This is a genomic window from Candidatus Nitrosopumilus sp., assembly GCF_965223225.1.
Classification (GTDB): Archaea; Thermoproteota; Nitrososphaeria; order Nitrososphaerales; family Nitrosopumilaceae; genus Nitrosopumilus.
Genome location: NZ_CBDCVU010000004.1, coordinates 733052 through 1634982, shown reverse-complemented (window position 1 = coordinate 1634982; position 901931 = coordinate 733052). Strand labels below are relative to the sequence as shown.

Annotated in this window: 1085 protein-coding genes, 17 tRNA genes, 2 rRNA genes and 5 pseudogenes (2 of these 1109 running past the window's edge); 610 read left to right on the top strand and 499 right to left on the bottom strand. The window is 35.2% G+C overall.

Translation table 11 applies throughout. The features are described 5' to 3' along the window. Positions 1 to 44: the end of a hypothetical protein gene (locus ACOQN3_RS10355; RefSeq protein ID WP_420546371.1), read on the top strand. It extends 106 nt beyond the left edge of the window; only the last 44 of its 150 coding nucleotides appear in the window; the start codon falls outside the window, past its left edge; the stop codon is at positions 42 to 44. A gap of 473 nt (positions 45 to 517) precedes the next feature. Here the strand turns inward: ACOQN3_RS10355 and ACOQN3_RS10350 are convergent, their stop codons facing one another. Continuing rightward, positions 518 to 1039 (bottom strand): hypothetical protein, encoded by a 522-nt coding sequence (locus tag ACOQN3_RS10350; protein WP_420546370.1) that lies wholly within the window; start codon positions 1037 to 1039, stop codon positions 518 to 520. Positions 1040 to 1231: 192 nt separating this feature from the next. Between ACOQN3_RS10350 and ACOQN3_RS10345 the strand changes: the two genes are divergently transcribed. Next, complete coding sequence (locus ACOQN3_RS10345; RefSeq protein ID WP_420546369.1) at positions 1232 to 1777, top strand: hypothetical protein; 546 nt, start codon at positions 1232 to 1234, stop codon at positions 1775 to 1777. Positions 1778 to 1943: 166 nt separating this feature from the next. Here the strand turns inward: ACOQN3_RS10345 and ACOQN3_RS10340 are convergent, their stop codons facing one another. The 4 genes from ACOQN3_RS10340 to thpR form a co-directional block, all read right to left on the bottom strand. Beyond that, positions 1944 to 2285: an ArsR family transcriptional regulator gene (locus tag ACOQN3_RS10340; RefSeq protein ID WP_420546368.1), complete on the bottom strand. Its 342-nt coding sequence runs from the start codon at positions 2283 to 2285 to the stop codon at positions 1944 to 1946. 154 nt (positions 2286 to 2439) lie between these two features. Continuing rightward, the gene (locus ACOQN3_RS10335) at positions 2440 to 3201 is read right to left on the bottom strand and encodes a serine/threonine protein kinase (RefSeq protein ID WP_420546367.1); all 762 of its coding nucleotides are present in this window, start codon (positions 3199 to 3201) and stop codon (positions 2440 to 2442) included. Continuing rightward, positions 3167 to 4507: a CCA tRNA nucleotidyltransferase gene (gene cca, locus ACOQN3_RS10330; protein ID WP_420546366.1), complete on the bottom strand. Its 1341-nt coding sequence runs from the start codon at positions 4505 to 4507 to the stop codon at positions 3167 to 3169. Before cca ends, ACOQN3_RS10335 begins: the two co-directional genes overlap by 35 nt. After that, positions 4504 to 5034, bottom strand: a complete 531-nt coding sequence (gene thpR, locus ACOQN3_RS10325; protein WP_420546365.1) for an RNA 2',3'-cyclic phosphodiesterase — start codon at positions 5032 to 5034, stop codon at positions 4504 to 4506. The genes cca and thpR overlap by 4 nt, the downstream gene beginning before the upstream one ends. An 83-nt stretch (positions 5035 to 5117) precedes the next feature. Here thpR and ACOQN3_RS10320 point away from each other — a divergent pair, with 83 nt between their 5' ends. From ACOQN3_RS10320 to ACOQN3_RS10310, 3 genes are all read left to right on the top strand, one after another. Continuing rightward, positions 5118 to 5666 carry an AAA family ATPase gene (locus ACOQN3_RS10320; RefSeq protein ID WP_420546364.1) on the top strand — a complete coding sequence of 183 codons (549 nt, stop codon included), beginning with the start codon at positions 5118 to 5120 and terminating at the stop codon, positions 5664 to 5666. Next, the gene (locus ACOQN3_RS10315) at positions 5663 to 6055 is read left to right on the top strand and encodes an RNA-binding domain-containing protein (RefSeq protein ID WP_420546363.1); all 393 of its coding nucleotides are present in this window, start codon (positions 5663 to 5665) and stop codon (positions 6053 to 6055) included. The genes ACOQN3_RS10320 and ACOQN3_RS10315 overlap by 4 nt, the downstream gene beginning before the upstream one ends. A gap of 121 nt (positions 6056 to 6176) precedes the next feature. After that, positions 6177 to 6503, top strand: a complete 327-nt coding sequence (locus ACOQN3_RS10310; protein WP_420546362.1) for a hypothetical protein — start codon at positions 6177 to 6179, stop codon at positions 6501 to 6503. 58 nt (positions 6504 to 6561) lie between these two features. Here the strand turns inward: ACOQN3_RS10310 and ACOQN3_RS10305 are convergent, their stop codons facing one another. The 5 genes from ACOQN3_RS10305 to ACOQN3_RS10285 are packed head-to-tail and all read right to left on the bottom strand — an operon-like array spanning position 6562 to position 11800. Then, positions 6562 to 7296 (bottom strand): SIR2 family NAD-dependent protein deacylase, encoded by a 735-nt coding sequence (locus ACOQN3_RS10305; RefSeq protein ID WP_420546361.1) that lies wholly within the window; start codon positions 7294 to 7296, stop codon positions 6562 to 6564. Between the two features lie 3 nt (positions 7297 to 7299). Further along, positions 7300 to 8196 (bottom strand): ribonuclease Z, encoded by an 897-nt coding sequence (rnz, locus tag ACOQN3_RS10300; protein WP_420546360.1) that lies wholly within the window; start codon positions 8194 to 8196, stop codon positions 7300 to 7302. Continuing rightward, positions 8193 to 9140 carry a TRM11 family SAM-dependent methyltransferase gene (locus ACOQN3_RS10295; protein WP_420546359.1) on the bottom strand — a complete coding sequence of 316 codons (948 nt, stop codon included), beginning with the start codon at positions 9138 to 9140 and terminating at the stop codon, positions 8193 to 8195. Before ACOQN3_RS10295 ends, rnz begins: the two co-directional genes overlap by 4 nt. Continuing rightward, on the bottom strand, positions 9140 to 10018 hold the full coding sequence (locus ACOQN3_RS10290) for a ribose-phosphate diphosphokinase (protein ID WP_420546358.1): 879 nt from the start codon (positions 10016 to 10018) through the stop codon (positions 9140 to 9142). The genes ACOQN3_RS10295 and ACOQN3_RS10290 overlap by 1 nt, the downstream gene beginning before the upstream one ends. 48 nt (positions 10019 to 10066) lie before the next feature. Further along, positions 10067 to 11800, bottom strand: a complete 1734-nt coding sequence (locus ACOQN3_RS10285; RefSeq protein ID WP_420546357.1) for a mechanosensitive ion channel family protein — start codon at positions 11798 to 11800, stop codon at positions 10067 to 10069. Positions 11801 to 11971: 171 nt separating this feature from the next. Here ACOQN3_RS10285 and ACOQN3_RS10280 point away from each other — a divergent pair, with 171 nt between their 5' ends. The 4 genes from ACOQN3_RS10280 (at position 11972) to ACOQN3_RS10265 (ending at position 16912) form a co-directional block, all read left to right on the top strand. Further along, positions 11972 to 13312, top strand: a complete 1341-nt coding sequence (locus ACOQN3_RS10280; RefSeq protein WP_420546356.1) for a KamA family radical SAM protein — start codon at positions 11972 to 11974, stop codon at positions 13310 to 13312. Between the two features lie 93 nt (positions 13313 to 13405). Next, a complete protein-coding gene (gene glnA, locus ACOQN3_RS10275) occupies positions 13406 to 14851 on the top strand; it encodes a type I glutamate--ammonia ligase (RefSeq protein ID WP_420546355.1) in 1446 nt (481 codons plus the stop codon). A gap of 92 nt (positions 14852 to 14943) precedes the next feature. Then, complete coding sequence (locus tag ACOQN3_RS10270; RefSeq protein WP_420546354.1) at positions 14944 to 15582, top strand: hypothetical protein; 639 nt, start codon at positions 14944 to 14946, stop codon at positions 15580 to 15582. 175 nt (positions 15583 to 15757) lie between these two features. Then, the gene (locus tag ACOQN3_RS10265; RefSeq protein WP_420546353.1) at positions 15758 to 16912 is read left to right on the top strand and encodes a J domain-containing protein; all 1155 of its coding nucleotides are present in this window, start codon (positions 15758 to 15760) and stop codon (positions 16910 to 16912) included. Here ACOQN3_RS10265 and ACOQN3_RS10260 read toward each other — a convergent pair. Continuing rightward, positions 16909 to 18618: a HAMP domain-containing protein gene (locus ACOQN3_RS10260; RefSeq protein ID WP_420546352.1), complete on the bottom strand. Its 1710-nt coding sequence runs from the start codon at positions 18616 to 18618 to the stop codon at positions 16909 to 16911. The two genes, ACOQN3_RS10265 and ACOQN3_RS10260, sit on opposite strands and share 4 nt — an antisense overlap. Positions 18619 to 18803: 185 nt before the next feature. Here ACOQN3_RS10260 and ACOQN3_RS10255 point away from each other — a divergent pair, with 185 nt between their 5' ends. Beyond that, the gene (locus ACOQN3_RS10255; RefSeq protein WP_420546351.1) at positions 18804 to 19796 is read left to right on the top strand and encodes a cupredoxin domain-containing protein; all 993 of its coding nucleotides are present in this window, start codon (positions 18804 to 18806) and stop codon (positions 19794 to 19796) included. A 37-nt stretch (positions 19797 to 19833) separates the two neighbouring features. On the opposite strand, the gene ACOQN3_RS10250 is transcribed toward ACOQN3_RS10255, so the two are convergent. Together ACOQN3_RS10250 and ACOQN3_RS10245 are read right to left on the bottom strand one after the other, a co-directional pair. Next, positions 19834 to 20133, bottom strand: coding sequence for an ATP-binding protein (locus tag ACOQN3_RS10250; protein WP_007402606.1), 300 nt, complete (start codon positions 20131 to 20133; stop codon positions 19834 to 19836). A 127-nt stretch (positions 20134 to 20260) separates the two neighbouring features. Beyond that, positions 20261 to 20866, bottom strand: coding sequence for a hypothetical protein (locus ACOQN3_RS10245; RefSeq protein WP_420546350.1), 606 nt, complete (start codon positions 20864 to 20866; stop codon positions 20261 to 20263). Between the two features lie 29 nt (positions 20867 to 20895). Between ACOQN3_RS10245 and ACOQN3_RS10240 the strand changes: the two genes are divergently transcribed. Then, positions 20896 to 22047, top strand: a complete 1152-nt coding sequence (locus tag ACOQN3_RS10240) for an aminotransferase class V-fold PLP-dependent enzyme (RefSeq protein WP_420546349.1) — start codon at positions 20896 to 20898, stop codon at positions 22045 to 22047. Here the strand turns inward: ACOQN3_RS10240 and ACOQN3_RS10235 are convergent. Then, positions 22042 to 22299: an Lrp/AsnC ligand binding domain-containing protein gene (locus ACOQN3_RS10235; RefSeq protein ID WP_420546348.1), complete on the bottom strand. Its 258-nt coding sequence runs from the start codon at positions 22297 to 22299 to the stop codon at positions 22042 to 22044. The genes ACOQN3_RS10240 and ACOQN3_RS10235 overlap by 6 nt on opposite strands. Before the next feature lie 74 nt (positions 22300 to 22373). Between ACOQN3_RS10235 and ACOQN3_RS10230 the strand changes: the two genes are divergently transcribed. Together ACOQN3_RS10230 and ACOQN3_RS10225 are read left to right on the top strand one after the other, a co-directional pair. Further along, positions 22374 to 23021: a cyclase family protein gene (locus ACOQN3_RS10230; RefSeq protein WP_420546347.1), complete on the top strand. Its 648-nt coding sequence runs from the start codon at positions 22374 to 22376 to the stop codon at positions 23019 to 23021. Positions 23022 to 23063: 42 nt separating this feature from the next. Continuing rightward, positions 23064 to 23558: a dual specificity protein phosphatase 23 gene (locus ACOQN3_RS10225; RefSeq protein ID WP_420546346.1), complete on the top strand. Its 495-nt coding sequence runs from the start codon at positions 23064 to 23066 to the stop codon at positions 23556 to 23558. Position 23559: 1 nt separating this feature from the next. Here the strand turns inward: ACOQN3_RS10225 and ACOQN3_RS10220 are convergent, their stop codons facing one another. From ACOQN3_RS10220 to ACOQN3_RS10210, 3 genes are read right to left on the bottom strand one after another with little or no spacing between them, the layout of a single operon-like run. Then, positions 23560 to 23706 carry a hypothetical protein gene (locus ACOQN3_RS10220; protein WP_420546345.1) on the bottom strand — a complete coding sequence of 49 codons (147 nt, stop codon included), beginning with the start codon at positions 23704 to 23706 and terminating at the stop codon, positions 23560 to 23562. A gap of 9 nt (positions 23707 to 23715) precedes the next feature. Continuing rightward, positions 23716 to 23868, bottom strand: a complete 153-nt coding sequence (locus ACOQN3_RS10215) for a hypothetical protein (protein WP_420546344.1) — start codon at positions 23866 to 23868, stop codon at positions 23716 to 23718. Between the two features lie 31 nt (positions 23869 to 23899). Beyond that, the gene (locus tag ACOQN3_RS10210) at positions 23900 to 24436 is read right to left on the bottom strand and encodes a hypothetical protein (protein ID WP_420546343.1); all 537 of its coding nucleotides are present in this window, start codon (positions 24434 to 24436) and stop codon (positions 23900 to 23902) included. A gap of 51 nt (positions 24437 to 24487) precedes the next feature. On the opposite strand from ACOQN3_RS10210, the gene ACOQN3_RS10205 reads away from it, so the two are divergent. The 5 genes from ACOQN3_RS10205 (at position 24488) to cobJ (ending at position 28205) form a co-directional block, all read left to right on the top strand. Continuing rightward, positions 24488 to 24766, top strand: a complete 279-nt coding sequence (locus tag ACOQN3_RS10205) for an RpoL/Rpb11 RNA polymerase subunit family protein (protein WP_420546342.1) — start codon at positions 24488 to 24490, stop codon at positions 24764 to 24766. 1 nt (position 24767) lies between these two features. Then, on the top strand, positions 24768 to 25085 hold the full coding sequence (locus ACOQN3_RS10200; protein ID WP_420546341.1) for a transcription factor S: 318 nt from the start codon (positions 24768 to 24770) through the stop codon (positions 25083 to 25085). 34 nt (positions 25086 to 25119) lie between these two features. Then, the gene (gene pcn, locus ACOQN3_RS10195; protein WP_420546340.1) at positions 25120 to 25866 is read left to right on the top strand and encodes a proliferating cell nuclear antigen (pcna); all 747 of its coding nucleotides are present in this window, start codon (positions 25120 to 25122) and stop codon (positions 25864 to 25866) included. Between the two features lie 35 nt (positions 25867 to 25901). Continuing rightward, positions 25902 to 27305 carry an aspartate kinase gene (locus tag ACOQN3_RS10190; protein WP_420546339.1) on the top strand — a complete coding sequence of 468 codons (1404 nt, stop codon included), beginning with the start codon at positions 25902 to 25904 and terminating at the stop codon, positions 27303 to 27305. 102 nt (positions 27306 to 27407) lie between these two features. Next, complete coding sequence (cobJ, locus tag ACOQN3_RS10185; RefSeq protein WP_420546338.1) at positions 27408 to 28205, top strand: precorrin-3B C(17)-methyltransferase; 798 nt, start codon at positions 27408 to 27410, stop codon at positions 28203 to 28205. On the opposite strand, the gene ACOQN3_RS10180 is transcribed toward cobJ, so the two are convergent. The 3 genes from ACOQN3_RS10180 to ACOQN3_RS10170 form a co-directional block, all read right to left on the bottom strand. Beyond that, positions 28199 to 29242 carry a tyrosine--tRNA ligase gene (locus tag ACOQN3_RS10180; RefSeq protein ID WP_420546337.1) on the bottom strand — a complete coding sequence of 348 codons (1044 nt, stop codon included), beginning with the start codon at positions 29240 to 29242 and terminating at the stop codon, positions 28199 to 28201. The genes cobJ and ACOQN3_RS10180 overlap by 7 nt on opposite strands. 310 nt (positions 29243 to 29552) lie before the next feature. Continuing rightward, complete coding sequence (locus ACOQN3_RS10175) at positions 29553 to 29741, bottom strand: C2H2-type zinc finger protein (protein ID WP_420546336.1); 189 nt, start codon at positions 29739 to 29741, stop codon at positions 29553 to 29555. A gap of 59 nt (positions 29742 to 29800) precedes the next feature. Further along, the gene (locus ACOQN3_RS10170; RefSeq protein WP_420546335.1) at positions 29801 to 30367 is read right to left on the bottom strand and encodes a hypothetical protein; all 567 of its coding nucleotides are present in this window, start codon (positions 30365 to 30367) and stop codon (positions 29801 to 29803) included. Positions 30368 to 30449: 82 nt separating this feature from the next. Here ACOQN3_RS10170 and ACOQN3_RS10165 point away from each other — a divergent pair, with 82 nt between their 5' ends. Together ACOQN3_RS10165 and ACOQN3_RS10160 are read left to right on the top strand one after the other, a co-directional pair. Beyond that, positions 30450 to 31532: a DegT/DnrJ/EryC1/StrS family aminotransferase gene (locus ACOQN3_RS10165; RefSeq protein ID WP_420546334.1), complete on the top strand. Its 1083-nt coding sequence runs from the start codon at positions 30450 to 30452 to the stop codon at positions 31530 to 31532. Further along, entirely contained in the window at positions 31529 to 31999 is a 471-nt protein-coding gene (locus ACOQN3_RS10160; protein WP_420546333.1) for a tetrahydromethanopterin S-methyltransferase subunit A, read from the top strand. Before ACOQN3_RS10165 ends, ACOQN3_RS10160 begins: the two co-directional genes overlap by 4 nt. Here ACOQN3_RS10160 and ACOQN3_RS10155 read toward each other — a convergent pair whose 3' ends face one another. The 3 genes from ACOQN3_RS10155 to ACOQN3_RS10145 are packed head-to-tail and all read right to left on the bottom strand — an operon-like array spanning position 32000 to position 33750. Continuing rightward, positions 32000 to 32353, bottom strand: coding sequence for a dUTPase (locus ACOQN3_RS10155; protein ID WP_420546332.1), 354 nt, complete (start codon positions 32351 to 32353; stop codon positions 32000 to 32002). Positions 32354 to 32392: 39 nt separating this feature from the next. Next, positions 32393 to 33286: a PfkB family carbohydrate kinase gene (locus ACOQN3_RS10150; protein WP_420546331.1), complete on the bottom strand. Its 894-nt coding sequence runs from the start codon at positions 33284 to 33286 to the stop codon at positions 32393 to 32395. Between the two features lie 11 nt (positions 33287 to 33297). Next, complete coding sequence (locus ACOQN3_RS10145; RefSeq protein ID WP_420546330.1) at positions 33298 to 33750, bottom strand: hypothetical protein; 453 nt, start codon at positions 33748 to 33750, stop codon at positions 33298 to 33300. 131 nt (positions 33751 to 33881) lie between these two features. Here ACOQN3_RS10145 and ACOQN3_RS10140 point away from each other — a divergent pair, with 131 nt between their 5' ends. Both ACOQN3_RS10140 and ACOQN3_RS10135 read left to right on the top strand, forming a co-directional pair. Further along, entirely contained in the window at positions 33882 to 34370 is a 489-nt protein-coding gene (locus tag ACOQN3_RS10140) for a hypothetical protein (protein WP_420546329.1), read from the top strand. A 226-nt stretch (positions 34371 to 34596) separates the two neighbouring features. Then, a complete protein-coding gene (locus ACOQN3_RS10135; RefSeq protein WP_420546328.1) occupies positions 34597 to 34752 on the top strand; it encodes a hypothetical protein in 156 nt (51 codons plus the stop codon). On the opposite strand, the gene ACOQN3_RS10130 is transcribed toward ACOQN3_RS10135, so the two are convergent. Together ACOQN3_RS10130 and ACOQN3_RS10125 are read right to left on the bottom strand one after the other, a co-directional pair. Then, on the bottom strand, positions 34739 to 35635 hold the full coding sequence (locus ACOQN3_RS10130) for a hypothetical protein (RefSeq protein ID WP_420546327.1): 897 nt from the start codon (positions 35633 to 35635) through the stop codon (positions 34739 to 34741). The two genes, ACOQN3_RS10135 and ACOQN3_RS10130, sit on opposite strands and share 14 nt — an antisense overlap. Next, positions 35636 to 36112 (bottom strand): peptidylprolyl isomerase, encoded by a 477-nt coding sequence (locus ACOQN3_RS10125; RefSeq protein WP_420546326.1) that lies wholly within the window; start codon positions 36110 to 36112, stop codon positions 35636 to 35638. Positions 36113 to 36335: 223 nt separating this feature from the next. On the opposite strand from ACOQN3_RS10125, the gene ACOQN3_RS10120 reads away from it, so the two are divergent. Further along, complete coding sequence (locus ACOQN3_RS10120; RefSeq protein ID WP_420546325.1) at positions 36336 to 36575, top strand: hypothetical protein; 240 nt, start codon at positions 36336 to 36338, stop codon at positions 36573 to 36575. 77 nt (positions 36576 to 36652) lie between these two features. Continuing rightward, the gene (locus ACOQN3_RS10115; protein WP_420546324.1) at positions 36653 to 37141 is read left to right on the top strand and encodes a hypothetical protein; all 489 of its coding nucleotides are present in this window, start codon (positions 36653 to 36655) and stop codon (positions 37139 to 37141) included. A gap of 311 nt (positions 37142 to 37452) precedes the next feature. Here the strand turns inward: ACOQN3_RS10115 and ACOQN3_RS10110 are convergent, their stop codons facing one another. From ACOQN3_RS10110 to bluB, 3 genes are all read right to left on the bottom strand, one after another. Continuing rightward, entirely contained in the window at positions 37453 to 37983 is a 531-nt protein-coding gene (locus tag ACOQN3_RS10110; protein ID WP_420546323.1) for an NADPH-dependent FMN reductase, read from the bottom strand. Between the two features lie 52 nt (positions 37984 to 38035). Beyond that, a tRNA-Arg gene (locus ACOQN3_RS10105) sits at positions 38036 to 38128 on the bottom strand. A gap of 24 nt (positions 38129 to 38152) precedes the next feature. Next, the gene (gene bluB / locus ACOQN3_RS10100; protein ID WP_420546638.1) at positions 38153 to 38863 is read right to left on the bottom strand and encodes a 5,6-dimethylbenzimidazole synthase; all 711 of its coding nucleotides are present in this window, start codon (positions 38861 to 38863) and stop codon (positions 38153 to 38155) included. Positions 38864 to 38945: 82 nt separating this feature from the next. Here bluB and ACOQN3_RS10095 point away from each other — a divergent pair. Continuing rightward, positions 38946 to 39019 (top strand) — tRNA-Val (locus ACOQN3_RS10095). A 1-nt stretch (position 39020) separates the two neighbouring features. Here the strand turns inward: ACOQN3_RS10095 and ACOQN3_RS10090 are convergent. Continuing rightward, complete coding sequence (locus ACOQN3_RS10090) at positions 39021 to 39518, bottom strand: hypothetical protein (RefSeq protein WP_420546322.1); 498 nt, start codon at positions 39516 to 39518, stop codon at positions 39021 to 39023. 82 nt (positions 39519 to 39600) lie between these two features. Between ACOQN3_RS10090 and ACOQN3_RS10085 the strand changes: the two genes are divergently transcribed. Then, positions 39601 to 40098, top strand: coding sequence for a CopD family protein (locus tag ACOQN3_RS10085; RefSeq protein ID WP_420546321.1), 498 nt, complete (start codon positions 39601 to 39603; stop codon positions 40096 to 40098). Here ACOQN3_RS10085 and rtcA read toward each other — a convergent pair. Then, complete coding sequence (gene rtcA / locus ACOQN3_RS10080; RefSeq protein WP_420546320.1) at positions 40075 to 41109, bottom strand: RNA 3'-terminal phosphate cyclase; 1035 nt, start codon at positions 41107 to 41109, stop codon at positions 40075 to 40077. The genes ACOQN3_RS10085 and rtcA overlap by 24 nt on opposite strands. Positions 41110 to 41168: 59 nt before the next feature. On the opposite strand from rtcA, the gene ACOQN3_RS10075 reads away from it, so the two are divergent. Genes ACOQN3_RS10075 through ACOQN3_RS10065 form a run of 3 tightly spaced genes read left to right on the top strand, consistent with a single transcriptional unit; the run spans position 41169 to position 43650 of the window. Then, positions 41169 to 41663 carry a nicotinamide-nucleotide adenylyltransferase gene (locus ACOQN3_RS10075; protein WP_420546319.1) on the top strand — a complete coding sequence of 165 codons (495 nt, stop codon included), beginning with the start codon at positions 41169 to 41171 and terminating at the stop codon, positions 41661 to 41663. Between the two features lie 41 nt (positions 41664 to 41704). After that, positions 41705 to 42850 carry a pyridoxal-phosphate-dependent aminotransferase family protein gene (locus tag ACOQN3_RS10070; RefSeq protein ID WP_420546318.1) on the top strand — a complete coding sequence of 382 codons (1146 nt, stop codon included), beginning with the start codon at positions 41705 to 41707 and terminating at the stop codon, positions 42848 to 42850. A gap of 41 nt (positions 42851 to 42891) precedes the next feature. Further along, complete coding sequence (locus ACOQN3_RS10065; RefSeq protein ID WP_420546317.1) at positions 42892 to 43650, top strand: FKBP-type peptidyl-prolyl cis-trans isomerase; 759 nt, start codon at positions 42892 to 42894, stop codon at positions 43648 to 43650. Here the strand turns inward: ACOQN3_RS10065 and ACOQN3_RS10060 are convergent, their stop codons facing one another. Then, positions 43651 to 44715, bottom strand: coding sequence for a sn-glycerol-1-phosphate dehydrogenase (locus ACOQN3_RS10060; protein ID WP_420546316.1), 1065 nt, complete (start codon positions 44713 to 44715; stop codon positions 43651 to 43653). It lies immediately after the preceding gene. A 76-nt stretch (positions 44716 to 44791) separates the two neighbouring features. On the opposite strand from ACOQN3_RS10060, the gene psmB reads away from it, so the two are divergent. Both psmB and ACOQN3_RS10050 read left to right on the top strand, forming a co-directional pair. Further along, on the top strand, positions 44792 to 45424 hold the full coding sequence (gene psmB, locus ACOQN3_RS10055; RefSeq protein WP_420546315.1) for an archaeal proteasome endopeptidase complex subunit beta: 633 nt from the start codon (positions 44792 to 44794) through the stop codon (positions 45422 to 45424). A gap of 7 nt (positions 45425 to 45431) precedes the next feature. Beyond that, the gene (locus ACOQN3_RS10050) at positions 45432 to 47369 is read left to right on the top strand and encodes a beta-CASP ribonuclease aCPSF1 (RefSeq protein WP_420546314.1); all 1938 of its coding nucleotides are present in this window, start codon (positions 45432 to 45434) and stop codon (positions 47367 to 47369) included. On the opposite strand, the gene sepF is transcribed toward ACOQN3_RS10050, so the two are convergent. Beyond that, positions 47361 to 47639: a cell division protein SepF gene (gene sepF, locus ACOQN3_RS10045; protein WP_420546313.1), complete on the bottom strand. Its 279-nt coding sequence runs from the start codon at positions 47637 to 47639 to the stop codon at positions 47361 to 47363. The genes ACOQN3_RS10050 and sepF overlap by 9 nt on opposite strands. A gap of 73 nt (positions 47640 to 47712) precedes the next feature. Then, the gene (locus ACOQN3_RS10040; protein WP_420546637.1) at positions 47713 to 48840 is read right to left on the bottom strand and encodes a tRNA (5-methylaminomethyl-2-thiouridylate)-methyltransferase; all 1128 of its coding nucleotides are present in this window, start codon (positions 48838 to 48840) and stop codon (positions 47713 to 47715) included. 27 nt (positions 48841 to 48867) lie between these two features. On the opposite strand from ACOQN3_RS10040, the gene ACOQN3_RS10035 reads away from it, so the two are divergent. Next, complete coding sequence (locus tag ACOQN3_RS10035; RefSeq protein ID WP_420546312.1) at positions 48868 to 49938, top strand: M24 family metallopeptidase; 1071 nt, start codon at positions 48868 to 48870, stop codon at positions 49936 to 49938. 2 nt (positions 49939 to 49940) lie between these two features. Here ACOQN3_RS10035 and ACOQN3_RS10030 read toward each other — a convergent pair whose 3' ends face one another. The 7 genes from ACOQN3_RS10030 to ACOQN3_RS10000 are packed head-to-tail and all read right to left on the bottom strand — an operon-like array spanning position 49941 to position 55403. Beyond that, complete coding sequence (locus ACOQN3_RS10030; protein ID WP_420546311.1) at positions 49941 to 50459, bottom strand: hypothetical protein; 519 nt, start codon at positions 50457 to 50459, stop codon at positions 49941 to 49943. 21 nt (positions 50460 to 50480) lie between these two features. Continuing rightward, positions 50481 to 51326 (bottom strand): methyltransferase domain-containing protein, encoded by an 846-nt coding sequence (locus ACOQN3_RS10025; RefSeq protein WP_420546310.1) that lies wholly within the window; start codon positions 51324 to 51326, stop codon positions 50481 to 50483. Next, positions 51323 to 51505 (bottom strand): hypothetical protein, encoded by a 183-nt coding sequence (locus tag ACOQN3_RS10020; protein WP_420546309.1) that lies wholly within the window; start codon positions 51503 to 51505, stop codon positions 51323 to 51325. The genes ACOQN3_RS10025 and ACOQN3_RS10020 overlap by 4 nt, the downstream gene beginning before the upstream one ends. After that, positions 51502 to 52764, bottom strand: coding sequence for a bifunctional phosphopantothenoylcysteine decarboxylase/phosphopantothenate--cysteine ligase CoaBC (coaBC, locus tag ACOQN3_RS10015; RefSeq protein ID WP_420546636.1), 1263 nt, complete (start codon positions 52762 to 52764; stop codon positions 51502 to 51504). The genes ACOQN3_RS10020 and coaBC overlap by 4 nt, the downstream gene beginning before the upstream one ends. A gap of 46 nt (positions 52765 to 52810) precedes the next feature. After that, positions 52811 to 53650, bottom strand: coding sequence for a 3-methyl-2-oxobutanoate hydroxymethyltransferase (gene panB / locus ACOQN3_RS10010; protein ID WP_420546308.1), 840 nt, complete (start codon positions 53648 to 53650; stop codon positions 52811 to 52813). Further along, on the bottom strand, positions 53643 to 54440 hold the full coding sequence (locus ACOQN3_RS10005) for a 4-phosphopantoate--beta-alanine ligase (RefSeq protein ID WP_420546307.1): 798 nt from the start codon (positions 54438 to 54440) through the stop codon (positions 53643 to 53645). The genes panB and ACOQN3_RS10005 overlap by 8 nt, the downstream gene beginning before the upstream one ends. Positions 54441 to 54464: 24 nt before the next feature. Further along, positions 54465 to 55403, bottom strand: a complete 939-nt coding sequence (locus ACOQN3_RS10000) for a pantoate kinase (protein ID WP_420546306.1) — start codon at positions 55401 to 55403, stop codon at positions 54465 to 54467. A 65-nt stretch (positions 55404 to 55468) separates the two neighbouring features. Here ACOQN3_RS10000 and ACOQN3_RS09995 point away from each other — a divergent pair, with 65 nt between their 5' ends. Further along, positions 55469 to 56458, top strand: a complete 990-nt coding sequence (locus tag ACOQN3_RS09995; RefSeq protein WP_420546305.1) for a PhoU domain-containing protein — start codon at positions 55469 to 55471, stop codon at positions 56456 to 56458. A 2-nt stretch (positions 56459 to 56460) separates the two neighbouring features. On the opposite strand, the gene ACOQN3_RS09990 is transcribed toward ACOQN3_RS09995, so the two are convergent. Both ACOQN3_RS09990 and ACOQN3_RS09985 read right to left on the bottom strand, forming a co-directional pair. After that, positions 56461 to 56976: an NUDIX hydrolase gene (locus tag ACOQN3_RS09990; RefSeq protein WP_420546304.1), complete on the bottom strand. Its 516-nt coding sequence runs from the start codon at positions 56974 to 56976 to the stop codon at positions 56461 to 56463. Positions 56977 to 57001: 25 nt separating this feature from the next. Beyond that, the gene (locus ACOQN3_RS09985) at positions 57002 to 57904 is read right to left on the bottom strand and encodes a winged helix-turn-helix transcriptional regulator (protein ID WP_420546303.1); all 903 of its coding nucleotides are present in this window, start codon (positions 57902 to 57904) and stop codon (positions 57002 to 57004) included. 146 nt (positions 57905 to 58050) lie between these two features. Here ACOQN3_RS09985 and ACOQN3_RS09980 point away from each other — a divergent pair, with 146 nt between their 5' ends. From ACOQN3_RS09980 to ACOQN3_RS09950, 7 genes are all read left to right on the top strand, one after another. Further along, positions 58051 to 59208 (top strand): ABC transporter permease, encoded by a 1158-nt coding sequence (locus ACOQN3_RS09980; RefSeq protein WP_420546635.1) that lies wholly within the window; start codon positions 58051 to 58053, stop codon positions 59206 to 59208. A 46-nt stretch (positions 59209 to 59254) separates the two neighbouring features. Beyond that, the gene (locus ACOQN3_RS09975) at positions 59255 to 59941 is read left to right on the top strand and encodes an ABC transporter ATP-binding protein (protein ID WP_420546634.1); all 687 of its coding nucleotides are present in this window, start codon (positions 59255 to 59257) and stop codon (positions 59939 to 59941) included. Between the two features lie 2 nt (positions 59942 to 59943). After that, complete coding sequence (locus tag ACOQN3_RS09970) at positions 59944 to 61263, top strand: COG1361 S-layer family protein (RefSeq protein WP_420546302.1); 1320 nt, start codon at positions 59944 to 59946, stop codon at positions 61261 to 61263. Positions 61264 to 61334: 71 nt separating this feature from the next. Beyond that, complete coding sequence (locus tag ACOQN3_RS09965) at positions 61335 to 61697, top strand: hypothetical protein (RefSeq protein WP_420546301.1); 363 nt, start codon at positions 61335 to 61337, stop codon at positions 61695 to 61697. A gap of 90 nt (positions 61698 to 61787) precedes the next feature. After that, positions 61788 to 61976 carry a hypothetical protein gene (locus ACOQN3_RS09960; RefSeq protein ID WP_420546300.1) on the top strand — a complete coding sequence of 63 codons (189 nt, stop codon included), beginning with the start codon at positions 61788 to 61790 and terminating at the stop codon, positions 61974 to 61976. A 115-nt stretch (positions 61977 to 62091) separates the two neighbouring features. After that, complete coding sequence (locus ACOQN3_RS09955; protein WP_420546299.1) at positions 62092 to 62481, top strand: hypothetical protein; 390 nt, start codon at positions 62092 to 62094, stop codon at positions 62479 to 62481. A 5-nt stretch (positions 62482 to 62486) separates the two neighbouring features. Continuing rightward, on the top strand, positions 62487 to 64040 hold the full coding sequence (locus ACOQN3_RS09950; protein ID WP_420546298.1) for an ABC1 kinase family protein: 1554 nt from the start codon (positions 62487 to 62489) through the stop codon (positions 64038 to 64040). Positions 64041 to 64043: 3 nt separating this feature from the next. Here ACOQN3_RS09950 and hsp14 read toward each other — a convergent pair whose 3' ends face one another. The 5 genes from hsp14 to ACOQN3_RS09925 all read right to left on the bottom strand — a co-directional run bounded on the left by hsp14 (position 64044) and on the right by ACOQN3_RS09925 (position 66558). Further along, positions 64044 to 64424, bottom strand: coding sequence for an archaeal heat shock protein Hsp14 (gene hsp14 / locus ACOQN3_RS09945; RefSeq protein WP_420546297.1), 381 nt, complete (start codon positions 64422 to 64424; stop codon positions 64044 to 64046). A gap of 223 nt (positions 64425 to 64647) precedes the next feature. After that, positions 64648 to 65445 (bottom strand): hypothetical protein, encoded by a 798-nt coding sequence (locus ACOQN3_RS09940; RefSeq protein ID WP_420546296.1) that lies wholly within the window; start codon positions 65443 to 65445, stop codon positions 64648 to 64650. Continuing rightward, positions 65445 to 65732 carry a hypothetical protein gene (locus tag ACOQN3_RS09935; protein ID WP_420546295.1) on the bottom strand — a complete coding sequence of 96 codons (288 nt, stop codon included), beginning with the start codon at positions 65730 to 65732 and terminating at the stop codon, positions 65445 to 65447. The genes ACOQN3_RS09940 and ACOQN3_RS09935 overlap by 1 nt, the downstream gene beginning before the upstream one ends. A gap of 146 nt (positions 65733 to 65878) precedes the next feature. Further along, positions 65879 to 66193, bottom strand: coding sequence for a hypothetical protein (locus ACOQN3_RS09930; protein WP_420546294.1), 315 nt, complete (start codon positions 66191 to 66193; stop codon positions 65879 to 65881). Positions 66194 to 66402: 209 nt separating this feature from the next. Further along, on the bottom strand, positions 66403 to 66558 hold the full coding sequence (locus ACOQN3_RS09925; protein WP_420546293.1) for a hypothetical protein: 156 nt from the start codon (positions 66556 to 66558) through the stop codon (positions 66403 to 66405). Positions 66559 to 66785: 227 nt separating this feature from the next. Between ACOQN3_RS09925 and ACOQN3_RS09920 the strand changes: the two genes are divergently transcribed. Next, on the top strand, positions 66786 to 67427 hold the full coding sequence (locus ACOQN3_RS09920; RefSeq protein WP_420546292.1) for a hypothetical protein: 642 nt from the start codon (positions 66786 to 66788) through the stop codon (positions 67425 to 67427). Between the two features lie 103 nt (positions 67428 to 67530). On the opposite strand, the gene ACOQN3_RS09915 is transcribed toward ACOQN3_RS09920, so the two are convergent. Together ACOQN3_RS09915 and ACOQN3_RS09910 are read right to left on the bottom strand one after the other, a co-directional pair. Next, on the bottom strand, positions 67531 to 67974 hold the full coding sequence (locus ACOQN3_RS09915; RefSeq protein ID WP_420546291.1) for a hypothetical protein: 444 nt from the start codon (positions 67972 to 67974) through the stop codon (positions 67531 to 67533). Then, positions 67958 to 68086, bottom strand: a complete 129-nt coding sequence (locus ACOQN3_RS09910; RefSeq protein WP_420546290.1) for a hypothetical protein — start codon at positions 68084 to 68086, stop codon at positions 67958 to 67960. The genes ACOQN3_RS09915 and ACOQN3_RS09910 overlap by 17 nt, the downstream gene beginning before the upstream one ends. Before the next feature lie 107 nt (positions 68087 to 68193). On the opposite strand from ACOQN3_RS09910, the gene ACOQN3_RS09905 reads away from it, so the two are divergent. The 4 genes from ACOQN3_RS09905 (at position 68194) to ACOQN3_RS09890 (ending at position 70956) form a co-directional block, all read left to right on the top strand. Next, a complete protein-coding gene (locus ACOQN3_RS09905) occupies positions 68194 to 68880 on the top strand; it encodes a hypothetical protein (RefSeq protein ID WP_420546289.1) in 687 nt (228 codons plus the stop codon). 6 nt (positions 68881 to 68886) lie between these two features. Further along, positions 68887 to 70263, top strand: a complete 1377-nt coding sequence (locus tag ACOQN3_RS09900) for an NAD(P)H-binding protein (RefSeq protein ID WP_420546288.1) — start codon at positions 68887 to 68889, stop codon at positions 70261 to 70263. Positions 70264 to 70375: 112 nt separating this feature from the next. Next, a complete protein-coding gene (locus tag ACOQN3_RS09895) occupies positions 70376 to 70555 on the top strand; it encodes a hypothetical protein (RefSeq protein WP_420546287.1) in 180 nt (59 codons plus the stop codon). 26 nt (positions 70556 to 70581) lie between these two features. After that, entirely contained in the window at positions 70582 to 70956 is a 375-nt protein-coding gene (locus ACOQN3_RS09890; protein ID WP_420546286.1) for a hypothetical protein, read from the top strand. Positions 70957 to 71161: 205 nt separating this feature from the next. Here ACOQN3_RS09890 and ACOQN3_RS09885 read toward each other — a convergent pair whose 3' ends face one another. From ACOQN3_RS09885 to ACOQN3_RS09875, 3 genes are all read right to left on the bottom strand, one after another. After that, positions 71162 to 71602 carry a hypothetical protein gene (locus tag ACOQN3_RS09885; protein ID WP_420546285.1) on the bottom strand — a complete coding sequence of 147 codons (441 nt, stop codon included), beginning with the start codon at positions 71600 to 71602 and terminating at the stop codon, positions 71162 to 71164. A 240-nt stretch (positions 71603 to 71842) separates the two neighbouring features. Further along, entirely contained in the window at positions 71843 to 72919 is a 1077-nt protein-coding gene (locus ACOQN3_RS09880; RefSeq protein ID WP_420546284.1) for a Vms1/Ankzf1 family peptidyl-tRNA hydrolase, read from the bottom strand. A 51-nt stretch (positions 72920 to 72970) separates the two neighbouring features. Further along, positions 72971 to 73483 (bottom strand): hypothetical protein, encoded by a 513-nt coding sequence (locus ACOQN3_RS09875; RefSeq protein ID WP_420546283.1) that lies wholly within the window; start codon positions 73481 to 73483, stop codon positions 72971 to 72973. 242 nt (positions 73484 to 73725) lie between these two features. Here ACOQN3_RS09875 and tmk point away from each other — a divergent pair, with 242 nt between their 5' ends. The 3 genes from tmk to pyrH are packed head-to-tail and all read left to right on the top strand — an operon-like array spanning position 73726 to position 76281. Continuing rightward, positions 73726 to 74313: a dTMP kinase gene (gene tmk, locus ACOQN3_RS09870; RefSeq protein ID WP_420546282.1), complete on the top strand. Its 588-nt coding sequence runs from the start codon at positions 73726 to 73728 to the stop codon at positions 74311 to 74313. Between the two features lie 13 nt (positions 74314 to 74326). Further along, complete coding sequence (locus ACOQN3_RS09865; protein ID WP_420546281.1) at positions 74327 to 75598, top strand: HD domain-containing protein; 1272 nt, start codon at positions 74327 to 74329, stop codon at positions 75596 to 75598. Then, positions 75595 to 76281, top strand: a complete 687-nt coding sequence (gene pyrH / locus ACOQN3_RS09860) for a UMP kinase (RefSeq protein ID WP_420546280.1) — start codon at positions 75595 to 75597, stop codon at positions 76279 to 76281. The genes ACOQN3_RS09865 and pyrH overlap by 4 nt, the downstream gene beginning before the upstream one ends. 17 nt (positions 76282 to 76298) lie before the next feature. Here pyrH and ACOQN3_RS09855 read toward each other — a convergent pair whose 3' ends face one another. Next, on the bottom strand, positions 76299 to 76655 hold the full coding sequence (locus ACOQN3_RS09855) for a hypothetical protein (RefSeq protein WP_420546279.1): 357 nt from the start codon (positions 76653 to 76655) through the stop codon (positions 76299 to 76301). A gap of 70 nt (positions 76656 to 76725) precedes the next feature. Here ACOQN3_RS09855 and ACOQN3_RS09850 point away from each other — a divergent pair, with 70 nt between their 5' ends. Then, positions 76726 to 77310 carry a hypothetical protein gene (locus tag ACOQN3_RS09850; protein WP_420546278.1) on the top strand — a complete coding sequence of 195 codons (585 nt, stop codon included), beginning with the start codon at positions 76726 to 76728 and terminating at the stop codon, positions 77308 to 77310. A gap of 251 nt (positions 77311 to 77561) precedes the next feature. Here the strand turns inward: ACOQN3_RS09850 and ACOQN3_RS09845 are convergent, their stop codons facing one another. Genes ACOQN3_RS09845 through ACOQN3_RS09830 form a run of 4 tightly spaced genes read right to left on the bottom strand, consistent with a single transcriptional unit; the run spans position 77562 to position 80191 of the window. Further along, positions 77562 to 78209 (bottom strand): Dna2/Cas4 domain-containing protein, encoded by a 648-nt coding sequence (locus ACOQN3_RS09845; protein ID WP_420546277.1) that lies wholly within the window; start codon positions 78207 to 78209, stop codon positions 77562 to 77564. A 32-nt stretch (positions 78210 to 78241) separates the two neighbouring features. Further along, positions 78242 to 78481 (bottom strand): hypothetical protein, encoded by a 240-nt coding sequence (locus tag ACOQN3_RS09840; protein WP_420546276.1) that lies wholly within the window; start codon positions 78479 to 78481, stop codon positions 78242 to 78244. Positions 78482 to 78490: 9 nt separating this feature from the next. Beyond that, a complete protein-coding gene (locus tag ACOQN3_RS09835; protein ID WP_420546275.1) occupies positions 78491 to 79528 on the bottom strand; it encodes a V0D/AC39 family V-type ATPase subunit in 1038 nt (345 codons plus the stop codon). 27 nt (positions 79529 to 79555) lie between these two features. Further along, the gene (locus ACOQN3_RS09830) at positions 79556 to 80191 is read right to left on the bottom strand and encodes a hypothetical protein (protein WP_420546274.1); all 636 of its coding nucleotides are present in this window, start codon (positions 80189 to 80191) and stop codon (positions 79556 to 79558) included. Between the two features lie 186 nt (positions 80192 to 80377). Here ACOQN3_RS09830 and ACOQN3_RS09825 point away from each other — a divergent pair, with 186 nt between their 5' ends. The 3 genes from ACOQN3_RS09825 to ACOQN3_RS09815 all read left to right on the top strand — a co-directional run bounded on the left by ACOQN3_RS09825 (position 80378) and on the right by ACOQN3_RS09815 (position 83640). After that, the gene (locus ACOQN3_RS09825) at positions 80378 to 81907 is read left to right on the top strand and encodes an ammonium transporter (protein ID WP_420546633.1); all 1530 of its coding nucleotides are present in this window, start codon (positions 80378 to 80380) and stop codon (positions 81905 to 81907) included. Between the two features lie 452 nt (positions 81908 to 82359). After that, positions 82360 to 82704, top strand: coding sequence for a P-II family nitrogen regulator (locus tag ACOQN3_RS09820; RefSeq protein ID WP_420546273.1), 345 nt, complete (start codon positions 82360 to 82362; stop codon positions 82702 to 82704). A gap of 159 nt (positions 82705 to 82863) precedes the next feature. Beyond that, positions 82864 to 83640: a sulfurtransferase gene (locus ACOQN3_RS09815; protein WP_420546272.1), complete on the top strand. Its 777-nt coding sequence runs from the start codon at positions 82864 to 82866 to the stop codon at positions 83638 to 83640. Between the two features lie 180 nt (positions 83641 to 83820). On the opposite strand, the gene ACOQN3_RS09810 is transcribed toward ACOQN3_RS09815, so the two are convergent. After that, a complete protein-coding gene (locus ACOQN3_RS09810; RefSeq protein WP_420546271.1) occupies positions 83821 to 85920 on the bottom strand; it encodes a V-type ATP synthase subunit I in 2100 nt (699 codons plus the stop codon). A gap of 92 nt (positions 85921 to 86012) precedes the next feature. Here ACOQN3_RS09810 and ACOQN3_RS09805 point away from each other — a divergent pair, with 92 nt between their 5' ends. From ACOQN3_RS09805 to ACOQN3_RS09780, 6 genes are all read left to right on the top strand, one after another. Next, entirely contained in the window at positions 86013 to 86612 is a 600-nt protein-coding gene (locus ACOQN3_RS09805; RefSeq protein WP_420546270.1) for a V-type ATP synthase subunit E, read from the top strand. A gap of 2 nt (positions 86613 to 86614) precedes the next feature. Continuing rightward, positions 86615 to 88393: a V-type ATP synthase subunit A gene (locus tag ACOQN3_RS09800; protein ID WP_420546269.1), complete on the top strand. Its 1779-nt coding sequence runs from the start codon at positions 86615 to 86617 to the stop codon at positions 88391 to 88393. Then, entirely contained in the window at positions 88390 to 89775 is a 1386-nt protein-coding gene (locus tag ACOQN3_RS09795; protein ID WP_420546268.1) for a V-type ATP synthase subunit B, read from the top strand. The genes ACOQN3_RS09800 and ACOQN3_RS09795 overlap by 4 nt, the downstream gene beginning before the upstream one ends. Before the next feature lie 4 nt (positions 89776 to 89779). After that, positions 89780 to 90412, top strand: coding sequence for a V-type ATP synthase subunit D (locus tag ACOQN3_RS09790; protein WP_420546267.1), 633 nt, complete (start codon positions 89780 to 89782; stop codon positions 90410 to 90412). A gap of 1 nt (position 90413) precedes the next feature. After that, entirely contained in the window at positions 90414 to 90545 is a 132-nt protein-coding gene (locus tag ACOQN3_RS09785) for a hypothetical protein (protein ID WP_420546266.1), read from the top strand. A 67-nt stretch (positions 90546 to 90612) separates the two neighbouring features. Further along, a complete protein-coding gene (locus tag ACOQN3_RS09780) occupies positions 90613 to 90903 on the top strand; it encodes an ATP synthase subunit C (RefSeq protein ID WP_420546632.1) in 291 nt (96 codons plus the stop codon). Between the two features lie 40 nt (positions 90904 to 90943). Here the strand turns inward: ACOQN3_RS09780 and pyrI are convergent, their stop codons facing one another. Next, a complete protein-coding gene (gene pyrI / locus ACOQN3_RS09775; RefSeq protein ID WP_420546265.1) occupies positions 90944 to 91405 on the bottom strand; it encodes an aspartate carbamoyltransferase regulatory subunit in 462 nt (153 codons plus the stop codon). A gap of 41 nt (positions 91406 to 91446) precedes the next feature. Between pyrI and pyrB the strand changes: the two genes are divergently transcribed. The 3 genes from pyrB to ACOQN3_RS09760 are packed head-to-tail and all read left to right on the top strand — an operon-like array spanning position 91447 to position 94522. Beyond that, on the top strand, positions 91447 to 92376 hold the full coding sequence (pyrB, locus tag ACOQN3_RS09770) for an aspartate carbamoyltransferase (protein WP_420546264.1): 930 nt from the start codon (positions 91447 to 91449) through the stop codon (positions 92374 to 92376). A 52-nt stretch (positions 92377 to 92428) separates the two neighbouring features. After that, positions 92429 to 93139 carry an LON peptidase substrate-binding domain-containing protein gene (locus ACOQN3_RS09765; protein WP_420546263.1) on the top strand — a complete coding sequence of 237 codons (711 nt, stop codon included), beginning with the start codon at positions 92429 to 92431 and terminating at the stop codon, positions 93137 to 93139. An 18-nt stretch (positions 93140 to 93157) separates the two neighbouring features. Then, positions 93158 to 94522 carry a PEFG-CTERM sorting domain-containing protein gene (locus ACOQN3_RS09760; protein ID WP_420546262.1) on the top strand — a complete coding sequence of 455 codons (1365 nt, stop codon included), beginning with the start codon at positions 93158 to 93160 and terminating at the stop codon, positions 94520 to 94522. A 98-nt stretch (positions 94523 to 94620) separates the two neighbouring features. Here the strand turns inward: ACOQN3_RS09760 and ACOQN3_RS09755 are convergent, their stop codons facing one another. Further along, entirely contained in the window at positions 94621 to 97398 is a 2778-nt protein-coding gene (locus ACOQN3_RS09755) for a virginiamycin B lyase family protein (RefSeq protein ID WP_420546261.1), read from the bottom strand. Positions 97399 to 97501: 103 nt separating this feature from the next. Between ACOQN3_RS09755 and ACOQN3_RS09750 the strand changes: the two genes are divergently transcribed. Further along, entirely contained in the window at positions 97502 to 98140 is a 639-nt protein-coding gene (locus ACOQN3_RS09750; protein ID WP_420546260.1) for a hypothetical protein, read from the top strand. A gap of 13 nt (positions 98141 to 98153) precedes the next feature. Here ACOQN3_RS09750 and ACOQN3_RS09745 read toward each other — a convergent pair whose 3' ends face one another. Further along, on the bottom strand, positions 98154 to 99011 hold the full coding sequence (locus ACOQN3_RS09745; protein ID WP_420546259.1) for a PEFG-CTERM sorting domain-containing protein: 858 nt from the start codon (positions 99009 to 99011) through the stop codon (positions 98154 to 98156). Between the two features lie 58 nt (positions 99012 to 99069). Further along, the gene (locus tag ACOQN3_RS09740; protein WP_420546258.1) at positions 99070 to 99888 is read right to left on the bottom strand and encodes a CFI-box-CTERM domain-containing protein; all 819 of its coding nucleotides are present in this window, start codon (positions 99886 to 99888) and stop codon (positions 99070 to 99072) included. Between the two features lie 110 nt (positions 99889 to 99998). Between ACOQN3_RS09740 and ACOQN3_RS09735 the strand changes: the two genes are divergently transcribed. The 8 genes from ACOQN3_RS09735 to ACOQN3_RS09700 all read left to right on the top strand — a co-directional run bounded on the left by ACOQN3_RS09735 (position 99999) and on the right by ACOQN3_RS09700 (position 106919). Beyond that, positions 99999 to 101711: a peptidase gene (locus tag ACOQN3_RS09735; protein ID WP_420546257.1), complete on the top strand. Its 1713-nt coding sequence runs from the start codon at positions 99999 to 100001 to the stop codon at positions 101709 to 101711. A gap of 41 nt (positions 101712 to 101752) precedes the next feature. After that, positions 101753 to 101959, top strand: coding sequence for a hypothetical protein (locus ACOQN3_RS09730; protein ID WP_420546256.1), 207 nt, complete (start codon positions 101753 to 101755; stop codon positions 101957 to 101959). Continuing rightward, positions 101916 to 103520 carry a peptidase gene (locus ACOQN3_RS09725; RefSeq protein ID WP_420546255.1) on the top strand — a complete coding sequence of 535 codons (1605 nt, stop codon included), beginning with the start codon at positions 101916 to 101918 and terminating at the stop codon, positions 103518 to 103520. Before ACOQN3_RS09730 ends, ACOQN3_RS09725 begins: the two co-directional genes overlap by 44 nt. A gap of 63 nt (positions 103521 to 103583) precedes the next feature. Further along, the gene (locus ACOQN3_RS09720; protein WP_420546254.1) at positions 103584 to 103976 is read left to right on the top strand and encodes a hypothetical protein; all 393 of its coding nucleotides are present in this window, start codon (positions 103584 to 103586) and stop codon (positions 103974 to 103976) included. Next, positions 103969 to 104469, top strand: a complete 501-nt coding sequence (locus ACOQN3_RS09715) for a winged helix-turn-helix transcriptional regulator (protein WP_420546253.1) — start codon at positions 103969 to 103971, stop codon at positions 104467 to 104469. The genes ACOQN3_RS09720 and ACOQN3_RS09715 overlap by 8 nt, the downstream gene beginning before the upstream one ends. Before the next feature lie 28 nt (positions 104470 to 104497). Next, a complete protein-coding gene (locus ACOQN3_RS09710) occupies positions 104498 to 105694 on the top strand; it encodes a peptidase (protein WP_420546252.1) in 1197 nt (398 codons plus the stop codon). A 248-nt stretch (positions 105695 to 105942) separates the two neighbouring features. Then, entirely contained in the window at positions 105943 to 106710 is a 768-nt protein-coding gene (locus ACOQN3_RS09705) for a rhomboid family intramembrane serine protease (RefSeq protein WP_420546251.1), read from the top strand. Between the two features lie 32 nt (positions 106711 to 106742). Then, a complete protein-coding gene (locus ACOQN3_RS09700) occupies positions 106743 to 106919 on the top strand; it encodes a tautomerase family protein (protein WP_420546250.1) in 177 nt (58 codons plus the stop codon). A gap of 389 nt (positions 106920 to 107308) precedes the next feature. Here ACOQN3_RS09700 and ACOQN3_RS09695 read toward each other — a convergent pair whose 3' ends face one another. After that, entirely contained in the window at positions 107309 to 107551 is a 243-nt protein-coding gene (locus ACOQN3_RS09695; protein WP_420546249.1) for an Lrp/AsnC ligand binding domain-containing protein, read from the bottom strand. A gap of 457 nt (positions 107552 to 108008) precedes the next feature. On the opposite strand from ACOQN3_RS09695, the gene ACOQN3_RS09690 reads away from it, so the two are divergent. From ACOQN3_RS09690 to ACOQN3_RS09575, 24 genes are all read left to right on the top strand, one after another. Then, complete coding sequence (locus ACOQN3_RS09690) at positions 108009 to 108815, top strand: carbon-nitrogen hydrolase family protein (RefSeq protein WP_420546631.1); 807 nt, start codon at positions 108009 to 108011, stop codon at positions 108813 to 108815. Between the two features lie 498 nt (positions 108816 to 109313). Beyond that, the gene (locus tag ACOQN3_RS09685; RefSeq protein WP_420546248.1) at positions 109314 to 110477 is read left to right on the top strand and encodes a thiolase domain-containing protein; all 1164 of its coding nucleotides are present in this window, start codon (positions 109314 to 109316) and stop codon (positions 110475 to 110477) included. A 1-nt stretch (position 110478) separates the two neighbouring features. Continuing rightward, on the top strand, positions 110479 to 110844 hold the full coding sequence (locus ACOQN3_RS09680; RefSeq protein ID WP_420546247.1) for a Zn-ribbon domain-containing OB-fold protein: 366 nt from the start codon (positions 110479 to 110481) through the stop codon (positions 110842 to 110844). A gap of 70 nt (positions 110845 to 110914) precedes the next feature. Further along, positions 110915 to 111076, top strand: a complete 162-nt coding sequence (locus tag ACOQN3_RS09675; RefSeq protein WP_420546246.1) for a hypothetical protein — start codon at positions 110915 to 110917, stop codon at positions 111074 to 111076. Between the two features lie 145 nt (positions 111077 to 111221). Continuing rightward, on the top strand, positions 111222 to 113315 hold the full coding sequence (nrdD, locus tag ACOQN3_RS09670; protein ID WP_420546245.1) for an anaerobic ribonucleoside-triphosphate reductase: 2094 nt from the start codon (positions 111222 to 111224) through the stop codon (positions 113313 to 113315). A gap of 195 nt (positions 113316 to 113510) precedes the next feature. Next, on the top strand, positions 113511 to 116162 hold the full coding sequence (locus ACOQN3_RS09665; protein WP_420546244.1) for an adenosylcobalamin-dependent ribonucleoside-diphosphate reductase: 2652 nt from the start codon (positions 113511 to 113513) through the stop codon (positions 116160 to 116162). 45 nt (positions 116163 to 116207) lie between these two features. Continuing rightward, the gene (locus tag ACOQN3_RS09660; RefSeq protein WP_420546243.1) at positions 116208 to 117329 is read left to right on the top strand and encodes a hypothetical protein; all 1122 of its coding nucleotides are present in this window, start codon (positions 116208 to 116210) and stop codon (positions 117327 to 117329) included. Position 117330: 1 nt separating this feature from the next. Further along, complete coding sequence (locus tag ACOQN3_RS09655) at positions 117331 to 117999, top strand: ribosome biogenesis protein (RefSeq protein WP_420546242.1); 669 nt, start codon at positions 117331 to 117333, stop codon at positions 117997 to 117999. A gap of 22 nt (positions 118000 to 118021) precedes the next feature. After that, positions 118022 to 118095: transfer RNA gene (locus tag ACOQN3_RS09650), tRNA-Gly, on the top strand. A 50-nt stretch (positions 118096 to 118145) separates the two neighbouring features. After that, a complete protein-coding gene (locus tag ACOQN3_RS09645; RefSeq protein ID WP_420546241.1) occupies positions 118146 to 118448 on the top strand; it encodes a ribonuclease P protein component 4 in 303 nt (100 codons plus the stop codon). A 31-nt stretch (positions 118449 to 118479) separates the two neighbouring features. Beyond that, the gene (locus ACOQN3_RS09640; RefSeq protein ID WP_420546240.1) at positions 118480 to 118932 is read left to right on the top strand and encodes a 30S ribosomal protein S19e; all 453 of its coding nucleotides are present in this window, start codon (positions 118480 to 118482) and stop codon (positions 118930 to 118932) included. 7 nt (positions 118933 to 118939) lie between these two features. Further along, on the top strand, positions 118940 to 119224 hold the full coding sequence (locus ACOQN3_RS09635) for a DNA-binding protein (RefSeq protein WP_420546239.1): 285 nt from the start codon (positions 118940 to 118942) through the stop codon (positions 119222 to 119224). Positions 119225 to 119266: 42 nt separating this feature from the next. Continuing rightward, positions 119267 to 120343, top strand: coding sequence for a zinc-binding dehydrogenase (locus ACOQN3_RS09630; RefSeq protein ID WP_420546238.1), 1077 nt, complete (start codon positions 119267 to 119269; stop codon positions 120341 to 120343). Positions 120344 to 120350: 7 nt separating this feature from the next. After that, positions 120351 to 121208 carry an HpcH/HpaI aldolase/citrate lyase family protein gene (locus ACOQN3_RS09625; protein ID WP_420546237.1) on the top strand — a complete coding sequence of 286 codons (858 nt, stop codon included), beginning with the start codon at positions 120351 to 120353 and terminating at the stop codon, positions 121206 to 121208. Positions 121209 to 121497: 289 nt separating this feature from the next. Beyond that, positions 121498 to 122202, top strand: coding sequence for a tetratricopeptide repeat protein (locus tag ACOQN3_RS09620; RefSeq protein ID WP_420546236.1), 705 nt, complete (start codon positions 121498 to 121500; stop codon positions 122200 to 122202). A gap of 51 nt (positions 122203 to 122253) precedes the next feature. After that, a complete protein-coding gene (locus tag ACOQN3_RS09615) occupies positions 122254 to 122838 on the top strand; it encodes a riboflavin synthase (protein WP_420546235.1) in 585 nt (194 codons plus the stop codon). 78 nt (positions 122839 to 122916) lie between these two features. Beyond that, positions 122917 to 123582 carry a 3,4-dihydroxy-2-butanone-4-phosphate synthase gene (gene ribB, locus ACOQN3_RS09610; protein WP_420546234.1) on the top strand — a complete coding sequence of 222 codons (666 nt, stop codon included), beginning with the start codon at positions 122917 to 122919 and terminating at the stop codon, positions 123580 to 123582. Positions 123583 to 123584: 2 nt separating this feature from the next. Further along, entirely contained in the window at positions 123585 to 124001 is a 417-nt protein-coding gene (gene ribH / locus ACOQN3_RS09605; RefSeq protein ID WP_420546233.1) for a 6,7-dimethyl-8-ribityllumazine synthase, read from the top strand. Beyond that, positions 123998 to 124750, top strand: coding sequence for a GTP cyclohydrolase IIa (locus ACOQN3_RS09600; protein WP_420546232.1), 753 nt, complete (start codon positions 123998 to 124000; stop codon positions 124748 to 124750). Before ribH ends, ACOQN3_RS09600 begins: the two co-directional genes overlap by 4 nt. Further along, on the top strand, positions 124744 to 125934 hold the full coding sequence (locus ACOQN3_RS09595) for an amidohydrolase family protein (RefSeq protein ID WP_420546231.1): 1191 nt from the start codon (positions 124744 to 124746) through the stop codon (positions 125932 to 125934). The genes ACOQN3_RS09600 and ACOQN3_RS09595 overlap by 7 nt, the downstream gene beginning before the upstream one ends. After that, entirely contained in the window at positions 125915 to 126577 is a 663-nt protein-coding gene (locus ACOQN3_RS09590) for a 2,5-diamino-6-(ribosylamino)-4(3H)-pyrimidinone 5'-phosphate reductase (RefSeq protein ID WP_420546230.1), read from the top strand. Before ACOQN3_RS09595 ends, ACOQN3_RS09590 begins: the two co-directional genes overlap by 20 nt. A gap of 35 nt (positions 126578 to 126612) precedes the next feature. After that, the gene (locus tag ACOQN3_RS09585) at positions 126613 to 126846 is read left to right on the top strand and encodes a hypothetical protein (protein WP_420546229.1); all 234 of its coding nucleotides are present in this window, start codon (positions 126613 to 126615) and stop codon (positions 126844 to 126846) included. 99 nt (positions 126847 to 126945) lie between these two features. Beyond that, a complete protein-coding gene (locus tag ACOQN3_RS09580) occupies positions 126946 to 127503 on the top strand; it encodes a hemerythrin domain-containing protein (protein ID WP_420546228.1) in 558 nt (185 codons plus the stop codon). 2 nt (positions 127504 to 127505) lie between these two features. Beyond that, positions 127506 to 127820 (top strand): hypothetical protein, encoded by a 315-nt coding sequence (locus ACOQN3_RS09575; protein ID WP_420546227.1) that lies wholly within the window; start codon positions 127506 to 127508, stop codon positions 127818 to 127820. Between the two features lie 105 nt (positions 127821 to 127925). On the opposite strand, the gene ACOQN3_RS09570 is transcribed toward ACOQN3_RS09575, so the two are convergent. From ACOQN3_RS09570 to ACOQN3_RS09540, 7 genes and pseudogenes are all read right to left on the bottom strand, one after another. Continuing rightward, positions 127926 to 129317, bottom strand: a complete 1392-nt coding sequence (locus ACOQN3_RS09570; RefSeq protein ID WP_420546226.1) for an NAD-dependent succinate-semialdehyde dehydrogenase — start codon at positions 129315 to 129317, stop codon at positions 127926 to 127928. 109 nt (positions 129318 to 129426) lie between these two features. Next, on the bottom strand, positions 129427 to 129942 hold the full coding sequence (locus ACOQN3_RS09565) for a transcription factor (RefSeq protein ID WP_316506991.1): 516 nt from the start codon (positions 129940 to 129942) through the stop codon (positions 129427 to 129429). 27 nt (positions 129943 to 129969) lie between these two features. Beyond that, positions 129970 to 130515, bottom strand: coding sequence for a tRNA (cytidine(56)-2'-O)-methyltransferase (locus tag ACOQN3_RS09560; protein ID WP_420546225.1), 546 nt, complete (start codon positions 130513 to 130515; stop codon positions 129970 to 129972). Between the two features lie 10 nt (positions 130516 to 130525). Next, entirely contained in the window at positions 130526 to 131614 is a 1089-nt protein-coding gene (hflX, locus tag ACOQN3_RS09555; protein ID WP_420546224.1) for a GTPase HflX, read from the bottom strand. 128 nt (positions 131615 to 131742) lie between these two features. Further along, positions 131743 to 132015: pseudogene (locus ACOQN3_RS09550) on the bottom strand (methyltransferase domain-containing protein); the annotation flags it as partial. A gap of 30 nt (positions 132016 to 132045) precedes the next feature. Beyond that, positions 132046 to 132168, bottom strand: a complete 123-nt coding sequence (locus tag ACOQN3_RS09545) for a hypothetical protein (protein WP_420546223.1) — start codon at positions 132166 to 132168, stop codon at positions 132046 to 132048. 97 nt (positions 132169 to 132265) lie between these two features. Beyond that, positions 132266 to 133306, bottom strand: coding sequence for a PhoU domain-containing protein (locus ACOQN3_RS09540; RefSeq protein ID WP_420546222.1), 1041 nt, complete (start codon positions 133304 to 133306; stop codon positions 132266 to 132268). Between the two features lie 89 nt (positions 133307 to 133395). Between ACOQN3_RS09540 and ACOQN3_RS09535 the strand changes: the two genes are divergently transcribed. From ACOQN3_RS09535 to ACOQN3_RS09495, 9 genes are all read left to right on the top strand, one after another. Next, positions 133396 to 133863: a PUA domain-containing protein gene (locus tag ACOQN3_RS09535; protein WP_420546221.1), complete on the top strand. Its 468-nt coding sequence runs from the start codon at positions 133396 to 133398 to the stop codon at positions 133861 to 133863. A gap of 3 nt (positions 133864 to 133866) precedes the next feature. Further along, the gene (locus ACOQN3_RS09530; RefSeq protein ID WP_420546220.1) at positions 133867 to 134208 is read left to right on the top strand and encodes a nascent polypeptide-associated complex protein; all 342 of its coding nucleotides are present in this window, start codon (positions 133867 to 133869) and stop codon (positions 134206 to 134208) included. An 82-nt stretch (positions 134209 to 134290) separates the two neighbouring features. Then, on the top strand, positions 134291 to 134617 hold the full coding sequence (locus tag ACOQN3_RS09525) for a hypothetical protein (protein ID WP_420546630.1): 327 nt from the start codon (positions 134291 to 134293) through the stop codon (positions 134615 to 134617). A 60-nt stretch (positions 134618 to 134677) separates the two neighbouring features. Next, positions 134678 to 135298 (top strand): hypothetical protein, encoded by a 621-nt coding sequence (locus ACOQN3_RS09520; RefSeq protein WP_420546629.1) that lies wholly within the window; start codon positions 134678 to 134680, stop codon positions 135296 to 135298. A 297-nt stretch (positions 135299 to 135595) separates the two neighbouring features. Next, the gene (locus tag ACOQN3_RS09515; RefSeq protein WP_420546219.1) at positions 135596 to 136048 is read left to right on the top strand and encodes a hypothetical protein; all 453 of its coding nucleotides are present in this window, start codon (positions 135596 to 135598) and stop codon (positions 136046 to 136048) included. 17 nt (positions 136049 to 136065) lie between these two features. Continuing rightward, a complete protein-coding gene (locus tag ACOQN3_RS09510) occupies positions 136066 to 136407 on the top strand; it encodes a proteasome assembly chaperone 4 (RefSeq protein WP_420546218.1) in 342 nt (113 codons plus the stop codon). Beyond that, positions 136400 to 137731, top strand: coding sequence for a UbiD family decarboxylase (locus ACOQN3_RS09505; protein ID WP_420546217.1), 1332 nt, complete (start codon positions 136400 to 136402; stop codon positions 137729 to 137731). The genes ACOQN3_RS09510 and ACOQN3_RS09505 overlap by 8 nt, the downstream gene beginning before the upstream one ends. 56 nt (positions 137732 to 137787) lie before the next feature. Next, on the top strand, positions 137788 to 138276 hold the full coding sequence (locus tag ACOQN3_RS09500; RefSeq protein ID WP_420546216.1) for an acyl-CoA thioesterase: 489 nt from the start codon (positions 137788 to 137790) through the stop codon (positions 138274 to 138276). Between the two features lie 50 nt (positions 138277 to 138326). Further along, positions 138327 to 138740 carry a hypothetical protein gene (locus ACOQN3_RS09495; RefSeq protein ID WP_420546215.1) on the top strand — a complete coding sequence of 138 codons (414 nt, stop codon included), beginning with the start codon at positions 138327 to 138329 and terminating at the stop codon, positions 138738 to 138740. A 108-nt stretch (positions 138741 to 138848) separates the two neighbouring features. Here ACOQN3_RS09495 and ACOQN3_RS09490 read toward each other — a convergent pair whose 3' ends face one another. Then, positions 138849 to 139520, bottom strand: a complete 672-nt coding sequence (locus tag ACOQN3_RS09490; RefSeq protein ID WP_420546214.1) for a hypothetical protein — start codon at positions 139518 to 139520, stop codon at positions 138849 to 138851. After that, positions 139510 to 139893 carry a hypothetical protein gene (locus tag ACOQN3_RS09485; protein ID WP_420546213.1) on the bottom strand — a complete coding sequence of 128 codons (384 nt, stop codon included), beginning with the start codon at positions 139891 to 139893 and terminating at the stop codon, positions 139510 to 139512. The genes ACOQN3_RS09490 and ACOQN3_RS09485 overlap by 11 nt, the downstream gene beginning before the upstream one ends. Positions 139894 to 140031: 138 nt before the next feature. Here ACOQN3_RS09485 and ACOQN3_RS09480 point away from each other — a divergent pair, with 138 nt between their 5' ends. Next, positions 140032 to 141168, top strand: coding sequence for a hypothetical protein (locus tag ACOQN3_RS09480; protein ID WP_420546212.1), 1137 nt, complete (start codon positions 140032 to 140034; stop codon positions 141166 to 141168). A 91-nt stretch (positions 141169 to 141259) separates the two neighbouring features. On the opposite strand, the gene ACOQN3_RS09475 is transcribed toward ACOQN3_RS09480, so the two are convergent. Next, on the bottom strand, positions 141260 to 141730 hold the full coding sequence (locus tag ACOQN3_RS09475) for a hypothetical protein (RefSeq protein WP_420546211.1): 471 nt from the start codon (positions 141728 to 141730) through the stop codon (positions 141260 to 141262). A gap of 310 nt (positions 141731 to 142040) precedes the next feature. On the opposite strand from ACOQN3_RS09475, the gene ACOQN3_RS09470 reads away from it, so the two are divergent. Next, complete coding sequence (locus tag ACOQN3_RS09470; protein ID WP_420546210.1) at positions 142041 to 142250, top strand: hypothetical protein; 210 nt, start codon at positions 142041 to 142043, stop codon at positions 142248 to 142250. Here the strand turns inward: ACOQN3_RS09470 and cyoE are convergent. From cyoE to asd, 3 genes are all read right to left on the bottom strand, one after another. Beyond that, positions 142245 to 143174 carry a heme o synthase gene (gene cyoE, locus ACOQN3_RS09465; protein WP_420546209.1) on the bottom strand — a complete coding sequence of 310 codons (930 nt, stop codon included), beginning with the start codon at positions 143172 to 143174 and terminating at the stop codon, positions 142245 to 142247. The genes ACOQN3_RS09470 and cyoE overlap by 6 nt on opposite strands. Beyond that, entirely contained in the window at positions 143174 to 143620 is a 447-nt protein-coding gene (locus tag ACOQN3_RS09460) for an Lrp/AsnC family transcriptional regulator (RefSeq protein WP_420546208.1), read from the bottom strand. The genes cyoE and ACOQN3_RS09460 overlap by 1 nt, the downstream gene beginning before the upstream one ends. Positions 143621 to 143713: 93 nt before the next feature. Then, positions 143714 to 144790 carry an aspartate-semialdehyde dehydrogenase gene (gene asd, locus ACOQN3_RS09455; RefSeq protein ID WP_420546207.1) on the bottom strand — a complete coding sequence of 359 codons (1077 nt, stop codon included), beginning with the start codon at positions 144788 to 144790 and terminating at the stop codon, positions 143714 to 143716. Between the two features lie 81 nt (positions 144791 to 144871). Between asd and ACOQN3_RS09450 the strand changes: the two genes are divergently transcribed. From ACOQN3_RS09450 to ACOQN3_RS09430, 5 genes are read left to right on the top strand one after another with little or no spacing between them, the layout of a single operon-like run. Beyond that, positions 144872 to 145954, top strand: coding sequence for a pyridoxal phosphate-dependent aminotransferase (locus ACOQN3_RS09450; protein ID WP_420546206.1), 1083 nt, complete (start codon positions 144872 to 144874; stop codon positions 145952 to 145954). Beyond that, positions 145951 to 146790, top strand: coding sequence for a cobyric acid synthase (locus tag ACOQN3_RS09445; protein ID WP_420546205.1), 840 nt, complete (start codon positions 145951 to 145953; stop codon positions 146788 to 146790). The genes ACOQN3_RS09450 and ACOQN3_RS09445 overlap by 4 nt, the downstream gene beginning before the upstream one ends. Further along, positions 146787 to 147758 (top strand): cobalamin biosynthesis protein, encoded by a 972-nt coding sequence (locus ACOQN3_RS09440; RefSeq protein WP_420546204.1) that lies wholly within the window; start codon positions 146787 to 146789, stop codon positions 147756 to 147758. The genes ACOQN3_RS09445 and ACOQN3_RS09440 overlap by 4 nt, the downstream gene beginning before the upstream one ends. Continuing rightward, on the top strand, positions 147751 to 148476 hold the full coding sequence (cobS, locus tag ACOQN3_RS09435; protein ID WP_420546203.1) for an adenosylcobinamide-GDP ribazoletransferase: 726 nt from the start codon (positions 147751 to 147753) through the stop codon (positions 148474 to 148476). Before ACOQN3_RS09440 ends, cobS begins: the two co-directional genes overlap by 8 nt. Further along, the gene (locus ACOQN3_RS09430) at positions 148473 to 149057 is read left to right on the top strand and encodes an NTP transferase domain-containing protein (RefSeq protein WP_420546202.1); all 585 of its coding nucleotides are present in this window, start codon (positions 148473 to 148475) and stop codon (positions 149055 to 149057) included. Before cobS ends, ACOQN3_RS09430 begins: the two co-directional genes overlap by 4 nt. Here the strand turns inward: ACOQN3_RS09430 and ACOQN3_RS09425 are convergent. Together ACOQN3_RS09425 and ACOQN3_RS09420 are read right to left on the bottom strand one after the other, a co-directional pair. After that, on the bottom strand, positions 149040 to 149237 hold the full coding sequence (locus tag ACOQN3_RS09425; RefSeq protein ID WP_420546201.1) for a 30S ribosomal protein S27e: 198 nt from the start codon (positions 149235 to 149237) through the stop codon (positions 149040 to 149042). The two genes, ACOQN3_RS09430 and ACOQN3_RS09425, sit on opposite strands and share 18 nt — an antisense overlap. Further along, positions 149234 to 149515 (bottom strand): 50S ribosomal protein L44e, encoded by a 282-nt coding sequence (locus tag ACOQN3_RS09420; RefSeq protein ID WP_420546200.1) that lies wholly within the window; start codon positions 149513 to 149515, stop codon positions 149234 to 149236. The genes ACOQN3_RS09425 and ACOQN3_RS09420 overlap by 4 nt, the downstream gene beginning before the upstream one ends. A 117-nt stretch (positions 149516 to 149632) precedes the next feature. Here ACOQN3_RS09420 and ACOQN3_RS09415 point away from each other — a divergent pair, with 117 nt between their 5' ends. The 3 genes from ACOQN3_RS09415 to ACOQN3_RS09405 are packed head-to-tail and all read left to right on the top strand — an operon-like array spanning position 149633 to position 153932. Next, entirely contained in the window at positions 149633 to 151348 is a 1716-nt protein-coding gene (locus tag ACOQN3_RS09415; RefSeq protein ID WP_420546628.1) for an adenine deaminase, read from the top strand. Positions 151349 to 151392: 44 nt separating this feature from the next. Further along, positions 151393 to 153021: a thermosome subunit beta gene (gene thsB, locus ACOQN3_RS09410; RefSeq protein ID WP_420546199.1), complete on the top strand. Its 1629-nt coding sequence runs from the start codon at positions 151393 to 151395 to the stop codon at positions 153019 to 153021. A gap of 38 nt (positions 153022 to 153059) precedes the next feature. Then, on the top strand, positions 153060 to 153932 hold the full coding sequence (locus tag ACOQN3_RS09405; RefSeq protein WP_420546627.1) for an ROK family protein: 873 nt from the start codon (positions 153060 to 153062) through the stop codon (positions 153930 to 153932). Here the strand turns inward: ACOQN3_RS09405 and ACOQN3_RS09400 are convergent, their stop codons facing one another. From ACOQN3_RS09400 to ACOQN3_RS09380, 5 genes are read right to left on the bottom strand one after another with little or no spacing between them, the layout of a single operon-like run. Then, on the bottom strand, positions 153933 to 154193 hold the full coding sequence (locus ACOQN3_RS09400; RefSeq protein ID WP_420546198.1) for a DUF2024 family protein: 261 nt from the start codon (positions 154191 to 154193) through the stop codon (positions 153933 to 153935). It abuts the gene before it with no gap. A 2-nt stretch (positions 154194 to 154195) separates the two neighbouring features. Beyond that, entirely contained in the window at positions 154196 to 154558 is a 363-nt protein-coding gene (locus tag ACOQN3_RS09395; protein ID WP_420546197.1) for a hypothetical protein, read from the bottom strand. An 8-nt stretch (positions 154559 to 154566) separates the two neighbouring features. Further along, a complete protein-coding gene (gene guaA / locus ACOQN3_RS09390; RefSeq protein WP_420546196.1) occupies positions 154567 to 156090 on the bottom strand; it encodes a glutamine-hydrolyzing GMP synthase in 1524 nt (507 codons plus the stop codon). 4 nt (positions 156091 to 156094) lie between these two features. Beyond that, complete coding sequence (locus ACOQN3_RS09385; protein WP_420546195.1) at positions 156095 to 156670, bottom strand: hypothetical protein; 576 nt, start codon at positions 156668 to 156670, stop codon at positions 156095 to 156097. Positions 156671 to 156705: 35 nt separating this feature from the next. Then, the gene (locus tag ACOQN3_RS09380) at positions 156706 to 157470 is read right to left on the bottom strand and encodes a 6-hydroxymethylpterin diphosphokinase MptE-like protein (RefSeq protein ID WP_420546194.1); all 765 of its coding nucleotides are present in this window, start codon (positions 157468 to 157470) and stop codon (positions 156706 to 156708) included. A 7-nt stretch (positions 157471 to 157477) separates the two neighbouring features. Here ACOQN3_RS09380 and folP point away from each other — a divergent pair, with 7 nt between their 5' ends. The 3 genes from folP (at position 157478) to ACOQN3_RS09365 (ending at position 160383) form a co-directional block, all read left to right on the top strand. After that, a complete protein-coding gene (gene folP, locus ACOQN3_RS09375; RefSeq protein ID WP_420546193.1) occupies positions 157478 to 158344 on the top strand; it encodes a dihydropteroate synthase in 867 nt (288 codons plus the stop codon). 30 nt (positions 158345 to 158374) lie between these two features. Further along, positions 158375 to 159805, top strand: coding sequence for an IMP dehydrogenase (gene guaB / locus ACOQN3_RS09370; protein WP_420546192.1), 1431 nt, complete (start codon positions 158375 to 158377; stop codon positions 159803 to 159805). Between the two features lie 89 nt (positions 159806 to 159894). After that, positions 159895 to 160383, top strand: coding sequence for a hypothetical protein (locus ACOQN3_RS09365; RefSeq protein ID WP_420546191.1), 489 nt, complete (start codon positions 159895 to 159897; stop codon positions 160381 to 160383). On the opposite strand, the gene pheA is transcribed toward ACOQN3_RS09365, so the two are convergent. After that, on the bottom strand, positions 160380 to 161195 hold the full coding sequence (pheA, locus tag ACOQN3_RS09360; RefSeq protein ID WP_420546190.1) for a prephenate dehydratase: 816 nt from the start codon (positions 161193 to 161195) through the stop codon (positions 160380 to 160382). The two genes, ACOQN3_RS09365 and pheA, sit on opposite strands and share 4 nt — an antisense overlap. Positions 161196 to 161202: 7 nt before the next feature. After that, complete coding sequence (locus ACOQN3_RS09355) at positions 161203 to 161748, bottom strand: exosome complex RNA-binding protein Csl4 (protein ID WP_420546189.1); 546 nt, start codon at positions 161746 to 161748, stop codon at positions 161203 to 161205. 84 nt (positions 161749 to 161832) lie between these two features. Between ACOQN3_RS09355 and ACOQN3_RS09350 the strand changes: the two genes are divergently transcribed. Beyond that, positions 161833 to 162909, top strand: a complete 1077-nt coding sequence (locus ACOQN3_RS09350; protein ID WP_420546188.1) for a zinc-binding dehydrogenase — start codon at positions 161833 to 161835, stop codon at positions 162907 to 162909. A gap of 30 nt (positions 162910 to 162939) precedes the next feature. Here ACOQN3_RS09350 and dph2 read toward each other — a convergent pair whose 3' ends face one another. Beyond that, positions 162940 to 163935, bottom strand: coding sequence for a diphthamide biosynthesis enzyme Dph2 (gene dph2 / locus ACOQN3_RS09345; RefSeq protein WP_420546187.1), 996 nt, complete (start codon positions 163933 to 163935; stop codon positions 162940 to 162942). Positions 163936 to 164017: 82 nt separating this feature from the next. Between dph2 and ACOQN3_RS09340 the strand changes: the two genes are divergently transcribed. Next, on the top strand, positions 164018 to 165346 hold the full coding sequence (locus ACOQN3_RS09340) for a TiaS agmantine-binding domain-containing protein (protein WP_420546186.1): 1329 nt from the start codon (positions 164018 to 164020) through the stop codon (positions 165344 to 165346). Here the strand turns inward: ACOQN3_RS09340 and ACOQN3_RS09335 are convergent. Further along, a tRNA-Met gene (locus tag ACOQN3_RS09335) sits at positions 165347 to 165436 on the bottom strand. It lies immediately after the preceding gene. An 83-nt stretch (positions 165437 to 165519) separates the two neighbouring features. On the opposite strand from ACOQN3_RS09335, the gene ACOQN3_RS09330 reads away from it, so the two are divergent. Genes ACOQN3_RS09330 through hisI form a run of 11 tightly spaced genes read left to right on the top strand, consistent with a single transcriptional unit; the run spans position 165520 to position 175269 of the window. Further along, positions 165520 to 166611, top strand: a complete 1092-nt coding sequence (locus tag ACOQN3_RS09330) for a PQQ-dependent sugar dehydrogenase (RefSeq protein WP_420546185.1) — start codon at positions 165520 to 165522, stop codon at positions 166609 to 166611. A 1-nt stretch (position 166612) separates the two neighbouring features. Further along, the gene (locus ACOQN3_RS09325; protein WP_420546184.1) at positions 166613 to 167869 is read left to right on the top strand and encodes a hydroxymethylglutaryl-CoA reductase, degradative; all 1257 of its coding nucleotides are present in this window, start codon (positions 166613 to 166615) and stop codon (positions 167867 to 167869) included. A 39-nt stretch (positions 167870 to 167908) separates the two neighbouring features. Then, positions 167909 to 168886: an ATP phosphoribosyltransferase gene (gene hisG, locus ACOQN3_RS09320; protein WP_420546183.1), complete on the top strand. Its 978-nt coding sequence runs from the start codon at positions 167909 to 167911 to the stop codon at positions 168884 to 168886. Further along, a complete protein-coding gene (gene hisD / locus ACOQN3_RS09315) occupies positions 168886 to 170157 on the top strand; it encodes a histidinol dehydrogenase (protein WP_420546626.1) in 1272 nt (423 codons plus the stop codon). Before hisG ends, hisD begins: the two co-directional genes overlap by 1 nt. Beyond that, positions 170154 to 171224 (top strand): histidinol-phosphate transaminase, encoded by a 1071-nt coding sequence (gene hisC, locus ACOQN3_RS09310; protein WP_420546182.1) that lies wholly within the window; start codon positions 170154 to 170156, stop codon positions 171222 to 171224. The genes hisD and hisC overlap by 4 nt, the downstream gene beginning before the upstream one ends. Beyond that, positions 171221 to 172195 (top strand): HAD family hydrolase, encoded by a 975-nt coding sequence (locus ACOQN3_RS09305; protein WP_420546181.1) that lies wholly within the window; start codon positions 171221 to 171223, stop codon positions 172193 to 172195. Before hisC ends, ACOQN3_RS09305 begins: the two co-directional genes overlap by 4 nt. Before the next feature lie 25 nt (positions 172196 to 172220). Further along, positions 172221 to 172808 carry an imidazoleglycerol-phosphate dehydratase gene (locus tag ACOQN3_RS09300; RefSeq protein ID WP_420546180.1) on the top strand — a complete coding sequence of 196 codons (588 nt, stop codon included), beginning with the start codon at positions 172221 to 172223 and terminating at the stop codon, positions 172806 to 172808. After that, on the top strand, positions 172808 to 173416 hold the full coding sequence (gene hisH, locus ACOQN3_RS09295; protein WP_420546179.1) for an imidazole glycerol phosphate synthase subunit HisH: 609 nt from the start codon (positions 172808 to 172810) through the stop codon (positions 173414 to 173416). The genes ACOQN3_RS09300 and hisH overlap by 1 nt, the downstream gene beginning before the upstream one ends. Further along, a complete protein-coding gene (gene hisA / locus ACOQN3_RS09290; RefSeq protein ID WP_420546178.1) occupies positions 173413 to 174120 on the top strand; it encodes a 1-(5-phosphoribosyl)-5-[(5-phosphoribosylamino)methylideneamino]imidazole-4-carboxamide isomerase in 708 nt (235 codons plus the stop codon). Before hisH ends, hisA begins: the two co-directional genes overlap by 4 nt. Beyond that, positions 174117 to 174920 carry an imidazole glycerol phosphate synthase subunit HisF gene (hisF, locus tag ACOQN3_RS09285; protein WP_420546177.1) on the top strand — a complete coding sequence of 268 codons (804 nt, stop codon included), beginning with the start codon at positions 174117 to 174119 and terminating at the stop codon, positions 174918 to 174920. The genes hisA and hisF overlap by 4 nt, the downstream gene beginning before the upstream one ends. Before the next feature lie 22 nt (positions 174921 to 174942). Then, the gene (gene hisI, locus ACOQN3_RS09280; RefSeq protein ID WP_420546176.1) at positions 174943 to 175269 is read left to right on the top strand and encodes a phosphoribosyl-AMP cyclohydrolase; all 327 of its coding nucleotides are present in this window, start codon (positions 174943 to 174945) and stop codon (positions 175267 to 175269) included. A gap of 4 nt (positions 175270 to 175273) precedes the next feature. Here hisI and ACOQN3_RS09275 read toward each other — a convergent pair whose 3' ends face one another. Beyond that, a complete protein-coding gene (locus ACOQN3_RS09275) occupies positions 175274 to 175855 on the bottom strand; it encodes a hypothetical protein (RefSeq protein ID WP_420546175.1) in 582 nt (193 codons plus the stop codon). Positions 175856 to 176071: 216 nt separating this feature from the next. On the opposite strand from ACOQN3_RS09275, the gene ACOQN3_RS09270 reads away from it, so the two are divergent. The 8 genes from ACOQN3_RS09270 (at position 176072) to ACOQN3_RS09235 (ending at position 191931) form a co-directional block, all read left to right on the top strand. Beyond that, the gene (locus ACOQN3_RS09270) at positions 176072 to 177286 is read left to right on the top strand and encodes a threonine synthase (RefSeq protein WP_420546174.1); all 1215 of its coding nucleotides are present in this window, start codon (positions 176072 to 176074) and stop codon (positions 177284 to 177286) included. Next, positions 177286 to 178620: a ThiF family adenylyltransferase gene (locus tag ACOQN3_RS09265; RefSeq protein ID WP_420546173.1), complete on the top strand. Its 1335-nt coding sequence runs from the start codon at positions 177286 to 177288 to the stop codon at positions 178618 to 178620. The genes ACOQN3_RS09270 and ACOQN3_RS09265 overlap by 1 nt, the downstream gene beginning before the upstream one ends. A gap of 204 nt (positions 178621 to 178824) precedes the next feature. Next, positions 178825 to 184236: a hypothetical protein gene (locus ACOQN3_RS09260; protein ID WP_420546172.1), complete on the top strand. Its 5412-nt coding sequence runs from the start codon at positions 178825 to 178827 to the stop codon at positions 184234 to 184236. 107 nt (positions 184237 to 184343) lie between these two features. Further along, the gene (locus ACOQN3_RS09255) at positions 184344 to 185327 is read left to right on the top strand and encodes a methyl-accepting chemotaxis protein (RefSeq protein WP_420546171.1); all 984 of its coding nucleotides are present in this window, start codon (positions 184344 to 184346) and stop codon (positions 185325 to 185327) included. A 31-nt stretch (positions 185328 to 185358) separates the two neighbouring features. Then, positions 185359 to 189195, top strand: coding sequence for a S8 family serine peptidase (locus ACOQN3_RS09250; protein ID WP_420546170.1), 3837 nt, complete (start codon positions 185359 to 185361; stop codon positions 189193 to 189195). A 43-nt stretch (positions 189196 to 189238) separates the two neighbouring features. Beyond that, on the top strand, positions 189239 to 189844 hold the full coding sequence (locus ACOQN3_RS09245; protein WP_420546169.1) for a ubiquinol-cytochrome c reductase iron-sulfur subunit: 606 nt from the start codon (positions 189239 to 189241) through the stop codon (positions 189842 to 189844). Further along, entirely contained in the window at positions 189828 to 191417 is a 1590-nt protein-coding gene (locus ACOQN3_RS09240) for a cytochrome b (RefSeq protein ID WP_420546168.1), read from the top strand. Before ACOQN3_RS09245 ends, ACOQN3_RS09240 begins: the two co-directional genes overlap by 17 nt. 52 nt (positions 191418 to 191469) lie before the next feature. Then, complete coding sequence (locus ACOQN3_RS09235; RefSeq protein ID WP_420546167.1) at positions 191470 to 191931, top strand: cupredoxin domain-containing protein; 462 nt, start codon at positions 191470 to 191472, stop codon at positions 191929 to 191931. Here ACOQN3_RS09235 and ACOQN3_RS09230 read toward each other — a convergent pair. From ACOQN3_RS09230 to ACOQN3_RS09220, 3 genes are all read right to left on the bottom strand, one after another. Continuing rightward, entirely contained in the window at positions 191928 to 192278 is a 351-nt protein-coding gene (locus tag ACOQN3_RS09230) for a hypothetical protein (protein WP_420546166.1), read from the bottom strand. The genes ACOQN3_RS09235 and ACOQN3_RS09230 overlap by 4 nt on opposite strands. Before the next feature lie 884 nt (positions 192279 to 193162). Continuing rightward, the gene (locus ACOQN3_RS09225) at positions 193163 to 194656 is read right to left on the bottom strand and encodes a hypothetical protein (protein ID WP_420546165.1); all 1494 of its coding nucleotides are present in this window, start codon (positions 194654 to 194656) and stop codon (positions 193163 to 193165) included. Between the two features lie 321 nt (positions 194657 to 194977). Continuing rightward, the gene (locus ACOQN3_RS09220) at positions 194978 to 195220 is read right to left on the bottom strand and encodes a hypothetical protein (RefSeq protein ID WP_420546164.1); all 243 of its coding nucleotides are present in this window, start codon (positions 195218 to 195220) and stop codon (positions 194978 to 194980) included. A 101-nt stretch (positions 195221 to 195321) separates the two neighbouring features. Between ACOQN3_RS09220 and ACOQN3_RS09215 the strand changes: the two genes are divergently transcribed. Together ACOQN3_RS09215 and ACOQN3_RS09210 are read left to right on the top strand one after the other, a co-directional pair. Beyond that, positions 195322 to 195711 carry a hypothetical protein gene (locus ACOQN3_RS09215; RefSeq protein ID WP_420546163.1) on the top strand — a complete coding sequence of 130 codons (390 nt, stop codon included), beginning with the start codon at positions 195322 to 195324 and terminating at the stop codon, positions 195709 to 195711. Between the two features lie 160 nt (positions 195712 to 195871). After that, the gene (locus tag ACOQN3_RS09210) at positions 195872 to 198460 is read left to right on the top strand and encodes an HYR domain-containing protein (RefSeq protein ID WP_420546162.1); all 2589 of its coding nucleotides are present in this window, start codon (positions 195872 to 195874) and stop codon (positions 198458 to 198460) included. A gap of 552 nt (positions 198461 to 199012) precedes the next feature. Here ACOQN3_RS09210 and ACOQN3_RS09205 read toward each other — a convergent pair. Together ACOQN3_RS09205 and ACOQN3_RS09200 are read right to left on the bottom strand one after the other, a co-directional pair. Beyond that, a complete protein-coding gene (locus tag ACOQN3_RS09205) occupies positions 199013 to 199135 on the bottom strand; it encodes a hypothetical protein (RefSeq protein WP_420546161.1) in 123 nt (40 codons plus the stop codon). 121 nt (positions 199136 to 199256) lie between these two features. Further along, on the bottom strand, positions 199257 to 199685 hold the full coding sequence (locus ACOQN3_RS09200) for a hypothetical protein (protein WP_420546160.1): 429 nt from the start codon (positions 199683 to 199685) through the stop codon (positions 199257 to 199259). A 275-nt stretch (positions 199686 to 199960) separates the two neighbouring features. On the opposite strand from ACOQN3_RS09200, the gene ACOQN3_RS09195 reads away from it, so the two are divergent. Beyond that, positions 199961 to 200515: a hypothetical protein gene (locus tag ACOQN3_RS09195; RefSeq protein ID WP_420546159.1), complete on the top strand. Its 555-nt coding sequence runs from the start codon at positions 199961 to 199963 to the stop codon at positions 200513 to 200515. A 5-nt stretch (positions 200516 to 200520) separates the two neighbouring features. Here ACOQN3_RS09195 and ACOQN3_RS09190 read toward each other — a convergent pair whose 3' ends face one another. Next, entirely contained in the window at positions 200521 to 200736 is a 216-nt protein-coding gene (locus ACOQN3_RS09190; RefSeq protein ID WP_420546158.1) for a hypothetical protein, read from the bottom strand. 176 nt (positions 200737 to 200912) lie between these two features. On the opposite strand from ACOQN3_RS09190, the gene ACOQN3_RS09185 reads away from it, so the two are divergent. Next, positions 200913 to 201191 (top strand): hypothetical protein, encoded by a 279-nt coding sequence (locus ACOQN3_RS09185; protein WP_420546157.1) that lies wholly within the window; start codon positions 200913 to 200915, stop codon positions 201189 to 201191. Between the two features lie 205 nt (positions 201192 to 201396). Continuing rightward, the gene (locus tag ACOQN3_RS09180; protein WP_420546156.1) at positions 201397 to 202209 is read left to right on the top strand and encodes a ParB/RepB/Spo0J family partition protein; all 813 of its coding nucleotides are present in this window, start codon (positions 201397 to 201399) and stop codon (positions 202207 to 202209) included. 450 nt (positions 202210 to 202659) lie between these two features. Here the strand turns inward: ACOQN3_RS09180 and ACOQN3_RS09175 are convergent, their stop codons facing one another. Next, entirely contained in the window at positions 202660 to 202815 is a 156-nt protein-coding gene (locus tag ACOQN3_RS09175) for a hypothetical protein (protein WP_420546155.1), read from the bottom strand. Positions 202816 to 202901: 86 nt separating this feature from the next. Here ACOQN3_RS09175 and ACOQN3_RS09170 point away from each other — a divergent pair, with 86 nt between their 5' ends. The 3 genes from ACOQN3_RS09170 to ACOQN3_RS09160 are packed head-to-tail and all read left to right on the top strand — an operon-like array spanning position 202902 to position 204376. Next, positions 202902 to 203246, top strand: coding sequence for a hypothetical protein (locus ACOQN3_RS09170; protein ID WP_420546154.1), 345 nt, complete (start codon positions 202902 to 202904; stop codon positions 203244 to 203246). Positions 203247 to 203283: 37 nt separating this feature from the next. After that, on the top strand, positions 203284 to 204099 hold the full coding sequence (locus ACOQN3_RS09165; RefSeq protein ID WP_420546153.1) for a hypothetical protein: 816 nt from the start codon (positions 203284 to 203286) through the stop codon (positions 204097 to 204099). A gap of 31 nt (positions 204100 to 204130) precedes the next feature. Then, a complete protein-coding gene (locus ACOQN3_RS09160; protein ID WP_420546152.1) occupies positions 204131 to 204376 on the top strand; it encodes a type II toxin-antitoxin system HicB family antitoxin in 246 nt (81 codons plus the stop codon). Between the two features lie 42 nt (positions 204377 to 204418). Here the strand turns inward: ACOQN3_RS09160 and ACOQN3_RS09155 are convergent. The 3 genes from ACOQN3_RS09155 to ACOQN3_RS09145 form a co-directional block, all read right to left on the bottom strand. Further along, positions 204419 to 204512, bottom strand: a tRNA-Ile gene (locus ACOQN3_RS09155). Positions 204513 to 204566: 54 nt separating this feature from the next. Beyond that, a complete protein-coding gene (locus ACOQN3_RS09150; protein WP_420546151.1) occupies positions 204567 to 206429 on the bottom strand; it encodes a hypothetical protein in 1863 nt (620 codons plus the stop codon). Positions 206430 to 206484: 55 nt separating this feature from the next. Further along, the gene (locus ACOQN3_RS09145) at positions 206485 to 206994 is read right to left on the bottom strand and encodes a DUF2299 family protein (protein WP_420546150.1); all 510 of its coding nucleotides are present in this window, start codon (positions 206992 to 206994) and stop codon (positions 206485 to 206487) included. Between the two features lie 101 nt (positions 206995 to 207095). On the opposite strand from ACOQN3_RS09145, the gene ACOQN3_RS09140 reads away from it, so the two are divergent. After that, entirely contained in the window at positions 207096 to 207227 is a 132-nt protein-coding gene (locus tag ACOQN3_RS09140) for a hypothetical protein (protein ID WP_420546149.1), read from the top strand. Here the strand turns inward: ACOQN3_RS09140 and ACOQN3_RS09135 are convergent. The 6 genes from ACOQN3_RS09135 to ACOQN3_RS09110 all read right to left on the bottom strand — a co-directional run bounded on the left by ACOQN3_RS09135 (position 207224) and on the right by ACOQN3_RS09110 (position 211675). After that, the gene (locus ACOQN3_RS09135) at positions 207224 to 207667 is read right to left on the bottom strand and encodes a Fic family protein (RefSeq protein ID WP_420546148.1); all 444 of its coding nucleotides are present in this window, start codon (positions 207665 to 207667) and stop codon (positions 207224 to 207226) included. The genes ACOQN3_RS09140 and ACOQN3_RS09135 overlap by 4 nt on opposite strands. Before the next feature lie 129 nt (positions 207668 to 207796). Continuing rightward, positions 207797 to 209074, bottom strand: a complete 1278-nt coding sequence (locus ACOQN3_RS09130) for a VirB4 family type IV secretion system protein (RefSeq protein WP_420546147.1) — start codon at positions 209072 to 209074, stop codon at positions 207797 to 207799. Continuing rightward, entirely contained in the window at positions 209071 to 209409 is a 339-nt protein-coding gene (locus ACOQN3_RS09125) for a hypothetical protein (RefSeq protein ID WP_420546146.1), read from the bottom strand. The genes ACOQN3_RS09130 and ACOQN3_RS09125 overlap by 4 nt, the downstream gene beginning before the upstream one ends. Positions 209410 to 209454: 45 nt before the next feature. Next, positions 209455 to 209529, bottom strand: a tRNA-Arg gene (locus ACOQN3_RS09120). A gap of 33 nt (positions 209530 to 209562) precedes the next feature. Continuing rightward, positions 209563 to 210408: a DNA-3-methyladenine glycosylase 2 gene (locus ACOQN3_RS09115; protein WP_420546145.1), complete on the bottom strand. Its 846-nt coding sequence runs from the start codon at positions 210406 to 210408 to the stop codon at positions 209563 to 209565. Between the two features lies 1 nt (position 210409). Then, positions 210410 to 211675, bottom strand: a complete 1266-nt coding sequence (locus ACOQN3_RS09110; protein ID WP_420546144.1) for an MBL fold metallo-hydrolase — start codon at positions 211673 to 211675, stop codon at positions 210410 to 210412. A gap of 113 nt (positions 211676 to 211788) precedes the next feature. Between ACOQN3_RS09110 and ACOQN3_RS09105 the strand changes: the two genes are divergently transcribed. After that, positions 211789 to 212001 (top strand): hypothetical protein, encoded by a 213-nt coding sequence (locus ACOQN3_RS09105; RefSeq protein WP_420546143.1) that lies wholly within the window; start codon positions 211789 to 211791, stop codon positions 211999 to 212001. 139 nt (positions 212002 to 212140) lie between these two features. Further along, complete coding sequence (locus ACOQN3_RS09100; RefSeq protein ID WP_007403030.1) at positions 212141 to 212443, top strand: ATP-binding protein; 303 nt, start codon at positions 212141 to 212143, stop codon at positions 212441 to 212443. Positions 212444 to 212485: 42 nt separating this feature from the next. Here ACOQN3_RS09100 and tgtA read toward each other — a convergent pair whose 3' ends face one another. Next, a complete protein-coding gene (gene tgtA / locus ACOQN3_RS09095; protein ID WP_420546142.1) occupies positions 212486 to 213997 on the bottom strand; it encodes a tRNA guanosine(15) transglycosylase TgtA in 1512 nt (503 codons plus the stop codon). Between the two features lie 31 nt (positions 213998 to 214028). Beyond that, positions 214029 to 214577, bottom strand: a complete 549-nt coding sequence (locus tag ACOQN3_RS09090) for an adenylate kinase family protein (protein WP_420546141.1) — start codon at positions 214575 to 214577, stop codon at positions 214029 to 214031. A gap of 72 nt (positions 214578 to 214649) precedes the next feature. On the opposite strand from ACOQN3_RS09090, the gene ACOQN3_RS09085 reads away from it, so the two are divergent. Beyond that, positions 214650 to 215837, top strand: coding sequence for a redox-regulated ATPase YchF (locus tag ACOQN3_RS09085; protein ID WP_420546140.1), 1188 nt, complete (start codon positions 214650 to 214652; stop codon positions 215835 to 215837). Between the two features lies 1 nt (position 215838). Further along, positions 215839 to 216822, top strand: coding sequence for a KEOPS complex N(6)-L-threonylcarbamoyladenine synthase Kae1 (gene kae1, locus ACOQN3_RS09080; RefSeq protein ID WP_420546139.1), 984 nt, complete (start codon positions 215839 to 215841; stop codon positions 216820 to 216822). On the opposite strand, the gene ACOQN3_RS09075 is transcribed toward kae1, so the two are convergent. Next, a complete protein-coding gene (locus tag ACOQN3_RS09075) occupies positions 216816 to 217142 on the bottom strand; it encodes a hypothetical protein (RefSeq protein ID WP_420546138.1) in 327 nt (108 codons plus the stop codon). The genes kae1 and ACOQN3_RS09075 overlap by 7 nt on opposite strands. Positions 217143 to 217179: 37 nt before the next feature. Here ACOQN3_RS09075 and ACOQN3_RS09070 point away from each other — a divergent pair, with 37 nt between their 5' ends. Together ACOQN3_RS09070 and rdgB are read left to right on the top strand one after the other, a co-directional pair. After that, complete coding sequence (locus ACOQN3_RS09070; RefSeq protein ID WP_420546137.1) at positions 217180 to 217800, top strand: KEOPS complex kinase/ATPase Bud32; 621 nt, start codon at positions 217180 to 217182, stop codon at positions 217798 to 217800. Further along, the gene (gene rdgB / locus ACOQN3_RS09065) at positions 217784 to 218332 is read left to right on the top strand and encodes an RdgB/HAM1 family non-canonical purine NTP pyrophosphatase (protein WP_420546136.1); all 549 of its coding nucleotides are present in this window, start codon (positions 217784 to 217786) and stop codon (positions 218330 to 218332) included. The genes ACOQN3_RS09070 and rdgB overlap by 17 nt, the downstream gene beginning before the upstream one ends. Here rdgB and twy1 read toward each other — a convergent pair. After that, positions 218310 to 219341 (bottom strand): 4-demethylwyosine synthase TYW1, encoded by a 1032-nt coding sequence (gene twy1, locus ACOQN3_RS09060; protein WP_420546135.1) that lies wholly within the window; start codon positions 219339 to 219341, stop codon positions 218310 to 218312. The genes rdgB and twy1 overlap by 23 nt on opposite strands. 152 nt (positions 219342 to 219493) lie before the next feature. On the opposite strand from twy1, the gene ACOQN3_RS09055 reads away from it, so the two are divergent. From ACOQN3_RS09055 to ACOQN3_RS09005, 11 genes and pseudogenes are all read left to right on the top strand, one after another. Beyond that, positions 219494 to 221914, top strand: coding sequence for a thrombospondin type 3 repeat-containing protein (locus ACOQN3_RS09055; RefSeq protein WP_420546134.1), 2421 nt, complete (start codon positions 219494 to 219496; stop codon positions 221912 to 221914). Between the two features lie 14 nt (positions 221915 to 221928). Further along, entirely contained in the window at positions 221929 to 224100 is a 2172-nt protein-coding gene (locus tag ACOQN3_RS09050) for a thrombospondin type 3 repeat-containing protein (RefSeq protein ID WP_420546625.1), read from the top strand. 622 nt (positions 224101 to 224722) lie between these two features. Beyond that, a pseudogene (locus ACOQN3_RS09045) lies at positions 224723 to 225499 on the top strand (thrombospondin type 3 repeat-containing protein); the annotation flags it as partial. An 88-nt stretch (positions 225500 to 225587) separates the two neighbouring features. After that, complete coding sequence (locus ACOQN3_RS09040) at positions 225588 to 228377, top strand: thrombospondin type 3 repeat-containing protein (RefSeq protein ID WP_420546624.1); 2790 nt, start codon at positions 225588 to 225590, stop codon at positions 228375 to 228377. Positions 228378 to 228431: 54 nt separating this feature from the next. Next, a complete protein-coding gene (dusB, locus tag ACOQN3_RS09035; RefSeq protein ID WP_420546133.1) occupies positions 228432 to 229391 on the top strand; it encodes a tRNA dihydrouridine synthase DusB in 960 nt (319 codons plus the stop codon). 143 nt (positions 229392 to 229534) lie between these two features. Further along, positions 229535 to 229774, top strand: coding sequence for an Lrp/AsnC family transcriptional regulator (locus ACOQN3_RS09030; RefSeq protein WP_420546623.1), 240 nt, complete (start codon positions 229535 to 229537; stop codon positions 229772 to 229774). Between the two features lie 355 nt (positions 229775 to 230129). Continuing rightward, positions 230130 to 230306, top strand: coding sequence for a hypothetical protein (locus tag ACOQN3_RS09025; RefSeq protein WP_420546132.1), 177 nt, complete (start codon positions 230130 to 230132; stop codon positions 230304 to 230306). Between the two features lie 183 nt (positions 230307 to 230489). Next, complete coding sequence (locus ACOQN3_RS09020) at positions 230490 to 230792, top strand: hypothetical protein (RefSeq protein ID WP_420546131.1); 303 nt, start codon at positions 230490 to 230492, stop codon at positions 230790 to 230792. Between the two features lie 56 nt (positions 230793 to 230848). Continuing rightward, positions 230849 to 231097 (top strand): hypothetical protein, encoded by a 249-nt coding sequence (locus tag ACOQN3_RS09015; protein WP_420546130.1) that lies wholly within the window; start codon positions 230849 to 230851, stop codon positions 231095 to 231097. Positions 231098 to 231183: 86 nt separating this feature from the next. Further along, a complete protein-coding gene (locus ACOQN3_RS09010) occupies positions 231184 to 231408 on the top strand; it encodes a hypothetical protein (RefSeq protein ID WP_420546129.1) in 225 nt (74 codons plus the stop codon). Positions 231409 to 231491: 83 nt separating this feature from the next. Continuing rightward, on the top strand, positions 231492 to 232223 hold the full coding sequence (locus tag ACOQN3_RS09005) for a hypothetical protein (RefSeq protein ID WP_420546128.1): 732 nt from the start codon (positions 231492 to 231494) through the stop codon (positions 232221 to 232223). Here the strand turns inward: ACOQN3_RS09005 and ACOQN3_RS09000 are convergent. From ACOQN3_RS09000 to ACOQN3_RS08935, 14 genes are all read right to left on the bottom strand, one after another. After that, entirely contained in the window at positions 232209 to 232808 is a 600-nt protein-coding gene (locus ACOQN3_RS09000) for a hypothetical protein (RefSeq protein WP_420546622.1), read from the bottom strand. The two genes, ACOQN3_RS09005 and ACOQN3_RS09000, sit on opposite strands and share 15 nt — an antisense overlap. Before the next feature lie 68 nt (positions 232809 to 232876). Beyond that, positions 232877 to 233098: a hypothetical protein gene (locus ACOQN3_RS08995; protein WP_420546127.1), complete on the bottom strand. Its 222-nt coding sequence runs from the start codon at positions 233096 to 233098 to the stop codon at positions 232877 to 232879. A gap of 25 nt (positions 233099 to 233123) precedes the next feature. Further along, positions 233124 to 233687 carry a TATA-box-binding protein gene (locus ACOQN3_RS08990; protein ID WP_420546126.1) on the bottom strand — a complete coding sequence of 188 codons (564 nt, stop codon included), beginning with the start codon at positions 233685 to 233687 and terminating at the stop codon, positions 233124 to 233126. Between the two features lie 57 nt (positions 233688 to 233744). Beyond that, complete coding sequence (locus tag ACOQN3_RS08985) at positions 233745 to 234200, bottom strand: ASCH domain-containing protein (RefSeq protein ID WP_420546125.1); 456 nt, start codon at positions 234198 to 234200, stop codon at positions 233745 to 233747. A gap of 4 nt (positions 234201 to 234204) precedes the next feature. Then, the gene (locus ACOQN3_RS08980) at positions 234205 to 235749 is read right to left on the bottom strand and encodes a pyridoxal-phosphate dependent enzyme (protein WP_420546124.1); all 1545 of its coding nucleotides are present in this window, start codon (positions 235747 to 235749) and stop codon (positions 234205 to 234207) included. 60 nt (positions 235750 to 235809) lie between these two features. Beyond that, complete coding sequence (locus tag ACOQN3_RS08975; RefSeq protein WP_420546123.1) at positions 235810 to 237372, bottom strand: VWA domain-containing protein; 1563 nt, start codon at positions 237370 to 237372, stop codon at positions 235810 to 235812. Beyond that, positions 237373 to 238164 (bottom strand): AAA family ATPase, encoded by a 792-nt coding sequence (locus ACOQN3_RS08970; RefSeq protein ID WP_420546122.1) that lies wholly within the window; start codon positions 238162 to 238164, stop codon positions 237373 to 237375. 41 nt (positions 238165 to 238205) lie between these two features. After that, positions 238206 to 239663: an NAD(P)/FAD-dependent oxidoreductase gene (locus ACOQN3_RS08965; RefSeq protein WP_420546121.1), complete on the bottom strand. Its 1458-nt coding sequence runs from the start codon at positions 239661 to 239663 to the stop codon at positions 238206 to 238208. Positions 239664 to 239850: 187 nt separating this feature from the next. Next, positions 239851 to 240279 carry an RNA-binding domain-containing protein gene (locus tag ACOQN3_RS08960; protein ID WP_420546120.1) on the bottom strand — a complete coding sequence of 143 codons (429 nt, stop codon included), beginning with the start codon at positions 240277 to 240279 and terminating at the stop codon, positions 239851 to 239853. Positions 240280 to 240299: 20 nt separating this feature from the next. Next, positions 240300 to 240911, bottom strand: coding sequence for a 30S ribosomal protein S3ae (locus tag ACOQN3_RS08955; protein ID WP_420546119.1), 612 nt, complete (start codon positions 240909 to 240911; stop codon positions 240300 to 240302). A 40-nt stretch (positions 240912 to 240951) separates the two neighbouring features. Next, entirely contained in the window at positions 240952 to 242217 is a 1266-nt protein-coding gene (gene serS, locus ACOQN3_RS08950) for a serine--tRNA ligase (RefSeq protein ID WP_420546118.1), read from the bottom strand. Next, the gene (locus ACOQN3_RS08945; RefSeq protein ID WP_420546117.1) at positions 242217 to 242459 is read right to left on the bottom strand and encodes a KEOPS complex subunit Pcc1; all 243 of its coding nucleotides are present in this window, start codon (positions 242457 to 242459) and stop codon (positions 242217 to 242219) included. The genes serS and ACOQN3_RS08945 overlap by 1 nt, the downstream gene beginning before the upstream one ends. Further along, a complete protein-coding gene (locus tag ACOQN3_RS08940; protein ID WP_420546116.1) occupies positions 242422 to 243843 on the bottom strand; it encodes a DHHA1 domain-containing protein in 1422 nt (473 codons plus the stop codon). The genes ACOQN3_RS08945 and ACOQN3_RS08940 overlap by 38 nt, the downstream gene beginning before the upstream one ends. Continuing rightward, complete coding sequence (locus ACOQN3_RS08935) at positions 243843 to 244292, bottom strand: 30S ribosomal protein S15 (protein ID WP_420546115.1); 450 nt, start codon at positions 244290 to 244292, stop codon at positions 243843 to 243845. Before ACOQN3_RS08935 ends, ACOQN3_RS08940 begins: the two co-directional genes overlap by 1 nt. A gap of 124 nt (positions 244293 to 244416) precedes the next feature. On the opposite strand from ACOQN3_RS08935, the gene ACOQN3_RS08930 reads away from it, so the two are divergent. Then, on the top strand, positions 244417 to 244749 hold the full coding sequence (locus ACOQN3_RS08930; protein WP_420546114.1) for a hypothetical protein: 333 nt from the start codon (positions 244417 to 244419) through the stop codon (positions 244747 to 244749). Between the two features lie 112 nt (positions 244750 to 244861). After that, positions 244862 to 245131: a hypothetical protein gene (locus ACOQN3_RS08925; RefSeq protein ID WP_420546113.1), complete on the top strand. Its 270-nt coding sequence runs from the start codon at positions 244862 to 244864 to the stop codon at positions 245129 to 245131. Positions 245132 to 245236: 105 nt separating this feature from the next. Here the strand turns inward: ACOQN3_RS08925 and ACOQN3_RS08920 are convergent, their stop codons facing one another. The 3 genes from ACOQN3_RS08920 to ACOQN3_RS08910 form a co-directional block, all read right to left on the bottom strand. After that, on the bottom strand, positions 245237 to 245758 hold the full coding sequence (locus ACOQN3_RS08920; protein ID WP_420546112.1) for a hypothetical protein: 522 nt from the start codon (positions 245756 to 245758) through the stop codon (positions 245237 to 245239). Between the two features lie 38 nt (positions 245759 to 245796). Continuing rightward, on the bottom strand, positions 245797 to 246111 hold the full coding sequence (locus ACOQN3_RS08915; protein WP_420546111.1) for a hypothetical protein: 315 nt from the start codon (positions 246109 to 246111) through the stop codon (positions 245797 to 245799). 97 nt (positions 246112 to 246208) lie between these two features. Beyond that, entirely contained in the window at positions 246209 to 246778 is a 570-nt protein-coding gene (locus ACOQN3_RS08910; protein WP_420546110.1) for a methane monooxygenase/ammonia monooxygenase subunit B, read from the bottom strand. Positions 246779 to 247034: 256 nt separating this feature from the next. Here ACOQN3_RS08910 and ACOQN3_RS08905 point away from each other — a divergent pair, with 256 nt between their 5' ends. The 3 genes from ACOQN3_RS08905 to ACOQN3_RS08895 all read left to right on the top strand — a co-directional run bounded on the left by ACOQN3_RS08905 (position 247035) and on the right by ACOQN3_RS08895 (position 248877). After that, positions 247035 to 247598 carry a methane monooxygenase/ammonia monooxygenase subunit C gene (locus tag ACOQN3_RS08905; RefSeq protein ID WP_299291478.1) on the top strand — a complete coding sequence of 188 codons (564 nt, stop codon included), beginning with the start codon at positions 247035 to 247037 and terminating at the stop codon, positions 247596 to 247598. A gap of 126 nt (positions 247599 to 247724) precedes the next feature. Beyond that, complete coding sequence (locus ACOQN3_RS08900) at positions 247725 to 248087, top strand: hypothetical protein (RefSeq protein ID WP_420546109.1); 363 nt, start codon at positions 247725 to 247727, stop codon at positions 248085 to 248087. A 139-nt stretch (positions 248088 to 248226) separates the two neighbouring features. After that, a complete protein-coding gene (locus ACOQN3_RS08895; protein ID WP_048079293.1) occupies positions 248227 to 248877 on the top strand; it encodes an ammonia monooxygenase in 651 nt (216 codons plus the stop codon). An 82-nt stretch (positions 248878 to 248959) separates the two neighbouring features. Here the strand turns inward: ACOQN3_RS08895 and ACOQN3_RS08890 are convergent, their stop codons facing one another. Then, a complete protein-coding gene (locus ACOQN3_RS08890) occupies positions 248960 to 249823 on the bottom strand; it encodes a DNA adenine methylase (protein WP_420546108.1) in 864 nt (287 codons plus the stop codon). A 148-nt stretch (positions 249824 to 249971) separates the two neighbouring features. Next, positions 249972 to 250045: transfer RNA gene (locus tag ACOQN3_RS08885), tRNA-Thr, on the bottom strand. Positions 250046 to 250133: 88 nt separating this feature from the next. Here ACOQN3_RS08885 and ACOQN3_RS08880 point away from each other — a divergent pair. After that, positions 250134 to 250255 (top strand) — tRNA-Leu (locus ACOQN3_RS08880). Positions 250256 to 250262: 7 nt separating this feature from the next. Here the strand turns inward: ACOQN3_RS08880 and ACOQN3_RS08875 are convergent. Continuing rightward, a complete protein-coding gene (locus ACOQN3_RS08875; RefSeq protein ID WP_420546107.1) occupies positions 250263 to 250649 on the bottom strand; it encodes a hypothetical protein in 387 nt (128 codons plus the stop codon). A 109-nt stretch (positions 250650 to 250758) separates the two neighbouring features. Here ACOQN3_RS08875 and ACOQN3_RS08870 point away from each other — a divergent pair, with 109 nt between their 5' ends. Next, positions 250759 to 251652, top strand: a complete 894-nt coding sequence (locus ACOQN3_RS08870) for an ArsR family transcriptional regulator (protein WP_420546106.1) — start codon at positions 250759 to 250761, stop codon at positions 251650 to 251652. Positions 251653 to 251659: 7 nt separating this feature from the next. Here ACOQN3_RS08870 and ACOQN3_RS08865 read toward each other — a convergent pair. Next, positions 251660 to 251746, bottom strand: a tRNA-Ile gene (locus ACOQN3_RS08865). A 33-nt stretch (positions 251747 to 251779) separates the two neighbouring features. Next, positions 251780 to 252334 (bottom strand): thioredoxin family protein, encoded by a 555-nt coding sequence (locus ACOQN3_RS08860; RefSeq protein WP_420546105.1) that lies wholly within the window; start codon positions 252332 to 252334, stop codon positions 251780 to 251782. 80 nt (positions 252335 to 252414) lie between these two features. Between ACOQN3_RS08860 and ACOQN3_RS08855 the strand changes: the two genes are divergently transcribed. From ACOQN3_RS08855 to ACOQN3_RS08835, 5 genes are all read left to right on the top strand, one after another. Next, positions 252415 to 252488 (top strand) — tRNA-Ala (locus tag ACOQN3_RS08855). A gap of 253 nt (positions 252489 to 252741) precedes the next feature. After that, positions 252742 to 253851, top strand: coding sequence for a hypothetical protein (locus ACOQN3_RS08850; RefSeq protein ID WP_420546104.1), 1110 nt, complete (start codon positions 252742 to 252744; stop codon positions 253849 to 253851). A gap of 33 nt (positions 253852 to 253884) precedes the next feature. Further along, positions 253885 to 254361 carry a phosphopantetheine adenylyltransferase gene (locus tag ACOQN3_RS08845; RefSeq protein ID WP_420546103.1) on the top strand — a complete coding sequence of 159 codons (477 nt, stop codon included), beginning with the start codon at positions 253885 to 253887 and terminating at the stop codon, positions 254359 to 254361. 52 nt (positions 254362 to 254413) lie between these two features. Continuing rightward, on the top strand, positions 254414 to 254743 hold the full coding sequence (locus tag ACOQN3_RS08840) for a hypothetical protein (RefSeq protein ID WP_420546102.1): 330 nt from the start codon (positions 254414 to 254416) through the stop codon (positions 254741 to 254743). Between the two features lie 64 nt (positions 254744 to 254807). Next, positions 254808 to 255515, top strand: coding sequence for a CxxC-x17-CxxC domain-containing protein (locus ACOQN3_RS08835; protein WP_420546101.1), 708 nt, complete (start codon positions 254808 to 254810; stop codon positions 255513 to 255515). Positions 255516 to 255661: 146 nt separating this feature from the next. Here the strand turns inward: ACOQN3_RS08835 and ACOQN3_RS08830 are convergent, their stop codons facing one another. Beyond that, positions 255662 to 255943, bottom strand: coding sequence for a hypothetical protein (locus ACOQN3_RS08830; RefSeq protein ID WP_420546100.1), 282 nt, complete (start codon positions 255941 to 255943; stop codon positions 255662 to 255664). Then, entirely contained in the window at positions 255940 to 257052 is a 1113-nt protein-coding gene (locus tag ACOQN3_RS08825) for a tryptophan--tRNA ligase (RefSeq protein ID WP_420546099.1), read from the bottom strand. The genes ACOQN3_RS08830 and ACOQN3_RS08825 overlap by 4 nt, the downstream gene beginning before the upstream one ends. 51 nt (positions 257053 to 257103) lie before the next feature. On the opposite strand from ACOQN3_RS08825, the gene ACOQN3_RS08820 reads away from it, so the two are divergent. Together ACOQN3_RS08820 and pheT are read left to right on the top strand one after the other, a co-directional pair. Further along, positions 257104 to 258492 carry a phenylalanine--tRNA ligase subunit alpha gene (locus ACOQN3_RS08820; RefSeq protein ID WP_420546098.1) on the top strand — a complete coding sequence of 463 codons (1389 nt, stop codon included), beginning with the start codon at positions 257104 to 257106 and terminating at the stop codon, positions 258490 to 258492. After that, a complete protein-coding gene (gene pheT, locus ACOQN3_RS08815) occupies positions 258483 to 260126 on the top strand; it encodes a phenylalanine--tRNA ligase subunit beta (protein ID WP_420546097.1) in 1644 nt (547 codons plus the stop codon). Before ACOQN3_RS08820 ends, pheT begins: the two co-directional genes overlap by 10 nt. Here pheT and ACOQN3_RS08810 read toward each other — a convergent pair. Next, on the bottom strand, positions 260097 to 260351 hold the full coding sequence (locus ACOQN3_RS08810) for a hypothetical protein (RefSeq protein WP_420546096.1): 255 nt from the start codon (positions 260349 to 260351) through the stop codon (positions 260097 to 260099). The genes pheT and ACOQN3_RS08810 overlap by 30 nt on opposite strands. A gap of 324 nt (positions 260352 to 260675) precedes the next feature. On the opposite strand from ACOQN3_RS08810, the gene ACOQN3_RS08805 reads away from it, so the two are divergent. Genes ACOQN3_RS08805 through ACOQN3_RS08795 form a run of 3 tightly spaced genes read left to right on the top strand, consistent with a single transcriptional unit; the run spans position 260676 to position 261965 of the window. Further along, positions 260676 to 261095, top strand: coding sequence for an EVE domain-containing protein (locus ACOQN3_RS08805; protein ID WP_420546095.1), 420 nt, complete (start codon positions 260676 to 260678; stop codon positions 261093 to 261095). Positions 261096 to 261138: 43 nt separating this feature from the next. Further along, the gene (locus ACOQN3_RS08800) at positions 261139 to 261378 is read left to right on the top strand and encodes an Lrp/AsnC ligand binding domain-containing protein (protein ID WP_014963852.1); all 240 of its coding nucleotides are present in this window, start codon (positions 261139 to 261141) and stop codon (positions 261376 to 261378) included. Between the two features lie 20 nt (positions 261379 to 261398). Continuing rightward, positions 261399 to 261965: a hypothetical protein gene (locus tag ACOQN3_RS08795; RefSeq protein ID WP_420546094.1), complete on the top strand. Its 567-nt coding sequence runs from the start codon at positions 261399 to 261401 to the stop codon at positions 261963 to 261965. Between the two features lie 10 nt (positions 261966 to 261975). On the opposite strand, the gene ACOQN3_RS08790 is transcribed toward ACOQN3_RS08795, so the two are convergent. Further along, positions 261976 to 262608 (bottom strand): hypothetical protein, encoded by a 633-nt coding sequence (locus ACOQN3_RS08790; protein WP_420546093.1) that lies wholly within the window; start codon positions 262606 to 262608, stop codon positions 261976 to 261978. 152 nt (positions 262609 to 262760) lie between these two features. On the opposite strand from ACOQN3_RS08790, the gene ACOQN3_RS08785 reads away from it, so the two are divergent. Both ACOQN3_RS08785 and ACOQN3_RS08780 read left to right on the top strand, forming a co-directional pair. After that, positions 262761 to 265028, top strand: coding sequence for an aconitate hydratase (locus tag ACOQN3_RS08785; protein WP_420546092.1), 2268 nt, complete (start codon positions 262761 to 262763; stop codon positions 265026 to 265028). Positions 265029 to 265816: 788 nt separating this feature from the next. After that, a complete protein-coding gene (locus ACOQN3_RS08780; protein ID WP_420546091.1) occupies positions 265817 to 266296 on the top strand; it encodes an Hsp20/alpha crystallin family protein in 480 nt (159 codons plus the stop codon). Positions 266297 to 266412: 116 nt separating this feature from the next. On the opposite strand, the gene ACOQN3_RS08775 is transcribed toward ACOQN3_RS08780, so the two are convergent. Beyond that, a tRNA-Trp gene (locus ACOQN3_RS08775) sits at positions 266413 to 266565 on the bottom strand. A 94-nt stretch (positions 266566 to 266659) separates the two neighbouring features. Between ACOQN3_RS08775 and ACOQN3_RS08770 the strand changes: the two genes are divergently transcribed. The 4 genes from ACOQN3_RS08770 to ACOQN3_RS08755 are packed head-to-tail and all read left to right on the top strand — an operon-like array spanning position 266660 to position 269565. Beyond that, positions 266660 to 267193: a hypothetical protein gene (locus tag ACOQN3_RS08770; RefSeq protein ID WP_420546090.1), complete on the top strand. Its 534-nt coding sequence runs from the start codon at positions 266660 to 266662 to the stop codon at positions 267191 to 267193. A 30-nt stretch (positions 267194 to 267223) separates the two neighbouring features. After that, a complete protein-coding gene (gene pdxS / locus ACOQN3_RS08765; protein WP_420546089.1) occupies positions 267224 to 268192 on the top strand; it encodes a pyridoxal 5'-phosphate synthase lyase subunit PdxS in 969 nt (322 codons plus the stop codon). Beyond that, positions 268189 to 268797 (top strand): pyridoxal 5'-phosphate synthase glutaminase subunit PdxT, encoded by a 609-nt coding sequence (pdxT, locus tag ACOQN3_RS08760; protein WP_420546088.1) that lies wholly within the window; start codon positions 268189 to 268191, stop codon positions 268795 to 268797. Before pdxS ends, pdxT begins: the two co-directional genes overlap by 4 nt. Before the next feature lie 54 nt (positions 268798 to 268851). After that, on the top strand, positions 268852 to 269565 hold the full coding sequence (locus ACOQN3_RS08755; protein ID WP_420546087.1) for a DsbA family protein: 714 nt from the start codon (positions 268852 to 268854) through the stop codon (positions 269563 to 269565). A gap of 231 nt (positions 269566 to 269796) precedes the next feature. On the opposite strand, the gene ACOQN3_RS08750 is transcribed toward ACOQN3_RS08755, so the two are convergent. The 3 genes from ACOQN3_RS08750 to ACOQN3_RS08740 are packed head-to-tail and all read right to left on the bottom strand — an operon-like array spanning position 269797 to position 273290. Beyond that, positions 269797 to 272127 carry a valine--tRNA ligase gene (locus ACOQN3_RS08750; protein WP_420546086.1) on the bottom strand — a complete coding sequence of 777 codons (2331 nt, stop codon included), beginning with the start codon at positions 272125 to 272127 and terminating at the stop codon, positions 269797 to 269799. An 8-nt stretch (positions 272128 to 272135) separates the two neighbouring features. Further along, positions 272136 to 272951, bottom strand: coding sequence for a 6-pyruvoyl trahydropterin synthase family protein (locus ACOQN3_RS08745; RefSeq protein ID WP_420546085.1), 816 nt, complete (start codon positions 272949 to 272951; stop codon positions 272136 to 272138). A gap of 57 nt (positions 272952 to 273008) precedes the next feature. After that, the gene (locus ACOQN3_RS08740) at positions 273009 to 273290 is read right to left on the bottom strand and encodes a 4a-hydroxytetrahydrobiopterin dehydratase (protein ID WP_420546084.1); all 282 of its coding nucleotides are present in this window, start codon (positions 273288 to 273290) and stop codon (positions 273009 to 273011) included. 85 nt (positions 273291 to 273375) lie between these two features. Here ACOQN3_RS08740 and ACOQN3_RS08735 point away from each other — a divergent pair, with 85 nt between their 5' ends. Continuing rightward, positions 273376 to 274143, top strand: coding sequence for an asparagine synthase C-terminal domain-containing protein (locus ACOQN3_RS08735; protein ID WP_420546083.1), 768 nt, complete (start codon positions 273376 to 273378; stop codon positions 274141 to 274143). Here ACOQN3_RS08735 and purB read toward each other — a convergent pair. Then, complete coding sequence (gene purB, locus ACOQN3_RS08730; RefSeq protein ID WP_420546082.1) at positions 274127 to 275488, bottom strand: adenylosuccinate lyase; 1362 nt, start codon at positions 275486 to 275488, stop codon at positions 274127 to 274129. The genes ACOQN3_RS08735 and purB overlap by 17 nt on opposite strands. Positions 275489 to 275771: 283 nt before the next feature. Between purB and ACOQN3_RS08725 the strand changes: the two genes are divergently transcribed. The 3 genes from ACOQN3_RS08725 to ACOQN3_RS08715 are packed head-to-tail and all read left to right on the top strand — an operon-like array spanning position 275772 to position 277947. After that, the gene (locus ACOQN3_RS08725) at positions 275772 to 277220 is read left to right on the top strand and encodes an RtcB family protein (protein ID WP_420546081.1); all 1449 of its coding nucleotides are present in this window, start codon (positions 275772 to 275774) and stop codon (positions 277218 to 277220) included. Then, the gene (locus ACOQN3_RS08720) at positions 277217 to 277639 is read left to right on the top strand and encodes a DNA-binding protein (protein ID WP_420546080.1); all 423 of its coding nucleotides are present in this window, start codon (positions 277217 to 277219) and stop codon (positions 277637 to 277639) included. Before ACOQN3_RS08725 ends, ACOQN3_RS08720 begins: the two co-directional genes overlap by 4 nt. Next, positions 277636 to 277947 carry a hypothetical protein gene (locus tag ACOQN3_RS08715; protein WP_420546079.1) on the top strand — a complete coding sequence of 104 codons (312 nt, stop codon included), beginning with the start codon at positions 277636 to 277638 and terminating at the stop codon, positions 277945 to 277947. The genes ACOQN3_RS08720 and ACOQN3_RS08715 overlap by 4 nt, the downstream gene beginning before the upstream one ends. Here ACOQN3_RS08715 and ACOQN3_RS08710 read toward each other — a convergent pair. After that, positions 277944 to 278450, bottom strand: a complete 507-nt coding sequence (locus tag ACOQN3_RS08710; RefSeq protein ID WP_420546078.1) for a 30S ribosomal protein S11 — start codon at positions 278448 to 278450, stop codon at positions 277944 to 277946. The genes ACOQN3_RS08715 and ACOQN3_RS08710 overlap by 4 nt on opposite strands. Before the next feature lie 118 nt (positions 278451 to 278568). Between ACOQN3_RS08710 and ACOQN3_RS08705 the strand changes: the two genes are divergently transcribed. Further along, positions 278569 to 278889: a hypothetical protein gene (locus tag ACOQN3_RS08705; protein ID WP_420546077.1), complete on the top strand. Its 321-nt coding sequence runs from the start codon at positions 278569 to 278571 to the stop codon at positions 278887 to 278889. Positions 278890 to 278891: 2 nt separating this feature from the next. Here the strand turns inward: ACOQN3_RS08705 and thiL are convergent, their stop codons facing one another. Beyond that, positions 278892 to 279848 carry a thiamine-phosphate kinase gene (gene thiL, locus ACOQN3_RS08700; protein ID WP_420546076.1) on the bottom strand — a complete coding sequence of 319 codons (957 nt, stop codon included), beginning with the start codon at positions 279846 to 279848 and terminating at the stop codon, positions 278892 to 278894. Next, positions 279832 to 281130, bottom strand: a complete 1299-nt coding sequence (locus ACOQN3_RS08695) for a phosphomannomutase (protein WP_420546075.1) — start codon at positions 281128 to 281130, stop codon at positions 279832 to 279834. The genes thiL and ACOQN3_RS08695 overlap by 17 nt, the downstream gene beginning before the upstream one ends. 52 nt (positions 281131 to 281182) lie before the next feature. Between ACOQN3_RS08695 and ACOQN3_RS08690 the strand changes: the two genes are divergently transcribed. The 4 genes from ACOQN3_RS08690 to ACOQN3_RS08675 all read left to right on the top strand — a co-directional run bounded on the left by ACOQN3_RS08690 (position 281183) and on the right by ACOQN3_RS08675 (position 283105). Then, positions 281183 to 281256 (top strand) — tRNA-Thr (locus tag ACOQN3_RS08690). A gap of 182 nt (positions 281257 to 281438) precedes the next feature. Then, the gene (locus ACOQN3_RS08685) at positions 281439 to 281924 is read left to right on the top strand and encodes a hypothetical protein (RefSeq protein ID WP_420546074.1); all 486 of its coding nucleotides are present in this window, start codon (positions 281439 to 281441) and stop codon (positions 281922 to 281924) included. Between the two features lie 557 nt (positions 281925 to 282481). Next, entirely contained in the window at positions 282482 to 282640 is a 159-nt protein-coding gene (locus ACOQN3_RS08680) for a hypothetical protein (protein WP_420546073.1), read from the top strand. A gap of 246 nt (positions 282641 to 282886) precedes the next feature. Beyond that, positions 282887 to 283105 carry a hypothetical protein gene (locus ACOQN3_RS08675; RefSeq protein ID WP_420546072.1) on the top strand — a complete coding sequence of 73 codons (219 nt, stop codon included), beginning with the start codon at positions 282887 to 282889 and terminating at the stop codon, positions 283103 to 283105. A 138-nt stretch (positions 283106 to 283243) separates the two neighbouring features. Here the strand turns inward: ACOQN3_RS08675 and ACOQN3_RS08670 are convergent, their stop codons facing one another. Further along, positions 283244 to 283678, bottom strand: coding sequence for a universal stress protein (locus tag ACOQN3_RS08670; RefSeq protein ID WP_420546071.1), 435 nt, complete (start codon positions 283676 to 283678; stop codon positions 283244 to 283246). Between the two features lie 209 nt (positions 283679 to 283887). Between ACOQN3_RS08670 and ACOQN3_RS08665 the strand changes: the two genes are divergently transcribed. Further along, on the top strand, positions 283888 to 284745 hold the full coding sequence (locus ACOQN3_RS08665; RefSeq protein WP_420546070.1) for a CBS domain-containing protein: 858 nt from the start codon (positions 283888 to 283890) through the stop codon (positions 284743 to 284745). 2 nt (positions 284746 to 284747) lie between these two features. On the opposite strand, the gene ACOQN3_RS08660 is transcribed toward ACOQN3_RS08665, so the two are convergent. Beyond that, positions 284748 to 285170, bottom strand: coding sequence for a universal stress protein (locus ACOQN3_RS08660; RefSeq protein WP_420546069.1), 423 nt, complete (start codon positions 285168 to 285170; stop codon positions 284748 to 284750). 26 nt (positions 285171 to 285196) lie between these two features. Beyond that, a complete protein-coding gene (locus ACOQN3_RS08655) occupies positions 285197 to 285658 on the bottom strand; it encodes a CBS domain-containing protein (RefSeq protein WP_420546068.1) in 462 nt (153 codons plus the stop codon). A gap of 116 nt (positions 285659 to 285774) precedes the next feature. Between ACOQN3_RS08655 and ACOQN3_RS08650 the strand changes: the two genes are divergently transcribed. After that, positions 285775 to 286200 carry a universal stress protein gene (locus ACOQN3_RS08650; RefSeq protein ID WP_420546067.1) on the top strand — a complete coding sequence of 142 codons (426 nt, stop codon included), beginning with the start codon at positions 285775 to 285777 and terminating at the stop codon, positions 286198 to 286200. Positions 286201 to 286205: 5 nt separating this feature from the next. Further along, positions 286206 to 286511 carry a hypothetical protein gene (locus ACOQN3_RS08645; RefSeq protein ID WP_420546066.1) on the top strand — a complete coding sequence of 102 codons (306 nt, stop codon included), beginning with the start codon at positions 286206 to 286208 and terminating at the stop codon, positions 286509 to 286511. Positions 286512 to 286560: 49 nt separating this feature from the next. On the opposite strand, the gene ACOQN3_RS08640 is transcribed toward ACOQN3_RS08645, so the two are convergent. Further along, a complete protein-coding gene (locus ACOQN3_RS08640; protein ID WP_420546065.1) occupies positions 286561 to 286998 on the bottom strand; it encodes a universal stress protein in 438 nt (145 codons plus the stop codon). Between the two features lie 139 nt (positions 286999 to 287137). Between ACOQN3_RS08640 and ACOQN3_RS08635 the strand changes: the two genes are divergently transcribed. Next, positions 287138 to 287470: a hypothetical protein gene (locus ACOQN3_RS08635; protein ID WP_420546064.1), complete on the top strand. Its 333-nt coding sequence runs from the start codon at positions 287138 to 287140 to the stop codon at positions 287468 to 287470. 421 nt (positions 287471 to 287891) lie between these two features. Here ACOQN3_RS08635 and ACOQN3_RS08630 read toward each other — a convergent pair whose 3' ends face one another. After that, the gene (locus tag ACOQN3_RS08630; RefSeq protein WP_420546063.1) at positions 287892 to 288077 is read right to left on the bottom strand and encodes a hypothetical protein; all 186 of its coding nucleotides are present in this window, start codon (positions 288075 to 288077) and stop codon (positions 287892 to 287894) included. 60 nt (positions 288078 to 288137) lie between these two features. On the opposite strand from ACOQN3_RS08630, the gene ACOQN3_RS08625 reads away from it, so the two are divergent. Continuing rightward, positions 288138 to 288350, top strand: a complete 213-nt coding sequence (locus tag ACOQN3_RS08625; protein WP_420546062.1) for a hypothetical protein — start codon at positions 288138 to 288140, stop codon at positions 288348 to 288350. A gap of 3 nt (positions 288351 to 288353) precedes the next feature. Here ACOQN3_RS08625 and ACOQN3_RS08620 read toward each other — a convergent pair whose 3' ends face one another. Continuing rightward, positions 288354 to 288614, bottom strand: a complete 261-nt coding sequence (locus ACOQN3_RS08620; RefSeq protein WP_420546621.1) for a winged helix-turn-helix domain-containing protein — start codon at positions 288612 to 288614, stop codon at positions 288354 to 288356. A gap of 104 nt (positions 288615 to 288718) precedes the next feature. On the opposite strand from ACOQN3_RS08620, the gene ACOQN3_RS08615 reads away from it, so the two are divergent. Further along, positions 288719 to 289309: a hypothetical protein gene (locus ACOQN3_RS08615; protein WP_420546061.1), complete on the top strand. Its 591-nt coding sequence runs from the start codon at positions 288719 to 288721 to the stop codon at positions 289307 to 289309. Here the strand turns inward: ACOQN3_RS08615 and ACOQN3_RS08610 are convergent. Both ACOQN3_RS08610 and ACOQN3_RS08605 read right to left on the bottom strand, forming a co-directional pair. Continuing rightward, positions 289306 to 289473, bottom strand: a complete 168-nt coding sequence (locus ACOQN3_RS08610; protein ID WP_420546060.1) for a hypothetical protein — start codon at positions 289471 to 289473, stop codon at positions 289306 to 289308. The two genes, ACOQN3_RS08615 and ACOQN3_RS08610, sit on opposite strands and share 4 nt — an antisense overlap. Positions 289474 to 289633: 160 nt before the next feature. Then, on the bottom strand, positions 289634 to 291385 hold the full coding sequence (locus ACOQN3_RS08605) for an AIPR family protein (protein ID WP_420546059.1): 1752 nt from the start codon (positions 291383 to 291385) through the stop codon (positions 289634 to 289636). Positions 291386 to 291457: 72 nt separating this feature from the next. Here ACOQN3_RS08605 and ACOQN3_RS08600 point away from each other — a divergent pair, with 72 nt between their 5' ends. Then, positions 291458 to 291880: a cupredoxin domain-containing protein gene (locus tag ACOQN3_RS08600; RefSeq protein ID WP_420546058.1), complete on the top strand. Its 423-nt coding sequence runs from the start codon at positions 291458 to 291460 to the stop codon at positions 291878 to 291880. A 111-nt stretch (positions 291881 to 291991) separates the two neighbouring features. Here ACOQN3_RS08600 and ACOQN3_RS08595 read toward each other — a convergent pair whose 3' ends face one another. After that, positions 291992 to 292213, bottom strand: a complete 222-nt coding sequence (locus tag ACOQN3_RS08595) for a histone family protein (protein ID WP_420546057.1) — start codon at positions 292211 to 292213, stop codon at positions 291992 to 291994. A 94-nt stretch (positions 292214 to 292307) separates the two neighbouring features. Between ACOQN3_RS08595 and ACOQN3_RS08590 the strand changes: the two genes are divergently transcribed. From ACOQN3_RS08590 to cgi121, 4 genes are read left to right on the top strand one after another with little or no spacing between them, the layout of a single operon-like run. Then, entirely contained in the window at positions 292308 to 293063 is a 756-nt protein-coding gene (locus ACOQN3_RS08590; RefSeq protein WP_420546056.1) for a TatD family hydrolase, read from the top strand. A 30-nt stretch (positions 293064 to 293093) separates the two neighbouring features. Next, the gene (locus ACOQN3_RS08585) at positions 293094 to 293432 is read left to right on the top strand and encodes a hypothetical protein (RefSeq protein WP_420546055.1); all 339 of its coding nucleotides are present in this window, start codon (positions 293094 to 293096) and stop codon (positions 293430 to 293432) included. Positions 293433 to 293468: 36 nt separating this feature from the next. Next, positions 293469 to 293732: a MoaD/ThiS family protein gene (locus ACOQN3_RS08580; RefSeq protein ID WP_420546054.1), complete on the top strand. Its 264-nt coding sequence runs from the start codon at positions 293469 to 293471 to the stop codon at positions 293730 to 293732. After that, complete coding sequence (cgi121, locus tag ACOQN3_RS08575) at positions 293733 to 294248, top strand: KEOPS complex subunit Cgi121 (RefSeq protein WP_420546053.1); 516 nt, start codon at positions 293733 to 293735, stop codon at positions 294246 to 294248. It abuts the gene before it with no gap. Here the strand turns inward: cgi121 and ACOQN3_RS08570 are convergent. The 5 genes from ACOQN3_RS08570 to ACOQN3_RS08550 all read right to left on the bottom strand — a co-directional run bounded on the left by ACOQN3_RS08570 (position 294240) and on the right by ACOQN3_RS08550 (position 296820). Then, the gene (locus ACOQN3_RS08570; RefSeq protein ID WP_420546052.1) at positions 294240 to 294761 is read right to left on the bottom strand and encodes a THUMP domain-containing protein; all 522 of its coding nucleotides are present in this window, start codon (positions 294759 to 294761) and stop codon (positions 294240 to 294242) included. The two genes, cgi121 and ACOQN3_RS08570, sit on opposite strands and share 9 nt — an antisense overlap. Then, positions 294758 to 295354: an L-threonylcarbamoyladenylate synthase gene (locus tag ACOQN3_RS08565; protein WP_420546051.1), complete on the bottom strand. Its 597-nt coding sequence runs from the start codon at positions 295352 to 295354 to the stop codon at positions 294758 to 294760. Before ACOQN3_RS08565 ends, ACOQN3_RS08570 begins: the two co-directional genes overlap by 4 nt. Positions 295355 to 295521: 167 nt before the next feature. After that, the gene (locus ACOQN3_RS08560) at positions 295522 to 295809 is read right to left on the bottom strand and encodes a winged helix-turn-helix domain-containing protein (protein WP_420546050.1); all 288 of its coding nucleotides are present in this window, start codon (positions 295807 to 295809) and stop codon (positions 295522 to 295524) included. A 115-nt stretch (positions 295810 to 295924) separates the two neighbouring features. Beyond that, positions 295925 to 296557: a hypothetical protein gene (locus ACOQN3_RS08555; protein ID WP_420546049.1), complete on the bottom strand. Its 633-nt coding sequence runs from the start codon at positions 296555 to 296557 to the stop codon at positions 295925 to 295927. Between the two features lie 53 nt (positions 296558 to 296610). Further along, a complete protein-coding gene (locus ACOQN3_RS08550; protein WP_420546048.1) occupies positions 296611 to 296820 on the bottom strand; it encodes a hypothetical protein in 210 nt (69 codons plus the stop codon). 151 nt (positions 296821 to 296971) lie between these two features. On the opposite strand from ACOQN3_RS08550, the gene ACOQN3_RS08545 reads away from it, so the two are divergent. Then, positions 296972 to 297256, top strand: a complete 285-nt coding sequence (locus tag ACOQN3_RS08545) for a Fe(2+)-trafficking protein (RefSeq protein WP_420546047.1) — start codon at positions 296972 to 296974, stop codon at positions 297254 to 297256. On the opposite strand, the gene ACOQN3_RS08540 is transcribed toward ACOQN3_RS08545, so the two are convergent. Then, positions 297253 to 297714, bottom strand: a complete 462-nt coding sequence (locus ACOQN3_RS08540; protein ID WP_420546046.1) for a hypothetical protein — start codon at positions 297712 to 297714, stop codon at positions 297253 to 297255. The genes ACOQN3_RS08545 and ACOQN3_RS08540 overlap by 4 nt on opposite strands. A gap of 79 nt (positions 297715 to 297793) precedes the next feature. Between ACOQN3_RS08540 and ACOQN3_RS08535 the strand changes: the two genes are divergently transcribed. From ACOQN3_RS08535 to ACOQN3_RS08525, 3 genes are read left to right on the top strand one after another with little or no spacing between them, the layout of a single operon-like run. After that, entirely contained in the window at positions 297794 to 298795 is a 1002-nt protein-coding gene (locus tag ACOQN3_RS08535) for an adenylosuccinate synthetase (RefSeq protein WP_420546045.1), read from the top strand. A 49-nt stretch (positions 298796 to 298844) separates the two neighbouring features. Then, positions 298845 to 299534, top strand: coding sequence for a hypothetical protein (locus tag ACOQN3_RS08530; RefSeq protein WP_420546044.1), 690 nt, complete (start codon positions 298845 to 298847; stop codon positions 299532 to 299534). Then, on the top strand, positions 299515 to 300255 hold the full coding sequence (locus ACOQN3_RS08525) for an orotidine 5'-phosphate decarboxylase (protein WP_420546043.1): 741 nt from the start codon (positions 299515 to 299517) through the stop codon (positions 300253 to 300255). The genes ACOQN3_RS08530 and ACOQN3_RS08525 overlap by 20 nt, the downstream gene beginning before the upstream one ends. Here ACOQN3_RS08525 and ACOQN3_RS08520 read toward each other — a convergent pair. From ACOQN3_RS08520 to ACOQN3_RS08505, 4 genes are all read right to left on the bottom strand, one after another. Further along, positions 300235 to 300654, bottom strand: coding sequence for a bis(5'-nucleosyl)-tetraphosphatase (locus tag ACOQN3_RS08520; protein WP_420546042.1), 420 nt, complete (start codon positions 300652 to 300654; stop codon positions 300235 to 300237). The two genes, ACOQN3_RS08525 and ACOQN3_RS08520, sit on opposite strands and share 21 nt — an antisense overlap. Beyond that, positions 300651 to 301394: a polyprenyl diphosphate synthase gene (gene uppS / locus ACOQN3_RS08515; RefSeq protein WP_420546620.1), complete on the bottom strand. Its 744-nt coding sequence runs from the start codon at positions 301392 to 301394 to the stop codon at positions 300651 to 300653. Before uppS ends, ACOQN3_RS08520 begins: the two co-directional genes overlap by 4 nt. A 128-nt stretch (positions 301395 to 301522) precedes the next feature. Continuing rightward, positions 301523 to 302668, bottom strand: coding sequence for a DUF373 family protein (locus ACOQN3_RS08510; RefSeq protein WP_420546041.1), 1146 nt, complete (start codon positions 302666 to 302668; stop codon positions 301523 to 301525). A 71-nt stretch (positions 302669 to 302739) separates the two neighbouring features. Further along, positions 302740 to 303240 (bottom strand): hypothetical protein, encoded by a 501-nt coding sequence (locus ACOQN3_RS08505; RefSeq protein ID WP_420546040.1) that lies wholly within the window; start codon positions 303238 to 303240, stop codon positions 302740 to 302742. Between the two features lie 251 nt (positions 303241 to 303491). Between ACOQN3_RS08505 and ACOQN3_RS08500 the strand changes: the two genes are divergently transcribed. The 7 genes from ACOQN3_RS08500 (at position 303492) to ACOQN3_RS08470 (ending at position 308963) form a co-directional block, all read left to right on the top strand. Continuing rightward, entirely contained in the window at positions 303492 to 303638 is a 147-nt protein-coding gene (locus ACOQN3_RS08500) for a DUF5679 domain-containing protein (RefSeq protein ID WP_420546039.1), read from the top strand. A 216-nt stretch (positions 303639 to 303854) separates the two neighbouring features. After that, complete coding sequence (locus ACOQN3_RS08495) at positions 303855 to 304277, top strand: translation initiation factor IF-2 (protein ID WP_420546038.1); 423 nt, start codon at positions 303855 to 303857, stop codon at positions 304275 to 304277. Continuing rightward, a complete protein-coding gene (locus ACOQN3_RS08490; RefSeq protein ID WP_420546037.1) occupies positions 304277 to 304573 on the top strand; it encodes a DUF424 domain-containing protein in 297 nt (98 codons plus the stop codon). Before ACOQN3_RS08495 ends, ACOQN3_RS08490 begins: the two co-directional genes overlap by 1 nt. Positions 304574 to 304657: 84 nt before the next feature. Further along, on the top strand, positions 304658 to 305440 hold the full coding sequence (locus tag ACOQN3_RS08485) for a serine protein kinase RIO (RefSeq protein WP_420546036.1): 783 nt from the start codon (positions 304658 to 304660) through the stop codon (positions 305438 to 305440). Then, positions 305437 to 306009 carry a KH domain-containing protein gene (locus tag ACOQN3_RS08480; protein ID WP_420546035.1) on the top strand — a complete coding sequence of 191 codons (573 nt, stop codon included), beginning with the start codon at positions 305437 to 305439 and terminating at the stop codon, positions 306007 to 306009. Before ACOQN3_RS08485 ends, ACOQN3_RS08480 begins: the two co-directional genes overlap by 4 nt. Further along, positions 305996 to 307870: a DNA topoisomerase VI subunit B gene (locus ACOQN3_RS08475; RefSeq protein WP_420546034.1), complete on the top strand. Its 1875-nt coding sequence runs from the start codon at positions 305996 to 305998 to the stop codon at positions 307868 to 307870. The genes ACOQN3_RS08480 and ACOQN3_RS08475 overlap by 14 nt, the downstream gene beginning before the upstream one ends. Beyond that, the gene (locus tag ACOQN3_RS08470; RefSeq protein WP_420546033.1) at positions 307857 to 308963 is read left to right on the top strand and encodes a DNA topoisomerase IV subunit A; all 1107 of its coding nucleotides are present in this window, start codon (positions 307857 to 307859) and stop codon (positions 308961 to 308963) included. Before ACOQN3_RS08475 ends, ACOQN3_RS08470 begins: the two co-directional genes overlap by 14 nt. On the opposite strand, the gene ACOQN3_RS08465 is transcribed toward ACOQN3_RS08470, so the two are convergent. Both ACOQN3_RS08465 and ACOQN3_RS08460 read right to left on the bottom strand, forming a co-directional pair. Beyond that, the gene (locus ACOQN3_RS08465) at positions 308964 to 309422 is read right to left on the bottom strand and encodes an Hsp20/alpha crystallin family protein (RefSeq protein WP_420546032.1); all 459 of its coding nucleotides are present in this window, start codon (positions 309420 to 309422) and stop codon (positions 308964 to 308966) included. Positions 309423 to 309509: 87 nt separating this feature from the next. Continuing rightward, the gene (locus ACOQN3_RS08460; RefSeq protein WP_420546031.1) at positions 309510 to 310121 is read right to left on the bottom strand and encodes a plastocyanin; all 612 of its coding nucleotides are present in this window, start codon (positions 310119 to 310121) and stop codon (positions 309510 to 309512) included. 283 nt (positions 310122 to 310404) lie between these two features. On the opposite strand from ACOQN3_RS08460, the gene ACOQN3_RS08455 reads away from it, so the two are divergent. The 4 genes from ACOQN3_RS08455 to ACOQN3_RS08440 are packed head-to-tail and all read left to right on the top strand — an operon-like array spanning position 310405 to position 311652. Next, entirely contained in the window at positions 310405 to 310545 is a 141-nt protein-coding gene (locus ACOQN3_RS08455; RefSeq protein WP_420546030.1) for a hypothetical protein, read from the top strand. A gap of 41 nt (positions 310546 to 310586) precedes the next feature. Then, a complete protein-coding gene (locus ACOQN3_RS08450; protein WP_420546029.1) occupies positions 310587 to 310940 on the top strand; it encodes a hypothetical protein in 354 nt (117 codons plus the stop codon). 22 nt (positions 310941 to 310962) lie between these two features. Then, a complete protein-coding gene (locus ACOQN3_RS08445) occupies positions 310963 to 311361 on the top strand; it encodes a hypothetical protein (RefSeq protein WP_420546028.1) in 399 nt (132 codons plus the stop codon). 6 nt (positions 311362 to 311367) lie between these two features. Further along, the gene (locus ACOQN3_RS08440) at positions 311368 to 311652 is read left to right on the top strand and encodes a hypothetical protein (protein WP_420546027.1); all 285 of its coding nucleotides are present in this window, start codon (positions 311368 to 311370) and stop codon (positions 311650 to 311652) included. On the opposite strand, the gene ACOQN3_RS08435 is transcribed toward ACOQN3_RS08440, so the two are convergent. From ACOQN3_RS08435 to ACOQN3_RS08420, 4 genes are all read right to left on the bottom strand, one after another. Then, positions 311649 to 312440, bottom strand: a complete 792-nt coding sequence (locus tag ACOQN3_RS08435) for an S-methyl-5'-thioadenosine phosphorylase (RefSeq protein WP_420546026.1) — start codon at positions 312438 to 312440, stop codon at positions 311649 to 311651. The two genes, ACOQN3_RS08440 and ACOQN3_RS08435, sit on opposite strands and share 4 nt — an antisense overlap. Further along, positions 312440 to 312952 (bottom strand): adenine phosphoribosyltransferase, encoded by a 513-nt coding sequence (locus tag ACOQN3_RS08430; RefSeq protein WP_420546025.1) that lies wholly within the window; start codon positions 312950 to 312952, stop codon positions 312440 to 312442. Before ACOQN3_RS08430 ends, ACOQN3_RS08435 begins: the two co-directional genes overlap by 1 nt. Before the next feature lie 38 nt (positions 312953 to 312990). Beyond that, the gene (locus tag ACOQN3_RS08425) at positions 312991 to 315138 is read right to left on the bottom strand and encodes a biofilm-associated protein (RefSeq protein ID WP_420546024.1); all 2148 of its coding nucleotides are present in this window, start codon (positions 315136 to 315138) and stop codon (positions 312991 to 312993) included. Between the two features lie 91 nt (positions 315139 to 315229). Then, on the bottom strand, positions 315230 to 317323 hold the full coding sequence (locus ACOQN3_RS08420) for an AAA family ATPase (RefSeq protein WP_420546023.1): 2094 nt from the start codon (positions 317321 to 317323) through the stop codon (positions 315230 to 315232). 103 nt (positions 317324 to 317426) lie between these two features. On the opposite strand from ACOQN3_RS08420, the gene ACOQN3_RS08415 reads away from it, so the two are divergent. Genes ACOQN3_RS08415 through ACOQN3_RS08405 form a run of 3 tightly spaced genes read left to right on the top strand, consistent with a single transcriptional unit; the run spans position 317427 to position 319402 of the window. Next, the gene (locus ACOQN3_RS08415; protein ID WP_420546022.1) at positions 317427 to 317891 is read left to right on the top strand and encodes a hypothetical protein; all 465 of its coding nucleotides are present in this window, start codon (positions 317427 to 317429) and stop codon (positions 317889 to 317891) included. A gap of 54 nt (positions 317892 to 317945) precedes the next feature. After that, positions 317946 to 318812, top strand: coding sequence for a transcriptional regulator (locus tag ACOQN3_RS08410; protein ID WP_420546021.1), 867 nt, complete (start codon positions 317946 to 317948; stop codon positions 318810 to 318812). Continuing rightward, entirely contained in the window at positions 318809 to 319402 is a 594-nt protein-coding gene (locus ACOQN3_RS08405) for an RlmE family RNA methyltransferase (RefSeq protein ID WP_420546020.1), read from the top strand. The genes ACOQN3_RS08410 and ACOQN3_RS08405 overlap by 4 nt, the downstream gene beginning before the upstream one ends. Here ACOQN3_RS08405 and ACOQN3_RS08400 read toward each other — a convergent pair. Next, a complete protein-coding gene (locus ACOQN3_RS08400; protein WP_420546019.1) occupies positions 319395 to 320540 on the bottom strand; it encodes a tRNA (guanine(10)-N(2))-dimethyltransferase in 1146 nt (381 codons plus the stop codon). The genes ACOQN3_RS08405 and ACOQN3_RS08400 overlap by 8 nt on opposite strands. Before the next feature lie 56 nt (positions 320541 to 320596). Between ACOQN3_RS08400 and rnhB the strand changes: the two genes are divergently transcribed. Continuing rightward, the gene (gene rnhB / locus ACOQN3_RS08395; RefSeq protein WP_420546018.1) at positions 320597 to 321217 is read left to right on the top strand and encodes a ribonuclease HII; all 621 of its coding nucleotides are present in this window, start codon (positions 320597 to 320599) and stop codon (positions 321215 to 321217) included. Here rnhB and ACOQN3_RS08390 read toward each other — a convergent pair. Further along, the gene (locus ACOQN3_RS08390; protein ID WP_420546017.1) at positions 321214 to 321888 is read right to left on the bottom strand and encodes a fibrillarin-like rRNA/tRNA 2'-O-methyltransferase; all 675 of its coding nucleotides are present in this window, start codon (positions 321886 to 321888) and stop codon (positions 321214 to 321216) included. The two genes, rnhB and ACOQN3_RS08390, sit on opposite strands and share 4 nt — an antisense overlap. Continuing rightward, positions 321875 to 323239, bottom strand: coding sequence for an NOP5/NOP56 family protein (locus tag ACOQN3_RS08385; protein WP_420546016.1), 1365 nt, complete (start codon positions 323237 to 323239; stop codon positions 321875 to 321877). Before ACOQN3_RS08385 ends, ACOQN3_RS08390 begins: the two co-directional genes overlap by 14 nt. 83 nt (positions 323240 to 323322) lie before the next feature. On the opposite strand from ACOQN3_RS08385, the gene ACOQN3_RS08380 reads away from it, so the two are divergent. The 4 genes from ACOQN3_RS08380 to ACOQN3_RS08365 are packed head-to-tail and all read left to right on the top strand — an operon-like array spanning position 323323 to position 327029. Further along, positions 323323 to 324234, top strand: a complete 912-nt coding sequence (locus ACOQN3_RS08380; RefSeq protein ID WP_420546015.1) for a dihydroorotate dehydrogenase — start codon at positions 323323 to 323325, stop codon at positions 324232 to 324234. Further along, positions 324218 to 325030, top strand: a complete 813-nt coding sequence (locus ACOQN3_RS08375; RefSeq protein ID WP_420546014.1) for a dihydroorotate dehydrogenase electron transfer subunit — start codon at positions 324218 to 324220, stop codon at positions 325028 to 325030. The genes ACOQN3_RS08380 and ACOQN3_RS08375 overlap by 17 nt, the downstream gene beginning before the upstream one ends. A gap of 51 nt (positions 325031 to 325081) precedes the next feature. Continuing rightward, positions 325082 to 326806, top strand: a complete 1725-nt coding sequence (locus tag ACOQN3_RS08370; RefSeq protein WP_420546013.1) for a B12-binding domain-containing radical SAM protein — start codon at positions 325082 to 325084, stop codon at positions 326804 to 326806. 40 nt (positions 326807 to 326846) lie between these two features. Further along, the gene (locus ACOQN3_RS08365) at positions 326847 to 327029 is read left to right on the top strand and encodes a 30S ribosomal protein S30e (RefSeq protein WP_012215770.1); all 183 of its coding nucleotides are present in this window, start codon (positions 326847 to 326849) and stop codon (positions 327027 to 327029) included. Between the two features lie 150 nt (positions 327030 to 327179). Here ACOQN3_RS08365 and radA read toward each other — a convergent pair whose 3' ends face one another. Both radA and ACOQN3_RS08355 read right to left on the bottom strand, forming a co-directional pair. Continuing rightward, positions 327180 to 328358 carry a DNA repair and recombination protein RadA gene (gene radA, locus ACOQN3_RS08360; protein WP_420546012.1) on the bottom strand — a complete coding sequence of 393 codons (1179 nt, stop codon included), beginning with the start codon at positions 328356 to 328358 and terminating at the stop codon, positions 327180 to 327182. Positions 328359 to 328595: 237 nt separating this feature from the next. Then, positions 328596 to 328787 carry a hypothetical protein gene (locus tag ACOQN3_RS08355; protein ID WP_420546011.1) on the bottom strand — a complete coding sequence of 64 codons (192 nt, stop codon included), beginning with the start codon at positions 328785 to 328787 and terminating at the stop codon, positions 328596 to 328598. Positions 328788 to 329028: 241 nt separating this feature from the next. On the opposite strand from ACOQN3_RS08355, the gene rlmN reads away from it, so the two are divergent. Genes rlmN through ACOQN3_RS08325 form a run of 6 tightly spaced genes read left to right on the top strand, consistent with a single transcriptional unit; the run spans position 329029 to position 332566 of the window. Further along, positions 329029 to 330084, top strand: coding sequence for a 23S rRNA (adenine(2503)-C(2))-methyltransferase RlmN (rlmN, locus tag ACOQN3_RS08350; RefSeq protein ID WP_420546010.1), 1056 nt, complete (start codon positions 329029 to 329031; stop codon positions 330082 to 330084). Positions 330085 to 330138: 54 nt separating this feature from the next. Continuing rightward, positions 330139 to 330438 carry a 50S ribosomal protein L21 gene (locus tag ACOQN3_RS08345; protein ID WP_420546009.1) on the top strand — a complete coding sequence of 100 codons (300 nt, stop codon included), beginning with the start codon at positions 330139 to 330141 and terminating at the stop codon, positions 330436 to 330438. A gap of 1 nt (position 330439) precedes the next feature. After that, complete coding sequence (locus tag ACOQN3_RS08340; protein WP_420546008.1) at positions 330440 to 330766, top strand: RNA polymerase Rpb4; 327 nt, start codon at positions 330440 to 330442, stop codon at positions 330764 to 330766. An 18-nt stretch (positions 330767 to 330784) separates the two neighbouring features. Beyond that, positions 330785 to 331351, top strand: coding sequence for a DUF655 domain-containing protein (locus ACOQN3_RS08335; RefSeq protein WP_420546007.1), 567 nt, complete (start codon positions 330785 to 330787; stop codon positions 331349 to 331351). Then, positions 331348 to 332055 (top strand): ribosomal RNA small subunit methyltransferase A, encoded by a 708-nt coding sequence (locus tag ACOQN3_RS08330; RefSeq protein ID WP_420546006.1) that lies wholly within the window; start codon positions 331348 to 331350, stop codon positions 332053 to 332055. Before ACOQN3_RS08335 ends, ACOQN3_RS08330 begins: the two co-directional genes overlap by 4 nt. Then, positions 332030 to 332566 carry a HemK2/MTQ2 family protein methyltransferase gene (locus ACOQN3_RS08325; RefSeq protein WP_420546619.1) on the top strand — a complete coding sequence of 179 codons (537 nt, stop codon included), beginning with the start codon at positions 332030 to 332032 and terminating at the stop codon, positions 332564 to 332566. The genes ACOQN3_RS08330 and ACOQN3_RS08325 overlap by 26 nt, the downstream gene beginning before the upstream one ends. Position 332567: 1 nt before the next feature. Here ACOQN3_RS08325 and ACOQN3_RS08320 read toward each other — a convergent pair whose 3' ends face one another. The 3 genes from ACOQN3_RS08320 to ACOQN3_RS08310 form a co-directional block, all read right to left on the bottom strand. Next, entirely contained in the window at positions 332568 to 333599 is a 1032-nt protein-coding gene (locus tag ACOQN3_RS08320) for an isocitrate/isopropylmalate dehydrogenase family protein (RefSeq protein ID WP_420546005.1), read from the bottom strand. 368 nt (positions 333600 to 333967) lie between these two features. After that, positions 333968 to 334435: a hypothetical protein gene (locus ACOQN3_RS08315; protein ID WP_420546004.1), complete on the bottom strand. Its 468-nt coding sequence runs from the start codon at positions 334433 to 334435 to the stop codon at positions 333968 to 333970. Positions 334436 to 334610: 175 nt separating this feature from the next. Further along, on the bottom strand, positions 334611 to 335306 hold the full coding sequence (locus tag ACOQN3_RS08310; protein WP_420546003.1) for a DUF3800 domain-containing protein: 696 nt from the start codon (positions 335304 to 335306) through the stop codon (positions 334611 to 334613). 325 nt (positions 335307 to 335631) lie between these two features. Between ACOQN3_RS08310 and ACOQN3_RS08305 the strand changes: the two genes are divergently transcribed. Further along, positions 335632 to 336420: a hypothetical protein gene (locus ACOQN3_RS08305; protein ID WP_420546002.1), complete on the top strand. Its 789-nt coding sequence runs from the start codon at positions 335632 to 335634 to the stop codon at positions 336418 to 336420. Between the two features lie 8 nt (positions 336421 to 336428). Here the strand turns inward: ACOQN3_RS08305 and pckA (ACOQN3_RS08300) are convergent, their stop codons facing one another. Continuing rightward, positions 336429 to 338015, bottom strand: a complete 1587-nt coding sequence (gene pckA, locus ACOQN3_RS08300) for a phosphoenolpyruvate carboxykinase (ATP) (RefSeq protein ID WP_420546001.1) — start codon at positions 338013 to 338015, stop codon at positions 336429 to 336431. A gap of 363 nt (positions 338016 to 338378) precedes the next feature. On the opposite strand from pckA (ACOQN3_RS08300), the gene ACOQN3_RS08295 reads away from it, so the two are divergent. The 3 genes from ACOQN3_RS08295 (at position 338379) to ACOQN3_RS08285 (ending at position 338914) form a co-directional block, all read left to right on the top strand. Continuing rightward, a tRNA-Ser gene (locus tag ACOQN3_RS08295) sits at positions 338379 to 338465 on the top strand. 43 nt (positions 338466 to 338508) lie between these two features. Next, positions 338509 to 338670 carry a hypothetical protein gene (locus ACOQN3_RS08290; protein ID WP_179371275.1) on the top strand — a complete coding sequence of 54 codons (162 nt, stop codon included), beginning with the start codon at positions 338509 to 338511 and terminating at the stop codon, positions 338668 to 338670. 73 nt (positions 338671 to 338743) lie between these two features. Further along, on the top strand, positions 338744 to 338914 hold the full coding sequence (locus ACOQN3_RS08285) for a hypothetical protein (protein ID WP_420546000.1): 171 nt from the start codon (positions 338744 to 338746) through the stop codon (positions 338912 to 338914). On the opposite strand, the gene ACOQN3_RS08280 is transcribed toward ACOQN3_RS08285, so the two are convergent. Further along, positions 338911 to 339729 (bottom strand): SirB1 family protein, encoded by an 819-nt coding sequence (locus ACOQN3_RS08280; protein ID WP_420545999.1) that lies wholly within the window; start codon positions 339727 to 339729, stop codon positions 338911 to 338913. The genes ACOQN3_RS08285 and ACOQN3_RS08280 overlap by 4 nt on opposite strands. Before the next feature lie 3 nt (positions 339730 to 339732). Further along, entirely contained in the window at positions 339733 to 340929 is a 1197-nt protein-coding gene (locus ACOQN3_RS08275; RefSeq protein WP_420545998.1) for a hypothetical protein, read from the bottom strand. A gap of 91 nt (positions 340930 to 341020) precedes the next feature. Here ACOQN3_RS08275 and ACOQN3_RS08270 point away from each other — a divergent pair, with 91 nt between their 5' ends. After that, positions 341021 to 341899, top strand: a complete 879-nt coding sequence (locus tag ACOQN3_RS08270) for a methyltransferase domain-containing protein (protein WP_420545997.1) — start codon at positions 341021 to 341023, stop codon at positions 341897 to 341899. 44 nt (positions 341900 to 341943) lie between these two features. On the opposite strand, the gene ACOQN3_RS08265 is transcribed toward ACOQN3_RS08270, so the two are convergent. Together ACOQN3_RS08265 and ACOQN3_RS08260 are read right to left on the bottom strand one after the other, a co-directional pair. Then, positions 341944 to 342342 carry a hypothetical protein gene (locus tag ACOQN3_RS08265; protein ID WP_420545996.1) on the bottom strand — a complete coding sequence of 133 codons (399 nt, stop codon included), beginning with the start codon at positions 342340 to 342342 and terminating at the stop codon, positions 341944 to 341946. A gap of 34 nt (positions 342343 to 342376) precedes the next feature. Next, positions 342377 to 342781 (bottom strand): ArsR/SmtB family transcription factor, encoded by a 405-nt coding sequence (locus ACOQN3_RS08260; RefSeq protein WP_420545995.1) that lies wholly within the window; start codon positions 342779 to 342781, stop codon positions 342377 to 342379. A gap of 132 nt (positions 342782 to 342913) precedes the next feature. Here ACOQN3_RS08260 and ACOQN3_RS08255 point away from each other — a divergent pair, with 132 nt between their 5' ends. Next, positions 342914 to 343219: a hypothetical protein gene (locus ACOQN3_RS08255; RefSeq protein WP_420545994.1), complete on the top strand. Its 306-nt coding sequence runs from the start codon at positions 342914 to 342916 to the stop codon at positions 343217 to 343219. A 9-nt stretch (positions 343220 to 343228) separates the two neighbouring features. On the opposite strand, the gene ACOQN3_RS08250 is transcribed toward ACOQN3_RS08255, so the two are convergent. Further along, complete coding sequence (locus tag ACOQN3_RS08250; RefSeq protein WP_420545993.1) at positions 343229 to 344092, bottom strand: prohibitin family protein; 864 nt, start codon at positions 344090 to 344092, stop codon at positions 343229 to 343231. A gap of 265 nt (positions 344093 to 344357) precedes the next feature. On the opposite strand from ACOQN3_RS08250, the gene ACOQN3_RS08245 reads away from it, so the two are divergent. Next, positions 344358 to 344612, top strand: a complete 255-nt coding sequence (locus ACOQN3_RS08245) for a hypothetical protein (protein WP_420545992.1) — start codon at positions 344358 to 344360, stop codon at positions 344610 to 344612. A 228-nt stretch (positions 344613 to 344840) separates the two neighbouring features. Beyond that, positions 344841 to 345044 (top strand): annotated as a pseudogene (locus tag ACOQN3_RS08240) (MgtC/SapB family protein); the annotation flags it as partial. Between the two features lie 143 nt (positions 345045 to 345187). Here the strand turns inward: ACOQN3_RS08240 and ACOQN3_RS08235 are convergent. The 4 genes from ACOQN3_RS08235 to ACOQN3_RS08220 form a co-directional block, all read right to left on the bottom strand. Further along, positions 345188 to 345302, bottom strand: a tRNA-Met gene (locus ACOQN3_RS08235). 128 nt (positions 345303 to 345430) lie between these two features. Then, the gene (locus ACOQN3_RS08230) at positions 345431 to 347092 is read right to left on the bottom strand and encodes a DNA topoisomerase I (RefSeq protein WP_420545991.1); all 1662 of its coding nucleotides are present in this window, start codon (positions 347090 to 347092) and stop codon (positions 345431 to 345433) included. Positions 347093 to 347224: 132 nt separating this feature from the next. Beyond that, entirely contained in the window at positions 347225 to 348055 is an 831-nt protein-coding gene (locus tag ACOQN3_RS08225; RefSeq protein WP_420545990.1) for an SDR family oxidoreductase, read from the bottom strand. A 42-nt stretch (positions 348056 to 348097) separates the two neighbouring features. Next, entirely contained in the window at positions 348098 to 350608 is a 2511-nt protein-coding gene (locus ACOQN3_RS08220; RefSeq protein ID WP_420545989.1) for a DEAD/DEAH box helicase, read from the bottom strand. An 89-nt stretch (positions 350609 to 350697) separates the two neighbouring features. Between ACOQN3_RS08220 and ACOQN3_RS08215 the strand changes: the two genes are divergently transcribed. Beyond that, positions 350698 to 351474, top strand: coding sequence for a DNA-methyltransferase (locus ACOQN3_RS08215; protein ID WP_420545988.1), 777 nt, complete (start codon positions 350698 to 350700; stop codon positions 351472 to 351474). On the opposite strand, the gene ACOQN3_RS08210 is transcribed toward ACOQN3_RS08215, so the two are convergent. Further along, a complete protein-coding gene (locus tag ACOQN3_RS08210; RefSeq protein WP_420545987.1) occupies positions 351471 to 351818 on the bottom strand; it encodes a Sec-independent protein translocase subunit TatA/TatB in 348 nt (115 codons plus the stop codon). The genes ACOQN3_RS08215 and ACOQN3_RS08210 overlap by 4 nt on opposite strands. A gap of 128 nt (positions 351819 to 351946) precedes the next feature. Between ACOQN3_RS08210 and ACOQN3_RS08205 the strand changes: the two genes are divergently transcribed. Further along, complete coding sequence (locus ACOQN3_RS08205; protein ID WP_420545986.1) at positions 351947 to 352261, top strand: P-II family nitrogen regulator; 315 nt, start codon at positions 351947 to 351949, stop codon at positions 352259 to 352261. On the opposite strand, the gene ACOQN3_RS08200 is transcribed toward ACOQN3_RS08205, so the two are convergent. From ACOQN3_RS08200 to ACOQN3_RS08190, 3 genes are read right to left on the bottom strand one after another with little or no spacing between them, the layout of a single operon-like run. Further along, positions 352258 to 353412: an MFS transporter gene (locus ACOQN3_RS08200; protein ID WP_420545985.1), complete on the bottom strand. Its 1155-nt coding sequence runs from the start codon at positions 353410 to 353412 to the stop codon at positions 352258 to 352260. The genes ACOQN3_RS08205 and ACOQN3_RS08200 overlap by 4 nt on opposite strands. Continuing rightward, positions 353409 to 354098, bottom strand: coding sequence for a class I SAM-dependent methyltransferase (locus tag ACOQN3_RS08195; RefSeq protein WP_420545984.1), 690 nt, complete (start codon positions 354096 to 354098; stop codon positions 353409 to 353411). Before ACOQN3_RS08195 ends, ACOQN3_RS08200 begins: the two co-directional genes overlap by 4 nt. Before the next feature lie 45 nt (positions 354099 to 354143). Then, a complete protein-coding gene (locus tag ACOQN3_RS08190; protein ID WP_420545983.1) occupies positions 354144 to 354869 on the bottom strand; it encodes an archaeal proteasome endopeptidase complex subunit alpha in 726 nt (241 codons plus the stop codon). A 112-nt stretch (positions 354870 to 354981) separates the two neighbouring features. Between ACOQN3_RS08190 and ACOQN3_RS08185 the strand changes: the two genes are divergently transcribed. Then, complete coding sequence (locus ACOQN3_RS08185) at positions 354982 to 355365, top strand: ArsR/SmtB family transcription factor (RefSeq protein ID WP_420545982.1); 384 nt, start codon at positions 354982 to 354984, stop codon at positions 355363 to 355365. Between the two features lie 69 nt (positions 355366 to 355434). After that, on the top strand, positions 355435 to 356709 hold the full coding sequence (locus ACOQN3_RS08180; protein ID WP_420545981.1) for a Glu/Leu/Phe/Val family dehydrogenase: 1275 nt from the start codon (positions 355435 to 355437) through the stop codon (positions 356707 to 356709). 15 nt (positions 356710 to 356724) lie between these two features. On the opposite strand, the gene ACOQN3_RS08175 is transcribed toward ACOQN3_RS08180, so the two are convergent. Beyond that, positions 356725 to 357117 (bottom strand): toprim domain-containing protein, encoded by a 393-nt coding sequence (locus tag ACOQN3_RS08175; protein ID WP_420545980.1) that lies wholly within the window; start codon positions 357115 to 357117, stop codon positions 356725 to 356727. A 34-nt stretch (positions 357118 to 357151) separates the two neighbouring features. Here ACOQN3_RS08175 and ACOQN3_RS08170 point away from each other — a divergent pair, with 34 nt between their 5' ends. Then, a complete protein-coding gene (locus tag ACOQN3_RS08170) occupies positions 357152 to 357835 on the top strand; it encodes a type 1 glutamine amidotransferase (RefSeq protein WP_420545979.1) in 684 nt (227 codons plus the stop codon). Between the two features lie 55 nt (positions 357836 to 357890). Here the strand turns inward: ACOQN3_RS08170 and ACOQN3_RS08165 are convergent, their stop codons facing one another. Beyond that, positions 357891 to 358055, bottom strand: coding sequence for a hypothetical protein (locus tag ACOQN3_RS08165; RefSeq protein WP_420545978.1), 165 nt, complete (start codon positions 358053 to 358055; stop codon positions 357891 to 357893). A 197-nt stretch (positions 358056 to 358252) separates the two neighbouring features. On the opposite strand from ACOQN3_RS08165, the gene ACOQN3_RS08160 reads away from it, so the two are divergent. Beyond that, entirely contained in the window at positions 358253 to 360370 is a 2118-nt protein-coding gene (locus ACOQN3_RS08160) for a 3-hydroxypropionate--CoA ligase (RefSeq protein WP_420545977.1), read from the top strand. A gap of 41 nt (positions 360371 to 360411) precedes the next feature. After that, a complete protein-coding gene (locus ACOQN3_RS08155) occupies positions 360412 to 361173 on the top strand; it encodes an enoyl-CoA hydratase/isomerase family protein (protein ID WP_420545976.1) in 762 nt (253 codons plus the stop codon). Positions 361174 to 361233: 60 nt separating this feature from the next. Here ACOQN3_RS08155 and ACOQN3_RS08150 read toward each other — a convergent pair whose 3' ends face one another. Next, complete coding sequence (locus ACOQN3_RS08150) at positions 361234 to 361755, bottom strand: cupredoxin domain-containing protein (RefSeq protein ID WP_420545975.1); 522 nt, start codon at positions 361753 to 361755, stop codon at positions 361234 to 361236. A gap of 104 nt (positions 361756 to 361859) precedes the next feature. Here ACOQN3_RS08150 and ACOQN3_RS08145 point away from each other — a divergent pair, with 104 nt between their 5' ends. From ACOQN3_RS08145 to ACOQN3_RS08120, 6 genes are all read left to right on the top strand, one after another. Then, the gene (locus ACOQN3_RS08145) at positions 361860 to 362204 is read left to right on the top strand and encodes an ArsR family transcriptional regulator (protein ID WP_420545974.1); all 345 of its coding nucleotides are present in this window, start codon (positions 361860 to 361862) and stop codon (positions 362202 to 362204) included. A gap of 25 nt (positions 362205 to 362229) precedes the next feature. Next, complete coding sequence (locus ACOQN3_RS08140; protein WP_420545973.1) at positions 362230 to 362832, top strand: hypothetical protein; 603 nt, start codon at positions 362230 to 362232, stop codon at positions 362830 to 362832. 45 nt (positions 362833 to 362877) lie between these two features. Further along, on the top strand, positions 362878 to 363276 hold the full coding sequence (locus tag ACOQN3_RS08135) for a cyclic nucleotide-binding/CBS domain-containing protein (RefSeq protein WP_420545972.1): 399 nt from the start codon (positions 362878 to 362880) through the stop codon (positions 363274 to 363276). Positions 363277 to 363357: 81 nt separating this feature from the next. Continuing rightward, positions 363358 to 363708 (top strand): iron-sulfur cluster insertion protein ErpA, encoded by a 351-nt coding sequence (gene erpA / locus ACOQN3_RS08130; RefSeq protein WP_420545971.1) that lies wholly within the window; start codon positions 363358 to 363360, stop codon positions 363706 to 363708. A gap of 154 nt (positions 363709 to 363862) precedes the next feature. Next, positions 363863 to 365005 carry a DNA primase DnaG gene (dnaG, locus tag ACOQN3_RS08125; protein WP_420545970.1) on the top strand — a complete coding sequence of 381 codons (1143 nt, stop codon included), beginning with the start codon at positions 363863 to 363865 and terminating at the stop codon, positions 365003 to 365005. A 9-nt stretch (positions 365006 to 365014) separates the two neighbouring features. After that, positions 365015 to 365698: a DUF120 domain-containing protein gene (locus tag ACOQN3_RS08120; RefSeq protein ID WP_420545969.1), complete on the top strand. Its 684-nt coding sequence runs from the start codon at positions 365015 to 365017 to the stop codon at positions 365696 to 365698. On the opposite strand, the gene ACOQN3_RS08115 is transcribed toward ACOQN3_RS08120, so the two are convergent. The 13 genes from ACOQN3_RS08115 to ACOQN3_RS08055 all read right to left on the bottom strand — a co-directional run bounded on the left by ACOQN3_RS08115 (position 365695) and on the right by ACOQN3_RS08055 (position 376522). Further along, complete coding sequence (locus ACOQN3_RS08115; RefSeq protein ID WP_420545968.1) at positions 365695 to 366309, bottom strand: adenylyltransferase/cytidyltransferase family protein; 615 nt, start codon at positions 366307 to 366309, stop codon at positions 365695 to 365697. The genes ACOQN3_RS08120 and ACOQN3_RS08115 overlap by 4 nt on opposite strands. A 44-nt stretch (positions 366310 to 366353) precedes the next feature. Then, complete coding sequence (gene dph5, locus ACOQN3_RS08110) at positions 366354 to 367391, bottom strand: diphthine synthase (protein WP_420545967.1); 1038 nt, start codon at positions 367389 to 367391, stop codon at positions 366354 to 366356. Continuing rightward, a complete protein-coding gene (locus ACOQN3_RS08105; protein ID WP_420545966.1) occupies positions 367391 to 368518 on the bottom strand; it encodes a M20/M25/M40 family metallo-hydrolase in 1128 nt (375 codons plus the stop codon). Before ACOQN3_RS08105 ends, dph5 begins: the two co-directional genes overlap by 1 nt. Before the next feature lie 3 nt (positions 368519 to 368521). Next, complete coding sequence (lysX, locus tag ACOQN3_RS08100; protein WP_420545965.1) at positions 368522 to 369370, bottom strand: lysine biosynthesis protein LysX; 849 nt, start codon at positions 369368 to 369370, stop codon at positions 368522 to 368524. Further along, a complete protein-coding gene (gene lysW/argW, locus ACOQN3_RS08095) occupies positions 369367 to 369534 on the bottom strand; it encodes an alpha-aminoadipate/glutamate carrier protein LysW/ArgW (RefSeq protein ID WP_420545964.1) in 168 nt (55 codons plus the stop codon). Before lysW/argW (ACOQN3_RS08095) ends, lysX (ACOQN3_RS08100) begins: the two co-directional genes overlap by 4 nt. Positions 369535 to 369557: 23 nt before the next feature. After that, on the bottom strand, positions 369558 to 370724 hold the full coding sequence (locus ACOQN3_RS08090; protein ID WP_420545963.1) for a LeuA family protein: 1167 nt from the start codon (positions 370722 to 370724) through the stop codon (positions 369558 to 369560). Positions 370725 to 370840: 116 nt separating this feature from the next. Continuing rightward, the gene (gene lysM / locus ACOQN3_RS08085; RefSeq protein ID WP_420545962.1) at positions 370841 to 371260 is read right to left on the bottom strand and encodes an HTH-type transcriptional regulator LysM; all 420 of its coding nucleotides are present in this window, start codon (positions 371258 to 371260) and stop codon (positions 370841 to 370843) included. After that, complete coding sequence (locus tag ACOQN3_RS08080) at positions 371247 to 372428, bottom strand: aspartate aminotransferase family protein (protein ID WP_420545961.1); 1182 nt, start codon at positions 372426 to 372428, stop codon at positions 371247 to 371249. Before ACOQN3_RS08080 ends, lysM begins: the two co-directional genes overlap by 14 nt. Further along, positions 372421 to 373224 (bottom strand): [LysW]-aminoadipate/[LysW]-glutamate kinase, encoded by an 804-nt coding sequence (locus tag ACOQN3_RS08075; protein ID WP_420545960.1) that lies wholly within the window; start codon positions 373222 to 373224, stop codon positions 372421 to 372423. The genes ACOQN3_RS08080 and ACOQN3_RS08075 overlap by 8 nt, the downstream gene beginning before the upstream one ends. Positions 373225 to 373226: 2 nt before the next feature. Next, positions 373227 to 374273, bottom strand: a complete 1047-nt coding sequence (gene argC / locus ACOQN3_RS08070; protein WP_420546618.1) for an N-acetyl-gamma-glutamyl-phosphate reductase — start codon at positions 374271 to 374273, stop codon at positions 373227 to 373229. Between the two features lie 28 nt (positions 374274 to 374301). Beyond that, entirely contained in the window at positions 374302 to 375159 is an 858-nt protein-coding gene (gene lysX / locus ACOQN3_RS08065) for a lysine biosynthesis protein LysX (RefSeq protein WP_420545959.1), read from the bottom strand. Continuing rightward, a complete protein-coding gene (lysW/argW, locus tag ACOQN3_RS08060) occupies positions 375159 to 375326 on the bottom strand; it encodes an alpha-aminoadipate/glutamate carrier protein LysW/ArgW (protein ID WP_420545958.1) in 168 nt (55 codons plus the stop codon). The genes lysX (ACOQN3_RS08065) and lysW/argW (ACOQN3_RS08060) overlap by 1 nt, the downstream gene beginning before the upstream one ends. Further along, positions 375323 to 376522: an argininosuccinate synthase gene (locus ACOQN3_RS08055; protein ID WP_420545957.1), complete on the bottom strand. Its 1200-nt coding sequence runs from the start codon at positions 376520 to 376522 to the stop codon at positions 375323 to 375325. The genes lysW/argW (ACOQN3_RS08060) and ACOQN3_RS08055 overlap by 4 nt, the downstream gene beginning before the upstream one ends. A gap of 123 nt (positions 376523 to 376645) precedes the next feature. Here ACOQN3_RS08055 and ACOQN3_RS08050 point away from each other — a divergent pair, with 123 nt between their 5' ends. From ACOQN3_RS08050 to ACOQN3_RS08040, 3 genes are read left to right on the top strand one after another with little or no spacing between them, the layout of a single operon-like run. After that, a complete protein-coding gene (locus ACOQN3_RS08050; protein ID WP_420545956.1) occupies positions 376646 to 377671 on the top strand; it encodes an ABC transporter substrate-binding protein in 1026 nt (341 codons plus the stop codon). Beyond that, positions 377672 to 378436, top strand: a complete 765-nt coding sequence (locus ACOQN3_RS08045; RefSeq protein WP_420545955.1) for an ABC transporter ATP-binding protein — start codon at positions 377672 to 377674, stop codon at positions 378434 to 378436. It begins immediately after the preceding gene. Positions 378437 to 378439: 3 nt separating this feature from the next. Further along, on the top strand, positions 378440 to 379198 hold the full coding sequence (locus ACOQN3_RS08040) for an ABC transporter permease (protein WP_420545954.1): 759 nt from the start codon (positions 378440 to 378442) through the stop codon (positions 379196 to 379198). 10 nt (positions 379199 to 379208) lie between these two features. On the opposite strand, the gene ACOQN3_RS08035 is transcribed toward ACOQN3_RS08040, so the two are convergent. Beyond that, entirely contained in the window at positions 379209 to 380309 is a 1101-nt protein-coding gene (locus tag ACOQN3_RS08035; RefSeq protein ID WP_420545953.1) for an MFS transporter, read from the bottom strand. 103 nt (positions 380310 to 380412) lie between these two features. Here ACOQN3_RS08035 and ACOQN3_RS08030 point away from each other — a divergent pair, with 103 nt between their 5' ends. After that, positions 380413 to 381378 (top strand): homocysteine S-methyltransferase family protein, encoded by a 966-nt coding sequence (locus tag ACOQN3_RS08030; protein ID WP_420545952.1) that lies wholly within the window; start codon positions 380413 to 380415, stop codon positions 381376 to 381378. A gap of 32 nt (positions 381379 to 381410) precedes the next feature. Continuing rightward, a complete protein-coding gene (locus tag ACOQN3_RS08025; protein ID WP_420545951.1) occupies positions 381411 to 383924 on the top strand; it encodes a dihydropteroate synthase in 2514 nt (837 codons plus the stop codon). Here the strand turns inward: ACOQN3_RS08025 and ACOQN3_RS08020 are convergent. Beyond that, complete coding sequence (locus tag ACOQN3_RS08020) at positions 383906 to 384655, bottom strand: 5,10-methenyltetrahydrofolate synthetase (RefSeq protein ID WP_420545950.1); 750 nt, start codon at positions 384653 to 384655, stop codon at positions 383906 to 383908. The two genes, ACOQN3_RS08025 and ACOQN3_RS08020, sit on opposite strands and share 19 nt — an antisense overlap. 73 nt (positions 384656 to 384728) lie before the next feature. On the opposite strand from ACOQN3_RS08020, the gene ACOQN3_RS08015 reads away from it, so the two are divergent. The 3 genes and pseudogenes from ACOQN3_RS08015 to ACOQN3_RS08005 form a co-directional block, all read left to right on the top strand. Continuing rightward, positions 384729 to 385280, top strand: a complete 552-nt coding sequence (locus ACOQN3_RS08015) for an NUDIX hydrolase (RefSeq protein ID WP_420545949.1) — start codon at positions 384729 to 384731, stop codon at positions 385278 to 385280. Positions 385281 to 385317: 37 nt separating this feature from the next. After that, a complete protein-coding gene (locus ACOQN3_RS08010; protein WP_297592946.1) occupies positions 385318 to 385476 on the top strand; it encodes a 50S ribosomal protein L39e in 159 nt (52 codons plus the stop codon). Beyond that, a pseudogene (locus tag ACOQN3_RS08005) lies at positions 385477 to 385704 on the top strand (50S ribosomal protein L31e); the annotation flags it as partial. 2 nt (positions 385705 to 385706) lie between these two features. Here the strand turns inward: ACOQN3_RS08005 and ACOQN3_RS08000 are convergent. From ACOQN3_RS08000 to ACOQN3_RS07985, 4 genes are all read right to left on the bottom strand, one after another. Next, a complete protein-coding gene (locus ACOQN3_RS08000; RefSeq protein WP_420546617.1) occupies positions 385707 to 386066 on the bottom strand; it encodes a pentapeptide repeat-containing protein in 360 nt (119 codons plus the stop codon). A gap of 19 nt (positions 386067 to 386085) precedes the next feature. Continuing rightward, positions 386086 to 387033 carry a cell division protein FtsZ gene (locus ACOQN3_RS07995; RefSeq protein WP_420545948.1) on the bottom strand — a complete coding sequence of 316 codons (948 nt, stop codon included), beginning with the start codon at positions 387031 to 387033 and terminating at the stop codon, positions 386086 to 386088. A 72-nt stretch (positions 387034 to 387105) separates the two neighbouring features. Next, positions 387106 to 388374: a tRNA (N(6)-L-threonylcarbamoyladenosine(37)-C(2))-methylthiotransferase gene (locus ACOQN3_RS07990; protein ID WP_420545947.1), complete on the bottom strand. Its 1269-nt coding sequence runs from the start codon at positions 388372 to 388374 to the stop codon at positions 387106 to 387108. A 3-nt stretch (positions 388375 to 388377) separates the two neighbouring features. Then, positions 388378 to 389739, bottom strand: coding sequence for an aspartate ammonia-lyase (locus ACOQN3_RS07985; RefSeq protein ID WP_420545946.1), 1362 nt, complete (start codon positions 389737 to 389739; stop codon positions 388378 to 388380). Between the two features lie 131 nt (positions 389740 to 389870). Here ACOQN3_RS07985 and ACOQN3_RS07980 point away from each other — a divergent pair, with 131 nt between their 5' ends. The 3 genes from ACOQN3_RS07980 (at position 389871) to ACOQN3_RS07970 (ending at position 393338) form a co-directional block, all read left to right on the top strand. Continuing rightward, complete coding sequence (locus ACOQN3_RS07980; RefSeq protein WP_420546616.1) at positions 389871 to 391277, top strand: multicopper oxidase domain-containing protein; 1407 nt, start codon at positions 389871 to 389873, stop codon at positions 391275 to 391277. A gap of 68 nt (positions 391278 to 391345) precedes the next feature. After that, positions 391346 to 392278 (top strand): D-2-hydroxyacid dehydrogenase, encoded by a 933-nt coding sequence (locus tag ACOQN3_RS07975; protein ID WP_420545945.1) that lies wholly within the window; start codon positions 391346 to 391348, stop codon positions 392276 to 392278. Positions 392279 to 392390: 112 nt separating this feature from the next. Then, on the top strand, positions 392391 to 393338 hold the full coding sequence (locus ACOQN3_RS07970) for an EB domain-containing protein (protein ID WP_420545944.1): 948 nt from the start codon (positions 392391 to 392393) through the stop codon (positions 393336 to 393338). Here the strand turns inward: ACOQN3_RS07970 and ACOQN3_RS07965 are convergent. Both ACOQN3_RS07965 and ACOQN3_RS07960 read right to left on the bottom strand, forming a co-directional pair. Beyond that, positions 393335 to 393850, bottom strand: coding sequence for a thr operon leader peptide (locus ACOQN3_RS07965; protein ID WP_420545943.1), 516 nt, complete (start codon positions 393848 to 393850; stop codon positions 393335 to 393337). The two genes, ACOQN3_RS07970 and ACOQN3_RS07965, sit on opposite strands and share 4 nt — an antisense overlap. Beyond that, positions 393847 to 394506 (bottom strand): hypothetical protein, encoded by a 660-nt coding sequence (locus ACOQN3_RS07960; protein WP_420545942.1) that lies wholly within the window; start codon positions 394504 to 394506, stop codon positions 393847 to 393849. Before ACOQN3_RS07960 ends, ACOQN3_RS07965 begins: the two co-directional genes overlap by 4 nt. A gap of 291 nt (positions 394507 to 394797) precedes the next feature. On the opposite strand from ACOQN3_RS07960, the gene ACOQN3_RS07955 reads away from it, so the two are divergent. The 5 genes from ACOQN3_RS07955 to ACOQN3_RS07935 all read left to right on the top strand — a co-directional run bounded on the left by ACOQN3_RS07955 (position 394798) and on the right by ACOQN3_RS07935 (position 397917). After that, positions 394798 to 395007: a hypothetical protein gene (locus tag ACOQN3_RS07955; protein WP_420545941.1), complete on the top strand. Its 210-nt coding sequence runs from the start codon at positions 394798 to 394800 to the stop codon at positions 395005 to 395007. 163 nt (positions 395008 to 395170) lie between these two features. Beyond that, a complete protein-coding gene (locus ACOQN3_RS07950; protein ID WP_420545940.1) occupies positions 395171 to 395587 on the top strand; it encodes a universal stress protein in 417 nt (138 codons plus the stop codon). Positions 395588 to 395599: 12 nt separating this feature from the next. Then, positions 395600 to 396457: a CBS domain-containing protein gene (locus ACOQN3_RS07945; protein WP_420545939.1), complete on the top strand. Its 858-nt coding sequence runs from the start codon at positions 395600 to 395602 to the stop codon at positions 396455 to 396457. A gap of 148 nt (positions 396458 to 396605) precedes the next feature. Next, complete coding sequence (locus ACOQN3_RS07940) at positions 396606 to 397061, top strand: 50S ribosomal protein L15e (RefSeq protein ID WP_420546615.1); 456 nt, start codon at positions 396606 to 396608, stop codon at positions 397059 to 397061. A 1-nt stretch (position 397062) separates the two neighbouring features. Continuing rightward, positions 397063 to 397917 carry a CFI-box-CTERM domain-containing protein gene (locus tag ACOQN3_RS07935; RefSeq protein ID WP_420545938.1) on the top strand — a complete coding sequence of 285 codons (855 nt, stop codon included), beginning with the start codon at positions 397063 to 397065 and terminating at the stop codon, positions 397915 to 397917. 120 nt (positions 397918 to 398037) lie between these two features. On the opposite strand, the gene ACOQN3_RS07930 is transcribed toward ACOQN3_RS07935, so the two are convergent. Together ACOQN3_RS07930 and ACOQN3_RS07925 are read right to left on the bottom strand one after the other, a co-directional pair. Continuing rightward, entirely contained in the window at positions 398038 to 398703 is a 666-nt protein-coding gene (locus ACOQN3_RS07930; RefSeq protein WP_420545937.1) for a peroxiredoxin family protein, read from the bottom strand. Between the two features lie 322 nt (positions 398704 to 399025). Next, the gene (locus ACOQN3_RS07925) at positions 399026 to 399289 is read right to left on the bottom strand and encodes a DUF5654 family protein (protein WP_420545936.1); all 264 of its coding nucleotides are present in this window, start codon (positions 399287 to 399289) and stop codon (positions 399026 to 399028) included. Positions 399290 to 399676: 387 nt separating this feature from the next. Between ACOQN3_RS07925 and ACOQN3_RS07920 the strand changes: the two genes are divergently transcribed. The 3 genes from ACOQN3_RS07920 to ACOQN3_RS07910 all read left to right on the top strand — a co-directional run bounded on the left by ACOQN3_RS07920 (position 399677) and on the right by ACOQN3_RS07910 (position 401972). Next, positions 399677 to 399853, top strand: a complete 177-nt coding sequence (locus ACOQN3_RS07920) for a DUF1059 domain-containing protein (RefSeq protein ID WP_420545935.1) — start codon at positions 399677 to 399679, stop codon at positions 399851 to 399853. 123 nt (positions 399854 to 399976) lie between these two features. Beyond that, positions 399977 to 400465, top strand: a complete 489-nt coding sequence (locus tag ACOQN3_RS07915) for a HEAT repeat domain-containing protein (RefSeq protein ID WP_420545934.1) — start codon at positions 399977 to 399979, stop codon at positions 400463 to 400465. Between the two features lies 1 nt (position 400466). Continuing rightward, positions 400467 to 401972, top strand: coding sequence for a cupredoxin domain-containing protein (locus ACOQN3_RS07910; RefSeq protein WP_420545933.1), 1506 nt, complete (start codon positions 400467 to 400469; stop codon positions 401970 to 401972). Positions 401973 to 401985: 13 nt separating this feature from the next. On the opposite strand, the gene ACOQN3_RS07905 is transcribed toward ACOQN3_RS07910, so the two are convergent. The 6 genes from ACOQN3_RS07905 to ACOQN3_RS07880 form a co-directional block, all read right to left on the bottom strand. Next, entirely contained in the window at positions 401986 to 402195 is a 210-nt protein-coding gene (locus tag ACOQN3_RS07905; protein ID WP_420545932.1) for a hypothetical protein, read from the bottom strand. A 224-nt stretch (positions 402196 to 402419) separates the two neighbouring features. Further along, the gene (locus ACOQN3_RS07900) at positions 402420 to 404501 is read right to left on the bottom strand and encodes an AAA family ATPase (protein WP_420545931.1); all 2082 of its coding nucleotides are present in this window, start codon (positions 404499 to 404501) and stop codon (positions 402420 to 402422) included. Continuing rightward, positions 404498 to 405640 (bottom strand): metallophosphoesterase, encoded by a 1143-nt coding sequence (locus ACOQN3_RS07895; protein WP_420545930.1) that lies wholly within the window; start codon positions 405638 to 405640, stop codon positions 404498 to 404500. The genes ACOQN3_RS07900 and ACOQN3_RS07895 overlap by 4 nt, the downstream gene beginning before the upstream one ends. Next, positions 405641 to 407173 carry a helicase HerA domain-containing protein gene (locus tag ACOQN3_RS07890; RefSeq protein WP_420545929.1) on the bottom strand — a complete coding sequence of 511 codons (1533 nt, stop codon included), beginning with the start codon at positions 407171 to 407173 and terminating at the stop codon, positions 405641 to 405643. It abuts the gene before it with no gap. After that, entirely contained in the window at positions 407170 to 408006 is an 837-nt protein-coding gene (locus tag ACOQN3_RS07885) for a DNA double-strand break repair nuclease NurA (RefSeq protein ID WP_420545928.1), read from the bottom strand. The genes ACOQN3_RS07890 and ACOQN3_RS07885 overlap by 4 nt, the downstream gene beginning before the upstream one ends. A 73-nt stretch (positions 408007 to 408079) precedes the next feature. Continuing rightward, positions 408080 to 409042 carry a hypothetical protein gene (locus tag ACOQN3_RS07880; RefSeq protein WP_420545927.1) on the bottom strand — a complete coding sequence of 321 codons (963 nt, stop codon included), beginning with the start codon at positions 409040 to 409042 and terminating at the stop codon, positions 408080 to 408082. A 131-nt stretch (positions 409043 to 409173) separates the two neighbouring features. Between ACOQN3_RS07880 and ACOQN3_RS07875 the strand changes: the two genes are divergently transcribed. From ACOQN3_RS07875 to ACOQN3_RS07865, 3 genes are all read left to right on the top strand, one after another. Further along, positions 409174 to 409992: an aspartate dehydrogenase gene (locus ACOQN3_RS07875; RefSeq protein WP_420545926.1), complete on the top strand. Its 819-nt coding sequence runs from the start codon at positions 409174 to 409176 to the stop codon at positions 409990 to 409992. 93 nt (positions 409993 to 410085) lie between these two features. Then, positions 410086 to 411042 (top strand): quinolinate synthase NadA, encoded by a 957-nt coding sequence (nadA, locus tag ACOQN3_RS07870; protein WP_420545925.1) that lies wholly within the window; start codon positions 410086 to 410088, stop codon positions 411040 to 411042. Between the two features lie 8 nt (positions 411043 to 411050). Then, positions 411051 to 411455: a tetratricopeptide repeat protein gene (locus ACOQN3_RS07865; RefSeq protein ID WP_420545924.1), complete on the top strand. Its 405-nt coding sequence runs from the start codon at positions 411051 to 411053 to the stop codon at positions 411453 to 411455. Here the strand turns inward: ACOQN3_RS07865 and nadC are convergent. From nadC to ACOQN3_RS07850, 3 genes are read right to left on the bottom strand one after another with little or no spacing between them, the layout of a single operon-like run. After that, positions 411452 to 412267 carry a carboxylating nicotinate-nucleotide diphosphorylase gene (nadC, locus tag ACOQN3_RS07860; RefSeq protein WP_420545923.1) on the bottom strand — a complete coding sequence of 272 codons (816 nt, stop codon included), beginning with the start codon at positions 412265 to 412267 and terminating at the stop codon, positions 411452 to 411454. The genes ACOQN3_RS07865 and nadC overlap by 4 nt on opposite strands. Before the next feature lie 56 nt (positions 412268 to 412323). After that, the gene (spt4, locus tag ACOQN3_RS07855; protein ID WP_420545922.1) at positions 412324 to 412512 is read right to left on the bottom strand and encodes a transcription elongation factor subunit Spt4; all 189 of its coding nucleotides are present in this window, start codon (positions 412510 to 412512) and stop codon (positions 412324 to 412326) included. A 1-nt stretch (position 412513) separates the two neighbouring features. Further along, positions 412514 to 413116 carry a DNA-directed RNA polymerase gene (locus ACOQN3_RS07850; RefSeq protein WP_420545921.1) on the bottom strand — a complete coding sequence of 201 codons (603 nt, stop codon included), beginning with the start codon at positions 413114 to 413116 and terminating at the stop codon, positions 412514 to 412516. A gap of 148 nt (positions 413117 to 413264) precedes the next feature. Here ACOQN3_RS07850 and ACOQN3_RS07845 point away from each other — a divergent pair, with 148 nt between their 5' ends. From ACOQN3_RS07845 to ACOQN3_RS07835, 3 genes are all read left to right on the top strand, one after another. Beyond that, the gene (locus tag ACOQN3_RS07845) at positions 413265 to 414428 is read left to right on the top strand and encodes an Mrp/NBP35 family ATP-binding protein (protein ID WP_420545920.1); all 1164 of its coding nucleotides are present in this window, start codon (positions 413265 to 413267) and stop codon (positions 414426 to 414428) included. Positions 414429 to 414437: 9 nt separating this feature from the next. Further along, positions 414438 to 414935, top strand: a complete 498-nt coding sequence (locus ACOQN3_RS07840) for a GTP-dependent dephospho-CoA kinase family protein (protein ID WP_420545919.1) — start codon at positions 414438 to 414440, stop codon at positions 414933 to 414935. A gap of 150 nt (positions 414936 to 415085) precedes the next feature. Next, positions 415086 to 415463, top strand: coding sequence for a hypothetical protein (locus ACOQN3_RS07835; RefSeq protein WP_420545918.1), 378 nt, complete (start codon positions 415086 to 415088; stop codon positions 415461 to 415463). Positions 415464 to 415477: 14 nt separating this feature from the next. On the opposite strand, the gene ACOQN3_RS07830 is transcribed toward ACOQN3_RS07835, so the two are convergent. The 3 genes from ACOQN3_RS07830 to amrS are packed head-to-tail and all read right to left on the bottom strand — an operon-like array spanning position 415478 to position 417106. Then, the gene (locus ACOQN3_RS07830) at positions 415478 to 415669 is read right to left on the bottom strand and encodes a hypothetical protein (RefSeq protein ID WP_420545917.1); all 192 of its coding nucleotides are present in this window, start codon (positions 415667 to 415669) and stop codon (positions 415478 to 415480) included. A 59-nt stretch (positions 415670 to 415728) separates the two neighbouring features. Beyond that, on the bottom strand, positions 415729 to 415986 hold the full coding sequence (locus tag ACOQN3_RS07825; RefSeq protein WP_420545916.1) for a DUF2024 family protein: 258 nt from the start codon (positions 415984 to 415986) through the stop codon (positions 415729 to 415731). Positions 415987 to 416035: 49 nt separating this feature from the next. Beyond that, complete coding sequence (gene amrS, locus ACOQN3_RS07820; protein ID WP_420545915.1) at positions 416036 to 417106, bottom strand: AmmeMemoRadiSam system radical SAM enzyme; 1071 nt, start codon at positions 417104 to 417106, stop codon at positions 416036 to 416038. 34 nt (positions 417107 to 417140) lie between these two features. Here amrS and ACOQN3_RS07815 point away from each other — a divergent pair, with 34 nt between their 5' ends. The 4 genes from ACOQN3_RS07815 (at position 417141) to ACOQN3_RS07800 (ending at position 419324) form a co-directional block, all read left to right on the top strand. Continuing rightward, positions 417141 to 417761 (top strand): TIGR00296 family protein, encoded by a 621-nt coding sequence (locus ACOQN3_RS07815; protein ID WP_420545914.1) that lies wholly within the window; start codon positions 417141 to 417143, stop codon positions 417759 to 417761. A gap of 21 nt (positions 417762 to 417782) precedes the next feature. Further along, on the top strand, positions 417783 to 418613 hold the full coding sequence (locus tag ACOQN3_RS07810) for an MEMO1 family protein (protein WP_420545913.1): 831 nt from the start codon (positions 417783 to 417785) through the stop codon (positions 418611 to 418613). 130 nt (positions 418614 to 418743) lie between these two features. Further along, positions 418744 to 418869 (top strand): hypothetical protein, encoded by a 126-nt coding sequence (locus tag ACOQN3_RS07805; RefSeq protein WP_420545912.1) that lies wholly within the window; start codon positions 418744 to 418746, stop codon positions 418867 to 418869. 65 nt (positions 418870 to 418934) lie between these two features. After that, positions 418935 to 419324, top strand: a complete 390-nt coding sequence (locus ACOQN3_RS07800) for a cyclophilin-like fold protein (protein ID WP_420545911.1) — start codon at positions 418935 to 418937, stop codon at positions 419322 to 419324. Positions 419325 to 419341: 17 nt separating this feature from the next. Here the strand turns inward: ACOQN3_RS07800 and ACOQN3_RS07795 are convergent, their stop codons facing one another. Both ACOQN3_RS07795 and ACOQN3_RS07790 read right to left on the bottom strand, forming a co-directional pair. After that, positions 419342 to 419746, bottom strand: a complete 405-nt coding sequence (locus tag ACOQN3_RS07795; RefSeq protein ID WP_420545910.1) for a Mov34/MPN/PAD-1 family protein — start codon at positions 419744 to 419746, stop codon at positions 419342 to 419344. 2 nt (positions 419747 to 419748) lie between these two features. Further along, positions 419749 to 420840, bottom strand: a complete 1092-nt coding sequence (locus ACOQN3_RS07790; protein ID WP_420545909.1) for a plastocyanin/azurin family copper-binding protein — start codon at positions 420838 to 420840, stop codon at positions 419749 to 419751. 71 nt (positions 420841 to 420911) lie between these two features. Between ACOQN3_RS07790 and ACOQN3_RS07785 the strand changes: the two genes are divergently transcribed. After that, entirely contained in the window at positions 420912 to 421826 is a 915-nt protein-coding gene (locus ACOQN3_RS07785; protein ID WP_420545908.1) for a heme o synthase, read from the top strand. 9 nt (positions 421827 to 421835) lie between these two features. Here ACOQN3_RS07785 and ACOQN3_RS07780 read toward each other — a convergent pair whose 3' ends face one another. The 5 genes from ACOQN3_RS07780 to ACOQN3_RS07760 are packed head-to-tail and all read right to left on the bottom strand — an operon-like array spanning position 421836 to position 425969. After that, a complete protein-coding gene (locus tag ACOQN3_RS07780) occupies positions 421836 to 422132 on the bottom strand; it encodes a hypothetical protein (RefSeq protein WP_420545907.1) in 297 nt (98 codons plus the stop codon). A gap of 2 nt (positions 422133 to 422134) precedes the next feature. After that, positions 422135 to 424303 (bottom strand): CDC48 family AAA ATPase, encoded by a 2169-nt coding sequence (locus ACOQN3_RS07775; RefSeq protein WP_420546614.1) that lies wholly within the window; start codon positions 424301 to 424303, stop codon positions 422135 to 422137. 9 nt (positions 424304 to 424312) lie between these two features. Beyond that, positions 424313 to 424594: an elongation factor 1-beta gene (locus ACOQN3_RS07770; protein WP_420545906.1), complete on the bottom strand. Its 282-nt coding sequence runs from the start codon at positions 424592 to 424594 to the stop codon at positions 424313 to 424315. A gap of 2 nt (positions 424595 to 424596) precedes the next feature. After that, entirely contained in the window at positions 424597 to 424776 is a 180-nt protein-coding gene (locus tag ACOQN3_RS07765) for a zinc finger domain-containing protein (RefSeq protein ID WP_420545905.1), read from the bottom strand. 56 nt (positions 424777 to 424832) lie between these two features. After that, positions 424833 to 425969, bottom strand: a complete 1137-nt coding sequence (locus ACOQN3_RS07760) for an NAD(P)/FAD-dependent oxidoreductase (protein WP_420545904.1) — start codon at positions 425967 to 425969, stop codon at positions 424833 to 424835. Positions 425970 to 426188: 219 nt separating this feature from the next. Between ACOQN3_RS07760 and pth2 the strand changes: the two genes are divergently transcribed. The 3 genes from pth2 to truD are packed head-to-tail and all read left to right on the top strand — an operon-like array spanning position 426189 to position 429405. Beyond that, positions 426189 to 426545, top strand: coding sequence for a peptidyl-tRNA hydrolase Pth2 (gene pth2 / locus ACOQN3_RS07755; protein ID WP_420545903.1), 357 nt, complete (start codon positions 426189 to 426191; stop codon positions 426543 to 426545). 50 nt (positions 426546 to 426595) lie between these two features. After that, on the top strand, positions 426596 to 428200 hold the full coding sequence (locus ACOQN3_RS07750) for a virginiamycin B lyase family protein (protein ID WP_420545902.1): 1605 nt from the start codon (positions 426596 to 426598) through the stop codon (positions 428198 to 428200). Continuing rightward, a complete protein-coding gene (truD, locus tag ACOQN3_RS07745) occupies positions 428197 to 429405 on the top strand; it encodes a tRNA pseudouridine(13) synthase TruD (RefSeq protein WP_420545901.1) in 1209 nt (402 codons plus the stop codon). Before ACOQN3_RS07750 ends, truD begins: the two co-directional genes overlap by 4 nt. A 77-nt stretch (positions 429406 to 429482) precedes the next feature. Here the strand turns inward: truD and ACOQN3_RS07740 are convergent, their stop codons facing one another. The 3 genes from ACOQN3_RS07740 to ACOQN3_RS07730 form a co-directional block, all read right to left on the bottom strand. Beyond that, positions 429483 to 429695: a hypothetical protein gene (locus ACOQN3_RS07740; RefSeq protein ID WP_420545900.1), complete on the bottom strand. Its 213-nt coding sequence runs from the start codon at positions 429693 to 429695 to the stop codon at positions 429483 to 429485. 215 nt (positions 429696 to 429910) lie between these two features. After that, entirely contained in the window at positions 429911 to 430390 is a 480-nt protein-coding gene (locus ACOQN3_RS07735) for a hypothetical protein (RefSeq protein WP_420545899.1), read from the bottom strand. Between the two features lie 101 nt (positions 430391 to 430491). Then, positions 430492 to 430740, bottom strand: coding sequence for a hypothetical protein (locus ACOQN3_RS07730; protein ID WP_420545898.1), 249 nt, complete (start codon positions 430738 to 430740; stop codon positions 430492 to 430494). A 122-nt stretch (positions 430741 to 430862) separates the two neighbouring features. On the opposite strand from ACOQN3_RS07730, the gene ACOQN3_RS07725 reads away from it, so the two are divergent. Then, positions 430863 to 431360 (top strand): hypothetical protein, encoded by a 498-nt coding sequence (locus tag ACOQN3_RS07725; protein ID WP_420545897.1) that lies wholly within the window; start codon positions 430863 to 430865, stop codon positions 431358 to 431360. Here the strand turns inward: ACOQN3_RS07725 and ACOQN3_RS07720 are convergent. Together ACOQN3_RS07720 and ACOQN3_RS07715 are read right to left on the bottom strand one after the other, a co-directional pair. Continuing rightward, positions 431350 to 431583, bottom strand: coding sequence for a hypothetical protein (locus ACOQN3_RS07720; RefSeq protein ID WP_048115766.1), 234 nt, complete (start codon positions 431581 to 431583; stop codon positions 431350 to 431352). The genes ACOQN3_RS07725 and ACOQN3_RS07720 overlap by 11 nt on opposite strands. Positions 431584 to 431802: 219 nt before the next feature. Further along, a complete protein-coding gene (locus ACOQN3_RS07715; RefSeq protein ID WP_420545896.1) occupies positions 431803 to 432837 on the bottom strand; it encodes an alcohol dehydrogenase catalytic domain-containing protein in 1035 nt (344 codons plus the stop codon). A 73-nt stretch (positions 432838 to 432910) separates the two neighbouring features. Here ACOQN3_RS07715 and ACOQN3_RS07710 point away from each other — a divergent pair, with 73 nt between their 5' ends. Then, positions 432911 to 433144: a hypothetical protein gene (locus tag ACOQN3_RS07710; RefSeq protein ID WP_420545895.1), complete on the top strand. Its 234-nt coding sequence runs from the start codon at positions 432911 to 432913 to the stop codon at positions 433142 to 433144. Positions 433145 to 433338: 194 nt separating this feature from the next. On the opposite strand, the gene ACOQN3_RS07705 is transcribed toward ACOQN3_RS07710, so the two are convergent. Further along, positions 433339 to 433737, bottom strand: a complete 399-nt coding sequence (locus tag ACOQN3_RS07705) for a hypothetical protein (protein ID WP_420545894.1) — start codon at positions 433735 to 433737, stop codon at positions 433339 to 433341. A 154-nt stretch (positions 433738 to 433891) separates the two neighbouring features. Then, complete coding sequence (locus ACOQN3_RS07700; RefSeq protein WP_420545893.1) at positions 433892 to 434296, bottom strand: hypothetical protein; 405 nt, start codon at positions 434294 to 434296, stop codon at positions 433892 to 433894. Between the two features lie 98 nt (positions 434297 to 434394). On the opposite strand from ACOQN3_RS07700, the gene ACOQN3_RS07695 reads away from it, so the two are divergent. Next, positions 434395 to 434940 carry a hypothetical protein gene (locus tag ACOQN3_RS07695; RefSeq protein ID WP_420545892.1) on the top strand — a complete coding sequence of 182 codons (546 nt, stop codon included), beginning with the start codon at positions 434395 to 434397 and terminating at the stop codon, positions 434938 to 434940. A gap of 34 nt (positions 434941 to 434974) precedes the next feature. Here ACOQN3_RS07695 and ACOQN3_RS07690 read toward each other — a convergent pair whose 3' ends face one another. Next, positions 434975 to 435865 carry a transcription initiation factor IIB gene (locus ACOQN3_RS07690; protein WP_420545891.1) on the bottom strand — a complete coding sequence of 297 codons (891 nt, stop codon included), beginning with the start codon at positions 435863 to 435865 and terminating at the stop codon, positions 434975 to 434977. Positions 435866 to 436076: 211 nt separating this feature from the next. Between ACOQN3_RS07690 and ACOQN3_RS07685 the strand changes: the two genes are divergently transcribed. Both ACOQN3_RS07685 and ACOQN3_RS07680 read left to right on the top strand, forming a co-directional pair. After that, a complete protein-coding gene (locus tag ACOQN3_RS07685; protein WP_420545890.1) occupies positions 436077 to 436262 on the top strand; it encodes a hypothetical protein in 186 nt (61 codons plus the stop codon). An 11-nt stretch (positions 436263 to 436273) separates the two neighbouring features. Beyond that, on the top strand, positions 436274 to 436639 hold the full coding sequence (locus ACOQN3_RS07680) for a hypothetical protein (protein WP_420545889.1): 366 nt from the start codon (positions 436274 to 436276) through the stop codon (positions 436637 to 436639). A 176-nt stretch (positions 436640 to 436815) separates the two neighbouring features. Here ACOQN3_RS07680 and ACOQN3_RS07675 read toward each other — a convergent pair whose 3' ends face one another. After that, entirely contained in the window at positions 436816 to 437088 is a 273-nt protein-coding gene (locus ACOQN3_RS07675) for a hypothetical protein (RefSeq protein WP_420545888.1), read from the bottom strand. A 112-nt stretch (positions 437089 to 437200) separates the two neighbouring features. Between ACOQN3_RS07675 and ACOQN3_RS07670 the strand changes: the two genes are divergently transcribed. Beyond that, positions 437201 to 437758, top strand: coding sequence for a hypothetical protein (locus ACOQN3_RS07670; RefSeq protein WP_420545887.1), 558 nt, complete (start codon positions 437201 to 437203; stop codon positions 437756 to 437758). Positions 437759 to 437867: 109 nt separating this feature from the next. Continuing rightward, positions 437868 to 439898, top strand: coding sequence for a thioredoxin domain-containing protein (locus tag ACOQN3_RS07665; RefSeq protein WP_420545886.1), 2031 nt, complete (start codon positions 437868 to 437870; stop codon positions 439896 to 439898). On the opposite strand, the gene ACOQN3_RS07660 is transcribed toward ACOQN3_RS07665, so the two are convergent. The 8 genes from ACOQN3_RS07660 to ACOQN3_RS07625 all read right to left on the bottom strand — a co-directional run bounded on the left by ACOQN3_RS07660 (position 439895) and on the right by ACOQN3_RS07625 (position 444792). Beyond that, on the bottom strand, positions 439895 to 440215 hold the full coding sequence (locus ACOQN3_RS07660; RefSeq protein WP_420545885.1) for a hypothetical protein: 321 nt from the start codon (positions 440213 to 440215) through the stop codon (positions 439895 to 439897). The two genes, ACOQN3_RS07665 and ACOQN3_RS07660, sit on opposite strands and share 4 nt — an antisense overlap. 243 nt (positions 440216 to 440458) lie before the next feature. Further along, positions 440459 to 440809 (bottom strand): hypothetical protein, encoded by a 351-nt coding sequence (locus ACOQN3_RS07655; protein WP_420545884.1) that lies wholly within the window; start codon positions 440807 to 440809, stop codon positions 440459 to 440461. Between the two features lie 217 nt (positions 440810 to 441026). Further along, a complete protein-coding gene (locus tag ACOQN3_RS07650; protein WP_420545883.1) occupies positions 441027 to 441728 on the bottom strand; it encodes a hypothetical protein in 702 nt (233 codons plus the stop codon). Then, complete coding sequence (locus ACOQN3_RS07645; protein ID WP_420545882.1) at positions 441725 to 442015, bottom strand: hypothetical protein; 291 nt, start codon at positions 442013 to 442015, stop codon at positions 441725 to 441727. The genes ACOQN3_RS07650 and ACOQN3_RS07645 overlap by 4 nt, the downstream gene beginning before the upstream one ends. Positions 442016 to 442048: 33 nt before the next feature. Beyond that, positions 442049 to 442282, bottom strand: coding sequence for an Lrp/AsnC ligand binding domain-containing protein (locus ACOQN3_RS07640; RefSeq protein ID WP_420545881.1), 234 nt, complete (start codon positions 442280 to 442282; stop codon positions 442049 to 442051). A 50-nt stretch (positions 442283 to 442332) separates the two neighbouring features. After that, on the bottom strand, positions 442333 to 443670 hold the full coding sequence (locus ACOQN3_RS07635) for a DEAD/DEAH box helicase (RefSeq protein ID WP_420545880.1): 1338 nt from the start codon (positions 443668 to 443670) through the stop codon (positions 442333 to 442335). Positions 443671 to 443776: 106 nt separating this feature from the next. Next, on the bottom strand, positions 443777 to 444583 hold the full coding sequence (locus tag ACOQN3_RS07630; protein WP_420545879.1) for a DsbA family protein: 807 nt from the start codon (positions 444581 to 444583) through the stop codon (positions 443777 to 443779). 134 nt (positions 444584 to 444717) lie between these two features. Continuing rightward, positions 444718 to 444792, bottom strand: a tRNA-Thr gene (locus tag ACOQN3_RS07625). 104 nt (positions 444793 to 444896) lie between these two features. On the opposite strand from ACOQN3_RS07625, the gene ACOQN3_RS07620 reads away from it, so the two are divergent. Then, a complete protein-coding gene (locus ACOQN3_RS07620) occupies positions 444897 to 445124 on the top strand; it encodes a hypothetical protein (RefSeq protein WP_420545878.1) in 228 nt (75 codons plus the stop codon). Positions 445125 to 445273: 149 nt separating this feature from the next. Further along, positions 445274 to 445825: a pyruvoyl-dependent arginine decarboxylase gene (locus ACOQN3_RS07615; RefSeq protein ID WP_420545877.1), complete on the top strand. Its 552-nt coding sequence runs from the start codon at positions 445274 to 445276 to the stop codon at positions 445823 to 445825. Positions 445826 to 445829: 4 nt separating this feature from the next. On the opposite strand, the gene ACOQN3_RS07610 is transcribed toward ACOQN3_RS07615, so the two are convergent. Beyond that, complete coding sequence (locus ACOQN3_RS07610) at positions 445830 to 446999, bottom strand: hypothetical protein (protein WP_420545876.1); 1170 nt, start codon at positions 446997 to 446999, stop codon at positions 445830 to 445832. 136 nt (positions 447000 to 447135) lie between these two features. Further along, the gene (locus ACOQN3_RS07605) at positions 447136 to 447312 is read right to left on the bottom strand and encodes a hypothetical protein (protein ID WP_420545875.1); all 177 of its coding nucleotides are present in this window, start codon (positions 447310 to 447312) and stop codon (positions 447136 to 447138) included. Positions 447313 to 447395: 83 nt separating this feature from the next. Here ACOQN3_RS07605 and ACOQN3_RS07600 point away from each other — a divergent pair, with 83 nt between their 5' ends. Continuing rightward, entirely contained in the window at positions 447396 to 447968 is a 573-nt protein-coding gene (locus tag ACOQN3_RS07600) for a hypothetical protein (protein ID WP_420545874.1), read from the top strand. 120 nt (positions 447969 to 448088) lie between these two features. Here ACOQN3_RS07600 and ACOQN3_RS07595 read toward each other — a convergent pair whose 3' ends face one another. After that, entirely contained in the window at positions 448089 to 449861 is a 1773-nt protein-coding gene (locus ACOQN3_RS07595; RefSeq protein ID WP_420545873.1) for a M3 family oligoendopeptidase, read from the bottom strand. A 256-nt stretch (positions 449862 to 450117) separates the two neighbouring features. Between ACOQN3_RS07595 and ACOQN3_RS07590 the strand changes: the two genes are divergently transcribed. Further along, on the top strand, positions 450118 to 450309 hold the full coding sequence (locus tag ACOQN3_RS07590) for a hypothetical protein (protein ID WP_420545872.1): 192 nt from the start codon (positions 450118 to 450120) through the stop codon (positions 450307 to 450309). Positions 450310 to 450381: 72 nt separating this feature from the next. Here the strand turns inward: ACOQN3_RS07590 and ACOQN3_RS07585 are convergent, their stop codons facing one another. From ACOQN3_RS07585 to ACOQN3_RS07560, 6 genes are all read right to left on the bottom strand, one after another. Next, positions 450382 to 450639, bottom strand: coding sequence for a UBP-type zinc finger domain-containing protein (locus tag ACOQN3_RS07585; protein WP_420545871.1), 258 nt, complete (start codon positions 450637 to 450639; stop codon positions 450382 to 450384). A gap of 3 nt (positions 450640 to 450642) precedes the next feature. Beyond that, positions 450643 to 451182: an inorganic diphosphatase gene (locus tag ACOQN3_RS07580; RefSeq protein WP_420545870.1), complete on the bottom strand. Its 540-nt coding sequence runs from the start codon at positions 451180 to 451182 to the stop codon at positions 450643 to 450645. A 101-nt stretch (positions 451183 to 451283) separates the two neighbouring features. Further along, positions 451284 to 451721 carry a hypothetical protein gene (locus tag ACOQN3_RS07575; RefSeq protein ID WP_420545869.1) on the bottom strand — a complete coding sequence of 146 codons (438 nt, stop codon included), beginning with the start codon at positions 451719 to 451721 and terminating at the stop codon, positions 451284 to 451286. 63 nt (positions 451722 to 451784) lie between these two features. Next, the gene (locus ACOQN3_RS07570) at positions 451785 to 451916 is read right to left on the bottom strand and encodes a hypothetical protein (RefSeq protein WP_420545868.1); all 132 of its coding nucleotides are present in this window, start codon (positions 451914 to 451916) and stop codon (positions 451785 to 451787) included. 48 nt (positions 451917 to 451964) lie between these two features. Beyond that, on the bottom strand, positions 451965 to 452177 hold the full coding sequence (locus ACOQN3_RS07565; RefSeq protein WP_420545867.1) for a hypothetical protein: 213 nt from the start codon (positions 452175 to 452177) through the stop codon (positions 451965 to 451967). Between the two features lie 71 nt (positions 452178 to 452248). Beyond that, positions 452249 to 453979 carry a hypothetical protein gene (locus ACOQN3_RS07560; RefSeq protein WP_420545866.1) on the bottom strand — a complete coding sequence of 577 codons (1731 nt, stop codon included), beginning with the start codon at positions 453977 to 453979 and terminating at the stop codon, positions 452249 to 452251. A 203-nt stretch (positions 453980 to 454182) separates the two neighbouring features. Here ACOQN3_RS07560 and ACOQN3_RS07555 point away from each other — a divergent pair, with 203 nt between their 5' ends. After that, the gene (locus ACOQN3_RS07555; protein ID WP_420545865.1) at positions 454183 to 454515 is read left to right on the top strand and encodes an ArsR family transcriptional regulator; all 333 of its coding nucleotides are present in this window, start codon (positions 454183 to 454185) and stop codon (positions 454513 to 454515) included. A gap of 30 nt (positions 454516 to 454545) precedes the next feature. Here ACOQN3_RS07555 and ACOQN3_RS07550 read toward each other — a convergent pair whose 3' ends face one another. Next, on the bottom strand, positions 454546 to 455193 hold the full coding sequence (locus tag ACOQN3_RS07550) for a hypothetical protein (protein ID WP_420545864.1): 648 nt from the start codon (positions 455191 to 455193) through the stop codon (positions 454546 to 454548). 227 nt (positions 455194 to 455420) lie between these two features. Between ACOQN3_RS07550 and ACOQN3_RS07545 the strand changes: the two genes are divergently transcribed. The 3 genes from ACOQN3_RS07545 (at position 455421) to ACOQN3_RS07535 (ending at position 457602) form a co-directional block, all read left to right on the top strand. Continuing rightward, positions 455421 to 456002, top strand: a complete 582-nt coding sequence (locus ACOQN3_RS07545; RefSeq protein ID WP_420545863.1) for a DUF99 family protein — start codon at positions 455421 to 455423, stop codon at positions 456000 to 456002. A 658-nt stretch (positions 456003 to 456660) separates the two neighbouring features. Then, positions 456661 to 457062: a hypothetical protein gene (locus tag ACOQN3_RS07540; protein ID WP_420545862.1), complete on the top strand. Its 402-nt coding sequence runs from the start codon at positions 456661 to 456663 to the stop codon at positions 457060 to 457062. Between the two features lie 195 nt (positions 457063 to 457257). Next, entirely contained in the window at positions 457258 to 457602 is a 345-nt protein-coding gene (locus tag ACOQN3_RS07535; RefSeq protein WP_420545861.1) for a hypothetical protein, read from the top strand. A 165-nt stretch (positions 457603 to 457767) separates the two neighbouring features. Here ACOQN3_RS07535 and ACOQN3_RS07530 read toward each other — a convergent pair whose 3' ends face one another. The 5 genes from ACOQN3_RS07530 to ACOQN3_RS07510 all read right to left on the bottom strand — a co-directional run bounded on the left by ACOQN3_RS07530 (position 457768) and on the right by ACOQN3_RS07510 (position 462155). Further along, on the bottom strand, positions 457768 to 458325 hold the full coding sequence (locus ACOQN3_RS07530; protein WP_420545860.1) for an Hcp family type VI secretion system effector: 558 nt from the start codon (positions 458323 to 458325) through the stop codon (positions 457768 to 457770). A 117-nt stretch (positions 458326 to 458442) separates the two neighbouring features. Beyond that, on the bottom strand, positions 458443 to 458889 hold the full coding sequence (locus ACOQN3_RS07525) for a hypothetical protein (RefSeq protein WP_420545859.1): 447 nt from the start codon (positions 458887 to 458889) through the stop codon (positions 458443 to 458445). Positions 458890 to 459377: 488 nt separating this feature from the next. Further along, entirely contained in the window at positions 459378 to 459578 is a 201-nt protein-coding gene (locus ACOQN3_RS07520; RefSeq protein ID WP_420545858.1) for a hypothetical protein, read from the bottom strand. 78 nt (positions 459579 to 459656) lie between these two features. Continuing rightward, a complete protein-coding gene (locus ACOQN3_RS07515) occupies positions 459657 to 460409 on the bottom strand; it encodes a hypothetical protein (protein ID WP_420545857.1) in 753 nt (250 codons plus the stop codon). Positions 460410 to 460700: 291 nt separating this feature from the next. Then, a complete protein-coding gene (locus tag ACOQN3_RS07510; RefSeq protein WP_420545856.1) occupies positions 460701 to 462155 on the bottom strand; it encodes a peptidase in 1455 nt (484 codons plus the stop codon). A gap of 550 nt (positions 462156 to 462705) precedes the next feature. Between ACOQN3_RS07510 and ACOQN3_RS07505 the strand changes: the two genes are divergently transcribed. After that, positions 462706 to 463554, top strand: a complete 849-nt coding sequence (locus ACOQN3_RS07505) for a CBS domain-containing protein (RefSeq protein WP_420545855.1) — start codon at positions 462706 to 462708, stop codon at positions 463552 to 463554. A gap of 102 nt (positions 463555 to 463656) precedes the next feature. On the opposite strand, the gene ACOQN3_RS07500 is transcribed toward ACOQN3_RS07505, so the two are convergent. After that, complete coding sequence (locus ACOQN3_RS07500; protein WP_420545854.1) at positions 463657 to 464025, bottom strand: DUF6659 family protein; 369 nt, start codon at positions 464023 to 464025, stop codon at positions 463657 to 463659. Between the two features lie 285 nt (positions 464026 to 464310). Between ACOQN3_RS07500 and ACOQN3_RS07495 the strand changes: the two genes are divergently transcribed. Both ACOQN3_RS07495 and ACOQN3_RS07490 read left to right on the top strand, forming a co-directional pair. Further along, entirely contained in the window at positions 464311 to 464445 is a 135-nt protein-coding gene (locus ACOQN3_RS07495; RefSeq protein WP_420545853.1) for a hypothetical protein, read from the top strand. A gap of 155 nt (positions 464446 to 464600) precedes the next feature. Continuing rightward, a complete protein-coding gene (locus ACOQN3_RS07490; RefSeq protein ID WP_420545852.1) occupies positions 464601 to 464840 on the top strand; it encodes a DUF504 domain-containing protein in 240 nt (79 codons plus the stop codon). 201 nt (positions 464841 to 465041) lie between these two features. On the opposite strand, the gene ACOQN3_RS07485 is transcribed toward ACOQN3_RS07490, so the two are convergent. After that, positions 465042 to 465428, bottom strand: coding sequence for a hypothetical protein (locus ACOQN3_RS07485; RefSeq protein ID WP_420545851.1), 387 nt, complete (start codon positions 465426 to 465428; stop codon positions 465042 to 465044). Between the two features lie 174 nt (positions 465429 to 465602). On the opposite strand from ACOQN3_RS07485, the gene ACOQN3_RS07480 reads away from it, so the two are divergent. The 5 genes from ACOQN3_RS07480 (at position 465603) to ACOQN3_RS07460 (ending at position 469886) form a co-directional block, all read left to right on the top strand. Beyond that, complete coding sequence (locus tag ACOQN3_RS07480) at positions 465603 to 466160, top strand: hypothetical protein (protein WP_420545850.1); 558 nt, start codon at positions 465603 to 465605, stop codon at positions 466158 to 466160. A gap of 16 nt (positions 466161 to 466176) precedes the next feature. After that, a complete protein-coding gene (locus tag ACOQN3_RS07475; protein WP_420545849.1) occupies positions 466177 to 467274 on the top strand; it encodes an FAD-dependent oxidoreductase in 1098 nt (365 codons plus the stop codon). Next, a complete protein-coding gene (locus ACOQN3_RS07470) occupies positions 467271 to 468194 on the top strand; it encodes an oxidoreductase (RefSeq protein ID WP_420545848.1) in 924 nt (307 codons plus the stop codon). The genes ACOQN3_RS07475 and ACOQN3_RS07470 overlap by 4 nt, the downstream gene beginning before the upstream one ends. A gap of 5 nt (positions 468195 to 468199) precedes the next feature. After that, positions 468200 to 469210: an alpha/beta fold hydrolase gene (locus ACOQN3_RS07465; protein ID WP_420545847.1), complete on the top strand. Its 1011-nt coding sequence runs from the start codon at positions 468200 to 468202 to the stop codon at positions 469208 to 469210. A 334-nt stretch (positions 469211 to 469544) separates the two neighbouring features. Next, positions 469545 to 469886 carry a Fic family protein gene (locus ACOQN3_RS07460; RefSeq protein ID WP_420545846.1) on the top strand — a complete coding sequence of 114 codons (342 nt, stop codon included), beginning with the start codon at positions 469545 to 469547 and terminating at the stop codon, positions 469884 to 469886. A gap of 378 nt (positions 469887 to 470264) precedes the next feature. On the opposite strand, the gene ACOQN3_RS07455 is transcribed toward ACOQN3_RS07460, so the two are convergent. After that, a tRNA-Val gene (locus ACOQN3_RS07455) sits at positions 470265 to 470358 on the bottom strand. Between the two features lie 93 nt (positions 470359 to 470451). Between ACOQN3_RS07455 and ACOQN3_RS07450 the strand changes: the two genes are divergently transcribed. Then, a complete protein-coding gene (locus ACOQN3_RS07450) occupies positions 470452 to 470700 on the top strand; it encodes a hypothetical protein (RefSeq protein ID WP_420545845.1) in 249 nt (82 codons plus the stop codon). Positions 470701 to 470725: 25 nt separating this feature from the next. On the opposite strand, the gene ACOQN3_RS07445 is transcribed toward ACOQN3_RS07450, so the two are convergent. The 7 genes from ACOQN3_RS07445 to ACOQN3_RS07415 form a co-directional block, all read right to left on the bottom strand. Further along, complete coding sequence (locus tag ACOQN3_RS07445; RefSeq protein ID WP_012215508.1) at positions 470726 to 470893, bottom strand: 50S ribosomal protein L40e; 168 nt, start codon at positions 470891 to 470893, stop codon at positions 470726 to 470728. Between the two features lie 33 nt (positions 470894 to 470926). After that, positions 470927 to 471844, bottom strand: coding sequence for a succinate--CoA ligase subunit alpha (locus ACOQN3_RS07440; RefSeq protein ID WP_420545844.1), 918 nt, complete (start codon positions 471842 to 471844; stop codon positions 470927 to 470929). Beyond that, entirely contained in the window at positions 471841 to 472947 is a 1107-nt protein-coding gene (locus ACOQN3_RS07435; protein WP_420545843.1) for a succinate--CoA ligase subunit beta, read from the bottom strand. The genes ACOQN3_RS07440 and ACOQN3_RS07435 overlap by 4 nt, the downstream gene beginning before the upstream one ends. Positions 472948 to 472987: 40 nt before the next feature. Then, positions 472988 to 473317 carry a hypothetical protein gene (locus ACOQN3_RS07430; RefSeq protein WP_420545842.1) on the bottom strand — a complete coding sequence of 110 codons (330 nt, stop codon included), beginning with the start codon at positions 473315 to 473317 and terminating at the stop codon, positions 472988 to 472990. 119 nt (positions 473318 to 473436) lie between these two features. Then, on the bottom strand, positions 473437 to 474024 hold the full coding sequence (gene dps, locus ACOQN3_RS07425; RefSeq protein WP_420545841.1) for a DNA protection during starvation protein: 588 nt from the start codon (positions 474022 to 474024) through the stop codon (positions 473437 to 473439). A gap of 136 nt (positions 474025 to 474160) precedes the next feature. Beyond that, the gene (locus ACOQN3_RS07420; protein WP_420545840.1) at positions 474161 to 474493 is read right to left on the bottom strand and encodes a hypothetical protein; all 333 of its coding nucleotides are present in this window, start codon (positions 474491 to 474493) and stop codon (positions 474161 to 474163) included. 178 nt (positions 474494 to 474671) lie between these two features. Beyond that, a complete protein-coding gene (locus tag ACOQN3_RS07415; RefSeq protein WP_420545839.1) occupies positions 474672 to 474983 on the bottom strand; it encodes an ArsR/SmtB family transcription factor in 312 nt (103 codons plus the stop codon). A 269-nt stretch (positions 474984 to 475252) separates the two neighbouring features. Here ACOQN3_RS07415 and ACOQN3_RS07410 point away from each other — a divergent pair, with 269 nt between their 5' ends. After that, complete coding sequence (locus ACOQN3_RS07410; RefSeq protein ID WP_299291478.1) at positions 475253 to 475816, top strand: methane monooxygenase/ammonia monooxygenase subunit C; 564 nt, start codon at positions 475253 to 475255, stop codon at positions 475814 to 475816. A 66-nt stretch (positions 475817 to 475882) separates the two neighbouring features. Here the strand turns inward: ACOQN3_RS07410 and ileS are convergent, their stop codons facing one another. After that, the gene (gene ileS / locus ACOQN3_RS07405; protein ID WP_420545838.1) at positions 475883 to 479080 is read right to left on the bottom strand and encodes an isoleucine--tRNA ligase; all 3198 of its coding nucleotides are present in this window, start codon (positions 479078 to 479080) and stop codon (positions 475883 to 475885) included. An 86-nt stretch (positions 479081 to 479166) separates the two neighbouring features. Here ileS and purD point away from each other — a divergent pair, with 86 nt between their 5' ends. After that, entirely contained in the window at positions 479167 to 480429 is a 1263-nt protein-coding gene (purD, locus tag ACOQN3_RS07400; protein WP_420545837.1) for a phosphoribosylamine--glycine ligase, read from the top strand. Here purD and ACOQN3_RS07395 read toward each other — a convergent pair. After that, a complete protein-coding gene (locus ACOQN3_RS07395) occupies positions 480420 to 480983 on the bottom strand; it encodes a 5-formyltetrahydrofolate cyclo-ligase (protein ID WP_420545836.1) in 564 nt (187 codons plus the stop codon). The genes purD and ACOQN3_RS07395 overlap by 10 nt on opposite strands. Beyond that, positions 480973 to 481836, bottom strand: coding sequence for a bifunctional 5,10-methylenetetrahydrofolate dehydrogenase/5,10-methenyltetrahydrofolate cyclohydrolase (locus ACOQN3_RS07390; RefSeq protein WP_420545835.1), 864 nt, complete (start codon positions 481834 to 481836; stop codon positions 480973 to 480975). Before ACOQN3_RS07390 ends, ACOQN3_RS07395 begins: the two co-directional genes overlap by 11 nt. A gap of 31 nt (positions 481837 to 481867) precedes the next feature. On the opposite strand from ACOQN3_RS07390, the gene ACOQN3_RS07385 reads away from it, so the two are divergent. Both ACOQN3_RS07385 and ACOQN3_RS07380 read left to right on the top strand, forming a co-directional pair. Then, the gene (locus ACOQN3_RS07385) at positions 481868 to 482212 is read left to right on the top strand and encodes an antibiotic biosynthesis monooxygenase family protein (RefSeq protein ID WP_420545834.1); all 345 of its coding nucleotides are present in this window, start codon (positions 481868 to 481870) and stop codon (positions 482210 to 482212) included. 1 nt (position 482213) lies between these two features. Beyond that, complete coding sequence (locus ACOQN3_RS07380) at positions 482214 to 482540, top strand: cupin domain-containing protein (protein ID WP_420545833.1); 327 nt, start codon at positions 482214 to 482216, stop codon at positions 482538 to 482540. On the opposite strand, the gene purN is transcribed toward ACOQN3_RS07380, so the two are convergent. Beyond that, the gene (gene purN / locus ACOQN3_RS07375) at positions 482537 to 483157 is read right to left on the bottom strand and encodes a phosphoribosylglycinamide formyltransferase (protein ID WP_420545832.1); all 621 of its coding nucleotides are present in this window, start codon (positions 483155 to 483157) and stop codon (positions 482537 to 482539) included. The two genes, ACOQN3_RS07380 and purN, sit on opposite strands and share 4 nt — an antisense overlap. 262 nt (positions 483158 to 483419) lie before the next feature. On the opposite strand from purN, the gene ACOQN3_RS07370 reads away from it, so the two are divergent. From ACOQN3_RS07370 to ACOQN3_RS07355, 4 genes and pseudogenes are all read left to right on the top strand, one after another. Continuing rightward, positions 483420 to 484382: an exonuclease gene (locus ACOQN3_RS07370; RefSeq protein WP_420545831.1), complete on the top strand. Its 963-nt coding sequence runs from the start codon at positions 483420 to 483422 to the stop codon at positions 484380 to 484382. 437 nt (positions 484383 to 484819) lie between these two features. Beyond that, positions 484820 to 485041, top strand: a pseudogene (locus ACOQN3_RS07365) (hypothetical protein); the annotation flags it as partial. A 42-nt stretch (positions 485042 to 485083) separates the two neighbouring features. Next, complete coding sequence (locus ACOQN3_RS07360; protein WP_420545830.1) at positions 485084 to 485965, top strand: nucleotidyltransferase domain-containing protein; 882 nt, start codon at positions 485084 to 485086, stop codon at positions 485963 to 485965. Between the two features lie 201 nt (positions 485966 to 486166). Further along, positions 486167 to 487135: a DUF1264 domain-containing protein gene (locus ACOQN3_RS07355; RefSeq protein ID WP_420545829.1), complete on the top strand. Its 969-nt coding sequence runs from the start codon at positions 486167 to 486169 to the stop codon at positions 487133 to 487135. A 444-nt stretch (positions 487136 to 487579) separates the two neighbouring features. Here the strand turns inward: ACOQN3_RS07355 and ACOQN3_RS07350 are convergent, their stop codons facing one another. After that, on the bottom strand, positions 487580 to 488083 hold the full coding sequence (locus ACOQN3_RS07350) for an Hsp20/alpha crystallin family protein (RefSeq protein ID WP_420545828.1): 504 nt from the start codon (positions 488081 to 488083) through the stop codon (positions 487580 to 487582). A gap of 140 nt (positions 488084 to 488223) precedes the next feature. Here ACOQN3_RS07350 and ACOQN3_RS07345 point away from each other — a divergent pair, with 140 nt between their 5' ends. Then, positions 488224 to 489144 carry a transcription initiation factor IIB gene (locus tag ACOQN3_RS07345; protein ID WP_420546613.1) on the top strand — a complete coding sequence of 307 codons (921 nt, stop codon included), beginning with the start codon at positions 488224 to 488226 and terminating at the stop codon, positions 489142 to 489144. A 34-nt stretch (positions 489145 to 489178) separates the two neighbouring features. Here the strand turns inward: ACOQN3_RS07345 and ACOQN3_RS07340 are convergent, their stop codons facing one another. After that, positions 489179 to 489862 (bottom strand): VIT1/CCC1 transporter family protein, encoded by a 684-nt coding sequence (locus ACOQN3_RS07340; protein ID WP_420545827.1) that lies wholly within the window; start codon positions 489860 to 489862, stop codon positions 489179 to 489181. A gap of 161 nt (positions 489863 to 490023) precedes the next feature. Further along, entirely contained in the window at positions 490024 to 490449 is a 426-nt protein-coding gene (locus ACOQN3_RS07335; RefSeq protein ID WP_420545826.1) for an AAA family ATPase, read from the bottom strand. A gap of 1931 nt (positions 490450 to 492380) precedes the next feature. On the opposite strand from ACOQN3_RS07335, the gene ACOQN3_RS07330 reads away from it, so the two are divergent. Further along, the gene (locus ACOQN3_RS07330) at positions 492381 to 492656 is read left to right on the top strand and encodes a hypothetical protein (RefSeq protein ID WP_420545825.1); all 276 of its coding nucleotides are present in this window, start codon (positions 492381 to 492383) and stop codon (positions 492654 to 492656) included. A gap of 371 nt (positions 492657 to 493027) precedes the next feature. On the opposite strand, the gene ACOQN3_RS07325 is transcribed toward ACOQN3_RS07330, so the two are convergent. Further along, the gene (locus ACOQN3_RS07325; RefSeq protein WP_420545824.1) at positions 493028 to 494320 is read right to left on the bottom strand and encodes a glycerate kinase type-2 family protein; all 1293 of its coding nucleotides are present in this window, start codon (positions 494318 to 494320) and stop codon (positions 493028 to 493030) included. 52 nt (positions 494321 to 494372) lie between these two features. On the opposite strand from ACOQN3_RS07325, the gene ACOQN3_RS07320 reads away from it, so the two are divergent. From ACOQN3_RS07320 to ACOQN3_RS07310, 3 genes are all read left to right on the top strand, one after another. Beyond that, the gene (locus ACOQN3_RS07320) at positions 494373 to 495317 is read left to right on the top strand and encodes an iron-containing alcohol dehydrogenase (protein ID WP_420545823.1); all 945 of its coding nucleotides are present in this window, start codon (positions 494373 to 494375) and stop codon (positions 495315 to 495317) included. A 100-nt stretch (positions 495318 to 495417) separates the two neighbouring features. After that, positions 495418 to 496518, top strand: a complete 1101-nt coding sequence (locus ACOQN3_RS07315; protein WP_420545822.1) for an LLM class flavin-dependent oxidoreductase — start codon at positions 495418 to 495420, stop codon at positions 496516 to 496518. A 59-nt stretch (positions 496519 to 496577) separates the two neighbouring features. After that, a complete protein-coding gene (locus tag ACOQN3_RS07310) occupies positions 496578 to 496808 on the top strand; it encodes a hypothetical protein (protein ID WP_420545821.1) in 231 nt (76 codons plus the stop codon). 22 nt (positions 496809 to 496830) lie between these two features. Here the strand turns inward: ACOQN3_RS07310 and ACOQN3_RS07305 are convergent, their stop codons facing one another. After that, on the bottom strand, positions 496831 to 497250 hold the full coding sequence (locus ACOQN3_RS07305) for a hypothetical protein (protein ID WP_420545820.1): 420 nt from the start codon (positions 497248 to 497250) through the stop codon (positions 496831 to 496833). A gap of 321 nt (positions 497251 to 497571) precedes the next feature. Between ACOQN3_RS07305 and ACOQN3_RS07300 the strand changes: the two genes are divergently transcribed. Beyond that, positions 497572 to 498204, top strand: coding sequence for a pyridoxamine 5'-phosphate oxidase family protein (locus tag ACOQN3_RS07300; protein ID WP_420545819.1), 633 nt, complete (start codon positions 497572 to 497574; stop codon positions 498202 to 498204). 24 nt (positions 498205 to 498228) lie between these two features. Here the strand turns inward: ACOQN3_RS07300 and ACOQN3_RS07295 are convergent, their stop codons facing one another. Further along, the gene (locus tag ACOQN3_RS07295; protein ID WP_420545818.1) at positions 498229 to 498459 is read right to left on the bottom strand and encodes an Lrp/AsnC family transcriptional regulator; all 231 of its coding nucleotides are present in this window, start codon (positions 498457 to 498459) and stop codon (positions 498229 to 498231) included. A 111-nt stretch (positions 498460 to 498570) separates the two neighbouring features. Between ACOQN3_RS07295 and ACOQN3_RS07290 the strand changes: the two genes are divergently transcribed. Further along, the gene (locus ACOQN3_RS07290; RefSeq protein WP_420545817.1) at positions 498571 to 498942 is read left to right on the top strand and encodes a DUF5654 family protein; all 372 of its coding nucleotides are present in this window, start codon (positions 498571 to 498573) and stop codon (positions 498940 to 498942) included. An 86-nt stretch (positions 498943 to 499028) separates the two neighbouring features. After that, the gene (locus tag ACOQN3_RS07285) at positions 499029 to 499904 is read left to right on the top strand and encodes a PEFG-CTERM sorting domain-containing protein (RefSeq protein ID WP_420545816.1); all 876 of its coding nucleotides are present in this window, start codon (positions 499029 to 499031) and stop codon (positions 499902 to 499904) included. Positions 499905 to 500393: 489 nt separating this feature from the next. On the opposite strand, the gene ACOQN3_RS07280 is transcribed toward ACOQN3_RS07285, so the two are convergent. Further along, on the bottom strand, positions 500394 to 500969 hold the full coding sequence (locus tag ACOQN3_RS07280; RefSeq protein ID WP_420545815.1) for a hypothetical protein: 576 nt from the start codon (positions 500967 to 500969) through the stop codon (positions 500394 to 500396). 53 nt (positions 500970 to 501022) lie between these two features. Here ACOQN3_RS07280 and ACOQN3_RS07275 point away from each other — a divergent pair, with 53 nt between their 5' ends. The 9 genes from ACOQN3_RS07275 to uvrC all read left to right on the top strand — a co-directional run bounded on the left by ACOQN3_RS07275 (position 501023) and on the right by uvrC (position 512349). Then, a complete protein-coding gene (locus ACOQN3_RS07275; protein ID WP_420546612.1) occupies positions 501023 to 501436 on the top strand; it encodes a GNAT family N-acetyltransferase in 414 nt (137 codons plus the stop codon). A 241-nt stretch (positions 501437 to 501677) separates the two neighbouring features. Then, positions 501678 to 502184 carry a dihydrofolate reductase family protein gene (locus tag ACOQN3_RS07270; RefSeq protein WP_420545814.1) on the top strand — a complete coding sequence of 169 codons (507 nt, stop codon included), beginning with the start codon at positions 501678 to 501680 and terminating at the stop codon, positions 502182 to 502184. A gap of 291 nt (positions 502185 to 502475) precedes the next feature. Further along, on the top strand, positions 502476 to 502700 hold the full coding sequence (locus tag ACOQN3_RS07265; protein WP_420545813.1) for a hypothetical protein: 225 nt from the start codon (positions 502476 to 502478) through the stop codon (positions 502698 to 502700). 122 nt (positions 502701 to 502822) lie between these two features. Then, entirely contained in the window at positions 502823 to 502990 is a 168-nt protein-coding gene (locus ACOQN3_RS07260; protein WP_420545812.1) for a hypothetical protein, read from the top strand. A 57-nt stretch (positions 502991 to 503047) separates the two neighbouring features. Beyond that, complete coding sequence (locus ACOQN3_RS07255) at positions 503048 to 504256, top strand: hypothetical protein (RefSeq protein ID WP_420545811.1); 1209 nt, start codon at positions 503048 to 503050, stop codon at positions 504254 to 504256. Then, positions 504253 to 505707, top strand: coding sequence for a hypothetical protein (locus ACOQN3_RS07250; RefSeq protein ID WP_420545810.1), 1455 nt, complete (start codon positions 504253 to 504255; stop codon positions 505705 to 505707). The genes ACOQN3_RS07255 and ACOQN3_RS07250 overlap by 4 nt, the downstream gene beginning before the upstream one ends. A gap of 300 nt (positions 505708 to 506007) precedes the next feature. Further along, the gene (uvrB, locus tag ACOQN3_RS07245) at positions 506008 to 507960 is read left to right on the top strand and encodes an excinuclease ABC subunit UvrB (protein WP_420545809.1); all 1953 of its coding nucleotides are present in this window, start codon (positions 506008 to 506010) and stop codon (positions 507958 to 507960) included. After that, the gene (gene uvrA / locus ACOQN3_RS07240; protein ID WP_420545808.1) at positions 507947 to 510766 is read left to right on the top strand and encodes an excinuclease ABC subunit UvrA; all 2820 of its coding nucleotides are present in this window, start codon (positions 507947 to 507949) and stop codon (positions 510764 to 510766) included. Before uvrB ends, uvrA begins: the two co-directional genes overlap by 14 nt. Further along, a complete protein-coding gene (gene uvrC / locus ACOQN3_RS07235) occupies positions 510763 to 512349 on the top strand; it encodes an excinuclease ABC subunit UvrC (protein WP_420545807.1) in 1587 nt (528 codons plus the stop codon). The genes uvrA and uvrC overlap by 4 nt, the downstream gene beginning before the upstream one ends. Positions 512350 to 512369: 20 nt before the next feature. On the opposite strand, the gene ACOQN3_RS07230 is transcribed toward uvrC, so the two are convergent. Then, the gene (locus ACOQN3_RS07230) at positions 512370 to 513353 is read right to left on the bottom strand and encodes a cupredoxin domain-containing protein (protein ID WP_420545806.1); all 984 of its coding nucleotides are present in this window, start codon (positions 513351 to 513353) and stop codon (positions 512370 to 512372) included. A 192-nt stretch (positions 513354 to 513545) separates the two neighbouring features. Then, complete coding sequence (locus tag ACOQN3_RS07225; RefSeq protein WP_420545805.1) at positions 513546 to 513920, bottom strand: hypothetical protein; 375 nt, start codon at positions 513918 to 513920, stop codon at positions 513546 to 513548. Between the two features lie 462 nt (positions 513921 to 514382). On the opposite strand from ACOQN3_RS07225, the gene ACOQN3_RS07220 reads away from it, so the two are divergent. Next, positions 514383 to 514589, top strand: a complete 207-nt coding sequence (locus ACOQN3_RS07220; protein WP_420545804.1) for a hypothetical protein — start codon at positions 514383 to 514385, stop codon at positions 514587 to 514589. On the opposite strand, the gene ACOQN3_RS07215 is transcribed toward ACOQN3_RS07220, so the two are convergent. Beyond that, positions 514590 to 515753, bottom strand: a complete 1164-nt coding sequence (locus ACOQN3_RS07215) for a citrate synthase (protein WP_420545803.1) — start codon at positions 515751 to 515753, stop codon at positions 514590 to 514592. It lies immediately after the preceding gene. A 116-nt stretch (positions 515754 to 515869) separates the two neighbouring features. On the opposite strand from ACOQN3_RS07215, the gene ACOQN3_RS07210 reads away from it, so the two are divergent. After that, on the top strand, positions 515870 to 516064 hold the full coding sequence (locus tag ACOQN3_RS07210; RefSeq protein WP_420545802.1) for a hypothetical protein: 195 nt from the start codon (positions 515870 to 515872) through the stop codon (positions 516062 to 516064). 21 nt (positions 516065 to 516085) lie between these two features. Continuing rightward, positions 516086 to 517345 carry a DHHA1 domain-containing protein gene (locus tag ACOQN3_RS07205; RefSeq protein ID WP_420545801.1) on the top strand — a complete coding sequence of 420 codons (1260 nt, stop codon included), beginning with the start codon at positions 516086 to 516088 and terminating at the stop codon, positions 517343 to 517345. Here the strand turns inward: ACOQN3_RS07205 and ACOQN3_RS07200 are convergent, their stop codons facing one another. Beyond that, positions 517346 to 517768: a DoxX family protein gene (locus ACOQN3_RS07200; protein WP_420545800.1), complete on the bottom strand. Its 423-nt coding sequence runs from the start codon at positions 517766 to 517768 to the stop codon at positions 517346 to 517348. It abuts the gene before it with no gap. Positions 517769 to 517865: 97 nt separating this feature from the next. Between ACOQN3_RS07200 and ACOQN3_RS07195 the strand changes: the two genes are divergently transcribed. The 4 genes from ACOQN3_RS07195 (at position 517866) to ACOQN3_RS07180 (ending at position 521641) form a co-directional block, all read left to right on the top strand. After that, entirely contained in the window at positions 517866 to 519044 is a 1179-nt protein-coding gene (locus ACOQN3_RS07195; RefSeq protein WP_420545799.1) for a DUF3179 domain-containing protein, read from the top strand. Beyond that, complete coding sequence (locus ACOQN3_RS07190) at positions 519041 to 519526, top strand: hypothetical protein (protein WP_420545798.1); 486 nt, start codon at positions 519041 to 519043, stop codon at positions 519524 to 519526. The genes ACOQN3_RS07195 and ACOQN3_RS07190 overlap by 4 nt, the downstream gene beginning before the upstream one ends. A gap of 256 nt (positions 519527 to 519782) precedes the next feature. After that, the gene (locus ACOQN3_RS07185; protein ID WP_420545797.1) at positions 519783 to 521084 is read left to right on the top strand and encodes a cupredoxin domain-containing protein; all 1302 of its coding nucleotides are present in this window, start codon (positions 519783 to 519785) and stop codon (positions 521082 to 521084) included. A gap of 410 nt (positions 521085 to 521494) precedes the next feature. Beyond that, positions 521495 to 521641, top strand: a complete 147-nt coding sequence (locus tag ACOQN3_RS07180; RefSeq protein ID WP_420545796.1) for a hypothetical protein — start codon at positions 521495 to 521497, stop codon at positions 521639 to 521641. A 214-nt stretch (positions 521642 to 521855) separates the two neighbouring features. Here ACOQN3_RS07180 and ACOQN3_RS07175 read toward each other — a convergent pair whose 3' ends face one another. From ACOQN3_RS07175 to ACOQN3_RS07140, 8 genes are all read right to left on the bottom strand, one after another. Continuing rightward, a complete protein-coding gene (locus tag ACOQN3_RS07175) occupies positions 521856 to 522968 on the bottom strand; it encodes a patatin-like phospholipase family protein (RefSeq protein WP_420545795.1) in 1113 nt (370 codons plus the stop codon). Positions 522969 to 522973: 5 nt separating this feature from the next. Next, positions 522974 to 524368 carry an NAD-dependent succinate-semialdehyde dehydrogenase gene (locus ACOQN3_RS07170; RefSeq protein ID WP_420545794.1) on the bottom strand — a complete coding sequence of 465 codons (1395 nt, stop codon included), beginning with the start codon at positions 524366 to 524368 and terminating at the stop codon, positions 522974 to 522976. Between the two features lie 73 nt (positions 524369 to 524441). Continuing rightward, positions 524442 to 525497 (bottom strand): alcohol dehydrogenase, encoded by a 1056-nt coding sequence (locus ACOQN3_RS07165; RefSeq protein ID WP_420545793.1) that lies wholly within the window; start codon positions 525495 to 525497, stop codon positions 524442 to 524444. Then, complete coding sequence (locus tag ACOQN3_RS07160) at positions 525494 to 525913, bottom strand: hypothetical protein (RefSeq protein WP_420545792.1); 420 nt, start codon at positions 525911 to 525913, stop codon at positions 525494 to 525496. Before ACOQN3_RS07160 ends, ACOQN3_RS07165 begins: the two co-directional genes overlap by 4 nt. A 150-nt stretch (positions 525914 to 526063) precedes the next feature. Then, positions 526064 to 528016 carry an NAD(P)/FAD-dependent oxidoreductase gene (locus ACOQN3_RS07155; protein ID WP_420545791.1) on the bottom strand — a complete coding sequence of 651 codons (1953 nt, stop codon included), beginning with the start codon at positions 528014 to 528016 and terminating at the stop codon, positions 526064 to 526066. 152 nt (positions 528017 to 528168) lie between these two features. After that, positions 528169 to 528558, bottom strand: coding sequence for an ArsR/SmtB family transcription factor (locus ACOQN3_RS07150; RefSeq protein ID WP_420545790.1), 390 nt, complete (start codon positions 528556 to 528558; stop codon positions 528169 to 528171). Positions 528559 to 528657: 99 nt separating this feature from the next. Further along, a complete protein-coding gene (locus ACOQN3_RS07145) occupies positions 528658 to 529410 on the bottom strand; it encodes a ZIP family metal transporter (protein ID WP_420545789.1) in 753 nt (250 codons plus the stop codon). A gap of 106 nt (positions 529411 to 529516) precedes the next feature. After that, on the bottom strand, positions 529517 to 529942 hold the full coding sequence (locus tag ACOQN3_RS07140) for a DUF6659 family protein (protein WP_420545788.1): 426 nt from the start codon (positions 529940 to 529942) through the stop codon (positions 529517 to 529519). Between the two features lie 195 nt (positions 529943 to 530137). On the opposite strand from ACOQN3_RS07140, the gene ACOQN3_RS07135 reads away from it, so the two are divergent. Together ACOQN3_RS07135 and ACOQN3_RS07130 are read left to right on the top strand one after the other, a co-directional pair. Continuing rightward, a complete protein-coding gene (locus tag ACOQN3_RS07135) occupies positions 530138 to 530602 on the top strand; it encodes a DoxX family protein (protein WP_420545787.1) in 465 nt (154 codons plus the stop codon). Between the two features lie 210 nt (positions 530603 to 530812). After that, on the top strand, positions 530813 to 531379 hold the full coding sequence (locus tag ACOQN3_RS07130) for an NADPH-dependent FMN reductase (RefSeq protein WP_420545786.1): 567 nt from the start codon (positions 530813 to 530815) through the stop codon (positions 531377 to 531379). Positions 531380 to 531659: 280 nt separating this feature from the next. Here ACOQN3_RS07130 and ACOQN3_RS07125 read toward each other — a convergent pair whose 3' ends face one another. Continuing rightward, positions 531660 to 531827, bottom strand: coding sequence for a hypothetical protein (locus tag ACOQN3_RS07125; protein ID WP_420545785.1), 168 nt, complete (start codon positions 531825 to 531827; stop codon positions 531660 to 531662). Positions 531828 to 532662: 835 nt separating this feature from the next. Here ACOQN3_RS07125 and ACOQN3_RS07120 point away from each other — a divergent pair. Next, positions 532663 to 532983: a hypothetical protein gene (locus tag ACOQN3_RS07120; protein ID WP_420545784.1), complete on the top strand. Its 321-nt coding sequence runs from the start codon at positions 532663 to 532665 to the stop codon at positions 532981 to 532983. Positions 532984 to 533274: 291 nt separating this feature from the next. On the opposite strand, the gene ACOQN3_RS07115 is transcribed toward ACOQN3_RS07120, so the two are convergent. The 4 genes from ACOQN3_RS07115 to ACOQN3_RS07100 form a co-directional block, all read right to left on the bottom strand. Further along, positions 533275 to 534555 (bottom strand): radical SAM protein, encoded by a 1281-nt coding sequence (locus ACOQN3_RS07115; RefSeq protein ID WP_420545783.1) that lies wholly within the window; start codon positions 534553 to 534555, stop codon positions 533275 to 533277. A 197-nt stretch (positions 534556 to 534752) separates the two neighbouring features. Further along, positions 534753 to 535001, bottom strand: a complete 249-nt coding sequence (locus ACOQN3_RS07110; RefSeq protein WP_420545782.1) for a hypothetical protein — start codon at positions 534999 to 535001, stop codon at positions 534753 to 534755. Between the two features lie 454 nt (positions 535002 to 535455). Then, positions 535456 to 535596 (bottom strand): hypothetical protein, encoded by a 141-nt coding sequence (locus ACOQN3_RS07105; protein WP_420545781.1) that lies wholly within the window; start codon positions 535594 to 535596, stop codon positions 535456 to 535458. A gap of 143 nt (positions 535597 to 535739) precedes the next feature. Next, positions 535740 to 536078, bottom strand: a complete 339-nt coding sequence (locus ACOQN3_RS07100; protein WP_420545780.1) for a hypothetical protein — start codon at positions 536076 to 536078, stop codon at positions 535740 to 535742. Between the two features lie 661 nt (positions 536079 to 536739). Between ACOQN3_RS07100 and ACOQN3_RS07095 the strand changes: the two genes are divergently transcribed. Then, on the top strand, positions 536740 to 537324 hold the full coding sequence (locus ACOQN3_RS07095) for a transcriptional regulator (protein WP_420545779.1): 585 nt from the start codon (positions 536740 to 536742) through the stop codon (positions 537322 to 537324). A gap of 9 nt (positions 537325 to 537333) precedes the next feature. Beyond that, on the top strand, positions 537334 to 538629 hold the full coding sequence (locus tag ACOQN3_RS07090) for a hypothetical protein (RefSeq protein ID WP_420545778.1): 1296 nt from the start codon (positions 537334 to 537336) through the stop codon (positions 538627 to 538629). Between the two features lie 62 nt (positions 538630 to 538691). On the opposite strand, the gene ACOQN3_RS07085 is transcribed toward ACOQN3_RS07090, so the two are convergent. The 5 genes from ACOQN3_RS07085 to ACOQN3_RS07065 all read right to left on the bottom strand — a co-directional run bounded on the left by ACOQN3_RS07085 (position 538692) and on the right by ACOQN3_RS07065 (position 542123). Continuing rightward, the gene (locus ACOQN3_RS07085) at positions 538692 to 539081 is read right to left on the bottom strand and encodes a hypothetical protein (RefSeq protein ID WP_420545777.1); all 390 of its coding nucleotides are present in this window, start codon (positions 539079 to 539081) and stop codon (positions 538692 to 538694) included. Between the two features lie 33 nt (positions 539082 to 539114). Next, positions 539115 to 540056: a hypothetical protein gene (locus tag ACOQN3_RS07080; protein ID WP_420545776.1), complete on the bottom strand. Its 942-nt coding sequence runs from the start codon at positions 540054 to 540056 to the stop codon at positions 539115 to 539117. Positions 540057 to 540065: 9 nt separating this feature from the next. After that, the gene (locus ACOQN3_RS07075; protein WP_420545775.1) at positions 540066 to 540434 is read right to left on the bottom strand and encodes a PPOX class F420-dependent oxidoreductase; all 369 of its coding nucleotides are present in this window, start codon (positions 540432 to 540434) and stop codon (positions 540066 to 540068) included. 45 nt (positions 540435 to 540479) lie between these two features. After that, positions 540480 to 541205, bottom strand: a complete 726-nt coding sequence (locus tag ACOQN3_RS07070) for a hypothetical protein (RefSeq protein WP_420545774.1) — start codon at positions 541203 to 541205, stop codon at positions 540480 to 540482. 117 nt (positions 541206 to 541322) lie between these two features. Further along, a complete protein-coding gene (locus ACOQN3_RS07065; RefSeq protein WP_420545773.1) occupies positions 541323 to 542123 on the bottom strand; it encodes a helix-turn-helix transcriptional regulator in 801 nt (266 codons plus the stop codon). 214 nt (positions 542124 to 542337) lie between these two features. Between ACOQN3_RS07065 and ACOQN3_RS07060 the strand changes: the two genes are divergently transcribed. From ACOQN3_RS07060 to ACOQN3_RS07050, 3 genes are all read left to right on the top strand, one after another. Beyond that, positions 542338 to 543867: a ComEC/Rec2 family competence protein gene (locus ACOQN3_RS07060; RefSeq protein ID WP_420545772.1), complete on the top strand. Its 1530-nt coding sequence runs from the start codon at positions 542338 to 542340 to the stop codon at positions 543865 to 543867. 704 nt (positions 543868 to 544571) lie between these two features. Further along, positions 544572 to 544718 (top strand): hypothetical protein, encoded by a 147-nt coding sequence (locus ACOQN3_RS07055; RefSeq protein ID WP_420545771.1) that lies wholly within the window; start codon positions 544572 to 544574, stop codon positions 544716 to 544718. 97 nt (positions 544719 to 544815) lie between these two features. Continuing rightward, on the top strand, positions 544816 to 544956 hold the full coding sequence (locus ACOQN3_RS07050) for a hypothetical protein (protein ID WP_420545770.1): 141 nt from the start codon (positions 544816 to 544818) through the stop codon (positions 544954 to 544956). Between the two features lie 1184 nt (positions 544957 to 546140). Here the strand turns inward: ACOQN3_RS07050 and ACOQN3_RS07045 are convergent. Both ACOQN3_RS07045 and ACOQN3_RS07040 read right to left on the bottom strand, forming a co-directional pair. Further along, entirely contained in the window at positions 546141 to 546362 is a 222-nt protein-coding gene (locus tag ACOQN3_RS07045; protein WP_420545284.1) for a hypothetical protein, read from the bottom strand. A gap of 224 nt (positions 546363 to 546586) precedes the next feature. Continuing rightward, positions 546587 to 547210: an AsnC family protein gene (locus ACOQN3_RS07040; RefSeq protein WP_420545283.1), complete on the bottom strand. Its 624-nt coding sequence runs from the start codon at positions 547208 to 547210 to the stop codon at positions 546587 to 546589. A gap of 144 nt (positions 547211 to 547354) precedes the next feature. Between ACOQN3_RS07040 and ACOQN3_RS07035 the strand changes: the two genes are divergently transcribed. From ACOQN3_RS07035 to ACOQN3_RS07020, 4 genes are all read left to right on the top strand, one after another. Next, the gene (locus ACOQN3_RS07035; RefSeq protein WP_420545282.1) at positions 547355 to 547603 is read left to right on the top strand and encodes a hypothetical protein; all 249 of its coding nucleotides are present in this window, start codon (positions 547355 to 547357) and stop codon (positions 547601 to 547603) included. 235 nt (positions 547604 to 547838) lie between these two features. Next, positions 547839 to 548510, top strand: a complete 672-nt coding sequence (locus tag ACOQN3_RS07030; protein ID WP_420545281.1) for a Snf7 family protein — start codon at positions 547839 to 547841, stop codon at positions 548508 to 548510. Between the two features lie 214 nt (positions 548511 to 548724). Continuing rightward, complete coding sequence (locus tag ACOQN3_RS07025; protein ID WP_420545769.1) at positions 548725 to 549030, top strand: hypothetical protein; 306 nt, start codon at positions 548725 to 548727, stop codon at positions 549028 to 549030. Continuing rightward, positions 549008 to 549091, top strand: coding sequence for a hypothetical protein (locus tag ACOQN3_RS07020; protein ID WP_420546611.1), 84 nt, complete (start codon positions 549008 to 549010; stop codon positions 549089 to 549091). The genes ACOQN3_RS07025 and ACOQN3_RS07020 overlap by 23 nt, the downstream gene beginning before the upstream one ends. Before the next feature lie 340 nt (positions 549092 to 549431). On the opposite strand, the gene ACOQN3_RS07015 is transcribed toward ACOQN3_RS07020, so the two are convergent. Then, the gene (locus ACOQN3_RS07015) at positions 549432 to 550151 is read right to left on the bottom strand and encodes a hypothetical protein (protein ID WP_420545768.1); all 720 of its coding nucleotides are present in this window, start codon (positions 550149 to 550151) and stop codon (positions 549432 to 549434) included. Between the two features lie 163 nt (positions 550152 to 550314). Then, positions 550315 to 550785 carry an LEA type 2 family protein gene (locus tag ACOQN3_RS07010; RefSeq protein ID WP_420545767.1) on the bottom strand — a complete coding sequence of 157 codons (471 nt, stop codon included), beginning with the start codon at positions 550783 to 550785 and terminating at the stop codon, positions 550315 to 550317. Between the two features lie 317 nt (positions 550786 to 551102). Between ACOQN3_RS07010 and ACOQN3_RS07005 the strand changes: the two genes are divergently transcribed. The 3 genes from ACOQN3_RS07005 (at position 551103) to ACOQN3_RS06995 (ending at position 553363) form a co-directional block, all read left to right on the top strand. Then, on the top strand, positions 551103 to 551615 hold the full coding sequence (locus tag ACOQN3_RS07005) for a ferritin (protein ID WP_420545766.1): 513 nt from the start codon (positions 551103 to 551105) through the stop codon (positions 551613 to 551615). A 226-nt stretch (positions 551616 to 551841) separates the two neighbouring features. Further along, positions 551842 to 552834 carry a TIGR00341 family protein gene (locus ACOQN3_RS07000; RefSeq protein WP_420545765.1) on the top strand — a complete coding sequence of 331 codons (993 nt, stop codon included), beginning with the start codon at positions 551842 to 551844 and terminating at the stop codon, positions 552832 to 552834. 64 nt (positions 552835 to 552898) lie between these two features. After that, entirely contained in the window at positions 552899 to 553363 is a 465-nt protein-coding gene (locus ACOQN3_RS06995) for an AbiJ-NTD4 domain-containing protein (protein ID WP_420545764.1), read from the top strand. Positions 553364 to 553479: 116 nt separating this feature from the next. Here ACOQN3_RS06995 and ACOQN3_RS06990 read toward each other — a convergent pair whose 3' ends face one another. Then, positions 553480 to 554691, bottom strand: coding sequence for a cation:proton antiporter (locus ACOQN3_RS06990; RefSeq protein ID WP_420545763.1), 1212 nt, complete (start codon positions 554689 to 554691; stop codon positions 553480 to 553482). A gap of 109 nt (positions 554692 to 554800) precedes the next feature. Between ACOQN3_RS06990 and ACOQN3_RS06985 the strand changes: the two genes are divergently transcribed. The 3 genes from ACOQN3_RS06985 to ACOQN3_RS06975 all read left to right on the top strand — a co-directional run bounded on the left by ACOQN3_RS06985 (position 554801) and on the right by ACOQN3_RS06975 (position 557393). Continuing rightward, positions 554801 to 555247, top strand: coding sequence for a universal stress protein (locus ACOQN3_RS06985; RefSeq protein ID WP_420545762.1), 447 nt, complete (start codon positions 554801 to 554803; stop codon positions 555245 to 555247). Between the two features lie 141 nt (positions 555248 to 555388). Beyond that, positions 555389 to 555529 (top strand): hypothetical protein, encoded by a 141-nt coding sequence (locus tag ACOQN3_RS06980; protein ID WP_420545761.1) that lies wholly within the window; start codon positions 555389 to 555391, stop codon positions 555527 to 555529. Positions 555530 to 555728: 199 nt separating this feature from the next. After that, positions 555729 to 557393 carry a hypothetical protein gene (locus ACOQN3_RS06975; RefSeq protein WP_420545760.1) on the top strand — a complete coding sequence of 555 codons (1665 nt, stop codon included), beginning with the start codon at positions 555729 to 555731 and terminating at the stop codon, positions 557391 to 557393. Between the two features lie 187 nt (positions 557394 to 557580). Here ACOQN3_RS06975 and ACOQN3_RS06970 read toward each other — a convergent pair whose 3' ends face one another. Next, entirely contained in the window at positions 557581 to 557757 is a 177-nt protein-coding gene (locus ACOQN3_RS06970) for a hypothetical protein (protein WP_420545759.1), read from the bottom strand. Between the two features lie 108 nt (positions 557758 to 557865). Between ACOQN3_RS06970 and ACOQN3_RS06965 the strand changes: the two genes are divergently transcribed. Next, entirely contained in the window at positions 557866 to 558180 is a 315-nt protein-coding gene (locus tag ACOQN3_RS06965) for a hypothetical protein (RefSeq protein WP_420545758.1), read from the top strand. A gap of 176 nt (positions 558181 to 558356) precedes the next feature. Here ACOQN3_RS06965 and ACOQN3_RS06960 read toward each other — a convergent pair whose 3' ends face one another. Then, positions 558357 to 558773, bottom strand: coding sequence for a histone (locus tag ACOQN3_RS06960; RefSeq protein WP_420545757.1), 417 nt, complete (start codon positions 558771 to 558773; stop codon positions 558357 to 558359). A 194-nt stretch (positions 558774 to 558967) separates the two neighbouring features. Here ACOQN3_RS06960 and ACOQN3_RS06955 point away from each other — a divergent pair, with 194 nt between their 5' ends. Then, positions 558968 to 559477, top strand: coding sequence for a hypothetical protein (locus ACOQN3_RS06955; protein WP_420545756.1), 510 nt, complete (start codon positions 558968 to 558970; stop codon positions 559475 to 559477). 33 nt (positions 559478 to 559510) lie between these two features. Here ACOQN3_RS06955 and ACOQN3_RS06950 read toward each other — a convergent pair whose 3' ends face one another. After that, positions 559511 to 561175 carry an acetolactate synthase large subunit gene (locus ACOQN3_RS06950; protein ID WP_420545755.1) on the bottom strand — a complete coding sequence of 555 codons (1665 nt, stop codon included), beginning with the start codon at positions 561173 to 561175 and terminating at the stop codon, positions 559511 to 559513. A gap of 239 nt (positions 561176 to 561414) precedes the next feature. On the opposite strand from ACOQN3_RS06950, the gene ACOQN3_RS06945 reads away from it, so the two are divergent. The 4 genes from ACOQN3_RS06945 (at position 561415) to ACOQN3_RS06930 (ending at position 563378) form a co-directional block, all read left to right on the top strand. After that, entirely contained in the window at positions 561415 to 561852 is a 438-nt protein-coding gene (locus ACOQN3_RS06945) for a hypothetical protein (protein ID WP_420545754.1), read from the top strand. Between the two features lie 311 nt (positions 561853 to 562163). Further along, positions 562164 to 562538: a DUF6659 family protein gene (locus ACOQN3_RS06940; protein WP_420545753.1), complete on the top strand. Its 375-nt coding sequence runs from the start codon at positions 562164 to 562166 to the stop codon at positions 562536 to 562538. 113 nt (positions 562539 to 562651) lie between these two features. Further along, entirely contained in the window at positions 562652 to 563056 is a 405-nt protein-coding gene (locus ACOQN3_RS06935; protein WP_420545752.1) for a PAC2 family protein, read from the top strand. Between the two features lie 121 nt (positions 563057 to 563177). Next, positions 563178 to 563378 carry a hypothetical protein gene (locus ACOQN3_RS06930; RefSeq protein ID WP_420545751.1) on the top strand — a complete coding sequence of 67 codons (201 nt, stop codon included), beginning with the start codon at positions 563178 to 563180 and terminating at the stop codon, positions 563376 to 563378. Between the two features lie 101 nt (positions 563379 to 563479). On the opposite strand, the gene ACOQN3_RS06925 is transcribed toward ACOQN3_RS06930, so the two are convergent. Continuing rightward, on the bottom strand, positions 563480 to 563863 hold the full coding sequence (locus ACOQN3_RS06925; RefSeq protein WP_420545750.1) for a CopG family ribbon-helix-helix protein: 384 nt from the start codon (positions 563861 to 563863) through the stop codon (positions 563480 to 563482). Positions 563864 to 564027: 164 nt separating this feature from the next. Here ACOQN3_RS06925 and ACOQN3_RS06920 point away from each other — a divergent pair, with 164 nt between their 5' ends. From ACOQN3_RS06920 to ACOQN3_RS06885, 8 genes are all read left to right on the top strand, one after another. Further along, on the top strand, positions 564028 to 565320 hold the full coding sequence (locus tag ACOQN3_RS06920) for a metal ABC transporter solute-binding protein, Zn/Mn family (RefSeq protein WP_420545749.1): 1293 nt from the start codon (positions 564028 to 564030) through the stop codon (positions 565318 to 565320). Continuing rightward, positions 565317 to 566120 carry a metal ABC transporter ATP-binding protein gene (locus ACOQN3_RS06915; protein WP_420545748.1) on the top strand — a complete coding sequence of 268 codons (804 nt, stop codon included), beginning with the start codon at positions 565317 to 565319 and terminating at the stop codon, positions 566118 to 566120. Before ACOQN3_RS06920 ends, ACOQN3_RS06915 begins: the two co-directional genes overlap by 4 nt. Before the next feature lie 20 nt (positions 566121 to 566140). After that, positions 566141 to 566995: a metal ABC transporter permease gene (locus tag ACOQN3_RS06910; RefSeq protein ID WP_420545747.1), complete on the top strand. Its 855-nt coding sequence runs from the start codon at positions 566141 to 566143 to the stop codon at positions 566993 to 566995. Between the two features lie 203 nt (positions 566996 to 567198). Then, the gene (locus ACOQN3_RS06905; protein WP_420545746.1) at positions 567199 to 567687 is read left to right on the top strand and encodes a metal-dependent transcriptional regulator; all 489 of its coding nucleotides are present in this window, start codon (positions 567199 to 567201) and stop codon (positions 567685 to 567687) included. A 96-nt stretch (positions 567688 to 567783) separates the two neighbouring features. Continuing rightward, positions 567784 to 568767: a metal ABC transporter solute-binding protein, Zn/Mn family gene (locus tag ACOQN3_RS06900; protein WP_420545745.1), complete on the top strand. Its 984-nt coding sequence runs from the start codon at positions 567784 to 567786 to the stop codon at positions 568765 to 568767. Beyond that, positions 568764 to 569534 (top strand): metal ABC transporter ATP-binding protein, encoded by a 771-nt coding sequence (locus ACOQN3_RS06895; RefSeq protein ID WP_420545744.1) that lies wholly within the window; start codon positions 568764 to 568766, stop codon positions 569532 to 569534. Before ACOQN3_RS06900 ends, ACOQN3_RS06895 begins: the two co-directional genes overlap by 4 nt. A 23-nt stretch (positions 569535 to 569557) precedes the next feature. After that, positions 569558 to 570508, top strand: coding sequence for a metal ABC transporter permease (locus tag ACOQN3_RS06890; protein WP_420545743.1), 951 nt, complete (start codon positions 569558 to 569560; stop codon positions 570506 to 570508). A 6-nt stretch (positions 570509 to 570514) separates the two neighbouring features. Continuing rightward, positions 570515 to 571612 carry a metal ABC transporter permease gene (locus ACOQN3_RS06885; RefSeq protein WP_420545742.1) on the top strand — a complete coding sequence of 366 codons (1098 nt, stop codon included), beginning with the start codon at positions 570515 to 570517 and terminating at the stop codon, positions 571610 to 571612. A gap of 143 nt (positions 571613 to 571755) precedes the next feature. Here ACOQN3_RS06885 and ACOQN3_RS06880 read toward each other — a convergent pair whose 3' ends face one another. The 3 genes from ACOQN3_RS06880 to ACOQN3_RS06870 all read right to left on the bottom strand — a co-directional run bounded on the left by ACOQN3_RS06880 (position 571756) and on the right by ACOQN3_RS06870 (position 574586). Continuing rightward, positions 571756 to 572463 carry a metallophosphoesterase gene (locus ACOQN3_RS06880; protein ID WP_420545741.1) on the bottom strand — a complete coding sequence of 236 codons (708 nt, stop codon included), beginning with the start codon at positions 572461 to 572463 and terminating at the stop codon, positions 571756 to 571758. 239 nt (positions 572464 to 572702) lie between these two features. Next, complete coding sequence (locus ACOQN3_RS06875; RefSeq protein ID WP_420545740.1) at positions 572703 to 574091, bottom strand: cryptochrome/photolyase family protein; 1389 nt, start codon at positions 574089 to 574091, stop codon at positions 572703 to 572705. A 33-nt stretch (positions 574092 to 574124) separates the two neighbouring features. Then, positions 574125 to 574586, bottom strand: coding sequence for a hypothetical protein (locus ACOQN3_RS06870; RefSeq protein WP_420545739.1), 462 nt, complete (start codon positions 574584 to 574586; stop codon positions 574125 to 574127). A gap of 431 nt (positions 574587 to 575017) precedes the next feature. Here ACOQN3_RS06870 and ACOQN3_RS06865 point away from each other — a divergent pair, with 431 nt between their 5' ends. Next, entirely contained in the window at positions 575018 to 575521 is a 504-nt protein-coding gene (locus tag ACOQN3_RS06865; RefSeq protein ID WP_420545738.1) for a hypothetical protein, read from the top strand. Positions 575522 to 575588: 67 nt separating this feature from the next. Here the strand turns inward: ACOQN3_RS06865 and ACOQN3_RS06860 are convergent, their stop codons facing one another. From ACOQN3_RS06860 to ACOQN3_RS06840, 5 genes are all read right to left on the bottom strand, one after another. Then, the gene (locus tag ACOQN3_RS06860) at positions 575589 to 575957 is read right to left on the bottom strand and encodes a PPOX class F420-dependent oxidoreductase (protein WP_420545737.1); all 369 of its coding nucleotides are present in this window, start codon (positions 575955 to 575957) and stop codon (positions 575589 to 575591) included. 34 nt (positions 575958 to 575991) lie between these two features. Further along, positions 575992 to 576834 (bottom strand): PEFG-CTERM sorting domain-containing protein, encoded by an 843-nt coding sequence (locus ACOQN3_RS06855; RefSeq protein WP_420545736.1) that lies wholly within the window; start codon positions 576832 to 576834, stop codon positions 575992 to 575994. Positions 576835 to 577281: 447 nt separating this feature from the next. After that, positions 577282 to 577737, bottom strand: coding sequence for a RidA family protein (locus tag ACOQN3_RS06850; protein ID WP_420546610.1), 456 nt, complete (start codon positions 577735 to 577737; stop codon positions 577282 to 577284). Positions 577738 to 578202: 465 nt separating this feature from the next. After that, positions 578203 to 578346, bottom strand: a complete 144-nt coding sequence (locus tag ACOQN3_RS06845) for a hypothetical protein (protein WP_420545735.1) — start codon at positions 578344 to 578346, stop codon at positions 578203 to 578205. 241 nt (positions 578347 to 578587) lie between these two features. After that, on the bottom strand, positions 578588 to 579751 hold the full coding sequence (locus tag ACOQN3_RS06840; RefSeq protein WP_420545734.1) for a TrmB family transcriptional regulator: 1164 nt from the start codon (positions 579749 to 579751) through the stop codon (positions 578588 to 578590). Between the two features lie 160 nt (positions 579752 to 579911). Here ACOQN3_RS06840 and ACOQN3_RS06835 point away from each other — a divergent pair, with 160 nt between their 5' ends. The 5 genes from ACOQN3_RS06835 to carB all read left to right on the top strand — a co-directional run bounded on the left by ACOQN3_RS06835 (position 579912) and on the right by carB (position 586665). Next, complete coding sequence (locus tag ACOQN3_RS06835) at positions 579912 to 580478, top strand: hypothetical protein (protein ID WP_420545733.1); 567 nt, start codon at positions 579912 to 579914, stop codon at positions 580476 to 580478. Next, complete coding sequence (locus ACOQN3_RS06830; protein ID WP_420545732.1) at positions 580475 to 580966, top strand: hypothetical protein; 492 nt, start codon at positions 580475 to 580477, stop codon at positions 580964 to 580966. The genes ACOQN3_RS06835 and ACOQN3_RS06830 overlap by 4 nt, the downstream gene beginning before the upstream one ends. Before the next feature lie 9 nt (positions 580967 to 580975). Continuing rightward, entirely contained in the window at positions 580976 to 582169 is a 1194-nt protein-coding gene (locus tag ACOQN3_RS06825; RefSeq protein ID WP_420545731.1) for an AAA family ATPase, read from the top strand. An 87-nt stretch (positions 582170 to 582256) separates the two neighbouring features. After that, positions 582257 to 583414: a glutamine-hydrolyzing carbamoyl-phosphate synthase small subunit gene (carA, locus tag ACOQN3_RS06820; protein ID WP_420546609.1), complete on the top strand. Its 1158-nt coding sequence runs from the start codon at positions 582257 to 582259 to the stop codon at positions 583412 to 583414. A gap of 116 nt (positions 583415 to 583530) precedes the next feature. Further along, on the top strand, positions 583531 to 586665 hold the full coding sequence (gene carB, locus ACOQN3_RS06815) for a carbamoyl-phosphate synthase (glutamine-hydrolyzing) large subunit (protein WP_420546608.1): 3135 nt from the start codon (positions 583531 to 583533) through the stop codon (positions 586663 to 586665). Here the strand turns inward: carB and ACOQN3_RS06810 are convergent, their stop codons facing one another. Beyond that, positions 586666 to 587415, bottom strand: coding sequence for a metallophosphoesterase (locus tag ACOQN3_RS06810; protein ID WP_420545730.1), 750 nt, complete (start codon positions 587413 to 587415; stop codon positions 586666 to 586668). A gap of 34 nt (positions 587416 to 587449) precedes the next feature. On the opposite strand from ACOQN3_RS06810, the gene ACOQN3_RS06805 reads away from it, so the two are divergent. Both ACOQN3_RS06805 and ACOQN3_RS06800 read left to right on the top strand, forming a co-directional pair. After that, the gene (locus ACOQN3_RS06805) at positions 587450 to 587755 is read left to right on the top strand and encodes a hypothetical protein (RefSeq protein ID WP_420545729.1); all 306 of its coding nucleotides are present in this window, start codon (positions 587450 to 587452) and stop codon (positions 587753 to 587755) included. 52 nt (positions 587756 to 587807) lie between these two features. After that, positions 587808 to 588059 (top strand): hypothetical protein, encoded by a 252-nt coding sequence (locus tag ACOQN3_RS06800; RefSeq protein ID WP_420545728.1) that lies wholly within the window; start codon positions 587808 to 587810, stop codon positions 588057 to 588059. A 7-nt stretch (positions 588060 to 588066) separates the two neighbouring features. On the opposite strand, the gene ACOQN3_RS06795 is transcribed toward ACOQN3_RS06800, so the two are convergent. Next, a complete protein-coding gene (locus tag ACOQN3_RS06795; RefSeq protein ID WP_420545727.1) occupies positions 588067 to 588366 on the bottom strand; it encodes a hypothetical protein in 300 nt (99 codons plus the stop codon). An 87-nt stretch (positions 588367 to 588453) separates the two neighbouring features. Between ACOQN3_RS06795 and ACOQN3_RS06790 the strand changes: the two genes are divergently transcribed. From ACOQN3_RS06790 to lsrF, 3 genes are read left to right on the top strand one after another with little or no spacing between them, the layout of a single operon-like run. Then, a complete protein-coding gene (locus ACOQN3_RS06790; protein ID WP_420545726.1) occupies positions 588454 to 588747 on the top strand; it encodes a V-type ATP synthase subunit F in 294 nt (97 codons plus the stop codon). A 41-nt stretch (positions 588748 to 588788) separates the two neighbouring features. After that, positions 588789 to 589817 (top strand): zinc-dependent dehydrogenase, encoded by a 1029-nt coding sequence (locus tag ACOQN3_RS06785; protein ID WP_420545725.1) that lies wholly within the window; start codon positions 588789 to 588791, stop codon positions 589815 to 589817. Between the two features lie 24 nt (positions 589818 to 589841). Continuing rightward, complete coding sequence (gene lsrF / locus ACOQN3_RS06780) at positions 589842 to 590810, top strand: 3-hydroxy-5-phosphonooxypentane-2,4-dione thiolase (RefSeq protein WP_420546607.1); 969 nt, start codon at positions 589842 to 589844, stop codon at positions 590808 to 590810. Positions 590811 to 590828: 18 nt separating this feature from the next. Here lsrF and ACOQN3_RS06775 read toward each other — a convergent pair whose 3' ends face one another. Further along, on the bottom strand, positions 590829 to 591230 hold the full coding sequence (locus ACOQN3_RS06775) for a nuclear transport factor 2 family protein (protein ID WP_420545724.1): 402 nt from the start codon (positions 591228 to 591230) through the stop codon (positions 590829 to 590831). A gap of 206 nt (positions 591231 to 591436) precedes the next feature. On the opposite strand from ACOQN3_RS06775, the gene ilvB reads away from it, so the two are divergent. The 5 genes from ilvB to ACOQN3_RS06750 all read left to right on the top strand — a co-directional run bounded on the left by ilvB (position 591437) and on the right by ACOQN3_RS06750 (position 596898). Next, the gene (gene ilvB / locus ACOQN3_RS06770; RefSeq protein WP_420545723.1) at positions 591437 to 593134 is read left to right on the top strand and encodes a biosynthetic-type acetolactate synthase large subunit; all 1698 of its coding nucleotides are present in this window, start codon (positions 591437 to 591439) and stop codon (positions 593132 to 593134) included. Between the two features lie 9 nt (positions 593135 to 593143). Continuing rightward, positions 593144 to 593626, top strand: a complete 483-nt coding sequence (gene ilvN, locus ACOQN3_RS06765; RefSeq protein WP_420545722.1) for an acetolactate synthase small subunit — start codon at positions 593144 to 593146, stop codon at positions 593624 to 593626. Beyond that, on the top strand, positions 593623 to 595128 hold the full coding sequence (locus tag ACOQN3_RS06760; protein WP_420545721.1) for a 2-isopropylmalate synthase: 1506 nt from the start codon (positions 593623 to 593625) through the stop codon (positions 595126 to 595128). Before ilvN ends, ACOQN3_RS06760 begins: the two co-directional genes overlap by 4 nt. 41 nt (positions 595129 to 595169) lie before the next feature. Further along, on the top strand, positions 595170 to 596183 hold the full coding sequence (locus ACOQN3_RS06755) for an isocitrate/isopropylmalate dehydrogenase family protein (protein ID WP_420545720.1): 1014 nt from the start codon (positions 595170 to 595172) through the stop codon (positions 596181 to 596183). Positions 596184 to 596268: 85 nt separating this feature from the next. Further along, the gene (locus ACOQN3_RS06750; protein ID WP_420545719.1) at positions 596269 to 596898 is read left to right on the top strand and encodes an HAD hydrolase-like protein; all 630 of its coding nucleotides are present in this window, start codon (positions 596269 to 596271) and stop codon (positions 596896 to 596898) included. Positions 596899 to 596935: 37 nt separating this feature from the next. Here ACOQN3_RS06750 and ACOQN3_RS06745 read toward each other — a convergent pair whose 3' ends face one another. From ACOQN3_RS06745 to ACOQN3_RS06735, 3 genes are all read right to left on the bottom strand, one after another. Further along, complete coding sequence (locus tag ACOQN3_RS06745) at positions 596936 to 597259, bottom strand: VOC family protein (RefSeq protein WP_420545718.1); 324 nt, start codon at positions 597257 to 597259, stop codon at positions 596936 to 596938. Beyond that, positions 597259 to 597402, bottom strand: coding sequence for a hypothetical protein (locus ACOQN3_RS06740; protein ID WP_420545717.1), 144 nt, complete (start codon positions 597400 to 597402; stop codon positions 597259 to 597261). Before ACOQN3_RS06740 ends, ACOQN3_RS06745 begins: the two co-directional genes overlap by 1 nt. A gap of 74 nt (positions 597403 to 597476) precedes the next feature. Then, positions 597477 to 597755, bottom strand: coding sequence for a hypothetical protein (locus ACOQN3_RS06735; protein ID WP_420545716.1), 279 nt, complete (start codon positions 597753 to 597755; stop codon positions 597477 to 597479). 161 nt (positions 597756 to 597916) lie between these two features. On the opposite strand from ACOQN3_RS06735, the gene ACOQN3_RS06730 reads away from it, so the two are divergent. Next, positions 597917 to 598048, top strand: a complete 132-nt coding sequence (locus ACOQN3_RS06730) for a hypothetical protein (protein ID WP_420545715.1) — start codon at positions 597917 to 597919, stop codon at positions 598046 to 598048. 7 nt (positions 598049 to 598055) lie between these two features. On the opposite strand, the gene ACOQN3_RS06725 is transcribed toward ACOQN3_RS06730, so the two are convergent. Genes ACOQN3_RS06725 through ACOQN3_RS06715 form a run of 3 tightly spaced genes read right to left on the bottom strand, consistent with a single transcriptional unit; the run spans position 598056 to position 600153 of the window. Beyond that, complete coding sequence (locus ACOQN3_RS06725) at positions 598056 to 598304, bottom strand: hypothetical protein (RefSeq protein WP_420545714.1); 249 nt, start codon at positions 598302 to 598304, stop codon at positions 598056 to 598058. A 40-nt stretch (positions 598305 to 598344) separates the two neighbouring features. Beyond that, on the bottom strand, positions 598345 to 599631 hold the full coding sequence (gene aspS / locus ACOQN3_RS06720; protein WP_420545713.1) for an aspartate--tRNA(Asn) ligase: 1287 nt from the start codon (positions 599629 to 599631) through the stop codon (positions 598345 to 598347). Between the two features lie 9 nt (positions 599632 to 599640). Then, complete coding sequence (locus ACOQN3_RS06715; RefSeq protein ID WP_420545712.1) at positions 599641 to 600153, bottom strand: transcription elongation factor NusA; 513 nt, start codon at positions 600151 to 600153, stop codon at positions 599641 to 599643. Positions 600154 to 600391: 238 nt separating this feature from the next. Between ACOQN3_RS06715 and ACOQN3_RS06710 the strand changes: the two genes are divergently transcribed. Next, positions 600392 to 601345, top strand: a complete 954-nt coding sequence (locus tag ACOQN3_RS06710; protein WP_420545711.1) for an ABC transporter ATP-binding protein — start codon at positions 600392 to 600394, stop codon at positions 601343 to 601345. A 4-nt stretch (positions 601346 to 601349) separates the two neighbouring features. Here ACOQN3_RS06710 and ACOQN3_RS06705 read toward each other — a convergent pair whose 3' ends face one another. Beyond that, positions 601350 to 601643: a hypothetical protein gene (locus ACOQN3_RS06705; RefSeq protein WP_420545710.1), complete on the bottom strand. Its 294-nt coding sequence runs from the start codon at positions 601641 to 601643 to the stop codon at positions 601350 to 601352. Positions 601644 to 601781: 138 nt separating this feature from the next. Continuing rightward, positions 601782 to 602156 (bottom strand): hypothetical protein, encoded by a 375-nt coding sequence (locus tag ACOQN3_RS06700; protein ID WP_420545709.1) that lies wholly within the window; start codon positions 602154 to 602156, stop codon positions 601782 to 601784. 89 nt (positions 602157 to 602245) lie between these two features. Between ACOQN3_RS06700 and ACOQN3_RS06695 the strand changes: the two genes are divergently transcribed. Continuing rightward, positions 602246 to 602881 carry a VTT domain-containing protein gene (locus tag ACOQN3_RS06695; protein ID WP_420545708.1) on the top strand — a complete coding sequence of 212 codons (636 nt, stop codon included), beginning with the start codon at positions 602246 to 602248 and terminating at the stop codon, positions 602879 to 602881. Here ACOQN3_RS06695 and ACOQN3_RS06690 read toward each other — a convergent pair. The 3 genes from ACOQN3_RS06690 to ACOQN3_RS06680 are packed head-to-tail and all read right to left on the bottom strand — an operon-like array spanning position 602878 to position 605449. Beyond that, complete coding sequence (locus ACOQN3_RS06690; RefSeq protein ID WP_420545707.1) at positions 602878 to 603450, bottom strand: DNA-3-methyladenine glycosylase; 573 nt, start codon at positions 603448 to 603450, stop codon at positions 602878 to 602880. The two genes, ACOQN3_RS06695 and ACOQN3_RS06690, sit on opposite strands and share 4 nt — an antisense overlap. Beyond that, positions 603434 to 604027 (bottom strand): uracil-DNA glycosylase, encoded by a 594-nt coding sequence (locus ACOQN3_RS06685; RefSeq protein WP_420545706.1) that lies wholly within the window; start codon positions 604025 to 604027, stop codon positions 603434 to 603436. The genes ACOQN3_RS06690 and ACOQN3_RS06685 overlap by 17 nt, the downstream gene beginning before the upstream one ends. Before the next feature lie 3 nt (positions 604028 to 604030). Continuing rightward, positions 604031 to 605449: a TldD/PmbA family protein gene (locus ACOQN3_RS06680; RefSeq protein ID WP_420545705.1), complete on the bottom strand. Its 1419-nt coding sequence runs from the start codon at positions 605447 to 605449 to the stop codon at positions 604031 to 604033. A 359-nt stretch (positions 605450 to 605808) separates the two neighbouring features. On the opposite strand from ACOQN3_RS06680, the gene ACOQN3_RS06675 reads away from it, so the two are divergent. From ACOQN3_RS06675 to ACOQN3_RS06655, 5 genes are all read left to right on the top strand, one after another. Next, on the top strand, positions 605809 to 607638 hold the full coding sequence (locus ACOQN3_RS06675) for a PINc/VapC family ATPase (protein ID WP_420545704.1): 1830 nt from the start codon (positions 605809 to 605811) through the stop codon (positions 607636 to 607638). Positions 607639 to 607831: 193 nt separating this feature from the next. Further along, positions 607832 to 608182: a hypothetical protein gene (locus ACOQN3_RS06670; RefSeq protein WP_420545703.1), complete on the top strand. Its 351-nt coding sequence runs from the start codon at positions 607832 to 607834 to the stop codon at positions 608180 to 608182. 39 nt (positions 608183 to 608221) lie between these two features. Continuing rightward, positions 608222 to 608713 (top strand): DUF192 domain-containing protein, encoded by a 492-nt coding sequence (locus tag ACOQN3_RS06665; RefSeq protein WP_420545702.1) that lies wholly within the window; start codon positions 608222 to 608224, stop codon positions 608711 to 608713. A gap of 40 nt (positions 608714 to 608753) precedes the next feature. Then, the gene (locus ACOQN3_RS06660; RefSeq protein WP_420545701.1) at positions 608754 to 609398 is read left to right on the top strand and encodes a hypothetical protein; all 645 of its coding nucleotides are present in this window, start codon (positions 608754 to 608756) and stop codon (positions 609396 to 609398) included. Positions 609399 to 609438: 40 nt separating this feature from the next. Beyond that, positions 609439 to 610203 (top strand): sulfite exporter TauE/SafE family protein, encoded by a 765-nt coding sequence (locus ACOQN3_RS06655; RefSeq protein ID WP_420545700.1) that lies wholly within the window; start codon positions 609439 to 609441, stop codon positions 610201 to 610203. A 23-nt stretch (positions 610204 to 610226) separates the two neighbouring features. Here ACOQN3_RS06655 and ACOQN3_RS06650 read toward each other — a convergent pair whose 3' ends face one another. The 3 genes from ACOQN3_RS06650 to ACOQN3_RS06640 form a co-directional block, all read right to left on the bottom strand. Next, positions 610227 to 610406, bottom strand: a complete 180-nt coding sequence (locus ACOQN3_RS06650) for a hypothetical protein (RefSeq protein WP_420545699.1) — start codon at positions 610404 to 610406, stop codon at positions 610227 to 610229. Between the two features lie 106 nt (positions 610407 to 610512). Continuing rightward, entirely contained in the window at positions 610513 to 610965 is a 453-nt protein-coding gene (locus ACOQN3_RS06645; RefSeq protein ID WP_420545698.1) for a hypothetical protein, read from the bottom strand. A 32-nt stretch (positions 610966 to 610997) separates the two neighbouring features. Further along, positions 610998 to 612767 carry an SDR family NAD(P)-dependent oxidoreductase gene (locus ACOQN3_RS06640; RefSeq protein WP_420545697.1) on the bottom strand — a complete coding sequence of 590 codons (1770 nt, stop codon included), beginning with the start codon at positions 612765 to 612767 and terminating at the stop codon, positions 610998 to 611000. A gap of 101 nt (positions 612768 to 612868) precedes the next feature. Here ACOQN3_RS06640 and ACOQN3_RS06635 point away from each other — a divergent pair, with 101 nt between their 5' ends. After that, positions 612869 to 613105, top strand: coding sequence for a hypothetical protein (locus ACOQN3_RS06635; RefSeq protein ID WP_420545696.1), 237 nt, complete (start codon positions 612869 to 612871; stop codon positions 613103 to 613105). A 6-nt stretch (positions 613106 to 613111) separates the two neighbouring features. Next, positions 613112 to 613489, top strand: a complete 378-nt coding sequence (locus ACOQN3_RS06630) for a hypothetical protein (protein WP_420545695.1) — start codon at positions 613112 to 613114, stop codon at positions 613487 to 613489. Here ACOQN3_RS06630 and endA read toward each other — a convergent pair. The 5 genes from endA to fbp (ACOQN3_RS06605) all read right to left on the bottom strand — a co-directional run bounded on the left by endA (position 613486) and on the right by fbp (ACOQN3_RS06605) (position 618476). Next, positions 613486 to 614022, bottom strand: a complete 537-nt coding sequence (gene endA / locus ACOQN3_RS06625; protein ID WP_420546606.1) for a tRNA-intron lyase — start codon at positions 614020 to 614022, stop codon at positions 613486 to 613488. The genes ACOQN3_RS06630 and endA overlap by 4 nt on opposite strands. A 96-nt stretch (positions 614023 to 614118) precedes the next feature. Continuing rightward, on the bottom strand, positions 614119 to 614772 hold the full coding sequence (locus ACOQN3_RS06620) for a DUF47 domain-containing protein (protein WP_420545694.1): 654 nt from the start codon (positions 614770 to 614772) through the stop codon (positions 614119 to 614121). A 62-nt stretch (positions 614773 to 614834) separates the two neighbouring features. Then, positions 614835 to 616601: an ATP-dependent DNA ligase gene (locus ACOQN3_RS06615; protein ID WP_420545693.1), complete on the bottom strand. Its 1767-nt coding sequence runs from the start codon at positions 616599 to 616601 to the stop codon at positions 614835 to 614837. A gap of 177 nt (positions 616602 to 616778) precedes the next feature. Then, entirely contained in the window at positions 616779 to 617189 is a 411-nt protein-coding gene (locus tag ACOQN3_RS06610; protein ID WP_420545692.1) for a hypothetical protein, read from the bottom strand. A gap of 132 nt (positions 617190 to 617321) precedes the next feature. Further along, on the bottom strand, positions 617322 to 618476 hold the full coding sequence (gene fbp / locus ACOQN3_RS06605) for a fructose-1,6-bisphosphate aldolase/phosphatase (protein WP_420545680.1): 1155 nt from the start codon (positions 618474 to 618476) through the stop codon (positions 617322 to 617324). 313 nt (positions 618477 to 618789) lie between these two features. On the opposite strand from fbp (ACOQN3_RS06605), the gene glmS (ACOQN3_RS06600) reads away from it, so the two are divergent. From glmS (ACOQN3_RS06600) to ACOQN3_RS06590, 3 genes are all read left to right on the top strand, one after another. Further along, positions 618790 to 620562, top strand: a complete 1773-nt coding sequence (gene glmS / locus ACOQN3_RS06600) for a glutamine--fructose-6-phosphate transaminase (isomerizing) (RefSeq protein ID WP_420545691.1) — start codon at positions 618790 to 618792, stop codon at positions 620560 to 620562. A 158-nt stretch (positions 620563 to 620720) separates the two neighbouring features. Continuing rightward, on the top strand, positions 620721 to 621773 hold the full coding sequence (locus ACOQN3_RS06595; protein ID WP_420545690.1) for a type II glyceraldehyde-3-phosphate dehydrogenase: 1053 nt from the start codon (positions 620721 to 620723) through the stop codon (positions 621771 to 621773). A 126-nt stretch (positions 621774 to 621899) separates the two neighbouring features. Further along, positions 621900 to 623078 carry a response regulator gene (locus tag ACOQN3_RS06590; RefSeq protein WP_420545689.1) on the top strand — a complete coding sequence of 393 codons (1179 nt, stop codon included), beginning with the start codon at positions 621900 to 621902 and terminating at the stop codon, positions 623076 to 623078. A gap of 114 nt (positions 623079 to 623192) precedes the next feature. Here the strand turns inward: ACOQN3_RS06590 and ACOQN3_RS06585 are convergent, their stop codons facing one another. Continuing rightward, a complete protein-coding gene (locus ACOQN3_RS06585) occupies positions 623193 to 623894 on the bottom strand; it encodes a nucleotidyltransferase family protein (RefSeq protein WP_420545688.1) in 702 nt (233 codons plus the stop codon). A 170-nt stretch (positions 623895 to 624064) separates the two neighbouring features. Between ACOQN3_RS06585 and pckA (ACOQN3_RS06580) the strand changes: the two genes are divergently transcribed. The 3 genes from pckA (ACOQN3_RS06580) to ACOQN3_RS06570 all read left to right on the top strand — a co-directional run bounded on the left by pckA (ACOQN3_RS06580) (position 624065) and on the right by ACOQN3_RS06570 (position 628218). Next, on the top strand, positions 624065 to 625687 hold the full coding sequence (gene pckA / locus ACOQN3_RS06580; RefSeq protein WP_420544800.1) for a phosphoenolpyruvate carboxykinase (ATP): 1623 nt from the start codon (positions 624065 to 624067) through the stop codon (positions 625685 to 625687). A gap of 132 nt (positions 625688 to 625819) precedes the next feature. Beyond that, positions 625820 to 627028 (top strand): phosphoglycerate kinase, encoded by a 1209-nt coding sequence (locus tag ACOQN3_RS06575; protein WP_420545687.1) that lies wholly within the window; start codon positions 625820 to 625822, stop codon positions 627026 to 627028. Between the two features lie 167 nt (positions 627029 to 627195). Then, positions 627196 to 628218: a CARDB domain-containing protein gene (locus ACOQN3_RS06570; RefSeq protein ID WP_420545686.1), complete on the top strand. Its 1023-nt coding sequence runs from the start codon at positions 627196 to 627198 to the stop codon at positions 628216 to 628218. 59 nt (positions 628219 to 628277) lie between these two features. Here ACOQN3_RS06570 and ACOQN3_RS06565 read toward each other — a convergent pair whose 3' ends face one another. Next, entirely contained in the window at positions 628278 to 629318 is a 1041-nt protein-coding gene (locus tag ACOQN3_RS06565) for a hypothetical protein (RefSeq protein WP_420545685.1), read from the bottom strand. Positions 629319 to 629320: 2 nt separating this feature from the next. Then, positions 629321 to 630658, bottom strand: coding sequence for a hypothetical protein (locus ACOQN3_RS06560; protein ID WP_420545684.1), 1338 nt, complete (start codon positions 630656 to 630658; stop codon positions 629321 to 629323). A 109-nt stretch (positions 630659 to 630767) separates the two neighbouring features. Here ACOQN3_RS06560 and ACOQN3_RS06555 point away from each other — a divergent pair, with 109 nt between their 5' ends. Beyond that, positions 630768 to 636665 carry a glycosyltransferase gene (locus ACOQN3_RS06555; protein ID WP_420545683.1) on the top strand — a complete coding sequence of 1966 codons (5898 nt, stop codon included), beginning with the start codon at positions 630768 to 630770 and terminating at the stop codon, positions 636663 to 636665. Between the two features lie 16 nt (positions 636666 to 636681). Here ACOQN3_RS06555 and ACOQN3_RS06550 read toward each other — a convergent pair whose 3' ends face one another. The 3 genes from ACOQN3_RS06550 to fbp (ACOQN3_RS06540) form a co-directional block, all read right to left on the bottom strand. Beyond that, entirely contained in the window at positions 636682 to 637659 is a 978-nt protein-coding gene (locus ACOQN3_RS06550; RefSeq protein WP_420545682.1) for a hypothetical protein, read from the bottom strand. A gap of 121 nt (positions 637660 to 637780) precedes the next feature. Next, entirely contained in the window at positions 637781 to 638536 is a 756-nt protein-coding gene (locus ACOQN3_RS06545; RefSeq protein ID WP_420545681.1) for a hypothetical protein, read from the bottom strand. 117 nt (positions 638537 to 638653) lie between these two features. Continuing rightward, positions 638654 to 639808, bottom strand: coding sequence for a fructose-1,6-bisphosphate aldolase/phosphatase (gene fbp, locus ACOQN3_RS06540; protein WP_420545680.1), 1155 nt, complete (start codon positions 639806 to 639808; stop codon positions 638654 to 638656). 205 nt (positions 639809 to 640013) lie between these two features. Here fbp (ACOQN3_RS06540) and tuf point away from each other — a divergent pair, with 205 nt between their 5' ends. From tuf to ACOQN3_RS06525, 3 genes are read left to right on the top strand one after another with little or no spacing between them, the layout of a single operon-like run. After that, complete coding sequence (gene tuf / locus ACOQN3_RS06535; RefSeq protein WP_420545679.1) at positions 640014 to 641312, top strand: translation elongation factor EF-1 subunit alpha; 1299 nt, start codon at positions 640014 to 640016, stop codon at positions 641310 to 641312. A 10-nt stretch (positions 641313 to 641322) separates the two neighbouring features. Continuing rightward, a complete protein-coding gene (rpsJ, locus tag ACOQN3_RS06530) occupies positions 641323 to 641631 on the top strand; it encodes a 30S ribosomal protein S10 (RefSeq protein ID WP_420545678.1) in 309 nt (102 codons plus the stop codon). A 38-nt stretch (positions 641632 to 641669) separates the two neighbouring features. After that, positions 641670 to 641864, top strand: a complete 195-nt coding sequence (locus tag ACOQN3_RS06525) for an RNA polymerase Rbp10 (RefSeq protein ID WP_420545677.1) — start codon at positions 641670 to 641672, stop codon at positions 641862 to 641864. Positions 641865 to 641867: 3 nt separating this feature from the next. On the opposite strand, the gene ACOQN3_RS06520 is transcribed toward ACOQN3_RS06525, so the two are convergent. From ACOQN3_RS06520 to ACOQN3_RS06505, 4 genes are all read right to left on the bottom strand, one after another. Beyond that, the gene (locus ACOQN3_RS06520; RefSeq protein WP_420545676.1) at positions 641868 to 642068 is read right to left on the bottom strand and encodes a C2H2-type zinc finger protein; all 201 of its coding nucleotides are present in this window, start codon (positions 642066 to 642068) and stop codon (positions 641868 to 641870) included. A gap of 2 nt (positions 642069 to 642070) precedes the next feature. Continuing rightward, positions 642071 to 642481, bottom strand: coding sequence for a hypothetical protein (locus ACOQN3_RS06515; RefSeq protein ID WP_420545675.1), 411 nt, complete (start codon positions 642479 to 642481; stop codon positions 642071 to 642073). A 286-nt stretch (positions 642482 to 642767) separates the two neighbouring features. Then, on the bottom strand, positions 642768 to 642992 hold the full coding sequence (locus ACOQN3_RS06510; protein WP_420545674.1) for a hypothetical protein: 225 nt from the start codon (positions 642990 to 642992) through the stop codon (positions 642768 to 642770). 181 nt (positions 642993 to 643173) lie between these two features. After that, the gene (locus ACOQN3_RS06505) at positions 643174 to 643296 is read right to left on the bottom strand and encodes a hypothetical protein (RefSeq protein ID WP_420545673.1); all 123 of its coding nucleotides are present in this window, start codon (positions 643294 to 643296) and stop codon (positions 643174 to 643176) included. 75 nt (positions 643297 to 643371) lie between these two features. Here ACOQN3_RS06505 and ACOQN3_RS06500 point away from each other — a divergent pair, with 75 nt between their 5' ends. Beyond that, entirely contained in the window at positions 643372 to 643878 is a 507-nt protein-coding gene (locus tag ACOQN3_RS06500) for a TIGR00725 family protein (RefSeq protein WP_420545672.1), read from the top strand. Between the two features lie 126 nt (positions 643879 to 644004). Here the strand turns inward: ACOQN3_RS06500 and ACOQN3_RS06495 are convergent, their stop codons facing one another. Further along, a complete protein-coding gene (locus tag ACOQN3_RS06495; RefSeq protein ID WP_420545671.1) occupies positions 644005 to 645144 on the bottom strand; it encodes a 3-hydroxyacyl-CoA dehydrogenase NAD-binding domain-containing protein in 1140 nt (379 codons plus the stop codon). A 189-nt stretch (positions 645145 to 645333) separates the two neighbouring features. Between ACOQN3_RS06495 and ACOQN3_RS06490 the strand changes: the two genes are divergently transcribed. The 4 genes from ACOQN3_RS06490 to ACOQN3_RS06475 all read left to right on the top strand — a co-directional run bounded on the left by ACOQN3_RS06490 (position 645334) and on the right by ACOQN3_RS06475 (position 646971). Continuing rightward, the gene (locus ACOQN3_RS06490) at positions 645334 to 645474 is read left to right on the top strand and encodes a hypothetical protein (RefSeq protein ID WP_420545670.1); all 141 of its coding nucleotides are present in this window, start codon (positions 645334 to 645336) and stop codon (positions 645472 to 645474) included. A gap of 592 nt (positions 645475 to 646066) precedes the next feature. Beyond that, positions 646067 to 646234, top strand: a complete 168-nt coding sequence (locus ACOQN3_RS06485) for a hypothetical protein (protein ID WP_420545669.1) — start codon at positions 646067 to 646069, stop codon at positions 646232 to 646234. 1 nt (position 646235) lies between these two features. Next, entirely contained in the window at positions 646236 to 646514 is a 279-nt protein-coding gene (locus tag ACOQN3_RS06480) for a hypothetical protein (protein WP_420546605.1), read from the top strand. 49 nt (positions 646515 to 646563) lie between these two features. Beyond that, entirely contained in the window at positions 646564 to 646971 is a 408-nt protein-coding gene (locus ACOQN3_RS06475; protein WP_420545668.1) for an HIT family protein, read from the top strand. A gap of 2 nt (positions 646972 to 646973) precedes the next feature. Here ACOQN3_RS06475 and ACOQN3_RS06470 read toward each other — a convergent pair whose 3' ends face one another. The 4 genes from ACOQN3_RS06470 to ACOQN3_RS06455 are packed head-to-tail and all read right to left on the bottom strand — an operon-like array spanning position 646974 to position 648902. Then, positions 646974 to 647657 carry a DnaJ domain-containing protein gene (locus ACOQN3_RS06470; protein ID WP_420545667.1) on the bottom strand — a complete coding sequence of 228 codons (684 nt, stop codon included), beginning with the start codon at positions 647655 to 647657 and terminating at the stop codon, positions 646974 to 646976. 55 nt (positions 647658 to 647712) lie between these two features. Then, positions 647713 to 648066 (bottom strand): cupin domain-containing protein, encoded by a 354-nt coding sequence (locus ACOQN3_RS06465; protein WP_420545666.1) that lies wholly within the window; start codon positions 648064 to 648066, stop codon positions 647713 to 647715. Between the two features lie 13 nt (positions 648067 to 648079). Continuing rightward, complete coding sequence (locus tag ACOQN3_RS06460) at positions 648080 to 648535, bottom strand: cupin domain-containing protein (RefSeq protein ID WP_420545665.1); 456 nt, start codon at positions 648533 to 648535, stop codon at positions 648080 to 648082. 1 nt (position 648536) lies between these two features. Continuing rightward, entirely contained in the window at positions 648537 to 648902 is a 366-nt protein-coding gene (locus tag ACOQN3_RS06455; RefSeq protein ID WP_420545664.1) for an SHOCT domain-containing protein, read from the bottom strand. 65 nt (positions 648903 to 648967) lie between these two features. Between ACOQN3_RS06455 and ACOQN3_RS06450 the strand changes: the two genes are divergently transcribed. Beyond that, positions 648968 to 649693, top strand: a complete 726-nt coding sequence (locus ACOQN3_RS06450) for a hypothetical protein (protein WP_420545663.1) — start codon at positions 648968 to 648970, stop codon at positions 649691 to 649693. A gap of 16 nt (positions 649694 to 649709) precedes the next feature. Here the strand turns inward: ACOQN3_RS06450 and ACOQN3_RS06445 are convergent, their stop codons facing one another. Continuing rightward, positions 649710 to 650531 (bottom strand): tetratricopeptide repeat protein, encoded by an 822-nt coding sequence (locus tag ACOQN3_RS06445; RefSeq protein ID WP_420545662.1) that lies wholly within the window; start codon positions 650529 to 650531, stop codon positions 649710 to 649712. Positions 650532 to 650705: 174 nt separating this feature from the next. Here ACOQN3_RS06445 and ACOQN3_RS06440 point away from each other — a divergent pair, with 174 nt between their 5' ends. Continuing rightward, the gene (locus tag ACOQN3_RS06440; protein WP_420545661.1) at positions 650706 to 651074 is read left to right on the top strand and encodes a hypothetical protein; all 369 of its coding nucleotides are present in this window, start codon (positions 650706 to 650708) and stop codon (positions 651072 to 651074) included. Here the strand turns inward: ACOQN3_RS06440 and ACOQN3_RS06435 are convergent. Beyond that, positions 651064 to 652368, bottom strand: a complete 1305-nt coding sequence (locus ACOQN3_RS06435; RefSeq protein WP_420545660.1) for an aspartate aminotransferase family protein — start codon at positions 652366 to 652368, stop codon at positions 651064 to 651066. The genes ACOQN3_RS06440 and ACOQN3_RS06435 overlap by 11 nt on opposite strands. A gap of 359 nt (positions 652369 to 652727) precedes the next feature. Here ACOQN3_RS06435 and ACOQN3_RS06430 point away from each other — a divergent pair. The 3 genes from ACOQN3_RS06430 to ACOQN3_RS06420 all read left to right on the top strand — a co-directional run bounded on the left by ACOQN3_RS06430 (position 652728) and on the right by ACOQN3_RS06420 (position 657926). Continuing rightward, a 16S ribosomal RNA gene (locus ACOQN3_RS06430) occupies positions 652728 to 654198 on the top strand. Between the two features lie 148 nt (positions 654199 to 654346). Then, positions 654347 to 657336: ribosomal RNA gene (locus tag ACOQN3_RS06425) — 23S ribosomal RNA — on the top strand. Together the 16S and 23S rRNA genes form the textbook arrangement of a ribosomal RNA operon. Positions 657337 to 657584: 248 nt before the next feature. Then, the gene (locus ACOQN3_RS06420; RefSeq protein WP_420545659.1) at positions 657585 to 657926 is read left to right on the top strand and encodes a hypothetical protein; all 342 of its coding nucleotides are present in this window, start codon (positions 657585 to 657587) and stop codon (positions 657924 to 657926) included. A gap of 77 nt (positions 657927 to 658003) precedes the next feature. On the opposite strand, the gene ACOQN3_RS06415 is transcribed toward ACOQN3_RS06420, so the two are convergent. The 3 genes from ACOQN3_RS06415 to ACOQN3_RS06405 all read right to left on the bottom strand — a co-directional run bounded on the left by ACOQN3_RS06415 (position 658004) and on the right by ACOQN3_RS06405 (position 660462). Next, positions 658004 to 658519, bottom strand: a complete 516-nt coding sequence (locus tag ACOQN3_RS06415) for a hypothetical protein (RefSeq protein WP_420545658.1) — start codon at positions 658517 to 658519, stop codon at positions 658004 to 658006. A gap of 423 nt (positions 658520 to 658942) precedes the next feature. Next, positions 658943 to 660019, bottom strand: coding sequence for a hypothetical protein (locus tag ACOQN3_RS06410; RefSeq protein WP_420545657.1), 1077 nt, complete (start codon positions 660017 to 660019; stop codon positions 658943 to 658945). Between the two features lie 80 nt (positions 660020 to 660099). Further along, on the bottom strand, positions 660100 to 660462 hold the full coding sequence (locus ACOQN3_RS06405; protein WP_420545656.1) for a hypothetical protein: 363 nt from the start codon (positions 660460 to 660462) through the stop codon (positions 660100 to 660102). A gap of 202 nt (positions 660463 to 660664) precedes the next feature. On the opposite strand from ACOQN3_RS06405, the gene glmS (ACOQN3_RS06400) reads away from it, so the two are divergent. The 5 genes from glmS (ACOQN3_RS06400) (at position 660665) to msrA (ending at position 664811) form a co-directional block, all read left to right on the top strand. After that, positions 660665 to 662443, top strand: coding sequence for a glutamine--fructose-6-phosphate transaminase (isomerizing) (gene glmS, locus ACOQN3_RS06400; protein ID WP_420545655.1), 1779 nt, complete (start codon positions 660665 to 660667; stop codon positions 662441 to 662443). Between the two features lie 262 nt (positions 662444 to 662705). Then, a complete protein-coding gene (locus tag ACOQN3_RS06395) occupies positions 662706 to 662837 on the top strand; it encodes a hypothetical protein (RefSeq protein WP_420545654.1) in 132 nt (43 codons plus the stop codon). Positions 662838 to 662877: 40 nt separating this feature from the next. Then, the gene (locus tag ACOQN3_RS06390; protein WP_420545653.1) at positions 662878 to 663708 is read left to right on the top strand and encodes a class I SAM-dependent methyltransferase; all 831 of its coding nucleotides are present in this window, start codon (positions 662878 to 662880) and stop codon (positions 663706 to 663708) included. A 125-nt stretch (positions 663709 to 663833) separates the two neighbouring features. Continuing rightward, positions 663834 to 664217: a DUF6659 family protein gene (locus ACOQN3_RS06385; RefSeq protein WP_420545652.1), complete on the top strand. Its 384-nt coding sequence runs from the start codon at positions 663834 to 663836 to the stop codon at positions 664215 to 664217. A gap of 138 nt (positions 664218 to 664355) precedes the next feature. Continuing rightward, complete coding sequence (msrA, locus tag ACOQN3_RS06380) at positions 664356 to 664811, top strand: peptide-methionine (S)-S-oxide reductase MsrA (protein ID WP_420545651.1); 456 nt, start codon at positions 664356 to 664358, stop codon at positions 664809 to 664811. Between the two features lie 101 nt (positions 664812 to 664912). Here the strand turns inward: msrA and ACOQN3_RS06375 are convergent, their stop codons facing one another. Further along, positions 664913 to 665176, bottom strand: coding sequence for a hypothetical protein (locus ACOQN3_RS06375; RefSeq protein ID WP_420545650.1), 264 nt, complete (start codon positions 665174 to 665176; stop codon positions 664913 to 664915). A 93-nt stretch (positions 665177 to 665269) separates the two neighbouring features. Continuing rightward, entirely contained in the window at positions 665270 to 665701 is a 432-nt protein-coding gene (locus tag ACOQN3_RS06370) for a universal stress protein (RefSeq protein WP_420546604.1), read from the bottom strand. Positions 665702 to 665835: 134 nt separating this feature from the next. Between ACOQN3_RS06370 and ACOQN3_RS06365 the strand changes: the two genes are divergently transcribed. The 3 genes from ACOQN3_RS06365 to ACOQN3_RS06355 are packed head-to-tail and all read left to right on the top strand — an operon-like array spanning position 665836 to position 667514. Then, positions 665836 to 666627, top strand: a complete 792-nt coding sequence (locus ACOQN3_RS06365; RefSeq protein WP_420545649.1) for an alpha/beta fold hydrolase — start codon at positions 665836 to 665838, stop codon at positions 666625 to 666627. A gap of 36 nt (positions 666628 to 666663) precedes the next feature. Continuing rightward, positions 666664 to 667089, top strand: coding sequence for an AbrB/MazE/SpoVT family DNA-binding domain-containing protein (locus tag ACOQN3_RS06360; protein WP_420545648.1), 426 nt, complete (start codon positions 666664 to 666666; stop codon positions 667087 to 667089). Then, positions 667086 to 667514: a hypothetical protein gene (locus ACOQN3_RS06355; protein ID WP_420545647.1), complete on the top strand. Its 429-nt coding sequence runs from the start codon at positions 667086 to 667088 to the stop codon at positions 667512 to 667514. The genes ACOQN3_RS06360 and ACOQN3_RS06355 overlap by 4 nt, the downstream gene beginning before the upstream one ends. 21 nt (positions 667515 to 667535) lie before the next feature. Here ACOQN3_RS06355 and phaC read toward each other — a convergent pair whose 3' ends face one another. Both phaC and ACOQN3_RS06345 read right to left on the bottom strand, forming a co-directional pair. Beyond that, entirely contained in the window at positions 667536 to 668600 is a 1065-nt protein-coding gene (gene phaC / locus ACOQN3_RS06350; protein WP_420545646.1) for a class III poly(R)-hydroxyalkanoic acid synthase subunit PhaC, read from the bottom strand. Then, complete coding sequence (locus tag ACOQN3_RS06345; RefSeq protein ID WP_420545645.1) at positions 668590 to 669168, bottom strand: poly(R)-hydroxyalkanoic acid synthase subunit PhaE; 579 nt, start codon at positions 669166 to 669168, stop codon at positions 668590 to 668592. The genes phaC and ACOQN3_RS06345 overlap by 11 nt, the downstream gene beginning before the upstream one ends. A 53-nt stretch (positions 669169 to 669221) precedes the next feature. Here ACOQN3_RS06345 and ACOQN3_RS06340 point away from each other — a divergent pair, with 53 nt between their 5' ends. Both ACOQN3_RS06340 and ACOQN3_RS06335 read left to right on the top strand, forming a co-directional pair. Beyond that, positions 669222 to 669614, top strand: coding sequence for a DUF6659 family protein (locus ACOQN3_RS06340; RefSeq protein ID WP_420545644.1), 393 nt, complete (start codon positions 669222 to 669224; stop codon positions 669612 to 669614). A gap of 39 nt (positions 669615 to 669653) precedes the next feature. After that, positions 669654 to 670070, top strand: a complete 417-nt coding sequence (locus ACOQN3_RS06335; RefSeq protein ID WP_420545643.1) for a phosphoribosyltransferase — start codon at positions 669654 to 669656, stop codon at positions 670068 to 670070. Positions 670071 to 670102: 32 nt separating this feature from the next. On the opposite strand, the gene ACOQN3_RS06330 is transcribed toward ACOQN3_RS06335, so the two are convergent. Next, complete coding sequence (locus tag ACOQN3_RS06330) at positions 670103 to 671014, bottom strand: transcription initiation factor IIB (protein ID WP_420545642.1); 912 nt, start codon at positions 671012 to 671014, stop codon at positions 670103 to 670105. Positions 671015 to 671281: 267 nt separating this feature from the next. On the opposite strand from ACOQN3_RS06330, the gene ACOQN3_RS06325 reads away from it, so the two are divergent. Continuing rightward, positions 671282 to 671629 carry a hypothetical protein gene (locus ACOQN3_RS06325; protein WP_420545641.1) on the top strand — a complete coding sequence of 116 codons (348 nt, stop codon included), beginning with the start codon at positions 671282 to 671284 and terminating at the stop codon, positions 671627 to 671629. Positions 671630 to 671646: 17 nt separating this feature from the next. On the opposite strand, the gene ACOQN3_RS06320 is transcribed toward ACOQN3_RS06325, so the two are convergent. Next, positions 671647 to 672651 carry a biotin--[acetyl-CoA-carboxylase] ligase gene (locus ACOQN3_RS06320; protein WP_420546603.1) on the bottom strand — a complete coding sequence of 335 codons (1005 nt, stop codon included), beginning with the start codon at positions 672649 to 672651 and terminating at the stop codon, positions 671647 to 671649. 38 nt (positions 672652 to 672689) lie between these two features. After that, positions 672690 to 673214 carry a hypothetical protein gene (locus ACOQN3_RS06315; RefSeq protein ID WP_420545640.1) on the bottom strand — a complete coding sequence of 175 codons (525 nt, stop codon included), beginning with the start codon at positions 673212 to 673214 and terminating at the stop codon, positions 672690 to 672692. A gap of 86 nt (positions 673215 to 673300) precedes the next feature. On the opposite strand from ACOQN3_RS06315, the gene ACOQN3_RS06310 reads away from it, so the two are divergent. From ACOQN3_RS06310 to ACOQN3_RS06300, 3 genes are read left to right on the top strand one after another with little or no spacing between them, the layout of a single operon-like run. Further along, the gene (locus ACOQN3_RS06310; RefSeq protein WP_420545639.1) at positions 673301 to 673714 is read left to right on the top strand and encodes a CoA-binding protein; all 414 of its coding nucleotides are present in this window, start codon (positions 673301 to 673303) and stop codon (positions 673712 to 673714) included. Next, a complete protein-coding gene (locus ACOQN3_RS06305; protein WP_420545638.1) occupies positions 673711 to 674079 on the top strand; it encodes a hypothetical protein in 369 nt (122 codons plus the stop codon). The genes ACOQN3_RS06310 and ACOQN3_RS06305 overlap by 4 nt, the downstream gene beginning before the upstream one ends. A gap of 34 nt (positions 674080 to 674113) precedes the next feature. Continuing rightward, positions 674114 to 675328, top strand: coding sequence for a redox-regulated ATPase YchF (locus ACOQN3_RS06300; RefSeq protein ID WP_420545637.1), 1215 nt, complete (start codon positions 674114 to 674116; stop codon positions 675326 to 675328). Between the two features lie 174 nt (positions 675329 to 675502). Here the strand turns inward: ACOQN3_RS06300 and ACOQN3_RS06295 are convergent, their stop codons facing one another. After that, positions 675503 to 676414: a transcription initiation factor IIB gene (locus ACOQN3_RS06295; RefSeq protein ID WP_420545636.1), complete on the bottom strand. Its 912-nt coding sequence runs from the start codon at positions 676412 to 676414 to the stop codon at positions 675503 to 675505. A gap of 471 nt (positions 676415 to 676885) precedes the next feature. Here ACOQN3_RS06295 and ACOQN3_RS06290 point away from each other — a divergent pair, with 471 nt between their 5' ends. Together ACOQN3_RS06290 and ACOQN3_RS06285 are read left to right on the top strand one after the other, a co-directional pair. Then, entirely contained in the window at positions 676886 to 677341 is a 456-nt protein-coding gene (locus ACOQN3_RS06290; RefSeq protein ID WP_420545635.1) for a hypothetical protein, read from the top strand. A 57-nt stretch (positions 677342 to 677398) separates the two neighbouring features. Beyond that, the gene (locus ACOQN3_RS06285; protein ID WP_420545634.1) at positions 677399 to 678733 is read left to right on the top strand and encodes a phytoene desaturase family protein; all 1335 of its coding nucleotides are present in this window, start codon (positions 677399 to 677401) and stop codon (positions 678731 to 678733) included. 6 nt (positions 678734 to 678739) lie between these two features. On the opposite strand, the gene ACOQN3_RS06280 is transcribed toward ACOQN3_RS06285, so the two are convergent. Both ACOQN3_RS06280 and ACOQN3_RS06275 read right to left on the bottom strand, forming a co-directional pair. After that, positions 678740 to 679585: a cobalamin B12-binding domain-containing protein gene (locus tag ACOQN3_RS06280; RefSeq protein ID WP_420545633.1), complete on the bottom strand. Its 846-nt coding sequence runs from the start codon at positions 679583 to 679585 to the stop codon at positions 678740 to 678742. Between the two features lie 127 nt (positions 679586 to 679712). Continuing rightward, entirely contained in the window at positions 679713 to 680666 is a 954-nt protein-coding gene (locus ACOQN3_RS06275) for a cobalamin-binding protein (protein ID WP_420545632.1), read from the bottom strand. A gap of 69 nt (positions 680667 to 680735) precedes the next feature. Here ACOQN3_RS06275 and ACOQN3_RS06270 point away from each other — a divergent pair, with 69 nt between their 5' ends. Then, a complete protein-coding gene (locus tag ACOQN3_RS06270; protein ID WP_420545631.1) occupies positions 680736 to 681896 on the top strand; it encodes a hypothetical protein in 1161 nt (386 codons plus the stop codon). A 43-nt stretch (positions 681897 to 681939) separates the two neighbouring features. Here ACOQN3_RS06270 and ACOQN3_RS06265 read toward each other — a convergent pair whose 3' ends face one another. Beyond that, entirely contained in the window at positions 681940 to 682476 is a 537-nt protein-coding gene (locus tag ACOQN3_RS06265) for a DUF1722 domain-containing protein (RefSeq protein ID WP_420545630.1), read from the bottom strand. A gap of 141 nt (positions 682477 to 682617) precedes the next feature. Between ACOQN3_RS06265 and ACOQN3_RS06260 the strand changes: the two genes are divergently transcribed. After that, positions 682618 to 683559: a peptidase gene (locus tag ACOQN3_RS06260; RefSeq protein ID WP_420545629.1), complete on the top strand. Its 942-nt coding sequence runs from the start codon at positions 682618 to 682620 to the stop codon at positions 683557 to 683559. Positions 683560 to 683621: 62 nt separating this feature from the next. Here the strand turns inward: ACOQN3_RS06260 and ACOQN3_RS06255 are convergent, their stop codons facing one another. From ACOQN3_RS06255 to ACOQN3_RS06245, 3 genes are all read right to left on the bottom strand, one after another. Beyond that, on the bottom strand, positions 683622 to 683918 hold the full coding sequence (locus ACOQN3_RS06255; protein WP_420545628.1) for a hypothetical protein: 297 nt from the start codon (positions 683916 to 683918) through the stop codon (positions 683622 to 683624). Between the two features lie 217 nt (positions 683919 to 684135). Then, positions 684136 to 684522 carry an Hsp20/alpha crystallin family protein gene (locus ACOQN3_RS06250; RefSeq protein ID WP_420545627.1) on the bottom strand — a complete coding sequence of 129 codons (387 nt, stop codon included), beginning with the start codon at positions 684520 to 684522 and terminating at the stop codon, positions 684136 to 684138. A 4-nt stretch (positions 684523 to 684526) separates the two neighbouring features. Beyond that, entirely contained in the window at positions 684527 to 685249 is a 723-nt protein-coding gene (locus ACOQN3_RS06245; RefSeq protein WP_420545626.1) for a proteasome assembly chaperone family protein, read from the bottom strand. A 114-nt stretch (positions 685250 to 685363) separates the two neighbouring features. Here ACOQN3_RS06245 and ACOQN3_RS06240 point away from each other — a divergent pair, with 114 nt between their 5' ends. From ACOQN3_RS06240 to ACOQN3_RS06230, 3 genes are all read left to right on the top strand, one after another. Next, complete coding sequence (locus ACOQN3_RS06240; RefSeq protein WP_420545625.1) at positions 685364 to 686044, top strand: VIT1/CCC1 transporter family protein; 681 nt, start codon at positions 685364 to 685366, stop codon at positions 686042 to 686044. Positions 686045 to 686056: 12 nt separating this feature from the next. Further along, a complete protein-coding gene (locus tag ACOQN3_RS06235) occupies positions 686057 to 687343 on the top strand; it encodes an APC family permease (RefSeq protein ID WP_420545624.1) in 1287 nt (428 codons plus the stop codon). Positions 687344 to 687521: 178 nt separating this feature from the next. Next, a complete protein-coding gene (locus tag ACOQN3_RS06230) occupies positions 687522 to 688058 on the top strand; it encodes a PEFG-CTERM domain-containing protein (RefSeq protein ID WP_420545623.1) in 537 nt (178 codons plus the stop codon). A 71-nt stretch (positions 688059 to 688129) separates the two neighbouring features. Here the strand turns inward: ACOQN3_RS06230 and cysS are convergent, their stop codons facing one another. The 3 genes from cysS to ACOQN3_RS06215 form a co-directional block, all read right to left on the bottom strand. After that, on the bottom strand, positions 688130 to 689527 hold the full coding sequence (gene cysS, locus ACOQN3_RS06225; RefSeq protein ID WP_420545622.1) for a cysteine--tRNA ligase: 1398 nt from the start codon (positions 689525 to 689527) through the stop codon (positions 688130 to 688132). Further along, the gene (locus ACOQN3_RS06220) at positions 689524 to 690330 is read right to left on the bottom strand and encodes an NAD+ synthase (RefSeq protein WP_420545621.1); all 807 of its coding nucleotides are present in this window, start codon (positions 690328 to 690330) and stop codon (positions 689524 to 689526) included. The genes cysS and ACOQN3_RS06220 overlap by 4 nt, the downstream gene beginning before the upstream one ends. Positions 690331 to 690419: 89 nt before the next feature. Beyond that, the gene (locus ACOQN3_RS06215) at positions 690420 to 690740 is read right to left on the bottom strand and encodes a Rieske (2Fe-2S) protein (RefSeq protein WP_420545620.1); all 321 of its coding nucleotides are present in this window, start codon (positions 690738 to 690740) and stop codon (positions 690420 to 690422) included. Positions 690741 to 690816: 76 nt separating this feature from the next. Here ACOQN3_RS06215 and ACOQN3_RS06210 point away from each other — a divergent pair, with 76 nt between their 5' ends. The 8 genes from ACOQN3_RS06210 to ilvC all read left to right on the top strand — a co-directional run bounded on the left by ACOQN3_RS06210 (position 690817) and on the right by ilvC (position 698231). Continuing rightward, positions 690817 to 692058, top strand: a complete 1242-nt coding sequence (locus ACOQN3_RS06210; protein ID WP_420545619.1) for an adenosylhomocysteinase — start codon at positions 690817 to 690819, stop codon at positions 692056 to 692058. Positions 692059 to 692305: 247 nt separating this feature from the next. Continuing rightward, complete coding sequence (locus ACOQN3_RS06205) at positions 692306 to 692584, top strand: hypothetical protein (protein ID WP_420545618.1); 279 nt, start codon at positions 692306 to 692308, stop codon at positions 692582 to 692584. A 37-nt stretch (positions 692585 to 692621) separates the two neighbouring features. Continuing rightward, the gene (gene metG / locus ACOQN3_RS06200; RefSeq protein ID WP_420545617.1) at positions 692622 to 694277 is read left to right on the top strand and encodes a methionine--tRNA ligase; all 1656 of its coding nucleotides are present in this window, start codon (positions 692622 to 692624) and stop codon (positions 694275 to 694277) included. A gap of 3 nt (positions 694278 to 694280) precedes the next feature. After that, entirely contained in the window at positions 694281 to 695033 is a 753-nt protein-coding gene (locus tag ACOQN3_RS06195; protein ID WP_420545616.1) for a DUF726 domain-containing protein, read from the top strand. A 149-nt stretch (positions 695034 to 695182) separates the two neighbouring features. Further along, the gene (locus ACOQN3_RS06190; RefSeq protein ID WP_420545615.1) at positions 695183 to 695461 is read left to right on the top strand and encodes a hypothetical protein; all 279 of its coding nucleotides are present in this window, start codon (positions 695183 to 695185) and stop codon (positions 695459 to 695461) included. Positions 695462 to 695551: 90 nt separating this feature from the next. Further along, the gene (locus ACOQN3_RS06185; protein ID WP_420545614.1) at positions 695552 to 696496 is read left to right on the top strand and encodes an EF-Tu/IF-2/RF-3 family GTPase; all 945 of its coding nucleotides are present in this window, start codon (positions 695552 to 695554) and stop codon (positions 696494 to 696496) included. A 38-nt stretch (positions 696497 to 696534) separates the two neighbouring features. After that, entirely contained in the window at positions 696535 to 697077 is a 543-nt protein-coding gene (locus ACOQN3_RS06180) for a nicotinamide-nucleotide adenylyltransferase (RefSeq protein ID WP_420545613.1), read from the top strand. 122 nt (positions 697078 to 697199) lie between these two features. Continuing rightward, positions 697200 to 698231: a ketol-acid reductoisomerase gene (ilvC, locus tag ACOQN3_RS06175; protein WP_420545612.1), complete on the top strand. Its 1032-nt coding sequence runs from the start codon at positions 697200 to 697202 to the stop codon at positions 698229 to 698231. 147 nt (positions 698232 to 698378) lie between these two features. Here the strand turns inward: ilvC and ACOQN3_RS06170 are convergent, their stop codons facing one another. Together ACOQN3_RS06170 and ACOQN3_RS06165 are read right to left on the bottom strand one after the other, a co-directional pair. Continuing rightward, entirely contained in the window at positions 698379 to 698801 is a 423-nt protein-coding gene (locus tag ACOQN3_RS06170) for a cobalamin B12-binding domain-containing protein (RefSeq protein ID WP_420545611.1), read from the bottom strand. Between the two features lie 78 nt (positions 698802 to 698879). Then, on the bottom strand, positions 698880 to 699467 hold the full coding sequence (locus ACOQN3_RS06165) for a hypothetical protein (RefSeq protein ID WP_420545610.1): 588 nt from the start codon (positions 699465 to 699467) through the stop codon (positions 698880 to 698882). Positions 699468 to 699687: 220 nt separating this feature from the next. On the opposite strand from ACOQN3_RS06165, the gene ACOQN3_RS06160 reads away from it, so the two are divergent. Genes ACOQN3_RS06160 through ACOQN3_RS06145 form a run of 4 tightly spaced genes read left to right on the top strand, consistent with a single transcriptional unit; the run spans position 699688 to position 705178 of the window. Further along, positions 699688 to 702195, top strand: coding sequence for a M1 family metallopeptidase (locus ACOQN3_RS06160; protein ID WP_420545609.1), 2508 nt, complete (start codon positions 699688 to 699690; stop codon positions 702193 to 702195). Beyond that, positions 702188 to 702598 carry a hypothetical protein gene (locus ACOQN3_RS06155; protein ID WP_420545608.1) on the top strand — a complete coding sequence of 137 codons (411 nt, stop codon included), beginning with the start codon at positions 702188 to 702190 and terminating at the stop codon, positions 702596 to 702598. The genes ACOQN3_RS06160 and ACOQN3_RS06155 overlap by 8 nt, the downstream gene beginning before the upstream one ends. A 44-nt stretch (positions 702599 to 702642) precedes the next feature. After that, a complete protein-coding gene (gene meaB / locus ACOQN3_RS06150) occupies positions 702643 to 703560 on the top strand; it encodes a methylmalonyl Co-A mutase-associated GTPase MeaB (protein ID WP_420545607.1) in 918 nt (305 codons plus the stop codon). A gap of 7 nt (positions 703561 to 703567) precedes the next feature. Further along, positions 703568 to 705178: an acyl-CoA mutase large subunit family protein gene (locus tag ACOQN3_RS06145; RefSeq protein ID WP_420545606.1), complete on the top strand. Its 1611-nt coding sequence runs from the start codon at positions 703568 to 703570 to the stop codon at positions 705176 to 705178. Positions 705179 to 705289: 111 nt separating this feature from the next. Here the strand turns inward: ACOQN3_RS06145 and ACOQN3_RS06140 are convergent, their stop codons facing one another. Beyond that, positions 705290 to 705814, bottom strand: coding sequence for a hypothetical protein (locus tag ACOQN3_RS06140; protein WP_420545605.1), 525 nt, complete (start codon positions 705812 to 705814; stop codon positions 705290 to 705292). Between the two features lie 156 nt (positions 705815 to 705970). Between ACOQN3_RS06140 and mce the strand changes: the two genes are divergently transcribed. Next, positions 705971 to 706372 carry a methylmalonyl-CoA epimerase gene (gene mce, locus ACOQN3_RS06135; protein ID WP_420545604.1) on the top strand — a complete coding sequence of 134 codons (402 nt, stop codon included), beginning with the start codon at positions 705971 to 705973 and terminating at the stop codon, positions 706370 to 706372. Positions 706373 to 706380: 8 nt separating this feature from the next. Here mce and ACOQN3_RS06130 read toward each other — a convergent pair whose 3' ends face one another. The 7 genes from ACOQN3_RS06130 to ACOQN3_RS06100 form a co-directional block, all read right to left on the bottom strand. Beyond that, positions 706381 to 706938: a CBS domain-containing protein gene (locus ACOQN3_RS06130; protein ID WP_420545603.1), complete on the bottom strand. Its 558-nt coding sequence runs from the start codon at positions 706936 to 706938 to the stop codon at positions 706381 to 706383. A gap of 473 nt (positions 706939 to 707411) precedes the next feature. Next, entirely contained in the window at positions 707412 to 707549 is a 138-nt protein-coding gene (locus ACOQN3_RS06125) for a hypothetical protein (RefSeq protein WP_420545602.1), read from the bottom strand. A 302-nt stretch (positions 707550 to 707851) separates the two neighbouring features. Further along, entirely contained in the window at positions 707852 to 710527 is a 2676-nt protein-coding gene (gene ppdK, locus ACOQN3_RS06120; RefSeq protein WP_420545601.1) for a pyruvate, phosphate dikinase, read from the bottom strand. Between the two features lie 33 nt (positions 710528 to 710560). Then, positions 710561 to 711217, bottom strand: a complete 657-nt coding sequence (gene tpiA, locus ACOQN3_RS06115) for a triose-phosphate isomerase (RefSeq protein ID WP_420545600.1) — start codon at positions 711215 to 711217, stop codon at positions 710561 to 710563. Positions 711218 to 711267: 50 nt separating this feature from the next. After that, positions 711268 to 711552: a SemiSWEET family sugar transporter gene (locus ACOQN3_RS06110; RefSeq protein WP_420545599.1), complete on the bottom strand. Its 285-nt coding sequence runs from the start codon at positions 711550 to 711552 to the stop codon at positions 711268 to 711270. A 10-nt stretch (positions 711553 to 711562) separates the two neighbouring features. Beyond that, on the bottom strand, positions 711563 to 714121 hold the full coding sequence (locus ACOQN3_RS06105; RefSeq protein WP_420545598.1) for a DNA-directed DNA polymerase I: 2559 nt from the start codon (positions 714119 to 714121) through the stop codon (positions 711563 to 711565). A gap of 4 nt (positions 714122 to 714125) precedes the next feature. Continuing rightward, complete coding sequence (locus ACOQN3_RS06100; protein WP_420545597.1) at positions 714126 to 714653, bottom strand: deoxycytidylate deaminase; 528 nt, start codon at positions 714651 to 714653, stop codon at positions 714126 to 714128. 130 nt (positions 714654 to 714783) lie between these two features. Here ACOQN3_RS06100 and ACOQN3_RS06095 point away from each other — a divergent pair, with 130 nt between their 5' ends. Further along, positions 714784 to 714972, top strand: a complete 189-nt coding sequence (locus ACOQN3_RS06095; RefSeq protein WP_420545596.1) for a hypothetical protein — start codon at positions 714784 to 714786, stop codon at positions 714970 to 714972. Between the two features lie 231 nt (positions 714973 to 715203). Then, entirely contained in the window at positions 715204 to 716712 is a 1509-nt protein-coding gene (locus ACOQN3_RS06090; RefSeq protein ID WP_420545595.1) for a DEAD/DEAH box helicase, read from the top strand. Here the strand turns inward: ACOQN3_RS06090 and ACOQN3_RS06085 are convergent. Then, entirely contained in the window at positions 716709 to 716984 is a 276-nt protein-coding gene (locus ACOQN3_RS06085) for a hypothetical protein (protein ID WP_420545594.1), read from the bottom strand. The two genes, ACOQN3_RS06090 and ACOQN3_RS06085, sit on opposite strands and share 4 nt — an antisense overlap. A gap of 191 nt (positions 716985 to 717175) precedes the next feature. Between ACOQN3_RS06085 and ACOQN3_RS06080 the strand changes: the two genes are divergently transcribed. Beyond that, complete coding sequence (locus ACOQN3_RS06080; protein WP_420545593.1) at positions 717176 to 718867, top strand: acetolactate synthase large subunit; 1692 nt, start codon at positions 717176 to 717178, stop codon at positions 718865 to 718867. Positions 718868 to 718980: 113 nt separating this feature from the next. Here ACOQN3_RS06080 and ACOQN3_RS06075 read toward each other — a convergent pair whose 3' ends face one another. The 3 genes from ACOQN3_RS06075 to ACOQN3_RS06065 all read right to left on the bottom strand — a co-directional run bounded on the left by ACOQN3_RS06075 (position 718981) and on the right by ACOQN3_RS06065 (position 720174). Further along, on the bottom strand, positions 718981 to 719310 hold the full coding sequence (locus ACOQN3_RS06075; protein ID WP_420545592.1) for a YnfA family protein: 330 nt from the start codon (positions 719308 to 719310) through the stop codon (positions 718981 to 718983). Beyond that, a complete protein-coding gene (locus tag ACOQN3_RS06070; protein WP_420545591.1) occupies positions 719298 to 719663 on the bottom strand; it encodes a YnfA family protein in 366 nt (121 codons plus the stop codon). The genes ACOQN3_RS06075 and ACOQN3_RS06070 overlap by 13 nt, the downstream gene beginning before the upstream one ends. A gap of 232 nt (positions 719664 to 719895) precedes the next feature. Beyond that, positions 719896 to 720174 (bottom strand): peptidylprolyl isomerase, encoded by a 279-nt coding sequence (locus ACOQN3_RS06065; RefSeq protein WP_420545590.1) that lies wholly within the window; start codon positions 720172 to 720174, stop codon positions 719896 to 719898. 88 nt (positions 720175 to 720262) lie between these two features. On the opposite strand from ACOQN3_RS06065, the gene ACOQN3_RS06060 reads away from it, so the two are divergent. Beyond that, complete coding sequence (locus tag ACOQN3_RS06060; protein ID WP_420545589.1) at positions 720263 to 720535, top strand: hypothetical protein; 273 nt, start codon at positions 720263 to 720265, stop codon at positions 720533 to 720535. Here the strand turns inward: ACOQN3_RS06060 and ACOQN3_RS06055 are convergent. Further along, on the bottom strand, positions 720532 to 720930 hold the full coding sequence (locus ACOQN3_RS06055) for a pyridoxamine 5'-phosphate oxidase family protein (RefSeq protein ID WP_420545588.1): 399 nt from the start codon (positions 720928 to 720930) through the stop codon (positions 720532 to 720534). The two genes, ACOQN3_RS06060 and ACOQN3_RS06055, sit on opposite strands and share 4 nt — an antisense overlap. Further along, positions 720927 to 721208: a hypothetical protein gene (locus ACOQN3_RS06050; protein WP_420545587.1), complete on the bottom strand. Its 282-nt coding sequence runs from the start codon at positions 721206 to 721208 to the stop codon at positions 720927 to 720929. The genes ACOQN3_RS06055 and ACOQN3_RS06050 overlap by 4 nt, the downstream gene beginning before the upstream one ends. 14 nt (positions 721209 to 721222) lie before the next feature. On the opposite strand from ACOQN3_RS06050, the gene ACOQN3_RS06045 reads away from it, so the two are divergent. Next, complete coding sequence (locus ACOQN3_RS06045; RefSeq protein ID WP_420545586.1) at positions 721223 to 721384, top strand: hypothetical protein; 162 nt, start codon at positions 721223 to 721225, stop codon at positions 721382 to 721384. 59 nt (positions 721385 to 721443) lie between these two features. Continuing rightward, entirely contained in the window at positions 721444 to 721845 is a 402-nt protein-coding gene (locus tag ACOQN3_RS06040) for a DUF2203 domain-containing protein (RefSeq protein WP_420545585.1), read from the top strand. A 63-nt stretch (positions 721846 to 721908) separates the two neighbouring features. On the opposite strand, the gene ACOQN3_RS06035 is transcribed toward ACOQN3_RS06040, so the two are convergent. Then, positions 721909 to 722133 carry a hypothetical protein gene (locus tag ACOQN3_RS06035; protein ID WP_420545584.1) on the bottom strand — a complete coding sequence of 75 codons (225 nt, stop codon included), beginning with the start codon at positions 722131 to 722133 and terminating at the stop codon, positions 721909 to 721911. Positions 722134 to 722216: 83 nt separating this feature from the next. Here ACOQN3_RS06035 and ACOQN3_RS06030 point away from each other — a divergent pair, with 83 nt between their 5' ends. The 4 genes from ACOQN3_RS06030 to ACOQN3_RS06015 all read left to right on the top strand — a co-directional run bounded on the left by ACOQN3_RS06030 (position 722217) and on the right by ACOQN3_RS06015 (position 724901). Next, the gene (locus ACOQN3_RS06030) at positions 722217 to 723101 is read left to right on the top strand and encodes a prenyltransferase (protein ID WP_420545583.1); all 885 of its coding nucleotides are present in this window, start codon (positions 722217 to 722219) and stop codon (positions 723099 to 723101) included. Between the two features lie 47 nt (positions 723102 to 723148). Next, the gene (locus tag ACOQN3_RS06025; RefSeq protein ID WP_420545582.1) at positions 723149 to 724249 is read left to right on the top strand and encodes an aldo/keto reductase; all 1101 of its coding nucleotides are present in this window, start codon (positions 723149 to 723151) and stop codon (positions 724247 to 724249) included. A 78-nt stretch (positions 724250 to 724327) separates the two neighbouring features. After that, positions 724328 to 724693, top strand: coding sequence for a DUF6659 family protein (locus ACOQN3_RS06020; protein ID WP_420545581.1), 366 nt, complete (start codon positions 724328 to 724330; stop codon positions 724691 to 724693). Positions 724694 to 724754: 61 nt separating this feature from the next. Next, positions 724755 to 724901 carry a YHS domain-containing protein gene (locus tag ACOQN3_RS06015; RefSeq protein WP_420545580.1) on the top strand — a complete coding sequence of 49 codons (147 nt, stop codon included), beginning with the start codon at positions 724755 to 724757 and terminating at the stop codon, positions 724899 to 724901. Here the strand turns inward: ACOQN3_RS06015 and ACOQN3_RS06010 are convergent. Further along, on the bottom strand, positions 724898 to 725845 hold the full coding sequence (locus ACOQN3_RS06010) for an asparagine synthase C-terminal domain-containing protein (RefSeq protein ID WP_420546602.1): 948 nt from the start codon (positions 725843 to 725845) through the stop codon (positions 724898 to 724900). The two genes, ACOQN3_RS06015 and ACOQN3_RS06010, sit on opposite strands and share 4 nt — an antisense overlap. Positions 725846 to 725954: 109 nt before the next feature. On the opposite strand from ACOQN3_RS06010, the gene ACOQN3_RS06005 reads away from it, so the two are divergent. Further along, complete coding sequence (locus tag ACOQN3_RS06005) at positions 725955 to 726371, top strand: transcriptional regulator (RefSeq protein ID WP_420545579.1); 417 nt, start codon at positions 725955 to 725957, stop codon at positions 726369 to 726371. Here the strand turns inward: ACOQN3_RS06005 and ACOQN3_RS06000 are convergent. Both ACOQN3_RS06000 and ACOQN3_RS05995 read right to left on the bottom strand, forming a co-directional pair. After that, complete coding sequence (locus ACOQN3_RS06000; RefSeq protein ID WP_420545578.1) at positions 726368 to 726694, bottom strand: DNA-binding protein; 327 nt, start codon at positions 726692 to 726694, stop codon at positions 726368 to 726370. The genes ACOQN3_RS06005 and ACOQN3_RS06000 overlap by 4 nt on opposite strands. Before the next feature lie 51 nt (positions 726695 to 726745). Further along, positions 726746 to 727312 (bottom strand): DNA-directed RNA polymerase subunit K, encoded by a 567-nt coding sequence (locus ACOQN3_RS05995; protein WP_420545577.1) that lies wholly within the window; start codon positions 727310 to 727312, stop codon positions 726746 to 726748. Between the two features lie 13 nt (positions 727313 to 727325). Here ACOQN3_RS05995 and ACOQN3_RS05990 point away from each other — a divergent pair, with 13 nt between their 5' ends. Beyond that, a complete protein-coding gene (locus ACOQN3_RS05990) occupies positions 727326 to 727712 on the top strand; it encodes a cyclophilin-like fold protein (protein ID WP_420545576.1) in 387 nt (128 codons plus the stop codon). On the opposite strand, the gene ACOQN3_RS05985 is transcribed toward ACOQN3_RS05990, so the two are convergent. After that, entirely contained in the window at positions 727694 to 728005 is a 312-nt protein-coding gene (locus tag ACOQN3_RS05985) for a MarR family transcriptional regulator (RefSeq protein ID WP_420545575.1), read from the bottom strand. The genes ACOQN3_RS05990 and ACOQN3_RS05985 overlap by 19 nt on opposite strands. A gap of 97 nt (positions 728006 to 728102) precedes the next feature. On the opposite strand from ACOQN3_RS05985, the gene ACOQN3_RS05980 reads away from it, so the two are divergent. Continuing rightward, entirely contained in the window at positions 728103 to 728315 is a 213-nt protein-coding gene (locus ACOQN3_RS05980; protein WP_420545574.1) for a hypothetical protein, read from the top strand. Here ACOQN3_RS05980 and ACOQN3_RS05975 read toward each other — a convergent pair. Further along, positions 728312 to 729415, bottom strand: coding sequence for a homospermidine biosynthesis protein (locus ACOQN3_RS05975; protein ID WP_420545573.1), 1104 nt, complete (start codon positions 729413 to 729415; stop codon positions 728312 to 728314). The two genes, ACOQN3_RS05980 and ACOQN3_RS05975, sit on opposite strands and share 4 nt — an antisense overlap. Positions 729416 to 729517: 102 nt before the next feature. On the opposite strand from ACOQN3_RS05975, the gene ACOQN3_RS05970 reads away from it, so the two are divergent. After that, positions 729518 to 729850 carry a hypothetical protein gene (locus ACOQN3_RS05970; RefSeq protein ID WP_420545572.1) on the top strand — a complete coding sequence of 111 codons (333 nt, stop codon included), beginning with the start codon at positions 729518 to 729520 and terminating at the stop codon, positions 729848 to 729850. A gap of 59 nt (positions 729851 to 729909) precedes the next feature. Here the strand turns inward: ACOQN3_RS05970 and ACOQN3_RS05965 are convergent, their stop codons facing one another. Continuing rightward, on the bottom strand, positions 729910 to 730902 hold the full coding sequence (locus ACOQN3_RS05965; RefSeq protein ID WP_420545571.1) for a GAF domain-containing protein: 993 nt from the start codon (positions 730900 to 730902) through the stop codon (positions 729910 to 729912). Between the two features lie 371 nt (positions 730903 to 731273). Between ACOQN3_RS05965 and ACOQN3_RS05960 the strand changes: the two genes are divergently transcribed. From ACOQN3_RS05960 to ACOQN3_RS05940, 5 genes are all read left to right on the top strand, one after another. Continuing rightward, on the top strand, positions 731274 to 732086 hold the full coding sequence (locus ACOQN3_RS05960; protein ID WP_420545570.1) for a hypothetical protein: 813 nt from the start codon (positions 731274 to 731276) through the stop codon (positions 732084 to 732086). Further along, on the top strand, positions 732083 to 732940 hold the full coding sequence (locus tag ACOQN3_RS05955; protein WP_420545569.1) for a hypothetical protein: 858 nt from the start codon (positions 732083 to 732085) through the stop codon (positions 732938 to 732940). The genes ACOQN3_RS05960 and ACOQN3_RS05955 overlap by 4 nt, the downstream gene beginning before the upstream one ends. 117 nt (positions 732941 to 733057) lie before the next feature. Continuing rightward, complete coding sequence (locus ACOQN3_RS05950) at positions 733058 to 734941, top strand: threonine--tRNA ligase (RefSeq protein ID WP_420545568.1); 1884 nt, start codon at positions 733058 to 733060, stop codon at positions 734939 to 734941. 2 nt (positions 734942 to 734943) lie between these two features. Then, the gene (gene speB / locus ACOQN3_RS05945; protein WP_420545567.1) at positions 734944 to 735834 is read left to right on the top strand and encodes an agmatinase; all 891 of its coding nucleotides are present in this window, start codon (positions 734944 to 734946) and stop codon (positions 735832 to 735834) included. 153 nt (positions 735835 to 735987) lie between these two features. Continuing rightward, the gene (locus ACOQN3_RS05940; protein ID WP_420545566.1) at positions 735988 to 736560 is read left to right on the top strand and encodes a CDP-alcohol phosphatidyltransferase family protein; all 573 of its coding nucleotides are present in this window, start codon (positions 735988 to 735990) and stop codon (positions 736558 to 736560) included. Positions 736561 to 736601: 41 nt separating this feature from the next. On the opposite strand, the gene ACOQN3_RS05935 is transcribed toward ACOQN3_RS05940, so the two are convergent. Further along, positions 736602 to 736889: a 30S ribosomal protein S26e gene (locus ACOQN3_RS05935; RefSeq protein WP_012215306.1), complete on the bottom strand. Its 288-nt coding sequence runs from the start codon at positions 736887 to 736889 to the stop codon at positions 736602 to 736604. Between the two features lie 162 nt (positions 736890 to 737051). On the opposite strand from ACOQN3_RS05935, the gene ACOQN3_RS05930 reads away from it, so the two are divergent. The 6 genes from ACOQN3_RS05930 (at position 737052) to ACOQN3_RS05905 (ending at position 743305) form a co-directional block, all read left to right on the top strand. Then, positions 737052 to 738554 (top strand): DEAD/DEAH box helicase, encoded by a 1503-nt coding sequence (locus ACOQN3_RS05930; RefSeq protein ID WP_420545565.1) that lies wholly within the window; start codon positions 737052 to 737054, stop codon positions 738552 to 738554. A 15-nt stretch (positions 738555 to 738569) separates the two neighbouring features. Continuing rightward, positions 738570 to 740225 (top strand): DUF790 family protein, encoded by a 1656-nt coding sequence (locus ACOQN3_RS05925; RefSeq protein ID WP_420545564.1) that lies wholly within the window; start codon positions 738570 to 738572, stop codon positions 740223 to 740225. Between the two features lie 275 nt (positions 740226 to 740500). Continuing rightward, entirely contained in the window at positions 740501 to 741373 is an 873-nt protein-coding gene (locus ACOQN3_RS05920; RefSeq protein ID WP_420545563.1) for a PfkB family carbohydrate kinase, read from the top strand. 280 nt (positions 741374 to 741653) lie between these two features. Then, positions 741654 to 741896, top strand: a complete 243-nt coding sequence (locus ACOQN3_RS05915) for a hypothetical protein (protein ID WP_420545562.1) — start codon at positions 741654 to 741656, stop codon at positions 741894 to 741896. Further along, positions 741890 to 742081: a hypothetical protein gene (locus ACOQN3_RS05910; protein ID WP_420545561.1), complete on the top strand. Its 192-nt coding sequence runs from the start codon at positions 741890 to 741892 to the stop codon at positions 742079 to 742081. Before ACOQN3_RS05915 ends, ACOQN3_RS05910 begins: the two co-directional genes overlap by 7 nt. Positions 742082 to 742306: 225 nt before the next feature. After that, positions 742307 to 743305 (top strand): NAD(+)/NADH kinase, encoded by a 999-nt coding sequence (locus ACOQN3_RS05905; protein WP_420545560.1) that lies wholly within the window; start codon positions 742307 to 742309, stop codon positions 743303 to 743305. A gap of 38 nt (positions 743306 to 743343) precedes the next feature. On the opposite strand, the gene pyrG is transcribed toward ACOQN3_RS05905, so the two are convergent. Beyond that, complete coding sequence (gene pyrG / locus ACOQN3_RS05900) at positions 743344 to 744951, bottom strand: glutamine hydrolyzing CTP synthase (protein WP_420545559.1); 1608 nt, start codon at positions 744949 to 744951, stop codon at positions 743344 to 743346. A 79-nt stretch (positions 744952 to 745030) separates the two neighbouring features. Between pyrG and ACOQN3_RS05895 the strand changes: the two genes are divergently transcribed. Both ACOQN3_RS05895 and ACOQN3_RS05890 read left to right on the top strand, forming a co-directional pair. Continuing rightward, the gene (locus ACOQN3_RS05895) at positions 745031 to 745444 is read left to right on the top strand and encodes a cupredoxin domain-containing protein (protein ID WP_420545558.1); all 414 of its coding nucleotides are present in this window, start codon (positions 745031 to 745033) and stop codon (positions 745442 to 745444) included. Next, positions 745425 to 745859 carry a hypothetical protein gene (locus tag ACOQN3_RS05890; RefSeq protein WP_420545557.1) on the top strand — a complete coding sequence of 145 codons (435 nt, stop codon included), beginning with the start codon at positions 745425 to 745427 and terminating at the stop codon, positions 745857 to 745859. Before ACOQN3_RS05895 ends, ACOQN3_RS05890 begins: the two co-directional genes overlap by 20 nt. A gap of 181 nt (positions 745860 to 746040) precedes the next feature. On the opposite strand, the gene trpA is transcribed toward ACOQN3_RS05890, so the two are convergent. The 6 genes from trpA to ACOQN3_RS05860 are packed head-to-tail and all read right to left on the bottom strand — an operon-like array spanning position 746041 to position 751847. Further along, on the bottom strand, positions 746041 to 746853 hold the full coding sequence (gene trpA, locus ACOQN3_RS05885) for a tryptophan synthase subunit alpha (protein ID WP_420545556.1): 813 nt from the start codon (positions 746851 to 746853) through the stop codon (positions 746041 to 746043). Next, on the bottom strand, positions 746840 to 748033 hold the full coding sequence (trpB, locus tag ACOQN3_RS05880; RefSeq protein ID WP_420545555.1) for a tryptophan synthase subunit beta: 1194 nt from the start codon (positions 748031 to 748033) through the stop codon (positions 746840 to 746842). The genes trpA and trpB overlap by 14 nt, the downstream gene beginning before the upstream one ends. After that, a complete protein-coding gene (locus tag ACOQN3_RS05875) occupies positions 748030 to 748824 on the bottom strand; it encodes an indole-3-glycerol phosphate synthase TrpC (protein WP_420545554.1) in 795 nt (264 codons plus the stop codon). The genes trpB and ACOQN3_RS05875 overlap by 4 nt, the downstream gene beginning before the upstream one ends. Positions 748825 to 748831: 7 nt before the next feature. Then, complete coding sequence (gene trpD / locus ACOQN3_RS05870; protein ID WP_420545553.1) at positions 748832 to 749893, bottom strand: anthranilate phosphoribosyltransferase; 1062 nt, start codon at positions 749891 to 749893, stop codon at positions 748832 to 748834. After that, on the bottom strand, positions 749890 to 750483 hold the full coding sequence (locus ACOQN3_RS05865; protein WP_420545552.1) for an anthranilate synthase component II: 594 nt from the start codon (positions 750481 to 750483) through the stop codon (positions 749890 to 749892). The genes trpD and ACOQN3_RS05865 overlap by 4 nt, the downstream gene beginning before the upstream one ends. Then, positions 750480 to 751847 (bottom strand): anthranilate synthase component I family protein, encoded by a 1368-nt coding sequence (locus ACOQN3_RS05860; RefSeq protein ID WP_420545551.1) that lies wholly within the window; start codon positions 751845 to 751847, stop codon positions 750480 to 750482. Before ACOQN3_RS05860 ends, ACOQN3_RS05865 begins: the two co-directional genes overlap by 4 nt. A 106-nt stretch (positions 751848 to 751953) precedes the next feature. Between ACOQN3_RS05860 and ACOQN3_RS05855 the strand changes: the two genes are divergently transcribed. Then, the gene (locus ACOQN3_RS05855; RefSeq protein ID WP_420545550.1) at positions 751954 to 752205 is read left to right on the top strand and encodes a hypothetical protein; all 252 of its coding nucleotides are present in this window, start codon (positions 751954 to 751956) and stop codon (positions 752203 to 752205) included. Positions 752206 to 752326: 121 nt separating this feature from the next. Next, a complete protein-coding gene (locus ACOQN3_RS05850) occupies positions 752327 to 752767 on the top strand; it encodes a universal stress protein (RefSeq protein WP_420545549.1) in 441 nt (146 codons plus the stop codon). A 3-nt stretch (positions 752768 to 752770) separates the two neighbouring features. On the opposite strand, the gene ACOQN3_RS05845 is transcribed toward ACOQN3_RS05850, so the two are convergent. Further along, on the bottom strand, positions 752771 to 753058 hold the full coding sequence (locus ACOQN3_RS05845) for a hypothetical protein (protein WP_420545548.1): 288 nt from the start codon (positions 753056 to 753058) through the stop codon (positions 752771 to 752773). 175 nt (positions 753059 to 753233) lie between these two features. On the opposite strand from ACOQN3_RS05845, the gene ACOQN3_RS05840 reads away from it, so the two are divergent. Further along, on the top strand, positions 753234 to 753494 hold the full coding sequence (locus ACOQN3_RS05840; protein WP_420545547.1) for a hypothetical protein: 261 nt from the start codon (positions 753234 to 753236) through the stop codon (positions 753492 to 753494). 327 nt (positions 753495 to 753821) lie between these two features. Here ACOQN3_RS05840 and ACOQN3_RS05835 read toward each other — a convergent pair whose 3' ends face one another. Further along, on the bottom strand, positions 753822 to 753965 hold the full coding sequence (locus tag ACOQN3_RS05835; protein WP_420545546.1) for a hypothetical protein: 144 nt from the start codon (positions 753963 to 753965) through the stop codon (positions 753822 to 753824). 97 nt (positions 753966 to 754062) lie between these two features. After that, positions 754063 to 754209 (bottom strand): hypothetical protein, encoded by a 147-nt coding sequence (locus ACOQN3_RS05830; protein ID WP_420545545.1) that lies wholly within the window; start codon positions 754207 to 754209, stop codon positions 754063 to 754065. Between the two features lie 753 nt (positions 754210 to 754962). Between ACOQN3_RS05830 and ACOQN3_RS05825 the strand changes: the two genes are divergently transcribed. Next, on the top strand, positions 754963 to 755448 hold the full coding sequence (locus tag ACOQN3_RS05825) for a hypothetical protein (protein WP_420545544.1): 486 nt from the start codon (positions 754963 to 754965) through the stop codon (positions 755446 to 755448). Between the two features lie 172 nt (positions 755449 to 755620). Here the strand turns inward: ACOQN3_RS05825 and ACOQN3_RS05820 are convergent, their stop codons facing one another. Continuing rightward, positions 755621 to 755989: a hypothetical protein gene (locus ACOQN3_RS05820; RefSeq protein WP_420545543.1), complete on the bottom strand. Its 369-nt coding sequence runs from the start codon at positions 755987 to 755989 to the stop codon at positions 755621 to 755623. A gap of 513 nt (positions 755990 to 756502) precedes the next feature. Beyond that, positions 756503 to 756787: a hypothetical protein gene (locus ACOQN3_RS05815; RefSeq protein WP_420545542.1), complete on the bottom strand. Its 285-nt coding sequence runs from the start codon at positions 756785 to 756787 to the stop codon at positions 756503 to 756505. 132 nt (positions 756788 to 756919) lie between these two features. On the opposite strand from ACOQN3_RS05815, the gene ACOQN3_RS05810 reads away from it, so the two are divergent. Then, the gene (locus ACOQN3_RS05810; protein WP_420545541.1) at positions 756920 to 757582 is read left to right on the top strand and encodes a YIP1 family protein; all 663 of its coding nucleotides are present in this window, start codon (positions 756920 to 756922) and stop codon (positions 757580 to 757582) included. On the opposite strand, the gene ACOQN3_RS05805 is transcribed toward ACOQN3_RS05810, so the two are convergent. Further along, entirely contained in the window at positions 757574 to 758773 is a 1200-nt protein-coding gene (locus ACOQN3_RS05805) for a hypothetical protein (RefSeq protein WP_420545540.1), read from the bottom strand. The two genes, ACOQN3_RS05810 and ACOQN3_RS05805, sit on opposite strands and share 9 nt — an antisense overlap. A gap of 59 nt (positions 758774 to 758832) precedes the next feature. On the opposite strand from ACOQN3_RS05805, the gene ACOQN3_RS05800 reads away from it, so the two are divergent. Both ACOQN3_RS05800 and ACOQN3_RS05795 read left to right on the top strand, forming a co-directional pair. Continuing rightward, entirely contained in the window at positions 758833 to 759477 is a 645-nt protein-coding gene (locus ACOQN3_RS05800) for a hypothetical protein (protein ID WP_420545539.1), read from the top strand. Positions 759478 to 759583: 106 nt separating this feature from the next. After that, positions 759584 to 759811, top strand: coding sequence for a hypothetical protein (locus ACOQN3_RS05795; RefSeq protein ID WP_420545538.1), 228 nt, complete (start codon positions 759584 to 759586; stop codon positions 759809 to 759811). Positions 759812 to 759884: 73 nt separating this feature from the next. Here ACOQN3_RS05795 and ACOQN3_RS05790 read toward each other — a convergent pair whose 3' ends face one another. The 11 genes from ACOQN3_RS05790 to ACOQN3_RS05740 form a co-directional block, all read right to left on the bottom strand. After that, positions 759885 to 760397 carry a hypothetical protein gene (locus ACOQN3_RS05790; protein WP_420545537.1) on the bottom strand — a complete coding sequence of 171 codons (513 nt, stop codon included), beginning with the start codon at positions 760395 to 760397 and terminating at the stop codon, positions 759885 to 759887. A 164-nt stretch (positions 760398 to 760561) separates the two neighbouring features. After that, entirely contained in the window at positions 760562 to 761086 is a 525-nt protein-coding gene (locus ACOQN3_RS05785; RefSeq protein ID WP_420545536.1) for an SBBP repeat-containing protein, read from the bottom strand. Then, positions 761083 to 761508: a hypothetical protein gene (locus tag ACOQN3_RS05780; RefSeq protein ID WP_420545535.1), complete on the bottom strand. Its 426-nt coding sequence runs from the start codon at positions 761506 to 761508 to the stop codon at positions 761083 to 761085. The genes ACOQN3_RS05785 and ACOQN3_RS05780 overlap by 4 nt, the downstream gene beginning before the upstream one ends. Further along, the gene (locus ACOQN3_RS05775; RefSeq protein WP_420545534.1) at positions 761505 to 762809 is read right to left on the bottom strand and encodes a hypothetical protein; all 1305 of its coding nucleotides are present in this window, start codon (positions 762807 to 762809) and stop codon (positions 761505 to 761507) included. The genes ACOQN3_RS05780 and ACOQN3_RS05775 overlap by 4 nt, the downstream gene beginning before the upstream one ends. Positions 762810 to 763038: 229 nt before the next feature. Next, positions 763039 to 763239, bottom strand: a complete 201-nt coding sequence (locus tag ACOQN3_RS05770; RefSeq protein ID WP_420545533.1) for a hypothetical protein — start codon at positions 763237 to 763239, stop codon at positions 763039 to 763041. Between the two features lie 185 nt (positions 763240 to 763424). Further along, on the bottom strand, positions 763425 to 764456 hold the full coding sequence (locus ACOQN3_RS05765) for a hypothetical protein (protein WP_420545532.1): 1032 nt from the start codon (positions 764454 to 764456) through the stop codon (positions 763425 to 763427). Continuing rightward, complete coding sequence (locus tag ACOQN3_RS05760; protein ID WP_420545531.1) at positions 764453 to 765577, bottom strand: hypothetical protein; 1125 nt, start codon at positions 765575 to 765577, stop codon at positions 764453 to 764455. The genes ACOQN3_RS05765 and ACOQN3_RS05760 overlap by 4 nt, the downstream gene beginning before the upstream one ends. 3 nt (positions 765578 to 765580) lie before the next feature. Then, positions 765581 to 766705: a hypothetical protein gene (locus ACOQN3_RS05755; protein WP_420545530.1), complete on the bottom strand. Its 1125-nt coding sequence runs from the start codon at positions 766703 to 766705 to the stop codon at positions 765581 to 765583. A gap of 3 nt (positions 766706 to 766708) precedes the next feature. After that, entirely contained in the window at positions 766709 to 767242 is a 534-nt protein-coding gene (locus ACOQN3_RS05750) for a hypothetical protein (RefSeq protein ID WP_420545529.1), read from the bottom strand. Then, positions 767223 to 767672 (bottom strand): hypothetical protein, encoded by a 450-nt coding sequence (locus ACOQN3_RS05745; protein WP_420545528.1) that lies wholly within the window; start codon positions 767670 to 767672, stop codon positions 767223 to 767225. Before ACOQN3_RS05745 ends, ACOQN3_RS05750 begins: the two co-directional genes overlap by 20 nt. Next, entirely contained in the window at positions 767669 to 769267 is a 1599-nt protein-coding gene (locus ACOQN3_RS05740; RefSeq protein ID WP_420545527.1) for a hypothetical protein, read from the bottom strand. Before ACOQN3_RS05740 ends, ACOQN3_RS05745 begins: the two co-directional genes overlap by 4 nt. Positions 769268 to 770396: 1129 nt before the next feature. Here ACOQN3_RS05740 and ACOQN3_RS05735 point away from each other — a divergent pair. From ACOQN3_RS05735 to ACOQN3_RS05675, 13 genes are all read left to right on the top strand, one after another. Then, positions 770397 to 770651 (top strand): hypothetical protein, encoded by a 255-nt coding sequence (locus ACOQN3_RS05735; protein ID WP_297593265.1) that lies wholly within the window; start codon positions 770397 to 770399, stop codon positions 770649 to 770651. Positions 770652 to 770821: 170 nt separating this feature from the next. Further along, positions 770822 to 771160, top strand: a complete 339-nt coding sequence (locus ACOQN3_RS05730; protein ID WP_420545526.1) for a hypothetical protein — start codon at positions 770822 to 770824, stop codon at positions 771158 to 771160. Then, positions 771157 to 771615, top strand: a complete 459-nt coding sequence (locus tag ACOQN3_RS05725; RefSeq protein ID WP_420545525.1) for a hypothetical protein — start codon at positions 771157 to 771159, stop codon at positions 771613 to 771615. Before ACOQN3_RS05730 ends, ACOQN3_RS05725 begins: the two co-directional genes overlap by 4 nt. Further along, positions 771602 to 772117, top strand: coding sequence for a hypothetical protein (locus ACOQN3_RS05720; protein ID WP_420545524.1), 516 nt, complete (start codon positions 771602 to 771604; stop codon positions 772115 to 772117). The genes ACOQN3_RS05725 and ACOQN3_RS05720 overlap by 14 nt, the downstream gene beginning before the upstream one ends. Beyond that, on the top strand, positions 772114 to 772533 hold the full coding sequence (locus tag ACOQN3_RS05715; RefSeq protein ID WP_420545523.1) for a hypothetical protein: 420 nt from the start codon (positions 772114 to 772116) through the stop codon (positions 772531 to 772533). The genes ACOQN3_RS05720 and ACOQN3_RS05715 overlap by 4 nt, the downstream gene beginning before the upstream one ends. 3 nt (positions 772534 to 772536) lie before the next feature. Continuing rightward, on the top strand, positions 772537 to 772941 hold the full coding sequence (locus tag ACOQN3_RS05710) for a hypothetical protein (RefSeq protein ID WP_420545522.1): 405 nt from the start codon (positions 772537 to 772539) through the stop codon (positions 772939 to 772941). Positions 772942 to 772948: 7 nt separating this feature from the next. Beyond that, the gene (locus ACOQN3_RS05705; protein WP_420545521.1) at positions 772949 to 773704 is read left to right on the top strand and encodes a hypothetical protein; all 756 of its coding nucleotides are present in this window, start codon (positions 772949 to 772951) and stop codon (positions 773702 to 773704) included. Positions 773705 to 773777: 73 nt separating this feature from the next. Further along, a complete protein-coding gene (locus tag ACOQN3_RS05700) occupies positions 773778 to 774167 on the top strand; it encodes a hypothetical protein (RefSeq protein ID WP_420545520.1) in 390 nt (129 codons plus the stop codon). Between the two features lie 259 nt (positions 774168 to 774426). Next, positions 774427 to 774693 (top strand): DUF7521 family protein, encoded by a 267-nt coding sequence (locus ACOQN3_RS05695; RefSeq protein WP_420545519.1) that lies wholly within the window; start codon positions 774427 to 774429, stop codon positions 774691 to 774693. A gap of 1 nt (position 774694) precedes the next feature. Then, complete coding sequence (locus ACOQN3_RS05690) at positions 774695 to 775081, top strand: ArsR/SmtB family transcription factor (protein WP_420545518.1); 387 nt, start codon at positions 774695 to 774697, stop codon at positions 775079 to 775081. A 69-nt stretch (positions 775082 to 775150) separates the two neighbouring features. After that, positions 775151 to 775573, top strand: coding sequence for a hypothetical protein (locus ACOQN3_RS05685; RefSeq protein WP_420545517.1), 423 nt, complete (start codon positions 775151 to 775153; stop codon positions 775571 to 775573). Continuing rightward, complete coding sequence (locus tag ACOQN3_RS05680; protein ID WP_420545516.1) at positions 775573 to 775914, top strand: hypothetical protein; 342 nt, start codon at positions 775573 to 775575, stop codon at positions 775912 to 775914. Before ACOQN3_RS05685 ends, ACOQN3_RS05680 begins: the two co-directional genes overlap by 1 nt. A 4-nt stretch (positions 775915 to 775918) precedes the next feature. Next, the gene (locus tag ACOQN3_RS05675) at positions 775919 to 776419 is read left to right on the top strand and encodes a hypothetical protein (RefSeq protein WP_420545515.1); all 501 of its coding nucleotides are present in this window, start codon (positions 775919 to 775921) and stop codon (positions 776417 to 776419) included. 101 nt (positions 776420 to 776520) lie between these two features. On the opposite strand, the gene ACOQN3_RS05670 is transcribed toward ACOQN3_RS05675, so the two are convergent. From ACOQN3_RS05670 to ACOQN3_RS05655, 4 genes are all read right to left on the bottom strand, one after another. Then, positions 776521 to 776970: a hypothetical protein gene (locus ACOQN3_RS05670; RefSeq protein WP_420545514.1), complete on the bottom strand. Its 450-nt coding sequence runs from the start codon at positions 776968 to 776970 to the stop codon at positions 776521 to 776523. A gap of 49 nt (positions 776971 to 777019) precedes the next feature. Continuing rightward, positions 777020 to 777376: a type II toxin-antitoxin system PemK/MazF family toxin gene (locus ACOQN3_RS05665; RefSeq protein WP_420545513.1), complete on the bottom strand. Its 357-nt coding sequence runs from the start codon at positions 777374 to 777376 to the stop codon at positions 777020 to 777022. 8 nt (positions 777377 to 777384) lie between these two features. Then, positions 777385 to 777627: a hypothetical protein gene (locus ACOQN3_RS05660; RefSeq protein WP_420545512.1), complete on the bottom strand. Its 243-nt coding sequence runs from the start codon at positions 777625 to 777627 to the stop codon at positions 777385 to 777387. Between the two features lie 251 nt (positions 777628 to 777878). Further along, positions 777879 to 778052: a hypothetical protein gene (locus ACOQN3_RS05655; protein WP_420545511.1), complete on the bottom strand. Its 174-nt coding sequence runs from the start codon at positions 778050 to 778052 to the stop codon at positions 777879 to 777881. A gap of 17 nt (positions 778053 to 778069) precedes the next feature. Here ACOQN3_RS05655 and ACOQN3_RS05650 point away from each other — a divergent pair, with 17 nt between their 5' ends. Further along, positions 778070 to 778336: a hypothetical protein gene (locus tag ACOQN3_RS05650; protein WP_420545510.1), complete on the top strand. Its 267-nt coding sequence runs from the start codon at positions 778070 to 778072 to the stop codon at positions 778334 to 778336. Positions 778337 to 778900: 564 nt separating this feature from the next. Here the strand turns inward: ACOQN3_RS05650 and ACOQN3_RS05645 are convergent. Further along, positions 778901 to 779581 (bottom strand): hypothetical protein, encoded by a 681-nt coding sequence (locus ACOQN3_RS05645; protein WP_420545509.1) that lies wholly within the window; start codon positions 779579 to 779581, stop codon positions 778901 to 778903. Positions 779582 to 779732: 151 nt separating this feature from the next. On the opposite strand from ACOQN3_RS05645, the gene ACOQN3_RS05640 reads away from it, so the two are divergent. Together ACOQN3_RS05640 and ACOQN3_RS05635 are read left to right on the top strand one after the other, a co-directional pair. Beyond that, the gene (locus ACOQN3_RS05640; RefSeq protein WP_420546601.1) at positions 779733 to 780023 is read left to right on the top strand and encodes a hypothetical protein; all 291 of its coding nucleotides are present in this window, start codon (positions 779733 to 779735) and stop codon (positions 780021 to 780023) included. Then, on the top strand, positions 780016 to 780486 hold the full coding sequence (locus ACOQN3_RS05635; protein WP_420545508.1) for a hypothetical protein: 471 nt from the start codon (positions 780016 to 780018) through the stop codon (positions 780484 to 780486). Before ACOQN3_RS05640 ends, ACOQN3_RS05635 begins: the two co-directional genes overlap by 8 nt. A 48-nt stretch (positions 780487 to 780534) precedes the next feature. On the opposite strand, the gene ACOQN3_RS05630 is transcribed toward ACOQN3_RS05635, so the two are convergent. Next, complete coding sequence (locus ACOQN3_RS05630) at positions 780535 to 780885, bottom strand: hypothetical protein (protein ID WP_420545507.1); 351 nt, start codon at positions 780883 to 780885, stop codon at positions 780535 to 780537. 34 nt (positions 780886 to 780919) lie between these two features. Between ACOQN3_RS05630 and ACOQN3_RS05625 the strand changes: the two genes are divergently transcribed. From ACOQN3_RS05625 to ACOQN3_RS05580, 10 genes are all read left to right on the top strand, one after another. Then, positions 780920 to 781702, top strand: coding sequence for a hypothetical protein (locus ACOQN3_RS05625; RefSeq protein WP_420545506.1), 783 nt, complete (start codon positions 780920 to 780922; stop codon positions 781700 to 781702). 1 nt (position 781703) lies between these two features. Continuing rightward, on the top strand, positions 781704 to 782396 hold the full coding sequence (locus ACOQN3_RS05620; protein WP_420545505.1) for a hypothetical protein: 693 nt from the start codon (positions 781704 to 781706) through the stop codon (positions 782394 to 782396). Continuing rightward, positions 782386 to 782712: a hypothetical protein gene (locus ACOQN3_RS05615; RefSeq protein WP_420545504.1), complete on the top strand. Its 327-nt coding sequence runs from the start codon at positions 782386 to 782388 to the stop codon at positions 782710 to 782712. Before ACOQN3_RS05620 ends, ACOQN3_RS05615 begins: the two co-directional genes overlap by 11 nt. A 62-nt stretch (positions 782713 to 782774) precedes the next feature. Continuing rightward, the gene (locus ACOQN3_RS05610) at positions 782775 to 783035 is read left to right on the top strand and encodes a hypothetical protein (protein WP_420545503.1); all 261 of its coding nucleotides are present in this window, start codon (positions 782775 to 782777) and stop codon (positions 783033 to 783035) included. A gap of 2 nt (positions 783036 to 783037) precedes the next feature. Continuing rightward, positions 783038 to 783472 carry a hypothetical protein gene (locus ACOQN3_RS05605; RefSeq protein WP_420545502.1) on the top strand — a complete coding sequence of 145 codons (435 nt, stop codon included), beginning with the start codon at positions 783038 to 783040 and terminating at the stop codon, positions 783470 to 783472. Next, on the top strand, positions 783469 to 783759 hold the full coding sequence (locus tag ACOQN3_RS05600; RefSeq protein ID WP_420545501.1) for a hypothetical protein: 291 nt from the start codon (positions 783469 to 783471) through the stop codon (positions 783757 to 783759). The genes ACOQN3_RS05605 and ACOQN3_RS05600 overlap by 4 nt, the downstream gene beginning before the upstream one ends. Continuing rightward, on the top strand, positions 783756 to 784358 hold the full coding sequence (locus ACOQN3_RS05595) for a cobalamin biosynthesis protein CbiN (RefSeq protein WP_420545500.1): 603 nt from the start codon (positions 783756 to 783758) through the stop codon (positions 784356 to 784358). Before ACOQN3_RS05600 ends, ACOQN3_RS05595 begins: the two co-directional genes overlap by 4 nt. Further along, positions 784355 to 785296: a hypothetical protein gene (locus ACOQN3_RS05590; RefSeq protein WP_420545499.1), complete on the top strand. Its 942-nt coding sequence runs from the start codon at positions 784355 to 784357 to the stop codon at positions 785294 to 785296. The genes ACOQN3_RS05595 and ACOQN3_RS05590 overlap by 4 nt, the downstream gene beginning before the upstream one ends. Continuing rightward, entirely contained in the window at positions 785293 to 785760 is a 468-nt protein-coding gene (locus tag ACOQN3_RS05585; RefSeq protein ID WP_420545498.1) for a hypothetical protein, read from the top strand. The genes ACOQN3_RS05590 and ACOQN3_RS05585 overlap by 4 nt, the downstream gene beginning before the upstream one ends. 141 nt (positions 785761 to 785901) lie before the next feature. Further along, positions 785902 to 786171, top strand: a complete 270-nt coding sequence (locus tag ACOQN3_RS05580; RefSeq protein WP_420545497.1) for a hypothetical protein — start codon at positions 785902 to 785904, stop codon at positions 786169 to 786171. Between the two features lie 257 nt (positions 786172 to 786428). Here ACOQN3_RS05580 and ACOQN3_RS05575 read toward each other — a convergent pair whose 3' ends face one another. Both ACOQN3_RS05575 and ACOQN3_RS05570 read right to left on the bottom strand, forming a co-directional pair. Beyond that, positions 786429 to 786530, bottom strand: a complete 102-nt coding sequence (locus ACOQN3_RS05575; protein WP_420546600.1) for a universal stress protein — start codon at positions 786528 to 786530, stop codon at positions 786429 to 786431. 10 nt (positions 786531 to 786540) lie between these two features. Beyond that, positions 786541 to 786720 carry a hypothetical protein gene (locus ACOQN3_RS05570; RefSeq protein ID WP_420545496.1) on the bottom strand — a complete coding sequence of 60 codons (180 nt, stop codon included), beginning with the start codon at positions 786718 to 786720 and terminating at the stop codon, positions 786541 to 786543. Between the two features lie 286 nt (positions 786721 to 787006). On the opposite strand from ACOQN3_RS05570, the gene ACOQN3_RS05565 reads away from it, so the two are divergent. Beyond that, positions 787007 to 787996, top strand: coding sequence for a TIGR00341 family protein (locus ACOQN3_RS05565; RefSeq protein WP_420545495.1), 990 nt, complete (start codon positions 787007 to 787009; stop codon positions 787994 to 787996). Between the two features lie 57 nt (positions 787997 to 788053). Continuing rightward, positions 788054 to 788527, top strand: a complete 474-nt coding sequence (locus tag ACOQN3_RS05560; protein WP_420545494.1) for an AbiJ-NTD4 domain-containing protein — start codon at positions 788054 to 788056, stop codon at positions 788525 to 788527. 24 nt (positions 788528 to 788551) lie between these two features. On the opposite strand, the gene ACOQN3_RS05555 is transcribed toward ACOQN3_RS05560, so the two are convergent. Then, positions 788552 to 790294: a mechanosensitive ion channel family protein gene (locus ACOQN3_RS05555; protein ID WP_420545493.1), complete on the bottom strand. Its 1743-nt coding sequence runs from the start codon at positions 790292 to 790294 to the stop codon at positions 788552 to 788554. Positions 790295 to 790580: 286 nt separating this feature from the next. Between ACOQN3_RS05555 and ACOQN3_RS05550 the strand changes: the two genes are divergently transcribed. Next, positions 790581 to 790871, top strand: coding sequence for a cupredoxin domain-containing protein (locus ACOQN3_RS05550; RefSeq protein ID WP_420545492.1), 291 nt, complete (start codon positions 790581 to 790583; stop codon positions 790869 to 790871). Next, positions 790871 to 791503 carry a PEFG-CTERM sorting domain-containing protein gene (locus tag ACOQN3_RS05545; protein ID WP_420545491.1) on the top strand — a complete coding sequence of 211 codons (633 nt, stop codon included), beginning with the start codon at positions 790871 to 790873 and terminating at the stop codon, positions 791501 to 791503. The genes ACOQN3_RS05550 and ACOQN3_RS05545 overlap by 1 nt, the downstream gene beginning before the upstream one ends. A 442-nt stretch (positions 791504 to 791945) precedes the next feature. Here the strand turns inward: ACOQN3_RS05545 and ACOQN3_RS05540 are convergent, their stop codons facing one another. Both ACOQN3_RS05540 and ACOQN3_RS05535 read right to left on the bottom strand, forming a co-directional pair. Beyond that, positions 791946 to 792389, bottom strand: a complete 444-nt coding sequence (locus tag ACOQN3_RS05540) for a hypothetical protein (protein ID WP_420545490.1) — start codon at positions 792387 to 792389, stop codon at positions 791946 to 791948. Next, on the bottom strand, positions 792386 to 792580 hold the full coding sequence (locus tag ACOQN3_RS05535) for a hypothetical protein (RefSeq protein ID WP_420545489.1): 195 nt from the start codon (positions 792578 to 792580) through the stop codon (positions 792386 to 792388). Before ACOQN3_RS05535 ends, ACOQN3_RS05540 begins: the two co-directional genes overlap by 4 nt. A gap of 247 nt (positions 792581 to 792827) precedes the next feature. Here ACOQN3_RS05535 and ACOQN3_RS05530 point away from each other — a divergent pair, with 247 nt between their 5' ends. Further along, positions 792828 to 792968 carry a hypothetical protein gene (locus ACOQN3_RS05530; RefSeq protein ID WP_420545488.1) on the top strand — a complete coding sequence of 47 codons (141 nt, stop codon included), beginning with the start codon at positions 792828 to 792830 and terminating at the stop codon, positions 792966 to 792968. A gap of 13 nt (positions 792969 to 792981) precedes the next feature. On the opposite strand, the gene ACOQN3_RS05525 is transcribed toward ACOQN3_RS05530, so the two are convergent. Together ACOQN3_RS05525 and ACOQN3_RS05520 are read right to left on the bottom strand one after the other, a co-directional pair. After that, positions 792982 to 793818, bottom strand: a complete 837-nt coding sequence (locus tag ACOQN3_RS05525) for a helix-turn-helix transcriptional regulator (RefSeq protein ID WP_420545487.1) — start codon at positions 793816 to 793818, stop codon at positions 792982 to 792984. A gap of 63 nt (positions 793819 to 793881) precedes the next feature. Continuing rightward, positions 793882 to 794100 carry a hypothetical protein gene (locus ACOQN3_RS05520; protein ID WP_420545486.1) on the bottom strand — a complete coding sequence of 73 codons (219 nt, stop codon included), beginning with the start codon at positions 794098 to 794100 and terminating at the stop codon, positions 793882 to 793884. 159 nt (positions 794101 to 794259) lie between these two features. Between ACOQN3_RS05520 and ACOQN3_RS05515 the strand changes: the two genes are divergently transcribed. Next, the gene (locus ACOQN3_RS05515; protein ID WP_420545485.1) at positions 794260 to 794751 is read left to right on the top strand and encodes a 4Fe-4S dicluster domain-containing protein; all 492 of its coding nucleotides are present in this window, start codon (positions 794260 to 794262) and stop codon (positions 794749 to 794751) included. A 51-nt stretch (positions 794752 to 794802) separates the two neighbouring features. Here the strand turns inward: ACOQN3_RS05515 and ACOQN3_RS05510 are convergent, their stop codons facing one another. Further along, positions 794803 to 794988, bottom strand: coding sequence for a hypothetical protein (locus ACOQN3_RS05510; protein ID WP_420545484.1), 186 nt, complete (start codon positions 794986 to 794988; stop codon positions 794803 to 794805). A 53-nt stretch (positions 794989 to 795041) separates the two neighbouring features. Between ACOQN3_RS05510 and ACOQN3_RS05505 the strand changes: the two genes are divergently transcribed. After that, complete coding sequence (locus tag ACOQN3_RS05505) at positions 795042 to 796088, top strand: cupredoxin domain-containing protein (protein WP_420545483.1); 1047 nt, start codon at positions 795042 to 795044, stop codon at positions 796086 to 796088. A 31-nt stretch (positions 796089 to 796119) separates the two neighbouring features. Here ACOQN3_RS05505 and ACOQN3_RS05500 read toward each other — a convergent pair whose 3' ends face one another. Further along, positions 796120 to 796278 (bottom strand): hypothetical protein, encoded by a 159-nt coding sequence (locus ACOQN3_RS05500; protein WP_420545482.1) that lies wholly within the window; start codon positions 796276 to 796278, stop codon positions 796120 to 796122. Between the two features lie 92 nt (positions 796279 to 796370). On the opposite strand from ACOQN3_RS05500, the gene ACOQN3_RS05495 reads away from it, so the two are divergent. The 4 genes from ACOQN3_RS05495 to ACOQN3_RS05480 all read left to right on the top strand — a co-directional run bounded on the left by ACOQN3_RS05495 (position 796371) and on the right by ACOQN3_RS05480 (position 798441). Further along, the gene (locus tag ACOQN3_RS05495; RefSeq protein ID WP_420545481.1) at positions 796371 to 796700 is read left to right on the top strand and encodes a hypothetical protein; all 330 of its coding nucleotides are present in this window, start codon (positions 796371 to 796373) and stop codon (positions 796698 to 796700) included. Between the two features lie 13 nt (positions 796701 to 796713). Next, positions 796714 to 797085: a hypothetical protein gene (locus ACOQN3_RS05490; protein ID WP_420545480.1), complete on the top strand. Its 372-nt coding sequence runs from the start codon at positions 796714 to 796716 to the stop codon at positions 797083 to 797085. Positions 797086 to 797721: 636 nt separating this feature from the next. Beyond that, positions 797722 to 797970: a hypothetical protein gene (locus ACOQN3_RS05485; RefSeq protein WP_420545479.1), complete on the top strand. Its 249-nt coding sequence runs from the start codon at positions 797722 to 797724 to the stop codon at positions 797968 to 797970. A gap of 18 nt (positions 797971 to 797988) precedes the next feature. Beyond that, positions 797989 to 798441, top strand: coding sequence for an MgtC/SapB family protein (locus tag ACOQN3_RS05480; RefSeq protein ID WP_420545478.1), 453 nt, complete (start codon positions 797989 to 797991; stop codon positions 798439 to 798441). An 87-nt stretch (positions 798442 to 798528) separates the two neighbouring features. Here the strand turns inward: ACOQN3_RS05480 and ACOQN3_RS05475 are convergent, their stop codons facing one another. Then, positions 798529 to 798735 (bottom strand): hypothetical protein, encoded by a 207-nt coding sequence (locus ACOQN3_RS05475; RefSeq protein WP_420545477.1) that lies wholly within the window; start codon positions 798733 to 798735, stop codon positions 798529 to 798531. Positions 798736 to 798988: 253 nt separating this feature from the next. Here ACOQN3_RS05475 and ACOQN3_RS05470 point away from each other — a divergent pair, with 253 nt between their 5' ends. The 5 genes from ACOQN3_RS05470 to ACOQN3_RS05450 all read left to right on the top strand — a co-directional run bounded on the left by ACOQN3_RS05470 (position 798989) and on the right by ACOQN3_RS05450 (position 803425). After that, the gene (locus ACOQN3_RS05470) at positions 798989 to 800050 is read left to right on the top strand and encodes a hypothetical protein (protein WP_420545476.1); all 1062 of its coding nucleotides are present in this window, start codon (positions 798989 to 798991) and stop codon (positions 800048 to 800050) included. A 156-nt stretch (positions 800051 to 800206) separates the two neighbouring features. Beyond that, positions 800207 to 800707, top strand: coding sequence for a hypothetical protein (locus tag ACOQN3_RS05465; protein WP_420545475.1), 501 nt, complete (start codon positions 800207 to 800209; stop codon positions 800705 to 800707). Positions 800708 to 800734: 27 nt separating this feature from the next. Then, positions 800735 to 801979 (top strand): CRISPR-associated endonuclease Cas1, encoded by a 1245-nt coding sequence (gene cas1, locus ACOQN3_RS05460; RefSeq protein WP_420545474.1) that lies wholly within the window; start codon positions 800735 to 800737, stop codon positions 801977 to 801979. 274 nt (positions 801980 to 802253) lie between these two features. Beyond that, positions 802254 to 802466, top strand: coding sequence for a hypothetical protein (locus ACOQN3_RS05455; protein ID WP_420545473.1), 213 nt, complete (start codon positions 802254 to 802256; stop codon positions 802464 to 802466). Between the two features lie 164 nt (positions 802467 to 802630). Beyond that, a complete protein-coding gene (locus ACOQN3_RS05450; protein WP_420545472.1) occupies positions 802631 to 803425 on the top strand; it encodes a hypothetical protein in 795 nt (264 codons plus the stop codon). A gap of 228 nt (positions 803426 to 803653) precedes the next feature. Here the strand turns inward: ACOQN3_RS05450 and ACOQN3_RS05445 are convergent, their stop codons facing one another. Then, entirely contained in the window at positions 803654 to 804940 is a 1287-nt protein-coding gene (locus ACOQN3_RS05445) for a hypothetical protein (protein ID WP_420545471.1), read from the bottom strand. A 146-nt stretch (positions 804941 to 805086) separates the two neighbouring features. Between ACOQN3_RS05445 and ACOQN3_RS05440 the strand changes: the two genes are divergently transcribed. Both ACOQN3_RS05440 and ACOQN3_RS05435 read left to right on the top strand, forming a co-directional pair. Beyond that, complete coding sequence (locus ACOQN3_RS05440; protein WP_420545470.1) at positions 805087 to 806412, top strand: hypothetical protein; 1326 nt, start codon at positions 805087 to 805089, stop codon at positions 806410 to 806412. Between the two features lie 322 nt (positions 806413 to 806734). Beyond that, entirely contained in the window at positions 806735 to 809137 is a 2403-nt protein-coding gene (locus tag ACOQN3_RS05435; protein ID WP_420545469.1) for a hypothetical protein, read from the top strand. A gap of 129 nt (positions 809138 to 809266) precedes the next feature. On the opposite strand, the gene ACOQN3_RS05430 is transcribed toward ACOQN3_RS05435, so the two are convergent. The 5 genes from ACOQN3_RS05430 to arsM all read right to left on the bottom strand — a co-directional run bounded on the left by ACOQN3_RS05430 (position 809267) and on the right by arsM (position 815222). Continuing rightward, positions 809267 to 810841, bottom strand: a complete 1575-nt coding sequence (locus ACOQN3_RS05430; protein ID WP_420545468.1) for a bifunctional metallophosphatase/5'-nucleotidase — start codon at positions 810839 to 810841, stop codon at positions 809267 to 809269. 544 nt (positions 810842 to 811385) lie between these two features. Continuing rightward, on the bottom strand, positions 811386 to 811514 hold the full coding sequence (locus tag ACOQN3_RS05425) for a hypothetical protein (protein ID WP_420545467.1): 129 nt from the start codon (positions 811512 to 811514) through the stop codon (positions 811386 to 811388). Between the two features lie 139 nt (positions 811515 to 811653). After that, complete coding sequence (locus tag ACOQN3_RS05420) at positions 811654 to 813384, bottom strand: cache domain-containing protein (protein WP_420545466.1); 1731 nt, start codon at positions 813382 to 813384, stop codon at positions 811654 to 811656. Positions 813385 to 814022: 638 nt separating this feature from the next. Continuing rightward, positions 814023 to 814430 (bottom strand): arsenate reductase ArsC, encoded by a 408-nt coding sequence (locus ACOQN3_RS05415; protein WP_420545465.1) that lies wholly within the window; start codon positions 814428 to 814430, stop codon positions 814023 to 814025. A 30-nt stretch (positions 814431 to 814460) separates the two neighbouring features. Continuing rightward, positions 814461 to 815222 carry an arsenite methyltransferase gene (gene arsM, locus ACOQN3_RS05410; protein WP_420545464.1) on the bottom strand — a complete coding sequence of 254 codons (762 nt, stop codon included), beginning with the start codon at positions 815220 to 815222 and terminating at the stop codon, positions 814461 to 814463. 63 nt (positions 815223 to 815285) lie between these two features. Here arsM and ACOQN3_RS05405 point away from each other — a divergent pair, with 63 nt between their 5' ends. Continuing rightward, positions 815286 to 815666 (top strand): winged helix-turn-helix transcriptional regulator, encoded by a 381-nt coding sequence (locus ACOQN3_RS05405; protein WP_420545463.1) that lies wholly within the window; start codon positions 815286 to 815288, stop codon positions 815664 to 815666. Positions 815667 to 816149: 483 nt separating this feature from the next. Here the strand turns inward: ACOQN3_RS05405 and ACOQN3_RS05400 are convergent, their stop codons facing one another. Then, the gene (locus tag ACOQN3_RS05400) at positions 816150 to 816299 is read right to left on the bottom strand and encodes a hypothetical protein (protein WP_420545462.1); all 150 of its coding nucleotides are present in this window, start codon (positions 816297 to 816299) and stop codon (positions 816150 to 816152) included. On the opposite strand from ACOQN3_RS05400, the gene ACOQN3_RS05395 reads away from it, so the two are divergent. The 3 genes from ACOQN3_RS05395 (at position 816300) to ACOQN3_RS05385 (ending at position 818510) form a co-directional block, all read left to right on the top strand. Continuing rightward, complete coding sequence (locus ACOQN3_RS05395) at positions 816300 to 816836, top strand: universal stress protein (protein ID WP_420545461.1); 537 nt, start codon at positions 816300 to 816302, stop codon at positions 816834 to 816836. Between the two features lie 140 nt (positions 816837 to 816976). Next, positions 816977 to 817657, top strand: coding sequence for a YIP1 family protein (locus ACOQN3_RS05390; protein ID WP_420545460.1), 681 nt, complete (start codon positions 816977 to 816979; stop codon positions 817655 to 817657). Positions 817658 to 817748: 91 nt separating this feature from the next. Continuing rightward, positions 817749 to 818510 carry a class I SAM-dependent methyltransferase gene (locus ACOQN3_RS05385; RefSeq protein ID WP_420545459.1) on the top strand — a complete coding sequence of 254 codons (762 nt, stop codon included), beginning with the start codon at positions 817749 to 817751 and terminating at the stop codon, positions 818508 to 818510. Between the two features lie 59 nt (positions 818511 to 818569). Here ACOQN3_RS05385 and ACOQN3_RS05380 read toward each other — a convergent pair whose 3' ends face one another. Next, positions 818570 to 818716: a hypothetical protein gene (locus tag ACOQN3_RS05380; protein WP_420545458.1), complete on the bottom strand. Its 147-nt coding sequence runs from the start codon at positions 818714 to 818716 to the stop codon at positions 818570 to 818572. A gap of 309 nt (positions 818717 to 819025) precedes the next feature. Between ACOQN3_RS05380 and ACOQN3_RS05375 the strand changes: the two genes are divergently transcribed. Both ACOQN3_RS05375 and ACOQN3_RS05370 read left to right on the top strand, forming a co-directional pair. Then, the gene (locus tag ACOQN3_RS05375) at positions 819026 to 819442 is read left to right on the top strand and encodes a hypothetical protein (RefSeq protein WP_420545457.1); all 417 of its coding nucleotides are present in this window, start codon (positions 819026 to 819028) and stop codon (positions 819440 to 819442) included. Positions 819443 to 819511: 69 nt separating this feature from the next. Continuing rightward, on the top strand, positions 819512 to 820183 hold the full coding sequence (locus ACOQN3_RS05370; RefSeq protein WP_420545456.1) for a PD-(D/E)XK nuclease family protein: 672 nt from the start codon (positions 819512 to 819514) through the stop codon (positions 820181 to 820183). 20 nt (positions 820184 to 820203) lie between these two features. On the opposite strand, the gene ACOQN3_RS05365 is transcribed toward ACOQN3_RS05370, so the two are convergent. Beyond that, complete coding sequence (locus ACOQN3_RS05365) at positions 820204 to 820419, bottom strand: hypothetical protein (protein ID WP_420545455.1); 216 nt, start codon at positions 820417 to 820419, stop codon at positions 820204 to 820206. 67 nt (positions 820420 to 820486) lie between these two features. Continuing rightward, positions 820487 to 820837, bottom strand: a complete 351-nt coding sequence (locus ACOQN3_RS05360; RefSeq protein WP_420545454.1) for a hypothetical protein — start codon at positions 820835 to 820837, stop codon at positions 820487 to 820489. A gap of 70 nt (positions 820838 to 820907) precedes the next feature. Between ACOQN3_RS05360 and ACOQN3_RS05355 the strand changes: the two genes are divergently transcribed. Continuing rightward, positions 820908 to 821156 carry a hypothetical protein gene (locus tag ACOQN3_RS05355; protein ID WP_420545453.1) on the top strand — a complete coding sequence of 83 codons (249 nt, stop codon included), beginning with the start codon at positions 820908 to 820910 and terminating at the stop codon, positions 821154 to 821156. Positions 821157 to 821408: 252 nt separating this feature from the next. Here the strand turns inward: ACOQN3_RS05355 and ACOQN3_RS05350 are convergent, their stop codons facing one another. The 3 genes from ACOQN3_RS05350 to ACOQN3_RS05340 form a co-directional block, all read right to left on the bottom strand. Next, positions 821409 to 821801 (bottom strand): hypothetical protein, encoded by a 393-nt coding sequence (locus ACOQN3_RS05350; RefSeq protein WP_420545452.1) that lies wholly within the window; start codon positions 821799 to 821801, stop codon positions 821409 to 821411. 204 nt (positions 821802 to 822005) lie between these two features. Next, positions 822006 to 822167, bottom strand: a complete 162-nt coding sequence (locus ACOQN3_RS05345) for a hypothetical protein (RefSeq protein ID WP_420545451.1) — start codon at positions 822165 to 822167, stop codon at positions 822006 to 822008. A 79-nt stretch (positions 822168 to 822246) separates the two neighbouring features. After that, positions 822247 to 822732, bottom strand: coding sequence for a hypothetical protein (locus ACOQN3_RS05340; RefSeq protein ID WP_420545450.1), 486 nt, complete (start codon positions 822730 to 822732; stop codon positions 822247 to 822249). Positions 822733 to 823005: 273 nt separating this feature from the next. Here ACOQN3_RS05340 and ACOQN3_RS05335 point away from each other — a divergent pair, with 273 nt between their 5' ends. After that, positions 823006 to 823233 (top strand): hypothetical protein, encoded by a 228-nt coding sequence (locus ACOQN3_RS05335; protein ID WP_420545449.1) that lies wholly within the window; start codon positions 823006 to 823008, stop codon positions 823231 to 823233. A gap of 121 nt (positions 823234 to 823354) precedes the next feature. Next, positions 823355 to 824560, top strand: a complete 1206-nt coding sequence (locus ACOQN3_RS05330) for a cation:proton antiporter (RefSeq protein WP_420545448.1) — start codon at positions 823355 to 823357, stop codon at positions 824558 to 824560. Between the two features lie 210 nt (positions 824561 to 824770). On the opposite strand, the gene ACOQN3_RS05325 is transcribed toward ACOQN3_RS05330, so the two are convergent. The 4 genes from ACOQN3_RS05325 to ACOQN3_RS05310 form a co-directional block, all read right to left on the bottom strand. After that, entirely contained in the window at positions 824771 to 825004 is a 234-nt protein-coding gene (locus ACOQN3_RS05325) for a hypothetical protein (protein WP_420545447.1), read from the bottom strand. Between the two features lie 307 nt (positions 825005 to 825311). Next, positions 825312 to 825458 carry a hypothetical protein gene (locus ACOQN3_RS05320; protein WP_420545446.1) on the bottom strand — a complete coding sequence of 49 codons (147 nt, stop codon included), beginning with the start codon at positions 825456 to 825458 and terminating at the stop codon, positions 825312 to 825314. A 102-nt stretch (positions 825459 to 825560) separates the two neighbouring features. Continuing rightward, positions 825561 to 825917, bottom strand: a complete 357-nt coding sequence (locus ACOQN3_RS05315; RefSeq protein ID WP_420545445.1) for a hypothetical protein — start codon at positions 825915 to 825917, stop codon at positions 825561 to 825563. Between the two features lie 34 nt (positions 825918 to 825951). Then, positions 825952 to 826545 (bottom strand): hypothetical protein, encoded by a 594-nt coding sequence (locus ACOQN3_RS05310; protein ID WP_420545444.1) that lies wholly within the window; start codon positions 826543 to 826545, stop codon positions 825952 to 825954. Between the two features lie 427 nt (positions 826546 to 826972). Between ACOQN3_RS05310 and ACOQN3_RS05305 the strand changes: the two genes are divergently transcribed. After that, the gene (locus tag ACOQN3_RS05305; protein WP_420545443.1) at positions 826973 to 830413 is read left to right on the top strand and encodes a hypothetical protein; all 3441 of its coding nucleotides are present in this window, start codon (positions 826973 to 826975) and stop codon (positions 830411 to 830413) included. Positions 830414 to 830730: 317 nt separating this feature from the next. Next, positions 830731 to 831267 (top strand): hypothetical protein, encoded by a 537-nt coding sequence (locus ACOQN3_RS05300; protein ID WP_420545442.1) that lies wholly within the window; start codon positions 830731 to 830733, stop codon positions 831265 to 831267. A 34-nt stretch (positions 831268 to 831301) separates the two neighbouring features. Here the strand turns inward: ACOQN3_RS05300 and ACOQN3_RS05295 are convergent, their stop codons facing one another. From ACOQN3_RS05295 to ACOQN3_RS05280, 4 genes are all read right to left on the bottom strand, one after another. After that, positions 831302 to 831571 (bottom strand): hypothetical protein, encoded by a 270-nt coding sequence (locus ACOQN3_RS05295; protein ID WP_420545441.1) that lies wholly within the window; start codon positions 831569 to 831571, stop codon positions 831302 to 831304. A 60-nt stretch (positions 831572 to 831631) separates the two neighbouring features. Continuing rightward, positions 831632 to 831790 (bottom strand): hypothetical protein, encoded by a 159-nt coding sequence (locus tag ACOQN3_RS05290; RefSeq protein WP_420545440.1) that lies wholly within the window; start codon positions 831788 to 831790, stop codon positions 831632 to 831634. A gap of 162 nt (positions 831791 to 831952) precedes the next feature. Beyond that, the gene (locus tag ACOQN3_RS05285; RefSeq protein WP_420545439.1) at positions 831953 to 832195 is read right to left on the bottom strand and encodes a hypothetical protein; all 243 of its coding nucleotides are present in this window, start codon (positions 832193 to 832195) and stop codon (positions 831953 to 831955) included. A 61-nt stretch (positions 832196 to 832256) separates the two neighbouring features. Further along, positions 832257 to 832574 carry a hypothetical protein gene (locus ACOQN3_RS05280; RefSeq protein ID WP_420545438.1) on the bottom strand — a complete coding sequence of 106 codons (318 nt, stop codon included), beginning with the start codon at positions 832572 to 832574 and terminating at the stop codon, positions 832257 to 832259. Positions 832575 to 832667: 93 nt separating this feature from the next. Here ACOQN3_RS05280 and ACOQN3_RS05275 point away from each other — a divergent pair, with 93 nt between their 5' ends. Both ACOQN3_RS05275 and ACOQN3_RS05270 read left to right on the top strand, forming a co-directional pair. Next, positions 832668 to 834353, top strand: a complete 1686-nt coding sequence (locus ACOQN3_RS05275; protein ID WP_420546599.1) for a helicase C-terminal domain-containing protein — start codon at positions 832668 to 832670, stop codon at positions 834351 to 834353. 92 nt (positions 834354 to 834445) lie between these two features. After that, positions 834446 to 835009 (top strand): hypothetical protein, encoded by a 564-nt coding sequence (locus ACOQN3_RS05270; protein WP_420545437.1) that lies wholly within the window; start codon positions 834446 to 834448, stop codon positions 835007 to 835009. On the opposite strand, the gene ilvD is transcribed toward ACOQN3_RS05270, so the two are convergent. Continuing rightward, complete coding sequence (ilvD, locus tag ACOQN3_RS05265; RefSeq protein ID WP_420545436.1) at positions 834999 to 836672, bottom strand: dihydroxy-acid dehydratase; 1674 nt, start codon at positions 836670 to 836672, stop codon at positions 834999 to 835001. The genes ACOQN3_RS05270 and ilvD overlap by 11 nt on opposite strands. Before the next feature lie 104 nt (positions 836673 to 836776). On the opposite strand from ilvD, the gene ACOQN3_RS05260 reads away from it, so the two are divergent. Beyond that, a complete protein-coding gene (locus ACOQN3_RS05260) occupies positions 836777 to 836935 on the top strand; it encodes a hypothetical protein (protein WP_420545435.1) in 159 nt (52 codons plus the stop codon). A gap of 21 nt (positions 836936 to 836956) precedes the next feature. On the opposite strand, the gene ACOQN3_RS05255 is transcribed toward ACOQN3_RS05260, so the two are convergent. Beyond that, a complete protein-coding gene (locus ACOQN3_RS05255) occupies positions 836957 to 837553 on the bottom strand; it encodes a protein-disulfide isomerase (protein WP_420545434.1) in 597 nt (198 codons plus the stop codon). A gap of 80 nt (positions 837554 to 837633) precedes the next feature. On the opposite strand from ACOQN3_RS05255, the gene ACOQN3_RS05250 reads away from it, so the two are divergent. Next, a complete protein-coding gene (locus tag ACOQN3_RS05250) occupies positions 837634 to 838041 on the top strand; it encodes an HIT family protein (RefSeq protein ID WP_420545433.1) in 408 nt (135 codons plus the stop codon). Here ACOQN3_RS05250 and prf1 read toward each other — a convergent pair. The 3 genes from prf1 to ACOQN3_RS05235 all read right to left on the bottom strand — a co-directional run bounded on the left by prf1 (position 838034) and on the right by ACOQN3_RS05235 (position 840729). After that, a complete protein-coding gene (gene prf1 / locus ACOQN3_RS05245) occupies positions 838034 to 839314 on the bottom strand; it encodes a peptide chain release factor aRF-1 (protein WP_420545432.1) in 1281 nt (426 codons plus the stop codon). The genes ACOQN3_RS05250 and prf1 overlap by 8 nt on opposite strands. A gap of 62 nt (positions 839315 to 839376) precedes the next feature. Continuing rightward, positions 839377 to 840024: a DsbA family protein gene (locus ACOQN3_RS05240; RefSeq protein WP_420545431.1), complete on the bottom strand. Its 648-nt coding sequence runs from the start codon at positions 840022 to 840024 to the stop codon at positions 839377 to 839379. A 36-nt stretch (positions 840025 to 840060) separates the two neighbouring features. Continuing rightward, entirely contained in the window at positions 840061 to 840729 is a 669-nt protein-coding gene (locus tag ACOQN3_RS05235) for a DUF4443 domain-containing protein (RefSeq protein WP_420545430.1), read from the bottom strand. A 70-nt stretch (positions 840730 to 840799) separates the two neighbouring features. Here ACOQN3_RS05235 and ACOQN3_RS05230 point away from each other — a divergent pair, with 70 nt between their 5' ends. The 7 genes from ACOQN3_RS05230 to phnE all read left to right on the top strand — a co-directional run bounded on the left by ACOQN3_RS05230 (position 840800) and on the right by phnE (position 845335). Next, positions 840800 to 841015: a CbtB domain-containing protein gene (locus tag ACOQN3_RS05230; RefSeq protein WP_420545429.1), complete on the top strand. Its 216-nt coding sequence runs from the start codon at positions 840800 to 840802 to the stop codon at positions 841013 to 841015. 12 nt (positions 841016 to 841027) lie between these two features. Continuing rightward, complete coding sequence (locus tag ACOQN3_RS05225) at positions 841028 to 841759, top strand: CbtA family protein (RefSeq protein WP_420545428.1); 732 nt, start codon at positions 841028 to 841030, stop codon at positions 841757 to 841759. Positions 841760 to 841830: 71 nt separating this feature from the next. Then, the gene (locus tag ACOQN3_RS05220; RefSeq protein ID WP_420545427.1) at positions 841831 to 842160 is read left to right on the top strand and encodes an ArsR/SmtB family transcription factor; all 330 of its coding nucleotides are present in this window, start codon (positions 841831 to 841833) and stop codon (positions 842158 to 842160) included. Positions 842161 to 842168: 8 nt separating this feature from the next. Next, the gene (locus tag ACOQN3_RS05215) at positions 842169 to 842519 is read left to right on the top strand and encodes an ArsR family transcriptional regulator (protein ID WP_420545426.1); all 351 of its coding nucleotides are present in this window, start codon (positions 842169 to 842171) and stop codon (positions 842517 to 842519) included. Positions 842520 to 842632: 113 nt separating this feature from the next. Beyond that, positions 842633 to 843718, top strand: a complete 1086-nt coding sequence (locus tag ACOQN3_RS05210) for a phosphate/phosphite/phosphonate ABC transporter substrate-binding protein (RefSeq protein WP_420545425.1) — start codon at positions 842633 to 842635, stop codon at positions 843716 to 843718. A 17-nt stretch (positions 843719 to 843735) separates the two neighbouring features. Beyond that, entirely contained in the window at positions 843736 to 844566 is an 831-nt protein-coding gene (locus ACOQN3_RS05205) for a phosphonate ABC transporter ATP-binding protein (protein ID WP_420545424.1), read from the top strand. Further along, positions 844550 to 845335 (top strand): phosphonate ABC transporter, permease protein PhnE, encoded by a 786-nt coding sequence (gene phnE / locus ACOQN3_RS05200; RefSeq protein ID WP_420545423.1) that lies wholly within the window; start codon positions 844550 to 844552, stop codon positions 845333 to 845335. The genes ACOQN3_RS05205 and phnE overlap by 17 nt, the downstream gene beginning before the upstream one ends. Positions 845336 to 845350: 15 nt before the next feature. Here the strand turns inward: phnE and ACOQN3_RS05195 are convergent, their stop codons facing one another. The 3 genes from ACOQN3_RS05195 to ACOQN3_RS05185 are packed head-to-tail and all read right to left on the bottom strand — an operon-like array spanning position 845351 to position 846845. Beyond that, complete coding sequence (locus tag ACOQN3_RS05195; RefSeq protein ID WP_420545422.1) at positions 845351 to 846376, bottom strand: DUF1297 domain-containing protein; 1026 nt, start codon at positions 846374 to 846376, stop codon at positions 845351 to 845353. 28 nt (positions 846377 to 846404) lie between these two features. Then, the gene (locus ACOQN3_RS05190) at positions 846405 to 846614 is read right to left on the bottom strand and encodes a hypothetical protein (protein ID WP_420545421.1); all 210 of its coding nucleotides are present in this window, start codon (positions 846612 to 846614) and stop codon (positions 846405 to 846407) included. A 48-nt stretch (positions 846615 to 846662) separates the two neighbouring features. Beyond that, on the bottom strand, positions 846663 to 846845 hold the full coding sequence (locus tag ACOQN3_RS05185) for a hypothetical protein (protein ID WP_420545420.1): 183 nt from the start codon (positions 846843 to 846845) through the stop codon (positions 846663 to 846665). Between the two features lie 916 nt (positions 846846 to 847761). Here ACOQN3_RS05185 and aspS (ACOQN3_RS05180) point away from each other — a divergent pair. Genes aspS (ACOQN3_RS05180) through ACOQN3_RS05155 form a run of 6 tightly spaced genes read left to right on the top strand, consistent with a single transcriptional unit; the run spans position 847762 to position 854437 of the window. After that, positions 847762 to 849072 carry an aspartate--tRNA(Asn) ligase gene (aspS, locus tag ACOQN3_RS05180; protein ID WP_420545419.1) on the top strand — a complete coding sequence of 437 codons (1311 nt, stop codon included), beginning with the start codon at positions 847762 to 847764 and terminating at the stop codon, positions 849070 to 849072. A gap of 13 nt (positions 849073 to 849085) precedes the next feature. After that, positions 849086 to 849352 carry a hypothetical protein gene (locus tag ACOQN3_RS05175; RefSeq protein ID WP_420545418.1) on the top strand — a complete coding sequence of 89 codons (267 nt, stop codon included), beginning with the start codon at positions 849086 to 849088 and terminating at the stop codon, positions 849350 to 849352. After that, positions 849352 to 850797, top strand: a complete 1446-nt coding sequence (gene gatA / locus ACOQN3_RS05170) for an Asp-tRNA(Asn)/Glu-tRNA(Gln) amidotransferase subunit GatA (RefSeq protein WP_420545417.1) — start codon at positions 849352 to 849354, stop codon at positions 850795 to 850797. Before ACOQN3_RS05175 ends, gatA begins: the two co-directional genes overlap by 1 nt. Beyond that, positions 850794 to 852197, top strand: a complete 1404-nt coding sequence (gene gatB / locus ACOQN3_RS05165; RefSeq protein WP_420545416.1) for an Asp-tRNA(Asn)/Glu-tRNA(Gln) amidotransferase subunit GatB — start codon at positions 850794 to 850796, stop codon at positions 852195 to 852197. The genes gatA and gatB overlap by 4 nt, the downstream gene beginning before the upstream one ends. 1 nt (position 852198) lies before the next feature. Next, complete coding sequence (locus tag ACOQN3_RS05160; protein ID WP_420545415.1) at positions 852199 to 852462, top strand: hypothetical protein; 264 nt, start codon at positions 852199 to 852201, stop codon at positions 852460 to 852462. 46 nt (positions 852463 to 852508) lie between these two features. Continuing rightward, positions 852509 to 854437, top strand: a complete 1929-nt coding sequence (locus ACOQN3_RS05155; RefSeq protein WP_420545414.1) for an AMP-binding protein — start codon at positions 852509 to 852511, stop codon at positions 854435 to 854437. A 105-nt stretch (positions 854438 to 854542) separates the two neighbouring features. On the opposite strand, the gene ACOQN3_RS05150 is transcribed toward ACOQN3_RS05155, so the two are convergent. From ACOQN3_RS05150 to ACOQN3_RS05140, 3 genes are all read right to left on the bottom strand, one after another. Next, positions 854543 to 855562, bottom strand: a complete 1020-nt coding sequence (locus tag ACOQN3_RS05150; protein WP_420545413.1) for an SHOCT domain-containing protein — start codon at positions 855560 to 855562, stop codon at positions 854543 to 854545. A 104-nt stretch (positions 855563 to 855666) separates the two neighbouring features. Next, on the bottom strand, positions 855667 to 856905 hold the full coding sequence (locus tag ACOQN3_RS05145; protein WP_420545412.1) for a TIGR00300 family protein: 1239 nt from the start codon (positions 856903 to 856905) through the stop codon (positions 855667 to 855669). 51 nt (positions 856906 to 856956) lie between these two features. Then, positions 856957 to 857304, bottom strand: a complete 348-nt coding sequence (locus ACOQN3_RS05140; RefSeq protein WP_420545411.1) for a hypothetical protein — start codon at positions 857302 to 857304, stop codon at positions 856957 to 856959. Positions 857305 to 857372: 68 nt separating this feature from the next. Between ACOQN3_RS05140 and ACOQN3_RS05135 the strand changes: the two genes are divergently transcribed. Next, positions 857373 to 857681, top strand: a complete 309-nt coding sequence (locus ACOQN3_RS05135) for a hypothetical protein (protein WP_420546598.1) — start codon at positions 857373 to 857375, stop codon at positions 857679 to 857681. On the opposite strand, the gene ACOQN3_RS05130 is transcribed toward ACOQN3_RS05135, so the two are convergent. After that, positions 857678 to 857902, bottom strand: a complete 225-nt coding sequence (locus ACOQN3_RS05130) for a hydrolase (RefSeq protein ID WP_420545410.1) — start codon at positions 857900 to 857902, stop codon at positions 857678 to 857680. The genes ACOQN3_RS05135 and ACOQN3_RS05130 overlap by 4 nt on opposite strands. 3 nt (positions 857903 to 857905) lie before the next feature. Continuing rightward, complete coding sequence (locus ACOQN3_RS05125; protein WP_420545409.1) at positions 857906 to 858442, bottom strand: HD domain-containing protein; 537 nt, start codon at positions 858440 to 858442, stop codon at positions 857906 to 857908. A gap of 83 nt (positions 858443 to 858525) precedes the next feature. Between ACOQN3_RS05125 and ACOQN3_RS05120 the strand changes: the two genes are divergently transcribed. The 5 genes from ACOQN3_RS05120 (at position 858526) to ACOQN3_RS05100 (ending at position 860164) form a co-directional block, all read left to right on the top strand. Further along, a complete protein-coding gene (locus ACOQN3_RS05120; protein WP_420545408.1) occupies positions 858526 to 859065 on the top strand; it encodes a cob(I)yrinic acid a,c-diamide adenosyltransferase in 540 nt (179 codons plus the stop codon). A gap of 83 nt (positions 859066 to 859148) precedes the next feature. Beyond that, positions 859149 to 859298: a hypothetical protein gene (locus ACOQN3_RS05115; protein ID WP_420545407.1), complete on the top strand. Its 150-nt coding sequence runs from the start codon at positions 859149 to 859151 to the stop codon at positions 859296 to 859298. Positions 859299 to 859495: 197 nt separating this feature from the next. Continuing rightward, positions 859496 to 859747 (top strand): hypothetical protein, encoded by a 252-nt coding sequence (locus tag ACOQN3_RS05110; protein WP_420545406.1) that lies wholly within the window; start codon positions 859496 to 859498, stop codon positions 859745 to 859747. A gap of 28 nt (positions 859748 to 859775) precedes the next feature. After that, a complete protein-coding gene (locus ACOQN3_RS05105) occupies positions 859776 to 860024 on the top strand; it encodes a hypothetical protein (protein WP_420545405.1) in 249 nt (82 codons plus the stop codon). A gap of 66 nt (positions 860025 to 860090) precedes the next feature. After that, a tRNA-Phe gene (locus tag ACOQN3_RS05100) sits at positions 860091 to 860164 on the top strand. Positions 860165 to 860215: 51 nt separating this feature from the next. Here the strand turns inward: ACOQN3_RS05100 and ACOQN3_RS05095 are convergent. Both ACOQN3_RS05095 and ACOQN3_RS05090 read right to left on the bottom strand, forming a co-directional pair. Continuing rightward, on the bottom strand, positions 860216 to 860566 hold the full coding sequence (locus tag ACOQN3_RS05095; protein WP_420545404.1) for a hypothetical protein: 351 nt from the start codon (positions 860564 to 860566) through the stop codon (positions 860216 to 860218). Between the two features lie 291 nt (positions 860567 to 860857). Beyond that, complete coding sequence (locus tag ACOQN3_RS05090) at positions 860858 to 861190, bottom strand: hypothetical protein (RefSeq protein ID WP_420545403.1); 333 nt, start codon at positions 861188 to 861190, stop codon at positions 860858 to 860860. Between the two features lie 221 nt (positions 861191 to 861411). On the opposite strand from ACOQN3_RS05090, the gene ACOQN3_RS05085 reads away from it, so the two are divergent. The 11 genes from ACOQN3_RS05085 to ACOQN3_RS05035 all read left to right on the top strand — a co-directional run bounded on the left by ACOQN3_RS05085 (position 861412) and on the right by ACOQN3_RS05035 (position 866879). Continuing rightward, a complete protein-coding gene (locus tag ACOQN3_RS05085; protein WP_420545402.1) occupies positions 861412 to 861696 on the top strand; it encodes a hypothetical protein in 285 nt (94 codons plus the stop codon). A 134-nt stretch (positions 861697 to 861830) separates the two neighbouring features. Then, on the top strand, positions 861831 to 862253 hold the full coding sequence (locus ACOQN3_RS05080; protein ID WP_420545401.1) for a hypothetical protein: 423 nt from the start codon (positions 861831 to 861833) through the stop codon (positions 862251 to 862253). Between the two features lie 23 nt (positions 862254 to 862276). Continuing rightward, positions 862277 to 862567, top strand: coding sequence for a hypothetical protein (locus tag ACOQN3_RS05075; protein ID WP_420545400.1), 291 nt, complete (start codon positions 862277 to 862279; stop codon positions 862565 to 862567). A gap of 48 nt (positions 862568 to 862615) precedes the next feature. After that, complete coding sequence (locus ACOQN3_RS05070) at positions 862616 to 862858, top strand: hypothetical protein (RefSeq protein WP_420545399.1); 243 nt, start codon at positions 862616 to 862618, stop codon at positions 862856 to 862858. A gap of 228 nt (positions 862859 to 863086) precedes the next feature. After that, positions 863087 to 863929 carry a 3'-5' exonuclease gene (locus ACOQN3_RS05065; protein ID WP_420545398.1) on the top strand — a complete coding sequence of 281 codons (843 nt, stop codon included), beginning with the start codon at positions 863087 to 863089 and terminating at the stop codon, positions 863927 to 863929. A gap of 74 nt (positions 863930 to 864003) precedes the next feature. Further along, positions 864004 to 864687, top strand: coding sequence for a DNA polymerase domain-containing protein (locus ACOQN3_RS05060; protein ID WP_420545397.1), 684 nt, complete (start codon positions 864004 to 864006; stop codon positions 864685 to 864687). A gap of 82 nt (positions 864688 to 864769) precedes the next feature. After that, on the top strand, positions 864770 to 865279 hold the full coding sequence (locus ACOQN3_RS05055; RefSeq protein ID WP_420545396.1) for a hypothetical protein: 510 nt from the start codon (positions 864770 to 864772) through the stop codon (positions 865277 to 865279). Between the two features lie 386 nt (positions 865280 to 865665). Then, positions 865666 to 865947, top strand: coding sequence for a hypothetical protein (locus ACOQN3_RS05050; protein WP_420545395.1), 282 nt, complete (start codon positions 865666 to 865668; stop codon positions 865945 to 865947). A 32-nt stretch (positions 865948 to 865979) separates the two neighbouring features. After that, positions 865980 to 866219, top strand: a complete 240-nt coding sequence (locus ACOQN3_RS05045) for a hypothetical protein (protein WP_420545394.1) — start codon at positions 865980 to 865982, stop codon at positions 866217 to 866219. After that, on the top strand, positions 866213 to 866431 hold the full coding sequence (locus ACOQN3_RS05040; protein ID WP_420545393.1) for an Lrp/AsnC ligand binding domain-containing protein: 219 nt from the start codon (positions 866213 to 866215) through the stop codon (positions 866429 to 866431). The genes ACOQN3_RS05045 and ACOQN3_RS05040 overlap by 7 nt, the downstream gene beginning before the upstream one ends. Positions 866432 to 866465: 34 nt before the next feature. Beyond that, positions 866466 to 866879: a VOC family protein gene (locus ACOQN3_RS05035; RefSeq protein WP_420545392.1), complete on the top strand. Its 414-nt coding sequence runs from the start codon at positions 866466 to 866468 to the stop codon at positions 866877 to 866879. Here the strand turns inward: ACOQN3_RS05035 and ACOQN3_RS05030 are convergent. Then, positions 866876 to 867262 (bottom strand): hypothetical protein, encoded by a 387-nt coding sequence (locus ACOQN3_RS05030; RefSeq protein ID WP_420545391.1) that lies wholly within the window; start codon positions 867260 to 867262, stop codon positions 866876 to 866878. The two genes, ACOQN3_RS05035 and ACOQN3_RS05030, sit on opposite strands and share 4 nt — an antisense overlap. 68 nt (positions 867263 to 867330) lie before the next feature. Beyond that, on the bottom strand, positions 867331 to 867702 hold the full coding sequence (locus ACOQN3_RS05025) for a hypothetical protein (RefSeq protein WP_420545390.1): 372 nt from the start codon (positions 867700 to 867702) through the stop codon (positions 867331 to 867333). A gap of 495 nt (positions 867703 to 868197) precedes the next feature. Here ACOQN3_RS05025 and ACOQN3_RS05020 point away from each other — a divergent pair, with 495 nt between their 5' ends. Next, the gene (locus ACOQN3_RS05020) at positions 868198 to 868464 is read left to right on the top strand and encodes a hypothetical protein (protein ID WP_420545389.1); all 267 of its coding nucleotides are present in this window, start codon (positions 868198 to 868200) and stop codon (positions 868462 to 868464) included. Positions 868465 to 868495: 31 nt separating this feature from the next. Here the strand turns inward: ACOQN3_RS05020 and ACOQN3_RS05015 are convergent, their stop codons facing one another. Further along, positions 868496 to 869245, bottom strand: coding sequence for an adenylate/guanylate cyclase domain-containing protein (locus ACOQN3_RS05015; RefSeq protein WP_420546597.1), 750 nt, complete (start codon positions 869243 to 869245; stop codon positions 868496 to 868498). Positions 869246 to 869364: 119 nt separating this feature from the next. Further along, a complete protein-coding gene (locus tag ACOQN3_RS05010) occupies positions 869365 to 869487 on the bottom strand; it encodes a hypothetical protein (RefSeq protein ID WP_420545388.1) in 123 nt (40 codons plus the stop codon). 71 nt (positions 869488 to 869558) lie between these two features. Here ACOQN3_RS05010 and ACOQN3_RS05005 point away from each other — a divergent pair, with 71 nt between their 5' ends. Together ACOQN3_RS05005 and ilvA are read left to right on the top strand one after the other, a co-directional pair. Further along, positions 869559 to 870398: a hypothetical protein gene (locus tag ACOQN3_RS05005; protein WP_420545387.1), complete on the top strand. Its 840-nt coding sequence runs from the start codon at positions 869559 to 869561 to the stop codon at positions 870396 to 870398. A gap of 179 nt (positions 870399 to 870577) precedes the next feature. Next, positions 870578 to 871786: a threonine ammonia-lyase gene (ilvA, locus tag ACOQN3_RS05000; RefSeq protein ID WP_420545386.1), complete on the top strand. Its 1209-nt coding sequence runs from the start codon at positions 870578 to 870580 to the stop codon at positions 871784 to 871786. Positions 871787 to 871788: 2 nt separating this feature from the next. Here ilvA and purE read toward each other — a convergent pair whose 3' ends face one another. Beyond that, a complete protein-coding gene (purE, locus tag ACOQN3_RS04995) occupies positions 871789 to 872364 on the bottom strand; it encodes a 5-(carboxyamino)imidazole ribonucleotide mutase (RefSeq protein ID WP_420545385.1) in 576 nt (191 codons plus the stop codon). A gap of 107 nt (positions 872365 to 872471) precedes the next feature. Between purE and ACOQN3_RS04990 the strand changes: the two genes are divergently transcribed. The 4 genes from ACOQN3_RS04990 (at position 872472) to ACOQN3_RS04975 (ending at position 875167) form a co-directional block, all read left to right on the top strand. Continuing rightward, a complete protein-coding gene (locus tag ACOQN3_RS04990) occupies positions 872472 to 873614 on the top strand; it encodes a 5-(carboxyamino)imidazole ribonucleotide synthase (RefSeq protein WP_420545384.1) in 1143 nt (380 codons plus the stop codon). A 34-nt stretch (positions 873615 to 873648) separates the two neighbouring features. Next, a complete protein-coding gene (locus ACOQN3_RS04985; protein ID WP_420545383.1) occupies positions 873649 to 874041 on the top strand; it encodes a hypothetical protein in 393 nt (130 codons plus the stop codon). A 137-nt stretch (positions 874042 to 874178) separates the two neighbouring features. Beyond that, the gene (locus ACOQN3_RS04980) at positions 874179 to 874457 is read left to right on the top strand and encodes a hypothetical protein (RefSeq protein WP_420545382.1); all 279 of its coding nucleotides are present in this window, start codon (positions 874179 to 874181) and stop codon (positions 874455 to 874457) included. Between the two features lie 41 nt (positions 874458 to 874498). Further along, on the top strand, positions 874499 to 875167 hold the full coding sequence (locus tag ACOQN3_RS04975; protein WP_420545381.1) for a nucleotidyltransferase family protein: 669 nt from the start codon (positions 874499 to 874501) through the stop codon (positions 875165 to 875167). Positions 875168 to 875187: 20 nt separating this feature from the next. On the opposite strand, the gene ACOQN3_RS04970 is transcribed toward ACOQN3_RS04975, so the two are convergent. Continuing rightward, complete coding sequence (locus ACOQN3_RS04970) at positions 875188 to 875337, bottom strand: hypothetical protein (RefSeq protein WP_420545380.1); 150 nt, start codon at positions 875335 to 875337, stop codon at positions 875188 to 875190. A gap of 102 nt (positions 875338 to 875439) precedes the next feature. Between ACOQN3_RS04970 and ACOQN3_RS04965 the strand changes: the two genes are divergently transcribed. The 3 genes from ACOQN3_RS04965 to ACOQN3_RS04955 are packed head-to-tail and all read left to right on the top strand — an operon-like array spanning position 875440 to position 877818. Further along, complete coding sequence (locus ACOQN3_RS04965; protein WP_420545379.1) at positions 875440 to 876405, top strand: LLM class flavin-dependent oxidoreductase; 966 nt, start codon at positions 875440 to 875442, stop codon at positions 876403 to 876405. Position 876406: 1 nt separating this feature from the next. Next, the gene (locus ACOQN3_RS04960; RefSeq protein ID WP_420545378.1) at positions 876407 to 877516 is read left to right on the top strand and encodes a thiolase family protein; all 1110 of its coding nucleotides are present in this window, start codon (positions 876407 to 876409) and stop codon (positions 877514 to 877516) included. Continuing rightward, positions 877513 to 877818: a Zn-ribbon domain-containing OB-fold protein gene (locus tag ACOQN3_RS04955; protein WP_420545377.1), complete on the top strand. Its 306-nt coding sequence runs from the start codon at positions 877513 to 877515 to the stop codon at positions 877816 to 877818. Before ACOQN3_RS04960 ends, ACOQN3_RS04955 begins: the two co-directional genes overlap by 4 nt. Here the strand turns inward: ACOQN3_RS04955 and ACOQN3_RS04950 are convergent. Both ACOQN3_RS04950 and ACOQN3_RS04945 read right to left on the bottom strand, forming a co-directional pair. Beyond that, entirely contained in the window at positions 877811 to 878638 is an 828-nt protein-coding gene (locus tag ACOQN3_RS04950; RefSeq protein ID WP_420545376.1) for a hypothetical protein, read from the bottom strand. The two genes, ACOQN3_RS04955 and ACOQN3_RS04950, sit on opposite strands and share 8 nt — an antisense overlap. A 42-nt stretch (positions 878639 to 878680) precedes the next feature. After that, a complete protein-coding gene (locus tag ACOQN3_RS04945) occupies positions 878681 to 878878 on the bottom strand; it encodes a hypothetical protein (RefSeq protein WP_420545375.1) in 198 nt (65 codons plus the stop codon). A 229-nt stretch (positions 878879 to 879107) separates the two neighbouring features. Between ACOQN3_RS04945 and ACOQN3_RS04940 the strand changes: the two genes are divergently transcribed. The 3 genes from ACOQN3_RS04940 to ACOQN3_RS04930 all read left to right on the top strand — a co-directional run bounded on the left by ACOQN3_RS04940 (position 879108) and on the right by ACOQN3_RS04930 (position 880597). Continuing rightward, entirely contained in the window at positions 879108 to 879653 is a 546-nt protein-coding gene (locus ACOQN3_RS04940; RefSeq protein WP_420545374.1) for a resolvase, read from the top strand. A gap of 60 nt (positions 879654 to 879713) precedes the next feature. Continuing rightward, a complete protein-coding gene (locus tag ACOQN3_RS04935; protein ID WP_420545373.1) occupies positions 879714 to 880205 on the top strand; it encodes a hypothetical protein in 492 nt (163 codons plus the stop codon). 71 nt (positions 880206 to 880276) lie between these two features. After that, on the top strand, positions 880277 to 880597 hold the full coding sequence (locus tag ACOQN3_RS04930; RefSeq protein ID WP_420545372.1) for a hypothetical protein: 321 nt from the start codon (positions 880277 to 880279) through the stop codon (positions 880595 to 880597). Between the two features lie 304 nt (positions 880598 to 880901). Here the strand turns inward: ACOQN3_RS04930 and ACOQN3_RS04925 are convergent, their stop codons facing one another. Further along, positions 880902 to 881276 (bottom strand): hypothetical protein, encoded by a 375-nt coding sequence (locus ACOQN3_RS04925; RefSeq protein WP_420545371.1) that lies wholly within the window; start codon positions 881274 to 881276, stop codon positions 880902 to 880904. A 90-nt stretch (positions 881277 to 881366) separates the two neighbouring features. Here ACOQN3_RS04925 and thrC point away from each other — a divergent pair, with 90 nt between their 5' ends. From thrC to ACOQN3_RS04900, 5 genes are all read left to right on the top strand, one after another. After that, the gene (thrC, locus tag ACOQN3_RS04920; protein WP_420545370.1) at positions 881367 to 882704 is read left to right on the top strand and encodes a threonine synthase; all 1338 of its coding nucleotides are present in this window, start codon (positions 881367 to 881369) and stop codon (positions 882702 to 882704) included. 148 nt (positions 882705 to 882852) lie between these two features. Next, positions 882853 to 884106 (top strand): hemolysin family protein, encoded by a 1254-nt coding sequence (locus tag ACOQN3_RS04915; RefSeq protein ID WP_420545369.1) that lies wholly within the window; start codon positions 882853 to 882855, stop codon positions 884104 to 884106. A 191-nt stretch (positions 884107 to 884297) separates the two neighbouring features. Continuing rightward, on the top strand, positions 884298 to 885002 hold the full coding sequence (locus ACOQN3_RS04910) for a DsbA family protein (protein WP_420545368.1): 705 nt from the start codon (positions 884298 to 884300) through the stop codon (positions 885000 to 885002). Positions 885003 to 885113: 111 nt separating this feature from the next. Then, the gene (locus tag ACOQN3_RS04905; protein ID WP_420545367.1) at positions 885114 to 886508 is read left to right on the top strand and encodes a hydroxymethylglutaryl-CoA synthase family protein; all 1395 of its coding nucleotides are present in this window, start codon (positions 885114 to 885116) and stop codon (positions 886506 to 886508) included. A gap of 9 nt (positions 886509 to 886517) precedes the next feature. Continuing rightward, positions 886518 to 887081 carry a hypothetical protein gene (locus ACOQN3_RS04900; RefSeq protein WP_420545366.1) on the top strand — a complete coding sequence of 188 codons (564 nt, stop codon included), beginning with the start codon at positions 886518 to 886520 and terminating at the stop codon, positions 887079 to 887081. Positions 887082 to 887093: 12 nt separating this feature from the next. Here ACOQN3_RS04900 and bioD read toward each other — a convergent pair whose 3' ends face one another. Then, positions 887094 to 887783, bottom strand: a complete 690-nt coding sequence (gene bioD / locus ACOQN3_RS04895; RefSeq protein ID WP_420545365.1) for a dethiobiotin synthase — start codon at positions 887781 to 887783, stop codon at positions 887094 to 887096. A gap of 74 nt (positions 887784 to 887857) precedes the next feature. Between bioD and bioA the strand changes: the two genes are divergently transcribed. The 6 genes from bioA (at position 887858) to ACOQN3_RS04865 (ending at position 894209) form a co-directional block, all read left to right on the top strand. Next, on the top strand, positions 887858 to 889186 hold the full coding sequence (gene bioA / locus ACOQN3_RS04890; protein WP_420545364.1) for an adenosylmethionine--8-amino-7-oxononanoate transaminase: 1329 nt from the start codon (positions 887858 to 887860) through the stop codon (positions 889184 to 889186). Between the two features lie 72 nt (positions 889187 to 889258). Then, positions 889259 to 890251, top strand: a complete 993-nt coding sequence (gene bioB / locus ACOQN3_RS04885; RefSeq protein WP_420545363.1) for a biotin synthase BioB — start codon at positions 889259 to 889261, stop codon at positions 890249 to 890251. Continuing rightward, positions 890226 to 891374 (top strand): aminotransferase class I/II-fold pyridoxal phosphate-dependent enzyme, encoded by a 1149-nt coding sequence (locus ACOQN3_RS04880; RefSeq protein WP_420545362.1) that lies wholly within the window; start codon positions 890226 to 890228, stop codon positions 891372 to 891374. Before bioB ends, ACOQN3_RS04880 begins: the two co-directional genes overlap by 26 nt. Before the next feature lie 214 nt (positions 891375 to 891588). Continuing rightward, entirely contained in the window at positions 891589 to 892329 is a 741-nt protein-coding gene (locus ACOQN3_RS04875) for a cytochrome c biogenesis CcdA family protein (RefSeq protein ID WP_420545361.1), read from the top strand. A gap of 8 nt (positions 892330 to 892337) precedes the next feature. Further along, positions 892338 to 893450: a redoxin family protein gene (locus ACOQN3_RS04870; protein WP_420545360.1), complete on the top strand. Its 1113-nt coding sequence runs from the start codon at positions 892338 to 892340 to the stop codon at positions 893448 to 893450. Positions 893451 to 893558: 108 nt separating this feature from the next. Beyond that, entirely contained in the window at positions 893559 to 894209 is a 651-nt protein-coding gene (locus tag ACOQN3_RS04865; protein ID WP_420545359.1) for a Snf7 family protein, read from the top strand. Positions 894210 to 894279: 70 nt separating this feature from the next. Here the strand turns inward: ACOQN3_RS04865 and ACOQN3_RS04860 are convergent, their stop codons facing one another. After that, entirely contained in the window at positions 894280 to 894627 is a 348-nt protein-coding gene (locus ACOQN3_RS04860) for a hypothetical protein (protein ID WP_420545358.1), read from the bottom strand. A gap of 254 nt (positions 894628 to 894881) precedes the next feature. On the opposite strand from ACOQN3_RS04860, the gene ACOQN3_RS04855 reads away from it, so the two are divergent. Continuing rightward, positions 894882 to 895994, top strand: coding sequence for a helix-turn-helix domain-containing protein (locus ACOQN3_RS04855; RefSeq protein WP_420545357.1), 1113 nt, complete (start codon positions 894882 to 894884; stop codon positions 895992 to 895994). Positions 895995 to 896122: 128 nt separating this feature from the next. On the opposite strand, the gene ACOQN3_RS04850 is transcribed toward ACOQN3_RS04855, so the two are convergent. Next, positions 896123 to 896881 (bottom strand): thermonuclease family protein, encoded by a 759-nt coding sequence (locus tag ACOQN3_RS04850; protein WP_420545356.1) that lies wholly within the window; start codon positions 896879 to 896881, stop codon positions 896123 to 896125. 229 nt (positions 896882 to 897110) lie between these two features. Between ACOQN3_RS04850 and ACOQN3_RS04845 the strand changes: the two genes are divergently transcribed. The 3 genes from ACOQN3_RS04845 to ACOQN3_RS04835 all read left to right on the top strand — a co-directional run bounded on the left by ACOQN3_RS04845 (position 897111) and on the right by ACOQN3_RS04835 (position 899456). After that, positions 897111 to 897566, top strand: coding sequence for a hypothetical protein (locus ACOQN3_RS04845; protein ID WP_420545355.1), 456 nt, complete (start codon positions 897111 to 897113; stop codon positions 897564 to 897566). Positions 897567 to 897645: 79 nt separating this feature from the next. Continuing rightward, positions 897646 to 899214, top strand: coding sequence for a patatin-like phospholipase family protein (locus tag ACOQN3_RS04840; RefSeq protein ID WP_420545354.1), 1569 nt, complete (start codon positions 897646 to 897648; stop codon positions 899212 to 899214). A gap of 92 nt (positions 899215 to 899306) precedes the next feature. Beyond that, positions 899307 to 899456: a hypothetical protein gene (locus ACOQN3_RS04835; RefSeq protein ID WP_420545353.1), complete on the top strand. Its 150-nt coding sequence runs from the start codon at positions 899307 to 899309 to the stop codon at positions 899454 to 899456. 53 nt (positions 899457 to 899509) lie between these two features. Here the strand turns inward: ACOQN3_RS04835 and ACOQN3_RS04830 are convergent, their stop codons facing one another. Then, the gene (locus tag ACOQN3_RS04830; protein WP_420545352.1) at positions 899510 to 899983 is read right to left on the bottom strand and encodes a hypothetical protein; all 474 of its coding nucleotides are present in this window, start codon (positions 899981 to 899983) and stop codon (positions 899510 to 899512) included. A gap of 388 nt (positions 899984 to 900371) precedes the next feature. Between ACOQN3_RS04830 and ACOQN3_RS04825 the strand changes: the two genes are divergently transcribed. Beyond that, complete coding sequence (locus ACOQN3_RS04825) at positions 900372 to 900623, top strand: hypothetical protein (RefSeq protein WP_420545351.1); 252 nt, start codon at positions 900372 to 900374, stop codon at positions 900621 to 900623. 295 nt (positions 900624 to 900918) lie between these two features. On the opposite strand, the gene ACOQN3_RS04820 is transcribed toward ACOQN3_RS04825, so the two are convergent. Further along, positions 900919 to 901335, bottom strand: a complete 417-nt coding sequence (locus ACOQN3_RS04820) for a DUF371 domain-containing protein (RefSeq protein ID WP_420545350.1) — start codon at positions 901333 to 901335, stop codon at positions 900919 to 900921. A gap of 52 nt (positions 901336 to 901387) precedes the next feature. Here ACOQN3_RS04820 and psmA point away from each other — a divergent pair, with 52 nt between their 5' ends. Then, positions 901388 to 901931, top strand: partial view of an archaeal proteasome endopeptidase complex subunit alpha gene (gene psmA, locus ACOQN3_RS04815; RefSeq protein WP_420545349.1) — the 5' portion only. The gene runs 194 nt beyond the window's last position; the window shows 544 of its 738 coding nt (coding positions 1-544); it begins with the start codon at positions 901388 to 901390; its stop codon lies off the right edge, out of view.

The window sequence follows — 901931 nt, the reverse complement described above, 5'->3', positions numbered from 1 at the left end:
TGGGTGCAGGTGCCTACTTTGTTGCTAGCGGAATCTTAGGCTAGCAACACAACTTCTTTTTTATAATATTTCATATAACAAATACAGGAAATACAAATGGTAGTTAAAGATAAGGCTGATCCTAATAACCAATACTTGGTAAACAGTATTTGGCATGCAAGCCATGCATAATTGGTACCAATATAATCACCAAAACCCTCTTAATCCTGTCGGTTCCACACATCTGTGACTAAAACTCACATAAATCTTGAAATCTAAACTGCTTCCCTTAAATTTAGTCATGGTATACCCAAACCATGTTTACCGTTAGTGATAATGCTGAAGAAAACAGTAAATCAAATGAATCCATATGGAAACAAACTCCTTTGCGTGACTTTGGCTCACAATGCATAATGAATAATCATGAATCATGTAATGATAAAAAATGTAAATGCTTGTGTCATTCTAAAAAATAATGTTTAACTTAGAGTTTAGTTCTTTTTTAAAAATTCTCTATTAAAGAAAAAATAAGATAGATTTATTCCTCTATCCATACCTTCTTTGTACCCTTTTGGGTACTAACCCAATGCCCTTCTGTATGATCTTTTATCTTGTGCATGGAAAAGATTATGCTGGGAATTAGAGGCCTGCCTTCTGTTCTAATAGCTTCTATTCCTAATCCTTCTCCTGGTCTCTCAACTGCCATCATGACATTGATAACGTCACCTGCATTAAATGGCATCATAGTCTGATTGACTATTACATCTTTGTCGTCGTTTTCTCTAATTACGGCACGTACAGTGGAGTTTGGAATGTCTTGGTTATTTTTTCGTAACCAAAAATCTACTGCTCCTGGTGCTGTACCTGATTGTCTGCCTACTTGTGGTGCAGCAATCACTACATAAGTTCCTGATTCTGTAATTCTGATGTCTGCTGGATGCTCACTTGAATGCTCTATTCCCGCAATTGCATCATTTTGATCCATAAAAACTGGAACAGGATCTGTTGTTTCTGGTCGTTGGTCTAGGGTACTAATTATCTGTGCAAATTCTACTGTCATCACTTATTATGTTCATAAATACATAAAAACTAGTTGTACTTACATGTGTTCACTTGTAGCTACAAGACTTGTTGTCAAACACAAATGAACACCTATAACCTATGATTGATAATAATATGTTGTTGCGTCTCTCCAGATATTCAAAATTATTGAAAAACAATCCTAATGTCTTTTTCTGTCTAGGTGTTTGTAATGAAATCTGAAATAAATTCTAAATCATCAATTACTCTTTCTTCCCGAATTGATCCTCTTCTATATGAAAGATTGACTGAAGGGGCAAATTCTAAGGGAATAAGTGTGAATTCCTATGTCAATAGCATTTTTAAAAAATATCTGATAAGAGATCGATTTTATGAGGACATGGGACTGGTACCACTCACAAAACGTACCCTAAAGAAAATATTCAGATCAATGGATGATGATACCATCAAACAAATAGCCAAAGATGTTGGAGGTACGGTTCCACAAGAATTAATTTATCTTTCCTATGATCGATTTGATTTTCAAAACTTGATGAAAATGATTGAAATAAGTGATTCTCGCTTTGGCACTGTTAAGTATATTCACAATGATTCTATATACAATATCAACATCTTACATGGTGCATGCCTTAATTTCTCAAAGTTTTTGGCAGAGACACACCAATCTTTGGCAGAACATCTTTCTTTGAAATTTAGTGTAGAGCATCTAGATAACAACATGGTTTGCGTCGAGTTTGAAAAACCAGATTTGAATTAATCTGAAAATAATTCTAAATTGAAAACAATATTGTCATTTTTTAAGATAACTATGCAAATTAGATTATATGTATTTTTTGTTAATTTTTGAAATTTAGTATTAGAGTTTAATCTCTAGTTTTACATGTAACCTTGTTTATGCAAATTATTTTTTATTCTAGATAGAATTAATCTCGCAGGTTGGTGTAGATCTTGACATCAAGTGTATTGTCTTCAAACAAAATTGATACTTTTTGAATTTTACTTTTGTAGGTAAACTCTCTCTTTCCAAGTTCAATTTTACTGGATGAAATCAACACATTTTTTTTGTCTAGTAGACGAAGCTTTCTGTATATTGTTGTGATGGGTACATCTATCTCCTGCGATATTTCCTTTGCTGTTCTAAATTCGTCTTTAATCGTGCCTATAATTTTCCTATTGTCAGAGTCAGAAATTACTCCCAATACCAAATCAGCTCTTTCTTGGTTAATTACATGAGGATTATCACCATGAAAACAAACTAAGGCCACACTTCTTTGGACATTATGTCTGTTTTATTATTTTTCCTTAATTTTTTCCACGTCTTATGGAATCTCAATTTATTGTGACATAGTAATTGATTCAGATTTGATTCAAAATTAAAGCCTAAAAGAACAAAAACCTTCCAAATGCCATAAACAGTTATTATAATTTTAACACCTTCAAGATATCTTCAAAATTTTCTAAGGTTTTTTCTTTTTTGTATTGTTTTAAAGAAGCAATTATCTTATCTTTTGTTGGGTTTTTGTATAATTTTTGTATTTTTTTTGCAATTCCTGATCCAATGAAAATTGCTTGAGTGATCGCAGTTATATTAGATGATCTTCTATTTGTACTAGAACTTTCAAAGTCAATAATGGCATTTTTTGTTTCTCCAACAATCACATGTTTTGAGATATTACTTAATTCCCCATGATCCAGATCTATTTGATCTAACCTATAACAATCCTCTAGAATTTTTTTAATTACAGTCTTCAATTTTTTTACACTCCCTCTTCCTTGTAATCCATCCACCCATTTGCCTATCTTAACACCATCAAGGTATTCCATAACTAGAAAATTCTTACTAACTTCAAACATTTTTGGTCCAACATCAACAGAGTTTGCAAGCTTCAACAACATTGCTTCGCTTTTCATCTCATCTCTTTGCGAATCTATTCTTCTAATTTTTAAAGCAACTTGCTTGTTATTTTTTTTTGCAAGAACTACGACACCTACGTATCCTTTTCCTAATATTGCTAGCTTACCTATTGTAGTGGGACCAGTTAGTGAAATTGACTTAATTCCCAACTTTTCTAGTTCTTTAATTCTTGAATTAAGTTGACGAGTCGTTGCCGTTGGATAGCCAAGTATTTTTGAATATGGTTTCTGATTAAACTTCTTTATCGAAATAAATGACGGATTCATCAGATGAAATCAAGTCATTTACTACCTCCTTAATTGATTTACTCAAATTTCCTCCTCCTTTTGAAATCTTATACCCATTCTCCAGATCTTTTTGAAGGCCTCTTGGTATGCCAGAGTGGAGATTGTTTTTTAAAAATTCCTTCATAAATTTTGACGCATCAGTGTGTTTTCTTTTTTCTAAAGAATTGATTTTTCCATTTTGTCCAACCCAAACCATTTTGTTATTTTCCATGTTCTTTTTGATGAAGTTGTTGGAATCATTTTTCCTGAAAAAACTCGGTCCTTCCTTTTTGTATATTAATGGTATTGTCATTGATTCGAGGAAGAAAAATAAATGTACATTTTCTTTCTCGTCGGTGTGTGCTTTACTTCTAATAACTTTAAAGCCATTTAATTCAAGTTGGGTTCCTAAAGATGTTGTGGATCTTTTAATTTGTCCCCAAATTATATCTGGACTTCGAGTTTTAAATGCAAATTTGATTACCAATAAATTTTCCCAATAATTTTTTGACTTTCTTGTATCTTCTGTTTTAAAAAAATCAACTGTCGGTTTTTCTAAAAATATTCTACTTAAAATTACAAACTTTCCCAAGTTTTCATCAGAAACTGCCGCCGCTAAATTTCTGTCACTATCAATAGGATCAATAATTACAATTGGTGTTTCAAATTTTTTTGAAGTTTTCCCAATAATTTGTCCCTCTTTTATTTCTGAAATTGCTTTTATTACGTTCTCAAAACTACCAAAGTGCCATATCAAAACTTCAGATATGTAACCACTAAATCCTTGCTTAGCAATTTCCGCTCCATAAATTTTGTTTGCTCTCAAAAATGTTTTTAGAATTCTAACATCATTTCTCATTTTTGATGATAAGGATTTTTTCATAAATTTTGTATGATGCGGAGATCTATCCGCGGCACTTTTCCAATCTCCTTTTTCTACATCATAAAAAGGAACTATGTTGATTTTGGTTTTTTCAATTTTAGCTTCTACATAAGGATGTTCAGAATATCTAACATAAGGTTCAAATTTTTTCATCGATTCAAAGCCTACTGTTCTTGAAATTTGTTCGAATTTTTTATTGGAAGTGTTTTTTTTAAATCTGATAAAAATGTCGATGTCTGCATCTTTTGGTAACCACGTATCTTTTGCAAATGACCCCCCAAACTCTAAACCAATCACTTCAGGAAACTTTTCAATTTCCTTTTTGACTAGTCTAAATGTAATATCAGAAATTTTTTTTTTAGATTTTACTTCTGCATTTGTAGGTATTATCGATTTTGAAATTTTTGAAATAACCTGTTTCAATTTTTTGCCTTAACCTCCATTAAATCTGAGTAAATTGGCCCATTTGGCAATAATTTGCTCTTTTTCAACTTGATCCGGTCAACATATAGTCTTCCAAATTCGGCTTTTGCTTCCTTCTCCACTTCCTTCTTTACATCCTTGCCCTTGTTTTTAATTCTAAATATTGTAAGATGAGGTTTGAAGGGTTTGTCTGCATACAAACCGAGAGGTTTTAGTGCATTTTGGACTTTCTCTGCAAGATTAGTCAAATCTCTACCACCATTATCATCTGTCCCAACCCAAATAATTCGGGGGGATTTGGATTTTGGGAAAACCCCAAGTCCCTTCATATTGATAGAAAACGACGAAAATTCTATGTTTTGTAGAGCTAGGATGACTCTTTGAGATAATTCTTCTGAAATCTCGCCTAAAAATTGCAAAGTAAAATGCAAGTTTTCAACTTTGATTGGTTTTGCATCAATAGAAATCTTTGATTGCATCTGTTTTATCGATTGGCAAATTTTATTTTCAGAAATCTCTATTGCCACAAAAACACGCATGAAATTTATTTTGTCATATCTCTATAATAATTTCCGGTACCTTCATAGAATAGTTTGCTTTTTTCCATGTGTTGGATAAGTTGATTGTATGTTTAACAGGGATGCCAGGAGCAGGTAAATCTACCATAGCTGAAGGATTGAAGTCAAAAGGATTTGATACAATTAACATGGGTAATACCGTTAGAGAGGAAGCTAAAAGGAGAAACTTAGAACCATCTAGATCTAATCTTGGTAAACTAATGCTTGATCTTAGGAAAAAAAATGGTCCTGGAGCTGTTGCAGAGTTGATTAAACCAGAAATAGAATCTTCTACTGCAAAAGTAATACTTGTAGATGGAATCAGATCTGATGACGAAATTCAAGTTCTAAAAAAATTTGGTAATGTAAAACTTCTTGCAATTCATGCATCAACTGATACAAGGTTTGGTTTCCTACAAAAAAGAGGAAGGTCAGATGATCCTCAAACAAAAGAACATTTTGAAGAACGCGATAATCGGGAGTTGGGAATTGGAATCAGCAATCCAATTGCATTATCTGATGATGCAATATCCAATACTGGTCTGACAAAAGAAGAGCTAATAGAAAATGCTTTTAAAATTATTCAAAGTTGGATAACATGAGAATCCCTAGCATTGATTGTAAAATTGAGATGTTTAGTAATGTAAATCCATCTGAAAATGAAGAAAAAGTAAGAATCTCGATTTTGAATATTTTCCCATATTCTAAATTTACTTCGAAAAACCCACCACTCAAGGCTGAATCCACAGATATTTCTTCGTTGGAAAAAATTTACGAAGCAATCCATTCAAAGCAATCTCAAAAAGCCTATAAACGAAATCTTGAAAATAATTTAGACAATAATTCAACTTGGTTTTATCTTAACAAGCAGGCTGCATTTGTAAACAAGATCGTTATATGTGATGAATTAGGTGAATCGCCTTTAGGGCCAATTAGGGTAGTGCTAACTTCAAAACAAATTGATCGGCTTGTCGAGTGGTTGATATCATAAAAACATAAAATTTAGCTAACAAAATTAAATTAAATCTGACTATTTTTTTTAGTTTGAATTTAAAATGCATTTTTCTAAAAAATATTCAATGTTCATTAAGATTGGTATCATAGCGGGAATATTGATTTTAGGAGGAATGATTTTTTCTACAGAAATGAATCATCTCTTTCCTACTACTTCGGCAGTTGCAGTTGAGTCTTTAAAAAACGATGTTGAAAATTTGAGTTTACAGGCTACTGATCTTGCAGAGAAAAGAATTGATGAATCTGCTAATAAAATAGTGAATAAGACAAGCAATACCTTAGAAAATGGAATTAATAACGTAGAAAATAAAATTACAAGTGAAATTTATGAAGTTAAAGAATCCTCTCAAAAAATAATACATGAAAAAGTATCTCAGTTTGATCCTCTAGAACCCATTCAAAATTTTTTAAAATCATTTGAATAAAGAATTAACTAAGAATATCAATTCAGACTAAATCTTTTGTTTATTATATATCGTAAAATTAATTTTCTATTGTATTATTTCTAAAGATTGCGGCAAGCTCAGGCAAAGCAGTTGCACTAGAATTTCTAATTACTGCATCCATTTCAGATGACATCTCTGTATTGTTTGGATTAATTTCAATTAATGTTGCATTATTTTGTTTTGCATATATTGGAAGTCTGTTTGCAGGTGATACTACGAGAGATGTGCCTACAACCACCAATAAATCACATTGACTTGCAATAGACATGGCATTATTCCAAATATCTTCTGAGAGAGGTTCTCCAAACCAGACAACATCCGGTCTGAGGATGTTTCCACAAGCGCACCTGGGTGGAATTTCCAAGAATTTCTCGGTTATCTCATCTTTAAAATCACAAACTGAACATTTTGTCTTTACAATGCTTCCATGTAATTCCAATACTTTTGTGTTGCCTGCTCTTTGATGTAGTCCATCTATATTCTGTGTTAGTATTGTAACATCTACATATTTCTCCAATTCTGCAATGGCCTTGTGACCTGCGTTTGGATGGGCCTTGAAGATATTTTCTCTTCGCTGGTTATACCATTCCCAAACCAATCTAGGATTCTCATAAAATGCTTCTATGGTTGCTAATTTCATTACATCGTGATTTCTCCATAATCCATCTTTTCCTCTAAATGTAGGAATACCGCTTTCTTGAGATATGCCTGCTCCTGTCACAAACACGACTCTCTTGGAATCACAAATTCTCTCTCTTATGTCCTCAACCATCTTTCATATCTCAATTTCTAAAAGATCTTTGGCAGTTATTACCGAATTGTGTACTTTTCCTGCCTCAGCTAAATGCTGTGTTTCATCTTTGTAGCGTGCGGAAAAGTGTGTTAAAATCAAATTTTTTACATTTGAGTTTTTTGCTAAAGTTGCCGCTTGCTTGGCAGTTGAATGACATGTATCCAATGCTTTTTGTTTTTCTTCTTCTAGAAAGGTTGAATCAAATACTAAAAAATCACATCCTTCAAAAAATTTTTCTAATTCCTTTGTAGGCATCGTGTCACCAGAAAAACCAATTTTTTTACCTTCTCTTTTTTCTCCCAGTACTTGGCCTGGATTTATTATCTTGTCATTAATTTTTATTTCATTTCCATTTTGTAATTCCTTCCATAATTCTCCTTCCGGTATTCCAAGCTTTTTTGCATTTTCTACACTAAATCTTCCAGGCTTGTCTTTCTCTTCAAATAGATACGAGTATGCTACAATAGAGTGGTTTGCCTTACATGCATAAATTGAAAAAGTGTTATCCTCGAATATCTTACCTTCTTTAATAGTTGTAATCAAAACAGGAAATGATAACCCAAAATTAAGCACTTTGATATTAGCTCCAATAAATTCTTCAATTCCACTTGGTCCAAACACCTCTAATGGTTCTGTTCTATTTCTCATGGTCATAGTTTGCAGTAATCCCAGAATTCCAACACAGTGATCTCCATGAAGATGGGTAACAAACAATTTCATTTTTTTGTTCCATCCTAAACCTGATTTCATGTATGAAATCTGTGCAGCCTCTCCTGCATCAAACATAAGAATTTCTCCTTCCTTTTCTAAACAAATACAGGATAATCCTCTCTTTTCAGTTGGCTGAGCTGCTGAAGTGCCCAAAAACACAATCTTCATCTAATCAAAATCGTCCTAGTCAAGCTTTTATGCCTATAGATCTCGTACTTTTTTATTCCATTTAATTTCAAATCCTCACCTAGTTCTTTTTTATACATAACAGCTATTTTCTTCCTTTTGGGAATTATTGAAAAAAATTTTTTTAGAATTTTTTCGGGTTTATCAGAAACTTTTGAGGCTCTTCCATATGGTAAATCTGTCACTATTCCATCAAACTGTGATCCAATTTTTGATAATTCCTGAAAATCTGATCTTAAAATTTTTGATTTATACCCATTTGTATCAAGATTTAACCTTGATATTTCACACATTTTTTCATCAAAATCTATTCCTATTGCATGAATTCCCATTGATTCTGCCTCTAACAGGGTTGTCCCAGAACCGCAAAAAGGATCACAAATAGTCTCTCCTTTTTTTAATCCTGTCAAATTAATCATTGCTCTTGTAAGCTTCCAATCCAATTCATGAGGATGGTTTTTGATTTTAAGAGGTCTTTTTTGTAATTTCATTTTTTTTGATAATCCAAAAAAATTCTCTTTATCCGTAAAGATAAGATATATTGTAATTTCTGGATCTTCTAACTCTACTTTTGCATGAGTAAATTTGGAAATAATATCCCCCATTGTTTTTTCTAATTCTGTAACGTCAATATTTTGAGATGATAGATTTATTGTTCTACAAACGTATGTATTTGTCCTACTTAGAATTTTGAAGTTCTCTTCATCTAAAAATAGCCCTGACATTTTTCTTAATAATTGTCCTGCTATTTTTACAAATGTAGCTCTCTCTGCTATCTTTTCCCAATTTGTTTTTGATTGTATGATTACTATGTTAGAAATAATTTTTATTTTGCAAAACTTGTCATACATTTTTGCAATTGCAATTAACTCATCAATGGCAAGGTCCAAATAATTTTTTGATACAACAAAAAAACCTTCTGGCATTATTTCAATTCTTTTGAAATTGATTCTGATATGTCCACCAAAGATGTTTTGCCTGGAATAGTATTTGTACTGATTATCTTTGTTACTCCTGCCTTTTTGATCTTCTTTTCAGCATCATCTATCAAAAGGCCGTGTGTACAAGCCACAAATACTCTTTTACAATTATGTTTTTTAAGAAATTGCGTTGCTTTAATTATGCTGCCTCCCGTACTTATCATATCATCTACTAAAATAATGTCTCTTTGTTCTACTTCATCTACGTTTATTGTTTCGATTTTGACTTTTCCTGTTTTTCGATTTCTAGATTTTTCTAATGCTATATAGTCTACACCGTATATCTCAGCAAATTCTTTTGCTCGCTGTTTTCCACCTTGGTCCGGTGACACTACTAAAGGATTTTTTAGGCTCAATTTTTTAAAATATTGGACAAGATCCGGAATAGCTGTGATATTTTTTGTCTTGATAGAAAAATGTCTGAGTCCTAATATACTATGAATATCTACAACAATAATTTTTGATACTCCTACACCTTTGAATAATTTACCTAAAACCTTCATAGTGATAATCTCTCCTGTTAAGAATTCTCTGTCTTGTCTTGCATATCCCATGTATGGAATTACTGCAGTAATATCTGATGACTTTTCTTTTGCTTTTGAAATTAGTGATAAGGTATGAACAAGACTTGTGTCAACAGGTGGATGGATTGAATGTACAACAATCGTCTTGGTTTTTGACAAGTTTCCTTGTAGTGTTATTTTACTTTCTCCGTCAGGAAAAACCCTTACTTCTGATTTGACAAAGTTAGCCTTTAGTCTTTTACATAATTTCTTTGCAAGATCCTCTGAGGAATTTCCAGCAATTATTGAAATTTTATTCAACAAGAAAATGAGATTTAATGGGATTCTTAAGTTTTGAGAAAAATGAAACTATTCGTCTCCTTCTCCACGTCCAATATCTCCAAGTCCAAATTTATCAATAACTTGATCTCTATCTGAATCTAACTTACTAATCTCCTCAAACTCCTTCTTTTCATCTCCTTGATAGATTGTTCTAATTGGCCATGGAATTCTTATATCGTATTTCTTAAATTCTTCATACATTATCATTCTTAGATCTGTTTTTGTTTTGAATTGAGCACCATAATCTCTTACATAAAGCCACATTGAAAAATCAAGTGACGAGTCATTAAACTCATTAAATCTAACAACAGGCTGTGTGACCTCCACATGAAGTTCCTTATCACAACCACAGCTAGGTTTGTTTTTGTCAAGATATGGGCATCTATTTTGTCTAACCAAATGTCTTCCCTTGATATCCACAATCTCTTTCATTCCTCGTTTGCCTACCTTTACCAAAATTGATGCAACTTGTCTGGGATTATTCAAATAAGAAACCCCCACCTTAACAATTGCAGGGACTAATTTGTTTTCCTTGGAGTAATTTACAATTTGGGCATTTACCAATTGTCTAGTTGGAATAACTGCTATTGACTCATGCAATGCATCTCTGATATATGTGACTCTAGGCGTAATTTTGTGTACATAGCCATTGTATCCTGTCTCAAGTTGAACCCTGTCTCCTTCAATGAAAATTTTGTCTTTTCGAATCATAATGTATGCAAAATAATTTTGCATAGTTTCTTGTAAAGCCAAACCTAATCCTATTGAAAATCCTCCTGTTGCTGTTGCAAGTACAATCAAGTCTACTCCCCACCAAGCTAGTGTAGCTAAAATTGTTGCCAAAAAAATTCCTAGTGGAAGAACTTGTTTTGCAGATTTTGGCAGTCCTTCTCTTTTCTTTTTAGCATATCCTGGAGGACGAGAGCTTGGAATTATCGGATCATATCCTTGTTGCCTTTTTTCTTCTCTCCACACATCTATTGGGAAAATTTCATCAGGTTTTGCACCCGGATTTAATTTTCTACCTGATTGGTTATTTCCTGTAACACAATTTTGGAAATATTTGTCATATTTCTTGCGTTCTGATTTCTTCCATTCTTCAAATGGTTTATCTATTAATTTTTCATATCCCCCGATTGGATTTCCTTTTGTAGTCCGGAAATTTTCTAGATATTGTAATCCTTCTTTTGTTTTAATTAAATTATTAAATTCTTCTTCTTCTATGTCTTCTGGAACAATTTTTGGAGGAACCCACTTGTATAATGTGTGAAAAAATTTATCTTTATCATCGCTAAATCCTCTCATTTCAAACCAAGAATCAAAATCATCTTTTTCTAAAATTGATTTTTCTCGTTTAGTAAGTATAATGGGAATAAGATGTGATATTGTGTAACCAATTACTAAAATGTTGAATGTATTGAGAATTTTTGCAAATTGTTCTTGTGCTGATGTTTCAGCATCTAGAGATAATTCTTCGTCAAAAAGAACTCCGGTTTGAATGTAAACATTGATTGTAGTAATTAACGCAATTGCAAAAAATGGCAATACTGCTCTTCGTAAGAATCTGGCAAAATGTGGTCGTTTATAATAGAATTCTTGTGAACCTACCCAAGATGAGAATTTCTTGTATCCAATTGCAATTGCAATAATCCCAATGACCATCATAAAAAAAGCAATTTGAAGCGATTCTGATGATGCTAATAGTTGTGAAACAGTCTCAAATTCTCCAACTGAGATTTGTGATAGTTCTTCTTCTGCCAATATTCATCACTATTCTAATTAAATTCCTCTCCTAGAATACAAACGTTAAGACATATGGTCAGAGTTTATTGAAATTAGAATCAATTTTTTTGCAAATTTAACAGGAAAATTTGAAATTTATGTAAATATGAAGCATGTAACCTTTAACAAGGGTGATGTACTAATAAGTAAATGGCTCAACAAGAATCAATCTGGGATGATTCACCCACTCTAAAATCATATACACTCTCAAATTTTCGTCAACTGCCACAGATCCAAAACCTTTCTGAAGAGACACGATTTGAAATGGAAGTAGTTGGAAATGTTTTACCATTTAAAGCAAATAACTATGTTGTTGAACATCTAATCGATTGGAATAACATACCTAATGATCCAATGTATGTTCTGACTTTTCCACAAAAGGGAATGCTAAAATCAGAGCACTATGAAAAAATGGAATTTGCCCTAAAACAAAATTTTGATAAAAAAGAAATCGCTTCGGTTGCAAACGAAATACGTCTGCAACTAAACCCCCATCCCGCAGGACAAATGGAACTCAATGTTCCTACTCTAAAAGATGGGACCAAATTATATGGAATGCAACATAAATACAAAGAGACATGTCTTTTCTTCCCTAGTCAAAGCCAAACTTGTCATGCATACTGCAGCTTTTGTTTCAGATGGCCACAATTTGTAGGAATGGATGAGATGAAATTTGCAATGCAAGAAGGTGAGCAATTGGTTCAGTATGTTCAAGAACATCCAGAGATTACTGATATTCTATTTACTGGAGGTGACCCAATGATTATGAAGTCAAAAGTATTTGCAAAATATATTGATCTCCTTATTGAGTCAAATCTCCCTAATCTGAAAACAATTAGAATTGGAACAAAATCTTTGTCATACTGGCCATACAAATTTTTGACAGATTCTGACTCACTAGAAATGTTAGACGTCTTCAGAAAGGTAACAGATAATGGATTGCATCTTGCATTTATGGCTCACTTTAATCATTTGAATGAACTATCAACACTATCTGTCAAACAAGCAATAAAAGCTGTTAGAGAAACTGGTGCAGAGATCAGAACCCAATCTCCACTTTTGGCACATATCAATGATGATGCATCAATGTGGGCCCAAATGTGGAATAAACAGGTCCAACTTGGATGTATACCATACTACATGTTCGTTGTTAGAGATACAGGAGCTCAACATTATTTTGGTGTTCCATTAGTAAGAGCTGCTAATATTTTCAAGGAAGCATATTCAAAAGTCAGTGGACTTGCACGTACTGTTCGTGGACCCAGCATGTCTGCAACTCCAGGAAAAGTTCACGTTATGGGAACTACCACCATTAATAATGAAAAACTAATAGTTCTAAGATTTCTACAAGGTAGAAATCCAGCATGGGTAGAAACTCCATTCTTTGCAAAATATGACGAAAATGCAATTTGGTTAGATGACTTGAAACCTGCATTTACAGACAAATTTTTCTTCGAAGACGAGATGGCAAGATTACAGTCTAAAAAATAAAATATTCTCATTCAAATTTTAGAATTTACATGACAATAAGGACAAATCTATCTTACTAAACAACATTAGTAAATCAATCCATTAAAAATATCAGTGAATTCCAATCAGGTCCTAAGTACCATTAAAGAAGAAAATATTTCGTTTATTGATTTTTGGTTTGTAGATATTTTTGGAGAATTGCATAATGTGGGAATGCCCAGTTATGCAATTGATGAAAACAGTTTTGTAAATGGACTAGAAAAATTAGATGCTAGTTCCATCGTAGGATTCAAATCTGTAAACAACTCAGATATGATTTTAATGCCTGATCCTAATTCATTTAAAATTCTCCCAAATGATTATGATCCAGGTAACCGAAAAAACGCAAGAATATTTTGTGATCTCTACGAGGGCAATACAAACAGTCAATCTAGATATAATCGTGATTCAAGAGGAATTGCGCATAAAGCATCTAAAAAACTCAAAGAATTTGGTCTTACTCATACTAACTGGGGACCAGAAATAGAGTTTTTTGTATTTGATACGATTAATGTTTATCCTTCTCCTTATGCTGCTACTCATTCGTATGGAGGCTCTGGTTATTCTATCGAATCTAAAGAATCCCCTTGGGCCAAAGGAAATGTAAGTACTGCAATCGATATCAAAGAAGGATATTATCCATCACAACCCAAAGATACTCTTGAAGGATTTAGAAAAGATGTTTGTGATGATTTGTATAATTATTTTGGAATAAAAATTGAAGCAGAACATCATGAAGTTGCAACTTCTGGTCAATGTGAAATCAATTTAGTTTATGATGAAATGATTTCAATGGCAGATGATGTAATTGCTGTTAAGAACCTAGTTAAGGTCAAAGCAAAAAGGAAAAATAAAGTAGCTACCTTTATGCCAAAACCAATTTTTGGTGATAATGCATCTGCCATGCATACACATCAGAGCTTATGGAATAATGACACCAATGTAATGTATGATGTAAATGATGAACTAGCACAAATGAGTCAAATTGGACGATATTATATTGGAGGAATCCTGTCTCATGCATCTGCACTGTGTGCAATTTCGAATCCTACCACTAATTCTTACAAACGTTTGGTGCCTGGTTTTGAGGCTCCGGTTAATGTCTGTTGGGGATTAGGAAACAGATCGGCTGCAATAAGGGTTCCAATGTATAATCGAAACCAAGAAAAGAGTAAGAGAATAGAATATCGTGTACCAGATCCTACTGCAAACATATACCTTTTAGAAGCCGCTTTATTACTTGCAGGATTAGATGGAATAAAAAATAAAATTGATCCTGGTGACCCTATTGAAGAAAACGTCTACAAACTTTCTTCAGAAAAAAAACATGAATATAAAATTGGATCATTACCTGTCTCGTTAAAGGGAGCACTTGATTCACTGAAAAGTGATTCAAAATTTCTTGAAGAAGTATTTACAAAGGATTTTCTTGACACATATTCTGAACTAAAATACAAGGAGTATACTGCCTTTGCCCAAACTCCTACTGCATGGGAAGTATCAATGTATGCAGATGCCTAGTGTGGTACAAGCATCAAAAAAATATAAAGATTGGATTTAATTATTTGAAATTAAGTAGAACCTTTTTAAAATAATATTTGATTTTTTAATTATTGAAATTTAAAATTTTGATTTTATTGTCATTGATTATTCCAACCACATTTGGAATTGCTTATGGTCATACAGTTGATTCTGTTGGAGAATACAGAGTAGAAATTGGTTGGATGAATGAACCCGTTGTATCCGGAGAGACTAACGCTATTGAATTCTATGTTAGTCCACTAAAACCTGGTGTTGAGTTAAAGGATCAAAAATTTGAGAATGGGATTTCCGGTTTAAAAAAAGCCATTAAAATACAATTAGTATACAAGGAAAATAATATTACACTACCGTTGTCTCCTGATCACAATATTCCAGGAAAATATTATGCCTTTGTCAATCCTACTGTCTCTGGATTCTATCAAGCTAACGTAATTGGAACTATTGAGGATACACCAATTAGCCTATCGATGCATCCTCCAAAGGTAGATGAACGTTCATACATAGAATTTCCAGAACCTTCTGATCTTACTTTAACTCAAATAATTGATGGTCACACTACATTGATTGAAGATATTAATGATCTAAAAGAATCAGTAAATGATCTGGAACAAACAAATCAACAAATGAATATTGGATATTTAGGTGTGGGAATTGGATTAATTGGAATTGCTATTGCAGTGATTGCATTAATCAAATCTAAAAAAAATTAATTATTTTTAATTTCCAAAACCTATGATCAATCTTTGAATAGAACAAAAAACAAACACATTACTTTTATGAAAAAACAGAATACTGACATTGATTATAAAATGACTATAATTTTACAACACTAGTAGTGATAACCTACAAGTATAGGACTTCGAAAGTTAATCTTGTTGGGTTAAAATGGTTGAAAGTAATTATGATATTTTGGGTATAGTTGAAGGTTCAACTGAGAAAGAAATCAGAGATGCATTTAGACGCCTTGCTCTTCAGTATCATGCTGATCGTGGTGGAGAAAACGAGCAATTTATCAAAATTAAGCAAGCCTACGAAGATCTAAAAATTGGAAAAAAATATCCTGAAACAAACATAGAGAAAATAAAAAATTCCAGAGTCTACAGTGGAGATAGCGAAGCAGATGTTAGAAAGAAAAATCAGATCTTAGGCCAACAGCTTTACAAAGAAATGAAAACTGCTGAAGAGTGGGCAGCAGCATTGAATAGAACTAATTCAACTGCTACGCGACTTTTTGGTTCAAAAACTTTGGGTGAAATTGAACTTGAACGAAAAGCAAATGGTGCATTATCTATCAAAGGCAATTTCATGGCAGGAAGCTTATCTTATGATGGACCAATTATTATGCAAGGCAGTATTACTAGTCCATCTTGGACTGAAGAATTCAGAACAAACATACACTTGACTAAAGGAGACTTTAAGTTCATTAATCCAATCGAAAATAAATACAAAATTGAAAATGGAGCAAAAATTCTTGTAGACAACGGGGATGTAGTGGTTGGAAATATTTTTGGAAGAAAATTTCGAGTTGAAGATCCTGAAGGAAGAGTTGGAGTTTTTCAAATCCAAGAACACAGAACATCCGTCTCAGCTCCAAATGGGAAAATTATTGCCGAAAATGTAGCAAACACTGTTTCACTTGATGCTGATACTGTGATTGTACTTAATGTTGAAGATGACGTGAGAATATCTGCTCGTGAAATTTTATTTTATGGAGGAAAATTAACCTATGATTCTGTTATTGAATTAAAAGAAGGAGGTTCAATTAGATTCTTTGAGAAATTTTCAATTCAGGGTTTAAGTGGAGATGCCATTATCAAACTAGAAAATGGAAAACAAATCCGACTGTTCGATGTTAAAACAAAAAAAATTAAAGATCTTTCAGATGAATTTGTAGCCAACAAAGAAAGTTATGGAAAAGATGCTACCATGGTAGGCAATGGTTTTACCGTTACCTATGATATGTTAAACAATTTATCAAAAAAATCACCTAAGAAACAAAAAACAGGCTGGGTATCTAGATTTGGTTTTTCTAGAGACTAGTCTTTTTGAATATTTCTTGAAACTACGTATCCCGCATAACCATGCTCAGGAGAAATCATCTCGCTTTCTATTCTCTTAAAAGAATAATCATCTAAATCCTTGATCGTATCGTAAAAGTCTTGTCCGATAATCACTCCGTTTGCAGGTGCACCTCGATTGATTTTTGCGCATCTGTTAACAGTAGTTCCAAAAATATCATTGACTGAAGATGTTGAGGTTTTAGCTATTCTGACAATTCCATATGTTGCGCTTATCCTATAGTCTAAAAGTGGAAGATTCTGCTCTTCCAATTTTTTAACAATATCCTCATGAGCATCACCTAAGGCCAAACAACAATCAAGACATTTTTTTAAACCAATTTGTTCTTTTATGTCATCAACAACAAAATAGAAAAGTAATGCATCTCCAATATTTTTTACTATGATGCCTTCAAATTTTTTGATTATGGCTCCAATAGAATTCAAAAAGATCTTGTAAAATTCACTTGTTTCAGAATCTGTCAAGTTTGCACAAATTTTTGTCGAATTCATAATGTCAATCATTCCAACACCATATTTCTCGCTATGATCTGAAAATTGTAATAAAATATCTTCTTGTTGTTTGATTACATCTTCCTGCTCCTTTATCTCTATTAACGAGTCTTGCAGCTTTTGTGCCATAGAGTCAAACGCATGTGAAAGCTCTCCAATTTCATCACGTGTATTGATGTTTGTTCTAACTTCAAAATTTCCACTTGAAATATTATTTGCTGCATTTTTTAATTTAATAATAGGTCTAGAAAGAGATTTTGATATTACAAAAGCTACAAACCCCATGCCCATTGTAATTGCTAATCCTGTGTACAGTATTCTTTCTCGCAAAGTTTCCATTGGCTTTTCAACTTCGGCTTTATCGATTTCTGCTAGCAAGACAATTTCTAAATCAGGTGCACAATATGATGATCCATAAATTGGGGAGTTACGATATCCATCATAAAATCCATGATAATCTTTTCCTTCGTCAAAACATTTTTGCACAGCTACAGTATCAACTTCTTGCTGGAATATTGCATCTTTCATAAATCTTGAATCTGATAACATTAACAATTTGTCGTTAACAATATACACTTCACCAGTTTCGCCTAATCCACTTCTATTTAGTAAAATATTGTCTATAGCTGCTGTTCTCATTCTTGAAATTATTACTCCAATTGGTTCTTCTTCTTTTTTATCGTCTTCAGCAAATACTGGTGAAACCACAATCATTTTTTTGCCTGAACCCCCTGATTCAAATTCTATGAATGATCCCTGTAATCCCCTTTGAAACAATGGATCATTTATGTAGTTTTCATTTTTGAATCCACTAAGAGAAAAAAACGGCTTCCCGTTGGCACCAATTATTTTTACATCTTCAAATCCAATCGAAAATCCGATCAATTCTTGAAATGCCTGTACCTGGATGAGAAAATCCCTTCTGTTCACTTCTGTACTTTCTCTTTGTTCCTCTTCTGGAGTTTCGTTAATTTTTAAAATTAATTGTTGTATCATAGGATCATTGGCAAGAATATTGTTTTGCTCAATCCTTGCCTCAAAAAGTAATCTTAATGTTTCTCCCCTTACTGTTGATTCTCCTAAAAGCTGCTCTCCCGCCCTCTGTATTAAAATTTGATCTGCATAATTAAAGCTGAGATATCCTATAATTGAAAGTGCAATCACAGATACTAACATTACTAAAAAAATCAGCTTTTTATCAAGATTAAATGAAATCTCCAATCTAATTCTCATCCATTTTATCTGAATATCAAGGCTTCTAGTAATTTTCTGCGTTTTTTCTTAAAACACTCTATTGAGACCTCATTCAAAGTTGAGAATAATATCATCCATTTAATTATAAAATTTTATTCCTTGTTCATATGCATTTCATTATTCTATTTTTATTGCTGAGTATTTTGATATCCGTAGAAAGTGTATATGGTGAAGAATACATTGTTGATATTCCATTTGGGGCTTATAATCCTGAACTAAACACTCCTGCTGAAATATGGTATAATCCACCACAAATGTACATCTCTGTTGGTGATACCATCACCTGGTATAATGACGATAAGGAAGGTCACACTGTTACTAGTGGAGAAGGTTCAGGTAGGTTTGGATGGATGAGTGATAATTTTGGCACCCCTGATGACTACTTTGATAGTGGAAGTTTTAGGCCTGGAGAATCATGGACATTTACTTTTGAAGAGTCTGGAACTTTTTCCTATTATTGTACAATTCACCCATGGATGGAAGGGGTTGTAATTGTTGAAAAAAAAATCCCAGATTATCCACATGATGCAACTGGTAAAAAAATAGAATTTCCTCTTTTAGTATATACCCCAGATCAAAATATTGAAGTTAATCTAACTTGGGATCCACAAGTTATCAAAACTCATGAGAAAATACAGTTTGTATATCAGTTCTATGATCCACAAACAAACTCTAATCTTGCAGAAATGAAGTACAATTTCATTATATTCCAAAATGGTGTTGAAATTTTTCACGATGAAGGTCTAAGTCAAATTGGTGGCGATTATCGGAATTTTATTTTCAGCGAATCGGGTTCTATTATAATTAGAATTGAGGGAATTCAATCACCGTCAATTTTAGCAGAAGAAAGTGTAACTGTATTTGGCGATGTCCAAAACAGTGAACAAAGATCGGTCGACTTTACTGCTGTAGTATATGATAATCCTGAAAAAACTACTCATGAAGTATACCATACTAAGCCAGCTCAAAGACTTACGCTTTACTACGAATTAATGCTATTCATTATCTTAATTCCTGCAGTGATGTTTATTGGGGCTTTACTCTGGTTAAAGAAAAAACCATCTGTAAATGAAGGCAGGCCTGGAGCAGTAAAAATCTAAAATAATAAAAAGAAATTAAAAAAATGATTGAACTAATCTAATCGATTAATTCGGTCCAACCTTTTACGAAGACTGAGTTCTTGTAGAGTGGAACTGGTTGTCCAACAGTAAAGTCCATTGGTCTCATCCAAAAGATTGCTTTTGTTGGGCATACACCAATGCATGCACCATCAGAAATACATCTCTCTGGGTAAAAGACAAATGCTTTACCTCTCTTCCAGCCTTCAACTGGTTTTACTCTAAGGACATCTGGACCTAATGTTGTACAGATTTCTACACATAGTGCACATCCAATACACATTTGTTCGCTGATGTCTGGAATAATTCCTACTGGCATAACAAAATTAAATCCAAATTCGATCTTAATATAATTTGCCTAGAATTATGAGCTTATAACGCCGTTTCGAATTTTATAACGCCGTTTCACAATTTGATCGCTTAGAGGTTGATTTCTCGATAGTTGCTTAGATCTGATATTTTTTTAAAATTCTGTTCTTTTCATCAATATTAGTAATCAATAGTTTATTTTCAATTTTATTAAGCAAAAATAACCCTGATTCTTTTATTCCTACAAATTTTTTTCCTCCCGGTGTAGTAACCCAAGTATCGTTGTCTTTTCTTCTCGCTGTTGATGTTACTATGATTGTTGAACCTGTTTTTTTTGCAATTGACGCAAGTAACATTATACAAGAATTAATGAATTTTGCAGAATCATATTTATCGTTTAGAATATTGTAAAACCCATTTAGGGAGTCAATTATTACTAAACTTTTTTTTAAGGATATTTTGGCTAATATATCTGATATTCCTCGTTTTAAGTTTCCTTCATTGGGATTAAGAATTGTAATGTTGCCTTTTTTCTTAATGATTCCAGAGTTTACATATCCAGTCAAAAGTAAATCCAGATCTATTACAATCACAATATCCCCTACAGAATTGATTAATTTATTCAAAAATTCTACTTTGTAAAATGGTTCTGAACATAATATTGTATTTTGAATTTGTTTCTTGAATTCTTCACGTATGTTTATTAGGTTATTATCTAAAATCAGCTCAGAACTTTTATCCAACGTCAATATAGCTTTTTACGTATATAATAATGAATTTAGCGTCAAAAGATATCTCATCAGATTTTCCTACCTCAAAAAAGATTTACCTCAATAATGCATCTGTATCACTCATGCCTTATCAAAGCATTAAAGACATGAGTGATTTTTTATTACGGTACAATTCTATGGGTCCTGATTCTAAAGAATCTGAAAATCTTATTGTTGAAAAGCTTAGAGATATAAGAAAACTAGTTGCAAAACTTATCTCTTGTCAGCCTGATGAAATTGTTCTTACTCAAAGCACCACTGATGGAATTAATATTGTTGCAAATGGATTGTCTTTTGAAAAAAATTCGAATATTATTATTCGTGGTATGACACATGAACACCATTCAAATTTTTATCCATGGTTAAAACTTAAGAATAAAACCTTGATCAAAAGTTTACCTATTGATAAAGACGGATTTTTTAAAACAGATGATCTAGAATCTTTTATTGACACTAACACTAGATTGGTATCAATCAGTCATGCATTGTATAACACTGGCTCAATAATGCCTGTTGAATCAATTTCTAAAATCCTTAAAGACAAAATTCCATTTTTTATTGATGCCGCACAAACCATTGGATGTATAGGCGATATTGACATGTCAAAAATTAACTGTAATTTTATGTCGTTTAACGGTTCTAAATGGCTGTGTGGTCCTATGGGTACTGGTTTATTTTATTGTAATAGGAAGTCTAGCGAACTCTTAGAACCGTCTACAATCGGAGGAGAATCTGCAATCATTTATGATGACACAAATTTAGCATTTAAAGAATTACCGGACAAGTTTCAAACTGGATTTCGAAATTATGTTGGAATGATCGGATTAGAATCCTCTATAAAATATTTAATTAATTTTGGTATGAATAACATAAGAAAGAAAAACCAACATTTGTCAAATCTTTTTAGAGAAGAATTATCTAAAATACCTAAAATAATTTTGTATGGACCAGATAATCCAAACAAGAGGACTAGTATAGTCTCTTTTAATCTAAAGGGATATGATCCTCAACAAATTGTTGACAAACTTGAAGAAAAAAATATTATTTTAGCAGTAAGAGAAATTTTCAAAACAAAACTTGTACGAGCCTCTCCTCATTTCTTTAACACAGAATCCGAAATCTTTCAAGTAATTAACGAAATTAAGAAGCTATAGATTTTCTTGCTCTTCTATTACCATCATTGTTAAAGTTGATTGAACCTTGCTGATCTTTCTAACATTGTTGGTAATAATAGCACGTAATTTCTCTGCATCATCAGATGATAGTTTTAGTACAATATCATATACGCCATAAACTCCTTGAACTTCATAAGTGATTTTCTCTTTATCTAGAATCTGTTTTACCTCTGTAATTATCGACTCATCTGATCCCAAATCAGAATTTAATAAAACATATGCAGTTGGCACACGAGTTTTTTAATGAATTAGTATTTAACTTTTCATAGTTCAAAATTGATTAATTACTATCAGATGTTACTAGTATGCATTCAATAGATCTCACTCTAACCATATCTGGGAGTACTCCATCTTTTCCAGATTCTCCAAAAACACAGTTAATCTCTTGGTCAAACATTAAAGAAGATGGTTACAATATGGAATTGTTATTTTTTAGCTCTCATACTGGAACTCATATTGATGCTCCATTTCATTTTGTTAGGAATGGGTTAAAAATTAATCAAATTCCACTTGATAGACTAATTGGAAAAGGTATACTTGTTAAAATACATAAACCAAAAAACACAGCGATAACAAAATCAGACATTCTCTTATTTGAAAAGAACCATGGGATTATTCCAAGCAACTCTTCTGTATTCTTTATTTCCGGATGGATAAAAAACTTACAAAAAAAAAATTATTTTAAAGAAAATCCAGGCTTGTCAGTATCTGCTGCAAAGTATTTAGCTTCAAAAAAAATTAATCTGGTTGGTATAGATTCACCAAGCATAGATCTAGGAAAAGATATCTCATTTAGAGTTCATAATGAGTTGTCTCAAAACAATATTTTGATTGTAGAGAACTTGATAAATTTAGATAAAATTAATTCACTAACTTTTGATTTTTCAATTCTTCCTCTTAAACTAAAAGATGCAACGGGTTCTCCAGTTAGAGCAGTTGCATTCTGTAATTAGCAATTCGTAATGCTAAAAATATAGCTTATCTCAATATTTTTTATGAGTAAGCCAGGAAATTTATGGAGAAAAGTTCACGGAAAAATAACAAAAAAACCTACAAACTTTTCTTGGGTTATTGAAGAAAAATTAGCAGGTTCAGGAATTCCTACTACATTTGATGAATTCACTTGGATCAGAAATCAAGGGGTAAGTTCCATTGTTACAATGACTGAAAATTCTCTTCCTGAAAATTGGACAAAAGACATTGATTATCTCCATGTACCAACACCAGATCTCACTGCTCCTGATATGGAGAAAATTGAACTAGCTGTAGACTTTATCCAAGAACAAATAAAAAATAATCAATCAGTAATGGTTCATTGTGCTGCTGGAATGGGTAGGGCAGGAACGATTTTGGCATGTTATCTTGTGAAATACAAAAAATTTTCCGCTGATTCGGCAATAGAGAAAATTAGAAGTGAAAGACCTGGATCAATTCAATCTGAAGTACAAGAATTAGCAATTGGATTTTTTGAAAAACACGTGAAAAATTAGTTCAGATAAATTCTGATACTAGTTTTCCATCAACAACTTTAATTTTTAAAATTTTATTCTCTTGAAAAGTCAAGGTTATTCCTCCTTCCGAATTTGGGTCTTCTACTTTTACAAGTTCAATCATTTTTATTGCGTCAAATTTTTCCATTCATCTCACCTATTCTGGAATTGATACTGTCTCAATTTTTCCATCAACTACTTTGATAAACAAAAATCTGTTGTCTTTAAAGATAAAGGTTATTCCTCCTTCTTTATCTGGCTCTTCCACTTCTAATACTGGTTGTCCTAATAGACCGTCATATTTTGCCATATTCTATTCCTCAAAAAAGTTCTTTATATCCCTAATTGATGTTGACCTCAATTTCGCTAGAATTATTTTTAATATTACCTGGTTCTGTGTAATCATGTTTCTGCCAGGATGCAAAAACTTCGGCCGTTACCTTATGTGTTCCACTTCCTAGATCTGAGGCCTTGAATGCAAACTTTTCATTAAAATCAAATAGCTCTTTTCTAACATCTTCTTCTGAAAGTTTAATGAATGGTTCAAAATTTTTGGCTACTTGAACCCATATTCGTCTATCCTTCATAGGATTAACTAACTTTGGATTTCTTGTCCAAAATATTGAGGCTTTTCTATAGGTGTCTATAGTCCTGCCAAGCTCCTTTTTTCTGAAACCTCCTGACATCAATTTTACGCCATATTTCAGTTTGAAGGAAACATCATTGTTGTTGTATGCTTTTGTCCAATTAGCCTCATTGAACGCATTTCTAAGGTCACCTTCAATTGAAAATTGAACATTAATCTCAACTGTATCATCTAGGGAGTATTTGTCATTTGATTTTACTAGTTCTATTTGTGAAATCTTACTTTCTGCCATTCTAACCGCTCATAATGATTTATATCCACAATAAGTTCTTTTTCCGAATACATGAAGGCCAAAGTGATCAGCTCTGAACCAAAAGAAATCAACCTCTCAGTCACTGAGACTGATATAGGAATTTTATATATTATCCAACATGAACTCCTGAAGGCTTCAAATATTGAGTTTGCAGGCGTTATCGTAAAACATCCTCTAACGAACGAATGCTGGATGAGAATTAATTCCAGCGGAAAACCTCTAGGGGAAATTGACAAAGCCACCGACTCTGCCATTAAGCAAGCAGAAGAGTTAAAACAATTGTTTAATTCTAAAATCAAGGTAAATTAGATTGAAGTTTTGCCCCAAATGCGAGGTTAAATTAAAAAAGAATAACTCAGAGTTAGAATGTCCTAAATGTGGGTATACTGAAGGACAGAAGATTGTCGAAGAAAAAAAAAGTGTTGTTGAAGAATCTCCCAACAATGAATTTAATGTATTTGAAGGCAATGAAGGGGAAGAATCCTTACCAACAATAAAAATTGAATGTGAAAAATGTGGACACAATGAAGCAGTGTGGTGGATGCTACAAACAAGAAGTGCTGATGAACCAACGACTCAATTTTATCGCTGTACAAAATGTAAATACACTTGGCGTAATTACGCATAACGTTTAACTTGAACTGAGAGTGAAGTAAGTTAATTTGACTTTTGGAGCAAAAACAAGCGGTTCAGACGACTTGAAAGCAATAATTTCAGCAATCTCTACATTGGTTGAAGAAGCTACTTTTGTCGCAACTGCAGAAGGAATAACTTTTAGAGGAATGGATCCATCTCATGTAGCTCTTATTGACATTTCATGGCCTAATTCTGCCTTTGAAAAATATGAATGCGATAGTGATATTAAATTTGGAGTTAGAATTGACGAATTTTCAAAACTCATTAAGCGAGCAGAAAAAAAAGATAGTATCGAGATAGGTATATCTGATCAAAATATGTTGCTTGTAACAGTTGGAAAAAATAAAAAATACAAAATGCGTCTAATTGAAAGTTCTGCAACTGACACTCCGTTGCCAAAGATTCCATACAACTCAAAGATTATACTTTCTTCTTCCAAATTTGACAAGATTCTTGGCGATGTACAAGTTGTATCTGATTATTTAACAATCAATACATCTGGTTCTAATGCAAATTTTTCAGGCAAAGGTGATTCTGGTGAAGTCACAATTGATCTAGAAAAAGATGATGATAACATTGAAGAGATTACTTCGCAAGAAGACAGTACTGGTACCTACAGCCTTGAATACCTAAATCCTGTGGTAAAAGCAGTAGGAAGCACAGCTGGTTTTATTACTTGTGAATTTTCCAGTGCAAAACCTCTTAGAATTGAATTTAAAGTGGCAAATATAGGAAGAATTCATTTCTATTTGGCTCCACGCGTGGAAAGTTAAAGCATTTAAAGATTAACTATTTCAGATATTTTGAATTGAGATTAGTTGTAAAATATGGCGGACCGTCAATTTCATCTGTAAAAGATATTCAAACTATTGCTAAGAATATTCGTCTATTATCTAAAAAAAATGAGGTTACTGTTGTTTGTTCAGCAGTTCATGGAATAACTGATGATTTACTAGAAATATCTGATTTAATCAGAAATGAAGACAAATCCAAAGCAGAACAAGTAGTATCTAAAGTTATTAACAAACATAAACAATTAGCCACGAAAACCATCAAGAAACCTAATTTACAAAAAAAATTATTATCCAAACTAGATCAAGATTTTTCAGAACTTCTTGCATTAATTGACGGAATAGTTCTGCTCGGCGAAGTTACTTCTAGATCTATGGATTATCTAAGTTCCTTTGGTGAGCGATTGTCAATGAAACTAATCTCAGCAGCAATCAATGATATTGGAAAAAAATCTGTTCCTCTGACTGGTAAAGAAGTTGGAATTGTAACTGATTCTGTATTTGGAGAATCAAAACCTCTTATGGATACTACTAGATTGAGGGTTCTAAAAACAATTGAAACTTTATTTTCAAAAAACATAGTTCCAGTTGTAGGTGGATTTACAGGTGCAGATCAACACGGACACATAACCACATTTGGCAGAGGCGGATCTGATTATTCTGCAACCATTATTGGTTCTTGTATTAAAGCAGATGAAATTTGGTTAATGAGTAATGTAGATGGCCTAATGACAGCTGATCCAAAGATCGTTAAGAATGCTAAAGTACTCAAAGAGGTTTCTTTTGTAGAAGCTATTGAAATGGCATTATTTGGAGCAAAGCAAATACACCCACGTACATTCGAACCCCTCTTGTCTCAAAAAATACCCATGAAAATTCGAAATTCTTTCAACATGGATAATCAAGGTACTCTTGTGACTATTTCACCTTCATCTTCTTTTAAAAATACTGTAAAGTGTGTAAGTAATGTACAGCATAACGGACTAATTGATATTAGAGGTGGCAGTATGATAGGAACTCCGGGAACTGCTGCAAAGATTTTTGCCACTCTTGCTAATTCTGGAATTAATGTAATGATGATTTCACAAAATCCTTCTGAATCAAGTATTACCATAGTTGTAAAAAATTCTGATCTTGATAAAGCAGTTAATGTATTGGAAATGGATTTGTTAGGAAAAATAATTAAAAAATTAGAAGTTACTACCGATGTTGCAATTATTGCATTAATTGGATCTGGAATGAGAGGTACTGTTGGTGTTGCATCTAAAGTCTTTGGTACGATTGAGAAAAAAGGAATTAATGTATCCATGATTACTCAAGGTTCATCTGAACTTAATCTGGCATTTGTTGTAAAAAATTCTGATACAAATAAAGCTGTAAAAGCATTACATGATACATTTCAACTTGCTAAAATCAATTAAATTATTTTTTAATTGTAATTTTTCTCTTTATTGATATATTGGTTAGTATAACTCATCAATTTACTAAAGGGATAAATTACTTGAAAAAAGATTTTTACTAAATTGACTGGTAAACTCTACATCGTAGGTGTTGGACCTGGACACCATGATCATATGACATTCAGAGCTAAGGAAGTGATTTCGGAAAGCGATACAATTGTGGGTTATGAAACGTATGTCAATCTAGTCCAAGATCTTATAGAAGGAAAAACCATTTATCGTTATGCTATGACCCAAGAAGTTGAACGAGCCCATCAGTGTATTGATCTTGCAAAATCTGGAAAAATTGTTTCACTTGTGTCTAGCGGAGATCCTGGAATTTATGGTATGGCTGGATTAATCTATGAAACACTAGCTGAAACGGGATGGAATCCTACTGATGGCTTATCTGTAGAAATTATTCCTGGTGTGTCTGCTCTAAATTCATGTGCATCAATAATTGGCTCTCCATTAATGACTGATTTTGCAGTTGTCAGCATGAGTGATCTGTTGGTGCCATGGGAAGTTATTGAAAAACGAGTTGAATCCGCTGCTCAAGGTGATTATGTGATTGTAATTTATAATCCCGCCAGCAAAAAAAGAATTCATCAACTTCAGGACACTAGAAAAATTTTATTAAAATACCGAAAGCCCACAACTCCTGTTGCAATAATAAAGGGCGCATTTAGAGAATCTGAAACAGTCGTTATGACAGATCTAGAAAACTTACCAAATTATTCAGACGAACTCGGAATGATCAGTACTGTTATTATCGGAAACTCATCTACCTATACATACAAAGATTTAATGATTAATCCTAGAGGGTACAAATCTAAATATAATTTAGAAGAGCAAACTAATCCTAATCCTGAAGTTCAATAACTTTTCTTGATTGCATTCTGTATTTCTTCATTTAGATCTAGTTTTTCCCTTATAGGAGAAATTACTTTAATCAAATAATTTCCAATTGTTTGTTTCAAATCTCCCGGATGTAGTTTCTTTTCAGAAAAATCTTTCTCTAATTGCTCATATTTGTTGTAGGAAATATTGCCACCAAATTTTTCAGGTCTTTCAATGTTAATTTCCTTGAATTCATGGAAAATTATTGTATGTGCAATTTCTAATAATGGGTTATTTTGAATATTTGTTTCCTCACACCAAGCTTTGTTAATTTTTTTCTTTATTTCGTTATCCGTATTATGAATAAAGATACCTGAATTAGGATCTGATTTACTCATTTTTCCTAACTGTGAGTCATTATTGTTGTTAGGTTTTGTTAAACCTGGTAATAATCTGTGGTGGACTGCAACTGGAACTTTCCAGTTCATTTTAGGGAAAACTTCCCTTACCAACATGTGTATTTTTCTCTGATCCATTCCCGCATGAGCTATATCTACATCTAAAGAATGGATATCGACAGCTTGCATAGGAGGATATAGCAACTTGGCAAGTTCAATCTTTTCTTCATTTTCAGAACGGCCCATTATTGTAAGAGTTCTCATAGTTCTTGCTAGAGACATATTTTTTGTAAACTTAACAAGTTCAGACCAATATTCTCTTTTTTCTTCGTATAGTTTTGATCCTAATACTATTTCAGCCTCCGGACATACAATCTTAAAAGCATCATGATAATATTTAGAAACCTTTGAAATCGCTTCCCAATCTCCTCCTAATTTATCATTAATTAGAGTGTGCCAATCAGCCAGAAAGACAGTACATTTTACACCTGCCTTTGCAAAATCATTTATCTTAAACCCAGTACTGATCAAACTACCTAGGTGAAGAAAACCTGATATCTCTAAACCAATGTAATGTTTAGGAGATGAATTTGTTTGGAATAAGTTAATCAATTCATCACGAGTAACCACTTCTTCAGTTGGTGATTTCTCGACAAGTTCAACTTTTTCTGTAATGTCCAAATCAAACCAAATTTTGAGACGTAACCCTATAAAGTTATTCTATCTTGAAAAAAATTCAACCTTTGAATAGTAGGTACAATAATGCCTTTTATGACTCTTGAAGATGGCCTAGAATTAATACAAAATTATAAGAAAGGACTAGAAAAATTTTTAGAAACATTACCTTAGTCAGTTCAATAAGGTCCTGAAATAACAAAAATTCTAACAATGAACTCAAAAAACGAAATTGCTAATCTTGAATCAATTGAGAAAGCACTTAGAAGATAAAATCAAACAATACCTTATTTTCAATTAAACTAAAACAAATCTTCTACTTACAATTTTTCTTATGTTTTCTTAAATCATCAGTTGTGTTAAATTCAGTTCCACAAATTCTACATTTTTCCTTTTTTTTATTATGAGCTTTTTCGCCATGTTTCTTTAATCTATCTGAATCAGGAAATATTGTACCGCATTTTTTACATTTTAATTTGTTGGAGTTAGATCCAAATAATCCCACATTAGACTTAATAGCTAATAGTAGAAAAAGGTTTTAGAATTTTATCTTATCGTGTTATATCATTCATCTTCTAAAATTTTTCTGGGTTTAATACTCAAGTAAAATGCATGAGTGCTAATGATAAAAGCTGCAAGAAATACCTTAGTTGCAAAAACTAAATTCCACGGTCTATCAGGATCAGGATATGCCACTAATAATCTATCTATGTCTGGTACCATTCCATTGATTGTTCCTGCTGTAATCTGTGCATTGAGTACAGTAAAATTGTATAATACCTCATAGAGTGTAATTATTGAAAATCCCAGAAGCATTAATTGCAATAATGCCATCCTTGCACCAACTATTTTGTTCCCTGCAGTTCTCTTCCATCCTATCCTAGATACACAATACCACCCAATTATAGTAGAAAAAAATATCCATGTTGAAACTCGTGCAAAGTTCTCAAAAGGAATTGTTGTGTTGTGAATTGCCTCTCCCATCACATATGTACCATTTTCCATCCATTCTATCGTAGTAACATATACTCCATAAACAAGAGATGAAGCCATAATGAATCCACAAACATAAAAAATATACAGAAAAACTTTGTAACCCGGATCTTTATTTTCTAGATGTCGTGATTTCATTATGCCGTTAGCCAAATTGTGAAATATAAAAATTCATGTATATCAGACGAGATTTATAGACTAGTTATAAGCAGATTTACTGTTGAAAATTGTAATTAATACCCCCATTATGGGAAAAGAGGAAATTTCTGCAGTAACCTCTATTATAAGACATGGTAATTTGACATCTTCTGCAAATTTAGGAGGAAAACATGTCCAGAAATTTGAAAAATCTGTTGCTTCCTTTGTAAAATCAAAATATGTTATAGCTGTTAATTCTGGCACTGCAGCATTGCAAGCTGCTCTTCATGCACTAGATGTCAAAAAAGGTGATGAGGTTTTGATACCTTCCTTTACATTTGTAGCAACCGCAAATGCAGTTGTATCTACTGGGGCAAAACCTATCTTTGTAGATATTTTAAAAGATAATTTTACAATTGATCCGGATGATGTTGAAAGAAAAATTACAAAAAAAACACGAGTCATCATACCAGTTCACTTGTATGGCAATGTTGCACATGTAGAAAGACTGTCTGAAATTTCAAAAAAACATAACCTCTCCATCATTGAAGACTCCGCCCAATCCTTGGGTTCAACTTTCAAAGGTAAACATACTGGGACATTTTTTGATATGGGATGTTACAGCATGTATCCTGCCAAAGTTGTAACTTCTGGTGAAGGTGGCTTTGTTACAACAAACAATAAAAAATTACGAGATAAATTATTAATGATTCGTAATCATGGAATGGTTCATGGATATGACACTAAAATATTTGGATTAAACTTGAGGTTGCCTGAAATTAATGCTGCAATAGGAACAACACAAATGAAAAAACTTCCCAAATTCTTAAACTCAAGGAAAAAAAATGCAGAAATACTTTCAAAATATCTTTCAGATTTGGACATTAAGGTATATCATCCTAGAAAACATGAAAACGTTAATTGGTATCTCTATACAATTACAACCCCAAAACGAAATAAACTCTTGAACATTTTACACAAAAAAGATGTTGGCGCAGCAGCATATTACCCTCTATCCATTCATAAGACACCGTTTTACAAACAAGATGCAATTTTACCTGTTACTGATTGGGCAGCATCAAGTGTTATCTCTTTACCTATACATCCGAAAGTCTCTCAAAAAGATCTCAAATTTATTTCCAAAATCATTCATGAAATATTATGAACGCATTAGAAGAAGCAATTGGCACTCTTTGCAAGATCATCCTTCCCATCCCTGAAGAATCATACCATGGAAATCCTGAAGCATCATTAGCAGTATGCACCCTTTCCAGCATAAATCTACTAAAAAAATTCCAAAATTCAGAAATTATGAGCCAAATATCTATTGCAGGAAGGCTACTCTCTGAAAATAAGGGAATTGACTCAATTATCCGATATCTTAGTAAGCATCAAAACGTCACTACTCTAATTCTTTGTGGTAAAGAAGTATGGGGTCACAAAGCTGGTCACTCACTACTTAAATTACATAAAAACGGAATTGATGAAAACAAAAGAATTATCGGTTCCACAAGTCCCGATCCATACTTAACCGTGTCTGAAATTCAAATCAAACATTTTCAACAAAATGTTGGCATTGTAAATTTGACCAATGAAACTAATTTTGAACAAATCATTAAAAAAATAAATTAACTAATACCCATTTCTTTGCCTTTCACGATTAATTTCATTTTTCTTTTTGTACTCCTCCACAATATCATCTGGTTCGAGATTTAATTCAAGTGATGCTTGCACTACAAAATGCCATATGTCAATCAATTCTTCCCGTGCATCTGATTCATTGAACTCGGTGGGAATCTTCCACCATTTCCAATTGGTAGTTCTCTGTAGTTCTACTGCCTCATGTATAATTGCAGTACACAAAGCTGAAATTCTTCCTTCGACATCTTTTGGATATCTATCTAATTTCATCATTGTTGAAAGACCTTTTTGTAGATTAAATATCTCATCTAATCTATCTTCATCTTTCTCAGATATTTTTGTCATTGTTAAATCAGATTGTAAAATAAATGAACTTAAGTCTTTTTAGAATCGGATCATTTTTTCATACGTCTTAATTCGCTTTTTGATATCTGTTTTTTTAAGAGATACTAATCCATCTATACCATATTTTTCAACTGCAAAAGATCCTAACACATTTCCATATACTACAGCTTTTTTAATTTCTGATAATCTGGTAGAATTTTTACTTGCAAGATAACCAATCATTGCACCTGCAAAAGAATCTCCTGCACCCGTTGGATCCACAACATCTTCCAATGAAAAACCTGCAGTTGGAAAAATTACGTCGTCATAAAACATCAGAGAACCGTGCTCTCCTTTCTTTATAATTACATATTTTGCACCCCATTCCATCATCTTCTTGGCACATTTTATCAAATTGAATTCTTTTGTTAGGATTTTAGCTTCTTCGTCATTTATGACAACTGCATCTACAGCTTTTATCATCTTAATCACCGAATTTCGTTTAGTTGATATCCAAAAATCGATCGTGTCACACATGGAAAATTTAACACTATCAAATTCTTTAATCAGTGAGATATTTTGTTCAGGATCATTATTCGCAAGATACACAAATTGAGATTTTTTATAATTTTCAGGAACTTTAGGTTTGAAATCTGCAAGTACGTTCAACTCTGTTTTTAAAGTAGACCTCATACTTAGAGTATTATCGTAACTTCCATCATAACGAAAGGTTTTCCCGTCTTTGATCGCAAGACCTTGCAAATCAAGAAATTTTGCCATAGTTTGGTGATACTGCTTGGGAAAATCACTTCCAACAACAGCGATTAATCCTGTCTTTACAAAATTACTAGCTGAAATTGCTGCAAATGTTGCGGCTCCTCCTAAAACGTTTCTCAAAATTTTTTTCGGAGTTCTAATGGTGTCTAATGCTGTAGATCCAAAAACTGTAAGCATTTGAGAAAAAACTACTCTTGATGTATAAATTCCCTTGCTTGTTCTTCTGTTGGATAATAAACAAATGGCACATCAATGGAAGTAAATAATACATCATATTTTGTCACACCTGTAATTTTTAGTGATTGTGAATTATCACTATCTTGAGAATTTGTGTGAAAATTTCCTTTCACCATACTCTTGCTTAATGGTTCTAAGGTAAATGATTCTAGTGTACCTTTACCAACCATTCTCTCGTTTGCAATAACAAAAAATTCAGTTTCTCCTGCATTCAATATTAGCAATGATGGATTCTCAAATTGTAACTCTATGTTATAATTTGAACTCTTTTCTGTTTTATCAAGTAATTCACTTTCTGTAATGCTGACTTCGATTTGTGAGGCAGAAGCGTATTGAGAATATCCAAAAATGCTGATACCTAGTACAAACAGTACAAAGATTCCAACTTTTTTGGATGTTTCCATGAACAATTTTTTTAAATTTACGTTTTAATCTAAAAGGAAAAAAATTCAAATAAATTGTGTAAACTTTTTAATCTAATCTTAAACCTACTTAGAGCTAACAAAATAAATCAAAACTATATCATAATTACACATTGGCCAGAATTAAGCTCAAAATTGGGGAAAATGAAATTGAAGTCGATTCTAGAGATTTCTATGTAGATAACAGTACCCTAGATGATGTAATTAAAAATCTGATACAATATTTGCCTGAAAACTCTTCTGCTGTTACACATGATTATAACCACCATGATGCTTCAATAAAAAATTCATCTAAAGCACAATTCGCTCTTGACTATCTGGATGATGCTGAGGCATTTGAACCTGAATTTAATGAACCAAAACATATCCCAATCAATGAAATAAAATCAAAACTACAAATTCTAAAAACAAGTAAATTTTTTGATTCTCCAAAGACTGTAACTGAAACGGTTCAACAACTTCATGAATATGGTTGGGCTACAAGTCCTTTAGATGTATCAAAAATCCTAGCAAAAATGGCATCTAGTAAAGAACTATTGAAAAGTTCTGATGAGAATATTGCTCATTATTTCCTTAAAAATGCCCTCGTTGTCAACTCTTAGAGTATCTACATATTTTGCATTCTGAGAAAATCTCTCCATCGAGGTGATCAAAGTGCGTATTGCACACATTACAAGTATGATGCATGTCAAAATAGCCATCTTTTTCAATTTCGCCAATTCTGTTTGATTCTAGATCAGTACTTTTGCATTTTATACAATGACATCCACAAGCAATTTTCATGATTTTCCGATAATCTATGTATAGTTTTGAATCCTATACAAATCATTGGAAAAGAAGCGAGAAATACCCATTGAAATTGATGATCACTACAAACTCTTCGGCAAAGAACCATGGGAAGTAGACTATGGAGAAAAATGCCCTGTCTGTAATGTAAGAATTGATGAATATGGTTTCTGTTCTTGTGGATCTAGTGGAGATTAATTTTTCTTACTAGTGGAACCATTATGATTACCATAAATCCAATTGCAAGGGGTAGAAATAGCGAAAATTCTGGAACTACCGTAGTTCCAACAATTGCAATCTCTCCAATGCTATTTGGTTTAATGTTAAGCCAAGAATGTGTTCCATTGTTTTTGTATTCATGAAAAGGAATCTTTTCCTCATCAAGTAGTACAATGTAAGGCCCCCACAATAATTCTAAGGGGATTACTAGTGTAACAAATTGTTTATCGTCTCTCGTTGTAAAAGTTATTTTTTTCTCAGGTTGACTAAACTCAAGATTTTCAATTGTCGTGAAACTACTAATAGTTACATCAAATTCTTTTTCTTCCCAAGTAACTTGTTCAATAGTTTCAGGTTCATTTATTGAATACTCTAAAATTACTTGACATCCGTGACACACAAATCTTTTTTCTTCTTCCAGATATAACGGTCTGTCATTTACAAGCAAAAATTCTACACTTTCAGGTAATACAAAAACTGTCGTCTCAAGATATCGATAGTTTAATGTCCAAACATTATCTGTCATTGCTAAGGCATCAGCCAATTCATATTCAATAGTTAGTTTTCCTTGATCTTCAAGGATTGGAAGACCATTGGTTTGACTAGTCATTTCAAACGTTTCTGTCATTCCCAATTGATTGGTTACTTTGACTTTGGAGACGGTCCCATTTACAAAATCTAAAACTCCAGGCTCGTTTAGATTTTTGATTTTGTGCACAACGTTAACTTTTCCATCAGATTTTATGGTAACCTCTAACAATTCATGGTTAATTTTTTCTCCTGATTCTGATTGTCCATAGGCTTGTGGAACTGCTAAGATAAGAGTAAAAATGAAAAAACTTGAAAGAATTTTCAGGTTCATTTATTCTATGGTTACACGTAGCATTGGTGCTTTTTCTAAAGGACAATCATTGGCGTCTCTTTGAAGATTTACTATCTTGTCTGCTACATCCATTCCTTCAGTTACTTCTCCAAATACTGTGTATTGTCTATCTAGAAATGTACTATCTGTTGTAACAATGAAAAATTGTGATCCTGCACTATCTGGATCTTGTGCTCTGGCCATAGAAACAATTCCTCGTAAATGTGATCTGGAACTAAACTCAGCTTTTACATTGTATCCAGGTCCACCCATTCCCCATGAACCTTTATTGTCAGTTTTCGTGTTTGGATCTCCACCTTGAATCATAAATCCTGGAATTACTCTGTGAAATAATGTTCCATCATAAAATCCCTCTTTGGCCAGTTTCTCAAAGTTTCTGACTGTTTCAGGTGCAAGTTCTGGAAGAAGCTTAAAAGAAATTTTTCCAAAACTAGTTTCAATATTAGCAGTTGTCATACGATTTTACAACCATCTTATCATATGAGTCTTTTGTGAAAAGAAACCTGGAAATAATTTTCCTATTAAATCTTGAAAAATTCACAGCTTTCTGTACGTTCTTCGTTAAAAAAGTCTGCATCAACTAAGTGAATTTTTATTTTATGTTATTCTCCAAAATAAATTTCTGTAAAAAATGTTTAAAGTTATAGTGTTATATAGAAGATTTAAAGTTTAGATTTCGTTGAATCGTACAAACCAAAGCACGATCATTAAAGAAGCAATTAATTCTTATCTTGACAAAGGGGTAACTGACAAACAAGATATCTACACAAAAGTGGTTGACGAACTTGGTGTGCCAAGACCAACCGTAAGAAGAGTTGCAAGAGATCTAAGAACTGAACTATTACAAAAAATTCAAATCTTGCAATCAGACATGCCTAAAACCGCTGCCACCCCTGATGACGACGAACAACAACCTTAGCTCCCTTTTCTTTTTAATTATTTTCAAAGCGTGGGTATCAGCATTACTGTTATAAATAATGAATTTTTCTGGTAATCATGGGATATTTGGGAAACCATCTGGCAACCGTAGTAACAGCCGTATTTGCTGCTATTCTGACAGGATTATGGCCCTATTTTGTAGACTTTGCCCCAATCTTGGACTTTGTCTTTATAATGGCAGTTCCTATAACATGGTTTCTAGCAATAATGTGCTGGTTATCTCAAAAGAGCACTGATTATATGCACAAGCACGGTTCAGAACACGCTGCTACCTACGAAAAAAAAAGCTTGAGTAGCACTCAAACAGTTCAGACTACAACTGTTGCTGCTGACCAAGTAAGCTTGTCAGAAATAAAACAAATTCAGGGTGAGTTATCCTCAGAACTTAATACTCTAAAAGAATCTGTCAAACTAAAAGATAGTGAAATTGAAAGACTAAACCAAGAAATTTCAAATCTACAGACACTGGTTCAAATTGAGTCCCTCAAGACTGAATTGGCTAATCTCAAAATGCTTGCAGCTGATCGAAAGAATAAGAGCAAATAATTCTAAATTTTACAATGACAACATGAATGTGATTCATGATTTTCCTTACATCTTGGACAACTTACGGCACCACCAAAATGGCATTTACATGAGCATACTTCGATTGGATCCTTTTTCATGTTATCAAATCGTAACAACACATTGTATAAAATATTGATTTTGATGTTTTTGAGTTAATGTTGTCTGAATCAAACTAGTTATTCGTTTTTTATCTGTTTTAGAAGATTTAACTCAAATTTCATAAAATACTTCTTTTTTACTTCATATTCTGTATTTTATTTCAAAAAATTGATCTGTATTCTATTTGCCTTCTAATCTTTCTGCAATTTCTCTGCAATTTTCAATGTCTCATCAACCATTTCTTTTAATCTATTTTTTGCATCTTCATCTGAAATCAAATCTTCAGTGATTGTGTCAGTTGTTAGAAACACCGCTTTAGGATTTGTTATAACTCTAAAGTATGATAACAATTGCGTCAATAATGTCTGAACATCAATAAAACCAATGTTACCAGCAGCTAAAATTGCCATCCCAGCTACTTTGCCTGCCGTTTCTTTGTAACTTACATATTCAAACAAATTCTTTAACGCTGAACTGAAAAAAGAATTGTATATTGGTGAGCCTATCAACCATACATCTGCATCCATTATCTCTTTTGCTGCAAATCTTGTAGCCTCGTTATAATCCTCATCAGGGCCCCTATAGCATTCAACTTGACCTTCTGAGAGATTAATTAAACTGGTATTCTCATTTTTTAATTTGGTATATTCGTAAACGTATTTCATTATAATCTGAGTATTGGCATTTTTTCTAGGACTGCCTGAAATCACTACAACTTTCATACCTAACAAAAATTATTTCTATATTTAAGTTCGAATATGATTTTAATTTTAACGGGCTTGGAGGGCTTCGATCCCTCGACCTGTAACTTAGGAGGCTACCACGCTATCCATGTTTCGCGTCATATTGACTCTGCGCCACAAGCCCAGCAAAAAAAACATCTTTAATTATTTAAGCGTAATCAAGATTTTCATTTAGCAATTGTCTTATGCTTTTCCAACTACTGTTCTCTTTAGTATCCCATTTTTCAAAAAATACTACATCTTTTAGATCTAACCTTGGAAGCCATCCTACGGTTTCCAGATCTGGCTTTTCGGCAAAATCATCTACATATCCTAAACACAAGTATGCAACTGGAACAACATGATCAGGTAATGATAAAACTTCTTTTAAGATATCGTTTGATAGAATGCTAACCCATCCAAGACCTAATCCTTCAGTTCTAGCTGATAACCACAAATTTTGTATGGCACAACATACACTGTACAGTCCTGCTTCTGGAATACTAGATCTACCAATTACAAATGGTCCAAATTTTGTAGGATCATAAGTTACACACAAGTTTATTGGAGATTCTAAAATCCCTTCTAACTTGAAGGAAAGATATTTTGATTTTTTTGGTTCTTCAACTAGTTTTGAGGAACGTTCTTTTTCCTTTTCAAATGATTCTTTGATCTTTTGTTTTGTCTCCTTATTTTTTATTAAAATAAAGTTCCAAGGTTGAGAAAATCCCACAGATGGAGCATGGTGTGCAGCATGAAGAATTCTTGATAATACTTTATCTTCTATTGGTTTTGAGATAAAATGAGATCTTACATCTCTTCTTGAATAAATGGCCTTGTAAAATCCGTTTTTTTCTTCCTCTGTAAAATTACCTTCCAACAGTTTTAGGCTCCTTTTCTTTGTATTCATACCTTCTTTTGTTAAACGTTAATAATGCCACCACATGGCCTTATACTTCAATGGGCCGGTAGTCTAGCTGGTTAGGATACCGCCTCGACACGGCGGTGATCGTGAGTTCGAATCTCACTCGGCCCACTTACTTGATTCCAGATTTGAATTCTTTCTCAGTAACGCTCCAAGAGGTTTCAGTGGTTAGACTTCCTTCTGCCTCGAAGCTTGTAATTTTATTATCTATTGCTGCTTGATAAATATCTGAATTAACTTCTGATTTGCTTAGAACAAATGTATTTTTCAGTGGAACTTCGGCACCTGGATAAAATACAGCTCTTCCAGGCAATGCAATATCTGCTGTGGAGTATTGTCCTGAACCCAATAGTTTTCCGTCTCCGTAGAGCTGGTATCCAATCAACGAAACAGTAAATGTCTTCTCACTAGGATTTTTCACTAAAAATGTAACATCAAATTTGGCTTGATTGTTGATTTTACTAATGTCTCTTAACTCCACACTAGCCAATTCAATTTCAGCTTGTTCAAGTTCAACATTATCTAAACTAGCATAGTAAACAATTCCTCCCATCATAGCTAGGACTCCTGCTATTGCAACGTATACTGTCATCTTACTTTGAAGTGCCATTTCAATGGTATCAGATTATGTACAACTAAAAAAGGTTGTCAAGATCCAAATACATAATATTTGATTTAAAATATTACAATTAATGGGTGCATTAGAGCAAGCTATTCTAACTTGGATACATCTTGTTTCTGCTGCCATTTGGGTTGGAGGTTCACTCTTTATTGGAATTGTATTTTCTCCATTATTAAAAACAATGACAAATTCAGTTGAAGAACGCATGCAAATCATGATCCGAGTTGGCCGGCGATTTAACAAAATTGCAGTACCATCCTTGATTATCCTAATGGTAACTGGCTTGTACACTTCACATTCATTACTTGGAAAACCTGAACTTCTATTGGCCACCAGCTATGGGACTTTTCTAACTGTGAAAATAATACTTGTTGTTGCATTAATTATTACTTATGCAGTTCATGTACGAGTTATCCGTAAAGATGTCGAAGAAAAAATAATGTCAAATCAAATGCCTGAACCTCAGATTCAAAAATTAAGAAAGAAAATCATTATTCTTGGCGAAATTACGGTTGTCTTATCTATAGCTATCTTGTTTTTTGCATCACTGCTTGATGCCGGAGTTTGAAATTCCTTCGATAATGACTTCATATCCTTCTTTTAATCTTCCAATCCCGTACCTGCATCCAGTTATTTTTGAGGTAACAAACAAGTTTGTCTCCAGATGCTTTGTGATTTCCTTGACTCTAAGTATCGTTTTTCCCTCAGCCAAACTTGCAGGAATTACAAGCATATCTGCCAAATTCTTGTCTAACCCTAACTCGTTTCCTGTAAATTCATCCATATTGATATCAAAGGTTTGTATTTTTTTGTCAAACAGAGAGTCGACTCCTATTATTGATTTTTCATCAACAGAAAAAACTAGCAAAGATGCTCCTGTATCTATTGCGTCTTGATTTTTAATTTTAGTATCTACAGAAAAATTTTTTTCATTTAATATTTTTTTAATATTTTTTATTTCATCTAAAATTTTGCTTTCAGAGATTTTTGTAAAGGTACAAAGTACTGTTGCTACATTTGTTTTTCTTTCAGTGAGGGTTATTGCTTTTATGTTATCTGTTGATGACATCTTTACTTTTACTTCTCCTCCTCCTTTGGGATAATATCCAGTTTTTATTTTCTCGATTACAAATTTTATTCCCATTCTTTTATATGCTTTCCTTACAACCTGTTCTGTATAATCAAAAGAAGGACTCCATAAAACATCAGTGCCACCTTTAATTGTTAGATTGGTTTTTTTTTGTGAAAGTGAAATAACAGGAATTACTACTTGTAGTATTAGTGAAATACTTCCAGCGGTTTTGATATCTCCTATGAAATCCCCTTCTTTTACTTTTCCTGGAATGAACTTGAGTTCTGTAGATCCAATTTCTGCACCAACTACTTTGGCATCAGTCATTTCCTGAAGAATTGTGATAGCAGTGAGATGTTGTGGTCTTAGACCTGGAATCCTTCTATTCTTTCGTATGTTTTCTAAATGAATTGGTTTTTTTGTAATGCATGATAATGTTATTGCAGAACGGACTATTTGTCCTCCACCTTCTCCATGACTTGCATTAATTTTTAAAAATTCCAACATACCTTGGCAATTTTTTCTCTTTATGATAGTTTTTAAAAAGAAAAATTTTGTAATCTAGTATGAATGGATTGCTGATTGGACGTTTTCAACCTTTTCACCTAGGTCATCTTAGTGCAATACAATTTGCATTATCTAAGGTTGACAAACTCTGGATAGGATTGGGCAGCTCAAATAAGCCCATAGAAAAAGACAATCCATTTACTGCCACAGAGCGAAAGGAGATGATACTATCTTCAATTGATAGTTCAATGAAACAAAAAATTTCAATTTATTTTATACCTGATGTTGATAACCACGTTAGATGGATTGAAAAAATAGATACCATAGTTCCATCATTTGACATTGTTTTCTCAAATGATGATCTGACCAAACATTTATACGCAAAACGGTCTACCAAAATTTCTTCAATTCCTTTTTCCAACAGAGAAATTCTTTCTGGCACTAGGATTCGTAACTTGATTGTTAGCGATCAGAAATGGGATAATCTAGTACCAAATGGAACTAAAAATTTTCTAATTGGTATTGGTGCCAAGGATCGTCTAAAAGATCTCTAATTATAAATAAACCCAGTAATGTACGACCATGTAGAAATCAAATGGAATATCTTTCAATGCTTCCAGGTCCAACAAACGTACCTAATAGAGTAATGAGAGCAATGCTTGCTCCAATAATTAATCATAGAAGTGATGATTTTGTAGAATTGTATACTGATGTTGTGGATAAAACTCAACAGGTTTTTGAAACACAAAATGATATTGTGGCCCTTTCTGCATCCGGTACAGGTGCAGTAGAAGCCGGAGTAGTCAATTTAATTAAAAAAGATGACAAAGTCCTAATCCCAGTAAACGGGGAATTTAGTAACAGACTCTCTCAACTTATTGAAGGTCAGGGGGCTAATGTAATTCGACTTGAAACTCCACCAGGAGAAAATGCTACTTTTGATCAAGTAAAAGAAGCCTTTGATAACAACAAGGATATCAAGGCATTTTATGTAGTGCACAATGAGACATCGACTGGAACCATGGTCAACTATCTTGACAAGGTATCTGATCTCACATCAAGAAATGATGCATTCTACGTGGTAGATTCAGTGTCTTTGCTCGGTGGTGCTCCACTTCCTGTTGATAAATGGAACATTGATGTATGTATGACTGGTGCACAAAAAGCAATTGCTGCACCTCCTGGAATTTCTCCTATATCTGTAAGTGCAAAAGCAAAAAAGTACATGATAGAAAATCCTCCATCCACGATGTACTTTAACTTGGCCAGATACTTCAAGTATTATGAAGAATCAAAACATACGCCATTTACGCCTGCATTACCATTGTTGTATGCATACCGTGAGGCATTGTCAATACTTCTTGAAGAGGGATTAGAAAATGTCTTCAAACGTCACAAAGTTTGCTCTGATGCATTGTATGATGGATTGAGTGCAATTGGTCTGACACCATTTGCAAAAGAAGAAGACCGTTCCATCTCAATAGTAGCACTAAATTATTTGGATGAACTAGAGGATAAGACATTTAGAAATACTCTAGCAGATAAATTCAAAGTACTTGTTGCAGGTGGTTTTGGAAACCTCAAAGGCAAAGTATTCAGAGTTGGATGCATGGGAGAAGTTAGTCCATATCATGTAATGCGAACTATTTCTGCAATCTCTTCAACTCTTGCAATGATGGGATATGACACAGACCCACAAGCAGGACTAAAGACTGCTGAAGAAAAACTCAAAGCTCTCTAAATCCTGTTAACTTAATATAAGGAAATTCGAGACCGATCACATTGACTTTCGACAAGAGTTCACTGATTCTGGTAGATTATACAGCTAAGGTAAAAGACAGCGATGAGGTTTTTGATACTACTCTAGAGGAAGATGCAAAAAAACACTCAATCTTTGATCAAAATGTAAAGTACCAACCAAAACTTGTTTCTATCGGTGAAGTTTCTTATCCTGTTCTCAAGGGATTAGATGAGGCACTAGCAAAGACATCTGTTGGTGACAAACTTACAATTGAAGTTACACCTGACAAAGGATTTGGTGAAAGGGATTCTGGAAAAGTTCGAATGATTCCTATTAGAAAATTGGGTGAAGATGCAGAAAAAGTCTCAGTTGGAGATACAATCGAGGTTGATAATAAAAGAGGAATTATTCGTTTTATCGGTTCAGGAAGAGTTCAAATTGATTACAATCACAGATATGCAGGAAAAACAATTGTGTTTGATGTAAATGTAATAAAGTCTCTTGATTCTTCAAGTGACAAAATTGATGGAATTCTCAAAAACAGACTGCCTGTTGAGAATTCTAAAATTGCATTTGATCTAAAAGATAAACAAGTTGATGTTACTATTCCTGAAGAAATTTTACGTGCAGACGGACTGCAAATAATGAAACACTTTATTCAATTAGACATCTTCAAATTTGTTCCAAGCTTAGAGAAAGTAAGTTTTGTTGAAACCCATGTAAACAAACAAGCATCTTCTTCGCAAAACAAGAAACCTGAAACAAAAACAGAAACTCCCACTGAAACAAAAACAGAATAACTAAATTACTTTTGTAACTTTAGCAAGCTCTTTGGCCTTCTTGTTGTTCATTTTAGCTTCTTTTAAAATAGTATATCTGTCCGGCCTTAGATCCTGTGCAATAACTAAAGCCTCAATCACATAATCAGAACTTAGACCAATTTGTTTTGCAGTCGTAGGAGCACCTACATCCTTTAGGGTTTGCACAATCTTTTTCCAGTCTCCCCCTTGCAACTTTGCCATCATAATAGAACCAATACCACATTTTTCTCCATGTAGCCCAACATTGGGGACAATTTTGTCTAATGCATGTGAGAAAAGATGCTCTGCACCCGAACAGGGTCTGCTGCTACCTGCAATACATGATGCAACTCCTGCACTAATTAATGCCTCTACAATTACTCTTGCATCCAGTCCTTTTTTAGCAAACTCTGAGGAATTCTCCATCACAATTTTTGCACTCATCATTGCCAAGTCTGCTGCATATCTTCCATAGTACTCATTGGTTTTCTTGTGACCTAATTCCCAATCCTTAACAGCAATAATATTGGCAACTAAATCTCCACAACCACTTGCCAGTAATCTTATTGGTGCTTTTTTTATCACATCAATATCAACAAAAACTCCCATAGGTGCAGATGCAACTATTGAATGTGGTTTGTCGCTTTTTACTGAAACAAATGGACTTGCCATCCCATCATGAGATGCAGCAGTTGGTAAACTCACAAATGGCTTTTCTAAACTATATGAAATCATTTTTGCCGTATCAACCGATCGCCCTCCACCTATACCTGCAACCAAATCTGATCTATCTTTTTTAACGTCCTTTTCCATTTGATTTAATGAAGTAATTTGATTGTCCTTTGATGTGTGCCAAATAAATTGAATTTTTTTTGACTTCAGAGACTTTTCAATTGATTTTTTTAAGACCTTTTGAACATTTGTTCCAGATATTAATGAAACCTTTTTTGGATTATTTAGCGACTCTAAAAATCTCCCAAAATCGCCGATATTCTTCTCCCCGATCTCAATCAATCTGGGCAATTCCATTCTATGTGATTTCATGTGATCATGATTTTTTGTCATTATTTATGGTTTGAAGAGATCAAAAAGTTATTTAAAAGGGTGAGATGCCAGTTACTTTATCTTAATAGGTGATTTTTTGTCAAACAATGTTGAAGAAAAAATTTTGCATGGGACTACCACTGTAGGTATCAAGGCAAAGGACGGTGTTGTTTTGTGTGCCGATATGCGTGCAAGTGCAGGATACTTTATTGCAAACAATAACACAATGAAAATTCAAAAAATCGACCATCATGCTGGATTAACCCTTGCAGGAGGAGTTGCAGATGCACAAAACATTGTAGACATTTTACGATATCATGCGAATCTACACAGAGTAGAAAAACAAGGTCCAATCTATATTCATTCTCTTGCAAGATTATGTTCATTGATCTTCCATCAAAATCGCGGGTATCCTTTCATGGCAGATATCCTAGTTGGTGGATATGATGCTGAAGGTCCGGCACTGTTCAATATTGACATGTTTGGGTCAGTAGAAAAGAAATCCTATGTTACAACAGGAAGCGGCTCACCTGTTGCGTATGGACTACTGGAAGATGAATACAGAGAAGATCTTACAGTGGAAGAAGCAAAGAAAATAGCTTTACGGGCAGTCAAGGCCGCAATTGTTAGAAACATTGGTACTGGTGACGGAATTAACGTCGCAATAATGGATAAAGATGGATTCCGTCTTTTAACCGATGAACAAAAGAAAGCAGTCATAGAACTTTAGTGATTTAATGCAAAGAAAACAACCGCCAAAAGATATACCTTCTAGCCAAAACATAATGGCCACCATACTGCAAAGTATTCCAAAAGAAGCAAACGTCACCAAAATTGAATATGAAGGCCCAAGAATTGCATTATACACAAATTCTCCACGATACTTGATGGAGCACAATGATACAATCTCAAATCTTGTTAACATAATCAAAAAAAGAATTGTAGTTAGAACTGATGAATCTATAAGGAAACCTGAAGATGAAGCAAGAAAGATTCTTACAGAATGTGTTCCCGCAGAAGCAAACCTTCAAGGTACTCTATTTGATACTGCCACAGGTGAGGTATCTGTTGAAGCCAAACGTCCTTGGCTGTTGCAGCGAGATGCAAAAGAATTCAATCATGCTGAGGTTACTGAAAAAATTGGCTGGAGATTAAGAATAAGAAAAGCAACAACAGTTCCATCACGTACAATTCAAACAATAAATGCCACCTTAAAACAGACATCCTCAGAACGTAGCAAACAGCTCAAACAGGTAGGAGATGAAATTTTTAGACCTAGACTTTCACAACGAACAGAAGTCTCTCTTTATACTCTTGGTGGATTTAGTCAGGTAGGAAGATCCTCTCTTTTGCTTTCTACTCCTGAGAGCAAAATCTTGATTGATTGTGGAATTAATCCTGGAGCCCGCTCTCCTATGGATGCATATCCCAGATTGGATTCTCTTAATCTTACATTAGATGAGCTTGATGCTGTTGTGATTGGTCATGCACACTTGGACCATACAGGATTTCTTCCTGCATTGTGCAAATATGGTTACAAGGGACCAATCTATTGTACTGAACCCACACTTCCAATGATGAATCTCATTCAATTAGATGCCATCAAGGTCGCTGCAGCCCAAGGCAGAACGCCGATTTATTCGGAACGAGACGTAAAACAGATCATGAGGCAGGCAATTACCCTTCCATATGGTACTGTAACTGACATATCTCCTGACATCAAACTTGTTTTGGCAAACGCTGGCCACATTCTTGGTTCGGCCTTGTGTCATTTCCATATTGGTAATGGTGATCACAATTTTGTCTATTCTGGTGATATCAAGTTTGGTAAGAGCATATTGTTTGAGGCAGCAAGCTGGAATTTCCCAAGGGTTGAGACGCTGTTGATAGAAAGTACGTATGGTTTGAAAGAGGACATCCAACCAAGCAGACAGGAAGTAGAATCTGCTTTTATCAATGCAGTAAATAATACGTTAGCAGACGGCGGCAAAGTTTTGATCCCTATTCCTGCAGTAGGACGTGCACAAGAAATCATGATGGTAATTGATCACTATATGAAGTCAGGTGAAATGATCGAAGCACCTGTCTTTACAGAAGGAATGATCTCAGAAGCATCTGCCATACATGAATCGTATCCTGAATATCTTGCAAGAGAACTCAAACAAAAAATACTAGAGACTGATGATAATCCATTTGATTCAGAATACTTTACTAACATTGAACACGCTGATGCAAGAGAAGAACCAATGAGAGAAGATTCTCCATGTATTATCTTGGCAACATCTGGTATGTTGGAAGGCGGTCCTGTATTAGAATATTTCAAAAACATTGCACCGGACAAAAAAAGCAAGGTATTGTTTGTATCATATCAAGTCAATGGAACTTTGGGAAGAAGAGTTCTAGATGGCTCCAAACAAGTATCTATGTTAGGAAAAGAAGGCAAAGTTGAAGTTGTAACAATTAACTGCGGAGTTGAGAAACTAGATGGCTTTAGTGGTCACAGCGATTACAATCAGTTAATGTCGTTTGTACAAAGATTGCGACCAAAACTACGAAGAGTTTTAGTTAATCACGGTGAACGCAAAAAATCAGAAAATCTTGCGATAAACATTAGACGAATGTACAAAGTACCATCCCATTATCCACAAATCCAAGAAGCAATAAAATTATTTTAGATCATATTCTGGTTTCCAGATCTTGATGTTGGAAGGTGCAACAATAATTCTTTCTTCTCCTAACCTTGCAATCTCTGCATTGGATGCCTTTGCAATAGAATACAACTCTTCGACCACTTTGCGTAATTGATCTACATCTTTTTGTGCCAACGGTGTAACTCTCAAAATTAGAATCATGTCCTTTTTGATGTCTTCTTTTATTGAATGTACATCACTAGTATCTCTGATTGTTATAGCCTTCAAATATGTGGGACTTTCTTGCTTTTGCATCCTATTTGCAAATAAAAATTACTCCCTCAAAAACTCTTCCTTAGTTATGACTAATTCTTGAAATTTTTTACGCCTAGATTCTTAACTTGATGTAGGATTCTTCTTTTGCGGATTCTGAACTGAATTCCTCTGAGAGATTATCTCCTTTGATTAATACAACTTCTTTCTTATCTTTTGGAGCATCTGAATATCTTAGGGTTACTGATGATGCAAATTCTGTATGGGACTTTGCATTCTCTCCACGTAAAATTGAGATTGGGCCGACATGATCTTTTGCCTCAAGTAAAATATCTCCGGGCAATGCAATTGCTTTGATCATTTCATTTTCGTCTTTGTTTCTTCCAACAACAAGTTTTGTTTTGTCATCTAGTCTAAAGTGTCTACCAATCTTTAACAAGTCAATATCGTTGATAGTTGGAGTTTCTGTATGTTCAAACAAATCTTTTGCTTTTATTCCAAATTGTGGATCAGTTAGCAAACAACCTCCTCCTGCATTGGGTGGGTTTTCGATTCCATATTCTTTTGCCATGTCTAATTGGTTTCTCCTAGTTCTGCCACGTATCATTCCAAGATTTTCTCTTTTGATCAATCCATCTTTTTCTGGATCAGTTGGTGGGAGCAATGCAGCTGATAATGGCCTTACAATTTTTCCAACAAGCCCAGCCTCTTTCTCAATTGTTCGTAGTGCAGGTCCATGTTGACTCATTGGACGTTGACCTAAAACTTCACCTGAAATAATAAACTCTGCACCAATATCGTCCATGTGTTTTTTTGCAGCATCAAACATCATTGCTCTGCAATCAATACATGGATTGAATCCTGCACCAATTCCGTGCTTTGGATTCTTTAACATCTCAATGTATTCATCACCTAGATACACTGTTTTCAAATTTACATTAAGGTCGTCTGCTCTTTCTCTAATTTCAAAACCACATCCTCTGCCACAATCAAAATCACAAAAAGGAGTCTTTATTGCAACAGCTGATACATCAAATCCTTGTTCTTGCATCATCCTAACTGCAAGCTGGCTATCTAATCCACCAGAAAGCAATGCAACAACTTTTTTCTTTTCTGTTTTTATTTTGTCATTGTCATCTTTCGTATTTGTTATAGTTGCTGTCTCTGTTTTTTGCAGATCTGCATTGGATTCGGACATAATATGAACCAGCAAATTTCCATATACAAACTTTGCATCATACATAAATTGAGAAGAGAACAGTCTTTTTCTGTGAAGCAAAGAAGGAAAAGTCTTCTAAGATATGCTAAAGATATTGACTGTGATACCATTGTGACATTTGAGCCTGAAAATCTGTTTTACATGACTGGATTTTGGGGTGAGGCAATAGGACTGTTGGAAAAAAACGGAAAAACTACCATTATTGCCCCCGAATTAGAGGTTGGACGTGCTCAGGAAGAGTCCCAAGACTGTGAAATCATTAAGGGAGAACGTGGTGTGGGCTTGCTCTCATCACTTGTTAAAAAACTTGAAGGAAGCAAAAACGTATGCACAGACTGCCAAAATTATTCAGTAATGATGTCTCTGAAAAAATCTGTCAAGAAGATAAAATCATCAACGGATCCATTTTACAATGCTCGCATGATAAAAGATGAAAATGAAATAAAAATTCTCAAAAAAGCCTCAAAAATCATTGACGAGATGTTCGAGTTATGTACAAAAAAGATGAGGCTGGGACAAAAAGAGTCCGAACTCCAAACAATCTTGATGCAATATGCAATGGAACAACAAATGTTTGATACTGGATACAAATCAACTCTTAACCCACTAATAATTGCGGGAGGTCCTAATGGTGCACTTCCACATGCTCAGGTAACTGACAGGAAATTTAAAAAAGGTGATATGGTTGTAACTGATCTGACTTTACGTTACAAGGGATATGTCTCTGATGCAACTCGGACATTTGCAATGGGGAAAATTTCTAAAAAAGCATCTGATGCATATGAGATAGTCAAAGAATCCCAAAGACTAGGACTACAATCTGTAAAGCCAAATGTTGACTGCAAAGAAGTTGACGCAGCATGCAGAAAATACATTGAAGAAAAAAACTATGGTCAATACTTTATCCACTCAACCGGACATGGAATAGGACTGGAAGTTCATGAATTACCAACTGTTTCATACAGAAGCACTACAAAACTAAACGAAAACATGGCAATTACAGTAGAGCCTGGAATCTACATTGAAAACAAGTTTGGAATAAGAATAGAAGACTCGTTGATTGTCAAACAACAAAGACCAATCATTATGCACAAATTTACCAAAGACTTGGTCACACTTTAAGACTAATCATAAAAGTCTACCAAGTTAATGATGTTTTTTGCATCTTGGCTGTTTGATAAAATATCTCCAGATTCTGCATTGACATTCCAGTCATAGTTTAACTCTCCTTTGTATGACTCAAAACTCAAGACAACATTATACTCGTTTGCCTCTAAAGCAGTTACTTCCAAACCGACTTTGGTTTTTTTGTTGTCATATATTTTCTCGTTGGGATACTCTTCTTCAATCTTGTCTGCAATTGCATCTATGACTGTTAGTCCAGTATCATTTGGTCCATCATAATTCAATACCATGTCTGCAATCTTTTGCTCTTCAACTGAGAGCTCTGGAAGACTAGTTTGAAGATCACCTTTTGTCAGTTCTGGGATTACAAACACTACCAAAAGTGCAATACCTGCAAGATAAAATGGAGCCCTCTTCTTTAGAAATGAGCCAAAATTTGATGACTTCTTTGGTTTTTCGTTATTTTCAGCAGACTTTTCGTCTTTTGTTGTCTTTTTCTTTCTTTTGTCCTTGGCCATCTCTTCTGTTTTCCTGCAAATCTAGTATTTTGCTGTCAAAATTAAAACTTCCCAAGGAAATTTTATGATTCCGCTTCTCTTTGTGTGGGGTTTTGTGTTATCTCTAATTTTTTCTTTGAGTCTTTTTTTCTGTGACTTGTCAAGTGATCCTATTTTCTCTTTGATTGGCTTTGCGACATACTTTATGTAATTTCTCCAGTAATCATCAAAGGTACCTGGACTATAAGTAAAGACATAGTCTTCGACTGAAATTTTTGAAAATCCTGCTTTTTTTACCTCGTCTTTGAGTGCTTTTTTTGTGCCATATCTGTCAAGGGATGGTGATCCAGGAGGAATATAATCTGGGATAAACTCTGTTACAGCATCAAGAATATTACCAAAGTATGGTACTCTGTCTTTGTGTCCATGTACTGAGATTCCAACCTTTCCAGAATTTGTTAGACTCTTTCTCATGTTACAAAGTGCCTTTATTGCATTAGGAAAGAAAAACAATGCATATTGACATGTAATTACATCAAACTTTTCTTTGAATGCAAAATTTTCTGCATCTACATTTACAAACAAAAGATTTGATAGTCTGTCATTCCATTTTTTTGCAATCTCTATTGCTGTTACAGATGTATCTGCACCTACTACAAATCCTGACTTGCCTACTTTTTTTGTTAGTACTTTGGTTACAACTCCAGTACCACATGCAACATCTAGAACTTTGTCACCTTTTTGAACATCTACTGATTCTACAAGTCTTTTGGTACTCTGAAACGGACCAACATTTGCACTTGCCCATCTATTGTGGTATCTTGGTGCAACCTCATTCCAGATATTCATGTTACGTTTTTTATATTCAAAGGGCCTATTTTTGTTCAATTTTCTTTTGGGGTTTTCAAATCTGATTTTAATGTTCTTCCGGTTTCATGAAAATACCTGTGCTCAATTTGTTTTAGGGTATCGGCAAGCTTGAGATTATCAGAACGATTTTTTTTCTTTTGTTTTTGTTTAATCTCTTTGTATTGTGAAATTAATTTTCGCAATTCTGTTTTTTTCATTTTAGTTTAGATTCAATCTCTTTTCTGATGAATTTTGCTATTCTCTCTTTGTTTTTCCATCCGGAACTTTTTGTTTTAATCTTTTTTCTGTCTGCATCGTATCCTACTACAATCACATTATTTTTGTTTGGATTTTTCTGGTATCTTGAACCTACATCATTTGCGATTATAGAGTCAGCACCAGTTTCCTCTAGCTTCTTTTGTGCGGACTTTACTAAGGAACTTTGTGTTAGGTTTGTCTCTGCCTTGAATCCTACCAAAAGAACGTCTTTTTGCAGTTTTTTTACCTGATCTATGATTTTAGGAGCCTTTTTGAGCCTAATTGTAAGAGATTTTTTGTCACTTTTTATCTTGGTTTTTGAGGGATTTTCTGGAACATAGTCTGAGATTGCTGCGGCCATGATTACTACATCCCATCTTTTTTGGTTTAGCTCTTTTTTCGCTGCATATTCCATCTCCTTGCTTGATGTAACATTGATTACTCTTGCGCCCTTTGGAGGCTTTTCTGTACCAGGACCATAAATCATTGTTACTTTGGCTCCTGCAGAAATCAATTCTGATGCAAGCAACACACCTGTTCTTCCAGAACTCTGGTTTGTTATCATTCTGATAGGATCAATTTTTTCAACAGTTGGTCCTGCAGTCATCAAAACTTTTTTGTTTTTTAGCAAGGGTGATGCTCCAAATCTTTGTAGTACTTCTTCTAGAACATCTTCTGGTTCAGGAGCCTTTGCCTTTCCTTCAATCATTTTAGGAGAAATGAATCTTATTTTGTTTTTAAGAAAATCAATATTCTTTTTTACTGCAGAATTTTCATACATTGATGCATGCATCGCAAGGCAGATCATTATTGGAATCTTTGATCCAAACCCTACAGTTAAGACAGTTGAAATTGGTGTGTCATCAATTCCATTTGCAAGCTTTCCTAACGTGTTTGCAGTTGCAGGATAAACTATGATAAGATCTGACTGGTTATAGTCAGCTAGTTTAATGTGTTCAAGATCTCCTGTCAGTTTTGTAATTACCTTGTTGCCAGTTGCCCATTTAAAATAATCTGGTTGTATCAATTTTGTAACAGCATTACTTGCAACACATGTGACGTCTGCACCATGTCTCATTAGTAATCTTGAAAATTCAATTGCTTTGTATGCTGCAACACTTCCTGCAATGCATAACACAACTTTCTTTCCTGCAAGCTCTGTTCCGTTTGAACTTACAATGTCCAAAGATGGATGTGATGCCAAATTTTTTGCAGACAAAGAAGAAGAGATATCCTTGCCCTCTTTCTTTTTGTTTTGTCTTTTTTTAACTGCCAATTTTTTCTCGTAATTTCTTCAATTCATTTTCATCCATTGAGAAAGAGTTTGTCTGTGCAGGAAACATGCCTGATTGAACATCCTCTCTGTAAGATTCTAAGGCCTTTACGATATCCTCAGACAAATTCATGTATCTTTTTGCAAATTTTGGTTTAATCTTGTCGTACATACCAAGAAGATCTTGGGCTACCAGTACTTGTCCGTCACATCCTGTGCCTGACCCAATTCCTATTGTAGGTATGCTAATGCTATCTGATATTATCTGGGATACCTCTTTTGTTACCATTTCAAGTGCAATGCTAAATGCCCCTGCTTGTTCAAGCTCCTTTGCATCCTCAATTAGTCTCATTGCCGTATCGCTTGTCTTTGCTTGTACCTTGTATCCCTGAGACAGTACAGTTGTCTGCGGTTGTAATCCGATATGTCCCATGACTGGAATACCGACCTCTACAATTGAGCTGATAGTATCTGCCATTATCATTCCACCCTCAAGCTTTACTGCATCTGCTCCTGCTTTGATTAATTTGCCAGAGTTTACAATTGCATCCTCGATGCTTGCTTGATATGACATAAAGGGCAAGTCTGCAACCAAGAGAGAATCCTTTCTTGCTCTACTTACAGCTTCGGTGAACATTATCATGTGGTCCATCGTTACTGGAATTGTATTCTTATATCCCAGCATTACCATCCCGGCACTGTCTCCAACCAATAACACATCAATTCCAGCTTTGTCACAAAGCGAAGCTAGAGTATAGTCGTAACTTGTAATTACTGAAATTTTCTTTTTCTCCTTTTTCATATTGATGATATCTTGTACTGACTTATGCAATTCCTGCTCTCCTTGTTAAGTTGTTTTTGATTTGAATAATATTCTCAGATAAATTTTTCTTGTTGTTAAACTCATCAATTATTTTTTGCAGTGTCTTTTGATTTGTTTTTGCAGCTAGTTTTTTTGATTGCTCCCTTAGAAGATCAACTGCTCTTGTAACATTATCTACAATCGTAATGTTTGCAGTCTGCGATGTTCTAGAAAGCGGATTTAGATCAAATGTAATAACCGTTTTTCCTGCCTTTCTTAGTGCAGAGGTTCTGTCACCGTCTTCTAGAGGAACCACAACTACATCTGCTGCATAAATTCCGTTCTTATCTACAATTCTTCTGGCTGAATCTATTCCTGACAGCTTTGTAGCTTTTTTGGGATCTATCCCTAGAATCTCTTTTGCTCCATTTTCTCTCAAGATTTTTACGATTGCCTTTTTTCTTTTCTCACTTGTATAAAACAGGTTTACCTCTAGTTTTGCATTGATCTGCTTTGCCAGCCTGATTATTTGTCTCGGGCACAAAGCAGCAATGTTTCCGTTAACTGAAATTATAGGATAATCTGCTAAAAGTAACTGTGCTGCAGCTGCCTTGATTGCGTTTCTAGCTGCTTTTCCCGTTTTTTCTCCTAGCAGATAATCAAATGCTTCTCCTCTTCCTTGTGCTAGTAGACCCTCTTTTGCAACGAGACCTGCATCAAATCCCTGCACTAGTTTTTCTCGAACCAACAAAGACTTTGCTCTTGGATGTGATTTTGGAATTAGAGATGATTTTGATTTTGATGAAGCTGACGTTGACATTGCTATCTTCTATCTTTCTTTCATTTAATTATAAAGAACTCTAGCTCCGTCATCGTCAAGTTCTGATTTTATTATGATTCCGTCTGGATATTTTTTTAGAATATCCAAAACTTTATTCTCTTTGTCTTTTGGTATCATTGAAAAAACAGTTTCTCCAAACAATGCAATTCCACATTTTATCTTGTTGTCTCTTAATTCTGAAACCAGCTTTGTCATCTTTGGCGTCATTACGTTTACATATTCAGCAAATTCTAATGACATTTCTTGGAAATGATCATAGTTTTCTGATTCTAACAATCTATTTACCATCTTTCCACCCAATCCGTTTATCTGAGACATTTTCTCTTTGATGAACTTGTTAGTTGAAATAGGAGAAAAGCAAATCATTATAATTGAAATTTTGTCAGTTGGTATTTTTTTGACGCTGCCAATTCCTGGAGCTCCAGGACTTGTTCTAATTTCAAATCCTCCATGAAATGATGCCAATACATCTCCCAGTCCTGTTTTGCAATTGACTTCTGCGTTGTGTGCTATTTGCCCAATTATTTTTTTATCCAGTCTTGTGTTTAGTGCTTGGTCTAATGCATAAGACAATGACAATGCAACTGCACTGCTAGACCCTAAACCATACCCAACGGGAATGGAAATGTCATGTTCAATCTCAAAGAACTTTTCAGAGAACTCTCCAATTTTCAGAAATTCGTTTAACACAAATTCAGAAATGTCTGTTTTGTCTGATTGATATCCTACAGTTGTAATCTTGAAATTTGAATTCTTATCTTCATTATTATTCAAAAAGTACTCCTCTTTTCTGTAAACCCTAACTTTGGTTGTAACGCCTTGTTTTATTGAGAAACCTGCTCCCATAGATCCTAGATTCTCAGATTTTTCTTCGTCCGCATTCTTTAGGTGTGCCTTGAAGAAACCTGTCACATGAGCGGGACAAAACGCTACCGACTCCATTAATCTGAGTTTAAATTTTAGACAAGATATAAGAATATGGATTAAATAACTTAAACTAGTATAAATTGACTAAATTTGTTCGACGCCTACAAAGGATAGGAAGCAGCATTCTAGTATCACTTCCAAAGGAGTGGATAGATGCCAACAATCTTGACAAGAGCAGTCAAGTGGAGCTGGAAACAGGACAAGACAGCATCTCAATTTCTGCAAACAAGGATACTCGCCCAACAAAGGAACTTGTAATATCGTATCCATTGCCAAAAGAAGAAAACATTGTTGCAGATCTTACCGGTGCCTATCTTTTGGGATATGACATTATTCAGATAAATTCAAAATCAATCATTCCAGGTGAGGACCGAGAAAAAATACGTAACTCTATGAGAAGACTGGTTGGAATGGAAATAATCGAAGAAGACTCTTCTCACATTAACATGCAGTTTCTTTTGGATGCAACAACGCTGAATCCTGAAAAGATCCTAAAGAGAATGAGCTCCATTGCACTTGGAATGTATGATGATGCATCAAATGGATTAATCTCTGATGACAAATCAAATTTGAAGACAATTTCAAAACGAGACGTAGAAGTAAATAGGCAATACTTTTTGCTTGTACGTTTGATTCGAAGTACTTTGGTTGACACAAGACTGTCTCATGCATTCAATCTTGAAAACATTGACGTTTTGGATTATAGGGTTGCTGCAAACTTGTTAGAGAATGCAGGTGATTCTATTGTTGATATCTCAAATTCAATATACAATTCATCTTTGTCAAAAGAGCTTTCAAAAAAACTTCATGAGGTTGTCAGAGACTTTAACAAACTAGCTGAAAAATCAATTGACGCATTTATCAAAGCAGATAGACTATTGGCAATTGAGGCAATTTCATTGCACAAACAATATGAGGAAAAACTCGTCCTGCTTCGCAGCTCACTTGACAAGAAAAAACAAATTCCAATTGATTTTTTTGACTTGGTGTATATGTTTGAGGGAATAGCTCAGTACTGGGCAGACCTAGCTGACCTAGTCAAGCCAATTTACAACCAAGAGATAAAATAATTTCAGTAGAGTTTCTTTTTTGCAGCATATGTCAAGACTGCACATATTGTCTTAGAGTCTTTAATCTTTCCTGTCTTTATCATTCTTAGTAGTTTTTTCAAATCTACTTTTTCAACTGAAAGTATCTCATCGTCATCAAGCTTCAGGTCTGCAATTTTCTTTAATCCTGAGGCTAAAAAGCAGTGGATTATCTCACTGTTATATCCAATAGAAGGGTAATACGTGATTAGTGGGGTCATCTTCTTTGCTCTGTATCCTGTTTCCTCTTCTAGTTCTCTGAATGCACACTTTATTGGCTCTTCTTTCTTCTCTAATGTTCCTGCAGGAATCTCCAAAACATATCCATGTGGAAACCTGTGTTGCTTTACAAGAATTACCTTGTTGTCTTCATCAAATGCAAGCATTGCAGCTGCACCTCTGTGTTCTATTACTTCGCGTTTTACTTTTCGTCCTTCGATCTTTCCGTCATAAACACTTAGACCTAAAATTCTTCCTTGATAGATTCTCTCTCTTTTCATTAACCTGTTTTTTGTTTGTTATTATTTAATTTGTTTGATAAGTAAGATGGAGCTTGGGTGATTTTTTAAATTCCGTAATTGCTTTTTCCAACCATCTAGTGTAAAATGAAATCTTTTTTGGAATAAACAAATCAGCTGACTTTACATTCTTTATGCTTCTTACCTTTTGTGTTAGCTCATCCATCTTGAAGATGCTTTGGCTGTACAAAAACAAGACAATCTGGTTTTTTGCAATAAATGGAATCTGAAGATACGAATCTGAAAAAGTCTTGTTCATTGTTTGCAGTGTCTTCTTCAGGTCCTTTTCAATCCATGCAAGCACTGCATGTGGTATGTAATTCTCAATCTTTATTGGATCATAAATTAATGTGAACTGGATTACTTCATTTTCATTTAGCTTTTCTATGCATCTTGTTATTGTCTTAGTTGACATTTCTGTCTTTTTTGCAATGGTGTCAATTTTTTGTCGTGGATCTTTTATGAGCTCCTCTAAAATCTCAAGATCAGTCTTTGTGAGATTAGAACTAAATTCTGAGTTTTCTGCCTCAAAAATTGAAAGCACCCTTACATCTTTCATCAGCTTTTTTGCAAGCTCTGCCTTTTGCTCCAGGCCATCTTTTACTGTAATTCCACAAACGGTAATCCCTCCAACACATGGCACCACGATATATGGCTCCCCTACCAGACTTACCTGCTCTAAGATCTCATTAGTATCCTCACCTGAGACCACAAAATACAGAACCCCATAGCCCAAGACAGGTGGCTCTACCTTAACTGAGAATTTCTCTATAATCCCGTTTTTTTGCAGCTTTCTGATTCTTGCACTAACTGCACCACCTGACATACCTAATTCCTTGCCTATCTGCCTATCTGATTCTCTGCAGTTGTTAAGCAATCTACTGAGTATCTTCATATCTAAACTGTCCAAATTATCACCAATAATACCTCTATAGAATATAAAACAAACTAATCTCATATAAAATTGTCTATAGTTTTAGCACTATGCATCACAGACATTATATATCAGACTATTTTATTAATATCGTGGAATATCGGTTACGCCTTGCAAAACGTATGCTCTTTAACAAAAAGGGAAGCCTGATCGGGGCAGTATTAGCAGTGACCATTGGGATTTTGGTAATTCATGTCAATTTTGTAATATTTCAGGGACTCTTTGATGCAATTGTCAGGGACATCAGTGATTACAGAAACGGAGACATCTTGGTAACTGATGATGCTGATTACATCGACAAGTCTGATCTGTCTCTGGTAAATTGGTTTGAGAGGATTCCATATGTGGAGGCGGCTACTCCGCGGCTTTCATCGACTGCGGAGATGAACATGACAAAAAATGGCAAGCTAATCGAGGAGACTCGAATTCCGATAGTTGGAATTGATCCATTCAATGATGTGCGGGCATCCACTGTTCACGAAACAATAGCCGATGGAAGCTATGTGTTTTCAAGAAACTCTATTGTGTTAGGATCAAATGTAGCTGAAGATCTTGGTGGAGCAGAAGTTGGGGACTCTGTCAAGGTTTTGGTAGTTGACAGATGGGGTGAGGATCAAATAAGACGATTTACAGTTTCAGGAATTGCACAATCTCCTGGTGGACAGGGATTTGATTATACTGCAGTTATTCACATTGATACTTTGCGTGACATGATGAAGAGACCTGGTGACACTGGTTCTTTTATGGTAAAGCTAAATGATCCTACAAAAGCCTTTGAGGTAAAGGAATTCTTTTTGAGATCATTTCCTAATGATGACTTTCTAGCTGAAACAATAGAGGAATCAGCTGAGGAGCAGCTTGCAGGATTCAGATCAGGCATTGCAATGATTAACATGATTGGATACTTTGGAATGATGTCATCTGCATTTGCAATTGTTACAATTCAGATGATGCTTGTAAATGGAAAGACCCGAGAGATTGGCGTTATGCGTTCAATTGGTGCTAGGAGAAAGGACATTCTGATTATCTTTATCTTCCAGGGAATGATTATTGGCGCAATTGGCGCAGGAGTCGGCACTGCAGCTGGTTTGGGTTATACCTTTTATGCAAAGGAAACAAAGATGTCATTTAACAACAGCTTGCCACTTGAGGTCAGCTACGACTGGGCAAAGATTACCCAGACTGCATTGACATCATTTCTGCTGGCAATAATCGCGTCACTTTATCCGTCGTATAGAGCAACAAAGCTACTACCTGTGGAGGCGATGAGAACTGTCTGATAGTACCACAAAGAGAAAGGTTCTTGAAATCAGCAATCTAAGCAAGATTTACGGGGAGGGAGACAACCAGGTCAAGGCTCTTGACGAAGTATCTTTATCTGTAAATCAGGGTGAGTTTGTGCTTATTGTTGGTAGCTCAGGCTCTGGAAAATCCACCCTTCTTAACATGATAGGCTTGCTTGACAGGCCAACTAATGGAACCATAAAGATTGACGGCGTAAACACTACCACCCTAAATGATGATAAAATCTCCGCATTTAGAAACACAAAACTTGGTTTTATCTTTCAATTTTCTAATTTATTGACCGACCTTACAGTATTAGAGAATGTATTGTTGCCAAGACAGATTGGAGGAACAACCAAGACTGCCAACAAGGATGCAACTGATCTGCTAAAGGCAGTGGGACTTGAAAGCCAGATTAACAAAAGAGCAAACAAGATTTCTGGTGGACAGGCCCAACGTGCAGCAATTGCCAGAGGTCTTGTCAACAAACCATCAATTGTACTTGCTGACGAGCCAACTGGAAACTTGGACTCTGTAACATCAGAAACCATAGTTCAGCTAATGAAATCCATGGCAAAAAGACTTGGACAGACATTTGTCATTGTAACACACGACAGACAACACTTTGGAGAAGTAGACAAGGTAATTACAATAAAGGATGGCAAGGCATTTGAGGGAGAAGATGATCCTTCTACAGCATCTGGAAAAGAGATGGAGGTTGTAGCATAATTATGAATATCAATTTCAAACTGTTAATTTTACTTCTTCCGATTTTTGCACTTGTAGTCTCTCCATTATTTCTTGATGATTCGTATGCACAAATTACTTCAGGCGGATTTGGAGACTCTCCATTTGAGAGAGACTTCGGTGACGTGAAATTTTTGGATGCATACTTTGGACAGCTAAATAACAAAATTGAGGTAGAAGCAGGAGATCGTAATGTTCCATTTACAGTTGTTTTTGCAAACGTTGGAACACAAGACATTACAGGAATCAAGGGACAGCTATCTTTGCCACTTGGTTTCTCGTCTTCAGACGGTCCTGGCTCTATCATTCAAGCAGACAGCGACTCTAATTCATTGGCAGGTGATAACTTTCATCTTACATTTTTTGTTAATCTAGACAACAACGTCCCAATTCAGCAGTACCCTGGAACAGTAAAGGTTGACTATTCCAGATTAAGAGAGTCCGGTGTCAGAACTGCATTTGAGGACTTTACGTTTAAGGTAACAGGGGACAGCGTGATTAATGTCAGGGCACTTGATACTTTTCTTACTTCTTTGAAAACTAACGAGGTAGTAATTGAGGTGGCAAATGATGGAACTGCTCCTATATCTGGAGTAGACATTGTTGCTGCAAACACCCAGACTGAACTTGCATCTACCTCATCATCGATTACTAATGTAGAAAATGTCGTAATCTTGGAGTCTAACTGGGATGTTGGGCATATTGCACCCAAGTCTTCGCAGTATCTGGAGGCTACAGTATACGTTCCTGAAGGGCTAAGGGGAGATACCTTGAGGCTTCCATTGGTAATATCATACTATAACGCACACGGAGACTTCCATGAGATATCCAAGATTGTGGACTTTTACGTCAAGGGATTAATCGACCTGAGCGTCTTTAACGTTGATGTCATTGAGCTTTCTGGAACACAGATGGTAATAGGTGAGATAATCAATGAAGGTAACGAGGACGGCTTGTTTGGATTTGTAACTGTAGCACCACGTGGTGACTCTAACATAAAGAGTAACACACAGTTTATCGATGAGATTGAAGTCGATGCCCCTGTTCCATTTAACGTTCCAGTCGAGTTTGAGGGAGAACCGCAATACGGAGAGCATGACATTACAGTTACTATTCGATACAAGGACAACACTAGAGAAGAACTATTCGTTCACCATGACACCACAATCTTTGTGGAAGAACCAGACAACGGTGAGGATGCAATGGGACCTGACATGTCAATGGTAATAATTCCAGTTGCAATTGCAGTGGGAGTTGGAATCTATTTCATGCGCAGACGCAAAAAGCAAACTCAAACAGCGTAGAAAGAAAAAAAGCTAAATATTAAATTGAAAATGAAACATCATCAACTACAGAACGGAGGAATGTATTCAAATTGAGAATAACAATAATTGTGTTGATTGCATTATTAATTGTTGGAAGTGGGGTAATCATATCTGGATTTATGGTAAACCAACAAGATAGACAACAAGCACAAGAAACAATTGTTGAAATTCTGACGCCATATGAAAAACTTGAAAAATACAAAAACGAACTGGAAAAAATAAACCTATACAACCAACAGGTACTAGAGGAACTTCAAATGCAGATAGAAAACTCTGACGCAATAGACGTTGAGCATATAAACGAGGAGATCTTTGTTGTAAAGAAAGTCATTAGTGAGAACAAGAAAGAACTTGAAGATGTCATACAAAGACTAGCGGAGATGAAAGATGAGAATGATGAACCTGCTTCTTAATTGTCTACAATGATATTTTTTTAAAAAAAATAGTTAATTTGATTCTGATAAATTCTAAATTCATATAGATATCAAAAAAAATAACATTTGTTGGAGCTTCACAAAAAACTAACATACATTGGTGCTGCATTGTTGGTGCTAACATTTGTAATTAATCACTATCATGAAACAGATCATCCTGGTGTTGGCTTTAACTATGCGTATGTAACTGGCATTGCAATGCTGGCTGCATTTGGCATCAGTTTTATCATATTTACAAAAGAAAAGCTAGACATGTGACCTTTTTTTCGTGACTAGGAAATTTTGATTGTATATGTGACCGGGCTTTATTATTCAGGCTCGAAAGAAAATTTCTTGTCCGTAAGGTTATAAGCAATTACTGGATCTTGCGATCATGCCTAGAGATGAGATTGAGGTACCAAAAGAGCTCCGTGAATTCATGCTAGAGGGAGCCGAAGAGACAGTCCTGGGACAAAAAAACGGTGCCTACAAGCAATATCGATATGGCAATTTGCACATTAGAGAATATCCTGACAAATTTCTTGTTCATACCGACAAAGTTGATCCCCGTGTAGATCCACTTGGTCATCTGGTAAAAGATGCACCAGAAGTCCTAATTGGTTTGGCTTGTGCTATATTTGGCGGCTCTCATGTTGCAAAGAAGATCTTTTCAGATAAAGACAAATCAAAAAAAATTTCACTTGCAGCTGGACTACTGTCTTCAGCAGTAACTGGATACATAGTATATGCTGCAACTAAAAAACTAAAAAATTATTTGGAGTAAATGCAATGACTGCAATTAGAACCCTCCAAGTTTTGATCAAACTGTTACCGTCTATTCTTGCATTGCGCAAGGATAGAAAAAAATGGGTCAACCAAAAGGAAGGTGCAAAAATAGATCAAGAACAGTTTAGAAAAAATGCGCGCAAAGCACTTGATACTTTTATTTCGTTGGGACCAGTCTACATAAAACTTGGGCAGTGGTTGTCTTCACGAGCTGACATCTTGCCGCAACCATACTTGGAAGAGCTTGCGAAGCTTCAAGACAGCGTACCTTCTGCTCCGTTTGAAAAGGTAAAACCAATAATTGAAAAGGATTTGGGACCCATCGATAAAAAATTTGACAGCATTGATCCTCATTCAATCTCTGGTGCATCACTTGGACAAGTTTACAGAGGAACCATGTCAGGCCAACAAGTTGTAGTCAAGGTAAAAAGACCCGGAATTGAAAATGTTGTACGAGAAGATCTTCAAGTCCTTAAAAAAGTTCTTCCGCTTGCATTGAGATTTGTTGATCCCAATCTGAGGTACTCAGCCAAAGCCATGCTAGCACAATTTATCGAAACAATAAGAGAGGAGATGGATTACACAAACGAATCCCAAAACCTCAAGCGAATCAAAAAGGACATGGAGTCAAATAGCAACAATACCGTAATTGTGCCATCAGTTTACGATGATCTGTCTTCAGAAAACGTTCTGACAATGGAGTATCTGCCTGGAATCAAGATTACAAACGTCCAGGCACTAGATGAGAAGAGAATTGACCGTGAGCAGCTTGTAATAGATGTGCACAAGGTGTTTTTTACCATGTTGCTCAAGCACTCTGTATTTCATGCAGATCCTCACCCTGGAAACATCTCAGTTACAGACGATGGCAGGCTGATTCTTTATGATTATGGGATGGTTGGCAGAATCAACAACGAGACACGATTCAAGCTTATTCGACTATATCTTGCACTAGTTGAAAAAAATCCTCCAAGAGTGGTAAACGCAATGAGTGATCTTGGGATGCTTGTTCCAGGATACAACAGGACAGTAATTGAGAAAGGAATAGAGATGTCAATTCGTGCAATGCATGGCAGCAAGCCTGATGAGATGGAAGTCAAAAGTCTCATGGAGCTTGCAAACCAGACTATGAGCAAGTTTCCTTTTGTATTGCCAAAAAATCTTGCATTATACATGAGGATGGCATCAATCATTGAGGGAATCTACAAGACACACCAAGTTGATTTCAAGTTTGTCAAGGTTTTAAAAAATATTTTACAAGAGGAGAACCTCATTACACGAGCATACATTGAGGAGCTAAAGATTTCTTTTGATGCGTTTTCAAAATCAATTGATACTGCAATAAAGATAGGACCTGAAATGCGAAAGCTGATGGACGAGTTCCAGTCAAACATGAGAAAGAAAAAACCTGTTGTTTTGATTAGTGGTAGTATATTCTCTTCGGCAATCTTTGTTGGCTCTTCATTTTTGTACACTACAAACGAATCAATTGGTATTGCAGGAATGGTTGCATCTGCAATTGTTATGGGAATATCTTTAGCTTTTAGAAAACACTAGGAATTATTCTATTGAAATATCTTTTCCTCTTTTTGTTACGGGAATAACTATCGTTAAAGTTCCGTCTTCATATTTTGCAGAATCTATTTTCTCTTCTCCTTGCTTGATGTCGATTGGCAGTCTAATTTTTTTATCAATTATGTTTGGTCTTTGGTTTGAGATTAGGGATTCGGCTTCCTTTTCGTCAATTTCTTTTTCTGCCTTGATTGATAATATATCCCCGCACAATGTTAGCTTGATATCTTTTTTTGTAAATCCTGGAATATCAATTACTAGTTTGAGTGAGTCTTCTTTGAGGTACATATCCACAGGTGGCAAGACAAACTCGTAGAATTCCCTTGACTTGTTTCCAATTTCCTTTATTACTTCTTTTACCAAGCCCATTTTGTATTAATTTGGTAATTTTTGGTTATAAACCTTTGATGGCAATGCCTTGAGATGAATTCTGTTATGATAATTTTGGTAACAATAGGAATCATTGTAGGTATATTCGTAGTTGTTTCCTCTGCGATTAGAAGAAAGATAAAATGAGGAACTGTTTTAATTATTTTTTATTTTAGCAAGTGAAGATAAAACAAAAATTATTCACACCTATTCAATAAAAAATTCAGGCCCATGCAACAATTCTAGATTCTTTAGAATAAAATCCCAAAAACATACCAAGTGTAATCCTTGAAGTGTCACCTGTTATTTTTGTGACTTCATGATAATAATTTGGATTAATAACAACTAGATCTCCTGCAGAAAATCCTGACAGCTTGCAGAATTCATTATTTTTTACCAGTTCTGAGGAATATCCAAAATCTATATTTCGAAACTTTTCGTCTTCTTTTTTCCATTGCTTGTCATAGATTATCAACTCTCCACCTGCCTCTGATTCCTGTAAATGAAGAACGCAGGATAACTGATAATCAATTCCGCGTACTGCAGCATATTCTTTTCCTTCGTGTCTTACATTGTCTTTGTGGATTGGGATTGATTTTTCTTTCTCATGCATTCGAATTATTACCTGAGAATAATCATTTTGAGATTCAGTAGCAACTGAGACTGAAAAGCCTGGAAAAAGCATGGATATTGCCTTGTAAATTTTCTCTATTGGATTCTCTATTTCCTCAAAGATTTTCCCAATTGTTTTTTGGGCATCTTTTGCAGCCTCAAAATATCTTCTCTTGTCAGTTACATGTTCCATTAGGAATGGGCCCAAATGCAATAATTTGTCATTTTGAAAATTGTTCTTGTTGTAGCTTTTGGTTCTATCAACTATTGTTTGACAATTTTTTTTATCATAAAAATTACGAATTATTATCGCAGGAGGAAGAAGAGAAACCCTAGTCCTGTCTGATAACCCATACAAATCAATTTCATTGCTTACGTGCTGATAGTCAACTACTAGTGGCTTCCACACTAGTATCCACCTGCTCCTGAATGAGATACTTTTGCCAAAAGAACTCCGCTTTCATTTCTTTGATCCACTTCACATTTTAGAAATGAATCAATCACACACATCTTTAATGCATCTTCGTTCCATTCATTTTCATTGTGGGGCAGTCCCGGAAGATCTGCTGAAGTAATGATTACTTCTTCAGAATCAGAGTAATCTTTTTTGTTTCCGTCCTTTCTGTGAGTAACACTAAGAACAAATGAGTTTCTTGACAATATCTTCGAGCCATTTCCCCAAATTATGTCTGTCATAACCTGTTTTGTTTTTTCTAGAATATTAGAGGTGAGGTAAAATTTTTGTCTTGGCACTAGGGCAAAATATTTTTCATAATCTATTTTCTATTTCTTTAACAAGTCAAAGGATAAAATTAAAAATTTTAAATTAACAAAAAAAGAGATTAAGGATTAACCATTTCTAGCTTATCCTGAATCCTATCGTAGTGCCCGTTTTGAGTCATGGCAGGAACATAAAATGTTGCAGAAACTACTTCTCCAACACCTACCTTACAGTCTGACACAATAACGGATTGTCCCATTCTAGATTCTCCAACACAGCCATAATCAGTTACAGCAATGACAGTCACTTCTTCAGTTACTAGAGTTGGAACTATATTCCAAGGAGTAATCGTAAAAACTAGTATCACTGAAGTCGCAGCAGCTATAATGATCCAGAATTGCAGCTGTGGTGTTTTTTTGTATGTTGATTTTTGCATTTCTCCTCAATGCTATTGTACTTTCATTCAATATAACCAAGAGATAAATTTCCAAACTAGTGCCGACAACACAAATCTGACAGCTCCACCTTTTTGTCTTAAAATCCGTGCCTATTTTTCTGAATTGTCCACAAAAGGCCCTGTCTTAATTTTCCTGACTCTTGTGTTTTAGCTGAAATTCTGCTATTTTCTAGTGTTATTTTTTTATCTTATTTCATCTGATCATTGTCTGCTTTTCCTTTTTCAGATTCTTGTATTTTACGTGAGCATGAGAGCATCTCAGATACATTATGCTTGCTTATTTCCTTGTTACATATAGGGCACAATTGATCGCCATCTTTTGCCTTTGGCGGTTCGGACATCATTAAATTAGTTAAAAACAACTTGTTTAAAAAAATAAAAAATTGTCCTAGTTATGATAAATTTCTAAAAGATAAAACAAACAGGACAAATATTTCAATTCAGATTTTGTTCTCACATGGTAACTAAACAAGCAAACAAAAAAGTTAGCACTAGCTTAAATTGTTGAACTTGGTTAAATGCATCTTCTCACTTGTTTTCTTATGAAGAGATGTGTTTTAGGTGAATCTAATTGAGAGGAATTTTTGAATCACTAATAGTATTTGGAGTAATGACGGGGATTCTCTTACCTGCCAGACTTCTTTTTGTTGAGTATGTCTCAGATGATTGGCTTGGATCACTAGGTGTCATTTCTGCAATTTCCATTGTAATTATTGTTCTTGCAAAAAAGAAAAAGCTGGGATTTTTTGGTGTTATGTTTGAAAGACAATTATACAAATTCCATAAAGGTAAGCGTGGCCTTGTAGCATTTGGTGAATCTATCTTCCTACTCTTGGTACTTGGAGGAATGATTTTTGCAATAGAGCAAGGAAATTCTACGTTTTCTCATCTAAAAATGGAAGCCACACAAAATCTTCCTCCTGCAACAGAAAACCCCGAACAAATTCTAAAAATGACTGATAAAATCAATAATCAGGATTGGCTAATGGGCTTTCTGATGACTCCAGTCACATTTGTCACTGAATTTCCCAAGATGAGTGCAATTATTGCATCAATTGACCAAAGACTTGATGGTTGGCTCTTGCATTTTTACACTGTAGGATTTGTTGAATATCTAGAGTTATTTGGAATTTTGGTATTTTATAGAATCTCATATAAGCTCAAGGCCAAACAATTAACAGAGAACTTGCTGTGCTCAAAAGCCCCCATCTAGATTGCACTCTATTTGTAAATTATTTAGAATACAAAACCAATTTAAAAAAATTGAGATTGTAGTGATGATGAAGAAATATTCAAAAGATAATTTTAATCTATTTTTATGCTACTATAACATCCTTCATTCTTTTTGAATAGTCATAACTGTATGTTTTTTGTGGAATTACCTCTATTGCAACCTCGTTTTTAGAATTACCCCTAAGAAATCTTGACAGCATTGATTCTTTTGTACCTAGATACTTTTCGATTAAAGTTTCAAGAATTTCTTCCCCTTTATCATGTAGTGTTTTGACTGTGCCTTCTCCACGCAATCCCTTGTATGGTGGCATGTCACCTGCAATCTCAAAACCACATTTCGGATTTTTTTGAATATAAGAAATCACTTTTGCTGTCTTTTGTACTGCACAATAAATTCTCCCATTTTCATGTGTATACCAAAGGGAAACAACTGTGGGAAACCCATTTGATTTCATAAATGAAATTCTGATTGGAATCTTTTCTTTTGGAATCAGTATTTCCAAATTTTGCTTATCTGGTTTTATCATAGTCACCTACCCCTGATTTTTCTATGACTGATCTGGTGTAACAATGATCACATCCCCAATCTTGGAATTTTTTTCCACAATCATGGCATTTTTGAATTAATATCGAATTCATGAATTATCTTACATTTTTTCATATATCAATAGTGCTCAGAAATAATTCTAGTGGTAACTAGAGAATTTTCAGTCTGAGTTAAAATACTATTTTTCAAAATATCTTTTATGAAAAAGGTTCTAGCCTTGTTGCTTGTTTTAGCAATTGCTTCTGCTTCTCCTGCATATGGGCACAAACTGATTAGCCATGATGACTCTCATCGCAGCCTTGATTCTGCTTTGCATATTCCTGATCACAAGATCTCTTGGGCAATTTATGAGAATTTAGGCGCAGATGAGGCCAAATTTTACACCTTTGATGCCAAAAAAGGAGACTCATTTTATGCAAGCATAGTTATCCCAAAAATTAGCGGATTAGAGGAGTATTCACCATCTCTTCTCCTGATGAGTGATGAAGAAACTATCTCAAATAGTGTCGATTCTGATTCTTTAGAGAAATTCCATTTTAAAACTCAAAAATCACTTTATGAGGGAAAATTTCCTGGAAATGAATTCTACGAGCCATTTGGTCAGGTAACCTATTGGGAAAGACAGGAAATCAAAACCGTTCTCCCATATGACGGAAAATATTTTGTTGTGGTCATGGATGAGAAAAATCAAAGTGGAAAGTACAGTTTAGCCATTGGCACAATTGAAGATTTTTCAGGAGCTGATCTTTTTACCATACTCCCAAAGGCATGGATTGAGACAAAGCTGTTTGTAAATGATTACCTTTCAATCGCAATTTTCTTTTCGATAATTTCCATAATACTTATCATTCCAATCTATTTTATTATCCACAAAAGAAAAGAGTAATTGGAAATGTCTCAACAGTCAACTGATTCTGCATCAAAAAATAAACCATACAGTATAATGGTTACAGGCGCAACTGGATTTATTGGATCCCGTTTAATATCTCACCTTGCAAACCTAGGATATACTGTAAAGGGAATGTCACGAAAAAATATTCCAGACACTAAAAATGTAAAATATGTTCAAGCCGACGTGTTTGATGTATCTCAATTAGAAAATGCACTTGCAGGAGTTGATGTTGCATATTATCTGCTTCATTCCATGGAAGGTAACAAGGATCACTGGAAGGAATTTGCATCCCGTGAAAAAATTCAAGCTCAGAATTTTCTAAAGGCTGCATCCAAGGCTGGAGTAAAAAGAATCATCTATCTTGGAGGTTTGGTAAATGACAGTCTTGAACTATCTCCACATATGCAAAGCAGAAAAGAAGTTGGAGAAATTCTTGCATCCGGCGATATTCCTGTAACAGAACTGCGTGCATCTTTGATTATTGGCGCCCAAGGAGGTTCCTATGCAATGTTGAGATATCTGGTTGAGAGACTTCCTGTCATGGTGTGTCCATCGTGGGTAAAGTCACTTGCACAGCCAATTGCAGTTGATGATGTAATAGAATATCTTTCTGGATGTATGATACACCAAGAAACTGCCGGAAAAATCTATGAGATTGGAGGAAAGGACAAGCTTACCTACGAGGAACTCATGCGTGTATATGCCCACTATCTGAACAAAAACTTGTTTGTAATTGAGATTCCCTTTCTTACTACCAGACTATCATCATATTGGGTTGATCTCATAACGCCTGTAAAGGCATCGTTAGCCAGGCCACTAATTGATAGCCTGGTTCATGATACCGTAGTCACTAATGATTCTATTACCAAGATCATTCCGTTAAAACTAAAGTCAGTAAGAGACGCCATAGATATTGCAACCAATGAAATTAGAGATAATCCTCCAGACATTCCTATACGAGAAGAGCGTACTGGTTTCAAAATCAACCAAAAACTACTGCTTGTGTCATTAATTGCAATGGCACTTGTTGGAACGACATATTATTGGTTAGATGATCGAACCGAACTTTATGAGCCTCTTTGGATTTTGGCAGGAGTCTTTTGGTACATTACAATAATTGCAGCAATAGTTTTTGTCAAGAATAAAACAAGATTGGGATTTCTTATTGCAGGAATACTGTCATGGATAACCTTGGCCTTTTGGCTCTTTGACAACTTTTATTTTGTTTTTGAGACATCCTTGATAATTGATAAGCCAAATGAGCTAATAACAATCAGGAATTTTGTATGGGCTGCACTATCTGTCATAGCTGTAATTGCGTCTCATAATACCTTTCACAAAATAATTGATTATCAATACAAAGGAAGACCAATATGATTTCCGAATTTATTTAATTTGGTTTTTTCAAAAATTATCTAGTTTGTAAGAATTGTTGGCACTATTGAATTTTTTTATTTATAATTAAATATTATTTTTAACAATACTGTTTATGACTCAAAGGTATTCAATCAGAAAAGAATTATTGGCAGACTGTCCTAACTGCAGACAACCCTCCTTAATTCTACTAAAATCCATATCAGGAAAACAAAGCGAAGACTTGTTGGCATGCAAAAGTTGCAAGCTAGTGATCTTCTCTGACGATCTAAAGAAAAAATTGTTTACCGTTTGAGGAAGAAAAAAGAGGAGATATAGAAAATGCCACACGTAGTTTTTGACAAAGAAATTGATCTTGAATGCTTTTCTAAGGAATTCAGTGAGTTAATCCAAACAAAACCTATCCTGATAAAGTTGCTAGATGTGTTTCTTGACAGAAAAAAACGGATTGCACTTGTTCCTGCAGTTGTAATTGACAAACTGCATCAACAATTTCTAATTGAAGTCACAACTAGAAAGGACAAAACAACTGTTAGGCTGTTTCCCGGAACGGATCCAGAAAAAACTGATGGCGTTAAAATGTCATTGGGATTGACTGCAAAAATGATTTCTGAAATGAATCCAGATCACAAAATCACAAAGACAAACATTGAGGATTTCTTATCTGCTGATGCCTCAAAAATAGTACTAACATAGCAGGTTTTACCACTAGTATGAATTATGAACATTAGTTAAATACGATAACTCCAAAGATTACTTGAAAGGTTCGGCTGTCACCTGATAACCCCCGTTGCAGGTCTTAAGCCATTGATGAGACCAAAGTCGCCTTCCCACCATTGGAATCTGTGTGAAACTGTTGCCATAATACTATCAGTTTTTGGCCTTAAGTTTTAGTAACCTTTCATCTTTTTTCATTATTTTCAAGTGACTTGTTGATTTGTGATAATGTCTTTGCATATGATTCCATCATGACGTGAAAGTATTTGTCAAATGATTCAATTGCAGAGGTTTTCATCTTGATGTATTCATCAAAAAATTTTGCACTCGAATTGATGCTTTGGATGTAATTGTTCCTTACAATTTCAGAATTTTCCTTAATTTGTTTTAGAATTCCTTGATCTATGTTGAGTTTGTCAAAGAATTCTTTTTCTGCAATGTAGCATGTGCCAAAAATATCGTCAAGCAAGTGCAGATACTTTGTGTACAAATCTGAATAGCTTTGAAAAAATATAGGCATCTTTGATTCTGTTTCTTTAATCATCTTTGATGTGTCTTCTTTCATAATGTCACAAAAAGAAATCCCTTTTTCTTCTTCTTGTTTAATTTTATTTTCTTCTTCCATGGTTTACATATGTCTCTATAGAATTTAACTAATTAACCAAAAATCAATTTTTTTATTGTAATTTAGCTTTTTTAGAATAACAATAGATGGCTGTGAGGCTCTGGGTCGGAAAAGAAACCTCCAGCCTACCTATTATGGTATGCTTATACTGCTTTAACATAAAAAGAAAGCGTAGAAATTATCTTCAAGATTCAAATGTTTTCTAATGTACATTCCCAAAAAATTTTTTTATCATTACCTTTACTTGTAGCGCAACAGTGCCAATACATGGTCATAGTCTACAAGTTTTGCAACCAGCCTTGGATTTGTGACAAACTCCACTGTTGATGATGTGTCTTTTGCAAGCTCAATCATCTTGATTATCTTTTGATTTGTTGGAGAAGAGTGGTAATAGTTTGCCGAAACCAACAACGTGTCTACTGCACCTCTCTCAAGTGCCTTTTGTATTCTGGAATTATTTTTTAGGACTAGCCCCTCTTTTACCGCAGATTCAAATTTTGCAGTGACCTCAAGAACGTGCTTTTTTCTGTAATCATAAAGATGCTTTATTATCTTCTTGTTCTGCTCATTTACGTTGGTTCCAAACGAAATGCCCTCGATGAAACGACACTTCTTTTTTAGCTCAGAGTTTAACTCATCATGAAACTCTATCTTTGCAGTACCTATTCCTCCAATAAACAAGATTTCAACGTCATTTGAGTCCAAATTCTCAATCTTTTTTGCTATTCTCTTAAAAAATCCCTGAATGAATGTCTGTCGTGCACGTAGGAATCTCTTCTGACTTTGGCCTCCCTTTTTGTGTCTTCCCTGCAAGTTAATGCTGAGTCTTTGCTCTTCTAAGACTCTGTCTCCTTGCATATGTCGTATGCGTGCAGACTTGTTGTCAAGAATTACTAGAATAATCTGATAGTTGGATTTTAGAATGTCTTGAAATGGTTTTACAAACGGTCTTTTGCCTGCAAGATACACAAACGGAAGCTTCTTTGAAATTCCAATCTCCTTGAGTGTTGTCTTTCCATTTGAATGCCAGCCAAAAATGCAGTGAGTATTGATGAATCTGTCTTTTGATTTTGTCTTTGTATTGCTGTTGTTTTTTGCAATTTCTCTCTCAATTGCAGATTCAATTTTTTCTAGCCTTTCATTTCTTTTTGTTTTTCTGAGAAGATGAATTGTTTGTGCATCATTGCCATGAGGATAATAAAGCGAGATGAATGATGAATCTGCCTTTTGAGATTTTAATTCCTGCACAAATCTGTTAATAGAATACCACTCAACAGGTGTGACTTCAGACTGGTTGAAATTTTTTAATTGCTGCATTTTGTTTTTTTGTATGCAATACCCTAACTAAGGATTTCTTTTCTTGGCTTTTCATTTGTTTTTGTGCAGTCTGTCCGATTCTATTATCCTTTTTACTTTCGCTGAATTCTCATTACTCATGCTTATTGTCTGACCCCACAGCACATATCTTTCCTCATACCCATTTTCTTTTAGAAAATCATTTACTTTTTTCATTACCCTGTCATAGCTTGTCTTTTCAGTTGATTCTAACTTTACCAAAATCTGCATTGTCTTTATGTCAATTTCATTTACCATTTTTTCAATCAACATCCAATCTCCAAGCGATTCAGTCTTTTCCATCTTCTCCATCAGTCTTACCCGCCTTGCCTCAAGTCTGCAGAAGATCTTGTTTATCCAATCAATGCCCGATGTTCTGTCTTCATCTTTCTGTATTTGACCGTACCAAAACGAAATGTTCGAGTTTACAGTGTTTCTGTTTGCCTTGATCATCGTTGCAATCTTTCTAGCAGAGTAACCATACTCAAAATGCAATTTGTAGACTGTCTCTTCTTGTTTTCTTTTGATGTGATGGCTGTGGCCCACATTTTGTGTTATGCTTGCCTGAATTGCACAATTTTGGCATAGTTTGGCACAGTTTTTGCTCTTCTTCTAAAAATTCTCTAGGGATTTGCAGATATTCGGACATTTTATCATATTGTATTTGGGTTTGAGACTTTTAGGCTCTGTGTTACCAATGTTATCAACTGTTAACTGTTTTCTGTATTGTAGAAACGTAGTAGGCTTGATAGATTTTTAATTAATTGGATTCTCTGTATTGATAACTTATGATAATTGTAATTGAGGGCGGCGACCAGGCAGGCAAGCTAACCCAATCAAAGATGCTGGAAAGAGCCCTGAAAAAAAGAAAACTCAAAACAAAACTTTTCCATTTTCCTGATTATCAAACCCCAATAGGAAAAGAGATTAGGCAATATCTAGACGGAAAAAGAAAATTTCCACCACAGGTAATCCATTGTCTTTTGTCTGCAAACAGATGGGAAAAGCTAGATCAGATAAAGGCAGCACAAGAAAAAAATTCAGTTCTAATCATGAATCGATATTATCATTCAAATCTGGTTTATGGCATAGCAAACGGCTTGAAACAAAAGTGGTTGGAGAGTCTTGATGCAGGTTTGCCCAAGTCCGACATTGTAATATTACTTGATGTGACGCAAAAAGAATCCTTTAGCAGACAGAAAAAGAACAGAGACAAGTTTGAAAAAAATGAACAATTCCTAAGAAAGATATCAAAATTATACCAGACCACCGCAAAGCAAAAACGTTGGAAAATTATTGATGCATCAAAGCCTAAACAGCAAGTGCATGAAGAAATTATGAAGACCTTCTCACAGAAATTCTCTAAACTAGGATGATGATAATCATATCATGACTGTTGCTGCAAAAAGAAGAAGAAGAAAAGCCAATCATCTAGTAGACATAATTGATCCAATTCATGACTTTATTCAGGTAAACAAAACCGAACTTGCAATTATTGACAATCCAATATTTCAGAGACTGCGAAGAATAAGACAACTTTCAGGTGCACATCTTACATATCCTGCAGCCCAACACACTAGATTTGAGCATTCCTTGGGTGTGATGCACATAGCAGGTCAGGCAGGCCAAAGTCTTCATGAGAAGGGATTACTAAATTCCTATGATGATATCGCTATTCTCAGACTTGCAGGACTACTTCATGATATTGGCCATGGTCCTTTCTCTCATCTGTTTGAGGAGATAATTCAAGAAAAAAAAATTTCACACGAGGATTTTGGTCGCGAGATCATCCTAAAGTCTGAAATCCAAGATCTTTTGTCAAGGGACGGCTTTGATTCTAAAATAATTGCCAGTATAGCATTTGGAGAATCAAAATTTCAATATCTAAATGAAATAGTATCAGGCGCATTGAGTGCAGACATGATGGACTATCTATTGCGAGATGGCTATTTTACAGGAGCAGAACATGCAAAAATTGATCACAAGAGAATTACCCAGTCACTTGATATTCACAAAAATAAATTGGCACTTGAGCGCTCTGCTCTGTATTCTTTTGAGTCTATGATGCATTCCAGATACCAGATGTTCAAGGCAGTTTACTTTCATAAAACTGTAAGAGCAGCGGAAGTAATGTTGCTTGAGGCCTTGCGATTGTCTGATGATGAATTTGGGTTTACTACATTTAATCTAGATGAGTATGTCAAACTAACTGATGAATCTGTTTTGTCTGCTTTGATTTCATCAAAATCATCAAAGCTAAGGCGCGCTAAACAATTTGCAGAAGACTATCAAAATAGAAAATTACTGAAGTGCGTTTTTGAGAGAATATTGACAGGCAGAACAAATCTAAAAAAGACCAGAACAGCTGAATTGAGGTCTGCAATATCAAAAAAATCCAACATAGATGAAACTGAGATATTTGTTGACAGTTCCGTCACTCCTTCGATTCCTCTTGCTCCATCAAAAAACGAATCAAAGTCAATAATTCTTACATCCTATGATAAAAATGGGAAATACACGTCCAAAGAGATGCCAATTTCACAAATCCCAGTCGTATCTACAATTTCTGGATTCATGAATATCCTTAGAATCTACACCCATCAAAAGAATAGAAAAAAAGTTGAAATTGCCGCAAAATCCATTATCGGTGACCTCAAATGAAAAAGAGAATTGTGATAAAATTATCAGGGCGAGTCTTTGGCATGGATAATGTCAAAGTTCTCAAGGATTACGCAGCATTTCTAGTTAGAATAAGCAAAGTATGTCAACCTGTTGTAATTGCTGGAGGCGGAAATATAGCAAGACACTACATCTCTCATGCAAGGTCCTCAGGTGCTGACGAGTCTACACTTGACGAACTTGGAATAGAGATCTCAAGACTAAATGCCAAACTGTTGATTTATGCACTAAAAAACAAAGCATATGCCCATCCTCCAACAACTCTACAGGAGATAAGACATGCAGTAGATGACGGACTGATAGTGGTTGCAGGGGGTTTACATCCAGGTCAAAGTACAAACGGAACTGCTGCCCTCATTGCTGAAAAAATTGGTGCAGAACAATTTCTTAACGCAACTGATGTAGATGGCGTATATGACATGGATCCAAACAAGTTCAAAAAGGCAAAAAAATTCAAACGAATCAAGCTAAAAAATCTCAAAAATATGTTAGTACATGAGGATTCTGTCGCAGGAGGATATGATCTGATGGATATTGTAGCTCTTAAGATAATTGAGCGCTCAAAAATCAAAACAAGAATTCTCAAGGCAAATACCAAGACCATAGAAAAAGCTATCAAAGGTGATAGCGATGTTGGAACCGAAATAGTCCTCCCTTCAAAGTAGAATCGTTTTTTCTTTCTTTAACCTGATATTTCATTTTGTATGGTTGGTCTTGTTTCTGACCATATCTGGATCTCTTTTCCTGGATATTCGGGCATTCCTGAATCTACGAGTTTTTTGTAAATTGCCAATGCCTCTTCTTTTTCTAATGCCTTTGATTGAGCTTTGGTAAATCCATCTTTATCTACAATTATTGCCACGGTTCCCTCTGCAGATTCTATCACTGCAGTAAAGTCTTCTTCTCCTACTGGCTGAAAATCTCCTCCTACTTTCTTTGTAGTTAATGTCAACATTCCAAATCCAGCTGCTTCAAACATCTTCATCTGCGATTTTCCTGCTATCTGTTTTCCTTTTTGTACTGCCTGAAAATACTGCATGATATTTTCTCTCTGCAATGGTATAATAACTATCTCAACCTTTAAGAAATCTGGAGAGAATGCAAAAATAATGAATCCTAAAATTTTTGTAGGAATAGCAATAGTTGGCCTGATTGCAGTACTTGGTGGGATTCTTTTAATGGGTTCTTCTGTAACAATTGAACCTCAAACAAACAATTCTGTTACAGATGACCAGAACGTAAATGAAAGTAAAGTTCCAACTGTTTCACAAGCACTCCCACTCCAAATCGAATTAGATGACATATCTGTCCCAAAAATTTCAGAAAGAACTGCAACCATTGAACTTGCGTTTAAAATCTCAAATCCTAATGAGCGATCGATGATAGTTCAGGTCATGGATTATCAATTATTTGAGACCGGATATTCTGAAACTGAACAACTTTCAGGAGGCCAGATTGGCAATAGGCCTGAAGGTATGGTTGAGTTTGGTTCAAACTACTACACTCTGCTTGGTGAAAATTCCATTTTTCTTAGGGATAAGATTGTCCTAAAAAATACTGGAAACACCCCCGAATTGTGGTCTGCCCTTGAAGATGGTACAGCTAAATGGAAAGTTTCAGGCGATGTTTTCTATAATTTGAGTTCCATGACCAGTGGACAGGAAAATGAACTTCACTTTGAATTTACAAAGTGATGAAAGTATCATGATTTTATGAAATTACAATAGTTTATTTTTTTGATAAAATTACTAACAAAATTATAAAAGGACGTATAGTTGATTTTTATCAAATGGCAGAAGCAGGTATGGCCGCATTTGGCACAGCAATTGGAATGGGTATTGCACTAGCAGTAGTGTGCTTTGCTCTTCGTGGTAAAGGACATCCAGAACCCTTAGAATAAAAAACCAAGTTTGTTTATCAATCCGTGTTTTTCACTACGATAGACTTAACTTTTCTTACTAAATCCTAGTATTTCTGATAATGTTATTGTTTTTGTATTCTTCTTTTTTGTAAAGCACTTTTCATAATATTGGCAAGAGCTGCATTGCTCTGATGGTTCTAATATTGGTGTCTTTTTTTCCTTTAAAAGATTGTTTAAGACCCTGACTCTTCGTATTACTTCTTCAAACATTTTTTTATTGCGTGTTAAGGAAAATGTGATCTCTTTTCTGTCTCCTGTGATGTACACTATCATTCCATCCTGCTTGTCATATATCCACATACATGCATTAAGATACAACACATCATTTGCAAACGGTGACTCTAATTCTTCCTTGGCTGAACGAAATAGCAAGATAGAATCATCTGCAATCATATCTGCTTGTCCTCTTAGAATTATCTCATCAATAGCAAAATCTTTTGGCTCACTACCGTATTGCATCTTTCTTAGCAGTCCTGACAACAGGTCATTGAACCCACTCCTTTCGATCTCTTGGGGTTCTACACGATCATAGTATGATCTACGCAGACATTGAACAACTTCATTCAAATGGATATTTTGAATATTTTCTGTATCAATGGAAACTTCTAATTCTCTTCCGATTGAACTAATTGCATTTTTTACGATACTATGAAAATCGCGGTCTCCCATCATGCACATCGTCATCTCCTGTTATTCTTATCATCTCAATTCATCATCTTGGTTATTGCTTTTGATATCTTTCCCGAAAAACCAAGAATGACAAAATGGATTCCAAACCCGACTATAGCTCCAATAACAAGTTCTTCTGTGTACAAGTAAATTCCAAGAAATATCCCCAATGGAGGAAGTGTAAAGATCATCGCTAGAAAGGAACTGACCCATATTGTATTTACCAGATTTTCTGCAGATACTTCATTTTTTTCTTTTTTAGAAAATCCGATCATTGTTGATCTCTATTCTTCTTCTAAAATTAGCTTTGACATTGTAGTTTCAGTTGGTATTTTTTGTTCAATTGCAAAAGCAATAGCTGCTAAATTTCTAACCTCAAACGAAGTTAGTTTGGTAATTCCTACAATGTTTGCAAAACTAAACATCTTTGTAAATGACTTGCGTGATGCATCATAGATCATCATTTCAAATCCTCTCTCAAATTCTGCGATTGCATCCAAATCATTTTCTGCCTGTGGGATCAAGTTTTTGTATTTTGTATTTGATAGCTCGTTGAATGCATCTCGCAATGTGGATGCAGCCATCATTCTTCCAAACAACTCTTTTGAAGTTGGACCCGTGTTGATTATCAAATCCTCAATCTGATCTTCTTGTAACTCCCAAAATTTTCCTCTTATGATGCTTAGTATATTGTAAAAATCAATATCCATTGCAACTAGTTTAGTAGATTCTTTGTCTGAATAATTTTTCATAGAACCTGCCAAGTATTGGTATAATATTTTGTCAAAATATGTGTCAAATATCTGAAGATTCTTTTTCTCATTATACAGTGCAGCAGCTTTGGATATCTCTTCTCCAAATTTTACGGAATTAAAACTGGCAACAGCTTCTTCCAAATCTTTTGCTACTAGTGCTTTTACTACAATATCTCTCTGTTTGATTAATTCTTCTGCATGTAGATTCACATGAGATTCGATATCTTCTTGTGGTTTTCCTAAAACTTTACCTTTTAAAATTAATTTTAGATTTGAAATAATGAATTTCATATAATATGCTTCTAGTACTCCAGATCTTCCTGATGTTTTTGAAATTGAATAATGAACATCTGCTAGCTGATTTCTTAGAGCCGACTCAATTTTTTGTGAGGTATATGGCTTTTGAATATCTGCTACTGCATTGGCATAAATGGTATTCTTGATCCTAGTTACCAACTCTTCCATGTCTCTGGACTCTGCAAGAGTCTGAAAATCGCTTTTTGTCAGTAATTTGCCTCTTTTACTGTATGCCTTAACTGAAGCATAGACATTTTTTGAACCGCCCATTTACTGAAAATCCGATTTAAATAGATTTTAATGTTTAGAATCAATCCTTGACAATATTTCTAGTACCTTCTCTTGTTCTTCTTTGCTGATAGCCAACATTGATCTAAGAAAATCAAGATCGCATGTTAGTTTTTGACTAGAGGTCTGACTGAATTTCTTAGACTTTATTGGCAATATTTCTTCCCTGTTGACACAATTCATGGATATGTAATTTTCAATCAACAAAAAACACAATTCCTGGTTTGTCTCGTATAATGAATTCAGGTCTGCTCCTAAATTTGTTTCATCGGTATATTCTCTAAAATCGATATCGATTTTGTCGCCTATTCCAAATAACAACAATTTTCCAATTTTTGTAAGCTTGTAGTAACCAGTACCTTCCTTTTGTAAGAGTCTTGGTCCTCTTCTTACTGGTATCTTGCCTTCTTCCTCGATTATTCTTTGTGGTAAGAAGATTTTTTCAATATCTTCGTAAACTCCAGAGTAGGAATTTTTCCACGATTGCTCGTTTTCTATGCCTACCTTCTTAGAAATTTCTACTTTTGTTCTTTGATCGGGTACACTTGACCCACCAATTATCTTAATAATTTTTCTCTGGCGTTTTGCCTTACCAGTTAATTGGTTTGACATTTTAAACGTGTCAAAGATAGATATTTCCAACATCTACAAAATCCGAATTTTATAGGATCAATAAATTGTTAATCTCTATAGAACATGAATTGTATTAGTAACATATTTTTTTAAAAAAAATTAATAATGCTTTTAAAGAGATATGGTTTACGGAGACAGATGAAAAATCAGAACGTAACTTTACTAGGTTTGAAAAAGAAAAATGTAACTTTACTCGCAATGCTTACAGTATTTACCTTAGTTTCAACCAGTGCAATGAGTTTGGCCTATGCTCAATCAGTAGATGACGGCATGGATGGTTACGTACTTGGTACCTCTGGTATCTATACCGGCAATCCACATGAATGCTGGTATGATGATGGTGAAGGTAACATGTTGCCATGTAGAATTGATACAGGTGACACAGCTTGGATGCTAGCTGCATCATCTTTGGTACTTTTGATGAGTCCGGGTGTAGCAGTATTTTATGGCGGTCTTGCAAGAAGTAAGAGCGCAGTTAACGTTTTTGGTATGACTTTAGTTATAATGGGTGTCGCTGCAATGCAGTGGCTTGCATTTGGTTATTCTTTGGCTTTCGGTCCTAACTATGAAGCAGCAAATGCTTTCATGGGCTCGCTTGATTATGTAGGCTTTAACAATGTGTCTCACTATGCCCCACTAGGGGCTGTAGGTCCTTGTGCTGATACTTGGTCGGCAGCATACCAAATGAATCAAATGGTTGACGCTGAACAATGTAGCCAAGATTGGCCTGGTACAATACCCCACATGTTATTTGCTGCATTCCAAGGAACCTTTGCAATAATCACACCAATCTTAATCCTTGGTGCAGTCGTTGATAGAATGAAGTTCAGCGCAGTTATAATATTCGTTATAATTTGGTCCACCTTTGTATACTATCCTGTAGCCCACTGGATATGGGGAGGCGGATTTATGGGAGATGGAACATTAGACTTAGACCCAGACTTATCACCAAGTTACTTACTTGACTTTGCCGGAGGAGCTGTTGTACACATAACATGTGGATTCGCAGCACTTACTGCAGCACTCGTGCTAGGTAGAAGAATGGGACTTGGTAAAGTTCCAATGGAACCTCACAATGTACCAATGGTAGTATTGGGTGCAGGAATTCTATGGTTCGGTTGGTTTGGATTTAACCCTGGTAGTGAAGTAATGGTTGATGGTATCACCGTCAGTGCTTGGATGGTTACAAATGTAGCTGCAGGAACAGGTACAGTAACTTGGGTGTTGCTCAGTTGGGCTCATACTGGAAAACCAAGCATTATTGGTGCTGCAACTGGTACTATTGCTGGCTTAGGAACTATTACTCCTGCTTCAGGATGGGTAGGACCAATGGGTGCTTTGATTATAGGTATTGCTGCAGGCAGTATTTGTTATGGTGCTGTAGCATTAAAGAACGCTAAGAAGTGGGATGATGCCTTAGATGTTTGGGGTGTCCACGGAATGGGTGGATTAACCGGAACTATATTGGCAGGTACTCTTGCTAGCCCACACATATGGGATACTGGAGACGGTATAGGTGCTTGGACTGGTACACCAGAAGGTATGGAACAACAAGGTATCCAAATCATCGGTGCTCTAATTACTGTTGGATATACAGTTGCAGTAACCTTTGCTATCTTGAAGGTTATGGACATAGTTTGGCCAGGTGGAATCCGTGTTACTCCAAAAGAGGAAGATATCGGACTCGACTTGGCACAACACGGCGAAAGAGCATACGTCAACGAATAGAAATCTATTTTCTATTTTTGATTATTTTCTATTTTTGATTATTTTCTATTTTTGATTATTTTCTATTTTTGATTATTTTCTATTTTTGATTATTTTCTATTTTTGATTATTTTCTATTTTTGATTATTTTCTATTTTTGATTATTTTCTATTTTTGATTATTTTCTATTTTTGATTATTTTCTATTTTTGATTATTTTCTATTTTTGATTATTTTCTATTTTTGATTATTTTCTATTTTTGATTATTTTCTATTTTTGATTATTTTCTATTTTTGATTATTTTCTATTTTTGATTATTTTCTATTTTTGATTATTTTCTATTTTTGATTATTTTCTATTTTTGATTATTTTCTATTTTTGATTATTTTCTATTTTTGATTATTTTCTATTTTTGATTTTTATTTTATTTTTTATCTCTATATCTTTTTTAATAACCGATCCTATTCAAGTATATGAAGAGACTTGAAGCGATAATCAAAAATGATAGACTTTCTGAGACTGTTTCTGCAGTTAGAGAAGCAGGAGCAAAAGGAGTTACTGTGACTAGCATCAAGGGCCAGGGTTCTGCTGCAAGACCAATGATACGTAGTGGTCGTGGAACAGCTCAGGTTCAAGCTGAATACAATAACATGGTTTCTGTCATGACAGTTGTCGAAGATTCTGAAGTTTCAAAAATTATTGAAGCAATTTCCAAGGCTACCTATACAGGAAAGAATGGAGATGGAATAGTTGTTGTTACAGATGTTGTTCAGGTAGTCAATATTGCATCCAAAGCGACTGATGAGTCTGCATTATAGCAACTGCGTCTACTTACAACCTCGTTTTTTATTATCTATGAAATTTTCAATTTTTTTAATAATCACAAATCAAATTAACCTTGATAAAAAATTCTCTTCTTAACAATCAGAATTTTTTTCAAATTAAATATTTTAAACTGTATTACTTTGTTGTAAAGTATGTTGATATCAACTTTAGATCTAAACTCTATTAGAAATGATACCAATGTTTTGATTGTTGATACACGTTCTTTTGGTGAATATTCCAAAGGACATATTCCAGGATCTGTTAATTTAGATCTTTTTGCATTTCATTGGTTTGATACAACATCTGACGGTATAGAGAGCTTTAACAAACAAACACAAAAACTTCTGTCTTTTGTTGGAGTTACTTCTGAGAAGAAAGTAATTTTTTATGATGATGTATCTGGAATGCTTGCAGCAAGAGGCGTTTGGATGTTGTTGTATTTTTCACATCAAAATGTTTTGATGCTAGATGGCGGGATAAAAAAATGGCAAAAAGAAAATCTTCCAATTGAAACTAAACCAAATCACTTTCAACCTTCTACCTTTCTTGGAAAAATTGATCCAAATCTAATTTCTGGTTTTGAATATATCCAAGATAACCTTGATAGATTAACCATTATTGATGCAAGATCCCAAGGAGAATATAGCGGAGAAACTGTTAGGGCTGCCAAAACTGGACACATTCCAAGTTCAATCAATATAGATTGGAATCTTAACTTGTACAATGATGGCACTTTCAAAAATGACTCTGATCTTTCTAAATTGTATGACATACCAAAAAATGCTGAAATTGTAACTTACTGCCAAGGCGCATATCGTGCAGCTAATTCTTTTCTAGCACTTAAAAGACTTGGATTTGAAAATGTTAGAGTTTATCTTGGTTCATGGGGAGAGTGGGGTAATCTACTTGATTTACCTGTTGAACAATAATTTATTGATTTTTTTACTTTGACTGAAACTATAATTTAACAAAGTTCTGTAGTTCTATAATTTTGACTATGACGTAAAAATTCTAACAAACTTATTTTTCATTATTATGTAATATTGCACAAAATTACGATCTAAAAGAAAAGGCTGCTTTCTAATTTCTATTTCTTGTCTGAGACTTTGTTACTTTCTTTTCCAAATGAATTGATTATAGATTAATTCCGGTCTGATCTGTCTAAATGGTTGTGAGCCTCCCACATACCACTTTGTAAAGAATTCATACAGATGCAACCTAAGGGACTGAATGTATACAATTAGTCCTTCAATCATCATAATTCCCAAGTTTCCTCCTATAATCATGGCCCAGGCTCCTCCTGATTCTGCACCTCCTAAAGATGAGAATGCATTATTTACTGTAAGTAACAAAGCTGCATGAACTAACAACATGATACCAAGTCTGGCATAGCTAATTGTATGTGCAAGACTTTCTACTGTTTTTCCCAAGAATACTTCCATTATCACACTTGCTGGGTCACTTCCATCTTCTGGGTGTTTCTTTGCATGCATTATTCCTCCAATTATCATCAATACCATAGAAGCAATCACTATCACCACTGCAATTCTTGTCACAATCCATACTTGTGCCCATTCTCCAAGGAACATGGTTACCCATGGTACTGGTTCTGTATGGACTTTGGAGTACATGTTCATGACATCATATTGGGAACCAATGGCACACATCATAATCACAACTATGCCTCCGTAAAGTGTAATGTTTGGAATTGCTTCGGTAAACATTACTAATTTGTGGCCTTCTTTGGCTAGTCTGATGATTCGTAAAATCATTGCCCAAACAAGGTGTACAATTCCTATGAATAATGACACTTTGAGTATGTTAATCACTTGTTCAAATGTTAACTCTGCAACACTAAGAATTCCCACTATCCAACTAACAGAATGTAGTGCTCCACCTTCTTCTAGTAATCCTTCAAATGGACCCATATGATCAAGATGGTACCCAAACGCTTCTCCTGCTCCAACACCTGCTATTGCTGCTGCTGCTCCTGAAATTGCAATAAGCATTCCCCATCTTGAAAGTTCACCTTGTCCTTTCACTTTGAACAACAGGCCCATTCCCATTAGTAACAGACCATGACCCATATCTGCAAACATCAGTCCATAGAAAATTGGCCACATTAGTGCAATCATTGGAGTAGGATCTGGTTCTCCGGATTTTGGAATTCCCTGACTTTTTGTAATTACCTCAAAAGTTCGAACAAATCTTTTATTGTCAAACAGTGTTGGAATTTGTTCCTGTAATTTTGGATCAGTAATGTCTTCAACTACTGATGTCCACTGTTTTGTTGAATTTTGAAATTTTGATTCCATTTTTTTTGGAATAAACCCTTGAATAACTGCAAAATGCTTTGTTCCGCCAGGTTTTCTTAAAGTCTCAAGCACATCTTTTGCAACTAGAGCCTTTTCATGTATTGATAGGATATCACGGCGAATCTTTTTTGTTAAACCTGCTAATTGTTTTGTAATAGCTGCTTGTTTGTCTGTTAATTCCTTTATTTTTGATTCTGCTAATGCATATGCCTCACTTGGAACTTGTGGGAAACCCTCTGGTATCTTGAAAGTATTGGAATTGAAGCTTCGCAAAACCTTCAAAACCTTTTCAGCCTCAGAATTATCTGATATTACTAAAATTGCAGATTTGTCTTTGCTTTCTAAGTCATATTTGTAAATAGTAATGCCCTCTAGAGAGCGCTTAATTTCATCAAAGTCAGAAGATTCTATCACAAAGAGATTTGTGAAAAAGTATCTCATTAAACCGAATCCAGAGAGATCCATATTCAATTTCCTGATTACCTCAAGAGTCTCTTTTAGTGATTTGTACTCTTCTATGGAAACTCTGATGTTTGCAGAATCTTCTAAAAGTTTTGCAGGCTCATCAATTACTGAAGGTGCCTCTTTGCTAAGATCATTTATCATGTCCTCAATTTCATTAATTTCATAATTTTTTTTCTTAATTACAGTCCCTTTGAATAATATCTCCATAATTCCCACAGTTGGTGGAATTCCCATACCTTTGACTACATCATCAATTGACTGGAAAGTCTGCTGTGCCCGTAAAAGAAGATCATCGATTTCTGGAGTAACTAAATCGCTAGCTGAATCAATCTTGTGAAACCATTCAAATTCCGTTAATCTTGATATTGCGTTTGGTGATTCGCTTCTTGGCAGAATTACGGTTCCAAGTTTCAGATCTGCTGTTCCCAAGGCAAATTTTACGTAATATCATTGAGTTTAATATCTTTCTGATTGGCTGTCCTTTCCAAACATTAAAATCTATTATGAGTTAACTGCAGCCGTTGACGTCTAATTCTGCATTAGAATCTACAATTGACAAAATTCTCAACAACACTGAAAAAGATATTCTAGATAATCTGAAATCCGCACTTGATGAATCACAACAATCTTTGGATGATTCTATTCCTAAATTGGAAAGTGAGTATGATAAAATAATCTCTGACGGAAAAAAAGAGGCTGACAAGATAGAAAAGCAAATCGTGGGAAGTTCTGATCTTGAGGCCAGAAATAAACAACTTAGATTTTTAGAAGAGGCAGTAGATAAGGTCTTTTCAACTGCCTTGGATCGTATCGCAAAAACCGATAGAAGCGGTGACTATTCGAATTTAATTAAAACTCTATTAAATGAAGCAACCCAAATTCTAGGAACAAGTGAAATTGTGGTATTGACTAGCACAAACGATCGAGAGGTGGTTCAATCAGAATTATCCAATTTGCCTGGATCTGAATTAAGTAACGATACAATTGACTGCCTTGGAGGAATTGTAGCAAAATCAAAGGATGGCGCAATGACATTTGACAATACAATTGATGCAAGAATTGAACGTCTGAAGCCTTTAATAAGGAAAGAAATTGCAGCAAAATTCGGAGTAGAGAATTAGAAATGGCAGCACAAGGCAGAATTGTATGGGTAAGCGGTCCGGCAGTAAAGGCTGACGGAATGGCTGACGCAAAAATGTATGAAACAGTAACGGTTGGTAATTCCAAACTTGTCGGTGAAGTCATTAGATTGACCGGAAATGTTGCATTTATCCAAGTTTACGAGTCAACCAGTGGTTTAAAACCTGGTGAACCAGTAATTGGTACTGGAAATCCATTAAGTGTATTATTAGGTCCTGGAATTATCGGACAACTATATGATGGAATCCAAAGACCTCTAAGAGAATTATCAAAAGCATCTGGTTCATTTATCGGTAGAGGCATTACTACAACTCCTGTTGATATGACAAAGAAATACCACTTTGTTCCATCTGTAAGTAATGGAGATGAGGTAGCAGCAGGAAATGTAATTGGTACTGTTCAAGAAACCGATCTTATTGAACATTCTATTATGGTTCCACCAGATCATCCAGGTGGAAAAATCACAAATATTGTATCTGAAGGCGACTATGATCTAGAGGCAGATCTTGCTTCAACTGAGAAAGATGGGCAAACTATCCCTCTAAAGATGTATCATAGATGGCCTGTTAGAAAACCTCGTCCATACAAGAACAGATATGATCCTACTGTTCCATTACTGACAGGACAACGTGTTATTGATACTTTCTTCCCAATTGCAAAAGGAGGAACAGGTTCAATTCCAGGAGCATTTGGAACCGGCAAGACAGTTACCTTGCACCAAATTGCAAAATGGGCTGACTCTCAAGTTGTTGTTTACATCGGTTGTGGAGAAAGAGGAAACGAAATGACCGAAGTTTTGGTAGAATTCCCTCATCTTAAAGATCCACGTAGTGGAAAACCACTTATGGATAGAACAGTCTTAGTTGCAAATACTAGTAACATGCCAGTAGCTGCAAGAGAAGCCAGTATCTATACTGGTGTGACTATCGCAGAATATTATAGAGATATGGGAAAAGATGTCGTACTTGTAGCTGATTCAACAAGTAGATGGGCTGAGGCACTAAGAGAAATGAGTGGAAGATTAGAAGAAATGCCTGCAGAAGAGGGTTATCCATCATATCTTGCATCGCGATTAGCAGAATTTTATGAAAGAGCAGGACGTGTTAGAGCAGCTGGAAGTCCAGACCGCGATGGCTCTGTAACTCTTGTTGGTGCTGTTTCTCCATCTGGTGGTGACTTTACAGAACCTGTTACAACCCATACAATGAGATTTATCAAAACTTTCTGGGCTTTGGATGCAAAGTTGGCATACTCTAGACATTACCCATCTATCAATTGGATGAATAGTTATTCTGGATATCTTGCAGATATAGCAAAATGGTGGGGAGAAAATATCAATGAAGATTGGCTTAGTCTTCGAAGTGAAGCATATGGTGTTTTACAAAGAGAAGACACACTTAAAGAAATTGTTAGACTATTGGGTCCGGAAGCATTACCTGACGAAGAAAAATTAATTCTTGAAGTAGCCAGAATGGTAAAAATTGGTTTGTTACAACAAAATTCATTTGATGATGTTGACACCTATTGTAGCCCTGAAAAACAATACAAGTTACTAAAACTGTTAGTTGACTTTTACAAGAAAGGTCAACAAGCACTTAAAGAAGGCGCATCACTATCCGATGTACGTGACTTGTCTGTGGTAAACTCTATACTAAAAGCACGAATGGATGTCAAAGATGATGAAATGCCAAAACTTGATCAATTAGATAATGATATGCAAGAACAATTCAAATCAATTACAGGAGTGAAAGTATCAAATTGAGCACAGAAGGTGGCGTTCAGTATAGTAAGATAGCAGAAATCAAAGGACCGTTGGTAATTGTTGATGATGTTGAAAATGCAGCATTTGATGAGCTAGTAGAAATTGAAACTAAAGATGGCGAAAGAAGATTAGGTAAAGTTCTAGAAGTTGGAAATGGTAAAGCAATTGTTCAGGTATTTGAAGGAACAACTGGTTTGTCAATTTCAGCAACTAATGCAAAATTCGTTGGAAAGGTTATGGAAATGCCTGTATCCAAAGAAGTACTTGGTAGAGTCTTTGATGGATTAGGTAGACCCAAAGATGGATTGCCAGATCCTATCGCTGATCAATTTATTGATATTAATGGTGAACCTATGAATCCTGAACAACGTGAATACCCAAAAGATTTCATTCAAACTGGTGTATCCGTAATAGATGGTATGATAACTCTTGTTAGAGGACAAAAACTTCCAATCTTTTCAGGTTCTGGTATGTCTCACAATCTTTTAGCAGCCCAAATTGCGAGACAAGCCAGTGTAGTTGGTACGCAAGACGACTTTGCAGTAGTTTTTGCAGCCATCGGTGTGCAATATAGTGAAGCCGAATACTTCAGGCGAAGTCTGGAGGAATCTGGTGCACTCAAAAGAAGTGTTCTATTCCTAAATACTGCTGATGATCCAGCAATTGAGAGAATCATTACACCTCGTGTGGCATTAACTGTTGCTGAATATTTGGCCTTTGAATTGGGAATGCATGTTCTTGTTATACTAACTGATATGACAAATTATGCTGAAGCACTTAGAGAAATTAGTGCTGCTCGAGAAGAAGTTCCTGGAAGAAAAGGTTATCCAGGTTATCTTTACACAGACCTCTCAACAATTTATGAGAGAGCAGGTAAACTAAATGGAAAGAAAGGAAGCGTTACTCAGGTTCCAATCTTGTCAATGCCATCTGATGATATTACTCATCCAATCCCAGATCTTACTGGTTATATTACAGAAGGCCAAGTCGTCTTGGGAAGAGATCTCTTCAGACAGGGAGTATATCCTCCAATCAATATTTTGATGAGTCTTAGTAGACTCATGAAAGACGGAATTGGTGAAGGAAGTACCAGAGCAGATCATGGTGAAATTTCAAATCAGGTTTATGATGCATATTCACGCGCTCAAGAAGTCAGAGCACTGGCAGGAATTGTTGGAAAAGCTGGACTTACAGAGATTGACCTAAAGTATATGGATGTAGGTGATGTGTTTGAGAAAGAATTTCTTACACAAGCAACTGATGAAAACAGAACCATCGAAGAAACTTTGAGTGTTTTATGGAAAATCGTCTCTAAATTACCAAAGAATGAGATTACAAAAATTAAAGATAAATTCATAGAGCAATATTATCAGGACGAATGATAAAATGTCATTTGGGCAAAATGTTGCTGCAACAAAAATTGAACTCCTAAAATATAAAAAATCTAGCCAAGTCGCCGTGATGGTTCAGAAGATCCTAGATGACAAACGAAAAGTCCTTCTAAAAAATATCGAAGAGATGATTGAAGAGGCATCTAAAGCACGTGGAGGTATTTGGGATCCATTGCAAGATATCTACAAATCTGTTAATGAAGCATATTTGGCATTAGGTACGAATACCGTGGACTCTGTTGCTGAATCCACACCTCCAGTAATGGAAGTTGATGTGCATGTTAGACGAGTAGTTGATGTCAAAATTCCAGCTTTGTCTGTTACAGAAAAAGATACCAAGTCAATGCCTTATGGGTTTGCTGACACTAATTCTTCAATTGATAGAGCTGCTAAACAAATTAAGGAACTGTTGCCAAAAATATGTAAAGCAGCAGAATATGAAAATTCTATCTTTAGCCTTGCTAAAGCTTTAGAAAAAACTCAAAAGTTACTTAATGCTTTAGAAAATGTAATTATTCCACAATACCAACAAAAAATTCGATTCATTCTTGCAACTCTAGAAGAGCGAGAAAGAGAAGAATTCGCAAAGTTAAAAAAAGTCAAAGCTAAGATGGAAAGTAGAAAATAAAATGGCAAAAGATGAAATTAAAAAATTACTTGAAAATTCTAAAAAAGAAGTAGATGCTGATTATGACAAATTTGTAAGTTCTATCAAGGATGATCTGGTATCTTTCAAAAAGAAAACTTTAGAACGAATTTGATCTTACTTCCTCACCATGATTTAAATAAGGATCTAATGGAGCCACACCATAAATGAAAACGATCGTCTTGTTACTTTTGGCAGCATCAGCAATTTCAATTCTGGGTTCAACCGGAGTTGCATTCGCAGCAGAAGAAGGTGCATCAAGCGGCGATTCTATGAAACTCTTAGGAGCTGGTTTGGCCTTTGGTATTGCAGCAGGCGGAGCAGGAATTGGTCTTGGTCAAGTTGGTGCAGCAGGTCTTGCAGTTATCAGTGAGAATCCGGCATTACAGTCAAAAGTATTCATCTTCGTGGGTATGGTTGAATCAATCGCTATCTACGGTATAGTCATGATGTTTATCATCTTAGGACAATAATCCTGACAACATCTTTTTCAAATTTTTAGATTTTTTTATTCTAATTATATTTTAGTTGATTTACATCTAAAATTCTAGAACAGTATCGACATTTCAGCACACTTCCTTCTTTGTCAATTACATCCATAACTGATTCTATGTGTTCCATGCTATTTGTTATACAGTCTGGATTTGCACATCGAAATATCCTGTCTATCTCATTTGGCAAGGAAACTCTTCTTTTTTCAACCAATTTGTAGTCTTTTATCATATTGATGGTAGCCTTTGGTGCAATTACTGCCAGTTTGTTAGTGTCATCATCTTTTAGAAATTTATTTTCCACTTTGATGATGTCTTTTTTCTTAAATTTTCCACTTGGAACATTCAATGCAATAGTGATAAGACTTCCATCCTTGCCATCGATTCTTAATGCATTTAAGACTTGTAAACCTCTACCCTCGTCAATATGATCGATAACTGTCCCCTCTTTAATACGTCGAACCAAAAGCTCGGACTGTTCCATCAGAATACTTTGTATAGTCACCCGTATATATTATTGAAAGAATGAATGAATTCTATCAAAAAGATATCATATCCATCAAAGACTTTGATAAGGAGCAGCTAGAAACCGTATTTTCATATACAGATAAAATTTTACAACTTGATCCCATACAAAGAAGAGAAATTTGCAAGGGTAAAACTTTGGGATACTTGTTTTATGAACCTAGTACTAGAACACGTCTTAGTTTTGATTCAGCAATGGCCTCAATCGGAGGTAATTCACTTGGAATATCTGATGTTTCATCATCATCAACGCAAAAAGGTGAAAGTCTATCTGATACTGTCAAAATAATGTCGATTTACTCAGATGTGCTTGTCTTAAGACACACTTTGGATGGTTCCAGTAGATTTGCAGCAGAAGTTTCTGAAAAACCTGTAATTAATGCAGGTAGTGGAACTGAAGAACATCCTACACAAGCTATTCAAGATTTGTACACAATTAAAAAAGAAAAAGGAAAGATTGATGGCTTGAAGATAGGAATTGTGGGTGACCTCAAATATGGAAGAACAGTTTACTCTCTCTTGTATGGATTGGGAAATTATGATGTTGATGTTAGGTTAATCTCACCAGAGTCTTTACGCATAAGATCTGATTCTACTTATGAAATCAAAAAAAGATTAGATTTTTCTGAATCTACTAAAATTGAAGAACATATTGATGATGTTGATGTTCTTTATGTAACAAGAATACAAAAAGAGAGGTTCCCTGATGAGGAAGAATATCTCAAAGTTAAAGGCAGTTATGTTGTTGGTTTAGATCTTTTAAACCAAATGAAAGATGACTGTATTATTTTACATCCCCTTCCACGAATTGATGAGATCTCAACTGATGTTGATAAGACAAAAAATGCAAAATATTTTGAACAAGCCGAATACGGAAAACATACTCGTGCTGCATTATTGGGATTAACTTTAAATGAAATTGCCTTTTAGGTTTCCAAACCATTCGTATTCCATATATCTGGAGACATTTTAATAATTAGAGTTGGCAAAGACAAAGACAATTCCGATATTTCCTTTAGACCTTGTTTTATTCCCAAGACAGGAACTCCCATTGCGTATTTTTGAACCCAGATACAAACAATTGGTTGATGATTGTATGTTGGGTGACGGACAGTTTGGAGTATGTTTGATTGATCCAAATAATTCTGTTAAAGGATGGAATGCTCCACAAATGGTGGGAACAATTGCAAAGATTACAAAATGCAAGGATGTTGAACTTGATGGATTGCAATTACATATTGAAACAATTGGCAGAAATTCATTCAAAATAAAGCAAATAATCCCCCCTTCTATTCCTCAACCTGCCAACTATGATCCTCTTTCAGTAGAGGGTCATCAAGAGATATTCGAATTACATGAACAAAAGAGCATTAAAGAAAAAATGTACATACAAGCAGAAGTTGAAATGATACCTGAAATTGATGAAAGTATATCTTTACAAAGGTGGGAGACTTTGGTCAAACTCTGGAAAGAAAAAATAATTTTTCAAGCTTTGCCTCAAACAGTTGAGCCAAATGCATTAGATCATGTTTTGGAACAATATTACCTTACTACAGATACTCCTACGATTGATTATGTCTATTCTTTGTCTGCTTTGGGAGCAAAAGATCCAAATGAATTACAACCAATTCTGGAGGCTACCACAATGGAAAATTTACTTCAACGCGTCGAGAAATTATTGACAGTAAAATAACCCTATGTAATAGATATAATGTTGAAATCTTCAAAATTTGGCTTCTTTGTAATAGCTTCGTTCCTTTTAATTTCTACTCCTAACGTTTATGGACATGGTCTAGGATTTGATAAAATTTCATCTATAGATGTTGCAGGCAAGGACATTTCAATATCAGTTGAAATGCCAACTTATTTTGAAAACGATCAACAAACTATCACCATTACTGCTACAGATAACGAAACAAAAGAAAATGCAAAAAATGTAACCTTTCTTATTGGTCTATTTCATGAAAATGAAATCATCTTTAGAAATTATTTCTTTACAGAAAATGGAATCTTATCGATTCTAGTTACTCCAAATCAAGAAGAGACAATTGAAATTAAAGGAGAACAAGATTTGTTGCTTGGGGCTTGGCATGGAACCGAATCCAAACCAATTGAAATTACTGGACCTTTGTTTGATTCTGGAGGACTATACAGTTTTGAATTCGAAGTTAGAACAATTGATGAGCCAGATAACATCATTGAAAATTCTACTGTACATACTGCTGATTTGACTATTGTAGAAACAGTTTCTTTTATTGAAAAAGATACAGAAAATAATGATGTTGAATTCCGCTTAAAATCATACTTTGATAAAATTTCTAACTTTGAGTATGATCCTCTAAAAAAACAGGTAACATTTGAAATGCCTTTTGATTGGAGAGAAGAAAAAATGTCCCATATTCCAGTTGTACATGAGGAGGTTCATTTTCCAAAAGACTTTACAGACCTTTTATCGCCTAGCTATACAGGTTATGCAAATGGAATTGAATTATTCAAAGCATCTGTAACCATTGATGATTATACTGAAGACGATGAAAGGATTGTTCATTTTGTACTCCTGCAGGACCATCTGAGATTTTTAAAAAATGAAATGAAAAGACTAGATCAACCTTTGCCAGATAATATTGTATTTACTTTAACAACTAGTGAGAATATTGAATTTCCATTAGTTGCCTATACAATAAGTGAAGATTTCCAGGTAAATCTTGCATGGGATCCTGTAAATATTGAGCCTGGTGTTGATACTAATTTTATTTTCACTATCCGTGATGGCGCTACCGGGGAGCCATTACGAAGTTCTGACTATACATTTGTCATACTTCAAAATGGTAATGAAATCCATAGAGTATCTGGTGTTGCTCAGATAGGAGGAGAATTTGAAAAATTCACATTTGCTGAAGATCAGACAGGACCTACTGTAATAAAATTTGAAAACATTCGTAATACCGGACAAGAAACCGAATTTGGAATTATGGTAGCTCCCGAATTTGGAACAATAGCAATGCTAATTTTGCTTATTTCTGTTGTAGGAATAATTTTTGTAACAAAGAAAACTTCATTCAAATTCAATTTGTAAAATTTACAGGATACCATTTCATCTTTATTTAGATGACATTTTCTCCTGATTGGAATTTATTCAGCTTCTCTATATGACAAACAGTATATAATTACTGATTATGAATTAAGTTCTAAATTCAATCTTCTTTTGTCTTGAACACTCTTCACAAAGAACAGCGATGTTGCAATAATTCCTAGCGCAATTAATGGTGATGCAATTTCAGTATATTTGATTTTCAGATTATTTGTTGATTCTATTTGTGTAGATGTTATTGGCATTTCTGTTATCTTGACTGTACCAATTTTGTTTGCTTGTTGTTCAACAAACCATACGTTCTGATCTCTATCTGATGTCATAAATTGTACAAAGGATGTCTCAGAAGGCACTGCAACCTCAATCATGTCTTTGTTATCTGGATCATACACTCCAATGTTATCAACTGTATGTTGTGCAAACCAAATATTCCCATATCTATCAAATGTCATTCCAAAGGGCAATGCTTCTTCATCAAAAATTGGGATTCTTTCAAACGTCTCTAGTATGGGGTCAAATTTTGTAATTGCAAGCCCTGTATGCTCTGCAATCCATAAATTCCCCTCTTCATCAAAAATCAGTGCCTCTGGAGATTCAAGTGTTGTTTCAGATGTAATTTGAGTTATTTCGTTGTTATCTGGATCAATAAATCCAATCTTGCCAGTTCCAGTTGTACTGTACCAAATCATTCCATTCTCATCAATTGTTAAAGCAAAAGGTAATGATTGCCTCTCAGGTAGTATGATTTCTTCAAATTCGTCCAAATCTGGAATATATTTTAGAATTCTATCTTTGTTAACAATTGAAATCCACAAATTCCCATTAAAGTCTGCCTGAATGAAGATTGGAGCATTATCTGAAATCACAGGATCCAGATCTGGAATTGTTTTGGTTGTTATCTGTTTGTTATCTGGATCAATAAATCCAATCTGATTTCTTGATGTATCGGTAAACCAAATTCTGCCCTCTTTGTCTTGCGTTAATGTCATAGTAGTTAGACCATCAAATGAATATGGTGTAAATTTCTCTGTTTCAAGTGAAAATTCCCATATACGAGGAGCTGAAGGATCACTAATCCAAATAGATTTTTTTCCGTCATAAATTGGGAACCATGGTGTTGCATCTTCAGGAAGTTCATACTCAATAACTTGAGTTTGAATATTTGCAAGTCTTGGTTTTATTGTCAATTGGATAATCTTAGATTCGCTAGCCTTCTCGGTTCTTTGAATTTCCACTTCTAGTTGCCAATTTCCAGAAAATCCAAACGTTGCCTCTCCCTGAAATTCTATTGGTTCATTGCTTTCTTGTTTGGTGATTTTCATTGGAACTTCAATAGCTGAAAGATTTTTTGTTGGATTTGATACCTTTACTTTTATCTGATCCGAATCGTATAGCGGCTTGTTCTCAAAGTCACTTACTTTGACTGTAACTGTATTTTTTCCACTTGAAAATGGAGATATGTTGATATCCATTTTTGTACTTTCAGTAAATTCTATTGCTGAAAAACCATAGATAATTTCTTGCGCATCAACTTTTTGTATTTCACCTGCAGGTAAAGTTCCATTTGTGATTAATGCTACTACACCTAACAGTATGATTCCTAATGCTACATCGATTTTGAGGGATTTTTTTAATTTTTTGTGTATGTCTGTTTTTCCAGAATGAATGTTCTTTTCACCATTTTTTTGTAGTCTGAACTGGAAAAACCCTCCTAGTCCAACCATTACTGCTGCAATTGCAATCTTTAATATGATGAGCTGCCCATAAACTGATTCTGTAATTAATTGCACGTCGCTTTCCAAAAACCACATCAAGGTTGGGCCAGTTATTATTACAACTCCTAAGGAAATGACAAATGCAATTGAAAATCTTGGAATTAGCAGTAGGCTTAATTTTTCTTGTTTTGTCTGTTTTAGTTCTGATAGTGCAGGAAGCAAAATGAAAACAAAATAAATAATTCCTCCTATCCAGATTGCTGCAACCAAATTGTGGATATAGTCCAGAACAAATGCAGCTTCTATGCCACTAGCTGCTCCATGTCCAATCATACTTGAAGTGCTAATCAGTATTAGAGAAGCTATTAGAATAGGTATTTGGTTTCGTTTTGATAATAATTTTTTTCTATCAGCACCAAACCACAAGCCTAGCAAGACAACTGTAATTGCCATTCTGAGCAACCAAATGTTTCCAAAATAAGTCTCAATGACATCAATTGGTGATGTCTCTAATCTTATGACTTGAATTACTAGCATCAAAATATTTGAAACAAAAACTAACGTTAGCCCAATCCCTGTGATTGACATAAACTTTCCATGGTGTAGTCTTTGAATCTTGTCTATCTCCTCTTTGATGATATACTTGTTCTGAGTTCCCCAAATTATTAGAGATGCGATGATTGCTCCCAAAATTATTGTCTGACCTACTAATCCTGGGAATCTGGCTCCTGCTTCGGTAAGAAAAATTATTTCCGAAGGTTTCTCAATATCCATATCTGGAATCACTACATCTCCAACTGCAAACAAGAATGCATCTGGAACCAAGTGACCATCTACTTTTGATAGAACTTTGGTGGATGCGGTGTATATTCCGTCTTCTAATGGTGGGGTTGTAACTATGAGTGATTTTTCATCTTCATAATAGTTTGTATCTCTATTATCAACTTGATTTCCGTTACTGTCTAGTACTTTGATCTGACTAAAATCTATGTCAACTGGTTCAGAAAAAAATACAATTACTTCTGTAACTCCTGCAGGTGAATTCGAGGTCAAACTTGGAATTGTTTCTTCTGTAAATGGATGAGCATAAGCTGTGGAAATAGAAACTGAAAATAAAATTACAAACATGATCAAAACTTTTTTCATTTGATCTTCAGGTCAATATTGACAATTTAAACAGTTTTCATTTAATTCGTAATTTGTACCACTCTACATAAAGATAATAACTTGCATTTTTAAAATAGTAATCATGAAATTATTATTTTTTGGTTTTATTGCATTTGTTTTTACAATTGGCCTGATGGCAGTACCACCTTCATATGCACATACTACTGTAGAAGTTGAACATTATGAAATAGAAGCTGGTTGGGTAGTCGAACCACCTATTGTTGGTATACGAAATGACATCATCATGAAAATTACTGAACCTGGTGAAAGCCAAGGTTCAATCAAAGGAGTTACTCATGCATTCAAGTCACTAGATGCTACAGTAGTGTTTGGTGGTGCAACCAAGAAAATTGATTTTAATTCTGACCTCAGACCCGGTTATTATTTTTCACCAATAATTCCTACCAAAACTGGAAGTTATTCTATTGATCTAAATGGCGAAGTTGATGGAACTCCTGTTGTCATACAAATCCCAATTGAGGATGTTGAGAGCACAGCAATCTTGGATTTTCCACCTAGAAGCAGCGAAGGACCTGCAGACACTACTGCTCTAAAGAATGCCATATCCTCATTGCAACAGGATGTCTCTAAACTAAAAACAGGTGAAACATCTGTTCCTGCAACCAATGGTGGCATGGCATACGACTTTGCAATTTTTGGTTTGTCTATTGCAGCTGCAGCTATTATCTTAGCAATAATTGCATTAGTAAAAAGAAAATAGAAAAGAGGTATTCCTAAAATCTTGGAACGACTCTAGATTTTGCAGTTACTGCAACGATACTTATGATTGCAACAGCTAGTATCATCATTGCAATTGTTCCAAATTCTGGGACAACGTTTGAGAATACTACTTCTTCACCGATTGGTCCAGTTTTTTCATCAACACCAAAACCTTGGAATGTGATTTTGATATCTACTGGATCAGAAGAATCTAGTGGTGCTGTTTTGTGCATACCAGTACCATCGTGGTGATGTGCTCCTTCATCAGAGAGTACTTCATTACCATTTTGTGTAACCATGATATCGTGGTTAACATGTTCTGAATCTGCAAATTCAATAGAAATTTCCATCATTTCACCTGCAGTTGGTTCAGAAGTCCATATTGAAACCATTGTACCATCTGATAACATTCCGGTTGCAGTTGCATCTCCATCAGAGTGCATCATACCGTTGTCATCACCATGATCAGCTGCTCCTGCTTCTTGTACTATAATCACACCTACCATCCAAGGATGAACCATACAGAAATATGGTATTTCACCTACGGTCTCTGCTTTCCATTCAAATGAATTGTCTACCATTAATAGTCCAGTATCAAATTCACCGGTAGGGCCATCAGCTAAGCTTCCAGCAGTCCATGTGTGAGCTGCAGAATCTGTGTTTGAGAATACTACTACTCCTCCAACATCAACTGTTGCTACCTTTGGAATGTAACAACCTTCCTCAGTTTCCTCACATCCTGGTGATGCTGAACCTTCTGCTGGCACAATTGTGACTTCTGGATGATCTGCAAAAGCAGCAGGTGTCATTGTAAAAACTCCAGCTGCAATAGCAAATAGTACAAAGAAAGAGCCAATTGCTTTTGTCTTCATTGGAATGAGTACTTGATCGGATACATAAAAACCTCACTGGAATTTCCATCATTAAGACTTAGTTTTTTCGAACTTGATATGCTTTTATGATTCCAAATACTGGTATTCCAAAATACATTCCAACATTAAGTAGGATAACAGAAATTCCGTATCCTAGCATTTCTTGTTCAGAATCTATATCTACCAAACTCAGAATTGATAATGATGATATCATTGGAGTTAGAGCTAACTTCATAAATTCTTTGAAGACTGGATGTTCTCTTTCATAGTCTGCTATTGTTGGAGAAAATGAATAATAGAATTGATTAAAAGTAGTCATAAAAGCTGCTCCTGAATTTGTTTGTAAAACAATATTATCACGAAGTTCTCTTAATTGTTGTACTTGTGGTGCCAGCTCTGAACCAAAGGTGGCAGTTGCAATCAAACATCCTCCATTCTCATCTTGTTCTGTTGGTTGTTCTTGTTCTGTTGGTTGGCCATGAGCCTCTCCAACTAAGATGTCAAATGAAACAGTTTCAGTTGGAATTGGTTGAAACAAAATCCCCTCAACTTCAAAGTCAATGGAATAAATCCCCTCACCCAAATTGAACTCAATTGGTATTTTGACTGAACCCAAAGAAGTATGTGTAAGTGGAATGGGGCCAAAAACAGTTTCACCATCTTTAGAAATAGCAATTGTATAATCAATATGTTCTTGAACCTTTTGTGTTTGTGGATTTAGAAAATCAATCTCTAATTTTGTTTGAACATTTGGTTCAATTGAATCATAAGTTAATTTAACATCTAATGTTCCTTTGTCTGTAGGTAATGTCTGTGACTCTGCAAATGCAGGAATGGTCAAAAGAGGAATTAATAGCAATGCAATTAAAAATTTCATACGTTTTGTTTGAAATTCATAAATAAAAATTCTACTCTCTTTTATCAAAAAAATACTATCCGCAGTAATGTTGTACCAGCTTTAAATATGGACTTAACCTAATTTTGTTGTTGAATCAAAAGTTCGCTTTACTCATAACTATTATTGGAATATTTACAATACCTGCAGTTTTACCTGATGCCTCTGCTCATGGTCTGGGCGGTGATCAAGCTGAACCCATATCCTTTGGAGATATGAAAGTTACAGTCAGAACTGATCTTACTCCTTCTGATATTACGATAGGTGATATTGATGATATTAACATGAAAGTTAGATTCTTTGACACATTAACTGACACAACTTTGGAAAAAGTAACCTATCGAATTGAGGTTTGGAGAGCCGGTGATCTCTTGGCAAGAAATCTGTTTTATGATTTAGATGGACGATTAGATGTTGAAATACGTCCAGAAACTGGTTGTTCTGAAGCTGATTTATGGAAATGTACAATTTATGGTGGTTCTGAACACGTTACTGCTCCTGGTGCATTGTTTGTGCAGGGTGCAGCATGCAATGATGAAAACCTAGATACTTGTGCCAGACCAACTATCACTGGTCCTATTTTTGACAAAGGTGGTTTGTACAATATTCGAATAGATATTGAGGGTGCAACCAGTCCAAAAACAGTACTTGCAAATCTGCTAAGCTATGATACGTTTGTAAGCATTGCACAAGAACAAGACTTTGTAATTCAGACTGCAAGTGCAGAGGAGATTCCAATAATTGTAAAAACATACTATGACGAAGTTGAAAACTTTGAATTTGATACATCTGATAATTCAATTAGTTTTGATATGGCCTTTGACTGGAGTCCTGATTATGTAGAACTTGTACAAGTTGTACATGAAGAGGTTAGAGTTCCTAAATCATTTGTGCCATACGCTGAAGGAAAACAATTCAAAGGATATGTTAATGGTGTTGAGATTGATCAAAGAGCCTTACTAAACGATCCTTATTCTTACGATGACACTAATGTTGTTCATTTTCTAATTACGAATGCTGAACTTACAAAAATCAATGAGTCGTTAGGACCAGAAAATTATGATACTGGCAATATGAATCTAAAACTTGTACCATTAGATAAAGCCTCAAAGAGTTCTACAGAATTTTACCTTGTTGACACGGTAAATTATGAACAAGTTCCTACTACTGTAACTATCTCTTGGGATGGTCAATATGGCGCAAACCAAGCAATTCCATTTGAATTTGCTTTCTTTGATGAAGAGCGACAATTACTCAAAGATGTTAGATATGCATATGTAGTACTCGATGAATTTGATCAAGAAATAACTCGATACGCTGGTGATGATGATACAAATCCCGGAATTCTTTCAACTGAGGGAATAGATATCCAAAGAGTTTTTGTTCCTTCAGAAGGACAAATCAGGATTGATCTTTTGGTTTATGGGACTGGATTGGATTATGATCCAACTTATGCTGGAATTGGTTCTGCAATTATTGAAATAGGTCCTGGGGCTCCAGTGAATGACAACAATACTCCTTCCGTTTCTGACTCTGTAGAGATTCCATCTTGGATAAAGAACAATGCTGGATGGTGGGCAGATGATTCCATTGATGATAAAACATTTGTTCAAGGAATACAGTGGTTGATAACAAATGGAATAATGAAGATTCCTCAGACTGCACAAGGAACCGCCTCTGATTCACAAGACATTCCATCTTGGATAAAGAACAATGCTGGATGGTGGGCAGATGATTCCATTGATGATAAAACATTTGTTCAAGGCATCCAATATTTGATCCAAGAAGGGATTATGCGAGTTTAGTAATGGATTTTTAAATAAATTATGTGTGGGATGAAATTATCATGAAAGACATCAATGACATCATGCCAAAAATACCTAACATGAGGTGGGGTGCGCTGATGAACAAGGCTCCAACCAATAAAAAATTCGAAGAGATGAATAAGATTTTTCCAAGTAATGGAAAATGGCATACTGTATTTGAAGAAAATGATACGATCACGATTGATGGAAAAGAAATTAGAAAAAAAGATCCCAACCAGTGGACCTAATTTGAAAATCTCATCTTTCACTATAGTTCTTGTATTTGCATTTGTTTCTATAATTTCTATTAATGATGTATATGGTCATGGCGTCGGCAGTGAAACGTTTCCTCCAGTATCACTTGATGGCAAACTTGTCACAGTAGAAGTGTCATCTTCTCAAAGTGATCCTGAAACAAATGATGATCAACAAATCTCTATCTCTCTAATTGATTTTGATTCAAAAATTACCTTACGGGATGTAACTTTTCTAATAAAATCTGAACGGGGTGAGAATTTCTTATTTGAAAAAGAATTTCAAGCAGATAATGGATTCTTGGTTTTTAATTTTGTATCTGAAGATACCTCCTCTATTGTCATAGATGAGAAGCAAAATGCTAATTTTTTTGGTTCTCTACTGGGTCTTGACAGTAGACTCATTGATGTGAAAGGTTCTCAATTAAGTGAAGGTGGATTATACAAATTTGACATAACAATACTTACCGCAGATGGATATTCAAAAAAATTAGAAACTCCTCTAGTTTTCAATGCTGGCATATCTATACCTCAAACAACTACTCATAGTTTTGTAGATCCTAATTTTGACACACAAAGTATTGAGGTTGTCACGTATTATGATGAGATTTCTAATTTTGAGTATGATCCAACTTCTAAAGAAATCAAATATTATATGCCCTTTGAATGGAGTGAAAAAAATATCAATCAAACCTCAGTAGTTCACCAAGAAATTGTTATTCCAAATGAGTTTGGCGATTTACTGGTTTCTGGATTTAAAATGAACGTCAATGGAATAGAACTATCTGAAGATATTGTAAATATTGATGATTTTTTTTCTGATGAACGCATTGTTCATTTTATTATTTATCAAAAAGAATTACTCAAGATATTTGGAAACACCGAGACTCAAAATGGAATGAATTTTGTTATTAAACCAAATCGTGATGATGTTCATCTTAGTTCGGTCACAGATAATGGACAATTTAGGATTCTGGTTTTTTGGGAACCTGAGAATCTCAAGTCCGGTTCAAATGCAGAAATAAATTTTGATGTTACTGAAATTTTCTTAAAGAACAAACCCGTTGCAACTGAATATTATTTCTCTGTAACTCAAGATGAAAGAATAATTTATGAACAAAATGGTATCAGTAGTGATGTAAAAGATGTGCACAATAAAGCTGAATTTCTAATTCCTGAAGATGTCTCAGGAATTGTTCACTTGAATTTTGAAAACTTGGATAATAACAAACTAGCAAAAACAACAATACCAATAGTTATTGATCGAATAACCCTCTCAGAAAATTCTGCAATGATCCCTGATTGGATACGAAATAATGCTTCTTGGTGGTCTTCAGAACAAATAGATGATGGCACTTTTATTCGTGGGATTGAATTTTTGGTCAAAAATGAAGTAATTTTAGTTTCTTCTGAAAAACAAGTCCGATCTGAATCCCAAGAGATCCCATCTTGGATAAAGAACAACGCTGGATGGTGGGCTGAAGGCTCCTTAGATGATGCAACTTTTCTTCAAGGATTAGAATTCTTAATTGAAAATGGTGTTATTCGTGTATGATCTCATCAATTTCGAGAATTGAACCAGTTTCCTTAAATTGATAATTCACTAAATTTTGTTACCATGTTTAGGCCTGAACAGATCGTTGAGAGAAAATCTAAATTATTCTCATTGATAGTTGCCGGAGTTGTAGCAATACTTGCATTACCGATAATAATTCCTCACTTACTTCATGGATTTCACATTGCCCATATCTTCTTACATGTAGGTGGAATCACCCTAGCTGTTTTCATTAGCGTATTGGCATGCATTGCTTATTCAAGGCTACAAACAAAAAGATTGTTGCTAAGTACAATAGCATTTTCAAATTTCATAGTTGCTGAAATTACCTTGCTAGTTGATGCCACTTGGCCTTCTGCTTATGACTTTGGAGATGTTCCTCTCTCTGAAGTAGGACATTTATTGACGTTTGCCACATTGGGCTTACTGGCCTTAGGGGTGTTTAGAAATGACTAACAGAGATTCACAGATTCAGCAAATTATAGAACAAAATCCTGGAATTCAATTCCGAGAAATTATGCGTTCATCTGGGTTAAAAAACGGAGTATTGAGCCACTATTTAGGTAAATTAGAAAAACATGGAATAATTAAGGTAGTTAGAGGTCCTAGACAGGCTAGGTTTTTCCCTCCCCATATCACTGAGCTTGAATCTACTGTAATTAAGGCACTAAGAAAAGAAACTCCTAGAGCATTAATACTTGCGTTAATAGAAGATGAGGGGCTAGAATTTACTCAGTTAGTAAAAGCAGTTAAAAAATCACCATCAACAGTTTCTCTTTGTCTAAGCCAACTAGTGACAGATGCTTTAGTAGAAATAAAGTTCATTGACTTTAAAAAAAGATATTATATTAAAGCCCGAGATGTTATTGATAAATTAATTGAAGACTATAAACCAAACTTTATCGAAAAACCAGTGTCTGGATTCGAGGATATTATCAATTCCTTTTAGTCTGTCTACAGCAAAACTTTTTGTATTCTTGCTTGGTTTTTTAATTTCATTTACTTTTCTATTCCAAGTTTCTTATGCTGAAGTGTTTGTTCCTCCTGAAGAATATTTGCCATATTTTGATTCTAATGGGGTTTACACCGTCATTGGGAATGTAAAAAATAATTTTGAGTATGCAATCATTCCAACAATAGATGTTTCAATAAAAGATAATTCTGAAATTCTATCAAAAACAATTAGACATGTTCCACTAAGCTCAGGTTCTGAAGTCCCATTCAAAATAAAATTCCCTGAAGTATCAAGTGATAATCCAGTTTTACTTCCTCCGAATATTACATTTGAAATTACAAACAAGGATCCTCTCTTCTTGGAAGTCATTTACGATGAAACTTTGGTGCAATATGAAGATGGTCATCTTACAGGCAGAATTCAAAATACTGGAAACACTACTATTTTCAACCCAAAAGTCTATGCTGTAATTCATGGGTATGAACAAGTATTAGATATTGTACAGAATATGGAACATATCAATAAAATCGATCCTGGTGAAATAGTTAATTTTTCTATGTATCCAGATCCATCTGTAACAGATGATATTTTTTATTATAGCTGCTTTGCACCCGTAGATACTACGGTTGTTCCAGTTACTACAATTAAGAATGGTGAAGAATTTGATTTTAGATATGATTCTGGAGCGTGGTATTCTGCTGCAAAATTTAATGAAGAAGGAACCGTTCTAAGCATAAGGGGTTACAACAGCTATCCATTAGAGACCTATGCAAATTTTGAATTTGCTCCAATCTCAGGTAATGAAAAGTTTGATGTTACTCTGAATGATGAACCAATTGAATTCATTCAGAGTATAGATGAAATGGGATATTGGCACGTGGCTTTTAATGTAGATCCTAGGTCTCAGGGGGTTTTGAAAATTTCTGGTTTTGAAGTAGGTATTCCACCTCAAATCTCAAAAATTCCGAATTGGATAAAACTTAATGCAAATTGGTGGTCTACTGATCAAATATCTGATGATGAATTTCTAGAAGGAATTGATTTCTTAATTCAAAAAGAACTTGTTTCTTCTCCTATGTATACATCAGATGATTCTAAACAAAAAATACCACAATGGTTGAAATTACCAGCAAATTGGTGGGCTACTGATCAAATATCTGATGATGAATTTCTAGAAGGAATTGAAATACTAATTCAACGTCAAATAATTATTATTTGAAGAGAACTCTTAATTTTTTAATACCTTTTCTGTCTTGTTTCAGATTCTAGTTGCTACAAATCTAACTACTAACTGGTATATTTTACAAATGAACCAATTTTGTTTTTACATACTCTTGTTAGAATTATCATACCGGCCATAATCTAGATGAGAAATGGAAGAGTCTTCATGTTTAACTATTTCTCATCTTATTTTTTTATATTTTTAAAAAATGTTATTATACGTTTTTTTACAAAATTAAGTATCTAATGATTCCACTTAAAGATGAGAATCCTCATCCACCTGGTTTTAAACCAAAGATGACTATATCTCTCATTATTGTAAATGCAATTATTTTTTTCATAGAAGTCGCGATTACAGGGCAATTCTTTGACTTTTCTAATCAAAATGCATTTTCAATGTTTTACAACTGGGGAGCAGTCCCCAATTGTATAACTGGAGCATCAGTTTCAATCATCGACTTTGGAGCTGGACCTGTAACAATTTCTTGTCCAGATGCACCGTACGTTTCCTTACTCAGCTCTATATTCATGCACGGTGGCTTGATGCATTTTGGAGGAAATATGCTATTTTTGTGGGTATTTGGTGATAACATTGAACAAAAATTTGGAAAAATAAAATATCTTGCAATCTATTTGGTGTGGGGTATTGTTGCAGGTTTGATACACATAGCTGGTGATCCTAATAGTGTTATTCCTGCAGTAGGAGCTTCTGGTGCAATCTCAGGAGTACTTGGAGCTTATTTGGTAATTTTTCCACGAGCTCGAATTTTAACATTAATGGGATATTTCTTTATTCATGTTCAGGCAAGGTGGTTCTTACCATTTTGGTTAATTTTTCAGAACTTGTTGCCATTATTTGTAGGAGGGTTTGGTGTTGCAACTGGTGGCGGAGTTGCTTTTCTTGCACATATAGGTGGTTTTGTTATAGGCCTGATAACTGGTTTCATCTACAAAAAAACACATTCTTCTGATTTTACCTATGGCACACGATATGGTTACAGACCAGATTATTGAAAACATAAATCTAATACATCATCTGAAAAGACATGCCATTGATTACAGTGTCAATGTATCCGGGTAGAACACAAGAACAAAAGGATGAATTTGCAAAGGCAATTACCAAATCCGCAGTTGAAATTCTAAAAACCAAAGAAAGTCATGTGATCGTTGTATTTGAGGATAATCCAAAAGAAAATTGGTTCTTAGCAGGAGAACAATTGTAACAACTTGATCATATTGATTTACATGATGTGAATTTTCGACTGCAAATTTTTTTAACCCTCTTTTTTGATATGTGAAAAAAAAACTCATTATTTCTAATTGACAAGAATTTTCTGCTACAAAATGTATTAAGAAAAGATTGGGCCAATTGCCCAACCTGTGGACGCTGGTAACCCGCAGATAACTCTAGTAAAGGAATACCTATTGGCATCTTGATAAGTTTCATTTAAAAACAAATAGTATAATTCATCAGTATGCTAAATATTGTACAAGATTTAATTTTCAGAATTTAAATAAAAAATTCCATCTTAAAATAAAATCCAGTGTATGCTGTCTGTAATTAAAATCTAATCTGAAATTATTATTGTTTCATACATAACTATGTTCTAAATTACTCTGTTTCTTTATCAATTGTCCCACCTTGTCCATAAATTACAGGAAGGGTATGACTGCTTATCATTTTGATTTTTCTGATTTTAGAAATTATTGTTTCCATGATGTCTGGGTTTTCGCCTGATATTTTGACGAATATATCATATTTACCAAGAACACCATTGACTTCAACTATTCCATCAAGTAAACTAATTTCTGAAATTACCTCTTTTTCTGAACCAGGACTACAATTTAACAACATGTATGATATCATCGAATATTTTAGAAAATAGTGGTTATATTAACCGAACAAAGATTCCTCATTAATTTTTTTTATCCTAAATTCTAATTCATTGAATATTTCAAACGATGAACTAAAACTAAGAAATCAAATATTCAATTTTCAAAATTTACCTCTGTTAATTTGGCATGAAAATAGAAATCTCTGTAATAAAATTCCCAGTAAAAAATTGAATACACTTTTGATGTAACTTTCTTCTTGTATGCTGAAGCATTTCTTAAAAAATCCTTTTACATTTACACGTAAACAAATTTAAAAAATTTTTGAAAAAAAGACTGGAAGGTTTCCAGTCAAGGAATTACATACACACAATTATTGGTTTAATTATTTTCTAATGAAATAGAATAAGAAGAAAATGGTACATTTAGTAATTGTACCAAACACTTATCCCTACAATCCAATTACTTTACAATATTACATGAAAGTTGGAATTGTTCAATTCAAAGCATCAGTAAATAAACAAAAAAATCTAGATAAAATTACTTCGTATATTTCTAAAGCAGCTTCAAAGAATGCAACAATTTGTGCTTTTCCTGAATTTATGATGTTTTATACAAACTCCTCCCAAAGTGCAAAACAACTTGCAAATGAATCTGAATCAATAACTGGAAATTTTGTTTCACAAATTTGTAAAAGCGCAAAAGAAAATCAAATTCAAGTTATTGGAACAATTTATGAAAAAAGTAGGAAAAAAGATCGTGTTTATGATACATCATTTATTGTTGATACATCTGGAAAAATTATCTCTACATATCGTAAAATTCATCTTTATGATGCACTTGGATTTCGAGAATCCGACAAGATGACTCCGGGTTCCAAAATTGAAAAACCTGTGAATACTTCTATTGGGAAAGTTGGTATGATGATTTGTTATGATCTACGGTTTCCAGAAATGTCGCGTTCCCTTGCTATTGCTGGTTCTGAAGTTTTAATTGCTCCATCTGCATGGGTTAAGGGAAAATCAAAAGAAGAACATTGGATTACGATTAACAAAACACGTGCAATTGAAAATGGTTGTTATGTTATTGCACCGGATCAAACTGGAAATATTTATTGTGGCAGAAGTTTGGCAATTGATCCGTACGGAAAAATTCTTTTGGATATGAAGAAAAAAGAAGGAATCGGTTTTGTGGATATTGATTTGAACTTAGTAGAAGAAACCAGAAAGGTTTTACCTCTTCTACAAAATAGGCGAACCGATGTTTATTCTACTTTGAAGATTTAGTGTTTCTACTTTTACATTTAATGTTTGAACATTGTTTTGTCCATTTTTGATTTCTAGAATAACGAAAAATTACCATTGGCCAACTGCATATCATACACGGTTTTTTTGTTGCTCTAAGCTTTGCTTTTTGTAATAACGGTGAGGATGCTTTACAACCTCCATAAAAATTTGAACAACCTATGAATCGTTTCCTTGATACCTTAGATCTGATTACCATTAACTCTCCTAACTTACATTGTGGGCATTGAACTAGTCCATTTTTTGGTGAATTTGTTCCAAGAATAATGTATTTTTTTTCCTTTGATGACCAAGACAGGTACCCATTACTATCTAGATACTGAATGATTTCTTTTTTGAATATATTGACCTGAGATTTTGTGGTTTTCGTACTGTGTCTTGTCCTAGTTTCTTTTAGTTGCACACTTTGAATTACCCGTTTTTTTGATACCAATTCAGATATTGCTTTTACTAAAACAATTTTTATAGGGAGAAAGGTCAGTGACTTTTATGGAAAAGGTTTGTGTTCTTGGTGCTGGAAGTACCAAATATGGAAAATTAGCAGATAGTATAGCAGATATTACTACTCAGGCATCAGTTTCAGCCATTGAAAGTGCTGGAATTGATCCAAAAGAGATCAAAGCAGCGTATATTTCAAATGTTTTTGGTGTGGCAGATAAACAGGTACATTTGGGACCTGTATTGATGAGTAATTTGGGTATTTCAGACAAACCTTCTTTATCTATAGAATCTGCTTGTGGAAGTGGTTCAGTCTCATTTAGAGAAGCTTATGCTAATGTAGCAGCTGGTTTTTACGATTGTCTTGTTGTTACCGGAGTTGAAAAAGTAACTCATACTGGAACTGAATGGACTACAACTTATTTTGCATACTGTTCAGACTTTTTCTATGAGGGACAAGCAGGTGCATCATTTCCAGGTTTGTTTGCTTCTATGGCAAGAGCATACCTAACAGAATTTGATGCAACCGAAGAAGATTTTGCAAAAGTTGCAGTAAAGAATCACGAAAACGGTGTATTAAATCCTAAAGCTCACTTACAAAGAAAGATTACAGTAGACGATGTAATGGATTCTGCAGTAGTTGCAAGTCCCCTCAAACTTTATGATTGCTGTCCTTTCTCTGATGGTGCAAGTTCAGTAATTTTATGCTCAGAAAAATTTGCCAAAGAACATGGAGGCGATTATGTTGAAGTAATTGGATCTGGCAGAGGAGGTTCTCCAGCTGCATTGCAAGGACGTGAGCATATGACTACAATTCCAAGTACTAAAATTGCAGCCGAAGCTGCATACAAAATGGCAGGTATCACTTCTAAAGATGTTGATTTTGCCGAAGTGCACGACTGTTTTACGATTGCAGAAGTGGTAGACACTGAAGATTTAGGATTCTTTGAAAAAGGAAAAGGAGTAGAAGCTGTACGTGAAGGGAGAACTAGTCTAAATTCTGATATTTCTATTAACCCATCTGGTGGCCTCAAATCAAAAGGACATCCAATCGGAGCTACTGGAGTTGGACAAGTAGTTGAAGTTTTTGATCAATTGACTGGTAATGCAGGAGCAAGATCTGTTAAAGATGCTAAAATTGGTTTAACACATAATTTTGGTGCAACAGGTGCAAGTTGTGCCGTACATTTATTCCAAAGTGTGTAAAATGTCAGTAAAAGAACAACTAATTGAGAATGCCAAACAAGGTAAAGTCTTAGCCCATAAATGCACAAAATGTGGCCATCTTCACTTATCTACTGTCTATTTTTGTCAGAAATGTGGCAGTAAAGGCTTTGAAGATGCTATATTGGATGGTAAAGGCTCTGTTGCTACCTATACCATAATTACTGTACCCCCTGCAGGATTTGAGAAATATACTCCATATGCCTTTGTTGTGCTTCATCTTGATAACTCTGATTTACGAATATCTGGTTTTATGGGTGGAATTGCCACTCCTGAAGATCTTCCGGTTGGAACAAAAGCCAAAATCACTGGCTTTGATGAACGTGGAATCATTGTTGAAAAACAGTAAAATAATTTATTTGAATTATTAAAAAAAATTCAGAAAAGATTCTTAATATTTTTGGATATTGATCCATGTCATGTCTGTAGAAGTTACATGTGGTAAATGTGGAGAAAAGATCACAAATATGAAAATGCTGAAATCTCTAAAAGATGTGATGAATTCCTACAATGGTAAATGTCCATCTTGTGGACAGAAACTTTCTACATCTGAATTTTCACTTGATGTTCAAGAAAAATGATTTTATGATCTTTTTTCAAAAAACCAATTTGTTATCGTATAAAGATCTTTGCGTTTGCAAATTTAGAATTTAATTTCCGTGATCACAAAACATAACAAATTACTTAGTCATAAGTCTTATTTACTCCTTCTATTTAGAAAAATTTATGAAATTAACTGAAGAAATTTCTGAACCAAAGAGAAGTGGAATTTTGCAATCTACTTCAAAACGTGTAAGAATGATTTTTTCTGTAATGGCAAGTCCAAACAGAATTGACATACTTAGAATATTAAATTCAAAAGGCCCTCTAACTTACTCTGAATTAAAATCATTAGCTGGATTCAAATCAAAAAAAGAGAGTGGTAAATTTGCTTATCATCTCAGAAAATTATTAAGACAATCTCTTGTTGCACTTAACAAATCCGAAAGACGTTACACAATAACAAATCTTGGAAAATTAGTTTTGAGTTTGGCAAGGCAGATTGAAGAAAGATCAATTATTGAAAGTGGTAAAATGTATGTTAGAACATCTCATGAATCCATTGAAGAATTTAATTCTCATAAAATTATACAATCTCTGGTCCGCGAGGGAAGTCTGCCACTAGAGTTAGCTCAAAAAATCACCGAAGAAGTTGAAAATAGAATTTACAAATATCAGACTACCTATCTGACTGGCTCCTTAATTCGAGAAATGGTAAACTCTGTTCTTCTAGAACATGGTCATGAAGAGTATAGGAACAAACTTGCACGCCTGGGTTTGCCTGTTTATGACGTTCAGGAGATGATTTCAAACCTGGATAATATCGATAATGGTGCAGAAGGCCTTCTCTTTAATACTGGCCAACGAGTATTTGCCGAACATTTACTCACTAACATATTGCCAAAAGATGTGGCTGATTCTCATCTATCTGGAGATTTGCACATTACCAATCCTGGAATCTGGTCTATGATACCTGACACTGTCTTTGTTAATATCAAAGATCTTATTGAAGATGGTATTGATCTTGGAGGAAAATATCTCGATGTCTCACGAATTCCTCCATCAAAACAACTTGATGACATTACAAGTTCCTTGTCTGTTGTTCTTTCACTCTTATCCAAAGAAGCATCTCAAGAAATAGTCGTTGACGGATTAGTTCAATTATTTACAAAACATTCAAAGTCTCTTCCTGAACTTGAACAGAAACTTTGTGACGCATTTGCAACTGCATCTACAACATCCAAATATAATAAAACAAGTACAAACATATCAATTCGATTACAATTAGGTTCTGAAACAAAAACAATTAACGCAATTATCAATGCATACAAAAAATATACCAAGATTACTCCTATTCCAAAAATAGGATTGATTGTAGATTATGAGAAAGGAAAATTAACTGATGTTTCAGAATCTGCATCTGAAATTATTTCACTTGGTGGAAAGATTATGTTTGCAAAAGGTCAAACATCTAGCTCTGGAATAACAAACAACTCTACAAAGAATACAAGCTCTCTTTCAATTACATTACAATCAGTTTCTATCAATCTTCCTAGACTTGCATTTGAATCAAACAAAGATGAGACTTACTTTAGAGCAAGACTTGCATTGTTAATGAAACCTGCTTTATCATCTATGGCATTAAGAAAGCAAGAAATATCTGATCTTACAAGACGAGGTCTTAATCCTATACTTGCAAAGAATACACAATACATGCAAAGAAGCTCGGTCTCTCTTGTTGTTAATTTGGTTGGACTCAAAGAAGCTGTTTTTAATATTCTTGGATTTGAGGACAACAAGGAAGGTCGCGAAATACTTCGCAAGGTAATTGAAACTGCAGTAGATGTCGGTGCCAAAAAAGGAAAAGAACTTGGAGATCCTGTTACTATTTGCATGACTGAAACTGAAGGCTCTGATCGTTTTGCCACCTTGGATGGAGAAAAATACGGCAAAAATTCTGCTTTAAATTCTATGGATGATGACTCTTATTCTGAGGGAATGTCCTTTAAAGCATCAGAAATTTCCGATTATACCACTAAAAGTGATCGTGTTTCTGAGTGCAATAAGATCTCAAAATTAGTAAATGGAGGCATGCTTGTCAAATTAGAACTCGATCAAGACACCAAGCCTAGTGATATCAAAAAATCCATTGAAAAGATGGCCGAACTCACATCTTCATTTAAGCCTATAAAGAAAACTGCGATATGTGGAGAATGCGGATACAAGGATGAACCATTCGTAGATAAATGTCCAAAGTGTAAGTCCCCTTACGTAGTCTAAAATTAACATTTCTTGAAGGTAATCTTCTTCTAATGTTGTTGTGCCGATCATCGTCACCTGTCATCAAAGTTATGTTGATATGAATTTCATAGTAATGGTGTTAAAAAAATTGACACATTAACGGGATAAGATCAAAATTTTTCGAACACACAAGTTATATCCATATTCATTATACCCTTTGCGGGGAGATTATAATTGGATAATTCACAAATAGAAAATACGATCAATGAGATCCGTAAGCGCAGCGGCGCAGTAACGGCTTTCAATAAAGATAAAATTTCAAGTGCCATATACAAGGCACTAGCAGCCACATCTAAAGCCGATCGTGGTTTGGCCGATCAACTAGCTGAGAAAGTAGTTGACAAATTAGTAGAGCAGGGATTTACTAGCTCTCGAACGCCTACAGTAGAAGACATACAGGACATCGTAGAATCAACATTAATTGATAGCGGAAATAGCGATATTGCAAAAGCCTACATCGTTTATCGACATGAGAGAAGAAAACTAAGAGAAGAAAAAATGAAAGTTTTGAATCTGAAATCACTTGATCCTGTATCTAAGAAATTTGATCTAAATTGTCTTAGAGTATTAGCGTCAAGATACCTTTTCAGAAATGGGAAAAACGAAATTATTGAATCTCCAACTCAAATGTTTGAAAGAGTTGCAATTCTGGTCGGTATTGGTGATGTCATGTATGATCCACAAATATTTGATAAAACAAGAAACATCACTCAAGACATTGATGAAGCAAAATCTTATCTTGAAAAACTAGATGCATTTGATTACAAGTTCAAGATTGGAGATTATTATCTAAACAAGTGGCATTTTAGATCTCTAATCAATCACTATGTGACTCTTGCAAATAATGGTCAAATGAAGATAAGCTTCAAAGATCTCTTGACACTGCTTGCTGCCAAGAAGCTTGACAACTATGCAGATAAAATTACAGAATATCTAGACTTGATGACTTCTCAAGACTTTTTGCCTAATTCTCCTACTATGATGAATGCTGGCGGAAGATTAGGACAGCTTTCAGCATGCTTTGTTCTAGGAATGGAAGATGGAATGGAACAAATCATGAAATCTACCTCTGATGCAGCATTAATCTTCAAGTCAGGTGGGGGAGTTGGAATCAATTACTCTGATCTACGTGAAGAAGGTGACATTGTGGCCTCTACTTCTGGTGTGGCCTCTGGTCCGGTATCTTTCATGAATATCATTAACACTGTAACTGAAGTAGTCAAACAAGGAGGAAAGAGACGTGGTGCCAACATGGGTATTATTGAGGCCTGGCATCCTGATGTTGAAAAATTCATCACAAACAAGACTGAACCTGGTGTTTTAGAGAACTTTAACATCAGTGTTGGTATTTGGGAAGACTTTTGGCATTCACTTGTTAATACTGAGGATGGCAACTATATGCTACGTAGTCCACGTGACAAAAAACCTGTAAAAGAAATTAATGCACATCAATTAATTGATCTAATTGCATTATCTGCATGGAAAAGCGCAGAGCCTGGTTTGATCTTCTTTGACCAAATCAACAAATACAATGTGTTTGCTAAAGCAAGACAAGCACCGTTAAGAGCAACTAATCCATGTGGAGAACAAAGTCTGTATCCATACGAATCATGTAATCTTGGTTCTATCAACTTGGTAAATCTAGTAAAACGACAAGCAGATGGAACATACGAATTTGATTGGCAAAGATATGAAGAGACAATTAGAAAAACAACAAGATTCTTGGATAACATCATCGATGTTAATCACTATCCTGTTGATGAAATTAACAAAGCATCAAAGGAATCCAGAAGAATTGGTTTAGGTGTAATGGGAGTTGCTGACTTGTTGTACAAGTTACGAATTCCATACAACTCAAAGGAAGGATATGAATTACAATCTAAACTCTCTGAAGCCTTAACTTACTACTCCATGGAAGAAAGCGTTGCTCTTGCAAAATCAAGAGGTGAATTCCCACTATGTTCAAAAACAGAATATCCAGAAGGCAAGATTCCAGTTGCAGGATATTATGAAAAACCTAAAGAATCTCACTCCTATGAATGGGATGCCCTAATTGAAAAAATCAAAAAGTATGGAATCCGAAACGTCTTGACCACTACAGTAGCTCCAACTGGAACTCTATCCATGATTGCTGACTGTTCAAATGGAATGGAACCTGCATTTGCTTTAGTATTTGAAAAGAGGGTCACTGTTGGACGATTCTTTTACACAAACAAGATTGTCGAAGAAGTACTCAAAGAAAATGATCTCTATAATGACGAAATTCTTGCCAAGATCGCAGATAATTACGGTTCTCTAAAAGGCATACCTGAAATTCCACAATGGATGCAAGATGTCTTTGTTACTGCAATGGATATCCACTGGGCTGATCATCTTATGGCTCAAGGTGTATGGCAAGACTGGATTGGAAATGCAATTGCAAAAACAATCAACATGCCATATGACGTAACAGCTGACGATGTAAAATCCGCATATTTGTTGGCTCACGAGATAGGTCTTAAAGGAATTACCGTTTATCGTGATGGTTCTAGACACAAACAAGTTCTACATATGACAAGTGAGAATGCACAAAAGACATTTGAGGTTATACCAAGTGAACACATTACAAATTATGTAACTCAAAAGATAACCAATCCGTACATAAAATCTCAAGTTAATGCTGCACTGGCATTAAAGACACATGATGACGAACTCTTAGTTGAACCACAAAAACAAGAAGAAGTTTCTGAAGATCGTCTTTGTCCAACCTGTAAAAACAATCTTGTATTTGTAGAAGGTTGTAGTATCTGCATAGAATGCGGATATAGTGGTTGTACTTCTGGCTAAAGACCAGAACACAACTTTTTTACTTTCTTTTTAATTCGAACTAACGTGGATAAGAAATTTTTAGGAATTATTGCAGCTGCAATAATAATTATTGTATCTGTATCTCTAGTTGCAATATCGCCAAATGATAAACCTCTTTCTCATACAAATAATAATGAAAAAATTGGATTGGTGATAAATTCTCCAAGCTCATCCGTATCTGTGCAACAAGTCGATGAAATATTTTCTGATGCGTCATCAACTGGAATAGGCAGAAGCAATGTGTACCTCTTTTGGAATATAATCGAACCAGAACGTGGTGAATTTGACTGGAATCAATCTGATTTAGTGATGGGACTAAATGAAAAAAATAATCTCAAAGTGACCCTCTTCTTTTCTATTATTAATGGAGAAACTCTTGGTCCTTTTCCAAACTGGGTTGGAAAGCCTTCTCTTAACTCTATTGGAGAAGATAGATTGGTAAGTGTACTTGACGAAATTCTTTCTCGTTATCATATAATAGACTCTGTTATAATTGCAGGTGAAACAGAATCTCAATTCCGATATTATGAGCAAAATATTCCTGTCTATGAGGAATTATTTTCTGGAGTTTATGAACAACTAAAAGAAAAACATCCTGATATCAAGATTGGAAATTCCTTTGCATTACACCATGTGTTAAACAAAGATTTAGGACATATAGTAAGTGATCTGGCAATAGGTGATTTTGTAGCTTTTTCATATTCCCCTGTGGACTCTTTAAATGATATAGTAAAGACACCTAATGAAGGCAAAGAAGACCTAGAAAAAGTATTTGAAATTATCTCTGACAAAAAAATTGGATTTTTTGAGATTAGTTGGAGTACATCTGATTTTGTAGCAGGTAATCCAGAATCTCAGAAAGAATTTTTAGAAAAATCATTTGAATTTTATTCTGAAAATGAATCTGAATTAGAGTTCTTTACATGGTATAGACAATATGATAGACCTGAAGGAACTTGTGTTTCAGAATTACAAAAAATCGGCAATGAAAAAATAAGTGTTGGTGGAGGTTCTAGTTTGGGTAGTAGTGAGCATGTAATTGAAAGATTAAATCATTATGTTTGTAATGCAGGATTAATCGATGTTAACGGTAATCCCAAATTAGGATGGAATGAATTAAAAAATCAAATCAAAATAATTAATTAAAATGATTTCTTTAATCCTAGCTGAGTCTTCTCTTGAACTTGTACCTGTAAATTTACAATCTCATCCATCAGTTATTTCACATGCACGCAAACTTGGCAAAAAAACATCTGAAATTCTACTTGATAATTCATGGCACTTTGCTGCAATGAAAGGACTTGACAATGAAATAAAACGTGGTCGTCCTGATCTGGTTCATTTTACTATTTTAGAAGCTACATCCATCCCATTATTTTTTGAGAATAAAATTGAAATCTTTGTTCACACAATTAATGATAAAGTAATTCACATTTACCCAAATGTACATATTCCAAAATCATATCATAGGTTTGCAGGACTTTTTGAAAAATTATTCATAGAAAAAAATATCAAAACTGAAAATCATATGTTATTGTCCATCAAAGATCAAACTTTTTCTGAATTAATTGAAGAATTGAATCCCTCAAAAATCGTAGGATTATCTACAAAAGGCAAGCCCAGTTCAGTTGAAAAAGTTACCAAAGACTTGTCAGATGAATCCTGTATCGTAATTGGCGGTTTTCAAAAAGGTCATTTTTCAGATCAAGTAGAAAATAAATTCTCCAACCTAATATCTGTTGGAAATACTTCGTTGGAAGCACATGTAATCACTTCTCGTGTGCTTTATGAGTATGAAAAAACCATTTTTATGTAGGAAAAAAAGTTTTCATTCTGTTGCAGTCATAGTATAGCCTGGTTAGTATTCGGGGTTTCCAACCCTGTGACGCGGGTTCGAATCCCGCTGACTGCATCTTAAATTATAACAAGAACTAATTTTTAGCTCTTTATTCAAACAAGATTATGAAACCTCGTACTAGAGATATTGCGCTAGAACGAATGCAGATTCTCATTAAAAATGCAATATCAAATGCAAGAAAAGATCCTCAATTATCACAACGTCAAGCATTACTTGCATGCCGGATTAGTACAAGACATAAAATCAAAATGCCTTATGAAATTAGGATGTTATTTTGTAAAAAATGCAAATCATTTATCGTACCTGGAATTAACTCCAGGATTCGATTAGGAAGAACTTCAGTTAAATCGATCAGAGTAACTTGCAATCTTTGTGGGCATGTATACCGTAAATTAATACCTCAATGATTTATAAGACGATTCTCGTTTTTTTGATTTCATGGCAAAGGTTTACGATGTACCTGCAGATGTGTTGATAGGAAGACTTGCAAATATTTTGAAAAATGAGGACATTCCAGCACCTTCTTGGATCCCATTTGTTAAAACAGGAGCTCATGCAGATAAACCTCCTCAAGACAGAGAATGGTGGTATACTCGCTGTGCATCAATTATGAGAAAAATTTACCTTCATGGGCCGATTGGAATTAATGAATTAAGAAAAGATTATGGCGGTGGTAAGCCTTCAGGATATGGAGCAGCTCATCATAAAGATGCTGGAGGAGCAATTATTCGCAATGCCATACATGGGCTAGAAAAGCTTGGTTATTTTGAAAAAGTTGAGAAGAAAGGTCGCGTAATTTCCAAACAAGGAATGCAAAAACTTGATAGACTTGCAACTGAAATTCTTAAGGAATTGATTGTTGAGAACCCTCAACTTAAAGTATACACATAGATTCAAAATGAGCCTTCCTGAATCTGACGAATTCTCTCAAGACAACAATTCCAACAAGGAACTTGCAGCACAAAAAGAGCAAATTCTAAAGCAAATATTGATGCCTGATGCAAGAATGAGACTGAATAATATTAAAATGGTAAAACCAGAATTATCTGATCTTGTTGAACAATACCTTATAGGAATGGCAACTCAAGGAAAGATTCGTGGCCAACTAACTGATGATCAATTAAAGCAGATATTATTGTCAATCCAACAACCCAAGCGTGATTTTAAAATTAATCGAATCTAAAGTTAAAAAAAATATAATTATGGGTAAGAAACCGGTATATTCATGAAAGCAGTAGTATACAATGAATATGCACCAGATGATAATTATGCAAAAATCCTTAAAGTCCAGGATATTGATGAACCAAAACCAAAACCAGATGAGGTAATTTTTACCAATAAGGCATCTGCCCTAAATTATAATGATATTTGGGGAATGAGAGGAGTTCCAGTAGCAGTTCCTCTTCCACATGTTTCTGGTTCTGATGTAGCTGGAGATGTTATCGCCGTAGGCGAAGATGTTCAAAATTTCAAAGTAGGAGATAGAGTTGTCTCTCACTCAAACTTAGCATGCAGAGTTTGTAAAGCATGTACTGATGGAAGAGAATTTGACTGTACCCGAAGACAAGTCTGGGGTTTCCAAACTGGACCACTATGGGGTGCATACTCCGAACAAATTCACTTGCCAGAAGTCAATGTTTCAAAAATTCCTGATAGTGTTTCATATGAAGATGCAGCAGCAGCTTCAATGACTCTTCTTACTTCATGGCATATGTTAGTTGGAAGAGCTAACATTACTCCTGGCCAAACAGTACTTGTAATGGGTGGTGGTTCTGGTGTTGGAAGCTTTGCAATTCAAATTGCAAAATTATACAACTGTGATGTAATTGCAACTGCTAGTCCCGACAAATTAGATAAATGTCTAGAACTTGGCGCAGATCATGCAGTAGATCATAGAAAAGATGATTGGCAAAAAGAAGTCTTTAAGATATCAAAAGAACTTGCAAAAACAAAAGGTGAAGCACCTGGAATTGATATTGCATTTGATCATATTGGTCAAACTCACTTCAACAAACAACTAACCTTACTCAAGTATGGCGCATCTCTAGTTTCATGTGGTGCAACAACAGGTTATGACGCACAAATAGATCTTAGACACATATTCTTCAAAGGAATTAATGTCCTAGGTTCAACACAAGGAACCAAAGCCGAACTTGATCAAGGATTATACTGGATGGGTCAAGGAAAACTAAAGTCAATTGTTGACTCTGTCTACACATTTGAGCAAGCTGCAGAGGCTCACACAAAAATGTTAGATGGTAAGTTCTTTGGCAAAATCTTAATGAAGCCTGAAGGCGCTTAGTCATTTAATGACTCAGCTCTTCAGAAGTCTCATTTTTGTTCCTGGAAACAATCCTAGATTTTTAGAAAAGGCAAAAAAACTGCAGGCTGACATTGTCTGTTTTGATTTAGAGGATTCTGTTCCAGACAATGAAAAAACAAATGCAAGAAAGCTAATCAAGGCTGCTCTTAAATCTAGAAAATCCTACGAATCTTCAATTTTTGTTCGTACAAATTCTCCTTTATCTGGTAAAATCCCTGTTGATCTAAAAGAGATTGTTCAAAAAGGAATTGATGGAATTGTTATTCCCAAAGTTAACAATGTAAAAGAACTGAAAAAAATTGAAAAAACAACATCAGGATTAGAAAAAACACGGAAACTAAAACCAATACAACTAATTCCTTCTATAGAATCTGCTGAAGGTGTTGTTAATACATACCAAATTGCCTCTAGTAGTAAAAGAGTAGTAGCAGTAGTTTTTGGCGTGTTTGATCTTCTTAATGATATTGGTGTAGAATATACTAAAGATTCTGAAGGTGCAAAATATTCTAGAAGCAAAATACCTGTAGATGCTCGTGCTGCAGGTGTAGCTGCAATAGATGCAATCTGGCAAGATCTTAAAGATTCAAAGGGATTAGAACAAGATTGTAAATTTGGAAAAAGTTTAGGTTATTCAGGAAAAAGCATTATTCATCCAGATCATATTTCTGTAACTCATAAATTATTCCATCCAAACAAAAGCGAGATTGAATGGGCCAAAAAAGTTTGTAAAACTTACCTTGAATCAACAAAAAAAGGAACCGGCGCCACTACTGTTGAAGGAAAAATGATAGATGAAGTACACTTCAAACAAGCAAAAGCTCTTCTTGATTTGCTTGAAAAATAGACTTTGATCTTCACAACCTAAATTTTACACATGCTTTATATTGTAAAATTTTTTTGCTCTAAATAATCTCGATGAGTAAACGCGTAACTATAATGATAGATGAAGACCTAGATAAAAAAATAAGATTACGTCAAGCAAAGTTGATTCAACAAGAGCAGTCATCGTATAGCTATTCAAAAGTATTGAATGAAACCTTACGTAAGGCCTTAAAATAATTCTCTCATCTAGTAGTATACATCCTTATTTTATTCGAATAGAATAAAGATAATGAAGTTGTACTATTTGTAAAATGGTAAATCTTCTAGATCCTACAAATGTAATTACAAGGATGTTTAATTTGAGAAAATATGAAGACATGTACGACTATTGTAGGAATTTGTTGGAGAAAACCCCTGATGATATGGTTGCCCTACAGAATATTTCGTTGTCGCTTATTTACCTAAAAAGATATGAGGAAGCTGTCTCTTATTGTGATAAAGTTCTGGAGATAAAAGATTCAGATACGTATGCATTAAAAAACAAAATTTATGCACTTGAAAGTTTGAAGCAATACGATGATGTCCTAGCTTTATGCCAAAAAATATTATCAAAAAACCCAAACGACACCTGGACACTAAATAGCATGGGCCTATCATTGAATCAATTAGATCGTCATCAAGAAGCCATTAACTATTATGATGATGCTCTAAGGGTTGATCCAGATGATGTAACTGCTTTGATGAACAAGGCTATCTCACTAAGTCACCTTGGAAATTACAAAGACTCGATTAACTATTATGATAAAGCTCAGATGATTGATCCAAATTTGAAGGAAATATCTCTAGCCAAATCAAGACTATTTGAGAAATTAAAGATGAATGATGAAGCATTTTTAGCAGCACAGGGTGTACTAAACAAAGAAATGGAGAAAATAAAAAACGACGCTAAAAAAAACAAATGCTCCATATTCCATCAATTTTGTGATGATGAATTCCAGAAATACGATTCAAAATAATTTTTGAAATTCATCTAAATAATTTTATACAAAGAAAATTAAGATTCTTTGATGTTTACTGGAATTGTAGAAGGAGTAGGAAAAGTAGAAAAAATTTCTAAAAATACAAAAAATAGGAGTGCTGTTCAAATGACAGTTAATCTAGGAAAATATGGAAAAGGTTTGAAAATTGGACAAAGTGTGGCACTCAATGGTGTTTGCCTTACTGCAACAAAAATCTCAAAATCAAGTTGTATTTTTGAGATGATTGAAGAAACAACAAAAAAAACTGATCTAGGAAATCTAGAGGTTGGTGGAATCGTAAATATTGAAAGAAGTTTAAAGGCAGGAGATAGGCTAGAAGGTCATTTTGTTTTAGGACATGTGGATGGAGTAGGAAAAATTAAGAAAATTCTAAAAAAACCAAAGGAAGTATCCGTTTGGTTTGAGGTTCCAAAAAAACTCTCTAAATACATTGTAAAAAAAGGTTCAATAGCTGTGGATGGAATTAGCTTGACAGTTATTGATGTGAAAGGCACGGTAGCTTCTGTTTCTCTAATCCCACATACTATTGAAGTTACCAATTTTTACACCAAAAAAATAGGCGACAAAGTTAATATTGAAACTGACATTCTCGGAAAATACATTCTAAAATAAATTTCTATAATTACCAATAAAGTGGTAATTACCAATATTTTAGTAAGCTTTATAATTAGATCTGAATGCTTTTTTTACATGTCTCTCGAGTCTGCACTTGAATCGTTAAAACATGGTGAGTTTGTCTTACTGTTTGATTCTGCTGGACGAGAAAACGAAATTGATATGGTCGTAGCAGCCGAATTTGTAACTCCTGAGCATATTGCACGTATGCGTCAAAATGCTGGTGGCCTGCTTTGTATGGCGCTTGAGCATAATTTTGCAAACGATTTGAATTTGACCTATATGCATGATATTTTATCCAATTCTACAATATCAAACAAGGAGATGATAATGGGCTTGGCTCCATATGGGGATCATCCAACTTTTTCATTGTATGTCAATCATTATCAAACCTATACTGGGATTACTGATAAAGATCGGGCTTTAACAATAAAAGAAATGGCAAATCTATTCAATATTGAAAATAAACAAAAAAAGTTTTCTTCTTCATTTAAAACTCCGGGGCATGTGCCATTACTAATTGCTTCAAAAGGTCTCTTATCTACTCGTCAAGGACATACAGAAATGTCTGTGTATCTTGCTCAGATTGCCGGATTGAGTCCTATTACTGCAATATGTGAAATGATGGATGCTGAAACTTACTCTGCTCTTTCTGTTGATAAAGCAGAAAAATTTGGAAAACAACATGGAATTCCATTAATTGATGGAAAAGAACTCTTAGAGTACGCAAAGGTGCATTAATTTTGAATATTGCAGTAGTGGTTTCGGAATTCAATGAGGAAGTGACATCTAGAATGCTTTCAGCAGCTGAAGAAAAAGCAAATTTAATGAAACTAAAGATAACTTATACCTGTAAAGTTCCTGGTGCTTACGATATGCCGATTATTGTCGATTCATTGTTAAGGAAAAAAAACGTCGATGCCGTTGTTACCCTGGGTGCAATAATCAAGGGACAGACAAAACATGATGAGGTGATTTCTCATTCTGCTGCAAAGTCTTTAACAGATTTGTCTTTACAATATAAAAAACCGGTATCTTTAGGAATTTCTGGTCCTGGAATGCAAGAAAGACACGCATATGCAAGAATCAGACCCGTAGCTGAACGTGCAGTAGAAGCAGTAGTAAAAATATCCAAAGAATTAAAGAGAATTGAGAAATGATTCAACTAAGCATTTTAAAGATAACAGAATATGGTCCATGGACACTAACTCTAGGTAGTGATAGAGAACATGAATTACAAATGCTACAAGCATCACTTTATAGAGAAATCCAGAAATTATTCTCTGAAAAAAATTGTCTAGTTTTCCTTAATAGGGCAGACGAATTCTTTGTTGTGTCAAATGGTCTTACATTAGATGATCATATTGCGATTCAAAAAACATTAGAGCAATTATTTGATATACGGCTAACGATCTCTATCGGATTTGCCAAATCTCCCTTTGAAGCAAATCTAAAGGCATATGAAGGAAAAAAAACACAAACGATTCTCAACCAAGAACACAGTATTTTTGGTTTTGTTAATGGTGAATCTACATCTAATGTATCTATAATGCATTTAGACGTAGATGATCTTACCTCTAAAAGAAAAACAAATTCTCCCTATGAAATCTCCTCTATTATTTTTGAATTGCATTCCAAAATGTCTAAATTTTTCATGGAAAAAAACTCTCTAACCTTTTTCATGGGAGGAGATAATTTTATGGTAGTTGCCAGCGATGATGCAAAAAAATCTGTTCAGCAATTCATTGATATGATAAAAAATGAAGATGGTATTTTCCTTAATTGTGGCATAGGTAGTGGGTTTAACGTAAGAGAAGCAGTCAAACTTGCAACAAAATCCCTTGACACTATACGTGAAATTCGAGATTCAGGAAAAGAAAAACCTGAAGTTTTAGAATTATCATGTTAATTAAAAATGTCAGTGCATTGCTAGATGAAGAGCTAGATTTTGTATCAAAAACTGATATTCGAATCAACAAAAATCTCTTCAAAAAAATTCATCCTGAAATTAATTCAGAAAAAAATGATCAAATTATTGATTGTGAAGGATTATTATTAATTCCTGGACTCATAAATGCTCATACCCATATCGGTGATTCTATTGGAAAAGATTTCACTCTTGATAGCTCTGTTGATCAGCGAATTCATCCTGTTTTTGGAGCAAAAACAAGGATTTTGAAAAATACCTCTAAAGAAAACTTGACATCTTTTATGAGAAATACTTGTCATTCAATGATAAGAAAAGGAATCACTACATTTGTTGATTTTAGAGAAGGTGGTATTGACGGCGTCTTACTATTGAAAAAAGCTTTGTCTGATCTTCCTATACGTGGAATAATTTTAGGCCGAATAGAATTCTATCCTGATGATGACCAAATCAAAAAAAATGTTCCGTTTCCTAATCAACTAAAACCAGATTTAGAAAAAATTCTCACAAAATGTGATGGGTTGGGTATCAGTGGCGCAAATGAGAATAGCTCTAAAGCATTGAAGTATTATTCAAAAACATCCAAACTGAGAGCTATTCACTCTTCTGAGACAAGACAAAGTACTTCTAAATCTAAAAAAGACTTGGGACTTTCTGAAACAACTCGTTCCTTGTATGTAAAGCCTCATTTCTTGATTCATATGACTTATGCTTCTGAGACAGATCTTTTACAAACTGCAAAAAAAACTAGAGGAATTGTGGTGTGTCCACGAGCTAATTCTGCACTAGCAGAAGGTATCCCAGATATAGAATTGATGAAAAAAACTGGATGCACATTAGCTTTGGGAACTGACAATGTTATGATTAACTCCCCTGACATTTTTAGGGAGATGGATTTTTTATGGAAAACGACAATGGGAATTCACAAAAAAAGAATTGATCCAAAAGAAATTCTTAAAATGGCTACAGTAAATGGAGGAAAAATTCTAAATAAAAAAATAGGAATAATTGGATCTGGAAAAATTGCAGATTGTGTCTTTCTTGATAAACATGCATTAGATTTGGAACCAATGCATAATCCTTATGCTGCTATTGTTCATAGAGCTTCTGAATCTACAATCAAAGCAGTTATGATTGGGGGAAAATTTGTCTACAACAAAATCTAGACCTTATGTTATTCTTAGTGCCGCAATATCTGTTGATGGTAAAATTGCAACAAAGACGGGTAATTCTCAATTATCTTCAAAAGAAGATAAAATTAGGCTTCATAAACTACGATCTAAAGTTGATGCAATTCTAATAGGAAAGAATACTCTACTACAAGATGATCCATTACTAAATGTAAGATACAGTAAAGGGAAAAATCCTATTAGAATAATCTTAGATTCAAAGGGAATTATTCCAAACCACTCTAAAATTCTCCAAACAAGTAATAACATTCCAACAATAATTGCCGTATCAAAAAAAATTAGTAAAGCAAATTATTCTAAACTTCGTAATTTCCCTGTAGATGTAATTGTAGTTGGTGAAAATTCAGTAAACATCAAATCATTATTAAAAAAATTAGCTAACCAAAAAATTCAAAATATATTAGTTGAAGGTGGTGGATCTGTTAACTGGGAATTTATTGAAAAAAATCTTTTTGATGAGATGATAATTACTGTCTCTCCTTTTCTAATTGGAGGTTCAAATTCTACATCCTTTGTACAGGGAAAAGGGTTTTCAAAAATATCCAAGTCACCCAATCTTACTCTCAAATCTGTTAAAAAACTCAAAAATCATCTTGTTTTACGGTATGTCAGGGTGTAAGTTATTATACTTTATTTAAAATAAAATTACATAAATTGGCAGTAAAGAAAGATACAACAAAACGAAAAACTACAACTAAAAAGAAAACGACTCCTAAAAAGAAAGCTGCGACAAAAACAAAAAAACAAGCTTTTGGGGGATATGCAATTAATTTTGCAGGTCGTAGAGAAACTGTAGAACAAGTGTTTGGAAAGAAACCTATTGCACCAAGTGAAATGACCAAAAAGATTTGGGCATTTGTTAAAGCAGAAGGTCTTTCTAATCGTTAAACCAATTAGTTAGCGATTAATCGTTAACTAATTTCTATCTTTTAATTATTTAAAATCAAATCAATAAGATTTAGATATCTGCATTTTTCCATGAATAACATGTCAACTGCGTCCCTAAGAAAAGATCATGAATTAATTGAAAAAGTTATCAAAGCTATGGAATCTACAATTCAGTTATTAAATGATAAAAAACAGATTCCTGAATCAATATTACTTCCAGTAATTGATTTTTCAAAAAATTTTACTGATGTTTGTCATCATAGTAAAGAAGAAAAATCCTTATTTCCTGCATTAGAACAAGCTGGTCTTCCTAAGAATATGGGTCCAATTGCAATGATGTTGATAGATCATGAACGTTCTCGAGAAATTGGTGCACATATGGAAGAATCTGCTAAAGAATATCTTTCATCTGGAAACTCTGAAAATTTGATTAATGACATGAAACAATACGTGGAACATATTACTGAACATTTGTGGAAAGAAAATAACAAATTATTCATGATGGCTGAAGCTCGATTGCAATATGTTGCTCAAAAAGTGGATAAGGAACTGAATGAAATTGAAGATTCTAAATTAAAAGAGTTGGGAAAATCTCGAAGCCATTATGAACGATTGGCAGAAAATCTTGTAAAGGATGTATCTCAACAAGGAAGTTAGATTTGTCTTCTAGCGTTTTTGGACAAGTTGTTGGAGTCCGAAAATTTCCAGATGGCACTATTGAAATAGAATTTTATCATGAGGATGAAATCACTGAATTCCGATATTCGACCAATGCTGATCTTTCTGGAAACTCGTTGCCCAAAATATTGGCAGAATCGTTAGCTTCTACTTTAGCCACTAACATATGCGTTGAGATCTACTTTGGAGATGATGGGGTTGTTACTCATATTGAATTGGAAGAATGTGATGATGATCTAGAAGAAGATGATGATCTAGAAGAAGATGATGATCTAGAAGAAGATGATCTTCATTGAAAATCCTGGAATTTGCCTTGAAAATTCATCACAACTATTACTAATTCAGTTTTCTGCTTAGCGGAATATCTTTTTTTAAATATTCTTGATATGATCTTAGTTGTTCTATTCTACATAATGATGATGCACTAGATTATCATAAAATCTGACTGATTTGATATTCACAAATTCCAACATACCATATCTTGAAAGCTCCCTTCCAAATCCACTATGCTTAATTCCTCCAAATGGAATTCTTGGATCTGATACCACTACATTGTTGACGCTTACAATTCCAGATTCAATTCGTCTTGATATTTTTTCAGCTTTTGAAAGATCTTTTGTCCAAATACTGGCTCCTAACCCAAATTCAATATCATTTGCTAGTTTAATGGCCTCACTTTCATTTTCTACAATTGTAATTGGTGCCACTGGTCCAAATGTTTCTTCTTTGGCAATTCTCATGTCTGGTTTGATATCTGTAAGGATTGTTGGTTTGTAAAAGAAACCTTTCCCATCTACCCTAGATCCACCCAATAAAATATTGGCACCTTTCTGTTTTGCATCTTCTACTATTCCTGAAATTGTTTCTAACCCTTCACTACTTGATATTGGTCCGATATCTGTTTCAATAGAAGTAGGATCACCAATTTTGAGTTCAGATGTTTTTTTAACAAATAATTCTATAAAGTCCTCGGCAATATTTTTACTCACAAAAAATCTTTTAGATGCGACACAACTTTGTCCACAATTAATGAATCGTCCTTTCACTGCTCCTTCAATTGCTTTTTCAATAATTGCATCATCTAATACAATGAAAGGATCACTTCCTCCTAATTCCAATACACATTTTTTCAGGTTCATTGCAGATCTTTCGCCAACTTTTGCTCCTGCATTTGTACTACCAGTAAAAGTAACAGCATTAACATCTGAATCGATCAAGTGGTTTGCAGAATCTACACTTCCTACAACTGTCTGAAATATCCCTTCAGGTAGTCCAGCTTCTGTGAATGCTTTTTCAATTTCAATACCAGATTGTGTTGTTACCCTTGATGGTTTCATAACAATTACATTTCCTGCCATTAAACATGGAGCTGCAAATCTCAATGCTTGCCAATATGGAAAATTCCAAGGCATGATAGATCCAATTACTCCAAGTGGTTCAAAAGTTAAGAAACTCTTTCTTGCATCCGTGTTTAATACTTCATCGGAGAGAAAACTATCTCCATGATCAGCATAAAATTCTAATGCCCATGCACACTTTTCAACTTCTCCGATTGACTCTTTTAACACCTTACCCATTTCTGCAGTTGCGATTTTGGCTAGTTTTTCTTTATTTTTTTTAAGATATTCTATTAAATTGTAAACGTAACTTCTCCGTTTCTCATAATCTTTTTTCCATTCTGGAAATGCTCTTTTGGCCTTTCGTACTAAATCAAAAACTTGATCTTTAGTCATTGGTGTGTATGTTTTAATTTCTTCTGCTGTGGCTGGATTGACTGTCGTAATCTGGCTCAAGGATTTTTCCCTCTATTTCTCATATTTAATTTAGTACCATGTTTATCAAAAAAACTTTTATTTATTGAAATAACTTTAGGCTAAGATTCTCAATTTGTTTATTTTTCTATCAGAATATCTGCTGCATGTCCTTTTTGATTTCATCAATCTTTTTTGAATATGCTTTTTTAGATTTATCATTCTTTTTTAGATTCAAGACATTTCCACATGATGGACATTTGAACATTCCTTCAAGTGCGTCTTCAAATGTTACACGAGGGCAATCCTCATTTCCGCAATGATAAAAATCTGAAGCATTTTCATAATCTAATCTCTGTTGTAGTCTTTCTGTGATTTTCTTCTTTTGATTTTCAATAAAATGTTCTACTTCTTCTCTTCTGGTTCTCCATCTGTAAACAAACCAGCCTTTTCTTTCATCTTTTACCCTAATTCCTGTAATCAAAGATTTTCCAAATAGGTCATACAATACCTTTCTTACCATATTTATCCTAAGTCCGGTTGAACTTGCAATCTCTTCATCTGTTGCATCTTCGGCCTTGAGAAGCGATCTTGCAACCTTTAGGTATTCATCTCCTCCAATCATGGATGCAATTCTCACAAATGGATCCTCGTATTTGTCTACCAACTCTATCTACACTCAGATTTTCTATTATTAATCCCTTGTTTCTTTTACTTGCACATTTTTGCCTTTTTTTGCAGGTATGATTTTTCTTCTTGCGTTTGGAAAATCTCTATCAAACTGCCTTCCATTATTAATACGGTCTAATACTATTGCCAGGGCACTTATTTCAGAATGGGGTTGGCTCCCAACAGCAATATTAAAGTCTGCTAATTCATAAATTTCTCTAGGGACTTTTTCTGCTCCCACTACGATGAGAATTTTATCTTTCTTCTGAAGCTCTTCTTGTACATCATTAACGTTCTCTCCATACATTGTCAGATGTACAATTTGAAACCCATCTTCTTTCTTCTTCTTAACTATTGTTTTCCATTTTTCAATAAATTGAAGTTCAAATGAACCTCCCCAAGTTGTATTGATTTTATCTAACGTTTCTTTGATTTCTGGGTTTACCTCGGTCATGAAAATTTTATTTGCCCCAAATGCTCTTGAAACTAATGCAACATGCGTTGTTACTCTGTCATCTCTTACAAGACGTTGTCCTATTCTAACTACTTCAATTTTAAATTCTTTTTTCATTTTCTTTTAACTACATGTTTTTTGGATTTGTAAGACTATAATTTTCTATGATATTTGCTGCCATTTCTTTTAACTTGTCTATGTTTTCACCTGTTTTTGCAGAAACTAAAACCCAATTATTTTTCCCAGATAAATTTAGTATCTCTATTTTATTCATGATTTCATTTGATTTACTTAGATCCATTTTGTTTAATGCAAATGCTAGTTTATTTCCCTCTACTCCTAATTCACTTAGAGTTCTCATGCAACTCGCAAATTTCTTTTTTAAATCAAATAATGAATCACTAATATCTACTACTACGATAACCACATCTGTATGTGCTAATTCTTCTAAAGTTGATTTGAATGCATCTATCATATATGCAGGTAATTTACTGATAAACCCAACAGTATCTGAAATTAAAAATGGTTCTTGTTTTATTGTTATTCTTCTAGTTGTGGTTGAAAGTGTTGTGAATAATTCTTTATTTTCATCTCTTGTTTCCCCTGTCATTTTATTAAATAAAGTGGTTTTTCCTGCAGATGTATATCCTGCTAATGAAATCGTGTTAAATCCCATTCTTTTCCGTCCTTTTCTATGAAGTTCTCTTTGTTTTCCAGCTTTTTCTAATTTTGATCGTATAGTTTGCATTCTATGTTTTATGTCATTATAATATACGTCGACCTCAAATTTTCCAATTCCCATAAAACCTGGTTGTTCGCCCATGCTAGAAAGACGTACTTTCTCTTTTGCTCTTGCCATTTCATATCTTAATTGTGCTAACTTTACTTGCAATTTTGATTCTGCACTTGAAGCTCTTCTTTCAAAAATTTCTAAAATTAATGTCTCTCTATCTAAAATTTCTCTATGCAGTATTGATGCTAGGTTGTAATTCTGACTGGGCTTTAAAATTTCATCAAATACAATAACATCTGGTCTTAACCTCTCTGATAATTCTTCTAACCTTTCTAATATTCCTCCACTTATTCCATATTTTGGTCGTTTGAGAAATTTTTGCGTGATTGTGTGAACTACCTGGTATCCTGCAGCATCACATAGTCCCTTAGCTTCGTTAATTGCGTCTTCCTTGTCATAGGTAATTAAAATCGCTGAATTCATTTCCATTTTTTTGTAAAACTTGACGTAAAAGAACTTATTTTTTTAAAATAACAAATAATGCCTTTGGAAGTGGATTGATTTTACCATAATACACTGTATCTTTTACCTTAATTATGTCGAATTGATCTCTAAAAAAAATCTCTAATCTGTTCTTCTGAGAATTTATGAGATTCTTTGTTTTTCCCCATACTGGCATCCTTTTTACTTATGCATTTTAAGAAAACCAACCCTCCCTTTTTCAAAATTCTTTGCATTTGTTTTTTGTATTTCTCTCTTTCAATCTCTGAAAAAACATGAAAAGATCCTCTATCCAGTATATAATCAAAATATTCATACTCAAACTTAGAATTTAGGATCTGATCCTGTACAAATCTTACGTAATCAAATTTTTTTTGCCTTTTGAATTGCCGTTGGAGAAATTTCTGAGCCTGTTACATCAACTCTTTTTTTGATAATTCTGCTGCCTGATTACCTGGATCAGTTCCTAGTTCTAAAAATTTTCCATTCTTAATAATTTGTATTGCATCGTCTAAGTCGATCGATTTTTTCTTCATACTATGGTAACTCTTTAATTTTTTCAAGTCGATATACCTTCTCCCAATCTGCCTATTCGTTAATTTCCATTATTTTCTTTATTTTTTATAACTGAGATTATTTTTTTAAAGCTTTTTCTATGTTCATATTCAGAACTATCTCTGAAATATCACTTGCATACTCTGAAATCCTTCTGATGTTCTCTGTCATTCGTCTGACTCTGTATATTTCCTCATCATCTTTTAGAGACTCAGAACTATCTCTGACTCTCTTTTCATATTTCTGAACTTCACTAGTTTTTTCAATTGTTTGTTCAGCTTGGATGTGATCTTCTTTGAATAGGGCAAGACAAGAATCATCTAACAAGGATAGACAGAACTCATTCATTTCCTGAAGTTTTTCTAGCATCTCTTTTTTTACTGGTTTTTTAAATTCTAAGAGGTCTTTGGCAATAAATGATGCATGGTCTCCTGTTCTTTCTATGTTTTTTACAACTAACCTGTATCCGAGACAATTTCTAGGATTTCTAAATCCCATTTCTTTTAACATGTGTTCATTTTGAATTGCTATCTTTAATTGTCGTATGATATAAAATCCAAACCTATCGACTTCGTCATCTGTATTAATTACCTCTTGTGCCAAATCCAAATTGTTTTCCTTCACTGCCAAAATTGCGTCATTTGACATGGACTTGGCCAAGTGAATCATTCTCTTGAAAGCGCCATCTACTGATAATTCTAACAAATTTACTAATACTTGAATTGTAATTCCTCTGGTGGAATCTGAGATGATTTCAGTTCCCATTAGCATTCTCTTGACTGCTTCTTTTACTGCATTTCTCTGATTTGGATTTAGTCTATCGCTTTTTGGTTTTACAGTTATGGTTTTGAATCCTAAAAAATACAATGAAATTAGTTTTCTAACTATTGTAGATGGTTTTTCCTCAAATTCAATTTGTATTAACGCATCCTCTTTTTTTTGTAAACGTGACTCAAACTTTGGAGGATAGAGTTCTAATGTTGATGAGCCTTTTCTTACTATTCTAATCTGATCTCCTTGTTTTAATCCCAAATCCATAATCCATTGTTTTGGTAATGAAACTATGTATGAAGACTTTCCAGTAAATTGAATTTTCCTTGTTTCTTCTCTATCTTCCATATCTAATGGAAAAAGGCTAGTCTATATAGTCTGATCCTTTGATTATAGTGAAACATTGAACTAATATTTAGAAACATTAATTGGCTTGTATGGACTCTTTTCTTAAACTTCAGCATTCAATTGATGCTTTGTTTGGTGCGGGTACTTCAAAGTATTTACCAAAAGATGTTGAGTTTACTTTTTCTCGAAAAAATGGGAGGATAAAAACAGTTTCTTATCATGGAGACTTACTTTGTACATTGAGAATTGATGGAGGACTTGCAATTAGTCCCTTTTTTGCCCAAATTCTAATGAAAAATAGATTATTTAGAGAAAATTGCGTAGAGGTTTCTGAAGATGCAGCCCCATTTATACAAGAGGGCAGATCTGTTTTTTGTAAGCATATTACCTGGTGTGGAAAAAATGTACGTATTTCTGCTGATACTCCTGTTTTATTCAAAAACCGGGTAATTGCAGTAGGAAAAGCAGTTTTGTCCTATGAAATGATTTCTGCTTTTAATCGTGGAGTAGCCATTAAGATCAGAGATAGTTTAAAAAGTCGTAAAGGTGAATCATAGCTAATGATGCGAGGAGGGAATCGCGAAATGCGAAGAATGATGGACAAAATGGGTCTCGATATGAATGAACTCCAAAATGTTCAAGAGGTTATAATTAAAACTGATAAAAAAGAGATTATCATTTCAAAGCCTTCTGTTACTGAAATGAAAGCAAAGGATAATTCGATTTTTACTGTGACTGCAGACAGCTATGAAGAACGAGAACTTGAGGTTCCAATATTCTCTGAAGAAGATATACAACTTGTTAGTCAACAAGCCGGAGTTGATGAAGAAAAGGCAAAAAATGCATTAGAAGATGCCAAGGGTGATCTTGCAAGAGCAATTCTTTTGCTCACAACTGGATAATCCTCACAACTGAATAATCGCTAATCTAGTTTAAATTGAATGGTTTAAGTAATGGATTTGTTGTCCTCAAAACATAATGAGTATGGCTGAATCTAAAGTTACAGGCATAGTAAAGTCATTAAATATGTTAGAAGATGACTTGGATTCTCTAAGCAGCAAGGTTTCTGATATGAAAAAACAGCTTTCAATAAAGACCCAAGCTGAAATTGATAATTTGTTAGAAAAAACACGGGAAATAGCCACAAAAGAGGCTGAAATTGCTATAAATGCCTCAAAAGAGAAGGCTAATGCCGAATCTGCAAAGATTGCTCAGGAAGGGGAATCAAAACTCTCTGAAATACAATCAAAAGTTGATGCCAATTTTGATGAAGCAGTGAAGCATGTTGTGTCAACTGTTTTGAAAGCATAATGCTAAATTCTAAATTACCTTTTGTCTACCATAGATCCTCTACTTAATGCTCGTATTGGAATTGCCACTGTATATGGCAAACCATATTATAGATTTTCTACCTATCTTAGAACCCTCAAATTACCATTTGATTCTATTCTTCCTGATGATATACGAGGATATTCTGGGCATCTGATTCTTACTACAAAGAAAGAATTCCCTGAGAAATACTCAAAAATCATCCATGATGAAGATGTCTTTGACTATCACCATACTGTCCTAAGAGGTATAATGATGCAAAAACTCCACCTGAATTTTGATGATGTCCTAGTTTTAGGAATAGATCCTGGAGAAAGAATAGGTTTGTCCATATTCTATTATGGACAAGAAATTGAGAGTTCTTTTCATTCTTCAGTTGAATCTTTTGTTTTACATGTTATTCAAATTTTAAGTAGTCTTAGAGCAAGTCGAAAAATAATAAAAATCGGTAATGGAAATATGAAAATTGCTACTGACATTATTGATATGTTGAACTTGAAATTTTGTTCATCTTTTGAAATAGAATATGTAGACGAACAAAAAACCAGTCTGAAAATTAAAAATTTTAATCAAAGAGGAAAACGTGACATGCTTTCTGCAAAATATATTTCTCAACGAGATGGTTCAAGACAATCTATTTTACCATTGTCTATTACAGGATAAGTTTTTTTAATTTTTTAAAATTTTTCTTAACTAATCATTTTACGTTATTGAATATTATCATCTTTTTCGATCATAATGAAAATTTTGATCAAACAACTACTGCATTGCATGCTTTTTTCAAAAAAACAGATCAATAAAATAAACTATACATATTTATTGAAGATTTTTTGTTTTTCGTTGAAACTAATAACACTGATCGAGAAAAACTTTGTAAGAATTCAAAAAAAATTGGGAAAAATTTGAATAATTTATCGATCCATGCTTATATAGTTATGAATTCTATAAAATAACACCAAGATGACTTGTAAAGGAATTTGTGTTAGATATAAGGCTCAAAAGCCTGTTGGAACTGGAAGATATGCTTCTGGACAACGTCGATGCCAAATTTGTGAAATATTCATCAAATGGGAGGGCCTTTGGTGTCCATGTTGTGGATATAGATTAAGAACCAAACCTCGTAATCTAAAGTACAAAGCAAAACTACGTGCGAGAGTTGAAGCTGATTCTATTGAAGCTAAAGCAATTGCTGAAACTCAATCAGAAGAATTAACAGTTGCAGAAGCTACGACAAAATCCAAATCAAAAGCAAAAACAGCAAAAACCAAAGCAACTACGAAAACTAAAGAAAAAACTCCATGCGAATATTGTGGAAAATTGTTTGTATATCCAGACAAACATGCAAAGAACTGTAAAAAAAATTCAAACATCGTAGACTCTCAAGTAGATGAATCAATAGCAATAAAAGCATAAGATTTGTTCGGAACTTATTGAACTCTCCAAATGGATTTTTCCAAAAAATAATACATTTGGAGAGTCGTAGTTTTTCTTTGCAAATTCAGAAGTTTGAAAATGGATATTTTATTGCTTTATCTGAAGGCTCAAATAAAATAGGTTCTATGGTTGTTTCTCTAGCTACGGGACCCACTCCTATAACAACAACTGTGATTCCATCAAAATCCGAATCTCTTTTCTTAAAACTTGTAGCTGAAAGAATTAGTACTCGAATAAGGGGAATTACTTTGTTTTCTTCATTTATTGAAAAAGAATTAACTCCAGACGTTGCAAAAGACTTAATGTCTGAAATAATGAACGTGATTGATAATGACTGATTTACGAAATTACATCTCTCAAATAAAGAAGATTCAAGGATTAAAAACCGTCAAAACTAAAGTTTCTACAAAATATGAAATTGCGGGCATAACTGCAAAAATGGATGGCTCACATAGTATTTTATTTGAAAATGTAAAAGACAGTGATTTTCGCGTGGTCACAAATTTGGTGGGAAGTAGAAAAAAATTCGCAATAGCAGTAGGAGGTAATGAAAAGAACATTCATGAAAGAATTGTATCTGCCATTAAAAGAGCAAAAAAACCAAAAATTATTTCCCGAGGTAAATTTATGGAGAATAAATCTACTGATCTTTCCTGTTTACCTGTTATTACTCATTTTGAAAAAGAATCTGGTCCATTCATCACATCATCTATCGTGTATGTAGAAAATCCTGAAACAAAAAAACAAAATTCATCTTTTCATCGAATGATGCCCATCGACAAAAACCATTTCTCAATTAGAATGGTAGAAGGAAGACATCTTCATAGATGCTTTGTTAATGCAAAAGAACATGGTGAAGATTTACGAGTTGCAGTAACTGTAGGTGTCCATCCTGCCATCTCAATTGCAGGTGCATATCAAGATGAATGGGGAAAAGATGAAATCAATATCGCAAATTCTCTTTTAAACGGAAAATTAACTTTATCAAAAACTCCTATTCATGGATTGAATGTCCCATCAAATGCTGAAATTGTTATGGAAGGAAGAATTCTTTTAGATAGGGTTCATCCTGAATGGATGGTTGAAATGCTACAAACTTATGATCATAAACGTTCACAACCTGTTTTTGAACTTGATAATCTCTATTTTAGAAATAATCCTATTTTTCATGATATCTTATCTGGATACTCTGAACATAGATTATTGATGGGAATGCCTATTGAATCTAAACTAAATGGAGAATTAAAGAAATTCTATCGACAAACCCAAAAAGTTTCCATGACAAATGGTGGATGTAATTGGCTGCATGTTGTTGTTCAAATTAAAAAACAAAAAAATTCTGATCCAAAAAAACTAATCAAAAAAACCTTTGAGCTACATCGTTCACTAAAACAAGTTACTATAGTTGATGACGATATTGATCCTAATGATGCTACTTCTGTAGAATATGCTTTAGCTACCAGATTTCAAGCCGATAAAGACATTGTACTTTTCAAAAAAGTACGAGGTTCTAGTTTAGATCCTTCAAGTGACCAAAAAAAGTTACAAACAGCCAAAATGGGTATAGATGCAACAAGATCTTTATCCAAACGTCCAGAAGGATTTGAATTAGCAAAAATCCCAAAAATAGACCAACTCAGATTAGAGAAATATTTCAAATAATCTAAATCATTTGTTTAAATTAAATTGGCTTGAGAACCAATCCTAGTAGATCTAAAATGTCTGAGAAAAATCACCAAATTCACGAAAAGAGCCCATCTCAATCAAATGCAGAAGTAATCGTAAGGATGTTTCCTTCTGATGCTAATCCTGCCGGTAATGTGTTTGGTGGTGAAATTTTAAAACATATTGATATGGTAGCTGGTATTGTTGCACAACGACACTCTCAATCCAATGCTGTAACTGTGTCTATGGATAGTGTTACTTTCTTAAAACCTGTTTTCGTAGGTAATGTGTTAAAACTCAATGCAAGAATAAACTATGTTCATAAATCGTCAATGGAGATTGAAGTTAAAGTCGAAGCTGAAGACATAGTAACTGGGATTAGGACCATTACCGGAACTGCTTTTGTCACTTTTGTAGCCCTTGATAACAATGGAAAACCAAAACACGTGCCACAATTATCTCTTAAAACAGATGAAGACAGAATCAAGTTTAAAGAAGGAAAAGCAAGAATGGATAAACGAATCAAAAATCGTACAAAGTAATTTGTTACGTATAGATCTACTTAAGAACAATAACAACCGACATTAAATTAATGTCCGAAAAAGTACACTCTGAAGGATGGGATTCTTTATGGGAAGAGTATACAAAATCTCTAGAAAACTGGAAATCCCTCTTTGATCAAATCCAAGCAGCTAGTAATGACATGCAATCTAAATTCCAAGAAGTATGGGAAAAAGCAACTGTGGAATCTAGTGCTGAGACTTTAAGATTGTTTGGTGAAAACTGGCAAAAATCGATGAATGAAGCAGGAATAAAGTCTTTCAAAGAATTTAATGAAAACTGGCAAAAATCATTAAATGATGCAAATATCGCTTCCTTTAAGCAATTTGCCGACAATTGGCAAAAAATTCTTAGCTCTTCTGGGTTAGAACAAATGCAAGCCTATGGAGAAATGATGAAAAAATTTGCCGATACCTGGAATTCGATGTGGCCAAAACATAATTAGTTTTTAATTACACATCAAATTTTTATTATTTTATTTTTGCATTTTTTTAAGATAAGGACATGCTTGTTTTATTGAAATATTGTTTTTTTATTTTATAATTTTTGGTGGTTATTTGCTAGTTAACTTTTTTATTTTCATCCGAGTCTCATTTACAAATCGTTGAATTGTAAATAAATAAATCTCTGCCATGTAAAAAACATCAATGTCTTTATGTTCTTCAATATCTATACATGCTGATGCATATGTGTGATTTTTTTTTAATTTAGATTGTTTGTTTTGATTTCTTTTGCAGTTTATGATTTCTAAAAACAACGGTATTTGTTTATCAATATATACCATCAAATTTTCTCTCTTGTTTGGTTTTTGATTTATTTTAATTTCATGGTTAATGTCTCCATCATATCTTTCTCTTGGTTTAATCATTAATTTGATTCTGGGAATCTTTTGAAATGTTTCTTTAAAATTTAATATTTTTCTCATGATGCTTGGATATAGATTTGTATGTTCTTCCTCATATTTTTCAAAAAACCACTCTGCAAACTTAATTGCATTTAGATCATTTTTGTATTTTGCTTTTTTTTGAAATGTTTCATATGAAATTTTGCCCTGAACAAACAATCCAAAATCTCTGTCTGCTTCCTCAATAATTCCATTTGTGATGTTCTCTATTGCATTGGTATATTGATTAAAGAAAAAACTGACATAGTATGGATCTGGATCATATTGTTTTAGTTTATCCAGACATACTTGACAATTTTCAATTTCTCTCTCAACTTCCATTTTGTCTAGAAGAATTCTTATTTTTTGATTGTTCTTTCAAACTAGAAGCTAATTTTTTAAAAATCTGATTTACGCTTACATCTACCAAATTTATTGTTGCATTTTCTTTAACTATTTGTTTTTCAAATTTCTCTTTAATTGCAAACGATACTGATGACCAATGTAAAATCCCTTTCAATTGTTCTTCTACTGTTGCATTGGTAGTTGGAAAATTTGCAGATGAAAATACAATTCCATTAGTCCACTGCATTGTAGGAATAGCTCCTCCGGAAGAACGTGTACTGAATGCTATCTGTTTTACCCAATCATCAAACTCATATTCAATTACTTCGTGAATTATCAATTTTTTCCAAGGCTCGATTGAAATTTCCATTCTTTGAACTTTTTTACACTAATTATAATTCTACTTTTTCCAGTAATGTCTCGTTTTTTCATGTTGCATTTACAAATTATGAGGTAATTTTTTAATTAACACTGCTTATTTACTAGAAAATAATCCATATTTCTTGTAATGGATAAATGGGCAGATTTTTTAATTTCTGAAGTAAATTACGATTCTGATCATTTGATCTCTTCGGCCAAACGACACCAGGATACGGAAAAGGGAATTAGTTTGGGTGACATAATAGATCGTTTAACAATTGCCTCCGATATTAAAAATGGACTTGTTTATACTACTATTTACAGTTCAAAAAATTCGTGGAAAAAAGGTAATAAAATCCGGATTTTCTCTCTTAAGGGGAATCCATATCTTCGTATAGACAACAATAAGGTTAATTTGGATTTTCTAGGTGATCTACCTGAAATTTCAATTCCTTCTGAAATTTTAATTTCTGAACCAGTTGAAGAAGAACCTACTGCAGAACAGCTAGCAAAAATCAAACAGCTAGAAAAACAAATCCAAGAATTAGAATCTGTTCCAGAACCAGAACCAACACCAGAACCTTCCAGTCCAAGAGGTTCATTGCCAAAAGAATCTAGTGAAGAATTACCTCAACAATTAGTTCCAGAACCAACACCAGAACCAACACCAGAACCAACACCAGAACCAACACCAGAACCAACACCAGAACCAACACCAGTTGAAGAAGAACCTACTGCAGAACAGCTAGCAAAAATCAAACAGCTAGAAAAACAAATCCAAGAATTAGAATCTGTTCCAGAACCAGAACCAACACCAGAACCTTCCAGTCCAAGAGGTTCATTGCCAAAAGAATCTAGTGAAGAATTACCTCAACAATTAGTTCCAGAACCAACACCAGAACCAACACCAGAACCAACACCAGTTGAAGAAGAACCTACTGCAGAACAGCTAGCAAAAATCAAACAGCTAGAAAAACAAATCCAAGAATTAGAATCTGTTCCAGAACCAGAACCAACACCAGAACCAACACCAGTTGAAGAAGAACCTACTGCAGAACAGTTGCCTGATATAGATAATCTTAAAAATCGAATTGAAAAATTACATGATACTTTTTCGTCATCTTATAATATCGGCGAACAATCATTGGCTTATAAAAAATTAGAAGATAATCTTGAAACTCTTGATTCTGAGAAAAATGAAAAAAGTATCTCGAATATACTTCAAAAACACCAGAAACAACTTGATACTATTGAAAAGTTTCTTAATAGAAAAAAGAAGATATGAAAAATAAATTAATAAATGTTAGTTAATCTTCATATTCTACATTCTAATATGATTTAGTTAAAATAAAATCTGTATTTTTATTTTAAATTGATTAAATTTGGTTTGACTTCCATGCTTGATTAAATTTCTTAATAGCTTCTTGGTATGCTTTGATTGATTCATCTCCAGATGTTTTTAGAAATTTTTCCCATTCCTCATTGAATTTTTTTATCGAATTAATGTTAGTCTCTTTAAAAATATTCTCTATCATTTTTGTTTGTTGTTTTATGTATTCGGGACCAATTTCTTCCCATGTGTTTTCCCAACTAGTACTTACTTTTTTTAACAATTGTGCGTCTGATTCTAAAGCCTTTTGACAGGCATCATGATAAGTCATCAAAGTCTCGTTTGTGGCTTTTTGCCATTGTGCAAGAGATTCTTTCCAACCTGTTAAAGCATAGTTATAATCTTTCCATGCTTTCTCAAATTCTGGTTTTTTACTTGCTGTTCTTGTCTGCTTTTTTTTCTTAGTTATGGGTTTTTTTGTTATTTTTTTGGTAGCTCTTTTTTTATTAACAGACATGAAATAACTTTATCTTAGTAGATGTTAAACTTTTCAAAATCTAAATTAAATAATTCTGCTTCACTTAAATTTTTGAAGCTTTGGTAAAATTAATGGGATATTCCTCATTTTTAGTTTTAAAGATATTGTAATGCTTCTTACACAAATTTCGTGTTTCACGAAAACTAATCTCTACTGTCTGAATTGCTTGCATTTTGCACTCAGAAATACTGCATTTCAATAAATTACCTTCTCCTAGTGTCTAATAAAATTTTGAAATTATACTATTACCTATTACTAGATTTTTATCATTGTGTTTATTTAAGAAACTATGAACGATGATGAAAAAGGAAAACATTTTCTTGAATTAATTGATACCCAAAATAATTTGCAGTGGAGTATAGTTGCAAAACTAACTAATTTGATTACCTCCAATTGGAATGATGATACAATCAAACAAGAGCTTGATGAATTAGTTAAACAACATTCTGAAATTACCAAAGAACTCAACAGTCTTGATGATAAATCAAGTCTGTTATAACGCTGAATCTACCATTAAGGCAATGAACAACACTGCCAAATATGGACTCGAAAATTTAAACAAAGTCCATGATGCCTTCTCCATTGGCTTGGCAATTACCCATATTGATAGTCCAACCATTAGTAGTCCTGAAGCAATCGCAGTCCATAGATAAACACCACCTACCATACTATCCCCATTTTCTGTTGTTATGAAAAATGGAGCTATGGAAAATAACACCATGACAACTGTAGATCCTGCAATTGCTCTAGCTGAGGTTTTCTCAGATTGTACCGCAGTAAGCATTGGTACGTTCACCTTGTTGTAATCGTCTTTGAAATGTAATGTTAAGGCCCAAATATGCATTGGAATCCAAATAAACACTAGTCCTGCCATTGCTAAACCCATTGTCCATAAATCTGACATGGTTACTGCCACCCAACCTATCATTGGAGGAGAACCACCACATAATCCACCTAAGATTATGTTTGTTCTTGAATTACGCTTTAATGCATACGAGTAAACCAGAACATTGTTTAATAATCCAAATGCGATAAATGCAGTTGTCCATGCACCTTGTTCTAAAGTTGTAGTAAATGAAATTGCAAAGGCTAATACCAGTGAAATTCCTGCCAATACTAAACCAAAATTTCTACCTTTAACTGCAGGGTAGATTCTTTTTGAGGGCAACGGTCTATTTTTTGTCCTTTCCATTATTGCGTCAATATCTCGATCATGATAATTTGTCAGTGTGTTTGCAGCTGCAGAACCCGCAGCTACTGAGAATAGCATTAATGCCCATGTTGAGAGTGATAGCTCAATGTCGTAAATATTCGATGCAGTTAACGCCGCACCAAAGGCAGTAAACACAAGCAAATACCATATCTTAGGCTTTGTTAGTTCATAATATACTGCAATACGAGATTCTGTCTTTTGTTTTTGCATTATTTTTCACTATCCTTGGATGGCATATATGGCATTGGTTTATTTCTTGATTTCATCTCAATAAATGACTCTGAAGATTGAATCCCCTCAATCCTCCCAATTTTCTCAGATACTATTTTGTGCATCTGATCCAGTGATTTTGAATACATAGTCACAAGAATATCAAATCTTCCTGTAACTTCAGCGACTTCTCTAACCCCTTCAATCTTGAATAATTCTTCAATTATGTGATCTCTTTTTTTTGTGTCCATGTTGATTCCAGTCAACGCTTTGACATTGTAACCTAATTCTATGTCATTAACGACTATTGTAAAACGCTCAATGAGTTTTCTTTTGACTAGTCTTTTGATTCTTGAATAAACAACTGAAGAATTTACATTGATTTTTTTTGATAGTCTTGGTACAGAAATAGATGCGTCATTTGATAATTCTGATAAGATTTGCAAATCTAGATTATCGACTTTTGCCGTTCAAAACACCCGGTCGATCTAGATTTCTGGTTCTTATAAAGTTATTATTGTAAAATTTGCAAAAATAACCTAGATTTTACCTTTTTTGTATAGCATTTCTGCTAACAAAACTGCGCCCTTTGCAGAACCCATCTTCTTATTATGTGAAAATAGCATGTATTTTAGCCCATTTTCAAACAATTCTTCTTTTTCCACACGTCCTATTGTAGTGGTCATTCCATCACCAACAGTTCTCTCCATTCTTGGTTGAGGTCTTGTTGGATCTTCGTGAAATGCATAATACTTTTCTGGAGCAGATGGTAGATTTGCAACTGATATTTCTTTATTGTATTGATCATAGGTTTCTTTTGCTTTCTGTGGATCTACTTGTTCTGTTGTTTCTACAAAAACTGATTCGGTATGTCCATCTATTACTGGAACCCTAGTACATGTGCAACTAATTCTAATATCTGCATCTTCAATTTTTCCATCTTTTAATTTTCCTAATATCTTTCTGGCTTCAAGTTTTACTTTTCCTTCTTCTTTTGGAATGTATGGAAGTATATTGTCTGTAATTCCCATTGCCGAAACTCCTGACTTGCCTCCTCCAGAAATTGCCTGCATAGAAGTCATCATCACCTTCTTTGCACCATATTTTTCAAGTAATGGTTTTAACGTGATTACTAATCCTGTTGTTGTACAATTTGGCAAAGGAGCTACCCACCCTTTCCAATTTCTATTCTTTTTTTGAGTCTCGAGTAATTCCATTTGATCATCATTAATTCCGGGAATTAGTATGGGTACATCTTCTTCATATCTATAAGCAGAACTAGTAGAAATAACTGGAATCTCTGCTGCCATTTTTGTCTCAATGTCTCTGGCTGCTTGTGATTCAACTGCAGAAAACACCAAGTCTAATTCGGATGTGTCTAGTTCGTCTATTGTTCTAACTTTAATTTCTTTAATGTAATCTGGAACCTCTCCGCCAACATCCCAAGCAATGATGCCATTTGCATCTCTGATCGCATCAAGGTACTTTTTCCCCGCAGACCTCTCTGATGCTGCAATTTGGGTTACTTCAAACCATGGATGATTGTCCAATGACTGTACAAATTCCTGGCCTACTGAACCTGTAACCCCTATAATGGCAACTCTTTTCTTATCCATTGTAGGTAATTGCTAAGCACAATTAATAATCGTTTTTAGAATTATCAAAACATACTAAATCGCCTATTCCTATTTCAAATTGTGAAAATCCACACAAAATCCTCTATAATTAGACATGTGCCAATAATTCACGGGGGTCTAAAATCTAGAAAACACCGAGATCGACATATTGTGGATTTCAGCTCAAATATTGCCCCAAATGGAATGCCATCATCTATAAAAACAGCTCTAAAAAAAAATCTCGTTGAAATTGAACAATATCCTGATTCTCATTCACGCAAACTTCATTCAAGCTTACAAAAATACCTGCGTGTACCAAAACACAATATTATAGTTGGAAATGGAGCAATTGAAATAATCTATAATTTCTGCTATGCGTTTCTATCTAAAAATACAAAAGTATTGATCCCTATTCCAACATTCCAAGAATATGAGAATGCTTCTAGACTTAATGACTCCAAAATATCTTATTTTAAAACAATGAATTTGTCTAATGATGTTGATTCTTTTCTTTCAAGCATTCCAAAAAATGGCTGTATTTTTATTTGTAATCCAAATAACCCTACAGGAAAACTCTTGTCGAAAACTCAACTACTAACCATAGTTGAATCTGCAAAAAAATTATCTTCAATTGTTTTTGTTGATGAATGCTTTATTGAATTAGTTCCCGACGTAAATGAATCCATAGTATCCTATGTAAAAAAATATGATAACCTTTTCGTATTACGTTCCTTAACAAAATCCTACGGCCTTCCTGGTCTAAGAGTTGGGTATGGTGTGGGATCAAAAAAAATAATTACAATATTGGAAAAAATTAAGATTCCATGGAGCGTAAATTCTCTTGCAGAAATAGCAGGAGTGATTGCCATTGATGATAAATCTCATCTCAAAAATTCTAAATTACTAATTAAAAAAGAATTATCATATCTAAAAAAAAATATTTCCAAAATCAATGGATTTGATTGCATTGATTCATCTACTAATTTTATCCTAATTAAAACAAAAATTGATTCTACTGAAATTCAAAAAAAATTATTGAAAAAGCATATTCTGATCCGTGATTGCAAAAACTTTAGAAATTTAGATAATCATTTCATTCGGATAGCTGTAAAATCTCATAAAGAAAATATGTTACTTGTAAAAGCATTAGAGGCTATAAAATGAAGTCTCTAATGATTCAGGGAACCGCCTCTGGCGTAGGAAAGACAATATTGGTTGCTGCTTTATGTAGAATTTTTTCAAATGAAGGTTATAGTGTAGCTCCATTCAAATCACAAAACATGTCAAATTTCTCATATGTGGCTTCTGACTTTGAAATTTCAAGGGCACAAGCTATTCAAGCCATTGCAGCTAGATGTGATATTTCTCCTGAGCTGAATCCTATCCTGCTCAAGCCTTTGGGAAACTACTACAGTACGGTCTATCTAAATGGCATACCTTACAAAAAAATGCATGCAAAAAAATATTATGAAAAATTTGTCAATACACTGGGCATAAAATCTGCTTATCAATCGTTAAAAATCTTACAAAAAAAATATGATTTTCTAATTTTAGAGGGGGCTGGCTCACCTGCCGAAATCAATTTGCAAAAATTTGATATTGCAAATATGAAAATTGCACAAAAAGCAAATGCTTCTGTTTTGCTTGTATCTGATATTGACAAGGGTGGTTCTTTTGCAAGTCTGGTCGGCACCATGGAATTACTTGAAAAAAAACATCAAGAACTCGTCAAAGGTTTTATTTTTAATAAATTTCGAGGTGATAAAACAATATTGAAGCTTGGTATAAGTAAAATTAAAAAAATTACAAATTTACCTGTTTTAGGTATAATTCCAAAAATTGAAGTAACTTTACCAGAAGAAGATTCTCTTAATTCTAAACCTAAAAATTATTCGTGGACCAAAAAAAGAATTTTAAAAATAAATAATGAACTGGATGATTTAGCAAGAATTGTAAAGTCAAACATAGACATTAAATCAATAGAGAAGATGCTCAAATGATAATTGAATCAATAATTGTTGTTGGGTTTGCTATATCTATCGACTTATTATTTGGAGATCCAAAAAATAAATTTCATCCAACTGCGTGGATTGGAATAATTATTGCAAAATTTACTCTGTTAGCAAAACATGAGAATCCTTTAGTTGAGAAATTGGGGGGAATTTTCATAATTGTTACAACCTCGTGTGTTGTAATTTTCTCTCTTCTACTTTTTGATCTTGGGATTTCTTTGATTTCAATAGATTATCTTTCTTTGATTGTTTTTATTATTGCAAGTGGATTGTTACTTAAAAGTACACTAGCAATTCGTGGAATGGAGCAACATGCACTTGCTGTTCTAAGATCTATTTCACAAGACAATCTTGACATGGCCAGATCAAATCTCTCCATGATTGTAAAAAGAGATACTAAAAATTTAGACAGAAATCATATTTTGTCAGGTGTGCTAGAAAGCTTAAGTGAAAATATTGTAGATGGTATTACTAGTCCTATTTTCTATTATGCGTTTTTTGGTTTATACGGTGCCTTTATCTATAGAGTGGTTAATACTGCTGATTCGATGATTGGATATAAAAATAAGATTTTTAGAAATCTCGGATGGTTTACAGCATTCTGTGATACTATTTTGAATTATGTTCCATCTAGACTAACAGGATTAGTTTTAGTTCTCTCTGCTCTTATTATGCGTAAAAATTGGAAAGAATCATACTCGATTATGTCCAGAGATGGTAGCAATACTGAAAGCCCAAATGCTGGATATCCAATGGCCGCACTTGCAGGTGCTCTTGAAATAACTTTTGAAAAAATAGACCATTACAAATTAGGTAATGGCAACACAATGTTAAATGAAAACCATGTATTTTCTGCAATTAAAATGATGAAACTATCTTGCATTTTGTTCTTTGGCATTGTAGTTATTCCAATTATTTTCATTTTGTCAAGTATTGGATGGTGGTTTTATGCTTAGAGAAATCGGTTCAATTTTCTCATTTTTAACAATACTTCCATCATCTAATGCACAACTTGAAACAATTGCAAAGTACATGTATTTCTTCCCCGTTGTTGGATTGGTAATTGGGCTTCTAGTCGGCTCCTTAGGATTTGGTTTATCCTTTATCTTAGATCCATTACTTGTCAGTTTGTTAGTAGTTGCCTCAATTGCAATAATCACTGGAATCCATCACTCTGACGGTTTAGCCGATTTTTCAGATGGGCTTATGGTAAAGGGAACTAAAGAAAAAAAACTCAGTGCAATGAAAGATGTTTCTACGGGTTCTGCTGGTATAGTTGGAATTGTGCTATATCTGGTTGGACTGATCATTACTCTGTCTCTTACTTCTGGTATTGATCTGTTCAAGGCAATTTTGATTAGTGAAATTCTTGCTAAATTCTCTATGGTATTCATGGCCTCTATTGGGAAATCGGCTTCTTTAGGTTCCAATTCTCCTTTTGTGAATCTCATGAAAGATAAGCGAAAATTAACAATTGCTTCTGTTCTTATGGTGATCCCTGTGATTCTAGTAGGTGGTACAATTGGATTAGCAATGATTGGTGCCGCATTGATTTTAACAATCTTCATAATTTTATTGTCTTCACGTAGTTTTGGTGGGATCACAGGAGATGTTCTTGGTGCTACTAACGAACTTACAAGACTGGCTTCACTGATGGTATTTGTGTCGATATGATTGCACTTGTCATGGCTGGGGGTAAAGGTACTCGTATGAATCTAAATGGCGAAAAACTATTGCTCAAATACAAAAATCATGTGATTTCACATGTGATTGAATCTCTTACCAATTCAAAACACTTCTCACGAGTATTGGCAGCCACCAGTTGTAACGCTCCAAAAACAAAAGAAATGTTAGAAAATACCGGAATTGAAATTCTTGATACTTCTGGAAATGGATATGTTGAAGATCTAAACTACGTACTTCAATCTCTTGAAGATGTTGTTTTTGTTACTTCTGGAGATTTACCACTTTTAGATGCACAAATAATATCTGATCTTGTTGGTCAATACAATTCTAAAAATATCTGGACAAGTTTTCTTGTAACAAACAAATTCTTGAAAGGACTTGGCATCAAATCTGAGAATTCCATTAGTTTTGAAAATCAAGATTGTCATTTTACAGGAATATCTCTGGTTAATTCTAAACATATAGAATCTCTTGATAATATACAAGAACACTTTATCATAAATGATGACAAAAGAATTGCTCTTAACTTAAACACAAAATATGATTATGATCTACTCGGCACTACCTGATATTTTGCCATTAATCTTTGCTTTGGATCCAGTTGCTTCAGCAATTGTATTGCCGCAAGAATTACAAGCTACTGACGTAGAAACATGTGAATAAACCACTTGCACTTCACCGCATTCACTGCAGTTAACTTTTTGAAATTTACTGGAAGGTTTTGGAATTTCAATATGATCTTTCTTCATGCTGCCACCAACTCAAACTTTTTTATTCTAATGCCTGGTTTATTGTATTTCTTCTTACATACACTACAGGTCATAATTGGGGTGACCTTCTTTGTAACCTTGGCTGGTTTTGCAAGTTTTGGAAATTTCTGACCTCCGTATCCCTGCTTACGTTCTGCATGACGACGTTCTCCTCTTGCAGAACCACGTCTTTTTCCAGCCTTGTAAATGGAGACCTTTTGTTCTGTGTGTGTCTTGCATTTTGCACAGTACTTTCGGATCACCTTGGGAATATTCATATGAACAAAACTTTTTTCACCGTAATTTAAGCATTGAATCTATAATAGGCACAAGATTTACCTAAAAACATGACTTCGGTCCTGTCTAAATCCATAGAATCATTAAATTCCGTAGCTATGGGCGACAAAAAAGCCGATCTTATTCTAAAAAACTGTAAATTATTATCTGTCTACACTAGAGAAGTTATTCCAGAAACGGATGTTGCTATTGTTGGGGACAGAATTGCATATATTGGATCCGACGCATCACATACAATTGGACCTAAAACCAAAGTTATTGATGTAAATAACAAATACGTCAGTCCTGGGTTTGCTGATCCTCATCTACACATTGATCAATTTGTATTACCATCTGAATTTGCTAAACAGGCCCTTCTCTGTGGTGTTACATCTCTTTTTTCTGATCCAATCGACATTGTAAGTGTGGCAGGTTACAAGGGGTTCCAAGAATTTCTTCGTCTGGGAAATGACTTGCCAATTAGAATTTTTCAGGTGGTTCCAGGCGGTCTTCCAGTTGATGCAAAATTTAGTCACAGTAAACATCTTTCATTGTCACAAGAAAAAGCTGCACTAAAAAATTCCAATGTCCTTGGTCTTGGAGAAGTTTTTTCATGGACTAAGGTAACTCTTCGAGAACCTAAAACCATGAAGTCTCTTTTTCACATGTTAGAATGTGATTGTATCATTAATGGGCATACAGCAGGGGCAAGTGACAAGAAACTCAATGCTTATGTTTCTTCTGGAATTCTATCCTGCCACGAACCAATCAACTTTGATCAAGTCTTAGAGAGATTACGATTAGGTATGTGGATTATGATTCGAGAAGGATCTATTAGACGTGATCTTAAAGAAATCATCCCACGAGTTTTGTCGCATGATGTATATCTAAATCGTTTAATGTTCTGCTCTGATGGGCTTGATCCGATAGACCTCAAAAAATTTGGTCATATTGATCATTGTGTCCGTGAAGCAATATCCTTGGGGGTAAAACCAATTGACGCTATAAGCATGGCTTCAAAAAATACATTTGACTATTATAATATGGGAAAAGATCTAGGGGGAGTTGCTCCTGGGAAATTAGCCGATATTCTAATTTTTGATGATTTAAAATCCTTTAAACCAAATATGGTTTTTGTTGGGGGCAAACTTGTTGTCTCAAATGGCAGTATCATAAAAAATCCAAAGAAAAAGTCAATCCCCTCTTGGATAAAAAATACCGTCAAACTAAACAAACTATCAAAAAGTGATTTTATGATTAAATCTAAAAAAGAAAATGTAATGGCAAATACTATTTCTATGCAAACTGAAATAATTACCAAAATTGGTTCTTCTGAGTTAACTGTTAAAGATGGAAATGTTACTGCATCTCTGGATTCTGATATCTGGAAGGTTGCAGCGTTTGATAGAACAAATCAAAAAAATCAACATTCTGTCGGCTTTCTTGAAAACTTTGGAGCTGACATTGGTGCGTTTGCTTCTACTTGGAGCTTTCATGAAAACGATCTGATTGTAATTGGTTCTAATGAATCTGATATGGCTATTGCTTCTAATCATCTCATAAAGAATCAAGGAGGATTGGCAGTGGTTAGATCTGGTAAACTTTTAGCGTCTTTGTTTCTGCCATTTGGAGGAATCATTTCTACTTCATCCTTTGAAAAAACTTTATCTGATTTTGAAAAAATTAACAATACTATAGTTGATCTTGGATGCAAGTTTGACAGACCTCATTTGCTTCCACTGTTTTTGCCGTTCCTTGCGTTGCCTTCTGTTAGAATCTTATCAAGTGGAATTATTGATGTGAAAAAAAGACAATATATCCCCCCGATCTACTAAGTAATGTTAAAAAGGGGGTTTACGCGAGTTGAAGCTGAATCTTAATGGCATCAATTCAACAAGGACCAAATGGACCTGTTTTAGTTCTCAAAGAGAGTGCTTTACAACAAAAAGGCAAAGACGCCCAACAAAATAACATTGCTGCAGCAAAACTAGTCTCTGAATTAGTACGCAGTAGTTTAGGACCTCGTGGACTGGATAAAATGCTAGTTGACTCGTTAGGTGACGTTACAATTACTAATGATGGCGCTACAATTCTCAAAGAAATTGATGTTCAACATCCTGCAGCCAAAATGATGGTTGAAATTTCTAAAACTGTAGATAATGAAGTTGGCGATGGAACCACTTCTTCTGTTGTTTTTGGTGGTGCGTTACTGGCAAAAGCTGAAGAATTACTAAAAAAAGATGTGCATTCTTCTACCATTGTTGAGGGTTATCAAAATGCCGCAGAAAAAACCCTTGAAATTTACTCAGAACTATCAAAGAAAATCACTGCTGATGATAAAGAATCTCTTCTTAAGATTGCTACAACCAGTATGCAATCAAAATTAATTTCAGAAGACAGTGACATTTTATCAAAAATTGTTGTTGATGCAATTCTTAGCATCGCTACTAAAAAAGGTGATAATTACACGATTGATTTAGAAAATATCAAAGTTGAAAAGAAGGCTGGCGGATCAATTCAGGACACCCAAATTGTAAAAGGAATTGTTCTGGATAAAGAAATAGTTCATAGCGGAATGCCTACAAAGATTGAAAAAGCACGCATCGCCTTGGTAAACTCTGCATTAGAAATAGAAAAAACTGAAATGAGTTCCGAAATTAGAATTACTGATCCAACTCAAATGCAAATGTTCTTGGAAGAAGAAAATAGGATGTTAAAAAACATGGTTGACAAATTACATGACATAGGAGCCAACGTACTGATTTGTCAAAAGGGTATTGATGATATTGCTCAACACTATTTGGCAAAACATGGAATCATGGCTGTCAGACGTGTTAAAGAAAGCGACATGATAAAACTATCAAAGGCAACTGGTGGTCGTGTTATTAGTAATCTTGATGATCTTTCTGACAAAGATCTTGGAATCTCTGATTTGGCCCATCAGAAAAAAGTTGAATCTGATAAATGGGTCTTCATTGAAGGTTGTAAACATCCACAGTCGGTAACATTGTTAATCCGAGGTGGCTCTCAAAGAGTTATTGATGAAGTAGACCGTTCAATTCATGATTCTTTGATGGTAGTAAAAGATGTCATAGAAAAACCTGAAATTGTGGCGGGAGGCGGTGCTCCAGAATCTTTTGCTGCATCACAGCTAAAGGATTGGGCAGATAATTTTGATGGAAGAGAACAACTTGCAATAAAAAAATATGCTGAAGCATTAGAGACTATTCCTTTAACCATAGCTGAAAATGCCGGAATGGATCCAATTGACACCATGGCTAATTTAAGAGCAAAACAGAATCAAGGTCGTAAATGGACTGGTATTGATGCTAGAAATACAAAGATTGCTGACATGCTATCTATTGATGTTGTAGAACCAGTTGCAGTCAAAGAACAAATTGTAAAGTCCGCAACAGAAGCTGCATGTATGATTCTTAGAATTGATGATGTAATTGCCGTATCGGGTGGTCCTAGTGGCGGTGGCGGCGGAATGCCTCCAATGGGATAATTTATTTAAGATTTAAGCAGTATATTTTCTACAATAAAATATTGTATAAAATAGGAGTTGATCTGGGTGGTACTAAAATAGAGGTCATTTTAATTGATGAATCCTCTAATGTTGTTGACAGAAAAAGAGTCCCGACCCCAAGTGATAATTATGATAATATTCTTACTGCTATTTCATCATTAGTTTCAGATATTTCTGTAAATATTTCCGATTATACGCTTGGAATTTGTACCCCTGGGACTATTTCTAAACAAACAGGTTTGATAAAAAATAGTAATACCCAATGTCTAATTGGCAAATCTATCAAGGAAGATCTGGAAAATATGTTAAATCTGGACATATCATTGGAAAATGACGCAAATTGTTTTGCTTTAGCTGAAAGTAAATTTGGATCTGCACAAGGGTATGGTGTTGTTTTTGGTATAATCATGGGCACTGGTGTAGGTGGAGGAATAGTTGTAGATGGGAAACTACATTCCGGACGGAATCATATTTCTGGCGAATGGGGACATCATACCTTGCATCAAAATGGTCATCCTTGTTATTGTGGCAAAAATGGCTGTGTTGAAACTTATCTTAGTGGACCATCTTTAGAAAAATATTGGTATACATTAACTGGAAAATCCCAAACACTTTCTGAAATTCTCTATAATTTTGAGTATGATGAAAAAAGTGTAAAATGGCGTGAAGAATTTTTAGAAAATTTTGGTTATGGTGTTGCTAATGTCATTGATATTCTAGATCCTGATGTGATTGTAATTGGTGGTGGTTTATCTAATATTGATTTCTTGTATACGGAAGGAAAAGATTCAGTATATGAAAAGGTATTTTCTGATTCAATTGATACACCAATTTTAAAAAACAAATTGGGAGACTCTGCTGGTGTGTTTGGTGCAGCTCTTCTGATTTAATTATTCAGGGCACCCATCTAACTTAGAAATAAAATAACCATTCGTCATTATCTCTATCTCGACATCATCTGGAACTGACTCTGTATGACAAAATCTACATTCTTTTGTGGAAACTATTGCATCTTCTTCCCCCACAGATCTTAACCATTCTTTTGCAAATAATATTGCCTTGTTTACATCGGACTCGTCAGTAACAACATCAAAATGCATTGTGTGCCCGTGTTTTGATTTTACGTACGTGTCAAAAACATGAAATTCCATGTCTATTCCATCTCAGAGTATGTATTGCAAACTTTTGTAACTTTATCTGCAATTTCGTTTATGTCTACATCTAATTCTGTACTGATTATAACTAAACCAGCTCCTGTAATAGGAATGGTCATCCTAAAAATTTTCTCATATTTTGCTAATGCAAAAACAGGTTTTCCAATTTTTTCCGTGGTTTTTTTACGTGTTGCCCATCGGTATATTGCTTGAGATAGTGAAGTTTCTGTTTCTTCACGTGTAAGATAACTTGTTAATCCCGGTCTCATCTTATCATATAATTCTCCATAATCATAAATCCCCACATATCTAATTTTATCATCACATTCAAGAATTTTGTCGCAGATTTTTTCGTATTGCATTTTTATCACTATTGAGGCTCTATTGTTGCAGGTGGTTTACTTGAAACGGCATACGTCACCCATGTAACGTTTTCTATTTCATTTGTTATTCTGTTGCTAATCTTTTCAAGTAAATCGTGTGGAAGTCGGGTCCAATCAGCTGTCATTGCATCTATTGAGTCAACTACTCGAATCATTACAATATTGCCATATTTTCTTTCGTCTCCTACTACTCCTACTGCTTTGTCGTCTCCAACTGCTGCATATGCCTGCCAAACCTTATGATACAGATTTGCTTCCAATAATTCATCTTCTACAATTTTGCTTGATATTTTTGCCATTTCTAATTTTGAAGGAGTTATTTCTCCAATTATTCTAACTGCAAGTCCTGGACCTGGGAAAGGATGTCTCATGTATAGTTTTTCTGGAACTCCTAAAATTTTTGCTATTTTTCTAACCTCGTCTTTGTATAGATCTCTTAATGGTTCCAAAATCTCTAAATCCAACCAATCTGGTAATCCGCCTACATTATGATGTGATTTAATTACGGATGCTGGACCCTTTGAAATTCCACTTTCAATTACATCTGGATAAAGCGTTCCTTGAGCTAACCACTTGAATGGTGCATTTTCCTTTGCAAAATCAGTGAATACTTTGACAAATTCTTCTCCTACTATCTTTCTTTTTCTTTCAGGATCTGTTATGCCCTGAAGTTTTTCAAGAAACTTTTCTGATGCATCAACTTTTGTAAAATTTACCTTAAAATTATTCTTGAACATCTCTTCAATCTCATTTTCTTCATTTAATCTCAACAAGCCGTTATCTACAAAAATACATTTGAGTCTGTCTCCTATTGCCCTATGAATTAATAATGCAGCTACTGTAGAGTCAATCCCTCCACTAACTCCACATAAGACATTACCTTCTATCGTTGAAAGTTTTTGCATTGATGCATCTATGAATCCCTCCATCGTCCAATCTTGTTTTGTCTGACATACATTAAGTACAAAGTTTTTTAGAATTTCAGTTCCTTGTTCTGTATGTATTACTTCTGGATGAAATTGTATTCCGAATATTGATTTATCATTTGATGCAATGGCTGCTGCCTTTGCATTTTCTGTATGGCCTATAATTTCAAAGCCTGGCGGAATTTCTTCTGCTTCATCACCATGACTCATCCATGCTCTAACTGATTCTCCTATTCCGTTTAGAAGGTTTTTGTTGTTGTCTATTGTTAGTAATGATGATCCATATTCCTTATTTGCTCTTTTTACTCTTCCTCCAAAATTATTTACAATTAACTGATGTCCATAACAAATTCCAAGTATTGGTATTTTCATTTCAAAAATTTTATTTTCAGGAAACGGTGCATCTTTGTTATAAACACTTGATGGACCACCTGAAAAAATTATTCCTTTTGGGTTTTGTTTCTTTAACTCTTCAAAACTAATGTTGTAAGGAACAAGTTCTGCATAGACTGAAAATTCCCTTATCCTTCTACAAATTAAATGGCTATATTGCGATCCAAAATCTAAAACAAAAATCTTATCCATTAAATCACCTATTGGTGTTTTCTAACATGCGTGACAATGACCATCCTACTGTGTTAATTAATTCATTGACTCTTTCTTTGTATCGATAATTTCTGACGTTGATCTCCTTCATCTCTGAACCTTCTTTATTTATCATGCACTCAATAATGGCGTCTTTTTGAATCCTTCCCTCATTTACCTCTTGTAGATCCTTTTTTTTCATTTCTCCTATGATCCTGTCTAGAAAGAAGGACTTGAACGGAGGTGTATTGGCATCTACTTTTATCTCATCTGATAAGAGTATGGATACTTGTTTTTCAGTTACGTTGGCATTGGCCAATATTTTTCCGTTATTTCCTTGTTTTATTGGAATAACTTTTTTGGTAGATGACTCCTCTGAAATCTCTTTCTTAGGACTTTGATCTTTTGTTGACTTTGTAAGTTGTGATGCTTTCGTAAAACTTGATTCTTTTAAAACTAAATCCAAAAGTAGAAGATTTTTTTCTAATTTTTCTAATTCAATATGGTGTTTATCGATCTGTTCTAATAGATCCTCTTTCAAGGCAATGATGTCTTTTATTTGCTCTTCTGAAAACTTCATATTTTGTTAAATAATCTGTGGGTATTAAATTCATTCTAGATGTCTAATTCATCTAGTTCTTTGTATGTTATTTTTCTAAATCCTGGTATCGCTCTTGATGTTGTAATTAATTCTGTCTTTGTGGTAGTAGACAACCATTCCAATAGCGATTCGGCTTTCTTTAACTTTCTCTTTTTTACTTCTCTTTCTATTGTTTTTGTGTTAGAAATTCTTCCAATTCTTTTCCCAAAATCCATTCCAAATAAAATTATTCTTTTTGCTCCAAAATAACTTGCTAAAAAAATCCCCCTGTCTCCATCAGTAAAACCTCCATAATTTTTTATTTTTTTAAATTCTTTTCCTTGGGTTGTACCTATACAATTTGTAAAAATTTTTGAAATTGTAATTTTTTTTATATTATCTCCATGTGCATGTACAACAAAAATTGATTTTGTCTTTGCTAATTTAGATAGGGCATCTAAATCTCCATCCAAATCTGTCACGATGATATTTGGTCTTATTCCATTTTCAATCAAATATTTCACCGAACTATCTGCGGCAATTTTTATAGATTTTTCAAATAACTTTAACTTTGAAATTGAAGTTGATAGTGATGGTCCTGAACCAATTACAAATATTGTTTTTCCTCTAATTAGGTTAGAAATTTTATTTTCTGTATTTGATTCTGTTAAAACAGAATTTAAGATCTTGGCTGATTCAAAGTCTTTTTCTTTGTTGTATTCAAATTCCCTTAAAATTTCATCATATTTTGCATCCCATCCTGGAATAGCCATATCACTCAAATTGGTATGGGTTTTCATAAATCCTATGACCTTTCTTGGTACTATTCCTATAGGTGGAAGTAACCCCGTGCGTATTATGGGAATTCTTAACCTCAGTCCAGAATCATTTTTTAAAAAATCTGTGGCTATGACAAAAACTCAGATTAAAAATGCCGTTCAAAAAATGGAGCAAGAAGGTGCCAATTTCATTGATGTTGGCGGTATGTCTACTGCACCCTATCTTTCTACACTGATCTCTGAAAGAACTGAATCTGAAAGACTCCTTTCTGCTATCAAAATTATTCAAAACGTTTCGAATTTACCCATATCTGTTGATACATGTAGATCTTCTGTTGCAGAAAAAGTATTGAATTGTGGCGTAGAAATAATTAATGATATTTCTGGTTTAAAATATGATTTGAAAATGAAAAAGATTATCGCCAAATCAAATGCTTCTTTGATCCTATGTGCATATGACAAAAAAATGGTTTCTGGCAATCCTGTATCTGTTACCAGAAAACTTCTCAGAGAAAGTATTAAAATTGCTAAACAAGAAGACATTTCTCCTGACAAAATAGTTCTAGATCCTGCAATTGGATTTTTCCGAAAAAATGGAAAAGGTCCGTTCTTTACAAAATCTAAATTTGATTGGTTTGAAAGAGATCTGTTAATCTTGCAAGATTTGAGTTTACTAAAACAAGATTTTCCAATTATGATCTCTGTTTCTAACAAATCATTTTTAGGAAAACTTTTGGACAAAGAGGATCCTTCCGATCGAATATTTGGATCGATAGCTGCTGAGGCCATCTCTATCATGAATGGAGCTGATATTATACGCACTCATAATGTTTCAGCCTCACGAGATGCTCTGTTGGTAGCTTCTAAACTCTCTAAGCAACGCAAAGGCTTATAATTAATCTAAGACCCTTTTAACAAGGTTTCATTGGAATTCAAAGAGGGATTAACTTTTGACGATGTTCTTCTAGTACCCAAATATTCGGATATTACTAGTAGAACACAAACTGATCTTAGTACAAAATTATCTCGAAATATATCGATCAATATTCCATTCGTGAGTGCAAACATGGATACTGTCACTGAATCTTCTATGGCAGTTGCTATGGCTCGCGCTGGTGGTATAGGAATAATTCATAGATTTTTGACTATAACTGAACAAGCTAACGAAGTACTCAAAGTAAAACGTTCAGGAAGTGTAATGATAGAAAATCCTTATTCTATATCTTCTGAAAAATTAATTCAGGATGCCATTGATTATGCCCGGGACAAGGAAATATCTGGACTTTTGGTAGTTGATTCAAATGATCATTTGATAGGAATTGTAACTGAACGAGATTTGCTTTTTGCCGATCCAAATGATTCCATTTCTAATGTAATGACCAAGGATGTCGTTACCTCTAAACCAGGCGTTACTCTCGATGAGGCAAAAGATATCTTACATAACCATAGAATTGAAAAATTACCTCTTGTTGATGATTCAGGTTGCATTAAGGGGCTGATAACAAGCAAAGACATCACCAACAACACTGATTATCCAAACGCCTCTAAAGACAAGAAAGGACGTCCGTTGGTTGGTGCCGCCGTTGGTGTAAAAGGAGACTTTTTAGAAAGAAGTGAGTCTCTTTTAGGTGCAGGTGCAGATGTTCTTGTTGTTGACATTGCACATGGACATAGTGAAAATGCGTTAAGTACTGTTAGAAACATTAAGAAAGCATTTCCAGATTGTGAGTTAATTGCAGGTAATATTGCAACTTCCCAAGGCGCAGAAGATTTGATAAAAGCTGGAGTAGATGCAGTTAAAGTCGGAGTTGGTTCTGGCTCCATTTGTATAACTCGTGTGATTACAGGTTCTGGTGTTCCCCAATTAACTGCAGTAATGGATTGTGCAAAAATTGGCAATGATTACGGAATTCCAATAATTTCTGATGGTGGAACACGAACCTCTGGTGATGCAACTAAAGCATTGGCTGCAGGTGCATCATCTGTAATGGTTGGAAGTATGCTTGGTGGTACTGATGAATCACCTGGCACCGTTTTGACAAAAAATGGTAAAAGATTCAAGGTTTATCGTGGAATGGCTTCTTTGGCTGCTTCGATTGGAAGAAAGTCAAAGGAAACTGGCTCTATTTCTTTTGATGATGATCTAAATGACTATGTAGCTGAAGGAGTAGAAGCCATGGTTCCCTATAAAGGAACAGTGACTGATATTCTAAAACAGCTCACGGGAGGTGTTCGCTCTGGTTTAAGCTATTGTGGCGCACACACAATACCTCAAATGCAAAACAATGCAGAATTTATTAAAATGTCTAGGGCAGGATTTGCTGAAAGTCAACCACATGATGTCTCTTTAATGTGATAATAAGTTCGAAAATAACATAACCCCCGTAAATTGTCTTTTATCTTGTTTTAGGAAATTTTTTAAGCGGTATATCATCATCGTTTCATGTGCTCGCAAAAAGGACTATCATTGGATTTGTTGTTGGAAGTGCAATTATAGGAATTGGGGTATTTTCATTAATTTCAAGTATAGGATTTCAAACAGTTGATGTAAATGAAACTTTTGGAGTAGGTGATTCTACTTCTTATCAAATCACTGCAAATAGCGGTGCTCAACAACATATGAAAATTACTGGTGAAAAATTTGATATTAAATTGTCCAGTCCTGGCACAGGACTCCAAATTCCAAATGATGAGAAAGATGGAACTGTAGAATCATATGAAGATGAATTAATCCTAGATTGGGTTCATCAAGAAGATGGCGTTACCAGAATACACATACAAAACACAGGCTCTACTGACCTTGAAGTTGATGCATCTCTGAATGTTACAACAGATCCTATTCTATTTAGTTACCACATAATAGTAATCACATCTGGTGTAATAATTATCGGATTTAGCATGGGATTTACTCTGAGGAAGCCAAAAGGATTCTAGTTTCCTTTCGCGGCAGGATATGAACCTAAAACTTTCATAAATACAGTTTCTTGTTTTATTTTTTTTAACATTTCTGAAATTTGTGAGTCCTTTTCATGACCTTCAAAATCCACGTAAAAATTGTATTCCCAGTTATTTGTTCTTGTTGGTCTTGACTCTATCTTGGTAAGATTTACTTTGTTGATATTGAAATTCTCAATTATTCTATATAGTGAACCAGGTTCGTGTTTGATAGAAAAAATAATTGACGTTTTGTCATTACCCGTTTTTCTTGATTTATCTTTTGACAATATTAAAAATCTTGTATGATTATTCAGATTGTTTGCTATGTCCTTTTTGATTACTGGAACATCGTAAATTACTGATGCAGTTTTACTTGCAATACATGCAAAATTGGTCTTGTTTAATTCTTTAATTATTTTTACACTACCTGCTGTATCGTATGTTGGAATTGATTTCATATTGTATTTCTGGATAAATTTCCTGCATTGTCCTAATGCTTGCGGGTGTGAATATATTGTATCTATTTCATCTAATTTACCAGTTCCAATCAGACAATGTTCAATTTTATGATAAATCTCTCCTATCACATTAAGTGACGTAAGATAGAGCAAGTCGTAACTCTCTCCAACACTTCCTTCTAAGGAATTTTCTACTGGCAAAATTGAATAATCTGTCTCATTATCTGTAGTGCTTTGTAGTACCTCTGCAAATGTTGCACACGGAATTGATTTTATTTCTTCATCAAAGAATGCTTTTGCAGCTGCTTCACTATATGCTCCTAATTCTCCTTGAAATGAAACTTGTATCAATTTAAGATCATAGATTTATGAAATCACTATTGTTAAACTTTGTAGAGAGTTTTCGTTCATCAATCCAGGAACATTCAGTACATTTGATTGCATCTCTCATTGGCACAACTTTACCTCCGCATTTTCTACACTTGGTGAACAAAATCCCTAATTCTGGTTCATCTATCGTAGCATGAATTGTTCCATTCAAATGATTTTTGATTCTTAATGTTACTATGTCATTAACCAACGCTATGTTCTTTTTTCTGATATTTCTTGTAGAACATACACATTCTACTTTAGAAGTTACTGGTTTTCCATTAATATAGTCAATTGATACTGCTATCATGGAAGACATAACTGCTGCGACAGTTCCTATGACTATGTCTCCTATTTTTGGAATTGAAAGTATTCTAGGATGTTGTATCTCGACAATTCGTGTTGATTTGTCAATATTCTTCTTACCTATTGTTGCGGCTCTAACCAGATCTCCATCATCAAAAGTATTGTAGCCTGCCTCATATTCTTCAATCGAGGCTAATTTATCTCCAGGAAAAACTGTGTTTTCAGACATGGAGTATTTTTTGAGAATGTGATTATAATTGTTTGTGGTAATCCTTTGGTAAATCATATATCATCTGATATTTTTAAAAAAATCATGAAAGCTTTGGTATATGAGAAATATGCTACAAATGATAATTTTTCGGAAATATTACAGATTAAAGATATTCCCAAACCTAAACCAAAATCTAATGAAGTTATCTTCAAAGTAAAAGCTGCTGCTCTTAATTATGACGATATCTGGGGAATGCGTGGGAAACCTTTGGCAATTCCTCTGCCGCATATTTCTGGGACTGATGCTGCTGGTGAAGTAGTTGAAGTCGGAGATGATGTCAAAAATATCAAGGTAGGTGATAGGGTTGTATCTCATGGAAATATGTCTTGTAGAGTATGTAAGTTATGTACCAGTGGACGAGAGTATGATTGTAAAAAACGAACTATATGGGGTTTTGAAACTGGTCCACTTTGGGGTGGTTATTGTGAATACACCCATCTGCCAGAAGTTAACGTAGTCAAAATTCCTGACAATGTTTCTTACGATCAAGCTGCAGCTGCATCGATGACTCTTCTTACATCATGGCATATGTTAGTTGGGAGAGCAAAAATTCAACCTGGAGAGGTAGTTCTCATCATGGGTGGTGGTTCAGGAGTTGGAAATTATGGAATCCAAATTGCAAAACTTTTTGGCTGTACCGTAATTGCAACTGCCAGTCCAGATAAACTTGATAAATTGTTAGAATTAGGAGCTGATTATGCTGTTGATCATCGAAATTCTGATTGGCATAGAGAGGTAAGATCTATTTCGAAAAAAATACCTAAACCTTATGGAGCGCCCACTGGAGTTGACGTAATATTTGAACACATTGGTGGATCTCATTGGAACAAAGAACTTACTCTTCTTAATTATGGTGGAACTATCGTAACTACTGGTGCAACAACTGGCTATGATGCAAAAACGGATTTGCGACATATTTTTTTCAAAGGAATTAACATTTTAGGCTCTACACAGGGCACTCGAGCAGAGCTAGAACAAGGACTTTACTGGATGGCTGAAGGTAAAATAAAATCAATAATAGATTCGACCTATTCATTTGAGCAAGCAGCGGAGGCTCATACTAAAATGCTCAAGGGAAAAGGATTATTTGGAAAAATTCTCATGAAGCCCGAAATCTGAAAATTATAAATTCTAAAATTAAAATCGAAATTATAACCAGTGATGAATTTCCAAGTATCCATCAATGTTTTCTTTACGTAAAACTTTCAAAAGTGCATTTGCCTGTGGGGTTGACAAAACGGGTTTATCGAATTGATTATCTGTTGAGATTCTTGGACATGCTACTTGCACAAAAGCATCGATTCCTTTGAGATTTTTCAGTCTATCGTTTGTAATATCGGTTAATCCAAATAATTGTACTTCTTTACCTTCTCTTTCCAACTGTTCTTTAATTTTTAAAGCAAAAACTTTTGATAACTGTCCTTCCTTTAGTCCTACTATTACTCCAAATGATTTAGCTTCTGCAGCTTTGTAAATTGCAAGCGTTGCTTTCTTTTTCAACTTTAGTGCAAATTCTGTTATTTCACGTACTTCGTTAAAATATGGATCCAAAACATATGTTGGTAAATTTGTTGATAACGCAATTCCTGAAGCATGAAAGTTACTTTGTCCCAAAAAAACATACGCATCAACCTCTTTTTTTAAATCCGAAGCAGGATAGAACTCACATCCAAATACCTGTCCGTCATTAAGTTGGCCTTTTCCTTTTCCAATCTTAACTTTTATCTGACTTTGTTCGAGAATTTGTTTAACCTTGTCTACTTGATGTAAATGTTGACTATCCGTAACCAGTGAAATTGTTTTTCCCACTAGAAGTTTAGCGCATTTTTCTGCAACTCTATCAAACTCTACATCATCAAAAGCATCAATCAAGACCAGATTTTTTTCTAGTGACTCTGTGTTTATTGAATGTCCTATATTGAATTGAATTTCAGCTCCTAATACCTTTGATCCATTTGAATTCAAATCACACGTGCCCCAAGTCGTATCTGCTAAAATATATGCAGGTATTCCAAATTCTTTTGTAATTGCAATTGCTGTTTCTTGAACTTGAGGTAAAATTCCATCCGGACCATTTAATGAAACTGATGCGGGCTCTTTTTCCCTAATTTCCTTAAAAATTCTTTCCTTATCAATAACAATCAATTTGAGCTTGAAACATGACTTTATTAATTTAAACCAACTGTCCTTCAAACAACTAAAAATGTGTCTAAATAATATCTGAACTGTGGCCGAAAATACTGTTGTCCATATTGGATTTGATGATACTGATTCTCCCAAAGGAATGTGTACTACGTTTTTAGCATACAAAATTGTAAATTCCTTACAAAAGAGCAATGTCGAATTTCTTGACTTTCCAAAATTAATTCGATTTAACCCAAATATTCCTTGGAAAACACGAGGTAACGGTGCTGTCTCAATAAGTATTAGAACTAAAAATCCAACGAGAATAAAAAATCAAATTAAAAATTTTGTTTCAAAATATTCTGATGTTAAAAATGGTGCAAATCCTGCACTAGTATTCTACGAAAATGACTCTATTCCTACTGAATTCACCGATTTTAGCAATCAGGCTTTGTGGCAATTAGTTAGTAGGAATCAGGCTAAAAAATTTGCGAAGAAAGAAAATTTAGAATTTTTTTATCTTGGAAATGGACAAGGCTTGGTAGGTTCTATAGGTGCTATAGGATATGTTTTTCATGATCATACATTGGAATTGTTAAGTTATCGTAAAAAATCAAAATTTGGAACCCAACGAGTTCTATCTTCTGAAAGTGTTAGAATTATGCAAGAACGAACTTCACCAAATACCTACAATAGCTTTGATACTAAGAAAGGAAGAGTTTTGATTACTCCTCATGGACCAGATCCTGTTTTTTATGGTGTTAGAGGGGAAAATATGTCTTCTTTGATACAAGCAACAAAGATTCTCAAACCTGCAGAACAATTAGATGGTTATATGATCTTCAAATCAAATCAAGGAACAAATGATCATTTAAGAAATGAATTAGACTTTCAAACAATGAGACCATATGCCTCTGGTAAATTGACTGGAATTGTATCTGGAGTGCCAGAAATAATTAATGGTGGACATGTAATTTTTAAAATTATTTCTGATAATCATGAATATCGATGTGCTGTATACAAACCAACTGGAATGACAAATGTTGCATCCAATTTGATTGAGGGTGATAAAATTTGTGTTGGAGGTGGAGTAAGAAAAGCCTCAAAAAATTTTCCGCAAATTCTTAATCTTGAATTTATTCATGTTCTTAGTCTCCAAAAAATTTTTGTAAAATCCAATCCTATCTGTAAAAAATGCTCTAAAAAAATGAAATCAAAAGGACAATTTCAAGGATTTCAGTGTATTCGTTGTGGAAAACAGTCATCAAAAAAAACTATTCTTCGAATCCCTAGGAAAATACAACCATGTTTGTATATTCCCATAATGTCTGCCCATAGACATCTTACCAGACCAATGCAGAGAATGAATCTACTCAACAAAAACAAAAAATTTGATCAGACTAAATCTTGGGTTTGTGTGTATGAAAAGTAATAGCGGGGAGTAGATTTGAACTACTGATTTGCGGGTTATGAGCCCGCCGGGATGACCTAGTCCTCAAGAGTCTGACTTCCCCACCCCGCTGATACCTCAATGAGGATCAGCAGTATATACGCTTTATCAAAGACTTGAAAGTAATTAATAGGATTTGCAAAGTTCATCAATTTGTGGATAGAAAAATCCAAATTGTAGTTGTGATTATTGCAGTATCCTTCTCAACTCTTGTTTTAACTTCTGGAACCGATCCAATTCCTTTGCCTGAGCCTACTGTAAATTCAAAAAACGACTTTGTATCTATTTTAGGAGAAAATTTGGATAAGCCTAGAGCAATTGCAGTTGCTGATGATAGAATTTTTGTTACCGAAAAAGATGGATTTGTTAGAGTTGTTCAAGATGGTGTTTTGTTAGAATCCCCTCTAGCTGCATTTCGTGCTGCTAATGTTTTTGACGGAGGTTTGCTTGGAATTGCAACGCATCCCAATTTTTCAGAAAATCATTTTCTTTATGTTTTTTTAACGTATGAAGAAGATGGAAACTTGTGGAACAAAATCCTTCGAATAACAGAGCATGAAAATAAATTAAAAGACGCAGAAACTATTTTTGATAAAATTCCTGGATCTTCTTTTACTAATGGTGGTTTTATAAAATTTGGTCCTGATGACAAAATCTATGTGGGAACAGGAACTGTTTCTGATTCGTCCCACCTGCCTCAAGATCTTGATTCTTTGTCTGGAAAAATATTGAGATTAAATGATGATGGGACAATTCCTGACGATAATCCATTTCTTGACTCTCCTGTCTATTCCTTAGGACATAGAAATCCTCAAGGAATGACCTGGGATAACAATGGAAATATGTTCATTGCAGAATTTGGACCTGAAAAAAATGATGAAATTAATCAGATAATTTCAGGCAAAAACTATGGTTGGCCTGAACAAGAATGTTCTGGAAATGATAAATTTGAAGATGCTATTCTTTGCTATGATCCTAGCATTGAACCCGGTGGAATTTTGTTTTATTCTGGAGATAGTATAGAATTTGAATTTCCATTCATAATGGCTTCAATGAGAGCCGCAAATCTTTATCAAGTTGATTTTGAGGAAGGTTTGAGTTCTCAAAAATCAATTTTGAGTGGAATAGGAAGAGTTCGTGATGTGGTGCAGGGAAATGATGGAAGTCTTTATGTAATAACTTCAAATACTGATGGAAAAGGTTTTCCGGATGCTATGGATGATAAATTATTGAGGATATTGAAGTAAAATGCCTGATTCATCCATCTCAAAATTTTTTGAAAAGTCACGAAAGGAAAGACTCGATACGGTTGCAAATTTTGCCAATCTTTCAAATGATGATCTGTCTGTACTTGAAAATGACTGTGGAGGAATTTTATTTGAACAAGCAGACAAAATGGTTGAAAATGCTATAGGTACTTTTTCTCTTCCTTTGGGAATTGCTACAAATTTTCGAATCAACGGTAAGGATTATCTGATTCCAATGGTAATTGAAGAACCTTCTGTGATTGCTGCTGCATCAAAAGGCGCAAAAATTGCAAGAATTAAGGGAGGATTTGAGGTTTCTGCAGATGAATCTTACAGTATTGGCCAAATACAAGTTTTAGACGTTGATGTAAAATCTGCATCAGAACAGATCAATAGTTCTTCAAAGGAGATACTTGAATTGGCAAATTCAAAAAGTAATACATTATCTAAAATGAATAAAGGTGCAAAGGATGTCTACTGCAAAGAGCTAGATACGCCATCTGGCAAAATGCTTATTGTAGAACTATTAATTGATGTTGGAGACGCAATGGGTGCAAACGTCACCAATACTATGTGTGAATCTGTTGCACCTCTTATTGAACAAATTACTGGTGGTAGGGTTTTATTGCGAATTCTATCCAATTATTCAACAAGAAGAATGGTTAAAGCAAAAGCAGTTTTTGAAAAAGAATCCGTAGGCGGTGAACAAGTAGTTGATAATGTTATCCTCGCATACGAGTTTGCAGATAATGATGTGTATAGAGCAGTAACACACAACAAAGGGATTATGAATGGAACAATAGCTGTGGCAAATGCTGTTGGCCAAGACAGCAGAGCAATTGAAGCTGCAGCAAATGCATATGCTGCAAGTTCCGGCATGTATCGTTCTCTTAGCAAATGGAGTAAAGATGAGAATGGAAATCTGGTGGGTATTTTGGAAATTCCTCTTTCTGTAGGAATTGTAGGTGGTATAGCTAATGTTCACCCAATTGCAAAAATATGTACAAAAATTCTTGGAGTCTCATCTGCAAAAGAACTTGCATGTGTGATGACTGCTACGGGCCTTGCTCAAAACTATAGTGCAATTAGGGCCTTGGCAACTGAAGGCATACAAAAAGGACATATGCGTTTGCATGCAAGAAATCTTGCATCTGCGGCAGGTGCCAACTCTGAGCAAATAGATGAAATTGTTAAAAAAATGATTAGAGATAACAACATTTCATTAAACAAAGCAAAGGAATTACTAGAAAGATCTTAAACATGCTATTATATAGCCAAAAAGTAAAAAAAATTACAAATGTCTCCGATAAAATTTGCTATTCCAAAAGGAAGTTTAGAAGAAGCTACTTTCAAGTTACTAGAAAAATCTTGGACAAAAGTTAATCGTAAAAATAGGACTTACCGTGTATTTCTTGATGATCCAAACATAATTGTCAAAATGTTAAGGCCTCAAGAAATTCCCACTCTAGTTTCTGAAGGGCTTTATGATGTTGGTATTACTGGTAAAGATTGGGTAGGGGAAACAAATTCTGATGTCGAATCCATTTTGGATTTAGAATATGGCAAGATAAAATTAGTTATTGCTTTTCCTGATAATTACAGATACAAGAATCTTGATGAAATGATTGCAGATTATGGAAAAAAGAAAAAAACTCTGCGTATTTCATCTGAATATCTTACTACTGCATCTAGTTTTATTAAAAAATCAAAATCTTACAAAAAATACTTTGGCTCCAAAGATCCACTTATTGTTACTCCATGGGTTAGACTGGGAACCAACAAAAATGTTCAAATTCATTTATCTTTTGGTGCTACTGAAGCAAAACCTCCTGAAGATGTTGATGCCATTATGGATGTTACTGAGACTGGTACTACTCTCAAGCAAAATAAATTAAAAATTGTTGATGAGGTTTTAACTTCTACTGCTCATTTGATTGTAAACAAGAAATCTCTTAATGATTCTAAAAAAAGAGAAAAAATATTTGATATTGTGACGTTAATGAGGGGAGCTGTACATGGACGCAAATATTTGCATATTTATCTAAACGTTGAAAAGAAAAATCTAAAAAAACTTTTATCCCAAATGCCGTCTCTAAAAAAACCCACCATTAGTCCCCTTAGTGAAGACGGTTGGTTTGGAGTCAACACAGTCATTAAAAAAGAGGAATTCCATAAACTTATTCCAAAATTGCGAAAGATTGCTCAAGGTCTTGTAGTACATGAACCTAGACAGATTTTAGATCTTGAGGAGATAAAACGTGATGAAGAAAATTGATAAGAATAATCAAAGTAAACAGTATTGACAAGTTTGCATCAGAGATAAGGCCAAAACAATCTCAAAAAAACAAACTTACAGTCAAATCTATTTTGAATGCTGTAAGAAAAAATGGCGATGATGCTATACGGAAATATGAAAAAAAATTTGGCGGTGCAAATCTTAAATCTCTTCGAGTATCTGATTCTGAAATCAAAAATGCATACTCTCAAGTTTCCAAAATTGAGATTAAATCTCTACACATGGCAAAATCCCGACTAGAACAGACGGAGAAAAAAGTTCGTTCTCTACTAAAAGATAGATTTGTTAACATTAGTGGCGTGAAGGTTTCAAAAAAATTTAATCCGATCAGTAGTGTTGGTTGCTATGTTCCTGGTGGACTCGCAAAATATCCAAGTTCTGTTATAATGTCTGTAGTTCCAGCCAAAGTGGCTGGAGTTAAAAGAATAGTTGTTGTTTCACCACCAAACTCAAAAGGTAAAATTGATCCTTTAACCATTGTAGCAGCTAAAATCTGTGGCGCTAACGAAATCTACAAAACTGGTGGCGCACAATCCATTGCAGCACTATCTTATGGTACCAAAACAATTTCCCGAGTTGATAAAATCGTTGGACCAGGAGGAGCATTTGTTACTGCTGCAAAATCTATGATAAGTGATCATACTGGTATAGACATGCTAGCAGGCCCTACTGAATTAGCAATAATTGCAGACAATAGTGCGGATCCTAGAATTGTAGCCTTGGATCTTATCTCTCAAGCAGAACACAGCTCAGACACGTTCTGTTACTTAATCACCACATCTATGAAACTTGCAAAGTCCGTAGAGAAATCTGTAAATGAATTACTCTCTGAAATAAAAAGACAGGAATTTGTAAAAATTAGTTTGAAAAAAAATGGATTTATTGGAGTTTGTAAGACTAATTCAGATATAGTACAACTTGCAAATGCTTTAGCACCTGAACATCTTCAAATAATGACAAAAAATCCTAATTTGTTTTCCTCAAAAATTACAAATGCAGGATTAATTTTGTTAGGCCATCAAACTCCTTCTTCTGCTAGTGACTATGTTTTGGGCTCAAATCATATCCTCCCTACTGATAGATTTGCAACAATACGTGGTTCCCTTTCAGTTCTTGATTTTATAAAAGTAACAACATATGTTAGCAGCACTAAATCATCATTGTCAAAAATCTCAAAATATTTGGAAATTTTAACAAATGCTGAATGTCTTCCAAATCATTATGAAGCAGTTAGAGGTAGATTAACTTGAAAAAAAACTGGCTTGATGAACAAATTCAGAAATTTTCATCTCTTGGTGGATATGTGAAACCTGAATTACATACTGATGTTCTAAAACTTGATTCAAATGAAAATTATGTCATGCCAAAACAATTTCAAAATGACATAATTACCCATGCAAAAAAAAATTCTGACATACGTGGGTATCCACTTGGAGATGTAGAAAGATTAATTGAATCTATTTCAAAATTTTCTCAAGTTCCTCCAGATATGATTGGTGTTGGTAACGGCTCTGATCAGATTCTTGATCTTCTCCTTTCTAATTTTGCATCTAAACAAACTAAAGTTCTAACTTCAAAACCAACTTTTGGTTTTTTTGAAGAAAGATGCAAACTTTACTCTATTCCGTTAATTTCGATTCCATTCTCAGATGATATGAAACTAGACATAGACGAATTTTCTAAAAACTCAGAAAGTGCAGATATTCTTTATCTTGATTCTCCAAATAATCCTACTGGATTTCAATTTCCAAAAAATAAACTACAAAAATTGATAAAATCATTTGAGGGTCTTGTTATAATTGATGAAGCTTATGGCGAATTTGGTGACTATTCTCTTTCTAACATGGTGAAAACTCAAAAAAACCTTATTGTTGCTCGCACCCTCTCAAAATCATTTGGTCTTGCCGGATTAAGACTGGGTTATTTTATAGCAAACCAAAAACTAACCGATGTATTTATGAAAGTTTTACAATATCCATACCCTTTGAGTACCATCACCATTGAATCTGGTATTATCGCTCTGGAAAAGTCAAAACTAATGCAAGATACTGCTGAAGAGATAAAACGCGAACGAAAGAGAATCATTGACACTTTAAAAAAATATGATGTTTTTGACGTGTTTGATTCAAAAGCCAATTTTGTGTTGTTTGACGCTCATGATTCCTACAAACGAGTTTATTCGGCACTTGTAGAACAAAGAATTGCAATTCGTAAATTAGGAAGAATTGGTAATCATGAGGGTTGCCTTAGGGTTACAATTGGTACTAAAGAAATGAATTCAAAATTCTTGCTAGCAATACGTGACCTGTTGAGATGACATTAACAGAAACTTCTAAGGGAATTTATCTTGATCAATCAAATCAAAGTTTCATTGATGACATAGATGCTATCATCTTTGATTGTGACGGAGTTTTAGTTGATATCACAAGTTCATATGATCTAGCTATCATTAAAACAACAAAACATGTTTTACAAAAAATAGCAAAAATCGATGATCCTCTTGAGATTGATTTTGAAATAATTGATGGTTTTAAATCTACAGGTGGATTTAATGATGAAGTTGATCTTACTTATGCAGCTATCCTCTCTTTAGTTGCCGCTAACAAATTACAAACAGACCAAAGAAGTTTTATTTTTCAGGTTATAACAAATGCCAATTCGACTGGTATAGAATCTGTTGAAAAATATATTCAAACAAAAACCGACATATCTGATATTGTGCAACAACTATCTTATCCTGGACCTCACAGTGAAAATTTACTCTACAAAATTTTTGACCAATTATTTTACGGTCCTCAGTTATATGCAAAATTATTTGGAAAAAAATCTTCATTTTCAGAAAATGGTTTGATTGAAAAAGATTTGGTAATCATAAACGAGAATTTATTAAATGAACTCCAAAAAAAATTTGATTCTAAAATTGCAATGGTAACAGGACGCGGAATGGAATCTGTTCGTTATTCTCTGAAAAACTTACTAAATTTCTTTGATATTGATAATTCTGCTTTTTTGGAAGATGAGTCAAGAGATCTTGCTAAACCAAACCCAAAATCATTATTGGATTCCATTGCTGGACTTGGCAGTAAATCCACTCTTTATGTTGGGGATTCGATGGAAGATTTCATTATGGCAAGAGATGCCACAAAGTTGGGTTCCAAAACCACTTTTTGTGGAATCATTGGAACCAGTAAAGATCCTTTAAAAAAACTTGAATTATTTGATCAAAATGGCGCATTCGTAGTATTAGATTCCATTCTAGACCTTCCAAAGCTATTAAATCTAGAATAAACCATATTCAAAATCTGTGATAAAAATGACCTCAAGAAAAGCTAGCATAAAACGAAATACAAAAGAAACTAGCATTCAAGTTACCGTTAATTTGGATGGAATGGGAAAAACAAACATCAATACAGGCATTAATTTCCTTGATCATCTTATTGTTTCATTTGCCAAACACGGAATGATGGATTTGAAGGTAGATGCAAAATCAAATGATGGAATTGAACATCACTTGATTGAAGACACTGCAATTTCCATTGGTTTGGCTATAGACAAGGCATTAGGAAATCGAAGCGGAATAGTAAGATTTAGCTATGCTTCAGTTCCGATGGATGAATCACTTGCAGAGGCATCCGTTGATCTGGTGAAGAGACCCTTCTGGAAACTAACCTTATTGATTAAACGAAACAAAATTGAAGACATGTCAAAAGAAGATCTTGAACACTTTTTCCAATCTCTTTTACAAAATCTGAATAGTTGCATTCATCTTACTGTAAAGTATGGGGAAAACGATCATCATAAAGTAGAAGCTGCCATCAAATCATTGGCAGTGGCTTTTCGTTCATCTGCATCAATTGACAAAAAACAAAAAGGAATTCCCAGCACAAAAGGTTCAATGTAATGGTTAGAGTAGCAATATTTGATTATGGAGCTGGAAATATCTTCAGCCTCAAAAATTCTTTTGAAAAAGCAGGTGCAAATGTTGAAGTCATAACCAACATTGATGACTTTAAAAATTATTCCGGTTTGCTTTTACCTGGAGTTGGAAACTTTGATCCTGCCATCAAAAGCATTTCAAAATTCTCAGATACAAAAATTCAAGACGTTGTTGAAAATACTGTTCCAGTTTTGGGAATCTGCCTTGGTATGGAAATGTTTTTTGAAAAAAGTGAGGAGGGAAAGGAAAAAGGTCTTGGCATAATGGATGGTGAAGTAGTAGTTCTTCCATCCTCAATGAAAGTTCCTCATATGGGGTGGAATAGTCTGGAAATAAAAAAGCCAGGTAAGATTCTAGATGGTGTTGAGGATGGCTCTTGGGTTTATTTTGTTCACTCCTATAGAGCAAAACCAAATTTCGAAAAAATCATCACTGCTGTATCTGATTATGGTATTAAAGTTCCAGCAGTAGTTGAACAGGACAATTTTTTTGGTACTCAGTTTCATCCTGAAAAATCCGGTTCTGTTGGAAAAATAATGATAAAAAACTTCCTTGAAGAGTGTAAAAAATGAAAGTCATTCCCGCAATTGATCTTATGGAAGGCCAAGTAGTGAGATTGTTTAAAGGTGATCCCAAACAAAAGACAGTTTACAGCAGCAACCCTGTCGAAGTTGCTAAAAAATGGGCAAACGACGGAGCAGATATTTTACATATTGTAGATCTTGATGCCACATTGGGACTGGGTTCAAACTTGGAACTCATCAAAAAAATGTCAAATGCCGTTTCTATTCCTGTAGAAATTGCAGGTGGTCTTAGAACCGAATCTGTAATTTTAGATGTGGTTAATTCTTGCCAAAGAGTTGTTGTTGGGACCCTAGCTTTCAAGGACAAAAAACTATTACAAAACTTGTTACATTCCTTAGGACCTGATCGAATTGTCATCTCTGTTGATCATAAGGATGGTGATATAGTGATACATGGATGGCAAGACAATACTGGAGTTGACTTAATTGATGCAATCAATGAATTTCTTGATATGGGATTCACGGAGTTTTTGCTAACTAATGTAAGTCGAGATGGAACCATGATGGGCCCTGATCTAAAATTCTTGGAACAAGCATGCAATTTGAGCGGTGCTAATGTCATAGCCAGCGGAGGAATCTCTAATCTAGAAGATGTTAAAGATGTAAGAACAAAAAATCCTTTTGGAGTAATACTTGGAAAGGCACTTTATGAAAATAAAATCTCAATCAAGGAGGCAAAAACAATATCATGACTCTTACAAAAAGAATAATCCCATGTCTTGATGTAAAAAATGGCAGAGTTGTAAAGGGACTTCACTTTAAATCAATAAAAGATGCTGGGAATCCTGTAGATCTGGCAGAAAAATATAGCAACGAAGGTGCTGATGAATTGGTATTTCTTGACATTACTGCATCTGATGAAAGGCGTGAGACAATCAAAGAGTTAGTTCAAAAGGTTGCATCTGTGATTGATATTCCTTTTACTGTGGGAGGAGGTGTAACTTCTCTTGAAGATGCTCGAAATATTCTCCTAAATGGAGCAGACAAGGTAGGTATTAACACGGGAGCAATTCAAAATCCTCTAGTCATTACAGAGCTTATGGATCTTTTTGGTAGGCAATGTGTTGTAGTTGCTATAGATGCAAAAAGAAACTATGATGTAAAGGAGAATGTGACTGTTTTTTCAGAAAATGATGCCAAATTCTGGTTTGAGGTTTTCATTTATGGTGGAAAAAAAGAAACTGGAATTGATGCTATACAATGGGCAAAAAAAGCAGAGCAATTGGGAGCAGGAGAAATTCTCTTGACAAGTATTGATAAGGATGGTACCAAAGATGGCTATGATTTGACTTTGACCAAATCCATTGTTGATTCTCTGTCTATACCCGTAATTGCATCTGGAGGATGTGGAAAACCTGATGATATGGTTGAAGTCTTTAAAAAATCAAATGTAGATGCAGCTCTCGCGGCTTCTATATTCCATTATGATGAACATGGAGTCAACGGAGTAAAAAATTATCTTAAAGAACAAAAAATTCCTGTAAGGTTATAAGACATTAGATTTGTTTTAGAATATGGAAAAATCAATCGACGAAATAGATTTTCAAAAAAGCGGCGGACTTGTTCCTGTTATTGTTCAAGATGTTAACACAAAAGATGTTTTGACTTTGGCTTATACAAATAAAGAATCATTAGAACTTGCCAAAAAAACTGGAAATTCTTGGTTTTGGAGCCGTTCTAGAAATAAACTTTGGATGAAAGGAGAGGAGTCTGGCAATACTCAGAAGATAAAAGAAATTTTAGTTGATTGTGATTCTGATGCAATAATTTATCTGGTTGAACCTTCGGGTCCTGCCTGCCATTTGGGAGAAAATGTTTGCTTTCATAATTCTTTGAAGTAAAAAATTAGCACACAGGTTGATAATCTTCTTCCTCTCCAGGCAAAATTTCTTCAGTTATGCTAAACTCTAAGTTTGGATAATCTGTTCCTCTAAAGACAACTCTCCAGTCTCCGATGAAATCCTCTGCTGTACAGAATCCTCTGGTTTTTGTAAGTTGTGGTTCTACGTAGTAATTAAAAGAAGGTTTTTCTGCACCATCAAACGGTATTGTCAAATATACTGAGTAATGTGAACTGTTCAGAGGTCTCAAAATTGCAACCTGACCTTTCTCGTCATAACTTAAACCACTGGCCCTTATGAAAATTTTTTCTCCTAAGACATACTCTTTTCTATCAACTTGAAATGGTCCTGAGGTCATCCATTCTCTTGGTTTGGGTGAATATTCGTTTTCAAAATTTATATCCTCAATTTCTTTTATCTTTTCTTCAATCTCAGGCAATGTCTCTTCTAATGGTTTAACCTCTTTGTTTACCGTATCTTCAACTTCCATAGTGTCTGATCCTTGATCCATTGATATTGCTGCAACTGCACTTCCAATGATGACTATTCCTACTATTACTGGAATTATCATCTTATTAGTTGCCATGACTTTTTATCTTCTAAAATCACTAAAAACCTTCCTCTGCAAAAAATCACTGTAATTTTGTTTTTTTAGACTATTTTCTTTCAAATGCTTGTCATTTTTTTAAAATTTTTAAAAAGACCTGAGAATTTTTTATTATATTTCTATGTCTTTAAAATTAAGTATTACTTAACTAAATATTAGGATTTTTTATGTATGCTATTTGGGTAGATACTGATCTTGGGAAGAACATCACTTCAATGCAGAGAATGCAAAAAAGAGTACGAATCTACGTTCAAGTATATCTGCGATGAGTGTTTTGGTCCCTTGGATGTTAAATATGATTTCCCTTCTGTATCAAAGGATGCTTTTTTTGGCCGTGAAAAAACCTACTGGAGATATTTTGAGTTACTTCCAATAGAACAAAAATCAAACATAGTAAGCATAGATGCGGGAATGACTCCTTTAACAAAGGCAGAAAAACTAGGAGAGAAATTAGGATTAAAAAATTTGTATATCAAAAATGATTCTGTAAATCCAACATTTTCGTTCAAAGACAGGCCTGCTGGAATTGCGGTGTCAAAGGCAAAGGAATTTGGAATGTCTTCTGTAGGATGTGCATCTACTGGAAACTTGGCATCTGCTACAGCTGCTCATGCTGCAAAGGGTGGATTTCCGTGTCATATTTTTGCACCCAGTGACATTGAAATGGCAAAAATTGCACAAGCACTTTCCTATGGTGCTAATTACATTGCAGTTGATGGAACTTATGATGATGCAAATAGAATAGCTGCTCAAATAGGTGACAGTAAAGGAATTGGAATTGTTAATATCAACATGCGTTCGTACTATGTAGAAGGATCAAAAACACTTGCATACGAAGTAGCAGAACAACTTGATTGGAATGTACCTGATCAGTTGATAGTTCCTGTAGGAAGTGGTGCAATGTTAAATGCTATATGCAAAGGATTTGAAGAATTGCAAAGTGTTTCATTACTAGATGATGTATCTAGAATGCACATGATTGCTGCACAACCTCATGGATGTGCTCCTGTTGTAGATGCATTCAAAAATAATAGTAATGAAGTAATCCCAGTTGAGCAACCCAATACTGTTGCAAAGAGCTTAGCAATTGGTGATCCTGGCGATGGAAGATACGTCCTAAAGCGTTTACAACAATACAACGGATTTGCTGAAGAATCAAATGACAAAGAAATACTTGATGCAATACTGTTGCTTGCAAAAACTGAAGGTATATTCACAGAACCTGCAGGTGGAGTTTCAGTAGCTGTGCTTCAAAAAATGGTGGAACAAGGAAAGATTGATGCAAATGACAAAGTTGTTTGCTATGTTACTGGTAATGGTCTCAAGGCAACTGAGGCAATTATGCAAGTTTTGGAGAAACCTAACATAATGAAAGCAGATGTAGGAGAGATTTCGGCGGTAGTAAACTAATGGCAAATATCACATTTACAATTCCATCTGTACTAAATCAAGGTCAAGGAGAAAAAAAGATTGATGTTGCAGCAGATTCTCTTACTGATGCATTTGCAAAAGTTTCTGAAACAATGGGTGATGACTTTAAGCGACGCATTTTGGAAAACGATGGTACTCCTCGTTCTCTAATTAACATATACCTCAATGGAAAAAATGCAAAATTTTCAGATGGGATGCAGACAGCACTAAAAGACGGTGATGATGTCTACATACTTCCTGCAGTTGCAGGAGGCTCTGATGAATTGTCTTCAAAAGAACTTGACAGATTCTCAAGACAAGTGATGTTGGAAGAGATTGGCTATCAAGGACAATTGAAATTAAAAAATTCCAAAGTATGTGTGGTTGGAACTGGGGGCCTTGGAAACCCTATTACCTCTAGGTTGGCTGCAATGGGTATTGGAACTTTGCGAATTGTTGATAGAGATGTAATAGAACTATCAAATCTGCATAGACAGACTATGTTTGATGAAGATGATGTGGGACAAGTCAAAGTAGAAGTTGCAGCAAGGAAATTAAAAAAATTAAATCCTGATTGTAAAATTGAAGCTCTAGCCGTATCTGTTAATGATTATACTGCACTTGAAGTAGTTGAGGGATGCGACGTGGTAATTGATGCCCTTGACAGTGTTAATGCACGATATGCGTTAAACAAGGCTTGTGTTAAATTTGGAATTCCATTTGTAACTGGAGCTGCAGTAGGTGTTTCTGGGCAGGCCTTTACTATATTGCCAAAACAATCTGCATGCTACTTTTGCATGTTTCCTGATCTTAATGAGGATACAATGCCTACCTGTAGTATTGAGGGAGTTCATCCATCAATATTGTCCATTGTTGGTGGAATTGAGGTTGCTGAAGCTGTGAAAATCATACTTGGGAAAAAACCCAATTTGTCTGAAAGAATTCTGCATATTGATCTGGAAAATCTAGATTTTAACAGCACACGTACATTCAGAGCTGAAGAATGTCCTATTTGTGGAACTGGAAAACTTGAGATATTGCCAAAAGAAGAACTGTTGTTGGAAGAACTTTGTGGCAGAAATAGAGGAAAGCGTACATACTCTATTACTCCTACTGAAACTTTTGATCTTGATGTTGAATATGTTACTAGTGCTGCAAAAAAGAAGGGATTTCTTGTTGAGAATCAAGGCGATCTTGGATTGTCCATGAGGACAAATGAAATGTCTGTTAGCTTTATGAAGAAAGGATCAGCAGTAATTATAGGACCAAAAGATGAAGCAGACGCAATATCCTTATACAATCAACTCTTGGGTAAGAAATCCGGTTCAGACTAAAAAAATTACATAAACAAGACAAAAATATTAAAAAATATGACGATCATTTTGTAAATTAACAGTTATTATACATTTCTTATATCAAACTTTGAAAGTTTTTTATTAAATTTTGGAAAATTATCTAAAAATGATAAATTTTGGCTAATTTATGGACAAATCGTCCATTAGGCTTAAATACAAACTTTAGAGAGAAACACCAATAACATGAATAACGAAATAGGACGTAAAATAACTAGTCTTACATTAATGACAATTATGGTTGCCGGTGGTATGACATTTGCAGTACCTGGTGTAATGCCAGCTGCATATGCAGCCAACGCTAACCTATTTGTTTCCGCAGAAAACTCACAGTTTGACAACTATATGTCAGGACCTCAAGTAATTGAGGTAGTCGTAATCGACTCAGACATTAACGATACTGATGAATCTAAGGGTGAACCTGATGTAACTGTTAACGGTAAAGAGCTAAGAATGGTTCAAGCCGTAGACGGTAACTGGTACGGTTACTTTGCAGACGAAGACATGGCCAACATTGCAGATGGTACAACCACTACTGCAGGCGTAGGTCTTGACTTTGGTGAAATCTGTACATTAGCTGACAGTACTGCATTACATACTGGTCCTGGTCAGTTCTTAACTGATGCAAATGCTTTTACATGGAACAGTGCTGATTGTGCTACTCCAGGTGCTCCAGGTGCATTCCTAAATGTACTTAGAGAAGCCAAAGATATCAACAATAATGTTGGTGGTAGTGGTACTAACCCACCAAATGTAGATGTAAATGCATGGCCATTTATCCAACTCTATCCATTAAATCCAACTGGTAACGTAGTCGTTCAGTACAACAAAGGTGGTGGTGTTCAAACAACAACACTTACTTTTGATACTGTAGATCAATTTGCCGGAGCAGAATTGGACAGAGCTTCATATCCGCGAGGATCTGAGGTACATGTTACAATCACAGACTTGTGGTTGAACATTGACCCAACTGATGAAGACTCTTGGACATTTGGTACATTAGGAAGTGTTTCCACTAACTATCAAGTATTTGATGAAAATGGTAACGCCCCAGGTGATGTTGCAAGCAACACCGATGCAAATGCATTAGACTTTGGTACATTAAAATCCTTAATGTGTGAGGATAACTGTATACTGGAATTTAATCCAAATGTTAATGGTCAAGGAAATGTCGCTACCCTACAGGATAACGATGATTCTCAAATCATTAGCACTGATGCATTGGATCCAGCTAGCTTTTCAACAGCAGGTGGATTCCTTGATGGTGCAGTTCCAGTAACAATTACAGAACAGGGACCTAACAGCGGTGTGTTTGGTACATATGATGAATCAGACACCTCTAACATTATAATTCTCTCAGATGCAAAAAGAGGAACTTCTGCATCTATTGATTATAACGAGGATCCTGTAACGATTCTTGTAGGCTTGAGCTTTGGTAATATTGACATCATGCCAGTCGATGATGAATGGAATTCTGGTGAAGAAATTCCAGTCAAATTAGTTGACAATGATGCAAACCAAAACAGCAGAGCAGATGAAGACTTAGACTTGAATAATCCAAGCGTCGCACTAATTCCGGCATTAAAAACTGGTTCTCCAAACACCCTAAAGGGATTAACTTCTACCACTATAACTGGTGGTGCATTTGAGACCAATGAAAATGTACAAAAATTTAGTGACAGAGCATTGTTAGTAGCTGATGGTGACATACCAGTAGCTGATGGTGATGCATTTTCACTAACTTTCGGAGATATGGGTGACGTATTTGATTCAACACCAATTGATGAAAACAATTTCCATGGATTCGCATTACTCAATTACGATATTAGAGCACTAGAAAATGATAACGGTGTTAATGGTACTGCAAATGTCAATATCAATACCGTTGATATTTCATTGGCTGGCGTATCTATCGTAAATGGTACTAACGATCTACAGGATATCATACTCTTAGATCGTGCTGACTTTGAAGGCTTAGCTGCTTCAACACCTCTTGTTGCTAATTTCACAATTAACACAAGCGGTCCAGCCGGCACAATCGTTGACAACCAAGTGTTGCCAATTGCAGTTGATATCTTCGGATTTGGTTTTGTCAATGACGGAACAGAATCAGATGAAAGAATTGCTAACCAAATAATCAGAATTGAACTGGAAGAAACTGGTGATAACACAGGCACCTTTGAGGGTTCCTTGGAATACATCATGATCAACCAACTCAATATACTTGATCCAAGTACATACGAAGATCTAACCACAATTGCAGATGATCCAAGCTTCATCGTAATTGAGGACCTAACAGATGAAGACTCTCCAAGAGTCAATTACTTTGATTTAGGTGCAGATGGCGTAAGTACTCAAGTAGCTGATCAAGAGGAAGCACCAAGTCATTCAGGTATTGTCTCATTTGATCTTGATACCTACAAAACTGCTGACACAGTTGTAATTACGCTTGAAGACTTAGATCTAAACGTAGACAGTGATCTTATCGATATCTATACCACTGTATCTGATAGCTCTCTAGCACCAGCACTTGATGATGTTGTAGGTGATGATGCCTTCAACCTTATTTTGTCTGATGGAGATGCATTAGGTAGAGTATTGGATGTCACATTTGATGATGAAAAATGGACTGCAAGTAATGAAGAGTCTTGTACTAATTCATTATTGGCAAGTGGCATTGATACCGGACTTGCTGCAACTGGCTTTACTTTGATAGAGACAGACAGAGCAAGTGGTAAATTCATTGGTGATTTCCAAATTCCAGCCCTCTGGTGTCCTGACAATGAACAGTCACCAATAACTGCAACTGGTTTGGATATTGAAGTTAACTATGTTGACTTTAGAGATGCATCCGGTGAGATTATTGAGGTAGGAGATAGTGCAGGAATCCGTGCAAACACGGGTTCAATTAGCCTTGACAGAACAGTTTATCCTGTACCATTTGGTGTACCTAGCAACTTTGGCAACTTATCTGGAGATACTGCTCCTGATAACCGTTCAATCTTTGCTATCCACGCTACTGGTATCAACAGTGATCTAACTGCTCCTGGAAGCTTCTTACCAAACGGTGATCTAACTGTTCACATTAGAGTAAACGATCCTGACTTTGACGTATCCGCAAATGGTGAAGATGAAATTGCACAAAACACACGCAGCTTACCTGTGGGTCCAGTTGAGATCTCTGTAATTAGAGGTTCTGAAACTGTGATTCTAGGATATGCTGGTGGACCAAACACCATTGATGGAACCATCAATGTTGGAACAAACCTAGTTGGTAATGGAATGGTTGATAGTGTCTCTGAATTGAGTAATATCAGCGATAATTCTGGATTTACCGATGGTGAGGACGTTATTATATCACAAACTGGTGTACCAGTAAGTGATAGAGCACGAGCTCTCTTCGTTAACCAGGGCACTGGCGAAATTAGCGCTTCTGAATTAGTTGTAACTAATTCAGACAGTGGTTTCACTAGTGGTCAAGTTACCATTACACAAGGTGGATCCACCGCAACTGCAACATTTACTGATACAAACGGAGATACTAATGTTGAAAGCAACGAGTTAGATGTAACTTCCTCTGATGCTACTTTCACCAACGGTCCGGTCACCATTGCTGCTGGTGCATTAACTGCAACTGCAACATTTACTGATTCAGTTAGCTCAATTGAATCTGGTGACCTCGATAGCATACTTGTTAATGGAGCTGAGTTCACTACTGGTTCTGTTACCCTTACAGGTGACACTAGTGGTGCAACTGCAACTGCAACATTTACTGACATCCCAACTGTAAACCAGTTTGGACCAATCAGTGAAATTGCACCTGATGCAGGTATCTTCGAGACTGATATAACAATTCAATACACTGATGGTCCAGCTGACTCTCAATGTCCAACAACTGTTGACTTTGATTCTTCAACGGCTGCAGTAGATGGAGAATTAACACGATTCAGTGCTGAATCTCCAACTAATGAGAATTATTGTATCTTACAAGGAGATATCCTCCAAGTACAATACACTGATCCTGCAGACGCATCTGGTGACGAGAATACTGTCACTGACTCAGCAACATTTGACCTGAGAAACGGTGTCTTGCAATCTGACAAATCAGTATATATCATTGGATCTGACATGATCTTAACTCTCATTGAACCAGACCTTGATCTTGATAATGATCAAGCTGAAACATGGGACTTGGACTTAATTGAATGGGACTCTGATGCTGCCACCATCACCATGGGTGATGCTGACGGTGAAGGAGACGCATTTGATCCAGAGCCATTGAACTTCAGAGAAACAGGTGACAGCACTGGAATTTTCCAGATTGTCATTGAAATTCCTGAAGAATTACAAGGCGACAGATTAGAAAGAGGAGAAGAGATTGTCCTCGAGTATACTGACTGGGGTCCATCTGGATCTGACTTTGTAGGTGATGAAGATGAGGATGTCAACTTGACAGTGTTCACTTCTAACTTCGGCGCTACTGTAGAACTTGACCAGAAAGTCTACTCATGGACTGATAAAGTATACATCACTGTTGTAGCACCAGATCACAACTTTGACGGTGACTTAATTGATGAAATTGGTAACACTGATCTCGATCCTATAAAGGTCGCAACCAGAGGAGCTGATCTCGACAATTATAAACTCGTTGAAACTGGTACTGATACAGGTATATTTACCGGTGAGGTAATTCTTACCGGTTTCACCCACGACGCTGACGGTGATTCCACAACTGGAGATGCCAACGGCAATGATGTTGTAACAACAACAGCACGTGGTACCGGTCCAACTGACGGACTTTTACCAGCTGATGATGATGACGGACTTACTGTCTCCTTTGAATTCTCAGAGGATGAAACTGTAGTTGGTTCAGCACTTATCAGATGGAACATTGGTGAAACTCAGTGGCTTGAAGCAAGCTACCCAGCAAGCGGAACAGGTGTTGTAAGAGTAATTGATCCAGATATGAACTTAGATCCAGAAGCAGTCGACAACTTCGATGTCGATGTGTGGTCTGACTCCGATGCCGGAGGTATTGACCTTACTGTAACTGAGACAAATGAGGCAACCGGAATATTTGAGGGAACTGTGTTCTTCACAACTCTCGATGAATCTTCTGGTCACAGACTCAGAGTCTCAGAAGGTGACACTGTCACTGCAGAATATGAGGACAATACACTACCTGATCCATACACAACTGCAGATGAACTTGATATTACTGCCACTTCACTAATTGGTACTGTCGTACCACCTCTCGAGAGAGCACCAGCTGCTAACTTGAGAACAGTTGATGCATTTGGTAACAGTCTAGATACTGTTTCCGTTGATCAACAGGTGCAAATCAGTGCTGACTTAGCAAATGGTCAGGATAGAGAGCAAACATTTGCATACTTGGTACAGATTCAGGATGCAAACGGTGTTACAGTCGCACTAGCATGGATTACAGGTTCACTATCTTCTGGTCAGTCATTTAGCCCAGCATTATCATGGATTCCAACTCAAGCAGGAACATACACTGCTACTGCATTCGTTTGGGAGTCTGTCGATAATCCAACGGCATTATCACCACCAGTTAGCACAACAATTACTGTAAGATAAAACTAGTTCACATTACCCTTTTTTTCTTTTTTTGAATCCGTCTTAACGTGTGTTATAGATAATTTTTCCAGAAGTAATATCTAGGAGAACATTTGAATTAAATACAAATGAGATTTTACATTTTATTTTTTATTGTACTTGCCTTGTTACTTGTAACTCCTACAAATTCTTTTTCGCAAAATGTTGAACACGGACTTGTATTGTTTACAAACAGTAAGGTGTATTCTCCTGCACATACATTGCAAGTATATGGAAGTGGTTTGCCTGAAGAAAATTTGATCCTAAGATTGTTTGCTCCTGATGAGTCAATTGCAAAGTTTGACCAGATCACTACCAAAGAGGATGGCTCCTTTAACTACAGCTTGCTAATTTGGCCTCAACCTTCAACCAATTTTCCATATGGGACCTACACTGTTGAAGTAATAAGTACGGCACAAAACGGAATATCTCATAAGATTGATGTAAAATTTTCTTCAACTACAGAATTACTTGATGTGCCAGTTGAAAGATTTGTAAATACGTTAGTCTTTGCACCTGAAACTGCTGCAATCAATCACCCAGTCAGAGTTTTTGTGCAAACTACTAGTGATGGTCTACTTGTTGGAAATTCTCCAAGAGAACTTTTGCAAACAACACATGTACATCTTCCATCCGGAGTCTCGGTTCCACTTTCTGATTCTTTTAAAACATTGCACCAAGGCCTGTATTTTGTTGATTACACTCCAATTGAGGAGGGAACACACGTATTTCATGTAGTTGCGTTCAATCAGGGAACCACTTCTCATGGATCTGCAGCAACTAATGTTCTAAGCCAGGATCTTGGCGGAATCTCAGAACAGATAATCAAACTAAACTCCATTTTGGATGAAACCTCAGAAGAACTTGACATTCTCAAATCCGAAATCGAAGGCTTTGATACCACATTGGAGAGCGCAAGCAACAAAATTGATGACAGTACGGGTACTATTGCCACATCTGTTGAATTCATTGGCGAAGCCTCATCCCAACTCAATTCCTTGATGTTCCCAATCATTGCCTCAATTGGAATTATTGTTGCACTACAAATTACAATTATTGCCCGAAGAAGATAGTTATAATAATAATAGATTGGAAAATCAACCAATGCCCAAAGCGGCGATTTTCTTCTTCTTTACCATGTTTTTGATGGTGTTCTCTCCTATTTCATATGCTTACATTCCTTCAGATCAGCCTGCTACCAATCAACAACTTCAAAATCCAAATAATGTTGGTTCTGAAATTCTAAAAGTAAACCCAAATTTCTTCACTGAAAATAATTTTAAACGTTATCTGGTTTTTGGAACGAACCAGCAAACTGATCTTCTGCAAAATAATTCTATTTCTGGTATTGAATCAAAAAATGGATTTTTTTACATTGCAGTTCTTTCTGAAAAATCTGCGTCTGCTTTGATTTCTCAAGGCTATAATGTAATTGAAGATTTCAAGCTAGATTTTCATAATTCGGGTGATGGTGTTATTGCAGATGCTTCTAGAATTGGACTAATCACTGGCTCGACTGCATCTGAAAAAAAATACTCTGCAACCGGTAATGGAACTATTATTGCTATTGTAGATACTGGAGTTGATTTCTCCAATCCCGACATCCAACATTCTCTTGCAAGAGATGACATCAATCATCCAATAATGATTGATCCAGATGGTCAGGGAATTGTTCTAACTAATGCTACTTTTTTTGCCTATATTGATGAAAATGAAATCATTCGAAACTATAGCAAGCCTATCCCCTCTCATATGACTTCCTCTGCATATGTTACAAGGGATGGCGTGTTTCTAGATGTGTCGCAAGGAGGTAAGGGCAGTGACATTCCAGTCTATAATTCTTTTTTCCCTAAATTTGGAAATTCAATTGTCTTTAATGGAACTCTGACAAATGACCTAAAAATTGGACAGGACAATCGAGACTACATAAAATCAAAAAGTGGCATCTATAGAGTCGGGGTAATATATCAAGGAGGCCTACAAGGACCTTATACTCAAGTTCAGGTAGTACCTGTTCTTGTAGTGGATTCTGTGGTATCAGGAGTTTATGATACGATAATTCCTGATCTTAGTACCTCTTGGGAAGATTACACCAGATTTGATTTAAAGCCCGGACAAAAACCAAAATATGATTTTGACTTTACTGATGAAAAACCGATTGTCTTAGGAAGTGGAAATGAATTTCTTGTTTATGATTCAAACGAGGATGGAAAAAATGATTACAGTGCAGGAACTTTGGGAGCACAAGTACTTGATATTTATGGTGCCATCAAAAAAAATTCCACCAATATTGATGATTCCATAAAAGCAATTAACGGGACACTGTTGCCTGGACTTGATCCTGACGGTGAATTCTTTGGAATAATGACTGACTTTATGGGTCATGGCACATCAAGTGCATCATCAATAACATCTAAAGGACAAGAGACTTATGATATTTACAATAATACAGAAAAGCACTCTATCATTGGCGTAGCTCCTTCTGCAAAGATTGTCCCCATAAAGGCACTATGGTTTGGTGATACTGTTTATGGTTGGTTATGGGCTGCTGGATTTGAAAATGTTGAAAACAATTGGAAGTTTACAGGAAATACTGCTGTTGATATAATATCTAACAGTTGGGGTGTATCTAATTTTCCTTCTTTCAAATCATCTCCCGGTATGGATATTCTCTCAACAATTTTGAATATGTTGGCAACTCCTAATTCTCTAGATGAAGATTATCCTGGAGTTACAATAATCTCTAGTGCTGGAAATTCCGGACACGGATATGGTACAATTGGATTGCCAAACGCTGCACCATTTGGTATTTCAGTTGGTGCTACCACTAACAATGTTTTTGTTGGATACGGACCGTTCAAAGATCAACCTAGATTTGGAAATACAACATCTCATTATGACCATGTCGTAGATTTTTCTAGTAGAGGACCAAGTTCAATTGGAGATCCCAAACCTGACATAATGAGTATTGGCGCACATGGTTTTACTCCATCCAATGTTTTAAAAACTCAAAAGGACTCAAAAGACGAATCATTTTCATTATTTGGTGGGACTAGCATGGCAGCCCCACTTGTATCTGGAAGTGCTGCTCTCTTAATTGAAGAACTCAGAGAACAATCTCAGGATTACGATCCCTTTGTCATCAAAAATATTCTAATGTCTACAGCAACTGATCTAAATAATGATCCTTTTACTCAAGGATCTGGCCTGGCAAACATTGAATCGGCACTGGACTATGTTCATGGTAATAATGATGTGTTCATAGTTCACAATGATGCATCTTATTCAAACATACGTGCTGTTCTTGATCCTGCAATTAACAAGATTAATTCCACTCAAATTGGGTTTGATCACTTTGCATTACCTTCAAATCCACTACCTATGACTAGCTGGTTTGCAGGACACCTAAATCCAGGACAAAATAGTAAAACCACATTTACGATAGAAAATCCGACAAATCAAACACTTACCATTGACATCAAACCTGAAATTGTTTCTCTTATCACCCAGGATCAACTTCATAATTCTACCATTGTTCATATGCAAGATCCCCTGCTTGATGATACTGATACATTTATTCCCAATTATGTGAAACTATCTGATATATCTCATCGCACACCAGTAAGTGATTTTTTTGACAAAAAAGGCCCCATACCTAGTAATTCATCAATGATGATACTTAATGTGAATTTTCCATTTGACAATTTTATGAATGACACTGCAGACATTTTTGCAGACGATATTAAAATTTCATCACTGTATCTTTATGATTGGCTTGACAACAATAACGATACAAAGATTACTAGCAATGAGCTGTCAATGGTAAACAGAGCTGGTTCTTGGGGAACGGTGCAAGAATTGAGGGTTTCGGATCCTCATGAAAAATTTGACGGTGTTCCATTGGTCGGAGTTTACCCCGTGCCTACAAGATATTCTTATTGGTTGGGTGATACTAAAATGAATTCTACGTCTATGGATTATACATTATCTGCAAGCTATTATCAAAAGGAACCTTGGTATGTCATCTCAGTTGATCATCAAACTGTTTCGGTTCCTCCAAAAAGTAAGGTGACTCTTGATGCATCTTTAACTGTTCCACAAGAAACACAAACTGGTATCTATCAGGGATTTTTGTCTTTTCAAAACAGTAATCACACTGTAAATGCTCCTGTGTCTTTTGTAGTTAAATATCCAATACTTCAAAATGATTCAACCATTATCATTCAAGGAACACAAAGTAACAATATCTTGTATGGAAGTGGATACACCAAGGGTGCATTTGATATGGTCAATCGTTACATGGCTGGTGATTGGCGACAATATTATTTTGATATCCAAGATGAATCTATAACTTCAGCTGCCTTGGAGATTTCATGGAAATCTGATGATACAAACCTTGCTGTATTTGTAATGAACCCATCTGGACAAATTGTTCAAACCAATGTTCCTTCTGGTGTGTTTGGTGAGTTTCTTGGATGGCCTTCACTTGATTGGCTAGGTAACACTCCGTTTAGTCAAGGAGGCGGATTCTTTCCTGTAAAAAATAAAAACGCGACATCGACTGTGCTTCATGTACCTGTTAACCAAACTGGTACGTACTCTCTTTTGACGCATTCTACTTTGTTTGGAGGTAGTTCTCTGACAGAACCAATCACTATATCGGCTCAATTTACAAACCTGTCTAAAGAAACCCCATCTGTATATCAAAACAACAATATCATTATTGATCTGCCACCATCAACTGAAAAAATTAAAGAAAATGATACTTTGGACTTGCCATTACAAACAATTCAACAACCAGGACAAATACAAGACAAGACTTCAATTGAACCGGCTGAATCAGATGATTCCCTTGGTTTAGGAATTCTGGTTGGTTTATTCGTTGGAATTGCGATCGGAATTGGCTCTTTGCTCATCATTAGACAAAAACCTCCTAAATAATTGAACAAGGTTTATAAGCAATTTGGCGAGTACGTCAGCTTGAATGTCGGAGCTGGGGACAAAAAAAACTAGCGGATTATCCAGAAGAGACTTTCTAAAGTTAATGGGTGCCGCAGGAACTGGACTAGCGTTTGCTCCATTTGTCCCATTTGGCAATTTCATGCCAAACCCGAATCAGGCTTCTCTTGAAAAAGTTCCCGTAATATTGCCTGATGGCACTCAAGCAAACATTAACACTTATCCAGTTAATCATGCCGAAGTTATTACATATCCTGCAACCGGTGATGCTGCATTAGATGCTGAAGCTTTCCGTAAATGGCAATTTATCCGGCTACCTGAAGAACTAGGGGGTTCAAAAAATGATGCATCCTCTATACGTGCATTCAGTATGATCTGCCTTCATCTTTGGTGCTTGTGGAAGTATTGGCCTGATGAAGGTAGAAAGAGAGGTGAATGCCCTTGTCATGGTAGTATGTACGATCCTCAAACTGGAACAGCTTTTGTTGGTCCTGCATCAGTGCAAGCTGCACCATCAAACACACTGCCAATGTTGACGCTTGAAGTTGATTCAGATGGATTCGTGTTTATTCTACCACCTAGTTTTAATGCAAATGACAATGGAGTAATTGGATATGGCCGTTTCGCTTGAAAGACGAACTGGAGCTGTTGCATTTCTTTATTGGCTCTGGGAGGGCATCGACAGAACTATCTTTACTGGAATAAAATTTTCATTTCCAGCTAGGTTTGTGAGTCCGTTTGGATTCCTAGGAATGCTTACTTTCATTATATTTGTAATTCTAGGAATTTCTGGTGCGTTGCTTATGTTTTATTATCAACCAATTTTGGATAGGGCTTGGGATAGTGTACAATTCATCAACGATGAAGTTCCATTTGGATTTCATATCAGGAACATTCACTATCACGGTTCAAACGCTATGGTTCTCATGGCCGTTCTACACATGTATTACCAATATTTCAGTGGAAGATACAAAATTAGAAACGAAGTTTTGTGGATGACCGGTGTTATCTTAGGAGTTGTAACTATTCTTGAAGCATTTACAGGATATGATGTTATATTTAGTGAAAGAGCAGAACTTGCCATCAGTATAGCCGCCTCGCTGACTACCTCGATTCCGGTTGTGGGACCGACGATTCGTGATGCGGCGCTTGGTAGTGGGTTCTCAGATTTTGTTCTAAGATTCTATGCTCAACATGTGTTCCTCTTACCTATAGTGATGCTTGGATTAATGGCAGTGCACTTCCCAAGATTCTTGGTATTTGATGTACCTATGGTCATGGCCATAGGCGGTGCCATCTTGATCACCGGTGGTGTGTTCCCAATTGACTTGGGATTCAAGTTTGAGCCGACTGTACCGCCTGGAGTTACGGTTCCTGAATGGTACCTAACAGGAATATATGCATTCATGAGGACTCAATATGACAAGTTTGTAACTGGATTGTTATGGCCGTTGTTATTCATCATATCGTTTGTACTTATTCCGTTTATTGACAGATACAAGAAATTCTCTTGGAGGGATAGACCAATTATAACAGCATTCGGAATTACCAGCCTTGCGCAAATCATGGTTACGACTTATTGGGGATTCTATATCTCTCCTGATATTTCAGTACCATTAGTTGAACGTCTTGTAATTGACCCAATATTCTTCTATTCTGTTATGATATTGCTGGTTCCACTCGGATTTGGATTTACGTACATGATGATAAAATTGGCAAATGAAGCAGAAAGAAAATCAAAACTTGCCAAAAATTCAGGTCCAAAGAAAGTTGCAACTATCAGTTTGTCTGAGAAATGGATCAATTGGGTATTGGTAGCATTACTCGCATTCCAAGTATTCTTGAATATAGCAGCCTACAATGCAGCGCTTACAGGAATGAAGAATGTTTCGCTATTCATTATTGGAATAATCTTGCTTGTGTTTGCAGCATTCTTCCATGTTTACAGATATTCTATGAGCGAAGAAAAGAATGCTCCTCCACCTCCACCAGTACCTGTACAAGAAGAAAAACCAAAACTTGCAGAGCCTGAAACTAGTCCTGAATCTAGCAAGCTTCCTGAAGGGGATTCTTCTTCAAACAAACCTGCACCTGAAACAAAAGAACTTTCTCCAGAAGTCCCAGTTCCAAAGACTCAAGCTGATTTAGGAGTAGGTGCAAGTGACAATACAAATCTTGGCTCTTCTGATCTTAGCAAACCATAATCTCAAAAAAACCTAAACAAGCTTTATAAGAACTTGCGGGACAAAAAAAAATATGAGTGCCCCTACATCTAGTCATGCATATGGCATAGGTGTTATAGCAGTGATAGTTGGCATGTCTGCTGTCATGGTTTTTTACACTTCATTTTATCTTCCAGAATCATTGGCCAAACCATCCGTATCTGATCATATATTGCATCCCGAGAAAGATTTCATTATAGAAATTGTCCCTGGTTCAGTAATTGAAGGAAATGACAATTATGTTCCAAACAAACCTACTGTCTATCTTACAATTGACAATAACGTGATTTGGAAAAATTTGGATGACACTGCACATACTGTAACTCCTGATCATAGACATGCAGATGGATATAGTGGAGACTTCGGTTCTACTGGCGTTCTCAAACCTGGTGATGAATACCAGTTTTTGTTTACTGAACCCCAAGAGGTCCATTATCATTGTCAACCTCATCCTTGGATGACTGGCACTGTTATTGTAGAAAAGAGTAGATTCTAGACAGAATATTTTGCAAAAATAATCTGACTCTCAATTTCTTTATGTTGTTCAATAATTGAGGCTCTAAATTTTACCTCATGTTCCATAGCTGGCTCAAATTTAATCAATGCCGTAAACTCTGCTTTGTTATCTGGCATGCTGTCCTTGTTGATAAATAATCTTGATACATTTTGAGATATTTTTTTCCCATTGTATGACCTGTATGTTATGTGCTCATTTGAATCCAAAATTTGTGTATTTATTACCACTCCATCATACCTTCCTGGATAAGAAACTACAATATTTCCAATAATTTCGGAATTTGGATGTATATCAGTTGAATTGAGTTTGAATTCTATATCCTTCATGAAAATTTCACTTCTAAATCAGAATAAATAATTTTGTTAAACGGGCCCAAAGGGAGTAAGCCACCAAATTAGTCTTAATTTTGGTTCCACTATTTAAGTAAGATTCACTTTGTTCAGATTTGTAGTAGAATTCTTAATTATCGGCTAGATCTTGTTAAGTGTAGGGGATTTGAACACAACTGTTCAGCTTCATTTCTAATATGTCTATAATTTAGTATTTTTATCAATATGGGATAATTGGATTAGATGTGACAACGTCCCCATCTTTTCTCTCATTATTAAACGTCTTAGGGAACTTATGGTAACGTTAGATGCAGTCAGCGGAGGTAGAACTCTACCGTTCGGTGCTCTCATCACTTAATAATTATGTATTTCCCGAGTTCAACATAAAAAAAATGTAAAAAATAGTTATAGTATTACAAGTGAGATTTGTAACAATAATTTCTACTAGTTCATTTTATACAATTATTCTGACTTATATGATTAGGGCGTTGAAAAAATATTTGAATCCGGACTTGGTTTTGGAGTATATATTGAGCCGTCTTTCTATAGTTTCTCCGGCATAGTTCTTATGACATTATTATTACACAGACACCATTATTTTTTTAACTTATGAAGATCTCACAATTAAAACATATTTTATGGTCGTATCATGTCTACTGTCCTTATCAAATTTTGGTTCCACTATTTTGTATTTAGTACAATTTTTCTTACAAACCATGAATTGATTTCTTTTTATCACTGTTAAAATAATAAATTTAAATTTAGAACTTATGAATCCTATTTTGAATTCAATTTTGGCAAATAGAAAAAACAGTATGCAGAGTTAAATTTTTCAATATTAGTCCATAAGGTTTCAAATAAAACTCTAATCAAATTTTTAATTAGCGATTACAATCACAAGATGAAATCTTCATTATATTATTTTCTATAAGCCATTGGATTCCTTGAACAAATGTTTTATCATCAATTTGTTCATCTGCCCACCATTCCGCATTTTGTTTTATCCACGGAGGAATATCTAGTGATTCAGATGTTGAACCAATATTTGATCTTGCTTCCATAGTTAATGGCGATTGTTCTAGATCAATATTTAACCACATTCCATTATTGGATAAAGTTGTACCAGTAGTTCTTAATACATGTGACAAAGTTACAGATTCAGAAGAACCAAAGATTATTTCTTCATCATCATAGAATTGAGAATCAAGCTCTGCTAGTTCCTCAAAAAAATCATAGTTTGGGAAAGACACATTTGTTTTATCTAGTAATATATTACCAATCAGAATTTCAGAATCAGGTAGGCATTTCTTTCCTATGTTGGCACATTCTTGAGTGAAATTTTGAAGATCAGAGATAGTCAAGGGAGGAAAAATACCATTTTTACCTACCAAAGGCCTGGGATTTCCTGCCATATCATAATATTCAGATATTGTTACTATTGATTCATCTATAGAGCTTTTTGCATCCATAACTGATTGTTTTGCTTTTAAGAATGAAGCATAAAATTCGGGTTCAGCATCTATCATTTCTTGTGTAAATTCAACTTCTTCTAAGTCTTGAATGGATTTATCCAAATTTGAAGATATGATTTTTAGATCATCTAAAGTTGATTTTGGAAGAAAATTAGTCTCCATTGCATTTGCAGCTTGTACATGTAACTTTGGAATTGTTTGGAGAGATGCATTCATGTCGCTGACTGCTTGTAAAACTTCTGAATGCCTACCTTCTGTTGAAACTGCCGCTCCTCTATATGAATTAACAAAAAATGCAATTCCTTCTGACATGTAATTCCAAGCGACAACACCCGATTCCGAAGACATGAATTCTTCTTTGGTATATTTTTCGCCTGTTTCCGCTAATAATAGTTCTGGGATTATCAAATCAATTTCATCTTGAGTAATTGAAGAATATTTGGGAGCAATGGTTAAATTAGAAACTACAGGACATACAGGATCCCAACATAGATGTGCAGAACCCCATCCTAGTTGATATATTCCTGTACCTAGTGCAAATCCTGCGGCAGCTGCTGCAGCTGCGGCAGCTGCTACAAGTGCAGCATTAAGAGCTGCTTCAGCTGCAACAACTGCGGCTTGAGCAACTTGTACTGCAGCATATGCAGCTGCATATTGAGCAGCAGTTGCAGTTGAACTAGCTGTAACAGCTGCAAGCGTTGCTTGTGCAGCTTTTAAACTGGCTAAGGCACCAGCTAGGACCTTAGCGGCAGCGACAACAGCATCTTTTGTGTGTTTCACGTACCCATCTTTAACCCATGCAGTATGATCTTTAGCTTTTTGCCAACCTGTGGATGAATATGCAGGAGTGACACTAATTTGAGATATCAATATAACGGCTAGTAATATAGCAAAAAATTTCATATATATCATGATAAAGGGTAAAAAAATCAAATAATTAAGTGTTTTTTATTAAAATAAAGTAATTTAAAAAATATTTTTTGGAAAATTTTTGGTAAAAAAAATTCTAAAAAAATATCAGACACGTTGAAATAAAATGGAAAAGACCATCATCATGATTATTCAAATATAGAAAAAAGATATTTGTCTTTAAAATACTGAATTTTTACTTGTGTAATTGGACATACTACAATATTGGAAAATGTAAATTAAAAAATACACCAGGAATTAATTTTATGAATGATTCTGTGTTGTATGCCGTTACCGGGATTAGAACGCAAGCGTTCAGTTCTCTAAACTTATTACTATATCTTGTAATTTTCTTGGATTCAATGCATATTGTGGCCCATAAGAAGTTGGATGCATCAAGACTAGATTTTGCTTTACAAGTTTCTTTAGTTGTTTATCTACATCACCTTTGACGTGAGAAGGAAACCCAGTCTTGAGATTCTGTAACGAAATATGTTTTGCACCAATCCTATGATCTAAAAACATCTTTTTTAGAATTTGTTTTGATACTAAGTCCAAACTAGTAATATTTAGAATTACAAGTTATTTAACTAATATATAATATTTTATATAATATCATATATAGTTTTAAATAATTGTTTTAGATATTATATGATAAGATGGCATCATTACAACAAAAAGAAATTGCAGACACTAAATCCAAAAAGAAAGCACTAGAGTTGGGACCATTAGAGTCAGTGTTTCCGTGCAGTACATCCAAAATATTAGATTTTATGATTACATTTTCTGATTGGGATTACTCCATTACAGATATTGGAAAAAATTCAGGGTTATCATTTAAGACTGGGTTTGATGAGGTAAAAAAACTAGAATCTCAAGGAATTCTAGTCAAAAATCGGGTTGTAGGTAAGGCAATATTGTATAAACTCAATGTAAAATCAAAACATGTTCAAGATATTATGAAACTGGCGTGGAATATTGCAAAGAACAGAGCAAATATTGAGGAAAAATCAAGCACAACAAAAAAGAAATCAGGAGGCAAGAAATGAATCCTAGTCTTTTTAAATTATTGGAGGTTATTTAGATATGAGTAATACTATGACTCAAAACCCATACGTAACTAGATTTGAAAAAATACTAAAGTAAATTAAAAAATGATATTAAAAACAATATGATATTCTTTTTAAAGATGTAATACATTGTATATGCTTGATTAAAATTAAAAATGACAGGTTCGTTTTAACTGTCAGTTTTGTAATTTTGTTCACAATAGTGTTTCTCCCACTGTTTCCATTGGAACAAGCATATGCAGCACCAATCACTTACATAATTGATTCTACTGGAGGCAACTGTGCTGATCCTGTAAAGATTGGAGGAACTTGGAATCAAAACACTCTAACTTGTACTTTAACGTCAAACAAGACTGTAAATAATCTTACAATTGAATCAGGAGGAACACTTGATATTACAAATGGTGTAACTTTTACTATTACTGGAACTTTAACGAATAATGGAATTATAGAAAACAAGGGAACACTTGACAATGACGGAATTATAGAAAACAAGGGTTCTATTACAAATGAAGGCAGTATTGATAATAGATCTCACAACATCATAAACAACGGTACAATTGAATACAATGATAATGGTAATACAATAGTTTATGGTACTAGTACATCAAGCAACAACCAAGGTAATATAACAAATCACGGTACAATCACACTAAATCATGGCTATTTTACTAATATTGATGGAAATATAGAAAATCACGGTACTGTGAATGTGCAAGGAGATAGTCACATTCAATCTTCTGGCAACAATAGCATTATCAATAATTATGATATTTTTTTCATTGGCAACAATGCTAGGGCAGACGGAGATGGAGAATTTAACAATGATGGAGGAAAGATAATTAATAATGGTATTCTTTCAGTAGTGACTTTAATCAATACCGGTAATATAGAAAACCAAGGTATTTTTGGTTCATATCCAGGTGCCAATATGGAAAATAATGGTACCATTGTCAATGATTTTATTTTTCGCATTAATGGTATCTTAACTAATGAAAGTTCCGTTATCAATAATGATAAAATCGAAATCAAAGAAACTGGAACAATAGAAAATAACAGTTCGATAGAAAATAACGGAATCATACAAAATGATGGTTCTATCAAGCAAACCTGTGATAGTCAAATAATTGGCTTAGGATCCATCGATGGCAATCCAATCGAAAATGGTTGTCCAAATGGGTCTCCAGAAATTACTGTACAGAACAATATAATCAAAAAAATTCCCAGTAATGAAAACAGAACAACAGTTACATTTGCCGTAACTGCAACAGATAATGAAGACGGTAATGTACCAGTAACGTGTACTCCACCATCAGGTTCTTTCTTTAATGTAGATACAACAACTGTAACATGTACTGCCACTGATTCATCAAATAATACGTCCTTCGAATCATTTACCGTAACCATTACAAACCAAGATGCTACTGTGCCTCCACCACCAGACAGAAATAAGTATGGATTTACAGGTGAACAACAAACAACTGAGCCACCAGTAATACAATGTGGAATCAATCAGATTTTAATTGATGGAAAATGCATTACATCTGAAATAAAAATTGGAGAATTTGATGTAAATGTTGACAACTCAGATGAAAACATACGACTAAGAATCACTGGCAATATTGATAGTTATGAAGTAAAAAGTAGCAGAGAGTTTCAATTTTCTATCGTTGATTCTAATGGTTTGAAAATGTCAGATGCCCAGATAGACAAAAAAGTTTCAGTTGATTCATTTGGGATACTTGGAGGATTCATTAATTTGAAAGAAGAATGGAAATCTGGCACATATGAAATTTATGGCATGTATGATGGAAAGGATTTGGGCTCGGATACATTTACAATAATTACTATAGATGTTCCTCCTGTGTCCAAAGATGATGACGGTGATGGAATACCTAATGACATAGATGTATGTCCACAAGAACCTGAGGATCTTGATGGAGTTGAAGATAAAGATGGATGTCCAGACACTTTGCCACAAAGTAATATCTTTTTAGATATTAATCCAAGTTCTGCGATTATATTTGCTGGTGAACCTTATATCACAACGTTTAATGTGGATATGTCAGGAATTACCTCTCAAAACATATCATTATCTTGCAACTTAAAGCCCTCTCCTACTACAGTCTCAATCAATAGTGAAAAAATTTCCTGCACTCTCAATCCTGATTCCTTTCGTTTAGATGCAGATTCTCCTCCAAAAACTATAACACTTGTGTTGACTTCTGAGCGTGAAGTTGTACCAGACACATATGACTACCGAATAGTTGCCAAAAGTAATATTGGAAATGTTAATTATGCTTCTTTTTCTATTTTAGTCAAGGACATTCCGCCAAAAATAACCATCAAGGCACCAAGCGAAGAAAACATTGATACGGAAATTGAATTTGAAGCGCAGATGGATGATCCTTCTGGACTAATTGAAAAACTAGAGTGGGATTTTGGTGATAATACCCCTAAAAAAATAGGTCCGGTTGTAACTCACCAGTACAGTGGGGATTCAATTAGTGACGAGAAAATATTTACCGTAAGATTAACTCCTTTTTCTGATGGTGGTGATGAGCTTGAAAGCATATCTCACCAAATCACTATCGCAAAACCAGAATTGTTTGACCCGACAATTCTCGCAATAATAGGAACTATAGGAGGAATAATCATAGGTATTGCCAAACTGTTTGTTAACAAACAAAAGTCTTCAAATAAACCAAAACGATTTACTAATTTATGATATGTAAAGATACTTAATTCCACCGTTTAGTACCGTTACCGGGATTTGAACGCAAGTGTTCGGTACCCTATAAATCTGATAACATTTTTCATCTTTTCTTGCAAAGACGATTGCAAATGCATGAGTTTTCATAGGAGTGGGTCCGATGTGACTGACTACCTAAATTGGTATTAATTTTGGGTCCACTATTTAACTAAATTTCATTTTGTTAAAATTTGATAGAAGAAAAAGAATCTTCAAATCTTTCTAATTTTTTATCAATTCTTCAAATGTATAATATTTCAGTAAGATCTATAAGGTAAACTCCTTGTGTGTTTGTGAATGTCTGATTATACTTCTAAATGGTGGCAAGGAATAGAAGAATTGGAAAAGGACATTGAATGTGAGATTTCTAATCAAGTTTCTGAAATGAAATAACAAAATTACCCAAAGTATTTTTAAGGAGATCAACTAATTATTAGGTAAGCGTTGTGACCTATGGTCACAATGAAAAGATGATGCGGAGATTCTCCCCTAGCCTTTTCGCTTATGGAAATATCTTCAAACCATAGCCTACTTCAATCTGTCCTTGATAGCATACCATTGATGTTCATTCACAGTTAGAGAAGACAAAACAAAATTCTCTGGATCATCAAAACTTGGTCTTGCTGATGAATCAAGATATGATAAATACATGTATGAATGATATTGAATTAAAAGTATTTAGAATTTCCTGAGTTGGTCGTGAGTTAAAACAATACGCTCTAGCAGTAGCATATTTTGATGAAATTGTTTTCCAGTATTTTTCAAAAAGTCGCTAGTTGTGATGTTCTCGAATTGTTCTAAGAATCACTCCAAGGAATTCTTTTTTTGATGCAATCTGTACAACTGGATACTGAAAATGACATTGACATTCTCCCATACTACCACACTTGACTGACATTACAAAAAACGTTCTAACGTATCTTAGTCTTTCAATGTCTTTATGCATATTGAATTTATCTATTCCTGCCAAATGCAGTAATCCGATTTCAGACAAGTAGGATATTTTTCGATATACTGTAGCATCTGAAAATGGCAATTTTTTACATATATCCTTTGAGGATATTGGTTTTTGTGCAATGTCTAGAATTTGGTTTGCCTTTACATCTGTCATGCATTCTAGAAATTTTTTTGCAATAGGTTCTTGGCAATCAAGAAAGACATCTACACACTTGCCATCTTGGGCAACATGATTTATCATCATAGAACATCTACCTAAAGAAATTTCCTTTTCTGATTGATAGTGTTTTGCCCACAAAAAGAACATGTCTTGTAATCATAAAGTTTTATAGATTTTACAAAAATCCTCAAGATATGAATACGAAATATTTTTTTGTTTTTCATAAATAAAAAACTCACAAATAGAATAAAACAAGCATGCTAACGATGCTAGGAAATCCTAACAACGTTAGCATGATACTTAAATACACTATGATGTTATGCGTAATTCCTATAAATTTTGAATTTAAAAAAATGGCAATGGTGGTTGGAGATAATACTGCAACAGCTGCAGTTCAGTTTAATCTAAGAATTAAACCGGATACATTGGAAATTTTACAGCATGTTGCAAAGGGATTAAATCTGACTCCTAGTAGTTTGGGAGCAAAAATAATCACTGATTACCTGGAATTTTATTATTACAAAATACAAAGAGGAGACATCATACTATCGCCATCGATTCTAAAGGCTGTGTTTAAGGCAATAGATCCAAAAAAAATTGATCAAATCTCACATATCACTGCAAAACATATACTCTCTGAGATAAAATCTCAGGAAGGAAAAACAACCTACGATGTATTGGTGGGGCATTTTCTGAAATGGAATCATGGAAATCACATCGTATTTAACAAAATTTCACAAAAGGATTCTGATCTGTTTGTCTCAAAGCATTCAATCTGCAGAAATTGGTCTGAGATTCAGTGCAAGACGTATGCCAGTGTCTTTGAAATGGTAGGGCAAACCATTGTCAGTAAGGATTATGATTCTGATGACTCGTATTCACTAGAAGTTGCAAAGCCAGATCAAATTGTGTGATCAGACTAGATTCTCTTTACTTGTTGCAATATCATCAGTCGTTTTCTTGCATTGGTTCCCTTTGGTTTTGTTCTAAGTGGAGATCCGCAACATGGACAGTATTTGCCTTCCCAGTTAATGAAAATCCCACATGTTGAACATCGTTTCTGACCTGCGTCATATCTGCCATATGTGCGAGGTTTTTTTGCCTTGTATCTCTGACAGGTTCCTCTACAGGCCATTATTTTTACAGGAAAAATCTTGTGTTATAAATTTTAAAATTTATTCAAGTCAGATCTATAATTTCACGTAATTGTTTTTTCGTTGATTAATGGAAAAATGAATTAAAAAACTTGAGTTTATCTAGCAAAAATTATGATACACCGGATATTTAGCATTCTGTTTTTTGTTTTAGTTTATGGCAACAACAAAAAAGAAGAAACGTGCTGCTACTTCCAAACGAAAAACTATAAGTTCAAAACCCAAAAAGAAAACTGCTTCTGTCAAAAGATCAAAGCCAGCAAGCAAGGCAAAACGTCGAGCAACTCTGGTGGCAAACAAGAGAAAGAGAGAACTTGAAAAAGCAAACAACAAGATCAAGAGTTTGAAAAAGGCACTAAAAATTGCAGAAAAATCTGCAAAGAAAAAGAAGACAACTTGGCAACAAGCCGTAAAACGAGTATCTCAGACTCAGTAAGGGAGGAGTATCAAACAGTCATTTTTTATTTTTTTAAGTCTAGATGATAATCTTTTTTTTGATATTCATTTTGCAAACAAACTAACAGATCAAAATTAAATTTTAGACACTTTATGATAATGATATTTTACCAGTTTCTTTTTTCTTTTTTGTCAACTATGAAATACCAAGATTGTTTAACAAAAATCAAACATTTTGAGAACAAGTGGCAAAAAGACGTTACAAACCTCCAATATCCTATCGTTTGCGAGAAATTCCAACAAAACAGGTCAAGGTTTGGAAGGATGCGCAGGCAAGAAAGCTAGACAGAGAGGGAATAACAGAGCTTGCAAAATCAATCAGAAATGAAGGTCTGCAGAATCCGCCAATGGTGCAAAAAGAGTCAAAGAATTCATACCTTTTGATGTCAGGCCAGAGAAGGCTTGCTGCCCTCAAAAGAATAGGTGCAAAAAAGATACCCGTGTTGCTGCTCACTCAAAATACAAAATATGACCTGGAAAATGCAAAGGCAGCATCTGTAATTGAAAACCTGCACAGAAACAAGATGAATACCAAAGATATGACTCAAGCGTGCGTCTTTTTGGCAGAATCAGTCGGTAAGGCAAAGGCAGCCCAATCATTAGGAATATCACAGCAAACCCTCAGAAAATACCTTGGATTTGCAGCAGTTCCAGACAGACTAAAACAATACGTCCCAAAGGAACTATCACGTGATGATATTACTAAACTATATCAGATAATTCCTAGTCTCTCAAAAGCTGCAAGAATTGCAGAGAAGATAATTCCACTAGACCAGAAGCTTCGTAAGAAATATCTTCAAATTTTAACAAAAAGTCCAAAGTCCTCTCATCTTAAGATCCTCAAGAAAGCAAAGGCAGGATTGCTCCAACAAAAAGTCACTGTAGAATTAAACAAGACCAATGCTAAAAAACTGCAAAGAATGGCTGCCAGAAATGACATCGAGATAGCAGAGATGGCAGACAGAATAATGTCAGATTATCTTAAGAAAAGAAGATGATGACAATAGATGAATCCAAGCTAAATTCTTTTGATACTGTTTTCATTTCTGCGCTTTGATGAACTAACCTTTAGTAAATATCTGCAACACGGACAACGATTTGACTCAATCTTCATAAACAACGCGCAATAAGAGCAGTACTTTTGTCCTGCCTCATACCTTGATACTCCTGGTGGTTTTCCTGCTCTGTACCTTTGACAAATGTCGGTGCACTTCATCTTCTAATGAAGTTAGTTTTTTGGATAATTAATTTCAATGATACAAATTGATTTGACTCTGATCGAGATAAAATTAAATTCAAAAGTTCTAATCTCCAATTTGGAATGATATTTTATGATAGGAATGTGTTCAGTATGTTACTCTTCTGGAGTGTCAGTTGTTTTAGATGAGGACCAATTTCAGACAATTTGCGACAAGTGCAGAAAGTAGATTTTACATTTTCTAAAATAATTATACTTTTTCAATAATTAATTTTTTACCTGAGATCTTAATTGAAAGTATGTCATCAACTCTGAATGGAAATGCAGAATCACTATGAATTTCCTTAGGAATGTAAATGGTGTGTCTGTGTTTTGACACTTGTATTTTTGTGGTAGATTCAATCATTTTATTTCTTGTATAATTTATGACCTTATAAAGTATGCACAAATGTCTACACAATATTTATATTGTGTATATACCTTAGTATACACATGTCAAAACAAGTGTTTGAAATTAGAGAAACATCACATGAGCAGTCAAAAATACAAGGACATTACAGTATCCAAGATTTGATAGAATCAAATGTTAATGTTGGAAAATATGGATACAAATACATCAAGATTCAAAACTGTGAATCAAAATTGTCAGAGGAATTTATCTATCTTGGATTCACAAAGGCTGGAAATCCAAAATTTGGTCAGATAATTTCATTTGATTCTGGAATAGTCAGAGTTCAGAAAAGAATAGGAAAATTTGATGGAAAGCATTTGTCATGGATGGGCAGATTGTATCTAAAATCAATTGAGGAGATGAGAGGAGAATATTACATACAATGACTCAAAAGTCCTTTTATACAAATGGAGGTTATTGTAATTGAGTAATACAATGCTGTTAGGCCAGAAAAAACAAAAAACAAGAAAAGGTGTCCAGATTCCATTCTTAGAAAAATTATTAGATGAAAACAAAACAAACCTTGAACAAGCAGATTCCCAGTTTGATTCAACTGAAGGAAATCAAAAAGACAGATTACAAGTATTAGAGAAGATTAACAAAGCAAAATTAAACATTGAAGAACTAACAAAAGCAATTGAATATTCTAGAACACATGATTATTTCAGACATCCAAACATTCCACAATCAATTCCTGATGAACATGTATGGAATGATGCATGGTATGACGAGTCAAGAAAAGCTTGGGTTACATTAAATCAATATTTTATGAATTCTACAAATGCATCAGATAGAGAAATTCAACAAAAATACATTTCAGATAATGTCACAAATCCAGGAGTAATAATTGAAGAGGACAGAATTGAATTTAGAATGGGAGTTCCATCGTTTTTGACTAAAGATTCTGAGAATAGGCCCATTTGGTATGCTTGGCCTACATTGTATGACGTAATGTTAACAAAAGAAATGGCTCAGGGAAAAATATTTCCAGATTCACAAGAAAAATCATATCTTTACAGAACAGATTCAGATGCATATATCTCAATTCTTGGGGGATACTTAACAGAAGCTGAATATGAGTTTGCAAAAGAGTTTCACCCCTTCATGGTAAAAGAACCATTAGAAGTAGTAAGAGCAACATCGGGCAGATTATATGATGAGAAAGTTTACAAGAAACAGATTAAACAAATGGAAAAACAAAACAAAGAATGGGAAAAACAACAAAAGAAAAATAAATAATCATTAAATCATCAACACTATATTTCATATTATGAGTAAAATTTTTGATTTTACCATTCTTGTAAAGAAAGAAGATGAAGAAGGTTATTCAGGACAATGTTTAGAAATGCCAAGTGCCATCTCCCAAGCAGAAACAATTGAAGAATTAAAACAAAATATGCAAGAGGCAATCGAGCTTGTCTTACAAGACAACTTGAAGAGGATGGAGATCAACATGACAATTGATGAATTCAAAAAGAGAATAGAAGAAAAAAAGATAATAAAAGTTTCAGTGTAATGAGTAATCTTTTTTATTCAGTTTAACCTAGATCCCGTGTTGCGGTAGAGGTGGGATTTGAACCCACGAATGTCGCACGGGAGCAACACTACCGGTTATCAGTCGGTCGCTTTTGACCAAGCTGAGCCACTCTACCGACATTTCATTACAAAAATTATATTTAATCATGAGGTTCTTTTAAAAAAATAAATCAGAAAATATTTTGATTTTCTCCTCTCATTCTAGCAGCATCTACAATCTGTCCTGCACTTGCTGGATGTTCTCTCATCTGTTCTAGAATTCTTTGATCTACCTGATTTTGTATTTCGGGTTTTAGATTCTCAAAGTTTCTAACGTTGCTTCTTGCTACATCCAAGAATTCCTGTTGCTGTTCTGATGAATTACTCAAATCCACTCCTCTGCTTACGTTCTCAACATTATTCAATGCACCACCAAAGTCAGAAACTTGAGTAGCATTTGGAATGTTATCAGGCATTACAGCAGTTTCTGTCTGAATATTAATTTGAGGCTCCATTGCAGTCATGGAATTTCCAATATCATTTACAGAATGGTTTGCAGTTGTGTGTTGCCCAATCTCAATTCCTTTCTGGGTACCGACACCCTGAATGTCATTTACTATCGGGCGTACTATTTTGTCAGCGTGCATCATATGACCTGCAGACTGTACTGCACCTGCTGCCATTCCAGATCCAGCACCAAACAATCCTGCCTTACCATACGCTTTGAATTTCTCCCCGAAGGATAATGGAGTTTGTTGGATTGGATTATTTCCTGCAAGTCCAGATTGTTGTGGTTGTGGAGATCCACCAAATGCCATTGGTTGATTTCCTGTACCGCCACTGCTCATTGATGTTGCAGCACCACTGGTAAAGGTTCCAATTTGGCCAGATGTTAAACCACCGCCATTGCCACCTCCAAGTGCACCCATCTTGGATGCTCCCATTGCTCCTGCAGCTCCTGCCATTCCCATAGCAGCATTGCTCATCTGATTACTGGCATTGCTCATTCCAGTTAGAGCTCCTTGTCCTGCAGTTCCACCAATTATTGCTGCACCCATTATTGCAGTTGACATCATCTGTCCAACTTGTGTTGTTAATGTTCCAAGTATTGGTGCCAGAATTACAGGAGCAAATACTGCCAAGAATCCAACTGCCAAAGATGCAAACCAATCCTGCATTCCAGGTAGAACGGTACTATCCAAGTAAGCCATACCGGTTGTAAGTATTAGAGCAGAAAATATTGGCGCCAATGACAGACCAACCAAATTATTTACAACCAAATCCTTGAGTTTCCTAAACAACGGAATCAGTCCCAATACCAGTATCAATGGAATTGACATTGCAAATACCATTGTCAGCATTATTCTAATTGTACTAATTATGAAAGCCATTGCAGTCATGAACATCACTGCAAATCCCTTGAACAGTGCCAGGATTACATCCTTCATAATTCCTTGAGCAAATGCGCCAGGATCAACAAACGCGTTAGTCCATTCTGCAGGATCAAAGGCTCCTGGTGGAATTATTCCCCCCATGCTATTCCATAGATTGGCAGTCCTAGTTGCTGCATCCACACCGCCACTGTTAAAGTCGATTAGAGCCATTGCAGTACTCTCTATTGTTATTGCCCACAAATCCCACAAAAATGGAAATACAGCAAAAAATGGAATAAACAAGATTACTTTGCGCAACAGACGCCATGCAGTTCCCGGATTGACCCACTTTATCTGCTCTAGCAGTAATACCAAAACTGACAAGATTCCAATTACTATTAAAATAATAAACGAAAACACAAACAAACCAAAGTACAGTTCAGTTCTCTCATTTGATGCAGGGTTTCCATCTCCATCCAAGATCAGGTCTCCTGTCACATCATCATAGTCAAAGAACCGTGGCATCTCAGTTACCAGTTGCGGTATTAATGGACCGCCTACTGCAACTACTATCTGTGTAAGTACTATGATTGCTGTAAATATAATTAATCCGATTGCCAGCATCAGAGGTATAGTAAAGACAAAACCTTCATGCGATGATGATCTAAGATTTAGTTTCACAGAAAAACATGAATCATTTGCTTAAAAGGAGATCTAACTATCTTAATTTTTACAATTATCCATACATTGGAGACGAAGCATCTCCAAACCTTTGCCCAATGTTTTCATCATCTGGAACCAATTTCTGCATAAATGACCACAACATGAAAAGAACGGCGAATTTTATTTTCTGTATCATACTCATGAATATGCTGCGGGTCATATCATCTACATACACATTAGTTTTGATTTCTATTTCTTCTGGGCTTTTTTTATTTGGCAGTACTGTATGATCCACTTCAAATTTTAGCAATTCCCTTTGCAACCAACTCACAAATTTTAAACTCTCTTTTTCACCTAAATTTTTTAGTCCTTCTTTGATTTCTGTTGGAAACGTAGTTCTTACAGCAATCTGGATATATGGTGCTTCTTTTGGCTTTCCTATTTGAATCGGGATACCTAAAGAATATGGATTTACTAGAACCAAATGAAAATCTGTTTTGTCTGTGGTAAGATCTTCCACCTCAAATCTTTCTTCATTTAACCAATCCAGTATTTTGTTTAGTAATACTGATGGTGGTTTCACATTTCTTATAGTTGGAATATCTTTTTAATTATTCCTAATATCCAAAGAATTCTTTTCTTTGGATGGGAATATTTTTAATATGATAAAAAAGTAAAATCAGTATGGATTATGACCCAGATATGGACCAACCAGAATTAAATGGATTTGCCGAAGATGAACAAGAATTGATCAAAGCCATTGATAAAATAATGATTGAAAAACAACCTCATTTTGATAAACTAGCCAAACTTTAATTTTCTGTTTTTAATTCTACTATCTTTAAACACAAGAATTTTCTTAATTTTGGAAATATTGTATGTTTCTGCCCATCCATTGTATGAAGAGGACTAATTTCTAATTCTAACTGAATCAATGCATTGCTTTCTTCTTCTGTTCGTATTGGTAATTCATATCCATTGTTACGTAAAAAATAATCAGTTATTGCATCTGCAGTAGCTTTGTTTCCATTTTTGAACGGTTGTTCGTAAATAATTCCTCCTAAAAGATAACTTGCCTTTTCTATAATCCTAGCTTTTTTGTTCTCTATGTCATTATGAGAATTAACATCATTGAAAATTAATTCTAAAAGATCTTTATCATCAACTCCGTGTTCTTCTCCCCTATGTTTACAAATATGTTCATTGACTTTGACTATATTCTGAATTGCTTTTTTTGAAAATACTTCGTTCATCATACAATTTCTTTCTACTGTGATTTATTGATTAATCTTATTTCTATATGATGAGCTAGTAACCAAGATGGTTTTAACAATAATCAAATTTATTGTTGGTTTTAGTTCGTTGATCTTTTGAAGTCATTGATTTTATTCTGTAGTTGGTGTGGTATCAAACATCTCTCTTTCTTCTTCTGTTGGCTCAAACTTTGTCACCACCTTGTAGTCATCAGCCAAAAATAACGCCTGTCCTGCAGAGAATTTGGTAAGATAGTCTCTCTCATGCTCTGATAGTTTCAGAACATCTCGAGCATCATCAGCTGCCTGCTCGTTCAAACCAAGCATGATTTTTGTTGCCATATTGTCTATGATTTTACCAATTCCGCCTGAATCAGCTGCAATGTCATCCACTCTTTGGGATACGAAAACAAACATGATGTTCATCTTTCTTCCCATACGAACTATCATGTCAATGTACTTTGCAGTACGTGGCATCTTGAACATTCTCCATGCCTCATCAATTACGATAATCTTTCTAGTCTTTACCGGCAGATTATTGCAGATCTTGTAGATTTTGTTCAGTAACAACACAAGTATCATGGCTTCAGATTCTGAAGCAGTACTGCCTTTGCCCATAGAAAGAATTAATTTTTTCTGGGTTGTTATCTTTGGAGACCCGGACATTATCTTTGATAGTGGCCCGTCTATCAGATGCTCAAGATATGACTTGTCATCATCATCCAATAAATCATAGAATTCCCCCAAACTTTTTGCCTTGTCTGAATATTTCTGGAACTGAAACTTTGTCTTGTCAGGTGCATGTGTAATTTCACCTAGTATGTCAGCTGCATCAACTGGTTTTAGAATCTGGAACGGATCCAAACCCAATTCATCCTCACCTGTAATGTCAAGCTTTTCCATCTTTAGAAATTCTGCAATGGAACCATATTCATCTGTCGGATCGACAATATAGATATGAGAGTCTGGATATTTCTGTGATAATCTGTAGATTAGAATTTTTGTAGTGTATGACTTTCCACTACCTGATGTTCCAATGATTCCAACGTTTAGGTTAGTTCTCTTTAGAATATCAAAAATAACTGGACCCTTTGTTATGATGTTTCTGCCAACTGGAATTCCGTTTGGCAATTCCAGCATGTCAGCTGATGCAAAAGCATACAAAATACTACAACTACCTAAATCAAAGGTTAGTTTCTGCCCAAACCCTTCAAAGAATACTTGGGCCTGTTGTGCTGCCAACAGATGAAAAGATCCTTTTTGCTGTCTTGTCTTTTCGATAAACTTTCTCTCTTCTGATTTTAGCTGTGATTTGTCTCCAGTCATTACAGTACAGTTTACAATAATTTCGTACAGTTTTGTCTCACCCCTGTTAAGCAGATTTCTTGTGTTGATTGCCTTGTCTCTCAACTCTTTTGACTGTGTGCTGATTTTGGCAATGTCTGTGAGCTCATCTCTTTTTTCTCAACTAATTTTTTTTCTTCTTTGATGAAAGCAGCAATAATGTTTGTTGCAAGGTCTGGGTCTTTTTTTGCCAATGAAACAAAAAATTTCGATAATTCTTCTGGATTTCTATTTTTTGGTGTGATTTCTAAAGAATCTAAATACACTTGGTTTGGAACTAATTTCAAAAAAGAGTATAATGCATTTTTATATTTTCTTACAGTTTGTGGACTTCTTATTCCATCCAAGAATTGTTGGTAAGGTTCATTACGTAAATTAATTTTGTCAAGTGATATTTCCATGGTATAATATACGGGTGGGCCGTAAATAAGTACTAATTTGGGTACCGGGCCCAAAGGGCTTCGATCCCTTGACCATTGGATTAGAAGTCCAACACTCTATCCATGCTGAGCTATGGGCCCAAAAACCTAGCAAATAATTACCATTTTAAGGGTTTACAGCCATTTTTTTTGATAGTTCTCTCTTTCCATTTTAAAGAGGAATTGCTGGGCATATCCAGCAAAAGGTCCAAAATGATTTCTAATTTTTTCATGTAGTATGGAATATTGTTTTTCTGTTATTGTTTTTGTTTTTATTTCAAATTTATTACGGTAATATTTTTGCAAAATTCTAATCATCCATCTGTCAATTGGAAATGCTTCTAACTTGTTTAGTGAAAATAATAATATACAATCCGCTACTTTGTTACCTATTCCAGAAATCAAACAAATCTCTTTTTTTGCATCTTGATAATTGATTTTTTTGAGATTTTCAAAATTTATCTCTCCTGAATAGATTTTTTCTGCTGCATCTTTGATGAACTTTGCACGATAACCCACTCCACATTTTTGAATTTCACCTAATGATGCATTGAGAATCTGCTCTGGAGTTGGAAATAAAAAAAATTCTTCCTTTTCAAATTCGACTTTACTGCCAAATTTCTTTGATATATTTTCTAAATTCAACTTGATCTTTTGTATGTTGGAATTTGAAGACACAATAAAAGAAATCGTGCATTGAAACGGATCTTGTTCAAGTATTCTAAGTCCTTGGAATTGATTTATTGCTTTTTTTGTTGTCTTGTCCCTGGAAATTGATTTTAGAATCTTGTCTAGATTGTCTTTTTTTCTAAAAAAGTCTGTATTGGTATTGGAATCATATAATTTTATTTTTCCAGAATTGTTGACTCTGAGTATGTTTTGGCCATTTATCCCATACCAGTATTGCCTTTTTTTCCTCCAAAGGAAAACTTGGCCGCTGTTGATTGAATTTTCAACATCAACTATTTCATTGATGCTCATTTTAGATTGTAATTGTTTCATTAACTTTTGGTGCATATGCATCTAGCCCAAATCTTTCATGAATTTCATTGGCAAAAGTGTTACAAGATTCTGAATCCCCATGAACCGTTAGCACCCTTGGATTTCCTTCGATTCTTTTTATCATTTCAAATAATTCGCTTCTATCTGCATGTCCTGAGAACTCAAACTGTTTAACTTCGGCCCTTACATTCATCTCCTTTCCTCTGGTTGACACTTTTCCTGTATCCAACAACTTTCGTCCAGGAGTCCCTTCTCCCTGATATGATACTAGTGCAATTCCGTTTTTATCATCAAAAGCTAACTGTTGCAAATAGTATACTGCGTTACCTCCAACTAACATTCCAGCTGGTGAGATTACTACGCATGGCTCTTCCATTGCCCGTTTTCGTTCACTATGTTCCCTAACTGCAATTGCGTCATTTATTGCATCTGCAAAGACTTTTGGATCTCTTAGATATTCTGGATGTCTAAACATAATATCATTTACTTTGAGTGCCATTCCATCCATGATAATCCTGTGTTTGAAATTTGCATCTTTTAAAATACAAGCCATTTCTTGTGACCTCTCAACTGAAAATGATGGAATGAATAATGTCCCTTTTCTGTCCATTACTTCATTTGCAAACTCGATTAACTCCTTTTCTGATTCTTTTCTTGGTTTCTGCTCAGTTTGAGAATATGTGCTCTCTGTAATGAGTAAGTCAATTTCCCCAACGTCAAAATCTGCTTCACGGAGCATTCTAGATCCATTTGTTTTGATATCACCTGTGTAAAACATACGTTTATTCTCTGATTCTACTATGACTGTACTCCCGCCGATAACGTGTCCTGATTCTCTTAATTCAAAAGATGCATTTCCTTTTGTAATTTTTTGCTTGAATCCCACTTCTTTGGCATTTCTCATCATGTTATTTAGTTCAGGTAAATCAAAGGGATGTGAGTTTTTTTCTATCTTTAACATGTCTTCAATCAACAGTTTTGAGAGATCAAAAGTAGGTGGAGTGGCATAAACGTCCGTATTGCCGCTTACAAATAGGGATGGAACATTTCCTGAGTGGTCTAAGTGTGCATGAGTAATGATGATTGCATCTATATCCTTGGGTTTGACGTGCAGCGGATACGATGGTGGTGTTCCTCGCCTTCCAAACATTACCCCGTAGTCAAGTAACAGATTTGTTCCATTACAGTCTACTAAAAATCCTGATCTGCCTACTTCGTTTGCAGCCCCTAAAACTTTTACATCCAAGGATTTTCATGATTTTACATCTACGTTAAAACCTTGTTAGATCTAGGACGATCATTGTGTCTGTCGTAGAATCTACAAAAGCTTTAATTAGTGTAAGCTAAGATCCAAACCTCATGGGAAGAACTTTCGCAGAGTGGTTGGCAACACAAGACCAAGCAGTCGTCGCTAAAACACGTGCAGGTGACGAGGCAAACAAACCACTGCTTAACCAAATTAACTGGCTTTGGGTTAACAATCTGATGAATCAGAAAGCTGATCTAAATCCTTCTTCTGCAGAATTACTTGACTGGGTTACTTCTGGTCAAATAGACGCAATGAGAAAATAAACGTGAAAATCACGTTATCTTTTTGTTTTTTAAATTTAATCAACTAGACTCTGTTCATTTTTCTTTGCGATCAATTTCATAACAGGGTTATGAATTTCAATCATGGTTTAAATAGTAACCAAGCAATGATCAATTTGTAATGCCAATAGCAATACTTCCAGACATTGATGAACAAAGATGTATCGGATGTGCACTATGTGTAGAAATCTGTACAACTCTTGGTCCAGATGTCCTTAGAGTAAAACCAGTTGAAGGCTGGAAGAGAGGTAAAGCATTTGTCTTTTACCCAGAGAGATGTATTTCTGACGGTGCATGCATCGGTGTGTGCCCAACAAAATCCATCTTTTGGATGAGACCAATGAATTACACTGCTGGACAACCAGTACCTCTTCACAAAAACGGTATCTTCATCAAAGGTTGGGCAGAAGACGCAGCACTGTAAAAAGTCTGAATCTTTTAGCACATTCTTTTTTCTTATTTTTAATCAAGAGAAAGATTTTCTCTTTATGTCTTTAGGCAAACTCTTGACAAAGTATTTTAAAAAATCATCTTTTTTGTCATAGTGTATTTCTGAAAATTTGTTGTTGTTAAAGAATTTTTCCCATGTTTTTTCAAAGACCGGAAACTCTTTTGGTTCAAAATCTATTCTACTGGTCTCGTGGTGTGCAGCAGGAAAAATATCTGAAATCTCTATTGGTATTAATCCTAATTGAGGATTGTATTGACATACTTGCATTGAATCAAATTCTTTGAATTTTATTTTTAGATTTGCGTATTTGCTTGAAAGGTAACCTGGTTTTGTCTTGTACTCTTTAATCACTACTAATTTCTTTTTCTTTGATTTGAATTTTCGAACAATACTGTGATATGCATGCACTTCTGGTCTAAATTGATCTTCTTTATCAAACAAGAAAATTGCCTTGTTCTTGAATTTTGGTGTGCCTGCAGCAAGGAATTCATGATTTTTGGTCATGACTTCAACCATTTCAAATAATTTTGGATGAGCCCTTGCTTTTTTTAACACATACTCCCATAATCTTCCTTCATAAATTGCCTGTTTTACATTATCTACTTCTTTTTTAATTACATACAAGTTATGGATGGCTAACTGATTAATTTTATCGACTTCGTTGATTTGCATTAATTCCTCAGGCGTATATTTTCTGCACACTTCACAATTACATGGAAATACTTTAATTTCTGATAGGTATCTTGTTCCATCTTCGGTAATGTATCTTTGCTGTTTTGCATAGAGCATGTATGAGGCAGAATCAAATGTATCGCATCCAAGAGCCACTGCAAACGGAATAGTTAGTGGGTGTCCTGCTCCAAATAGATGTAATGGAATTGATGCAGGCATTTGTTTTTTTGCTGCTACTATCATTTCTGCTAACAATTTGTACTCATATGATTCCATAAATTCAACAGGACTACCTAAGGCCAACATGTTATAACCAATTTTTACCAATTCTTTTGTTGACTTTGCAACAAGATCAAAATGTTCTCCTCCTTGTATTGGTCCAATCCAAATCTGACCATTGTTTGTACTATCATCTAGTGTTTGTTTTGAAACTTTTAGGGTGTGGTTTACAAAGGCTTTTGCTTGTTTGATTGGTAATCCAAAACCTGTGGGTTTGTCAAGTGGAATTGCAAAATCTGTCATTATTCCTTTTTCAAAATTTGCCATTTCTGAAGGTGCCACATCAACGTCCCCGTATTCTAAAACTTGATAACCACCAGAGTCTGTCATGATTGCTCCGTCAAAATTTATTATTTTGTGAATTCCTTTTTTTATTGCCTCATCTCCATAATTGTTCATAGTAATGTATGCATTTGTAATCACCATTTCAAATCCTATTTCTCGAATTTTTTCTGATGGAATTGTTTGTTTTACTGGGTGAATAACCGGAACGTATGCTGGAGTTTCAATTTTTCCGTGATTTGTGTGAATTACTCCTATTCTTCCAGCTAAATCTGTCTTTGATATTTCAAACAAGTAATTTTATCAATTTCTAGGTATTATTTAATCAATCAACAAAAAATTTTTTTAAATCATTGTTTTTTCTGACCATCTCTAGCCAATCTATCTGCTCATTAATTTTTTTATTTGAAATTATATCCATTGTGATTTTTGTTACTTCGTTAATAGTTCTACCACTAACGTTAACTTGAAAAGATTTCTCTTGAAATTTTGTAAACGCATCATATGCAATAATTCCTAATATTTCGCTTCCAGTATTTTCTTTACTTTTCTTATCACTGTATTTTCGTTCTTTGTATACTTCTAACAAATCATATGGGCTTCTTCTTAGAATAATTATCTTTTCTGTATTCTCTTTAGAAATGACATATGGAGCTAAATGCCCAACTATTACTGTCTTTTTAGAAATTTTAGGTTCAAGAATTTTCTCTAATTCAAAAATGTCTACATCATTTGTCTCGTTTATTTTTTCAAACAATCCTGACTTATTCGCTATTTCATTAATGTCGATAATAGGTAAATCTAGATTTTTTGCAATTTCATGTGCAATAGTATGCTTTCCAACTCCTGGGTTTCCAGTAACTACAATTGACATGCTCTGTAAAACAAAGAGCCTCATTAAACAATTTCTGCAATACTAATAAGTAGACACAAGTTTCTCATTGTGATGCAAATTGGTTTATTAGGAAAGGCAAATGTTGGAAAATCTACTTTTTTCTCAGCTGCAACTGAAACTACTGTAGCTTCGGGAAACTTTCCTTTTACAACTATTGAACCAAACATAGGTGTAGCATATGTGACAGCCGAATGTGCTTGTCAACATTTTGAGATTGAACACAATAATGATTTATGTAAAAAAGGAATACGTTACATTCCTGTTAAAATTATAGACATTGCAGGTTTAGTTCCAGGTGCACATGAAGGCAAAGGATTGGGAAATCAATTTCTGGATGATGCAAGACAGGCAGAAATCTTAATTCATGTGGTGGATATTGCAGGTACAACTGATATTCAAGGACAGCCTGTATCTGTTGGAACACATAATCCTCTAGAAGATGTAAAATTTGTTCAAGATGAATTTGATCAATGGTTTATTGATATCCTGAAACGAGAATGGGATAAGATTATCCGTGAAATTGATCAAAAGAGAGCAAAACTTACTGATGGCATTGCCAAACGATTTTCAGGATTAGGTGTCAAAGATTATCAGGTACAAGAAGTTTTACAAAAATTATCCCTCATTTCAAAAAATCCAAAAGAATGGTCTGATTCTGACATTGAAACATTTGTAAAAGATTTAAGAAAGAATACCAAGCCAATGATCATTGCTGCAAATAAGGCCGATCTTTGCAAAGATCTTGATATTATCAATGAAATATCTGAAGTTGTTGTTCCTTGTAGTGCAGAAACAGAATTGCTTTTGAGAAAAGCGACCAAAGCTGGAATTATCAATTATTTTCCAGGACAAGAAGGTTTTACAATAAACGAAGAAAAAGAAATTTTGCCTCCACAAAAAAAGGCACTTGACTTGGTAGCTTCTGTATTTAAAAAAATTCCTTCAACTGGAATTCAAAAAATTCTAAATTCAGCCGTGTTTGATTCATTGAACTTCATCGTTGTTTATCCTGTAGAAGATGAAACTAAACTTACAAACAAAGATGGTGTAGTTTTACCTGATACAAAACTACTGCCCAAGGATTCTACTGCAAAAGATTTAGCAAGCTTAATTCATGCTGATATTGCCAAGGGCTTTCTACATGCAATTGATTGTAAAACTAAACAGAGAATTAGTGGAGATCAAAAATTAAAAAATGGTGATGTGATAAAAATTGTATCAACATTAAGTAGAGGATGATATGTTAGGTCTGGGAATTGAAAGTACTGCACACACATTTTCATGTGCCATCATTAAGAAGGATGGAAAAAAAGGAGAAATCCTATCTGATGTCAGACGGATTTTCCGTCCCTCAAGTGGTGAGGGAATTCATCCAAGAGAGGCATCTCGTCATCATATCGAAAATAGCTCAATAGTATTATCTGAATGTCTAAATGAGGCTAATGTGACCATAAAGGACTTGGATCTAATATCCTATGCTGCAGGTCCTGGACTGGGACCTTGTCTGCGAGTAGGTGCCGTGGTTGCCAGATCCTTATCGTCGTTTTATAAAATTCCAATATATCCTGTAAATCATGCAATTGGACATATTGAATTGGGCAAACTACTAACTGGTGCAACTAACCCTCTGGTACTTTTAGTCTCTGGCGGGCATACAATGCTTTTGGCATTCTTGAATAAACAATGGCGAGTTTTTGGTGAAACTCTGGATATTACTTTAGGTCAATTACTAGATCAGTTCGGACGATCTATTGGATTTGCATCACCTTGTGGAAAAAATATCGAGAACCTTGCATCTGAATCATCTGATTATGTTCAATTACCTTATTCTGTAAAAGGAAACGATGTGTCTTTTTCAGGATTACTTTCTGCAACTAAATCTATTTCCAAAAAAGATAAAACATCTGCATGCTATTCTTTGCAGGAAACAGCATTTGCAATGATTTGTGAAGCTGTAGAACGTGCAATATCTTTTACCCGCAAAAAAGAATTAATGATTGTTGGAGGCGTTGCTGCCAACAAACGATTATCCGAAATGTTACATGATGTTTGTAACCGACACAAATGCAAACTTTTCGTTGTGCCAATAAAATATGCAGGAGACTGTGGAAGTCAAATTTGTTGGACTGGACTTTTAGAATCACAAGTAAATAGCGGAGTTCCAATACAAGACACTTTTGTTACTCAATCTTGGAGACTAGATTCCGTTAAAGTAAATTACTGATTTTTATTTTCATCAATGGCATTTTCAATACTCTTAAGCCAAGAATTTGTACTAAATACACCAAATTTGTACGTTTGATTACCTTCATCTGTTTTTGCAGTAAAACAAATTTTCTTCATCAACAGACCTTCTTTCCAAGTTTTTGTGACATCCTTTAATTTTATATCTAAAATAGTATCTCCCATGTGTTTTGAGAAATCCATCATTCTTGCTCTTGTTTTGTCAAATGCCAATCTTTTGTTAGTTAATGTTAGAATCCCTGCTCCTAGATTATCTTCACTACAATCTTCTTGTTTTAGTTTTTTTTCTCCGTCATCCATGCTTAATTTTTATTGAATCTATCTGGATATAACGTTAATGAAATTGATAAAAAAAGGAGCAGAGGCTGATATTTATGAAACAAAATGGGATAAGTCACATGCTATTTTAAAAATTAGAAAAATTAAAAATTACAGAAACCCACATCTTGATTTAAAAATTCGGAAACAAAGAACAATAAAAGAATCTCAAATTATGGCCCAAGTCAAGTCTTTTGGTATTCCAGCACCTCTTGTGTATTTTGTCAATTTGAAAAAATCTTCAATTATGATGCAAAAAATACCTGGCAAACCAGTTCATGATCTTCCTGATTCGAAAATAATTCAATGTTCTATTCAAATTGGAAAATTAGTGGGGACTCTACATAAAAATGGAATTATGCATGGGGATCTGACCACATCTAATTTTATCCTGTCTAACGGCATCATTTATGTAATTGATTTTGGTTTATCTCAAAATACTATAAAATCAGAAGATCATGCAGTTGATTTGCGCTTAATCAAAGAAATCTTAAACAGTGCACATGCAAGAATATTTGAAAAATCTTGGAATAATTTTCTAATTGGTTACAAATCTATTGTTGGTAATGCAAAATTCGTTAAAATAACAAATCTAGTTACCAATATAGAGATGCGTGGTAGATATGCAACAGTTGTCTGATTTAGTTTTTGTATCCTCAAATACTCACAAATATCAAGAAGCAAAAAAAATTCTATCCTCTTTTGGCCTGGAAATCCAATTTTTAAAACTTGAATTGGAAGAAATTCAATCAAATTCATTAAAAAAAATTGCATTAAAAAAAGCAAAGAATGCATTCCTCAAATGTCAAAAACCTGTAATTGTTGAAGATGATGGTTTGTTTATTGATTCTCTTGGTGGTTTTCCTGGCCCCTACTCTTCATATGTCTTCAAAACTATTGGTAATGATGGAATTCTTAATCTTTTAACCCGTAATAGAAAAGCCAAATTTGTATCTGTAATAGCTTACTGTGATAATACAATACAGAAATCGTTTGAAGCAAAGCTTGATGGTAAAATTTCAACCGTTCAAAAAGGTAAAGGATGGGGATATGATCCAATTTTTTTACTTGAAAATGTAAAAAAAACTTTTGCTGAATACGATAAAAAAAATAATATCTCTCACAGATTCAAAGCGCTAAAAAAATTCTCTAATTGGTATTTACGTATGTAGGAATCCATCTATCAATAAACCGTTCATTGTTTTGTAATACTGAAATTCTTGAAACAAAACTCTCATCCATTACTGAAAAAATTTCGCTTTGCTTTGCTACCTCTTCACTAAATTTTTTTACTTCTTCCATTTCTAACATATTTTCGTGCTCTAATCGGTTTGTGGATCTTCCAATATGCATGTATGATTTTATTTCAATAAAATGTGGACTGGCTTCTCTGAACATCTTTGCAAATGCTGGTATTGATTCTTTTTTATCATTATAATCTCTAATTAATGTAATTCTTAACACCGTTCTTGTATCTAAATGCTTTAACATATCTAATGTTTTGTTCCATCTCTCCCAAGAATCATCATATTTTGGTTTGTTAATTTCTAAAAATGATTCATAATCAGCTGCATTGGTGGACAGATAAAGCTGTGTTGGAAGTGCGTTTTCATCTTGTAATTTCTGAATCATTTCTGGTTCTTGGCCGTTTGTTACCAGAAAAACAGATTTTGTTGATTCCAGTGAATTAAGATATTTGATTAATTCTGGAAGCTTTGGATACATAGTTGGTTCTCCTGACAAGGATATGGCATAATGGCTTGGAAGCAATGACTCATCCAATCTTTGCTTATCATTTCGGGAATCTCCATAGTATCCGTTTATCAATTTTTTACGTTCCGCCATTAATTTTGTCAGAATCTCCTCCGGCTCGGCAACATGTTCTGGCTCCATTTTCAAGGAATCATAAAATTCCATGGGTCTCCAGCAATAGACACACCTGTTTTCGCAATGCATTCCTGCCGGTGAAAACTCCATGCACCTGTGAGTTGAGATCCCGTAAAATTTATGCTTGTAACAACTACCTTCATGTTTGAAGGATTTCTTTGTCCAATGACATAATTCGACAGTTGCATGATTGGCAACACCGTATTTTGCTTTCTTTAATTGCTGTGAAATTGCGGGTTTAATCTGAATTAGCTGCTCCTCTTGATCTTCTAGTATTTCGCCTGAGCAACTCATTAGTTCAGATCTAATTCTCGTTTACTTAAATTAATCGAGTTTTTTGTCTAACTATGAAATTTTTTGGAAAACTATGAGATTTTTAGCAGTTTCTAGAGTGAGGTTTAATAACTGGATCCTCGGGGTATTTCTAGGCATTGAAAAAAACACACATGTTACCTTTCCTATTGTTACTTATAACTACTTTAACCAGTATTCCAATTAATCCTGCTTTTGCTGCTGAGGACTTTGACAACGATGGAATTGAAAATGCAATTGATGCGTGTCCAAATCTGCAAGAAGACTATGAGGGAACTGTGGATGGTTGTCCATCAAACTTTGTACCTTGGTATGATGAGGACTATGATGGAATAGAAGACCATATTGATCAGTGCCCAAATCTTAGAGAACATTATAACAAGTTCCAAGATGATGACGGCTGCCCAGACACTCTTCCTGGAAGTGGAAAGGGTGGTGCACCTGATTCAGATGGAGATGGTTTTATTGACTTAGTTGACTTGTGTCCAAATCAACCTGAAACATTCAATGGTATTAACGATAGAGACGGCTGCCCAGACTCATTTGGTTCTGGCGATAGAGACCGAGATGGTGTACTAGATTATGTTGATAAATGCCCACTTAGCCCTGAATCATACAACAAGTTCCAAGATGATGACGGCTGCCCAGATTCAATAGTTGATTCTGGATTTATTGATTCTGATAATGATGGAATTCCAGATAAAATTGATTTATGTATATCTCAACCCGAAGTATTCAATGGATACTTGGACACTGACGGCTGTCCCGATATAACCTTGGATTCTGAGTTTAATGATAAAGATGGAGATGGTATAGCAGATCCATATGATAGTTGTCCTGATGATCCAGAAACCTTCAATAGGTTTGCAGATTACGACGGCTGCCCAGATGCAATTCCTTCCTTTGTAGCTGATCTTAATGATGCTGACGGTGATAGAATTATGGATTCTGATGATGTTTGTCCATTAGAACCTGAACGTTACAATGGCTTCCAAGATGATGACGGCTGCCCAGACATTCCACCATATTCTACGGATAATGATACTGACTTAGATGGAATTCCTAACAGCATTGATCAATGTCCAGAAGTAAAAGAAACTTACAACCGATTCCAAGATGATGACGGCTGCCCAGATTATGTGGGAGATAATAAAGGAACTCCTGATTCTGATGGTGATGGCATAAGTGACTTTGTGGATTTGTGTCCAACTCAAGCCGAAACATTCAATGGTGTTTTAGATGATGACGGCTGCCCAGACTCATTTGGTTCTGGCGATAGAGACCGAGATGGTATACTAGATTATGTTGATGCATGCCCAACAGCCAAAGAAACTTACAATAGCTTCCAAGACACTGACGGATGTCCTGACAGTGTATCTGATTCTAATGCTTTTGATTATGATGGTGATGGAATTACTGATCTAAATGATAAATGCCCACTTCGTGCTGAAACTTACAATAGCTTCCAAGACACTGACGGATGTCCTGATGAATCTGTCCTAGATTCTGATGGAGATGGAGTTAGAGATGAGTTAGATCAGTGCCCTTCGACTGCAGAAACTTGGAATCGATTCCAAGACACTGACGGTTGCCCCGATGATCCTTCTGAGTTAGATTCCGATTTTGATGGCATTCTTGATACTGTAGATGAATGCCCCAATGATAGAGAACGTTACAATGGCTTTGAAGACGATGACGGTTGCCCAGACTATCCTGGTTTTATCACAAGCTTAGATTCCGATTTTGATGGAATAATTGATGAGTTAGATCAATGTCCTCTTGTACCTGAAACCTACAACAAGTTCCAAGACTTAGACGGTTGTCCAGATATTGTTGCTGACAATAAAGGATCTCCTGATTCTGATAATGACGGAATTAGTGATTACAATGATCATTGCCCAAGCCAACCTGAAACCTATAATGGAATACTTGACTTAGACGGTTGCCCTGATGATTATATTCCAAAGAATGATAGAGATTTAGATGGGATTCCAGATGCAATTGACGCATGTCCAACTGCTAAAGAAATCTATAACAAGTTCCAAGACACTGACGGTTGTCCAGATACCATCCTAGAATCATTTGTAGTGGATTCAGACAATGATGGAATTCATGACATTAATGATGATTGTCCTCTAGTTGCAGAAAACTACAATGGCTTCCAAGACGATGACGGTTGTCCAGATGTTGATACCACTCAACCTGACTTAGATGGCGATGGTGTTGCTGACGTAATGGATATGTGTCCACAACAAAGTGAAGTTTGGAACAGATATGTCGACTATGACGGTTGCCCAGATATCTTACCTGTTGGCAATGTTAAAGTTGACTCAGATGGTGACGGTGTACCTGATGATCTTGACGCATGTCCTAATGAGAAAGAATCCTGGAACAAATACAATGATCATGACGGCTGCCCTGATATTGCACCTGAACAGTCAAGATACAAACATGATGCAGATTTAGATGACATTATCAACGAGTACGACATGTGTCCTCTTGAAGCTGAAGACTATGACGGTGATCGAGATAATGATGGATGTCCAGACCAGTAGGAGTTATTCTTAGAATGAAAAATTATTATCTTTTAGGATTTTTGCTTTTACTTACATCCACTATTGGAATGTTTCCAAGTGGAGCTTTTGCAAATGAGAATATTGACACTGACGGAGATGGAGTCCCAAACAATTTAGATCAATGTCCCCATCTTCTAGAAGATTATGATCCGCAATATGGTAACAATATTGACGGGTGTCCTGCTGATTTTGTACCTTGGTATGATGCGGACTATGACGGTATAGAGGATCACATAGATGATTGTCCTACAGTAAAGGAAACTTACAACAGATTCCAGGATGATGACGGCTGCCCAGATTTGTCTCCTGATGATGGAAAAGGCATTGCAGACACTGACGGCGACGGTTATCCTGATTACATGGACTTGTGTCCAACTCAAGCAGAAGTATTCAATGGCATTGATGACAAAGACGGTTGTCCTGATGATGCTTTAACACTAAGAGATTCTGATCAAGACGGAATTTCTGATACTTTGGATGCATGCCCAATGCAACCTGAAACCTTTAACAGATATCTTGACGGTGACGGCTGCCCTGATACTGTTGCAGATATTGATTCTCTTTACACATTCCCAGACACTGACGGCGATGGAATTGAAGACAGATGGGATGCATGTATCGATGAGCCAGAAAACTATAATGATTACCTAGATTGGGACGGCTGCCCAGACATTCCCGGAGTGACTTCCTCTGAAGCTCCTGATTCTGATTATGATGGTATTCCAGACGAACATGATCAATGCCCAGAAGATCGTGAAAACTATAACAAGTTTGAGGACACTGACGGCTGCCCAGATGTATTGAATTTCATGCTGACTGGAGATGCTGACGGTGATGGTATTCTAGACACAAATGATCAATGTCCATTTAGCCCTGAATCATATAACAAATTCCAAGACGCTGACGGTTGTCCTGATTATATACCAGATAACAAATCTACTGCAGACACTGACGGCGACGGAATTGCTGATTATTTAGACCTGTGTCCAAACCAGCCTGAAACCTACAACGGATTCTTAGATGATGACGGCTGCCCAGACAGCTTTGATTCTAAACTTGATACTGACATGGATGGATTGATAGATGTAATCGATGCATGTCCATTACAACCTGAAACCTACAATGGCTTCCAAGACTTAGATGGTTGTCCTGACACTGTAGCAGATATTGATTCTCCTTACACATTCCCAGACACTGACGGTGACGGCATTGAGGACAGATGGGATGCATGTATCGATGAGCCAGAAAACTATAATGATTACCTAGATTGGGACGGCTGCCCAGATGTCAAGGGTACTACTGCTGGTGATATGCTTGATGCTGATTTTGATGGTTTAGCAGATCATATTGATCAATGCCCAACACTGGCTGAGCGTTACAACAAATTCCAGGATGATGACGGCTGCCCAGATAGTGTAGCATTCAAAACTGTAGGTGACACTGACGGTGATGGAATTTATGATGATGTTGATAATTGTCCTCTCTTAAAAGAAACTTACAACAAATTTCAGGATGATGACGGATGTCCTGATTACATAGCAGATAACAAATTATCTGCAGACACAGACGGCGACGGAATTGCTGATTATTTAGACCTGTGTCCAAACCAGCCTGAAACCTACAACGGATTCTTAGATGATGACGGCTGCCCAGACAGCTTTGATTCTAAACTTGATACTGACATGGATGGATTGATAGATGTAATCGATGCATGTCCATTACAACCTGAAACCTACAATGGCTTCCAAGACTTAGATGGTTGTCCTGATACTGTAGCAGATATTGATTCTCCTTACACATTCCCAGACACTGACGGTGACGGCATTGAGGACAGATGGGATGCATGTATCGATGAGCCAGAAAACTATAATGATTACCTAGATTGGGACGGCTGCCCAGATATTCCTGGAGCAGAATCCACAACCCCCGTTTATGCAGATTCAGACGGTGACGGTTATCCTGATGAAATTGATCAATGTCCAACTAGTCCTGAAACTTGGAACAAGTATCTAGACAAAGACGGTTGCCCTGACACTGCACCGGAACAACAAAGATTTGTACATGATGATGATCTAGATGACATCATCAATGACGAAGACTTGTGTCCTGTAGATCCTGAAGACTATGACGGTGATCGAGATCATGACGGATGTCCTGATCCATAAACCCCAATTTAATAATCATCTTTTTTACTAGAAGAATCTATTTAACGTGAGACTTAATAAATACTTGATAATAGCGGAGTCAGGAAGAATGAAGAAACAATACCTTTTAGGATTTTTGCTTTTACTTACATCCACTATTGGAATGTTTCCAAGTGGGGCTTTTGCAAATGAGAATATTGACACCGACGGAGATGGGGTTCCAGATGTTTTAGATGCATGTGTTGATGAACCTGAAAACTATAATGGATTCCAAGACTTAGACGGCTGCCCAGATATTCCTGATACAGAATCAACTCCTGTTTATGCAGACACTGACAGGGACGGTTATCCTGATACAATTGATGCATGTCCAACTTTAATGGAGAGCTGGAACAAATTCCAGGATGATGACGGCTGCCCAGATATTCTTCCATCTGATGATAATGAAATTAATTTTGAAAATGATATTGATGTTCTTAACTATGTTGACTTGGATAATGACGGAGTCGTTGACACAATTGATGCCTGCCCAAATCTAAAAGAAGATTATGAAAGCAATGTTGACGGTTGTCCATCAAACTTTGTACCTTGGTATGATGAGGACTATGATGGAATAGAGGATCATATTGATCAATGTCCAAATCTTAAAGAAAATTACAATAAATTCCAGGATGATGACGGCTGCCCAGACATTCTTTCTATTGGGGGAACAGGAGGTATCCCTGATTCAGATGGTGATGGTTTTGTAGACTCGGTTGATTTGTGTCCAACTCAAGTCGAAACATTCAATGGTGTTTTAGATGATGACGGCTGCCCTGACTCATTTGGATCTGGTGATAGAGACCAAGATGGTGTACCTGATTATATAGATGCGTGTCCTATGGCCAAAGAAACCTATAACAGATTCCAAGACTTAGACGGCTGCCCTGACAGCATCTCTGAATCATTTGTAGTAGACTCAGACAATGATGGAATTCAAGATATTGATGATGATTGTCCTCTAGTTGCAGAAACCTATAATGGATTCCAAGACACTGACGGCTGCCCAGATGTTGATAACACTCAACCCGACTCAGACGGTGATGGCATTCCTGATACTATTGATCTCTGTCCACAACAAAGTGAAGTCTGGAACAGGTATGTAGACTATGACGGCTGCCCAGATATCTTACCTGTTGGCAATGTTAAAGTTGACTCAGACGGTGACGGTGTACCTGATGATCTTGACGCATGTCCTAACGAAAAAGAATCCTGGAACAAATACAATGATCATGACGGCTGTCCTGATATTGCCCCCGAACAGTCTAGATACAAGCATGATGCAGATTTAGATGACATTATCAACGAATACGACATGTGTCCTCTTGAAGCTGAAGACTATGACGGTGATCGAGATCATGATGGATGTCCTGATCCATAAAATCTCAATTTCAGTCCTCCCCTTTTACTAGAAGAATCTATTTAACGTGAGACTTAATAAATACTTGATAATAGCGGAGTCAGGAAGAATGAAGAAACAATACCTTTTAGGATTTTTGCTTTTACTTACATCTACTATTGGAATGTTTCCAAGTGGGGCTTTTGCAAATGAGAATATTGACACCGACGGAGATGGGGTTCCTAACGCTCTTGATTTTTGTCCCCATCTTCTAGAAGATTATGATCCGCAATATGGTAACAATATTGACGGGTGTCCTGCTGATTTTGTACCTTGGTATGATGCGGACTATGACGGTATAGAGGATCACATAGATGATTGTCCTACAGTAAAGGAAACTTACAACAGATTCCAGGATGATGACGGCTGCCCAGATTTGTCTCCTGATGATGGAAAAGGCATTGCAGACACTGACGGCGACGGTTATCCTGATTACATGGACTTGTGTCCAACTCAAGCAGAAGTATTCAATGGCATTGATGACAAAGACGGTTGTCCTGATGATGCTTTAACACTAAGAGATTCTGATCAAGACGGAATTTCTGATACTTTGGATGCATGCCCAATGCAACCTGAAACCTTTAACAGATATCTTGACGGTGACGGCTGCCCTGATACTGTTGCAGATATTGACTCTCTTTACACATTCCCAGACACTGACGGCGATGGAATTGAAGACAGATGGGATGCATGTATCGATGAGCCAGAAAACTATAACGGGTATATTGATTTTGACGGTTGCCCTGATGTTCCTGGTGCTGATCCTAATGGCCTAATTGATTCTGATTATGATAGTATTCCAGACGAACATGATCAATGCCCAGAAGATCGTGAAAACTATAACAAGTTTGAGGATTCAGATGGATGTCCAGATGTATTGAATTTAGATAGAAATGTAGGTGACACTGACGGTGACGGAATCCCAGATGAAAATGATCAGTGCCCATTTAGCCCTGAATCATACAACAAATTTCAGGATGATGACGGCTGCCCAGATAATGTAATTGATCATAAATCTACTGCAGACACTGACGGTGACGGTTATCCTGATTACATGGACTTGTGTCCAACTCAAGCAGAAGTATTCAATGGCATTGATGACAAAGACGGTTGTCCTGATGATGCTTTAACACTAAGAGATTCTGATCAAGACGGAATTTCTGATACTTTGGATGCATGCCCAATGCAACCTGAAACCTTTAACAGATATCTTGACGGTGACGGCTGCCCTGATACTGTTGCAGATATTGACTCTCTTTACACATTCCCAGACACTGACGGCGATGGAATTGAAGACAGATGGGATGCATGTATCGATGAGCCAGAAAACTATAACGGGTATATTGATTTTGACGGTTGCCCTGATGTTCCTGGTGCTGATCCTAATGGCCTAATTGATTCTGATTATGATAGTATTGTAGATTCACTTGATTCATGTCCATTTGAACGTGAAAACTTTAACAAATTCCAAGATGATGACGGATGTCCTGATACTGTTGAACTTGCTAGTGTTGGTGACACTGACGGTGATGGGATTTTAAATCAATTTGATACATGTCCTCATTCTCCTGAAACTTACAACAAATTCCAAGATGCAGATGGCTGCCCTGATTTTGTTGCCAATAATCCACTTACTTATGATACAGACGGTGACGGCATTGTTGATAATCTAGATCTATGCCCAACTCAAGCTGAAGTATACAATGGATTCCAAGACACTGACGGTTGTCCGGACAGCTTTGATTCTTTAATTGATTCTGACGGTGATGGAATTCCTGATGTCTCAGATGCATGTAAATTAGAGGCTGAAACTTACAATTCCTTCAAAGATGGAGATGGTTGCCCCGACTCATCTGATTCTGTAGTTTCTTCATATGTTTTCCCAGATGTTGATAATGACGGCATAGATGATAGATGGGATGCATGTATTGATGAGCCTGAAAACTATAATGATTTTCTAGACACTGACGGTTGTCCAGATGTTCCTGGTTTTTCTAAATCTGCATTACCTGATATAGATGACGATGGAATTCCTGACGAATTTGACACCTGTCCAACAATTGGGGAAAGATACAACAACTTCCAAGATGACGACGGTTGTCCAGACACTGTCTCCTATGATTCATTTGGAGATGCAGATTTTGACGGAGTTACTGATAACGTAGATCAATGTCCTCATGCCAGAGAAACTTACAACAAATTCCAAGATGACGACGGTTGTCCTGATCTTATTCTTGATACTCGATCTGCAGTGGACACTGACGGTGACGGAATTATTGATAATCTAGACTTTTGTCCAACTCAACCTGAAACCTATAATCAATTCCAAGACACTGACGGTTGTCCAGATACATTTGAGTTTACCTTAGATTCAGACGGTGACGGCATTGTTGATATCTCAGATGCATGTGTATTCGAACCTGAAACCTATAACTTCTATCAAGATGACGACGGTTGTCCTGACACAACAGGTTCTGCTATTCCTTCCTACACATTCCCCGATACTGACGGTGACGGAATTGAGGATAGAAAAGACTCTTGTATTGATCAATTAGAGACATACAATGGTTACCTAGATTGGGATGGATGTCCTGATGTTTTAGCCGCAGAATCCACAGCACCTACAAAGCACGATTCAGATGCTGATGGATACTATGACGGTGTTGACTCTTGTCCAACGCATCCTGAAACTTGGAACAAATACAATGATCATGACGGCTGTCCTGACACTGCACCTGAACAACAAAGATTTGTTCACGATGATGATCTAGATGACATCATTAATGACGAAGACTTGTGTCCTGCAGATCCTGAAGATTATGATGGTGACCGAGACTATGACGGCTGCCCTGATAATTAAAAATAATTTCTTTTTTGTAAAATAGTAAATATAATACATGATTTGACTTAGTTGATGCTCCCAACCTTTTCTAGTAAAGCCTTCTTAGCTCCTATGGCAGGAGTTAGTGATCCTGCTCTTCGATTACAATGTCGACAAATGGGTGCTGGTCTTGTAGTTACAGAGTTTACTAATATTCACAGTATTATTGCCAAACAAAAACAATTAGCAGAGAACAAAAAAACAATCCAAGAATTTATTCAGTACTCTGAAAAGGAAAGACCTTTGTCTGTTCAATTATTTGGATCTGATGTTTTTGCTTTAGAAAAAGCAGCAAAGATAGTGGAGCCTTTTTTTGATATTATTGATTACAACATGGGTTGTCCTGCACCTCATATCACTAAACAAATGGCAGGTGGTGCTCTTTTACAGGAAGTAAATCTGACTCAGCAAATTCTTCGTACTCTAGTTAATTCCGTAAAAAAACCTGTAACTCTGAAAATACGATCTGGTGTAACTGATGCAAGTAAATTTCTCTTTCGAGAAATTGCCGAGATTGCAGAAGATGAAGGCATCCAAATGATTACACTTCACCCAAGGACTGTTAGTCAGGGATATTCTGGACACTCAGATTGGAGCATGATAAAAGAACTAAAAGAAATATCTAGGATTCCCATTGTGGGAAATGGAGACATACTAACTCCTGAAGATGCCAAATCTATGTTAGATGAGACAAATTGTGATTATGTTATGGTAGGCCGTGGCGCCATGGGCAACCCTTTCTTGTTTGAGCAGATTAATGATTACTTGAAAAATAATTCCTATGAAACTTATTCTTTGAAAGACAAATTAGATTCGTTTTTTGATTATCTTCACCTTACAAATCAATATGAAATAAAGTTTGCAAACATAAAGAGTCAGGCAATGAGATTTACAAAGGGATTGAGAGGTGGATCCAAATTGCGTTCAAGGATTACTTTTTGTAATGATATTACAGAACTTGAAAAAGTTATGAAAGATGCTTATTCAATTTAATTGGTTTTTAAAAAATTCCGACACTTGTCTTTACACTTGTTTAAATTTTTGATGGATTTATTATTCAATTTTAAATCAAATTGAATTATTCTTATATATTTGAAATTGAATTTTTACTTATGATTGTGGGAGTTGAATTCTAACTGGCAACAGCTTATGTACTCATAAACTGTGAGCTTGGATCTGAAGAAGCAGTAATCTCAGAACTAAAATCAATTGAAGGCGTAGTTGAAGTTCATGGCACTTTTGGTGCATATGATATACTTTCAAAAGTTGAATCAAAACAGGTTGAGGCTCTTCGTGAAACTATTACTTGGAAAATAAGAAAAATTCCAAAAATCCGATCCACTTTGACCTTGATGGGAATTGAAGGACAAGAATAAACCCCTTTTTTGCTTATATAGCTAGATTGTGATTATGTGATATCCCTTCAAACACATGTCCCCCAAAGGGATACCCTACCGAGAGGAAGTTTCTCTCGGTAGCCTGTTGTATTGATTTCTAAGACTTTTAATCAATGAAACAATTCGAGAATCTCAAATACTCACTTTTTGATGTAATTAACCTGTTTATTGATAGAATTTCTTGATGTTGTGTTATGAACTTCTAGAAGGTGACTTTTGCTCTCAAAATAGTGACTTTCTCTATATCTGTTTGATTTGCCAGTTGTACTTTTTGTGAAGACTTGGTTATTACACCATCCTATGCCTTTTTTTATTTTCAAAAATAATGAATATTATGAAAAGTGATGAAAAAAGGTCTCATAGGCTAAACTATCTTCTCAAATCATATTTGATTAATCCTAAAGAAATTGATCTATATCGCAAGGCAAAGCAGATGGGGGTTTCTGATTCTACTGCAAAAGACTACATACGTACTGTCATTATACAGGCACAAAGAATCAATTCACAATAAAACCACAGTAATCTTAAACAAGATATTCATAACTAACTTACCAAAAGTGATGTATTATTTTATGTGAGAAAATATCATGTGGTTAGATAGAACCCTTAACTGTTTTGATAATTCATAATCTTTATGGCTGTTATGAAATTAACTAAAAATGTTAAAAAAATATGTATTAATTGAGTAAGTATTATGTCTAAAAAATACAATATTGGTAAACTAGATACTTCTTTCTGGATTGGTAAAACTGGACCTGTAATTTCTAAATTTGTTAATGATGAAGAATTTATTCAAGAATATAGAAAAATTGGATATTGGAAATGGATGATTTATCTACAAATTAAAAAAATTAATTTATTATTAGAAAGGAGAACAGCGTATATCAATGAGTATCGTAAATTAATGGATTTGCGGTCTGAAGATCTTTTTGACAAATCATTATCTGAACAACAAAAGGACAATCTAGATAATGAAATTCCCATCTCTTCCAATTAATTGAAATTGATACTGAGATGTATTTTGTTCACACAAAACTTTTGTTAGATAAATTAGTGCCAATAATAAAAAATTTTGATTTCTCCTTACCTTCTAAATTAAAAAATAATTTTACTTCATTATTTGAACATGTAATGAAAAATGATTCAAAAGATAAAGAACTAGAGAATTTTGTCAGGAACGATTCAAAATGGTTTATACTAATGATTAGAAGCCCTAGAAACAATATTTTTGTTCATGATTTTTCTACAAATGGTTCTGGAGGAGGTGATCATTTGGAAGACTGGAATAACAAAATCTACTAATTTGAAAGAAGATCAGAAATATTTCGATAAAATTAGAAGAATCAGAAACAAATACAAAAATGATTTACCTATAATAGGTAGTCATAATGAAAAAATTCTTTTCCAAGTTATTAGAGTCTGAGTCAGATCATAATTCAGACATGTTCACAATAGAAGAAATAAAAGAAATTGAGAAAATACATACAAAAATTGGAGGTATGTTTCCATACCTCAAAACTACAAACCCAAAAATTCAAAATTTATTATATTTTTTTGAAAAATGGATTCACAAGAAAGTATGTCAAACCCAATTTGGAGCAGATTTACTTTGAGCCTAAAAACCACAGTTTTACGCACAAATAACCAATCAAATTTAATTAGTTTATCATAAATAATCAATAGGTGAGAACAACATATGGATGATCGTCTCTTAGATGATGTAAAGGCTCTTTTGGACAAAGATTTTGGTGATGATCGAATTCTCAAACAGATTCTTAGAGCATGTGAAAATAATGAAGTAATAAGCAATTATGAGAGAAATTATGTTAAAAAACTGGCTGAGACTCACTTGGGAAGAAGACCTGAGATTAGTTCTCAAAGTCCTCCTCAAATCCCTGTTGAAGAAAAACCATCGGTCCCTGATGTCATTCTACCTGAAACAAACTCAACTCACAAAACACAAACATTTCAGCAACAAAAATCTCCCTCTACCCCATCTCGCACATCTTCTACTTCATCAAAAAATTCAAAAATAATGTTGGGTATTGTAGGTGTTATTTTAGTAATAATAATTGCAGCTGGCGCTTCATTTACTACCTTTTCAAATGATCCAAAATCTCCTGTAGAAAATGATCCTATTACTTCAGTTAATGCCGCCTTGTCGATTCAAACCGATTTGGCTTCGTATAACCATAAAGATCTAATTTCAATAAGTGGATTCTCTGAGTCATCTGGAACTGCTGTTATTGAAATTACAAATCAGAAAAATGAACTTGTATGGAAAGATGAAATTTCGATAAAAAGTAATGGAAAATATTCAACGCTTGCAATAGCAGGTGGTCCGGGATGGGATTCATCTGGCACATATACCATTAAGGTAGATAATGGTGTTGAAACAACATCTAGTACCTTTTCATTTACTGCTTGACATCAATTCAAATTCTTTCCAGTGAGAATCCATTATTTTCCTTAAATCTTCCACACTAATTTCTTCCATGTATTCTCTGTATATTATGAATTTATTTTGCCTGTTTGAATCATTGTTAAAAATGTCTGTGGTATTTTTTGGAATTATTTTTCGTTTCCATTGTTTCATCTCAAAAACCCATACAATTGAATCTGGATCCGAGAAATCAATATCATCGCATCCTATTATGTAAAGATAACATCTTGTAGCTTGGTTTAATTTTTCATGTAATGTCTCATATGCTATCATCTGACCTTTTGGAATGTTTATCTTATCATTGTGAAATCCCTTGAATTCTAAAATCACAAATCCTCCCTTGTGTTCTACAAGCCAGTCTACATCTGTACCTCCAGAAGAAACCATCCCGTGTACTATCAAATTTCCTAAAACTTCTCTGCCTCTGGTAAACTCTACCTCATCAAATACTTGATACTTGGCTTTTGGACTTTTACGAATTTCTTGATATTTTCCGCTTTTGTGAATAGAATGGTCAAAATCTTCCTTTTGGTAAATATTGTCAATGAGGTCACTTGTTTCATTAGCCATAAATTCTAAAATTCTGGCCAAATGATAAGATATTTTGTAAAATTTAGTAAAGTTAGCAGTCTTTCTGTTTATCTAGAAAAAAATTCTCCCCCTGCACCTTTATACAAAATAAAATATTCATCTGGATTTTTTCTGCTCTTTTTAGCATTTAATGCATCTTGATACATCTCAAAATGTTCTACTGTATACAATTGATTTACAGGTTCTGAAAAATAGTCAATTCCTACTAATGAAAAACCTGTCTCTGGGGTTAGTTTGATCTTTTCTTGCTCAAAATCATTGTTGGTCAACTTTTGAAATTATGATAAGTACCATTTATTGGTCATAAATCATTAGATTTTTTTCTTCTAATAATGAGTGTAAATTGTGCACAGAACGGTATACATCTGATTCTTTTTTAGCTCCTGTACAAACCAACTTTCCTGATGCAAATAACAAAATTACTGTTTTTGGATCTAACATCCTATGAATTAATCCTGGAAATTGTTCTGGTTCATACATACTTCTTGGAAGTGTTCTTGCAGCTTTTTCCAAATGGATCTTTCCACCTAGATTAATTGCTGCAACTATGTTTTGGACTGTGGTAACTGCATCGTTTTTAATTTTGATTTTTCCCTTTCTTAATTTTTGTACCACTGTATTTACAGCTTTGATTGCCATGTCTTCCGATTTAGCTCCTGTACAAACCATTTTACCTGTTCTGAAAATCAAGGTTGCAGTTCTTGGGGTATTTAGTCTAAAAACAAGTCCTGGAAATTGTTCAGGATGATATTCTGTATCTGGAAATTTTTCAGTAATTTCATTTAAATCAATTTTTTGATCAACTGATGCAGATGCAACAACATTTTCTACGCTGACTATTGGTTTTGTTTGAGGCATAACGACGGACTTTAAATACTCCCTTTATATATACTAGTCATATCTTCTTGAAAGAGCTTAATGATGCCCTATCCATTGGTATCTGTATTCTTCATCAATGATGTCAGAAATGATGTTTTTATTGGCAATTTTTGTTTTAGGCATGTTTACCTCAAAAAAACCAAGCTGTCCTTTCCATGGGATAGGAACATTGAATGGTTTTGCATTCTTTAACATGAATCCGTATTTTGATTCTTGAAAATTTTTTCCCGCATGATGAAATTGTTTATCTTCGATAATCTCTTTTTTTGTATTGTATTTTTTTACATCATACAATTCTGCTTTTCCAATAATTGCACCAGTTATCAATTTCTTGTTAATTTTGAATCGTTTTACATCTTCTTTTCTGATCTTTAGTGGGGCATGTACAAGAAATTCTCCGCGAAAATTTGTGTTCCACTTTCGTAATTCTATAGTCTTTTTACCTGAAACAATAAGATCTGCAAACGGTTGAGACACTGAAAGGCATTTCAAGATATTATTCTCTGGCTATCTGAATATATTCACCAGGATTTTTTCCTTGACCTTCAGGTAGATTGGTAATTCCGCCGTTCAAACTTTCTGTGACTATGCCTTTGCTTGCAAGAACTTTTGTAGCCATCAACGAAGTATTTCCCGCCATACAAATCAACAAAGATTTCCCTTTTGTTCCTTCTAATTCTTTGCTTAATTCTTCTGGGATTTCTTGAGTTGTTAATAATTTCCCAATCGTACTTGCTTTGGGAACTGAAATCTTTCCTTTGTCCACTCCTAGAGCTTTTGCAATTATCTCAATTCCTTCTTCTTTTGGAGTGTATTGTGTGTGAACCCAAACTATCTTATCATAATCTTGAACACTTGACGCTGCATCTTGTAATGAAACTTGGATGCGTTGATTACTTGACATTGCTTCTAGATTTTTCCTGTATTTTTCAATTCCATCTGCAACAACAACAACAAATTTCCCTCCTTTGTCTCCGTTACTTAGCATTTGTAAAATAGTATACAATGCAAGAGCTGTACTTTCACCAATATTGTGACCTTTGTCTACAAAGAATTTCAAGAGGTGTTTTGCTTGCTCAAAGTCAATTTCATGTTCTGCCTCATATGCTGGTGGGTTGTATAATTTTAGACCATCTGCCTTGGCCTTGGTTCTAATCCCTGCAACATCTTGTCCAGGTGATGGAAAGACCACATGAATTGCTTTTTTGCCATATTTTTCACTCATGTATTTGCTTAGTCCACCAGAAGTCCCACCTGTGCCAAAGGCGCATAGTAATCTGTAATCCTCCAAGGAATCTCCCTTTTCTTTTAATTGTTGTTCAATTTCTACTGCTGTGATTGTTCTGTGAGCTTCAATGTTTAATTCATTATCGTATTGTTCTGGACAAAAACAACTGTAGATTTTTGCAATCAGTTTAGCCAGATTAATGATGTCTTGTGCAGCTAATAGTGTTTCAATTTCAGAAATCGAATCATCAAACTTTGTAGGATCAAAACCAAGTTCGGTCAATTGAGATCGAATGTTTGCAGCAGTTGCCTTGGCTGTTAGTGCGTCTGCATCTGCATCTTTCATTCCTGGTGCTGGACATATGTCCATATCCAAATCCATAATTCGAATATTCTCATTTCTTAATTCCTTGAAGACTCCCTCTTGTAATTTTCTTGAAACAAGCGAAATGACCGTTAGTCCCAATTTTGACATTTGACCTAACGCAATTCCAAAATTGCCTGAAGTTGCTTCGATTATTGTCTGCCCGTTTTTCAGCTTTCCAGTTTTAATGGCATCATGCATTATGTGAATAGCCGGTCTGACTTTAATGGATCCTGAAACCAAATTTGCATCGAATTTTCCATAAACCTTAAGATCTTCATTAGAAATATCAAATTTGTAAATATTTTTTGCACATTCTTTTAGATCATTTGTTAAATCCACTAATGGTGTCGGATTGACCACCTTATCTCCTTCAATATGTGGTATTTTGTTCCAAATTTCTTGTTCGAATTTCTCAAGTAGGATATTATCTACTTCTGTTTCTGACATTTTATCTAGACAACCTCAAATATTTACTCATATAAAATATCCTGATTGCATTTATCATAATTATGCCTCCAGTATGCTCATCACTTTGTTGGGAATATCGTTTAGTCTACTGACTGCCATTGTTTTCTCATATCCTAAGTGTCTGAGATTATCTGCTATTGTTGTTGCTCGAAGGGTGTTTGGGCCTAATCCAAGTGCCACCATGTTAATTCCTAAACCTTTGAATGATTTTATCATGGTTCTTACTGCATCTGGATCTGATGGTTCTCCATCAGTCAAAGTCAAAAAAATATCTGGTCTTTTTGCCTGTAGTACCGGAAACATCTTATCATATACTTCTGCAAGTGGTGTGGATCCATTTGCTACTACATGAGCAAGTCTTTTTGCTGTAACATTATTCCATTTTATATTATCTGGCTTTATTGACCAACACACTACAGTCCTATTTTGAGTACTGAATGCATAAACTGCAAACTTTACCTTTAGAAATGATAAAACTTCACAAAGTGCTAGTGTTGCCTTCTTGTACTCTAATGCATCTGATGCAATACTAGACGAATGATCTAATAAAATTACAATTTTGGTCTTAATTGATTTTTTTACATCCGTAAAAAATGGTTCATATCCTTCAATGTAGTTCTCCTCGTCAAATTCATCTCCAGATCTGAGATGTTCTTCCTTCCATCCTGATCTCCATTCTTTGAATTTTATTTTTAATCCATTAATTAGGCTCAGATCATAAATTACAGTTTCATCAACATTTTTGGTAGTAGGCGTTTGAATTCCTATGGGTTCAGGTGCTAACCCTTTGTTTTCTGTTTTCTTATTTTCATCTAGTAATACTCGATATTCATCATATACATTGTCTCCTCTCAAAATAGCATTTGTATCTACGCTACCGAAATCTCCTTCCTTGTTCTTGGAAATCACTTTTAGTACTCGTCGTAATTCCTCTTCAGTTAATGCCATTCCTGCCTTCATGAATGGTAGAGATACTGGAATGGTCAATAGCGAATCAATATCTAATATTTTTACAATTTCACCTACATGTTTTTCAAGCCATTCCGTATCTCTTTCTTCCTCAATAGCTTTACCCACAACTTTTTTTCCAAGGGCTGTGGCTTTTTTGATTCTCTCAAAATTATTTGATTGAATTTCTCCTTTGATTGCTCCAAACATAAAATATTGATAAAATGCCTCTACAATTCTTGCTTTACCATATACTGTGTGAAGCTGAGGTCTAGACACTAGCATGTATGCATAATTAAAAATTATTTCCTCATCCATCCCTTTCCATATTTTTCTACCCAATTGTTCAACCCTTTGTGTTTCTAGTGTATTTAGAATAAACCCAAAGGCATGATCATCACTCAGGATTTTTTTACAATGTTTTATTCTCATTGCCTCGTACCATAACGAAGTTCTAAATTGTCTGTATTTTTGAAAATTATTTCCTATTCTTTTTTCTAGTGGGGTTAGGATGACTTTGTTTTCTTTTAGTCTTGTTTTTGTTTCAACTTTATCTGAAATCTCTACAATCATTTTGTCTTTTTCAGACCATCTTCTAACTAGAAATGTTGCAATTTCTACTAGAGAATCATTTTGAAGTTGAATCGATTGCATTTAGCTTCCAAACATAGATGTGATGATATCGCTTACTTTTTGATATTCTATGTTTCCCCATTGCGTATACACATTTCCAAAAACAAAATTTGCCGCTTCTTTTGCTGACATTCCTTTCTCTAATAATTTTCCAAAAGCAATTGTTTCTCTTAAACTTGGAGAGTAAAATAATTCTTCAACTGCTGCTGCTTGTCTTAGGGTATTTGCAAGTTTGATTGCTTGGATTATTTCTGCTTCATGTCCAGATACATGTTTCTTCACAATTTCAAGCTCTATGTTTTCAGGAGGGTATTCTAATCTTATTCTGACTGGAAATCTACTTAACAACTGTGGTGGTAATTCTTTTGTTCCACTATGGGTTAGTGGATTAATTGTAGCTACTACAAACCAGTTTTCTTTTGCCTTTACCACTTCTCCCGTTGATTCTTTTAATGCAATCTGACGTCTATCGTCCAAAGCTTCATCTAATCTCAGTAAAACATCTGCTTCTGCTGAATTGATCTCGTCAAGATAAAGCATATCTCCTTCTCTCATCGATTTTATCAAAAGTCCTTCATCAAAACTCACAGTTCCGTCGTTGAGAGTTTTTGTTCCTATTAGGTGACTTTCTCTTGTTCTAAGACTAAAATTTATCGATTCTAAATTAATGCCTTTTTTCTTCGCAAAATCTCTTACAAGTGATGTCTTCCCAGTTCCTTTTGGGCCTATAATTAACACAAAAAGTCCAGTTTCATATGCTTTTTCTAGAATTTGAGCAGAATTATTCCAATCTAAATAAGATATTTGTTCCAAAGTATTTTTTTGTTGAATTCAACAATATTTAATATTAGATCTTATTTTCCGAATTTTTCTACTTTCATAAACGCAGCATCCATTCTTTGATGAAGTGTTTTATTCCATTCATCAAATCCTGATGGATCCTTTGGATATTCATTGTAGTGTTCCACTAACCATTGATTTTCTTTTGATGTGAATCTAAGACCATCTGCAACGGTTTTGTTCATTGCACCTCTGATTATCATCCCAATTTTTCCTAATCCTGAAAAGTCTGGATGTTCTCCTTTACTAATTGATTCTACATCTAGATTTCCTAGGAAATGTTTCATACCATAACTTATCTGATCATTTGTCATTTGTTGTACAAGTCTTCTGAATAATTCAAGCCCTGCTGTTTTGTAGCCATATTCTTTAATGAAATCAAGGTTGTATTGCCATAGACCAGCTTCTGAAACATCATTTGCTTCTATTGCTTGTGCAACATTATTTCCTAGAATTGTTCCTGCAATTAATGCCGGTCCAATTCCTCCGGCATCAATAGGTTTTGGCATCCATGCAGAATCTCCAACTAACATGTAACCACCTGAAACTAAGCAATCATTTTGTCTTCTAACTGATACTTGAAAAACTCCAGAATTGTTGTTTATGTCTTCAGGATCTTCAGAAAGTCTTGGATTTTTTATTGCTTTATTTCGTTCCAAGTATTCTTTCATTAATGATTCTACAGAGTCTTTCTTACCTAATCTTGCATTTCTTTTTTCTAATAATGATTTTTCAACACCTAGACCTATGTTGACTTTGTCATCTCCCTTTGGAAAGACCCATCCATATCCACCTGGAGCGATATCTTGGTCTAGATGAATTATACAATAATCAGGATCAAATTCCGAAAGATCTTTTTCCGCCTGATCAAAATACATAATGTATCTTCCAGTTGATTCTAAATCTCGTCTATCAATTCGCTTTTCTACTTTGGTTGAGTTTTGGAGTCCGTTTCTGAGCACTGATGTAACTCCCGTTGCATCGATTACTACCTTTGCAGTTTTTTTGAACGGTTGTTTTGATTTGTTGTCTATTCCTTGTACTCCTGTTGCCTGCTTTCCCTCATAAATCAGACCCGTGAGATTAATTTCATATTCGAATTCAATTCCCATTTTTTTACATCTTTCGTTTTGAATCTCTGGTAACTTTTGACGATTTAGCATGTATCCTGCTCCATCAAAGGGTATTGCTGTCTCTCTGTCTGGCGAAAATGCCATTACTCCTTTAACGTCGTGTTCAATTTCGGGTCTTGTCCATTCTACCTTGATTCTGTTTGACATAAAATCAACTGCTTCTTTTGAACATGCATCTCCACATACCCAACCTGCTAGGGATTTCCTACCTGGAAATAATTCTGAATTTCTGTCAACAACTAAAATTTTCAAATTTTGATTTGAATAATGAGATATTGCTTGTGCAGTAATTGTACCTGCAAGGCCTCCTCCTGCCACTATTACATCATAGTCTGCCACGATATGAGGTCTGTATGTCGGTATTTAAAATAATACATCTCATGTATATGGTGTTAGTTAGCATACTGCTGTTAAACGACTCAAATGTGGGTCGGTTCGTCGCGGCGTCTTCAAAGCTTTCGCTCAGACTGGAGCGGCTGTTATTTCCTCATTCCCAACTTGAATTGGGCTGTTATTCTTATTTAATCTAGTTGGCAATCTGAAAAATTTTTGTAAATGATTGTATTTTGTCTTTTTTATTGTAAATTGGAGTGTGAATTTTTATTTTTATCATGCCCCTCTCGTTAATGATTACATTTCCATTGATTAATTCTTGTTTATCTAACCTAAAATGAAACCTAGAGTCTACTGTTCTTTCATCAATCTCTTCAATAAGTTTCATAATTTGATCTTTTTTCAATAAATCAAGTAGTTTTTTGAGCAATACTTGTGCCTGTTTTTTGATTATTTTGACCTTTAACATGATTATTGGATTTTCGTAATGCCCTACTGTATTATTGATTGTAAAATTCTCCTCATCCAGATCAAATGTTTCTTTAAACGCCGCAAATATTTTTGATGGATCTTCTGTAGCGTGGATTATTACATCGATTGTGATCTCAATCTTGTCTGGCATAATTAAAAGTAATTTCTTACTTATGCTTCAAGTAGAACTGTTTCTTTTTCTGCAGTTCTGATTAGTTTTACTTTTTCTAGACCCACATGTCTTACTCTAATTACTTTCTTAAATGCAGCCATAATATCTGAATTAATCTTGCTGTAGCATGTTGCTTGGACGAATTGCTCTATTGTCATATCGGGAACTGTTTTGTTGATTACGTCCCTTGCAATTAATCTCAATGCATGTTTTCTTGATGTGTTGAGTTGTCTGTGTGTGAGTGCTATTACTTTAATTCTGAAAATGTATCCGTCTTTTGTTTTGATATCGATTATAAAATTAATTTTTGAGGAACCACGTCTAACAAGACTGCGTAAGAATTCCTTTGAATATTCAAATCTCTTGAAGATTGTTGATGCCTTATCTCCATCTACTTTGTCAATTTGAAAATATATCTTGTATTGATGTTGTGATGGATCTCCCTTGAGAATATCATATAGTGTTACTTCTAAAACCCGACCTGAAGCGTTATCATCATCTGTAATTGGCACATATGCTATTGGAACATTGTTAAACGAATCTGGAGCATTAACCGTAATCCAGCGTTTTTCACGCCACTTGTCTTTTACTCTACCTTTTCTTCGTGCCAATTATTACCGACCTTTGAATCCAAAATATAAGGGTATGTTACTAGATCTCTTTCTGATTGCCCATGTACCTCTGTAAAACATATGGGATCTTTATATGCCCGTCCTTGGTTTGGAAATTTTCCATTATTGAAACCAAAATTCTAGATGTTGCAATCAAGGTACTGTTTAGTGTGTGTAAGTACTTGGTTTCCTCATTTGTCTTGTCTCTAAATCTAATTTTCAGCCTTCTTGATTGGAAATCCATACAGTTGGAGCATGATACTATTTCTCTGTATGCATTTTGACCTGCCATCCATGCTTCTATGTCATAAGTTTTAGCCGAAACCTTTCCCATGTCTCCTGTAGATAGTAACATTACTCTGTGAGGTATCTCTAATTTTTTGTAAAAATCTTCAGCAATTTTTAACATTTTTTCATGTTCGTCCCATGAATCTTCTGGTCTCGAAAATACAAACTGTTCAATCTTGTCAAACTGATGAACTCTGAAAATTCCTTTCTGATCCCGCCCATGGGCACCAGCTTCTTTTCGAAAACATGGACTTACTCCTGCATATCTTATTGGAAGATCTTTTCCTTCAATAATCTCATTTTGATGCATTGCTGCCATGGCGTGTTCTGATGTTCCGATCATATACAAGTCCTCATCTTCAACTTTGTAGATCACTTCTTGGAAATCATCTGCAATAATTGCACCTTCCATCGATTTTTTGTTTATCATATATGGTGGTTGAATTAATGAATACTCTTTTTCAGAAAGGAAGTCGAGTGCAAAATGAATTAATGATTGATTTAGTCTTACTAGGTCATTTTTAAGATAATAGAATCTAGCCCCTGCAACTTTTGCAGCTCTCTCCAAATCTACCAAATCTAAATTTTCAGAAACGTCTATGTGGTCATTTATTTTAAAATCAAAATTTGGAATTTTTCCCCATTTTCGTATCTGTACATTGGCAGTATCATCTGGACCAATTGGTACTGATTTATGAATTAGGTTTGGCATAATTAACATTAATTTTGAATATTCTCCATTGACGGATTCTTGTTCTGATTCTAGTGCTGCCAGGTTATCTGAAACTTTCTTCATTTCCACTAGGCTTTCTTCAATTGACTTTCCTTCTTTCTTTTTTTGTGAAATTTCTAAAGCTACCTGATTTCTACGCTTTCTCAAGTCGTCAGTTTTTGTAATCAATTCTCTTCTTTTATGATCTAAATCTATCAGTCTGTCAAGATCAAATTCTATTGATCTTGCTTTTAACATCTCTCTAATGGTTTGTGAGTCTTCTTTGATTTTTTTTGGATCTAACATTATTTTATTACCTCTAAAGCAATCTTGGTATGCTCCAACACCTCATCAATTGTTCCAATGATGTGTTTCATGTTTTCTTTACTCTCGAAATTAAAAATTAGTTTATTATCAATATTTTGTATATTCATGCTCAAACCTTCTGGAAAATCAACATTGTCTGGCTCTAATGCTTTTTTCACCGTATCGGCTTTTTCCTGTGGAATATTATTGATTGTTATCTGTACTTTGCAATTTAACGACATTTACTTCCAAGTAATTGAGAAACTCATCTAATTTGTCTTTAGTTATTTTTGCACCCGCTGCAGCATCATGTCCGCCTCCAATTCCTTCAAATTTTTCAGCTCCACGTCTCATTATGTCGCTTAGGTTGATTTTTGATTTACAACTAAATGATTTTCTAGATGAGAATTTTATTGTATTTTCTTCACCTTTAGTCCTCAATATGACAATTTTTCCAGAATTTTTAGGGGCACCTGCAATTAGGGAAGAAATAGTTCCAGTCATCATTTCAGGCACAATATCTTCTCCATTTACCATTACACAGGTCTCTGTTTCCGAAATTCGCCATCTTTCATTTGCTAAAATTTTCATATACTCTCTTATCATTTTTCTATAATCTGCTAAGATTTCTTCTCCTTCTCTTAGAATCTTATTTCTATCTCCCATGCAAATAGCAATTCCTACACCAGAACGGTTTATCCTACCACAAGAATTTAGCATTGTTGAAAACTCTCTTCCATCTCTGAGGAAACTTCTCCTATCTTCTTTGGGAAATGTATAGGTATATCCAATCAATTCTGTCATCATTTCAGTACTGTTCTTGTCTGAAATGAATTTGCTAATTGATTCGATAACCTGTCTTTTTTCATTTTCATCAAGTTCGGATGGTACTCTCCACCTGCCATCTTCCTTGAGGTTAATTCCAGAAGAATTAAGAAGAGATAGACATGCTCCTCTGTTCCACGTTAATCCTTCAATGAACGGATGTGCTGTAAATGCTAACGAGTCTGGAAGTGGTCTTGTTTCTCTTCCTGCTAGTAACAGGTCTAAATCGATATCTACTAGTCCTAATTCTTTTGCTGTGTTTGCAATCTCAAAATTCATTCCTGTAAATGATTTTCTTTCTCCCTGATCTTGTCTATCCCCTAATGCTGCTATCAATGCAATTGCTGATAAATCTGAATTTTTATCATCTAGGGCCATGGATGCAAGATATGCCATGCCTCCAGCGCAAATATCGTTACCTCCATCGATTCCATATTTCCAAGAATTGATGACATTTTGATTGTCAAATTCTTTATCTGGAATTTGATGATGATCTAAAACAATCCAATCATCCCCTATTACGTCATCTAAATTTGTCGCAAACCCTCCGCCCAAATCTGTTATTATGTGAAAATCTCTCGAGTCTGTTTTGAGAGATTTTACTACCTTTTCACTAAATTCTTTTGATGTTCTTACAGTACAATTTGCTCCTGCTCTAACTAATGCTTTGGTAATTATACTTCCAGATGTTAGTCCGTCACAATCAATATGTGTTGTAACTGAAATTGATTTGTTATTCTTAATGCATTCTGATATCTTATCTTTGAAATATGAAAGTGACTCGTCTAAGACTTTTGTCATCACTCTAGTTGTGCTACAACTGATTTATATTTCCAGTTTTTAGGAATTCTTTCAATTTTTTTGTAGTATACAGACAATCTGTGAACCTTAGCCTCAATTAGCTCTAAGGATCTGACATTTCTCCTGTCTCCTCTATTTGCCTTAAGGTGCTTTTGAAGTCCTACTGCTTTTTTGACAATGTTCTCCAAATCCTCAGGCATCTCTGCCTTCAAATCATTTTCTTCTAAAATTTCACCTATGCTTTTTTTCGTGATTGGTTTGATTAATGGAATCGAATGTTGGTCTCTCAATTTAATTCCTATCTGACTAGGTGTTAAACCATCTTTTGCATACTTGATAACCAATTCTTCAATCTCTTTTGGGCTTTGTGTAATCCATGAAGGCGCACGTAACGTAGCTGGTCTAATTGAATGTGATTTCCCATGTCTGTGCGTATGCATTCGTCCCATGATTTTGAACAATAAAGAACAGAATTAAACGTTACTTATACTGATCTCGTACATAATATCGATTTTTGGGGTTTAGAATAAAAGTTAAATAAGTCACTGGCCCCAAAACGAACAGGTAAACGGTATGAATAACAAGATACTCTTAGCAGCATCCTTAATTGCTGTCTTCACTATTGGTTACTACGCAGACGGTGCAGTAGCATTTGCACAGTACATGGGTAACGTTGGTAGTGATGGTGCTACTGGATCTTACACATTGGAAGAGGCACTTGAACTTCAGAGACGAAGAATCGAATCTGCTGAAGCAAATCCCTCATCTGGATCAGGAACTCCATACCTTGATGCAAGTGGTGTAGTTGGTGCCTCCGTTATTGCAGGAGCAGTATTCGGTGGTATTGCAGGTGCATTCTTCATTAGAGGAAGATCTGGTAAATATGCAGCAATGGGCAGAGGATAACCAAACCTATCTTTTCTCTTATTTTATTAGTCATATCTTAGCGTATGCTGATCTCGGCCTTTTTGATAATAAAAGAAATGTATATATCGCACAAATAGAGTGAAAATATACAATGACTCCTATCGTAGGAAATTTCCTGAGCATCCTGTCATCACTTACGGGACAATTGGGACCAAACTATGATCCATTATTCTATGATGTAATGATTTACATCTTCGGAACCATGATGTTTACAGTATTCCTTCTTGGAATTATCTCATTCTGGTTACGTGTACACGGATGGGCCTATAAGGACAACCGTGAGAGATGGGTTGATGAATTGGACAGACACTTTGAAAGAGAAGGTATCGGTCTAATTCCAGACAACGGTAAATACTGGTAAAATCACTTCCTTTCTTCTTTTCATTATTTTTAAGTCCTTTAGCACTTGCTAATAGTATCTTTATTTGAAAAACCAATTTTTCTCAGTCTGCAAATGTTCTGATGACTAATTCTCAGGCGGTAGGAAGTCTGAATCTTTTGATTCGTCATATGCTTTTGACGTAAATACTGCTTTGTAATGATAGCCGTCTTGTATCGGAGTTTTAAGACCATGATCTGATAACTTATCGTTTACATAAATTTCTGTTTTTGATTCTTCCATATCTCTGATTTTAAATTTTGAAATGTATAGGAAATGTCCTATTTCAAAATTGGGATTTTCTATCCACTCTGCATATACGGTACCATCATTAGAAAGCGTGTATATCGCTCTTTGACATCCTTCAGTAATGCCAATATTTGGCTGAACTTCAGCTTTTAGCCCATCTTTAATCATTTCAAATGTAAATGATATTTTCCAAGTGGTGTCCAAGTCATCAATACAAGCATTATGTGGTTGGTTAGCTATTGTGGGGTTTACTAAAGTGGTAGTTAGTAATACTGCTCCAGCACCAATTAGGGCGCTTATTATGAGGAACTTGATGGTTTTTTTCCTCTTATATGGATCAGTTGCTCCTACCCATTTCATTATTTTGGAATTGGACAAATACCTTAAAGTCCTTTCTTTTATTCGTATGATATCTCAATTATGTCTAGTTGGTCTTGATGATCAGCTAGAAAATATGTAATCTCATCTGAGTCAATTTCTACCCATTCTGATTCTCCTTTATATGGAAGATAGTCTTCCACGAACAGATCATTGTCTCCTGTTAAACGAACTACAACTTTTTCATTTTTTGGCTCTATCTCAAAGGGTAATTTTAGTACCTTCCCTCTTCTCTGATTTTGAATATTTACCTTGAATTTGTCTGATCTAAATTCAACTTCTCCGAAAAAATAACTTTGAAAAATATCTAATTTTGTTATCTTAAAACTGATCATGTAATGGTTATGTCCTACTTCGAATTAAAATTTAATTTTGTTTTTCCTAGTTGTCACTAGGACTTACTATAAAATGAAAAGGAAAAGGTTGGGTTTTTTAGATTACTTGCCAGGGTCGTGTTGCAAACGTAATGACATATCCAACACCAATCATGATTGATTGATATGCGATGTTGGTATATGGGATTGGTTTGAGAATTGGGTCTCCTTCTACGACTACTGTTTGACCTGGACCTAGTCCTGGACCTACTTGAGCTACATTGAGTTGGGTGTGTACATGGTATACACCTGGTTCAAGTGCTTTTGCAGATAATTGATAATCGATGACTGCGTTTCCTGGAATGTCAAAGACATTTCCTGGTGGATCTCTTGCGAGCATCTCCCATCTGTTACCTGCGTTGGTTGACTCTGAGAATATTGATAGCCATCCTCTTAGGTCTCTTTCTACAAGACTGACTAGTGTTCCTGAAAGAATCAAGGTTTCACCAGTTTCCAGGGATTGTCTGTTGAAGGTTTCATCTTCAATTCTAATGAAACGACTCTGGAGTTGTGCTTGGACACCGTGTGCGTCTGCAGGTGGAAGTATGGCTTCAACCCAATCGAAACCTAATGTTCCTAGTGCAAGTACGACACCTAGTCCTAATACGAAAATCTTTTTTTCGACCATAGTTATCCCTAATATTGACAACAACAATATACGTCGTTATATGTTTTACCTTCATTGCGTAGATCGACGTTTCGACAAATGTTTAACACTAGTGTTTAACAATAAAAATTGAAAATTTCTAATATAAAACTTACATTAAATTGATTTTAAATTTTTAAAAATTTCAAAAGTTTTTAGAAAAAATTAAAAATCTCTAATATAAAATCCAGGTTTTTAAAACTCTTGCTTTATATTCTTAATTTACATGATTACTATCATGGCACAGATGCCCGCATTAATCCCAAAAGAAGTTGAGATTCAGAGACTAAAGAAAATCTGGCTCATCGTTATTGCTATGGGGTCAACTGCAGCATCAGTCGAAGTAGATAACTTCGTTGATGGTTCTCTACACCAAACTTCTATCAGAGACAGTGCATTTACACCAGCACACTGGTGGCTGTATTCCCACTTTGTTGCATTACCACTTGGATGGGGAGCAGCAGCAATCTATGATAGAAAAGTACCAGTTCTCAGAGGTCCAAATAACTCAATGAACACTGGTTTGAAGATGACTATTCTTGGTTACCTTGCAACCATGTTTACAATTGGAGTCAATGAGATGTGGCACTTCTGGTTTGTAGAGGAAATCTTTGCAGTACCAAATCACTGGATGTTTAACATGGGTGTTGTAGTAGCATTCATGGGTGCACTTGCATACGTAGTCAGAGTATATGCTAGACTCGTAGAATTAGGTGCAGAGACTCCTGGTGAGAATCCATATGTTGCAGAAATGTACAAGATGGCCCTAGAAGGCAAATTGTACAGTAGAGCAATCCCATAGACAAGAAAACAAAATTGTGCAAAAGCACATTTTTTTATCTTTTATTCTTCCAAAAAGCCGTAGATCGTACTAGAGTTGTCCGTTTAAGAAAGACTTAAAAGTATTCTGAATCGTATTAAATCCATAATGACTCTTCCAAAAGGATTCGGTTCTGGCGGTGCTGGTGGTTCATCAAGCGCTGATGTAGAACGAATGATTGGAAAACGCGTTGAAAACATGACTGGTATGATAACCATTTCATTCTGGGCAGCAATATTGGCAACATTTGGTGGTACTGCAGCTGGGTACTTCTATTATCCATGGGCATATCCTACAGCAAGTGGTCACTTTGCATTCATCGTGCTTACAATCATTATAGCAATAGGTTACATCTTCTGTGTTAAAGTCATGGAAGAAGGTTCCAATAAGAACAGTAATGGTATAGTTGGCGCAAGTGTAGCTGGTGCAGCTGCATTTTGTCTCTTCGTAGTACTGTTTATTGGTCGATAACCAGAAGGAAACCCCTTCGGACACATTTCTTTTTCATTTTAACTTAAAGAATTTCTAATGCATGCATTTTTTCTTGCTTAAAACAACGATCTTCATCAAACTCTAAAATTTTATATACTGACCATTTGCCTAACTGGATATGGTCTGGTTAAGACGATGTACACACTACTTGTTCATAGTAGTAGTTGCAGTTAACTCTACACTGTTAACAATTAATGCAGGAGACTACATCTTCTACACTGACTGGGCTTGGACTTCGTACACGGTATTCTCAATATCGCAAACGTTGATGCTTATTGTAGGTGCAACATATTACCTAACATTTACAGGCGTTCCAGGCACAGCAACGTACTACGCTCTTATTATGACAGTATACACATGGGTAGCAAAAGCCGCATGGTTTTCACTTGGATACCCATATGACTTCATTGTAACTCCAGTTTGGCTACCATCAGCGATGCTGTTGGATTTGGTTTACTGGGCAACAAAGAAGAACAAACACTCTTTGATACTGTTCGGAGGCGTACTGGTAGGAATGTCTTTACCATTGTTCAACATGGTGAACCTGATAACAGTAGCAGACCCACTTGAAACGGCATTCAAGTATCCAAGACCAACATTGCCACCATACATGACACCAATCGAACCGCAAGTAGGTAAGTTCTATAACAGCCCAGTTGCTCTCGGTGCAGGTGCAGGTGCAGTATTGGGATGTACGTTTGCAGCGTTAGGTTGTAAGCTTAATACTTGGACTTACAGATGGATGGCCGCATGGTCAAAGTGGGACTAAAAACCCAACCTTTTCCTTTTCATTTTATTATCTACTACTAGTGTTAACTCTAGATCATTTTTGAAAAAATAACTCTAAAAACCTAATAATTTTTTATTAGCAATTCAAAGTGGCCTGTTCTCTTTCTTGAATCAGAATTGATAGAACGGTTTGCTTGAATCTTGCTTATTTTCCAGGGTTCTGATGAGAACATGTCAGAGACTTGTTTTGAATCTGAATTTGACAATAACACTTTGCACCCTTTGGAGTCCAGTTTGTTACAAAGGTCTGTTAGTCTTTCAAGGTCCCTATATGTAAAGTCCTTGTTTGTGTAACTTGTAAAATTGGCAGTATCGCTGACTGGTTGGTATGGGGGGTCAAAATACACTAGATCTCCTTTTTTGGCATCCCTTAGAACTGCCCCAAAATCGCGACATTTGATTGAGACTTTGCTTGCTTGGAGTATGGAGCTAACAGAACGAAGGTTCTCCTCATTGACGATATTTGGATTTGTGTAACGTCCCAGTGGAACATTGAATCTCCCTTTGCTGTTAACTCTGTATAATCCGTTAAAGCAAGTCCTGTTCAAAAAGAGCAATCTTGATGTCTTCTCGATCTCGCTTCTTGGGTTTGATTCTCGGACAGAGTAATAATATGATTTTGAATCCTTGTGATAGTTTTTTTCGTGATTTTTTAGAGATAAAATTAGGTCATCAATTCTGTTTCGAATCGTGGTATAAGCCAAAACCAGATCAGAGTTCAAATCTGAGATGCTGCATTTTTGGCCATCTCTTTCAGTGAGGATGTGGAAGAGCAAAGCACCACCTCCAATAAATGGCTCAAAGTAGGCCTCAAATGTCTTTGGCAAATTCTCATTTAGAATTGGAATCAGTTGACGCTTTCCTCCTGCCCATTTTACAAATGGTTTTGGGATGACAGTTGATACCTGAGAATATTCTTGTTTCAACAATTAGTATTGCAGAATTTTTTAACAGTCCAGAACATAAAAAAAATTGATCTTGGACTAACTTTTTCCTAGTCTCAGAATAGCTTAAATACAAATTTCGTAAATTTGACAAAAATCCATTTTTGAACAATAATTTTAAAAATTGAAAAGCTTCGAACGGGATCCGGACCCGCGACCTTTACCTTACCAAGGTAACGCTCTACCAGGCTGAGCTATCGAAGCACAAATTATCCCTATCTGAAATCCTTATAATTCTTCATGCTTTCAAACTCTCTAAACTGTTAAATTTCACACATTTTTTTACAACTTTGGAGGAGTAATCAAGCCTGGCCAAAGTAAGCACTTTGTGCTTTTGGACATGCAGGACTTAAGATCAAATAATGGGTGATCCTGTCTCTCAGGAGTTCGTGGGTTCAAATCCCACCTCCTCCACTTTGTTTTATTTTGGATGTTTTATTCCTCTGGCGTTTAGCACTTCGTAAACATCTGGTAATGAAAATACAAATCCGACATGAACACAATCTTTCTCTTCACATAATTGACAAAATAACTCTCCTTTTTGAACTGCAACTTCTGCGATTCTATTTTTAATATTGTCTTTTAGAATAACTCGATCATCATCTACTGAAATTTTTTCTATTTTTGGAGCGTATCGTGCAAAGGTCTTATCCTTTTGCATCATTTCCTCTAACATGTACGTTACATAACCTGAAAAGCTGTTAACGCCTTTCATTACAAGCTCGTCTTTACTATTTTGATAAACCTCATGGAATTTATCATAAACTGTTTCTGATACTGTTATTGATTTGAATCCAGCTTTTGGCAATTTACTTTCCTCTTACCGTACATTAAGGTACTCATCTATTTAATGTTTTATTTTCTTTTATTCATACTTGTGAATTAGCCTTTATACACAAGCGTGATTAAAATCGCATATGGGAAAAGGATATTCTGTTGAAGACATTCGAGATAGAATAATTTCAACATTACAAAATTCTAAAAATGGAATGTCTGGAGTAGAGATTTCGGAGGCTATTGGAATTAATCGAATTACAATGACAAAATATCTAAAAGTATTTGCAGCAGAGGGATTGCTTAGACAAAAAAACATTGGAAATGTTACTTTGTGGTTTTTGCAACCAGGACAAGAATCTTATAATTTTCCTGAAGATTATTTTGTAATAGCAGAAAAATACCTTGATTATCTAATTCGAGGTACAGATGATCAGATATTTTCTATGATTCAAAACTGTTTACATTCTGGTGCGACTGTTGACCGACTAGTTTTTGAAATAATTCTTCCAGCAATTGATTCAATTCAAGTTCTTTTTGATGATGGTAAAATTGGAACCTCTGAATTCAATCTTTTAAAAACTACGATTTCAAACTCAATCCACATTTTAAATCAGGTTCCAGTCGTATCTGACTCTAAAAAAAATGTTGTATTGATTGCGGCTGATATGAACAGTTTTTTGCTATCTGAGGCTGCTTCTTCTGTATATCACTCACAAGGATGGAGAGTTTCTAATTTGGGAGATATGTCTTCTGTAATCAATATTTTATTTGACCTTGATTTTCAAAAACTAGTAGGGAAAATTTGGAAACAAAAACCAGGACTTTTATTGGTTGTAATATTCTCTCAAACTGACGAAGGCTTGAATTTCTTTGCAGATTCAATCAACCCAATAATTGATAAATTTGGAAAAAACATGAAGTTGATTTTGTGTGGTAAGATATCTAAGAAAAAGAAAATTAATTGTAGTCTAATGTCTGAAAAAATCGAAGATATTCTGCAATGGTCCCAAACAGTGTCTCAAACTATAAAATAATGAAAAATGGGCCCGATGTGATTCGAACACATGACCTTTCGATTTCTGAAGGTTTTATCAGTCGAACGCTCCAGCCAAGCTGAGCTACGAGCCCACGAAAAATCATCTAGTCAGGACTCATTTAAGTCTAATTTTCTTTCCACTTGATTGAACATCCGATTGAAGGGTCGAATTCCTTCTCAATTTTTTTACCTGATAATAATTTGTCAATATTGTCTATCATGGTTTTTTCTGTAGCTGCATCATCTGGTTTCATAGCATTATCAATTCGTCCATGAAAAACTAGTTGTTTTTGACTGTTGAATAGAAACGGATCTGGTGTACACATGGCGCCATATTTCTTTGCGATTTCTTGTGTATCGTCTACCAAGTAGTCAAAACCAAATCCTTTTTCCTTGGCGGTTTCTTTCATGGCCTCAAAACTGTCTTCTGGATAATCTGTTGAATCATTGCTGTTTATTCCAATCATAGCAATATCGCTTCCACATTTTTCATATAATTCGTTTAATGCATCTACTTTTGCTTTGACATAGGGGCAATGATTACACATGAAAATTACTAAGAATCCTTTGTAATCTTTATAATCATCTAACTTGTGCTTTTTGTCATCAATTCCTAATAACTCAAAATCTGGCGCTAAATCTCCTGTTTTTAGCTTAGCTTGCGATTCTAAAAGTACCATAAAAAATCAATCTTGTTTTCAAATAAAATTCTTGCCAAGAAGACAACAATTAAAATCTGCACATAAACAGTTCTTCCTGTGGGCCGGTAGTATAGCCTGGTAGTATACCCGCCTTGCACGCGGGGGGTCACGGATTCAAATTCCGTCCGGTCCACTTTATCTTGATCGATGTTGAAATTCGGAATGTTGGATGGATTTAAATAGGATAAGTTTTTGTTTTTTTCTATGGCAAGCTATGTAGACGGATGGCCGGTATTTATTCCACTCATTGTTGGTTTAGCTCCAGGATTAATTTACTGGTTAGCAATTACTGCAAAGAGAAGCTAAAATTTACATCTCTTTTTATTATTTTTTCACGTAGTGTAAACTAGGTTAAACCTTGTTACCTTTCTTGTTCACTATATCATATGTTACACAAAATTAATCCCTTTTTCAAAGATTATCATATGATAAAACCTATTCTTTGTGGTTTTCTTGTTTTACTCTTGATTCCTTTTTCTAATGGATTTGCTCAAGAGTTTTCTGATAATGCACCAACATTGTCCGTTTCATTAGGTAATGTTACTCCATATGTCTATCAAGATTCTGATGGATTTACTGTTGTAGTTGGAATGGTAGAAAATAATGATTCACTCAGCTCTGTATCTAATGTAAGAATTCAGGCAAGTTTCTTTAATGAATTTGATCTCAATCCAATTGAATCTGTTGAAGGAACCAGCGTTCTAGATGTAATTCCTGCTGGTGGACAATCTCCTTACATGATTAAATCTAATACAACCAATTCATCCGTCTCTGAAGCATCTGTGTCTCTTCTTAGTTTTGATTCTTCTATAGATAAACACAAAGGATTGAATGTATACTCTAGTGAAGCGTTTTCTGACACTTCATTTAGATTCTCAGGAATTTTGGAAAATAGCGGAGCTCCTAGCACCGATACAAAAGTACACATTGCTTTTTACGATGGCTTTAATCCTCCTCGAATTCTTGGAGTCTCAACCCTAGATATTGGCAAGGTAGATCCTAATACAAACTTGAATTTTTCATTTGAGGAACAAATTGATTCACGATCTGTTGGCTTTTTGTTATTTGCAGAATCAAATATTTTCTACTCAGACATTGTAGATGTCAAAATTCCTCCTCCTCAATCTCTTACAAAAATTGTGAAAATTTCAGATGTTTCTGTTAAAGATAAACTCGGAAACAAACTCTCTGAAATCAAAACAGGAACTACCGTGCATATTGAGAGTGAAACTTGGGTTCAATTTGCCACAAATCACGGAGAAGATGAAGAAACTCCATATACTTACTATGTGCAAATTAAAGAGTCTGGAAAAACCCCCTTTGTGGAATTTATCGGGAAATATGATGGACGATTTATTGGAACTGGTCTTCAATCTCAAACTGTAGACTGGATTCCAGAGAAGAAAGGTCTTTTTTTCATTGAAACATTTGTGTGGGACAAAAACAATATCCCTATAGCAGAACAAGGACCATTTGTTCTAATAATTGTAACCTGATAGATTTATTTTTAAATTGATGTCTTCAACAACATGTCTGATTTTTCTCTTGTAGCAACAGGTGGAACTTTTGATATAATACACAGGGGACATTTAACATTACTTTCAAATTCCTTTAAAATTTCTGACAAAGTAATAATTGGGTTGACTAGCGATGAATTTGCCCGTAAGAGAGGAAAAACTCTTGTCAATAACTACCAAACGCGATTAGATAATTTAACTAAAATAATCTCAAAAGAATTTCCTTCTTCCTCTTTTGATATTCGTAAATTAGATAATGATTTTGGACCTGCCGTTTTAACAAAAGAGGTTGAAGCATTAGTCGTAAGTGAAGAAACAAGTGGTCAAGGTAAGGTACTAAATCAATTAAGAGTCTCAAAAAATCTTCCTCCTGTTAAAATAATTACAATACCAATGTTTTTGGCAAAGGATGGAGTACGTATTTCTACTACCCGCATAAGAAATTCTGAAATCGACATTGAGGGAAACTCTCTATCAGTTGACCCTTAGCTTCTCAAACATTGAGTAATTAAAATAAAACAAAATTTTCTAACTTTATTTCATGGCTATAATTGGTTCAATGATGAGAAAGATTGATTCGGATTTAACAAATCTTAAACAAGGATTACAGCCTGAAAGCCTTTCATTTTGGTACAATAAAATCATACTGGAAACTATTGAGATGGCACCCCCGTGGTTGCAAGATAAAATTAAGGTTCATCAGGATCCTATCCTTCCAATGAAATTTAATTTAGATATCTCAAAAAGAGCGGTAAGATACTTTATGATTGCAGTCGATAATAATTTAGATGCAATGCCATATTCTACAAAACTTTACTTCCTTAAAGTTCAGGAAGTAATGTCCACTGAAATGGACAAGTCTCTTGTATGATTAGTTTTTTTAGGCACAAAACTTACCCCTAACTATCTATATTCAGTTAGTTTAACCCATTGTAATGGAATTCTACAAATCAAGGGACTTTAATAGAAAAAAATCTGGAGGCAATGCCAGAAGAAATGAAAAACTATCTAGGTCTTTTAGAAATTCCAGAAATGACCGAGACTCACGCTATTCCAGAAATGTAAACCAAAATGAATCTGCCATAGTTACCTGTGCTGATTGTGGTAATGAATGTGAAATTCCATTTGTTCCAAAACATGATCGACCTGTATATTGTAGTGATTGTTTCAAACTCAATAAACCTGGAAAACTTGATGATGATAAAAATTCCAGAAATGACCGAGACACAAGATTTGAGAGTTCTCCACAATCAAACAAAAATAATTTCAAAGATTCCAGATCAAAAAATGCGAAATTTCTAAAAAAACAAGAAACTTTCTATTCTGGAGGATCTGAAAAATTTTATGCCTCTTTAAAAGAGAAATTATTTGAAATTTTAGGTGGCAAAGTATGTTCAAGTTGTGGATTTAAAGATGCAAGAGCTCTAGGCTTTTGTCATATTTATGATGATGCAGTTTTTGATAACATTCGACGAGGCGGATTTGCGTCTTCCTGGGGAAAATATATTTCTGAACCAAATCTGGCAAAAGAGGAATTAAAAGTTCTATGCCTGAATTGTAATGAAATAAGACAACCACTTTCAAAACCAAAGAAAGAAAATTCCTCCCCTAAACGGAAAAAAAGTAAATTTTTCCCTCGATAAACAAAAAATCAGGTTTGAGAATTTATTAACACTTTAATTATAATAATTATAAACTCAAAACATGAATAGTGATTTTAAAGCGATGGGACTTAGTCTGGTTGCTATGGTAGGCATTGTGGCAATTTATTTCACACTTGTTCCATAGGTTACTCTTTTATTATTTCTACATCAAAATTGATGATTTTGGTGGATATTATCTTGTGTTCTTTGTCCACTACTGATTGAATAAAATCTGCAAATTTTTCCACGTTTTTTTCATCTTTGAGCAAAATACTGTGTGCTGATTTATCTTTTAATGCAATAACTAATTCATTTTTGATCACGTTAAGGATTGCAGTAATGTATGTCTCCATTCCATCCTTTATGAAAATAAGTGACGCAAGCTTCTGTGCTTCATATTTGTCATCACAACTAATGTAAGTTCTCATTTGTTTTCCAAAAGAAATTCTTCTATTCTATTCTTTGCCTCTTCTCTCTTTTTTTGGTGAACTTCCAAAAATTTATTGATTTTTTCGATTAATATTGCCTTTAATTCTCCTGAAAGAAGTTTTCCTGATTTGTAATCATCGTATATTTCCTTTAATTTTTTATCTTCAGGTTCAAAAAATATTCTCAAATATTGATAGGATACATCTATGTCTGGATTTCCACCAAGTTTTCTGTGTTTTTCTATGTCTGGCTGACCTCCTGAAAATGCATATTTGTTTATCTTTTTCTTTACCATGTTTGGCGTATCTGTTGTGTAAATAGTACCACTTTCATCTGAAGCTGACATTTTACCTCCAGGCCCTTCTAATGCAGGAATCATTATGTTGTGGATTAGTGCGGGTTTTTGTTTACCAATCTTTGGTGCCACGTCTCTTGTTAATCTGAAATGGGGATCTTGATCAACTCCTAATGGAATTAAAACTGATTCATCTTCAATAAAACAAGGCGCTGATTGTAATGATGTGTAAAAAATCATTCCTAAATTTGTTTCATTTGTAAATCCAAAAGTTGCTTTTGTGTTTGAGAAATTGATTTTTTTTGCAACTTGTGCGGCAATAGGATAAAGAGTTTGAATATTTCTTGTGTTTATGATTATTTTTGTTTTTTTAGGATCAAAACCTAATGCAATAAAATCCAAGGCATTTTCATATGCATATTTTTTAGTATCCTCCAAACTAAGTCCCGATTTTGAATAGAATTTTTCATCATCTGTTAATTGAAAGTACATCTTAACATCAAATTTTTCTTGTAACCACTTTGCAAAAATCCATGGAACTAAATGTCCTATATGGGTATGTCCTGATGGTCCTCTTCCAGTATACAAAAAGAATTTCTTTCCTTTTTCATAATCATCCAAAATTCTATTCATGTCTCTGTGTGAGAAAAAAATTCCTCTCCTAAGCATAAAATGATCTTCGCCTGTAATTTTCTTAAGTCTAGATTGTAATTCTGATGAAATTTTTTCAGTACCAAATTTCTTGATTAATTTATCATAATCAATTTCTCCTTCTACGTGCCATGGAGTAACAATAAAGTCATCTGCTGACATTCAATTTGACTTAGGTTAAGGTTTAAAAAGTCTTTTTCGAACTTTGAGCTATTGTCGAAAGTTTTTCATGAAATTGAAAAAAAAATTATTCAATCTCTAAAAGAAAATAATAAACAAACTCTTGAGAAACTTGGTGAATCTACAAAACTTTCACCCGATCAAATCAGAAGAGGGATAGAATGGTTACGACTAAAAGATCTTGCAGTTGTCAATCAGTCTCAAAAACGCACCTTTAGATTGGGAAAAAATGGTATTGAATCTTTTCAAAACGGTTTACCTGAAAAAAGATTATTAAAATTACTTAGCAATGGCCCAAAAAAAATCTCTGAATTGCAGCAGGAGCTTGGATCTCTTTTTGGTCCAGCCATGGGTTTGTCTAAAAAGAATGATTGGATTGAAACACTATCTGATAAAATTTCACTCAAAACTTTGCCTGCTGTATTCCCTGGTGAAAAAACACTAAATCATATTGGAATGGAGGAAAAACCCGAAGATACAATTGATGAAAAAGATTGTCTTGCACTTTCCAAAAGGCCTGATTTTCTCATTGAAAATATAATAAAAAATAAAGAAATATCTTTAACTGACATAGGAAAATCCACAAAAGTTTCAGAATCTACTGGTGCTATTGATGTAGAAGCTAAAGTACCAGAATTATTTGTTGCACGAACACATCCGCTGAAAGATACAATTGATGAAATTAGGGAAATTTTTGTAACTCTTGGATTTTCAGAAATTATTGGGAACATGAGTCAGTCCAGTTTTTGGAATTTTGATGCATTGTTTACTCCTCAAGATCATCCTGCAAGAGAATTACAAGATACCTTCTTTTTAGATTCTATCTCTGCAAAAAAAATTGGAACTCCTGAACAGATTAGAAAAGTATCATCTTCTCATAAAAAAAACTGGCATTATCATTGGGACATTAATGAAGCACGAAAAATGGTTCTAAGAACTCATACCACGTGTGTAACCATTAAACATCTTGCAGAGCAAAAACCTGATGAGGCAAGGGTTTTTTCTTTAGGGCGAGTGTTTCGAAATGAAAAAGTAAGTTACAAACATCTAGTAGAATTTAATCAAATTGAAGGAGTTGTAGTGGGTAAAAATGCTACTTTACGAGACTTGATGGGAATTCAACGTGAATTTTACAAACGAATTGGAATTACAAAAATTAAGTTTTGGCCCACTTTCTTCCCATATACCGAACCATCTTTACAAACAATGGTATACAATGAAAAACTCGATAAATGGGTGGAATTATTCGGAATGGGTATTTTTAGACCTGAAGTTACTAAACCTCTTGGAATCAAAAAACCAGTTTTAGCATGGGGAGGTGGAATTGAGAGAATTGCTATGTTAAAGTACAACCTTAACGATGTTAGGGAATTCTATAACAACAATTTAGGTTGGTTAAGGAGTGTCACAAAATGCCAGTAGTTGATTTATCCTATAAACGCCTACAAAAATTAATTGGAAAAGCAACAAAAAAACAAATCTCTGATTCTTTACCTTTTCTAGGATTAGATATTGAATCTGAGGATGGTGATTCTGTTCGTATTGAATACAGTCCTAATCGACCTGATTATTCAACAGATTATGGTATTGCAATTGGAATGCAGGGTTTGCTTGGAATAAAAACTGGCTCCATTAAACTAAGAATAAAACAATCTAGTAAACAATCAATCTCCGTAAAGCCTCAAGTCTCAAAAGTACGACCTTTTGTAACTGGAATAATTGCCAAAAATGGCAATTTAGATGATACCGCAATCAAGCAATTTATGGCAATGCAAGAAGACTTACATTTTGGCATTGGTCGTAAAAGACGAAAATCATCTATTGGAATACATGACCTGGATAAAATTTGCTTTCCCTTGGTATACACTACTATCACAAAAAACCACAAGTTTGTACCTCTACATTCTGAAAAAGAAATGTCTGTCTCTGATATTTTAAAAGAAACAGATGTTGGAAAAGAATACGGCCATCTTCTAGAAAATCACTCTGAGGTACCAATAATTCTAGATTCCAATGAACAAACAGTTTCCCTTCCACCTATTATCAACGCGGCTAAAACAACTCTTACCAATAAAACAAAAAATCTGTTTGTAGAGGTTACTGGCATAAATAAACAAGATGCTGAAGATATGCTTGCTGTAGTTGCTACTATTTTGCAAAGTGCAGGTTTCACTTTGGAATCAATCAACATATCTGGTAACAAAAACTCTACTCCAAAATTCCAACTACGAAAAATGAAGATCAATGATAGTCTGGTCAATCAAATTCTTGGATTAAAATTGAGTACATCTAAGATTGTATCTTCTTTAAAGAGATCTCGTCTTGATGCCACAATAAATGGTAAAAGTATTCTTTGTACTATACCTCCATATAGATTTGATATTTTTGGTCCAATGGATTTAGTCGAAGAAGTATCATTAGGTTATGGAACTCCAAATATTACTCCTATCTTATCCCCATCTCAAACGATTGGGCAAACCAATCCTGTCTCAATTCATTTGAGGTCTTTAGATCAAACTATGGTTGGATTGGGATATCATGAAGCACTAAATTCTAGTCTTACAAGCAAACGTGTACTTTATGATATGGTTAATCGTGAATCCAAAAACATAATTTCTGTGTTGGACTCAAAAAGTCAAGAACATACCATTTTACGTGATGCTGTTTTTCCTGGTCTCTTAGAAAATATCTCTAGAAATATTCATGAACCATATCCTCAAAAATTATTTGAATCGGGCACTGTTTTTTCTTTAAATGATCCTGTCTCTGAAAAAATTAATTTTGCAGGTATTAGCGCTCACAAAGATGTAACATTCACAGAAATAAAATCTGTATTGTTTTCGGCAATGAAAATGGGATTTGCAATAGAAATTCAAACCAAATCTTTTGATCATCCTTCTTTTGAAAAAGGACATTGTGCTGAGGTCTTAGTAAATGGAAGATCTATTGGAGTCATTGGCATGATTAATTCCAAAGTTGTTGAAAAATATAAAATTCGTGTATCTGTAGCAGCATTTGAAATCTCTTTATCTGATTCCGTTTTCAAATCTTTTTAAAAAAGAAGAGAATATCATTATTGATCCTGCAATAGTCATAATCCCACCTACTGAAATTTCAATAATTAATCTCTGATGCATCTCTCTGTCTTTTTCATCCATTATATTTTGAAAACTCATTTTTTCAAAATATTGGATTTGAGGATAATCAAAAATAATTACTAGTATTCCTAAAATTAAAACTGTAATTCCAATAAAAAAAATTGTTATATTTTTAATTTCCATGTGGGAAACAAATTTCTTATGAAATTTATTTTTAGTTGCTCTGTGCGTATGAAAAATTAGAAAAATACACTATCAATGGTTTTTAGTAGGCATGTCCTTATTCTTAACGCCCAAGAGCAGGCATGCAGACGGATTAGGATGATGTCGATCGTAAGGATACCAATGATTTCTAATTCACCCAGGCATGCTACATTATGGGCACCCCGGTTAGAAAACCCAAGGAGGTTTTGGCTAAATACCAATGAACTTGTGCGAGTCAGAACCGGGGAACAATATAAACAATTTACAAAAAACTAAAACTAGTGACTACAAGAACAAGGTATAATGGCAAATTATTGGCTAGCCAAACAAGAACCAAGTGGTCCAAGAGGATATAGTTTTGAACAACTAAAAAAAGATAAGAAAACAGTTTGGGACGGTGTCCATAATAATTTGGCCTTAAAGCACATGCGAGAAATGAATCCTGGAGATCTTGCAATTTTCTATCATACTGGCGATGAACGACAAGCTGTAGGTATTATGGAAATAGTGTCAAAACCATATCCAAACCCTCAAGAAGACAATGAACGATTTATAGTAGTTGATGTAAAGTACAAAAAATCCCTGAAAAGAGCAGTGACTCTTGAGGAGATGAAGAAAGAAAAAACTTTTCAGGATTGGGAATTGATCAGAATCTCACGATTGTCTGTAATGCCTGTACCAAAGAAAATCTGGGATAAAATAATGACAATCTCTGAAACCTGAATCAAATCGGTTTATTGATATAGTCGATTTGTGTAGTAAAACCATGGCAACAGCTTATGTTTTAATAAACTGTGAACTAGGTTCTGAGGAAGCTATAATTCAGCAACTAAAGGGTCTAGAAGGTGTAAAAGAAGTTCATGGAACTTTTGGTGCCTACGATATTTTGGCCAAGATAGAATCTGACACTGTTGAAAAACTTAGAGAAACAATAACTTGGAAGATTCGAAAAATTGAAAAAATTCGTTCTACTTTAACCCTTATGGGTATAGAAGGCCAGACATAAAAACACCCTTTTTTCTTATTATGATTCTGCATTTTATTTTTGTCATACAGGAAGAAGAACGTGAAAAACGACAGTTTGAATTTGAATATATTAAAAAAATGGCGCAATTCTTCAAAGTTTGGATTAAAGAAAAATTTGGAAGAGACTATGAAGTAAAATGTGACGAACTGATTACTGCTAAGAGAAGTATCTTTCAAAGAATTGATACTCATACCTTAGTGCGTGATCATGAACAAAGAGGAAAACACATCTATCATTTCTACCTCACTAATTTCAAACCTATGTGGACTGATTGTACTTGTGAGGGTTATCATGCTGAAAATTTTGGTCTGGCTTTTTGGCAACCACCCAAAGAAAGCAATAATGCTTTGTTTCTAGCCGAAAAAAATTGTACTACTGTTTCTCATGAAATAGTTCATGAGATGCTTCGTCTAGCTGGACACAAAAAATTCATTCAAGAAGTTCATGATATATGGACTAAGCATTTCTATGATCAATTAGAATTTGAACAGTATGGAGATGATTTTAAAAAAACTGATGATAAACCAATGTTCTTAACAATGAATACTTCTCATTTAAACCTGTAAATAACATGACTTAACACTTGGTGACTGAATAAATATTATTTTCAAAGTTTGCTGTTTTAAAATCTAGCTTGTTTTCTGGATCATTTGTTCTAGATTTACTTAGATTTTCGAGCTCTACTAATGCATCACCTCTGAAACCAACTGATGATCCATAAATTGCATCAATTAGCATCGTTCCGTGATCTCCTTTTTTGATGTCATCTACCATTTCGTAAAATCGTGCTGTCTCTTTTTTGTTAACCGGATTTCCCGTTGCTTTGTTGTATGCAACCGCTATGTACATTCCATTATTTTTTACTGCCACTGGGATTTTGTGATTTTTGCCAGTTGATCCTGGAATTGTTTCATTTACCAAAACCTCGCACTTGTGATACATACTTGATACATATGCATAGAACCTGTATTGTGCATACTTTCCAGCATCGTCTTCTTCACACTCGACAAATACTTTGTGTAATAATTCTAAAGCTTCATCGTTCATACTTTGTAGTCTGTCATCAATTCTTCCTCTCTCAAGTAGTTCTGACTTGCATTCTTTTGCAATTAACACTAATATGAAATCTGGTAAATTGTAATTTTTTAAAGCCGCTACAAACGCCCCTGCTTGAGACATTCCAAATTTTGGAAAACCTTTATTGACCATTTTTACGCCTCAGTTCTCTTTTAGAATTAGCTAACACTGAATTAGAAACCCGCTTTTGGCTTATAATTGTTCAGAATTATTGTGCCTATTTTTTGATTTTTGCTTGTATTTGTAATGCAAATATTAAATTCAGGATGAATCTATCAACTTCTGTGGAAATTGATACAACTACTAAACTAGTTTCGAGTGTTTATAAGAAAATAAAATCAAATATGTCCATTTACCGACAAATAGTTGGAAGACCTCTAACTCTTACTGAAAAAATCTTATGTGGACATTTCAATGAAATGGGAAATCAAAGTTTTACAGGTGGGAAAGATTATGTTTTTCTAAATCCTGATAGGGTTGCACTACAGGATGTTACAGGACAAATGGTTATGTTGCAGTTCATGCAAGCTGGCCTAAATAAAACAGCTCTACCCACAACAGTTCACTGTGATCATCTCATTCGAGCAGAGGTTCAAGGTGATATAGACATGAAAGTTTCATTAGATGAAAACAGCGAAGTTTTCAAGTTCTTACAATCAGCTGCTGCAAAATATGGATGTGGTTTTTGGAAACCAGGAGCTGGAATTATTCATCAGGTAGTTCTTGAAAATTACGCTTTCCCTGGAGGTCTGATGATAGGCACTGATTCTCATACTCCAAATGCTGGAGGATTGGGGATGATTGCAATTGGTGTAGGCGGACTTGATGCAGCTGAAACAATGGCTGGCATGCCGTGGGAATTACTTTATCCAAAACGAATTGGTGTTAAATTAACTGGAAAATTAAATGGATGGACTGCACCAAAAGACATCATCCTGAAAGTTGCAGAGGCATTGACAGTTTCAGGTGGAACAAATTCTATTGTAGAGTATTTTGGAGAAGGTACTGAATCTATTAGCTGTACTGGTAAAGCAACTATCACTAACATGGGTGCTGAAATTGGTGCTACTTGTTCAATCTTTCCGTATGATAAACGAATGGAAGTTTATTTGAAATATACTAATCGTGGTGATATTGCTGAACTTGCAAATCAAAATAAAGATTTACTTGTAGCTGATCCGGAAATTGATGAAACTCCTGAAAAATTCTTTGATAAAGTAATAGAGATTGATCTTTCAACTCTCGAACCTCATATAGTAGGACCACACACTCCTGATCTTGCACGTAGTATTTCTGATCTTGCAGACGATGTAAAATCAAATGACTATGTAGATCCTATTTCAGTGGCATTGATTGGAAGCTGCACCAATTCTTCATATGAGGATATGTCAAGAGCAGCTAGTATAGCAGAACAAGCAAAAGCAAAAGGCATCAAAGCAAAAATTCCATTACTTGTAACACCTGGTTCTGAACAAATTCGAGGAACCATTGAACGTGATGGTCAAATGGATTCTCTTATAGATATTGGTGCCACTGTTCTTGCAAATGCATGTGGTCCATGTATTGGCCAATGGAATCGACCTGAACTTGAAAAAGATCAAAGCAATAGTATTGTCACTACGTTTAATCGTAATTTTCCAGGAAGAAATGACGGACACAGAAGTACATTAAACTTCATTGGCAGTCCTGAAATGATCATTGCATTAGCTCTTGGAGGACGACTTTCTTTTAATCCTCTACATGATGAACTTACATCATCTGATGGGACAAAATTCAAACTTGAACCTCCCAAACCTGCACCCGAAGTTCCACAAGAAGGTTTCATGAGACCTGAAGGAATTTTTGTTGCCCCTCCGGAAAATTCCGAGAATGTAGATGTGTTGATAGATCCAAATAGTAAGAGATTACAGAGATTGGAACCATTTTCTAAGTGGGATGGAAAAGACTTTGAAGAAATCCCAATAATGGTAAAAGCAAAGGGCAAATGTACTACAGACCACATATCTCCTGCTGGTGCTTGGCTATCTTTACGAGGACACCTAGACAATCTTAGTGATAATATGTTGCTAGGGGCAGTCAACGCATTTACTAATGAAGTGGGACATGGAAAAAACATTCTAAATGGTAAAACTGAATCATTTTCAACTATTGCCCGACAATACAAGGAAAAACAGATGCGATGGGTAATAATTGGTGACAGCAACTATGGTGAAGGTAGTAGTAGAGAACATGCAGCAATGACTCCTAGATATTTAGGATGTGCTGCTGTTATTACTAAGAGCCTTGCACGTATACATGAAACCAATCTGAAAAAACAAGGTATTTTGGCTCTAACCTTTGCTAATCCTGATGATTATGATAAAATCCTTGAAGATGATAAAATTAGTCTGGTTAATCTGGATAAATTAGAACCACAAAAACCAGTAACTTGCATTGTTTCTCATGGCAACGGAAGCAAAGATGAAATCTTACTAAATCATTCATACAATCAATCTCAGATAGAATGGTTCAAAGCTGGTTCTGCACTTAATGTTCTCAGAGAAAAAAATTAGTTTTCATATCAATAGATATGTTTACTCTAAAGAGAAATCTTTTATTTTGATTTTGATTTATTGTACATCCTCTCTGATATTTTTGCAAACAATTCTGGGTGCAAGTTTGAAGATCAAGAAAGGTATTCCAAATATTTTAGTACATATTCTGAAAATAGTATCATAAATTCGTGCAAAAGAGTACCACGCCTAATAATAAGAACAATCAAACACAAAATATTCTAAAAATACCTCCTGCTCTAGAGGTGTAGATCTATACCTTAATCCAAAAGATATGTTTGATGATTCTTTGGTTTTAGTTGTGATGTTGGAATTTACAATCATCTATTTTTTCCAAAAGCACCTTGATGATCACTTAAACAACAACTGCATTGTTTTGGATAACATTCTTCTACTCTTTCATGTCCACATGAACCACAATGACAAAATTTATCATCTCGCATAAAATAAAATCAGAGTTTTTTCTAATTAAATAAATCCAAAGATATCATATTTGAAAATATGTGATCTATTTTAATATGGAATAATTAAAAAATGAAATTCTTCAACAATAAAGAAAATGTAATTAAACATATTCTATTACTACGGTTAAAGAGTTCTTCAAAAGATAAAAGTTAACTTTACCAAAAAACCCATTCTTTAAAAACGAGATTTCTGTGATGGTAGAAATTGCATCAAACTCTACTGTTGTTCCTGCTTATGGAAAATTATTATCAATAAATTATCTTTTAATTTTCAAAAATGAAAATCTACAGCATCTTGATAAATCTAATATTCTTCCATGAATCATGGCAACAAAGCTAGCCAAAAAAACTACAACTCCTTCTTCAACATCGCCTTTTTCTGAATTTGATAGGGTTTTTGAGAATTTTAGAAGAGATTTGGAAAAATCATTCACTTCTTTCCCTAGAATTGAATTGCCATCTCTTTCAAAATTACAAGGGACAGAATGTGATGTAATTGATGAAGGCAAACAACTGAGTGTAAAGGTGAACTTGCCTGGAATCTCAAAGAAGGAAATACATCTGAATGTAACTGATAGTGCAATGGAAATTCATGCAGAACATAAAGAAGAATCCGAAGAGAAGAAGAAAAATTATCTTAGAAAAGAGCGAAGCCAAGTAGCATATTCTAGAATTCTTCCACTTCCTGAAAAGATAATTCCAGAAAAGGTCAAATCAAAATTGACTGACGGAGTCTTAGAAGTTATCCTTCCGAAGGTAAAACCCACACCAAAATCAAAAAAGAGATCAGTTACTGTTCAATAATTTCTTTTTTTAATTTTTGAAATATTCGATTTGTCATTTAATCTAACATATACAGAAAACAAATTCAATATTACTTTTAAAAAATTCTAAGCAAATCTGTAAATCTGATAGGAACGTGGGGCCGACCGGAATCGAACCGGCGACCTACGGGTCACTACAGCTCCAAACTTACATCATCCGTGAGTCAGTTTAGCTTAGTTTACCTCTGGAGCCCTTAGCGGTGATCTATTCGTAGACACTGTCGCCCTACCAGGCTAGGCTACGACCCCACAAACAGAAATAAAATGGACTTGAATTTTAAGTTACTTTTGACTAAGATTTATTTGCTATAAACAAGAAATTACAGTTGTTAGGAAAGGCATCATGGTAAGACCGTTTTATTTAGCAATAGGCGCAATCCCTGTAATTGTTGCGCTTTTGATTTCTGTTCCTATGATTACAAAAAATGAAATTCCAATTTCTGCGGCTAATTCCTTGGATCGATTAGAAATTGAATATACAAAACATCAACTAAAGAAAATTTCTTACGGTGTTACCGAAAGAACTGGATCTCAAAAAACTGAAATCTTATTTATCAAAAACGATGGAGAATTGAAATACTCACTTACGGAACAGGGATATCTCCATCCAGATATTACATCTAAACTAGATGAAAACAAACTTGACAAAATCAAAGCTCTGATCAAAGAAACTGGATTTATGGCAGTCCCATCTGAATCCTTTCCCGTAATGGAAGATGTAACTGAGTATCAAAAGTCAAATGTTAAGGTAACACTAAACGGACGAGAAAACCAAATCCATTGGCCTGAACAAAATGCCACAACTGGTTTTATTCCTCCTATAATCACGATGGTAGAATCAGAACTTGATGATATAATATCAGAAATTATTGAATAGGTACAAATAGTCTCTAGTAACTTTTAGATCATGCTTCCTCTGTCTGGAGAACGTCTTGATGCAAAAGGGATACTTCCGGAAAAATTAAACTCATCTGATATCATACGTGGCTCTTCGACGCTTAAACGTGGATTTGCACACATGTTGAAAAATGGTGTGGTGATGGACGTAACAACTGTTGAACAGGCTCAAATTGCTGAGGATGCCGGAGCAGTTTCTGTAATGGTTTTAGATAAACTTCCCTCTGAAGTTAGAAAGGCAGGTGGTGTGGCACGAACGGCAAGCATCAAAATAATTGAAGATATAATGGATTCGGTCACAATTCCAGTTATGGCAAAATGTAGAATTGGTCATGTCAACGAGGCACTAGTACTTCAGGAAACTGATGTTGATATGATAGATGAATCTGAAGTGTTGACACCTGCTGATGAATTTCGACATATTTGGAAGTGGGATTTTACTACTCCTTTTGTTAATGGTGCTAGGTCCTTGGCAGAAGCATTAAGAAGAATTGAAGAAGGTGCTGCTATGATAAGAACAAAAGGTGAACCTGGTACGGGCAATGTTGCAGAGGCAATTACTCATATAAAAAAAGTAAATGATGAACTTAGATCTATTAAGGCAATTTATGATTCTGGTGACAATCAAGATTTGGTTCGTATGGCAAGAGAATTCAAAGTATCATATGACATTGTAGAGAAAACGGCAAAACTTGGCAGACTTCCTGTAGTAAATTTTGCAGCAGGTGGAATTGCAACTCCTGCTGATGCTGCATACCTCATGTCTTTAGGCTGTGATGGAATCTTTGTCGGTTCTGGAATTTTTAATTCTGATGATGCAAAAGAAAGAGCTCGTGCTATTGTTTTAGCTACTACGTTTTGGAATGAACCTTCTAAAGTTAAAGAAGCGCAAAGAATGATTGACGAACGACAATCTATGTTGGGATTAGATGTTAAAACATTGGAATTGCGAATGCAAGACCGTGGTGGTGCTGCATGAGTCTTAGTGTTGGAGTATTAGCTATACAAGGAGATGTTAGAGAAAATCTTCTCTCTGTGAAAAAAGCCATTGAGGAATCTGGAATAAATGCAAATGTTATTGAAGTAAAAACTCCTGATGACATTGAAAAATTAGATGGATTGATAATTCCTGGAGGTGAAAGTACTACTATTGGACAGTTATCTCTTGTCAATGGCTCCATGAAAATTATTAAAGATAAGATTCAAGCAGGTATGCCTGTTTTGGGAATATGTGCAGGCATGATTTTGCTTTCATCTACTGCAAAGGATAGGATTGTTGGTGGAATAGACCAACCCTTACTTGATGTGCTTGATGTAAAATTAGAAAGAAATTCTTTTGGACGTCAAGGTGAGTCTTTTGAATCTGACATATCTCTAAACTCTATAGGCATTTCAAAATTTAATGGAGTTTTCATTAGATCTCCTTCTGTTACAGAAGTTGGAAACGATGTTGAAATCTTGTCTGAATTTGACAATAAAATAGTTGCAGTTAAACAGGGAAATGTTATTGGAACCTCATTTCATCCTGAACTTACTCAAGATGCATCATTGCACAAATATTTTCTTAGTCTAGTGAACAAGTAATTTCTTCCATTGTAGTCCGATAACTTCTTTTAACGTATTTCATTGAGAAAAAATATGGGGAAAAGAAGCAGAAAAAAACCATTACCTAATGGCAACTCCAAAACAAAATTTGCTATAATTGGAATCATTGCTGTAATAGTAGCTGGTATTGCAATTGCATCTATGATGAATCCTGACTCATTTTCATCTAATGATAGTTCTGAATCCTCTAAACTTTCACTTGATACAAGAAGTGGTTCTCCTGTTCTAGGTGATTTATCATCTCCTGTAACCATTGTAGAGTTTGGTGATTACCAATGCCCATTCTGTAAGCGATGGAACGAGAATACTAAACCTCTAATTGAAAAAAATTACATTGACACTGGGCTTGCAAGTTTGATTTATGTTGATTTGCCCATTATTGGCCCTGATTCTTTTGTGGTTCATGCAGGAAGTTATTGTGCTGCGGAACAGAATCTTTACTGGTTCTATCATGATTTTGTTTATTCTAATCAAGGTCATGAAAATGATGGGTGGGCAAATTCAAAAAATGTTAAACTACTTGCCTCAAAAATTCCTGGCTTAGACACAGACTTATTTAACGAGTGTCTTGACTCAAAAAAATATGAACAGCGCATAAATGAAAATAAGAAAATTGCTCAAGATTCTGGTGCCAGATCAACTCCTTCGTTTATCATTATTGGCCCTGATGGTTCAGGTGAAACAATAACGGGAGCACAACCTTTTGGAACTTTTAAAACAGTGATCGATCAAATGCTTGTCAAATAATCCCTCTGTCTCTTGGATTTCTCTGTATTTTGATATTGATTGCATCTCTGTTTATTGCATATTTTTATTCTATGATCGTATGAATTGCATATAGTTTATTAGTACGCACTAAATTTTTTAGCTTAGGCAGGAGTGGTGAGGATCATTTTCCTTTACAAGTCACCTCATCATATCCTCCGATTTTATCTTGTATAAAATTATACTAGTATTTTTTGATGTGCTTGTTTTGTATTACTCTTCTATGTTGTGCATTGAGACAAAGTCTTTTGAGAACATTGTCAAATTATCTGGAATTGTAATTTTGATAGAATCTTTTAATGATAACCCTTTGTCTTTCTTTTCATTCCAAACTTTTGAGTTAAACTCTGTTATTTCTTTTGTAAACTTGTCATATTTTGTATCTGAAAATTCTGGGTCTATTTCTGCTTGTTTTTGTTTGTGGATACTATCATCTGAATACAATGTTTGCCATAAATGATCTGTGATGAATGGTGTAATTGGAGCTAAAAGTTTGAGAATAGTTGATAGTACTTTATGTAGAGTGAATATGGCTGCTTCTTTTTCTTCATCTGAAAAACCAATACCGTATGCTCTTGCCTTGACCATCTCAATATAATTTGCCGCAAAAAGATTCCAAGTAAATTCCCTTATGGCAATTGCTGGTATGAAAAAATTATACTTTTCATATCCTTTTTGACATTCTGTTATTAGGCTGTTTAATTCTGCCAAGATCCACTTGTCTGTAGCTGCCAAATTTGCAGATTCTACAACATCAAAACTGGACAAAAATCTTGATACATTCCAAAGCTTACTAAGAAATTTTTTGGTAGAATCCATTTTTTGTTCAGAACATCTAAAATCATATCCTTGGTTTACCTCGCTTGCACTCCAAAACCTAAAAGTGTCTGCTCCTAATCTCTCAATTACAGGTAAAGGATCTAGTGCATTCCCTTTACTTTTACTCATTTTCATTCCTTTCTCATCTAGACCATAACCCATTATCCAAGCCTCAGACCATGGTTTTTTACCTGTCAGAAGATCACATCTGAGAAGTGTATAGTACAACCAAGTTCTAACTATATCTTTTGCTTGAGGTCTGATAGCTGTTGGATATGTTTTCTTGAAAAATTCTTCATCCTTGTTGAATTTGGTTACAAATAGTGGTGAAATACTAGAATCCATCCAAGTATCAAAGGTTCTTTCTTCGCCTGTAAACTCTGTACCTTTGCATTTTGAACATTCTTTGATCGGACATGTTTCCTTCCAAGGCCTGTAGTATTTACCTGGTTCTGGAACGTGAGGCTCTGAACATTCTTTGCAATACCATATTGGAATCTCTGTCCCATAGTATCTTCTTCTTGATATTGGCCAGTCAATCGAAATGGACTCCAACCAATTCATCAGAATTTGTTTGTGCATTTGAGGATGAAAAGTAATTTGCATTCCTAACTCTTTCATTTTTTTAACAGAATCCATTTGTTTTAGATAGTATTCTTCCATTGGAATTATTTCAATTGGATTCTTACTTCTTTCAGAAACTGGTGTCCTATGAGAAATCTCTTCAACTTTCTCGATAAATCCCCTTTCTTCTAAATCCTCAATTATTTTTGTCCTTGCTTGCTTTGGTTTTAATCCTGAATAATCTCCTGCAACATCTGTCATTCGACCATCTAATCCAATTGCTACTACTTCCTCAAGTTTTAATTCACGAAATAACGCAACGTCATTTTGATCACCATAACTACATACCATAACAGCTCCCGTTCCAAATTCCTTTTGGGCAGAATGATGAGTTCTAACTTCAACTTCTTGATTTGTAATTGGAACAACGATCTTTTGTCCTACTAGATCAGTATACCTCTCATCTTCTTCGTTTACAATTATTGTCTTACATGCACATAGAAGCTCCGGTCTTGTACTTGCTATGACTATTTCTTGTTGAGGGTTTTCTTTTACCTTGAATTTCATGTATACTAATTTTGTTGAAAGATCAAGATACGTAATTTCTGCATCAGCTATTGTAGTGCCTGAAACCCAATCGTAGTTGTTTGGCCTTGTTGCAAGATAGATTTGACCTTTCTTCCAGAGGTCAATAAAAGTCGCTTGTGTTAAGGCTCTGTATTCTTCTGAATCTGTCCTGTAATGATCCTTTATTCCGCCACTAATCCCCAAACTTTTCATTATCTGTATCATTTCCGATTCTAAGTCATCCAAGGCCTCTTTGCACAAATCTAAAAATTTTCCTCGTTCTGTTTCGCGCATTCTAATTTTGTGTTTTTTTTCTGTGTAGATCTCTACTGGAAGACCGTTTCTGTCTATTCCAATGGGGAAATAGACATTCTTTCCTGCCATTCTTGCCGTTCTAGCAATCATATCAATTTGCGAATAATGAGATGCAGCACCTATGTGCCAGGGACGCCCAGATGGGTATGGTGGGGGAGTGTCTATCGTATAGTTATTTTCTTTTAGAACAAAATCATACAGCCCTGATTCTTCCCACTTTTTTAAAACTTGATGCTCTAGTTCTGGATTCCATGCTTTTTCTGTAATCTTAGGTTCCATGTCTTTGGTTATCTTGAAATATTTGAAATTATGTGTGAGCCTTTATTGTAGCCTTCATAGATGTAGACTCCAACTGCTTCTACATTTGATGGCATTTTTGGTGCTAATAGTTTTATAATTTCACTTGACAAATTTTCAACTGTAGCTTCTCCTTCTAAAAGATATGTAGTATTTTTTGGAACTTGCAATTCAAACATTCCTTTAGGTCCTTCAAACTTTATCATGTAGTGGGAATCATCTTCACTCTTTAGGTATTTTTTATTAATGAAAAATTTATGATCAAAAATATTAACCACTTCTTTAATGATTTTTTTTGCTACTCCAAAATCTACAAGTAAATTATTTTTCATTTGCCCGACTAATTCTACCATTACAGATGATGTGTGACCATGTAATATGGAACATTTTTCAACTAGTGGAAGTATATGTGCATAATCAAATGAGAACGATGCATCTTCTAAGAAAATAGACCCTGTTTGTGGTGTCTTGTCATAATATACGATATCTTGTAGCTCCTTTATCTGGGCAACATATTTTGCGTTTCCAATTGCCATTATTTTTTCTTGGGGGAAATCTTCTTTGAACTGTTTGTATTTTTCTATATCTTCTTCGCTGTCAATTACTTCTATCAATCCCTTGCTTGTTTTAAAATCAACATTCTCTTCTTTTCCATTTTTTAAAATAACTTTGTAATTGTACTGATATTCTTCTTCTAGGAAATCGAGCATTTGAGCTACTGTCAATTCTGTCCTAGTTTGTAACAGATTTCCTTTTTTATCGATATATCTAAAATCCGAATCAAGAATTGTAGGATTTGAAGTCATGTGAAGTCATCTCATTTTAAGTCATAATATAAATTCTATAATGCTTAGTCCTGCCTCTTATCGTGCCAAAGAGTTCAAGATTTTAGCTAGATTCACATCGTTTTTCGTAATCCCCCCTGCATCGTGAGTTGTCAAATCGATTGTTATCCTGTTGTAAACATTAAACCACTCTGGATGATGATTCATCTTTTCACATTCAATGGCGGCTCTGGTCATAAATCCAAATGCCTGACTGAAATCATCAAATTGAAATTCCTTGTGCAGCTTTTCGTTTAAAACTCTCCATCCTGACAGATTTTTTAATTCTTCGTCAATATCTTCTTGAGAAAGTCTAATCATTGTCAATGTATCATATCTGCTGGTAAATTAATAGTTAGATCGTTTAATTCATTATTGTGGTGTTTTGATAGATCTGTGGTGTCAATTGTTAAACAACAATGATGAAGATCTCTTAGAAAATATTCGAACTTCTATCTCTGATACTGTCAAAGAAGAGAGAATTGGAATTGCTTTTTCAGGTGGTGTAGATAGTACACTTATCTCAAAAATATGTGCAGATATGAAATATGACATTACTTTATTGACAATTGGATTTTCTGAATCTCATGATATATTATTTGCAAAAAAAGTAAATGAGTTCTTGAATTATGATCACCATATTTTAGAAATTAACCCAAAAACCTTTCATGATGTTTCTAAAAAAATTCACAATCTCATTAATACTGAAAACCTATCTTGGAATGAAAATTGTATCGCATTTTATTACGTGTCAAAACTTGCTCAAAGTCTAGACCTTCATACTGTTGTGACCGCAAATGGAATTGATGAACTTTTTTGTGGTTATAATGCGTATAGAGAGGCATTTTCTGGTGGGGAATCCGAGATTTCTGCCGTCATGAACTCTAAACTTGAAAACGAACTTGAAATGATGAAGGCAGTTAATCTTGTTGCATCTGACTTTAATGTGAAAATTCTTCAGCCTTTGCTTTCTGAGAATTTCATTACTTTTGCAAAAACTATTCCTTTGTCAGAAAAAATTCATAGCTCTGATGATCTTTATAGAAAACATATCATACGTCGACTTGCAAGCCAGATAAACGTCCCGTCAATTTCTTGTACTAAACGAAAAAAAGCATTGCAGTATGGTTCAAAAATCCACAAGACTTTGTTAAAGGTCAGACGAACTTCTTGACTGTTTTTTGAACGGATTTGTTTACGTTTTTAATTATAGCTGGTGAAGCTCCCAGGTGTTTTTCTGGTGAAAATATCGAATCAATCTCTTTTTCTGTTAATTTTGATGAAAATGCCTTGTCCCTCTTAATGGCTTCTTTGTATTGAATGCCTTTATCCTTTGCATCAAATGCTACTCTTTGGACATCTCTGTATGCTACAAATCTTGGCACTCCTTTTTTTATCAAGGCTTCTAAAACAAATTCAGCAAATATCTGACCCTTTGTAATGTACAGATTTTGAACAATTCGATCCTTGTTAATCAAAAGATTTGAAACAATTCTGGTGATGGTTTCTAACATTTCATCCACCAAAATTGAAGATGTTGGGATGATAAATCGTTCGTTGGCAGAATTTGATAAATCTCTTTCATGCCATAGTGGAATATTCTCAAATGCGATATTTACATGACTTCGCATCATTTTTGCAAATGAAGAAACTCTTTCACTTTTGATTGGATTTCTTTTTACTGGTACTGCGCTGCTTCCCATCTGACCTTTCTTGAATTGTTCGGCTACCTCTCCTATCTCCGTTCTCTGAAGGTTTCTAATTTCTACTGCAATTTTTTCCAAAGTAGAAGCGATTAATGCAACTTCAAAAATAAATTCGGCATATCTTTCTCTTGGTATTACTTGGGTGGTAACTTCTGCTGGATAAAGGTCGAGTTTTCTTGCAACTCTTTTTTGGACCTCAAGTGACTTTGCACCCATTAATGACCCTGTACCCACAACTCCTAGAGTTTTGCAAATTAGAATACGTTTTTTCATCTCCTCAATTCTTTCTACGTGTTTTGCCATTTCTGCTGCCCAATTTGCAAACTTTAATCCAAATGAAATGATGCTTGCATGTTGACCATGGGTTCTTCCTACTGATGGGATATTACTATGAGACATTGCTTTCTCAGATAATATGAGAGCTAACTTTGCAACTTTTGGTTCTATGATCTTTAGTGCATCTCTCATTTGCATTGAATTACTAGTATCTACCAAATCATTACTTGTCAATCCATAATGAATCCATGGTCTTTCGTCTTTTGCACATTTCTCACTTAGAGCCTCTACCAAAGCAGCAGTGTCATGATCACTTTTAGCCTCTAGTTGTTTTATTCTTTTAGCTATAATTTTTCCCGAAGTGGCTACTTTGAAAACATTCTTGCCCACTTTTTTTGGAATTAATCCAATTTCACTTTGTGCTAGCGCAGCTGAACCTTCAATTTCTAATTGATAATCAACTTTCTTTTGTTCACTAAATACTTCCAGCATTTGTTTGGTTCCATAACGTCCACTATCAATTGGTAAGATTGCCAATGACTATGTGTTTTAGACATTAAAAATAAACCTACTCCTATAGAAATATTTCAAACATCATTATTGTTCTATTTGCCTAATTCTAGGATTTTCGTTCTTTGAAATCAATTTAGGTAAAAATTTTCATCCTTTTTCTTTCATTTACTTTTAATCTGTTTTTCTGTAATCTCATAATCTTGCCTTAGTTATTTTTAGAATTGCAAAAATTTTGATTTGGTTTGTATTTTTTCTAAAATTCTTCTGTTGATTTAAATTGGATTGACCAAAAATTTTACCAATAATAATGTCTGATATTATTCCTAAAAAAATTGGAGAAAATCAATACCAAATTGATGCTGATTCTAATCTTGGCATGAAGGTACCAGTAAGGATCTATGCTGATGAACTACTATTACAAAAGATGTTATCTGATAGGACGATTTTACAGGCACGAAATGTTTCGTCTATTCCTGGAATTTTGAGTCATAGTGTAGTCTTACCTGATGGTCATGAAGGCTATGGCTTTCCTGTAGGCGGTGTTGCCGCCATGGATGCTGAAGAAGGAATGATAAGTCCTGGAGGTGTTGGTTATGATATTAATTGTGGAGTACGACTGCTTCGATCAAATCTGGATGAACAAACTGTACGTTCGAAGCTAAAAGATCTAGTTGGTGATTTGTTTAGCTCCATTCCTTCTGGTGTGGGCTCTAAAGGTGCCGTAAAACTTAGTCATTCTGAACTTGATGAGGTTTTGGTAAAGGGTGTTAATTGGGCAATTGATCATGGATTTGGTTCATCAGACGATTCAGATGTATGTGAAGAGAACGGTCAAATTCAAAATGCTGATCCTAACAAAGTATCAGACAAGGCAAGAAAGAGAGGAGCTCCCCAACTAGGAAGTCTAGGATCCGGAAATCATTTTCTTGAAATTCAGAAGGTGGCAGAAATTCACGATGAGGAAGCAGCGAAACGAATGGGTATCAAAGAAGGAACTATTACAGTTTTGATTCATTGTGGTTCAAGAGGTTTTGGACATCAAGTATGCAGTGATTATTTACGTGTTTCAGAACAATCTATGACAAAATACGATATTGATTTGCCAGATAGAGAACTTGCATGTGTTCCAAATACTTCTGAGGAAGGAGAATCATATAGAAAAGCCATGTTTGCAGCATTGAATTTTGCGTGGAGCAATAGACAGATGATCACACATTGGACAAGAAAATCTTTTGAGCGTGTATTTGGTCAAACTGAATCAGATCTTGACATGAAATTAGTATATGATGTTGCCCATAATATTGCGAAAGTTGAGAAACATAAGATTGATGGAAAAGAAAGAAATGTTGTAGTTCATCGAAAGGGTGCAACAAGGGCTTTTCCCGCAAATAGATCTGAAATTCCTTCTAGGTATCGTGATCTTGGCCAACCTGTTCTAATCCCAGGTTCAATGGGAACTTCAAGTTGGATATTACTTGGCCAACCAAATTCTATGGATTTGAGTTTTGGTTCTACGGCACATGGTGCAGGCAGGACTATGTCCAGATCAAAAGCAAGGAGAAATTACACTGAAAATGATGTAAAAAAGTCCCTAAATGATAAAGGAATATTCATCAAGGCATTGACGCGTGATGGTGTTGTGGAGGAAACTCCTCAGGCATACAAAGACGTTGATTCTGTAGTTAATGTTTCTCATAACCTAGGTATTGCTACAAAGGTTGCAAAGTTGGTCCCTATAGGTGTGATAAAGGGTTGAGCGAAGACGATTCTGAGCTAAAACGATTAATGGAAAAACGGTTAGCAGAAATGCAAAAAAATATCTCACTAAAACAAGAGTCTAATAAAACAGAAGGCAAATTAGATGAAAAACCAACTGAGACTCCTCGAGACTTTCTAATCAAAGTTTTAGGTTTTAGGGGTCTTGAGGTATTAGAAAACGCTGAATCTCAGTTCCCAAATGAAACAAAACTAGTTGTTGGTAAACTATCTAAACTTATCAAATCAGGTGAAATTGCAGAAACACTTGACGGTGGAAAGTTACTTGCATTATTCAGATCTATTGGATTAAACGTCAGAATGGCGACCAAGATTAATGTTGAACAAGATGGAAAATTTGTCTCTCTTAGTGACAAACTAAGTAATCAATTACATGATGATGATGGAGACAGAAAATGAGCATAGTTTTGGAAATTGGAACAAAAAATTATTCTGATGATGCACTTGCAATAAAAAAAGCAATGTCTCATCTAGAAAGTTTGGTTGGTGAATATGCTGGATATGTTATTAGTGAACCTTCTACAAAGTTTGGCTGGACTTTTTTCAAACTAGCATTCAAACCAAACCTGCAGACTGGAATTGAAAAAGAATTTTCAGACATGTTGCAAAAATACAGATGGAGTGATCAATCACAAAAATTTGCCAAATTTATCGAAGATTATTTTAATTCTAGAAATTGTAAAGTCAAAGTCAAAATAGTTGACTAGACTCTTCTTCCTCTCTTTCCGCCTTTCTTTCTTGTAGTGTCATGTGGTATTGGAGTAACATCATCGATTCTTCCAATCTTGAATCCTCCTCTTGCTAAGGCTCTAATTGCTGCTTGTGCTCCAGGGCCAGGTACTCTTGAGCCCACTCCTCCTACAGCTCTTACTCTTATGTGAAATCCTGTAAATCCTTTAGTTCTAGCCGATTCTACAACTGCGTTTGCAGCTTTCATTGCAGCAAATGGTGATGATTCATATCTGTCAGCATTAACGTGTATGCCTCCAGAACTAATTGAAACTGTCTCTCCACCTGTAAGATCTGTCATGTGAATTATGGTGTTGTTGTAACTGCTGTAAATGTGAGCAATTCCCCATTTTTCAGGACCTTCTTTTTTTGCTTCTGGCTGAGCATTAACTTCGGTTTCATCTGTAGATTTTACCTCTTCAGATGAAATCTCTGCCTCTTCAGATGCAATCTGCTCAACTTCTGCTTCGGTTTCAGACAATGACTACTCACACCTCAAGGGGTTTAAAAAACATTGATTTTTCCATTTTTGCTTATTTTTTGGACACTATCTGCTCTTTTGTCGATTATTGATATATCACGCATTGTGAACTAGACTATTGGTCTCTATAATGATATTTGCAATCGGGATCGCAGTTGTAACTGCGTTATTGGGTTCTTTTGCATTTCAACTTTTGACTCCTTCAAATGAGATTATTTTGTCTCCACAAGAGAAAAAATGTCAGCAAATTGCAAATGAAGGCTACAAGATTTACGCCATGCATCCTAATTCTAATCCTGAAGATATGCCCACTGATGACATGAACAGAATGCTCGCATTAGATGAGGTCTGGATGACAGAGTGCGTTGCAGTTCTTCCACATGATTCAATAATTCGTATTGCAAACAATGTAGACCGTGACGTTTTTTCTGGCGAATAATTCTAGCTGAAATGTTTCCATCCTAAATCTTTCAATTGTGTCTGTCTTCCATTTTCTTTGATAAACACGTTCTTGCCTTTGGTCACATATCCAATCTCCATTAATGGCATCTTCAACATTTTGGCATTTTTTTGAATTATTTTTTTATGCTTGGGTGGCGCAGTAAATACTGTTTCATATTCTTCTCCTCCATAAAAGATCAAACTTTTTGAATTGATCTTTTGTTTTTTTGCAAATTCTTCCACTTCGTCTTTTGTAGGGATATTGTTAACAACAAATTTCTTTTTACTTTGATTTGCCATTTCATTTAATGTCGATGAAAGTCCGTCACTAGAGTCCATTGATGATGAAAAATATTTTTTACATTTTATTCCAAAATCTAAATTTGGTTTGGGTCTAAGAAATGCATTTGTGCATTTTTTGGTAAAACTGGTTTGTCTTTTTGGCTTTATCTTCTTCATTAGGATGCCTAGTCCTATAGGAGTATATCCAAAGGGGCCTGTTACAAATAACAAGTCTCCTATCTTTGCCCCTTTTCTAGGTGTGATGTTTTTATCCTTGCCAAAAACACATACATTGAAAACAATCTCTTTTCCTTCATTTGTGTCTCCTCCTGAGATGAAAATTCCATATTCTTTGGAGGCTTCTGCGAAACCTCTGCTGATTTGATTAATTTTAGCATGAGTTATTTTTCTAGGTAAGTTTACGGATATTGTTCCATATTGTGGTCTGACTCCCTTTGCAGCAAAATCACTTATGCATGCCATAACACCTTTTCTTGCAGCGTCACGTAAGTTCATTGTATTTGGAATATCCGTACTTTCTACAAGCGTGTCTGTCTTTACTATGATTTTTGATTTATCTAAATTAAAAACTTCAACATCTTCTGAGAGGAATTTTTTGTTATCCAGATTTTTCTGAAAAATCCTAATTATCTCAGTCTCATCTAAGTTGTTCAAAGGTTTCATTTACTAGTTTCAGTGTATCTTTGACGATTTTTTTACATTTCTCACTATCGTTTGACTCTGCTGATACTCGGATGATGTCTTCAGTATTTGATTTTCTTATCAAAACCCAACTGTCTTCATCAATTGTACACTTTACTCCGTCCATATCGTTAATCTCCGAATATTCCTTTGAAAATTTTGATTTGACACTATCAATCACTTTGTCGTGGAGTTTTGCATCTACTGCAGTTTTGTCTCTAATTTGATAATAGCTTTCCATATATTCTAAAATCTCGTGGAATTTTGAATCTCCCATCATTGATGCGATTAAACCACTTGTGAGTATGCCTTCTCGGCAATAATTGAATTCAGGTAAAATAAAACCTCCGCTACTTCCTTCTCCACCTGCTTGGGCATTTGATTTCAACATGAGGTCTATGACATTTGCTTCTCCTACTTTTGATCTTTTTACCGTCCCTCCTTGTTCTTTGATGAATTTTTCAATAGATATGCTAGTGTCAATACTCAAAACAAAATTTTTGTATCCTAGTTCCAATGATTTTGCAACGCCCAATCCAAGTGTTACATCAGGAACTTGTTTCGTTCCATTTCTGACAACTACTAATCTATCACCGTCAAGATCAAATGCAAAACCAATCTCTTTGTTCTTTGATGCAGCCGATAAATCTGCTAGTTCATCAGCTGTAGGATCTGGTCCTCTGCTAGAGCCCTCAAGTTCTCCATTTAATACTTGCACATTGCATCCTATTTTTCTTAATAGTTCTGGGGCAAATTCTTTTGCAGCCCCTCCACCTATATCCACCACTATATCTGGATTATTTTCTATATTGCCGATAATTTTTTGTGCATCTTCAATGTATGTTGATGTAATGTCTTGAGTTGTACCAAATTCTGTTGTTGGCATTTCTTGATGTTCTATTATTTGAGGCAATTCTTCTTCGTTTATTCCTCTTCCATCAATTATGAATTTCATTCCGTTCCATTGAATTGGGTTGTGTGAAGAAGAAATTATTACGCCAGCTCCGTACTTTCTTGCTTCCCTGAAAACCACAGGCGTTGGAACGGTGCCCAAATTAAAAACATCTATTCCATTTTTCATTAATGCACCAATAGCTGCATCTTTCATCATGGGTCCTGATGGTCTTGTGTCCATCCCTATCACACATTTCTTTGACTTTATCAGAGATGAAAAGTTGTTGCAGAATTCTAAAACATCTTTTAAGTTAAGGTCGTCACCAAAAATTCCTCTGATTCCAGAGATTGTCTTCTTCAATTATTCAACGTCGGAAAGGCTTTTTATTAAAACTTTGAGTTAACGCAAATGTGCCTTGGTAGCTCAGCCTGGTAGAGCGAACGCCTCGTAAGCGTTAGGTCGCGGGTTCAGATCCCGTCCAAGGCTTTACAAACAAGATGCCTGTTTTTAAAAAATGTTACATACAACAATCTAATTAAAAAAATTAAATTTTGTTTATTATTTTTACAATTATTTTATATTCTTATAGAAATCTTATGATATTACTAAAATATTATTTTGTACAAAACTATAAGATGATCAATACTATATACACATCTTTACTGATAATGCTGATAGGGTTTTCTTCTTCAGTTTCTTTTGCTGAAGAAAATTATGTTCCTAATTGGATAAAAGAGACTGCAGGTTTTTGGGCTGACAATAAAATCTCTGATGGTGATTTTTTGCAGAGCTTACAATATCTCATTGATAATGATTTTCTTTTGATACCTTATGATGAAAGTCTTGCATCTGATCCAGATCTTGATTTGAAAATTAATGTGTATACTAATAAACAAGAATATCGGGCAGGAGATGATATTGTGATTTTTGGAACAGTAAACAAGTTAATTGATGATCAAAAGATTTCAGTTGTCATCTCTTCAATAAAAGGAAATTTCATCTCAATTGCAAAGATTACTCCAAATCTTGATGGTTCATATGCATTTGTGGGAAGAGACTCTTCGTTTAAAGAGTACGGAGGATATATTGTAAATGTGTATTATGCTGGACAAGTGCATAAACAAATATCTTACACATTTACTCCGATAAATTGATCCAAGTTTTAATTTTTTGAAAATCAATTGAATTTGATATTGTATTTACATTTCTATAAAATGGGAATTTTTTCAGTGTAGGTGATTCTTTTTACTTTTCAAATAGAGGCCATGTCATCTATTGATACTTTTTTCTCTAGTAAATCTAGAAATTCTTATTAGAAATAATGACGTAATGTTACTTGCAGAAGCAAACAAATTCCGTGAAAGGCGATTCGAAAGAAGCCCGTCCCTGTATTTTCTCGGCATTAAAACGGGGACATTTGTATTAATTTTTAATAATTGCAGAAGGTCTAATTCTTAAAATCTACTGATAAAGCAATCTCAAACGATAAATTTTTGAATTTTATACTAATGATTATTGAAGCCACGTTTAGTTCATATGATTTGATGTCTTTGAGTTGATGTTTTCACGTATGTCTATACCTAATTATTTATTGACAATTTGATTATTTTATATTATTTGGAAATTTATTTAATTTTTATGATTTATTTTGATAAATTTTAAATGTTGTTTGGAATGACTTTATTGAAAAGAAACCCATATTATGTTATGTATGAATATCTATGACACCAAATCTATCTCATGCACAGATTGTGGCGAAATAATCGGAGAAATAGATTATGACGCAGAAGTCATACTTCCAAGATGTGGTCAATGCTCTAATCCTAGACCTCATTACAAAGACAAGATGCCGTATTTGATTCGTCATTAGAGATTCTAAAATAATCCCTTGGTAATTATTAGATCTTAAAATTTGTCTCATATAATCTATGATTTTCTTGGATGATCTGATTTTTGAATTCAAACTTTTTGAGGCATGTTAGGGAGTATGTTTAGTAAATCGTCTAGATTCTTTCATAAATGAATATCTGATACCGATCAGAATTTTTTGCCACAATGATTTACAACACATTTCATCGAATAATTTATTTAGTATGCACTAGTACTAAAAACACAAATGTATGAAAATTCACATGCTTGGAGAAGAAAGTTAAGAATACAATTAATGGTTGACATTGCAAAAAAAGAATTAGATTCTGGAAAGAAATTTGAAGAAATTTGTCCTAAACTTGAGCAAGAGATGCTGACAAGATGGAAACTAGTGTCTGGAACTAGAAAACAGTACTTGGATACAATACGAAAGGTACTGGATAATCAGTTTGTCTTGACATATTAATTCTGAAAAACCATTTTACCAAAGCTCAGCTTGATGTATCTTGTTCAAACTAAAGAAGATGATATAATGCCTCACTTATTTTTTGAAAATTAATCACAAAGAAATTCTTTATTTTGTTTTCTATTGTCTGTTTGTTTATTATTTGACAAGTAATATGGGACAAGGTGTTTTTTGTGCCACTCCATTTGCGGTACTTCCTAGAATCACTTTGTCAAGACCTGTCCTACCATGAGTTCCCATTACTATCATATCATGTTTTCGAGACCTTGCAAAAACCACAATATCTTTGACCACTGATTTTGATCTCAGTATGTATGATTTGACTGAAATGTTGTTTTTTTCGGCTAAAGACTCCATCTTCTCCAGATATTGTTTTGCTGCTTTGCTTTGCTTTTTTACAAGCTCATCATCTGCTCTTGCATCATAGAATTTGTGGTGCCAGGCGTCTCCTTCGACGCATGTGAGTAGGGTTATCTTTGAATTGTATTTTGTAGCCAAATCCAGTGCTACTTTGAATGCTCTGGTTGACGGTGCTGACAAGTCAGTTGGAACCAATATATTTCGAAACAACATTCTACTAGTTTTCTTCTCCATAAATTTTAATTTTGTTATGGTGGGTCTTGTAATCTGATAAATGCATTTTATTGAGCAGAATTTCCTCTCTCATGCTGCAAATTTGTTCTACTAAACTAATAATAAACGCAACAATTACCAACTATGATTTTCAGAAATGATATTGTTAAAGATGATTATATTTACCAAACTAGGAAGTAATAATCCAAGTGGATGCCCGTAAATCTAATCTGATAGGAATAATTAGGAAACCGATCACTGTAGGCCCTGAGACGTCTATAACTAAAACAAGAGAGATTCTGTTAGAAAAAAAAATCAAACGAGTAGTGGTAAAAGACAGAAACAATAACCCAATTGGAATAATAACTGAAAAAGATATTGCCAAGAAAATTTATGAACTAGGTTCTAGATCGATAAGGTCTGTAAAAGCTAAAGAATTCAAACCAAGAAAATTGTATACTCTAAGCAGAGAGAATTCGGTTCAAGATTGCGCAAAATTGATGAAAAAACACAGGATCAATTCGATAATAATTTTATACAAAGACAAAACACTTGAGGGAATCGTGACAAAAACAGATCTTATGAATACTATTCTGACAAAAGATACAGACAACATTCGCGTTTCAAAACTTATGAAGAGAAAACTGGTAACTGCAGCTCCCTCTGATCCAATACTTCATGTAGAGCATTTGCTTTTACAGTATGCAATATCTAGAATAATAATAAAAAGAAACCAAAAGCCCATCGGAATTATCACCTTTAGAGATTTTGTACCTGCCAAAATCCCTCAATGGATTGCAGACTCTGCAGATCCTAGTGAGATTCAACAATACAAAGCTAAGAAAGGTCTAGAAGAAACCCATTCAAACTCTCTGAGCTATCTTTTTCCATTTCATGCAGTAGACATAATGACCTCTAACCCAATTACTGTTGAGGAAACAGACGATGTCAAAAAGGCGATAACTCTGATGATAAAAAATAATATCAGTGGATTGCCAGTCGTAAAAAAATCAAAATTGGTAGGAATAATCACCAAATCTGACATTGTGAATTCTTTGGCAGAATAATTTTACTTTACAATCACTAACGAACAAGTAGATGATTGTGCAAGTTTATTTGAAACGCTGCCTAACAACACTCTTCCCACTGCTCCAAGTCCCTTATTTCCAACAATTATCAAGTCGCATTTCTCTTTTTTAGCAGTCTTGTTAATTTCATTTACAATATTTCCTTGAGCCAGAATGATCTTTGCGTCTAATTGTTTTTTTGCTAGAATACTCTTTGCATTATCGAGAGTCTTTTTGCCAAATTTACGAAGAATTTTTAGATATTCCTTTTGATCTAAAAGGTTGACAGGCATTGATTTTTCAACTACATAGATCAAAATGATTTCTGCATCAAATGCAATACTGAAATCACAAGCGTATTGTATTACTTTTTTAGAATATTTTGAGCCATCAAGGGGGACAAGAATTTTCTTGGTCTTTGCCATTGTATCTTGTTTTCTAAACCCCTCTATTAGTTGTAAGGACTATAATTTGTAAAAATTTTTGCTACTGAATGATAATACATGTCTCTCATATCCTCTTCTACACAAACTGCCAACAAGTTTACGATGTCTGTTGCAGTAATCATTCCCACTACATTTCCATCGTCAATCACTGGTATTTTTCTAATTCCCATGTCATGCATTACATCTGCTGCACTCCTAACGGATTCATCTGAATTAATCGATATTAGTGGTGATGACATGATCTGCTTGACTGGTGTAGTTATTTGGTATGCATGAGCCACAATCTTTACTGCAAAGTCCCTGTCTGTAACTATTCCTACAGGTTTGTTGTTTTCCATAATTATTACAGCCCCTACTTTTGCATCTTCCATCATTTTTGCTGCTTCATTTACTGTAACTGATCCATCTACTGAAATCACAGCCTTTGTCATAATATCTCCAATTGTTTTAGTTTTGGCATCACTCATTTTGCAAGTTTACTATACACATTAGATATATGACTCTCCTCTAGAATATCAAATCTGAAAATCATTCCAGATAATCTCAATTGAATTTAAATTAAAAAATTAGTTCTCTTTTGTTTATGGCAATTAAAATAAAAAAAATCCTTGTTCCTTTGGATGGATCTGAAAATTCTTTTCGAGGATTAGATGCTGCTATTCATATGGCAAGAGAATGTAATGCAACAATAACTGGCTTGTATGTTGCAGAAATTACAAAACCAAAAATTGATGATCAAATCACCCCTCTTGAAAAAACTCTTTTGACAAATGCTCAAAAAATTATGAAAAAAGCAAAATTAAGATCTGCACAACGAGGAATTTTGTTTTATGATCGAATTTCTTACGGGGATGCAGAAAGAAGAATTGTAGATGTCGCTGAACGGAAAAACTTTGATCTTGTTGTTATAGGAGCACGTGGAAGGAGTGCTGCCAAGGAGGTTTTCTTGGGAAGTACTTCTAATTTTGTTTTACACAAATCAAAAAAACCCGTGTTAATAGTAAAGTGATCTAAATGGAGCTAGAAAAAAAATCAGCAGACTACTTGGAGCAACTACTTGAACAAACTCAAGAATCTTTCGAAGGCTTGTCTGTTAGATGGAATGACTTGCAGCCCAGAAGTCAATATACAGTAAAGATGTCTGAGGATTTTCATCTTGGATTTGTCTTTGGACATTTGGAAAATGCATTTGCTGGATGGTTTTATTCTGAATATGGACGGTCTATGACTGATAAGGAATACAGTGAATTTTGGATAACGTGTAGGAAACTTGTGAGATCTTTGCATGAAAAATATGACATGTTTTATTTTCAAGAATAAACTAGTCTGTTTTTCAATTCAAGTTTGAAATAATCTCTGCTTTTTTGTTTTATAAAATTAAAACTGGACATTGTGTGTTTCTAAACACGTTTTCAACCGTACTATGATGATGTCGCTTTTCATATCTGTTAGTTAGTTTTGTCTTTGTCATAATTATGAGATCAATCTTGTTCTGTTTTGCAAATTCAAGTATCCTGATAGATGCCATTCCATTTTTGACAATTTTTGACTTAAACGGAACATCATGTTCTTCAGAAAATTCTCCTAACTGTCCATGTAATTTTTCAACCTGTTTTTGCTCTCTTTCAAATTCTTGCTTACTTGTCTTTGTTTTAAAAAATCCAAATGTTGGTCTCTCCTCCAAACATGTGATGACTGTAATTTTTGCCTGAATCCTAGATGCAAGTGAGACGGCTTTTCTGAATGCCTTGTTACTTCCCGAAGTTCCATTATAAGGTACTAATATGTGATCAAATACTTTGGCCATTTATTTTCACTTGCATGTGGTAAACCCGTACATGAAAGTGTTTTTAATTTTTTTAACGTAGATAGTAAAATAAGAAGGTCTTAAAGTTCGCGTATCTATGCTAACTAATCTACTTTAACTTTTTTCACATATTTTACATATGGACGTATTTGGATTTTCCCCAGTGGTTGCCACAGTAATTATAGTGTCGACTGGTGTGTTACTACAAAATCTCATTGGCTGGTTAAAATCTGAGGAAAATTATGATATTCGGAGCGCTATTGCATCAACAATTATTGCATTTATTGTTGGAATTACGATAATTGGTCCCCAGATTGAGGCTATTCAGGATGAAATGCTGTCTGATTTATCTGAGATGACTATGGTTGCAAGTTTAATTGCATCTGTTGCAGGCTTTGATGTGTTGACAAAGAATGTCTTTAAGATAGCCAACCGAAAAATCCATCTACGCGACAATACTCTCCGCACTTGATTTTGTGAATTTCAATTGAAAAAACAAGAAACTACTCTTTGAAACTTGCCAAGATTGACTGCATTTGAATCCTGCAATTCCTTGTAATCAATTATGCTTGACATCAAAATGAAATTCTACTAAATTAGTGCAGTATTAACAACATCTTCTTTGCAGCAACATTAATTTCTTGAAAAAAATTAACATGCTTGAAAATTAAGATTACAATTGTGTCTTGATTTTAAAAATTGAATCTTGAGATTAAATAAAAAATGATACTATGAACTTGATTCATCAAAAGTCTCTATATCGATCTCTAATTCTTTCCCTAAACCTTCCCACCATTGTTTACCTTGTTCTGTCATATGCTCCCCTCTACTCTAGTCAGAATTCTCCTTTATAGATCTGCCGGTTGATTAATCTTTTTTTAGGATCAAGTGCTTTATTCTTCTTTAACTTCCTGCTTTCTCTTCATCTTTCTGTACATTATTATCATGAGAGCAGCTCCTGCGCATCCCCAAAACAGTGGTGACAGCCCAGATTCTATGGTTGGTTGGAAAGCTCCTACAAACCCTAATGACATTATTGCCACTAATCCCAAACCTATCACCTCAAGAATCTTTACCAAATATTACCCACTGATTTTCTTAAATCAAAAAGATATATGGTTTTGTAAACCCTCTATTCTGTGGACAAGTATCTTGCTGTAATTCTAATTTTTATGATAGTGGGAATTCCGATTTCTTTTGTAAATCCATCTACCGGTGAAATATACGCACAGCCAATACTTCCATTGTTTTATGGTTCTATTGGAGGAATAATTGTAATTTTCTTTTATGCCTCATATCAAGAAAAGAAAGAGAGACGAAAAGCAAACGCTAAGCGTAGATCTAAAAAATAATGCCTAAAGCTCTAAACCAAACGATTCTGCAATGTTAGAAAATTTCACATAAGACTCTAGATATTGTCTTCCTTTTGATGTAATCACGAAGGTATTTTTACCATCAAATTCAATTTTGTTGATTAATCCTGCTCCCGTCAAGTTTTCTAGGAACTTTGAGAGTCTTGAGTGTGACAGGTTTGCCTTTGTCAGTAATGATGTGGTCTTGATGCCCTCCTGACCAGACTGCTCTGTGGCAGTTAATAGATCGCCTACTATCTGCATGCTAGTCCTGTATGAAACCATATGGTCTATAGTATAAAACTCAGATATAAGGGTATTACCATTAATTCAGATCAGATAAATAAGCTCCAAAATTTGTTTTCTCAATGCCTTCTCAATCATCTATTCCATGGTTTGATGAATTCATAGGCGTGGCGTATCGGTATTACGATCTAAGAATGAATATTGTCCCTTTGTTAACTAACAGAAAAGAATCAACATACCTCTGGCATGATACAATCCATTGGTGGCTGGACCCTTCCATTAAGGTTAGATTTGTTGAAACTGATGATGATTACTGGTTTATCATGGGATCTGAATCCAAAAAACCTGATGCAAATCTGATTTTTTTTAAAAACCTGCCAAAGTCTGAAAATTATGAAAGATTCAAGAAAGGTCATGCTGGTGAGGCTTATCTTAGACTGGGAACGTATACAAAAAAATCACTCAAAGATGTAAAAAAAAATGCATTGTGTGATTGTGGCCATGAGGCAATTGATCATGATGAAGGTGATGGTGATGTTTGCTTGTATAATGATTGTAATTGCAAGAAATTCTCAAGTTTTCAGATAACCTTGTCAAAAAGAAAAAAAACAATCACTGATCTAAAATTTTTAGACGAAAAAGACGTAAAAGAAGATCCACTTGCATGGAACTGCCTAAATGCTCATAAATATTCAAAATCAGAAAAAAGCTAGTCTAACTCTTTATTTACTCTGACGTGTTCTCCTGGATAGTATTCGTTAAGTTTTTTTGAATAACAATCTCCACATAATATGCCATCAATACTCCACTCTTCCATTGGATTGTAACGTAGTTTGATCTTTTGACTGCATATTGAACATTTGTCCTTTGTTCCCAAATCGTTTCTGCTTTTTTTAATCAATATAAAAAAGATTCTGGATCTTCACCTGTCTAAATTATGTTAAATATTACTAAATTATATCACTTTACGGTAGCTGGTCTGGTCAATGTAAACCTCCTGCAAGATTTTTACTTGACTGGGCTTCTACCATTAATTATTATAGCAAATTGCCTGTCAGCTTTTTTAGCGCTAGTATCTCTTCTTCTTCTTGTCTTATCTTCTTGTCAATGACGCGTAGCATTCCATCACTCCATACATGTTTTGAGAAAAAATTGTGCTTGGTGTTTGCAAGTTCAATTTCATCATCCACTACCGTATCTTCTAAAAATTTGGTCACCACTACATCTGTGATTTTTAAAATTCTTGAATTGAGCTTAAAACTGCGAAAAATAGGCTCTAATTTTCTAACATCTGACTTAAAATCTCCTTTTGATTCAAGAATTTTCTTGTGAAGTATCCTGAAATATACTGCTACAAAAAATAAGGTTGCATATCTTTTAGTTTTATGTCCTCCTTGTTTTCCATATTTTAGTGATTTTTTTGCAAATTCCTTGACTAAGTACGGATATAGCAAAATCCTGTAGTCATCTTTCAGGTTATCATTAAAGACATCATCGTATTTACTTCCCCTTGGTAGAAATTGTGCAGGTGAACTGTATGCTTCTGTTGGTCTTTGCTCAATTCCAGCGACTAATGACTGAATGGCGTCTTTTGCCACAATGACTTTTTTATGATTATCTGGAAGATAATTGTTGTAAATGGAATCTCCTTCATACTGACATTGTTTTGATTTTGTTTTGGAATCAAACGAACCGGCTTGTATCTCATAAAAATAACCACAATTCTTTAACTGTGATTTGATTGATTTATGAAAATCCATTAATGAAACAAGATCTTTACCTCTTACGGAGTTTTGAGAATTTCTATATTTTGTAATGTTGTTCTGTTCTTGTTCATCATCAGCTTTAATTATTGTCACTGTCATTGAACCTTCCATGTTTTTTGTTCTCTTTGAATGATCTAGAATTGAGTTTGATGTTTGTGCTCCATTGACAATTTGAGGAGCATTAAGTTCAATCATTCCATTTCCAATTTCTACAAAATCATTAACTACTATAGTAATTCCATTATTGTAATAAAAAAATTTTCCAGGATTTGTTTGTAAAGTATCTCGTAACCCTTTGTTGACTGTAGTTTTAAATTGCATCCATTGTCTGATGTTGGATTCAAAAACATAATCTCTGTTTTTACTTACAAATTCTGTTAATTCACGTAATTTCAAAATTCCTAATATTGTATTTTCATGTCTAAGCATTCTTTCAAGTTTTATTGATGATTTTTTTCCTGCAGCAGGTTTTTTTATTCTATCCCATAATTTCTGAATAATTTTATCCCCATCAATAATCTCAACAAGATCATCTTTGTAGTCGACTTCTTGATCCGTTACATAGCAACATTTTATCTTAAGATTTTTTTCTTTAATTTTTGTGACTAACTGAGCTAGTTCTGGTCTCATTTTTGCAACATCTTTTGAAAGCAGTCTCTTTGCATCTTCTTTGAATTTAGCAATTGCTTCTAGTGAATGCGATGTGCCGTATTTAGATTGAAATAGTCTTATCGTGTTATCTGAAAAATCCACAGGAAGATATGCATCAATTCCGAGATCGTTTGCACCGTCTACTATTGCATCTGCTGCATCATCTTCAGTAGCCTCAAAAACTCGAGTTAATACCCATTGAAGAAAATTATTCCCTTTCTCTACCTCATTTTTTGAATTTTCAGCATAGTCATGTATACTGCCTATAATGTTCTCTGCAAATCCTTCTAAAGGTGGACTGGAATTTTTTTGAACTAATAACGCTTGTGAACCTGGTATGTATTCTAATAAACCATTTCCATTTTGCGACAATTTATTTTCCTAATATGTTATATATTTAGAGAATTTGGTAATTATGTAATAACTAGTCGTGTGTGAAATAATTTGTTAAAGAAAATAACTGTTGCAAGTGTAGTGATTGCAGTAATAATCATCATTTCTATTTCTCTGTCCTTATCTTCTGATGATGTATTGCCTGAATCGACTGTTGAAGAAACTCCTTCCATTGAAGTTCAAGCTGACGTAATAATGCCAACCAAAGTCTCAAGGCCAGGTTGTGAGGAGACTGACAAATGTTACATACCATCAAAAATTACCGTTGAAAAAGACTCTTCAGTTACATGGATCAATGAAGATTCTGCTTTTCACAGTGTGACTTCGGGAGTTTATGATGAGCCCACAGGTCTCTTTGATAGTGGTTACATGGATCCATACCAAACCTTTTCCTACGTTTTTGATACTTCTGGTACTTATGACTACTATTGTACTCTTCATCCTTGGATGGAGGGAAAGGTAATAGTAGAATAAAGGTACCCGAGGGAGTCGAACCCCCTTGTATAGGCTTTGCAGGCCCACGCATAACCGTTCTGCCAGAGTACCGTTTTGAAAAACAGAAAATGAATAATTAAACTCTTTAGATTATAGATTGATAAATATTTTTGAAGCCAATTTGACATCTTCTCCTTTTACCGTTTTTCTTCCCGCATGTGATGTCATATCTACGGCATTTTTTGCAATTTTCTCTGCAATCTCTTCAATAACCCTTCTTAATTCATCTGCAGATTCATCACTAACCCTATCGGCACCTGCTTTTTTTAAAATTCTATACATAGCAGATAATCCTAGTTCTGATGATTTCATGCTTTTATTTTGATTTTTTATGAAAAAAGATAATGAGTGAAAAAATATCACTAAGGAATCGATTTATACAGACTATTTTATTAACTGAGAAGACATGACTTGGTATTTTGATTCTCATATTCATCTGTCTGATCCTGTTTATTCCTCTGATATGCAATTTATTTTGCAAGAGATGAAAACCATAAAGCTAAAGTCTTGTTGTGTTTCCACTAATGTTTATGATTCTGTGAAAACATTAGAACTGGCAAAACAAAGTGACTTGATCCTACCTTTTATTGGAATTCATCCAGAATTTTCCAATGATGATCTAAGTAACATGGTTGACTTGATTGATCATAACCATAAACTCTTATCAGGAATTGGTGAAATTGGATTAGACCCAACTTACATTCAATCTGACGAAGACAAAAAAAATCAATTACGTGTATTTGAGTCCATGTTGGAGATTGCTGGTAAATATGATAAACCTATATCGATTCATTCTAGAAAAAACTTAGATGAAATATTCCAAATTATGACATCCTATAAATCAAAAAAATCTTTGCTTCATTGGTTTGATGGAAGTAAAAAACAACTTCAAAAAGCCATGGACATGGGATTTTTTGTGTCATTTGGACCTGTTCTTGTATATGCAAATGATAAACAAACATTGTTGAGTAAATCTGATGAATCTCAAATTCTTGTTGAAACTGATGGTCCAGTAAGATTTTCTAGGTGTTTTGAAAGGAAATCTGGACAAATTAGCTTTATCCCAAGTGTGATTTTTTGTGCTTCAAAGATACTTCACAAATCATTTGATGAGATGGTAATTTTGCTAGAGAAAAACTCGAATGCCTATCTTGGAAAATAGGTATAAAATACCCTCTTTGATAGATGATTTGTGGATAGAATAAAGCGTCTCTCACTAGAAGTATTGGATAACCACAAATCAAGATTTGGTGAGGACTTTGCTGATAATAAAAAGATCCTTGATCAGATTTCAATCATACGTTCTAAAGGACTAAAAAATGAAGTAGCAGGATATATTACAAAATTTGTTAAAAAAGAAATTCGAGAAGAAAAGGCCAAACAAGCAAGAAATGAATCTTCTAAAAATACTAGTGAAACATTGACTGAAATTCCTTCAGATGATGTTGAGCCTATAATCATGACTGCAGATGATGTTCCTGATGAAGTTATTGCAGCAGAAACACCTGCAAAAGAGAACACTACAGATTAAAAAAATATTAATTTTCTATTTTTGTAATCAACATAAATGATACATGTAAAATTAGTTGGTGGCGCAAAAAAATCATTTTTGACTGATAATATTTCTGTAGATGATGCTAACATTTCAATTAAGGAATTGTTGGATTTGTTACTAGAGTTAAAACCTGATACCACTCCTGAACTTGATATCCATAATATCCTTGTTGCAGTCAATGGAATTGATTCTTCTGCAATGGATGGAGGATCTACCATTATACAAAAAAATGATCATGTAAGTATAATTCCGTTAATTCATGGTGGTAATAATTAATTGAAAAAATTAACATTTACATTTTTAAAAAAACAAATTCAGATAATTGAAATTAAAGGAAATGCCTTTAGTGATGTCCAATTTCTAGATGATCTAAGATTACGCTATCCAAAATTACAACTTCAATGCATCTCCAGTAAATTTATTTTAAATCCATACCATGCAAAAAAAATCATTTCGTTATCTTTAGCATCTGAAAAAAATTCCATTTTGCTTTCTAAAAAACTTGAAACTGATATCTTAATGCGTTTTGCATTAACTTCTCAAATCTCTAACGCGATTTTAAATGTTGGAATAAACCCCAAGCATAATTTTTTCTTGATTGGAATTGGTAATAAGAAAACATTAGATGAATTGTACCAAGAACAAAAGTCTAATACTATTGATCTGTTTTCACATGATTTCCAACCTTTTTTAAAGAAATACTTTAAGATAAAAAAAATACATATTGATTCAATTTCATCTCGTACACCCTTTGAAGATATTTTAATAGAAAAAGCATCGATATTATTCTGATATACTTCTCTTTGTTTTTTCAGTACTCATTATGTCTATTTTTCTAATTATTGCAATACCTGTTTTTTGACCTAATATCTCAATCAAAATAATTTTGTCTGGAAATTCTAATGACACTTGATTTTTTATTTTACTTGCAATATTTGATATAAGTTCCTTACTTGATATTTCTGAATCCCTCTTCTCAATTGATATTCTGTATGTCTCTCCCTCTTGTATTTTTTCAGATAATTTCTCAACAGTTTCTTCAATATTTTTGCTATCTGTATTACAAACTTTTTGAATTGGTATTATCCTGAGACAATATCTTATACTCCATGGCTCATCAAGTATACTTTCTCTAATTTTTCTTACAACTAGAGTCGGTTCTATTTTTGTTTCTACTGTAAGAATTCCTGACATCGTTGTTTCTGAAATTTTTGGTTCAGAATCCCCCATCTCGTCTAGTTTTTCTAATAATTCTTGTTTTGTTTCAGATTCAAGGTTTCTGGCACATGTTACAATTAGATTCAATTTCTTATTAACTCCTCTTCATTTAATGAGCCTTCTCTAATAATTTTGATTTTCTTATTTTCTATCTCAATTATTGTAGATTCCATTTTACTGTTAATTTTTCCTCCATCCAAAAAAAGATCATAATTCTTCAAATCTTTTGAACATTTATCGGGATTTGTGAATGATGCTTGTCCTGAAATATTCGCACTAGTTCCTACAAGAAATTTGGATTCTTTCAATAATGCCAAGGTACACTCATGATCTGGTACTCTTAGTGCGATTTTATCCTTGATGTTTAGAGACTTTTTTAATTTGTCATCTCTTACTTTGAGGATTATTGTTAATGGACCCGGCCAAAACTTATCTGTAATTTTCTTAGACATTTCATCAAAAAATGCAATTTGTTCTGCAACATCTTTTGAATATGCTAAAACTGGTAAAAATTTTGTATTTTCTCTTGATTTAATTTCATAAATTTTCTCTACTGCTTCCTTGTTGTAAGGATCGCATCCTATGCCGTATACTGTGTCTGTAGGGAATATTAGTACTCCTCCTTTTTTTATTACGTTGATTGCTTTCTGTATCCCTTTTTCATCACAAATTACTTTCAACAATTTTTCATTTTTTTCTTGTTTAATTATCATTTACTTTTGAATATCTTTTTAATGGAAGTAATTATTCCAACTTTGATGTTAACAAATTCTACAGATTTCGAAGACACTGATTTTGAAGATGATTTTGATGATGAATTAGATTCATTTGACGATGATGATGAAAACTAAATGCTTAATCCGAAATTCTCCGCAAAGTGAGCAAAGGTATTGTATGCTTGTAAAAATTCTCTTCCTGATTGACTGATTTTATATTTGTTTGAACCTTGAGTACCTGTTTGTTCTAGTAACCCTTGGGACACTAGCGTCTTTAAAATTCTAGAAATTCTTGAATGTGAAATGTTTGCTTTTCTAATTAGATATGTTACTGTTGCACCGTCCTCATCATATAGATCGTCTCTTGTTGTTTGAAGAATGTCTCCAATTATCTTTATATGCGTTCTATATTCAGCCATTGATGTTTCTGTATCCTTCAATTTCTATGAGAGCACATTGATATTTTCCAATAAACTAATAAGATAAAAGAAGTTGACTAATCTTCATTTCTGTCTTTTTTGAGCCTATCTTGAATTATTCATCAAATTTTATTTTTTTTAATGGAACTTTACTTACTGGGATGAATAACGCAATTAGACCTCCGATTTTAATTGTCATAGATACTGAATATAGAATTGATTCTGGAAAAACAAATGAATACCAACCCAAGAATTCTCCCAATGCTAAAAGAGCCAATCCTAACGCAACTGAAATAGCTCCCCTGTTTCTATTGTTAAAATATGACAACATTGTCTCGATTGCACCATAAGCTAACAATATGAACGAAATTGATCTAAAGATGTGTTCTAATTGAACTGCAGATGCTAAAAATAATGGAAAAATCCCAACCGTTCTAAAATATTTCGATTTTGGAAAGAGTGCCTTTATGCTGTGAGAAAAAGCAATAAAAAAATATCCTACAGTTTGAATGGCAATTCCCAAAGTTTGAATCCATCTTTCTATGCTTCCAGATTTTATTATGAAATCTTCTAACATGTATCCCATCCAAATCACAAAAAAACCAAAGCTAATTGAAAAAAATGCAATTGTTAATCTAAATAATGTGGGGCTGCCAGTATTTCTAAATCCCATTATTGATATTATTCCTATTGATAACCCAACCAAAAATCCAACCATATTGAGTATGTTTTCTAATAAAAAATCCAATTACGTTTAATGGATTATTTGACTAATTATTTAATTTGATGAATGATCCTTTACTAATCCCATTCATCCAAAGATCCTGAAGATTGTCCTTCTGTACTGCCTGCATAATCTCCTAAAATATCTGAATATCTTGTTTCGTTATGTGCAACAAATTTGACATATTCTCCATAACTCATCTCTAGATCACAGGATCCACATGTCACCAAAGAAAAATCCATTGTTAATTCGGCATCTTCCTTACATTTTGGGCATTTTATCTTCATCCAAAAAAATAATCTTTCTTAACTATTATTAGTTTGCATATCTAATCCTGGAATTCTATATTTTTGTTCTATTTTATTTGAAAAAAAATCCATATCCCTACAGACATTAATGCTAAAAAAAGATAAAAAGAGTTTGTTACCCATATTTTCCATGAGTCGTACATGCACGAAATGTAAAACCTCTATTCCTGATAACGCAGAACTGGATATAGTTGGTCAAAAATATCCTGTTTGCAACAAATGTTGGAATGAATGGAAAGAATATAGAGTAATGGTAATGAATGAAATGAGGCTTGATATGTCTATGCCAGATCATAGAAAACTGTTAAAAAAACATGAAAAAATATTCGCAGGTGTAATGTCTCCAGACGGAGAAGTTATTGATTATACAAATGAAGATAACAGAAAACCAGATGAACCTCCTCCTGGTGCCTAGAATTTTAGATGTGTTTTTGCATTATTTGGGATAATTATCATTATCCTTCTTTTTTCTTCATCATTTAGGTTATTGATAATTTTTTTAATTGTACCTGCAATAATTTGCTGTTCATTTTCTTCTAGTGTTAAGAATATTTCAAGAATTCCGTCTAGATTAAACGTGATCAATTTTTGTGGAGATCGAGATATTTCCATGATATATGCTGAGAAAAGTTCTTCTCTTTGATCGTCTGATAATGTAGCCAAAATCTTCAACCATGTTTTAAAAAGCTTAGAGAAATTAGGAAATGGGATTGTTGGACCTGCTTCCAACGCATTATTTATCACCTCTTCTTTTTCTGGTTCTGACATTGAAAAGAATTCCATCATTCTTTTTTTGAGTATTGGATTTCTGAGAAAATCTGGAAGGTTAGCCAAGTTGACTATTATATTTCCTGCAAAATTTTCTCCAACCATATTTTACTGAACTTAGAGTTGGTTATAAAATCATATGATAACACTTTAGCTTAAATAAACCATCTGAGATTTTTCCAATATGACATCAACTGTTGTTGTTGGAGGTTTTTTTGGTGATGAAGGTAAAGGAAAAATTATTTCATATCTGGCAATTAAAGATAATCCCAAGATTATTGTTCGTGGAGGTGCAGGTCCAAATGCTGGACACACAATTAGAGATGGTGATAAAGTCTACAAAGTCAGAATGCTGCCAAGTGGATTCCTAAATAAAAATAGTAAAGTTATGATTGGCCCTGGAGTTGTAATCAATCCTGATGTTTTAAAAAATGAAATCAAAGATTTCGGAGCTGATGGTCGTTCTTTTATTGACAAACATTGTGGAATTATTGAAGAAACTCATTTAATGAAAGATTCTAAAGGCGATCTCAAAGAGAAGATAGGCAGCACAGGATCTGGTACTGGACCTGCTAATGCAGATAGAGCCATGAGAACTCTAAAATTGGCTAAAGATTTTGATTCGCTGTCTTCTATTGTAGTTGACGTTCCTCAAGAAATCAATTCTGCATTAGCTGCCAAAGAAAAAGTTCTTGTTGAAGGCACACAGGGAACCTTTCTTTCGTTGTGGCATGGAACATATCCATTTGTAACTTCAAAAGATGTTACTGCATCTGGAATTTGTGCTGATGTTGGGCTTGGGCCTACTAAGGTAGATGATGTGATTGTTGTTTTCAAATCATACGTGACTCGTGTTGGCACAGGACCACTTGCCAAAGAACTCTCGGCTGAAGAGGCACAAGAAAAAGGATGGTCTGAATTTGGAACTGTTACTGGACGTCAAAGACGTGCTGCAGATTTTGATTTTGATTTGGCCAGGCGTGCAATTATGCTTAATGGTGCTACCCAAATTGCAATAACTAAACTTGATGTACTCTTTCCAGATTGTGCTGGAAAATCTTCGTTTGACGAACTCTCTGAGGATGCAAAATCTTTCATTCAAAATATCGAGAGCCAACTGAGCCTGCCTGTGACTGTTATTGGAACTGGTCCTGCTGTAAATGATGTTATTGATAGAAGAAGTTAGGCTCAATATTTTTGGATAAGTTTAATTTGATTGTCTTACAAATTTTTTTGTGGAAAAATCTTCTGATACTTCTAATGATAAACTTCCTCGATATATCCAAGTTAATTCTACATTGGAATTTTCACGACTTGTATGCGCACTAGAACGTGCTCCTCGCGTATCCTTTTTACATGATTATGATGATGGCAAAAAAATCTTGTCAGTACAGATGGATGTATTAAAGGAAAAACCCATCGTATATTATACTCCATTAGAACACAACGGACATTATCTTTGTTATGGACTTAAAGGTGGAAAAGAGCAATCTGAAATTGTTGATTCAACTTCTGATGCTAGCAAACTTTATTCGCCAATTGTTCGAATCAAATCACTTCCAAAAACCTTAAAGCCTGGAAATGGAACTTTGGATAGATATCATCCAATAGAATTAGAAGATATGTCTAGTCTTGCCAAATTGACTTGGGGATTTGAAGAAATTCCATTCCCTCTTTTCCTATTCCCTCGTAATGATAAATGGCTTTTAGGCGTGTTTATGAATTTTCAAGAAGATGGAATCTCTTATTTTTGTCATATTGTTCTAGATAGTGATCCTGACAAACCCTTCATGAAATTTTCTCCTACAAACGGTTCAAAACCAAGCTTTGTCAATGATCCTTCAGAACATGGATTTTCATATATCAAAATTATAAAATTAAAAGATACACACCCACTAGTAGACTATGGCCACCTTCCTAACTAGATTATCTAAGATATCCAAAACTCAAGGTAGTATTATTCTAGCTAATGATTATGATTATTCAACTCAAAATTTAGAAAGAAAAACAATTGCCAATATAAAAAATCTATATCCATTCTTGTGTGGAATTAAATTGAATTTCCACTTGTTACTTCCTCTAAGTAGTAAACAAATTCTGCGAATTAATGATGTTGCCCATAGTTATGGATTGCAAACAATAGCTGACATTAAATTGAATGATATTGGTAACACAAACAAGATAACTTCTGAACATCTATGGGCCATGGGATTTGATGCAATAATTGCTAATCCAATCATGGGAGTTGACAGTCTTAAAAATCTCACAAAATCTGCTCACAGCTATGATAAAGGAATCATAACATTATGTCACATGAGTGCTCCTGAAGCAAAATTATCTTATGACATGCAAGTAAAAATAGATACAAAAATGCAACTCTATCAATTATTTTTAGATTGGGCCCTTTTAGCTAAAGTTGATGGAATTGTAGTGGGTGCCACATTTCCAAATATTATAAAATATTGTTCTCAAAAAGCAAAGAAAAAATTGAAAATCTTTTCTCCAGGCATAGGTACACAGGGTGGTAATCCTGATGAAGTGATAAGTTCTGGGAGTGATTTTTTAATTGTAGGTCGTACTATTCTTAATTCTAAAAATCCTTCCAAAACAGCAGAGGACCTTCAACTATCTAGTCTCAGAAAGTAGCATCTGTGCCTTTGTTAACACAGTCTTAGCATTATCAAATGTTGTTTTTTCCATGGCTGACACATAGTCTGACCAAATGAAGTCTAAATGCTCATGTGACAGTTTCACATCCCTTGTCTTAGTTTCCGCTAGGAAAAATACAACTTTTTTATGAATTAATTCTCCTTTGTGTTGGAAATTATATTCGATCCATTCCTCAAACTCTTTTACAAATTTCTGATCTGTGATACCTGTCTCTTCTTTTGTTTCCCTTATGGCAGTTTCATGTGTTGATTCATTTTTTTCCATTTTCCCCTTTACAAAATCCCAATGTCCAGATGGATAATGCAACAATAAAAATAATGTTTTTGAATCTTCTTTTCGAAATAACACAATGCCTGCAGATGTCTCTTCTATCATTTTCCTAATCTTCTTTTCCTTTCTTGAAATGTTCTAATAGCTCTCATTAAATCAATTTTTCTAAATTCCGGCCAAAAGATATCCATAAAAACTAATTCACTATATGCACTTTGCCAAATCAGAAATCCACTAAGTCTTTTCTCTCCTGATGTTCTTAAAATCATATCTGGCGATGATTGTGGCAAATGTGATGTATATAGATTTGATTCAATCTCTTGTTTATCTATATCATTTACATTTAATGATCCATCTTTGATTTTTCCTCCTATTTTTTTTACTGCGTCAACCAATTCATTTTGTCCTCCATATGCTAATGCAATATTCAGAAAATGTTTGTCATAATTTTTAGTCGCTGAATCTAACTGATTTAAAATATCTTTGATTGATTTTGGTAATAATTCAATTCTTCCAATCCCTTTCACTCTCATTTTATTTTTATGGATTCTGGGATCATTATACAATTTTTCTAATCTTCTTCTGATTAACTCATAGAGATATTCTAACTCATCATCATTCCTATCTAGATTCTCAGCTGAAAGTGCATATAATGTAATTATCTTTATATCGAATTCTTCACACCAATCAAGAAGATTTTCAACTGCATCTGCCCCTTTCCCATGCCCTTTTTTTGGAATTGTAAGGTGTCTTTTTGCCCACCTTCTATTTCCATCCAAGATTAATGCGACATGATTTGGAATGTCTCCATTTTGAATTTCCCTTTCTAATCTTTTTCCATATATTTTGTATAGGCCAGATAATTGAAAAATTGTATCTTTTATTTTACTAATACCTGGTCACCTCGTGTTAATTAATAAGCACCTATAGATATCAGTGTTTTTCGAGTTTATTCAATATGCTTCTTGATTATTCAATCTGATACCATCTCTTGTTCCTTATGTTTTCTGTATTTTTTAAAGAGTATAGTTGCAGAAATTAAAGTTGCTGCTAGCCCTCCTAATAATGGTGGAATTAATGTAAATGAACTCTCATCAAAAATCATTATGTTGGTAAACTGTGCTATTGTTGGATACAAAGCTATGAGAACAATAATTCGTAAAATATCGCTGATTTGTCTTGGAATTCCTCCAATCCAATTACTCAATAGGGTTCCCGCAAATATTGCTCCCATACCTATCCACAAAATTGGTAATGCTCCTGCAACAAATTGACCGATAATTATTTTGTCTGTTATTTTTCCGATAATCTCTTTATCTGATTCTATTAACTCTGTGTCTACTGCTCCAATTCCAGATGGTACAGCTGACAAAATTAGTAATATTCCTGCAACCATTGTAAACATTCTGATAAATCCCATTGGCGTCGGCTTTGACCATCTTTCCCAAGCTTTATCGATATCAAAAGCTCTGATTAAAAACGCCCCTCCTAGTATACTTACAAGGACAGCAAATATTTCTGCAGTAAAATCAAAATAAGTTGCAATGCCTCCAATTAATAACAAAATTCCTGGAACTCCCAAAAAAAACTTTGAGTATTTTGAATCATATGCAACCATCTTGAGATATTTTCCAAATACTGCGTAGGAATATTCTACACTTCTACTTACTTTCATGACGACCCGTTGTACTGATACAACAGGAAGAACATTTTGTATTACTGGAATAACACTTTCATCATCTTCTCCATCTGAAACTATTACTGCACCATCTGCATTAAATGCCTCTAAAACTTTTTTTGTTTCTTCAAGAATTTTTTCATCTGCTTGGACTCCTCTGTTTTTAACCCCCGCTATTGTAACTACTTCAACTTGGTATCCTTTACTAACCAAATCTTCGTATGTCTTTATTGCTGAGAAAATAGAATTGGAATCTGCATCCTCTGGATCCTCTAATGCTAATCTTTGCGCTGCCTCAATACACTCATCTCTTCCGATTACAGGAGTGACGATTCCTGCTTTTTCTCCAACATCATTGTCCCTGTCAACACAAATTACAAGCAATCTATTAGATTTTTTTGTACTGATATTTTTTTTCACTTTGTTTGATAAATGGGACATCTAACTTCTTAATTCTGAATTACTTTTTAACAATTTCCAACAATTATGATTAGTAAAATGTGGGTTTGAGGCTATCCTGGTCTTGATATATCAGATAATTCGATAAATTCTGAAATTTCATTCTTAATTTTGTTAATTTTTTCTTTTGTTTCATTCATTTCTGATTCTGGACTTTTATTTTCAATTTGATTAGCTAAAACTTTTGTTTCTGAAATATATTCGTTGAATTTTTTCATTGCCTCCATGTAATTGATGTAGCTATCTTGCCATTCTTGTGGAGGCTTTGAAGTGACAAATTCGCTTATTTGAGTAGTCACTTGGGATGACGTTACTTCGGTAATCTCGGTAAACTCTTCAGTAGAAATTTTATCTTCTTGTAACTTCTGATATTCTATGTCTATTGATTCTTGTAATATTTCATGTACGTTTTTTACTCCGTCTAAATAACCAGCATAATCTGACACGATAAATGTAGTTTCATTATTCTCTGGAATGATCCACATAAGAAAACTTGCTCCTGTAATTGATGCAAGGATTATTCCAGTAATTATGATTCCTTTTTTTGATGCCACTGGTAACGTTGGAGATTAGTAGTTTATAACTTATAATTCGATAAATATTCTTATTTTCTTTTGTGAATTTTTAAAAATATTTCTCTGAAAAATTATTTGTCATAAAATTTCTTAAAAAAATGTTCCCATAACCTAAAAAATTATATTCTTTTTTTGTATTTATCTATAAAAAAAATCCTCTTCATCCAGTTTATAGTTAAATAATTTACACAGCCTCTTCCTAAATAGCACCAAGTTTGACAAATTTTAGAATGGTTGAAGCATATTGTGTAAAATGCAGAGCAAAAAGGGAAATAAAAGATCCCAAAGAAACTAAACTAAAAAATGGACGTCCTGCTGTAAAAGGAACATGTCCCAAATGTGGCACTAATGTTTTCCGAATTGGAAAAATGGAATAATATCGGTCCACACGATTTCTCTTTTTCAACAATATTTCTTTGAAATCTAGATTAGTCGAATTGATTTTGAAGTCTCCTTTTCCTGATATTTTTTATTTTTGATATTTTCATTTTTTGGAATCACATTTTAAACCCAACTTTAAATGATGAATTTTTTGAAATGTGGTTTTCTGGCTTTAACTTTAAATCCATATAGGGTCATAGATGTGGTGTATTATGACTAAAACTGAGTATGAAAATTTACTTAAACGTATTCAAAATAATCTAGGCAATACTGAGAAGAAATCCGCAAACAGATTTGAATTACCAGTTGTTGATGTCATGTGGGAAGGACAAAAAACTTTTTTACGTAATTTTTCTGATTTTCCCAAGGCTCTACGACGAGATCCTGATAAAGTATTACAGTATTTATCAAAAGAGTTTGCAGTTCCTGCAGAACGATTAGGTGATAAAGCTATGTTTATTGGAAAACGTGCACCTGATGATTTTACACGTCTATTTCAAATTTATGTAAAAGATTATCTTGAATGTCCTACATGCAAAAGTCCTGATACCCAAATTACCAAAGAAAATAGGATTTCATTTCTAATTTGTGAAGCCTGTGGCGCAAAATCCACTTTAAAAGGTAAATATGCATAATGCAATTTTCAATCAGAGTTACTAATTATCAACAAAATCAAATGCTCAATATTTGCGATAGTGACCTGATTGGAAAAACGGTAATTGGAAATGACTTAACCATGGACATTACAAACAATTACTATGGAGAAAAAATTGTTACAAAAGATGAAGCCAAAACATTATTACAAAATTCTTCTATAATCAATATGGTTGGAAAAGAAACAATTTCTCTTTCTCTAGAACTTGGTATAGGATCAAAAGATGGCGTAAAAATAATTTCTGATATTCCATTTCTAATTGTTTTTAAAATGTAATATGTTTACCCGTTTTCTATTAGACACTATACTATGTAACTTCTCAAGACAAATTTTTTTATTTAATTGAGGTGTCATTACCATATGTCTGAAGATATTGAAAAAAAATTAGAATCGAAGATTGAAAAAAAATTAATCTCTAAATCTAAACGAAAATATTCAATTGATGATGGTTTTAAAAAAGGAAAAGTTGTCAATGAAGTTTTAGACAAACCTACGGTTATGACTCTTTACAAAATGATAAAAGATCATACTATTGCATATGTTAACGGTTCTGTTAGTGCTGGAAAAGAATCTGTACTTTTTTGGGCTGTTGATGAAAAAAAAAATGATGTTGCTTTAAAAATTTACCTAGTTACTACTTCTAATTTTAAGAAACGTGAACCTTACATTTTAGGTGATCCTAGGTTTTCTCATCTAAAAAAAGGCACAAAAAATCTTGTTTATTTATGGGCACAAAAAGAATTCAAAAATTTATCTCAATGCTATGAAGCTGGAATTTCCGTACCCGAACCCATTTCTGTAGTAAATAATGTGCTTGCGATGGAGTTTATAGGGAAAAATGGAATTCCTACCAGTTCATTATTGTCTTCCACCGTTGACCAAAATGATTACTCAAAATCAATTTCCATTATTACCGACCTATACAAAAAGGCAAAATTAGTCCACGGAGATCTTTCTGAATATAATATTTTCAAGACTTCAAAACAACTAATTGTGTTTGATTTTGGATCTGCAGTTGATATTCGACATCCAAACGCTGAGAATTTTCTTAAAAGAGATATTAATAACATGAATCGATTCTTCAACAAAAGGGGCATTTCTGTTGAAGATTCAACTAAATTATTTGAGGCTATTGTGACATGAGTTTTGAAAAATTAATCCGCATTCCTAATGATAGAATTGCTGTTTTGATTGGTAAATCAGGAACAGTAAAAACTAAAATTGAAAAATTATGTTTTGTATCTTTAGATATCGATGGTGAAACTGGAGAGGTGCTAATTAAATCCGAAGGAAATGTAGAAAAAATCCAACCCTTCAAGGCTATGGAAATTGTTACTGCAATTGGACGTGGGTTTTCACCTGAAAATGCAATGACCTTGTTAAAAGGTGAAAATACTTTGCATGTCATGGATCTTAGAGAATTTGCTGGTAAGTCTAGTTCTAATGTTGAAAGGATAAAAGGGAGAATTATAGGAGAAGGTGGTAGAGCAAGACGAAATATGGAAAATCTTAGTGGCACTCTTATCTCTGTATATGGTAAAACAGTTTCAATTATTGGTGATGCAAAAAAACTCAAACTAGCCGTAGATGCTATTTCCTCTATATCAAATGGAAGTATTCATGGAGCAGTGTATACTAAACTAGAAAATGCCAATAGAAAAGAGAAACAAGAAAAAATGAAACTCTGGGAAGATCAAGATGTCTTCTATTAAAGAAAAATTTAATCAAATTTCTCCTAGTGAGTTTTTTTACAGTAATCGTGATCTAGCTGGATTTAGTAATCCTACAAGATCTCTTTATACAGCTGTTCGTGAATTTGTGGAAAATGCATTAGATGCATGTGACCAAAAAGGGATTCTTCCTGATGTTCATCTGACCATTAAGGCTGTTGATCCTGATAAATCTGATCCAAAACCTTACATTCTTACCGTTAAAGATAACGGACCAGGTGTTGATGCTGACCATGTTTCACTTGCATTTGGAACGGTACTTTATGGTTCAAAATTTGGCTTAAAACAGGCACGCGGAATGTTTGGATTAGGAGCAACCATGGCAATTTTGTATGGTCAAATCACAACTAACAAACCTGTAATTGTAAAGAGCTGTACTGATGGCAAAATTCAAGAACAGTTTGAATTGTTGTTAGACATTCAAAAAAATAAGCCTGTTATTGTAAAGCACAACACAAAAGAGGTTTCTAAAAAAGGACTTTCTGTAAGTATTTGTCTGGAAGGTGATTACTCAAAGGCAGGTACAAAAATAAGAGATTATGTCTATGAAACTTCCTTGATAACACCTTATGCGACCATTACTTTTGATGACCCAAAAGGACAAAAATTCCACCATCCTCGCTTTGTCAAAGATATTCCTCCTCCTCCAACAATAATTCGACCACACCCACATGGAATTGACGTTGAAAGGATTCGACGAATGATAGTTGAATCACAATTTGAAATTCCTACAATTGATGATGCAATGATTGAAAAAATAAGAAAGGATTTAGGATTAACAAAGAAGAATCTTGCTTTCTCGGCTATAATGAACAAAGCCCAAAAAAAATGGAAGTCCCTTTCACGTCAAGTTCGAGTAGTAGTAGCATTAATGTCATTTCTTAAAATGGATTTTGAGAAATTAAACAAGATCAAACTAGAAGATATTGATGTTCCAAACAAAAAATTATTCTATTGGGATTTTGGTGATTCTCAATCAAAATCTGTAGACATGGATCCTGAAAGTCAATATTACAAACAGCTAACTAATACGGTTCAAGGCGAACCTCTTAATACATTTCTGACCAAACGATTTCAACGTGTAGGGCCTACCACCGCCAACAAATTTGCAGAGTTTGCAGGATTTAAACCTGAAAAACGTATGGGAACTATGACTAATCAAGAATTAGTTAATCTAAGTGACTCTCTCCAAAAATTTGAAGACTTTCTTGCACCTGACCCTAGCTGTCTTGCTCCCTTAGGAGAAGAGCCATTAGAAAAAGGAATCAAAAAATTCTTTGAACCTGATTTTACTGCTGTAGTCCAAAGACCTGCTTCAGCTTATTCTGGATTTCCATTTATTATTGAGATGGGAATTGCCTATGGTGGAAAAATTAAACCCGGTGGGCCTCATGTATACCGATATGCGAATCGAATTCCACTACTTTATGATGAAGGCAGTGATGTAGTTCTCAAAGTTGTTAACGATACGGATTGGGGACGATACAAAGTGAAAGGTGAGCCTCCCTTCATAATTGTATCTCATATTTGTTCCACTAGAATTCCGTACAAGACTGCAGGAAAGGAAAACGTAGCTGATCGTCAGGAAATAGAACGTGAGTTACGTTTGGCATTACAATATCTGTCACGTAAATTAGCAGCTTACATGTCAAAACGAGGACAAGCTGAAATGGCAAAGAAAAGGGCTAACCTTTATGCAAAATATGTTCCACTTATTGCCCAGTTTTGTACTGAATTGGCCGGTAAGAAAAGGGAGCCAAACTATAAGAAAATGCTAGAAGAAGAGTATCCTGTAGAGCCAAAAATAACACAAAAGGAGAATAAAGATAGTGAAAACAAGTAAATCAAAAGAACTTAGCAAAAAAGCCAAGGAAAAACAAAAGAATATCCTTGAAATGCTCAAAAGTCATGGGGCAAAAATATATGAAGATCTTGACAATGGTCAATTCCCAAAATTCTCTATTCCAAGTAGATCTGTAAGCAATATTGTTTATGATAAAAAGCTCAGACAATATATTCTCGGAAACAATTCTGCACTAAGAAGCGCAAAAAATTCCTCGCAACTTCGTTCTTTTACTCAATTAATGTGGCTTGCATTTTTTGCAAATAGACTTACCCAAGAAAAAAAATCTTCCACTTTAAGAGATGTTTACTATTCTTCTCAAGCATTTGCAATAGAGTTTGATGATCAATCCGAATCTGATAATATTATTGTTGATCTAGAGGCCGTAACTTCAAAACCTCGAGAGGATTTCCATATCTTCCCAGAAGAAAGAAGCTCAATTTTTGGCGATTTGAATATAGAATACACCATACCTGGTTATGAAGGTAAACCGATGAATCTTTCTAATCACCCTGACGGTTATTCTATTGGGCCTAGTTTAACAACAGCCGAATTGGTTGATACCAGTGCTGAAATTGTTATTGCAATTGAAAAAGGTGGTCTTTTTACAAGATTTGTAGAAGAACAAATTGATAAAAAATTCAAATCTATTATAATTAATACTGGTGGCCAAGCTCCACGGTCTACTAGGACATTGTTAAAACGATTGCATGATGAGATGGGGTTGCCTGTAATTGTTCTAACAGATGGTGATGTGTATGGTGAACACATTGCAATGGTCATAAAATCTGGTTCTGCAAATGCAGCTCATTTAAGAGAACTTACTGTTCCTGATGCAAAATGGGTAGGTGTGTGGGCAACTGATATTGAAAAATACAAGTTACCTACTATTCCTATGACTGAATCTGATATTAAACGATGCCATGATCTAAAAAAGGATCCAAGATATGAAGATGGGATTTGGAAAAAGGAGTTAGATGTCTTCTTGAGGCTAAAACGTAAAGCAGAGTTGGAAGCATTTTCAAAATATGGTCTTACAAATATTACTGAGAAATATTTGCCACAAAAATTAGAATTGGCAAAAAGTCTGTGATTACTTTATTCTTAATGTCAGAACTCCGTTTCTATACTTGAAATCAAAAATCTGCATGCTGTCTGCACCCTCAATTGGTATTTCTTTTGAAAATCCGCCAGTTCCTCTAATGTATAATATGCCTTCTATCAACCTCACTGCGATTTTATCTTCTGGACCTGGAACTTCGGCTACAAAAACAAATTCGTCTTTTCCTTTAATCAGGTCATAAACCCAATTTTTTGTCTCCTGTTCTCTGGCTTGAGTAAATGATGGCTGTTGATCTTTTGTCATTTTTTTTAATACTTTGACCCAATAGAACATTGTCACGGCTGCTGCTCCAATTAGTATGAAACTGACAAATCCTGAGTCTGCTCTTTGAGTCATTATGTAAATTATGCCCAAGAACAAAATTACAATTATGGGAATCGCAAAATTCAGTGATTGTTCATTCGAATATGTTCCTTTGTAACTTGCCAAGCAACTAAAAATTTGGTTTTACCAAATATAAAGTATCATTGGTTTTACCGTCTATTCAATTATCTTCTTAGTACATTTTAATAAATTCTATTTGTTTATGTTATTTTGTACTATTCCTTGATCTAACATCCATTTTATTGAAATGGAAAATTCATCATTTGAGATCTCTCCTTTGATCCACTTTTCTGCATTATTATTTATCCAAATTGGCAAATCTACATTATTGTTGTCTTTTGGCGCTTTACTCGTGGGAATCGTAATTATTTTTTCTTTTAACAAAAATTCTAAAATTTCAATATAAGTATCATTTGAGATTTTTTTTGTTGCCCACAACTCTGTGGTCTGTTTGAACCAATCTGGAATTTGAACAATATTGTATCCTACTGTTATTACAAAAGAATCTCTCACTTCATTTCCAAATTTATCTATTGTCATGCATCTGACTGTGGTTTTGCCTACCTCAAAAAAAGAATTGGTTGTTTTGTCACATTCCACATGAAGTTCGTTGTTTGCATTGTCTTTTGCAATAACATTAAAAGCGACTTTACTGGGAAATTCTGATTCAACATACAAATCCCCTTCTGTTATTATCCTAATCTCTTCAAAATTTGATCCTTTATCTCCAAATACCGCGTTTGCATGTCCAAAAAATAAAACAATTGAAATCATTAATGGCAGTATAATGAAAATTTTATTCATTATTTTCACCTAGTTTTACAATCAACAAGTCCTGACTGAGATTTAATTCAGTTAAGCATTACTATTCTATGTTTCAAGTTGACTTTATAATGGGTTTTCAAGTCAAAGAAATTCACAATTTAGTGTTAATAAAAAATATTGAACCTTCGCTAACAAATGAGAAGATATATTTAGTTTTTCTATTTTTTTTAAAACTGATCTGTCGTCTGATGATAAACCCTCTATTAGTCTAACAAAAAAAGAAATTATCCTTCGTGGAACAATTATTGCTGTTATTATATCGGTGCCTTCTTTAATCGCATTTATTCTAACTTGGATAATTTTTGACGATATGATTGCTGGCGCTATTTTGGGTGCTGTCATCCATTTTATTGCTATGGGATTTTCCTTAAAGATTTCAAAAAAAATTCTTGTAAAAAAATAATTTGTGGATACTCTTAATTTCTTGTAATTAAATTGAAAGTAATGGATTTTTCTACAATTGAAAAAAATCTTGTATCTGAAATTAAATTAACTGCAATTCAGGCCAAAGTCTACCTTTTGGTTACTTGTTTTGGGCGGATGTCCTCAAAAAAAATTGCAGAAAAATTACAAATCCCTATAAACGATGCTAACCATATCGCAAAATATCTGATAGAAATAGGTGCTTTCATAGATTTTTCACCCACAGAATTTGAAGCAATGCATCCTAGATTTACTGCAGTTAACATGTATAGGCGTCTATGTGAACGGGAAGGAGTCGAATTCAAACAAAATAAAATTGTAGATGGCATTGGGGTTCTTCTTGAAAAACCCTATGATGATGCAAGAACTAAATAACACTGTAAACTGGTGAACAACATTGAATATTGATACTGAAACGTGCAAACATCAGCCTGTTTATTTTGGTGTTGTGAATATAAACATCGAGGAACGCACAATTGGGTCTGTAGATGTATGGCGATGTGGTCTATGTAAAAAGCGTTTTTGTGAAGAAAAACAGTTGGGCATTGAAGAATTGGCAGATCTAGTAGGAATGCCTAAAATTGATCCTGATGCCAAATGGGGAGTCACAGTTTGTCGATTACAACAAGGAAAATACAAGTGGAAGTTAGTTAAATTAAAAGAACATGGGGAGACAAAACATGAATGCCTTGATGAAAAAATGATCTCACTTAAAGTTGAAAATTTTAAAGTTGAAGATGACCAGCATTGGAGTTTTCTGATTGATGACAACATCAACAAGGCAGTAGAAATTTAGTTTCTCATGAATATCAAAGTCCACATTAACAACATTCATGGCAGTCAAATGGCTGCCAAAATCACAGGCAAATTCAATCTAGACGGTCGCGATTTTAGATTTACTGCAATTGCATTTGGAAGGATAGGTGGACAAAACGTTGGTGCAAAACTCTCTAGTGCTACAGAAAAAGAATTAAAAGATTTAGGATATGATGTTGAGGATGTTATTATGCTGCTTCAGAGAAATCTATTGCAAGGAGATCTGACTTTGCCTGAAGGCTTGAGTAAAGAGTCTTTTGTTGATGATTAGAACTGTGCTTCTTCTAGAGCTTTTGCGCAAGAACATTTTCTGTTTTTAGGAATCTTGTCAATTAATTCTGTAAGTACTGCCTTTGTTCTTTCAACATTCTTAGAAAGTGTCTCTAGCACTTCTTTTGCTGTAACAGGTTTTTCTGCCCAAACGTCATAATCAGTAACCGTTGAAATCGACGCATAACACATTTGAGCTTCCCTTGCTAATTGGCATTCAGGAACTAATGTCATTCCGATAATGTCTGCTCCTGTGGTTCTGTAAAATTTTGATTCTGCTTTAGTGGAAAATCTTGGGCCTTCTATGCATACGTAAGTGCATTCCTTCTGAATCTTCAAATCTTGATCTTCAACAACTTTGAGTATTGTTGAATGCAGTTCTGGACAAAAAGGATCTGCTACAGAAATGTGTATGACATTACCTTCTTCAGAAAAAGTTCCTTTTCTTGATTTGGTAAAATCGAGAAATTGTGTAGGTAATGCAAAATGACCTGGTTCTATTTCTTCTTTTAAACTACCTACAGCTGATGGTGCGATAATCCTTGTAACACCTAGTTCTTTGAATGCCCAAATGTTTGCTCGAAAGTTTATCAAATGCGGTGGAATTGTGTGTTTTTTACCATGTCTGGGAAGAAAGGCAATTTTTCGTCCCTTAAACACCCCTACTGTTATTGTATCTGATGGTTTACCAAATGGTGTATTGATTTCAACTTCTTGTGCATCTTCTAGCAATCCTGAGTCATAAATCCCAGTACCACCAAAAATTCCTATTTCTACATCTTTATCCATTAGTATTTCACCAAGGATTTACAATTGTATTTCTCAATTCCTTTTATGCCATTTAATTCTGTTAATTCTATTATGAATGCAAATCCTGAAATCTCTCCGCCAACTTTTTCAATCAATTTTGCTGCAGCCTTTGCTGTTCCTCCTGTTGCAAGTAAATCATCACAAATGAGAACTTTTTGTCCCTCTTTTATGATGCCTTTTTGAATCTCAATTGTATCTTTACCGTATTCTATTGTGTATGACAGTTTTGTCGTCTTGCCTGGAAGTTTCCCTGATTTCCGAATCATTATCATTCCTTTCTCGTATCTTCCTGCAAGAATACATGCAAGAATGAATCCCCTTGACTCAATACCTGCAAATACATCTACATCTTTGGGATGAAAGTATTTTGAAAACTCATCTCCAATGAATGATAGTGCTGCTGGATCTTTTAACATGGGGCTAAAATCTCTAAATAAAATCCCTTTTTTTGGAAAATTTGGATATTCGGCTATTCTATCTTTTAAGTTCATAAATAATAGCTAAATTGGTAAAATAAAATTGTTTGAAATTAGTCTATTGTAAATTCTGTTTCAGTTGTGTTAAATGCATCAGAAACCCTTATTGTGTATACTCCCGGTACTGTGTCCTTGGGAATTCTCCAAGGTTGGTTTACTTCTCCTTGTGCTGATGCTGGAAATTCTAGCCTCTCAATTATTTTTCCACTTTCGTCTACTATTTCAATTTCTACTGTTTGTTGTGCCCCAAAAATATGGAAGTTCATGAAATCATTTATTCCATCTAACTTTGGGCTTTCAGTAATTGAAATCACTATTCCGTCATAAACAGTTCCTAACACCTCGATTTCGATATTGTCAAAGTTTGCACCACTCTTTGCATTGACTGTCCAAGTTCCTGGTTCTCCGTCTGAAGGAATTCTAAATGAATCCTCTGATATTTTTCCATTCTTATTTGAAAATGTCTCTTTTGTTTTTACAACATTTCCATCTGGATCAATTAGATTTACTGTTAAAAGGATATTTTCATTTGTATTTCCTAGAATTAAAATCGAATCACCTGGATTATATTCTCCTTTAGTTGTGTTAATGCTTATTTCTCCTGAACCTGTTTGCAATCCCACTGTGAATATCTCGGTGCTCTGTGTGCTGCCTTTACTAACTACAGCTGTATATACTCCTGATGCAAATCCGTCCAAATCTAAGGAATGAGTACCTCTTGCGTCAGGCTGTAATTTAATTGATATTGACTCTCCCTTTGGTTTGTCTGAAGGATCGATAATCAACAAACTAACTATGTCTGAAGGTTTTCCACTAAGTGAAATTATTGCTGTATCTCCTGGTTTGTAATTTAATTTGTCAAATGCTAAATTAACTGGAATGGTGGGAAGCTGCCCAAGTCCACTAAAAATAAACTCTTTCTCGCTTTCCTGTGTTGCAATCAATGTGTATGTGCCTTTTGTCGAAGTTTGTGATGTTTCATATTCAAATTCAACAATTCCTGAATCATCAACTTGAACAATATCTGAGGCTAATTCTTTTCCTAGAGGATCTTCTAGTATTAATTCGATTGGAATGTTGGGTAATGCGGTTCCATTAAATTTCATAATCTCTCCAGGTTCTACTTTTAGATTGATTGGTGTTATCAGAATGTCCTTTGCTGATTCAACTATCCAACTTACAAGAATTTCTTCTCTACCGTCTGAAATTATTGCACTATACTTTCCAAATGGTGTATCTAATGGTATTAGTACTGGTTCTTCTGTTTCCCAATTTCCTTTACTATCAACTTCGGCAGTTCTGGTGTTGATAATCTCTCCTTCTGATGTTGTGACTTTTGCTGTGATTGCACTATTGGGTTGTGCAGTTCCAAAGACTTCTAACAAATCTCCTCTGTGTACAATATTTGGTATTCCTTGTATTGTTAGTTTGACATTTTCTGAAGGTGGGATTCTTGTTTCAACTTCGTCTATTCTTAAGCTTATCTTTCGTTCTTCTCCACCTTTACTTTTCACTTTGAAATCTACTCTCTCTGGTTCTTGATCATCAGGAATTTTCATGGTAGTCATAAAATGCCCATCACTGTCTGTTTTGAAACTGCCAATTTTTTCTGAGTTAATAAAAAAATCAAATTCTTGAGATGGTCCAAATTCATCTCCTGTCACACGTATGTTGGATCCTACATTTGGTTTTTCTGGTACTATTCTAAATAATGATTCTTTGGTCATGCTTTCTGCATCATTATTAATTTCATCTTTTGTTTTCTCTATTAGGTTGATTTGTTGTATTGCTGATAATTCTTCAGGTAATGTCTTGCTGGTGTCAATCTGCTTGTTTTCCTTGTCTAATGCTTTCCAATTGATTCCAGAACTTATTTTGTCTGTTTTAACTCCAAATTTTACAGACTCTCCTGGCTTGATTGGATTTGTTGAAGTAAAAATAATCACTCCTTGTGGAGTTTTCTCACCGGTCCATCCTTGCTCTGTTTTAAATGACTGAAAACTAAAACCATTTCCTAGCCAAATTCTAAGAGTACTGACTTCTTCATCTGAATTATTTGTCAATTCCATTATTGTTGCTTCATCAAGTGCAAAACTTTTGACTTCTACCTCTGCGTATGCTGTAGGTGTAATCGTGATTAGTGATATGGAGAATAACAATACAATTGAAAAGAAAATCCCTTTCATCCAGGATTTATTCATATTAGTCAGAATTTCCATCTCTCACTTAAACCTTAAAAATTTTTTTCAATCTTCCTATTTTTTATTTCTGGATTTTTTATGAGTAAACCTCTTAAACCTTGGTTTTCTGGAATTTGTCTAAATCTGATTTTGTCACAACATTTTGATATTGTCTGATTCTTTCAGCAATTAATCTATACAATGATCTGAATTGATCTTTTGTTTTATCTGACAAAAAGCTGGTTTCTTCTAGTGTTATTTTTTCACAAATGTATCTGGTGATTTCCTCATTATCAAATTCTCCCCAATCATCGTCTCTGTGCTCTTCCCAAATGACTCTCAACTTATCCAGAATTCCCTTGTTTTCTTTTGCTGTGATGTCTTCTGGTGTTAGATTTGAGTATCCTTCGTGTCTAAGCTTTATTTCATAAGTTTGATTGACTACATACAAATAATCTTCAGGCATAATATAATCCTCAATTGATTCAAGCTTCTTTCCCTCTCTTTCAAAGAAAATGGTTTGAATAGAGGAAAATTCGTTTGATACTAATTGTGCTGAAATTTGTTTTGATTCCTCTGAATTGTCCAATAAAATAAAGGTCTTGTATCCGTGATTTCTGTAAAATATAGCTAATGGCAATACTGAGTTTTTGTTGTATGCTGCAATTACGTTAAGTGGATTCATTGAAATATTTGGATCTTGTAAAAATTTGTCAAATGCATTTAGATACATTGCATCTGACATTGTTTCTACAATGATTATTGGTCTTGAATTAGTTCCAATTTCTCTATCCACCATTGATTCTACCTGACCTCTTGACAACCCGTACAAAATTGGTGTTAGAGTTTTGTCATCTGCATTCCAATAATCATAAAAAATTCTACTCAAATGCTTTCTTTTGTCTAGCTCTACAACTAGAAGATTTCCTGGAGTATAGTCAAATATCATGAATGGTGAATGAGTGGCATAGAGTACTTGGTTGGATCCGGCAAGATTTTTCAACAAATCTGAAATACCCATTTGTTGTGTGGGGTGTAGATTTCTTGCAGGCTCATCCAAAAGCAATATGGCTTCTTTAAGTTCTGCTCTTTGTGTTTCTGCTGCAAAATTTACAATAAACGAAAATGTCCACTTGAATCCTTCTGCTCTTCTATTTAACAACCCCGTGTTTGTAACGGTTCCATCTCTGTGAACATCTGAAATTACAACACTCATTATGTTTCCTGGATTGTATCTCAGGTCTACGTGTATTGGATCTCCTTTCCAAGCTGGATTCAGCTTACTTGTTAATCTGTTACTGGCTGCATTAAGAAGTTTTATGCATTTTGAAGGACTCTCCTTTACCTCTTCTAGTTCTTTCATGTCCAGTTCTGCAAGATAAAAGAGATTTCTCACCGTTTCGGCTTTATCAAATTCTTCGATAAATTCAATTGAATCACTTCTGTCTTTATTTTCTTCCCGAAGGTATTCATTCAAATTAATATTTCCATAAATTTTCTTATAATCTGAAAAGTAAACAAATCTTGGATGTAGTTCTGATGAAATAAAGTTCTCCAGTGCTGTCTTTTTACTTTCTCCACTTAGAAGATTGGAAAATTGATTTTCAGGACTTTCGTATATTTTCTCCCATTCTTCAATAACCTTTGGCTCTTGAATTGCAATAACATGGAATTGATTGCTAAATTCAGCCATTCCCCTATCGAATGTTTCTTGATTTCTGGGGCTGTCTCCTTCAAAGAAACTAGTGTCAACTTGGATTCTTAGGTGATTGGGAATGGTATCTAAAAAGCCAATAATTTGTTTTGAAAAATTCTCCCATGAATTGATTGCGTTATCTTTATCGTCACTAATTTCCATATTGTCAAATTCATATTGGACTTTTTGACTCCTGTTGGTTCTAAATAACTTAATTTTTTTCATATCTGGTATTCCGGGGAATTTTTCTTTTACCAAACTAATTTCATGTTGATTTAATTCGAATTCTCCTTCTGCTAACTTTATTTCATCTTTCAATTCTTCACTCATTTCGTCACAAAGATCTAATTCTGAGACTTGTTCATCCTTATTCAGTAGTGTTAATGCCTGTAAAATTGTGGTTTTACCACTTTCATTTCTGCCTACAAAGGCTGCGAGATCTCCTACAGTTATTTCACCAGAATCATGAATGCAACGATAGGCTCTAACTCTAAATTTTCTAAGTCGCATCTAGCGGTATTTAGTTGGCTACGATTTAACTCATTCGTCAAATTGATCAGAATCTCCCTCTTTTGCTAAATAGATATAAGGGAATTATAGATGTAAAAACGAAATGGCAACTAAGAGAGTTCTCGTTGTTTTTGTATTGCCCATAGTTTTCTCGTTAATCTTTGGCTCTGTTGTAATGGCTGACATTCTTCAAAAACCTGATCGAGAGCTCAACATGTGGCCTATGTCTTCAGATAGATCCAGTTCACATCAGGAAAAATCACTTGAAATTTTGAATCTTTCTTCTCAATATTCGGTAAATGAGCCTGTAGAAATACAAGTAAAAGTCAATGATGCTTCCTTTGATTGCGGCGATCTTTATATTACAATTTACTCATCTTCTACAAACGAGGTAATTACGCAAGGTGGATTTCTTGAGCAATGTTTTGTGAACACAAATAGCTTAATTCCTGTAAATGATAAATTTTCTAAACCAATTGACACCCCAGGATCCTATAAGGTGGTTGTAGATATGGTTTCAAAAGATCTATCAAACACTTCAACAAGCTCCAAATTTAACGTTAAATAGGATTGAATGCAGTATGATGACTAGGATAAAATTTTTGAGGTATATGGTGATTTAATGGCAAAGAAAAAGGATTCTTTAACTGACGAAGCAGCAAAAATAAAAGCTGAATTAGATGAACTCAAAAGAAAAAAGAATATCTTAAGTTCGTCCCCTAAAACTCGTAAAGAAAAGCCTGCCGCAAAGAAAACAAAAAAGTCTGAAGAAAAGCCTGCCGCAAAGAAAACAAAAAAGTCTGAAGAAAAGCCTGCCGCAAAGAAAACAAAAAAGTCTGAAGAAAAGCCTGCCGCAAAGAAAACAAAAAAGTCTGAAGAAAAGCCTGCCGCAAAGAAAACAAAAAAGTCTGAAGAAAAGCCTGCCGCAAAGAAAACAAAAAAGTCTGAAGAAAAGCCTGCCGCAAAGAAAACAAAAAAGTCTGAAGAAAAGCCTGCCGCAAAAGAGAAAAAATTAACCAAAAAAGAATTAGAAGAGGCTAAAAAAGAAGCTGAAAAAACCCTTGAGGAAGAACTTGAAGAACAGCTTTCTGATGAAGAAATTGAAAATTTCCAAATTGAGAAAGTTGACATGGAACGATTAACTAACAAAGTCTATGACATTCTAGCAGAGCGTGAACTGGATGGAATGCTTCAAAGTGAATTGTGGAAGAAACTAAAACTTACTAGTCGTGACGGTTCAAGGCTTTCACTAAAGCTTGAAAGAATGGGAACGATTACCAGAGAAAAAATCTTGGAAAAAGGAAGATGGACGTATAAATTAATTATAAAAAAGACTCCAGTTAGTACACAATCGATTGAAAATGCTCCTTGTCTTGTTTGTCCTGTTGAACAAAAATGTTCACTTGAAGGCGAAATAAGTCCCAGAAACTGTCAATTTATTGAAGATTGGGTTATTGCTGAAATGAAAAAACCTGCGAAGTCTAAATGAAATTACTAGACGCTAGAAAAGATCATTATAGAAAATTAGCTCATGAGCAAGGTTTTCGAAGTCGTGCTGCTTACAAATTAAAAGAATTAAATCAATCATATCGTATAATTGGTCCTGGTTTTTATGTTCTTGATCTGGGGTGTGCTCCTGGAGGCTGGACCCAAATGGCTCTAAAACTAGCTGGTAACCAAGGCAAAGTTATGGGGATTGACTTATCTTATGTGGAGGAAATTCCTGGAGCTCATATCTTGAGAAAAAATATCGAAGACGATGATACAATTGATGAAGTTCTATCTTATTTTGAAAGAAAAGTAAATGCTGTGATATGTGATCTTTCTCCTAAAGTCAGCGGGAATTGGTCTATAGATCATGCAAAACAAATTTCTCTTAATTATGATTGTGTAAAAATCATGGATAAAGTTCTTGCAAACAAAGGTAATGCTGTCTTCAAAATTTTTGACGGAGAATATTCAATGGAGTTTAGAGATTATGTCAAGAAAAAATTTTCTCGAATAAATCTCACAAAACCAAAAGCTAGTAGAAAACAAAGTAGTGAATTATACTGTGTTTGTTTGGGATTTCTTAACTAGTTTGGAATATCTTAATTATCTCATCCATTCTTGCATTAGTTCTAAATCCTGTAGAATTCAGTGAAGTTACACTTGCTGTGTACTTATTTTCTTGAAGATTTGCAATAATGTTTTCAAGCTTTGGAGGTGACATCTTCAATTTTTTTGCTATTTCATCCAAAGTAAAATATGAACCTGACATCTCAGATTCTAACAAACATTTTTCAAGTGTCTTCTGACAATTTTTGTGCAACTCTCTGCCTGAAGTTTCTTCTAACATTTTTTTGATAAATTTTTTCTCAAACATTTTTCCTATCCATAATGGTCCTCCAATCTTGACTTCTGATTTGCAAGTCGCGCAATTTTGTTTATGTTCTACAGAATACTCTCTATGCCCACAATTTTTACAATGAATGGCAAAACCAATGTTTTCATCTTGATCTGGTTTATTTTGTACTTCAACAAATACTCTGTAGTAATGCATATCGCTTTCTACAAATAATGGATTTACTGTTACTCCTAATCTTGCAGCAACCATTCTTAAACAGCCCATGATTAATCTGATTGCAATTTCATTTCCGTATTCTGCCCTAATTGGGATTCCACCGTATTTTCTTTTACAGGCATTTTGAAAAAGACCATTTAACACTTGAAGATCTGTGGCTGCTACTGACAAGAGTCCTCCATGCATGGTGGCTCTTATTCCACAATCAAAAAATGGTGCAGGAGACCCAAATGGATCAATATCTACAATCGTACCTCTTCTTCCTTTTTTTGAATAATGACTAAAAAATCTACAAACTTCTTTTTCGTAAAATTCAATATTTTCTATTTTGTTTAGATTTGCCGACTCTTTTGCTAATTCTAGAGCTGATGGATTAAGGTCGTTAATGATTACTTTCTCAATTTCTGTTTCGTTTGCGACTCTTAATCCTCTTGACCCGACGCCGGATAATCCTTCTAAAAAAATTTTTGGACCTTGAAAATCTTTTAGCAATGCTGCATAAGCAAGTATTGAAAAATCTCTATTAAGTTTAGCTTTTGGATTAAAAAAAGCCGGTTCCATAGGTGGTACTTTTTCAGTTAATGATTTTTTTGGAACCATTAGTCTTGTAGAACCTTCGATTATTTCTTGAAGTAATTCATTTGCAATTTTCATTCTTATGACAAATTGAATTCTATATGGTTTAATACTTGTATTCTTGGATGATTTTCATGATTATTTGTGGTGTTGATGATGCTGGTCGTGGATCTGTGTTGGGACCACTTGTCATTGCTGGAATCTCTATTAATAAGCAAAACACAAAAAAACTTTCTTCACTAGGTGTTAAAGATTCAAAAAAACTTTCTTCAAAATCCCGAGAGTTACTCTTTAAAAAAATTATTGACGTTGTGGATGATTATTATATTTCAAAAATTCCTCCAAGATCTATAGATGCTAATGTACGAAAACACTGCCTTAATGATTTGGAAGCAAAACACATGGCAAAAGTCGTTTCTAAACTACACTCTGATTTGTCATATGTTGATTCTTGTGATGTTAATCCAATTAGATTTGGAAAAAAAATCTCAGAATTATCTGACAATCTACCTGTGAAATCTTACCATCATGCCGATAGTAGATTTGTAGTGGTTTCTGCTGCATCAATCATTGCCAAAGTAACCAGGGATAAAGCCATTTCAAAACTTCAAAAAACATACGATTTAGGCAGTGGTTACCCTTCTGATTCTAGAACCATCATGTTTATCACTAATTTCTATAAAAAAAACAATATTTTGCCTAATTTTGTGCGTAAAAGTTGGAAGCCTGTCCAAAAAATTATCCATGAAAATTAATTCTTGTTTTTTGCAATTACTATTGCATGATCTTTATCAAATGGATGTAAATCTATAGACTGTAATATTTCAAAATTTTTTTCTATTTTTTTGATTTCTTCTTCAACAATTTTTTTTGGCAATTTTGTAACATCTATACTTCTTGTCTTTATTACCAAAAAGAAATAGCCATTTTCTTTTAAAAAGATCTTACAGTTATCCATGGCAATTTTGGTTTGATCAGGTTGAGCGATATCTACGTAGACTATGTCAACCTTCCCAAAAACTGAAAAATATTCTTCTGGTTTTCTAGCATCTTGTAGTATCGGAATAATGTTTGTTCTGTATGATGCGACTCTATCCAAGAAATCTCTGGCTACTCTACTGGCATGTTCAACACTGAAAACAATTCCATTTTTTCCAACTATGTCTGAAATATGACTTACTGTTGTTCCAGTAGATGCTCCTAGATAGAGCACCTTGGATTTATTTTCAAAGGGAAAGTATTCTAAACCGTTCATTATTGCTGCTGCCAATTTACTCCTAAAGGGATCCCACAATCTGTATTCGATATTTTTCTTCACAATTAGTTTTTCTTTGTATACTTGGTTGCCAGGAACTAAATTTTCGGTGGCTAACTTTCTTTCTCCTTCTGATTTTATCCAGAAGAATGCATGCTCATTTTCTTCCAAACTTTTTTCTCTTTTTACTCTTATTTTTTGAATTTGATTTTTCTCTTCTTCTTTCTCCGCCGCCGTCTCTTCTTCTTTCTCCGCCGCCGTCTCTTCTTCTTTCTCCGCCGCCGTCTCTTCTTCTTTCTCCGCCGCCGTCTCTTCTTCTTTCTCCGCCGCCGTCTCTTCTTCTAAAATTATCTCTTTGTCGTTCATTTTTCTTCCTAAAAGCCTGAGATGTTTCTAAACTCTTTTCTGTTGGATTTTCATAATTCTTGCTTATTTCCTCTACTCTAACATTGAGTTTTTCAAGTAGTGTGGTATTGAGACCTTCACCGTAAACATCCACTCTTGCCGCAATTACAGCTTTTGCTGCAATGGCACGAGCAATCTTTCCTCTTTGCCATCTAGGCGCAGCGTGAACCATCGCATGTTGAAACAATAATCCATGTTTTGGTGGTTGAGATCCTGTTTTCAATGATCTGAATAATGCCTTTTCTGCTCCAAGAACTTGTATTGTACTTGCTGGAAGGGACGCTAATCTTTTGATACTTCCTGCTCTTCCTAAAATTCTTGCACCTACGGCTGTACCTAAGATAGCTGATAAATTTGCTGCAATTTTTTTCATTTCTAATTCAATATGCTCTTCTAATTTTTTTCGCAGATCATGAAATTCTAAAATTTGTTTTGCAATTGATTGAACTATTGCCAAATTAACATCTGAAATATCTCCTCCTCTACTTTTTGAACAAATTAAGGATAGCATCTCAACTTTTGATTCGGGAAAACCTGCTTCTTCAAAAACCTGTTTTGAAAGTGAATCGCGTTTTCCTGCCGTCACTATTTGAGCATATCCATTAATACTGTCAATTAAATTGTCTAATTCTGGAAAATGTAATCCGTACCATTCTCTAAGTCTTGAACTTAGTGCATTTGCAATTTTATCAATTTCATCTAGAGAATTTATTGCTTGTATGATGTGAAGGTCTGGACTTTCTGATACTTCTGTAACTTTACTTGATGATAATTCTAGTGCAAAATCTCTTAACTTTCCTAAAGCATCATGTACATTTGATGCAAACCCTGAATCTACTATTATCTGTGGTTTGTTATTTTGGATTTCTTCTAAATCTGCACTTTCCATTAGCTGCGAATCAATTGACTTCTGTTTCAAAATTGATAACAATGATTCATCACTAACCGTAACTCCTCGTTGGATAGATGATAAATAATCAATAACATGACTCAGTTTTGCCTCTTTCTTTTTAATCTCCAAATATTCCTTAACGTTTTTTGAGAATGGAAATGATTTTTCAATTTTGTTTTCCTTGAAAACTGCTATTCCCAATTCTGTCAAAATCACAGAATACATGACTAGTTGAATCTAGGTCGCCTTTAAAAAGATACTAGAGATACAAATCAACTATTATATTCGAATTTAAGAACATCAATCAAATGGAGCCTAGTCTTGAAACTTCAATTGGTTCAATTCAATTAAGTCGTCCTGTAATGCTTGCATCTGGAATACTAGGAATATCTCTAGATGTCTTTAATCGACTTTACCGTTCTGGTGCAGGAGCTGTTGTTACCAAATCTCTTAGTAAAGAACCTTGGGAGGGTTATCCAAATCCTACCATATTTAGCGTTAAAGGTGGAGGTTGGATCAACGCAGTGGGCTTGTCAAATCCTGGTGCTCCTAATTTTGCCAAAATGATCCAGCCTAACAAAGACGTCCCTATCATAGTAAGCTTGGTGGGGTCAATTCCAGAAGATTTTGAAAACATGATTGAACAATTTGAAAACTGTAATGTTACTGCTTATGAATTGAATCTATCTTGTCCTCATGTCGCAAAGGTTGGATTGGAAGTAGGCGATGATCCTGAATTAGTAAAAAAAATTGTCACTACTGTAAAAAAATCTACTGATGTTCCTGTAATTGCAAAAGTTGGTTTAGGCACTACTCATTATCTAAATACTGTGGGTACTGCCATAAGTTCTGGCATTGATGCTATCACTGCAATCAACACTGTACGCGCTATGGCCATTGATGCTGAAACTGCTCGTCCTATTCTAAGTAACAAATTTGGTGGATTATCTGGAACTCCTATCAAACCAATTGCGTTACGATGCGTTTATGAAATAGCTTCCAAACATAAAATTCCAATAATAGGGTGCGGCGGAATCTCTTCTTGGGAGGATGCAATAGAATTTTTCTTGGCAGGAGCTTCTGCGATTCAGATTGGTAGCAGTATTGGTGACAATTGGATTGGTGTGTTTGATGAAATAAACAAGGGAATACAACAATATATGATACGAAAAGGTTATTCACGAATCGAGGAAATGATAGGAATTGCTCAGAAACAATAATCATCCTACAATTGTAACTATTGAAAAAGTAATGGACGAAACTCCTACTGTTAGGACTCTTGTATTCTCAGATGAGATTATGTCAAATGTTTTACCAGGACAATTTGCAATGGTTTGGATTCCTGGAATTAATGAATTGCCTATGAGCGTCATGATCTCTCAAGATTCAGGAAAAGCTGCTTTTACGGTACGTAAACATGGCCCTGCTTCAACTGGTTTGTTCAATGTTAAAGTTGGACAGCAAATTGGAGTTAGAGGTCCGTATGGCAATTCATTTGACATAAAACAGGGCAGACTGTTACTGGTGGGAGGTGGAACTGGTCTTGTTCCAATGATGAGGCTGTTAACTTGTGTGAAATCTACTGATGATGTCACTCTTTTAATTGGAGCCAAATCAAAAGATGAAGTCTTTTTTGAAGACCTTGCAAAAAATCTTCTTAAAAACAATCCTCATAGAGTAATTGTATCCACTGATGATGGCAGTTATGGTGAGAAAGGATTTGTTACTGATTTGGTCGAAAAATTAGTGTCTGAGAATCATTATGATGGAGTATATGTCTGCGGGCCGGAAACTATGATGTTCAAAACACTTCAATCAGCTCATTCACAAGGATTGTTTGTTCAAGCAAGCCTTGAACGCATGATGAAATGTGGTGTGGGAATTTGTGGAAGTTGTTGTATTGGTGAGGATCTAGTGTGTAGAGACGGAACTGTCTTTGATGGACAACACCTATCTCAAAATAAAGAATTTGGTTATTTTCATCGAAATAAGGCTGGAATTCTAGAAAATTACTAAGTTTGACTAGCAAGGTTTAAAATAAATCACAAAATTATCCAGATGAAGGATATGGGAAATCCAAAGATCGTTTTAACTGCTGATCGTACTTTAATGTCGCCATATCGAGGACTGTCTTTGGCGACCTTTTTTGGATGTGCACCTGCACTTGATCCTAATCGTGATAAAAGCAGCTTTTGGTATAAAATACTTGGAAATCAAGTAACGCCAAAAATTCTATTTGATTTTATTTGTAATTATATTCCGCATACAAACGGCGTAGCCAAATATGCTCCATACGGGCTAAGAAAACTTGAAGCCGGTCTATTAAGAGATGGTTTTAGCAGACATGATGTTGTTGTTGCCCATCCTGATCATATTGAACAATTCATCGGACCTGAAACTCAGGTGGTTGGGACATATGAGATGGATCCATTGGGAATGGGCCCTGTAACCATGACGTTTACTTATGGTAGAAAACAAATGTCTTATGATGAATACTATAATACCGAACTGCATCATCGAATTAAAGCTGCTAAAGAAAAAACTGGCAGTAAAGCCAAAGTAATTTCTGGAGCATCTGGAACTTGGCAATATAACTATGATCCTGAAAAAATAGAAGAATTTGGCATTTATGCAATCTTGGAAGGTGAACTTGGAGGAATTGCACCTGAAATTGACGGGCATGCTGGAAGATTCTTCAATTATCTGATTAATGGTGATTTTGAGAATATGGATCCATTCAGAAAAAGAAGCGACTTTAAAGTTAACATAAAAGAATTTGAAAGAAATGGACGGAAACTTCACGGTAGGTTTGTTAACTTTTGGGATAGACCTGATCTAGATGAAATTCCTGATATTGTTGAACCAAGCATGCATGGAATGGTAGAAGTTATGCGCGGTTGTGGTCGAGGCTGTAAATTCTGTGATGTTACATTAAGATCATTGAGATATTATTCTCCAGAGAAAGTGAAAAAGGAAATTGAAGTTAACATCAAAAAAGGCGGTTCTAAATCTGCATGGATTCACAGTGATGATATTTTCGTATATGGAATGGATCCTAGAACTGCTAAGGGAATGGAGCCAAACAGAGAAGCTCTTGAGGAACTATTCACTGCAATCATGTCTACTGGTGTGGAACATACCAATCCAACACACGGTACACTGGCAGGAGCAATTGCAGATGAGAAATTAATTCCAAATTTGTCTAGAATCATCAGAGCTGGTCCAGATAACATGATAGGTGTCCAAGCTGGATTTGAAACTGGAAGCTTAAGGTTAATCGGAAAATATGCTGATAGGAAACTTGCACCTTATTCTCCTGATGAATGGCATTGGGTTGTCAAAGAAGGTGTCAAGACTTTAAATCAAGATTATTGGATTCCAGCATTTACTTTGATTATGGGACTTGATAATGATGAAACTCCTGAAGACTCTTGGGAAACAATCCGTCTGATAAATGAACTAGAACATGAACAACCAGATTCTATGTTTACTGCAACCGCGTTGACATTTGTTCCAATAGGCTTACTTGAAAAATCTGACTTCTTTAACATTGGTAATGAAATGACTCCTGCCCAACTTGGAGTACTATACAAAACTTGGCAACATAATTTCAAATATGGAATTCAAAAGTTCATGACTAAAACTGGCTCAAAAGGTCCTCAGAGATATTTCTTCAACGCAATAGCAAGATCTCTTGGAGGTGTTCCATTGGGTGCTATGGAAAGATATGCACGCAGAAAGAGCAAAGAACATGAAAAGGTCATTGAAACTGTAAAGGCAAAGTACTGGTAGTTATACAAATACATAAATTCACTTAATTTAATACAAATTCATGGCAACTCACGGTTCGCTTACTAAAGCCGGAAAAGTTCGAGGTCAAACCCCAAAGGTTGAAGGGCGAAAGATCGTTGGAACAAACTCTAGCCTTAGAAACAAGAGTAATTTTAAGAAACGATTTGTTCTAGGTAGGTTTCCTGGACAAAATAAACCTGGCCAAAGACGAAAGAGACGTTAAATATTATCTGACTTTCTGTTAATGTGTATCTTATTTCATTTGTAACTAAGTTGAAACATAGTTTAGCTTGATTTAGATGATTGTAATTATCTTGATGTGATTCTATGTTCTTGAGATACTAAAAATGAAAATAAAGAGAAGAGAGAAGAATTATTCTTCTACGGGTTCTTCAAAATCTTCTGAATTCAAATCTGTGGCTGAATCCACTGTATCTATTTCAGATGTTTCTACAGGCGTCTCAATTTCTGGTGTTTCCACTACAGTAATTATTGATTCCTCAGATTCAGATTTATCTTCAGTCTTTTTTGCAGTAGTCTTTTTTGCAGTAGTCTTTTTTGCAGTAGTCTTTTTGGTCTTTTTCTCTGCCTCTTCAGGATCTATTACTCCTGCTTCTCCTAAAGCAAAGATCACTTCTTCTTCTGGATGGTGAGGACTATCTACCATTCTAGCAATTCGTTTCTTACCTGATTTCTTAAAGTATATTCTATACGTACTTGTATGTGCGACTACATTTCCTCCGATAGGTCTAGTTGGATCACCAAAGAAAACATCCGGTGATGCCATGACTTGGTTTGTTGCAATTGCAGCACAATTGTAGGTTTCAGCAATTCTAGACAGCAAATGAACAAAATGATTTAGTTTTTGCTGTCTGTTTGATAAAGTTCCACGTCCAAGATATTCAGAACGGAACAGTCCTACTGCAGAATCTGCAACAATAAGTTTAATGTTATTCTCCTCTATGATTGAACCTGCCTCTTCTAGAATCAATGTTTGATGAGCACTATTGTATGCACGAGCAACAATGATGTGATCTAGAACTTTTTCTGGATCCATCTCGTGTGCCTGAGCAATGGATACGATTCTCTCTGGTCTAAATGTATTTTCAGTATCAATGTACAAAACACTTCCTTCAAGTCCTCCTTCTTCTTTGGTTTTTTGCACCATAACTGACATTGTGTGAGCAAATTGTGTTTTACCACAACCAAACTCTCCGTAAACTTCGGTTAGAGCTTGAGTTTCAAGACCTCCATCAAATAGAGTATCAAGGCAATTTGTACCTGTAGTTATTTTACCAATACTTTGTCTGTGTTTGTAAATTTCACTTGCACTAACAAAATCTTTGGCAAGTAATCCGCCATCAACAAGATGTTGTCTGGCTTTATTGACAATTTTTTCAGCAGTATCCTTTTCCATTCCAGTTATTTCTGCAATTTCTACAGGACCTCTGACGATGAGATCCATGACGTTGTGGATGCCTGCATCAGATAATTTTCTTGTAGTTACAGGACCTACGCCCTCTAAACTATCTAATCTTAAATCTTCTACCATACCGTAAGGTACGGTACGTGTACGTTATAAGGGTATTGTTTCAAGGTTCTGTCAAATTTACGGTTGTTTTTTTGACTGTCAAGCATAGGTTGATCAAACTTGTAAACAGGTGGCCATTTACCATCCACGAGGAAATATGCAATATTTTTCATAATTCTACAGTCAGTAGGCTTACTGCATACATGTGTTTTGAGTTCTTCTGAAATCAAAGAGTAATGGCATTTTGGACACTTATGTTCACGCTTTACCTAATCCTACTGCTTTTTCGTATTGTTCTACTAGATCCCTTTTATCCGTAAGCTCCGTAACTGTCTTTATCAAATCCTTTTTGTATTCTTCATTTTGTAATGTTAATCTGATATTGTCATCTTTTAACTTCGTATTTTCTAGTTCAAGATCTGCCAGTATTCTTCTTTCACCTTCCTTCAACTCTGCCCTCTCGCATCATCTGTTGAGTGTAATATGGCATTTTGAATCAAAGTATGCCATTTGTCATTTCCTTGTACATCGATACCACAAGCTTCAGCTGGGGTCTTGCCACCCAGACTCATATGAGGTCTAAAATAATTATGAAATAACTGACATCCGTCAATAATCACTGAATCTTTTTTTGAAATTTACATTAAAACAATTAATTAAATTATGATGTAATCTGTAAATCTCTAATATCATGACAGATCTGTATAGGTTGCTTCCTGAAGAAATGGAAAAACTAGTAATTGATATGGGTTATCCTAGATATAGGGCAGATCAAATTCTCTATCCTCTCTACTACAAATTCCCCAAGACCATATCTGACTTAAAACAACTGCCAAAAACTATGAGACAAGAACTTGTAGATGCAGGTTACACTATTGGCTCTACAAAAGAAATACATCGTGTTGTGAGTGAAGATGGAGAAACAACAAAACTGTTACTTAACACCACAAATGGTGCTTCTGTTGAAACTGTTCTAATGCAATATCCTTCTTCAAAGATTAATGGCCATCCAAGATCCACCATTTGTGTATCTACTCAAATTGGATGTGCAATGGGATGTGTCTTTTGTGCAACCGGCCAAATGGGATTTGAAACCAACCTTAGTGCTGAAGAAATAGTTACCCAGGTAATTCATTTTGCAAATATTCTGCAACAACGAGGAGAACACGTTACCAATATTGTCTTTATGGGAATGGGAGAACCCATGGCAAATTATGATGAAATGATTCGCGCAATCAAAATTTTAACACATAACAGGGGTTTTGGAATTGGGCAACGACACATAACAATATCAACAATAGGGATTGTCTCTGGAATAGACAGACTTGCCAAAGAAAATCTCCAGATAGGACTTGCAATCTCTCTTCATGCTCCAAACAATGAACTACGCAAAAAATTAGTCCCTACTGCTGGACCAAATTCTGTTGAAGATATTATTGAAGCAGGAAGGCGCTACTATGAAAAAACTGGACGTCGAGTAACCTTTGAGTATGCATTGATGAAAAATATCAATGATTCTCCAGAGATTGCATCAGAACTGGCACTGCTCCTTAGAAATAATGGCTCTCATGTCAATCTAATTCCTATCAATCCAACTGCTGGGGATTTTGAGAGGCCTGAAAATGACAATACAATTGAATTTGAGCGAATTTTGTACAATGCAGGAATAAATTGTACGGTAAGGGTGGAAAAAGGAACTGAGATCTCAGCTGCATGTGGCCAGTTGAGAACAGATGTAATGAATTAGATCTTTTAACCCGTACTAAGTCTTAAAATAGGGCTTTCAGAGGGTTTACACTACATGGCAACTAAGAAATCTCACGGTCGTTCTCATGGGTTTAAGCACAAATCCAGATCCGTGATGAAAAAAAAGGCCCCTAGAGGAGTCTCTTTCTTGTTAAGAGAGTATCAGGAAGGCCAGCAAGCACTTGTCATTATTGATCCTAGACAGCACAAGGGATTGCCTCACAGAAGATATCATGGTAAGGTCGGCGTAATTACAAACATTGGAAGACGCGCAATTACCCTAGATGTAAAACTAGGCGAAAAATCGAAAACCTTAATCACTAGATTAGATCACATAAAACCATTCGGTGTATAAAATGGAAGAAGTAAAAAAGAAACAAGCTATTTCTCTTTCAGAGGTTCAAGAAATTTTAAGCAAAGTTGATGCTGAACAAATGGATCAAATTCAACGCTGGACTTATGATTATGTTTCAAAATTTGTATCTATTGACCCAAAAAGTGCAAAAGATATGAAAAAACAACTCATCAAAGAATGTGAATTAACAGAAGAGGAAGCCGTTGAAATTGTTAACATTAGACCAACAAGTATGGCTGAATTGCGTTCATTCACCTTTGGTTGGAAAAAACTAATTCTTGCAGAAACTTTAGAAAAAATCCTCAAAATAATTAAGGAGCACTCTTAACTTTTTAGGATTTTTATTTTGTACCGGGCACAATCCCCTCCTAGAAAATATGAGGAGTATGCATATGTTTTAGATTTCAACCCTAGAGGAAAATCATCTACCGTTAGAGGTCGAGAAGGAATTATTGTAACTGCTATTGGAGAAGACCGCTTGACTATTCTTGAAATTCTGGGCATTCCAAACTCTGCATTTGAGGTGGGTGAAAGAATTTACATTGGCAAAGAGGGACGAACCAAAGTTCTATCTGTCTTGGGAAAAATGAATTATGATGATGTTTCATCATCTGCGCAAAGTGAGTTGTATGCAGTAGTTGAAAACATTGTAACTAACAATGAATCTAAATTTGTAGAATATCTAAATAATGCAAGACCCCTAACTCCAAGAATTCATGCACTAGAGCTAATTCCAGGAATCGGAAAAACATACATGAAAACTATGCTAGAAGAAAGAGACAAGAAAAAATTTGAGAGCTATCAGGATTTGCAAGAAAGAGTCGGCTTTAAAGAACCAGTTAAGCACATCTCAGAGAGAATTATGGATGAAATTACTGGAGAAAGTAGAATGAATCTCTTTGTAAAGAGATGATAAAAAGAAAAAGACTCGGACAACACTTTCTAAACTCTAATTCAATAGCACAATTAATTGTCTCAAGTGCCGAAATTAAAAAAGATGATGTTGTGTATGAGGTGGGAACAGGACTTGGTGTCTTGACTCCTTTGCTTTGCAGTACTGCAAATCAGGTGATCTCAATTGATGCTGATAAGAGACTAGCTGAAAATGCCAAAACAAAGTATGGTAACATTGAAAATCTGATACTAAAACACGGTGATGGATTCAAGAAAAAAGAATCTTTCTCAGTTTTTGTTTCAAATTTACCTTATTCGAGAAGCAAAGATGCAATTGAATGGCTCGCTCAAAGACCTTTTTCTCGTGCAGTGGTTATGGTGCAAAAAGAGTTTGCCGACAAAATTCTAGAAAGTTCCCCTAAGCAAAGAAAGGCAATAAGTGTGGTTGCAAACCATTGCTTTAAAATTCAAAAACTGCAAAATGTTAGCAAAAATAACTTTACTCCTCCACCCAAAGTTGATTCAATAGTCCTAAAAATCACTCCCAAAAACATAATGAACAATAGTCAAATCAAAACAATCCACAAGCTTTTTTCTTATCGAAGAAAAACTGTAAAAAATATACTAAAACAATTCAACAAGGAAACCAAAATAGAGAAGCGTTTCTCTGAACTTACTGGAGATGAGATAATTGAACTTGCAAATCAAATCCTTAAAAAATGAGGAATATACTCCATCCGAAGATACTTTTTTCATAGTAGAAAATATTGAAAATGAGAAAGGCGACTTTGCCTTGGATGTGGGGTCTGGATCTGGGTATCTTACAAAACTACTTTCTGAGAATTTCTCTTTTGTAGTTGGAACCGACATTAACTATGAGGTTTTAACAAATCAAACCTACAAAACACAAAACATTGTTTGCTGCAATGGCTCTGATGCATTGGCCATAAAGTTTGACTTTATAGTGTGTAATCTGCCTTATTTGGCAACTGATGAAATTTTAGACATTGCAACTGATGGCGGTCAAGAGGGATTTGAGATTCCAAAAAAAATTTTTGACTCTGTGTATTGTAATCTCAAGAAAAATGGAAAATTTGTCTTTGTAACCTCCTCATTATCTAATTATGAAAAACTAATCTCTTATGCAAGAAAACTAGGATGGACCACAAAAATTTTGTCAAAAAAGAAGCTCTTCTTTGAAGAATTAATTCTGGTTGAAGCTGTTAACAGCTAGTCTATCGTTTTAGATTTTCTTTTGCGTATTGGATAATTGCATCTGTCATCTGGGTTGTTGATGCATCTCCGCCTATATCCCATGTCACTGATTTGCCTTCATTGATAACCTTGTTTGTGGCATCAAATATTGCATCTCTGATATCTGATTCTCCTAGGTATTCTGCCATCCATGCGCCAGAAAGGATGGTTGCAGTTGGATTTACTTTGTTTTGTCCTGCAAACTGAGGTGCACTTCCATGTGCTGCCTCAAACATTGCAAAATTGTCGCCCATATTTGCAGAATAAATCAATCCTATTGATCCCACAAGTCCTGAGGCTAATTCTGAAATAATATCCATAAACAGATTAGTACTCACAAGAACTGCTCCATTGAATTGTTCTGGGGCTACCACCATTTGTTGAGCCATGTTGTCAATGTATATCTCTGATAATTCTACGTCAGTTCCTTCAACTGCTTTTTGTGCTGAATCCCAAAATATCCCATCTGTTTGTTTTAAAATATTCCTTTTAGTTATTGCTACCATTTTTTTCATATTGTTTTGTTTTGCCCAATCCATTGCAGATTTTAAAAATCTGTCACAACCCTGTCTTGTTATTTTTCTGATGGCAATTGCAGCATCATCTGTAATTTTTACCTCTACTCCTGTGTACAGTCCTTCAGTTGCCTCTCTAAAACACACACAATCTAATTTTCTTTCAGGTGTTAGTCTATCAAAAGTTTTAGTTGGTCTAATGTTTGAGTATAGTTCAAATTTTTGACGCAATGTTACAGCTACACTTCTTGGTGCTCCTGGAACCGGAATTGTTGTAGTTGGACCCTTAAAGCATGCATCGGATTCTTCTAAGACCTTGATTGTGTCATCTGGAATGTATGATTTGTCCTTTCTGCCATTTTTGTCCCATTGCTCTGATCCTGCCTCACAAAGAACAAGTTCTGATTGAATATTGCACTCTCTTAGGACCCTTAGCATGGATTCTACTACTTCTGGACCGATTCCGTCACCTTTCATTATTGCAGCTTTTTTACTCAAAATCATGTTATCTTGAGGAGTTTATTATTTAATTCTACACCTGTCTGTTCTGACAGATCTATTATTGCAAAAAATAACATCAACTAACAGCGAATTCTGTAACTATTTTTTGCTAAATTACAGCAAAATCTGATAATAATCGTTATTTCTGACATAAAAATGAAAACTAATTTTAGTTATTTACACAATAATGCACAAGTAATCAGTTAACACTTGTGAATTAGAATTTTTGTCTAATTGGCACTAAAAACCAAAAAAGCTAAATGTGATTATTGTGTAGATAACTGATCTTGAATTCAACAATCCTGGAGAGTCTGCAGACAGTTCCTCAAGATCCATTACCTTTGTTGATTTCTAGTTTTATTGTGTTAGGATTTATTTTTGTCAAGGCGTGTATAGTATCCTGCCAACATAACTGTTAATAGAATTGGAAGAGTTCCCATTGCCAGGTTGAGCATGAAATTATTCAGGTATAAAGAGTGTGCAAACGTTTCAAATATTGCTTTTAGGAAATGATCTAAGGTAATGGCACAAATTCCAATGAATATTGGTTTATTGCGTCTTATTGAATTACTCACTAATGATAGCCCTATCAACATTCCAAACACGCCTCCCATTACAAAATACAATTGACTGGGTTCTGGTACTGGTTTGCATGTTATTGATAATGTCCAATTAATCCCAAATTCACATGTTGAACCAACAAGATTACCTACCAAATAATGTCCTGCTTCATGCACAAATCCTATCGGGTAGAATAATATGCCTATGACTATTAATGCTAAAATGAGATTTTTTTGACTTTTCCAAATTTCTAATGCTTTGGAAAATTCCATCATTCTGAATTTTACTATGCATGTTTATGTATGATCTAGTGTGGAAAACTACACTAAGGTAATATAGGGAATATGTCTATGTATGATAGGTGGGTAAAGTTCATGAAGCAATTCATGTAATCTCAGCTAAAAGAAAGATGTTTGTTTGGACAAACTGGGACAAGTAGGCTGAGAGTCACCATTGTATCTTTTCGTTATAATCCCATTTTTCATGGTAATTGATTTTCTCTTTGATGACATTATAAAAAATATCATTTCCTCTTTCAACTTTTTTCTGTACCGATCCTGCAATATAATCTGCAACCTGTAACATTGGGACGGATTTTGAATCTTCATGTTTAATAGTTATTCTATGATCTATTTCAGTATCTTTTTGTCTGGAACGAAATGATGCTTTTTCTTCACAGTAATTGTTGAATAGTGTACGTGCTTTTGGAGATAAACTTCTGTCTATGACAAATCTTATGGAGTTGTATGGATCTTGTCTAAAAAAATAATCTTTAACAAGGTTGGTAATTATTGTGTTCCCTATGGAATATCTGTAAAGTCTGCCCAAATCTTGTTTCAAGCTTTCTTTTACAGAATCTTTACTAATGCAAATTACTCCTATGGCGACATCTAAATCTCTGATTACTTGTAAAAATTTACACTTTGTTTTAATCGTATTATTAGAAAATTTAAATTCTTCAATCTTATTTTTTTTATTCTTTGTTTTTTTATTGAGTTTTTTTAAGGCGTGCTTAATTATCTCATTTTCAGCTAAAGGATAACGATCTTTGGTGAAAGCATACCCGATTGTAAAAAATCTTGATGATTTTTCACTAAATCCCAAATCTCCTGATTCGTCAACATAAACAGAAATGTGTGGCATGATTGATCATCCGTTTATTCCAAGAATATACACTGATGTGCTGTATGCATATCATTATTGAAATCTGTTACTGTGTAATTGCGATTACGGATCTCATTGCTCGTATGTTCTATTTGTAACTTCTTCAGTTGTAATCTCCTCATAAAACATATTGTGGATGTTCTAATAACTTGTATGCTTGAAAAACTCATCAATACTATATTTCAAAAAATATCGTTATAGTATACATACAGTATACCGTATGCATACATGAATCTTAGGTAAATGATTTTTTATTTTATAACCTAAACTCTGATTTTAAATAATGAGTTAAAAAATAACCATCATGCCTATTGGCAACAAATGGAAATCAGAATTACTAACAAAGCTAAAATTCTTTCAAAAATCAGAATTACTAACAAAGCTAAAATTCTTTCAAAAATCAGAATTACTAACAAAGCTAAAATTCTTTCAAAAATCAGAATTACTAACAAAGCTAAAATTCTTTCAAAAATTAAAAATTGTAATAATTTCTTCAATATTGATTGGAATGATAATAACTGCTAGTGCAAAAATATTCAATATATCTATATCTGGAACAGATACTCTAATCATTGAAATTTTTTTTGGTTTAACAATTACAATCTTAGTTTATTATTTTTCTAAGCGTGATAATGAAAAAATTGCTGATTTGATGATAGATATTCACAAAATTGAAACAAGACAGCAAGGAATGATTGAAAATCATGATCATGAGATTGAGGAACAGAGAGAAAAAAGACAAGATTTGGAAAAATATTTGATAGAACAAATAATGATTGATTTAAGAAAAATGCTTAACGATTATGAATATTTGAAAGACAGTAATGAATTTGAAAAAATAGGTCATATGAATGAAGGTGACAGAAATTCTGTAGTAGGTAAAACATTTGAGAAAATTATGATTAGATGGGGAATCTATCATGAGAATTTGGATCAAGAAGTAATAATATCTATAGACAAGACGTATCAAAAAGTTTATGAATTTATTCAACCGTCATCTCAGATTCAAGGTAACATGAAACGAAAAGAGGAAGATCTAATGGAAGATATAGATAAACTATATGATATTTTAGACAAAAAAATGCAAAAATAAGAAAACTCTTAGATTTGATAGTTGGGTCCAGAATCTATAATTTTAGGATTAATATTTTTAAATTTCTTGAAATTCTCAGTAAACATCATAGCTAATTTTTTTGCGTAATGATCATATTCTTTTTTATCTAACCAAGTTTCTCTAGGATTTAATATCTCATCAGGAACTCCAAAAATTTTAGTAGGGACATCTAAATTAAATAAATCATCATGACGATATGTTGTCGAATTTAATTCTCCTGTTAATGCAGCAGTAATTATTGCTCTACTGTATTTAATTTTGATTCTATTTCCAACTTTATATGGTCCTCCTGTCCATCCAGTATTTACAAGGTAGACTACAGTGTTGTGCTGGTTGATCTTCTCACCCAATAATTTGGCATATACAGATGCAGGTCTTGGCATAAATGGTGCCCCGAAACATTCAGAAAAAACGGTTTTTGGTTCTCTAATTCCTCGCTCTGTGCCTGCAAGTTTGCTGGTATACCCGGACAGAAAATAAAACATCGCTCCTTCTTTTGTTAATCGTGATATTGGTGGTAACACTCCTAATGCATCTGCAACAAGAAAAAAAATCACTTTTGGATGTGTTCCGACACTTGGAATTACTGATGCTGGAACATAGTTTAGTGGATATGAAGCTCTAGCATTTTCCGTCAGACGGTTATCGTCATAATCCGGTTTATTGCCATCTAGTATAACATTTTCTAAAACTGTACCATGTTTGATTGCATTCCATATTTCAGGTTCCGCCTCCTGGCTGAGATTGATACACTTTACGTAGAACCCTCCTTCAAAGTTGAATATTCCCTTATCCGACCATCCATGTTCATCATCTCCAATGATTCTTCTGTTTGGATCAGCTGAAAGAGTAGTTTTTCCTGTACCTGATAATCCAAAAAATAATGCAACATCGCCGTTGTCTCCAACATTTGCCGAGCAATGCATAGGAAGAATTTTTCTTTCGGGTAAAAGAAAATTCATAACGGAAAACAAAGCTTTTTTTATTTCTCCAGCATATCTGGTGTTTGCTATTAAAATTAATTTTTTACTAAAATTAATTATGATGGCAGTATTTGTTCTAGTCCCATCTATCTCTGGAACCAATTGAAAATTATTAAGACATAGAATAGTGAATTCGGGCTCATGATTGTACCCCTCTTCTTTATTTAGATTAATGAACAAATGCCGTACAACAAGATTTTGCCATGCACTATCGTTAATTATTCTAATTGGCAACCTAGTATCATAATCTGCTCCAACAAATCCGTCAAAAATAAAAAGTTCTTGTTTCTTGGCGAATTCTTTCATTTTATCAAAAATCTTTTCAAATTTCCCTGGTGGGAATTCATGATTTATTTTTCCCCAATCAATCGTGTTGTGAGTTTCATCATCATATACTATGAATCTGTCATCTGGAGATCTACCTGTGTATCTTCCTGTATTAACTGCTAAAGATCCATTAGAAGTGATAATTCCCTCTTTGTGTTTAATTGAATATGCGATAAGTTCCTCCACTGACAAATTATAATTGTGGTTATTTTTTTTAACAATATCAATTACATCTTTATCTGGATATTCCTTGATTGTTTTCATTTTTTCATCATGTATTTTTTGGCAATAGATCCATGTTATTTAATTGAAATCTTGTAATCATATAAAACCATACTTGAGATAACTATATCAAATTTTCAAATATTGGAAATTTGGATGAATTATTCAAAAAATCTATTCTGGATTACTTCCTAATTTGACTAGAATTACTGCTGAATTGAATTACAGATATGATTATAATAAAAAACGATGCTCGAAAAAATACAGCAGGACTCAATGTAACTATTACGTGTTATTTTTTTAATTTAACTGGACAAAATACTGTTTTGCAAGTATTAGTTGATTACTTACAGCGATTTTTGTGAAAAATAACATTTACTTACAGACTAATTCTAGGCATCTTGTGCGGGGATCGCCTAGCCTGGTAGGGCGTGGGATTGCTAATCCCATGTCCGCAAGGACACGGGGGTTCAAATCCCCCTCCCCGCGCCATTAAAAATTAAACTTAATAGGCCGATACAAGGTATTTTCTCTAATGGGAAGAAGAAAAACCCAAAAAATTATTCGCACAGGTCCTAAAAATGCCACAACTGGAATGTGCCCTGTTTGTAAAACGATTGGCAAGGTATTCCTTCTAGGTCCACCTGGACAAGAGAGAGGAAAATGCGAAAAATGTCGCCAAGAGTTTGAGTTATAGTTCAAAAAGCTAACCTCTCCATCAATATATTTACCCATAACTTTTTAAGACAATTTTTTCCTGATAGATAATCATGAGTTCAGACGCTGAAACCATCTATGAGAGGGTTGCTAAACTTGAAGATGAAACTGCATTGCTCAGAAGTGAGATTGATATTCTCAAGAGAGCTCTAAGAAATAAAATTGCTCGTCATGAGATAGCTAGGATCAAGAGCGGAGAAGATATAGATTCTATCATTGATTAATTTTTTGTCTTAATACTTCTAATCAATTCCAAAATAAAATCCACATCTTCTGCATTTGGATTAATTTCTAGATATTTATTCAAATATTTCAATGCTGCATCTGAATTTTGCAGTCTTTGTTCTAAAATTCCTTTATCTCTAATGTCTTCATAAGATTCTGGTTCTATTGACAAGACCATGTTAACACATTGAAGTGCCTTTTCATAAACAAATGATTGTATGTATGAATTCTTCAAATTTCTTGTCATCCTTACAAGAATTTGTTCTGTCCCTATCTCATCTAGAAATTCCGGTCTGAATTCTAATTGTCCATCAAAATTTGTATCTAATATCTCCTGCAAATCGTCAATGTCTAAAAGATGTCCATCGTAAAATGGATCTAGTATCATCTCTTCATTATATTTGACCAATATGTGCCCTGGAAATCCTACTATTTTGAGATCCAGACCAATAAATTTTGCAATTTCAACATACAGTATTGAAATTGTAATTGGCAAACCTGATTTTTTGTCAATTACTTCATTTAAGAAATTATTTTTTGGATTAAAATAATCATCATCATCTCCACTGAATCCCAAATTTTCAAATAGATGTTCATTTAACATCGAAATCAAATATGTTGGATTTTTAACATCGTTGATTGATTCCTTTAATGAAAGGCCTATGTGATTTATTTTTTTGATATAATCCTCTATTACTAGATCCGGATACTCTAAAAGCTGAGCAAACTTTAGACACTTTTCAACCAGATTGAAATTTGGATTTTTTACAAATGAAAACCATTCTGCAACAAATGGATCAAATTTTTCACTCAATTACTACTGGCTCATTTTTTTGAGATATAGTTGAGGATCCTTTATCTCTCTAGTGTTTGGTGGCACATCAATCATTTTTTTGAATGTTTTTGTACCTAATTTCTCAAATACTGTTCTTGTAAAGTCCTTTCCCATACTCTTTCTTACTTGGTATGATGAGAAATCCGTTCCCATAAAGGTTGTAAGATAATTCTGAAAATCAATATCATCTTTTAGAATGTTGTCGATTGCAAAACCTGCCATTCCTTCCATAGCTGTGAATGCAGCATGGTGTTGTTGGATTGGCACTAACCATTTTTTGTAAATTTCTAAAAGTTGTGGGATGGCTTGCCCTATTTTTGGGTCTATCTCAACGTGGGTGAATGTCATTACATCTGGTCCTATTTGCTCGATTAGGAAGTGATCCGGATTTAAGAAGAAAAATAGATTGGCTCTTTTTGCAAATGGAAAATCATCTGGAACTGCCTGCAATTGGCAATATTCTGAAAGTTCGCTTACTGTTTTAGAATCTAATTCTAAAATAATCTGAGCCAACTCTTCATTTATTTTGTTTACTTCTGTTGCTGCATTCTTATTTACTTCCTGTAAGTTTTTCTGTACGGAGTGGATTAACTCTTCAAGCAATGTCATTTTTACTGCTCCGATGTATCCTGAATTCACATTTTTGAAATTTGATTCGTACGGTTCTCCCTGCTTATGTAGGATTATTTCTGGATACCTAGACAGAATAAACTTGTTAAAGTAAATTGTTGAATCTAGATAGTCTCCATATGTTGTAGTTATTTTGGAAATGTATTGAATTGCATAAGTTGAATACACCATGTATTTTGCAGTATCTTTTTTCATCAATTCTGCGATTTTTTTACTGTCCTCTTTTGCAACTGCATCAAATAACTCTACTACAAATTCTTTTGATTTGCTGTCTGCAAATACTTTGTCTCCTTTTAGTTCCTTTAATTCTTCTAGTTCTGGAAATTTTAATTGCACATTATCAGGAATTTTCAAATCTAAAAATTCCTCGACCTTTTTCTTAAATGATGGATAAATCTCCTTGGCTATTTCTTCTAATTTTTTAAACTCTATTTTTCCTGCTAAATCTTCTTTAGCTTTTATTGCCAATTCTAAAATTTCTTTTTCTTCGTTGATTTCTACCGCTAACTGTCCAAATAAGGCCTCAGCAAATTCTTCAAATTCTCCCAATTTGTATAAGATCAAAAAATACTACATTTAATATTATCTTGAATTGTTTTCAAAGAATTATTAGTTTCAGTGCAGCTGGTTTATTGTCCAAATGCATGAATCTAGTCTTGAATTTCTCAGATGTCCTAAATGTACTACAAAATTAGATCTTGATGTTCATCTGCAATCAAAGGAAATTGATGAAGGTTTTCTGGAATGTCATAATTGTAAATTGTTGTTCCCAATCATTGAGAAGGTTCCGATCCTCTGGAATGATTTTGCAAATTACCTGTCTTTTCATCATATTTTAGGAGGCAAATTGTATAATTTTACAAAATCTAAAAAAATAAGGACATTTCTTAAAGAAAACTTGACCAAAAATATTCGTGATAAAGATAGATCCTCAATTGAAGAAAGATGGTCTAGAATTTATTCTGAGAGTAAAAATTCAACATTTTATAATTTCATGAAAAAAACCCTTGACTCTCTTCCAGAGTCTGATTTTGTTTTGGAGCATGGCTGCTCAATTGGAATTCTTACTTCTCATCTTTCTAAAAGAAACAAACTTGTAATTGGACTTGACCAGTCCTTTCTTGCCCTTAGAGAAGCAAAAAACACATTCAAACCTAATCTGGATTATGTTGTGGCTGATTCTGGTTCTCATATTTTTGGCAAACAGAAATTTGATCTAATTGTTGCATTAAATATTTTGGAATTAGTAGAACCGTCTCATCTTATTGATAGTATTTCAAATCAAATCTCAGATGGTTATCTTATAATGTCTGATCCTTATGACTATGACCGAGGATCTAATTCTGTTAAAAATCCGCTTGACGCAATACAATTGCGAGAAAAACTATCTGATGTTGGATTTACAATTAGACCTGACACAAAAAAACCGTCTTTTATTCCTTGGACGTTAAAACTGAACTCTCGTGCAACTTTGAACTATGCAGTAGATTTGGTCATTGGTCACAAGTCTATGAAATAAAAAACAAACTCTTTTCTGACATCAAAAAACTTTTTTTGTTTATATTATTTTATGTGGTTGGTTTTTTTGATTGGAATTACTTTACTCCTAGTTAGAATACTGCCTGATCTAAACAAAACTCCTTTCACGCTACTACAACCTGTGTTACATTTTGAAAAATCAAATTGATTTTTTTCGAATCCGTCTCCTTTTGTTTTTTTCAGCATATATCTCAAAATATGTTCTAATCCTTTTCTTCCTCCGTACGCATGGTTCTCTGTGACAAACCATGACATTTCCAAACCTTTGTAGTTGTCAGGAAAAATTTCTGATTTAATCTTCTCTCCTTCTTTTGTGTAGTGACCAATCATAGTAATTTTCCCCCTTAGTATCTTGTCTACGTATTTAGCATAAGATGTACATGATTTGCATAGATTGTCGTATATTATGATGGGTCTTTTCATATTGTAAATACTGCATTCTCAATAATCAATGTTTTTACAATTTTTCCAAATCACTCAATGTATTTTTTCCAGGCCTGTCCATCTTTGCCTCTACCTTTCTAATTACGCTGTAAAGTGTTGGTAAATTCGAAGATATCAGTTCCGATGGGAAAAACACATCTCCGTATCCTTCTCCATGTCTTGTTATCAGGTTATTTTTCTCAAGAACATCTATGTTGTGTTTGATAGTTTTGTAGTCTAAATCTAATTTTCTTGCAAGCTTTTGTGTGTTTAAGGGATTTTCTGTAATTGCACATATTATTCTCATTCTGGTATATCTCCCACTCATTCCCGTAAATATTGAAGAAAGTAACTCATTCATGTGCTTGTCTACCTTGATGTCTTCAAGGTCTGGGACGTCCTTGAAAATCTTGTTTTTACATAATGAATCAAATCCCATTGAATTTAATTAATTTTCAAAAAATATAAAACTAATTTTTTAACCTTGTATGTCTTGAATATTTTTTGTTGTTTTTTAAATGATTGCGTAAGGTAAAAAAATGATGAAATATAAAATTAAAGTGAATATTAGATGGCTTCAGTAATAGTAATTCCGATTATCTTAGTTGCAATTATTGGCTTGTCTGGCTATCTAATCTACAAATACTTTGTTTTCGATCTTTTGTGCAAAAGGTCTGTTAACCGAACACTTGAAAATTACAAAATAAAAAAGACTCCTACTCAAATCATTAGAGAATATTATGAGAATAAAGGAGATTCTTTATCTGATAAGGAAATACAGAATCTTGAGAAAAACTATCGGCAAAAAGAACCTGATCAATTCCTTGCGATGTATGATGCAATTAGAAATAATCTAAAAAATAATGAAAAAGATTAGATGTTACTCCTATGGACTAACCGGTATCTGTATGAATGGTGTTCCTCCTTCTCCCACAACTAGTGGAAGTTTACCATCCCATGCTTGAGTCTTTAACCATTCTAGATAGTTTGGATTCTCAGCCAGAGCTCTGTTGATAATTGCAATTGCTTCTGCTTCACCTTTTGCTTCTGCAATATTGGCATTTGCTAGACCAACCGCATTTGCTTCACGTTGTTTTGCTTCAACTTCGATTCGTCTAAGATCATTCTCAGCTTTTAGTGCCTTTTGTTCTGCCTCTACTTTGGCCTCAATTGCTTGTGCAAATAGAGGTGAGAACTCGAAATCTGTGATTGAGATGACCTCTGTTACAACTTCAAATTGATTCAGTCTTTCTCTGATTGATGACTCGATATCTTGTTTAACTAGAGGTCGTTTTGTAATCAATTCTTCTGCATTGTAATTTGCCGTTACTTGTTTAACTGTCTCTTCTATTGCTGGTTGAATAACTCTGTTTTCATAATCTAATCCCAAGTTCTTATAGAGTCTATGTACACTTTCTTTATCTGGATGATAGTTTACTGTGACAGTTGTTTCAACTGTTTGCAGATCTTTTGATGCACTTCTAGTTTCTTTTTCATACTTTAGCGTACGAACCTCGATATTTACTACTTCATCTTGAAATGGTACAACAAAATGCAATCCTTCATCTAATGGAGGACTAGTTACATCGACTGCATTCCAATGTAATAAAACTCCTCTGTGACCAGAATCTACAATCTTTACTGATGCAGTTGCCACAATACCTATTACAATTAGAATGATTATGCCTATTACAATACTTCTGGCTGCATTCATGTTGACATTAACTTTTGGCGATTGATATCTCGACAATGTTTTGAGTGTGTCGTTCTTACTATTATACCAATCCTTGTAATTTTATTTTAGTTACTAGGCAGTTTCTTACTTAACAGATTTATCATGTTGAATCTTAGATATATTGATGGATCCTAATTTTCAATGGATTTACTTGATATTTTTCTTAATGATCCCTTTAGCACGTATAATCCCTCGTCTAATGGCTAAAAGGAGAAGGGATTCTGAATCTTTTCAAACAATGGATCAATCTCACTCTAAACCACATTATAGTGAACAAGAAATGTCTGCACCTGCAAAAGAAATTCCTGAAAAGCCTACTACAAAAAACATGCTGGTTTTAGGAGAACTTCATAGAGGACGAAGAACATTTGAAAGTATTAAAAAAAATACTGGATTGAGCAACAATGAATTGGATTCTATTTTGGACTCTCTAGAAAAGAATGGAATGCTAAAGGTACATCAGAAACAAGGCTTTTTTGGCACAAAAGTTGAACTTCATCCAACCAATAAGGGATTCAAAGAATATTATTCATAATTAAAATTCTTTAATCATATTTCTCGTTCTAGCCTAAATTATCAAAAATGATATTTGTATTGAGACTATTTAGTTAATTTTAGACATTTTTCGTATATGAGATTTGAGGAAAGTTTTTTCACTTTTGATTATGAGTCCTTATTCAAATTAATCTTAACAATTGGTCTTGGTGCTCTTATTGGATTTGAGAGATAATTAAAACATCGCCCTGCCGGTCTTCGAACTCACATGTTGGTGTGTATGGGTTCTGCATTATTTACTTTAATCTCACTTTCATTTGATATTGAACCTGCAAGAATAGCTGCTGGGATTGTTGCCGGAATAGGATTTTTGGGCGCAGGAAGCATAATTGCACATAAAGGTCATGTTAGAGGAATTACAAGCGCAGCTACTTTATGGGTGGTTGCAGCAGTGGGACTAGCTGTGGGGGTTGGTCAATATTGGATTGCTATTGTTAGTGGAATTGCTATATTTCTGATATTGCAGTTGGGAAAATTGGAAAAGCATTCCAACCATACTGATGATGAAGGTTATCACACTCTGATTTTCTTTGAAAAATTTTATAAAAATATGTATGCCGGGGGCGAGTTTCGAACTCGCGACCTCCAGATTATGAGTATTGCCTTAGTTGGAGAACCGCTAGAGTTTACCAAATGAACTGGCACTCTAACCAGGCTGAGCTACCCCGGCACAATATATGCCTAAAAATTTGGGAAATTAAATGATTCTAACTGACCCCATTTTCATTTAGAGTCAAAATCTACACATTTTCTTCAAACATCGTTAAATTTATGATAAAATGCCTTTTGCGATGAAAATTATTTGAAGTCACTCCATTTGACATTCTCATTTTTTACCCAAAGGAATTTCTTCTGCAGCGCAGATGTGTACAATTTTTCCCATTCTGCCCCTACTTCATCAGTCCATGATTTGAATACACGTGGATCTATGTAGTTTCTAAGAGAAGTTCCGATGTTGTAGTCTCTGGTTTTCTCTGCCAAGTCAATATGTAATTCCAATTTTTCTACTCTTTCTTTGTGCTTTGTCTTTTGTTTCTTGATCTGCTCATTTAATGTCTTGATTCTCTTTTGTTTATTCTTTTTTTGTGTCTCTGTTTTGGGCTCAGTTGATTCTATTTTTTTTAGCGTCTCTTGTGTTTTTTTCCATTTCTCATCTTTTTTAGCATTCTTGAGTGTGTCTCTCTTCTTTTGTAGTGACTGCTCAAAGGTCTTTGGAATGGTTCTTTTATGATTGCACATTTTTGCAGCTTCAAGATTTGCAAGCTTTGCATGATAAATTTTCAAGTTTGGACTTTTATTTTTGATATTGTCAAATTTTACCAGATAATCCTTGACTACAGTAGTTGCAAGATATGTCCTGAATACTTTTGCAGTTAATCCTTTCACAATCCCTGAATAATATGCATTAACATGTCTTGATGTGATGTTGTCAAAAATTTCATCTTTTGGCTTTTTCTTTTCTACTAATCTCTTTAGGTTAATTTGAAATTGTTTGTCATGGCCTTCAGCCGGTACTGTCTCTTGCCATCTTACACTGTCCTTTCCTAAAAAGTCAAATTCAATTGCCTCCTCTGTAATTTTGATATGTTCTTTTCTTAGAGTGGTTGCGCCTACAGTATCTGCTTCATCAGGATCTTTTTCATCTCCCACTCTCATTGCAGTTCTGTAAATAAGATAACATGCCGTTGCAATCCTACTTGTTTTCGGATCTTTACTTTTCATATCTTTTACAATTTGATCTTTAATCTTGTTGATTTCATTTGCGAGTTTAACTGCTTTTTCATATTTTTCCTTGTCTCTATCTTGCTTTAGTCCAGCCGTATCTGCCAACCAAACATATTTTCGTTTTTGGGTAAGAAAATCCATCCAACTTGCTAACCACATTGAGTCATTATCGTGAATAATCTTGCCCCACTTGCCTTCTGGAACTTTTGCATCTTTTCCAAGATTTAGAGTTACATCCTTTGGAGTAACCCGTGGTTTCCATCTTCCCCTTAGTGGATGCTCACCCCTTCCAATGAAAATCCCTGGAGGTTCTGCCATGTAGTTACCAACCTCTACTTCATTGCCATCCATGATGGCAATTCCGTACTTTGATTTCATCTCTTCTCGAATTTCCTTTCTTTTGGCAGCAAGTGCCTTTTTTTCCTCTTTTGTCATCAATTCTTTGAGGTCTTTTTCTTTGTCAACTATTTTGAAAGCACTTGAAAAATCAATATCCTCATATGATGTATTTTTAAACTTGGAACCAAATGTTTTGATAAAATCTGCTGTAAAATTTTTTTGAAAAACTTTGTCTTGTGCGTATGGGGTGTCTTTTTTCTTTGCCCACTGATATGCCATCTCCTCTTGTTCTAAATCTAAGCTGATTTCTTCTCCCTTGATCTTTATTGTTATTCCTTGAGCTTCATAAGCCGGGGGAAAGAGTATTCCATTATGTTGTAATGTTTTCCATTTCATCTTTTTATTCACTTCAAAACTGTGGACTTTGACAAAAACTGTATCTTATGTGTATATCAAGGTAACTTCTAATTTGTCTTTTTTTGCCTTAAATCTTCGAATTTATGGAAATACACAAATCTGAAAGTAATTTCAACTCTGAAACAACTCTTTACTCATATACTTTTCAAACTCAAGATCTGTTTTCATCTTTTTGGCTTCCATAAACATGGATGCATCCGTACCTACTGTGTAGCGAGGAAGAATTTCATCCTGCTTTATTGCATCTATTATTGCTTCTGCAACCTTTGAAGGTGACGTTCCCATCTCAACCATTATCTTAAGACCTGCAAGAATGTTTTCTGTCAAGGCTTTGTATTTTGGGTCTGTTTTGGATTCTGGAATCTTCATTGAATCAAAAAAGTTCGTCTTGATTACTCCTGGTTCAATTAGTGTGGTTTTAATTCCAAACTGACCAAGCTCGTACCTTAAGCATTCACTTAGCCCTTCTAGTGCAAATTTTGTACTGATATATGCTGAAGATCCTGGTAATCCCATTCGCCCCACTACTGAACTAATATTTACTATTATTCCTGATTCTTGTTTCCTCATAATGGGTGCTACTTTCTGGATAATTCTTACTATGCTGAAAAAGTTTGTTTCAAATTGTTTTCTAAAATCATCTAATGATACATCCTCTGTACATCCAAATTGACCATACCCCGCATTATTTACTAGCACATCAATTCTTGTTCCTTCTGAAATCACATTTTCAATCCCAGATTTTACTGATTTCTCACTGTCTACATCTATCTCAATTATTTTGATTGGAAGATTTTCTTTTTTTGCAATCTCTTGCAGTTTGGTTCCTCTTTTTACATCACGCATGCTAGCAAAAGTTTGGTACCCATTTCGTGCTAGAGATAATGTAGTTTCAAATCCTATGCCTGAAGAACTTCCAGTTACTAAGGCAACTTTTTCCATGTTTGGTGTATTTTTTTGTTATATTTATCCCATTTTGATTTGTTATACTAATGGTTTGTCTCCTTCGACTGCATCTATTATCTCTGTTTTCTCTCCTTTGTTGATTCTTTCTAGTATTTCCAATGATGAGCATTTGTGTAAAAATTCATTGTTGTTGCCACACCTGTATGAAAATGTACATCTTGGACATCCTGCTTCATTTTTGCATGGGCACTCCTTTACGATAAACATACTTCGCTCTAATGCTTTTTCAAATCTATCAAACAAAGCTCTGCTGGCTCCACTACCTCCAACTGCACCATCATAAATGAATATCAAACCTGACGTTCCAAGAGAAATTCCTCCTAGATCTTGGGACACTCCTCCTGTTATCATGTTACTTCCCTCGATTACCACATGTTCTGTTGCATGATATCCACTTGCCTCAACATATTCCTCGTCTTCGGATTCTTCAATTGTTTTGAGAGGTCTTGGCGCATGAAACACAATTCCCTTTGTAACAAAATCATATTCCAAAGGTGTGTCTAGAAAAATTTTCTCTCCTTGCGTAACTTCTTGTCCAAGTTCTATGTTGACATATCCGTAAACCTTCTTCTGTATGTGTAGTTTGCAAAATACTACTTCAATTCCATTTGCGGTTCTTTTTTCATAGATTGTTTCAATTGTTGGCCATTCTTCTGTTAGTGATTTTGTATAATATGGGTAATCTCTTGGGATTTTTTCCAATATTGCATATCTTTTTTCAGGATATTGGAATTCTTTTACCTTATACCTGATTCCCGCCAAAAAATAGATTGCATCTTTGTGCAATTCTTCTAATGCAATAGGTAAAATCCTATCTCCTAGTTTCTTTCCACCAAGGAAGATATCTATTGAATTCCCAATCCCTCTGATGCTATAATCTTGTAAAAGAGATCTTATCTTTTCCCAATTTGGAATGATTCGATTATTCGATATTACTAGATTTTCTCTGATAATATGTTCCTCGATAATTCCTTGATGTTCTTTTAATTCGTGCCTGGAAATTGGTCTATCACAGGCCATTGCTAGTACCTGAAATTCCTCAACAAAGGGATTTTTTGGATCAATGTAGTTTTTTTCAATATCCTCAAAATAATCATCTGGGTGATTTTTGTAATATTGTGAAATTGGATCATTTCCTAAAGTCAAAAATGCATATCCTCTCTGCCCTTTTCTAGCCGCTCTTCCTATTCTCTGAACTAATCTGTTGACTGGGATTGTAGATGAAATAACACAATCTACATTACCAACATCAATTCCTAACTCTAGAGTTGGAGTGCATGAAATTGCATCTAGCTTGTCATCTTTGAATTGTTTTTCTACTGCACTTCTGTAGTTTGCCATTAGTCCAGCTCTGTGGACCTTGATGTTTACTTTTTGCCTCTTTGCCTGAATCGCTAATAATTCAGAGTTTACATGTGAATTGCTAAAAATCATTGTTTTGTGCTTGTTCTCAGTAAGTTTTTTTGTTAGATCTACCATGACCCTTCTTTGTGTTCTTAGAGAAGGAAATATCATAACGAAATCTGTTTTGCCTTTTTTTCCAGAACCCTTGATGTTTTGAAATTTTTCATCAAAAAGCTCCTCACAAAAATTTTTTGCGTCATCAAGTGTTGCTGATGCTGCAACAATTTGCAATTTGTTGTTGCATATTCTTTTTAGTCTTTTGATTATGTAATGAACATTTGAACCAAAAATTCCGGAGTACGTATGCACTTCATCTACAATTAACATTTTTGTAAAAGCTAACAAAGATGAAAATTTTGTTTGATGCCATAGATGATAGTGAATTACATCAAAGTTTGTAATTAGGATCTGTGGAGGTTCTTCTATTATTTCTCTTCTTTCTTCTAGTTTTGTATCTCCATCAAAGATTTTTACTGTTATGTTGCTGTCTTGAGCTAATTTTAGGATCTTGGGGTATTGGTCCCTTGCTAGTGCCTTTGTTGGATATACAAAAAGAGCAAAAACTTTCCCATAATCTGTTTCTTTTTTTGCTTTCTGTAGTACTGGAATCAAAAAGGCTTCTGTTTTTCCAGATGCAGTAGGAGCCTCAATTACCACATTGTGACCATAAACTATCTCTTGGATTGAATCCTCCTGAAATTTATAAAATCTCTTTATTCCTATTTTTTTAATATTGTCTGTTATTGATTCATCCAATCCTGAATCTTCTACTTTAAAACCCATCTTTGGTTCTGGATTCTCTAGAACTTTGTATTCTGAAATATAGTCTCTTTTTGAAAGTAATATTTCTCGCGTGATCTTATCTGGTCTGTTGCTTCCAATGATTTTTTTAATTTCATATTCACTTCTTACTATTCCTTCATCTGTCAATTCTGTGGATATTCCATCTTCTGAAACGAATCCTTGATCAAATCTTGAAAGAAACTCTAAAAATACTTCATCGGTATTTTTTGAAAATTCTACAATGTCTTCAATATTGCAATTTGTACAAGAGACGTGCATTTTTTTGTTAAATGTCTTCTGAATCTCGATTTTTGACTTGCATTTTGGACAAGAGAACTTCAAGATAACCTGTTAACGTTTAGTGGGGTTTATTGCTTAATCGAATTCTAATCCATGCCATTATTAAGCTCAAAATCAGTCTTCAGTTAAAATTGAAAAAATTTCAAGACAACAAGATTTACAATCTTGACTGCATAGAAGGGATGAAATCAATTCCAAAAAACAAGGTCGATCTTGTGATTACCGATCCTCCATTTGCAATTAACTTTAAATCAAAAAAAGCCAACTACAATCGACTTTCATCAAATGTTTTGTCTGGATACAATGAGATAAAGCCTGAAAACTACTATGATTTCACACTAGACTGGATGAGCCAGGTCTTTCGAATTTTAAAAAAATCTGGTAGTATGTATGTTTTTTCAGGATGGAATAATCTGAAAGATATTCTAAATGCATTAGATGATCTTGGTTTTCTCACAATAAATCATATTATTTGGAAATATCAGTTTGGGGTTGTAACTAAAAGAAAGTTTGTAACTTCTCACTATCATTGTATCTATGTGTGCAAAGACGACAAAAAAAGAAAGTTTTTTCCATTTTCAAGATTTGATAAAGATGAGAAAACAACTGAAGGCCGTAGCCTTCACTATAAAGATAAAGAGGATGTCTGGACCATAAAGCGAGAGTACTGGACAGGGGATGAAAAAACACCTACAAAGTTGCCTTCTGAATTAATTGAAAAAATATTGCAGTACTCTAGTGAAAAAAGAGATCTAGTGTTGGATCCTTTTCTTGGTTCAGGTCAAGTTGCTGTAGTTAGCAAATCCATGCAAAGACGATATCTTGGATTTGAAATCGTGCCTGAATATTATAAATTTGCCAGCAAACGATTATCAAAAAATGTTTATCGAATCAAAAAATCAAATTAGTTTTCTTTTTTAGGTTCGTCTTGTTTTCTCTGGCCCATTTTTCTTGAAATGATTTCTCTAAGATCGTTATCTGTTTTTCCTTCTACATTGATTCCTATTGATTTTGCAATCATCTCTAATTTTTCTCTCTCTGTTTCTACTGGTCCTGAAATTTTAGGAGATTCTTCTGTTGTTTCTTTTACATGTTCTTGAATCTCGTTTTTTGCTTTATTGTATTCATTAACTGCTTTTCCTATCTTCTTTGCGGCACCGGGAAGCTTATCTGTGCCCAAAATTAGAACCAATGCTACAAAAATAATTACAATCCATTCAGTACCTCCAATATTTATTAAAAAATTATTCATGTTTTGTTGTTCTTTAAATTGAAATTAAACGTAATGTTGTAATTTATGCGTAGACTCAATCTCATCCCTGAATTTCAGATCTGAGAATCCACTTGTCAATTTAAAGAAATTCAGAACTTTTTTTTAATATGAAAAAAATTGAAGCTATTATCCGACCTGGACTAAGAGATGCAGTTGTTACTGCAATAAAGAAAGTCGGTGTTGGTGGCATCTCTGTTCATTCTATTCAGGGACAAGGTTCACAAAATCCTCCTCTTGTGGGACAATATTACAGCAAAGAAATGATAATTTGTGTGGTGGATGATCCTAAACTTGACGATATCTTAAATGCAATTAGTGATGTTGCATGTACTGGCACTAAAGGGGATGGTAAGGTGTTTGTAACTACAGTCGATGATGCGCTTGATCTTTGCACAAAAAAGAGAGGCACAACATCCATCTAATTTAACACTCGGTTTGGTTCTAGTTTTTTTCTAGAGATTATGGCAAGAATAGTGATGCCAATTCCTATTATGCAAAACAACGCGTAAGGTGCTTCACTTCCAAGTGTTTCTGTAATGGATCCTCCCATAGTTGGACCTACTACCCAGCCAATACCAAATACAGTCTCATATGCCCCAATTATTTTTCCAGTAATGTTTTTTGGAGTTTTACTTAAAATAATTTCAAGAGTTAGTGGGAAGAAAATACTAAATCCAAATCCCATCAGAATCAGGGCAATTCCGAATGTGATTATTGAATCTGCAAAGATCGAGATTGCTAACCCGACTGATACTGCAAGGGTTGCAGCAATTAGTGTCTGACTTGTTTTTCTTGCAAATTTACCTGCTAATGCAAGTGATGCAACACGAGATATGCCAAATACAAAATACAAAAGCAAAATGTCTCCATCTGACATTCCATTATCGTTTAGAAATGCTGGAAAAATAGTAAGAATTATCCCAAATGATGAAGTACAAAATACAAGTAATGTTATCACTTCTGGAAATCTCTTCATTTCCTTTAGTGTTGAAAAAGAGAAATGCTCTTTGTGATTCTTGATACTTCTTCTTGATACAAGAATAGATGTGATTATAGTGCCTGCTAGGATAAATGCTGTAATCTGAAATAGAACCCTGTATGTGATATCTAATCCTTCTAAAAAGACCGTACCCAAAAGTGGTCCTGCCATAAACCCAATAACAAAAAACATTGTAAACCACGAAATGTTCTTGACCCTGGTTGTCTCATTGCTTTCTTCTGAGATGATAGATTCACATGGTGGCCAAAAAAATGCATGTGCTACACCTGTCATTATTCTAAATCCCATTATTTCTGGAACTGATTGTGCAATTGATAGAAGGTAAATAGATAGAGAATTGATGATTACTCCAATTGATAGTAAATATCCATTGTTGATTCTATCTAGTAAGATTCCTACAAAAATCGGAATGAACATGTATGGAATAAAATTCGCCAGTCCGATTAATCCTAGTTCTGAATATGTTGCTCCGACAATATTTTTTGCAAATACTGGTAAGATAGGCCCATGCAATCCATATGAAATACCTATGATAAGACCTGTGATGTTAACTAGTAAGAGAATCCTATTCATTTGTATGCGGCAACCATTATTGCTCCGCCCATAAGATCTTTCTCAAATTCTACCTTTGAAAATTTTTCTAATAGAAGTTCCTCTAGTTTTTTATTTTGTGGCCATCTCTTGTAAGTTCCATAAAGTGTTCCAAACTTTAGGCCCAATTTTCCTCCAGCTGCAAATGCAAGAATTGGCAAGATGCATCTGAGATAAAACGAAACTCCTGCTCTGAAAAATCCCTCGTCTGGTTTTCCTAAATCAACAATAACAAATCTTCCGTCTTTTTTTAAAACCCGATGTATTTCAGATATTGCAATTCTCAAGTTAATTGCATCTCTAAGCGAATATCCACACAAGACTGCATCAAATTGCCCTTCTCTAAATGGTATGTGTTCAAAAACACCATTTGCCATGTCTGGTGATTTGTCAAAATGTACTCCTGTGTTTTTGAGCATCGGCACCAGAGGATCATAAAGTGTAATTGATATTTTTCCATTTGTAATTTTTGATGCTGTCTTTGACATGTTTCCAAATCCTGACCCTGCATCTAGAACTTTGTTGCCTGGATACACTCTATTTTTAATTCCTCTATTTCTGTGTTCTACGTCCTTTCCAAGTGAAATAATTGAATTTACTTTATCATAAACTGGAATTATCTCTTGAAGTACTTCAATTACTTCTCCCCAGTAACTTCCTAATCCCATTGTATGACATCTCTTACTTTCGATTTGATTTTCAAATCTAAAATTTTATTGTGGAGAAAATTTTGTTGCGTTTTGCAAGTAATTTTGCAATTCTGCTTCTGTAACTTTCTCAAAAACCTTGGACTCACTTGTAATCTTTGCCATCTTGATGTGGTTAATTCCATCTTTTTGTTCATCTTTTAGATTAATTGATGCAATGGCCAAAGAAGCTGCTTCATCGATACTCATATCTGCATTGTAGTGTTTTTCTAAAAATCCGTTAACATCATCTGAGCCGGCTCCAATTGCAATTGCTGCATATTGTACATAAGTCCCACTTGGGTCTGTCACGTAGATTGATTCTCCTTTTTGATCAATTCCTGCAATTATGAGGGCAACACCGTTTGGACGTACTCCTGAGTACTGAGTAAATTGATGAGATTGATCTGCCAGGTGTTTTGCAACTGTTGCTACCTCTACTGACTCGTCATATGTCATTCTATTTCCTTGTGAGAAGAATCTCGCATTATCTACTTGGACTCGTGCATCTGGAATGTATCCTGCTGCTGCGACTCCTATGTGATAATCTACCTGGAAAATTTTTTGTGTAATGTTTGTAGATTGTAATGTTCGTGGTTTTTCTTCTACTGCCATGATGACTCCTTCCTTTGTTTGTATGCCTATTGCTAGAGTTCCACGCTTTACTGTCTCTATTGCATATTCTACTTGGTAAATTCTCCCATCTGGTGAATACATTGTGGGAGTCATATCGTAACCACGTGATGCCATCATGTCATCTCGAGTTCATTGTCAGTCAATTTAAGGGTAATTGTCTACTCTAAGGTTTATTCAGGCAAGATCTGGAAATAGAGTTTTAAGTAAAAACAACCTTTTGAGCTTGGGAATGACTAACCAATTACTTGAATTCAGAGAAATTATTAGATCCAAAAATACTTCTTATCCAAGAAAGACCGACAAACAGACTAGAAAATTACTACTTTATCTCTTTACTAGTACTCGTGGAGGCTTTACCAGACTGAGAATTATAATGCGTCTACTGGATCAACCATATAATACTCATCAACTTGCTCAAGAGCTTGATCTTGACTATAAAGCAGTCCAACATCACATGAAAGTACTGGAAAAAAATAACATGGTTTCAAAAATCGGTGAAAAATATGGCGCAATCTTTCATTTATCCAATTTTCTTGAATTCAACATCAGTGCATTAGATGAAGCCATTGAGAAATTAGATAGAAAAATGAATCAAAAGAAAGTATACCATTGATCTGAAAAAATAACGATCAATATTTTCTAACCAAACTTATATAATCTTAGGATTCGTAATATTATCGGTTTGGTAAAGTCTGATCCTTTTGCAAATGCAACACAACAAGTAAACGATGCTTGTGATATTCTCGACATCAAAGACAAAGAATTAAGAGAATATCTTGCGATGCCCAATAAAGTTTTGAGAGTAAAAATTCCAGTAAAAATGGATAATGGAAAAATTAGAGTTTTCACTGGTTTTCGTAGTCAACATAATAATGATAGAGGTCCATACAAGGGAGGTATACGTTACTTTGATCCTGAAGGTGGAGTAGAGTACATGGAACGCGAGGTAATGGCACTATCTTCATGGATGACATGGAAATGTGCTATTGTTGATATTCCTTTAGGAGGAGGTAAAGGTGCTATCTATGTTAATCCAAAAACGGAAAAGCTTAGTGAAGGCGAACTTGAGAGATTGACAAGAGGATTTGCATACAAGATTTCTGAAATAATCGGGCCTGAAAAAGACATTCCCGCACCTGATGTGTATACCACTGGAAAAGAAATGACGCAGATTATGGACACCTTCAGTAAACTAAACGGAAACAAATATTCTCCTGGTGTAATTACCGGAAAACCAATTTCTGTGGGTGGTTCTCTCGCACGTAATGTTGCAACTGGACTTGGTGCGGCATATACTGTTAGAGAAGCTGCTAAGACATTGAAAATTAATTTAAAAAATGCCAAAGTTGTCTTACAAGGATTTGGAAATGCCTCTACCTATGCTGGTGAATACTTGGAAAAGATGGGTGCAAAAATTATTGCCGTTAGTGATTCCCAAGGTTCCATTTCAATTCCAAAGGGAGCTAAAGTCAGTAAAATCTTAGAACACAAACAAAAGACAGGTTCTGTTGTAGGATTTGCTGGAAGTAAAAAAATATCTACTGAAGAACTACTCACCACTCAATGTGATGTTTTGGTTCCTGGTGCATTAGAAAACCAAATCACTGCAAAAATTGCAGAAAAACTAAAGTGTAAAATTATCGCCGAAGCCGCAAATGGCCCAACTCTTCCAGAAGCCGACCCAATTATCTATAAAAAGAAAATCTTAGTAATTCCTGATATCTTGGCAAACTCCGGCGGTGTCTGCATTTCTTACCTGGAGTGGGTCCAAAACAATACTGGCTATTATTGGACTTTTGATGAGGTTGCCAATAAAATGGAGGCCAACATCACCAAAGGATTTAGGGATGCATATGCTCTCTCAAAGAAACATAAAATTGACATGAGAAAGGCAACTATGGTTCTGGCAGTAGAGCGGGTTCTTGAGGCCTTTAACCAAAAAGGTATCTGGCCCTAATCAATAACTTTTATTTCAATTTATGTAATGCTCGTAAATTGATAATTGTTCCATAAACATTATCTTTCCTTTGGTTATGGAGCAAAGTTTTCTTTTATACGTTAGATCTATCTTGGTTCTTCGTTGCAATAATTGGATTGTTTTTCTTGTTAGGTGTTTTCCCTTTCTATCTCTATCAAAAAATATTATGATGTTTTTGTATCGTGCCATGGCATCGGCAAATTTTATTATTCCGCCAAACCTGTAAAACTCTAAAATCTTTGCTGACACTCCTAATTTTTTTAATGCCTGTGAATCTTTTTTTCCTTCTACTATAATTACGCTGTCTTTTTTTGTATTCAATTGGGAAACAAGATTTCTTAAATTTTCAATCTCTTCATCTGTGATGAGCACTTGCTTACTATACATTTTAACATATTAAGCACTTTTTATCAAATAAGACATGTCTGATGTCTTGCTTGTACAAAATACTAGAATTGAAGGTTCTGGTTATCTTGGTGATCTTTTAAAAAATGATGGCTTTTCAACAAAATCTGTTAATGCAAAACATGATCAAATTCCTAGTTCTGATTTTTCAATGGTTGTGATTTTAGGGGCACCTGAAAGTGCAAATGATGATTTGCCCTATCTGCAAGCAGAGCAAAAATTAATTGAAGACTCTGTTGAAAAAAAAACTCCTGTTCTTGGAATATGTTTGGGCTCACAACTTATTGCGAAAACTTTTGGAGCTCATGTTTATGCGGGGCCTAGAAAAGAAATCGGATTCTATAATGACCTGAAGGTTACAAATGATTCTTCTTTTTTTTCAGGATTCCAAAACCCATTCACTGTTTTTCATTGGCATGGAGATACATTTGATCTTCCTGAAGGTGCAACTAGACTAGTTTCTTCTGATCTTTATCCTAATCAAGCATTCCAATACAAAAGTGCAGTTGGATTGCAATTTCATTTAGAAATAAATGAAGAAATGGCAAATCTGTGGATTGATAATACTGAAGAAAAATTACAAAGCATTCCATATGTTGATCCTAAAAAAATTCGTTCTGAAATAGAGTCAAATATATCTGAAGTAAAATCTAACATGGAGATTTTTTATAATAATTTTAAAAAATTCTATAATTTATAAAAATCAAAATTTCTTTGAAATTCCAAATTCTATTTGTATAGTAAAAAAAGAAGATTTAATCTTCCTTTGCCTTTTCATGTCCTTTTTTGGCTGCTTCTTTTGTTCCATCATAGGCCTTTGTGCCTACCTCTGCTCCTTTCTCTACTCCTTTTTTTCCAGCCTCGACGCCTTTCTCTACTCCTTTTTCAGCAGTGTCTTTGAGTTTTTTCAAAAATCCCATGTCTTGATATCATCTAATTAATTTCTAAAGTTTTCGTATGCGTTCTATGTATGATATTTTCAAGTCGAATTATTTTTGAAAGTTTTGGATTATCATTAAAAATTACAATAAAAATGAAATTTTTGATAAAACCTTCTGATAAAATTTTGTTTTAACATTACTTTAATATACTAAGATTGGTTTTTACCGAATGAACTATGTCTGGAACAACAAAAATTTTCCAAGAAATTATTCAAACCGATCATAAGGTTATCACTGAAGAATCCTCAAAGTCAATTCTAAAAACATATGGTGTTAAAGTACCACCTTATGCACTTGTAACTTCTGCAGAAGATGCAGCTAAACAAGCAAAAAAAATTGGATTCCCACTAGTCATGAAGGTTGTTTCACCGCAAATTTTACACAAAACTGATGTCGGTGGAGTCAAAGTTGGGCTGGACAATGTAAATGATGTTAAAAAAACCTTTACTGAAATGTATGGTCGCCTTTCTAAGAAGAAAGGAGTGGAAGTTAAAGGAATTCTTCTTGAAAAGATGGTTCCAAAAGGTGTTGAATTAATCGTAGGTATCCAAAACGACTCTCAATTTGGTCCTATCATAATGGTAGGAATGGGAGGAATAATGACTGAGGTCATGAAGGATGTTGCATTTAGGATGCTTCCAATTACAACCACTGATGCAAAATCAATGTTAAACGAATTAAAAGGCTCAAAACTCCTCAAAGGATTCAGGGGAAGTGAACCAATAGACATCAACATGGCGGCAAAAATGTTGGTTCAGATTGGCAAGTTAGGAGTTGATAACGCTGACTACATCAATAGCATTGACTTTAACCCCGTAATTGTATATCCAAAATCTCACTATGTCGTTGACGCAAAGATTATCTTAAACAAAGAAGTCAAGAAAAATTCTATCTCAAAGGCCAAACCCAATAAAGAGAACATGGAGACATTCTTTACTCCAAAATCTGTTGCACTAGTAGGTGCATCTGCAAGCGCAGGAAAAATTGGAAACTCTATCCTAGACAGTCTTGTGAATTATGACTTCAAAGGAGAAGTTTATCCTATCAATCCAAAGGCTGATAAAATATTTGGCAAGAAATGTTATCCTTCTGTGGCTGACATACCCGGCAAAGTTGACCTTGTTGTAGTTTCAGTTGATTTGTCTATAACTCCTCCTGTCTTAGAAGATTGTGCAAAGAAAGGAGTTCACAATGTTGTGATTGTTTCTGGTGGTGGAAAAGAACTTGGTGGTGAAAGAGCCGCATATGAAGCTGAAGTGAAGAGATTATCTGAAAAATACAAAATCCGAATCATTGGACCAAATTGTATTGGCATGTTTAATGCTGACAATCGTCTTGATTGTGCCTTCCAGGGACAAGAAAGAATGGTACGTTCCAAATTAGGTAATGTTGCTTTCTTCTCTCAAAGTGGAACCATGGGAATTAGCATGTTGGAAAGCGCAGACGTGTTTGGTTTATCCAAAATGATTAGTTTTGGTAATCGTTCTGACGTTGATGAGGCAGATATGATATGGTATGCTGCAAATGATCCTCAAACCAAAGTCATTGGATTGTATGTCGAAGGATTTGGAGATGGAAGAAAATTCATCAATACTGCAAAACGTGTAATGAAAGAGACAAAAAAACCAATAGTAATCTGGAAGAGTGGAAGAACTGCTGCCGGTGCAAAACAAGCTGCATCACATACTGGATCTCTTGGTGGTTCAAATGCCATTATTATGGGAGCATTCAAGCAAGCAGGAATTATTTCAGTTGATAGTTATCAAGAACTAGCAGGAGTTTTGAAAGCATTGGCATGGCAACCTCCTGCAAAAGGTTATCGTGTTGCTATGACTAGTAATGGTGCTGGTCCAATGATTGGAGGAATTGATCAATTAGAAAAGTTTGGCCTTTCCATTGGAAAGTTGTCTCCTTCACTGCTTAAAAAAATGAAGGATCGTTTCCCTCCAGCTGTGCCTATCCACAATGGTAATCCTGCAGATGTAGGTGGTGGGGCAACTGCTGATGACTATAGATTTGTCATTCAACAGTTCATGGATGAAAAAAATATTGATATTGCAATGCCATGGTTTGTATTTCAAGATGATCCTCTTGAGGAAACAATCGTTGAATATCTGGCAGATTTCCAAAAGAAAGCAAAGAAACCTCTTTTAGCTGGTGGAAATGGTGGCCCATACACTGAAAAGATGATAAAACTAATTGAGAAACATAATGTCCCAGTTTACCAAGATCTTCGAACTTGGGTAGCTGCTGCTGCAGCTCTGGCTCAATGGGGAAAAATACGCGGTAAGTAGAATAGAGAACATTTAAGTCTGGTCTACTTTGGCATTTTACCATGTCATTAGTAACCACATCTACTTCTGATGGTGTTTGTACTGTTAAGATTAACAGACCCGACAAACTCAACGCAATGAACACTGATGTTGCAAAAGAATTGATCAAAACCTTTGAAGAACTCAATCATAATGATGATGTCAAAGTTATCATATTGACTGGAGAAGGTGAAAAAGCATTTTCTGCAGGTGCAGACATTGAATACATGTCAAAAATTTCTGCAGATGAATCAGTTGAATATGCAAAAACAGGTCAGCTTGTCACTGCTACAGTTGAGCTAGTAAAGCAACCCACTATTGCAGCCATAAACGGTTTTGCTTTAGGTGGTGGTTGTGAACTTGCAATGTCCTGTGACATTAGAATTGCAGCAGATACTGCTAGATTGGGACAACCAGAAGTAACAATTGGAATCCCTCCAGGTTGGGGTGGAACTCAAAGATTGATGAGAATTGTGGGAATCGCAAAGGCAAAAGAACTTGTCTACACAGGTAAAATGATTAAAGCAGATGAGGCAAAGGAGATTGGTCTTGTAAATCAAGTCGTTCCTCTTACCTCTCTACAAGAAGAAGCATTGAAAATGGCTCAACAAATCGCTGGAAACTCTATTATGGGTGTTCAGATGTCTAAGGTGGCAATCAACAAGGGTCGAAATGCGGATCTTGATACTGGTCTTGCAGTAGAATTACTTGCTTGGAGGAACTGTTTTACACATCCTGACAGAGAAGAGCGAATGACTGCCTTTGTGAACAAATCAAAGAAATAAACATCATTTCCAAAATTCTTATTTTATTTTATTTTATTTAGACTCGTCATTCTTAGGTTGCTACTTTACTGTAACCAGACCTACTCTCCAAGGATGAAATGAACAATAATAATTGTACACTCCTTCTTCCTCAAATGTAAACTCAAATCTATCTCCTGTGTTTAGTGGTGGGCTGTTAAATAGATCCGTTATTTTTCCAAATTCATCTTGACTTTGGATGTTGTGTGGAACAGAGTCTTCATTTGCCCATATCACTATTGTATCTGGAGGAATTTCTAAATTCAGTGGTGTGTAAAATCCTGCACTTGTCACATCAAAGTTTCCATTTGGGATTAAGATTACTGCTTCTGTCACTTGAGTAATTACTTCCTGTGGATTTTCCAATACAATTATGTCATTTTCTATCAAAAACTTGATAGCATTTAGAAATTCTGTTTCTGATATGATACCTTGACCATACCATAAGGCATTATTTTTTATCCATTCTGGAACAGATTCTGCATTTGCCATGTCTGCTGAAACGGGTATGAGTAAAATAGATGATATTATTGCTAAAATGTACGTATTTTTTCCAGTCACCATAAATCCCATACATCATTTTCCTTTTAAAGCATTTATCGTATCTGTATACATTGTCTTGCGGTGTAAACTGACGCGTTATATCCTATTTTTTGATGATTTTTACCATGCAAGAGTTAGTTCAAACCCAAAAAATTGTAGACGATGAAAGAAAACAGGTAATATTAGAAATTCTTGCTGACAAATATTGCAAACAAATCCTCCATAGTACTATTGACAAACCAAAATCTGCAATGGAGATATCTGGTGAAAAAAAAATTCCTATTAGTACTGTGTATAGAAGACTGCAAACACTATATGATGCAAAACTACTCTCAATATCTGGCTCAATAAACCAAGATGGAAAAAAATACTTTCTATACAAAAGTAAGATCAAGTCAATTTCATTGCATTGTGATCTTCAGGTCACTTCAATCGAAATTGTGCCAAATATTTCCACTACTCCAAATTGAGTAGATATTATACGGGATTGTTGCCATGATTGAGGAAAAATTAGTTTCTACCAAGAGACAAACTCATACATCAAAAAAGGAGTCAACCCGAAGCATAACTTACAGATTACCTGAAAAACTTGTCAGTGAATTAGAAACAGAAGCCACTCAAAAAAGCATCTCCCAAAATGTTCTAGTCAAACAAATTCTTGAAAAATATGTACAATGGGATAGATTTTCCAATAAGGTGGGAATGATTCCTGTCCCAAAGGGAATTTTGCAATCTCTTGGAGAGGAATTAGATGGCAAAGATATTGATCAGATCATTACCTTGATGTTTCCTATGATTAAGGACACTGTCTTATTTATCAAAGGTGGATATGATTTGAAGAGATGTATTGAAACACTTGAAGACTATATGAGAGCATCTGGAATGAATTCTGATCATAGAGTTGAAGGTGATTTGCATATATTTTTGATTCAACATGATTTGGGTATGAAATGGTCTGTTTTTACAGAACAGCTATTAACCCAAGTTTTTAGAAGCTTTCTTCCTGATAAAGAACTAAGTTTTCAAACTACTGATACTACTGTGATCCTCTCTGTCGCACTAGGGTCTGATTTTAATGAACATGATTATCATAACTGAAATTCAATTAATCCTTTGAAATATCCCTATTCATAAAAATTAATTATGGATTCTGATCCTATCCAGAAAAAAACTCACATTAGTCAAATTATGAATACTTCGATTCTTTCTGTTGATTCTTCTGTAACCGCTGCTGATGCTGCAAAGATGATGGAGGATACTAATGTTGGTGCAGTTGTCGTTTTAGAAAATAATATTCCTGTCGGAATCGTAACTGATAGAGATTTTGCAATTAAAATTGCGGCTCATTCTTATCCAATTGATACGCCTGTTCGTCGAATAATGTCTTCTCCTCTGATATCTATTGATCCTCATTCAGATCTGTGGATTGCATCAGATCTGATGTCAACACGTAAGGTTAGAAAATTACCCGTCATTGATGATGATAAAGTAGTTGGAATTATAACTTCTAGTGACATTGTAAAACATATTGCAGATCATTAGCGTAAAAACAAAAATTTCCTTTAATCCTATTATGTTGTGTGGGAAAAACTTATTATAATTTGAAATCGCCTTTTTATCATAATGGCAACTGAACAAACCCAAAAGATGATTACAGTTACTGCCAAAGCAGCTGAAAAAATCAAAGAATTCATGAAAGAAGAGGCTGAAACTCCCGAATACTTACGAGTATATGTTCAAGGTGGAGGCTGTTCTGGTTTGTCTTACGGTATGGGCTTTGAAAAAGCACCAGAAGAAGATGATATAGTCATGGAGGAAAATGGTGTCAAGCTACTTGTTGACAGTTATAGCGTTGATCATCTACAAGGTGCAAATGTAGATTATATCGAAAGCCTCATGGGCTCTGGATTTAAAATCAACAATCCAAATGTCACAAAATCCTGTTCATGCGGTCACTCATTTAGTACTGAATAAACAGCATTTCATCATTTTTTCATTTTTATCAAGTTCTGATTAGATTTGTGTCTAATTTATTGAAATTTCCAAGTTTTTGTAAAATTTTTTTGCGATACCCTCATATATCGAAGGAAGAAACTCAAAACATGATAATTAAGGAGATGAATAATTTATGCCTCAATCAGGAATTGTCAAATATCATGTTAAACTTTCCTATGAAGTTGATGGGCTCGTTGAAAGAGCAGATATAATCGGAGCAATCTTTGGCCAAACAGAAGGACTGTTAGGCCCTGAGATGAATCTGAATGAACTGCAACGAGTTTCAAAAGTTGGACGTATAGAGGTTAATGCCAAATCTACGGCCAATACTACTTCTGGTGATGCTTTAATTCCAATGAGTACTGATATTGATACTTGTGCATTAATTGCAGCAGGAATAGAGAGTATTGATAAAGTTGGTCCATTTGATTGTGTTTTCAGATTGGATGCTATTGATGATGTTAGAGCTGCAAAGAAAGATGATATTGTAAAACGTGCCAAGGAAATTAAGCAAAAATGGGCTACCAAAACTGTCAGTGAAGGAGAAAGTATGCTCAATGATGTTCACCAGGGTGATTCTGGTAAACTGTCTACTTATGGACCATCTAAATTAACATGCAGTTCTGGAGTCTTTGATTCTAATTGGGTAATCTTGGTAGAGGGTAGAGCCGATGTCATTAATCTTCTAAGAGCTGGATATGACAATGCACTTGCAATTGAAGGCGCAAAGATTGATGAATCTATCAAAGAGTTATGTAATTCAAAAGATACTGTTGTTGCTTTCCTTGATGGCGATAGAGCAGGTGGATTTATCTTAAAAGAACTAAAATCAGTTGTCACTATTGATTATGAACTTCAAGCAGATACTGGAGTTGAAGTAGAAGAACTCACTCCTCAGAGAATTGATGAAATTCTTAAACCTGTTTCTGATGAAATTAAAGAGGGTAAACCTGCTCCATCCCTAAAGAGTGAAGATGACAAACCAATTGCTGATATTGCATCTAAAGTGTTTCCCAATCTTAATGAGACTCTTGAGGCAGTTGGCCTTGATGCTGATCAAAACGAAGTTTTCAAGGTTCCAATTAGTGAAGTAGTAAGTAAACTATCTACTCAGTCTGGAATCAAATATCTCTTGTTGGATGGAATTATAACTCAAAGACTTTTGGAAGGTGCTAAAAATGCAGGTATTGAATGTGTTATTGGCCATAGAGTTGCAAAGTTGTCAAACTCTGATGGAATGTCTCTTAAAACATTCGGTGATTTAGGCATAGCATAGGGTCTTTTGATGACTGAACTAAAAATTCAGCACATCCTAACTCTTGTTTTTCTTTTGTCTAAAGGTGCAAAATACAATTACGTTACAATTACTACTTCTTCACTTGGAAAAAATATAAAAAAATCCCAACAGTCTGCTTCAAAACACCTTCTGGAACTGGAACAGAATAATTTTATTAAAAGAATAATTTCCGGTAGGAATATTTCTGTTAAGATAACTCCAAAAGGATTTTCAGAGATGGTAAAATTATCTACAGTTCTTCAAAACAGCTTGGATTCTTCTCCTTCTTCTCTAGAACTTGAAGGAACATTAGTTTCTGGAATGGGTGAAGGTGCATACTATATGGGACTGAAAGGATATACCAAACAATTTAAGTCAAAAATTGGTTATGTTCCATTTCCTGGAACCTTAAATGTGCGATTAGATCAAAAAATCCATCAAGAGGCAGTAAAACATCTTGAAGCTTTAGACGGGATTAAAATCAAAAGCTTTTCTGATGGTAAAAGAACGTATGGTTGGGTAAAATGCTTTTCAGCAAAAATAAACAATTCTCTTGATTGTGTTCTGATTCTTCTTGAAAGAACTCATCATGACGACTCAATAATTGAAATTATTTCTAACCTCTGTATAAGAAAAGTTGGTAAACTAAAAGATGGTTCTAAAATCTCGATAACAATTCCAATTGAAAACTAAATCCCATGTATTGATTCTCCATACTCTTTTTGTATTTTTGAGCTAGAGCTTTCAGGTATTGGTGACTCTAATCTAGCAACTTTTGCATCTAGTTTTATTCTCTTACATCCATCAATTATGAATTTCTCTTGATGTGTTTGATCATATCCTAAAGCAATAACTTGAGGTCTTACAAGATCCACTGTTTTGAATATGTCCTCTTCTTGTCCTACTAAGCATAGATCTACCATGGAAAGAGAATTTACTAACTCTCTTCTCTGTTCTTGATCATGTAATGGTCTTCGTTTTTTCATTTTTACTGATGTGTTGTCTGTAGCTACCACTACCACCAATACATCACCTAAGGCTTTTGCATCTTTGAGTGTGTGTATGTGTCCTGGATGTATTATATCAAAAACACCGCCTGCAAGCACTACTTTTAAGGAATTTCTACCTTTTTCTGTTAATGTCTTTTTGTCTTGCTCTATTAGATTCTCTTTGACTAGTTCTTCAAATTTTGAATTAACTTCGTCTGAAAATATTTTTTTTTGATTTAATATTTGAAAAACTGTCTCCTTTGTAATTTTTGAAACATAGATTGCCGAAAGAATTGTCTTTTTTAGTGAATCCAATACTTGTGGTATCTGAACCCCATTCTTTAACTCATCGTTGTTTACTACATTTTTGGATCTAAACCTTTTGCTAATCTCAAAGCATCAACTAATCCATCTGCATACCCAATACTCAAAATTGCGACCTCATCTTGACCTTCTTCTAGAAATTTTTCTGCATCTTGAATGTACAATTCTGCATTTTCTAAAATATCTTGGAAATTTTTTTTATTTTTATAATGTGGTTTGATTTCTTCTAATGCTTCTTGTACCATGGGAACATATTTTTTCATCATTTGATGTGATATTTTCTCTGTTTTCTCAGAATTATCAAAAGGCTCATCAATACATTTTCCTAGAACTTTCAAAGCGTCTGATTCTGTAAAGTGCATTCTTCCAGGAATAATGATTGTATGTGGCGGTTTCCCAAAATCTATTTTGTTTAGGTTTTCTATTTTTCCAGAAATTATTTTCTGGTCTTCGAACCCAATTCTGGATGCAATTATTGCATAGGATGAAGGCTTTACCACATTTCGTTTTTGACCATTTTCTGTTTCTATGAGATCATTTAATGCCTCCTTTGGATCCAGGAAAAATTTTTTGTCTTGATTGTATTCTAAGAGGAGAACCGTATGATTCCCTTCTATGATATTTTTGTAAGTAACATAGTATGGAGTAATAAGTGATTTCATATCGTTCATTATTGTTGCAATTCTTCCAATTTTGTAAAAATGTAATCCACATTCTCCTATCATGGATGTAATTGATGATGATGCATGAATCGATTGTGTTTTTATTTTCTCTTCAATGGCTCTTACTCTTAGTTCTATGTGTGTTGTTGCAATGTATGGATCCCCATATGATAACAAAACTACCTTTTGATTTTTTGATTTTTCTATAATCTCTTTTCCATCTTCTACAAACCATCTTTTTGCAATTTTAAATTCTCCTGTGGTTGTATTTTCTATTTGTGTTAAATCATCATTTTCAATGGGGCTGGTAAATTGTTCGAGATAAACAATGTCTGCATTCTCTAATATTTTTAATGCCTGATTGGGAAGTGATTTAAACCCTGAAATTCCTAAACCTACAAACCAAAGCATTACTGCATTTTTCTATCATGAAGTTTTTTTAAGTGTTGTAGTGTTTTTTTAAGAATTTCTATCCCTTTCAAATACTCTTCAATTGATACTTTCTCATCAATTGTATGTGCCTCATGCGGATCACCTGGACCATATGTTACAACTGGTATCTCCCATTGATTTCCAAGAACATTCATGTCTCCTGTACCTGTTTTTCTGATTAGAGTGGGTCTTGTCTTTTCAGTTTCCATGATTCCCAATGTAAATGCCCTGACTAGAGGTGAATTATGTGGTGCCTCAAATGGTTCCGTCTCATCTAAAATTGAATAAAACGTCTCTACTTTTCTCTCCTGAGCAATTTCCTTTACTAAAGTTGCAATTTTCTGTTCAGTATCTTTACAGTTCAAATCAACTGGAATCCTAATGTCAAAAATGGTTTCACAATCTTTTGGAGTTACATTGTGACTTGTGCCTCCTTTTACTTCTGTTACTGTGGCTGTAAGCAACATTCCTTTTGTTTTGTTTTCTTGATTTGCCTCTAATTTCTCCTTAAGATTTTTTACAAAAATCATGGATTCTTCAATTGCATTTTTTGAAAGCCATGGTGCACTTGCATGGGAGCTATCTTCTACACTAACTTTTAGTTTAATTGCTAGCCTACCCTTGTATGCAATTGTTACTTTTTTTATTCCACTTGGTTCTCCAAAAACTGCATAGTCTATGTCCATTTTCTTTTGAACAAGATTCTTTATTCCTGTTGCATTCCCTTCTTCATCTACTGCTCCTACAAATGTTACAGTCCCATTATTGTTCTCTATTGATGCAGCAGCAAACAACATGGCCATTAATGGTGCCTTTGCATCTGATGCTCCTCTTCCATATAGGGAATCTCCTTCTTTTCGTACTTTGACTTTTCCGGGCACTACATCCATGTGACCACATAGCATAATTTTTGGTGAGCCCGAACCTTTCTTTGCGATTATATTTCCTACCTCATCAATCTGTATATCTTCAAATCCCAAATCATCACATTTATCAGCTAAAAATTCTGCCATTGGCTTTTCACTTAAGGAAGGTGTATAGAGTCTCAGTGCTTTTTCAAGCATTTTTACTGCAAATCTTGGTGTAACGGTAAAATTGGTGTCCAATTCTCACTTTTCAATATTTATTGCGTAGTCTAACATCAATGAAGGAATATCTGTCTCACATACTCTCACTGTATTTTTGTATTCTGTAGTATTGTTAACCTCATGAACAACTAATCCTTTTTCATCACTTTCCATCAAATCTACTCCTACAATGTCTCCTTGAACTGCTTTTTTTGCCTTGATGCACATTTCTTCCATCTCTGGTGTAACTTTACAAGGTTCTGCTACTCCTCCTAATGCCATGTTTGTTTTCCAATTTCCATTTCCTGAAGTTCTGTATATTGCTGCTACTATTTTGTCTCCTACCATGATGGCTCTGATATCTCGTGGTGGTCTCTTAACAAATTCTTCTAGATAATGAATCTGGTATATTGGATACATGGTCTCTCTACTCTCGATGATGCTCTCTGCTGAATCCATATCATTTAGTTTTGAAATCAATCTTCCCCAACTACCTACAGTAGGTTTGATTACTTTTGGGAATCCTTGGGTTTCTAATGCCTGAAGTGCTGAGTCTTTTGAAAAGGCAACAGTTGCATCCGGTGTTGGTACTCCATATTTTTTCAATAACATATGTGTGAATAATTTATTTCCTGCAAATACTCCTGTGTTTAAACAATTGATAACTTTGACTCCTAATCCTTCCAAAGCTGCAGTTGAATGAATATTTCTGTAATAACTTACACATCTTTGAATAACTGTTCCATACTCTTCTGGTTTTTTTTCTAAATCTAATGATAGTTTTTTACAGTCTAACATCTGGATATTGATGTCTTTTTTTTTTCCTGCTTCTAACAGAGCTTTTTCTTCCCAACGAACGCTATCATAAAGAATAGTGACGTCTGGATTCACTGTCCCCAATCCTCGCCAACCGTTTGGGCAGGCTTGAGATCGAAACCTTCTGAACCTTTTGCTAATTCAAAACTTGCTCCACATTCTGGACACGTTACAATTTCTCCTTCGACTGCATCGTTAGGTATGGAAATTTCTGCATCGCATTCTTCACATTTTGACATGTTTTATCCTTACACCTCCCTCTTTATTTATCATTAATTATCTTTTTTTCAAGTCTGTCTTCTAATGGTATTTCGATAAGATCTCCCATTCTTAATCCTTTTAATCCTGATGCTACTGCTTTGGCACGCTCATCGTCTTTCTCGAGTCCTAACAATGACATCAAGTATGCTGCACCTGTTTTTCCTGCTAATTCCCCAAACACGATTCTTCTTCTATTTCCTACTGCTCTTGGAGGTATTGGCTCATAAGCGGCAGGGTTTCTGAGTATTGCCGCAAGATGTGTACCTGCTTTGTGTTTGTACGCAGATGACCCAACTATGGGTTTTGAATCGTAAGGCTTGATAGATGTGTAGTCTTCTATTAATCGTGATAAATCAAGTAACATATCCAGTCTGAAATCATTTGGAGATTTGTACAAGTATGTTAATGCTACTGCTACCTCTGCAAGTGGTGGAATTCCTGTTCTTTCTCCGATTCCGTCTATAGTTGTGTGAATTTGATCAACTCCTGCATCGCATGCTGAAAACGCATTTGCAACTGCAAACCCAATATCATTATGAACGTGTGCATCTAATGGTACATCAATTACTTCTCTGACTTTTTTAACAAAATTGTACATCCCAATTGGACGTAAAATCCCCACTGTATCTGGAAGACTGATTCTATCTACTCCTACTCCTTCTATTGCTTTACATACTTTGAGTAAGAATTCAGGTTCTGCTCTGCTTCCATCTTCTACTGTAAATCTGATTTTAAGGCCGTGGGATTTTGCATATTCCACTGTTTCAACAGCTCTGTTGAGTGCCTCTTCTCGTGAAATTCGCAATTTGTCTTTCAAGTGAATATCTGAAATTCCCAGATAGGCTGCACACCATTCTGCATCACAATCTAAAGAAACATCGATATCTGATTTTAGAGCACGGCCATGAGAAACGATATCTGCTTTTAATCCTTGTTTGATTATTGTCTTTGTAGCTTCTTTATGATCATCTGAAACTACTGGGGAAATTTCAATTTGATCTACTCCAAAATAATCTAACATCCATGCAATTTGGATTCTTTGTTTGTTTGTAAATGAAACTCCTGGATGTTGTTCTCCTTCTCTTAGTGTACTGTCTAGAACTCTTATCTTCTTTGGATTTTTATCATAAGAGTTGTAGATATTTGCATAGTGATTTGGATCTTTCATTACAGAAATCGTTTAACGATTTTGAGAATATAAATATATTCGTACTAAATTCGTTGATTTCACTTCAAAATTATGCTAATTTAGTTTTAATTCGTACTGGCAAAACGAAAGTCGTCTTAGAGAACTTTCCTTAATATGATTACTGTATTTGTATCTACGACTCCTGGAATTTTTCTTAGAGCATCTATGGTATTGTTAATTTCCCCTATGCTTGAAGCACTTATTATCGTAGTAATGTCATATTGCCCAGTTATTTCATAAACTGTCTTTACACCTTCTAATTTTGCTAGCTTTAACGAAACTTTGGATGTGTCAGTTGTTGAATCCACTGATACAAGCACGATTGCACTTGTTGCATTTTCTTCTCCTAATTCTAGAGTAAATTTCTTAATTACGCCGTTGTCAACTAGATTTTTTACTCGTCTTCTTACTGCTGATTCTGATAATTTTAGCTTCGTTCCAATATTGACAAATGATTCTCTTGAATCCTCTTTTAGATATCTAATTATTTTTTCATCGATTTTATCCTTGTACATTTCTTTTTTCTTCCTCTGCGGTTAATACTGAATCAAGAACATGTAAAACTTTTGTTATGTCTTCTTCTGATATCACTAAAGGTGGGAGAATTCTTAGAATATTTCTTCCAGAGTATAACATAAGTATGCCTCGATTTATCAACTCCATTAAAATATCTCGTATCTCAAACTTCATCTCAATTCCAATCATTAGGCCCTTCCCTCTAATTTCTCTTATCATGGTGTGTTTACTCTTTAATTCTTCTAACCCTTCTCTGAACAAATTGCCCATTTTTTCTGCATTTTCAATCAATCCTTCCTCTGTTATTGATCTGAGTGCCGCAATTCCTGCTGCACATGACAATGGATTGCCTCCAAATGTAGAAGAGTGTTCTCCTTTATTCATCGAAGCTAAAATTTCTGGTTTTACTAGGGTGGCACCCATTGGCACTCCTCCTGCAATTCCTTTTGCAAGACATAGAATATCTGGTGCTGTGTTCCAATGATCACATGCCCATAATCGTCCCGTTCGCCCCAAACCTGCCTGAATTTCGTCAAAAATTAACAAAATTCCTTTCTCATCACATAACTTTCTTACATCCTGTAAAAATCCATCAGGTGCAACGTTAATCCCACTTTCTCCCTGGATTGGTTCTAAAATTACAAATGCTGTATCTTCATCAATTATCTCTCGTAGAGATTCAATGTCTCCAAAGGATGCAAATGAAACTTTCTCTACAAGAGGTTTGAATGCTTTTTTGTACTTTGGGTTAAATGTGATTGAGAGTGCTCCAAAAGATTTTCCGTGGTAGGATCCTTTCATTGCTACCATTCCTTTTTTACCTGTGAATTTTCTTGCAAATTTTATGGCTGCTTCGATTGCTTCAGCACCACTGTTGTTAAGATGTACTTGAGTTAATCCCTTAGGCGCTAAATCTGTTAGAATTTTTAAAAATTCTTTTCTCGTATTGTTGTATAATGAACTGTGAACTGTTATGATTTTGTCAACTTGTTTTTTTATTGAATCATTTACTTTTTGGTTTTGATGTCCAACTAACGCTACTCCATATCCTCCCATACAATCTATGTATTCTTTACCGTCTGTGTCCCATACATGAGCTCCTTCTCCTCTTTCTATTGTAACTGGAAATCTCTGGTAAAGATTTCCCATAAATTGATCTTCACTCATGTTCAATCACTGTACAATTTTCATGATTAATTGCTGATGAAATAGGATTTTCTTTTTGCCCATTTGCAATTAAAGCTTGTTTCACTCCCATATCTAATGCTTCAGTTGATGCCAAAATTTTTTTCTCCATTCCTGGACCGATTTTTGGCCTTATTTCTTTTGCTTCCTCTAATGTTAATTTTGATACCAGCTTGTCATCCATTAACAATCCATCTACATTTGTAATGAATAGTACTTTATCTGTACCAACTTTACCTGCTACATATGCTGCAGCACGATCTCCATCTACATTTAGAAATTCTGAATCTTCACTAATTGCTATTGGGGAAATAACTGGGGTTAAACCTTGATCTAATAGAGTTCTTATGAATTTCGAATTCACTTCTCTAATTTTTCCTGTATAACCCCCATCAATTGCCTGTTTTCGGCCTTTCTCGTTAACAATCAACAGTTTCTTCTTTCTCTCTGCTTCTATGATTTTGGCATCCACCCCTGACAGTCCTATTGCATTAATCCCATTTTTTTGCAGCATCTGGACAATTGTTTTGTTGATTCTACCTGACATTACCATTGTAAAGATCTCTGCAGTCTCTTTGTCTGTGTACCTGCTCTTGATTCCACTTGGGGATGTAACAAACTTTGGTTCTTTTCCTAGTTGTTCACAAACCTTTGTGACTTCCTTTCCACCACCATGAACCAGAATAAGTCCTTCAGATTCTGCTACTTTTTTGATATCTGCAATTGTTGTTGGATGTAAATTATCTACTACACTTCCACCAATCTTGATAGTGATCATTTCTAAACCGGAGTGAGTGGGGTGTATCTCAGTCCATCCATTTCATCAAAACCACACATCACGTTCATATTTTGAATCGCAGAACCTGCTGCACCTTTCATGAGATTATCTGATGCAGACAATGCAATTAATCTATTATTGTCTTCATCTAAGTCAAATCCAATATCACAAAAGTTTGAACCTACTAAGAATTTTGGATCTGGGAACTTGTACAATCCTTTCTTGTCACGAATTAATCTTACAAATTTCTCTTCTCCGTATGTTTGACGATATAATTTCCAAAGTTCTTTTTCATCCATGTATTTTTGCAGAAAGGTGTGATTTGTACACAGAATGCCTCTGACTACATCTACTGCATGTGGACTCATGGACACTCGAACTTTTTTACCTGCTATTTCACTAAGTTCTTGTTCAATTTCACCAGTATGTCTATGCTTTGCGGGTTTGTATGGTCTAATCACTCCTGCTCTCATTGCATGTGCTGTACCTGAACCAGATCCTGCTCCAGATGATCCTATTTTTGAATCTACAACAATGTGCTCTGTATCAATAATGTTGTTTCTAATTAATGGTGCTAATGCTAACATTGATGTAACTGCCATACATCCAGGACAAGAGACTAGTTGAGCTTTTTTGATATCTTCTCTGTGTAGCTCAGGTACTCCAAAAACTGATTTTGGTAGATAATCTGGATGTGGGTGTTCCCATCCATACCACTTATCATATGCGTCTTGATTATGTAATCTATAATCTGCACTTAGATCAATTATTTTTACACCTCTATCATATAGTGCCTTTACAATTTCCGTTGCAGTTCCGTGAGGTACTGCAGTAAATACTAAATCACATTTGTCAGTTATCTTGTCATAATCCAATTCTGAAAAAGTCAGATCTGTGAATCCTTTCAAACTTGGTTGTATTCTGTGTAGGTACTCCCCTACGTGTTGACGTGATGTGACCATGGTTATCTCGACATCTGGATGATTTACCAAAAGACGTAACGTTTCTCCTCCTACATATCCTGATGCTCCTACAACTCCTACTTTCATCATAAAACTCCTCGTAAAGGAGTATAATTTATTTCCTAATGTAGTCTAAAGCAAATTTTATCATTTCTTTGGGAATATTTTCCTGTGCAACTTTTGCTAATCCTTTGAATTCTACGGTATTGTTGACTTCGTGTACTATTAGGCCTCTTTTTTCGTCCTCCATCATATCGATCCCCAAAATTCCTCCTCCTACTGCTTTTGAAGCTTTCTCTGCCAGATCTTCCATTTCTGGAGTGATCTCACAAAGTTCAGGGTCTGCACCAAGTGCGATATTTGTCTTAAATCCTCCCGATGATTTTCTATACATTGCTGCAACTGGCCTATCTCCTATGGTTATGACTCTGATGTCTCGTGGTGGTCTGTTTATCAATTCTTGTAAATAGTATATTCTGTCGTGTGGGTTGTCTGTAATTCCTCTGATTTCAAAAATTGCATCCATTGTATCCTTATCTTTTATTGGAAGTACTCCTCTTCCCCAACTTCCTATTACTGGTTTTATTACTAGTGGATATCCTATTTTTTCTAGATTTTCAGTTGCGCCTTCGCTTGAGAATGAGAAATATGTTTTTGGTGTAGGTATGTTATTTTTTTTAAGTTGTAATGTCATGAACATCTTATTTCCACATACACTTGCTACATCAAATTTGTTCAATACTGGAACATCCATAAATTCTAAACTGGCAGTAAAATGTAATCCTCTAAAATAACTTACACATCTTTCTAATGCAACATCTCCAAAGTCAAAATCGTCTCTTTTGCTATCTGTGTTCACTTGGGTTGTTTTTGCATCTAGCATCGTTGTATCGTGCCCCATCTGTGATGCTTCTTTTTGAAGCATCTTTTCTTCCACTCTCAAGCGGTCAAACACAATACATACTTTTGACATTACTCTCCCCAGTCTTCGCCTACGCTTTCTGCTTGCTTTAGCTCAACGTTTGATCCATCTTTTTTGGCAATTTCATAGTCAGCTCCACAATCAGGACAGGAGACTATTTCTCCTACTGAGGCATCATCTGGGATGTTTAATGCTGCGTCACATTCTGGGCAGTTCATGTTTTTGTTGACCTTTTCTTTTGTAATTTATTAGCTTCTGTTGACTGCATTCCCCACAATTCAACAAATCCTTTGGCCAATCTCTGGTCAAATGTTGATTCTGTTCCATATGTTGCAATTTCATGACTGTATAGTGAATTCTTGGATTTTCTTCCTACCACCCTCATACTTCCTTTGTATAGTTTGAGTTTTACAGTTCCTGAGACTGTTTTTTGGGAATCTTCAATGAATCCATCCAAGTTTGCCTTAAGTGGATCTTGCCAAAGTCCTGAATACGTCAAATATGCCCATTCATCATCAATCAAAGATTTGAATTTGTTTTGATGTTTTGTGTGTACCATTTTTTCCAAATCTGAATGAGCCTCAATCAAACATGTTGCAGCAGGAGTTTCATACACTTCTCTGGATTTTATTCCTACCACTCTGTCTTCTATATGATCAATTATTCCTACTCCTACATTTCCTGCTTTTTTGTTAATGTACTCTATTAATTTCTGAGAATCCATAGTTGTTTTGTCTACTTTGGTTGGGATCCCTTTCTCAAATTCTATCTCGATATATGTTGGCTTGTCTGGCAAGTTCTTTGTCTTGACCCAAATAAATGCGTCTTCAGGCGGCTCATTGAATGGATCCTCTAGAACCCCTCCTTCGATTGCCCGTCCCCATAAATTTTGATCTATGCTAAACTTTTTTGCTACTGAATCTATTTTGATTCCATGTTTTTTTGCAAATTTTAACTCTGTAACTCTGTCTAAATTCTTATCTCGAATTGGCGCAATAATTGGTAATCTTGATCCTGAACGTAATGTAATGTCGAATCTAACCTGATCATTGCCCTTACCAGAACAACCATGTGCTAGTGAATTTACCTTCTCTTTTTTTGCAATTTCTAAAACTTTTTCTGCGATTAATGGTCTTGCAAGTGCTGTAGCAAGACAATATTTTTTTTGATAAAGGGCATTTGCTTTAATTGATGGAAATATGTAATCTTTGACAAACTCTTTTCTGGCATCTATGTTGTAATGCTTTTTTACTCCTAACTTCTTTGCTTTGTTTGCAATCTCTTTTGCATTTTCTCCTTGTCCTACGTCAACTGTTACTGTAATGACGTCCATGTCATGTTCATCTTGTAGATATTTCACAACAACTGATGTGTCTAGTCCTCCAGAAAATGCAAGAATTCCCTTTTTTGTCATAAAACATTACTTCCGTTTCATTTTCGAATTTATCTTTTGTGTTGTTGAGTTCTTACAATTTTTTATGGCCTAGCTTGAGCTAAAATTCGATGATTATTTAACCGCCTAATATAACGCTGTTTTATGAAAACCAAATCACTAATTTTAATTGGGTTGGTTGGCATGATTTCAATTTTTACTTTGAGTATCACTCTTAATCCTGATGAAGGTGACCTACAAAACAAAGTTCGGATAGCATATTTTCCAAATATTGGTCACGCAATTCCGATTGTTGGTGTTGAGAATGGTTTTTTTGAAAAAAATATTGGAAATGGTACCATTATTGAAACAAGGATTTTTGACAGTGGTCCTCAGGTAATAGAATCCCTATTTGCAAATTCTCTTGATATTGCATATGTTGGTCCTGGACCTGCAATCAATGGATTCCTAAATTCAAATGAAAAAAATATAAAAATTTTGGCAGGTGCTGCAAGTGGTGGTGCAAGTTTTATAGTGCATCCAAATTCTGAAATAAATTCTGCTTCTGATTTTACTAATAAAAAAATTGCAGCTCCTCAAATTGGAAATACTCAAGATGTTTCATTGAGACACTATCTTTCTGATAATGGCTTAAAACCTGCTGAACTAGGTGGTTCAGTAGTTGTTTACAATATTTCTAATCCTGACATTTACACATTATTTGTCAAAGGCGAAATAGATGGAGCATGGGTTGCAGAACCATGGGCCACAATTTTAGAAAATGAACTTGATGGAAAACGACTTTTTCATGAAGAAGAACTTTGGCCAAATAATCAATTCGCATCTGTTCTTTTGATAGTAAATTCAAATTATGCTGACAAAAATCCTGAAGTCGTTTCCAATTTTTTGTCCTCTCATCATGAAACTGCTTCTTGGATTAATCAAAATCCTACTGAAACCAGAATAATTTTTAATTCTTTTTTGGAGTCTTATCTAGGACAGTCTCTGTCTGATGAAGTTGTGGATGTTGCTTTATCTAATATAGAAATAACCTCTGATCCAATTTCGAATTCTGTTTATTCTTTTGCCAAAAAAGCCGATGATTTAGGATATCTTGGAAGAAATGACTACGACTTGTCTGGTCTTTTTTATTACGATGATTCAAATTCTGATTTAGAGGAGACTAATTAGATGGCAAAACTAGAGGCAAAAAATATTATAAAATATTTTCATCATGATTCTCATAAATTAAAGGCATTAGGAGGAGTGAATCTTAAAGTCGAAGCTGGTGATTTTGTATGTTTGGTTGGTCCTTCTGGATGTGGCAAATCTACCTTTCTACGTATTGTTGCAGGTCTGGAACAACCTGATGAAGGACAAATTTTGTTTGATGGAAAACCCGTAAATGAAACTGGTCCTGACAGGATAATGGTTTTTCAGGAGGGTGCCTTATTTCCATGGTTGAAAGTTCAAGATAATGTGGAATTTGGATTGAGAATGGCAGGAATCCCAAAAGATGAACGCGCAAAAATATCTCATCGATATTTGGATATGATGCAGCTGACCAAATTTGCAGATTCTTACACCTATCAGCTTTCAACTGGAATGAAACAACGTGTTGCTATTGCAAGAGCTTTGGTTATGGATCCGGATGTATTGCTTATGGATGAACCTTTTGCTGCACTTGATGCTCAAACTAGGGATTTGTTACTAGTTGAAATGCAACTGATATGGGAAAAAACAAAGAAAACTATCTTATTTGTTACACACAGTGTGTCTGAAGCTGCTGTGCTTGGGACTAAAGTCTCTATTTTTAGTAACAGACCATCAACCATAAAAAAAGAAATCGAGAATAATTTTCCAAGACCTAGAGTTTCAGAGGATGAATTATTAGTAAAATTCCAACAGGACATTTTAACAGAACTACGACCTGAGGTTAAAAAAAGCAAAGAGTGAGAAATGGCTAAAAATTACTCTCCTCACAGAATTGCATTTTACATAGGCTTAATTGCAGTGTGGCAGATTATTGCAATGTCTGGAATATGGCCTGATAATATTTTTCCTTCTCCTTATGAAGTAGCAGAAGACTTGGCATATGGCGCAGCTGATGGGAGTTTGTTTTATGGAATTGGAACTAGTATGTTGAGATTGTCTGTTGGATTGGCAATTGCCATTGGCGGAGGCATTATTCTGGGAATTTTTATGGCAAGAGTCGAAGTTGTCAACCAAACTGTGGGTTCATTGGTATTGGGATTACAATCAATTCCTTCTATTGCTTGGGTGCCTCTGGGTATACTTTGGTACGGGTTCAACGATGCTGGCATTATTTTTGTCACTGCCATTGGGGCTATATTTGCAGTGACGATAAACACGTATACTGGAGTTAAAAATATTGATCCTCATTTTATTGAAGCTGCTCGAAACATGGGTGCTAAAGGAAGTCAGTTAATCACTAGTGTTTTGATCCCTGCGGCATTCCCATACATGATTTCTGGTTTTAAACAAGGTTGGGCATTTGCATGGCGAGGTGTTATTGGCGCGGAATTACTGTTTGCATATTTGGGTTTAGGATTTCTACTTGGAGCAGGACGGTCGTTAAATGATGTGTCTCAAGTAATTGCAATAATGCTTGTCATAATGGTGATTGGATTAATTGTTGATGGAGTAGTTTTCCAACGTCTAGAAAACAAAGTCATGTCTCGTTGGGGACTCCGATAAACTTTATTTTTTATTTTCTAATTTTTAATGAAACCACAAATGCACATATTATGATTCCAATTGCAAAATATATTACTGCAACATAGTCAAAAGTAAATGCAATAGCACCTGCAATTACTGGTCCTACTACTGTTGATATTGATAATGTTGAACTAAAAATACCCGTTGAAGTAGAACGTGGATTGTTTTCCATTAGATGAAAATTCCCACCAATAAACAAAAATGCCCATGTAGCTCCTACAAGTGACATGAATGGCATAGCCATCCACCAATCTGTAATCAAAGCCAATCCTACAAAAACAAATGTAGTGCCGCCAATACCTATCTTAAATTTGGTTATGTTTGTGAGATTTATCTTACTTGCCATCAAATTCATCAAAACAAATGCAGTTAGGGTATTTGCAACATATACTACTGATATCTGATAAAGTTCAGCACCTAATCTCTCCATCAACATTATTGGAAGAATTGTCCAAACTGCCGCAGCCCCTATATGTCTAAGAAGTAATGCAAGAAATAGAAATTTATTTTTTGAAATGACTTTTTTTGTGGTTCCTGGCTGTAGTTCTTTTTCTTGTGTTGGGTTTGGAAGTCTTGCAGTAAAAACTAACCCTACCACAAATGATGCAGCACTAATCAAAAAAATCAATTTAAGATCATTTGCAGCACCTGCAGCAGCAATTCCTGCAAGCCATCCTAAAGCATGAAATGATAATACTGTAGCTGCCTTTTTTCTGTCGATGTTTGCTTCATATGCATAAGCAATCATTGCTGGAATCATTATTCCGCTTGCAATCCCTGCTCCTATTCTTGCTAGGAATAGTAATGTTAGGTCATCTGCAAAGTAATGTAATCCAAAAGTTACGGCACATCCTATAAAACCAATTCTGATAAATTTGAGCCTAGTGCCTTTCTTATCTGAATGTCTTCCAAAGTATATCTCTGATAAAATTTGTGCAAAACTAAAAGATGCTACAAGAAGCCCTATCTCAAATATGGAATCAGTGACGCCTTTTGCAATAATCGGCATGAAAACAAAAACAATTGATATTCCAGCATGTTGAAAAAAGGTTGCACTACGAACTAAATTATTTACTTGAAGATATTGCATAAATGTAATTACATTCTGTTTTAACCTAATTTCAACATATTTATGAAATGATTGTTAATATTTTAAAAAGAATTAAACGGCGTCGTAGTTTATTCGAATCAAATTGACTCAAAAAGAACCATTTCTCAATGCGCTGAAAAATCGCATCTTGCTTTTTGATGGGGCAATGGGAACTGAAATTCAAAAATATAATCCAAAACCTGAAGACTTTCCAAATAATCAAGATGGGTTCAATGATGGATTGGTCTTAACTCACCCAGAATGGATTAAACAAATTCATCGTGATTACCTGAATGCGGGTGCAGATTGTATCGAAACAAATTCTTTTGGTTCAAACAAAATTAAATTAGATGAATATGGGTTTGGTGATCAAACAATTGAATTTAACAAAAAGATTGCAAAATTGGCATCTGAAGTGTGTGATGAGTATTCTGACAAACCACGATATGTGATAGGTTCAATGGGACCCTCTGGATTTCTTCCAAGCTCCACTGATCCTGATTTAGGGCAAAAGCCTCTTGATGAAATTCAAGAATCTTTTAGACTGCAAGCAGAGGGGTTGATTCTTGGTGGCGTTGATGCCTTGTTAATTGAAACCAGTCAGGACATTCTTGAAGTAAAATTAGTAATTAATGCGTGTCATGAGGCCATGAAGAATTTGGGAAAAAAGATTCCAATCATCTCAAACACCACTTTGGATCAATATGGGAAAATGCTACTTGGAACAAATGTCCAATCTGCTTACACTACGGTTTCTGATATGGGCATTGATGTGTTTGGCCTAAATTGTTCTACAGGACCAATTGAAATGAATCCAAGTGTTCGCTGGCTAGATGATCAAAATGATCATGATATCTTAGTGGTTCCAAATGCAGGAATGCCTGAAAATGAAGGAGGACAAGCTGTCTATAAAATGACCCCCGAAAAAATGGGTCATGCATTAGGTGATTTTCTTGATAAATACAAAAAAGTAAGGATAATTGGAGGTTGTTGTGGAACAAATCCTGAGCACATCAAAGTCCTACGCAAAGTAATTGACAAAAGAGCCAACAACCCTTCTAATGGTTAAGTATTTACAAAAACTAATGTGACCTTACGACATTGTCTACGCCTAGAGTAAGTTCAGCAATGAAGGCAGTTGATCTAAAACAAATCCCTGCTCCTTTGATCATTGGAGAACGAATTAACACACAAGGTTCTCGTAAGGCAAAGCAACTTGTACTTGGAGATGATTATGATGGTTTAATAGATCTAGCCCGAACTCAAACAGAGGACGGCGCACATTGTCTTGATGTATGTGTGGCCACTACAGAGCGTTCTGATGAGAAAGAATTCATGCTAAATCTTGTAAAAAGATTAAGTCTGGAAATTGAAGCTCCTCTTGTCATCGATTCTACTGATCCTGATGTAATAGAAGCATCTGTAAGACAAATTCCAGGAAAACCTATTATCAATTCAATTAATCTAGAAGGTGACGGTAGCAGGTTTTCAAAATTAGCTCCTCTAATGTCTAAGTATGGTCTGCCTGCTATTGCGTTGTGTATTGGACCAAATGGAATGGCCAAAACTCCTCAACAAAAAGTTGATACTGCTGAATTACTTTATGAGACGGGAAAAAAATATGGACTGAAAATTGAACAATTTATCTTTGATGTTCTTACCTTTACTCTTGCAACGGGAGAGGAAGAATTTCTTGATGCAGGCAAAAATACGTTAGAAGGAATTCGTCTAGTAAAAACAAAGTTTCCTAATTCTTTTACCACGCTAGGTCTAAGTAATATCAGCTTTGGCCTAGTACCCTATGCTAGAAAAATTCTCAATTCTGTTTTCTTGTATCATGCAGTAAAGGCTGGTCTTGACTCTGCTATTGTTAATGCCAAAGAAATAATTCCTTATGGGGAAATAAACGAACAAGAGAAAAAGCTTGCAGAAGATCTAATCTTTAATACTCACACCAATGCCTTGTCTGATTTGATTTCTTATTTTGAAAAACTTGGTTCTCAAAATACTTCTAATGCAAAAAAAATTGATGTTGATCCTTCTTGGCCACCTGGTAAACGTGCCAATTTTAGAATTATCAACAGACTAAAGGATGGAATCCAAGATGATGTTGTCTCATCTATAGCAGAAAAAATAGGTAAACCAAACTTGGTTAAACGCCTAGATGGTGAAGAAAACCGTCTCTCGATAGATGCTCCTCCAGAAATAACACATGATGGCGCGCTTCAAACACTGAATGAAGATTTGTTGCCTGCAATGAAAGAAGTAGGCGATAAATTTGGTGCTGGTGAACTTATCTTGCCTTTTGTTCTCAAATCTGCTGAATGCATGAAAGCAGCTGTTGGAGAATTGGAAAAATATTTGCTCAAAGAAGAAGGTACAAGCAAAGGAAAATTGGTTTTAGGAACAGTTTATGGTGATGTACACGATATTGGAAAAAATCTTGTGAAAACCATCTTCCAAAATAATGGATACACTGTATATGATTTAGGCAAACAAGTTCCACTGCAAAGATTTCTAGAAAAAATTGATGAAGTAAATCCAGATGCAATTGGCTTATCTGCACTTCTTGTTTCTACCTCAAAACAGATGCAATTTTTTGTTGAACATGCTAGGGAAAATAAAATGAATATTCCAATTTTATGTGGTGGCGCTGCAATTAACAGTAATTACATAAATAGGATTGCCAAAGATGGTGGCATCTATGAATCTGGTGTTTTTTACTGCAACACCATGTTTGAGGGATTGAAAACCATGGATGTGTTGATTTCAGATGAAAAAGATTCTCTTCTAAAAGAATGGAAACAGAAATTAGAAAAATGGAAGGAAAAATCATCTTCTGTAATTGATCCAAAAGATATTCCAAGAAGTAGTATTCAACCTGTAACTCCTCCTGATGTTACAAATCTTGGTATTCCTATTAGACTTAAAAAAGATCAAATTAACATGGAAGAAGTTTGGGAATTAATAGACAAAAAATCTCTGTTTAAATTATCTTGGGGTCTAAGAGGAAAAGCTGGCTCTGAATCTCAGGAAGAACACGAAAAATTACTAGAAGAATGGAAAATTAGAATATCAAAAGATAATCTATTTGAACCCGAAATTGTTTATGGATTTTTCAAATGTCATGATATTAACGGTAAACTAGTAGTTGAAAATCCGGAGGACCAAAGTAACCAAATTGAGTTTGATTTTCCTCGTTCTAGCCGACCTGAACACCTATGTCTGACTGACTATTTTGGTTCTGATGATGTAGTTGCGTTTCAAGCAGTAACTGTTGGCAACAAAGTTGCAGAAATAATTGAAAAATGGAATAAAGATGACAAATACACTGATGCATATTACCTTCATGGTTTAGCAGTTGAAGTAGCAGAAGCATTAGCTGAATGGACAAATCGAAGGATAAAATCTGAATTGAAACTGGAAAAAGGTGGCTTGCGTTATAGTTGGGGATTCCCTAGCTGCCCTGATGTATCTCAACATCATCTGGTCTGGAAACTTTTACACCCTGAAATATCTGGTATGGAACTAACTGAATCCGGACAAATAATCCCTGAGCAATCAACTGCAGCAATAGTGGTGCATCATCCAAGTGCTCAGTATTTTGTACTTTGACTATTTTTTTTTAAAAAATCATTCAAACCGTTAAAATCATTTGGTGATGTTAATAGAATGTCTCCAGTAATCTCTTGTATTTGGTTTACCAACTCTTCAAATTTTTCTCTATATGATTCTAATTTAAGATTCAAAAATTTTGCTGACTTTTCATTTTTTTCAGATGGAAATAACACTATTGGAATAATTGAAAAATTGTTTAGATTTTCTGAAAGATTTCTTACTTGCTCTATGTTGTGAACTACCTGTGTCATGAAACCCTTTGGATTTGCTTTTAATTTCTTGTTGATCTTTGAGAAATCTGGATTATTTGAAATTGAAAGATAGAGGTCTATCTTTGAATCTATTTTTTGTTCTTTTAATTTAGTTACGACTGAACTTGGAACTTGACCTGAATCTTGTTTTCCTGTTTGTGAAGGATCTCCCATTAATATCAAAACTCCAGAAATACCAATAGCTATACAGTTATCAACAAATTCCAAAATTTCTTCTTCTGTTTTGTCTCTAACTCTTAGACTTACAGTAATTGGTTTGTCCGGAATTTCCCTTTTGATAATTTTTCCTACTGTAATTGGTGATACTCTCTGAAATCCTAACACGTTTTCAGTTAGATGTATTGCATCACAATTTTTTGATATGGTCTTTATTTTTTCTACGAATTTTGTAATTGAAATGTTGATGTCTACTTCTGGTAAAATTTTAGGTGGATTTGCTTCATACCTAATTGTCATATTGTCAATTTTTCGATCTTGGTTAAAACCTTTGAATATCAAAACCTATGTGTAATAATAGAAAAGAGCGATCATGGTGATATTAACCGACATAAAATCTAGACTTTCAAGTAGTATTGATCCTATCTTGAATTTTGATGAAAGATATCGATTGGCATCTGTATTGGTTGTCATCTATGGTGATGAACCACACGTTGTAATGACAGAAAAACCAAAACATATGAATTTTCACGCAGGTGAAATCTCGTTTCCAGGCGGGAAACTGGATCCTTCTGATTCTGATCTTTTGAATACTGCTTTAAGAGAAACTCGGGAAGAAATCGGATTGGATGTAGATCCAGAACAGGTGATAGGTCAATTAAAACCTGTAATTACTCTCAATTCTGGATTTCTTATCTTACCTTTTGTTTCAGTATTGAATGAAATCCCTTCTTTGACTCCTAATTCTGAGGTCGAAACTATCCTTCACATACCCTTAGAGTCTTTTTTGAAGACAATGGCAGTTGATCCCGATCCTTCTCACAACATAATTCAGGAGATGCATATATTCGAGTACAGAGACCAAATTGTATGGGGTGCCTCCGCAAGGATCTTAAAGCAGATACAAAATCTTCTTCATTCCTGAGATTCATTTAAAAAGAGCTCTTCGTGCCTGAACATTTATGGCTGCACGTAAGTCGTCTCCAAGAAAGATTCGTCTGTTAAAGAAAACTAAACAGGCATCACCAGTACCAGCTTGGATAATTCTTAAGACAAAGAGAGGAGTTAGAACAAATCCAAAACGCAGAGCTTGGAGATCAACTGATGTGGAGGTAGGATAGATGTCTCAGGATTTAGAACGTGTTTATACGATTAATTTGGGTAAAGTTTTGCTTTCGCAATCTCAACACCGTGCCGTGAGGGCTATCAATATGATTAAAGAATTTGCTCGTCATCATATGAAAACTGAGGAAATTAAAATTGAAGAAGACTTGGCTCACCAAGTCTGGTCTAGGGGAGTTCGAAATCCTCCAAGAAAAATAAGAGTCCGCATGAGCAAAACAGATGAGGGTTATGTTCTTGTTTCCAGATATGATGAAGAAGTTGAAGCCAAAGTTGTTCCAGATAAGGATGAAAAAAAAATCTCCGATAAAGTAGAAGAACCAGCTAAAGAAGAACCAGCTAAAGAAGAACCAGCTAAAGAAGAACCAGCTAAAGAAGAACCAGCTAAAGAAGAACCAGCTAAAGAAGAACCAGCTAAAGAAGAACCAGCTAAAGAAGAACCAGCTAAAGAAGAACCAGCTAAAGAAGAACCAGCTAAAGAAGAACCAGCTAAAGAAGAACCAGCTAAAGAAGAACCAGCTAAAGAAGAACCAGCTAAAGAAGAACCAGCTAAAGAAGAACCAGCTAAAGAATCTAAAAAGTAATTTATTTTAAAATTCTCAATTTTGTTATTCTAATTGATACAAGTCCAATTTGTAATCGATACTACACTCTGGAGAAGACCAATCCAGTTGATTTTCTTCTGGAATAACATTTAGTGGATCGTAACTATCAAATTTTCTCATTCCTTGAACTGCTGATAACATAACTACCTTTGATTCTTCTGAAGTTGAGGTGGTGTCCACTTGTGTGTTGCTTTCATTCACAATTCCATTTGTCAGATTTGTGATTGAGTTAATTACTCCAATTGGAATGTTACTTCCTCCTGTGACATATAGTATTGCACTCTTGATAGCGCTTGGATTTGTTTCTCCATATAGCATCTTTAAAGAGTCTCTTAGTGATTCTTCTATCTTCTGACTATCTTTACTTGTAGTCAGTATGTTGTCTTCTGAAATCTTTGTTGTTTTAAGCGATTTTATTACGTGCATCATTGCAGAATTTCCTATTTCGTAACAAGTTTTAACATTCAAGTCTGGATTGCTCTCTAATAACGAATCATTATCCAATACTACTGTGCATTCTGATTTCTCTCTTAGTCTCCTTAAGGTGATTCCTGAATTGAATATTCTATCTTTTTCAAATTTGAAAGGCATGATTGCAAATGAAATCAGAGTTTTTTCTAGTTCTTTGCACATATCTGATATTGCAGGAGCCATTGCAGATCCTGCTTTTCCTGCTAAATTACTAATTAGTATTATTGTAGAATATCTCGCAATCTCTGATTTTATCTCATCTTCTGCTTGATATGTTGAACCTCTGATTAGTTGAACTGATGGATTTATGATTGATTTTGTTGAAATATGTATTGATTTATTCTCTGCTGAAAAATCATTATTGTCATTGCTTATTGTAAGGCATTCTGAATCTAGTGATTTTTTTGCTCTTTTAGCAAGTTTTGAGCCTGCTCCTCCTAGGCCTATTACTAAAACTGGTTCTTTTAGTTCGACACTCATTTCAGTTTCTTTTCTTGATTTGGATAAAAAACCTTCTTACGTTTTTTTAATCAAATTTTAGATCTAAAAAATTTAGCTTGCGATCTTTCCAATGAGCCCATTTGTGGTGGCATCGGTGACTTTAACTGTGTGATATTGGCCTATCTCTACATTGTTCTTGACTGAAATAGGTTTGTAAGCAAAATTTCTTCCTTTGATTTCATTGTTGATGCTTTCATCAAATAGAACTTTTCCTATCCATCCGATCCACTTTTTGTTGTTCTCTAGAGATATTTTGTTGATCTGTTCAAAAATAATCTTACTTCTTCTCTTAATTTCTCCTACATCGATTTGTTTCCATGTGGCAGCATCTGTTCCGGGTCGTGCACTGTACTTTGATAGGTTTACTATGTCTGGCTTTGTTTCATCTAATAGGTTTACAGTTTCCTCAAAATCATCTTCTGTTTCTGAAGGAAATCCCACAATAATATCAGTTGAAATAGTGAAATCTGTATATTTCTCTCTCATTTTCTTTACCGTTTCCTTGTAAGTCTCAGATGTGTGTCCTCTTTTCATATCGTGAAGAACTTTGTCACTTCCACTTTGTACTGGAATGTGCAGGAACTTGAAGACTTTGTCATTTTCATAGGCTTGAACCAAGTCTTTCTTTATTCTTGGCATATACATTGGATTCATCATCCCTACTCTGATCATAAAGTCTTCTGGAATGTCTGCTACTGAATTGATCAATGATGGTAGATCTGTCCCAATGTCAAATCCGTAGCAGCCATTATCTGTTGAAGTCAACCAAATTTCTTTGCATCCATCTTTTACTTCTGTTTGTACTTGTCTTACTATGTCCCCAAGTCTATAGCTTGAAAGATCTCCTTTTGATATTTTTGTTTGACAAAAAGTACATTCGCTCATACATCCACTTGCAATCTCAACAATTCCCACTGTTGGATTCAATCTGACTTTTGGAAGTCCCACTTTGGTCAAATCTGAATCTTCTAATGCAACATGCTTCTCTCCTCTCAAAGTTGAATCTATCACTTGAAGGGTTTTCCCAATAGAGTTTGGCCCTAATAAACTGGCATTATCTGTAAATTTTTCAACTCTATCTTTTTCTGCCTTTGGGAGACACCCAGCTACAATTAATGGACTTGATTTTAGCGACTTGATTCTGTTTATCATTTTATTTGCGGTTGCATCTTTTACTGAACATGTCACCACAATATTGAGATCCGACTCAGTTGCATCTTTTGCTAATGTATGTCCTCCATTTACTACTAAACCTGAAATCATTTCAGAATCTGCAAAACTTGCAGAACATCCATAGGCTTCTACAAAAATTTTTGCCATTATTTACCCAAACAATGAATCAATTTCTTTGTTGCTCATTAGTTTTTCTTCAACCACTAATTCTCTAATTGTTTTGCCTGTTTTGAGCGATTCTTTAAACAACTCTGCAGATTTCAAATATCCTATCTTGGGTGTCAACAAAGTTACAATTACTGGGCTATTTTCAATATCTTTACGTAACTTGTCTTTATTTGCGGTTAGACCATCAATCAGATTTGCAGAAAATATTGGAAGGAAATTCTTGAGCATATCTGTTGACTCTAACATGCACTTTAACATTCCAGGAAGCATCACATTAAGCTCGAACTGTCCTCCTTGAACTGCATATGATACTGCTGTATCATTTCCAATTATGTTAAAGCAAACCATATTCATACATTCAGCCAATGATGGATTTACCTTTCCCGGCATGATTGATGATCCTGCATGCACTGCAGGAATTCCTATCTCAGCAAGTCCTGCAATTGGACCTGAGGCCATTAATCTAATGTCGTTTGCAATTTTCCCAATTTCCAAAGCTAGATTTTTCAAACATGCTGACATATTTGCAACTGCAAATTTGCTTTGCAAACCATGTTGCATATCTTTTTCTGGTTTTAGTGGAAGTTTTGATATTTTAGCTAACTCTGATATTGCAATTTTTCTGTATCCTTTTGGTGTGTTAGCTCCTGATCCTACTGCGGTTCCTCCTAATGCAACATTCTCTAATTCTTTTTGAGCAATTTTGATTTGATTTTTTGCTTTGGTAATTGCAGTTTCATATGCTGCAAATTCACTACCTAATGTAACTGGTAATGCATCCATTAAATGAGTTCTACCAATTTTCTTAAAAGATGAAAATTGTTTTGCTTTTTTTGATAAAGATTTTATTAAAATTTCAATTGCGGGAATAGTTTCTTTAAGATTCATCAGAATTGCAACATGCATTGCAGTTGGGTATGTGTCGTTACTTGATTGTGACATGTTAACATGATCATTTGGATGCAAAAACTCGTACTGGCCTTTTTTCTTATGCAGTACTTCTAATGCTACATTTGATATGACCTCGTTTGAATTCATGTTAAATGCTGTACCTGCACCAGAATTTATCATGTCTACTACAAACTGATCTGTAAATTTACCTGACAGAATCTTGTCGCAAGCTGATACAATTGCATTACCTCTTTTCGTATCTATTGCTTTTGTCTTCATGTTGGCAATTGCTGCAGATCTTTTGATCATGACAAAAGCCTTTATCAGATTTTCATGACTTTTGTGGCCTGTAACATGGTATTGTTGAATTGCACGTCCTGTAAATGCTCCATAATATGCATCTGAGGGAATCTTGACTTTACCCAATGAATCTTGATCTAATCTGAACTTCATGTGCTGTTTTTTACAATTATCTTCCCTTATTCATTCTTTTTCAGAAAAATTCACAATTTCATACTTGGCTGTAAGGGTAATTATTATATATGATTCCCTCGGCATCGTGCTTAATGAATAAGCGTGTTAGTATGCTCTTTACAATTACAGCAGTAGCTGTAATGGGCGCAGCCTTATTCGGAAGCACATACACACAAACCCAAATTAGCGGACAATCACTTGATGTTTCAGAAATGGATGTCAGTGTGATGGATCAAATCCGTCAAATGGGTGGTTTACAGCTTGTAATGCCTGAAGCATTCGCAGAAACTGATTGTGGTGTTTTGGAGTCATCCGGTAGAACCGTTCATGACTTCTATCTTACTGGTGTAAGTGTTGAACTTCCAATCATGGGAGGAAAAACCTACAATGCCATGACCTTTAGTGAACAAGTCCCAGGACCAACACTAAGAGTTACCCAAGGTGATGTAGTAAAAATGACACTTCACATTCCAGACTATGAAGTTACTGGACACGGTAACGACATGCACGCATCACAAATGTCAGCAAGCTACTTTGAATCCGTAAATCCGGGTGAAACAAGTCAGTATTGTTACATCGCTGAGTCTGCTGGTATCTTCAAGTACCATTGTTCTGGTGTCAAACTAATTGGTATGGATCAACACGTACTTTCCGGCATGTACGGAATTGCAATTGTTGACCCAATCAACGGATACAAGAAACTCATGGTAGAGAAGACAAAAATAAACCCAGCCGGTAAAGTATCATTAGATAGACAATTCTACGATGCAGATGCATTAGAGTTCCAACTCCAATACAATCAATTGTACCTAACACCTGAAGGTAACTACGATGCAGGAGCAATGTTCAAGCATCAAAACACTGCAACAGTTGTTAACGGAATGCAATTCGGTTATGTACCAAACATGGCTCACAACTTACTTGTTAAAGGTGATACCAACAAGAACATCTTTGTTGCACAACCATGGAACGGACTTGAACACAAGCAATACCAATCTCAACTGTTATTCGTTGAAAACGATCAACACGTGAGACTCTTTGTTGAAAATCAAGGTAACGAACCAGTATTCTTCCACATTGTGGGAGAAATCTTGGACAGAGTTACACAAGGTAACAGAGTACAATCCGCAGCAACTGAAACATGGTTACTCGGTGGCTCACAAGGAATGATTGTTGACTTGGTCTTTGATGAACCAGGTGCATATGCAGCAGTTAACCATGATTATGCAGCAATTTACACTGGCGCAGCTACAGTCTTTGTAGCAGGTGATCCATTCGGCTTGAACCCAGTTCTAGTTGAGAAAGGAGTAATCCCAGAACCAGTTCCATCCTATGCTTATGCATTAGGAAACCCAAGCAGTGCTGTCCCACCAATGGGAATGAACAGTATTGCTCATCCTGCAATAAACATTCATGGTCTAATGACTGATGATGTAGCTTCTGAAATGCAAGCAAGTGGCGATTATGTCGCATTATGGGAAGTAATTCCTGTAGTTGCAGAAATCCTCACTTCTTGATCTTTTAACATCTTTTTTTCTTTTTAATTTCTTAATGAATTATATTCTGTGCATATTTTTTTTAATTCATGGGATTTGATGATTCTGTCTTAATTTGTGACGAGGTTGATCCAATACTAAATAAAATTCTGGAAGATAATGGACTGAAAGTATCTTATGAACCTGAGATAACTTCAGAACAAATTTTAGAAAAAATTGCTAACTTCAATATTGTAATTGTTAGAAGTAGAACTACCATAACAAAAGAGATGATTGAGAAAGCAGATAATTGTAAAATTATTGCAAGAGTTGGTGTGGGACTGGATAACGTTGATCAAGAAGCTGCAAAAACAAAAAACATTCGTGTAATCAATGCTGTTGAGGGTGCAATGAATGCTGTTGCAGAATTGGTTTTAGGTTTGATGCTTTCTCTATCTAGGCAAACTGTCCGAGGTGATAGAGCAATCAGAAACGAACAATGGCTCAAAAAAGAACTGAAAGGAACTGAGCTAAGAGGAAAGTATCTTGGAATTATCGGACTAGGAAATATTGGAAAAAGATTGGGGAGACTTGCACGTGCACTCAACATGAATATCATTGGATACGATGTTATTCCAATTGATGAGGAATTCTCAAAAGAGGTTGGATTGATGAAAGCCGATCTTAATACTTTGCTGCAGAGCTCTGATTATGTCTCTATTCATGTTCCTTTATTGGATTCCACTTATCATCTGTTAGATGCCCAAAAAATGTCTACTATGAAAAAAACTGCAAAAATAATCAATACCTCTAGGGGAGGTGTTATAGATGAAGACGCTCTATATGATGCTCTAAAAAATGGTAATCTGGGAGGTGCCGCTTTGGATGTTTTTGAAAAGGAGCCTGCTATCGGAAACAAATTATCTGAATTAGACAATGTGATACTGACTCCTCATATTGGTGCTCAAACCAAAGAAGCTCAATCATTGGCAGCCAATGTTATTGCAGAGAAGATAATACAAATTCTACGAGGCGTTATCTGATCTTTCTAGTACGATTCATGCGTGGCCTTTAAAAATAACTAAAAAAGCTTGACTTTTACGTGATTAATTATCGTCTCTTTCTTTTTAACGTCAACTTGGAGGTTAACATAACGTGCTGAAATCTAGTAATAATGTGCATAAATTACAATCTGCAAAACATACAAATTTTCCAAAAATTGGTACCATGTTAAAAATTTCTCTTGGATTGTCATTGTTTGCAGTTTTATCTTTTGGATTAGTATATGCTGATACTATCTCTGTTTCAGTTGATGGTACTCAATATGCAGTTGAGTATACTGCAAATGATGTTGTTATATCTAGCATAGAGGCTGACTCTGAAACATCTTCATTATTTCTAACAGTTGATGTTGCTGGTTCTTCTGGTTCATTGGAAGTAGTTTTAGACAGAACTTTCTTTGATTCTAAATTTGAAGAAATAGATGATGACTTCTTTGTTTTAATAGATGGTGACTTTGCAGATTTTACTGAAATTGAAACTAATTCTGAAACTAGAGTATTGAATATTGAAGTGCCTTCTGGAACCGAGGAGGTTGAAATTATTGGCTCTTCTTTTGGAAATTCTCCTGAACCACCAACACCGGTTGAAGAACCACCAACACCGGTTGAAGAACCACCAACACCGGTTGAAGAACCACCAACACCGGTTGAAGAACCACCAACACCGGTTGAAGAACCACCAACCACAACAACCCCTCCAAAAATTGACGATGAAGAACCCCCAACCACAACTACCACCAAATGTGGTCCTGGTACTTATCTGGTAGATGGAGTATGTGTTTTAGATGAAAGATGTGGTCCTGGTACTTATCTGGTAGATGGAGTATGTGTTTTAGATGAAAGATGTGGTCCTGGTACTGTTCTAAAGTATGGTTCCTGTGTTCTCGCTAATGATGGACCAACTACTCAACCATCAAAGACTTCATCTGTCAAGACGTTTAGTGTGGAATTAATTTTTGGTGTGATTATTACATTTGTTGTAGCAGGTGCAATTGGCCTTCTTGCAGCCATTATGATCAAGGCAAATAAGCGTAAAAATTAATCACAGGTCAAATCCTCAACATTCATGATTTTATCAAAATCAAATCCTGAGATTTGTTGTGTACTTGAAAAAGGAATTATTCCTAAAATTGGTGTATCTGTCCCTACAATTACGATAAGCTTGTTAGGATCCAATCTAATATCTCCTCCATCAAATTCAAAATCCAAGGTCATAAACACATGTTGTGCAGCTGCAACCTGATCAGAATAAAACTTACCTTCACTAACACCAGATGATAATGGATTGATTGTATTTGAATTTACTACAAATGATCCGATAAATTTCTCATCATAAAATGTAGATATCTCAAATTTTTGAAAGCTTGTCCAAAACGGCATTGTATTACAAAATTCTATTTCTCCATGATTTGACATCGTAAAAAACGAAAACTCTCCTGGACTGTGCCATCTATATTCAAGCTGTTGTGATCCAACTATGTTTAGTGTTGAATATGCAAATGGAATTACTATCACTATGATTGCTGCTGTAGTTATGATGGAATGCTTATTCATATTTCATTTTCCATTAGAATTGGAATCATTATTGCTCTTTTCTCTATCAAATAATCAAAGTTTTGTATGAACTCTTCATCTGATATTTTACCTTCTGCCCACCATATTCCAACAGTTCTCATCCATTCTGGAATTGTAACTTCGTAGACATTCTCTTGATTGATTTCATATGGTATATTCATTGCATTTTCTTCCATGTATTTTTTAAAAGCATCTATTAGAAATCCATCAGAAATATTTCCTGAGAGCCAGTTAGCCAAAATTGGTTTTACTATTTCCGGTATGCAAATTTTGTTTGTGTCTACTAGTTCAAATTCTGCTGTAAATTCTGCTCCAGAATATTCTACATCGATAAAGTATTTTCCCGATGGAAAAATCTGTTTTTCAAATGGTATTAGGGATGGAACTGGATTTTGTAGGTCTACAATTGGAATTGGAATAGCGCTACTGCCTTTTCCTAATTCATCTCTAATGTGTATTATCGCTGGCTCTCCTGTTACCTCTGACACTTCTATGATATAGAACAGTCGTTCACAATAACTGTAAGTTGTTTTTTCCATGTTAATTGAAACTGTAGGCTCTGCAAATGCTTGTGGGGAAAAGATCAAAAAGACTAGGCCAAAAACCACACCCAAAAAAGCCTTCAATTTTTGCATCTTTTGTTTTGCTATTTTTGTTCAATAAAAATCTCAATTCAATACTGAGGAACGCTTTTTAACAACTTCATCCAACTCCACTTATCGAGTTTTCTGCGGAAGCAAACTCTTTGAGTGTATGGTTGATCCTTCACTCAAGGAAATTTTAATCCATTATGGTGTTGTTTTTAGCACTAGACTTTCAATTAATTTGAAATCATTAATTTTCAATATTCTACTTATTTAATAAAATTTATTACTTAATGTCATATTTATGACAAAGTTAAAATATTATTTTTCCTTTTACAAAAAATGATGCAGAGTTCAGCTTTTAAGACAGATGAGTTTCAATCAAAACCCCGCTCTGAACGACAAGTGACCTACTTTTGCAGACTCTGTAGAAACTATGGAATTAAGACTAGAAAAGCTCACTTGCAAAATTTTCATAATGCCAGTCGTGATACTGTGACTAAACGTAGCAATGCTGATCTGGTTGATGTTGTATTTATAGAGTCAAAATAACACCGAAGCATTTCAGTTAGAAGATCTATTTTTAACCTGTTAATTCTGAGTCTGAAATCTTAAGGGGATTTGATATTCGTGGGTGTTCCAATTCCCATAATCTGATTTCTCATGTGAAAATAGGATTCACTGTTAATATTGAACTCATTTTTGAAAATACTTGTTGGATCTTAACAAAATTTTGGTTCCTATTGACGGTTCAAAAAAGTCGTTTGAAGCCTTAGATCGAGCATTGACTCTGGCAGGATTTACACATGGTAAAGTAACTGGCATTCATGTGATTCCACATGTTGCTGACGGAGGCCCAAGAACTAAGGCTTTTGACAAACAACTACAAGACGATGGAAAAACAATTCTAAAAAAAGCAGAAAAACGTGCGGGAAACAAAAATGTCAAATTCACTACAAAACTCCTAAGGGGTTCTCCTGGTCATATTACCTTACACACTGCCAAAACTGGCAAGTTTGATCATATAGTAATGAGCACTACAGGTTCGGGTACTGCCTCCAAAGATATGATTGGAAGTGTGTCAAACCATGTACTTCAAAAATCAAAGATTCCTGTCTATTTGATAAAATAATTGGTGAATTAAATGTCTGAATTACTTTCTATCTGCCAAAAACCCATAACTGCTGATTCGAACACTTCCCTAGACAAAATCATCTCCATATTACTAAAAAACAATATTAGCAGAATACTTCTTACTGAAGATAATTCCAATGTTGGAATAATTACTGAAAAAGACATAGGATTATTTCTGTTAAGTGACGATTCAGAAAAAAATCTAGATGACATTCCTGCATCTCAATTAATGAACATGTTTACATCTGTAGATGGATCAATGAGTGTTGAAAAATGTGTAGAAATTATGTTGGAAAAAAATATCGGTTCTTTGGGCGTCTCATCAAATGCCAATGGACTTGTTGGAATAGTCACAAAAACTGACATTGTAAGATATTATTCTAAAAATTATTCTGGAAAACACAATGTGGGAGATTTAATGACCATATCTTATATCGCAATGAATTCTGATAACTCTCTAAAAGATATAGTGTCTAAAATGATTGAAGAAAAAATCTCCAGGATATTTCTAAAAAACGAAAAAGGGGACCCAGAGGGAATCTTGACTTTTCGTGATTTATTTCATGTTGCCTTGGAACAAGGAAATTCTGATGCGGTACTTGATAACTCTGATGGAGCAATATCTGTGATCTTTACTAGAAAAGGATTTTTGTCAGAATCGGGATTTGGCAATACTATTGTTGGAAAAGACGTGATGACAAAATCTCTGGAATCTGTGGATTTTGAAGAAGATTTAGCTGTTGCGTGTGATGTGATGGCACAAAACCAAATCAACGGCATTGGTGTTAGAATCAAAGATAAACTTGGTGGAGTGTTGAGCAAAACTGATGTATTAAAAGCCATTTACGTTGAAAATAACTCAAAATAATATTTGGATACAAATTGAAGCAATTAGTTGCAAGATTAGAATTTGGGCTCGGAACTCCAGTTTTCCTAGTTTCTAACTTCCCATGGACACGTATTCTTGGTAAAATCGTACTTTTACAGTTATTAAAGGGGATTTTATTATGCCCGATATGCCTAGTCATCAAGATAAAGTGTGGATCCGTCTGTGGAAAGAAAACGCTCCTGAACTAAGACAACGTGTTGTTGGTTGGCGTAAACAGAGTGCCGTTACTCGCATTGAAAAACCTAGTAGATTACAACGTGCAAGAAGGTTGGGTTACAAAGCAAAGCAAGGCATTATCGTAGTTAGGATGAGAGTCGGAACAGGCGGTATGAGAAAACAACGTCCTACCGGTGGAAGGAGACCAAAACATTTGGGTGTCACTAGAATAAAGGCTGATGATAGTATGAAGACTGTTGCAGAAAGAAGAGTCTTGGAACGATATCCAAACATGAAAATTTTAGGTTCATACTTTATCTATAAAGATGGAAAACACTATTGGTTTGAGGTCATCTTAGCTGATCCTGTACATCCACGAATTGCACAAGATAAAGAACTAAACAAACGAATCTCTCAGACTGCATAAATTGAAGATACTGTTTTTCCTTCTATTTGTAATTCTCTTTGTTGTTACTCCATCTTATGCTCAATTGTTATCTGATGCCACAGGACTTGCAAAGACACTTGATGTTGAAACTGATGGTCATACATTTGAAATAGAAACAATCTCAAATTTTGATATAAAGGATTTTGATTTTGATAAGGATGAGAAAAAACTAACTCTTTACATTGTTAGTGGTTTGGAAAAAAATCTAGGTGAAATAATTATTCCTCAGAATTTTTTAAGTGGGAATTTCACCTTTCATCTTAACGACCAAGAATTTTTCCCTAAGATAAAATCAAATGATTCTGTATCCTTTATTACATTAAATTTCACAGGATCTGGAAATAATCAAGTTGAGATATTTGGCACTAATCTTGATGGAATGACCAAAAAAGATCCTATTGATCTTGTTGAAACACCTTCTTCTGATGAAGAAGCTGCTTCTGATAATGGTGGTGGTTGTCTAATTGCAACTGCTGCATTTGGAACCGAGTTATCCAGTCCCGTTCAACACCTCAGGGAATTACGGGATAATTCTTTATTGAAAACAAATTCTGGCATTGCCTTCATGAGTTTTTTTAATACTTTTTACTACTATTTTAGTCCCCCAATAGCAGACTATCAACGTGAAAATCCTCTCTTTAATGAAATTGTAAAAATTATGATTACGCCAATGATTTCTAGTCTTATGCTTTTAGATCATGTTGACATGAATTCTGGAAATGATGTTTTAACTTATGGCAGTGGAATAATATTTTTGAATTTAATGATGTATTTTGCAGTACCTGTCCTGTCAGCCAGACAACTTTGCAAGTTTAAAAAAACAAAACTATGTTAGCCCGTGTTGTTTTTATTTTGGATTCAAAGTAAAATGACATGGATAATCCTAAAGTTGCCATAGTTGGTGGATTTATACTCGTGATTGCTTTATCAATTGCCCTTGTATTTGTCTAAAAAACTAGTCTTCACTTAATAATTTTTGAATCATTTGTTCTACGTGTCCTGATTGTCCAAATGATATGTCTCTTAGTATTCCTTTTCTATCTACTAAAATAGTTGAAGGCGTTCCTTGTAACGAGAATTTTTCAAATGTTTCAGCAGAATATTCTTTGGATTTCATATAGTCTTTGACTCTTTGGATGATTTGATTTCTATACTCTTCCGGTTGAGAATCAAACTCTGGAATTTGAGGATAAATAAATTCCATGATTTTTTCTTGACTAATCTCACCTGTTGTTTTTGTCAAATTATCCATTGCCAGAGGAAATGGTATCTTGTATGGAATTTTGTCTCCTTCTTGTAGTTGTCCATATGATGAAAGGGCTTGCTTTGTTTCGCCTATCACTTTTCCAGTTTCTGCAAGCATTTTTAGATTCTCTAATGTGTTTTTATCAAAATCCTCAAAAGCTGTGGCAATTCCTAGAACCCGTACTCCCTCATCTTTGTATTTGTTGTAAATGTTGATTGCTTCAGGAAGTGCATGCATAAAACATCCTGGACAATTTACTTGAAATACCTCTACTAAAACAACATGATCTTTTTCCTGATCAAAATTGGTTGGGGCTCCTTGTACCCATTCTGAAACCCCGAAATTTGGGACCTTTTCTCCAATCTTTACACTCACATGAAGTGTTCATATTTTTTCCGTTATATACCCTACCGTGTTAATTTAATGAAATTCTTTCAATGCAATCGCTGAATTCATAATCACTCATTATGGGTAAGACTATACTTGTAACAAGAAATGGATTATGTAAATCTGGTATCAGGTGTACTTCTATTTGTTATGGGTGTAATGATTGTGTTTGTGGGAAATTACTTTAGTAAAAAAATTGGAATTTTACATGTGGTGATTTACTTTATGGCATCCTTTGTTATTTTGACAGGAGTATTGCTGATTTTTTTGTATGATAAACCATCGATTCTAATTTGAAAAAATAAAAAAATTATTTATTTTTTGCATTTGCCACCGCTCTTGCCACAATTATTGTTAGAATAACTGCAATTATTGTTACGATTACGGCATATAGTATCATTGGACCTATTGTGTTTGATTCTCCAAAAACTTCCTTGAAGATTGTCTTTATTGCATCATTCCAAGCAAGTGCTGCAACAAGACCAAATGCTGCAGTAACTAGTGCGGCAATCTTGTCTAGTATCTCTGTCTTGAGAGTTGGTTTCTCTTCTTCTTCTTTTTTATCGTCAGCCAAGTTGTTTTCTAATTTACCTAGTTATTTTACGGTTAATAAACAATCTTGGATGAAAAATAACCTCTACTGTAGCATTTGTGAAATACTGTAAAAATTTGGAAAAATAAACTAATTGTGTCGGGTTTCAAATATTCCCAACAGAATTGTTTCTCGGTCAAAAGAGTCCGGATCTATTTTTTGTTTTAATAATTGCTGTTTCATCATTTCCTTATCTATAGTAGGCTTTTACAAAATAATAAGTTGGTTCCGTACCAATTATTCTCCAAATAATAAAAAATATTGACCTTTCTTAGATACGCTCTGCTTCTACATCTGATGGTTCTTAATTATGCTGTGATCATGGGCTTATTGCTGATCGATTAAATACTTGATTTTCTTTTTCAAAATATGGCAAAAAGTATTAGCTGTAAAGATGCAGGTTCTGACTGTGGATGGTCTGCTACTGCAGATACTGAAGATGCTTTGATGGATATTACTATTGAACATGTCAAAGAACACCACAAAGACTTGGAGGTCGGTCCAGAACTGAAAGCCAACATAAAGTCTTTGATGAAGGACGCTTGAGAAAAATCTTTTCTCTTTTTTCTAATTTGTTTGTTTGATAGATCTTTGCTATTTTTGTGGTTTTTTCAAATATGCAGTCAAATCGAGTAACCTAATATAGGACACAGAAAATCTCAAAACAAATTGCAAGTTGTAACTGACGACAGAATGACTCTTTTTGCCGAAATGGAGTCAAAGTATGAACAAAAGGACACTGATTATTTTGTGAGCCTTTTGGACCATCCAGATTATGTAGTTAGAACTAGAGCAACTTGCATTCTTGTGGATTTTGGAGGCGAAGACAAAGTCCAATACATATCTAAAGTATTGAAAAATGATGAAAATGAATTAGTGCGCCATGAGGCTGCCTTCTCTCTAGGACAGATGTGCTATTCTAGTGGTATTGGACCGTTAACTGATGCTACTCTTAACGATCCAAGTATGTTTGTGCGCCACGAGGCAGCTATTGCATTAGGGGTAGTTGGATCAAAAGATGCGAAACAAGCTTTGGAAAAAGCACTAAATGATCCTGACAAACCTGTAGTTGAGTCTGCAGTTGTGGCCTTATCTAATATTGAATTTATGGAAAAGTTAAGTAAGAACGAAAAATTTGCAAAGTTAACAGGTGGATGAAATGAATTTTTCTTATGGTATTATTGCTGCAGTTGGTGTTCTTGTTGCAATTTCATTGGCTCTGATATCTGCTTCTCCAGATGATGTCATCGAACCTAGAATGATGATGTCTGATGAAAAACTACCTACTCTTGAAAAAGCTCTGCCATCTACTTTGACTATTTCTATACCTGATGGTGTTGGTGTTCCAGGATGTGAAGTCACAAACGAATGTTACTTGCCTTATGAAGTAAATGTTGCAGTTGGTGCAACAGTAACATGGGATAACGTTGACACTGCAGCACACACTGTTACAAGTGGAACTCCATCGGAAGGATTTGATGAAATGTTTGATTCTGGATTATTTATGACCGGAACTACTTACGAATTTACCTTTGATACTGAAGGAACTTATGATTACTTTTGTATGGTTCATCCTTGGATGACTGGAATTGTTAATGTTGGGGAATCTGCAGCAAACATGAGCATCTCTGCTGCAGAACCAGAACCAACACCTGAACCAGAACCAACACCTGAACCAGAACCAACACCTGAACCAGAACCAACACCTGAACCAGAACCAACACCTGAACCAGAACCAACACCTGAACCAGAACCAACACCTGAACCAGAACCAACACCTGAACCAGAACCAACACCTGAACCAGAAATGATTGTAGAATCTGCAGAAGCATTACCAATGTCTGCAACTGTTCTAACTGCTGAAGGCTCTGGATCTATGGGGTGTGAAGTCACAAACGAATGTTACTTGCCTTATGAAGTAAATGTTGCAGTTGGTGCAACAGTAACATGGGATAACGTTGACACTGCAGCACACACTGTTACAAGTGGCACTATAGGTGATGTGACTGGAGTATTTGATTCTGGATTATTTATGACCGGAACTACTTACGAATTTACCTTTGATACTGAAGGAACTTATGATTACTTTTGTATGGTTCATCCTTGGATGACTGGAATTGTTAATGTTGGGGAATCTGCAGCAAACATGAGCATCTCTGCTGCAGAACCAGAACCAACACCTGAACCAGAACCAACACCTGAACCAGAACCAACACCTGAACCAGAACCAACACCTGAACCAGAACCAACACCTGAACCAGAACCAACACCTGAACCAGAACCAACACCTGAACCAGAACCAACACCTGAACCAGAACCAACACCTGAACCAGAAATGATTGTAGAATCTGCAGAAGCATTACCAATGTCTGCAACTGTTCTAACTGCTGAAGGCTCTGGATCTATGGGGTGTGAAGTCACAAACGAATGTTACTTGCCTTATGAAGTAAATGTTGCAGTTGGTGCAACAGTAACATGGGATAACGTTGACACTGCAGCACACACTGTTACAAGTGGCACTGTTGATGCAGGATTGACTGGAGTATTTGATTCTGGATTATTTATGACCGGAACTACTTACGAATTTACCTTTGATACTGAAGGAACTTATGATTACTTTTGTATGGTTCATCCTTGGATGACTGGAATTGTTAATGTTGGTTAGTCAAGTCTTTCATTCAACTTACATGTAAAGTTACAACAATTTCGGTTTGATCTTTTTCAAGGTCATCATCCAATGCGATTTTTTTATCAATAAGCTTGAATTCATTGATTAAAGTACCGTCATCGCTGAATGTTCTAACTAACTTGCTTTTAGGAAGAACAGAAACGTCACTAGAATCATGAAATACTTGGATAGAATCCCCGTTATCTATTATGATTTTCAATCTGCTTATCTAAGTAAAATTAGATTATAAAAAGTAAGATTGTATTACAATGTGGAAAATTTTACAATTTGATTTTTGTGTGTTGTTTTGTCTAGTTTACAGTAATAGCATTGAGAAAATGAAAGTTAATAGAATTATGCGTTTGTTAAATTTTCATATGATATCCTAAATGATTATGAAGGAGATTGTTTGAATCTTGAAAATATTGCACGTAACTTGTTTAATTATACGGCAATAACTTTAGTTCCGTTATCTGACGATTCAAACTTGTAAATTCTTTCAACAGTAGAATCCTCAAAAATTTCTGCATCATGTGTGATAATTATGAATTGCATGGGATTTGTTTCCTGATTTGAAATATTTGATAATTGAGAGAGTACTCCTACAAGAGACTTTTTTCGTTCAGAATCTAAATGAGTAGTGGGTTCGTCTAAAATCATGAGATTAAGGTTTGATGCACCAAGTAAACTTGCCATGCCTAATCTCAAAGATAATGCAACACTGACTTTTTCTCCTCCACTTAGAGATTCCAAGTCTAATGTTTCCTTTTTTGAATAACATGTGATGGATATATCCCGTAATTTCTCTGACAGGCTGATTCTTTGAATTTTTGTATTTAAGAGAGTGAGATATTCTGATGCCTTGGCAGATACTGTGTTTAGTGCCCATGATCTGAGGCTTGTTGCAACTGGTCCATCTCTGCTAAATACCACTGATTGTATTGCATCTAGATTTTCAGTATACTTTTTTACGATTCTTAGTTCTGAAATTATTTCTTGATTTGTTTTCACTTTTTCATGATCTTTTGAAATTTTCTCTGAAATTGCTCCTATTTTTTGATCCATTTGAGATAACCTCGTTTGTTTCTCATTTACACCTCGCTTAAGATTTTCAAATTCGTCTTGATCAAATCCTGCTGTTTCCTTTTCTAGTGTTTTAATTATTTCTAGAATCATTTCTGCATGATTGTCTATTTTTCCAATTTCTAAAATGTCTATATCTGAACCTAAGGAGCATCTTTTAAAATTCTCTTTTTGAATTGTAATTTCTTTTTCAATATTTTTCAATTCTTCTCTGGTGGAAATAGAATGTATTCTAAGAGTCGCTTCTGCATCTCTTCCTTGTTGTAATTTTTCAGAAAATTCTTTGTATTTTTTCTCATACATTTTCTTTTCTTTTTCTTTTGTCACGATGTTATCTTGTAATGACTGGATTTCTGAAACCAAATGTTCTTCTTGAAAGAATGGATTTAGTTTTTCTACTTTAGAGTCACAGACGGGACACTTGTTGTCTTTTAATTGAAGCTTTGCAGCAAGCAACTTTCTCTCATTTAGTGAGGCTATTTGGTTTGTCATCTCTTGAATTTTTCTTGTTGCTTTCTCTATTGCTTCTTGTGCCATGTTCATTTTTGAGTCTAATTCTTTTTTTACACCTACTAATTCAAAACAATCTTTACAATCCTGTATTTTACGCTCATTTTGCCTAATTTGCTCCTCTAATTCTCTGGTAACTTGTTTAGCATATGCTACAAGTTCTTTTTTTCTTGATTCTAATTGATTTATTTTATCAATTTTTGGAGATTCGATTTCTATTTTTTTTCTAGCTTCTGAAATTTCATCTTGAATTTTTTTACGGCTTGATTCTAACTGTTTTCTTTCTGGTTCTGCTTGCTTGATTTCTTCTTCACATTTTTCTAACTCTCTTGATAGAATTTCAATGTGGGTATCGTCATATCCTACAGTTTTTCTTATGTTTTCTCTAAACTCTTTGTTTGCACCTTTCATTGACTCTGAGGCTATATCCAGCTTGTTAATTCCAATTATGGCATTTAACAATTCTTTGAATTCCTTTGGTTTTGCGTTGATTATTGCATTTAGTTCCCCTTGCTGAACAATCGATGCTATCTTTAACTTTTCAAAATCAAGACCTATGATTTTTTCTACTTCATTTGTCATTGATTCTCCAAATTGTTTTCTTTCTCCTGCTGCAATCTCTACATTGTCTTCTCCCCTAATTTCAGAAAACTTTGCAGAAAGGGTTCCTTTGCTGTCTATCTTCCTAACTGCTTCGTATTTTTTGTCTTTTACAGAAAATGTTACTTTGGCAAATCCTTGATTAGTTCCGCGTCTAATCAAACCTTTGTTTGATTTTCTTGTATGCTCTCCAAAAAGCCCAAATGTTATGGCATCTATTATGCTTGATTTTCCCGCACCGTTTTCACCTACAAAAACTGTTACTCCATTTTCAAATTCTATTTTTGAATTTGAATGGGCAAGAAAATCTCCTATCTCTACTGATATGATCATTTTATCATCTCTTTTTTGAGTTTTTCATATTCTTCCCAAATTCTTTGAGAGGCTTCTGTTGTGTTTTCTGAATTTAGCATAGGTAATAGTTCTCTTATTGCAAATGTTCCTAACTCTTCAGATCCTAAGGCATCAATTGAAAGCCTAATCATTTCGTCATCTATTGCGTTTGGTCTGTCCAAAAATACCGATGAATCAGAAACTTGTTTTGTGCTAATTCTCCAAAAACATCTCAAAACCAGTGAATTTAGTCTTGATATTTGCGTGTGAATGCTGTCTACTTCGATGTCTTTTCCTTGTATTTTTATTTCTATGATGGGCTTTTTTTTACAGTTTGTTATTTCCTCTGAAATTTTGTTTATTGTTTCTGACAATTCTCCGTATTCTGTAGAATATGAAAATTGAGGTCTAGTCTCAACCTGGTTCCAATTGGGTTGAGCTTCATCTCTTGAAATATCTACTTCGTAGAATCCCTTCTCTGCACTTTTGATTCCTTCACTAGTAGTCAATTCGATAGAACCAGGATATGCAACTGGGCCATTTAGATGGCTAAATTGCTTAATGTCCTGATCATGAAGATGTCCCATCGCATAATATGTGAAATTTTTTGGAAGATCTGTTGACTGCAATTCTCCTGCAAATTTGTTAAATTCGGTAATTCCCTGATGCAGTACTAAGATTTTGTGACCTTCGTGTTTTTGTGCAATACTGTCTATCTCGGCAAATTTCTGTTCATATTGGGCAATCTCTGGTTTTCTTATTTTATCAAATCCTGCAAGCAGAACCCCTTTGTACTCAATTGGGTTTCCTTGTCCGATATATCTTGAAAATCCCAGGTTGTGATATACATACGGGATGGGTGTGGACCTGATTCTGCTTATGTCATGCTCTCCTAAAATGAAAAAGGAATCTATGTTGCTTTGTTTAAGTCTCTTTAAGGCATTTGCCATCTGTACTATGGCTGTCCCGCTTGGATTTGGAACATGGAAAATGTCTCCTGCAAAGATCACAAAATCTACATGATCTTTTATTGAAATGTCGATAGATTGGTTAAATGCATCATACACATCTTGTACCCGTTCTTCAGAACCATACTGAACTAACCCCAAATGAGTGTCTGAAATATGAGAGAATAACATTTAATCCAATAACAGATCTTTTTGTACTAGTCCTTGTGTTGACTCTACTGCAACTTCTTTCATCTTGTTTGCATTTTCCCAAGCAACAATTGCACTTTGATCTGCCCCCATAATCTTCTCTTTTACTTCTTCTACATGTACCAAAGATGGAAGATTTGTCCACTGGCCTACCAAAACTGCATCTCCTACATTCAGCGAAGTTAATTGAGATATTAGTTCTCTACTAGTTGATTCTGTTGCAGAAGCTATCTGGCGCTGATCATCTTCTTGTATAATTTTCATGATTGCAAATGATCCCATCTGACTTAGAACATTGAGGTCTACACTACGTGGTCTTTGCGATACAATTCCTAACCCTAATCCGAACTTCCTTCCTTCCCTGGCAATTTTTGCTGCCCAGTATTTTGCACTAGTGTCATGATCTTTTGGAATAAATACATGTGCTTCTTCAATAATTACAAAAATCGGTGAATCAAATTTGTAATTTTTCTCTTTTTTTGATCTTCCGTGTTTGGCAATACTTGCATCTTTTCTATCTTTGAGTACTTGTTGCAAGTAAAAGGCAACTGCAACGTTTGCTTGTTTTTCAGATAATTCTGAAATATTTAGGATATTTGTTCTTCCTTCTTTGATGAAACTGATAGGATCTCCCATGTCAGGATCTAATATATCCTCAAATCTTCGTTGAGCTTCTCCGATGATGTCTTGAACTCTGTATGCTGATGTTCTTATCTCTTTTACTTTCTTGTCCTCTGAATTTACAATGAATTCTATTTCATTTTCTAATCTATTCCAAAATTCCTTTGATTCTTTAACTTGTTTGGTAAATGCCATTCTTAAAACTCGTTGTTGAACATTTGCTCCATCTCTAATTTCTAACACTTCTGAAAACTGATCTGCATCTAACAGTCGCGGATTTATCTTTGCATCAATTACGTTGACTCTAGGAATATTCAAATTTGTATAGTCATTATGGTAATCAAAAATTATTACTGTTCCCATAAGCTTTGAGATTTGTTTTGTTACTAATGATACAAGATTACTTTTACCCATACCAGTCATTGCTAAAATTCCCAAGTGACGCGAGACAATTTTATCCAGATTTACCCTTGCTTCAATTGTCTTATTTCGTAAAAGATTCCCGATCTTTACCCATCCTTTGTTGGTGGGACTAAAAATCTCCTCCAAGTCCTTTTGGCTTGGTTGAGTTATCTCAGTGCCTGGAATGGGAGGTATTGCTGGTATTATTGATTGACCTTTTCTTAAATTCTCTAAAAATCCTAGAATTCCAATGTGGGCTGTGAATGTTTTATCTCTTTTATTTATCTCTGCAATCTCTATGCTTTCTTCTGCTTCATCAAAGTTTCTAACATCTGTAAATGCTGCACTTGATACTGATGATCTCTCTACTAATCCTAGAATTTCTCCTTCATCTGTTTTTATTTTGATATATTCTCCAACTGAGAGTGCGCGCGATGTGATTGCAGTAACAAAAGTTGCTTTTGACTCTCCAATTATGAACCCTAAACTCAACCCAAAACCTCTCTAGATCCTATTTCATTACTTAATCCTAACAAACTAACCATTTTTGCAAGTTCCTTGTCAGATATTTTACAGTTATTGTGAGCAAGCTTGAGTGCATATGGATAACCTCCTACACTACTCTTGTATAGTTTATTCATTATTTCTTTAATTTCTACTTCATCATGCTGTTCTCCTAAAAATTCTAACTTGATAATCGGTGTTGAATTTCCAAGTCTTACAAATGTAGATGCAATTGTTTTTTCTAATCCATATTTTTTTTCAATGAATATTTTGCTGAATCCTGGATTGTTGCTTACATGATTATAATAGAAGATGTCTCCTGCCAGAGATCCTAGGTCTTCAAACTGTTTTTTTGTGTTTGATGTCTTGGCAATGAATATTACGTTGTCTTTTTTCTTCATCATTTTCACTACTAGTGCATCAAGTGAGAATTGTCTGGTCATGAATTGGGAGTGCAATGATCCGTCCATAAGAACTAAATCTACTACATCGATGGTTCTCTCACATGCATCAATTTCCATTCTACTTGCGATTCTAGAAAGATCTGTATCTGAGCCTAATCCTGAATCATGCAGGTCTACTAGTATTTCCCCATCTGATTTTATTGAAACTGCAGTGGTAGCCCACAACTCAATTCCCTGAAATTTAGTATTATTGAAGCTGCTGTCTATGCCTGCAATGATTGAATTTTCTTTTGTTGGTGTAAATTCTACCCAATTTTTTCTTGCTTTTTCCAAAATCTCTTCATATTTTGGTCCTTTGAGAACTAACAGCATTTTGTCTCTGTTAACTATGGCATCTTTGAATACTGTATTGAGCACAACAATAGTTCGTAAGTTTGAATAAATTCTTTAGGTTATGCTGAAACTTGACTAAAATGATCTTCTAAAACCATTATCCTATTCTACCATTGAATATGACTTTCTCGTTTGTGTTTGATGGAGTTGATCTATCTATGTACCTGATCTCATATCTGTCGCCTATGTTTACTACTTTTCCATCTATTTGCCTTGGAATCTTTATTTCTACTTCAAACGTACTTGTGTTTGGCCCTGTTTCAACCAAAAATGGTCTGTTGGCATCAAACTTGGGATTTGCCAGAGTTGTCCTTATCCCTCCTTCCCCTCTGAATTCTAAACTACTCAGTGGAATCTTGTCTTCATCTTTGGAATCCCTATTTGCATCTGGCTCGTATAGTCGTATTGTAAATTGGTGTCCGATTCTTGAGCCTCCACTACCTTCGGTTTGAACTTTGGCAAAGGTCTTAGTCAATTGTACTGATTTGACAATTACCCTCTGTTCTCCTGAAAAATCTGATTCGTCAAGATATTTTATCAGTATAATGTCATCTTGATCTAATTGTTTGCCATCAATTGTCTCTGGAAGATTTAGTCTTACATAGAATTGTCCCGTGTTTGGACCTGTTTCAATTATTTTTTCCGGTCCTTCTATTGGAACCCCGTTGATGGTAAATTCAAATAACTCTTTTGCCTGTACTACCTCTACTGCATTGTGAGCTAAATTAAGATCTTGATCTGTTATGTAGAAATTTACTATTGATCTATTTGAAGCAGGAACTGTCTCAATCTCTTTTTCAGTTTTTGTGAATGTTGTTGGAATAAAGGCAATTCCTAGTTCTTGCATCCTTTTTGCAGTATCTGGTTTTACACATGCAGGAGATTCATTTGTTCTTATGACCAGATCTAATCCTTGTCTGCATGTTATATCTTCTACCGCAATGCCTCTTTTCATTTGTTTTTTTGGAGAGTCTATTTCTCCGTTAACTGGAACACCTACTGTGAGAATTAAAATTGCAAATGTTGCTACTAGAATTGGATTTTTTTTATTTATCCTCACGTTGAATTTAGTTGGATTTTTCTCTTAAAAGGATTAAGGATAATTTCTTCGTGTAATGGTTTTTTCATATTGTCCCTTATTTTTTATATTTTGACTAGAATTAATTAGTGGATGTTTTCTAATATTCTTGTTTGAAGAAGATTGGTTTGATGGGCTGTGGAGCAATTGGCACACAAATTGCTCTTGCAATTGATTCTGGAAAAATTCCTGCAGTTCTAACTCATGTATATGATGCATCAAAGGAATCTGCAATAGCCCTAGTTTCTAAATTGAATTCAAAACCAGAGATTGTTGAAAATTCTCATCTGTTGTCATCTCATCCTGTAAACATTGTAGTTGAAGCAGCTTCTCAAGATGCTGTAAAAGATGTGGCACTTAGTGTTCTACAAAATAAACGTGATTTGATGATAATGAGTGTGGGTGCACTACTTGATGAATCAATTTTTGATATTTTATCTGATGCTTGTCAGGATTTTAAAAAAACAATTTATCTTCCCTCAGGTGCTATTGCTGGCCTTGATGGAATTAAAGCAATTAAAGACGAGCTTGATTCTGTCTCTATTACCACTACGAAACATCCTCGTTCCCTAAAAGGCGCTAAATTTTTTGAAACAAGTGATATTGATTTAAACTCAATTCAAACCTCTGCTGTTATTTTTGAAGGAGCTGCCAAAGAAGCTGTTACCTTGTTTCCTGCTAACATCAATGTTGCAGCCCTCTTGTCATTGTCTGGAATTGGGAGTGAAAAAACTAAGGTGAAAATTGTTGCAGATCCAAATACTGACAAGAATACTCACCAAATTGAAGCCATTGGAAAATTTGGAAAAATGACATTTACGGTTGAAAATTTTCCAGACCCAAATAATCCTAAAACCAGCAGGCTTGCAATCTTGTCTGCTATTGAGACTTTGAGAAAATACTGTTCAGATGAGATTGTGATTGGTACCTAATATGGCAATAATTGCCACATTTGACAAAATTTTCGAAAATTATGAGCTCCTTCTCATTCTTTAAATCCCCTTATAGTGAAAATTTTGTGGCTTATGCTAGTACAACAGGCTTCTAAATTAAAAGAAGAGATTCTCAAACTAAAGAAAGAAAAAGATATTGTAATTTTAGCTCATAACTATCAGATTCCTGAGGTTCAAGACGTTGCAGATTTTGTTGGCGATTCTTTAGGGCTATCTAGACAAGCAGCAAAAGTTGATCAAAAGACCATTTTATTTTGTGGTGTGAACTTTATGGCTGAGACTGCTGCCATTATTAGTCCTCAAAAAAAGGTGTTACTACCTGATTTGGAAGCTGGTTGTTCTCTTTCTGATTCTATTACTGTTGATGAATTACGTAATTGGAAGAAACAACATCCAGATGCCATTGCAGTTGGATATGTCAACACTACAGCTGAAATCAAGGCTGAATTAGATTACTGTTGTACTTCGTCCAATGCTGTTAATGTAGTAAAGGCAATTCCTGCAGATAAAGAAATTTTGTTCTTACCTGACATGTTTCTTGGCTCATACGTTGCAAAAATGACTGGCAGAAAAAATATGCATATTTGGGCTGGCGAATGCCATGTCCATGCTGGAATAACTCCTGAGGATGTTACCAAAAAACTAGACTCTATACAGGACGCAGAATTTGTTATTCATCCTGAATGCAGCTGCACAACTCCAATGTTGTATGATGTGGCAGATGGAAGCTATGATGAGAAAAAAGTTTCAATTCTGTCTACTGAAGGAATGCTAAAACACGTTCATGATTCAAAAGCAAAGAACTTTGTTGTTGCAACAGAAACAGGAATTCTTTACAGAATGAGAAAACAAAACCCTGACAAAACATTTGTTCCTGCCTCTGAAAAAGCAGAATGTCAATACATGAAGATGATTACTCTGGAAAAAGTGTATGATGCAATAATTAATGAAAAAAATATTGTAACTGTTCCTGAAAATATTGCTCAAAAAGCTCGTTTAGCAATTGATAGAATGCTTGAAATCAGCTAGTCTGAGTTGTGAATGTATTGGTTGGATTATTTTTTCGATCCCCTAAAGATCCCAACAAGAAAAAAAATCTTGAAAAAATAAAAGAATTAAAAAAATTAATCAAAGAGAAAAAATATCAGCAGGCCATAAGATCTGGCAATGAATATTTGTCAAGTGTGCCACATAACCACGATGTCTTGTTTACTGTGGGAGGCATTTACTATTTGCAAAAAAAATACAAGACTGCAATTGGATATTTTGAAAAAGCATTAGAAATTGGCTCTTATGATGTAGATACTTTGTTGTTAAAGGCCCATTCTCATCAAAAGTTAGGTGAAAACAAAAGGGCAATGCAATGCTGTGCAAAAATACAAGAAATTGACCCTAAAAACAAATCTGTCTCTGAATTAGTAAAACAACTGGATAATTCCTAAATTTCTAAACTTAGATCTATTCCCTTTACTGAATTTGTAATGCTCCCAACTGAGATAATGTCTACTCCTGTTTGACCGTACTTTGAAATGTTCTTAGAATTGATTCCTCCTGATGCTTCTAGCATGACTTTTCTTCTTAATCCGTTTTCTTTGAGCACCTTGATTGTCTTTTTTATTTGCGATGGGCTAAAATTATCCAGCATGATTATGGTTGCTCCTTCTCTTGCTGTCAAGACTGCATCTTCGGTGTTTTCAACTTCTACCTCGAATTTTCTGTATCGTTTCTTTGCTTTCTGAATCAGTGATAACAAAGACTCTCCAATGGCTATGTGGTTGTCTTTGATCATCACCATCTCATCTAATCTGAGTCTGTGTTTTTTACCTCCTCCTATCTCTACTGCTTCCTTGTCAAAGTATCTAAGTCCTGGAGCTGTTTTTCTTGTAGCATAGAGTTTTGTTTTTTTAGGGATTTTTTGAACTAGAAAATTTGTTTGGGTTGCAATACCGCTCATTCTGGTTAGCAAATTAAGTGCAGTTCTTTCACATGTTAAAATGTCTCCTGCATTTCCGCTTATTGTCATGATTGTCTGATTTGGATTTATCTTTGATCCATCCTTTTTTAAAATTACAACAGTGCAACCTTTTAGTTTAAAAATCTCCTTTGCGTATTTTGTACCTGCAACTATAGCTTTTTCTCGGGATATTATTCTTGCAGTGATCTTTTTCTTTGGTAAGAGGTTACTTGTGATGTCTCCTTTTCCAATGTCCTCAGATAAAAAACCTGCAAGCTGTTTTTTTGGATTAAATGACAATGTACTGCTAGACCTTTTGATTGCTTTGATTTTAAATATTTAGAAATTATTTTTTTTTATGTAACTTTGATTGCGTATTTCCCTTTTTGGGTTATTCCTAAAGTTTTAGAAATTTCTGAATTTGTTGGGTCAACTACAAGTACAATTCCATTCCAATCTGGTGTTAAATCTGAAGACTTGCAGACTGGACATACTTTCCCTACTGTAACATATTTGCATTTTCTGCAAGCCATCTCTCTTGCCATTTTAACTTGCCTCTACTTTAGCTTCTTTTGGAGATGATTCACCTGAACCTCCTCCTCCGGCTTTTTCAATCTCTTCGGCAATCCAATCATCTGCACCTAGGAATGGTTGTCTGCATGTGATTCCAATCTTTCCCATCGCAGCTGCTTTTCCTAGTGATACTGCTGTAATTCTTGCACGCAGAGTGGAACCTACCTTTAGAGTTCTGCCGCTCTGGTTTGCTAAAATCATTCCTGATTTTACATCGCTCTTTAGATAATCATCCATTACTTGTGACAAGTGTAATAATGCATCAGTTGGACCAATTCTTACAAATGCTCCAAAGTCTGTAATGTCTACGATTTCTCCTTGAACAATCTCTTGTAATTTTGGATAAAATGTTAATGCTTCAAATTCAACTTTATGAAATGTTCCTCCATCTCCTGCAATCATCTTTCCCATCTCGTCTACCTTGGCATCTAGAATCATTATGATGTACCCCAAGTCGGCATTTATCATGCTCTCGTATTTTTCCTTGAGGATGTTTATTGCTGCCTTTTTTAGGGTTGTTCCAAATAAGCTTGGAGGAATCCTAACAACATCAACTAGGGTAGATATAGAAAACAACTGTGCTATTTTTCTTGGATTTGAATTTATGAATCTTTGGGTAATTTAGGCATAAAATACCAAAGAAATTACCAATTCTATCAATTATTGTTGAATTTTTGTTGATACTGACCTATCTTTAAATAATGTAAAGAGCATTTTCGATCCAATGGTTGGAATTGATCAAGTTTTAGAAAAACTCAGTACTGTAATTGATCCGGATCTGAAAAAAGACATTGTGTCTATGGGCATGATAAAAGATTTGGAGTTAAACGATGGAAATCTCAAATTTACTTTGGAGTTGACCACACCTGCATGTCCATTCAACGTGGAGATCGAGGATGATGTCCGAAAGGTAATTGGAGAAATTTCTGATTTAAAAAATTTTGATATGAATGTAACTGCCAAAGTTATGGAGGGAAGATCCCTTGATGAGGATACCGGCATGGCCAGCGTCAAAAACATTATTGGTGTTGCAAGTGGAAAAGGTGGAGTTGGCAAGTCCACGGTTTCATTGAATCTTGCACTTGCTTTGTCTCAAACTGGAGCTAAAGTGGGTCTTTTAGATGCAGATATCTATGGTCCTAGTATTCCTCTTATGCTTGGAATGAAAGACGGTTACATGGAAGTTGAAGATAATAAATTGCAACCAGCTGAATCAAATGGATTAAAGGTTGTGTCTTTTGGATTTTTTGCTGAACAATCTCATCAAGCGGCAATTTACCGTGGTCCAATTATTTCTGGAATTTTAAAACAGTTCCTTGTTGACACTAATTGGTCTGACTTGGATTATCTTATTGTTGACCTTCCACCTGGAACTGGAGATATTCCGTTGACTCTTGCACAAACAATTCCAATTACTGGCATTCTTGTTGTTACTACTCCTCAAGATGTTGCTAGCAACGTTGCAGTAAAAGCAATTGGAATGTTCGAAAAACTAAATGTTCCAATCATTGGTGTTGTAGAAAACATGAGTCATTTTATCTGTCCTAATTGTGATGAAAAACATTACATCTTTGGTGATGGCGGAGCTAAAAAGATAAGCGAACAATTTAACATGCCATTCTTGGGAGAAATTCCATTAAACTCTGGAATTATGTCTGGTTCTGATTTAGGAAAACCCATTATGATTACTAGTCCTCAGTCACCAAGCGCAGATGCATTTAGGGCAAGTGCCAAAAACATTGCTGCTCAATGTAGTATTCTTGCATCCAAGTTACAAGAAGAAATGGAGTCTGCGGGTTCTGACGATGATCAACAATCCGCATCTTCCTCACCTGGTGCTAATGCTGCAAATGCTTCCCCTCCAACGCCTCAAGAAAATACAAACTAGTCGATATCTGTGAAACTACCAGACAGCCTTAGAAATGAACTGAAAATTCCTTTGGGGGATTTGATACCTGACAATCAAGTATCAAAGAAAGTCATTGAAGAGCGCATTTTAGATTCAAAATATGTTGTCACTGTGGGTGATAGAACAACTGAACGAATGATAGAATTTGGCTTAATTCCATCATTGCAAATTATTGATAATTTAGAAAAACGAGAAAAAAGAACTCCGCCAGACATAGGTGACACGACTATTGAATTATCTCTTGACAATCCTCCTGCTGAAATCACACCAAAAAGCATTGATCTTATAAAAAAAGCATTCACAATGAAACCTCCTGTTAGGATTACTGTTAGAGGTGAAGAAGATCTTTTAGTAATTCCTGTTTGTATTTTCTGTCCTGATGATACTGTAGTGTTGTATGGTCAGCCCCACGAAGGATTGGTGATTGTTAAAGTCACTGCAGAAATTAGAAATAAAACACAAACATTACTTGACTCAATGAAATAACTGGGGCATGATGAGACGGTGGCTGTATGATTTGTGATTATTCTACTAAAACCTCTGACCCTGTTATTTATTGAAGAAGAATCAAAATAAACACAAATTTGCATAAGAGTTGACATCTCATAATAAAGATGCCTTTTTTGATAAAGAAATATGAAATTAGATCCTGAATTAAGATTGCAAATATTTGAAAAAATTGGAATTTATTCTAGTAGATTTTCGATTCCTGAACCTAGAGTGTTGCTTACTACCAAGGAAGTCCTGGACATGCCACGTGAAATGACTGAAGGCAGAAGAACCTCTGCCTACAAGTATTATGGTGTTTCATATCTCCAGCATAATCTTGTATTTATCAATGTCAGAAAGATCCCAGATGAAAAAACTCTGGAAAATACTCTGGTTCATGAACTAATTCATATGCGATTTCCTTATCTTGCTCATGGGAAAAGATTCAACAAACTAGTAAGACAGGGTCTTCGCGGCAAAACATTTTTGCCATATCGAAAAAGATCCAAATCCTCTATGTTATGATCTTTTGAGTTGTTTTACCTTGTTTGATCCTCAATAACCAAAGTCATGTCAATCTCATCGACTTGAGCTTGTATTGCCTTTCTCAATGTTTTCTCATGTTTATCACAGAATTTGAAATAATCGTCAATTGTTTGAAAACAGCCACAAACCCATCTTGTCTTTTTGTCTCCTTCTACTGTGCATTTTGAATATCTGTGTTCTTCCATGAATTCATCCTTTTGTTTATCTAAAAAATATGTTTTTGTGAAAAAGGAAAAAAAATTGTTTAAGGACAGCCTTCCATTTTTTGGATAAAGTAGCCGTTTTCCTTAATTGCCTGTTCTACAGGCTCTGGTGCTCCCTGTGAATGGCAGAATTGACATTCGTTTGTTGTCATTACTGCATTTTCTTCACCGATTGATTTTAACCACTCTTTGCCGTATGTGATGGCTTTATCGTGATCTTTTTCACCCGTTATGACATCAAAGTGCATGGTGTGACCGTCTGCTGCTTTGACATAGGTGTCGTATACATGAATTTCCATAATTGTCCTCCTCAAAAGGGATATTTAATTCAAAGATCAATCATTATAATTACGAGACAAACTGAAAACGATCTTGTTTATACCCTGGTTGAATCTTTCCTTCTATTGGAATTTGATTTCCACAAAAAACACAACAATTTTTTTCATCCATATTCCATTCTCGTATGTTGAATCCATGACGATTGACAACAATTTTGTTACACTCAGAGCAATACGTATGTTCAAACTTGTGTCCTGGAACATTTCCCAAGTATACATATTTCAAACCTTCTTCTCTTGCCACCTGATAATGCTTCTCTAGGGTTTCTATTGGAGTGTCGGGATATTCCATCATTTTGTAATCTGGATGAAATCTCAAAAAATGAATTGGCATCTCAGGACCAAATTCATCATAAATGAATTTTGAAAGTTTTCTTGCATGCTCCAAATCATCTCCTACTTTTGGTACAATTAAATCTGTAATTTCAACATGTATCTTTGTCTTGTCTCTAATTTCCAATAGTGTGTCAAAAATTGGCTGTGGGTCTGGGACTCCAATAAATTTTCTAGTAAATTCTTTTTCTGCACTTCCCTTAAAATCAACGGTAATTCCATCAAGAAATTCTTTCATTACTGCTACTGACTCTGGAGTATCGTATCCGTTTGACACAAAAACATTGAAGAGTCCTTTTTCTCTTGCCTTAATTCCGCAATCTCGTGCATATTCGATGAATATGGAAGGCTCATTGTATGTGTACGCAATTCCATGAGCTCCGTATTTTATTGCCGTGTTGACAACATCATCTGGAGTCATGTCTACACCTTCTATTTTACGTCTTTGACTTATATCTGAATTTTGACAGTATTTGCAAAGCCAATTACATCCAGTTGTAGCAATAGAGTAGACTTTGCTGCCAGGCTGATAATGTATCAGTGGTTTTTTCTCAATAGGGTCGATGTGTCCTGAAATAACTTTTCCATATGCATAAAGTTGTAGTTTCCCATTTTCATTTCCGCGAATACCGCATAATCCAATTTGATCTTTTCCAATTTCACAATATCTTGCACAGGCAGTGCATTTTACCTTGTCATTTGGTAGTTTTTCGTATAGTTCTGCCTCCTTTCCAAGTAATGGTCTCAATGTTTTTTATTGTGTTTTTGTATATTTAACAAATATGAAAAATTCCTTACATATTTCTGATGAAGATGGAATCCAATTAGTAAAAATTGCAAGAAAAGCCGTATCGGAGTATCTGAAAAACAATAAAAAAATCCAAGATTTGGAATTTAATTCAAAATTTAACTATGATTCTGGAGTGTTTGTAACAATTAACAAATCTGATTCGTTGAGAGGATGTATCGGATTTCCTCTCCCAAGCAAAAAACTCTGTGAAGGCTTAGTTGATGCGGCAATCTCTGCTGCAACCCAAGATCCAAGGTTTAGTTCTGTGAGGATTGATGAGCTAAACCAAATTGTTTTTGAGGTGACCGTGCTGACTCCTCCTGTCAAGATATCTGTAGAAAATCCCATGGAGTATTTGTCTATGATAAAAATTGGGCGAGATGGACTTATTGTGGAAAATGAATATTCTTCAGGTTTACTTTTGCCCCAAGTCCCAGTTGAATATGGTTGGAGCATATCTGAATTTCTTTGTCATACATGTGAAAAGGCTGGATTAGACATGTATGCTTGGAAAGATAAGAACACAATCATTTCTAGATTTGAGGGGATTATTTTCAAAGAAGAAACCCCGAATGGTAATGTAATGCGAAAATCTTGTGATGATTTTTTATAAAATAACTTTTCATAATTATTTGTGATAAGAAAACCTGTTGTTGCCGGACAATTTTACCCTGAAAAACAAGAAGAATTACAAATCATGATTGACTTCTGCTTTAATCACAAATTTGGCCCTAGTACATATTCGATAAATCCTGATGAGAAAATTTTTGGAATTATTTGCCCTCATGCAGGATACGTGTATTCTGGTCCTGTTGCATCTTACTCTTACAAATCAATATCCTCTCAGATTCCTGAAATTGCAATAATTATAGGCCCTAACCATTTTGGTATTGGAACTGATGCAGCTACAATGATTGATGCTGAATGGGAAACTCCCTTGGGAACTGTATCTGTTGATTCTGAATCTGCACTTGATGTCGTAAAAAATTCTGAAATTATTAAAGTCGATAACTATTCTCATTCCCAAGATCATAGTTTAGAAGTGCAAATTCCCTTTCTTCAGTCCATTTTTGATAAAAAATTCCAAATCTTGCCTATAATTTTGAGAGCACAGGATATGATGACAGCTAAAGATGTTGGTAACAGCGTATCTGAAATTGCTAAAAAAAAGAAATCCATAGTTATTGGCTCATCTGATTTTACTCATTACGCAGAAAATTCATTTGCTTATCTTCAGGATCATGCTTTGATTGAACCCATTTTGGAGATGAATGTTGAAAAGTTTTATGATGTGTTAAGACAAAAACAAGTAACGGCTTGCGGGTTTGGGGCTATTGCATCTACTATGATTGCATGTAAGAATCTTGGAGCAACAAAAGGTGAGCTTCTCAAATATGCTACAAGTGGTGATATTTCAGGAGATAGGGATTCTGTAGTGGGTTATGGTGCAATAAAATTTGTCTAAAGTATCATCGATAAAGATAGTTTTTTGTAATAATCAAATTTCAATTCTTTCTATGTATGAGCATATTTTACGCTAATTTTACTGAGGAATTGTTCACATAGGTTTTAAACAAATTTTGTAACTGGTTTTCATGATTAAAATAGAATACAATCCTCCAGAATTTGTTGCATTAAAGTGTGGATGCTTGGTTGATGAACAAACCGGCGAACTACACAATGAGTGCATGCCACATTTAGAAGCGAGTTTTATGCAATAATTCTCATTCGTATTTTCATTGATTTTTTTCACAAAAGTTTTCTATATCTTTTACATAGAGAGTTCATGAAATACAAAGTTCAACTTACCATGCAAAACGATTCTCAAGTATTTTTAGAGCTAGATGATGAAAATTCACCAAAAACTGTCCATGAATTCGTTGAACGATTGCCCTTTAAAGTAACTCTTAATGTCTGGGGTGATGAAATCTATACTTCTGAATCTCCTATTAGTCAACCTGAAGAAAACGCATTACCTGTTGTTGATCTATATGATGTTGCATATTGGCCCTCCGGAAAGGCAATATGTCTTTTTTATGGACACACGCCAATTGGAGATGGAGATGCAATTACTCCTGCCTCTCCTGTTAACGTGTTGGGAAAGATTCTGAACCCTGATAAAACAATTCTGACTGATGCAGATGGGAGCACTGCTTCTTTCAGCTTGGTTACTTGATGTTGTTTATCTATTTTCTAATCTTGCAATGATTCTTCTAAAATTTGAATTTCAATTGGTTCGGAATCAAGATGATACGCTCTGAATTGATCCTTGAGATTTGAGTAAATTATCCAAACTACTGGGTTGATTTTCATAAATTTCTTATCTGTGTTTGACGGATATGCCTCTGAATTTGGATGAGAATGAAAAATTCCTATTATATCTAGGTTTTTTTCCTCTGCAACTTTGTATGCGTTAATTAATTCTGTGTTTGAAATTGTAAAGTTAGTTGGAGATTCTTCAATGTTCTCAGTTAGATATACCTCTAGAACTTTGCTGTCTTTACCAAATAATATTGCACATGACTCGTTTGGTTTTTTGCTTTTAGCATGTTCTTTTAGGATTTGATTATGTTTTTTTGATAAAATTATTTTATGCAAAATTATTCTACGTTAACTGTTCCTACCATAAATGGATGGAAGATACAGTAATAATCATAGCTTCCAGCTTCTGTAAAGGTAAATGTGAATTTGTCTCCTGCAGCCATTGTTTCTGAATCAAATAAACCATCAGGACCTGATTCTGGATTTCCTGATGTAACAGTATGTACTGTGGTGTCTATGTTATCCCACTCTACTGTAGTTCCTACTGAAATGTCATGTATTTCTGGGTCATAATATAATTGACCTTCTGATGGAATTCCTGCTCCGTCTGGAATTGTAACTTTGGTTGGCTCTTTTGGTTCTTCAATAATTAAAGTCGATACCATCCATGGATGAACAATACAAAAGTATTCGTATTCTCCAATTTCTAATTCATTTGTATCTAAAGTAAATACTGCTCCTGCATCCATCAAACCTGAATCAAATGTTTCTCCAAAGTCTTCAGAACTAGTTACTGTATGTGCAACAGAATCTACATTTGTCCACTCTAATGTATGTCCTTGCTGTACCATCGCTACATCTGGCTCATAATCGGGATTTCCTTCTTGCGCTGAACCTTCCAGAATTACTATTGCAAATATCGGACCTGTTGGCGCTATCTCTTCTACTGGCTCTTCAATTTCGGCTTGTTGTGGTATTATGTATTGATCTGGGCTAACAAATCCAAATGCAACCCACATGATGATTCCTGTGGCAGCTGCCATTCCTGCAATTGACCCTACTGGCTTTAGATAAGCAGAATGCTTCATGGCCAAATATGCTATGAGAATTGCTGGGAAAGCAATTGCCATCAATAATCCTGCTAATGTAATGGTGTAGTTTGATGTATTCATGGTAAATGCAAACATTCCAAATCCTAATGATATTGACAAAATTACCAGAGTCGTAGCTTTGGCCCTGTTACTGGTTGAAATTCCCCCATCAAGTATGCCTGCTGCCAGGAAAATCAATCCTACAAACATTGTTAATCCTGTTAATGCATGCATGCCGTCGATGAATGTATGTGCTAATCCTGCATAGGATAATGTAAGTCCAGCCAAACCTATGGCTGTTAGTCCCATTCCCGGCATCATGAGGTCCCAGTTACTCATTCAACGTAGCTGGTAGGACTGAGATACTTATTCCTTTTGAAATGCCTAGATCTGCCAGACGAAGAAATTAAATGGCTTTGGGAGATGGTAGAGTGAGATTGGGATTAAACGAAATTATGGAAATATCCAAACCTCGGATAGTTGTACTCTTAGTTATAACGGCAGTTACGTCTATGTATGGAGCTAGTAAACTTGTTCCTGGCACTCCTGAGCTTGAATATTGGTCATACCTGCATATTATTATCGCCGGCGCACTTGCTTCTGCAGGTTCTAGTGCCTTGAATCATTACTATGATCGTGACATTGATCCTAAAATGACTAGGACTAGCAATAGGCCAATACCATCTGGAAGAATGGCAGCATCTCATGTGTTGATATACGGACTTGCTGTAAGTTGTATTTCTGTAATTTATGGATTCTTTGCCCTAAATGCTGTATCTGCTTTCTTTATTGCTGTTGGAATTTTTTCATATGTGATAATCTATACAGTATGGTTGAAACGTCTTAATACATCTAATATTGTAATTGGTGGTATTGCAGGCAGTGCTGCAGCATGGGCAGGATGGGCCGCAGCTACTGGAAGTATGGACCTATTGGGATTTTTGGTTGGCTTTTTGGTATTTGTATGGACCCCATCTCACTTTTGGTGTCTGGCTATGAAGATAAAAGACGAATATGCTCAAGCCAAAGTTCCGATGCTCCCTGTTGTAATTGGTATGCAAAAAACATCAAAGTATATTTTGGGAAACACGATAATATTGCTTCCTTACTCTTTGATTCTTTCATTTATTCCTGATGGGATGGGATTAGTCTATACTGTAATTGCTGCTGTTTCTGGAGGCCTGATGCTTGTATATCACTATAAACTAACCAAAACTCCAACATCTGAATTTGCATGGAAAGCATACAAAGTAACTGCTCCTTATCTTACAATAATTTTTGTTGCAGTTGCACTGGATGCAGCATTTCATATACCTTTATTCTAGTTAGAATTACTATTTTTCAAAGCCTGGAAAACTTGCTTCGTAATCTTTTTCAATTGCTTTTTTATTTTGTTCTTCTACTTCGTCTATCTCTTTTTCTTGCACAAAAGATTCGATTCTACGCTCATCTTTTGTAATCCATGAGACTTTGATTAATCCTAAAATTTCTAAATCCAAAAGAAGCTTGTTGAATTTATCTTCTGGAATTGATTCGTCTTCTTTTGTAAGTATCTTATACAGTTCAACATCCGTTAATGAACCTGCTTCCTTGATTTTGTCAAATACTCTATTTCGTAATGGGATTGTCATTTTTATCCGTAGAATGCCTTGTCTTCTGTTTTGGGAACTACGTTAGATATACTTTCTCTAACATTGTTGTACCATTGATCTATCTCTTTGGTGATGGATGGTTTGATTAGTTTGAGGCTATTTGCAAAGTCTTTGTTAGAAATTTTTGATGAGTTTCCTCTCATTGCGTGAACAGCTGCTTCTCTACATAATGCGGCTAAATCTGCACCTGTGAAATTCTGTGTTGCAACAGCTATCTCTTGTAGTTTAACATCGTTTGCAAGAGGCATCTTTTTGGTCAATATTTTGATAATCTCTAATCTTCCTTTTTCATCTGGTGGTGATACGTAAAGAACTAAATCTAATCTTCCTGTTCTCAATAATGAATTATCTAATATGTCTGGTCTGTTGGTAATTCCTATTACTACTACTCTTGATGAAATACCCTCTTCAATCTCTGTTAATATCTGACTCAATACTGTTTCACTTGCTCCTCCTTCTCCAGATTTGTATTTTGCAAGTGAGTCTAATTCATCAAATATTACAATACATGGGGATGATGCTTTTGCTTTTCTGAAAATCTCTCTGACTGCTTTTTCAGATTCACCTATCCATTTAGATAGTATTTCCGGACCTCTAACCAAAATCATGTTTGCTCCTGTTTCTGTTGCAAGGGCACGTGCAACCATCGTCTTGCCACATCCAGGCGGACCATAAATCAGAGCTCCTTTTGGTGGTTTTATTCCCATTTTTGTAAATTTACTTGGTTCCTTCATTGCTGTAACAAGATTGTCTGAAAGTGTTTTCTTGATTTCATCTAACCCTCCAACGTCTTGCCACCAAACTTTTGGTCGCTCCACGTAAAATTCTCGCATTGCAGTAGGTATTACTTCATGCATTGCATCATAGAAATCAATTAATTTTATCTGCATTGATTGTAAGACTTCAGATGGAATTTTTTCTGTCTCTAGATCTATTTCTGGTAAGTATCTTCTGATTGATTTCATTGCAGCTTCTCTGCATAATGATTTGATGTCTGCACCCGTGTACCCGTGAAGTTCTGAAGCTAAGTCTTTTAGATCAATATCTTCACTTAAGGGCATTCCCCTGGTATGAATTAAAAGAATCTCTAATCTTCCATCCTCATTTGGTACTGATATCTCAAACTCTCTGTCAAACCTTCCTGGTCTTCTGAGTGCTGGATCTACACTATCTGGTCTGTTTGTCGCACCCAGTACTATTACATTTCCTCTATCGTTTAATCCGTCCATAAGAGCTAGAAGTTGTGCCACAACTCTTTTTTCTACATCTCCATAAGCTTCCTCTCTCTTTGGAGCAATGGCATCAATTTCATCGATAAAAATCATGCTTGGTGAATTGTCTTTTGCTTCTTTGAAAATGTCTCTTATTTTTGCCTCTGTTTCTCCATAGTATTTGTTCATGATTTCAGGACCATTGATTGGGTACATGTTAGCTTCAGATTCGCTTGCAAGTACCTTGGCCAATAGTGTCTTGCCACATCCAGGAGGTCCATAAAGTAAGATTCCGCTGTGGGGTTCAATCCCAAGTCTTGAAAATAGTTCTGGATGTCTTAATGGCAATTCTACGATCTCACGCATAGATTTGACTTCATTCATGAGGCCTCCTACCTCTTCATATGTTACTCTGACTTTCCTATCTACAGCAGTCTCTGTAGAGATGTTTAGTGTTGTTGACCTGTCTATCTTGACTACTCCCTTTGGAGATGTTTTTGTAATTTTAAAATCCATGGAATTTCCCAATATCATTACAGATATTTCATCACCGTGAGTGATTGGCATTCCTTTGAGTCTGTTTTTTACAAAATCTGTAAATTCTTTATCTACTGTTACTGAATCATTTACTGGAGTTAATGATACTGTTTTAGCAATCTTTGAAACTGCTTTTCTTATCTTTACAAAGTCATTTAATGAAGCTCCAACGTTTTTTCGTGTTTGACCATCAACCCTAATTATGTGTGGAAATTTCTCATCTTCGTCAATAGGCCAAACAACTGCACAACTAGATCTTGAACCCATAACTTCTACAATATCTCCCGGTGTGACCTTTAGAAAGTCCATTGCCTCAGGACCTATTCTTGCACGTTTTTTACCCACATCTCTTTGTTTTGCTTCACCAATTTGCATTTGCAAAGGTTCTTCTTTGCGTACCAGAAAAATCACCTATTTCATGTCAACTGACATTCTACTCATATTGAGTACTTCAAATTCACTTACGCCCTGAGTTGATCTTACTGATTCCTCAAGTGAATCCATTTGTCCTTCTTTATCATCTAGAATGAATTCAGCTTTTAGAAATTCTAATCCAAATGCTAAAGGCTCTTTGACATGTCTTTTCATGGTGATTCCTTCTTTTAATGAAGATTTGACTGATTCTGCTAACTGATCTAAATCTACTTCAGTTCCTTCTGGAAGGATTTTTGTAATTAATAATAATTGAGCCATTTCTAAGGTCCCTGAAAATTACATGAAGAACATGTGTATGTTCTTGCTGCTTCCCTGCAACTTTGACATCTCCAAATTAAATCTGCACCACAATTTGGGCAATTGAATTTTACACATTTATCATTAGGCATAATATGTCTCTGGCAACAACTGCATGTAGGCAATGAAATAGTAGATGACATACCAAAATTCTCGGTAAACATCATTTATACTTTCCTTGATACTTCTTAAGCCTACTTTAACTCAGAAGTTTTTTTATTTCTCCTGTAAGCAATATCTGGGCGGTTTTAAGCGATCCTTTTATTCCTAATATCTTTAGAATCGAACTTGTATGAAAATCAAAATCTTCTTTTTCTGATATTTCTTCAATAATTTCAGGTTTAATTGACTCAAATATCTTGTTGATTGTTTTGTTGTCTATTCTTTCAAGCATTTTTCTTGCAATCTTTTGTGTCTCAAACTCATTTCCAAATTTGCCTGTCCAGTTTTTCTGATATTCTTCAAGTTTCTGTTTGTCTCCTGTTCTTAAAAATTCTGATATTGCTTTTCCTGCAAACACTCCTCCCAACCCACTTGTAAAAATACCACCAGCTGTGGTGGGCTTTGCCTGTCCTGCTGCATCTCCTACAACCACTGTCTTTCCATAGACAAAATTCTCAATAGGTCCTTTTATCCAAATTGGGGCATAAATTTTCCTGATAATTGAACAATTACCCTTTTCTTTGATCAATTTTTCTAGTGTTTCAGAAACATTAATTCCTTTTCCGGCAACTCCTATCTTGCCTTTTCCTTCATCTGAAGGTATTATCCATGCAAAAAATCCAGGATATTTTTCCTGATCAAACATCACTTCAACTTTGCCTTTTTTTATCCATTCTGCATAAACTTCGTATTGTCCTGATGATATTATTCCTGTCCTGTCTTTTTGTATCAAAGATGAAATTCCTCTTGCATCCACAAAAATTTTACAGTCTATCTTCTCTTCATTTGTTCTAATTCCAGTTTCTGTAATCTCTTGAAAACTTGTACGTACCTTAATTTTTGCTCCTCTTTTTTGAGCTTGAAATGCAATTTGTTTATCTAATTCTCTCCTGCTGATTTCAACAATTTTTTGTTGCTTTGTTTTTATCGAAAAGCTATTTCCGTTTGGAGCACTTATCTTTGCAGATTCTATTGTATGGTTGAATGTTTTGTTAAATGGTATGACTCCTATCTCTTCTAATCCTGCTAAGCTAACCAGTCCTCCACAATGTTCTGGAGTTCCTATTTCGTGATCTTCTTCAATTACAAGCACTGAAAAACCTCTTGACGCAATCTCTCTTGCACATAGCAATCCTGCAATACTTCCGCCTGCAACTACTACATCTGAATACACAAAGTTTACTTCATTTTCAATTATTTAATTCATAGATTTTCCATTCGTAATTATGAAGTATTGAAAAATCATTAATCTTTCTATGAATAATCTCCTGATTCGAAGAATTTTTTGAATATGTGTATTTTTCGTTATCTCTTGTTTGGTAACAATTTTAAAAAATATCTTTATGTTTGGTAAATTCAAAAGTTTTTCATAAGGACTGATTTTCATCTAATTATGGGAAAAATTAAGCAAGTGATTGTGGTGAGAACTGACCTTCAAATGGGAAAAGGAAAGATTGGAGCTCAAGTAGGGCATGCTTGTGTTCTTGGAGCAGAACATGTAAGAAAATCTCATGCTGAATGGTATCAGGAATGGTGGTCTGTAGGACAGGAAAAAGTTGTTTTGAAAGTATCTGGAATTAAAGATTTACAAGACGTAAAAAAACATGCAATTGATCTAAATCTTCCTTGGTCTGAAGTTACAGATGCAGGACATACCCAGATTGCTCCTGGTACTACAACTTGCATCTCTATTGGCCCTGCCCCTGAGAATCTTATTGACAAAATTACAGGTGATTTGAAACTACTTTGATGATTTTTTTTGGAGAATAAGATATAACAAGGCATCATACTTTTTCTAACGTGAAGAAAAAAGGCCTGGCAGTTGCTGTTTTTTTTGGATTTATCTTACTAACATCTACCGTTATGATTGCAATACCTGGTTTGTCTCCTGAGGCAGAAGATGATCCTGACTTGACTATGACTGGCACTCCTGCTGATAATTTCCCTGATTCGGAGCGTGCACAATTTTGTGGTTCTGCAATAGCAAAATCTACCACTTTTGTACAAGAATATTCAATTCCAACTCCTTGCACAAATCCTCTATCTATTACTACTGATTATGATGGCAATGTTTGGTTCACTCAAACCAATACCGGAAAAATAGCAAAGTTTGATCCCGTCTCTGAAAGTTTTACAGAATATGAGAATCCTCTTTGGCCACAAGGAGGTCGTTCAATGATGTGGGGTATTGATTATGCTCCAGATGATTCCCTTTGGTTCACTGATGAAACCTTTGATTCTGTTTGGAAGTTCTCTATAATTGATGAAGAATATGATCGTTTGGCATATCCATCTGAAACTGATTCTTTGCCTCAAAAATTACTGGTGGATGGCTCTCAGATTATTATTAATGACTTTACTGGTAACAAATTGACTTTCTTGGATCCTAACCAAGCAGGCGAAGATGTGAATTATCTTAGCATTCCTTCCCCTATTGATGATTCTGTTACTGCTGATTTTGCAATTGATTCAGAAAATAACGTCTGGTTTACAAATTGGTTATTTCAACAAGGTGGCGTTTTAGTTAAGTTTGATCAAAATGGATACTTTGATTCTGTAACAAGATCTGGTGAAGAATATCTTCCTCTTCTAGACTTTGTGGAAATTTTTGAGCTTCCACGAGAATTACTTACTCCTAATGGTGCAGTAGTATCTGATGATGGTTTGATTTGGTTGGCAGATACGACTTCTTCTTCATTTTTTAGTTTTGATCCAATTCGTGGCGAATTCACTCAGTATGTTACTGCTGATCCTTTACAAAGTACATATGGCAATCAAACAGGAATTGTCAAATCTCCAATATCCAGACCATATTGGATGGAAAGTGACGACCAAGGAAGGATTGTTTTTAACGCTCAAACCGCAAATAACATATCTGTAATGAACCCTGTATCTCAATCTCTAGTTGAGTATCATGTGCCTTCAAAGAATCCTTATTGGGCAGACTGTGATCCTGGAACTGGATTGATGCTAGCTGATTGTGGCGTTGCTCAAGTATTTGATTTCACAGTTGACAATCAAAAAATTTGGTTCACCGAATGGGTCGAGAATAATATAGGTGTGGTTGATACCTCTATCCCACTACCGTATGAGATTCAACTGGAAGCAAATGATCTGAATATTACTCCCGGAGATTCACAGCACTTTAACTTTATTGTGTCTTCTAAATTCCAACAGGAATCCTTAGGTGCATCTCTGATTTTGTCTCCTGCTAATGACTCTTTAATGGTAAATCTTGAACATGGAACTCACAGTAGTTTTCAACTAGAACCTGATTCTTCGTATCCAGTTCACACAACTATTAGTGTCTCTGAAGATGCAGTGCCTGGACAATACAAGGTTTTGCTTGGAGCTCAATCTTCTGATGTTGCAATCAGTAAATTTGTCACAGTGACAGTAGAGTGATACCTGAAATTGATTCTCAAATAGGCATCTTAGTTTATAGTACAAACTTTACAGGTACTGGTGGGAAAATCCGACAAAAACCCGAAGATTTTGAAGTATCCGAAGTTATTTCAGATAATGCATTAAAATCTATCAAAAACGATGTTGGTGAAAGTGGATATGCTGTATACAAATTAAGAAAGAAAAAAATCGACACAAATCATGCGATTGCAGATATTTACAGAAAGAAAGGAATTCGATTAAAATCTCTTGGATTAAAAGATGCCTCTGCAATCACTGAACAGTTTGTTTGTTCTCAAGGTAAGACCAAAGGAATAGATGACTATGACACTGAAAAATATTCTATAAAAAAAATTGGATTTGTAAAAAAACCTCTTTCTAAAAAAGATATGATTTCCAATCACTTTAAAATTAAAATTTCAAATCCTTCTAAACCTGTTTCAGAATTTTGTGATTTTAACAAAATTTTAAATTTCTATGGATATCAAAGATTTGGTTCCAAACGACCTGTTACTCATCTTGTGGGCAAGGCAATTGTTCAACGCGATTTTAAAAAAGCAGTTGATTTGATTCTTAGTTTTACTTCTTCGTATGATTATAAAGAGAACATAGAGATTAGAGAAAAACTATCAGATCCTGCAAATTATAAGAAATATCTAGAGTATGTTCCTCCTCAAATGGATATTGAAAGAATTGTTCTTAAGGAAATGATTGATCATTCTGATGCCCTTGGTGCAATTAGATCAGTGCCATTGACCATTAGAAGATTTTATGTTCAGGCATATCAGTCATTTTTATTTAATCATTCTTTGAGTTCTGCTTTTCAGGAAGGTGAAGACTTGTTTTCTGCAGAGTCAAATGATGTCTGCTTTGATAAAAAAGGTATTATTGGAAAATATCTGAAAGGATTAGATCAAAACCTTGCAATTCCATTTATTGGATATTCATACTACAAAAAAACTAGATTTGATTATCACATCTCAAAGATATTAAAAAACGAAGAGATAACTCCTAAAGATTTTTTCATAAAAGAAATGCAAGAAGTAAGCAATGAAGGTGGTTTTAGACAAGCTTCTATCTGCTGCACGGATTATTCTTCATCTGATGAGAATTTAGTTGAGTTTTCTTTGTCACGTGGCTCATTTGCAACCATCTTGCTGAGAGAAATCATAAAGCCTCAAGATCCAATTGCAGATGGTTTTTAGAAAATTTTGTCCCCTTCCTATTTTTCCTTGTAATGGTGATTCTTAGCGTTCTTGATTAATTTGAGTTGCTTATGTTTCTATTTTCTTTTTTTCAATAAGGGAATACATAATCCTACTATTGTGATGATTGTGCCTGTTATTGCTATTCGGAATCCGTAATTAATCCAATCTGGATTTGAATACATAAATGATGATTCAGGCCCAATCACTGCTTGACCTTGGAAGTGGAAGATAACTCCAAAAAATATTGTAATTGTTCCTATCATTGGTATTATTTTTGTCCGTTTCACACATTTTCTTTCTTGGTTGTTATTAAAGGGTAAACAGAATTGATAATTTGACCAAATGATTTTTCGATTTTGTCTTTAATTATTCTCCTGTCATCTGTTAAGGTGTATAATTGGAACGCAGACCCATATGAATCCCATAATTCAAATCATCTAGGCCTTATCTTGTTTATATCGTCAGCCTCCCTGGCAATTCTTTTCTTTCTAATTTTTCATCCTCAAATCGAGTCTATCACAAAAGAATCTCCCATTTTGATAAACATCATGTTTATTCCTGCCATGGCAATTGGATTTCTATATGGAATTCGAATCACAGAAAGAGCCGTAAGTCCATCTGAAATTAGAAGTCCCCTGAGAAGATCGATTACTAAGATATTCTTATTCTTTTTTGTGATTGGTGGGATGTTCAGTGCTGTAAATTTTGCAATAAATGGCGGAAGCATACTTCCTGAAACTTCAATTCTAGATGATGGTCTTCTACCTTGGGTAACAGAATTTGTATCTGCAAATGGCGGAGCTACATTTCTAATAATAACAAGCATTACTCTGATGGCAGCTGCCACAAAACGAATCGTCGGAATGAATTCTGGCTTCCTAAATAGAATGGTAACTTTTGTTGGAACCTTTGTTTTCTTTACTATGCTTGTTTTGAGCTTTACAAAATCCGATCCAACCTCTTCGGGGGTATTTTTGTACACTTTTTATCAGGCAGGCATCGTAGGTGGTGCCTTTTATGCAATGAATCGATTGACCAAAAATCAAAACATGTTTGAAGATTTCTCTAATGGTTTTTGAGTTTCTATTTATCTAAATCAACATAAATTCCGGATATGTCGTTATTTATCCTGTCCCAGTACTTTTCACAACCATCAGTTTTAAAGTCATTTTGCTTGCATTCATTAAAATGCAATGTATTTTCTCTTTGCATGTTGTCTGCAAATAATACATCACCTCCAATTGCAAGTGCCAATAGGCCTATTACTGCTAGGCTTGCTGAAACCACAATCATGGAATATCCTACTTTTGCGTGATTTCTGGGCTCTTTCATTTACGGAAAATCCAAAACTCTCGAATTTAATCTTTTCAAGTTGGAGCTTATTCGATCCAATTTGTGTCACTATGGGGATTATTTGAGTAAAAAAGAAAAAGCAGTATTCAAAAATACATTTGTTGAGTATACAAATCCTTCAGTATGAGTTTCTAGGGCCAATTCCTCTCAATGAGTGGGGACCTCCAATGGAAAAACTGGTTTATCTTATCATGTCTAGAGAAAAAGATCGATTCAACATTGTTTATGTTGGTGACTGTGAGAAAACTGAAGATAAATCGTATTTTTTACAGCATACTCATTTTAAATGCTGGACTGATCAATCAGGCTCTGATCAATCTCTTTATCTTGCAATCTTACCTTTGTTTGATTCCAGTAAAGATCGTAGAAAAAGTATACTTGATAGAATTATCACTCGATACAAACCTGCTTGTAATTCTGCAGATATAAAGGAGGAAAAACCTGCTTATGTTGTACGCAAAACTGAAGAGCCTGAAGATTCTCAAAAGGTTACATGTGCATGTTGTGGTTCGGAAATGAATCCTGAAAGGATTTTAGAGAAATCCACCATATATCGTTGTAATAGTTGTGGAATAAGTGATACTAGAATTAACTCTTAACTTTATTTTGAACATCAAATAATTGCAGAGTCAACAAGTCTATTGCTTTTTTAAGATGCTGAAATTCATTTATTGAATGCATTTGGCCTTCTACTAATGCCCTCATGATTTTGATAGAGTTTTTCTGATAGTCATCTGATGCTACTATTTCCATTGCATTGATCTTTGATAGAAGATTGTCTAACTCTTTTATCATTTCATCAGAGGGCTTGTGTTTATCCATGTTTTTTTCAATTGAGTTTGGTATATGAATTGTTATAATAAATCCTCATCAATTTTGTGTATGGGATCCAAATATTGCTGGCAGGTACACATGGGAATCTGACATTTCCCTACCTTTATTATTGAATTACTTGATTCATTTTGCGAATGGACCTCATGTGTATGATGACATCTTTTACAATTCATTATTTTATCTAATCTCTCTTTGGTAAAATAAAATCTAAGGAATCAAAACTCCTCTTGCTTCAATCTGTGAATTTTTTAATTTTTTTAACACTTCGTTGGCTTTCTCTAATGGGAATGTTTCAGATATTACTTCGATTTTTTCTTTTTCACATGTTTTGATAACTTGCTCCATATCTTTTGTTGAACCAATTAGAGTTCCTCTTATTGTCTTTTCTTCAAATGCTACAAATGACGGTCTCTCCCCAATTGTAGCTATTACAATCAGACCTCCTTTCTTCACTGCCTTTATTGCAGTATCTGTTACAATGTCTGCTGGAGCAAAAACAATTGCAGCATCCAGCATTCCATGTTTTTCCTTTAATGCTTCTAGAAAACTCTGCTGGTCCTCAGAAAAGTGAATTGCATCTATTGCTCCTAACCTTTTTGCAACATCTAGATGGCTTTGACTTCTTGAAAATGCAATTACCTCGCAATTTTCTACTTTGGCAAACTGAACTGCCATATGTCCCACTCCTCCAATACCAAATATGCCTATTTTTTTATGAGTTTTAGGCTCTGCTGCCTTTACTGCTTTGAACGCTGTGATGCCTGCGCAAAATAAGGGTGCAGCATATTCTGGTTTCATTTCGTTTGGTACTTTTGTTGCAAAATCTTCTGCAACCGTTATGAACTCTGTGTATCCTCCTTTGAATGATTCACCTGTAATTGTTGATGATTCGCATAAGTTTTCTTTTCCTTCTTTGCAATACTGGCATTCTCTGCAAGCCTCTAAAAGCGGAGTAATTCCTGCCCTGTCTCCTATTTTGAATTTTGTAACTTTATCTCCTATCTGAACAACCTTGCCGACCACTTCGTGACCTGGAACTGTTGGAAGTGTTGGTGGTATTCCGAGGTCTTGCCAATCTCCCTCAATTCCATGTAATTGAGAATGGCACACTCCGCAAGCTTCAATTTTTAGTAAAATTTCATTTGGTCTTGTAATTTCATGTCTGTCTATCATTGTTAATGCTAACGGGTTTGTTTCAATTGCAGCGCATTTTGATAGCACCATTGCACGCATTTTCTCCATATTGTTTCTGAAAATACACGAAATTTTAAGATTCGCTCATTAGAAAAATAAAGGACTTGGATCATCAATTTATGTGGACAAAATTAGTGTCGAAGACAAGGAAAGAGTAAGACTATTACAGCTTGTGTCACGCTCCAAGCATGAATTCAAAAAGCTTTCAATTGAGCAATTGAGACGTTTACAACAGTTGGTTGAAAAAAAAGACTACAGTCATGATAAAAAAGCACATAAATCAAAAATGAAACTACTTGCAAAAATTAATGTGAGAATTTACGAGTTAGAAGAAGGAAAAGGTATTTGGGATTGAATTCATCTAATATTTAGGATCAAGAACAATGCAGTGATGTTTGAACCTAATTTCTACCATAATTTATTGTTCTTTGTTGTCTGAGACTAAATCTCATTCTAAATGATGATAATTCTAATATTTTTTATTCTTAATTCTATATTTCATAAAATCTCTTCTACACTTTAATTCCTAAAATTAGAAAAACTACTAGTCTATTTTTGAGATTTAATGAAATCTACTATGGAGAGAATTTTTCCCATTTCTGCAATATGGCCATAACTCTTGGTTTTCGTTTTAGTTAATGGATCATTATTTACGGTAACAAACAAGATATCCCCATTTCCCAATGGGACTGTTATTCTTTTGATTTTCTCATATGATGAGATACTATAAAGGCCAGATCCTACATGTTCTTTAACTCTGAAATTTTCATTCCACGCATTTATGGATCTCATAATAGTCTGTTTTGTCTCTTCAAATGGCACAATATTTCTAATGCCTTCTCGTTGACTGTGCCAGAGTATCTCTCCTTGACTATTGGACACCGCAGCAAATCTTATGGAATTATTAAAATCCATTAACATGTTGAGAAGCTTTTCATATTTTTCCATATGTTAAATTCTCTTTTTCAGTTAATAAGTATTATAATTTCACTATCTAGTGATAATGTTTTTTGAAAAATTTTATGAGGAATACGTAGATGATTATACTCTTTTTCAAACAAAAAACATTTGGAATTTTTTATCTTAATTTAGAAGTGAAGTTTCATTCAAATGTATTTACAAAATCTACTATGGACATTATCTTTCCCATCTCTACTAATTTTCCATAACTTTTAGTTTTACTCTTTTTTAAAGGTTCATTATCTACACTGATAAACAAAAGATGGAATGCATCTATAGGTATGCTTATTCTTTTTAATTTTTCAAAAGATGTTATGTGATACATCGCTCTTCCCAAATTATTTCTGTCCTCTAATTTACAACGATCAACCCAATCTATTGCTTCACGTTTTAGTGTTTTTTTAGTTTCAGATAGCGGGATCTTCATTTTTGCACTGTCTCTTTTACTGTGCCACAATATTTCTCCTGAGGTATTGCTAATTGCAGCAAATCTTATGGCGTTATCAAAATCCATTAACATGTTGAGGAGTTTTTCATATCGACCCAATAGTTAGATTAGTATCTCAGAGAATAAAAACAGTTTGGTAGATCAAAAATAAAAATTTCAAGGGATTTACTTAAATCCTATATTGAAAATAATATATCATGAGCAGTCCATATGCTGGTTTTGTTGGAAGAATTTGGGATGAATTTCCACAACTTGCAGAATGGCACAGCTTCGATGATTCAAATCTTCCAATGTGGAAACTAGAACAGTTTGTAGAATCTGGATATCACAATTTTCTAGCAAATAGAAAACCCCTATACCATCTCAGTAAACTAATTGAAAATTATGCTCAAGAAAATGCAGAACCGCTACTTTCTACATTTGAAACAATTGCAAGATACAAGTTTGTAGAGAAGAGATATCAAAAAATGATTGAGCAGGTGCCCAAAATTTGGATAGTTGCAGACTATGGAAAAACAGAATTAAAAACACCTGATAAGATAGAAGTTCTGAACTGTCGTGATACTGAACTAGCTAACGTCTGGAGTGTGATTACCAGAGGACCATATGGTCCATTTGGCCTGATTGCAGAAGAGTTCGAAAATGGTAAATTTAGAGGATTTTTTACTCTTAATCCAAATGTTTGTAGATCCGCCCTAAAAGCAATGGGGAAAATACTGGGGACAAAATTTACAATTCAATAAGGTAAATTCTTGACTAATTAGAACCCTGAATAATCTATTCTTGATTTCTTTTTCGTATCTGCAATTCTCTTACTCTATTGCGAATAGTTACTGCGCTTATTCCTGAAATTTGAGCTAGTCTCGTCTGTGAAACTTTTTCATGATTGTCTTGTATCGCCAGATATACTGCAGCAGCAGCCATAGACATTGGATGCTTTCCAGATGTAATTCCTTTTTTTTGACTATGTTCTAAGATCTTTCTTGCATCACGTTTTGTTTTTTCCGAAATCCCAGCTTCACTTGATATGCGAGATACAAATTCTTCAGGACTAAAAGATGCCGATTTAACATCGTCAAGATTTGCAGATAAGAGTCGATATGTTCTCTGAATTACTTTCTTTTTTATTCCTGCAACATCTGCAATATCGTTTAATGTTCGTGGTGTAATAGTAATGCGACATGCCATGTAAACAACTGCACACAACACAGATTGATTCGAACGACCGGTCAGTAATTTTTTTTGTTCAACTTTTCTGAATAAATACGCTGATTTTTCTACTACATGATCTGGCAATCCTAATTTGGAGCGTATTCCATCAAGAAATGTAAATGCCTTAATGTATGATTGTTTCGTGATGTCTGCTCTACTGTTTCTGTCCCAAATTCTTAGGCGATAAAATGATCTCTTATTTTGCCCTGATAGTGATTTTCCAGAAGAATCTTTGTTTTGAGCTTGAATTATAGTGGACAGACCCATATCTGCCATCTTTAATGATATTTTTTGTCCTGTTCTTGCATTGTTTTGATAATCATCATTGGTCTGAGTAATATTTTCAGGTCCAAAATCAATGATCTTTTCACATAACACTACTCCGCAATCCCCACATGTTATCTCTCCAGTAATTGCATCTGTAATCTTAGAAAAATGCATACATACTTTATCCAAACGATTTGAGGTCATTTGTTAATAATTGGCATTAATTGAATTTTAACCACATGTGATTTTTTTCATGGTGCTAAGAAAAATTTGAAAGACTCTGTTGTTTTCTTATTTCAAAAAGGCGTTTTAGTATAATCTGAAATTTGCATTTGTCATATTTTGGCACTATGCTGAAATTTATCCCTATGTTAAATACTATTAAGTCATTATAGGATGCATGGCAGAAGAACAAGAATGGGCAAATTTGCTAGCCGAGATTTTTGACAAACTTACACAAAAGCACGCCTCAATCACCTATGATTTTGAGAATCTTGAGATGCAAGGCAAAGTCGAAAAAGAGGGCAAGGTAATCCCAACAGGTACAGTTTCCTTGACTGGTAAGCTTACCATCACAGCAAAATGAGGGTGATGAGAATGAAAAACTTTGATCTCCCCGCCAATTTTTTATCTTTCTTACATGGTGGCAGCTTAGAAGTTACGTGTAATGGCGAACCCTCAATTAAATTCATGGTAGATGGAAATACGCGGATTATTGATATCATAGACGTTCCAATCGAAGTTACAAAAAAACCTGGGTTGATCAAACAATTGTCCGAGGCAAAAGATCTGGCAAAAAACCTAAAGCAAGAAAACATCACACTTGAAGTCAAATTGAAAGGTGATACAGTATTGAAGTTAGGAGAACAAGCAAATCCAAAACTTGCCAAGATTGTTACACTTAGTGGTGATATTGAAATAACTGATTTGAAAAAATTAAAAAAATTAAACGATATATTCTAAAAATAGATTATGTATATGAAAAAAACATACAATAGGGAATTTTCAGCAATTAACCATTTTTTTCTTTAATTAATAAGTATCAAAATGATTTTTTTATTTTGCATTGCGTATTAACTACCTCCTATAATACATTCTATAAAATAACTGATTATCAATACAACGAAAAATAAATTTGTTCATACATCGTTCTCAATATTTTCAGAATACCATGTCTCGACTAAACTAATGCATTCCTCATACTCATTTTTCTTATCTAATGTATCAAAATCTCCGTAATTATTTTCACAATGATCTAATCCTGCTTGGTATGATTGTTGCAAAATTTGTGATTCGTCAAAAGGTGTTTCTCTAAACATCGGAAAACTATTTGAGGCAACACCATTTGTAATAAATACTGCAGCTAAAATTAATGGTATGCAAACTGCAAATACAACAAAAATTTGCCTCATGTTTTTATTATGCTGTTGTTGGTAAAATACCAATCTCTTAGTAATATGATAATTTTAGCACTAGTTCAACTACTTATCACTATGTTAAATACTTCAAATGCATGAATCAATCATGAAATACAAATACCAAAGTTTCATGGACGAAATCTGGAATCAATTTCCCGGTTTGTCTGATAAAGAATCAACTGATCTTACAGACCACAATATCCTTTGGTCATTAGATGAATACATGGCAGCTGGATATGTCAATTTCACAACAGGCCCAAAAGAGCTGTATCGACTAAGCATTTTGCTTGAAAACTATGCGGTAAAACACCGCGCACCACTATTGGCAACATTTGAGACTGAGAAAAGATACAAGTATGTTGAGGGCAGGTATGTTGAGATTCTGAAAAAAGTTCCAAAAGCTTGGATAATTGGTAATTTTAACAACCCATTATTGGCTCCACTTCCACCACAAACAACTGAAGTGGTTAGCTGTGATGGAACAAACATCTCAGACATGTGGATTGTAGTGACAAGGGGGCCTGAAGGTCCATTCGGATTGGTTGCCGAAGACATTGGAGATAGGATGTATAGGGGATTCTTTTCTATAAGCCCGATAGTAACAGGAAAAGTAATTCAAACTATCAACGAGGCTTTAAGAATCAACATTGATCTTTCGAAATAGGACACCAAAATGTACTAGTTTTTGAAAAACAATCTATTCTTATTTTTTTTTAAAAAACTCATGAGACAACACTATCTAAGTACAAATATTCAAACAAATATGTCCTAGTGTGGTTGAAAACAGCCTTATTCATGAGACTAGTCCTTACTTGCTTCAGCATGCACAAAATCCTGTAGATTGGTATGCATGGAATGATGAAGCGCTACAAAAGGCAAAAAATGAAAACAAACCAATCTTTCTAAGTATTGGGTATAGCTCTTGTCATTGGTGCCACGTGATGGCTCATGAATCTTTCGAAAATGAGGATGTTGCACAATTCATGAATGAGAACTTTGTAAACATCAAGGTAGATAGAGAAGAGAGACCAGACATTGATGATATTTATCAAAAAGTATGCCAGATTGCCACTGGTCAAGGTGGTTGGCCATTGAGTATCTTTCTTACTCCTGATCAAAAACCATTCTATGTTGGAACTTATTTTCCTGTTCTTGATTCGTATGGGCGCCCGGGATTTGGGAGTATCTGTAGACAACTCTCTCAAGCCTGGAAGGAAAAACCAGATGATGTGAAAAAATCTGCTGAAAATTTCCTTGACGCATTAACCAAGACAGAATCAGTACAAGTCCCATCTGATCTTGAAAGAACAATCTTAGATGAGGCTGCATTGAATCTGTTTCAGCTAGGAGATTCTACATATGGTGGATTTGGTTCTGCCCCCAAATTCCCAAATGCTGCAAATGTTTCCTTTTTATTCCGATATGCAAAACTTTCTGGACTCTCAAAATTCAATGAATTTGCCCTCAAAACCCTAAATAAAATGGCTCGAGGTGGAATTTTTGATCAAATAGGTGGCGGATTTCACAGATATTCAACTGATGTCAAGTGGTTAGTGCCACACTTTGAAAAGATGCTTTATGATAACGCCTTGATTCCAGTAAACTATGTGGAGGCATATCAAATAACAAAAGATCCTTTCTACTTGGAGGTACTACAGAAGACCCTTGATTTTGTCCTACGTGAGATGACTTCTCCTCAAGGCGGATTCTATTCTGCATATGATGCAGACTCTGAAGGAGTTGAAGGCAAGTACTATGTCTGGACAAAAAGCGAGATCAAAGAAATTCTTGGCAGCAAAGATGCTGATGTCTTTTGTCTTTATTATGACGTTACTGATGGTGGAAACTGGGAGGGCAACAATATTCTCTGCAACAATCTCAATATTTCCACTGTGTCTTTTAATTTTGGAATCTCCGAAGAAAATGTCCGTGAAATTTTAAAATCAAGCTCTGAAAAATTACTAAAACATAGATCATCTCGCATTAAACCCGGATTGGATGACAAGATACTTGTTTCATGGAATTCTCTTATGATCACTGCATTTGCAAAGGGTTACCGTGTCACTAATGACGTAAGGTACCTTGATGCTGCAAAAAATTGTATTGATTTTATTGAAAATAATCTGTTTGAAGACGGAAACTTGCTAAGAACATACAAGAACGGGGTGGCAAAAATTGATGGTTATCTTGAAGATTATTCTTACTTTACAAATGCCTTACTTGATGTATTTGAAATTGAAGGAGATGAAAAATATCTCAACCTTGCAATGAAGTTGGGTGATCATCTGGTTGAACATTTCTGGGATTCTGAAAATAATAGTTTCTTTATGACTTCAGACAATCATGAAAAACTCATCATCCGACCAAAAAGCAATTATGATTTGTCATTGCCGTCTGGAAACTCTGTATCTGCATTTGTAATGCTCAGATTATTTCACTTGTCTCAGAAAAACCAATTTCTTGAGATTGCCACAAAAATAATGAAATCTCAGGCCCAAATGGCCGCAGAAAATCCATTTGGATTTGGATATCTTCTTAATACTATTGCCATGTATGTTGAAAACCCAACTGAAATTACCATTATCAATACAGAAAACTCTGATATCTGTAATTCATTATCTGCCCAATACCTTCCAAATTCTTTTATCGTTATGATCAAAAAACCTGAGCAGCTTACAAACTTGTCAAAATTCCCATTTTTTGGTGGAAAACAATTTGAAGAGAAGACCTCTGTTTTTGTCTGTAAGAATTTTTCATGTTCTCTGCCACTAAAAACGGTTGATGAGGTCCAGTCTCACCTCTAAATCTTTCTCAGGTTTATCTCAATAGTACTTCCAACTTGGGGTCGGCCCATAGAGTCAAATCTTGATCTTGGCATGGATATTGAAATTTGTGTCTGTTGGTATGTTTTGATTTTGACTGTTGGTTGGGCTTGTAATATTGCCTCTAATAGTGGCATTACCTGTTCTTTTGTTTCTGAATCTAGTTTTTTTGAAACATTTTCTATTATCATCTGTTTTTGTGATATTGGTTCTGTTGAAACATTTTCAATCAATGTGAGTTGAATTGTTTGACCATTGTCCACTAACTGCGTAATCTTAAATTCATTTGTGGCAGACATGTTTCCTTGTTTTCTCCTTGTGATTTATCTTTAACGAATTGCAAAAAACAACACAATTCCCATAAAGACCATTGCTGATGCAACGCCCAAACTGAAAATTATCTTGCTTCCATCAATCTTCATTTCTTTCAGTTTGTTTTTTACATGAACGTTATAACTAATTTGCTTTTTTTCTCACATTGCAAAATGATGATGACATAATGACAATTCCTTGTTTTTAATGGGTTTTTTGTTGTGGTTTCTTTATTCTTCTTCTTTGTCTTTGTTAACTAGAACATTTGTTCCTTCATTGCTTTCTTCTTCTTTATGTTCATCTTTGTTGTCTAGTATGGATTTTTTTATCAGCGGAGCACGTTTCTTTATGATGTCATTGAATTCTTTCATGTCTTCCAAACTGGGCGTCTGTTGCTGGTTTTGATACGTTTGAAGAAAACTTGAATATACACACCCTGTGATTATGCCAAAAGCTGTATCTGGAACTGATTCCACTTCTGGAACAAAATTTTCTGCTATCTGCTTGTATGCCCCAGACTCGCTAATGTAATAATCAATTAAACTGTCTATGAATTCCTTGTTTTCTTTGGAGATTGCCATGCTGTCTCCTCCTATTGCTAGTTTATTTAATTGTCTTTGGTAAACTGTTTGTGTCTTGTTTATTCATTTAGAATGCCCTTTGTTGACACAATCGTGCTCTAGCCTCCCTTAAGTTGTTCTTTGAAAATCATGTCTCTCTGAGAATGACATCTTGCAAATGATTTTTGTTCTGTACTGGAACTGTTGCAAAAATTGTTTGATATGGTTTTGTCCTTTCTCATTTTTGGTTAAATGGCAAATGCTCAATCTTCCATTTTTCTGCTTCATTAATACAGTTAAACCAGTCAACCTCTATCTGGTCTGAGTCAAAACCTCCTTGAGCATTCTTGAATTTTTCATCACATCTGGTTTTCATGTCTTCTGAAACCTCGATTACTCTCTGTGTAAGGCCACTCTGAGGTGCATCAAATTTTTCTCCTTCTTCAAAGTTTTTTACACCTGTCTTTGCAGAGTAAAACTCTACTAGTCCTAGCATCTCATATTCTAGTGATTCCTGAAATTGAGTGTCCGACCTTATTTTTGCTGAATCATCTCCTGTTTTTATCCACTCTATAAACTGAATATCACTTTCAAGCTGTGTTTCAGAAGATAATTTCAATAAATCCACTGAACTCTCAAATAATTCTGGAGGTTCAAGATCATCATATTTTGATATGACCTCCTTGAATTCTGCAACATGTTTATCGTAATATTCAAATAATTCCTCTTTTGAAATACTTCCTTCTTCCCATTTGTTCCTCTCTGAATAAAACTTGGTTTGTATTTCCTTGACTTCATCTTGTATCTGCTCTAGCTTGATTCCAAACTGTAATCCCTTTTGCTTTGTTTGGTCTACTGAATAATTGTATGCTGCAATAGAGCCTATTATTATGACTGCTACTGCTGCAATTACGATGTTTTGAATTTTCTTTTTCTTCAAAGATAATCTAAATAATTTCCTTCTTCATCTAACTTTAATTCGATTGTAAACTCTGTACCGCTGATAAATGATTCATTTCTAGTTGACCTTACTCTTCCTATTACGAGTTCATATGGCCAGACCTCTACAACGATGGAGCCGACATCAACTGTTGGCGTCTCTGTTAATACGATGTCTTCACGTTTGACTCCGTGTTTTTCTAACATCAAAATAGTATGATCAACTAAAGGTTGGGGATTGTTGTAGTTTAGAACCCACACCTTTCCTTCATATTCGATTTTTTGCAATTCGAATCAAATCCTAATTATCTCATATAACAATTATTCGGGATTGATTACGTTTAGCGTCATTGTACTGACTACTCTTGAAAGTCTTCTGATAGATGCTATTGCTTTTTCAAAGTCTTCCTGGCTATCTGTATAAATTTCAGCAATCACGTCATATGCTCCAAATGTTAGGTATGCATTGCTGACATCATCCATCTGTTTTAACTCGTCAATAACGTATTCTTCAGACCCAAGATCACAATTCAATAAAATGAATCCTTTATGCATTACTTTTCCTTGTTGTATCTATGTTACTGAAGTCTTTAAGTCTTACAGTATTACCATCTGCTACGACCGCCATAGCTATTTCTTCCACTACTGCGATTTTCATTGAACCTTTTTCTTCTTCCACCGCCTCTGTTGTCTCTTGAGTCTCTTCCGCGGTCACTTCTGCCATATCCTCCTCCTCTTGAGTAACTTGATCTTGAAGAGCTTCCACCACCGCCACTTCCTCCGTATCTTCTTGAAGGAATTTGTCTCTTTAGTGGATCTGGGATGGATATCTCTATTCCCATTTCTTGATTCAAATCTTTAATTGGTACTTTGATTTGGCGTTTGATTATGTTCCAATCTCCTACTGATGAATATGAAACAAAAGTTATTGCTTTGCCTTTTGCGCCAGCTCTTGCAGTTCTTCCAATCCTGTGAAAGTAAGCCATTTCTTGGTTTGGAACATCATAATTGATCACAAGCTCCACACGTGGAACATCTATTCCTCTTGATGCTACATCTGTTGCAACAAGAATGTCTGCTTTGCCGCTCCTAAACTTTGCCATTGATTGCTCTCTTCTGTGTTGAGACATGTCCCCTTCTATTGCAACTGCAACAAATTTTTCTTGATGTAGAAACTTTGCAACATCTCTTGTTCTATATTTTGTTGAACAAAATACAATTGATTGTCCTTTGGTTTGTTTTATAAAATCAATTAAATATTTGAATTTGTCTCTGTCTTTGATTACTAAATAAGACTGATCAATTCCCTCTCCGCTTAAATCATCTGCATCAAGAAGAAACTGCTTTGGATTATTGAGATATTCTTCAGAAAGTCGAAGAATCTCAGTGGGCATGGTTGCAGAAAACAAGGACATCACCCTTTCTTCAGGTGCTAAATCCAAGATAAACTGAATATCGTCAATGAATCCCATGTCTAGCATTGTGTCTGCTTCATCAAGTACAATATGGGTTACGTCTCTTAGTTCGATAGATCCCCTTTTGAGATGATCTATTAGTCTGCCTGGTGTTGCAACAACAATCTCTACTCCTCTATCGAGTGCATCCAGTTGGATGCCCATTCCTTGACCTCCGTAAACTGTAGCCACTTTGATTCCTGTATATTTTCCAAACTTCTTTATCTCATCTGTAATCTGCATTGCGAGCTCTCTTGTAGGTGCCATTATCAGGCCCTGGATTCCTTTTCTTGGCTGTATCTCTTGTAGCATTGATAATGAGAATGCTGCTGTCTTTCCAGATCCTGTGTGAGCCTGTCCTACTACGTCTCTTCCTGTGAGCAACACTGGAATCACTGCTTCCTGAATTGGAAATGCTTCTTCAAATCCAAGCTCTCTGATTCCTTTTAGGATTTCTTCCTTTAATTCTAAATCTTGAAATTTTGTCATTTTGTTTTCTTCTCTTAAGCAATGACGATAAAGCTCATTGCTTGGTCGTCATTATTTCTGATGCCTTGTTGGCTTGGTTTAGGTCTAATAAACGCTTGTTATTATTTTACACTCCTAATTGAGCATCAATAATTTTCTTGAAACTCTCAAATGGTTGTGCACCTTTTAGTTCCACGTATCCTATCTCATCATTTCCTACAAAAAATCCTGGCGTCCCTGAAACTCCATAGTCTCTTCCGTCTTCCAAGTCTTTTCTGATCTCCTCTATGTATTTGCCACTTGCAATACATGATTCAAATTTTTCTTGGTCCATTTGCATGTCTGAAGCGTATTGGCTAAACAAGGAAAGAGCAGCAACTGTTTCTATCTTGTTCCACTGGCTTTGTGTTTCAAATAAGATGTCATGCATATCTTTGAATTTTCCTTGCTCGTTTGCACATTCGGCAGCAACTGCTGCAGGCAATGCATTTGGATGAATATTTTGAATAGGGAAATCTCTGAAAACTAGTTTTACTTTCCCTTGTTCTATATATTCTTCATAAATTGATGGAAGTGTCTGAACATGGAACCTTGCGCAAAATGGACACTGAAAGTCTGAGAATTCTATTATTGTAATTGGTGCGTTTGGATCCCCTATTACTGGATCATCATCTGCTGATATCTTTACAGGTGGCATTGCTTGCTCAGTTGGAAGCCTGTTTTGTAATAGTTTGAGTTCTAGCTTTGCCATTGCTTGGTCTAAATCTTCTTGAGTTAACTGATTTGAACTCAGATTGGCTGTGTATGATCCTGCAAAAAATGCAGCAATCCCAACAATTATGATTAGTCCTGCAACCAAACCATTGAAAGCTGATTTTTTTACTGATACTTTATCCTCAGATCCAGACGGTGTATACAAATCTTCTGAACTCATTTTAATTTGTACCAATAACTGGACTACTTATTCGTATTGCCAAATTATTTTGTTGGCTTGATTTGATTTCAAAAGTTGTCTCTGATTATTCTTCTACTTCAGTGGCTGTAACTCTGAGTTACTAAATTTGATAAAGCCAATGATGGGATCTGAACCCATGACCTTTCGCTTACAAGGCGAATGCTCTAGCCAGGCTGAGCTACATTGGCACGATGTACAATGAAATTTTTGAAGGTTTAAAGTGTTACCAGCTGAATTTTTCAGAATTTCTACTACCGTCAATTTATAATAATGCTGTATTTTGTTATCTGGTATGAAATACGTCCAGCCCTTTAGAGCAAAGGTCTTGATGATCTTATTTTTCACAACTGGTACAATTGGAATGGTTATTGGGATAGTTTATGCTCCTCCTACTGCAACCCTGATTTTTACTTTTATGGGTGTGATCAACTTTGGGTTGGGTCTCTTTTTTGGTTATATCCTTATGACACAAACTAACAAGGTTCCTGACAAGAGAAAAAAGAAGAAAAAAGATAGATAGGTTGATTCTTTTCTTTCTCATTACTAACAACTGATTTTTGTAAATCTATGCAAATTCATTTTTTCAAATAATTATTTGAAGAAATAACACCTGAAAAATTGCCTTCTCTTAAAAAGTATAAATAATAACTCCCTTTCACTCAATCTGAAATGCTTGACCTTGTTGCCAAAAAATTATTCCTTACAAAAGGAAAAGGAGTTCATGAAGATAGACTAACCAGCTTTGAATATGCTTTAAGAGATGCAGGAATTGCAGGTACTAACCTTGTTTTGATTTCAAGTATTTTTCCACCAAAGGCAAAATTAATCTCAAGAAAAGAAGGACTCAAACAAATCAAACCTGGACAGATTCTATTTACAATTTACTCGAAAAATCAAACCAATGAACCACACCGTATGTGTTCTGCATCTGTTGGTCTTGCACAACCCAAAGACAACAGTAGGTATGGATATCTGTCTGAGTATGAATCATTTGGACAAAATGAGTCCCAGGCTGGAGATTATGCAGAAGACATTGCAGCCCAGATGTTGGCCTCCTCACTGGGTATCCCTTTTGATGTTGACAAAAATTGGGATGAGAAAAGACAACAATGGTCTATTTCAGGACAAATCTACAACACGCACAATATTACGCAATCAAGCAAAGGTGACAAAGATGGAAAATGGACTACTGTTTTTGCTGCTGCTGTTTTACTAGTGTAGGTAACTATTTTCTTGCATATCCTTTAAGATAAAACATTGCTGCTCCGACTGCCCCGACTGTGATTATTGCCACCACTACAAGTGATTCATCTGCATCTGTCTTGTCTTGCGGTGGAGGTGTCATGTTGTTGTCTTGTTCTTCTCCTAATGAAAACTCTAACTTGCTTTTTTCCACTTCTGACTCTTCACCGAAAATGTATTTTCCTTGAATTCTTTGTCCTTGGTCTGGATCAAAAACCCATCCTTGTTTTGTGATGTCTGTTGGTAATTTTTCTCCGTCTATGACCTCTGTTGGAATGATGTTGCCCCTCACTTTGGCGATTTCTGTATCCTCAGGAGATAAGACTACAACTTGGATTAATGAGTTAAGGGGATAAAATCCAGTTGAAAAATAATCTGATCTTTTTATTTTGTCTACTTTAAGAAACTCTAGTGGACTCACGTTTGTAATGTCTGATGCAATATCTTGATAACTTGTTGCTAATTTTAACTGCATTAGGGACTTTGACTCTAATGGAATTATAGATAATGTCATTTTGGAATTACCTTCTTGAGACATTTTCTTTGCTATGTCATAAAATCCTCCCGCATCTCTGATTTCTTTTGGAATAGTTATTGCAGTTATCTTTTCATACATAGAACTGGTATCTTCCATAGGCATTGTGTACACTGCTGAAATTACTCCTCTGCCTGAAACAATACCTGACGTATCTAGAACCCTGTTTGACTGATCATCTGTGTGGACATAAACTTGGAAGAATTTTGCATCGGTGTCAAATGCATCATTGATTTCACCAATGTATGTGCTAGCAATCTCTTTTGCTGTCTCTTGAATTTCTACTATTCCTTGACTTTCCTGACTTCTTTCAATGTTTATCATTATGCATGCTTGATCTACTACTCCAAGTACACAATGATCCTCATTGGTAAGTATGACTGCATTGACTCTGCTGTTTTCTCTTATTTTTTGCTCTAACTCTGCTGGAATTTTTATCTCTTGAACACTTGTACTCTGTAAAGTTATCGATGCTGAGATATCTTGTGAGATACTCTTGTCTATTATTACCTGTGCTGTTTCTTGAAATGTTGCAAGACCTATTTCTTGTGAAAACGCTGAATTGTATGAAAAACCCGCCAATAAAACAAATCCGAGTAGAACAAAAATGCTTTTCATAGATTTTTCGTTGATCATGAATTTATTAAATTTACTTACTATGGATCTCGTTTTGTCTAAACACTGATTTTTAGATAAAAAATATCTATTTTAGATCTCTTGATTTTGTTCTATTTGTGTCAAGTAATCTATTGAACTAATTTTTGCATTTGTCGCACAATGGGATCTCGGTCTTGCCTAATTCGTTTCTTGATATTTCTGTTAGCGTTACTTCTACTCCTGATGAGTGACATTTTTGACATAGGCCTTTCATGGAATTTCTGATTAATGTATGCTCAATTTCAAGTTCATTATTGAAATTTAGTTCGATCATTGTCAAATATTTTTTCAACCTAGTTTGTGCCAATTGTTTATCGACTAGCTAATATCTGCGATAACACTGCGTAATATATCCAAATGGCTTTGATTCCTGTTCTTGTTGATGTATTTCAGGATCCTATATTTTCTGTTATAGCAGTTTTAGCCTCGTTTGGTATTGGTACTTTTCAAGGAATAATAATTGGACGTGCAATCCTCATTCGATTCCCGAGACTACAAAACCATCTCAAAACTGTCTCAATCACGTTGTTTGCACTTTTTTTGGCAAACGCAATATTGAGTGTACCTCGCTTTGCTTCTCCTGAAAAAATCAGTTTGGAGAGCCTGTCTGCTCAAGGCTCTGGCAAGTTTTTTTCAGTTTTTTTTCTTATTTTTGGAATGAATACAGGGTTTCTTACAATTTTGGCTATCTCTGTAACTGTCATGACCTTTGTTTTGCTTAAATTCACGCAAATCCATGGAATCACAAAATCCTTTGTCTTCTTTTTTACCGCATTGCTGTTAATTCTAACTGTAATCAGTCGTTTTACGGATCTTACTCCTAGTGCTTTTGAGGTTCTTTTGTATTTTCTTTATCAACTAGGATTCACGATAGGAATTCTTACAGGGACTATCCGAAAAATCAAACCAAAAAAAATGGACCTAAAGTAGCGGCATCAAAGGTTTAAATCTAATTATCTTGTTACGGTCTTTGACATCGAATTCAAACCGTTCGGGGAACAAAGCTGGCAGTCCTTGCGTTGGACTGTCAGCCCCATTTATTAAAAAAATTCACTGAAGTTTTGCTAGCGTGTTTACTTGTTCATTGACATAATCAAATCCTTCTTGCCAAAACTTTGGAGATCTTATGTCAAAACCGTACTCTGACAATAGTTTTTCTGGCTTCTCTGAACCTCCAGCTGCAAGGATGCTAATGTATGCCGGAGCAAAATCTTTTCCTTCTTTTTTGTATCTCTGAAACAATGACAATGCCAACAAATTTCCAAAGGAATATGCATAGCAATAAAATGGTGTATGGTAAAAGTGTGGTATACAGCTCCATTCTATTTCAAAGTCTTTGGATAATTCAACTGAAGTTCCAAATTGTTCCTTTAGATTTTGCAGATATATTTTTGAAATTTCATCTACTGTTGTACCGTTGCCAATCTGTTCATGTGCATCAATTTCAAAAATTGTAAAGAATGACTGTCTTAGAATTGTAGCGTAAAGATCATCGATTTTTTCTGAAAGCATGATCCTCTTTTCATCTGATGAAATTTTACTTGAAATGTTGTCATACAGTAACAGTTCTGAAAATGTAGATGCCGTTTCTGCCAATGGTAATGGTGCATCTTGAACCAGGATTGATCTATCTTGTGCAGCCTGACTGTGTACTGCATGTCCCAATTCATGTGCTAGTGTGAACACGTCTCGTGATTTTCCTGTAAAGTTGACCAATACATAAGGAGTAATTTTTGGTGTAAGGGTACTGCAAAATGCTCCGTCTCTTTTGCCTTGTCTTATTGAAGAGTCTATGTGATTTTCATTGAATACCTTTCTTGCATATTCTTCTAATGTATCGCTGAACTTTCCTAGTGATTCAAAGACCAGTTTTACTGATTTATTGTACTGATAGTTTTTTTCTTTGATGTTTGCAGTAGATGGGGCATAAAGATCGTATCTTCTGAGTTTCTTCATCTTTAACATCTTTGCTTTTTGCAAAAAGAATTTCTGAAAAACATTAGAGTTTTTTCTACAAACTGAAAGTAATGATTCAATTGTTTTATCATCTACGTCATTTCCTATGTTTCTCATGGAAATTGGACTTTGATATCCTCTTAGCTCAATTCCCTCGTCTTTCCAATTTAAGACGATATTTTGATAAATTTCCCCAATTACGCCTTTGTTTTCAATGTATTTGTTGAGGATTGTTTTGTAAGCTCTTTCTCTTATCTTTGGGTCCGTACTGCGTACATAATTTGTAAGCTCCTCTCTTGTCATTATTTTGTCCCTGTTTCCTATCTTCATTTTGTATTCGTATGCGTTTGTTATCTTGTCATACAGCTTTACCAGTGCGGATATTCCTGTTACGTCTAATGTGTTGATGATCTTTTCTTCAGGCTCGCTTAGAGAGTATTTTGCAAACAGTCTTTTGTGTGAGAGATAATGTGAAAGCTCACCCGAATCTTGCATGAGTCTTTTTGCATTTTTGTTGTCTATCTTTGTCTTCCACCACAAATCAAAAAACAACACCATGTTTGAAACTTGAGATCCGAGCTTTGACATTCTTGTTAAAAGAGAAGTTGCCTCATCTGATTGGGTGTTTGCAGAATATGAAAGTGATGCATAACCTCCAAGCTTACTCATTTTTTCTGAAATCTCTTCAAGTTCTTTTAGAATATTTGCAAATTTCTTAGATGACATTTTTGAGTCTAACTTTGTTTTGGTTTTTTCAAATCGCTTTGCTTGTTTTTCAAGTTCCTGAATCTTTTCTTGAAATTCTTTACTGTTTGGATCCTTTGTAAGTTCTGATAAATCCCATTCTCCTAGCTTGTATTCTGACATATCTCTGATATTTTGTGACTATTAAAAAATCATTAGCGAAATAAATCCAGTTTAGACTGCAGCTGGTGTCTTTTTCATTGCTTTTCTTTGTTTATTTTTTGTAATCTCATTCAAAATTACCTATCTATTAATACCTAACAATCTCTGTTTTCATGTCTGAGGGATAATCGTGATTGAGACTTGTGCCTAAAAAAGATGTTAACAAAGTTAACGATGTTATCACAGAAGTTATAAACAATTTTTTCGAAAAAAAATCATGAAGGTACACCAAAAAGAACACAAGATGTGTCCTAGTTGTGGACAGATTAGTAAATCCTTTGAAAATGGAGTTTGTGCTTGTGGAAAACAAGTAGAAAACGCACTGTTTGTAGAAAATCCTATGGGTTTTGTGGAAAGTCCTTCTTTTTACAGTGGGCTAACCCTAGGCAGAAGAAAATCTAAAAAATAATCTCTGCCTAAATCCCTGATATTATTTTTCTAAAACCTATGAAAAAACTACATCTTTGATATTCTCAAAAAATCAATAATATTCTTCATGGATGTAGCACCATCTCCAAATGTCTCCTGGAATTGCCTTCATCACAGGATGTCCTGTTTCCTGAAAATGTTTTGTTGCATGTTTTCCAACTGATGAATCGCAACATCCAACATGTCCACAAGTAAGACACATCCGTAATGCTACAACTGGCAAGTGCTCTTTTTCACACTCTTCACAACTCTTGGTGTTTGGAGAGGTATCTTTTACTTCTTTTGAAAAATGTTGACATTTTTCTGGCATTGCTCAGCCTTTCTTCAAAGTGCTATTGTATCTCTTTATTGATTCTATGATCACTTCTTTTGCTTCTTGCGCAGACTTCCATCCCAAGATTTCCACTTTTTTTCCTTCCAGGTCTTTGTAAACTTGGAAAAAGTGTCCTATTTCTGAACGGTAGTGGTCGTCAATGTCTGTTATGTCTGCAGTGTGAAAGTACCTAGGATCATTAATTGAGACACAAATTATTTTGTCATCAAACTCTCCATCGTCTTTCATTTGAAGTAATCCAATTGGCTTTGCCTCGATGAGTATTCCTGGATATGTGGGGTTTGTAACCAAGACTAGTGCGTCAAGTGGATCTCCGTCATCAGACAATGTTTGAGGTACAATTCCATAATCTCCTGGATAATGAAATGGTGAGAATAATACTCTGTCTAGTTTCATCATGTTGTGTTTTTTGTCATATTCGTATTTGTTCATAGAGCCCTTTGGGATTTCTATGATGACATTGAGAACTTCAGGAATATTTGTTCCAGGCTCTATGTCGTGCCAAAAATTCTTGCTCATTTTCTAGCTCTCCCACTCCATATTCAGTATATGAATTCTCTGAATTTCTCAGGCACTAATTATAATAAAAAAAATGAACTATGGATGGTGATTGTCTAGAGTTATGCTTGCAGGTTGGTATTTGGAATGACCTTGAAGATCTTTACCGTGTATTGACCTTCAAAGATATTTACAAATTGTCCACTGTTTGTGTCTAGGTTTCTCACTCTGAATTTGTATTCATAAGAACCATCTCCCTTCACATCAACTTGTGCAAAATGGACTGGATCTTCACCTTTATAGAATTGTATGATTACTGGGTATCTCTCTGCATATTCAGAGGCAGATCCCTTTACAGTTCCCCATGGAAGAACATTATCTTCTGGAATGTTCATGGTGGTAACGGTTCTTTGCAAGCTGACCTCTTCATTTAATGGAGTTACTGTTGTGCTTATGGTGTTGGTCTCATCAACTTCAGCTGAAACACTACCTGGGATCATCATTATTCCAAATACTGTCATGACTGAGGCAATCAACAAAACACTTGACTTTACTTTCATTCTTGAACTTTTGAATTCAAAGTAATTTAAAAAATTTGTTACAAATTTGTTCTATTGATTTTCCTATGGCAATTCTTCTTCCAAGTCTGAACATGCCTTGTGAACCCATTTTTCGTTGGAATTTTTCACTATCTCTTTTCCCACTTTGATGGCCTCTCCGCATTCTACACATTTTCCGTTAAATCTTGCTTTCATCTTATTGTTGTTTAGTATTTGTCTAATTTTAACTTGAACATCGGACTTTTAGCAAGTAAAAGTGTCTGGATTTGCCACATCTTGTGAAATTCTATCTAACAATCTTTTCTTCTCAATTGTGTATCTTTCGTGATTCTTTACAAAATCTTTGATGGCTTCAGAAATTTTTACTGTTTCCAGATCGTTTCTGTTTTTAAGAATTGTTTCTATGAGATTATCTCTTGATGATTCTGCTTCAAATTTTGCTTGCTGAAAATACATGTATCTATCTAACTTGTTTTCTAGATTTTAATAATTTCTATCAAATTGACTTTTTTTAATTTTGAAATTTCTTACTTCGGGATTACAATGACATTGGTTTCAATCAAATGCTGTATTCCTTGCATAAAGTCCTCATCAGAAATGAGTCCATCTGCCCACCATCCTGCATTTCCTTTAATCCATGCAGGGATTCCTTGAGGATTTTTTTCTTGACTACCTTGTGTTTGTGCAACTGTGATTATTTTTTCTTTGATTAGAAATTGAATTGAATTGATAAATTCGCCATCACCTACAATGTCTTCTGCCCACCAACCAGCACTATTCTTTACCCATGATGGTATTGATGGAGTTTCATTTTGCTTTTTTTCAATTATTGATGGTGTTGCAGTTGTTGCTGTTTCTGGTGATGGTGATGTTGCTGTTTCTGGTGATGGTGATGTTGTTGTTTTTGTTGTTATTGTTGCCTCTGTCAATTTAATTTCTGCCTGTGAGACTAAAAATTGGTCAAAGTTTGTGCCATCTTGCCCTGTGATTATTATTTTTAGTTGGTATGCCCCATCCGATGGCATCTGAACTGATTCTTGATGAATTCCATATGGGACCAAAATTCCTAGAAATGAATCACTGGTTCCTATGTTTGACCATATCTCATCGCCTGATGAATCAGAAATGCTATACGCATACATTATGTTGTCTGCAGGATTGTTGTTTTCATCAAAAAATGATATTGTAAATGGTGTTTTCTCACCCCATGTCATTTCTGACTCCCATGTAACATTTGCAGTGTATCTGTTCTCAAAGTTCAAACTCGTACTGCCTAGTACTGCAACGTCTCCTGGAACAATTTCAACTTTGATTGTATTTTTCTCTGATTGTTGGACTGTAGATGATTTGTCGAGTATCTCCAACAGTTCTTCATGGGGTATGTCTAGTCTTATGATATTTTTTTCAGGTTTTGTTATGTCAAAAACAAATGAATCATCTTGAACTTCGATTCCTTCTACCAAAATGTTGATGTCTTGTCCTAGTTTGAAAGCTTCAAAGTCTTTTTCTAAGTATATTGATTGTTTTGCAGATGATGATGATGAGGTATGATGGTCATGATGTTCCAAATTGACTGGTGCTTTGTAGCTTATCTTGTTTGATTTTTCATCAAAATTAAAATCAATAACTGTATTGTCAAATGATTTTATTAGCACCGGAAATTCTTGTGCGTTTACAGTCTGAATTGTAAATAACTGTTTTTCAGGAATTGACAAAAATGTCTCAAAGTACAAGTCACTTGTAGTCATTGTCTTTGGATTTGTGGCACCGACGATGGAAACCTTGAGTGTGTATTGGCCGCTTTGATCAAATATTGGCCCTTGAACTGTTGGTCTTGAGTCTCCTCTTGCATAATATCCTCCTGCAATTGGATGCTTTTCACCGAAATACTTTGTGCATTTCCACAAATCTTTTTCTGTACATCCGCTAGTTGGCCTTATGTCTAAGTTCAGTTCTCCGTCTTCATCAAAAAAATACTCATTTGCCAAAAGATTCTCTCCGTGGAAAATCTGGACCCTGTAGGTTACACTATCTATGTTGGTGTTTGTTAGGCTGTCAAAGAATCTAATTGAGAGATTTACACTGTCTGACTCGTCTATCGTATAGTCTTCTGGAGAAAGTATGGAGCTCAGGGCTACTGCCATGCCGTCAAAATCTACTGGTGGTGCCAAAGAACCTGAATGGTGCTGGGCATGAGCAGGTGCAAATGAAGCAATAATTGATAAAGCAAAAATGGCTAAGGTCGCCTTTAGAATCATGAATTGTATATTTTGATGATCTTAAAATACAATGCGAGATGTGTTTTGTTTGCATATTTTACTCATATTTCTAAAACAGGTTTTAGTTTACCCATAATTTTGCAGTGGTTTCGGTGGAAATGACAGATCTCCTTTTAGTTTTAGACTGCCATGTATGACAGTGTAGACTAAGTGATTATATCTGATTTTCACTAATAACAAGTATGCAAAAATTACAACAAATCTTTAAAGTTGAAGAAGTAGAAAAAAAAGATAATCTGCTTGAAATTTTATCTGACAAATATTGTCGAACAATAGTAGAATCCATTTTGGATGTCCCAAAGTCAGTAATGGAAATCTCACATGAGACCAAAATCCCAATTAGCACCGTGTATAGGAGAATCCAAATGCTCCATGACAACAAATTACTTCATGTCTCAGGCCAAATCACCGAGGACAAAAAGAAATTATTTCTCTACAAAAGCAAGATAAAAGGAATCCACAGCAGATATGATGATGGCAAAGTAGATGTTGAATTGATTCTCAACGACAACTAATTTCTTTTCCTAAAATAATTACAACAATTTTTATTTCAAACCAAAAACTGGATGCACTTTTTTTAGTTTAACAATTGGAAGGTATGGAAATCCATGCTGAAAAACATCTGTGAACTGAGCTGACTCTCCCTTGTGTCCTGAATATTTTATGAATGGCTTGTCTGGCTCCTCATCTAATTCCACATAATATAAACAATATACTGTATCATCTAATTCAATCATTGACATGTACCCTACAATCCATTTTTTTCTATATGGAAAACACAACAGTGTTACCTTTGGATCATCAGGCCATTCTGGATCATACGTGATTCTTGCAAGACTCCCTAAATCCAAAACTTTGGATGTCTTGAATTTGTCCGAAATTTTTTTATAATTTCTAACCTGAAATGGTAATGTCAGAAGATGAACTATGGGTGCATATTGTGCATTTGACTGGATAGCGTCTACAACTTTGGCAGTTTCTTTTCCGTTTTTTGGGTCGTACTCAATGTATCTTCCTTTTTCATAATTGGTGTAAAATGCCAGAATCGAATTTGACAAGACTGTTCTAGTTGAGAGAACTTTTTTTCCGTGCAGCTCATGTGAATATACGCGAAGTGGGTACTCTCTGAATGCGCATACATATCTTGCAAAGTCCAACAGGCTTGCAGCTTCGACAAAATGAATTTGCGCCATTTTTCTAATTTACCGTGTTTAGGTTAATCTAGTTTTTTCTTAATTTCAACAAAAACTATCTGTTTTCTGTTAAGTGTATCTCTTATCATTTCTGTTATCTTGATTTGGTACTGAATTTCTACAATTCTAATCAGTCACGCATTTGAAAATTATTTGAATCTGAAATTGTTTCTTACCTGATTCTTGTCCCAGCATTGATTTATCATAGTTTTTTAAAATAAATTATCATGAGGACTCTGCATCTTGAAAAAAAGGGACTGCGAGGACTGGCAATAGCTGAAAGCTTCAAACCTAATCATCCAAAATCTGTCTTTTCTGGGGTTGTGATGAGAGGAGATTTTGTCATTGACGGGTTTGTATTTGGTAGTGCGACACTCGAAGGTGATGATGCCACCGAGGCAATCTTGAAAATGTATGATAAACTGCAGAGACCTGACATCAGCTATGTCTTGATTTCAGGGCTTATCGTCTCAATGTATAACATAATTGATATCCAGAAATTACATCAAATCTTAAAAGTTCCTATAATTGGAATCTCTTACCACTACTCTGCAGGGATTGAAGATGCCATAAGGCACCACTTTCCAGATTCTTATGAATCTAAAATGGCCTTGTATGAAAAACTAGGCAAAAGAGAAAAAATCACCTTGAATACATCTTGTGATGTTTATGTTAGAAAAGAAGGATGCACACTAAATGATGTGAAAAATTTGCTAGATAAACTGACATTGCATGGCTCCATCCCAGAACCAATACGTGTATCACAACTACTTGCAAAAACACTGCTTTTGCAAAAATTACTCCCTTGAGTATTTGACTTTATCCAGTAGGGTTCCAGTGACAATCGCAGTTACAGCCCTTTGTGCACTTTATTCTCTTGCAGTCAGTACACATAGTTCTATGATGCCAAATGGGAGCGGTATTCATATTATTTCCTTTATGATTTGTGAAAAATAAAGAGGCTGTTTTAAGTTATTGATGAATTTTTAATTTGAAAGCAATTTTCCAACAAACGTAAAGGTTGATCTGACACTGTTTAAAATAATTGATCCTGATAAGAAGAGTAATGATGAAATGCGTTGTATGTGAGAACCCATCTCTGTGTTGTTTTTGCTTCTGTCCTTATTGTGGAGATACTGAAAAAAATTGCATGTGTGAAATTAATGATTCAACAAACTGTAAAAACAGTTTTAGATCAAACAAAACGAAACATAACCTGTCAAAACAAATGAGGAATTCATCTTCTTTTCTTGTGAGCAAAGATGAGGATTGGTGGCGTTTGGAAAAATGGCAGATCGGTAGAAAAAAATTCCTAAATCTTTTCTAGTTTTTGTCTTCTATGTTTTGTTGTTTTATCAATCTCAAGTAAATAGAAATTAAAAAAAAGACAATCTTGAATCTAATGTATGTAGTGGTAAGCTTGTAATTGAGAAGAAAGGATAACTGTAATGATTCAGTTATTCATACATGAGTTTTGAAGAGTCATTTCTCTATCCCTTAGCGTTGTTAGCAATTGGATCATTGATTTCCATGTTTTTGGTGCCTAGATTCAGTGACATATATGGCAAGAAAAGGCACCAATTGGAAATCAAAAAGGATCTTATTGTAAAAATTACAGAGTTGGATGCTGAATGGCATATTGTCCTTGATGACATGGCATATCCTCTTGAGGATGAAACCGAAAATGCAAAAATCATCACAAAGCTAACTGGGGAACTGGAGAAAAAAGAATCCGTAATTACATCCTTGATGAATCTTTATTTTGATGATGATGCTCTGCATTCCAAATGGGAGGTATATTCTGAATCCCACCCAAAATACTTTGAGTATTTGTCAGACAGAAAAGAAAGTCCTGATTCAGCTATCTGACCTGCTAGAAAGCAACAAGATAAAGTCATTGACTGGGGAGAGACTATCTGAATCAATTGAAGCAAGAATTGGGGTCATCCTCAAAGAATTACTGGAATTAGTTGAAAACACTGAGATACGAAAACTCAAATCTTGAATCTGAAATCTATAACTCGTAATGCAATACATAAAACCTAGTTTTCTTTTTTTTAATTGATGGTATTAAAAATCATGTCTGGAATAGTCATTCCTTCAAAACAAAACGGATACATCAAAGTAATGTTTGATGATCATGCAATTGAGCATACTTCTGATGGGGATGTGGTCGAAAAAAAGACACTCGGACCTGAAGGCAATTTCAAAAAGGTTCCAACAAAGATGGTGGCATTAAGACAAATCAAAGTGCAAACTGTTGTTGCGCCTGCAGTTGGCGGACCTTCTTCTTTGGAGAAATTCAAAATTGGGGATTATGTAAACAAACAAAGACTGAAAATTACTTGGTCTGCTGGCAAACATAGTACTATAGAAGAAATATCATACATGGTTATAGGCGAAGTATGATTCTTTTTTTACACTGATATTATGATCTAAAGCAGTTTCGATGGCTAGTAATACAAAAAAGAAAAAGAATTGAAATTCTTGGAAGTTATTTTACTTTCTTTGTGGGAAAAATGCGTCTCTAATTGGATCCAAAAATGTATCCCAAGAAATGTTCTTTACATTATCTCATGACATTATGTTGCTTGGTGTTGGACGGTCTTCGCCTTGAGGAGTGTATGCAAATCCAATCTTGTTATAGTAAAAGGCTACTTCCTTAGTAGGCCTGTCATCTGCATCTCCTGAGGTACTCCAGCTTTTGATAAATACCCGGTCTAGTTTGTATTTGAGATATGTTATTGGCTCTCCTGACTCACTTCCCCCTGCAACCTCGACAAAATCGATTTCAGCAGTACCTAGTGAGTTTCCATTAATTGCAAATTGTGCAAGCTGTGCACTGGCAGAATCTGTACTCTTTGAGATGGTGCACTCTTGTAGTTCTCCAACGCCTATATTGATATCGGCAGTTCCTCTTCTTTCACCGGATTTTTTTTTCGTAGTGTTGTCAACTCCACATTTGAATGAATCAAGCTCTATCCATCCTATGTGTTTGTCATCTGTAGACTCTCCTTCTATGTCTCCAATCTTCATGTATATTGCAGCATCAGCATGTGGGATTGCCGCAGCAGCAAGAACGCTGATGGCAGACATTAAGAGAATATTTCTGGTCTTGTTTTGCATTGTCATTATAAAAATCAAAGAGGCTTAGCATATAGGCTCTGTGCTAACACTGTTAACATTTGTTAACAATTAAAAAATTAGCAAATTTGCCAATGATGATTGTAAAACTAGTTGTTTTGAAAATTAACCTTCTGACCTTAATGGCGCCAACAACCAGTCATTGAGATATTCTGCATCTCTGATTCCGTTTGCATCTGTAATGATTTCTTGTATCTGTTCTTTTGAGTATCCTGAATTCTTATCAATTAAAAATACAAATCTGTCTTTGAGGTTGAATCCTTCTTCAAACTCTACATTGATGATATGCTCTAATGTTTCAACATAATGCTCCAAGGTGACTACTCGATATAGATACAATTCCTTTATGTCTTCTTCTTGCATCTGGAAAAATAACTGGCCATCTGATAGATTTAGATGAGGTTCTAACTCTATCATCCACCTATCTGAATTGGAATTTGCCTCACTGATGTTGACTGCCAATATGAGAGTCATTATCCCAAAAAATGCAACAGGTATTAAAATCCCTATGATTATGATGTGCAGCTTTCTCATGCTTGTCCTAGTTTTCAAATAATGTGGTTTATCTATAATCAGAAAATAAAATTGCGAGAAGAATGCCTATCATCAGAAAAAAGATCCAGCCAATAGATTCACATCATCAGATATCCCGATCTTCGTAAAGATAGCAAGCCTCATAGAAGACTCTCTCCTCTTTACTGTGTTTTTCCAATTGTGTCATTCCTTCACATCGGTATTCTGTGATCACTTTACCATGTGTCGGACATCGAACCACCCAAGACATTTTTCTCTGATATTAGTTAGTGTTTAACAAATATAAGGGATTTCCCAGACTTATTATGACAAATAATAAGAATTTATTGATTTAACTATAAAGTTATTGATATATTATTCAAATTATTGTCATTTTGTTTTGATATCTCTTGTCTGAATCAATTATTGTTCCGTGTATTTTGTCTTATCTTCTTTATTTTCACAAATTTTGTAGATAGCCGGTGAATCTTGTGCATTTGTTCTTCTTGAGATTTTTAAATTCTTGTCTAATAATTTGAAAAAGAATACTTTTCTCCGCATTTTGCACACCTGTCTTTCAAGCCCTTTGCAGGCTTTGTTAGACCGCATATGCTGCAATACCTCATGATCCCTTGCTTTACAAGTTCTGAATTGCAGGTGTTCTTTTCTTCAGCATTGTGTTGTTCTTGTGATTTGTGGCATATGGGACATACTTCATCATATGACATGTAGTATTGTTTTTGATGCCCTCTTCTTAATTATTTTCTCTACCGAATCAAGTTCCAAATAGCAAAAGCATTCCTAGGTCAGACAAATATCTCATTTTCCGAATATCGGGGAGTCTTTTTAGGAACATCCGAAATCTCTAATGATTCTAAATATGCAAGATATTTTGGAATGGATTTAGTATCTCCATAGGAAATCAGTATTCTGTCACCATGTTCAATAACATATTGTGAAATGTCTGCACGATATTTTTCCCCATTAAGATAAAACAACAGAGGATTGTCTTTGTCCTCACAAAAACTGTTAATTTTGGACTTTGATGGTGATTCCCCATAACTCATCATTATACATTCAGTGGTAATCTTCAATCCCAATGATGTAAACAACATGTCTAATGGAACTCCTGTTGCATGTTTGTGAATCATGTATGGGTTGTGGTCCTCAAAGTGTATGTATTTGCTTGAAAGCTGGAACTGGCGAAGGCCAAAATTTACTTGCTCACCGTCTACAAAAACTGCGATTGCAGCATGTGCATGATCACTTCCATATTCCCCAACACCATACTGATTTACCAAACTTCTCTCAGGATCAACGCTGTTCATGTTCTGAATTATCCTTGAATCAATATCGTCTTGGTTGATAAAATAATATGAAAAGAATCCTGATGAAACAATCACAAAAGCAGCAGCAAGTATCAAGATAGTCCTGCTTTTTGATTTGGATTCGGCAGGCTGTATCTCAAAATATTCTGAATTACTCTCCTCCAGCCTGCCTGGTAGGCTATAATCTGAATCAGAGTCTTTTGGGAGAGACTTTTCATTATCTTCTGGCATTCACTATCCTAGTGTCGGGATTCTATAAATTTCCTTTAATAGGCTAGATTGAAAATAAACCTGACTGCGAAAATGACTCCAAGTGTACAGTCAGGCGGACGTACGGTCGGTTGTCGGTTAAGCGATATGAATAAGCGCTTGCTCTCTGTAGGTTTTTGAAATATTAAAGAGAATTTCCAAATTTATTCCAAATCTAAAGTGTTTGGAGACATCACAGTACCGATTCCCATCCGGCCCATCTCTTAATTCCTCCTATATCGTGTTCAGAATTTTCAGAAAAATACTGAATGTCTATATTTTGATTGTTCCATTTTTAACCATAAACTCAATTCCCTTTAGAAAATCATCATCTGAAATCAATCCTTGACTCCACCATCCAGCATTGTTCTTTATCCATGCAGGAATTTCTTGTGTGGTTTCAGTTGTAGATTGGACAGTGTCTGGAATTTGAATGACGCCCTCTTTGACTAGGAATTGTATGCCTTGAACAAATGCATTGTCATCAATTTGTCCATCTGCCCACCATCCAGCATTGTTCTTTATCCACGTAGGAATATCTGGGGTCGAGATAAAATCATCATTTAATTTTTCAAGTAGAGGGTTTTCCTCAATCTCAATTTCAATAATAACAGATCCACTCATGGACACGTCAGGTTTCTCTTCTTCTGGTCCTGTACCGTAAACAAATATGGAATAATTTACAATTCCTGCTTCTTCTTTTATTGGAATGAGATGGTCAACTCTACCAAAGTCAGTAAACAGTTTCTCTTCTCCGATTTCTTGTGCATATGATCTCAATTTGTTACCTTGCTCATCTAAAACCAAAACATCGTAATGAATCTGATCTAGAATTTCACGATCATTATACCTGCTGACGAAATTTATTTTCCAGTCAATACTGCAGCCTTCAGTTGGATATTCTGGAGAATAGTTATGTTGAATCATCATGGAATATGTATCTGTAGCATCGCGTTGACTTACATAGTCATAAAACTTTGTAGGACACTCCAACAACTCTTCTTTTTGAATTGTTTCTTTTACGTCCTTGAAAGGATCATTTGTCACATTTTTCTCATAATTTAACAAGGTGAATTGATACTGTATTGGAGGGTTCTCAGCATTAGTCCTGGGATACGTCAATGCTTTAACAGGAAAAGGAAAACCATCTACTATCCACATTTCGTTGTCAGTTTCAACATACCAGCCAACAACCACGGCATCCACATTTCCAATAACAGAATCTATTGTTTCTATTCTATGTGGGATTAATGGCGCATCACTGCCGCTCCCAAAATTACCAATATTACCCCATTTGCCCGATCTAAATTCTTGTGGCCCATGAAGTCTATCATCTTCATTTGCAGAAGCAAAAGCAGAAAGCCAATTTAATGAAGACTTGATTGCAATGACATAATCAAAAAGATCCTCATCAAATACTATGGGATCCGGAGTAGTTTTACCAAGACCCCAAGACCCTTTAGCGATTTTATCCCCATCGATAATCACAACTTTTGCATCCCACAACGTTTCACTGATATTTTGTATCTCCCCTTTTATCCACATTTTCAATTCAATAGGGGAACAGTCATTGAGATTTATTTCACATAAAGAATACTCAAAATAATTTCCTACCTCTAGACCTTCGCCCAGATACCAGGTACCGTCAACATCAACTCCTCCGGATATTTGAGAATCCTGACCATAAGAAAGATTGGTGAATCCAATGCTACATAAAATAACCAACATACTAATCGGCACTATTTTATTTTTCATATTTGAATTTCAATTAAAAAGATACTAGACTAAAGTTAACTGTATCGATAAATATCACGATGGATTTTCTCAATTTTTTGATTTAGTATAATCACAAACAAATTACTGACCTGATGTGAGAAAATAAAAACAGCAAATAAAAAATGCGTTAACTACGATGACTAAAATGAGCATTAACACATAGTTTTTGTTTGATTTGACGGATCTCTTCTTTTTGCTCATTGTTTTGCGCAACAATCTAATTGATCTTGTTAATCAATGCTTTTTGGTTTCCGTTTCCAGTTATTGGAGATAGACTTCTCATGTTTATTTTAGGAATTAAAATTATTAATTTATGTTCAGTCATAAAATGTGAAATTTTTCATCAAATCCAACTTATCCAAAATAGAAAATAATATTTTGGAATCAAACTATTAGAGAAAGAAATCGTATTGCTTCCAAGTAACAACTCACCAGGCATCAAATGAAAACCAAACATGGTAATTGTCTTGTGTTTTTTATAATTAGTAGAATTTGTAAAATTATGAAACACGCATTAGATTACAAAAATGCCCCCAGAAAAATAAAACATGAATCCAGTCTTGCTGATGTTTTAAAAAAGATAATTGATGAAAAAAAGAGTAGGCTCCTAGTCACAGAAAATGACAAAATTACAGGTATTGTAACTGAAAAAGACTTGGGTATTTTTCTCCTGACTGATGATACTGAAAGGAAATTAGATGAAATCCCACTGTCTGCAATTGTTAAAAAAATAATTTCTGTTGATGAAAATACAAGTATGGCAGAATGTGCCGAAATTATGCTAACAAAATCCATTGGTTCTTTGGTCATTACATCAAACGATGAGGTAGTTGGAATTTTAACAAAGACTGATCTTGTGAGATATTTTGCTAAAATGCATTATGGTGAAAAAATAGTTGGAGAGTACATGTCTCCATATTATGCCTGGCAATATTCCGATGCTCCGCTATACAAAATTGTTCTAAAAATGATTGATGAGAAAATATCTAGAATAATACTTCGAAATCATGATGAAGTGCCTGTTGGAGTTGTCACTTTTCGAGACTTGTTTGAATTGGCGCTAAAGCAGGGAAATTATGAAGATGTTCTTGACAATTCTGATCCTGTAATTTCTGTAATTTTTCCAAGAAAAGGCTTCATTTCAGAATCTGGATTTGGTGCAAGTGTAAAAGCTGATGATGTAATGAGTACTGATGTTATTTCTGTAAATTATGATGATGATTTGGCAAAAGCAGGCAAAATATTGTTAAAGAAAAATATCAACGGTGCAGGAGTCTTGTCTAAACATGACACCATTGTGGGAATCATCAGCAAGACCGATATTGTAAAAGCTCTGGCTTTTTTAAAATAACATCAAAAATTACTTTGTTTGAATCTGAATTTTCAATTCTAAAATAACAAATTGTTTTTTGATCAAATTTCAAATAGGAAACTGTTGATATCTTCTAATGAGTCACATATTATTTTGTATGTTTTTTATTAATTCAAGAACCTTTGGAATAATGTTTGAGGATTCTGAGGTGATTTCAGTGGTTATCATTAGCAGATGTTCCTCATCCATCGGAAATGTAAATCGCTTTATTTTATCATATTCGGCCATCGCATATTTTGCATTTCCTATTTTATGTGCAATCCTTTTTCGTGTATCCCATCTCTGCCCTGCATAATAATGCATCATCTTAATTTCCTCATCACTAAGATATGGTGTGGTTCCTTCTCTAACATGGCCACAAATTGATTCACCATCGATATTTTGAACAGCTGCGTATCGAATTGTCTGATCAATATTCATGATCTCGTCATAAAATTTATCAAAATTCATAAACTGTTAAGGTAGTCATTTCATATTAAATTTCTGTTGTGAATAGTGATATCTTGTCTTATCCTAGGTTCAAGTTATCCTAGGCTCAATCACTTATTTGGATACAAAAATGGGTCCACGAGGATTCAGATACCAAATTGGGGATAAAAATGGATGTAGATAGGCTTGCACACCTAATACTCTTGTAAACACTGGTTTGAATTCAGTGATGTCATACCCTTTCGGGTAGAAAATTTGATTGCAGTGTCACCTGTAAATTAAGTATTAAATTCAAAATGAAAAATCATGGAATCTGTAAAAGTTGATTTTGATTGGGATAATTTGTCAATTTCTGAAAATAATAGCCATAATCAAAATGAATGGGGACTGAGAAAATCAGACCCAATCATCATCACATCGTATAAAATGAAATGGGAATGAAAAGTTATACATAAAAAAATATCAATAGTACATTATTCAACTTACAAAATAAAAATTTGAAAAGTAAAAAATCTTTGAAAACTTAGTTATTTGAAAAAGAAAGAAAAATTTATCATGTTAGAATGGATATTAATATAATATTATGAAATGAAATTGTGACAAAAAAAGGACAAATCAATGAAATTTTTAGCAGGGCAAGATTTGGTACTCCAGCAGAAACATACAAGATCTTCTATAGGGATTTTGAAAAAATTATAGAGGTAACTTTGCCAGAGTTCATCAAAGTATCTGAAAACTTTGAAACTATTCCAATTAGCAGAATTGAGAAGATTACAAAAAATAATGAGGTTTTATTTGAAAAATACCGAAAAGAAAATAAAAACAATGAAAAATAATTCTTCAAGTGTCGTTAAATCTTGTAGTGACATGATTAAAGAATTAGAATTTGATTCAGGATTAAAAACTAAAAAATAATTTCAAGTTTTCATAATCCTAGAGAAATCATGTATTATTTTCTTCAGATTCCCCAAATAATACTACCCGTGAGGATCCACAATTATGTTGAATATATTTGGAAAAAAATTTGTTTTAATCTCCTAGTACGGCAGATGAGATGCTTGTAATGTTGAAAGGATTTTTTCTATTATCTTATTATGATCAGATGAAATTTCCGTAGACAATAATATGAGATCTTTATTAAAATAAACTGTAATCCATTTTACACCATCCCTTAACTCTATGGACCATGTTGTTTTGCCGAGTTTCTTGTCAAAGACATGATTCATCTTGGCTTTTAACAGAGCTTGGCGCTGCACTAATTTGGTTTCTTGTAAACTCAGTCTTGGAATCATCTCTTTTTTTCTGTAATATGCTTTTAATCGTCCACATTTACACAATATTCCGACAAATCGTATGTTTGAATCAATATTCAAAACTTTGATACAAAATTGACTTTCAGGCCTAATCTTTTCTAATTTTTGCATTGTGTTTGTTGATTAGAAAAAAAATTAGAATACAAAAAATATTTTTGTTGACAAAATAGTAAAATGTTTATTTAAGATGGTATTTAGTTGTTCCAAATCTATTTGGATTCTGCCTTGATTTTCAGTTTAAATTACAACCGAAAATCTAATCAGTTTTGATACGTTTTAGATTATATGATAAAAAATAACAAATCTAAAATTTTTCTGCTATTGTTTTCAGTTTTACTAATTAACATCGATCAAGTTTACGGAATGTTTAATCAACAAGGACAATGGGTTTGTTCCAATGAAATTGATATAGAACTAAGCTACTATCAGACATATACTGAAAACTTTCAAACTACAATCGATAAGATAACTTTGTCTGATGGTGCTGCTGCGGCACAATCTTATTTTGAATCTGCAATCAAGGAGGAAAAAATAGGTCAAGATTGGCAAAGATCATTGGACTGTGTGACTAAATTAGGAATCGATGACTCAATAATTCCTACAATTGTAATATCTGAAGAAGAGCTACCCCCTAAAGAAGAAAATTTCAGACAACAAACTACAGATGATTTGTATTATGTCGGTGTTGTCATAATGATTGCCATTACCATAATTGGATTTACCTATTTCTACCTCAAATCAAATAAAAATAAAAATTCAAAATACCATGAAAAAAATGATGAATCTCGAAAGGAAAATTCAGAGAATATCGAAATAGAAATCAGAGGAGGAATCGAAAAATGAATCAGGAGAAAATCTGATGCTAGAGAAGGAAAATTCCTCCAATAATCAAGATAGGATTGCTATTAAAATAAAACAAAATTTAGAACCTGTTTTCACTGAACTTTTTTCAGAACTTAATCCCACATTTGAAAACTTGGAAGGAATTCAAGAATTAATGTCATGGTACGATAAAATACAAAACAAAGATGATAACAATGAAGAAAAAATTATCGAGAATATAATCAATGAGTGCATGAAACATTTACCACAAGAATATGGGAATCTTTGCATAGAAAATATCAAAATAGAATGGGGCAAAAAACTGAAAAAAATAGAATCTGAAAAAGGACAAGGAATAACTGCCTATTTTGAAGATGGGACAGAAACTAAAGGGGATTTGCTGATTGGCTGCGATGGAATACATTCCAAGACCCGCACTTTGATGATGCCTGACTTTCCAAGTCCAACATACACAGGAACCGTTCTGGTTGGAGGAATAATTGATGATTTGATGCAGACATCCTTGGCACCAAATACGTACCACATGACATTTGGTAAAAACTTGCACTTTGGAAATCTTTTTGAAAAATTAGGAAGGAAGTTATGGTGGACGTATGTTCCGTATCCTGAAGATTCAGTGAAAAACAGAACCAAAGTATCTTGGGATGAATGGAAGAAAAAATTACTTTTCCTTCTTAAAGATGAACACCTGACAGTAAGAAAATCTATAGAGATGACCAAAGAGACTTTACTGTACCTGCCGATTTACAATATCCCCCATTTGCCTACGTGGCACAAGGGTCATGTGTGCCTTATTGGCGATGCAGCTCATGCAATATCTCCACATGCAGGACAGGGTGCCACGATGGCAATTGAGGATGCAGTAGTCTTGGCAAAATGTTTGAGAGACATATATGACATACAAGATGCATTTTCCAAATACCAACAATTGAGAAAAGACAGGGTAGAGAAGATGATATCTATGGCAAGACGCTCTGGAGGAATGTTCACTACCACAAACCCAATAGGAAAAATAGTTAGAAATGCAATATCGCCTTTCATGATAAAATTAAGTACAAAAGGATTTGATGAAATTTATGGATACAAAGTAGACTGGGATAAAAAAATAAAATGAAGCAAAAATGGAGCTTTGATGACATTCCAGATTTATCCGGAAGAACAATAATTGTGACTGGAGGCAACAGTGGTCTTGGTTTTGAGGCAGTGAAATCTTTTTCAGCAAAAGGATCTCAAACCATTCTTGCCTGTCGTGATGAAGATAGTGGAGAGTCTGCAAAAAAGAAAATACAAGAAGAACATCCAAATGCACAAATCAACATCATGAGTCTTGATTTAGCGGATTTAGAATCAATTCGCTCATTTGCAGCGAAGTTTGATGAGCAACACGACAACCTAGACGTTCTTTTGAATAATGCTGGAATCGTGTGCCCATACAAGAAAACCAAGGATGGGTTTGAAATACAGATGGGCACGAACCACCTAGGACATTTTGCACTCACTGGTTTGTTGTTGAACTGTTTAAAAAACACAAAAGGATCAAGAGTTGTTAATGTAAGTAGTTTGGGACACAAGTTTGGTAAAATGGATTTTGACAACTTTATGTTTGAAAAAGGAAATTATTCCATAATGAAAGCATATGGAAATACAAAACTTTCCAATCTCTTATTCACTTATGAGTTGCAAAGAAGGTTTGAGAAATTTCATGTTGATTGTATTGCAGTTGCAGCACATCCCGGAGTAGCAAAGAGTAACCTGGCAAAGCATGTCAGCAAGAAATTACTGTATAAAATTGGAATGGGAATATCAAATTTAATAATGTCTCAGAGCACTTCAATGGGGGTATTGCCTGAAATAAGAGCCTCAGTTGATCCTCTTGTCAAAGGAGGAGATTATTTTGGACCGGGAGGATTTCAAGAATGGAGAGGACATCCAGTAAAAGTAAAATCCAATGATGCATCATATGATCTGAAAAATGCCAAAGAACTTTGGAATATTTCAGAAAAACTGACAAAAGTTAGATATGACTTTGGATAAGAAAAATGAAAACCAAAAGAATTTTAAAATATTTTGGTATATCTATCGTCATTCTGGTAGGAGGTTTTCTTGCTGCAGGACAAATTGCATATCACAGCGTACCTATGATGGAACCTCCTGGAAAGATCTATTCAGTTGAGGGCACTGACATGCACCTTTATTGTACAGGTCCGGAAAATGATTCTGCTCCAATAATAATTATCATAACGGGGGCAGGAACTCAGAGTCCACTATACTATAATCTTCAGGCGAATTTGTCTGAAACAGTACGTACATGCAGTTATGATCGTGCAGGAACTGGTTGGAGTGAATCAAATGGCAATCCTGCAGATGCCAACAACATGTCTGATGAGTTGTATCGTCTATTACAAATTGCCAAAATTGATGGTCCAATAATCTTGGCAGGACATTCCCTTGGAGGAATTGTAAGCTTGATTTACAGTGCAGAGCATGAGGAGCAAGTTGCGGGAATTGCATTCATCGACTCTAGTCACTACAATCAATATGACTACTTTGGAAAAGAATTCAGTGACGCAGTGTACAAACAAAATGACGACCTGTTGTCAAGTTTCTGGTTGATAGAACTTGTCAGCAAACTTGGAATTGTCAGTCTGACATCTCTTATCTCAGAGGATTCCGAGTCTGAAAGCGACATGAACATACAAGGGATGTATGCTTATTTTGATAGGTGGACTCCGTTATACGCCACAATGAAGTCTGAAATTGTCAGCCTTCAAACTTCTTTTGAACAGGGAAAGGAAGCACACTATTTCAGAGAGGACTTGCCAATAATCTCACTTTCTGCATCTGATCATGATGCATCTTTTTTCCCAAAAACTGGACCATCCGAACAAGAAATTAGAGATGCCATCAAGTCTTTTCACAAGGATTTGGCATCCTTGTCAAGTGATGGCAGACATGTGGTTGTAGAAGGAACAGATCATATGAGTATTATACAAAATGAAAAAACTGCAGAGCACATTCTTAGCTTGATTCCTTTGATTGAAGAAAAATAACAAATTCAAATTTTTAATAACATCTCTTATCCACATATCCTGTACCGTTGCCGAGATTTGAACTCAACAGTAAAAATAACTAATGGTAGATTTCAACAATAATTCTCTTGTCACGGGTTCAAACCTGTTTTGGCCCACGTTTCTGTATGTTTTTGTTTCATCAATTAATTACAAGATTATCTAAATTTTTTAGAATGAATTTGTTTGTGTGTTAAATACTGGAAATAACAACACTAATTGAATTGTTTGAGATCTTTGGACAAAAAGATATTGAAGAGATAATCGAAGTCAACAAACTGATTTGTTCTTATGATCATGAACCAGTCGTGTTAATATGGAAACCCTAAACGCTATTTTTGATAAAGTAAATTCTTTTAATGACATATCAGATAGAAGAACAAGAATAATCAAAAAGGCAACGCATATTCTAGCTGGAATATCTTACAATCAACCATTTATTGAAGGAAATCGTAGAACATCGCATTACCTCGTGAAAAATTTTCTTGGAAGGAATCTATACCAACTAAGATTTTACAATGCCAAAGAAGAGGATCAATTTGCAGATATGCTTAGACGTACTGCGGAGGAAAAATTTGAAGATGATCCTACAATCTATTCAGAAGTTGAAGAATATTTGACTCGTAAAGTTGAAGATATAAAATTTGATTACTTGTAGGCCAGTTTCTCAAATAGCTCTAGATCCTCGTCTATCATCTCTTTTACTTCCTCAACCATTTTAGAGTTCTTTACATCTTTTGGAAGCGGTGGAGATGTTACGGTAGCCATCAAACAATATTCTGCAAATTACTATTTAATTCTTCACCGAGTTTACATTTGAAACTGAATCCAAAATATTTACTGAACTTGTTCTATTTTGACATGTTTTCTATCAATTACAAACTTTATCTTTTCAGGATTTCCACATGGTGTGGACCTGCTATGGTCCGTACCTTCAACATGAAAATTTTTGTAAATTAATAATAAACTAAGCCTATTTTTTTAGAAATTATGGCGTTGATTACGCATGCGTCTTTTTTAATCCTAATTTGGGATATGGACCGGATGGGATTTGAACCCACGACCTTTGCGGGAATTGATTCCTTACGCAGTGTGAGTGCGTCATCCAAACCAAACTAGACGACCGGTCCAACAACTTTACAATAACACGAGTTTTTTTGTCTTTAGATTGGGATATTGCACAATTACCTCTGCCTTTTCTAATCAGTTTATTCAGAGATTCTATGACATTGCATGAGTTTGACGCGTTAATTGACCGCATGAAACTGGTCTTTGAGTATGCTGAGAACTTGGGCCAGTATGTGGATGCTGCCAAAGTCCTCTATCAAATGAATGAGCAGCTTCCTGATGACTTGCAGTTGACCTTGGATGAACTTGAGGAATCTGATGCTGCAAAGTCATTTGTAATGCAATACAAATCTGATATGAAAATCGCAATATCTGAATACCGTGAAAGGTTGATGGTTTTTTAGAATTTAGAAATAATACTGCTAACTGCTACTTCTTTACGCCGAGATTTCTGTTCTTTAATCTCAGGTATGGGTTTCTGCATTTTCTGCATCTAGTAGCACCAACATCGTTTCTTGCTCCACAATTAAAACAAATTCTCATTACAAGACGTGCCTGCTGTGCAATTCGCTTCTTTTCTGGATCTGTTATTGGCATTTCATTCTATCTCCTCAGTCGCTCTCTTTTATTCTAATCGGATTTTTCCATCTTTCCTGCTAGCAGTACTGGCACTTCAATTGGTCTTTTGGCTACTGGAACGTTTGCCTTGTTGAACATTGATACCTTTGATTCAGCTGAACCATAAGTTCCCATGACTATGGCTCCTGCATGGCCCATTCTCTTCTCTTTTGGTGCTGCCCTTCCTGCAATGTATGCTACAGTTGGCTTGTTAAATCCACTATCGATAATTCTCTGAGCTAAAATCTCTTCAGAGTCTCCTCCTATCTCTCCTACTACTACTAGTCCTTCAAGGTCTGGAATGTCTTTTACCATCTCAAATGCGTCAATCAGTCTTGTTCCGTTGATTGGGTCTCCTCCAATTCCGATTGTGATTGATTGGCCAAAGCCTGCATTTGTTAGTGCATCTGATATTTCATACAACAAGGTTCCGCTCTTTGAGAGGACTGCAATCTTTCCTGCCTTAAATGGAGTTGGTGGCATGATTCCTACCTTGATTAGTTCTGGAATCATGATTCCTGGAGTGTTTGGGCCGATGATTACTGCGTCTTTTTGTTTTGCTAATTCTAATGCTTCCATTGTATCTCTGATTGGAACATGTTCTGGTATTGCAACTAGCAGCTTGATTCCTGCCTCTAGTGCATCTTTTGCTGCACCTAGGAAGAACTTTGCTGGAACGTAAACAATTGAAATTTTTGCACCGGTTGCATCTACTGCCTCTTTCATGGTGTTGTAGATTGGCACTTTATCGTCAAATTTCTGACCACCTTTTCCTGGGGTGACTCCTGCAACAACGTTGGTGCCGTATGCCATCATGTTTCTTGCATGAAGGGAACCATATGCTCCTGTAATTCCCTGAACAATCACTCCTTTTTTCTCATAGTCTGGATCTTCGGGTTTTCCTTTGAGTAATCCAAAAATGTCAGTCAATTCTTAACCTCCATTACAGCTGCATTAATTGCTTCTTCTACAGAATCATATATTTTTGTTCTAGAGCCTTGCAACATCTCTTTTGCTTTTTCTGACTCTGTTCCTTTGAGTCTTGAAAAGACCGGCAAGTCAATCAGGTTGTCCTCGTATGCTTTTAGGAATGCCTCTGCAACTACTGTTGTCTTTACGATTCCTCCATAAAGGTTTACTAAAATTCCCTTTACTCTGTCAATCTTGCTAATTAGTGTCAATGCCTCATAAACTGATTCGGTTGTTGCACCGCCCCCGACATCTAAGAAACATGCAGGCTTTCCGCCATTGTCTGATAACATATCAAGTGTTGACATTACCAAACCTGCTCCGTTTCCGACTACTGCAATGTCTCCGTCTAGTTCAACTAGCGAGAATCCACTTTTTTCTGCACGTTCTTCAATCTCTGATTTTTCTTGGTACTTTTGCAACTCTTCATGTCTAAAGTTACTGTTGTCATCTGTGACAAACTTTCCATCAAGTGCCATTATTGTGTCATCTTGCATGATTGCAAGTGGATTGATTTCTGCTAGTTCTGCTTCTTTTTCTATTGTAAGTTTTGATAATTTCTTTAACGTATCAACAAAGCCGTCTGCTGTAATTCCTTCAAGGCCCATCTCTTTTGCAACCTCTTTTGCAACCTCGTCTGAGACATCTCCTAGTCCTACTTCTTTGATTATCTGGTTTTTCACTGATTCAATTTCAACTCCACCTTCAGCTGAGGCAATAATTGTATAACATCTCTTTGAGCGGTTCAAAAACAATGACAGATACAACTCTTTTTTGATGTCTGCCATCTTTTCAAGCAAAATCGCTCTTGCTTTCTCGCCTTTAATTGTCAAGTCCATCACTTGTGGATATTTTATCTCAAATTCGTCATCATTTTGACATTTTTGAATTCCTCCTGCCTTTCCTCTTCCTCCGACCGGTACCTGGATTTTAATCACAAATGGATATCCTAATTCCTTTGCATGGACTCTTCCTTCTTCGATATTTGTTGATGATTTGCTGTCAAGTAGGTTTATTCCGTACTCTCTGAACAACTCCTTTGCTTGAAACTCTAGTAAACGCATGTAGAATTCATGAATTTTATGTTCTTTATTAACTATGATGCTATTTTAGCTGCTCTTCTAGAAAATCAATCATCTGCAAAAAGCGATCTTTGCTTTTTCTTAGCAATTCTTCTGGATATTCTTCTATTTTGAATACGAATTGTTGGTGAAAGCTTGGAACTAGGATTCCACCTGATGTGACCATTTGTTCGATGATGTATCCTTTGGTTAGCGTGCAGACAATCTCCTCATATGATTCGTCTTCTTCTTCCAGTGTCTGTCTGTATAGTACGATGGGTCTGTTTGTCTTTGTGACAATGTCTGATCCCTTTTGTAATAGATCTGTCAAGTGTTGAATCTGCCATGCATCCAGACTAATCTGCTTAACCACATGTTTACTATGTGATTTTTCTATTTAACCGTGATAAAACAAACCATCTTCACTATTTGTCGTCAATAATGTCACACTAAATTCAAAGCTCAGAAATAAAGAAAGAAAATGATTTGGCATTATGCCATATCTAGTGCTCTTGAATGTTTATGTGTGTGTGGTCTCTCACCGGAATATTTTCTTCTCATGTGTCCTGATGGTCTTCCATAGATTAATTCTAAGAACCATGACTCATGTTCGATCTCTTCAGCTAGGATGTCTTTTGCAATATCGTATGTTGCAGGATCTTTTCCTAACGTCATCTTGCAGATTTTATTCCAGTTGACAATAGCACCTTGTTCTGCCTTGAGGCATTTTTCTAGGATTGCCATATGATCTGTTGGGTTTGGTGGTAACTGCAGAAATTCACATCCAGATATTTTGATAAATTCTGTTGCATCATTTGGAAGAGCACCTCCAAGCTGGTAGATTCTCTCAATACATGATTCAAAGTGACTAAGGTCTTCTAGTCTTGCATCTTCGATAATTCCTTTTAGTCCCTCGCCTTCCATTCCTGTACAATGTGCTCTGAGGTTGGTAAAGTAGTAGTATGCTGTAAATTCTACTGCTGCATTTTTTATCAGCTCTTTTACCAGTTCATCAACATCAAGGCCGTTTTGTTTTAGGACATTGATTCCAACAACATTTGGACTTGTCGACTCGGACATTTTCTTGTAAAGTCACCTGTTGCAATAAAAATATTGCATTTATAATTGAAAAATAAATTTGTGAGATGATAGTATTGGATCAAAGTATTGTTTTATCTTTTAAAAATAAAGTGATGTGAATTAGCATCATCATTATCTAATATGATGCAGGTGTTGCATTTCCTGAAATGTATTTTATGTCCTGATCTGCTGAAATTTCCTCAATCATGTCAACGTTCATTTGACCTACTGCAGTCAATCCATGCAGACTTGGCTGTATTGGGAATCCGTATTTTGCTCTAATCTTTTCTTGTTTTTTTAATGGGTCTACTCCTGATTTGTAGTCTATGTGCAACTCAACTCTTGGATTTACGTCTGGCAGCCTTCTCTCAAGATACATTATCTTTACCAGCAGATTAACATCCATGTTTGAGATAGTCTTTCCAATTGATGACAGGAACTGATCATATTGAATCTCTACTTGTGACATGAACATGTATGTCTGAAAAATTTATTTAAAGACTAAGACTGCAACGCAATGCATTTTTGATTTCTTTTTTTGCCAAACGTCTTTGTGTTTATTTATTATTTTGACGTAATGACTTTGCAAGAGTGTTGATGATTTTAGCATCTGTGCCATCTCATCAATATTCTTGTAAATGTAGTTTTTAATTAAATTCTAAACTGACATTGAACTTGCCTTCTTGATAGCTTGCATTAACAGAGTTTAGCTTGCTTTTGTAATAAAACGACTTTTTGCCATCTGGCGTAATTTGAAACGTTATTTGCAGCAAGTCATACTCTTCAAGCTTGTGCAGTTTTCTGTAGATTGTACTGATTTCTGTATTCAGTTCCTTACTTATCTGCACAGCTGATCTTGGTTCAGAACTGATAACATTGATGATTTCTCTTGTACACTGATCAGAGATTAGTCTTAGTATGTCTCCTTGCTCTCTTTGTTGATACTTTTCTTGTATCATTTCTTGAACAAGGTAAGCTTCCACAGATTAAAGCAGTATGACTGCAATGCACTATACTTTTTGCAAAATTTTTGGTTTTGATGATATGCAATAATGTTTAACATTGGATTTTGCTGCATGAAATTTTTTTTCTGATATAATTTTTCATCAAAATCATTTACATTTTTTTAAAATTTTTTTATTTTTGTTTTTATTTTTTATGAGAATTCCAGATTTGCACTATTCGAAATCGTCTCTGAGTTTAAACCTCCAACACGTCAAACAGAGATATGGCACAGATGCCCGCATTAATCCCAAAAGAAGTTGAGATTCAGAGACTAAAGAAAATCTGGCTCATCGTTATTGCTATGGGGTCAACTGCAGCATCAGTCGAAGTAGATAACTTCGTTGATGGTTCTCTACACCAAACTTCTATCAGAGACAGTGCATTTACACCAGCACACTGGTGGCTGTATTCCCACTTTGTTGCATTACCACTTGGATGGGGAGCAGCAGCAATCTATGATAGAAAAGTACCAGTTCTCAGAGGTCCAAATAACTCAATGAACACTGGTTTGAAGATGACTATTCTTGGTTACCTTGCAACCATGTTTACAATTGGAGTCAATGAGATGTGGCACTTCTGGTTTGTAGAGGAAATCTTTGCAGTACCAAATCACTGGATGTTTAACATGGGTGTTGTAGTAGCATTCATGGGTGCACTTGCATACGTAGTCAGAGTATATGCTAGACTCGTAGAATTAGGTGCAGAGACTCCTGGTGAGAATCCATATGTTGCAGAAATGTACAAGATGGCCCTAGAAGGCAAATTGTACAGTAGAGCAATCCCATAGACAAGAAAACAAAATTGTGCAAAAGCACATTTTTTTATCTTTTATTTTTACTAGTTTACAATAATTCTATTCTATGCCGATTCTAATTTTTTGGCCGTCAATGTCGTCTTCCTTGTATTCCTTGCATGTATTCTCAAAGTTAATCTCTTTGACTCTGACCAAAAATACCAATTCTTCTTTTCTCTCATCAATCATATTTTGTGATTCCTCATCCAAATCCAAAACTGATGCAACATTTAGCACGTCAGTAGGGTTGTATCCTCTCTCTTTTCTTAGGGTCTGAATTCTTCTTGCAACGTCTTTTACCAGTCCCTTTGCAGTCATCTCTCTGTTTCGTGTGGTGGAAACAAAAACAACATATCTGTCTCTTTTTGCCATTGCAAAATTTTCATTCTCTTCAAAGTCTATAACAAAGTCTTTTCCATCCAAGAGAATCTTTTGGCCATCAATCTCAAATGTGTAACCGTTGTCTTTTTGCAGTGATGAAATGATTTGTTCCGGATTGGTTTGACCAAAGTTTGAAACAAGTTTTCCCATGTGCTGTTTTGCTTTGGGACCTATCTTCTTTCTCTCCAACTCTACTTTTGGTTTTACCGGCATTTCTGAGTCTTGCAGCTCTATTAGTTGCTCCAAACCCTCTTCTTTTTCAGTTTCAGTTATGGTAAATTTCTCAACGTTGAGCTGTGACTGTAATAATTCAGACAATGACTCTAGCTTGTTTTTTTGTCCCTTCTTTACGCATATTTTTGCTTCATTTAGAGGCCATCTCCTCTTGAGCTTGCCTTTCATTCTTGCAGCCGAAGAAACAGAGACAACGTCTTTCATGATATCAAAGGACTCTTCAATTTCCTCACTTACAAAAGAGTCTTGGGGTGTTGGCCATTTGTCAAGCAGTATGCTTTGATGTTCTTCAAAGACTGTCTGGTAAAGATATTCACTGGTAAATGGACAGAACGGATGAATCAAAATGTCTAGTTTTTTCAAAACTTCTTGCAAAACAGCATAGATTGCAAGTCTCCTGTTTTTCTTTGCGTCATCTTCATCCCACAATTCTCCTCTAGTAATTGGGATGTAAATCTGGCTTAGGTTGTTGATTATGTAATCATCAATTGCTTTTGCTGCTTCATGGAATTTGCATGATTGATTTCTCTCAGTTATTTTTTGAATCAACTTTTGCAGTTTTGATAAAAGCCAGATGTCAGGTGATTTCAACAGGTCTGATTTTTTTGCCCACTCTACGGTGTTTGATTTATCAAATTTGTCAAACTCGCTGTTCTGTTTAAAGTACAAGTGAAGATTAAACAACGTGTTGATTACCTGGTATGGTCTTGACATCAATTCTTCAGTGCTAAAGCTTAGGGGCTCAATTGGACTTGCTTTCCACATAAAATAAAATCTGACTAGATCAACAGGGTACTTTTCTAATATCTCAGAGCCCTCCAAGATGTTTCCTTTGCTTTTGCTCATCTTGCCTCCTTTCTCATCTAATACGTGTCCTTGAAACAGAAATGATTTGTAAGGCGGTGTCGGACCATTGTTTAAAATCACATTCTCAATTAGCAGGGTATATGCCCAACCTCTGGTCTGATCAATTCCCTCTGTAAAGAACGGTGCTGGTATCTCATCTTTGTACTCTTCATCAGTTAGTGACGAGTAGGGTGCAGATCCACTGTTGTGCCATGTGTCTAAAACGTATTCTTCTCTTTTTGTATTGTAACTGCTGCAGTCTTTGCACTTTATGGAAATGTTGTCTATCCATGGTCTGTGCAGTTCAAATTCAGGACCGTCTGGAAGGTCTTTTGCAGCATCGATTATTTCTTTCCTGGAGAAAAACCAACTCTTCTTTCCACAATCACTGCAATCCCATACTGGCAATGGACAACCCCAAACTCTCTCCCTTGAGATACACCATGGGTGCCTCTCCTTGATTATTCCCAGAAACCTGTTTTTTGGCTGATCAAAAAAGTACTCCACACTGTCAGCAGCATCAATTGCTTTGTTATCTAGCCTTTCTAATTTGTAAAACCATCCCTTTCTTGCAAGCCATACAATTGGATGGTGTGACCTCCAACAAAGTGGATACTTGTGTTTTATTTTTCCAATCTTTACTAATGCGCCTGCCTCTTTTAGATCCTCCACAATTTGTCTGTCTGCATCTCTGACAAACAGTCCTTCGTATTTTCCTGCAAGCTTGGTAAACTTTACCTCGTCATCAATCGGGCTGAAAATCTTGACTTTTCTTTTGTTTGCAATTTTGATATCTTCTTCTCCGTTTGCAGGAGATAAGTGAACCAGACCGCTGCCGGTGCTTGCATCCACAAAACTCTCAGATACTGCAACATGGAAATTCTCTGCCTTTGAATGCTCTTTTAATTCTGGAATTGCATCAAGCAATGGATGAATGTATTTTTTGCCTTCAAAATATGATCCTTTCTCTGTTTTTTTAATTTTATAATCTTCAATTTTTACTTCCTTCATGAATTCTTCTAATCTTGTTTTTCCTACGACCCAAGTTTGGCCTTCCACATCAACGTAGACATAGTCTTCATCTGGCTGCAGTCCTACCATTGCATCTGTGACAAGTGTAAACGGCATTGTGGTCCATACCACCAAATATGCATCCTCATCGACTAGTTTTACCTTATAGTATAATGATGGGTCTTTGACTTCCTCATATCCTTGGTTTACTTCGGCATGACTAAGTGATGTCTGGCAACTTGGACAATAGGCAATTACTGTAAAATCCTCTTCTAAAATTCCGTTCTCGTGGGCCTTGCGGAGAATCTGCCATTCTCTTTCAATAAACTCATCTCTAAATGTCCAATAGGCCTTTTCATGATCAAATGACATTCCAAGCAGGTCGTCTACCTCAAGCCATGTCTTGTTGTATTTCTGAACAACTTTCTTGCATTCTGAAACAATTCTCTCAATTCCAAATTGCTTGATTGCTTCTGTTTTTCCTCCGGTTACTCCAAGCTCTTTTTCAACTTGCAACTCTACTGGAAGCCCTTGAGTATCCCAGCCGCCGTTAAACTCTATCTTTTTTCCTTGTAATGTGTTGAATCTATACCACAAATCTTTGATTACTCGTCCTCTCAGGTGCCCTGCATGAGGAATTCCGTTCATTGTTGGTGGGCCCTCGATAAATCTTATCTTTTCTGGCTTGTCTGATGCAAAGATCTCTTTTTTCAAATCAATTGATTTGACATACTCTCTTACCTGAGATTCGATTTCTTTTGCGTCAAATTTTGCAGAAAGTTCCATCTGGCTTTTGGTATATTGGTGACATTATAAAGCTAAATTGGCAAATCAAGATTTGGATTATATAATTGGCAAAAAAATAATTTTCATTGGTAAATGTTCTTGTTGTAGGTTCTGGAGGAAGAGAGCATGCGTTGTCATGGAAGCTAAGTCAGAGCCCCCATGTTGATGTTGTTTACACTGCCCCTGGAAATGGCGGAACACAAAACAATGTGCCACTAACTGTCAATGATCTTGATGGTCTGGCAAAGTTTGCAAAAGAAAACAACTGCTTTACGGTAGTGGGACCTGAGGACCCCCTGGCAGGAGGAATAGTTGATAAATTCAATGAACTCCATCTGAAGATTTTTGGACCCTCAAGACAGGCAGCGCAGCTTGAATCAAGCAAAATTTGGGCAAAACAGTTTATGAAACGAAACGATATCCAGACTGCAAGATTTGAGATATTTGATAATGCCCAAAAGGCACAAGATTATGTAAATTCACTTGATTATGATGTAGTGGTAAAAGCAGATGGTTTGGCAGCTGGCAAGGGTGTGATTGTTTGTAACGGAAAACAAGAAGCACTTGATGCAATTCAAACAATCCTGATCAAGAAGACTTTTGGTGATGCTGGAAATCGAATAATAATTGAAGAGCGAATTGACGGAATTGAGGCCTCATACATTGCACTCTCTGATGGAACCGTTGCAATTCCTATGGCTTCTAGCCAAGATCACAAAAGAATCTTCGAAGATGATAAAGGCCCAAACACCGGAGGAATGGGTGCGTATTCTCCTACTCCAATTGTTGATGAAGAGTTGACAAAAAAAATTCAGGAAAAAATTATTGATAAAACAATTCAATCTATGAAAAAAGAAGGAATCACATTCAAAGGATTTCTTTATGCTGGAATAATGATAAAAGATAACGAACCATACGTGCTTGAATATAATGTGAGAATGGGTGATCCAGAATGTCAACCTATTACTGCCAGAATGGATTTTGATTTGTATGATTATCTGACTGCAAGTGCAGAGGGAAACCTTTCTTCATTGCCTCCAATCTCCTGGAAAAAACAATCTGCAGTTTGTGTTGTTTTGGCATCTGAAGGATACCCACAATCATATCCAAAAGATGAAGCAATCACGGGACTGGACTCTAACTTTGAAAACGGTTTTGTATTTCACGCAGGAACAAAAAAGCAAGATGGAAAAATTCTTTCAAATGGCGGACGTGTACTGGGAGTCGTTGCGTTAGGAGACTCGTTGGATTCTGCGATAAAAAACGCATATTCTGCAGCTGAGAAAATTTCATGGCCTCACAAGTATTGCAGAAAAGATATTGGCAAAAAAGGCCTTTCTTATTTGTGAGTTTTAGTTACTCTGTCTTCAGATACTATCCAGTCAATTGGCACATCATGTTCTGATCTGGGAATTTTTTTTACAATTTGTTTTTCCATTACAAGTGAGACTGTCACTGTTTTATGTTGGGCCAAAAATTTGTCATAGAACCCATGCCCGTATCCTAGCCTGACTCCGTCTACTGAAATCCCTACTGTCGGCACCAGCAGCATGTCTAATTCATTGTCTTTTTCACAGTTGTCTTTGGGCTCCATTATGTCAAAATTTCCTTTCTCTAGGCTTGCAAAGTCTTTGATCTTTCTAAACTCCATTTCTTGGCCTATTGTCTTGGGCAAAAATACCTCTTTTCCACTACTGAGCATTTCTTGTATTATCTCGTTTGTCTGCACTTCGTTTCCTATTGAATAGTATGCGCCAATTTTTTGTGCATCTCTGAATTCCTTTATTTTTTTTAATTTCTTCTGAATTTTTTCGCTTGCAATATTAAGAAAATCTGAGGATGTGTTTTCTCTTTTTTGTAATAATAGGTTCCTCAATGATTTTTTTTCTGGATTATCTTCCAATTTGACTACTCAATGATGCTGCAGTTATTGTGTTTTTTAACAGCATTGCTACTGTCATGGGGCCCACTCCTCCTGGAACTGGTGTTGCAAAAGATGCTTTTTGAATAATCCCTTCATAGTCTGCATCTCCTACTAGTTTTTCATTGAATCTGGATATTGCAACATCAATAACAATAGAGTCTTCTTTTATCATGTCTGCAGTTAAAGTGAATTTTGTTCTGTCGCCTACTGCAGTAATTATAATGTCTGCTTCTTTGCATAACTCTTTTAGGTTCTTTGTTTTAGAATGGCACGTCATCACAGTTGCATTTTTTTCTAACAGTAAATGGTATAGTGGCTTTCCTACAAGATTGCTTCTGTTTATCAGTACGACATTTTTACCTTCAAGATCAATACCATGATACTCAAACATCTCCATTACTCCTGATGGCGTACATGCAACAAGTATTGCCTTTTTCATTGCAAGAAGACCCGCATTGTGTGGCGTGAGTCCGTCCACATCTTTTAATGGAGATATTCTTGATGTTGTTGCAAATTCGTCTAAATGATCAGGCAATGGAAGTTGAACCAAAATGCCGTGCACTGAAGGGTCTGAATTTAACTCATCAATTATCTTGTTTAGTTCAATCTGTGTAATGTCTGCACCAATCTTGTGGTCTTTTGTTGCAATTCCCACCTCTTCGCATGCTTTGTGCTTGTTTCTGACATATGTGGCAGATGCTGGATTATCGCCAATTAGGATTGTGGCCAAGCATGGATTGATTCCTTGTGATTTTAATTCCTCTGCTGCCTTTTTGACCCTGTCTTTGACTGACTGTGCAATGACCTTTCCGTCAATTTTGGTGCCTGCCATGACGTTTTGGCACTCTGTAGATATTTAATTCTTGGACTTTGAAATGGAAATCTTAGAAAAGAAATTAAATGGCATAAGTTGTGGCTCTACTATGTTTGTAATGATGGCAGATATTCAACTCAAAGAAGGAGCTGAGGAAGGTTTCAAAGAGTGGTTTTCTGAATCCAACAGAGTTTTAGAAAGTTTTCCAGGATTTATTTCCAGAAAATTCCTCAAATCTGCAGATGGAAGTTTCAGAATATTAGTAGAACATGAAAGCAAAGAAACCTTCATCAAAATGCATCAGAGTCCTGAACATGAGAAAATTCATCCAAAGGGACATTCCTTTATGAGTGCAGATCCTGTAAGAAAAACATTCACCGTAGCTGCTGAATAAATTGAAGCAAGAATTTGATGTTTCCTCATATGTAGGAAAAATCAAGAAAAGCAGTTCTTCTTATTTTTACACTTTTATCAACAAGGAAAGCTTGGCTGCAGGTGTTTTGTATCTTGAACCTGGACAAGAAGATACTCAAGAACCTCATGAGAATGATGAGATATACTATGTCATATCAGGTGATGGATTTCTAAACATCAACAACAAGGATTATGGGGTATCACAAGACAAGGTCTTTTTTGTTGGAAAAGATGTTCCGCATCACTTTCATGGAAACAAAGAGGCTCTCAAAGTTTTGTATTTTTTTGGTGGACCTGATACTGACTAGACACTGATTATTGTTTTTCTGCCCTGAACCTTGATTTTGTCTTGTGCAAATAAACTGACTGCTTTAGGATAGATCTTGTGTTCTTCTTTTAGAATGCGTTTTGATAGCGATTCCTCTGTGTCGTCTTCTTTGATTTTAACTACTGCTTGGATTATTATTGGACCTGTATCCATCCCTGCATTTACAAAATGAACTGTACATCCTGAATATTTTGAGCCATACTCTAATGCTTGTCTTTGTGAATCTAATCCTGGAAATGATGGTAAAAGTGCTGGATGGATATTGATGATTCTGTTTTTGTATTTTTTTACAAACTCTGGGCTGATAATACGCATGAATCCTGCAAGGCAAACAAGCCCATTTTTTTGGGAAACTCCGTGCTTTTTTAGGACCCTTATGATCTCTTGATCGTAATCCCATCTTGTGCCTTTGAATCCCTTGCTTTCAACAACCTCTGTTTTGACTCCTAATTTCTCTGCAATTTTAAGTCCTTTGGCATCTGGTCTATTTGAGATCACTATTGATGGTGTGATGGGTATCTTTTTTTTTGCAATTGCTTTTAGGATAGATTCCATGTTGCTGCCTCTGCCTGAAATCAATATCCCGAGATTCTTCATTTGGTTGATTTTACATTAATTCTGCAATTAATGTGTGTGGTTTAACAATGATCCTCATCGTACAAGTTTTGTTCACGATTCCTAAATTCAATAAAAAAAGTAATTGTGTTTTTTATCCAATTATAATTTTTGATCTAACTTTATTTTCTTCTTCTTCGATGTGATCTTGTCAAAACAAAATTGATCTAAGGTTCGTCTCTGACAAACTTTTAGTTTATATCAAATCTGATATTTTTCATCTCTGTTGTCAAGAAAAGTCAGAATGACCAAGAATGGTATTTTGTGTAACGTAAATGAAAAACTTGTTTATCTGGATCCAAAAAACACTGATTCTTCAGGGATTAATTTTGTATCTCATGCACACTCTGATCACTTGCCCTCAAAAAATGGCGGCACTATCCTGTCCTCAATTGAAACAAATGAAATTGCAAATCTTAGGGGGTTTAAAATGGAAAATCATGTTGAATCAGTTGATGATTTCACTCTGATTGATAGCGGACACATTCTAGGATCTAAAGGACTTCTTTTTGATGATATTTTCTATACTGGTGATATTTGCACTAGGGATAGGGGTTTTCTCAAAGGTGCCAAAGTTCCCAAATGCAAAGTCTTGATTACTGAAACCACTTTTGGATTGCCTGAATTTAGATTTCCATCAATCGATGTTATTCAAAAGCAGGTAAATGAGTTAATCTCTGAACTTTATGGAAAGGGAATTCCCGTCATACTGATGGGTTACCAGCTAGGCAAAGCTCAAACCATTACTCAGTTTTTTGGCCATTGGGGACCGTTATATTTTCATGACTCTGTAAAAGACATGAACTCACTTCACCAAAAATTTGGCATGTCCCTTGCAAACGGAATGGGTCATTCTGAGGCTGAAAAGAAAGGACTGTTGGCAAAAAAACCCTGGGTGATGGTATCTCCAATGATGTCAAGCAAAAATAAATTCATTCAAGAGATGAAATCAAAATATGGTGCCGTCACAATCGGATTTAGTGGATGGGCGCAATCATCACGATTTAGTTTTGGAAGGCGTACTGACTATTCTATACCGATGAGTGATCACTGTGATTTTAATGAACTTGTAGACATGGTTTTACAATCTGAAGCTGAACAAGTCTATACGATTCATGGTTTTGTTGAAGAGTTTGCAGAACATCTGCGAAAAATGGGTATTAGTGCACAACCTCTGTTGGAAAATTCACTTGATGATTTTACTTAGTAAATTTTGAACACTTGCAATCTGTAACCAAACACGTTTCTGAGTTTCTAATATGATCATGTGAAAAATGTTTACACTCTTTATTTTTGCAAATCCTTCTTTGAGCTTCCTTTTGCACTACTGCTTGAGCAATTAGGTTTGCCTTGTCTTTGGTGTATCCTTTTTTGTCTATGTAATAATGGACAATTCTATTGTACAAAATGTCTGGGTTGAATTGCTTTTCTAACAAGGGAATGTCTGGTTAAAATACGTCTTTATCGTATTAAAACACATGCAACAGAGAAGCATGCTATTGTTTGAGAATTCGATTAAATCCGAATCAACCAGAAAGACTTACCTTTATCATCTCAACAATTTCATGAAGTTCTACCACGTCAAGGATTATGATTTTCTGACTGGGATTGCAGCTGAAAAGATGATTTCATAAGGCCACAAAGTTTACTGCGGATTTGTGTCCTGTGACCAGTACAGTCATAGTTGATCAAGACGACCTGCAACCATACGACATGTATGGTAGGCTGCTTGGAAAGGTATCCTGCCAAGACAAAATACTAAATTCTGAATTGTTAGATACCGTACATGCAAATATTCTTGTACAATACTGCCCGACAAGTGAGTTTGCAGATGAATCATGGGCACAAAAGTATGGGTGCCAGTAACATCTACAGGTTTATGAATGCATAAAACTTGAGGCTTTTACCATGGCAATAAAAAATAAAAAACTTGAGCAGTTCATGAAAGAGCTAGTCTTGCAACTCACCGACAAGTATGTTGATGAAATAGTCTCATTTGTCATGTTTGGTTCTGCAACCACTGGGGAATGGATACGTGGGAAGTCAGACATTGACTGTATTGTAATAATAAAAAACAAAAAACTCTCAAAAGAAATTGAAAAATATCTGATGAGTCTTTTGTTGGATCTTGATGCAAAATACGACCTGAAATTATCTGAGACATGCACATCATACAAAAAGACGGACAACATTGCATTGGATCTAATTTTTAAAACCGAAAACAAGATGATGTTTGGCCAGCCATTTTACGTGGTGTCCCAAGATCAGATAGACCTAAAGGGATTCAAGATAAGAAAAGACCTCAAAATCGAGATTGGCACAAGAACCATTGCATCCCTTGGACTGTTCTTGCAGAGAATAAAAAATACCGGAGTCATACTATATGGAAAAGACATCAGAAAAGAGATTCCAAAAACAGTTCCCACTATCGAGAAAATAAAGGCATCATTTAATGCCATGCTGCTTTTGATGATGAGTTTTGTACTATTTCCATTCAGTCCAAAATCTGCTTTTTCTCATGCAGTCAAAGCAAATTTTTGGGCTTGCGATGACGTACTTTTTGCATTAGACAAACCTCTGTCAACTAGTACTCAAGAAATCAGAGACATATGTACAATTTTTGGAAAATCCGATATAGACGTTGAGCATCTATACCAGTCACTAGAATACAAAAAGACAAAAGAAGACGCCAAAATAAACAGGAAATATGTTTTAGGATATGTGTTAAAGAGTACCAAGTTTGTTTATGGCTTGTACGGGCTTGCAATTCAAAAAATGTTGAAACGATAGGAATCACCCAAACCAGATTCTGCCTAACGACACTAACAAAGAAGAGGAAAAGCATTTTTTCTACCGCTAGGGCAAAAGACGTCTTTGTGATCTTCAAAAGATCAGTTACGTGGAGACATAATCCTAAACGATTTCCACATCTGAAAATCGAATATGGGAGACGTTTCGGCGTTTTTATACAGGAATGCATCCTGTCATTTAATGAATAAGAAAATAGTATTTCCATCCATACTTGGAATGGCAATCCTGTTGACCGTGGCAATGGCAGCTCCTGCAGATTTTGGGCAAACTGCGGATGCTGCAACATCGAAAGGGAACGCTCTCCCAGAAGTCGGTTCGAAAAAAGTCTGCGGTGACCGACTTTGCTCTGAAATTCCTCCAGAAGAGAGAAAAATCATGACAAAGAGCAAAACAATAACAGCAACTACTCCATCAAATAACATTGAATCCCTCTTTGAGAGAATGGATTCTGTTCACAGGAAGCATCAATCAGAAATGATGCAGATGTGGAAATCCATGACCCCTCAAGAGCAATCAAAAATGTTCCAAAACATGGAGCAGATGATTAGCAAAATGGAATCAATGAAGACAGATGAGCACATGCAGATGATGAAAAATATGACGCAGGACAAATCCCACATGGAACATGACCCGCAAAAAATGAAAGACACTATGATGAAAAAGGAACCCGTCTATAACGAGACACTAAACCCAAGACAGGTTGAATATCCAAACATTCTTGGATTCAATGACCTCCACATACATGCAATCAGACATCTTGATGTAGACAAGTCACATGGTACTTCAGATGATCTTTTACAGACAATAGTTCATCATCACTGTAAAGTTTATGATGACAATACTGCAACATGTTTACTCTTCCCTTATGGAATGACTGATCAAGACAAACCATATGGAATAGAATATGTCATAACAACTGATCAATACAACGAGCTTTCTGAAGAAGAAAAACAATATTGGCACTACCACAAGACAGAATTTCCAAGAGCACAAGCTACATTTCCCGAACTCACAACTGAAGAGTTAGCAGAATTACAACCCATTCTTGATGAGACCTATGGAAAAGTAGTTTACTTTTGGAACTATGGCGATACGTATCCAATAGGTGAACCATACACCTTGATTGTTCAGGATATTCCTGATCAATAATTTTTTTCTTTTTTTGGTGAATCTGAAATGAAAACAAGCAGTTCTTCTTCTTTTGATACGATTTCCACATCTGAAAACCGTTAATGGAAAATATCTTTTGCTTTATTATTCTAATTTGACTCAATCTTATCACTATGAGAAAAATCAACACAATAAGGCATCTTAAAGAGAATAATATGACTTACAAGGATCATTGGTGGAGAGATATGTCTATGAGTGTGGCATTATTTATCCATGCTTGGATACCATCCTTGTTTCCAACCTATGCCTCAGAAAGATGAATAAGAATCATTCATGACTGCATCCTTTGGATACGAAAAATGGCAACCAATTTTGCAGCGCAACCATATCCGTAAATAATTTAGTTACTTATCTGCCCTTTTGAACAGATTTTTTCAAAAAATCTTCAATAAAATGAAAAGAAAAAAGATGAAAATTTAGTTGTTATTCCACTTTGACTTTGGTAGTCCTTGGTTGAGGAGTCGGTTTTTCCTTTGGCAGTTCTATTGTCAGTATTCCATTGTTCAGCTTTGCATTGACATTTTCTGGTTTTACTCTGCCGGGAAGGGACATTCTCCTGCGAATTGATACTTCGCTATGCTCTTTTCTGATATACTTTTTCTTCTTTTCCTCGTCTGATTCCTTGTGCTCAGCTGAGATGTCTATATAATCATCTCCTACGTCAAGATTGATCTCATCTTTCTTTATCCTTGGCATGTCAGCAGTGATCACAAACTTGTCTCCCTCATCCACTAGGTCGCATGCCGTAGTAGATGGCTCAAACATGTGCTGAATGGATTTTGCAGGTGCAAAAGACGGAGTAAAGACGTGTTCAAAGTCTCTTTTGAAGTTGTCAAAGACTCTGTCTAGCTCATCAAATCTAGAACGCCAAAAAGGCACCACTTCTCTTTTTTCACTATTGTTGTTGTTTTCGTTTTTATCTGCCATTGGAGCCAGTATGTCCAAAAAGAAATTTTTACCTTATGTAGATTATCAATTATGGTTTTCAGAAACAGTATTGTTTGAAAAACCATAATTGGAAAATGTCTGTGTTGTTTTTATTTTATGAGTAATAGTGTATGATAGTAGTGATAAGGAATTATACAAATGATTGTGACATCAAGTGCAGCTTAAAAAGTTGTAATACATTTCCTACGATAACAGATTCTGAAAGGGGGGAGGTTTTTTGTGGGAATTGCGGGACTGTTTTGTTGGAAAAAATCTCCGAACTAACTCATGAAAACAATCGCAATAACCAGGAAGAATTTATGAAGTTAACAAGAACTGGCCCAGCCACTTCACTTACAATGCATGATAGAGGCCTGTCAACTACAATAGGAATCAACAAAGATGCTACAGGAAAGGCATTACCAAGTAAAACAAAATATGAATTTAATCGATTGCGAGCATGGGATCAAAGAAGCAAGTCAAGAAGTACGTTCGCACTAAGTAAGGCGTTTACTCTGATGAACGCAATGAAGGGAAAACTAGTAATTCCGGAGAACATAGTAGAGGCTGCAGCACATACCTATAGAAAGGTAGTAAATGCAAAGATAACAAGAGGACGGACTATTGCTTCCCTGGTTTCAGCTTCTCTGTATGCAGCTTGCAGGGAAAACAATATTCCAAGAACATTAGAGGACATTGCAAAAGCAGGAAATGTTGAAAAAAGCATAATTTCACGTGATTTTAGGACCATTGTCAAAAAACTGGAGTTAAATGTCACCCAATACAATACGACATCATTTATTTCAAAGATTTCAAATGACATGAAGCTAAAAGAAAAAACAAAACGAGATGCATTTGATATTTTAAAAAGATGTGAGAAAGAAAACATGACTGCAGGCAAGCATCCTGTCGCATTGGCTGCTGCATCACTGCGAATTGCATGCACAATTAATGGCGAAAAAGTTAGTCAGAGAAAAATTTCAATGGCATCGGGAATTAGTGACGTTACCATAAGAAACAGATCCGCATTGATCAGAAAAATGCTAAAAATAAACATATAGAGACAACTCTAAAAAAAATGCAGGTTCTCAAAAATTAATGAACTAAGGAATTCAGAGCAAATCCTATCAAGTATGCTATTAACGCAGCACCACCCCCAATAATTGCTGTAAAAGCCCCAGAGGTGATCTTTGGTTTTTTAACGATTTTTCCTTTGATGGCTCCAACCATGAAAAATGCCGACAACACAAACACAATCGAATATACAAATGCATCAGAGTTTGATTCAATTCCCATTGCGATAAACCCCATGAAAGGAATTAGCGGAATCAGTCCAGTTAGATTAAACCCAACAAATGTACTAATTGAGCCATCTATTGGGCGTTTATCGTTTTCTATCAATCCCAATTCTTCTTTCATCATAGTATCAACCCAGACTTTTCGTCTAGATGTAATTGTTCGGACTATCTCTTCAAGCAGTTCTTTTTTGAATCCTTTCTCTCGGTAGATTTCTCGTATCTCCTCTTTTTCCTCTTCTACTTTGTTTTCAATTTCCCATTCTTCTTGCTTTCTTTTCATTTCTATGAACTCATTTCGTGCTTTGGACGATTGGTAATTTGATACAGCCATTGAAAACCCATCTGCAAATAAATTGGCAAAACCTAAAATCAAAATTATTCCCGGCGAGAGACCTGCGCCAACAACTCCTGCAACAATGGCAAAAGTGGTGACAGCACCATCAATAGAGCCATAAACAAAATCCTCAAAGTGCCATTTCATGGTTTTGCGTAATCTATTTGAAATTTAAAAGACAATAGTGATTATCAGTTTCAATTATCACTTGTTGGGCAAGACACGTTTCTTCTATGTTATATAACCCACAAGATATTGCTCATAGGATACTATGATTTTGTAGATAAGTCTACGGATTCAGAATCCATCTACGTATCTCTTGGCTGTTCATAATCCTTTTTTGTTATCAACTCGTCAAACCCCTCATCACTGACGGGTCTTTCAAGTTGTTTGAGCTGCTTGTATATTGCAGAAAGTGGGAATGGGTCACGTCTGCCCCGTTGTCTCTTCTCAAGTATTGGCGTGGAGGTGTTCATGAATATGCCTCTTACTTTGGCATCGTATCTCTTTGCAAGATCTATGTGCTGTTTTCGTATGGCTATAGTCAGGTTTGTGTCATCAACTACAATGCTTTGTCCTTCCTTTAGGCATTTTTCTATGTCTTCGAGTTCCTCTTTCCTGTTGTTATCGTAATGTGACAAGGAGATGCGTTGATGGTTAAAGTTTGATTTTACATAAGTGGTCTTTCCGCTTAGCGCTACACCAATCATTATGACATATTCTAATTGGGACATGACGCTTTTTGATCAATATCACTTAATTTTCTTATGGGTTTTTTCGTGCAACAAGACTTTTTTAAAATCACCGTCCCATGAGTTCCACTTGAAATTACAGTATTTGCAATGGTATGTCATTTTCTTTATTGCTGGATTTCCTGATTTAAAGACAAGGCATAATTTTCAAGAAAGATATTGGCTTTTTTATCCAGCAAATATTCAAGGAAGATTTGTTTTTTCTAATTTGATATTGGTTGGCTTTCATTCTGACCAATGTGGTACATCATAGAAATTTTCAGGAAATAGTGCAGTGTATTACGTCCTGAAAGGATCTCATTTGCTATGTGTCATATTGTAACTCTGAAATTTATTATAAAATAATACTTGAATTTTCTAATATTCCAATTGTTTATCTATTGAGGCAAAATTGTATTTTAAAAAATTATGGCATGAAACATTTTGATGATCCAAAAAATATTTTGAATATGGTTATGCCAGTTACAAATCTCTAAACGAAAATGTTGAAGTGATACATTAGACAAAAACAATAAGAAAAAACTATTTTTTATATTTTGGTGTTATTCAAACCACACAATTTTTATCTTGAATTGTTTTTCTAACAATGGGATCTATGGTTATGATACACTCATTCCATAAAAAGAGCATGCCAAAACCGCAACTCTGATTACTTCTTTTTATAACGACTTCATTTTAAAATCATCTGTTAACTAGAAATTAGACAAAATCATGACGCGGATCTATTTTTAATGGGTCCCATCTTAAATTTAGCAATCGCATATTTTGTTAATTATCAACGCGAAGTATTTGATGAATATCTTTTATCATCATCCCATTTTTGTTTCTGTCCCACTCTTTGTGGTATTCTAAACAGAAATACGTATAACAATAATGCAATTACACTAGAGAGAACAGCGATAAACAAAATAATGTAAAGAATCGGATCAATTATTATCATGTTATGTGTTAGCTGATTTCCTATTAAAGATAAGCTGTAATTTATCAATCAAAAAAAAAAAAATACCTTCGATTATTTTTTGAATCTATGAAATTTTTTTCTTTAAAATACACTCAAAGGTTTATTGACCCCTGTACTTTTCATGAATTATTGGTTGAAAATGACAATCCTGAAAAAATTATTGCAGATTTTAAAGTCTTAATTTTACATATGGACATAAACACTCCTAACGAGATTAATAACAAACTTGCTGATATCACTAAGCGCGTACGAAAATTATATGTTGCTGGTAGAGACGACTGAAATTACGTTGTAACTTATTTTTGTATTTTTGAGTCAGATACGATGAAACAACTGTATGTTTTACAGTCTATGTATTAAAGGTCTAATTCTATGGACTATTCTCTGCAGATTGGACTCTATCTCATCTGATGGACTTTTGTCTATCTGATTGAGAACTCCCATGAAATCATTCAGTATTTCATCTTTTGTTGCCTTTTCCATGCGTCTTTAATGCATTCCTAGTCTAAAAAGATCGTGGTACAATCATAGTTATTCTTTTTATTCTACTTGTTTAAACCATTTTTTTATCTATTTTGATACGTAAAATGGTATTTTTATTTAAATACACAAATCATAGTCTATGATAAACTTAATATGTGAAAATTAATACCGTATACAGATTGAAACCATACTGAATCTATGAACGATTTGTATGAACGATTTGTTCACGAGTCTTTTAAGCAAAAACTTTCATCATATGTCATGGAAAATACAAATAATCAAAATCAATCTTGGGAAGAGTTAAGGGGTTTGTCTTGGTTGTTCTTTGATGAATAACTTTGACCCTCTGATCTTTTTCTACAAAAAAATTTTTTCAAATTGTATGATGTTGTATTGCTTTTTTGTTTGATTTGTTTTTTTTAATTTTCAAAATTAAAAACCTAATAGATAATGTTCTGTAGCTATTAACATGAAAATAACTGAAATAGAAATAGACGATAGCCAAACAGGTTACTATTGGATTCAAATCTATGTTAAGAACAAAAAACAAGCCGTTTCTCTAAAGCATCAGATATTCAATGATCAAGAAATACGACAAAGACTGGAAAAAACAATTTCACAAAGTCAAAATATTATTGCAAATTCCTCAAATAAAATGGAAATGTCAGTACATAATTTTCTAATTGACAAATTACTTTACATTCTTGAGGGAAACAACAAAGATGAAAAGTCATTTCCTTCCTAAAAAATGGCGTTTATGATGTACTAGTTTTTTATTTTTTTTCTAAATTTTTTAATCAAACATACTTTTCATTTTATTCGTCACAATATTGTCTTTTTCTGTTTCCTCTTCTAAACACTGTTCCTTTGTGACAATCACATTGACATGATTCATCATTGCAAAAACCCATTTTGTTTTCTATCATATCTTATACTTGATCTTTATCGTATTTCAAATGTTCTATTCTTTATTGATCATTTGTTTGATTTTACATCATATAATTTAGAAAATTTTAATTTTATTTTTTTGCTTGTTATTTTTTTGATGATTTGTGATTCTAAGTTTCATCTTTATTTTAATTGCAAAATAATTTTGAAATTTAGGTTTATTCTAGTTTATTTTAAGACAATTCCTATATCCATCAGGTTTGTGTGCGTAAAACCTGTGATTATATTTGATTTTTGTTTTTGAAAGAATCTTCCAGAATCACTATTTTTTAAAAATTCTTTCATTACTGTAGGTTCTACTCTTATGTTCTCTGTAATTGCTCCTGCAAAAACTGAATTACCATCAATTCCATCTGTCCCCATTGATGCAAAGGCCATCTTTTCGAGTTTCTGTGTATTTTTTAGTAGTCGTAAAACCAATTCTTGGTTTCTTCCACCGGTTCCTTTTCCGAGAACTCTCACCGTTGGTTCGCCACCAAAAATAAGACAAGACTTTGGTTCCTTTGGAATTTTGTCTAATATTTTTGTGACAACTTCTTTAATGTCTCCAAAAACCTGCAATGAATCTATGTTGTATCCTATTTCTTTTGCTTTTTCTTTCATTGCATTGATGCAGTTTACATTATTTGCAATTACATAATTTTCTACCTTTGGTTTTGTTGTTCTCTTGTTGTCTTGTGTACTTCCTTCTTCTTTTTTCAATCCTTTTTCTAGAACTTGCAAAACCTCAATTGGAACTTTTCTCTTTAGCTTGTATTTTTCTAAAACATCAATTGCATCTGAGTATGTTGTATCATCTGTATGGGTAACACCTGATGCAATTGTTGAAATGTCATCTCCTTCAACATCTGACATTATAAGACCGATGCCGTGACATTTCATTTGCTGTACTAATTTTCCTCCCTTTATCTTTGATAGGTGCTTTCTGACGCAATTGAACTCTTTGATGGATGCACCTGACTTTAACAGCAAATCTGTAACGTGAATTTTATCGTCCAATGTTATTCCATCAGGTATTGCAATGAGTGCTGATCCTCCTCCTGAAACAAGAAAGATTACAAGATCATTGTTACGCCTGTTTTGAACAAATTTCATCACCTCTTTTGCTGCCTTGACACTTGTCTTGTCTGGTTTGGGATGCCTTGAGTTGAATATCTGGAATTTTTTTCCCTTTATTTGTGACTTTGAGCCTTTTGGAATAACAATAATCCCACTCTTTACTGGAATTATGGCATTTAGTGCTCTTGTCATCGAGTCTCCTGCTTTCCCAAACGCTACAGAATAAACCCCAGAATAATCATCGATCTTGATTGTTTTTTTACCAATTGTAATTTTACTTGGAGTTATGTGTTCAGACAAAATGTTCTCAGGATTTGCAGCTTGTAATCCTGACTCTAAAATCTCCAAACAATCTTTTTTCTTCTTTGAATTTGCCAATTCTTCAAAGTTTTCAATGATCATACAAACCCCTGGCAATGGAAGATATAATAATAATCAATACTCCCTCTGATTCATGCACACAGTACGCATTCCAAAAGTTATCAATTTTGGAGAAGACGCACTTGGTCAAACAGAGTATCCAAAAAATGCCCTAATTGTCACTACAGTTCCTCCGGCACTTTCTGACAAATGGATTGCAAAAATGGGCATACAAGATTACATGCTGTATGATCAAGTAAAACCTGAACCATCAATAGATGATGTCAATGCTGTTATTTCACAATACAAAGACAAAGATCCTTCTGTCCTAATTGGATTGGGAGGTGGAAGCTCAATGGATGTGGTAAAATATGCTGCACCTGAGATGAAAAAAGAAAAAATCTTGATTCCAACAACCTTTGGAACCGGAGCTGAAATGACAACTTATTGTGTTCTAAAATTTGATGGCAAAAAGAAATTGTTACGTGAAGACAGATTCTTAGCTGACATGGCTGTAGTTGATTCATACTTTATGGATGGAACTCCACAACAAGTCATCAACAACTCTGTTTGTGATGCATGTGCTCAAGCTACTGAAGGCTATGATAGCAAACTAGGTAATGACTTGACAAGAACTCTATGTAAACAAGCATTTGAGATTCTCTATGATGCAATTATGAATGACAAACCAGAAAACTATCCATACGGATCAATGTTGTCTGGAATGGGATTTGGAAATTGCTCAACTACTCTAGGACATGCTTTGTCCTATGTGTTCTCAAATGAAGGTGTACCTCATGGATATTCTCTTTCATCATGTACCACTGTAGCACATAAGCATAACAAATCAATCTTCTATGATCGATTCAAAGAGGCAATGGAAAAACTCGGATTTGACAAACTAGAACTCAAAGCCGATGTTTCTGAAGCAGCCGATGTTGTCATGACTGACAAAGGTCATTTGGATCCAAATCCAATACCAATCTCAAAAGAAGATGTTGTAAAATGTCTTGAGGACATCAAAGCAGGTAATTTGTAAAAAATTCAACAATTTTTTACTTTTTTTCTATTTTCTTGAAAAAGTACGAATTTGGTCATCGCATAAACTTTTTTATGCTAATACTTCTTCCTAGTTGTAATTGACTGAAAATAAATTAAAATTCGGAATTCAAAATGGATTAAATGTTGCAAGAGCAGGATACACTGAAGATCAAATTTTAACTGCCTGCATGCTTGCTGATAAGACCGGCTATGATTCTATCTTCTACATGGATCATACCAACGTCCCACAGTGGAAAAATGCAATTGTGTTAGACCCATGGGTTATGTTGTCTGCAATTGCTGCTGTTACTAACAATGTTGAACTTGGTACATGTGTTACTGACGCAATCCGTCGACATCCTTCCAATATTGCCTTGGCTGCAATCACCTTGGATAGAATTTCCAAAGGTAGGGCCATCTTGGGAATTGGAGCAGGTGAAGCGCAAAACCTAAAGGAATTTTGTATTCCATTTGAAAAACCCGTTTCTAAATGGGAAGAACAAATTGAAACAATTCACACTTTGTACAAATCTACTCCTGATAATACTGTGGATTATGAGGGAAAATATTACAAACTAGAAGGAGCATGTTTACAAGCTCCTCCAATTAGAAAACCAAGACCCCCTACATACATGGCCTCTGGTGGTACACGTACTCTTGCATTAACTGGTAAACTTGGAGATGGCTGGCTTCCAATCGGTTACACTCCTGAGTTGTTTGAAGATCATGCAGCGCAAATCAAAAAATCAATGGATGAAAATAACAGAACTCAAGAAGAAAAAGATAACTTCCAATATGCATTGGATATTGATGTCTACTTTTCTGAAGATGCAGAAGAGTCTTGGGCAAAAATGAAAGAAGCAGTAAAGGTTAGTCTGTTCAAACCTGAAATTCTTAGAGTTCACGGGCTAAAAGAAATCGAAGGATTTGACTTTAGAAAGTACTTTACAGAATATTCAATGTCCAACCAAGATTGGATTGTAAAAATGAGAGAAGCTGCAACAAAGATTCCTGAACCTGTTGCCCGTTCTTCCACTGCTGTTGGTACTCCTGATGATATCATCCCGACCTTTGAGAGATTCATGGATGCTGGTGTAAACCACTTTGTCATTAGATTCTGGGGTAAGAATTACTTTGGTTCTATTGACAAGTTTGCAAGTCATGTAATGCCTGCATTACGTGAAAAGGCAAAGCAATAAACTACCAAATCCTCTCATGCCCAAAATTATTCATTGTGGCAATCTTCTGGTGATCTATGATGGATGATGATCTTCCAGAAACTGTAAAAAAATGTCTTGACATTTTAGATGAAAATGTTGAGATTCTAGCCAATCTTGAAGAATCGCTAGATGACGAACAGGAAGATGAACTTACTCCTTACATGCAGCTGCATGAGCTTTATGATATGGCAGAAGACGTTTCAGAAAAATCAAAGATTAGACATGCTGAATCTAATTTCATGAAACGCCAAGCCGAAGATTCTTTCTAATAATAACAATCGTAATCGAGAATTATGATTTGTGTGGTCTTTTGCCTTTTGATTTGGTAAATGCTTTTGCCCTTCTCTTGTTTTTCTGCTTTTCTAATCTTTTTCTTGTTCTCTCTGTAGATTTTGTGGCGCCTTGAATAACTTTGGTCTTGCTGCCGTCCCTTAACATTATCTCCTTTCCCTTATACCTGAATTCCACGTCTCTACATTTTATATAGTATTTTTTGAGACAGAAAAATATCCTATTATTTGTCCCATGCATTTCTTTAATTTCTCTTGATTTTTTTAGTTCGCTGAGAATGTTTCGAAGCAATCCCTTGTCAATATCTGTAATTCTATGCAATTCTCTAAACCAGATGAATTTTGATTCAGATCCCCATTCCTCTAAAACTCTCAAAACTTGATTTATCTCCTCTTCATATTCTTCCTCGAATTCATCCATATGCCTGCTGCCTTGTCTCCTCTATTTTAGTAATTTTCATTAATGAAAACTTTGGATGAAAAAAGTCAAGTTTTAGAACACTTCTTATTTTTGGTTATTTCTGTAATGAATTATCATGAAATCCGATAAGAAAAATGAATGTACTGAGCTAGCATGCAGAATTCTTGAAATTAAAGAATTGGCAAAAGAACTTGATAAGGAAAACTAATTTCTTGATTTTGTGTGCCTAGCATATTGTTTTTGTAATTTGTAGTGTCATCTAGATGCCAAATTCAGCTTGTGTGCTCTGGATTTATTAAATAATTTGATATAGGTTGCTTGTTGCAACTAGTAGGAATCTTACAAATACGATCATATGATAAAATCAAAGAATTTCTAAATGAGGAACATGTTGGACGAATCTCTAGCATCGACAAGAATGGGTTTCCTCAGATAATTCCAATGAACTTTGTTTTTCTAAATGATGCAATTTACATGCATTCTCATGTAAAGGGAGAAAAATTAGAAAACATTTCTAGAAACTCCAAAGTTGGATTTGAGGCAGATAGGGAGCTTGAATTTCTTCCCTCATACTTTGAGGATCCACATAATGCATCTCTTGCAGACACTTTGTACATCAGCGTAGTTATCAAGGGAATTGGCTCTTTTGTTTCAGATAGAGAAGAGAAAACCCTTGCACTAAACGGATTGATGGAAAAATACCAGCCAGAAGGCCACTATGATCCTCTTACACCTGATATGCGTGTATTGGATGCAGTATCAATAATCAAGGTTGTTCCCCACACACTACATGGAAAATACAAGATTGGCCAGCACATGAATCCTGAGGATAGAATCAAACTTGCTCAAAAGATTCTAAAAAGAAATTCTCCTACCGCACTGAAAACTCTCAAAACCATGGGGTTTGATGTAGTTGATGACAAATTAGAAATGGTTGGTCAACCAATTTGGTAAGCCTAGTTTGATTTTTGTATTTGATTATGCCTGTTCAGGAATTGTATGTATTGTTACAGTATGTGTGATATTTTGTAGATGGCGTATCTTCTCTAGTACTTGCTCTATTGATTCAATACTGTCATATTCTAACTTGCAAACAAAATCGTAAATGCCATATGTTCCTTGTACCTCATTGCACAATTCCTTTAGATTTGAGATTGTCTGTTTTTCGTATCCCATGTCGCAATTGACTAAAATGAATGCAGTTGCCATAAGTAATATTCCTAATTTTCAGTATTAAGGTTAGCTGTTGCGTAATTTCTTTGAGTTACTATTTGAGATTTTCTAACTTGTTAGTCAGAGATCAGCTAAGGTAACAGGAACATGGAACACGATGAGACCAATTCCACTAGCATGACAAAAGAAATTCTAGATAAAATGGCAGCATTGATAACTGCAGCTTTTAGTCTGGTCGCAGCTCTTACATGGAATGATGCAATAAAGGCAATTTTCAGTCAAGTTTTTGGACCATCTAACACAGTGGGGCCCATGCTGGCTTATGCTCTTATTGTTACTGTTCTTGCTGTGATTCTGACAATAGTGGTTACTCGAGCAGCCTATGCGGCAAAATCAATTGGGCGACAAAAGACATTTGCATGTAAACTATGTGACTATGAGTTTATCGTTGAATCCAAAGTTCTTGAACACATGTTCAAAGAACATGCTGCAAGTCAAGACAAATTCCTCATTAAATAGTTATTTTGTTTTATTGTTGGCATGGTTTGCAATTGATGTATTTTTTCTTACCAAAGTCTTTTATTCTGACCTGAGATTTCATTTTAATGAAAAACTCTCAAAAACTAATGTTGACTTCAATGATCCTGACTGGTTTATTCATGACTGCAATGCCTTTTGCATCTGCTGAGGAAATAACTGTTAGTCTTCCTGAGGGCTCTGGAGTTCCTGGATGTGAGAACACAAACGAATGTTATATTCCATTTGAAGTGACTGTACATCCCGGTGATACTGTAGTGTGGAGCAATGATGATGTTGCAGCACACACTGTAACAAGTGGGGTCCCACCTACTCCTGATGGAACTTTTGACAGTGGCATTTTCATGGCAGGAACAACCTTTTCGCATACATTTGACACTCTTGGTCAATATGACTACTACTGTATTGTTCATCCATGGATGATAGGAACAGTCCTGGTCACTGTTGGTGGTGGTGTAGAAAAAGACTTGGGAACAATAACAATTGGAAATACCATCGAAGCAGGTGGTAGTGCTGATTCTGTTGATAATCTCGTTGCAGATATTGTGACGAGTGCTGGAAATGTAGGTGAAGAGATTACTATTGATGTAACCGTAACAGACGTTGACGGTAATCCTGCTCAACATCTCACATACAATATTCAGGCAGTTCAAGGAACCATGGTATTGCTAAATGACGATGGGCATATGCATGATGGAACAATCACTAATACACACACAACTAGTGCTTTAACTGTGGCCGCATCAGATGACACTCCTGTTACAGTAACAATTAGTGCTGTCGGATTTGGACATGGAGAAGAATATCGAGAAGTCTTTGGTCAAATAGCAACAACAAAGGTAGTTCCAGAATTCGGTACTATTGCAATGATGGTGTTGTTAGTGTCCATTGTAGCCATTGTAGCAATCACTGCAAAATCAAAAATGATGATGCCAAGAATCTAAGACAATTCTCTTTTTTATTTTCTTTTTATTTACTACAAAATTCTTTTTGTATGGTTAAGTTTTCTAAATTAAAATTTGAAAATGAATGATTTGTATGAACAAATTCTACGTTTTTGTTATATGTAAAAGGCTCTATTATACAGTATGCAATGGTGCGATAGTTTATTGTTTTTCTGGCACTAAACTTCTAGAATTAATGTGTCCATCTGTGCTTTCAAGTCGTCATTTGCACCATTGCATTTTCTAACTCTGAATCTTGTTTTGAATTGATTGATTCTTGCAATTGCTTTAATTTTGTTTAAAAAAACTCTTTAGAAATAAACAAGTATCAAAATTCCTCAAAGCCATATTTTTATTTCTCAAAGACAACCATTTACTGATAGGAAATCATGTAATTCCAAACTCTGCATTATTGAGCTACATCATGTAGAGATTTGCTGTCAATGGATAGCAAAGTGGTTTTGATTACTATCACTTGTGTTTTTATCCCTAGTGACCTGTATCTGGAATTTTAGGCCGATTATGTTTTTCAACTAGTTTTTTGATTTCAAGGTTTTCATTGAGGTCTTGCTCTATTACGTCAGCATATCTTTTTGGCAACCATTTTTTTTCATGCTCTATCAAGGCGATGTTTCTGTCAATTTCTGTAAACTTGTCTCTAAGATCTCCATAGTTTTTTTCTAACCTTTTTTCTATTGGGACAAACTGCTTGTTCTCTCGAAGAAACGCCAAGAGTTCTTCTGCTTTTTTGTCCATCCATCTCATAATCTCTTGGGCATCCATTTGTTTTGGAGTAAAATAGAATTCTTCTAACTTTGATAATGGAATCTCTGTATTTTCTGTAGTTTTTGATTTGCATTCATTGCATATTGATGTCAGGTATTCAGATTCTTCTTTAAAATGCAGTACAAACCATACGTACATCTCTTCTTTGTTTTCAAAATACTGCTCTTCAAGATATTCTTGCTTGTTTACAAATCCAACATCTAATCTTTCAATATCTTCTTGTGAACAAACACTGCATTTGTTTCCTAATCTCTCAATTAGCAGTTTCTTCCAGTTCACTATGTTCTACAAGAATGTGTGTTTAATTAGTTTAATTTGATATTTTATGTTTGATGATAGCAAAAACTGATGATTTTACAAAAATAAAGAAAATTCGTTTGTCTATTTTTCACAAAGAATTGGGATTATCTGAAAATGATATCTTTGACAATGATGATGCTTTTTTAGATCAATTTCTAATTCTGGATGGAAAAATCCCTGTTGGAACCTTTCGATTACGATCTGTTGGAAACTCACACAAAATTGAACGAATGGGTATTTTGTATGAATACCGCTCACAAGGATTGGGGAAATCTTCTCTGACTGAAATAAAATCTCTTTCTAAAAAATCTGGTAAGAAGCAAATTATTTTAGATTCAATTTATGCTGTAAAGGATTTTTATACAAAGTCTGGATTTGTCACAACCGGCAACATTTACTGCAAAGTTGGGATTCCCCATATCAAAATGGTATTTGATCTTGATTGAAAAAAATCAATTAAGTTTATGCCTAGAATAAAACACGTGCTTTTATACTAATTTTTTTATGCATAGTAAATACAATAATGAATTCAGATAATATGACTCTCCAAAGGAGTCACTAATCTGTAGGAGAATGACGCCCTCTCCTACAGAGTCACAAAACTCTTACGATGAATATCCTCCTATTTCTAAAATGGTGTTTTAGATAACATCTGAGATTATAATTAGCTTAAAAAAAGAAGAATTTATGAGAAAAATTGTTGTATACATTGCATCAAGTTTGGATGGCTATGTTGCAAGAGAAAATGGTGATGTTGACTGGCTACCAGAGACTTCTGAATCAGGTTATGATGCATTTTACAAGTCTGTTGACACTGTAATTATGGGTAAAACTACGTATGAGCAAGTTTTGATTTTTGGGTCATATACTTACAAGAACAAAAAATCATTTGTTTTTAGTAGAACTAACCGAAATAACGATGAAAATGTAGAATTTGTTTCTGATATTGCAAAATTTGTCGATGATGATTTTCCTGGTGCTGGTGAGAATATTTGGTTAGTTGGAGGCCCACAAATTATTACATCTTTTCTAAAACAAGAGGCTATAGATGAAATCATCATAACTGTCATTCCTGTTCTTTTAGGTAAGGGAATCCCACTTTTCAAAAATGGTGAGAAAGAAACAAAACTTGAACTAATTAAAACTGAGAAATTTGGTCAATTAGTTGATTTGCATTACAAAGTTTTGAAGTAAGATTTGTTATTTTATCTAATTTCATACTTTCAAAGCTCCACGAATTTTAGTTAGATGCCGTGATCTAATATTGTTTTCATTTCATTTTATTTTAATGCTCATTTCATTAGTCCAAAATTTTTAGAAAAATCTAAAATTGTATTGTCAAAACAGGGCTAAGCCAATATTTGTAAAATGAAGATTGGTCTGTGAGCCAAGAACTTATCCAATAGTGGTTCAAGCCTTATGGGATCCAATACAAAATATTCGAAGTACTTATGAACATCATAATAAAAAATCATGATTATGAGAATGGTTTGGGTAGTAACCCCATTAATTTTGATGGGGATTGTTGGAATTGAGCAATCTTTTTCTGAAGAATTGTGGTTTGATACACACTTTGAATTTTTCAATGAACAAAACCAAGAAGATAGAAAATTCCGTTTGGGTGAGACTGTTTACGTTGTTGGGTCTTCTTCATTTTACAAGGAAGAAACTGATGAACACTCCCTTCTCCTGATTCAGAATTTTATGTAACAATTAAAAATCCAAAAAACACTATAATTCATGCGGACACTTATTTTTCTGACAGTCAAGGAAAATTCGAATTTTCCTTTCCCATTCCTAATGATTATCCTATAGGTGAATACCTAGTTGAGATGAAGGTGGACAAAAGAAAACATCTTGACTTGTCCTTTTTTGTAGGACACATGGAAAGTGACGCTGTAAAAATTGAGGAAGACTTTGACCTTTGGATGGAGGACTCTGAAGTTGTGTCTACTTTACGTACCAATGTTATGGGGGTTTTGTGCTCTGATAATCTATAAAAATCAACAGACAGAAAATCTGTATTTCTTGATCCATATGATGAACGTATTTTAGAGGTGCATTCTGTAAATCTCAAAGCACATTTTACAGATCCTAACGGAAATGAATTTCTGACTATCTATAATGCTGAAAAAGAATCTTGCACTAATTTTACTGTCAGTACTCCTAATACCGATGTTTCAGGAGTCTGGTCTGTTTATGTCACAGTATTATGGATGGAAGATGAAACATTGTATGAAACCACTAGTAATCAAATTTCATTTCAAGTAAAAGAACCCATATTTCGGGGAACAATTGAAAAAATCTCTGTTCCCAAAGCATGGCACAATGTGTATACCCAAGACTGGAGTGCTGATGGAAAATCAATATTGATGACATATTATCAGACAGTAGATGCAGATTCTATTCTGCCTCGAATCGCAGTAATGTCTACTGATAATTTCGATATTGTTACATTAGATATTCCAATGCTTTTGGAGACTGATGAGCAAATAGGTTTGGCAAAATTTTCTCCTGATGGGAAATTCATTCATTTTGTAGCTGATGATGGCAATTTGTTTCGATATGATCTTGGCACATCAGAGACATTAAAGTTGACGCATTTTTCTGAGTGGATTCATTTTGATTATTATCACTATTATGAAAAAGAACCTGAAATGTATTCTATAGTAATATCATTAGATAGGGAATCATATTATGATGATCCATCTGAGCAGGGTTTCATATTGTTGGATATTGGAAATGGAGAAGAAAACAGCGTAGAAAATACACATGAATTGATTTCTGGCGATGAATTACATCGTTTTGATATCAGTCCTGATGGAAAAAAGATTCTATTCCACAAGACTATTGAGTCTAGCTATGGATGGGCAGATAGGGTTTTGGCATATTATACTCCAGAAGGTAATGTGGTAGAAATTCCAAATAACCAATTAAATTGTGGATCTCCTTCCAAGTGGGCTCCTAATGGAGAAATGATTATTTTCAATGTGTCTTCTTGTGGACGTGGAGCACTTGGTTCCACATTGCATCTGATAAGCATTGATGGGGCATATCATGAATTGGTTTTGCCTTATGATAACAACAACCCTGATTCATTTGTTATCAGTCCTGATGGGACATCTTTGTTTTATCTAAAGCATCCTGACTTTGAGATGATGACTCTGGCAAAACCTATTCCAGAATTTGAAACAATCACAATGATGATAATGATGCTTTCTGTATTGCCGATAATTTTGTTAAGAAAACAGATGATGTTCAAATGAAAACTAGATACACTGTTTTGATTATCTGCATTGCTGTTTTTGTTGTCTCTAGTATCATGATAACTGCATATGCATATCCTGAATTATTCGGCTTGACAAGACCTTATTCTAAAATTGGTGAATATGACGGTACGGTTTCAGAAATTGCATTAATGATTAACGAACAATGCTCAAACAAAAATCAATTTGGTGATTACCCGTTTGTCAAAACATCAAACGGTTATTACTATATTGATAATGTCATCTGTGAACGAATCAATGTGCAGCAAGGTGGATGTCTAGAACCATTTAGCATAGGATACCCTGATGAAACTTGCAAGAATCGTGTAACATTTGATTATCCTTACGGTGAGACTGGACCATATTTTAGCAAGGAATTTTGCAGTAAAATAAAATCATGGGGACATGCAGCTACTGATACTGTAGAAAACAAACGAATGATCTCTGAATGGCTTCACATATGTACAATTCGGGGTTTGGCAGATGACAAATCAGAACCAGAAATAACCACTAGTTATGATAAAAATGAACAGAAAGTTGATTGGTCTGAAATTACTTTAATGAAGCCAAACAGTGCAAGGCATTTCTATTATCCAAACCCTGAACAAACTGAAAACCGTGACGTCTTTCAGATGTTTTCTCTGATTAGATTACCTGAACATCTTGGTGGTGATGCAGATGACATCTCTGCATTTAGAGCATACAGTGGCGTCACTTTGACTACCGATCATTGTGTAGTAAAGTATTGGCCTGACCCAGGTCGGCATAGAATGGAAGATCCTTGCTGGGGTTCCATGTACAGAGTCATTGACGGTTTGATGATTACAAATCCTGATTTGATAATGAACACCAGTCCTGTTGCTTTACCATATCTTGAACTGTCTATGGATGAGTGTGGATCCTTGTTTGTAGAACCGCCAACCTTTACCAGGGAAGCAAATGGTGCAATCGGTACTGGCAGATTCATCTCTTCTCAGGAAATTGATCATGGCTCCCAAATCATGATTGACGGATATGAAAAATCACACCCAAACCATCCAAAAGTTCCCTTACGATTTGCTGGAAATTATCTAACTGAACTTCATGCTTATGGCAATGATGTGAATGTAAGATATGCTGATTTGAAATCTTTGAGCAGTCCTTACATTGACTTGTGGATTGATAACGTTTCGTCAGCAGATCAGCAATACTTTATGAATTTTAAATCACCAAATTCAGAATTTTGGCAACTTGGTGATGTTGTGTTTAAGATATCTGGACATGCTTTGGATCCAAACAATGCTCAATCAAAATACCCTCAAGAGTACAGAATCGAATTCATCTTAGATGGATTCATGTTTTTAATTGTGGGCACTGATGATAAGTTACTAAAAAAAGCAATTATCTTAAACTATTTCCCAGAACATTCCTATGATGATATGTTTTTGATTTCTACTACTGTTGGAAAATGAAAACTAGAATTCATGTCAAATGCGTCCATTTTTGACCGCAAAAAGGTATGTGAATCTCCGTGAGCCAATACTCGGTAAACAGTATTTGGCGTGCAAGCCAATTTTCTACTTCATTTTAGGCGTAATTCGTACTTTCAAAGTTCTTATTTTACACATTACTTTTAGACTGCTTGCATTTTTCTAATTTTTAATGATCTGATATTATGAACCCATTTTGGTTATTTTATGAAAACAGTCTTTACTTGTAATTAGTAATTCTCAAACGTTAGCTATAAGTTCAGTTTTTGAGAATTTTACTTATTGACAGTTTCTGCCAAATTTGAATTAGTATCTGAATTTGCCCCGACTGGCGATCAACCACAGGCAATTGATGCTCTAGTCAAAGGCGTAACTAACAAAAAAGTTCAAACCCTGATTGGCGTAACAGGCAGTGGAAAGACTTTCTCAATTGCAAACGTAATTGCCAGAACCGGAAAAAACACTCTGGTGATTTCTCATAACAAAACTCTTGCAGCACAGCTATATTCTGAACTCAAACAATTTTTCCCAAAAAACAATGTTGGATATTTCGTATCTTATTATGACTATTATCAGCCTGAAAGCTATCTTCCTCAAACAGACACGTATATTGAAAAAGATACTCAGATAAACGAGAAAATTGAAAAACTCCGATTAGAGGCAACTGCAATGCTTCTCTCAGGAGAGCCTACAATTATCGTCTCTACTGTTTCTTGCATCTACTCTTTGGGAAATCCACAAGATTGGGAGGATCTTGCAATAACTATCAGCGAAGGTGATGAAATAAAGCGAAATGAAATGATCCACAAATTTGTTGACGCAAGATATGAGAGAAACGACACCGAAGTTGCTCCTGGAAATTTTCGAGTAAAGGGAGATACAATTAGCATTACCCCTGCATATTCAGAAGATTTGGTGCGAATTTCTCTTTTTGGCGATGAGGTTGAAAAAATCAGTCTAGTTGATCATGTATCTCTAAAAGAAAAAAGAAAAATCTCACAAATCAAGATCTTTCCTGCAAAGCACTATCTTATTGCAAAAGATGTAAGAGAAAAAGCAATCAAATCAATAAGATCAGAATTAAAGAAACGATTGCCTGAGCTAAACGAGCTAGAAAAACAGAGACTTGAGATGAGAACAAACTATGATCTAGAAATGATTGAAGAGCTTGGTTATTGCTCTGGAATTGAAAATTATTCAAGACACTTTGATGGCAGACAACCCGGACAAAAGGCATTTTGTCTTATGGATTTTTTTGGAGATGATTATTTGTTAGTCATTGATGAATCTCATGTTACTTTGCCGCAACTTCATGGAATGTACAAGGGAGATCATTCCAGAAAAAAGGAACTTGTAACATATGGATTTAGACTGCCAAGTGCATATGATAATAGACCGCTAAAGTTTGAAGAATTTGAAGATTACATACAAAACACTATCTTTGTTTCAGCCACTCCTGCTGAATATGAAAAGAAAACTTCTTCTCAAATTGCAGAGCAGCTAGTAAGACCTACTGGATTGTTAGACCCTCAAGTGGATGTGAGGCCCACTACAAATCAAATGGATGACCTTATTGAAGAAATCAACAAGCGTGCTGAAAAATCTGAAAGGGTTTTGGTGACTACTCTGACAAAAAGGATGGCCGAAGACCTAGCTGAATATCTATCCAAGAAAAATGTCCGGGTAAGGTACATGCATTCAGAGATTGAAGGGCTCCAAAGAACAGAGCTCATCAGGCAGCTGCGATTAGGAGAGTTTGATGTTCTTGTGGGAATAAACCTGCTTCGAGAGGGACTTGACATCCCTGAGGTCTCTTTGGTTGCCATACTTGACGCTGACAAGGAAGGCTTTCTGAGAAATGTTACAAGTCTCATTCAGACTTGTGGGCGTGCTGCAAGAAATGAAAACGGAACTGTGATAATGTATGCTGACACTGTCACTCAATCAATGAAAAACGCAATTGGAGAAACAAAACGACGTAGGGAAAAACAGATTCAATACAACAAAGAAAATAAAATTACTCCAAAAACAATCACAAAATCAATTCCTGAACAGGTGACTTCTCTAGATGACTCTAAACTAAAGTCTTCTCATGATCTTACTACTGACATTATTGATTTGGAGGCTCAGATGAAAAAATACTCTGAGGATTTGGATTTTGAGCGAGCAATTGAGTGCAGAGATAGGATAAAAAGACTAGAAAAGGAGATTCAAGCAAAAGATGACAGAAAATAAATTAAAAATTCGTGGTGCACGACATCATAATCTTAAAAATTTGGATATTGACATACCAAAAAACAACCTGGTTGTAATTAGCGGGTTGTCTGGATCTGGCAAGTCTACTTTGGCTTTTGATACAATCTATGCAGAAGGACAGCGAAGATATGTTGAATCCCTTTCTGCCTATGCGCGCCAATTCTTAGAAATGATGGACAAGCCTGATGTTGATTCCATTGAAGGATTGTCCCCTGCAATTTCTATACAACAAAAGACAACAAGCAAGAATCCTCGTTCCACTGTTGGAACTACAACTGAAATCTATGATTACATGAGATTATTGTTTGCAAGAATTGGTATTCCCTATTGTACTAATTGTGGACGAAAAATCTCTACCCAATCAGTTGAGAACATCTGTGATTCTGTCCTCAAGGATTTCAAAGGGGAAAAAATAATGGTTTTGGCCCCTATTGTTCAGAGAAAAAAGGGGACCTATGAGAAACTTTTTGAGCAGATAAAAAAGGATGGATACTCTAGAATCCGCCTAAACGGAGAAATTTTGAGCCTAGATGAAGAAATTCCTCCTCTTGACAGGCAAAAATGGCACAATATTGAGATTGTAGTTGACAGAATTGTTTCTGAAAAATCAGAGCGCTCAAGGCTCTTTGAGGCAATTCAGACTGCAATTAATGCATCAAAAGGCGATGTGATGATTACTTTTGAAAAAACTGAGAAAATTTTCTCTCAAAATAACGCATGTCCTTATTGTGGATTAACTGTTGGTGATTTGGAACCTAGAACTTTTTCATTTAACTCTCCATTTGGAATGTGTAAAACTTGTAATGGACTGGGAGTCAAGATGGAATTTGATCCTGACCTTGTTATTCCAGACAAGACAAAATCTATTCTTGATGGTGCTATTGTTCCATGGAGTAGAAGGTTTTCATCGTTTAGACGACAAGCACTAAGGGCAGTAGGAAAAAAGTTTGGATTTGACTTGATGACTCCTATTGAAAAAATAAAACCCAAGCATCTGAAAATAATTCTTTATGGCACTGATGATCTTATTGATTTTCAATACCGCTCAAAATCTGGGGATTCATCTTGGCAATACACTGATGCATTTGAAGGTGTTCTTGCAAATTTGCAACGTGTGTTTATGGAAACTGATTCTGAATCAAAACGAGAATGGTTAAAACAATTCATGAGAGACACCCCGTGCAATGCATGTAATGGAAAAAAACTCAAACCTGAATCACTTGCAGTCAAAATCAATGATAGAGGAATAATGGATGTCTGTGACATGTCAATTGACGCATGCTATGATTTTTTTTCCAATTTGAAACTAACAGAAAATGAACAATACATTGCAAAAGATGTACTCAAAGAAATCAAAGAGCGTCTAGAATTTTTGATGAATGTGGGATTGAACTATCTTACGTTAAATCGTTCAAGCTCAACTCTTTCTGGTGGAGAATCTCAACGAATCAGGTTAGCAACACAAATTGGTTCTAATCTAACTGGTGTCTTGTATGTGCTTGATGAGCCAACCATTGGCTTGCATCAACGAGACAACGAGAGACTCATTAAAACGCTAACAAAACTACGAAATTTGGGAAATACCGTAATTGTAGTGGAGCATGACGAAGAAGTAATACGAAATTCAGATTGGATTTTGGATTTGGGTCCAGGAGCTGGAGTTCATGGAGGAAACGTTGTCTTTGAAGGTACAGTTGATCAAATCCTTGATGGTCACAAATCAGTTACAGGTGATTATCTCAAAGATAATTCTTTGATTGTACTTGAAGATAAAGTTCGTAATCCTTCTGGCTCTCTTATCATAAAAAAGGCATCTGAAAATAATCTCAAAGAGATCGATGTTGAAATTCCTTTGGGGCTATTTGTCTCTGTTACTGGAGTTTCTGGTTCTGGAAAATCTACTTTGATTAATGATATTTTACTCCAAGCACTCCAAAACCATTTTTACAAATCAAACACAAGACCTGGAAAACACAAAGAAATCATTGGAATAAAAAACATAGACAAAGTCATAGCAATTGATCAATCGCCTATTGGCCGTACACCTAGATCAAACCCTGCAACATACATTGGTGCATTTACTCCTATTAGGGAATTGTATGCAAACACTCCTCTATCAAAAGAACGTGGGTATGCACCTGGACAATTCTCATTTAATGTTGCAGATGGCAGATGTTTTGCATGCGATGGTGATGGTGTAAAACAAATTGAAATGCAGTTTCTATCTGATGTTTATGTAAAATGCGATGAGTGCAAGGGAAAAAGATACAACTCTGAAACGTTGTCTGTTCTTTACAAGGGAAAAAACATCTCTGACATTCTGGATATGACTGTCTATGAAGCCTTGAACTTTTTTGAAAACATTCCTTCCATAAAGCGCAAACTACAAACAATCTATGATGTTGGCTTGGGGTATATCAAACTAGGACAGTCTTCCACTACTCTTTCTGGTGGGGAAGCTCAAAGAGTGAAACTAGCATCAGAACTGTCAAAAAGAGGTACGGGAAAAACTCTCTATATTTTAGATGAGCCTACTACTGGTCTTCACTTTGCAGATGTGCAAAAACTTCTTGATGTGCTAAATCGACTTACAAACCTTGGAAACACTGTGGTGGTAATTGAACATAACATGGATGTCATAAAAAACTCTGACTGGATAATCGATTTGGGCCCTGAAGGAGGAGATGAAGGCGGTCAAATCGTGGCTGCAGGCACACCTCAAGAGGTATCTAAGACTCCTGGCAGTTATACTGGAAAATATCTGAAGAAGATACTGAAAAAATGACCTTCGATATTTCAAATATTCAGATTCCTACCAATCCTGGGATTTACTTGATGAAGGATAGTTCTGATAAAATTATCTATATTGGAAAGGCAAAAAACCTCAAAAACCGTGTTAGATCTTATTTTCTAAAAAATCAAAACTATAAAACTCAGAAATTAGTTGAAAATATTTCTGATATTGAATTTGTTTTAACTGATAATGAAAGCGAAGCTTTTCTTCTTGAATCTAACATGATCAAAAAATATCGTCCTCGATTTAACATTGAATTAAAAGATCAGCAAAGATACACATACCTTAGAGTATCTGATGAGAAATATCCTAGGCTACTTGTTGCAAGAAGAACCCGTGATGGAAAATTTTTAGGCAAAGGAAAAACTTTTGGTCCCTTTACGCAAGGAAGCTCCAAATTATTGACTATTGGGGCATTACGTAAGGCATTTCAAATTAGAATCTGTAAAACTCTTCCAAAAAAAGTGTGTCTTGAATATCATTTGGGAAATTGCGAAGGACCTTGTGAATTCAAAGATGCGCAAGAAAGATATCCAAAACATGTTGCAGCACTTGAAGATGTACTAAAAGGAAAAAACCAGACCAAAGTTTTTGTAAAAAAACTCGAAGAAGAAATGCATCAGGCAGCTGCACTTCAACAATTTGAGCGTGCAAAAGATATTCGTGATACCTTGATTAGACTGGGCAGTCTGCAAACAAAACAAAAAATGGAATACGTTGAAAATTCTGATGAGGAATATTTTGGAATTGGAATTCAAGAACAAACTGCAGTAGTGATGAACTTTAGGATGATCAATGGCGTGATTAGGGACAGTGACAAATTCTTTTTTGATTTGGTTGGGGATAATTCCTTTACAAACTTTCTATACCAGTATTATTCGACACACAAGATTCCAAAATTCATTTTAGTCAGTGAATTGCCTGAAAACAAAAAACTCTTGGAATCATTACTATCTGAGCAAGCTGGCTTTGCAGTAAAAATCCAGATTCCTACACGTGGAAAGAAAAAAGACATCATTAACTTAATTTTAAAGAATATTGAGTTGGTTCACTCAAAAGGCGGTGATCCTGGTCTGGTAGAACTAAAAGAACTCCTTGGCCTTCCTGCTATTCCTAATATCATTGAATGCTTTGACATATCAAATCATGGTGCTGACTTTGCAGTGGGCTCAATGTCCAGATTTGTGGGTGGAAAGCCTCAAAAATCAGGCTATAGGAAATTCCGAATCAAAACCGTTACTGGACGTGATGACTTTGCCATGATTGGCGAGGTCATCAAAAGACGGTACTATCGATTGTTGGAGAGCAAGTCTGAATTGCCAAACCTAATTGTTATTGATGGCGGAAAAGGGCAATTGAGTGCTGCTCTTCGATCCTTGCAATCTCTTGGCTTGAAACTTTCTTGCATATCTTTAGCTAAAGAAAATGAAGAAGTCTATGTTTCAAACAGAAAAAATCCTGTTGTCATTCCAAAACACAAACCATCATTGAAAATTTTACAACATGCAAGAGATGAAACCCATAGGTTTGGTGTTGCATACAACAGAACAATAAGAAAAAACCAAATAAAATAAGAAAAAAGGAAAGTTTTGGATTAGTTCACTGTAACACTGCCTACCATCCATGGGTGTACCATACAGAAGTAATCGTAGGTTCCTGCCTCTTCAAATGTAAATGCATAAACTGCATCTGCCATGACTAAGCTACTATCGAATACGCCAGATGGTCCATCAGCTGGACTTCCGCTAGTTACGGTGTGTGCTGCTGTGTCGACGTTAACCCATGCAACTGTGTCTCCAACATTGATTGTGATGTCTGCTGGTAAGTAACACTCGTTGGTTTCCTCACATCCTGGAACTGAAGTACCTTTTGGCATGTCCACTGTGTGTTTTTGTGGTCCTGCCATTATCTCTTCTACAACTTCAGCTGCTTCCTCCATTGTTTCTTCTACAACTTCAGCTGCTTCCTCCATTACCGTTTCAGTTACTGTAACACTGCCTACCATCCATGGGTGTACCATACAGAAGTAATCGTAGGTTCCTGCCTCTTCAAATGTAAATGCATAAACTGCATCTGCCATGACTAAGCTACTATCGAATACGCCAGATGGTCCATCAGCTGGACTTCCGCTAGTTACGGTGTGTGCTGCTGTGTCGACGTTAACCCATGCAACTGTGTCTCCAACATTGATTGTGATGTCTGCTGGTAAGTAACACTCGTTGGTTTCCTCACATCCTGGAACTGAAGTACCTTTTGGCATGTCCACTGTGTGTTTTTGTGGTCCTGCCATTATCTCTTCTACAACTTCAGCTGCTTCCTCCATTGTTTCTTCTACAACTTCAGCTGCTTCCTCCATTGTCTCTCCAGTATTTGCAGCCTCATCCTTTACTTTTTGGGCTAAATCTGCAAATGGATCTGACTTGGGTTCTGACTCTGAAGTTTCAGTTGAAACCATTGGAGCATTCGGAGTGGAAACTGGGGTTGAAAATTCCATAGAATCTCCTGCAAATGCGATTCCTGCACCTATTGCTGTAATTGCAATTGAAAACGCAATTGCGGCTTTGTCTATACCTGCCATAATTGATCCCAAATTTTTCATATGCTAAATAAATCTAATCTTCTAGTTCTTTGGCTGTTTTTTGACTATAATGTATTTTTTTCTAATTTAGTGGATTGCTAGATAGATTTGTTTTCAAATTTCGTTTTCTTTATGTTTTTTATCAATGATTATTTTGTTTACATATTTTCGATTTGTTTGAATTTTTAGATCTCATATCTTTGCAATATTCTCATTAGGATCTACTAGTTCATATTTTATCTTTAATTTTCTTTGATGGATTAACTGCTTGATAAACTGTGTTCGTTTTTTGACAAATTCATCATGAATTTCTTTTTTATCTGTAAGATATTCATACATTTTTTCTTCATCAATTTTGATTGTTATGGAATCTTCGTTTTTTATAATAAATACACCGATCCCCCAAAAAAGACCAACGTGTAGTGCAATATACTTTGATTGGATGTCTGTTACTTCATTTTTGTACATTTCTACATGTTCTCTTGATTGTACTGTTGTGAATTCTTCTGTCTTGATCTTCCAAGAAATTTTTGTTGCATCTCCGTCAAAGTAAAAAACATGTTGCAAATCTAACTTCAAATTATTTTCTTTTCTAAATAAATCTCTTGTATGGCATCTTAATCTTTTTATGATTTTCTTTTACCTGATTTTGGTTTAATCTTGTAAATTTTCAAAATTGTTTTAGTTTTTTTTACCTTGTCTTGTTGTTTCTTTTTGGTTTTGGAATTGTATTTCAAACATCTTTTTGTATTGACAGAGGATCAAAATTGAATTTACACCTCTCTGTGTTTTTACTAATTGATTTTGAATTGGTAACGTGACATGAGTTTTCTAGATTTCGAGAAATCTTTCTTTGATTGTTTTATAGAAGGATCAAACTGTGCTTTTTTACCTTGATCCTTTTGTATCTGGATGAACTTATGCTCATTGGTGTTTTACTGCTGGGTTTACTTAAGCTGAACATTTGGTAGTATTTTGTCTATATATTTTGAATTTGTTACTTATGATCAAATATTGAAATGTTTAATCATGCCTGAATCTCACACCTTCTTCTCAAAGATGGTTGATGAATTAGTGGAATTCTCTGAGTATGATCCAGAACTAGCTGATGGAATCAAGTGGCTTGATGATCAAGCACAAAAAAAAGGCATTACGTTTTACGACATGGTCTTTGAAGTGTTATACAAACATGATGTAAATTCAAAAGCAAAAGAGTGGCTTAGTACTAGAAATTAATTATTTTCTCAAGTCCAAAGTTTTGTATTCGCATCCTTGGGGTCCGCAATACTTTCCAACATATACTGCTTTTGGTCTGTACAGTGCTGGTTTTGGTGCGGCTTCTGCAAACTTTTCTTCAATTATGTGTGCTGCCCATCCTACAACTCTTGAGATTGCAAAGATAGGTGTGTTCAAATCCACTGGAATTTTTAACATGTAGTAAATTGATGCGCTGTACAAGTCAACGTTGGGGTAGATGTCTTTTCCTTTCTGAGCTTTCATTTCTGCTATTGTTGTAGTTTCTACTTTTTCTGTCATGTCAAACCATGGTTCTTTTGTTTTTTTGGCAAGTTTTCTTGACAACTCTTTTAGGACTTGTGCTCTTGGATCATAAGTCTTGTAGACTGCATGTCCCATTCCCATAATCCTTTCACCTTTACCCATCTGTTCTTTTATCCATGGTTCTACTTTTGCAATGTCTGCAATTTCTAATAACATCTTCATGACTTCTGTATTTGCTCCTCCGTGAAGCTCTCCACTTAGCGCTCCAATTGCAGCACTGGATGCAGAATACATGTGAGCTCTTGTTGATGCCACTTGTCTTGCAGTAAATGTGGACGCATTGAATGTATGATCTGCATGAAGAATAAGGCAAACATCAAATATTTTTTCTACTTCCGGATCTGGCCTTTCACCTAGCATCATATACAGAAAGTTTGCTGCATGACTTAGATTGGGGTCAGGTTCTACAAGGTCCAAACCGTTTCTTATTCTCTGCCAACTTGCGATGATTGTGGGAACCTTTGCCACCAGATTAATCGCCCTGTCATAACTTGCCTCTTTTGTAGAAAATTCCTCATCATAATATCCTGCTAAAGCTGCTACGAATGCTTGTAACATATCCATTGGATCGGCATCTTTTCGCCAGTTTCCCATGTTTTTTTGCATCTGCTTTGGAATGAATCTTGCCTCTGCAAGTTTTGTTTTAAATTCATCTAGTTCCTGCTTGGTTGGGAGCTTGTCATAAAGTAGCAAATAAGATGTTTCTTCAAATGTTGAATTTTTTGTTAGATCTAAAATATCGTATCCTCTGTAAATGAGCTTGCCTTTTTCACCATCAATATTGGAAATTCTGGTATCTGCTACCTCTATTCCTCTTAATCCTATATTTTTGGTCTCCATGGTTAATCTAGGCTTAATTCTTCTATTATGTTTTCGCAAATCTATGTCAATGAAATTTAGTTTTTTGTCTAATATCGTAACTTTTGGTGATAAATGGTAAAATCTAATGAAAAATTATGAACTCAACTGAGCGTGAAAAACTACGGGAATTAGATGATTTTATACTGAATTCTTCTCCAGAAGAGTTAAGTAAAATTCAGGAAATTGATTTTCAAACTCAGTTGCATGGATCATCGTTGTATGACATTTATTTTGATTCAACTGCTTTGACTGAGCAGCAGACAATAACAAAAACTAACAAAAAAAATTAGTCTTGTTCATTCTTGATTTAAATGAGGGATGTGCTTTTCCCAGTCGTATTGGCAGTATCTAAACCAAAAAAAACTTTGAAAAAATCTCCTAAAAAGAAAACAGCTACCAAAAAGAAAACAACTACAACTAAAAAGAAACCAGCAGTTAAAAAAACAGCAGCTAAAAAGAAAACAGCTACCAAAAAGAAAACAACGGCAACAACTGCAACAAAAAAGAAAACAACTGTTAAAAAAACAGCAGCCAAAAAAACAAGCACTAAGAAACCCGCAACTAGCAAAAGTTCTAGAAAAACTGTCAAAACTCCAAGAACTAGAGTCATCTGTATTTCACACAAGGAAGATGCCGATGGAATTAGTTCTGCTGCACTAGTGCGACAAGCATTTGGTGGCGATTCCGTACTTGTAGATTATCCTGGACAAATGGAGGCACTTCAGCAAGTCTCTAAAGATGAAAAACTAAAATCGCTTTTTATCTGTGATCTTGGATTAAGCAAAAAAACACAAGATGAGTTTATTGAAATTTTAACTAACCTTAGAAAAAACAAGGTTGCAGTAACCTACATTGATCATCATGACATTGATCCTGCAGTGGTAAAGGCACTTGAGAAAATCAAGGTCAAAGTAATTCATGACATTAACGAATGTACTGCAGTTCAAGTGTATGATGCATTCAAGTCCAAACTTGATGATCATGCTTCATTTGTTGCAACATGTGCTGCAATTACTGATTACATGGAGGATAGGCCAATTGGTTCTAAACTCCTTCAGATTTATGATAGGCAATTTGCTCTGATTAGCGCAACGGTTCTTACTTACAACATTGTTGGACACCAAAAGGATCCAGACTATCTTTTGTATTTGGTAGAGGAGCTTGCAGAATCCAAGTTCCCACATGAAATCCCAAACACATTTGAGTTTGCACAAATCCAAGTTGAAAAACTGTCACAAATGATTGCAAAAGTAAAACATGGTATGAAAACAATGAAGAATCTTGGATACATGGAGATACTTGATGCTGGCGCAAGCGGTGCAGTCAATTTTGTAATGGGACTTTCAGGAAAAGATGTTGGAGTGGCATACAAGGAAAGAATTGATCATGGAATCTATGCAGTATCAGTTAGAGGCTCTAAAAATTGTAAGGTGCACTTGGGTAAAATCGTAAATGTTTTGGCAACTGATCTTGGCGGCTCTGGCGGTGGGCACGACAGAGCATGCGGAGCTGTAATTCCAAAACCAAAAATAAAAAAATTCATCACAGAATTAAATAAAAAAATAAAATAATTACTGCAAGAATCTGGGAATTTTCTTGACTAGATGTGCAATTGATGCACGACCTGGTCCTGTAACAATAACTGCAAGCATTGCAGCAAGCATTACCAAGTCCCATTCCCATCCGCCTTTTGATACAAAGAATCCGTTTTCCCACCTGATGTGAAAAATAGCTCCAAGTAAAATTACTGAAAACACTACACCAGTAATTCTGGTCAAAACTCCTGTAATGAGGAAGACTCCTCCAATAAATTCTGCTAGAGCAATTGGTAACTGCATCTCAGGAGGGATGCCTATGCTAATTAACCATTCTTGCCAGCCAGGATCAAATTTCTTCAAGCTGTGAACGATGAATATTGCTCCAATTGAGGCCCTTATTCCCCAATATGTAATGTCGTGCAACGTATTTCCCTTTAGGGTTGCATCTGTGTCCATGTCGATTTGGTTTTGGAATTTGTTAAAAGCATTTGTCCAAATGCAAATCAGACTTGGAAGAATTTTTTAATATTTTGTGAGCTAATTTTACTCTAAATTGAACTCTAAACTTGTTGCATCTGTTTCAGTTGTGTTTGTAACTGCTATTGCTGGGACTGCATTCTTTGCGTTTTCCTCCCAAGACAATTCCGAAAATTTTGATTCTTCTTCTTTTATCTCCGATGATGTTGGTGCATCTCCTGTGTCTGAAAAATCTTCTAGTTTTGTCGATGTTAAAAATGTCCAAATAATGGAGACAAATGGGGTGAAACATCTCATTCCTCTTGATAAGATAAAGGGTGGCGGTCCTCCAAAAGATGGTATCCCATCAATTGATGATCCTGTTTTTGCAGGGGTTCAGGATTCTCAATTCATGTCTGATTCTGATACTGTGATTGGTCTTTACATAAACGGCGAGGCACGGGCATACCCTCTCTTTATTTTGGTTTGGCATGAAATAGTAAATGATACTGTGGGAGGTGTCCCTGTTGCCGTAACCTATTGTCCTTTGTGTTACACAAATCAGGTATTTGAGAGAGTAATTGATGGGCAAGAAGTAGAGTTTGGAACTTCTGGTAAATTGTATAACAGTAATCTCTTGATGTATGACAGACTGACTGATTCGTACTGGAGTCAGGCCTTGGGATTGGCAGTGAAAGGTGAGCTTACAGGACATGAGCTTGATTTGGTTCCATTTGATGTCATTACTTGGGGTGACTGGAAAGAGTTGTATCCTGACACACTGGTGCTTACAACTGACACGGGACACATTCGCTCTTATGCTACTGATCCATATGGCAACTATTACACAGAACCTCGAATCATGTTTCCAGTAGAGCATTCAGATGACAGATTGCATCCAAAAGAAATCATTTTGGGCTTTGAAGAGGATGGAGTCTACAAGGCATTCAGGCAAAGTGATGCTGAATCTCATGTTGTGATAAATGATATTGTTGGCGATTCTTCTGTGTTTGTTTTGTCTATGTATTCGGAGAACGCTCGTGCATTTGACAGGACAGTAGATGGTAAAATATTGAGTTTTGAGTATGATGCTGATTCAGACAAAATTTTTGATACTCTGACAAACTCTGAATGGAATTACGAAGGATTGGCAGTTTCTGGATATTATGCCGGGGTGCAATTGCAGCGAATTGCATACTCTCCTGGATTCTGGTTTGAGTGGATTGCATTTCATCCTGATACCCTAGTCTTCAATGCAGGTGAGGATAACTCGTGATTGCAAAACCTGTGCGAAAAGCAATTCTGGTTGGCGCTGCTACCATAGTTGTTTATCTTTTGGTTGTAGTTGCTACCACTCCTGCCTTGGAGCCTCTTGCCGCAATCAGTGCCGCATTTCAGATTAACTCCATTGTGATATTTGGTATGGGAATTGGAATTGGCTTGCAGATTTTTTTGTCTGAGAAAAGCAAACTTCTGGGATGCAGGATTGATGCAAAGAAAAGTGCAATCAGTGGAAATTCTGGAAGCACTGCCATGACGTCATTTTTTTCTTTTTTCTCACTTGTTCCTCTGGGATGTTGTGGTTGGTGGCTATACGCATTGTCGTTGCTGCCAAGTGTTGTTGGAACAGGGGTGTCTGCTGTACTAATTGAACACAGCCAAGCTCTGGCTTACCTTGGTCTTGTAATCATATTTGGGTTTGCAGGATTTACTGCATACAAGCTACGACGAGAACAACGCATAAGGCAGATTGCATAATTTTTAGTTCAAATTAACTTAAGAGCACAACTCTCATGGGTATATAGCTAGTGAGTTAGTTTTAATACCCACGTGGAATACAAGAATTCAGAATTCATTAGATCATATTTTTGCCACATCGTAGAATAAAATCATAATTAGTTTGTCTAGACATGATCAAAAGAACAAAAACATGGAATAATTCATGATATTCTAGTATGAAAATACATATTTTCTTGTGAATAAAATTAATTACTTCAAAACCATGATCTTCACTATGGGCTTCAGACTAACATTATTTGTAATGACGTCTCTATTCCTGTTTATTACATTTCCTGCAGTTTATTCACAGAACCAACCTGACGAACAAGAGTATGCACAAGCGATGGAAAAGGCAGAAGAGTGTAAGGAAAAAATTGACAATGACGATAGCATGACACCTGCTGAAAAGACTGTAGCCAGAGATAAATGCGATGATCATCTGACTAAAGAGATTGTCGGTACCTCCGGAGTAGACACAAAAAATGAGGAGATACGCGAAGATCGTACAAAAGAGATACTCCAATGTGAAGAATGGCATTCACAATATTTGACAGATTCTCAAGAGAATTTCATGTTGCTCAAAGACGTCAAGCATGCAAACATGTGTATTTTCCTTTACACTGATCCAATATGGGAATATGAAGGACAAGACCGAATTGAAAAACTAGTGGATCGTTCATTTGCTAGAGATGATATATCCGAATCAGGTTTTGAAGAAGACTCTACTTTTATCCCTCCTCCAGAACCCGAATTTCCGTTTGCAGAAACTACAGTGATTGTAATACCATTAAGCGATGATAGTCACGATTGTGAGAAACAGGAAAACTGTTACTTGCCAATGCACTTGCATATTGAAAAGGATACTCTTGTAACATGGCATAACTTTGATGATGATGCCCGTTCAATTGTTAGTGGTAATCCAATAGACGGACCAGACGGTATTTTTGAGAGTGGCATAATAGGGCCGGGGGAGAGTTTCTCGCATAGGTTTGAGCAGCAAGCCATTCAGGACTATTATGATATGTTGCACCAGTGGGAGACAGGAAAAGTCACAGTTACCGGAAAAGTGATAGACCGTGAAGAAAGAATGACAATCATTGAAGGTATGTCTTCTGATGGAGCAATTACTATTGAGCTGGAGGCAATGAATCCAACTGCAGGCAAAGCAATGGGCATATATGCAAAGTTTATTGGAAAAGACGGCAGTCTGGTTGAACGCATAAACTATGATCTGGTTGCAATTCAAGATGGACAGGAAGTCTTGACTCTTGATGACAATCACAGTCATGCGGGAATTGATGAGCACTGGACAATGCCCCTAATTTCTGACAACCCCGTAGACGTAAGGATTACAATACTTGGGATTGGAGACCCAGGACAAGAGCAAGAGTGGACTGGTCCTAAAGGCGAAGTTGTAATGTTTCATGTGGTACCAGAGTTTGGTACAATAGCAACGATGGTACTTGTAATAGCAATCATCTCAATTGTTGCAATTAGCACAAGATCAAGATTAAGCATTGCAGTTGCAAAATACTGATTTTTTCTTTTTTTCTGAATTCTTTCCCAGAGAAAAAATTATTTCTTTCTTATTTTTTCCTTGGAAATGATTTATTTTCCCTGGAAAAAATTATTTTTTCCTTTTTTGTTTCCTGAGGAAACAATTATTCTTTCTACAATTGTCCAATAATGTCAAATGAATTGTCAAGAAATGTCCAATTGATTTTTTGGATGAATTTGGACAAAATCAAAAAATGTCCAATAATGTCAAGAAATGTCCAATAATGTCAAATGATTATCGATGATTTTTTCGGTATCTTTCCGGCAGATTTCTGAATTATCTAGATATCCATTCGGCAAACTCGTTGATTTATCCGGGATTGACATTCATTTTTACGATAGGGTGAGATTATTTTTCCGAATTGATAATTTATTTTACCGAAATGATAAATGATATCCCGAATTGACACTCAATCTCTAAAGGTTGTCATCTCATTTTCTCTTGGATCTGGAGTTTCATGGCTTAGTTTGAATCTTCATGCAACAACACTGACATCACGACCCATAATAATTGTGGTTGCAGTGATGATTGAGTAAATGGATGTGGAAATGGTATAGCCACAGAGAGTTAAAACTATTTCCAGAGATAACTTGCAACATTTCCTATTTTTTATTCAAAAATAATCCGTCAAAAACACCAATTCATTATTAATCTGTCTATAACAGTGTTTTCCATTTTATTAATTACTCTTGAACATTACATATTGATAATTTAATTTTATATCTGGAACTAATGAAAACGACTCTTATCTCAAGAATGTATTTTTTTGTTGATGGATTTGAGAGCTTCTTCAGCATCTCTTTTACCATCTACTATTAAATGGGCAATTGTCTTCGTTGAAAAGTCTGCGTCCTCAAGTAAAAAGTGGGATTCTTCCTTTCGCTCAATTTTTATCATGTCTTTTATTATTGCCCCTCGTTTTATTACTAATTTTGAATATTCCGATTTAAGGTTTTGAAATTCTCTTTTGAGATTTTCATCGAGTTGTGTCTTGTCTAAGATTGCATGCATTCGTTTTAATAAATTCAGATGTCTTGAAAAGATCTTGGACATAATCATGTTGTGATCTGTCTTGTCTGAGTGCATTATGTCTCTTGCCCTGTGCCATGACTCTTCCATGTTCAGTGGAAGTGTTTCGTGCAATTTTGGAAATAGGCTAACAAGATATACTATCTTGTCTTTTTGAGGAGAAGCATTCACTGCTTCTCTAAACGGAGTGTTGCTCATCAGGCTTCCGTCCCAAAGGTACATGCCATCTTTCTTTGTCCAATTGATTCCATAAAATGGATATCCGGTGCTTGAGATGATATGGTCCGCATCAAGCTTTGTCTTGTTGCTGTCAAACACAATTGGCTTTCCAGTTTTGATATCAACTGCAGTCACAAGTAACCTGGAATTGCCCTCTCTGTTTAGAAAATCAAAATCTACATATCTTTTCAAGATTTTTTTTAAAGGAGTATTGTCATACAGAAAAGGCTTAGAACCTGCAAGTAACCAGGGATTTGGAAATCCGAAAGAAGGTTTTACAACATTAGGATTTCCAAACAATGTGCTGTTTAGTACCGCATGATAAGTTCTCACGTTTTCAGGTAGAAATTCAGGAGTCATACTCTCAGATAATTCAAGCCAGAATTCTTCCAATCTTTCTGAACTCTTATCCTGATTTTTAGTTCCTGCAATGACTGATGCGTTAATTGCGCCAATTGATGTCCCAATCACCAGATCAAACTTTATCTTGTGTTTGTGTAGTGTAGAAAATACGCCGGATTCATATGCCCCTAACGAACCCCCTCCTTGAAGAATAAGCATAGTTTCAAAGTCTTGTGTTTTTTCTTGACGTCTGTCAATTTTCTTGCCAGTCATTTTTCCTACTCCACGTAGTGTTGAGATACAAGATCATCATAGAAGCGAATCGATTTGACGCTGACAAACTCCAGCATACCATACCTTGAAAGCTCCCTTCCAAATCCACTGTTTTTTATCCCACCAAACGGAATTCTAGGATCAGAGACGACAACATTATTGACACTAACAATTCCCGATTCAATTTTGTCGGAAAGAACTTCGGCCGTTTTGAGATTCTCAGTCCAAATGCTTGCACCCAAACCATACTTACTGTCGTTAGCTAATTGGATGACCTCATCCTCATCTTCTATTATCGTGATTGGAGCTATAGGACCAAATGTTTCCTTGCTTGCAACATCCATGTTATCTTTTATATCTGTCAATATTGTTGGTTTGTAAAAATAACCTTTGCCGTCATGAATCTGTTCTCCCCCTGTCAACACATTGCACCCTTTCTCCTTTGCATCTTGTACCATTTCAGATATGTGATTTAGCGCATCTTTGCTCACAAGTGGTCCCAAGTCTGAGTTTTCAGATAACGGATCACCGACCACAAGCTTTTCTGTTTTGTGGATAAATTTTTCTATAAATTCCTCTCCTATTTCCTTTGAAACGAAAAATCGTTTTGATGCAATACAGCTCTGTCCGCAGTTGATGAACCTGCCTTTAACTGCACCATCTGTTGCTTTGTCAATGTCTGCATCATCAAGCACGATAAAAGGATCACTTCCTCCCAATTCTAGGACACATTTTTTTAAATTGGCAGAAGCTCTTTTGCCAACTTCTGCTCCTGCATTTTCACTTCCAGTAAATGTCACTGCATTGATATCTGAATCAATCAAAGTTGTCGCAGAGTCGGAATTTCCTATCAATGTCTGAAATATCCCTTTTTTTGCATCAATTTCTTTGAATGCATTTTCAATTTCAATTCCAGACTGGAGGGTTGCACTTGCAGGTTTTAGCACAACCACATTTCCTGCCATAAGGCTAGGAGCTGCAAATCTTAATGCCTGCCAATAAGGAAAGTTCCACGGCATTATGCTTGCGATAACTCCTAATGGCTCAAACTTTATTGTGCTTTTTCTTGCATCTGTGTTTAGTGTCTCTTCTTGAAGAAAAATTTTGCCATTGTCTGCATAAAACTCCATGACCCATGCACACTTTTCGACTTCTGATTTTGACTCTTTGATAACCTTCCCCATTTCGTTTGTGGCAACCTTTGCAAGTGTTTCTGAATTTTTTTTGAGGTATTCTGACATTGCGTGAAGTGTATTTTCTCTCTCCTCATCTGCGTCCTTCCATGAGTTAAACGCATTTCTCGCGTCATCTACTGCCTGTTTTATTTGATTATTTGTTACTACTGTAAAAGTGGAAATCTTTTCCTCTGTTGCTGGGTTTGTAGTGGTGATGGTTGCCATAGGTCAGATCACTTGTTCACTTTTTTGGCAATCACAAAAATGAAAATAAATAAAATTTGTCATGGTAACAACACTATGGCTTAAGTACTGCTCTTCCAACTATGTTACCGTCATTTAATTCGTTGAGTGCTTTTGTGGCATCTTCAAGCTTGAATGTCTTTGACACGACCGGATCCACCTTGTTTCTTTTTACCAGATCAACCAAGTCAGCAAGATCAGCAAGCCTTCCAGTGTATGATCCAATTATGGTATGGTTCTTCATTGGGAGCAATGGGAGGTTTATCTCAGCAGAACCTCCAAAAAGACCGACCAGAACAAGTCTCCCTCTTTTTTTCAGTATCTCCAAATCTGTTTCTACCGTTTTTGGTCCGTTCACAAAATCAATAATGGCATCAGGTCCCAGTTTGTTATGGGTCAGTTCCTTTACTTTGTCCAGAAAATTATCTGATTTTGAGCTTATTGTGTAATCAGCACCAACCTCTGATGCTTTTTTCAGACGATCATCATTCAAGTCTATGGCGATGATTGTTGGATTAAACAAGGCTTTGGCTATCTGAATTGCAGTTAGTCCTAACCCGCCAATTCCAACTATTGCCAAACTCTGTTTTGGGGATATCTTGGAATTCTTTACTGCATTGTATGCCGTGAGTCCAGAGCATGCCAGAGAGCAGACTTTGTCCGAATCCATGCCTTCAATGTCGACAAGATACTTTTCATCGGGGACGAGGACCTTTTCGGCATATCCTCCATCTTGGTATATTCCCAGAGATTGAGGATTATCACACACATGCTCATCCCCTACCAGACATGCAGAACACGTCCCATCACCTATCCATGGATACACCAAGACATGCTGGTTTTCTTTGAATTTAGATACGTCTTCTCCGACAGACTCAACGGTTCCTGCTATCTCGTGGCCCATTGTCAGGGGGAATTTTACTCCCCTGTCCTCCACCTTCATGATTTTGCCATCTTTCCCTTCGTATCCTCCTTGCCAGACGTGAATGTCGCTATGGCATACCCCTGATGACTTTACTTTTACAATTACTTGCCTTCCTTTGGGTTTTGGGATTTCTATGTCTTTTATCTGCAAATCCTCTTTTGGTTTTATTACTTGGGATGCCTTCATGTCTTGTCTTTTTCTGATTTAAAAAATTGATTTGATTCAAACATATTTTTCCACAGTTCCAAGGTATTTTCCATGCCATCATTCCAAACCTTCATGAAATTTTCTGACTCTTCAACACTTTTCTTGAAATTTTGGGATTGGAATTCCAAGGTCTTAGTCATCTCGGAGATTAAGTTGCTGGTGATTTGAAACATATAGTTATTCATTGCAGAACTCTCTAAATTTTTTTCAAAAATTTTTTTATCCTGTAAAAACCTATCCATGAATGATTTGTTTGAATTCGTGAATTTTATCTGAAAATGTGACACTGTTTTATGGTAATCCTCAATTGTGTTCTCTATTGTTTTGTAAAAATTCTCTATACTCTTTTCATATTTTGGGTCAACGTTATTTTCTTTTAATTTTTCGTTGGACAATTAACAGCAAATATTTTTTTTAATAGATAAACATATTCCCAAATCAAAATATTATTTTTAATTACACTTCAAAACAATGGGATGTTTTGTGACATTTCTTTCAAAAAGGGTTTTCGAATTTATTCCGTCAACAAACCATGTTCTTATTGTTTACAGAGTCTGTTTTTCATCATAGTTATTCAATCGAGTTATGTCCCGATGGGAAAACAGATCAAGAAACCAGTCAACACCTATCCTTATCTTCTTTTCCAAAGTGGGAATTGCGGAAATATAGTATTGCTTCCATACAAACCAAGCCATCAATCCCTTCAATCTGTTTCCAAATATGATGGCGACTGCATTTTTTTGACCAATCTTTGCCATGGTACCTTTGGTGGTGTGTGAAAAAACAGAAAGGGGCTTGTTTTTACTGTCAATTAATAAAATTAAGTTCTTGGCAGCAATTTTAGCTTCAGCTATTGCATGTTGAGCCGTAGGAGGATACATTTCTCCAGTATCCGGGTTCTGAATGGATGCGCAGTCACCAATTGCAAAGACATCAGGATAGTTTTCAAGTTGAAGGTGTTGGTTTACCTTGATTTTGTCTTTGTCGTCCTTTTTGCAGTCAAAGTTCTTGAAAACAGGATCCATTCTCAGTCCTGCAGCCCAAATTATTGTGTTGCAAAAGATTTTTTCATTATTGTCAGTTTCAACAAAATTATCTCCTACATTTGTGGCCTTGGTATCTGTAATGACGGTCACATTGTTTTTTTCAAGTGTGTCCTTAGCATATTTTCCCAAAACTTCTCCGACCTCAGGTAATATGATCTTGTCTGCTGCAACAAGCATAACGTTTAGTTCGTCAAGGTTTATTCTACGATAAAACTTGCTTACAGATTCCCGCAGAAAATCGTTGAGCTCTCCAATGGTTTCAACTCCTGAAAATCCTCCTCCTACAACAACAAAAGTCAGCAACTCTTTTCTTAGTTTCTCATCTTTTTCATGTTCTGCACTTTCAAGGCATTCGATTACGTGATTCCTTATCTTTATGGCATCGATCATCGTTTTTACAGACAAGGAATTTTGTTGGATTTCTTTGTTGCCAAAGAAATTTGTTCTGCTACCTAAAGATATAACCAGATAGTCATATGCAATTTGAGATTGTTCTGACTTTGATTTATTTTTGTTTAGAAAAACAATTTTTTTGTCAAAATCGATCTCAGAAACCCTAGCTTGCAAAAATTCTGCCCTCTTGCAAAATGTTCTAACTGGAGTTGAAATGTGTCTTGGCTCAACAGTCCCAGTTGCCATCTCTGGTAGCATTGGGGTAAAGAGAAGAAAGTTGTTCTCACTTATCAGCATGATGTTGATGTTTACATTGTCTTCAAATTTCTTTTGTATTTTTCTCAAAACATGAACACCTGCAAACCCCCCTCCCAATATGACAATTTTTTTCATTTCAGAAGAGGGGATGTCATGCACATGCTTCTGATGATGTTCCCAGGTGTTTATCTTCGAAAACTCGATATTGCAAATGTGGCACAGATAATTTGCCCCAAACTTACGTGTAAAAACAGAAGATGCAATACCAAGTGTAACCCCCCATATGAGATGCATAAAAAAAGAATCACGTAATTGAACCAAAAGTCCCTCTTCTATCTGCTGTATGGCCATGTCATTAGGTATGTCTGGATTAGTTTTTGTAAGAACCTCAACTGTGGTTGGATTCAACAATATCTGAGTTACAGGAATTGCAAATACAATGAATACAACGATTCCTGAAATAATCCCGTACATTATTCCACGAGAGACTTTGGAAAGATTGAACCTAACTATCCTGTGTAACATTATTCCGGTGACTATTCCAATAACTGTTGCAACCAAAAAATGTAAAATAAAACCAATCATCGGATCTGACGAATTTACAATATCTGCCATCACAAGCAGTGTAGTCAAATATGAGGAATCGCCTACAATGTCTGAGAATATTCTGGGAATGTGCATGGTAAATGCACCTACAACAGAACCGATTGTTACAAAAAACACTTCTTTTTTTAGAGAAAAGTTCACAGTTGGCTTGTCAACTGTATTTGCTGGTCTATGATTGGTCCTATATGCTCCCATTCTGAATTTCTGCATTTATAGTTTAAACCATTTTTTCCAAATCCTTGCAAACATCTGACTTTTTTTGAGAGAAATACGTTTAGAAACAGTTTCAAAAGATTTATGCAAATTATGGATTAAGATTTTGTTTTTAACACTTTTCCTAATGTGAGTTATTCAATGTAATTTTTTTCTGCTGCTTCAAGTTTTGCTTCAACTTTTCTTATGACCTCATACAAAGTGGGCAAATTGGATTTAACAATTTCAGAAGGAGTAAATACGTCCCCATAACCACTTCCTTTCCTGACAACCAAATTGTGGTTTTCCATAACTTCAAGATTGTACTGGACAGTCTTGTAATCAATTTTTAGTTTTTTTGCTATTTCCAATGTGTTTAATGAAGACTCGATAATCTCACAAATTATTCTCAGTCGAGTGTATCTTCCACCCATTCCAGTAAAAACAGAGGAGAATATCCCATTGACATGCTTGTCTATTTTGATGTTTTCAAGATTTGGAACGTCCTTGAATATTTTTTTCTTGCATAGAGAATCAAATGGCACGGAAAATCAGTCTCAATATTGTATTTAAATCAAATACCAAATTCTGATTTGTACTCATATTACACATCACATTGCAAATATGTAAAATATTTCTTCTGTTCACATGTCTGGATAAACATTTTGAATGATCATGATAAATGAAATAAGAAATCCTGCTGCAGTTGCCAATGAGATCAATGATCCTCCAAGTTTGAATACTTCTGGCATCATTGTTTCAGCAAGCATACCCAAAATTGCTCCTGCTGCAAAAGATAACAGGATAGCTACAATTGCATCATCTACTCCAGATAACAACATAAATCCCAATGCAGATGCAGTAACATTTGATACTGTTACTATTCCCCACAACACCAAAATACGATTAGGGTTCTTTTTGTAAATCTTCATGATGTTTGAACCTGCAAGTGCTTCTGCAAAGTTGGAAATCGCAATTGCAATGACCAGAGAAAATCCGATAGTACCTGAAATCAATATTGTTATTCCGATAGACAGGCCTTCTGGAATATTATCTAACAGTGAACCGAGCGCAAGTGACAGACCTGAACCCTTTGTGGGTTTGTTCTCGTCTTGGTTTTTCGTCTTGATGACGAATTTCTTTATTATGAGCCTGTTCCCAAACCCAAAGATGATGACTCCTATAGCAAATCCGACAGAAACTGGGACTACTCCTCCAAGATGGTATGCCTCTCTCATCAAAGAAAACGTGATTATCGAGATGAGACTGCCGCTTCCTATTGCCATAATAATTGCCACGATTTTTCTGTCTATCTCCAAAAATCTTGTAATTATTGCACCGATCATTAATGGGATGCTGCTTGCAAAGGACCATACTATGGCATTCTCTAGACTCAAAATCCTTGACACTAGATAAGATTCATACAAGAACTTTTTTCTAAATTCAATTCCTTCAAATTATTTTATGATTTTAGATATATAATGTGAAGTCTGTGCTAATCACTCATACAGTCATTTTTGGTTTTTCATCAAAAATGTCATGGGATTCAAAAACACTAGCAACCATTTTTATAATTTGTTCAATACTGGCATTTCGTTCTGCCGATATCAATGCAAGATGATTGTATTTTGGTATAGGCATATTGATCAGAACTATGTTGTCACGATAAGTTACAATGTGGTTGACATTCCCAAGATTCTCGTTAAATTCTCCTTTCATGGATATCTCCAGCCTTGATTGCATATACAGCATTTGCCTTTGGTCATCATTGTCCAACGGTTTTATGTTGTCCTTGAAACCTCCAGCCACAATCTTCCCCATGGAGTTTATTATGCCACAAAATCTTATTTTTGGCTCATAACTTATCTTGTTGCAGATCTCTTCAAGAACTTTAATCTGTTCAAAACCTAAAGAACCCGTACCACTCAAGCCAATCAAATAATGTTACGTAATCATAAAATAAAAAACTGTTCCCAACTTTTTTTGTGTTTATTACTTATTGCATGTAATTAGAATCTTATCAATTGATTAAAAAACACAAATGTTTGTGAGAATACATAATCTAATTTTTCCCAATGATTGATTTGGAAAAAATGTTAAATGAAATTCATCCTCTTTGTCGACATGGCAAACATAGAATCGCCAAACAAAATCAGTTTAGTTTTCAAGACTCCCGCATCAAGTAATATTGCAAACATTGGAGTCCTGGCAATCAGAATTGGAATTGCGTTTGGATTTCTTTGGGCAAGCAGTGGAAAGATGATGGATCCTGCAATGTTTGGACAGACACTTGAGAAGATGGCCGGAATGGACCCTGCATTGGCAGTCAGCATGGCAACGTTGATTGGTTCGCTGGAGTTAATTTCAGGCATACTGATTCTAACAGGCATAATAACAAGACCTGCAGCTGCATTTCAGATTATTGTTCTAATTGCAGCAATGGTGATGTTTGGGTTTGACTTTACAAAGGGTCCTGCGATATGGAAAGATCCTGCATTGCTGGGCGCAGTAATTATGTTGATTCTTTATGGGGCAGGGAAATTTAGCATTGATTACAAGATTGGAAAAATGCTGAATGGACAAACATGAAATTAGGGATTGTTTGCCTCTCATCAGGAAGAGCACAGATTCATTTTACAAGAAATTCATTACCTATGTAATAGATTTTTGTACTTGCTAGATTCTTCCAGGAAGTGTTTTTCTTTGGATTATCAGCTTTTGGCTGCGGGTAGGCCTTGCTTGTTTTGCAACTTTATTGGGAAAATCTTTATGGCGTAAATTATTAAACTAATTTCAGATTTGAATATTGCAATAATTTTAGGCTCTGTTAGACAAGACAGAAATGGTGCCAAGGTAGGTAATTGGATTACAAAAAAGATTGCAGAACGAGGTCACAGAACAATGGTAGTGGACCCTATGCAATTGAATTTGCCTATGCTGGACAGAATGTATAAAGAGATGAAAGAACCCGAACCAAAATACAAAAAACTTCATGAGATGATATATTCGGCAGATGGATATGTGCCAATAACGCCTGAATACAACCATACTGTGTCTGGCGCCCTGAAAAATACACTAGACTACTGTTTGGAAGAGTATTTTTTCAAGCCTTCTGCAATAGTGTCATATTCTGTTGGTTCTTTTGGAGGAATAAATGCAGCGCAGCATCTACGCCAGATTTTTGCAGAGCTTGGGTCACCTTCCATTTCCTCTTCACTTCAGATATCTAATGTAAACGAAGTATTTGATAAAGAGGGTAAGCTGTTGGCCCAAGAATATGACAAAAGAGTTCAAAGATTCCTTGATGAGTTTGATTGGTATCTAGAGGCGTTCAAATCGCAAAGAGACAAGGGTACCCCATACTAGCATGTTGTAAACATGCCATAACTGTTTTTCATTTTACTACAAAGAATTTGTCGGGATAAACAAATTCCATCAATTCCACGTGGGTGCTAAAAATTCATTCTTGACTATATCCCCAGCACAACTCTCATGGGGATAGAGTCAAGATGGTTAAAACAGGACCCACGTGGAAACTTTTTTTGAAAAAAATTCTTCGAAAAGGAGTCAGAAATGTTAACAGATTATTTCATAATGGACACTACAAAAATTTGTTATTAGTTTTGTAGAGTAGAGATAGAGGTGTTCATGAATGATTCTTATTCATTTTATCAGACGCATAGGTTGGAAACAAGGATGGCACCCAAGCATGGATAAATAGCGCCATACTCATGGACATGGCTCTCCACCAATGATCTTTGTAAGTCATGTTGTTCTCTTCAAGGTGTTTTATTGTTCCAATTTTTCTCATCATAATAAAATTGGGTCAAATTAGCATAATAAAACAAAAGATATTTTCCATTAACGGTTTTCAGATGTGGAAATCGTATCAGAAATACCAACTTTTTCAAACCCATAAGTTGAGATAGAAAATAAAAGATTCATGTGAGTAGTCTTGCTTTTAAAGAAAAAGAGGAATTAGGATATGAAAAAACTTGATTAATCAACTGTTAGAAAATGGAGCCATGTGGAAATTATGAAATGAGAATCAAAATTAAAGACCCGACTGCATAATGGGACTCGTAAAGCATGGGCGCAGTCGGGCCAGGCAATTGGTCGATGTACACGGTGGATTATCGCATAATCGCTGAATGTGTGCAATACGTCTACGCATAAATAATATTTAAATATGTACTAGAAAATTTAGTACAAATTATAATTTCTAAACAAATGTTGGCAAAGGACAATAGATCTCAATATGAAGAATGAAAAAAGACCCGGACTGCCAGGATAGACAATGAAGATGAACCAAGGGCAGCTAGGTCCTATGAGTTATGTGTGCCTTATAGACACGACAGACGAATCAATAAGGGCCTAGGATGAAATGAATGATCGATTAGAACTGCAGTCCATCATGTCTGATCATATGATATGTTGTTTTGCAATATAAAGAAAAATTGAAAAATCATTCGGATGCTGTATCTTCTGGAGGGGGAGTGAATGGAATTTCATCATGCAGTTGAAGTGGTTTGTATTTTATATTTACAGTAATATTTTTTTAGAATTTTAGATATAATTTTTTTGTTAATATTCTTATCATTGTTAACAATATTAACATCACTATTTTATAATATTTATTCAAAACACATGTGATGATTAGAAATAACCCTTCAAATACAAACGCATTTGGGAATCCTGTTAAAGAAGAGAAGAAGACACGTAGAGAATTGATCAAACATTATGGAGACAACTGTAATGAAGAAAATCATTCTGAAAAAATATCTGCAAAACGTAATTTGTGTCGAGTACAAGGACATGCACTACAACAGATAGCAACGAAAAGAAGAGGTAGAGATTCCCGTACTTGTATTCGTTGTAAACGATGCGATTATGTAGAAACAATTCAACCATATGGCTACCCATACAATGGATTTCTTCACAAGGAATGTCTGGAAGAATCTTCAACATGACCTTAAGTTAAAAGTCGAAGTATTAATTCTATCTTACGTTGTCTATGATGTTTCAACTCTGTTTTTATGTTTATTTTTCGGGCATTATGCAGGAATAAAACCAAAAAAAAAACAGGTATCAGCACAGACAAGTATGAGTCATTCTAAATCAACAACAAGATTTGGTCATAAGAGCTTTAACAGTAGTATGTATCTTTAGGTAAGGGATTGTATGATTGGTTCCACGCACTATATATTAAGTAAAGATTTCAATGCATCTAAATAACTAACAATACTGTGTGATACTGATTCCTAAACAAAGTTATGATGGGTTGGAAGTAGATCATCATTTAATTCTTTAATTGGTTTTTCAAGTGCTTTTGTAATTGTTTTATTCTTATTTCTTAACCAGCATGGAAAACAGTTTTGTGGGTTTAAAGTATCCATTTTATTTTTAGAATATTTGTCATAAATAATTTCTTCTAGTGTTTGGTCTTGAATGTTACCAATTGAAAATTTTTCATTATATTTCATAATGCAACAAGGGTATACATTGGCATCAGCTCCTATTGCCCAGATAAATCGTTGCATATGGCATTTGGAAAAATCATCATTAGGTTGCGAATAAAAATCAATACGATTGTCATCATATAAAATCCCAAAAGAATCATCATCATGTTTTTTCTTACATTTGATAAGTAGATCTTTTATGGATTGGATTTCTTCAGCAGTAAGACCTGCTGTTCCAGTCTTATCATACATCCATGTAAAACGTAAATGATCCACTCCAAGATCCCTGTAAAACATACAGGATTTCTCGATATCAAGTACATTTTGAGGAGTTATCACAAAAGATACTCCAATAATCAAACCATTACGGTTGTATTTTATTATTTGTTCAATTGACTTTATTCGTCTTTTAAAATCATTGTTTGATGTTCTATGCATTTTTTTATGTAGTGCTTCATTTGATGAATCCATTGAAAATCGCACCCAAGTGCAATACTGAGCAATTAGTTTAGCTCTTTTATCTGAAATGTTAGAACCGTTAGTAACAAGTCCGATCTCAATATCATTTTTTACCAAATTTTCAAGCAAAATATCAAATGCAGGCCACAGGGTAGGTTCTCCACCACCAGTTAATTCGATTGCGTGGATTTTTGCGTCTTTTAACATCTCTGGAAGCCTATAAGCCATGTCCAAACTCAAACGTGATTTTTCACTTGACCTTCCAATTGGTTTGAAATCATCCAAAAAGTTCTTTTTTCTTTCACTGACATTTAATAATTTTAGCATAGAGTTGTTGTAGCCATTTTCTTTTCTGGTTGTACAAAAACCACAATTATCATTGCAGAATGCTTCTAAATCTACCAAAACGGACGTAGGTGAAATCGGTTGCATATTTTGCAATCTCTTCAATTTGTCCACATGAACCAAAACCTTATCGTTGCTGTAAATTGAATTTCGCAGTGGCGTATTTCTTTTTGCCAGGTTTGAAAAAATGTCATTTTTGTGATTTATTTTGTATTTTTGTAAAACAGGATTACTACTAGTTTCTTTTGTATTCATATTTTCATATGTGGTTGATTTCATAAATTTATTTTAAGGCACAAATATTTAATCTTGTAGTTAGATTTGTTAACATAGTTAACAGTTAAAATAGAATTTAGCAAATGTAAATACAGAGAAACACAGATCTAATGTCTAAAATTTTTGAACAAGGAGATGCACAGATAACAATTAACTTTATAGATAGAACATTATCTAAATAAGAGATCCGTAACCTAATTTCATTTGAAAATTGATTTTAGAACATCTTGCGAATTATTATAACTGCTTGAATTTTTATTATCAAATTTAGGATCATATGCAGAATCAGTATTCATTTTATTTACATAGTAAAAACAAGATTCGAAAGGAACAGTAGGTCCACCAGAATAATTTAGTGTGGATTCAATTTCTCTAAAATTTGTAAATATGTTTGACCAAGTACCTCTTGTGGGCTCTAAATTCCAACTAAGCCAATGCTGTTGTCTCACTTTTAAAATCACTATAGAAAAACTGGAAAAAGTCTTGTGAAAGACGATCTTGTATTTTTAAATATGCCAACCTATCTAACAAATCAAGTAATTGAGTAGATGCAATTCAGTAGTCATTAAATTTTTGATTAGATAACTTGAATTGGATATCAATATCTGAGATTTCGAAATCATAATTTTCCAACTGAGTAACAAAATCTTGATTTGGGATTTGATTTTGAGTATCAATGTGTTGATAAATGGCAAAAGTTAAAGCAAATAAAGAAACAACTATTGCAATAGTCTGAACAAATACGTTTTATTTGTCATGTAAATCAAGATTTTATCATGTTTATTTTTTTTCAAAATTTAACTCCGATATCATTTCTCATTTCACCAAATTAGAATGATGAAATTCCATTTACTCTGTCTGGCTAGTATACGATGTCTTGCAATATAAAGGAAAATTAGAAATTCATTCGGATGCTGTCTCTCCTGGAGGGGTAAAAGGAATCTCATCCGGGTGTCCCTTACCGCGAATTACAAAGCATGTCACCGCAAGTGCGATTGCCATGCCAATGGCCACTTCAAATGCTGTGATGCTGGCCTCTGCCATGTTTCTTGGCCTTTGTATGAAATATTTAGATTTTTTGTGTTTTTTGGCTGGTCTTAATCTCCTAGTAGAACGTATAATTGCAGTGCCCACGTGTAAGTATAAAGAAAATACGTTAGAAAAAAATCTGTTTTACACGGTTAGAATCAATTAACAGGTGGCATTCCCTGACCATGAACTACCTTATGAGCATCCAGTTTTTCCATATCTGAAAAAACCTTACTGCAAAACTCACATGAGAAAAACCCCATCTTATCAATAGGCATTGGTTTTGAGATGACAAAAACATCCACGTCTGACTCTAGGATTGTATAGTTGTCTCTTTTTGTGTCTTTGAGAAATGCCTCTAGTATGGTTTTGGTATTTTTGTTCTGCATTGTGATTATGCTGTTGTCACTGAGCTTTGCAACATAATTCTGTCTAGTGAGATAAACCACAAGTTCTGATGCCAAGTCATCATCATGTGCACAATCAACCAGAGTCATGCAAAAAATAACTGAAATGAAAATTTAACTTTTATTTTTTTATTTTTTTGAAGAAGTTTCATAAACATTGGACAAATCACGTCTCTCTTGGCTGCTCATAGTCTTTTTTCACAATCAACTCGTCAAATCCTTCTTCCATCAGAGGAGTTTCAAGCTGGTTGAGTTGCCTGTAAATCACAGATAACGGGAAATTGCACTGCTTCTTGTCTGGATCTCTCTGTCCCCTGTACTTTGCAGTTTCTGATTTTTCTGATGTTTCGAGAGTTTCCCCTCATTGTTTGATTGTGATTAGACGTGACTGTTGGATCTGTTTATAATTTTACATAGTAGTAAGTCCAGTTATGAGTGTCTGGATTTGGATACATAATATCCTACGAAGAATGCTACGAATGCACCCCTTGCACTGACTATCAATATTTCATACATTGAGGGATTGTTTGTAATTCAGAAATAGAGAAGTCAATTGATGACAAGATAACAAATTAAAATCTTAAATTCAAGATTGACGTAATCATAATATGTTCATAGGATACTCTGTTAGCAGTGCAGTGGGATTTGGTGCAAGTCTGGCAGCAAGTGCTTTCTATGACTTTTTAAAAAAAGATGAGAAAAACCCAAAGTGAGCTCATCTTTTTAATCTTAATTGCATAACCCTATCAATATGACCAAGTCCAAAAGTATCCATGACATTTCAGGAATAGACATCAAAATAAGAGGACTTGATGAGATATTTGATTCCTATACATCAGAAAAGCAGTTGAGGAAAAAACTAATTTCCAGAAATCCTGGTCTTTCAAATAAGGGTGCATACAACATCATAAAGAAACTTGAGGATTCAGGGCTATTGGAAAAGATTGTTTTCAGAGAATACCACATGAATGCCAAAAAGACCAAGGCCATAATCACTATCCATTATTGCCTGAATAGACAATTTACAAAATTTTTCAAGGGAGTCATGATAAGCATCCAGGAAAAACAGGATGCAATAAACAAAATGAAATCCAAAGGAGCAATAGAAATTCTAAAAGCATTAGAGAAAGAAAAATGCATGACAGTAAAAAAACTATCAGAAACCACAAAGAAGAGCAGGAACAACTTGGGAAATATGATCTACAGGTTACGTACGGAAGGTATTTTGGAATGCAAGCACTTTGATAAAAATAACCGATGTACATCATACCAATTAACTAAGCACGGACGCAAAGCATTAGAGAATGTATCTAGGATGAAACACGACAAAAAATAATATTCAGACATGTCCGCACCAATTTGTAACGAATCATTTGCAGTTCCGGTATCCCAAGAAACTGCATTTTCGGTAGTGACTGATCCTGAATTTGTTGAAGAATATATCGAAACCTATGTCAAACAAAATAATCCTAGTTTTCTTACCGGATCTGGCAATGATAAGTCGCAGATAGCTTACAAAGTACTGGAGAAAGAAGAATACTCATTTACCAAGGGCAAAATCACAGACGAACAAGGTAAAGACATTCTTGAGTTTGACTGGCATTTGGAATCCACCACGTTGGAAAATAAAAAAAAATGGACAAAAATTACCGTAGATGTGTATTCTTTGACAGGCGATATTCCTCCAAAGCATGTTGAGAAATTCATCAAAGGGCTTGTTGCAGCAATAATTTCGTTTACAGTAGGCGAATCATATGCAAACCCGGATGATGGATTTGATAAAACCTCAATTTCCAATTTACACAAAAACAGCCAAAAAGCAACACGAAATGCAAATAACCAGCAATCAACGAGTTCTGCAAAACAATCCAGACTTTTTGAGCGTACAGTTATTGCGTCTATCATGCTAGTCGGTCTAATGTCGATGGCCTTTGCAAATCCTGTACATGCACCGGAATTGGACGTTATGGAAGATTCACCACTAACGGAATTGGGCATACTAGACAGCAAGACTGCCCATTCTCAACCCATTATCAATGAATATTCAGAAGCGCATTTTGAGGATGGTTCTAAGATCATATCTGCTGTTGGCCCTAACAATGTTTCTGAATATGGCCATAATGAAAAGAATGACATGGATCCCGATGAGAAAGCAGGAGGACTTGATCCTTTGGTCTTTGGCGGATGGAACTACGTAGAAAATCCCACAATGAAATGTGAGACCCAACACAAGTTTGACTATGACAATGACGGCTTTGTAGAGAATTTCTGCTATGAGATTGTCGGTTCTATCTTTGTAATTGACTTTAATGGAAATGGCAACATTGACAACGGCGCAGAGATGCTCAACTTTTACAGAACATCTCTTGATGGCTACAATCCTGTCACATTCATACAGGAGAATCCAAATGTATGTAATGAGTACAGCTGCTATCTTTGGCATGACTCTGTAAAGAACTGGAGTGTTGATGAGTACGAACTGGTGCCATTCTCTTTTGACGTGGATTATGTAAGGCATTATCCTGATGGGAAAAAACTTGTGGATAATGGAAAATATGCTTACTGCAGCGGAGAATCACTCAACGGTGAAAAGTTCTATTGCCTGCAACCAACATACTGGCAGAAAGGAATTTTGGAATGAAATTGAATTCATTCTTGACTTCAAAATCCATTTTAATTTATTCAGGAAATGATTATTGTAATTTAGTTAATTTCAATGACTTTTCCTGTTGTAAGAATGCTGCAGGAACGGATCATCACGCCTTTTACTGTTCTGCAGTCTGTTGTACATTCTTCAATATGAAAATTATTTTCTTTGAAATTTTTATGGTTTTGGGTAACCTGACTCAAAATTCCATATCTGATTAATTGCTTTAGTCCCTCTCGTCCGCCATATGCCTTTTTCTCAGTCACAAACCATGACATGTCTGCACCGTCATAGCCATCCGGAAATATCGCCTGTTTGAATGATTTTCCTTGAATCGTATAATGTCCCAACATAGTTATTCTTCCATGCAGCAGTTTGTTGACGACTTTAGCATATGATGTACATGAAGTGCATAGATTATCATAAATTAAAATCGGATATTCCACAATTACATATGGTGATAATTGTATAATAACTTGTCAGTAGTCTTTATTTCGATTATGACACATTGAGATTGATTTGTTGATGTGCTTTTTGCTGATGTATTTTATTGCTGATTTTGTAATGCTTTCTGCAATATTTTCTATACCTTTGCCTAGAATATTTCTTGGAAATCTAGGCAATACACAATGTCGGTATATTGACAAAACCAGTGCCAAGACAATCTGATTCTTGTCCTTGGGAGTTAGATTTTGTACGTTGCATTTTGTCATCGCATCTGCACGTATTTTGTCTTCAATGTCAGCTAACTGATTTACAATAAAGTCATAAAGCAACCAAAGGCCAAGTTTTGAGGACGATATTTGTTCGTGCGATATTGGATTCTTTTTATGAAATCTTGTAATTTTCTCAAGCAGCAAACAGTTTTGTGAGTTTCCTTGCAGTTCACTTGCCATTCCCCTGATGAATAATGCAGACACTTGAGCAACATCATACGGCTTCTCAAAACTGTTGTTTTTTAACAGTTCTAGTATCTTTTTCTGTATGTCCTCCAGTATGTCCAAATAAACCCAAAGATGCGTTTGAGAGTAATTCTCAACAATAAACGGATCTCTTTTTAGCATAGTTACGGTATCAAGTATGTCGCGTGTATCAGCTACATTACACATGACAGAATCAACCATTGTCATGTCTGATTTGTCAATCAAACTGACAAGATAACGTCCTGGCTCTACATATGAGTTTGATTTTGATTGCAAATCCCACGTAAACAAACTGTCTGACTTGTCAGATGTGATTTGGTTGCAAAGAATCTCATTTGACTTTATATCTGAAATACAAATTTCGAAATCTTTTGGATATTCTGATTTTGTGTGTATGATCACAGATATTGGCATTACAAATGATGAAAAAATCAAACCGTCATTTTGAATATTCAATTGACCAAGTTTTCCTTGTGATTGAGGGTTTTCAAGATGCATTTCTTCGTACTACTCCAATTCAATTGAAAAGACGAAAAGATTACCTTTTTTCTTGCTGACTAGCCTTGCAACACTTTCCAAAAATCCATATTTCTTCTTCCGTAACTCTATTGCGTCGTTTGATTTTTCAGCGGTCACAAACTTTGCAGTACCTGAAACCCAGTGTCCGGTTATTTTACCGTTAAATGTGCACAATGCAATTCTGACTGATTTGTTGTTTCGTAGACGCTTTACTTTTCCGGTATCTTCCCTTGTCACCACATGGATTGTTTCATCCAACATGACAAACCAGACTGGAGTTTGTACTGCAGTGCTGTCCTTTTTGTATGTCTCAAGCAGAATGTATTTTTTATCTTTGAAATATTGGGTTTTGTCCATGCATACACATCTCTTTTTGATTAATTTAGAGGTAGACATTACACATTACACGCATGATGGAACTGAACCCAAATACCTAAGCTTGTATTGGTTTCCACCAGCCCTATAAGCACTATCAAATACTAGTTTGGCATCTTCCCATTCATCATCAAGACAATTAACATTAATCTTTGCACTTACTTGCTCGTATTGATTAGAGTCTGTCTCCAAATCTACTCTAGAATACATGTTTTCCTTGGTTGAAGGAGTGTAACTTGAAATGCCATCCTTGATAAAATCTTCAAACGACTCTTCAGACTCAAATAGTTTGGAATCATTTTTGCATTTTAGGGAATCAACTGTAGCTGAAAACATATCCTTGCCATCTGAATACTTTGCATTGATCTGTACATTCTCTAAGACTCGTTCAACTGACGCATCAATCTTTTCTATGTTGCCAGAGAAAAGTTTGGGTCCAAGACGGCTAATGATTGAAAGATCTGTGTTTCGACCAAGAACGTATACTGACGGTTCCGGTTTTTTGCCAGATTCGTCAATTACAGCACACCTATAAGCGCATGATGTGGTGTCCAGTCCTAGTGATGAGGGCAAGGGCCACATTGTAAGTCCCTTTAGCTTCAAAAGACAGAATGACACAACCCCGTAACCGTTGATGGTTCTTGGCTTTAGCCAGTCTACATTTGGAAGGTGTTTCTCAAGTGCGACAGGATCTGCCCTGAAATTAAACAGATACCTGTCAACCAGATTCCCGTATACTGAAATATTTTTCATAAATAACAAAAGATTTTCTTTTGATATATCGTCTAGTTGCAGCTAATGTAAACTAGTTTACAAAAGATGCAACCTGATGTTGATTGTTCATGTGTTTTTTTGATTAAAAAGAAATATTCAGGATTCACGGAATTTTGAAACATCGCAGCTTCCAGATCTTTCCCATAAATATTGATGATAATCAAGGCACCACTCATGAAAAACAGGTTCATTGCTTAGAAAACCTATGTTCAAATCAACATTTCCCTTGGTGTCAGGAAAAATCACCAGTGCGGTCTTGTCATTTAGAACCACATAAACCTGTACTCTATCTACCATTTTCCTTTCATAGGTGCCGTTGGAGATTAGTTCTTGTACTGCTTTTCCGGTAAACTCATCCTTGAATCCTTTTGGGATTATGGTGTTTTTTGCATAAATGATTGATACCTGCTTTCCTGTCTTTTTTGCAGAATTCAATCCTTTTCTGAATGCATCAGGTGGCACATGAGCTGAAATCACTTTAAGATACTTGCCGTCTTTTGCAATCTGAATCATCTTATCGTTTAACACAAATGCACCTTCTATTACATCGCACTCATTAAGATCAGAGAGACGCTTTACAAATTTTGATGGGAGGTCTCCTAATGTGTGTGATACAAAATAATTCTTGTGTTTTGTTAGAAATTCTAGCGAGTCAAGATGTTCAAGCAATATGTGCCCAAACGATGTGATAGAGTACAATCCGTTTAGAGTTTTGGATATCAGATTGGTCTTTGCCAATCTTTCAAACTGTCTATGTGACTCAGGGAGGGTCATGCCAAGATCCTTTGCTATCTGTGATTGCTTCTGGTCTCTTTCATCTAGTTTTTTCAATATGCTGTAGCGCAACTCACTTGCAATCTCCATGAACAAATCAGCAATTTCTGATTCTTTTTTCATATTTTTCTTGGAAACTGTCTTGGATGTATAAAGATTCTAGCCTTCATTTTCTGTTCCTAACAAATAGGGAATTTCAAATCATAATATTCATCATGATATACAAATCCAGGCAGGATTTTGGGAAGACCAGATGATTTCTATCAATTAGGCGTCGGCTATCATTTCAAAGTACTCTTTAGACAAAGCTTAATACATTTACTACCTTCATACTTTCATGCCAGAATACATGATCGGAGACGATCTTGTGGTTGTCACAAACAAGCCAAACAGAAACAAGGGGACAAAAATTATTACAACTCTGGCATGGGGTGACGAGATAACAGTTGACGGCATGCAGGGAAAATATCACAGAATAACTTTTGATTATTATAAAGATGAGCCTGATGGAAGCTATACCAAACAAGAAAGGCAAGGATTCATCAAAGAAGAAACTAAACTGCTTGATGTTAATTCTAATGATGTATTCCGCATGTCCTTTGTTGATGTTCAACAGGGTGACGCTATTCTCATAGAGACGCCAAAAGACAAAAAAATTATCATTGACGGAGGGGACAACCAACTGTTTGCACGATATCTGGCCCAGAGATTCATTGGCTCTTCAGAAACAGAACCGCAAGAAATTGATGCGCTAGTTGTGACACATGGTGATGCTGACCATTTTGAAGGTTTAACTAGAATTCACAAATCAGAAAGTAACAATATTTTAAGAAAACGACTGTATTTGTATCCAAAAAGAATTTTTCATAACGGCATTGTAAAAGGCCCTTCCAAAAAAAATAACAAAAACGTTCCTCAGAAAAAACTACTTGGAAAAACAAAAACAAAAAATGGAAACCTGTATCTAGTTGACATTTATGATGATCCTACAGAGGCCCCCTCAACAGGGATGAATTCAAAGTTCAAAGAATGGAAAACTGCCATCAGAAGATGGCAAGAACACGGCCCAATTCAAATTACACGGTTAGAATATGGTGATGATGATCAGTTTTCCTTTCTAAGTGATGAAGAGATTGATGTCCAGGTCCTTGGACCTCTTGTCGAATCTGTGGATGGCTCTCCTGCCCTTCCGTTTCTTACAAAGCCCAAAAAAACCATTCCTAGAACAATGGAGGAGGAACTAGAGAACAAAAATCATGGTAAAAGCTACTCCGCATCTCATACAATAAATGGCCATTCTATTGTTTTGAAGATAAAATATCGAAATGTAAATTTTCTACTAACGGGGGATCTAAATGAAAAATCAGAACATGCACTTGTCAAACTCGCCAAGCAAAATCAAACCGATTTAAAATCTGAGATATTCAAGGTTCCTCATCATGGTTCTCATGATTTTTCTAGTCATTTTCTTGAACAAGTATCACCTGTAGTATCAGTCGTATCATCGGGAGACGAGAATGCCAAAAAAGAATACATTCATCCCCGCTCTACACTTGTTGGGGCCTTGGGAAAATATTCGAGAATTGACCAACCATTAATCTTCATTACGGAATTGGTTGCATTTTTTCAGACCTTGGGATGGTCGGATCCTAAAATCTATCACACAAAAAAATTAGAAAACGTAAAAAAGACGCTAAAATCACCTTATTTCTCGTTTAAAAGAACAGCTTTTGGTACAGTAAATATCAGAACAAATGGAGAAAAAGTTCTAGTCTTTACAGACAGCGGAAGAGAGGATATGAAGGAAGCATATCGTTTTATCGTGAAGGAAGGGAAAATTAAATTTGAAAAGGTCAAGAAGGTTTGAAATTTTTTATGAAATCCTGCGTGTCTTTTAGATATTAATTCGGTAGAATGAACTAACAATTTGGTTTACAGATTATCATTTCTTCAGATCATATTATCAATTCGGTATCAATTAGGCTTGGGAGATTATCTTTTTGATATCAATTCGAAAGAAGAATTCATCAGTTAGGTGAAATTTTCTGAAACTTTCCGATAGTTTGAGCTGCAATCCATATCAATTCAGAAAAGTGATTTATCAATTCGATCATAAAATTATCATTTCGGAGAATCAATTTATCAATTCGGCGTAATTTTCTATCAATTCGAGAGATTCTTTAATTTATCCGAACTGATACTATTATTCCGGTAAGAAAAAACTATTTTTTCCAATTGATATTGGAGTTTGCCGAATTGATGTCCCGATTACTTTTGAATCTATCGAAAAGAAACAGGAAAAACTATCAATATTTGTTGGACATTATTTGACAAAGTTTGACATTTTTGGATATTTCTCAATTTTGTCTAAATTTATCCAAAAAATAATTGGACATTTATCGATAATTCATTTGACATTATTTGACAAAAAGTTTGACATTTTTGGACATTTTCAGAAAGAATAATTGTTTCCAGTAGAAAGAAAAAAGAAAGAATAATTGTTTCCAGTAGAAAGAATAATTGGAAAAAAAGAAACTATTTTATTTTCTAATATGACATTTGAGTCATCTTATGTCTGATGTCATTACATGTTCCAACTGCGGCCTCAAATACGATCCTGACCAGCCTGACTGCACGCATTGCCACTTTAACATAGTTGAGCGTAATGAAACTAATAACATGTCCAAAGACAAAATCAAAGAAGAGTTTGATCTTTGAGGAACCACAAAATTCTTACTTATATCCAATTCAAACATGATAAACAAATGCAAAACCAGAAAAAGATCTAAATATCATTTGCAAAGATCAGTAAAACATGGCAGAAGCCAGCATCACAGCATTTGGAGTGGCCATTGGCATGGCAATCGCACTTGCAGCAACATGCTTTGTCATTCATGGGAAAGGACACCAGGATGAAATTCCGTTTACCCCTCCAGGAGAGACAACATCTGAATAAATTCCAAATTTTACCTTATATTGCATGACAACGTATCATATGATCAGACATGATGGGCTACAGTTCTAATCAATCATTTATTTCATCCAAGTAGGCCCTCGATTGATTCGTCTGTCGTGTCTATAAAGCACACATAACTCATAGGACCTGGCTGCCTTGGTTCATCTCCATTGTCTGTCCTGGCAGTCCGGGTCTTTCTTTATTGTTCATATTGAGATCTATTGTCCTTTGTCAATATTTATTTAGAAATTATAGTTTGTACTAAATTTCCTAGTACACATTTAAATATTATTTGTGCGTAGACATATTGCACACATTCAGCGATTATGCGATAATCCAGTGTACATCGACCAATTGCCTGGTCCGACTGCGCCCATGCTTTAGGAGTCCCATTATGCAGTCGGATCTTTAATTTTGATTTTCTTTTCATTCCTATCGCAACGCATGTGATGTAACCCATCAGAATAGATGCTCCAAAGACAAACAGGTAACCAAATATTTTTTCTCGTGTTTTGATTTTTTTTCATCATTATCAATTCAATGAAGGCCTAAACTATTCCAGTTGTTGCTTTATCATCTTGACTAATTTCCCAGACATTGAGAATATCTGTTCCTTGATGGATTGATTTCATCGTTTAACGTGTCAATTTGGTTCTTGAGCTATGTGTTTTCCATTTTCAAATATTGTATTTCTGCTTTTAATTTCTTGTTTTTTTGCGGTGATCAACACAATTCACCGGATGAAAAGGATGAACAAATCATTCGTCGTGCTTTTATCCAAACTTTGCAAATGACACACATGAGCAATCAAGATAATCAAGGCAATCCAAACTGGGAAGAGATTCGTGGACTGTCCTGGATTTTCTATGAGGACTGACTCTTCTATTTGTGACAATCCTCAGAAGAATTTATGAATATCTAAACGCTATCTTGGATAGCTGAAAATTTTCTATATGGGGTATTTTGATAATCCCTTGTGATGGGTTCACAGGATTTAGGGCAGAGACACGTGGAAGCATGTTGTAGCAGAAAAAGGGAAAACTAGACAACAAGCTGAGAGGCATAACACAAAAGAATTCCAATTAATTATCACATGATTGTTTATTGCAGAATCGATTTTTTTACATATGTAGATTAATGAAAAATACAATCGCAAAAAGATAGAAAAAGAAGAATGAATTCCTCTACTTTCTTAATTTCATTGCCATTTTAGCTGCTATGCCCCAAGAGAACAAGGTAAACCCTATTGGAAATACTCCGCTTGTGAGCACCTGTGGGACTTGTTCCAAAGATAAACTTTCAGAGGAATACATTGCAGCAACTACCGGCAAGGCAGCCAGGCCGATTACTCCGAGTTTCGTCTTTGTTGTCTCGGAGACTTTTTCTTGTATTTTGTATGTACTCATGTTTTATCACTCTCTGTAATGAAGAAGAAATACTTAGGTTGGATCTGACTTTTAGGATGTGTTTTGTTCAGTAGATGACTAACCCCATTCACGATAAGTTCAGTTTCTGAACTGGTGTGTCGTATTTACTTGGAATTACATGTATAATATTTGTAAAACAACGATTCTGCAAATTAGTTTCATACTATACAAAAACTATCTTGCAAGATGAACATTTTATTATTTTATTTTCTTCCTGGTTGCTTTATGATGTTTGGGCATGTTTCGGTACCTTGTTTTTTGCAGGTACTTTGAATAAATCGTGCAAAGTCGTCTTCATCAAACAACTGCCATCCCATTTTGTGTATGTCAAGGTCATATGAGCGGTAATCCTCTATGATGTCACCAAACCATGCCCTGTACAAGTCCTCTTCCTGCTGTGCCTGCTCATGAGTATTGAAGAATTTCAGCTCAATCCAGTCTATGTTACCATTAGTCCTAGCAGAAAAGTCACAAAAAGGAGAGTTTACAAGATATTCTTTCATTTCTTCTAGCCTCGTAACAAAATCCTTTGGGGACGTGAACTTTACAGTTACAAGACGTAATATGGGCATGTTGACCTGGTTGAGATCAACCATAGTAGTATAACCGTGAATGATTCCAAGTTTTTCCAATCTTGCAATCCTTTTTCCTATACCTCGTTCAGACATGTCAGTTCCCATGCCTGCAAGTTTTTTGACTATGGTCCTGGTAGAATCCCTTGCATTTGAAATTAAGAGGTTAAGGATTTGTCTATCAACTGTGTCCAAGTTAATTTCTTTTTGTTGTTTTGTAACAGGTTCGGCCATTGTCATAGTAGTATCAACCATCCTATCATTGCATTTTGTAAAAATATCACACAGGGTTCAAAAAGTGAACCATTGTTGTTAAAAAAATTCAAATTTTGAACTTTGACAGAGCCACAGGTAAGGTAGACACTAAATAATTTGATGCGGTCCAATTGTTGAGAAAATATGAGTGTACAGCATACAAAAAACAGAGAAGTCATAAAAGAATATTATATGTTCTTGTACGATCTGGCAGTCAGAAAAAACTATGAACATTCATCTCAACTAACGGATGAGGAAAGAGAATATTGTGAAAAACTGTTGTCTCAGCAATCTGCATATCACACATCCCCCAATCAGTATTTGTCATTTATGGAGGATATTCTCAAAGAATCTGCTAGACGAAAGAGCATCACAGGCACAACGCACTGGTAAAATTTTCTGTTAAATCAAACTTGTGTGAGCCATCATTAAGACATATGGTGGAATCTGAAATATGGTCTACAAAACATCAAAAATAATAAAATCAATAAATGCCTGATTCAAATCTTCAGGTCCCCTTATTTCCACTAAAATTACTCACACATATGGCTAGAAACTCAAATGATCAATCTTGTTTAATTAATTCGACTTTGTCTCATAAGTGATAAATTTCAGAGGTAAAGCCATCATGGCAAATTTCGGACAAGCATGGAATCGTCCTGCATCTGAGAGCAAAATATCTCAATTTTCAGGCGTGTTCAAAAAAGAACCCCCTCTAAGGCCTCGGGTTGATGGCGCAATTAAAAGTCTGAACAGGCCAATATCAAAACTTGATAATACTCATAACCAACTAAACCAAAAAGACAACAAACTATTCCAAAAGATTGTGGAGGCGCAGCAAAGAAAAGATACCTATGCAAGTAAGGCTCTGGCAAATGAGCTTGTCCAAGTACGCAAGACAAACAAGATGGTAGGAAACATGAGAACCTCTGTGGAGAGAACACAACTCAGACTATCTACGGTCAGTGCGGTGGGGGATGCAATAGTATCCATGCAACCTGCAGTTAACACCATGAAGGCAGTAGTTCCTGCAATGAATAAGATAATACCTCAGGCAAGTGCTGAGCTAGAATCTATGGGCAACATGCTTGGGGACATGATGCCTGGCTCACTGGGAGATGACTATGCTTTTGGTGATTCGGCAATGTCTTCTGAGGAGACAGACTCTATTCTAAAAGAGGCAGCAGCTGTTGCAGAAACACAAATCGGAGATAAATTTCCATTCGTTCCTACAAGTTCAGATGGAAGCATCATCAAAACAGACTCATATTCGTCTGTCAACACCGAAGGTTCATTTTGATTGTGAGTAATTTCCAGTCATTTAGTAATTCATTGCTGTTGTTAATTGTCTCAATAACACAAAAAAGAAGAAATTCACAGGTTATGCAAGGAAACAAAAAAGTAATTTCTTCTTTTCCTAGAATTCTTTTCCTTGGAAACTATTTTTCTTTCTGATTTTTTCCTTGGAAACTATTTTTCTTTCCATTTTTTCCCCCGAAAAAAGATCCTGGGTGATGTCCAGAATCAGAGGAACCAACACAAAAATTGATTTGCAAATGAATGAGATTCTCAAGGGTTTGGGATTCGAATATAGCATGTATCCGAAGATGTATGGTAATCCTGACTTTGTACTTGAAGAACAACGGATTGCAATCTTTTGTGATGGTGATTTCTGGCATGGATACAACTATCAAAACAAGAAAAAACCTTCAAAAAAAATACTGGAGAGACAAGATAGAGACCAACATGAAAAGAGATGCTCGAATCGCTCGAAAACTGAGAAGAGAAGGTTGGTCAGTGTTGAGATTTTGGGAACATGACCTTGAAAAGAGAACTGGAGTATGCATTGACAGAATTGTCGCAAAGATACTGGAAAGATGATTGAAGACTGAACCAAGCCGATACTCGCTAAACAGTATTTGGCGTACAAACCAATACAATCAGGCTTCCGTAGTTTTTTAATTTACAATCTCCCCTCTAGATTTTTTTATTTCATAATTTCCACGTGGGTCCGTAAATCATTACACTGACTATGTCCTCAGCACAACTCTCATGAGAATATAGTTTAGGGCAATATTGTGAGAGCCCACGTGGAAATATGATTTACATAAAGAGCTATTGTTTCAGTAATTTTAAGCAAGAGATAGCACACAAAAATCGGTTTTGACACCTAATACTGTTTATCAAATAATGATCACACCTGAAAGTATGGTTTTTGTTTTTAATCGCCTAGTTTAGCCACTTCCTGTTCTAGTGTTGTTGGAAACTTCATAACTCCGCGATGCCAAAAATTATACTCGGTCATCTCATTTCGCTCAAATGTATGTTCTTTAACATCTTGAAATAGTTCCATTTCGTGTTCGGCCAAACTTTCAAGTGCAGATAGGTATACCTCATGAGATATTTTTTCGGATATGAAATCATCTTTTAGCACTTCAAACTCTTTGTGAATTTGGTCATATCTGTCACGAAGTTGTTGTGTGGTGTACTTGTTTCTAAGATCAACTGACTCTAATTCAGTAATGTCTTCGACAAATATCACTTGTTTTGTTCTTCCCTGTTCTGGATAGTACCAGTCTGGGATATCCGGATCAAAATATCCTGTGATTTGCACGTATTCAGGATTCGCAGGGTAATACGGAACGTTGTACAATGCAATTACTATGTGCCCATTTATCTCAGGGTAATCTCTGTCCGTTACCAATTCAAATCCTGGTTCTAGCTCGCTTGGCAGAGGGCTTCCATCAGGAGTGACGTATGGCCTTAGTTTTCCGTTAATGGTCACCAGTTCTAATCCCTCTGGGATGTCTTGGAATGGAGATACAGTAAACACCGTATCTACCGGTTCTGTAATGTTTTGCTCATATTCATAGAAAAAGAAAAGCAAGACGACAACCACTGCAGTTATTGGAATACAAATTAACTTGACTACTCTTTTCAATATGTTGTGCGATTGACTGCCAGATATTTTAATTGTTAATTTTCAACATTATGCCTTATGCGATTTCAATTTGTGTTGCTGTCAACCCAATTCTCTATTTATATCCACGTGTAAAAAAATCTGGAGAAAACGGGACTGTCGAATTACATGGAAAAAATCAGATTTATCTTATGATGTCAAAAGGAATATCTATTGTGCCCAGTACGGAATCATAGTGGGCAGTTCCTTTAATTCTCCATATGTGCTGTTCTTCAGTTAATGCAGAAATGACCGTATCTCCAGCTTCAAGATAACTCAAGTTAAACTCTGTATCAACTTGTCTGGAGGCAAAAGGAGGAATATCTGTTTCTTGCAGTATCGTACCCTCTCCAAGATAGTTATCATTAAACCACAACTCAAATTCTGATCTATCCAATGTAGCTACAACATCGTTTGGATTATACATGTCCAAAGAAATCTCTAGTCCCACATCTATGAAACCTATGTCTTTGACAGCAACATCTACAAATTCTATCTGGATGTTTTCAAGTGCTTTTCTCTGTTCTACCTCAACTACTACATTTAGTAATAAGATCCCAATTATCACTGCAATTAAAATCCCTCCCGCTACTATCGCGATTATTTTACTCCTCAACAGATTAGATGTAAATGTCACGGTAAAAACTATATCATAATACATAGATGTGAATGTGTGTTAAAAATTACTGGTTTTGCTTTTCTGATTTGAGATGCTTACTTGTTGTAAACCCACAACTGACTATGTCTTTGATATGCAATTTCGAAATTCAAACCAATTGCTAAGTTCTGTTATGTTGACACTACAAACAAATCAATGACAATTTCTCGTCTGCTTAAAATAAATTGTTTGATGTTTGTCTAGACATAATTATGTTTAATTTTTCATAAACTTGTTGCACTTAGACTAATATGCAATGAACACACAGTATGCATATGAGATTATCTGACGATATGATAAAGGCCCTAAACGAACAAATTGTGATGGAATCAGAAGCTGCAAGTTTTTATCTGTATATGGCTTCGTGGTGTGAGGTATCTGGACACGATGGCGCATCAGAATTTTTCTACAACCAATCTGATGAGGAACGGATGCATATGCTCAAAATTGTACATTATATAAACAGGTTGGGAACAATTGCGGATATTTCCACAATCAGAGAACCGCCAAAGAATTTAACATCTTTGGAAGAGATCGTGCGAACATCGCTTGAAAACGAGCAGAAAGTCACAAAATCTATTCATGAGATCATCACCCTAGCTGAGAAGGAACGGGACAGAAGGACATTTGACTTTATGCAATGGTTTGTAAAAGAACAGATTGAAGAGGAAGATACAGTAGATCGTGTTCTTCAAAAGTTTGATGTAATTGGGAGGGACAAGCTTGCCATCAATGAAATTGACAAATACATGAAATCATTAAGTGGTTCAGGATCAGAACCAGCATGAGTATGAATGGATCTTCAGTATTGTGAATCAACATAAATAACTGGTCCGGAGATTTCTTTCATCTTCGTTTTTAACATCACTGCAGAAAATAATGCCGACATGGTGTGCACATTTGCTGGTTGTTACAGATAAAAAATTACGGATATAGAAACGATAAATTCCACTTTCTTATTAGTCTAATATTTTAAATCCTTCATGATTAATTCCTTGCACTGTTTTTATTGTTGTGAAAAAGATTGAGCTAATAGTACGTCAAACCCAAAGTGACGAAACTGAGAGCATATTATCTAAATACAATACACCATTCTACAGTAATAACTTACAAGACAAGAGAGCAAACTCAAAAATGATTCAGTATGTTGTGTTTTCAACAGATAGCACATCGCGTACAGTTATGAAAAAAATTGAAAAAATTCTAGACACAAATCAAAAAGATACTTTGATGACAAGTCATCCTATAGAAGCAGTATTTTCAAACCATCTCGAAAAAATTGAATCAAAAGAGGACACAAATACCAAACCAAAACTCGTTCAAGAGATGCGAACATTGACTGAACCTGCAGTTGAGTTTAGAAGGGATATGTTCTTTGTGGTTCTTATCGCATCTACCGCAGCGTTGATAGGTCTATTTGCAAACAATCCCTCCATCATAATTGGTGCAATGCTCATAGCCCCCCTGTTAAAACCAATCACCGCATTTTCTTTCAATGTCTCTGTGTTTAATGTGCAAAAAATAAAAACTGCCGGTTTTTCACTATGTTTGCTAGTAGGATCAATAATTGGGATTTCTACAATATTGACCCTAATTACATTGCAGATTGTTCCCTTGGAATTAACTGATGAAATTCAATTGAGAGCAGAGACGTCACCAACTTTTATGATTTTGGCAATTGTCTTAGGGATGGCCGGAACCCTTGCCATGTCTTCAAACATCCCAGGAATTCTGGTTGGAGTGGCCATAGCTGCTGCCTTAGTCCCTCCTGCAGTGGTAATGGGGATTGGGTTGGCAATGCTTGATACTGATGTATTGTTTGGAGCTGGAGTTCTTACCTTATCAAATATAATGGGATTGCTACTGGGCACACTTTCGATATTTCTCATTGTGGGTGTTACGCCAAAGCATTATCACAAGAAGAGTAAGATCAACTTGCAGTACATAATTTTCATTGTATGTATTCTAATTGGTGCAAGTGCCTTGGCTTTTTTTCTTTCATTTTAATTATACGCAAAATAACCCTTGCATAATTAATTGTCTTTATTAGCATCATTACGATTAAAAAAATATGGTTTCTTCTGAAAACTTTGAATGTTTTTCTATTCGAGAGGGCATCAACAACGATGAAAAGGAACTACAATCAAAAGGAATTGATGACAAACTAAGGAACAGTATTTGGAATATTGTATTCATGTGTTATTTGGATACAGGAAAACTTCCATCCTCTGTCTCAATTCAAGAAGAGAAATCACTCAAAAAATTTTTTGAACATATATTGTACATTTTTTTTAAAGTACCAGGAGACAATATCATTAATGGGTATTTATCTAATGCAATAGAGGAAACACGTGAATTATTCTATGATTTGAAATGGAATGAAGTATATGACTTTATTGAATTTCTGGCATCTCTTCCTGATGACGTTATATGCAAGAATCATGAGAATTCTTTTGTTGAACTCTGCAACAAAGTACTAAAAAGAGAAAATTCTGCATACAAGTTTGTGAACAAAAAAATTGCAAGAATTGATTGAACTAGATATTAAAATCAAACGGACAGATTTGCTTATACAATGGAAAAAACAAGACAACAATTTATTACTATAATCTGAAAAATCTCATACGCAATCCAGGGTGGAAATGTAACTTCCTATTCTATTTCTTCTTTCAAATGTTTTAGGGACACTCTGGACATAATTGGCGCAAGAATTGTAGTGATAAAACCTACTGCAACAATTATTGAAAACATTGCCTCGTCTATGATTCCTGCCTCCAACCCGATTACTGCAATCACAAGTTCTACCATTCCTCTGCTGTTCATAAGATATCCTATGATTCTGCTTTTTGGGGCGGAGAAACCTGCAATTCTTGCCCCTACAAACCCGCCCCCAATCTTACCTGCAATTGCAACTGCCAGAAGTGCCAAGAATAGCGGAATGGCACCAGATAGGGACTGAGCATGCAGCTCTGTGCCTATGAACGCGAAAAATATTGGTGAAAAGAATCCAAAGGTAATCTTTCCAGACACATCATTGATGGTCTCAAAGTTCTCTTTTCCTATGATTTTTCTGTATATTATCAAACCTGCAAAGAACGTTCCTATAATGAAATGGAGGCCTGACATCTCTGCAATCAAAGAGATTGTAAAGGTAACTATCAGCAATATCGCAAAACCGGATTCTTTTGTCTTTAGGTTTGAGAATACCGGTATGAATTTTGTAGGTATTTGACGGCTGAACTTGTTGAGTAAATAATCCACAAAAAAGATTCCGCCGATAAAGGCCGCTATTTTGGCAGTGGAAAACAACACTTCTGCCAAATCAACTGACTCACTATTTGATTCACCATTAGCTGCCATTTGCAGAATTATTGCGAGAATGACCAAGGATAAAATATCGTTGATTATCCCCGCGGTCATGACAGTTGTTCCTAGCTTGCTTTTCAATATCTTGAATTCCATCAAGACTACGGCACTCACTGGTACTGCTGTGATTGCCAAAGTTAATGCCACAAACATTGAAGAAATCAGAGATTGTTCTAAAATTTGCATAAGGCCAAAGGTAGCCAAAAATGGGATGCTAAATGCAAGCAACGAAAGAATTGTTCCACGTTTTCCTGCTTTTTTAATCTCTTCTGGATGCAATTCCAGACCTGCAAGAAACATCAAAAAGAAAACGGCAAGATCAACAAATACCAAAAAAGAATCATCCGTGTGAATAATTCCAAGCAGTGTTGGGCCTACTATGACACCTGCCAAAAGATGTCCGACCATTGCAGGCAGCTTTATTCTTTTGAAGATCTCTCCAAGAATAATTGCAGACACTAGTAAAACAAGAATGTTAAATACAAATTCTTCTGCCACATGCTGGTTAATCTTTATCGATAAAAATCTCTATCTGTCATTGTATTGTGATATGCGTGAAATAGATTTGATTTACAGTTATATTGCATGAAAAGTATTGCCATGGGTAATGACGTTTTCAAAGATTTTGGTTCCTTATGACGGTTCTACATATTCAGATAAAGCTTTTGACAAAGCCTTGGAGATTGCATCAAAATTTTCTTCAGAGATTACTGCATTGAGTATATTGGAAGCAGAAACAGAAGATGGGCATATTGGGAAATCCTTAGACAAGTTAGAAGAAAAGCAAGATCAGCGTGTAAGTGAAGCAAAATCCATGCTTGAAAATCTCCAAGAGGAGGCGCAAGCAAAGAACGTTCCAATAGTCTTGAAGACGATACATGACCCATCTCCTTCGGAAGGAATTTTGACATTTGCACAGAGTAATGAGGTGGGGCTTATAGTAATGGGGTCACATGGTAGAACAGGATTAAAGAAACTTGTTTTGGGAAGCATTGCAAATGATGTAGTTGTAAAGGCAAAATGTCCCGTGTTAATCATCAAACAATCTGAATAAGTGTATTAAAATCAAATTTGTTTTTGCTTTCATCGTTTTCATATTTGACATAATAAAATCATATAATTTGTAACAGTGTTGTTTGATTTTATCATCATAGTTTAAGATACTTCTTTAACTGAATTTTTGGATGATGACTTCATGGGCCTAAAAGAAGATGCCAAAAAGGCTGTGGAGAAGGCTTCCGAGTATGCGACAAAAGGAGCTAAAGACGCAAAGAAGGGAGCCAAAGAAGCAAAAAATGCAGCAGAAAAAGGTTACAAAAAAGGAAAAAATTCCTAATTCTTTTTTTATTTTATAATTTCACTTGTGTATGAAAAATGTCCCATTTTTAATTGGATATATTTTGATTCATGATGAACAATAATGTCATAATTGATTGAAAGGATGTGTGGTTACAGGTCTACAAATCAAATCAACATATGACCGTTCATAATATTGTTATATGTAGAGTTAAGTACATACAAAATTTATTTTTAGTATGAAATTCCTGCTGACCTTGCTTGTGATTATGTTTACATTAACATCATTTTTGTCATACCCCTATAGCGAAAATGTTTCAGTCACACTTGCTCAGGAAGATTCTATAATTGGATTGGCTTTTGCGATAGAATACTCGCCTCCAATAGTCCTTTCCAATCCTTATGATCAATCCGATTTTCATTTTGGCCAATCTCTGGAGATGGTGGGAGATAAAATAGTGGTTGGCAATCCAGACTCAAATCTGGCTGGTTCGACATCAGGTTCTGTATTTGTATATGGCAAGTGGTTTGGAAATCTTCTTACCACAATTAAGAATCCAAATCCGAACCCTGTTGCAGATTTTGGAATTTCTTTAGCAGAACTAGATGGAACAAGAGTTGTGATTGGAGCACCTGGTGTAGATAACTCAGAACAAGAATCACAAGGTGGGAAAATTCCAGGTTTAGGTTGTGGTGCAGTTTACATTTTTGATGTAAATTCTGGAGATCAGGTAGGGAAAATTTATCCTCCCAATAAAATTCCAGAATCGGAATTTGGCAAATCAGTTGGCGTTACAAATAACCAGAACATCATCGTAGGTGCACCAAAGAGCTTGGGATCAGGGGGGATCGGAGGCCTTGTTTATTTGTTTGATTCCTCCGGAGAATTATTGCTAACAATTTTTGACCCACATCCAGAACAACGTAGCGAGTTTGGTTCAGTTGTTGCTGCTTTTGGCAATGACATTCTTGTTTCAAATCCAGTAGCCCTTACTAACGAACAACAAATAGGACACGTCTATCTTTTTGACGGAAAAACAGGCGAGTTGAAAATGACATTTGAGAACACAATTGACGATAATGTCAATTCAAAATCCTTTGCAAGATTTGGTGATTCCATATCTGTAAACCTAAACCATGTACTCATTGGTTCTCCCAAAGACAGCTCCGCAGATTCTCAGGCAGGTTCAGTATTTTTGTTTGATGGCAATTCAGGAAAACTGATACACAAGATAACCAATCCCGACTCTGTTCCATTTGGGGAATTTGGTTCATCTTTAAAGATAGTTGATGACTACATGTTTGTCGGAGCTCCAAAGAATCTTGGAAGCTTTGACATAATTCCAGAAGAAAGTAAAGATATAGTCTCAGAACCTGACGTAAATGTCAAGATAAACCCCAATTCTGGCATTGTCTTTGTTTTTGAAACAAATTCAGAAAATCTCTTGGCAGCATTAGAAAATCCAACTCCCAATAATGAAGAATATTTTGGAATGGAAGTGGACTCTTTTGGAAACAATGTCATGGTAGGAACTCCATTTGACACATTTGGAAAAACAAAATCGGGTTCTGTTTTAGTTTTTTATGCCGATGATGATTCTCCATACGCCCATGATGTCGTAAAGGCCACAAAAGCACTTACAATTCCATCTTGGGTAAAAAATACAGCTGATTGGTGGTCAAAAGACTCAACTTCAGATGCTGAATTTATTGATGCCATTCAATATCTGATAACAAAAGGATTGATTGTCGTAAGTCACGTGGAATTTAATGAGAACGCACCGCAGGAGATACCTGACTGGGTCAAAAATAACGCCAAATGGTGGGCTCATAACAACATATCAGATATTGAATTTCTGAATGGTGTTGAATTCTTAATTGAAAATGGTTTGTTGCACAATTAGTATTTGTTAATGGCTGAAATTTCAACCATCATAATAAACAGATTTAAAAACATCGAACCAAAAAAATTTAAACCCAATTAAAATGATACAAAAGAATCAACAATGGATGGTAAATTAAAATCTTTAACAATTCTAATCAAGCAACATGTGAAATAGTGTTGTAAAGATCAATGCCAACTAAATATGATTAAAACCAATTTTTTATTTTTCCCGCGATGAACACACCAGTACTTGTCAATCCTATTGATACCATGATGATACCTATCCAATAGGTATCGGTAGAAAAATCTTCAACAATACTAATGACAATCCCTATCAAAAACAGGATTATTGAAATCAATATCCCTATTACCGATTTTAACATAATCAAAATACGCAGATGTAAAATATATGGCTTGGCAAGATGAATTTACTATGTTTCATACTTTTTTCATAGTCATAGTTAATACCGATAAAGATATCTTTAGTAAATGTGTCAAAGATAAGAAAACCTGCAATTCCAAGTCCTAGAATTCCAAAAATAAAAAAACCCTCCATCTCAAAAAGAAATCGACTTGGTGCAAAAATTTCCTCCGTACCTGTAAAGAAAACAGGAATTAAAGCAAAGATTATGAATAAACCACTTGTAAAAAAGAAGACAACTTCCAAAAGAAACACTGGAACATGTTACGCACAACTGGGATGCAGGCATGTTCTTGAGAAAGAAGTAACAAAGGCAAGGTGTAAACAGATGGGGGGTAAAAGCTGGAGAAAATCAGGAAGCGCATGTGAGAAATTGGCCGACTAATCCAAACATGAAAAACCTGATTTTTAATTTTCGCCTCAAAGAAAGATTCTATTACAACAGAACAGACCTCAATTATTTGAGATTATTGGATTCAGATGGATTGTCCATAAAACATAATTTTATCTTAAGATTGATAGTTAAAAATTAAAAAATAAAAGAAATTTTGGATAGGTTTACTATCGTCTTGTTTTCTTAGTTGCTTTCTTTGCAGTCCTTTTTGCGGCTTTCTTTGTTTTGCTTGCGGCTTTCTTTGCAGGTCTTGAGACTTTCTTAGTTGCTTTCTTTGCAGTCCTTTTTGCGGCTTTCTTTGTTTTGCTTGCGGCTTTCTTTGCAGGTCTTGAGACTTTCTTAGTTGCTTTCTTTGCAGTCCTTTTTGCGGCTTTCTTTGTTTTGCTTGCGGCTTTCTTTGCAGGTCTTGAGACTTTCTTAGTTGCTTTCTTTGCAGTCCTTTTTGCGGCTTTCTTTGTTTTGCTTGCGGCTTTCTTTGCAGGTCTTGAGACTTTCTTAGTTGCTTTCTTTGCAGTCCTTGAGACTTTCTTAGTTGCTTTCTTTGCAGCTTTCTTGACCTTTTTCTTTACCTTACTAATTGCCATTAAATGATAACAATTATGATGTGTTTTAAATTGAAATAAATGAATTAAGTTGATGATTTGTAAATAAATTTACATTAAATAATTTGTTCTAACTTTAAACTAAATTTTTCATATGATTGATAGGATATCAATTAAGTAGATGTTAAATTTTTTTTTATGTTATTCTGAAAATACATGCATCAACAAATTAAATCATGACGTCAAATTCACAAACAAAACATGCAAGCAAAACAATCGAAAATGCAAAAACAATACAAAATATTTCCTCAAAGATCTTTTTTCAAAAATACAATTCTGATAATTCATCTAAAAATCTTCAGAATCTTGTGGAATTAACAAAAACGATGAACCACATTGTAAAGACCACTGACAAAGCAATGAAAGGTGCAAAATTTGCGGAGTCTAGAGCCCGAGCAAGACTCGCTGCAGTAAAAAAGGCATCTTCGGACACAATAAAGTATACGGCAAGAGCAAAACGTGCTGCAATTGCATCTAAAAAGGCTGCACAGTCTGCCGCAATCACATCAAAAAAAATCCAACGAAATAACAACTCCTCAAAGACCTTGGAAACTACATACAAAATACAAATAAAAGCGGCACTTATTGCGGCAAAAGAATCTGAAAAAAACACGAATCTTGCACTAAAATCATCCAAAGTAGCAAGAGCCGCAGCTAGAATGCCTCTTGAGGCTAAGAAAATATGAGTTCTAATGGTTTTGTGTACGTTGACTTCTTGTTTAGTCTCGATCTTTATCATTCAGCAATGTTTCGTTTCTAGAATAATCTACAGGTACTGCAATAATTGTCGGCCTGTCTTTGTGTAACTTTGCCTTTTGAAGTGCCTCAGATAGCTTTTCAGTTGAATTCACAAAAAAACCTGTAGCATTGAAGCTTTCTGCCAGTTTTACAAAATCAGGATTGGTAAAGTCTGTAAAAACCTTCTTTCCAAACTCATCTTCTTGTTTTAGAGATATGAGTCCATATTCTGCATCACACCACACTACGATGATTATTGGCAGCTTTAATCTGACTGCGGTTTCTATCTCATGTACGTTCATCAGAAAAGAACCATCACCACACATTGCAATCACTGTTTTATCTGGATGCACCATCTGGGCTGCAATTGCACCTGGAATCGAAAAACCCATTGCTGCAAAACCATTTGGGATAATGCAGGTATTTGGCAAATATGTCTGATACATCTTTGCAATCCATAATTTGTGCACACCTACATCGGAGATGACCACATCATCATTTGACATTACTTTCCTGACATCGCCTATGATCTTTTCAGGTTTTATCGGATATGCCAAGTCGGTATCAAATTGTGTGATTCGCTTGACAATCTCACGTCTGATTTCTGCAAATATTTCAGGAATCTTGTGACATGGATAACAGTCCAAGGAAGGATTTTTCTGTTTGGCAATTTCTAATTGTCTGAGAAGTGAGTCTATTGTCAATTCAATATCTCCAATTAACTCCATGTCTGTAGGGTAGTATTCATCGGTTTCAGCAGAAGTAAAATCAATATGAATAATTTTTTTGTCAAGTTCAGGGTTCCATGATTGTGGGCTGTATTCTACCAAGTCATATCCTATTGTGATTACCATGTCTGTGTTTTTTATTGCCTTTTGAGCATAATCTGCGTCTCTTATTCCGACAGTTTGCAAATGCCGGTCATGATCATCCGATACTGTTCCCTTTCCCATGAAAGTGTTAATCGAGCAAATCCCTGACTTGGTAACGAATTTTCTTACTGCTTCTACTGCGTCCTCTCTTATGCATCCATTGCCTATCAGCACTAGAGGTTTTTTCGCATCGAGTATCATTTTGATTGCCTGTTTTACCAATTGGTTACTAGGATGAAATCTATACAGTTTTTGTATAGGTACAGGCATTTTTCTTGATGTTTGCTTCATTATATCTACAGGTATCTCAATATGGGTTGCTCCCGGTTTCTCTTCAGTCGCAATCTTGAATGCCTTCCTAGTAATCTCAGGAATACTGTCTGATGTCCTAAATGACCAACTCCATTTTGTTATGGGTCTGAACATGGCCATAACATCCATGTTTTGGTGAGATTCCTTGTGAAGAGCGTTGGTTTGAGCTTGTGCAGTGATCGCTACAACTCTTGACCGGTCCATGTTTGCATTTGCAATCCCTGTTGTAAGATTTGTTGCTCCAGGACCAAGAGTAGCTAAGCAAACTCCTGGTTTTCCTGTCAGCCTCCCATATACATCTGCCATGAATGCTGCCGACTGTTCATGCCTTGTCAGAATAAACTTAATTTTAGATTTTCCCAATGACATCATCAAGTCTGCATTTTCTTCTCCAGGTAGACCAAAAATATATTCAACATGTTCATTTTCTAAACATTTTACAAACAAATCAGATGCTTTCATGGATTCACACACCTGTTAGACAGATATAGTGATTTGCATGCAAGCAAAAATATGGACTTTTGATCTTTTAGAAAATGATTTGTCTTTCAGGTAAATTGATTTGCTGTTACATGGTTCTGATTGAAAAACAATTCAAATCATAGTTTACGTGTCTAGTTTGACAGAGTTTTTTTGTTTTACAGCTTATCAAATTAATTTATTTGTCAACCTTTAAAGACATTGATCATTCTAAATACTCAATGGCAATTTCAAAAGCTAAACGCAGTGAAGCTGCAAAAAAAACTGCCCGTACAAGAAAACGAAATGAGAAACTAAAGGCAGAAGCCCAGGCAAAAGCAGCTGCCAAAAGAAAGAGAACGTTAGCAGCTAAAAAACGCAGCACATCTACAAAAAAGACAGCTGCAAAAAGAACAAAGACATCAAAACCAGCATGGAGCCGTGCAGCTAAAAGAACCGTTACGACTGCATCCAAAAACAAACCAAAACCAAGGAAAACAGTAGCAGCTAAAAAGGGAAAAGCAATTACAAAAGCCGCATACAGTAGAGCAGCAAGGAGAACTGTCACATTAAGTGGCAAAGGTCCGAGAACACTATCCAAAAAACCTGCTAGAAAAGGCACACTGGTCACAAAAGCCGCATACAGTAGAGCAGCAAGAAGAAAAGTCAGGAAAAGATAACTTTTTTACTTCGATCAGGTTTTTTTATTTTTTATGTGCTTAGTATTCCAAAGTTTTTAGCCTGAATGAGTTGTTTGCTTCTTGAATCTTTATTAATCATAAAAATGAATATTTTTTGAAAATGAGCAGCTTTTCTCTTTATAGCCATTGAAGGAAATTCCTGCCAGTTTTCATTTTTACTATGCTGGGCATAAGAATTTCATAAATCAGATATGCTTTGAAATAACAAATTTTACTGATTATCCAAGACATCCTGCCAGAATTGAGAATCTGACTCTCTTATTATATTTTGAAAAATTCTAGTATGTTATATGTCAGAACAAAAATCTCTTTATGACATCTTTGCACAAAAATGCAGTAATCTATTAGAAGAAAATGACATTCGTTTTGCAGGTCTGTTAGATCCAATGGGAAATTTAGTCGTTGGAGGATTCAAGAAGGGAATCGAGCCATTAAAGGATGAAGTGGAGAGAAAAAAGATGTTCATGGAGGCAGTGTTAAGAGTAAGAACTAGACAGGATTTTGATGATAACTTGGGACCAGTCAGATATGCAGCATCAAGAAGAGATGCAGTTGTCATGATGACATTTCCTGTCCTAAATGATCATGTCTTGCTCATATCGGCAGAACCACACGTAGACATTGACAAAACTGCCAATAAGATAATGACGTTATATGAATTTTGAAACTATCCTCACTCTAATCCGTATAGTGTTGAATGATAACTTTCTACAACCCTGTCAACTTCAGGTCAAAAACCAAGTTAAAATGATTTATTCTTCCATTCAAATTGTAATCCATGAGCTCCGATGAAACTCCTGATGAAAAAGTGCTAATAGTGGCATTTCCCAGCGTGGGGCTGGTGGGCTCCTTTGCCATATCCTATCTTGTTTCCCAGTTGCAAATGAAAGATGTCGGAGAGCTTGAATTTGCAGAGATTTCTCCATCATATGTGATTAAAGATGGGGATGTCTATGGACCGATTCGAATATACAACAAGGACAAATTGTATGCAATTTTATCTGGAATCCCTTTGAGCCCAATTTCCACATATGACCTAGTTGTAAAATCAATAGAGTTTGCAAAAGACAATGGCATCAAAAAAAAAATAATCATTCCACGTGGGCTGGAGGTGGACAAAGACCACAAAGATGAACCAAATCATATGACCTTACAGTTAACGATATTTCAAGACCTCTTTTAGATCAATACAAACTTCCCACAATTCCCGGTGCAACAATTCTTGGTGCCGACGCAAGCGTTATTTCTGCAATAAGAAAATCCAAGTTGCATGCATTGTACTATACACTACATGCAGGATGAAGATGCCTGATGATGACGCAATAATAAAATCAATCAACACACTTGCAGACATACTTCATGTCAAGGTGGAAACTGAAAAATTTGAAGAGAAGTTAGAAAAGATAAGCAACGAAAATGAGAAAGTAATAGAGGAAACTAGGAAATATTATGAGAGTTTTGCTGGAAGGCCTGCATCGATGCCCCCACCACCAGGAGTGGGATGATTTTTTTAAGTAAATTCAGATGGATTTCCACGTGGTATACCATTAGTTTCTGATATTGTCACTATTTTCTCTCGGCAATGACATTATACCAAAAACAAAAACTACAATGCCACTAACTTTACTGTGTCCATTTTCCTATCTGTTAGAAAGCCTTTGGTTATGGACTGTATCTTTTTGGAATCTCCATCTAGAAAAAACATTTCCATACATCTGTCCCCGTCTATCTTGTTATGTAAGTGAGTCCTAATCAAATCCTCATAATCATGTTTTATTCTTGCAACTTGGTCGTCGTATTCATCTGCATGAACCACAATAAGTACTGCATTTTGTTTTCCTTTTAGATCACTCTTTTGTTTTTCTTCCTGCACAAAGGTTCTGATTCCTGCACGTATGATTTCTGATCTTCCTGTGAATCCCATTGATCCTTGCAGTTTGTCAAGCTCTTTTAGTATCTCATCATTTAGAGAAATTGAAACGATGGGCATTGTTTTTGTGATTATTAATTATTATTTAAATCTAGTATCAATTTTTAATAATTTTCAGTAATATCCAGCCTGTCCAATTATTAACAATAAAAAAACTCATGAGATTTTTTATTAAGTTTATATTTTAATGTTAATAATAATAATCTGTAGGAGAAAGATTCGACATGAATAAGAATTCGTCTATTGCTGTGATTGGAGGTGGAATTGTTGTAGTTATAGTGATTGCAGCTGTAGCATCCATGTTGTTTGGAACATCAAATGATCAAGAAGTTGTGAAAAGTTTGGTTGATGACACAAATGAAAATAAGGCTACTATACTTGATAATGATAAACCAAGAGTGTTGGCATCGTTTTATCCATACTATGAATTTACAAGAAATGTGGCAGGGCATTCTGCAATAGTGGAACAATATTTGCCATCTGGAATTGAGGCTCATGATTGGGAACCAAGAGCTCAGGAGATTCAATCATTGAAGGATTCAGATGTTTTTGTATACAATGGATTGGGTATGGAACCCTATGTTGAAACCATAATTAATTCTGGAGAATTTGACAATGTTTTGTTTGTAAGTGTTTCAGATGGCATTGATTTAAAAAAATTTGACGAAGAACATAATGAACATGGACATGCAGAAGAATTTGTCGAAGCAATAGAAGAAACCATAGAAGAATTTGAATATGGTCATATGAGTGAATCTCAGACCCTTGAACAGATAGAAGAGGTTCTACATGAACATGAAGGAGATGGACATGATCATGGTAATGAAACAATGAAAAGTATTGAAGCCGTATTACACAAAATAGATGAGGGACATACAACTCTTGAAGATGGAATTGAAGAGATACACCGTCTTATTTTAGAGATTGAAGAAAGTGATCATGATGTGACAGAAGGGGAGTATGATGGACACGGACATGATCATGATTTTGAGTTTGATCCTCACATTTGGCTAGACCCCATATTGGTAAAAGAACAAATAAACAACATTCGAGATGGATTGATTCAAGCAGATCCTCAAAACAAAGAACATTATGAAGAAAACGCCATGAAGTACAATGAGAAACTTGATGCGCTAGATGTCAAAATTAAGTCATCTTTGTCTTCGTGTAACAAGGATACTTTTGTGCCCTTTCACAATGCGTTTACGTATCTTGGAGATAGGTATGGTCTTGAAATAATGTCCCTTAGCGGCGTGGCTCCTGATTCTGAGGCTTCTGCAGCAGAAATTGCAGCCTTTGTCGATTTTGTAAAAGACAATGACATCAAAGTAATCTTCGCAGAAGATCTAGTGGATCCAAGACTTGCACAAGTCATTGCAGATGAAACAGGAGCAGAAGTTTTACTGTTTAGTCCAATTGAGGCATTAACAAAAGACGAGGTGGGACAAAACATAACTTACATAGAAAAGATGGAGCAAAACTTAGATGCTCTGAAGGTGGCCCTTGAATGTCAATGACTAGTGTGCTTGAGGTAGAGGATCTTAGTATTGGTTACAATAACCACTTGGCAGTAGACAAAATTAGTTTTGATGTTCATGAAGGTGATTTGTTAGGAATAGTTGGACCCAATGGTGCAGGCAAGACAACCTTGTTTAGAGCAATTTTGGGACTGCAGCAATATTCTGGCAAAATCAAATTGTTTGGATTTGAAGGCTCAAAATATCGTTCATTGTTACCTCTTATTGGATATGTTCCACAAAAGGTAGCATTTGAACCAAACTTCCCTGCAACAGTATATGATATTGTTTCAATGGGGATAGTATCGGAGAAAAAGTTGGTCAAAGGTGCTAAACTAATTCAGAAATGTGGGTGCTGTTGGAACCGAATCTACAAGAAAATTGGAAACAATAATGATAAAATAACTGAAGCACTAAAGACTGTGGGTTTAGAATCGCTGAGAAACAGAAGAATCGGCGAGCTTTCAGGAGGGGAATTGCAACGTGTCTTCATTGCAAAGTCTCTTGTAAAGGATCCATTGCTGCTAATACTTGATGAACCGGTAACTAGCGTGGATGTGGAATCTCAAACCAAATTCTATAATGTAATAAAAAAAATTAATGAGGAAAACAACATTACAATTGTCTGGTCATCTCATGACCTTGATGCAATATCAAAATATGCAAACAGGGTTGCATGCATGAACAAAAAACTATTCTTCCATGGAGAAAAAGAAAAATTCTTCTCCGATAAGGAACTTCTCAAAACATATACTGAATCATCCATGCAGATGCACATGCATCATCATGATATGCATTAATAATTTGGGAAACAGAAAAAATGGTTCTTGAAGCACTATCTTATGGTTTTGTACAAAAGGCGTTAATCGCAGGAATTGCAGTTGCCTTAATTTGCTCCTTTATGGGTACCTTTCTTGTCTTAAGACGCTATTCTTTGTTTGGTGATGGAATAGCTCATGTTGCTTTTGGTGGAGTCTCTGTAGGTTTGTTTTTGGGAGTGTTTCCTTTGTGGACTGCATTTATCGTATCTATTTTCGGTGGATTGGGTTTGCAAAAGCTCAGACAGAGTACCAAGATATCTGGAGATGCCGCAGTTGCAGTAGTGCTAGTTTCAGGACTGGCCATAGGTGTAATTTTGGTAAGCTCTTCTGGAGGATTTTCAGTTGATCTGTTTAGCTTTTTGTTTGGAAGTATTTTGCTTATCAGCAATGAAGACACTGTGATGATTCTTGGAATTAGTGCTGGAATCATTGCTACCCTAGTGGTTATGCAAAAACAATTTCTTCATTTGACCTTTAATGAGGAGCAGGCTAAAATTGCAGGACTGCCAGTTACCGTGTTAAATTATGCATTTGTTATACTTGCATCTGTAACAGTTGTTACATCTATGAGGCTTGTTGGAATTCTTTTGATATCTGCACTCATAGTCATACCAAACATTTCTGCAATGATGTTTGGCAAAGGTTTCAAAAAAACTGTCATTACATCCATGTCAATTTCTGTAATATCTGTGGTAAGTGGAATCCTATTGTCTTATTACTACAATGTTGCACCTTCTGGAACGATAGTTATGATTGCAGTTGCAATTCTCATTGGCGTGCTTGCTGCAAGATCTGCGGGACTAATATCAAAGGTGGACATAAAAAAACAGCCTGAAATAACACATAATAGCTAAATAATCGTCTTTACATTTTATTTCAAGATTGTATTACTTTGTAGGTCTGATTTGCCATTTTCATCAGTAATCCTGCAAACAGTTCTGGAGATTCTAGAACTGTTTAATGATGACAAATCCTCATTTGGCGATTGAATGTTCAAATCATGCCTGCAAAAAGCTAGAAAGATAAATTAAAAATCTAATCAAATCACACCATAACAATGAGCTCTACAAACAAAAAACCTAGCAAAAAGGAAGAAAGGCTAGAATCAATAAAAAAAGTCAGAGTTCATGAAAACTCAAAATTTACATCCCGAATGGAAGATTATTTGGAGGTGATCTCTGAACTAATTGAATTAAAGGGCTATGCCATCCCTATGGATATCTCAAATTACATGAATGTAAGTCCTCCAAGTGTTACCAAGATGCTGCGCAGATTAGACGAGTCAAAGTATATCGAGTACACAAAATACCATGGACTGAGTCTTACTGCCCAAGGAAAAAATATTGCAAATGAAATAAGAAAAAAGCACACTGATCTCTTAGAATTCTTTGAGATGCTTGGAATCGACAACTCGACAGCAAATCGTGATGTTGAGGGAATAGAACATCACTTAAACCCAAAAACCACAAAACAGCTAAAAAAATTCATCTTATTTCTAAAATCAAAACCTGGCCTTGTCTCAGAGTTTCAAAAATCAAGCCTCTAGCTCAAATGAATAATATCTGTCTCTTCTTTGTGATTTTGCGTAAGGCTAATAAATTTAGCCTAGGCTAAATTTAAATAAGCCAAGTACGATGTCCTTATGAAGGATATGGAAAAATCCATTCTGATTGCAGGTATTGTAATTGTGGCAATTATTGCTGGAATTTCCTCAGCTGGTTTGATTCAAAATGGTAATGATACAAATGAAATGGATGTGGCAAATGTAGAGAATCCTACAGATGTTTCTAAGAAAGTCGTGGTTACTACCACAACTAATGTGATAACAGATCTTGTAGAACACATTGGAGGTGACAATGTGGAGGTAACTGGATTGATGGGTCCTGGAGTCGATCCTCACCTGTATCGTCCTAGTGCAAGTGATGTGAAAAAACTACAGGATGCTGATATTGTATTTTACAATGGCCTTGATTTGGAAGGCAAGATGGGAGATGTCTTTGTCAAAATAGGACGAGAAGGAACTGCAGTGTGGGCAGTCTCTGAAAATATTCCTGAGGGCTCCTTACTTAGCTTGGATACTGCTGGTCATTTTGATCCTCATATTTGGTGGGATGCAGAGCTGTGGATGGATGCAGCCAAGGTTGTGGCAACAGGATTGAAACAATACGATCCTGAAAATTCCCAAACATATGATACGAATCTTGAAAAATTTCTAATTCAATTACAAAATCTTGATGAGTATACTCTAGAGAAGATGGATTTGATTCCAGGAGAACAACGAGTTCTTGTTACTGCTCATGATGCATTTCAGTACTTTGGTCATGCATATGGTCTAGAAGAAATGGCAATACAAGGTTGGAGTACTGACAGTGAAGCAGGAATAAGGGAGATTCAGAATTTAGCTGATGAAATAACTGAGCGAAAAATAAAAGCTATATTTGTTGAGACATCAATTTCTCCTGCGACCATAGAGGCCCTCAAAGCAGCAGTTCAAGACAAAGGACATGATGTCGTAATTGGTGGTGAATTGTTTTCAGATGCAATAGGTGAAAAAGAAACTCATGAGGGAACATACATTGGCGCATTTACCCATAACGTAGATACAATTGCAGAGGCATTAAAATGATGGAGCAAAAGTCTGAAAAAAGAAATTTGTCTGAAGACGACAAAATAAGCCCAATTCGGATACGAAATCTCTCAGTTACATATCGCACAGAGCCTGCACTTTGGAATGTTGATGTTGATTTTCCAGAAGGAAAAATGATTGCAATTGTAGGCCCAAACGGAGCGGGAAAATCTACTTTGATCAAGGCGATAATGGGGTTGGTTCCTATTACTGCAGGAAAGGTAAGCGTATACGACAAGTCCTACTCAAAGCAGAGAAGTAAGGTTGCCTATGTTCCACAGAGGGGCTCTGTTGACTGGGATTTTCCAACCGATGCTCTAGATGTTGTGGAAATGGGCCTGTATGGAAAACTTGGATGGTTGCGTCGCCCTAATTCTCAAACAAGACAAAAGGCAAGAGAATGCCTGGCACAGGTAGGATTGGAAGATTATGCAGACAGACAGATTGGGCAGTTGTCAGGGGGTCAGCAGCAAAGGGTATTTGTTGCACGAGCATTGGCACAGGATCCTCAGATCTATCTTATGGATGAGCCATTAAATGGAGTTGATGCTGTCACAGAGGATACGATACTTTCAATTCTTGAGAATCTCAAAAAAGAAGGAAAAACAATCGTAATGGTTCACCATGATCTTCAAACCGTGGACAAGTATTTTGACTGGGTTGTGATGCTAAATCGAAGTTTGGTTGCTACAGGTCCAATAAAGCAAGTGTTTACCAAGGACAATCTGGATAGGACATACCAAGAAAGCCCTCGGATGTCTATCTGACAACAAACAGAACTGATGTCAAAATGGTTCTTGAAGAATTCTTTTCTATCTTCTTTGGAATTTTCACTGATTACACACTACGCCATGTGGCACTTGGCTCTGCTATCTTGGGAATAACCAGTGGTGCACTAGGATGCTTTACTGTTTTGAGAAAACAGAGCTTGTTTGGGGATGCCTTATCTCATGCTGCTTTACCTGGAATTGGAATTGCATATCTTTTTGCTGGAACAAAAGATTCTTTGTTGTTAATGTTGGGCGCTGCAGTATTTGCGTGGTTTGGTGGGATTGTGACATTGGCAATTACAAGCACAACAAGAATAAAACAAGATGCTGCACTTGGGATAACTCTTTCAGTGTTTTTTGGATTGGGGGTTGTTCTTCTTACCTATTTGCAAAGTACTGGTGGGGCAAGTCAAGGTGGGTTGGACCGATTCCTCTTCGGGCAGGCAGCTGCCTTGATAGAGTCTGATGTGATAAACCTTGGAATTTTAGCTGCTGGGTGTTTTGTAGTTCTGATAGTATTTTTCAAGGAATTCAAAATTGCAACATTTGATAGTGCATTTGGTCAGAGTTTGGGCTTTCCAACCAAATATCTTGGCGCACTATTGACATCTGTAATAGTTGTGGCAGTTGTCATTGGATTGCATACTGTTGGTGTGGTCCTAATGGTTGCAATGCTAATAGCTCCTGCAGCTGCAGCTAGGCAATGGGTTTCAAGTCTTAAGGGGATGCTGATTCTATCTGCAATATTTGGCGGTACAAGTGGAATTATTGGCTCTATGATAAGCAGCACAACAGAGGGCATGTCAACAGGACCTGTTATTGTCATTACCATTACTGCCATATTGGGCATTTCTTTGCTATTTTCTCCTAAACAGGGATATCTCTTTCAGCATTTTCAAAAAAAGCGACAACACCAAAACAAGTCTGAGAAAATCAGTACCCCCTCAGACAAACAAGATTTGAGGAGTTGAGAAGATATGTCAAGTGATCTGATCATTATTGGTACTGCGATATTGGTTGCAGCAAACTGTGCATCATTAGGTGCATTTTTGGTGTTAAGACAGATGGCAATGATGTCTGATGCAATAAGTCATGCCGTGTTGCTGGGAATAGTTATTGCAGTTTTTGCAGTTGGAGGACGAGAGCCTATTCCTGTAATTATAGGTGGAGTGTTGTCTGGCATTCTTACTGTGTCCCTCGTTGAATTGCTATATCGTACAGGCAGACTAAAGAAGGACAGCTCAATTGGAATAGTCTTTCCATTCCTTTTTGCTATTGGCGTGATAATGGTTACACAAGGCGGCAATGTCCACATTGACTCACAACATGTCTTGTATGGTTCAATTGAGTTTGTGCCGTTTGATACGTTGTATATTGATGAGGTCAACATTGGTTCAAAATCCCTTTGGGTTCTCGGGATATTGGCAATTGCAAATGTTTCTTTTATTGCAATTTTATACAAAGAATTAAAGCTTAGCACCTTTGATGCATCGCTTGCATTAGGTGTTGGATTGATGCCAATATTGATTCATTACTTGCTAATGATAATGGTGGCGACAACAGCTGTAGTTGCCTTTGAATCTGTTGGCGCTATCTTGGTCATTGCATTTTTCATAGTTCCAGCAGCTGGTGCCTATTTGATTACTGATAGACTGTCTAGGATGATCCCGTTGTCAGTTGCTTTGGGAATTGCCAGTGCTGTTGCCGGCTATCTATTTGCAATTTTAGCTGATGTATCAATAGCAGGCTCGATGGCAACAATGGCGGGAGTTATTTTTGGTTTGATCTGGGTATTTGCACCAAACAGAGGACTGATAAGCAGATGGCGACGCATATCCAAACAACGATTTGAAATAGATGTTGGTATCATGTTGACTCATCTGGATGAGGAAATCAAATTAGGTCATAAGGTGAGTTCTTCAAAAATGGCTGATGCTTTGGATTGGACAACCCAATATACAAAAAAGATTTGTGAATTCTCTATAGAGAAAAAATTTGTAAAAAAAGACAAGCAAGAAAGTTTACTTCTGACTGAAAGTGGACAAAAAAAAGTAAAACAATATGCGATTCGCTGATTTATTTCAGATATGCATCCTGATGTAGAAAAACCAATTAATTTCTGTCTCAAATGTATTGGTTTCTGACTTGATGCGAAGATCCTGTACTAATTTGAGAGATAAGATGGTAATTTCAAGTTATTAGATTCTCTATGTTTGTTTTAGTTGTATATTCCAAAAAGTATTATCTTTTTTTGGTCATTTTGGATTATTCCAAAATGAGGTATTGCCTCTCCTGTTCCATAATATCCAGATGGTCCTCCAAGACCTAGTCTTACAAGATAACTGGTCTCTGGTTCTATTGGGATCTCTTTTCTCTCAATAGTATAATCTCCTAATTTCTCAGTTTGAACCTTGGTTTCTGAGAGTATGTCCTGTACTTTGTCATTGTTGTATGAAAGTGCAGTCTCCATGTGCTGGTGTCCGCACAGAATTATTGGATTTTTGGTTTTTGTTTTTGTCTCAGAGAATGCAGATGTTGCACTATAGTGATATCCATAATGGCTGAAAAATTCTTCCTCATCTGACAATCTCTGCCATGTTTTTTGGTAAAGCCATTCATTTTGAGGGTTTTCTGGAAGAATTTTTTTTGGATCCAATGGGCCTCCATGAACACAAACCAATCCATATTTTTTGTCTATTTCTTCTTGATTGCCAAATGTCCCATCTTTGTTCTTTGTAAAAAACTCTAATTCTTTTTCTTGCAGTGCACGATGCATAGCTATGCTTTCAAATGAGCTTCCGTCCAGATTCTTCCCGTGAACAATTGACTCATCATGGTTTCCCATAACTGAGATCATTTTGTAGTTTTCTGACAGTTCTTTCATTTTTTCTAGGACCTCTTTTGGACTGGTGCCTCTTTCTAACAAATCCCCTAGATTGATGACTCGGAAAACTCTCCGTATTTTTTTGTGAATTGAGAAGATGTGGTAAGGTTGATGATGGTGTCTAATGCCGAAATATCTGCATGAATATCAGAGAAAACTAGATCCAATTATGCTTCTACCTGCTATCTTTTCAAATTTTAATATTTGTTCAAATTTTTCTATATCGGATAACCGTCTACGATTACAAAGGCAAACTGTAACTTCTCAAAAAGTATTTTCTATTATTTTATTGATATTTTTTTAAAGATTTCTTTGGAATGTAATGACTCTGTCTTGTGATTTATCATGGGTTTAGGATAGTCAAATTTATTCTTTGGATGATTGATGTTTGATTTCTGAATCTCTTTACAAGAAGTCTCTTCAAGTTCGGGGATCCATTTTTTTATGTAAATGCAATCCGGATCAAATTTTTCTTGTTGCAACCATGGATTGAATATCCTAAACCATGGTTGTGCATCACAACCAGTAGATGCTGCCCATTGCCAATTTCCAACATTTATGCTAGGATCATAATCAATTAATTTTGATGCAAAGTACCGTTCTCCCAACCTCCAATCAATATGCAAGTCTTTTGTCAAAAAAGATGCTACAATCATGCGTAATCTATTGTGCATAAAACCTGTCCTGTTCAATTCTCTCATCCCTGCATCTACAATTGGGAATCCTGTTTTGCCTTGACACCATTTTGAAAAGGCATCTTTGTTCTTACTCCAAGGGATTTTTCGATATTTCTGATTAAATTCTTGCGAAAAACTGTATTGAAAATGATGCATTATGTAAGTAAAAAAATCTCTCCAATGGATTTGCGCAATTAGGGTGTGCGTTGGTCCTAAATCTTGTAAAATCTTGTGATAAATTTCTCGAATGGAGCATGTTCCAAACTTATTGTGAGCCGATAGCATAGAGGTACCTTTTATTGAAGGATAGTTTCTGTCATTGTCATAATTTTTTAGATTATGCAGATTGTCCAACAAAGACATGCATGAATCTCTTCCTCCTCTGAAAAGTAGATTTGGGGATGATTTTCCAAAATATGTTTTAAGCTTGTCTGCAGGAATTTCTGATTTTATTTTTTGATTTGAGAGATTGGGGAATTGAAAATTTTGCGGGTTCCTAACAGGTAATTCCTTTGCTTTTGAGAAAAACGATGTAAAAATTTTGTATGGCTCTCCTTTTATCGTCTTTATCTCATCTACATCATGTAAGAGCAGGTCATTTGTTGAGATGAAATCAACTTTGTATTCTTTGCAAACCTTTTTGATTCTGTTATCGCGTTTTTTACTAAAAGGTGAATAATCAGTATTCACAAAAACTGCATTGATTTTCAAAGATCCAATCAAGTTTGTAATGATTTTTTCTGGATATCCTGAAAAAATATGAAGAGATGATTTTCTATTTTCTAATTGTTTATGAAGGTCCTTGATACAATCATGTAAAAACTGTAGTCGAAAACTTGGAATTTCTAAATTTTGGTTTTTTAATATCCTAGGATCCAAAACAAAACAAGGAATGCTCTGAACTGATCTTCTGCAGGATTCTATCAATCCTGTATTGTCTGTTATTCTGAGATCCCTTCTGAATAGAAATAATGATTTTTGATATTCTTTCATTTTTATTGCCTTGGATTAATTTTTTATCTCAAATTACTTTTGTCCTTCTTTGATAATATGCTGAATTGCTAAAACAAATGATTCATCGTCAATTAGTCCTTCTGTCCACCATCTTGCATTATTCTCGGCCCATTGAGGGATCTCAAAGGATGTTTCGGAATCTTGTTTAGTCTCAGGAATGTCTATGATCCCTATTTTTATCAAATAATGTATCCCTGCAACAAATGATTCATCATCTATTGTGTTCTCAGACCATTCTTTTGTTGTGTCATGAATCCATTGGGGTATTTCACTTTGAGCATCTGTTGATTTCTCTGTTGATTTGTTTGTATTGCTTTTTGATTTTTCATTCTCGTGCAGTTCGCATTTTTCTCCCTTTTTGATTACTTCTGTTCCGCAAATTTCGTAGGGACTTGACCAGTGCCATGACGCAAATACAGAAGATGGAGTAAACAAAAATGAAAAAACCACTATGATAAATAACTCGTTCCTCACAAATTGTGATTGTAATTATATTATATTAAAAAACAAAAAAAATCTTCATAGTGGTAATTTGAAATCTCTTTGTTTGTAATTTAATAGTAAAAATGCTTACTAATGTTGATGGATGACGGTCAATTTCTGGTTCCATTGTTAATTGCATCAGCAGTTGGAATTTTTGTTGGAACCCGTATTTGGATATTATTTCGAAAATAATATTGTGCTAGTTTATCGACTGTATGCCTCTATTTGGCTATCTTGGGAATTAACTGAAAATTTAAACTCCGTTTTAGGGTTGGGATTTGTTTCATTTGAAAAAGTTCTATATAGATTAGGCATAAATGAATCACTCATGACATGTGATCAATTTTTACCATTCAAGGCTGAATCTAAAACTAGCATGTTGAATGTTCTCACAGGTGATGTATTGGAGTGGTTGAATTAAGATGAACTTTGGAAAAAATATGCAATTTAGGATAAAATCCACAATTGATAAATACAGAGATTATGCCAAACTAAACCGCAATCTAGTTGTATCAATTGCTTCGGCAATGGTACTCTCTGCACTCTTTTCACAATCACTCAAGGGGCAAACAGAGTACCTCAATGCCACACTTACCATCATTGTAAGTTATGCCATATACTACGCGGTATTTGGGATTCTCTATTACTTAGACAACAAGGAAAAATACATCACAGAGACAGGCGCTGTAGATAAAAAGAAGATACGAAAAGATTTTTTCAAGATTGTGACTTCTGTAGGTGTAGCTGAAATTATTTATTTTTCATCTCGATGGCTTTTGCATTATCAGTTTCTGAGCATGGGACAAGAGCCCTTTTTGGCATCCATAACCTCTCATGTGATTGCAGCCACTTTGTTTGTTTTAGCCGTAAACATTGGAGTTTACTTTACTAAATTGTATAAAAAAAACATTGACGATAACAAGTAATAGAAAATAAACTCAAATTTTAAACATAAAATTAAAAATAAAATATCTGATTAATTTTCTGATTTATTTATTCTAACTTTATTGAAAAAGCCAGCAATTTGCCTTTTCCCTTGGTGAGAAATCTTGCAACCTTTGAGAAAAATCCGTACTTCTTGTCTCTTAGTTTGACAATTTCGGCAGTCTCCTCTGCACCAAGAATCTTTGCTGTTCCTTTGACCCACTTTCCTGTAATTTCTCCTTTTATCTTGCATGAGGCAATCTTTACTTTTTGATTATTTTTGAGACGCTTTACTTTTCCTGTTTGGTCTCGCGTGACAACACAAACAAGATTGTCTTTGATTACGAACCAAACTGGTGTTCTTACTGCATCATTGTTTTTCTTGTATGTTTCAACTGAGATGTATTTTTGTGGCTCTAGTTGATCTAAAATTGACATTGTAACCTGATATGTGTTGTGATTTATTATATAACTAGTATTTGGGCATGATTCCTAACTTTGTTCTTGCCGATAAGATGACTACTGCGAATACTGAAACCATTAACACCAATGTTGCTATTGCTCCGAATTCAGGAACTACTACTCCTTCCTTAATTTCAACTTCTATGGAGTTTTGATATTCAGATGCTCTTCCTTGATTTGCAGTGATTGTGTACATTCCATCTTCTTTCCACATTGCTCCTCCTACCTTGATTTCTACGTCAAAGTTTCCTGTTGGTCCTGGGGTTACTTGTGCTACTGTGACTACGTTTCCAGTTGGTGAGCTGACAACTAGTGTCACATCTGTGCCTCTGGAGTTGGTGTTTCCTGTTATGTTGATTGTATCCGATCCTTCAATTGCATCGGCTGTCATGGTGATGCCTGTTTGAACTATGCTTGACCTTTCTTGTTCTTGTGCTGCTATTCCTGATGAGGGTTGGCCCATTCCTGGTGCTACTTGAACACTATTTCTTGGGATCTCTTGGCCTATTACTGTAAATTGCGTCATGGCAGTCATTTTTGTATCTTCATGGCTTACAGTTATGGTGTAAGTTCCAGCCATAAAACTAGGAAGTGTTGGCTGTAAAACTCTCTTGAATTCTCCATTATCGCCGATTGGAACAAATGGCTTGTACACAATGGCTCCATCAGGTGCCATTACAGATAATCTGACAGGTTTGTATTCAGAAACTCCTGTAATCTTTCCTACAATCATTACAGAGTCCAATGCCTTTATCTCATTTTGATTTGTACTAACTTCTAGCGTTTGATCTGCAAATGCCGTTGTTGTTGCAAATGATAAAACGATCAAAACTGCAATTAGCTTAGTTAACATCCTTAATTCCTAAGTATTGATTCTATATTAAGTATTTTTTTAATTCAAAGACCATCTTTTCTGCTTTGGTTTTATCATTTCCTTGCTCTGCTGAATTATCTTTTTGACCTGTCTGAACCTAAAACTGGCAATATGCAGTAGGGCAACCGATCTGAAAAATTGAACAGCAACAGTGGCAATCACATTCCCTCTTTTGTGGTTACATTCTAGGCAAGTCGTATTTTTTACTCCTTGGTCTTGATCGCAGTCTTGTTTTGCAACATGGGCATATGTATTCTTCTGTAAAGAAAAATAATGCGCAAAGCGAACACCATTTCTGACCAATTTTATATCTTAGATTGTTTGTGAAACTAGTTGATTTTAGTCGACTACACAAACCACGGCACATCTGAACCATTAGGCAAAGTTAGTCAAAAAATCTATTTAAGAAAATTTCCAAATTTTTTCCTAATTTGAAAATTCTATTATTGCATCAATTTCAGTCATTGAGTCCAGTGGTAGACTTGCTACTCCTACTGCCACCCTTGCATGTTTTCCCTTTTCTCCGAATACTTCAAAGAACAGATTTGATGCTGGATTGATGATTTTTGGTTGTTGTGCAAAGTCTGGCACAGAATTCACAAATCCTGAAACCTTTACAATCTGCGTGACTTTGTCCAAGCTGCCAATCTCTCTTTTTATCTGAGCCAAGATGTTGATTGCACACATTTTGGCTGATTTCAAGGCAGTATCGATATTGTCATTAGATACCTTGCCTTTGTAGACTACTTTTCCATCTTCCATTGGAATTTGGCCTGATATGAAAAGTAAGTTTCCGGTCCTTATTGCAGGAACATACGAGCCTGCAGGAGTTGGTGGGTTTGGAAGTTTTATTCCTAGTTGTTCTAGTTTTTCTTCTATCACAGGTTTTCTGTATTTTTTGGTTGATTTTAGTTTTATCAATCCTTCTTTTTTGGATGATGAAGAAACTGACACAAATGATAATGACTCTAAATCAATTTACAATTACTAGATCTGTTACTTTCCTACAACATTATGATTAGATTTAATTCTTGATTCTGTCATTTTTTCCTATGGGGAAATCAAATTAAAATCTGGTAACATCTGTTATGTCGTAGTTGATGGATATCATGGAAATGATGGTTATATTGATGGAACCATCAGAATATTTTCAACCAGACAAAAGGCTGAAGATTTTATACAAAAATACCAGGAGATAATGAAAAAGGGGAAACGCCCTGGAGATAAATTCTCAGATTATTATGACGCCCAAACAATTGTGGAAATTGAGGTAGAGTAGTAATTCTCACTACGAACAATGAATTGCTATTCAAGATGCAGTATCATCTTGAATAGCAATTCATTGGATTATTTGATTTGTTTTCTAATTGCTTCATTCACAACACTGGAGAAGCTTATTGATTTTGCAGATTCTTTGATCTGTCTTGCTTGCCTTTCATGCAGTTTTTTTATGATATCTTCATCCATTACAATGGTGACTCTTCTTGCCATGTGATTAAATTAATGATTTCATACTTTTATACTTGTTTCTTGATTCCTTCTCTTAATCAGTTGATGCGTGATTTTTAAAAAAATATTTTCTTTAGATACGTTTGGTACTGTCTTGTTAAGTTCTATTTTTTGAAAAACTACTAAACCAATCATACGATATTGTTGACTAAATACATAGTTTAGAGAAAAAATACAAAATTACAGTTCTCAGGGTTGGTGCTAGTTGTTGCGAATATGAAAACTAGTTCTTGCTTATCTTGATGTGAACTTTTTCGCCCTTGCCTGAATTGTTTTGGTAGACTGTTCTTGTTTTGTATCCTTGTTTTTGAAGACAACCATCCAGTACTGAAACCCATGGAAGTGAATGCCCGCTGTTTAGCTTTGATTCTACTGTGATGTTTTTCGTGTTTGCCTCAAAGTTGGCATGACCTGAACAGGTAATTTGCATCACTGCATCGATAATCTCTATAATGTCGTCGATTGATTTTGTTTTCAATGAAATTCCGTTTTTTTCTAATAGCTTGAACATGTCTGCTCCTGTGAATTTTTTTGAAACCATTACCGAGTTTAGCATGTGTGGCAGTCCTGTCTCATTTACTGTTTTGATTATTTTGTAAATTTCTTGAGCTTCTACCTTTGTCATGTCTGCAAGTGCCTTTGTCTTTATTGCATTTTTCCATACCTGTGAAAATATTTTCTCTTGATTTGCGCCCAAAATGTCAGTTGATGAAAAGATTGCCCCCTTGCCATTTTCGTTGTTTATGAGAAGCAGCTCTGTGTCATCAAAGATAAAGCAGTTCTGAGTGATTTCTGAGGATCTTATCTCTACTCCATCTGGAATCTTCCTGTAAATTTCAGAGCAAATATGTCCTGATCCTACAAGTAGTTTCACATCTAGATTTCGTCTAACCACTGACACCAGTTGATTCTTGCATTCTCCGAGCAATCCAAATCCCCATTGGTCTGTCATAATTTTCAATGATGACTTGGAGCCTTCAATCATCGTCTGCAGCTGTGTTAGCACGTTGTTTGCACTGATGTGAAAATACCTCTTCTCTTCTGATCCTCTGGTCTTTCTGCTTTCCTCGCTTGCTTTTTTAAGATTTGATACTAGGGTATTCATTGCATTTACCTTGTTTATCTGCTCATGAATTATCCCGTCAAATGCATCCTCAGGTGCAACGGCTGTACACATTATTGGTTTGCTTTTAGAAATTATTACCAGCTTTTTGTTTTCTAACTTTAGCAGTGTTGGGTAAATCTTTGTTCTTGGTATTTCTGAATAATATGCAAGCTCACCTGCAGATATCGTTCCCTTTGAAATGAGTGCCACATATGCCTGTGCTTCATATTTGCTTAACCCAAATTCCTCTAAACTTACTGTCAATGAGTGTTCGTTTACCATGAACTTACTTGATTTGTTATTAGGTAAAATTGAGAGCTAAATTCCTTTACACAAGTACTCAAAAAAAATCAAAATTGTATCTGCCAGTCGGTGTCACTGTGGTTACTAAATTAGCCGTTACATTGCCCTCAAATACAAAATTCCAATTTACAAATAGAACATGTTAGTTACAAAATATGAGCACAAACCCGAATTTACTGAGACCATCTCGGGCTCTGTTTCTCTGAGCCCAAGACTGGAGTATTCTGCTAATATGCTAGATGAGGCAGTTACAATAATTCAAACTGATCTGGCTAAAATCCATGACGTTAATAGGGAAGAAATTGATGACTTGGGTCCTGATAATCCTCGCACTGCTTTGTTGCTTGAGATCGAACAAAAGGTCTCTTTTTCCTTGCTTGTGGTCCTTGAGGTGCAAAAAAAAATTCACAACATACACAACGTCCACAGCATTATTGAGATTCTACCATCTACAATCCCTGTAATTCGAACAATTAGCGCCAAACTATTTGATATTCTTCCTGCCTGCAGCGCCAAACTTTCTGAAATATCAGTCCAACTAGGTAGCATTGTGCTTGATTCTGCAATTCTCACCAAGGCTAGCTTTGACTTTTGTCATTCTAGCAACGAGTGGTCATCTTTATTTGATGAAGCAAAATTGATTGCAGACTCTAAATTATACAAGCAGTATCCTAATGTTGATTTTCTTAAAGGGAGATTTGCATGACCTTGCTTTCACCTAAGAGAAATTTCTCAATGGATATCGATTTTATCAGCACGATTTCCTCAAAACTTGACAAAAAACTGTCCCAAGCAAAATGTCCTAGTGAGGTAAATTTAGACAAGCTTTCGGCAGAAGAACTGCAAGATTTAGATAAGATTGTAGGAATTGCCGATTTTTTACTTCATAAGCATTCAGAAAACAAGGAGATGCAATCTATCTTGAAATATTTTGTCTCTGTGATTTCTGACACTGCAACCTCTCTGAATGGTTTAGACGATGAGGTATCTGAATTAATTCTGTCTGCTGAGGACTCTATCAATAAGGTAAAGGAAATGCATACTAATATCTCAGATAGATCTGATTTTAAAAAAAACTTTAATGATGGACCAGAATATACTGCTGCAGAGACTGGTGCAATTAATTTAACCAAATCTGTTATAGAGATTAACACTACAGGATACCAACAAAATTCTCAAGGGGATATTGCGTAGGTAATTAAAATGAGTATGGCCCCCCAAGAATTAGAGAACACTGCAAGCAAATATGCTTCTGAAGCTATCAAGTTTGACTCCCAAGGAGCTCGTGGAATGGCAATCACCCACTATCAGCATGCAATAGATTCCCTGGTAAAATTACTCCAACTCTATCCAAATAGCAAACTAAATCCAATTTACAAAGAAAGATGCAACTCTTATCATAATCGAATTAACGCTTTGCAACAGGCACACGGAGTAGAACCTGCAGTTGACCCCAAAGCTTCTGAAGCGGAACAAAAGGCCTCTGTAAAACGCCAAGAAAACGAAAATGACTTTGAAGAACTGGTAATGAAGGAAAAACCTGATGTTACCTGGGAGCAAGTAATAGGCTTAGAAGATGCAAAAAGTGCACTACGAGAATCCATTGTTTATCCTACAAAGCGACCTGATTTGTTCCCTCTTGGTTGGCCAAAAGGCATGTTACTTTATGGTCCTCCTGGAACCGGAAAAACAATGCTTGCAGCAGCCACTGCAAACGAAATGGATGGTTATTTCATTAATGTAGATGCATCTTCCATGATGAGCAAATGGCTAGGTGAGGCAGAAAAAAATGTCTCCAAACTCTTTGACATGGCAAGACAATATGCAGAAAAGGAAGGCAAACCAGTAATTTTGTTTGTAGATGAAGTAGATTCTTTGTTGGGTTCCCGAAACAGTGAGGTCGGAGGAGAAGTAAGAACAAAGAATCAATTTCTCACTGAGATGGACGGTGTCAACGGTAAAGGAAAGGACTTGATGCTTTATGTTATTGGTGCAACAAACAAGCCATGGAGCCTTGATTGGCCGTTTCTTAGAAGATTCCAAAAGAGAATCTATGTTTCATTGCCAACACAAGAGGCAAGAGAAAATCTCTTTGAGCAGTATACTGCACCACTGAGAAAAGACTACAAGGTAAACCCAACTGAATTGGCAAAATTATTTGATGGTTATAGTGCAAGTGACATCAAGGATATCTGTCAAGCAGCACAGATCAAAACAGTACATGAGATCTTCAATTCACCTGATTATCACGAACCAGTTGAAGGTGAAGAACCAATCCAACCACGCGATCTAACAACTGCAGACTTTAAAGAGATAATGGCAAGAAGAAAACCTAGTGTTTCACTTGAGATGATTCGTGCATATCACAAATGGAGTGAAGAGTTTCAAGCTCTCTGAGTTTTCATTTGATGCGATCACAAAATTATTCTCTTTACTGCGCACAAAACTTAAATTCACAATAACGCGGACTCAACGAGGGTCACAATTACTACAAAGAAATCAAGCCACGCAAGAAAGCAAGGAAAGCTAGTTTTTGATGATGGTACTGTTTTAGATGGAGAAGGCTTTGGTTATTCTACCACTGTTTTTGGTGAAATTGTCTTTAACACTGGTATGGTGGGATATACTGAAACACTTACTGATCCGTCCTATAGTGGCCAGATACTTACGCTAACTTATCCATTGGTTGGAAATTACGGAGTTCCAGATCCTTCAATTAAAGATGATGATAATATCCCAAAATTCTTTGAATCTGACAGAATCCAGGCACGAGGATTGGTTGTACATGAACTGTCTCTTACTGCCAGTCATTGGAACTTGTCTATGACTTTAGATGAATGGCTATACAATGAAAAAATACCTGGAATCTCAGGCATTGATACTCGTGAATTGACAAAAAAATTACGAACAAGTGGTGTGATGATGGCAGCTCTTGTCGTATCTGATTCTGAAATTGATGTAGAGGCAGTAAAAGAGCAGCTTGCAAATGCGCCTCACTATAATTCTGAGCAATTCATGGATGTGGTATCTACAAAACAAGAACAGGTTTACGGCCAAGATGAAAAATCTGTGGTAGTAATTGACACTGGCACAAAAAACGCTATTCTAAGAAATATTCGTGATATTGGATACAAGGTGATTCGGGTTCCATGGAATACTCCATATGAAAAAGTAATGTCGTTTGATCCAAAAGGTGTCGTGATAAGTAATGGTCCAGGTGATCCAAAGAATTGTCCTGAAACAGTAGACACTGCAAAAAAACTAATTGCAAACAATGTTCCTACTTTGGGAATTTGCCTTGGTGCTCAAATAATTGGAATTGCAGGAAACACTTCCACATACAAGTTAAAGTACGGACATCGAGGACAAAACAAACCTTGTGTTAATTTAGATAATAATCAAGTTTATGTTACAAGTCAGAATCATGGATATGGAATAAGTCCAGAATCCCTTGAAAAATCTGAGTTTAATTTATGGTTTACAAATGCAGACGACAAAACAGTCGAAGGTATAAAACACAAAAAACAAAACTGTGTCGCAGTACAGTTTCATCCTGAAGCTGCACCTGGCCCTTATGATTGCAAGTTCGTCTTTGAAGAGCTAAAGCACCTTATGGAGGAAGGAACATCTGCCAAAGAATGAGTCGTTAAACAAAATTCTTGTGTTGGGTAGTGGGGCAATAAAAATCGGAGAAGCCGGCGAGAGTCGCTAAAAACGACCGTCAATTTGACTACTCCGGAAGCCAATGCCTCAAAGCAATACGGGAAGATGGCATCAAAAGTGTCCTGATTAATCCTAACATCGCTACCATTCAAACTGATACTAGGTTTGCAGATCAGGTCTACTTACTTCCAGTAAACTCACAGTACGTAGAATCTATTGTTGAAAAGGAAAGACCAGATGGAATTATGCTGGCATATGGTGGACAGACTGCTCTTAATTGTGGTGTAAAGCTAGAGGAATCTGGTGTTCTCAAAAAATATGGAGTTAAGGTACTTGGCACACAAATTCCAGGAATTCAAAGAACAGAAGATCGACAACTGTTCAAGGATTCTATGAAAGAGTGCGATGTTCCTGTACTGAGAAGCAAGACTGTAACTAATTTTGATGATGCAAAAAAAATTGCAGAAGAATTATCTTATCCTGTAATTATTAGAGTTGCGTATACTCTTGGAGGTCGAGGTGGAGGTATAGCTCACAATGAAATCGAACTTCATGAAATTGTTGAGAGGGGAATTAATGCTAGTCTGGTAGGTCAAGTATTAGTTGAAGAATACATTGGACACTGGAAGCAGATTGAATACGAGGTAATGCAGGATTATGGAGGAAACAACGTCATTGTGTGCAACATGGAGAATGTATTATCTATGAAAGCTCATACTGGTGACAATATCGTAGTTGCCCCATCACAGACAATTGATAATCACGAGTATCACATGTTGCGTTCTGCTGCATTACGAGCTACAAAACATGTGGGAATAGTTGGCGAATGTAATATTCAATATGCACTTGCACCTGATTCAGATAGATATGTTGCAATAGAGATTAATCCACGACTTTCACGTTCATCTGCTCTTGCAAGCAAAGCAACTGGTTATCCTCTAGCATACATGTCTGCAAAGATCGGTTTGGGTTATGATTTATCTGAGCTTGTAAATCGAATTACAAAAAGTACTACTGCATGCTTTGAGCCTTCCTTAGACTACATTGTATGCAAACATCCTAGATGGGACTTTGGTAAATTTGAACTTGCGAATAGACGACTTGGACCTACCATGAAATCAGTTGGTGAAGTGATGGCAGTGGGTAGAACCTTTGAGGAGTCTCTTCAAAAAGCAATCAGGATGTTGGATATTGGAAATGATGGATTAGTTCTAAATCGTGCAACTGGTAAGAGTTACACTGAGGAGGAAATAGAGTTTGAACTTTCTCATCATGATGATCAAATTTTGTATAACGTTGCAATTGCCCTGAAGATGGGCATTTCAGTTGATAGAATCTATAAACTTTCTTCCATTGATCCTTGGTTTATAGAAAAAATAAAAAACATTGTAAACCTTGAATCTCAACTAAAAGACTCAGAACTTGATATAGGCCTTTTGTGGCAAGCAAAGAAGCTGGGATTTGCAGACAAACAGATTGCACGTGTCAAAGAGACGACTCCCGATGAAGTTAGAACTTTGAGAAAAAAATTAGGTGTGTTGCCATCAGTAAAACAAATTGATACATTAGCAGCTGAATGGCCTGCAGTTACAAATTATCTTTACCTTACATATGGGGGTGACTCAAATGACGTTTCAATTCCAGAAGATGAAAAAGGAATTGTTGTGTTGGGAGCAGGCCCTTACAGAATAGGAAGCAGTGTGGAGTTTGATTGGGGAACTGTAAACATGGTCTGGGGACTCCAAGAAAACGGTGAAAAGACTGTCTCTGTTGTAAACTGCAACCCTGAAACTGTATCAACTGATTATGATATTTGTACTCGATTATATTTTGAGGAATTAACTCAAGAAAGAATTCTGGACATTACTGATTTTGAAAATCCAAAGGGACTCATTACTTGTGTAGGTGGACAAACTGCAAACAACCTGACTCTTGGCCTTTCGCAACACGGGATAAACATTATGGGAACAAACGCACTGTACGTTGACCGAGCAGAGGATCGTTCAAAGTTTAGTGCAGAGCTAGACAAACTGCACATAAAGCAACCACGTTGGCAAGCTTTCTCAAATCTTAATGAGGCAAAATCATTTGCACAGGAAGTGGGCTTTCCTGTTATTGTGAGGCCTTCTTATGTTCTGTCTGGTGCAGCGATGAAGGTTGTATGGTCCCAAGAAGAACTCAAAACATATGTAAAAGAAGCAACTGATGTATCCCCTGATCATCCTGTAGTTATCTCAAAGTTCATGCTAAACTCCCTTGAGGTCGACGTTGATGGAATTAGTAATGGCAATCAAGTGGTGATAGGGGCCATTGTAGAGCATATTGATAGTGCTGGGGTTCACTCTGGTGATGCAATGATGTGCATTCCGCCATGGAGGCTCAGCAATAAAATAATTGAGACCATAAATGATTATACCAAAAAAATTGCTCTTACCTTCAAAGTCAAAGGTCCATTTAATCTCCAATTTCTTGTACATGATGATGAGGTGTATGTTATTGAATTGAATATTCGAGCCTCACGCTCAATGCCGTTTGTCTCAAAACTTGTCCAAACTAATCTCATATCTTTGGCCTCAAAGGCAATACTGGATAAACCTCTTCCCAAAATTCCTGAAAACAAATGGCAAAAAATATCCAATTATGGAATCAAAGTTCCGCAATTCTCATTTATGCAGCTAGATGGTGCCGACATTGCCCTGGGAGTTGAAATGCAATCTACTGGAGAGGCTGCATGCTTTGGAGATAGTTTCTATGATGCATTATCAAAGGGACTGACTTCGGTTGGTTACAATCTTCCTGATAAAGGAACAGCACTTGTAACTGTTGGCGGCGCTCAGAACAAGGAAAAACTTGTTGCATCCATTGCACTCTTAAAACAACTGGGATTCAAGATTCTTGCAACTGAACATACTGCTGAATTCTTTAAGGAACAAATTGGTGAAGTTGAAATTGTTCACAAGATATCCGAACCTGAGAGAAAGCCAAACATTGCAGATCTTTTGTATGATAGAAAAATTGATTTTATTATCAACATTCCAAGTACCTCTACTTTGGAAAAATACGTCGGCATGTTAGATGATGAATACCAAATTAGAAGAAAATCCATTGAGCTTGGAATTCCCGTGTTGACTACGATTGAGCTTGCAGACTCTTTTGTAAAGACATTAGAGTGGCGTAAAACAAATCAAACTACAAGGAATCCTATTTTACCATATGACAAATACGATTAATCATATCACTTGATTAATCATCGATTCATTTCCTATTATGACTCCGTCCAATGTTACGATTCTTGCAGCTAGTGTAGTTTTGATTCTGTCTACTATTGGAGATGTTGATTTTTTGCTTCTTCTCTTGGTTGTAGCGTAAAAATACTTGTTAAATGACGGAATTATTGTAATCTCTAATTCTCCTGTTTTATTTGGAAATATTTTTTCCTTCTCTGTTTTAATTGATATCCATACTCTTTGACCGTTTAGAATTGAATCTTCTTGAAAAAATACTGGATGAAGGTGTCCCATTACTATTCTACTTACGTGTGAAAAATTCTCAGATGGCATTGTATGCCCATGAGTCAACAGTATGTCTTCTTCTACCATTCCTGTGGAGCTAATCAGAGACACATTGTCTGGAACTAGCTTGTGAATATTTGCATCGTGGTTTCCTGGAACCAGTACGACTTCGCATTTTTTTGTGATCTCTTTGAAAAAAAATGGAACCTCATCCCATTCGATTTTTGAGATATTTTTGATACTTGATTTTACGTCTCCTAGTAAAACTATTGAATCTGGTTTCTCATCGTCTACTATTTGTGTAATTTCTTGAATAGTTTCTTGAGTCGAAGAGTTTTTCCCAATGAAGATCTTGTTTGTAGCCATGCTGCTTTCAAAACCTATGTGGATATCTGATACGACAAGGCTCTTTTTCTTGCCTTCTAAAACCAATGCTGGTTTTGATGGGATGATTCTTGTTTGTATCATCAAGGTTATACTGTAGACATGTGATTAAATTCTTATGAGTAATGATGACTCTGACCGAATACAGATGATGCTTGATGAGAAACGCATCAAACTGCATCTTTTTGAACCCAGTCAAAGAAAAATCTGGACCGTGGTGGGAAAAGGAGAAGAGCATTGGATTGAACCAGACATGAATTATTGTTCATGTCCTGGCTATTATTTTGCAAAATTAAATGGAAAAAATACCTGTTATCATTTGGAATCTGCAAAACCTGCGATAGAATCAAATTCATTTGAACAAATTGTTTTTTCTGATGATGAGTTTTCTGATTTTATCTTTGGGGTAGTGTCTGATCTTTGATTGTAGAATAATTATTCGAATGTGTTAATAACTAGAATTTCCTTTGATAATCATGGACGAGGGCCAACAAAATTCTGAAATTGAAAAAATAGCAAACCTGATGGTTCATGATGATATTTCCCATGATGAACAGGATCTTACAAAATTGGAAAAATACAAGAATATAATCAAAGAGGATTGCAATCTTGATGATGACAAGGCAATGAAGCTAGTATATGAGACACTCTTGTTTAGAAAACTAAAAAATTCTGATTCTGGCGATATTTTAGAAAAAGGTAACGAGTTTGGTGCAGGATTTAGCTAACTATCTTTTATGATAATGGTACGCTCTCAATGTCCTCTTGTGAGACACCTTTCCAGAGACCGATCATTCCTTCTGGTTCTACCTGTTCAACTTTTGTAATCTTTTGAATCTTTATGTGATCTGGGTTTGGTGGCATCCATAGCATTGCCATGTAATCTCCTACATTTCCAACTTTGTTTGGTGATGCCATTGTGATTTTGTCTTCGGAAAAACCCTTTGAAACAAGAACTGAGGTAGCTTTGTCTTTTAGATCCATTTTTCCATGAAGGAACAGATAAACATCTTTTTGAGTATCAATTTCTCCCATGATCAGAGTTCTTTCTTTGACTAAATCAATCTTTCCTGATCTGCTACTCCAAAAAGGGTTAAATTAGAATGAACAAGAAACACAACTGTGAAAATCTTTACTGTGGGGAGCAAATCTTTTGTAACTAGTTTCCAACTTGCAGGTGTTCCTGGGATTATTTCTGAAACCCCGCAAAAGGCTCTAGATGATATTAACAAACTCACGGAAGACTCTGATGTAGGCTTGATTCTCGTTAGTGATGATATTACTGAATCTATCAACGATGAACTTACAGCCCTTCGTGCCGAAAAATCCACTTTGGTATTTGCATTACCTGCAGCTGGCAGTGAAAAAACTGAGGTGGACTATAGGGTTATGTTGAAGAAAATTCTTGGTGTCTAATCCTTTTAATCTACTTATAATCAAAATTTTGAGAACATATTATGAAAACTGCATCTGTTAAGGAACCTTCTGTCATTTCTGTTGATGAAACTAAAAGTCCTGATTTGGGTGATGGGGGCATACTTGTAAAGATGGAAGCATGTGGCATTTGTGGTTCTGATTTGGAGAAAGTTTTTGGTCAATACGGACAACCTTCAATGCGATTAGGTCATGAACCCGCAGGAATTGTATTGGAGGTAGGTATTGGTGTAACTAAATTCAAAAAAGGTGATAGGGTATTTACTCATCATCACGTTCCTTGCTATGATTGCCATTATTGCAAACATGGCAATGAGACTATGTGTCAAAAATATTATGAGACTAATCTTTCTCCTTGTGGACTTTCAGAAAAATTTGTTGTTCCTGAATGGAATGTGAGTCACGGTGGGGTATTGAAGATTTCAGACTCTCTGACCTTTGAGGAGGCTGCAATGATTGAACCTCTAGCATGTTGTGTAAGGGCGTGGAGTAAGTACAGTTATCATCAAGGTGACTCTGTTGCTATTTTTGGAGTAGGTCCAACAGGAATGATGCATGTTATGATTGCACAAGCAAAGAAATTTTCTAAGATCTTTTGTTTTGATGTAAATGATTTTAGATTAAATTTTGCAAAAAAATTCAACGTTACAGATTCCATTAATTCTGCAGATGAAAACAGAAAACAAAAAATTCTTGACCATACTGAAAATAGAGGTGTTGATGTTGCTATTGTTGCAACTAGCAGCTTACAGGCACTTGCAGACGCTATTGATATGGTTAGAAAAGGGGGAACTGTAATGATGTTTGGTGTTCCTTCAAAAGGTGCAAAAATGGATTTAGATATGAACAAAATTTATTCAAAAGAAATTACTCTTGTAACTAGTTATGCTGCATCAGACAAGGATACTGCAGAAGCTTTGAGTCTTATTGAATCCTCACAAATTGATGTCAAACAATTAATCACTCATACGTATTCAATTTCTGATTCTCAAAAAGCATTTGATCATGCACGTAGCGGTGAAAAGGCAATGAAAATAATAATTACAAAATAAGAAAGGCTTAAGAGAGGCGTTTTAATTCTGTCAAAATCGAAGACAATGGATTGGGGATTAAAAAATAGATTATCATCTATAATCAAACCACAAAATAATCGTGCATTAATGCTTGCCGTAGATCATGGGTATTTTCTCGGACCTACTGAAAAACTAGAGGATCCAAAAAAAGTCATAGCTCCTCTTTTGAAATATTGTGACTCCTTAATGTTAACTAGAGGGGTTCAGAGAACTTCTGTTCCTGCTACCACTCCTACTCCAATGGTGTTAAGAGTCTCTGGCGGTTCAAGTATTATTGGTGATGATTTATCTCAAGAAGAAATTACCGTTTCTATTCAAGATGCAATAAGGCTTAATGCAAGTGCTCTGGCCATGTCTATTTTTGTAGGTTCAAAATATGAATATCAAACAGTTGTAAATCTTGGAAAACTAGTCAGCGAAGCAGAACAATATGGAATTCCAGTTCTTGCAGTAACTGCTGTTGGAAAAGAATTGGGAAAAGATGCTCGATATCTATCATTGGCATGTAGGATGGCTGCAGAGCAAGGAGCTCATATTGTCAAGACCTATTATTGTAAGGACTTTGAAAAAGTAGTGCAATCTTGCCCTGTTCCAATAATTGTTGCAGGTGGAAAAAAAATTCCAGAGCGTGATGCCTTACAACTGACTTACAATTCCATTAAAGGTGGAGCTGTCGGCGTTGATATGGGGAGAAATATCTGGCAATCTGAACATCCTGTTGCAATGATTAGAGCTGTGAGATCTATTGTTCATGGGAATAGCAACGTAGATCAAGCTTTCAAACTCTACAAAAAATTAGTTAGTGAAGAATCAAAAACTAAGAAACAACAGAAAAACAAATCAAAAAACAAACCAAACAACCAAAACAAATCAAAAAACAAACCAAACAACCAAAACAAATCAAAAAACAAACCAAACAACCAAAACAAATCAAAAAACAAACCAAACAACCAAAACAAACCTAGCTCCTAGACTGCAAAGAAAATAATTTTAAGAAATTTTTGATAAATGTATGTGTGCGATCTTCCATGTTGGTTGTTTTATTAACACAAATGTCGCACGCCCATTAATCATCATATGTTCTCCTGTGTATGCCTTGTTGTCAATCAACATTCCCTTCTGAACTAATTCCATGGCGACAATTGCTGCATTCCCAAAAATACTTATCTTTGGATTTTTTATTTCGTATGAGTAATCTGAAATACTTACAAAACGCAGTTCTTCTAATTCAATGGTATTTTGATAATCTTTTAGATCATATGGTGGAAGATCACTAAAACTTGAAAATTTTGGATCATTGAGGTGGATGTCTCTTAATTTTGACAAGTCTTTTGTTATTCCTGACTCGAATAATGTTTCAATAATTTTTATGATCTCTTCGTTGTCTGACAAAACCGTACTTTGAATGAAAAAATTACAGTTTAAATCTTCTGTCTGTATTCCAATTTTTTTACATGGGATAATTATATTAATTATGAAAAATAACCTCTCATTATCATGATTCCAGCAGTATCGTCTCTTTTTCTTCTGTTGGAGGTTCTGAACTAGACTTTTCATAGTCTATATCGTACTAGATTAAAATTATGGCGATTGATTTGATGAATAAAATGGAAAATATGAGTGGTGCAAAGGCCTTGATGACGGCCATGGAAAAGGAAGGCGTCAAGCAGGTATTTGGTTTGCCTGGTGGCGCAAATCTTCCTATGTATGATGAATTTGCGAGATGTGATATTAGGCATATTTTAGTTCGCCATGAACAATCTGCAGCACATATGGCCGATGGATTTGGTCGAGTCAGCAGAAAATCTGGTGTTTGTTTTGCAACCTCTGGACCTGGAGCAACTAATATTCTGACAGGAATTGCAACTGCACAAGCTGATTCTGCACCAATGGTTGCAGTTACTGGCCAAGTACCAGTGGAGATGATTGGAAGGGATGCATTTCAGGAAAGTGATATTATTGGAATGGCAAATCCTGTTGTAAAATATGCGTTTCAACCACGTAGTGCAGGTGAAATTCCAGATGTTGTGAAAAAAGGATTCTACATTGCAGAGACAGGCCGCCCTGGACCTGTGTTAATTGACATCCCAAAGGATGTACAACAAAATGAAGATAAGATGGTTTTTCCTGATGAATTTAAGATTCAAGGTTATCATCCTTGGACTGATCCTGATATTGTAGCAGTTGAAAAAGCAATTGATATGTTGCTTCATTCTGAAAAACCTGTAATCCTTGCAGGAGGTGGTACTATCATCTCTTCGGCTTTTGCTGAACTACAAGCAATAGCTGAGGCTTTAATGCTTCCAGTAGTTACAACGTTTAAGGGAAAGGGTGCTTTTCCTGAAAACCATCCATTATCGTTGGGTCCAATTGGAATGCATGGACATGCAGAAGCAAACAAAGTGATGGCAGAAGCTGATTGTGTATTGGCAATTGGAACAAGATTTTCTGACAGATCTGTTGGTAGCTTTGAATCCTTTGAAAAACAACTTAAAATTATTCACATGGATGTTGATCCAGCTGAAATTGGCAAGAATCAGAGCACTCAAGTTGCAGTAGTTGGAGATGTTCGTGCGTCACTTCGAATAATGGTAAAACTTCTTTTGCAACGTTCAATTAAAAAAACTGAAGAATCTGTATGGCTTAAACATGTAAAAGAAACAAAGGACTATTGGAGAGAAAACTTGAAACTTCATCCAGGTGAGATGGGTGCTGCAAAAATTTTACGCAAATTACGAGAACTACTACCTTCTGAATCAATAATCACAACTGAGGTGGGACAACATCAAATGTGGGCTTCACTTTTCTATGATGTAATTCAACCTGGCACTTTCTTTAGTTCAACTGGGCTAGGAACTATGGGCTGGGGATTTCCTGCTGCTATTGGTGCCAAAGTTGCAAAACCTGATGTTCCAGTAGTTGACATTGCAGGTGATGGCAGTTTTAGTATGACTGAAAATTCTCTTGCTACAGCTGTTTTAGAGGATATTCCAGTTATTGTATTTCTCTTAAACAACTTTACATTGGGAATGGTAGCTCAATGGCAAAGAACATTCTATGATAGAAGAATGATTGGAGTTGATCAAGGTAAGTGTCCTGATTATGTTAAATTAGCTGAATCTTATGGTGCACAAGGAATAAGAGCTCAATCTATGGATGAGCTTGATAAAGCAATCAAGACTGCTTTGAATAGCGATGTCGCTACAGTGATTGATATTCCAATTGATCCTGAAGAGGATGTGTTGCCTTTTGTTGCTCCTGGAACCTCGCTTTCGGATATGATCCTACCTTCTTAGTGATGTATAATGTGGGCAATTCTTACTTTATTAGTTGAAAATAAACCTGGTATCTTGTTTAAGGTAACTCATCTATTCAGATCTAGGAATTTTAACATAGACAGTATTTCCGTAGGAGTTACTGAAAATCCTGATTACTCAAGAATGACCATTACTACATATGGTAATGAAAAACAAGTTGAACAAATTGTAAAACAACTCAACAAAATGATTGATACTGTAGAAGTAAAACAATTAGATGAAAACAAGACTGTTTACCGAGAATTAAGTATTTTTAAGATCAAACTATCTAATGCAAATGATAGCATGGAAGTAAACAAATTGGCTAATGCCTATGGCGGGAAAGTTCATGACGTAAAAAAAGACTCTCTTATGGTGGAATTAACTGCAACCCCTGATCAAATTAAAGCCTTTGAAGAATTGGCAAAACCCTTTGGCATTATTGATGTTGCTAGAACTGGTGTAGCTGCCTTGGAGAGAAGTGGCGTATGAAAATTAGGATCTTTGACACCACCCTAAGGGACGGAGAACAAACGCCTGGAATTTCGTTATCTCCAGATCAAAAACTCTCAATAGCAAAAAAACTCGATTTGTTGGGAGTTGATGCAATAGAAGCGGGTTTTCCGGTAATCTCTGAGGGTGAACTAAAGGCAGTTAGGATGATTACTGAAGAGAACCTATCTTGCGAGATTGCAGGATTGGCCAGAACTAACAAAAAAGATATTGATGCTGCCATAGATGCAGGACTAAATTATATTCACACATTCATTGCAACTTCTGATATTCACTTAGAGCACAAGTTGAAGATGACTAGGGAGCAGGCACTCTCAAAAGCAATTGATGCAGTAGAATATGGGAAATCTAGAGGGCTACAAGTTGAGTTTTCAGCAGAAGATGCAACTAGAACAGATAGGGAATTTCTAAAAAAAATCTTTGGTGAAGTTGCAAAAGCAGGAGCTGACAGAATTGATATTCCTGACACTGTAGGGTATTCTACTCCTGAATATATTGCAGAAATCACTCGCGATGCAATTGATGCTACTCATCTTCCAGTTAGTGTTCATTGTCATAATGACTTTGGATTGGCAGTTGCAAACGCTTTATCTGGAATTCATGCAGGAGCTCAATGTGCACATGTAACAATTAATGGAATTGGAGAACGTGCTGGAAATGCATCCTTGGAGGAATTCACCATGGCGTTACAATGCTTGCCTTATGATCAAAAATATGAAACTAACATCAAATCTGAATTAATCTATGAAACATCTAGATTTGTTTCTAAAATTGTAGGAATCCAAGTACAACCAAATAAAGCAATTGTAGGTGACAATGCGTTTGGCCACGAATCTGGAATTCACACTCATGGTGTTTTGAATAATCCTTTAACCTATGAACCAATCAGCCCTGAATTAGTAGGACGAAAAAGATGGCTCCAAGTTGGAAAGCATGCAGGAATTCATGGTATGAATGCAATGCTTGGAGAATATGGAATCAAACCAACTGATGAGCAATCAAAACAGATTTTAGATAAAGTGAAAATATTAGGTGATCAAGGAAAACAAATCACTGATGTTGAATTACTTTCTATTGCTAGTGACATATTGGGTGAAAAAGGAATAAAGCAAATCGTTCAGTTAGTTGGATTTTCTGTCTCCACTGGAATTGGAACAATGCCGTATGCATTTGTAAAACTAAACATAGATGGCAAGGACTTTATCGGAACTGACTATGGCGTGGGTCCAGTTGATGCTGCACTCAATGCAATTGAAAAAATCACTGGCAATATCTCTGAATTAAAAATCAAAGACTATGGTTTGGCATCTATCTCTGGTGGCTCTACTGCTATGTGTGAGGTAACAACCGTTATAGAAGATACTCAGGGAAATAGTGTTTCAGCAAAATCAATAGGTGCTGATATTGTAACTACTAGCGTAAAAGCAGTTATTGATGGAATAAATCGTGTCATGCTCAAAAAAATGCTAAAAGACAAATAAACAAACTAAATCCTAAAATTCCCATAGTGTGACTAAAGTTCATGTACAAAGTTTCTTTGATAACTGGAGATGGCATAGGTCCAGAACTCTCCGAATCTGCAATCTCAGTTTTAAACACCATTCATGATAAACTCGGTCTAAAGTTTGACATTACTCAGTTATTTGCAGGAGATAAAGCATTAGAACAAACTGGAAAAGCTCTTCCTGACGATACAGTTGACTATATCAAAAAATCTGATGCCTGCATGAAGGCACCTGTTGGTGAGAGCGCAGCTGATGTCATAGTTGTTCTTCGTAGAATGCTTGACCTTTATGCCAACATTAGACCTGCCAAATCCTATCCGCATATGCCTGCATTACGTGACGATATTGATCTAGTAATAGTGCGAGAAAATACTGAAGATCTCTATACTGGAAAAGAATTCAGCTTGGGTAATTCTTCTGTTGCACTTCGAATTATTTCTGAGGCTGCATCAAAGAGAATTGCAAAATATGCATTTGAGTCTGCTATTCAGAGAAATTCTAAGAAAAAAGTAACTTGTGTACACAAATCTAATGTTATGAGAATAACTGACGGAATGTTTGCAAAATCGTGTCTTGAAGTATCTAAAGATTACCCTGAAATTGAATTTGAACAAATGTATGTTGATGCATGTGCCATGAATTTGATTCGACAACCTGAAAAATTTGATGTTGTGGTAACCACTAATCTTTTTGGTGATATTTTGTCTGATGAATCCTCTCAAGTAGTTGGAGGATTGGGGATGGCACCAGCTGCAAACATTGGTGATGAATTTGCTCTGTTTGAACCTGTTCATGGTGCAGCATTTGATATTGCGGGTAAAAATATTGCAAATCCTTCGTCCTTTTTACTTTCTATAAAGATGATGCTTGATTGGCTTGGAAAAAAACATCAAGATACCAAATGCTTTGAAATTGGTGAGAAATTAGAAAATACAATTTTTGATCTTGTGAAATCTGGAATTAAAACCAAAGATATTGGAGGTCAGATGAGTACTACTGAATTCACAAAACAGATTACAGACAAACTGTAACCTTTTTTTAAAACATGTTTACACCTATGAATAAATTCTTGTCTTTTGACAATTGTGATATTCTTGAATTAGATGGTATTGTAAAATGAAAAACACTGTCATCTTCGATTTTGATGGAACTGTTGCAGACACTCTGGAAACTGTGGTAAAAATAGTAAATGATCATGCTGATCATTTTGGATACAAGACAATTTCTGTTGAAGATGTTCCTTATTTGCAAGGAAAAAAACCAACTGAAATTTTATCTCATCTTGGCATCTCATTTTTTAAGCTTCCATTTTGGATTAGAAAAATTCATTCCGAAATTAACAAAGAAATCATAAACATGAAATTGACTGCTGATATTTTCCCTCTTTTGTCTGACTTACATTTAGATAATAAACGAAATCTTGGTATTCTTACTTCTAATACTGAAGAAAATGTAAAGCAATTTCTTGTTAAAAATAAAATTGATTTTTTTGATTTTATTCATACAGGAAAAAACGTATTTGGAAAAAGTCATGTAATCAATAAAATTCTCAAACAGTATTCATTTGCCAAGAATGATGTGTGTTATGTTTGTGATGAAGTTCGTGATGTTGAAGCTGCTAGAAAATCTGGTATATCTTCTATTGCTGTGACCTGGGGCTACAACAGTAAAGATGCTCTTTTAAAAGAAAATCCTGATTTCATGGTAGACACTCCTGAAGAGTTGCGTGATATTCTTTTCTCTTAGAATTATTTTCTATTTTTATTCTAGAATGATTTTGATTTTATTCTTTTTTAGAAAATAACTTCTTTGCAGCCTCTTGCATCTCTTCTGGTGTGACATCTTTTATGTGAGTTGCAATGGCCCATCTATGTCCATAAGGATCTTGCACTTGTCCGTAACGATCTCCCCAAAACATGTCATTGATTGGCATAATTGGCGTAGCCCCTGCTTTTATTGCTTGATTGTACATTTTGTCTGCGTCTTGCGTGTATATGTGAAGTGATGTTGATGTGCCTCCTATTGTGTTGGGGCTAGTTGCTCCCATTTCTGGAAATTCATCTGCTGCCATTACAAAAGAATTACCTATCTGTATCGTTGCATGCATTACTCTTCCATCTGTGGCATGAGGCTTTTGTAAATCTCCACTGCGTCAAATGCCTTTTTGTAAAACTCAATAGCGTTACTACATCCTTTGATAATTATGTGTGATGTTATTGATGAAAAACCACTTGGAATAGGCTCTGTCAACAGTTCTTTTTATTCATACTAGCATATTAGTGATTTTTCTTTGATGATCCACTATTTATTTTGTTTTTATGTCTCTATTCTTTTCTTTTCTTTCTTGCATCTGAGGTAGGTGGATTTAGAGACCAAAAGAAGAATGCTAATCCTACTGGAATCATTATGAGTAATGCTGCAACAAGAGATATTGTATAAAATGTAGGATCTAAACCTGGTAAGAATGGACCTGGAAAAACTGCATAAAGCCACAAAAATGCTACAAATATCAGCACCACTTTGTTTTTTTTGACTAGTTTTTTCCACCCGAGTCTATTTTTCTTGATATAGCAATCCTTGCAACGTGTCCTATCGTCTGTCATGCATGATGTACAGCAACTTTTTTCACAAAAATAACATATTCTGTCTCCAAAAGATGAGCCACAGTAATCACACTTGTACAACCCTATTGATCTTTTTCTTTGAATTTATCTTTTTTTCAAAAATACTAATTTTTATTAGATGTTGCCATGTTTTTCTTAATATGGCTGTATGTTGTATTTGTAAAATCAATCCTGGAACACTAAAAATCAAAGATGGAAATCCTAAATACAAAGGAAGACCAATATGCAAAGAATGTAGTGGTTATCGAAAACTCCTGCAGGAAACAAAATAATTTTGATTTATTCTGTTTTTTCAGTTTTGTTCTTTTGTGCCCATTCTTCATACATTTTGAGGATTTTATCTACGTCTGTTCCATCTTCTGAATATGTCACGATTACTCCGAAAGTCCCTTTTTTGTCATGACCTCTTGCAAAATATCCCCAAAAAGAGTCTGGTAATTTTTGAAAACTATTAGAGTCATGGGAAACTCCTATCAAATTATTCCCAATTACTTCTACTACTTTTTTTGCATCTTCAGCTTCTATCATATGCTTATCTCAAATAGTTGTAATAAAAATATGAATGGGTTTACGGACTGAGTCTGTCTGGGTCTCTTGGATACAAAACCACTTCTCGCACATTGTCGATTCCAATCAGTGTGGTCATTAGTCTGTCTAATCCCATTCCCCAACCAGAATGTGGTGGCATGCCCCAGTCAAAGGCCTTTAAATGATCTGTAAATTGGGATGGATCCAAATCTTGCTCCTTTAATCTCTCTTTGATCATCTCTGGATTGTGAAGTCTTGTTCCTCCTGAAGATAGTTCTAGATATCCATACTGAAGATCAAACGAACGTGAAAGTTCAGGGTCTTCGTCTTTTTCTCTAATGTAAAATGGTTTTAACTTCATGGGCCAATCAGTTAAAAAGAAAAATCCTGGGTGATTCTTTCCTATGATTCTTAGATGTGAATCAAGTAAATCATCTCCAAATTCTACATTTTCTCCTTCTTTTTTTAGTTCATCTATGCATTGGTTGTATGTTACTCTCTCAAATGGACCTGTTGGAATTTCAATTTGATGTCCTATTTCTTGTTGTTCTTTTTTACAATTTTCTGATGTGAATTTGTATACGTCAAGTACTAATGATTCTAAAACATCCATTACATCGTTGTAATCCATAAAGGCAGCTTCAATGTCTATACTTGTAAATTCACTGAGATGCCTTCCTGTATGTGAGTTTTCTGCTCTGTAAAAATTTGAAATTTCAAAAACCCTTTCTAATCCTATGGTCATTTGTTCTTTGTAAAGTTGAGGACTCTGAGCAAGATATGCCTTCTTTCCAAAATATTCCAATGAAAAAAGATTTGCGCCTCCTTCACTTGCACTTCCTATTATTTTTGGAGTTGTGATTTCTATGAATTTTTTTTCTGTAAGGGTCTTACGCAATGACTGTAAGACATGATGTCTAAGTTTGAATATTGATGCTGTCTTTTGGTTTCGCATGTCTAATGCTCTGTGATTTAATCTTGTGTCTATGTTGCTCTCTATTCTGCCGATAGGATCTACTGGAAGTGGATGTATTGCTTTGCCCAAAATCTCTATCTGCTCTGCTTTAATCTCAAATGCAAAATCTCTTGCTTTTGTCTCTTGAACTATTCCTTTTACACTCACTACGCTCTGTCGATTTACTTCTCCAAGATTATCATTTAATTCTCCTTTGACTATGATTTGAGAAATTCCTGATACATCACGTAAAGTAATAAAAGTCATTTTTCCTAATTTTCGTAAATCTTCTACCCATCCGCCTAACACCACTTGTGATCCAATCAAACTATCGTCTAATTCTGAAATGTCATGAGTTTTAACAAAAACCATTTTTCGCACCTATCTCTTATCCTCAAACTCTATCTCAATGTCAAGGTTTCGGACATTCTTTACAATTTCAACTACCTTTTCTGTGTCTATTGGGAACCTTGGAGTCCATCTTCCTGATACTACTGCTTTTGTCTTTTGGATCCCACCTGGAGCCCATACTGAATTAATTGATAAAATTTTGGTAGGAAAGAACAAATCTTCGATAAATTTTTTATCTGTTTCATCTGCCTCGACAAGCCAAATCTTTCCTTCAAACTGTTCCTGAAGTGTTCTATAGAGCGTTCTGCTTTGTCTGATTGCCATTATGTCATTTTTTGCAAATGATAATACAAAATTGCCCTGAAATTCCTTACATGAATGCATTGTAAAGTTCTCAATTTCTGTATTTTTTTTTGCAATTTTTGCAAGAATGATCGATGCATCTACATCTGCCTTTGTTATTTCTCCTGATTCTACCTTGTTCTCGCATTGAGGACATAGGACTGCATTTTTCGCATCAAAAATACATATTGGAAGCTTCATTTGAATCGACTTTTATCATTCTGTTAAAGTTGTTTATATCCCTAGTGTTGCTAAACATTTTGAATTTTTCAACAAGTATCTATTTTTCAATTCTATTTGGTAAAAACTCTACTTGTTTGCTAAAATGGGCCTAAACTAACCTACAAGTCATCTAATAATGGGCTGGTAATTGAATAAACTATGTGTTTTGATGTAGTTAGAATGCAAGATAAAAATTCTAGCTTTATGAATGGAGTTTGTGGTTTTTCTTAAAATTCTAGGACTCAACACCCGATATGATTCTTCTAAAGGACCTGTTTATGCCCTAGATGATGTTAATTTTGAATTAGAGTCTGGAAAATCTATTGGCATTGCAGGAGAAAGTGCTTGTGGTAAGAGTACTTTGGGTTTATCTTTAATCCAGGCTATTTCAAATGGTCATGTTAGTGGGAAAATTATTTTTGAGAATGAATCTCTTCTTGAGCTAAAAAAATCTGAATTTGATAACGAATACCGATGGAAGAAAATCTCGTTGATTTTTCAAGGCGCAATGAATTCACTGGATCCTGTTTTTACAATTCAAGAACAATTTTCTGAAATCCTAAAACAATTTCATTTTGATGGTGATTCTGAATCCATTATTCATGATGCATTATATTCAGTAAACCTAGATAATGATGTTCTAAAAAAATACCCTCACGAACTTAGTGGTGGCATGAAACAAAGGGTGGTTATTGCCATGGCTCTGATTTTAAAGCCAAAATTTGTAATTGCTGATGAACCCACAACTGCGCTTGACGTTTTGATTCAATCTCAAATAATGAACCTGTTTAAGAATCTCAAAAAAGGAGGCATGTCTTTTATGCTAATTACACATGATCTTGCGGTTTTATCTGAAATTGCCGATGTCATCGGAATTATGTATGGTGGTCAAATAGTTGAGTTTGGTTCTTCTGAGGAAATCTACAAAAACCCAAAACATCCATACACTAAAGGATTGCTAAAATCAATCCCAAGTATGAAAGGAGATTCTGCCCCATCTTACATATCTGGCAATCCCCCTAGTTTGCTTGACTCGCCAACGCAGTGCAGGTTCATTGACAGATGCCCTGAAGCGATTGAAAAATGTAAAAAACTTCCACCTCATTTTAAAACTGACACTGGATATGTCCGTTGTTGGCTTTATGATGAAAATGATGTTGTTTTCTCCTAAGTCGTTATGATCTTGGATATTTTGCATCTATTTTCTTGAGATATACTTCTTGAATCTGCATAATTTCTCTTTGAAATGTATTGTTACAAAGTAATTTTATGTATTCTGCAATTTCTGTTTTATTTTGATTTGTCTTTTCAAATTCTTCAATCTTTCTAAAACTTTCTTGCTGAAACTTCATTATCTCTTTGAACTCTCTACTTATCTCTTCAATCTTCATTCTTTCATAGTCTTTTGAATCTGATTTTCTAAAACTTACCTCATCAATTAATTCCTGAATCTCGTCAGATACTTTCATGATTCTTTTTCCTGCTTGATACTAAAAAGTCTAGTTTTGGTTTTCTTTTTTGTGTTCCAGAATATGTTTTAGCCCTTTATTCATGCTCATTGAATCCAAATCTACATCACAATATGGGCATTTCAAATTTCCATGCACTCAGGAATGTTCTTTGACCAAAGGCAAACAGGAATCTATTATTCGTAATACTTCTGATCTAATCACTTTTTTATCAATTGATATCCAAATTCTGATTTTTTTAATTGCAAATGAAATTGTTTGAACTTTCTTTCTTTCCTCCCATACAAATTCTGTTTCTCCCAAGTTTTTATCAAAAAATCCTTCAAGATCCGTTTTTATTGCAATATGTGAAAATTGGTATTTTGTATCTTTTTCATTTAATAATGGAACCAAATCCGGTCTCCGTTTGTATGCTAACAACTCTCCACTCTCTCCAACTATTCCTACAAATCTGATAAATGGACTAATTGATGATATGTCCTGACAGATTTTTTCATATTGTTTTTTTGCCATTTGACTTTTTTGAAAAATAATGTTATTTTAATGATTATTCTCTCTGATTGTCTAGTTTTGATTAAATATTACTCTAAAACAGTTTACTTGTGGATTTTGTTGACCTATTTCCATTTGCGCCTGAAGTAGGTTATCTTAGTCTTGGATTGGTGAATTTTTTTGGTTCATTGGTACCTTTTGTTCCCTTGCCTGGATTTTTGTTGCTAGCTACGATGTCTGTGGGTGATCAGTTTGATCTGCATGTTTTGGCAATACTTTCTGCTGTTACTGCAACTGCTGCTAAACAAATAATCTTCTATGTTAGTTATGGAGGACGAAAAATAATTAATGAAAAAACTAGAAAAAGAATGCGTCCGTTTGAACGCCTGGTAAAAAGATATGGGGCAGGTGCTGCATTTTTTGCAGCTGCAACGCCAATTCCTGATGACTTGGTTTATGTCCCATTGGGATTGGCAAAATACAGTCCAAAACGGTTCTTTATTGCTACTCTTACTGGCAAAATAGTTCTAAGTTATGTTATTGTTTTTGTTTCTCATTATCTTGGATTATCTTTGGTAGAACCTTTCCTTGAGAATATTGATGATGCAACACCTGTTTACATTGGAATTATAATTTTTGGTGCTATGATGACAAGCGTAATAATTTTGCTTTTGCGTCTTGACTGGCAGAAAATTCTTGGACGATTTGCTCCTTGGACATTAGATGAAAACAACAAAGAAGACTAAATTTCATCTTGTATTGTTATTTTGAAATTCCATAATTTTTCTGTAGCTTGTTTTATCCCGATTCGAGGAGATGATGAAATTTTTCCTATGTTTTTTATCCCTTCTGCAATAAACAGGTCTGTTTGTTTTGTAAGATCTGACCCATAATCTTTTCTTGTGATGTTCAATGCTTGTGCTAGTTTGGCAGGACCATCTGAGATATTTTTGGAATTTTTGATGTTCCTGTTTTTCATCATTTCTTCTATTCCTTTCTCAGGTTTTGCAGCACGTATCAATACTGCTCCTGCTTTTGTCTTTGGATTCTTTGCAACCACATTAAAGCAGTAGTGCATTCCATATGTGAAATAGACATATGATATTCCTACATCTCCAAACATGACTTTGTTTCTTTCTGTAATTCTTCTATATGCATGACTGGCAGGATCATCCTCGTGTTTGTAGGCTTCTGTTTCTGTTATTATTGCAGACATCTCTTTGTCTCCAATTTTTCTGACAATTCTTTGTCCAAGTAGTTTTTTTGCCACAACTAAGGTATCTTTTTGATAAAAATCTCTAGGAATGGCTTTCAATGTCTATCCTTATTGTTTCATTATTTTTGATTGCTTTTATCAGTTCAAAGAGATTAATCATGTCTTTTTTTAAAACAGAGATTAATTCCTGATTGTATATTGTAGCTGCAGGGTGAATGGTTAGGAAATAGATTTGTCCCTCTCTTTGGATTGTTTTTCCTCTGAATTTGGTGATCTCTGATCCTCCTAACAACGAGTTAAAAGCAGTGTTGCCTAGAATGCATATTATTTTTGGTTTGATTATTGAAATCTCTTTTTCCAGATAATCTCTACATATTTTTCTCTCTTCAACATTAGGTATTCTGTTGTTGGGAGGTCTGCATTTGACTACATTTGTTATGTATACTTCTTCTCTTTTTATGCCTGCAGTTTCTAATGCAAGTGATAATTTCTTTCCTGCTGCTCCTATGAATGGCTCTCCTTTGTTATCCTCGCTTCTTCCAGGCGCTTCGCCTATGAAAACCACATCTGAATGAAAATTTCCTTTTCCTGGAACTGCATTTGTTCTGGTTTTCCACAAATCACATTTTTTGCAGTCTGTTACCTGTTCTCTTATCTTTTCTAATTTGCTTTCCATATTCTAATTGACACTCTTTACTGTTGCAATTCCTCGTATTGAAGGTCCTCCATTTCCCATTATCATTGATTGCATCGGATCTCCTTTCCCACAATTAGTTATGGGTCTCACTTCAAAATCATTTCCACAAGCATCAATTGAATTAAAGAATTCTGGTGCTGTCCCCATGACGATCACATCTCTTTGCAAATCTGCAATCTCTCCATTTTCAATTTTCTGTGCATATTGACATGAAATGCTCCAATTGTATCTTTTCATATCAATTGAAGGTATCTTCATGTTTGATATCATGTATCCGTCTTTTACTTCCTTTATCATCTCATCTACACTCCAATCTCCTTTTTGTATGCACGTGCAAGCCATACGGATTAATGGCATGAATTTGTAGTTTGTAGCTCTCATATTTCCTGTTGGTGTTGTGTTAAAAATTGCTGCAGTTTCTCTGCTCTGTAAATGATTGTTTAAAATTCCATTCTCAATCAAAGACGTTCTTTTGGTTTTGACTCCTTCATCGTCAAAATAATACCACCCTAAACTCTCTTTGATGGTAGGATCATCAAAGACACTGAGGTTTTCTGATCCTATTTCTTCTCCTATTTTCCCTTTCCACCATACTCCTCCTGCCCATGCCATTTCTTGTCCTAGAACTCTATCTGCTTCAGATGGATGACCTAATATCTCATGTGTAAGTAATGAAACAAAATCTGGATTCATTATTACTTTGGATTTTTTTTCTTTTACAGGTTTTGCATCAATTAACTGTGATGCTTTTTTTGAAATTTCTTTTGCAGCCTCTTGGGCTTTTTCTTTTTTTGTAATCTGTTCTAGTCCTCCTCTGCCTCCTTCTGTTATGTTGACCGATTGAGTTAGACCTGATTCATGTGCAGTAGCTGCCATTTCGATAATTGTGTCTGTATAGTTCTGCAAAATCTGCGAACCTTCACTATTTGCAAAATATTTTGAATTTACAGTATATGTGGGAATTATTGTTGATTTGATAATTTTTGGCGTTAATAAAATTATTTTACTGCACTCTATTGCCAAGTTCACCATCTCATCCATTTCTGGTTTTCTTGAAACTGGAAAGTCTATCGTAACTTTGTCTGTTGAATTTGGATACAGTTCTATGGATTTTTTATCAGATTCTGTCTGTGAACTTTTTGTAAGATACTTGTCTATCTCTTCTTTGATTTGGTCCATGGATTTTGGGTTTGTTATGGAGCAAAATCTCCAAAAACCATTTTTTGCTATTTTGATGCCTATTCCTGAATCTGTGTTTGTCTTTATGTATTCTGTATTATTGTTCTCTACTAATGCTGATTTTCTTTCATATTGCTCTGCACGTACATCGCAATAATCAACACCATAATCTCTGAGATATCTGATTGTTTTGTCTGCTAAATCTTGTAACTGCGATTCCATGATTGAATATGTTTGTGGGCCTTCCTATACATTATGATGCTGCTGCTACTTGTTTGATATTGCAGGCATGGTGAAATAGTACTCATCCTCAAATTCATAGTCTATGACTCCCTTTTTGCGCAAAAATTCAAAATATTTACTGCAATTTTCGTAGAAATCTCTATTTTTCTCATGTTCTTTTTCCATGTTTTTTTGTATCACTTCTTATGCATTTTTTCAAGATAGTGAGTGAATTTAGTTCTCCAAGTTTGTTTTCTTTTAGTATTGTTCAGAACTTGGCAAAAGTCGAAAATCTGATGATTTTTCTTTTCTTGAAAAAGTAATTTAGGGCAAATATTTCATTAAAATTGATTCAAAATTTGGTAAAAATTGTCGCAGATACTAGTGTTATTATCAATGATCAATTGGTCTCTCAGATAGAGTCTGGTTCTATACGAAACTCTGAAATCATAATACCTCAGGCAGTATTTGATGAAATCCAATCTCAGGCATCAAATAAAAAAGAAAAAGGTTTCATAGGAATTGAAAAGATTCAGAAACTTCAAAAACTATCACGCGATTTTGGGTTGACAGTTTCTGTTCAAGGTGGTCATCCTTCACTTGATGATATCAGACTTGCTGCATCTGGTAGAATTGATTCTCTAATTATTGACTTGGCAAAAAAATATGATGCAGTCCTTTACACCTCAGATAATGTCCAACATTTAATGGCTCAAATCAACAATGTTGATACAGTCTATCTGAAATCTGTTATACAAACTGAACCACTTGAATTTTTGAAATTTTTTGATGAGCAAACAATGAGTGTCCATCTAAAAGAAAATCAAACCCCCCTTGCAAAAAGAGGACAACCTGGTTCTTTTTTGCTGACTGATTTGGGTGGTGAGATTCTTGATAGAAAATATCTGGAATTGATATTCTCTCAAATACTTGATGCTTCAAATGTTTCTGATGCAGGAACTGTTGACATTTCAAAAGCTGGAGCTTCTGTCATTCAATATGGTGATTATAGAATTGCAATTACCTATCCTCCATTTTCGGAATTGTTTGAAATAACCATTGTACATCCTATTGTAAAACTCTCTCTGAATGATTATGATGTCTCTGAATCATTGATGAAACGTTTTTCAGATAGTGCCGAAGGAATTGTTATTTCTGGTCCTCCTGGATCTGGAAAAAGTACTCTTGCTTCTGGATTGGCAAACTTTTATCACCATCAAGGAAAAATTGTAAAAACTTTTGAATCTCCTAGAGACCTTCAAGTTGATTCTGGAATCACTCAATACGGTAAACTTGAAGGAACATTTGAAAATGCAGCTGATATTTTGCTTCTTGTACGTCCTGATTATACTATTTTTGATGAGGTGAGACGACGTGAGGATTTTACTACATTTGCTGATTTGAGATTGACAGGAGTTGGAATGGTTGGAGTGGTTCATGCTAATTCTCCATTAGATGCAATTCAGAGATTCATTGGAAAAATTGAGCTAGGAATAATCCCTAGTATTTTAGATACTGTTGCTTTTGTCAAAGATGGAAAAATTGAAAAAGTCTATGACTTGGAATTAAAAGTCAAGGTTCCATCTGGGATGACTGAGTCTGACTTGGCAAGACCTGTAATTGAAATCAGGGATTTTGAAGATAATTCACTTGAACATGAGATCTATACGTTTGGAGAAGAAAATGTTATTGTCCCTGTATCTAAAAAAAACACTGCCGTCGGAATTGAAAAACTTGCAGAAGATAAAATCCGAGACACTTTTAGAAAATATGATCCTGCCGCACAGGTGGAAATTTTATCTGCAAATAGGGTAAAGGTGTTGGTTAATGAACAGTGTATTGCTTCAATTATAGGAAGAAATGGTTCCAATATCAACGACATTGAAAGATTTCTGAATGTACATGTGGATGTGGTTGCAAAAGATTCAGAAGAATCATCTTCTATGTCTTATTCTGCAAGTGAGTTACCGTTTACTTTTTCTGAATCAAAGACTGCTCTTCTGTTAACTGTTAACAGAGAATATGCATCTAGATATGTTGATGTGTATGCCAGTGACCACTTTGTAACTTCTGTGAGGATTGGAAGAAAAGGTCAGATAAAAATCCCAAAACGTTCTGATGCTGGGCGTAGCATAATGGAATTGAGTTCCTCTCAAAATGATCTAAAAATTTCCCTCAAAGATTTCTAAAATTCTCAAATTTTTGAGGCCTTCTATCAGACCTCTGGCTGACCTCAATATGCTTAATTGTATTTTGATCTGGTTAGTAATTCCTCGTTATGCTCGCTATTTTCAGTCATTTTCTTGGTTATTCTTTGTTGACTTGGATGTAATGGTTGTTGATCTTTGAATCTTAACTATTTTTTTCTAGAGTTCCCTTTGTATGCCAGATGCTCTAAAGGAAAGACTAGATAAAATTCGTAAATTCTCTGATTCGGCCAAACGTAGATCTGATTTGTATGCTGATATGGCAAAAATGGATGACACACGTACAGCCCGTTCCTTGGGTGCGCTTCAAAAGGCTTCAGCACCTGGAAAGAAACTTCAAAAGATTGGGTTTCTTATGTTGTGGGTTCCTGAACCTACAGGTGTTACATGCGCAGTAGGAGGGCCGATGATAATTGCAGGTAGGTATCTTGACAAAAAGTATAATGGGGCTACCATTCATGATATTGGAAATGAAACTAAAAGCGCAATGTCTTCAATTAAGGATTTTAAAAGCTCTGTATTGTGACACTCTTAGTTTTTAAAAGGACCTCGTTAAGTTAATTTATTGACTACAAGAGCACAGGCATTAATTCCAATTTCAATTGCCGCTGTAATAGTTGGTGTTGTGGGACTTTTATCAATTCCACAAGATAGTAAACTTGAATCAGTCGAGTTTCCTCGAGGAACAATAAAAGTTGACGATGTGCCACTTGAAGTACAGATTGCCGATGATGAACCTAGACGAGTTCGTGGATTGATGTTTCAGGATCAATTGCCTCCCGATCAAGGAATGATCTTTGTTTTTGACAAGCCTGGGCTGTACTCACTTTGGATGCTAAACATGCAATTTCCACTTGATATGATGTGGTTTGATGAAAATGGCAAAATAGTGCATATCGAAAAAGACGTTCCTCCATGCAAAACTGCACTAGAAATTACAACTTGTCAGAGTGTTGTGCCTGAAGGTGAGGCCCTATACGTTCTAGAAGTTACTGCTGGGTTTGTAGATCAGAATAATATTACTGAAGATTCTGTTTTAACCATTATTTCAATTTAGAATTGCAAAACCTTATCTTGTGATTTCTAATTGAAGTATTGTGAACAAAAAACTTGTTGCAATACCAATAGTGGCGTCTATTGCCATTGTTTTGGCTGTATTTTCAACCACGTCTTTTCCTGATGATGAATCTGAATCTACTGAATTACATCATAATACATTTCTCTATTCTGATACTGAAAAATTAAAAAGATTCCTTAGCACTCTTGATGTCTTTATGTCGGAACCCGTTGAGATTTTTGATGATACTGTAAATCACTATTGTACTTATGTTGACTTGGAAGGCAATGAAAAAATTTCTAATTATTGTGTAACTTCGGCATTGACTGATTCAAACCATAAGCCTTTTGGGAATCTGAACATGGGTGGAGATGATTCTGCAGTACCGCAAATGGTCCTTGCTATTGTTGATTCTTCTCCATTTGTCGATTCTAAGAAAAATGAAGTTAGACAAGTTTTCACTACTATGATTGAGACTTTGGTATGTGATTGTTGGGAAAAACAACAACCTGGAGGCTTTGAATCTATTTCTGACTGGCTTGATACCGCTGAGGATAGATATGTTGAGTCTGGAAAAACCACCCTGAGCTCAAAGATTTCTGGTTTGGATCAAAAACAACTGATTCTTGAGATTACTCTTAAAGACTCTGACTATCTCTGGACTCTGATTATTTTGAATAGCTAGTCTAATTATATACTACAAAATCATTTGATTGGCGATTACAATGATAGATCCATTATGGTTACTTCCTTTGGGCTTTGCTGCAGGAATTCTCGGCTCAATGCTTGGGTTGGGTGGTGGAATCATAGTGGTTCCAGTACTTACCTTCTTGGGTTTTTCTCCAACTGCATCTGCAAGCAATAGTCTTTTTGCTGCTCTTAGCAACGCTGTGGCATCCACTGTTTCTTATTCTAGACAAAAACGAATTGAGGTTTCTTTGGGATTGAAACTTGGATTGTTATCTGTTCCTGGTACTGTTTTGGGTGCAGTTGTGTCGTCTGATGTGACTCCAAACATCTTCAAAGTTTTGTTTGGCTTGGTGTTGATTGCTTCAGCTGTGTACATCTTCTTAAGAAAAAGATTACACGAAAAAGAAAGTACAATATCAAAACAAATGGTTCTATTTGTAATAGGTGCAAGCTTTTTTGCTGGAATCATGTCTTCCTTTTTTGGTATTGGTGGTGGGATAATCTTTGTTCCTTTGATGGTAGTTGGGTTGGGCATGACGATGAAAAGAGCAGCTCCTACATCTCAGCTTGTATTGTTGTTTTCGTCTTTTTCAGGAGTGTTGGTTCACAGCTTTTTGGGGCATCCAGATTTCATTCATGCTGGATTCTTGGCAATTGGCTCATTTGCAGGTGGATTGGTTGGAGCAAGGCTATCAATTGAAATTAAAGAAAGATATTTGCAAATTTTGGTGACTGTTGTTATTTTGATGGCTGCTGCAAAATTATTTTTTGATTCTTTGACAGATGGACTTGTAATGTAGTCTGAAATTATTCTATTGTTAAATTATGTTCCTGGAGGCAATCCACATCTGGGACATAACTTGTATGATTTGGGAACTGGTTTGTTACATTCGTAACAAATTTTTCCTTCTGCGGACTCTCTTTTTCTCTGTTCTAGGTAGTATCGTAATAGTATGATTCCTATTGATGCAAGTGCCCCCACAATGATGTAAATGATTGCCATTTGATCTCCTATGTTGTTTTATACAGATAAACTAAGCGCATGTTTTGTCTCCTGAAGATATGATAATTTGAATGGTTGACTTGTTTTTTCAATAACTGGCTGTTTTTTATCTGGGTGGTTCTTTCTTAATCCTGTAAATGTTTCTCTTTGAAACAACTATTGTTTCTCCATCCTGGTTTGTTCCTTCAAAATCTACTGCAATTTTTCCAAACTCGTCATCAATGTCGTCTATTTGTGATATTGTGAATTTCAGCTTCAATACTTCATCGGTATGCAATAATTGGAGAAATCTGGTGTTTCTGTTTTTCCACTCTGGGTCTCCATCTGTTCCAACAAAGATAATGTGATTTCCATAAATTTGACTGAGTCTAGTAAATTCCCCTTCCATTCTGGCAAGAATTGCTCTTCCTGAAACAATTTGTTGCTCTCCCTTTTGTCTGCTCTCTAAGAAAGCATTTCTTATTCTGGAAAAGTCCAGATATTCTTCAAGCTCCTTTTCAGAGATACTGCATGTGGAATAAAATGCATCTCCTATTCTGAACTCTGAGAATTTCCTCATTGTTTTTGCTACTTTGATGATGCTGTGTATGATTATCTAATCTCATCAACACAGAAGGTTACTTCTGAGGATGATTTTGATGCGTCTGAAATCAGGAAGTTAAATGCATCTGCAATTCTTTCGTTGCTTGGCTCTGAGCCTGTTACTGATCCTGGAAATACTGTGAACATTCTGATCTTTGACTTGAGAACATCACTTAGTTCTTGGTTGACTGTGGTTGTAAATGGTCTTAGTGCTCCTCTGAATACTTCTACTTGGGCTCTTTGTGTTCCTGTTACCTTTCTTCCAATTGGTAGGTCTGGTCCTATGATCATGATTGCTCCATTTGCATCCTTGTAAAGGCGTGGGTCTTTGCTTCCTCCTGGAACGAATTGTTCTAGCGCTCTCTGGGCAACTGTTGCAGGAGTTGAAATGAATTTTTCAGTCAATTCTTCCCATCCTGCTCTGCTCAATTCAGTTAGTTTTCCTACTTCTGGAAGTTTCCCTGTTACGTGAATTACTGCTAAAATTTCCCCAATGTTGGTCTTTGCTGTATTGAGCCATCTTTCTACTTCTTCAGGATTTTTGATATCTACTACATGGGAATGGAATTTACTACTGATTTGCTCTTGAACGTCTTGCGGTGTTGACTGTGAGATAAAGCATGCAACTTTGCCTCCATTCTTCTCAACATGTTGAGCCAAAAATTCTACTCTTTCTGCATCTGTTTTGTCTGTACCGTCAATTGTGAACACTATTGCTTTTCCAGCAAGGTCTGGTTGGTGAACCCCTGGTGCAGTGGTGCCAACATGTGGTTTGACTGGATAGAATACTCTGTCTCCTGGAATTACTTTGCCGTTTAAGATCTTTGCAGTCTCATCATCACACAAATTCAAAACTGATGTTGCAACTTGTCCTTGTGATAGGAATTCTTGATTTGCAATCATATGTGAAGTGTTGTTTTGAACCTTCTCTGCAATTGTTTGTATTTTGTTTAATAGATTTGTAAATGTCTCAGTTAATTTTGATACATCTTTTCCGTTTGCGAGCTTTTCAGCAGCACTTGTAATTCCTTGTTTGACTGTATTCTCATCTTCTCCTAACAGCGGCAACAACTCTTTGTTTGCTGCATCTACTTCTGTTGGGTTTAGATCCTCAAAACCACTTACTCTCATAAATTCTGCTGCAGCTTTTGGATAAACTGTCTTGTAGATTCTATCTGAATGAACTGGTCCTGGATTTGTTGCAATGGATATTATTCCTTTATCTGTTAATTCCCATGACATTGCTTCGGCAAGTCTGTTTTTGGCTCCTTGGGATGCAGTATATGGACTTCTGAATCTGTAAGGTCTTTGTTCTAGTGGTCTTTCTTCTGTGAAGAAAGTTGATATTGTGATTATTTTGCCCCCTTCTTTCATGACCTTTAGTGCTTGCACAGAGCCCCAGAAAGTTCCTGTGAGATGTATTCCTATGGTGCTCTTAAAATCATCTAATGGTGAATTTGCAAAGCATGTAACAGGACCCGAAACTCCTGCATTGTTTATAATATAATCAACTGTGACATTATCGTTCTTTAAAGACTCAAACATTCCATTCATTCCTGATTCGTCACTGACATCTACTCCTGAGAAAATTCTTACAGATGCTCCACTGTTTTTCTGAGAGATTATCTCCTCTAGCATCTTTGATGTCTCCTCTAATGGTTCTTTTCTTCTTCCTAGGATAATGACGCTTGCTCCATTTTCAACAAACTTTTTGGCTATTGCTTGACCAATTCCTGTACCGCTGCCAGTAACTAGTGCAACCTTACCTTGAAACTTCATCTTAAACAGCCTTTCAAAGGCTTTGTGATATTTAATTGAATTGATCTAGCCAAAATCATTTCTTGATATCTTTATTTGTGGGTGTGATGTCTCATTTTTTGATGCATGATACTGAACCTGATACATTTGTCTATCAAACATGGCCTGAGAAATTCAGCGATATGTTAAAGGATATTGGAGTAGAATCTCAACCTAAAGAAATTGGAACTGATGATGTTGAACAAGGTGATTACTATAGTAGATTTTTCGCTCATACCCCTAGAATGATAACTAACAAGGGGTGTCTTGATGTTAAGAACTCAAATATTGATGTCATACACATCATTCAAAAGGGATAGCCAGACATGCAAGATCCAAATCCGCTTCCATGGGGTGCTTTAGACAGATTTCAGGCACATTTCATTGTTCGAAAAGATGTTGGCAATGCTGAAGCTAATTTTGTTGTCAAAACTGTCCTTACAACTAGTGGCCATTTTGGAGCAAAAAAAGTAATCAAAGTCGAATGGAACGGTCATGGTAGTTTGGCCTCTGCACTAAATACCGATGCAACTCTAAACGAAATGATTGCGCAACAATCAGTAAATGGTGCAACCATTTTTGTTGAACCTACAGATGGTGCTGTTCGAATTAGGGGAAAATGGGATGATCATCTTGCCTTTGGAATCACCAAAGATCTCTTTGAAATTTATGACCGAATTGCAGGTCACATAAAATCAATCTAGGCTTTCCACCAATCCAAAGCTAGAAAATCAATCTTCTCTTTACCTTTTGGTATTGCCAAAATGAATTGTTTTCTAACTGTTGTTGCAAGTCTTCCTGCAAGTACAATTCCTGTAGATGTTATTGGTTCTGTTCTGTTGTATACCTGAATAAGATATGGTGCATGATCAATTCCTGGCCCTTTTTCATAAACTGCAAAATCACACCCAAATTTTATTCCAGGATTTATGATGTATTTTTTATCTCTAAAGTTTTTGTACACTAGGTATTTTTTATCAAAATCATGATATTCTTTTTTACAAATCTCTATCATCTGTTCTACACTTACTTTATGTTTTGATTTTGATATGTTGATTATTTTATTTTCTAATAGATACAGACCTTCTATCAAATCTAAAATCAATGGAACGTCTATTTCTTCAGGCTTTGGTTTTGGTATGCCTATTGGTTTTCCATAATATCCTTTACTGAAAAGCTTACGTGAATACTCGATATTCCAAACAATAATCCTGTTTTCTATTAATTCACTTTTTATCATTTTTTTAATTCTTAAAGATGTGTATATGAATTATCTTTATCTGAAGGAAATATTGTTTTTTAAAAATAAGATGAAGAATGTAAGGTGTTTTTTCTAGAGGCTTAAGGCAAGTAATATGAACGAGTCTGAAACACGTTGGCATTTGTCTGCCATTTCCTCGATTCCTTCAATGACGTCTTTGATTAGCATCAATTCTTTTGTGTTTGTAACCTCTGTTAGTAGTTTCAATGTTGCTTGTCTGTATTTGATGTCAATTTCTCGTTCTATTGTCTGTGTTTCTTGAGCTAATTCAATTGCGCTAGCAGTATTTGTGTTTAAGCTTCTGATTATTTCATTGAGTTTGTAGACCTCGTCTACAACAAGTTCAATCAGTGCTGTGATGTCCTTGTCTAATTTGGCACTTTTCAATGTGGTTGTCTTTACATTTGAGAGTTTAAAGGAAATGCCTGTGATGTATCCTGCAATCTCATCCATCGTATATGCCGTGTTTAGGAGGTTTTCTCTGTTCATGATTAATCCTCCCACATCTGCAACTTCACGAGTGATCTTTCTTCGAAGATTCTCTACTTCTTCTTCAATAGTTGAAATCTGCTCTATTGCATTTTTGATCCCAGTCTTGTCTTTTTTCATCATCAAGTCTGGTAATGTTGCAAGCTCTCTTGCTGCATTCAGGATCCTGTTAATCTCGTCTTGTAAAACTGCTATAGCCTTTCTTTTTGCTTGAACTTCAAGCTCTCCGCTATACATAACAGAAGGTGAAAACTTCTCAGGTAATTTAAATCCTCTATGATTTTTGTGAATTTTTGGTATTAGATCTTCCTTTTTTCAGGTGCTACCTTTTTCTGCCCCGCATATAATGCGATTACTTCTTCATTTGTAGATGCATCTTCCACTGCTTTCTCCATTCTTATTTTCCCTGTAAATTTGGGGAATCTCAAAGCAAGTCCTGCATCTTTTCTTATTTTGTTTCTTGCTGCCTTGTGGATTGGACTTAGTGTAATTTCCGATGCAACTACTTCGATAACTAATTCTGGCTCAAACCATACATCGGCTTCCATTTCACTGTCAATTCGTGGATTTTTTTTTATTGTAACCTTTGGATGGAGGATTTGATAGAGTTGGTCAAGATCCTCATCTGAAAAACCTGTACCTACTTTGCATATGCTTGTAAAAGTGTCTTCATCTTCATCATATGTTGCAAGAAGTAGGGTTCCATAGTTTCCAGTTCTCCTACCCTTACCGAAAAATCCGCCTATTACCACCAGGTCTAAACTATCTCCTAATTCGTTTCTGTATTCTCTTTTTAGTTTTAACCAGTAACTTCCTCTTGATCCTGCTTGGTATGGTTTGTCTAACATCTTTAACATCAAACCTTCACTTCCTTCATTGATACTGTTTTCAAAAAAATCTTCTATTTGATTTTCATTTTCCACAATTGTCATGGGAATGCATTTTGCAAAGTCATCTTCTTTTACAATTTTTTCCATTTTCTCTCTTCTTGATTTATAATCTAATTCCAGACAACTTTTTCCATTACAATACAATATGTCAAAAAAATTGACTGTGATTGGATATTCTGTAACTGCTTTTTCGATTTTGTATTTTCTTCTTCTATGCATTAACTCTTGAAATGGTAAAAATTCTCCTGTGTTCTCATTAATTGCGACAGCTTCTGCTTCAAGAATTGCGTTTTCTGCTTGAATGCATTTGGGAATCTTTTCTATGATGTCTGGATAGTAACTTGAAATGTTTTCTAAACTCCTGGAAAACAATATTGATTTTTCTCCTTCTACATGAATCTGTACTCTCTCTCCATCTAGTTTGTACTCTGCTGCAAATTTCTCTTTGAATTTTTCTACTGCGTCCTCTTCACTTTTTACCCTGTCAGCAAGCATGGGTCTGATGGGATTGAACAATGTTGCTTGAAATTCTTCAATTCCTTTGATGCCTTCAGATGCAATTGTTTCTGCTACCTTGCCCAAGTCGCTTGAAACATTGTATGCTTTTTCTAGAACTTTTCTGTTTTCCTTTGATCCTGAAAATGCAATTGCTAATGCATCCATAACTGTATTTTCTGCAACTCCTAACCTGAGAGTCCCTAACAAAATCTTTAGGATGTACCTTGCCTCTATTGGAGTTGCGTCATTTAGCAAACTTGAGATGTACTTCATCTTCATGTCTTGTGAACGAGTTCCTTCAAGCTTGGCAATTTTGAATAACGTTTCGTAGACTCTTTCAACTGTAATGTCTTCGATAACAAACGTTGTCTGTGTTTTTTGTTCTAGTATTTTTGTTGCCGCATGGCCAATATCTCCTCCTTTTCTGTACTCTTCTTCTATTTTCTTAAGTGGAATTCCTGAAGACTTTGAAATTGCTCTTATTGCTAGTTTCTCTGCAACTCCTAACTCTATTCCTTCAAAATCTGGTCTTAGCTTACCTTGCAAAAGATAAATTATTCTGGAAATAACTTCGGTCGGAGTTTTTTCAAACAATTCTACCAAATACTGTGTTAGCTCTAATCGCTTTGTTGTCGATTCCATCTTGTTAAATGAGTCAGCTAATATGGTAAATTCCACTCTATTTTTTGTCTCATCTGAAATAAAAGTCTGAATTTTTCACATCTGTGCCTATTGTCAATTTAGATTTTTTACTTTGTTACATTCTGAAATTTATGTGTATGATCGTAATTGATTCCAATTATTTTGAAAATCCTTTCATCATATCTGTTATTTTTTTCACAAGATGTGGCTTTGTTAGATGTATTTGAAGATTGTTGGTTTGTCTGATTTTGGGATCTCTGAAACCAATGCAAAGTTGTAAAGTGGGTGTTGCTTTTTGTATTGTTTCATAAAACTCCATGCTACATCATGTGTTTTAAATTCTGTTCTTAGCCCGTCAATCTGAGCTTTCTGTCCAAAAACGTCAAAAGGTATTATTGAGTATTGTTTTGGTCTGTTGTGTGGTTTTGCCTTTAAGAGCCAAGCCAAGGCAAAAATGAAAACTGCTCCCAATATGATGTATTCTCCTGCTATTTTGAAGAATGCCATGAATACTCCTGGTATTGTTTGTCCAAAAAGAACTGCCACAAAATTGGAAAATGATATTACTGCTAATGCTGTAAGAATGTATGTCTTCCAATCAAATAGTTTTTGAAAACCATTCATGACGTAATTTTAGTAGTTCCTATTTTCTTTTAACTATTTCCTATGATTTCCTTTTTTACTACAAGTATTTTCTTGATATTCTATCGTTTTCTTCCTTTGAAGACAAAAAATACTGTTATTTAGATAACTTGTCTAGTCTGGATCTTCGTAGTTTTCCTTCTTCTTTTCTACATCAGATGAACTGGCATTGCCACCTGCGCCTTCCATTGGCTTCATCTTGGCCTCCAACACATCCATTCTTGCCCTGTACCCCTCTGCATACTCCAGTTCTGATGGAACCAGGGTAGCTGGATGTATGAATCCCTGACTTCTTATTGCAAGTGCCTTCTTTGTTGCATTCTCTCTGATATAGTCCCAGTCTGGAGTTGAGAATCCGTCAAATGGTCCTGTAAACTTTCCATTGTGCATACTAAACACCAATGCTTCTACTATTGGAATGCAAAAGTTGATTGTTGCAGCCGAATTTAGCTTGACTGGCATTAGGGGCATGTTGTGGCTTCCTCTTGTGTTTCCGGCAACGTAATGCGGATTGTTAAAGACACTTCCTACCTCTTCTGTTGCAGGAAATAGTTTCTGGGTTCTGACTAAACATATTGGGTCATCCTTTCCAACATATGTCCCTGCAATGTTGTGCAGTCTGTCAGTTGATGCTGCCAGTATTGGTTCCCCGTCTTTTGTGGTTACTGTATCTACTACGTATCTTCCCGGATACATCAGTGCTGCCTCTATTGTTGGCTTGTCTTGCCATAACTCTAATTCTGCAACCTTTCCTTCTTCAACATCCATGATGTTCATCTTGACACCGCCTGCCAAGTTCTTGTTTACAATCAATCCTGTGTTGCTTAGCGCATCTACAAACATTCTGTAGATTGGATAGTTAAATGCGCCAGGCTCTGTCTTGTCTGCTGCAAATACTGTGAATGCCTCGTTTGGCCTTTCTTCAAACTCCATCTCTGCAACCCCTGGACCCATTCCTTTGACATTTCCTGAAAATGAATCTCTTAGAAGATCCTGTCCTGCACCATACAGCCCTTCTTCTTTTGCAACCTGGGTTCCTGCCATGAATGCGTCCCATGCAAGCTTGTGGATTTTTTGGTTGTCTGTTCCATGTGTGTGGGACATCACAATGTGGACGTCATCTCCAGCATATCCAATGTAATAATCAATAAGCAAATCTTTTGAATTGTCGATGGTATTTCTAACTGCTTCAATTAGACCATCACTTGGTCTTGTATGACCTCCTACTCCGCCAACGTCGGCTTTGATAACAGAAACTGTGATCTTCATGGGATGTGTCTTCTGTCTCTTTGATTTATGTGTTGTACTTTGCACAAGTTTTGAACCTGACTTTCTTGTTTCCTGTTTTGAACCTTTAATGTAGAATTTATGATGTTCCTACTTTGCTCTATGATCTTTACTGAATTTGGTTCTAACAATATAGAATCATGTATTCTATTTTGATTCTTATGCCCAATCTATTTTGATGTTTGTACCATAGACATTTGATTTGTATTTTGATCTTGAAAATTTGAGTAATTGTCCATATAAAAAGCTCATAATTCTTATTACCTACACCTGTGTTTCTAACTTAGAATCTATAATGTGTTCAATTTTAGGGCTGACTAGCCGAAGTGATGTTGCTCCTACAATTGTAAACTCTTTGCGACGTATGGAGTACCGTGGATATGACAGTGTTGGTGTTGCAGTAAACCACGAATCTCAAATTTCTGTCAAAAAAGGTATCGGAAAAGTAGATGAAGTTAACACTCAAGTTTCTATGGACTCTCTTTCTGGTACTATTGGTATTGGGCACACTAGATGGGCTACTCATGGAGGAGTCACTGTAGAAAATGCCCATCCTCACATGTGTAATTCTGATTCTATAGGTGTAGTACATAATGGAATCATTGAAAACTATGCTGATCTAAGAAAGGAATTAGAAGATAATCACAATATTGTCTTTAAGAGTTCGACTGATACTGAGGTAATTCCTAATCTTTTACAGATCAATTTTGAAAAATCTCATGATGTAAAAAAAGCAATAATGGATACTGTTTCAAAACTTAAAGGACATTATGCTTTTGTTGCTCTTTTTAAAAATGGCCAAATGGTTGGTGTACGAAATCATGAGCCTTTGATACTTGGAATTGCAAAAGATATCGATGATTTGTTGTTAACTAGTGATGTGGTTGGACTTCCTGAAAATATTTCTTCTGTAATCTATATTGAAAATTCTCAATTTGTAATTATTGAAGATCATAAATACAAACTTTATAATTTTGAAGGGAACGCAGCTCAATTCACAATAAAAACAATTCCTAAAAATTATCAAAACGTCTCTAAAGGTGAACATCCATTTTTTACAGCTAAGGAAATTTTTGAACAACCTGAAACAATTCTTGTTGCGGGTAATGATGATGATGGTAATTATCTTGAAAAAATTGTAGATTTTGTACGGGATTCTGATTATGTATATGTCACAGGAAGTGGAACCAGTTATCATATTGCAGTTATTGCAAAGTATCTTTTCTCTAGATTTGCGGGTAAAAAAGTTGAACATGTGATGTCTAGCGAAATGAAATATTCTTCTAGATACATTATTCCTAATTCAACAATCTTTGCGATCTCTCAAAGTGGAGAAAGTGCTGATGTATTAGAAGCAATATCCATTGGTAAAACAAAAAATTCTAAAATTCTATCCATGGTTAACTCTAAAAATTCTTCTCTTGCACGCGAGTCCATTTTTTCAATCGGACTAAATTGTGGACCTGAAATTGGAGTGGCTGCAACCAAAAGTTTTACCTCTCAAATGGCAATAATGTATCAAATCGCAGATAAATTATGTGATTCTTGTCTTGGAGTAGATTTTAAGAAAGTTTCTGAAGCGTATTCGAAAATTCTCTCTGATACCTCTCAAATTCAAAAATTGGTTAAATCTCTTAAAAATTTGCACAATCTCTTTGTTATTGGAAGAGGAATCCATTACCCAATAGCAAAGGAAGGGGCTCTAAAAATAAAAGAAATTACATATGTTCATGCAGAAGGTATCGCAGCTGGTGAACTTAAACACGGACCTCTTGCATTGATGGACTCTGAAACATATGTGATTGTAATTAATCCTGATGACGATTCCTATGTTGATAATATCTCAAGTGCACATGAAATAAAATCCCGTGATGCAAAAATTATTGGAATATCCAACAAACCTGATCCAAGCTATGATTATTGGATAGAAATCCCAACAATTGCCAAAGAACTTTATCCACTACTTGAAATAATTCCATTGCAGCTTATTGCTTATTATCTTGCAATTGAAAGAGGAATTGATCCTGACTATCCAAAAAACCTTGCAAAATCAGTCACCGTGAAATAACTCTTTTTTTGTATGTGTAATATTTGATGTCTCTCCTTTTTTATTTGTGACTTGTCTTTGGTTGTATCTGAAAACAAGATCTTTTTGGCAAAAAAATCTTGTTTTCTTGTTTCTAAACCTTCCATCATATACATAAATGGGGTGTTTCTAGGGTATGCATGAAAAAAGTATTTGTTAATGGTTATGGCTCAATTGGAAGTAGGATTACCGCTTTTTTAAAAGATGATCCTGAAATTTCTGTTATAGGTGTGGGCAAATACTCTCCCGATGATAAGGTGGATCTAGCTATATCTAGAGGTTTGAATGTTTATGTCCCTGAAAATAAGATTGACAATTTTAAAGATTATCAAATATCTGGTAGTATTGAATCTGCATTAGATGACTGTGATTTGGTTATTGATGCTGCCCCTGGTGGTCATGGTTATAAAAACAAGAAAAATCTTTACGAACCAAAAAATGTTCATGCTATTTATCAAGGGGGAGAATCTACAATTGGCTCTGAGGCTGTTTCTGATTTACTTTTTAACTCTAGAGCAAATTATGATCTTGCCTTGGGCAAATTCCATGTGATGCAAGGTAGTTGTAATGTTACCGGAATGGGACGCATACTTGAACCGCTTCGAGATAAATATGGAGATCAACTTGTTAGATTTGATGTTACTCTAGTACGACGCTGGGCTGACATTGAGCAAACTGACAAGAAGCTGTCTGATACAATAGAGATGACTGAAAAACCTCATCATGGGGATGATGTAAAAACTTACTTTGGAAAAGATGCACCTCTCTTTGTTAGAGCTATTAAGGTTCCTACAAGACAGATGCACTTACACATAATGGATATTAGATTCAATGGTTCTGCTCCAAAACCCTCAGAAATTCATGAAATTTTCAAAGATGAATTTGGTGTAGCCACATTGTGGACTGCAAAGGGGACTAAAGATGTAAGAGACTATGCAAATAGTATGGGATTCAATTTTACAGATACTAACATGATTCACATTCATGCTAACATGACTACCTCTATTGGAGATACTGTCCAAATGATGTATTCTGATGATCAAACTGGAATCGTCATCCCAGAAAATCATATGTTGATGCAGGCAATGCTTTTTGATAGGTCCTATGAAGATGCATTTTCTCATACTGAATCTATTTTTAATATGAAGGAAAAGAAAGAGAAATTACAAGAACATTTTGCAAAAAAAAACTGACTGTTTGCCTTCTCTTATCTTCATGATACGTAATTTCCTGTAATCTTTCTTTTTCATTGACTTTTTGCCTGAGATTAGTAACAGAACACCGTTTAGAATTATTAATAACGATGATGTGAAATCTCTATGTCTCATATATTGCAACACATGAAAATTTTAGTAATTGATGATAATCCTTTGTTTGGGCGTATCTTTGTAAAACGACTAAAATTAAAAGGATTTTTGGTTGATTATGCTACTACTCTTAGAGATGGATTAAGACGATTCGAAACTGAACAATTCCATGTGGTGTTTATTGACACTCCGTTTGATATGATCTCTGAAAAACAAGTTTTAGAAACACTTCAAAAAAATGACATATTTAACAAATCTTCTGTTTTCTTGTTTTCTTCAATTGATATTAATCAAACTGATTTGAATGAGTGGAAGACCTCTGGATTATTTTCATATCTGAAAAAACCTGTTAAATTTAACGAAATAATCAAAGAACTTGAAAATGTCAAAATAGACTTGTCTTATAGTATTTCAAAAAATCCCCCTTCTGATGATACATTATCCTACAGTGATCTCTCTGTCTCAAATTCTGATGAAAAACTAACTCAACTACAAAACCAAATTCGTGAACTTGAACAACACGTTGAAGATTCTACGATTCCTGACATTCCTTCTGAAACTGCACCTGCTGCTGACACTCAGGATTCTGCTGATGTTGCAATTCGACAAGCTTCTTCAACTTATGATGATCAGGATGACGATGACGAAGCCACCTCTGAACAATTAGAAAAACTAACTCAACTACAAAACCAAATTCGTGAACTTGAACAACACGTTGAAGATTCTACGATTCCTGACATTCCTTCTGAAACTGCACCTGCTGCTGACACTCAGGATTCTGCTGATGTTGCAACTCGACAAGTTTTTTCTGACATGAAAGTTGACTCGTTTACAGAAAAAATGACTGCGTTTCAAAGCATAATAACTACTCTGAAATCATTCAACTCTTTGGATTTTGGTACAAATACATCTAACCCAATTCCTGTGAGAAATGATGATGTTTCAAAAACCACTATTGAGCAAGAGATCAAAGATACTTTGTCTGAAATAGATCTTTTAAGAAAAGATCTTCTTCTTCTTGATGAAGCCTCCTCTCAAGATACTGATGGAAAAAAAAAACGTAAAATTACTACAATGAGTCAAAATAACCCACCAAAATCTGGCAAGAAACCCTCTATTAAAAAAACTACCAAAAAAACTAGAAAAACTACCAAAAAAACTAGAAAAACTAAAAAATTAGCTAGCAGTTGAAAATTTTCTAAACATGCTTGTAATTATTTCCCTTATGTAGAAAATAAATAATTTCTTTAACTTAATCGTTGATTTTCATCGTATGATCAACTTACTCATGTTATGAATTATTTTTTAGATTTTTCCTAATTTTTCTTTGAACTCTTTGTATGTTTTTGTATATGACTCCATATCTCCAACATCTGTAAATCCTTTTTTTATTGAGTAACTGTTCATTCTCTTCTTTTTTGCCATTGCCTTTAGAATCACTTTGTCCATTCCATAAGGCATATCTTCCGGAATATATGGGAAAACTCCTGGTTCCATAACATAACATCCTGTGTTTATGCTTGAAACAATCTCTGGTTTCTCTCTCCATGCTGTTATGAATCCCTTCTTGTCTGTATCGATAACTCCGTATGGCAAGCGTGATTTGTATTCGTATAAGCACATTGTGATAAACGACTTGTCTTTTTGATGTTTTTTTACCATGTTTTTGAGAGAAAAATCAAACACTGAATCTCCATACATACATACAAAAGTGTCATCAATAAATTCTTCAGCAGTCTTCAACTGTCCTGCTGTTGCAAGCGGTTTGTTTGATATTGCATATTCTATGTCTACTCCAAAATCTTTACCGTCTTCAAAATAATCTTGAATATTTTTTCGCAAATAGCTTACGCATAATACTACTGATTTTATGTTGTTTTTTTTCAGCCAATTAATGGAATGTTCTAGTAGTGGTTTATCTCCTAATGGCAGCATGGGTTTTGGCACGAATAAAGTGTATGGTTGTAATCTTGTCCCTAATCCTCCTGTTAAAATTACTGCCTTCATGTTCGTTTTTTCTTTGACGTGTTTATGATTCTTGTGCTATGATTCTTTTCATTTTGTATTATCGTAAGAGATAATAAGGAAAATCGTTTCGATTCGAAATATCTTATGATGCCTCTGATCCTTCTTTATGAAGTTATTATTACTCACACCCAAGGAGATTCTGTTATTCTATGACTGCTAATGCTGAAATTGTAGGAACCTTGCCTACAGAAAAGTTCTCATCCCAGCTAAAATCATTTGGGATCTCGCCATCAAAGGTACACCGCAACCTCACAGTAGACCAGATGGTAGAACTGGCAGTAAAAAGAGAGGAAGGCGTCATCAACTCAACTGGCTCTTTATCTGTAAATACCGGAAAATACACCGGACGTTCACCTGATGACAGATTTATCGTATATGATGATAAAACACACGACACCATAGACTGGGGAAAGATAAACCACCAGTTCCCATCTGGAAAATTCGAAAAGATTCTAGAAAAGATGAAGGCATTTGTTGATAACAAGGAGCTGTTTGTGTTTGACGGGTTTGTTGGAGCAGATCCTGAAACCCGTCTCCCAATCCGCGTAATCAACGACCACGTATGGCAGAATCTGTTTGCAAGAAACCTCTTCATCAGACCAACTGATTCAGAACTAGAAAACCACGAGCCTGAATTTACAATAATGTGCATCAATGATTTTACTGCTGTTCCAGAAATTGACGGGACCAGAACTGATGTCTTTATTCTGATTGACCTGACAAGAAAGATTGTCCTCATTGGAGGAACACAATATGCAGGCGAGATGAAAAAGTCAATGTTTGGAGTGATGAACTTTTTGCTTCCAGACAGAAACATCTTCCCAATGCACTGCTCTGCAAACATTGGAGAGAAAGGCGACACTGCATTGTTCTTTGGGTTGTCCGGTACTGGAAAGACCACATTGTCAGCTGATCCTAATAGGAAACTAATTGGCGATGACGAACACGGATGGTCTGATAATGGAACGTTTAACTTTGAAGGTGGATGCTACGCAAAATGTATCAATCTCAGCCAGGAGGCAGAACCTGAAATCTGGAATGCCATCAAACCCGGTGCCGTATTGGAAAATGTCGTACTGTCAAATGATGACAAAAAGACACCTGACTATGATGATAACAGCATAACTGAAAATACTAGGGTGGCATATCCTCTTGATTATATACCAGGTGCTGTAATCCCAAGTGTTGGTGGAAACCCACGGGTTATCGTATTTCTTACTGCTGATGCACTGGGGGTATTGCCACCTGTATCTAGACTCACAAAAGAGGGCGCAATGTATCACTTTATGTCAGGTTACACAAGCAAACTGGCAGGAACAGAACGCGGAATCAAGGAACCAAAATCAGTGTTCTCTGAATGCTTTGGAGCCCCATTCATGCCAAGACCTGCATCTGTCTATGCCAAATTGTTAGGTGAGAAAATCAACCAGCACAATACCGTAGTCTATCTTGTAAACACTGGCTGGTCTGGCGGCCCATACGGTGTAGGAAAACGAATCAAGATAAAATACAGCAGGGCAATGGTCACTGCTGCCTTGTCTGGTGCTCTGGATATCGTAAAGTACAGACATGATGATTTGTTTAATGTGGATATTCCAATGGAAGTTGATGGTGTTCCATCAGATGTGTTGGACCCAAAGAATACCTGGATTGACAAGGACTCTTATGATTTGTCTGCAAAGAAACTGGCTCAGATGTTCGTTGAGAACTTTAAGAAGTTTGAGGGCGTCTCACCTGAGATAGTTGATGCTGGACCAAAGATTCAGCAGTAGTTTGGTGTTGCACTGTATGTCTCCTAGTTGCCACATTTTGTACCGTTCATATTTTTCTCTAAATCCTGAATTTAAAATAGATGAGTATTTTGTTATCTTAAAGAATTTAACCTAGAGAATAATACGAAAATTGTGAAAGTACTAACTTTAGATGATTTTGACCTTAAAGGGAAAACTGTTTTTTTAAGAGTAGACATGAACTGCCCAATTGATTCCAACACAATGGAAATTTCTGGAACCAAAAGAATTGAAGAAGCAATTGAAACAATAAAAGCATTAGATCAAAGTAAACTGGTCATTGCATCTCACCAAGGGAGAGTTGGAAATGATGACTATACTGGTATGGACAAACATGTCAAAGTATTGGAAAAATTGTTAAACAAGAAAATCAAATATGTTGAAGATGTAATCGGCCAATCTGCTCAAAATGAAATAAAAAACCTACAAAACGGAGAAATTCTTCTTTTAGATAATCTTAGACTATGTGCAGAAGAAAATTATGAATTTTCACCCGATGATGCGTCAAATACAATTATGGTAAAACGTCTTGCTCATTTGTTTGATCTATGTGTTTTGGATTCGTTCCCTAGTGCCCATAGGTCTCACCCTTCTATTGTTGGGTTTCCTCATGTCTTACCTGCATGTGCAGGAAGGATTGTAGAACGTGAAGTGCGAAACTTGGATGAGATAATGACTGTTGCTAAAGCACCTCACGTTATAGTTCTTGGTGGCTCTAAAGTTCCAGATAGGTTGGAGGCCATTAAAATGCTGATTAAAACTGGACGTGCTGATCATGTGTTGCTGACCGGTTTGATTGGTAATGTATTCATGCGTGCTCAGGCTAGAGTAAAGTATCCTCTTGGGATAAAAAGAGAAGATGAGGTTGTTGCAAAAGCTCACGCTTTAATTGGTGAGTATCCAGACGTGTTTACAACACCTGTAGATGTTGCTATTGATAAAGATGGACAACGAGTTGATATGGATGTTCGTGATTTGCAAACGGGAGATAAGATATATGATCTTGGGCCAAAAACCATAGATCATTATTCTAAAATCATCGCTAGCGCTGGAACTGTATTTATCAGTGGTCCAGCTGGATTTTTTGAGAAAAAAGATTTTTCACTTGGAACTAGAGGACTACTAAATGCTGTTGCAAATTCTATGGCAACCTCTCTTGTAAGCGGAGGTCATTTGACTACTGCTCTCAAAGAACAAGGATTGGAAGAAAAAATCAACCATATTAGTACTGCAGGAGGAGCTCTAGTATTGTATCTGACGGGTGAAAAACTTCCTATGATAAAGGCACTTGAGTCTGCTGCCTCTAAGCACAAATCTGACTAAATTTTGACCGCTTCACTAAATGGATCATCTGTCCCTAAATTCGTTTTTTTAGCTTGTATTTTTTTTGTGTTAGGATTGAATCATCTTTTCACACATATTTGCAATCTAGACGATAGAACCGAAAGACTTGTTATGTTTTGTTGAATATTTCACTTATGATGAAATTCATGTTTGTTATCTTTATGATATTGTTTGTGTCTGTACCTGTTGCACATGCACTTCCTAGCGATGCAGAGTTGGTGTTAGATGAAATAGGGATATCTCCTTCTTATCCAAAATATGGAGAATTGGTGGCAATAACTGGCTCTGTATATAATAACGGCATTAAAAATATTGGAACCTTTGCAAGTATTGTAACTGTTGGCTATTATGTTGACGGACATCTTCTCTTTGTTGATGCTTTGCCTGATCTTAAACCTGGTTTGTCTAATAAACTAGATATTTCCTCTGCTCCTGTTTGGCAGGCTAAACCCGGAATTCATGAAATCAAAATAGTAGTGGACTTCCACGACACGCTAAAAGATGAATTTGATTCTCCTGATGACAATGTACTTGTAAAAGATTTCTTAATAACTCCAAAATCGGAAACTGTTCTATCTGTTACTAGTTCGGCTCAATACTTTGTTAAAGGTAATCCTGTCCCACAAATAACTGTCTCTTTATTTGACTCTGCATCTAATCAACCACTTGAACATAAAAAAATCATTTTATATCTAAATGAAGATTTTTCCACATTAGTCACAAATGAACGTGGCTCTTCAAGCATTTTGCCCACTATTCCACTTCATGATATTGTTAATGTGGAAGCTTATTTTGATGGGGATGAACAATATCTTCCGTCTAATTCTACTTTGACTCTTCTTCCGTTACCTCCAACAGCTCAGGGTTTGATCTCTGATTCTGTAGATATTCCGTCCTGGATCAAAAATAATGCCGGGTGGTGGGCAGATGGTCTGATTGATGACTCTTCTTTTATTTTGGGGATGCAGCATCTGATTGAAAATAATGTCTTGCAGATTCCCTATGATAACTCATCTAGTGCAGATTTCTCAGAGGAACAAGTTCCGTCCTGGATCAAAAATAATGCCGGGTGGTGGGCAGATGGTCTGATTGATGACTCTTCTTTTATTTTGGGGATGCAGCATCTGATTAAAAATGGCTATGTGAAAATTTCTAAAACTCTTGATTGATACTTTTCCTTAGGGTTTTGTAGTTCTTCTTTTGAGGGTGTTTCTATGATGATGATATTTTATGATGTTGTTCTGCCTTCTGGATTTTCATACTTAAAAAACTTCTCGGCAACATTATTTCCATATGTTACTTGTATCTTGTATTCACCATATCCGTATTCTTTGAATCCATCGTATTCAGCTGATATGTCATGGATTGAAAATATTGATTTAATGGGCATGACGTATCCTTCTGGAGTTGTAATCCTTGTTTTTACTAGATCTAGCCTGTCTAGTTTGATTAGCCTCTCATTGTTTTCTACATTTAGCCCATAAATGATCTTGTTTGGCAATTCTGTTTTATCTATCCATAAATCAAACGTTTTGTCTTCTTTTGCTATATTTCCTGTTGTAAAATGATATGTTGCGTGTGTCTTTGGACCCCCTGGTGGGATGACATCTGACGAAATAATGTATTCTACTTCTAATAGGTTGTCTTGTGTTGAAAATCGATATATGTTATCATGAAAGAAAAAAGCTGAAAACCATCCTGTTGGGGTTATGGGAATTTCTTTGAGCACTCTATTTCCATTCAGCTTTATGTCTATAGCTGAGGTTATTGATTTTTTGCCTGTTTGATCAAAATTGGTCTCATCTGCGTTTTCTATTACTGTCGGATTTGTAAAGTCAAACTTTCCATAAACAATGATTTTGTCTCGATAATTGTAATGATCTTTGTCTGTCCATATTATTAATGGCTCGATTGATTCTTTAGTTTCTTTTGGTAACTCTGTTTCTTTGCTGGTGTTATTTGTTATTGGTGTGCTTGATTTTATTTCGTCACCTATGTATCTGCAACAATGATCATGACCTCTTAATGGAATCTGTTTTTGCGGATCTGGTGGGTTTTTACAGAGGCCATCAAGATGTACGTAATCACAAAACCAGTGGTTGTCATCTACTGCTTCTGTTCTCCATCCTGTACATTCCGGAAATGCTGGAAACACTGAACAAAAGTTATAGCTTCCTGTTTTAGCTGCGTCTGCAGGAATGATGATAAAGCTAGTTGAAACTATTACAAAAATTGGAATTAATATTGCATTTAATCTCCCATGATCCATTGTTAGTTTGCCTCCATGATAATCTCTACTGATACACTTTCTTGTTCATTTACCACAAAAGGTTCTGACCATACGATTGTGCCATCTGGAAAAATTGCTTTTGCTACATATGGTTCATTGCTTGTAAAATTTGGCAATGTGTTTATCCACTCTGTGAGGCCTTCGCTGTTTGTACTAGCTGAATAGATCCAATTCTCTATGACTACATTATCTTGTGGTGTTCCATTTTTGTCAGTGATTTTGAATTGAACTTTGGCTGTTTCAGATATTGACACACTTCTTGTTATGACTTCGTTTTCTTGGAAAACTCTTTGAAATGCATCCACTATTCTACCTTTCATGTATATTTCTACAATGTATTCGTGGTCTGAAGGCATTTTATTTATCAGGAAATTACCTATGCTCAAATCAAAATTATTCATGGTCGTATCTTGCCTGTTGTAATTTTTATTGGTGGTAATCTTTCCAAACAAGTTCTCATATGAGTCTTGGAAAATGACTGCAGTTATGTCTGATCTATCTAAATTTAGTTCCAATTCATCTGAAATCACCTCTAATGCTAATGCTGACTGCTTGTCTTGTAATTTGATTGGGAAAATCGGTTTGCTGTCCGATATTGATGATTCGTTTTCTAAATTTGTCTGCATTTCTATTATTCTGTCGTCAAATGGTATTGTAGTGTCAAAAGTGAATCTCCCATGCGTATCTGTGATTACTTTGCCTCTGATTGTATCTTCTATCTTTATTCTCAAGTCTTTATTTTTTTGAACTTCTTGAAAAATATCTGCAATCTCTCCTTCTACTCTTATTTCTTGTTCATTTGTTCTGTCGTTATATTTCTGATAAACATTAGAGGAAATTAACAATGGTGCTTTTTCCCCTATTTGGAAAACCTTTTGAACAATGTTGTTGCCTGGATTGTCTCTCAAATGTGATAATGTGTCGTGATAGTTTAAAATCACTGTGATGACATAATTTCCTGAAATTGCATCAAAAATAGGTCCTGATGATATTTTTACTCCGTTTTCAATTCCGGGCAAAACATTTTCTAATAGTGAAATTTCAACTAATTCCCCATTTACTATGTATCCGATTGTAACTACATTGGATACTGCTTCTGTTGGGATAATTCCTGCGTTATATACTGTCCCGTGTACTGTGACTGCTTCCCTGTTCTTTGGATTTTCAGGTTCTATCCATATGTCATTTAATACCAAGTCTGCTGAATTGATAGTTCCAAACAAATCCACTGACTCTGTTAACGCAAATGATGACTGAATTCCTAAAGATATTGTTATAATGCTTATTGCAACTAATCTTATGACGTGATTATAATACATACCAAAATAGTATCAAAGTCAAATTTATACCCCCCGCTTGGATTAATTGTATTGTTACGGTTCTGATTTTTCTATAAATCCTTTAATTGGCATCTGTTAGAATCATTTCGTGATTGCAAGACTTTTTTTCATTGCCCTTCTCTTTGTTGCCTTGTTTCTTTTATTCTTGGTTGTATCGTATTACGGATTCCAGGTAGCACCTGATCTTGATATTCAACAAGTCTTTACCGGCAATCCTGATTCTATGTGTGAAGAGATGCATGAAATCCTGTCTTCAAATAACATTTCTTATGCAAAGACAATATGGACTATTTCAGATCGTACAGAACTTTCTACCTTGGGATTAAGCCAAAATGATGTTTTTGTGATTGAACAATGCCTTCATGGTAGTTTACCTACTCTTGATTCTACCTTGGTTTCTACCAAAATTGGTTTTTTTGAAGGTCTGGATGGACGTGATGCTAAGGGAAAATCTATAGTCGTAATCATCGAAAATGACGAATATCTGAGATTAGAGCATTTTGAGATTGGATATGATCCTAAACCTGGAAATGATTTTAAAATTCCAGAACTACACGTTTATCTTAGTAAGGGTAATGTAGATTCACCTGAAATTTACCTAGATAAACTGAAAACCGAATTGGGTAGCAAAAATTATGCCATACCAGATATTGATCTGGATGTATATCACACAGTCGTCATTTATGATGAAATTCATAAAGAACCTTATGCAAAGATAAAATTAGAAAACCAGTTCCTTCCTCGCGATACTTTGTTGGGTTATGCAGATGAGATCAAATCTGTCCCTCTTCCAAAAATTGAATCTAGTATATTGGAAGAAAAGTATGGCTTCTTTGATGGTTATGGTGATTCAGAAGCAAAAGGTTCAGTAGAAATCGATTACCTTGAAGACGAAGGAACACTTCAGATAAACAGCTTTGAGATTTCTAAGGGAAAGGATCTTAGATTATATCTCACACAAGATGGGTCTGTAACAAAAAGTGGCTATTGGGCATTTGATTCTGCGGGAAATCTCTATGTAAGCAGCTCCAACACCAACCAAGTCTTGCGTTACTCCCAAGACGGAACGTTTGAGGATGTGTTTGTTGCTGCCAACAGCGGCGGGTTAAGTGGTCCTAAGGATTTGACATTTGATTCTGCGGGAAATCTCTATGTAAGCAGCTCCAACACCAACCAAGTCTTGCGTTACTCCCAAGACGGAACGTTTGAGGATGTGTTTGTTGCTGCCAACAGCGGCGGGTTAAGTGGTCCTAAGGATTTGATGTTTGGTCCTGATGAACATCTCTACGTTAACAGCAATGATAATCGCATCTTACGTTTTGATGGACAGACCGGAATCTTCTTGGATAGTTTTATTGATTCTAATGGCAGAGGTGGTTTAGACGGACCTACTGGATTCACATTTGATTCTGCGGGAAATCTCTATGTAAGCAGCTCCAACACCAACCAAGTCTTGCGTTACTCCCAAGACGGAACGTTTGAGGATGTGTTTGTTGCTGCCAACAGCGGCGGGCTAAGTGGTCCTAAGGATTTGATGTTTAGCAGTGACAATGAACATTTGTTTGTCACGAGTTTTCTTACTGATGAAATTCTACGCTATGATGCTTCTAATGGCGCATTCATTGACAATCTTATCAGTTCTCATGATGGTGAAATCACTGGTCCTAATTATGCCCAATTTGGTCCTGATGAACATCTCTACGTTAACAGCAATGATAATCGCATCTTACGTTTTGATGGACAGACCGGAATCTTCTTGGATAGTTTTATTGATTCTAATGGCAGAGGTGGTTTAGACGGACCTACTGGATTCACATTTGATTCTGCGGGAAATCTCTATGTAAGCAGCTCCAACACCAACCAAGTCTTGCGTTACTCCCAAGACGGAACGTTTGAGGATGTGTTTGTTGCTGCCAACAGCGGCGGGTTAAGTGGTCCTAAGGATTTGACATTTGATTCTGCGGGAAATCTCTATGTAAGCAGCTCCAACACCAACCAAGTCTTGCGTTATTCCCAAGACGGAACGTTTGAGGATGTGTTTGTTGACTTTGTAAAGGCCCCCCAAGGATTGACTTTTGATTCATCTGGCATGCTTTATGTTGCAAGTTCTGATTCTGATGAGGTTATTCTTTTTGATGGTAGTTCTGGTGCTTTTATTGATGTGTTTGCAAGTGGTGGGGGATTGCATGGACCATTTGATCTTGCCTTTGATTCTGCGGGAAATCTCTATGTAAGCAGCTCCAACACCAACCAAGTCTTGCGTTATTCCCAAGACGGAACGTTTGAGGATGTGTTTGTTGATTCTAACTCTGTAAAGAATCCCCAAGGATTGACTTTTGGCCCCGATGGTAATTTGTATGCTGTTAGCCATGATGCCGATGAGGTTATACAAGTATCAAACATTTCTGATTCATTATCAGAACCACTTCCTTTTGTTTCTGATAGATCTCCTGATCTTTATCAACCAAAAACTTTGGATCTACATGATGAAAAGATATGTGTCAGTAATTATTTTACTGATGATGTTCATTGCTATGATGAAAAAACTGGAAAATACCGTGGTTTGTTGGCCAAATCTTTCAATTATGGTTTAGTGGCTAGAGATAATTCTGTTTTCGGTCCAGATGGAGAATTGTATGTCCCAAATAATTTGAGTGGGGAAATTTCTAAACACGATTCTCTTACTGGTATTTTTTCTGAAGTCGTAATCAAAACTGGTACTGATACGTTACGTGGACCATCTAATTTGGCCTTTGGTCCAGATGGCAACTTGTATGTTGCCAGTGATGATAAAATTTTTAGGTTTAATGGAACAAACGGGCATTTTATTGATGTGTTTATCACCAAAAATAAATCTGGCTTGGATAACCCTCAGGGATTGTCGTTTGATGATTTGTTTATCTATGTGAGCAGCTATGATAATAACCGAATCTTACGATATGCTCTTAATGATGGTTCTTTTGAATCTGAGTTTGTCCCGAGTCGTGATCGGGGGCTGTTTGGACCTGTAGGCACGGTTGTGGATGAAACCACTGATGTGTTCTATGTCACGAGCAGTGGTGGAAATCGGATTTTTAAATATGACTTGAATGTGGGTTCTTTCTTACATTTTATTGATCTACCTTCTGCACCTCATGACTTGATTTTAGGGCCTGATGATACTTTGTTTGTGAGTTTTATTGGATCTGACACAGTCAAAGGCGAAGTTGGCTTGTATGATCTTAAAAATGAAAAGTATTCTTCATTACTATCCGAAGAGCATGGACTATCTGCCCCACATGGGCTGAGCTATGATCACCAAAATGGAATTCTTTACATAGCAAGTAACAAGAACCATAAGATTTTCGCTTATGATCTGTCAGCTGAATCCTATGCTGCTATTATTCCCGTTGGAGGTGATGGAATATTACAACATCCTCAGGGGCTGGCATTAAATGGCAATAGTCTGTATATTGCAAATAGTGCCAATAATGAAATCTTGGAGTATTCTATTGACCTTAATACGTTAGATGTTTTTATTCGGGATTTTAGTGATAATATGAGGCCTGGAGGAATATCTTTTGGACCGGATCAAAATCTTTACGTGATCAATGAGATTGATAACAATATCTATCGCTATGATGTAGAAAAAAGTGGCTTAATTGATATTTTTACAAATTTTGATGCTGCTGAAACTAAATTTGCTCCAAACCAAACTCCCATTCCCTTGAGAGATATTATTTTTACATATGATGGGAGATATCTTTTTGCTAGTAGTCCTGCAACCAACCAATTATTTGCATATGATGCTGCAACTGGAGAACTGATTGAAAATTTCTTTGAAAACAACAGCATGTTAAAATATCCAACAGAGCTGGCATTAAGTCCTGATGGACGCTACGTGTTAGTTTCTAATTATGGGGAAAATACGGTTTTACGTTTTACTACTCTTGGCCAGTTCTCAGATGTATTTCTAACTCCTGGCCAAAATGGTTTGGATTCTATAGAAAAAATACTCTATGGGCAAGATGGAAATTTGTACTTGATGGGAAATGATCCTAATAACCTGTTCAAATATGATGGGGATACTGGAACTTTCCTGGGCAATTATGATGTTGGTAGTCATTATCTTGGAACATTAAATGAAAATCTTTTAGCGTCAAAATATTTGTTAAATGATATTGATACTGAAAAAAATGACGTTATTGTAGTTTATGACCAATTTTCTGAAACCCTTTATGCTACAATTGATCTGTATGATGCTGTAGATATTATTACTCCTATTACTAGTATGACAAATTCATTTGTCTCTGCATTTAACATCATATCTGAGCCGAAGATACAATCTAAGGATTTTGTTAAAAATACTGGATTTTTGATTGGTTTGAATGATCACGATGTATTTGGTCAGGCCAAATCAAAGAGTATTGATCATTCTTCTTTGATCACAATTGAAAATTTCTTCATCCAATATGACAAGTTTGAATACGTCTCCACAGAATCTGGGAATATCCTAACCAATGGTCCTGATTTGATTGCTTGCTTGGTCTCATCTGGTTCTCATTATACTTGTAACGATAATGATAACTCTAAAGAATTAGGTGATCTGAAAATCAATGCTGGTGATAACAACTTTCTTGTTCACGGTGTTGATCTTAACCAATATGACAAAATTATGATTTATGATAAAATTTCCGAGAATAATGTGGCCAACATCCCATTACGTGATTATGGCATACTCAGAATTTCTGGGGAATCTTTTATGGATTGGCTACAGTATTATTTTCCTATTTTCCCTCTGGTCTCTATTATTGTGATGATTTTTCCTGTTATCTTTGATTACATACGCACTGCACTCAAGACAATATTTTTTGCCATCCATTTCGTACACAAAAAATCCAAAAATCTTGGAATTGGATTGCATTATAATCCGAAAATCACCATTCTGATTCCTGCTCATAACGAAGAATACGGAATTCAAAAATCCATCGAAACTGCTCTTGCAACTGATTATCCTAACAAAGAAATTATTGTGATTGATGATGGCTCTAAGGATAATACTTTTCACATTGCAAATTCTTTTGCTGAGAGAGGACTGATCAAGCTAGTTCATAGAGATACTGCAAGTGGTTCAAAAGCCACTGCACTCAATTACGGAAAAAATTACGCTACTGGGGATTATGTTTTATGTATGGATGGTGACACGCTGCTTGACAAAAATGCTTTGAAAAATGCTGCAAAGCACCTTTCTGATAGAGATGTTGTTGCACTTTCTGGCAACGTCCGAATTCTTTCAGGTGACGATGGTGTTGATAATTTGTTAACTCGATTACAAACTTACGAATACATGATTGCAATTGAACTTGGAAGGCGTTTTACATCCTTTTTCCAAATCCTCCTGGTTATATCTGGAGCTTTTGGAATTTTCAAGAAAAGTTCATTCATGGATGTCTATACCTTTGACAAAGACACTTTGACTGAAGACTTTGATCTTACCTTGAAACTAAGAAAAACAAAGGGGAAGATCTATTTTGTTGGAGATTCTATTGCGTATACCTATTGTCCTAATAATTGGAAAACCTGGGTTAGTCAAAGAAACAGATGGGCGTATGGGCAATTCCAAACTTTGTCTAAAAATAAAAATATCTTAACTTCAAAATTCCCATTTAAAGATAAGATTTCATTTTTCGACATGTTCCTACTTGATGTTATCTTATCTATGCTGTTTCCAGTGGGCTTGGCAGTACTTGGATTAATTGTCGTGATAATGATAATCTCAGACAGTCTCCACATTCTTGTTTATTCTTTAACTTTTGTCATGTTGCTGTTTATGCTATCAGAACTTGTAATCTTCTTGTTTGCAGTTCTTTATTCTGGACAAAGAAGCTTCGGACGTCTTGCATATCTGGTTCCGATAATGACTTTTGTTTACAGACCCTATCTGAAAATGATTAATTTGAGGGCATATCTTAGAGCGTATTTTGGAAAGAAATCCAGCTGGTCCTAAATCTGTATGTCTTTTTCTAACTTCGGACTCTGTATATCTTACTTTTTTTCCATGCTGCCAACTTTTCGATAAAGAAATTATTACAATCTAGGCAATTGAATCTTGATAATGGCTTTGGAAACCTGTCATTACAACTATTGCACACATAGTAATCGCTGAATTCTCTATAATCTGTTCCTACCGCACCAATTTCCTTGTTACATTTTGGACATGTTGTGTTGTTTGGTTCTTTTGGAAATACTTCTCCGCAGTAATAATGCTCTATGAGGTTCTGTTGTTTGAAATTGATTCCTTTGCAGTTTGGACATTCTGCGATATATGTGATATTTGTTGAGTTGCATTGGTTACATGCAGCTTCTAGTATTTCTGTTTCCAACATTATGTTTCTGGATTCTGATGATTTTTTAATTAGGTTCTCTGTTTCTATATTGCTTGTTTTTAAAATATCTTGAATTTTATTCTGACTTATTCTTTCTGATGCTGTTCGTATAAACTCAAAGCTCTGTTCTGCCATCATTCCTTGACCTTGGTCATTATTTTCAAAAATATGTGAAAACACATTTCTGAATGATTGAAGACTCAGTGGTTTTTGTATTACTGACGATATGCCTGCACTTAACAACTCTGTAATTTGGATGTCGTTTTTTTCCTTTGCTGTAATTATTATTATTTTTGCATTGGGCTGAATTTCAAAAACTTCATTTACGATTCTTTTTATGTTTTCATATGATATGTTGTCATCTATTATGATTGGAACGCTTACTTCTTTGTTTATGAAATCTGAAAAAATTCTGACAGCATCTTTGATTTCCTTACATATGTGGACGTCTTCAAAACCAACACTTGTCAAAAACTTTCTGATTGTGATTGCCATTGGGTTGCTGTATTCCATAACTATGACTTCTCTTTTTGAAATAGGTAAATCTGAGAAATATTCAATTTGCATAAGATCTATGTTCTCAAGTCTATTTTTTTCAATACTTGATTCTGACAATCTTTTATCTCCTTCGTACACTGATTAATTCCAAACTGTTCATGAGGTTAGACCTGTGTACTGTACTTTATGTGTATTCTCAAATCCTAAGTTACTAAATAACTAATTCTGTTTTCGAATTTTAGACTATTGATTCTTCTAACTCTTGTTGTGGGGAATTTTGTTGAATTTCATAATTGACTTGTTGTGTAAATGGTACCTTTGTAGACGTTGCTGATTTTAGTAGATCTTTTGAAACTTTTGTCATTTGATCATGTGTATTTATGATGTGCTCAATGGTCGTAGTCACATTAGATACAGTCCTTTCTGTCTCATTAATTTTCTCGTTAGTGATGGATTCTAATCTGCTGTATTCGTTTTCAAATTCCTGAAGTTTTCTATTTGTTATCGATTCTAATTTTTCTAATGCTTTTAATTCACTTTGTGCTTTCTCTGATTCTAATGTGACTTTAACAAGAGCATCAGTAAGATCTCTTTGAGATTTTTCTAAGTACTTCTGATCTAAATCATTTAATGCATCCTTTATCTTGTCTATTGCAGACTCGATTTTGATTGTTTCAATCTGCAAGTCTGAATTCTTTTTTGTGGCTTTTTCTACATTTTTTTGTATGTTTTCTAACTCTTTTTGTGCTGTTCTTATCTTCTCTTTTTTGTCTGCTAAACTAATTTTCATCTCGTCTGTTGAAATTTTTCTCTCATACGCTGTATGACGTGCAGTCTCCATTGCTTTTGCAATTTCATCTGTGTCTTTTTTCATTTTATCTGCAATTTTTTTTGCATCTGCAGATGAATTTATCTGATAAATCATATGTTCTGTCTGAATTTCTCTAAATATTTTTTCTGAATTAGACGCTCCTTCTTTAGAATCTAATGCCATTAAACAGACCATGAATCACAACTATATTTGTGCTTCTCTGTTGGCGTGTATCTAGACACTTCTTTACTGTCTGCTCTTATGACTGCGTGTTTTTCTGTTTTTACTCTTCTCTACCGGCTAGTCTGGATCTTCGTAGTTTTCCTTCTTCTTTTCTACATCAGATGAACTGGCATTGCCACCTGCGCCTTCCATTGGCTTCATCTTGGCCTCCAACACATCCATTCTTGCCCTGTACCCCTCTGCATACTCCAGTTCTGATGGAACCAGGGTAGCTGGATGTATGAATCCCTGACTTCTTATTGCAAGTGCCTTCTTTGTTGCATTCTCTCTGATATAGTCCCAGTCTGGAGTTGAGAATCCGTCAAATGGTCCTGTAAACTTTCCATTGTGCATACTAAACACCAATGCTTCTACTATTGGAATGCAAAAGTTGATTGTTGCAGCCGAATTTAGCTTGACTGGCATTAGGGGCATGTTGTGGCTTCCTCTTGTGTTTCCGGCAACGTAATGCGGATTGTTAAAGACACTTCCTACCTCTTCTGTTGCAGGAAATAGTTTCTGGGTTCTGACTAAACATATTGGGTCATCCTTTCCAACATATGTCCCTGCAATGTTGTGCAGTCTGTCAGTTGATGCTGCCAGTATTGGTTCCCCGTCTTTTGTGGTTACTGTATCTACTACGTATCTTCCCGGATACATCAGTGCTGCCTCTATTGTTGGCTTGTCTTGCCATAACTCTAATTCTGCAACCTTTCCTTCTTCAACATCCATGATGTTCATCTTGACACCGCCTGCCAAGTTCTTGTTTACAATCAATCCTGTGTTGCTTAGCGCATCTACAAACATTCTGTAGATTGGATAGTTAAATGCGCCAGGCTCTGTCTTGTCTGCTGCAAATACTGTGAATGCCTCGTTTGGCCTTTCTTCAAACTCCATCTCTGCAACCCCTGGACCCATTCCTTTGACATTTCCTGAAAATGAATCTCTTAGAAGATCCTGTCCTGCACCATACAGCCCTTCTTCTTTTGCAACCTGGGTTCCTGCCATGAATGCGTCCCATGCAAGCTTGTGGATTTTTTGGTTGTCTGTTCCATGTGTGTGGGACATCACAATGTGGACGTCATCTCCAGCATATCCAATGTAATAATCAATAAGCAAATCTTTTGAATTGTCGATGGTATTTCTAACTGCTTCAATTAGACCATCACTTGGTCTTGTATGACCTCCTACTCCGCCAACGTCGGCTTTGATAACAGAAACTGTGATCTTCATGGGATGTGTCTTCTGTCTCTTTGATTTATGTGTTGTACTTTGATGTGGATATGTGAAAGAAATACATCATGTAATAAGATGTGAGTTGTCATTACGACATTATTGGACTTTTTGTTTTATTTTTATTTTAAAAATTCTTCAAAAAAAAATAAAAAAACTTCAAAAATTCATAACAGTAATAAATGCCCTCAGATACGCACATCATATGGCAGATAAACCACACTTGAACCTGATTGTTACAGGTCATATTGATAATGGAAAATCAACAACTATGGGTCATTTCTTAATGGATCTGGGGGTTGTAGATGAAAGAACAATTGCAGCACATGCATCCGAATCCGAGAAGACCGGAAAAGGTGATACTTTCAAGTATGCATGGGTTATGGACAATATTAAGGATGAAAGAGAAAGAGGAATTACAATAGATCTAGCTTTCCAAAAATTTGAATCTCCAAAGTATTTCTTCACTTTGATTGACGCTCCTGGTCACAGAGATTTTATTAAAAACATGATTACTGGTGCTTCTGAAGCAGATGCAGCAGTTTTAGTACTTTCAGCTAAAGAAGGTGAAACTGATACCGCAATTGCTGCTGGTGGTCAGGCAAGAGAGCACGCATTTTTACTCAAAACCTTGGGCGTAAATCAGCTTATCGTTGCAATCAACAAAATGGATGACAGTAACTACTCTGAAGATGCATTCAAAGCAGCAAAAGAGAAAGGTGAAAAACTCGTAAGATCTGTTGGTTACAAACTAGAAAATGTCCCATTCATTCCAGTTTCTGGATGGAAAGGAGACAATCTGGTAAAGAAATCCGAAAATATGCCTTGGTATAGTGGTAAGACACTACTTGAAGCATTTGATGACTTTACCGTAGCTGAGAAACCAGTGGGCAAACCATTACGTGTCCCAATTCAAGATGTTTACACAATCACTGGAGTTGGAACTGTTCCTGTAGGAAGAGTTGAAACCGGAACCATGAAAGCAGGCGATAAAATTGTTGTAATGCCTGCAGGTGCTCCTGGAGAAATTAAATCCATTGAAACTCACCATCAAGAGATGCCTTCTGCTGAAGCGGGTGATAACATCGGCTTTAACTTGAGAGGTGTTGAAAAGAAAGATATCAAGAGAGGTGATGTTCTTGGTACTCCTGATGCTCCACCTAAAGTTGCAAAAGAATTCAAAGCACAAATTATCGTAATTCACCATCCAACAGCAATTGCTCCAGGATACACTCCTGTAATGCATGCTCACACTGCTCAAGTTGCTGCAACTGTGACTGAATTCCTTCAAAAAATAAATCCTGCAACCGGGGCAGTTGAGGAGGAAAATCCAAAATTCCTAAAGGTTGGTGACTCTGCAATTGTTAAGGTGAGACCTGTAAGGCCAACTTGCATTGAAACTTTCCAAGAATTCCCTGAAATGGGTAGATTTGCTCTCAGAGATATGGGTGCAACCATTGCAGCAGGAATTGTAAAAGAAATTACTGAAGAGTATACTCCATAGGCGGAATTTTATGACTCAAACCGCCCGTGTAAAACTCACCTCCACCAGTCTACCAAAACTGGATAATGTATGCGGTGAGATCATGGGTATAGGTAAAAAAACTGGTGTCAAAGTAAAAGGTCCAACACCTTTACCTGTCAAACGACTTCATGTCGCTACTCGCAAGTCTCCTTGTGGCAGTGGAACTGAGACATATGAAAAATGGGAAATGAAAATGCATAGAAGGATTATCAACATAAATGCTGATGATAAAGCAATTCGACAACTAATGAGATTAAAAATCCCTGATGACGTGTACATTGAATTATCCCTTACATAGTCTGGTATCCTTAAATTATGGATGTATTGGTGAAACTTATGGCTGAGGAAAATTTTGATTCTATTGAAGATGCACCTACTGAAACATTTGATGTGATCTATTCTTGTTTGAGATGTGGGACTACTGTATCAAATACTGAATTATCTCGTTTGCCTGAAATCAAATGTATTTGTGGGTTTAGAGTTTTTACTAAGGTAAGGCCTCCTGTAGTGAAGACAGTTAAAGCAATTTAGCTTTTATTGTTTGTCTTTTTTGTAACTGTGTTCCTTCTGTAGGTGAGTTCTCATATCCTCCATGTTTGAAAAAAATCTGTTGCATTGCTTGCAATCATATTTCAAATCTTTTCCATGGGTGATTTGTTTGTGATTCATCATTTCTTCTTGTTTTGAAAATTTTTTATTACAAACGTCGCATTTTATTTTTTTAAAAAAATTCACTTTTATCCTAACTCTGCCTTTTTTTCATCCCAACACTTTCTGCAAAGCTGACCTTCAATTTTCCATTTTCCCTTGGGATTGTATCTTATTAGCCCCATTTTTCCTTCACATAGGGCACAGAAGTTTTTCTTTTTATCGTGAGATTCTTCTTTTTTATCAAAACAATCCTTACACAATAATCCTTCCATATCCCATTGCCATCTAGGTTCCCACAAATCTGTGATTTTTCGTGTAGTTCCACATACTGCACATGGTTGCCGTACCTTCCCCTCATAGTATTCTTTGGATTTGTCAAAATGACAATCTCCACATAATGGTCCTTTGATATTCCATTCCCTCTTTGGCTTGTGTTTGTGGGTTAATTCTTTATTACATACACTACAAAATGCTGGTTTTCTGCTAAAAAGGCCCATAATTTTCCTAGTATGTCAAATAATTTAATTGATATGCATTATTTCTTGTATATTGCCTGATTATGTTTTTATAATATTGTAGAATTCCCATCGTGAGTTAATTGGCTATTTCAAAATATTGTCGGGTTGATCTTCATGATCATTGTACTGGTTATGTTACGATGCAAGAGTTTTGTTCTTGTACCTGTCATGAAAAGGAAAAAAATAACTCCTTTTGGAGATTAGAGTGAACCTTTCTTGTTTACTTTGATACTTTTTTGGTTAATTTGACTTTTTATCGATGATATTACTGTATTCGCTTTCCTACTTTCAAATCTAACACAATTTCTGCAGAATCTGTTTTTTCATCCTCTAACCATGATAGATCTTTTTCCAATAAATCATAAGATTCTATCAGAGAATCTGTAGTATCAAAAATTTCCACTTTCTTTGCTTGTGGTCTCACTATGACTTCATGTGGGGAGTGATATGCTCTGATAATTCTGTCGTTTTGATAAATTCTGATCTTCAATATTTTGCATATATTTAACACCATAATAAACCCATTTTGTAATTTCCAGGATACGTATAATGCGATCTTATTCTTTTGACTGTATGATACGTTTTTCTATTTATGAACCACAATAATTGCATGTAGTTTTGTTTAAATTTGAAATTAAAAGAATAAAATGAAAATAAAAATTTCTTGTTGTTTACTTGGATAGGATCTTCTCAAGAGCCTGACTTGCATTTAGCATTCCATTTCTCTTGGCAAATTCTTCGATCATCTTGTATTGTTTCTCAGTAAAACATACAGGCATTGAACGTCTTTCCATACTTGTCTTCTTTGTTATTGACTAATATCCTTTACGCTTGGAAAGATATTTCAATTCATACAATCTAGTGCGAATGTGGCTAAGAGGCGACAGATACTGGTGGTCGGTAATAACACAAATGGGTGCACACCAGAACTTGAGAAAATTGCTTATGAAATAGGATCTAAAATTGCTAAATCTAATTCCGTTTTGATCACAGGTGGTCTAGGTGGAGTGATGGAAGCTGCAGCTAAAGGATCAAATGATGCAAATGGATTATGCGTTGGAATCATTCCTCAAGATGATCCTAAAATGGCGAATAATTTTTGTGATATTGTTATACCTACTGGAATGGGTTTTACCCGAGACTTTTTAAATGCACTTTCTGCTGACGGTGTAATAATTATTGGTGGCGGGTCTGGGACTTTGTCTGAAGTTTGTGCCGCATATATGAGTAAAAAACCAATGGTTGCAATACGGAATCTTGGTGGTTCCATCGATCCATACATTGATGGCTTTATTGATCATAGGGAACATGTTCGTATAATTGGAGTTGATAATGCTCAAGATGCAGTTGATACTATATTGAAATTGATATCTTAAACTATTGTTTTTTGAAATATTCGTAGAACTAGGTACTTGTTTTTATTTCATAAATACAGTCTCTTCTTTATTTGCGGTATTTTCTATTTATTGTCTTTGAATTTTTGGTCTGACGTTGTAGAATAATTATTGCATTGAGACTAGTAATGGATCTGGTTTGTAAAATTCTCCATGTTCTTCTGCAAGTTTGTTTAATTCATCAACTATTTTCTTAATTCCAATTTCTTTTGCTGTTTCAAATAATGGTTTTTTCAATCCTAACCCTAATCGTGCTGCTTTCTCAATTTCTTCAACATCACTTGCACCATTACTGATGAGCCATGCAGCATTGTTTATTATGTTGGCAACTAATTGAATAGGATCACATTTTTCTGCTAATTCTTCAGATAATGCAACTCTCTCGTATTTATCATCCGAATATTTGTAATATCCTTCACCCGACTTTTGCCCTAATTTTTTTTCATCAAACATTTTTTCAACTAATGGATGTGGATTGATTACTTTTTTGTCTCGTAAATGCATTTCAGTTGTTGCTTTATGGATTACATCCATTCCAGTAAAATCAGCTAATTCAAAAATTCCCATTGGGAAACCGAGTCTGAACTTTACTGCCGAATCAATCTCTTCTAATGATGCTCCTGTTCTGTCCTTTACGAAACATGCTTCGTGAACCATCGGAATAAATAATCTGTTTATTATGAATCCTGGAACATCTTTTCTGCATACTACAGCTTGTTTATTTACGGAATTGACGTATTCTTTTGTTAAATCTGTAATTTCTGGCGATGTTTTTTCGCCTGGAATTACCTCTACAAGTTTCATTAGTTGTGGGGGATTAAAAAAATGAATTCCAATAAACTTTTCTGGTCTAGATGTGGTGTTTGCAATCTCTGTAATTGGTAGTGTGCTTGTATTGGATGCAAAAATCACATCTGGTTTTGCAGCCTTGTCTAGCTCTGCGTATACTTTTTTCTTTAAATCCATAATTTCTGGTACTACTTCTATTACTAACTCTGCATCTTTTACTGCTTCATTCAAATCTACGACTGGTTTGATTCTTCCAAAAATTGAATCTCCTTCTTCTTTGGATATTTTTTCTTTATTTACTAATTTATCTAAACTCCATCTTATCTTCTCCATTGCTTTGTCTAAAAATCCCTGTTCGATATCTCGTAATACTACATTATATCCTGCAGTTGCTGAAACCTGAGCAATCCCATGTCCCATTACTCCAGAACCTAAAACGGTGATGTTTTTTATTGCCATAATACTGCCAAATCAATATCCCTTATAATGTATTTGAAAAGTTTAACATGTCAAAATATGATCTTAAACAAAGAAATCTTAAATGAAAACGTTTAGTATTCCTGTAATTTTGTCTATGTTCTTTGGCATTTATTCATAGTTTCAGATCCAACTTCCAAGATTTTTATCCTCCTTCTTATGAGATATTCTGTGGGTGAAATAATCACTTGTTCTAACTGTGGTTTAAAATATGACTCTGGTGAATCCACTTGTACGCATTGTAACTTTACTATAGTGAAGCGTGATACTAGTATGTCCAAAAATGAAATTGAAGAAGAGTTTGATCTTTGAATGCTAATGTATTCTTGAAAACATACTTTAGAATCCTGATATTTTAGATTTCCTTAAATTGAATGATTTTGATAATAATTCATCTAAACAGGATATGTTTTATTTTGAATTTTGACGTTTTATAAAAACTTCCTAATTTCATACCTTGAGAACAATGTCAAATATTAAATTAGAATTGTATTTTTTCCACTTTTAGAACGCAATGGGATGTAATGGAATATGTTTGCGATACAAAGTCACAAAGGGTGAACAAAGTAGTTCTTGGTATAAAAAAGGAGCAAAACGTTGTACCACCTGTGACATCTATATCAAATGGGAAGGTTTGTGGTGCCCTTGTTGTGGATATATGTTGAGAACTAAACCTAAAGGAAATCAATTTCGAAAAAATCTGAAAAAATCTCGAATTTGATACTGATTATGGGAAAACCTTTTGTATTATTGGCATGTAATAATTATAGCGTCTTTCTGAGGGGTAGATGCACCCTAACGTATACTAATGGCAAAACAACACACTCCTCTTCTAATGTAATTTGATTTATCTTTTTAACTTGATACGTATCATTTTTAATACATTTCAATTAATTACTCAATTATGGGTTTGTTTAAGCGTAACAAAGACTCTGAAAACAAAACAAAATGTGATACATGTGGTACTGAATTACATGACCCTGAGCGTCTTAAGAAACACATGAAAAAAGCACATGGTAATGTTCCTGCCAAGAAATTGGATCCAAATGGCGGTGAAGGCGGTACTTGGTAACATGGAAATATCTTCTAGCCAAAAATCAGGCCTGATTTTTTGTGGTGCGATTGTTATTGCAGGAATTGTGTTGTCTACAGTTGTGTTCCCATTCTGGAATCTTATCCGTGAAGACGTCTATGAAGAAGTAGTTATTCTTAGTAATCTTGATGGAATTTGTTATGTTGATACTTCAGACAATGTTCCAAAACAAATTGAAAACTGTGATCTTAGCTCTGGTGATTCTGTAACTATAAAATTTGGTAAAGATCTTGCATGGGCCACTATTGTTACTCCTTAAAATGAAAAAAATGATTATCCTTTAATATTTTAAAAAATTTTCAGATTTTATGGATTGTATATTCTGTAAAATTGTTTCAGGACAAATACCAACAAAAAAAATTAAAGAAACATCTCAATCAATGTCCTTTTTAGATGCGTTCCCTCTTACCAAAGGACATGTATTGGTAATACCAAAACAACACCACAAAAAACTTCAAGACCTGACTGTTGAAGAAAATTCAGATTTGTTTTCTCTTGTTCATGACGTAATGTCTAAAGTTGATGTTGTTACTGGTTCTACATTATTGGCCATCCATAATGGGGAGAATGCAGGTCAAGAAATTCCTCATGTACATGTGCATCTTGTTCCAAGATCTAAAAATGATTCAGCTGGGCCAATACACAGTATGTTCAAATCTTCATTACAATTGTCTGAGTCTGAAATCGATGAAATTTACAATCAATTAAAATTCTAATATCAATATGGATACAATCTTTCTTTTGTATCTGTATTTTCTACAATGATTGCCTTTGTAGGGCATGTTTCAGCTGCGGTCATGATCTTATTCACTCCTGCTCCTTTTTGATTAATTACTGAAGATTTTGGATTTGAATGACTTTCTTTGTTTATTTTGAAAACATCTGGTGCAAGAATCTCACAACTACAGCAACCTATACACAAACTTTTGTCTACATCTACAAAGATATTTGGCTGGTTTTTTGGTTCTTTAGCCTTATCAAATTCTCCATTTTTTCCATCTGGTCTGACACGTGCATTGTATTCTTCCCAAAATTTTTTTTCATATTCTTCCCAAAAATTAGGATCTCCTTCTTCAAACTCTCTTGTATATTTGCTCCAATCTTGTTCTGGTATTTTTTGATCTTCTGGTGCACCCCATTGTGGTTTTTTCTTAAAGTTGTTTTTGGGATTTGTTTTTGATGTTTGGTAATCTTGATTTACTGTGAATCTTTCATTTCCTTCATTTTTCTTTAGATAGTTGTATGCTTCTGTAATCTTTTTAAATTCCGCATCATCTTCCTTGTTTTTCTTATTCTTATCTGGATGAACCTCTAGTGCCAGCTTTCTATATGCAGCTTTTATCTCCTCTTGACTGGAGTCTGAATTTACATTCAATACTCTTAGAGCTTGATATCTATTCACTAAATCTAGAGATTTGTAATTAGTTAAAAACACTTACTTTTTTACAATAGATCTTCTATTCCAATATGACTTCATCTTTTGTTTGCCATGCTGGATCTACAATACAGAGAAATTTCAAATCATTTACGCCTGTATTTTCTATGAATTGTTCTGAATTGGAGGGAACAAACACTGAATCATCTTTTTCTAAATTGAAAGTTTTATCGTGTATCTTCATCTTTACATGTCCTTCCAAAATGTAATAAACTTCAGATGATCTTAGTTTGTGTTTCTTTGATTTTTTTCCAGATTCTAATATGCATTGAATAATGCTAAATCTGATTCCATTTGAAATGTTCTTTGGATGAAAATACTGCTTTATCTTACTTCCTTCTTGTGCTTCAATAAATTCTACTTCTGAACTTCTCATCTGAGACATTTAATTAAATTATATCTGAAACTTTGTTTTTAAAGTCTGATTCGTACCATACTGTTTTGTATTGTGCATTTTTCCTAGCAAGTATGTTAATTGCAATATGCGCAAATTCTTTTTTCTTGTCAACTGATCCATGTGTATGTAGTGTTTTTGCAGGTATGTGTACAATGTCTCCTTCTTTGAGTGAAATTGTTTGAATCTTTTTTATTGTAAATTCCTTATTAGACGTTCCATATCGTTTGAAAATTTCTAAACTTCCTTTTCCTTTTGTTGCAATTAACACTTGGTTTCCGTTGTGCCAATGAAGTTTTGTCTTAGACCCCTTCTCAAAGTGAACATGATAAATGTCTTGATCTCTTGATTTTATTTTTTCTGATAATACCTTCATCCATGTTTTGTTTGTAAACCAATTTGGGTTTATCTTTCTTTTATCTGAAGTGCCAAAAATGCTTGATTTTTCCATTCTATATTCTCTCCAAAATTTTCTTCTTTTTGGCTTGGAACTCTCTTTCTGTAATTATTCCTGCTTTCTTTAATTTCCCTAATTGCTCTAGTATTTCTAGATCTGTATGTGGGTCTGAGGTTATGTTCTTTGCAGTTGAAATCCCTTTAGTTATTTTGTCCATTCCTTTTTTTTGCAACGAATCTCTTTCTTTTTTTGCCTGCAAACGAATCTCTTTGCTTGTCCTTGCAGCTTGTTTTGCAGTCATTGCTCCAAACTCTACTGCTTCTTCAAGTGCTTCATCGGCTTTTTTTACCCCTTCTTGAAGTGCCTTGTCGGCTTTTTTTAAAAAACTTTCAATATATCCTTCTTTTTTATTTGAGACCATCCTGACTTTTTGATAATTTCAAATCTATTATCTCTTTCTTATCTGAATTAATTTAATAGGTTGATTTGTTAACGATTTCTAGTTTGGTAAAAAACTCCTATGATGTAAAAACATCTGTTTTAAGGAAAAAAATTGAAATTGAAGAAGCAAGAGATATTGTTGAAGAAAAGAAAACAAATCCATTCAAATCTCTACTTTCTAGACCAAAAAAACAGGATGTCCATATGCATTCTTTGAAACTTTATTATGAATGCATTTTGATTGTTTCAGGAAAATATGTTGCAGATTATTTCCGCAAGGCAACCCACACAATATCTGCTGATTCTAATGTACATGAGGTTGTGTTGGGAGATGGTGTTTTTCCAGTACGCTCAAAATCTGGGTTAGAAAAAGCGTTTGTTGGAAAGAGAGGCAAAAATAAAATCGATTTAAAACTTGAAGAACATGTATTTGTTGAAGAAGAAGACGAATTAGTATTTGATCATCATGGTCGAGAGATTAAATTTCCTTTTAAAATAAATTCTAAAACTGTTGAAAATTATCCTAAGAGACTCTTAGATGAAAATGAACCAAATGTAAAAAGACCTGAAATTACATATGATGCAGGTATAGAGAGACTTCAATCTGAATTAAAAAAACCATTAGAATCTGATGTAAGAGATCTAAGTGAAGAGTTTATCTTAAGAGAGATTTCTGAGGTTTATGTTCCAATTTATGAAGCTAGATTGATTGGGCCAAAAAAGAAAGTTGGAATAATACGTATTGATGCCGTTAGGAAAAAAATCCTCTAATCGCTAGCAATTTTGATTACAATTTAACAATTTTTCTGAATTGTTCATCTGTGTGAAATTTTTGAAATATTTTTTCCTCTTTTGCCCAATTCCTAATTATTTTGGGGTTTTTCGATATTGCTTTTTTTAGCAAATCTATTGATTCAGAATAATTGCCTAATGCGGCATTACTTCGTGATTTTGCATAAATAATGTTTACATTGTCTTTATGGTCCATCAAAATTTTATCAAAAATTTCAATTGCTTTTTCATGTTTTTCCAGTTCTGCCAACTCTATTCCTTTATGAAATAAGGCATCCATGTGTTTGGGATTTTTTTTATATGTTTTTTCAAAACAATTCAAGGCCTCTTCATGTTTTTTCATTTTTCCTAATATGATTCCTTTGTAAAACAATGCATTTGTTTTCCTAGGATCAATTTCCATTGCTTTATCTAAAAACTCAATGGCCTCTTCACTTTCTTGTAACCTATCAAGTAACACTCCTTTGTTGAAAAACGATGATGCGTCTTTTGGATCTGCTTCTATAGCTTTATCATACCATTCTGCTGCTCCTTGAATGTCTCCCATTTCTGCCATGGCTATGCCTCTGTTATTCATTGCCTTTGCATCCTTTGGATTGATCTCTAACAATTTATCAAAACAAGTAACTGCATCTGTGTATTTTTTCATTTTATTTAATGCCAGGCCTTTGTTAAACAGTGCTGCTGTGTTGTTACTGTCTTGCTTTAGTACTTTGTTAAACAAAGCAACAGCAGGTTTTGGTTGATTTCTATCCATCATTGACATTGCGTGATACATAAGATCTTCTGGATTTTCTTTTGAACCAAAAAGTCCCATGTTAGTTGTGATTATCTTCTTCTAATGAAAGTTTGGCTTTGTAATTTTTTATTCTCCCCTGATTCTGAATTCTTCAAGCAACAAAATTACATTTTGTGATTCAGTTTACTTCAACTCTGGTGAAAATCAGGGATAAGCTTAATTTGATTTGAAACTTGTAGCTTGTTAGGAATCTTGTCTGATCTTAAAATTACCTATATGGCCGACAAGGTGTTTATTCATAGGTGGCCTCATGACACTCCAGTATGGGGAGACTCCACCAAAAAGCAATTAGATGAATATGTTAACAAAAAATTGACAGAAAAGCAGGTAGTCGTAGATGGAAAGGAAATCCGCATTGAGGGAATTACCTTCAAATCTTTAAAAAAAATCGGAATATCTATTCCGTTTTTCAAAAAAGAATCTACGATGATTTTTGAAGGTCAATTTGATGGTCTTTTTGCCCATGTTCACATAACAACAAAATCAAAAGACTTTCTTGAGATTTTTAATGCTCTAATTAAGTGGCGTCAAAGAGAATTTCCTGAAAGCATCAACCAATAAAATTCTCAGATGCTGAAATCATTTTCTTGATGTCTTCTTTTTTATGAGCTTCTGACAGTGCTCCTAATTTCCCAGGCAAGAAAAATATTCCATCTTTTGCAATCAACTTAAAGTGATATTTTTGTAACATATTTGAATCACATAATGCTGCATCTGATGCATTCTTGACTTCGGTTATGCCGTCTTTTAAAAAGTGAGTCATAAACATGGATCCTCTTCCAGTAACTGTAACTTTGCCATCAAAAATTTTTGTGAGTTCTTTTCTTGCAAACTCTCCCAACGAATTTATCTTTGAATATGTTGATTTTTTTGATTTCAAATAATTTAATGTGGCAAAACCAGCTGTCATTGAAGCTGGATTTGCTGAAAATGTTCCTCCGCCTACATACGATCTCTCTGATTTTTTCTTATCTGTTGTGTCTGCATGTTCCATGATTTCTTTTTTGCCACATATTGTCCCAATTGCCATTCCTCCTCCGACAATTTTTCCAAGTGTGACAATATCTGGATCTAACTTCATCGTTGGGTAGATACATCCATATCGGAATCTAAATCCAGTTACAATCTCATCTAAAATGAACAACGAATTATTTTTTTGCGTAAATTCTTGAATTCCTTTGAGGTATTCGTTTGTTGCAGGAATACATCCACCTCCTCCTAAGACAGGCTCAACTATGACTCCTGCCAAATCTTTTGCATGCATCTTCAAAATTTTTAATGATTCTTCTAAATTGTTGTAAGGAATTGAAATTATTTTTTCTTCATTAATTATTCCACTACTTTCTGATTCTGTAAATGGCCAATTAACACTTTTTAAAAGATCACTTGTGTATCCATGCCATCCTCCATCAATTTTTGCAATAATGTTTCTCCCAGTCACAGACCTTGCTAATCGTACTGCGTACATTGTTGCCTCTGTACCTGATGTCACATACCGAATTTTCTCAGCTGCTGGAACAGCTTTTGAAATTAATTCTGATAATTCTATTGTTTGTTTGTTTACGGTCCCATACATCCAACTTTTGTTAATTTGCTTTTGAAGTGACTCTTTTACTACTTTTGGACCGTGACCTAAAATCAAGCTCCAATGCCCTATCCAATAATCTGTGTATTTGTTGTTATCAACGTCAACTAGTGATTTGCCTTTTGATGACTTTACCACAAATGGATATGGTTCAAAAAATCTTATGTTGTGACTTACTCCATTTACATGAAGCTTTCTAGACACCTTAAACATTTTTGCAGATTTTTTTGTTTTTTTCTTATAATCTAATAGGTAATTTGTCAAAACCATCTTTCACATATCAGATCTGCAATTTTAAGTATTGATACCTGATTTGTGTTGGATTTCCTTTTTCATGTCTTATTATCCTGACTCAAAAAACCCAATTTTTACAATTTTTAGGCCGATCAGCTAAAATTTCACGCATGGTTTATATGGATTCTTCATTCTCCACCTTCTGCATACGTAACGCAATAGGCGGCGCTTGTGATGAAGTATGGTGTTGAACCATTTTGTGATTCATGGGCCTCCAGTTACGCATACAAAATGAGGATCTGATCAAGTGATCAAATCTGAAATGTGAAGATTATGTGCATCCGTCAATTCCAAATTAGTACAAAATGTACTTCAATAATCAAAAAGTAAATCAGAATCCGGTTGATCCTGCCGGACCTGACTGCTATCGGATTGATACTAAGCCATGCGAGTCATTGTAGTAATACAAGGCAGACGGCTCAGTAACGCGTAGTCAACCTAACCTATGGACGGGAATAACCTCGGGAAACTGAGTATAATGCCCGATAGAACATTATGCCTGGAATGGTTTATGTTCCAAATGATTTATCGCCGTAGGATGGGACTGCGGCCTATCAGTTTGTTGGTGAGGTAATGGCCCACCAAGACTATTACAGGTACGGGCTCTGAGAGGAGTGGCCCGGAGATGGGTACTGAGACACGGACCCAGGCCCTATGGGGCGCAGCAGGCGAGAAAACTTTGCAATGTGCGAAAGCACGACAAGGTTAATCCGAGTGGTTTCTGCTAAAGGAACCTTTTGTCGGTCCTAGAAACACCGATGAATAAGGGGTGGGCAAGTTCTGGTGTCAGCCGCCGCGGTAAAACCAGCACCTCAAGTGGTCAGGATGATTATTGGGCCTAAAGCATCCGTAGCCGGCTTTGTTAGTTTTCGGTTAAATCTGTACGCTTAACGTACAGGCTGCCGGGAATACTGCAGAGCTAGGGAGTGGGAGAGGTAGACGGTACTCGGTAGGAAGGGGTAAAATCCTTTGATCTATTGATGACCACCTGTGGCGAAGGCGGTCTACCAGAACACGTCCGACGGTGAGGGATGAAAGCTGGGGGAGCAAACCGGATTAGATACCCGGGTAGTCCCAGCTGTAAACTATGCAAACTCAGTGATGCATTGGCTTGTGGCCAATGCAGTGCTGCAGGGAAGCCGTTAAGTTTGCCGCCTGGGAAGTACGTACGCAAGTATGAAACTTAAAGGAATTGGCGGGGGAGCACCACAAGGGGTGAAGCCTGCGGTTCAATTGGAGTCAACGCCAGAAATCTTACCCGGAGAGACAGCAGAATGAAGGTCAAGCTGAAGACTTTACCAGACAAGCTGAGAGGTGGTGCATGGCCGTCGCCAGCTCGTGCCGTGAGATGTCCTGTTAAGTCAGGTAACGAGCGAGATCCCTGCCTCTAGTTGCCACCATTACTCTCAGGAGTAGTGGGGCGAATTAGCGGGACCGCCGCAGTTAATGCGGAGGAAGGAAGGGGCCACGGCAGGTCAGTATGCCCCGAAACTCTGGGGCCACACGCGGGCTGCAATGGTAATGACAATGGGTCCCAAATCCGAAAGGAGGAGGTAATCCTCAAACATTACCACAGTTATGACTGAGGGCTGCAACTCGCCCTCACGAATATGGAATCCCTAGTAACTGCGTGTCATTATCGCGCGGTGAATACGTCCCTGCTCCTTGCACACACCGCCCGTCGTTTCATTGAAGTGAGCTTTTAGCGAGGTGACGTCTAATTGGCGTTATCGAACTTGAGGTTCGTGACAAGGGAAAAGTCGTAACAAGGTGACCGTAGGGGAACCTGCGGTCGGATCACCTCCTTAGACAAGGAAAGTGTACGGATGCACTAATCTTCACATTGAATCATCGATGCAATGCATCACGAAAGTGATGTATGAAGGATGTAGCAGGTTCTCTGCCAGGAGACTTGCAATGATCGTCGTGCATAGTCGTGTAATATGTGGCTGAATTTGCCGGTGTAAAGACGCCAATAGGTGGATTGCTAGGCTTGAGGAGAGATGAAGGACGTGGCAAGCTGCGATAAGCTCGGGGTAGGCGCACGCATCCTATGATCCCGAGATGTCCGAATGAGAATCTTACACTTTTGTGTATTCCAGTACATTAGTATTGGAAGTCGAACCGTGGGAATTGAAGCATCTTAGTACCACGTGGAAAAGAAATCAATTGAGATTTCCCAAGTAGAGGCGATCGAAAAGGAAATAGCCCAAACTGAATCCTTCGGGAGATGTGGTGTTTTGGTATGATAAGATGGAATCTTGGAACACAGCTGAAATGATCTGAAAAGTTCTGGCATAGAGGGTGATACCCCCTTAAGCGAAGTGGGAAGAGTCCTATTCATACCCGAGTAATTGTCCTTGGTAGTGGGCAATGAATATGGGTGAAAGTAGCATCCGAGGCTAAATATCTCTCAAGACCGATAGTGGACTAGTACCGTGAGGGAAAGCTGAAAAGTACCCCGGAAGGGGGGCGAAAAGTGCATGAAACCTATTGGTTACAGACGTGCATGGCATGGAAGGTGATTTTTTCAGATTGGAGATTCTAGCAATAGAGTTGAAGATTTGGAGTTCAAGTCATCAGTGTCATGCGTTCCGTCTCGAAACACGGGCCAGGGAGCTAACTGTCATGGCAAGCTTAAACCTGTAAAGGTGGAGGCGAAGGGAAACCGAGTTCTCGCAGCATTGTGAGGAGAAGCGTGTGAAAGTGCGTAGAGTCATGGCGGCTAGGCTAGAAGCCAGTCGATCTATTCCTGAGCTAGATGAAGGCGGGCGAAAGCCCGCTGGAGGTCTTAAGACGTTCTGACGTGCAAATCGTTGTTGTGACTTGGGAATAGGGGTCAAAAACCAATCTAGACTGGCGCTCGCTAGTTCCAACCGAAGCGTCTCGCAGGGCGTGCTTTGTGGAGATAGTGTTTCCGGTAGAGCACTGATAGAACGGCGCGGGGGAGAGATCCCTCACCGGTCATTCAAACTCCGAACGGATATACATCATAGAAGCAAGGACACGGGTTCGTGTGGCGTAAGGCTCACGACCGAAAGGGGTTTAACCCAGACTGAAGTTAAGGTCCCCAAATTTTTGCTAAGTGTCAAGCTAAAGAGCGTGTTCTCGCCAAGACAGCAGGGAGGTAAGCTCAGAAGCAGCTATCCTTTAAAAAGTGTGTAACAACTTACCTGCCGAGGGGGGATGCCTCAAAAACGGACGGGGCTAAAGCAAAGTACCGATACTTTAGATAATCATCAGTAGATGATTCGTGGTAGGTTGGCGTAGTGATTGGGTCGAAGCAGGGCGGTAACGTCCTGTGGACCGGTTTCTATTGCAGATCCTGGCGGCAGTAACAGCATAGTATGGTGAGAATCCATACCACCGAAAGCGCAAGGGTTTCCAGGCAATGCGTTATCAGCCTGGAGGTAGTCGATCCTAAGGTTTACCTCAACAGAGTAAATCGAAAGGGAAACTAGTTAATATTCTAGTACCTTGCATGGAGCGTTTGAGCTATATGGTTCACTTCCGGATAGGGATTGTACAATCGTCGTTGTATCTAACTGTTCGAGAATTGAGGAGTGTCGTAATGACGAGAACCAATTCGAGGCAGGAATGGCTTCGCGTTAGCGGAGTTTTCTCGATTCCAGGAGACCGTGAAAGACTGTGTAGTTAGCAAAGTGTAAGTTCGTACCCAGAACCGACACAGGTGCGCTGGCTTAGTAAGCTAAGGTGCTACGGGTATACCGTATGGCGAGGGAATTCGGCAAATTAGTCCTGTAGCTTAGGTATAAGGGATGCCTGCGATCTTCATGAGGAATGGGGACCGCAGGTTGCAATGACAAGGGGGTTTCGACTGTTTAATAAAAACACAGGCGACTGCTAGTCCGAAAGGATTTGTATAGTCGCTGAATCCTGGCCGGTGCCGGTACCTAAAACTTGGGTTCAACCGAGCTAAGGGCCGGTTAACGCCGGGAGTAACTCTGACTCTCTTAAGGTAGCCAAATGCCTTGTCGGGTAAGTTCCGACGCGCATGAATGGAACAACGAGAGCCCCACTGTCCCCGCCTACAACCCGGTGAAGCCACATAAGGTGGACGAACAGTCCATCGCCTTCCATCGGGGAGAGAAGACCCCGTGGAGTTTTACTGCAGCTTGTGCTTGTGGTATAGTAAGAATTGCACAGGGTATCTGGGAGCCATGCTTAACATTCTCCGGGATGTTAGGAAGCAACGATGTAACACCAGACTCTTTTTGCAGTACCACTTATCCAGTGAAGACCGGAGACACGTGCAGGTGGGCAGTTCGGCTGGGGCGGCACCCCTTTGAAAAGATATCAAAGGGGCCCAAAGTTGAGTTCAAACGGGGCAGAAATCCGTTGAAGAGGGCAAAGCCAAAAACTCGACTGAATGGATTTCCAAACGCACGGAATTCATAGACGAAAGTCTGGCTTAGCGATCCTTCGTGTGCCCACTATTGGGGCCCGGAGGTGACAGAAAAATTACCCCAGGGATAACAGGCTCGTCGCGGGCGAGAGCTCCTATCGACCCCGCGGTTTGGTACCTCGATGTCGGCTTTTCCTATCCTGGTCCTGCAGCAGGGGCCAAGGGTGAGGCTGCTCGCCTATTAAAAGGGAACATGAGCTGGGTTTAGACCGTCGTGAGACAGGTCGGTCTCTGCCTGATGGAAGCGTGAATAACTGAGGGGAAGTTGCTCCGAGTACGAGAGGAACAGAGCAGCGTGGCCACTGGTTTACCGGTTGTCTGACAAGGCAGGCCGGGCAGCTAAGCCGTTTAGGCTAAGTGCTGAAAGCATCTAAGCACGAATCCTATCCCGAGACAAGTTATTCTTTCGTAAGATGAAGGTCGGCAGCAGAAGACTGCGTTGATAGGAAGGTGGTGTAGATCACAAGCTTCGGCGAGTGGTGAGCCAGCCTTTACTAATAGACCAACACATCGGTTCAGCCACTTACATAGAGACTATGCGCGATGAATCATTTTCACATATTCATCTGAAAGTGGAATAAAAAATTCACATATTAAAAAAATACACGACTTGTACGATGATTATTTTCTCATTTTAGATTATTAGATAGCGGATGCTATGCATTTTGATTTGGAAAAATAATTTTAAAATCAAAATAACAGTTCTGTAATATTTGCTCTTTTCATAGTAATGCTTAATAGATAATCCGAGATTTGGATTGATCATATGAATAAATCATTATTTTTAATTCCTGTCTTACTTTCTATTATGGGGGTAAGTCCTGCATTTGCAGAGTCTGTTAATGATGTTGTCATAACTGTTGTTGATTATAATGGTACTTCTGCTACTATTGAAGCAACATGGGACTCTGATGATATCACAACCTTTGAATTAGGTTGCGTCAGCTGCATTCCTAATTTTTCTGAAACCACTTCTACCTCAAGTCTTTCTCTTGAAGGGGTGACTTCATTACCAAACAACTCAAATGCAGTATTGTATTTGTTAGGCTTTGACATGGAAGGGGAACTTGTCCATGCCGAGCAAATATTGGTAAACCTTGAACAGTAGACTGATTTATCCTTACAAAGTTGTTAATCTGCAATCAAAACCATCTTGAAGAATCACTTGTATGTGGATTGAATTTCTTAGTTTTGCCTGAAAATTTCAAAACTAAAAGAACCTGAATCAAATTTCATAGATCTAACGGTCTCTCCTATGTCTTCAAACATCTTACAATACATCTTGCATTGAATCTCAGACCAGATGATTCCAAAAGAGTGCTTTTGCATAAACACTGTGTGGTCCTTTCTGTCTCTCATAATCATGGCTATTCCGTTTTCTCGGTTCCAATCTAAAATACGCCTACTGACTTCAGCAAAATCAAGATTATCCACTTGAAATTCCATTTCTGAAATGATGACTTTGGCATTGTGTTTTACAATCTTGTCAATCTCTGTTTTTTTGATTGCCTCGTGTCTTTTTTTTAGAATTTCTCCTGACAATGTGACGTCTCCTCTGTATTGTTTTGTTCTGTGAAAATGCAACCAATCATGCACGATTTTTGCTGTCATGGCAGATGGATTTGTGCCATTTTCCTTAATTATTTTCAAATATTCTTCATGATCTTCTTTGTTTAGTCTTACTCCAATCAAATTAGTCATAATCTTATTAACGAATTAATGATATTTATTATTTGTTAACATTGTTAACTTTGTTAGCATAGAACCTATATTCTATAATGTGCTGTGTTTTGATATGAGCAAACCAATTAACGAAAATAATAAAAAAACGTATTTTCTTCTGCAAAGGACTCATCAAATGTCGGCAATACTATGTTTGAGTATTTTAATTGGTTCACAGCTAATGGCATTAAGGAATTTGAAATCTTTTCAAAATTCTGTAATCAAAACTTTGCAAATAATACAAAAATTTTCTTGACAAACTAAAACTCTTCAATTTTTAAATTTTTAATATTTGATATTTCTTCAAACTTTTCTGTTGTTTGAAGTCTTTATCACCGTCTATCTTGATATATTATTCTAAATTATTTCCTGCTTGTCTTTTTCAAAGACATGCTGCTTATTCTAATTTTGAATTCTCGGAATCTTTTTTGAAGCAAATATCATTCCAATCATTCCTGCTATTGCTCCTGGAATTGCAGTGATCATCCAGATTTGCAATATTGAATCTGAAGCAATATGGAGTATGTCATAAGAAAAAACATCATTGAACACATAGACTTCTAAAAATGTCATCGCTAACATTGGAAAACAAAACATGAAAAACATAGAGCCTAGGATGCTGCCTGCTATCTTTTCTTTATGTTTTTGAACAAGACTATTTTTGAAATTTTTTGTTAACATGTAATCTGCTGCTATTACACCTATGCCCGGAATTACAAACCATGGTAAATACATCAACAAATTGTTCGTCGTCGTTATGTTTGAAGTAATGTTCATAATCACAAACACAATTGCCGTACTGCTTGCAGCCCCAAATCCTTTGGTTATGCGTGATCCTGCCCAAAAAACCAGTGAAAATACAAATGGCAAGGATAAAAAACTCAAAATAATTGCAACATACGGATCTGGATTAAAGTTGTGAGTTTCACCTTCTGAAATTGGTAACACAAAGAAAAAGATAATCCACATCATGCTGAACCAAAAAACACCTAGTGATCCTACTGTGATCATTTTAAGAAAGTATTTTTTCTTTGATTTCTCTACTTTAATTCTTGAAAATCCGATCGCTGAACTAATTGATACGATCATGATTCCTAATGCAAGTGTGATGTGTGTTGGACTCATCAGTCCGTCAATTCCAAACATTTCGTGCCAATAAAAATCTCCAGGACCTGCTACTGTTTGTATAATCGATCCTACGATAATTATTTTTAGAGAAAATTTGATTTCTTTTTGTATCTGGTGTTTTTTTATTAATGATACTGCAGCAAAAACTGCGCTAATTACATTAATCCCAACACCAAGATATAAAATTCCATGTGATGGTGTGAAAAAAGTTTCTGGTGTGCGAAGTAAATGAGATGTGATGTCCCAACTTGCACCCCACATACATAATGTAACTCCTATAAACGCAAAAACAAATGAAATTATTGGTAATCTTGTTTCGTAATTTTTTTTATTTTCGTTTATTGATTCCATTTTCACTTTCTAGAATTCTAAATTTATTGATCATAAGAAATTAAATTTTTTCTATATCTTCACAATTTTATTTTTTTTGCTTATCTTTCAGGATCAATTAGTTTTGCTATGTATGGCAATCCTATAGAATAATAGACATGCATGCAATTTTTCTCTCTGCAAACTTGACACCATAATCTGTTGTCTACTAGCTTCACTTCTACAATGGAATCCTTCAAATGTCTGTCTCGTAACAAAATTCCATTTTTATCAATCCCTACAAACACCAAATGTGGAGCATAATTTTTTAACCATTTTTCTTTTTCAGTGTATAACAATAACATGTCTAAAACCCAAGATGACAGCTTCTTGTCTGTTTCTTGTGATTCCCAGGCTTTTCTAATTTTGTCGTGAGTTTTTTTAGCCATTGTGATGTTGATTTGTTTTACTCCTTCTCTTGGCATACAAATCTAGCCATTTGATACGTTTTTAACATTTTGTTTTTCGCAATAAAGTTTATAGTTTAGTATAGTACATACTACGTGTGACTAAAAACAGTATATTTAACTTTGAAAATTATGCTTATCTAGAGAATTCTGATGAATTGACAATATCGGAAAGTATCTCTAATTACAAAGACTTCTACTGTTGTTGGGTTGATACTTCGTGTGTTCTATAATAGGTTGCATTCATAACGAATCTTCATCTGATGTTGCCGATGTTCTGGTAGAATCGATGGGCAAAATGGAGTACCGTGGATATGATAGTGTTGGAGTTGCAACTTTGAATGATGCTAAGATATCTCTTAAGAAAGGAGTTGGCAAAGTATCTGATGTTAATCACCAACTTTCACTTGATGGTTTGAAAGGAAGAGTTGGTATTGGCCATACCAGATGGGCAACACATGGAGGTGTAAATGAATCAAATGCACACCCACATGTTTGTGCTAGAGGTGAAATTGCTGTTGTCCATAATGGAATTATAGAAAATCATCTATCTCTAAAAGAACAATTGAAAAACAATGGTGTAGTTTTCAAATCTGAAACAGACACCGAAGTCATTCCAAATTTACTTTCTTTATCTATTCTAAAAGAAAAAGACATTAAGAATGCTGTAATTAAAACCGTTTCAAAACTGACTGGACAATATTCTTTTATTGCAATGTTAAAAGACAAGTCACTAATAGGCGTGAAAAATCACGAGCCCTTGATACTTGGAATGGGCGAAGATGGATACTTTTTGTCCAGTGATGTTCTTGGATTTGCAAAACATGTTGACGAGGTAATTTATCTTGATGATAAACAGTTTGTAATTGTAAGTAATGATGAATATCAAATCTATGACTTTGATGGAAACCCTGTCAATCTGATTCCTACAAAGCTTTCCAAAACTTTTGAAAATGTTGAAAAAGGAAACTTTGATCATTTTACGTTAAAAGAAATTCATGAGCAAACCACATCTATTTTAAATTCTGGAACTAAATCTTTGGATGAATTTGACACCTTTTACGATATTCTTAAAGAATCACATCGTGTGTATATTACTGGCAGTGGGACTAGTTATCATTCAGCTTTGGTGGCAAAGTACCTCTTCCCAAAAATTGCTAGAATGAGTGTTGAACCTATAATGTCCAGTGAGATGAAATTCTTTGATGACTGCTTTGATGAAAAATCCACCCTCATTGCGATATCTCAAAGTGGTGAGAGCGCTGATGTTCTAAACGCTGTTGAATTTGCCAAAGAGAAAAAATCTAAGGTTCTATCAATTGTGAATACCACTACTTCTTCACTTGTCAAAGCCTCTGATTCCTTTATTGGTCTAAATTGTGGATATGAGGTCGGAGTGGCTGCAACTAAGAGCTTTACTTCTCAGTTAACAATACTGTATAGATTATTAGAAAAGTTTGATCCTAGCCAAAATATTTCATCTCAACTTCCTGTGGCAGTAAATGCCATTTCTGAAATTCTTGAGAATAAAAATAGCGTTCTTGAGATTTCAAAGCATCTTGCAAATATTGACAATCTGTACATTTTGGGTCGTGGTGTGCATTATCCGATTGCCAAAGAAAGTGCATTAAAAATCAAAGAACTCTCATACGTTCATGCTGAAGGTGTTGCTACTGGAGAATTAAAACATGGTCCTTTAGCATTAATGGATGAATCAACATATGTGATAGTGATTAATCCTAAAGATAATCCAACTACTTATGCTGATAATATTTCAAATGCAAGTGAGATTAAATCCAGAGGTGCAAAGATTATCGGTGTTTCCAATGAACCTGATCAAATCTATGATTATTGGATTCCACTGCCCACAGTACCATCAATATTCTATCCTTTGATTGAAACAATTCCATTCCAACTAATTGCATATTATTTATCACTTGAAAGAGGAAACGATCCTGATTATCCTCGTAATCTTGCAAAATGTGTTACTGTGAAATAAAATAAAATAGTAAATCGTTCTTATTTCTAAATATGATGGAATAATTTTGATAGTTTACTCCTCCCACATGTTGATTTAGGTTAAAAGAATTTCAGACAAAAGAGAGATTCTGCAAATGATTTGAAGAATTATTGTATATGCTGACTGTCAGTTAGATTTGTTTTTTACATTTATTCTACATTCAAAAATTTACTTTTTCTTTAGTAACACTCAACACAAAATACAACCTATGTGATATATTTGGATGTCGTAGAGTAATCTCATGAAAGCAAAATTTACCACTTCTTGCATATCTTGCGGTGAAAAGATTCAGCCTGGCAAAGAAATTGCAAAAAATAACAACAAACAATGGGTTCACAAACACTGTGTTGATGATTCTGACGGTTTACCCTAGAAATTAATACCCTTTTTTTTAAAGAATCGTGATTTCGTTTTTGATTTCTATAAACCCTCTTGATGTACTATTGTGGACCTTTAGACGGAACGAAAAAGATGTTGTAAAATTATACAATACGCTGTCTCCTGTAATGGGGCTTGCAACTGATAATTCTATGCTTAATTTTGGATATTGGTCTGCATCTTGCACTGATCCAGATTCTGCTCAAAAAAATCTCTGTCATATTTTTGGAAACATTGCAGAATTGTCTACAGCACACCATGCAGTAGATGTTGGTAGTGGTCTGACTGCTCCTTCCAAACTATGGAGAGACACATTTCAAAATCTAAATTTGTACTGCATTAACATCAATCTTCAACAATTGCTTTATTCTGGTTCCCAAAGAAGAATTGAATTTTTTAATTCTACTTCAACAAAATTACCTTTTTTGGATAATTCAGTAGATAGGGTTCTGGCATTAGAGTCTGCTCAACATTTCAAACCTCTTGATGGTTTCATATCCGAAGCAAAAAGAATATTGGTAAAAAATGGATTATTTGTAATGGCAATACCCATAACTAATAATGAATATTCTCTAAAAAAAACAGGACTGTTAAATTTCACTTGGTCTTCAGAACATTATTCTCTTGAACATGTTGCAAGCCTCCTTGAAACTCATGGTTTTGAAATATGTGACCAAAAATTAATTGGTTCCAATGTCTATGATCCCCTTTGTGATTATTACATTCAAAATAGAATTTCACTAAAACAAAAAATTCTTAAAAAATACCCAAAGTATGTGGAAAATATACTGTATTACTCTCTTAAGAAAATGAAAAAAGCATCTGAAGAAAAAATAATTGACTATGTAATAATTAAATGCAAATGAAAATTTAATACCTTTTAATTTATACTATTTTTAAAATTCTTGTTAAACTTAGACTTGCATCTTAATTTCATCATTTGATGCTAATTGATTACGTTTTTATCTTTGATATTTTGAGAATTCTTATCGTGAGTAGTTCTGACTTTCAACTGAAATTGTATACTGAAAAATGTAATAAGCTTCTAGGAGAATCTGAGATACGATTTGCGGGAATTGTTGATAAAGATGGGCAACTTATTGCAGGCGGTTTTAAAGAGGGATTGTCTCCTCATGAAGGTGACGAGACTAGGTTACAATCCTTTTTAGAATTTGTTTCTAAGGCATCTATAAGAAAAGAATATGACGAAAGTTTGGGGCCAATCAATTATCTTGCAGCTAGACGTGACAAAGCAGTTTTGGTGAGCTTTCCATTCCCTATAACTCAAATTCTCTTATTGATATCTGCAGAACCTTCTACCAACATTGAAAATCTTGCAAAAAAAGTAGTCGAAATATTTACTGATGTAAGCTAAAACCTGTACTTTCTACATCCTACTATTTTTCGTTAACAAAATTCAAGAAATATTTTTTGGTTTTTTTCTTAATTGTGGTGGCTATGATCAATTAATGACCAAATGGTTTTAATTCTGTAATCTTCAAATCTGATTGCATTGAAGGCAACATTTGGCGCAGGTTGTTTTTGGCATGTTGAGGACTTGCTTGCTAAAACTAAAGGGATAAAATCTACTCAGGTGGGGTATACTGGTGGTCAATTACCAGACCCTACTTATGAGGAAGTTTGTACTGATCGTACTGGACATGCAGAAGCTGTAGAAGTTGAATATGATCCTGATGAAATCTCATTTGATGAATTATTGAATGTGTTCTGGAACAATCATAATCCGACCACCTTGAATCGACAAGGTCCTGACATTGGGATCCAATATCGTTCAGCAATTTTTTATCATAATGAAGAACAAAAACAACTTGCAGAAAAGTTAAAAAAAGAATTAGATGGTTCTGGAAAATATTCTTCCCCAATAGTTACTGAGATTGTGCCTGCCCCTAAATTCTATAAAGCTGAAGAGTATCACCAAAAATACTTTCAAAAAAATGGACTCTCTTGAGTCCTTTTGTTGATTCTCTAATAATCTCTTTTTTTCATAATGATGAATTACCGTGTTTTTGGAGATTGACTTTTTTTAAAATCAAATATGAAAAGTACACATTATAGTATTTTGTTAATTTTTCCTTCTTTTTGATATCTCTTTATTCTATTTTTGATTTGGACTAAATCTAGTTTTGTTTGTCTTACTCCTGCTTCATGTCTTTGAATCATTTTTTTAATTCCAGGCAGCTTGTATTTTGAGAATTTTTTTGCTTTTGTCAGTGCCATTTCTTCATTTTTTAGATCTTCTTCAAGAAATTTTAACTGTGCTTTTAGCTGTTTTGTCATATTTCCCATTGCTCTTTCACTATGTTTTCTCTTCATGTATTATGATGAAAATAAGTTTCAGATAAGTTGTTTGGTTTTCAATTTTAAAACTTGAAAAAACTTATGATTCTGTTATTTTATGAATTAATTTTATTTTACTATGACTACTGGAATTTTTGCTGCATGTACACCATGGTTTGAGACACTTCCAAAAAACATCTCTTTGGCAGAACTTCTACCTCGTGATCCCATTATTATCATGTCAAAATTCTCTTTTCCTTGAGCAAGCCTTACTATGTTATATCCTACGTCTCCTTGCATTAATTTCTCTTTGAAAACTATCCCGTTTTTTGTCGCAAGTAACTTTGAATCCTCCATTATTTTCTTTACCTGTTTTTTCAGAGCCTTTTCAACTGATCCAACCCCTTTGAATTCAGAATGAGGCGGAGCATTGATTGAATAGATTCCAGTAATTGTAGCTCCGCATTGCCTTGCTAATATGATTGCCATCTCTAAACCTCTGATCAAATTTTTAGACCCGTCTATGGTAACTAGAATTTTAGAGATCTTCTTCTTTATCAATACTGGATTAGCCATTTCTCATCTTAAAAAACATACTTTGAAAGTCTAATCTGTCAATTTTTTCAAAAAACGCCAATTTTTTGATCGCTATCCTGACTAAAACTTATCTATCCATAACAAATTTAGCTAAAACAGTGGAAGAGAAATTTTTACAAATCGATGGACATAAAATAAGATATCTGGAATCAGGTAATTCCGTTCAAACCTTGGTTCTTGTTCATGGATTAGGAGCGTCTGCTGAAAGATGGAATAATGTCATTCCAATTTTTTCAAAAAATTTCAAAGTCATAGTTCCAGATCTTATAGGATTTGGATACAGTGACAAACCGTTATTAGATTATACCCCTGAATTTTTTTCAGATTTTTTGCATAAATTTTTTATTGAATCTGCTATTAATGATCCCTTTGTTGTTGGTTCTTCTTTAGGAGGACAAATATCTGCAGAATATGCATCAACTAGACCTTCAAACGTCAAAAAACTTGTTTTGGTCTCTCCTGCTGGAATAATGAAACAATCTACTCCTGCTCTAGATGCATACATTATGGCAGCGTTATACCCTAATGAACAAAATGCAAAGAATGCATTTGAAATGATGGAGGGTTCTGGAAACGCCGTTCATTCTGATATTGTTTCTGGGTTTATAGAGAGAATGCGTTTACCGAACGCAAAACTTGCATTTATGTCCACAATTCTTGGATTGAAGAATTCCGATCCCTTGACTGAAAAACTCCAAAAAATATCTGCACCTACTTTGGTTATTTGGGGTTCTGATGATCCTGTCATCCCAATTACTTATGCTGATAGTTTTGTTTCATCTGTTGAGGGTTGTAGATTTTTCCGTATGGATGGATGTGGACACACGCCATATGTCCAAGATCCTAAAACCTTTTCTTCTAGAGTGATGGATTTCTTGAATGAAAATTAGTTTAGTTTATATTCCAGTATATGTCATTATTTGGTAATGAGTGGTAATGATAACCAATATGATCCTACACAAATGTTTAGAGATTGGATCACAAAAAATGGTCGTGCACAAGCAGAATTTATGAAAAATTTTGGTTCTTTGATGAATCATCAAAATAACCAAACTTTTAATCCTCTTGAAACACTAAGAGGTATTTCTGACGGCGCAAGAAACACTCAAGCCAGCATGATGGAGAATATTTCTTCAATCCAAAGTAAAAGCATGGACACTATGTTCAACATCGGACAGATGCTTCCATCTTTTATGAATTGGGGTGCCTACAAAACTACTGTTAGCAGTAATGGAAGAATTTCTATTCCTGAAGCAGAGCGTAATGCACTTGGCTTGGGTGAGGGTGATTTAGTCCAGGTGATTATCTTACCAATTGGAAAAAAATCTAAGAATAAGGAGGTGAAAAATTGAGTAAGAACGAAACAACACATGAAAATTCAAAAGATATCTTTTCTGTATATCAAGAAAATGTTAACAAACTATTTGATGGAATAAAACAATCAGTTCCTCAGTATCATCAATCAGTAACTAATGTACAACAGGAATATTTGCAGGCATTTGAAAATGTAGTAGCCTCTACAATAGGTCTAAATCATGAATATGTCAAAAAAGCAGGTATCGCAACAAACATTCCTGAAGCAACATTAAAAGTAATCCGTGATACTACTGAAGAATTTGTTAAAGCTGCATCACTACAAAACCAAATTACATTGGCAACCATTGATGCAACACAACAAAACATCAAAACATTCAATGATAATGCAAAATCATTTGCTGATTTGAACAGAAACATCATGCAATCTTGGATTTCTGCATTTACTACAAAGAACAATTAATTTTTTTTCTTTTTTATTTTTTTATGATCTTTCTTCCAACCATTGTCCTAATTCTGGCAGAACTTTTTTCTGAGATAAAGAACTTGCAATCATCCCTACATGGCCTGTAGGGTACATTCTAAGTGTTTTGTCTTCACTTCCTATTGCATAGTGAAGTGGCATGCTGCATTCTGGTGATACTAGATGATCCCCCACTGCGACCTGTGTAAATATTGGCATGTCTATCTTCTTCAAATCTACATGTTCTCCTTCAATGTACATTTTATTTTGTATTAGCAGATTGTCTTGATAGATATCTTTAATCCATTGTCTAAATAATTCTCCTGGTATTGGAGGAGTATCGCCCAACCATTTTTCTACTCGTAAGAAATTATCTACGAATTTTTTGTTATCTATGTTCTTAAAGAAATTTACATATTTTTCAATTCCCTGTTCAAAAGGCTTGAGCACTGAAAAGCAATAATACATGAATTCTGGCGGCATATTTCCAATTATTTCTACCATTTTATCAACATCCATATGCTTTGCTAGATTGCTGATAACTGTTGTATCTCGCCATCCGTCAATTACAGGTGCCGTTGCAATGTAATTTTTTACACTTTCAGGATGAAGGCTTGTATATGCAGTTGCAATAGTTGCTCCTGTACAATATCCTTGTAGCGAAATTTTATCACATGATGATTGATTCTTGATATGTTCAACATACGTATCTAAATATCCATTCACATAGTCATCAAAATCAAGATACTTGTCCATACTAGTTGGAGTTCCCCAATCTAACATGTACACGTCAAAACCCTGTTTTAACAGATTTTTGACCCAGCTCTTTTCAGGATGAATATCAAGGATGTGGAATCTATTGATTAATGCATATGAAATCAATAATGGTGTTTTGTGTTGTTTTTCTGTAAGAGGTTCGTAATGTAAAAGTCTTGTTTTGTCTAAAGTCTGTTCTACTATGTGTGATGTCACTTCCAAGCTTATCTCATCTGGAGCTGAAACTAACTTTGGAGCTTCAACTACATTTTTACTGAATTTTAAAATCTCTTCTATTATTTTTGGATCTACTTTTGTCTCACTTTGCATTTTGAATCCTCTTTGTTTTCTTTAATTCCAATTCTAATTTTCCAACCCTTTTCTTTAGAGAATGTATTTCCTTGTACACCTCATCTATCTCCTCTTTGCTTGGCAGATTAACTGATTGCAAGATGACGTTTACAATGTTATTCCAATGTTTGGTCAATTCAAGCTCCTTTGAAACTAATTTTCCATAGTTTTCTCCAAACTTTTCTGAATCGAAAAGTTCTGTAAAATCATTATCGAAAATATCTATCCAAATTCTCTTGAACGATTCTATCTGTTCTATATCCTGAGGGATTTCAGGAGCCTTCATGTTTACTTTTTTTTGAGCAATACTCCAAGTATTTGATAATTGCTTATAATATTCTGTAAGATGCTGGTTAAACTCTAACAGATCTTCATTTATCTCAATTAACTCTGTAGATATCTTCTTGGAGTTTGCAGCAAATGCTCTCATTGGACCAATTGATGTCAGTGCTTGTGGTTTACTAGACATTAAGTGTATGATGTCTGTCCAGAAAAGAGACAAGTGCTTGTAATAGTCATTAATTTCTTTTGATGATTCTGTCTGCACAGATACCTATTCTCACAGATCGCAATAAATAGTTCGCTTATCAATATCAAATCATGGAAAACATAGAAGAACTTGAAAAAATTTGCCAAGATATCATAAAATTGGATGATAAAATGCGTTCTGCCCGACTGATCAATAGTAGGGGGCATCTTATTGCAGGCGGGATGAAGGAGGGTTTGCTTTCTCTAGAAGCACAAAAACAAGATGAAATGATGTTTATGGAGCTTGCATTAAGAGTACGTATGAGACATGAATTTGATAATGAATTTGGAGAAGTTCATTTTTCAATGTCTTACAGAGACAAGGTGATCGTGATGAGCTTTCCACTAAATAATGATGATGTCTTGCTTTTATCTTGTGAAAAACAGATCGATTTTGGTAAATTACCTTTCAAAGTGCTCAAAATCATAGATTCCCTCAAAAAAACTCCTATGAAGACATTCTAATAGAAACCACTTTAATCACTCTCTTCAAACTTGTTTTTAATGTCCGATGAAGAGCAGTATCTAAGTTGGGATGACATTGAACGTTCTGTCGAAATACTGACTGCTAAAATTTCGTCTCTGCCAAGAACTTTTTCAAGTATCGATACTGTAAGTAGAGGAGGATTAGTTCCATCACGTTTGATTGCAGATGGTCTTGGGATTGAGAAAATATATGTTGATCAAAATCATATTTCTTCTGATTCATTATTTGTTGATGATATTTTTGATACTGGTGATACATTTAACAAAATTATATCTAGATATGATGCTTCTTCGGAATTTGTTTTTGCTACCCTATTTGCACGAGTAGGAAAAAATTATCCCTCTAATCTTTTATACGGTGAACAAACAAAAGATGATGGATATGTTGTATTTCCTTGGGACAGAATCGAATATGCAAAATCCAAAAAGAAATAACTATTCTTTAAAATTACTTTTCCTGTATGGTTTCAGTCTTTGAGCATTTTTCGTAACCCTGCACATCTATTTCTAATGGTTACTTCTGTTACTCCTGATGCAATTGAAATGTCTTTTTGAGATTTTACCTCACCTGTACTTATGCATGCTAAGTATAATGCTGCTGCTGCAATTCCCATCGGATCTTTTCCTGCAACCATTCCTATTTTTTTTGCATCATCTAGTATGGAAATTGCTTTACGCTTACTCTTCTCACTTAGTTCTGCAATACTGGCAATTCTTGAAACTCCTTTTACTGGATCCACAACTGGCATCTTAAGTTCGAGTTCTCTAAAAATTAATCTGTAGCATCTTGCTACGTCTTTTCTTCTTATGTTGATTCCTTTTGCGACATCATCAAGGGTTCTTGGTGTCTCTGTATTTCTACATGATGCGTATAGACAAGCAGCTACCAATCCTTGAATTGAACGTCCTCTTACCAGCTTTTTCTCCATTGCTTTTCTGTAAATGTATGCAGCTTTTTCCACCACTGCATCTGTCAATGCAAGTTTGTCCTTTAGCTTGTCCATCTCGTTCAAAGCCTGTCTGAGATTTCTATCTGCTGATGAATGTGCTTGAGTTCTGCTGTCCCATGTGCGGAGTCTCTCTATTGAACTTTTTACGCTTGCAGAGAGTGGTTTTCCCGTTGAATCTTTATTGGCAGATCCTATGACTGTCGATAATCCCATATCGTGCATTGTCAATGAGGTTCCAGCCCCTACTCTGGTTCTATTACTCTCATCATTTGCAAAAGATCTCCATTCTGCACCTGTATCTGTGATCTTGTCAGTCACTACAAACCCGCATTTTCCACAGAAAAGCTCTCCTGTGTTCTCATCGGTAACCATTTTTTTATCTCCACATGCTGGGCATTTGGGACCATTGATCATTGAGTTTTTAAGCATAATGCATAGAAGTTGATAAATTACCTTTTTATCCATTTTACCTAATTTCTGCAGGTTAATTGTGTGTAGGTTAAGCTAATACTTTTTTTCTGATGGAAATCGACTAGCTTGTTCTTTTTTTATTTAATATGCTTAAGAAATTTTCTTGAAAATTCCTTTCTTGGGTATTTTGATTTTTTATTTTTCATCTAATCTGTGGGTATTTTTTGGTATTCTTTTTTTTGAATTGTAGAAAATCTTTAATGTGTTTAATTTAGATATTTTTTATTGTCTGAAAACGATTTTGATAACTTGATTTATTCATTAAGAAGGAAAATCCAAAACGTGAAAAATGATTTGGACAACCTGAAAGAACCTGCAACTGAAATTCCTGAATTAATCCAATCTACTAATGCATTGCGACAAAATGAATACTTGTTGAAGGCAAACGAGAAAAAAACAGAACTACTGGATCTATATGTTCAGTACTCTCAATCGCTAGAAAAATTATTGTTATCCGTTTTTGAAATCCAAAATGAGTTAAAAGAAATTTTAAAGGAACAAACCTCTATGATTTCTTCCCAACAACATTCAAAATCCAAATCTAAAAAAATTTCAAAATCGTCTAAAAAATAACTCGTTTTTTATTATGTCTAATTGTGTATGATGTCTCCTGCAACTATTTTAATTGTTTTTCCGTTTCCTTTTGAAACTATCAATCCGCCATCCTCGCCAATTTTGATTGCCTTTCCTACTATTTTCCCCTTTGTACTATTCATCTCAACATTCTTACCAATTGTTGATGATCTTTCTGTCCAATCAGAAATGATCTTTTGAGTTCTACCTTTGTTGAATAATTCATAAATTTTTTCCAATTCAAACAAAAATGTTTGAATTAATTCTACTTGCCTTACTTCCTTTTTTGAATGTTGACTAAGTGATGTGATTCCATAAAAATTTGGAGTTTGACCTAGTTGTTTTTCAATTTTTTTCACATCAATATCAAAATTAATTCCTATTCCTAAAATGAGATATTCTATACTGTTTGATTCAAAAGCAGCATCAACCAATATTCCTGCAACTTTTTTACTCTTTATTGTTATGTCGTTTGGCCATTTTAGTTCCGGTTTGATTCCAAATAATTTTTCGATTGCATTTGAGAGTGCTACTGAAACTCCAATTGGAAATAAGGTGGTCATGGCAATGTCAAAATCTGGTTTTAAAATAACTGAAAATCCGATACCCCCCTTGGGTAAAATCCATTTCCTGCCTGACCTTCCTTTTCCATCTGTTTGTTTTGTTGTAACTATGACTGCTCCATCATTCAAAGACTCACGTGCAATTTTTTTTGCTTCATTCTGTGTGGAATCTGTATTTTCGAAATAAAAAACACGTCTGCCTATCTTTTTTGTTTTTAATGAAGCAATAATCTCCCATGGTAGAGGTAAATCTGAATTAGATACAAGCTTGTACCCCATCTTCTGTTTTGACTCTACATTATATCCTAATTCTTGAATTTTTTTGATCTGTTTCCATACTGCAACCCTGCTTATCTTTAGCACATCACTCAAATCTTGACCTGACAGATACTCTGTATTGTGAGTCTGCAAAAATGTTAGAACTTTTAGTAGTCCTGATTCTTCTAAAGAACTATACATCAATTATTTTCTACAACAAAATCTCCTATAAATAGGACCTAGAATCCGACATCAAAATCGAATCCTCCCCCGTCGTCGAATCCTCCACCATCACCACCATCCATTCCTTCTCCTGCTGCTCCTTCTGGCATACTCTCTGGTGGCACATAGTCTGACATTGCCATTCCCATCATACTAAACATCATACTAAACATCATCATGTCCATTACTCCAAAAAACATCATCATTGGTAAAAATGACCTATTATCATCCATGTATTGTTTCAATCCTTTTTTGTCTCCTTTATTGTAAAGAAGTGACATTTGATTCCATTTTGTTTGTAATTCATGAACCCGTTCATCCACTTCTTTTTCGCCTTTTTCTGTTGTAATGATCTCGACCTTTCTTCCTAACCATCCTTTCTTTTCTCTAATTTCTATGAGGCCTCTTTTTTCTAACTGTTCTAGTATTGAGTTTAGTTCTTGAGGTTCTATCTGAGTTGTTTTTTGAATCTTCTCAAATTTTTTAATCCCGTGTCTGATTGCTCCTAATGCAATAATGTCTTTTGACTCTTCTTCTACCATCTGCTTTTCACACTAATTTACAACTAAAAAATACTTCGCTTTGAATGCTCTTCAAAAATTATATTCAACATACCTGTCCTTTACTTATGGAAAAAGACGATCATACTGATGATGAAATTTCTAAAATTTTGTCTCTAAAAAAAGTAGCAGTCATAGGCATGTCTAAGGATTCTTCAAAAGCCGCAAACTATGTACCTAAATACTTGATCGATAATGGTTATGACATAACACCTGTAAATCCTAAAGCTGACACAATATTTGGGAGAAAAAGTTATGATTCAATATCTGATGTTGATGCCGATGTTGATATTGTTGATATTTTTAGGCCCTCTGAGGATGTTCTACCTTTTGTTGAGGCTGCTATAATGAAAAAACCTAAGGTTATTTGGTTGCAAGAAGGAATTCACAATGCTGAGGCTGAGGAGTTGGCAAGAAGAGCTGGAATCCAAGTAGTCTTTAATCGTTGCATGTTGGCTGAACATCAGAGATTGTTCCAATGACTAATTTTGATAATTTTTACACAGACCTACTGGAATTAATAAAGAAATACAAAGATAATGACACCTACTTGAAGATAGAGTCTGATCCTGAAAACCAAATCATAAAAATTTTTGGAGACAAATTAACCTCTTTAGAACGAGCCCGAAATGGGCTGTCTGATGTATCTGAATTGTCTTACACTGTGGCCGAACACCATCCTTACTGGAATTTGCTGAACCATTCTTCAGAAATTACAAAAACCCTCCTAGAAAAGTGGACTGACTCTCTTTCTTCTGAAGACTTTTCTGATATTGATTGGTCACTAAAGAAATTTGAGGAAACTTTTCAAAAAATAAAAGATTCTAATGAGTCTGTCTCTAACTAGGCAGAGATAAATATTCTAAACTACCAATTGTTTCATGTCAATCAAAATTGGGTTGATAGGCAAAACCAATACTGGAAAAACTACGTTTTTTAATTCTGCGACCCTCTCTTCTGAAGATATTTCTTCATATCCTTTTACCACCAAGAGTCCCGTTTTTGGTATCGGACATGCAATTACACTTTGTGTTCATCCTGAATTTAAAATTCAAGATAATCCTAATAATTCCAAATGTGTTGATGGGTGGAGATACATCCCAGTTGAATTGATTGATTTACCTGGACTCATAAAAGATGCATGGAAAGGGAAGGGTCTTGGCAACCAATTCCTATCCATTGCTGCACAATCTGATGTATTACTCCATGTGGTAGATGCATCTGGAGGGATTGATTCTACTGGTAAAATTACCGAAATTGGTTCTGGTGATCCTATTTCTGACTTTGCAGATATTGAAGAAGAATTATCATTATGGTATCATAAGATTCTAGAAGGTAATAGAGAAAAAGTATCTAAGACTATAAAAAATGGCTCCGACATTGTAAACTCAATTACTGATCTTTATCGGGGAATTGGCGTTACAAATAGCCATGTCCAAGAAACCCTTCGTGTTGTGGATCTCGAAGAAAAAAACTTTGATGAATTTGATATGGTTGATACAAAAAAGTTCGCAACAAATTTGAGAAAAATATCCAAACCAACTTTAATTGTAGCTAACAAAATAGATGTAGAAGGTGCCGATAAAAATTTTGCAAAATTGAGAGAACGCTATAATGATTCAATTGTAATTCCTGCCAGTGGTGCTAGCGAATTTAGTTTGAGACGTGCAGAACAAAAGGGGCTTATCAAATATTCTCCAGGGTCTGAACAATTTGAAATTCTAAAACCTGATGAGTTAAACACAAAACAACAAGATGCACTTGATTTTATCAAAAGGGGAATCATGGGAGAATATATGAGAACTGGAGTTCAGTTTGCAATTAATGTCGCAGTATTCAAGCTTCTAAAGATGAATTCCATCTATCCTATAGCTGATGAGAAAAACCTTGCAGATAAAAATGGACGAATTTTACCTGATCTCATTTTGCTGAAAGATGGTTCCACAATAAACGATCTAGCTAAGGAAATCCATACTGACTTAACCAAAGGCCTTCTATATGGAAAAGATTTGAGATATAACTTACGACTCCCGTTAAATTACCAGCTGAGAGATAGGGATGTTATATCTCTGGTTAGTGCAGTGAAGGGAAACTAGTCTCTTTTTTTCCCTCTTGCTTTTGTTCTTAGGACTGCTTTGCAACAAATACATCTTGAATCTCCTATCGACAAAAAAATACCACAAAAAGTACATCTTTTCTGCCCAATTTCGTACCTTATTTTGTTAGGAGCTGGATCTGCCTTGTGCATTTGACAGATGCCTCTACACGTTCTACCCAATCATATCACCTCCTATCTTTTTTCTTATCTCCTTAGTTCTGTCTCTGATGGTGACTGCGCTGATTTGAGATACTTCTGAAATCTTTAACTGCGAAACCTTTTCAGAATTTAAAATTGAGGCCAAGTGTACAGCTGCCGCTGCCATTGCCATTGGATTCTTACTAGTTGACACATTTTTCTCTTTTGCCAATTTTAGGATTTTAAACGCAAGTCTCTCTGTTTTTTCAGAAACCAAGAGTGATTTTGAAATTCTTGTTACAAACTCTATTGGATTGTAAGCTTGTGGGTATATGTCGAGCTCTTTTACAAGAAATCTGTATGTTTTTTGAAGGTTTTTCTTTTTGATGTTTCCTGCATCTGATACGTCTTGTAATGTTCTTGGCGTGTTTAATGATCTGCATGCAATGTATATTGCCGCACAAATCATTGCCGATGTAGATCTGCCTGTAAGTATTTTTTTTGCTGCAATTTTTCTAAATAGATATGCGGTGTGTTCTATCACTGATTCAGGTAAACCTAATTTAGCTCCAATCGCATCAAGCATTGTAAATGCTTTTTGAAAAGATTTTACAGAGTTTGCAGAGCGACTATTTCTGTCCCACATTCTGAGGCGATAAAACATTCGTTTATTTTCATTTGAAAGAATCTTCCCTGAAACATCTCTGTCTTTTGATTCTATGATTGTTGAGAGGCCCATATCTACCATCTTTAAAGATATTTTTCTACCTACTCTGCTGTTATTCTGATATTCATCTCCTGACAATCCTGTTGTCTCAGATCCTATGTCTATTACTTGTTGAGATGATACAGATCCACAACTGCTGCACGCAATTTCTCCTGTATGGTAATCTGTAATGATGCTAATTTTTTTACAATTTTTTTGATGAATTAATTCAGTAAGCATATGCTTAATTTTACATTCTAAATTATTTAAAGAAGAAAAATTGTACTTTCTAGTGGTAAATCCAAAATAAAAATTTTATTATATAACAAGAGTTAGCACTATGAACTTTTTTTATTTTTTCATAAATATTAGAAACCAAGATATGGTTTATTGTCTTATTATTTTTTATATGAATTATTTTTTCCATTATATAATATGAGAAAAAATTCTTTCAGAGAATTAGATTTTTTAAAAACTGAAAAAAATTATTTTGAGAAAGAAAAATCTATTGAGTTCATTGCCACTTTTAATAATAAATTAAGTCTTTTTATTGTAAATTTTTTTGCAAAACTCATTATTTTTTATAAGAAACAAAACCAAATGATTATGATAAATAAACTCCACATGTATCCAAATTATTATGTACCGTTTCAATTCTGATTATTTCTTCTTTGAAGAATATTTAAAAAAATTTTAGAGGTATGATATAGTTTGAAAATTTTTTGTTTAAATGAAAGTACTTTCTTGTCACGAGATGTTATTTTTAAAATTAGTACTGATGTTTCTAATTTCCATAAAATAATGCCTGATTATTTTAAATCCTTAAAAATAATAGATGACACTATTCCTGATCAAAAAATAGTGCTTGAAAATATTTCTTTTTTGGGAAGAAATATTGACGTAAAAACAAAACATGTGATAATGCAACCTGATACTCACAAGGTTTTCATTCTTAGTGGACCACTTAGAGGAACTACCTTTATAGAAAAATATGATGTTTCTAAATCCAATGGAACTGACATTACAATAGCTGTTAATTTATCGATGCACGGGTTATTGAGATTCATTCCTTTTCTTGATAGGGTTATTTCTAGAAAGATGAAATCTGTCATGCTGGAATTTGTAAGATCTTCCGAAAATTATTTCAATTCTGCCATCAAAGATTAGTTAGCACTATAATGCAAAGTTACCCTGTGTTATATACAAACAGAACAAATCTGATTTATGCCTGATACTGTTCATATTGTAGGTGCAGGAGTGGGAGGATTGAGCCTGGGTGCTCTTTTAACGCATGCTGGATATCCCGTTGAGATATATGAAAAATCAAACAAGACCGGGGGCCGAACAGCGTCTATGACTTTTCGTCAGCACATTTTAGATAATGGATTTCATATAATGCCATTTTACAAAAAATCCTCAATTTATGAAATCTTGCAAAAAGTTGGTATTGCATCAAGATTAAAGCTTGCTAAGGTAGATGATATATCGTTTCATTCTGATACTGGATTTCATAAATATCCAAAAGGGATGATGGATCTTCTTCAATTATCTTTGATTCCTTTCAAGAGTAGAATCAATTTACTAAAAGTTTTACTTCCAATGGCATTTGCATCAATTCAGAAAACTGAAGAATGGGATGACAAGTCGCTTACTGAAGTTACAAAAAAATTAGACAATGAAACTGGCGCTTTTTTTGAAGCAGTATGCATGCTGGCTTTTGCAGACACTGTTGATCATATCTCCCTGGGTGAATTTGCCAGAACAATTATCCGCGCCAATCCTTTCAAAGGGGGAACAAGTGAATTTGCATACCCAGACAATGGGGGATATGACTCAATAACAAAGGTTCTTGCCCAATATGTTACTGAAAATCAAGGTACCATAGAAACAAATCATTCTATAAAAAAAATAGTTATTGAAAATTCCAAAGTTGTTGGAATCATAACAAAAGATGATAACTTTATCAAAGCAAAATGTGTGGTTATCTCTTTTCCTGCATACGATGCAATTAATCATCTGTTTGATGATGGTGTAATCAAAAAAGATTTTGTACAAAAAATTAACCGTTTGGATAAAAAAACATCTGTAGTTGAAGTTCATTTTGCACTAAAGAAAAAAATTGATACCAGACAGGTTGTATTTCCTGTAGGTGATTCTTTTGTAACTAAAGGCATTTTTTTCATTTCTAACATAACCCCTTCTGTTTCTCCTCCTGGTGAACACCTGATAATTGCCGGTACTCCAGTTGATTCCTCAATTGTGGGTGATTCTAAAAAAATTAATGAGCTAGTCCAAAATATGAAAACTGAAATCTCTTCAATTTATCCTGAATTCAAATCATCTCTGATCTGGGAGAGGGCAATGGCCTGGAAACTAGTAGAATCTGTCATAAAGGAGCCTGGTATGGTATGGAAGTCAAAGATGCCTCATCAAATTCCAGGTATTGATGGATTATTTTTTGTAGGTGACTCGACTGTGAGTTATGGTATCGGCACTGATTCTGCTGCTCATAGTTCTCTTTTATGCTATCCTAAAATTGACAATTTTTTAAAATCCTGAATTTTTCTATGCAGTTCTTATAATTTTGGGAATTTCTTCCAGTCCTACATCTTTGATTATTTTTCCTTCAAACTTTGGAATTTGCTCTGACTGTAATGCATATCCTCCTATGAGAATTGGAGTTTTTTCATATTCGTTTTTGATTTTCTTCACTAGTCTTTGACCTGCAGTCAAATTATCATCCAATGTTATTGAAACAAAAACAATGTCTGGTTTGTTATTGCCAATAAATTCTAATATTGATTCAGTTGGTATTGAAGTTCCAATATTGTAAACTTTGAATCCCTTAATTGAGAGATATGTCTCTAACACATCACATCCAAGATGATGCTCTTCTCCTACCGGCACACAAAGTAAAATCTTTTTCTTGTTCTTAGTTACTGACACTTTGTCCATGATTATCTTTACCAGTGTTTGTGCAATGTTGCTTGCGACATGCTCTGTGGCTATGCTGATTTTACCACTGGCCCAATCCTCGCCAATCTTATACATTACTTGTTTTAGAATTCTATCAAAAAAGTCAGACGAATTAAATATCTTTATGTATTCCTCGTAAATTTTTACACACTCCTCAATATTCCCTTCGGTTAATTTTTTGTAAAGTTGTTGTTTTGATTTTTTTGTAGCTTCCTCTCTCTTTTTGATATCTTTTGGATTGTGTGATGCAAGCACTGAAAGAATTTTAGGATCATTTCTGTATTCTTTTGGCAGATCATCTTTGACTACTTCTGATGCCTTTCCTAGATACTTTACAATTTCTTGTTTTGATGTATTTTTTTCTGAATTCCACACACTTTTGACCAGATAAAGATATTGATCTGATTTTACCTTTTTTGCTCTAATATACACCATTGAGAGTTCTATCCTGATTAGCTATATAACTAATGCTAACCCACTTTACTAGTGCTAAAACAATTCCTTGTTTTTACTTTATTTTCAAGCAAACTGCCTTTTCCGATGAAAATTCATTCTTTTTCCTTTATTTTATGTGCTCAAAAGAATCCTCTGGGACTCTCAAGTCTTGAAAATTCTCAGGTTGTATTATTTTTGCAAGTACTTCTATTCCTTCTATTGTTCTTATGCTTGGTTTACTGAAAAAGGAATTTGCATCAACGGCAAAGATCTGCCTGTTTTTTACTGCTCGGAGCAAATTCCAGTCTTTATTTTCTTTTAGTATTGAATTGTACTCTTCAACTATTCTTTTTGTATTGAATCCACATGACATTATGATGACCATATCTGGGTCTGCATCTCTTATTTCTTGAAAGTCAAAATTTCTAGAATGCTCTCCTGGCTTACTTATCAAGTTAATTCCTCCTGCCATCTCTATCATTTCTGGAACCCAATGACCTGCAGTGAAAAAAGGTTCCATCCACTCTATTGCAAGGATTTTGGGTTTTTGTAATTTTTTATTTTTTTTGATGTTTTCAATTCTTTTTGCCAGTGAATCGATTATTTCTTGAGCTCTATCCTCTTTCTTTAGGATCTTTCCTAATCTTTTTACTGAGTCTAATATTTCTTGTATGTTGTAAGGATCCATTGAGTGAATCATTGGTTTTTTCTTAAGAATTTTTAAAGCCTGACTGACCTGATTTGTATATGCTGCACAAACCTCACATGTCTCCTGAGATATGATGAGGTCTGGATTGGCTTTTACAATGTTTTTTTCATCAAGAATGAATATGTCTTTTCCATCATTTAGTAATTGACAAGTCATCGAATTGATCTGGTTACTTGTTAGTTTTTCAGAATTTACTACCGATGTTATGACTTTTGGTTTTGTTTTAGCATTTTCAGGATATCTGCATTCATGCGTTACTCCAAACAGACGTTCTTCCATTTGTAATTCGTATATTAACTCAGTTGCACTTGGCAGAAAAGATACAATTCTGTTTATTTCCATGAATTTTTTTGTCCGTTCTTCTTTAAACATTCTGCGCTGATCTCTGATTAAATTTAAGAATCATGCAAGTTTATAGCATCAATCTAGCCATGAAAGTTAATGTCCTCTAGTTCTCAAGACATACGACGTGCAATACTGACAAAATGGAATGAAACTTTGTCTCAATACGGTAATTTGTTCTCATCTGATTCTATTAGTGGTACTAGTCCTCCATCTATTTTTGTAGGCTCTCATAACTATCCACAAGTGTTTGTTGGTCCTATGGTTCCTCCTGTACATGGTGATACTGCTTTACTTGACAGCCCTGAAAATTGGAAAGGAAAATCCTTGGAAGATATTGTTAATTTTAGGTTAAGTTTAGTTCGTGGAACACAAAAAATTTCTGTTGATAAAACTGATGGCAAGTATGTCGAAAGTCTTCAGGATGTTGCAATGTCTTCAAAACCAATTGATTCTGATCTTGTTTTTGAGAAAACACCTGTCTCTAGTGTCTCTCTTGATGGCGAAAATGCTCCTTTTGGACCTGTAGGTAAAATAAACTCTGCAAAATTTTCTAACGTTTCTTCTGTGAAAGCAATTGAAAGAGTATTCTATGATAAGGATCTTAGTGCTGCCGAGGCTGTTTTGAACATGTATCATTCTGGGATTGATGTTTCCAGAATTCAAAAATGCTTTAGCATTGGAATGTTGGGACAAAAAAGAAAGTTAGTTCCTACTAAATGGAGTATTACTGCAACTGACGAAATTATTTCAAATTCTCTAATGGCTGAGATTCTTGATTATCCTGTGATTGATTCTTGCCGCGTTTTTAGTTACGAACATCTGGGAAATCTCTTTTGCGTTATTTTATTTCCACATATATGGCTGTTTGAGATGACTGAAGCTTGGTTTTCAAATGGGATAATTGGCTATGGGTCAGACTCTGAAGATGCCCGTGGTATTGACCATCATCCTCCTACAATTGCAGGCGCGTATTTTGCAGCAAAATTAGGAGTTGTAGAGTACCTGTCTAAGTTAAAACTTCAGGCAGGAGTCATTGTGTTCAGAGAGATTCGTCCTGAATATGCAGTTCCTGTTGGAGTGTGGCAAGTTCGTCAGGGAATAAGAGAGGCAATGAAACAATCTCCTGTGATTTCAGATAACTATGAACATTCTCTTGATTTGGCCTCAAAAAAAACTAGCATAAGCAAGTCTGAATGGCTTGCTCACGGAAAAATGTCTTTACTCATCAGGCAAAAAACACTTCATGATTTTTTTTAAAACATTTTTTTATCTACATGAAATTTTATGCTTTGATTGAAAATTATTCATGGTTTAAAATATGAAACAAGTTTGCAGGTTGAGGATCTGCATATAATAGAAAATATGTTTGACTTGCAAGGTATGTGTTGTTGAATCGATAAATGATTGGATTAATTTCAGAAAGTAGTTGACCTATTGTTATCTTTTTGTTTCTGAATTGCTCTAACATTTTAAAGAATTGTTCTTTTTCTATTCTATTGAAGTCTTTAGAAAAATATCCAAAAATATGCATGATTACATTACTATGTGTTTTGATTGTAGGTTTCTTTTCTAATGCTGAATTGAGATTGGGTTCGTATTGTGTAATAATTTCTGAAAAATTTTTTTTATTGTAACTTGCAACTATATTTCCTAATGTCTTTAATTTTTCCTGATCATGTGACATTATCATGTATTTGTTCATAGCTTGAAATGAGACAAGATTCTTCATCTTGTTAGAACTTTTTACATCCTCAAAACGTTCACATACGTATTCTTTTACATCTTGTTCAGAAATTTTATGCATTCTGATCTTGGAATTTTCTAAATTTTCACTCACTTTTCAAGTTCTTTCTAATTTGCTTATAAAGAGAAACTCTGTTTAACGTGTTTGGCACTATATTTTTATTATTTTTAGAAATATTGGCACTAGTTGAATATTTAGAACTAGCTTAAATATCATAAACGTAAATTTGTGTTAATGAAAATCGCAATAACTGCAATCACTGCAATTCTTCTGATTACCTCTACTGCATCTTTTGCTTATGCAGAAGTTCCAGGATGGGTAAAGAACAATGCTGGTTGGTGGGCCGATGGAACCATCTCTGAATCTGAATTCCTTACTGGGGTTGAATTCTTAATCAAGGATGGCGTAATTGACATCCCTCCTACTCAAACATCATCTTCATCAGAATCTGACATGACTGAACAATCTGTTCCAGGATGGGTAAAGAACAATGCTGGTTGGTGGGCTGATGGAACCATCTCTGATCAAGATTTTGTTAATGGCATACAACATTTGATATCAGTTGGTTTAATTTCAGTCTCAGTTGAGAATTCTGAACTACAAGATCAAATGCAATCTGCACAAACAACAGAATCTGTTGCCTCTTCATCAAATGATCCTAAATTGGCAGAACTTGAAGCATCTCTTGAAAAATGCTCTGAGATAACAAAGGCCTACAAGAGACTTGATTGTGAGAAGTCAATAGAGAAAGAAATTATACTATATCAGTATAAAATGGGTGCCACTGCTTTTAATCTAGGACCTGTAACATATTACTGGTTTGGAGTCGGATCTGAAGGAAATGAATTTGAAATAAGTTCCTCTGGACAACCATTGTTGTCAATTCGCATGCTTGCAGAAAACACTAGCTCAGACAATGTGTCATTGGATTGTACCAGTCCTCAAATATGCAGCTATGATGTATGGGATGGGACAAAGGCTTTCAAATACTCTGGCATGGACTTTACTAGTGGACAGATAGTTTTGAACCCTGGAGATTCAAGGGAATTTAACATTCTCTTTGGTCCGAATGTGGGATATGGTGGAACCGAGTTTGAATACGATCCATCTAAGAGCTACCAATTCAGAATCAATGAAGACTTTGGAAAAATGAACATTGATTTGAATTTGGAATAGCCTCTTCTCTTTTTTATTTCTTTCAAGTTATAATTTCAAAATAAAACTAATTGAGAATCATCTCATTGGTTTTGATGATTATGTCTGATTGAAATTTCTTTCTTTTGTCTATGTCTTTTCTTTAATAGACTAAACATTATCATTCCTACATTGATAATTGAAATTATCTCAATCAAATCTACTCCATATAGGAACCAGTCAAGTATTGGATGAACTCTTGAAACGATTCCTGCCTCTAACATGATATCTGCATTCCATACCATGTGTGGAACTTGGATGAATTGAATTACCGCAATTACAATTATGCTTCCTAGAATTTTGTTTTCATACCAATTCCAGAATTTATTCCATGCATTCATGTATTCATATTGTTTTTAATTTAATTAAAGACTGTGAAAATTAGATGATCCTAATTAGTTTAAACTAAGATTAAAAATTTTTTAATATTTTATGTTCAACTTAATCTATAAGCACCAATGTTCTGAAATTTGAAATTTATTTTTTCATGGTTGGTAATTTGATTTTGAACCTGAGGAAAAAAATTGTTTATGTAAAAACCAACTGAACGATTTTTTATTAATTTACCTTGATTGGACGCTTTGTGACTTTTTTTGGAATTTTTACTTCTAATCTTCCTTTTTGAAATTTTGCTGAAATCTCCTTACTGTTAATTTCTCCTGGTAATGAAAGTGATTTTTTAAAAAATTCAAACTTTGTGATAGTTCCTAATTTTTCTTCAGAATACTTCTCCCTGAGTTTTGCTTCAATACTGATTGCTCTATCTTCAAAGGTAACTTTGATGTCTTTTTTATCCACTAAGGGCAGGTCGCACTCCAATATCCAATAACTATCAAATTCTTTTAGGCATGTTAGAGGTGATAAAATTTTATGCTCAATATCGTCAAGTACTGAACTGAAAATGGGGAATACTGTCTCCATATTTGATTCATTTTTGTTTTCCATATGATCACCTGTAAATTTGAGGAGGACTGACTTGCTTTTCCTTTTTTTGCTGTAGTGCTCTTATGGTTTGCTCCATCAAGTTTCTGTGTTGTATTCTTAGCCTTTCTATCTTATTTTGTATATCTTCAGTATCTACCTTAATTTCTAAGATCTTTGATAACGTGATTATCGCACTAATTGCAGCTTCGGGATCCGGAAAGAAAGGATGGCATACTGCATATAATATGAGTACTGGAATCTGTGTCTTTCTAAAAACCGATATCATCGCTGCATCTGTTCCAAAAATTGATCCGTCAAGGAATTTTGGAACGTGGTTTTTGTAGAGTATCTGGTCTAAAACAGAATCTGTTGGGAGAGCATAAATCTTTGGCGAATTTTTTTGTTGATTGGCCGTCTCCATCCCACTAACTATGACTACTTTTTTTATCGAATTTTTCTTACAAAATTCATTCACTAACATTGCAAATTTAGATGCAAGATACTCGTTGAATGGAATGTCTGATATAATGACAAAAATGTTGTTTTTGTTATAGATTCTGATGGGTGAAAGAATTTCTCCTCCTTCTACAAACAGCGTAGGTGGCAGATCTGGCATTTCTATCTCTCCTATTTGCTTCATCTTTAGATAATGAATAAGATATGATATTGAAAAAGTTCCAACAAGACCATTGCTTGGAAATCCAACAAGCAAAGTTTTTTCATTACTGTTTATTTTTCCAATTTTCAATCAATTTTTTTCCATGACGCTGTATTAAAAGAAAATCTTTGATTTTCGTAATTGATTTTCAGACTTGAGATTTTTCATCCTAATAAAATATTGAAAATTAACAAAATTAAAACATTGAAGTGGCATTTTGAAGATTTTATTTATGGATCTATAGATGGAGCCGTAACAACTTTTGCAATAGTTGCAGGAGTTATTGGTGCTGGTTTGTCTCCAGGCATAATTCTAATTCTAGGGTTTGCAAATCTATTTGCTGATGGATTTGCAATGGCAGCTGCAAATTATCAGGCTACAAAAACAAAACGAGAATTTATCGAAATGAGGCAAAAACAAGAAGAATGGGAAATTGATCATTTGAGGGAACAAGAAAAGGATGAGATTAGGTCTATTTATCGAAAAAAGGGGTTTGGAGGTGAATTATTGGAGGATATTGTTAGAGTGATCACCTCTAGACGAAAAGTCTGGGTAGATACCATGATGAGAGAAGAGTTAGGTCTCATTAAAGATGACAAAAATCCTATTGATAGTTCTGTAAGTACATTTGTTGGTTTTAATGTTATAGGCTTGATACCATTGTTTCCATTTGTTGTTTTCCTAATTTTTGGCTCTGAAATAACCTCTAATGTCTTTCTTTATTCTATAATTTCTGTGGTTGTGGCATTTTTCTTGGTTGGGATGATTAAGGGGCGGATTGTAAAAAAATCCATGATTCAATCAGGAATTAATACCGTCATAATTGGTAGTATCGCCGCATCTGTTGCATACGTGATTGGTTATAGTTTACATTTCGTGGTTTAGTGGTGTCTTTGAATGTCTGAGCTAAAACGACACATGGGACTTTTCCAGCTCACTATGTATGGGGTTGGATTGACCCTTGGTGCTGGAATCTATGTTTTGATTGGTGAGGCCGCAGGTTTTACAGGAAATTCAATGTGGATATCATTTGGATTGGGCGCAATTGTTGCACTTCTTGCAGGTTTGAGCTACTCTGAGCTTACTGTGTTGTTTCCAAAGGCAGCTGCAGAATATGTTTTTGTAAAAAATGCGTTTAAGAGTGAATTTGTCGGATTTATTGTTGGTTGGCTTACCTCTATTACTTCTATGATTGTTGCTGCCACTGTTGCGTTAGGTTTTGGAGGCTACTTTGCACAATTTTTCAATGTACCTATTACTGTCTCTGCAATCTTACTCTTGTCTATTTTGTCTGTTGTTAATTTTATGGGAATAAAACAATCTGCATGGATGAATACTGTTTTTGCTTTGGTGACTATTGCTGGTCTTGGAATAATTATTTTCCTGGGTATTACTTTTGAGAACCCTGAACCTGTAGATTATTTTGATACTCCAAATGGAATATATGGAATTATGATCGCATTTGTGCTAATCTTTTTTGCCTTTATTGGTTTTGAAGATATGGCAAATGTTGCCGAAGAAGTAAAAAAACCCAAAAAAACATTTCCTAGAGCAATAGTTTTATCTGTATTAATCACTGGTGTTATCTACATTCTTGTTTCTTTATCTTCTGTCCAAATACTAAATTGGCAGGAATTGAGTCAATCTTCTGCACCATTAGCTGATGTAGCTGAGAAAGGATTGGGAATGGAAGGAAGAATTACTCTTTCTGCAATAGCTCTGTTTGCTACTGCTAGTACAGTTCTAATCACTTTGGTAGCTGGAGCACGAATCCTTTATGGAATGGCAAGAGATGGTTCTTTGCCTTTTGTTTTATCAAGAATTTATGCAAAAACTGGAACCCCTTTGGTAGCTGTAGTATGTATATTTCTCACTTCTGTTGCGTTTGCGTTTGTAGGTGATATAGTAATTGTAGCCAACATAGTAGTTTTTGCAATAGTTATTACATTTGCAATGGTGAACCTAGCAGTAATTTTGCTTAGATATGTAAAACCTGATTTGGAACGCCCATTTAGAGTTCCAGTAAATATCGGAAAATTTCCAGTATTGCCTCTGATAGGATTTATTGTAACTGTCTATATGGCAACCCAGTTCGAATTAGAAATTATCTTGGTGGGATTGGGGATAATTGGCGTTGGTTGCGTTTTTTACCTATTTTATAATAAAAGAAAAATCCAAAAATGATTTGTTTTTTACTTTTTTTTGATTCTTAATTTGACTTTAGATGCAGTTCAGCTTAGAATCAAATTAGAAAATCAACAATGCGAATCTGAAAACTGATTATATTTGATTATATGTTAACACGATTAGTTTGAAAAACAAATTCTTTTCCATCTCAATAATTACGACTTTGTTTATTGTTATGTCTGTTAGTACTAACACAGAATATGTTTTTGGCGAAATGGAAGCTTTTGGACAATATCCTGATATTGGACAACTCATGGCAGAAAAAATTACCTTTGAGATAGGGGATGAAACATTTGATATCTACTATGGGTACAAAGGAAGCTTGGATTCGATCGGAGCTCATGATGATGATGATCCTGTACTATCTTCTATGACCATTAATGAAGAAAGAAAATCTATTGAAATCATAATGGAAGATGTTCCTGAAAAAACTGATTTTTGGGTAAGAATACCTCATGAGGTATTATATGCAGAAGATGCCCAATTCACTGTACTAGTTGATGGTGTAGACACGGGTTATGATGTTACCAACTTTCCAAATGATTTTGCAATTGGATTCATTATTACAGAAACCACTGAAAATATTGAAATCATTGGAACCCGAGTCATTCCAGAATTTGGCATCTTTTCTGTTATGGTTTTAGGAATTTCTGTGCTTGGTTTGATATGCTTACTTCAAAGATCATCATTTGGACAATTCCTTGCAAAATAATCTTGTGCTAAATTTTTAGTTAATAGATCCAATTATGATTTTTTACACATGCAAGTTTGTTTCGTAATTTGTCAGAGTTCTGCTTTGATTGGTTCTTTTCTCATCCAAATCGTTTGTTTTTTGTGATCAATTAGTTCTATTCGCATTTCATTTAACTTGTCACGTATTTTGTCTGCTTTATCAAATTGCTTTTCTTTTCTGAACTGCTCTCTGTCTTGAATCATTTTGTTTATCTCTCTAATCTTTTTATTTGACATTTTTGGAATTTTTAATCCTAAAACATCCAACATCCTCTCAAATTCTATCATTATCGTAGATGCATTGTTGTTCCCAAGTTTTTCTTCTGCTGCCATCTTGTTTGTTTCTTTTACAAGTTGAAAGAGTGCAGATGTTGCAAGATGAGTATTCATGTCATCTTCTAATGCTTCATCAAAATCCTTGGATATTTTTGATATCCACTTGAGAACGTCTTCGTCTTTTGTTTCCTCTGATTCTTGAGCATGCAATAATTCAAAGAAGCATGTTTCTACCTGTCTCCATTTTATGATGTTTTCTTTTAGTAACTCTTCGGAATAATCAATTGGTTTTGAGTAATGACCTGATAGGCAAAAAAGTCTAATTATATTTGCCCCCCAATTTTCTAATACGTGTCTAATTGTCTTTATGTTTCTTAATGACTTTGACATTTTTTCACCTTTTATCGTTACCATTCCTACATGCATCCATATTTTTGCAAACTGTGAATCTGAAAATGACTCTGATTGTGCTATCTCATTTTCATGATGTGGAAAAATGAGGTCTCGTCCTCCTCCATGAATTTCAAAATTTTCTCCCAGATACTTTATGCTCATTGCAGAACATTCAATATGCCATCCTGGCCTTCCTTCTCCCCATGGGCTGTCCCATGTTGGTTTTACATCTGAAAATTTCCATACTGCAAAATCCAAAGGATTTCTTTTCTCCTCATCAATCTCTATTCTTGCCCCTGATTGTAACTCTTCGATATTCTTCTTTGAGAGCTTTCCATATTCTGAGAATTTTGATACTGAAAAATAAACTCCATTTTTTGAGACATATGCGATATCTTTCTCGATTAGCCTTTTGATGAAATCTATTATGTCTGCTATGTGCTCTGTTGCTTTTGGATATTTTGTTGCACGTTTTACATTTAATCCGTCAAAATCCTGAAAATAATTCTCAATGTATCTTGTACTGATTTTTTCAGCTGTACTGTTTTCTTTTTGCGCTCGATTGATTATCTTATCATCTACGTCTGTGAAATTTTGAACAAACTCTATGTTTACATTTTTTCTCTCAAGAAATCTACGTAGGACATCAAAAACAATTATTGTTCTTGCATGTCCTATGTGGGATTCATCGTACACTGTAACACCACAAAGATATATTCTGACTTTCTTTGCAAGGTCAAGTTTACTTTTATCTTTAGTTAGCGTATTTAGTATCTTCATTTTATACAATCTCGTATGTCTGGTTGTTGAGGTCCTTGTCTCTTATGTTGGCTATTTTGATTTAATTTTAGAATTTTTTCAATTTTTTCTCTTTCAATTTGTGTTTCTTTTTCTGTTTGCTCAATTGTCATTTTTTTGTCTATCAAACAGTACAATATTGAATCCACTTCTTCATAGGTTGTGCCTAATTCTTCTTCTGCTTCATGTTCTTTCCATAAATGTGGACTGCTTTTTTTTGTAATTACTTTTTCTGGTACTCCTAAATGCTTTGCAATCTCTCTTACCTGAAGTTTGTATAAGGACACAATAGGAGTCATGTCTGAGGCTCCATCTCCAAATTTTGTAAAATACCCAATCAGGTATTCACTTTTGTCACTGGATCCTAGCACAAGGTAGTTTTTTGTATTTGCATAGTAATAGAGGATATTTGTTCTAATTCGAGCTCTGAGATTGCCTCTTGCCTTTTCGTTAGGTTCGATATACATTGCATATTCGTTAACAATCGGTTTTATGTCGATTAACTTGTATTCAATTCCTGTCAGCGAGATCATTTTCAGAGCATCTTCGGTCTCTGAAGAGGGAGTTATTGCAGTATCTGGCATTATTAGTGCAAGTGTCTTCTCTTTTAGGCTCTGTTTGCAAAGATATGCTAAGACTGCTGAATCTATTCCTCCACTAAGACCTAAAATCACCCCGTTTGATTGTTTTTTTTCAATTTCTTTTGTGATAAATTCTACGATTGTTTTAGTTAGTAATTGATAATCATATTGGTTTGTAATCTCTGATATGATGTTTTCATTCAATAATTACAATGCAAAAAACCTTAGAATAAAAATTGTATAGATCTTCTTTTTTAGAATTATTTTTTCTTACAAATTACTTTGAATTCTATCTAAGCATTATTCTCTTCTTTAATGTCGACGTAGATTCCATCATCCCTTGATTCAACCGGATATGTCTCCAACTTTACTCCCTCAAGATAGTCTTTTAGTTCTCCTGTCTTGATGTTGTAATGCCAAAAATGTAGCGGACATTCAACAATATCTCCATCGAGTTTACCTGGTGCGATTGAACCGTCTTGATGAACACATAGATCGTCAATTGCATGATATCCATCCTGATTAAAAATTGCAATTTGTTTTCCATCAATTTTGAATGCTTTACCTTTTCCTGCTGCAATGTCTGATTTTTCAGCAATCTTTTTCCAAGCCAATATTTTTATCAAATTATTTGTCATTTATTTAGATTCGCATGATAGGATTTTATAGCCAAATTCATGAAAAAGTTTGTTGAGTAAAGTAAAATCCAGTCCTAAATTGATCAAAGAGGGCAAGATGTCTTATGAGTGGGCAAGATCTCACATGCAAATTCTAGATAATACTATTAATCGATTCAAGAAATCTAAACCACTAAAAGGAATAACTCTTGGTTTTTGCCTTCACATTACAAAAGAGACTTCTGTTCTTTTAATGGGTGCAAAAGAGCTTGGAGCAACAGTTGCATGTTGTGGAGGAAACCCATTAACAACCCAAGACAACATTGCAGCATTTCTTGCATCTCAAGGAATTCATGTTTATGCATGGAATGGTCAATCTGTTAAGGAGTATGATTGGTGTATTGACCAAGTACTCAAACATAAACCAACAATACTAACTGATGATGGTGCAGACATGAACATCAAAGCTCATTTTGATAAACGATTTGAAAATCTAGAAATTCTTGGGGCCACTGAAGAAACTACTGCAGGTGTGACTAGAATTAGAGCAGTTGAAAATCAAGGCAAACTTCGTTATCCTGTTATCTTAGTCAATGAAGCATATACAAAACATATGTTTGATAACAGATATGGAACCGGTCAAAGCACAATTGATGGATATTTGCGTGCAATGAATTTGCTTATGGCTTCAAAACGTGTTGTTGTTGTAGGTTATGGATGGGTTGGAAGAGGAGTTGCATCAAGATGTCATGGCATGGGTTCTAAAGTTATTGTAACTGAAGTTGATCCTGTCAAAGCTTTGGAAGCTCACATGGATGGATTTGAGGTGATGCCGATGTCACAGGCTGCAAAGATTGGAGATATTTTCATCACTTGTACAGGAATGACCAGCGTAATACGAAAAGAGCATATTTTGCAGATGAGGGATGGCGCAATAATGGGAAACGTAGGGCATTTTGATGTAGAAATTGACAGTGAATTCTTATTAAAAAAATCAAAATCTGTAAAGGAAGTAAGACCAAGCCTTGATGAATGTGTGTTAAAAAATGGTAAAAAAGTCTATTTGATTGGACAGGGGAGACTTGCAAACCTAGTAGCTGCTGAAGGACATCCTCCTGAAGTTATGGCTCAATCTTTCTCAAATCAAATATTTTCTGTATTGTACATTCTAAAAAATCACAAAAAAATGGAAAACAAAATCATAACAGTTCCGGAAGAAATTGATAAACAAGTTGCAGTAGATGCTTTGAAAGCAATGAATGTAAAAATTGACAGGTTAACCCCAGAACAAGTAAAATATGCCAATAGTTGGTAATCTTTTTTATTTTTTTGACTAGATTTAATCTATTATTTATTTTGTTCTGAATTCTTTGTATGTTTTTTTGAAATTACAACATGCTAATTCGTTTTGACATTTTTCCAAGTACATCAATATGATTTGTCCTCTTTTTGTCATATCGTACAATTCGTTTTGATATTATATCGAATTTGATTAAGCTGAAACTTAATTTTTTACAAAATAAGCTAACTATTGTTTTTCTTTTACCTCTCATTTTGTTTTAATGGTCAAATGCAGATGTTTCTTCTCTGATCAAACCTTTGAACATACAGAAAACTTGCGAGAACTGTTTCAAAGAAATTCTCTTTATGTTACTAGTTCTGTGACTGTGGAACTATTGCTGAGATATCTTATTCCTGGAGAGAGAAAACTACCTCAAAAAGAGTTCTTTTTAATAGATGATTATTTCATGTCTCATCCTAATTTCTTCAAATTGTTTTACGATGATCTGTTCATGTCTGCCACTTTTCATTCAGAATCTGAACCAAAACTTGATGTCTAAAACTTCTTAACCCTAATCTTGTCTCGTTTCTTTACTGATGAGTAAAAAGGCAATAATTACAAGTGCTTTGCCCTACGCAAATGGAGAAATCCATCTAGGGCATGTGGCATCTACTTATATCCCAGCAGATGTGACCACTCGTTTTTTAAAGATGACTGGAGTGGAGGCTTATTACGTATGTGCTTCTGATGATTTTGGAACCCCTATTCTTATTCAATCTGAAAAAGAGGGAAAAACTCCTTCTGAATATGTGTCCCATTGGAATAAGCGAGATTATGAAGATTTTACCTCCTTGGATATTGCATTTGATTACTTTTACAAAACAAGCTCTGATGAAAATATCTCATTTGTACAAGACGTGTTTAAGAAACTAAATGCCGCAGGCCATATTTATGAAAAAGAAATCATTCAATTTTACTGCAAAAATGATCAGAAATTTTTACCTGATAGATATGTGAAAGGCTCTTGTCCCTACTGTAATGCAGAAGATCAGTACTCTGATTTGTGTGAGAGTTGTGGAAGAGTTCCAGAAGAGATAACAAATCCAAAATGTTCTATTTGTGGACAAACTCCTGTAAAGGAAAAAACTAACCATTATTTTTTCAAACTAAAAAATTTTGGTGATTCTCTTTACAAATGGCTTGACGAAAATGAACATTTGCAAAAAGACGTAAAAAAATATGTTCAAAATTGGATAAAATCTGGTCTAATTGATTGGGATATTACTAGAGACATTTCTTGGGGTGTAAAAGTCCCAATTGATGGAATTGAAAACAAGGTATTTTATGGATGGTTTGACAACCATCTTGCATACATCTCTACTGCGTTAAAGTTTCTAAATGAAAAGGGAATTGATGGAAAAGATTTTTGGAATTCTGCAGACATCTATCACTTTATAGGAAAAGATATCGTGTATCATCACTATCTTTTTTTGCCTGCCATGAGACTTGGAATAAATTCTGAATACAAACTTCCAGATTATATTCCAACTCGAGGGCATCTTACTCTGCAAGCAAAAAAGATCTCAAAAAGTAGAAATTGGTATATTGGATTAAAGCAATTCCTCCAGTATTATCCCTCTGATTATTTGCGATATTATCTGATATCTATAAATCCGTACTCTCAGGATGATCTTAATTTTGATTGGGATGACTTTGCAACTAGAATTAATTCTGAGCTGATTGGAAATCTTGGGAATTTTGTTAATCGTGCTCTTGGTTTTACCAAGAAAACTTTTGACGGAAAGGTTCCAAAACCTGATGTTTTTGATGAAAAAGATCATGAGGCAGAGGCAAAAATAAAGAATCTTGCACCTGAATTGTCAGTACTTATGGAACAAAACCATCTTGATAGAGCACTCAAAAAAATAATGGAGTTTTCTTCTTACTTTAACCAATATTTTCAACACAAGGAGCCCTGGAAGAAAGGCCCTGGTACATCAACCTGTGTATTCTTGTCTGTCAATGCTGCAAAAACATTGGCGATCTCACTCTTCCCATTTCTTCCTAGATCTGCTCAAAACATATGGTCTCAGCTAAACCTTGATGGGGATGTTCAACACTCTGCTTGGAATGACATGTCTGTTTTGGATTTGTCTGAAGGACATATCCTAGGATCTCCTTCACCATTGTTTACAAAGGTTGAGAGCGATGAGATTCAAAAACATAAACAACAACTGGGACCTTCAAACTGAAAAATGAAACCCATCCCCCGAATCTCAACTAGAGGTTATTATGATCGAAAAAATGGCAAGACTCTTTCTAAAAATTCGTTTTATCTCTATCCAAAAAAAGAATTTACAAAACTAATTGGCTCAAAGGAGATTACTATAATGATTCATGGTCTTAGAAATGACAATGCAGGGGCAATTACTAAAATTGTACTTGCACGAAATAGATTGCGTAAATTAGGATACAAACACCCTATAATCGGACTGAGTTATGACTCTAATACTATTGGTGTTCATCTTGCAAAGTATGCAAAAAGAGCACTTACTGCAGGACAAACTATCGCAATAAAAAATGGTAAAAATCTTGGATTGTTTATAGAGTATTTCAAAGAATCTAGTCCTAATACCAAGGTTAGGCTGATGGGACACTCTCTTGGCTCTCAGGTTATTTTGAGCACTTTGGAATACCTTGCAAAAAATAAAAAAAATTCAAACGTTGTTGAAAGTGTCTATCTGTTTGGCGCATCAATAACTGACGATATTCCTTCTTCAAAAAAATATGGCAAAATTCTTCAAGACATTGTCCACAAGAAAATTGTAAACTATTATGCTCCTACTGACGAGGTTCTTGCTTGGGCCCAGCGTGAAGAACATGTCAAAGGCCCACTTGGATTAAATGGCGCAATAGGAAATCCGATAAAAAAATATCGTCAAAAGTTGGTAAAGCCAAAAAACCATAGATTTGCAAACTATGCATCTGTTCTGAATTCGTTCCCGTAATCCTTTTTTATTTTATTCTTGCAAAATTACGTGCATTTTCTTCTAAATTTTTAAAAAAAACTGTAAATTTGAGAAGATCCTCCCACAGTATATGGTGACCAATTCGTTAAAAAATGGCTAAAATCTATTGCACAGAAACGGTTTAGAAAATGGATGATGACAAGTGTGATCTTTGTAAGGGTTCGGGAACTTTCTTGTCAAAACCATGCGTATACTGTAATGGTACTGGAGAATGGAATCAAGTCGCACAAGCTTATTTGAAAAATCATATCTGTCAATGTATTATTCTGGATAGAAAATATTGTCCTGTCTGCCAAAAACCATGCCATCACGATACGACTCTTTCCCCAAAACAAAAGATCGATCCTGGGTATGGCGGCATGTCTTCACCTGGTTCTACAGGTGGGCCTGAAATTGTGGCTTACTGAGTATTGTCTCTGATTGTTTTTCTCGAAATCGATTTAATTCTTGATTTTTAATACCAAATTTTCATATCAGTTGGCATTTTATATGGACTGTTGATTCTTGACGTATTGTCAAATGTCAAATCAATTAATTTTGTTGTTCTTGGAAAACAAGATGTAGCCGGAGATTTTGGAAAAAAGGGAACTGTCACTGATCTTTCACTTTATGACAGGAAAGAATCTGAAATAATAAAGACCTGGGTAACACCAAGTGGATTTCCTGACAAAATTCAGCCCTTGTTCCAGGCCATTAATCTGGCAGAGTATGTGATTTTTTATGTTGATAAGCTTGACAAATTTACTGGTGAACAGATACTTGCACTTGATTCTCTGAAAAAAGAAAAAGGCATTCTTACTCATACTTTTGATGTAGATGAATCAAAATTAAATTCTATGATAAAGGGAACTGTTGTTGAAAAATACATCCAAGTAGAACAAGACAAACTCAAAGAAGAAATGGACAAGATAGAACCCATTCTGTCTGAGGGTAATGCAGAAATGGTAATTGATCACTGTTTTGATGTTAAAGGTGTTGGAACTGTAATCCTTGGCAAGGTTACAAATGGAACACTAAAACAATATGATAACTTGAAGTTATTGCCAATGGCAAGTGACGTTTTGATAAAATCAATCCAAATGCATGATGATCCTGTGGAGGAATCCTTATCTCCTGCACGTGTTGGTCTTGCCGTAAAGGGTGTAAAACCTGATGATGTGGGCAGAGGTGACATGATTTGCGATGATTCAACGGCATTTGAATCAAAGACTGAAATTGAACTAGAATTTGAAAAGAATCCTTTCTACAAAAATGAAATCGCAGAAAACCAAGGGTGCCTGGTCAATATTGGTCTCCAAGTAAAAGCAGCAAAATTCCTCTCAATAATCCCTCTTAAACTAGCATTTGAAAAACCAATTGTCTGCAAAACAGGTCAGATTGCAGCGATTCTAAAACCTGAGTCTCCTACTATTAGGATTCTTGGAAGTGGGAAAATACTGTAGACTGATTTATTTAATAAAATCAAAAACAATGATTTATCATGCGAGGATTGATGATGGGTCGATTCCAACCCTTTCATAATGGTCATTTGGAATTAGTAAAACAAATTCTTGAAAAATGTGATGATGTAATTATTGCAATAACTAGTTCCCAGTTTAATTATCTCGAAAAGGATCCTTTTACTGCTGGAGAACGAATTGAGATGATTCATAATTCTCTTCGGGAATCATCTGTTGATTTGTCCAGATGCATTATTGTCTCCCTTGAAAATCAATTTAATATTTCGACATGGTCTTCTTATCTGAAAGCGTCGTTGCCTAGATTTGATAGAGTGTACAGTGGCAATAAATACGTCTCAATGCTTTTGTCTGATTCTGGAATAGAAGTGTCTGAGCCTGATTTTTTGGAGAAAACCAAATACAATGCTACCAAAATCCGTTTGATGATAATGACATCTGATGATAGGAATGAAGAATGGAAAGATCTGGTTCCAAATGCAGTCTATGTTTTTTTAAAAAGGATAAATGCAAAAAATCGACTAAACACAATTTCTAAATCTGACACAAATCCTACTGAACACTGATGAAACCTGTTCGCGCTTGTCCTGTTTGTCCTGAATGCGGTTCAAAGAAATTCATCAGGATACCTGGCGAAAATGTAACAGTAAAGTGTCGTTCTTGTGATAAGGTAATTCAAATCTAATTCATGGTTAATATTTGCAATACTTTGGATTTAGTTATGGCAAAAACATGGAAAGACAACGATATCAGCCTTGATCCTATTAAGGATCAAACAGTGGCTGTAATCGGTTATGGAATTCAGGGTGATGCACAAGCAAACAACATGAAAGACTCTGGTCTTAATGTTGTAATTGGCCTCAAAGAAGGCGGTAACAGCTGGAAAAAGGCCGAGGCAGATGGTCATAAGGTAATGTCTGTTGCTCATGCAACAAAACAAGCCGACATCATTCACATACTGATTCCTGATATGATTCAAGGCAAGGTATATGCCGATGAAATTGGACCAAATCTTTCTGAAGGAAAAGCATTGTCATTCTCTCATGCCGCTGCAATCTATTGGAAATGGATTGAGGCCCCAACAAATGTTGATCTTATTATGGTTGCACCAAAAGGGCCTGGCTCCAAAGTTCGAGAAACCTATCTTGAAAACTTTGGAACTCCTTCAATTGTTGCAGTAGAGCAAGACTTTACAGGAAAAGCTTGGGATAGAACACTTGGAATTGCAAAAGCAATAGGAAGTGCTCGTGCTGGACTAATCCAAACTTCTTTCAAAGAAGAAGTAGAAACTGATTGGTTTGGTGAACAGGCAGACTTGTGTGGAGGTGCAGCTTCAATGGTAACTAATGCATTTGAGACATTAGTTGAAGCAGGATATCAACCAGAAATTGCATATTTTGAAGTCTTACATGAACTAAAACTCATTGTGGATATGATTCAAAGATATGGGATTAACGGAATGTGGCGCCGTGTTAGTGAAACTGCCAGATATGGAGGTCTTACTCGCGGTCCAATGGTTATGGATGCTGCAAATAAAGAGAACATGAAGAAAGTACTTACCATGATTCAAGATGGAACTTTCAACAATGAATGGATTTCTGAATATCAGAAAAATGGAAAAGACGCCTTTGACAAATACATGAAACAATATGATGAACATCAAATTGAAAAAGTTGGCAAAGAAATGCGTAAAATGATGTGGCCTGATTCTACAGAATAAAATACAACAACAATATACCATCATTTATTTTTCAAAATTATTATTTTCTAAATTAATCGTGATTATCAAATCTCAATTGACTAATTTTATAACTAAATTTATTGAGAAATAGAAAAATATTTTCTGAGTTTTTCTTATGGACTAAATCTATAATTTTCTAAGCTTGGCCACACCTGTATTGATATGATCAATAATTGTGGGCAAAGGCGTACCTGGTCCAAAGACGTTGTCGACTCCAGCTTTTATCAACTGTTTGTGATCTATTTCTGGAATTACTCCGCCACCCACTACGAGGACATCGTTGATTCCTTTCTTTTTGAGGCTCTTGACTACTCTTGGGAATAATGTTCCATGAGCACCGTTAAGTAAACTCATTGCAATTGCATCCACGTCTTCATCTTCCGCAATCTGGGCAACTCTTTCTGGGGTTGTAAATAATCCGGAGTAAATTACTTCCATTCCTGCGTCTCTGAAAGCCCTACACAACACAAGTGCTCCTCTATCATGTCCATCAAGACCCAGCTTTGCAACTAGGATTTTGACATTTCTTGAGGCTGCTTTTTGTTTCATGATTACAATCTCTTATTTGGTATGTTTTAAATGCTTTATTTAATTTTCGAAATCCTTTAGTTCTGAGCTTAATTTTGACTAGTAATCATGTTCGCTAAAATCTTCTCCAAGCGGTATTGTGATTATCACCGTTGATTCAGTTTTTTGACAAGTCATCTTCGTATCTGGTAGGAATTCGTGAAATATTTCCTGCAACAATTGTTCTGTAAATGCAGACCAATTACTTCCTAACTCATGTTGTATGATAAAATGATGTAAAGGGCCTTCTACTCTATGATCTGATTTCATGCCTGAGGCCTTCATGTAGTCTTCTAATGTTTCAATACACCGTTTTAGATCGTATTTTCCTTTGATGAATAGAACTGTATTCTTTATGACTGGTTTTATCGTATCTATAATTTCGTTAATCTCATCTGAATTCATGTCTATGCCAAACATGTCTAGGATTTTTTTTGGCACAGGTATCATACCAATTTTTTCTGCAAATCTCTCCCACTGGACATATCTTTCTAGAATTTGTCTTGCCATTACATTGTGTGATACGTTTTTGTTTGCAGCCTCTGTTTCTATCTCTTCTATGAGGTTAACTGGCAGTCTGTAGGTAACAGTACGTGTTTTTTCTTTTTTTTGTGTATGCACTTGAGGTTTTATTTCGTCTGAATCCAATAGTCACATAATTGCGAAATCGAGTTTATTTAAACTGATTCCACTATGGTGAGAGTTATCTCCATTGCTCTCATGATTTTTTCCATCTATCAGAAATACTAATCCATTCATTTCCTTCGGATTTGATACGTTTTGGAATGATCATTATGATCCATGAAAGAATATTTTGAATTTTTCTCTATACTAAATCTACTTAAAGCGTTAACTGTGCATCTCAAACATGGATGTAGTACCATTAAACTATACTCTAACTTTTGAACCTGATCTGAAAAAATTCGTTTTTTTGGGAACCGAAAAAATCACAGTCGATTGTAAGAAAACTGTACACAAGATCTCTATGAATTGCGCTGAAATCAAAATCAATTCATGTACTGTTACTGATTCTCATGGAAATATGGTAAATTCTGTTGCCAAGACCAACGAAACAAAAGAGGAATTACAAATCAAACTATCTAAAAAAATTAAAGGCATATCTACCATTGAATTGGAATTTCAAGGAATCCTAAATGATAGACTACTTGGATTTTATCGTAGCCAATACAAGCAAAATGACAAAACAAAGTATCTTGCCACAACTCAATTTGAAGCTGCAGACGCAAGGCGTGCATTTCCTTGTTGGGACCAACCAGACGCAAAGGCAACATTTGAAATCTCAATAATTGCAGACAATGAATTTACTGCAATCTCAAACATGCCTGTAAAGTCCAAGAAAAAGTTGGGTAAAAAAACACTCTATACTTTTGGAAAAACTCCTGTGGTCTCAACTTATCTAATTTATCTTGGAGTGGGTGAATTTGAGTATCTTAGTGGAAAAATTGGCAAAGTTGCTATAAGAGTTGTAACGACAAAAGGCAACAAATCAAAAGGAAAATTCTCATTGGGACTGGGCAAAAAACTTTTGTCTTCATACGAAAAATATTTTGGAATAAAATATCCTCTACCGAAACTAGACCTTATTGCAGTTCCTGATTTTGCAGCAGGTGCGATGGAGAACTGGGGAGCAATAACATTTAGAGAGACTATTTTGCTTTATGATCCTAAAACATCTTCAACTAGAACTAAACAATTCATCGCAGAAGTAATCTCCCATGAGATTGCACATCAATGGTTCGGAAATCTTGTAACCATGAAATGGTGGAATGATTTGTGGCTCAATGAGAGCTTTGCTACATTTATGGCTACAAAGTTTGTCCACAAGTTCTATCCAGAATGGGATCTATGGAATCAATTTGTTGAAGATGCAATGAATGTTGCAATGGGAATTGACTCCCTTAATACAACCCACCCAATTGATGTTACAGTAAATTCTCCAGCAGAAATACGTGAAATTTTTGATGCAATCTCTTATGATAAAGGTGGCTGTGTTTTGCGAATGCTTGAACATTACGTGGGAGAACCAAACTTCCAGAAGGGCCTCAAAAAATATCTATCTGGATTCAAGTACAAAAATGCCAAGGGGCAAGACTTGTGGGATGCGATAGGAAAAGCATCTAAGATGCCTGTAACCTCGATGGTCCATACTTGGCTCAAACAACCTGGATTCCCACTGGTGGAAATAACCCAAGATGGAACCAATCTCAAACTCAAACAAAGACGATATCTCTTGGAGAATAACAAAAAATCAAACCGTAGAGGTCTGTGGTCTATCCCGATTTCCTTTGGATTGAAAAATGAGATTGCCAAGAAACTTTTCACTAAAAAGACCATGTCCGTAAAATTACCAAAAAATACAGTAGGATTTGTTGCAAACTATGGCCGAACAGGTTTTTACAGAGTAAAATATGATGAGGGAATCTTGCTTGATCTCAAAATGCTAGTCGATGAAAAACGACTTCCTGCAATTGATAGATGGGCAATTCAAAACGATCTTTATTCTCTATGTGTTTCTGGAGAAGAGCAAGTACACAATTACCTTGACTTTTCTGATGCATATTATGATGAAGACAGTTATCTTGCTACAGTCAATGTTGCACATAACTTGGCATCTTTGTATTTTCGTGCATTTGGAGAAAACTTTTCTGAAGAGATTCGCGGATACTCTGTTAATTACCTTAGAAAGATCCTATATGATCTTGGTTGGGAGCCCAAAAAAACTGACAAACACACTGATGCACTATTGCGTGGATTTGTAATACTTTCTCTTGCAAGAATGAATGATGATGAAGTAATTGAAGAATCTCTTAAGAGATACAAAAAATTCCTAAAATCCCCCACTTCGCTGTCTCCTGATCTGATAGAACCAATATGTGCTGTTGCTGCATGGGCTGGAGATGCAAAAACCCATGCAACTCTTACTAAACTTTACAAAAATGCAAAAACCATGGAAGAAAAATTACGATTTTTGGGCGCCTTGTGTGGTTTCCAAAATCCTCGATTGTTGAAAAAGACCCTTGACTTTTCACAAACACCTGATGTACGTTCCCAGAACATGCAGCTGCCTATAATGAAAGTGGCCGCAAATCCTTATGGTGACAAGATACTGTGGCCATGGCTTAAGAAAAATTGGAAAAAACTCAACAAAAAAGTCGGTCACGGAAACCCCTTGTTCAATAGGATTGTTGCAAGCATATCCTCTGTTGCAGACTCTACCATGGAAAAAGAAATAAAGAAATTCTTCAAAGAAAATCCCACCCCTGGTACAGAACGTACTCAAATGCAAACCCTTGAGCGAATCCGAATCAATTCCAAATTCTTGCGTTCTATGAGACACGAATTCAAAAATGGCTAAGAACCTAGGCCCTCCTATTGTTTTGGGCGTCATAACAATTTTGGCTCTGGTTTTTCTTACCGGGGGTGGAACAGATGACAAAAACGAGCTCCGGGAGACCTTTGAGGTAAATGCTGTATACTATGATTCAGGACATGTTGAGGTTTCATATCTTGACAAATCTGATAGCACTGAACTAGTCGTAATGGAAGTTCTTGGTATGGAAGAATCATTTCAGAAAAAGTACGGTGCAGAATCTGAATTTATAGAAATAATTCCATTTCCAAACACTCCAAAATATGGTTGGGAAATCCATCCGATAGTTATAGAAGTTGATCATGCTGAATTTGGTCATATTCAGATTAAAACCGAAATACGACCTCTAGGTGAACCTGAAGCACCTGTGATCTATTCTAGATCCTAGCACATACACAAGATTTTATTGCGCCTCTAAAACCATATTCTGTAATGGATTTGTTGGCAGACCTAAAAAAAGGCAAACGTGGTGCAATTGCAAAAGCAATCACCATAATTGAAAATGATCAAACTGAATCAAAAAAATTACTCAAAAAAATATTCAAAGATACTGGTAATTCAATTGTAATTGGGATTACTGGACCTGCAGGTGCAGGTAAAAGTTCCCTAATTAACAAAACTGCAGTTGCAATGAAAAAACTAAAGACCAAACCTGCAGTTCTTGCAGTTGATCCTACCAGTCATGTTACAGGTGGTGCTATTCTTGGAGATCGAGTAAGAATGAGTGAGTCAACTGATTCTGGAACTTATATTCGAAGTATTGCCTCACGTGGGGCAACAGGAGCAGTATCAAGGTCATTGCGAAACAGCGTCAGGGTGTTGGAGTATTCTGGATTTAACCCGATAATTATTGAGAGTGTGGGTGCTGGACAGACTGAGGTTGAAATCTCCAACATCGCAGACATTACGGTAGTTGTTTTTAACCCTCATACTGGGGATAGCATTCAGACAATCAAGGCTGGACTCACTGAAATTGGTGACATCTACTTGGTAAACAAAAGTGACTTAAGTGGAACTAATCAGCTTTTTGATGCAGTCTTGGACTTTATTGGAGATTCTGAAAGAAATCCCAAAATACTCAAAACCTCTGTAAAAAAGAACACCGGAATAGAAGAGTTTGCCAAGGTCCTCAAAGATTTGATGAATTCTAAAAAGAAGACAAAGACTGAGAAAAATCAAGAACGCCTTGAAACAGAACTAAAGGATATCATTTTAAATAACCTCAAAGAAAAGATTGATGATATGTTAGATTCTAATACAAACTATTCTAAATATCTAAAAAAATTACAAGCAAAAAAAATTGATCCATTTGAAGCAGGAGATAAAATTACAAAATCTTTACTAAAGTGATTATGATATGGCAACGACAAAGAAAAAATCTGTTTCAAAATCAAAGGAACCTGAGAAAAAAATCTTTACCGACTCAAATTTTCCTGTAAAAAGAATTTACAATAAATCTACCAAAAAACGTCCTGCTGAAGACTCTGGCAAGTATCCGTTCACCAGAGGAATTCATCCTGGAATGTATCGTGATAGATTTTGGACCATGAGACAATATTCTGGGTTTGGTGATGCTAAACTCACAAATGAGCGATTCAAATTCATGCTGGAGAAAGGACAGACAGGCCTTAGTATGGCATTTGATCTGCCAACCCAGATCGGTTATGACTCTGATTCTCCACAAGCAGAAGGTGAAGTTGGAAAAGTAGGCGTGTCAATTACTTCCATAAAAGACATGATGACTGCCTTTGATGGAATCCCTCTTGGAAAGGTCAGCTCTTCAATGACAATTAATTCTACTGCATCTACACTTCTTGCATATTATATTGCAGTTGGTGAATCTCAAGGATTCAAGAGTAACGAACTGCGTGGAACAACACAAAATGATATCCTCAAGGAATACATTGCAAGAAATACCTACATTTATCCTCCTCAACCCTCAATGCGTCTGATTGGAGACATGATTGGATATTGTGCAGAACACGTGCCTTCTTGGTATCCTGTATCAATATCTGGTTATCACATGAGAGAAGCAGGATGTACTGCAACCCAAGAAGTTGCATTTACTCTTGCAAATGCAATAGCTTACATTCAAACATGTATTGACAAAGGACTGAAAATCGATGACTTTGCTCCTCGTCTTTCATTTTTTTTCTGTTGTACCATAGAGTTCTTCGAAGAAGTTGCAAAGTTCAGAGTTGCAAGAAAAGTTTATGCAAAAATCCTCAAAGAAATGTTCCATGCAAAAAACCCCCGCTCTATGCAGCTGAAATTCCATACTCAGACTAGTGGTGAATCTCTAACTGCACAACAACCTGACAATAACATCGTCCGAGTGGCAATTCAAACTATGGCTGCAGTAATGGGTGGAACCCAATCACTTCATACCAATTCTAGAGATGAGGCACTTGCATTGCCTACTCAAGAATCTGCAAAAATTGCCCTTAGAACACAGCAGATCGTAGCACACGAGAGTGGAGTTACAAAGACTGCAGATCCTATGGCTGGCTCTTACTATCTTGAGGAACTATGTGATCAGATTGAAGACGGTGTGTGGAAGTATCTTAAGAAAATTGAAAAAATGGGCGGCTCTGTAAAGGCAATTGAGAAAGGATTCTTCCAATCTGAAATTAGACAAAATGCCTACCGACTGAAAAAAGAAGCAGATGATGGTGAACGTATACTAGTTGGGGTAAACAAATACTCTGAGGAAGAAAAACAACCTGATTTGCTTAGAATTGATGATAGAATCGAGATTCAACAAAGAAAAGCCCTCAAAAAACTACGAGACTCTCGTGATAAGAAGAAATGGGAAAATGCACTATCTGCAATGGAGAGTGCAGCTGACACTGATGAGAATCTTATGCCTTACATAATTACTTCTGCCAAGGCAATGGCCACAACTGGTGAAATAAGCAACACATTCAGAAAAGTCTTTGGTGAATACAGACCAAAAGAAGTCTTCTAGAATTTTTTTAAAGATTTTATTCTAGATTCGAATTTTTAAAAATTTTCCTGTTTGTGTTATCTGGAAATTGATCTAAGATTTTTAAAAAATAAAAATAAGACAAATGGAAAGTTAATTTCCATAAATTTTGATTTTCTCTGTTCCTGCAAAGAATTCGATGGTAACATTGGAGCCTGAAACAACAACATCGTCCCATTCTTCTCCGTCCACCAAAACCAATCCGATTGATTCTTCTGTAATGTTTGAGTTCATTATCTTGATTTTTCCGTCGTTTTCAGCTTGTAGATAAATTACAATTTTTCCAGAATCCTTGACGTATTTGGAATTTTGAATTGTAGCGCCTGAAATCTCTACTGCTGTACATCCAGCTCCTGTTTGAATGGAGTTGCTTCCACATCCGCTAGATGCTGTCTCTGATTTTGTTTGGGTACCTTTTTGTGGTTTTTCCTCCCCTTCTTCTGTACTTATTTCAGAGCAGAGTCTATCCCCACATACTATTGCCTTTGTGGCACTCCCATACTTTTGATTGTATGTGCCACTAGACTTCTTTGCGTCCACAGAGTCAATTCCAACTCCCATTGTCATTACCGAGACAATGGCAACCATTAGAAATATTGTTGAAATCCTTTTCTGCATACTATTTTCGGCTAAAAATCTACCATTTAAACTGGATCTTAATTTCCAGAGCAAACAAACTCAAATTAATGGAAAACTTTGTGAAATTCATACTTTGGGCTTTTTTCAAAATATCTTATTGTAACTAATTAATACTGTTGATTCCTTGTATTTTTGATGAAAATCGACCACATAGCAATTGCTGTGAATAACGTAGAGGAATCTGCTAAAGTCTATCAGCAGGCACTGGGAGTTGAGGAAGTTGAATTTGAAACGGTAGAGACAGAAGGTGTCAAGGTTGCCATCATTCATTTGGAAAATGGACGAATTGAATTGATGCAGCCTACCAATGACCAAAGTCCTATCAAAAAATTTCTTGATAAGAAAGGTCAGGGATTACACCACATGGCATTAGAAACTGGAAACATTGAGGGCGAAGCCCAGAGAATGGAAGGCTGCGGAGTTCAATTCCTTGGTAAGATAAGACCTGGCTCTGCTGGAACTAAAGTCACCTTTATTCATCCAAAATCCCTTGAAGGCGTCTTGGCAGAATTGTGTGAACACCCCTCTGCTAGCTAACCCAATTTTTATTCCATCATTTTTAGGGTATCTGAAGCTGTGATGATCCCAACTACTTTGGATTTTTTTGATACCAGAATGCATTTTGAATATCTAATCAGTGGAACAAGAACGTTTGCCGGCGTGTCAAAATCCACAATTGGAGGTATTGGGTCCATCGTATCTGATATCTTGGCTTTCTTTAATTCTGCCTCCCCTAAATCTACCAGGTGCTTTACAATGCCGTCTTCTGATATTACTCCGACAATCTCTGTATTGCTAAAAACTGGAATTTGACTAATTGACAATTCATGCATCTTTTTGATGGCATCATGTAGGGTTTGAGTTGGTTTTATCTTTACGATATCTTTGCTGCAAAAATCTCCCGCAGTGTGTGATGATGATTTTCCTTCTAAATTCGCAAGATTGTCAAAAATCCTTTTTGCTGTCTCATAACTCGGTTGGCTCCGACCTGATTCTATTTGATTAATCATTGATGTGCTAACTCCTGCCATTGCGGCTAGTTTTTTCTGAGTGATTCCTATCTTGAGTCTTATCTGTTTTATTGAGTCAATACGTGGAAGCAATTTAACTAGAATCAGGTAATTGTTTTTGTTATATTAAATTTGTAGAAGTAACCAATGAACATTTGATAGATATGTTACTACCTCCTAATAACTCCCACAACATATGCCTCAAAATAACTCAATTCGCTTAGATCTTGATATTTGCGTTCAAAGCCTTGGACGGGATTATGAGAATCAGTTCAAAGCCCCAGAAATTTAGAAAAATAGGATGTTGTATACCACGATTCAAACTAGACCTGAACTAAGACAATAAAGTTCGTATCTAAAAAACCAGGATTTCTAGATGGTCCGTATTAGAAAATCTATATTCAGTTACTAGTTACCAAAGATCCTAGTACATTCTGTTCGTAAAAATTGGAATAGTGTATTCAATTTTTTGACTGCGGAGTAAAAAATGACTAAAAAACATCAGGTATGGGAAAACAGTCAAGCTACAAAAAGTTGTCCAAAATAGTACTGATTCCCCATTCAAACTATATCCAACCTGTCTTCTTTTTGAAATTGTGAAGCATCTCCATTACTGAAATTATTTCTCCGTCACCTTCAGTTATTGCATAATTATTGGTGACAAACTCTATCTCAGGGGATGCGATTCGTTCCCATTCTGTCATTATCTCTTTCTATGACTCGTATTGGCATAACTCGTCTGGAAGATTCAGAATTCAACTGGCAATCTTTTCGCCTTCTTTCTCAACAATCTTGTCGATAAACTGAGGATCCTCTGGATAAGATTCCAGTCTTTTGTTTTGAATAAGGACAAACGCCTTGCAAACATTGGATTCTTTTCCTTCTCAGGAATTTTTGGGAAATATTTTGTTGATGCCCAAATCCTCAACTTGACATCAAGAGTCTTGAAATCGCGATGACATAGTAGGAATGTTATTTCTGCAAATTAATCACAGAAAAATTGATTCTATTTTTTCTTGTTCTTTGATTTGGTCTTTTTTGGATTCTCTATGGCTGCTTGTGCTGCTGCAACTATTGCAATTGGGATTCTGTGTGGTGATGCACTGACGTAGCTTAGACCTGCCTTGTGGCAGAACTTGATAGAGTTTGGATCTCCCCCATGCTCTCCACAAATTCCTATTTCCATATTCTTTCTCACCTTGCGCCCGTTTGAGATCCCTATCTGCATCAAACTGCCAACACCGTTTACGTCAATTGACTGGAATGGATTTCTTTCAAGTATTTCTTTTTCAAGATATTCTGGAAGGAATTTACCTTCAACATCTTCTCTGCTGAAACTAAAAGTTCCTTGTGTAAGATCGTTGGTACCAAAACTAAAGAACTCAGCAGTCTCTGCAAGCTCATTTGAGGTGAGTGCTGCTCGGACTACTTCAATCATAGTTCCAAAGTTTATCTTTAATTTCATCTTGTTTTCTTTTTCCACTTCTTTTTTGATGGTGTCGTAAATCTTCTTGATGTGATTTAGTTCTGTAACACTGCTAATCTGTGGAACCATTATCTGTGGATGTGCATTGACTTTTTTCTTTGTTAATTCGACTAGTGCTTCAAATACTGCTCTGATTTGCATTTCATAAATTTCTGGATATGTGATTCCTACTCTGACTCCTCTATGACCCATCATTGGGTTGATCTCGGCAAGTTCTCTTGCTCTCTTTAGGACTTTTTCTGAATTCTTAATTTCTTCAGATGAGTTGTTACCTTCTAGTTTACGAATATTTTCTGCTAATTCTTCTGGGTTTGGCAAGAATTCATGTAGAGGTGGATCCAATAGTCTGATTGTTACTTCATATCCTTCCATTGCTTTTAGAATTTCTACAAAGTCACTTTTTTGTAATTGGCCTAATTTTTTGAGAATTTCATTTCTGTCCTCAATGGTTTCAGCCATTATCATCTCTACAAAAAGTCCTATTCTGTCTTTTCCGTTAAACATTCTTTCTGTTCTACACAGACCAATTCCTTGTCCTCCAAATTCTCTTGCAAGTTTTGCTCCTTCTGGAGTGTCAGCATTTGCTCTGATTCCTATACTCTTAGATTTTTGAGACCATTCTAGTATCTTCTTAAAGTCTAAGTTAATTTTAGGTTCGACTGTAGGTATGTCTCCTACGTACACGATGCCCGAACTTCCGTCAATTGTGATGGCATCTCCTTCATTGACTGTTTTTCCATTTGCAGTACACTGCTTGTTATCATAATTGATTTTCAAATCAGAACATCCGACAATACATGGTTTGCCCATTCCACGTGCTACAACTGCAGCATGTGAGGTTTTTCCTCCTCTGCTTGTTAGAATTCCTACTGATTCAAAGAATGCCGGAACATCTTCGGGTTTGGTTTCTTCTCTGATTAAGATGACTCTTGTACCTTGTTCGCCCATCTCAGTTGCTCTTTTAACATCAAATACTGCAATTCCACTTGCTGCACCTGGGGATGCTGCGATTCCTTTTGCTAGTTGTTCATAGTTTTTGATTGCACTTGGGTCAATTGTCCTATGAAGCAGTTGTTCTAATTGTTCTGCTTGTAGTCTTGTAATTGCTCTGTTTTTATCAATTAGTTTTTCTTTAACCATGTCTACTGATGTCTTTACCATTCCTACTGCATTCATCTTTGCATTTCTTGTTTGTAGAAGGTAGAATTTTCCTTGCTCAATTGTAAACTCTATGTCTTGTGGTTCTTTGTAGTGTTTCTCTAATTTTTTGCAAGTGTCTGCAAGTTGCTTGTATGATTTTGGCATGTCTTTTTTCATTTGATCAACTTGTTTTCCTGTTCTTACACCTGCTACCACGTCTTCACCTTGTGCATTGATCAAATATTCTCCGTAAATCTGATTTGTTCCGTCACCTGGATTTCTTGTAAATACTACTCCTGTGGCACTGTCATTTCCCATGTTTCCAAATGCCATTGATACAATGTTTACTGCAGTACCATCTGCAATGTCCTTTGTGATGTTGTTTTTCTCTCTGTACACTAATGCTCTTTCTCCAATCCAGCTTCCAAACACTGCTTTGATTGCAAGCTCAACTTGTTCTGTTGGGTCTGCGGGGAATTTTCTACCTGTATGTTTTTCACATATTTTTTTGTATTGTGTAACTACATCTTTTAGTGATTCAACTGTTAATGCACTGTCTTCTGTTACTCCTTGTTTTTCTTTTGCAGAATCTAGTACTTTGTCAAAATTTGTATCTTCTACGTTGAAGACGACTTTTCCAAATAATTGGATGAATCTTCTATAAGAGTCCCATGCAAATCTCGGGTTTTTACTTTTTTTTGCCAACCCTTCTACTGTGTCATCGTTTAATCCTAAGTTCAGGATTGTATCCATCATTCCTGGCATGGATATTGCTGCCCCAGATCTAACTGATATTAGCAATGGATTGGAATTTGAGTTCCATTTCTTTCCTGTTTTCTTTTCAATTTTTGCAATGTTTTTCTTTACTTCTGCCATGAGAGTTTTTGGTAATTTTTTACCATTCTCATAGTATTTTTTACACACTTCAGTTGTGATTGTAAATCCTGGTGGTACTGGGAGTTTTAGTTTGGTCATCTCACATAAACCCGCACCTTTGCCTCCTAGGAGCTTCTTGTTTTTACCGTCTCCTTCATCATAAAAATAAACTTGTTTCATTTTTTACGATTAACCAGTCACAAAAAGGGGGTATTAAACCATTGACTTGGCAAATTCTGACATTATTTTGTCCCAATTTTTGGATTTTACAATTCCACTAGCAACTAAGATCCCTTTAGATCCCAATTCAACAGCTTTTGAAACATCTTCTCCTGAAACTATTCCTGCGCCGCAAAGTAGCTTTGTTTTGTTTTTTGCACTTTTTACTGCTACTGCTGCTTTTGTAATCAGCTCTGGTTTTTCAGTTGACACTGCTTTGCCAGATCCAATCAGCTCTGGAGGTTCAATTGCAATGTAATCTGGATTAATCTTGGCATATTTTCTAGCTTCTGCAACATCTTTCACACAGAGAATTGAGATCATCTTCAATTCTTTTAATTTAAGAACTAATTTCTTGATGTCTTTGCTTGGTATTCTGTGTTCGCTGTGATTTATTAGAGAACCTTTCACTCCTGATTTTTTTAACAATTCTGGGACAATGAACCCCGTTGTGCTTCCAATTTTTGAATCATCAATATGTTGTGCTAGAATTGGAATTGAACTTTTTGATACAACTCCAATGAGATGCTGTGGAGGTGCAATTGCAACTTTAACTTTGAATTTCTTTGAGATTTTTTCTGCAGTCTTTACAAACTTGATAATTTTATCGCCAGAAATTTCTTCATAGTTTTTACAGTTTATTACAAACATTTTGATTAATCTCACCCCTTATGCATTCTATTTAATTCTTGATTGAATTTCTATTGTGTTCTTTTCAATCTATCATATCTCTTCTTCATTCCTAGTACTATCATCATCAAAACTATGGCTGCAATGTTTGTGCCTATGATAAAAACATCTGAAACCACAAATCCGTAAATTAACCACAAAATGGCGCCTGCAGAGATGAAAATCATGAGAAATTTTGAAACGTCTTTGAGGCTTTTTGTTTTGTAACCTTTGTAGATTTGTTCAACCCAACCAGTTAAGATCAATATTCCTGCTGCTATTCCCAATAGGGTTAGCAATCCTCCATCAATTTCCATTTATTTCACATTAATTCCAGAAAAATTCGTCTAATCCTGTCTGTTTTGGTTTTCCTAACATTGTATCAAAATCCAAATCCATTGATGATGTTATTTGTTCAAGTGTTGATTCCATAAATTCCATGTATTTCTTTGAATCAATTTCTTCTTTTCTTGCTAGTTCTAATGGTTTTACTCCTGGTTTGTTTAAAATTTTAATAAATGAAATTCTGTCTCCTTTCTTTACTTCTCTTATTGTTTCAAGTTGTTTTGCAGCCCTAATGTGCTGTGGAATTGTTTTTGTATATTCTGATGGTGCTTTGCTTAACATTACATTAAAAGTCAAGTCTTCCAGTGGTATCTCTTTTTCTTGCACCTTTTTACCGCATACTGCAATTTTATTTGAGATAGTTTTCTTTGCGTTTTCAAAGTCTTCAATTGATTCTACTTTGGATAGAACATCAAGTAATTCATAAAATAGTTTTTTTATGAATGGGGGCGTATGAGACTTTTTTCCTGTTAATCCTTTAACATCTACTTTGCCACTTTTTGTTACTCCAAGATAATTTTTCTTTCTGTTACTTAGTACACAATATCTGTATGATTTGTCAATTTCTAAATCTACACCATGATCTTTTTTTGCTTGTTCTATTACTTGTTGTATTTGTTGTTCTGATGGATTTTTGATAAAAAGTGAATCTGTATCTCCGTAGAGAACTTCTATACCTGCTGCTTCACATTTTTTAATTGTCTCTAAAATTGTGTATCTTCCAATTGCAGTTGTAGCTTCTGCTGCAGGAAGAAAATACAGCGGAAATATTTCAGCTCCCATTACGCCATAGCTTGCATTAAGAATAACTTTGAGTGCTTGGCTGACTACTGTGTATTGCTGTCTTTGTTCTTCAGTTAGAGTTTCCTTCTTTGATAGGCTTTTGTAATAATTTACTCTTAGGTCCCGTAATGAACCAATAATCATTGATGTTATTCCATTTTTCTTTGAACACGTCCAGTGATTTGTTTGCGGAATTGTATTTTTTTTACATTCTTCGTGAGCACACCTTACTGTTTCATATGACAAATTTCTTACCTTGATTATGCTTGGATACAGGCTCGCAAAGTCCATAACTACTACATCAAAATGAATTCCTTCCTTTGGTTCTACTACCAGGCCTCCTCTGTATTTTTTATCCTTGATTACGGCATCTGACATTACTCCTTCTGATCTTCTTTGTAGTTCCTCTCTTTTTGGAATCAAGCTGTTTTTCTGCCTGTGCTCATAATACAACAAACTCCTGATCCATTGTGATACTCCCATTCTTGCAATGTCGTCAATGGGCATTCGACCTATTCTTGCAATGATTACAAGCAAATTCATGAGCAAATCGCTGTTAAAACTTGTCAGCTCATACGTTAGCAGAGCATCATTGTAACAATAGTTTGCAGTTTGATATAATGTCAATTCATCAAACTCTAAACCATAGTCTATCTTCTCTTTTCCAAGTAATGCCTTTGAGACGCTGTTAAGTGAAAAATCTGTATACTTTTGACTAAATGCATAGATTTGAAAAGAGCGATTAGATAAAGTTCTGTACAAGTCAAGATGTACTCCTTGTTTGAGAGTTGCCGAATCTCTCATCATGTACAAGGGATTATCTGAATTCTTAATCCCTAATCTTTCTGCTCTGTTGTAAAGATATGGCAAATCAAATTCATCGCCATTGTATGTTATTACAAATGGAAATTCTTGAATTATGTTAAAGGCATCTTGTATCATCTCTTTTTCTTTTTCCAAGTCATAAAATACAACTCTGATGTTATTGTCAAGCTCGTTTACTCCTTGATCTGTGTCTTTTGTTTTTAAAACAAATATTTGATCAAATCCATCTGTCCCTTTCAGTCCGATTGCAGTCACTTTTTTTTCAGCTACTTTTGGATCTGGAATTCTTCCTATTTCTGCTTCAACCTCAATGTCTACACTTAGTCTCTTTATTTTTGGAATTGGTTGGTTTAACAGGTCTGCCCACTCTGATATGAAATCTTTGAATCCTTGGGAGTCAACCATGCTTTCACTATCGACTTTGTCCCACAACAAACTCTTCAATGCAATCTTTACTTCATCTGAAATTTCTAAATCATGAGGAATTATCTTTCCTCCTTTTACCTCGTAGTATTTTCCAATGATTAATTTTCTATCATAAAGATAATTTTCATAATATTTTATGTCTGATTCCCATGTCTCAATTATGTTTCTAATACTCTTATCTCCTGTGGTACCTCCAATTGCAAGTGGATCTGCTACTGTAATTTTAGACATGTCAATTTCTTGATCTTTTATCAGGTCAAATCTCTTGACTGATTTTATTTCTAAAACATCGTCTCTGTCATCCAGAAAGTCTAACTCGTCAGGGGCTAATTTTGAATAGCAGTAGGGTTTGTGTCCTGTTTCATCTTTCCATAGGAATAATTTTTGCGATTCAGGCTCGTAAAATTTTAGCATTGCTGATTTTGAGTTATTGTCATATGTTGCTGAAACTAACATTGATGGAGGCATTGTTTGTAAATTAGTGGTTTCTCCAACGGCAACTTGCATCTTATCACACTACACTTTCATATTTGCTAACCAGTTCTTTTGCCCATTTTGAAATTTTTGATTTTTCTAACTGAACAACTTCTACTCCAGCTTCCTTTAACAAATCAAAATCTGTTTCAGGATAAGAGTCAAGACAGACAAATTTCCTGATTCCAATTGTTATTGCCATTTTTGTACATTCTAGACATGGGACAAATGTGGTATACAAGACAGCACCATCTATCCCAGCTTCAATCCCTAAAATTGCGCAATGCATGATTGCATTTGCTTCTGCATGATTGCATAGACATCTGTCAAGTGAAGCTCCAGATTCTAATTTTCCTTCCATTCTTAGTTGACACCTTTTACAACCTCCATCAAAGCAATTTTTGATTCCTGGAGGTGTGCCATTGTATCCTGTAGCTAATTGCCTGTGATTTCTAACAATTACTGCTCCTACTTGTCTTGTAATACAGTTTGATCTTAACTTTGCAAGTTCTGCTTGAAGCATAAAATATTCATCCCAGTTTGGTCTGTTAAATGAACCACTCACAAAGATGCTGTTTTTCTGTTCAATATATGGATCACGTTGTTTTGGAATTTCTTGCGATCAAAAACTGCATGAATTTTTCAATACACGAAATATACGTAAACTTCTTTAACATTACTGAAAATTATTATCAATGGCAAGTTACTCATCTCAAGTGAATGTAATTCACAAGAAATTCAACAATGCTGTAAAGCGAGCAAAAACAAAGCAGGCGCTCAATAAAGCATACAGTACTCACAAAAAAGATCATGAAAGATTGCTGAAAAAACACCTTCGTGAAGAAACTCTCATGATCAATAAAGCAAAGAAAAAACTAGAGTAAATTTTGTTTTTTCAAAATTATTTTTTTATTATTCCAATTTGTGATGATTGCTCTATCTTCTAGCAAATTGGATTTTGTCTAAAAATTGTGATTTTCTATTGTACATATGAAAAATATCGAACATGAGTCACGATTTTGAGCCTAGTAATCTATCATTTTTTGTTAAGTTGTGACTAACACTTTACTACACGAAAGCATAAAATCGATATTTTTTGGATTTTAGGTATCATCATGACAGAATATGTTGAAAAAAAATACATTCGGTCTGGCACATTAGAAAAAAGAGATTATCAGGTTAATTTAGCCAATCAGGCAATTGGTGAAAATTGTATTGTTGTCTTACCTACAGGTCTAGGAAAGACTGCCGTTGCTTTGCAGGTAATCGCAGAATACTTGTCACGAGGTGATGGTGGCGTGTTGTTTTTAGCACCTACTCGTGTTTTAGTCAATCAACATTTTGAATTTCTTAAACAAACTCTAACCTTAGATGACATTGCATTGATTACTGGTGAGGATACCGTTCAAAAGCGCACCAAATTATGGAATAACAGCGTCATTTGTGCAACTCCTGAAATTGCAAAAAATGATTTGGATAGACAAATTTTGTCTCCTTCTCAATTTAACTTGGTTATATTTGATGAAGTTCACAGGACTGTGGGAGATTATGCATACTCTGGAATTGCAGAGAGATTGGAAAATACATCAATTCGAATAGTTGGCATGACTGCAACCTTACCAAGTGAAAAAGAAAAAGCAACTGAAATTCTTACGAGATTAAAAATTTCCAGCGTAGCTGAACGTAATGAAGATAGTCCTGATGTAAAGCCATTCACTCAAGAAACTAACACAGAATGGATTAATGTGGAATTACCAGACGAACTAAAAATAATTCAAAAATTATTGAAACTAGCATTAGATGAAAGATATTCGATACTGAAAAAAAATGGTATACGTTTGGCAGAACAACAATCTCTTTCTGCATTACTTCGAATTAGACAATTTGTATTAAATCAAAACCGACGATCTGCAAAACCTCTCTTTACTGCAATTCGAATTCATTATGCGTTGAATATACTTGAAGCACATGGAATCACTCCTTTTCTAAAGTTCTGTCAACGTGCACAAACCAAGAAAGGTGTTGGAGTCAAAGAGTTGTTTGAAGTTGATCCTAACTTTACTCGCGCAATTCATCTTGCTAAAGAGGCTCAATCTAGAGGTATTGAACACTCTAAAATTCCAAAACTCAAAGAAATCTTGGATTCTGTTCCTGGAAAAGCTTTGATTTTTACTAGCTATCGTGATTCAGTTGATCTTATTTTCAATGAATTAAAAGCACTTGGAGTGTCTGCTGGAATTTTGATTGGAAAGGCAGGAGACACTGGACTAAAGCAAAAAAAGCAGATAGAAACTGTACAGAAATTTCGAGATGGTCAATTTCAGGTTCTAATTGCTACGCGTGTAGGTGAGGAGGGACTGGATATTGCAGAGGTAAACCAAGTTATCTTTTATGACAATGTTCCAAGTTCTATTCGTTTTATACAAAGGAGAGGAAGAACAGGAAGAAAAGACACTGGAAAACTTGTAGTCTTAATTGCTAAAAACACCATAGATGAAACCTATTATTGGATTGGAAGAAGAAAGATGACTGCTGCAAAATCTATGGGTGATAAAATGACCAAAGTCTTGGAGAAAAACCAAGAAACTCAATTGCAAAAAAACGGATTAGATGCGTTTTTTTAGGATTTGTACTGTCTGAGTGTTTTATCTAGTATTGCCTGTTTTCTATGAATTACTTTGTTTTTCATTCCTGATTCTAAATGATGAATACTACTGTTTTCTCTCTCTAACAAATTTTCTAATCTGATGTCAAATTGGGTTTGAAGAAAATTTTCCATCTCTTTGAAATCTCCGCCCATCTCCATACTTTTGATTGATTCTTTTACCAAGTTATTAATTGATTTTTCAAGATAATCTAGTATTTCCTCTATTGTATTTTCTGTAATTGTTGTCATTTCTATTCTTGTTTTTTCTAACTATTGGTTTGATATAATGTTAAAACCAAAATCTAGTATTTGTGATTAACGGAATACAAATTAATTCTGTAGAACAATTTTTTGCCAAAAGGTTTGAATTATTTGAAAAGCAGTCTCACATATTATGTATATCTCATGCTAAACAAGAAAAAAAAGTGGGATGAATAAATGTGAAAGCTTCGGATCTATTAGTAGAATGTTTAGAATCTGAAGGTGTGGAATACATCTTTGGAATTCCTGGTGAAGAAAATGCGGATCTAATGATATCCTTATCAAAATCGAAAATCAAATTTATTCTCACTAGGCATGAGCAAGGAGCTGCATTTATGGCAGATGTTTATGGAAGATTAACAGGAAAAGTTGGAGTCTGTTTGGCAACTCTTGGGCCTGGCGCTACCAATCTAGTTACAGGTGTAGCAAATGCAAATATGGATAGATCACGATTGTTGGCAATAACAGGACAGACTGATTCTCATTTGCTGCATAAAGAATCTCACCAAAACCTGAATGTAGTAAAGATGTTTGAACCCATGACCAAATGGAGCTGGTCCATTAGAAATGCAAAAAATATTCCAGAAATTGTAAGAAGAGCATTTAAAATTGCATTAACTGAAAAGCCAGGCGCAACTCATATAGAATTACCTCAAGATATTGCAAAACAAGAATCTGATATACCTCCAATTGGATTTCAGGAAATATATCGACCAGAGGCAAACAAGGAACAAATCAGAAAAGCAGCCAAGATGATACTGGAAGCAAAAAAACCTCTTTTGTTTGTTGGAAATGGCTGTGCACGAGAACATGAGAGTCCTCAGCTTAGAAAATTCGTCGAAAAAACAAAAATTTTCTCAATTAATACATTCATGGGCAAAGGCGTCATCCCTGATGACTGTGAAACCCACCTTCAAACAATAGGAATCAAAGATGCTGATCATGCATTACAAGCAGTGTTGGATGCTGATGTGGTAATTTCGGTTGGTTATGATTTAGTTGAATACACTCCCAAAATGTGGAATTCTGATCTTAACAAGAAAATTATTCACGTTGATTTTACTCCTTCTGAAGTCTATACGTTCTATAGACCTGATGTTGAGATATCTTCTGACATTGGTGATGCAATGGATGCAATATTGTCAGAAATTGAACAACTCCAATCAGAAGATCCATCATTGAATTCATTTCCAAGAAAGGATGTACCAGAAAAATTCCAAAAAGTCCGTTCTGAGGTAATTGAAAGAATCAACATATTCAAAGATGATGATTCTTACCCAATAAAACCTGAAAAACTAATTCTTTCAGTCAGAGATAAAATCAATCACGATGACATTGTAATATCTGATGTAGGGACTCATAAATTATGGATTTCTAAAATTTATCAAACCTTTGAACCAAACACATGCATTATTCCAAATGGGTTTGCATCTATGGGTTTTTCACTGCCTGGTGTATTGGCAGCAAAGATGGTCTATCCTGAAAAAACCATTGTCGCGATGACAGGTGATGGGGGATTTTTAATGAACGTACAAGAATTAGAGACTGCAGTACGACTAAAATTGTCTGTCATCATTGTGGTGTGGGTTGATAATGACTTGAACCTAATCTCGATAAAACAAAAACATGAATTTGGAACAAGTGTGTTTACCGAATTTTCTAATCCTAATTTTATTGAAATTGCAGAAAGCTTTGGAGCAGTAGGATTTCATGTAAAGTCTACTGAAGAGTTTGCACAAACTTTGGAGAAGGCAAAATCAATTCTGGAAAAACCTGTCGTTATTGCAGTAGATGTGGATTATTCTAGAAACGAAGTGTTACTTGATGATTCTTTTCCACCCTATGTGGAATCACTTAACGGTAAAAAATAGTTTGAAATAAACTCATCATAGAAAAACAATATTTGAAGTGCAAATCATTTTTGTAAAATAAATTTCAGGTTAAAGATTAGGTCTGCTTGAAAATAATTGTTAATTTTGGGAACTTAACGTGGCCAGTAAAACATGATTGCAACTCCGATCAATATAACTATTGAGCCTATTATCTCAAATCTGTCTGGTTTTTTCTTGTCAACCCAATACCCCCAAATTATTGAGGACACTACAAAGATTCCTCCATAAGTGGCATAGACTTTGCCAAAATCTGCAGGCTGTAAAGTCATAACAATACCATAAGAAAACAAAATCAACCCTCCAACTAGTCCTAGAATCTTTCCTTTATGATCACGCAACCATTTCCATACCAAATATCCTCCACCAATCTCTAGGAGTGCTGCAAAAAAGAACACTACAATTGTTGAGGCTACTTCGACCAAATCTTTTCTCCTTTTCTTGGATAGTAGAAAATTATCAATACTCCAATTACCGCAATCATTGTCCCTATGATGTCATAGCTGTCAGGTTTCACGTCATCAATTAACCATCCCCAGAATACAGCCATTACAATAAAGACTCCTCCATAAGCTGCATAGATTCTATGAAAGTATGTTTTCTGAAATGTAGGGACAATTCCGTACAAAAATAACACAAATCCTCCGATTGCTCCTAACACAAAACCAAAATCTTCACGCAACCAAAGCCATACCAAATATCCTCCTCCAATCTCACAAAGCCCAGCTAAAAAGAAGAGCAAAACCGAAGTAATGTAATTTTTTAACTTTTTACTCAATGCTATACAAAAATGAAATGAAGATTCCATATTATAACTACTTTAGATGAATAGAATCGAAATTCGAAAAAATTGAGATTATTTTCCACAATTCAAATTTTTCTAAATTTTGATGGTTGAATTTTGCACTATTGTTGCATTGATAGAGTTGTTTATTGTGATATTGTCATCGCAGGAAGAACTGTAAAAATTCACTATAAGATAACCATACTTGGTAACTACTATCTTATGTTTAACCGAATCTCTTGATTATGTGATATCCAAATTCTGTTTTGATGGGATCTGATATTTCTCCAACCTGTAACTTGAAAGCTGCTTCTTCAAATGGTTTTACCATCATGCCCTTTGTAAAATACCCAAGATTCCCGTCTTTTTTTGCACTACCTGAATCAATAGAAAAACTCTTTGCTAGCTTTCCAAACTTTTCACCATTCTTTAGTTTCTCAAGTATTTCAAGTGATTCGCTTTGTTTTGCTACCAAAATATGAGAACATTTTACCTTGTTTGACAATGCATCTCTTTCTTATCTCCACTTGATAATTGTTTTTCTTTTATGAAAAGCAGTAATTTTCTAGTATTATACATTTGAAATCTTGATTGTGAATAGATCCATTCTAATCATCATTCTTGTTTCATCTGTACTTGTTCTTGCAGCTGCAATGGAGTTTCTTTCATGGAGTCCTGAAAAATTTGCCAATTTGAAATCTATTTCTGACACAACCGCAATCTTTTTCATTTCAATTGGTTTGGCAATGACTTATGTTATTTACTTGTATGCAAAAAAGAAGGGTTGGTGGAACGTTAATTCAAAATACAATTACCCAAACTCAAAATCTGCTATTGCCTTGAAGAATAAATTTTACAAAATCTAGTCTAGACCCCAACTAGTTTTATTCTTTAACACGAATTTTAAAAATGGTGCCTCATTTTCTTTCCATGGATCTCTTTTTACCCAATCAAATTTTTCATAAAATATGTTGTAAATTTCTTTAAACTCTGAACCATTTTCAATGATTTTTGCTCTTCCTTGTGCACAAACTGCTTTGTGATGGCCCGACTTGTAAATGTCAATTGTAATACTTGTGTTTGGATTTGATTTTATGTTCTTAAATGTGTGAGTCTCATAATCTGTAGCTATCCAAATGTTGTTGTTGTAAAATACAAAAGATACTGGCTTTACGTGCGGGATATCTTTTTGTGATGTCGCAATCCTTGCAGCTTCGTTATTTTTTAAAAACTTTGACTCATTACTTGAGAATTCTGTCAAGAAAAAATCCTTTCTCTGATTTCTGGTATGTGTTTGTAAATGAGGTCTCTTACCTTCATCTGATCTTCTGCAGTTGGCATCTCCTTTTGTGCACTTAGTATGGCGCCACTCATTCCAAGTGCCATTCCCATGACTACTCCATAAACAAATTCTTTTGGTTCTTCTACCTTCAATGTTTCTTTTTTCTCCTTAATTTCTTCTAGATATGCTGGAATTGTTGCTATTGCACCATTAATTGTCTGTGTTATCAATGTCTCCATTTGGTCTTCTTGACTCATATTCTAAACCATCAATGATTCTTAATAAACCTGCATCTATTACACGTGAAAAAATTAAAGACTTGATTGCGTACAGAATAATCATGGATGAAGGACAAATAATAGTTCCTTTGTTAATCGTCCTTGCAGTTGGCCTCTTTGTAGGATCTAGAATATGGATTATGTTCAAAAAATAATGAATAGTACTTTTTTCATCACCTAAGATTTTTAATTAAGGAATTTTGAAATTTTCAATATGTTCTCATTTTTTACCACAAGTGAAGCTAATCAGGCACTTCCTGATGTAATAAAGAAATACGAATATGCATTAGCAAAACAAAACGAAGTAAAAAAGATCGAACAACAATTACAAATGAATATTTCCACTACGAATTCCTTTGAAGACTATGTAACTTTAAAACAGCAACTAAATTCTGCAATCACAAAAATGTATGAGGCCATTGAAATTTTAGAAAGTACAGGCGTTGTAGTAAAAAGCATAGACCAAGGATTACTTGACTTTCCTTCAAAACGATTTGATGATGAGGTCTGGCTTTGCTGGAAGTATGGTGAAACTGAGATAAAATTCTGGCATGAAAAAGATTCTGGATTTATGGGCCGAAAACCTATTGAAGTTGATGATGAATCTCTTGTATGATTTTTGGGATCTTTTAATTTAGTTAATTCTTTTTAATGCCTCTAATACTACGAGCCTAATTTTTCACATTTTTCTTGACTGATTCTTTGAGACTCTTTTTTTGTCTCTACATATCCCGCAGAGGTAATTTTCTTTGAATCGCTCTAATTCTAATTTGAACTCTTTTGTTTGATAAAATTTTTCAGAAGCTTGCAATCCTCCAGGTACTTTTTTTCCACAATTTATACAATGAATCTCAAGTGTAAATTTGACTCTTTTATCATCTCTTGATATTTTTCCTATTATCATACATTGTTCATCATTGGTTTTTTGATATAAACAAAACTCTATGAAAAGTCATGAATATTATAATCTAAATTCTAAACTCAACCATGCTGTCTGTATGGTTGCGTGTTATACGTGTTAGATTTTTGCTGGCATCTGTAATTGCAGTCTCTGTTGGCTTGTCTCTGCATTGGTGGCAAACATCCACAATTGAAATTTTTGACTCTATTCTTATCTTTGCAGGAGTCATGGCTTTACATGCAAGTGTAGACCTACTCAATGATTTTTGGGATTTTAAACGTGGTATTGACACAAAAACAAAGAGAACCAAAATGAGTGGAGGGACAGGGGTATTGCCTGAAGGCCTACTCAAGCCATCTTCTGTGTATAGAGCAGGAGTTGCATTTTTGATAATTGGTTCTGCAATTGGTGCTTACTTTGTGTTTACTGATGGGATCATTATCGCAGTTATTCTTGGGTTTGCAATCCTTTCCATCTACTTTTACTCTACTAAAATTGTCGATTCTGGAATGGGTGAGTTTTTTGTTGCAGTAAAAGGGTCTATGATTGTTCTTGGCACTTTTTTTATTCAGTCAGGAAGCATTACTTTTGAAGCAATTCTTGCAGGTATTGCAGTTGGTTCATTATCATCGCTGGTCTTGTTTATTGCTTCATTTCCAGACCATGATGCAGATAAATCCAAAGGAAGAAAAACACTGGTAATTGCACTGGGAAAGGAAAAAGCAGTAAATGTATTTTGGGTCTTTCCTCTAGTCTCATACCTTGCAATTTCTGTCGGGGTGATAACTGAATTGTTTCCATTATCTTCTTTGATTGTGTTTGCCGGAATCTCCTTGATGGTCAAGTCTGGACTGGGCCTGAAAAAGAATTTTGATTCTGTTGACAGTTTGGTTCCGTTTATGTCCTCTACTTTGTTGTTCAGCAGAATCTCAGGTTCTCTTTTGGTAATTGGGTTCTTGGTTGGATTGTAGAAATTCTATGATCTAGACATAAATTTAGTGAATGCTGACTGATTTGTATGATTTCTGGATTTGCAACTACTGAAGGGACAAAAAAATTTGCTCAAAACTCTAAAGCTGATATTGCTAATTTTAAACAATTTCAAAACCTCTATCTTTCCAATGTAGGAATTGGAACCTACCTGGGTGATGCTAACTCTATTACTGATGAATTAGTTACAAATGCGGTAAAACAATCAATCAAATCTGGTGTCAATGTGGTTGACACTGCAATAAATTATAGGTCGCAAAAAGCAGAAAGATCAGTTGGCAAGGCAATATCTGAATTGGTATCTGATGGTGAAATTGCTCGTGATCAAATCTTCATCAGTAGCAAGAATGGATATGTTACAAATGACGCTGATGTTAATTTGGGATTCTGGGAGTATGTTAAGCAAGAATATACTGACAAAGGAGTTGTACGTGAAGGAGATATCACATCTGGTTATCATTGTATGACTGTTCCTTATCTTGAGGATCAGCTTAATCGTAGTTTGAAAAATCTTGGTTTGGACTGTATTGATTTGATGTATCTACATAATGCCATTGAAGGACAAATCAAGGATGTCTCAAAAGAACAATTTCAGGAAAATCTAAAGTCTGTGTTTGAACTTTATGAACAAAAACGTGATGAAGGTAAAATAAAGTACTATGGAATGGCCACATGGGAATGCTTTAGAGTACCTAAAGACAACCCTCAGTACTTGTCATTAGAACAAACCGTTGACATGGCAAAAAAAATTGGCGGTGATGATCATGGATTTAGATTTATTCAATTGCCATACAACATGTATTATGATCAAGCTTTGCTTGGAAAAACACAAATGATAGGAGACAAAAATGTCTCCTTCTTAGAATCTGCGGTGCAATTGGATGTCGGAGTGTTTACCAGTGTGCCCTTCATGCAAGGACGGTTGTTGACTCCTGGTACTATGCCTGAGTTCAATGATCTAAAACCTTCATTAAGAGCACTACAATTTTTGCGCTCTTCGCCTGGTGTTTTGGCACCTCTTGTTGGCCAAAAATCTGAATCTCATGTTACTGAAAACATGGAGATAATGAACATCCCTCCTTTATCTGAAGAAGAATTTCTTGCTCTAGTCAAGAAACTCACATCTTAGAACTTTGGCTTTGTTATCACAAAAAATTCCATGCAAAGATAATAAATGAGATAAATTAAAAACAAAACAGATTACAAATTGACAAACAGAATTTATGATTACGATAAAATATGTTCTACTATAATTGAACTTGACCCCTCAATTCGATTTGCAGGTGTAATCAACGAAAGAGGCAGACTGGTAGCAGGTGGAATGAAGAAAAATGTTGAACCCCTGGAGAATGAAAAAGACGATGAGATGATTTTCATGGAACTTGCGCTACGTGTCAAAATGAGAAAAGAGTTTGACAAGCAACTTGGATCTGTAAACTTTGCTATGGCCTCACGTCAACGTGCACTTGCAATTAGTTTTATCTTAAATGAAGATATTTTGTATGTCGTAGCAGAACCTGATGCTGATTATGGCGTTCTTCCAAAGAAGATCTTGGACATTATCTCTTCTTGATCTTTTAATTTTACATTTGTGATTTATCAATCTATAAATAGAATCTCCAGAAGAAAAATCTGTGCCAGTAGATCCTGTATGTGGAATTGAACTTGATGAAGATTTAGCTTTGCTTCATGAGCATGATGGAAAGAAATTTTATTTTTGCTGCAATGGATGCAGAAGGATTTTCATAAAAAAACCACGCAAATACAAGAACAATTCCTAAATCGGAAACGCACCACACATTCTACAAAATCTAGAATTTATCACAACTTGTTTACAGTATGAACAGGAATTTTCTGATTCCCTTTTGGCTGGAACTCCAAAATGTTTTTTAAAAATTTCATAATAATGCATCGACTCTCTACTTCGTATGACTATACTGTCTTCTTTTTCCACAGTCAATTTTTTTTCAACATATTTTTCTTCATCTATTATAGATTCAAACAATCCGGTTAATCCAGCAGTGCCTGAACCTTCCTGCATTGGTGACTTGTCTCTCCACACTATGTGCTGAGGAATATGTTTTTCAAATGTTTTGCGCAAAATCCATTTCCCATATCTTTTTTCTTCCTTTGTTCCAACTTTCAGATTTGCGGGAATTTCTTTTGCCAAATTGATGACTTTTTCATCTAAAAATGGAGACTCGATTGTAACTCCAAGGGCTTCTCCTATCTTTTGTGTTGGAAAGTGCATTATTTTGCAAATGCGGTTAATTTCTTCTTCAAGCTCCTCTTCTGATTTGTTAATCAAAAAGTTGTATCCTGCAAACAATTCATCGGCCCCATCTCCTGTAATGATGCTTTTTTCTCCTTTGTCTTTTGCCCATTTTATTGCTAGATACATCACAACATTGTTGCGAATCTCAATATCGTTGAAATTTTTTAAAATCTTTATTGTCTCCTCAATTCCTTCGAGGATTTCAGCAGTCTTGACACTGTAAATTGATAGTGGCATTCCTAGTTCTTTTGCAATCATTTGACAGTATGTTAGATCTGTAGAAACAAAGTCCTCTGAAATTACTGATACTGCCTTGATGTCTTTACGATCCCTTAAAAAATGACCTATGATGGAGCTGTCCAAACCCCCTGAAAGTGCAATCATACTTGATTTGCATGCGTTGCATGATTCTTCTAGTGCATCATACACTTTATTGTAAATCTCCTCCATCACGAACTGATGCAAATTCAAATTAAAATAGATATGCTCAATTGATACTTGTTTTGAAATTCTAGGTTCATTGCAAACTTTAAATCCTTTATCAAAGTGCTGAGAATTAATGCTTCTTCCTGCAGAGATTGAATCTAAGACTCTAATCCCAGCTCTGCGTGCAATACTTGCAAAAAAATTAGCAGAAGATCATAATATTCGTGAAGATGAAATTTCTAAGATGCTGGGTGTTACTCAAGCAGCTGTCAGCAATTACATCCGAGGAACCCGTGGTGATCCATCTCTTATTGCCAAACTTTTGTCTGAAAAACAAGTTGCAATAATGGTTGATGAACTAAGTGATAATTTGTCTTCAGATATGGCTTATACTCCTTCTAGTCTCTCAAAATTTATCGGACTATGCAATTATATCAAATCAAGTCTTTTGATATGTGAAATACATCATAATCTAGAATCTGATATTGATGAACGAGTGTGCAAAGAATGTGAAAACATGTTGCTAAAAGGTCCTGGCAGCGTATACTAGGAATTACTGGTCTTTTCTAAAACTATCTCAATTGTGGATGTCATTTTTCCTATGCCTGCAGCAGATTCTGTATCTAAAACAATCTTTTGAACTTTGGAATTTCCACTCATGAGCTTTTCTGTAATGATGTTTGCTACTGCAACTGCATTTGGGATTGAATTTCCCTTTGCCTTTAGTGTGACTTGATTTTTCTTTCCCATCAACGCTAAAACATCAACTGCTGACTGCATTACTGGCTCATTTCCAATACTCACACTAGTTGTATTGGACATTGAGTTGGTCTGCTCTTGACCTTGCAGTTCATTTGTTCCTTCCATGAGCATTATTCAACAATCAGCAATTTTTTGTTCTTTTAAGTTTTATCGACCATTGATTCATTTTTGGAAATAGTCAATTGGGATATTTTGAAAGTCCCCATTTGGTAAAACTCTTCTAATTGTGATCGGAATTACTCTTTGTTCTAACTCTTCCATGGAGATATCTAGAGAAATTCTTGCAGTTTTTGGAATTGGTATGAATGGTGGTGCTCCTAATGATAGTTGTAATGCTCTTGCGCCCATTATTCTTGCTTTTTCAAATCGAGTTAATGTAGGTGGTCCAATTGTAATCTTATTTTTTTCGCATGGGATTTCAACTGGTTCATGAACTTCTACTTTTTCTACTACTTCTCTAGTTTCAATCTCTTTGATTCTGTTTTCGAGGGCTTCTTGTTCTTTTTCAGATAATCCCTCTGCTCCATCTTTCTTTTCAATTAGTTTTCGATAAGTGTCAATTGCTTTGTTTAACCCGGCGTTTTCTTCTGGTTCTCCATCTTTATCATTTTCTGGAGCTTCTAACAATTCAGTTTCTTTATCATTTTCTGGAGCTTCTAACAATTCAGTTTCTTCAGCAGCATCAGACAAGTAACGAGAGTCTTTTAAAACGTTATATAATCTAATCATTTTAAATCAAAAATTGAGCACATCTTCTGTCTCACGAAAACATCTTGTTCTAGAAATTAGAGGAAAAGCAAAAATCTCCTGTGATCTTAAACGCCACCTCTCTCCAAGAACAGTTGGAACAATTATGAGATCTCTTCCATTAGAAGGACATGCTCATCAGATGGGAAAAAGTGTCTTTTATTTTGAAACAGTAATTGATTCTGGAATTGAAAGAGCAAGATCTGAGTTCAAAAGAGGAGATATTGCATTTCTACCATCAACTGGAAGTATCTGTTTTTTTACCAATGATGTTGCCTCTGGAAAAAAAATGACCCCGATAGGAAACCTTGGTGATAATATGGATGAATTAAGTAAAGTTGTTTCTGGTGATGTATTTTCTATTTATGAAGAGGCAGCTTGATACAAGTGATGTCCTGAATATCCGCCTACTCTCTTAACTGTGCCTTCCTCTGTAGATTTTCTTAGGAAAGCATTTGCAGCTGAAATTTTGACTCCTGTTTGTCTTGCTAAGTCTTGGACGGTTATTACCTTAGAGTTTTGGATAATTTTCATTGCTTGTTGTTCATTTACCATGACTGTGATCTCTGCTTTCTTTGGTCCTCCCTCGCCCTTGTCTTTCTTACCTTTCTTAGAGTCCTTTGAGCTTGAGGATTTGTCTTTGGTAGCAGTTGTTGTCTTTTTTGCTCCGCCCATAATTTGAGAAAAATATGTTCCTCTTATAAACGATGAACAAATTATTTGAAAGAAATCATTTTTTCAAATATAAATAATATCTAAATTATTTGATATCATGGGTATTGTATCAAAAGGTGCAAAATGCAATGTCGAAGGATGCGATGAAAATGGTGCTAGGTCACTAAACACAACCAAAGTTGAGAATGCTGGTTTGCGAGTTAATTCGACTGGTAAGAAAACTGTACTTTGCAAAGATCACTACAAGGAATGGAAGAAAGAATCCAAAGATGACAGAGACCTTGAACGTGCCAGATTTGACAAGTTTTAATTTTTCTTCTTTTTCTTTGAGTTTCGTTTTACTTTGTTTACTGGATTCTTAAAGTAGTCTTTGCTGAGTTTGTCATACATGCTATCTAATTTTTTGTAAAGTCTTTTTGGTTTTCGTGATTTTTGATTACTAAGTACGTATAATGCAAGTATTGGAAATGCAATTGTCGCATCTGCATACACTGTAACCATTCCATTATGCGCATCTTGTACTTTGCCCCAACTTTTTCCTTCTTGTAGGGTAGCACCTGATAAACCTCCTGTGTCTGGACGGGCATCTGTAATCTGAATTATGTAGTCCTGTCCCCCGTCATCTCTTCTTAGAATCTGATCTAACAGAGGGCCTGTTTGCTGAGCAGTGTTCTTTGGAACTCCTCCACCTAATTCTAAAATCCCCGATTTTTTTGAATCATACAATATTGCAGCCTGCTCTATTATCTCACGTACAAAATCTAAATTGTACACTTTATCTTGTAATCTATGCACTGCCAAATTCAATGCCAGTGATGAATCCTTTATTGTAGATATGTAAACAGGTACATCATATTCATAAGCTGTAGTGACAAAACTCCTTTCAGGGAATTTTGCATTCTCCTTGCTCATCTTGCCCATTACGTTACAAAATTCAGCGGTTGTAAATGACTTGTCTGGGAATTCGTCTGCAAACATTTTCTGTATAATTTGGTCTTCAGCTTCTAGTGTTTCATAAAATTTAATGTAAATATCACGTATTCGAACAATTTCATTTTCATAAAGCTTCATGTCATCTACATCAAAACTTCCTTGCTTTACTGGCAATCCCCAAGCAAAATGATCTTCATGATACACATTTGCACCTGTAGTGATAATCCAATCCACAAACCCACGCTCTATCAATGTCTTGATTATTCCTCCAAATCCTACTGGAGTCATTGCTCCTGAAACAGTCAGGCAAATTGTTGCGTTCTCTTTTATCATCTGCGCATAAAGTTTGGCAGCTTCTCCCAATTGCCTAGCATTAAAACCTGAACTTGCAAATACGTTTACCAAGTCCTCGATTGTCATTTTTGGATCTAGTTTGATGTGGGGAACATCCTTGCCATGAAATTTGTGTGGGTCCACTTTTGCAAATAATTTTTTACTGTAAATAATACTTGCGTAAGAACTTGTAATCTGAGTTTATGTCAAATACTACTTATCTATGATTTGACCCGTTAATAGTAAATGAAATTTGCTGATCTGCATAATCCAGAACGAATCAACAAAAATCCTGATGATGTGGTAGTTTTGTTTTCGTCTGGAAACTTCAATCAAGACGAGTTTGTAATTTCCAAAGTTGAGCTTCGTCTATATCTTGAGAGAACTGATGAAAAACTTGGTAAATATTCGTTGATTACTTCCTACGTTGAAACCGACAAGGGTTCAGTTGAGATGGTTTATGATGAGGGATTTCGCGGAGAGTCCTCTCTTTTGCGTGCATCTGAATTTCTCACCTCTAATCTTGGAATTTCAGGCTTGATTTTGCGTTCTGTGATATTTCTACGTGAGAAGATATAGTGTAATCTTTGTTTTTCATCAGTATTGTCTCAAGGCATCTTTGATGAAATACACACATGTTATTCTGATAGAAAATCTTGTGTTTCAAAGAATCCTGCTAATTCTTTTGAAATTTGCTCAGAAAAAATCCCCAATATCTCAAAATCCGATGGCGAAAATTGCTTCTGACTAAACATTGCAAGTACTGCTATTACTGACCCCTTGTAAAATAACGGATATCCTGCAAAAGATCTTAATTTTTCTTTTTTGGCCCATTGATGATGTTTTATTCTGCTGTCATTGACTACGTCATTTGAGACAACTGGTTTTTTTGTGGTAACTATTGCTCCAATTTTTAGAGATTTTATTTGGACTTTGGAGAACTCTCCGCCTAAACTCTTGTACTTGCCAGCACTGAATTTCAATATCAAAAATTTCTTTTTCTTGTCTACAAACCACACTCTTGCAAATCTTGCATCAAAATATTTTACAAGACTTTCTACTATTGCCTGGAGTCTTTCATTTAATGTATCGTGTTTTTTTATATTGTTTAAAATTTTGTAGACGTGTAGTTTCTTCTCTCTAATTGAGGATTCGTCATATATTGTATAAGGTGATGCCTTGATCAAATTTGATTCATATGATCTATAGTCTGATATCAAATCTGCAAACTTGTTTAGAAAATTATTTGTTTCAAGGTCGTACTGTGATACTGAATCAAATACGAAATGACACATCCAATCAAAGTCTCCACTAATTCTACTTGCATATGTACAAAAATGAGACTCATTTACATAGTCTGTTAGTCTTTCAATTGACTCAGATGAAGTTGCAGACATTTTGAACTTTAGTAGTACTGTTCTGTTTACCTTCTCTGAAACAATTTCCGGATTAAGGATTGTAGAATATCCTATGATGGTGTTATTTTTTTCTAGCCTATGCAGTCTTTGTCTTATTGCTCTATCAGTTAGAGAATATCCAAGACCGCTGAGCACCTTGGCTATCTCTTGAGAAGATATTCTGGAATTCTTGCCTAACTGTGAAAGAATGATGTTGTTTATTTCGTCAGGCATTCTTTTGCTTGGCAAAACTATCTATTATCATTTCCGAATCGGAAATTATTTGTAATAATCATTATTTTTAAGATGGTTTTTAGTTCCAAAAAGGAAGTTTTAATTCCAATTTATTTCCACATATTCTATATTCAAATGATGTCTATAGTTTTGTATGAGATCTGATAGTATTTACGACGAGACAATTCAAAATGCCTCTGAATGTCTTTATCTTTTAAAATACAAACAAACTGTTAGAGTTTTTCCGGGAGAGTCTGTTTTCTTATGAGTAAATCTTGCATAAAATGTGGGTCATTTGAGATTGTGAAAAAAGGAGAAATATTTTATTGTGTAAACTGTAATCTTTCATTTTATATGTATGGAGCTAAAAAATGAAAAAATATCTTTATGCAGTACTTCCTGTAGTGGGATTTTTGCTGATATTGACAAATGCGTTTTTTGGACACGAACTTTTTGCACAGCCTACTGAACAGGTATCTAACAAATACATGACCTATGTCCATTTGCAACCTGACTGGGAAAGTGACAACAAAAATATTATTTTTGAGATAACCAACTCATGGCATAAAACAAAAGAAGATGATAGTTCCAATCACGTTTTTAATGCAAAGGATATGCAGTACAATGAGAATCAACTACGGTATGTAAATGATAAATCATATGTTGAGCTTAGACATGGGTTTAGTGATTGTCAAGAAGAATGGCAACCTATGCTTTACAGACATGCAGTTGATACCGTTAGACATGAAATTGAATACATGAAAGGCTCTCAACTCAGCGATGATCCTAGCATTTCAGTTTATTTGGATAAAGATAACACCACATATGATTTACAAAGTCAACAGAAAAAAATTAAAAATGGTTTTGCTTATTTTATTCCTCTTTGCACTATTGAGGAAAATACATCGTATGACTATAGCATAAGAACTGATAACACGTCCATCGGGTTTGATGTCTACTTTGTAAAATCAAATCAGGAATTGTATGATTTCTATGATTCTAGCCAATCCTTTGACTATTATGATGATAATCCTGCTTGTTTTGGACAAAACAAACAAAGCTATAGTGGAAGTTGCAATAGCGTTTCAAAAAATAGTGGACTAGTTGTGGTTGTGCCTGACGAGTTAAAACCATGGGTTACAAAATTTAATGTAAATCTATACGAGGATAACGGTTCAAGATGATAAAATTCTCCTTAATGATAATTGCATTTTTTGTATTGTCCACTTTTTTTGCTTTTACATCAAGTATTTCTGATGACTCTACTGCTTTTGCCGAACAATCAAAAAAGAAAAAATCTGTCTACATCCAAAATAATGACGAATCTCAAATTCAAGTAAACAAATATGCAAATTATGTTCATTTTCAACCTGAATGGAACAGCTATCCGTCAAATCTCCTTTTTGATGTGACAAATACTTGGAACAGAACCAGTACCATTGTTTCTGATTCTGAAAACACAACTACTCCAAAAGCTGGTGCACTGACTCATGTGAATCTCCTACATTATTTGGATAACAAACCGTATCTGGAAGTACAATACGACTATCTTGGTTGTAATTATCAATGGATTCATTATGCCAAATACAGTGCAGACATACTCTCATCAAAACTAGATTTTGCTGCCGGAAAGCAATTAGATTCTGATCATAGTTCTGCTCTCTTTTCTCTGATTCCGTCTAATGTAAACCATGACAAAACAAATCCTGCCTCTGTCTACTCGCAGTTTATTCCAATTTGCACCTCTCAGGATAGTACCTCATTTGAGTTTGGAGTTCGAATCGATGACAAGGAAAAAGGTTTTGACGTATACTTTGTTGATTCCAAAGATCAGAGGAGTAACTATCATAGCGATTCTGAAGAGTTTGTATATTATCCAGGATGTGCTGGAATAAACTATCAAAGCTTTAGTGGCACATGTCATGGAGTGGACAAAGCCAGTGGATTGCTTGTTGTTATTCCAGACAACTTAGATAAGCCGTTGACTAAGGTTTATGTGAAACTAAAAGAAATCTCTTCTTTTTCAAAAGAGCTTTAATTTTCTATGATTTTTTCTTGTAATGATAACTTTGAAGATTGTCATATTTTTAGATATGATTTGACATGTTTTTGCATATCCTAAGAGTTTTAAAGTAAAACTATTGGGTGTCAATATATGCGCATATTACAACTACATTGTGACAGCATTGAATACACTCCCACAAAAAAAGAGATAAAATCTGCTGAAGAAATTGACAATCCTCAAACTCAGAGACTAGAGGAAGTTGTGGTTGCATTTGTTGCAATAGAGGATAGTGATGATTCCTCAGTTGCCCAAAACGCTATATCTCAGATCAAAAATTCTATGGGGAAGATTGGCTGCTCTAAACTTTTACTGTATCCTTATGCTCATCTCAGTTCAAATTTGGCCAAACCCTCCATTGCCATCTCACTACTTTTGGAAATGGAAAAAATTGCCTCATCTGATCTTGAGGTTTCTCACTCTCCATTTGGCTGGACAAAATCATACAAAGTGCAAGTAAAGGGCCATCCATTGGCTGAGAGCTCAAAAGTTGTCACAAAAGACTCTACTTCTGCTTCTGGTGCTGATTCTGAAGATGATGAAATAACTTCTGAGGCCCTAAAGGGAGAATCAAAAATTCGTTCATACTGGAAGATATTGTCTCCTGATGGAACTCTTACCAACATAGGAGATTTTGATTTTACAAAACACAAAAAACTAGAAATTCTTGCAAAATATGAATCTGCAAAACAAAGACGAGTAGATGAACCTCCGCCCCATGTCGCATTGATGAAAAAGATGGCAATTGCAGACTATGAACCTGCGTCTGATTCTGGAAATATGCGATTCTTTCCAAACGGTCGTCTAATCAAATCTTTGATTGAGAGATATGTTACAGATAGAGTAAAAGAATATGGTGGATATGAAGTTGAAACTCCCATCATGTATGACTCTGAACACCCAAGTATGGTTAGTTACTTTAATCGATTTCCAGCTAGACAATACAATATTGATTCAGAAGGAAAAAAATTATTTTTGAGATTTGCAGCTTGCTTTGGACAATTCTTAATGGCAAACCAATTTCAAATGTCTTACAAGAATCTGCCATACAAGCTATATGAGCTGACTCGATACAGCTTTAGACGAGAACAATCCGGAGAACTGGTTGGATTGAGAAGATTGCGCGCATTTACAATGCCCGACTGTCATGCATTCTGTAAGGACTTGGACCAGGCAGTAGATGAAATCAAGGTACGTTTTGACTTGTCTCAAAGTGTTCTTCGTGAGCTTGGAATTGAGGAATCTGATTATGACATGGCAATTAGATTTACTGAGGATTTTTACAATGAGAACAAGTCTGCAATTGAAGAACTAGTAAAAAAACATGGCAAACCTGTACTGGTTGAAATGTGGAAAGAGAAATTCTTCTATTTTGTTCTAAAGTGGGAATTCAACTTTATTGATAATCTTGGCAAGGCATCTGCTTTGTCTACAGACCAAATTGATGTTGAGAATGGAAATCGCTACGGAATTGAGTTTATTGGAGAGGATGGCACCTCTCACCACCCAATAATCTTGCACAACTCTCCTAGCGGTGCAATTGAGAGAATAATTTACGCATTGCTTGAAAAGGCCGCAACAGACGCAAAAGAAGGCAGAAAACCTCAACTTCCATTATGGCTCTCTCCAACCCAAGTACGAGTCATCCCCCTAAAAGAAGACTTTTTTGAGTTTTGCGAAAAATTAGCCAGTAAAATTTCTGATCAAGATGTTAGAGTCGATATTGATGATAGAAACGAAAGTATTGGAAAACGAATCCGCGAAGCAGAAAAAGAGTGGATTAGATACATTTTGGTCATTGGGGAAAAAGAGGTCAATTCTGAACACCTCAGCATTAGAGACAGGGAGACAGGAAAGGTTCGAGACATCTCCTTTGATGAATTTCTTGCTGAAATAAAGAATCAAACATCAGGTAAGCCATTTACTGGATTGAATCTACCAAAGCATCTATCCAAGAGACCACAGTTGATGGTGTAAAAATGAGTTTTCTTGATCTTTACATGAACAAAAACCCGTTGATCACATCATCTGATGATGGCAACGAAAATTCAGAACCTGTGGCAACAGTTTTTGGAATTCCATTTGATGCCACTCACTCTTACAAACCAGGTTGCCGCTTTGGGCCTGATGCAATACGTGATTCCTTTAACAACATTGAGGTTTTCCATCCGGAACTTGGAGTTGATTTAGAAGAAGTCAACATTGAGGACCTGGGAAACACACGTCATACAGTTGTAGCATCTGAAATGATTGACATGGTAAAAAAAATTACAACTGAACTTGCAGCTAAGAAAAGACAATTGTTTATCCTAGGTGGAGAACATTCTATTACATTTGGTACCTATCCAAGTTTTCCAAAAGAAACTGGCTATGTTGTATTTGATGCCCATTATGATCTGAGGGATGAATTTGCAGACATTAAACTAAGCCATGCGTCATATCTTCGAAGAATTGTAGAAGAACGTGGTGATGCTGAAAACATCTTGCATGTAGGGGCAAGGGCTTTTGTTCAAGAGGAACTTGAATTTCTAAAAGAGCATAACATCAAAACAATCTCAGACAGACAGATTCGCAACGGGGATGGACCCAAACTATTACGAGAACATTTGTCATCTTTTGACAGTGTGTATTCAAGCTTTGATCTTGATGTCTTAGATCCTGCATTTGCACCAGGAGTTGGAAATCCTGAGGCAGTTGGCATTACCTCAAGAGAACTTTTTGGCATGATACTGTCTTTTGAGAATACCAATGTTGTTGGTGCAGATATCGTAGAGTTGAATCCTTATCATGACAATGGTTCTACGGCTTCTCTTGCAGCCAAAATAATGTCTACTTTGATTGCCTTGAATCTATCAAAGAAGAACAATTGATGAGTTAGTTGGATTAGAACATCAAAACAGGCAGTTTTTGTGATTGATCCTTTGATGTATACAGTATGCTGTTTGTTAGCAGAAACATTTGATTTTTGATTCATTTCAGGTATTTCTGTTGACTTTATTAGATGGTGTTGTTGGGGTTATCACGTGCTCAATAATCTAAGAGACAAGCTACGACCTGGCCTTGAAAAGATTGGAAGGGGATTTGCCTCTACTGGTCTGTCTCCTAACTTTTGGACTTCCGTTGGTCTTGCATTTGCGTTAATTTCTGCAATAGTGTATGGACTAGGAATTGAATATGGATTAATTTTTGGAGGAATTCTGCTTCTTGTTTCTGGATTCTTTGATATGGTTGATGGCCAAGTTGCACGTGTCACTGGCAAGACATCAAAAAAAGGATCTTACCTGGATTCGATGTTTGACAAGATAGCTGAAGTTGCAATATTTTTGGGAATTCTGGTTGGAGGCTATGCAGAGCCTTACCTTGTAATGCTTGCAATCACTTTGTCGTTACTTGTAAGTTATGCAAGAGCAAAGTCAGATGCAATCAACATAAAGCTACAAGGAATCGGTATTGGTGAAAGAGCAGAACGACTTTTAGTAATTGCATTTATTGGAATCATCGGTTACATGGAAATTGCTGTGATTGTTGTGGTGATAATTGCAGGAATAACCTTGATTCAAAGAATGATTGTGACTGCCAAAAACATTCAAGAATAATTATGATTACAATATTGGCAAAAACAAAAACGACAGTTATGCTATCGTAGTTTTCCGCGTTTTCTTCTGTTATCTGCAGATCTAATCTTGAGAATCTTAAAGTGAATTGCACATGATATACAATACCATTTTAGAACTGTTGGTGATGCAATGTATGCGCCTTGTGCTCTTAGTTCTTTTGCCAGTGTATGCTCTACAAGATTCAGTCTTGAGGTGACTTTTTTTGCCTTGTCTTTTGGAACTGTCTGACCGCAGTTTGTACACTGTACGACTCCAGATGATCCTTTTCCTCCTTTTGTACGACCTCTGCTTGCACGCTTAAGTGGCATGCAAATAAGCTAATTTGCCTACTTATATTCTTGAGGTTTTCTTGAATTTTTTACAAATAATGAGAAATTTTTACCCTTATCCTGTCTGATCTCTCCTTTGTTTTGATCTCTTTTTTTGCAAAAAGGGATTATAGTCTTTAATCCTACTTTAATCTGATATTTGTGACCAATAACAATTCTACACCTTTATTATTTTATGACAAAGGTACTATCTGCATCAAAAATAGTCGCCTCATAGGGATTCCTGGAACGACTATTGATGAGAGAGACAAGAAAATTCTCCGAGCATATGCCTCTGAATATGACTCTATTATACAATACCTCAACGAAAGTGATCTTGAATTTGTAGACAATGTAAAGCAGATTATCCCTTCTCAAGCCATCACTGCTCCAGATCTTGTATTGCGTGATTATCAAGAAAAGGCCATGGAAAATTGGAGTAAATCTTCCATGCGTGGATGCATCGTACTACCAACAGGTGCTGGTAAGACAGTTCTTGGAATACGTGCAATTGAACAAATAAACTCGTCTACGCTTGTGGTAGTCCCAACCATTGATTTAATGGACCAGTGGACCCAGGTTCTTAAAAAATATCTGAAATATGAGGGTGAAGAGACAAATAATATTTCATATAAAGAAAATTCAAATTCTTCACAAACAAAAATAGGTAATTTGGGTGGAGGCCGAGATGACATTCAGCAGATAACTGTCGCGACCTATGATTCTGCATATCTTCGTGCACCATACATTGGAAATCAATTTGAGTTGATAATTTTCGATGAGGTACATCACTTACCGGCTCCTGGATATAGATTGATTGCAGAACAATTCATTGCGCCATACCGACTGGGTTTGACTGCTACAATAGAGAGAGAAGATGGACTGCATGATCTTCTCCCAAAGCTAGTTGGAGGGATAGTGTTTCAGGTAGGTCCACAGGAGTTATCTGAAAAAAAACATCTAGCAGAGTTTGAAATAGAACGAAGACAAGTTGAACTCACTTCTCAAGAACAAAAAGATTATGATGATAACTATTCTATTTTTTTGTCAAGTTTGAACAAATTGGGATTTCGATACCCGTCAATGCATAATCTAAAACGTCTAATCATGATGTCAAACAAAAATAAAATTGCAAGAGAAGGCCTTCTTGCAAGAAACAAGGCAAATTCAATTGCACTTAACAGCCAATCAAAAATATCCGAACTCAAAAAAATATTGACTGAAAACAAATTTGCAAAGACCATAATCTTCACACAAAACAACAAAATGGTTTATGATTTATCTGACAAGTTCTTAATCCCATTTATCACTTACAAGACAACAAAAGAGGAGAGACGTAATGTTCTTGAAGGATTCAAATCCGGCAAATATTCTACAGTTGTTACCTCCAGGGTTTTAGATGAAGGAATTGATGTTCCAGACGCTGAGTTGGCAATAATAGTAAGCGGTACTGGAAGTGGTCGTGAGATAATCCAACGATTGGGCAGGATTTTGAGGCCAAAAAAAGACCAAAAAAAGGCCAAACTAGTTGAAATCATCTCAAAACACACCAGAGAAACCAACACCAGTGCAAAAAGAATTACTGCATTTCAAAAAAGTACTAAACAATCATTTGATGCAAATGCCTCCTACGAGACCTCACCTGGATGGTTATCTGACCAATAACTTGGGGTTTTTCTGATGCTTCCTCATGATTTGTTGAGAACCCAAATTAGTCAAGGAAAGATAAAACCTCTGTTTTGTTCTCCTCAAAACAAAAATTCCAATGAACACAATCTGGCAGCAAATCTAGTTGGTACCTTTGAGGATATTCTCACAACAAAGAAACCAAAGAGAATTCTTCTTGATCATATTCATCAGCTAGATTCCCAATATGATTACAAACTGGTACGCGGTCTGTCTTTGTTACTTGAGAGAAGATCAATCTTTGAAAGTGTAGATATTAGTGTTGAACCTATGTCTATACGGCAGCAACTCTTTGAAGAATCCTCAACTGTGGGAATTGCATTAGATGAAACAAAACGAGAAGAGATAATTGAAAAAATTGCTTCTCAAAACAATCTTTCTGTAGAATCTGTTCAAGAAATAATGTGGGCCGACCTTGAAGAGAATCTCATTCTTGTTAAATTTGATTCTGTGTTGCCTGAAGAATTACTAATGTTGTACAATCTTTCTTTGGCTCAAACCCTTTTGTTCAAATGCACTTCGCTAGAATTTTTTGTACAGGGTGGCTATTACTGGAAAAATACTTTACGTAATGTAAAGAGGTTTGGACTGATGTATACACTGGAAGAAAAAAATTATGATGAAGACTCTGAATCAATTACTTGCTCTTTGGAAGGACCTGTGAGTCTTTTTAAAATGACAGAGCGATATGGAACATCTATGGCAAAATTATTGCCATGGATAATACAAGCCACTGACTGGAAGATTCGAGGCTCAATTGTGCGTAAAAACGAGTCTGGCTCAAAAATCTATCCCTTCTCAATGTCAAAAAAAGAATCTGAAGCAATTTTTGGGGATTTCTCTACTGTATTTGATGATTCAAAACTAAACCCAAAAGATGACTTGTTTGTTTTTGACAGCTCACTTGAAGCTAAATTTGAAAAACTGTTTCTCCAATATTTTAACGAGCAAGATGACTGGAAAATTTCTCGAGAACCAAATCCTGTTGTTGCAGGAAATGGACGAGCACTAATACCAGATTTTGTCTTTGAGAAATTTGGAAGACGTGTGTATTTTGAGATTGTAGGATTCTGGACAAAAGAATATCTGGAGAGAAAGACTGCCAAAGTCAAATCTGTTTTTGCAAAGAATCAAAACAAAAACGAACAAGGAATTGATTTACTTGTTGCAGTAAACTCTGATCTTGCATGCTCGCAATTGCTATCTCTTTCTAGCGAGCATGTATTTTCTTTTAAAAAAGAGGTTCCAATCAAACCCATAGCACAATATCTGAGAAAAATCGATGAGCAAATCATACAAGAAAAAACAAATGAAACTACAATCAAACTAGATAAAAATTCAGAAATAATTTCAATAAGAGAAGTTGCAAAAAAACACAACATTCCTTTTGAGGCTACCTTGAAGATTATTCTATCTGATTTTCCAGAACACATCCTTGTAGGTAACTCCTTTTTAGTTTCTCAGAGCATAACAAATCAAATAAAACAAAAACTATCTGATATCTCAAAATTCAATGATGCATGTAAAATTCTGGAAAAATATGACATTCCTGAAGCGTGTCATGCTGATTTGATATCAAAGATGGGTTATGATGTGGTATGGGTTGACCTAAACCCTGATAATGCAACAATCATACAGTCTGAGAATTAGTCCTTTGATTTTTCTGTCTTTTAGTCTTGATTTAATTTGATTTGATGAATTTCCTGCATCATCATGGTTGTTTTTTTGTTTAAAGGCCTCTGAAAATCCTTCATGTTTTAATTCTAGATGATCGTATTTCATGTGATAGGTATGCGTGGATTATGTCATGTCTGTTTTAGCTCTGGTGTGGAGTTGGAATTCTCCAAAGGCGAGATAATGTGTAAGAGTTGTTTTGATAAAAAAAATGCAAAAAACTAAATCTGCTGCTTTTAGAGTCAAATGAAATGAAACTAGCTGTGTTCTCTCATTGTGCAGTAGATACCATCACCATTGGAGATAACAAGTATGAACAAATTGGTGGAGCTGCATGCTACTGTGGGATTACGGCAAGGCAATTCAAGTTTGATGTGGATTTGCATACAAAATTTGGACCTGATTTTCCAAAGCAGTATCTAACTGAAAATAAAATTAATTTTGCTAACGCTGAATCAAAAAAGAACACCACAAAGTTTGCAATTTCAATTCAAGGTGCAGACAGAACACTCAAACTCGAAAATGAATGTGACCCTATTGAATACCCTGCACCTGTTGATGCTGATGGACATATAGTCAGTCCAATTTACCATGAAATATCAGATGATGTTTTTAAAAAAATTAAACAAGATTCTAGTTTTCTTTTTGTAGATCCTCAAGGATTTCTAAGAAAAAAAGATTCTCAAAATGACATATTCCTTGAAAATAATGATATTGATTTGTCTGGTGTTAGTGCAATAAAGGTAAATCCTGAAGAATCTCAAAAAATTGTAAACGGTTCGCACGATGAGATGATGGTAGCGTTACAAAAGAAGGGATCTGAATATGTTATTCTGACAAACAAGACTGATGTGTCTTTACTTGTCAAAGACAAGGTCTATTCTATTACTCTTCCAAACAAAGACATCCATGACACCACTGGAATTGGAGATATCTTTTGTGCAACATTTTGCTGCACTATGCTCAAGGAAAAAGATTTCTTGTGGGCATTGTGCTTTGCAGGTGGTGCAGCACAAGCTGCCCTTGAATCTAAAAATATTGGCCTGCAAAAAATTCCTAAAAAGGGAAAAATCCAAACAAATGCATCATACTTTTACAATCTTGTAAAATTCAGAGACTTGTAGGTTCTTGAACTATTGATTTTGAGTTTAAAAAAGTAAAAGAAGATTAAATAAAAAACGACATTGTTTTTTTTGGCAAATAAACAGACTCTAGGAATCTTTAACAACGTCAAGTTCTTGAAAAAGAAATCTTGTTTTAAAAAACATCTAAAGCAAGATGATGTTATCATTTGTTTCTTTTCGGAACAACTAGAAAGGTTAACAATGATAACAATGTTAGCACATAGTCTATAAGTGATAAACTTGAAAAATAATTAATGAAAGCAGAAGAACAATACCGAAAATGTCCTTACTGTGGACAATGCCAAATCCCTTTCAAGTTGGGAGTATGTGTTTGCGGCAGACAGGTAGGACAAATCCAGTACGTGAAAAACCCAAAATACTTTGCTGGAATCTATTACTCTTACCATGGGGTGACCACATCTTGATTGAAGAATACAAGAGTTGTAGATGGGATAAGGAGATATTTCCTGGAACCTCTTTGATTGCAGAAAAAAGTTCCATGAGGTCTGAAAACCTATGTTGATCTATAGATGTCATTGTGGAGCCAAACTAATCAATCATTTTTGCGGTGGATGCAATGTTCTTAACAGAGAAGGAATTCAGGCTTACTGTCCTGAATGTGAGACTCACCCAATGAATCCGATACCATCAGGAAGATGGACTAACATACAACAGTATCCAGATTTCAAAAATAGGGATTCGTTTTAGGTTTTGGCAAGAATCAGATACAACAAAATTTGTTAAAAAAACAGGTCAGCATGCCTATTTCATCAGGATGAGAGATGATAGTACTATTTGTAGAGTGCCCGGTATCCTGATGATGAGGATGTTAGGCAGATTAAGATGCCCAAAAACGAGTCAGACCAAGCACAATTAATGCAGTAAATGTACACAACTCTATTCTTTTATTCTACTGATTTGCTTGTTTCTTCTGTGCAAATAGGTGTTTACGGTTCTGGAGCAAATGATACTGCCGCAAAAACCATAAAAAGAATACTGGATGATTCTGGAATCAAGTCATTTCCAATAACAAAATCAAAGGCAAAACAGGCTGACTGCATTATAGTTTTAGGTGGTGATAAAGGAGTTAGAAACTACTTTCACCGAACCTTTGACTCTACATCTCCTGTTCTTGGGATTAATGAGGGTGAGGCAAGTGGGTTTCTTGCACAGATTGAATTGCGAGAGTTTTCATCATATGTTGGAATTCTAAAAAAGCAAAATTACACAGTTGAGGAAGTGCCAAGACTAGGTGTAAAGATTGACGGGAAAAATGTCTATCCTGTACTAAATGACGTTGCAGTTTTTTCCTCAAAGAGTGCTATGTTGATGGAGCACACACTTCGAGTTAATGGTGAAGAGGTATGGCATGATAATGGTGATGGAATAATTGTGTCAACTCCTATCGGATCTTCGGCATATTCAATGTCTGCTGGAGGACCTGTTATTTTTCAGGATTCGCCAGTCTTTGAAATAATTTCTGTAAACTCACTTGATGTAACAAGAAGACCAATTATTGTTTCTAATGATAGCTCAATTGAGATAGATGATATCTCAGCACGGCTTCACTGTGAGGTTGTTTTAGATGGACTTGACAGATACAGTGTAAACAAGACAGTAGAGTGTACGCAATTCTTTCCGCCTGCAAAAATAATTAGACTCAAAAAGCATTCCACTGCAATTTCTGCTCTTGCAAAAAAGGTTCATCTTGCCGAAGAGTTACTTAGCATGCCTCCAAGCTCCAAACTTCTTTTGAAAACACTAGAGTATGAAGGTGCATTGACACAAAAAGATCTTGCAAACAAAACACTGCTTCCTGGCAGAACAGTGAGACTTGCACTTAGTCACTTGTTAAAAAAAGGCTATGTAAAAAAGAAAGTATCAATCAGGGATGCAAGACAAAAGATATACGAAATATCAAAAATAGAATAAAAAATATTTTTTCTCGTCTTGTTTTTTGTTTTGAGATTCTAAGATGTTGATGATGCAGCTGCTTTGATAAATGCTACAAATGATTCTTCAGGATATCCTGGCCTACTGTTGAATTCTGGATGGAATTGTATTCCAAGATAGAATTTGTGGGATGGAATCTCAAGGACTTCCATTCTTTTTCCTCCGTCACTTTCTGCTGAAAAAATAAGACCGTTCTTTTCAAATTCTGGAATGTATTCCTTGTTTATCTCATATCTGTGCCTGTGACGCTTGCTAATTGTTGCTGAATTGTAGATTTTGTGCGCATTGGTACCTTCCTTGATTTTTATGGAATTTGCCCCCAATCTCAAAGAACCTCCCATATCTGAGACATTCTTTTGCTCTGGTAGCAAATCTACAATTGGGTTTTTTGCATCTGGCTTTATCTCAGTGGAGTTTGCATCATCTAATTTCAAAACATTTCTTCCAAAACCAATAGCTGCTAACTGAAATCCAAAACATATTCCAAGATAAGGTATGTTCTTTTCACGTGCATAGTTTGCAGTCTCTATTATTCCTTCAGAACCACGATTGCCAAATCCTCCTGGAACTAAAATTCCATCATACTTTGATAGAATATTGTAGTCTGTTATTGATTCTGAATCAATCCAATCAATTTCTACTGACTTTCCAATCTTTGCTCCAGCATGTTTCAATGCATGGTTGACACTAACGTAACTATCTGCAAGTGTGACGTATTTTCCAACCATTGCAATCTTTACTTTTTGATCCTCATGATTTACCATACTTTGTGCAATCTCATTCCATTTGTTCCAATTAGCTGAAGCATTGACCATTCCAACTTTTCCAAACTTTGTAAATATTGAATCCATTATTCCTTGGTCATACAATATTTGTGGAACCTCAAAGATTGATTTTGCATCATGACATGACAATACATCGCTTGTAGTAACATTAGTGAACATTGCAATCTTTTTCTTTGTTTTCTCTTCTAATGGCAAAGTACATCTTACTGCAACAAAGTCTGGTTGAATTCCTATTCTTCTTAATTCCTGAACACTGTGTTGTGTTGGTTTTGTTTTTTGCTCTCCTACTACATCAAGAGATGGTGCAAGAGTCACATGCACAAAAATTACTCCATTTGGCCCTTCTTCGACTCTCATCTGTCTTAATGCCTCTAAAAATGGCAGAGACTCGATATCACCTACTGTTCCGCCACATTCTACAATCAAAAAGTCTAATTCCTCTTCTTTTGCAATACTTCTGATTCTGTTTTTGATCTCATCAGTCACATGTGGGATAATCTGAACACATGCTCCCAGATATTCTCCCTTTCTTTCAGCCTCAATAACTGAAGAATATACCTGAGCTGTAGTGATATTGTGATTTTTTGGAATGTCTTGGTTTAGAAATCTCTCATAGTTTCCAATGTCCATGTCGCATTCTCCGCCGTCTTCAGTGACAAAGACTTCTCCATGTGCAACTGGATTCATCGTACCTGCATCATAGTTCAAGTATGGATCTATCTTGATACATGACACTTTTTGATCTGCTAATTGTAATAATTTCGCAATTGATGATGCGGTTACCCCTTTTCCTAGGCCTGACATAACACCGCCTGTAACAAAAATAAACTTCGTCTGCACATTAATAAAATGAGTTTCCGGTTTTTGTATGTTTTGTCGATCATGATTAGTTGAAATACTAGTTTTCTGATTCTAATTCATGGAAAGCAACAAGAAAAATATCCTTGTTGTTAACTTGTTTTCGTTTTTTGTACTTGGGATAGGATTTACTTCCTTTGCATCATCTGAAAAAAATTATGTTATCATTATGCCTTCAGGTTCATCTAATCCTGATGCGCCATTTTTCTGGTCTGAAAAATCTACCGGAGTCACTACAGGAGTGATCACAATTCATCCAAATGACTCTGTAACCTGGGAAAATACTGATACTGCATTTCATACCATTACCTCTGTGACTCCTCAAGGGGACATTGATGGACTGTTTGATAGTGGATTTATCAATGCAGGAGAGTTGTATTCAAGACAATTTCCTGATCTTGGGGGACTATTACTACTTCTGCAGCATTCATCCATGGATGAGTGGCATTGTTCATGTGGTAAAAGATCCTGGTAGTGTCAAATCAATTCAAAGCGTTGGTTCTGGATACAGTGAAGATGGATTAGGTTTTGAGGTAAAGTACATCCTTGATGCAAACCTGCAAAAAGCAGTTCATATTGACCCTGATGAGCGCACTCTTACCTTCAGGATTTCAGGAGATACACAAAACGAGCAGATTACACTGGTTCTTCCACTAAAACTAATTGAGAATCCTAACGCTGTATGGATTGATGGCAAAATGACTGACTTTGAATCTGAAACAACCTCTACAGGCACAAAACTAGTCATTCCAATTGAGCTTGGCACTTCTGAAATTAAGATAATGGGGACACATGTCATTCCTGAATTTGGATTTATTGCCCTTGGAATACTCAGCGTTGGCCTCTTCTCAACGTTATTTTTGGTGCGATCAAAACTCTCAATAATCTGACTTTACAATTGTAAAAAATTTTTTTTATTTTTTTAACAGCTTTTAGAAATTCAAACCACGTTTTTTTTATTTCTCATTGCCGTACACTTTCTGAGAACTTCCAGATGGTGGTCTTTACTGAAATTGAGTGTGCTCTCCGTAATAGTATAGAAAACTCGACCACCATTCTTAGACGGTTTTTTTATTTGTTAGTTAATTCGGTTTGTTTTTTCAGACTCTTTGTAAACTGTTGAATCTTTGACTCTAGCTTGTTTTGTGGAGTCTTTTCAATTAATTTCAAGAATGCACTTCCTACAATTACTGCATCAGCTCCTGCTTTGATGTATCTTTTTACATCCTCTGGAGTTGAGACTCCAAATCCAATACCGACTGGAATCTTTCCTTTGGTTTGTTTTTTTACATCTTTGATTGCCTTTAGAGTGTAATTTTTAATTCCTGTCTTTACTCCTGTTGTGCCATACACTGCAACCAGATACAAAAATCCCGTTGATGCATTGGCTATTTTTTGAACTCTGTTTTTGATTGTGTTGGGGGATACAAGAAATATTGTGTCTGCATCATTTTTCTTTGCGACCTCTAGGTATTCTTTTGATTCTTCAATTGACATGTCTGGGAGAATAAATCCGTCTATTCCTGCTTTCTTTGCATCTGAGATGAACTTTGAATATCCTACATGGTACAAAATGTTGGTATAAGTCATTAACACAAGTGGGATGTCTGTCTCCTTGCGGATTTTTTTTACAATCTCAAAGAATTTTTTTATCTTTGTTCCTCTCTCAAGTGAAATGGTACTTGCATTCTGGATTACAGGTCCGTCAGCTAACGGGTCTGAGAAGGGAAATCCCAACTCTATAATGTCGACTCCTCCCTTTATGAGGCCTCTAACTGTTGATAGTGTTGCCTTGTCGCTTGGAAATCCTGCCATAATATAGGAAATCAGGGCTTTTTGGTTTTTTGCCTCCAGTTCTGAGAATTTTTCTTTAATCCTTGCCATTTTTATTCAAATATTTTTGTACTTCCTCAACGTCTTTGTCTCCTCTTCCTGATAAGGTCACAACTATTGATTCGGATTTTTTCATCTTTCCTGCCATCTTGATTGCTTCGGCTATTGCATGGGCTGACTCTAATGCTGGAATAATTCCCTCTGCTCTTGTGAGCGTCAAAAATGCATCCAAGACTTCTTTATCTGTTGCAGCATGATACTTTACTCTCTTTGTGTCCTTGAAATACGAATGCTCAGGACCTACTCCCGGATAATCCAGTCCAGCTGAGATGCTGTGAGTTTCAGTTATTTGTCCTTCCTTGTCTTGAAGAAGATAAGTCATCATTCCATGTAATACTCCTTTTGATCCTGCTGACAATGTTGCCGAATGCATCTTTGAATTTAATCCCTGACCTGCAGCTTCTACTCCAATAATTTCTGCATTAGTGTCAACTAGTGGATAAAATGTTCCAATTGCGTTTGATCCTCCACCGACACATGCAATGACTGCATCAGGACAGTTTGTGTTGTTGATTTTTTTCATCTGTGATTTTATTTCATTTCCAATTACACTTTGAAAGTCCCTTACCATTACAGGATATGGATGCGGACCAACAGCTGATCCTAGCAAGTAGTATGTTGTCTCTACATTTGTTATCCAATCTCTAATTGCCTCGTTGATTGCATCCTTTAGTGTTTTAGAGCCGGACTTTACTGGATGAACCTTGGAGCCAAGCATGTTCATTCTAAAGACATTTAGCTTTTGTCTTACGGTATCTTTGTAGCCCATGTACACTTCTGCATTCATTCCCAAAACTGCACATGCCATTGCAGTTGCAACCCCGTGTTGTCCTGCACCTGTCTCTGCAATGATTCTTTTCTTTTTCATTTTCTTTGCCAAGAGGGCCTGGCCCAAGGTATTGTTGATTTTGTGAGCTCCCCCATGCAACAGGTCTTCTCTTTTTAGGTAAATTTTTGCCCCGCCAATTTTTTCAGACAAATTTTTTGCATAGTAGAGTGGGGTTGGCCTTCCGGCATACATCTTTAGGTAATAATCCAGTTCTTTTTTGAAATCCTTGTCGTTTTTGAATTTTAGATAATTTTCTTCTAATTCTTCAATAGCTGGAACCAGCGTCTCTGGAATGTATTTTCCTCCAAACTCTCCGAATTTCCCGTCTTTTGGATATCTCAATATGCCTTTACCAACCTCTTAATTCCCTCTGTAATATCCTCACTTTTCATTATGCTTGAACCTATCAAAAAGGCATCAGCTCCGCATTTTTTTAGGTATTGAATGTCCTCCGGAGTCTCAATTCCACTCTCAGATAGTATTGGTCTTGCCTCTGGATCATCCTTTTTAGGGTCATATCCTTGCAAGACTCGCTCTGTTGTTTTCAAATCAATCTCCAGTGTATCCAAGTTTCTGTTGTTTATTCCAATCAAATCTGCCTTTGTCTTTAGGGCATTTTGTATTTCCTCTTTTGTATGAACCTCAAGCAATACCTCTAGTTCGTTTTTGTGGGCATAATCTACAAACTCGTCTATCTCTTTTAGGTATCCTTGATCAAAAAGGGACTGTATCAAAAGGATATAGTCTGCACCAATTTTTTTTGCAGCATCTATCTGTACTTTGTTAATCATAATATCTTTCATCAGCATTGGTACATCTACTGCATTTCTTACCTTCATGAAGTATTGTGGTGATCCATTAAAGAGATGGGGCTGTGTCAAAACAGAAAGAGCTTTAGAGCCACCTTCTATCATCTGCTTTGCAATGCTTGCAGGATCAGTTAACGTTCTTATCTTTCCAAGGGAAGGTGATGCAAACTTTATCTCAGTAAGGAAAGTTGGATGAGGATTTGTCTTTATGATTTGCACAAAGTCTTTGTTTGATTTTTCTAGATTGCAATCAACCTCATATGTTCCATCATCAATTGCTGCCTGCGAATTATTTACCAATCTCTTTAGAATATTTTCAGCCATCTTATCATCACACCAACTCTTTTAATTTTGAAATATCTCCTGTTTCTTGTACAAATCTCTCTAACAGACTAAATGCTTTTCCTTCATTTATTGTGTTCATTGCAATCTCTACTCCTTTTTCAAAATTATCTGCAATTCCTGCAACAATTAATCCTCCTGCGGCATTTAATGCAGTGGTTTCAATCATTGCCTGATTGGCAGTTGCATTAAGAACATTAACAAATGATTCTATTGCTTCTTCTCTAGTCTCAATCTGTATTTCTTTGAGTGATGACTTGTGCAGTCCCACCATCTCAGGATCAATTGCGTTTGTCAACAGTTTGTCATTTCGCAAAATACACACCTTGTTTACTGCACTGGTTGAAAACTCATCCATTCCGTCATCTGAGCGAACAGTCATGATGTTTTGTGCTCCGTTTTTCTTTAGGATCTGTGGCAGTCTATCAAGGTATTCTCCTGAAAAGACGCCAATTAGCTGATTTTTGACTCCAGCTGGGTTTGATAGAGGCCCAAGCAGATTAAATGCAGTTCTCCTGCCTAACTGCTTTCTTGCAGCAGAGACATGTTTCATGGCAGGATGAAACTTTTGGGCAAACATAAAGCAGATTCTGTGGTTTTCTAGGATTTGTGCTATGCTTGATGGCTCTTGGTTTAGATCATATCCAAAATACTCAAAGATATCTGCACTGCCTGAAACTCCGGAACTTGACCTGTTGCCGTGCTTTGCCACAAATCCTCCTGCAGCTGCCACCACAAATGATGCAGTAGTTGAGACATTAAAGGTCTGCAGCTTGTCGCCTCCTGTACCACACATGTCAATTATTGTGGCATCTGGATTTTTACTCAAAATGTTTCCTGTATTCACTTTGAGTGATAATTCTTGCATTTTTTCTAGCATTCCCAATAGTTCTTCGTCAGTTTCTTCCTTGTCTGCAAGACTGCCAAGAAAGTCTGCAATTTGCTCTGTTGTAATATTTCCTGAGAAAATCTCAGACATTATCGAGTTTATTTCATCATGTGAAAGGTTAGTTTTCTCTTGCAACTTTTTGATGTACTCTGTTATGTTCATTTTCTCTCCCTTACCTGCTTTATGAAATTATTCAGTATTTTTTTTCCGTCCTGAGTCATTATTGATTCTGGATGAAACTGCACTCCTTGGATTAAATGATCCTTGTGTTTTATTGCCATGATTTCGCCATCATCAGATGCAGTTGCAATAACTTGCAGGACATCTGGAATTATTGTCTTGTCTCCAACCAAGCTATGGTATCTTGTTGCCCTAAACGGATTGCTTACTCCTTCAAACAATTCAGACTCTACATATTTTACAGGACTGGTCTTTCCGTGTCTTACACATCCTGCGTTTGTAACTTTTCCTCCAAACGCATCAATTATTCCCTGGTGTCCAAGACACACACCCAAGATTGGTGTGGATTCTCCTAATTCTTGTATGACATCACTGCAAACTCCAAAATACTTTTTGTCTTCAGGTGTTCCAGGACCTGGAGATATTATTATTGCATCGTAGTTTGAATCTCTTATCTCATCTAGTGTTATCTTGTCGTTTCGAATTACAGTTGACTCTACCCCAAGCTCCCCCAAATACTGTGCAATGTTATACACAAACGAATCATAGTTGTCGATAATTAGGAATCTCAATTTGCAGCCTCCTTCAATGATTGAAGCATTGCTCCTGCCTTGTGTTCAGTCTCTTTGAACTCATATTCTGAGACCGAATCAGATACAATCCCTGCACCTGACTGGACAAACCCCTTGTTGCCATTAATGAAGATGCTTCTGATTGCTATTGCAAAGTCACAGCATCCGTTAAATGAGAAATATCCTACAGCGCCTGCGTATTGGCCCCTTGATTCAGGCTCCAACTCGTCAATTATCTCCATTGCTCTTACCTTTGGTGCCCCTGATACAGTTCCTGCTGGAAATACTGCCTTGAATGCATCAAACATGTCGTATTGTTCTGCCATATTTCCTACCACATGAGTAACTATATGCTGAACATGGCTGAATCTCTTTATCTTCATTAATGATTCTGGATGGACTGTTCCATATCTGCAGACTCTTCCAATATCGTTTCTTCCTAAATCAACTAGCATTGTGTGCTCTGCCAGTTCCTTTTCATCATGCAACAACTCTTCAGCTAGCTGTTTGTTTTTATCTTCATCCTCAGTAATTTTTCTTGTTCCTGCAATTGGGAATGTCTCTACTTTATCATTTGTGATTCTTACCAGCATCTCTGGTGATGCGCCAATTGTTGTAGTGTCGTTTTGTTTTAGATGATACATGTACGGTGATGGGTTTAGCTTTCTCAATGTCTTGTATAATGTTAGGTTGTCTCCTGTAGTTTCAAAAGAAAACTTTCTTGACAGTACAACCTGGAAGATGTCTCCGTCATGAATGTACTTTTTTGCCTTGTTTACAATTTCTGAGAATTTTTTCTGGTCTAGGTTTGCTACAGCTTCAGTTGCCGTAAAGTTTTCAAACTTGTCATCTTTGTCAATCTTTAGCTTCTCAAATCTGTTCTCATCATAAAAAAAGTAAAATAATTTTTTGTGCAAGTTATCATAAATTATTCCATCATCATAAATTCCAAACTCCATTAATGGTTCTGGAAATGAATGTGAATCTGGAATGTTCTCTACCAATCTTATGGAATCATAGTTTACAATTCCAACTGCCCCTCCAAGATACCTGTATTTTTGGTCTTTTGATCTTTTTTCCTCTAAGAGTTTATTTAATTCCGCAAACGGATCTGTTGTCTTGATTGTCTTAGTTTCTTCTCTGTCTTTTCCTGTTATGATTTCTACTCTGTCTTTGTATCCCTTGAAGATTATCTTCGGATCAAAACCCATTACCGAAGTCTCTGCCAGCTCTTCTGGACCTGTCAGTGATTCAAAGAGAAAGGAATGTGAATAATTTCTTGAAATCTTGTTGTAAATTTGAAATTGGTTTTCAGTTAACTCTAGAGGTATTATCGTTGGTTGAGCATTTCCAAAGGTGTCCACCCATAAACAGAATGTCTGGTGTTTATTATTTAAATTGATGAGTTTTTTTGATTCTGGATTCTATTGGCATTCAATTCTCTGAATTTGTGCATAGATAAGTTACGGTATGGTACGGTACCTTTATATCGTATTTGATCGTACACAAATCACCATGCAGGAGGTAAAAACAGCAATCATGCAAGACATGCAGATTCTGGCAAATAGCAATAGCGCTCAGAACTTTATTCGTTCATCTGCTGTGGCAGTAGAGTGTTACGTATGTGGAAAAGGTCTCAAAGACGGTCACAGTATTACTGCAAAGACACTGTCAAACGGAACCAATCCTCTATTTTGTGATGTTCATTATCCTTTGCAGTAATAGAGAACTCTAAACTATTTTGATTTGTTTTAGTCAAGGCCTAGTTGATTTTGCATTCGAATTTGCAGATGAGTTTTTTTAAAAATTACAATTCATATACTGTGATTTAAAATGTCATTTGTTGGATTTATTCAAAAATATTACAGTTGCAATAATTACTCCTACTCACTCCAAAAAGTCATTTGATCTAGGATTAGAGTTGGCAAAAAAACATGGTTCTAATTTGTCTGTGATAGAGTGTGTATACAAGATTCAGCCAAAGTTTTATTTCTTTGAGACAGAATCAGACAAGAAAACAGCACAAGACCAAGTCGCCAAGCTCAAAGAAGAGCTCAAAAAATGGAAGGAACTTGCAAAAAATGAAGGAATTAAAATTGAAACAAAATTTGCATTAACTGACTCTATTGCTCATTGGGTAGTTGATTATGTCAAAGAACATGATGTGGATTTGCTAATAGTTGACTATCCAAAGTTGTCAATGGTTGAGGCAAATCACTTTGATGATATCATTAACACCATTCATCACAAGTCTCATTGCCATATTCTAACTACAAAAAATTAATTTCTAGATAGTAAAGTCATCTAAGAACTTTATTGGTGGATTGTATTCTGGATAGAATGGTTCTATGGGTGGTTCTACTGTACTCAACAGCACAAATGGGATTGCAGTTAGAATAATTGGAATTGCAGTCAAAACCGCACCCAAAATAAGACAGTTTCTTGCCTTTTTTGGATCATCGTATCTTATTGCAAGCCATGATATTGCGCCTCCAATGATTCCGACAAAGATGGGCAGGACATACCAGAAACCACTGCGGGTTCGTGTTGCAGTGTTGCTATCAAAAGAAGACATGACTATCCTTCTTTGTTATTGGTAACTTAAAAAAACTACTCATGAGAATCCTAATGGTGATTCCTATGAAAGTATCCTTTCATTGAAAATTATGCTGATGGATTTTAAGAGGATTCAAATTTGCGTCTGAAAATAAAAACAATCAACATTTGTAGGTAAGACTTCTTGTTCTTTTGTGGAAAAAAGACAAGATGGACTTGCTGTTTTACTGAGTATGAGAAACGAAGGACAGCTTCCATGGCTAATTGACAGTCTAAAATCTATATTTGGCAATGACTCTGTGGATAGTCTTTACACTGAAAAGCAGATTACAATTACAATTGGGAAACAAGATTTCAGAGAAGATGATAGAAAATTGATTCTTGATGAGGTGCGTAAATTTGATGGGATTGTAATTGATGAGGTGGAAATTTATGATAACAATTACAGATTTTAACTGAAAAAGGGTTCAAATTCAGGCAGGAGTACAACGTGTACGGGGATATAGTCAACAGATATGAAACTGGACCCACGTGGAAATTATGAAATGGAAAAAATGCACGATGAGCTTCAAGAAAAATTTTCAAAATTAGTGACCTGACTACCAATTATCGTCATGCAGTGAAATAACGGATAGCCAGGTCTTGGTTTGGTGTGTCTAGAGACATGACAGAGATTTTCAATCAGATGACAAAATGTGGGTTATGGCCTGATTGAATACGAACGTCATCTACCATGTCTGGTAAGAGTATGAGGTCTTCCAATATAAAGGAAAATTGAAAACTCATTCAGATGCTGTGTCTTCTGGAGGGAGAGTAAACGGAATTTCATCATGATGCCCCTTGCCACGAATGACAAAGCATGTGACTGCAAGTGCAATTGCCATGCCGATGGCCACTCCAAATGCTGTGATGCTGGCTTCTGCCATGTTTTACTGATCTTTGCAAATAATATTTAGATCTTTTTCTGGTTTTACATTTGCTTATCATGTTTGAATTGGATATAAGTAAGAATTTTGTGGTTCCTCAAAGATCAAACTCTTCTTTGATTTTGTCTTTGGACGTGTTAGTAGTTTCATTACGCTCAACTATGTTAAAGTGACAATGTGTGCAGTCAGGCTGGTCAGGATCGTATTTGAGGCCGCAGTTGGAACATGTGATGGCATCGGACATAAGATGACCTAAATGTCATGCAAGAAAATAAAATAGTTTCTTTTTTTTCTTAAATTCTTTCTTGAGAAATTATTTTTCTTTCTGATTTTTTCTATGGAAGTTATTTTCTCTCTAGGATTCTTTCTCTGGAAAGAATAATTCTATCTTGTTTTTTCCTCAGGAAAAAATAATTTCTTCCTTTTGTTTCTGCAGGAAACAATTATTCTTTCTACAAATGTCAAATAATGTCAAGTTTTGTCCAATAGCGTCCAATAATGTCAAGAAATGTCCAATTGATTTTTGGACAAATTTGGACAAATGTCAAATAATGTCCAAAAATGTACAATAATGTCAAGTTTTGTCCAATAATATCAAATGAATTATCAATGACTTTTCTGTATCTTTCCGGCAGATTTCTGAATTATTGGGATATCAATTCGGTAAACTAGAATACCAATCTGGAAAAATGGTTTTTTCTTACCGGAATAATGATTGCCGATACCAGATAAATCAAAGAATCTCCCGAATTGATGGGAAATTAACCGGAAAGATAGAAAACAGTGCCGAAATGATAAATGCTGTTATCGGTTTGATAAAATCTCTAACCGAATTGATAAATCAGTTCTCCGAATTGATACCGAATTGATAATATGATCTGAAGAAATGATAATCTGTGAACAGAATTGTTAGTTCATCCTACCGAATTAATATCTAAGACCACCACATAGACAAGGAAAGAACAGGGTATTATAACAAAAGAAAGGAGCATCTACGATGACAATAACTCTTCCTACCAGACAACATCCAAAAAGTCTGGCAAAACGCAAGGTTTTTGGAATTGCATCTTCGATAATCTTTCTTTCATTTGTCTTTTTGTACAATGTTTATCCGGGCTCATCTTATCCCGAACCAATAGGCCTCCAGTCAGCATTGATAATCACTGCCATGGTCGGGTTTCTTCCTGTATCTTTACTTTATCTGTTACTTTTGGAAAGAAACTGTAAAATATGCGGTAAAAAAGCAGCGCTTCGCTCAAAATATTGCATATTATGTGGTCCAATAATTACTCAGATTCTATACAACCACAAGGGCAACATTATTTGTAACAAATGCAAGCAAAGATCTTCCAACTATGATAATTTCTTGACACACTTTCAAAAACTACACGGAGGAAGCTATTCATCACCCGATGCAATGTCCTCGCAATACAGTTTTGTGCGAAAATGTCCATATGATAATGCTATTCGTGAGATCTCATAATGAATCTTACACTATGCATCAAATATGTATTAAATTCAAATCTAAAAAAGAGATAAGAGATTATCAATATACGAAATGGGCAAAAGTTTGAACATATTCGATGAAAGTTGTTGTTTAACAATGTCTCTTTGAGTTAGTTTACGCCTGCAGATAAAAGACGAGTGATTATGTATTAGATTTCTAACAACTTTTGCAATTCAAAATAAGGGTGGATTACTTTTGATATATACTGGTCTGGTAATCCTTTAACATTTAATATTTGAGAATGTCCTGTTTTTTTCTTGTGAAGGGCAACATCTTCTGAATTAGATAATCCCAAAAGACAGTCTGTGCATACCCAATTTAGTTCGGCAATACTATGGTGTTTTAAAAAATTCTCAAGGTTTTCAACAATTTTTTGATGTCTTATGATTTGTTCTGGAATGAAATCTAACTTGTCCCAATCTTTAGGATCTATGGATATCTGTATTATTTTGTCATCATCTAGATCAACCATTTGAAAGTTGTTTTTTGTTAATCTGATTGTAATATTCTCACCCATATCTTTCAAGACCTATGTTATTTTCCTGATTGCATTATCCTCTGGATTGTGTCTAGTATATGGTTTTTCTGAGTGGCTTTTAAAGTGATTCTCAAATGAGGCATAAGTGTCAAATTCATAACCACACAAATTACAGGCTATTTTTCCATTCCAATCTTCAAATGTTTTTTTGACTACATTTCTGCAGTGTGTGCAATATAGTGAATGCCAACGTTTCCGAATGTGTTTGTTACACATCTTGCATCTGAATGACTTTTTGTGTCCATATAAAATCAGCAAAGCCACTGACATCACTAATCCAAAAAATATAATGATTGGTGTAGGGCTATTCCATGTAAATCCCTGAAAAATCCCAAATACAGCAAAAGTACCATAAAATATGATCATGGTAGCCATACTCTTTGCAAGTCTTTTTTTATCATAGAACAGAGAAAATCTCTGTGGAAGTATCAAATTAGTCATAAGATAAGAAAGGGCATTCTGATTAAAAAATTAATTCCATAATAGCTAGAATCAAGCAGATGAATTTGGATCATATTGGATAATTCCTGTAAATACACCAATTGCAGAAAATACTGCACCTGCAAAGAAGATCACAGATAAGACTATCTTACCTATGTGTTTTCTCTTCTTTTCTTTGCTTGTTATTGCCCCGTGCAGTATGACTACTCCAAACGCAACCAGAGTTCCACTAAATGTTGTAACCCATAACGCGTCGATAAATGATTTTCTGATAACGAATATGGATAAAAAACAAGCAATGACTGCAATTATTATGATATGATTTCTCTTCACCATTGGTTTTTGTGTATATTGTTATTTCTGCATTATTAAAACAGTTGAAGTACACAATAGAGAAGAATACATCTTCTTAACATAAAATTCCAACACCAATCTTATTATTGATTCAGATGTTCATCCTTTCATAAATTGACCTTTGATTCAAAGATATTTTTGCGTGTATTTTCCTCAACAAATTCCGCCTTTGTACAAATAAGAGACAATGAAGAGAAGTACTTTGCTCAATCTGTTGGCATATTGCTGTTTACCATGTTTTTAGTGGGAATGATCTATGTGCCAATTTATCTGCTGGTTGCATCTGATCCTCAGACAAGCATTTCAATGGCATTTGAGTCAGGGGATCTATCCTCGCCAGGAGAGATAATAGGTTCACTTGTAACATCACTTGCCTCTGAAGTCATCTTCATCTTTGTTTTGTTCTTTATTGGAAAACATCTTGGAGGAACCGCAAACTGGAAAAAAGTATTCTGTGTAGTTTGTCATTCATATGTAATATACATCCCAGTCATAGCATCAATAGTTGCAGTTGCATTTGTTGTATTTTTTGTGGCAATGGATGCCAGGGCACAAGGTGATGGCTTTGATTTTACAGAAGAATATTTTCTGACAGTAATTGGTTTGCCGCTTGTTGCTATGATTGTAGTGATGCTGGTATTTGCGATTTGGGGGATTGTTGCAATAGTAAAGGCAACAAAAATTGTAAATGATTATGGAACTCTCAAGGCAATAGGGGTGCTGATTCTATCAGGGATTGCTGCAACCATAATCCAGGCATTATTGGGATTACTTTAAGGCATCCAGTTTGGAGTTGTTCCATTCTGATATGAACATCTCGTTTATCTTTTGTAGTATACTCTGAGAGCTCGTTGAGACATATTCTGGATGTATGTACCAGCCAATCTTTAGATCGTCTTGTTTGGAGTTTATACTGTCAAGTACTATGATTGCCTCTATGGGTTTGTCATCTTCCAGAAATATCGTAAAGTAGATTGGATTTGATTTTAAGGTATACCTTAATGAGAATTTGTTGTTCTTTTTTGCAATAGAAGAGACGGATCTCCTAAAGTCAACAAAGTTTTGGTCTGGATAAAAGTAAATGTCAACGAGTTTTTCCACTATTCTTTCAGTCGTATTGCTTTTTGTGTTGATAAATGACTTTTCAACGTCAATTATCTCGTCGCCAAATATTGGGGTATAATAGCTTCGTATGGATAATTTTTTTGCAGATTTGTTGTTTGTCCATCGTTTAACGATTTTTTTGTATTTTTCCACAAGATTCTCTTTACTGTAAATATATTTTGGTCCCCACATATCCATCAAAGGACTCTCATCTTCGGTACCCGATAATAATCGATGTATTGTTTTTTTCATCTGTTTTGGCAGAGGTGTTTCGTCCGGATCTCCTTCCAAGTAAAAATCAGTGGGATTTACAATGTCGTTTTCTCTTTTGATTTTAAAGTCTGGTGGAAGTTTATCATAAAAAGATGAAGACAGCAATATGTCAGTATATCTGGTCATCTTTGATATCTTAAATGTCTCATCAATGGTAAGTGATATTGGGTCTCTAAAGTTTAGGTTTTGGTATCTGTAGGTACGGACATCCCCATAATTTAGAACAATCCTGGCATTGATGTTTTTGGATACAAACTCTGCACGTGTTTTTTCTGCCAAGTCAATCAATATCTCAAACAAGTTGTGTTTTTTGGATTCTTTTTCTTTAACACATAACAGTACCCCATCTCCTAGAACCTTTAGTATGAAATCCACATTGCTGCTGCTTCGCTTGAATCCTCCAAAAGCTTGGGACAAATCTGGAAATCTTGATGCTAGTTTGTCAATTTGCTTGAGTATGATGTCATTGTGATCCTTTACATACATCTCACCAATGAGTTCGTTTTTTGCCTTTTCCTTTGTGGAACCAACCACATCAGATACAAGAATCACATAGGGACTGGCTTTTTCCAGTCCATTTTTTCTGCTCATATGTAATTTTGTAACATAGCAAATTAGATATACTTTCTCCAGGTAACAGTATAGTTAGAATGGACAAATATACTACATTAGAGTTTGATATTAAGCTCAATGTTAATGGGAGTTCTCTTTTGATCACAGGTATGGGAAATGGGGTTTTAGGAGAAGGAGATATTTCTGCAAAAATCTCCACCAGAGACTACATCCCAGAAAACTTTGACTTGTCTGTGTTATCTGCATTCATACTTACCGGACAGCCTGCAATGGCCATCATCTTAGATAAAGCATCAAATCCATTTTTAGAATCAGGTGGGGAATATTCTGCAAACAGAACGCTAGATCTTGGCAAGCATGGCAAGATAAGCTCTTGTTACAAGGTATCCAAAATAGGTGACAGTAAATTGAAAGCAACATTTGATATTGATGGAGATGTCCGCATACCAAAACTGGTCTCCGTGTATCCTACAATTGAGACATGGATTCCATCAGATAATTCCATACTTGGTAACTTTTGCATGGTATGGAAGACAAGCGAGGATACGTACCTAAAGGGAATCGTAGATACAGAATATTTTATTCCATCACATGTGGCAAATTTGCCAGACATACAGTATCGTAGAATGGACATTACATTTGAGTGTCAAGAGGGCATCATGAAGCAATTTGAACATAACACCATACATCCTATGCTACAAACAAAAACTGCTGTTTGGTAGATCAATAGTCTGAATTAGATTCTGATTGTTTGGACAATTTGAGTAAAATATAATGAAATAATGGAAACCACAAGAGAGATAACCCTGTGGGTAGAATTTACATTTGTTGGGCGATATTTTTTTAGCTACTCTCTTGATAGAGCATCCGTTTGTAGAGTTTTTTGTAACAAATTTTGGGTTTTTCTTTTTTGGAATGTTGATATTTGCATTTGGATTTGATTATATATCCAGAAAAAAGAAACTATCTAGAATCTATAGAATTGCAGTTTGGGCTGGAGTTACCGCAATAATATTCATGCAAGGAAATTTTCATCTGTTTGGTTATGCAGGATGATGTTGTTTTTACTACATGATGGCTCGTTAGGTTTGAGTAAAACTTTATCATAGACAGGTAACAGCGTTTGGGGTTAGACGATTTTTTTGATTGCCTCATTTTCTGGAAAATATTTCTGAAAGTGATCAGAACCCATGGCATGATCATTGGTTATCCACCCACCATCATGTTTTTTATTAAAATGAATCACAAACGACCCATAATTTTCTGACTCTTCAGAACACATTCTGCAGATTATCGGACCGTCATGCATTTCTAACGCAGTTAAAATTATTGGAAGACATTTTTGGCAATAATCAGAATAAGATACTATTACCACATTACATATCCTGCAATATTTTGGCTTGAGGTATGTTTTGGCTATTGCAATTGGAACAATTCCTCCCAAAGCAAGTACCATCATAACTCCTACAATTACACCATTAATGTTATCTGAAAATCCAAGAAGGTAAACCATTCCCCACATTGCCATCCCCAGTCCTGCAAGCATTAAAACACCAAAAATCATTCGTCTTCTTCTTGCAAGATCATCATGTCTGTATGGCAATATGACATCATTGTGTGAATCCTCATGATTATGATTCATCTTTAGTCAATTTATTAAAGGCATTGTTAATATTAGTTAAATTTTGTCATCATAGCCCATACATAACTAATATTTGAGCTAAAATGGTAAATGTACAAACATAAGATTGGACGTAACAAGAAATCCAAACACTCCAATTACAAATATTATCAAAAGCCCAGTATTCATTTTATGATTACATTTACCTCGAACGGAATCAATGACTTGGCTTTTGCAAGATAGTATTCTTCAAAACCTGGAATTGCGTCTTTGGAGTCTATTGCAATGTGTAACGGTCTTGAAAACTCCCCTCCAAGGGTTTCTCCGTTTTCATCCTTGTATCCGTGTTTGCCAAAAGAGCTGGCAATGTATCCGGAATCTGAGAGTTTTTTTATTTTATTATGTGTGCTTGATACGACATAGACGTTGTCTGAAGAGTCAACTGCTATTCCGACAGGTCGGTCAAACATTGTGTTGTTATCTACATTCTTTGTTTTCCATATGGATAGGAACTTGCCGTTACTGTCAAACTTTTGGACAGTGTTGTTGTTATAGCTATCAACAACATACACAAATCTCTTCGAATCAACTACAGATGCAATTGGATCAAGAAATAGTCCTTTTTCATTCTCTTCTGCAAAAATTAGAGAAGATGTAGAAAATCCCAAGAATCCAATTGTACAAATAATCATTAAAACTCTAGTGCTCATTTCCTTTTCTCCAGGCAATAGTTGTTATTCATATCCTCAATGGTGGGGCTTGCAATTGCGACTGTAACGGCTTTCTCATCAGATAGGTTATGATCATAGCAACGATATGTGATTGTATAGTCTTCCAGACTTATCTCCAGTTCTGCAAGTCTCTTTTCCTCCATCGATGATGTGGCAGACACGCTGATTGCCTTGAATTTGTCTGATGCAAAACCCAGCCCTGGAGGATCAGGATACAGTTCCCTGAAATGCCTGACTTCGGGCATGTCGGAATACTTTTCTTCCAGGTAAGGGCCACAGTCATCCAGGTTTAGCGTTTTGTCATCACACAAGATGACAGTCATCGTGGGCGGCAACGCAAAGTATATCCCAATGATAATAAGGCTACCCAGTCCAAATATTGTCAAAACCCTGGTCTTCATCTTCCCTCAGCCTTACATCCAGTTTCTCCTGGAATACAATAGACCTGGAACTTGAACAGCGCTGTTTTTGCAGACACATCATCAGTCACATCAACATATGCAAGAAGTGTCTTGACATCATCAAAACTTTTTGGAATCTCCCAAGAAAACACAAATCTTCCAGAATCATCAGTTCTTCCCTTAAAGTCTCTGATCACATCCTCCCCGTAGTCTTCAATGGTGATTCTCACTGTTGCATCTGAGACCGGTTTTGCATCACGAAACACATCAACCACAATATCGTGTGTTGTTCCGCGCCTTACCTGTTGTTCTCCTGTTATGTCTACTTGTAATTCCTGAAATGGGGTGACATAATCTGGCGGTTTTGCAAACAACTCCTCAATTAAGTTTCCTTTTGAGTCTACATGATGCATGTACCAGATGTCATCAACGTATCCAATCCAAATCTCTGTATCATCATTTAGATCATACACATAGATGTGGATTCCGCTTCCAATGTCGTCATGCGGCTCTCCAAACTTTGAGAATATCTCATCAATGTCATATGGTTCAGACAGGACATTCTTGAAGTCATCAAGTGTCGGTGTTATCTTATTCATGTATGACGACAGTGCAGTATCAATGTCTGATGAAAGGTCTCTTGACTGGACCGCTTTTATGATGTTGCTTGTCCAGTCTCGTTTTATCAGTTCAAAGTAGGTCTCTGGGCTTACACATGCGGGGCTTTTGTCATGTTTCTGCGTCAATTGCAGTCCTGGTTTGCACACTGTCTCATGGTATGGTGTACCAGAATTGAACTGTTTTAGTGGTGTCAAAATGTAAGAGTATGGAGGTTCATGCACTGCATGGCATGAAACTCTCTTGCTTTCAAGGGAGAGATCCCATGATGCGATGATCTCAAGCTCATGGGGGCCAGATTCAAACAAGATCATAATTTCCCTGCTGTGATTTTTGCTTGTCTCCTCATAAGGTATCTCTTCTCCATCCAATATCACAAAGAATTCATCATCTACACCATCGAGTTTTGCATCCAGCAGGTTTCTTGGAATCTCCAGTGTCAGTTCCCCCGTTTTATCTGAATCAAACGTGACTATTATCGATGCAGAATCGCAAACCGGAATTGCATCATTGACCGTCCCAACTGTTATGGAATATGGAATATTAAACGTGGAAGTATTTGTGGTTGCAACAAGAATTCCTGATTTGGAGACGCCATCATCACTGTCTGCTGATTGTGCAGATACAGGATATGCCGTAAATGTGATTAATCCTAAACCAACCAACACTAAGAAAATTGCCAAAAATTTCATCATCATTATACACCGTTGAATATCAGAAGTTCATAAGTTCTCCTCATCACTTTGCACGATGAGAAAAATAGACGGTTGTGAGGCACCGGTTGTGAAAAGATCTATTCCTTTCTATTTGATTTGGATATCAGAATTATCTATAAAATAAAGATACAGAAATTATCTGTGTCTTGTTTGGCTTTCAGACCGAAAATGAACAGTCTGATTTTTTCCAGATTGTTTAATTTGCATCCCATACACTGTATGACTCCAGCAGGCCCCTGATGGCGTGGACATACTGCGGAGATCCGATATTCCTGATCTTCAACACCTTGCTTATCTCCCTCTTGCGCAGGTTTGCCTCTACCTCTCTTCGGTGTTTCACACAGTAGAGTCCTGATTCCTGGCAGTCAGGGCATTGCAGGTATTTGGAATAGTCCATACATCTGCGGGAAGGGCATGTGGTTATAGACATATCGCACAAATTATTTATCTTATGCAAGAAGTTTTTCATTTTTCAAAAATCGATAGGTGTTGTTGCCGAATGTATGCTGTAAGCGAAGAAAGAATTATTTGCAGATATGCAAGAAAACAACAGCAATAATCACGCCATGATGTAATTTCATTTTAATTGTTATTTCTCCCAACAAATTCATCAATTACTATTTGTGATAATTTATCAAATGAAACAGTAGACTCTATCTTGTACCAGTGGCCATCAAGGCAGAAATCAAAATAAACATAATCATAATCGTCATCACGTATCTCATAAAATATCATTTGATCATATATCCCAAATGACTCCCTTGCAAATCCATGACTGTCAGGAGTCCAGGATTCACGAATGCAGTAGCTGTTTGGAATTACCTGTAATGATATTGTGTCCAGTCTGGATGTCGGATGATAATATTTAAAAATTGGTCGGTCATGATTTCCAGGATCCACAAAATGCAGATAATACCCAGCATCAAAAGTCAGCGGAACTATTACGGATTCAGGAAGTTTTGAAGAGTAGGCATCCATCAAAATTTTAGACCCTGCAAGAATTTCTTCGTCTGAAACGTCTCGTCCAACACCAATCACGCCGTTTTCTTCCCGCGTAAATGTGGGGGATTCTACCAGTAGAAATCCATCATCATCTATTGACAAGTCAAGCTGAGGCAAAGCCCCCGTGTTTGATCCCTTTATCACTTTTTCATGAGGATGAATTGCCACTCCATCATACACGCGATAACCCGAACTGTTGCATGGATCCTCGATTCGGTGATTTCTTCCTTCATCTGGCCAGTACTTTATGTAGCAATGAGACACCAAGTCAAGCGCACTGTATGCCCGAAATGCAGAAGCGTCATTTGCTGCACCACCAAGATATTCAGGCAGACGAATCAGGTTAAATGCCTGAAACACATCACGATTGTGACTGTCTTGTGAGTCAGGATAGTAAAACAAAGATGTGCTGCCGGGACTCATGTCTGAAACTCTGACAAAGCCATCGACAGTCTTTTCTGTATTGTATCCCATGTGTATTTTGCTGGCATAGATCTTTTCAGAGGAAATGGACGTATCTGCAGAAAAATACTCTCCAACTGTAAAAACCATCATGATGACGAGAATTGCAACAGGAAACAATATGGAATATTTTCTCAGACTTTTTTTCATTTTCTTTTCTTTCCCCATATGATAATGATGATTATGAGTACAATTCCAAAAACAACGTATGGCCAAAATACCACCAGAAACATTCCAACAATCATAATGGGCCCTACTGAATCTATTGTGCATGGAACCATGTTGCCATCATCATCTTGATACCAACATTCATTTGGATTTTTAGTGTCTTGAAAATTATCTATATTGGATTCTTCTAAAACAACATCCCTAGATTCGTTAATTATTCTTGCAGAACCAATGCTGAACTTGTATTCTGCATACACTGCATCTTCTACCAAAAGTCCAGTTCCATCTGACTTGCCCTCTGGAGTAAAGAATATAGTTTCCTCAAACACCCCACTGTCAACGTCAGTTTCAGTTACTGTTGTTTGAAGTCCTGTATGATCAACATCTGACCAAACATGAATTACAAAGGAATCCAGTTTTGCATTATCCTGATTCATCTCGTTTGCAGTTGCCATAACAACACCGATATCATTTGGAAGATAGTTGGATTTGTCCCATCTTATTTTTACTCCATCCTCAAGTGGTGGAAGCCATATGTTGCACATCCAATCGTTTCTGTGATTCTCAAAGCTTGAAATTCTGAACGTATCAATCCATTTGGCCATCATATAATGAGTCATGCCATCAAAAACATACTCCGTGCAGATTATTGCAGGCAGGTTTAACTTTTTATCAAAATCATCCCATTTTCTATCACTCATCTGCCAATCAGGATAATTTCCATCAAGATATCTGGCAAAACTCTTCATGATTGATTCCTTAGTCATCGGTTCTGTGCTTCCACTATAGGAATCAAAGCATGGTTGGGGTATGATAGTTGCAGCACATCCGGCATAGGCATATTGAACAATACTAAAACTCTGAAAACTGGTTTCTTCAGACAGCAGACCTGCTATTGGAATTGTACCAAACAGTTTCCAAGTGCAATCAGCGTTGTCAATGTAAAGAAGTCCGTTTGTCCACTGATAACCTATGGACGGCTGTATTATGTCACTCTGAGTCATTTCACAACTGCCATAAACTTTGGACAAGTTTGGCATGGCAAATGAAACTAGAGCAAATGCGATTATTACTGATATTGTTATCAGAAGTCTGGTCTTCATTTTCTATTCCCAATCATGGTCCCAAACAGGCGAAGTCGGCTTGTCTCCCAAGTCAAAATCAATGCTCAGGCTGTCATGGATTATGGTGGGGTATTCACACTTGGGCAAGCCTTCAATTGGAATGGTGGTTGACTTGTGCCAAAACGAATAGTAACTTACCCCCTCTTTTTCTACGATTCCGTCATACTTTAGGACATGAATTCTTCGCTCAACCATATCGGTGCAAAGGGCAACAAACTCCTGTCCTTTGTGAACTGTTGTGACATATCTAAAGTCCGGTACACTGTAGGTTTTCTCTTGTTTTTCTGCGGTCATCCATCTTGTTTCAAAACCGTTGCCTGAAAAAGTGACGCTGATTGATTCACCATCATCATCACGCAGTTTGACATCCTTGAGAGTTGCCCAGTATTTTTTATCCCTGTCTACTCTGTCATAGTGAATGTCTCCTGCTCCACTCCATTTGTCAAACTCCAGATTTGCAAGATGCCTTTGGGATGTCAGGGCCTTTAAGCACTCTATGAAAATGGGATCGTTTTTGTAATCATGGTTAACATCATCCCACATCTCAAATAGTTCTCCTCTCCAGAGCTTGGCACAGTCAGTGTTAGAATATGCAACTTTTCTAAGTTCTTCTCTTTTGTCTGTCGGATGTTCTGTTTTTTTAATTTCAAGGGTCGCGACATAATCTGGTTTTTCAGTACTGACTGGGTGGGGTGCAATATCTTTCAATGTGATTTCATAGGGGCTTACAAAATCAACTGTAAATCCTATCGGCATGCCTCCGGTGCTAATATCACTAGTCTGATTGCTTATTTTGAACATTGCAGTGACATTGCCCTCCCATACACAAGTGACATCCAAAGGACAGCGCGAATCTTCAATCTCAAAGAACCTTATCTCAAGTCCTTCATGATGAAATGTCTCTCCAAATTCCAGATCAACTGTAAAGGGATTTGGCAAACCAAAGTCCTCATGTGTTTTAACACACCTTAGAAATCCAACCATTTTTCCATCCTTGGAGATACAGTCTTGGTTGTATGCTGATTGGTATTCCCGGATTCCCATAGTTGATGCTACTACGATTCCCAGAATTATCATTCCAACTATTATCAAAAGCCTAGCTTTCATTTTCTAATCACGTTCTCCGCTAAAGCAATGTTTGTTCTTTAGATGATCTAGGATCTTCTCTTGATCAACAAGATAGAGTGCAAATTCAGAGTCATCAAATCCATACTCTGTCAGATTTCCATTTCGGTATAGTTCATAGTTTGAATGATACTCTTGGTGAGATCTAATATCGTAGATGCATGAGAACTGCAACTTGATATTTCCGTGTAACATGTTCTTTTTTATAAAAAGTTCTGCAGCTTGATTACCATCTGAACTCTTTGTGCCGTAGTGGATCTCCTTCCACGCAATAATGTCAGAGGAATGCCCTACTGTGGAAATGCCATATTTTTCATGAAACAATTTTGCTTCGTCTAGCTGCCTCATTTCCTCATCAAAATCTTCGTTTGACACAAGACCCACTAAAAACCCTCCAACCTGAATGGAGCCAACAAGAAGCACAACCTGACCCCCAATGACCACAACTGGAATGAGGGCAACTATTATGGCTATTTTGTATCTAGTTTTCATTTTTATCTCAACGCATGTAAATTGCATGGTCTTCACCATGACATTGAAATCGTATTTTATTTTTCTCCAGCAACACATCCGTGCAAGTTTTTTGAATTAGCCCTTTAGTTGCAATCCCTTTCCATCTGTCCTGACTAATATCCTTCTTAAATTGAATCTGGCAAGAGTCATCAGGCAAAATAGTGGCATAATAAAAAACAGGATCTCCCTCAACAGTAGAACTCATATGTTTCATTGTTGCATATTTGCATTCATTAAACGCATTAGTGAAGCATTCCCCATCAGGTTTTCCATCGTCATTGCAAGTAGTCTCTATCATTTGATAATTCTTGATTGCACTGTCTTTTCTCATATCATGAATCAGATCATAAAAAAAATTATCTAAAATTTCCAAGAGCAAAACACAAACAGACAAAATGGCAGTTATTGCAATTATGATTATGAATCTGGTCTTCATTCTATGATCACGTTTACCTCAAAAGGAATCAGGGATTTTGCCTTTGCAAGATAGTACTCTTCTGCATTAGGGATTGCCTGCTTTACTGATTCTACGATTCCGATTCTTAGCCCCTGGGAGTTTCCTGCACCAATTGACTCCCACGGCATCTCCACTCTTGGAACATCAGTCACAAACACCCTTCCCATCAGAAGAGAATCCTCAAAGGCGTGACCAGTCATTCCTTCTGTAAACACCACAATCTCGCCAAACTCATGGTGGTCCAGATATCCGTCACGGGAGCCCTCCGTCTTTTTGACAGAAAACTCGTAATATCCAGTGGAGTTAAAATGCACGGTGATGCTGTCTCCTGGCATGATGGTACCAGTATGCCATGAATCTTCTGGAATATCTGAGATCTTGTTCTCGCCTACCTCCTGAACCCTTACCGGCTTGTCGCTGTCGTTGACAAACATGACAGAGTCAGTCTGCTCAAAGTCGATTATTGCCTGGTGTGGATACAGCAAGTCTTCTCCGTTTTCAGTGACAATGTAGATTGTAGGTGTTGCTCCAAACTTGTTTACAAATGACGGTTCTGAATTTCCTTCTGCAATTGCCCTGAGAATGTGAGGCTCAAAGACCAGCCTTTCCATGCTAAAGTATTCTCCTGCCTTGTTTCCCTGAACAGATGTGTGCAGGATGTGTGTGAAGCCGTCTGTTGCGTTGACTACAGTGTTGTATCCTATGATCGGCGGATCTGGCGTTAATGTGATTCCCGTGTATAGTTTTAGGGAATCATCTGTGTTTGGCATTATGCCTTCTTTGGCAAGCTTGTTTTCAAAAAACTCCCTGGCAATCACTTCTCCTAAATCATAATAGAACTTGTCATCTGTAGTCTGGCGATTGTATTCTCTTAATGTTTCAAAGTCTAGTTTTTTCCAATAGTCAAGCGGTTTTCCCTGAAAAATCATGGGCTCAATTTGAGTCTGCATGATCATAACCCATCCACGCTCTTGTAGTTTTTGAACGGTTTCAGGTTTCACACATGCGGGAATTCCATCATACCTTGCAACCAATTCAAGTAAACCCTTGCATTGAATCTTATCTGGCGAAATTTGCAGATTGGACTGTTTGAGGGGTGGCAAAACATAATCTACAGATACTTTTCTTATCAAATCAATATCTGCATGTTTGACAAGACTGGTTGGTGTGCATAACTGATGCCAAGTACCGTCTCTCTCTTGGTGTGCAAAAACCACATACTCTGATCCTTCTGTAAAGTTTGCTCCCCAAAGCCTTTCATCTGACGAAATCTTTACGGTGTCTTGATAAACTCCCTTGAATGGATCTATGACTGAAAACAACGTTACAGATACTAGAGTATGATCATCTGAAGGCAAATACTCCTTTGAGACTGCCTTGCCAGAAAACACGACATCTGCATTCTCAAATGAACTTGCCATGTCAGCAGGTGCACAGGAAAGGCCATGTGCACTATCATTTTCAAACAGAAGCAAAGACAAGCTAAAAGCAAACAGTAAAACCACAATGGCAAAAATGCTCATACTGAACACTCTAGATGACACGTTCATAAGCAGTTCTATGATTTTGCTCATGAAATGAGATTTTCCAGTTTCTTTTCGTTATCAATTCGATGAAATGAACTATCATTTCGGTATACCAGTTTATCTTTTCGATATCTTTTCGGAGAGTAAAATTATCAATTCGGTTAGAGATTTTATCAATTCGGCATCAATTCGGCAGAATGATTATCTTTCCGGTGACGTGAACTGTCTTTCCGGTTAATTTTCCATCAATTCGGCAAGTTTCTTGATTTATCCGGTATTGGTAGTCATCTTTCCGGCAAGAAAAAGATATTTTTCCGGATTGGTGTTCTAGTTTACCGAATTGATATCCCGATAATTCAGAAATCTGCCGGAAAGATACCGGAAAAATCATCGATAATTCATTTGACATTGTTGGACAAAACTTGACATTATTGGACATTATTGGACATTTCTTGACATTTGTCAAAATTTGTCCAAAAAATCAATTGGACATTTCTTGACATTTTTGGACAAAACTTGACATTATTGGACATTCTCAGAAAGAATGATTGTTTCCTGCAGAGACAAAAAAGGAAAAAATTATTTTTTCCTGAGGGAAAAACCGGAAAGAATTATTCATTCCAGAGAAAGAATCCGAGAAAAAAGAAACTATTTTGTTTTCCTGCATAATTTGTAAAATATTTTGGATCTTAAGACCGGCAACGGCTAGTAAGCCGGTGAGAGATCCGATATACCTATGTCCGGGTTTTGCAGAAATGGTATTTAGATCATACTGAGGAATGATTCGTTTTGCTTTTATGCAAATTCTGCAACTGTCAGTTTAGGATTAATGCGGAAAGGAGTCATAATCTGACCGTTTAACCAACCGACCGTAATAACCGTCCACGGGATCGGGCCAACTTTTGCCCGATTCTAATTTACATATTTTTTGGCGGTGATCAATACAATTCACCGGATGAATAGGATGAACAAATCATTCGTGTTGCTTTTATTCAAATTTTACAAATACTAATCATGAGCAATCAAGATAATCAAAACAAATCAAGTTGGGAAGAAGTCCAAGGACTATCCTGGATTTTTTACGAGGACTAGTTACATTTAGGATTCTTCGGACTTGTTTTTTCTCTTAAAAAGCATCAGAAGTACTTATGAATCTCATAATTTTAGCTTTGATTAATTGAAAATATTCTATACCAAACATTTTGATGATCCAACCTGTGAAAAATTTACTGAATTCAGAGTAGACACTCACAGAACTTGGTGGTGCTGCAAACAACTCAAAGAACATGACAAGCATTTCCAGCTATGGAATGTAAAGTGGGCAAAATTCCACTTTAAGGATATTAGTACTGATGGAAACATTGCATTTTTTCCAATGAATTACTGCCCGTACTGCGGTGAGAAAATTGAATATGAGGAATTTACAAAATGAAATTTTTTACAAATAAAATCCGTTACAGTATTCTTGCTGGATTGGCAGCTTATGGAACATATCATATTATCTTGAACTTCATTGGCATCGGATTTGCCATTCAGAACTGTCATCATTATTCAGAAGGGACGATTTCAATAGTGTGTAATCTGTTTGGGTTGAATTAGAAAATGAAAACAAGATACAAAATATCCCTAATAATTGCATCAAGTGCCATCATCTACATTTTGTTTCATAGCGTATTGCTTAACCTTTGCAATGTAGTCATTGACGATGTTGAACATGTCTGCTTTGTGTTCTGGCTTCAGGATACCAGTATTCATATTTCAAATCATAACTGGGATACAGGAGATGGAATTGGTTCTTGGTCAGGTACAGCAGAAGGAATGGAACAAGGATCCATTTTCTATGATGATCTGAAAAACAATAGCGGCTTTATCTTCTGGCACATGATATTGCCCACGTTTGCTATTTTACTGATATATCAAAGGGATAGGTCAAAAAAATGAAAACCAGACTATTGATAATTATTGGAATTACGATCCTGATTGCAGGATTTGTAGCAGTTGTGTTGTTTGACAGTAATACATTTTCTGAAAACAATACCACAGTGAAAAGATATGGAGAAATACTAGATGAAATAAACGGGAAAGCAACAATTTACAAAAACAACAACGATCAGGAAAAATTTGATGAGCAAATGAAACTAATGCAGGAAAAACAAAAAGAGACTGCATCCAAGTTACTCAAAGTAAATATCTTCAACGCATCTGTCATTAAAGAATGGAATTTCCCGTTCAGGGAATCATCGGAGGTGACAGTATGGGATCCAGAATTTAACAAACCCCTATGCAACATTCCAGAAAAGATACCGGTTCATCTGCAAAAGATTCAACAGTCCCGAGATGTTTCAAATGTTTGCCAAAAAATACTCTCAGCACCAATTAACAGTGGAGGTTTCTGACGAAAGATACGGTATGGGATTGGTTCATTATGATCTATTTGCAACATCTGATGACGGATTGTTTTCTGCATCAACGTACTTTCATCTTGATTCCTGTGATGATGAGATGCATTGGCCATATGTTCTACTTTGTAAAAATACACAAAGTGATGAACATGTCTACACGAGAATAAAGTCCGAGATAATGTCCAGTATTAAAAACAATGAATTTTGCCATATTGCATTGGAACCATGGCACCAGGATCTTCGTAACTATCAGGCCAAGATTTCAAAGGAACTGGATGAACTTGTTAAAGGAGAGGTTCCATTGGATTCTGAGGGCAATCCTTCATATCAATTCTTTTTAGACACTAAAAGACTTGGATTACTAAATGACATTATACGATATTATGAATTAGAAAATGAAGACTATGAAAAAATGCAAGAGAATGTAGCCGAATACAACAAAAAATTTGGCAGTCTTCCCAAGGAATTATTGGATGTAATTGAGCAGAGAAAATGAAGACTAGAAATAAAATAATTTTGATTGCAGTAATGTTCATAGCTGCAATATTTGTAATAAACTCAGTTATTCCTGGAATTTTGTTTAGGCAACAAGACAGTCTTGGTTTGATTTTGTATACTTGTGCACTTGGCATAGATCGTATGGGTTCTTTGATGTTGATTACTTATGACAATGGAACTCACACCATAGATGAGAATTCGTGTGCTTGGCGAAATAACATAACATCCAAACCCTCTACTGACGAGTATCAAGAAATTAACGGAATGTCTTGCCCTGAACTTATGGAAAGACATACTTCAGGAGAGCCGTATGCAAATAAAGAAAATAAAATATTTGCAGAATCAAAGATATCAAACTGTAATTTTGTAGAGGATTGGTCTAAAGCACAACAAAAAGTCGATGATTGGGAATAGAAAATGAATACCAGGCTCTTGATTACTATTGGAATCATCGCAGCAATAATAACTGCAGCAACTGTAATTGGCATCTTTTTAATTTTGATGCCGCAAGAATATGATCTGCCTGAAAATGATCGATTGTGCAGCACTCACGTACTAGTTCAAACTACACACAAAGTAGACAGGAAAGTATTTTCAGAAACGGTTCTCAGGGAGATAGGTCTGCTTGACTATAGGTTTGATTATGATGGCAGGGGTATTTTGGTGACAAACATGGGTGACAACAAACTCAGAATAACAATAGATGGTCTGTGGTCAATTGAAAATGCAGGTTCAAGTCTTTTGGAATCTTTGGAGAATCTAGAATATGTAGAATCTGTCCTAAAGCAAGGCGATATACTTTTGGCTATTGAATGTCAGTGAAAAGAAAATGAAAGTCAGAATTTTGATAATAATTGGACTTGTTTTGGTTGTTGGAGCAATACTCGCAGTTCTCATAAACCATCACAATACAATCCGTGAATTTGAATCAAACAACACGCCAGAACAGCTTGACGGAATACTTGGTAGTTGTGAATGTCAAGAAAGAGTAAAAACAAATCCTGACACTATTGAGAGGTGTCCTGAACCATTTATTGATTGGCAAAATTCTACCCATTACATTGACAATAATTTATGCAAATGGGCAACTAGCCATCAGCCCAAAGATATCTCTTTTGATAATTTCGAAGAGAGAAATCTTGATGGTATTACCTCCATGAACAAAACAAATTGTGAAAACCAAATCCATACCAACAAACCACCTGAAATCTACAACGTGACACCCACAGATGATGGGGCGATTGTTAGATGGTACCAAACCCCTCAGACCATAAATGGAGAGCATTGCGGCTTTCCTGAGAATTACAGAATTTATGTGGGTGTGACCTCTCCTGTTGTTTCCCCATTTGTATTTGAAGATGTCATTAGTACAGGTTTTAGGGGTGCATATGAAATAACTGGATTGGAATCCCGCACAACATATTATGTGGGAATTGATGGAGATTGGGGAGCAAAAACTATAATTGCTAACGATGGGACAGGATTTACCACCCTTAATCCAGGTTCCAATATGGTTGCCCCAAATCCGATTGAGGCAGCAAAAGATGAGATGTCAAGAAATAACATTCACGTTTCAGAAGAATAGATCATAGATAAATTGGACTCGTGGCAATTAGGGATAATTGAATCTTAAATTTATCTTGTTTTCTTGTGTTTTGATGTTCTTTTTATTTGGGACAAATATTGCAAGCGGGCAGGACATTCAAAATATCGATTCATCTGTTGCATCTGAAGAAACAATTGATTCAGGCGTTCCTGAATGGTATCCTGATTTGACTAGATCTGAAGGTCAAGAAGACAGTAGTGACGGTGATCCACATAGTCAATTCATCAGTATTGATGGGGAGACTTTTGAGAGACAACACCTGTTGACAGGAAAACCCATTGAAGACACAAGTAGCTTCGTTGGAGCAGTCTATGCATATGTAGGGATGGGATTTGTTGCGATCATTATCGGATTTTTCGTAGTAAAAAAAGCCAAGAACAGGAACAAGATAGATTCCAGAAAACTGAAAAATAAGAAAAGAAACTCTCGACATAAAAAATGAACTTTGTTCATCATTCCTAGTTTTTTTGTGTTTGTGGGTTTTGTGTGATTATTCTTCCAAACTAAGATTTTCTAATTCCACGTGGGTACACTATTACCCAGCCTAACTATATCCCCAGTACAACGTGTACGGGGATATAGTCAAGGGGAAATAATTAGTACCCACGTGGAATTAATTCAAATTAAAATGATTCTCAATTCGTGAGAATGATAGGTACGCATTAAATCCAAAATAACCAATTAGATCTGAGGTTCAACATATGATTGAGGAAATTCATTATGGAATACTGGCAGTTCATATCATTGTAGGTTTTGCTCTTGTCTATCTTGCCATGAAGGCCTTCAAAAAGACAAAATATCCTCCTATGGCCCTTCTTGCTGCAGGTTTTGCATTAATTGTAGTAGGAGATACAATCATCGGTGATATTGTAGAGACCTTTGGCGAGAGTCTTGTTGGAGAGATTATCGAGGAAGGAATCGAGATTGCAGGTTTTATAGTGCTCATCTTGGCGGTTAAGCGAAGCTGAAATGTATGGTGATGATAAGACCAAAGAGAACAAGAACAATAAGGATACTAATCACGGTTCAGATGAGATTCTAGCCATACTATCAGATAAGCAGAGCAGAGAAATAATCAAGGTGTTATCAAAGACAGAACTTACTATACAACAAATATCTAATCTACTAAACATTCCACAGTCAACAGCTTATCGCAAGACGAGAAAACTTGAAGAACTAGATATTGTAAAGAAAACAAAAGTTGTCAGAACACTTGAAGGTCTTGATGAAAGTTATTACAAAAACTGGATTTATGAGATTGTTGTAACTTTTAGAGAAGGAAAATTATCACACAAACTTGAACATGTAAAGATGGAAGACAAGATTGTAAGGCTTTGGCAAAAATTTTCAGAATAATAATTCAAGCCATTCCCAAGAAATGGGAATGATAGACACGCATTAAATTCATTTTCACGTAATATTAGCATGAACAAAAAATCAATAGTTGGAATTGTTGTTGGTCTTATGATAGCAACTTCTGCTGTTTACTTTGTTGAAACCTATGAGGAGCTATTCGAAGAACAAGACATGATAAAGGGTCCATTCTTTTTGGTTGTAACAATTGCCTACATTCCAGTTGCAGTTTGGATGCTAAAGAGTCCAAACAGTTCTGCTCCGTATCTTGTAACCATAGCAGGAACCGTTGGAATAATCGTATTGTATGCGGTAACTAGAACTGATGCGGGTGCTATCGCACTTGGATTGGAGCATGCAGGAAATATTGGTCATCTTGGAATGGTATCAAAGATAGTCCAATTTGGAGTTGTAATTGGTTCCATCTGGGCTTTAGTGCAAACCAAGAAAGAAAAATGGCTACAACATGAAAAAACACCAAAGGTGAGAAAGTAATGAAAGTACTCACACTTGGCTTATTTTTGCTCCTGACACTTTCTGTTGTTACCGTTCCTACAGCCTTTGCAGATGAAGACGAAGATGAATGGGAAGAATACGAGGATGAAAGAGAACATGAGCAAAGAGAAGGATTTGGCGATATGGAAAGAGAGCAAGAAAGGGAACGAGAAAGGGAGCATGAAGAAGACGATGATGATGACAATGAAGGACTAGCACTTGGAGGAGGAATACCCGATGCAATCCTTTATGGAACCATTGCCGTAATCGTAGGCTCAGTAGCATATACAGGATACAAAATCTTCAAGACCAAACGACCAAAACTTTCAGCATCGAGGTGATTAGATGAACAATACAAAAATCATCCCGATTATTTTTCTAATATTATTTTTAGCACCTATACCTGCCTTTGCAGATGACGATGACGCAGAAGATGCCATAGAAAACTTAGGATGGGTGGCTATTGGTGCAGGCGTTGTTGCAAACTTGCCATTCATCATGTTTAACAAGTGGAGAAAGTATGCTGTTCGTGCAGGTGGCCAGTCACTTCAGATGGCAAGACAAGCAGTTCAATTTTACAAGCCAGTTCTGAACTTTCACATAATTCTCAACTCTATTGGTTATTTTGCTGGAATGACGCATGGGTTGCTTCTTGTAAATGATCTGGATTCAATTTCACTTTCTCTTGCAATAACCATGACAGTTTTGATGATAAGCGGAATTTTACTGCGATATACCTCATCAAGAAACACTAAGGTTTTCAACAGACTATTGCACGGACAATTCGGTTTAGTGTTTCTACTGATAGCATTGATTGTATTGCATGTTTTGATAGGTGATGATTGATTATCATACCCACGTGGAAAAGGATTCAATAAAATATTTAGAGAATTTCGCGTTTTTTGTGAAAAATATCTGCAAAAATTAATCATCCACAATAATTCATTTTACTTCTGTGGATTATAGTGACTTGCAGGTTTAATCTCAACTTGATTACTTGATTGAACAAAGTATATCGGATCTCCCGATCTGTCTTTTAAATTAGACTTGCTTATGCTTGTAACATTCGTATAAATTTTGATTTTTGTTCCATCATCTAATTCATACTCATTGAATTCTTGTGCCAGTGTATCATATCTCATATCGGATTTTTCTATTGATTTTTGAATTTCTTCATTGGTAACAGGTTTTGGATTAGGTTCTCCTTTCAAAGAGGGATCAGCGTGAATAACAGTAAGAGTTTGAGCATCTATGTTAAATCCTATTTTATCACCGTCAGTTACACGATTGACTTTTTTTAATATTGTACGAGTTTTTAAAACCGAATTATCTTGAATTTGATATTTGTTCCAAGGTTCTTTAATAATTTCAAACTCTATGGCACGCACTTCGGTCATAATTGTTTCAACTCCATTATCATTATAGGTTCTTCTATTTTATGAAAGATCATATTTGTAAAACATCCTTTTTTAATTTCTCAATCACATTTCGATAAAATTCTGGAGTTACTGTTGCTATTCGTTTGCTTAATTTATCTTGCCTCAATGAAACAATCCTTTCGCACATAATTTGACTATCTGAAATTAATTCACCATCTTCAATTTCTTTACGTGGCATATGGATGAGATATGGACGAACTTGTGTATTTGTTGTAACACCTAAACAAACAACATACTGGCTATTTTGATGAAATAATTGTTGTGATATTACTAAAAGTGGTCTTATTTTTTGTTCTTTTTGATCAGGATATTCTGGATTTGCTAAAACTATGTCACGGGGTTTTAAAGAATCAGTATTAATCAATAAATTAACTATTCATCCCAATCTTTAAGACTGTTTTGAGTTAATTGTTCCATGTCTTTCTCTGCATCTTCAAGAGATTCATTATCTGGAATTCCTAAATTTATGATTTTTTTAAACTCTGTTTCTATACTTTGTGTTGTGGATGAAGACATGATGACCCTAACTGTAAATGATGTTCCCTCATTATGGGTAGAAATTGATTCGTCAGGACGTGAATTCACAAAAAAGTCATTCTCATATGATTGACTCATAATCATATTTGTTTCATGACATAATTAAACCTGTAGATCTATTGTTTAGGCACAAAAATTACCCTTAAAAGAATATGAATTATTACTTGTACTTGAATTAATGTTTGGAACCATTACCCATCAAAAATATAATTGCAGTAAAATGTAAAAAAGATTTAAAATTCTTCTCGAATTACCCTATGCCAAGATCACATTTTTATCTTAACAATATGTTTTGATCTAGTGTAGTATCAAATTAACAAATATTAAATTTATTGAATTTTTAAAAGAATTTTTTCATAGACTTTAGGTGTCTTTCCTTCTGCTAGATTCTTCTTAATGTACCACAATGTAGATTTGTTAATTCCTAACTGTTTTCTCTCTTCTGAAGTCATGTTCAAAATCTTTTCTTTTAATTGAACATTATCATTTCTTTTCAGTTTCATCTTAGGAATAATGAATAATGGTAAACAAGTCTATCATAATGGTAGCGACACTTGCCTCAGTTGTTGCAATTGGACTTGCTGCATCGGCAACATTTGTGACTGCCGAATCATCTGAAACAATGTCAGATGCAGAAAAGAAAAACAAGTCCTTCGCCCCAAGATACTCAGAGACATGCGCTCATGGCCACAACGGTTTTGCATGTGATCCCCCACAGTACAAAAAAGATATCAAAGATCTTCAGGAAAAAGTGAGTGCATTAGAGCAACGAGTATCAAGACCATAATCACATCTCTTTTTTTGTATGATTCAAATAAATGCAAAAAGAAATTAGCAAAAAATAGATGGTTTGGATAAATAAATTCCATAGAACTTTATCCAGAAAACATAAACTGTTCTAATCTCTGATTGATAAAAATTCCCATACGCATCCTGCATGCATGGTAATTGATGTTAATTCTATGTTGGTGCAAACCCATTCCCAGTAGAACCACTTTTTTTATTTTTTATTTTTTTAAAGGAGCAATGTTTGCCAAGTGGACATTCCAATTGCTCCAAAGATAGTCAATAAAATCAGTAACGATGTTTTTGTCTTCATTAATTGGATTGCTTTGAGAATTTATTTACAAATACTAGGTATAGATTACACTAACTCCATATTCTATATAGAGAAAAAACAGTTTCTCATCTATTGATCTAAAACAGATTCTGAGTTAATGGTTCACAGAACAAATCTGTTTTTCAATTCCAAATCTAAACCAAAGATTGTTTTACAGAATTTGGTTTGGACGCCAACGTATGTTTGGTTAGCATTAGCATGAATTAAAAAAAGAAGATAGGGGTTGTTAGGCTATTTTCGATATGATTTGATGTTGCCTAATTCACTCCTAAGATCTTGTAGTTCTTCTCTTATCTCAGAAGCTCTTTGGGAATCTCCACTATCAAGTGCTTCCTTTAACTCTTGCAACTTTTCTACAAATGTAGCTCTTACTGCATCTATCTCAGCATCACCTGTTGGGTGAGAGAATCTTTCAAGTTTTTCGGCAATCTTTGCTTGTCTGTCATCGTCATGTACAAATTTACCATTCATCTTAGAATGTGCAAATTCTTTGGTTACAGTTGCAGTGTTTGAGGCATCTCCTGCGTCAACTACATAGATTGTAGCAATAACAGTCTCAGATTCTGAATCTCTATCAATTGATTTTAAAATCCAGGCAAGGAACTTGTCCCCATTTTCATTAGCGACAACTCCAATATGCCCACCTCTAACATCCAGGCCTTGAGCAGCCTCACTTAGTGAAACTGTCACTTGTTCTCTTATGGTCTGTCTGTCCGAGTCTTCAGTAATCTGAATAGAACCAACAAATCCTTCAACTTTGATGACTTTGTGCATCTTTTTGTGTTTCTGATCCACTCCTCGGTCATGCATTCCTTCACCATATTCTGCCATTGCCAGGGGGGAGGCAACTGAGAACATCAGTGCAAAGACTACGGCGATTGCTGGAATCAGATAGGCTGTTTTTCTGTTCATTGAATAGTAGATGATATTTTTAATAAAATGAATTGTTAACCAAAGTAACGTAACAATGTTACCTGACCTTTATCTAGCAAAATTGCGCAATTAATAGAAATTAGGAACAATGATGATTTATGGAATGCATTTTTAGAGGAGAATATACTTGGTGCGTGAATACAGAGACAGAATTTACATCAGGAAGGATATCTTGTTGAAACTTTACGAGTATGGCGAAATGAATCAAAGCAGATTGATGAGTATTTGCGGATTAAACAATGTAAAGCATAAAGGGATTTTAGATGACATGGTTACAAAAGAGATACTGGAAAAAACTGAAGAAGCTTGGGGAAGCAAAACAATATTCAAGTACAAGGTGTCCAAGAAAGGACAGGAAATTTTGAGAGCAGTTTTAGAACCATACGAAGAGCTGTTTCCAAGGGAGGATACAAATGAGTAAAGACAGTGAAAAGAGAGAGAATATTTTTGAGATTCTTGATGGTGTAATGTTCCAGTTAGGAAGAACAAAAAAGATGTTTATGATAATGATTCTAACTACTCTAATCATACCACCAATTGCATTACTTGTTTCAACTGCAATATTGGATTCACCATTTGAAGACAACTTCCAAAAGAGAATAGAAGAAAGATTACAACATCAATTAGATTCAGGTAGAATAACTCAAGAGGAATATGACCGATTCAAAGACAGGATGGTTGACAGAGAAAAGCCCCCAGTATTGCTGCGTCCACCTCAGATGATAATTTTTGTAATTTCACTGGTTTGGCTAGGCATAGGAATTAGGCAATGGACCATACTATCAAAATGGGACAAAAAATATCAGAAATTCAAGAAACAACAAGAAGACATTGATAGAAAACTCGATGATGATGATGCTGGATCAGATGATGATTCAGATTAATGTTGTGCTTTGATACTCACATCATAGCTTCGAATATGATGTTGGTTTTCAAGCACGATAAGGTCTAATGATATCTAAATCTCCTTTTTTGTGATTTGAGTTTAACATCAATACTCCATTATCATATGTGAAAAATTTATTGCATTTTAAATTAGAAGCTACAGTTAATTGAATGAAATCCATAGAACCAGGTAGTTTTTTGCCTGCGAAATCAATCAAACTTGATCCTGGTACTTTTTCAACAAAATCAATAAGGTCTTCAGGATCAATTCCATCGAATTCATTTTCAGCTAGCTCTGTATTTGGAAACTGTAGTATTGTTTTTTTGATGTCATCATACGCACTGATTATGGATTCCATGGCATTTTTTGCTTCTTCAAACCTAGTTATTTTTTCCAAAGGTAAACACATGACATGATATATTTCCATCAATATGGTACGAGAAATAATTAACCTGATTCGCCTGCCTGAATATCTTGGAGGTGCAGCAAATGACACTTCTGCATTTCGGGCATACAGTGCGCTTGACTTGGTGTCTCATTGCTACATAAAGTACTGGCCAGATGAGGGAAGAAATCATAGAATCGAGGATCCATGCAACAGTTCGGGCTATCGCGTGTATGATGGAGTGGCAATTCATCCTCATGAAAAAGTGATAAAGGGATCAAACACAGGGGCTTTGCCTCAACTTGACTTATCAATAGATGATAACGGATTTCTACTGGTAGAACCCACCACATTTACGCGAGAAGAAAACGGTGTGATTGGTGTTGGACGAAACGTTTCAGATGAAGAAATTCTTGCAGGGTCTAAAATTTTGCTGGATACATACTCTTCAAAATTTCCTGAATCTGTAATAGTTCCGCTGACTTTTGATGCTGGGTATTACCTGCATTTTGTGAATCCTGGAAATCATGACCGGCCAATTTTTGAGTATTATCATCCAACGTCCAGACTGGACACAATATCATTACAAGTAATTCCAAACAGCTACTGCATTCGTGAATCCTGGACTCCTGACAGTCATGGCTTTGCAAGGAAGTCATTTGGGATATATGATCAAACGATATTTTATGAGATACGTGATGACGATTATGATTATGTTTACTTTGATTTATGCCTTGACGGACACTGGTACAAGATAGAGTCTACTGTTTCATTTGATAAATTATCCCAAATAGTAATTGATGAATTTGTTGGGAGGAATAACAATTAAAATGAAATTACAGCATGGCATGATTATTACTGTTGGTTTCTTGGTATCTGCATCTCTAACGTTGATTGTAATTCAGCCTGATGAAATCCCACATTGGAATTACTTGCATGAGATAAAACAGCAGGGATTTGAAGATGATAGCTGTGATGTATCATGCAAGGAAGAGCAAGAAAACAAGCGCGGATACATTTGCGTTCCACTTGATTCTAAACAGTACATCTGCAGACCTCCAAGAGATATCTTTTATCCTGATGAGGTAGTTCAGATTAGAACAGCATTTCCTCCAACATACGGGGAATTTACATACATTCCAGAAAATCACGGAGCAATAAAGCAAACTAGGTTTTTTGACATCTCAAATGTGTCCGTAGTAGACGAAGAATCAAAGGAGATTCTAGTAGAGTTTAAAAATCATCTAAACAAGGATAGTGGAAATTATTTTGAATACTCAAGTGTATTGCATCCTGGAGACACGTTTGTCTCTCATTGCATGGGGGGTAATTCTAAGATGGCACATGTTGTAGAGTATCGGGACATTATCCACATGGAAGGACAGAGGTTCATCGAGTTTTGGGGAACCCATGTGGATATGCCTGATGAGCTGCTTCCATGTAAGATGCCTGAATTAATAGAGCAGTCACTTTCAGTTGATTTGAGATTAGGAATAAGTTTTGTAGAAGAAAATGAAAACTAGGCTTTTGGTAATCATTATAATTGTTTCAATAGTGATTTTAGCAGTAATTCTTCATACCGAACTGCTTGGAGAACATGCAACTTATGGGGAATGTCTCATTACTGCATCCAGCATAAATGGGTTCATGTCTTCTGCAGGCAAGTCTCAAAGTGAGTATCAGTGCAAGGAGGACTGCTTATGGCAAGGAAATGCAGAATCTAATGAAAAGCAAAATGTCTCATGCAAATTCCAGACAATTTCTGGTTACAGATGGATTGCATCACCTGAGGAATTTGAATACATGATTGATAATCTGTCTTTGAGTCAGGTACGTTAGAAAATGAAGGCAATGCAAAGGGTATTCAGGGCTTAGATGAATTGAAAAGATTAGAATTATTTATGAACTTCTCAACGTCAGTTCAAGCAATGGAAGTATATGTTCGTAAAGAGGTTCAGGCCTTTGAATATGTCTCCTTTACTAAGTTTAAAAGTGAGGACAGATTGGATTTTTGCTGCGAGAAACTAAAGAAATACGTTTCAAGCGTAAAGGCTTGGAGTGGCAAAATTGGAAAATTCTGCATTGTAGAAAAAGATATTTTGACGCCAATTGAATATTGTCCTTTTTGCGGTAAAAAAATAGAATACATTTCAGTGGAGTAAAAATGAGATTCATCATTGCGATTATTGCATCAGTAATGGTATTCATTGGAATTCAAACAATCATTCCTTTCCCGTATGGACTCGTCTTGGGAGTTTTATTTGCGACAGTCGCATTATGGTACGCAAAGAGCCATCCATCAACAGCAAAGGATTCAATTCTAAATTATCGGCGTGTGGATCCAATCAATGAAAGAGAAAAAAAGCAAAATGATGAGGCACTAAGAGTCTTGGAGAAAAAGTACATCGAGGAAAAGATCTCAAAGGAGGAATACCTCCAAAGGAAAAAAGATTTTGAAGATACAGAATACAATCCAAGAAAATGCAGTATTTGCGGTTCAGAAGATTTTGAGTTTGTGTCTGAAAAAAGAATAGAAGAAATTGGTGAGGCGCCTTCTGATGTTGGTTATTACAGATGCAAAAGGTGTGGTGCCAAATGAAAACCAGGCTTTTTGTGATTGGGATTTTTTTGGCAATTTTTAGCATGGATGGATTCCTGCTTTTAGACTCATCAATTCCCGAATGTAGAGGATTTACAGGAATGGCTTGGTTTGTCTTCATCTCGTTGGGATTTGAACCGATGGCCATCTTGTCAAATCCTGGCTGTTTGACACCATTTTATGCACAAACAATAATTTCAATTCTGTTTGCAATCGGGGGTTGGTTGATTCTTTACTCTGTAATTAATAGACACAAAGACAAATTTACTGTGAGAATTAGAAAATGAAGGCTCGATTATTGACACTGTTGGCAATCGGGATAACTGGGTTTGCTGGAACCGAATTTGCATGTCTGTGTGACGATTTGACAATAGAGAAAAGAGTCAATCAAGCCGACGTAGTTTTTTCAGGAACAATAAAGGACAGTCCCTGGAATTTTTCAGAGGAGTTCATTGCAGCAGGTTTTGATGTTAAAACAGTTTGGAAAGGGGCAGACTCTTTTCCTTTGATTGAAGATGGTTATGTTACAGTAGTTACAGCAAAAGTCAGTACCGCATGCGGGGTGAATTTCATTGCAGGCAAGGAATACCTAGTTTATGCCAAAATAGACAACAATGGCTTGTACGCCACAACATGTGCTGGTTCGTGGTTTTTGGATGGACGTGCAGATGATGTAGAAATGTTAGATGCAATGGGGGCTACGCATCACTTTATTGATGCAAGACAAGTCAAAGGGTCTTCGTCTGACGACTGCAGAGGGCCAGGACCATTTACTGTAAAAGAGTGTGAATTTGAAAAACTTGTACGTAATGTACTTCTGCCAGTCGGGATTGCATTGCCACTTGTAGGACTGTCGGTGTTTTTTATTTGGAGAAAGAGAAGATGAAACTAGAATATGCGGTCATTGCTGTAATGGCTCTTTTGGTTTCATCTGTAATGATCTTGATTTTTGCAGAACCTGATGAAATATCCCACATCACACAGTTTGAAAAGATAAATCAGCAAGCAATCCATTCACAAGAAACAGGAAATCACAGCAAGCTAGAATCATACCGACAGTTAATGCAACAAAAACTACAGACAATTGTATCTAATGCACTTGAAATTCCAATCACAAAAGTCTACCTTGAGGAAGGATTCAACTTTCCCTTCCTTCCAGCTTCTGCTCTGCCATTATTTGATTCAGACAAAGAATTCCTCGTATGTGACATTACATCTAACATGCATTCTCATCTTCAAAATATTCGCAAGGCTGAGTTATTCCAGATGTATGAGAAAAAATATTCTGGATATGAGATAGAGTTATTCGTACAGGATGAGCGAAGATACGAGTCTATGGTACACTATGGGTTTGCTGCAACCTCTGATGATGGAAATGGCACTGCCATAATACACTTTCACGGAAATTCTTGTTCAGGGGAGATACTTGACATAGACAAATATCTGCTATCATGTAGAGACAAAGTCAAAGACAAGTTCATGAGTGCACATAGCAAAGAGGACATTCGTGCAAGCATGAATCACCCTGACTTTTGTACCATTCCGCTTGACTCTTGGCGACAGTCAGTCTATGACTATAATCAAAAGATAAAAGAACAACTAGAGAATCACTTGCCAACAATTAAGACCAGTGACAAAAGCTACGAGTCGGTTTCCGCATACCAGTTAGAGTCCCACAGACTGGATTTACTGGGAGATATTTCTAGCATGTATGTGATGGGAGTAGATGACGAACAAGACATTGAAGAAAAAATCAGACAATACAACAATCAGTTTGGTTCTTTACCTGACGAATTATTAAGGTTAATTGAACAAAGAAAATGAAGACTAGAACATCAATCATAATTCCAACTGTCATGTTTTTTGCAGTTTTTGGCATTGTTATTTTTGTAAATGATGTTGGAGAAGAAGAAATTGGAGATCCAGAACCAAAAATGTCTGATAGTAGAGAAGACCTAATAGATGTGTTCCACTCAAACAACTTGTGCTCCAAGACATACCGTGGTGATCTTTCTGACATGATGCATGACAAAAACTATGATTACAAAAACGACACAACATTCCAGGAATGCACCAAAATGTTGAAACTTGAGAGACACTCCGGTACTGTCTACTCTCCAAACCAAAAACAGATGGAGACAATACTGGAATACTGCACAGACCCAAGAGACATTACAGACGCAAAAAGTCTTTCTTATTCCAACTATACTCACCATATTGACACCGTAACATGTGAGTGGATGAAATTCAAAGGAAATGAAATACCACGACCGGATCTTTTGCCCTGAAATTAAGAATCAACTGGAAGATCTCGGAGCATACATTTTACGATTAATTATTATCATATGGGATTATAATTAGTCATAGTGGTTGATCTTTCCTTTTTCTCTAAAAAAATCTCCATTACCAACATTATCTTAGTGTTGATATTGATTCCAGTTAGTTTTCAGATTCGGGACTTGGTCAATCTTGCGTTCCCTATACATGGAATTTATCAGATAGCAATTACGCTGGTAGCAGTTCCAATAATTGTTATCATGCTTTACAAAACCATAACAAGGTACTCTCACTATGTATCTGATAAAACCTTCTCGATAATAGTGGTTGTTATTTTTGTAGGAATGATTGTGTCATCTCTGCTATTTGGATTCTTTGGAAATGAATCATTACAGCCTAAGAGTATCAGCAGAATAAAGTGATTTTCAATATGGATGCCTCTTAATGAGTAATTCATTCAAATTGTTATTTGTTCACAAAGAAACAGGACAGATTCCAGTAATCTGGACTAAAAAAATCTAATGCATAGTCAAAAAAATAAAAATTTTGATTTATCCACACGGGTCCAGTTTCTAAATCTCTAACTATATCCCCAGCATAATGTGTTAGGGGATATAGTTAAGGGAATAAAAATGAGACTCACGTGGAATGTTGAATAATCTCTTTTTTTGAAAATGTGTTATTTCACAACAGTAACAGGAACCTTTGCCTTGTGCAAAACAAAGTTGGATACGCTTCCAAAAAATGCTTCTTTTGCATGCCCTCTTCCCTGAGAGCCGATGACAACCTGATCAATTCTGTTCTCTTATTCTTGGATTGGAAAATGTTCTGGGAGAGCCTTTGGATACATCACTATGGACACCAATAATTGTTGTATTCTCGGATTGCCTTGCAAATAAGATTGCAGTTCTTAATGCCCTAATTGAACTCTTGGAACCATCCAAACACACCATGATCTGTTTGTTTGTCATAATGAGTAAACGTTAATCACAACATAATAAGAATATGTCTTGTACTCGGAATTAGATTCATGATGCTTTGAATCTTCAGCGACGTGAGGAAATCAATCTTTCTCATTTTTTATTTTTGTAGGCATTATCATAATTGTAACTGGATGGAAGTGAGATTCTAAATCATAAACTATAATGATAAATTACAAATCAATAAGATTATCCCTTTATCTCTAGCTTTCTGTTTATGTTTTAGTCTACTATTTTCGGTTTTATACGGAATTAACTACCTTCTCATAAACATTGCATGAAAAAGATTGAATTGATCATATCAAAAGACCAATGCAACGATATTGATTATATTCTATCAAAATTCAATATTACATTTTATAAAAACAACTTAAATGCAGAAGAGTCTGAAACTCCACTTTTACAATACATTGTATTTGCCCCAGATGCAACTGCCCGTAAAATAATGAAGAAAATAAGCAAGATTATAGATACAAAAAATAAACATCATATAATTACCAGCCATAAATTGGAGGCTACTTTTTCTGATTATTTAGAAAAAAAAGACAGAGACGAGAACATAAAGGAGAACCCAAAACTAAAGGAAGAATTTCGTGCACTAACTGAACCTGCAGTGGATTTTAAATTAAATTTACTTATTGTTGTACTTGTTGCGTCCACTGCAGCTTTAATTGGGTTGTTTGCCAACAACCCATCAATTATAATCGGAGCCATGCTGATTGCACCATTATTACGACCAATAACTGCATTTTCATTTAATGTATCTGTCTTTAATTTGCAGAAGATAATAAAATCAGGAATCTCTCTTGGATTGCTGATAGGTTCTATTGTAGGAATATCTGCATTGCTGACCCTTATTGCAGTTCAAATCACTCCAATGGAGATAACACCAGAAATAGAGATGCGAACCATGACATCTCCTACGTTCATGGTTTTGGCAATAGTGCTTGGCATAGCAGGGTCCCTTGCATTGTCCTCAAACATACCAGGAATACTTGCAGGTGTGGCAATAGCTGCAGCCTTGGTTCCTCCTGCAGTAGTAATGGGAATAGGACTTGCAATGCTAGATGAGGAGATATTGTTTGGATCGTCCATATTGACACTGTCTAACATAGTAGGATTGTTGTTAGGAACTTTGGTTGTATTTTTATTGGCAGGTGTAACCCCAAAGCAATATGGTAAAAATAAACTGAACATGAAATACATAATTTACATCATCTCTGTTTTAGTTGGTGCAAGCGTTTTGGCATTTTGGCTTTCTTTCTAAACTAGAAAGTTGGCTACAAATACTTGATTTATTAATTCATGTTTCTATCAAAACATCATGAGGGATGTAAAATCTGCTGATGTATTCTCAATAAGAGAAGGGATAGGTAAAACAAAAAAAGAAATCCAATCCGAAGGGATAGACGATGACTTAAAGAATAGTCTTTGGAATGCAGTATTTAGATACTATCTGGATGCAGGGAAACTTCCATCCACCGTTGTCATTCAAGAAGATGAATTTCTCAAGGAATTTTTTGAAACAATCCTGTATGACTTTTTCAAAATTCCAGCGGACTCTGTGATAAATGGTTTCTTGGGACATGGTATTGAAGAAACAAGAGAATTGTTTTACAAATTAGAGTGGCATGAGATCTATGATTTTATAGAATTCCTTGCAAACAATGTTTTAAAAAATGATAAGGATGTACATGGCGTGACATTTGTAAATTATTGTAACAAAATACTAGAACGAGAAAATTCATTATACAGATTCGTAGATAACAAAATAGAAAAAATCAAGCAAGACAATTAGAGTCCTCAATACAATTACATCGTCTCACTTAATTGGGACATCTCCAATCCCATGGTCTTGTAGATTCTTTTTTCTTTCTTCATCCTGTTTCCCAATTTCTTCTGCTTCTTTTTCCTCGTCGCCTTGATATATGGTCCTAATTGGCCATGGTATTCGTATGTCGTATTTTGCAAATTCTTCTTGAATCATCATCCTCATTGCAGTCTCAACCTTAAACTGATGACCATACTCTCTCACATACACCCAAAGCTTAAAGTCAAGGGAAGATGAATTAAACTCTACAAATCGGACTATTGGCTGTTTGAGATCTACAAATATTTTCTTGTCACACCCGCAACTGGGTTTGTTTTCATCAAGGTATGGGCATCTCTTTTGGACAACAATGTGTTCTCCTTTTTCATTTGTTATTTCAGTCATTGCGCGCTTCCCAATTTTCTGTAGTATCGCAGTTACCTGCCGTGCATCATTAAGATATGATACTCCGACTGCAACCTCTGCAGGAACAAACTGCATGTCTTTTGTGTAGTTGATTATTTTAGTTGAGATAAACAATCTAGTTGGAAAGATCCCCAGGGATTCGTTTAGAGCATGTCTTACGTATGTCACTCTGGTTGTGATTTTTTTAACATATCCGTTGTACCCTTCAACTTCCACTCTGTCTCCTTCTATTATGATCTTATCTTTGCGTATCATCAAGTATGCAAACAGGTTTTCCATAGTCTCTTTTAGTGCAAAGCCTATACCAACTCCAAATCCTGCCACTACGGTACCCAAAACAAACAGGTCTACGCCCCACCAAGATATTATTCCAATTACAACTGCAGCCATGAAGATTAACGGTATGGCATGCTCCACTGATTTTGGGGCGCCGTCTCGTCTTTTTGCTGCAAATCCTGGAGGCCTTGCACCTGGTTCTACTTTCTCATATTCGGAGAGTCTTTTTTCCTCTCTCCACATGTCTATAGGGTATACTTCTTGTGGAGTTGCCCCCAATCTTAGCTTCTGTCCTGACTCGTTGTTGCCAGACAAACATGCTTCAAGATATTCTTCATATTTTTTTCGTTCTGATTCTTTCCACTTTTCAAATGGCTTGTCAACAAGTGGTTTGAAAGTACCGATTGGTTGGTCTTTTGAAGTTCGATATTGCTCCAAGATATCTCTCCCTTCCTTTGTCTGAAGCATTTTTTGAAATTCTGTCTCATCCATGTCTTTTGGGGCTTTCTTGGGAGGTACCCATTCAAATAATTGGTGAAACAGATCCTCTTTGTCATCATCAAATCCCCTCATATCCATCCATGCATCAAAATCCTCTCTTTCCAAATCTGATGCCTTTCGTTTCTTGAGTATTATTGGGATTATTCTAGATATGGCAAACCCAATAACGATAACATTTATTGTCGCAAGTATCTTTGAGAAAATTGCTTTTGTCTCGTCACTATCTTTCTTATCTTCAGTTACAGTATTGATAACTACTACGTCTGATGACAATACGGATAATTGAACGTATGATGACATAGTTGAAACCAAAACTATCGCAAAGACAGGCAAGAGAACTGTTTTAATGAATCTGGATAAGTGGGGCCTTGTATAGCTGATTTTCTTTGAGTCAATCCATTTTGAAAACTTGTTATATACAACAAATAAAACAGACAATCCAATTATAATCGAGATGAACGCAATCTGCATCTCATAGGATGATGACAAGAGCTCCGTTACTTTTTCGAACTCCCCTAGTTCAATATTGTTTAAACTTTCATGTTCTGTCAATCAATCATCTCGTTTGTCATATCACATTCAAATTCTATTTTATTTCTTGTTTGCGCGCTGTTAAACATCCTGATTTCAATATAATAATATCTAAAACAAGGTTTTGCTTTTTCATAATACAATATAGGATAATTAGAGAATGTATGTAATTATCAATTCTTGCTTGAGCAAGCAATTCCTCAGAGATTCATCAAAGAATCCTTGCGTGCTTGAATGAAGCAAAATAAGATATTTTGTTTATGTGTTCCAGTGAGGTTTTTATGTATCCGATCAAGTACTCATTCCAATGAAGACAAAAGCAATTGGCTCTTTCTTCGTACTATTTGCTATTGCAGCTGGAGTTTTTACAATGACACCCGCTGCTTTTGCAGATCATCCAGAAGTCACAATTGTACCAGCAGTAGGTTCAGCCTCACCCGGATGTGAGGAAACTGAGGAAGATTGTTACATTCCAAAGGTAGCAACAGTTGATGTTGGAGGAGTAGTAATATTCTCAAACACAGATTCTGCAGCTCACACATGGACTGCTGAAGCTTGGAAGATGGCCCTACCGGTGAATTTGATACTGGACTATTAATGGTAGACAATTCATTCGAATGGAAAGCAGAGACCACTGGTGAAATCCCATATTTCTGTATGGTTCATCCTTGGATGGTAGGTGTGATTGTAGTACAAGAAGCAGGAGCAGCTGATGATCATGAAAAAGATGATGCAAAACATCCAACTGGAGAGATGCATGAAATCCAGGAAGACACTGTTTTGTATGGAATGACCTCCGATGGAACTGTACGGGTAGAAATTGCAACAGGCACGCCCACCGCAGGCGATTCCCTAAAGATAAACGTGAACTTTATAGATCCTGAAAAATCTGATTCAGACGAAGCAGTTCTTGTAGAGCACATCAATTATGACATAACTGCAACCCAAGATGGAATTCCAGTGTTATTTGATGAGAAAAACTACGAACCTGCAGGAGGTGGTGAACATTTCACATCTGAACTAATGTCCGATTCACCAGTAGATGTCAAAATAACACTGCTTGGGATAGGTGAGAACAAGCCATTTTGGGGACCAACAGGTGAAGTCGTAATGTTCCATGTGGTTCCAGAGTTTGGCACAATAGCAATGATGGTACTTGCAGTAGCAATCATATCCATTGTTGCAATTAGTACAAGATCAAGACCAAGTATTGCAATTCCAAAATACTGATCTTTTTTTATTTTTTCCTGAATTCTTTCTCTGGGAAAGTATTTTTCTTTCTTATTTTTTCCTTGGAAACTTTTTTTCTTCCCATTTTTTCCTGAGGAAAAAATTATTTTTTCCTTTTTCTTTCTGCAGGAAAGAATTTTTCTTTCTTCAAATGTCCAATAATGTCCAGTTTTGTCCAATAATTTCTGTAGATTATCGATAAATTATCCAATTGTTTCTGGACAAATTTGGACAAAATTTGACATTGTCCAATAATGTCCAACTAATATGGGTGTTTTTTCGGTATCTTTCCGGAATGTTTGAAAATTATTCCGATATCATTTCGATAGACTGAAATATCAATTCGGAAAAATAGGTTTTAATTTAATATTATTTCAATTTTATGAATTTTCTTTTCAGTATCAATTCGGTGGGATAAATTAACAATTAGATTTAAGACTTATCAATTGGATTTGAGTTGTTTCATATACTCGGAAAGCATATTTCCATACGATTCCATCCATACATGCATGTATTTATCAAATGACTCTAACATGGATATTTTCATCTTAACATATGCATCAAAGATATTGCCTGCAGCATCTATGTTGTTTTTTATCTGTTCTCCTGTCTTGTCATAATGTTTTTTCATATCTCTTATTGTTTCAGATTCGATATTCATTTTGTCTATGAATTCTTTTTCTGCCATGCAAAATGCACTGTGAACATCATCTGCCATGTGCAAATATGCATCATACAGATCAGAATAGTTCTGGGCAAATGAAGGAATCTTTGATTCTAGTTTTTTGACAATCTCAGATGTGGTATCCTTGTGTATCTCACACAAGGAAATATCCTTGTCATCTTTCTTTTGCTTGTTGTTTTTTTCACTGTTGGACGACATCATGACCTCGCCACTGGACTTGTCTCATCTATTATTGAAATTATGCTATTATCTGATGCTATCATTTTGAGCTTGTCATCTGTCATCTTTCTTTGCAGATGAAGGATATCATGTGTCAGCTCAGAATGTACATTTGGCAGCATTCTTTGCAGTTCTTGCATATGCCTATCATAGCATTGATCAAAGTCTGTCATAACACAAAACTCCATTTTTGTGTTTTACAAAAATCATAGAAAATCCTCATTTGACAAACTATTCTTTCTTTTGTTATTTATTTACTGGTAGGATGAAATTATGAAACATCACACTTTAGTTATAACTCTCAAAACAACTAGCTCATTTGGAATTTTTGCCAAATCTCATCTTGGTCAACAGTCTTGATATTGCCATCACTCCAAAATTAGAAAAGAAATAAAAAAACACAGAGAAAAGACGGTAAACATGGGAGATGACAAAACATTAACTTATCAAAACCGCAAAGACGCCCCACCTGAAGAAATCAGCAAAAAGGTAAGAAAAGACAAGGAAAAGGCAGTCAGAAACCCAGAGGGCAAAAGCAACATTCGTATTTTGAAAAAATAATTTCTATTGCCCATTACTCAGGATATTTCTTGTCAAAATATTTTATCTGCTTTTCAGTAAACGAGTCTGACTTTTTCCAAGAGTCCTCAAAATAGTCCTCACACCATTCAATAAAGTCTGGGTCTGTCCCATAAAAGGCCTCTCTCATGTCTGACTGTCCGTCAATTGAGGGAAACATCACCATGGCCTCATTCTCATTTGTAACAAGTATCGTTCTGATTTTTTTGAGCATCCTTCTTTCAATCTTTTTTTCACTGATTAAACTGTGTAAACCCTTGTCTATCAGATCCTCTCTACGCTGTTTTGGCATGATTGTGTCAGTGCTCATTATGTAGGATGTCTTGAGCTCGCTGTTTTCTTTTAGCTTTTCAACTATCATGTCCACAAACTCTGCATCAAATAATTCAGAAGATATGACGTTAATCTTTTTTGATGCATTATCGTATATTGACTTCCATCTGTCTAATACAATTGGTGTTCCATGCAGAAGTTCTGTATCGACAAACGAGCCCATTCTTTGAACAAACTTTATTGGGACATATCCAAAGTTGTGGAATTTGAAATATTTCTTGTTATTGCTTATGAAGATAAATGAAGGTATGTTATAACATGCTAATTCGCCTACCCTGGTAAGCTTGTATTCTCCCTCGGAGTTCTTTATAACGAGACCTGCTTCTGTCATTCTCTTAAAGTTTCTAGCAACCTCCTGGACTGGAACAGAATGTTTTTTTGCAATCTCTGAAATTTTTCCTGAACCTTTCTTCAGTATTCCTAATAGCATACTGATTCGCAAGTCATTTGAGAGTTCTACAAACTGCATTGTAGCTGCTTCAATTTTTTCTGAATCCATCCACATTCTACTTGCTTGATGCATATAAGTACATTATAGACAGTAGGCAAGATTCTTGAAATTTCAATGGTGTTCTAAGACATTTCTTTTTTTAGGACGTATTGCCATACTTGCACCAGAAAGTACGAGGCCGGAAGATTTGAGCGCTATCCCTGTAACTGTCATTATCAATCCCATCTTGACAGGATGTTTTTGTACAAAATCCTGCACATCTCTCTTCTGGTCTTCTGTGGCATATCTCCTGTACATGTATCTTGCCAGAATTCCACCTCCTATTAACAACAAGAAAGGAACCATACACTGTTTTATAGACATTATAACTTAAGATTACCTTTCAATTTGCATTCAATTTATCATAGATCTATTCTAATGCATTGAGGACTTTTATAATATCATTGATTTGTTAGCTGCACATATTATATATAAAACGACTGATGTTTTATGCCGATTGCTACAAATTTTCCGGAAGGCCTAAACCTCATTGGTAAAATCAACCACTCCGATGGAGAGCATTTTCATTGGGTTTGGGGTCCGGGCAGAAGAGATGGTAATGCATTTAGAAATGATGATGTAAAAAAAGCATACGATACAAGAGATGAAGAACAAGTGCCATTAGGCATAAGCGGAACTATGGTTGCAGTTGAGTGGGATTCTTGTGTGGCAGATGGTGCATGTATTGAAGCATGTCCTGTTCAGGTATTCCAGTGGTATAGAACAGAAAAAGATATTCCTGCAATAAAGGCAATAAATGAAACTTTTGAAGGTACGGGAAATACAAATAAAGACGGAAGAAAAGATCTAACTGACAAGGCAGATCCAATTAGAGAGCATGATTGCATATGGTGCATGGCATGTGTCTCTGTTTGCCCTCCACAGGCAATCAAGGTTGATCAGTTAAACGAGGAAGCACATAACAACGCATCCATCGAATAAAAAAATCAAATTGGGTGTAATTTTTAATCAAAAAAAAAAATAATGGAAAAGCTAGTTTAGATTCTTTTTTACCTCTGCTGCACTTTTTTTGATGTTCTTTTTGGCTTCTGCACCTGCTTGTTTTAGTTCTTTGGTAAGACCATCTGATTCAGCTTCTGCTTTTCCTTTCTCGTATGACGATTCAGCTTCTGCTTTGGCTTTGTCGTATTCAGCTTCTGCTTTTTCTTTTGTTCCCATGATGTGATTTGTTTGATGTTGCATTTAGTGTTCTGTACGATGATCTGATGATAATGCATAAAAGAATCTTAGATCTGTTTATTATTGATTCTCAAAATATTTTAGCAATTATGAAAAGACACATCACGTACATGTTTTTTGCAGCTATTGCATTAGGCATGATAAGCAGTACAATTCCAGACGGTTTTGCAGACGATGCAGCTGTCAGCATTCCCTCAGGGACATCAGTTCCTGGATGTGAAGAGACAGATGAGTGTTATCTGCCTTATACAGTGACAATTAGTCCTGGAGACAAGGTCACATGGTCAAACGACGACACGGCAGCACACACTGTAACCAGTGGCACACCAGTAGAAACTGACGGCAAGTTCGATTCTGGTCTATTTTCTCCAAATACAACGTTTTCTCACACCTTTGAGAATGCTGGAAACTATGACTATTTCTGCATGGTACACCCATGGATGAAAGGAGTCGTAACGGTTCAGAAGGAAGGAGGAGAGAATTCTGATAACAAAACCGTACCAGGAGCAATTGTAGGCGCAGGAGAGGACATAGTTGGAGGAGCTGAAGACATCGGCAAGAGTATTGTAGAAGGAACTGAAGACGTGCTATCAGATATAGGTCAAGAAGCAGAGGACCTGATAGATCCAATCACTGATGATATGATAAAAATGCAGTCAATGACTGTTGATGGGGAGATCATGGTAAACGTGTACACTAGCGAGCCAACAACAGATGAAAAGCTATCAATAGTAACAGAGTTTCTTGACAGAAATGACGAGCCTATACAAGACATAGTATATGACATCAAGGCAATGCAAGATGGCAAGAGAATATTCTCCGAAGAAGCAGTACAGACAGACAGATATGGTCAACACACGACAGAGTCCCTTGCAACAGACAATCCGGTTGACATTGACGTAAAGATAATCAGTGTAGACGGAGTTGATGCATCTCTAGGTCCAAAAGGCGAAGTCATTAGTTTCCATGTTGTGCCCGAATTTGGAACAATAGCCATGATGATACTGGCAGTTGCAATCATATCGATAATTGCAATAACTGCAAAGACAAACAGACTGGCAATAATGCCAAAACTTTAATTTTTTTTATTTTGTTTTAATTTAATTTGATTTAGATCTCTTCGATCTCTTCAGACACTTCATCATTATCAGAGTTTCTATTCTTGTTTTTTATATCTGATAACTTCATACTTAATTTCTCAGCTAGTTGTTTTTTCTCTTCAGCATCAGGTGTCATAGAATTGTTTAGCAAATGCTGTTTATAGCCCACACTGTGATTGTATTAGTAATTATCATAAACTGGTTGTAAAAACATCACTGTTCTTGAACAGCATCTAAATACAAATTATACATAATGATGTCATGAATGAAAACAAATACGAGTCTGCAGCCGAAAAAGCAGAGCAAGCTGCAGATACAGTAAACAAGAAAGGACAAGAGATTGGGGACACAGTAAACCAAAAAGCAGAAGAGATTGGCGATGCTGTAAAAGAAAAGATAGAGGGCGCCGACGCTGAAAAATATCTTGAGATGATATCAAGGATGCTGGAAAGACTGACAGAAAAGCATCCAACTGTAAGCCTCAAGTGTGACAATGTATCATTTGAGACTGAAACACCAGATGACAGCGGAAACATAATCCCCGAAGGCAAGATAACAATAAACGGCAAGTTCACTTTGTCCGTGGAATAACAAGTGAATGTCAATGAAATGGGGAGTCGATATATTGAAACGTCTTCAGGGAAACATATCCCTTGAGATAGACGGTGTACTGTCAGCCCAGGCACAAATGAATAAAGACACCAAAATAGTTGACATTCATGATTTTTCTTTTGAGGATCCAGGTGAGGACAACATATTTGAGAAGCTTAGCAAGGCAAGAGACCTTGGAAGTATATTAAAAGAAGAGGGACAGACTTTGATTGTAAGACACAAGGGAAAAGATGTCATGAAATTTGGCAAAGATGCCAATCCGAAACTGTCGCTGCTTGCCACCATGAGCAGAGACGTTGAAATCACGGATATCATTGAGCTGCGAAGACTCAGCAAGACAATCGACCCAGAAGAGGAGGAATGATATGCATCATGTGACCTATTTATCCTCAAAATCTTTTTTAGAGAATAAAACACGTGAGTGGATATGGGATATTTACTAAAGATAAAATTTACAAGCAGTCTTGAAATCTAGGTTGCAGGAGACAATGTGGATGAGGTACGAAAGCTAATGGATGACGCTGCAAAAAAATTCCTTGACAGGAAATACAACGACTACAAGCTGTCAATTAATAGTGTCTAATTATCTCTAGATGTTTTTTGTCCATGCAGCAATCATATCAGCTAATGATTTTTAACAATTTGTTATTAGATGAGTTTATTTGAATTTATCATATGATAATATTATTATGCCTTGGAAAATAATTTCGACAGTTGTTGGCGTGTTGGTGCTGATCATACTGATACAGGTACTTCTTGGAGTATTAGCTGCTTAGCAACACAGAGGAATAATAAGATAATTTTATATTTTTTCTGTGTTATGTATTTCTCGTCATATCATCAATTTATGAAATATATCATCAGTCTATCAATTATGTTTATAGGTATAACTTCATTAGGTGATTTATGATTTGGTCAGTTGTATGGGCAATACTCGGATTAATTGTACTGGTAATCTTATTACAAGTACTATTTGGTATACTGTTCTGAGGTTTTGAGTATGCTTGAAAAGATACTTGAAAAAGCATTGGAGCATAACAGCTTCCTTGGAAACAGAATTCAGAGCCTCTCTGAATCAAGGAAGAATGAGCTTGAATTAATGAAAAGCAAGATACGGACATCACCGCAAGAGGTAGAAGAATGGTTTGAAAAAGAGATTGCAAAGATTTCAAATCTGAATGGCTCATCATCATCCCTCAAGGATACAATCAACATGACTGTGAAACAGTCTGAAGATCCCAATCAATAATTTTGTATCTGATTTACCATGGAAGATGAGATATTCAAGAGTCTTGATGTCGAGCTTGTCTTTCGTCTTGTACTGGCCACAGCATTAGGCTCGTTAATTGGATTTGAACGTGAGTCCAAAAACAGGCCTGCAGGATTACGCACGCACATGCTGGTGTCATTGGGATCTGCATTATTCTCAATGATTTCAATATCATTTGAAGAGGATCCAACCAGAATAGCAGCAGGAATCGTTGCAGGCATTGGTTTTTTGGGAGCAGGCAGCATAATATCCTCAAGACAAAAGGTCAGAGGATTAACTACTGCTGCAACATTGTGGATTGTAGCTGCCATTGGTTTGTCAATCGGTACTGGATTTTACGTAATTGGAGTGGTCAGTGCAGTCATAGTGTTTCTCATACTGCAACTAGGACATGTTGAGAAAAGAGACTATACAGAAAAAGATGAAGAAGAGAGGACCGATGGATTATGAAACATCTCATGAATTGTTTTTCTAGTAGTTTATAGATTTTACATTTTTAATGAATGATGTTTGTTGAATCATTAATAAAATAAAAAATTAAGGGGAGTAGGCCCCTTCATTTTTAGTTACTTGACCATAACCTGGATCTATGTCCTCAATTCCTGATTGGACATCAGATAGGCCATCTTCTACTGCATTTTGGCTTGGTACACTCATGTCATTTTGTGACATGGCAGAGACTCCTACAGCTCCAACCACTATGGCTGCAGCAACAACTATTCCTATTAACACAAAGTTGTTCATGAGTTAATTTAGATGTAGAAATTAAAGAAATGTTGCATAAACAGATTCATAAAAAACAAAAGATCATATGACAATGTCTTGTATTTTTCTAAACTGTTTAGACAGGAATATTATGAACAATGATCCAACATTTCTTGTATATTGCAAGAGATCATGATTAATCACAATTAGATTGTAACAATATAGATAAATCATAACAACTGACTATCGTATGAATTTGAACAAAGAAATCCTATCTTTGAGTGTTTTCATCATGTTGGTGTCATTTTCTACAACCTTATCCTTACAAGACGCAGAGGCTGCAACAGGCACTTTCTACACTGAAACAAAGTCATACAGGGCGGGTCAGCCAGTAACTGTAATACTTGCAGACCCGGACCTGAACCTAAAAGGCGACAGAATTGACATATACTCTGTTATTGATGATCCAAACTCCCCTTATGTGGACACTGTTGGGGCAAACGGGCAAGTATTGCTGGAGATTCTAATAAAAGATACACGATACAAACGATGTACGGTTGATGGCACACAGCATGGAGGACTGGCATCAACAGGATTCACGTTGGTCGAGACAGGTACTGCCACCGGAATATTTGAGGGAATATTCAAGATGCCATCTCAGATGTGTGACAAAAACGGAACAAAACTAATTTCCACTGCAGGTGGAAGCATTGAATTGAAGTATCATGATGCGCGAGACTCTTCTGGCAAGCCGAACATCTTCAGCAGCCAAGATAAGAGCAACCCTTTTGTCTCATCAAGCCTGACCCCTCAAATTAACAGAGACAGGATTGTTCTTCCAGATACTGGATCAACAAGTGAAGTGGTTCTTTCCGGAAAGGTATCTGATGCCAGACAAGGAATATCACTTGTTGTCACCATGACATATCCTGACAGAAACATGCAGAAATTTAGTGCGTCCGTAACTGGCAACGGAGAATACAGGGTAGTTTTGACAATAAATTCGAATTCTTTGGTCGGAACATACCATATTGATCTTGATTACAACAATTCGCATATTGGTTCAGTATCTTTTGAGGTGATTGGCAAAGTCATACCTGATTGGATAAAAAATAATGTCAGGACATGGTCAGAAAACAATATGTCTGACTCCGAATTTGCTTTTAGTGTAAGATATCTTGTCAAGAATCATACTGGTTTATCTAGCCATATTGATGATTCTGATGATGATAGCTTGAATGTTCCATTCTGGTTTAAAAACAATGCAGAGTGGTGGACAAGCAACCAGATATCGGATCAAGACTTTGTCAATTCACTTGAATACATAATAAAAAACAGAATTATGGATAATTAGAACTGTTGAATTAAATTGATATCAAAAATTGTAAAGAACACAGTCAGTTTTAAAACCAATCTGGAAAATTCAATGCAACATAATGACAAATTCTGATAAAATGTCTTTTGCACACAACCACTTTTAACTATGAATTCTACCCAATCAACTATATTCATGACTTGTGACAAATCTCACGCTACCAAAATTGTAAATGACACTAAGATAATGCTTTTAGACTATGTGACAAAAGTAGATGTTTCTCTAGATTTTATTATTCCGTATTACTTCCTAAGACGCCAAACTGACATCCCGTTATTTCAAGACTCTATATTTGACAATGAAAGATGGGCAACATTTGGAAACAAGATTAGTTTCTTGGGAAAAATACTAAAACACAGATTCCCCCAATACAACAAAAGAAAAAAAATCATTTACATGCTAGATGAGATGAGAGAGCTCAGAAACAAATTCTCACATACAATTTTTCTAGAACTGACTCCTGATGAGATACGCAAAAAAGTGTTTTCACTACCCAAGCTTGAAGACGGGGAAATCAAAAAAATTGAGTACTCCATGGAATTAGGCAAGAAAATCCAAAAGAACATGTACTATGTTGACAAGGAATTTGAAACGATTAGAAAAATGATATCCGATGACAAAATGCAAGACAGTTAATTCATAGACGAGGAGTATGAATCCAATATGGTTAAACATGTTGAATGGACAATAACAAAGGTTGAAACATCAATCAATGTGGACAAGAGAAAACTGATCATAACCAACAAACTAAAAAATACTAGACTGGAGTTTTTCCCTCACAAGATAAACCATGATGGAATAATCATTGATGGGCATACAGGCAACATCACATTTGAGGCAATGAGGTGGCTCTCAAAGCACAACATCAATCTGACATTATTGAACTGGAACGGCCAGTTATTGGCAAATCTCCTGCCAGAGCAGCCAAAATCAGGCAAATTACGCATAAAACAGTATCAAAAATACCTTGATTCTGAGGCCAGATTTGAGATTGCGCTCAAAATCGTTCAGGCCAAGATAGAGCATTCCCTGAATCTTTTGGAAGAATTGTCAAGATTCTATGAATCTGTGGATATTACAAAAATCAGAAAGTCAGCAGAAAAGGAAGATTTGTTCTTGTTAGACATAATGAAAAATAATGGGAAACAAGATATTTCAAAATCAATCAAGCAACTGATGACATACGAGGGAAGGATTGCTGGAATCTATGAGAATCTAATCAGAATATTCAATCAGCTAAATCCAGAGTTTAACTTTACGGGAAGAAAGAACAAGTCAAATTCTGGAAACTATAACGCGTCTGACGAGGTCAACGCATTGCTGAATTACGGTTATGCTATTTTGGAATCAGAGATTAGAAAAGTGGTTAACGCAGTTGGTCTTGATTATTCCATTGGATTCTTGCATGAGATTAACCAAAGTAGAACTTCATTAGTTTATGATATCCAAGAATTATTTAGATGGATAATTGATGTATCTGTTATTCAATTATTGGAAGAAAAGAAGGTCAAAAAATCTGATTTTGTTATTACAGAGAACTATCATATCAGACTGGGTGAAGATGTCGCTAAGATCTTGATTAATAAAATTAATTCGAACTTTAATTTCAAATATAACTACAAGAATGGCAAGAACTATTCTTATCAGATTATTCTTCAAGACAATTTGCAACAACTATCTAATTTCATTGTAGACAAGAAAAAAGAATTTGATTTTGTTATTCCTAAATTGAAACTAAATAGAAATGACAATTTAGAATTAAGAGAAAGAATTTTGAATATGACTCCTGATGAAAGAAAGAGATTGAGAATTAACAAATCAACACTGTGGTATATGCAGAAGAGTTTGTCTGAAGGAAAAACTCCCAAAATTTATGAGAAGATTCTGTTAAAAATTCAACAAGCATAGAAACATAGTAAACAATCTATTAGTTGTCGATGGGATAATCAATTATAATTAATCTATTTTTTTCTCTAGGTTGATTTTGATGCTCTGTACAAAAAATCTGACAGTGGGTATGCTTTTGTAAATGCTTGCAAATTATTTGGACACATCAAAACACTATGAAATAGATTCAGGGGCGTAGTCCAAAATTTTATGATGTTAATATATGATGATATGGTGATATGGTGATCGTCAATTATTTATCTTACCCCCAATTAAATATAAAGGCGGAGTTCTGATGGGTTGCAAGAATATTTGTTATAGATACAAGGCCGAAAGAATATTTGGCGTTCCTCGATATGAATCAGGACACAAGAGATGTAGCATTTGTGAGGTATTTTTAGAATGGGATGGTAGGCATTGCCCGTGCTGCGGATACATGCTGAGAACCAAACCAAAAGAAGGCAAATCAAGGCAAAAGATGCTAGTAAAATCTGTCAAAAGGATTTGATCTTGCCAAGGTTCAGGTTTTACACCTCGTATGCACCATTACATTACATTTGGTTTATCAATTTTGAGAATACTTTCTAATCTGATTGATCTTTGGCAAACAACAAGATCTAACCAAACATCTCGAAAAGATCATAATAAATAGTACATACTAAATAATTTAGTATGAATTTTTTGTTTACTTTTACCGTTGGTATGCTTATCCTGTCATTGGGCATTACAATGAGTCTTGATAATGTTTCAGCTGATGCAAGTCACACATACAGGCAAGGCTATCTGGACGGAAACAATGGTAATGAGCCAAAGGCAGAAACCGGAGACTATTACCGTGGATATCTCCAAGGAACGTTTGATTTAGTGTATCAGTCTCTCATCTATTCTGATGTTGATTATACCGATCTGGCAGATAATGTCGGTTCCAATTCTGCAATGGCATCTGGTGTTGCTACTGATCCTGATCCTGATGAAAAGTCAGGCGGAAAAGACCCTCTAGTGTTTGGTGGTTGGGATTATCACGTCAACAATACAGAAAAATGTGAAACTTCAAACAAGTTTGACTATGACAATGACGGATTTGTTGAGAACTTCTGCTATGAGGTTGTAGGATCTATATTTGTAATTGATTTTAACAATAACGGCAACATCGACAACGGTGCAGAGATGCTCAATTTCTACAAAACCCCCCTTGAGGGACATACGCCAATTACGTTCATGCAGGAATACAGTGATGTGTGCGAGCAATACAACTGCTATCTGTGGCATGACTCTGTTAAGAACTGGAATGTGGATGAGTATGAACTGATTCCGTTCTCCTTTGATGTGGACTATGTAAGGTATTTCCCTGAAGGCAAACAGTTGGTAGATAATGGAAAATACACCTACTGCAGTGGAGAATCAGTCAACGGTGAAAAATTTTATTGCATACAACCGACATACTGGCAGAAAGGTATTGTTGAATAGTTTGTTTATGTACCTGTAGCCAAATTTATTTTCCTTTTGATTAATGCTAAAGACAAATAGAAATTCCAATTGATGATAATCATTGACATATTGATCTTGAAGATTTTGAGGGTGTTACCATAATTTATTGCAAAAATAGGTTGCAAGTACAAGTCCAATAGAAGATTTTCCAACACCTATGAGTGTAAAAATTATAATTTTCTTGTTGTTGAAATTTAATTATATTATTCATCTCTCAAACCATCCACAATAATTTTCATTGTTTACCTTGAGAATTAAATCATATACCAGTTTATTGTCCGAATCAGATGCCTTAGGATTCCAAAACAACAACGGTTCCCCAGTCTGGCAAATAAGATACAAAACCATCTTTTCATAGTCTGCCTTGTTTAGATCATTTTTTGCATAGCTAAAGTATGGTATCCACACCATGTTTGGAACATCCGATGATTGTTTGACTGCATCAAATGAATCTATTTGCCACTTTAAGACAGTACTTGTTTCATGTCCTATTTTGTCTCCGTACTGCCTAATGTCTCCATAAAATGACTTTGCATTATGGGTTCCAAAATTTGAAAAATAATGCTGTTTGTGCCCATTTTTTTCTGGAACCACCAGATCTATGTCAACGATATAGTCATTGTAGTTGGAAGCTTTGACGTTTGGATACAATTCCCTAATGGGTTCAAAAATTGCTGCGTTTCTTGCATCAACTAGCATTTGACGCTGTACCGCATTCCACTGCAGGTATGCAGGATGATTTGCGTGCGGTCTGTCCATGACCAGAGCCAACGAAGTGTGGTTTATTTTTGGAACCAATGTGACAAACCTAGGATCACTTTCTATGGCATCAGCCCATCCTGGCTTTGTTTGCAGCGCCCAATTGCCAAAATTGGACTCATCATCCAATATGATATAGTCTAGTTGTCCTCCTGCATTCTTGTATTTGCCAAACCACTCTGCTGTCCTTTCTTTTATGGATATGATTCCGTTATTGAGCCACGGACATCTGAATTCGGCATATTCATGAGTATTTGGATCGACGCATCTGTCGTTTGGATTGGAATACAGTTCTTTTGTGAATTTCCACAGAAATATTGCAGCATACCTGTCAGGCTTTTCATTGCTTTTTCTGGCAATTTCTACAGGATCGGAATCTGTCCTAATCCACAGCATGTGTATGATATGATTCTTCTGTTCTTCTGGAACATCATGCCAGGAAAAAATTCGATATTCTGTATCTTGCATAAGGGAAGTTTGATTTTCTATTTGTATCGTATGCGTATTTCTTTGAATCAGTGTTTCTGCAGTGGTATGCTTGACACATGCAGGAGATCCATCTGATTTTTTGAATATCAGAGTCAGATTTGAACTGCATTCGATATTCTGTAATTCTATTCCATTTTTTACTTGTTTTACAGGTCCAAGTAATTCTTCTTCAGAGCATACAGAATAGGTTAGATAAGTAGATATGACGATACATATCAAAATAATCACAATAAACTGAAATTTCATAACTTGATTTGTATTTCATATAATAAAACATATTTACAAAATAACACATGTGTGAATAACACAATTTTTGCATGGAAAAATCAATAGGATTGTTACTGATAATTCCTACTTGTTATTTAAAACCATCAAGATAAATCAGTGTTTTAATGATTCAAAAACACTCAAAACAACTTCTTTCAGCAACTACGGCAATTCTGATGATGATTTCAATTACATATGCAGCATCATATGCGTATGCAGAAGAAGGTGATTTTGTCACAGTAACAAAAGACAGCATAAAGGACAATCCCACGCTTGCGCAAATTCTAGAAAACATTGAAAAATCAAAGCAAGAGTTTTCTGATGTTCAACAAAAGTCAGACCAAGAAAAACTACTTGACGACCAACGAAACATGGCACAAAAGATACTAGAGCAGGAATTACAGCAAATGTTCAAAGATAACGAAGAGTTTACTCCTCTGTCTGCATTTAGCAAGTTTCTAAAGACCATTCCTGATAATGACACAAAAATAGTTTTTCAAGGCCTGTTTGACTATCATCAGCAAAAAGTAAATGACGCAAGAGACGTCATGCGTGCCGTTCTTCTAAGTGGTGGAACCCTGCAAGATGCACGAAATGCATACCATGAAGCTGCAAAAATCCCACGAACAGAAATGATCAGCATTGTAAAAGATATGAATGTGGGTGTAGGGTTTGCCGATCCAGACATTCAGAAACATTTTGATTATGACGGAAAACTTCCAAGATATGACGATGAACAGGACTATGTTACGTCATTTGTAGACCTTACTTCTTCCTCTTCTAAGAACGTAAACTCCTCTTCCAATGTCAAAGAAGAGTCTGGTGACATACCAGCACAAGATGATACAGATACGCATAATGAGGCCAGTGACAAAACTACCATGCAGCAACTACTAGACGAAATACAGAAACTTAAAGACAAGATCAAAGAACTCCAAGCAGGACAAAATTCTAATCTCCAAAATGTTAAATTCGAGAAGCCAGCACTGGACTCTATTCATTTTGCAGACTGGATTTCTGATTACTCTCAGGGATTAGGACACCTTTCTGGTTCAGTCAAGGACATAAAGTCAATTCCTGTAAATGCGCTAAACGAGCCTGACTCTTACGATGATGCAACTCATTCCTTGGCATTGGGAAGAGAAGGACAGGTTACTATGGGGTTCTCTGAATCCGTGACAGACAAACTGATTGTGTATGAGGCAAGTACGCAAAAATACATCAGAGAGATTGCAACAATAGAAGTTAGCGCAGATGGAAAGGACTGGACCACTCTGACTAAGACCCAACATCAAAAGGATGATTCGTATGTAGACCAATACATCTATGATCTATCAGAGGTAGGGTGCATTTCCCATGTCCGCATAACTGACAATGCTCCTTCCAATTGGGGAGACGGGTTTGATGTTGATGCTTTGGGAGCAACAAAACTCTGTAGTAATTCTACATAATTTTTTTTATTTTATTTTTTCACGGACCAAACATATTTCACCCATACAAAAGACGGCAATAATGTGAATTAGCCAGACTAGAATTTGACTCCATTTTGTATGAGTTATGGGGTTGATATTATATCTCGACATTTACAAAACATAACAGATTTTCCCTCACAAGATAAATCATGACAGAATTATCATTGACGGCCATACTGGCAACATTACATTTGAGGCAATGAGGTGGGTCTTTTATTGAATCCCATCAACATAATCCTTTTTTGTATAGTTTTAACAATAATTGAAAAAGTAATATACTGACATTTTAGACAGTCAGCATTTGGATTCATCTCAAGGGCTTGTTCCTTCATCAGTAAACCGTCGATTATTGTTTACCGGCATTTTTCTTGCATCCCTTTCAGGACTCGTTTTGGAAATAGCTCTAACAAGAATCTTTTCTGCTGCAATTTGGTATCATTTTGCATTTGTTGCAGTATCTGTGGCATTGATAGGATTAGGTGCATCTGGACTCGTGGTGCACTATAGACTAAAGAAGATCAAGGAAAATTGGGCAAATAATCTCACCATAGCTTCCTCAATAGGAATTGTATTTGTTTTACCCATATCCTTGTTTGTAATGCATGTTTTGGCATCAGACATAACATATCTGCCATTGTTTATGCTTCTTTTTTCCATTCCGTTTTTCTTTGTAGGAATCATAATATCTGCCGCATTTAGTGCCTTTGCACACGTTGCAGGACGACTTTATGCATTCGATCTGATTGGTGCATCGCTAGGTGCATTATCGGTAGTGGCATTATTGAGTATTCTTGGTGGAGAAGGAACACTTCTTCTTGTAGGTGTTATATCAGCAGTATGTGCAATTATTTTTTCAATAGCATCAAAAAATAAAAAAAAGATTTTGATTTCACTTGCAGTAATAGCATTTGCGTCAGCTCTGTTGATGGTAAATGAGACTAGCCAAACATTTTCCATTCTAACTGATTCTAGGGCTCAAAAAGATTTGCCAATTTTTCTTAGAGAGAATCCTGGCACACATATAGTTAAAACCCAGTGGAATTCTTTTTCAAGAATTGATGTGGTTGAGGGACCTACAAGTAACTGTGATCCTAATACATTGGATCCAATATTTGGACAACCACAATGTGCTGGTGAAGGGCTTATTGCAAAAATCTTCATCGATGGAGGAGCAGGCACTAATATCATATCCTGGGATGGTTCGCCTGACAGCAGACAAGAACTGTCCTCGTGGATGCAGTATCTGCCTTTTACTATGATGAATGATCCTAAAACACTCATCATAGGTTCTGGCGGAGGAAGAGATGTTATTGCAGCAGTAACCAGTGGAAATACTGATGTTACTTCAGTTGAACTGAATCCGATAATCTTTGATACAGTAAAAAGCTACGGTGAAAAAGCTGGCAATTTGTATGCCCATCCATATGTAGATGCAAACGTGGATGAGGGTAGAAGTTTTGTTTCGCGTTCGGTTGACAAATATGATATAATTTACATTCCATTTGTTGATACATGGGCATCCGTGTCCTCAGGAGGTCTGGGGGTTTCGGAAAATTTCCTGTATACGGTTGAAGGATTTCAAGAATACTACGATCATCTGACAGACAGAGGCAAAATTGTCACAGTACGGTGGCTAATTGATACCCCAAGATTTGTCTCAACATTTGTTACTCTATTGGAAAATAACGAGATTCCCCAAAGAGATGCCTACAAACATATCATAGTTGTTGGTTCCGAATCTATTGAAAAAGATCCTAGTGTGACCATGTCTGTCTTCTCCAAAGAACCATTTACCAATGATGAGATTGAGTTCTTTACAGAAGCATTTTCAAAGAATGGCTACAAACCTATATTGGTCCCCGGACAAGTAATGGTTGAACCATATTCAAAATTATTAAATGAAGAAATAACACTGGAAGAATTCTATGATTTGTTTCCAACAAAGGCACATCCAGTAACCGATGATAGCCCATATTTTCTTTCATTTGAAAAACCATTTCCTCAAATATTAGAACAATTATTGTATGTAAGTATAGGAATTGCAGGAGTTTTTCTTATAGGACCATATGTTTGGCTAAAGAAAAGCAAAGATGATAACGTAAAAAATCACAGTACCATTACAACAAAGAGTATTGTTGTTTATTTTGCTGCATTAGGATTTGGGTTTATTCTCATTGAATTGGCTTTGCTGCAAAAATTGATTTTGTTCTTGGGCAATCCGACTATGACCTTTGCGCTATTGTTATTCACAATATTACTGTCAAGCGGTATTGGCAGCTTGATTAGTGCAAAACTGATTAGATTGAATACCAAAAATTTAATATTTGTAATATCTGGAATTGCCGGTTTAGGATTAATTTATGTAAGTATGTTAACTCCATTAATCTATTCCACAATCTCTGAACCATTTACAATAAAAGCTGCTATAAGCATTGGACTTTTGTTTCCAATTGGTTTTCTAATGGGAATGCCAATGCCAACTGGCATGAGATTAATAAAATCCCATGTTCCAACGTTTGTTCCTTGGATGTGGGCAATAAATGGTGGATTTTCAGTATTGGGTGCGGTTCTAACAGTAATCCTAAGCATAGTTTATGGTGGTTCTTATGCAATGCTATTTGGCATTTCAGTTTATCTTGTTGCCTTAGCTATAGGTCTTACTTGGAGACAACAAGCAGTTGAAATCAAGATAAGCAATGCATAGGTTTAGTTTTTTAATATTCCACGTGGGTATGTTTTCAAATCATCTTAACTATATCCCCAGCATAATGTGTTAGGGGATATAGTCATGGTATTGATTTTCATACCCACGTGGAAATATTAGGATTACAAATCATGAAAAAAATCTAGACTTTTCTACGGAAATTCTTACTTGTGGATCGTATTTTACATGCTTTGATGATTTTTCCAGCACGTCAAAAAGGGAAGAACCTAGAATTACATGTTTTTTGAGTCCAGATATGATGCTGCTGGCAGTGGCGTTTCTGTTTTTGGCCAAGATTGTGGCAAACCCGTCATCATTTGTTTTTAGCATGTCCCACAGCATGACAACTGATAGTTTGTCTTCTGGTTTTGATTCTTGCAGGATCTCAATCGCATTCTTTGACACTTGCAGGATTTTCCCACGTCCTTCCTCAGAGTATGCATGTTGTAGAAATTGCATGCATTCTTTTCTTGTCATTGTAATTTTTAGCAGCGTATCTTTCTTGTCCAAGACGAAGATTCTGAACAGATCAGATCTTTTTAGGATGTTTCCTATCTTTCTGTCTCCTCTGAAGTGCCCAGAATTGATAAGCGCAATATCTGAACCTGTAAAATCCAGCATACAGTCTGCTACAAAATTTCCAAAATTCGTTGAGCCCTTTCTTAATTGCAGTTCTGTTGCATCAAGAACTGTTTCCTTTTTGAATCTCTTGATAACTCTGTCGGACTTTTGCTCATCCAGATACTCTTCAAGTTTTGACTCCCACTGCCTTACCTTTCTCTGTATTTCAGAATTGGGGGGAATCATTGCCAGTTCAGCAGAATTCATTACAATTACCTGTTCCTGGAGAGAATCCGTCTTTTGGGGATTTGACAGTCTTGGAATCCCGATGATTTGCACGGTCCTACAGTTTGATTGTCCCTTCAAAAGAACAGATTTGGGATTTTTGTCACTGTATGACAATATTTCATTATGATCGTGGCCTCCAAATAGATACAGATATCCGTCCCAATTTTTATCAAGGAATTTCAATAATGCGTCATCTTCTTTGTTATCCATGTGGGACAAAATAACCAGATGATTGATTTCAGCATGATCTTTTTGTATCTTGCCAATTGTTTGCTTTAGGGATGATTCTACGGGAACTGTTTCAAGACCATTCTGTCTGGCTTTTCTGAGTGTGGCTTTTCCTACAATTCCCGTTATTGCCATAAACAACTTGTTGGAATTATCCAGATGTATTGAATAATCTGAAATTTTCAAACTGTTTTTTGCTTTTGGATTTCGTATGTTTGCACATATGATCTCAAATGATGCATTAGACATATTTGTTTTGAGAGATTCAATCCCTCCGTCAAAGTCATGATTACCCAATGTGCAGTAATCAAACCCACATGCATTTAGGATGTCGACCATCTGACGCCCTCCAAAATAGATGCTCATCAGTGAGGGATACAGAAAATCACCTCCATGCAAAACAAGTACCGGAACCTTGTTTTTTTGTACAACTGGATCTGTCCTTATCCTGTGTATGAGAGAATAGAGTCTTGCAAAGCCTGGAAGGTCAACGGTGTTGTCTATGTTTGATTCCTCAATGAAGTAGGTATCAGTCACATGAATCAAAACCATTTTGGGGTTTTTATCCAAAAGTTTTTTGATTTTTTCTACACTCCCACTCTCATAGTGTCTCTGCATTGCCTTCATTACTTTTTTACATTCAATATGATGTGATATCTATATCCTTGTTCAGGTTCCTAAAAAGAAAGTCGAAATTACAAAAGGATCTGCAGAAAAGATAAGGAAAGGAATTGAGTATGCCAAATATCCTTTTGCACATATCCAGAAAAATTTAGTTAATCCATAGGTGCAAACCACGTCCACGTAGAAATTATGAAATGAAAAAAATCTAGAAGATAGATTGTAAATTAAAAAACTGTGGTATGAGGCTGATTGTGTTGGTTTGCACGCTAACATGTGTTTAACAAGCATTAGTTTAGGTCTTTACTTGTCAAACAATCAATTCAAAATTTTCAAGATTAGTGACCTGACTACCAATTATTAGTCATGTAATAGAATAACAGATAGCCAGGTCGTGGTTTGGTGTGTCTAGAGACATGACGGAGATTTTTCAATCAGATGGCAAAATGTGGATTATGGCCTGATTGAATACGAACGTCATCTACCATGTCTGATAAGTGTATGGTGTCTTGCAATATAAAGGAAAATTAGGAGTTTATTCAGATGCAGTCTATTCTGTAGGAGGAGTGAATGGAATTTCATCATGGTGTCCCTTGCCACGAATGACAAAGCATGTCACTGTAAGTACAATTGCCATGCCAATGGCCACTCCAAATGCCGTGATACTGGCTTCTGCCATGTTTATTGGTCATTATATGAAACATTTAGATTTTTTGTGTTTTCTTTTGGCAGGTCTTGAACGTTCTAGAATAGGCGGTACAACTACAGGACCCACGTGGACCGACAAAAAATGGAAAAAACGAGTTATGAATAAAAATCTATTTTCTGGTTACGATGAAAATTTTGTATTCAAGCCCTTTTATCAGGCTCTGGTCCAGTTTTGTGAACTTTAACTTTTCAGAATCTTTTACCTTTTGGTACATCGAGTCTCCAATCACCAAGGTGTTGGGAAGTGCATACTGGTTAATGTTGAAGCAGTGGTTGACAGGCTCTCCAAAAATATCTTGCAGGGTCGCAGTAGACGATTTTGTGACATTTACATCTCCAAAAGTAGAGCTTATTCTGTACGCAATCTCAGGCAGGTCTTCTGATGTTAGCTTCTCGTTGAGCTCTGAATTGTAATCTGCAATTGCAAGACAGCAGTCAACTGCATTCTCGTATGTCGTATCGTCTTTTAGCGGAAAGTAAAACAATAAAGAATCGTCAACTGCCTTTACTGCTATTCCGTTGTACTGTTCCACAATTTCTGCAACAGACTCTATGAACACGCTGTAATATTTTTTGGATTCTTCTTCGGACATCTTTTCTTTGATCAGAATAGAGCCAACAATATCTACAAGGCATACGCAGCATTCCTGTTTCTGCTCTGAGTATTTGAGCAGAATGTTTGCCTGTTGCTTGATTATGTTTTCACGTTTTGTTATTGCAGATATTGTTTCCTTGATGGCATTTGCCATGGAGTCAAATGATGATGATAACTCCCCAATCTCGTCGTTTGTTTGGATGTTTGTCTGCACGTCAAAGTTGCCTTTTGAGATCTCCTGCGTTGCATCTCTTAATTTTTGGATTGGGTTTGATATTTTGCTTGAAATGATAAATGCTGCAACACTGGCAATTGCCATTATGCTTGCACCCATAATGACTATGGTCTGCTGTAATTCATAGATTGGCTCTAAAACCACACTTTCATCCACTTCAGTAAGCATCACAAAACCCAGATTGTTCTCACAGTATGAGATTCCAAAGATTTCCACGCCTCTATAATCAACATACGTCATTCCGCTTACACTTTGTCCTCCCTCAAAACACAACCTTACTGGCTCAGAATCCACCTGTTGTTGAAACGGTGCGTCCTCTACAAACAGAGATTCAGATATCATCATCCTGTCACGGTTCACAAGATATACCTCCCCTGTCTCTTGCAATCCAAATCTGTTGAGCAATACGCTGTCAAAAACAGTGGTATGCGTGGTTACTACAACTCTCCCTATGGAAGATCCGTTTTCATTGTTAATTATTGGAGAGGATATTTTCAATAGTCTTTCATTATCATCGTCCTGGATGAATTTGGTACTGGTTTTGGCAAGCTTTCTTTCTGATGCGGGCAAGGTCTCTATTTTTACAATATCTTGCGCATTAAGAGAGAATACGGGGATTCCGAGCCTGTTGAAGATTGTCAGATCCTTGATTCCCGCGCTGAACTGGTCTTGCTGAAATGACTTTACAATGTTTTCAATGCTTTCTCTCTCTTCTGCAAAATGTTCCGCATCTGAAAGATTGTCTAGTCCAGGATATGATGCAGATAGTGCCTCAACCAACACGGAATTTGTTGCAAACAGCTTGACGCCTTCAATTCTTTCTTTTACAATCGATGATATTGTGGTTCCTCTTTCCTGAGACTCTTCGGCAAGTGTTTTTTCCACGTTGGTCTTGAGGATTGAATCAGCAAGATTGAATGCTAAAGCAGTTGTCACTGCTATTGATATTAATGAAATTGTGAGAACCAAAAAGATAATCTTTGTACCTATGCTTAGAAATGGTTTGGCCATATTGTAACCCTGAATTTTACATATTTAATATTACATCACAATTTGATGAGTATTTCATGTTTGTACCAATCCTTCTCATCAATTGCTAAGATTCTAGTTGCAAATGATGATGATTGGTATTTGGATCAATGTGCAAACAACTAAACGTCTTTGAATGTTTTTTGTCTGTTTCATATGGGAGAAATTTGAGACTCTCATCCAAAGAGCCGTTGGTGCTCTTCAAACATGCACCTGTTAAAAACCACGTCAATGCCTTTCTCTAGTGCAAGATCTTCTGCCTCTGCTCAGCATATTCCAAAAATACAATTAACTCAGTTGCCTCTTCAATATCTAATTTTTTCACACAGAATATGTTTTGTTAGAAGTAATTATGACTATTGATTAAATGAGTATTATTTTTTGAAGACAGCTAATGTCAAATATTTTGAAACAATATTAGATAATTTTTGTTAAAATCTTTTCATAGATTTTGGATGTTTTTCCCTCTAACAAATTCTTTTTGATATGCCACAAGGTGGATTTGTTAATCTCCAATTGTTTTCTCTCTTCGGCAGTCATTTTCAAAATCTTTTCTCTCAATTTTACATTCTCATTTCTATTCAATTTCAATTTAGGAATAACAAAATCAAATTCTTAATTCATGATTGTTTTAATTGCAAAACAAGTTCCTTGACTCTTTGCTCTATCTGGTCACGAATCTTTCTTATCTCTTCAATTGACTTTCCTTTAGGATCTTCTATCTGCCAGTCTGTCACATCCCTCAAAAATAAAGCAGGGCATGATTCCTTGTCCATGCATCCCATATTGACTGCAGTTTCTGCACCATCTATCATTTCCTGCGAGATACTTTGCGGAGAATTTTTTTCAATATCAATTCCAATCTCTTTCATTGCTTGTGCTGCAATAGGATTGATTTTAGCTGCAGGCATTGTACCTGCACTGATTGGCTCAAAGCCTGAAGGCAAATATTTTCTAAAGAAGGCTTCAGCCATCTGGCTTCTTCCAGCATTTTCAACACATACAAAAAGAATTTTTTTCTTGGTCATCATCATCATTATTTCTTGAAAATAATCTTGCTATTTTATTGCCCTGATGACAAGACTGCTAATTTTCCTTCCGTTGATTTTTTCTCCTCCTTCCATGTATGCTCGCTCCTCTAAAACTTCGATTTTTTCAAAACCTGCTTGTCTAATACAAGAAAGATAGTTTTCTTTTGTCAAGGCACCGTCTATACATTCGCACCATTGATCAGAATTAACCTCACCTTCTGGCAATTCCACATCTGTAATCAAATCAGAAATAACCATCCTTCCGTTACTTTTGAGAATTCTAAAAACTTCTTTGAATGATTCAGTCTTGTTTGTAGTAAGATTAATCACACAATTGCTAATGACTGCATCAACTGAGTTGTGGTTTACTGGTATGTTCTCCTCAATGTCTCCTTTTCTAAATTCAACGTTAGAGTAATTTCCTTTAGATGCATTTTCTCTTGCCTTTTCCAGCATCTGGTCAGTCATGTCTATTCCTATTGCCTTGCCTGAATCACGAACCCTTTTTGATGCCAAGAAAATGTCGATTCCAGCACCTGAGCCCAAATCAACTACAATCTCACCTTCCCTAAGGTCAGCGTGGTTTAGTGGGGCTCCACAGCCTACTCCCAATATGGCTTCTTGAGGAATTGACTCTAAATCCTCTTGATTATACCCTATCAGTTTTGTTGCATCAACTGGAGAGTCTCCAGTGTTACATTCTCCTGGCATGCAGCAGCAATCATCGTTTCCTGACATTACTATCTTGGAATATTTTTTTTTGATATCTTCTTTAATTGAATTTTCCATGTTACGGTTTACTAGGTAAACTATTAAAATCATCAAGTACAAACAATTACAGTTAGTGTAATTATGGAAACTAAGAAAAAGAAATTAGAAATAATTCAGAACAAGTGTGAGTTTGCAGATTACGATGCATCTCAGCTCCTAAATGAAACCTCAAAAATTCGGGATCTCATTACAAAAAGGGCAACACTAGAAATTCTGTTTCCACTTTGTTGCACCACAGAACCTGTAAGGCACAAACAATTCAAAGAGTCTCTAAAGGGAATTAGCAGCAAGACATTGTCTACAAGATTATCCGAATTAGTATCCGAAGGAATACTGGAAAGAAAGACATACGCTGAGGTTCCACCACGTGTAGAATACAAACTAACAAAAAAAGGACAAGAACTAGTTGAATCCATTACAGATTTACTTGAATGGATGAGAAAGTGGTCCCAAAGAAAATAATAATTTTTTTCTCAAAATGGTTTTTGCATCATTAAGAGTTTAACTCATTATCTGATCTTTGTTTCTTACACCAACAATTTGGACTGCATTGGAACTTTTATTTAATTTCCATTTTGCTCTCCTTTGAAAAAGTCCTTCCTGTCATTGCATTTTGGATGAATAGGCTTGGCGGACTCTTACAATATGCTTTATGATTTCTGCTACTTCTTTTGACAATAGGACTCTTGAAAACGATGTATTGTCATGCTCAAGGAAGAAGGTTGTTGTAACGACCATGATTATGGTGTTACATAATTGAATAAAACAAAAACCAAATGATCTTATGTGCCAAACATATTTTTTTAATCCATATAGATCATCTTCATCATCTGTTTTTCTTTATGGTGACTATGAGTCAAAAGATACGATACACTCATCCAAACGGAAAATCATTGATTCTCTCTGATTTTATGCACAGATTGCAATCAAAATCCAAAAAATAATTCATCCTAATTTTTTAATTTCTTCTCGAACCTCTTCTAGCTCCAGCTTGGTTTTTTCTTTATCATCCTCAGAAAGTGACTCGTCGCACAATTTTTTCAAGATCAAGAATTCCTTGTTTTTTAGCGATTCAAGATAACTATGTTCTTTCATGTGTTTCAAGAATCTTACACAATCTTGGAATTTGTCTTTGTCGGTTCATTTTCAGACACAATAATCACCTTTGGAGATAAATATGGAAATTATTCTCAGATTCTCATGACTGTTAAACGAATCATGGTTTGTCTGGATGGCTCTAAACACTCCCTTAGAGGGCTGAATGCGGCAATTTCATTAGCAAAAGAATCAGATGCAACCCTAGTCGGAGTTCACAGCGATACTAGTTTTAGTGCTTTTTCTGCTGTCAGGGCTCCTATACTTCCAGAGAAAAAATGGTCAAATGAGGCAAAAGGAATAATCTACGGTGCACAGAAAAAAGTAGAGAAAAGCAAAATCAAGTTTGAAGGAGTTGTAATAGGCGGACATTCTTCAGGAATTGACTTGACTACTTTTGCAAATAATCCTAGAAACAAGATTGATCAAATAGTTATAGGATCAAGAGGAATGGGATTTCCAAGGGAATTGTTCTTTGGAGGCACAGCAAACTTTGTCTTGCACAAGGCAAAAGCTCCTGTAACAATCGTAAAGTAACAACTTTCTTTTCTTTTCCATTGTTTTTGTAATTCTCAAAGAAAATTTATGCGTCTTTTAATTACAAAAAGAGATGATTCTATTCTGATAAAATAATCACAATCCTTATGAACACTAAAAAATTAGAACGGTTGTTCTAATTGTCTTATCTTGATTCAAGTGCTATTTTGGGTGTGATAACTTCCCCAAATGCAACATTTGCAAAAATCCGAGACAATGATGAAAAATACTTTGCGTCCTCAGTTGCAATTTTTCTGATAGCCTCAATTGTTGGTCTGCTTGTAATGGTTCCGTTTGTGATGATGCCACTTGATGCGACATACTATGAGGTATTTGAGGAAAACCAGATTGATGTTGACATTCCGGTAGGATGGTCTGATGCTTTTTTGTTTGTAGGGATTAACATCGCTATTGGAATCATTTCAAATGGATTGTTCTATTTTATTGGCAAAACACTGGGAGGAAACAAAAGCTGGAAAAAGATATTTTCTGTTTTGTTTTACGCATATGTCCCTACCATTCCTATGATGTTGGTACTTTCTGCATTGGTGTATATTATGTGGAGTTCTCTTATTGGAATAGATTCATCCTATCTGATGGCATCTGGTTCTGATGAGGAGGAAATATTTTCTTTGATTGCACCTGTACTGTCATATATTGGATTGATGATACTTGTGGTAATCATTTTTCTTGTCTGGATATTTATTGTTACAATAAAGGCACTCAAAACGGTTAATGGATTTGGCACTGGAAAGTCGTTTGGTCTGATTATCTTGGTCATGATAATCACATCTATTGTTACAATTCCTCTTGGTTCATAGTATTCTAGTTTCAATTTTGATTTTAGATAGAATTTGTAAATTTGCAAAATTAACAATAAAGTCCATATAATAATCCTGAAATCTGCTAGTCATGGATCATACTCTATGGGATGATATGGCCTCTGATTATGATAAGAGCGTTGAGGATAATGAGGATCCTGTAATTGTTGAGTATCTGGACAGAGAGATTAACATTCTATCTGATATATGCAAGACTGTCTGCAAGCCTGGGAAAAATTACTCCATAATTGATATGGGTGCTGGCACTGGCAGAGTGATTTTTGCCCTTGATGAAAAACTCCAAAATGATTCTATTCGATTTTATGGTGTTGAAGCCTCTGACCCCATGATTAAACGAGCAAACCAAAAGGCTCAATCTCATAAAGGCAATTCCTCTTTCGAATTTCTAAAATATGATTTAAGGGATCCAAACCTTCCTGACTATTTTAAATCAGATACGACAAACATCGTCATGTGCTTGTATAATACCATGGGAGTTGTGTCTGATGATAAACGACAACTCTTCATTGACAACATGATAAAGATTGCAGGAAAAGATGGCTTGACCATACTAACTGCATTTAATGGAGATAATTTTGGTTTTGTTGCACCAAAGTTGTACGCTCCTATGCTGCCAATGATAAAACAGATAGATGAAGACTCTTTTGATGAAGAAAATAGAGTTTTTCATAACAGTCTTGGTTTTCGCAGTCAGTGGTTTACCAAAAATCAACTAAAGTCATTTCTTCACACTGATGTGGAACCTATGCCAATCAAAGTTGAGATAGATGGTGACTCTCATACGCTTGGCAATGTATATGTGAATAAAGACTTGAGCAATTTTTCTAATTAGAATTTAGTCTTAATGATTTTGCTTTTGACATTATCTCATTTTACAAAATCTAAAAGATGTTATTCTTCATCTCTAATGCCAAAATCATCTTCAAACAATTCTGGATTCTCATCTTTTGCTTTTTTCAAAAGCTTTTTGAAAGTTTCAGGATCGTCTTTCTGAAGATCTAACAAAATTTTTCCTATTGATGCATCAAGATCGTTCATCTACTAGTAGATTCTTTTTGCAGTATTTTTACTGATCTATGTTGTTTGTTTTGTCCCATTAAAATTCAAAATAAAGAATTGTTTAGCTAAAAGTAGTTTTTTTTGTTCATCTCACTTAACATTCTCTTTGCTGTACTTGACTCATCGAGTCAGAGGCATCTTACGGTGTTAGCTGGATGAGCCCTAATGCTCACATAAACTAGATAACACAATTACAGAGTCTCCAGAGTAAGGGAGACTTTTTTTTCTTAACAACAAGATCTGAAAATCTCAAAAAATTATTAATGAAACCATTGCTTTTTCTCATAAATGCCCCTCGATAAGATGCCTGACCCAACACAATACGTGCCTACGCACAAGTCAGTTGTGCTACATATCCAGCAAAATCCTGTAGCATGCATTATTGATTCTGATTCAGATCATAAACTGCACTACCAAACACTTGATGAATCCTCACAAATTAGGGCCACCTTGACCGGTTTTTTGAACAAACACGAGGATGCAGGCCTTTTACTGGGACTGAAACTACAGATACAGTCTCAAGAAAATATTTTTGAATATGTTGTTTATCCTACTGAAGAATTTGTAGATGCTGTGATATTTACTGAATCAATTTTCATAATTGACGAGAAGATGGGGCAGCTATACCGCCTAAAAAAAATAATAACCGATCAGTTTGTCAAAACAAAATCAGAGTTTGATAAATTCCAAAATATGTTAAAATGATCTAAAGTATTGTGTATTGAGAATTCAAACTAACACATAAATCAATAATTGCTATCATTTGTAGTGATTATGCAGACAAGCTTTACTCAGATGCTAAAGGCAAGAGAACCTGTTCTTCTAGACAGAGAAGATGGTCATTGGTATCAAACAAAGTTCGATGAGATATATCCTTCAATTAACACAATTCTTTCTGCCACTGCATCTGAAGAAAAGAAAAACAGCTTGGAATCCTGGAAGGAAAACGAACCTGCACACAAATACATTACAGAACAGGCACAGTACATTGGAACCCAATCTCACAAAATGATTGAAGACTATCTTCAAAACAAGCTATCCTATGACGAGTTTGATCTTTTACCAATAGCGCACTTTCATAATCTTAAACCCTATCTTGAAAATATCTCCGATGTAGTTTCCATAGAACAGAGAATGTATTCAGATAAACTAAAGGTTGCAGGTACCAGTGATCTGATTGCCCAATATAACGGGGAACTATCAATCATTGATTATAAAACAAAAAGAAAACCCCAGGTAGACGAATACATGTACGAGTATTACCTGCAGACCACATGCTATGCTCAAATGTTTCAAGAGGTTACAGGAATGAAAATCAACCAAATAGTAATTTTAGTTAGCAGCGAGAAAAATACCAGGCAGGAATTTGTAAAACCATGCGATGAATACATAGAACCACTAAATCAAAGAATTGAAAATTATTATATTAACAACAGTCTTAACTAGTTTTAAAGTAAAATTAACGGCTAACTTCTACTCATGGTGCTGCATCCACACCTAACATAGACCATCTTGAATTGGCCTTCTGTCTTGATGTTGTGTGACATTGGTTTTCTGCATCTCTGACATTCTGTAAACCCAAAATATTCCTCAACTTTGACCATTTTATCTTTCCACGATTTTGTTTGCTCATCCCAGTAGACTGAATTGATTTCACTTGGAGTTTCAGAAGAATCTTCCATCTCTCTAGTTTATTTTTGATATTTTCAATATTTGTCTTATTGATCTTGTTGTCTTTGATTTTTCTTGTCATTCATTCCAGATTGACTGCTCTTTTAACCACTTGATCAAATCTTGGTACAGTTTGCTTTTCTGCATATTTAGTACTCCTATCTCTAGATTTGTAGATGACTTTACTGTTTTAGTATAATTCTCATAAACTGCAAAAATTATCTTATCTAGATACATTTCATTTTGCATTTCTTTTTTTGCTAGTTCCTCAGATTCAGTCATGGCAAAACTTGCAAACAACACTCCGTCTACCCAATATGCGCTTGCTGATTCCAATGATGACATCATTCCAATTAGATCATCAAGGCTAAGCTTGATCATGTCCCTGACGTATATTTTATCATACGGTTTTGAAATGAATTCTGTCATATGACCACTCTTAGAAAATAAGCATAAGAGTATTTGCAAATTTTATATCTGGTTTTTTGTAAAATCAATCATGTCAGAAAAAGATGCAAATTCAGATGAATTTTTCTCAGAGCACGAAATTTTTGTCACAGAATTTCCAAAAAAAGGATATGGCATAGTTGATTATTTGCAAGGACGGGTTCATTTTGCACTGCTTGATCAAATGAAGCTCATGACCACCTCTGGAATGACGCAGACACAAATTAAAGAGACAATCATTGCAAACGTTACTGAAATCATAGAGAACTTTGATCCTCAAAAGGAAGAACCTGAAAAATAATTTCATGTCCTAATTTATCGTGACTATTTTGTGACACTTGCAATCACAACCTACATGTTGGAGGTCATGATTATTTCTGTATGAGCATTCTTTTGTATGCTGGATTACGACACTGATTACTATTGCAAGTAATTTTGATAAATAATTTTCTTTGAAAATCACGATTGTTGGTTTGGTTCTATTTTTTTTGATTCTTAAAAATTAGATGTGATTAGGATGTTTGATTTCTCCTAACCTTTCTGATGCAATGGACTAAGATTTTGTTGGATCTTTGCTCAATATGTTCAATACATGTTCTACTATCTGCTTTTGTCCTCCTGCATGTAGGTCTGTTCTTACTGTATCTGAACCTAGACTGACAAAGATCAGGTTGCTGTCCCCCAGTGGGAATGTCATCCTTGTTATCTTCTCAAATGCAGCTACTGCATACAGCCCGCTTCCTATTTTTGGGGCAAGCTCTTTTCTTCCCTTCCATGCCGCTGCTGCTCTCTTTAGAGAATTTGCAGTCTCTTCTGGGGAAAGAAAGTTTGTGACTCCGTCCCGATGACTGGTAGCAAGTATGCTGCCTTCTATGTCTGTAACTATGCTATGTCTGATGTTTACATCTGAATCCATTATTCTGTTCAAGAGATTCTCATAATTCATACGGTAATTACGTCAAAATCTTACTTAAGAGATTCTAAAATTATCAGGGAACTACTTTTTAGTTATGATTGTGTAGACTCTGTATGTATGAAGGAAAATGTCCTTTTTTTAAATGGGTTGACAAATTTTTTGGATCAAACACAGATTCCAATGAAGAGAACGGTTTTTCAAAACCACAAGACACGAACTGAAATGATTGTTAACTCAACTCATTGCTGATTTTTTGTACTCTTGAAATTCTAAAATTTCTTCATTGAGTCTTTTTAACATGGTCTTGTCCTCATAGTCTGATTTTTTTAAAAGATCCCACGTTTTTTCAATCCCTTCTTTTAGAACAAATAGAGTTCTTTTGTCATCACAATGCATACTCTGGATTTTTTTACAGAATTTATGTTTCTATTGATATGTGACTGAAAATCCTGTTAAATAAAATGAATATTCTTCCTTAGAATCTGTTTTTATTGCTAAATTTTGCGCTTACTGTTTTTTCGTAAAAATACTCTTGTTTTTTTAATAATTTTTCAGGAATAATCCTGCATTTTCTCAAGGGAACAAGTCTTGATATCTGCTCATACGTATTCATGTCTCTTACATCTGCTGCATATGCGATTTGAAGTAATGGTGACCTTTCTTCAATCATTGGTTTTGCTTGTTGGTATCCTCCGCTCTGTCTCATTCCGGTACGAAATAATCCGATGTGCTTTTCTTTTTTTGATATCTGTGGATCTTCATAGCAGCAGATTGCAAGTTCGTCTTCTGGTTTTTCAATAATTGTCAATCTGGTGAACTTGTCGCTCCAATCTTCAACTTCTTTGGCAACTGAAATTGCTTCTTGTTTATCCTCAAAAACCATTGAGATTACCAATCTATCCTTTTCATAAGCCCATGATATTCCAAAAAAATTATCGTGCCAGCTAATCTCAAATGACATATGCAATTTGAAAAAAATTATCAAATTAACGGTTTCGAATGAAATTATTCTTTGTTATACGATATATGTTGAATTCTTTGTTTTCCTGCAATTCTTCTTAAGAACTCCTGTTCATTTCTTGGACCTTCTTTTCTAATTGTTAGACAAAAAATATCATATAATTATGAATTTTTATCCTTAGTAAAAAGAGTAAAAATAGAAATCCTCATCTTGTAGGCGTGGATTTATGACGCTCTCGTAAAGTTCACTATTGCAGAGATGATGATGACAAGTATGGATGAAACAACAGTGTCTTTTGCCTCATCTTATGATAAGATTGCAAAAGAATGGATAGTTGAGGTCTCAAGGCCACTTGTGACTTCTGATACAGATGTAGAAGGTTTTGGCCCAATAGACAAACAGTTCAGTTTGGATGAAAGTTACAGAATTGCATTTGCCGTTGGGATTGAGGCAAAGGAGAGATTGCCGGAATACACAAGGCAACTGACTGGGGAATTTTAGTTTTAGAATAATAGCGAAAATAAAAATCAAATTTAATAATAAATGGTATATTATTAGGTTTGATTTTCAATTATGATAATAACAAGTTACTATTTTTGAAAAAACATAGTAATGATTCAGAATGGTTTCAGAATTTGATGTAGTTCCAACAATCATCGGAGTTTTGTTTCTAGTATTGCCTGCATTACTGCTAGGAAGACTGTGTTCTCACTTCAAAATATCCGAAGTTGTTGGTTTTGTCTTTGCAGGAATCATTCTAGGTCCTACTGCATTAGGAGGAGCAATTCCAATTTTTGAAAGGCCGGTTGTGGAATTGAATGATATGATGTTGGGGTTGTGGCAGATTTCTGGAATCATCATCTTGTTTTCAGCAGGACTGCATTTTACATTTCATGATCTAATCAAAGCAGGTCCAAAGGCTGCAATAATTGGAGTGTTTGGGGTTTTAGTTCCGCTCGTTACAGGATACTTTGTCGTACTTTGGATGGGATTTGATTGGACTGTTGCCGTGTTAGTTGGAGCTACAATTAGTGCAACAAGCATAGCAGTCTCTGTTGTAATTTTAGAAGAACTTGGAAAAGAGAAGACCAAAGAAGGAAATATTCTGGTAAATGCAGCAGTGTTAGACGATGTGTTAGGTCTTGCAATTCTTTCAGCAGTAATTTCTATTGTTGCGTTGAATACAATTCCAACAATAGAATCAGTTGCAATTATCACAATTACTGAAATAGGTTTTTGGATTTTGATTTTGCTTGGAGCCGTGTATCTTCTACCTAAGATAGTTCATGTGGTTTCAAAAACACATCCTTCGACTCTAGAATCTAGAGGTACAAGACAGGGGGTTGCATTGGGTTCGGCATTTGGTTTGGCTGCAATTGCAGCTAGTGTGGGATTGAATCCTATTGTGGGGGCATTTGCAGCTGGGATGGGATTGGCAGGATCTAAACTGGCAGTTCAGGTGCGTGAATTTGTTGGGCGATTAAAGGTAATTGTTGCTCCATTGTTTTTTGCAGTAATTGGGGCACATGTTGACATTATGCAAATCTCTTCAATCAACTGGGTTTTGTTTGCAGTAATTTTAGGTGTGGCAGTATTTTCTAAGGTTCTCGGTTGTGGGATTCCTGCATCTATTTTGCTAAAAAGTAAGAAAAGTGGTTTTCTAATCGGATACGGAATGGTTGCAAGAGGCGAAGTAGCTTTTATTGTTGCTGGGATTGGATTGGCATTTCAAGTACTTTCAGATGAGATTTATTCCACCATTGTATTTGTGATTTTAGCTACTATTTTCATTGCACCAATATTGCTAAGAAACTCATTCAAATCATAGTTTCAAAATGCAATCATGGTTCACAGACCCATATTTGTTTAACAAAAATTGCATATGATATGATCTATCATAATATCAAGAAATTATGATATTACCTTATGTAAAAATTTAGAGTCAAATGATCATATCTTATGCTTTACTACAAACGTCAGAAATTCACGCCTAATTGGGGGGGGGGGTTCTATTTTTATCGAAAAAATAAGATTGGATCTAGCAGTATTTTTCACATTCACATTGTCTGCTTGTAAAGAGACTCCTAAACATCTCAAATCTTGAATGGGAAATCTCTGGCTTTGTTTTACCAACAATTTTGAATAATTTGATTCCCGTCTCAGAGCTAGTTCCTTTTAATGCCCATGTTCCATTTTTCATAAGAAATGGTTGTGGATTTTTCATGATGACTTTTTTTCTAGCCTTCAAATCATATGCTTGAATTTTGGACATGTCTAACTTTTTCTTTTTTCTATTACAAAGAAAAAGTAAGTTTTTTCATAGTTTTGACTGAAAAATTTCTTTGTATTTTGAGCCTAATGGCAATTCGGTATTTTTCTAATTTTTCAATATCTGCCAAATTCTAATAAATCCTGATAATGCCAAATCTTTACATTGGTTTTGTTTTGCCGCTTTGGTTAAACATTTGTTTGAAAAATTGATATTAGTTTTTTTATATCTCAAAATGAGATTATCTTTGACGCCTTCGTTTAGTGGCCGAAGCATGCTATAAACGGCTACTACTCCAAGACGTCTTTTGTCATCTTTTTTTCAATAATGCTTCTTCTGGGGTTTTGTCCTTATTTGATTCCCAATGCCAACTGTGATGCTTTTTCCAGTGCTTCTCTAATTCCTCGTTGGTAGGCTCCTTGCCAAGAGGGGTGCCACAAATTTTACACTGTTTCATTTTTCTCTTCCTTGTTTGTTTGAATCTCAGATTTTTTCTTTTTTGTCTTTATGATTGGATGACACTGTGCAGGAAGGTTTTCATCTTGTTCCATGTTGAATCTCAATTTTTTTCTTTATTGTTTTTATTATTTTTTATTTTTTTCTTGTCACTTGTTTTTCTTTTTTGTTTTTTGCGCCTTTTTTCTAAATCTAAAATTGCATATGTTCTTCCAAATTCACATAGTTTCATTTCTCCAGTAATTCCATCATGAGTTGATTCAATGTTGCCATTCATTAGAAATTCTCCTACTATGTCCCATGTTCTTGATTCTGAAACTTCAAATTTGTATGGTATTGTAGATATTTTTGTAAAATAACCATTTTGGGAATTTCTAATTATAAAATTTTCAATTTTTTTTTCCAGTGTTAACCCTGAACCACTTTTCTTACTTTTGTTAAATGGGCGTTTGTATGACATGTTTTTTCAAATATCTCCTATTATTTTATCTAAGTTATCGTGCATTTAATGTGTCAGGATCATTGTTTCTTGGCAAATATTTGTCTCCTAACTTTGTCTTCATCTTTTCATCAAATTCCTCTTGAAGTCTTTTAAGATATATTTCAGCTTCTGTCTCGTCAGTTGGTATTCTTGTGTCTATATCATAATTAAAACCGGTAGCCAAGTGATAAAATGCCTCAAAAAATTCCTTGCAATCAATAACGTCAGCTTTTGTATCTATTGAGACAATCAAGCAATTGTTACTTTGTTTAAAATTAAGACAAATCTCTTCATCAATCATAACATCGACTAAAACTGCCATGAGATACGGAAAGTATTGTTCTTTGAGACCATCTTCATTTTTTATTGTAATCCATAATTCAAGCCCGTCATACAAATAATCGAATGTTTTTACGACCGTATCTCTTACCTCTGAGCCTAAAAATGCATATTTTGAATTCCACGAAATCGACTCGAATTTGTCTCCAGGCTCCAAATAAGCCAAATCGAATTTTAAATTTCCATTTGTTTGCTCAAATTCCCATACTTGCTTGTTTGTCCACATGGGTGAAAACTCTGCTATTAATTGCCTGGTTGCATCTTCCATATCCTTTCTGTTTTTGTTTTGAATCTTCCATATGTATTTGTAATTTGGTATGGGTTGATGTCTTTTGATGCTTGATGATGGTGAAATGGTTGAATTGTTAATCTTCTCTAGGATTTTGCTAAAAAATTTGAGAATAAACGGTTAGGTTGTATTTGTAAAAATCTTGTTTCTTTTTGAAATAATTGATCAAGTAGAATGTGGTTAGGGCTCTCATTTTGTAATTCAAAGTATTCAATCTGAATCTCTTTGTCCTGTAAATAAGCAATGCTCTGCGTTTCAAAGCATTCTGGATCTAATCCTTTTCAATTCAGAATTGATCCTTGCAGAACCATTAAAGATCGATTAGACTCTCTTAAATTCTTGAATTTTGAAAGTTTTTTTATACTGTTCTTTCGTTAGCCTAAGACAGTAAGGAGATTATGGTGAATTGAAGGAACTTACAAATCATGATATTATTGAAGCAATCGATAGCCTAATTGAAGAAGGTATTGGAGACCCTGGAAGATTAGATAACATTAGGGAATCTCTTCGTAAGGGAAAAACTTTGTTCAATTCTGATATGCAATTTCTTGAAAATTTGCTTGGCCCATTTGTACAATCCGAACCTGAAGAATTTCATCCTGACCCTCTTTTACCATTGGTTGAAAAATTAATAGAGGAAGGAGCAGGCGATACTGGAAGGTTACAGTCTATTCATAATTCGTTACTAAAAGGAAAACCCTTGTTTCATTCTGATGAAAATTATCTGAAAAAATTAGAAGAATCGTCTCCTGATTCAACTTTGAGCGAAGATGACAATCTAGTATATGAATCTGAACCTGAAATAAATGAGCCTGCTTTATCTCCAGAACCCACTACTACAAGGGGTTCTATGCCTAAAGGCTGGACTCCTGACAAGTCAAATGTATCCTCATCAGATAACTTGGATTCAGTTGATGATGAAGGTCCTGACTCAGAAAAAACTAGTACTGAGGTCAACCGAGAAAAGGCTTTGCCCTCAGAATCAAAAGAAACTGCTCAAGACGAGCAACTTGAATTAGAAAAGAAAGATTTGGAATCTCAAATTAATGAAGAACGCAAACGAATAGCTTTACAAACAAAATATCATGAACAGATTGCTGCTCAAAAAGCAGAAGTTGAAAAAATCAAAAAAGAAGGCCAAGTTGTTTTAGCAAACCTTGCTCAGGAAAGAGAACAGCTAGTAAAAGAATCTGAGGAACAAAAACAAATTTTATCTCAAGTTAAAAAAGAACAAGAAGAGACTGAACAGAAAATACAAGATGACAAAGCTCGCATTGAACAAATGTATGAAATACAACGTTCCCGCTTAAAGGAGCAAACAGAACTTGCAAATGATCTAAAAAATAGAAAGTCTGAATTAGATAAAGCACAAGAAGAATTTGAAACTATTCAAAATGAATTACAAAATGAACAAGCATCCCTTGAAAAAGAATCACAGCAACAAAAAGACAATTTGGCTAAACTGCAAACAGAAAAAGACGAACTAGCAAAGACACAAGCTGAATACGACGAGCTACTGTCACAAATACAAAAAGAGCAAGAATCACTTGCTGCCGAAGGTAAGGTACAGGCTCAATTATTACCAAAGATCCAGGCAGAAAAGGAAGAACTAGCAAAAGTCCAGTCAGAATACGATGCTATTGTGTCCCAGGTCAACGAACAACAAGCATCCCTTGAAAAAGAATCACAGCAGCAAAAAGACAATTTGGCTAAACTGCAAACAGAAAAAGACGAACTAGCAAAGACACAAGCTGAATACGATGGTCTTTTAGATGACATTAAACAACAACAAGCATCCCTTGAAAAAGAATCACAGCAGCAAAAAGACAATTTGGCTAAACTGCAAACAGAAAAAGACGAACTAGCAAAGACACAAGCTGAATACGACGAGCTACTGTCACAAATACAAAAAGAGCAAGAATCACTTGCTGCCGAAGGTAAGGTACAGGCTCAATTATTACCAAAGATCCAGGCAGAAAAGGAAGAACTAGCAAAAGTCCAGTCAGAATATGAAACTACTTTGGCCCAGGTCAACGAACAACAAGCATCCCTTGAAAAAGAATCACAGCAGCAAAAAGACAATTTGGCTAAACTGCAAACAGAAAAAGACGAACTAGCAAAGACACAAGCTGAATACGACGAGCTACTGTCACAAATACAAAAAGAGCAAGAATCACTTGCTGCTGAGAATAAATCTCAAGCTCAACTATTGCCAAAGATCCAGAAAGAAAAAGACGAACTAGCAAAGACACAAGCTGAATACGACGAGCTACTGTCACAAATACAAAAAGAGCAAGCATCCCTTACTGCTGAGAATAAATCTCAAGCTCAACTATTGCCAAAGATCCAGAAAGAGAAAGACGAACTAACAAAAGTCCAGTCAGAATATGAAACTACTTTGGCCCAGGTCAACGAACAACAAGCATCCCTTGAAAAAGAATCACAGCAGCAAAAAGACAATTTGGCTAAACTGCAAACAGAAAAAGACGAACTAGCAAAGACACAAGCTGAATACGATGGTCTTTTAGATGACATTAAACAACAACAAGCATCCCTTGAAAAAGAATCACAGCAGCAAAAAGACAATTTGGCTAAACTGCAAACAGAAAAAGACGAACTAGCAAAGACACAAGCTGAATACGACGAGCTACTGTCACAAATACAAAAAGAGCAAGCATCCCTTACTGCTGAGAATAAATCTCAAGCTCAACTATTGCCAAAGATCCAGAAAGAGAAAGACGAACTAACAAAAGTCCAGTCAGAATATGAAACTACTTTGGCCCAGGTCAACGAACAACAAGCATCCCTTGAAAAAGAATCACAGCAGCAAAAAGACAATTTGGCTAAACTGCAAACAGAAAAAGACGAACTAGCAAAGACACAAGCTGAATACGATGGTCTTTTAGATGACATTAAACAACAACAAGCATCCCTTGAAAAAGAATCACAGCAGCAAAAAGACAATTTGGCTAAACTGCAAACAGAAAAAGACGAACTAGCAAAGACACAAGCTGAATACGACGAGCTACTGTCACAAATACAAAAAGAACAAGAGTCCCTGTCTGAATATGAAAAGATAAAAAATGATCTTCCATCTGAAGAAGAAAAATTAATCAAATTAAAAGAACAAAGACTTGAATTAGTTAATTTTATTGCTTCTGAAAGAGAAAAAATTGCAATTCAAATAAAGAAGGAAAAGAAGAAGGATAAAGAAGTAAAATCCCTTGAAAAGACTCTGAAAAAAGAACAAAACAAATTAACAAAATTAAAAACCAAACAAGAATCTGCACAAGAAAAATTAAACAAAAAAATAAAAAAATTAAAAGATCAACAAGAATCTACACTTCAAAAAATTGACGAAATTGATGAACAACAGACCAAAATAACTAAAGAGGCAAAACCCAAAGAAAAGAAGGCTACTGCCACCACTAAAGCAACGACTACTGCCTCAAAGGCAAAACCCAAAGAAAAGAAGGCTACTGCCACCACTAAAGCAACGACTACTGCCTCAAAGGCAAAACCCAAAGAAAAGAAGGCTACTGCCACCACTAAAGCAACGACTACTGCCTCAAAGGCAAAACCCAAAGAAAAGAAGGCTACTGCCACCACTAAAGCAACGACTACTGCCTCAAAGGCAAAACCCAAAGAAAAGAAGGCTACTGCCACCACTAAAGCAACGACTACTGCCTCAAAGGCAAAACCCAAAGAAAAGAAGGCTACTGCCACCACTAAAGCAACGACTACTGCCTCAAAGGCAAAACCCAAAGAAAAGAAGGCTACTGCCACCACTAAAGCAACGACTACTGCCTCAAAGGCAAAACCCAAAGAAAAGAAGGCTGAAAAATAATTTTATCTAGTCGATCTACTCAGTCAGGAAAATAAAATGATAAACCCTACTGCTAAAGCAATTATTGAAATTCCCATTGATACATAAAATCTGTTGTTCAATTTATTTACTAAAATCCTCTTAGATTAATACTTTAGAAATTTGCAAATTTTTAATCAGTTCAACAGGATGATGTCTTTGTGATCTTAAACTTGGATTACTAAACTATATTCATCTCCAATTTTTTTATTTTAATTTTTTATCCCGTCAAAAATAAAAGATTCAATCAATCATTTCTTAAACTCAATGATTTTATTCTCTAAAAAAAATAGAATATCATGTCTGAAAATGATGTTGTTGTTTGGTCTAAAGATTCTTTTCTGTCTTGGTCTGACTTTAAGGCAGAGGCAAACCCTTCCGTATACGAAGACTCTCATAGTTATATCAAATATCATTACACTTGGGTTGTAAATTCAGACAAAATGGGTAAGGACATCTTTTTTTTCATTGAAAACATTCATCTTTCGGTAGAATTTCACAGGGTTCTATCATGGGTTCGAACTTCTGAATCTACTCCTGATTTATTGAAACATGAACAGGGACATTTTGATTTGGCAGAACTTGTAAAACGCCAAAACATTGATCAAATACAAAGCAGATTTCAGGACAAGCATTATCCTACCCGAGGACAAAACGAAGATCAAAGAAAACAAAATGCCAAGGAAGATTCAGGTAAGATGATTGCTACTGAAGTAGAGAAACTGCTTGAGATTTTATCTAAAATGAGAACAGAATATGATGAGGAAACTGAATTTGGACATAATCAAGAAATGCAATCAAAATACAATAAAATCTTTGAAAATCTAAGAGTTTGATTTAACTGATACTGGATTTGCAAAAATCAGTAAACTATCTTGAAGTTGGCTCAACTGTCTTTTTTTCAGGCATTGAATTAATGTAATTGACCAGACTCCTGTAAAATTTCAGGTGAAAATCTAAATCTCTAATCTCTGTTTGTTTTAGTTCTTCCAATTCAGGACCAAAATTTCGGGTATCTGATTGAATTTGATGCAGTGTTTTTTCGTTTACCTCAATCATGTGAAATAGACTATGCAATACCTCGCTTTTTGTTAGGGTGTTTTCACATGATTTTCTCAATAGTGTTTCGACCCAATCCATATTCAATACGCATAGAAAGGTTATTTCCACTCCTAAATGTGATAAATTCGAATCTTTACTCTATTTTTTTTTAGTTTGTTCATCTGAAGTCTTTGATTCTTTTTTCTTTTTTTGCTCCATTATCTCTTTGTTTCTCTCAATATCTGAATGGACTTCAACGTGATCATACAGTTCTTCTTTTGAATCAAACAATTGTTCACAATAATAGCATTGATGCATACAATATCTATGATCTTTTCAGTTTAATTCTTTTCTGGAGATTATCAAAAAATGATCAAAAGGTTCTATCCTTTTATTTAACAAGTCGGCATCTCTGATACTCTAACCTCTTGCCTTATCATTTGATTTTAATAAAATAAAATGGACTCTAATCAGAGTTGATTATCGTCCATTTTGTTCTCTAATTTTTTGTGCAAGCTCTGCATAAGGGTCTTCATGCCATTGTTCGCTATTCAAATTGGCACCTAATCCAGATTGTGATGAAAAGGACCCTTCTAATGAAGCTGGTGCTAAAACTGCATCCTCAGGAACATAGTTTTGTTGATTATCATGAGCATATACCATGATTCCTGCCATTGCAGCTACGCCTATTGCTATGCCTGCATAAATCATTGCGTTTGACATGCCATTTTTTTAGTTTTTTTATATTAATCCTGTATGTCTTCACTGCAATGCATTGAGAGCACTAATGAGTTTCTAACTTGATGTTGGAATTACATTCAGGCAGCCTTCCTGACTCGTTTTTAAATTGTTCAATTAGTTCTAATTGCCTTTCTTTGGGGTTGTTGGTAAATTCTCTTTGATATGATTGAGTTTTTTGTTTGCACTCGTCCCCATCAAAATCATCATCAACATAATGTGTAAATGTTCTCTCAAGATTGTCTGTTTGGCCTATGAATATTGGCTCTTTTTTTCTGTTATACAAGACGTATACTCCTGGACTTGGTTTTACAAATTTTGCACTATCTATCCATATTCGCATCTTGTCTTCAAGTAATTCCATGGATTAGATCCATCTAACTAGATATTAAATTAGGCTGTTGATATTTTGATATTACAAGAACCTTCATGCTTTTAATATTGATAAAAAATCACAATTATTCTGTCTCTTTTAAGTAAATTTCCTCAATCTTTTATTCCAAGACAAATTCAAAAAGAGATTCTTGCTCAAATTGAGGAGAAAATCAATTCAGGATACAAAAAAATCATTCTCTGTGCTCCAACAGGAGTTGGAAAATCTCTTGTTGGTGTTACAATTGCAAATTACTTTGAAACATCATTTACTGTTACTGCATCAAAAAACCTTCAAGATCAATACACCAAAGATATTCCTTTTTTGAAATCTGTCAAGGGAAAACAAAATTTCCCATGCCTGAAATTAATGGAAAGTGAAAAGGTAACCAATTCCAGGCGAGCCATGAGGTGGAGTCTTACTTGCGATAATGGGCAATGTCAGGAACGAGTCAGCAAAAATGGCAAAGAAGTTGTAGAGATCTGCAAGTTCAAACCTACCATAAAGCAAGTAGAAGAAAAAACCCATGATGAACAGTCTTGTGAATACTATCTTCAGAAATATGATGCACTAACCTCGAAGCACTCCCTATGGAATTATCATGCTTTTTTTCAGATTATGAAATTCAACAAAAAATTGTTTGAAGAATATCTTGATAGAAAGGTGTCTATTTTTGATGAGGCTCACAAAATCGAAGACCAAATTATTCAATTTGTAGGGTTTGATATTTTTGGAGGTCAGGTAAGTGAATGCAATCTAAATTTTGACAAATATGATTTTACTGATCTGGATTCGATGATACAGATTGTAGATGACATGTCTTATTCTTATGCAAAACAAATCAAAGACATCAAAGAAAGCAAGGCATTTCAAAATAATCCTGATTATGAATTGATTACAAGATTGGAGAGAAGATTTGACAGAACAGCTCAGGCAAAAATAGACATTTTATCTGACAAAGATAATTTTGTGGTGAATAGTCCTATTCGTGATCTGAATGGAAATTTTCGAACTGTCTCCATAAAACCAATTGATGTTTCAAAATTTGCAAAATCATTTTTTGAGACAGACTATCAAATTTTCATGTCTGCGACAATCGATAAACAGAGTTTTTGCGAAAACATGGGTTTTGATACTGAAGAAGTAGCATTTGTGGATACTCCAAAATCTCCATTTGCCTTAGAAAACAGACAAGTGGAACTATTGAATGTGAGGAGACTCAGCTATGGCTCTACTGAAGAAGATGAACTAGAAGTAATCAAAGTAATTGACAAGATCCTAGATGATCATTCAACTGAGAGGGGTCTGATTTTAACTTCCTCTATTCCTCGATGTCATAAGATACTGCGCTTTCTATCTCCAAAAAACACAAAAAGAATCAGGATTTGTCACAGCACAAACAAGGATGGAAAAACACAAGATGAAATAATCTCTGAGCATGCATCAGATCCGACAGGGGTCTTACTTTCATCATCTTTGTGGGAAGGAGTTGATCTAAAAGATGATTTGTCTAGATTCCAGATTATTGCAAAAATTCCCTATCCAAACTATAAGGAAAAACGAACCAAAGCCAAAATGGATAAATTTCCATTATGGTATACATCTCAAACATTAACAAAATTGCTACAAGGTTTTGGACGGTCTATTAGAAGCGATAATGATTGGGCCAAAACATATGTGCTTGATACTGCTGCAAACAATGTTTTTTTCAAGGCTCAGCAAATGATTCCAAAAGCCTACTATGACGTGCTGGGAATGGATAACTCGTAGTTCTTTTTCTTTTTGAAACTCTCTACCTCTTCTGTTTTTCTTTTTGAAAATCACCCATATCTTTAACTTGAGATAAATTATCGTGTAAATTTGTGAATTCTTCGTTATTTCTAAAAAAAATAAAATCTATGAGAAAACCCCCAACAAACATCAGAGTATATCTTGTTGAAAAAAACGGTCATTTTTTTATCAATAATGGCGTTTTGGAGAAAGGCTTTGATTCTAAATTGACAATTGATAAAACTCGTGATGATGTATTGTCTGCATTTTCAAAAATGGGATTTTTGTTTGATGAATTTATCCGGCTAAGAATTATTGGCCATTCAAATGAACAAGACAATAAAGAATTGCTTTATATTCTTAATCTAGTTCCTGTAAATAGAAAGATAAGGGCGTTTCTTGATTGGGGAGTTTTTGAACCTGAATTTACAAGAAATCTATCTAGACTCTTTGAAGTTAGAAATGACGTGGTGCATTCAGTCTCTTTAGATGAAGTAATTTACAATCATCCAAAAAAGAAAATCTTGTTTTCATCAAAATCCGGGTTTAAGAAATTTACCTCTGACTTTGATAATGCATGGAACCATCTTTTGAAATTATATCAAAAACAACAACAAAAAATCAATTGGGATGAGATTCTATATCCTACAAGTTAGGTTTAGTGATTGCGCCTTCAGCAGCAGATCCTACCAAAGTTGCAAATTTTGCCAAAGCTCCTGATGTGTAGTTTGGTTTTGGCTTGGTCCATTGAACTCTTCTTCTTTTTAATTCCTCTTCTGTAACGTGAAGATCAATTACATTTGTTTCAGTGTCTATTGTTATTTCATCATCGTCTTTGACAAGTGCTATTGGGCCCCCGACGTACGCCTCTGGTGCCACATGTCCTACCATGAAGCCTCTGGTGCCTCCTGAAAATCTGCCGTCTGTCACCATTGCTACCTTTTTGCCTAATCCTTGTCCTACCAAGGCAGCCGTAGTTGCAAGCATCTCTCTCATGCCTGGACCTCCCTTTGGACCTTCATACCTGATTACAACTACGTGTCCTTCGTCAATCTCACCTTTTGATACTGCATCAAATGCAAACTCTTCTCTGTCAAATACACGTGCCTTGCCAGTAAATTTTGTCATTTCTACTCCTGCTGTCTTGATAACTGCTCCGTCTGGGGCTAAACTGCCTTTGAGTATGACTGCAGTTCCGACTGAATGCAAAGGATTGTCAATTGAGCGTACAATCTGCTGCTCTGTCTCTACTATGTTTAGTGATGTGAGGTTTTCTTTGATTGTTTTTCCGGTTACTGTTATACAATTTTCATTGAGCAGTCCTTTGTCCAATAATTTCTTTAGCACAAATGGGATTCCACCTATCTTGTCCAGTGAATTCATTACATAATTTCCACCTGGCTTCATGTCTGCCAAGTGTGGTGTTCTCTTTCTAATTCTTTCAAAGTCATCGTATGTTAGTTTGATTCCAACTTCATTTGCCATTGCAAGCAAATGTAGTATGCCATTGGTTGAACCCCCAACAGAATTGAGCATTGTAATTGCATTCTCAAACGCTTCAAATGACATAATTTCTTTAGGCCTAATATTCATCTCCAATAATTTTGCACATGCAACTCCAGTATCGTACACCATCTTTTCCCTGCGTTCATCTTCAGCTGGGGGACTGGCGCTTCCAGGTAATGCAATACCAATTGCTTCTGAAATTGAAGCCATGGTGTTTGCTGTAAACATTCCTCCACAGGATCCTGCATTTGGACATGCAGTGTTTTCAATGTCCTTTAATGATTCAAGTGATAACTGTCCTGCATCATACGCACCTACTGCTTCATACACGTCTACTACTGTCAACTCCTTTCCGTCAAGAATTCCTGGCATGATTGTTCCTCCGTAAACAAATACTGATGGGATGTTCAATCGGGCCATTGCCATCATTGTTCCTGGAAGGCTTTTGTCACATCCAGCAATTCCTACAAGTGCATCGTATTGATGTGCCCTTACCATTAACTCAATAGAATCTGCAATGACTTCACGGGATACAAGAGAAGATTTCATCCCTTCATGCCCCATGGCAATTCCGTCACTTACTGCTATGGTTGAAAATTCTCTAGGTGTTGCACCTGTGTCTAAAACCCCTTCTTTTGCTTTTAATGCTAATTGTGGAAGAAGAATGTTACAAGGTGTTGCTTCGTTTCCTGTGTGACATACACCTACAAATTGTTTTGATAAATCATCATCGTTTAGTCCCATTGCCTTGTACATTGCTCTGTGTGGGGCTCTTGCTGTTCCTTCTACAACGTTTCTGCTAGAAATCTCCATAATATGGAAATTTTTGTTTGGTATAATTTAGACTTTGTTGAAATTACCGTCTGAAACTTTGATTTCAAGATATAGTTATTATCATGTTAGGGAAAAATTCTGATATGGGATTCAAAAAGGGCATCCACAAATGCGTAGAATGTGAGAAAAAACTCAAAGAGGATCCTGATGATACCGGAATGTGCAGTAAGTGCGGTGCTGCAGAAACTCGACTCGAAAAAACAATTTACAAAGAACTAATCGATGATGGGAATTTTCCATAAAAATAGTTAAAATTTAAAAAATTATTTGATTAATTCTTGATGCTCTAACTGTAGCAATTGCGATTCAAGTTCTTCAGGTGTTTCAGCACCATATGAGATTAGTATTCTGTCATCTTCCATTATTTCATAATCTCTAATGTCTGATACTTGTTGTCCGTTAATGAAGAATACCAGCTTGTAATCCTCATTTGTACAAAAGTTTCTACCATCTTGGAATTCAAAGCACTGATCAGTTACTCCCAATGCTAGACTATCAAATAAGAACCCCAGAGTAACTCCTGTAGCATGCTTGTGGATTGTAGAGCCGTCTCTTCCTTCAAAGTGAATCCAACTTGATTTTATCTGATAAGCCGGAGCTGAAAAGTCAAATTCATCTCCAAATATTTTCACCAATATTGCAGCATGTGCGTGGTCGCTTCCCAAGGCACCTGCATTTTCAGGGCCGCCAGGAGCAGTTTCAGTCATGTTAGCAAACAAGAATGCTGAATATCCTACGATAACTCCAATCACTGCAAAAACTCCTACTGCAATGAGAGTCTGTTTTCTCTTTTGCGCAGAATGTTTCATAGCGTAATTTTCGCGCTTTTGTTCACGGTCTCGTCGTTCTTTTCGTCCCATAGGATGAAACAGATTCCAAAATTTGCCCTAATTAACCATTCGATAAAAACAATAAATAAAATCCAAAATTGTGGATCTACATGAGTTGTATTTTTTGTGATATATTAGATGGTAAAAGGGGTGCTCATATTCTATATGAGGATGAATCACACGTCTCATTTTTAGACAAATACCCAATTGATGTAGGACACAGCCTTGTAATTCCAAAAGAACATCATGAAAGAATAACTGACATGACTGCACAAAATGTTGGAAATCTTTTTTCAATTGTTCCAAAGATTGCAAAAGCAATTTTGGAGGCTACTGGAGCTGACGCATTTAGTACTGGTCAAAACAACGGAAGGGCAGCAAAGCAGATCATCCCTCATGTTCACATACACATCATACCAAGATACAACAGCAAAGGAACAATCTGGACAAAACGAGAAATTTCAAATGATGATGAGTTAAAAGAACTTTGTAAAAAAATCCGTAGCGTCCTTATTTGACGTGACCTGGATTATACCTGAGAATGGCACCTGCTTTACCAAGACTTGCAAGCATGTTTCCATGTTCGGCTTTTCCAGAGATTACTTCTAGACCTGAACCTGTTTTTGCTGCTAAGAGTTCCAAGTAATCAACAATGTCCTGCTCGTTTGCTTCTACCTCCATGGCATTACATTTAGGGCATGGATTGTTTGCGTATTCTGTCTTTTTTGGAATGACTTGAGGCAGTTCTAATATTTCCTCTTGAATGTTTTGGCATCTTTTGCATTTGCCTTCAACTCGATACATGTTGGTGTCATCTGTAATTATCAGAGTTTTGACTACATTGTTTTTTAGATAATCAATAATTTCTTTTAATCCATAAGCTCCAAGTCCTGAATGTGAATTTATCTCTCTGAAAAGATCCTCAACTAATTTTTTCTCTTCAACCATTCTAAAGTCAGATAAGATGTCTGAGGATTTTGAGAATGCTTCTCGTATTCCTTCTGCACCAGAATATGAAGAATCAATTGTTGAGACTATCATGTTTTGCAGTCTGTATTCCAGATAATTACCATTGATGAAATCTTCTTTTGTTGGACCTGGTCCTGAAATTACTAGTCCTTTGATTGGATAAATGTCTATGAAATATTCTCGTGTAGTTTCTGCAACTCTGTTAAAATAATATGTCAACTCCATCTCTCTTAGTTTTTGGAATCTCTTTGCAGATTGACCTCCTTGTCTGTGTTTTCCTGCAACTCCTGAACCCGTTTGAGACAAGACTTCTATCTTGTCTCCGTGGAGCAATCCCCAACCGGCATCTTTTGCGTCAATTGCAAGAAAACCAATCAAGTTGTCGTCTTTTAGCATGTCCTTTAGAATATCCACATGGAAATGATCATCACATCTGTAAAGATACTGCTTCAAATCTTTTGGAGGATCAATTTCCCATACCTTTACTACCTCACTTCCTAGAGGTCCTCCTCCTTCTGGTGGCAATGCACCACAAAACATGACCAACCCTCTCTCTGGAGTTTTTTTATACAGTTTTAGGCGTTGGACTACCTTGCCTAACGAGTCTACCACATGTGTTCTTGTTAGGTCTGATTTTATGTTGTCTGCAGTTCCCTGCTCTTGTTGCAAGGCGTTAATTATCTCGTGTAGTTGCTTTCCTTTTGGAATGTATACTGTAATTAGTTCTGTTCCTCTACCTGACTTTTTGGATAACTCGTCAAGTGTTTTTCTTATCTTGTATAGTTTAACTGAATCCTGTTTTTCAATATTGATTTTTCCCATTCGTGACTTCTCCAGATCAAACGAATATTAATTTTGACTGGCTTGTTTTTTACAAAACTGATCTAAAACTCTGCAATTGTTTTGATAAACACCTCAACTGGTTGGTTGCCTCTGATTTTTAGAATTTTTTCATCATCAAAGATTAGAAATGATGGTGTTGCATCAATTCCGATCCCTTTTCCAAAGTCATAAAGTGCCAAGACATGTTTTCGGTATTTTTGTTCGTCTATGCAATCATTGAATTGATTGCTATCTAGTTGGATTTTCGTGGCAAACGAATCTAATAACTGACGGGTTACCCATCCAGTTCTCTCCCCTGCCCAATTTTTGTATAATTTATCATGAAATTCCCAGTATTTGTTCTGGTCATTTGCGCAAAATGCAGCTTCTGCTGCAAGAATCGAGTCAGGGCCATTTAATGGAAAGTCTTTGAACACTAGTTTTACCTTTCCAGTTTCAATGTATTGCATTTTTATTTTGTCTAATGTCTCTTGATGAAATTTGTAACAATAGGTACATTGGTAATCGCCCCACTCTAAAATAGTAATTGGTGCATCTGGGCTGCCCAGTATTGGAGACCCATTTTGTATTAGTTTTGATTCTGTTAATATTGTCTTTGTACTATTTTCTGGTTCCAGGTAAAATGCCAAAAACAGTCCTGATGCAATACCTATGATTACTGGTATCGCTAGCAAAACAAATTTTGACATGGTTTGACAAATTTTTGTTTCAGGTAAAAGTCTTCTTTAGTTTGTTGCCATTGTCCAAAGCGCAGAATTTTTTGCCGATATTTCTGCAATAAATGAATCATTTGACGATGAAATAATTATCACATCATTATTTTCAGGACAGAGTTTCTCTAAAAGATATTCTCTTATCTTTTTGTCTTTTTGAAAGCAATCCTGGTCGTTATTTGGAAAAATGAATTTTCCATCCTTGAACAAAATTGTAATGCATCCTTCTGATCCATATAATATGGCATAGTCTCGTTGTTCTAAACCTGATTTTATAGCAAAAGCATAATCTTTGATAATTATGGCATGATTATTTTTATACGGAATTAGATTACATCTACCCACTTTACACTCTCTTGGTATTGATTTTAGAATTTTATTTGTAAATTTTTGACCTTTGTTTGTAAGATAACTTCCTGATCTATTAGATTCTATTATCTCTGCTTCTCTTAAATGTGAAATCAGTGTCTTAACTGCACCTTCGCCAAGATGTATCTCTCTTCCAAACATTGCTCTGCTGACAAATTTTTCCTCAAATAGCAACTGTAATGCTTTGAGTACATGTGGCATGCTAAATGTCAATATCTTACTTGATCCTTTTCTTGATACAATGTTTTGTAAAACCTGAATAGTTTTTTTCAGTGTTGATCTGCCTCTATTTGTAACAATATTTTTTGTCAAACTATTTTTTTCTTTATTAATTGGACAAATTATCCAAGAGCTTAAATATATTCAAATGATGCTGTCATTCATGTCTGAAATAAGACAAATTAATGTGTCCAAGACAGGTGTCTCAAAATTAGCAATAATGGCATTGGCAATAGTATTTGTAGCCGGATTGTTTGTTGTAGGATTTGACCAAGGACACATCTTTAGCGTGGTTTATGGTGAGCAAGCATTTGTAGATCTTTACATCCATGAACTTACTCATGATATGAGACATGCTGCAGGATTTCCTTGTCACTAGGTGACTAGTATCATGAAAACATCTCTTTTTATAATAATTGTCTTAGTCTCTGGTGCGTTTGCAGGCCTTATTCATGGGACTGTAAATTTTGCCATTGTAGAGCCTTATCTTGATCAAGCAATTGGAATAGAAAACCAAAATCTTTTTGCTTCAGGTGAAGAAGAGGACACTTCTGAATTTTGGGTTGAATACGAAGGATACAGAGATTGGCAGAAAAGTGGTCAGATACTGGCAGGAGTGATTCTTGGAATGTCTATTGGCTCTCTTTTTGGAATTGTTTTTGCATTATCAAGAAAATCATTACCTGGCAACAATGATATCAAAAAAGCAGTCCTTCTTGCAGGGATTATGTGGTTTACACTTTATTTGATTCCTTTCCTAAAATATCCTGCAAATCCTCCTACTGTCGGAGACGGTGAAACAGTAGTTCTAAGAGCAATATTGTATCTATCTTTTATTGCAATCTCGGGGTTAGGTGCATTTGGATTTTACAAATTATCAAAAAAATTCCAAAAAAACAAAAAACTTCTAGCGTTAGTGGGTTACGGAGTCTTTATCTCCACTGTCTTTGTTGCAATGCCAGAAAATCCTGACGAGGTAACAGCACCTTTGAATCTAGTCAATGAGTTTAGAATAATGTCTGTTCTTGGGGTAACTTCCTTTTGGGCATCTGTTGGAATTATTTTAGGGATTTTTTGGAATAAATTAAACTCAAAAGAAGAAACTACAAGATCCTACAGTTAGTAATTCTAAATCTATAGGATGAGAATATCTCCATGTCGTTTAAATATCCGTACATTACTTTTTGAATTGAAATGTCAAGACGATTAACCTTGCCTCAATTAAAAAAATATGACATTACTCAAAAAGTAATTGAAGCATTAGCTGATTCTGAATCAAGAACAATTTTATTCTCTATAATTCGAAAAGGAAAAACAGCCGCAGAACTTTCTGATAAACTCAAAATTCCATTAAGTTCAGTATACAAAAAACTGGGAGACCTTGAAGAACTAACATTAATCGAAGTTGAAAAGTGGATGATATCTGACAAGGGACGAAAATACAAGGTCTACCGCAGTAGAATAAGTAAGGCCGATATCACCATTAGAAAACCTGAACCTCTTCTTACCTTGGTGCCTAATTAGGGATTCACATGTCTAAACCAAACATCATACAGCTATCTGAATTTGACATAACCCAGAGAATAATTGAATCTCTTAGTAATGTGTGTACAAGAGCTGTTTTATTTTCAGTAAAAGATCAATCAAAAGATGCAACTCAAATCGCATCTGAATTAAAAATTTCTTTATCTACCGTTTACAAAACATTATCTACACTTGAAGAACTTGCACTAGCCGAAGTAGACAAATTTGTTATCTCATCAGAAGGAAAAAAAATCAAACACTATCGAAGCAGAATAAGCAAAGTAGAGATAACCTTAGACAACCTTGAACCTAGCTTGAACTTGTATCCAAACAAATCTCCTGTTAAGCCACGCGATTGATTGAGTTTTATTTGCACACTCTTTTTGTCATTCTAATTCTATAGACTTAGAATTTCAATTTAGAATGAAAGCCTGATTTAAATAATTTAGCTTATCCTAAGATTTTCAGGATCATGAAACAACAAAAAATGATGATGCTGATTGCAGCAATTGCTGTAGTTGGTGTAACCGCAGTACCTTTGGTTCAAAACGCCCAAGCAGAAAGTTTGATTCCTGGATGGATTAAAAATAATGCTGGATGGTGGGCCGACGGTACAGTTGATGATGCAACTTTTCTTAATGGAATTGAATTCCTAGTTGAAAGTGGCATTATTGGTGTTTCTGGATCACAATCAATTGACGTTGATACCCTTACTATCGGATTTATTCCCGTTGAAAAATCCGAGGAATTAACTCCAAAGGCAGAGTCTTTAGAGAAATTCCTAGAGGATGAACTTCAGATTGATGTTGAGATAGTTGTTCCATCAAATTATGAAACAATAATTGAAGGAATGAGATTCGGTCATATTGACGCTGCATTTATGGATACTGGACCTGCATGGATTACCCATCAGCGTACTGGTGCTGAGGCAGTTTTGGCAGAATTAGTTAAAGGTAAAGTAAACTACCAAGCAACCGTCTGGACATTAGCTGAAAACGATTCAATCCATTCTTTGGAAGATACTCTTGGTAAGAAAGTAGCATTTACCAGCATTACTGGCTCATCTGGTTTTGTAAGACCCATGGGAACCTTGGTTACTGCTGGACATGTGGACATTCAAGGAGATGACCTTGTTGCATTAAAGGCTGCTTTGAATGACAGTTTTGAAAACCATGCATTCGCTGGTGGTTACAAGGCTGCCCTTGAAATGCTTCTGAATGGTAACGTCGATGTAGCATTTGGTTCAGATATTGCTCCTCAAAAATATCTTGAATTAGAAGATCAAGTAAAATTACGTCCAGTGACAACAATTGGACCTGTACCATCACATGTGTTTATGGTGAACTCTGATATGTCAGAGGGTACTCAAAAATCCCTAGTTGATGCTCTTATCAAGTTAAACTATGATGAACACAACGAGATTTTGACGAACCTTTATGGTGCAGAAGCCCTAGTTCCAACCACAACTACTATGCACATAGGAGAGTTTGGAACCTTTATTGATGCACTAACTGGCCTTGATCAAGAAATTCTAGATAAATATAACAAGAGCAAATAAAAACTGGAATTCTGGAAATGAAACAAATTCAGATGACCAAAAAACCTTCTTTTTCATTAATTTCTACAAAGAAAATTATTCAGATGAATAATATTTCTACTTCGTATGATTCGAAAAACTTTGCTTTAGAAAAAATTAACATGTCAATTGATAGAGGGACAAATTATGCAGTTGTCGGACAGTCTGGTTCTGGAAAGTCTACTCTGTTAAAACTCATGAATGGAATGATGATTCCAAGTAGTGGAACCATCAAAGTTGATTATATGACTCCAAACATCAATGACAAAAAATTCAAAAAAATGATGCATACTATAGGATATATTCCGCAAAGTTTGGGTTTGGTAAAAAACAGTACCGTTTTAGAAAATATTCTTCTTGGTGCTTTGCCTAGACTGGGCTTTGTTGCATCAATACTCAAAAAATTTCCTGCTGAAGAAATTGAGGAAGCAAAAAGATTGTTGAATTTGGTAGGGTTGTCTGGCAAAGAAAATAGAAAAGCCTACATGTTAAGTGGAGGAGAAAAACGAAGAGTCGCAATAGCAAGGGCATTAATGCAAAAGCCCACTATCTTGTTAGCTGATGAAATTGTTTCAGAGTTAGATCATGTAACTGCAAGAGAAATTATGGACTTGATTGCAGATGCACAAAAAAAGATGAACCTTACTGCCATTATGGTTCATCATGACATACAATTAGCCTTAGAATATGCAAACAGAGTTGCAGTGATAAAAGAAGGTCATAAAATTTTAGAAATTGGTGTTGAAGGTGACGCCATTGTTGATTTTCAAACAGGCGATATGACTACTGAAGAAATTATGGAGATGTATTCAGATGACTCCAAAAAATAATATCGTCATTGGAATTATAGTTGCCCTTGTTGTAATTGCAGCTTATGATTTAGAAGTTGATCTTGTCAAGTTTGTGGAAGGAATACCTAATCTTGTCATTGTTCTAGAAGAAATGGTTCAAGTCGAACCCAAATACATTCCATCGGCTTGGTGGGCAATGTTTGAAACAATTCAGATGGCTTTTGTGGGAACTATAATCGGTGTTGTAATTGCACTTCCTCTAAGTTTTCTTGCTGCAAGAAATCTGAATAGTAAATTTGTATATGCTCCAATTCGAGCCTTGTTAGCAACAATTAGGACATTTCCTTCTATTTTGTGGGCACTTTTGTTTGTAATTATGGTGGGCTCTGGTGCTTTTGCAGGAGTTTTGGCAATCATTATGTATACGATAGGATTTATTGCAAAACTACAATACGAATCAATTGAAACAATTGATTCTGATCCTATGGATTCTGTAAGCTCAATTGGTGTATCCAAATCACAATTGATACGATATGTGGTTATTCCAGAATCTGCATCTCACCTTCTAGGACAAATACTATACATGTTTGATTACAATGTACGCCAAACTAGTATTCTTGGACTAGTGGGGGCAGGTGGAATTGGATTTTACATTATTAATTATATCAAATTCTTTGAATACGGAAAAGCAGCTGTCTTTATGTTAGTTGTTCTAATCACAGTTTTGATTATTGATTGGGTTAGTGTTAAAGTCCGAGACAAGTACATCATAAAATCACAACGTGGAATGGAAGTTTCTTCAAAATAGATAACTTTTAATTTTTTATGTGGTAATTTTTTCTATCTGGTTGGTTTCTACTGCAGTCTTTACTTCTCTTCCAATTCTCTTTCCCATACTCATTTGTTCATTGAACAATAATGAGTAATATGGAGAACCGTCCATGTAGATATTAGTTCCAGCAACAATTCTTGCTGAAAATTCAAAAGATGTGAACTTTGCATTCTCATCATACACTCCTTCAATACAGAATGGACCGTTCATACCTGGTGCTACCACTCTCTTTGCAGCTTCTACAAAATTCTCACCCATGTTGTAAACCTCATCTAAAAGTGATTCACGTAAAACTAAAGGACTATTTCCAATTACATTAAATGATGGAACCTTTGTTGTTTTTAGTTGCTGCTCTGATGGAATTCTTCCTAATCCCTCGATATCTGATTCATGTCGTTGATCAACTCCAAAAAATTCCAATTCTCCACTTAATGGCGAATAAAAGTATTGAAGATAAGCTAAAACTCCCGCAGCATATTCTTGAATGTATAATGTCTCTTCTTTTGAGATGATTCCTTCCTGGATTAATTGTTCCCTTTTTTTGATATAATCTTGCTCGCTTGCAGCCATAAAGTATCCTTTACCTCCAGCTGCTCCCTGTCGTTTAACAATCACTAACTTGTCGATATCCTTGGGATCTGCAATTGGTGTTGGTACCGGAAGACTGGCCTCTCTCATGAGTTTTTCTTTCATCTCTCTGTCTGATTCCCATCTTAGTATCCACTTGTTGCCAAAAACTGGAACTTTGATTGACTCTATCTCTTCTGAACTCATTTGTGCTATCAAAGTACCATGTGGTATCAAGACTGCATTATTTTGTAGTAGTGTTGATTGGTGTTTTTCATCTAAGAAATCCCTAAAGGAATCTACGATTATTAGTTCATCAATAAATGGAAATCTACGATAAAGACCTTCACGTTTTTTTTCGCATACTAGCATTGTTTTTAGTCCCTCATCTTTTGCCCCTTTGAGTACCTGTAAAGAGCAATGAGATCCAAGAGTTGCAATAGTAGTCATTGTGATATTTTCTGTTTTTTGTTATACTTTATGAACTGTGTGCAGATGACACATATCCAAATACTTCGTCAATCAATTCAATATTTAGCTCATGTTTGATATCTTCTGGTACTACTTTTAGCACAAAATCATACATTGTAGTGCCCTTTGGGAGTTCATCTCTTTCTTGCAGTAATGAGAATACTGCAATACCGTTTGAGATCACTGCAACCACTTTTTCTTTGTCAGTCAAAGACATGATATTTACCAATAATTTGGGTAATTTATTGTAAAGATTTATGAAATTCTAAAAAATCGCAGGTTTGCTAGTATTTGGGTCAACAAGTAATTGATTTGAATTTGCATCATTGTTGAGAATTTCTAGTTCTGTTGTGATGCTATGTCCTCCTGTATCTTCAGGTTGTTCTTGTGATGCATGAAATCCAACATAAGCAGCAGTAATGATAAACATTGCAATTACTAATCCCATTAAGATATCCATCTTGTTTTGAAGTGGAATTACGGGAGGCTATAAGCATTATGAAAATGGATTATGGTGTAAAATTTCATATAAAAATTAGTTATACCACGTGAGCGTGGTCAAATAACATCTGAGATCTATGTCTATGCCATAAAGGATAATTACGATCTTTTAGAATCAATAAGATCTGAAGAAACTCACAACCAGTAAGCGAGAAGTTATCCTTGTTTTTTTAACTGGCAGTACATACAACAAAGCAAAACCTATTCCCATTATTGCAATACCTCCTAGAAAGGACCACCATCCCGTTTCTAATTCTGGTAGAAGGGTTAGATCTAATACAAAAAAACCCAGAGCAAGGACGGAAATACCCAGTATGTTTCTATATCTAGGCGTAATCGGTTACATATTTGCTATTAACTACATCAGTCTTCTTTAGTACTCTTTACTGTTATTTTGACAAAAAGATAGGCGGTTGGATTGAACCATAATTGTTGAAGACAAAATTTACTATACTAAATGTAAATCTAAACAAATTATTTCAAGTAAATAAGTCTTGAACCAAAAAGAAGAAATGACAATATATTGTCCATTTCGGAATTAATCATGAAAAAATCAATCTGGTGCAAGATAGGAATACATGATTTGTGTCCGAAAATCTGTGATTGTAGTTGTCATGACTATGTTCGCGATACCAAACTCTAAGAAAAAACAATTAGTAAAGAAACCAAAAATCATGTCCGAGATATAATCAAGATGCTCAAAAGAAAATCAGAATGGGTAAAAAACACAACCAATGAGGTCAGGATTTTAATGGATCACTACAATAGTAAAAGAAGAGGCAAATTACCTATGATTTACCATTTATTCACGTTTTAGGGCCTGTAAAAATTAATTATACCGCCAAAATCCAATAAAGTAAATTATGATTGAAACTGAACTAGGAAATTTACGTAGATCTCACTATTCTGATGAAATCAACTCCTCCATGGATGGAAAAGATGTAACTGTTATGGGTTGGGTCTTGACTATTCGAGGTCATGGAAACATCAGTTTTGCAACCATTAGGGATAAGAACGGAGATCTTTCTATTGTTGCAAAAAAAGGATCATGTCCAGATGAAATACGAGAGAAAATTTCTTCTTTAAAGGCACACTCATCTGTTGCAATAGTTGGTACTGTAAAATCATCTGAAAAAGCACCTAGTGGATTTGAGATTGTTCCAACCGAACTTAGAGTATTTTCAGAGGTTGAGAAAATTCCTCCATTTGAACCAATTGCAAAAACTGTTAAAAATATCGACACAAGACTTGAGGTACGTCCTATTGATCTTAGACGTAAAGTTCTACAACACATTTTCAAAACAAGAAGCTTGGTGTTAAAATCAATTAGAGATTATTTTGGCCAACAAAATTTTACAGAAATCAATACTCCCAAAATGATTGCAACTGCAACTGAAGGAGGTGCTGCCTTATTTCCAATATTTTACTACAACAAAGAAGCATTCCTAGCTCAGAGTCCCCAATTATACAAAGAACAACTAACAATGAGTTTTGAAAAAGTTTTTGAGATTGCACCAATCTTTAGAGCAGAACCATCTAGAACAAACAGACATTTGGCAGAAGCAATATCAATAGATCTTGAAGAAGCATTTGTAGATTACAATGATGTTATGGACAGAATTGAGGACATCATCAAAGTTTCAATTCAAACTGTAAACAATTACGTGGAAAAAAATCCCGATGTTGAATTTACAACTCCTGCCATTCCTGAATCTATTCCAAGACACTCTTATGATGAACTAGTTGACAAAATGCAAAAAGCAGGAGCAAAAACAGAATGGGGCGATGACCTGTACCCATCAAACCTTAAAAAAATTGGATTAGAAGGATTCTATTTCATTACTGATTGGCCACTTGGCCCAAAACCATTTTATGTCAAAGACAGTAAAAAGAATCCAAAAATTTCTGAATCCTTTGATTTAATGTTTGGAGATTTGGAATTATCATCTGGCAGCACCAGAATTGAAAAAAGAGATGAATTAGCTGAAAGAATGAAAAACAAAGGAATGAAGACAGATGCATTTGAATATCATTTGGGGGCATTTGACTATGGAGTTCCGCCACATGCAGGTTGTGGTATAGGATTGGAGCGTTTAATCATGGCATTAACTGGAACTGAAAATATACGTGATGTTACATTCTATCCAAGAGACGTAGATAGATTAACCCCTTGATAGGTGAAACGATATGGTTAGCACAGAAGAAATTGAATATGTTTCAAAACTAATGAAAATAGACATCACTGATCACAAAGAGCATATCGATAAAGTACAAACAATGCTAGAGTATTTTGACATTCTTGATTCTGCGACTTCTGATTCTGAGGAAATAACAACCCAAGAAATTCCCCTTTCTAGTTTAAGAGAGGACAAATACATTCCGTTTAATGGGAAACTAATTGAAAAATTAAACAACTACAAAGGAACGTACGTCCGTGCACCAAAGATGTCTTGATGAGTCTTAAAATATCTGCTCTTGATTTTGTGCAAGGGGTAAAAAATGGAAATATCTCTGCTGAAGATTTTGTTGCAAAAACAATTGAAAGAATAGAAAATGTGGATGACAAACTACATGCATTTTTATCTGTCAATAAGGATGCCGTTAATCAAGCAAGAGAAATAGACAAAAAAGTAAAATCCGGAGATATAGTTGGCAGTTGTTTTGGGATGCCAATATCTATCAAAGATAACATATGCATCAATGGAAGTAAAACAACATGTGCATCAAAGATGCTTGAAGATTTTGTTGCACCCTATGATGCTACAGTTATTTCCAAATTAAAAGAAGAAGATGCTATCTTTGTAGGCAAAGCAAACCTTGATGAGTTTGCAATGGGACTTACTACTGAATTTAGTGCATATGGTCCTAGCAAGAATCCGTGGAATCTTGAATATGTTCCAGGTGGTTCTTCTGGAGGTAGTGCAGTTTCAGTGAGTGCCTTTGAATGTGTTGCTTCTTTGGGTTCGGATACTGGAGGTTCTGTTAGAAATCCTGCCAGTTTTTGTTCTGTAGTTGGATACAAGCCAACATACGGTCTTATCAGCAGATATGGATTAATCTCGTACGCAAATAGTATTGAACAGATTGGTCCGCTTACTAGAACTGTTAAGGATACTGCTTTTATGCTAAATATTATTTCTGGACTAGACCAAAACGACAATACAACTGTAGATAACAAAAATGAAGATTATCTGCAGGAAATAGAGTCTGGAATTGAAGGAAAGAAGATTGGAATAATCAAAGAAATGATGGGAGAAGGAATTGATCCTGCAGTTGAGTCTGCAACCAAAAATGCCATATCAAAATTAGAAAGTCTTGGTGCAACATGTGAGGAGATATCAATTGATATGGTAAAATATTCAGTTGCTGCTTATTATACAATAACTGCAACTGAGGCAGGTAGTAATCTTGCAAGATATGATAATCTAAGATATGGATATGATTTTTCTGTGGAAGGATACGAGTTTAATTCCTACATTTCAAAGGCTAGAACAAAACTTGGTCCGGAGGTTACCCGACGAATGATTCTTGGAGGGTATGTTCCATCTGCAGGACATGCCGGAAAATATTTCCTAAAGGCACTCAAAGTAAAAAGCAAACTAACCCGTGAAATTGATGATGCATTCAAAAAATTTGATTTCTTGATTGCACCAACTGTACCTATTATGCCGTTTAAAATTGGAGAAAAGATTGATGACCCTGTTGCATTATTCTTAGTTGATCTAAATACCGTCACAGCAAATCTCACAGGCAAACCTGCAATTTCTGTACCTTTTGAGATTTCTAATGGATTGCCAATTGGAATTCAAATTTTGGCTGATTCTATGAATGACAAATCTCTTTTACAAGCAGCATATGCATTGGAGCAAACTGTTTCATTACCGGAGGTGCCAATTTGACAAAAATAGGTCTTGAAATTCACTGTCAGCTAACTAATCTTGAAAGCAAATTATTTTGTTCTTGCAAAGCAAATTATCGGGAATTTGAAATCAATGAAAATATTTGCCCAATATGTATGGGGTTACCTGGAAGTTTACCAAGATTAAACCAAGATGCTGTAAAAAAAGCAACAATGATTGCCTTGGCACTTAACTGTTCCACTCCTGAGAAAATTGCATTTTTCAGAAAAAATTATTTTTATCCCGATTTGCCAAAAAACTTTCAGATTACTCAACTGAACATTTATGGAGATACAAGTGTAGGTGGTAGCGGTTCAATCCAAGTGGGGGATAAAAAAATACGTATTACCAGAATACAGCTAGAAGAGGATCCTGGAAGATTAATCTATGAAGGAAGTTCTTCAAAAAACCAAATCACTTTGGTTGATTATAATCGAGCAGGTACTCCACTAGTAGAGATTGTTACAGAACCTGATTTTGAAACTCCAAAACAAGTTAGAGAATTCTTAAACATATTATCAGATCTGCTTGAAAACCTTGGTGTGTCTGATCCTAGTTTGGAAGGAGCAATGAGGGCAGATGCAAATGTATCAATAGAAGGTGGTAAAAAAGTTGAAGTAAAAAATATTGGATCTTTTCATGATTTAGAAAAAGCTGTACATTTTGAAATTACCAGACAAAATAGCTTACATTCTAGAGACATTGAAATCATTCAAGAAACAAGACACTGGGATGATAAAAGGAAAATAACAATCTCGGCTCGTTCTAAAGAAGAAGAGCTTGATTACAGATATTTTCTAGAAGGCGATATTCCATGGATCAAAATTGGACAAGATGTTCAAGAACAACTAAAATTAGAAATGCCTGAAAGCATAAGTTCCAAAAAAGAACGTTATGTCTCAGTTTATGACATACCTCCACAGGTTGCAGATGTTTTATCTTCTGACAAATTTTACTCTGATTTGTTTGAAGCATCTCACACAAAAGATAATGCCAAGGAAATTTCCAATATCATAACAACTGACTTGATGGGTCTTGTTGATACTAGGGAAAAACGAGAAACCTCAAAAATCACCGCAGAACACTTAAAAGATTTAGCCGACTCTATCACAAATGGGAAGATTTCCAGAAATTCTGCAAAAAATGCATTACACGAAATCATCAAAACAGGAAAAAGTGTTTTTCAAACAATTTCAGATTTAGATCTGGGCAATGTCTCTGATGAAAGTGAACTTGACAAGGTAATTCAAGAAGTCGTTTCTGAAGAGTCAAAGGCAGTTGAACAGGCAAAATCAAATCCCCAAACAATTAACTATTTGGTAGGTAAAGTAATGCAAAAAACACAAGGAAAAGCTGACCCTGGTCTTACATTGCAATTACTAAAAAAGGCAATTGGATAAAATGCATGACCTTTCTCTTGAAGAAATAGAGTTCGTCAAAATTCTTGCAAAATCAGATGCAACCTTAATTGAGAAAGGAATGAATTCCGCTACTTTGCAAATGCTTCACGACAAAATAGGTTCAATTTTACGAGAATATTACAAAGAAAAAACAATGAATCTAAAACCAGATGTAATGGAAAAATTTTCTAAAGCAGGAATATCTGAAGATGATGGAAAAGCTGCAATTGCATGTGCACGAAGACTAGGAATTGACATATCATAATCAAAAAAAATCTTTTTACAGTCATCACTCTTCTAGAAATTGAAAGTTGTCTGATTTTGTCTTTATTCCATCTGAAAAACAAACAAACGAATCAAACATTTTCCAATTTATGAAAAAACATAACATTACATCTCTAAGCGAATTATCAAATAAATCCAAAAATGATCTTAGTTGGTTCTGGAAATCAGTAGACAAGGATATCGGAATCATTTGGGTTAAAGAATATTCTAAAGTTTTAGATTCATCAAAAGGAATACAGTGGACAAGATGGTTTGTTGATGGAAAGACCAACATTTACAAATCATCTGTAGAAAAATTTGCAAAAAACTCTCCTCAAAAAATTGCTTATTTTTTTGAATCCGAAGATGGAAAAACTTCATCTATCTCTTATTCTGAATTAGACCTCAAAGTATCTCAATTTGCAAACGGTCTAAAGTCACTTGGCATCAAAAAAGGTGACGTTGTTGCAATTTACCTGCCTATGATACAAGAGGCTATCTTTGGAATTCTTGCAGCCGCAAAAATTGGGGCAATCCAAACGGTGATTTTTTCTGGTTATAGTTCTGAATCCCTACATGTTAGGCTAAAAGACTGCAAGGCCAAAATTTTGTTAATCTCTGATGGCTTTTACCGAAAAGGCAAGCCTGTATCTCAAAAACAAACTGCTATTGATGCAATTCAAGGTACTTTTGTTGAAAAAACAATAGTGATTCCTTATAGAGGCATAGACAAATTTGAAGAAACAGACAAGATTGTACTATATGATAAACTAGTCTCATCCCAACCCAATTCTTCCCCTACTGAAATTGTAGATTCTGAACATCCTTTGTTTCTCTTATACACTTCTGGAACTACAGGAAAACCCAAAGGTGTAATTCATACTCACGGAGGTTTTTCTGTTTTTGCAGGACATCAATCCTCATATCTAATTGATATGAAAACAGATGATATCTTACTTTGGCCAGCTGATATTGGTTGGATAACTGGTCTTGTTTGGAATGTCTATGGTTTACTAATTATTGGCGCATCATCTGTCATTTATGACGGCGCATTAGATTTTCCAAACATGAAGAGAATTTGGAAAATGTTACATGACTATAAGGTTACAATCTTTGGAATATCTCCTACCGCAGTCAGACTATTCAAGAAAAACGACATTGAACCTCTAGAGTTGTATCCCCTTGATCATATCAAAAATATTCCAACTACTGGCGAACCAATAGATGAAGATTCTTGGTGGTGGCTTTTTGAGAAAGTTGGTAACAAAAAAATACCAATTATGAATTTATCTGGTGGAACAGAAATTGGTGGTGCAATGTTATCTGTTTTCCCTGGAATGAAACTAAAACCTTCCACGGTTGGAATTCCAGTACCTGGAATGGATCTTGATGTGGTTGATGAAAAAGGAAATTCTTTACAAGAGGAAAATGGTTACTTGGTGATTAAATCCGCATGGCCAAGTATGACTAGAAGTTTGTTAAATGATGACGATCGATATCTGGAGACATACTGGTCTCGATTCAAAGACATATGGTTTCATGGAGATTATGTTTTAGTCGATAAAGATAATCTTTGGTACATGCATGGCAGAACCGATGATGTGATTAACGTTTCAGGTCATCGTATGAGTACAGCTGAAATAGAACATACTGTTATCTCTCACAATAAAATTTCTGATGCTGCCACCGTTGCAATTCCTGATGAAATTACAGGTGAAGCAATTGTGGTATTTTTTGTACCTGATGACAATTCTGAGAAGAATCTAGAACCTGAAATATCTGATTTTATTGTAAAGAAAATTGGAAAACTTGCAAAACCAAAATTTCTCTTTCAATTATCTGATCTACCTAAAACCAGAACCGGAAAAATCATGCGCAGACTGCTAAAATCAAAGTTATTGGGACAAGAATTAGGGGATTTGTCTTCTCTTGAAAACCCGCAGATCTTAGAGTCCGTCCCAAAATTAGAAACTTGAATTTGTAAAGGAAAATGCAAGAATTATCGTAATTATCTCTATGACTGAGATTCTTTGAAGATGTAAAAAATGATTTGACCTCAGGGGTTCAAAAACAAACTTTGATTACTTCAAACTAGCGCATTTTGCTTTTAATTTTTCATATTCTTCAAGACTAATCTCCCCTCTTGCCAATCTGATCTGAAGAATTTCTTGGGGGCTGTTTCTCATTATTGGTCGAATTATTTTCTTTTTGATTATGTCCCTGTTAATTGATATTTGTCTTGAGTTGTTGTCTACCTTTCTCTTAATTCCATAGACTGCAGCAAACAATATTCCTAATCCTGCTACTGCCAATGATGCTTGAGCAATTTCAGAATTTGATGTTTTTTGATTTGGTTCTGAAAGAGTTGATGCTGCTTCAGCTTCAGGAATTATGTCATTTTCAATTAAATCTTGTACCTCATGTCTGGAATCTTGTTGAACAATTTTGTCTTCCTCATAATCTACAGCTTCTTCAATCGTCATGTTTGGATAATTTCTGTCAAACCAAGACTTGTAAGACTCTTCACTGTAGTATCTACCAACATAATATTGTGGGTCTTTTTCTGGATCCACAAAACTTGCAAGTCCAGATTCTTCTACTGGTTTTGGTTCGGGTTCAGATGATACAATCTTGGGTTCTGGTTCATAGTATTTTATTTGTTCTTCAATAATTTTTTGTGATTCATTATTTTCTTCTATTTGAACCTCGTTTTCAATTTGGTTGGTTTGTGGTTTGGACGATACAATCTTAAAGTTTGTGGTGTCTCCTTCATTCATGCTGAGAATAAAGGCGATTACCTTGTAACTGCCATTTTTAGAAAGGTCTTTTTTAATTTCTAATGCCTTTTCAAAAGTATTGTCTTGATTGATTAGTGCCTGAGTGAGCATGATGAATTTATCATTTGCATCACGAATCACAATTGTCACCAGTCCTTCTGATCCTTGTTCAACCATGCCTGAAAATTGTATTTTTTCTGCCTTTAGATAGTATTCTGAATCTGTTTGAATGCTTTCTACTTCTGCAAATACAGGAGCGATTGCAGAAATTGCCAAGACCATGATTATTCCCGCTGAATAGGGGCCAAACCTATCCTTTCTCATGCTTGTAAAGATGTATTTTTTCATTTAAGAGGCGCGTAGTATTCATCCGGTTTTGTTCTACGTAAAGGTTAAATCTAAAATTTGGAATTTAAATACTAATCTGACTATTTTTTAGAATCTAATTTCTTTTTTCTGAGCTGTTGTGCAACCATTGGCAAGAATGCCCCAACATCAGATACAATTCCTAATGCTTGCCATGTTCCTCTATCCATTAGTTTTGTCACTGTTGGTTGGTTGATGTCTACGACAATTACTTTTACATTTGCTGGCAGCATGTTTCCAGTTGCAATCGAGTGAAGCATAGTTGAGATCATAATTACCATGCTTGCATCTTTTAGCACTTTTTTGTATTCACGTTGAGCTTGAGCCACATCTGTAATTACATCAGGTAGTGGTCCATCATCTCTAATTGAACCTGCCAGAACAAAAGGAACTTTGTTTTTAACACACTCATACATTATTCCCTTTGTGAGTTTTTTTGTTTTAACCATATTTGCAATTGAACCTGCTTTGAAAACTGCATTTATTGTATCCATGTGATTTCGGTGTCCGTGATATGCCAGTGTTGCATCATGCACGTTCATTCCCAATGATGTTCCAAGAGTCGCATATTCTATATCATGAACTGCAAGTGCATTCCCAGCTAAAACACCGTCAATGTATCCTGCTCTGATTAGTTCAGATACTGCGTCATCAGCACCAGTATGAACTATCGCTGGACCTCCTACTATGACAATTTTTCCTCCCTTCTTTTTTGTATTGTAAATATCATCTGCAACTTTTTTTGCAATGTGTTGTGTGGGTCTTTCACTTGAGCTTGAGCTTCCCATGAATTCAAAAACATTTACTCCTTCTCTTGGACGTTCAGGAGGAGTGATCTTTATTCCTTCTTCTCCTACCACTATCTGATCTCCTTTTTTAACATCTCTGACAGGAACACAAAATGCTCTATCTCCTTTTACAACAATGCATTTGTCCATCATCATATTTTCGACTTGTATCCACTTTCCTTTGTGTAATAGTTGTGTCTGGTTGTTGGTAGTGCTGTAAAAACCGTCAGGCATGACATAATTTTTTGGAGATTTGACTAGTTTGATCTCCTTTTGTAATTTTGAAATTGCACCTTCCCGGTAAATTGTCTCTAAGATTTTATCCAGATGTCTTTCATCTTTGCCGAAAATTGACAATCTTGCATATGATTGATCTTTTTTTCTTTTACCTATCGTGATTTCTTCAACCTGGAACTCACCTTTCATGTCCATTATCTTGTCAAAAATCTTGGTTAGAATCAAAGAGTCAATTAAGTGGCCACTTACCTCTATTTCTTGAGAAAATTTATCCATTTTACGTTCATTTTGCATGATGATAACAAAAGCTTTACGTTTTTTTCATTTTTAGACTGGAAGAATTACTTTGCCCTCAAACTTTGGGATGTTGTCTGCCTCAAAGGCTTTTTCCAGTTGCTCTTTTTGTTGTTTTGTAACTCCCTGTACAATAGTTTTAGAAGATCCATTTTTGTCAACTAGAGCAAGAATGTATCCGCTGTTGTCTGTTAAAACAAACCCTGCTGATTCATCCACAAAAGCGTACAGATTCTCTTCTCCTACTGGTTCCCATACCTGTGATTTATTATCTGTCAAAGCAAGAGCAGGCATGGCTTTGCCATCAGTTAACCTGTTGAGGTATTCTCTTGCAGATGCAACTCTTTTTTGACCTAACTTCAAAGCCTGAAAGTATTGCATATCTTCAAAAGATGACGTTCATTATAAAAACAATTTCGCTTCAAAAGATTGTTATAGAATTCTTGCAAATGGTTTTTGTGCCTCTTACAAATAATGTGATTATAAAATTAAATGAAATTACCACCATGATAGAAGACAAATCAAAATTAACTGAATCTGAAGTAGAGGAGATTAAAGTTATTTTCCAAGATCTTGTCAAGAATGGGGAAAGATATGATGTTGATGAGATAGAATTTTGGTTTGAAAATGAAGGAAGTTGGACAACTCGGGGTCCGATAATTCGTATTGCAAATCTATCAAGCTATATTCAAGACAAACATCAGCAAACTGCTCACCTAAGATTAATTTCAGATGATGATTGTAGTTGCGGTCACTAAGTTTCAAGCTGTTCTAAAAGACGACCAACAATTTTTGCATTCTCAGACCTCTCATTCATTATTTGTGTTAGGCGTGACTTGTTTGGGTTTTTTGATGAGACAATCTCAAAGTATTCTTCATCTAGATTGTTATTTTCCTGAAGTCTCTTGACTACTTCAAACAAAATCCCTATCACTTGTTTTTGCGCCTCAATTAGTTCGTCTTTGCTTCTTTCTGACATGACCTATTTTTTCCTGTAAATTTGCGTAAATAATTCTTTTAAATCTGAATCAAATATCTCGTTTCCTGCAGATTCAAAAAAAGTTTCTAGTTTTTCTTGAGAATATCCGTCTTCACGATAAATTTTTGCCTGAAGTGCCATTTCAATTCTGTCAATTTGATGTACCAATACAGATTCAGTAGTTTTCTGCTCTTGGTATTCTTTCCAAATTTCTAAATATTTTGCAGCTGTGTCTTTTGGTAAGTTTTCAATAATTTCTAAAATTGTTTTATCTTCTAACTTTATTTTGTCTTCTTTGCTTATTTGCTCTGGAGTATAGTCACCTATTTTTGATTCTGCCAAATCATGCAACAACACCATCTTGAGGCATTTTTCGGAATCACAATTTTTCATTTCTGAAATTATCATTGCCATTATTGCCATAGAATACGAATGATCTGCAACAGACTCTGGATTTTTAATCTGAATTTTGTCAATCCAACCTTGCCTTTTTATCTTTTTTAGGTTTGCAGCACATGCAAAAAAATCTAAAAGTGTCATACTCATGAGTTTGATTACCACATATTGAATTTTCTTGTTTTAAATTTCGAACAACATAATAATTAATCTGAGAATGGTATTTTGTGAAGATTTACACAAAAACAGGAGATGATGGAAACACAGGCTTGCAAGGAAATCTTCGAATATCTAAATCCCATCCCAGAATCATTTCATACGGTACTGTAGATGAGGCAAATGCTGCATTAGGTGTAGTTCTTTCAAATTCAATTGATGAGGACATTAAGAAAATACTCATTGATATTCAAAATGACTTGTTTTTAGTTGGAGCTGACCTTTCTAATCCTAACCTCAATGATTTGAAAAATAGGGTATCTCTAAACTCCGTTGAAAAACTAGAATCTTATATTGATCAGTTTGAAAAAGAACTTCCTTTGTTGACCAATTTTATTCTTCCAGGTGGGGAAACTGCATCTGCTCAAATCCATTACACTAGAACAATAATCCGAAGAGCAGAAACACTGGTTGTTCAATTAAGTGAGAAAGATGAAATCAATTCCAACTGTATACGATATCTAAACAGACTTTCAGATTTGTTTTTTGTTCTAGGACGTGTTGTCAATAAGAGAAACGGGGTTTCAGATACAGTGTGGAAACCATCATAGCTAAACCAATCTGTTTTTAACATCTTGAGAAATTTCTCAAATCTATCTAAATTCTTAATTATCGGTATACGTAATATCTATTAATGTCTCAAAATGGGCCTTTTTCAGATGTTTCACAGGCCCCATTTGAAGAAAAGGACGATAACTGCGTTTGTGATAAAAAACAATGCCTTTTAGGAATTGGAAGCATTGCAATTGGATTAGGCGGGTTGGTATTAGCTCTATTGCTTTGAATATTAGAACATAAGATTAGAACAACTTATGAATATCAAACACAATTTCTTGATGTGACTGAATCAATAAGTTCTGTCTTAAAGAAAAAAAATTCAAGAAAATTGCAGGAGTTTTAGCACATTTTCCAAATGAACATCCAGACACTAAACCTGAATCATTTTGTGCACTTGGAATACTGTATTATCAAACAGGAGACATGGATAAAAAAAGAAAATGGGACGAACTTGATGTACGTGGAGATTTTGAAATTTTAAAAAAATATTATGGACTTACTAGGGAACAATTTAGAAGATTATACGATTGTCCGGTATGTGGGAAAAATGAGTTTGGACTAAATGAATTTTTGATTCATCTAAATGATTATCATGATCCAAAAAATAGGACTGAAAATGTCTTGCCATTGACCTTCAGGGAAATTGGGCAAATATTGGAAAGGGATGGATTGTAGTATTTGGATAAAAAATACGAGGGTTACCATGGAAATTAAATTCAAAAAACAAACAGAAAACTACGAGTTTGCTACCTTTGATGAATATGATCTAACTAAAGATCTTGAGTTTTGCTGTTACAGACTACGGATTTTAGATTCAGAGACGCTGTTATGGAACAAGAAATCTCAAAAATTCTGCTGGACTAGTTCTGTTTCCAAAGAAGATCGTATCTTGTATCCTTTGGATTTTTGCCCGTTTTGTGGAGAAAAGTTCACGTATGTTGAAACTGACTGATGATTTGTAGTATTTTGATGTGTAAAGACAAACTTTAATTCCTCATCTGAATGCAGATTTCTGAGTGCCGGGGTAGCTCAGCCTGGGAGAGCACTCGGCTGAAGACCGGGCTGTCGCGCGTTCAAATCCCGCCCCCGGCACTGTATGATATGATTATATTCGAAACTGGATGTGAGTATGAAAATTTTGTATTATGAAAATTGCTTGTTCCATTCTTCAGTCCATTTTATTATGAGATAAATTGCCAATGCGGTGATTCCCAAGCCTATAACAGATGAAAGAGTTGTCAATCCAAACACTATTGGTTCAAATGTCGATTCATCATCACTAAAAGTCTTCAAGGAATCCATGGCATCTTCTCCAGGTATCATCATAATGGCTGCAACAAGTAGAATTACAACCATGATAATTTGTGGAAGCATGATATACAAGAAAGCTTTTTGAAGTCTCTTGATTCTGTAAAATGCCCAAATCCCAGCTATTGGAATGAGTAAAACCATTATAATTTGCCATGCAAGACTTACTTTTCCTTCTGCTGGCATGCTCTACCAAATTTTGGTCGATTAATTAAGGTTGATCAAGAAAATCATCAAATCAAGAACAGCACCAATTCAAGAATTTAAAATTCATTTTTCTTTTCTTGAAAATTGTAAAAGTGCTTAATACGGTGATGTGGACTCTGGATATTGGAGGCTGGAAGGTTCAATTACAATCGGGTGTTTTGCCATCCTCATTCTACCGTCCCCAAGATGGCCAATAGAATGTAAAATCCAGATTCCCATCATCATGATGATGATTTTCTTGATTGGGTGTGATACTCAAACATCTTATTGCTATTTTACACTCACTGGATTGCTAGGACTCCAATCCTCACCACGCCAATATGGTGAATCAGGATTCTCACAGTTACCTTCAAACCATAAATCTAACATAACATCCTCCATTTTCTTATTTCTATCAACTGACATGGAGTTAAGATACAAGGTCTTGTCTATTATTTCACAGCTTACCATGTCAAGTGTGATATGATCTAGACTGTCCTCTAAATTAGACTGACGTTCAAAATATTCAATTACGCCATAGATGATGAACGGAATCGATAACAAATACAGTATGATCAGTTTCCTTTTGGTGGGTAAATCTCGCCATCTGTTACTAGAGCTCAAATTCTAACATATCTTATGTCATTACAATTTCTATATTTTCCTGTGTATCTATTTACAGATAGTTAGAAGGAAAAAAGAGCAAAAAATGAGGAATAATCCTAGATATTGCAAAACAAATTGAGAAAATATGAAAAATTTTGAGATTGGGGTTTTACAAAGTGTTAACAAAGTTAACAAAGCTAACACGGAGCCTATATAGCTCGGTATGTTAACTATTACCAGTGGCAAAAGATAGTCAACCCATTATTGTTTTTGGAATAATTGGAACACTATTGCTAACAATTTCGTTTGCCACAGAATCGTTTGCTGCCAATTCTATATCAGATAATGAATTGGATTTTGACATCATGAATATTCGTGTAGAACAAAGTGGCGACAACACAGAGAAGTTATACATGTCTGTGCCTGTCATCTACGAGGGAGAATTTGCTCTTGGAACCGTCGACACTAATTCAATTGAGACCAGACCACATGGATATGACTCAACACACAATAACAAAAAGTAATGTTTCAAAATTGGACAGCAAACTATCTTTATTTTTGTATGATTTTGACATAACAAAGACATGATATTATTTGGGTGATCATGGGTATCTTATCATTACCTACAGTATTAAGCCAAATTTACGCACAAAAATAGATGAATAAAGCACGTTTTCAAGATAAATGTAGCCGAAATTGTAGGACTGTGTATCAAAAAACAGGTTTGAAAACAAATGTATCTACAAATACAAAATCTGTTTATTCTCTTTTCAAAAAGGCTTCTGTATTTCCGAAACTTACTTTTGATATCCCAAAACTTGATGAAAGATTACATTTTTTGACACTAAACAACAACCTGTGTATACGTGGTGTCTATACTCAAAAATTAATTGAGAGGATATGCGTTCGTGCACAACTTTCATCAAGATATGGGGGGTTGAATTCCAAAGTATTGTTAATTGATGGTGCTAACAGTTCTGATTTATATCTGTGTGTAGATTTTGCACGGCAGTACGGCTTGGATGTAAAAAAAATTTTTGATGGGGTAATTACATCAAGGCTTTTACGGTATATCAGTTAACAGATACCATTGTTCATGAGTTATTGGATGCCATAGAAAAATACAATGTCAAAATTATAATAATTACAAATCTGTTACATTTCTTTACAAATGATCTATATCTTGATGCAAATGAGATGAAAGGAATTCTCAAAAAAATCATCAAAGTACTGAAAAAAATTGAAAACTGTCTAGTGGTTGTTTCATTTGGGTTTGAGATCCAGTATGATATTTTATTTTCAAAATTGTTTGATAGAACCATTGACATACAAAAAGGAATGGGGCATTATCAATACATCTTACTGATAATGGCAAAAAGACATCCCTACTTTTGAAACCAGATGAACTAGAAAAAGTCATGTCACATTAGCGAGGATTATGATTTGGGCAGAACAGTTCCTTCATTTCGTCATGCATTATACCAAGAACAATCGACATGGAGACAATTCCGTTTAGCACTTGACAGAAAAGAATGCAAAATTTTTGATGAGATGTTTACAATTTCAAGGCTCTATATTTCAGCATCTATGATGTCTTGCAAACCCATTAGATTACATCCTATTTTGTTAAGCATTATTTTTCATCATTTCAAACAAATTTCACGCCTAGGAGGAATGAACGTTTGAGCATCTTTCCTCACGATGATTTGCTTGCCAAAGAAATTGAATCCTGGAAATTATTTGGAGAGACACTGAGGTCAGAGGATCGTGAGCTGTTCAATAGATGATCAAACAATGCTACAAGCACATTAGAGCCATAAATGCAAAAGGAGAATCAAATATCACAGAATCTTTTCTGATGTCTCTATTGTTAATCCAGCATCAAATGATAGATTTTCTAATTAATTCAAGAAGATGATAACAGGTTGGCTTTTTGACATCTATTGCTTAGATGACAAAATAGTTCTTTGGATAAAAGATGAATCAAGACTATACAAAATAGAAAAACAATGGACACCTTCACTTTATGTTGCCTCAAACAGTCCATCAAAACTAAAAAGATTAGAGAATCACCCTTTACTCAACCCATTTGTAAAAAACTGTAAAAAAACAAACAAAATACAGTCTGTTTTTGATACTGATGAATCCAGTGTATTGCAATTAACTTTAAAGAATTCAAAAGACATTCTCAAACTTGCAAAAAGCATTGAAAAATTAGATACGTTTGGAGTCTACAAATTATACAATGTAGATGTGCCTCCAGAGCAAACATATCTTTATGAAAATGATTTGTATCCTCTAGGAAAATATCAAATCAAAAAAGATGACAAAATTAAATGGGATGAATTATCAGATATTGCTGATACAAATTACGTTCTTCCAATTTTAAGAAAAACAATTCTAAAAGTTTATCCAAAAACCAACAAACCCATTCCAAATTTTTCTGACGCAATAGAAAAAATCCAAATTGATGACATCATAATAAAATCCAAATCAGAACAAGAGATGATTCTTACTTGTGTTGAATACATCCAAAACCTTGATCCGGATATTTTGATTACATATAGTGGAGATTCATGGGATTTTCCGTATCTTGCAGAACGTGCATTCAGAAACAAAATCTTAGATAAATTGGTATTTGGGAGAGAAGATAATCGGCCTATTTTGAGATCAAAACGAAAAGTGACATCATATTTTGCCTATGGTCAAGTACACTTCAAGCCTCTGCAACCAAACTTTTGGGCAGAATTCACATAGATTTGTCCAACTGCCTCATCTGGAAAAATGAATATTCTTTACATGGATTATATGAGATTTCTCGCACATGTAGATTGCCTCTGCAAACAGCTGCACGTGCATCAATTGGAAAATGTATGAGCTCAATTCAGTTCTACAATGCAGTACAGCGTGATCTTTTAGTTCCGTGGAAACCAGTGGTGTCTGAAATTTTTAAGACAAGAAACAGCCTGTTTGTTGGAGATCGTGGAGTACTAATACTCGAACCACGTGTTGGAATTTATGAAAATGTAGGAGAGATAGATTTTGAATCCTTATTTGGAAATATTATGCTGAAAAAAAATATTTCATCTGAGACTATTAATTGTAAATGTTGTCAGGCTTCAGACACATTAGTTCCAGAATTAAGATATCATATTTGTAATCGCCGCATTGGTATTGTTCCTGAATCATTAAAATTATTGTTAAACAAAAGACATCAATATTCAAAATTACTTAAAACAACTACAAACAAATCTAAATTAGAAATCTACAAACAACGCAAAGCAGTGTTAAAATGGATTTTAGTCACATCTTTTGGTTATCTTGGATTTAACAATGCAAAATTTGGTAGAATAGATGCACATATGTCTGTCTGTGCTTTTGCAAGAAAGATATTACTAGATGCAATACATATTGCAGAAAAAGAAGGATTTGCAGTTTTACATGGAATAGTGGACTCAATTTGGATCCAAAAAAAAAGGAGCCACAAAAAAAGACTATACATCACTTGGAATTAAAATTGCAGAAAAAATTGATTTTGATCTTTCTTTGGATATCTATAACTGGATAGTCTTTTTGCCCTCAAAAGAAAATAAAGTAGTGCCTGTTGCAAATAGGTACTTTGGTGCAAAGAATGATGGAGAAAATAAGATTAGAGGCATTGAAACTAGGAGACACGATACACCAAAATTCTTTAAGAAATGTCAATTAGAAATTCTAGATATTTTTTCATCTTGTAAAACCATTGCAGATGTAAAAGCATCCATAACTGAGGCCAAACTAGTACAAAAAAAATATCAAGACATATTGCTTTCTCAAAAAGCTTCTCCGACTGAATTGACCTTTATCAACAGAATAACAAAGGGTACAGATGGACATAAAACCAATACCATTCAAGCAGATGCAATAAATCAACTCAAATGGGCAGGAAAACTAGTTGAACCAGGACAGAATATCCAATACATAATTTCCAATTATTCTAGAAAATTATCAAAAAGAGTAATTCCTAAAGAAATTATGGACAGAGATGAATATGATGTAAAACACTATTCTAAATTGTTGGATGGTTGTTGCAAGACTATAATTGGTCCCTTGAATAATTTTTTTTGATCATTTTTAGAAATCATAAATCTAAATTGAATTTAACAAAAGAGAAGAGGTAATTATCAAAAGTATGATTTGTATGAACAAATCCTACGTGTTAGTTAAATTCAAAAACATTACAATACGAACATGCAATGGTGCAATTGTTTATCGTTTGCCAGACCATAAACGTCCCTAGATATTGAGTCATTCTTGGCACCGTTGCATTTTTTCTTTAAAAAAATGAAACTACATACAAAATATGTTTAGTTTGTTTATCAGATCATGATGTTGCCTAGTCTCAAAACATTGTTTTTGAGTAATGATCGCCATTTGATCCGAATATCCAATCTCATTTTGAAAAATTTTGCATAATATTTAATACCTAGTCCGCCTCTTGATTTTCGACATTCATGGCTGAAAAAAAGACTACAAAAAAATCATCAGTAAAAAAAGCACCTTCTAAAGCAAAAGCCACAAAAAGTAAGGAAAGCAAAACAACAAAAACAAAAGCAAAAACCACAAAAGCAAAGACAAGTAAAACAACAAAATCTAACAAAAAACCCAAAGAAGAACCATTAGGAGATATGGGAATTGTTATCGTAGATGATGACATCACTATTGATCAAGAGAAAATAAATGAAGAACGCAGAGCATATCTAGAAGAAGCACGATCTCAAGAGGCAACAGACTAAATCTTTATCCGCTGTGCTTACATACACAATACATGCGAGCACTTTGTTTGATAGCAGTAAAACCTGGAAAGGTAGATCCTGTTGTCAAAGTGTTAAAGAAAAAAAGGAAAATTGTAAAACAAATAATGATTGTCACAGGTAGGGCAGACATTAGTGTCGTTTTACAAGGTACTTTGGACGAAATCAACAGCATGGTTATCGATTTCAAAAAAATCAAAGAGATTGTTACAACTGAAACATTGATGGAAGTGGAGGTCGATCTAGGATGGTGAAAGCAATTATTTTAGTAAAATCTCCAAAAAAATTAATCGCTGCAAGATTGCGAAAAATTCCCTCTGTGTTTGATTCATTTCCAACAAGTGGGCAATTTGATGCAGTGGCGTTTATTGATGTAGAGCAATTATCTGAAATCAAAGATGTAGCAAATAATATTCAAAAAATCAATGGTGTTGAACGAACTGAAACCATGATTGAAGTTCAATGACAATTGATTTAAACAACTTCGTAGTACATTATCCATGAACGTCAAAAAAGTAGGAAATGTGATTTTGGCTGTCAAAGACCTTGACAAATCCGTGCAATTTTACAACGAAATCATCGGTCTTCCAATCAAAAATCAGCGAAGATCGTGGGTAGATTTGGGCACGTCTGGAGCTCTCTTGAGTTTACATCCAGCATCACTTACATCCCAACACATAGGAAGTTCTATTGAAAATGGGATTACTATAGGGTTCTTAGTAGGAGATGTACAATCTGCAGTAGATGAACTACGAGAAAAAGGAGTGAAAATTTACCGAGATATAGTTGAAAAAGATGCAGGGAAGAATGCAGTCATTTCAGATCCTGACGATTATCTAATTTCATTATTTGAGCCAACCTTTGACGACAAAGCTCAACAAACCGGCGGTTATCAAGGGTTCACGCCTGCCTAGATTATCTTTTTTATCGAAGAGATAATCTCAGACACATTATTTTCTTTTTTATCAATTGAAACGTAGTATGTTACATCAACTTTTTGTAGAATAACTATTGTGACTTTTTGGTGTTGTAATATCACATGTTCAAGTTTTCCAACAGTACTAGCACTTGCTTTTCGTAGGGACATTAAAGTAGATACAATGAAGAATTCATTTTTGACCTCTTCAGATTTTAAAAGAGGTTTTACATTTGGACGAGTTATTCCAGTAAGAGTTCTTCCATAAGCATTAATGATTCCTGCATATCGTATGCTAGAAGATACTTCCAAGATTTTTTGACATTGTTTTCGGTATTTTACAACCTTTTCTTTCCATTTGTCTGCAGGTGTCTTTACCACAAAGAAAATTAGTTTGGCAAATTAATAAGGATTCTTACAATTTTTGATTTGTAGTAAAGAAACTTTGGTTATTTTTTTTCAGTTTCTTTTTCAAGTTTTTTCTTTAATTCTAGATTTTCCTTTACAAGTTTGTCATTTTCTGCCTGGAGAGTCTCCACAGAATTTTGTCTTGTGTATAACGGATGTCCTGGAGGAACAATGTTTGAATTCATAGATAACAAACCTGATGCATATTGTTGGTACATTTGTTGAAATCCTTGGATTTTTTGATTGATTGTAGATGCTTGTTCTGAGAATTGTTCTTTCATTGGATTTTCATAAATTTTGAACATTGGATGTTTTAATCCCGGAGGTAATCTTGGGAACTGAAACGTTAAATGAGGAATGTTTGGGTTTAAACCGTAAAGGTCCTGCAAGTGTTTAGTTACATTGTTATCCATAATTAGACTCATTTTTTGCTATATTTCTGCCTTGCTTTAGGTACTTGATATACCATATTGTGAATTTGTAGTCATTTTAGCTCAAATTCCGTTGATCGCAGATCCTTATAGATTTCCGGTTTAGATCGCAAATAAAGATGTACAAAACAGAAAAAACGTGTTTCAGATGCAAAAAAACAATCCAGGAAAAGGATTTGCATAAAATCGTAATCTATGTGGTGAGAGAAAAGTTTACAGAGCATCATTATGAACATGTGGAATGTCCAGAGAATTTTACCGTTTAAGATTAAGAAAGGTCATTACAGATTATTACGTTGTTTAATTATTACCCATATGCTCGATATTGGGAAAACAATTCAAATTATTTTTAGAATCCTTCCAAAAAAAATTTTTAAAAAAATATAAAAAATTTCAAAATAAAAATTCTTTAAAAAAGATTGAAAAGATCATAATAAGAATATTAACATGTAACAGATTAATTCTTTCAGAAGCAGTTTGGAAAATAATCTAGATGAAGAAAAAGAAATTTTAAAGAATACACTAAACGAATTATTGTTATCCCTAGACAAAAAACCACATTCACCAGATACAATAAAAACATATGAAAAATTAATATCTATATTGAAAATAGAACTAGATACAAGTGAACAAAACAATAAAAAATGTTCGTCATGTGGAGAACTGCTTGATTCTTGGGAACATGATATATGTGGTCCTTGTAAAATAAAAGATGATAGATATCAAGAAGAATTAGACGAGTAATGTTCTAACAAATGGTTGTCAAAGAAATATTTTAGAAATTACTTTGCTTAGTCTTGTATTCATAAACCTCATACAACTCTCCAGTAAATCGAGAACGGTATTTCCATTCTTTATTTTTCCATATTATCTTGTTGAATTCTTTTTGAGAGTTGGGATGTAGGCGTTGGAATACATCGGCACCAATCAAAATTTGGTTTGGTTTTGCCATGCTTTGAATTTTTGCAGCAATGTTCATTGCAGGCCCCATCAAATCTACGTGAGAGTTTTTTGGATCTGCACCATATCTAACTACAATATTTTGCCCAAAGTCTACCCCTATCTTCACCATCAAATCTGGATAATCATATTGATTGAGAATAGGGTTAATTCCTTTTTGAATTACTGAAATCATAGATTTTGCACAATTAACTGAATTGTCTGCTGCAAGTAGACCATTTCCCTCTGCAACAAAATATCCTATTACCGCATCACCTACAAATTTCAATACATATCCATGATGCTGTTTGATTACCGAAGCCATTTCTTGAGAAAACGAGCTAACTATGATTGCAATCTTATCTTCAGGCATTTCTAATGTCATTGTGGTAGAGCCCACCAAATCGACATAAAGCACCATCATATCTATCTTCGAAAATACATTTTTACGTAAAAACTGGTCTGATTCATTAACCATTCCTCTGTATTCATAGCCTTTTTTTAATGCCCCCCAAACCCTCTTCTGAGTTTCCAGAATCATAGTTTCAGAATCAAGAGTCTCTTCGGTATTTTTACTGAGTAGCATATCCACTATTGGACTTCCTTTAGATTCGCCGCTACCGTCAGTGCCAACATGGGATTCTTCTTGATCAGTATTTTGTATTGATTTTTCTTCGTCACTCATTGTATCACATTCTCATACTTTTACTCTAATGGGAAATCTACTCCGCATTTGGGACATTTACCTCTTTTCCCCTTATAACCCTCATCATAATATTCTACAATTATAGAATTACAATGATGACAAAGAATCTCTGATTTACCCATGCCTGATGAAGGCAGGTTATGTATTTAGATTTTGATGAAGGTTTAAGAAAAGTATTGTTTTGTTATTTTTTGTGCGGTTAGGAAATAGATCTCCAAATGAATTCATTCAGTTATTAAATGAAAAAAACAATACCATTGAAAAATTATTTTTAGAAAAAATTGTCGAACTAACACAAACGACCACGGTAAAGGTAATGATGGGAGATGCTACTGTCACAGATCAAAAATCCTTTGATCCAAAAAAAGTCAGTGATTATTTTAAAAAGATTAATGACAATCTTAAAGATTGGTCTATTCAAGCTGTTTCAATTTCAAATAATGAGGATCTAAGACGAATTTTTACAAAGTTTGAAATCATGGAAGGGAATTATTTAATTTCAGTACATCTTTCGTTACAATTTCATGTGTTGTTATATTACAAACCTGATCAACGAGTATTAGAATGTCAAAAAGAACTTGCTGAAATTGTTGAAACAACTAAAACAAAAGAGCAAGAAATCTCAAACAAAGGGGATCAAGTAGTATTAGACAAACTCAAAGATATGGGTTACAAAGACTTTGATCATCAAAAATTATTTGAAATTTTTTATGAAAACGATGAATTAAGAGAGAAAGTCTACTCTGAAATTGAAAAAACCACAGATGCAGATTTTCAAAAATTGTCTGACAAAAAACAAGAACTGTTTAGGGAATTAGATTCGTTATTGATGGAGACATATCAAACAAGTCCTGTATTAATTGACGATACCCGATTGGTTGCTGGAGAAGAGGGTTGTTTGATTACAATAGATCTAGAATTTATTAAAAACAAAAACAAGGAGGGGTTATTTGACCCAAGAAAAATGTCAACAACCTCCAAAGAAAACATTGTAAAGAAAATAGATTTATTTGCGAATTTACTAAAGTCATAAATCAAGGAATCGGAAGATGAGAGGTTTTCTCAAAGGGGAGTTTCCGATCCCTCGATATGTTTTAAATGGGATCTACGATCTATTTAGGCATATCTCAAATTCTGAGCAGAAAATTTAACCAAAGATGTAATTTTTGTATAGAAGAAGTCAAATACGCCTTTTAATTAGCAAAATTTCCAATGAACCCATCTTTTGATGAAATAGTAAAGGCCAATTCAACAAGAGGAAACGAAATAAAAAAAACACCTCTCATTCATTCTCCAACTTTTAGTGATCTTACTGATTCTCAAATTTTTTTAAAAGCAGAATTTAGACAGAAGACAGGGTCATTTAAAATCCGTGGAGCATATTTTAAAATTAAATCACTTTCACCACAAGAGAAAAAAAATGGAGTGGTGGCAGCTTCTGCTGGCAACCATGCTCAAGGAGTAGCGTTTGCTTCATCATTGGAAAAAATTCCGTGTACCATTGTAATGCCAAAAAATGCATCTCCTGCCAAAGTGGCTGCAACAAAAGGTTATGGTGCAAATGTGATTTTAGAAGGAAAAAATTATGACGAATCGTCTGCAAAAGCAAAAGAAATTGCTCATCAAACAGGTGCTACCATGATTCATGCATTTGATGATCCACAAATAATCGCAGCACAAGGAGTAATTGGTTTAGAAATTTTAGAAGATTTGCCAGATGTGGATGAAGTGTATTTGCCTATAGGGGGAGGAGGTTTAGCAGCAGGTACAGCAATTGCAATAAAAGAAAAAAATCCCAATGTAAAAATAATTGGTGTACAATCAAAATCATTTCCATCAATGTTTGAATCAATAAAAAATGGCATCATTACTTCAAGTGGGGGAGAACAAACAATCGCAGACGGTATTTCCGTAAAACTTCCAGGACAACTTACATTTGCGATAATCAAAGAATTGGTAGACAGAATTGTCTTAGTTGATGATACTGAAATTACAAAAGCAATGTTTCTGTTGATGGAGAGAATGAAGTTCGTAGTGGAACCTGCAGGGGCTGCAAGTTTGGCATATCTGATTTCAAAAAAACCGTCACCGGGAAAAAAAGTAGTATCTGTTCTTGCAGGAGGAAATGTAGATATGTATCTCTTGGGTCAAATAGTAGACAAGGGTTTGGCCGCAATGGGAAGGTTGTTAAAAATATCCATACTGCTTCCAGACAGACCAGGAGTTTTCAAGGAAATTGTAGATGAGATAACCTTGGCAAATGCAAACATCGTAGAAGTAGTGCATGACAGATTAAGTTCAGACATTGATGCCGGTTCTGCAGGAGTAACATTAAGTCTTGAAACTCAAGGACAGGAACAAGCAGATGTGTTGATAAAGGCGTTAGAAAAGAAAAATATCAAATTTACCTTGTTAACCTAAATTTATTTGAATTTTTTACTCGCAAACTTTGAGAGCCCTTCTTTCAGCATTTGTTGAGATTCTTTCAAGACTGAATCGTGCTGTTCAGATTTGTGATTTTTTAGTTTTTTGCTTAGTTCTGGAAATTCGTTTGCGAGAATCTTCATTGCATAAATAGCAGCATTTGAGGATTTGTTGATACCTACGGCAACTACTGGAGAACCTGAGGGCATCTCACTAATAGATAATAACGAATCTAGTCCTCCAAATGCAGAAAATTTTGAACTGTCTGCTTTTTTTGGGTTTTTGTCATTGTAAACCAGAATTGGCACTCCAATAACTGGAATAACTGTATGTGAGGCGATCATTCCAGGAAGATGTGCCGCACCTCCTGCTCCCGCAATGATAACCTTGAATCCCATATCTTCGGCATGCTTTGCATATTCAGATAGTCTTGAGGGAGTACGATGTGCAGATACAATCTGATCTTCATGTTTAATTTTAAAGTCATCTAAGATTTCTGCGGCTCCTTTCATGACTCGACTGTCTGAACTTGAGCCCATAATAATTCCAATGAGAGGCTTTTTTGAATAACTCATGATATTAGAAAAAACAAGAGAGTTTTATCTATACCTATTAAAAAAAATATAACAGTCTAGTCCAAATCAACACTAGCTATTTTTAATCCATAATTTACAACCAAATCATGTCAAAAGTTTTAGGAATTATCGGAGGCGGTCAACTTGGCATGATGATCACAGAAGCAGCAAAGAAAATGCCAGAACATATTTCAAAGATCATAGTATTAGATCCTACAGAAAACTGCCCTGCATCACAGGTTGGAGCAGAACAAATTATTGCAGATTTTAAAAATAAAGACGCCATAATAGAACTATCCTATAAATCAGACATTATTACCTATGAGATTGAATCCGGAGACAGCGATGTATTAAAATCATTAGAAAAAGATGTTGAGATAAATCCTTCTCCAGAAACACTGAGAGTTATTCAAGACAAATTTTTTCAAAAGACCAAGTTAAGGGAGAATAATATTCCAGTACCAGAATTTGTCAAGGTGGATGGAATTGATGATATTAAAGAAACCTTGAAAACATACGGCTATCCTGCATTGCTAAAAGCAAGAAGGGATGCTTATGATGGACGAGGAAATTACAAAATAGATTCAGAAGATCAAATTGAAAAAGCATTTGAATATTTCAAAGGACAGAATTTGATGTTAGAAAAATTTATTCCATTTAAGAAAGAGGTTTCTGTAATTGCGGCTAGAAACACAAAGGGGCAAATCAAAACATTCCCTCTTGTAGAGAACATCCATTACGAAAACATACTACGTGAAACTATTGCCCCTGCAAGGACTACACAGAAGGTTACTAAAAAAGCAGAAGAAATTGCAGAAAAAACCATGAATATTCTAAAGGGTGCAGGTGTGTTTGGGATTGAAATGTTTGTAACTCAAGATGACAACATTGTCATAAATGAAATTGCTCCCAGAGTTCACAATTCAGGTCATCATACTTTGGAATCAAGCAAAACATCTCAATTTGAGCAACATCTAAGAGCAATTCTGGGTTTAGATTTGGGGGATACATCATTGATTCACAATACAATAATGTACAATATACTAGGCTCAAAAAACTTTGAAGGAGAATACAAACCAATTCAGATATTTGAAAAAAATGTATTTTTGAAAATGTATGGCAAGAAAATATCAAAACCACTTAGAAAATTAGGACATTTCAACCTGATTGGTGCCGATGGAGAATCAGTGGAATCATTATTGAAAAAAATTGATACTATAAAAGAAAAGGCACTTGTTGAAGCAATCTAATTAGATTTATTAATTGTGAATTGAAAATTTCAGTATGGTTTTAGCAGCATCTCTAATAATCACCACTATTGCAATTGGTTTGCTTGTGGTATATGGTGCAGATGTTGCTGTTGGATATAGTAATGAAGATGGTCAAGGGTTCATTCCATTTGATCATAAAACACGAGGCATGGGATTAGGTCTACCTGCATTGATTCTTCCAATAATTGCATTTTTTATCTCAAGAAAAGAACCATCCAAAGCACTTGGAGGAATGATAATTGTATCTGGAATTCTGATTATCATAGGTGGCGCTGTTGTGATTGGTAATGCAGATCCAGAAGAAGCAAAAGAATCTGGAAGAGACGTGTTATCGGAAACAATCCCACTACTTGTAGCAGGATTAATTCAAATCGGATTGGGAATATTAAAAATAAAAAAATCTTGATGAAGGAAAATGCCTACTTGTGTAAAATGCAATAATGATGTAAAAAAAGTATACGATTGTGATCATACAGATTTTGAGGAATATTGTGTTGAATGTTATACAGAACTTCATTATTACCTGACTGAGAAAGATTAGAAATGCTGACCAATAGAGAAATTGCAATCTATGCATTAGGAAAAACAGAAGGCGTTAACTCAATAGCAGAAACTCTAGGAAAAAGCCTAGATGATGAAAAATACATAGAATCTTGGAATAAAACAATCAAGCTTTTAGGCATTGAAATGCCTCTAAAAGACCTAGAAAAAATCTATAACGAATTTGCAAAAAAAATGGATGAGGTTGTAAAAAATTCCGAAGATACAGAGAAGGTTAAATCAAAAAAACAAATTATAAAAAAAACAGGAAATAAACCTTGAAAAAAATTTTCATATGTGGCACGAATTAAAAGAGATCGAAAATGAAGGCAATTATTTTAGCAGGAGGTTTTGGAAAAAGACTAAAACCAATTACAGATTATGTCCCAAAACCACTAGTTCCAATAAAGAACATACCAATTATAGACTGGCAAATAAAATATTTAAAAAAATTTGGAGTTGATGAAGTGATAGTTTCTACAGGTTATAAAAAAGACATGATAGAAAACTACCTAAAATCAAAAGACCACAATATCCACATCAAGTATTCTCACGAAAAATCCCCATTAGGTACAGGGGGTGCAATAAAAAAGGCAGGAAATTTGATCAAAGATGATGTATTTTTCGTAATGAATGGAGATATCATTACAAACATAGATCTAAACAAAATGATTTCAACACCAAACTCAATAGCATCAATTGAATTAAGAACAAACTTTGGAATACTAGATGTAAAAGACGACAAAATTACAAAGTTCAGAGAAAAAAAGGAAATATCGGACCTGTGGATGAATGCAGGAATATACTTTTTGGAAAGAAAAATTCTAAAAAATTTGCCCTTTAAAGGAGATATTGAGAAAACATTTTTTCCAGAATTTGCAGAAAAGAATTTGCTAAATTTAATTAAATTTAAAAATGTAAAATGGTTTTCAATTGACTCGTTTAAAGATATTGAAGAAAGCTCCAAAGAGATAGAGAAAATAATAAAATAATTTGTTCAGATTTATTTGAATTAGGCACCTGTTCTATGTAATGTTACCATCATGTAAGCTACTTCTTCAACAAATGGTTCATCATTGCTAACGGCAGCATATTTTGTCACATTTTTCCAAAAAGTGTTCTTGACAGATTTCGACTCATCGTCTGATATTTGATTGCTCAATAGTCATAAAACAAAATTCGATTTGATAATAATCCCCCTCAACCAAAATTAACCTATTACTAAAACAGATACACTAGAATATGTGATCTTTTTACTATTTTTATGAGAATTGCCTGCAGTTTAGGTTCATTATTGCCAATTAACGATGTCATTTCTTGTTCAGAAGTATTAGATGGGACAAATGTAGATACAATTTGGGTGCCTGAGACATGGGGGATGGAAAATTTTGCAATGCTAAGCACAATTGCAGGAAAAACTAAAAATCAAAAACTAGGTTCCTCTATAATCAATATCTATTCAAGAAGTCCTGCAACAATCGCAATGGGTGCAATAACGGTAGATACGCTATCTCAGGGTAGAATGATCCTGGGACTAGGAACAAGTAGTGTTCCAATAGTGGAAAGCTTTCACGGATACAAATTTGACAATCCTTTACAAAGAATGAGAGAATATGTAGAGATAATCAGACTTGCATGCAATGGAGGCAAAATCAATTACTCAGGGAAAATTTTTAATTTAAAAAATTTTACTTTGCTTACAAAACCTCCAAGAAAATCAATTCCGATTTATCTTGCTGCAATTAATAAGAAAATGGTTGATTTGACGTGGGAAATAGGAGATGGTGTAATTTTTTATCTTAGACCACTAGAAGAAATAAAACAAACAATCACAAAAATGCAATCTAAAAAAAAGATTGATGTAACATGCCAGATTATAACCTGTGTTTCAGAGGATTCCGAGGTGGCAATAGATCGTGCCAAAAAAACATTAGCGTTTTATATATCTGTAGGTGATATCTACCGAGATTTTCTTTCTAAAAATGGTTTTCAGAATGAAACAAGGAATATTTTTGAAGAATTCAAGAAATCAGGACTTGTATCAGTACATGAATTAGTTTCAGATTCAATGTTAAACTCTCTTTGTATTTCAGGAAATCCAGATGAATGTAAACAACAACTTGGAAAATTTACAGATGCTGGTATTGATTTACCAATAATTCAGTTTAATCCAGTAGGAACCATTCAAGACTCTTTCAAATTACTTAGTAAATCTCTGTTAACTGATTAAAATGAATAAAGTTGGAATAGCTGCATACGGAATTACCCCATTTACAAAAAATGATGAAAAAATAGAAACGGTAATGTTAAGATCATTAAAAGAACTTTTCAAAACAAATCCATCCATACAACAAGATCAAATCCAATCTGTCATAGTATCGACAAATAATAATTCAAAATATTTAGCTCCAGTTTTATCTGAAATGGCAGGAATCAAACCAAAAATATCACACACCATAGAAAGCCTATGCAATTCTGGTTCAAATTCTATTGTTTCAGCTTATTCTTACATATCTGCAGGTCTTGCCGATGTGGTTCTCGTAACAGGTGCAGAAAGATACGATAGTCCAGGTCAAATTTTGGAATGGGATGAATCAAGAGGAGAATATAAGCATCCAATGTTTTGGGCATCAATTTTCACGAAATCATACAAACGTCAATTCTCAATTTCAGATGAACGACTGGCAATAGTATCTGTAAAGAACCACAAACAAGCACAAGAAAACCCCAATGCAATATCTGACAAAAAAATCACTGTAGAAGATGTGTTAAAATCAAGAAAAATAACCGATGATCTAAGATTATTGGATTGCTCAAGACCTGTTACTGGTGCTGCATCTATTATTTTGGCAAAAGAAGACATCATAAAAAAAAATTCCCAAACACCAGTCTGGATTACAGGCATAGGGCAGCAGACAACATCTGCAGGCTTTACAAAGAACGCAAGCTTTAGTTCAATGGAATCAACAAAAAGGGCTGTAAATGATGCTCTAAAAATGTGCAACAAGAAAATATCCGATGTGGATGTTGCAGAACTTCATGATGCCTTTTCTGTTTGTGAACCAATAGCATTGGAATCTTTAGGATTTTCAAATCCAGGTCAAGGAATTCACATGGTTGAAGAACTTTACAACACAGAGAATTTTAAAATAAATCCAAGAGGGGGGCTGATTGGTTCAGGCCACCCATTAGGTGCAACAGGTATTGCACAAACCATAGAGATAACCCAACAATTAGAAGGAAATGCAAACAAAAGACAGACAGATAATCCAAAGACGGGATTAGTACACAACATGTCGGCTGCTGCAACATCATCAACAGTTTTGGTATTAGAGAAATGAATTTTGAAGCGGAGTTATCCCAAGGCAATTTTGGTATTCCAAAATGTACATCTTGTAAGAAAATTGTATGGCCACCATCAGAATTTTGTAACAAATGTTTTGGAAATACAGAATTAAAGAAATGGGACGGTGAAGGAAAAATCATCGAATTTTCTAAAAAGGAAGAATATTTCTGCCTCGTTGAAATTGAGGAAACTATACGAATATTAGCCAAAATAAAACAAACTCCGAAAATAGGACAGAGGGTAAAAATCCTAAATTGTGGAATAAATAACGATGGCTATTTTTTTGAAGTTACTTGAAATTTGTATAGATGTAAGGGGTTTCAGTCGACTGATCAAAAGTCCAAACAGTAGGTAAAGAAACAGTATCAATAACTGAAAGATTGTGCTTTTCAATTAATGAACTCCATCCACCATTTTCCAGATTGTTGGATAGCTGTCTTTTAGAATGAGTACCAGCAAACACAATGCCTGTCTGTTTTTTTAAATCTTCAATGGAGTTAATTTTATCAATTATGCTCGTTGCAAGAACATCTCCCCCCATTTGAGGCAAACCACCAATAAAAAAAATCGGATTTTTAAGACCTAAATCTTTAAAATTAAATTCTAATGCATCCGAGCATATTGGATTAAAATTATTTCCTGTAGATTGCGTTATTTCATTTTGTAACTCAACTAACCCTTCGTCTATTTCGATGCTGTAAGAATTCATTTTTAAAATTGTTCCACAAAATGCAATACGGCCATCGCCAGATCCTATGTCAACTAATTCCTTGTAACCTAGTTTATTTGCCACAATTACCATAATTAATGCAGAAATCATCCAGGTAGGGTAGAATGGTTGGCAGCTAGAACCATGTTTTATGCTGTTTAGCCAGTACTCGTTAATATCGCCTTCAAAAACAGTAAAGGAATTTCCAAGAATTTCAGTCTCATAACTATTTGTATAGATTGGATTTTTTTGTGCAAACTGATGTAACAGTTTCAAGTGGTTTTTATCTAATTGGAATTCTTTAGAAACAGAACTTGGAATAATTTCTTGAATATGCGAGCTTCCAGAATAATTTTTTACAAATTCTTGTTTTACTAAAATCAAATTTTTTATAATATTTTCAATCATAATGTTTCACTTATTCATCATCTTGATAAACTCATTGCATCTTTACTTATTTTTTGAGGATAGAAAGGCTAGTTCTTGTTCTACTTTTTTTAATTCAGTAATTGCATTTGTCTTTAATTTCTCTATGTTTTTAATTTCTTCTTCAGAAGGATCTACGATAGACTGGAATTCAAGATGCTTTAGGGCATTTAGATAAAAATCACGTTGTTCTAACAATTTCTCAATTATGATTTCAGACATAATTTTGTCCAGTCATTACATCTATTTAGATATTGGAATGTCCGATGACTTCAGAACGGTTAATTCTAACCAATCACCGGAATTCATTTCTGAATTAAAAGAATTTTTTGTAAGCTTGTTAAAAATATTTAGTTAAAAATATTTAGTTTAAAATAGCGATTAGATTTGTTCTTTTGAGTTATTATGCAATTACCTTGTATACTATACATAATTAGCAAGGAAATAGGTTATGGAATCAATAGGATCCATTATGCTTACTAAACAGAAAATGACCAAAAAAAATAATCAAAAAGCTGCTAAAATACGTAGACAAAGAGGCTATCAGTGGGAAGATACGATTGTAAAAAGATTCAAAGGAATTGATGATTGGAAGGCATTTCGTCTTGGATCTCCCAGTATTGCATTGCCTGATGTTTTAGCAGTGAATACAAAAAAAAGTATTCTATTTGCAATTGAAGCAAAATCTGGCACCAGTACATCTCTAGTAGTACCTGCAGATCAAATTGAGAGATGCCTTGAATGGACGAAAACCTTTGATATTTACAAAAAAAGAAATGTTCTTTTAGCATTCAAATTTCTGTCCAAAAAAAGGATCGGGATTGGAAAATACGAAAATCGTGAGTTAAGAGAATTTTTTAAGATATGGGATAATTCCTTAGAGATTACAGACTGTGTTTGTAACTACGAAGGAAAATTTTATACCAAAACAAGTAAAGGAAAAGAAGAGATTTTACTCAAAGAATGTAAAATGCCATTTAAAACAAAACAAAGATAGTGCCTAACAGAGCCTAATTTTCAAATCCTTTTTTAAGGATGTAAAAAATAAGATAGTAAGTTGTCGGAAAATAATTCTGAAAACAAATTTACTGAATCTACTACTGAACCAGAATCAATAGAAGTATCAACTCCTGAATTCCGTCCTGAGTCTTTATTGGAAACAGTCTCAGACGCCGAAGTAAATTCAAGGATTAGTTTTGAAGAATTTACAGATGAAAGGACACTTATCAGTCATGATGCCTTTGGAAATAAACAAATGAAAATTAAGGTCCTTGAAGTGTCTGATGAAAATCCACCCGTGAAATGGAAATTTGGAGATCGTGTTAAAGTTACAAAAATCCTTGTCACTATAAAACATCTAACCACGCAACAAGTAGAAGAAGGTGAATTCGATATTGAAGCAATTGAAAGAGAATTAGCAGAAAAAAGACACTACACCTCAACAAACAGATGGATTCCTGCAACCGACATCAAGAATGGGTATGTAGTAGGTTCAAAACACACCAGATTGATTAGCGATGCTTCAGCCTTGGACTACATTATTTTCTAAATTCCAATTTTACTTATTATTTAGGAATTTTATCTGAAAAACATTATAAACAAAAGAATTCGAGATGGGTTATGAGTTCAAAAGAATTCGATGTAAACGGAACTGACTATAGAATTGTATTAACAGAGCAAGTTATTGGTCATGTAAATAACCTAAAAAATCTATACAATGCAGCATATGAAGATCCTGAGAGTTTTGAAGATGTTAGCGCAGAAATTTCAAATACGATAAATGAAATCGCAGGAAATGTTGAACCTCCTGCAGAAGATAGTGATCTCGATGGATTAATTCAAGAAATCATCAAAGCAGTAGATAACAAAGCAGCAGAAATTGAAAAAGAGTTAGAAGAAAAAGAAAAACCTGCTCCAAAAAAGAGAAAATCTAAAAAATAAACATCATTTGACCTGAAACTCATAGATAATTATGGTATACATTATATTCTAAATAGTGAAACTAACTATATGTCTCAGAGTTGCGAATGTGGAATATGTGGACATCATAGTGAATCAGAATGTCTAGAAAAAGAATGCAATTGTTGCTTGAATTTTCATGTAAGATCCGGTCCTAAGAAAAACTAAGTGTTTTTTTAAAACTAACTTTGTTCTTTATAACAACTACATTTTTTCGAAATATGCCTAGAACATCCGAATAATTTATGATCCCTACATCCACAAAGAACACATTTCTTATCTTCAGTCATAATTTTTCGATCAAATCTTCTATGTCGTCAACCATCTTCCTATCTTCTAAGGCTTCTAGGATTTTTAAACGCATATTTTTCATTCTAAAAGGATCATTAGAGTATAATGGGGCCATAGTTTCTATTTCTTGTACAAAAAAATAATTTTCATTATAATGTTGAAATTTTGATTTTACGTGTTTGAAATCAGATACAGGGATATTTTCAGTATTGATTTTATTTAGAATAACTCGAACAAATCCATTAATTCGAAGTAATTCCTTTTTGATTAAATCTAGATCTCCGGGTTTATCATTAATTTCTTTGAGAATATTATATGAGTCAATAATCTGAACCAAGATACCCTTAAGATATTCATTATATGTTACCATGTTTCTTTGGACAATATATCTAATCTAAAGTTTAAGATAATGCAAATACACATTTGCTTTAAATTATCACGATAAATCACGAATGTTAGGATGGATGGAGATGCCTTTCTTAGATGTATTGATCCTCAATGTGGTCTTGAATATCCAATAGATAGCATAAGAGTTCAATGTGAAAAAGGACATTTACTTGATGTAAAATACAAAAAAATTCCATCCCAAAACCTGAAAGAGGTTTTTTATGAAAGAAGAAATTCCCAAGGAAACATTTTCAATGAAAGTGGTGTTTGGAGATTTCGAGATTTACTAAATTTCTGCCAGATTAACACTGAAGACACTAGTGAATGTTCAAAATTTTTAGTTTCACTGGATGGTTCAGAAGGAAGACAATCAAAGCCTTACCAAATGTCAAAAGTTGCAGAGTTTATTGGAACATTAAGTGATAATCTATGGTTACAACCAGAAGGATACAATCCTAGTGGATCCTTCAAAGATAATGGAATGGCTACTGCCGTAACACACGCAAAAATGGTAGGAGCAAAAAAAATTGTTTGTGCATCAACTGGAAACACTTCGGCTTCAGCTGGAATGTTTGCAGCAAATGAAGACATAGATTGTGATGTGTACATACCTGCAGGCCAAATTGCTCCGGGAAAATTAAGCCAAGCATATCAATTTGGTGCACAAATTGTAGAGGTAGATGGAAATTTTGATGATGCATTAAAGCAGTCTTTAGAAGATGCACAAAACCATAATGGATATACTGTTAACTCTGTGAATCCGTTTAGAATAGAAGGTCAGAAAACAATTCCATTTAGAGCACTTGAGTATCTAAATTGGGAAGAACCTGATTGGATTGTTTATCCAGGAGGTGCGCTAGGAAACACTTCTAGCTGTGGTAAAGCACTAATGGAATTACATGAATGGGGATGGATAAAAAAAATTCCTCGCATTGCAGTGATTAATTCAGAAGGTGCCAGTACTCTATCTGATTTGCATAATGGGAAGTTTGAAGAAGAGGAATTAAGATGGAATAAAGGAAATCCCAATGTTGAATTGATTTCTAGATATTATGATCATTTAGACAAAGAAGGATTAAGACCAAAAACAAAAGCAACAGCCATACAAATAGGTCGACCTGCAAATATTCTGAAAGGCTTACGTGCGTTAGAATTTACAAATGGAATTGCAACAACTGTTTCAGATTCAGAAATGTTAGATGGTATGTCAATAGTAGGTTTGAATGGTTTTGATTGCGAAATGGCATCAGGGGCTTCAGTGGTTGGAATTAAAAAATTAATCAAAGAAGAGATAATCAAAAAGGATGATGTGGTAGTGGGAATATTGACAGGAAGACAAAAAGATGCAATGTTACCTGTAGACTATCACAATGATCCTCAAAATAGATTTGCAAGACCCCCAAAAAACTAACCTCAAATATTTAATGTAAATTTCATAAAATATGCAATGGGACTTAAAAGTTAAATTCAGGTTTTGTGAAAATATGTTACCTAGAGATGGTGCAAAAAAACTAAATGAATAGCCAAATTGTTGGTCTAAGAATTTTTTGGAGGATATCATGGTAGATTTATGGATTGAAATTACATCACTAGCTGTACTAATTGGCCTGTCAGGTTTTTTCAGTGGTTTAGAAGTAGCTTTAGTAGGAGTAAGAAAATCAAAAGTAGTTCAATTATTTAACAATGGAAAAAAAGGTTCAAAAGCGCTACTCAAACTAAAAAATAATCCAAGCTGGATGATGTCAAGTGTCAATCTTGGCAACAACCTCGTAAATGTTGGAGCTTCTGCTCTTGCAACAAGTGTTGCCATTCGTTTGTTTGGAGATGAAGGATTAGGAATTGCTGTAGGTGTTATGACATTTCTCATTTTGATATTTGGAGAGATTACACCAAAAACATATTGCAATGCAAATTCTACAAAAATTGCACTAAGATATGCTCCAGTTTTGTTAGGATTTAGTTATGTTTTTTATCCATTAGTGAAATTTTTTGAGATTGTTACTAAAGGAGTGGTAAAAATGACAGGTAGTAGTTATACCCCACCACCAATCACAGAAGAAGAAATCAAAGGGGTAATAGATCAAGGACTAGAAGAAAAAGCAATTGAAAAAGATGAAATGGAACTAGTTCATGGAGCTCTAAAGTTTGACGATACAGTAATTCGTTCAGTAATGACACCTAGAACAAAGATGTTTTCACTAAATGCAAAGATGTTGTTATTTGAAGCATTACCAGAAATCAACCAAAGTGGACATTCAAGAATACCAATTTTTGGTGAAACTAGTGATGATATTGTGGGATTCATACATGTAAGAGATGTTTTGAAGGAATTAGAAAAAGAAAACAAAATGGCAAGTCTTGAACAGATTGCCAGGAAACCAGTATTTGCTTCACAAGAAAAAATGGTTAGTTCTTTGTTAAAAGAAATGAAAGGACGAAAAACACACATGGCAATAGTAGTAGATGAGCACGGGGGTGTGGAAGGATTGGTTACTTTAGAAGATCTCTTAGAAGAAATTGTAGGAGAAATTGAAGATGAAACAGACGTTACAAAACCAACAAGTTATGTGAAAATTGATCAAGACACCATTGTAACAAACGGGGATATTGAGATTGATACGATTAATGAAATTTTTAATACACGAGTTCCAGAAGGTGACAACTATGCATCATTAAATGGGTTATTACATGAAAAACTACAAGATATACCAAAGGAAGGGGACAAGGTAGAATTAGAAGAACTCAAAATTGTAGTAGAAAAAGTTTCTAAAAATATTCCAAATAAAATCAGAATTGAACGAACTAGAACATAAAACAAGAAGACGTTAGTCTTTTGATGTTTACAAGGAAACTGATTTCTAACAATATAGGTGCAATTAATAAAAAAACAAAATTTGTTATTTAAAATAAATTTCAAATTATGATGATGTGAGTTTCAATGATTAAAAATGAATTGTAAAGTAATGTACAAAAGACTAAATGTATCAAATTTTTTGTTTATCTATTGATACACGGTCCATCACTTATGATTGGAGCATCAATTACAGCGGTAGTATTAATTATCACATTTATTGGATTTAGCGGAATATTGCAAGAAACAGAATTAACAATAGAAGAAATACCAAAAGGTCAAGAAATTGGACCTCAAGAAGTTACAATAAACACATTTTTAGAAAATGGATCTCCCATACTTGGTAAATCCGATGCACCAATAACATTAGTTGAATTTGGTGATTATCAGTGTCATTTCTGTAATGTTTTCTTCCATTCCACAGAACATGAGATTTTGAAAAACTATGTGGAAACGGGCAAGGTTAGAATGATATTCAAAGATTACAACATAATTGGACCTGATTCTATCAGTGCATCACACGGTGCACATTGTGCAAAAGATCAAAATCTATTTTGGGAATATCATGATATCTTGTATTCTAATTGGACGGGAGAAAATAACGGATGGGCCTCATCAGAAAATCTAATCAGATTTGCGCAGGAGATAAAATTAGATATGAACAAATGGTCAGAATGTATGCAAAATGCCGATCACTCCAAAACTATTCTTGCAAGCAATAATGATGCAAGGGCTTTAGGGCTTTCAGGTACGCCAGCATTTTTTATCATAGGACCAGATGAAAAAGTAACACGTGTGTTTGGAGCTCAGCCATATGAAACATTTGAAAAAATTTTTGAAACTGAACTCAAAAAATAAAAAAAATTACGATCAATTTACGAATATAGTAAAAATACATGAAAAAAACTCTTTCGAGACTAGTTAGAATTAACACAATAACCTTATTAGTGAAATATCGGAGGCTAGCTTATGGCAGCAGGGATAGATGATATTTCAATTTACATTCCTAGTTTGTATATTGATGCCGCTGATTTTGCAGAAGCCAGAGGACTTGATCCGGTAAAACTGCAAAAAGGATTGGGAGTATCACAGATGGCAATAGTTGATGCAAATCAGGATCCTGCATGTCTTGCAGCAAACGCATGTTTGAAAATAATGCAGAAAAATAAGCTATCTCCAGAAGACATAGGAAGATTATACGTTTCAACGGAGTCATCATTTGATGAGTCAAAGGCAATGAACTCATACGTAGTTGGTATGTTGGAGCAAGTCTATGGCCAAGGTGCATTTGAGCACTGTGGAGGAGTTGAAACAAAATTTGCCTGCGTTAGTGGCTCTTATGCGTTATATGATAATACAAATTGGATAAGAGCAGGCGAATCAGAGGGAAAGCATGCACTTGTAGTAGTTTCCGACATTGCAAAATATGACATGGGGTCAAGCGGAGAAATGACCCAAGGTGCAGGGGCAGTAGTGATGCTTCTCAACGACAACCCAAGATTGTTATCGTTTGATCCAAAAGTGACATCCACATCAATTAAGGATGAATATGATTTTTACAGACCATTTGGAAAAGAGACACCTATCGTCCACGGTCAATATTCGAATCTTCTTTATCTAATTCAAGTAAGAAAAGCAGCTGATGCATACAAGAAAAAAGCCATCGCAACAGGGTTAATCAAATTAGAGTCAGGAGAAACAATACTAGATCATCTAGACTACATCAATCTTCATCTGCCTTATAGCAACATGGGCAAAAAGGCATTAGCATATTGGGTACGACATGAGTGGAGACAACTCCCCAGATGGAAAAGAATACTGCAAGAAATAGGAATAGACGAACCAATACCAAAGGATCCAAGAGGTACAATAGAGTCAGTGTTGGGAGATGAAGAATTCATGGCAAAAGATCATGAGTTCACAAAATTGTTTACTCAAACTCATGAATACCAAGAAGTGTACGAATCAAAATTAGCAAGTTCATTAATTGCATCCAGCATGATTGGAAACTTGTATACTGCTTCATTGTATCTGGGATTTAGAAGTAGTTTAGAGTTTGAGTATCAAAAAGGAATAGACCTTGAGGGAAAACGTATTGGTTTTGGATCATATGGAAGTGGAAGTAGCGCAATGGTGTTCAGCGGAGTTGTTCAACCAGAATATGAAGATATTGTGAAAAATATGAACTTAGAAATGGAAATAGGTCCAAGGAGGAAATTAACATTAGATGAATACGAAGACCTGCATGAAAACAAAATTACTCCAGATAATTCGATGTTAAATAAAAAGAAGGAGTTTGTTTTAGTAGATGTAAAAACTGAAACAGAATCCAGAGGCGAAAGACGATATATCTTTAATGAATAAAAAACAAGATTGCAAAGTGACGAATCAAATCCAATAAAGGATTATTTTTTTGAATACATCAAATCATCAGATACAATTCCTAGTTTGTTAACTCAAAAAAAATTTGATGAAGTTATACTAGAAGTTACAAAAAATTGCTACGACAAGATAGTTTCACTAGGTGCAGAAACAGGAAATAAAGATGAATCAATCGGAGTTCTGGCAACTGGATTGTTGCATTATTTGCTTACAAATGCCCTAATAACAAGCCAGAGAAAAATAGACCATAATGGAATCGAACTAGACATAATAATCCCAGATGTAAAAACTTTAGAAAAAGATCCAAAAAAAACACTACTAATATGCATTCCAAAATCATCAGACAAGAAAATAATCGAAGATAAAATTTCACAGTTAGAAAAAATTCAACCAGAAAAAGACAACATATGGTTAGTTTTGTCTGATGATGTTCAAGTAGACAAAAAATCTTTTGTGTTAACCAAAGATAACAATACCTTTTCTAAAATAATTTTTGAAATTGTACAATTTACAAATGTAAATGCCGCAAGTAAATTTAAAATCTTAAGAATTTAGAACAAGAAAAAATTATTCAGAGAATAATTTCCTGAGATTAAGATTTTTCTTGAAAATTTTAGAGATTGATTCATCACTTAAATCCTCAATAAAAGGAACAGAACCAAGAATTGGAATTCCAGTTAGACTCTTCAGATCACGAGTTAATTCTTTAACGTTGTAACCATCAGAATCAAAATCATTTATGATAATGCCTCTAAGTGGAATACGGTACTTTTCACACATCTTAATTGTCAATATTGTGTGGTTGATTGTTCCTACTTTTGTTCTACAAACAACGACGGATGGAATTTTCATGTCTTTTATCAGATCTGAGACAAAATAGTCTTTCAGAATAGGGGTCATGATTCCTCCCATCCCTTCAACAAGAATCATTTCATGTATTTTTTTTAACTCCTTAAAACTTGACAAAATTGAGTTAACCTTGGGTTTTATCTTGAGGTTTTTCCATGCAGTATAAGGAGAAGCAGGGATTGGAAAAAACTGAGGGTTTATCAAATTCTCCGGATCATTTGTTTCAGAGGCATTTGCAAGAATCTCCACATCTTCAGATTTGAAACCTGTTTTTTGTTTGAGTCCTGCAGCAAAAGGCTTCATCACCCCTACATCCACACCAGATTTACGCAAAGATACGGCCAATCCTGCTGTAACGTAAGTTTTCCCAACGTCCGTGTCTGTACCTGTGACAAATAGTGACTTCATATGAGATATTTCATGTCTGTGACTCATTAATCTTATCGTTTGATTATTAAGAACATGGGAAATAACAAACTTGTTTGAAAGACACTAGCTATGTTTGGCATCCAAATACACAGATGCAAGAATGGTCAAAATTTGATGCAATAAAAAGTGCAGAAGGAGTATGGTTAGTAGATTCAAATGGAAACAAAATGATTGATGCTGTTGCATCAATGTGGTGCAACGTTTGGGGACATTCTAACCCTGAATTGATTAAAGCAATAACAAATCAAAGTAAAAAACTACAACATTCATCACTATTTAACATAACGCATGATCCTGCAGAGCAGTTAGCCAAGAAACTAGTAGAAATATCTCCAGGAATGCACAGAGTGTTTTATTCAGATAACGGTTCATCAGCAATGGAGATTTCTATCAAGATAGCTTTACAATATTGGAAGAATATTGGGGAGAAAAAGAAGACAAAGATAGCAACACTAGAAAATGGATACCATGGCGATACGTTTGGAGCAATGGCAGTAGGTTATGTGCCAGAATTTTTTGGAAAATTCAAAAAACAATTATTTTCGACAATTCAGTTTCCAACACCAAACCAATATAGATTCCCTTCACATTTTACATCTTTTGCTGACTATCAGAATCATTGTATGGATAAAATTGAAAAGAAGTTTTCAAATTCTTCAGACGACATTGCTGCATTTATCATGGAGAGTGGTGCTCAGGTTGCAGGAGGAGTATTGATTTATCCAAAACAATTTCAAAATAAAATAAGCAAGCTTTGTAAAAAATATGGAATACTTTATGTCTTAGATGAAATTGCAACAGGATTTGGCAGATTAGGTTCGATGTTTCAATATGAAGAACAAAAAAGCATTCCAGACATTGTAGCATATGGAAAGATGTTAACAGGAGGCTACCTTACAATGGCTGCAACACTTTCAAGCAAAAAAATCTATGATTCATTTATTGGAAACTTTAATGATTGGAAACATTTGTTTCATGGTCATACTTTTACTGGCAATCCAATTGCAGCAGCAGTAGCAAATGAAAACCTCTACATGTATGAAAAGAAGCATTTGATAAAAAAAATTCAGAAGACATCTAAAGTTTTTGAAAAATTCTACCAAGAAATATCTCAAATAGATATTGTAGGAGACATTAGGCATAAGGGAATGTTGATGGGAATAGAGTTAGTAACCGACAGGGACAAAAAAACTCCAATTCATCCCAAAAAATCAATTAACAAAATTTTCTATGAGGAAGGCAAAAAACAGGGAATTTACCTTCGAACACTAGGGAACATAGTCATGTTGGTACCACCTTTAGCAATAACCGAAAAAGAATTAGAATTACTTTTGAACAGAACGATCAAAACTATCATTGCTGCAAGCCCTAAACTTACGTAAGTGTTAACCACTTGCCATCCCAAGGTTAACCTTTCAGGAAATATTATTAATGGTTGTAAGACATGTCAATTCATGAATAATAATAATGATAATACGTTAGAGTTTATTAAAAAATGTCAAGAAAAGGTATTCTCAGGGTTAGGCATTTCAGCTGATGATGCTAAAAAATTGTTGGAGGTTCCTGAAGAAAATTTAAAGGATTTAGCAAAATGTGCAAATGAAATCACATTAGATTTTAACGGTAAAAAAGTTGACGTTGAGCAACTAAACAATATTAAAAAAAATGCATGTAGTGAAGATTGTACATTTTGTGGACAATCCGCATTTTTTGATACTGGGATAGAATCGTATCAATTACCATCACCAGAAGAAGTCATCATAAAAGCACAAAAAGCAAAAGAAGAAGGTGCAGAATCATATTGTCTTGTGGCTGCATGGAGAGAACCATCCCCAAAAGATTTTGAAAAAGTTTGCAAAATAATAACTGAGATAAACACCAAAGTTGGAATAAGTGTAGAATGCAGTTTAGGATTTCTCACTGTAGAGCAAGCAAGAAAACTAAAGGAGCTTAAAGTAAAAAGATACAATCATAATTTAGAAACAGCAAAATCCAAATTCTCAGAAATATGTACCACACATACGTATGAAGACCGATTAAAGACATTGGCAATTGCAAGAGATGCAGGACTAGAGTTGTGCACCGGAGGAATAATAGGACTAGGAGAAACAAGAGAACAAAGACTGGAGTTAGCACTTGAGCTTGCAAGACTATATCCTGAAGAAGTGACAATCAACATACTGGTTCCAGTTCCAGGAACTCCACTTGAATTGCAAACAAATCTTGAGAATTCAGAGATTGTTCGCATATTTTCTGTTATTCGATTTTTGTTGCCAGAATCAGTCATTAAAATTTCAGGAGGACGTGAAACACAACTAGATGATTCTGGAGAAGAACTTTTGCAAAGTGGCGCCAATGGAATTATTACTGAAGGTTATCTCACCATGGGTGGAAATGAAGCTAAGAAAGATCGTCAAATGATTGAAAAAATTGGTCTCAAAGCATAAGATAGATTTTATTGATTCAGAGCTAAAGAAGATAAAGAAAGATAATCTTCATCGAAAATTACGCAATGGAAGAGTTCAAGGGCCACACATCACCATAAATGGTAAAAAACTGATTAATTTATGCTCAAATGATTATTTGGGAATACCTCCAACCAAAATTACTGTAAACCAGTTACAGTCAAGTTCACGGCTTGTTTCAGGAAATGATGAAGAATATCTAAAGTTGGAAGAATGGTTGGCAAAGCACAAATCTCAGCAAAAAAGTCTCATTTTTCCTACAGGATACATGGCAAACATAGGAACAATTGCATCTATCGCTTCAAAAGGAGACATTATTTTCAGTGACGAATTAAATCATGCAAGCATTATAGAGGCTTCAAAACTTTCAGGGAGTAAAATTTCTGTTTATGCTCATAACGATATGAATGACTTGGAAAAAAGGATCAAAAGCAATAAGAGCATTAAAAGAAAATTTGTAATTACAGAAGGAATATTTAGTATGGATGGAGATTTTTCAAATCTAAAACAGATTGCTGAAATCTCTGAGAAATATGGTGCAATTACAATAGTAGATGATGCTCATGGAGATTTTGTAGTAGGCAAAGATGGAAAAGGTACACCTGATTACTTTAATGTTGCAAAAAAAATAGATTTGTACATAAGCAGTTTGAGTAAGGGACTTGGATCATTTGGAGGATATGCAGCATCTCAAAAAAACGTAATCGATTTTTTCATTAACAAATCAAAGTCATTTATCTACACTTCTGCTCTTCCATCAATACTAGTCCAACATGCTCTAAAAAGACTGGACTACAACAGAAACGAGCAAGTAGGAAAACTTGAAAGAAACACAATTCATCTGACTAGAGGGTTACAGGAAATTGGATACTCTGTAGATTCTCCAACTCATATCATACCAATTATTGTAGGCGATGAGAAAAAAGCACTAAACATAGGAAAGTTTCTAATGGACAATGGAGTATTTGCGCAACCAATAAGATACCCCACAGTTGCAAAAAATAAAGCAAGATTACGTATATCAGTTACAGCTTGGTTTTCACCAAAGGATATCAACAAAGCATTGGATATTTTTAAAATTGCATATGACAAGTTTTACAAATAATCAATCATTTAACTAACGCATCGCATCCAATCCACCAAGAGCTGGTGAACCAAGAATTACCGCAATAGTGATTATAGAGCCAAGTATGAGTCCAACAATAATGAAGCGCTTGTTCATAGAGAAAAATCTCAACATCCCAGTTAAAAATTGATTGTCTTGAGATTGGGGAAAGATGTGGAACAAGGCTTTAAAGTAAAAATTGTCTATTTAATGCGTGACTGAGATAACACTTGCAGTAGCTGCTCTAGCAGGATTGGGATCTTTTGTAGCACCATGTATTTTGCCTATGATTCCTGCATTTCTCGCATATATCTCAGGCACCACGCTTTCAGAGCTAAACCAAAAAAATGCAAATGGGACCAAAACAATCACAATAAATCAAACCAACATTGTTTTGAACTCGGTATTTTTTGTTCTGGGATTTTCAGTAGTATTTTCTACTTTGGGAGTTGTAATCAACAGTGTACTTTCAAATTCAACTGGAGAGATAGTTGAAGGTCTCAACCAAGTTGGAGGGATTATAATTATTGCATTTGGGGTATTTTTGCTTCTCTCAATGAAAATTAACAAGCTAAACATGGAAAAGAAATTCTTTCCAAAAAGATCCAAAGCAAGCTATCCAATGTCATTTGTATTTGGATTGGCTTTTGCAGCTGGTTGGACTCCCTGTGTGGGTCCGATACTTGGAACAATCCTCACATTGGCAGCAACTACTCCCTCTGTGGCCTTTAACTTGCTGTTAGTGTATTCTCTAGGACTCGGTATTCCATTTATTCTGATTGGAGTATTTTACTCAAGGGCCAGTAGAATAATTCGCTCTATGGGAAAACATCTAAAATATTACAATTTGATTTTGGGAGGATTCATCGTTTTGTTAGGAATCCTGGTATTCACAAACCAGTTAGCATATATTGCAAACTTTCCACTTCTCAATGAATTATTATTTCTAGGGTGATAAAAGAAATGAAATCCGAATTAAAGACAGCATTAATCTTTGGAATCATAATAGTTGCAGGAGTGGGAATACTAAGCGTAGTTTTCTCAACACTTGATCAGGAAAGTAGTTTGGCAAACATTTCAGAGAATATACAAAATCAGATCAATATTGACAAGACAGGATTCAAAACTGCTCCAGATCTTGTTGGCATTGCCCATTATCTTAACATAACACCAGAAAAACTCAAAGAGGAAATGAAAGAAAAAGTTGTTCTCTATGACATTTGGACATATAGCTGCATTAACTGCATACGAACTCTGCCATACATTACCGCATGGGATGACAAGTATTCTGATCAAGGACTTTTAATTATAGGAGTTCATTCTCCTGAATTTGAATTTGAAAAAGATCCTCAAAATGTCATGATGGCAATTGACAAACATGGAATCAATTATCCGGTTGTAATGGACAACGAGATGGAAACATGGAAAGCATTTGAGAATAGATACTGGCCAAGAAAATACATTGCAGATCATGAAGGCTACATACGATATGATCACATAGGAGAGGGAGATTATGAAAAGACTGAACAAGTAATTCAAAATCTTCTAAAGGAACGTGCTGCATCACTTGGAATTCAGACAGCAACAGATGCATCACTTGTAGACATTGAAGAGTTTGAGCATACACTGTTTAGGACACCTGAATTATACTTTGGATACGAGTTTGCACAGAACAGAAATCAGCTTGGAAGCCATGAGGGTTTTCAGCCTGAAAAGACAGTGTCATATAACGTTCCCGAGAAGATAGAACTGCACAAGTTTTACCCTACAGGAGATTGGAAGAACCATTCAGACAGTATGGAATTAGTCTCTGATGAAGGAACAGTTCAGTTGCTATACAACGCAAAGGAAGTAAACATCGTCACTGAAAACAGAGCCGAAATTGAGATACTGATTGATGGCAAAATGCTGCCTGCAGAATACTCTGGAAAAGATGTTCAGACAGGAAGTAATGTGCTCTCAGTGTCTGAGCCAAACCTATACAACATCATAAACAGTAATGAGAGTTCATCACACGTATTAGATCTTAAAATCAAGGGCAAAGGTTTCCAGATATTCACATTTACCTTTGGGTGACTTCTTTCATCTTGTAACTGCATGTTGGTGTCACTATAGTTACACCATCGGAGGTGACAAATCCGTTTAAAACAAAGTTTTCCACCCAAATCAGGAGATTAGAATAGTATGATTACCAATTCTTGGAATAAAGCAAGCAGAGAAAGCATATCTCAGAAGGTAATGGGTAAGGTAAAACCCGATGAACCACTAAAAAACAAAATTGATTATGCACAAAAGAGATTACAGTTGCAGATTTCCAAACTTGATTCTATAAATGAAAAATTAAAGAAAAAACATGACGTGATATTTGAGAAAATTGTCAATGCGCAAAGAAACAACAAAAATGGCTATGCTCAAGCGTACGCAGGCGAATTGGCACAAGTAAGAAAAATGAAGAATATGGTTGGCGGTGCAAAGCTATCCATGGAGCAAGTTAAGCTAAGACTAGATACTGTTTCAGAACTAGGAGATGTAGTAGTTACGCTCAGTCCATGTATGTCAATTATCAAAGGATTGAGTCCATCTCTTAGTGGAATAATGCCTGAGGCAAACGCTTCAATGCAAGACCTATCTGAAATATTGGGTGATGTAATGGCAGGATCTGCAGTCAATGTAAATAATGAGTTCGGAGTAGGAAACGAGAACAACGCAGACAGTCTTGCAATACTAGAAGAAGCACAAAGCGTCATTGCAGGACAAACAAAGGCATCAATTCCAGACGTTCCTGCAAGTCTCAAAGGACAAACAACGCAAAAAGATACTGGAATTTTTGCTTAAATTAATTCCGAGTTAAGAATTCTTTCGTAAGAATACAAAAAGTATCTTCCTGTAAAATTGTTTTTAAAAATTATTGTTTTGTCTTCTTTTTACTCTTTTGAACGAGTATCTTCTTAATTCTAGAAATCGTAGGGTAACTGTATCCTCTTCTACGATAATTTGCAATCATCATCTTCCAATTTTTTAATCGCCATTGTGCTTGTTCAGATGTAACTGAGTGAACTTCTTTTTGGATGATGCTTTTTCTTCCCACCTTCAGAGTTCCTGCATCTTTTGCAGACCATCTGCTTTTTGCAAACTTTAGGCCAGTTAGAATTTCGTCAATAGGCATTTCTCTGAAATATTCGTTGAGTTTTTTTATCTGAAGATCTGTAGGTTTTTTTGTCACATAAAGTTCTATCAGAGTGGGAGTAGCCATAAAAATTCTGACATGTTGTTGCTTAATAGAATCATGATAAAGCAGAATTAACTAAAGCAGAAAATAATAGGGAGAATATGACTTGAAAATACTGTTCCTATTATATGCGTAATCTGTACTGAGATTATGTAAGTTTCTTTCCTGCATCGATAATCAAATTTTGTTTTTTGGTCAACCTTTTGTTATATTGTATTCACTCATCTTGCTAATTTGTGTAATCTGATCAAAAACCTTAACAATTATTTCACATCAAAATGGATAGCTTGGGTTTTTCTGAAGAGGATATTCATTCTTGGATTATGTGTTGGGAGGGACAAACACTTGATTTTAAAAGTAAAGGCATTCTTTCACATCCTCATGATTTAGCTGAATTTATGGTTGCGTTTGGGAATAACAAATACTGTTCGGAAGATTTTGGAGGACGAATTATTATAGGAGTTACAGATGAAAAAGAAATTGAATCTTTTCCTGCAAAACAAGGTCATGAAGAAAATATTATCACAATTGCAAGAGATCATTGTTCACCTTCAATACGACCAAATTTTGAAAAAGTTTCCGTAGGAAATTCACAAGTTTATGTTATTACTATTCCAAAAATGAAAGATATCCCATACCAATTAATTACAAGAAATGGAAAAAGTCACAGAATTCGTGTTGGGTCTACAATACGTGAACCTAATCCTAATGAATTGAATGAACTCTATGATAAAACTAATTTTGTAAATACCGAAAACCTGGAAATACTTACAAAATTCCCTCAGAATTTTAATTCGCCATACAGACACATTACTATTATTCCAATTGATTCTAACTCAAAATTGATAGAATTTGATGTAGACAACACCAAATGGTTGAAAGATAATTCTCCTCAAACAGTAACCATCACTGAAAAAATATTAAAACAAAATGCGATATATTATGAGTGTAGAAATTTTACTAGTAGTGGTACTGCATTAGGAATACTGAATGATGATGGTCATTATTCTTTGATTGAAGTTTTAAATGAATATAAAAAAATTATTCATATTGAACGTGAATCCACCTTTTTGTGTGATATTCTTGAAAACATTCGTAAAATCTACATGAAATTTGGCTACGATCAACGTATTTACATTCATTACCAACATCATAATGTACAAAATTATGATTTTAAAACCGATGATATGCATGATAAACACTATTTTTCTAAAGCCAAGTTCCAATCATCTGATTTCATTATCCAAAGAACAACTTCTTTAGTAAATTTTGATTCTGTTGCATTAACTAATTCTATATTGGAAGAAATGGCAAGAGCTTGCAATTGGCCTGTAAATCCTGGTGAATTTAATTCTCTAGTTTTAAAAAATATGAAATCAATTAGTCTGTAATGTTATGCCTACCTGAATGTCAAATAAATTCCAAAGTACATGTGATTTTTTTAGATCCTACTATTTGTTAGAAATTTCAAAACATGGGTATTTCTACTTTTAAAATTATTTCATAATTTTAGTAATGATTATGATTCACAACCAATCCCATCTTTGTCTCCATCAAATCTATGTGGATCTGGTGGCAAGACTGTAAACTTCTTTTGTGGTATGTCTTTACAATCTAAATCAGGAGGAGAAGATGGAATGCAAAAGTCTGGATATGATGAGTCACAATTAGAATTTACTTCTATCTTCTGAGTTTCAGAATCTTGGCACCCGTGTTTTTTTGCCCATTTGGTTGAAGCAAATTCAGAATCATCACAAAATTCAGAAGCCAAATATCCTAGACCAGAGTCTAACAATTCTTCATTGAGATTCATATCATCACAGTAAACTACAGCTAAAATTCGACCATAACTACCCTGTGTTTGACCATCATCTTCATCTATCAGTGCTTGGGATCCTACTGGACATATGGTGTCCACTAAGGTTCGAGCCTTTTGTCCAAGATGGTCGTTCAGCTCGGGTGCTGAAGATAAGGCTAATCTAATAGAATGATCATTTACTCGAATTGTATCTCCATCAATTACTGATGTGACTTTACCTGAAAAACATCTTGCGTTTCCTGAACAGTTATTTTCCATCTTGTCATGATGCGAAGTGATTTGAGTTGGTGGGTCAGGTTCACTGACAACTGCAGATTTCATTTCTGTCCGTTCAGGTTCTTTTTCAATTACTCTACTGGTTACTGGAGACTCGTCTTCAGATTCAGTGTTTAAAATAGAGGATATTGCAATTACACCAATAATGACAGCTATTCCAATACTGGCAAGTACTAATTTCAATATAGAATAAAGAAATTGCAGTTATTAATTAATGAGATGTGATTTTCACTCATGAAATTTGAAAATTAAGTTGAATCTTTCATAATCTTGTAAAGATGATCAATAAAATACCGATTGTTTTCTGACAGATAAGATCATAATTTTGCCCTGTTTCCATGCAAAAAGACTTCTAATTCATCTTGTATTCTATTTGCACATCAAGTTTATCTATTTACATTATAGAAATAAAATGTTGGATGAGGGTCACATAATTGGAGTTTTAGGAATTGTAATAAGCATAGGTTTGGGTGTTGGTCTTTTCTTTTTAGGTAAACTTGATTCAGATCGAAATAAACATCTACTTGAAGGATTGTCTAACGCATTAGCAAATATTGGTAATGATGAAAGCAATTTAAAAATAGAAAAAACATCTGAAACAGACTATTCTACAGTATCATCTTCCGCACCAACAAATGTATCTGAAGAAACACAACGAAAAATTGAAAAATGTAAGGAAATACTAGAAGAACCAAAATGGAAGTGGAGAACAGATATTATTTTAATGAAAAAATCAGGATTATCAGAAAAGGAATTTGATGATTTTGTAAAATCTAATTCAGATATAGTTGAATCACGAATTCCAGATATAAATGGAAATAGATTGTTTGGATTACGAAAACGAGTTAGAAGTAAATTCAGGAAATAAAAAGAAAAAGTTGATCATAATCTTAGATAGGGTTATGCAAGATCAAAAATCTTTTACTTTGCATATTGTAATCTGACACGTGGATACCCAATCTAATTTTACACAACGTGCATTAATTCTACAAGGAGGAGGAGCACTTGGAGCCTATGAAGTAGGGGCATTACAAGAATTTTGTTCTAATCTCATAATGGAAGATGGTAAAAATCCCAAACGCAGGAAGAATCAACCCTTGTTTGATATTGTTGCAGGAGCTTCAATTGGAGCAGTAAATGCTGCCATTTTGGTAGACAATGTAATTAATCCAAAAGACAAGGATGCAAACAATTCAAAAATTTGGACTGATGCAATAGATGTTCTCAGAGCATTTTACGCTAAGATTTCAGAAAGAGGAGGCAATCTGCATCCTATGTGGTGGATAGATAATGTTTTTTTGAAGAATCCTATTTTTGATAGTTTCTGGGAATATTGGAAAAGCATCAAAAAATTTTACCAAACCCAAAATGAATTATTTTATAGTTCAACATCAATAGTTGATAAAAAAACAGTCAAGGACTATGTTGCAAATTCTCCCCTTCTTGACAGATTTTATTTTAATCTGTTTCCTGACACATGGGGTGTTCCTGCATCAGGAGAATTGGCAAGAAGATACTATTCCTATCTAGCATCTGCTTTTTTTGGATCACCTGGAGTTTTGAGCTCTGCAATGACCCAACCGGACATGAAATTTCTAGATCCGTTTTACTTTACTCATGTTTTTGCAAGATTCAACAATACTCCTCTTGTAGAAACAATGAAGCAATTTTGTACCTTGCCATTAAAGATCAAAACTGAACTAAAAAATGAAAAAAACCATCCCAGATTACTAATTGTCTCTGTTGATGTAGAAGACATTACCACTCCAGTAGTATTTGATAGTTTTTCAAACAAAGAAGAAGATTCTGAGAACAATAAATTCTCGTGGCACTCAAATTATGGTTTAGACTCTAATGACAACCCAAAATTCAGAATTAATTATGATAATGGAATCGAAATGAAGCACATAGAGTCAAGCATGGCAACACCAATCAGGTACGAGTACCCAAAGTTTACCGTAACCAATCTTCAAAACAAGAAAACAGAAGAACGGACATTCTGGGATGGGGCCTTTTTGGCAAATACTCCCTTACGTCAAGTAATGTATGCACATCGCAAATACTGGATGGACAGAGGAGAAGAAATCAACATACCTGAGCTTGAAATATTTATTGTCAATCTTTATCCTTCAGTAGAACACGGAGTTCCCATTTCTCCTGATGCAATACAAGACAGACAAATTGATCTAACTTTTCATGATCGTACAAAATATCAAGTAAAGATAGACAAAATGAGGAGCAAATACATAGACGCATTAAAGCAATTAATGCCTGCATCTGATCAACAAAATCCTGAAACATCAAAAATAAGGGAAAAATTACTAAATGGAAGATTCAAGCTAGGACGAGTGGTCTATGTAGAAAGAAAGGAAAAGTCAGGAGACACAATATTTGCCAAAGCTTTTGATTTTTCTCTTGACACCATAACACAACTAATAGAAGAAGGAAAATCAACTGCCAGAGAAGCGTTTGTAAGATGCACTAAGGAATATGAAAAATATAACCAAGATAAATAGTCAAAATTCTGGACTTTGTCTCATTTGTAAAAGTTTAATTCAATATTCATATTTGATTAAACTCTAAATTAAACAAAATATTGCACAAGTCAATGAGTGTTATTGTGTTTGTTACCTTGGATGTAAAAAAAGAATCTTTAGAGGAATTAAAGAAATATTTCATTGTATTTGCTGTGGCAATGCAAAAAAACATCTTGGTCAAGGAGGCATGTGCAACAGTTGCTATCTTGATTACAACATGAAGATATCAAAATTTATTACAAGACCTACTGGTGGCGCAACTTTCTAAGAATCATCAAATCATATCTTTTAGAAATCCTTGAAACTCATCACTTGGCACTACGGTCACGATTTTAATCTGACCCAATAGTTTTAGTCGTTCACGTTTGTCATAATAGTTGTAGATTCCTTCCTCTATCGGAAAAACCGTAATAGTATCATTTTCTCCAGGTGCCAAAAGATCTGTCTGGACATTCAAACCATCAATGTATAGCCTATGAAATGTGGTACCATTATTTATCACATTTAGAACATATACAAAAGATGTACGAGAAAGCAGTGTGGGGTTTATTTCTCCTTTGACACCACTAGTACCTACAATCTGTACTTTTCCATCAACTTCTTCAAAAGATACTGTTTGCTCAACTTTCTCAGGATAAAAAAGTGGGACTTCACGAACATTTCCCTGGCCTATAAAACCAATCATAACGACTAGTGCGATCATTCCGCCTGCAAGCCCAACTCCAATAATTAATTTGTCATTTTTCATTATTTTCCCAAGTGATTGATCTGTAGATGGATTTCACTTTTTTGCTTTTTTATGAAAATCAATTTTGATTTTCAAATTTGTTAGCATTATGATGTTTTTAAGAGGTTTTTTATAAAATGAAGAACAATTTAGAGTACACATTCTCTCAAATGTGAAAAACCTTGCACACCTCAAACCCAGTTAATACTGGGTTTAATCTTTAATTTTGTATTTTATGATATCAACTAACATTTAGAGCATCTACTTGCATATGATGATAAAGATAACACACAAAGAGACAGACAATATCAGAAATTCAAAATAAGATATGAAGAAGTAGGTAGAAAATTATTAAAAGTATGGTTGGGTAAGAAAGTCAAAATAATTCTAATTTCAAAAAAGAAAAGAAATGAAAGTTTTTCTAAACTCTAGATATCTTTCTATTCAACTTGACATTTTAGAAAAAATTGGCGCTGCCAAAGGTACTTTTCACATACTCTACGAGGATATCATATCTGCATTTTCAGAAGAACCTCATTCTTTAAAGGGATTCAAGATTGCAGGTACCAATATTCCCAGTACTAGAAGTAATAACATACATTGTAGGAACGCAAAAACAATTCTGGTACATAAAAACACGAAAAAATATTCCTTGTTCTAGTCTTAAAGGCAAATTTCTACTCTAAAATAATTCTAGAAGTGAAAGATAGTCATATTTTGGAAGAGAAAATTAATGAAAAACTTGAAAAATTGTAAAACTAGAAATCATTCAAAATTTCCCAATAACAATAATCAATTAACAATTGAATGAAAGGTTAGAATTTTTACATATTGTATTGTACATGCCAAATCCAATAATAATTACAGCAAATGAGATAAGAGGAACCAAAATGAACAGGTTTGTTTTCATTCCCATATCAAATATGGAATGTAAAGAGTATAAAATTGTCACACCTTTATTCAACTATGATACTAAAAGTTCCCTTTATGTCCGGATTTTGTAAGACTGCAACCATCTCACGAGGCATAATGTCAGAGGCTTTATCACATTTTATTGCCAAAGTTCTAGGACAAACAAAATCACTTTTTCGGATCACAATGTCCTCAGGATGAGATAAAGCCAGATCAGGATGACCCGTTCCGTTGATTTCGAATTTATGACCGTCAGCAATAACTTGTATGGTAACTTTAGAGTCAGGATTTCTGAGCTTGTTTTTTAGATCTTCAGGTAATCCTGCACATCCAGAATGTGCACCAACACCCACAATACAATCGCCCCTAGGTGTCAAATGAGTCTCTTTTGTAATTTCAAGTGTCATAGAATGGTTGGATCTAATATTTTTGTGCCCAGAAAATTGAATCTCGAATCTCACGCAAATCAAGATAGGCTAGACTTAAATTAAACTTTCAAAGAAATTGAATCAAATGCTTCCTGCACAACAAGGTTATGATAGAGCCATCACAGTATTCTCCCCTGACGGCAGACTTTACCAGGTAGAATACGCAATTGAGACAGTAAGGAGAGGAACAATTGCAATCGGAATAAAATGTAAAGATGGAATAATAATTGCAGTAGAAGAAAAACCAAGAAAATTACAAATTTCAGATGTAGCTCAAAAGATTTTCCAAATTGATGATCACGTTGGTGTTGCAGCAGCAGGTTACATACCAGATGCACGAAGTCAAGTAGACAATGCCAGATTCTTTTCTCAAAGTAACAAGATGATTTATGATGAGCCTGTTGAAGTTGAAACTATTGCAAAGCATCTTGCCGATCAATCTCAACAATATACGCAATATGCAGGAGTACGTCCATTCGGAGTAGCTCTTATTCTAGGAGGAGTAGTTAATGGAACGCCTCAGCTTTTCTTAACTGATCCTAGCGGAACCTACATTTCATATGATGCAATAGCAATTGGTTCTGGTTCAGAGCAAGTTACAGACTTCTTAGAAAAATCCTACAAAGAAG

Coding starts and splice junctions, on each gene's coding strand:
- ACOQN3_RS10350 (WP_420546370.1), bottom strand. CDS start 1,039: ATGACAGTAGAATTTGCACAGATAATTAGTACCCTAGACCAACGACCA.
- ACOQN3_RS10345 (WP_420546369.1), top strand. CDS start 1,232: ATGAAATCTGAAATAAATTCTAAATCATCAATTACTCTTTCTTCCCGA.
- ACOQN3_RS10335 (WP_420546367.1), bottom strand. CDS start 3,201: ATGAATCCGTCATTTATTTCGATAAAGAAGTTTAATCAGAAACCATAT.
- ACOQN3_RS10315 (WP_420546363.1), top strand. CDS start 5,663: ATGAGAATCCCTAGCATTGATTGTAAAATTGAGATGTTTAGTAATGTA.
- ACOQN3_RS10305 (WP_420546361.1), bottom strand. CDS start 7,296: ATGGTTGAGGACATAAGAGAGAGAATTTGTGATTCCAAGAGAGTCGTG.
- rnz (WP_420546360.1), bottom strand. CDS start 8,196: ATGAAGATTGTGTTTTTGGGCACTTCAGCAGCTCAGCCAACTGAAAAG.
- ACOQN3_RS10295 (WP_420546359.1), bottom strand. CDS start 9,140: ATGCCAGAAGGTTTTTTTGTTGTATCAAAAAATTATTTGGACCTTGCC.
- ACOQN3_RS10280 (WP_420546356.1), top strand. CDS start 11,972: ATGGCTCAACAAGAATCAATCTGGGATGATTCACCCACTCTAAAATCA.
- ACOQN3_RS10265 (WP_420546353.1), top strand. CDS start 15,758: ATGGTTGAAAGTAATTATGATATTTTGGGTATAGTTGAAGGTTCAACT.
- ACOQN3_RS10260 (WP_420546352.1), bottom strand. CDS start 18,618: ATGTTAGTATCTGTGATTGCACTTTCAATTATAGGATATCTCAGCTTT.
- ACOQN3_RS10255 (WP_420546351.1), top strand. CDS start 18,804: ATGCATTTCATTATTCTATTTTTATTGCTGAGTATTTTGATATCCGTA.
- ACOQN3_RS10250 (WP_007402606.1), bottom strand. CDS start 20,133: ATGCCAGTAGGAATTATTCCAGACATCAGCGAACAAATGTGTATTGGA.
- ACOQN3_RS10240 (WP_420546349.1), top strand. CDS start 20,896: ATGAATTTAGCGTCAAAAGATATCTCATCAGATTTTCCTACCTCAAAA.
- ACOQN3_RS10230 (WP_420546347.1), top strand. CDS start 22,374: ATGCATTCAATAGATCTCACTCTAACCATATCTGGGAGTACTCCATCT.
- ACOQN3_RS10225 (WP_420546346.1), top strand. CDS start 23,064: ATGAGTAAGCCAGGAAATTTATGGAGAAAAGTTCACGGAAAAATAACA.
- ACOQN3_RS10220 (WP_420546345.1), bottom strand. CDS start 23,706: ATGGAAAAATTTGACGCAATAAAAATGATTGAACTTGTAAAAGTAGAA.
- ACOQN3_RS10215 (WP_420546344.1), bottom strand. CDS start 23,868: ATGGCAAAATATGACGGTCTATTAGGACAACCAGTATTAGAAGTGGAA.
- ACOQN3_RS10210 (WP_420546343.1), bottom strand. CDS start 24,436: ATGGCAGAAAGTAAGATTTCACAAATAGAACTAGTAAAATCAAATGAC.
- ACOQN3_RS10205 (WP_420546342.1), top strand. CDS start 24,488: ATGAAGGCCAAAGTGATCAGCTCTGAACCAAAAGAAATCAACCTCTCA.
- ACOQN3_RS10170 (WP_420546335.1), bottom strand. CDS start 30,367: ATGAAATCACGACATCTAGAAAATAAAGATCCGGGTTACAAAGTTTTT.
- ACOQN3_RS10160 (WP_420546333.1), top strand. CDS start 31,529: ATGAACGCATTAGAAGAAGCAATTGGCACTCTTTGCAAGATCATCCTT.
- ACOQN3_RS10155 (WP_420546332.1), bottom strand. CDS start 32,353: ATGACAAAAATATCTGAGAAAGATGAAGATAGATTAGATGAGATATTT.
- ACOQN3_RS10150 (WP_420546331.1), bottom strand. CDS start 33,286: ATGCTTACAGTTTTTGGATCTACAGCATTAGACACCATTAGAACTCCG.
- ACOQN3_RS10145 (WP_420546330.1), bottom strand. CDS start 33,750: ATGGAAACATCCAAAAAAGTTGGAATCTTTGTACTGTTTGTACTAGGT.
- ACOQN3_RS10130 (WP_420546327.1), bottom strand. CDS start 35,635: ATGAACCTGAAAATTCTTTCAAGTTTTTTCATTTTTACTCTTATCTTA.
- ACOQN3_RS10125 (WP_420546326.1), bottom strand. CDS start 36,112: ATGACAACTGCTAATATTGAAACTAGTTTTGGAAAAATTTCTTTTAAG.
- ACOQN3_RS10115 (WP_420546324.1), top strand. CDS start 36,653: ATGGGATATTTGGGAAACCATCTGGCAACCGTAGTAACAGCCGTATTT.
- ACOQN3_RS10110 (WP_420546323.1), bottom strand. CDS start 37,983: ATGAAAGTTGTAGTGATTTCAGGCAGTCCTAGAAAAAATGCCAATACT.
- ACOQN3_RS10090 (WP_420546322.1), bottom strand. CDS start 39,518: ATGGCACTTCAAAGTAAGATGACAGTATACGTTGCAATAGCAGGAGTC.
- ACOQN3_RS10085 (WP_420546321.1), top strand. CDS start 39,601: ATGGGTGCATTAGAGCAAGCTATTCTAACTTGGATACATCTTGTTTCT.
- rtcA (WP_420546320.1), bottom strand. CDS start 41,109: ATGTTGGAATTTTTAAAAATTAATGCAAGTCATGGAGAAGGTGGAGGA.
- ACOQN3_RS10075 (WP_420546319.1), top strand. CDS start 41,169: ATGAATGGATTGCTGATTGGACGTTTTCAACCTTTTCACCTAGGTCAT.
- ACOQN3_RS10070 (WP_420546318.1), top strand. CDS start 41,705: ATGGAATATCTTTCAATGCTTCCAGGTCCAACAAACGTACCTAATAGA.
- ACOQN3_RS10060 (WP_420546316.1), bottom strand. CDS start 44,715: ATGACAAAAAATCATGATCACATGAAATCACATAGAATGGAATTGCCC.
- ACOQN3_RS10050 (WP_420546314.1), top strand. CDS start 45,432: ATGCAAAGAAAACAACCGCCAAAAGATATACCTTCTAGCCAAAACATA.
- sepF (WP_420546313.1), bottom strand. CDS start 47,639: ATGCAAAAGCAAGAAAGTCCCACATATTTGAAGGCTATAACAATCAGA.
- ACOQN3_RS10040 (WP_420546637.1), bottom strand. CDS start 48,840: ATGTATGATGCAAAGTTTGTATATGGAAATTTGCTGGTTCATATTATG.
- ACOQN3_RS10030 (WP_420546311.1), bottom strand. CDS start 50,459: ATGGCCAAGGACAAAAGAAAGAAAAAGACAACAAAAGACGAAAAGTCT.
- ACOQN3_RS10020 (WP_420546309.1), bottom strand. CDS start 51,505: ATGAAAAAAACAGAATTGCGAAAATTAATTTCACAATACAAAGAGATT.
- ACOQN3_RS10005 (WP_420546307.1), bottom strand. CDS start 54,440: ATGTCAACGTCAGCTTCATCAAAATCAAAATCATCTCTAATTCCAAAA.
- ACOQN3_RS10000 (WP_420546306.1), bottom strand. CDS start 55,403: ATGGAGTCGGTAGCGTTTTGTCCCGCTCATGTGACAGGTTTCTTCAAG.
- ACOQN3_RS09990 (WP_420546304.1), bottom strand. CDS start 56,976: ATGAAAAGAGAGAGAATCTATCAAGGAAGAATTTTAGGTCTAAGTGTT.
- ACOQN3_RS09980 (WP_420546635.1), top strand. CDS start 58,051: ATGCTCTTTAACAAAAAGGGAAGCCTGATCGGGGCAGTATTAGCAGTG.
- ACOQN3_RS09970 (WP_420546302.1), top strand. CDS start 59,944: ATGAATATCAATTTCAAACTGTTAATTTTACTTCTTCCGATTTTTGCA.
- ACOQN3_RS09955 (WP_420546299.1), top strand. CDS start 62,092: ATGCCTAGAGATGAGATTGAGGTACCAAAAGAGCTCCGTGAATTCATG.
- ACOQN3_RS09950 (WP_420546298.1), top strand. CDS start 62,487: ATGACTGCAATTAGAACCCTCCAAGTTTTGATCAAACTGTTACCGTCT.
- hsp14 (WP_420546297.1), bottom strand. CDS start 64,424: ATGGGCTTGGTAAAAGAAGTAATAAAGGAAATTGGAAACAAGTCAAGG.
- ACOQN3_RS09935 (WP_420546295.1), bottom strand. CDS start 65,732: ATGACAGACATAATTTGGGGAAATGGCTCGAAGATATTGTCAAGAAAC.
- ACOQN3_RS09930 (WP_420546294.1), bottom strand. CDS start 66,193: ATGCAAAAATCAACATACAAAAAAACACCACAGCTGCAATTCTGGATC.
- ACOQN3_RS09925 (WP_420546293.1), bottom strand. CDS start 66,558: ATGATGTCCGAACCGCCAAAGGCAAAAGATGGCGATCAATTGTGCCCT.
- ACOQN3_RS09915 (WP_420546291.1), bottom strand. CDS start 67,974: ATGATAAAACCAGATAAGCAAAATTTGGAAATACTGATTCCAAAAGAA.
- ACOQN3_RS09910 (WP_420546290.1), bottom strand. CDS start 68,086: ATGAATTCGATATTAATTCAAAAATGCCATGATTGTGGAAAAAAATTC.
- ACOQN3_RS09905 (WP_420546289.1), top strand. CDS start 68,194: ATGAAAAAGGTTCTAGCCTTGTTGCTTGTTTTAGCAATTGCTTCTGCT.
- ACOQN3_RS09900 (WP_420546288.1), top strand. CDS start 68,887: ATGTCTCAACAGTCAACTGATTCTGCATCAAAAAATAAACCATACAGT.
- ACOQN3_RS09895 (WP_420546287.1), top strand. CDS start 70,376: ATGACTCAAAGGTATTCAATCAGAAAAGAATTATTGGCAGACTGTCCT.
- ACOQN3_RS09890 (WP_420546286.1), top strand. CDS start 70,582: ATGCCACACGTAGTTTTTGACAAAGAAATTGATCTTGAATGCTTTTCT.
- ACOQN3_RS09885 (WP_420546285.1), bottom strand. CDS start 71,602: ATGGAAGAAGAAAATAAAATTAAACAAGAAGAAGAAAAAGGGATTTCT.
- ACOQN3_RS09880 (WP_420546284.1), bottom strand. CDS start 72,919: ATGCAGCAATTAAAAAATTTCAACCAGTCTGAAGTCACACCTGTTGAG.
- tmk (WP_420546282.1), top strand. CDS start 73,726: ATGATAATTGTAATTGAGGGCGGCGACCAGGCAGGCAAGCTAACCCAA.
- ACOQN3_RS09865 (WP_420546281.1), top strand. CDS start 74,327: ATGACTGTTGCTGCAAAAAGAAGAAGAAGAAAAGCCAATCATCTAGTA.
- pyrH (WP_420546280.1), top strand. CDS start 75,595: ATGAAAAAGAGAATTGTGATAAAATTATCAGGGCGAGTCTTTGGCATG.
- ACOQN3_RS09855 (WP_420546279.1), bottom strand. CDS start 76,655: ATGCAGTATTTTCAGGCAGTACAAAAAGGAAAACAGATAGCAGGAAAA.
- ACOQN3_RS09850 (WP_420546278.1), top strand. CDS start 76,726: ATGAATCCTAAAATTTTTGTAGGAATAGCAATAGTTGGCCTGATTGCA.
- ACOQN3_RS09845 (WP_420546277.1), bottom strand. CDS start 78,209: ATGATGGGAGACCGCGATTTTCATAGTATCGTAAAAAATGCAATTAGT.
- ACOQN3_RS09840 (WP_420546276.1), bottom strand. CDS start 78,481: ATGATCGGATTTTCTAAAAAAGAAAAAAATGAAGTATCTGCAGAAAAT.
- ACOQN3_RS09835 (WP_420546275.1), bottom strand. CDS start 79,528: ATGGGCGGTTCAAAAAATGTCTATGCTTCAGTTAAGGCATACAGTAAA.
- ACOQN3_RS09830 (WP_420546274.1), bottom strand. CDS start 80,191: ATGTTGGAAATATCTATCTTTGACACGTTTAAAATGTCAAACCAATTA.
- ACOQN3_RS09825 (WP_420546633.1), top strand. CDS start 80,378: ATGCTTACAGTATTTACCTTAGTTTCAACCAGTGCAATGAGTTTGGCC.
- ACOQN3_RS09820 (WP_420546273.1), top strand. CDS start 82,360: ATGAAGAGACTTGAAGCGATAATCAAAAATGATAGACTTTCTGAGACT.
- ACOQN3_RS09815 (WP_420546272.1), top strand. CDS start 82,864: ATGTTGATATCAACTTTAGATCTAAACTCTATTAGAAATGATACCAAT.
- ACOQN3_RS09800 (WP_420546269.1), top strand. CDS start 86,615: ATGGCAGCACAAGGCAGAATTGTATGGGTAAGCGGTCCGGCAGTAAAG.
- ACOQN3_RS09790 (WP_420546267.1), top strand. CDS start 89,780: ATGTCATTTGGGCAAAATGTTGCTGCAACAAAAATTGAACTCCTAAAA.
- ACOQN3_RS09785 (WP_420546266.1), top strand. CDS start 90,414: ATGGCAAAAGATGAAATTAAAAAATTACTTGAAAATTCTAAAAAAGAA.
- pyrI (WP_420546265.1), bottom strand. CDS start 91,405: ATGGAACAGTCCGAGCTTTTGGTTCGACGTATTAAAGAGGGGACAGTT.
- pyrB (WP_420546264.1), top strand. CDS start 91,447: ATGAATGAATTCTATCAAAAAGATATCATATCCATCAAAGACTTTGAT.
- ACOQN3_RS09760 (WP_420546262.1), top strand. CDS start 93,158: ATGTTGAAATCTTCAAAATTTGGCTTCTTTGTAATAGCTTCGTTCCTT.
- ACOQN3_RS09755 (WP_420546261.1), bottom strand. CDS start 97,398: ATGAAAAAAGTTTTGATCATGTTTGTAATTTTATTTTCAGTTTCTATT.
- ACOQN3_RS09750 (WP_420546260.1), top strand. CDS start 97,502: ATGAAATTATTATTTTTTGGTTTTATTGCATTTGTTTTTACAATTGGC.
- ACOQN3_RS09745 (WP_420546259.1), bottom strand. CDS start 99,011: ATGAAGACAAAAGCAATTGGCTCTTTCTTTGTACTATTTGCTATTGCA.
- ACOQN3_RS09740 (WP_420546258.1), bottom strand. CDS start 99,888: ATGAAATTTTTAATTGCATTGCTATTAATTCCTCTTTTGACCATTCCT.
- ACOQN3_RS09730 (WP_420546256.1), top strand. CDS start 101,753: ATGAAAGACATCAATGACATCATGCCAAAAATACCTAACATGAGGTGG.
- ACOQN3_RS09725 (WP_420546255.1), top strand. CDS start 101,916: ATGGAAAAGAAATTAGAAAAAAAGATCCCAACCAGTGGACCTAATTTG.
- ACOQN3_RS09720 (WP_420546254.1), top strand. CDS start 103,584: ATGTTTAGGCCTGAACAGATCGTTGAGAGAAAATCTAAATTATTCTCA.
- ACOQN3_RS09715 (WP_420546253.1), top strand. CDS start 103,969: ATGACTAACAGAGATTCACAGATTCAGCAAATTATAGAACAAAATCCT.
- ACOQN3_RS09705 (WP_420546251.1), top strand. CDS start 105,943: ATGATTCCACTTAAAGATGAGAATCCTCATCCACCTGGTTTTAAACCA.
- ACOQN3_RS09700 (WP_420546250.1), top strand. CDS start 106,743: ATGCCATTGATTACAGTGTCAATGTATCCGGGTAGAACACAAGAACAA.
- ACOQN3_RS09695 (WP_420546249.1), bottom strand. CDS start 107,551: ATGTTGTTAAATTGTAGTCCTGGTTCAGAAAAAGAGGTAATTTCAGAA.
- ACOQN3_RS09690 (WP_420546631.1), top strand. CDS start 108,009: ATGAAAGTTGGAATTGTTCAATTCAAAGCATCAGTAAATAAACAAAAA.
- ACOQN3_RS09680 (WP_420546247.1), top strand. CDS start 110,479: ATGTCAGTAAAAGAACAACTAATTGAGAATGCCAAACAAGGTAAAGTC.
- ACOQN3_RS09675 (WP_420546246.1), top strand. CDS start 110,915: ATGTCTGTAGAAGTTACATGTGGTAAATGTGGAGAAAAGATCACAAAT.
- nrdD (WP_420546245.1), top strand. CDS start 111,222: ATGAAATTAACTGAAGAAATTTCTGAACCAAAGAGAAGTGGAATTTTG.
- ACOQN3_RS09655 (WP_420546242.1), top strand. CDS start 117,331: ATGATTTCTTTAATCCTAGCTGAGTCTTCTCTTGAACTTGTACCTGTA.
- ACOQN3_RS09645 (WP_420546241.1), top strand. CDS start 118,146: ATGAAACCTCGTACTAGAGATATTGCGCTAGAACGAATGCAGATTCTC.
- ACOQN3_RS09640 (WP_420546240.1), top strand. CDS start 118,480: ATGGCAAAGGTTTACGATGTACCTGCAGATGTGTTGATAGGAAGACTT.
- ACOQN3_RS09635 (WP_420546239.1), top strand. CDS start 118,940: ATGAGCCTTCCTGAATCTGACGAATTCTCTCAAGACAACAATTCCAAC.
- ACOQN3_RS09630 (WP_420546238.1), top strand. CDS start 119,267: ATGAAAGCAGTAGTATACAATGAATATGCACCAGATGATAATTATGCA.
- ACOQN3_RS09625 (WP_420546237.1), top strand. CDS start 120,351: ATGACTCAGCTCTTCAGAAGTCTCATTTTTGTTCCTGGAAACAATCCT.
- ACOQN3_RS09620 (WP_420546236.1), top strand. CDS start 121,498: ATGGTAAATCTTCTAGATCCTACAAATGTAATTACAAGGATGTTTAAT.
- ACOQN3_RS09615 (WP_420546235.1), top strand. CDS start 122,254: ATGTTTACTGGAATTGTAGAAGGAGTAGGAAAAGTAGAAAAAATTTCT.
- ribB (WP_420546234.1), top strand. CDS start 122,917: ATGTCTCTCGAGTCTGCACTTGAATCGTTAAAACATGGTGAGTTTGTC.
- ACOQN3_RS09600 (WP_420546232.1), top strand. CDS start 123,998: ATGATTCAACTAAGCATTTTAAAGATAACAGAATATGGTCCATGGACA.
- ACOQN3_RS09595 (WP_420546231.1), top strand. CDS start 124,744: ATGTTAATTAAAAATGTCAGTGCATTGCTAGATGAAGAGCTAGATTTT.
- ACOQN3_RS09580 (WP_420546228.1), top strand. CDS start 126,946: ATGTCAACTGCGTCCCTAAGAAAAGATCATGAATTAATTGAAAAAGTT.
- ACOQN3_RS09560 (WP_420546225.1), bottom strand. CDS start 130,515: ATGAAAAAAGAATTTAAAATTGAAGTAGTTAGAATAGGACAACGTCTT.
- hflX (WP_420546224.1), bottom strand. CDS start 131,614: ATGAATTCAGCGATTTTAATTACCTATGACAAGGAAGACGCAATTAAC.
- ACOQN3_RS09545 (WP_420546223.1), bottom strand. CDS start 132,168: ATGAAGAAAAAATCGATCGACTTAGACGATGCAATACAAATTATTAAG.
- ACOQN3_RS09540 (WP_420546222.1), bottom strand. CDS start 133,306: ATGGAAGATAGAGAAGAAACAAGGAAAATTCAATTTACTGGAAAGTCT.
- ACOQN3_RS09535 (WP_420546221.1), top strand. CDS start 133,396: ATGGACTCTTTTCTTAAACTTCAGCATTCAATTGATGCTTTGTTTGGT.
- ACOQN3_RS09530 (WP_420546220.1), top strand. CDS start 133,867: ATGATGCGAGGAGGGAATCGCGAAATGCGAAGAATGATGGACAAAATG.
- ACOQN3_RS09525 (WP_420546630.1), top strand. CDS start 134,291: ATGGCTGAATCTAAAGTTACAGGCATAGTAAAGTCATTAAATATGTTA.
- ACOQN3_RS09515 (WP_420546219.1), top strand. CDS start 135,596: ATGACTTGTAAAGGAATTTGTGTTAGATATAAGGCTCAAAAGCCTGTT.
- ACOQN3_RS09505 (WP_420546217.1), top strand. CDS start 136,400: ATGACTGATTTACGAAATTACATCTCTCAAATAAAGAAGATTCAAGGA.
- ACOQN3_RS09500 (WP_420546216.1), top strand. CDS start 137,788: ATGTCTGAGAAAAATCACCAAATTCACGAAAAGAGCCCATCTCAATCA.
- ACOQN3_RS09495 (WP_420546215.1), top strand. CDS start 138,327: ATGTCCGAAAAAGTACACTCTGAAGGATGGGATTCTTTATGGGAAGAG.
- ACOQN3_RS09490 (WP_420546214.1), bottom strand. CDS start 139,520: ATGGAAGTTGAGAGAGAAATTGAAAATTGTCAAGTATGTCTGGATAAA.
- ACOQN3_RS09485 (WP_420546213.1), bottom strand. CDS start 139,893: ATGGAAATTTCAATCGAGCCTTGGAAAAAATTGATAATTCACGAAGTA.
- ACOQN3_RS09480 (WP_420546212.1), top strand. CDS start 140,032: ATGGATAAATGGGCAGATTTTTTAATTTCTGAAGTAAATTACGATTCT.
- ACOQN3_RS09475 (WP_420546211.1), bottom strand. CDS start 141,730: ATGTCTGTTAATAAAAAAAGAGCTACCAAAAAAATAACAAAAAAACCC.
- ACOQN3_RS09470 (WP_420546210.1), top strand. CDS start 142,041: ATGAACGATGATGAAAAAGGAAAACATTTTCTTGAATTAATTGATACC.
- cyoE (WP_420546209.1), bottom strand. CDS start 143,174: ATGCAAAAACAAAAGACAGAATCTCGTATTGCAGTATATTATGAACTA.
- asd (WP_420546207.1), bottom strand. CDS start 144,790: ATGGATAAGAAAAGAGTTGCCATTATAGGGGTTACAGGTTCAGTAGGC.
- ACOQN3_RS09445 (WP_420546205.1), top strand. CDS start 145,951: ATGAAGTCTCTAATGATTCAGGGAACCGCCTCTGGCGTAGGAAAGACA.
- ACOQN3_RS09440 (WP_420546204.1), top strand. CDS start 146,787: ATGATAATTGAATCAATAATTGTTGTTGGGTTTGCTATATCTATCGAC.
- cobS (WP_420546203.1), top strand. CDS start 147,751: ATGCTTAGAGAAATCGGTTCAATTTTCTCATTTTTAACAATACTTCCA.
- ACOQN3_RS09430 (WP_420546202.1), top strand. CDS start 148,473: ATGATTGCACTTGTCATGGCTGGGGGTAAAGGTACTCGTATGAATCTA.
- ACOQN3_RS09425 (WP_420546201.1), bottom strand. CDS start 149,237: ATGAAGAAAGATCATATTGAAATTCCAAAACCTTCCAGTAAATTTCAA.
- ACOQN3_RS09420 (WP_420546200.1), bottom strand. CDS start 149,515: ATGAATATTCCCAAGGTGATCCGAAAGTACTGTGCAAAATGCAAGACA.
- ACOQN3_RS09415 (WP_420546628.1), top strand. CDS start 149,633: ATGGGCGACAAAAAAGCCGATCTTATTCTAAAAAACTGTAAATTATTA.
- thsB (WP_420546199.1), top strand. CDS start 151,393: ATGGCATCAATTCAACAAGGACCAAATGGACCTGTTTTAGTTCTCAAA.
- ACOQN3_RS09400 (WP_420546198.1), bottom strand. CDS start 154,193: ATGGAATTTCATGTTTTTGACACGTACGTAAAATCAAAACACGGGCAC.
- ACOQN3_RS09395 (WP_420546197.1), bottom strand. CDS start 154,558: ATGCAATACGAAAAAATCTGCGACAAAATTCTTGAATGTGATGATAAA.
- guaA (WP_420546196.1), bottom strand. CDS start 156,090: ATGGATAAGATTTTTGTTTTAGATTTTGGATCGCAATATAGCCATTTA.
- ACOQN3_RS09385 (WP_420546195.1), bottom strand. CDS start 156,670: ATGAAGTTTTCAGAAGAGCAAATAAAAGACATCATTGCCTTGAAAGAG.
- ACOQN3_RS09380 (WP_420546194.1), bottom strand. CDS start 157,470: ATGAAAACCCATACCAATTTGAGTGATATGGCTATTCCAGGATGGGAT.
- folP (WP_420546193.1), top strand. CDS start 157,478: ATGACCTTTCTTGGTACTATTCCTATAGGTGGAAGTAACCCCGTGCGT.
- ACOQN3_RS09355 (WP_420546189.1), bottom strand. CDS start 161,748: ATGTCTGAAAACACAGTTTTTCCTGGAGATAAATTAGCCTCGATTGAA.
- ACOQN3_RS09350 (WP_420546188.1), top strand. CDS start 161,833: ATGAAAGCTTTGGTATATGAGAAATATGCTACAAATGATAATTTTTCG.
- ACOQN3_RS09325 (WP_420546184.1), top strand. CDS start 166,613: ATGCCTGATTCATCCATCTCAAAATTTTTTGAAAAGTCACGAAAGGAA.
- hisG (WP_420546183.1), top strand. CDS start 167,909: ATGTCTCCGATAAAATTTGCTATTCCAAAAGGAAGTTTAGAAGAAGCT.
- ACOQN3_RS09305 (WP_420546181.1), top strand. CDS start 171,221: ATGACATTAACAGAAACTTCTAAGGGAATTTATCTTGATCAATCAAAT.
- ACOQN3_RS09300 (WP_420546180.1), top strand. CDS start 172,221: ATGACCTCAAGAAAAGCTAGCATAAAACGAAATACAAAAGAAACTAGC.
- hisH (WP_420546179.1), top strand. CDS start 172,808: ATGGTTAGAGTAGCAATATTTGATTATGGAGCTGGAAATATCTTCAGC.
- hisA (WP_420546178.1), top strand. CDS start 173,413: ATGAAAGTCATTCCCGCAATTGATCTTATGGAAGGCCAAGTAGTGAGA.
- hisF (WP_420546177.1), top strand. CDS start 174,117: ATGACTCTTACAAAAAGAATAATCCCATGTCTTGATGTAAAAAATGGC.
- hisI (WP_420546176.1), top strand. CDS start 174,943: ATGGAAAAATCAATCGACGAAATAGATTTTCAAAAAAGCGGCGGACTT.
- ACOQN3_RS09275 (WP_420546175.1), bottom strand. CDS start 175,855: ATGGCAACTAATAAGATGATAATTCCAGTAATAGTAGGAATAGTCATC.
- ACOQN3_RS09265 (WP_420546173.1), top strand. CDS start 177,286: ATGGCAAATATCACATTTACAATTCCATCTGTACTAAATCAAGGTCAA.
- ACOQN3_RS09260 (WP_420546172.1), top strand. CDS start 178,825: ATGAATAACGAAATAGGACGTAAAATAACTAGTCTTACATTAATGACA.
- ACOQN3_RS09255 (WP_420546171.1), top strand. CDS start 184,344: ATGAGATTTTACATTTTATTTTTTATTGTACTTGCCTTGTTACTTGTA.
- ACOQN3_RS09250 (WP_420546170.1), top strand. CDS start 185,359: ATGCCCAAAGCGGCGATTTTCTTCTTCTTTACCATGTTTTTGATGGTG.
- ACOQN3_RS09245 (WP_420546169.1), top strand. CDS start 189,239: ATGTCGGAGCTGGGGACAAAAAAAACTAGCGGATTATCCAGAAGAGAC.
- ACOQN3_RS09240 (WP_420546168.1), top strand. CDS start 189,828: ATGGCCGTTTCGCTTGAAAGACGAACTGGAGCTGTTGCATTTCTTTAT.
- ACOQN3_RS09235 (WP_420546167.1), top strand. CDS start 191,470: ATGAGTGCCCCTACATCTAGTCATGCATATGGCATAGGTGTTATAGCA.
- ACOQN3_RS09230 (WP_420546166.1), bottom strand. CDS start 192,278: ATGAAGGATATAGAATTCAAACTCAATTCAACTGATATACATCCAAAT.
- ACOQN3_RS09225 (WP_420546165.1), bottom strand. CDS start 194,656: ATGAAATTTTTTGCTATATTACTAGCCGTTATATTGATATCTCAAATT.
- ACOQN3_RS09215 (WP_420546163.1), top strand. CDS start 195,322: ATGGCATCATTACAACAAAAAGAAATTGCAGACACTAAATCCAAAAAG.
- ACOQN3_RS09205 (WP_420546161.1), bottom strand. CDS start 199,135: ATGTATTTATCATATCTTGATTCATCAGCAAGACCAAGTTTTGATGAT.
- ACOQN3_RS09200 (WP_420546160.1), bottom strand. CDS start 199,685: ATGATGATAAATCATGTTGCCCAAGATGGCAAGTGTGTAGATGTCTTT.
- ACOQN3_RS09195 (WP_420546159.1), top strand. CDS start 199,961: ATGGTGGTTGGAGATAATACTGCAACAGCTGCAGTTCAGTTTAATCTA.
- ACOQN3_RS09190 (WP_420546158.1), bottom strand. CDS start 200,736: ATGGCCTGTAGAGGAACCTGTCAGAGATACAAGGCAAAAAAACCTCGC.
- ACOQN3_RS09185 (WP_420546157.1), top strand. CDS start 200,913: ATGGCAACAACAAAAAAGAAGAAACGTGCTGCTACTTCCAAACGAAAA.
- ACOQN3_RS09175 (WP_420546155.1), bottom strand. CDS start 202,815: ATGATTGAATCTACCACAAAAATACAAGTGTCAAAACACAGACACACC.
- ACOQN3_RS09170 (WP_420546154.1), top strand. CDS start 202,902: ATGTCAAAACAAGTGTTTGAAATTAGAGAAACATCACATGAGCAGTCA.
- ACOQN3_RS09160 (WP_420546152.1), top strand. CDS start 204,131: ATGAGTAAAATTTTTGATTTTACCATTCTTGTAAAGAAAGAAGATGAA.
- ACOQN3_RS09140 (WP_420546149.1), top strand. CDS start 207,096: ATGGATTATGACCCAGATATGGACCAACCAGAATTAAATGGATTTGCC.
- ACOQN3_RS09135 (WP_420546148.1), bottom strand. CDS start 207,667: ATGATGAACGAAGTATTTTCAAAAAAAGCAATTCAGAATATAGTCAAA.
- ACOQN3_RS09125 (WP_420546146.1), bottom strand. CDS start 209,409: ATGGAAATATCACTTGACAAAATTAATTTACGTAATGAACCTTACCAA.
- ACOQN3_RS09115 (WP_420546145.1), bottom strand. CDS start 210,408: ATGAGCATCAATGAAATAGTTGATGTTGAAAATTCAATCAACAGCGGC.
- ACOQN3_RS09105 (WP_420546143.1), top strand. CDS start 211,789: ATGGGAAGAACTTTCGCAGAGTGGTTGGCAACACAAGACCAAGCAGTC.
- ACOQN3_RS09100 (WP_007403030.1), top strand. CDS start 212,141: ATGCCAATAGCAATACTTCCAGACATTGATGAACAAAGATGTATCGGA.
- ACOQN3_RS09090 (WP_420546141.1), bottom strand. CDS start 214,577: ATGTCAATTGTAGTTACTGGAAACCCAGGAGTTGGAAAGCATACTATT.
- ACOQN3_RS09085 (WP_420546140.1), top strand. CDS start 214,650: ATGCAAATTGGTTTATTAGGAAAGGCAAATGTTGGAAAATCTACTTTT.
- kae1 (WP_420546139.1), top strand. CDS start 215,839: ATGTTAGGTCTGGGAATTGAAAGTACTGCACACACATTTTCATGTGCC.
- ACOQN3_RS09075 (WP_420546138.1), bottom strand. CDS start 217,142: ATGGATGACGGAGAAAAAAAACTAAAACAAGAAGATTGTAGTGAAGAT.
- ACOQN3_RS09070 (WP_420546137.1), top strand. CDS start 217,180: ATGAAATTGATAAAAAAAGGAGCAGAGGCTGATATTTATGAAACAAAA.
- rdgB (WP_420546136.1), top strand. CDS start 217,784: ATGCAACAGTTGTCTGATTTAGTTTTTGTATCCTCAAATACTCACAAA.
- twy1 (WP_420546135.1), bottom strand. CDS start 219,341: ATGAGTTGCTCAGGCGAAATACTAGAAGATCAAGAGGAGCAGCTAATT.
- ACOQN3_RS09055 (WP_420546134.1), top strand. CDS start 219,494: ATGTTACCTTTCCTATTGTTACTTATAACTACTTTAACCAGTATTCCA.
- ACOQN3_RS09050 (WP_420546625.1), top strand. CDS start 221,929: ATGAAAAATTATTATCTTTTAGGATTTTTGCTTTTACTTACATCCACT.
- ACOQN3_RS09040 (WP_420546624.1), top strand. CDS start 225,588: ATGAAGAAACAATACCTTTTAGGATTTTTGCTTTTACTTACATCTACT.
- dusB (WP_420546133.1), top strand. CDS start 228,432: ATGCTCCCAACCTTTTCTAGTAAAGCCTTCTTAGCTCCTATGGCAGGA.
- ACOQN3_RS09025 (WP_420546132.1), top strand. CDS start 230,130: ATGAAAAGTGATGAAAAAAGGTCTCATAGGCTAAACTATCTTCTCAAA.
- ACOQN3_RS09020 (WP_420546131.1), top strand. CDS start 230,490: ATGTCTAAAAAATACAATATTGGTAAACTAGATACTTCTTTCTGGATT.
- ACOQN3_RS09010 (WP_420546129.1), top strand. CDS start 231,184: ATGAAAAAATTCTTTTCCAAGTTATTAGAGTCTGAGTCAGATCATAAT.
- ACOQN3_RS09005 (WP_420546128.1), top strand. CDS start 231,492: ATGGATGATCGTCTCTTAGATGATGTAAAGGCTCTTTTGGACAAAGAT.
- ACOQN3_RS09000 (WP_420546622.1), bottom strand. CDS start 232,808: ATGGCTAATGAAACAAGTGACCTCATTGACAATATTTACCAAAAGGAA.
- ACOQN3_RS08990 (WP_420546126.1), bottom strand. CDS start 233,687: ATGCCTCAAACAAAACCAATAGTCAGCGTAGAAAATGTTGTTGCATCT.
- ACOQN3_RS08980 (WP_420546124.1), bottom strand. CDS start 235,749: ATGTCAGAAACAGAAGTAGATAATATCCTACTTGAGAAATTCGAACAA.
- ACOQN3_RS08975 (WP_420546123.1), bottom strand. CDS start 237,372: ATGCAATCGATTCAACTTCAAAATGATTCTCTAGTAGAAATTGCAACA.
- ACOQN3_RS08960 (WP_420546120.1), bottom strand. CDS start 240,279: ATGCCAGACAAGATTGAGATCACAATCGATGTAATAATCCACGCTACA.
- serS (WP_420546118.1), bottom strand. CDS start 242,217: ATGTTAGATCCAAAAAAAATCAAAGAAGACTCACAAACCATTAGAGAG.
- ACOQN3_RS08945 (WP_420546117.1), bottom strand. CDS start 242,459: ATGTCGTTAAATTGCAAAGTACAGATAACAATCAATAATATTCCACAG.
- ACOQN3_RS08940 (WP_420546116.1), bottom strand. CDS start 243,843: ATGACAAAAGTCTTAGACGAGTCACTTTCATATTTCAAAGATAAGATA.
- ACOQN3_RS08935 (WP_420546115.1), bottom strand. CDS start 244,292: ATGGGACGAATGCATACGCACAGACATGGGAAATCACATTCAATTAGA.
- ACOQN3_RS08930 (WP_420546114.1), top strand. CDS start 244,417: ATGAATAACAAGATACTCTTAGCAGCATCCTTAATTGCTGTCTTCACT.
- ACOQN3_RS08925 (WP_420546113.1), top strand. CDS start 244,862: ATGACTCCTATCGTAGGAAATTTCCTGAGCATCCTGTCATCACTTACG.
- ACOQN3_RS08920 (WP_420546112.1), bottom strand. CDS start 245,758: ATGAAATGGGTAGGAGCAACTGATCCATATAAGAGGAAAAAAACCATC.
- ACOQN3_RS08915 (WP_420546111.1), bottom strand. CDS start 246,111: ATGATCAGTTTTAAGATAACAAAATTAGATATTTTTCAAAGTTATTTT.
- ACOQN3_RS08910 (WP_420546110.1), bottom strand. CDS start 246,778: ATGGTCGAAAAAAAGATTTTCGTATTAGGACTAGGTGTCGTACTTGCA.
- ACOQN3_RS08905 (WP_299291478.1), top strand. CDS start 247,035: ATGGCACAGATGCCCGCATTAATCCCAAAAGAAGTTGAGATTCAGAGA.
- ACOQN3_RS08900 (WP_420546109.1), top strand. CDS start 247,725: ATGACTCTTCCAAAAGGATTCGGTTCTGGCGGTGCTGGTGGTTCATCA.
- ACOQN3_RS08895 (WP_048079293.1), top strand. CDS start 248,227: ATGGTCTGGTTAAGACGATGTACACACTACTTGTTCATAGTAGTAGTT.
- ACOQN3_RS08870 (WP_420546106.1), top strand. CDS start 250,759: ATGGGAAAAGGATATTCTGTTGAAGACATTCGAGATAGAATAATTTCA.
- ACOQN3_RS08860 (WP_420546105.1), bottom strand. CDS start 252,334: ATGGTACTTTTAGAATCGCAAGCTAAGCTAAAAACAGGAGATTTAGCG.
- ACOQN3_RS08850 (WP_420546104.1), top strand. CDS start 252,742: ATGTTACACAAAATTAATCCCTTTTTCAAAGATTATCATATGATAAAA.
- ACOQN3_RS08845 (WP_420546103.1), top strand. CDS start 253,885: ATGTCTGATTTTTCTCTTGTAGCAACAGGTGGAACTTTTGATATAATA.
- ACOQN3_RS08840 (WP_420546102.1), top strand. CDS start 254,414: ATGGCTATAATTGGTTCAATGATGAGAAAGATTGATTCGGATTTAACA.
- ACOQN3_RS08835 (WP_420546101.1), top strand. CDS start 254,808: ATGGAATTCTACAAATCAAGGGACTTTAATAGAAAAAAATCTGGAGGC.
- ACOQN3_RS08830 (WP_420546100.1), bottom strand. CDS start 255,943: ATGAGAACTTACATTAGTTGTGATGACAAATATGAAGCACAGAAGCTT.
- ACOQN3_RS08825 (WP_420546099.1), bottom strand. CDS start 257,052: ATGTCAGCAGATGACTTTATTGTTACTCCATGGCACGTAGAAGGAGAA.
- pheT (WP_420546097.1), top strand. CDS start 258,483: ATGCCAGTAGTTGATTTATCCTATAAACGCCTACAAAAATTAATTGGA.
- ACOQN3_RS08810 (WP_420546096.1), bottom strand. CDS start 260,351: ATGGAAATTAAAAATATAACAATTTTTTTTATTGGAATTACAGTTTTA.
- ACOQN3_RS08805 (WP_420546095.1), top strand. CDS start 260,676: ATGGCAAATTATTGGCTAGCCAAACAAGAACCAAGTGGTCCAAGAGGA.
- ACOQN3_RS08800 (WP_014963852.1), top strand. CDS start 261,139: ATGGCAACAGCTTATGTTTTAATAAACTGTGAACTAGGTTCTGAGGAA.
- ACOQN3_RS08795 (WP_420546094.1), top strand. CDS start 261,399: ATGATTCTGCATTTTATTTTTGTCATACAGGAAGAAGAACGTGAAAAA.
- ACOQN3_RS08790 (WP_420546093.1), bottom strand. CDS start 262,608: ATGGTCAATAAAGGTTTTCCAAAATTTGGAATGTCTCAAGCAGGGGCG.
- ACOQN3_RS08780 (WP_420546091.1), top strand. CDS start 265,817: ATGGCAACAAAGCTAGCCAAAAAAACTACAACTCCTTCTTCAACATCG.
- ACOQN3_RS08770 (WP_420546090.1), top strand. CDS start 266,660: ATGGTAAGACCGTTTTATTTAGCAATAGGCGCAATCCCTGTAATTGTT.
- pdxS (WP_420546089.1), top strand. CDS start 267,224: ATGCTTCCTCTGTCTGGAGAACGTCTTGATGCAAAAGGGATACTTCCG.
- pdxT (WP_420546088.1), top strand. CDS start 268,189: ATGAGTCTTAGTGTTGGAGTATTAGCTATACAAGGAGATGTTAGAGAA.
- ACOQN3_RS08755 (WP_420546087.1), top strand. CDS start 268,852: ATGGGGAAAAGAAGCAGAAAAAAACCATTACCTAATGGCAACTCCAAA.
- ACOQN3_RS08750 (WP_420546086.1), bottom strand. CDS start 272,127: ATGGAACCTAAGATTACAGAAAAAGCATGGAATCCAGAACTAGAGCAT.
- ACOQN3_RS08745 (WP_420546085.1), bottom strand. CDS start 272,951: ATGACTTCAAATCCTACAATTCTTGATTCGGATTTTAGATATATCGAT.
- ACOQN3_RS08740 (WP_420546084.1), bottom strand. CDS start 273,290: ATGATTAGACTTTCTCAAGAAGATATTGACGAAGAATTAAAAAATCTG.
- ACOQN3_RS08725 (WP_420546081.1), top strand. CDS start 275,772: ATGTCTGATATTATTCCTAAAAAAATTGGAGAAAATCAATACCAAATT.
- ACOQN3_RS08715 (WP_420546079.1), top strand. CDS start 277,636: ATGAGCATAGTTTTGGAAATTGGAACAAAAAATTATTCTGATGATGCA.
- ACOQN3_RS08685 (WP_420546074.1), top strand. CDS start 281,439: ATGCTGATAGGGTTTTCTTCTTCAGTTTCTTTTGCTGAAGAAAATTAT.
- ACOQN3_RS08680 (WP_420546073.1), top strand. CDS start 282,482: ATGAATATCTATGACACCAAATCTATCTCATGCACAGATTGTGGCGAA.
- ACOQN3_RS08675 (WP_420546072.1), top strand. CDS start 282,887: ATGTATGAAAATTCACATGCTTGGAGAAGAAAGTTAAGAATACAATTA.
- ACOQN3_RS08670 (WP_420546071.1), bottom strand. CDS start 283,678: ATGTTGTTTCGAAATATATTGGTTCCAACTGACTTGTCAGCACCGTCA.
- ACOQN3_RS08660 (WP_420546069.1), bottom strand. CDS start 285,170: ATGGCAAAGACCAAGAAAATTCTTGTCCCCCTTGATGGCTCAAAATAT.
- ACOQN3_RS08655 (WP_420546068.1), bottom strand. CDS start 285,658: ATGAGTGATGCCAAAACTAAAACAATTGGAGATATTATGACAAAGGCT.
- ACOQN3_RS08650 (WP_420546067.1), top strand. CDS start 285,775: ATGGCAATTAAAATAAAAAAAATCCTTGTTCCTTTGGATGGATCTGAA.
- ACOQN3_RS08645 (WP_420546066.1), top strand. CDS start 286,206: ATGGAGCTAGAAAAAAAATCAGCAGACTACTTGGAGCAACTACTTGAA.
- ACOQN3_RS08640 (WP_420546065.1), bottom strand. CDS start 286,998: ATGGCCAAAGTATTTGATCACATATTAGTACCTTATAATGGAACTTCG.
- ACOQN3_RS08635 (WP_420546064.1), top strand. CDS start 287,138: ATGGACGTATTTGGATTTTCCCCAGTGGTTGCCACAGTAATTATAGTG.
- ACOQN3_RS08620 (WP_420546621.1), bottom strand. CDS start 288,614: ATGCAGATAGTAGGCGATCTATTAACTGCCACAGAGCAGTCTGGTCAG.
- ACOQN3_RS08615 (WP_420546061.1), top strand. CDS start 288,719: ATGCCTTCTCAATCATCTATTCCATGGTTTGATGAATTCATAGGCGTG.
- ACOQN3_RS08595 (WP_420546057.1), bottom strand. CDS start 292,213: ATGAAATCATCAGAACTAGGATTATCTGCTATGTATAGAATTTTAAAA.
- ACOQN3_RS08590 (WP_420546056.1), top strand. CDS start 292,308: ATGACTTGGTATTTTGATTCTCATATTCATCTGTCTGATCCTGTTTAT.
- ACOQN3_RS08580 (WP_420546054.1), top strand. CDS start 293,469: ATGATACATGTAAAATTAGTTGGTGGCGCAAAAAAATCATTTTTGACT.
- ACOQN3_RS08560 (WP_420546050.1), bottom strand. CDS start 295,809: ATGGCTGAATATAGAACGCATATAAAGATAATTGGAGACATTCTTCAA.
- ACOQN3_RS08550 (WP_420546048.1), bottom strand. CDS start 296,820: ATGAAGATAAAATGCCCAAAATGTAAGGAAGATGCCGAATTAACAATG.
- ACOQN3_RS08545 (WP_420546047.1), top strand. CDS start 296,972: ATGAGTCGTACATGCACGAAATGTAAAACCTCTATTCCTGATAACGCA.
- ACOQN3_RS08540 (WP_420546046.1), bottom strand. CDS start 297,714: ATGGTTGGAGAAAATTTTGCAGGAAATATAATAGTCAACTTGGCTAAC.
- ACOQN3_RS08535 (WP_420546045.1), top strand. CDS start 297,794: ATGACATCAACTGTTGTTGTTGGAGGTTTTTTTGGTGATGAAGGTAAA.
- ACOQN3_RS08525 (WP_420546043.1), top strand. CDS start 299,515: ATGGCCACCTTCCTAACTAGATTATCTAAGATATCCAAAACTCAAGGT.
- ACOQN3_RS08520 (WP_420546042.1), bottom strand. CDS start 300,654: ATGATAGAAGAGACATCTGCAGGCATTGTGTTATTTCGAAAAGAAGAT.
- ACOQN3_RS08510 (WP_420546041.1), bottom strand. CDS start 302,668: ATGTCCCATTTATCAAACAAAGTGAAAAAAAATATCAGTACAAAAAAA.
- ACOQN3_RS08500 (WP_420546039.1), top strand. CDS start 303,492: ATGGTTGAAGCATATTGTGTAAAATGCAGAGCAAAAAGGGAAATAAAA.
- ACOQN3_RS08495 (WP_420546038.1), top strand. CDS start 303,855: ATGACTAAAACTGAGTATGAAAATTTACTTAAACGTATTCAAAATAAT.
- ACOQN3_RS08490 (WP_420546037.1), top strand. CDS start 304,277: ATGCAATTTTCAATCAGAGTTACTAATTATCAACAAAATCAAATGCTC.
- ACOQN3_RS08485 (WP_420546036.1), top strand. CDS start 304,658: ATGTCTGAAGATATTGAAAAAAAATTAGAATCGAAGATTGAAAAAAAA.
- ACOQN3_RS08480 (WP_420546035.1), top strand. CDS start 305,437: ATGAGTTTTGAAAAATTAATCCGCATTCCTAATGATAGAATTGCTGTT.
- ACOQN3_RS08475 (WP_420546034.1), top strand. CDS start 305,996: ATGTCTTCTATTAAAGAAAAATTTAATCAAATTTCTCCTAGTGAGTTT.
- ACOQN3_RS08460 (WP_420546031.1), bottom strand. CDS start 310,121: ATGAATAAAATTTTCATTATACTGCCATTAATGATTTCAATTGTTTTA.
- ACOQN3_RS08450 (WP_420546029.1), top strand. CDS start 310,587: ATGGATTTTTCTACAATTGAAAAAAATCTTGTATCTGAAATTAAATTA.
- ACOQN3_RS08440 (WP_420546027.1), top strand. CDS start 311,368: ATGAATATCAAAGTCCACATTAACAACATTCATGGCAGTCAAATGGCT.
- ACOQN3_RS08435 (WP_420546026.1), bottom strand. CDS start 312,440: ATGGATAAAGATGTAGAAATAGGAATTTTTGGTGGTACTGGGATTTAT.
- ACOQN3_RS08430 (WP_420546025.1), bottom strand. CDS start 312,952: ATGAACTTAAAAGATAGAATAGCCGAATATCCAAATTTTCCAAAAAAA.
- ACOQN3_RS08425 (WP_420546024.1), bottom strand. CDS start 315,138: ATGAATAAATCCTGGATGAAAGGGATTTTCTTTTCAATTGTATTGTTA.
- ACOQN3_RS08420 (WP_420546023.1), bottom strand. CDS start 317,323: ATGCGACTTAGAAAATTTAGAGTTAGAGCCTATCGTTGCATTCATGAT.
- ACOQN3_RS08415 (WP_420546022.1), top strand. CDS start 317,427: ATGGCAACTAAGAGAGTTCTCGTTGTTTTTGTATTGCCCATAGTTTTC.
- ACOQN3_RS08410 (WP_420546021.1), top strand. CDS start 317,946: ATGGCAAAGAAAAAGGATTCTTTAACTGACGAAGCAGCAAAAATAAAA.
- ACOQN3_RS08405 (WP_420546020.1), top strand. CDS start 318,809: ATGAAATTACTAGACGCTAGAAAAGATCATTATAGAAAATTAGCTCAT.
- ACOQN3_RS08400 (WP_420546019.1), bottom strand. CDS start 320,540: ATGAAAATTGCAAATGAATTACTTCAAGAAATAATCGAAGGTTCTACA.
- rnhB (WP_420546018.1), top strand. CDS start 320,597: ATGATTATTTGTGGTGTTGATGATGCTGGTCGTGGATCTGTGTTGGGA.
- ACOQN3_RS08385 (WP_420546016.1), bottom strand. CDS start 323,239: ATGTATTCTGTGATTTTGACAGAATTGGGAATAGCAGTTTTCAAGGAA.
- ACOQN3_RS08380 (WP_420546015.1), top strand. CDS start 323,323: ATGGAGCCTAGTCTTGAAACTTCAATTGGTTCAATTCAATTAAGTCGT.
- ACOQN3_RS08370 (WP_420546013.1), top strand. CDS start 325,082: ATGGGAAATCCAAAGATCGTTTTAACTGCTGATCGTACTTTAATGTCG.
- ACOQN3_RS08365 (WP_012215770.1), top strand. CDS start 326,847: ATGGCAACTCACGGTTCGCTTACTAAAGCCGGAAAAGTTCGAGGTCAA.
- radA (WP_420546012.1), bottom strand. CDS start 328,358: ATGGTAGAAGATTTAAGATTAGATAGTTTAGAGGGCGTAGGTCCTGTA.
- rlmN (WP_420546010.1), top strand. CDS start 329,029: ATGACAGATCTGTATAGGTTGCTTCCTGAAGAAATGGAAAAACTAGTA.
- ACOQN3_RS08345 (WP_420546009.1), top strand. CDS start 330,139: ATGGCAACTAAGAAATCTCACGGTCGTTCTCATGGGTTTAAGCACAAA.
- ACOQN3_RS08340 (WP_420546008.1), top strand. CDS start 330,440: ATGGAAGAAGTAAAAAAGAAACAAGCTATTTCTCTTTCAGAGGTTCAA.
- ACOQN3_RS08330 (WP_420546006.1), top strand. CDS start 331,348: ATGATAAAAAGAAAAAGACTCGGACAACACTTTCTAAACTCTAATTCA.
- ACOQN3_RS08315 (WP_420546004.1), bottom strand. CDS start 334,435: ATGGAATTTTCCAAAGCATTAGAAATTTGGAAAAGTCAAAAAAATCTC.
- ACOQN3_RS08310 (WP_420546003.1), bottom strand. CDS start 335,306: ATGCCACACATTTCTGTTTATGTTGACGAATCAGGAGATTTGGGATTT.
- ACOQN3_RS08305 (WP_420546002.1), top strand. CDS start 335,632: ATGCCTATTGGCAACAAATGGAAATCAGAATTACTAACAAAGCTAAAA.
- pckA (WP_420546001.1), bottom strand. CDS start 338,015: ATGAAAACAATCAAGGAATATCCAGATAAAGATGTAATTGATATTGTT.
- ACOQN3_RS08290 (WP_179371275.1), top strand. CDS start 338,509: ATGGGAAGAAGAAAAACCCAAAAAATTATTCGCACAGGTCCTAAAAAT.
- ACOQN3_RS08285 (WP_420546000.1), top strand. CDS start 338,744: ATGAGTTCAGACGCTGAAACCATCTATGAGAGGGTTGCTAAACTTGAA.
- ACOQN3_RS08270 (WP_420545997.1), top strand. CDS start 341,021: ATGCATGAATCTAGTCTTGAATTTCTCAGATGTCCTAAATGTACTACA.
- ACOQN3_RS08265 (WP_420545996.1), bottom strand. CDS start 342,342: ATGAAAAGACCCATCATAATATACGACAATCTATGCAAATCATGTACA.
- ACOQN3_RS08260 (WP_420545995.1), bottom strand. CDS start 342,781: ATGGGATTTGATTCATTATGTAAAAACAAGATTTTCAAGGACGTCCCA.
- ACOQN3_RS08255 (WP_420545994.1), top strand. CDS start 342,914: ATGGCTTCAGTAATAGTAATTCCGATTATCTTAGTTGCAATTATTGGC.
- ACOQN3_RS08245 (WP_420545992.1), top strand. CDS start 344,358: ATGTCTGCACCTGCAAAAGAAATTCCTGAAAAGCCTACTACAAAAAAC.
- ACOQN3_RS08230 (WP_420545991.1), bottom strand. CDS start 347,092: ATGAAATGGAAAACATTACAACATAATGGAATACTCTTTCCCCCGGCT.
- ACOQN3_RS08225 (WP_420545990.1), bottom strand. CDS start 348,055: ATGGAAAAAGTTGCCTTAGTAACTGGAAGTTCTTCAGGCATAGGATTT.
- ACOQN3_RS08210 (WP_420545987.1), bottom strand. CDS start 351,818: ATGAATAATTTTTTAATAAATATTGGAGGTACTGAATGGATTGTAATT.
- ACOQN3_RS08205 (WP_420545986.1), top strand. CDS start 351,947: ATGAAAAAAATTGAAGCTATTATCCGACCTGGACTAAGAGATGCAGTT.
- ACOQN3_RS08200 (WP_420545985.1), bottom strand. CDS start 353,412: ATGAATAGGATTCTCTTACTAGTTAACATCACAGGTCTTATCATAGGT.
- ACOQN3_RS08195 (WP_420545984.1), bottom strand. CDS start 354,098: ATGGGATTAGGAAGTTACTGGGGAGAAGTAATTGAAGTACTTCAAGAG.
- ACOQN3_RS08190 (WP_420545983.1), bottom strand. CDS start 354,869: ATGATGGCATCACGTGGTTACGATATGACTCCCACAATGTATTCACCA.
- ACOQN3_RS08185 (WP_420545982.1), top strand. CDS start 354,982: ATGACTAACCAATTACTTGAATTCAGAGAAATTATTAGATCCAAAAAT.
- ACOQN3_RS08175 (WP_420545980.1), bottom strand. CDS start 357,117: ATGTATAGTAAGCAAGTGCTCATCACAGATGAAGAGATTGAAAATTTA.
- ACOQN3_RS08170 (WP_420545979.1), top strand. CDS start 357,152: ATGTCTGATGTCTTGCTTGTACAAAATACTAGAATTGAAGGTTCTGGT.
- ACOQN3_RS08165 (WP_420545978.1), bottom strand. CDS start 358,055: ATGGGATTTTTGAAAAAACTCAAAGACACTGCTGAAAAAGGAGTAGAG.
- ACOQN3_RS08160 (WP_420545977.1), top strand. CDS start 358,253: ATGTCTGGAACAACAAAAATTTTCCAAGAAATTATTCAAACCGATCAT.
- ACOQN3_RS08155 (WP_420545976.1), top strand. CDS start 360,412: ATGTCATTAGTAACCACATCTACTTCTGATGGTGTTTGTACTGTTAAG.
- ACOQN3_RS08150 (WP_420545975.1), bottom strand. CDS start 361,755: ATGGTGACTGGAAAAAATACGTACATTTTAGCAATAATATCATCTATT.
- ACOQN3_RS08145 (WP_420545974.1), top strand. CDS start 361,860: ATGCAAGAGTTAGTTCAAACCCAAAAAATTGTAGACGATGAAAGAAAA.
- ACOQN3_RS08140 (WP_420545973.1), top strand. CDS start 362,230: ATGATTGAGGAAAAATTAGTTTCTACCAAGAGACAAACTCATACATCA.
- ACOQN3_RS08135 (WP_420545972.1), top strand. CDS start 362,878: ATGGATTCTGATCCTATCCAGAAAAAAACTCACATTAGTCAAATTATG.
- erpA (WP_420545971.1), top strand. CDS start 363,358: ATGGCAACTGAACAAACCCAAAAGATGATTACAGTTACTGCCAAAGCA.
- dnaG (WP_420545970.1), top strand. CDS start 363,863: ATGCCTCAATCAGGAATTGTCAAATATCATGTTAAACTTTCCTATGAA.
- ACOQN3_RS08120 (WP_420545969.1), top strand. CDS start 365,015: ATGACTGAACTAAAAATTCAGCACATCCTAACTCTTGTTTTTCTTTTG.
- dph5 (WP_420545967.1), bottom strand. CDS start 367,391: ATGCTTTGGTTTGTAGGTTTAGGAATTTCAGGGTTTAAATCACTTCCC.
- lysW/argW (WP_420545964.1), bottom strand. CDS start 369,534: ATGTCAAAATGTGAAGAATGCGATGCAGAAATTTCCATACCTAACGAT.
- ACOQN3_RS08090 (WP_420545963.1), bottom strand. CDS start 370,724: ATGAAAGATCCAAATCACTATGCAAATATCTACAACTCTTATGATAAA.
- lysM (WP_420545962.1), bottom strand. CDS start 371,260: ATGTACAAGGATAAAATCGATGAAAAAATAATTAGATATCTAAAAGAG.
- ACOQN3_RS08080 (WP_420545961.1), bottom strand. CDS start 372,428: ATGAGTGAAGATCAATTTATGGGAAATCTTTACCAGAGATTTCCAGTT.
- ACOQN3_RS08075 (WP_420545960.1), bottom strand. CDS start 373,224: ATGATCACTATCAAGATTGGTGGAAGTGTAGTAGATAATTTACATCCA.
- argC (WP_420546618.1), bottom strand. CDS start 374,273: ATGAAAGTAGGAGTTGTAGGAGCATCAGGATATGTAGGAGGAGAAACG.
- lysX (WP_420545959.1), bottom strand. CDS start 375,159: ATGTCAAAAGTATGTATTGTGTTTGACCGCTTGAGAGTGGAAGAAAAG.
- lysW/argW (WP_420545958.1), bottom strand. CDS start 375,326: ATGAACTGCCCAGAATGTGACGCAGCATTAAACATCCCAGATGATGCC.
- ACOQN3_RS08055 (WP_420545957.1), bottom strand. CDS start 376,522: ATGACAAAAAAGGGAATTCTTGCATTTTCTGGAGGACTAGACACATCA.
- ACOQN3_RS08050 (WP_420545956.1), top strand. CDS start 376,646: ATGAAAACCAAATCACTAATTTTAATTGGGTTGGTTGGCATGATTTCA.
- ACOQN3_RS08045 (WP_420545955.1), top strand. CDS start 377,672: ATGGCAAAACTAGAGGCAAAAAATATTATAAAATATTTTCATCATGAT.
- ACOQN3_RS08040 (WP_420545954.1), top strand. CDS start 378,440: ATGGCTAAAAATTACTCTCCTCACAGAATTGCATTTTACATAGGCTTA.
- ACOQN3_RS08035 (WP_420545953.1), bottom strand. CDS start 380,309: ATGCAATATCTTCAAGTAAATAATTTAGTTCGTAGTGCAACCTTTTTT.
- ACOQN3_RS08020 (WP_420545950.1), bottom strand. CDS start 384,655: ATGACAATTAGGTATGAAGCAAATCCACCTAAAATTTTACCAGAAGTA.
- ACOQN3_RS08015 (WP_420545949.1), top strand. CDS start 384,729: ATGGTGATATTAACCGACATAAAATCTAGACTTTCAAGTAGTATTGAT.
- ACOQN3_RS08010 (WP_297592946.1), top strand. CDS start 385,318: ATGGCTGCACGTAAGTCGTCTCCAAGAAAGATTCGTCTGTTAAAGAAA.
- ACOQN3_RS07995 (WP_420545948.1), bottom strand. CDS start 387,033: ATGAGTGTCGAACTAAAAGAACCAGTTTTAGTAATAGGCCTAGGAGGA.
- ACOQN3_RS07990 (WP_420545947.1), bottom strand. CDS start 388,374: ATGGCAAAAATTTTTGTAGAAGCCTATGGATGTTCTGCAAGTTTTGCA.
- ACOQN3_RS07985 (WP_420545946.1), bottom strand. CDS start 389,739: ATGAAGTTCAGATTAGATCAAGATTCATTGGGTAAAGTCAAGATTCCC.
- ACOQN3_RS07980 (WP_420546616.1), top strand. CDS start 389,871: ATGCTCTTTACAATTACAGCAGTAGCTGTAATGGGCGCAGCCTTATTC.
- ACOQN3_RS07975 (WP_420545945.1), top strand. CDS start 391,346: ATGGGATTTGATGATTCTGTCTTAATTTGTGACGAGGTTGATCCAATA.
- ACOQN3_RS07965 (WP_420545943.1), bottom strand. CDS start 393,850: ATGAATAAGCATTCCATCATAACTACAGCAGCAATCATAGTGATAGTA.
- ACOQN3_RS07960 (WP_420545942.1), bottom strand. CDS start 394,506: ATGCAAAAATTGAAGGCTTTTTTGGGTGTGGTTTTTGGCCTAGTCTTT.
- ACOQN3_RS07955 (WP_420545941.1), top strand. CDS start 394,798: ATGATGCAGAGTTCAGCTTTTAAGACAGATGAGTTTCAATCAAAACCC.
- ACOQN3_RS07945 (WP_420545939.1), top strand. CDS start 395,600: ATGTCTGAATTACTTTCTATCTGCCAAAAACCCATAACTGCTGATTCG.
- ACOQN3_RS07940 (WP_420546615.1), top strand. CDS start 396,606: ATGCCTAGTCATCAAGATAAAGTGTGGATCCGTCTGTGGAAAGAAAAC.
- ACOQN3_RS07920 (WP_420545935.1), top strand. CDS start 399,677: ATGGCAAAAAGTATTAGCTGTAAAGATGCAGGTTCTGACTGTGGATGG.
- ACOQN3_RS07910 (WP_420545933.1), top strand. CDS start 400,467: ATGAATTTTTCTTATGGTATTATTGCTGCAGTTGGTGTTCTTGTTGCA.
- ACOQN3_RS07900 (WP_420545931.1), bottom strand. CDS start 404,501: ATGATCATATCAGTAGAGATAGGAGATTTTCTTGCCCATTCAAATTCA.
- ACOQN3_RS07895 (WP_420545930.1), bottom strand. CDS start 405,640: ATGTTATTCTCTCATATTTCAGACACTCATTTGGGGTTAGTTCAGTAT.
- nadA (WP_420545925.1), top strand. CDS start 410,086: ATGCTAGTACAACAGGCTTCTAAATTAAAAGAAGAGATTCTCAAACTA.
- spt4 (WP_420545922.1), bottom strand. CDS start 412,512: ATGGCAAGAGAGATGGCTTGCAGAAAATGCAAATATGTTACAGTAGGG.
- ACOQN3_RS07845 (WP_420545920.1), top strand. CDS start 413,265: ATGGTTGGAATTGATCAAGTTTTAGAAAAACTCAGTACTGTAATTGAT.
- ACOQN3_RS07835 (WP_420545918.1), top strand. CDS start 415,086: ATGAAATTAGATCCTGAATTAAGATTGCAAATATTTGAAAAAATTGGA.
- ACOQN3_RS07830 (WP_420545917.1), bottom strand. CDS start 415,669: ATGGAAGAACACAGATATTCAAAATGCACAGTAGAAGGAGACAAAAAG.
- ACOQN3_RS07825 (WP_420545916.1), bottom strand. CDS start 415,986: ATGGAAATTCATGTATACGACACCTATGTCAAAGCAGCAGACGGTCAC.
- ACOQN3_RS07815 (WP_420545914.1), top strand. CDS start 417,141: ATGAAAAATTCCTTACATATTTCTGATGAAGATGGAATCCAATTAGTA.
- ACOQN3_RS07805 (WP_420545912.1), top strand. CDS start 418,744: ATGATTAAAATAGAATACAATCCTCCAGAATTTGTTGCATTAAAGTGT.
- ACOQN3_RS07800 (WP_420545911.1), top strand. CDS start 418,935: ATGAAATACAAAGTTCAACTTACCATGCAAAACGATTCTCAAGTATTT.
- ACOQN3_RS07790 (WP_420545909.1), bottom strand. CDS start 420,840: ATGAGTAACTGGGACCTCATGATGCCGGGAATGGGACTAACAGCCATA.
- ACOQN3_RS07785 (WP_420545908.1), top strand. CDS start 420,912: ATGGCTTTGGGAGATGGTAGAGTGAGATTGGGATTAAACGAAATTATG.
- ACOQN3_RS07780 (WP_420545907.1), bottom strand. CDS start 422,132: ATGACAATCCCATTACGAAATAGAGTATTTGACAAAATCAAGGAAGCA.
- ACOQN3_RS07770 (WP_420545906.1), bottom strand. CDS start 424,594: ATGGCTCAATTATTATTAATTACAAAAATCCTTCCAGAAGGAACTGAA.
- ACOQN3_RS07765 (WP_420545905.1), bottom strand. CDS start 424,776: ATGTCATCTACTATTTCATTGCCTACATGCAGTTGTTGCCAGAGACAT.
- pth2 (WP_420545903.1), top strand. CDS start 426,189: ATGGGAAAAATTAAGCAAGTGATTGTGGTGAGAACTGACCTTCAAATG.
- ACOQN3_RS07730 (WP_420545898.1), bottom strand. CDS start 430,740: ATGAAAGAGCCCAGAAATCACGCAAAAGTAGGATATTCCATGATTGTG.
- ACOQN3_RS07720 (WP_048115766.1), bottom strand. CDS start 431,583: ATGGATAAACACAAGCCCTCTGATGAAATGATAAAAGAGTTAGACAAT.
- ACOQN3_RS07715 (WP_420545896.1), bottom strand. CDS start 432,837: ATGGAGAAAATGCGTGCAATGGTGCTATCAAAATGCGCTGCAATTGAA.
- ACOQN3_RS07705 (WP_420545894.1), bottom strand. CDS start 433,737: ATGGAAAAATATGAAAAGCTTCTCAACATGTTAATGGATTTTAATAAT.
- ACOQN3_RS07695 (WP_420545892.1), top strand. CDS start 434,395: ATGAGCAGTCCATATGCTGGTTTTGTTGGAAGAATTTGGGATGAATTT.
- ACOQN3_RS07685 (WP_420545890.1), top strand. CDS start 436,077: ATGGCAGAAGAACAAGAATGGGCAAATTTGCTAGCCGAGATTTTTGAC.
- ACOQN3_RS07680 (WP_420545889.1), top strand. CDS start 436,274: ATGAAAAACTTTGATCTCCCCGCCAATTTTTTATCTTTCTTACATGGT.
- ACOQN3_RS07675 (WP_420545888.1), bottom strand. CDS start 437,088: ATGAGGCAAATTTTTGTTGTATTTGCAGTTTGCATACCATTAATTTTA.
- ACOQN3_RS07670 (WP_420545887.1), top strand. CDS start 437,201: ATGAAATACAAATACCAAAGTTTCATGGACGAAATCTGGAATCAATTT.
- ACOQN3_RS07660 (WP_420545885.1), bottom strand. CDS start 440,215: ATGTCTGCCACAAATGAATTTAAGATTACGCAGTTAGTGGACAATGGT.
- ACOQN3_RS07655 (WP_420545884.1), bottom strand. CDS start 440,809: ATGGCAATCTCCAAAGAAAACAAGGAATTCATAGACAGTTTAATTGAT.
- ACOQN3_RS07640 (WP_420545881.1), bottom strand. CDS start 442,282: ATGCATAAAGGATTCATTTTATTGAATTGTGATCTTGGGTCTGAAGAA.
- ACOQN3_RS07635 (WP_420545880.1), bottom strand. CDS start 443,670: ATGACAAAATTTCAAGATTTAGAATTAAAGGAAGAAATCCTAAAAGGA.
- ACOQN3_RS07630 (WP_420545879.1), bottom strand. CDS start 444,583: ATGAGTTCAGAAGATTTGTATACACCGTCTGGATCTGAGGATAAAGTA.
- ACOQN3_RS07620 (WP_420545878.1), top strand. CDS start 444,897: ATGAAATACGTCCAGCCCTTTAGAGCAAAGGTCTTGATGATCTTATTT.
- ACOQN3_RS07615 (WP_420545877.1), top strand. CDS start 445,274: ATGCTTGACCTTGTTGCCAAAAAATTATTCCTTACAAAAGGAAAAGGA.
- ACOQN3_RS07610 (WP_420545876.1), bottom strand. CDS start 446,999: ATGAAAAGCATTTTTGTTCTACTCGGATTTGTTTTATTGGCGGGTTTT.
- ACOQN3_RS07605 (WP_420545875.1), bottom strand. CDS start 447,312: ATGATCGAACTAAATTTCAATAATGAACTTGAAATTGAGCATACATTA.
- ACOQN3_RS07600 (WP_420545874.1), top strand. CDS start 447,396: ATGGCTTTGATTCCTGTTCTTGTTGATGTATTTCAGGATCCTATATTT.
- ACOQN3_RS07595 (WP_420545873.1), bottom strand. CDS start 449,861: ATGTCAGAATACAAGCTAGGAGAATGGGATTTATCAGAACTTACAAAG.
- ACOQN3_RS07590 (WP_420545872.1), top strand. CDS start 450,118: ATGAAGGTACACCAAAAAGAACACAAGATGTGTCCTAGTTGTGGACAG.
- ACOQN3_RS07585 (WP_420545871.1), bottom strand. CDS start 450,639: ATGCCAGAAAAATGTCAACATTTTTCAAAAGAAGTAAAAGATACCTCT.
- ACOQN3_RS07580 (WP_420545870.1), bottom strand. CDS start 451,182: ATGAGCAAGAATTTTTGGCACGACATAGAGCCTGGAACAAATATTCCT.
- ACOQN3_RS07575 (WP_420545869.1), bottom strand. CDS start 451,721: ATGAAAGTAAAGTCAAGTGTTTTGTTGATTGCCTCAGTCATGACAGTA.
- ACOQN3_RS07570 (WP_420545868.1), bottom strand. CDS start 451,916: ATGAAAGCAAGATTTAACGGAAAATGTGTAGAATGCGGAGAGGCCATC.
- ACOQN3_RS07565 (WP_420545867.1), bottom strand. CDS start 452,177: ATGTATTTTCAGCAAGCAAAATTTGAAGCAGAATCATCAAGAGATAAT.
- ACOQN3_RS07560 (WP_420545866.1), bottom strand. CDS start 453,979: ATGATTCTAAAGGCGACCTTAGCCATTTTTGCTTTATCAATTATTGCT.
- ACOQN3_RS07555 (WP_420545865.1), top strand. CDS start 454,183: ATGCAAAAATTACAACAAATCTTTAAAGTTGAAGAAGTAGAAAAAAAA.
- ACOQN3_RS07550 (WP_420545864.1), bottom strand. CDS start 455,193: ATGGCGCAAATTCATTTTGTCGAAGCTGCAAGCCTGTTGGACTTTGCA.
- ACOQN3_RS07545 (WP_420545863.1), top strand. CDS start 455,421: ATGAGGACTCTGCATCTTGAAAAAAAGGGACTGCGAGGACTGGCAATA.
- ACOQN3_RS07540 (WP_420545862.1), top strand. CDS start 456,661: ATGAGTTTTGAAGAGTCATTTCTCTATCCCTTAGCGTTGTTAGCAATT.
- ACOQN3_RS07535 (WP_420545861.1), top strand. CDS start 457,258: ATGGTATTAAAAATCATGTCTGGAATAGTCATTCCTTCAAAACAAAAC.
- ACOQN3_RS07530 (WP_420545860.1), bottom strand. CDS start 458,325: ATGACAATGCAAAACAAGACCAGAAATATTCTCTTAATGTCTGCCATC.
- ACOQN3_RS07520 (WP_420545858.1), bottom strand. CDS start 459,578: ATGTCATATGATGAAGTATGTCCCATATGCCACAAATCACAAGAACAA.
- ACOQN3_RS07515 (WP_420545857.1), bottom strand. CDS start 460,409: ATGCCAGAAGATAATGAAAAGTCTCTCCCAAAAGACTCTGATTCAGAT.
- ACOQN3_RS07510 (WP_420545856.1), bottom strand. CDS start 462,155: ATGTTGGTTATTTTATGTAGCATTGGATTCACCAATCTTTCTTATGGT.
- ACOQN3_RS07505 (WP_420545855.1), top strand. CDS start 462,706: ATGAAACACGCATTAGATTACAAAAATGCCCCCAGAAAAATAAAACAT.
- ACOQN3_RS07500 (WP_420545854.1), bottom strand. CDS start 464,025: ATGAATTTTGATAAATTTTATGACGAGATCATGAATATTGATCAGACA.
- ACOQN3_RS07495 (WP_420545853.1), top strand. CDS start 464,311: ATGGAATCTGTAAAAGTTGATTTTGATTGGGATAATTTGTCAATTTCT.
- ACOQN3_RS07485 (WP_420545851.1), bottom strand. CDS start 465,428: ATGCAAAAATTAGAAAAGATTAGGCCTGAAAGTCAATTTTGTATCAAA.
- ACOQN3_RS07480 (WP_420545850.1), top strand. CDS start 465,603: ATGATAAAAAATAACAAATCTAAAATTTTTCTGCTATTGTTTTCAGTT.
- ACOQN3_RS07475 (WP_420545849.1), top strand. CDS start 466,177: ATGCTAGAGAAGGAAAATTCCTCCAATAATCAAGATAGGATTGCTATT.
- ACOQN3_RS07470 (WP_420545848.1), top strand. CDS start 467,271: ATGAAGCAAAAATGGAGCTTTGATGACATTCCAGATTTATCCGGAAGA.
- ACOQN3_RS07465 (WP_420545847.1), top strand. CDS start 468,200: ATGAAAACCAAAAGAATTTTAAAATATTTTGGTATATCTATCGTCATT.
- ACOQN3_RS07460 (WP_420545846.1), top strand. CDS start 469,545: ATGGAAACCCTAAACGCTATTTTTGATAAAGTAAATTCTTTTAATGAC.
- ACOQN3_RS07450 (WP_420545845.1), top strand. CDS start 470,452: ATGACATTGCATGAGTTTGACGCGTTAATTGACCGCATGAAACTGGTC.
- ACOQN3_RS07445 (WP_012215508.1), bottom strand. CDS start 470,893: ATGCCAATAACAGATCCAGAAAAGAAGCGAATTGCACAGCAGGCACGT.
- ACOQN3_RS07435 (WP_420545843.1), bottom strand. CDS start 472,947: ATGCGTTTACTAGAGTTTCAAGCAAAGGAGTTGTTCAGAGAGTACGGA.
- dps (WP_420545841.1), bottom strand. CDS start 474,024: ATGTCCGAGTCGACAAGTCCAAATGTTGTTGGAATCAATGTCCTAAAA.
- ACOQN3_RS07420 (WP_420545840.1), bottom strand. CDS start 474,493: ATGTCACAAGTAGAGATTCAATATGATCAGTTCCTGTCATCAATTGGA.
- ACOQN3_RS07415 (WP_420545839.1), bottom strand. CDS start 474,983: ATGATACAAGAAAAGTATCAACAAAGAGAGCAAGGAGACATACTAAGA.
- ACOQN3_RS07410 (WP_299291478.1), top strand. CDS start 475,253: ATGGCACAGATGCCCGCATTAATCCCAAAAGAAGTTGAGATTCAGAGA.
- ileS (WP_420545838.1), bottom strand. CDS start 479,080: ATGGAACTTTCTGCAAAATTTGACGCAAAAGAAATCGAATCTCAGGTA.
- ACOQN3_RS07390 (WP_420545835.1), bottom strand. CDS start 481,836: ATGGCAGGCACCAAAATTGACGGAAAGGTCATTGCACAGTCAGTCAAA.
- purN (WP_420545832.1), bottom strand. CDS start 483,157: ATGAAGAATCTCGGGATATTGATTTCAGGCAGAGGCAGCAACATGGAA.
- ACOQN3_RS07370 (WP_420545831.1), top strand. CDS start 483,420: ATGACCAAGAATGGTATTTTGTGTAACGTAAATGAAAAACTTGTTTAT.
- ACOQN3_RS07360 (WP_420545830.1), top strand. CDS start 485,084: ATGGCAATAAAAAATAAAAAACTTGAGCAGTTCATGAAAGAGCTAGTC.
- ACOQN3_RS07355 (WP_420545829.1), top strand. CDS start 486,167: ATGAATAAGAAAATAGTATTTCCATCCATACTTGGAATGGCAATCCTG.
- ACOQN3_RS07350 (WP_420545828.1), bottom strand. CDS start 488,083: ATGGCAGATAAAAACGAAAACAACAACAATAGTGAAAAAAGAGAAGTG.
- ACOQN3_RS07340 (WP_420545827.1), bottom strand. CDS start 489,862: ATGAAATGGCACTTTGAGGATTTTGTTTATGGCTCTATTGATGGTGCT.
- ACOQN3_RS07335 (WP_420545826.1), bottom strand. CDS start 490,449: ATGTCCCAATTAGAATATGTCATAATGATTGGTGTAGCGCTAAGCGGA.
- ACOQN3_RS07330 (WP_420545825.1), top strand. CDS start 492,381: ATGAAAATAACTGAAATAGAAATAGACGATAGCCAAACAGGTTACTAT.
- ACOQN3_RS07325 (WP_420545824.1), bottom strand. CDS start 494,320: ATGATCATTGAAAACTTTGAAGAATTGGCAAATTCAAAGAAGAAAAAA.
- ACOQN3_RS07320 (WP_420545823.1), top strand. CDS start 494,373: ATGCACACAGTACGCATTCCAAAAGTTATCAATTTTGGAGAAGACGCA.
- ACOQN3_RS07310 (WP_420545821.1), top strand. CDS start 496,578: ATGGATGATGATCTTCCAGAAACTGTAAAAAAATGTCTTGACATTTTA.
- ACOQN3_RS07305 (WP_420545820.1), bottom strand. CDS start 497,250: ATGGATGAATTCGAGGAAGAATATGAAGAGGAGATAAATCAAGTTTTG.
- ACOQN3_RS07295 (WP_420545818.1), bottom strand. CDS start 498,459: ATGGCAACTGCATTCATTTTAGTCAATTGCGACATGGGATACGAAAAA.
- ACOQN3_RS07290 (WP_420545817.1), top strand. CDS start 498,571: ATGGAACACGATGAGACCAATTCCACTAGCATGACAAAAGAAATTCTA.
- ACOQN3_RS07285 (WP_420545816.1), top strand. CDS start 499,029: ATGAAAAACTCTCAAAAACTAATGTTGACTTCAATGATCCTGACTGGT.
- ACOQN3_RS07275 (WP_420546612.1), top strand. CDS start 501,023: ATGATAGCAAAAACTGATGATTTTACAAAAATAAAGAAAATTCGTTTG.
- ACOQN3_RS07270 (WP_420545814.1), top strand. CDS start 501,678: ATGAGAAAAATTGTTGTATACATTGCATCAAGTTTGGATGGCTATGTT.
- ACOQN3_RS07265 (WP_420545813.1), top strand. CDS start 502,476: ATGGTTTGGGTAGTAACCCCATTAATTTTGATGGGGATTGTTGGAATT.
- ACOQN3_RS07260 (WP_420545812.1), top strand. CDS start 502,823: ATGAAGGTGGACAAAAGAAAACATCTTGACTTGTCCTTTTTTGTAGGA.
- ACOQN3_RS07250 (WP_420545810.1), top strand. CDS start 504,253: ATGAAAACTAGATACACTGTTTTGATTATCTGCATTGCTGTTTTTGTT.
- uvrA (WP_420545808.1), top strand. CDS start 507,947: ATGACAGAAAATAAATTAAAAATTCGTGGTGCACGACATCATAATCTT.
- uvrC (WP_420545807.1), top strand. CDS start 510,763: ATGACCTTCGATATTTCAAATATTCAGATTCCTACCAATCCTGGGATT.
- ACOQN3_RS07230 (WP_420545806.1), bottom strand. CDS start 513,353: ATGGCAGGTATAGACAAAGCCGCAATTGCGTTTTCAATTGCAATTACA.
- ACOQN3_RS07220 (WP_420545804.1), top strand. CDS start 514,383: ATGCCTGAATCTCACACCTTCTTCTCAAAGATGGTTGATGAATTAGTG.
- ACOQN3_RS07215 (WP_420545803.1), bottom strand. CDS start 515,753: ATGGAGACCAAAAATATAGGATTAAGAGGAATAGAGGTAGCAGATACC.
- ACOQN3_RS07210 (WP_420545802.1), top strand. CDS start 515,870: ATGAACTCAACTGAGCGTGAAAAACTACGGGAATTAGATGATTTTATA.
- ACOQN3_RS07205 (WP_420545801.1), top strand. CDS start 516,086: ATGAGGGATGTGCTTTTCCCAGTCGTATTGGCAGTATCTAAACCAAAA.
- ACOQN3_RS07200 (WP_420545800.1), bottom strand. CDS start 517,768: ATGGACACAGATGCAACCCTAAAGGGAAATACGTTGCACGACATTACA.
- ACOQN3_RS07185 (WP_420545797.1), top strand. CDS start 519,783: ATGGGCTTCAGACTAACATTATTTGTAATGACGTCTCTATTCCTGTTT.
- ACOQN3_RS07180 (WP_420545796.1), top strand. CDS start 521,495: ATGATATCCCGAATTGACACTCAATCTCTAAAGGTTGTCATCTCATTT.
- ACOQN3_RS07175 (WP_420545795.1), bottom strand. CDS start 522,968: ATGACTGGCAAGAAAATTGACAGACGTCAAGAAAAAACACAAGACTTT.
- ACOQN3_RS07170 (WP_420545794.1), bottom strand. CDS start 524,368: ATGGCAACCATCACCACTACAAACCCAGCAACAGAGGAAAAGATTTCC.
- ACOQN3_RS07165 (WP_420545793.1), bottom strand. CDS start 525,497: ATGAAGGCATCCCAAGTAATAAAACCAAAAGAGGATTTGCAGATAAAA.
- ACOQN3_RS07155 (WP_420545791.1), bottom strand. CDS start 528,016: ATGGGAGCATATAGGACCAATCATAGACCAGCAAATACAGTTGACAAG.
- ACOQN3_RS07135 (WP_420545787.1), top strand. CDS start 530,138: ATGGCAAACATAGAATCGCCAAACAAAATCAGTTTAGTTTTCAAGACT.
- ACOQN3_RS07125 (WP_420545785.1), bottom strand. CDS start 531,827: ATGATGAGAAAAATTGGAACAATAAAACACCTTGAAGAGAACAACATG.
- ACOQN3_RS07115 (WP_420545783.1), bottom strand. CDS start 534,555: ATGAAATCAACCACATATGAAAATATGAATACAAAAGAAACTAGTAGT.
- ACOQN3_RS07105 (WP_420545781.1), bottom strand. CDS start 535,596: ATGGCAGAGGCCAGCATCACAGCATTTGAAGTGGCCATTGGCATGGCA.
- ACOQN3_RS07100 (WP_420545780.1), bottom strand. CDS start 536,078: ATGACTCTGGTTGATTGTGCACATGATGATGACTTGGCATCAGAACTT.
- ACOQN3_RS07095 (WP_420545779.1), top strand. CDS start 536,740: ATGACCAAGTCCAAAAGTATCCATGACATTTCAGGAATAGACATCAAA.
- ACOQN3_RS07090 (WP_420545778.1), top strand. CDS start 537,334: ATGTCCGCACCAATTTGTAACGAATCATTTGCAGTTCCGGTATCCCAA.
- ACOQN3_RS07080 (WP_420545776.1), bottom strand. CDS start 540,056: ATGCATCTTGAAAACCCTCAATCACAAGGAAAACTTGGTCAATTGAAT.
- ACOQN3_RS07075 (WP_420545775.1), bottom strand. CDS start 540,434: ATGGACAAAACCCAATATTTCAAAGATAAAAAATACATTCTGCTTGAG.
- ACOQN3_RS07070 (WP_420545774.1), bottom strand. CDS start 541,205: ATGAAAAATATTTCAGTATACGGGAATCTGGTTGACAGGTATCTGTTT.
- ACOQN3_RS07065 (WP_420545773.1), bottom strand. CDS start 542,123: ATGAAAAAAGAATCAGAAATTGCTGATTTGTTCATGGAGATTGCAAGT.
- ACOQN3_RS07060 (WP_420545772.1), top strand. CDS start 542,338: ATGCCAGAATACATGATCGGAGACGATCTTGTGGTTGTCACAAACAAG.
- ACOQN3_RS07055 (WP_420545771.1), top strand. CDS start 544,572: ATGTCTGATGTCATTACATGTTCCAACTGCGGCCTCAAATACGATCCT.
- ACOQN3_RS07050 (WP_420545770.1), top strand. CDS start 544,816: ATGGCAGAAGCCAGCATCACAGCATTTGGAGTGGCCATTGGCATGGCA.
- ACOQN3_RS07045 (WP_420545284.1), bottom strand. CDS start 546,362: ATGAGTACATACAAAATACAAGAAAAAGTCTCCGAGACAACAAAGACG.
- ACOQN3_RS07040 (WP_420545283.1), bottom strand. CDS start 547,210: ATGGTTGATACTACTATGACAATGGCCGAACCTGTTACAAAACAACAA.
- ACOQN3_RS07035 (WP_420545282.1), top strand. CDS start 547,355: ATGAGTGTACAGCATACAAAAAACAGAGAAGTCATAAAAGAATATTAT.
- ACOQN3_RS07030 (WP_420545281.1), top strand. CDS start 547,839: ATGGCAAATTTCGGACAAGCATGGAATCGTCCTGCATCTGAGAGCAAA.
- ACOQN3_RS07025 (WP_420545769.1), top strand. CDS start 548,725: ATGTCCAGAATCAGAGGAACCAACACAAAAATTGATTTGCAAATGAAT.
- ACOQN3_RS07005 (WP_420545766.1), top strand. CDS start 551,103: ATGAGATTATCTGACGATATGATAAAGGCCCTAAACGAACAAATTGTG.
- ACOQN3_RS06995 (WP_420545764.1), top strand. CDS start 552,899: ATGGTTTCTTCTGAAAACTTTGAATGTTTTTCTATTCGAGAGGGCATC.
- ACOQN3_RS06985 (WP_420545762.1), top strand. CDS start 554,801: ATGACGTTTTCAAAGATTTTGGTTCCTTATGACGGTTCTACATATTCA.
- ACOQN3_RS06980 (WP_420545761.1), top strand. CDS start 555,389: ATGGGCCTAAAAGAAGATGCCAAAAAGGCTGTGGAGAAGGCTTCCGAG.
- ACOQN3_RS06975 (WP_420545760.1), top strand. CDS start 555,729: ATGAAATTCCTGCTGACCTTGCTTGTGATTATGTTTACATTAACATCA.
- ACOQN3_RS06970 (WP_420545759.1), bottom strand. CDS start 557,757: ATGTTAAAATCGGTAATAGGGATATTGATTTCAATAATCCTGTTTTTG.
- ACOQN3_RS06960 (WP_420545757.1), bottom strand. CDS start 558,773: ATGGCAATTAGTAAGGTAAAGAAAAAGGTCAAGAAAGCTGCAAAGAAA.
- ACOQN3_RS06955 (WP_420545756.1), top strand. CDS start 558,968: ATGACGTCAAATTCACAAACAAAACATGCAAGCAAAACAATCGAAAAT.
- ACOQN3_RS06950 (WP_420545755.1), bottom strand. CDS start 561,175: ATGAAAGCATCTGATTTGTTTGTAAAATGTTTAGAAAATGAACATGTT.
- ACOQN3_RS06945 (WP_420545754.1), top strand. CDS start 561,415: ATGGCAATTTCAAAAGCTAAACGCAGTGAAGCTGCAAAAAAAACTGCC.
- ACOQN3_RS06940 (WP_420545753.1), top strand. CDS start 562,164: ATGTCAGAACAAAAATCTCTTTATGACATCTTTGCACAAAAATGCAGT.
- ACOQN3_RS06935 (WP_420545752.1), top strand. CDS start 562,652: ATGAGCTCCGATGAAACTCCTGATGAAAAAGTGCTAATAGTGGCATTT.
- ACOQN3_RS06930 (WP_420545751.1), top strand. CDS start 563,178: ATGCCTGATGATGACGCAATAATAAAATCAATCAACACACTTGCAGAC.
- ACOQN3_RS06925 (WP_420545750.1), bottom strand. CDS start 563,863: ATGCCCATCGTTTCAATTTCTCTAAATGATGAGATACTAAAAGAGCTT.
- ACOQN3_RS06920 (WP_420545749.1), top strand. CDS start 564,028: ATGAATAAGAATTCGTCTATTGCTGTGATTGGAGGTGGAATTGTTGTA.
- ACOQN3_RS06915 (WP_420545748.1), top strand. CDS start 565,317: ATGACTAGTGTGCTTGAGGTAGAGGATCTTAGTATTGGTTACAATAAC.
- ACOQN3_RS06910 (WP_420545747.1), top strand. CDS start 566,141: ATGGTTCTTGAAGCACTATCTTATGGTTTTGTACAAAAGGCGTTAATC.
- ACOQN3_RS06905 (WP_420545746.1), top strand. CDS start 567,199: ATGAGCTCTACAAACAAAAAACCTAGCAAAAAGGAAGAAAGGCTAGAA.
- ACOQN3_RS06900 (WP_420545745.1), top strand. CDS start 567,784: ATGAAGGATATGGAAAAATCCATTCTGATTGCAGGTATTGTAATTGTG.
- ACOQN3_RS06895 (WP_420545744.1), top strand. CDS start 568,764: ATGATGGAGCAAAAGTCTGAAAAAAGAAATTTGTCTGAAGACGACAAA.
- ACOQN3_RS06890 (WP_420545743.1), top strand. CDS start 569,558: ATGGTTCTTGAAGAATTCTTTTCTATCTTCTTTGGAATTTTCACTGAT.
- ACOQN3_RS06885 (WP_420545742.1), top strand. CDS start 570,515: ATGTCAAGTGATCTGATCATTATTGGTACTGCGATATTGGTTGCAGCA.
- ACOQN3_RS06875 (WP_420545740.1), bottom strand. CDS start 574,091: ATGAAAGAATATCAAAAATCATTATTTCTATTCAGAAGGGATCTCAGA.
- ACOQN3_RS06865 (WP_420545738.1), top strand. CDS start 575,018: ATGAACTTTGGAAAAAATATGCAATTTAGGATAAAATCCACAATTGAT.
- ACOQN3_RS06860 (WP_420545737.1), bottom strand. CDS start 575,957: ATGTCAATTTTAGATCAACTAGAGCCACAAAAATACATCTCAGTTGAA.
- ACOQN3_RS06855 (WP_420545736.1), bottom strand. CDS start 576,834: ATGTTAACTAAGCTAATTGCAGTTTTGATCGTTTTATCATTTGCAACA.
- ACOQN3_RS06845 (WP_420545735.1), bottom strand. CDS start 578,346: ATGGCAAGAAGAGTCACCATTGTAATGGATGAAGATATCATAAAAAAA.
- ACOQN3_RS06840 (WP_420545734.1), bottom strand. CDS start 579,751: ATGGTAAACGAACACTCATTGACAGTAAGTTTAGAGGAATTTGGGTTA.
- ACOQN3_RS06835 (WP_420545733.1), top strand. CDS start 579,912: ATGTTAGTTACAAAATATGAGCACAAACCCGAATTTACTGAGACCATC.
- ACOQN3_RS06830 (WP_420545732.1), top strand. CDS start 580,475: ATGACCTTGCTTTCACCTAAGAGAAATTTCTCAATGGATATCGATTTT.
- ACOQN3_RS06825 (WP_420545731.1), top strand. CDS start 580,976: ATGAGTATGGCCCCCCAAGAATTAGAGAACACTGCAAGCAAATATGCT.
- ACOQN3_RS06810 (WP_420545730.1), bottom strand. CDS start 587,415: ATGATACAAACAAGAATCATCCCATCAAAACCAGCATTGGTTTTAGAA.
- ACOQN3_RS06805 (WP_420545729.1), top strand. CDS start 587,450: ATGAGTAATGATGACTCTGACCGAATACAGATGATGCTTGATGAGAAA.
- ACOQN3_RS06800 (WP_420545728.1), top strand. CDS start 587,808: ATGGACGAGGGCCAACAAAATTCTGAAATTGAAAAAATAGCAAACCTG.
- ACOQN3_RS06795 (WP_420545727.1), bottom strand. CDS start 588,366: ATGGGAGAAATTGATACTCAAAAAGATGTTTATCTGTTCCTTCATGGA.
- ACOQN3_RS06785 (WP_420545725.1), top strand. CDS start 588,789: ATGAAAACTGCATCTGTTAAGGAACCTTCTGTCATTTCTGTTGATGAA.
- ilvB (WP_420545723.1), top strand. CDS start 591,437: ATGAATAAAATGGAAAATATGAGTGGTGCAAAGGCCTTGATGACGGCC.
- ilvN (WP_420545722.1), top strand. CDS start 593,144: ATGTGGGCAATTCTTACTTTATTAGTTGAAAATAAACCTGGTATCTTG.
- ACOQN3_RS06760 (WP_420545721.1), top strand. CDS start 593,623: ATGAAAATTAGGATCTTTGACACCACCCTAAGGGACGGAGAACAAACG.
- ACOQN3_RS06755 (WP_420545720.1), top strand. CDS start 595,170: ATGTACAAAGTTTCTTTGATAACTGGAGATGGCATAGGTCCAGAACTC.
- ACOQN3_RS06750 (WP_420545719.1), top strand. CDS start 596,269: ATGAAAAACACTGTCATCTTCGATTTTGATGGAACTGTTGCAGACACT.
- ACOQN3_RS06745 (WP_420545718.1), bottom strand. CDS start 597,259: ATGCATGCAACGATACAGATAGGTAATTCTTTTGTAATGGCAGCAGAT.
- ACOQN3_RS06735 (WP_420545716.1), bottom strand. CDS start 597,755: ATGACAGACGATAGGACACGTTGCAAGGATTGCTATATCAAGAAAAAT.
- ACOQN3_RS06730 (WP_420545715.1), top strand. CDS start 597,917: ATGGCTGTATGTTGTATTTGTAAAATCAATCCTGGAACACTAAAAATC.
- ACOQN3_RS06725 (WP_420545714.1), bottom strand. CDS start 598,304: ATGATAGAAGCTGAAGATGCAAAAAAAGTAGTAGAAGTAATTGGGAAT.
- aspS (WP_420545713.1), bottom strand. CDS start 599,631: ATGGTTTTTGTTAAAACTCATGACATTTCAGAATTAGACGATAGTTTG.
- ACOQN3_RS06715 (WP_420545712.1), bottom strand. CDS start 600,153: ATGAAGCTTCCAATATGTATTTTTGATGCGAAAAATGCAGTCCTATGT.
- ACOQN3_RS06705 (WP_420545710.1), bottom strand. CDS start 601,643: ATGAAAGTATCTGACGAGATTCAGGAATTAATTGATGAGGTAAGTTTT.
- ACOQN3_RS06700 (WP_420545709.1), bottom strand. CDS start 602,156: ATGGCAAAAAAACAATATGAAAAAATCTGTCAGGACATATCATCAATT.
- ACOQN3_RS06685 (WP_420545706.1), bottom strand. CDS start 604,027: ATGGAAAGCAAATTAGAAAAGATAAGAGAACAGGTAACAGACTGCAAA.
- ACOQN3_RS06680 (WP_420545705.1), bottom strand. CDS start 605,449: ATGGAATCGCAGTTACAAGATTTAGCAGACAAAACAATCAGATATCTC.
- ACOQN3_RS06670 (WP_420545703.1), top strand. CDS start 607,832: ATGCCAGATGCTCTAAAGGAAAGACTAGATAAAATTCGTAAATTCTCT.
- ACOQN3_RS06655 (WP_420545700.1), top strand. CDS start 609,439: ATGATAGATCCATTATGGTTACTTCCTTTGGGCTTTGCTGCAGGAATT.
- ACOQN3_RS06650 (WP_420545699.1), bottom strand. CDS start 610,406: ATGGCAATCATTTACATCATTGTGGGGGCACTTGCATCAATAGGAATC.
- ACOQN3_RS06645 (WP_420545698.1), bottom strand. CDS start 610,965: ATGAGGAAATTCTCAGAGTTCAGAATAGGAGATGCATTTTATTCCACA.
- ACOQN3_RS06640 (WP_420545697.1), bottom strand. CDS start 612,767: ATGAAGTTTCAAGGTAAGGTTGCACTAGTTACTGGCAGCGGTACAGGA.
- ACOQN3_RS06635 (WP_420545696.1), top strand. CDS start 612,869: ATGCATGATACTGAACCTGATACATTTGTCTATCAAACATGGCCTGAG.
- ACOQN3_RS06630 (WP_420545695.1), top strand. CDS start 613,112: ATGCAAGATCCAAATCCGCTTCCATGGGGTGCTTTAGACAGATTTCAG.
- ACOQN3_RS06620 (WP_420545694.1), bottom strand. CDS start 614,772: ATGTATAGCGGAGAGCTTGAAGTTCAAGCAAAAAGAAAGGCTATAGCA.
- ACOQN3_RS06610 (WP_420545692.1), bottom strand. CDS start 617,189: ATGAATGGTTTTCAAAAACTATTTGATTGGAAGACATACATTCTTACA.
- fbp (WP_420545680.1), bottom strand. CDS start 618,476: ATGAAGATCACAGTTTCTGTTATCAAAGCCGACGTTGGCGGAGTAGGA.
- glmS (WP_420545691.1), top strand. CDS start 618,790: ATGTGTTCAATTTTAGGGCTGACTAGCCGAAGTGATGTTGCTCCTACA.
- ACOQN3_RS06595 (WP_420545690.1), top strand. CDS start 620,721: ATGAAAAAAGTATTTGTTAATGGTTATGGCTCAATTGGAAGTAGGATT.
- ACOQN3_RS06590 (WP_420545689.1), top strand. CDS start 621,900: ATGTCTCATATATTGCAACACATGAAAATTTTAGTAATTGATGATAAT.
- ACOQN3_RS06585 (WP_420545688.1), bottom strand. CDS start 623,894: ATGAAGGCAGTAATTTTAACAGGAGGATTAGGGACAAGATTACAACCA.
- pckA (WP_420544800.1), top strand. CDS start 624,065: ATGACTGCTAATGCTGAAATTGTAGGAACCTTGCCTACAGAAAAGTTC.
- ACOQN3_RS06570 (WP_420545686.1), top strand. CDS start 627,196: ATGTTTGTTATCTTTATGATATTGTTTGTGTCTGTACCTGTTGCACAT.
- ACOQN3_RS06565 (WP_420545685.1), bottom strand. CDS start 629,318: ATGGATCATGGGAGATTAAATGCAATATTAATTCCAATTTTTGTAATA.
- ACOQN3_RS06560 (WP_420545684.1), bottom strand. CDS start 630,658: ATGTATTATAATCACGTCATAAGATTAGTTGCAATAAGCATTATAACA.
- ACOQN3_RS06545 (WP_420545681.1), bottom strand. CDS start 638,536: ATGGCATTAGATTCTAAAGAAGGAGCGTCTAATTCAGAAAAAATATTT.
- fbp (WP_420545680.1), bottom strand. CDS start 639,808: ATGAAGATCACAGTTTCTGTTATCAAAGCCGACGTTGGCGGAGTAGGA.
- tuf (WP_420545679.1), top strand. CDS start 640,014: ATGGCAGATAAACCACACTTGAACCTGATTGTTACAGGTCATATTGAT.
- rpsJ (WP_420545678.1), top strand. CDS start 641,323: ATGACTCAAACCGCCCGTGTAAAACTCACCTCCACCAGTCTACCAAAA.
- ACOQN3_RS06525 (WP_420545677.1), top strand. CDS start 641,670: ATGGCTGAGGAAAATTTTGATTCTATTGAAGATGCACCTACTGAAACA.
- ACOQN3_RS06515 (WP_420545675.1), bottom strand. CDS start 642,481: ATGGGCCTTTTTAGCAGAAAACCAGCATTTTGTAGTGTATGTAATAAA.
- ACOQN3_RS06505 (WP_420545673.1), bottom strand. CDS start 643,296: ATGGAAAGACGTTCAATGCCTGTATGTTTTACTGAGAAACAATACAAG.
- ACOQN3_RS06495 (WP_420545671.1), bottom strand. CDS start 645,144: ATGGCAATAAAAAACATCACCGTTTTAGGTTCTGGAGTAATGGGACAT.
- ACOQN3_RS06485 (WP_420545669.1), top strand. CDS start 646,067: ATGGGTTTGTTTAAGCGTAACAAAGACTCTGAAAACAAAACAAAATGT.
- ACOQN3_RS06480 (WP_420546605.1), top strand. CDS start 646,236: ATGGAAATATCTTCTAGCCAAAAATCAGGCCTGATTTTTTGTGGTGCG.
- ACOQN3_RS06475 (WP_420545668.1), top strand. CDS start 646,564: ATGGATTGTATATTCTGTAAAATTGTTTCAGGACAAATACCAACAAAA.
- ACOQN3_RS06465 (WP_420545666.1), bottom strand. CDS start 648,066: ATGAGAAGTTCAGAAGTAGAATTTATTGAAGCACAAGAAGGAAGTAAG.
- ACOQN3_RS06460 (WP_420545665.1), bottom strand. CDS start 648,535: ATGGAAAAATCAAGCATTTTTGGCACTTCAGATAAAAGAAAGATAAAC.
- ACOQN3_RS06455 (WP_420545664.1), bottom strand. CDS start 648,902: ATGGTCTCAAATAAAAAAGAAGGATATATTGAAAGTTTTTTAAAAAAA.
- ACOQN3_RS06445 (WP_420545662.1), bottom strand. CDS start 650,531: ATGGGACTTTTTGGTTCAAAAGAAAATCCAGAAGATCTTATGTATCAC.
- ACOQN3_RS06435 (WP_420545660.1), bottom strand. CDS start 652,368: ATGGTTTTGACAAATTACCTATTAGATTATAAGAAAAAAACAAAAAAA.
- ACOQN3_RS06420 (WP_420545659.1), top strand. CDS start 657,585: ATGAATAAATCATTATTTTTAATTCCTGTCTTACTTTCTATTATGGGG.
- ACOQN3_RS06415 (WP_420545658.1), bottom strand. CDS start 658,519: ATGACTAATTTGATTGGAGTAAGACTAAACAAAGAAGATCATGAAGAA.
- ACOQN3_RS06410 (WP_420545657.1), bottom strand. CDS start 660,019: ATGGAATCAATAAACGAAAATAAAAAAAATTACGAAACAAGATTACCA.
- ACOQN3_RS06405 (WP_420545656.1), bottom strand. CDS start 660,462: ATGCCAAGAGAAGGAGTAAAACAAATCAACATCACAATGGCTAAAAAA.
- ACOQN3_RS06395 (WP_420545654.1), top strand. CDS start 662,706: ATGAAAGCAAAATTTACCACTTCTTGCATATCTTGCGGTGAAAAGATT.
- ACOQN3_RS06375 (WP_420545650.1), bottom strand. CDS start 665,176: ATGAAGAGAAAACATAGTGAAAGAGCAATGGGAAATATGACAAAACAG.
- ACOQN3_RS06360 (WP_420545648.1), top strand. CDS start 666,664: ATGAGTGGTAATGATAACCAATATGATCCTACACAAATGTTTAGAGAT.
- phaC (WP_420545646.1), bottom strand. CDS start 668,600: ATGCAAAGTGAGACAAAAGTAGATCCAAAAATAATAGAAGAGATTTTA.
- ACOQN3_RS06340 (WP_420545644.1), top strand. CDS start 669,222: ATGGAAAACATAGAAGAACTTGAAAAAATTTGCCAAGATATCATAAAA.
- ACOQN3_RS06335 (WP_420545643.1), top strand. CDS start 669,654: ATGTCCGATGAAGAGCAGTATCTAAGTTGGGATGACATTGAACGTTCT.
- ACOQN3_RS06330 (WP_420545642.1), bottom strand. CDS start 671,014: ATGCTTAAAAACTCAATGATCAATGGTCCCAAATGCCCAGCATGTGGA.
- ACOQN3_RS06320 (WP_420546603.1), bottom strand. CDS start 672,651: ATGTATAGTTCTTTAGAAGAATCAGGACTACTAAAAGTTCTAACATTT.
- ACOQN3_RS06315 (WP_420545640.1), bottom strand. CDS start 673,214: ATGGTAGAAGAAGAGTCAAAAGACATTATTGCATTAGGAGCAATCAGA.
- ACOQN3_RS06310 (WP_420545639.1), top strand. CDS start 673,301: ATGGAAAAAGACGATCATACTGATGATGAAATTTCTAAAATTTTGTCT.
- ACOQN3_RS06305 (WP_420545638.1), top strand. CDS start 673,711: ATGACTAATTTTGATAATTTTTACACAGACCTACTGGAATTAATAAAG.
- ACOQN3_RS06300 (WP_420545637.1), top strand. CDS start 674,114: ATGTCAATCAAAATTGGGTTGATAGGCAAAACCAATACTGGAAAAACT.
- ACOQN3_RS06295 (WP_420545636.1), bottom strand. CDS start 676,414: ATGCTTACTGAATTAATTCATCAAAAAAATTGTAAAAAAATTAGCATC.
- ACOQN3_RS06285 (WP_420545634.1), top strand. CDS start 677,399: ATGCCTGATACTGTTCATATTGTAGGTGCAGGAGTGGGAGGATTGAGC.
- ACOQN3_RS06280 (WP_420545633.1), bottom strand. CDS start 679,585: ATGGTGTATATTAGAGCAAAAAAGGTAAAATCAGATCAATATCTTTAT.
- ACOQN3_RS06275 (WP_420545632.1), bottom strand. CDS start 680,666: ATGTTTAAAGAAGAACGGACAAAAAAATTCATGGAAATAAACAGAATT.
- ACOQN3_RS06270 (WP_420545631.1), top strand. CDS start 680,736: ATGTCCTCTAGTTCTCAAGACATACGACGTGCAATACTGACAAAATGG.
- ACOQN3_RS06260 (WP_420545629.1), top strand. CDS start 682,618: ATGAAAATCGCAATAACTGCAATCACTGCAATTCTTCTGATTACCTCT.
- ACOQN3_RS06255 (WP_420545628.1), bottom strand. CDS start 683,918: ATGAATGCATGGAATAAATTCTGGAATTGGTATGAAAACAAAATTCTA.
- ACOQN3_RS06250 (WP_420545627.1), bottom strand. CDS start 684,522: ATGGAAAACAAAAATGAATCAAATATGGAGACAGTATTCCCCATTTTC.
- ACOQN3_RS06235 (WP_420545624.1), top strand. CDS start 686,057: ATGTCTGAGCTAAAACGACACATGGGACTTTTCCAGCTCACTATGTAT.
- ACOQN3_RS06230 (WP_420545623.1), top strand. CDS start 687,522: ATGTCTGTTAGTACTAACACAGAATATGTTTTTGGCGAAATGGAAGCT.
- cysS (WP_420545622.1), bottom strand. CDS start 689,527: ATGAAGATACTAAATACGCTAACTAAAGATAAAAGTAAACTTGACCTT.
- ACOQN3_RS06205 (WP_420545618.1), top strand. CDS start 692,306: ATGGTCAAATGCAGATGTTTCTTCTCTGATCAAACCTTTGAACATACA.
- metG (WP_420545617.1), top strand. CDS start 692,622: ATGAGTAAAAAGGCAATAATTACAAGTGCTTTGCCCTACGCAAATGGA.
- ACOQN3_RS06195 (WP_420545616.1), top strand. CDS start 694,281: ATGAAACCCATCCCCCGAATCTCAACTAGAGGTTATTATGATCGAAAA.
- ACOQN3_RS06190 (WP_420545615.1), top strand. CDS start 695,183: ATGGATGATGACAAGTGTGATCTTTGTAAGGGTTCGGGAACTTTCTTG.
- ACOQN3_RS06180 (WP_420545613.1), top strand. CDS start 696,535: ATGCGAGGATTGATGATGGGTCGATTCCAACCCTTTCATAATGGTCAT.
- ilvC (WP_420545612.1), top strand. CDS start 697,200: ATGGTTAATATTTGCAATACTTTGGATTTAGTTATGGCAAAAACATGG.
- ACOQN3_RS06170 (WP_420545611.1), bottom strand. CDS start 698,801: ATGAAACAAAAAGCAGCCTCAAGAAATGTCAAAATCCTAGTTGCAAAG.
- ACOQN3_RS06160 (WP_420545609.1), top strand. CDS start 699,688: ATGGATGTAGTACCATTAAACTATACTCTAACTTTTGAACCTGATCTG.
- ACOQN3_RS06155 (WP_420545608.1), top strand. CDS start 702,188: ATGGCTAAGAACCTAGGCCCTCCTATTGTTTTGGGCGTCATAACAATT.
- meaB (WP_420545607.1), top strand. CDS start 702,643: ATGGATTTGTTGGCAGACCTAAAAAAAGGCAAACGTGGTGCAATTGCA.
- ACOQN3_RS06145 (WP_420545606.1), top strand. CDS start 703,568: ATGGCAACGACAAAGAAAAAATCTGTTTCAAAATCAAAGGAACCTGAG.
- ACOQN3_RS06140 (WP_420545605.1), bottom strand. CDS start 705,814: ATGCAGAAAAGGATTTCAACAATATTTCTAATGGTTGCCATTGTCTCG.
- mce (WP_420545604.1), top strand. CDS start 705,971: ATGAAAATCGACCACATAGCAATTGCTGTGAATAACGTAGAGGAATCT.
- ACOQN3_RS06125 (WP_420545602.1), bottom strand. CDS start 707,549: ATGACAGAATGGGAACGAATCGCATCCCCTGAGATAGAGTTTGTCACC.
- ppdK (WP_420545601.1), bottom strand. CDS start 710,527: ATGAAACAAGTTTATTTTTATGATGAAGGAGACGGTAAAAACAAGAAG.
- tpiA (WP_420545600.1), bottom strand. CDS start 711,217: ATGTTTGTAATAAACTGTAAAAACTATGAAGAAATTTCTGGCGATAAA.
- ACOQN3_RS06110 (WP_420545599.1), bottom strand. CDS start 711,552: ATGGAAATTGATGGAGGATTGCTAACCCTATTGGGAATAGCAGCAGGA.
- ACOQN3_RS06105 (WP_420545598.1), bottom strand. CDS start 714,121: ATGCAAGTTGCCGTTGGAGAAACCACTAATTTACAAACAATGCCTCCA.
- ACOQN3_RS06095 (WP_420545596.1), top strand. CDS start 714,784: ATGGCAAGTTACTCATCTCAAGTGAATGTAATTCACAAGAAATTCAAC.
- ACOQN3_RS06090 (WP_420545595.1), top strand. CDS start 715,204: ATGACAGAATATGTTGAAAAAAAATACATTCGGTCTGGCACATTAGAA.
- ACOQN3_RS06085 (WP_420545594.1), bottom strand. CDS start 716,984: ATGACAACAATTACAGAAAATACAATAGAGGAAATACTAGATTATCTT.
- ACOQN3_RS06050 (WP_420545587.1), bottom strand. CDS start 721,208: ATGAGTCAAGAAGACCAAATGGAGACATTGATAACACAGACAATTAAT.
- ACOQN3_RS06045 (WP_420545586.1), top strand. CDS start 721,223: ATGATTCTTAATAAACCTGCATCTATTACACGTGAAAAAATTAAAGAC.
- ACOQN3_RS06040 (WP_420545585.1), top strand. CDS start 721,444: ATGTTCTCATTTTTTACCACAAGTGAAGCTAATCAGGCACTTCCTGAT.
- ACOQN3_RS06035 (WP_420545584.1), bottom strand. CDS start 722,133: ATGATAATAGGAAAAATATCAAGAGATGATAAAAGAGTCAAATTTACA.
- ACOQN3_RS06030 (WP_420545583.1), top strand. CDS start 722,217: ATGCTGTCTGTATGGTTGCGTGTTATACGTGTTAGATTTTTGCTGGCA.
- ACOQN3_RS06025 (WP_420545582.1), top strand. CDS start 723,149: ATGATTTCTGGATTTGCAACTACTGAAGGGACAAAAAAATTTGCTCAA.
- ACOQN3_RS06010 (WP_420546602.1), bottom strand. CDS start 725,845: ATGGAGGAGATTTACAATAAAGTGTATGATGCACTAGAAGAATCATGC.
- ACOQN3_RS06005 (WP_420545579.1), top strand. CDS start 725,955: ATGCTTCTTCCTGCAGAGATTGAATCTAAGACTCTAATCCCAGCTCTG.
- ACOQN3_RS06000 (WP_420545578.1), bottom strand. CDS start 726,694: ATGCTCATGGAAGGAACAAATGAACTGCAAGGTCAAGAGCAGACCAAC.
- ACOQN3_RS05995 (WP_420545577.1), bottom strand. CDS start 727,312: ATGATTAGATTATATAACGTTTTAAAAGACTCTCGTTACTTGTCTGAT.
- ACOQN3_RS05985 (WP_420545575.1), bottom strand. CDS start 728,005: ATGGGCGGAGCAAAAAAGACAACAACTGCTACCAAAGACAAATCCTCA.
- ACOQN3_RS05980 (WP_420545574.1), top strand. CDS start 728,103: ATGGGTATTGTATCAAAAGGTGCAAAATGCAATGTCGAAGGATGCGAT.
- ACOQN3_RS05970 (WP_420545572.1), top strand. CDS start 729,518: ATGAAATTTGCTGATCTGCATAATCCAGAACGAATCAACAAAAATCCT.
- ACOQN3_RS05965 (WP_420545571.1), bottom strand. CDS start 730,902: ATGCCTGACGAAATAAACAACATCATTCTTTCACAGTTAGGCAAGAAT.
- ACOQN3_RS05960 (WP_420545570.1), top strand. CDS start 731,274: ATGAAAAAATATCTTTATGCAGTACTTCCTGTAGTGGGATTTTTGCTG.
- ACOQN3_RS05955 (WP_420545569.1), top strand. CDS start 732,083: ATGATAAAATTCTCCTTAATGATAATTGCATTTTTTGTATTGTCCACT.
- ACOQN3_RS05950 (WP_420545568.1), top strand. CDS start 733,058: ATGCGCATATTACAACTACATTGTGACAGCATTGAATACACTCCCACA.
- speB (WP_420545567.1), top strand. CDS start 734,944: ATGAGTTTTCTTGATCTTTACATGAACAAAAACCCGTTGATCACATCA.
- ACOQN3_RS05935 (WP_012215306.1), bottom strand. CDS start 736,889: ATGCCACTTAAGCGTGCAAGCAGAGGTCGTACAAAAGGAGGAAAAGGA.
- ACOQN3_RS05925 (WP_420545564.1), top strand. CDS start 738,570: ATGCTTCCTCATGATTTGTTGAGAACCCAAATTAGTCAAGGAAAGATA.
- ACOQN3_RS05920 (WP_420545563.1), top strand. CDS start 740,501: ATGAAACTAGCTGTGTTCTCTCATTGTGCAGTAGATACCATCACCATT.
- ACOQN3_RS05915 (WP_420545562.1), top strand. CDS start 741,654: ATGTCCTTACTGTGGACAATGCCAAATCCCTTTCAAGTTGGGAGTATG.
- ACOQN3_RS05910 (WP_420545561.1), top strand. CDS start 741,890: ATGTTGATCTATAGATGTCATTGTGGAGCCAAACTAATCAATCATTTT.
- ACOQN3_RS05895 (WP_420545558.1), top strand. CDS start 745,031: ATGGAAAGCAACAAGAAAAATATCCTTGTTGTTAACTTGTTTTCGTTT.
- trpA (WP_420545556.1), bottom strand. CDS start 746,853: ATGGCAAGGATTAAAGAAAAATTCTCAGAACTGGAGGCAAAAAACCAA.
- ACOQN3_RS05875 (WP_420545554.1), bottom strand. CDS start 748,824: ATGGCTGAAAATATTCTAAAGAGATTGGTAAATAATTCGCAGGCAGCA.
- trpD (WP_420545553.1), bottom strand. CDS start 749,893: ATGAACATAACAGAGTACATCAAAAAGTTGCAAGAGAAAACTAACCTT.
- ACOQN3_RS05855 (WP_420545550.1), top strand. CDS start 751,954: ATGGTACGGTACCTTTATATCGTATTTGATCGTACACAAATCACCATG.
- ACOQN3_RS05845 (WP_420545548.1), bottom strand. CDS start 753,058: ATGTCTTCTTTTGATAGCAACACTGCAACACGAACCCGCAGTGGTTTC.
- ACOQN3_RS05835 (WP_420545546.1), bottom strand. CDS start 753,965: ATGGCAGAAGCCAGCATCACAGCATTTGGAGTGGCCATCGGCATGGCA.
- ACOQN3_RS05830 (WP_420545545.1), bottom strand. CDS start 754,209: ATGTCCGATGCCATCACATGTTCCAACTGCGGCCTCAAATACGATCCT.
- ACOQN3_RS05825 (WP_420545544.1), top strand. CDS start 754,963: ATGACAATAACTCTTCCTACCAGACAACATCCAAAAAGTCTGGCAAAA.
- ACOQN3_RS05820 (WP_420545543.1), bottom strand. CDS start 755,989: ATGGGTGAGAATATTACAATCAGATTAACAAAAAACAACTTTCAAATG.
- ACOQN3_RS05815 (WP_420545542.1), bottom strand. CDS start 756,787: ATGGTGAAGAGAAATCATATCATAATAATTGCAGTCATTGCTTGTTTT.
- ACOQN3_RS05805 (WP_420545540.1), bottom strand. CDS start 758,773: ATGAGCAGAAAAAATGGACTGGAAAAAGCCAGTCCCTATGTGATTCTT.
- ACOQN3_RS05800 (WP_420545539.1), top strand. CDS start 758,833: ATGGACAAATATACTACATTAGAGTTTGATATTAAGCTCAATGTTAAT.
- ACOQN3_RS05790 (WP_420545537.1), bottom strand. CDS start 760,397: ATGAATCATAATCATGAGGATTCACACAATGATGTCATATTGCCATAC.
- ACOQN3_RS05785 (WP_420545536.1), bottom strand. CDS start 761,086: ATGAGCACTAGAGTTTTAATGATTATTTGTACAATTGGATTCTTGGGA.
- ACOQN3_RS05780 (WP_420545535.1), bottom strand. CDS start 761,508: ATGAAGACCAGGGTTTTGACAATATTTGGACTGGGTAGCCTTATTATC.
- ACOQN3_RS05770 (WP_420545533.1), bottom strand. CDS start 763,239: ATGGACTATTCCAAATACCTGCAATGCCCTGACTGCCAGGAATCAGGA.
- ACOQN3_RS05765 (WP_420545532.1), bottom strand. CDS start 764,456: ATGAAAAAAAGTCTGAGAAAATATTCCATATTGTTTCCTGTTGCAATT.
- ACOQN3_RS05760 (WP_420545531.1), bottom strand. CDS start 765,577: ATGAAGACCAGACTTCTGATAACAATATCAGTAATAATCGCATTTGCT.
- ACOQN3_RS05755 (WP_420545530.1), bottom strand. CDS start 766,705: ATGAAAGCTAGGCTTTTGATAATAGTTGGAATGATAATTCTGGGAATC.
- ACOQN3_RS05750 (WP_420545529.1), bottom strand. CDS start 767,242: ATGCAATTTACATGCGTTGAGATAAAAATGAAAACTAGATACAAAATA.
- ACOQN3_RS05745 (WP_420545528.1), bottom strand. CDS start 767,672: ATGAAGACCAGATTCATAATCATAATTGCAATAACTGCCATTTTGTCT.
- ACOQN3_RS05740 (WP_420545527.1), bottom strand. CDS start 769,267: ATGAGCAAAATCATAGAACTGCTTATGAACGTGTCATCTAGAGTGTTC.
- ACOQN3_RS05730 (WP_420545526.1), top strand. CDS start 770,822: ATGAAAACAAGATACAAAATATCCCTAATAATTGCATCAAGTGCCATC.
- ACOQN3_RS05725 (WP_420545525.1), top strand. CDS start 771,157: ATGAAAACCAGACTATTGATAATTATTGGAATTACGATCCTGATTGCA.
- ACOQN3_RS05715 (WP_420545523.1), top strand. CDS start 772,114: ATGAAGACTAGAAATAAAATAATTTTGATTGCAGTAATGTTCATAGCT.
- ACOQN3_RS05710 (WP_420545522.1), top strand. CDS start 772,537: ATGAATACCAGGCTCTTGATTACTATTGGAATCATCGCAGCAATAATA.
- ACOQN3_RS05705 (WP_420545521.1), top strand. CDS start 772,949: ATGAAAGTCAGAATTTTGATAATAATTGGACTTGTTTTGGTTGTTGGA.
- ACOQN3_RS05700 (WP_420545520.1), top strand. CDS start 773,778: ATGTTCTTTTTATTTGGGACAAATATTGCAAGCGGGCAGGACATTCAA.
- ACOQN3_RS05695 (WP_420545519.1), top strand. CDS start 774,427: ATGATTGAGGAAATTCATTATGGAATACTGGCAGTTCATATCATTGTA.
- ACOQN3_RS05690 (WP_420545518.1), top strand. CDS start 774,695: ATGTATGGTGATGATAAGACCAAAGAGAACAAGAACAATAAGGATACT.
- ACOQN3_RS05685 (WP_420545517.1), top strand. CDS start 775,151: ATGAACAAAAAATCAATAGTTGGAATTGTTGTTGGTCTTATGATAGCA.
- ACOQN3_RS05680 (WP_420545516.1), top strand. CDS start 775,573: ATGAAAGTACTCACACTTGGCTTATTTTTGCTCCTGACACTTTCTGTT.
- ACOQN3_RS05675 (WP_420545515.1), top strand. CDS start 775,919: ATGAACAATACAAAAATCATCCCGATTATTTTTCTAATATTATTTTTA.
- ACOQN3_RS05670 (WP_420545514.1), bottom strand. CDS start 776,970: ATGACCGAAGTGCGTGCCATAGAGTTTGAAATTATTAAAGAACCTTGG.
- ACOQN3_RS05660 (WP_420545512.1), bottom strand. CDS start 777,627: ATGAGTCAATCATATGAGAATGACTTTTTTGTGAATTCACGTCCTGAC.
- ACOQN3_RS05655 (WP_420545511.1), bottom strand. CDS start 778,052: ATGAAACTGAAAAGAAATGATAATGTTCAATTAAAAGAAAAGATTTTG.
- ACOQN3_RS05650 (WP_420545510.1), top strand. CDS start 778,070: ATGGTAAACAAGTCTATCATAATGGTAGCGACACTTGCCTCAGTTGTT.
- ACOQN3_RS05645 (WP_420545509.1), bottom strand. CDS start 779,581: ATGAACAGAAAAACAGCCTATCTGATTCCAGCAATCGCCGTAGTCTTT.
- ACOQN3_RS05635 (WP_420545508.1), top strand. CDS start 780,016: ATGAGTAAAGACAGTGAAAAGAGAGAGAATATTTTTGAGATTCTTGAT.
- ACOQN3_RS05625 (WP_420545506.1), top strand. CDS start 780,920: ATGGTACGAGAAATAATTAACCTGATTCGCCTGCCTGAATATCTTGGA.
- ACOQN3_RS05620 (WP_420545505.1), top strand. CDS start 781,704: ATGAAATTACAGCATGGCATGATTATTACTGTTGGTTTCTTGGTATCT.
- ACOQN3_RS05615 (WP_420545504.1), top strand. CDS start 782,386: ATGAAAACTAGGCTTTTGGTAATCATTATAATTGTTTCAATAGTGATT.
- ACOQN3_RS05610 (WP_420545503.1), top strand. CDS start 782,775: ATGAACTTCTCAACGTCAGTTCAAGCAATGGAAGTATATGTTCGTAAA.
- ACOQN3_RS05605 (WP_420545502.1), top strand. CDS start 783,038: ATGAGATTCATCATTGCGATTATTGCATCAGTAATGGTATTCATTGGA.
- ACOQN3_RS05600 (WP_420545501.1), top strand. CDS start 783,469: ATGAAAACCAGGCTTTTTGTGATTGGGATTTTTTTGGCAATTTTTAGC.
- ACOQN3_RS05595 (WP_420545500.1), top strand. CDS start 783,756: ATGAAGGCTCGATTATTGACACTGTTGGCAATCGGGATAACTGGGTTT.
- ACOQN3_RS05590 (WP_420545499.1), top strand. CDS start 784,355: ATGAAACTAGAATATGCGGTCATTGCTGTAATGGCTCTTTTGGTTTCA.
- ACOQN3_RS05585 (WP_420545498.1), top strand. CDS start 785,293: ATGAAGACTAGAACATCAATCATAATTCCAACTGTCATGTTTTTTGCA.
- ACOQN3_RS05570 (WP_420545496.1), bottom strand. CDS start 786,720: ATGACAAACAAACAGATCATGGTGTGTTTGGATGGTTCCAAGAGTTCA.
- ACOQN3_RS05565 (WP_420545495.1), top strand. CDS start 787,007: ATGAAAAAGATTGAATTGATCATATCAAAAGACCAATGCAACGATATT.
- ACOQN3_RS05560 (WP_420545494.1), top strand. CDS start 788,054: ATGAGGGATGTAAAATCTGCTGATGTATTCTCAATAAGAGAAGGGATA.
- ACOQN3_RS05550 (WP_420545492.1), top strand. CDS start 790,581: ATGAAGACAAAAGCAATTGGCTCTTTCTTCGTACTATTTGCTATTGCA.
- ACOQN3_RS05545 (WP_420545491.1), top strand. CDS start 790,871: ATGGTAGACAATTCATTCGAATGGAAAGCAGAGACCACTGGTGAAATC.
- ACOQN3_RS05540 (WP_420545490.1), bottom strand. CDS start 792,389: ATGATGTCGTCCAACAGTGAAAAAAACAACAAGCAAAAGAAAGATGAC.
- ACOQN3_RS05535 (WP_420545489.1), bottom strand. CDS start 792,580: ATGACAGACTTTGATCAATGCTATGATAGGCATATGCAAGAACTGCAA.
- ACOQN3_RS05530 (WP_420545488.1), top strand. CDS start 792,828: ATGGGAGATGACAAAACATTAACTTATCAAAACCGCAAAGACGCCCCA.
- ACOQN3_RS05525 (WP_420545487.1), bottom strand. CDS start 793,818: ATGGATTCAGAAAAAATTGAAGCAGCTACAATGCAGTTTGTAGAACTC.
- ACOQN3_RS05515 (WP_420545485.1), top strand. CDS start 794,260: ATGCCGATTGCTACAAATTTTCCGGAAGGCCTAAACCTCATTGGTAAA.
- ACOQN3_RS05510 (WP_420545484.1), bottom strand. CDS start 794,988: ATGGGAACAAAAGAAAAAGCAGAAGCTGAATACGACAAAGCCAAAGCA.
- ACOQN3_RS05505 (WP_420545483.1), top strand. CDS start 795,042: ATGCATAAAAGAATCTTAGATCTGTTTATTATTGATTCTCAAAATATT.
- ACOQN3_RS05495 (WP_420545481.1), top strand. CDS start 796,371: ATGAATGAAAACAAATACGAGTCTGCAGCCGAAAAAGCAGAGCAAGCT.
- ACOQN3_RS05490 (WP_420545480.1), top strand. CDS start 796,714: ATGAAATGGGGAGTCGATATATTGAAACGTCTTCAGGGAAACATATCC.
- ACOQN3_RS05485 (WP_420545479.1), top strand. CDS start 797,722: ATGCTTGAAAAGATACTTGAAAAAGCATTGGAGCATAACAGCTTCCTT.
- ACOQN3_RS05480 (WP_420545478.1), top strand. CDS start 797,989: ATGGAAGATGAGATATTCAAGAGTCTTGATGTCGAGCTTGTCTTTCGT.
- ACOQN3_RS05475 (WP_420545477.1), bottom strand. CDS start 798,735: ATGAACAACTTTGTGTTAATAGGAATAGTTGTTGCTGCAGCCATAGTG.
- ACOQN3_RS05470 (WP_420545476.1), top strand. CDS start 798,989: ATGTTGGTGTCATTTTCTACAACCTTATCCTTACAAGACGCAGAGGCT.
- ACOQN3_RS05465 (WP_420545475.1), top strand. CDS start 800,207: ATGACTTGTGACAAATCTCACGCTACCAAAATTGTAAATGACACTAAG.
- cas1 (WP_420545474.1), top strand. CDS start 800,735: ATGGTTAAACATGTTGAATGGACAATAACAAAGGTTGAAACATCAATC.
- ACOQN3_RS05455 (WP_420545473.1), top strand. CDS start 802,254: ATGGGTTGCAAGAATATTTGTTATAGATACAAGGCCGAAAGAATATTT.
- ACOQN3_RS05450 (WP_420545472.1), top strand. CDS start 802,631: ATGAATTTTTTGTTTACTTTTACCGTTGGTATGCTTATCCTGTCATTG.
- ACOQN3_RS05445 (WP_420545471.1), bottom strand. CDS start 804,940: ATGAAATTTCAGTTTATTGTGATTATTTTGATATGTATCGTCATATCT.
- ACOQN3_RS05440 (WP_420545470.1), top strand. CDS start 805,087: ATGATTCAAAAACACTCAAAACAACTTCTTTCAGCAACTACGGCAATT.
- ACOQN3_RS05430 (WP_420545468.1), bottom strand. CDS start 810,841: ATGAAGGCAATGCAGAGACACTATGAGAGTGGGAGTGTAGAAAAAATC.
- ACOQN3_RS05425 (WP_420545467.1), bottom strand. CDS start 811,514: ATGGCAGAAGCCAGTATCACGGCATTTGGAGTGGCCATTGGCATGGCA.
- ACOQN3_RS05420 (WP_420545466.1), bottom strand. CDS start 813,384: ATGGCCAAACCATTTCTAAGCATAGGTACAAAGATTATCTTTTTGGTT.
- ACOQN3_RS05415 (WP_420545465.1), bottom strand. CDS start 814,430: ATGACCAAGAAAAAAATTCTTTTTGTATGTGTTGAAAATGCTGGAAGA.
- arsM (WP_420545464.1), bottom strand. CDS start 815,222: ATGGAAAATTCAATTAAAGAAGATATCAAAAAAAAATATTCCAAGATA.
- ACOQN3_RS05405 (WP_420545463.1), top strand. CDS start 815,286: ATGGAAACTAAGAAAAAGAAATTAGAAATAATTCAGAACAAGTGTGAG.
- ACOQN3_RS05400 (WP_420545462.1), bottom strand. CDS start 816,299: ATGAAAGAACATAGTTATCTTGAATCGCTAAAAAACAAGGAATTCTTG.
- ACOQN3_RS05385 (WP_420545459.1), top strand. CDS start 817,749: ATGGATCATACTCTATGGGATGATATGGCCTCTGATTATGATAAGAGC.
- ACOQN3_RS05380 (WP_420545458.1), bottom strand. CDS start 818,716: ATGAACGATCTTGATGCATCAATAGGAAAAATTTTGTTAGATCTTCAG.
- ACOQN3_RS05375 (WP_420545457.1), top strand. CDS start 819,026: ATGCCCCTCGATAAGATGCCTGACCCAACACAATACGTGCCTACGCAC.
- ACOQN3_RS05370 (WP_420545456.1), top strand. CDS start 819,512: ATGCAGACAAGCTTTACTCAGATGCTAAAGGCAAGAGAACCTGTTCTT.
- ACOQN3_RS05365 (WP_420545455.1), bottom strand. CDS start 820,419: ATGGAAGATTCTTCTGAAACTCCAAGTGAAATCAATTCAGTCTACTGG.
- ACOQN3_RS05360 (WP_420545454.1), bottom strand. CDS start 820,837: ATGACAGAATTCATTTCAAAACCGTATGATAAAATATACGTCAGGGAC.
- ACOQN3_RS05355 (WP_420545453.1), top strand. CDS start 820,908: ATGTCAGAAAAAGATGCAAATTCAGATGAATTTTTCTCAGAGCACGAA.
- ACOQN3_RS05350 (WP_420545452.1), bottom strand. CDS start 821,801: ATGAATTATGAGAATCTCTTGAACAGAATAATGGATTCAGATGTAAAC.
- ACOQN3_RS05345 (WP_420545451.1), bottom strand. CDS start 822,167: ATGCATTGTGATGACAAAAGAACTCTATTTGTTCTAAAAGAAGGGATT.
- ACOQN3_RS05340 (WP_420545450.1), bottom strand. CDS start 822,732: ATGTCATTTGAGATTAGCTGGCACGATAATTTTTTTGGAATATCATGG.
- ACOQN3_RS05335 (WP_420545449.1), top strand. CDS start 823,006: ATGGATGAAACAACAGTGTCTTTTGCCTCATCTTATGATAAGATTGCA.
- ACOQN3_RS05330 (WP_420545448.1), top strand. CDS start 823,355: ATGGTTTCAGAATTTGATGTAGTTCCAACAATCATCGGAGTTTTGTTT.
- ACOQN3_RS05325 (WP_420545447.1), bottom strand. CDS start 825,004: ATGTCCAAAATTCAAGCATATGATTTGAAGGCTAGAAAAAAAGTCATC.
- ACOQN3_RS05320 (WP_420545446.1), bottom strand. CDS start 825,458: ATGAAACAGTGTAAAATTTGTGGCACCCCTCTTGGCAAGGAGCCTACC.
- ACOQN3_RS05315 (WP_420545445.1), bottom strand. CDS start 825,917: ATGTCATACAAACGCCCATTTAACAAAAGTAAGAAAAGTGGTTCAGGG.
- ACOQN3_RS05310 (WP_420545444.1), bottom strand. CDS start 826,545: ATGGAAGATGCAACCAGGCAATTAATAGCAGAGTTTTCACCCATGTGG.
- ACOQN3_RS05300 (WP_420545442.1), top strand. CDS start 830,731: ATGTCTGAAAATGATGTTGTTGTTTGGTCTAAAGATTCTTTTCTGTCT.
- ACOQN3_RS05295 (WP_420545441.1), bottom strand. CDS start 831,571: ATGGATTGGGTCGAAACACTATTGAGAAAATCATGTGAAAACACCCTA.
- ACOQN3_RS05290 (WP_420545440.1), bottom strand. CDS start 831,790: ATGCATCAATGCTATTATTGTGAACAATTGTTTGATTCAAAAGAAGAA.
- ACOQN3_RS05285 (WP_420545439.1), bottom strand. CDS start 832,195: ATGTCAAACGCAATGATTTATGCAGGCATAGCAATAGGCGTAGCTGCA.
- ACOQN3_RS05280 (WP_420545438.1), bottom strand. CDS start 832,574: ATGGAATTACTTGAAGACAAGATGCGAATATGGATAGATAGTGCAAAA.
- ilvD (WP_420545436.1), bottom strand. CDS start 836,672: ATGGAGATTTCTAGCAGAAACGTTGTAGAAGGAACAGCAAGAGCCCCA.
- ACOQN3_RS05260 (WP_420545435.1), top strand. CDS start 836,777: ATGGGATTCAAAAAGGGCATCCACAAATGCGTAGAATGTGAGAAAAAA.
- ACOQN3_RS05255 (WP_420545434.1), bottom strand. CDS start 837,553: ATGGGACGAAAAGAACGACGAGACCGTGAACAAAAGCGCGAAAATTAC.
- ACOQN3_RS05250 (WP_420545433.1), top strand. CDS start 837,634: ATGAGTTGTATTTTTTGTGATATATTAGATGGTAAAAGGGGTGCTCAT.
- prf1 (WP_420545432.1), bottom strand. CDS start 839,314: ATGGGAAAAATCAATATTGAAAAACAGGATTCAGTTAAACTATACAAG.
- ACOQN3_RS05240 (WP_420545431.1), bottom strand. CDS start 840,024: ATGTCAAAATTTGTTTTGCTAGCGATACCAGTAATCATAGGTATTGCA.
- ACOQN3_RS05230 (WP_420545429.1), top strand. CDS start 840,800: ATGTCTGAAATAAGACAAATTAATGTGTCCAAGACAGGTGTCTCAAAA.
- ACOQN3_RS05225 (WP_420545428.1), top strand. CDS start 841,028: ATGAAAACATCTCTTTTTATAATAATTGTCTTAGTCTCTGGTGCGTTT.
- ACOQN3_RS05220 (WP_420545427.1), top strand. CDS start 841,831: ATGTCAAGACGATTAACCTTGCCTCAATTAAAAAAATATGACATTACT.
- ACOQN3_RS05215 (WP_420545426.1), top strand. CDS start 842,169: ATGTCTAAACCAAACATCATACAGCTATCTGAATTTGACATAACCCAG.
- ACOQN3_RS05210 (WP_420545425.1), top strand. CDS start 842,633: ATGAAACAACAAAAAATGATGATGCTGATTGCAGCAATTGCTGTAGTT.
- ACOQN3_RS05205 (WP_420545424.1), top strand. CDS start 843,736: ATGAAACAAATTCAGATGACCAAAAAACCTTCTTTTTCATTAATTTCT.
- phnE (WP_420545423.1), top strand. CDS start 844,550: ATGACTCCAAAAAATAATATCGTCATTGGAATTATAGTTGCCCTTGTT.
- ACOQN3_RS05195 (WP_420545422.1), bottom strand. CDS start 846,376: ATGACTACTATTGCAACTCTTGGATCTCATTGCTCTTTACAGGTACTC.
- ACOQN3_RS05190 (WP_420545421.1), bottom strand. CDS start 846,614: ATGTCTTTGACTGACAAAGAAAAAGTGGTTGCAGTGATCTCAAACGGT.
- ACOQN3_RS05185 (WP_420545420.1), bottom strand. CDS start 846,845: ATGGGATTAGTAATTGCAATGTTTATCATTACTGCTGCTTATGTTGGA.
- aspS (WP_420545419.1), top strand. CDS start 847,762: ATGATTGAAACTGAACTAGGAAATTTACGTAGATCTCACTATTCTGAT.
- ACOQN3_RS05175 (WP_420545418.1), top strand. CDS start 849,086: ATGGTTAGCACAGAAGAAATTGAATATGTTTCAAAACTAATGAAAATA.
- gatA (WP_420545417.1), top strand. CDS start 849,352: ATGAGTCTTAAAATATCTGCTCTTGATTTTGTGCAAGGGGTAAAAAAT.
- ACOQN3_RS05160 (WP_420545415.1), top strand. CDS start 852,199: ATGCATGACCTTTCTCTTGAAGAAATAGAGTTCGTCAAAATTCTTGCA.
- ACOQN3_RS05150 (WP_420545413.1), bottom strand. CDS start 855,562: ATGAGAAAGGATAGGTTTGGCCCCTATTCAGCGGGAATAATCATGGTC.
- ACOQN3_RS05145 (WP_420545412.1), bottom strand. CDS start 856,905: ATGGATAAATTTTCTCAAGAAATAGAGGTAAGTGGCCACTTAATTGAC.
- ACOQN3_RS05140 (WP_420545411.1), bottom strand. CDS start 857,304: ATGCAATACTTTCAGGCTTTGAAGTTAGGTCAAAAAAGAGTTGCATCT.
- ACOQN3_RS05135 (WP_420546598.1), top strand. CDS start 857,373: ATGGTTTTTGTGCCTCTTACAAATAATGTGATTATAAAATTAAATGAA.
- ACOQN3_RS05130 (WP_420545410.1), bottom strand. CDS start 857,902: ATGTCAGAAAGAAGCAAAGACGAACTAATTGAGGCGCAAAAACAAGTG.
- ACOQN3_RS05125 (WP_420545409.1), bottom strand. CDS start 858,442: ATGACACTTTTAGATTTTTTTGCATGTGCTGCAAACCTAAAAAAGATA.
- ACOQN3_RS05115 (WP_420545407.1), top strand. CDS start 859,149: ATGTCTCAAAATGGGCCTTTTTCAGATGTTTCACAGGCCCCATTTGAA.
- ACOQN3_RS05110 (WP_420545406.1), top strand. CDS start 859,496: ATGGATAAAAAAAGAAAATGGGACGAACTTGATGTACGTGGAGATTTT.
- ACOQN3_RS05105 (WP_420545405.1), top strand. CDS start 859,776: ATGGAAATTAAATTCAAAAAACAAACAGAAAACTACGAGTTTGCTACC.
- ACOQN3_RS05095 (WP_420545404.1), bottom strand. CDS start 860,566: ATGCCAGCAGAAGGAAAAGTAAGTCTTGCATGGCAAATTATAATGGTT.
- ACOQN3_RS05080 (WP_420545401.1), top strand. CDS start 861,831: ATGAATAAAGCACGTTTTCAAGATAAATGTAGCCGAAATTGTAGGACT.
- ACOQN3_RS05065 (WP_420545398.1), top strand. CDS start 863,087: ATGATAACAGGTTGGCTTTTTGACATCTATTGCTTAGATGACAAAATA.
- ACOQN3_RS05050 (WP_420545395.1), top strand. CDS start 865,666: ATGGCTGAAAAAAAGACTACAAAAAAATCATCAGTAAAAAAAGCACCT.
- ACOQN3_RS05045 (WP_420545394.1), top strand. CDS start 865,980: ATGCGAGCACTTTGTTTGATAGCAGTAAAACCTGGAAAGGTAGATCCT.
- ACOQN3_RS05040 (WP_420545393.1), top strand. CDS start 866,213: ATGGTGAAAGCAATTATTTTAGTAAAATCTCCAAAAAAATTAATCGCT.
- ACOQN3_RS05035 (WP_420545392.1), top strand. CDS start 866,466: ATGAACGTCAAAAAAGTAGGAAATGTGATTTTGGCTGTCAAAGACCTT.
- ACOQN3_RS05025 (WP_420545390.1), bottom strand. CDS start 867,702: ATGGATAACAATGTAACTAAACACTTGCAGGACCTTTACGGTTTAAAC.
- ACOQN3_RS05015 (WP_420546597.1), bottom strand. CDS start 869,245: ATGCTACTCAGTAAAAATACCGAAGAGACTCTTGATTCTGAAACTATG.
- ACOQN3_RS05010 (WP_420545388.1), bottom strand. CDS start 869,487: ATGGGTAAATCAGAGATTCTTTGTCATCATTGTAATTCTATAATTGTA.
- ilvA (WP_420545386.1), top strand. CDS start 870,578: ATGAACCCATCTTTTGATGAAATAGTAAAGGCCAATTCAACAAGAGGA.
- purE (WP_420545385.1), bottom strand. CDS start 872,364: ATGAGTTATTCAAAAAAGCCTCTCATTGGAATTATTATGGGCTCAAGT.
- ACOQN3_RS04990 (WP_420545384.1), top strand. CDS start 872,472: ATGTCAAAAGTTTTAGGAATTATCGGAGGCGGTCAACTTGGCATGATG.
- ACOQN3_RS04985 (WP_420545383.1), top strand. CDS start 873,649: ATGGTTTTAGCAGCATCTCTAATAATCACCACTATTGCAATTGGTTTG.
- ACOQN3_RS04980 (WP_420545382.1), top strand. CDS start 874,179: ATGCTGACCAATAGAGAAATTGCAATCTATGCATTAGGAAAAACAGAA.
- ACOQN3_RS04975 (WP_420545381.1), top strand. CDS start 874,499: ATGAAGGCAATTATTTTAGCAGGAGGTTTTGGAAAAAGACTAAAACCA.
- ACOQN3_RS04965 (WP_420545379.1), top strand. CDS start 875,440: ATGAGAATTGCCTGCAGTTTAGGTTCATTATTGCCAATTAACGATGTC.
- ACOQN3_RS04960 (WP_420545378.1), top strand. CDS start 876,407: ATGAATAAAGTTGGAATAGCTGCATACGGAATTACCCCATTTACAAAA.
- ACOQN3_RS04955 (WP_420545377.1), top strand. CDS start 877,513: ATGAATTTTGAAGCGGAGTTATCCCAAGGCAATTTTGGTATTCCAAAA.
- ACOQN3_RS04950 (WP_420545376.1), bottom strand. CDS start 878,638: ATGATTGAAAATATTATAAAAAATTTGATTTTAGTAAAACAAGAATTT.
- ACOQN3_RS04945 (WP_420545375.1), bottom strand. CDS start 878,878: ATGTCTGAAATCATAATTGAGAAATTGTTAGAACAACGTGATTTTTAT.
- ACOQN3_RS04940 (WP_420545374.1), top strand. CDS start 879,108: ATGGAATCAATAGGATCCATTATGCTTACTAAACAGAAAATGACCAAA.
- ACOQN3_RS04930 (WP_420545372.1), top strand. CDS start 880,277: ATGAGTTCAAAAGAATTCGATGTAAACGGAACTGACTATAGAATTGTA.
- ACOQN3_RS04925 (WP_420545371.1), bottom strand. CDS start 881,276: ATGGTAACATATAATGAATATCTTAAGGGTATCTTGGTTCAGATTATT.
- thrC (WP_420545370.1), top strand. CDS start 881,367: ATGGATGGAGATGCCTTTCTTAGATGTATTGATCCTCAATGTGGTCTT.
- ACOQN3_RS04915 (WP_420545369.1), top strand. CDS start 882,853: ATGGTAGATTTATGGATTGAAATTACATCACTAGCTGTACTAATTGGC.
- ACOQN3_RS04905 (WP_420545367.1), top strand. CDS start 885,114: ATGGCAGCAGGGATAGATGATATTTCAATTTACATTCCTAGTTTGTAT.
- bioD (WP_420545365.1), bottom strand. CDS start 887,783: ATGAAGTCACTATTTGTCACAGGTACAGACACGGACGTTGGGAAAACT.
- bioB (WP_420545363.1), top strand. CDS start 889,259: ATGAATAATAATAATGATAATACGTTAGAGTTTATTAAAAAATGTCAA.
- ACOQN3_RS04870 (WP_420545360.1), top strand. CDS start 892,338: ATGAAATCCGAATTAAAGACAGCATTAATCTTTGGAATCATAATAGTT.
- ACOQN3_RS04865 (WP_420545359.1), top strand. CDS start 893,559: ATGATTACCAATTCTTGGAATAAAGCAAGCAGAGAAAGCATATCTCAG.
- ACOQN3_RS04860 (WP_420545358.1), bottom strand. CDS start 894,627: ATGGCTACTCCCACTCTGATAGAACTTTATGTGACAAAAAAACCTACA.
- ACOQN3_RS04855 (WP_420545357.1), top strand. CDS start 894,882: ATGGATAGCTTGGGTTTTTCTGAAGAGGATATTCATTCTTGGATTATG.
- ACOQN3_RS04845 (WP_420545355.1), top strand. CDS start 897,111: ATGTTGGATGAGGGTCACATAATTGGAGTTTTAGGAATTGTAATAAGC.
- ACOQN3_RS04835 (WP_420545353.1), top strand. CDS start 899,307: ATGAGTGTTATTGTGTTTGTTACCTTGGATGTAAAAAAAGAATCTTTA.
- ACOQN3_RS04830 (WP_420545352.1), bottom strand. CDS start 899,983: ATGAAAAATGACAAATTAATTATTGGAGTTGGGCTTGCAGGCGGAATG.
- ACOQN3_RS04825 (WP_420545351.1), top strand. CDS start 900,372: ATGAAAGTTTTTCTAAACTCTAGATATCTTTCTATTCAACTTGACATT.